Source organism: Streptomyces sp. NBC_00659, assembly GCF_036226925.1.
Taxonomy (GTDB): Bacteria; Actinomycetota; Actinomycetes; order Streptomycetales; family Streptomycetaceae; genus Streptomyces.
The window spans coordinates 4,940,641-5,854,474 of record NZ_CP109031.1; the positions used below are offsets into that span (position 1 = coordinate 4,940,641).

821 protein-coding genes, 12 tRNA genes, 3 rRNA genes, 10 pseudogenes and 2 riboswitches (2 of these 848 running past the window's edge) are annotated in these 913,834 nt (G+C 70.6%); of the genes and pseudogenes, 523 read left to right on the plus strand and 323 right to left on the minus strand.

What is annotated here, in order from left to right; translation table 11 throughout:
• The 3 genes from gyrA to OG410_RS21405 form a co-directional block, all read left to right on the plus strand.
• A protein-coding gene (gene gyrA, locus OG410_RS21395; RefSeq protein WP_329300656.1) for a DNA gyrase subunit A crosses the window boundary here: on the plus strand, window positions 1-262 show its final stretch. It extends 2,330 nt beyond the left edge of the window; only the last 262 of its 2,592 coding nucleotides appear in the window; the start codon falls outside the window, past its left edge; its stop codon occupies window positions 260-262.
• Between the two features lie 18 nt (window positions 263-280).
• Complete coding sequence (locus OG410_RS21400) at window positions 281-988, plus strand: DUF3566 domain-containing protein (RefSeq protein WP_329300657.1); 708 nt, start codon at window positions 281-283, stop codon at window positions 986-988.
• Window positions 989-1,089: 101 nt separating this feature from the next.
• Window positions 1,090-1,166: transfer RNA gene (locus OG410_RS21405), tRNA-Ile, on the plus strand.
• A 766-nt stretch (window positions 1,167-1,932) separates the two neighbouring features.
• Here OG410_RS21405 and OG410_RS21410 read toward each other — a convergent pair.
• Window positions 1,933-2,367, minus strand: coding sequence for a DUF6344 domain-containing protein (locus OG410_RS21410; protein ID WP_329300659.1), 435 nt, complete (start codon window positions 2,365-2,367; stop codon window positions 1,933-1,935).
• 327 nt (window positions 2,368-2,694) lie between these two features.
• On the opposite strand from OG410_RS21410, the gene OG410_RS21415 reads away from it, so the two are divergent.
• Together OG410_RS21415 and OG410_RS21420 are read left to right on the plus strand one after the other, a co-directional pair.
• Window positions 2,695-2,823, plus strand: coding sequence for a DLW-39 family protein (locus OG410_RS21415; RefSeq protein WP_003999697.1), 129 nt, complete (start codon window positions 2,695-2,697; stop codon window positions 2,821-2,823).
• Between the two features lie 288 nt (window positions 2,824-3,111).
• Entirely contained in the window at window positions 3,112-4,611 is a 1,500-nt protein-coding gene (locus OG410_RS21420) for a hypothetical protein (protein WP_329300660.1), read from the plus strand.
• Between the two features lie 53 nt (window positions 4,612-4,664).
• On the opposite strand, the gene OG410_RS21425 is transcribed toward OG410_RS21420, so the two are convergent.
• Together OG410_RS21425 and OG410_RS21430 are read right to left on the minus strand one after the other, a co-directional pair.
• Window positions 4,665-6,734 (minus strand): serine/threonine-protein kinase, encoded by a 2,070-nt coding sequence (locus tag OG410_RS21425; protein WP_329300661.1) that lies wholly within the window; start codon window positions 6,732-6,734, stop codon window positions 4,665-4,667.
• 125 nt (window positions 6,735-6,859) lie between these two features.
• Window positions 6,860-7,408, minus strand: a complete 549-nt coding sequence (locus OG410_RS21430; RefSeq protein WP_037689714.1) for a helix-turn-helix domain-containing protein — start codon at window positions 7,406-7,408, stop codon at window positions 6,860-6,862.
• Between the two features lie 182 nt (window positions 7,409-7,590).
• Between OG410_RS21430 and OG410_RS21435 the strand changes: the two genes are divergently transcribed.
• A tRNA-Ala gene (locus OG410_RS21435) sits at window positions 7,591-7,663 on the plus strand.
• Between the two features lie 479 nt (window positions 7,664-8,142).
• On the opposite strand, the gene OG410_RS21440 is transcribed toward OG410_RS21435, so the two are convergent.
• A complete protein-coding gene (locus tag OG410_RS21440) occupies window positions 8,143-8,844 on the minus strand; it encodes a DUF5324 family protein (protein WP_329300662.1) in 702 nt (233 codons plus the stop codon).
• 473 nt (window positions 8,845-9,317) lie between these two features.
• Between OG410_RS21440 and OG410_RS21445 the strand changes: the two genes are divergently transcribed.
• Complete coding sequence (locus tag OG410_RS21445; RefSeq protein ID WP_329300663.1) at window positions 9,318-9,851, plus strand: peptidylprolyl isomerase; 534 nt, start codon at window positions 9,318-9,320, stop codon at window positions 9,849-9,851.
• 148 nt (window positions 9,852-9,999) lie between these two features.
• On the plus strand, window positions 10,000-10,908 hold the full coding sequence (locus OG410_RS21450) for a rhomboid family intramembrane serine protease (protein WP_329300665.1): 909 nt from the start codon (window positions 10,000-10,002) through the stop codon (window positions 10,906-10,908).
• Window positions 10,909-11,220: 312 nt separating this feature from the next.
• On the opposite strand, the gene crgA is transcribed toward OG410_RS21450, so the two are convergent.
• Window positions 11,221-11,475 carry a cell division protein CrgA gene (crgA, locus tag OG410_RS21455; RefSeq protein WP_326786732.1) on the minus strand — a complete coding sequence of 85 codons (255 nt, stop codon included), beginning with the start codon at window positions 11,473-11,475 and terminating at the stop codon, window positions 11,221-11,223.
• Between the two features lie 142 nt (window positions 11,476-11,617).
• Between crgA and OG410_RS21460 the strand changes: the two genes are divergently transcribed.
• From OG410_RS21460 to OG410_RS21485, 6 genes are all read left to right on the plus strand, one after another.
• Entirely contained in the window at window positions 11,618-12,397 is a 780-nt protein-coding gene (locus tag OG410_RS21460; protein WP_329300666.1) for a DUF881 domain-containing protein, read from the plus strand.
• A gap of 66 nt (window positions 12,398-12,463) precedes the next feature.
• A complete protein-coding gene (locus OG410_RS21465; protein ID WP_329304189.1) occupies window positions 12,464-13,189 on the plus strand; it encodes a class E sortase in 726 nt (241 codons plus the stop codon).
• Between the two features lie 31 nt (window positions 13,190-13,220).
• Window positions 13,221-13,382 carry a hypothetical protein gene (locus OG410_RS21470; protein ID WP_329300667.1) on the plus strand — a complete coding sequence of 54 codons (162 nt, stop codon included), beginning with the start codon at window positions 13,221-13,223 and terminating at the stop codon, window positions 13,380-13,382.
• Window positions 13,379-14,017 carry an aminodeoxychorismate/anthranilate synthase component II gene (locus tag OG410_RS21475; RefSeq protein WP_266760638.1) on the plus strand — a complete coding sequence of 213 codons (639 nt, stop codon included), beginning with the start codon at window positions 13,379-13,381 and terminating at the stop codon, window positions 14,015-14,017. Before OG410_RS21470 ends, OG410_RS21475 begins: the two co-directional genes overlap by 4 nt.
• Window positions 14,014-15,459 (plus strand): class E sortase, encoded by a 1,446-nt coding sequence (locus OG410_RS21480; RefSeq protein WP_329300669.1) that lies wholly within the window; start codon window positions 14,014-14,016, stop codon window positions 15,457-15,459. Before OG410_RS21475 ends, OG410_RS21480 begins: the two co-directional genes overlap by 4 nt.
• A gap of 93 nt (window positions 15,460-15,552) precedes the next feature.
• Window positions 15,553-16,314: a class E sortase gene (locus OG410_RS21485; protein ID WP_329300670.1), complete on the plus strand. Its 762-nt coding sequence runs from the start codon at window positions 15,553-15,555 to the stop codon at window positions 16,312-16,314.
• A 257-nt stretch (window positions 16,315-16,571) separates the two neighbouring features.
• Here OG410_RS21485 and pknB read toward each other — a convergent pair whose 3' ends face one another.
• The 6 genes from pknB to OG410_RS21515 form a co-directional block, all read right to left on the minus strand.
• On the minus strand, window positions 16,572-18,554 hold the full coding sequence (gene pknB, locus OG410_RS21490) for a Stk1 family PASTA domain-containing Ser/Thr kinase (protein ID WP_329300671.1): 1,983 nt from the start codon (window positions 18,552-18,554) through the stop codon (window positions 16,572-16,574).
• A gap of 171 nt (window positions 18,555-18,725) precedes the next feature.
• Complete coding sequence (locus tag OG410_RS21495) at window positions 18,726-20,207, minus strand: peptidoglycan D,D-transpeptidase FtsI family protein (RefSeq protein WP_329300672.1); 1,482 nt, start codon at window positions 20,205-20,207, stop codon at window positions 18,726-18,728.
• A complete protein-coding gene (locus OG410_RS21500) occupies window positions 20,204-21,649 on the minus strand; it encodes an FtsW/RodA/SpoVE family cell cycle protein (protein WP_329300673.1) in 1,446 nt (481 codons plus the stop codon). Before OG410_RS21500 ends, OG410_RS21495 begins: the two co-directional genes overlap by 4 nt.
• A gap of 26 nt (window positions 21,650-21,675) precedes the next feature.
• The gene (locus tag OG410_RS21505; RefSeq protein WP_329304190.1) at window positions 21,676-23,244 is read right to left on the minus strand and encodes a Stp1/IreP family PP2C-type Ser/Thr phosphatase; all 1,569 of its coding nucleotides are present in this window, start codon (window positions 23,242-23,244) and stop codon (window positions 21,676-21,678) included.
• 90 nt (window positions 23,245-23,334) lie between these two features.
• Entirely contained in the window at window positions 23,335-23,859 is a 525-nt protein-coding gene (locus OG410_RS21510; RefSeq protein ID WP_326786725.1) for an FHA domain-containing protein FhaB/FipA, read from the minus strand.
• A gap of 10 nt (window positions 23,860-23,869) precedes the next feature.
• Entirely contained in the window at window positions 23,870-24,709 is an 840-nt protein-coding gene (locus OG410_RS21515) for a DUF3662 and FHA domain-containing protein (protein ID WP_329300674.1), read from the minus strand.
• 607 nt (window positions 24,710-25,316) lie between these two features.
• Here OG410_RS21515 and OG410_RS21520 point away from each other — a divergent pair.
• Window positions 25,317-25,403, plus strand: a tRNA-Leu gene (locus OG410_RS21520).
• Between the two features lie 314 nt (window positions 25,404-25,717).
• Here OG410_RS21520 and OG410_RS21525 read toward each other — a convergent pair.
• A complete protein-coding gene (locus tag OG410_RS21525; protein ID WP_329300675.1) occupies window positions 25,718-26,371 on the minus strand; it encodes an FMN-dependent NADH-azoreductase in 654 nt (217 codons plus the stop codon).
• 204 nt (window positions 26,372-26,575) lie between these two features.
• Here OG410_RS21525 and OG410_RS21530 point away from each other — a divergent pair, with 204 nt between their 5' ends.
• The 4 genes from OG410_RS21530 to OG410_RS21545 all read left to right on the plus strand — a co-directional run bounded on the left by OG410_RS21530 (window position 26,576) and on the right by OG410_RS21545 (window position 30,656).
• Complete coding sequence (locus OG410_RS21530) at window positions 26,576-26,965, plus strand: winged helix-turn-helix transcriptional regulator (RefSeq protein ID WP_329300676.1); 390 nt, start codon at window positions 26,576-26,578, stop codon at window positions 26,963-26,965.
• 432 nt (window positions 26,966-27,397) lie between these two features.
• Window positions 27,398-28,969, plus strand: a complete 1,572-nt coding sequence (locus OG410_RS21535) for a DUF2252 domain-containing protein (RefSeq protein ID WP_329300677.1) — start codon at window positions 27,398-27,400, stop codon at window positions 28,967-28,969.
• Between the two features lie 238 nt (window positions 28,970-29,207).
• Window positions 29,208-30,275 (plus strand): hypothetical protein, encoded by a 1,068-nt coding sequence (locus tag OG410_RS21540; protein ID WP_329300678.1) that lies wholly within the window; start codon window positions 29,208-29,210, stop codon window positions 30,273-30,275.
• Window positions 30,276-30,308: 33 nt separating this feature from the next.
• Entirely contained in the window at window positions 30,309-30,656 is a 348-nt protein-coding gene (locus OG410_RS21545; protein WP_329300679.1) for a rhodanese-like domain-containing protein, read from the plus strand.
• A gap of 173 nt (window positions 30,657-30,829) precedes the next feature.
• On the opposite strand, the gene OG410_RS21550 is transcribed toward OG410_RS21545, so the two are convergent.
• The 6 genes from OG410_RS21550 to paaA all read right to left on the minus strand — a co-directional run bounded on the left by OG410_RS21550 (window position 30,830) and on the right by paaA (window position 35,712).
• On the minus strand, window positions 30,830-31,963 hold the full coding sequence (locus OG410_RS21550) for an acyl-CoA dehydrogenase family protein (RefSeq protein WP_329300681.1): 1,134 nt from the start codon (window positions 31,961-31,963) through the stop codon (window positions 30,830-30,832).
• A 117-nt stretch (window positions 31,964-32,080) separates the two neighbouring features.
• Window positions 32,081-33,145: a 2Fe-2S iron-sulfur cluster-binding protein gene (locus tag OG410_RS21555; RefSeq protein WP_329300682.1), complete on the minus strand. Its 1,065-nt coding sequence runs from the start codon at window positions 33,143-33,145 to the stop codon at window positions 32,081-32,083.
• Entirely contained in the window at window positions 33,145-33,678 is a 534-nt protein-coding gene (gene paaD / locus OG410_RS21560; RefSeq protein WP_329300683.1) for a 1,2-phenylacetyl-CoA epoxidase subunit PaaD, read from the minus strand. The genes OG410_RS21555 and paaD overlap by 1 nt, the downstream gene beginning before the upstream one ends.
• Complete coding sequence (gene paaC, locus OG410_RS21565) at window positions 33,672-34,391, minus strand: 1,2-phenylacetyl-CoA epoxidase subunit PaaC (RefSeq protein WP_329300685.1); 720 nt, start codon at window positions 34,389-34,391, stop codon at window positions 33,672-33,674. Before paaC ends, paaD begins: the two co-directional genes overlap by 7 nt.
• A complete protein-coding gene (paaB, locus tag OG410_RS21570; protein WP_164372737.1) occupies window positions 34,388-34,675 on the minus strand; it encodes a 1,2-phenylacetyl-CoA epoxidase subunit PaaB in 288 nt (95 codons plus the stop codon). The genes paaC and paaB overlap by 4 nt, the downstream gene beginning before the upstream one ends.
• Window positions 34,672-35,712, minus strand: coding sequence for a 1,2-phenylacetyl-CoA epoxidase subunit PaaA (gene paaA / locus OG410_RS21575; protein WP_329300686.1), 1,041 nt, complete (start codon window positions 35,710-35,712; stop codon window positions 34,672-34,674). The genes paaB and paaA overlap by 4 nt, the downstream gene beginning before the upstream one ends.
• Window positions 35,713-35,974: 262 nt before the next feature.
• Between paaA and OG410_RS21580 the strand changes: the two genes are divergently transcribed.
• Genes OG410_RS21580 through OG410_RS21590 form a run of 3 tightly spaced genes read left to right on the plus strand, consistent with a single transcriptional unit; the run spans window position 35,975 to window position 39,173 of the window.
• Window positions 35,975-37,198 carry a DUF5819 family protein gene (locus tag OG410_RS21580; RefSeq protein ID WP_443063775.1) on the plus strand — a complete coding sequence of 408 codons (1,224 nt, stop codon included), beginning with the start codon at window positions 35,975-35,977 and terminating at the stop codon, window positions 37,196-37,198.
• Entirely contained in the window at window positions 37,195-38,427 is a 1,233-nt protein-coding gene (locus OG410_RS21585) for an HTTM domain-containing protein (protein WP_329300687.1), read from the plus strand. Before OG410_RS21580 ends, OG410_RS21585 begins: the two co-directional genes overlap by 4 nt.
• Complete coding sequence (locus tag OG410_RS21590) at window positions 38,424-39,173, plus strand: TrmH family RNA methyltransferase (RefSeq protein ID WP_329300688.1); 750 nt, start codon at window positions 38,424-38,426, stop codon at window positions 39,171-39,173. The genes OG410_RS21585 and OG410_RS21590 overlap by 4 nt, the downstream gene beginning before the upstream one ends.
• 20 nt (window positions 39,174-39,193) lie before the next feature.
• On the opposite strand, the gene paaN is transcribed toward OG410_RS21590, so the two are convergent.
• Window positions 39,194-40,906 carry a phenylacetic acid degradation protein PaaN gene (paaN, locus tag OG410_RS21595; RefSeq protein WP_329300689.1) on the minus strand — a complete coding sequence of 571 codons (1,713 nt, stop codon included), beginning with the start codon at window positions 40,904-40,906 and terminating at the stop codon, window positions 39,194-39,196.
• A 148-nt stretch (window positions 40,907-41,054) separates the two neighbouring features.
• Here paaN and OG410_RS21600 point away from each other — a divergent pair, with 148 nt between their 5' ends.
• Together OG410_RS21600 and OG410_RS21605 are read left to right on the plus strand one after the other, a co-directional pair.
• On the plus strand, window positions 41,055-42,569 hold the full coding sequence (locus OG410_RS21600) for a 3-hydroxyacyl-CoA dehydrogenase (RefSeq protein WP_329300690.1): 1,515 nt from the start codon (window positions 41,055-41,057) through the stop codon (window positions 42,567-42,569).
• Complete coding sequence (locus tag OG410_RS21605; RefSeq protein ID WP_329300691.1) at window positions 42,566-43,156, plus strand: TetR/AcrR family transcriptional regulator; 591 nt, start codon at window positions 42,566-42,568, stop codon at window positions 43,154-43,156. Before OG410_RS21600 ends, OG410_RS21605 begins: the two co-directional genes overlap by 4 nt.
• A gap of 22 nt (window positions 43,157-43,178) precedes the next feature.
• Here the strand turns inward: OG410_RS21605 and OG410_RS21610 are convergent, their stop codons facing one another.
• A complete protein-coding gene (locus OG410_RS21610; RefSeq protein ID WP_329300692.1) occupies window positions 43,179-43,688 on the minus strand; it encodes an Lrp/AsnC family transcriptional regulator in 510 nt (169 codons plus the stop codon).
• A 174-nt stretch (window positions 43,689-43,862) separates the two neighbouring features.
• Here OG410_RS21610 and pdhA (OG410_RS21615) point away from each other — a divergent pair, with 174 nt between their 5' ends.
• From pdhA (OG410_RS21615) to OG410_RS21645, 7 genes are all read left to right on the plus strand, one after another.
• A complete protein-coding gene (gene pdhA, locus OG410_RS21615) occupies window positions 43,863-45,032 on the plus strand; it encodes a pyruvate dehydrogenase (acetyl-transferring) E1 component subunit alpha (RefSeq protein WP_329300693.1) in 1,170 nt (389 codons plus the stop codon).
• A complete protein-coding gene (locus tag OG410_RS21620) occupies window positions 45,029-46,033 on the plus strand; it encodes an alpha-ketoacid dehydrogenase subunit beta (protein ID WP_328450396.1) in 1,005 nt (334 codons plus the stop codon). The genes pdhA (OG410_RS21615) and OG410_RS21620 overlap by 4 nt, the downstream gene beginning before the upstream one ends.
• Window positions 46,033-47,559 (plus strand): dihydrolipoamide acetyltransferase family protein, encoded by a 1,527-nt coding sequence (locus OG410_RS21625; protein WP_329304192.1) that lies wholly within the window; start codon window positions 46,033-46,035, stop codon window positions 47,557-47,559. Before OG410_RS21620 ends, OG410_RS21625 begins: the two co-directional genes overlap by 1 nt.
• A gap of 79 nt (window positions 47,560-47,638) precedes the next feature.
• Window positions 47,639-48,832 (plus strand): NTP transferase domain-containing protein, encoded by a 1,194-nt coding sequence (locus OG410_RS21630; protein ID WP_329300694.1) that lies wholly within the window; start codon window positions 47,639-47,641, stop codon window positions 48,830-48,832.
• Window positions 48,829-50,295, plus strand: coding sequence for a molybdopterin molybdotransferase MoeA (locus tag OG410_RS21635; protein WP_329300696.1), 1,467 nt, complete (start codon window positions 48,829-48,831; stop codon window positions 50,293-50,295). Before OG410_RS21630 ends, OG410_RS21635 begins: the two co-directional genes overlap by 4 nt.
• A 40-nt stretch (window positions 50,296-50,335) precedes the next feature.
• Window positions 50,336-51,436, plus strand: a complete 1,101-nt coding sequence (locus tag OG410_RS21640) for a potassium channel family protein (RefSeq protein WP_329300698.1) — start codon at window positions 50,336-50,338, stop codon at window positions 51,434-51,436.
• A 36-nt stretch (window positions 51,437-51,472) separates the two neighbouring features.
• Window positions 51,473-52,453 (plus strand): NAD(P)H-quinone oxidoreductase, encoded by a 981-nt coding sequence (locus OG410_RS21645; protein ID WP_329300699.1) that lies wholly within the window; start codon window positions 51,473-51,475, stop codon window positions 52,451-52,453.
• A 145-nt stretch (window positions 52,454-52,598) separates the two neighbouring features.
• Here OG410_RS21645 and OG410_RS21650 read toward each other — a convergent pair whose 3' ends face one another.
• Complete coding sequence (locus tag OG410_RS21650; protein ID WP_329300700.1) at window positions 52,599-53,333, minus strand: hypothetical protein; 735 nt, start codon at window positions 53,331-53,333, stop codon at window positions 52,599-52,601.
• 228 nt (window positions 53,334-53,561) lie between these two features.
• On the opposite strand from OG410_RS21650, the gene OG410_RS21655 reads away from it, so the two are divergent.
• On the plus strand, window positions 53,562-54,104 hold the full coding sequence (locus OG410_RS21655; RefSeq protein ID WP_329300701.1) for a bacterial proteasome activator family protein: 543 nt from the start codon (window positions 53,562-53,564) through the stop codon (window positions 54,102-54,104).
• 190 nt (window positions 54,105-54,294) lie between these two features.
• On the opposite strand, the gene OG410_RS21660 is transcribed toward OG410_RS21655, so the two are convergent.
• Window positions 54,295-55,902, minus strand: a complete 1,608-nt coding sequence (locus OG410_RS21660) for a protein kinase domain-containing protein (RefSeq protein ID WP_329300703.1) — start codon at window positions 55,900-55,902, stop codon at window positions 54,295-54,297.
• A gap of 301 nt (window positions 55,903-56,203) precedes the next feature.
• Between OG410_RS21660 and OG410_RS21665 the strand changes: the two genes are divergently transcribed.
• Entirely contained in the window at window positions 56,204-57,760 is a 1,557-nt protein-coding gene (locus OG410_RS21665; RefSeq protein ID WP_329300704.1) for a protein kinase domain-containing protein, read from the plus strand.
• A gap of 85 nt (window positions 57,761-57,845) precedes the next feature.
• On the opposite strand, the gene OG410_RS21670 is transcribed toward OG410_RS21665, so the two are convergent.
• Window positions 57,846-58,511, minus strand: a complete 666-nt coding sequence (locus OG410_RS21670) for a response regulator transcription factor (RefSeq protein WP_329304193.1) — start codon at window positions 58,509-58,511, stop codon at window positions 57,846-57,848.
• A gap of 412 nt (window positions 58,512-58,923) precedes the next feature.
• Here OG410_RS21670 and pdhA (OG410_RS21675) point away from each other — a divergent pair, with 412 nt between their 5' ends.
• The 3 genes from pdhA (OG410_RS21675) to OG410_RS21685 are packed head-to-tail and all read left to right on the plus strand — an operon-like array spanning window position 58,924 to window position 62,603.
• Window positions 58,924-60,153 carry a pyruvate dehydrogenase (acetyl-transferring) E1 component subunit alpha gene (gene pdhA, locus OG410_RS21675; protein WP_329300706.1) on the plus strand — a complete coding sequence of 410 codons (1,230 nt, stop codon included), beginning with the start codon at window positions 58,924-58,926 and terminating at the stop codon, window positions 60,151-60,153.
• A 2-nt stretch (window positions 60,154-60,155) separates the two neighbouring features.
• Entirely contained in the window at window positions 60,156-61,136 is a 981-nt protein-coding gene (locus OG410_RS21680) for an alpha-ketoacid dehydrogenase subunit beta (protein ID WP_326786685.1), read from the plus strand.
• A gap of 9 nt (window positions 61,137-61,145) precedes the next feature.
• Window positions 61,146-62,603, plus strand: a complete 1,458-nt coding sequence (locus OG410_RS21685; RefSeq protein ID WP_329300707.1) for a dihydrolipoamide acetyltransferase family protein — start codon at window positions 61,146-61,148, stop codon at window positions 62,601-62,603.
• A 106-nt stretch (window positions 62,604-62,709) separates the two neighbouring features.
• Here OG410_RS21685 and OG410_RS21690 read toward each other — a convergent pair whose 3' ends face one another.
• A complete protein-coding gene (locus OG410_RS21690; protein WP_329300708.1) occupies window positions 62,710-63,609 on the minus strand; it encodes a D-alanyl-D-alanine carboxypeptidase family protein in 900 nt (299 codons plus the stop codon).
• Window positions 63,610-63,811: 202 nt separating this feature from the next.
• Here OG410_RS21690 and OG410_RS21695 point away from each other — a divergent pair, with 202 nt between their 5' ends.
• Both OG410_RS21695 and OG410_RS21700 read left to right on the plus strand, forming a co-directional pair.
• Window positions 63,812-64,486, plus strand: coding sequence for a GntR family transcriptional regulator (locus tag OG410_RS21695; RefSeq protein WP_329300709.1), 675 nt, complete (start codon window positions 63,812-63,814; stop codon window positions 64,484-64,486).
• Window positions 64,483-65,781 (plus strand): MFS transporter, encoded by a 1,299-nt coding sequence (locus OG410_RS21700; protein ID WP_328450369.1) that lies wholly within the window; start codon window positions 64,483-64,485, stop codon window positions 65,779-65,781. The genes OG410_RS21695 and OG410_RS21700 overlap by 4 nt, the downstream gene beginning before the upstream one ends.
• A 198-nt stretch (window positions 65,782-65,979) precedes the next feature.
• Here the strand turns inward: OG410_RS21700 and OG410_RS21705 are convergent, their stop codons facing one another.
• Entirely contained in the window at window positions 65,980-66,804 is an 825-nt protein-coding gene (locus OG410_RS21705; RefSeq protein ID WP_329300710.1) for a maleylpyruvate isomerase family mycothiol-dependent enzyme, read from the minus strand.
• Window positions 66,805-66,958: 154 nt separating this feature from the next.
• Here OG410_RS21705 and OG410_RS21710 point away from each other — a divergent pair, with 154 nt between their 5' ends.
• Window positions 66,959-67,774, plus strand: coding sequence for a carbon-nitrogen family hydrolase (locus tag OG410_RS21710; RefSeq protein ID WP_329300711.1), 816 nt, complete (start codon window positions 66,959-66,961; stop codon window positions 67,772-67,774).
• Window positions 67,775-67,986: 212 nt separating this feature from the next.
• Here OG410_RS21710 and OG410_RS21715 read toward each other — a convergent pair whose 3' ends face one another.
• Both OG410_RS21715 and OG410_RS21720 read right to left on the minus strand, forming a co-directional pair.
• Window positions 67,987-68,481 carry an LURP-one-related/scramblase family protein gene (locus tag OG410_RS21715; protein ID WP_329300712.1) on the minus strand — a complete coding sequence of 165 codons (495 nt, stop codon included), beginning with the start codon at window positions 68,479-68,481 and terminating at the stop codon, window positions 67,987-67,989.
• Window positions 68,478-69,533, minus strand: coding sequence for a GlxA family transcriptional regulator (locus OG410_RS21720; protein ID WP_443063776.1), 1,056 nt, complete (start codon window positions 69,531-69,533; stop codon window positions 68,478-68,480). The genes OG410_RS21715 and OG410_RS21720 overlap by 4 nt, the downstream gene beginning before the upstream one ends.
• A gap of 51 nt (window positions 69,534-69,584) precedes the next feature.
• On the opposite strand from OG410_RS21720, the gene OG410_RS21725 reads away from it, so the two are divergent.
• Both OG410_RS21725 and OG410_RS21730 read left to right on the plus strand, forming a co-directional pair.
• The gene (locus OG410_RS21725; protein ID WP_329300714.1) at window positions 69,585-69,995 is read left to right on the plus strand and encodes a cupin domain-containing protein; all 411 of its coding nucleotides are present in this window, start codon (window positions 69,585-69,587) and stop codon (window positions 69,993-69,995) included.
• A 70-nt stretch (window positions 69,996-70,065) separates the two neighbouring features.
• The gene (locus OG410_RS21730; RefSeq protein WP_329300715.1) at window positions 70,066-71,889 is read left to right on the plus strand and encodes an NHL domain-containing thioredoxin family protein; all 1,824 of its coding nucleotides are present in this window, start codon (window positions 70,066-70,068) and stop codon (window positions 71,887-71,889) included.
• Window positions 71,890-71,895: 6 nt separating this feature from the next.
• On the opposite strand, the gene OG410_RS21735 is transcribed toward OG410_RS21730, so the two are convergent.
• From OG410_RS21735 to OG410_RS21745, 3 genes are all read right to left on the minus strand, one after another.
• Window positions 71,896-72,141 (minus strand): DUF6458 family protein, encoded by a 246-nt coding sequence (locus OG410_RS21735; RefSeq protein WP_329300716.1) that lies wholly within the window; start codon window positions 72,139-72,141, stop codon window positions 71,896-71,898.
• Window positions 72,142-72,291: 150 nt separating this feature from the next.
• Complete coding sequence (locus OG410_RS21740; protein ID WP_329300717.1) at window positions 72,292-73,587, minus strand: M18 family aminopeptidase; 1,296 nt, start codon at window positions 73,585-73,587, stop codon at window positions 72,292-72,294.
• A gap of 154 nt (window positions 73,588-73,741) precedes the next feature.
• A complete protein-coding gene (locus OG410_RS21745; RefSeq protein ID WP_329300718.1) occupies window positions 73,742-75,568 on the minus strand; it encodes an acyl-CoA dehydrogenase in 1,827 nt (608 codons plus the stop codon).
• A 142-nt stretch (window positions 75,569-75,710) separates the two neighbouring features.
• Between OG410_RS21745 and OG410_RS21750 the strand changes: the two genes are divergently transcribed.
• From OG410_RS21750 to OG410_RS21760, 3 genes are all read left to right on the plus strand, one after another.
• Entirely contained in the window at window positions 75,711-76,202 is a 492-nt protein-coding gene (locus tag OG410_RS21750; RefSeq protein ID WP_328450353.1) for an SseB family protein, read from the plus strand.
• Between the two features lie 179 nt (window positions 76,203-76,381).
• Complete coding sequence (locus tag OG410_RS21755) at window positions 76,382-77,353, plus strand: pirin family protein (RefSeq protein ID WP_329300719.1); 972 nt, start codon at window positions 76,382-76,384, stop codon at window positions 77,351-77,353.
• 188 nt (window positions 77,354-77,541) lie between these two features.
• Window positions 77,542-78,663 carry an AI-2E family transporter gene (locus OG410_RS21760; RefSeq protein ID WP_329300720.1) on the plus strand — a complete coding sequence of 374 codons (1,122 nt, stop codon included), beginning with the start codon at window positions 77,542-77,544 and terminating at the stop codon, window positions 78,661-78,663.
• Here the strand turns inward: OG410_RS21760 and OG410_RS21765 are convergent.
• Window positions 78,558-81,002, minus strand: coding sequence for a SpoIIE family protein phosphatase (locus OG410_RS21765; RefSeq protein ID WP_329300721.1), 2,445 nt, complete (start codon window positions 81,000-81,002; stop codon window positions 78,558-78,560). The genes OG410_RS21760 and OG410_RS21765 overlap by 106 nt on opposite strands.
• Before the next feature lie 175 nt (window positions 81,003-81,177).
• Between OG410_RS21765 and aspS the strand changes: the two genes are divergently transcribed.
• The 3 genes from aspS (at window position 81,178) to OG410_RS21780 (ending at window position 85,460) form a co-directional block, all read left to right on the plus strand.
• Complete coding sequence (gene aspS, locus OG410_RS21770) at window positions 81,178-82,941, plus strand: aspartate--tRNA ligase (RefSeq protein WP_329300722.1); 1,764 nt, start codon at window positions 81,178-81,180, stop codon at window positions 82,939-82,941.
• Window positions 82,942-83,150: 209 nt separating this feature from the next.
• Window positions 83,151-84,113: an intradiol ring-cleavage dioxygenase gene (locus OG410_RS21775; RefSeq protein ID WP_329300723.1), complete on the plus strand. Its 963-nt coding sequence runs from the start codon at window positions 83,151-83,153 to the stop codon at window positions 84,111-84,113.
• A 351-nt stretch (window positions 84,114-84,464) separates the two neighbouring features.
• Window positions 84,465-85,460, plus strand: a complete 996-nt coding sequence (locus tag OG410_RS21780) for an intradiol ring-cleavage dioxygenase (RefSeq protein WP_329300724.1) — start codon at window positions 84,465-84,467, stop codon at window positions 85,458-85,460.
• 112 nt (window positions 85,461-85,572) lie between these two features.
• Here the strand turns inward: OG410_RS21780 and OG410_RS21785 are convergent, their stop codons facing one another.
• Entirely contained in the window at window positions 85,573-85,893 is a 321-nt protein-coding gene (locus OG410_RS21785) for a hypothetical protein (RefSeq protein ID WP_329300725.1), read from the minus strand.
• Between the two features lie 77 nt (window positions 85,894-85,970).
• Between OG410_RS21785 and OG410_RS21790 the strand changes: the two genes are divergently transcribed.
• On the plus strand, window positions 85,971-86,225 hold the full coding sequence (locus OG410_RS21790; protein ID WP_329304194.1) for a Scr1 family TA system antitoxin-like transcriptional regulator: 255 nt from the start codon (window positions 85,971-85,973) through the stop codon (window positions 86,223-86,225).
• A 106-nt stretch (window positions 86,226-86,331) separates the two neighbouring features.
• Here OG410_RS21790 and OG410_RS21795 read toward each other — a convergent pair whose 3' ends face one another.
• From OG410_RS21795 to OG410_RS21825, 7 genes are all read right to left on the minus strand, one after another.
• A complete protein-coding gene (locus OG410_RS21795) occupies window positions 86,332-87,078 on the minus strand; it encodes a hypothetical protein (protein ID WP_329300726.1) in 747 nt (248 codons plus the stop codon).
• A gap of 108 nt (window positions 87,079-87,186) precedes the next feature.
• Complete coding sequence (locus OG410_RS21800; protein ID WP_329300727.1) at window positions 87,187-87,663, minus strand: hypothetical protein; 477 nt, start codon at window positions 87,661-87,663, stop codon at window positions 87,187-87,189.
• Window positions 87,664-87,907: 244 nt separating this feature from the next.
• On the minus strand, window positions 87,908-88,246 hold the full coding sequence (locus OG410_RS21805; protein ID WP_329300728.1) for an FG-GAP repeat domain-containing protein: 339 nt from the start codon (window positions 88,244-88,246) through the stop codon (window positions 87,908-87,910).
• Between the two features lie 174 nt (window positions 88,247-88,420).
• On the minus strand, window positions 88,421-90,145 hold the full coding sequence (gene metG / locus OG410_RS21810) for a methionine--tRNA ligase (RefSeq protein ID WP_329300729.1): 1,725 nt from the start codon (window positions 90,143-90,145) through the stop codon (window positions 88,421-88,423).
• A gap of 180 nt (window positions 90,146-90,325) precedes the next feature.
• Window positions 90,326-92,077, minus strand: a complete 1,752-nt coding sequence (locus OG410_RS21815) for a VWA domain-containing protein (RefSeq protein ID WP_329300730.1) — start codon at window positions 92,075-92,077, stop codon at window positions 90,326-90,328.
• A 243-nt stretch (window positions 92,078-92,320) separates the two neighbouring features.
• Window positions 92,321-94,255: an FUSC family protein gene (locus tag OG410_RS21820; RefSeq protein WP_329300731.1), complete on the minus strand. Its 1,935-nt coding sequence runs from the start codon at window positions 94,253-94,255 to the stop codon at window positions 92,321-92,323.
• A gap of 101 nt (window positions 94,256-94,356) precedes the next feature.
• On the minus strand, window positions 94,357-95,256 hold the full coding sequence (locus tag OG410_RS21825; RefSeq protein ID WP_329300732.1) for a hypothetical protein: 900 nt from the start codon (window positions 95,254-95,256) through the stop codon (window positions 94,357-94,359).
• A gap of 316 nt (window positions 95,257-95,572) precedes the next feature.
• On the opposite strand from OG410_RS21825, the gene OG410_RS21830 reads away from it, so the two are divergent.
• Entirely contained in the window at window positions 95,573-96,124 is a 552-nt protein-coding gene (locus OG410_RS21830) for an SH3 domain-containing protein (protein ID WP_329300733.1), read from the plus strand.
• Between the two features lie 130 nt (window positions 96,125-96,254).
• Here OG410_RS21830 and OG410_RS21835 read toward each other — a convergent pair whose 3' ends face one another.
• The gene (locus OG410_RS21835) at window positions 96,255-96,689 is read right to left on the minus strand and encodes a hypothetical protein (RefSeq protein ID WP_329300734.1); all 435 of its coding nucleotides are present in this window, start codon (window positions 96,687-96,689) and stop codon (window positions 96,255-96,257) included.
• A gap of 179 nt (window positions 96,690-96,868) precedes the next feature.
• Between OG410_RS21835 and OG410_RS21840 the strand changes: the two genes are divergently transcribed.
• The 3 genes from OG410_RS21840 (at window position 96,869) to OG410_RS21850 (ending at window position 100,134) form a co-directional block, all read left to right on the plus strand.
• Entirely contained in the window at window positions 96,869-97,507 is a 639-nt protein-coding gene (locus OG410_RS21840) for an NAD(P)-dependent oxidoreductase (protein ID WP_329300735.1), read from the plus strand.
• Window positions 97,508-97,554: 47 nt separating this feature from the next.
• Complete coding sequence (locus tag OG410_RS21845; protein WP_443063777.1) at window positions 97,555-98,748, plus strand: PP2C family protein-serine/threonine phosphatase; 1,194 nt, start codon at window positions 97,555-97,557, stop codon at window positions 98,746-98,748.
• A 123-nt stretch (window positions 98,749-98,871) separates the two neighbouring features.
• Window positions 98,872-100,134 (plus strand): hypothetical protein, encoded by a 1,263-nt coding sequence (locus OG410_RS21850; protein WP_329300736.1) that lies wholly within the window; start codon window positions 98,872-98,874, stop codon window positions 100,132-100,134.
• Window positions 100,135-100,156: 22 nt separating this feature from the next.
• On the opposite strand, the gene OG410_RS21855 is transcribed toward OG410_RS21850, so the two are convergent.
• Together OG410_RS21855 and OG410_RS21860 are read right to left on the minus strand one after the other, a co-directional pair.
• Window positions 100,157-101,404, minus strand: coding sequence for an amidohydrolase (locus tag OG410_RS21855; RefSeq protein ID WP_329300737.1), 1,248 nt, complete (start codon window positions 101,402-101,404; stop codon window positions 100,157-100,159).
• A gap of 90 nt (window positions 101,405-101,494) precedes the next feature.
• On the minus strand, window positions 101,495-101,650 hold the full coding sequence (locus tag OG410_RS21860; protein ID WP_329300738.1) for a hypothetical protein: 156 nt from the start codon (window positions 101,648-101,650) through the stop codon (window positions 101,495-101,497).
• A 148-nt stretch (window positions 101,651-101,798) separates the two neighbouring features.
• Between OG410_RS21860 and OG410_RS21865 the strand changes: the two genes are divergently transcribed.
• Window positions 101,799-103,142 (plus strand): helix-turn-helix domain-containing protein, encoded by a 1,344-nt coding sequence (locus OG410_RS21865; protein ID WP_329300739.1) that lies wholly within the window; start codon window positions 101,799-101,801, stop codon window positions 103,140-103,142.
• A 120-nt stretch (window positions 103,143-103,262) separates the two neighbouring features.
• Here OG410_RS21865 and OG410_RS21870 read toward each other — a convergent pair whose 3' ends face one another.
• Window positions 103,263-104,012, minus strand: a complete 750-nt coding sequence (locus tag OG410_RS21870) for a L,D-transpeptidase (RefSeq protein ID WP_329300740.1) — start codon at window positions 104,010-104,012, stop codon at window positions 103,263-103,265.
• Window positions 104,002-104,559 (minus strand): SigE family RNA polymerase sigma factor, encoded by a 558-nt coding sequence (locus tag OG410_RS21875; RefSeq protein WP_329300741.1) that lies wholly within the window; start codon window positions 104,557-104,559, stop codon window positions 104,002-104,004. Before OG410_RS21875 ends, OG410_RS21870 begins: the two co-directional genes overlap by 11 nt.
• Before the next feature lie 111 nt (window positions 104,560-104,670).
• On the opposite strand from OG410_RS21875, the gene OG410_RS21880 reads away from it, so the two are divergent.
• From OG410_RS21880 to OG410_RS21890, 3 genes are all read left to right on the plus strand, one after another.
• Entirely contained in the window at window positions 104,671-105,609 is a 939-nt protein-coding gene (locus OG410_RS21880) for a L,D-transpeptidase (protein ID WP_329300742.1), read from the plus strand.
• 121 nt (window positions 105,610-105,730) lie between these two features.
• Complete coding sequence (locus OG410_RS21885; RefSeq protein ID WP_329300743.1) at window positions 105,731-106,327, plus strand: hypothetical protein; 597 nt, start codon at window positions 105,731-105,733, stop codon at window positions 106,325-106,327.
• A gap of 477 nt (window positions 106,328-106,804) precedes the next feature.
• Window positions 106,805-107,026, plus strand: coding sequence for a hypothetical protein (locus OG410_RS21890; protein ID WP_329300745.1), 222 nt, complete (start codon window positions 106,805-106,807; stop codon window positions 107,024-107,026).
• 88 nt (window positions 107,027-107,114) lie between these two features.
• On the opposite strand, the gene OG410_RS21895 is transcribed toward OG410_RS21890, so the two are convergent.
• Complete coding sequence (locus tag OG410_RS21895) at window positions 107,115-107,963, minus strand: hypothetical protein (RefSeq protein ID WP_329300746.1); 849 nt, start codon at window positions 107,961-107,963, stop codon at window positions 107,115-107,117.
• Window positions 107,964-108,162: 199 nt separating this feature from the next.
• Here OG410_RS21895 and OG410_RS21900 point away from each other — a divergent pair, with 199 nt between their 5' ends.
• Window positions 108,163-108,477, plus strand: a complete 315-nt coding sequence (locus OG410_RS21900) for a MerR family transcriptional regulator (protein WP_329300748.1) — start codon at window positions 108,163-108,165, stop codon at window positions 108,475-108,477.
• 281 nt (window positions 108,478-108,758) lie between these two features.
• Window positions 108,759-108,962, plus strand: a complete 204-nt coding sequence (locus OG410_RS21905; protein WP_020871138.1) for a cold-shock protein — start codon at window positions 108,759-108,761, stop codon at window positions 108,960-108,962.
• Between the two features lie 170 nt (window positions 108,963-109,132).
• Here the strand turns inward: OG410_RS21905 and OG410_RS21910 are convergent, their stop codons facing one another.
• Window positions 109,133-109,555, minus strand: a complete 423-nt coding sequence (locus tag OG410_RS21910; RefSeq protein ID WP_329300749.1) for an ATP-binding protein — start codon at window positions 109,553-109,555, stop codon at window positions 109,133-109,135.
• Between the two features lie 192 nt (window positions 109,556-109,747).
• Window positions 109,748-110,206, minus strand: a complete 459-nt coding sequence (locus OG410_RS21915) for a cupin domain-containing protein (protein ID WP_329300750.1) — start codon at window positions 110,204-110,206, stop codon at window positions 109,748-109,750.
• A gap of 81 nt (window positions 110,207-110,287) precedes the next feature.
• Here OG410_RS21915 and OG410_RS21920 point away from each other — a divergent pair, with 81 nt between their 5' ends.
• Window positions 110,288-111,220: an FkbM family methyltransferase gene (locus OG410_RS21920; protein ID WP_329300751.1), complete on the plus strand. Its 933-nt coding sequence runs from the start codon at window positions 110,288-110,290 to the stop codon at window positions 111,218-111,220.
• A 79-nt stretch (window positions 111,221-111,299) separates the two neighbouring features.
• On the opposite strand, the gene OG410_RS21925 is transcribed toward OG410_RS21920, so the two are convergent.
• From OG410_RS21925 to modA, 3 genes are all read right to left on the minus strand, one after another.
• Window positions 111,300-112,382 (minus strand): ABC transporter ATP-binding protein, encoded by a 1,083-nt coding sequence (locus OG410_RS21925; RefSeq protein ID WP_329300752.1) that lies wholly within the window; start codon window positions 112,380-112,382, stop codon window positions 111,300-111,302.
• A 93-nt stretch (window positions 112,383-112,475) separates the two neighbouring features.
• Window positions 112,476-113,357 (minus strand): molybdate ABC transporter permease subunit, encoded by an 882-nt coding sequence (modB, locus tag OG410_RS21930; RefSeq protein WP_329300753.1) that lies wholly within the window; start codon window positions 113,355-113,357, stop codon window positions 112,476-112,478.
• A gap of 114 nt (window positions 113,358-113,471) precedes the next feature.
• Complete coding sequence (gene modA, locus OG410_RS21935; protein WP_329300755.1) at window positions 113,472-114,320, minus strand: molybdate ABC transporter substrate-binding protein; 849 nt, start codon at window positions 114,318-114,320, stop codon at window positions 113,472-113,474.
• A gap of 217 nt (window positions 114,321-114,537) precedes the next feature.
• Between modA and OG410_RS21940 the strand changes: the two genes are divergently transcribed.
• Entirely contained in the window at window positions 114,538-115,035 is a 498-nt protein-coding gene (locus OG410_RS21940; protein WP_329300757.1) for a molybdopterin-dependent oxidoreductase, read from the plus strand.
• An 88-nt stretch (window positions 115,036-115,123) separates the two neighbouring features.
• Here the strand turns inward: OG410_RS21940 and OG410_RS21945 are convergent, their stop codons facing one another.
• On the minus strand, window positions 115,124-115,519 hold the full coding sequence (locus tag OG410_RS21945) for a TOBE domain-containing protein (RefSeq protein WP_326786635.1): 396 nt from the start codon (window positions 115,517-115,519) through the stop codon (window positions 115,124-115,126).
• A gap of 106 nt (window positions 115,520-115,625) precedes the next feature.
• Entirely contained in the window at window positions 115,626-116,216 is a 591-nt protein-coding gene (locus OG410_RS21950) for a hypothetical protein (RefSeq protein ID WP_329300758.1), read from the minus strand.
• 162 nt (window positions 116,217-116,378) lie between these two features.
• Here OG410_RS21950 and OG410_RS21955 point away from each other — a divergent pair, with 162 nt between their 5' ends.
• Both OG410_RS21955 and OG410_RS21960 read left to right on the plus strand, forming a co-directional pair.
• The gene (locus tag OG410_RS21955; protein WP_329304196.1) at window positions 116,379-118,463 is read left to right on the plus strand and encodes a xanthine dehydrogenase family protein molybdopterin-binding subunit; all 2,085 of its coding nucleotides are present in this window, start codon (window positions 116,379-116,381) and stop codon (window positions 118,461-118,463) included.
• An 84-nt stretch (window positions 118,464-118,547) separates the two neighbouring features.
• Window positions 118,548-119,057, plus strand: a complete 510-nt coding sequence (locus tag OG410_RS21960) for a (2Fe-2S)-binding protein (RefSeq protein ID WP_329300759.1) — start codon at window positions 118,548-118,550, stop codon at window positions 119,055-119,057.
• A 92-nt stretch (window positions 119,058-119,149) separates the two neighbouring features.
• Here OG410_RS21960 and OG410_RS21965 read toward each other — a convergent pair whose 3' ends face one another.
• From OG410_RS21965 to OG410_RS21975, 3 genes are read right to left on the minus strand one after another with little or no spacing between them, the layout of a single operon-like run.
• Window positions 119,150-120,475: a dipeptidase gene (locus OG410_RS21965; protein ID WP_443063900.1), complete on the minus strand. Its 1,326-nt coding sequence runs from the start codon at window positions 120,473-120,475 to the stop codon at window positions 119,150-119,152.
• 35 nt (window positions 120,476-120,510) lie between these two features.
• Window positions 120,511-120,948: a hypothetical protein gene (locus OG410_RS21970; protein WP_329300762.1), complete on the minus strand. Its 438-nt coding sequence runs from the start codon at window positions 120,946-120,948 to the stop codon at window positions 120,511-120,513.
• Window positions 120,945-122,414, minus strand: a complete 1,470-nt coding sequence (locus OG410_RS21975; protein WP_329300763.1) for an APC family permease — start codon at window positions 122,412-122,414, stop codon at window positions 120,945-120,947. The genes OG410_RS21970 and OG410_RS21975 overlap by 4 nt, the downstream gene beginning before the upstream one ends.
• A 401-nt stretch (window positions 122,415-122,815) precedes the next feature.
• Here OG410_RS21975 and OG410_RS21980 point away from each other — a divergent pair, with 401 nt between their 5' ends.
• Window positions 122,816-124,081, plus strand: coding sequence for a threonine/serine exporter family protein (locus tag OG410_RS21980; protein WP_329300764.1), 1,266 nt, complete (start codon window positions 122,816-122,818; stop codon window positions 124,079-124,081).
• Here the strand turns inward: OG410_RS21980 and OG410_RS21985 are convergent.
• Window positions 124,053-125,558 carry a hypothetical protein gene (locus tag OG410_RS21985; RefSeq protein ID WP_329304197.1) on the minus strand — a complete coding sequence of 502 codons (1,506 nt, stop codon included), beginning with the start codon at window positions 125,556-125,558 and terminating at the stop codon, window positions 124,053-124,055. The two genes, OG410_RS21980 and OG410_RS21985, sit on opposite strands and share 29 nt — an antisense overlap.
• A gap of 293 nt (window positions 125,559-125,851) precedes the next feature.
• On the opposite strand from OG410_RS21985, the gene OG410_RS21990 reads away from it, so the two are divergent.
• Entirely contained in the window at window positions 125,852-127,135 is a 1,284-nt protein-coding gene (locus OG410_RS21990; RefSeq protein ID WP_329300765.1) for a molybdopterin-dependent oxidoreductase, read from the plus strand.
• A gap of 475 nt (window positions 127,136-127,610) precedes the next feature.
• Here the strand turns inward: OG410_RS21990 and OG410_RS22000 are convergent, their stop codons facing one another.
• From OG410_RS22000 to OG410_RS22010, 3 genes and pseudogenes are all read right to left on the minus strand, one after another.
• Window positions 127,611-128,483, minus strand: coding sequence for a class I SAM-dependent methyltransferase (locus OG410_RS22000; protein ID WP_329304198.1), 873 nt, complete (start codon window positions 128,481-128,483; stop codon window positions 127,611-127,613).
• A 404-nt stretch (window positions 128,484-128,887) separates the two neighbouring features.
• Window positions 128,888-129,496 (minus strand): annotated as a pseudogene (locus tag OG410_RS22005) (TIGR04282 family arsenosugar biosynthesis glycosyltransferase); the annotation flags it as partial.
• Between the two features lie 149 nt (window positions 129,497-129,645).
• A pseudogene (locus OG410_RS22010) lies at window positions 129,646-130,347 on the minus strand (glycosyltransferase family 2 protein); the annotation flags it as partial.
• Between the two features lie 313 nt (window positions 130,348-130,660).
• Between OG410_RS22010 and OG410_RS22015 the strand changes: the two are divergent.
• Complete coding sequence (locus OG410_RS22015; RefSeq protein ID WP_329300767.1) at window positions 130,661-131,410, plus strand: response regulator transcription factor; 750 nt, start codon at window positions 130,661-130,663, stop codon at window positions 131,408-131,410.
• 14 nt (window positions 131,411-131,424) lie between these two features.
• On the plus strand, window positions 131,425-132,519 hold the full coding sequence (locus OG410_RS22020) for a sensor histidine kinase (protein ID WP_443063901.1): 1,095 nt from the start codon (window positions 131,425-131,427) through the stop codon (window positions 132,517-132,519).
• 147 nt (window positions 132,520-132,666) lie between these two features.
• Here the strand turns inward: OG410_RS22020 and OG410_RS22025 are convergent, their stop codons facing one another.
• From OG410_RS22025 to OG410_RS22035, 3 genes are all read right to left on the minus strand, one after another.
• Window positions 132,667-133,662: an NAD-dependent epimerase/dehydratase family protein gene (locus OG410_RS22025; RefSeq protein WP_329300769.1), complete on the minus strand. Its 996-nt coding sequence runs from the start codon at window positions 133,660-133,662 to the stop codon at window positions 132,667-132,669.
• A gap of 92 nt (window positions 133,663-133,754) precedes the next feature.
• Window positions 133,755-134,102 carry a hypothetical protein gene (locus tag OG410_RS22030; RefSeq protein ID WP_329300771.1) on the minus strand — a complete coding sequence of 116 codons (348 nt, stop codon included), beginning with the start codon at window positions 134,100-134,102 and terminating at the stop codon, window positions 133,755-133,757.
• Window positions 134,103-134,204: 102 nt separating this feature from the next.
• Window positions 134,205-134,549 carry a MerR family transcriptional regulator gene (locus OG410_RS22035; RefSeq protein ID WP_329300772.1) on the minus strand — a complete coding sequence of 115 codons (345 nt, stop codon included), beginning with the start codon at window positions 134,547-134,549 and terminating at the stop codon, window positions 134,205-134,207.
• Between the two features lie 634 nt (window positions 134,550-135,183).
• Here OG410_RS22035 and OG410_RS22040 point away from each other — a divergent pair.
• On the plus strand, window positions 135,184-135,819 hold the full coding sequence (locus OG410_RS22040; RefSeq protein WP_329300773.1) for a hypothetical protein: 636 nt from the start codon (window positions 135,184-135,186) through the stop codon (window positions 135,817-135,819).
• Between the two features lie 87 nt (window positions 135,820-135,906).
• Here OG410_RS22040 and OG410_RS22045 read toward each other — a convergent pair whose 3' ends face one another.
• A complete protein-coding gene (locus OG410_RS22045; protein WP_329300774.1) occupies window positions 135,907-136,467 on the minus strand; it encodes a DUF4142 domain-containing protein in 561 nt (186 codons plus the stop codon).
• 95 nt (window positions 136,468-136,562) lie between these two features.
• Between OG410_RS22045 and OG410_RS22050 the strand changes: the two genes are divergently transcribed.
• From OG410_RS22050 to OG410_RS22065, 4 genes are all read left to right on the plus strand, one after another.
• Window positions 136,563-137,135, plus strand: a complete 573-nt coding sequence (locus tag OG410_RS22050; RefSeq protein ID WP_329300775.1) for an IS607 family transposase — start codon at window positions 136,563-136,565, stop codon at window positions 137,133-137,135.
• Window positions 137,132-138,460: an IS200/IS605 family accessory protein TnpB-related protein gene (locus OG410_RS22055; RefSeq protein WP_443063778.1), complete on the plus strand. Its 1,329-nt coding sequence runs from the start codon at window positions 137,132-137,134 to the stop codon at window positions 138,458-138,460. Before OG410_RS22050 ends, OG410_RS22055 begins: the two co-directional genes overlap by 4 nt.
• A gap of 1,233 nt (window positions 138,461-139,693) precedes the next feature.
• Window positions 139,694-141,337: an aa3-type cytochrome oxidase subunit I gene (gene ctaD / locus OG410_RS22060; RefSeq protein ID WP_329304199.1), complete on the plus strand. Its 1,644-nt coding sequence runs from the start codon at window positions 139,694-139,696 to the stop codon at window positions 141,335-141,337.
• Between the two features lie 3 nt (window positions 141,338-141,340).
• Entirely contained in the window at window positions 141,341-141,910 is a 570-nt protein-coding gene (locus tag OG410_RS22065) for a hypothetical protein (protein ID WP_329300776.1), read from the plus strand.
• 89 nt (window positions 141,911-141,999) lie between these two features.
• Here OG410_RS22065 and OG410_RS22070 read toward each other — a convergent pair whose 3' ends face one another.
• The gene (locus OG410_RS22070; protein ID WP_329300777.1) at window positions 142,000-145,050 is read right to left on the minus strand and encodes an FG-GAP-like repeat-containing protein; all 3,051 of its coding nucleotides are present in this window, start codon (window positions 145,048-145,050) and stop codon (window positions 142,000-142,002) included.
• Window positions 145,051-145,428: 378 nt separating this feature from the next.
• Here OG410_RS22070 and OG410_RS22075 point away from each other — a divergent pair, with 378 nt between their 5' ends.
• Complete coding sequence (locus OG410_RS22075) at window positions 145,429-145,683, plus strand: hypothetical protein (protein ID WP_329300778.1); 255 nt, start codon at window positions 145,429-145,431, stop codon at window positions 145,681-145,683.
• Window positions 145,684-145,750: 67 nt separating this feature from the next.
• Here OG410_RS22075 and OG410_RS22080 read toward each other — a convergent pair whose 3' ends face one another.
• Together OG410_RS22080 and OG410_RS22085 are read right to left on the minus strand one after the other, a co-directional pair.
• Entirely contained in the window at window positions 145,751-147,427 is a 1,677-nt protein-coding gene (locus OG410_RS22080; RefSeq protein WP_329300779.1) for an outer membrane protein assembly factor BamB family protein, read from the minus strand.
• A 110-nt stretch (window positions 147,428-147,537) separates the two neighbouring features.
• Window positions 147,538-148,548 carry a glycoside hydrolase family 26 protein gene (locus OG410_RS22085; RefSeq protein WP_329300780.1) on the minus strand — a complete coding sequence of 337 codons (1,011 nt, stop codon included), beginning with the start codon at window positions 148,546-148,548 and terminating at the stop codon, window positions 147,538-147,540.
• Between the two features lie 229 nt (window positions 148,549-148,777).
• Here OG410_RS22085 and OG410_RS22090 point away from each other — a divergent pair, with 229 nt between their 5' ends.
• The 4 genes from OG410_RS22090 to OG410_RS22105 all read left to right on the plus strand — a co-directional run bounded on the left by OG410_RS22090 (window position 148,778) and on the right by OG410_RS22105 (window position 153,251).
• Window positions 148,778-149,269, plus strand: a complete 492-nt coding sequence (locus tag OG410_RS22090) for a hypothetical protein (RefSeq protein WP_329300781.1) — start codon at window positions 148,778-148,780, stop codon at window positions 149,267-149,269.
• A gap of 24 nt (window positions 149,270-149,293) precedes the next feature.
• Entirely contained in the window at window positions 149,294-151,468 is a 2,175-nt protein-coding gene (locus OG410_RS22095) for a glycosyltransferase (RefSeq protein WP_329300782.1), read from the plus strand.
• Window positions 151,465-152,730 carry an acyltransferase family protein gene (locus OG410_RS22100; protein WP_329300783.1) on the plus strand — a complete coding sequence of 422 codons (1,266 nt, stop codon included), beginning with the start codon at window positions 151,465-151,467 and terminating at the stop codon, window positions 152,728-152,730. Before OG410_RS22095 ends, OG410_RS22100 begins: the two co-directional genes overlap by 4 nt.
• 107 nt (window positions 152,731-152,837) lie before the next feature.
• Complete coding sequence (locus OG410_RS22105) at window positions 152,838-153,251, plus strand: LppU/SCO3897 family protein (RefSeq protein WP_329300784.1); 414 nt, start codon at window positions 152,838-152,840, stop codon at window positions 153,249-153,251.
• A gap of 28 nt (window positions 153,252-153,279) precedes the next feature.
• Here OG410_RS22105 and OG410_RS22110 read toward each other — a convergent pair whose 3' ends face one another.
• The 3 genes from OG410_RS22110 to OG410_RS22120 all read right to left on the minus strand — a co-directional run bounded on the left by OG410_RS22110 (window position 153,280) and on the right by OG410_RS22120 (window position 159,979).
• Entirely contained in the window at window positions 153,280-154,329 is a 1,050-nt protein-coding gene (locus OG410_RS22110) for a helix-turn-helix domain-containing protein (RefSeq protein WP_329300786.1), read from the minus strand.
• 137 nt (window positions 154,330-154,466) lie between these two features.
• Window positions 154,467-158,150 carry a S8 family serine peptidase gene (locus OG410_RS22115; RefSeq protein ID WP_329300787.1) on the minus strand — a complete coding sequence of 1,228 codons (3,684 nt, stop codon included), beginning with the start codon at window positions 158,148-158,150 and terminating at the stop codon, window positions 154,467-154,469.
• A 491-nt stretch (window positions 158,151-158,641) separates the two neighbouring features.
• The gene (locus tag OG410_RS22120; protein WP_329300788.1) at window positions 158,642-159,979 is read right to left on the minus strand and encodes a COG1470 family protein; all 1,338 of its coding nucleotides are present in this window, start codon (window positions 159,977-159,979) and stop codon (window positions 158,642-158,644) included.
• Window positions 159,980-160,207: 228 nt separating this feature from the next.
• Here OG410_RS22120 and OG410_RS22125 point away from each other — a divergent pair, with 228 nt between their 5' ends.
• The 6 genes and pseudogenes from OG410_RS22125 (at window position 160,208) to OG410_RS22150 (ending at window position 168,473) form a co-directional block, all read left to right on the plus strand.
• Window positions 160,208-160,927 (plus strand): helix-turn-helix transcriptional regulator, encoded by a 720-nt coding sequence (locus OG410_RS22125; RefSeq protein ID WP_329300789.1) that lies wholly within the window; start codon window positions 160,208-160,210, stop codon window positions 160,925-160,927.
• A 191-nt stretch (window positions 160,928-161,118) separates the two neighbouring features.
• The gene (locus OG410_RS22130; protein ID WP_329304200.1) at window positions 161,119-164,322 is read left to right on the plus strand and encodes a hypothetical protein; all 3,204 of its coding nucleotides are present in this window, start codon (window positions 161,119-161,121) and stop codon (window positions 164,320-164,322) included.
• Window positions 164,319-165,026 (plus strand): DUF4255 domain-containing protein, encoded by a 708-nt coding sequence (locus OG410_RS22135; protein ID WP_329300791.1) that lies wholly within the window; start codon window positions 164,319-164,321, stop codon window positions 165,024-165,026. Before OG410_RS22130 ends, OG410_RS22135 begins: the two co-directional genes overlap by 4 nt.
• 110 nt (window positions 165,027-165,136) lie before the next feature.
• Window positions 165,137-167,170: an ATP-binding protein gene (locus tag OG410_RS22140; protein WP_329304201.1), complete on the plus strand. Its 2,034-nt coding sequence runs from the start codon at window positions 165,137-165,139 to the stop codon at window positions 167,168-167,170.
• 179 nt (window positions 167,171-167,349) lie between these two features.
• Window positions 167,350-167,730, plus strand: a pseudogene (locus tag OG410_RS22145) (eCIS core domain-containing protein); the annotation flags it as partial.
• 308 nt (window positions 167,731-168,038) lie between these two features.
• Window positions 168,039-168,473: a hypothetical protein gene (locus OG410_RS22150; protein ID WP_329304486.1), complete on the plus strand. Its 435-nt coding sequence runs from the start codon at window positions 168,039-168,041 to the stop codon at window positions 168,471-168,473.
• Between the two features lie 513 nt (window positions 168,474-168,986).
• Here OG410_RS22150 and OG410_RS22155 read toward each other — a convergent pair.
• The gene (locus OG410_RS22155; protein ID WP_443063779.1) at window positions 168,987-170,459 is read right to left on the minus strand and encodes an eCIS core domain-containing protein; all 1,473 of its coding nucleotides are present in this window, start codon (window positions 170,457-170,459) and stop codon (window positions 168,987-168,989) included.
• A 247-nt stretch (window positions 170,460-170,706) separates the two neighbouring features.
• Between OG410_RS22155 and OG410_RS22160 the strand changes: the two genes are divergently transcribed.
• The 17 genes from OG410_RS22160 (at window position 170,707) to OG410_RS22240 (ending at window position 185,682) form a co-directional block, all read left to right on the plus strand.
• Window positions 170,707-172,263 carry a phage tail sheath family protein gene (locus OG410_RS22160; protein ID WP_329300793.1) on the plus strand — a complete coding sequence of 519 codons (1,557 nt, stop codon included), beginning with the start codon at window positions 170,707-170,709 and terminating at the stop codon, window positions 172,261-172,263.
• Between the two features lie 60 nt (window positions 172,264-172,323).
• Window positions 172,324-172,764, plus strand: a complete 441-nt coding sequence (locus OG410_RS22165; RefSeq protein ID WP_189151609.1) for a phage tail protein — start codon at window positions 172,324-172,326, stop codon at window positions 172,762-172,764.
• Entirely contained in the window at window positions 172,761-173,255 is a 495-nt protein-coding gene (locus OG410_RS22170) for a hypothetical protein (RefSeq protein ID WP_329300795.1), read from the plus strand. The genes OG410_RS22165 and OG410_RS22170 overlap by 4 nt, the downstream gene beginning before the upstream one ends.
• The gene (locus OG410_RS22175) at window positions 173,252-173,410 is read left to right on the plus strand and encodes a DUF6760 family protein (protein ID WP_189151611.1); all 159 of its coding nucleotides are present in this window, start codon (window positions 173,252-173,254) and stop codon (window positions 173,408-173,410) included. The genes OG410_RS22170 and OG410_RS22175 overlap by 4 nt, the downstream gene beginning before the upstream one ends.
• 4 nt (window positions 173,411-173,414) lie before the next feature.
• Window positions 173,415-176,450 (plus strand): hypothetical protein, encoded by a 3,036-nt coding sequence (locus OG410_RS22180; protein WP_329300798.1) that lies wholly within the window; start codon window positions 173,415-173,417, stop codon window positions 176,448-176,450.
• A gap of 23 nt (window positions 176,451-176,473) precedes the next feature.
• Window positions 176,474-176,899, plus strand: a complete 426-nt coding sequence (locus OG410_RS22185; protein ID WP_261704786.1) for a phage tail protein — start codon at window positions 176,474-176,476, stop codon at window positions 176,897-176,899.
• A 58-nt stretch (window positions 176,900-176,957) separates the two neighbouring features.
• A complete protein-coding gene (locus OG410_RS22190) occupies window positions 176,958-177,677 on the plus strand; it encodes a CIS tube protein (RefSeq protein WP_329300799.1) in 720 nt (239 codons plus the stop codon).
• The gene (locus OG410_RS22195; RefSeq protein ID WP_329300800.1) at window positions 177,674-179,497 is read left to right on the plus strand and encodes a VgrG-related protein; all 1,824 of its coding nucleotides are present in this window, start codon (window positions 177,674-177,676) and stop codon (window positions 179,495-179,497) included. Before OG410_RS22190 ends, OG410_RS22195 begins: the two co-directional genes overlap by 4 nt.
• A 60-nt stretch (window positions 179,498-179,557) precedes the next feature.
• On the plus strand, window positions 179,558-179,875 hold the full coding sequence (locus tag OG410_RS22200) for a PAAR domain-containing protein (protein WP_329300801.1): 318 nt from the start codon (window positions 179,558-179,560) through the stop codon (window positions 179,873-179,875).
• A gap of 112 nt (window positions 179,876-179,987) precedes the next feature.
• Window positions 179,988-180,410 (plus strand): GPW/gp25 family protein, encoded by a 423-nt coding sequence (locus tag OG410_RS22205; protein ID WP_261704782.1) that lies wholly within the window; start codon window positions 179,988-179,990, stop codon window positions 180,408-180,410.
• Window positions 180,410-182,383, plus strand: a complete 1,974-nt coding sequence (locus tag OG410_RS22210; protein WP_329300803.1) for a putative baseplate assembly protein — start codon at window positions 180,410-180,412, stop codon at window positions 182,381-182,383. The genes OG410_RS22205 and OG410_RS22210 overlap by 1 nt, the downstream gene beginning before the upstream one ends.
• The gene (locus OG410_RS22215; RefSeq protein ID WP_329300805.1) at window positions 182,380-182,943 is read left to right on the plus strand and encodes a phage tail protein; all 564 of its coding nucleotides are present in this window, start codon (window positions 182,380-182,382) and stop codon (window positions 182,941-182,943) included. Before OG410_RS22210 ends, OG410_RS22215 begins: the two co-directional genes overlap by 4 nt.
• 12 nt (window positions 182,944-182,955) lie before the next feature.
• Window positions 182,956-183,117 (plus strand): hypothetical protein, encoded by a 162-nt coding sequence (locus OG410_RS22220; RefSeq protein ID WP_329300807.1) that lies wholly within the window; start codon window positions 182,956-182,958, stop codon window positions 183,115-183,117.
• A gap of 631 nt (window positions 183,118-183,748) precedes the next feature.
• Window positions 183,749-184,450, plus strand: a complete 702-nt coding sequence (locus tag OG410_RS22225; protein WP_329300809.1) for a zinc ribbon domain-containing protein — start codon at window positions 183,749-183,751, stop codon at window positions 184,448-184,450.
• 245 nt (window positions 184,451-184,695) lie between these two features.
• Window positions 184,696-184,962, plus strand: coding sequence for a CopG family transcriptional regulator (locus tag OG410_RS22230; RefSeq protein ID WP_329300810.1), 267 nt, complete (start codon window positions 184,696-184,698; stop codon window positions 184,960-184,962).
• A complete protein-coding gene (locus tag OG410_RS22235) occupies window positions 184,959-185,402 on the plus strand; it encodes a PIN domain-containing protein (RefSeq protein WP_329300812.1) in 444 nt (147 codons plus the stop codon). The genes OG410_RS22230 and OG410_RS22235 overlap by 4 nt, the downstream gene beginning before the upstream one ends.
• Window positions 185,403-185,553: 151 nt before the next feature.
• Window positions 185,554-185,682, plus strand: coding sequence for a hypothetical protein (locus tag OG410_RS22240; protein WP_329300814.1), 129 nt, complete (start codon window positions 185,554-185,556; stop codon window positions 185,680-185,682).
• Between the two features lie 373 nt (window positions 185,683-186,055).
• Here OG410_RS22240 and OG410_RS22245 read toward each other — a convergent pair whose 3' ends face one another.
• Window positions 186,056-186,760 carry an SDR family oxidoreductase gene (locus tag OG410_RS22245; protein WP_329300816.1) on the minus strand — a complete coding sequence of 235 codons (705 nt, stop codon included), beginning with the start codon at window positions 186,758-186,760 and terminating at the stop codon, window positions 186,056-186,058.
• 80 nt (window positions 186,761-186,840) lie between these two features.
• Between OG410_RS22245 and OG410_RS22250 the strand changes: the two genes are divergently transcribed.
• Complete coding sequence (locus OG410_RS22250; RefSeq protein WP_329300818.1) at window positions 186,841-187,200, plus strand: winged helix-turn-helix transcriptional regulator; 360 nt, start codon at window positions 186,841-186,843, stop codon at window positions 187,198-187,200.
• A 392-nt stretch (window positions 187,201-187,592) separates the two neighbouring features.
• Here the strand turns inward: OG410_RS22250 and OG410_RS22255 are convergent.
• A tRNA-Gly gene (locus OG410_RS22255) sits at window positions 187,593-187,666 on the minus strand.
• Between the two features lie 500 nt (window positions 187,667-188,166).
• Between OG410_RS22255 and dcd the strand changes: the two genes are divergently transcribed.
• From dcd to OG410_RS22270, 3 genes are all read left to right on the plus strand, one after another.
• On the plus strand, window positions 188,167-188,742 hold the full coding sequence (dcd, locus tag OG410_RS22260; protein ID WP_328450202.1) for a dCTP deaminase: 576 nt from the start codon (window positions 188,167-188,169) through the stop codon (window positions 188,740-188,742).
• A 10-nt stretch (window positions 188,743-188,752) separates the two neighbouring features.
• Window positions 188,753-189,262 carry a phosphoribosyltransferase gene (locus OG410_RS22265; RefSeq protein ID WP_329300819.1) on the plus strand — a complete coding sequence of 170 codons (510 nt, stop codon included), beginning with the start codon at window positions 188,753-188,755 and terminating at the stop codon, window positions 189,260-189,262.
• A 219-nt stretch (window positions 189,263-189,481) separates the two neighbouring features.
• Entirely contained in the window at window positions 189,482-189,613 is a 132-nt protein-coding gene (locus OG410_RS22270) for a hypothetical protein (RefSeq protein ID WP_328670511.1), read from the plus strand.
• 813 nt (window positions 189,614-190,426) lie between these two features.
• Here OG410_RS22270 and OG410_RS22275 read toward each other — a convergent pair.
• Entirely contained in the window at window positions 190,427-190,981 is a 555-nt protein-coding gene (locus OG410_RS22275) for a GNAT family N-acetyltransferase (RefSeq protein WP_329304203.1), read from the minus strand.
• Here OG410_RS22275 and OG410_RS22280 point away from each other — a divergent pair.
• Window positions 190,945-191,850 (plus strand): annotated as a pseudogene (locus tag OG410_RS22280) (replication initiator); the annotation flags it as partial. The gene OG410_RS22275 and the pseudogene OG410_RS22280 sit on opposite strands and share 37 nt — an antisense overlap.
• A 136-nt stretch (window positions 191,851-191,986) precedes the next feature.
• Here OG410_RS22280 and OG410_RS22285 read toward each other — a convergent pair.
• The 19 genes from OG410_RS22285 to OG410_RS22375 form a co-directional block, all read right to left on the minus strand.
• Window positions 191,987-193,420: a recombinase family protein gene (locus tag OG410_RS22285; protein WP_329300820.1), complete on the minus strand. Its 1,434-nt coding sequence runs from the start codon at window positions 193,418-193,420 to the stop codon at window positions 191,987-191,989.
• A 227-nt stretch (window positions 193,421-193,647) separates the two neighbouring features.
• Window positions 193,648-194,697 carry a Yip1 family protein gene (locus tag OG410_RS22290; protein WP_329300821.1) on the minus strand — a complete coding sequence of 350 codons (1,050 nt, stop codon included), beginning with the start codon at window positions 194,695-194,697 and terminating at the stop codon, window positions 193,648-193,650.
• A 161-nt stretch (window positions 194,698-194,858) separates the two neighbouring features.
• Entirely contained in the window at window positions 194,859-195,113 is a 255-nt protein-coding gene (locus tag OG410_RS22295) for a hypothetical protein (protein ID WP_261706673.1), read from the minus strand.
• On the minus strand, window positions 195,110-195,316 hold the full coding sequence (locus OG410_RS22300; RefSeq protein WP_329300822.1) for a hypothetical protein: 207 nt from the start codon (window positions 195,314-195,316) through the stop codon (window positions 195,110-195,112). The genes OG410_RS22295 and OG410_RS22300 overlap by 4 nt, the downstream gene beginning before the upstream one ends.
• A complete protein-coding gene (locus OG410_RS22305) occupies window positions 195,313-196,182 on the minus strand; it encodes a peptidoglycan-binding protein (protein WP_329300823.1) in 870 nt (289 codons plus the stop codon). Before OG410_RS22305 ends, OG410_RS22300 begins: the two co-directional genes overlap by 4 nt.
• Before the next feature lie 7 nt (window positions 196,183-196,189).
• On the minus strand, window positions 196,190-196,831 hold the full coding sequence (locus OG410_RS22310; RefSeq protein ID WP_329300824.1) for a hypothetical protein: 642 nt from the start codon (window positions 196,829-196,831) through the stop codon (window positions 196,190-196,192).
• 36 nt (window positions 196,832-196,867) lie between these two features.
• Complete coding sequence (locus OG410_RS22315; protein WP_329300825.1) at window positions 196,868-197,056, minus strand: hypothetical protein; 189 nt, start codon at window positions 197,054-197,056, stop codon at window positions 196,868-196,870.
• Entirely contained in the window at window positions 197,053-199,431 is a 2,379-nt protein-coding gene (locus OG410_RS22320; protein ID WP_329300826.1) for a hypothetical protein, read from the minus strand. The genes OG410_RS22315 and OG410_RS22320 overlap by 4 nt, the downstream gene beginning before the upstream one ends.
• Window positions 199,418-200,263, minus strand: coding sequence for a hypothetical protein (locus OG410_RS22325; RefSeq protein ID WP_329300827.1), 846 nt, complete (start codon window positions 200,261-200,263; stop codon window positions 199,418-199,420). The genes OG410_RS22320 and OG410_RS22325 overlap by 14 nt, the downstream gene beginning before the upstream one ends.
• 10 nt (window positions 200,264-200,273) lie before the next feature.
• Window positions 200,274-201,209, minus strand: coding sequence for a hypothetical protein (locus tag OG410_RS22330; RefSeq protein ID WP_329300828.1), 936 nt, complete (start codon window positions 201,207-201,209; stop codon window positions 200,274-200,276).
• Window positions 201,210-201,268: 59 nt separating this feature from the next.
• The gene (locus OG410_RS22335) at window positions 201,269-201,883 is read right to left on the minus strand and encodes a hypothetical protein (protein ID WP_329300829.1); all 615 of its coding nucleotides are present in this window, start codon (window positions 201,881-201,883) and stop codon (window positions 201,269-201,271) included.
• A gap of 78 nt (window positions 201,884-201,961) precedes the next feature.
• Window positions 201,962-202,396, minus strand: coding sequence for a DUF3592 domain-containing protein (locus OG410_RS22340; protein WP_329300830.1), 435 nt, complete (start codon window positions 202,394-202,396; stop codon window positions 201,962-201,964).
• Window positions 202,397-202,487: 91 nt separating this feature from the next.
• Window positions 202,488-202,772: a hypothetical protein gene (locus OG410_RS22345; protein ID WP_443063780.1), complete on the minus strand. Its 285-nt coding sequence runs from the start codon at window positions 202,770-202,772 to the stop codon at window positions 202,488-202,490.
• A 116-nt stretch (window positions 202,773-202,888) separates the two neighbouring features.
• Complete coding sequence (locus tag OG410_RS22350; protein WP_329300831.1) at window positions 202,889-203,179, minus strand: hypothetical protein; 291 nt, start codon at window positions 203,177-203,179, stop codon at window positions 202,889-202,891.
• A gap of 78 nt (window positions 203,180-203,257) precedes the next feature.
• Window positions 203,258-203,851 (minus strand): phage tail tube protein, encoded by a 594-nt coding sequence (locus OG410_RS22355; protein ID WP_329300832.1) that lies wholly within the window; start codon window positions 203,849-203,851, stop codon window positions 203,258-203,260.
• 44 nt (window positions 203,852-203,895) lie between these two features.
• The gene (locus tag OG410_RS22360) at window positions 203,896-204,297 is read right to left on the minus strand and encodes a hypothetical protein (protein ID WP_261706686.1); all 402 of its coding nucleotides are present in this window, start codon (window positions 204,295-204,297) and stop codon (window positions 203,896-203,898) included.
• Window positions 204,298-204,535: 238 nt separating this feature from the next.
• Window positions 204,536-204,712 carry a helix-turn-helix domain-containing protein gene (locus OG410_RS22365; RefSeq protein WP_329304205.1) on the minus strand — a complete coding sequence of 59 codons (177 nt, stop codon included), beginning with the start codon at window positions 204,710-204,712 and terminating at the stop codon, window positions 204,536-204,538.
• Between the two features lie 8 nt (window positions 204,713-204,720).
• Window positions 204,721-205,230 carry a hypothetical protein gene (locus tag OG410_RS22370; RefSeq protein ID WP_329300833.1) on the minus strand — a complete coding sequence of 170 codons (510 nt, stop codon included), beginning with the start codon at window positions 205,228-205,230 and terminating at the stop codon, window positions 204,721-204,723.
• Entirely contained in the window at window positions 205,227-205,448 is a 222-nt protein-coding gene (locus tag OG410_RS22375; protein ID WP_329300834.1) for a WhiB family transcriptional regulator, read from the minus strand. Before OG410_RS22375 ends, OG410_RS22370 begins: the two co-directional genes overlap by 4 nt.
• A 385-nt stretch (window positions 205,449-205,833) precedes the next feature.
• Here OG410_RS22375 and OG410_RS22380 point away from each other — a divergent pair, with 385 nt between their 5' ends.
• From OG410_RS22380 to OG410_RS22390, 3 genes and pseudogenes are all read left to right on the plus strand, one after another.
• Complete coding sequence (locus tag OG410_RS22380; protein ID WP_329304206.1) at window positions 205,834-206,190, plus strand: helix-turn-helix transcriptional regulator; 357 nt, start codon at window positions 205,834-205,836, stop codon at window positions 206,188-206,190.
• 47 nt (window positions 206,191-206,237) lie between these two features.
• On the plus strand, window positions 206,238-206,744 hold the full coding sequence (locus OG410_RS22385; protein ID WP_329300835.1) for a hypothetical protein: 507 nt from the start codon (window positions 206,238-206,240) through the stop codon (window positions 206,742-206,744).
• A 38-nt stretch (window positions 206,745-206,782) separates the two neighbouring features.
• A pseudogene (locus tag OG410_RS22390) lies at window positions 206,783-206,937 on the plus strand (antibiotic biosynthesis monooxygenase family protein); the annotation flags it as partial.
• Between the two features lie 140 nt (window positions 206,938-207,077).
• Here the strand turns inward: OG410_RS22390 and OG410_RS22395 are convergent.
• The gene (locus OG410_RS22395) at window positions 207,078-209,354 is read right to left on the minus strand and encodes a (Fe-S)-binding protein (protein ID WP_329300836.1); all 2,277 of its coding nucleotides are present in this window, start codon (window positions 209,352-209,354) and stop codon (window positions 207,078-207,080) included.
• 266 nt (window positions 209,355-209,620) lie between these two features.
• Here OG410_RS22395 and OG410_RS22400 point away from each other — a divergent pair, with 266 nt between their 5' ends.
• From OG410_RS22400 to OG410_RS22430, 7 genes are all read left to right on the plus strand, one after another.
• Entirely contained in the window at window positions 209,621-210,736 is a 1,116-nt protein-coding gene (locus OG410_RS22400; protein WP_329300837.1) for an MraY family glycosyltransferase, read from the plus strand.
• 147 nt (window positions 210,737-210,883) lie between these two features.
• On the plus strand, window positions 210,884-212,728 hold the full coding sequence (gene dnaK, locus OG410_RS22405; protein WP_329300838.1) for a molecular chaperone DnaK: 1,845 nt from the start codon (window positions 210,884-210,886) through the stop codon (window positions 212,726-212,728).
• The gene (gene grpE, locus OG410_RS22410; protein WP_328450188.1) at window positions 212,725-213,384 is read left to right on the plus strand and encodes a nucleotide exchange factor GrpE; all 660 of its coding nucleotides are present in this window, start codon (window positions 212,725-212,727) and stop codon (window positions 213,382-213,384) included. Before dnaK ends, grpE begins: the two co-directional genes overlap by 4 nt.
• A gap of 33 nt (window positions 213,385-213,417) precedes the next feature.
• Window positions 213,418-214,608 (plus strand): molecular chaperone DnaJ, encoded by a 1,191-nt coding sequence (dnaJ, locus tag OG410_RS22415; RefSeq protein ID WP_329300839.1) that lies wholly within the window; start codon window positions 213,418-213,420, stop codon window positions 214,606-214,608.
• A gap of 7 nt (window positions 214,609-214,615) precedes the next feature.
• Window positions 214,616-215,068, plus strand: a complete 453-nt coding sequence (locus tag OG410_RS22420) for a heat shock protein transcriptional repressor HspR (protein ID WP_328670535.1) — start codon at window positions 214,616-214,618, stop codon at window positions 215,066-215,068.
• A 703-nt stretch (window positions 215,069-215,771) separates the two neighbouring features.
• On the plus strand, window positions 215,772-216,854 hold the full coding sequence (locus OG410_RS22425; RefSeq protein WP_329300840.1) for a sugar ABC transporter substrate-binding protein: 1,083 nt from the start codon (window positions 215,772-215,774) through the stop codon (window positions 216,852-216,854).
• A gap of 688 nt (window positions 216,855-217,542) precedes the next feature.
• Window positions 217,543-218,607 carry a helix-turn-helix transcriptional regulator gene (locus tag OG410_RS22430; protein ID WP_329300841.1) on the plus strand — a complete coding sequence of 355 codons (1,065 nt, stop codon included), beginning with the start codon at window positions 217,543-217,545 and terminating at the stop codon, window positions 218,605-218,607.
• Window positions 218,608-218,674: 67 nt separating this feature from the next.
• On the opposite strand, the gene OG410_RS22435 is transcribed toward OG410_RS22430, so the two are convergent.
• Window positions 218,675-219,667: a helix-turn-helix transcriptional regulator gene (locus OG410_RS22435; protein ID WP_329300842.1), complete on the minus strand. Its 993-nt coding sequence runs from the start codon at window positions 219,665-219,667 to the stop codon at window positions 218,675-218,677.
• A 266-nt stretch (window positions 219,668-219,933) separates the two neighbouring features.
• On the opposite strand from OG410_RS22435, the gene OG410_RS22440 reads away from it, so the two are divergent.
• Together OG410_RS22440 and OG410_RS22445 are read left to right on the plus strand one after the other, a co-directional pair.
• Window positions 219,934-220,146: a hypothetical protein gene (locus OG410_RS22440; RefSeq protein ID WP_329300843.1), complete on the plus strand. Its 213-nt coding sequence runs from the start codon at window positions 219,934-219,936 to the stop codon at window positions 220,144-220,146.
• Window positions 220,143-220,478: a hypothetical protein gene (locus OG410_RS22445; protein ID WP_326786561.1), complete on the plus strand. Its 336-nt coding sequence runs from the start codon at window positions 220,143-220,145 to the stop codon at window positions 220,476-220,478. The genes OG410_RS22440 and OG410_RS22445 overlap by 4 nt, the downstream gene beginning before the upstream one ends.
• Window positions 220,479-220,639: 161 nt before the next feature.
• Here the strand turns inward: OG410_RS22445 and OG410_RS22450 are convergent, their stop codons facing one another.
• On the minus strand, window positions 220,640-221,053 hold the full coding sequence (locus tag OG410_RS22450; RefSeq protein WP_329300844.1) for a pyridoxamine 5'-phosphate oxidase family protein: 414 nt from the start codon (window positions 221,051-221,053) through the stop codon (window positions 220,640-220,642).
• Window positions 221,054-221,183: 130 nt separating this feature from the next.
• Here OG410_RS22450 and clpB point away from each other — a divergent pair, with 130 nt between their 5' ends.
• Together clpB and OG410_RS22460 are read left to right on the plus strand one after the other, a co-directional pair.
• A complete protein-coding gene (clpB, locus tag OG410_RS22455; RefSeq protein ID WP_329300845.1) occupies window positions 221,184-223,796 on the plus strand; it encodes an ATP-dependent chaperone ClpB in 2,613 nt (870 codons plus the stop codon).
• Between the two features lie 186 nt (window positions 223,797-223,982).
• On the plus strand, window positions 223,983-224,525 hold the full coding sequence (locus tag OG410_RS22460; protein ID WP_329300846.1) for a YbjN domain-containing protein: 543 nt from the start codon (window positions 223,983-223,985) through the stop codon (window positions 224,523-224,525).
• 69 nt (window positions 224,526-224,594) lie between these two features.
• Here OG410_RS22460 and OG410_RS22465 read toward each other — a convergent pair whose 3' ends face one another.
• From OG410_RS22465 to OG410_RS22475, 3 genes are all read right to left on the minus strand, one after another.
• The gene (locus tag OG410_RS22465; RefSeq protein WP_329300847.1) at window positions 224,595-225,794 is read right to left on the minus strand and encodes a hypothetical protein; all 1,200 of its coding nucleotides are present in this window, start codon (window positions 225,792-225,794) and stop codon (window positions 224,595-224,597) included.
• Window positions 225,795-226,201: 407 nt separating this feature from the next.
• Window positions 226,202-226,591 carry a hypothetical protein gene (locus OG410_RS22470; RefSeq protein ID WP_329300848.1) on the minus strand — a complete coding sequence of 130 codons (390 nt, stop codon included), beginning with the start codon at window positions 226,589-226,591 and terminating at the stop codon, window positions 226,202-226,204.
• Window positions 226,592-226,673: 82 nt separating this feature from the next.
• A complete protein-coding gene (locus OG410_RS22475; protein WP_329300849.1) occupies window positions 226,674-227,882 on the minus strand; it encodes a pyridoxal phosphate-dependent aminotransferase in 1,209 nt (402 codons plus the stop codon).
• A gap of 73 nt (window positions 227,883-227,955) precedes the next feature.
• On the opposite strand from OG410_RS22475, the gene OG410_RS22480 reads away from it, so the two are divergent.
• The 20 genes from OG410_RS22480 to OG410_RS22575 all read left to right on the plus strand — a co-directional run bounded on the left by OG410_RS22480 (window position 227,956) and on the right by OG410_RS22575 (window position 250,198).
• Window positions 227,956-228,117: a hypothetical protein gene (locus OG410_RS22480; RefSeq protein WP_329300850.1), complete on the plus strand. Its 162-nt coding sequence runs from the start codon at window positions 227,956-227,958 to the stop codon at window positions 228,115-228,117.
• Window positions 228,118-228,257: 140 nt separating this feature from the next.
• A complete protein-coding gene (locus tag OG410_RS22485; protein WP_329300851.1) occupies window positions 228,258-228,773 on the plus strand; it encodes a hypothetical protein in 516 nt (171 codons plus the stop codon).
• An 892-nt stretch (window positions 228,774-229,665) separates the two neighbouring features.
• Complete coding sequence (locus OG410_RS22490) at window positions 229,666-230,196, plus strand: DUF2617 family protein (RefSeq protein WP_329300852.1); 531 nt, start codon at window positions 229,666-229,668, stop codon at window positions 230,194-230,196.
• 331 nt (window positions 230,197-230,527) lie between these two features.
• The gene (locus tag OG410_RS22495; RefSeq protein ID WP_329300853.1) at window positions 230,528-232,195 is read left to right on the plus strand and encodes a polyamine aminopropyltransferase; all 1,668 of its coding nucleotides are present in this window, start codon (window positions 230,528-230,530) and stop codon (window positions 232,193-232,195) included.
• 66 nt (window positions 232,196-232,261) lie between these two features.
• Complete coding sequence (locus tag OG410_RS22500) at window positions 232,262-233,377, plus strand: carbon monoxide dehydrogenase (protein ID WP_329300854.1); 1,116 nt, start codon at window positions 232,262-232,264, stop codon at window positions 233,375-233,377.
• Between the two features lie 56 nt (window positions 233,378-233,433).
• Window positions 233,434-234,228 carry an aldose epimerase family protein gene (locus OG410_RS22505; protein ID WP_329300855.1) on the plus strand — a complete coding sequence of 265 codons (795 nt, stop codon included), beginning with the start codon at window positions 233,434-233,436 and terminating at the stop codon, window positions 234,226-234,228.
• 9 nt (window positions 234,229-234,237) lie between these two features.
• Entirely contained in the window at window positions 234,238-234,786 is a 549-nt protein-coding gene (gene pyrE / locus OG410_RS22510; protein ID WP_329300856.1) for an orotate phosphoribosyltransferase, read from the plus strand.
• Window positions 234,787-234,971: 185 nt separating this feature from the next.
• Window positions 234,972-235,994: a class II fructose-bisphosphate aldolase gene (gene fbaA / locus OG410_RS22515; protein ID WP_329300857.1), complete on the plus strand. Its 1,023-nt coding sequence runs from the start codon at window positions 234,972-234,974 to the stop codon at window positions 235,992-235,994.
• 116 nt (window positions 235,995-236,110) lie between these two features.
• Window positions 236,111-237,694, plus strand: a complete 1,584-nt coding sequence (locus tag OG410_RS22520) for an MFS transporter (protein WP_329300858.1) — start codon at window positions 236,111-236,113, stop codon at window positions 237,692-237,694.
• A gap of 177 nt (window positions 237,695-237,871) precedes the next feature.
• Window positions 237,872-238,285 (plus strand): DUF3151 domain-containing protein, encoded by a 414-nt coding sequence (locus OG410_RS22525; RefSeq protein WP_329300859.1) that lies wholly within the window; start codon window positions 237,872-237,874, stop codon window positions 238,283-238,285.
• A gap of 300 nt (window positions 238,286-238,585) precedes the next feature.
• Window positions 238,586-239,431, plus strand: a complete 846-nt coding sequence (locus OG410_RS22530) for a tryptophan 2,3-dioxygenase family protein (protein ID WP_329300860.1) — start codon at window positions 238,586-238,588, stop codon at window positions 239,429-239,431.
• Window positions 239,432-239,441: 10 nt separating this feature from the next.
• Window positions 239,442-240,626 carry a kynureninase gene (gene kynU / locus OG410_RS22535; protein ID WP_329304207.1) on the plus strand — a complete coding sequence of 395 codons (1,185 nt, stop codon included), beginning with the start codon at window positions 239,442-239,444 and terminating at the stop codon, window positions 240,624-240,626.
• Window positions 240,627-240,899: 273 nt separating this feature from the next.
• Window positions 240,900-241,892: an alpha/beta hydrolase family protein gene (locus tag OG410_RS22540; protein ID WP_329300861.1), complete on the plus strand. Its 993-nt coding sequence runs from the start codon at window positions 240,900-240,902 to the stop codon at window positions 241,890-241,892.
• 219 nt (window positions 241,893-242,111) lie between these two features.
• Window positions 242,112-243,116: an alpha/beta hydrolase gene (locus OG410_RS22545; RefSeq protein WP_329300862.1), complete on the plus strand. Its 1,005-nt coding sequence runs from the start codon at window positions 242,112-242,114 to the stop codon at window positions 243,114-243,116.
• Window positions 243,109-244,368, plus strand: a complete 1,260-nt coding sequence (locus tag OG410_RS22550) for an acyltransferase family protein (RefSeq protein WP_443063781.1) — start codon at window positions 243,109-243,111, stop codon at window positions 244,366-244,368. The genes OG410_RS22545 and OG410_RS22550 overlap by 8 nt, the downstream gene beginning before the upstream one ends.
• Window positions 244,369-244,432: 64 nt before the next feature.
• Entirely contained in the window at window positions 244,433-246,019 is a 1,587-nt protein-coding gene (locus tag OG410_RS22555) for a sensor histidine kinase (protein ID WP_329300863.1), read from the plus strand.
• A gap of 25 nt (window positions 246,020-246,044) precedes the next feature.
• The gene (locus OG410_RS22560; protein ID WP_328670563.1) at window positions 246,045-246,725 is read left to right on the plus strand and encodes a response regulator transcription factor; all 681 of its coding nucleotides are present in this window, start codon (window positions 246,045-246,047) and stop codon (window positions 246,723-246,725) included.
• A 137-nt stretch (window positions 246,726-246,862) separates the two neighbouring features.
• A complete protein-coding gene (locus OG410_RS22565) occupies window positions 246,863-248,230 on the plus strand; it encodes a sensor histidine kinase (protein WP_329300864.1) in 1,368 nt (455 codons plus the stop codon).
• Window positions 248,227-248,910 carry a response regulator transcription factor gene (locus OG410_RS22570; RefSeq protein WP_329300865.1) on the plus strand — a complete coding sequence of 228 codons (684 nt, stop codon included), beginning with the start codon at window positions 248,227-248,229 and terminating at the stop codon, window positions 248,908-248,910. The genes OG410_RS22565 and OG410_RS22570 overlap by 4 nt, the downstream gene beginning before the upstream one ends.
• A 67-nt stretch (window positions 248,911-248,977) precedes the next feature.
• Window positions 248,978-250,198, plus strand: a complete 1,221-nt coding sequence (locus tag OG410_RS22575; protein ID WP_329300866.1) for a cytochrome P450 — start codon at window positions 248,978-248,980, stop codon at window positions 250,196-250,198.
• A gap of 113 nt (window positions 250,199-250,311) precedes the next feature.
• Here the strand turns inward: OG410_RS22575 and OG410_RS22580 are convergent, their stop codons facing one another.
• A complete protein-coding gene (locus tag OG410_RS22580; protein ID WP_329300867.1) occupies window positions 250,312-251,925 on the minus strand; it encodes an ABC transporter permease in 1,614 nt (537 codons plus the stop codon).
• The gene (locus OG410_RS22585; RefSeq protein ID WP_328450126.1) at window positions 251,922-252,917 is read right to left on the minus strand and encodes an ABC transporter ATP-binding protein; all 996 of its coding nucleotides are present in this window, start codon (window positions 252,915-252,917) and stop codon (window positions 251,922-251,924) included. Before OG410_RS22585 ends, OG410_RS22580 begins: the two co-directional genes overlap by 4 nt.
• A gap of 102 nt (window positions 252,918-253,019) precedes the next feature.
• Here OG410_RS22585 and OG410_RS22590 point away from each other — a divergent pair, with 102 nt between their 5' ends.
• Window positions 253,020-253,520, plus strand: coding sequence for a GbsR/MarR family transcriptional regulator (locus OG410_RS22590; RefSeq protein WP_329300868.1), 501 nt, complete (start codon window positions 253,020-253,022; stop codon window positions 253,518-253,520).
• 19 nt (window positions 253,521-253,539) lie between these two features.
• Here OG410_RS22590 and OG410_RS22595 read toward each other — a convergent pair whose 3' ends face one another.
• The gene (locus OG410_RS22595) at window positions 253,540-254,397 is read right to left on the minus strand and encodes a diacylglycerol kinase family protein (protein ID WP_329300869.1); all 858 of its coding nucleotides are present in this window, start codon (window positions 254,395-254,397) and stop codon (window positions 253,540-253,542) included.
• Between the two features lie 194 nt (window positions 254,398-254,591).
• Between OG410_RS22595 and OG410_RS22600 the strand changes: the two genes are divergently transcribed.
• On the plus strand, window positions 254,592-255,875 hold the full coding sequence (locus tag OG410_RS22600; RefSeq protein WP_326786530.1) for an adenylosuccinate synthase: 1,284 nt from the start codon (window positions 254,592-254,594) through the stop codon (window positions 255,873-255,875).
• A 130-nt stretch (window positions 255,876-256,005) separates the two neighbouring features.
• Here the strand turns inward: OG410_RS22600 and OG410_RS22605 are convergent, their stop codons facing one another.
• From OG410_RS22605 to OG410_RS22625, 5 genes are all read right to left on the minus strand, one after another.
• The gene (locus OG410_RS22605) at window positions 256,006-257,850 is read right to left on the minus strand and encodes an RICIN domain-containing protein (RefSeq protein WP_329300870.1); all 1,845 of its coding nucleotides are present in this window, start codon (window positions 257,848-257,850) and stop codon (window positions 256,006-256,008) included.
• Window positions 257,851-257,888: 38 nt separating this feature from the next.
• Window positions 257,889-258,710: a carbohydrate ABC transporter permease gene (locus tag OG410_RS22610; protein ID WP_329300871.1), complete on the minus strand. Its 822-nt coding sequence runs from the start codon at window positions 258,708-258,710 to the stop codon at window positions 257,889-257,891.
• The gene (locus tag OG410_RS22615; RefSeq protein ID WP_329300872.1) at window positions 258,707-259,597 is read right to left on the minus strand and encodes a carbohydrate ABC transporter permease; all 891 of its coding nucleotides are present in this window, start codon (window positions 259,595-259,597) and stop codon (window positions 258,707-258,709) included. The genes OG410_RS22610 and OG410_RS22615 overlap by 4 nt, the downstream gene beginning before the upstream one ends.
• A gap of 332 nt (window positions 259,598-259,929) precedes the next feature.
• Entirely contained in the window at window positions 259,930-261,168 is a 1,239-nt protein-coding gene (locus tag OG410_RS22620; RefSeq protein WP_329300873.1) for a sugar ABC transporter substrate-binding protein, read from the minus strand.
• A 53-nt stretch (window positions 261,169-261,221) separates the two neighbouring features.
• Entirely contained in the window at window positions 261,222-263,156 is a 1,935-nt protein-coding gene (locus OG410_RS22625; RefSeq protein WP_329300874.1) for a glycoside hydrolase family 127 protein, read from the minus strand.
• 344 nt (window positions 263,157-263,500) lie between these two features.
• Here OG410_RS22625 and OG410_RS22630 point away from each other — a divergent pair, with 344 nt between their 5' ends.
• Window positions 263,501-264,631 carry a LacI family DNA-binding transcriptional regulator gene (locus tag OG410_RS22630; RefSeq protein ID WP_329300875.1) on the plus strand — a complete coding sequence of 377 codons (1,131 nt, stop codon included), beginning with the start codon at window positions 263,501-263,503 and terminating at the stop codon, window positions 264,629-264,631.
• Window positions 264,632-264,843: 212 nt separating this feature from the next.
• The gene (locus OG410_RS22635) at window positions 264,844-265,134 is read left to right on the plus strand and encodes a hypothetical protein (protein ID WP_329300876.1); all 291 of its coding nucleotides are present in this window, start codon (window positions 264,844-264,846) and stop codon (window positions 265,132-265,134) included.
• 82 nt (window positions 265,135-265,216) lie between these two features.
• Here the strand turns inward: OG410_RS22635 and OG410_RS22640 are convergent, their stop codons facing one another.
• The 3 genes from OG410_RS22640 to OG410_RS22650 form a co-directional block, all read right to left on the minus strand.
• Complete coding sequence (locus OG410_RS22640; protein ID WP_329300877.1) at window positions 265,217-265,867, minus strand: hypothetical protein; 651 nt, start codon at window positions 265,865-265,867, stop codon at window positions 265,217-265,219.
• Window positions 265,868-266,071: 204 nt separating this feature from the next.
• Window positions 266,072-266,767 carry a GntR family transcriptional regulator gene (locus OG410_RS22645; RefSeq protein ID WP_329304209.1) on the minus strand — a complete coding sequence of 232 codons (696 nt, stop codon included), beginning with the start codon at window positions 266,765-266,767 and terminating at the stop codon, window positions 266,072-266,074.
• 194 nt (window positions 266,768-266,961) lie between these two features.
• On the minus strand, window positions 266,962-268,317 hold the full coding sequence (locus OG410_RS22650; RefSeq protein WP_329300878.1) for an aspartate aminotransferase family protein: 1,356 nt from the start codon (window positions 268,315-268,317) through the stop codon (window positions 266,962-266,964).
• A gap of 261 nt (window positions 268,318-268,578) precedes the next feature.
• Here OG410_RS22650 and OG410_RS22655 point away from each other — a divergent pair, with 261 nt between their 5' ends.
• Together OG410_RS22655 and OG410_RS22660 are read left to right on the plus strand one after the other, a co-directional pair.
• Complete coding sequence (locus OG410_RS22655; RefSeq protein ID WP_329300879.1) at window positions 268,579-270,687, plus strand: serine/threonine-protein kinase; 2,109 nt, start codon at window positions 268,579-268,581, stop codon at window positions 270,685-270,687.
• 188 nt (window positions 270,688-270,875) lie between these two features.
• Window positions 270,876-272,411 (plus strand): substrate-binding domain-containing protein, encoded by a 1,536-nt coding sequence (locus tag OG410_RS22660; protein WP_329300880.1) that lies wholly within the window; start codon window positions 270,876-270,878, stop codon window positions 272,409-272,411.
• 17 nt (window positions 272,412-272,428) lie between these two features.
• Here OG410_RS22660 and OG410_RS22665 read toward each other — a convergent pair whose 3' ends face one another.
• Window positions 272,429-273,172 carry an SLATT domain-containing protein gene (locus tag OG410_RS22665; protein ID WP_329300881.1) on the minus strand — a complete coding sequence of 248 codons (744 nt, stop codon included), beginning with the start codon at window positions 273,170-273,172 and terminating at the stop codon, window positions 272,429-272,431.
• Window positions 273,173-273,478: 306 nt separating this feature from the next.
• Between OG410_RS22665 and OG410_RS22670 the strand changes: the two genes are divergently transcribed.
• The 7 genes from OG410_RS22670 (at window position 273,479) to OG410_RS22700 (ending at window position 280,182) form a co-directional block, all read left to right on the plus strand.
• On the plus strand, window positions 273,479-273,823 hold the full coding sequence (locus OG410_RS22670; RefSeq protein ID WP_326786519.1) for a YbaB/EbfC family nucleoid-associated protein: 345 nt from the start codon (window positions 273,479-273,481) through the stop codon (window positions 273,821-273,823).
• 110 nt (window positions 273,824-273,933) lie between these two features.
• Window positions 273,934-274,533: a recombination mediator RecR gene (gene recR / locus OG410_RS22675; protein ID WP_328670582.1), complete on the plus strand. Its 600-nt coding sequence runs from the start codon at window positions 273,934-273,936 to the stop codon at window positions 274,531-274,533.
• Window positions 274,526-275,185: a DUF5063 domain-containing protein gene (locus OG410_RS22680; RefSeq protein WP_329300882.1), complete on the plus strand. Its 660-nt coding sequence runs from the start codon at window positions 274,526-274,528 to the stop codon at window positions 275,183-275,185. The genes recR and OG410_RS22680 overlap by 8 nt, the downstream gene beginning before the upstream one ends.
• Before the next feature lie 303 nt (window positions 275,186-275,488).
• On the plus strand, window positions 275,489-276,781 hold the full coding sequence (locus tag OG410_RS22685; RefSeq protein ID WP_326786517.1) for an aspartate kinase: 1,293 nt from the start codon (window positions 275,489-275,491) through the stop codon (window positions 276,779-276,781).
• On the plus strand, window positions 276,778-277,839 hold the full coding sequence (locus OG410_RS22690; RefSeq protein ID WP_329300883.1) for an aspartate-semialdehyde dehydrogenase: 1,062 nt from the start codon (window positions 276,778-276,780) through the stop codon (window positions 277,837-277,839). The genes OG410_RS22685 and OG410_RS22690 overlap by 4 nt, the downstream gene beginning before the upstream one ends.
• A gap of 589 nt (window positions 277,840-278,428) precedes the next feature.
• Window positions 278,429-279,055, plus strand: coding sequence for a SigE family RNA polymerase sigma factor (locus OG410_RS22695; protein ID WP_329300884.1), 627 nt, complete (start codon window positions 278,429-278,431; stop codon window positions 279,053-279,055).
• Window positions 279,052-280,182, plus strand: a complete 1,131-nt coding sequence (locus OG410_RS22700; RefSeq protein ID WP_329300885.1) for a hypothetical protein — start codon at window positions 279,052-279,054, stop codon at window positions 280,180-280,182. The genes OG410_RS22695 and OG410_RS22700 overlap by 4 nt, the downstream gene beginning before the upstream one ends.
• Window positions 280,183-280,236: 54 nt before the next feature.
• On the opposite strand, the gene OG410_RS22705 is transcribed toward OG410_RS22700, so the two are convergent.
• Together OG410_RS22705 and OG410_RS22710 are read right to left on the minus strand one after the other, a co-directional pair.
• A complete protein-coding gene (locus OG410_RS22705) occupies window positions 280,237-281,094 on the minus strand; it encodes an SURF1 family protein (protein ID WP_329300886.1) in 858 nt (285 codons plus the stop codon).
• Window positions 281,095-281,143: 49 nt separating this feature from the next.
• Complete coding sequence (locus OG410_RS22710; RefSeq protein WP_329300887.1) at window positions 281,144-281,518, minus strand: nuclear transport factor 2 family protein; 375 nt, start codon at window positions 281,516-281,518, stop codon at window positions 281,144-281,146.
• 207 nt (window positions 281,519-281,725) lie between these two features.
• Here OG410_RS22710 and OG410_RS22715 point away from each other — a divergent pair, with 207 nt between their 5' ends.
• Window positions 281,726-283,555, plus strand: a complete 1,830-nt coding sequence (locus tag OG410_RS22715; RefSeq protein ID WP_329300888.1) for a S9 family peptidase — start codon at window positions 281,726-281,728, stop codon at window positions 283,553-283,555.
• Between the two features lie 75 nt (window positions 283,556-283,630).
• Here OG410_RS22715 and OG410_RS22720 read toward each other — a convergent pair whose 3' ends face one another.
• The 3 genes and pseudogenes from OG410_RS22720 to OG410_RS22735 form a co-directional block, all read right to left on the minus strand.
• Window positions 283,631-285,577, minus strand: coding sequence for an NAD-binding protein (locus OG410_RS22720; protein ID WP_329304210.1), 1,947 nt, complete (start codon window positions 285,575-285,577; stop codon window positions 283,631-283,633).
• Between the two features lie 172 nt (window positions 285,578-285,749).
• Window positions 285,750-286,205, minus strand: a complete 456-nt coding sequence (locus OG410_RS42630) for a transposase (protein WP_443063782.1) — start codon at window positions 286,203-286,205, stop codon at window positions 285,750-285,752.
• Between the two features lie 64 nt (window positions 286,206-286,269).
• Window positions 286,270-286,481 (minus strand): annotated as a pseudogene (locus OG410_RS22735) (GntR family transcriptional regulator); the annotation flags it as partial.
• 188 nt (window positions 286,482-286,669) lie between these two features.
• Between OG410_RS22735 and OG410_RS22740 the strand changes: the two are divergent.
• Window positions 286,670-287,158: a hypothetical protein gene (locus tag OG410_RS22740; protein WP_329300889.1), complete on the plus strand. Its 489-nt coding sequence runs from the start codon at window positions 286,670-286,672 to the stop codon at window positions 287,156-287,158.
• A gap of 13 nt (window positions 287,159-287,171) precedes the next feature.
• On the opposite strand, the gene OG410_RS22745 is transcribed toward OG410_RS22740, so the two are convergent.
• From OG410_RS22745 to OG410_RS22755, 3 genes are all read right to left on the minus strand, one after another.
• Window positions 287,172-287,246, minus strand: a tRNA-Trp gene (locus OG410_RS22745).
• 253 nt (window positions 287,247-287,499) lie between these two features.
• The gene (locus OG410_RS22750; protein WP_329300890.1) at window positions 287,500-288,225 is read right to left on the minus strand and encodes a calcium-binding protein; all 726 of its coding nucleotides are present in this window, start codon (window positions 288,223-288,225) and stop codon (window positions 287,500-287,502) included.
• A gap of 396 nt (window positions 288,226-288,621) precedes the next feature.
• Window positions 288,622-289,365, minus strand: a complete 744-nt coding sequence (locus OG410_RS22755; protein ID WP_329300891.1) for an SDR family oxidoreductase — start codon at window positions 289,363-289,365, stop codon at window positions 288,622-288,624.
• Between the two features lie 104 nt (window positions 289,366-289,469).
• Here OG410_RS22755 and OG410_RS22760 point away from each other — a divergent pair, with 104 nt between their 5' ends.
• Window positions 289,470-290,318, plus strand: a complete 849-nt coding sequence (locus OG410_RS22760; RefSeq protein ID WP_329300892.1) for a LysR family transcriptional regulator — start codon at window positions 289,470-289,472, stop codon at window positions 290,316-290,318.
• A 243-nt stretch (window positions 290,319-290,561) separates the two neighbouring features.
• Here the strand turns inward: OG410_RS22760 and OG410_RS22765 are convergent, their stop codons facing one another.
• Window positions 290,562-291,098: a hypothetical protein gene (locus OG410_RS22765; protein ID WP_329300893.1), complete on the minus strand. Its 537-nt coding sequence runs from the start codon at window positions 291,096-291,098 to the stop codon at window positions 290,562-290,564.
• Window positions 291,099-291,438: 340 nt separating this feature from the next.
• Here OG410_RS22765 and OG410_RS22770 point away from each other — a divergent pair, with 340 nt between their 5' ends.
• The 4 genes from OG410_RS22770 to OG410_RS22785 all read left to right on the plus strand — a co-directional run bounded on the left by OG410_RS22770 (window position 291,439) and on the right by OG410_RS22785 (window position 295,535).
• Entirely contained in the window at window positions 291,439-291,687 is a 249-nt protein-coding gene (locus OG410_RS22770) for a hypothetical protein (protein ID WP_329300894.1), read from the plus strand.
• A 125-nt stretch (window positions 291,688-291,812) separates the two neighbouring features.
• Window positions 291,813-292,646: a site-specific integrase gene (locus tag OG410_RS22775; protein WP_329300895.1), complete on the plus strand. Its 834-nt coding sequence runs from the start codon at window positions 291,813-291,815 to the stop codon at window positions 292,644-292,646.
• Between the two features lie 514 nt (window positions 292,647-293,160).
• Window positions 293,161-295,170 carry a hypothetical protein gene (locus OG410_RS22780; RefSeq protein ID WP_329300896.1) on the plus strand — a complete coding sequence of 670 codons (2,010 nt, stop codon included), beginning with the start codon at window positions 293,161-293,163 and terminating at the stop codon, window positions 295,168-295,170.
• Entirely contained in the window at window positions 295,170-295,535 is a 366-nt protein-coding gene (locus OG410_RS22785) for a hypothetical protein (RefSeq protein ID WP_329300897.1), read from the plus strand. Before OG410_RS22780 ends, OG410_RS22785 begins: the two co-directional genes overlap by 1 nt.
• 154 nt (window positions 295,536-295,689) lie before the next feature.
• On the opposite strand, the gene OG410_RS22790 is transcribed toward OG410_RS22785, so the two are convergent.
• Entirely contained in the window at window positions 295,690-296,904 is a 1,215-nt protein-coding gene (locus tag OG410_RS22790) for a restriction endonuclease (RefSeq protein ID WP_329300898.1), read from the minus strand.
• Window positions 296,905-297,257: 353 nt separating this feature from the next.
• On the opposite strand from OG410_RS22790, the gene OG410_RS22795 reads away from it, so the two are divergent.
• The gene (locus OG410_RS22795; protein ID WP_443063783.1) at window positions 297,258-297,791 is read left to right on the plus strand and encodes a DUF6932 family protein; all 534 of its coding nucleotides are present in this window, start codon (window positions 297,258-297,260) and stop codon (window positions 297,789-297,791) included.
• 20 nt (window positions 297,792-297,811) lie between these two features.
• The gene (locus OG410_RS22800) at window positions 297,812-298,777 is read left to right on the plus strand and encodes a hypothetical protein (RefSeq protein WP_329300900.1); all 966 of its coding nucleotides are present in this window, start codon (window positions 297,812-297,814) and stop codon (window positions 298,775-298,777) included.
• A gap of 234 nt (window positions 298,778-299,011) precedes the next feature.
• Here the strand turns inward: OG410_RS22800 and OG410_RS22805 are convergent, their stop codons facing one another.
• Complete coding sequence (locus OG410_RS22805) at window positions 299,012-299,581, minus strand: GNAT family N-acetyltransferase (protein WP_329300901.1); 570 nt, start codon at window positions 299,579-299,581, stop codon at window positions 299,012-299,014.
• Window positions 299,578-300,345 (minus strand): GntR family transcriptional regulator, encoded by a 768-nt coding sequence (locus OG410_RS22810; RefSeq protein WP_329300902.1) that lies wholly within the window; start codon window positions 300,343-300,345, stop codon window positions 299,578-299,580. Before OG410_RS22810 ends, OG410_RS22805 begins: the two co-directional genes overlap by 4 nt.
• Window positions 300,346-301,094: 749 nt before the next feature.
• Between OG410_RS22810 and OG410_RS22815 the strand changes: the two genes are divergently transcribed.
• The 14 genes from OG410_RS22815 (at window position 301,095) to OG410_RS22880 (ending at window position 311,693) form a co-directional block, all read left to right on the plus strand.
• Window positions 301,095-301,364 (plus strand): DUF6284 family protein, encoded by a 270-nt coding sequence (locus OG410_RS22815; protein ID WP_329300903.1) that lies wholly within the window; start codon window positions 301,095-301,097, stop codon window positions 301,362-301,364.
• Window positions 301,361-302,218, plus strand: a complete 858-nt coding sequence (locus OG410_RS22820; RefSeq protein ID WP_329300904.1) for a protein spdB — start codon at window positions 301,361-301,363, stop codon at window positions 302,216-302,218. Before OG410_RS22815 ends, OG410_RS22820 begins: the two co-directional genes overlap by 4 nt.
• Entirely contained in the window at window positions 302,218-302,601 is a 384-nt protein-coding gene (locus tag OG410_RS22825) for an RRQRL motif-containing zinc-binding protein (RefSeq protein ID WP_329300905.1), read from the plus strand. Before OG410_RS22820 ends, OG410_RS22825 begins: the two co-directional genes overlap by 1 nt.
• Before the next feature lie 29 nt (window positions 302,602-302,630).
• Complete coding sequence (locus OG410_RS22830; protein ID WP_329300906.1) at window positions 302,631-302,861, plus strand: hypothetical protein; 231 nt, start codon at window positions 302,631-302,633, stop codon at window positions 302,859-302,861.
• Between the two features lie 2 nt (window positions 302,862-302,863).
• On the plus strand, window positions 302,864-303,181 hold the full coding sequence (locus OG410_RS22835) for a hypothetical protein (RefSeq protein ID WP_329300907.1): 318 nt from the start codon (window positions 302,864-302,866) through the stop codon (window positions 303,179-303,181).
• Entirely contained in the window at window positions 303,175-303,495 is a 321-nt protein-coding gene (locus OG410_RS22840; protein WP_329300908.1) for a hypothetical protein, read from the plus strand. The genes OG410_RS22835 and OG410_RS22840 overlap by 7 nt, the downstream gene beginning before the upstream one ends.
• A 92-nt stretch (window positions 303,496-303,587) precedes the next feature.
• On the plus strand, window positions 303,588-305,714 hold the full coding sequence (locus OG410_RS22845) for an ATP-binding protein (protein ID WP_329300909.1): 2,127 nt from the start codon (window positions 303,588-303,590) through the stop codon (window positions 305,712-305,714).
• Window positions 305,715-305,921: 207 nt separating this feature from the next.
• Window positions 305,922-306,392, plus strand: coding sequence for a hypothetical protein (locus OG410_RS22850; protein ID WP_329300910.1), 471 nt, complete (start codon window positions 305,922-305,924; stop codon window positions 306,390-306,392).
• Window positions 306,393-306,407: 15 nt separating this feature from the next.
• On the plus strand, window positions 306,408-306,671 hold the full coding sequence (locus OG410_RS22855; protein ID WP_329300911.1) for a hypothetical protein: 264 nt from the start codon (window positions 306,408-306,410) through the stop codon (window positions 306,669-306,671).
• An 86-nt stretch (window positions 306,672-306,757) separates the two neighbouring features.
• A complete protein-coding gene (locus tag OG410_RS22860) occupies window positions 306,758-307,447 on the plus strand; it encodes a class I SAM-dependent methyltransferase (protein ID WP_329300912.1) in 690 nt (229 codons plus the stop codon).
• Window positions 307,444-308,283 (plus strand): bifunctional DNA primase/polymerase, encoded by an 840-nt coding sequence (locus OG410_RS22865; RefSeq protein WP_329300913.1) that lies wholly within the window; start codon window positions 307,444-307,446, stop codon window positions 308,281-308,283. The genes OG410_RS22860 and OG410_RS22865 overlap by 4 nt, the downstream gene beginning before the upstream one ends.
• Before the next feature lie 2 nt (window positions 308,284-308,285).
• Window positions 308,286-309,758 carry an ATP-binding protein gene (locus OG410_RS22870; RefSeq protein ID WP_329300914.1) on the plus strand — a complete coding sequence of 491 codons (1,473 nt, stop codon included), beginning with the start codon at window positions 308,286-308,288 and terminating at the stop codon, window positions 309,756-309,758.
• 457 nt (window positions 309,759-310,215) lie between these two features.
• A complete protein-coding gene (locus OG410_RS22875; RefSeq protein WP_329300915.1) occupies window positions 310,216-310,437 on the plus strand; it encodes a helix-turn-helix domain-containing protein in 222 nt (73 codons plus the stop codon).
• A 74-nt stretch (window positions 310,438-310,511) separates the two neighbouring features.
• The gene (locus OG410_RS22880) at window positions 310,512-311,693 is read left to right on the plus strand and encodes a site-specific integrase (RefSeq protein WP_329300916.1); all 1,182 of its coding nucleotides are present in this window, start codon (window positions 310,512-310,514) and stop codon (window positions 311,691-311,693) included.
• Between the two features lie 83 nt (window positions 311,694-311,776).
• Here the strand turns inward: OG410_RS22880 and OG410_RS22885 are convergent.
• The 3 genes from OG410_RS22885 to OG410_RS22895 all read right to left on the minus strand — a co-directional run bounded on the left by OG410_RS22885 (window position 311,777) and on the right by OG410_RS22895 (window position 314,098).
• Window positions 311,777-311,850 (minus strand) — tRNA-Pro (locus tag OG410_RS22885).
• 28 nt (window positions 311,851-311,878) lie between these two features.
• Window positions 311,879-312,667 (minus strand): Pr6Pr family membrane protein, encoded by a 789-nt coding sequence (locus OG410_RS22890; RefSeq protein ID WP_329300917.1) that lies wholly within the window; start codon window positions 312,665-312,667, stop codon window positions 311,879-311,881.
• 504 nt (window positions 312,668-313,171) lie between these two features.
• Complete coding sequence (locus OG410_RS22895) at window positions 313,172-314,098, minus strand: metallophosphoesterase (RefSeq protein WP_329300918.1); 927 nt, start codon at window positions 314,096-314,098, stop codon at window positions 313,172-313,174.
• Window positions 314,099-314,271: 173 nt separating this feature from the next.
• Here OG410_RS22895 and OG410_RS22900 point away from each other — a divergent pair, with 173 nt between their 5' ends.
• Window positions 314,272-314,736, plus strand: a complete 465-nt coding sequence (locus OG410_RS22900) for a GatB/YqeY domain-containing protein (protein ID WP_329300919.1) — start codon at window positions 314,272-314,274, stop codon at window positions 314,734-314,736.
• Between the two features lie 140 nt (window positions 314,737-314,876).
• Here the strand turns inward: OG410_RS22900 and OG410_RS22905 are convergent, their stop codons facing one another.
• Complete coding sequence (locus tag OG410_RS22905; protein ID WP_329300920.1) at window positions 314,877-317,162, minus strand: transglycosylase domain-containing protein; 2,286 nt, start codon at window positions 317,160-317,162, stop codon at window positions 314,877-314,879.
• A 405-nt stretch (window positions 317,163-317,567) separates the two neighbouring features.
• Between OG410_RS22905 and wblA the strand changes: the two genes are divergently transcribed.
• Window positions 317,568-317,906, plus strand: a complete 339-nt coding sequence (gene wblA, locus OG410_RS22910) for a transcriptional regulator WblA (protein WP_028799159.1) — start codon at window positions 317,568-317,570, stop codon at window positions 317,904-317,906.
• A gap of 164 nt (window positions 317,907-318,070) precedes the next feature.
• On the opposite strand, the gene OG410_RS22915 is transcribed toward wblA, so the two are convergent.
• Together OG410_RS22915 and OG410_RS22920 are read right to left on the minus strand one after the other, a co-directional pair.
• Window positions 318,071-319,510 carry an ArsA family ATPase gene (locus OG410_RS22915; RefSeq protein WP_329300921.1) on the minus strand — a complete coding sequence of 480 codons (1,440 nt, stop codon included), beginning with the start codon at window positions 319,508-319,510 and terminating at the stop codon, window positions 318,071-318,073.
• Window positions 319,507-320,484, minus strand: coding sequence for an ArsA family ATPase (locus OG410_RS22920; RefSeq protein ID WP_329300922.1), 978 nt, complete (start codon window positions 320,482-320,484; stop codon window positions 319,507-319,509). The genes OG410_RS22915 and OG410_RS22920 overlap by 4 nt, the downstream gene beginning before the upstream one ends.
• Before the next feature lie 126 nt (window positions 320,485-320,610).
• Between OG410_RS22920 and OG410_RS22925 the strand changes: the two genes are divergently transcribed.
• The 4 genes from OG410_RS22925 (at window position 320,611) to OG410_RS22940 (ending at window position 323,296) form a co-directional block, all read left to right on the plus strand.
• Window positions 320,611-320,772 carry a DUF4177 domain-containing protein gene (locus OG410_RS22925; protein ID WP_261704751.1) on the plus strand — a complete coding sequence of 54 codons (162 nt, stop codon included), beginning with the start codon at window positions 320,611-320,613 and terminating at the stop codon, window positions 320,770-320,772.
• Window positions 320,769-321,239 (plus strand): RidA family protein, encoded by a 471-nt coding sequence (locus tag OG410_RS22930; RefSeq protein ID WP_326786491.1) that lies wholly within the window; start codon window positions 320,769-320,771, stop codon window positions 321,237-321,239. Before OG410_RS22925 ends, OG410_RS22930 begins: the two co-directional genes overlap by 4 nt.
• A 360-nt stretch (window positions 321,240-321,599) precedes the next feature.
• Window positions 321,600-322,469 (plus strand): NUDIX hydrolase, encoded by an 870-nt coding sequence (locus OG410_RS22935; protein WP_329300923.1) that lies wholly within the window; start codon window positions 321,600-321,602, stop codon window positions 322,467-322,469.
• Entirely contained in the window at window positions 322,466-323,296 is an 831-nt protein-coding gene (locus OG410_RS22940; RefSeq protein ID WP_329300924.1) for an MBL fold metallo-hydrolase, read from the plus strand. Before OG410_RS22935 ends, OG410_RS22940 begins: the two co-directional genes overlap by 4 nt.
• A gap of 65 nt (window positions 323,297-323,361) precedes the next feature.
• Here OG410_RS22940 and OG410_RS22945 read toward each other — a convergent pair whose 3' ends face one another.
• Window positions 323,362-324,180, minus strand: coding sequence for a nucleotidyltransferase domain-containing protein (locus tag OG410_RS22945; RefSeq protein ID WP_329300925.1), 819 nt, complete (start codon window positions 324,178-324,180; stop codon window positions 323,362-323,364).
• A 110-nt stretch (window positions 324,181-324,290) separates the two neighbouring features.
• Window positions 324,291-324,965, minus strand: coding sequence for a Crp/Fnr family transcriptional regulator (locus OG410_RS22950; RefSeq protein ID WP_006382668.1), 675 nt, complete (start codon window positions 324,963-324,965; stop codon window positions 324,291-324,293).
• 336 nt (window positions 324,966-325,301) lie between these two features.
• Between OG410_RS22950 and nth the strand changes: the two genes are divergently transcribed.
• From nth to OG410_RS22965, 3 genes are read left to right on the plus strand one after another with little or no spacing between them, the layout of a single operon-like run.
• Complete coding sequence (gene nth, locus OG410_RS22955; RefSeq protein ID WP_329300926.1) at window positions 325,302-326,363, plus strand: endonuclease III; 1,062 nt, start codon at window positions 325,302-325,304, stop codon at window positions 326,361-326,363.
• A gap of 52 nt (window positions 326,364-326,415) precedes the next feature.
• Window positions 326,416-327,126 (plus strand): NUDIX hydrolase, encoded by a 711-nt coding sequence (locus tag OG410_RS22960; protein ID WP_329300927.1) that lies wholly within the window; start codon window positions 326,416-326,418, stop codon window positions 327,124-327,126.
• Window positions 327,127-327,139: 13 nt separating this feature from the next.
• On the plus strand, window positions 327,140-328,339 hold the full coding sequence (locus tag OG410_RS22965; protein ID WP_329300928.1) for a MarP family serine protease: 1,200 nt from the start codon (window positions 327,140-327,142) through the stop codon (window positions 328,337-328,339).
• A gap of 68 nt (window positions 328,340-328,407) precedes the next feature.
• Here OG410_RS22965 and OG410_RS22970 read toward each other — a convergent pair whose 3' ends face one another.
• The 6 genes from OG410_RS22970 to OG410_RS22995 all read right to left on the minus strand — a co-directional run bounded on the left by OG410_RS22970 (window position 328,408) and on the right by OG410_RS22995 (window position 336,737).
• Window positions 328,408-328,587, minus strand: coding sequence for a hypothetical protein (locus OG410_RS22970; RefSeq protein ID WP_328670610.1), 180 nt, complete (start codon window positions 328,585-328,587; stop codon window positions 328,408-328,410).
• A gap of 162 nt (window positions 328,588-328,749) precedes the next feature.
• Window positions 328,750-329,700 carry an alpha/beta fold hydrolase gene (locus OG410_RS22975; RefSeq protein ID WP_329300929.1) on the minus strand — a complete coding sequence of 317 codons (951 nt, stop codon included), beginning with the start codon at window positions 329,698-329,700 and terminating at the stop codon, window positions 328,750-328,752.
• Window positions 329,697-330,173, minus strand: a complete 477-nt coding sequence (locus tag OG410_RS22980; RefSeq protein WP_326786482.1) for a phage holin family protein — start codon at window positions 330,171-330,173, stop codon at window positions 329,697-329,699. Before OG410_RS22980 ends, OG410_RS22975 begins: the two co-directional genes overlap by 4 nt.
• Window positions 330,174-330,216: 43 nt before the next feature.
• A complete protein-coding gene (gene nhaA / locus OG410_RS22985; protein ID WP_329300930.1) occupies window positions 330,217-331,611 on the minus strand; it encodes a Na+/H+ antiporter NhaA in 1,395 nt (464 codons plus the stop codon).
• A gap of 343 nt (window positions 331,612-331,954) precedes the next feature.
• Complete coding sequence (gene acs, locus OG410_RS22990) at window positions 331,955-333,955, minus strand: acetate--CoA ligase (RefSeq protein WP_329300931.1); 2,001 nt, start codon at window positions 333,953-333,955, stop codon at window positions 331,955-331,957.
• Window positions 333,956-334,349: 394 nt separating this feature from the next.
• Window positions 334,350-336,737, minus strand: coding sequence for a SulP family inorganic anion transporter (locus tag OG410_RS22995; protein WP_329300932.1), 2,388 nt, complete (start codon window positions 336,735-336,737; stop codon window positions 334,350-334,352).
• 329 nt (window positions 336,738-337,066) lie between these two features.
• Between OG410_RS22995 and OG410_RS23000 the strand changes: the two genes are divergently transcribed.
• Complete coding sequence (locus OG410_RS23000) at window positions 337,067-338,359, plus strand: hypothetical protein (protein ID WP_329300933.1); 1,293 nt, start codon at window positions 337,067-337,069, stop codon at window positions 338,357-338,359.
• 93 nt (window positions 338,360-338,452) lie between these two features.
• On the opposite strand, the gene OG410_RS23005 is transcribed toward OG410_RS23000, so the two are convergent.
• A complete protein-coding gene (locus OG410_RS23005; RefSeq protein WP_329300934.1) occupies window positions 338,453-339,433 on the minus strand; it encodes an ATP-binding protein in 981 nt (326 codons plus the stop codon).
• A 101-nt stretch (window positions 339,434-339,534) separates the two neighbouring features.
• On the opposite strand from OG410_RS23005, the gene OG410_RS23010 reads away from it, so the two are divergent.
• Window positions 339,535-340,359: an oxidoreductase gene (locus tag OG410_RS23010; RefSeq protein ID WP_329300935.1), complete on the plus strand. Its 825-nt coding sequence runs from the start codon at window positions 339,535-339,537 to the stop codon at window positions 340,357-340,359.
• Between the two features lie 367 nt (window positions 340,360-340,726).
• Here the strand turns inward: OG410_RS23010 and OG410_RS23015 are convergent, their stop codons facing one another.
• Entirely contained in the window at window positions 340,727-341,560 is an 834-nt protein-coding gene (locus OG410_RS23015) for an HAD family hydrolase (RefSeq protein WP_329300936.1), read from the minus strand.
• A 572-nt stretch (window positions 341,561-342,132) separates the two neighbouring features.
• Between OG410_RS23015 and ssd the strand changes: the two genes are divergently transcribed.
• The 7 genes from ssd (at window position 342,133) to OG410_RS42635 (ending at window position 347,959) form a co-directional block, all read left to right on the plus strand.
• Window positions 342,133-343,227, plus strand: a complete 1,095-nt coding sequence (gene ssd / locus OG410_RS23020) for a septum site-determining protein Ssd (RefSeq protein WP_329300937.1) — start codon at window positions 342,133-342,135, stop codon at window positions 343,225-343,227.
• A 272-nt stretch (window positions 343,228-343,499) separates the two neighbouring features.
• Entirely contained in the window at window positions 343,500-344,846 is a 1,347-nt protein-coding gene (locus OG410_RS23025) for a TadA family conjugal transfer-associated ATPase (protein ID WP_329300938.1), read from the plus strand.
• An 11-nt stretch (window positions 344,847-344,857) separates the two neighbouring features.
• Complete coding sequence (locus OG410_RS23030; RefSeq protein ID WP_329300939.1) at window positions 344,858-345,715, plus strand: type II secretion system F family protein; 858 nt, start codon at window positions 344,858-344,860, stop codon at window positions 345,713-345,715.
• On the plus strand, window positions 345,712-346,494 hold the full coding sequence (locus tag OG410_RS23035) for a type II secretion system F family protein (protein WP_329300940.1): 783 nt from the start codon (window positions 345,712-345,714) through the stop codon (window positions 346,492-346,494). Before OG410_RS23030 ends, OG410_RS23035 begins: the two co-directional genes overlap by 4 nt.
• Window positions 346,495-346,672: 178 nt before the next feature.
• The gene (locus OG410_RS23040; protein WP_151472557.1) at window positions 346,673-346,846 is read left to right on the plus strand and encodes a DUF4244 domain-containing protein; all 174 of its coding nucleotides are present in this window, start codon (window positions 346,673-346,675) and stop codon (window positions 346,844-346,846) included.
• 73 nt (window positions 346,847-346,919) lie between these two features.
• Window positions 346,920-347,336 carry a TadE family type IV pilus minor pilin gene (locus OG410_RS23045; RefSeq protein ID WP_443063784.1) on the plus strand — a complete coding sequence of 139 codons (417 nt, stop codon included), beginning with the start codon at window positions 346,920-346,922 and terminating at the stop codon, window positions 347,334-347,336.
• Between the two features lie 32 nt (window positions 347,337-347,368).
• Window positions 347,369-347,959, plus strand: a complete 591-nt coding sequence (locus OG410_RS42635; RefSeq protein WP_443063785.1) for an Rv3654c family TadE-like protein — start codon at window positions 347,369-347,371, stop codon at window positions 347,957-347,959.
• 13 nt (window positions 347,960-347,972) lie between these two features.
• Here OG410_RS42635 and OG410_RS23055 read toward each other — a convergent pair whose 3' ends face one another.
• Window positions 347,973-350,495 (minus strand): DEAD/DEAH box helicase, encoded by a 2,523-nt coding sequence (locus OG410_RS23055; protein ID WP_329300941.1) that lies wholly within the window; start codon window positions 350,493-350,495, stop codon window positions 347,973-347,975.
• An 80-nt stretch (window positions 350,496-350,575) separates the two neighbouring features.
• On the opposite strand from OG410_RS23055, the gene bldG reads away from it, so the two are divergent.
• From bldG to OG410_RS23125, 14 genes are all read left to right on the plus strand, one after another.
• A complete protein-coding gene (gene bldG, locus OG410_RS23060) occupies window positions 350,576-350,929 on the plus strand; it encodes an anti-sigma factor antagonist BldG (protein ID WP_037625427.1) in 354 nt (117 codons plus the stop codon).
• 99 nt (window positions 350,930-351,028) lie between these two features.
• Window positions 351,029-351,454: an ATP-binding protein gene (locus OG410_RS23065; protein WP_329300942.1), complete on the plus strand. Its 426-nt coding sequence runs from the start codon at window positions 351,029-351,031 to the stop codon at window positions 351,452-351,454.
• A gap of 351 nt (window positions 351,455-351,805) precedes the next feature.
• The gene (locus tag OG410_RS23070; RefSeq protein ID WP_329300943.1) at window positions 351,806-354,214 is read left to right on the plus strand and encodes a sodium-translocating pyrophosphatase; all 2,409 of its coding nucleotides are present in this window, start codon (window positions 351,806-351,808) and stop codon (window positions 354,212-354,214) included.
• A gap of 230 nt (window positions 354,215-354,444) precedes the next feature.
• Window positions 354,445-355,044, plus strand: coding sequence for a small secreted protein (locus OG410_RS23075; RefSeq protein WP_329300944.1), 600 nt, complete (start codon window positions 354,445-354,447; stop codon window positions 355,042-355,044).
• A 154-nt stretch (window positions 355,045-355,198) separates the two neighbouring features.
• Window positions 355,199-356,728, plus strand: a complete 1,530-nt coding sequence (locus tag OG410_RS23080; protein ID WP_329300945.1) for a class I SAM-dependent methyltransferase — start codon at window positions 355,199-355,201, stop codon at window positions 356,726-356,728.
• 711 nt (window positions 356,729-357,439) lie between these two features.
• Entirely contained in the window at window positions 357,440-357,637 is a 198-nt protein-coding gene (locus tag OG410_RS23085) for a hypothetical protein (protein WP_329300946.1), read from the plus strand.
• Window positions 357,638-357,885: 248 nt separating this feature from the next.
• Window positions 357,886-360,699 (plus strand): type I DNA topoisomerase, encoded by a 2,814-nt coding sequence (topA, locus tag OG410_RS23090; RefSeq protein ID WP_329300947.1) that lies wholly within the window; start codon window positions 357,886-357,888, stop codon window positions 360,697-360,699.
• Window positions 360,700-360,908: 209 nt separating this feature from the next.
• Window positions 360,909-364,250 (plus strand): dTMP kinase, encoded by a 3,342-nt coding sequence (gene tmk, locus OG410_RS23095; protein WP_329300948.1) that lies wholly within the window; start codon window positions 360,909-360,911, stop codon window positions 364,248-364,250.
• Window positions 364,251-364,607: 357 nt separating this feature from the next.
• Window positions 364,608-365,813: a DNA polymerase III subunit delta' gene (locus OG410_RS23100; RefSeq protein WP_329300949.1), complete on the plus strand. Its 1,206-nt coding sequence runs from the start codon at window positions 364,608-364,610 to the stop codon at window positions 365,811-365,813.
• Window positions 365,814-365,991: 178 nt separating this feature from the next.
• Entirely contained in the window at window positions 365,992-367,578 is a 1,587-nt protein-coding gene (locus tag OG410_RS23105) for an alpha/beta hydrolase (RefSeq protein WP_329300950.1), read from the plus strand.
• 108 nt (window positions 367,579-367,686) lie between these two features.
• Window positions 367,687-367,760, plus strand: a tRNA-Thr gene (locus OG410_RS23110).
• Between the two features lie 578 nt (window positions 367,761-368,338).
• Entirely contained in the window at window positions 368,339-369,082 is a 744-nt protein-coding gene (locus tag OG410_RS23115) for an IPT/TIG domain-containing protein (RefSeq protein ID WP_329300951.1), read from the plus strand.
• 161 nt (window positions 369,083-369,243) lie between these two features.
• Complete coding sequence (locus tag OG410_RS23120) at window positions 369,244-370,248, plus strand: IPT/TIG domain-containing protein (RefSeq protein ID WP_329300952.1); 1,005 nt, start codon at window positions 369,244-369,246, stop codon at window positions 370,246-370,248.
• Between the two features lie 236 nt (window positions 370,249-370,484).
• Window positions 370,485-370,952: an Ig-like domain-containing protein gene (locus OG410_RS23125; protein ID WP_329300953.1), complete on the plus strand. Its 468-nt coding sequence runs from the start codon at window positions 370,485-370,487 to the stop codon at window positions 370,950-370,952.
• A gap of 108 nt (window positions 370,953-371,060) precedes the next feature.
• Here OG410_RS23125 and OG410_RS23130 read toward each other — a convergent pair whose 3' ends face one another.
• Window positions 371,061-371,618, minus strand: a complete 558-nt coding sequence (locus OG410_RS23130; RefSeq protein WP_329300954.1) for an NADPH-dependent F420 reductase — start codon at window positions 371,616-371,618, stop codon at window positions 371,061-371,063.
• A gap of 103 nt (window positions 371,619-371,721) precedes the next feature.
• On the opposite strand from OG410_RS23130, the gene OG410_RS23135 reads away from it, so the two are divergent.
• Both OG410_RS23135 and OG410_RS23140 read left to right on the plus strand, forming a co-directional pair.
• On the plus strand, window positions 371,722-372,213 hold the full coding sequence (locus OG410_RS23135) for a MarR family winged helix-turn-helix transcriptional regulator (RefSeq protein ID WP_329300955.1): 492 nt from the start codon (window positions 371,722-371,724) through the stop codon (window positions 372,211-372,213).
• A gap of 224 nt (window positions 372,214-372,437) precedes the next feature.
• Complete coding sequence (locus tag OG410_RS23140; protein ID WP_329300956.1) at window positions 372,438-374,051, plus strand: MFS transporter; 1,614 nt, start codon at window positions 372,438-372,440, stop codon at window positions 374,049-374,051.
• Window positions 374,052-374,147: 96 nt separating this feature from the next.
• On the opposite strand, the gene OG410_RS23145 is transcribed toward OG410_RS23140, so the two are convergent.
• On the minus strand, window positions 374,148-375,710 hold the full coding sequence (locus tag OG410_RS23145) for an APC family permease (protein WP_329300957.1): 1,563 nt from the start codon (window positions 375,708-375,710) through the stop codon (window positions 374,148-374,150).
• A gap of 647 nt (window positions 375,711-376,357) precedes the next feature.
• Here OG410_RS23145 and OG410_RS23150 point away from each other — a divergent pair.
• The 3 genes from OG410_RS23150 (at window position 376,358) to OG410_RS23160 (ending at window position 381,909) form a co-directional block, all read left to right on the plus strand.
• Entirely contained in the window at window positions 376,358-376,531 is a 174-nt protein-coding gene (locus OG410_RS23150; protein WP_329300958.1) for a hypothetical protein, read from the plus strand.
• 113 nt (window positions 376,532-376,644) lie between these two features.
• Entirely contained in the window at window positions 376,645-377,559 is a 915-nt protein-coding gene (locus OG410_RS23155; protein WP_392964607.1) for a glycosyltransferase family 2 protein, read from the plus strand.
• 438 nt (window positions 377,560-377,997) lie between these two features.
• A complete protein-coding gene (locus OG410_RS23160) occupies window positions 377,998-381,909 on the plus strand; it encodes an AfsR/SARP family transcriptional regulator (protein WP_329300959.1) in 3,912 nt (1,303 codons plus the stop codon).
• 150 nt (window positions 381,910-382,059) lie between these two features.
• Here OG410_RS23160 and OG410_RS23165 read toward each other — a convergent pair whose 3' ends face one another.
• On the minus strand, window positions 382,060-383,751 hold the full coding sequence (locus tag OG410_RS23165) for a bifunctional 3'-5' exonuclease/DNA polymerase (RefSeq protein WP_329300960.1): 1,692 nt from the start codon (window positions 383,749-383,751) through the stop codon (window positions 382,060-382,062).
• Between the two features lie 82 nt (window positions 383,752-383,833).
• Entirely contained in the window at window positions 383,834-384,610 is a 777-nt protein-coding gene (locus OG410_RS23170; RefSeq protein ID WP_329300961.1) for a Clp protease N-terminal domain-containing protein, read from the minus strand.
• A 245-nt stretch (window positions 384,611-384,855) separates the two neighbouring features.
• Between OG410_RS23170 and OG410_RS23175 the strand changes: the two genes are divergently transcribed.
• The gene (locus OG410_RS23175; protein ID WP_329300962.1) at window positions 384,856-385,983 is read left to right on the plus strand and encodes a DUF2786 domain-containing protein; all 1,128 of its coding nucleotides are present in this window, start codon (window positions 384,856-384,858) and stop codon (window positions 385,981-385,983) included.
• Window positions 385,984-386,174: 191 nt separating this feature from the next.
• Here OG410_RS23175 and OG410_RS23180 read toward each other — a convergent pair whose 3' ends face one another.
• Together OG410_RS23180 and OG410_RS23185 are read right to left on the minus strand one after the other, a co-directional pair.
• Complete coding sequence (locus tag OG410_RS23180; RefSeq protein WP_329300963.1) at window positions 386,175-386,732, minus strand: DUF4232 domain-containing protein; 558 nt, start codon at window positions 386,730-386,732, stop codon at window positions 386,175-386,177.
• 176 nt (window positions 386,733-386,908) lie between these two features.
• Window positions 386,909-387,415 carry a hypothetical protein gene (locus tag OG410_RS23185; protein WP_329300964.1) on the minus strand — a complete coding sequence of 169 codons (507 nt, stop codon included), beginning with the start codon at window positions 387,413-387,415 and terminating at the stop codon, window positions 386,909-386,911.
• Window positions 387,416-387,622: 207 nt separating this feature from the next.
• Between OG410_RS23185 and OG410_RS23190 the strand changes: the two genes are divergently transcribed.
• Window positions 387,623-388,009 carry a VOC family protein gene (locus tag OG410_RS23190; protein ID WP_329300965.1) on the plus strand — a complete coding sequence of 129 codons (387 nt, stop codon included), beginning with the start codon at window positions 387,623-387,625 and terminating at the stop codon, window positions 388,007-388,009.
• A gap of 251 nt (window positions 388,010-388,260) precedes the next feature.
• Here the strand turns inward: OG410_RS23190 and OG410_RS23195 are convergent, their stop codons facing one another.
• Window positions 388,261-388,458: a hypothetical protein gene (locus tag OG410_RS23195; protein ID WP_329304488.1), complete on the minus strand. Its 198-nt coding sequence runs from the start codon at window positions 388,456-388,458 to the stop codon at window positions 388,261-388,263.
• Here OG410_RS23195 and OG410_RS23200 point away from each other — a divergent pair.
• From OG410_RS23200 to OG410_RS23210, 3 genes are all read left to right on the plus strand, one after another.
• Window positions 388,402-388,680 (plus strand): ArsR/SmtB family transcription factor, encoded by a 279-nt coding sequence (locus tag OG410_RS23200; protein ID WP_329300966.1) that lies wholly within the window; start codon window positions 388,402-388,404, stop codon window positions 388,678-388,680. The genes OG410_RS23195 and OG410_RS23200 overlap by 57 nt on opposite strands.
• Window positions 388,677-389,219 carry an SRPBCC family protein gene (locus OG410_RS23205; RefSeq protein WP_329300967.1) on the plus strand — a complete coding sequence of 181 codons (543 nt, stop codon included), beginning with the start codon at window positions 388,677-388,679 and terminating at the stop codon, window positions 389,217-389,219. Before OG410_RS23200 ends, OG410_RS23205 begins: the two co-directional genes overlap by 4 nt.
• 206 nt (window positions 389,220-389,425) lie before the next feature.
• A complete protein-coding gene (locus OG410_RS23210) occupies window positions 389,426-389,710 on the plus strand; it encodes a DUF397 domain-containing protein (protein WP_328670649.1) in 285 nt (94 codons plus the stop codon).
• A gap of 138 nt (window positions 389,711-389,848) precedes the next feature.
• On the opposite strand, the gene OG410_RS23215 is transcribed toward OG410_RS23210, so the two are convergent.
• Entirely contained in the window at window positions 389,849-390,370 is a 522-nt protein-coding gene (locus tag OG410_RS23215) for an ATP-binding protein (protein ID WP_329300968.1), read from the minus strand.
• A gap of 338 nt (window positions 390,371-390,708) precedes the next feature.
• On the opposite strand from OG410_RS23215, the gene OG410_RS23220 reads away from it, so the two are divergent.
• The 6 genes from OG410_RS23220 (at window position 390,709) to OG410_RS23245 (ending at window position 396,400) form a co-directional block, all read left to right on the plus strand.
• Window positions 390,709-391,533: a helix-turn-helix domain-containing protein gene (locus OG410_RS23220; protein WP_328674609.1), complete on the plus strand. Its 825-nt coding sequence runs from the start codon at window positions 390,709-390,711 to the stop codon at window positions 391,531-391,533.
• Between the two features lie 135 nt (window positions 391,534-391,668).
• The gene (locus OG410_RS23225) at window positions 391,669-393,129 is read left to right on the plus strand and encodes an aldehyde dehydrogenase family protein (protein WP_329300969.1); all 1,461 of its coding nucleotides are present in this window, start codon (window positions 391,669-391,671) and stop codon (window positions 393,127-393,129) included.
• A 114-nt stretch (window positions 393,130-393,243) separates the two neighbouring features.
• Entirely contained in the window at window positions 393,244-393,792 is a 549-nt protein-coding gene (locus tag OG410_RS23230) for a DinB family protein (protein ID WP_329300970.1), read from the plus strand.
• 25 nt (window positions 393,793-393,817) lie between these two features.
• Window positions 393,818-394,459 (plus strand): PadR family transcriptional regulator, encoded by a 642-nt coding sequence (locus OG410_RS23235; RefSeq protein ID WP_329300971.1) that lies wholly within the window; start codon window positions 393,818-393,820, stop codon window positions 394,457-394,459.
• Window positions 394,460-394,604: 145 nt separating this feature from the next.
• A complete protein-coding gene (locus tag OG410_RS23240) occupies window positions 394,605-395,558 on the plus strand; it encodes an ATP-binding cassette domain-containing protein (protein WP_329300972.1) in 954 nt (317 codons plus the stop codon).
• A gap of 113 nt (window positions 395,559-395,671) precedes the next feature.
• Complete coding sequence (locus tag OG410_RS23245) at window positions 395,672-396,400, plus strand: ABC transporter permease (RefSeq protein WP_329304213.1); 729 nt, start codon at window positions 395,672-395,674, stop codon at window positions 396,398-396,400.
• A 243-nt stretch (window positions 396,401-396,643) separates the two neighbouring features.
• On the opposite strand, the gene OG410_RS23250 is transcribed toward OG410_RS23245, so the two are convergent.
• Entirely contained in the window at window positions 396,644-398,050 is a 1,407-nt protein-coding gene (locus tag OG410_RS23250) for a glutamate decarboxylase (protein WP_329300973.1), read from the minus strand.
• Window positions 398,051-398,118: 68 nt separating this feature from the next.
• On the minus strand, window positions 398,119-399,405 hold the full coding sequence (locus OG410_RS23255) for an ion channel protein (protein ID WP_329300974.1): 1,287 nt from the start codon (window positions 399,403-399,405) through the stop codon (window positions 398,119-398,121).
• Between the two features lie 152 nt (window positions 399,406-399,557).
• Between OG410_RS23255 and OG410_RS23260 the strand changes: the two genes are divergently transcribed.
• Window positions 399,558-400,325, plus strand: a complete 768-nt coding sequence (locus OG410_RS23260; RefSeq protein ID WP_329300975.1) for a MerR family transcriptional regulator — start codon at window positions 399,558-399,560, stop codon at window positions 400,323-400,325.
• Window positions 400,326-400,504: 179 nt separating this feature from the next.
• On the opposite strand, the gene OG410_RS23265 is transcribed toward OG410_RS23260, so the two are convergent.
• A complete protein-coding gene (locus tag OG410_RS23265; protein WP_329300976.1) occupies window positions 400,505-400,870 on the minus strand; it encodes a YbjQ family protein in 366 nt (121 codons plus the stop codon).
• Window positions 400,871-401,010: 140 nt separating this feature from the next.
• Between OG410_RS23265 and OG410_RS23270 the strand changes: the two genes are divergently transcribed.
• Window positions 401,011-402,231 (plus strand): VTT domain-containing protein, encoded by a 1,221-nt coding sequence (locus OG410_RS23270; RefSeq protein WP_329300977.1) that lies wholly within the window; start codon window positions 401,011-401,013, stop codon window positions 402,229-402,231.
• A 75-nt stretch (window positions 402,232-402,306) separates the two neighbouring features.
• Here OG410_RS23270 and OG410_RS23275 read toward each other — a convergent pair whose 3' ends face one another.
• Window positions 402,307-403,965, minus strand: a complete 1,659-nt coding sequence (locus OG410_RS23275) for a threonine/serine ThrE exporter family protein (RefSeq protein WP_329300978.1) — start codon at window positions 403,963-403,965, stop codon at window positions 402,307-402,309.
• A 155-nt stretch (window positions 403,966-404,120) separates the two neighbouring features.
• Window positions 404,121-404,612, minus strand: coding sequence for an inorganic diphosphatase (locus OG410_RS23280; RefSeq protein WP_326786340.1), 492 nt, complete (start codon window positions 404,610-404,612; stop codon window positions 404,121-404,123).
• Window positions 404,613-404,691: 79 nt separating this feature from the next.
• Between OG410_RS23280 and dacB the strand changes: the two genes are divergently transcribed.
• The 6 genes from dacB (at window position 404,692) to folE (ending at window position 412,598) form a co-directional block, all read left to right on the plus strand.
• On the plus strand, window positions 404,692-406,242 hold the full coding sequence (dacB, locus tag OG410_RS23285) for a D-alanyl-D-alanine carboxypeptidase/D-alanyl-D-alanine endopeptidase (protein ID WP_329300979.1): 1,551 nt from the start codon (window positions 404,692-404,694) through the stop codon (window positions 406,240-406,242).
• Between the two features lie 136 nt (window positions 406,243-406,378).
• Entirely contained in the window at window positions 406,379-407,527 is a 1,149-nt protein-coding gene (locus tag OG410_RS23290) for a zinc-dependent metalloprotease (RefSeq protein ID WP_329300980.1), read from the plus strand.
• Between the two features lie 193 nt (window positions 407,528-407,720).
• Window positions 407,721-408,884, plus strand: coding sequence for a tRNA lysidine(34) synthetase TilS (gene tilS, locus OG410_RS23295; RefSeq protein ID WP_326786337.1), 1,164 nt, complete (start codon window positions 407,721-407,723; stop codon window positions 408,882-408,884).
• Between the two features lie 165 nt (window positions 408,885-409,049).
• Window positions 409,050-409,610 carry a hypoxanthine phosphoribosyltransferase gene (gene hpt, locus OG410_RS23300; protein ID WP_261704688.1) on the plus strand — a complete coding sequence of 187 codons (561 nt, stop codon included), beginning with the start codon at window positions 409,050-409,052 and terminating at the stop codon, window positions 409,608-409,610.
• Between the two features lie 210 nt (window positions 409,611-409,820).
• Window positions 409,821-411,848 (plus strand): ATP-dependent zinc metalloprotease FtsH, encoded by a 2,028-nt coding sequence (gene ftsH / locus OG410_RS23305; protein ID WP_329300981.1) that lies wholly within the window; start codon window positions 409,821-409,823, stop codon window positions 411,846-411,848.
• Between the two features lie 144 nt (window positions 411,849-411,992).
• Entirely contained in the window at window positions 411,993-412,598 is a 606-nt protein-coding gene (gene folE, locus OG410_RS23310) for a GTP cyclohydrolase I FolE (RefSeq protein ID WP_329300982.1), read from the plus strand.
• 90 nt (window positions 412,599-412,688) lie between these two features.
• On the opposite strand, the gene OG410_RS23315 is transcribed toward folE, so the two are convergent.
• From OG410_RS23315 to OG410_RS23340, 6 genes are all read right to left on the minus strand, one after another.
• The gene (locus tag OG410_RS23315; RefSeq protein WP_329300983.1) at window positions 412,689-413,177 is read right to left on the minus strand and encodes a DUF3180 domain-containing protein; all 489 of its coding nucleotides are present in this window, start codon (window positions 413,175-413,177) and stop codon (window positions 412,689-412,691) included.
• A gap of 73 nt (window positions 413,178-413,250) precedes the next feature.
• Window positions 413,251-413,862 carry a 2-amino-4-hydroxy-6-hydroxymethyldihydropteridine diphosphokinase gene (gene folK / locus OG410_RS23320; RefSeq protein ID WP_329300984.1) on the minus strand — a complete coding sequence of 204 codons (612 nt, stop codon included), beginning with the start codon at window positions 413,860-413,862 and terminating at the stop codon, window positions 413,251-413,253.
• Window positions 413,859-414,218, minus strand: coding sequence for a dihydroneopterin aldolase (gene folB / locus OG410_RS23325; RefSeq protein WP_037625942.1), 360 nt, complete (start codon window positions 414,216-414,218; stop codon window positions 413,859-413,861). Before folB ends, folK begins: the two co-directional genes overlap by 4 nt.
• Before the next feature lie 246 nt (window positions 414,219-414,464).
• On the minus strand, window positions 414,465-414,959 hold the full coding sequence (locus OG410_RS23330; RefSeq protein WP_329300985.1) for a nuclear transport factor 2 family protein: 495 nt from the start codon (window positions 414,957-414,959) through the stop codon (window positions 414,465-414,467).
• Window positions 414,956-415,867, minus strand: coding sequence for a dihydropteroate synthase (folP, locus tag OG410_RS23335; protein ID WP_329300986.1), 912 nt, complete (start codon window positions 415,865-415,867; stop codon window positions 414,956-414,958). Before folP ends, OG410_RS23330 begins: the two co-directional genes overlap by 4 nt.
• A gap of 99 nt (window positions 415,868-415,966) precedes the next feature.
• Window positions 415,967-417,796, minus strand: a complete 1,830-nt coding sequence (locus OG410_RS23340) for a phosphatidylglycerol lysyltransferase domain-containing protein (RefSeq protein WP_443063786.1) — start codon at window positions 417,794-417,796, stop codon at window positions 415,967-415,969.
• A 198-nt stretch (window positions 417,797-417,994) separates the two neighbouring features.
• Between OG410_RS23340 and OG410_RS23345 the strand changes: the two genes are divergently transcribed.
• Together OG410_RS23345 and OG410_RS23350 are read left to right on the plus strand one after the other, a co-directional pair.
• The gene (locus tag OG410_RS23345) at window positions 417,995-419,125 is read left to right on the plus strand and encodes an alpha/beta hydrolase (protein WP_329300988.1); all 1,131 of its coding nucleotides are present in this window, start codon (window positions 417,995-417,997) and stop codon (window positions 419,123-419,125) included.
• Window positions 419,126-419,474: 349 nt separating this feature from the next.
• The gene (locus OG410_RS23350) at window positions 419,475-421,196 is read left to right on the plus strand and encodes a hypothetical protein (protein WP_329300989.1); all 1,722 of its coding nucleotides are present in this window, start codon (window positions 419,475-419,477) and stop codon (window positions 421,194-421,196) included.
• 228 nt (window positions 421,197-421,424) lie between these two features.
• Here the strand turns inward: OG410_RS23350 and OG410_RS23355 are convergent, their stop codons facing one another.
• Both OG410_RS23355 and OG410_RS23360 read right to left on the minus strand, forming a co-directional pair.
• Window positions 421,425-422,753, minus strand: coding sequence for a PH domain-containing protein (locus OG410_RS23355; protein ID WP_329304214.1), 1,329 nt, complete (start codon window positions 422,751-422,753; stop codon window positions 421,425-421,427).
• A gap of 74 nt (window positions 422,754-422,827) precedes the next feature.
• A complete protein-coding gene (locus OG410_RS23360) occupies window positions 422,828-423,331 on the minus strand; it encodes a PH domain-containing protein (RefSeq protein ID WP_329300990.1) in 504 nt (167 codons plus the stop codon).
• Window positions 423,332-423,362: 31 nt separating this feature from the next.
• On the opposite strand from OG410_RS23360, the gene OG410_RS23365 reads away from it, so the two are divergent.
• Entirely contained in the window at window positions 423,363-424,514 is a 1,152-nt protein-coding gene (locus OG410_RS23365) for an NADH-quinone oxidoreductase subunit D (protein WP_329300991.1), read from the plus strand.
• On the opposite strand, the gene OG410_RS23370 is transcribed toward OG410_RS23365, so the two are convergent.
• Window positions 424,479-425,633, minus strand: coding sequence for an SAM-dependent methyltransferase (locus OG410_RS23370; protein WP_329300992.1), 1,155 nt, complete (start codon window positions 425,631-425,633; stop codon window positions 424,479-424,481). The genes OG410_RS23365 and OG410_RS23370 overlap by 36 nt on opposite strands.
• A gap of 185 nt (window positions 425,634-425,818) precedes the next feature.
• Here OG410_RS23370 and OG410_RS23375 point away from each other — a divergent pair, with 185 nt between their 5' ends.
• The 3 genes from OG410_RS23375 to OG410_RS23385 all read left to right on the plus strand — a co-directional run bounded on the left by OG410_RS23375 (window position 425,819) and on the right by OG410_RS23385 (window position 428,500).
• A complete protein-coding gene (locus OG410_RS23375; protein WP_329300993.1) occupies window positions 425,819-427,021 on the plus strand; it encodes a sensor histidine kinase in 1,203 nt (400 codons plus the stop codon).
• 53 nt (window positions 427,022-427,074) lie between these two features.
• The gene (locus OG410_RS23380; RefSeq protein WP_329300994.1) at window positions 427,075-427,746 is read left to right on the plus strand and encodes a response regulator transcription factor; all 672 of its coding nucleotides are present in this window, start codon (window positions 427,075-427,077) and stop codon (window positions 427,744-427,746) included.
• A gap of 121 nt (window positions 427,747-427,867) precedes the next feature.
• Window positions 427,868-428,500 carry an AAA family ATPase gene (locus OG410_RS23385; protein WP_329300995.1) on the plus strand — a complete coding sequence of 211 codons (633 nt, stop codon included), beginning with the start codon at window positions 427,868-427,870 and terminating at the stop codon, window positions 428,498-428,500.
• Window positions 428,501-428,782: 282 nt separating this feature from the next.
• Here OG410_RS23385 and OG410_RS23390 read toward each other — a convergent pair whose 3' ends face one another.
• A complete protein-coding gene (locus tag OG410_RS23390; RefSeq protein ID WP_329300996.1) occupies window positions 428,783-429,892 on the minus strand; it encodes a DUF5937 family protein in 1,110 nt (369 codons plus the stop codon).
• A gap of 159 nt (window positions 429,893-430,051) precedes the next feature.
• On the opposite strand from OG410_RS23390, the gene OG410_RS23395 reads away from it, so the two are divergent.
• Window positions 430,052-430,273, plus strand: a complete 222-nt coding sequence (locus tag OG410_RS23395) for a hypothetical protein (protein ID WP_328449744.1) — start codon at window positions 430,052-430,054, stop codon at window positions 430,271-430,273.
• Window positions 430,274-430,320: 47 nt separating this feature from the next.
• Here the strand turns inward: OG410_RS23395 and OG410_RS23400 are convergent, their stop codons facing one another.
• The gene (locus OG410_RS23400) at window positions 430,321-431,556 is read right to left on the minus strand and encodes a threonine aldolase family protein (RefSeq protein WP_329300997.1); all 1,236 of its coding nucleotides are present in this window, start codon (window positions 431,554-431,556) and stop codon (window positions 430,321-430,323) included.
• A 218-nt stretch (window positions 431,557-431,774) separates the two neighbouring features.
• Between OG410_RS23400 and OG410_RS23405 the strand changes: the two genes are divergently transcribed.
• From OG410_RS23405 to OG410_RS23450, 10 genes are all read left to right on the plus strand, one after another.
• Window positions 431,775-432,713, plus strand: coding sequence for a Rossmann-like and DUF2520 domain-containing protein (locus tag OG410_RS23405; protein ID WP_329300998.1), 939 nt, complete (start codon window positions 431,775-431,777; stop codon window positions 432,711-432,713).
• The gene (gene panC, locus OG410_RS23410; protein ID WP_329300999.1) at window positions 432,710-433,702 is read left to right on the plus strand and encodes a pantoate--beta-alanine ligase; all 993 of its coding nucleotides are present in this window, start codon (window positions 432,710-432,712) and stop codon (window positions 433,700-433,702) included. Before OG410_RS23405 ends, panC begins: the two co-directional genes overlap by 4 nt.
• Window positions 433,699-435,468 carry an L-aspartate oxidase gene (locus OG410_RS23415; protein ID WP_329301000.1) on the plus strand — a complete coding sequence of 590 codons (1,770 nt, stop codon included), beginning with the start codon at window positions 433,699-433,701 and terminating at the stop codon, window positions 435,466-435,468. Before panC ends, OG410_RS23415 begins: the two co-directional genes overlap by 4 nt.
• A 5-nt stretch (window positions 435,469-435,473) precedes the next feature.
• Window positions 435,474-436,451: a carboxylating nicotinate-nucleotide diphosphorylase gene (nadC, locus tag OG410_RS23420; RefSeq protein WP_329301001.1), complete on the plus strand. Its 978-nt coding sequence runs from the start codon at window positions 435,474-435,476 to the stop codon at window positions 436,449-436,451.
• Window positions 436,452-436,459: 8 nt separating this feature from the next.
• The gene (locus tag OG410_RS23425) at window positions 436,460-437,257 is read left to right on the plus strand and encodes a type III pantothenate kinase (protein WP_329301002.1); all 798 of its coding nucleotides are present in this window, start codon (window positions 436,460-436,462) and stop codon (window positions 437,255-437,257) included.
• 225 nt (window positions 437,258-437,482) lie between these two features.
• Window positions 437,483-438,109, plus strand: a complete 627-nt coding sequence (locus OG410_RS23430) for a hypothetical protein (protein WP_329301003.1) — start codon at window positions 437,483-437,485, stop codon at window positions 438,107-438,109.
• Between the two features lie 13 nt (window positions 438,110-438,122).
• Window positions 438,123-438,308, plus strand: a complete 186-nt coding sequence (locus OG410_RS23435) for a hypothetical protein (protein WP_326786314.1) — start codon at window positions 438,123-438,125, stop codon at window positions 438,306-438,308.
• A gap of 157 nt (window positions 438,309-438,465) precedes the next feature.
• On the plus strand, window positions 438,466-438,918 hold the full coding sequence (locus tag OG410_RS23440; protein ID WP_329301004.1) for a BlaI/MecI/CopY family transcriptional regulator: 453 nt from the start codon (window positions 438,466-438,468) through the stop codon (window positions 438,916-438,918).
• 9 nt (window positions 438,919-438,927) lie between these two features.
• Window positions 438,928-439,497 (plus strand): amino-acid N-acetyltransferase, encoded by a 570-nt coding sequence (locus OG410_RS23445; protein ID WP_328449725.1) that lies wholly within the window; start codon window positions 438,928-438,930, stop codon window positions 439,495-439,497.
• 228 nt (window positions 439,498-439,725) lie between these two features.
• Window positions 439,726-440,061, plus strand: a complete 336-nt coding sequence (locus OG410_RS23450) for a histone-like nucleoid-structuring protein Lsr2 (RefSeq protein ID WP_326786311.1) — start codon at window positions 439,726-439,728, stop codon at window positions 440,059-440,061.
• Here OG410_RS23450 and OG410_RS23455 read toward each other — a convergent pair.
• Complete coding sequence (locus OG410_RS23455; protein ID WP_329301005.1) at window positions 440,040-440,771, minus strand: SCO3374 family protein; 732 nt, start codon at window positions 440,769-440,771, stop codon at window positions 440,040-440,042. The two genes, OG410_RS23450 and OG410_RS23455, sit on opposite strands and share 22 nt — an antisense overlap.
• 430 nt (window positions 440,772-441,201) lie before the next feature.
• Between OG410_RS23455 and OG410_RS23460 the strand changes: the two genes are divergently transcribed.
• Window positions 441,202-443,730, plus strand: coding sequence for an ATP-dependent Clp protease ATP-binding subunit (locus tag OG410_RS23460; RefSeq protein WP_329301006.1), 2,529 nt, complete (start codon window positions 441,202-441,204; stop codon window positions 443,728-443,730).
• A 96-nt stretch (window positions 443,731-443,826) separates the two neighbouring features.
• Here OG410_RS23460 and OG410_RS23465 read toward each other — a convergent pair whose 3' ends face one another.
• Window positions 443,827-446,958 carry an NACHT domain-containing protein gene (locus tag OG410_RS23465; RefSeq protein WP_329301007.1) on the minus strand — a complete coding sequence of 1,044 codons (3,132 nt, stop codon included), beginning with the start codon at window positions 446,956-446,958 and terminating at the stop codon, window positions 443,827-443,829.
• Between the two features lie 557 nt (window positions 446,959-447,515).
• On the opposite strand from OG410_RS23465, the gene OG410_RS23470 reads away from it, so the two are divergent.
• On the plus strand, window positions 447,516-448,202 hold the full coding sequence (locus OG410_RS23470; protein ID WP_329301008.1) for a M23 family metallopeptidase: 687 nt from the start codon (window positions 447,516-447,518) through the stop codon (window positions 448,200-448,202).
• A 213-nt stretch (window positions 448,203-448,415) separates the two neighbouring features.
• On the opposite strand, the gene OG410_RS23475 is transcribed toward OG410_RS23470, so the two are convergent.
• The gene (locus OG410_RS23475) at window positions 448,416-449,009 is read right to left on the minus strand and encodes a TetR/AcrR family transcriptional regulator (protein WP_326786306.1); all 594 of its coding nucleotides are present in this window, start codon (window positions 449,007-449,009) and stop codon (window positions 448,416-448,418) included.
• Between the two features lie 171 nt (window positions 449,010-449,180).
• Between OG410_RS23475 and OG410_RS23480 the strand changes: the two genes are divergently transcribed.
• A complete protein-coding gene (locus OG410_RS23480; RefSeq protein ID WP_328670690.1) occupies window positions 449,181-450,794 on the plus strand; it encodes an MDR family MFS transporter in 1,614 nt (537 codons plus the stop codon).
• A 138-nt stretch (window positions 450,795-450,932) separates the two neighbouring features.
• Here the strand turns inward: OG410_RS23480 and cseC are convergent, their stop codons facing one another.
• The 5 genes from cseC to OG410_RS23505 all read right to left on the minus strand — a co-directional run bounded on the left by cseC (window position 450,933) and on the right by OG410_RS23505 (window position 455,566).
• A complete protein-coding gene (cseC, locus tag OG410_RS23485) occupies window positions 450,933-452,486 on the minus strand; it encodes a two-component system sensor histidine kinase CseC (RefSeq protein WP_443063787.1) in 1,554 nt (517 codons plus the stop codon).
• Between the two features lie 7 nt (window positions 452,487-452,493).
• Window positions 452,494-453,198 carry a two-component system response regulator CseB gene (gene cseB / locus OG410_RS23490; protein ID WP_326786303.1) on the minus strand — a complete coding sequence of 235 codons (705 nt, stop codon included), beginning with the start codon at window positions 453,196-453,198 and terminating at the stop codon, window positions 452,494-452,496.
• 19 nt (window positions 453,199-453,217) lie between these two features.
• A complete protein-coding gene (locus OG410_RS23495) occupies window positions 453,218-453,868 on the minus strand; it encodes a hypothetical protein (protein WP_329301009.1) in 651 nt (216 codons plus the stop codon).
• The gene (locus tag OG410_RS23500; RefSeq protein WP_328449706.1) at window positions 453,856-454,395 is read right to left on the minus strand and encodes a SigE family RNA polymerase sigma factor; all 540 of its coding nucleotides are present in this window, start codon (window positions 454,393-454,395) and stop codon (window positions 453,856-453,858) included. The genes OG410_RS23495 and OG410_RS23500 overlap by 13 nt, the downstream gene beginning before the upstream one ends.
• A gap of 253 nt (window positions 454,396-454,648) precedes the next feature.
• Window positions 454,649-455,566, minus strand: a complete 918-nt coding sequence (locus tag OG410_RS23505) for an A/G-specific adenine glycosylase (RefSeq protein WP_329301010.1) — start codon at window positions 455,564-455,566, stop codon at window positions 454,649-454,651.
• 192 nt (window positions 455,567-455,758) lie between these two features.
• Between OG410_RS23505 and OG410_RS23510 the strand changes: the two genes are divergently transcribed.
• Window positions 455,759-456,598: a hypothetical protein gene (locus tag OG410_RS23510; RefSeq protein ID WP_329301011.1), complete on the plus strand. Its 840-nt coding sequence runs from the start codon at window positions 455,759-455,761 to the stop codon at window positions 456,596-456,598.
• 115 nt (window positions 456,599-456,713) lie between these two features.
• On the opposite strand, the gene disA is transcribed toward OG410_RS23510, so the two are convergent.
• Together disA and radA are read right to left on the minus strand one after the other, a co-directional pair.
• Complete coding sequence (disA, locus tag OG410_RS23515; protein WP_329301012.1) at window positions 456,714-457,838, minus strand: DNA integrity scanning diadenylate cyclase DisA; 1,125 nt, start codon at window positions 457,836-457,838, stop codon at window positions 456,714-456,716.
• 68 nt (window positions 457,839-457,906) lie between these two features.
• Window positions 457,907-459,316, minus strand: coding sequence for a DNA repair protein RadA (gene radA / locus OG410_RS23520; RefSeq protein ID WP_329301013.1), 1,410 nt, complete (start codon window positions 459,314-459,316; stop codon window positions 457,907-457,909).
• Between the two features lie 344 nt (window positions 459,317-459,660).
• On the opposite strand from radA, the gene OG410_RS23525 reads away from it, so the two are divergent.
• Window positions 459,661-461,460: a BACON domain-containing protein gene (locus tag OG410_RS23525; protein WP_329301014.1), complete on the plus strand. Its 1,800-nt coding sequence runs from the start codon at window positions 459,661-459,663 to the stop codon at window positions 461,458-461,460.
• A gap of 147 nt (window positions 461,461-461,607) precedes the next feature.
• Here OG410_RS23525 and OG410_RS23530 read toward each other — a convergent pair whose 3' ends face one another.
• Window positions 461,608-462,456, minus strand: a complete 849-nt coding sequence (locus OG410_RS23530; RefSeq protein ID WP_443063788.1) for a hypothetical protein — start codon at window positions 462,454-462,456, stop codon at window positions 461,608-461,610.
• Window positions 462,457-462,581: 125 nt separating this feature from the next.
• On the opposite strand from OG410_RS23530, the gene OG410_RS23535 reads away from it, so the two are divergent.
• The 4 genes from OG410_RS23535 to ilvD all read left to right on the plus strand — a co-directional run bounded on the left by OG410_RS23535 (window position 462,582) and on the right by ilvD (window position 467,535).
• Complete coding sequence (locus OG410_RS23535; protein ID WP_329301015.1) at window positions 462,582-463,514, plus strand: Ppx/GppA phosphatase family protein; 933 nt, start codon at window positions 462,582-462,584, stop codon at window positions 463,512-463,514.
• Window positions 463,515-464,049: 535 nt separating this feature from the next.
• Window positions 464,050-464,874 carry a sugar phosphate isomerase/epimerase family protein gene (locus tag OG410_RS23540; RefSeq protein WP_261704640.1) on the plus strand — a complete coding sequence of 275 codons (825 nt, stop codon included), beginning with the start codon at window positions 464,050-464,052 and terminating at the stop codon, window positions 464,872-464,874.
• A complete protein-coding gene (locus tag OG410_RS23545; protein WP_329301016.1) occupies window positions 464,871-465,488 on the plus strand; it encodes a TetR/AcrR family transcriptional regulator in 618 nt (205 codons plus the stop codon). Before OG410_RS23540 ends, OG410_RS23545 begins: the two co-directional genes overlap by 4 nt.
• 193 nt (window positions 465,489-465,681) lie before the next feature.
• Window positions 465,682-467,535: a dihydroxy-acid dehydratase gene (ilvD, locus tag OG410_RS23550; protein ID WP_329301017.1), complete on the plus strand. Its 1,854-nt coding sequence runs from the start codon at window positions 465,682-465,684 to the stop codon at window positions 467,533-467,535.
• A 70-nt stretch (window positions 467,536-467,605) separates the two neighbouring features.
• Here the strand turns inward: ilvD and OG410_RS23555 are convergent, their stop codons facing one another.
• On the minus strand, window positions 467,606-469,774 hold the full coding sequence (locus tag OG410_RS23555; RefSeq protein WP_329301018.1) for a serine/threonine-protein kinase: 2,169 nt from the start codon (window positions 469,772-469,774) through the stop codon (window positions 467,606-467,608).
• 134 nt (window positions 469,775-469,908) lie between these two features.
• On the opposite strand from OG410_RS23555, the gene OG410_RS23560 reads away from it, so the two are divergent.
• The 3 genes from OG410_RS23560 to OG410_RS23570 all read left to right on the plus strand — a co-directional run bounded on the left by OG410_RS23560 (window position 469,909) and on the right by OG410_RS23570 (window position 472,035).
• The gene (locus tag OG410_RS23560; protein ID WP_329301019.1) at window positions 469,909-470,220 is read left to right on the plus strand and encodes a hypothetical protein; all 312 of its coding nucleotides are present in this window, start codon (window positions 469,909-469,911) and stop codon (window positions 470,218-470,220) included.
• Between the two features lie 67 nt (window positions 470,221-470,287).
• On the plus strand, window positions 470,288-470,794 hold the full coding sequence (locus OG410_RS23565) for an EamA/RhaT family transporter (protein ID WP_329301020.1): 507 nt from the start codon (window positions 470,288-470,290) through the stop codon (window positions 470,792-470,794).
• Between the two features lie 416 nt (window positions 470,795-471,210).
• Complete coding sequence (locus OG410_RS23570; RefSeq protein ID WP_329301021.1) at window positions 471,211-472,035, plus strand: class I SAM-dependent methyltransferase; 825 nt, start codon at window positions 471,211-471,213, stop codon at window positions 472,033-472,035.
• Here the strand turns inward: OG410_RS23570 and OG410_RS23575 are convergent.
• Window positions 471,999-473,420: a SulP family inorganic anion transporter gene (locus tag OG410_RS23575; RefSeq protein ID WP_329301022.1), complete on the minus strand. Its 1,422-nt coding sequence runs from the start codon at window positions 473,418-473,420 to the stop codon at window positions 471,999-472,001. The genes OG410_RS23570 and OG410_RS23575 overlap by 37 nt on opposite strands.
• 327 nt (window positions 473,421-473,747) lie before the next feature.
• On the opposite strand from OG410_RS23575, the gene OG410_RS23580 reads away from it, so the two are divergent.
• The 3 genes from OG410_RS23580 (at window position 473,748) to proC (ending at window position 476,431) form a co-directional block, all read left to right on the plus strand.
• Complete coding sequence (locus OG410_RS23580) at window positions 473,748-474,614, plus strand: ABC transporter ATP-binding protein (RefSeq protein WP_329301023.1); 867 nt, start codon at window positions 473,748-473,750, stop codon at window positions 474,612-474,614.
• On the plus strand, window positions 474,611-475,444 hold the full coding sequence (locus OG410_RS23585) for an ABC transporter permease (RefSeq protein ID WP_329301024.1): 834 nt from the start codon (window positions 474,611-474,613) through the stop codon (window positions 475,442-475,444). The genes OG410_RS23580 and OG410_RS23585 overlap by 4 nt, the downstream gene beginning before the upstream one ends.
• A gap of 177 nt (window positions 475,445-475,621) precedes the next feature.
• A complete protein-coding gene (proC, locus tag OG410_RS23590; protein ID WP_329301025.1) occupies window positions 475,622-476,431 on the plus strand; it encodes a pyrroline-5-carboxylate reductase in 810 nt (269 codons plus the stop codon).
• 100 nt (window positions 476,432-476,531) lie between these two features.
• Here proC and trpS read toward each other — a convergent pair whose 3' ends face one another.
• A complete protein-coding gene (gene trpS / locus OG410_RS23595) occupies window positions 476,532-477,536 on the minus strand; it encodes a tryptophan--tRNA ligase (RefSeq protein WP_329301026.1) in 1,005 nt (334 codons plus the stop codon).
• An 842-nt stretch (window positions 477,537-478,378) separates the two neighbouring features.
• On the opposite strand from trpS, the gene OG410_RS23600 reads away from it, so the two are divergent.
• The 12 genes from OG410_RS23600 to OG410_RS23655 all read left to right on the plus strand — a co-directional run bounded on the left by OG410_RS23600 (window position 478,379) and on the right by OG410_RS23655 (window position 491,700).
• A 16S ribosomal RNA gene (locus OG410_RS23600) occupies window positions 478,379-479,904 on the plus strand.
• Between the two features lie 313 nt (window positions 479,905-480,217).
• Window positions 480,218-483,341: ribosomal RNA gene (locus OG410_RS23605) — 23S ribosomal RNA — on the plus strand.
• An 89-nt stretch (window positions 483,342-483,430) separates the two neighbouring features.
• Window positions 483,431-483,547: ribosomal RNA gene (rrf, locus tag OG410_RS23610) — 5S ribosomal RNA — on the plus strand.
• Together the 16S, 23S and 5S rRNA genes form the textbook arrangement of a ribosomal RNA operon.
• Window positions 483,548-483,648: 101 nt before the next feature.
• A complete protein-coding gene (locus OG410_RS23615) occupies window positions 483,649-484,293 on the plus strand; it encodes an HAD family hydrolase (protein WP_329301027.1) in 645 nt (214 codons plus the stop codon).
• A gap of 133 nt (window positions 484,294-484,426) precedes the next feature.
• Window positions 484,427-485,158 carry a VC0807 family protein gene (locus OG410_RS23620; RefSeq protein WP_329301028.1) on the plus strand — a complete coding sequence of 244 codons (732 nt, stop codon included), beginning with the start codon at window positions 484,427-484,429 and terminating at the stop codon, window positions 485,156-485,158.
• Between the two features lie 129 nt (window positions 485,159-485,287).
• Window positions 485,288-486,511 (plus strand): MFS transporter, encoded by a 1,224-nt coding sequence (locus tag OG410_RS23625; RefSeq protein WP_329301029.1) that lies wholly within the window; start codon window positions 485,288-485,290, stop codon window positions 486,509-486,511.
• A complete protein-coding gene (locus OG410_RS23630) occupies window positions 486,462-487,634 on the plus strand; it encodes an acetoin utilization protein AcuC (RefSeq protein WP_329301030.1) in 1,173 nt (390 codons plus the stop codon). Before OG410_RS23625 ends, OG410_RS23630 begins: the two co-directional genes overlap by 50 nt.
• Window positions 487,635-487,778: 144 nt before the next feature.
• Entirely contained in the window at window positions 487,779-488,594 is an 816-nt protein-coding gene (locus tag OG410_RS23635) for a phosphatase (protein ID WP_329301031.1), read from the plus strand.
• A gap of 129 nt (window positions 488,595-488,723) precedes the next feature.
• Window positions 488,724-488,933 (plus strand): helix-turn-helix domain-containing protein, encoded by a 210-nt coding sequence (locus OG410_RS23640; RefSeq protein WP_093781815.1) that lies wholly within the window; start codon window positions 488,724-488,726, stop codon window positions 488,931-488,933.
• 142 nt (window positions 488,934-489,075) lie between these two features.
• Window positions 489,076-489,174, plus strand: a complete 99-nt coding sequence (locus OG410_RS23645) for a 30S ribosomal protein bS22 (RefSeq protein WP_003948845.1) — start codon at window positions 489,076-489,078, stop codon at window positions 489,172-489,174.
• 400 nt (window positions 489,175-489,574) lie between these two features.
• Window positions 489,575-490,636 carry an NAD-dependent epimerase/dehydratase family protein gene (locus OG410_RS23650; RefSeq protein ID WP_329301032.1) on the plus strand — a complete coding sequence of 354 codons (1,062 nt, stop codon included), beginning with the start codon at window positions 489,575-489,577 and terminating at the stop codon, window positions 490,634-490,636.
• A gap of 14 nt (window positions 490,637-490,650) precedes the next feature.
• Window positions 490,651-491,700, plus strand: a complete 1,050-nt coding sequence (locus OG410_RS23655; RefSeq protein WP_329301033.1) for a lysophospholipid acyltransferase family protein — start codon at window positions 490,651-490,653, stop codon at window positions 491,698-491,700.
• Window positions 491,701-491,807: 107 nt separating this feature from the next.
• Here the strand turns inward: OG410_RS23655 and OG410_RS23660 are convergent, their stop codons facing one another.
• From OG410_RS23660 to OG410_RS23670, 3 genes are all read right to left on the minus strand, one after another.
• Window positions 491,808-493,037, minus strand: coding sequence for a DUF5667 domain-containing protein (locus OG410_RS23660; RefSeq protein ID WP_329301034.1), 1,230 nt, complete (start codon window positions 493,035-493,037; stop codon window positions 491,808-491,810).
• 255 nt (window positions 493,038-493,292) lie between these two features.
• A complete protein-coding gene (locus tag OG410_RS23665) occupies window positions 493,293-494,063 on the minus strand; it encodes an ECF subfamily RNA polymerase sigma factor, BldN family (protein ID WP_326786275.1) in 771 nt (256 codons plus the stop codon).
• Window positions 494,064-494,666: 603 nt separating this feature from the next.
• Window positions 494,667-495,608, minus strand: a complete 942-nt coding sequence (locus OG410_RS23670; protein ID WP_326786274.1) for an HAD family hydrolase — start codon at window positions 495,606-495,608, stop codon at window positions 494,667-494,669.
• 183 nt (window positions 495,609-495,791) lie between these two features.
• On the opposite strand from OG410_RS23670, the gene OG410_RS23675 reads away from it, so the two are divergent.
• From OG410_RS23675 to OG410_RS23695, 5 genes are all read left to right on the plus strand, one after another.
• Complete coding sequence (locus tag OG410_RS23675; RefSeq protein WP_329301035.1) at window positions 495,792-496,091, plus strand: glutaredoxin family protein; 300 nt, start codon at window positions 495,792-495,794, stop codon at window positions 496,089-496,091.
• Between the two features lie 342 nt (window positions 496,092-496,433).
• Entirely contained in the window at window positions 496,434-497,192 is a 759-nt protein-coding gene (locus OG410_RS23680; protein WP_328449654.1) for a redox-sensing transcriptional repressor Rex, read from the plus strand.
• Complete coding sequence (locus OG410_RS23685) at window positions 497,189-498,904, plus strand: glutamyl-tRNA reductase (RefSeq protein WP_329301036.1); 1,716 nt, start codon at window positions 497,189-497,191, stop codon at window positions 498,902-498,904. Before OG410_RS23680 ends, OG410_RS23685 begins: the two co-directional genes overlap by 4 nt.
• Window positions 498,901-499,860: a hydroxymethylbilane synthase gene (hemC, locus tag OG410_RS23690; protein WP_329301037.1), complete on the plus strand. Its 960-nt coding sequence runs from the start codon at window positions 498,901-498,903 to the stop codon at window positions 499,858-499,860. The genes OG410_RS23685 and hemC overlap by 4 nt, the downstream gene beginning before the upstream one ends.
• Window positions 499,857-501,560, plus strand: a complete 1,704-nt coding sequence (locus OG410_RS23695) for a bifunctional uroporphyrinogen-III C-methyltransferase/uroporphyrinogen-III synthase (protein ID WP_329301038.1) — start codon at window positions 499,857-499,859, stop codon at window positions 501,558-501,560. Before hemC ends, OG410_RS23695 begins: the two co-directional genes overlap by 4 nt.
• Window positions 501,561-501,624: 64 nt before the next feature.
• Here OG410_RS23695 and OG410_RS23700 read toward each other — a convergent pair whose 3' ends face one another.
• The gene (locus tag OG410_RS23700) at window positions 501,625-501,876 is read right to left on the minus strand and encodes a DUF397 domain-containing protein (protein ID WP_329301039.1); all 252 of its coding nucleotides are present in this window, start codon (window positions 501,874-501,876) and stop codon (window positions 501,625-501,627) included.
• A complete protein-coding gene (locus tag OG410_RS23705; RefSeq protein ID WP_329301040.1) occupies window positions 501,873-502,709 on the minus strand; it encodes a helix-turn-helix domain-containing protein in 837 nt (278 codons plus the stop codon). Before OG410_RS23705 ends, OG410_RS23700 begins: the two co-directional genes overlap by 4 nt.
• 150 nt (window positions 502,710-502,859) lie before the next feature.
• Between OG410_RS23705 and OG410_RS23710 the strand changes: the two genes are divergently transcribed.
• The 5 genes from OG410_RS23710 to hemB all read left to right on the plus strand — a co-directional run bounded on the left by OG410_RS23710 (window position 502,860) and on the right by hemB (window position 507,501).
• Window positions 502,860-503,294, plus strand: coding sequence for an ATP-binding protein (locus tag OG410_RS23710; protein WP_443063902.1), 435 nt, complete (start codon window positions 502,860-502,862; stop codon window positions 503,292-503,294).
• 286 nt (window positions 503,295-503,580) lie between these two features.
• Window positions 503,581-504,627 (plus strand): helix-turn-helix domain-containing protein, encoded by a 1,047-nt coding sequence (locus tag OG410_RS23715; RefSeq protein WP_329301042.1) that lies wholly within the window; start codon window positions 503,581-503,583, stop codon window positions 504,625-504,627.
• A 134-nt stretch (window positions 504,628-504,761) separates the two neighbouring features.
• Window positions 504,762-505,646, plus strand: a complete 885-nt coding sequence (gene dprA, locus OG410_RS23720) for a DNA-processing protein DprA (protein WP_328670726.1) — start codon at window positions 504,762-504,764, stop codon at window positions 505,644-505,646.
• A gap of 13 nt (window positions 505,647-505,659) precedes the next feature.
• Window positions 505,660-506,409 carry a hypothetical protein gene (locus OG410_RS23725; protein ID WP_329301043.1) on the plus strand — a complete coding sequence of 250 codons (750 nt, stop codon included), beginning with the start codon at window positions 505,660-505,662 and terminating at the stop codon, window positions 506,407-506,409.
• A 99-nt stretch (window positions 506,410-506,508) separates the two neighbouring features.
• Window positions 506,509-507,501 (plus strand): porphobilinogen synthase, encoded by a 993-nt coding sequence (gene hemB / locus OG410_RS23730; RefSeq protein ID WP_329301044.1) that lies wholly within the window; start codon window positions 506,509-506,511, stop codon window positions 507,499-507,501.
• A gap of 53 nt (window positions 507,502-507,554) precedes the next feature.
• On the opposite strand, the gene OG410_RS23735 is transcribed toward hemB, so the two are convergent.
• Entirely contained in the window at window positions 507,555-508,310 is a 756-nt protein-coding gene (locus OG410_RS23735; RefSeq protein ID WP_329301045.1) for a DUF4232 domain-containing protein, read from the minus strand.
• Window positions 508,311-508,552: 242 nt separating this feature from the next.
• Here OG410_RS23735 and OG410_RS23740 point away from each other — a divergent pair, with 242 nt between their 5' ends.
• The 3 genes from OG410_RS23740 to OG410_RS23750 all read left to right on the plus strand — a co-directional run bounded on the left by OG410_RS23740 (window position 508,553) and on the right by OG410_RS23750 (window position 512,397).
• Window positions 508,553-509,983: a helix-turn-helix domain-containing protein gene (locus OG410_RS23740; protein WP_443063789.1), complete on the plus strand. Its 1,431-nt coding sequence runs from the start codon at window positions 508,553-508,555 to the stop codon at window positions 509,981-509,983.
• Window positions 509,984-510,058: 75 nt separating this feature from the next.
• The gene (locus tag OG410_RS23745) at window positions 510,059-510,961 is read left to right on the plus strand and encodes an SAM-dependent methyltransferase (RefSeq protein WP_329301046.1); all 903 of its coding nucleotides are present in this window, start codon (window positions 510,059-510,061) and stop codon (window positions 510,959-510,961) included.
• 203 nt (window positions 510,962-511,164) lie between these two features.
• Entirely contained in the window at window positions 511,165-512,397 is a 1,233-nt protein-coding gene (locus tag OG410_RS23750; protein WP_329301047.1) for an aminotransferase-like domain-containing protein, read from the plus strand.
• Here the strand turns inward: OG410_RS23750 and OG410_RS23755 are convergent.
• The 4 genes from OG410_RS23755 to argS form a co-directional block, all read right to left on the minus strand.
• A complete protein-coding gene (locus OG410_RS23755) occupies window positions 512,348-513,511 on the minus strand; it encodes a CU044_5270 family protein (protein ID WP_329301048.1) in 1,164 nt (387 codons plus the stop codon). The two genes, OG410_RS23750 and OG410_RS23755, sit on opposite strands and share 50 nt — an antisense overlap.
• The gene (locus tag OG410_RS23760) at window positions 513,504-514,175 is read right to left on the minus strand and encodes an RNA polymerase sigma factor (RefSeq protein ID WP_443063790.1); all 672 of its coding nucleotides are present in this window, start codon (window positions 514,173-514,175) and stop codon (window positions 513,504-513,506) included. The genes OG410_RS23755 and OG410_RS23760 overlap by 8 nt, the downstream gene beginning before the upstream one ends.
• A 167-nt stretch (window positions 514,176-514,342) precedes the next feature.
• The gene (locus OG410_RS23765) at window positions 514,343-515,221 is read right to left on the minus strand and encodes a DUF4253 domain-containing protein (RefSeq protein WP_329301049.1); all 879 of its coding nucleotides are present in this window, start codon (window positions 515,219-515,221) and stop codon (window positions 514,343-514,345) included.
• Between the two features lie 138 nt (window positions 515,222-515,359).
• Entirely contained in the window at window positions 515,360-517,129 is a 1,770-nt protein-coding gene (gene argS / locus OG410_RS23770; protein ID WP_329304219.1) for an arginine--tRNA ligase, read from the minus strand.
• 166 nt (window positions 517,130-517,295) lie between these two features.
• Here argS and lysS point away from each other — a divergent pair, with 166 nt between their 5' ends.
• The gene (lysS, locus tag OG410_RS23775; protein ID WP_329301050.1) at window positions 517,296-519,038 is read left to right on the plus strand and encodes a lysine--tRNA ligase; all 1,743 of its coding nucleotides are present in this window, start codon (window positions 517,296-517,298) and stop codon (window positions 519,036-519,038) included.
• A gap of 95 nt (window positions 519,039-519,133) precedes the next feature.
• Here lysS and OG410_RS23780 read toward each other — a convergent pair whose 3' ends face one another.
• The 3 genes from OG410_RS23780 to OG410_RS23790 all read right to left on the minus strand — a co-directional run bounded on the left by OG410_RS23780 (window position 519,134) and on the right by OG410_RS23790 (window position 522,611).
• A complete protein-coding gene (locus OG410_RS23780) occupies window positions 519,134-520,555 on the minus strand; it encodes a DUF2637 domain-containing protein (RefSeq protein ID WP_329301051.1) in 1,422 nt (473 codons plus the stop codon).
• 163 nt (window positions 520,556-520,718) lie between these two features.
• A complete protein-coding gene (locus OG410_RS23785) occupies window positions 520,719-521,624 on the minus strand; it encodes a DUF3558 domain-containing protein (protein ID WP_329301052.1) in 906 nt (301 codons plus the stop codon).
• A 147-nt stretch (window positions 521,625-521,771) separates the two neighbouring features.
• Entirely contained in the window at window positions 521,772-522,611 is an 840-nt protein-coding gene (locus OG410_RS23790) for a DUF3558 domain-containing protein (protein ID WP_329301053.1), read from the minus strand.
• Window positions 522,612-522,813: 202 nt separating this feature from the next.
• Here OG410_RS23790 and OG410_RS23795 point away from each other — a divergent pair, with 202 nt between their 5' ends.
• The gene (locus tag OG410_RS23795; RefSeq protein ID WP_329301054.1) at window positions 522,814-524,007 is read left to right on the plus strand and encodes an RtcB family protein; all 1,194 of its coding nucleotides are present in this window, start codon (window positions 522,814-522,816) and stop codon (window positions 524,005-524,007) included.
• A 41-nt stretch (window positions 524,008-524,048) separates the two neighbouring features.
• Here the strand turns inward: OG410_RS23795 and OG410_RS23800 are convergent, their stop codons facing one another.
• From OG410_RS23800 to OG410_RS23815, 4 genes are all read right to left on the minus strand, one after another.
• On the minus strand, window positions 524,049-524,849 hold the full coding sequence (locus tag OG410_RS23800) for a hypothetical protein (protein ID WP_329301055.1): 801 nt from the start codon (window positions 524,847-524,849) through the stop codon (window positions 524,049-524,051).
• 253 nt (window positions 524,850-525,102) lie between these two features.
• Window positions 525,103-525,285: a hypothetical protein gene (locus OG410_RS23805; protein ID WP_326786253.1), complete on the minus strand. Its 183-nt coding sequence runs from the start codon at window positions 525,283-525,285 to the stop codon at window positions 525,103-525,105.
• On the minus strand, window positions 525,282-526,049 hold the full coding sequence (locus OG410_RS23810) for an SDR family oxidoreductase (RefSeq protein WP_329301056.1): 768 nt from the start codon (window positions 526,047-526,049) through the stop codon (window positions 525,282-525,284). Before OG410_RS23810 ends, OG410_RS23805 begins: the two co-directional genes overlap by 4 nt.
• A gap of 87 nt (window positions 526,050-526,136) precedes the next feature.
• Entirely contained in the window at window positions 526,137-526,475 is a 339-nt protein-coding gene (locus OG410_RS23815) for a YnfA family protein (protein ID WP_329301057.1), read from the minus strand.
• A gap of 395 nt (window positions 526,476-526,870) precedes the next feature.
• Here OG410_RS23815 and OG410_RS23820 point away from each other — a divergent pair, with 395 nt between their 5' ends.
• Entirely contained in the window at window positions 526,871-527,374 is a 504-nt protein-coding gene (locus OG410_RS23820) for a MarR family winged helix-turn-helix transcriptional regulator (protein WP_329301058.1), read from the plus strand.
• Here OG410_RS23820 and OG410_RS23825 read toward each other — a convergent pair.
• Window positions 527,347-527,760, minus strand: coding sequence for a winged helix-turn-helix transcriptional regulator (locus OG410_RS23825; RefSeq protein ID WP_329301059.1), 414 nt, complete (start codon window positions 527,758-527,760; stop codon window positions 527,347-527,349). The genes OG410_RS23820 and OG410_RS23825 overlap by 28 nt on opposite strands.
• 122 nt (window positions 527,761-527,882) lie before the next feature.
• Between OG410_RS23825 and OG410_RS23830 the strand changes: the two genes are divergently transcribed.
• A complete protein-coding gene (locus OG410_RS23830) occupies window positions 527,883-528,773 on the plus strand; it encodes a zinc-binding dehydrogenase (RefSeq protein WP_329301060.1) in 891 nt (296 codons plus the stop codon).
• 13 nt (window positions 528,774-528,786) lie between these two features.
• On the opposite strand, the gene OG410_RS23835 is transcribed toward OG410_RS23830, so the two are convergent.
• Window positions 528,787-530,178, minus strand: coding sequence for an MFS transporter (locus tag OG410_RS23835; protein WP_329301061.1), 1,392 nt, complete (start codon window positions 530,176-530,178; stop codon window positions 528,787-528,789).
• A 294-nt stretch (window positions 530,179-530,472) separates the two neighbouring features.
• Here OG410_RS23835 and OG410_RS23840 point away from each other — a divergent pair, with 294 nt between their 5' ends.
• Window positions 530,473-531,564, plus strand: coding sequence for an LLM class flavin-dependent oxidoreductase (locus tag OG410_RS23840; RefSeq protein ID WP_329301062.1), 1,092 nt, complete (start codon window positions 530,473-530,475; stop codon window positions 531,562-531,564).
• Window positions 531,561-532,250, plus strand: a complete 690-nt coding sequence (locus OG410_RS23845) for an FMN reductase (protein WP_329301063.1) — start codon at window positions 531,561-531,563, stop codon at window positions 532,248-532,250. Before OG410_RS23840 ends, OG410_RS23845 begins: the two co-directional genes overlap by 4 nt.
• 109 nt (window positions 532,251-532,359) lie before the next feature.
• Here the strand turns inward: OG410_RS23845 and OG410_RS23850 are convergent, their stop codons facing one another.
• The 3 genes from OG410_RS23850 to OG410_RS23860 all read right to left on the minus strand — a co-directional run bounded on the left by OG410_RS23850 (window position 532,360) and on the right by OG410_RS23860 (window position 536,698).
• Window positions 532,360-533,871, minus strand: a complete 1,512-nt coding sequence (locus OG410_RS23850; protein WP_329301064.1) for a sensor histidine kinase — start codon at window positions 533,869-533,871, stop codon at window positions 532,360-532,362.
• Window positions 533,872-534,588, minus strand: a complete 717-nt coding sequence (locus OG410_RS23855) for a response regulator transcription factor (RefSeq protein ID WP_329301065.1) — start codon at window positions 534,586-534,588, stop codon at window positions 533,872-533,874.
• 148 nt (window positions 534,589-534,736) lie between these two features.
• Window positions 534,737-536,698, minus strand: a complete 1,962-nt coding sequence (locus tag OG410_RS23860; RefSeq protein ID WP_329301066.1) for an amino acid transporter — start codon at window positions 536,696-536,698, stop codon at window positions 534,737-534,739.
• Window positions 536,699-536,859: 161 nt separating this feature from the next.
• On the opposite strand from OG410_RS23860, the gene OG410_RS23865 reads away from it, so the two are divergent.
• A complete protein-coding gene (locus tag OG410_RS23865; protein WP_329301067.1) occupies window positions 536,860-537,255 on the plus strand; it encodes a hypothetical protein in 396 nt (131 codons plus the stop codon).
• 17 nt (window positions 537,256-537,272) lie between these two features.
• Here OG410_RS23865 and OG410_RS23870 read toward each other — a convergent pair whose 3' ends face one another.
• Complete coding sequence (locus OG410_RS23870; RefSeq protein WP_329301068.1) at window positions 537,273-537,971, minus strand: class F sortase; 699 nt, start codon at window positions 537,969-537,971, stop codon at window positions 537,273-537,275.
• Between the two features lie 290 nt (window positions 537,972-538,261).
• The gene (locus OG410_RS23875) at window positions 538,262-538,957 is read right to left on the minus strand and encodes a hypothetical protein (RefSeq protein ID WP_329301069.1); all 696 of its coding nucleotides are present in this window, start codon (window positions 538,955-538,957) and stop codon (window positions 538,262-538,264) included.
• A gap of 463 nt (window positions 538,958-539,420) precedes the next feature.
• Between OG410_RS23875 and OG410_RS23880 the strand changes: the two genes are divergently transcribed.
• Window positions 539,421-540,158, plus strand: coding sequence for an SDR family NAD(P)-dependent oxidoreductase (locus OG410_RS23880; RefSeq protein WP_329301070.1), 738 nt, complete (start codon window positions 539,421-539,423; stop codon window positions 540,156-540,158).
• 107 nt (window positions 540,159-540,265) lie between these two features.
• On the opposite strand, the gene OG410_RS23885 is transcribed toward OG410_RS23880, so the two are convergent.
• Entirely contained in the window at window positions 540,266-540,703 is a 438-nt protein-coding gene (locus OG410_RS23885) for a hypothetical protein (protein WP_326790851.1), read from the minus strand.
• Window positions 540,704-541,280: 577 nt separating this feature from the next.
• Between OG410_RS23885 and hemL the strand changes: the two genes are divergently transcribed.
• The 7 genes from hemL to ccsB all read left to right on the plus strand — a co-directional run bounded on the left by hemL (window position 541,281) and on the right by ccsB (window position 549,138).
• Window positions 541,281-542,597: a glutamate-1-semialdehyde 2,1-aminomutase gene (gene hemL, locus OG410_RS23890; protein ID WP_329301071.1), complete on the plus strand. Its 1,317-nt coding sequence runs from the start codon at window positions 541,281-541,283 to the stop codon at window positions 542,595-542,597.
• Window positions 542,594-543,295 (plus strand): histidine phosphatase family protein, encoded by a 702-nt coding sequence (locus OG410_RS23895; protein ID WP_329301072.1) that lies wholly within the window; start codon window positions 542,594-542,596, stop codon window positions 543,293-543,295. The genes hemL and OG410_RS23895 overlap by 4 nt, the downstream gene beginning before the upstream one ends.
• Before the next feature lie 151 nt (window positions 543,296-543,446).
• Window positions 543,447-544,709: a hypothetical protein gene (locus OG410_RS23900; protein WP_329301073.1), complete on the plus strand. Its 1,263-nt coding sequence runs from the start codon at window positions 543,447-543,449 to the stop codon at window positions 544,707-544,709.
• A 66-nt stretch (window positions 544,710-544,775) separates the two neighbouring features.
• Window positions 544,776-545,393, plus strand: a complete 618-nt coding sequence (locus OG410_RS23905; protein ID WP_329301074.1) for a TlpA family protein disulfide reductase — start codon at window positions 544,776-544,778, stop codon at window positions 545,391-545,393.
• 50 nt (window positions 545,394-545,443) lie between these two features.
• Window positions 545,444-546,181, plus strand: coding sequence for a cytochrome c biogenesis CcdA family protein (locus OG410_RS23910; RefSeq protein WP_329304220.1), 738 nt, complete (start codon window positions 545,444-545,446; stop codon window positions 546,179-546,181).
• Between the two features lie 3 nt (window positions 546,182-546,184).
• Window positions 546,185-548,023, plus strand: coding sequence for a cytochrome c biogenesis protein ResB (gene resB / locus OG410_RS23915; protein WP_329301075.1), 1,839 nt, complete (start codon window positions 546,185-546,187; stop codon window positions 548,021-548,023).
• The gene (gene ccsB, locus OG410_RS23920) at window positions 548,020-549,138 is read left to right on the plus strand and encodes a c-type cytochrome biogenesis protein CcsB (RefSeq protein ID WP_329301076.1); all 1,119 of its coding nucleotides are present in this window, start codon (window positions 548,020-548,022) and stop codon (window positions 549,136-549,138) included. Before resB ends, ccsB begins: the two co-directional genes overlap by 4 nt.
• Before the next feature lie 79 nt (window positions 549,139-549,217).
• Here ccsB and OG410_RS23925 read toward each other — a convergent pair whose 3' ends face one another.
• From OG410_RS23925 to OG410_RS23950, 6 genes are all read right to left on the minus strand, one after another.
• Window positions 549,218-550,762: an ABC transporter substrate-binding protein gene (locus OG410_RS23925; RefSeq protein ID WP_329301077.1), complete on the minus strand. Its 1,545-nt coding sequence runs from the start codon at window positions 550,760-550,762 to the stop codon at window positions 549,218-549,220.
• The gene (locus OG410_RS23930; RefSeq protein ID WP_329301078.1) at window positions 550,762-552,882 is read right to left on the minus strand and encodes a hypothetical protein; all 2,121 of its coding nucleotides are present in this window, start codon (window positions 552,880-552,882) and stop codon (window positions 550,762-550,764) included. Before OG410_RS23930 ends, OG410_RS23925 begins: the two co-directional genes overlap by 1 nt.
• A gap of 136 nt (window positions 552,883-553,018) precedes the next feature.
• The gene (locus tag OG410_RS23935; RefSeq protein WP_329304221.1) at window positions 553,019-554,014 is read right to left on the minus strand and encodes an isopenicillin N synthase family dioxygenase; all 996 of its coding nucleotides are present in this window, start codon (window positions 554,012-554,014) and stop codon (window positions 553,019-553,021) included.
• A gap of 91 nt (window positions 554,015-554,105) precedes the next feature.
• The gene (locus tag OG410_RS23940) at window positions 554,106-554,564 is read right to left on the minus strand and encodes a nucleoside deaminase (RefSeq protein ID WP_329301079.1); all 459 of its coding nucleotides are present in this window, start codon (window positions 554,562-554,564) and stop codon (window positions 554,106-554,108) included.
• 65 nt (window positions 554,565-554,629) lie between these two features.
• Window positions 554,630-555,295 (minus strand): class I SAM-dependent DNA methyltransferase, encoded by a 666-nt coding sequence (locus OG410_RS23945; protein ID WP_329301080.1) that lies wholly within the window; start codon window positions 555,293-555,295, stop codon window positions 554,630-554,632.
• A gap of 31 nt (window positions 555,296-555,326) precedes the next feature.
• Entirely contained in the window at window positions 555,327-556,319 is a 993-nt protein-coding gene (locus OG410_RS23950; RefSeq protein ID WP_329301081.1) for a quinone oxidoreductase family protein, read from the minus strand.
• A 168-nt stretch (window positions 556,320-556,487) separates the two neighbouring features.
• Between OG410_RS23950 and OG410_RS23955 the strand changes: the two genes are divergently transcribed.
• On the plus strand, window positions 556,488-556,823 hold the full coding sequence (locus tag OG410_RS23955) for an ArsR/SmtB family transcription factor (protein WP_329301082.1): 336 nt from the start codon (window positions 556,488-556,490) through the stop codon (window positions 556,821-556,823).
• Window positions 556,824-556,883: 60 nt separating this feature from the next.
• Here the strand turns inward: OG410_RS23955 and OG410_RS23960 are convergent, their stop codons facing one another.
• Complete coding sequence (locus OG410_RS23960) at window positions 556,884-558,341, minus strand: MFS transporter (protein WP_329301083.1); 1,458 nt, start codon at window positions 558,339-558,341, stop codon at window positions 556,884-556,886.
• A gap of 179 nt (window positions 558,342-558,520) precedes the next feature.
• On the opposite strand from OG410_RS23960, the gene OG410_RS23965 reads away from it, so the two are divergent.
• Window positions 558,521-559,168 carry a TetR/AcrR family transcriptional regulator gene (locus tag OG410_RS23965; RefSeq protein ID WP_329304222.1) on the plus strand — a complete coding sequence of 216 codons (648 nt, stop codon included), beginning with the start codon at window positions 558,521-558,523 and terminating at the stop codon, window positions 559,166-559,168.
• 100 nt (window positions 559,169-559,268) lie between these two features.
• The gene (locus OG410_RS23970; protein ID WP_329301084.1) at window positions 559,269-560,309 is read left to right on the plus strand and encodes a DMT family transporter; all 1,041 of its coding nucleotides are present in this window, start codon (window positions 559,269-559,271) and stop codon (window positions 560,307-560,309) included.
• Here the strand turns inward: OG410_RS23970 and OG410_RS23975 are convergent.
• Together OG410_RS23975 and OG410_RS23980 are read right to left on the minus strand one after the other, a co-directional pair.
• Window positions 560,194-561,099: a LysR family transcriptional regulator gene (locus OG410_RS23975; protein ID WP_329301085.1), complete on the minus strand. Its 906-nt coding sequence runs from the start codon at window positions 561,097-561,099 to the stop codon at window positions 560,194-560,196. The two genes, OG410_RS23970 and OG410_RS23975, sit on opposite strands and share 116 nt — an antisense overlap.
• 1 nt (window position 561,100) lies before the next feature.
• Complete coding sequence (locus OG410_RS23980; protein WP_329301086.1) at window positions 561,101-561,499, minus strand: PLD nuclease N-terminal domain-containing protein; 399 nt, start codon at window positions 561,497-561,499, stop codon at window positions 561,101-561,103.
• A gap of 89 nt (window positions 561,500-561,588) precedes the next feature.
• Between OG410_RS23980 and OG410_RS23985 the strand changes: the two genes are divergently transcribed.
• The 8 genes from OG410_RS23985 to OG410_RS24020 all read left to right on the plus strand — a co-directional run bounded on the left by OG410_RS23985 (window position 561,589) and on the right by OG410_RS24020 (window position 568,154).
• Complete coding sequence (locus tag OG410_RS23985) at window positions 561,589-563,040, plus strand: menaquinone biosynthesis decarboxylase (protein WP_329301087.1); 1,452 nt, start codon at window positions 561,589-561,591, stop codon at window positions 563,038-563,040.
• The gene (mqnP, locus tag OG410_RS23990) at window positions 563,037-563,939 is read left to right on the plus strand and encodes a menaquinone biosynthesis prenyltransferase MqnP (protein WP_329301088.1); all 903 of its coding nucleotides are present in this window, start codon (window positions 563,037-563,039) and stop codon (window positions 563,937-563,939) included. Before OG410_RS23985 ends, mqnP begins: the two co-directional genes overlap by 4 nt.
• A 31-nt stretch (window positions 563,940-563,970) precedes the next feature.
• Entirely contained in the window at window positions 563,971-564,660 is a 690-nt protein-coding gene (locus tag OG410_RS23995) for a UbiX family flavin prenyltransferase (protein WP_328670771.1), read from the plus strand.
• Between the two features lie 109 nt (window positions 564,661-564,769).
• Window positions 564,770-565,225, plus strand: coding sequence for an Lrp/AsnC family transcriptional regulator (locus OG410_RS24000; RefSeq protein WP_266761447.1), 456 nt, complete (start codon window positions 564,770-564,772; stop codon window positions 565,223-565,225).
• Window positions 565,226-565,321: 96 nt separating this feature from the next.
• Entirely contained in the window at window positions 565,322-566,485 is a 1,164-nt protein-coding gene (gene mqnE, locus OG410_RS24005; protein WP_326786220.1) for an aminofutalosine synthase MqnE, read from the plus strand.
• Between the two features lies 1 nt (window position 566,486).
• Complete coding sequence (locus OG410_RS24010) at window positions 566,487-567,020, plus strand: GNAT family N-acetyltransferase (RefSeq protein WP_329301089.1); 534 nt, start codon at window positions 566,487-566,489, stop codon at window positions 567,018-567,020.
• Between the two features lie 106 nt (window positions 567,021-567,126).
• Entirely contained in the window at window positions 567,127-567,432 is a 306-nt protein-coding gene (locus tag OG410_RS24015) for a DUF4229 domain-containing protein (protein WP_329301090.1), read from the plus strand.
• Window positions 567,433-567,479: 47 nt separating this feature from the next.
• Entirely contained in the window at window positions 567,480-568,154 is a 675-nt protein-coding gene (locus OG410_RS24020; RefSeq protein ID WP_329301091.1) for a TetR/AcrR family transcriptional regulator, read from the plus strand.
• 39 nt (window positions 568,155-568,193) lie between these two features.
• Here OG410_RS24020 and OG410_RS24025 read toward each other — a convergent pair whose 3' ends face one another.
• Both OG410_RS24025 and OG410_RS24030 read right to left on the minus strand, forming a co-directional pair.
• Window positions 568,194-569,525: a DUF6716 putative glycosyltransferase gene (locus OG410_RS24025; protein WP_329301092.1), complete on the minus strand. Its 1,332-nt coding sequence runs from the start codon at window positions 569,523-569,525 to the stop codon at window positions 568,194-568,196.
• A gap of 216 nt (window positions 569,526-569,741) precedes the next feature.
• Window positions 569,742-570,683 carry a MaoC/PaaZ C-terminal domain-containing protein gene (locus OG410_RS24030; protein ID WP_329301093.1) on the minus strand — a complete coding sequence of 314 codons (942 nt, stop codon included), beginning with the start codon at window positions 570,681-570,683 and terminating at the stop codon, window positions 569,742-569,744.
• 523 nt (window positions 570,684-571,206) lie between these two features.
• Here OG410_RS24030 and OG410_RS24035 point away from each other — a divergent pair.
• Window positions 571,207-573,111 carry an AMP-dependent synthetase/ligase gene (locus tag OG410_RS24035; protein WP_329301094.1) on the plus strand — a complete coding sequence of 635 codons (1,905 nt, stop codon included), beginning with the start codon at window positions 571,207-571,209 and terminating at the stop codon, window positions 573,109-573,111.
• A gap of 148 nt (window positions 573,112-573,259) precedes the next feature.
• On the opposite strand, the gene OG410_RS24040 is transcribed toward OG410_RS24035, so the two are convergent.
• Window positions 573,260-573,463 (minus strand): cold-shock protein, encoded by a 204-nt coding sequence (locus tag OG410_RS24040; protein ID WP_010986243.1) that lies wholly within the window; start codon window positions 573,461-573,463, stop codon window positions 573,260-573,262.
• Window positions 573,464-573,806: 343 nt separating this feature from the next.
• On the opposite strand from OG410_RS24040, the gene OG410_RS24045 reads away from it, so the two are divergent.
• Both OG410_RS24045 and OG410_RS24050 read left to right on the plus strand, forming a co-directional pair.
• On the plus strand, window positions 573,807-574,655 hold the full coding sequence (locus OG410_RS24045) for a menaquinone biosynthetic enzyme MqnA/MqnD family protein (protein ID WP_329301095.1): 849 nt from the start codon (window positions 573,807-573,809) through the stop codon (window positions 574,653-574,655).
• An 87-nt stretch (window positions 574,656-574,742) separates the two neighbouring features.
• Window positions 574,743-576,608: a serine/threonine-protein kinase gene (locus OG410_RS24050; protein WP_329304223.1), complete on the plus strand. Its 1,866-nt coding sequence runs from the start codon at window positions 574,743-574,745 to the stop codon at window positions 576,606-576,608.
• A gap of 111 nt (window positions 576,609-576,719) precedes the next feature.
• Here OG410_RS24050 and OG410_RS24055 read toward each other — a convergent pair whose 3' ends face one another.
• The 4 genes from OG410_RS24055 to OG410_RS24070 form a co-directional block, all read right to left on the minus strand.
• A complete protein-coding gene (locus tag OG410_RS24055) occupies window positions 576,720-577,817 on the minus strand; it encodes a CU044_5270 family protein (protein ID WP_329301096.1) in 1,098 nt (365 codons plus the stop codon).
• Entirely contained in the window at window positions 577,814-578,524 is a 711-nt protein-coding gene (locus OG410_RS24060; RefSeq protein WP_329301097.1) for an RNA polymerase sigma factor, read from the minus strand. Before OG410_RS24060 ends, OG410_RS24055 begins: the two co-directional genes overlap by 4 nt.
• Before the next feature lie 129 nt (window positions 578,525-578,653).
• On the minus strand, window positions 578,654-579,274 hold the full coding sequence (locus OG410_RS24065; RefSeq protein WP_329301098.1) for a hypothetical protein: 621 nt from the start codon (window positions 579,272-579,274) through the stop codon (window positions 578,654-578,656).
• A gap of 69 nt (window positions 579,275-579,343) precedes the next feature.
• Window positions 579,344-583,909 (minus strand): FtsK/SpoIIIE domain-containing protein, encoded by a 4,566-nt coding sequence (locus OG410_RS24070; protein WP_329304224.1) that lies wholly within the window; start codon window positions 583,907-583,909, stop codon window positions 579,344-579,346.
• A 277-nt stretch (window positions 583,910-584,186) separates the two neighbouring features.
• Here OG410_RS24070 and OG410_RS24075 point away from each other — a divergent pair, with 277 nt between their 5' ends.
• From OG410_RS24075 to OG410_RS24100, 6 genes are all read left to right on the plus strand, one after another.
• The gene (locus OG410_RS24075) at window positions 584,187-584,492 is read left to right on the plus strand and encodes a WXG100 family type VII secretion target (protein ID WP_078943692.1); all 306 of its coding nucleotides are present in this window, start codon (window positions 584,187-584,189) and stop codon (window positions 584,490-584,492) included.
• A 92-nt stretch (window positions 584,493-584,584) separates the two neighbouring features.
• Window positions 584,585-584,908, plus strand: coding sequence for a hypothetical protein (locus OG410_RS24080; RefSeq protein WP_328670779.1), 324 nt, complete (start codon window positions 584,585-584,587; stop codon window positions 584,906-584,908).
• Complete coding sequence (locus OG410_RS24085) at window positions 584,905-586,425, plus strand: putative T7SS-secreted protein (protein ID WP_329301099.1); 1,521 nt, start codon at window positions 584,905-584,907, stop codon at window positions 586,423-586,425. Before OG410_RS24080 ends, OG410_RS24085 begins: the two co-directional genes overlap by 4 nt.
• 520 nt (window positions 586,426-586,945) lie before the next feature.
• On the plus strand, window positions 586,946-587,764 hold the full coding sequence (locus OG410_RS24090; protein ID WP_328670781.1) for a hypothetical protein: 819 nt from the start codon (window positions 586,946-586,948) through the stop codon (window positions 587,762-587,764).
• Window positions 587,761-588,411 carry a hypothetical protein gene (locus OG410_RS24095; RefSeq protein WP_329301100.1) on the plus strand — a complete coding sequence of 217 codons (651 nt, stop codon included), beginning with the start codon at window positions 587,761-587,763 and terminating at the stop codon, window positions 588,409-588,411. The genes OG410_RS24090 and OG410_RS24095 overlap by 4 nt, the downstream gene beginning before the upstream one ends.
• 1 nt (window position 588,412) lies before the next feature.
• Entirely contained in the window at window positions 588,413-589,015 is a 603-nt protein-coding gene (locus tag OG410_RS24100) for a hypothetical protein (protein ID WP_329301101.1), read from the plus strand.
• A 185-nt stretch (window positions 589,016-589,200) separates the two neighbouring features.
• Here the strand turns inward: OG410_RS24100 and OG410_RS24105 are convergent, their stop codons facing one another.
• The 6 genes from OG410_RS24105 to OG410_RS24130 form a co-directional block, all read right to left on the minus strand.
• Window positions 589,201-590,253 (minus strand): hypothetical protein, encoded by a 1,053-nt coding sequence (locus OG410_RS24105; protein ID WP_329301102.1) that lies wholly within the window; start codon window positions 590,251-590,253, stop codon window positions 589,201-589,203.
• Window positions 590,241-590,876 (minus strand): hypothetical protein, encoded by a 636-nt coding sequence (locus OG410_RS24110; RefSeq protein WP_329301103.1) that lies wholly within the window; start codon window positions 590,874-590,876, stop codon window positions 590,241-590,243. Before OG410_RS24110 ends, OG410_RS24105 begins: the two co-directional genes overlap by 13 nt.
• A 389-nt stretch (window positions 590,877-591,265) precedes the next feature.
• Window positions 591,266-591,769 carry a hypothetical protein gene (locus tag OG410_RS24115; protein WP_329301104.1) on the minus strand — a complete coding sequence of 168 codons (504 nt, stop codon included), beginning with the start codon at window positions 591,767-591,769 and terminating at the stop codon, window positions 591,266-591,268.
• 309 nt (window positions 591,770-592,078) lie between these two features.
• Window positions 592,079-592,357, minus strand: coding sequence for a hypothetical protein (locus OG410_RS24120; protein ID WP_329301105.1), 279 nt, complete (start codon window positions 592,355-592,357; stop codon window positions 592,079-592,081).
• A gap of 17 nt (window positions 592,358-592,374) precedes the next feature.
• The gene (locus tag OG410_RS24125) at window positions 592,375-592,881 is read right to left on the minus strand and encodes a hypothetical protein (protein ID WP_329301106.1); all 507 of its coding nucleotides are present in this window, start codon (window positions 592,879-592,881) and stop codon (window positions 592,375-592,377) included.
• A complete protein-coding gene (locus OG410_RS24130) occupies window positions 592,869-593,543 on the minus strand; it encodes a hypothetical protein (protein ID WP_329301107.1) in 675 nt (224 codons plus the stop codon). Before OG410_RS24130 ends, OG410_RS24125 begins: the two co-directional genes overlap by 13 nt.
• A gap of 361 nt (window positions 593,544-593,904) precedes the next feature.
• Between OG410_RS24130 and OG410_RS24135 the strand changes: the two genes are divergently transcribed.
• From OG410_RS24135 to OG410_RS24190, 12 genes are all read left to right on the plus strand, one after another.
• Window positions 593,905-594,555 carry a hypothetical protein gene (locus OG410_RS24135; RefSeq protein WP_329301108.1) on the plus strand — a complete coding sequence of 217 codons (651 nt, stop codon included), beginning with the start codon at window positions 593,905-593,907 and terminating at the stop codon, window positions 594,553-594,555.
• A gap of 116 nt (window positions 594,556-594,671) precedes the next feature.
• Window positions 594,672-595,241, plus strand: coding sequence for a hypothetical protein (locus tag OG410_RS24140; RefSeq protein WP_329301109.1), 570 nt, complete (start codon window positions 594,672-594,674; stop codon window positions 595,239-595,241).
• 46 nt (window positions 595,242-595,287) lie between these two features.
• Window positions 595,288-595,872 (plus strand): hypothetical protein, encoded by a 585-nt coding sequence (locus OG410_RS24145; RefSeq protein WP_329301110.1) that lies wholly within the window; start codon window positions 595,288-595,290, stop codon window positions 595,870-595,872.
• Window positions 595,873-596,255: 383 nt separating this feature from the next.
• A complete protein-coding gene (locus tag OG410_RS24150; RefSeq protein WP_329301111.1) occupies window positions 596,256-596,987 on the plus strand; it encodes an RcpC/CpaB family pilus assembly protein in 732 nt (243 codons plus the stop codon).
• Window positions 596,988-597,007: 20 nt separating this feature from the next.
• Window positions 597,008-597,868: a hypothetical protein gene (locus tag OG410_RS24155; RefSeq protein ID WP_329301112.1), complete on the plus strand. Its 861-nt coding sequence runs from the start codon at window positions 597,008-597,010 to the stop codon at window positions 597,866-597,868.
• Window positions 597,865-599,175, plus strand: coding sequence for a CpaF family protein (locus OG410_RS24160; RefSeq protein ID WP_329301113.1), 1,311 nt, complete (start codon window positions 597,865-597,867; stop codon window positions 599,173-599,175). The genes OG410_RS24155 and OG410_RS24160 overlap by 4 nt, the downstream gene beginning before the upstream one ends.
• Before the next feature lie 122 nt (window positions 599,176-599,297).
• A complete protein-coding gene (locus tag OG410_RS24165) occupies window positions 599,298-600,227 on the plus strand; it encodes a type II secretion system F family protein (protein WP_329304225.1) in 930 nt (309 codons plus the stop codon).
• Entirely contained in the window at window positions 600,224-601,147 is a 924-nt protein-coding gene (locus OG410_RS24170) for a type II secretion system F family protein (RefSeq protein ID WP_329301114.1), read from the plus strand. Before OG410_RS24165 ends, OG410_RS24170 begins: the two co-directional genes overlap by 4 nt.
• Before the next feature lie 63 nt (window positions 601,148-601,210).
• Window positions 601,211-601,462, plus strand: a complete 252-nt coding sequence (locus OG410_RS24175) for a hypothetical protein (RefSeq protein WP_329301115.1) — start codon at window positions 601,211-601,213, stop codon at window positions 601,460-601,462.
• 8 nt (window positions 601,463-601,470) lie between these two features.
• Window positions 601,471-601,932 (plus strand): TadE family protein, encoded by a 462-nt coding sequence (locus OG410_RS24180; protein ID WP_326786187.1) that lies wholly within the window; start codon window positions 601,471-601,473, stop codon window positions 601,930-601,932.
• Window positions 601,929-602,375 carry a TadE/TadG family type IV pilus assembly protein gene (locus OG410_RS24185; protein ID WP_392964220.1) on the plus strand — a complete coding sequence of 149 codons (447 nt, stop codon included), beginning with the start codon at window positions 601,929-601,931 and terminating at the stop codon, window positions 602,373-602,375. The genes OG410_RS24180 and OG410_RS24185 overlap by 4 nt, the downstream gene beginning before the upstream one ends.
• Window positions 602,372-602,839, plus strand: a complete 468-nt coding sequence (locus tag OG410_RS24190; RefSeq protein ID WP_329301116.1) for a pilus assembly protein TadG-related protein — start codon at window positions 602,372-602,374, stop codon at window positions 602,837-602,839. Before OG410_RS24185 ends, OG410_RS24190 begins: the two co-directional genes overlap by 4 nt.
• 54 nt (window positions 602,840-602,893) lie before the next feature.
• Here OG410_RS24190 and OG410_RS24195 read toward each other — a convergent pair whose 3' ends face one another.
• The 10 genes from OG410_RS24195 to OG410_RS24240 all read right to left on the minus strand — a co-directional run bounded on the left by OG410_RS24195 (window position 602,894) and on the right by OG410_RS24240 (window position 609,204).
• Window positions 602,894-603,277, minus strand: coding sequence for a hypothetical protein (locus OG410_RS24195; RefSeq protein ID WP_329301117.1), 384 nt, complete (start codon window positions 603,275-603,277; stop codon window positions 602,894-602,896).
• Between the two features lie 54 nt (window positions 603,278-603,331).
• Window positions 603,332-603,691 (minus strand): toxin-antitoxin system YwqK family antitoxin, encoded by a 360-nt coding sequence (locus OG410_RS24200; RefSeq protein WP_329301118.1) that lies wholly within the window; start codon window positions 603,689-603,691, stop codon window positions 603,332-603,334.
• Between the two features lie 93 nt (window positions 603,692-603,784).
• A complete protein-coding gene (locus OG410_RS24205) occupies window positions 603,785-604,114 on the minus strand; it encodes a hypothetical protein (protein ID WP_329301119.1) in 330 nt (109 codons plus the stop codon).
• Window positions 604,115-604,148: 34 nt separating this feature from the next.
• Window positions 604,149-604,793, minus strand: a complete 645-nt coding sequence (locus OG410_RS24210) for a hypothetical protein (protein WP_329301120.1) — start codon at window positions 604,791-604,793, stop codon at window positions 604,149-604,151.
• Between the two features lie 16 nt (window positions 604,794-604,809).
• Window positions 604,810-605,271 (minus strand): DUF4279 domain-containing protein, encoded by a 462-nt coding sequence (locus OG410_RS24215; protein WP_329301121.1) that lies wholly within the window; start codon window positions 605,269-605,271, stop codon window positions 604,810-604,812.
• A gap of 8 nt (window positions 605,272-605,279) precedes the next feature.
• Window positions 605,280-605,702, minus strand: coding sequence for a DUF4279 domain-containing protein (locus OG410_RS24220; RefSeq protein ID WP_329301122.1), 423 nt, complete (start codon window positions 605,700-605,702; stop codon window positions 605,280-605,282).
• A complete protein-coding gene (locus OG410_RS24225) occupies window positions 605,699-606,397 on the minus strand; it encodes a hypothetical protein (RefSeq protein ID WP_329301123.1) in 699 nt (232 codons plus the stop codon). Before OG410_RS24225 ends, OG410_RS24220 begins: the two co-directional genes overlap by 4 nt.
• Before the next feature lie 50 nt (window positions 606,398-606,447).
• Window positions 606,448-608,034, minus strand: coding sequence for a WXG100 family type VII secretion target (locus OG410_RS24230; RefSeq protein WP_329301124.1), 1,587 nt, complete (start codon window positions 608,032-608,034; stop codon window positions 606,448-606,450).
• Between the two features lie 105 nt (window positions 608,035-608,139).
• Window positions 608,140-608,343 carry a DUF397 domain-containing protein gene (locus OG410_RS24235; protein ID WP_329301125.1) on the minus strand — a complete coding sequence of 68 codons (204 nt, stop codon included), beginning with the start codon at window positions 608,341-608,343 and terminating at the stop codon, window positions 608,140-608,142.
• Window positions 608,344-608,352: 9 nt separating this feature from the next.
• Window positions 608,353-609,204 (minus strand): helix-turn-helix domain-containing protein, encoded by an 852-nt coding sequence (locus OG410_RS24240; RefSeq protein WP_329301126.1) that lies wholly within the window; start codon window positions 609,202-609,204, stop codon window positions 608,353-608,355.
• Window positions 609,205-609,476: 272 nt separating this feature from the next.
• On the opposite strand from OG410_RS24240, the gene OG410_RS24245 reads away from it, so the two are divergent.
• From OG410_RS24245 to OG410_RS24265, 5 genes are all read left to right on the plus strand, one after another.
• Entirely contained in the window at window positions 609,477-609,668 is a 192-nt protein-coding gene (locus OG410_RS24245) for an ATP-binding protein (RefSeq protein WP_443063791.1), read from the plus strand.
• Window positions 609,669-610,210: 542 nt separating this feature from the next.
• Window positions 610,211-613,252: a BTAD domain-containing putative transcriptional regulator gene (locus tag OG410_RS24250; protein ID WP_329301127.1), complete on the plus strand. Its 3,042-nt coding sequence runs from the start codon at window positions 610,211-610,213 to the stop codon at window positions 613,250-613,252.
• A 154-nt stretch (window positions 613,253-613,406) separates the two neighbouring features.
• A complete protein-coding gene (locus OG410_RS24255) occupies window positions 613,407-614,144 on the plus strand; it encodes a prepilin peptidase (protein ID WP_329301128.1) in 738 nt (245 codons plus the stop codon).
• Window positions 614,145-614,331: 187 nt separating this feature from the next.
• The gene (mqnC, locus tag OG410_RS24260) at window positions 614,332-615,531 is read left to right on the plus strand and encodes a cyclic dehypoxanthinyl futalosine synthase (protein WP_326786174.1); all 1,200 of its coding nucleotides are present in this window, start codon (window positions 614,332-614,334) and stop codon (window positions 615,529-615,531) included.
• Between the two features lie 7 nt (window positions 615,532-615,538).
• A complete protein-coding gene (locus tag OG410_RS24265) occupies window positions 615,539-616,138 on the plus strand; it encodes an imidazolonepropionase-like domain-containing protein (protein ID WP_329301129.1) in 600 nt (199 codons plus the stop codon).
• Between the two features lie 20 nt (window positions 616,139-616,158).
• On the opposite strand, the gene OG410_RS24270 is transcribed toward OG410_RS24265, so the two are convergent.
• On the minus strand, window positions 616,159-617,202 hold the full coding sequence (locus OG410_RS24270) for a chitinase (protein ID WP_329301130.1): 1,044 nt from the start codon (window positions 617,200-617,202) through the stop codon (window positions 616,159-616,161).
• 432 nt (window positions 617,203-617,634) lie between these two features.
• Between OG410_RS24270 and OG410_RS24275 the strand changes: the two genes are divergently transcribed.
• From OG410_RS24275 to OG410_RS24290, 4 genes are all read left to right on the plus strand, one after another.
• Entirely contained in the window at window positions 617,635-618,000 is a 366-nt protein-coding gene (locus OG410_RS24275; protein ID WP_329301131.1) for a hypothetical protein, read from the plus strand.
• 19 nt (window positions 618,001-618,019) lie between these two features.
• The gene (locus OG410_RS24280) at window positions 618,020-620,371 is read left to right on the plus strand and encodes a bifunctional polysaccharide deacetylase/glycosyltransferase family 2 protein (protein ID WP_329301132.1); all 2,352 of its coding nucleotides are present in this window, start codon (window positions 618,020-618,022) and stop codon (window positions 620,369-620,371) included.
• A complete protein-coding gene (locus tag OG410_RS24285) occupies window positions 620,372-621,778 on the plus strand; it encodes an acyltransferase family protein (protein ID WP_329301133.1) in 1,407 nt (468 codons plus the stop codon).
• A gap of 268 nt (window positions 621,779-622,046) precedes the next feature.
• Complete coding sequence (locus OG410_RS24290; RefSeq protein WP_329301134.1) at window positions 622,047-622,742, plus strand: demethylmenaquinone methyltransferase; 696 nt, start codon at window positions 622,047-622,049, stop codon at window positions 622,740-622,742.
• 42 nt (window positions 622,743-622,784) lie between these two features.
• Here OG410_RS24290 and OG410_RS24295 read toward each other — a convergent pair whose 3' ends face one another.
• Both OG410_RS24295 and OG410_RS24300 read right to left on the minus strand, forming a co-directional pair.
• Window positions 622,785-623,117, minus strand: coding sequence for a PASTA domain-containing protein (locus OG410_RS24295; protein ID WP_326786167.1), 333 nt, complete (start codon window positions 623,115-623,117; stop codon window positions 622,785-622,787).
• Window positions 623,118-623,198: 81 nt separating this feature from the next.
• Window positions 623,199-623,705, minus strand: a complete 507-nt coding sequence (locus OG410_RS24300; protein ID WP_326786166.1) for a GNAT family N-acetyltransferase — start codon at window positions 623,703-623,705, stop codon at window positions 623,199-623,201.
• A gap of 98 nt (window positions 623,706-623,803) precedes the next feature.
• Between OG410_RS24300 and OG410_RS24305 the strand changes: the two genes are divergently transcribed.
• Window positions 623,804-625,105 (plus strand): geranylgeranyl reductase family protein, encoded by a 1,302-nt coding sequence (locus OG410_RS24305; RefSeq protein WP_326786165.1) that lies wholly within the window; start codon window positions 623,804-623,806, stop codon window positions 625,103-625,105.
• An 85-nt stretch (window positions 625,106-625,190) separates the two neighbouring features.
• On the opposite strand, the gene def is transcribed toward OG410_RS24305, so the two are convergent.
• Both def and OG410_RS24315 read right to left on the minus strand, forming a co-directional pair.
• Entirely contained in the window at window positions 625,191-625,817 is a 627-nt protein-coding gene (def, locus tag OG410_RS24310; protein WP_328670818.1) for a peptide deformylase, read from the minus strand.
• A 192-nt stretch (window positions 625,818-626,009) separates the two neighbouring features.
• On the minus strand, window positions 626,010-626,846 hold the full coding sequence (locus OG410_RS24315; protein ID WP_329301135.1) for a C40 family peptidase: 837 nt from the start codon (window positions 626,844-626,846) through the stop codon (window positions 626,010-626,012).
• 724 nt (window positions 626,847-627,570) lie between these two features.
• Here OG410_RS24315 and OG410_RS24320 point away from each other — a divergent pair.
• Genes OG410_RS24320 through nuoN form a run of 14 tightly spaced genes read left to right on the plus strand, consistent with a single transcriptional unit; the run spans window position 627,571 to window position 643,527 of the window.
• Window positions 627,571-627,930, plus strand: coding sequence for an NADH-quinone oxidoreductase subunit A (locus OG410_RS24320; RefSeq protein WP_037627175.1), 360 nt, complete (start codon window positions 627,571-627,573; stop codon window positions 627,928-627,930).
• Window positions 627,931-627,943: 13 nt separating this feature from the next.
• Window positions 627,944-628,498 carry a NuoB/complex I 20 kDa subunit family protein gene (locus tag OG410_RS24325; protein WP_328554063.1) on the plus strand — a complete coding sequence of 185 codons (555 nt, stop codon included), beginning with the start codon at window positions 627,944-627,946 and terminating at the stop codon, window positions 628,496-628,498.
• Entirely contained in the window at window positions 628,495-629,235 is a 741-nt protein-coding gene (locus OG410_RS24330) for an NADH-quinone oxidoreductase subunit C (RefSeq protein WP_329301136.1), read from the plus strand. The genes OG410_RS24325 and OG410_RS24330 overlap by 4 nt, the downstream gene beginning before the upstream one ends.
• Window positions 629,232-630,572, plus strand: coding sequence for an NADH-quinone oxidoreductase subunit D (locus OG410_RS24335; RefSeq protein ID WP_329301137.1), 1,341 nt, complete (start codon window positions 629,232-629,234; stop codon window positions 630,570-630,572). The genes OG410_RS24330 and OG410_RS24335 overlap by 4 nt, the downstream gene beginning before the upstream one ends.
• Window positions 630,569-631,411 carry an NADH-quinone oxidoreductase subunit NuoE gene (gene nuoE / locus OG410_RS24340; RefSeq protein WP_329301138.1) on the plus strand — a complete coding sequence of 281 codons (843 nt, stop codon included), beginning with the start codon at window positions 630,569-630,571 and terminating at the stop codon, window positions 631,409-631,411. The genes OG410_RS24335 and nuoE overlap by 4 nt, the downstream gene beginning before the upstream one ends.
• Window positions 631,408-632,760 (plus strand): NADH-quinone oxidoreductase subunit NuoF, encoded by a 1,353-nt coding sequence (gene nuoF, locus OG410_RS24345; protein ID WP_329301139.1) that lies wholly within the window; start codon window positions 631,408-631,410, stop codon window positions 632,758-632,760. The genes nuoE and nuoF overlap by 4 nt, the downstream gene beginning before the upstream one ends.
• Window positions 632,757-635,261 carry an NADH-quinone oxidoreductase subunit G gene (locus tag OG410_RS24350; RefSeq protein ID WP_329301140.1) on the plus strand — a complete coding sequence of 835 codons (2,505 nt, stop codon included), beginning with the start codon at window positions 632,757-632,759 and terminating at the stop codon, window positions 635,259-635,261. The genes nuoF and OG410_RS24350 overlap by 4 nt, the downstream gene beginning before the upstream one ends.
• Window positions 635,258-636,637, plus strand: a complete 1,380-nt coding sequence (gene nuoH, locus OG410_RS24355) for an NADH-quinone oxidoreductase subunit NuoH (RefSeq protein ID WP_329301141.1) — start codon at window positions 635,258-635,260, stop codon at window positions 636,635-636,637. The genes OG410_RS24350 and nuoH overlap by 4 nt, the downstream gene beginning before the upstream one ends.
• Window positions 636,630-637,259, plus strand: a complete 630-nt coding sequence (gene nuoI, locus OG410_RS24360; RefSeq protein ID WP_329301142.1) for an NADH-quinone oxidoreductase subunit NuoI — start codon at window positions 636,630-636,632, stop codon at window positions 637,257-637,259. The genes nuoH and nuoI overlap by 8 nt, the downstream gene beginning before the upstream one ends.
• Window positions 637,256-638,071 carry an NADH-quinone oxidoreductase subunit J gene (locus tag OG410_RS24365; protein WP_329301143.1) on the plus strand — a complete coding sequence of 272 codons (816 nt, stop codon included), beginning with the start codon at window positions 637,256-637,258 and terminating at the stop codon, window positions 638,069-638,071. The genes nuoI and OG410_RS24365 overlap by 4 nt, the downstream gene beginning before the upstream one ends.
• Window positions 638,068-638,367 (plus strand): NADH-quinone oxidoreductase subunit NuoK, encoded by a 300-nt coding sequence (nuoK, locus tag OG410_RS24370; RefSeq protein WP_009190046.1) that lies wholly within the window; start codon window positions 638,068-638,070, stop codon window positions 638,365-638,367. Before OG410_RS24365 ends, nuoK (OG410_RS24370) begins: the two co-directional genes overlap by 4 nt.
• Before the next feature lie 14 nt (window positions 638,368-638,381).
• Complete coding sequence (gene nuoL / locus OG410_RS24375; protein ID WP_329301144.1) at window positions 638,382-640,295, plus strand: NADH-quinone oxidoreductase subunit L; 1,914 nt, start codon at window positions 638,382-638,384, stop codon at window positions 640,293-640,295.
• Between the two features lie 5 nt (window positions 640,296-640,300).
• Complete coding sequence (locus OG410_RS24380) at window positions 640,301-641,872, plus strand: NADH-quinone oxidoreductase subunit M (RefSeq protein WP_329301145.1); 1,572 nt, start codon at window positions 640,301-640,303, stop codon at window positions 641,870-641,872.
• Window positions 641,869-643,527 (plus strand): NADH-quinone oxidoreductase subunit NuoN, encoded by a 1,659-nt coding sequence (gene nuoN / locus OG410_RS24385; RefSeq protein WP_329301146.1) that lies wholly within the window; start codon window positions 641,869-641,871, stop codon window positions 643,525-643,527. The genes OG410_RS24380 and nuoN overlap by 4 nt, the downstream gene beginning before the upstream one ends.
• 59 nt (window positions 643,528-643,586) lie before the next feature.
• Here the strand turns inward: nuoN and OG410_RS24390 are convergent, their stop codons facing one another.
• Window positions 643,587-644,225, minus strand: a complete 639-nt coding sequence (locus tag OG410_RS24390; RefSeq protein WP_329301147.1) for a hypothetical protein — start codon at window positions 644,223-644,225, stop codon at window positions 643,587-643,589.
• Window positions 644,226-644,514: 289 nt separating this feature from the next.
• Between OG410_RS24390 and recQ the strand changes: the two genes are divergently transcribed.
• Window positions 644,515-646,524: a DNA helicase RecQ gene (recQ, locus tag OG410_RS24395; RefSeq protein ID WP_329304226.1), complete on the plus strand. Its 2,010-nt coding sequence runs from the start codon at window positions 644,515-644,517 to the stop codon at window positions 646,522-646,524.
• Window positions 646,525-646,789: 265 nt separating this feature from the next.
• Here the strand turns inward: recQ and fahA are convergent, their stop codons facing one another.
• Window positions 646,790-648,019, minus strand: a complete 1,230-nt coding sequence (gene fahA, locus OG410_RS24400) for a fumarylacetoacetase (RefSeq protein WP_329301148.1) — start codon at window positions 648,017-648,019, stop codon at window positions 646,790-646,792.
• Window positions 648,020-648,639: 620 nt separating this feature from the next.
• Here fahA and OG410_RS24405 point away from each other — a divergent pair.
• Window positions 648,640-649,449 (plus strand): HAD family hydrolase, encoded by an 810-nt coding sequence (locus tag OG410_RS24405; RefSeq protein WP_329301149.1) that lies wholly within the window; start codon window positions 648,640-648,642, stop codon window positions 649,447-649,449.
• Window positions 649,450-649,663: 214 nt separating this feature from the next.
• On the opposite strand, the gene OG410_RS24410 is transcribed toward OG410_RS24405, so the two are convergent.
• Window positions 649,664-650,425, minus strand: coding sequence for a transglycosylase SLT domain-containing protein (locus OG410_RS24410; protein ID WP_329301150.1), 762 nt, complete (start codon window positions 650,423-650,425; stop codon window positions 649,664-649,666).
• Window positions 650,426-650,429: 4 nt separating this feature from the next.
• Window positions 650,430-650,590, minus strand: a riboswitch (cyclic di-AMP (ydaO/yuaA leader).
• Window positions 650,591-651,229: 639 nt separating this feature from the next.
• Window positions 651,230-653,226, minus strand: a pseudogene (locus tag OG410_RS24415) (CocE/NonD family hydrolase).
• A 345-nt stretch (window positions 653,227-653,571) separates the two neighbouring features.
• On the opposite strand from OG410_RS24415, the gene OG410_RS24420 reads away from it, so the two are divergent.
• The gene (locus OG410_RS24420; protein ID WP_326786148.1) at window positions 653,572-654,582 is read left to right on the plus strand and encodes a polyprenyl synthetase family protein; all 1,011 of its coding nucleotides are present in this window, start codon (window positions 653,572-653,574) and stop codon (window positions 654,580-654,582) included.
• 232 nt (window positions 654,583-654,814) lie between these two features.
• Here OG410_RS24420 and OG410_RS24425 read toward each other — a convergent pair whose 3' ends face one another.
• Complete coding sequence (locus OG410_RS24425; protein ID WP_329301151.1) at window positions 654,815-655,399, minus strand: COG4315 family predicted lipoprotein; 585 nt, start codon at window positions 655,397-655,399, stop codon at window positions 654,815-654,817.
• 453 nt (window positions 655,400-655,852) lie between these two features.
• On the opposite strand from OG410_RS24425, the gene OG410_RS24430 reads away from it, so the two are divergent.
• From OG410_RS24430 to OG410_RS24440, 3 genes are all read left to right on the plus strand, one after another.
• Window positions 655,853-657,109: a LolA family protein gene (locus tag OG410_RS24430; protein ID WP_329301152.1), complete on the plus strand. Its 1,257-nt coding sequence runs from the start codon at window positions 655,853-655,855 to the stop codon at window positions 657,107-657,109.
• A gap of 32 nt (window positions 657,110-657,141) precedes the next feature.
• Window positions 657,142-658,170 carry an ABC transporter ATP-binding protein gene (locus OG410_RS24435; protein ID WP_329301153.1) on the plus strand — a complete coding sequence of 343 codons (1,029 nt, stop codon included), beginning with the start codon at window positions 657,142-657,144 and terminating at the stop codon, window positions 658,168-658,170.
• A gap of 97 nt (window positions 658,171-658,267) precedes the next feature.
• The gene (locus OG410_RS24440) at window positions 658,268-659,167 is read left to right on the plus strand and encodes an ABC transporter permease (protein WP_329304227.1); all 900 of its coding nucleotides are present in this window, start codon (window positions 658,268-658,270) and stop codon (window positions 659,165-659,167) included.
• 9 nt (window positions 659,168-659,176) lie between these two features.
• On the opposite strand, the gene OG410_RS24445 is transcribed toward OG410_RS24440, so the two are convergent.
• Together OG410_RS24445 and OG410_RS24450 are read right to left on the minus strand one after the other, a co-directional pair.
• A complete protein-coding gene (locus tag OG410_RS24445; protein ID WP_329301154.1) occupies window positions 659,177-659,761 on the minus strand; it encodes a flavodoxin family protein in 585 nt (194 codons plus the stop codon).
• 427 nt (window positions 659,762-660,188) lie between these two features.
• Window positions 660,189-662,636, minus strand: coding sequence for a hypothetical protein (locus OG410_RS24450; protein WP_329301155.1), 2,448 nt, complete (start codon window positions 662,634-662,636; stop codon window positions 660,189-660,191).
• Between the two features lie 406 nt (window positions 662,637-663,042).
• On the opposite strand from OG410_RS24450, the gene OG410_RS24455 reads away from it, so the two are divergent.
• A complete protein-coding gene (locus OG410_RS24455; protein WP_329301156.1) occupies window positions 663,043-663,600 on the plus strand; it encodes a hypothetical protein in 558 nt (185 codons plus the stop codon).
• A gap of 32 nt (window positions 663,601-663,632) precedes the next feature.
• On the opposite strand, the gene OG410_RS24460 is transcribed toward OG410_RS24455, so the two are convergent.
• The 11 genes from OG410_RS24460 to OG410_RS24510 form a co-directional block, all read right to left on the minus strand.
• Window positions 663,633-664,748 (minus strand): zeta toxin family protein, encoded by a 1,116-nt coding sequence (locus OG410_RS24460; protein WP_329301157.1) that lies wholly within the window; start codon window positions 664,746-664,748, stop codon window positions 663,633-663,635.
• Complete coding sequence (locus tag OG410_RS24465; protein WP_329301158.1) at window positions 664,745-665,056, minus strand: hypothetical protein; 312 nt, start codon at window positions 665,054-665,056, stop codon at window positions 664,745-664,747. Before OG410_RS24465 ends, OG410_RS24460 begins: the two co-directional genes overlap by 4 nt.
• A gap of 17 nt (window positions 665,057-665,073) precedes the next feature.
• Entirely contained in the window at window positions 665,074-665,511 is a 438-nt protein-coding gene (locus tag OG410_RS24470) for a DUF4913 domain-containing protein (RefSeq protein ID WP_329301159.1), read from the minus strand.
• A complete protein-coding gene (locus OG410_RS24475) occupies window positions 665,508-667,265 on the minus strand; it encodes a type IV secretory system conjugative DNA transfer family protein (protein ID WP_329301160.1) in 1,758 nt (585 codons plus the stop codon). Before OG410_RS24475 ends, OG410_RS24470 begins: the two co-directional genes overlap by 4 nt.
• A 137-nt stretch (window positions 667,266-667,402) precedes the next feature.
• On the minus strand, window positions 667,403-668,926 hold the full coding sequence (locus OG410_RS24480) for an ATP/GTP-binding protein (RefSeq protein WP_329304228.1): 1,524 nt from the start codon (window positions 668,924-668,926) through the stop codon (window positions 667,403-667,405).
• Between the two features lie 32 nt (window positions 668,927-668,958).
• Window positions 668,959-670,452, minus strand: a complete 1,494-nt coding sequence (locus OG410_RS24485; protein WP_329301161.1) for an SCO6880 family protein — start codon at window positions 670,450-670,452, stop codon at window positions 668,959-668,961.
• 67 nt (window positions 670,453-670,519) lie between these two features.
• Window positions 670,520-671,671, minus strand: a complete 1,152-nt coding sequence (locus OG410_RS24490; RefSeq protein ID WP_329301162.1) for a hypothetical protein — start codon at window positions 671,669-671,671, stop codon at window positions 670,520-670,522.
• Window position 671,672: 1 nt separating this feature from the next.
• Window positions 671,673-672,443, minus strand: coding sequence for a hypothetical protein (locus OG410_RS24495; protein WP_329301163.1), 771 nt, complete (start codon window positions 672,441-672,443; stop codon window positions 671,673-671,675).
• 39 nt (window positions 672,444-672,482) lie between these two features.
• Window positions 672,483-672,782, minus strand: a complete 300-nt coding sequence (locus OG410_RS24500; RefSeq protein WP_329301164.1) for a hypothetical protein — start codon at window positions 672,780-672,782, stop codon at window positions 672,483-672,485.
• A gap of 523 nt (window positions 672,783-673,305) precedes the next feature.
• Window positions 673,306-673,563: a hypothetical protein gene (locus OG410_RS24505; protein WP_329301165.1), complete on the minus strand. Its 258-nt coding sequence runs from the start codon at window positions 673,561-673,563 to the stop codon at window positions 673,306-673,308.
• Entirely contained in the window at window positions 673,560-674,210 is a 651-nt protein-coding gene (locus OG410_RS24510) for a hypothetical protein (RefSeq protein WP_329301166.1), read from the minus strand. The genes OG410_RS24505 and OG410_RS24510 overlap by 4 nt, the downstream gene beginning before the upstream one ends.
• 173 nt (window positions 674,211-674,383) lie before the next feature.
• Between OG410_RS24510 and OG410_RS24515 the strand changes: the two genes are divergently transcribed.
• Genes OG410_RS24515 through OG410_RS24525 form a run of 3 tightly spaced genes read left to right on the plus strand, consistent with a single transcriptional unit; the run spans window position 674,384 to window position 678,242 of the window.
• Window positions 674,384-675,418 (plus strand): peptidoglycan DD-metalloendopeptidase family protein, encoded by a 1,035-nt coding sequence (locus tag OG410_RS24515; protein WP_329301167.1) that lies wholly within the window; start codon window positions 674,384-674,386, stop codon window positions 675,416-675,418.
• 14 nt (window positions 675,419-675,432) lie between these two features.
• Window positions 675,433-676,188 (plus strand): hypothetical protein, encoded by a 756-nt coding sequence (locus OG410_RS24520; RefSeq protein WP_329301168.1) that lies wholly within the window; start codon window positions 675,433-675,435, stop codon window positions 676,186-676,188.
• 8 nt (window positions 676,189-676,196) lie between these two features.
• A complete protein-coding gene (locus tag OG410_RS24525; RefSeq protein ID WP_329301169.1) occupies window positions 676,197-678,242 on the plus strand; it encodes a hypothetical protein in 2,046 nt (681 codons plus the stop codon).
• Window positions 678,243-678,276: 34 nt separating this feature from the next.
• Here OG410_RS24525 and OG410_RS24530 read toward each other — a convergent pair whose 3' ends face one another.
• From OG410_RS24530 to OG410_RS24540, 3 genes are all read right to left on the minus strand, one after another.
• Window positions 678,277-678,753 (minus strand): VOC family protein, encoded by a 477-nt coding sequence (locus OG410_RS24530; RefSeq protein ID WP_329301170.1) that lies wholly within the window; start codon window positions 678,751-678,753, stop codon window positions 678,277-678,279.
• Between the two features lie 136 nt (window positions 678,754-678,889).
• Window positions 678,890-680,002: an EamA family transporter RarD gene (gene rarD / locus OG410_RS24535; RefSeq protein ID WP_329301171.1), complete on the minus strand. Its 1,113-nt coding sequence runs from the start codon at window positions 680,000-680,002 to the stop codon at window positions 678,890-678,892.
• A 238-nt stretch (window positions 680,003-680,240) separates the two neighbouring features.
• The gene (locus OG410_RS24540) at window positions 680,241-681,095 is read right to left on the minus strand and encodes an SDR family oxidoreductase (protein WP_329301172.1); all 855 of its coding nucleotides are present in this window, start codon (window positions 681,093-681,095) and stop codon (window positions 680,241-680,243) included.
• Between the two features lie 129 nt (window positions 681,096-681,224).
• Here OG410_RS24540 and OG410_RS24545 point away from each other — a divergent pair, with 129 nt between their 5' ends.
• Window positions 681,225-681,641: a winged helix-turn-helix transcriptional regulator gene (locus OG410_RS24545; RefSeq protein WP_329301173.1), complete on the plus strand. Its 417-nt coding sequence runs from the start codon at window positions 681,225-681,227 to the stop codon at window positions 681,639-681,641.
• A gap of 19 nt (window positions 681,642-681,660) precedes the next feature.
• On the opposite strand, the gene OG410_RS24550 is transcribed toward OG410_RS24545, so the two are convergent.
• From OG410_RS24550 to OG410_RS24570, 5 genes are all read right to left on the minus strand, one after another.
• On the minus strand, window positions 681,661-682,740 hold the full coding sequence (locus tag OG410_RS24550) for a 2-oxoacid:ferredoxin oxidoreductase subunit beta (RefSeq protein ID WP_329301174.1): 1,080 nt from the start codon (window positions 682,738-682,740) through the stop codon (window positions 681,661-681,663).
• Window positions 682,733-684,676: a 2-oxoacid:acceptor oxidoreductase subunit alpha gene (locus OG410_RS24555; protein ID WP_329301175.1), complete on the minus strand. Its 1,944-nt coding sequence runs from the start codon at window positions 684,674-684,676 to the stop codon at window positions 682,733-682,735. The genes OG410_RS24550 and OG410_RS24555 overlap by 8 nt, the downstream gene beginning before the upstream one ends.
• A gap of 236 nt (window positions 684,677-684,912) precedes the next feature.
• A complete protein-coding gene (locus tag OG410_RS24560; protein WP_329301176.1) occupies window positions 684,913-685,572 on the minus strand; it encodes a response regulator transcription factor in 660 nt (219 codons plus the stop codon).
• 440 nt (window positions 685,573-686,012) lie between these two features.
• On the minus strand, window positions 686,013-687,368 hold the full coding sequence (locus tag OG410_RS24565; RefSeq protein ID WP_329301177.1) for a sensor histidine kinase: 1,356 nt from the start codon (window positions 687,366-687,368) through the stop codon (window positions 686,013-686,015).
• A gap of 173 nt (window positions 687,369-687,541) precedes the next feature.
• Window positions 687,542-688,738 carry a sensor histidine kinase gene (locus OG410_RS24570; protein WP_329301178.1) on the minus strand — a complete coding sequence of 399 codons (1,197 nt, stop codon included), beginning with the start codon at window positions 688,736-688,738 and terminating at the stop codon, window positions 687,542-687,544.
• 332 nt (window positions 688,739-689,070) lie between these two features.
• Between OG410_RS24570 and OG410_RS24575 the strand changes: the two genes are divergently transcribed.
• The 13 genes from OG410_RS24575 to OG410_RS24635 all read left to right on the plus strand — a co-directional run bounded on the left by OG410_RS24575 (window position 689,071) and on the right by OG410_RS24635 (window position 701,393).
• Complete coding sequence (locus OG410_RS24575) at window positions 689,071-689,484, plus strand: NADH-quinone oxidoreductase subunit A (RefSeq protein WP_326786120.1); 414 nt, start codon at window positions 689,071-689,073, stop codon at window positions 689,482-689,484.
• Window positions 689,475-690,122, plus strand: a complete 648-nt coding sequence (locus OG410_RS24580) for an NADH-quinone oxidoreductase subunit B (protein ID WP_329301179.1) — start codon at window positions 689,475-689,477, stop codon at window positions 690,120-690,122. Before OG410_RS24575 ends, OG410_RS24580 begins: the two co-directional genes overlap by 10 nt.
• On the plus strand, window positions 690,119-691,459 hold the full coding sequence (locus OG410_RS24585) for an NADH-quinone oxidoreductase subunit C (protein ID WP_329301180.1): 1,341 nt from the start codon (window positions 690,119-690,121) through the stop codon (window positions 691,457-691,459). The genes OG410_RS24580 and OG410_RS24585 overlap by 4 nt, the downstream gene beginning before the upstream one ends.
• Window positions 691,456-692,424: a complex I subunit 1/NuoH family protein gene (locus tag OG410_RS24590; protein ID WP_329301181.1), complete on the plus strand. Its 969-nt coding sequence runs from the start codon at window positions 691,456-691,458 to the stop codon at window positions 692,422-692,424. The genes OG410_RS24585 and OG410_RS24590 overlap by 4 nt, the downstream gene beginning before the upstream one ends.
• 2 nt (window positions 692,425-692,426) lie before the next feature.
• Window positions 692,427-693,146, plus strand: coding sequence for a NuoI/complex I 23 kDa subunit family protein (locus tag OG410_RS24595; RefSeq protein WP_329301182.1), 720 nt, complete (start codon window positions 692,427-692,429; stop codon window positions 693,144-693,146).
• A complete protein-coding gene (locus OG410_RS24600) occupies window positions 693,143-693,808 on the plus strand; it encodes an NADH-quinone oxidoreductase subunit J family protein (protein ID WP_329301183.1) in 666 nt (221 codons plus the stop codon). Before OG410_RS24595 ends, OG410_RS24600 begins: the two co-directional genes overlap by 4 nt.
• Complete coding sequence (gene nuoK, locus OG410_RS24605) at window positions 693,808-694,188, plus strand: NADH-quinone oxidoreductase subunit NuoK (protein ID WP_328449337.1); 381 nt, start codon at window positions 693,808-693,810, stop codon at window positions 694,186-694,188. The genes OG410_RS24600 and nuoK (OG410_RS24605) overlap by 1 nt, the downstream gene beginning before the upstream one ends.
• Window positions 694,185-696,176: an NADH-quinone oxidoreductase subunit 5 family protein gene (locus OG410_RS24610; RefSeq protein ID WP_329301184.1), complete on the plus strand. Its 1,992-nt coding sequence runs from the start codon at window positions 694,185-694,187 to the stop codon at window positions 696,174-696,176. Before nuoK (OG410_RS24605) ends, OG410_RS24610 begins: the two co-directional genes overlap by 4 nt.
• Before the next feature lie 6 nt (window positions 696,177-696,182).
• Window positions 696,183-697,757 (plus strand): complex I subunit 4 family protein, encoded by a 1,575-nt coding sequence (locus OG410_RS24615; protein WP_329301185.1) that lies wholly within the window; start codon window positions 696,183-696,185, stop codon window positions 697,755-697,757.
• Window positions 697,754-699,253 carry an NADH-quinone oxidoreductase subunit N gene (locus OG410_RS24620; protein ID WP_329301186.1) on the plus strand — a complete coding sequence of 500 codons (1,500 nt, stop codon included), beginning with the start codon at window positions 697,754-697,756 and terminating at the stop codon, window positions 699,251-699,253. The genes OG410_RS24615 and OG410_RS24620 overlap by 4 nt, the downstream gene beginning before the upstream one ends.
• 208 nt (window positions 699,254-699,461) lie before the next feature.
• On the plus strand, window positions 699,462-700,325 hold the full coding sequence (gene htpX, locus OG410_RS24625) for a zinc metalloprotease HtpX (protein WP_329301187.1): 864 nt from the start codon (window positions 699,462-699,464) through the stop codon (window positions 700,323-700,325).
• Window positions 700,322-700,714 (plus strand): YccF domain-containing protein, encoded by a 393-nt coding sequence (locus OG410_RS24630; RefSeq protein ID WP_329301188.1) that lies wholly within the window; start codon window positions 700,322-700,324, stop codon window positions 700,712-700,714. Before htpX ends, OG410_RS24630 begins: the two co-directional genes overlap by 4 nt.
• A 112-nt stretch (window positions 700,715-700,826) precedes the next feature.
• A complete protein-coding gene (locus tag OG410_RS24635) occupies window positions 700,827-701,393 on the plus strand; it encodes an SMI1/KNR4 family protein (protein ID WP_329301189.1) in 567 nt (188 codons plus the stop codon).
• A 104-nt stretch (window positions 701,394-701,497) separates the two neighbouring features.
• On the opposite strand, the gene OG410_RS24640 is transcribed toward OG410_RS24635, so the two are convergent.
• Entirely contained in the window at window positions 701,498-702,742 is a 1,245-nt protein-coding gene (locus OG410_RS24640) for an APC family permease (protein ID WP_329301190.1), read from the minus strand.
• Between the two features lie 188 nt (window positions 702,743-702,930).
• Here OG410_RS24640 and OG410_RS24645 point away from each other — a divergent pair, with 188 nt between their 5' ends.
• Entirely contained in the window at window positions 702,931-703,197 is a 267-nt protein-coding gene (locus OG410_RS24645) for a GlsB/YeaQ/YmgE family stress response membrane protein (protein ID WP_326786102.1), read from the plus strand.
• A gap of 134 nt (window positions 703,198-703,331) precedes the next feature.
• Here the strand turns inward: OG410_RS24645 and OG410_RS24650 are convergent, their stop codons facing one another.
• The gene (locus OG410_RS24650; protein WP_326786101.1) at window positions 703,332-703,820 is read right to left on the minus strand and encodes a YajQ family cyclic di-GMP-binding protein; all 489 of its coding nucleotides are present in this window, start codon (window positions 703,818-703,820) and stop codon (window positions 703,332-703,334) included.
• 199 nt (window positions 703,821-704,019) lie between these two features.
• Between OG410_RS24650 and OG410_RS24655 the strand changes: the two genes are divergently transcribed.
• Window positions 704,020-704,101, plus strand: a tRNA-Tyr gene (locus tag OG410_RS24655).
• Window positions 704,102-704,809: 708 nt separating this feature from the next.
• Here OG410_RS24655 and OG410_RS24660 read toward each other — a convergent pair.
• Window positions 704,810-705,151: a CPCC family cysteine-rich protein gene (locus OG410_RS24660; RefSeq protein WP_329301191.1), complete on the minus strand. Its 342-nt coding sequence runs from the start codon at window positions 705,149-705,151 to the stop codon at window positions 704,810-704,812.
• Window positions 705,152-705,204: 53 nt separating this feature from the next.
• Here OG410_RS24660 and OG410_RS24665 point away from each other — a divergent pair.
• Both OG410_RS24665 and OG410_RS24670 read left to right on the plus strand, forming a co-directional pair.
• A tRNA-OTHER gene (locus OG410_RS24665) sits at window positions 705,205-705,301 on the plus strand.
• A gap of 156 nt (window positions 705,302-705,457) precedes the next feature.
• Window positions 705,458-705,889, plus strand: a complete 432-nt coding sequence (locus OG410_RS24670; protein WP_443063792.1) for an ankyrin repeat domain-containing protein — start codon at window positions 705,458-705,460, stop codon at window positions 705,887-705,889.
• Between the two features lie 276 nt (window positions 705,890-706,165).
• Here OG410_RS24670 and OG410_RS24675 read toward each other — a convergent pair.
• Window positions 706,166-706,315: pseudogene (locus OG410_RS24675) on the minus strand (IS110 family transposase); the annotation flags it as partial.
• Window positions 706,316-706,769: 454 nt separating this feature from the next.
• On the opposite strand from OG410_RS24675, the gene OG410_RS24680 reads away from it, so the two are divergent.
• On the plus strand, window positions 706,770-707,597 hold the full coding sequence (locus tag OG410_RS24680; RefSeq protein ID WP_329301192.1) for a hypothetical protein: 828 nt from the start codon (window positions 706,770-706,772) through the stop codon (window positions 707,595-707,597).
• 761 nt (window positions 707,598-708,358) lie between these two features.
• Window positions 708,359-708,571 carry a hypothetical protein gene (locus OG410_RS24685; RefSeq protein WP_328449318.1) on the plus strand — a complete coding sequence of 71 codons (213 nt, stop codon included), beginning with the start codon at window positions 708,359-708,361 and terminating at the stop codon, window positions 708,569-708,571.
• Between the two features lie 80 nt (window positions 708,572-708,651).
• Here OG410_RS24685 and OG410_RS24690 read toward each other — a convergent pair whose 3' ends face one another.
• Window positions 708,652-709,308 carry an SDR family oxidoreductase gene (locus OG410_RS24690; RefSeq protein ID WP_326786096.1) on the minus strand — a complete coding sequence of 219 codons (657 nt, stop codon included), beginning with the start codon at window positions 709,306-709,308 and terminating at the stop codon, window positions 708,652-708,654.
• A 119-nt stretch (window positions 709,309-709,427) separates the two neighbouring features.
• Between OG410_RS24690 and OG410_RS24695 the strand changes: the two genes are divergently transcribed.
• Window positions 709,428-710,528, plus strand: a complete 1,101-nt coding sequence (locus tag OG410_RS24695) for a hypothetical protein (protein WP_329301193.1) — start codon at window positions 709,428-709,430, stop codon at window positions 710,526-710,528.
• 269 nt (window positions 710,529-710,797) lie between these two features.
• Here OG410_RS24695 and OG410_RS24700 read toward each other — a convergent pair whose 3' ends face one another.
• The gene (locus tag OG410_RS24700) at window positions 710,798-712,048 is read right to left on the minus strand and encodes an amidohydrolase family protein (protein ID WP_329301194.1); all 1,251 of its coding nucleotides are present in this window, start codon (window positions 712,046-712,048) and stop codon (window positions 710,798-710,800) included.
• A 594-nt stretch (window positions 712,049-712,642) separates the two neighbouring features.
• Here OG410_RS24700 and OG410_RS24705 point away from each other — a divergent pair.
• The 8 genes from OG410_RS24705 to OG410_RS24740 all read left to right on the plus strand — a co-directional run bounded on the left by OG410_RS24705 (window position 712,643) and on the right by OG410_RS24740 (window position 717,972).
• Window positions 712,643-712,715 (plus strand) — tRNA-Thr (locus tag OG410_RS24705).
• Between the two features lie 46 nt (window positions 712,716-712,761).
• Window positions 712,762-712,834: transfer RNA gene (locus OG410_RS24710), tRNA-Met, on the plus strand.
• An 87-nt stretch (window positions 712,835-712,921) separates the two neighbouring features.
• Window positions 712,922-713,086, plus strand: coding sequence for a 50S ribosomal protein L33 (gene rpmG, locus OG410_RS24715; RefSeq protein ID WP_003948671.1), 165 nt, complete (start codon window positions 712,922-712,924; stop codon window positions 713,084-713,086).
• A gap of 189 nt (window positions 713,087-713,275) precedes the next feature.
• Window positions 713,276-713,728, plus strand: a complete 453-nt coding sequence (locus tag OG410_RS24720) for a MaoC family dehydratase N-terminal domain-containing protein (protein ID WP_326786093.1) — start codon at window positions 713,276-713,278, stop codon at window positions 713,726-713,728.
• A 1-nt stretch (window position 713,729) separates the two neighbouring features.
• Window positions 713,730-714,158 carry a MaoC family dehydratase gene (locus OG410_RS24725; protein WP_329301195.1) on the plus strand — a complete coding sequence of 143 codons (429 nt, stop codon included), beginning with the start codon at window positions 713,730-713,732 and terminating at the stop codon, window positions 714,156-714,158.
• Window positions 714,159-714,378: 220 nt separating this feature from the next.
• Window positions 714,379-714,948, plus strand: a complete 570-nt coding sequence (locus OG410_RS24730) for a TetR/AcrR family transcriptional regulator (RefSeq protein ID WP_329301196.1) — start codon at window positions 714,379-714,381, stop codon at window positions 714,946-714,948.
• 277 nt (window positions 714,949-715,225) lie between these two features.
• A complete protein-coding gene (locus tag OG410_RS24735) occupies window positions 715,226-716,725 on the plus strand; it encodes a DHA2 family efflux MFS transporter permease subunit (RefSeq protein WP_443063793.1) in 1,500 nt (499 codons plus the stop codon).
• A 191-nt stretch (window positions 716,726-716,916) separates the two neighbouring features.
• On the plus strand, window positions 716,917-717,972 hold the full coding sequence (locus OG410_RS24740; protein WP_329301198.1) for a UDP-N-acetylmuramate dehydrogenase: 1,056 nt from the start codon (window positions 716,917-716,919) through the stop codon (window positions 717,970-717,972).
• 58 nt (window positions 717,973-718,030) lie between these two features.
• On the opposite strand, the gene OG410_RS24745 is transcribed toward OG410_RS24740, so the two are convergent.
• Window positions 718,031-718,663, minus strand: a complete 633-nt coding sequence (locus tag OG410_RS24745; RefSeq protein ID WP_329301199.1) for an NAD(P)-dependent oxidoreductase — start codon at window positions 718,661-718,663, stop codon at window positions 718,031-718,033.
• 125 nt (window positions 718,664-718,788) lie between these two features.
• Between OG410_RS24745 and OG410_RS24750 the strand changes: the two genes are divergently transcribed.
• On the plus strand, window positions 718,789-719,457 hold the full coding sequence (locus tag OG410_RS24750; RefSeq protein WP_329301200.1) for a TetR/AcrR family transcriptional regulator: 669 nt from the start codon (window positions 718,789-718,791) through the stop codon (window positions 719,455-719,457).
• Here OG410_RS24750 and OG410_RS24755 read toward each other — a convergent pair.
• Window positions 719,454-720,473: an adenosine deaminase gene (locus OG410_RS24755; RefSeq protein WP_329301201.1), complete on the minus strand. Its 1,020-nt coding sequence runs from the start codon at window positions 720,471-720,473 to the stop codon at window positions 719,454-719,456. The two genes, OG410_RS24750 and OG410_RS24755, sit on opposite strands and share 4 nt — an antisense overlap.
• 172 nt (window positions 720,474-720,645) lie before the next feature.
• The gene (locus OG410_RS24760; RefSeq protein ID WP_261705298.1) at window positions 720,646-721,872 is read right to left on the minus strand and encodes a pyridoxal phosphate-dependent aminotransferase; all 1,227 of its coding nucleotides are present in this window, start codon (window positions 721,870-721,872) and stop codon (window positions 720,646-720,648) included.
• A gap of 248 nt (window positions 721,873-722,120) precedes the next feature.
• On the opposite strand from OG410_RS24760, the gene OG410_RS24765 reads away from it, so the two are divergent.
• From OG410_RS24765 to OG410_RS24815, 11 genes are all read left to right on the plus strand, one after another.
• Window positions 722,121-722,193: transfer RNA gene (locus OG410_RS24765), tRNA-Trp, on the plus strand.
• Between the two features lie 109 nt (window positions 722,194-722,302).
• Entirely contained in the window at window positions 722,303-722,584 is a 282-nt protein-coding gene (gene secE / locus OG410_RS24770) for a preprotein translocase subunit SecE (protein ID WP_103549158.1), read from the plus strand.
• Window positions 722,585-722,661: 77 nt separating this feature from the next.
• On the plus strand, window positions 722,662-723,513 hold the full coding sequence (gene nusG, locus OG410_RS24775) for a transcription termination/antitermination protein NusG (protein ID WP_329301202.1): 852 nt from the start codon (window positions 722,662-722,664) through the stop codon (window positions 723,511-723,513).
• Between the two features lie 192 nt (window positions 723,514-723,705).
• A complete protein-coding gene (gene rplK / locus OG410_RS24780) occupies window positions 723,706-724,140 on the plus strand; it encodes a 50S ribosomal protein L11 (RefSeq protein WP_261705301.1) in 435 nt (144 codons plus the stop codon).
• A 94-nt stretch (window positions 724,141-724,234) separates the two neighbouring features.
• A complete protein-coding gene (gene rplA, locus OG410_RS24785) occupies window positions 724,235-724,960 on the plus strand; it encodes a 50S ribosomal protein L1 (RefSeq protein WP_329301203.1) in 726 nt (241 codons plus the stop codon).
• A gap of 200 nt (window positions 724,961-725,160) precedes the next feature.
• Window positions 725,161-726,108, plus strand: a complete 948-nt coding sequence (locus OG410_RS24790) for a hypothetical protein (protein ID WP_329301204.1) — start codon at window positions 725,161-725,163, stop codon at window positions 726,106-726,108.
• Between the two features lie 221 nt (window positions 726,109-726,329).
• Window positions 726,330-727,178 carry a DUF1396 domain-containing protein gene (locus OG410_RS24795; protein WP_443063903.1) on the plus strand — a complete coding sequence of 283 codons (849 nt, stop codon included), beginning with the start codon at window positions 726,330-726,332 and terminating at the stop codon, window positions 727,176-727,178.
• 323 nt (window positions 727,179-727,501) lie between these two features.
• On the plus strand, window positions 727,502-728,032 hold the full coding sequence (rplJ, locus tag OG410_RS24800) for a 50S ribosomal protein L10 (RefSeq protein WP_326786081.1): 531 nt from the start codon (window positions 727,502-727,504) through the stop codon (window positions 728,030-728,032).
• A 110-nt stretch (window positions 728,033-728,142) separates the two neighbouring features.
• Entirely contained in the window at window positions 728,143-728,520 is a 378-nt protein-coding gene (rplL, locus tag OG410_RS24805; RefSeq protein WP_326786080.1) for a 50S ribosomal protein L7/L12, read from the plus strand.
• A 640-nt stretch (window positions 728,521-729,160) separates the two neighbouring features.
• Entirely contained in the window at window positions 729,161-732,646 is a 3,486-nt protein-coding gene (rpoB, locus tag OG410_RS24810) for a DNA-directed RNA polymerase subunit beta (RefSeq protein ID WP_326786079.1), read from the plus strand.
• 114 nt (window positions 732,647-732,760) lie between these two features.
• Window positions 732,761-736,660, plus strand: coding sequence for a DNA-directed RNA polymerase subunit beta' (locus OG410_RS24815; protein WP_328449281.1), 3,900 nt, complete (start codon window positions 732,761-732,763; stop codon window positions 736,658-736,660).
• Between the two features lie 119 nt (window positions 736,661-736,779).
• Here the strand turns inward: OG410_RS24815 and OG410_RS24820 are convergent, their stop codons facing one another.
• From OG410_RS24820 to OG410_RS24840, 5 genes are all read right to left on the minus strand, one after another.
• A complete protein-coding gene (locus tag OG410_RS24820) occupies window positions 736,780-737,694 on the minus strand; it encodes a M48 family metalloprotease (protein WP_329301206.1) in 915 nt (304 codons plus the stop codon).
• Between the two features lie 615 nt (window positions 737,695-738,309).
• Window positions 738,310-739,803 (minus strand): PE-PGRS family protein, encoded by a 1,494-nt coding sequence (locus OG410_RS24825; protein ID WP_329301207.1) that lies wholly within the window; start codon window positions 739,801-739,803, stop codon window positions 738,310-738,312.
• 3 nt (window positions 739,804-739,806) lie between these two features.
• The gene (locus tag OG410_RS24830) at window positions 739,807-741,981 is read right to left on the minus strand and encodes a hypothetical protein (protein WP_329301208.1); all 2,175 of its coding nucleotides are present in this window, start codon (window positions 741,979-741,981) and stop codon (window positions 739,807-739,809) included.
• Window positions 741,978-742,961: a hypothetical protein gene (locus OG410_RS24835; RefSeq protein ID WP_329301209.1), complete on the minus strand. Its 984-nt coding sequence runs from the start codon at window positions 742,959-742,961 to the stop codon at window positions 741,978-741,980. The genes OG410_RS24830 and OG410_RS24835 overlap by 4 nt, the downstream gene beginning before the upstream one ends.
• Before the next feature lie 235 nt (window positions 742,962-743,196).
• A complete protein-coding gene (locus OG410_RS24840) occupies window positions 743,197-743,910 on the minus strand; it encodes a Crp/Fnr family transcriptional regulator (RefSeq protein WP_328449271.1) in 714 nt (237 codons plus the stop codon).
• Between the two features lie 430 nt (window positions 743,911-744,340).
• Here OG410_RS24840 and rpsL point away from each other — a divergent pair, with 430 nt between their 5' ends.
• From rpsL to gdhA, 5 genes are all read left to right on the plus strand, one after another.
• Window positions 744,341-744,712 (plus strand): 30S ribosomal protein S12, encoded by a 372-nt coding sequence (rpsL, locus tag OG410_RS24845; protein WP_003948652.1) that lies wholly within the window; start codon window positions 744,341-744,343, stop codon window positions 744,710-744,712.
• 3 nt (window positions 744,713-744,715) lie between these two features.
• Complete coding sequence (gene rpsG / locus OG410_RS24850; RefSeq protein ID WP_181650348.1) at window positions 744,716-745,186, plus strand: 30S ribosomal protein S7; 471 nt, start codon at window positions 744,716-744,718, stop codon at window positions 745,184-745,186.
• 39 nt (window positions 745,187-745,225) lie between these two features.
• Window positions 745,226-747,355 (plus strand): elongation factor G, encoded by a 2,130-nt coding sequence (gene fusA / locus OG410_RS24855; RefSeq protein WP_329301210.1) that lies wholly within the window; start codon window positions 745,226-745,228, stop codon window positions 747,353-747,355.
• A 143-nt stretch (window positions 747,356-747,498) separates the two neighbouring features.
• Window positions 747,499-748,692: an elongation factor Tu gene (gene tuf, locus OG410_RS24860; protein WP_326786071.1), complete on the plus strand. Its 1,194-nt coding sequence runs from the start codon at window positions 747,499-747,501 to the stop codon at window positions 748,690-748,692.
• Between the two features lie 385 nt (window positions 748,693-749,077).
• Window positions 749,078-750,433, plus strand: a complete 1,356-nt coding sequence (gene gdhA, locus OG410_RS24865) for an NADP-specific glutamate dehydrogenase (RefSeq protein WP_329301211.1) — start codon at window positions 749,078-749,080, stop codon at window positions 750,431-750,433.
• Between the two features lie 71 nt (window positions 750,434-750,504).
• On the opposite strand, the gene OG410_RS24870 is transcribed toward gdhA, so the two are convergent.
• The 4 genes from OG410_RS24870 to OG410_RS24885 all read right to left on the minus strand — a co-directional run bounded on the left by OG410_RS24870 (window position 750,505) and on the right by OG410_RS24885 (window position 753,296).
• The gene (locus tag OG410_RS24870) at window positions 750,505-750,888 is read right to left on the minus strand and encodes a hypothetical protein (RefSeq protein WP_329301212.1); all 384 of its coding nucleotides are present in this window, start codon (window positions 750,886-750,888) and stop codon (window positions 750,505-750,507) included.
• 108 nt (window positions 750,889-750,996) lie between these two features.
• Window positions 750,997-751,593, minus strand: a complete 597-nt coding sequence (locus tag OG410_RS24875; protein ID WP_329301213.1) for a Uma2 family endonuclease — start codon at window positions 751,591-751,593, stop codon at window positions 750,997-750,999.
• Window positions 751,594-751,645: 52 nt separating this feature from the next.
• On the minus strand, window positions 751,646-752,569 hold the full coding sequence (locus OG410_RS24880) for a helix-turn-helix domain-containing protein (RefSeq protein ID WP_329301214.1): 924 nt from the start codon (window positions 752,567-752,569) through the stop codon (window positions 751,646-751,648).
• A gap of 250 nt (window positions 752,570-752,819) precedes the next feature.
• On the minus strand, window positions 752,820-753,296 hold the full coding sequence (locus tag OG410_RS24885; protein WP_329301215.1) for an ATP-binding protein: 477 nt from the start codon (window positions 753,294-753,296) through the stop codon (window positions 752,820-752,822).
• A gap of 148 nt (window positions 753,297-753,444) precedes the next feature.
• Between OG410_RS24885 and OG410_RS24890 the strand changes: the two genes are divergently transcribed.
• Genes OG410_RS24890 through OG410_RS24900 form a run of 3 tightly spaced genes read left to right on the plus strand, consistent with a single transcriptional unit; the run spans window position 753,445 to window position 755,206 of the window.
• Complete coding sequence (locus OG410_RS24890; protein WP_443063794.1) at window positions 753,445-754,293, plus strand: helix-turn-helix domain-containing protein; 849 nt, start codon at window positions 753,445-753,447, stop codon at window positions 754,291-754,293.
• Window positions 754,290-754,559, plus strand: coding sequence for a DUF397 domain-containing protein (locus OG410_RS24895; RefSeq protein ID WP_329301217.1), 270 nt, complete (start codon window positions 754,290-754,292; stop codon window positions 754,557-754,559). The genes OG410_RS24890 and OG410_RS24895 overlap by 4 nt, the downstream gene beginning before the upstream one ends.
• A gap of 41 nt (window positions 754,560-754,600) precedes the next feature.
• Complete coding sequence (locus OG410_RS24900) at window positions 754,601-755,206, plus strand: hypothetical protein (protein WP_329301218.1); 606 nt, start codon at window positions 754,601-754,603, stop codon at window positions 755,204-755,206.
• Window positions 755,207-755,224: 18 nt separating this feature from the next.
• Here the strand turns inward: OG410_RS24900 and OG410_RS24905 are convergent, their stop codons facing one another.
• Window positions 755,225-756,244: a hypothetical protein gene (locus OG410_RS24905; RefSeq protein ID WP_329301219.1), complete on the minus strand. Its 1,020-nt coding sequence runs from the start codon at window positions 756,242-756,244 to the stop codon at window positions 755,225-755,227.
• A gap of 206 nt (window positions 756,245-756,450) precedes the next feature.
• Here OG410_RS24905 and OG410_RS24910 point away from each other — a divergent pair, with 206 nt between their 5' ends.
• The 38 genes from OG410_RS24910 (at window position 756,451) to truA (ending at window position 782,785) form a co-directional block, all read left to right on the plus strand.
• Entirely contained in the window at window positions 756,451-761,112 is a 4,662-nt protein-coding gene (locus tag OG410_RS24910) for a DUF6531 domain-containing protein (protein WP_329301220.1), read from the plus strand.
• A 24-nt stretch (window positions 761,113-761,136) separates the two neighbouring features.
• Window positions 761,137-761,601: a hypothetical protein gene (locus tag OG410_RS24915; RefSeq protein WP_329301221.1), complete on the plus strand. Its 465-nt coding sequence runs from the start codon at window positions 761,137-761,139 to the stop codon at window positions 761,599-761,601.
• A 299-nt stretch (window positions 761,602-761,900) separates the two neighbouring features.
• A complete protein-coding gene (locus tag OG410_RS24920) occupies window positions 761,901-762,437 on the plus strand; it encodes a hypothetical protein (protein ID WP_329301222.1) in 537 nt (178 codons plus the stop codon).
• A gap of 82 nt (window positions 762,438-762,519) precedes the next feature.
• Window positions 762,520-762,987 (plus strand): RHS repeat domain-containing protein, encoded by a 468-nt coding sequence (locus OG410_RS24925; protein WP_329301223.1) that lies wholly within the window; start codon window positions 762,520-762,522, stop codon window positions 762,985-762,987.
• A gap of 7 nt (window positions 762,988-762,994) precedes the next feature.
• Window positions 762,995-763,438: an SUKH-3 domain-containing protein gene (locus OG410_RS24930; RefSeq protein ID WP_329301224.1), complete on the plus strand. Its 444-nt coding sequence runs from the start codon at window positions 762,995-762,997 to the stop codon at window positions 763,436-763,438.
• A gap of 106 nt (window positions 763,439-763,544) precedes the next feature.
• A complete protein-coding gene (locus OG410_RS24935) occupies window positions 763,545-763,970 on the plus strand; it encodes a hypothetical protein (RefSeq protein ID WP_329301225.1) in 426 nt (141 codons plus the stop codon).
• Window positions 763,971-764,032: 62 nt separating this feature from the next.
• The gene (locus tag OG410_RS24940; protein ID WP_329301226.1) at window positions 764,033-764,500 is read left to right on the plus strand and encodes a hypothetical protein; all 468 of its coding nucleotides are present in this window, start codon (window positions 764,033-764,035) and stop codon (window positions 764,498-764,500) included.
• A 672-nt stretch (window positions 764,501-765,172) separates the two neighbouring features.
• Complete coding sequence (rpsJ, locus tag OG410_RS24945) at window positions 765,173-765,481, plus strand: 30S ribosomal protein S10 (protein WP_003948644.1); 309 nt, start codon at window positions 765,173-765,175, stop codon at window positions 765,479-765,481.
• A gap of 17 nt (window positions 765,482-765,498) precedes the next feature.
• Window positions 765,499-766,143: a 50S ribosomal protein L3 gene (rplC, locus tag OG410_RS24950; protein ID WP_037627001.1), complete on the plus strand. Its 645-nt coding sequence runs from the start codon at window positions 765,499-765,501 to the stop codon at window positions 766,141-766,143.
• A gap of 4 nt (window positions 766,144-766,147) precedes the next feature.
• A complete protein-coding gene (gene rplD, locus OG410_RS24955; protein WP_037627000.1) occupies window positions 766,148-766,804 on the plus strand; it encodes a 50S ribosomal protein L4 in 657 nt (218 codons plus the stop codon).
• On the plus strand, window positions 766,804-767,220 hold the full coding sequence (gene rplW / locus OG410_RS24960) for a 50S ribosomal protein L23 (protein WP_103549184.1): 417 nt from the start codon (window positions 766,804-766,806) through the stop codon (window positions 767,218-767,220). The genes rplD and rplW overlap by 1 nt, the downstream gene beginning before the upstream one ends.
• Window positions 767,221-767,259: 39 nt before the next feature.
• Window positions 767,260-768,096, plus strand: a complete 837-nt coding sequence (gene rplB / locus OG410_RS24965) for a 50S ribosomal protein L2 (RefSeq protein ID WP_153289116.1) — start codon at window positions 767,260-767,262, stop codon at window positions 768,094-768,096.
• A 12-nt stretch (window positions 768,097-768,108) separates the two neighbouring features.
• Window positions 768,109-768,390, plus strand: a complete 282-nt coding sequence (rpsS, locus tag OG410_RS24970) for a 30S ribosomal protein S19 (RefSeq protein ID WP_024755409.1) — start codon at window positions 768,109-768,111, stop codon at window positions 768,388-768,390.
• Window positions 768,391-768,432: 42 nt separating this feature from the next.
• The gene (rplV, locus tag OG410_RS24975) at window positions 768,433-768,780 is read left to right on the plus strand and encodes a 50S ribosomal protein L22 (protein ID WP_006604878.1); all 348 of its coding nucleotides are present in this window, start codon (window positions 768,433-768,435) and stop codon (window positions 768,778-768,780) included.
• Window positions 768,780-769,628, plus strand: coding sequence for a 30S ribosomal protein S3 (gene rpsC, locus OG410_RS24980; protein WP_326786061.1), 849 nt, complete (start codon window positions 768,780-768,782; stop codon window positions 769,626-769,628). The genes rplV and rpsC overlap by 1 nt, the downstream gene beginning before the upstream one ends.
• 5 nt (window positions 769,629-769,633) lie before the next feature.
• A complete protein-coding gene (gene rplP, locus OG410_RS24985; protein ID WP_010986348.1) occupies window positions 769,634-770,053 on the plus strand; it encodes a 50S ribosomal protein L16 in 420 nt (139 codons plus the stop codon).
• Entirely contained in the window at window positions 770,053-770,277 is a 225-nt protein-coding gene (gene rpmC / locus OG410_RS24990) for a 50S ribosomal protein L29 (protein WP_003998824.1), read from the plus strand. Before rplP ends, rpmC begins: the two co-directional genes overlap by 1 nt.
• Window positions 770,277-770,561 (plus strand): 30S ribosomal protein S17, encoded by a 285-nt coding sequence (rpsQ, locus tag OG410_RS24995; protein WP_181863401.1) that lies wholly within the window; start codon window positions 770,277-770,279, stop codon window positions 770,559-770,561. The genes rpmC and rpsQ overlap by 1 nt, the downstream gene beginning before the upstream one ends.
• A 118-nt stretch (window positions 770,562-770,679) precedes the next feature.
• A complete protein-coding gene (gene rplN / locus OG410_RS25000; protein WP_003998823.1) occupies window positions 770,680-771,048 on the plus strand; it encodes a 50S ribosomal protein L14 in 369 nt (122 codons plus the stop codon).
• A gap of 2 nt (window positions 771,049-771,050) precedes the next feature.
• Window positions 771,051-771,374, plus strand: a complete 324-nt coding sequence (gene rplX, locus OG410_RS25005; RefSeq protein WP_007494760.1) for a 50S ribosomal protein L24 — start codon at window positions 771,051-771,053, stop codon at window positions 771,372-771,374.
• Window positions 771,374-771,931: a 50S ribosomal protein L5 gene (gene rplE, locus OG410_RS25010; protein ID WP_326786060.1), complete on the plus strand. Its 558-nt coding sequence runs from the start codon at window positions 771,374-771,376 to the stop codon at window positions 771,929-771,931. The genes rplX and rplE overlap by 1 nt, the downstream gene beginning before the upstream one ends.
• Before the next feature lie 5 nt (window positions 771,932-771,936).
• A complete protein-coding gene (locus OG410_RS25015; RefSeq protein ID WP_261705331.1) occupies window positions 771,937-772,122 on the plus strand; it encodes a type Z 30S ribosomal protein S14 in 186 nt (61 codons plus the stop codon).
• A 210-nt stretch (window positions 772,123-772,332) separates the two neighbouring features.
• Window positions 772,333-772,731 carry a 30S ribosomal protein S8 gene (rpsH, locus tag OG410_RS25020; RefSeq protein WP_261705332.1) on the plus strand — a complete coding sequence of 133 codons (399 nt, stop codon included), beginning with the start codon at window positions 772,333-772,335 and terminating at the stop codon, window positions 772,729-772,731.
• 21 nt (window positions 772,732-772,752) lie between these two features.
• On the plus strand, window positions 772,753-773,292 hold the full coding sequence (rplF, locus tag OG410_RS25025; protein WP_269247080.1) for a 50S ribosomal protein L6: 540 nt from the start codon (window positions 772,753-772,755) through the stop codon (window positions 773,290-773,292).
• A gap of 3 nt (window positions 773,293-773,295) precedes the next feature.
• The gene (gene rplR, locus OG410_RS25030) at window positions 773,296-773,679 is read left to right on the plus strand and encodes a 50S ribosomal protein L18 (protein WP_060901491.1); all 384 of its coding nucleotides are present in this window, start codon (window positions 773,296-773,298) and stop codon (window positions 773,677-773,679) included.
• Between the two features lie 66 nt (window positions 773,680-773,745).
• Entirely contained in the window at window positions 773,746-774,348 is a 603-nt protein-coding gene (rpsE, locus tag OG410_RS25035; RefSeq protein ID WP_055513610.1) for a 30S ribosomal protein S5, read from the plus strand.
• Window positions 774,348-774,530: a 50S ribosomal protein L30 gene (gene rpmD / locus OG410_RS25040; RefSeq protein ID WP_055553514.1), complete on the plus strand. Its 183-nt coding sequence runs from the start codon at window positions 774,348-774,350 to the stop codon at window positions 774,528-774,530. Before rpsE ends, rpmD begins: the two co-directional genes overlap by 1 nt.
• A 2-nt stretch (window positions 774,531-774,532) precedes the next feature.
• Window positions 774,533-774,988: a 50S ribosomal protein L15 gene (gene rplO / locus OG410_RS25045; RefSeq protein ID WP_189190330.1), complete on the plus strand. Its 456-nt coding sequence runs from the start codon at window positions 774,533-774,535 to the stop codon at window positions 774,986-774,988.
• Between the two features lie 244 nt (window positions 774,989-775,232).
• Window positions 775,233-776,546, plus strand: coding sequence for a preprotein translocase subunit SecY (gene secY / locus OG410_RS25050; protein WP_329301227.1), 1,314 nt, complete (start codon window positions 775,233-775,235; stop codon window positions 776,544-776,546).
• On the plus strand, window positions 776,546-777,202 hold the full coding sequence (locus OG410_RS25055; RefSeq protein ID WP_266761763.1) for an adenylate kinase: 657 nt from the start codon (window positions 776,546-776,548) through the stop codon (window positions 777,200-777,202). Before secY ends, OG410_RS25055 begins: the two co-directional genes overlap by 1 nt.
• A 221-nt stretch (window positions 777,203-777,423) precedes the next feature.
• The gene (gene map, locus OG410_RS25060) at window positions 777,424-778,263 is read left to right on the plus strand and encodes a type I methionyl aminopeptidase (protein ID WP_329301228.1); all 840 of its coding nucleotides are present in this window, start codon (window positions 777,424-777,426) and stop codon (window positions 778,261-778,263) included.
• Between the two features lie 262 nt (window positions 778,264-778,525).
• On the plus strand, window positions 778,526-778,747 hold the full coding sequence (gene infA, locus OG410_RS25065) for a translation initiation factor IF-1 (RefSeq protein ID WP_003948620.1): 222 nt from the start codon (window positions 778,526-778,528) through the stop codon (window positions 778,745-778,747).
• A 69-nt stretch (window positions 778,748-778,816) separates the two neighbouring features.
• Window positions 778,817-778,930: a 50S ribosomal protein L36 gene (rpmJ, locus tag OG410_RS25070; protein ID WP_003998809.1), complete on the plus strand. Its 114-nt coding sequence runs from the start codon at window positions 778,817-778,819 to the stop codon at window positions 778,928-778,930.
• Between the two features lie 218 nt (window positions 778,931-779,148).
• Window positions 779,149-779,529, plus strand: coding sequence for a 30S ribosomal protein S13 (rpsM, locus tag OG410_RS25075; protein WP_081218901.1), 381 nt, complete (start codon window positions 779,149-779,151; stop codon window positions 779,527-779,529).
• Window positions 779,530-779,598: 69 nt separating this feature from the next.
• Complete coding sequence (gene rpsK, locus OG410_RS25080) at window positions 779,599-780,003, plus strand: 30S ribosomal protein S11 (protein WP_003956432.1); 405 nt, start codon at window positions 779,599-779,601, stop codon at window positions 780,001-780,003.
• A gap of 177 nt (window positions 780,004-780,180) precedes the next feature.
• A complete protein-coding gene (locus OG410_RS25085) occupies window positions 780,181-781,203 on the plus strand; it encodes a DNA-directed RNA polymerase subunit alpha (protein WP_003966937.1) in 1,023 nt (340 codons plus the stop codon).
• A gap of 125 nt (window positions 781,204-781,328) precedes the next feature.
• Window positions 781,329-781,826, plus strand: coding sequence for a 50S ribosomal protein L17 (gene rplQ / locus OG410_RS25090; RefSeq protein ID WP_168529668.1), 498 nt, complete (start codon window positions 781,329-781,331; stop codon window positions 781,824-781,826).
• A gap of 92 nt (window positions 781,827-781,918) precedes the next feature.
• Complete coding sequence (gene truA, locus OG410_RS25095) at window positions 781,919-782,785, plus strand: tRNA pseudouridine(38-40) synthase TruA (protein ID WP_329301229.1); 867 nt, start codon at window positions 781,919-781,921, stop codon at window positions 782,783-782,785.
• A gap of 111 nt (window positions 782,786-782,896) precedes the next feature.
• On the opposite strand, the gene OG410_RS25100 is transcribed toward truA, so the two are convergent.
• A complete protein-coding gene (locus OG410_RS25100) occupies window positions 782,897-783,790 on the minus strand; it encodes a hypothetical protein (RefSeq protein WP_329301230.1) in 894 nt (297 codons plus the stop codon).
• A gap of 74 nt (window positions 783,791-783,864) precedes the next feature.
• On the opposite strand from OG410_RS25100, the gene OG410_RS25105 reads away from it, so the two are divergent.
• The 4 genes from OG410_RS25105 to glmM all read left to right on the plus strand — a co-directional run bounded on the left by OG410_RS25105 (window position 783,865) and on the right by glmM (window position 787,846).
• A complete protein-coding gene (locus OG410_RS25105) occupies window positions 783,865-785,061 on the plus strand; it encodes a glycosyltransferase family 87 protein (protein ID WP_329301231.1) in 1,197 nt (398 codons plus the stop codon).
• Window positions 785,062-785,284: 223 nt separating this feature from the next.
• Entirely contained in the window at window positions 785,285-785,728 is a 444-nt protein-coding gene (rplM, locus tag OG410_RS25110) for a 50S ribosomal protein L13 (protein WP_037626954.1), read from the plus strand.
• A gap of 42 nt (window positions 785,729-785,770) precedes the next feature.
• Window positions 785,771-786,292 (plus strand): 30S ribosomal protein S9, encoded by a 522-nt coding sequence (gene rpsI / locus OG410_RS25115; protein ID WP_261705341.1) that lies wholly within the window; start codon window positions 785,771-785,773, stop codon window positions 786,290-786,292.
• A 195-nt stretch (window positions 786,293-786,487) separates the two neighbouring features.
• The gene (glmM, locus tag OG410_RS25120; protein ID WP_329301232.1) at window positions 786,488-787,846 is read left to right on the plus strand and encodes a phosphoglucosamine mutase; all 1,359 of its coding nucleotides are present in this window, start codon (window positions 786,488-786,490) and stop codon (window positions 787,844-787,846) included.
• A 136-nt stretch (window positions 787,847-787,982) separates the two neighbouring features.
• Here glmM and OG410_RS25125 read toward each other — a convergent pair whose 3' ends face one another.
• From OG410_RS25125 to OG410_RS25135, 3 genes are all read right to left on the minus strand, one after another.
• On the minus strand, window positions 787,983-788,912 hold the full coding sequence (locus tag OG410_RS25125) for a DUF389 domain-containing protein (protein ID WP_329301233.1): 930 nt from the start codon (window positions 788,910-788,912) through the stop codon (window positions 787,983-787,985).
• 16 nt (window positions 788,913-788,928) lie between these two features.
• Window positions 788,929-789,918, minus strand: a complete 990-nt coding sequence (gene coaA / locus OG410_RS25130) for a type I pantothenate kinase (protein WP_329301234.1) — start codon at window positions 789,916-789,918, stop codon at window positions 788,929-788,931.
• Between the two features lie 71 nt (window positions 789,919-789,989).
• Complete coding sequence (locus OG410_RS25135) at window positions 789,990-790,121, minus strand: hypothetical protein (protein ID WP_329301235.1); 132 nt, start codon at window positions 790,119-790,121, stop codon at window positions 789,990-789,992.
• 281 nt (window positions 790,122-790,402) lie between these two features.
• Here OG410_RS25135 and OG410_RS25140 point away from each other — a divergent pair, with 281 nt between their 5' ends.
• From OG410_RS25140 to OG410_RS25180, 9 genes are all read left to right on the plus strand, one after another.
• Entirely contained in the window at window positions 790,403-791,185 is a 783-nt protein-coding gene (locus OG410_RS25140) for a hypothetical protein (RefSeq protein WP_329301236.1), read from the plus strand.
• Window positions 791,186-791,307: 122 nt separating this feature from the next.
• Window positions 791,308-793,155: a glutamine--fructose-6-phosphate transaminase (isomerizing) gene (gene glmS, locus OG410_RS25145; RefSeq protein WP_329301237.1), complete on the plus strand. Its 1,848-nt coding sequence runs from the start codon at window positions 791,308-791,310 to the stop codon at window positions 793,153-793,155.
• 68 nt (window positions 793,156-793,223) lie between these two features.
• Window positions 793,224-793,595, plus strand: a complete 372-nt coding sequence (locus OG410_RS25150; RefSeq protein WP_326786047.1) for a holo-ACP synthase — start codon at window positions 793,224-793,226, stop codon at window positions 793,593-793,595.
• Window positions 793,596-793,911: 316 nt separating this feature from the next.
• Window positions 793,912-795,342 (plus strand): NAD(P)H-hydrate dehydratase, encoded by a 1,431-nt coding sequence (locus tag OG410_RS25155; protein WP_329301238.1) that lies wholly within the window; start codon window positions 793,912-793,914, stop codon window positions 795,340-795,342.
• 196 nt (window positions 795,343-795,538) lie between these two features.
• Window positions 795,539-796,675, plus strand: a complete 1,137-nt coding sequence (locus OG410_RS25160) for a L,D-transpeptidase family protein (RefSeq protein WP_329301239.1) — start codon at window positions 795,539-795,541, stop codon at window positions 796,673-796,675.
• A gap of 81 nt (window positions 796,676-796,756) precedes the next feature.
• The gene (gene alr, locus OG410_RS25165) at window positions 796,757-797,929 is read left to right on the plus strand and encodes an alanine racemase (RefSeq protein WP_329301240.1); all 1,173 of its coding nucleotides are present in this window, start codon (window positions 796,757-796,759) and stop codon (window positions 797,927-797,929) included.
• A gap of 141 nt (window positions 797,930-798,070) precedes the next feature.
• Window positions 798,071-799,306 (plus strand): alpha/beta fold hydrolase, encoded by a 1,236-nt coding sequence (locus tag OG410_RS25170; RefSeq protein ID WP_329301241.1) that lies wholly within the window; start codon window positions 798,071-798,073, stop codon window positions 799,304-799,306.
• Complete coding sequence (gene tsaE, locus OG410_RS25175; RefSeq protein ID WP_326786042.1) at window positions 799,272-799,805, plus strand: tRNA (adenosine(37)-N6)-threonylcarbamoyltransferase complex ATPase subunit type 1 TsaE; 534 nt, start codon at window positions 799,272-799,274, stop codon at window positions 799,803-799,805. The genes OG410_RS25170 and tsaE overlap by 35 nt, the downstream gene beginning before the upstream one ends.
• 217 nt (window positions 799,806-800,022) lie before the next feature.
• Window positions 800,023-800,208, plus strand: coding sequence for a hypothetical protein (locus tag OG410_RS25180; protein ID WP_328670937.1), 186 nt, complete (start codon window positions 800,023-800,025; stop codon window positions 800,206-800,208).
• Window positions 800,209-800,237: 29 nt separating this feature from the next.
• On the opposite strand, the gene OG410_RS25185 is transcribed toward OG410_RS25180, so the two are convergent.
• Window positions 800,238-800,795 (minus strand): hypothetical protein, encoded by a 558-nt coding sequence (locus OG410_RS25185; protein WP_329301242.1) that lies wholly within the window; start codon window positions 800,793-800,795, stop codon window positions 800,238-800,240.
• Between the two features lie 111 nt (window positions 800,796-800,906).
• Here OG410_RS25185 and tsaB point away from each other — a divergent pair, with 111 nt between their 5' ends.
• Genes tsaB through OG410_RS25205 form a run of 4 tightly spaced genes read left to right on the plus strand, consistent with a single transcriptional unit; the run spans window position 800,907 to window position 803,401 of the window.
• Window positions 800,907-801,560 (plus strand): tRNA (adenosine(37)-N6)-threonylcarbamoyltransferase complex dimerization subunit type 1 TsaB, encoded by a 654-nt coding sequence (gene tsaB / locus OG410_RS25190; protein ID WP_328670941.1) that lies wholly within the window; start codon window positions 800,907-800,909, stop codon window positions 801,558-801,560.
• Window positions 801,561-801,577: 17 nt separating this feature from the next.
• Window positions 801,578-802,051: a ribosomal protein S18-alanine N-acetyltransferase gene (rimI, locus tag OG410_RS25195; protein ID WP_329304230.1), complete on the plus strand. Its 474-nt coding sequence runs from the start codon at window positions 801,578-801,580 to the stop codon at window positions 802,049-802,051.
• Window positions 802,044-803,147: a tRNA (adenosine(37)-N6)-threonylcarbamoyltransferase complex transferase subunit TsaD gene (tsaD, locus tag OG410_RS25200; RefSeq protein ID WP_326786038.1), complete on the plus strand. Its 1,104-nt coding sequence runs from the start codon at window positions 802,044-802,046 to the stop codon at window positions 803,145-803,147. Before rimI ends, tsaD begins: the two co-directional genes overlap by 8 nt.
• Window positions 803,144-803,401 carry a hypothetical protein gene (locus tag OG410_RS25205; RefSeq protein ID WP_329301243.1) on the plus strand — a complete coding sequence of 86 codons (258 nt, stop codon included), beginning with the start codon at window positions 803,144-803,146 and terminating at the stop codon, window positions 803,399-803,401. Before tsaD ends, OG410_RS25205 begins: the two co-directional genes overlap by 4 nt.
• Window positions 803,402-803,497: 96 nt before the next feature.
• Here OG410_RS25205 and OG410_RS25210 read toward each other — a convergent pair whose 3' ends face one another.
• Genes OG410_RS25210 through OG410_RS25225 form a run of 4 tightly spaced genes read right to left on the minus strand, consistent with a single transcriptional unit; the run spans window position 803,498 to window position 808,977 of the window.
• A complete protein-coding gene (locus OG410_RS25210; RefSeq protein WP_329301244.1) occupies window positions 803,498-805,804 on the minus strand; it encodes a glycoside hydrolase family 3 N-terminal domain-containing protein in 2,307 nt (768 codons plus the stop codon).
• Between the two features lie 50 nt (window positions 805,805-805,854).
• Window positions 805,855-806,754 carry a carbohydrate ABC transporter permease gene (locus OG410_RS25215; protein ID WP_329301245.1) on the minus strand — a complete coding sequence of 300 codons (900 nt, stop codon included), beginning with the start codon at window positions 806,752-806,754 and terminating at the stop codon, window positions 805,855-805,857.
• A 4-nt stretch (window positions 806,755-806,758) separates the two neighbouring features.
• Window positions 806,759-807,667: a carbohydrate ABC transporter permease gene (locus OG410_RS25220; RefSeq protein ID WP_443063904.1), complete on the minus strand. Its 909-nt coding sequence runs from the start codon at window positions 807,665-807,667 to the stop codon at window positions 806,759-806,761.
• Window positions 807,668-807,669: 2 nt separating this feature from the next.
• Entirely contained in the window at window positions 807,670-808,977 is a 1,308-nt protein-coding gene (locus OG410_RS25225) for an ABC transporter substrate-binding protein (protein ID WP_329301246.1), read from the minus strand.
• Window positions 808,978-809,115: 138 nt separating this feature from the next.
• On the opposite strand from OG410_RS25225, the gene OG410_RS25230 reads away from it, so the two are divergent.
• From OG410_RS25230 to OG410_RS25265, 8 genes are all read left to right on the plus strand, one after another.
• On the plus strand, window positions 809,116-810,144 hold the full coding sequence (locus tag OG410_RS25230; RefSeq protein WP_329301247.1) for a LacI family DNA-binding transcriptional regulator: 1,029 nt from the start codon (window positions 809,116-809,118) through the stop codon (window positions 810,142-810,144).
• Window positions 810,145-810,501: 357 nt separating this feature from the next.
• Window positions 810,502-811,884: an endo-1,4-beta-xylanase gene (locus OG410_RS25235; protein ID WP_329301248.1), complete on the plus strand. Its 1,383-nt coding sequence runs from the start codon at window positions 810,502-810,504 to the stop codon at window positions 811,882-811,884.
• A 191-nt stretch (window positions 811,885-812,075) separates the two neighbouring features.
• Window positions 812,076-813,092 (plus strand): LCP family protein, encoded by a 1,017-nt coding sequence (locus tag OG410_RS25240; RefSeq protein ID WP_443063905.1) that lies wholly within the window; start codon window positions 812,076-812,078, stop codon window positions 813,090-813,092.
• Between the two features lie 281 nt (window positions 813,093-813,373).
• Window positions 813,374-814,243 carry a hypothetical protein gene (locus tag OG410_RS25245; protein ID WP_329301249.1) on the plus strand — a complete coding sequence of 290 codons (870 nt, stop codon included), beginning with the start codon at window positions 813,374-813,376 and terminating at the stop codon, window positions 814,241-814,243.
• A gap of 59 nt (window positions 814,244-814,302) precedes the next feature.
• Window positions 814,303-814,881, plus strand: a complete 579-nt coding sequence (locus OG410_RS25250; RefSeq protein ID WP_329301250.1) for a Uma2 family endonuclease — start codon at window positions 814,303-814,305, stop codon at window positions 814,879-814,881.
• 170 nt (window positions 814,882-815,051) lie between these two features.
• Window positions 815,052-815,408, plus strand: a complete 357-nt coding sequence (locus tag OG410_RS25255) for a YciI family protein (RefSeq protein ID WP_328670958.1) — start codon at window positions 815,052-815,054, stop codon at window positions 815,406-815,408.
• 80 nt (window positions 815,409-815,488) lie between these two features.
• Entirely contained in the window at window positions 815,489-816,772 is a 1,284-nt protein-coding gene (locus tag OG410_RS25260) for an RNA polymerase sigma factor (protein WP_329301251.1), read from the plus strand.
• A gap of 151 nt (window positions 816,773-816,923) precedes the next feature.
• The gene (locus tag OG410_RS25265) at window positions 816,924-818,945 is read left to right on the plus strand and encodes a cell wall-binding repeat-containing protein (RefSeq protein WP_329301252.1); all 2,022 of its coding nucleotides are present in this window, start codon (window positions 816,924-816,926) and stop codon (window positions 818,943-818,945) included.
• On the opposite strand, the gene OG410_RS25270 is transcribed toward OG410_RS25265, so the two are convergent.
• On the minus strand, window positions 818,923-820,116 hold the full coding sequence (locus OG410_RS25270; protein ID WP_329301253.1) for a class I SAM-dependent methyltransferase: 1,194 nt from the start codon (window positions 820,114-820,116) through the stop codon (window positions 818,923-818,925). The genes OG410_RS25265 and OG410_RS25270 overlap by 23 nt on opposite strands.
• Before the next feature lie 157 nt (window positions 820,117-820,273).
• On the opposite strand from OG410_RS25270, the gene OG410_RS25275 reads away from it, so the two are divergent.
• The 6 genes from OG410_RS25275 to OG410_RS25300 all read left to right on the plus strand — a co-directional run bounded on the left by OG410_RS25275 (window position 820,274) and on the right by OG410_RS25300 (window position 824,553).
• Window positions 820,274-820,522, plus strand: coding sequence for a hypothetical protein (locus tag OG410_RS25275; RefSeq protein WP_329301254.1), 249 nt, complete (start codon window positions 820,274-820,276; stop codon window positions 820,520-820,522).
• Window positions 820,519-821,271, plus strand: a complete 753-nt coding sequence (locus OG410_RS25280; protein WP_329301255.1) for a polysaccharide deacetylase family protein — start codon at window positions 820,519-820,521, stop codon at window positions 821,269-821,271. Before OG410_RS25275 ends, OG410_RS25280 begins: the two co-directional genes overlap by 4 nt.
• A 312-nt stretch (window positions 821,272-821,583) precedes the next feature.
• Window positions 821,584-821,892, plus strand: coding sequence for a co-chaperone GroES (gene groES, locus OG410_RS25285; protein ID WP_266761820.1), 309 nt, complete (start codon window positions 821,584-821,586; stop codon window positions 821,890-821,892).
• Window positions 821,893-822,047: 155 nt separating this feature from the next.
• The gene (gene groL / locus OG410_RS25290) at window positions 822,048-823,673 is read left to right on the plus strand and encodes a chaperonin GroEL (protein WP_329301256.1); all 1,626 of its coding nucleotides are present in this window, start codon (window positions 822,048-822,050) and stop codon (window positions 823,671-823,673) included.
• A 347-nt stretch (window positions 823,674-824,020) separates the two neighbouring features.
• Window positions 824,021-824,299: a type II toxin-antitoxin system Phd/YefM family antitoxin gene (locus tag OG410_RS25295; protein WP_329301257.1), complete on the plus strand. Its 279-nt coding sequence runs from the start codon at window positions 824,021-824,023 to the stop codon at window positions 824,297-824,299.
• Entirely contained in the window at window positions 824,296-824,553 is a 258-nt protein-coding gene (locus OG410_RS25300; RefSeq protein WP_329301258.1) for a Txe/YoeB family addiction module toxin, read from the plus strand. The genes OG410_RS25295 and OG410_RS25300 overlap by 4 nt, the downstream gene beginning before the upstream one ends.
• 78 nt (window positions 824,554-824,631) lie before the next feature.
• Here the strand turns inward: OG410_RS25300 and OG410_RS25305 are convergent, their stop codons facing one another.
• The 4 genes and pseudogenes from OG410_RS25305 to OG410_RS25320 all read right to left on the minus strand — a co-directional run bounded on the left by OG410_RS25305 (window position 824,632) and on the right by OG410_RS25320 (window position 827,767).
• The gene (locus OG410_RS25305; RefSeq protein ID WP_329301259.1) at window positions 824,632-825,159 is read right to left on the minus strand and encodes a hypothetical protein; all 528 of its coding nucleotides are present in this window, start codon (window positions 825,157-825,159) and stop codon (window positions 824,632-824,634) included.
• A gap of 499 nt (window positions 825,160-825,658) precedes the next feature.
• Window positions 825,659-825,952 (minus strand): annotated as a pseudogene (locus OG410_RS25310) (ester cyclase); the annotation flags it as partial.
• 198 nt (window positions 825,953-826,150) lie between these two features.
• On the minus strand, window positions 826,151-826,924 hold the full coding sequence (locus tag OG410_RS25315; RefSeq protein WP_329301260.1) for an SDR family NAD(P)-dependent oxidoreductase: 774 nt from the start codon (window positions 826,922-826,924) through the stop codon (window positions 826,151-826,153).
• 174 nt (window positions 826,925-827,098) lie between these two features.
• On the minus strand, window positions 827,099-827,767 hold the full coding sequence (locus OG410_RS25320) for an MOSC domain-containing protein (RefSeq protein WP_329301261.1): 669 nt from the start codon (window positions 827,765-827,767) through the stop codon (window positions 827,099-827,101).
• Window positions 827,768-827,846: 79 nt separating this feature from the next.
• Between OG410_RS25320 and OG410_RS25325 the strand changes: the two genes are divergently transcribed.
• Window positions 827,847-828,743 (plus strand): LysR family transcriptional regulator, encoded by an 897-nt coding sequence (locus tag OG410_RS25325; RefSeq protein ID WP_329301262.1) that lies wholly within the window; start codon window positions 827,847-827,849, stop codon window positions 828,741-828,743.
• Between the two features lie 247 nt (window positions 828,744-828,990).
• On the opposite strand, the gene OG410_RS25330 is transcribed toward OG410_RS25325, so the two are convergent.
• Window positions 828,991-829,320, minus strand: a complete 330-nt coding sequence (locus OG410_RS25330; RefSeq protein WP_328670972.1) for a WhiB family transcriptional regulator — start codon at window positions 829,318-829,320, stop codon at window positions 828,991-828,993.
• A 389-nt stretch (window positions 829,321-829,709) separates the two neighbouring features.
• Here OG410_RS25330 and OG410_RS25335 point away from each other — a divergent pair, with 389 nt between their 5' ends.
• The 4 genes from OG410_RS25335 to OG410_RS25350 all read left to right on the plus strand — a co-directional run bounded on the left by OG410_RS25335 (window position 829,710) and on the right by OG410_RS25350 (window position 834,546).
• Complete coding sequence (locus OG410_RS25335; protein ID WP_003948568.1) at window positions 829,710-830,321, plus strand: response regulator transcription factor; 612 nt, start codon at window positions 829,710-829,712, stop codon at window positions 830,319-830,321.
• Window positions 830,322-830,753: 432 nt separating this feature from the next.
• Window positions 830,754-831,329, plus strand: a complete 576-nt coding sequence (locus OG410_RS25340) for a sigma-70 family RNA polymerase sigma factor (RefSeq protein WP_326785994.1) — start codon at window positions 830,754-830,756, stop codon at window positions 831,327-831,329.
• Between the two features lie 445 nt (window positions 831,330-831,774).
• A complete protein-coding gene (gene guaB, locus OG410_RS25345) occupies window positions 831,775-833,283 on the plus strand; it encodes an IMP dehydrogenase (RefSeq protein WP_329301263.1) in 1,509 nt (502 codons plus the stop codon).
• 138 nt (window positions 833,284-833,421) lie between these two features.
• The gene (locus OG410_RS25350) at window positions 833,422-834,546 is read left to right on the plus strand and encodes a GuaB3 family IMP dehydrogenase-related protein (protein WP_329301264.1); all 1,125 of its coding nucleotides are present in this window, start codon (window positions 833,422-833,424) and stop codon (window positions 834,544-834,546) included.
• A gap of 123 nt (window positions 834,547-834,669) precedes the next feature.
• Here the strand turns inward: OG410_RS25350 and OG410_RS25355 are convergent, their stop codons facing one another.
• The gene (locus tag OG410_RS25355) at window positions 834,670-835,269 is read right to left on the minus strand and encodes a hypothetical protein (protein ID WP_329301265.1); all 600 of its coding nucleotides are present in this window, start codon (window positions 835,267-835,269) and stop codon (window positions 834,670-834,672) included.
• A gap of 151 nt (window positions 835,270-835,420) precedes the next feature.
• Window positions 835,421-836,629, minus strand: coding sequence for a nucleotide sugar dehydrogenase (locus OG410_RS25360; RefSeq protein ID WP_329301266.1), 1,209 nt, complete (start codon window positions 836,627-836,629; stop codon window positions 835,421-835,423).
• 270 nt (window positions 836,630-836,899) lie between these two features.
• Here OG410_RS25360 and OG410_RS25365 point away from each other — a divergent pair, with 270 nt between their 5' ends.
• From OG410_RS25365 to OG410_RS25375, 3 genes are all read left to right on the plus strand, one after another.
• Window positions 836,900-838,606, plus strand: coding sequence for a glycerol-3-phosphate dehydrogenase/oxidase (locus OG410_RS25365; RefSeq protein WP_329301267.1), 1,707 nt, complete (start codon window positions 836,900-836,902; stop codon window positions 838,604-838,606).
• A gap of 178 nt (window positions 838,607-838,784) precedes the next feature.
• The gene (locus tag OG410_RS25370) at window positions 838,785-839,450 is read left to right on the plus strand and encodes an ArsR/SmtB family transcription factor (RefSeq protein WP_329304233.1); all 666 of its coding nucleotides are present in this window, start codon (window positions 838,785-838,787) and stop codon (window positions 839,448-839,450) included.
• On the plus strand, window positions 839,447-840,784 hold the full coding sequence (locus tag OG410_RS25375; RefSeq protein ID WP_329301268.1) for an MFS transporter: 1,338 nt from the start codon (window positions 839,447-839,449) through the stop codon (window positions 840,782-840,784). The genes OG410_RS25370 and OG410_RS25375 overlap by 4 nt, the downstream gene beginning before the upstream one ends.
• Before the next feature lie 150 nt (window positions 840,785-840,934).
• On the opposite strand, the pseudogene OG410_RS25380 reads toward OG410_RS25375, so the two are convergent.
• A pseudogene (locus OG410_RS25380) lies at window positions 840,935-841,240 on the minus strand (serine hydrolase); the annotation flags it as partial.
• 141 nt (window positions 841,241-841,381) lie between these two features.
• On the opposite strand from OG410_RS25380, the gene OG410_RS25385 reads away from it, so the two are divergent.
• From OG410_RS25385 to OG410_RS25415, 7 genes are all read left to right on the plus strand, one after another.
• Window positions 841,382-843,460 (plus strand): serine/threonine-protein kinase, encoded by a 2,079-nt coding sequence (locus OG410_RS25385; RefSeq protein WP_329301269.1) that lies wholly within the window; start codon window positions 841,382-841,384, stop codon window positions 843,458-843,460.
• Window positions 843,461-843,627: 167 nt separating this feature from the next.
• Window positions 843,628-846,693 (plus strand): protein kinase, encoded by a 3,066-nt coding sequence (locus OG410_RS25390; RefSeq protein WP_329301270.1) that lies wholly within the window; start codon window positions 843,628-843,630, stop codon window positions 846,691-846,693.
• A 188-nt stretch (window positions 846,694-846,881) separates the two neighbouring features.
• Window positions 846,882-848,528 carry a serine/threonine-protein kinase gene (locus tag OG410_RS25395; RefSeq protein WP_329304234.1) on the plus strand — a complete coding sequence of 549 codons (1,647 nt, stop codon included), beginning with the start codon at window positions 846,882-846,884 and terminating at the stop codon, window positions 848,526-848,528.
• Between the two features lie 108 nt (window positions 848,529-848,636).
• Window positions 848,637-850,292: a serine/threonine-protein kinase gene (locus OG410_RS25400; RefSeq protein WP_329301271.1), complete on the plus strand. Its 1,656-nt coding sequence runs from the start codon at window positions 848,637-848,639 to the stop codon at window positions 850,290-850,292.
• Between the two features lie 107 nt (window positions 850,293-850,399).
• The gene (locus OG410_RS25405) at window positions 850,400-852,202 is read left to right on the plus strand and encodes a serine/threonine-protein kinase (protein WP_329301272.1); all 1,803 of its coding nucleotides are present in this window, start codon (window positions 850,400-850,402) and stop codon (window positions 852,200-852,202) included.
• A gap of 145 nt (window positions 852,203-852,347) precedes the next feature.
• Entirely contained in the window at window positions 852,348-854,036 is a 1,689-nt protein-coding gene (locus tag OG410_RS25410; protein WP_329301273.1) for a succinic semialdehyde dehydrogenase, read from the plus strand.
• 83 nt (window positions 854,037-854,119) lie between these two features.
• The gene (locus OG410_RS25415) at window positions 854,120-855,928 is read left to right on the plus strand and encodes a GMC family oxidoreductase (RefSeq protein WP_329301274.1); all 1,809 of its coding nucleotides are present in this window, start codon (window positions 854,120-854,122) and stop codon (window positions 855,926-855,928) included.
• A 171-nt stretch (window positions 855,929-856,099) separates the two neighbouring features.
• Here the strand turns inward: OG410_RS25415 and OG410_RS25420 are convergent, their stop codons facing one another.
• Both OG410_RS25420 and OG410_RS25425 read right to left on the minus strand, forming a co-directional pair.
• Window positions 856,100-857,092, minus strand: a complete 993-nt coding sequence (locus OG410_RS25420; protein ID WP_329301275.1) for an LAETG motif-containing sortase-dependent surface protein — start codon at window positions 857,090-857,092, stop codon at window positions 856,100-856,102.
• Between the two features lie 747 nt (window positions 857,093-857,839).
• Entirely contained in the window at window positions 857,840-858,124 is a 285-nt protein-coding gene (locus tag OG410_RS25425) for a chorismate mutase (RefSeq protein ID WP_329301276.1), read from the minus strand.
• 363 nt (window positions 858,125-858,487) lie between these two features.
• Between OG410_RS25425 and guaA the strand changes: the two genes are divergently transcribed.
• Complete coding sequence (gene guaA, locus OG410_RS25430; protein WP_329301277.1) at window positions 858,488-860,068, plus strand: glutamine-hydrolyzing GMP synthase; 1,581 nt, start codon at window positions 858,488-858,490, stop codon at window positions 860,066-860,068.
• A gap of 41 nt (window positions 860,069-860,109) precedes the next feature.
• On the opposite strand, the gene OG410_RS25435 is transcribed toward guaA, so the two are convergent.
• The gene (locus tag OG410_RS25435) at window positions 860,110-860,580 is read right to left on the minus strand and encodes a pyridoxamine 5'-phosphate oxidase family protein (RefSeq protein WP_326785976.1); all 471 of its coding nucleotides are present in this window, start codon (window positions 860,578-860,580) and stop codon (window positions 860,110-860,112) included.
• A gap of 154 nt (window positions 860,581-860,734) precedes the next feature.
• Between OG410_RS25435 and OG410_RS25440 the strand changes: the two genes are divergently transcribed.
• Complete coding sequence (locus tag OG410_RS25440; RefSeq protein WP_326785975.1) at window positions 860,735-861,529, plus strand: class II aldolase/adducin family protein; 795 nt, start codon at window positions 860,735-860,737, stop codon at window positions 861,527-861,529.
• Between the two features lie 57 nt (window positions 861,530-861,586).
• Here the strand turns inward: OG410_RS25440 and OG410_RS25445 are convergent, their stop codons facing one another.
• On the minus strand, window positions 861,587-862,492 hold the full coding sequence (locus tag OG410_RS25445) for a DUF4429 domain-containing protein (RefSeq protein WP_329301278.1): 906 nt from the start codon (window positions 862,490-862,492) through the stop codon (window positions 861,587-861,589).
• A gap of 268 nt (window positions 862,493-862,760) precedes the next feature.
• On the opposite strand from OG410_RS25445, the gene OG410_RS25450 reads away from it, so the two are divergent.
• Window positions 862,761-864,056, plus strand: coding sequence for a hypothetical protein (locus OG410_RS25450; protein WP_329301279.1), 1,296 nt, complete (start codon window positions 862,761-862,763; stop codon window positions 864,054-864,056).
• A 458-nt stretch (window positions 864,057-864,514) separates the two neighbouring features.
• Complete coding sequence (locus OG410_RS25455; protein ID WP_328670994.1) at window positions 864,515-865,039, plus strand: DoxX family protein; 525 nt, start codon at window positions 864,515-864,517, stop codon at window positions 865,037-865,039.
• Window positions 865,040-865,103: 64 nt separating this feature from the next.
• Here OG410_RS25455 and OG410_RS25460 read toward each other — a convergent pair whose 3' ends face one another.
• Window positions 865,104-865,328: a hypothetical protein gene (locus tag OG410_RS25460; protein ID WP_329301280.1), complete on the minus strand. Its 225-nt coding sequence runs from the start codon at window positions 865,326-865,328 to the stop codon at window positions 865,104-865,106.
• A complete protein-coding gene (locus tag OG410_RS25465; protein WP_329301281.1) occupies window positions 865,315-866,697 on the minus strand; it encodes a PspC domain-containing protein in 1,383 nt (460 codons plus the stop codon). Before OG410_RS25465 ends, OG410_RS25460 begins: the two co-directional genes overlap by 14 nt.
• Window positions 866,698-866,837: 140 nt before the next feature.
• Between OG410_RS25465 and OG410_RS25470 the strand changes: the two genes are divergently transcribed.
• Window positions 866,838-868,163: an ATP-binding protein gene (locus tag OG410_RS25470; protein ID WP_329301282.1), complete on the plus strand. Its 1,326-nt coding sequence runs from the start codon at window positions 866,838-866,840 to the stop codon at window positions 868,161-868,163.
• Window positions 868,160-868,924, plus strand: coding sequence for a response regulator transcription factor (locus tag OG410_RS25475; protein ID WP_329301283.1), 765 nt, complete (start codon window positions 868,160-868,162; stop codon window positions 868,922-868,924). The genes OG410_RS25470 and OG410_RS25475 overlap by 4 nt, the downstream gene beginning before the upstream one ends.
• Before the next feature lie 85 nt (window positions 868,925-869,009).
• Here the strand turns inward: OG410_RS25475 and OG410_RS25480 are convergent, their stop codons facing one another.
• A complete protein-coding gene (locus OG410_RS25480; RefSeq protein WP_329301284.1) occupies window positions 869,010-870,113 on the minus strand; it encodes a C40 family peptidase in 1,104 nt (367 codons plus the stop codon).
• A 545-nt stretch (window positions 870,114-870,658) separates the two neighbouring features.
• Between OG410_RS25480 and OG410_RS25485 the strand changes: the two genes are divergently transcribed.
• Window positions 870,659-871,012 carry a hypothetical protein gene (locus OG410_RS25485; RefSeq protein WP_326785966.1) on the plus strand — a complete coding sequence of 118 codons (354 nt, stop codon included), beginning with the start codon at window positions 870,659-870,661 and terminating at the stop codon, window positions 871,010-871,012.
• A 148-nt stretch (window positions 871,013-871,160) separates the two neighbouring features.
• On the opposite strand, the gene OG410_RS25490 is transcribed toward OG410_RS25485, so the two are convergent.
• The gene (locus tag OG410_RS25490; protein WP_329304235.1) at window positions 871,161-872,123 is read right to left on the minus strand and encodes a tellurite resistance/C4-dicarboxylate transporter family protein; all 963 of its coding nucleotides are present in this window, start codon (window positions 872,121-872,123) and stop codon (window positions 871,161-871,163) included.
• 149 nt (window positions 872,124-872,272) lie between these two features.
• Entirely contained in the window at window positions 872,273-873,442 is a 1,170-nt protein-coding gene (locus OG410_RS25495; RefSeq protein ID WP_329301285.1) for a C40 family peptidase, read from the minus strand.
• 8 nt (window positions 873,443-873,450) lie between these two features.
• Window positions 873,451-873,619, minus strand: a riboswitch (cyclic di-AMP (ydaO/yuaA leader).
• 372 nt (window positions 873,620-873,991) lie between these two features.
• Here OG410_RS25495 and pcrA point away from each other — a divergent pair.
• Entirely contained in the window at window positions 873,992-876,478 is a 2,487-nt protein-coding gene (gene pcrA, locus OG410_RS25500) for a DNA helicase PcrA (protein WP_329301286.1), read from the plus strand.
• Window positions 876,479-876,645: 167 nt separating this feature from the next.
• On the opposite strand, the gene OG410_RS25505 is transcribed toward pcrA, so the two are convergent.
• Window positions 876,646-878,316: a M23 family metallopeptidase gene (locus tag OG410_RS25505; RefSeq protein WP_329301287.1), complete on the minus strand. Its 1,671-nt coding sequence runs from the start codon at window positions 878,314-878,316 to the stop codon at window positions 876,646-876,648.
• A 253-nt stretch (window positions 878,317-878,569) separates the two neighbouring features.
• The gene (locus OG410_RS25510) at window positions 878,570-879,433 is read right to left on the minus strand and encodes an esterase/lipase family protein (protein ID WP_329301288.1); all 864 of its coding nucleotides are present in this window, start codon (window positions 879,431-879,433) and stop codon (window positions 878,570-878,572) included.
• Between the two features lie 783 nt (window positions 879,434-880,216).
• On the opposite strand from OG410_RS25510, the gene OG410_RS25515 reads away from it, so the two are divergent.
• Window positions 880,217-880,633: a cobalamin B12-binding domain-containing protein gene (locus OG410_RS25515; protein ID WP_326785961.1), complete on the plus strand. Its 417-nt coding sequence runs from the start codon at window positions 880,217-880,219 to the stop codon at window positions 880,631-880,633.
• A 485-nt stretch (window positions 880,634-881,118) separates the two neighbouring features.
• On the opposite strand, the gene OG410_RS25520 is transcribed toward OG410_RS25515, so the two are convergent.
• Both OG410_RS25520 and OG410_RS25525 read right to left on the minus strand, forming a co-directional pair.
• Window positions 881,119-882,732, minus strand: a complete 1,614-nt coding sequence (locus OG410_RS25520) for a DUF5691 domain-containing protein (RefSeq protein WP_329301289.1) — start codon at window positions 882,730-882,732, stop codon at window positions 881,119-881,121.
• A 153-nt stretch (window positions 882,733-882,885) separates the two neighbouring features.
• Window positions 882,886-884,241, minus strand: coding sequence for an SWIM zinc finger family protein (locus OG410_RS25525; protein ID WP_329301290.1), 1,356 nt, complete (start codon window positions 884,239-884,241; stop codon window positions 882,886-882,888).
• Between the two features lie 132 nt (window positions 884,242-884,373).
• On the opposite strand from OG410_RS25525, the gene OG410_RS25530 reads away from it, so the two are divergent.
• The 5 genes from OG410_RS25530 (at window position 884,374) to sucD (ending at window position 891,965) form a co-directional block, all read left to right on the plus strand.
• Window positions 884,374-885,519, plus strand: a complete 1,146-nt coding sequence (locus OG410_RS25530) for an ATP-binding protein (protein WP_329301291.1) — start codon at window positions 884,374-884,376, stop codon at window positions 885,517-885,519.
• Window positions 885,516-888,281 (plus strand): DUF5682 family protein, encoded by a 2,766-nt coding sequence (locus OG410_RS25535; RefSeq protein WP_443063795.1) that lies wholly within the window; start codon window positions 885,516-885,518, stop codon window positions 888,279-888,281. Before OG410_RS25530 ends, OG410_RS25535 begins: the two co-directional genes overlap by 4 nt.
• Window positions 888,278-889,441 carry a VWA domain-containing protein gene (locus tag OG410_RS25540; protein WP_329301292.1) on the plus strand — a complete coding sequence of 388 codons (1,164 nt, stop codon included), beginning with the start codon at window positions 888,278-888,280 and terminating at the stop codon, window positions 889,439-889,441. The genes OG410_RS25535 and OG410_RS25540 overlap by 4 nt, the downstream gene beginning before the upstream one ends.
• Window positions 889,442-889,880: 439 nt before the next feature.
• On the plus strand, window positions 889,881-891,059 hold the full coding sequence (gene sucC, locus OG410_RS25545) for an ADP-forming succinate--CoA ligase subunit beta (RefSeq protein ID WP_329301293.1): 1,179 nt from the start codon (window positions 889,881-889,883) through the stop codon (window positions 891,057-891,059).
• A gap of 21 nt (window positions 891,060-891,080) precedes the next feature.
• A complete protein-coding gene (sucD, locus tag OG410_RS25550; RefSeq protein WP_329301294.1) occupies window positions 891,081-891,965 on the plus strand; it encodes a succinate--CoA ligase subunit alpha in 885 nt (294 codons plus the stop codon).
• A 175-nt stretch (window positions 891,966-892,140) separates the two neighbouring features.
• Here sucD and OG410_RS25555 read toward each other — a convergent pair whose 3' ends face one another.
• Window positions 892,141-893,340 carry a helix-turn-helix domain-containing protein gene (locus OG410_RS25555; protein WP_329301295.1) on the minus strand — a complete coding sequence of 400 codons (1,200 nt, stop codon included), beginning with the start codon at window positions 893,338-893,340 and terminating at the stop codon, window positions 892,141-892,143.
• A 108-nt stretch (window positions 893,341-893,448) separates the two neighbouring features.
• Here OG410_RS25555 and OG410_RS25560 point away from each other — a divergent pair, with 108 nt between their 5' ends.
• A complete protein-coding gene (locus OG410_RS25560) occupies window positions 893,449-895,383 on the plus strand; it encodes a cell division protein PerM (protein ID WP_329301296.1) in 1,935 nt (644 codons plus the stop codon).
• An 82-nt stretch (window positions 895,384-895,465) separates the two neighbouring features.
• On the opposite strand, the gene OG410_RS25565 is transcribed toward OG410_RS25560, so the two are convergent.
• Complete coding sequence (locus OG410_RS25565; protein WP_329301297.1) at window positions 895,466-896,338, minus strand: hypothetical protein; 873 nt, start codon at window positions 896,336-896,338, stop codon at window positions 895,466-895,468.
• Between the two features lie 471 nt (window positions 896,339-896,809).
• On the opposite strand from OG410_RS25565, the gene purN reads away from it, so the two are divergent.
• Together purN and purH are read left to right on the plus strand one after the other, a co-directional pair.
• Complete coding sequence (gene purN, locus OG410_RS25570) at window positions 896,810-897,430, plus strand: phosphoribosylglycinamide formyltransferase (RefSeq protein WP_328671011.1); 621 nt, start codon at window positions 896,810-896,812, stop codon at window positions 897,428-897,430.
• Window positions 897,427-899,016, plus strand: coding sequence for a bifunctional phosphoribosylaminoimidazolecarboxamide formyltransferase/IMP cyclohydrolase (purH, locus tag OG410_RS25575; protein ID WP_329301298.1), 1,590 nt, complete (start codon window positions 897,427-897,429; stop codon window positions 899,014-899,016). Before purN ends, purH begins: the two co-directional genes overlap by 4 nt.
• Window positions 899,017-899,119: 103 nt before the next feature.
• Here purH and OG410_RS25580 read toward each other — a convergent pair whose 3' ends face one another.
• Window positions 899,120-899,758: a hypothetical protein gene (locus OG410_RS25580; protein WP_329301299.1), complete on the minus strand. Its 639-nt coding sequence runs from the start codon at window positions 899,756-899,758 to the stop codon at window positions 899,120-899,122.
• A gap of 334 nt (window positions 899,759-900,092) precedes the next feature.
• Here OG410_RS25580 and OG410_RS25585 point away from each other — a divergent pair, with 334 nt between their 5' ends.
• The 4 genes from OG410_RS25585 to OG410_RS25600 all read left to right on the plus strand — a co-directional run bounded on the left by OG410_RS25585 (window position 900,093) and on the right by OG410_RS25600 (window position 904,895).
• Window positions 900,093-900,947, plus strand: coding sequence for a bifunctional methylenetetrahydrofolate dehydrogenase/methenyltetrahydrofolate cyclohydrolase (locus OG410_RS25585; RefSeq protein ID WP_081218974.1), 855 nt, complete (start codon window positions 900,093-900,095; stop codon window positions 900,945-900,947).
• A 529-nt stretch (window positions 900,948-901,476) separates the two neighbouring features.
• Entirely contained in the window at window positions 901,477-901,914 is a 438-nt protein-coding gene (locus tag OG410_RS25590; protein ID WP_443063796.1) for a DUF3017 domain-containing protein, read from the plus strand.
• A 372-nt stretch (window positions 901,915-902,286) separates the two neighbouring features.
• On the plus strand, window positions 902,287-903,204 hold the full coding sequence (locus OG410_RS25595; protein WP_329301300.1) for a helix-turn-helix domain-containing protein: 918 nt from the start codon (window positions 902,287-902,289) through the stop codon (window positions 903,202-903,204).
• A gap of 701 nt (window positions 903,205-903,905) precedes the next feature.
• Window positions 903,906-904,895, plus strand: coding sequence for a malate dehydrogenase (locus OG410_RS25600; protein ID WP_326785946.1), 990 nt, complete (start codon window positions 903,906-903,908; stop codon window positions 904,893-904,895).
• Window positions 904,896-904,980: 85 nt separating this feature from the next.
• Here the strand turns inward: OG410_RS25600 and OG410_RS25605 are convergent, their stop codons facing one another.
• Genes OG410_RS25605 through OG410_RS25620 form a run of 4 tightly spaced genes read right to left on the minus strand, consistent with a single transcriptional unit; the run spans window position 904,981 to window position 911,895 of the window.
• On the minus strand, window positions 904,981-908,319 hold the full coding sequence (locus tag OG410_RS25605; protein WP_329301301.1) for an SAV_2336 N-terminal domain-related protein: 3,339 nt from the start codon (window positions 908,317-908,319) through the stop codon (window positions 904,981-904,983).
• Between the two features lie 2 nt (window positions 908,320-908,321).
• Window positions 908,322-909,272, minus strand: coding sequence for an AAA family ATPase (locus tag OG410_RS25610; RefSeq protein ID WP_329301302.1), 951 nt, complete (start codon window positions 909,270-909,272; stop codon window positions 908,322-908,324).
• 52 nt (window positions 909,273-909,324) lie between these two features.
• Complete coding sequence (locus tag OG410_RS25615) at window positions 909,325-911,472, minus strand: VMAP-C domain-containing protein (RefSeq protein WP_329301303.1); 2,148 nt, start codon at window positions 911,470-911,472, stop codon at window positions 909,325-909,327.
• A gap of 3 nt (window positions 911,473-911,475) precedes the next feature.
• Window positions 911,476-911,895 (minus strand): CU044_2847 family protein, encoded by a 420-nt coding sequence (locus OG410_RS25620; RefSeq protein WP_329301304.1) that lies wholly within the window; start codon window positions 911,893-911,895, stop codon window positions 911,476-911,478.
• A gap of 392 nt (window positions 911,896-912,287) precedes the next feature.
• On the opposite strand from OG410_RS25620, the gene OG410_RS25625 reads away from it, so the two are divergent.
• A complete protein-coding gene (locus tag OG410_RS25625; protein ID WP_329301305.1) occupies window positions 912,288-913,298 on the plus strand; it encodes a hypothetical protein in 1,011 nt (336 codons plus the stop codon).
• A 20-nt stretch (window positions 913,299-913,318) separates the two neighbouring features.
• Here the strand turns inward: OG410_RS25625 and OG410_RS25630 are convergent, their stop codons facing one another.
• A protein-coding gene (locus OG410_RS25630) for a bifunctional helix-turn-helix transcriptional regulator/GNAT family N-acetyltransferase (protein WP_329301306.1) crosses the window boundary here: on the minus strand, window positions 913,319-913,834 show its 3' portion. It continues 399 nt past the right edge of the window; the window shows 516 of its 915 coding nt (coding positions 400-915); its start codon lies beyond the right edge, outside the window; its stop codon occupies window positions 913,319-913,321.

Sequence of the window (913,834 nt, forward strand, 5' to 3'; positions counted from 1 at the left end):
GGAGACCGACGAGATCCTCGCCATCACACTGTCCGGTGGTGTGATTCGTACGCGAGTCAACGAGGTCAGGGAGACGGGCCGTGACACCATGGGCGTCCAACTGATCAACCTGGGCAAGCGCGATGCCGTGGTCGGCATCGCTCGTAACGCCGAGGCCGGCCGTGAGGCGGAGGAGGTCGACGGCGACGATGCCGTGGACGAGACCGCCGAAGGTGTCGAGGCCGTCGGTACGGAAGAGGGCGAGCCGTCCTCGGCCGAGTAGCGCGAGGAGTGAATCGTCGTGAGTGGAGCCACGGGCGCCGGATCGACCGGTACGGAAACGGACGGCGGCCGTGGCACCGCCATGGACGGAACTGACTCCCATGACTCTCATGGATCCCAGGGGGGAACTGTGACCGACACCCGAGGCCAGCAGGCCCAGCAGCACGCGGGCGGGCAGGCGGCCCCGGTCGCTCCGGGCGCGCCGCCGGTGGCGCCGTCCGCGGCGGCATCGCCGCTGCCGGGTGAGCGGCACGGGCAGCAGCCCGCACAGCCGTATCACCCGCCGCAGGCGTACCCGGCGCAGACGCCGGCCGGCGCGGTCCGCCGGCCGCGCACGGGCGCGCGGACGACGCCGCGCGTGCGCAAGGCGCGGCTGCGGGTGGCCAAGGCCGACCCGTGGTCGGTGATGAAGGTCAGCTTCCTGCTCTCCATCGCGCTCGGCATCTGCACGATCGTGGCGGCGGCGGTGCTGTGGATGGTCATGGACGCGATGGGCGTCTTCTCGACCGTCGGCGGCACGATCTCCGAGGCGACCGGGTCGAACGAGTCCAACGGCTTCGACCTCCAGTCGTTCCTCTCGCTGCCGCACGTCCTGATGTTCACGTCGGTCATCGCGGTCATCGACGTGGTCCTCGCGACCGCTCTGGCGACCCTCGGAGCGTTCATCTACAACCTCTCCGCCGGCTTCGTCGGCGGCGTGGAGCTGACCCTCGCAGAGGACGAGTGAGGGCGCTTTCAAACGCCCTGCGACTATCGATTTTGGGACTGGCCGCGTCGTGCGCTAATCTTCAGAGGTCAGCGCGCGGGACACACACCGCAAAGCGCGGCGGGGCTATAGCTCAGTTGGTTAGAGCGCATCCCTGATAAGGATGAGGCCACAGGTTCAAATCCTGTTAGCCCCACCAGCGCAAAGGCCCCCGGTCCACACGGACCGGGGGCCTTTGCCATCTACGGCTGACATCAACCCAAGAGGCGCGATGACCGATCCCGCTGAAGTCGAACGCCGGCTACGACGATCCCTATGAACGCGGGAAGCCCGACCGGGCTTCCCGCGACTGGATCTTCATGGGTGGATGCCTCCTCGTTGTGCTCGCGTCGATCTTGATGATGGTGGGGTTTGCGGCGGCGATGGGTGCCCAGCGCCAACCGATGAGTGGACCTTCGGGAGCTCGGCGGGCTTGCCGACCGCCCGGAGGCGTTGCCGCAATGCCGAAGGCCCGGCGACTCGGAAGAGTCGCCGGGCCTTTGCCCTGGGTGCTTTGTACGCAAGTTCGCCGCTACTTCAGGGTGTCTGTGAGGGGGTACGGGCCGCGCTCCACGGAGTGGGGCCCGAGGGGATGCTGAGGAACGGTGGTTCAGGGAGGGGCCGGGAACCGTGAGGCTGAGGAAGTGGCCGGGAACCGTGAGGCTGAGGAAGTGGCCGGGGGCGGCGTCCGTGCTTTCCGCCCCGTACCGAGTTCGCGTACGGCGCTTCCCGCCTGCTGCGGTGTTCGTCCGGCGTCGTTCGTCCGGCTCGTTCGTCCGGCGTCTGTGCGACGTCCGTCCTGTGCCGACCGTGGTGCCTGTTCGTGCCTGCCGAGGCGCCCGACTGGGGGCCTGCCTCGAGGGCCGTCCTGTGCCTGCCGTGGTGCCTGGACCGGCGCCTGTCCCGGCGCCCGGATCGGGGTCGGCTCAGCGCTGGAGCTGTGTCACCGGCGTGAGGGCCCCCAGGGGCTCCGTGCCGGGCGTTGCGGGCGTCTCGGGCCAGGAACAGGCGTCGGGTTCCGCGAGGCCCTCCATGCTGCCGGGAGCGGCGGCCTCCGCCGTACCCTCCGCCGTGCCCTCGTCCGCCGGTGCGCGGTGTCGGCAACTCGGCGAGGAGCCGTGCGCCTCGGCGCGGATGCGTTGCTTCATAGTGGGGGGCAGGGCCCGGTTGTAGGACCAGGTCCAGGCTGCCGGGACCGGGGCGATCGCCGGGGCCGCCACCGAGGACTCCGTGTTGCGGGCCGGGCCGGCCTGCGGTACCGCGGCGGCCGCGGTGGTGGTGACGAGTCCGAGCGTCGTGCACAGCGCCAGGAAGGCGGTGATGATCGCGCTCCACAGCTTCATGACCTTGTTCTGGGTCACGGCCCCTCACTTTCGGGTCGGGCGATTTGCGTACTTTCCTCATGATGTGTATGCGGGCCGTGAAGTGGTGGACCTGCGCCCGTGGCGCGTTGATGTTCAGATGAACACCACCCGGATAGCCGTAAGTGATCGGAAAAGCGCTTGGATGCCCATAAAAGTCGCAGTCTGTGACGGGTGATCACCGTGAGATCGGAGCGGTGTCATCTCGCTCTCCCGCTGTGCGCGGGGCCGCAGTTGGGGGCCGATCCAGGTCACCGATCGATATCGGTCGGTGTGTATAGTCGGGCGCCAGAAGTCCCCTACGTCAACGAAGGACGAGGTCGCGCGGTGAAGAAGCTTCTCCTGGTCGCACTGGCCGCCATCGGCGGGCTCCTCGTGTACCGCCAGATCCAGGCGGATCGCGCCGAGCAGGATCTGTGGACGGAGGCGACCGACTCCGTGCCCACGGGTTCGTGAGGATCGACAACAGTCTCGGAGCAGACCCCGGCCGCCTCGCGGTCGGGGTTTTGTGTTTCCCGGGAGCCCGTCGATTCACGAACGCAAGTGAATCGGTTGCAGAGGCAAAACCCGAGGGCGTTCGGCCGCTTCCTTTCGGCCGCTCCCTCCGATAGCCCGGGTGTCGCGGTGGCCGACGGGGCAGGATGGTCCGCGCCAGGGGGCTTCGACGAGGGGTGGCGCGTGATGGGGCGGCGCACGAAGGGCCGGTGTGCCGGGGGCCGGCGTGCGAGGTCGTGGCACGGCCGGATGCTCGCGGCCACGGCGGCGGCCGCCGCGCTGTGCGTGAGCCTCGCACCCACGGGCCGGGCCGCCGCCGTCCCCTGGACCGCCGATGCGCGGACCACCGCGAAGGGCGCGAGCACGGCCGCCGACGGCACGTCCGGGCCGTACGCCTTCGCCGAGGACGCCATCGCCGTCAAGGGCGCGGCCGGCACGACCGACTCCGTACTCCTTCGGCCCGGCCGGACGTACAAGAGCTCCGTCGGACTCGCGGGGAGGGACGGCAGGCTGTATTACCGCCTCGAACTCGGTGCCGGCTCCGACGCGTACGTCTCCGCCACCGCCGTCCCCCGGCCCGGTGCGACGGTCTCCTACTCGGACGGCCTCAAGGTCTCCCTTCAGGACGCCAACGGCCGCAACTGCTCCTTCACCGGCAGCGCCCACTTCGGCGCCACCCAGAGCCCGCATCCCATCGCCGCCTGGGCCTCCCGCGAGACGAGCGGTGAGCAGTACGCCTGCCAGACGGCGGGAACGTACTACGTGGTCGTCGAACGCACCGGGGCGGCGGGCGCGACGAGCGGTACGGAGGCTCCGGCCGGCACGGAGTCCTCCGCGTCCCGCACCTGGGACCTGGAACTCGGCTATGTGTCGGAGCCCGCTCTGAAGACGGCGTCCGGACCGACGAGCGCTCCGGAGGTCTGGAACTCGGCGTCGCCCGAGCCGCTCGTGGGGGACGCGAAGCACCGCGGCGGCGGCGCGGGATTCAGTGGGGCCGTCCCGCTCGGACAGGGAGTCTGGAAGGACGGCATCAGCCCGGGCCAGACCCGCTTCTACAAGGTGCCGGTCGACTGGGGACAGCAGGTCTACGCGACCGCGGACCTGGGCAGCGCGAGCCGGGGAGAGGGCTCTGTCGGCACCGCCCTCGTCATGTCCCTCTACAACCCGGTGCGAGGCCTCGTCGACGGCGTCGGCTCCGGGTACGACGGCAGCCAGCGTTCCGCCGCGCTCGCCCCCCTGCCTCCCGTCGCTTACGAGAACCGCTTCGCCCTCAACGACCGTGTGAGCGGGATGCGGTTCGCCGGCTCCTACTACCTCGTGGTCCATCTCGCCGCGCAGGTCGCCGACCGCTTCGGCGAGGGACCGTTCGGGCTGACGCTGCGGGTGCGCGTGGCCGGAGCGGCGGGGACGGGCCCTGCCTACGCGGGGAAACCGGTACCCAAGGACGTGTTCACCGTTCCGGTGGGCGGCTCCGACGACGCGGCCGGCGACGGAACGGCGGACGGCGCGGCGGGCACCGGGGAGAGCGGCGGTGGCACCGGCCGCGGCGGCGTCATGAAACTGGTCGCCGCGGGTGGCATCGGCACCGGAACCCTGCTGATGCTGACACTCGGGATGTGGACCGTGATCGCGCGCCGCCGGGCGGTGCGGACCGTCCGGCCCGCGCCCGCGCCCGAAGACGCGGACACGGCCTCGGCCTCGCTGCCGGCACCGGCCCCTTGGGAGCACGGGGCGGCACGGGGCCGGTAGCGCCCGGCGCCGCCTCTCGTTCTTCCCGGACTCAGACCTGGGTCGGTCCGGACTCAGACCTGGGTCAGTGCCCAGAATCCGACCGCGAAACAGGCCAGGGCGAGCAGCAGCATCGGCACGGCGACCGCGGCGGGCGGCCCCGGACGTGGACGTGCGCGCCTTCTGCGGTGTCCCGGACGGGCCGCGGTTCCTGGCGGAACCTGAACGGACCGAGCGGTGTACGAAACGGTGGAGGCGTACGTGTGCTGCGGCATCGCGGCGGATGGGACCGGGGACCGGAGCGGGGCGGACGCGTACACGGGAAGCGGCGCGGTCGGGGGAGTCGGCGTCGGGGTCGGGGTCGGGTCGTAAGGCGGAGGAGAGAACGGCGGGGGGAGCGGGACCGAGGTGGGGGGAGTGGGCGCCCGCAGGTCCGGGCGGGACTCCTGAGGGCGCGGTGCCGGTGGGTAGGGGGACCGGTCGCCGGGAGGCTCGGTCGGCGGCTGTCGCCGGGGATCGGCTGCGGCCGCGGGCCGCGGCGGAGGCAGATGGAAACTACCGGTGTCCGACATCGAGGACGGCTGGGAAGAGATCCCGGGGGCGGGGGCGGGGGCGGGGTCCTGGGGTATGTCGTCCGGTGCGGCGGGGGACCGGTCGTCCTCTGACGCGGGCCGGGCCTGTACGCCGTCGGGGGCGGCCGGGGGCTGTACGTGCTCGGAGCCGGGCTCAACTCCGGCCCTCGCGCGGCTCGGTCGAGCCGGTATGCCGTCCCCGGCGGGCCACTGCCCCGAGCCCCGCTCGGCGTCGGCGGGACGGGATTCCGGTACGTTCCCGGTCCCGAGGCCGCGTGACCCGTTCCCGGAGCCGGGGACGGACCGGAGGCCTCCGTGAGCGCCCTCTTGCGGCTCCCGCAACTCCCCTGACTCATCCGGGGCGTTCCGACAGTTCTGCTTGTTCGGCCCCGGGCCGGGCGCGGAGCCGGAATCCTCATCCGGGCGGGGCGTGGACGTCGAGGCTGGAAGAACGCCTGAGCCGCCGCCTGAGCCGCTTGAGCCGTGTCTTGTGCCGGAGGCGGGGCCGATTTCCGAACCGGGGATCGTGCCGAACCCCGATCCGACGCCTGATCCGAAATCTGATCCGAAATCTGATCCGAAATCTGATCCGGAGCTCGGGTCGGAGCCGATTCCCGGGGCCGCGGCTGTGGTGTCCGAAAATCCGCGGGAGGACAGGGTCCGTGAACTCCCGGCCGAGGCTGCTCCCCGTTCCAGGGGTCCTCTGGGGCCGAACCCCTCCGGCAGCGGCCCGAGTTGGTCGAAGACCTCGATCAGTTCGTCGTCGGGTCCGGGCTCGGGCAGCAGCTCGACCGCCGCGGCGAGGGCCTTGCGCGCCCCTGTGGCGGTCCGGAAGCGGGCCTGCGGATCCGGCTGGAGGAGCATCGCCACGACCTGCCACAGGGGCTCGGGTATGCCCCGCGGCGCGGACGGCGTGCCGTGCTCGGCGAAGTACTCGATCAGCGCCTTGGCGTCGGGCTTGCCGCCTTCCAGGAGGTACAGGGCGACCAGGCCGACGGCGAACAGGTCGGCGGGAAAATCGGGCTCGCAGCCCAGCATCTGCTCGGGCGCGAAGTAACCCGGTGTTCCCACCACGTAGTTGGTCTCGGTCAGGCGGGGTTCGCCCAGCCGCATGGCGATGCCGAAGTCGGACAGACGCAACCTCGGCCGGCCCGTGCCGGTCGCTTCGAGAAGTATGTTGGCGGGCTTGATGTCACGGTGCACCACTCCCTCCGCGTGCACGGCGCCGAGACCCGCCAGGAGCTGGTCGGTCAGGGTGCAGACGAACGCGGGAGGCAGGGGGCCGTAGTCGTTGACCAGATGGACCAGGGAGCCCCCGGCCACCAGGTCCATGGTGAACAGGACCTTGTCGTCGTCGGCGGCCCAGCTGGCGGGAGCCAGTACATGTGGATGATCGATCCGCAGCGCCTGTTCCCGCACGAATCGCAGCAGGGCGTGCGCGTCGCTCTGCTGGAGCACCTTGGCGGCCACATACCGGCGCCGCCTGTGGTCCCAGGCGCGCCACACCGCACCGACTCCCCCGCGCCCGATCGGGTCGACCAGTTCGTACCGGCCTGCGAAGACCTCACCCATGGTCGTACGTCGCTCCCCTTCGGCGGTCGGTCCGGAGACCTCTTCCGAGGTGCCCGGCTGCATGACGTGCGGCGGCTGGAAGGTGTCACTGCTTCCAGCGCCCGCGGTCGGCGGCCGGGCTCGGCTCAGTTCTGGTGGGACTGGTAGTGCGCGACCGCGTCGGACGTACGGCCGGCACCGTAGACCCGGAGGAACTCTGCCAGTTCCGGGTGGGTCGGGGCGAGAGTGTCCGCCGCGTCGATGATGTCTCCGGCGGCGGCCACCGAACGCAGCAGGGACTGAATCTCGCGGACCACCCGCTTGACCGTCGGGGCTCCCGAACTGGTCGTGGACTGCGTGGTGTTGCTGAGCACCGATCCCCCCTGGGACTTCTTGATCTCGTCCATCCGCTCGGTCGCCTCGGCGGCGCTGACGCTCCCGTCGGCGACCTGCCCCGCCAGGTCCTGCAGAAGCTGGACGCGCTGGACCACCGCCGGATTGCCGATCTTGGCCCGCTGACCGCTCATCAGCTGCGACAACATGGGCGCGGACAGTCCCAGTACCCCGGCAAGACGCGCCTGATTCAGACCCAGGTCCTCTATGAGCCTACGGAAGAGCGCCCCCAACGGCTCCCCGTACCAGTTCCGCTGCAGCTCCCGGGCTCTCGCGGTTGCTTCCTGCTGTGCGGCGTCCATTGCGTCTCCCCATCGCTTCCCCAAGTACCGCGGTTCGCGACAGCGAACCACGTCGAGCATCTTACGGAGAGTGGTCGTCCACGGGGACCCCCAATATTTTGCGAGATCCCCTGGGTGACCCGGTACTCTGGTCTGCGGCGCCCGTCGACAGATGGTTCCTGTGGTCGGACGCTCCTCGTTACGGGGCCTTAGCTCAGTTGGTAGAGCGCTGTCTTTGCATGGCAGATGTCAGGGGTTCGACTCCCCTAGGCTCCACACACCGGACCGGCCAGACGCCCACAGGGCGGCTGGCCGGTTTTCGTATGCCCCTGCGTCCGTGCGCGCCCCTGGTGAGACGGTTCCCGGACCGGGCGGGACCAAGGGTGAGCCACTTCAGTGACGTGAGTCACAGGAGTGACTTTGCAGGCGTTGCAGTTCTTTGCGCAAACAGAATGGGTGGCACACACCCTGCGGGCCGGCTGTGCGTACGGCGGGCACGGTGTCGAGGGGGTGGCGGGGCTGCCAGGACCCTTGTGTGAGCTGCCGAACGGGCTGCCGAGTGACCGGTTCGACGCATTCTGTCAACAACATCTCCATGGATGCTGCACACGAAGACCGTTGCAAATGTCATCGTGAGCGGTGCAGGTAAATCCTCCGCGGGGCGCTCGCGGCCACTCGTGCGGTTGTTCCACGTGAAACATCGCTGCGGGGCAGGAGACCGTCAAGTCTCCTGCCCCGCAGCGATGTTGGGCGGTTCAGTGGCGGTCGTCGCGCTCCGCCGCCTTCTCCTCGGCTTCCTTGACCTGTACCTCGGGGTCCAGGTCGGACTGGCCGCTGCCGTCGACCGACGACAGATGCCCTGTCTCGGGCACCTCGGTCGCCGCCGGAGGCTCGACGAGCCAGTCGGGGTTGGCCTGCTTGTCCCACCACTTCCAGGCGGCGAAAGCTCCGCCCGTCAAAATCCCCAGCACGGCCAACGCCTTCACGAGACGGCCGGCCCGTGTTCGGCGCTCGTGCTTGCGGAGCAGCTTCTGGATCTCCTGCGGCGTGACCTGGCCGCGCAGGGCGGCAATGGCCGCCACACCGCGCGCTGCCGCCTCGTCCCGGAGGGGCTGGGCCGCAGCCACCGCCTGCTCGATCCTCGGCTTGGAATAGTCTGCGGCCTGGCGGGCCGCCTTGCGGGTGCGGATGGCCGCCTCCTGGGCGGCCTGGTCGACCTTCGGCGGCACATGGGTACGGGCCTGCTCAAGGCGCGGCGCGAGATAGGCGTCGTACTGGACGCGGGCCTGCTCGGCGGCCTGCGACACCTTCGGCGCGAGCCGTACACGTGCTTCGCTCGCGTAGTACGAGGCCCTGTCCTTGGCTGTGTCGGCGTAAGGCGCCACCACTTCCGCGGCGTGCAGCACGCTGTCCTTCGCCGAGCCGGTCGCGGCGCGCACGCTGTCGATGCGGGTCACGGGTTTCCTCCTCCTCGGTGGCGTACGTCGGGGGTACCAGGTACCCCCAAAGACACACAGTTCACCTTTCCACCCCTGGGGGGATCATGCCCGTCCACGGGGTCCGGGGCATGTGAGGGCGGGCATCCGTGTCACGGGTGCCGACTCCCGGAGACTCCAAGGACGGAGCCGGTCAGGTGTCGATCAAGTGAGATAGCGGATCAATACGGGCAACAGGAGCTTGTCGTCGACAATGCCACGGATCGCCGCTGCCCGCTCCCGTCCGGCGCGACTCGACGGGATTTCTGTACGCGCGACTTTCTGTACGTACGACCTTCTGTACGTACGACCTTCTGTGCGCACGACTTTCCGTGCGTACGACGTTCTTCCGTGCTTCCGCGTCCGCACGTGCGTCCGGGGGTGGCGGTCAGGGGCCGAGCGGTCCGGTCCGTGCGAGGATCGGGCCGTCAAGAGAAGGCAACGGAAGGCAGATCGTGGCCGAGCAGCTTTACGCCACCCTGAAGACCAGCCAGGGCGACATCGACATCCGGCTCCTGCCGAACCACGCGCCGAGGACGGTCCGGAACTTCGTCGAACTCGCCAAGGGTGAGCGCGAGTGGGTCAACCCGCAGACGGGTGTGACGTCCATGGACAAGCTGTACGACGGCACGGTCTTCCACCGGGTGATCAGCGGCTTCATGATCCAGGGCGGCGACCCGCTGGGTAACGGCACCGGGGGCCCCGGCTACCAGTTCGAGGACGAGTTCCACCCGGACCTCCGGTTCGACAGGCCCTACCTGCTGGCCATGGCCAACGCGGGCCCGGCCACCAACGGATCCCAGTTCTTCATCACCGTCGCCCCGACAGCCTGGCTGACCCGCAAGCACACCATCTTCGGTGAGATCACGGACGCGGCCAGCCAGAAGGTCGTGGACGCCATCGCCGGCGCCCCGACCAGCCCGCGCACGGAACGCCCGGTCGACGACATCGTGATCGAGTCGGTCGTCGTCGAGACCCGCGAACGCTGAGCCCGCGCCGGGCTCTCCGCCCTTGAGCCCGAAGCGTCCCGCAGGGAACCAAACGCCCCGTTCATCCGTAAGGATGGACGGGGCGGTGCGTTGCCCCGGATCCGTTGTGACCCTGTGCGAGCCGCCGTACGGAGATTGAGGGGACCCCATGGACCAGCAGCCGCCCGGCAGCCCGCAGGGACCGCGGGACCAGGGACCGCAGGACGCCGGGAGCCTGCCCGGCTGCTACCGGCACCCGGACCGCGAGGCCGGAGTGCGGTGTACCCGCTGCGAGCGCCCGATCTGTCCCGAGTGCATGGTCAGCGCCTCCGTCGGCTTCCAGTGCCCCGACTGCGTCCGCGGTGGCTCCGGCACCGGCCACGCCCCGGCGGCCAACCAGCCCCGCACCCTCGCGGGCGGCACCGTCGCGGCGGACCCCCGGCTCGTCACCAAAGTGCTGATCGGCCTCAACCTGGCTCTCTACCTCGTCCAGGCCGCGGTGGGTGACGCCTTCACCAACAGCTTCGACCTCTTCGGCCGTGCCTGGCTCTCCGGCGAGGTCCAGGGTGTGGCCGAAGGCCAGTGGTACCGCATGGTGACGTCGATGTTCCTGCACGGCGGCGTCATGCACATCCTGTTCAACATGGTCAGCCTGTGGTGGATCGGCGGTCCCCTGGAAGCCGCGCTCGGCCGCGCCCGGTACATCACCCTCTACTTCGTTTCCGGTCTCGCAGGCAGCGCGCTCAGCTATCTGCTCGCCAGCCCCCAGCAGCCGTCACTCGGCGCCTCCGGGGCGATCTTCGGCCTGTTCGGCGCCACTGCGGTCCTGATGCGCCGGCTCAACTACGACATGCGCCCGGTCATCGCCCTTCTGGTGATCAACCTGATCTTCACCTTCGGGTGGAGCAACATCGCCTGGCAGGCGCACATCGGCGGTCTGATCGGCGGTGTGGTGGTCGGCTACGCCATGGTCCACGCCCCGAGCAAGCGGAGGAACCTCGTCCAGTACGGCGTGTCCGCGCTGATGCTGGTCGCCGTGGTCGTCACCACGCTGCTCAGAACGGCTCAGCTCACCTGAGAGGGCGGGCCGGCTCACCTGAGACAGTGCACGGCTCACCTGAGAAGTGATGTTGTCCACAGATCCGGGCCGATCTTGTGCACGCCGTGCGGGAACAACTGTGCCCCCTGTCACTGACCCGAGTTTTCCCAGGTCGGACAGGGGGCGAACAGGTTTACGGGGGCTGGTGGACCAGTCACACCGGCGTCAACCGCCCGTGAGTTATCCACAGATCGTCTTTCTTTTCCACCTGTGGACAACTCTTGTGGATAACTCAGTGGAGAGCTGTGGGCAGAGCTCGTTCCCGTGTCGCAGCCGGGTGAGCGAGGACGGTCACTTCCACTGCGTGGAGACGCCGAATCCGGCCGCGATGAAGCCGAAGCCGACCACGATGTTCCAGTTGTCGAGCGCGTCGATCGGCAGGGTGCCGTCCGTCACGTAGAAGACAACGATCCAGGCGAGACCGATGAGGAACATGGCCAGCATGGCTGGTGCGACCCAGGTGTTGCTGGTCAGCTTGATGTTGGTCGCCTGCTTCGCCGGGGGCGGCGTGTAGTCGGCCTTCTTGCGGATACGTGACTTCGGCACGAGGGTCTCTCCTGTCGATGCGCTGCGTGGCCGCGCAGGGAACTGGGGCGGGCTCCGGGGCAGCGTACAAGGGGACACTGAGCGCTCCCCCGGGCGTCCGTTAGCGTAGTGCTTCCGCGGCGCCGAAGGAGATAAGGGTACGTTGAGCAATTCTGCCGACTCCCCCGGGACGAATTCCAGTCCTGGCGGTACGCGACGTTTCCGGCCGGTACGTGTCCTCACGGTGGCCGTCTTCGCCCTCGCGGGCCTCATCTTCTTCACGAGTTTCGATACGGCCAAGGGTACGAACATCCGTACGGATTCGTCTCTGCTGAAGCTCTCCGACCTGATTCAGGAGCGCAGCCACAAGAACGCGACGCTGGACGAGTCCAACGGCGCCCTGCGCCGCGATGTGGACGGCCTCGCCGGCAGCGTCCCCGGCAGCAACGCGGCCGGGGACGCGCGGCTCACGGCGCTGGAGAAGAACGCGGGCACCCAGAAGGTCAAGGGCGAGGCCGTCACGGTCACGCTCAATGACGCCCCGCCCAACGCGACGGCGAAGCTTCCCGGCTACCCCGAGCCGCAGCCCGACTACCTCGTCATCCACCAGCAGGACCTCCAGGCGGTGGTGAACGCCCTGTGGCAGGGCGGCGCCAAGGGCATCAAGGTGATGGACCAGCGGCTGATCTCCACCAGCGCCGTGCGCTGTGTCGGCAACACCCTGATCCTGCAGGGCCGCGTCTACTCGCCCCCGTACAAGATCACCGCCATCGGGGACCCGGCGAAGCTCCAGAAGTCGCTCGCGTCCTCCCCCGCGATCCAGAACTACATGGTGTACGTCAACGTCTACGGGCTCGGCTGGAAAGTCGAGGAGAACGGGACAGTGACTCTTCCCGGCTACTCGGGCACAGTGGATCTCCACTACGCGAAGCCCGTGGAGTAGGCGCCGGACCTCGCGGAGCAGTGGGCGAAGCCTGAGAGCGAGCTGCCGCCGGGGGGCCTTGTGTCGGTGCGAGTGGTCGTCAGGACGATCAGTGAGCTGTGTCTGACCATCGGCACCCTGATCGTGCTCTTCGTGGTCTACGTGTTGTTCTGGACGGGGGTCAAGGCCGACAGCGCGATGGACCACCAGATCGAGGTGCTCCAGAAGCAGTGGGCGAAGGGCGCGGTGACCCGGTCGCCGGAGCCCGCGCCGGACTTTTCGGGGGGCACGGGCAGCGCCGGCGGGACGGCCACCGTGAGTCCGAAGGCGCCAGGCCCCTACAAGTACGGCGGCCCGTTCGCGGTCATGTACATTCCGCGTCTTGGTTTCACGTGGAACAAGCCCGTGCTCGAAGGCACGGCCACGCAGGTGCTGAAGAAGGGGCTCGGCCACTACCGGGGGACCGCCCAGCTCGGCCAGGAGGGCAATTTCTCGGTCGCGGGTCACCGGCGTACGTACGGCGACCCGTTCAAGGACTTTCCCGAGCTCCGGCGGGGTGACGCGGTGGTGCTGACGGACGGGACGACCTGGTTCACGTATCGGATCGACAAAGGCCCCTACAAAACGGTGCCCTCCGCCATTGAGGTGATCGACCCTGTGCCACGTAAGTCCGGGTATACGCGTCCGGGGCGCTATCTCACGCTGACCACGTGCGATCCGGAGTGGGGGCACAGCCATCGGTTGATCGTCTGGGCACATCTTGACTCCACACAGCCTGTGGAGGCAGGGAAACCGGCGGCTCTGCGCCGTTAGTCTGTTGGCGTACGGCGACGGAAGGGACGGCATGTACGGCTGGATCTGGCGGCATCTGCCGGGGAGCGCGTGGGTGAGGGCGCTGATCGCACTCGTGCTCGTCCTGGCGGCGGTCTACGTGCTCTTCCAGTACATCTTCCCGTGGGCCGAACCGCTGCTGCCCTTCAACGATGTGACGGTGGACAACCAGTGAGCACGCGCATCCTCGTTGTGGACAACTACGACAGCTTCGTCTTCAACCTGGTCCAGTACCTGTACCAGTTGGGCGCGGAGTGCGAGGTGCTGCGCAACGACGAGGTGTCGACCGCGCACGCCCAGGACGGCTTCGACGGTGTACTCCTGTCCCCGGGGCCCGGCGCTCCCGAACAGGCCGGTGTCTGCATCGACATGGTCCGGCACTGTGCCGCGACCGGCGTCCCCGTCTTCGGTGTCTGCCTCGGGATGCAGTCGATGCAGGTGGCGTACGGGGGTGTGGTCGACCGGGCGCCCGAGCTGCTGCACGGGAAGACCTCCCTTGTGGAGCACCAGGGCAAGGGCGTCTTCGCCGGGCTGCCGTCGCCCTTCACAGCGACCCGCTACCACTCGCTGGCGGCCGAGCCGGAGACGGTCCCGGCCGAGCTGGAGGTCACGGCCCGTACCCACGACGGGATCGTCATGGGTCTCAGACACCGTGAACTGCCGGTCGAGGGTGTGCAGTTCCACCCGGAGTCGGTGCTGACCGAGCACGGCCACCGGATGCTCGCCAACTGGCTGCTCGAGTGCGGTGACAAGGTGGCCGTGGCGAGATCGGCGGGGCTCGCCCCGGTGGTGGGCAGGGCAACGGCGTGACCGCGCTGCGCCCCGAGCGCGACAGCTCCCCCTACGGCGGCGAGGCCGCGTACGGGGGCGCCGGCGCGTTCGAGGCGGCGGTCGGAGGGCTCGCGGACCCGCTGACGGATCCGCTGCCCGGCCAGGGACAGGGACAGGGACAGGGCCAGGTCGCGCCGCAGCAGGGCTACGGCCACGGCGGGTACGGACCCGACTGGTACGCCGCACAGCAGCAGGAGCAGGCCGCCCGGATGCAGGCCGCGCAGGTGCAGGCCGCCCAGGTGGCGCAGGCACAGGCGTATGCCGCCCAGGCGCAGGCGCAGGCGCAGGCCCAGGCACAAGCTCAGGCACAAGCCCAAGCCCAGGCGGTCCGGGCGCAAGCCCAGGCAATGCCTTCTGGCCCGGCGTCGGCACCGTCGTACGCGGACGAGTACGAGCGGGCGTACGCCCCGCACTACCAGGAGCCCGCGGCCGCCCATTACCGCGGACCGGTGGCCGCTCCCGTGGCGGAGCCGATGCCCGAACGGGTGGCGCCGAGGCCGCCGTTGGACGACGAGACGGTCGCGTTGCGTCTCCCCGGCTCGCCCGCGAGGACGCAGCGCCGCGCGCGGCCGGCCGACAGCGAGGACGGTACCGCCTCGGAGGGGCGTGCGGCCCGCCGTAAGGCCGCCAGACGCCACGGACGAAACGGAGAGCCCCAGGACCCCCACGAGCCCCAGGAAGCGGCTCAGGGGGCCGTAGGGGCCCCTCGGAGCCGGATGGACGCCCGGCGTGCGGCGCGGGCGTCGAAACCGGGCGGGGCGGTCCTCGTGAGCCGGATGGTCGGCGAGGTGTTCATCACCACCGGCGTGCTGATGCTGCTGTTCGTGACCTACCAGCTCTGGTGGTCGAACGTGCGGGCGCACCAGCAGGCGGGCAACGAGGCGAGCAGCCTTCAGCAGGACTGGGCGAACGGCAAGCGCAATCCGGGGGCGTTCTCGCCCGGGCAGGGCTTCGCCATCCTGCACATCCCGAAGCTGGACGTGGTCGCGCCGATCGCGGAGGGCATCAGCAAGCCGAAAGTGCTCGACCGCGGCATGGTCGGCCACTATGGCGAGGCGCCCCTCAAGACGGCGATGCCCGACGCCAAGACCGGCAACTTCGCGCTCGCCGGGCACCGCAACACGCACGGCGAACCGTTCCGCTACATCAACCGCCTCAAGCCGGGCGACGAGATCGTCGTCGAGACGCAGGACGACTACTACGTCTACAAGATGGCGTCGATCCTGCCGGTGACGAGTCCGAGCAACACGAGCGTGCTCGATCCGATCCCCAAGGGTTCGGGTTTCACCGGGCCGGGCCGCTACATCACATTGACCACCTGCACACCGGAGTTCACCAGTAAGTACCGGATGATCGTCTGGGGCAAGATGGTCGAGGACCGGCCGCGCAGCAAGGGCAAGCCCGACGCGCTGCTCGGCTGAGGACGGACGCCGGCGCGCGTGGGGACAAGCGCGTGCGCGGGCGGGACGTGCACGAGAGACAACCTGAGACAGACCAGACGGGGCAGATGAACAGTGGCAGCGAGGACCGACCACGACGAACGAGCCGGATCGGCGGCCGGGTACGCGGCCTCCGGCGAGGTGCCCGGCGGGCGCCGGCCCATGGGATGGTTCGCGATGACGGTCAGCGTCTTCGGTGAACTCCTCATCACGGTAGGGCTGGTGCTCGGCCTGTTCGTCGTCTACTCGCTGTGGTGGACGAACGTCGTCGCCGACCGCGAGGCGAACAAGCAGGGCGACAAGGTCCGCGACCACTGGGCGCAGGCCCCGAGCGGTCCGGGCGCGCTGGACACCCAGGACGGCATCGGCTTCCTGCACGTCCCGGCGATGAAGAACGGCGAGGTCCTGGTCGAGAAGGGCACGGCGACGAAGATCCTCAACGACGGCGTCGCCGGCTACTACACGGAACCCGTCAAGTCGTCCCTGCCGATGACCGGCAAGAACGGCAACTTCACCCTCGCCGCCCACCGGGACGGCCACGGCGCCAAGTTCCACAACATCGACAAGATCGGCATGGGCGACGCGATCGTCTTCGAGACCCGGGACAAGTGGTACGTCTACAAGGTCTTCGACATCCTCCCGGAGACCTCGAAGTACAACGTCAAGGTTCTCCAGACGGTCCCGAAGGAGTCCGGCAAGAAGAAGCCCGGCCACTACATCACCCTGACGACCTGCACCCCGGTGTACACCTCCCGCTACCGCTACGTGGTGTGGGGCGAACTGGAGCGCGTGGACAAGGCCGACAACGCCCGGACGCTTCCGAAGGAACTGCGCTAGCCCGTCGGCTGTCGGCTGTCTGCTGTCGAGCAGTGCGGCAGTGACGCGTCGTCGCTCCCCGCATGAGCCGCCCCGAGTCGCGACGGGATCGCGCGCGACCGGATCACCGTGACGTCCTCGCAGGACCTCGGTTCTCCGACGGGCGGGCGGGCGGGCGGACGGCGGCCCTCGGTCTCGCAACCGATGCAAAGGGCCCCGGCACTCAAGAGTGCCGGGGCCCTTTACATCGGTTTCCCGAGTGCGGTCCTTGGTGGGGCTTATCCGCCGAAGAGGCCGCCGCCACCGTTGTCGTTGCCGCCGTTGTTGTTGCCGAACTTCACCGTGGTCAGCGTGACCGTCGTGTTGTCCGGGCTGTCGACCGGGTTGTTGGCACCCGGGTCCTGGCTGATCACCTTGGCGTCGTCGCTTCCGTCGCTGCCCTGGGCGAACTGGATGTTGTTGAAGCCGGCTGCCTGCAGGATCTGCCTCGCCTCGGCCACGGTCTTGCCGAAGACGTTCGGCACCGTCGACTGCTGCTTGGCCTTGCCGATCTGGATCTGCACCTTGGAGCCGGGGTCCGCCTGGGTGTTGGCCGTCGGGGTCGTCTGGATGACCTTGCCGACCAGGTTCGGGTCGTCGGTCTCCGTGTCGACGCACTCGCCCACGAGGTTGTTGGCCTTCATCTGCGTCTTTGCCGCGTCGCAGCTCTGCCCGGAGACGTCCGGGACAGTGGACTGCTTCTTCTCCTTGGAGACGGTCAGGGTGATGGTCGACCCCTTCTCCACCTCGTCACCGAGACTCGGGTTCTGCTCCAGAACCTTGTTCGGCTCCTCCTCGGACTCCTCGTACTTCGTCTTGACCGTGAACCCGTACTTGTCGTCCTCGAGGATCGCCTTGGCCTCGTCCAGGGTCTTGCCCGTGACGTTGGGCACCGCCACCTTCGGCGCTCCGGTGGACACGACGACGTTGATCGTGTCGCCCTTGTTCACCGTCGAGCCCACGGGCGGGTCCTGCGAGCAGATGTTGCCCTTGGGCTCGTTCGCGCACGGCTTGCGTGTGGGGGCGAGCGTCAGATCGCGGTTCTCCGCCATCTTCTGGGCGCCCGGCAGCGTCTGGCTCACGAAGTTGGGCACCTTGAACGCCTCGCCGCCCGTTCCCTTGCCCGAGAACGCGTACTTCCCGATCAGGATCGCGCCGATGAGCACCAGGACGCCCGCGACGACCAGGAGGATCGTCGAGGTGTTGTTCTTCTTCTGCCGACGTCGGTCGGGGCGGTCGTCGTAGCCGTAGCCGCCGTCGTCCGGGTTCATCGGCGGCAGCATCGACGTGGCCTGCGCGTCCGAGGAGCGCAGGGCCGTCGTCGGCTGGTCGTCGCCGTAGCCGTAGCCGACCGAGCCCATGGCGGCGCTGGCGGCGACGGGCTGGCCGTCGAGGCAGGCCTCGATGTCGGCGCGCATCTCGTCGGCGGACTGGTACCGGTAGTCCGGGTCCTTGACGAGGGCCCGCAGCACGATCGCGTCCATCTCGGGCGTGATCTCGGGGTCGAAGACCGACGGGGGCTGGGGCTCCTCGCGGACGTGCTGGTACGCGACGGCCACCGGGGAGTCGCCCACGAAGGGCGGGCGCACGGTCAGCAGCTCGTACAGGAGGCAGCCGGTGGAGTAGAGGTCCGAGCGGGCGTCTACCTGCTCGCCCTTCGCCTGCTCGGGAGAGAGGTACTGGGCCGTGCCGATGACCGCGGCCGTCTGCGTCATCGTCATGCCGGAGTCGCCCATGGCGCGGGCGATGCCGAAGTCCATGACCTTGACCTGGCCGTTGCGCGTCAGCATGACGTTGGCGGGCTTGATGTCGCGGTGGACGATGCCGGCGCGGTGCGAGTACTCCAGGGCCTGGAGGATGCCGATGGTCATCTCCATCGACCGCTCGGGCAGCAGCCTGCGTCCCGAGTGCAGCAGCTCGCGCAGCGTGGACCCGTCGACGTACTCCATCACGATGTACGGGATGGAGGTGTTGTCGATGTAGTCCTCACCCGTGTCGTAGACGGCGACGATCGCGGGATGGTTGAGCGAGGCGGCCGACTGGGCCTCCCGGCGGAACCGGGCCTGGAACGACGGGTCACGTGCGAGGTCGGCCCGCAGCGTCTTCACCGCCACCGTACGGCCGAGCCGGGTGTCATGCGCGAGGTAGACCTCCGCCATGCCACCACGGCCGAGCACGTGGCCCAGCTCGTACCGGCCGCCGAGGCGACGCGGCTCTTCCATAGCTACCTACCAGCCCTCTCCGTCGGTCCCGACCGCACCTTTGTGTGGTCCGGCGGTGTGCTGTCCGGGCATACCGTACCCGGATCGGCTTGTGTGACCTGGCCTAGAGCGTCACCCGTGACAGGACCGGTATCGCAACGTGCACCGATGTGAATGGGGACGTGATCGGGGTCACTTCTTGCTGTCGATGACTGCCTTCATCACATCTCTCGCGATGGGGGCGGCGAGACCACCACCCGAGATGTCGCCACGGTTGGCGCTGCCGTCCTCCACCACCACGGCCACGGCGACCGGGGAACTGCCGTCGGGGAGCTTGGCGTAGGAGATGAACCACGCGTAAGGCTTCTCACTGTTGGCGACACCGTGCTGGGCGGTACCGGTCTTGCCGCCGACGGTGACGCCGGAGATCTGCGCCTTCGTACCCGTGCCCTCCTTGACGACCGTCTCCATCATGGACTGAAGGATCTGGGCGTTGGACTCCGAGAGCGGCTGGCTCAGTTTCTCCGGCTCGGCCTGCGAGATGACGTCCAGGCTGGGCGCCTGCAGCTTGTCCACCATGTAGGGCTTCATGAGCGTGCCGTTGTTGGCCACGGCGGAGGCCACCATGGCCATCTGCAGCGGGGTCGCGGCGGTCTCGAACTGGCCGATGGAGCTGAGCGCGGTCTGTGCCGGGTCCATCGACTTGGGGAAGACGGAGGCGTTGGAGCGCACCGGGGTGAGCTGCTCGGAGCCGAAGCCGAACTTCTCGGCCTCCGCCAGCATCTTGTCCTTGCCGAGGTCGGTGCCGATCTTGCCGAAGACGGTGTTGCAGGAGTAGCGGAGCGCGATCCGCATGGTCGCGTCCTTGCAGGGGATGTTCCCCTCGTTCTTCAGCTCGGTCCGGGTGCCCTTGAGGATGTACGGCAGCGGGGTGTCGGTGCGCTGGTCCGCTGTCGTGTACAGGCCGTTCTCCAGGGCCGCCGCCGCGGTGACCACCTTGAAGGTGGAACCGGGCGGGTAGGTCTCGCGCAGCGCCCGGTTGAGCATCGGGTCGTCGGGGTTGTTCTTCTTCTGGAGCTTGTTCCAGGCCTTCGCGTCGGTGTTGGTGTTCCCGGCGAAGGCGGAGGGGTCGTACGAGGGGGTGGAGGCCAGCGCCAGGATCGCGCCGGTCTGCGGGTTGATCGCGGCGACGGCGCCCTTGCCCCGGCTCAGCAGGCCCTTGTAGGCGGCCTTCTGCGCGGCGCCGTTGAGGGTGGTGACGACGTTGCCGCCCTGCTTGCCCTTGCCCGTGATCATGTCGAGGGTGTTGCGGAAGAAGAGCCGGTCGTCGTTGCCGGTGAGTATGCCGTCGTCCAGCTTCTCCAGCTGGGAGGCGTCGAAGGCCTGCGAGGCGTACCCGGTGACCGGCGCCCACATGGCGCCGTCCTTGTAGGTGCGCTTGTAGACGAAGTCGTTGATGCCGTTCTTCTTCGTCTCGGTGGCCCCGGTGATCGGGTCGCCGTCGACGATGATGTTGCCGCGCGGGGTGGCGTACCGCTCGATGGCGACGCGGCGGTTGTGCGAGTCGGTCCGCAGGCTGTCCGCCTGGACGTACTGGATGTAGTTGTCGCGGAGGAGCAGGGCGAGGACGAGGAGCCCGCAGAAGATCGCGATCCGGCGCAGGGGCTTGTTCACGGGCGGACCACCTGGGTCATCTCGGCGTCGGGGCTGGGGGCGGGTGCGGGCGCCGGGCGGCGGGCGGTGTCGCTGATGCGGATCAGTACGCCGACGAGCGCCCAGTTGGCGATGACGGAGGAACCGCCGGAGGCCAGGAACGGCATGGTCATACCGGTCAGCGGGATCAGGCCCATGACACCGCCGGCGACCACGAAGACCTGGAGGGCGAAGGCGCCGGAGAGGCCGACGGCGAGGAGCTTGCCGAACGGGTCGCGGGCCGCGAGCGCCGTGCGGATGCCGCGCTCGACGATCAGGCCGTAGAGCACCAGGATCGCCATGACTCCGGCGAGGCCCAATTCCTCGCCGAACGTGGCGAGGATGAAGTCGGAGTTGGCGGCGAAGCGGATGAGCTCGGAGTGGCCCTGGCCGAGGCCGGTGCCGAGGGTGCCGCCGGAGCCGAACGCCCACAGCGCCTGCATGGCCTGCTCGGAGTGGATGATGCCGTCCTTGACCCCGGACTGGCTGAGCATGTACTCGTGCATCGGGTCGAGCCAGGCCTGGACACGCGTCTGGATGTGCGGTTCGAAGGTCGCCACACCGACCGCGCCGCCCGCGGACATCAGCAGACCGAAGACGATCCAGCTGGTCCGCTCGGTGGCGACGTACAGCATGATGACGAACATTCCGAAGAACAGCAGCGACGTACCGAGGTCGGTCTCGAAGACCAGGATCAGGATCGAGATGAACCAGACCACGAGGATCGGGCCGAGGTCGCGGCCGCGCGGCAGGTACAGGCCCATGAAGCGGCGGCTGGCCAGGGCGAGCGCGTCGCGCTTCACCATCAGGTAGCCGGCGAAGAAGATCGCGAGGACGATCTTCGCGAACTCACCGGGCTGGATGGAGAATCCGGCGACCGAGATCCAGATCTTGGCGCCGTAGATGTTGGCACCGAGTCCCGGGACCAGCGGGAGCAGCAGCAGGACCAGGGCACCGACCATGGAGATGTAGGTGTAGCGCTGCAGGACGCGGTGGTCCTTCAGGAAGAACAGCACGGCGACGAACAGGGCGATGGCCAGCGCCGTGTACAGCAGCTGGCGTGGTGCCGCGTTGCCCGCCTGGTTGATCGACTGGAGCAGTTTGGACTGGTCGAGCCGCCAGATGATCACCAGGCCGAGCCCGTTGAGGAGCGTGGCCAGCGGAAGCAGCAGCGGGTCCGCGTACGGAGCGAACTTGCGCACCGCGAGGTGGGCGACGCCGGCCAGCAGGGCGAGGCCCAGGCCGTAGCTCAGCAGGCCGGTGGGCACTTTGTCGTCGATGGCCAGGCCCACGTTGGCGTAGGCGAAGACCGGGATGACGACCGCGAACACCAGCAAGGCCAGTTCGGTGTTGCGTCGGCTGGGTGCGCCGATCGATCCGATCGTGGACGTGTGGTGTGTCGGCGTGTTCGTACTACTGCTCATCGTGTGACAGGGCCCCTCACGGCTTCTTACTGCTTACCGCACAGCGAGACCAGCTTCTGCTCCTCGGTGGAGAGGCTGGGGCCGGGTGTGGGAGTGGGTGCGGTCGTGGACTTGGAGGACGAAGGTGCCGAGCTCGACGCGGTCGGGCTCGGGCTGGACGTGGCCTTGGACGTCAGAGAGGTCTTTGTGGTTCCCGTGGTTCCGTCGGCCTTGCCCGAACTGGGCTTCGCGCTGTTCTGGCTCTCGGCGGCGCGGCGCTGCGCGTCCTTGCGGCAGGCGGAGGCCTGTACGGCGAGTTCGTCGATCTTCGCCTGCGCGTCCGCGAGGCCGCCTTCGGTGATGGTCGCCTTGACCTGCTGCTGCTGGTACGGCGGCAGGTACTTGAGTTCGATCTCGGGGTGGTCCTTCGCCACCTTCGAGAGCGAGACCCAGGCCAGGTCCTGGCTGATGCCGCGGTAGAGGGCGACGTGTTCGTCCTGGGTGCCGACGTAGTACTGCGTCTGCGTCCAGCGGTAGCCGCCGTACAGGCCGCCTCCGATGACGGCGAGCGTCAGGATGACGTAGAAGGATCGCTTCAGCCACCTGCGTCCGCTGCGCGGCTTGACGAAGTCGTCGTCCGAGTAGTCGCCGAAACTGCTCGTGGAGACGTAGCCGGTGGTGTCGCCGCTGCCGGGCGGGCCGAACTCGCCGCCGCCCTGTCCGGGCACGGGCCGGCCGAGGCCGGAGGCACGGCCGGCGGGCGTCTGCATGGCGCCGTTGTCGTGCAGCTGGAGCTGGTTCTCGGCGACGGCGCCGACCACCACAGGGGTGTCGGAGAGCTGTGCCGCGAGGGTGTCGCCGGAGTCGATGTCGAGGACATCGGCCACGATGACGGTGATGTTGTCGGGGCCGCCGCCGCGCAGCGCGAGCTGGATGAGCTCCTGCACGGTCTCCTGCGGGCCCTGGTAGCTGGCGAGGGTGTCTTCCATCGTCTGGTGGGAGACGACACCGCTGAGGCCGTCGGAGCAGATCAGGTACCGGTCGCCGGCGCGGACCTCGCGGATCGAGAGGTCGGGCTCGACGTGGTCGCCACTGCCCAGCGCGCGCATCAGCAGGGAGCGCTGCGGGTGGGTGGTGGCCTCTTCCTCGGTGATACGGCCCTCGTCGACGAGGCGCTGCACCCAGGTGTGGTCCTGGGTGATCTGCGTGAGCACGCCGTCCCGCAGCAGGTACGCGCGGGAGTCGCCGACGTGGACGAGACCGAGCCGCTGGCCGGTCCACAGCAGGGCGGTGAGCGTGGTGCCCATGCCCTCGAGCTGCGGGTCCTCCTCGACCATCAGCCGGAGCTGGTCGTTGGCACGCTGCACGGCGGTGCCGAGCGAGGTGAGGATGTCGGATCCGGGTACGTCGTCGTCGAGCGCGACGATGGTGGAGATCACCTCGGAGCTGGCGACCTCACCGGCGGCCTGGCCGCCCATCCCGTCGGCGATCGCGAGCAGACGGGGACCGGCGTAGCCCGAGTCCTCGTTGCCCTCGCGGATCATGCCTTTGTGCGATCCGGCGGCGAAGCGCAGTGACAGACTCATGCGCACCTCGCCCGTCGGCTCCGGGTACATCCGCACGGTGCCCACCCTCCGGTCGGGAGCGCGCCGGGGTTCCTTGTGTGGACCGCCGCTGCGTGCTCGCTCCGCTCGCTCATTGTCGTACTACTTCCGCAGCTCGATGACGGTCTTGCCGATGCGGATCGGCGCGCCCAGCGGAACGGGCGTCGGGGTCGTCAGCCGGCTCCGGTCGAGATACGTGCCATTGGTGGAGCCGAGGTCCTCGACGATCCACTGGCCGTCCCGGTCGGGGTAGATCCTGGCATGCCGGCTGGACGCGTAGTCGTCGTCCAGCACGATGGTGCTGTCGTGCGCTCGGCCCAGGGTGATGGTCTGCCCCTGAAGCGCGACGGTGGTGCCCGTGAGGGTGCCCTCCGAGACGACCAGCTTGGATGGTGCGCCGCGACGCTGCCGCCCGCCGCCGGCGGCGGGCGCCTGCTGCTGGCGCTGCTGCGGAGGCGCGGCTTGCCGCGCGGCCTGCTGAGGCCTCGCAGCCTCCCTGCGGGAGCCGCGCTGTGTGACGCGCGTTCCGAACAGGTCGCTGCGGATGACCTGCACGGCCACGATCACGAACAGCCACAGTACGGCCAGGAAACCCAGCCGCATGACCGTGAGGGTCAGCTCTGACATTGCCCCCGCTTCACCCTTCGGCTTGCCGGTAAATGATGGTGGTGCTGCCCACGACGATCCGCGAGCCGTCGCGGAGCGTAGCGCGGGTTGTGTGCTGCCCGTCCACCACGATGCCGTTGGTGGACCCGAGATCCTGGATCGTCGAGGGCGTTCCGGTCCGGATCTCACAGTGCCGGCGCGATACGCCGGGGTCGTCGATCCGCACGTCGGCTTCAGTGCTGCGGCCCAGCACCAGCGTCGGGCGGGAGATCTGATGGCGTGCGCCATTGATCTCGACCCAATGCCGCATACGGCCACCCGCCGCCGGGCCGGCCGGGGGCCGGGCACCCACGGGTGCCATGCCCGGACGGCCGCCGGGCGGCGGCGCGGACGGCATGGGGGGAGGGGCCGCGGGCGGGTAGCCGTAGCCACCCTGGGCTCCGCGGCCCGCCGGAGCGGGGCCCGCGGGGGCACGCTCGGGGGACTGCTGATTGGCGGAGGAGGCGAGCGTACGGCTGCGGACCCGGTACAGGCCGGTGTCGAGGTCGTCGGCCTTCTCCAGATGGACCTTGATGGGGCCCATGAAGGTGTAGCGCTGCTGCTTGGCGTAGTCGCGGACCATTCCGGCGAGCTCGTCGCCGAGCTGGCCGGAGTAGGGGCTGAGCCGCTCGAAGTCGGGCGTGCTCAGTTCGACGATGAAGTCGTTCGGGACGACGGTCCGGTCGCGGTTCCAGATCGTGGCGTTGTTGTCGCACTCGCGCTGGAGCGCTCCGGCGATCTCCACGGGCTGGACCTCGGACTTGAACACCTTGGCGAAGGTGCCGTTGACCAGACCTTCGAGACGCTGCTCGAACTTCTTCAGGACTCCCATGGGGCACCTCCTCCGTCGTTGCCGTCCTGGTACAGCTTGCTGTCGTCTTTCCGGCCCTGCTGGACCAGCCGGCCTACCCGGCCTTGCTGGTACTGCTTACTGATCGTATCCACGCGTCGGGAAATCGGCTGGTTCCCCCTGTCGGCACGGTCGACGGGTTGTCGACACCTTCCGAAGTCCCCTCCCGAAGTTCCCTGAGAGGCCCCTCTTCGAACTCTTCCCGGCACTGCTTCTGCCATGGATCGTAGAGGCGCCCCCCGACCAGTGTCCCGCACCTGACTGTGCGGTCCGTCCGACTCCTGGAGAGATGCACCGGACCGGTACGAGGTTGATACGTGAACCGGTTCTGTCTGAAACGTGTGACGCGTGCCGGGGCGCCGGTGAGGAGGCGGCTGGCGCGGGACGCGGAGCCGCTCGGGCCGGGAGGCCGGGCAGGGCAAGGGCACCGGGCCTGTGGGGTCATGCGAGGTCCGGGCGCGCGGGGGCGGCGGTGCGCGGGCGCGTGGGCCGGGGAAAGGGATGTGATTCCACCCCTGGCAGCGTGCTAATCTTCTGCATGTCGGAAGGCGCTCGCGGAGCAAAGCGAGAGACGGAAGACACACCCAATGCGCGGGTGGCGGAATAGGCAGACGCGCTGGATTCAGGTTCCAGTGCCCGAAAGGGCGTGGGGGTTCAACTCCCCCCTCGCGCACCAGCTGAAAGCCCCTCAGGTCCTCGACCTGAGGGGCTTTCACGTTGTCCGGGGTGCCTCCGCCGCGCTTCCCCGCATCGCGCGCGATGCCGCGCGACGGGTGGTGCCGCTCGTCACGGGTCGCGCGGACGCCCGGGGGCGCTGTGAAGTGTGACGATGCTCTCACGCGGGCGGCGGGGAGTCGGCGGGGCGGTGACCGGTGAACGGGCGTTCGCGGACCCGGAGGCCCGGAGGCCCGGAGGCCCGGAGGCCCGGAGGCCCGGAGGACCCGGAGGACCGGAGGCCCCGGAGACCCGGAGGGGGTGTCGGGTGCCTGATCAGGCGGCGATGCGCGCCGAGACCTTCTTGGCCCGGGCCGCGGCCTCGTCGAGTGCCTTGCTCCGGGAGGCCTCGAAGAGCGGGACCAGGTCGGACATCGCCGGGTTGTGCGGGGCCATGGTGAGCTCCGGGACGATGAATTCGACGTCGAGGGCGAGCATGTCGCCCAGTACCGCCTTCAGGTAGTTCTGCACGTACTCGAAGCCCTCGCGCGGAGTGCCCGGCGCGTACGAGCCGCCGCGGCTGGCGACGACGGTGACCGGGGTGCCCTTGGCCTTCGCGTCCTCCGTCATGGCGGTGCGCCCCACGAGGATGACGTTGTCCAGCCAGGCCTTGAGGGTCGAGGGGATGGAGAAGTTGTACATGGGGGCGCCGATCAGGATCGCGTCCGCGTTCTCCACCTCCTCGATCAGCTTCAGGCGTGCGGCGAAGGCCTCGGCCTGTCCGGGGGTGTGCGTCTCCGGGGCGGCGAAGCCGGCGGTGTGGGCATCGGCCGTGATGTGCGGCACAGGGTGCGCGGCGAGGTCGCGGTGGACGACCGTTCCGGCGGGGTGCTGTTCCTCCCAGGCCGCGCGGAAGGCGTCCGTGACGGCACGCGATACGGAGGTGCCGTTCGGGGAGGCGGACGAGTCGATGTGGAGGAGGGTAGCCATGGTGATCTCCAGATAAAAGGGATATGTGGGGCGGGTGGGCGGTCGAGGCAGGCCGGGTCCCGGGTGGGGGTCGCCAACCGGATCGGGGCAGGGCTGTCGCAGGGAAGTCGAGTCGCCGGTGGGCTTCTCTTTCGTTCCTAACTAGAGATAACACAGTTACTTACTTTTTTTCATCACCTTGTGGGGACGCAGTACCCTGGGCTCATGGCAGTACCGGGAAGCCACGACGCTGGGCCGTGTCAGAAGGTCGACGACGGCATGACCCGTGTCTTCACGCTGCTCGGAAAACGATGGACGGGTCTCGTCGTCGCGGTCCTGATGCCGCACCCCGTCCACTTCGCCGATCTGCGCAGAGCGATCCCCGGCATCAGCGAGCGGATGCTCTCGGACCGGCTCACCGAACTCGGCGCGGCCGGCCTGGTCGTGCGCAACGTCGACGAGGGCCCACCGCTGCGTGTTTGCTACGCCCTGACGGAGGCGGGGGCGGCGCTGGAACCGGCCCTGAAGGAGCTGGGGTCCTGGGCGGAGAGGTATCTGCCGGAGAGCGGGCCCTGCCAGGAGCGTCCGCGGCCGCGCCAGCGGACCGGGCTCTGACGCGACGTGCCTGAGCCGGGCTTCGCGCCGCTGAAGTACTGAGTCGTTGCGCTCGAGACGGTCTTTGCGCCGCTGATGTGACCGAGTCGTCCACGGTGCCGAACCTGTCGTGGGGTGCCGCCAACCGCTGATGCGACCGAGCCGCTTGCTGTGCCGGGCCGCTTGCTGTGCCGGGCCGCTTGCTGTGCCGGGCCGCTTGCTGTGCCGGGCCGCTTGCTGTGGCGGGCCGCACCGTTGTGCCGGGCCCGCCGTGCCCTGCCGCTGACGCGCTTGGGACGTTCGTGGTGCCGCCGGTGCGACGCCGCCGGTCGAACGGTGCGCGCGGCCGCTTTCCCGGGTGCCGGTGGAGTTGTCCACAGGGTCTGACGCGTTTTCCCGGCCGGCTGTACGGTCAGCACGAGTTGATGTTCGTGCGCGGGGGAGGCGGTCGTGATGGCCGAGGTCGGTACAGCGGGGGCGGAGCGGCAGACGGCGCCGACGCCGGCGGGAAGGGCCGGGCTGGTCGAGCAGGCCGGTCCGGTGCGTCAGGACAGCGGTGGCGGGCAGGGCGGGAGCGCGTCCGTGCCGGAGCCCGGGCGGCGGCCGTCGCCCGAGGGCGGGCAGACGGCCGAGGCGTTCGGGGTGCGGGGCTTCGCGGTTCCGGGGTTCGCCGCCTGGCCGGTGAGGGACTTGCCCAAGGAAGAGGGGAAGGCCCTGCGCGGGCGGGTCCCGCGCGCGGCCCACGCCGAGCTGCTGGTGGACGTCGACCGGCCGGACGCCGTGACAGCGGTCGAGGAGTCCAACCGGGGCCGGATCCCCGAGCTCACCCCGATCCGGGTCGGCAGGATGGCCGCCACCCCCTTCGCGTTCCTGCGCGGCAGCGCCGGCCTCATGGCGTACGACCTCGCCCGCACGCCGATGACCGGCATCAGCGCCCAGATCTGCGGCGACGCCCACGCGGCGAACTTCGGCCTGTACGGGGACGCGCGCGGTGGCCTGGTCATCGATCTGAACGACTTCGACGAGACGGTGCACGGTCCCTGGGAGTGGGACCTCAAGCGGCTCACCACCTCGCTCGTGCTCGCGGGCCGGGAGGCCGGTGCCGACGAGGACACCTGCCGCGATGCCGCGCGCGACTGTGTGGGCGCGTACCGCCGCACCATGCGCCTGCTGGCCAGACTGCCGGTGCTGGACGCCTGGAACGCCATCGCGGACGAGGAACTCGTCTCGCACACCGACGCCCATGACCTGCTCGGCACCCTGGAGCGGGTCTCCGAGAAGGCGCGGGCCAACACCAGTGGACGGTTCGCCGCCAGATCGACCGAGGCCGTGGACGGCGGTGGCCGTCGCTTCGTCGACGCGGCACCCGTGCTGCGCCGCGTTCCCGACGCGGAGGCGGCCGCGGTCGCGGCGTCCCTGGAGCACTATCTGACGACGGTCTCCGAGGACCGCCTCCCCCTGCTCGCCCGCTACGCGGTGCACGACGTCGCCTTCCGCGTCGTCGGCACCGGCAGCGTCGGCACCCGCTCGTATGTCGTGCTGCTCCTGGACCACCGCGGCGAAGCCCTGGTCCTCCAGGTCAAGGAGGCCCGTGCCTCGGCGCTGCTCCCGCATCTGGCGACCATCGGCCATCCGATGCCGGAGGTCGCCCACGAGGGTCGCCGTGTCGTCCTCGGCCAGAAGCGCATGCAGGTGGTCAGCGACATCCTTCTCGGCTGGACCTCGGTCGACGGTCTCCCCTACCAGGTCCGCCAGTTCCGCAACCGCAAGGGCAGTGTCGACCCCGCCGCGCTGGCCGCCGACCATGTCGACGACTACGGCCGGATGACCGGTGCCCTGCTGGCGCGCGCCCACAGCCACAGCGCGGACCCGCGCCTGATAGCCGGGTACTGCGGCAAGAACGAGGAGCTGGACGAGGCCGTCGCCTCCTTCGCCGTCGCCTACGCGGACCGCACGGAGGCGGACCACGCGGCCCTGACGGCGGCGGTCCGAAGCGGACGGATCGCCTCTGAACCGGGTGTGTGACGGCGAGAGCCGCTGCTGGTGCCGGCCGCTGCCGCCCCCGCTGTCGGCTGCTGCTGCCCACCGCCGCTGTCCGCCGATGCCGCCATTGCCGAAGTCGGCTGGTGCCGCTGTCGCTGCCGGTTCCGGAGGCCGGGATGATCGGGGTGGTTGGGGTCATTGGGGTCGTTGTGGCCGTTCAGGTGGCTGTAGGGGAGGGGAAGGCAGTGAGCCCCGGGGAAGTGTGGCCTACGCTGGTCGGGTGACGACCCCGGAAGCCGATCAGAGCCAGTCCGAGCCCGCCTTCGAGGGGGGCCGGGAACACTCCGGTGCCCCGGAAGGCCAGACTCCCCACGCCTCCCCCGGCGACGACGGCCGCATCACGGACGCGGAGGGCGCGGACATCCCTTCGGGCACGGGGTCCGGCTCCCCGTCCGCCTCCCGGACGGAGGGGCAGAACGAGGGGCAGGCACAGGAGCAGGAGCAGGGCGATGGGCGGCCCGAGGCTCGGGCCGATGCGGGCCAGAGCCCGGCTCAGAGTGCGGACGACCGGCCCGAGGCGCGCCTGGAGCGGGCCGTGCGAGCGGCCGAGCAGGCGTTGATCGAGTTCGAGATCGCCGTGGAGACCTTCCGTGTCGAGGTCGACAACTTCTCCCGGCTGCATCACCAGAAGCTCGGTCCCATGTACTCCCGGCTCGACGAACTGGACGCCCAGATCGCCGAGGCGCGTGCCGCCCTCACGGGTGACCCGGAGGACGTATTCAAGGCGCACGAGGCACGGGCGCGGGTCATGCCCATGCCCGGTGTCGAGGAGCTGTTCCATGGCTGGATGGACTCGGACGGGCTGTTTCCCGAGGCTGTGGCCATGCTCACGGACCAGCCCGTGCGGCCTCCGCAGCGCGTGCGTCCGAGCGAGGAGGCCCGCAAGCTCTTCCGCGAGCTGGTCCGCAAGGCCCACCCGGATCTCGCGCAGGACGACAACGAGCGCAAGCGGCGTGACGAGTTCATCGCCCGCGTGAACACCGCGTACGCCAGGGGCGACGAGGCGTTGCTGCGGGAGCTGGCCGCGGAGTGGGCCGCCGGTCCCGCGCCCGAGGAGTGGAAGCCCAGCCGCAGCGAGGAGCTCTACGCCCGGCTCGAATGGCTCTCCCAGCGCAAGGAGATGCTCACCTTCGTCGCGCGCGAGCTGGAGGAGAGCGCCATCGGCGCCATGCTCAAGATGGCCCCGGAAGACCCGGACCGTCTCCTGGAGGAGATCGCCGAACAACTGCTGACGCAGGTCGGCGAGCGCGAGCACGAGCTGGCGACGCTGATCGCCCAGGCTCCCTGAGCTTCATCGGCGCGGTCGGGTAGCGTCAGAGGCATGAGTTTCGGAGCTGGTGTGCCCACGGTCGGGGTCGACAATCTTGCGGTCGACGACTTCCTGCTGGACGTCCGGGAGGACGACGAGTGGGAGGCGGGCCACGCCCAGGGGGCACTGCACATCCCCATGAGCGACTTCGTCGCCCGGTTCGGCGAGCTGACCGAAGCGGCCCCGCAGGACGGCCGGGTCAACGTGATCTGCCGCTCCGGCGGCCGTTCGGCCCAGGTCACCATGTATCTGGTCCAGCAGGGTATCGACGCCGCGAACGTCGAGGGCGGCATGCAGATCTGGGAGACCGCCGGCCGCCCGGTCGTGAACGGCAAGGGCGAGCCCGGCTTCGTTCTGTAGACCGGGCCCGCCCGCCCCGGGGAATGCCGGGGAATCCTGCGTCCGGGTCCGCGCACCCGGGGAATGCCGGGGAATGTCTGTGGTCCCGGTCCGCCCATCCCGGGGGAATGCAGGGGGAGTCACTGCGGTCCGGGCCTGCCGTCCCCGGGGGAATGCCCGGAGGCCGGGTCCTGTCAGCTGAGGGAATGCGCTGCCAGCAGGTCTCCCAGGGCTTCCTCGTGTGCCGCCGCCGGGCCGAGCGACAGTTCCAGATGCTTGGCCCAGGCGTGGTACCGGTGCAGCGCGTACTCGGTGTCTGCGCCGAATCCTCCGTGCAGATGCTGTGCGGTCTGCACGACCCGGCGTACCCCTTCGGAAGCCCAGATCTTGGCGACGGCCACATCACCGCCGACCGGGAGCGCGCCGTCGGCGCCCGTGCTGATCCGCCACGCGGCCTGCCAGAGCGTCGCCTCCATCGCGCGCAGGTCGATGTAGCGGTCGGCGGCCTGGACGGCGACCGCCTGGAACGTGGCGACCGGGAACCCGAACTGCTCCCGCTTGCTCGTGTACGCGCTCGTCATCCGGAGCACTTCCTCTCCGAGCCCGAGGGCCAGCGCACAGGTGCCGGTGGCCAGCAGGTCGCGCAGCCACTCCCAGGCCCCCGGCGCGTCGATGACATCCCGGGCGGCGATCCGAGTGGACCGCAACCGCAGCTCGCCGAGCCGTTCACCGGTCGTGGAGATCTGCTCGGCGAGAACGGCCCCTTCGTGGTCGCGTGGAACCAGTGCGAGGACGGTCCGGTCGGCGTCCGTATGCGCGGGCACGACGACGAAGTCGGCGTCGCAGGCCCAGGGGACCGCCGTCTGCACACCGTCCAGGACCCACCCCGCGCCGTCCCGCCGTGCGGTCACGGCGCGTTCGGCCGGGTCGTGACCGGTCCTGCCGTTGGCGGCGACGGTCAGCACGAGTTCGCCCCGGCCGGCCCGCGCCGGCAGTTCCGCCCTCAACTCCTCGCCGCCGTAGCGTCGTACGGCCGCCGCCGCCGCGCTGTTCTCCAGCAGCGGTACCCGTGCCAGCACCTTCGCCGACTCCCGCAGCACCAGGCAGAGCGCGATCGCGTCGAGGCCCGCCCCGCCGGCCTCCTCGTCGAGCAGCAGGCTCAGCAGGTCCGCGTCGGCGAGCCTCGCCCACAAGGGCCGGTCGAAGTCCTCGGCGACGGCGCCCGCGGTGAGCGCGGGACTGGGCACCCCGTCGGGGGAGACCCCGGCGAACACCCCCTGCGCCGCCTCGGCCGCCGCCTGCTGCTCCTCGGTGAAGGTGAAGTCCACGATCCCGTCCTCCCGCGCACGCACCGGACCAATGACCAGACGGAAAGCCTGATCTGACGGTGCGTCAAGATAGAACAGGTTCTACGAGAAGGGAACGGCCGACGATCGGCCTCCTTCTCAGCGGTCGAAGTCCAACTCGACCTTCTCCGTGGCGGGATGGGACTGGCAGGCCAGTACGTACCCGGCCTCGGTCTCCTCCGGTTCCAGCGCGAAGTTGCGGTCCATCCGCACCTCGCCCGAGACGAGGAACGCCCGGCAGGTTCCGCACACGCCGCCCTTGCAGGCATAGGGCGCGTCCGGTCGGTTGCGCAGGACCGCGTCCAGCAGCGACTCGCCGTCCTGGACGGGCCAGGTGCCGCCGCGTCCGTCGAGCCGTGCGGTGACCGTGCTGTGCGCGGGTGCCGGTACGGCGGAAGGAGCCGTGGTGTCGGCGTCCACGTGGAAGATCTCTTCGTGGATGCGCGTCCGGGACACCCCGAGCCCGCGCAGCGCCCGCTCGGCGCCCTGGACGAGCCCCATCGGCCCGCACAGGAACCATCCCGCCACCCCGTCCACGGGCAGCAGCGCCGGAAGCAGCCCGGTCAGCCGCTCCTGGTCGAGCCGGCCGGACGGCAGCCCGGCCTGCTGCTCCTCCCGGGAGAGGACGGTCACCAGCTGGAACCGCTGCGGATAGCGGTCCTTGAGGTCGGCGACCTCCTCCAGGAACATCGTCGAGGCCGACGTACGGTCGCTGCGGATCAGGCAGAAGCTCGCGTCCGGCTCCCGCGCCAGCAGGGTCGAGGCGATCGACAGCACCGGGGTGATGCCGCTGCCGCCCACCACCGCCGCGTACAGGCCGGGCGTGGGTTCCAGGGTGAAGCGTCCCGCCGGGATCATCACCTCCACCTCGTCGCCGACGGCGATCTCCTTGAGCGCGTACGTCGAGAACGCGCCTCCGTCGACCAGACGCACGCCGACCTTCAGGGTGCGCGGCGCCTCGCCGTCGGGGGAGGGGGCCGTCGAGCAGATGGAGTACGTGCGGCGGATCTCCGTGCCGTCGAGCGTGCGGCGCAGTGCCAGATGCTGGCCGGCGGCATGCCGGTAGTCCTCGCGCAGTTCCGCGGGCACCGCGAAGGTCAGGGCCACGGAGTCGTCGGTGATCCGGTCGACCGCGGCCACCGTGAGCGGGTGGAAGCGGGCCATCACAGCTCCTTGAAGTGGTCGAACGGTTCGCGGCAGGACAGACAGCGGCGCAGCGCCTTGCACGCGGTGGAGGAGAAACGGCTGAGCAGTTCGGTGTCGGCCGATCCGCAGGCCGGGCAGCGGACGGGGTCCAGCTCCGGTTCCGCGCCGGCCGTACGGGTCGGTCCCAGGTCGAGGGCCACCGGCCCGGCGGGACGGTCGCCGCGCGGCGGTGCTATCCCGAACTCCCGCAGTTTGCGGCGGCCTTCGTCCGAGATGTCGTCGGTCGACCAGGCGGGGCTGAGCACCGTACGCACCAAGACCTCGCGTATGCCATGCTCGTGGAGCACCCGCTCGATGTCCATGGACATGGCTTCGACGGCCGGGCAGCCGGTGTAGGTCGGGGTCAGCTCGACCTCGACGCTGTCCGTGCCGCGGACGTGGACGGCGCGCAGGACACCGAGGTCGTCCAGGGTGAGGACGGGCAGTTCGGGGTCGAGCACGGAGCCTGCCAGCCTGCGCAGTTCCTCCTCCAGGGCGGTGGTCGTCACCATGACGCCCCCGGGTGGCTGCGGTGCAGGTGCTGCATCTCGGCGAGCATCCGCCCGAAGGACTCGGTGTGCAGGCCCTGGCGTCCGGCGCCGGCCGTCCAGGCCCCGGTCTGCGGGCCTTCGGGGACGGTCAGCGTGGCCCGGCGCAGTGTGGCTTCCACGGACTCCGTCCAGGCGGCCCGGAGGCCGTCCCAGTCGATGCCGACGCCGTCGAGCGGCTGGAACATCTCGCCGGTGAAGCGCCACAGCGCCTGGCACGCCCGGCTCATCCGCTCGTGACTCTCGGCCGTGCCGTCGCCGAGGCGCAGGGTCCACTGCTCGGCGTGGTCCTGGTGGTAGGCGACCTCTTTGACGGCCTTGGCGGCCAGGGGAGCGAACTCGCTGTCCCCGGATGCCAGTTGTGCGTAGAGAAGCCGCTGGTAGGTCGAGAAGTAGAGCTGCCGGGCGATGGTGTGCGCGAAGTCGCCGTTCGACTGCTCGACGAGCTGGAGGTTGCGGAAGGCGCGCTCCTCGCGGAGATACGCCACCTCGTCCTCGTCACCGGCCATGGACAGCAGGACCCGGGCCTGGCCGAGCAGGTCCAGGGCGATGTTGGCCAGGGCGACCTCCTCTTCGAGGACGGGCGCGTGGCCGGCCCACTCCCCCAGCCGGTGCGAGAGCACCAGGGCGTCGTCGCCGAGGGCCAGGGCGGCCGCGGTGTTCACGGTGAGCGTCACAGGTGCTTCACCCCTTCCGGGATCTCGTAGAAGGTCGGGTGCCGGTAGGGCTTGTCGGCGGACGGCTCGAAGAAGGGGTCCTTCTCGTCGGGCGAGGAGGCCGTGACGGCGGCGGACGGGACGACCCAGATCGACACGCCCTCGCCGCGGCGCGTGTACAGATCGCGGGCGTTGCGCAGCGCCAGTTCGGCGTCCGGGGCGTGCAGGCTGCCGGCGTGGGTGTGCGAGAGCCCGCGGCGCGAGCGCACGAAGACCTCCCACAGCGGCCAGTCGGTGTTCGTCATGCTCGGGTCGCTCCTGTCTCGCCGGTCGTGCTCGCGGAGCCGCCGGTCCCGCTCGTGTGCTTGCCGGCGTACGCCGCGGCCGCCTCCCGTACCCAGGCGCCCTCCTCGTGGGCTCGCCGGCGCTGGGTGATCCGCTGGTCGTTGCACGGGCCGTTGCCCTTGAGGACCTCCCAGAACTCCGTCCAGTCGATGGCGCCGAAGTCGTGGTGCCCCCGCTCCTCGTTCCACACGAGGTCAGGGTCGGGGAGGGTCAGGCCGAGGGACTCGGCCTGGGGGACGGCGATGTCGACGAAGCGCTGGCGCAGCTCGTCGTTCGAATGGCGCTTGATCTTCCACGCCATCGACTGGGCGGAGTGCGAGGACTCGTCGTCCGGCGGGCCGAACATCATCAGGGAGGGCCACCACCAGCGGTCGACCGCGTCCTGCGCCATCGCGTGCTGCTCGGGGGTGCCCTGGCTCAGGGCCAGCAGCAGTTCGTACCCCTGGCGCTGGTGGAAGGACTCCTCCTTGCACACGCGGACCATGGCGCGCGCGTACGGGCCGTACGAGCAGCGGCACAGGGGGACCTGGTTGGTGATCGCCGCGCCGTCCACGAGCCAGCCGATGGCGCCGACGTCCGCCCAGGTCAGCGTCGGGTAGTTGAAGATCGACGAGTACTTCTGGCGGCCGGAGTGCAGCTTGTCCAGCAGTTCGTCGCGGCCGACGCCGAGTGTCTCGGCCGCGCTGTACAGGTACAGCCCGTGTCCTGCCTCGTCCTGGACCTTCGCCATCAGGATCGCCTTGCGGCGCAGCGAGGGCGCGCGCGTGATCCAGTTGGCCTCGGGCTGCATGCCGATGATCTCGGAGTGGGCGTGCTGCGCGATCTGGCGGACCAGGGTGGAGCGGTAGGCATCGGGCATCCAGTCGCGGGGCTCGATGCGTTCGTCGGCCGCCACCGCGGCGTCGAAGACGACCTCGTACGCCGCTGTGCGCGCCGCCTCGTCGGCGGCTTCGTCCGCTTGTGTGCGGGCCGTGTGGTGCGCTGATGCTGTCGCCATGCGGTCCCCCTCGACCTCTCGCTCCCGACCGACCGATCGTTCGGTCCATTCGCAACAATGGTCGGTCGAGCGCCGTACGGTGTCAACCGCTGTGGATAACCTCATGCGCGCCGGCGTGGCGGTTGTGACCCGCGGGGCTGTGCCGAAGGTCCGGCTCTGAGTACGGTTCGCCTGCGAACGTCGTGCCGCGGTACGACGTGACGGTACGGTGCCCGCAGTCCGGCGGCCGGAAGTCGGATCCGGGATCGTGAATCGGGGCGGGATGGACGCGAGGGACGAGGGCTCTGAGCGGGAGCCGGGGTCGGTCGCGCCCGAGGGGGGCGCGCCCGGCGGTGTCACCGGCGGTACACCGCTGCCCGGCCCGCGGCCGGCCGGCGAGTCTGTGACCGGCGAGCGCCCCGCAGGCGATCCGCCGACCCGGGCGGAGGCTTCCCCGGAGTCCGGGGACGGGGCGCCCGAGACCACCGGGCCCGACGCGGGCGCACCCGAAGACGACGCATGCACGTCCGCGGAGTCCGGGAGCCCGGGATCCGGGGCTGCCGCTCCCGGGGAGTCCGAGCGGGGCGCGGGCGAGGTGGTGTTTCCCCAGGAGTCCGAGCTGGCCGAATCCGGGGCTGCCGCTCCCGGGAAGCCCGAGCTGGGCGAATCCGAGGCGGTGCTGTCCCGGGAGTCCGAACTGGGCGAATCCGAGGCCGTGCTGTCCCGGGAGTCCGAGCCGGGTGCTCCCTCCGTGGGCGCTCCTTCGGGCTTCGCCGGGGCCGGGGCCGGCGCGTCGGCCTTCCCCGAGAGTCCCGAAGCGGCCGGCTGTCCGGAAGACGGGGCTCCCATGGGCCTCGCGGCCCTGTCTCTGCGCCATCAGATCGCCGCCGCCCTCGCCCTGGCCGTCGTCGCCGTCGTCGCCTGTGCGCATCTCGGCATGGTCTTCCTGCACGTCGCGCCCTTGAACACGGTGACGAAGCAGCACGGCCGCGCGATCGACGACTGGATCTACCCCGAGTTCGAGCAGAACTGGAAGCTCTTCGCCCCCAACCCGTTGCAGCAGAACATCACGGTCCAGGTCCGCGCTCTGGCCCGCACGAAGGACGGCACCAGCCGCGAGACCGGCTGGTACGACCTGTCCGCGCTCGACGGCCTGGCCATCGACGGGAATCCGCTGCCGAGCCACACCCAGCAGAACGAACTGCGCCGTGCCTGGGACTTCTACGTCGGTACGCACGACGGCGAGAACCGCTCCGTGGGCCTGCGCGGCGACCTCTCGGAGCGCTATCTGCGCCGTATCGGCGTGCTGCGTCTCGACCGTGAGCATGCGGGCGGCGAGGGCGCTGTCGTCGAACGCGTCCAGTTCCGCTCCCTCACCACCGACGTGCCGCCTCCCCGGTGGAGCGGCGAGAAGGTGTCCGACCGGCCCGTCGTCCGTGAGCTGCCCTGGTGGGCCGTTCCCGGGAGCGACCGCGCGGACGGGCTGACGGAGGCGAGTGCCCGATGAACCGATTCGCTCCGACGATCGCGCGCGGCATCGCCCGGGTGACCGAGTCCGCCCTCGGCCCGTACCAGAGCGCCGTGATCCGCATCGGCTTCGCCGCCACCTGGCTGCTGTTCCTGCTGCGCGAGTACCCCCACCGTCAGGAGATGTACGGGCCCGACGCGCCCTGGAGCTGGGACCTCGCCCGGCAGCTCGTGGCGAGCAATCACGCCTTCACGGTCCTGCTGTGGTCCGACAGCCAGGTGTGGTTCGAGACGGTCTACGCCGTCGCCGTGCTCTCCGGCGCGCTGCTGCTGGTGGGATGGCGGACCCGCGCGGTGTCCGTGGTCTTCATGATCGGCGTGCTGTCCCTGCAGAACCGCAGCGTCTTCATCGGGGACGGCGGGGACAACGTCCTCCACCTGATGGCGATCTACCTGGTGTTCACCCGCTGCGCCCAGGTGTGGTCCCTCGACGCGCGGCGGCACCGTCTCGCCCGCGAGGCGTACGCGCGGGGCGAGTGGCCCGAGCCCGGCCGAGCGGGCCCCGTTCTGTGGGCGGGGCTCGGGATCGCGCTGGCGCTGGCGACGGGCGCGGGACGGATCGACGGGGGTGCCCTGGGCGGCTGGCTCACGGTCTTCTGGGGGCTGTGGGCGGTGCAGGGCCTGTGGTGGGCCGTCGGCCGCTTCGCCCGCACCGCGGAGCCGCGCATCCTGTTGGACGTCGTCGCCAACCTCGTCCACAACGCCGCTCTGATGATCATCATGGCCGAGGCGTGTCTGATCTACGCGACCGCGGGCTGGTACAAGATCCAGGGCTCGCGCTGGCAGGACGGCACCGCCGTCTACTACCCGCTCCACCTGGAGTCCTTCTCCCCGTGGCCGGCGCTGTCCGACCTGATGTCCACGCACGGGGTGATCGTCATGCTCGTGACGTACGGGACGGTCGCCGTGCAGGTCGCCTTCCCCTTCGCCCTGTTCAACCGGCGGGTCAAGAACGTGCTGCTGGCGGTCATGATGACCGAGCACGCCGTGATCGCCGTGGTCCTCGGGCTGCCGTTCTTCTCGCTCGCGATGATCGCCGCGGACGCCGTGTTCCTGCCCACGTCGTTCCTGCGGCGCCTGGGCGGACGGGCGGCACGCGCGCGTGACCGGCTGTTTCCCGGCAGGGGCCCTGCGGTGCCGGGGCCCCGGGAGCCCGAACCGGGCGTTCCGGAGGAGCCCGGGCACACGCACGTAGGCTTCACCGCATGAACGACCCGGTACGTGTCTGGCGCCAGCTCCGCGACGATTCCGTCCTGCTCGACGGCTTCCACGCCCTCAAGCACGCGGTGCGCTTCGGAGCGCGTGTCCCGGTCGCCGTCACGACCGACCGGCCGGCGGTCCTCGAACTGGCCGGCGAACTCGCCCCCGACGTACGTGCCGCTCTCGACGGGCTGCTGACCGAGATCCCGGAGACGGCGTTCACAGCCCTCGTGGCGCGACCGCATCCCACCTCGGTGGCGGCGCTCGCCGTACGGCCCTCCCGTGCCGCCAACCTGGAGAGGCTGGCCGGCACGCCGCGCACCGCGCCCGTGGTCGTCCTCGACAATCCGCGCAACCTCGGCAACGCGGGAGCGGTGATCCGGCTCGCGGCTGGCTTCGGCGCGACCGGGGTGGTCACGACGGGCACGCTCGACCCCTGGCATCCCACGGTCGTACGCGGCGGGGCCGGCCTGCACTTCGCGACCGCCGTGGAGCGGCTGGCGGTGGACGAACTGCCGGCAGGCCCGTTGTTCGCGCTCGACCCCGAGGGCGAGGACATCCGGGGGACGAAGCTTCCCGACGACGCCCTGCTCGCCTTCGGCTCGGAGCGCAGCGGGCTGTCCGCCGAACTGCGCTCCCGGGCCGACCACCTGGTCTCGCTGCCGATGCGCCCCCAGGTCTCCAGCTACAACCTCGCGACCAGTGTGGCCATGACGTTGTTCCACTGGAGCGCCACCGGGGACGCACCGGCGTAGACGCCCGAAGGCGTCGTGGCTCACGCCTCCCGGCGTACCTCGACCACCCGGAAGCGGTTCGCCACGAACGCCCCGTCGCACAGCGCCGCGTTGGCCGCGGCGTTGCCGCCCGAGCCGTGGAAGTCCGAGAACGCGGCCGTCTGGTTGACGTAGACCCCGCCTGTGAGGTTCAGGGAGAGCTGGGCGCACTCCTCCAGGCAGGCCTCCTGCACCTCGCGCTCGAACGCCTCGTCGGTGGTGTACGCGCCGACGGTCATCGCGCCCTTGTCCCGGGTGGTGCGCCGCAGAAGCTCCACGGCCTCGGCGGCCGAGTCGACCGCGACGGCGAAGGAGACCGGCCCGAAGCACTCGCTCAGGTAGGCGGCCTCGTCGTCGCTCCCGGCGTTCTCCCAGTACTTGCGCGCGCCGTCCAGCTTCACGATCAGCGGTGAGCGCACGACGGCACCGGGGAACTCGGGGTTGTCGATCTGCCGTGAGGGCAGGGCCACTTCCCCGAGTCCGGCGGCGGCCTCCAGCCGGGCCTTCACGTCCGGGTTCACGATGGCGCCGAGCAGCGCGTTCGCGCGGGCGTCGTCGCCGAGGAGTCCGCCGACCGACTTCGCGAGATCGGCCACCACCTCGTCGTAGGACTTGTGGCCCTCGTCCGTGGAGATGCCCTCGCGCGGGATCAGCAGGTTCTGCGGGGTGGTGCACATCTGACCGCTGTAGAGCGACAGGGAGAACGCCAGGTTGGACAGCATCCCCTTGTAGTCGGCGGCCGACTCCACGATCACCGTGTTGACGCCGGCCTTCTCCGTGTAGACCTGCGCCTGGCGGGCGTTGGCCTCCAGCCAGTCGCCGAAGGCGGTGGAGCCCGTGTAGTCGATGATGCGGATCTCGGGGCGGGTGGCCAGGGTCTTCGCGATGCCCTCGCCGGGACGCTCGGCGGCCAGCGCCACCAGGTTCGCGTCGAAGCCGGCCTCGGCCAGCACCTCGCGGGCGACCTGCACGGTCAGCGCGAGGGGCAGCACCGCGCGCGGGTGGGGCTTCACCAGGACCGCGTTGCCCGTGGCCAGCGAGGCGAACAGGCCCGGATAGCCGTTCCACGTCGGGAAGGTGTTGCAGCCGATCATCAGCGCGATGCCGCGCGGGACGGGCGTGAACTGCTTGGTGAGCGCGAGGGGATCACGCTTGCCCTGGGGCTTGCTCCACTCCGCGGTGCCGGGGGTGCGGACCTGCTCCGCATAGGCGTAGGCCACCGCCTCCAGACCGCGGTCCTGCGCGTGCGGGCCGCCCGCCTGGAACGCCATCATGAAGGCCTGGCCGCTGGTGTGCATGACCGCGTGCGCGAACTCGTGGGTGCGGTCGCTGATCCGCTTGAGGATCTCCAGACAGACCACCGCGCGCATCTCGGCGCCCGCGTCGCGCCAGGCGCGCTGCCCCGCGCGCATGGCGGGAAGCAGCGTGTCGATGTCTGTGTGCGGGTACGTGACGCCCAGCTCGATGCCGTACGGCGACACCTCGCCCCCGACCCAGTCGTCCGTGCCGGGCTGGCCCAGGTCGAGGCGGTTGCCCAGGAGGGCGTCGAAGGCGGCTTTGCCCTCGGCCATGCCCAGGCTGCCGTGCTCGCCGTACGCCTTGGGGTGCTCGGGATGCGGGGACCAGTACGCGCGCGTGCGGATTGTTTCCAGCGCCTGATCCAGGGTGGGCCGGTGCTGGGAGATCAACTGGTGCGCGGTGAGTTCGGCGGCCATCAAGGACCAACTCCTCGTCTCAAGAGCTCCTCGTCGAGCTCGCGAGCTGGGCAGGAAGGGACAGTCAGAGTTAGAGTAACCGAACGATCGGTCGGGACAAGGGGGTCCGCCGCATCTGTGGACAACGCCGTGCGGGAGGATCGCGCACATGACAGCACTCGACCTCAGCAGCCCCGTGGCAGTCGTCGGCACCGGCACCATGGGCCAGGGCATCGCCCAGGTCGCGCTGGTGGCGGGCCACCCCGTGCGGCTCTACGACGCCGCTCCCGGACGTGCCGCGGCCGCCGCCGAAGCGATCGGCGCCCGGCTCGACCGGCTCGTCGCGAAGGACCGGCTCGCCGGCGCCGACAGGGACGCCGCGCGCGCCCGGCTCCAGCCGGCCTCGGATCTCACCGACCTCGCGGACTGCGTGCTCGTCGTCGAGGCGGTGCTCGAAGAACTCGACGTCAAGCAGCGGCTGTTCGGCGAGCTCGAGGACATCGTCGGGGACGACTGCCTGCTGGCCACCAACACCTCCTCGCTGTCCGTCACGGCCATCGGCGGCGCGCTGCGAAATCCGGGCCGGCTCGTCGGGCTGCACTTCTTCAACCCGGCGCCGCTGCTGCCGCTCGTGGAGGTCGTCTCCGGGTTCGCGACCGACGTCACGTCGGCCACGCGCGCGTACGAGACGGCCCGCGCCTGGGGCAAGACGCCCGTCGCCTGCGCGGACACGCCCGGTTTCATCGTCAACCGCATCGCGCGGCCCTTCTACGCCGAGGCCTTCGCGGTCCACGAGTCCCAGGCGGCCGACCCCGCCACCATCGACGCGGTCCTGCGCGAGTCCGGCGGTTTCCGGATGGGCGCCTTCGAACTCACCGACCTGATCGGCCAGGACGTCAACGAGTCCGTCACGCACTCCGTGTGGCGGTCCTTCTTCCAGGACGTGCGCTTCACGCCCTCGCTCGCCCAGCGACGACTCGTCGAGGCGGGCCGCTTCGGCCGCAAGACGGGCCACGGCTGGTACGACTACGGGGACGGCGCCGAACCCTCCGAGCCGCACACGGCGGAGAAGGCGCAGCCGCCCGCGTACGTCGTCGCCGAGGGCGACCTGGGCCCGGCCGCCGACGTTCTCGCCCTGATCCGTGAGGCGGGCATCCAGGTCCGGGAGGACGAGGAGGACCACGGCACGCGCCTGGTGCTGCCGAGCGGCGGCCAGCTCGTCCTCGTCGACGGCCAGACCTCGGTCGAGTTCCGCGACGTCGTCTACTTCGACCTCGCGCTCGACTACCGCAAGGCCACCCGGATCGCCCTGTCGGCGTCCCAGGACACCGCTCCCCAGACGCTCTCCGAGGCCATCGGTCTCTTCCAGGCGCTGGGTAAGGACGTCAGTGTGATCGGGGACTGCCCCGGCATGATCGTCGCCCGCACGGTGGCCCGGATCGTCGACCTCGCGTACGACGCGGTGGCCAAGGGCGTGGCCACCGAGGAGGACATCGACACCGCGATGCGCCTCGGCGTCAACTACCCCCTCGGCCCCTTCGAGTGGAGCCGCAGGCTCGGTGTGAACTGGTCGTACGACGTCCTGGACGAACTACACGTGCGCGATCCCTCCGGCCGCTACGCCCCGTCGCTCGCGCTCTACCGCCACGCGTACGCCAACGAGAAGCGGGAGGGCACCCAGTGACCACCGCCAAACGGGACACGTACACGCCCGAGACGCTGCTCTCCGTCGCCGTCCAGGTCTTCAACGAACGCGGCTACGACGGCACCTCCATGGAGCACCTCTCCAAGGCGGCCGGCATCTCCAAGTCGTCGATATACCACCATGTCTCGGGCAAGGAGGAGCTGCTGCGGCGCGCGGTGAGCCGGGCGCTGGACGGCCTCTTCGAGATCCTCGACGAGGAGCACGCGCGCGTGGGACGTGCCGTGCAGCGACTGGAGTACGTGGTGCGGCGCATGGTCGAGGTGCTCACCTCGGAGCTGCCCTACGTGACGCTGCTCCTGCGGGTGCGCGGCAACACGGACACCGAGCGGTGGGCCCTGGAACGGCGCCGCGACTTCGACCACAGGGTCGCCGAGCTCCTGAAGGCAGCGGCCGCCGACGGGGACGTACGCGGCGACGTGGAGGTCCGGCTCGCGACCCGGCTGGTCTTCGGAATGATCAACTCGCTCGTGGAGTGGTACCGCCCCGACGCACGGGGCATGGCCGCGCAGGAAGTGGCCGACGCCGTGGTGGTGCTGGTCTTCGGAGGGCTCCGGCAGGAGCCCTGAGGGCCCAGGAGGGCCGGTGGCGTCAGGCCTCCGGCTCCAGGTCCTCCTCCTCGAAGACCAGCAGTGTCCTGCTGCTGAGCACCTCCGGGATGGCCTGGAGCCGGGTGAGCACCAGTTCGCGCAGCGCCCGGTTGTCCGGCGTGTGCACCAGCAGAAGCACGTCGAAGTCGCCGCCCACCAGGGCGATGTGCGAGGCCCCGGGCAGCACCCTCAGCCGCTCCCGCACCGTGCGCCAGGAGTTCTGCACGATCTTGAGGGTGATGTACGCCGAGGTGCCCTGTCCCGCGCGTTCGTGGTCGACGCGCGCCCCGAAGCCGCGGATCACACCGTCCTCGATGAGCCGGTTGATCCGCGCGTAGGCGTTTGCCCGCGAGACATGGACCCGCTCGGCCACGGAACGTATGGAGGCACGGCCGTCCGCCTGCAGCATGTGCAGGATGTCCTGGTCGATCGCGTCGAGCGGACGGGCGGGCGGCACGGGCGGCACGGAGGGTCCGGCCTCCGGCGGCTCGGCCATTTGTTCAGGTGCCATGTCCCCCCGCCTCCCTACCATGGACGTACTGCATCCATCTCAGGCTGCGCAGAACCGTTTGTCCACAGCCTGGCGGCGCCTGTAGCCAAAATGTGCCGACGACCGAACAATCGGTAGGTGAGGCGCATCACACCCGTGACGCGCCTGAAGCCGCTCCCACGAGGAGGTGCCGTCATGACGGTCATGGAGCAGCGAGGGGCCTACCGGCCCACGCCGCCGCCCGCCTGGCAGCCCCGCACCGACCCCGCGCCGTTGCTGCCCGACGCGCTGCCCCACCGCGTCCTCGGCACCGACGCGGCCGCCAAGGTCGATCCGGCCCTGCTGCGCCGCCTGCACACGGAACTGGTGCGTGGCCGCCGGTACAACGTCCAGGCCACCGCGCTCACCAAGCAGGGCCGTCTCGCCGTGTACCCGTCCAGCACCGGACAGGAGGCCTGCGAGGTCGCCGCCGCGCTCGTGCTGGAGGAGCGCGACTGGCTCTTCCCCAGCTACCGCGACACCCTCGCCGCCGTCGCCCGCGGCCTCGACCCCGTCCAGGCACTCACCCTCCTGCGCGGCGACTGGCACACTGGCTACGACCCGCACGAGCACCGGGTCGCGCCCCTGTCCACCCCCCTGGCGACCCAGCTCCCGCACGCCGTGGGCCTCGCGCACGCCGCCCGCCTCAAGGGCGACGACGTGGTCGCGCTCGCCCTGGTCGGTGACGGCGGCACCAGCGAGGGCGACTTCCACGAAGCGCTGAACTTCGCCGCGGTGTGGCAGGCGCCCGTCGTCTTCCTCGTGCAGAACAACGGCTTCGCCATCTCCGTCCCGCTCGCCAAGCAGACCGCCGCCCCGTCGCTGGCCCACAAGGCCGTCGGCTACGGGATGCCGGGCCGTCTGGTCGACGGCAACGACGCGGTGGCCGTGCACCAGGTCCTGAGCGAGGCCATCGCCCACGCGCGCGCGGGCGGCGGTCCCACCCTCGTCGAGGCCGTGACGTACCGCATCGACGCGCACACCAACGCCGACGACGCCACCCGCTACCGGGGGGACTCCGAGGTCGAGACCTGGCGCGGCCACGACCCCATCGTGCTTCTGGAGCGCGAGCTGACCGAGCGCGGTCTGCTCGACGAGGCAGCTCTCCAGGAGGTGCGCGACGGCGCCGAGGCGATGGCCGCGGACCTGCGTGAGCGCATGAACCAGGACCCGGTGCTCGACCCCATGGATCTGTTCGCCCATGTGTACGCACAACCCACTCCTCAACTGCTTGAGCAGGAGAGCCAGCTGAGAGCGGAGCTGGACGCCGAGGCGGACGGCACGCTCGGAGCGGGCCCGCACGGCCCGGAAGGAGCCGGGCGATGACCACGGTTGCCCTCAAACCGGCCACCATGGCGCAGGCGCTCGGGCGCGCCCTGCGCGACGCCATGGCCGCCGACCCGGCCGTCCATGTCCTGGGCGAGGACGTCGGCACCCTCGGCGGCGTCTTCCGGGTCACCGACGGGCTCGCCAAGGAGTTCGGCGACGACCGCTGCACGGACACCCCGCTCGCCGAGGCGGGCATCCTCGGCGCGGCGGTCGGCATGGCCATGTACGGCCTGCGGCCGGTCGTGGAGATGCAGTTCGACGCGTTCGCCTACCCGGCGTTCGAGCAGCTGATCTCGCACGTGGCGAAGATGCGCAACCGCACACGGGGCGCCATGCCCCTGCCCATCACGATCCGCGTCCCCTACGGCGGCGGCATCGGCGGCGTCGAGCACCACAGCGACTCGTCCGAGGCGTACTACATGGCGACCCCGGGCCTGCACGTCGTCATGCCCGCGACCGTGTCCGACGCCTACGGACTGCTGCGGGAGGCCATCGCCTCGGACGACCCGGTGGTCTTCCTGGAGCCCAAGAGGCTGTACTGGTCGAAGGATTCGTGGAACCCGGACGAGCCGCCGGCCGTTGAGCCGATAGGCCGCGCGGTGGTGCGGCGCTCGGGCCGGAGCGCCACGCTGATCACCTACGGGCCGTCCGTGCCCGTCTGCCTCGAAGCCGCCGAGGCGGCCCGGGCCGAGGGCTGGGACCTCGAAGTCGTCGACCTGCGCTCGCTGGTGCCGTTCGACGACGAGACGGTCGCGGCATCGGTGCGGCGGACCGGACGAGCGGTCGTCGTGCACGAGTCGGGCGGGTTCGGAGGACCGGGCGGGGAGATCGCGGCCCGCGTCACGGAGCGCTGCTTCCACCACCTGGAGGCGCCGGTGCTGCGCGTCGCCGGGTTCGACATCCCGTATCCGCCGCCGATGCTGGAGCGGCACCACCTGCCCGGCGTCGACCGGATCCTGGACGCCGTGGGACGTCTGCAATGGGAGGCGCAGAGCTGATGGCACAGGTGCTGGAGTTCAAGCTCCCCGACCTCGGGGAGGGCCTCACCGAGGCGGAGATCGTCCGCTGGCTGGTGGAGGTCGGTGACGTCGTCGCCGTCGACCAACTCGTCGTCGAGGTCGAGACGGCCAAGGCGATGGTCGAGGTCCCCTGCCCCTACGGCGGTGTGGTCACCGCCCGCTTCGGCGAGGAGGGCACGGAACTGCCCGTGGGGGCACCGCTGCTGACCGTCGCCGTGGGTGCCCCTGCCGAGGACGGCGGGACCGGCGAGAACGAGCGGAGCGACGAGGGCTCCGGGAACGTGCTGGTGGGATACGGCACGGGAGCGCCCCCGGCGCGGCGCCGGAGGGTGCGCCCCTCCGGCGCCGCCACCGGAGGACCGGCCGGGGTACCGTCCCCGGCGGGCACGGGTGCCTCGCCCGCCCGGCCCGCGCAGGGCCGCCCCGAACCCGTCGCCGCCGTACCGCCGGACCCGGCGGGCATGGCGCGGACCGCTCACAACGGCGTCACCCCCTCGCGGGGCGACGGCCCGGTGCCGGTCATCTCGCCCCTCGTGCGACGGCTCGCCCGGGAGAACGGCGTGGACCTGAGGGAGCTGGAGGGCTCCGGTCCCGAGGGACTCATCCTGCGGGCGGACGTCGAGTACGCGCTGCGCGCGGCGGCCACCGGACGGCTGCGGTCGTCCGCCACGCCGGAGTCGCGCCCTGCGGCGGCCGGACCCGGTGCTCCCGTCACGGAGCCCGCGTACGAGGGCCTGCCCGGCCAGATGACCTCCTACGCGGACATCGTGTCGGTGGTGCCCGGTGGGTCCGGCGTTTCCCGGGGCACGTCCCCGGAGGGTGTCCGGGTGCCCCTCCGGGGTGTCCGCGGTGCCGTCGCCGACAAGCTCTCGCGCAGCCGGCGCGAGATCCCGGACGCGACCTGCTGGGTGGACGCCGATGCGACGGAGCTCATGCAGGCGCGCAGGGCGATGAACGCGGCCGGCGGCCCGAAGATCTCCCTGCTGGCACTGCTGGCCCGGATCTGCACCGCGGCGCTGGCCCGTTTCCCCGAGCTCAACTCGACGGTCGACATGGACGCCCGCGAGATCGTCCGGCTCGGCCAGGTGCACCTGGGCTTCGCGGCCCAGACCGAGCGCGGGCTCGTCGTCCCCGTGGTGCGGGACGCGCACGCACGGGACGCGGAAGGGCTGAGCGCGGAGTTCGGCCGGCTGACCGAGGCGGCCCGGACCGGGACGCTGACGCCCGCGGACCTCACGGGCGGCACCTTCACGCTGAACAACTACGGCGTGTTCGGTGTCGACGGCTCCACGCCGATCATCAACCACCCCGAGGCGGCCATGCTCGGCGTCGGCCGCATCATCCCCAAGCCCTGGGTCCACCAGGGCGAGCTGGCGGTGCGTCAGGTCGTCCAGCTCTCGCTCTCCTTCGACCACCGGGTCTGCGACGGCGGTACGGCGGGCGGCTTCCTGCGGTATGTGGCGGACTGCGTGGAGCAACCGGCGGTGCTGCTGCGGACTCTGTAGGACACGCGGCCCGGCCGGCCCGGTACCTGCGCCGTGCCCCGGGGGTGGCGCCGATTCCTCGGACGCCCATACTCGGGGCATGACCGCGTACGAGCCCGAGGGCGCGACCGGGCGACCCGGCGGCGCCGACCAGGGAGGCACCCCCGGTGCCGATGCCGGGTACGACGCCGTCGTGCTCGCGGGCGGTGCCGCCCGGCGGCTCGGCGGCGAGGACAAGCCCGGCGTGCGCGTGGGGGGCCGGACCCTGCTGGACAGGGTCCTGGCCGCGTGTGCCGATGCCACGCGCACGGTGGTCGTGGCCCGGCCCAGGCCCACGGCGCGTCCCGTGGAGTGGGCCCGCGAGGACCCGCCGGGCGGGGGACCGCTCGCCGCGCTGGACGCCGGGCTGCGTCACACCAGGGCGCCGTACGTTCTCGTGCTCTCCGCCGACCTGCCGTTCCTGGAGGAGAAGACGGTCCGGCGCCTGCTGGACACCCTTCGCGCCGGCACCCCACACGAGATCCCGGGGACTTCCGGCCCGGCCCGGGACGGGCATGCCGACCGCATCGAGGGGCCCGGCGCCCGTCACGACGGGCAGGGCACCCGCGCCGACGGGCTTGACACCTGTCACGACGGACCCGGCACCCGGGCCGATGGGTCCGGCACCCGTGCCGAGGTCCCCGCCGCCCGTCACGACGACCCCAGCCGTCGAGCCGACGGCCCCGGCACCCGTTTGGACGGTGTTCTTCTCACCGACCCCGACGGGCGGGATCAGCCCCTCGTGGCTGTCTACCGCGCCGACGCGCTGCGCCGCGAGCTGGGTGTGCTCGCCGCCGAGCACGGGAGCCTCTCCGGGCTGCCGCTCCGACGGCTCGTCGCCGCCCTCGACCTCACCCGCATCACCGACCCCGTCGCGTCCTTCGACTGCGACACCTGGGACGACATCGCCGCCGCTCGAGCGCGCATCAGGGAGCATGGGCACGTGCTGGATGAATGGATTTCCGCAGTCAAGGACGAACTGGGCATCGACCTGGACGTCGACATCGGCGTGCTGCTCGACCTGGCCCGCGACGCCGCGCACGGCGTCGCCAGGCCGGCCGCGCCGCTGACCACGTTCCTCGTCGGATACGCGGCCGCGCGGGCGGGCGGAGGACCGGAAGCGGTCGCCGAAGCCTCCCGCAAGGCCGCCGCGCTCGCGCTGCGCTGGGCCGACGAGGACACTCCCGACGCCCGGCCGGACAACGGGTCGTCCGCCGCCCCGCCCACGCCCGCCACCGAGCCGGACGCCGGATGACCGCCGCCCGCTCCACCCGGGACAGCCAGGACGGCCAGGACACCGACGACACCGACGACTTCGATGTCGAGGAGGCGCTCGCCCTGGTCAAAGGCGCGGGTGCCCGCCCGTCCGGCGAGCCCGGACGAGCGGAGCGTGCCGTCCCCGGCCCCCAGGGAACCGACCCGGCAGCGGTCGCCTCGCCCGGCGCCCAGAACAGCGGCGAGGGCAAGCACACCCGTCACCGGTCCACCCCGTGGACGGAGGCACGGGCCCTCGCCGAGCGGGCCGCGCGTTCCCTGTCCCGCCGTACCCCCGTCTCGGTCCCCCTCGACGACTCCCTCGGCCTCGTCCTCGCCGCCCCCTTGACCGCGCTCACCGACCTTCCCTCCTTCGACACCTCCGCCATGGACGGCTGGGCGGTCGCCGGACCCGGGCCCTGGGAGGTGCGGGAGGACGGCGTACTCGCCGGGCACGCGGAACCGGAGCGGCTCAGCGACGGCGAGGCGGTCCGGATCGCCACCGGGGCGCGGGTCCCGCGGGACGCGACCGCCGTCCTGCGCAGCGAGCACGGGCGCCTCGACGGCAAGGGCCGGCTGCACGCGGGCGTCGGGCAGGAGCAGGGTTCCGCCCGGTCCCGGGGAATCCTGGCGCTCGCTCACGGGCAGGACATCCGCCCGCGCGGCCAGGAGTGCCGCAGCGGTGACCAATTGCTGCCGCTCGGAGCCCTGGTAACCCCCGCCGTACTGGGCCTCGCGGCGGCCGCCGGGTACGACACACTCGCCGTCGTCCCCCGCCCGCGCGCCGAAGTTCTCATCCTCGGCGATGAGCTGCTCACCGAGGGACTTCCCAGGGAAGGGCTCATCCGGGACGCGCTCGGCCCCATGCTGCCGCCGTGGCTGCGGGCCCTGGGCGCCGAGGTCGTCGCGGTGCGCCGGATCGGCGACGACGCCAAGGCGCTGCACAAAGCGATCACCGGCTCCCGGGCCGATCTGATCGTCACCACCGGCGGCACCGCCGCCGGCCCCGTCGACCATGTCCACCCCACCTTGCGCCGGATCGGCGCCGAGCTGCTGGTGGACGGCGTCAAGGTGCGGCCGGGGCATCCGATGCTGCTGGCCCGTCTCCAGGAGAACCAGCACCTCGTCGGGCTGCCCGGCAACCCCCTCGCGGCCGTCTCCGGACTGCTCACGCTCGCCGAGCCGATGCTGCGCACGCTGGCCGGACGCATGGCCCCGGAGCCGTACACCTTGCCCCTCGGGGACGCCGTGCAGGGGCATCCGTACGACACCCGGCTCATCCCCGTCTCGCTGCGCGGCGAGCGGGCCGCGCCGCTGCACTACAACGGCCCGGCGATGCTGCGGGGCATCGCCGCCGCCGACGCGCTCGCGGTCGTACCGCCGGGTGGTGCGCGCGCCGGGCAGGAGCTGGAACTCATCGATCTGCCATGGGCCGTCGCGGGGATCGACGCGTGCTTCGTCTGAGCAGGTCCGAGGGCATGACCGGCATGGACCCGAGCGGGGAGTGTTTCACGTGAAACTTCCGGGCGACGACACGATCGCCCGCCAGGCGGACGAACATCTGATGACTCACCAGGTGAAACTGCCGCAGAAGGTAGTGCAGCGTCCGATTCGGCAGGTGGCGAAGCGGCTGTCGATGGCGCTGCTGCTGCTTGTGTTCACCGCGCTCATCGTCTGGTTCGACCGCGGTGGCTACACCGACAACTCCGACGGCAGCGTCGACCTGCTCGACGCCTTCTACTACGCGACGGTCACCCTCTCCACCACCGGATACGGCGACATCACCCCGACCAGTGACGTCGCCCGGCTCATCAACATCCTGGTCATCACGCCCCTGCGGGTGCTGTTCCTGATCATCCTGGTCGGCACCACGCTGGAGGTCCTCACGGAACGCACCCGGGAGGAGTGGCGATTGAACCGCTGGAGGGCGACCTTGAGGGATCACACCGTCGTTGTCGGCTTCGGGACCAAGGGACGGTCGGCCGTCGAGACTGTCTGCGCGACCGGGCTCAAGAAGGAGCAGGTCGTGGTCGTCGACCCGAGTTCCCGGGTGGTCGACGCGGCGACGGCCGAGGGGTACGCGGGAGTGATCGGGGACGCCACGCGCAGCGATGTGCTGATGCGCGCCGAGCTCCACAAGGCGCGGCAGATCATCGTCGCCACCCAGCGGGACGACACCGCGGTCCTGGTCACCCTGACCGCGCGGCAGCTCAATCGCGGGGCGAAGATCGTCGCCGCCGTCCGCGAGGAGGAGAACGCCCCGCTGCTCAGGCAGTCGGGCGCCGACGCGGTCATCACCAGCGCCAGCGCGGCCGGCCGACTGCTCGGCCTCTCCGTGCTCAGCCCCGCCGCGGGCATGGTGATGGAGGACCTGATCCATCAGGGCAGCGGGCTCGACATCGTGGATCGGCCCGTCACAAAGGCCGAGGTCGGCATGAGTGCCCGGGACACCAGCGACCTCGTGGTCAGCGTCGTGCGGGGGCATCGCGTGCTCGGATACGACGAACCGGACGTCGGCACCCTGCAGTTGACGGACCGGCTGATCACGATCGTCCGGGTCACCCCGAGCACCCGGACGACGCCGGACATCCGGCACCTGCCGTAGGAACAGGCGACACCGTGCAGGAGTAGCGTCCACCTCATGTACGCGATCACGATTCCCGAACCTGGTGGGCCCGAGGCGCTGGTGTGGGACGAGGTTCCCGATCCGGTGCCGGCCGAGGGCGAAGTGCTGGTCGAGGTGGTGGCCAGCGCCGTCAACCGCGCCGATCTGCTGCAGCGGCAGGGTCTGTACAACCCGCCGCCCGGAGCCTCCCCCTACCCCGGACTCGAATGCTCCGGGCGTATCGCCGCGGTCGGTCCGGGCGTCCTCGGCTGGTCGGTCGGCGACGAGGTGTGCGCGCTGCTCGCGGGCGGCGGATACGCCCAGAAGGTCGCCGTCCCCGCCGGACAGCTGCTCCCCGTTCCCGCGGGCCTGGACGTCCTGCAGGCGGCGGCGCTGCCCGAGGTGACGTGCACGGTCTGGTCGAACGTCTTCATGGTCGCCCATCTGCGCCCTGGCGAGACCCTGCTCGTGCACGGCGGCTCCAGCGGCATCGGCACCATGGCGATCCAGCTCGCGAAGGCCGTCGGTGCGAAGGTCGCGGTCACGGCGGGCACCAAGGAGAAGCTCGATTTCTGCGCGGAGCTGGGTGCGGACATCCTGATCAACTACCGCGAGCAGGACTTCGTCGAGGAGATCGAGCGGGCCACCTCGGGGGCGGGTGCCGACGTCATTCTCGACAACATGGGGGCCAAGTACCTCGACCGGAACGTGCGCGCGCTCGCCGTCAACGGACGGCTCGCCATCATCGGCATGCAGGGCGGCATCAAGGCGGAGCTGAACATCGCCGCGCTCCTGAACAAGCGCGCTGCCGTCAGCGCCACCTCGCTGCGGGCCCGGCCGCTCAGCGAGAAGGCGGCGATCGTGGCGGCCGTGCGGGAACACGTGTGGCCGCTGATCGACTCCGGTCATGTCCGTCCTGTCGTCGACCGTGAGCTGTCCATGAGCGACGCGGCGGGTGCGCACCGGGTGCTGGAGGAGAGCAGCCACATCGGAAAGGTGCTGCTCGTCGCCTCCTAGCGGCCGACCCGGCTGCGGTGGCCGATCCGTCCCCCGGGGGTGGCTCAGCCACCGCACGTCGGCGCTTCCTGTGGGGGCCACCGCACATCGCAGCTTCCTGTGGGGTGGCTCGGCCGCGGCACGTCGGCGCTTCCTGGGGGTGGGTTCAGCCGCGGCGTACCCGCAGGCCCAGGAAGGCCAGGGCCAGGCCCAGACCGACGAGGATCAGGCCGCTGCCCAGCGGCAGGAGCGCCAGGTCGCCGCCGGGCGTGGAGCCGGGGCCCACGACGCTCTGCTGGACGGGGGCCGCGGTGTCGCGTGAGGGGTCGGGAGCTTCGGTCGGTTCCGTGATCCCGGTGTCCGCGGCGGGGGCCGTGTCCTGGAGGGCCGGGGTGTCCTGGCTGCCGGGGTCCTCGCTGTCCTGGCCGTCCGGCTCCGTGCGGCCGGGACGTTCACGTCCCTCCCCCGCGTAGCTGCCCGCACGGGACGGGTCCGCCGTAGGGGTGGGGCGGGCCGGGTCGGAGGCCGTGGGGCCGGCCGCGTCCGAGGCGCTGGGCCCGTGCGCGGACGTGCCGGGCGGGTTGGACCGTCCGGGGGACGGAAGCGGTGAGCCGGCTCCCGAGGTGGACGGGGCGGGCGTGGTGGTCCCTCCCGAGGAGGGAGTGGAGGCGGTGGGCGAACCGGGCGGGCTGGGGCTCTGGGCGGGCGGAGCCGGTGAGGCGGTGGCTCGGGCGGACGGAACCCATGAGGCGGTGTACGAGAAGCCTCCGGAGCGGGCCGGGGCGGGGGGAGCGAGGGCGCCCGGGCCCGTCGGCGCGGCGTTCGCGAGCGGGACGGGGCCGTTCAGCAGGGCGGCCGCGAGGAGCCCGGCCGTGGGCAGGGTGCGCAGCCATGGAGTCACGTCGGTGACCCCCTCCCGGAACGGTTCGCCAAGACGGGTGCCGTGATCGACGCAACCAGCCTCACATGACGTCGTGATCCCGGCATCTCGACCGAAAGTGGCGTCATTCGCGCACTTCAGAGGCTGTGGAACCCCTTCCTGTCGCGAACTGGGCCGACGGAGGTGGTGGATCACCGTGTACGGGGGGCACCACCGTGATGGAGTACGTGGGTGCGAGAGAATGGCGGCATGGAGATGCCGAGGAACGAACGGTCGCCGGAGAACCCTCAGATCCTGGTCGTGGGCCAGGACGGAATGGCTCTCGGCGGCGCCGGGGACGAGGACTCCCGCGAGATCCCGGTGACGGAGATGGTGGAACAGCCGGCCAAGGTGATGCGCATCGGCAGCATGATCAAGCAGCTGCTGGAGGAAGTGCGCGCCGCACCCCTGGACGAGGCCAGCAGGGTCCGCCTCAAGGAGATCCACGCGAGTTCCGTCAAGGAACTGGAGGACGGTCTCGCTCCGGAGCTGGTGGAGGAGCTGGAGCGGCTCTCGTTGCCCTTCACGGACGAGGGGACTCCCAGCGACGCCGAACTGCGGATCGCGCAGGCCCAGTTGGTGGGCTGGCTGGAAGGGCTCTTCCACGGGATCCAGACGACCCTGTTCGCCCAGCAGATGGCGGCCAGGGCGCAGCTGGAGCAGATGCGCCGGGCCCTTCCGCCGGGTGTCGGCGGTCTGGAGGGCGACGAGGACCTCCGTACGGGAGGCCGTTCGGGCGGACCGTACCTGTAACCACGCGAGGTCGGGCCACCGCTGACCACGCGGGGTCGGGCCGCCTCCGTCACCCCGGTGACGCGCGGTCACCCCGACGGGAAGGGGCCCGGCACTCAGGTGCCGGGCCCCTTCCCGTCGTCCGCGGCCGGAGCGTCCGCGGTCACTCCTGTCGTGGAGCGTCCCCGGTGTCGTGGAGCGTCCGAGGATGCTAGGAGGGGTCGCCCGAGGACACCTTGATCTCGATCTTGGGCATGTTCTTGGGGTCGACGTCGTCACCGGCGGAGGGGAACTGGTCCATGACCGTGTCCTCGCCGTACGTGTTCTCGTCCACGCGCGTGACCTTCATCTGCCAGCCGGCGGCCTGGAAGCAGGACTTCACCGAGCTCAGGTTCTTGAAGCGGAAGTTGGGGACCTCGATCTTCTTCGGGTCGTTGTACGACTCCGTCGGGTCCGTGCACTTCTCGGTGTCGATCTTCTTCGACGTGTCCGGACCCTTGTGCCCCGCGACCGCGGTGGGCGACGAGCCGGCGGTGCTGTCGCCGCCGCCCTTGTTGTCGTCGCCGGTCCCGCCGTTCAGGACCAGCGCCGTGATCAGGCCGCCGACCGCCATGAGCGAGACCAGGACCGAGCCGATCACGACCGACTTGCTGCCCCGGCCGCCGCCGGCGGGCTGGGGCGAGAGGTTGTACGGGGGAGGCGTGGAGGTGCCGTGCTGCCCGGCGTACGCGGCGGTCTGCGGCGGAGTCGGGTAGCCGCCCTGCTGCGGGTAGCCGTACGCCGGGGCGGGGGTCGGCGTGCCGTACGGGCCGGGCTGGTACGGCGTCTGTACCGGGCCGGGCGCCGGGGTGCCCTGGTCGACCGGCGGGAACACGGCGGAGCCGACGCCCGAACCGCTGGGTGTCTGGGCGCCCGGCACGATGTTCGGCGCGGCAGGCTGGAACGACTGCGCGACCCGGAGGCACTCGTCGCGCATGATCTCGGCGCTCGGGAAGCGTTCGTTCGGGTTCTTCTTCAGCGCGCGGGCGATCAACGCGTCCACCGCCGGGGGCAGCGAGCGGTTGACCGAGGAGGGCGCGACCGGCTGCTCCTGGACGTGCGCGTAGGCGATGGCCAGCGGGGAGTCCGCTTCGAAGGGCAGCCGCCCGGTGACCAGTTGGAACAGCATGATGCCGACCGAGTACAGGTCGGACCGGGCGTCGACGCCCCGGCCGAGGGCCTGCTCCGGGGAGAGGTACTGCGGGGTGCCGACGACCATGCCGGTCTGCGTCATGGAGGTGACGCCGGACTGCATGGCACGGGCGATGCCGAAGTCCATGACCTTGACGACGTTGCGCTTGGTCATCATCACGTTGCCCGGCTTGATGTCCCGGTGGACCAGGCCCATCTCGTGGCTGATCTCCAGGGCCGCCAGCACGTCCGCGGTGATCTTCAGGGCCTTGTCGGCGGGCATCGCGCCGTACTGCTGGATGTCCGCGTCGAGGACCGAGCCGAGCGGCTTGCCCTCGATGTACTCCATGACGATGTACGGCGTCGTCATGCCGTCGAGGTCGTCCTCGCCGGTGTCGAACACCGAGACGATGTTCGTGTGGGTGAGCTTGGCCACCGACTGGGCCTCGCGGCGGAAGCGCTCGCGGAAGGCCTGTTCCCGGCCGAGTTCGGTGTGCAGTGTCTTGATCGCTACCTGGCGGTCGAGCACCGAGTCGTACGCGAGGTGGACCGAGGCCATGCCACCCTCGCCGAGCAGATCGCGCAGCTGGTAGCGGCCGCCGGCGACCGCACGCCCCGCGTACCGGCCCTGTGCGCCGTCCTGGCTCATCTTCTGCGTCCCCCGCGGCCGTGATCGATTGGCTTATTCCGGGCCAAGTCTGCCCGAGGGCACGGACACGTCAAGCTCGGTGCCCGTTCCGTGACCGTCTGAGAAAGAAGCGTCGCGGAAGCGTTACAGGTGACGTACGGCCGGTACACGGAAATTGCACCGACGGCACTCCGACGGGTTGGATGGCCGGTCCACTCACGCTCATCCCGGACCGGCGTCCCGCGCGAAGCCTGTAGCGTGGCCCGACGGAGACCGTAACAACCACCGCGCAGACCGCGGGCAGAAACGACGGCGAGGACTGATGGCACAGCAGCAGCGCGCTCAGGGCCCGTCCGACCCCGAGGCGACTGGCGGCGGTATGTCAGATGCGCCGGAGATGTGGGGTAACGGCGGGCTGGTCGGCGACGGCCGGTATCGGCTGACACACAGGCTCGGCCGGGGCGGCATGGCCGAGGTGTTCGCCGCCGAGGACGTGCGCCTCGGGCGGACCGTGGCGGTCAAGCTGCTCCGTGCCGACCTGGCCGAGGACCCCGTGTCCAAGGCCCGTTTCACACGCGAGGCACAGTCGGTCGCGGGGCTCAACCACCACGCGGTCGTGGCCGTGTACGACTCCGGCGAGGACGTCGTCGGGCACGGGGTCGTCCCGTACATCGTCATGGAGATCGTCGAGGGTCACACGATCCGCGATCTGCTGATCAACGCCGAGGCCCCCGGGCCCGAGCAGGCGCTGATCATCGTCTCCGGTGTCCTGGAGGCGCTGGCCTACTCGCACCAGCACGGGATCGTGCACCGCGACATCAAGCCGGCGAACGTGATCATCACGGAGACCGGCGCGGTCAAGGTGATGGACTTCGGCATCGCGCGTGCCCTGCACGGCGCGCAGTCGACGATGACCCAGACCGGCATGGTCATGGGCACCCCGCAGTACCTCTCCCCGGAGCAGGCGCTCGGCAAGGCCGTCGACCACCGCTCCGACCTGTACGCGACCGGCTGTCTGCTCTACGAACTTCTCGCGCTGCGGCCCCCGTTCACCGGCGAGACGCCGCTGTCGGTGGTCTACCAGCACGTCCAGGACATCCCGATGCCTCCCTCGGAGGTCTCGGGCGAGGTGCCGCCGGAGCTCGACGGACTCGTCATGCGCGCCCTCGCGAAGGATCCGGACGACCGGTTCCAGACCGCCGAGGAGATGCGCGGACTCATCCAGTACGCGCTCCAGATGCTGTACGACCAGGGCAGCCACACCGGCACCTGGAACACCGGCCCGGTCACCATGCACGAGGGGTCGCACGGGCCCGGTTTCGCGGGTACGGCCGCGCTGCCGCACCCCGGTGACTACGGCACCACGCAGATCCCGGCACCGCTCATCCCGCCCTACGGGGGCGGCGACGACGGCGGCTTCGAGGGGCACGGAAACCGGGGCGGCGGCCGCGGCAAGCTGTGGATCCTCGCGGTCTTCGCGCTGATCGCCATCGCCGCCGGTGTCGCGCTGGCGCTCAAGACCACCGGCAACGGCACAGGTTCGGGGACCGGGACCACGCCGTCGCCGACCGTCTCGCACTCCAGCAAGAACGACGGCTCCAGCGAGCAGCCCAGCGACGACTCGACGGAGCAATCCACGGGCGACGACACGTCGGACGACTCGACCAACACCGGCGACAATACGGACTACCCCCCGTCGTACGAGCCGACGCGGAGCGTCACCAGCGAGCCGACGACGGACCAGCCGACCGACGAGCCGACGAAGACCGCGCCGACCACGGCGGCCCCGACCACACCGGCCACGCCGACGTCGGAGCCGACGACCGACGATCCGGTCGATGGCGGCACGGAATCCCCCGCCGTGGGGGGCGGGCTCTGATCCTGCTCTCCAGGGTCCGCCCGGATCCTGGAGAGCAGGGCGCTTTCGCCCGCTCTCGGCAGAGGGGCCGCAAGCCCCGCATCAATCAGTGGCGCTGCTGTTCGGCCTGTTTGCGTGCCACATAGGCGGCCGCCTGCGACCGGCGCTGCATTCCCAGTTTGGACAGCAGGCTCGACACATAATTCTTGATCGTTTTCTCGGCGAGGTGCAATCGCTCGCCGATCTGGCGATTGGTGAGCCCTTCGCCGATCAGGTCGAGGATTCTGCGTTCCTGGTCGGTGAGGCGGGCGAGCCGGCTGTCGTCCTTGGTGCCGCCGCCGTCCCGCAGCCTTTCCAGGACACGCGCGGTGGCCACCGGGTCGAGCAAAGATTTTCCGGCCGCGACATCCCGGATCGCCGTGAGCAGTTCCTGGCCGCGGATGGCCTTGAGGACATAGCCCGAGGCGCCCGCCATGATCGCGTCGAAAAGGGCCTCGTCGTCGGCGTACGAGGTGAGCATCAGGCATTTGATGTCCTCGTTCGCGGAGCGGATCTCGCGGCACACCTCCACGCCGCTGCCGTCCGGGAGGCGCACGTCCAGGACGGCCACGTCCGGGCGGGTGGCCGGGATCCGTACCAGTGCGTCGGCTGCCGTACCCGCTTCCCCGACCACTTCGATGTCGTCCTCGATCGAGAGCAGCTCGTGGACACCGCGGCGGACCACTTCGTGGTCATCGAGGAGGAATACAGTGATTTTCCCGATTTCACGCACGCTGTCAGTCTCACACACGGTCATCGGCATTGCTCCAGGTGAACTCTTCCCGAGCTCGGGGTGGCCGGGATAACGTGCCGGTGTTCCGGCCCCCTGCAAGGCTGTGACCAGTGCTGTGACCAGCGACTGTTCCGATCTGCTCGATCTAGTAGGAAATCCACGTATCCAAGTACTTGGATTTCCTATAAAAATCGCAGGTCAGGAGGGGTTTCACAGAATTGTGAAGCACTGGGTAACGTGGCAGTTGCAGGGCGCTCGCCGGGGCACCTGTCACGCCTGTTCCCGGCCGAGTGGCACCCACCCCGTGCACGGGTGCCGGAACAGGCGAGCCGCTCTCCCGAGCTCGAACCGCGAGCGAGGGGGACCCCAGCCTTCCGGCAACCCCGGGGGCCGGACCGACGGAGGAGCACACGTGACCGTGGAGAGCACTGCCGCGCGCAAGCCGCGACGCAGCGCCGGTACGAAGAGCGCCGCGAGCGCCAGTACGACCGGTACCAAGAGCGCCGCGAGCAGGAGCGTCGGCGCGGCCGCCAAGAAGTCGCCCGGGGCGACGGGCGGCGAGCCGGAGCTCGTTCAGCTGCTGACCCCGGAAGGCAAGCGGGTCAAGGACGCCACGTACGACCCGTACGTCGCCGACATCACCCCCGAGGAGCTGCGCGGCCTGTACCGGGACATGGTCCTGAGCCGCCGCTTCGACGCGGAGGCCACCTCCCTGCAGCGCCAGGGCGAGCTGGGCCTGTGGGCCTCGATGCTCGGCCAGGAAGCCGCCCAGATCGGTTCGGGCCGGGCCACCCGCGACGACGACTACGTCTTCCCGACCTACCGCGAACACGGCGTCGCCTGGTGCCGCGGGGTCGACCCGACCAACCTGCTCGGCATGTTTCGGGGTGTGAACAACGGCGGCTGGGACCCGAACAGCAACAACTTCCACCTGTACACGATCGTCATCGGCTCGCAGACGCTGCACGCCACCGGCTACGCCATGGGCATCGCCAAGGACGGCGCCGACTCGGCCGTGATCGCGTACTTCGGTGACGGTGCCTCCAGCCAGGGCGACGTCCTGGAAGCCTTCAACTTCGGGGCGGTCTACAACGCTCCGGTGGTGTTCTTCTGCCAGAACAACCAGTGGGCGATCTCCGAGCCGACCGAGCGCCAGATGCGCGTGCCGCTGTACCAGCGCGCCCAGGGCTTCGGCTTCCCGGGTGTCCGCGTGGACGGCAACGACGTGCTCGCCAGCCTCGCGGTGACCCGCTGGGCCCTGGAGCGGGCCCGCAACGGCGAGGGCCCCACCCTGGTCGAGGCGTACACCTACCGCATGGGCGCGCACACCACCTCCGACGACCCGACCAAGTACCGGGCCGACGAGGAGCGCGAGGCGTGGGAGGCGAAGGACCCGATCCTGCGCCTGCGCGCCTACCTGGAGGCCGCAAACCACGCGGACGAGGGATTCTTCGCGGAACTCGAGGCCGAGAGCGAGGCGTTGGGCAAGCGAGTGCGCGAAGCGGTACGAGCCATGCCGGACCCGGACAGCTTCGCCATCTTCGAGAACGTGTACGCGGACGGGCACGCGCTCGTCGACGAGGAGCGCGCCCAGTTCGCCGCCTACCAGGCGTCGTTCACGGACGCCGGGGAGGGCAAGTAGCCATGACGACGGAAAAGATGGCGCTGGCCAAGGCGATCAACGAATCGCTGCGCACGGCTCTCGAGGCCGACCCCAAGGTCCTGATCATGGGCGAGGACGTCGGCAAGCTCGGTGGTGTCTTCCGGGTCACCGACGGGCTGCAGAAGGACTTCGGCGAGGAGCGGGTCATCGACACCCCGCTCGCCGAGTCGGGCATCGTCGGCACCGCGATCGGTCTGGCCCTGCGCGGCTACCGCCCGGTCGTGGAGATCCAGTTCGACGGTTTCGTCTTCCCCGCCTACGACCAGATCGTCACCCAGCTCGCGAAGATGCACGCGCGGGCGCTGGGCAAGATCAAGCTGCCCGTCGTCATCCGTATCCCCTACGGCGGCGGCATCGGCGCGGTCGAGCACCACTCGGAGTCCCCCGAGGCGCTGTTCGCGCACGTGGCGGGCCTGAAGGTGGTCTCTCCCTCGAACGCGGGCGACGCCTACTGGATGATGCAGCAGGCCATCCAGAGCGACGACCCGGTGATCTTCTTCGAGCCCAAGCGGCGCTACTGGGACAAGGCCGAGGTCAACAAGGACGCCATCCCCGGTCCGCTGCACAAGGCCCGGGTGGCACGCGAGGGCAGCGACCTGACCCTGGTCGCCTACGGTCCGATGGTGAAGGTCTGCCTGGAGGCCGCCGCGGCCGCCCAGGAGGAGGGCAAGTCGATCGAGGTCCTGGACCTGCGCTCGATGTCGCCGATCGACTTCGACTCCATCCAGGCCTCGGTCGAGAGGACCCGCCGCCTGGTCGTGGTGCACGAGGCCCCGGTGTTCCTCGGGACGGGCGCGGAGATCGCGGCCCGCATCACCGAGCGGTGCTTCTACCACCTGGAGGCGCCCGTTCTGCGGGTCGGCGGCTATCACGCCCCGTACCCGCCGGCCCGCCTGGAGGAGGAGTACCTTCCGGGCCTGGACCGGGTGCTCGACGCCGTCGACCGCTCGCTGGCGTACTAGGAGAGAGTCGTGACGACGATGACTGAGAACGCGTCGGGACTCCGCGAGTTCAAGATGCCCGATGTGGGCGAGGGACTCACCGAGGCGGAGATCCTCAAGTGGTACGTCCAGGTAGGTGACACGGTCACCGACGGCCAGGTCGTCTGCGAGGTCGAGACCGCCAAGGCTGCCGTCGAACTGCCGATCCCCTACGACGGTGTGGTGAGCGAGCTCCGCTTCCCCGAGGGCACGACGGTGGACGTCGGCCAGGTGATCATCACGGTCGACGTGTCGGGTGGCACGGCGCCCGCGCCGGCCGCCCCGGCCGCCGAACAGGCCCCGGCCGCTCCCGCCGCTCCGGCGGCGGCCCCCGACGAGGAGGCCAAGCCCACGGGCCGCAAGCCGGTCCTCGTCGGGTACGGCGTGGCGGAGTCCTCCACCAAGCGGCGCCCCCGCAAGGGCGCCGAGGCCCCCGTCCAGCAGGGCGGGACGCTCTTCGCGGCCACCGCGATCCAGGGCGAGCTCAACGGCCACGGTCCCGCGTCCGCCCAGCAGCGGCCTCTCGCCAAGCCCCCGGTCCGCAAGCTGGCCAAGGACCTCGGGGTCGACCTGGCGACGGTCACCCCGTCGGGCCCGGACGGCATCATCACGCGGGAGGACGTGCACGCGGCGGCAGCTCCGGCGCAGGCGCCCGCTCCCCTCGCGGCCCCGGCTCCCGCCGCGGTCCCGCAGGCCCCGGTCCAGGTCCAGCCGCAGATTCCGGCCCCGGCCGCGTCGTACGACGGCGCGCGCGAGACCCGGATCCCCGTCAAGGGCGTCCGCAAGGCGATCGCCACCGCCATGGTCGGGTCCGCGTTCACCGCGCCGCACGTCACCGAGTTCGTGACCCTCGACGTGACCCGCACCATGCGGCTGGTCGAGGAGCTCAAGCAGGACAAGGACATGCAGGGGCTGCGGGTCAATCCGCTGCTGCTCGTCGCCAAGGCCCTGCTGGTCGCGATCAAGCGCAACCCGGGCATCAACGCGTCCTGGGACGAGGCCAACCAGGAGATCGTCCAGAAGCACTACGTGAATCTGGGCATCGCCGCGGCCACGCCCCGCGGTCTGATCGTGCCGAACATCAAGGACGCCCACACCAAGACCCTGCCGCAGCTGGCCGAGTCGCTGGGCGAACTGGTGGCCACGGCCCGCGAGGGCAAGACCTCACCGGCCGCGATGCAGGGCGGCACGGTGACGATCACCAACGTCGGCGTCTTCGGCGTCGACACGGGCACGCCGATCCTCAACCCCGGCGAGTCCGCGATCCTCGCGGTGGGAGCGATCAAACTCCAGCCCTGGGTCCACAAGGGCAAGGTCAAGCCCCGCCAGGTCACCACGCTGGCGCTCTCCTTCGACCACCGCCTGGTCGACGGCGAGCTCGGTTCCCGGGTCCTCGCCGACACCGCGGCCGTCCTGGAGCAGCCCAAGCGGCTGATCACCTGGGCGTGAGCCGACGGGGCAGGGGAGCTAGCTGAGTCCCCCTGCCGACCCGTGACATGGGAAAGGGGCCTGCCGCGCATACCGCGCGGCAGGCCCCTTTCTCTGTCCGGGTGCCTTACCTGGCGAAGCTGTAGTTCAGCAGCTTCGTCGCGTCCGCTGTGCGGACGGTGGCCGACGTGGAAGCGAGCACCGTGCCGATGATCGTCTTGCCGTTGCGGGTGGCGGCGAACACGAGGCAGTACTTCGCCTCGGGGCCCGAACCGGTCTTGATGCCGATCGTGCCGGAGTAGCCGGTCAGCAGCGGCTTGTTGGTGTTCTCCCACGAGTAGTAGCGGTAGCCGCCGCTCGAGGTGGTCACCTTCTGCTTGGTGTTGACGGTCTTGACGATCGTCTTGAACGTGGTGCTCTTCATGGCGCTGCTGGCGAGCTTCGTCAGGTCGCGCGGCGTCGAGTAGTTCGAGCCGTGGCCGACGCCGTCGAACGAGTCGAAGTGGCTGTTCGTCATGCCGAGGCTCCGCGCGGTGGTGTTCATCTTGCCGATGAAGGACTTCACGCGGGCGGCGCGGGTCGTGCCCGAGCCGAACTTGTCGGCGAGCGCGTAGGCGGCGTCACAGCCGGACGGCAGCATCAGACCGTAGAGGAGCTGGCGGACGGTGACCTTGTCGCCGACGATCAGGTGGGCCGAGGAGATGTAGCCGCTGTCGACGATGTAGTTGCTGTACGCGCTCGAGATCTTGACCTCGGCGTTCAGGTTCAGGTTCGACTGCGAGAGCACGACCTTGGCGGTCATGATCTTCGTGGTGGAACCGGTGGACAGCTTGGTGTCCGCGGCCTTCTTGTAGAGGGTCGTACCGGTGCCGTTGTTCATGGTGTAGCCGCCCTTGGCGGCGATCGTGGGCGTGGCGACGGCGCCCGCGGGCGCGGCGCCGAAGGCTCCGGCTGCCAGCACGGCGCCGGTCGTGAGGGTCACAGCGGCGGCCCTGCGGAAACGCGTGCCCTTAATGCCGGTAATCAAAATGAACGCTCCGTATGCGCGAAATGCCCCTGGGAGAACGGCACGTAGGGATGCCGTCCCACGTTCAGACTCGCGGAGCGCGCAAAGGGATGTGCGGTGAACGGAGGAAATGTATGTGACCTGGGTTACAGGCGGGGGCTGTTGGGGTCCGCATGCTGAAATGCCACCGGGCATGCGTACGTGTTGTATCTATGATGTGCGCATGCCTTCAGCCCCACCCGCGCCGATGCGGCCTCCCGTGAAACAGCCGCCCGCCGCGGACCGCGTCTACGCACACGTCAAACAGGGTGTCCTGGAACGCCGTTACGAGGGCGGGTCCCTGCTGACCGAGGGCGAACTCGCCGACGCGGTGGGCGTTTCGCGCACCCCGGTCCGCGAGGCGCTGCTCCGCCTGGAGGCCGAAGGGCTGATCAAGCTCTACCCGAAGAAGGGCGCGCTCGTCCTGCCGGTCTCCGCCCAGGAGATCGCCGACGTGGTCGAGACCCGCCAGCTCGTGGAGGAGCACGCCGCGCGCAAGGCCGTACCGGCGTCGCCCCGGCTCCTGGCCCGTCTGGAGGAACTGCTCGACCGGCAGAAGGAGCAGGCCGCCGCCGGGGACCTGGCCGGCGCAGCCGTCACCGACCGCTGCTTCCACGCAGAGATCGTCCGCAGCGGCGGCAACGAGATCCTTTCCCGGCTCTACGACCAGCTCCGCGACCGCCAGTTGAGGATGGGGGTCGCCGTGATGCACGCGCACCCCGACCGGATCACCAAGACGCTCGTCGAGCACGAGCAGATCCTCCAGGCGCTGCGGGCCGGTGACGCCGACGCGGTCGTCGCCCTCATCCACGGCCACGTGAGCTGGTTCTCCAACCTGGCGCGGGGCGAGGTCCGATGAGCTCCTCGGCCACCCTGCCCGGCGACCCGCCCGGCGGCCGGCGCGCGATCGCCGTCTGGGGCATCGGCGTCTCGGTGTACTTCGTCGCGGTCATCTTCCGTACGTCACTCGGGGTGGCCGGGCTCGACGCGGCGGACCGCTTCCACGTGGGCGCCTCCGCCCTGTCCACGTTCTCCATCCTCCAGCTCCTCGTGTACGCGGGCATGCAGATACCGGTCGGGCTTCTGGTCGACCGGCTCGGCACCAAGAAGGTGCTGACCATCGGCGTCCTGCTGTTCACGGCCGGGCAACTGGGCTTCGCGTTCTCCTCGTCGTACGGCATGGCGCTCGCCTCGCGCGCCCTGCTGGGCTGCGGTGACGCGATGACGTTCATCAGCGTGCTGCGGCTCGGCACCCGGTGGTTCCCCGCCCGGCGCGGTCCGCTCGTCGCGCAGTTCGCGGGTCTGGCGGGTATGGCCGGCAACCTCGTGTCGACGCTCGTGATCGCCCGGCTGCTGCACGGCGTGGGCTGGACGGCCGCGTTCGCCGGCAGCGCCGCCGCCGGTGTCCTCGTCCTCGTCCTGCTGCTGCTGTTCCTGGAGGACCACCCCGAGGGCCACCGGCCGGAGCCGTTCCCGCACCGGGGTGCCGCGTACGTCCGCCGGCAGATCGCCGCGTCCTGGCGGGAACCGGGTACCCGGCTGGGTCTGTGGGTGCACTTCACCACGCAGTTCCCGGCGATGGTGTTCCTGCTGCTGTGGGGGATGCCGTTCCTCGTCCAGGCGCAGGGTCTGTCGCGGGCCACGGCCGGTGAGCTGCTGACACTCGTCGTCCTGGCCAACATGGGTGCCGGGCTGGTGTACGGACAGATCGTCGCCCGGCATCACACCGCGCGGCTGCCGCTGGCGCTGGGCACGGTCGCGGCGACGGCGGTCGTGTGGGCGGGTGTGCTGGTGTACCCCGGCGAACACGCGCCGATGTGGCTGCTGGTCGTGCTGTGCACGGTGCTCGGGTTCTGCGGGCCGGCCTCGATGCTCGGCTTCGACTTCGCGCGCCCGGCGAATCCGCCGGAGCGTCAGGGCACCGCGTCCGGGATCACCAACATGGGCGGTTTCACCGCCTCGATGACGACGCTGCTGGCCATCGGTCTCCTGCTCGACGCCACCGACGACAACTACCGGGTCGCCTTCGCCTCCGTGTTCGTCCTCCAGGCGGCCGGACTGAGCCAGATCTTCCGGCTGCGGAAGCAGGCGGCCCGCCGGGAGCGGGAGCGGCTCGTGGCCAGCCGGGTGGAGACGGTGCACGTACCGGCGTGACCGCCGCCGACGCCCCACCGTCCCGCTGCCGCTACTGCCGGCGTTCACCGTCCGGGACGGGCAGGACGGGCAGGACGTGCAGAACGCGCGGGACGTCCAGGACGTGATGTGACGTGAGGGACTGGGGGACGTGCGGAGCGGGGCGGAGGGCGGGGGAACGCCCCCGCCCCGTCGCCGCGTGCGCGGCCGCCCCGCCCGTTACGGCGTGACGGCGAGGCCGCGCAGGATCGCCGCGGTCAGTTCCGGGTCGCCCTCGGCCTTGATGCGGTCGGACACGGCGTCGGGGCTGACGCGGCCGCAGGCGAGCCGGACGAAGGTCTCCCAGTCGAGGGCGAGGCTGGCGGCGGGACCGAGGGAGGGCGAACCGTTTATCGAGCCGCGCCCGTCGGCGTCGACACGGACGGTGCGCAGGAACTCGACGGGACCGTGCACGTCGAAGACGACCGCGGAGTTCGCCGGTGCCCCCGCGTTCTTGGCGACGATCTTCGGCAGCGCGGCCAGCAGCTGGTCCCGCACGATCTGTGAACCGGGGGAGTCGAGGTTCCCCGGCCGGCCCAGCGTGTACCGCAGGTCCTGCTCGTGCACCCACACGTCGAACGCGCGGTTGCGCATCGCGTGTTCCAGGGTGACCTCGGTGCCGAGCGGGCCCCGCACCTTCGCGTCGGGCTGCCGCGACTCGTTCCGCAACTGCCGGTTGCGGCGGATGACCGTGTACTCCAGCTCGGAGGTCATCTCCGGCGCCGTGTGGTGGCGGCGCACGTCGACCTGCATCTCCATGTACCGCTGGTGTTCGTTCGTCACGTGGTAGAGATCGCGGGGAAGGGTGTGGATCGGCCGCGGGTCGCCGAGCATCTCGCAGTCCAGCCCGATGACATGCGAGACGATGTCACGGACCGACCAGCCGGGGCACGGGGTCCGCCGGTTCCACTCGCCCTCCACAAGCGGCTGGACCAGCTCGGATATCGCTTCGATCGAGTGGGCCCAGGCGTCGGCGTAGGACTGAAGGCTCGGATGCAGACTCACGGAACGGGACCCCTCGGGCGGTTGGACGCGGGCATTTCACAGGCAGCGGGTGTCTTGGGACGCTAAGTTACGCTGCTGTGAGGCACCCCGGCAGTGCTTTCGTGTGACGATCGTAGGCCGGTATCGACGGCTCGAATGCCAGGACGGTGGTAGTGTGCGCGCCTCGCTCCTTCAGATCGACGTAAACGATGACGAATCGGTCGCATCCCGCAGGCGCCGTGTGGCGGACCTGGTACGTGATCAGGCCGGAGTCGATCTCGTCGTGCTCCCCGAGCTGTGGACCACCGGCGCCTTCGCCTACGAGGGGTTCGGGGCGTGGGCCGAGCCGCTGGACGGGCCGACCCACGAGGCGATGAGCAAGGCGGCGAGCGACGCGGGCGTGTGGCTGCACGCCGGGTCGATCCCCGAGCGCGCCGCGTCCGGGACCGGTTCGGCGGCCGGGGCTCCCCTCTACAACACCTCCCTGGTCTATTCCCCCGACGGCGAACGCGTCGCCGCCTACCGCAAGATCCACCGCTTCGGATTCGACAAGGGCGAGGCCGTGCTCATGGGCGCGGGCACGGAACTGGTGACGGTGCGGCTGCCGGAGACCGTCCTCGGCGTCGCCACCTGCTACGACCTCCGGTTCCCCGAACTCTTCCGCGGACTCGTGGACGCGGGGGCGCAGACCTTCGTCCTCCCGGCGGGCTGGCCCGAGCGGCGCCGCGCCCACTGGACCCTGCTCGCGCAGGCACGCGCCGTCGAGAACCAGGCGTACGTCCTCGCCTGCGGAACGGCCGGTACGCACGCGGGAGTTCCCCAGGCGGGGCACTCGATCGTGGTCGACCCGTGGGGCGAGGTTCTCGCCGAGGCGGGCCCGGACGAGGAGATCCTCACGGTGGAGTTCGACCCGGCGAAGGTCGCGGCGACCCGGGAACAGTTCCCGGCCCTGAAGGACCGCCTGCTGGGCCTGGCCACGCCTGCCCGCTGACCGGCTCCCGCCTGCCCGGCCCGGCTCCCCACTCGCTGACGACGCTCCCGCCCCGCTGACCTGCGGCGCCCCGCCGCGGACGGCATCCCGCCGCGGGGCCTGTCGGCCGCCTCGCCTCCGGCACGCGGCCCCGCCGACCGATCCGTCCCCGGCACCGCTCCCGAGCTCCGCTCCCCGGCACCGCTTCCGGGTGCCGTCGGCGGACGGTGCCGTCAGTCGTCCCCCCGTTCCTTCTCCGCCAGATGGATCACGCACACCGCGACCGCGATCAGCAGCGCCGGATCGGCGTCCTCCCGTACGACGTCGACTCCGTAGGTGTCGCGGACGTGGAGCCAACGGCGGGAGATCTGGGCGAGGAGCTCGTTGTCGTAGTCCACGGCGAACTCGCGGTCGAGGATCTTGCCGCTGACGTCGAGCTCGGTGCCGTCGACCAGCGACACGCGGTAGTGATTGCGGAGCAGGGACAGACGCTTGCGCTTGATGGTCGCGAGCGGATCGCCGTCCCGCTCGATGATCATCGTGTCGCGCAGCGCGAGCATCTTCTGGTGGATGTCGATCAGGACGCGTCCGCGGGTGTCCTTCAGCTGGAAGGTGTCCCGCAGCCGCATGGCCTTGCCGTCGACGAGGAAGACCTTGTTTCCGTGGTCGTCCTCGATCCAGTAGTCCTCACCGAAGCCGAGCAGTCGGTCGCGTACGAGGTATCTCATGCCGTCACCGGTTCCCCGGTGGGCGTTCCGAAACGCCGCCGGTAGGCCGACGGGCTGAGTCCGGTCGCCCGGCGCACCCGTTCGCGCAGGTTGGCGGCGGTCCCGAGACCGCTGCGGTCCGCCACCACGTCGAGCCGGGCCTCCCCGCGTTCGATGAGCCGGCAGGCGAGGGCGACGCGCTGCGCCGTCAGCCAGGCCAGCGGTGTCGTGCCGAGCTGGGCGCGGAAGCGGCGGTGCAGTGTCGCCGGGCTCACCGCGGCGTGCGTGGCGAGGTCCCCGACCGTCAACGGCTCACCGAGCCGCTCCTGCGCCCAGACCAGCAGGGGTGCCAGCGACGCGTCGGGCACGTCGGGCAACGGCTGTCGTACGAACTGGCGCTGACCCCCGTCGCGGTGCGCGGCGAACACGAGCCGGCGCGACACCGCGTTGGCGATCTCCGCGCCGTGATCCCGGCGAACGAGGTGCAGCCCGAGATCGAGCGCGGCCGCGCTGCCCGCCGCCGTCAGCACGTCCCCCTCGTCCACGAACAGCACGTCCGGGTCCAGCAGGACGTCCGGGTGCAGTTCCCGGAAGACGTCAGTCCAGCGCCAGTGCGTGGTGGCGCGCCGCCCGTCGAGAAGCCCCGCCTCGGCGAGCGCGAAGGACCCGGTGCAGAAGCTCACCACCCGGGCCCCGCGCGCGTGACCGCGCCGGATGGCGTCCAGGACGGCGGCCCGGCGCGGGACGACGTTGTCGGGACGCCCGGGAACGACGAGCGTGTCGGCGTCGTCCGTCGCGTCGAGGCCGGGCACCCCGCTCAGGGTGAAGAACCCGTGGTTCATCCGGACACCGGGCGTGGGGGTGCACAGGGTCAGCTCGTAGAGCGGCTCGGGCCGCCCCAGTTCGGGTCGGGCAAGCCCGAACAACTCGGTCGCGACGCCGACTTCGAAGGGGTTCGTACCCTCGTCGACGATCACGGCGACGCGATGCGGCCGGCGGGGCGAAGGCTCCGCCGGCCCGCGTGCGCCGGGGTGCTCCGGGGATGCGGGACGTTGCGAGGATCCTTGCGGCATACGCGATTTCTAGCACTCGCCGGGGTGCCGGAAGGCGCGGACGATGAACGCATGACCAGCGCACCCGCCCGACGCGGCGAACCCGTCTCCCTCTCCGCCGCCCTCGCCTCCTTCACCGACCTGTGGAGCCCGCGCATCGTGACCACCGTCAACGACTACGACGTGCGCGTCGCGAAGGTCGAGGGCGAGCACGTCTGGCACGTGCACGACCAGACGGACGAGTTCTTCCTGGTCCTGGAGGGCGAGCTGACCATCGCGCTCCGGGAGCCGGCCGGCGAGCGGACCGTCGTCCTCCCCAAGGGCTCCGTCTGCACGGTCCCGCGTGGCACCGAACACAAGCCGTACGCCCCCGGCGGCGCGTCGATCCTCCTCTTCGAGCCGACCGGCACCCTCACGGTCGGCGACCGCCACGGCGAGATCCCCGCCCACGTGGACGCGACGACGGGACACGCGCTGGACTGACACCCGGCCGTACGGCGTACGGCGGTCCGGGATCTTCGGAGCGTCGCGTCCTGGTGGCACCCTTGATCACATGAACGCCGCCTCTCCCGCCCCGCGCCGTGTCCGCGTCCGTTCTCCCGAGCTCGTCGGCAAGGGCGGCTGGCTCAACACCGGCGGGAAGGACCTGAAGCTCGCCGACTTCCGGGGTCGCGTACTGATCCTGGATTTCTGGACCTTTTGCTGCATCAACTGCCTCCACGTCCTGGACGAGTTGAGGGAACTGGAGGAGAAGCACCGGGACACCGTCGTCATCGTCGGGGTGCACTCGCCGAAGTTCGTGCACGAGGCGGAGCATCAGGCGGTCGTCGACGCGGTGGAACGCTACGGGGTGGAGCACCCGGTGCTCGACGACCCGGAGCTCGCGACCTGGAAGCAGTACGCCGTACGGGCCTGGCCGACGCTAGTGGTGATCGATCCCGAGGGATATGTCGTCGCCCAGCACGCCGGTGAGGGGCACGCCCATGCCATCGAGCGGCTGGTGGAGGAGCTGGAGGCCGAGCACGCCGCGAAGGGCACCTTGCGGCGCGGCGACGGGCCGTACGTGGCGCCCGAACCCGAGCCGACCGTGCTGCGCTTCCCGGGCAAGGCGCTCGCTCTGCCGAGCGGCAATCTGCTGGTCAGCGACACGACCCGGCATCAGCTGGTGGAGCTGGAGGAGGACGGCGAGACCGTCGTCCGGCGCATCGGATCAGGCGTCCGGGGCTTCGTGGACGGCGGGGCCGACGAGGCCGGGTTCAGCGAGCCGCAGGGGCTCGCCCTGCTCGGCGAGGGCGCGGTCGTCGTCGCGGACACGGTGAACCACGCGCTGCGCCGGGTCGACCTGGCGACCGGCGAGGTCACCACGCTCGCGGGCACCGGGCGCCAGTGGTGGCAGGGCTCGCCGACGTCGGGACCGGCGCGCGAGATCGATCTGTCCTCGCCCTGGGACGTGGCCCTGTTCGGCGGGAAGGTCTGGATCGCCATGGCCGGTGTGCACCAGCTGTGGGCGTACGACCCGGAGGCGGGGACCGTGGAGGTCACCGCGGGCACGAGGAACGAGGGGCTGGTCGACGGACCGGGACCCGAGGCCTGGTTCGCTCAGCCGTCGGGGCTCGCCGCCACCGCCGACCGGCTCTGGCTGGCCGACTCCGAGACCTCGGCGCTGCGCTGGGTCGACCCGGACGGGAGCGTGCACACCGCCGTCGGCACCGGGCTCTTCGACTTCGGGCACCGCGACGGGGCCGCCGGACATGCCTTGCTCCAGCACCCGCTGGGGGTGACAGCGCTGCCCGACGGTTCGGTCGCGGTCAGCGACACGTACAACCACGCGCTGCGCCGGTACGACCCCTCGACGGGTGAGGTGACCACGCTGGCCACGGATCTGCGGGAGCCGAGCGACGCCGTGCTCGTCGGGGACGACATCGTGGTGGTGGAGTCCGCCCGGCACCGGCTCACCCGGCTGCGGCTGCCCGAGGAGGCGGTACGGGTGGAGTCGGTCGCCCACCGCACCCGGCGCGCGGCCACCGAGGTCACCCCCGGAGCCGTCCGGCTGGACGTGATCTTCCAGGCACCCGCCGGACAGAAACTGGACTCGAGCCACGGCCCGTCCACCCGGCTCCTCGTGTCCGCCACACCGCCGGAGCTCCTGCTCGCGGGCGAGGGCGCCGGCACCGATCTCTCGCGGACCGTCGAGCTGAACCCCGCCGTCCCGGAGGGCGTGCTGCACGTCTCGGCGATGGCCGCGTCCTGCGACGACGACCCGGCCGACGAGTACCCGGCCTGCCATGTCCACCAGCAGGACTGGGGCCTGCCGGTCCGCCTCACCGAAGGCGGTGCGGACCGGCTGCCCCTGGTTCTCGCGGGCATGGACGCCTGAACCGGCTCACACGCCGTAGCCGTCCGAGTAGCCGTCACGGCGGCGCCGGTCGTCGTCCACGACGGTCGCGGTCGGCGGTACGACGACGCGCCTGCGCCGCGCGATGCTGCTGAAGGTCGTCACGCCGATCAGTCCGACGATCATGAGGATCACGCCGACGAGGTGAAGGTTGACCCCCTGCATGTGCCAGTCGGTCGCGAACGTGAGGATCGCCCCCGAGGCGATCAGGATGATGCATCCGCCCAGGCCCATGGGTGTCGTCTCCTTGGAATAGCAACTCCGAGTCGTTCCGGACGCGTTCCGGGTACCCGGGACCTCGCGGGACATGCGGAGGCGGACGCTCACACGAAACGGCACGCCGTCGTCGCCGACGGCGTGCCGTTGTCCCTCCCGCCCGAGGGGCTACCCCTCCAGGAACGCCACCAACGCGTTGGCCAGCAGGAACGGGTCGTCGGCGGCGCAGAGTTCGCGGGCGCTGTGCATGGACAGGATGGCCACGCCGATGTCGACCGTTTTGATGCCGTGCCGTGCCGCCGTGATGGGGCCGATGGTGGTGCCGCAGGGCATGGAGTTGTTGGAGACGAAGGACTGGAACGGCACGCCGGCCTTCTCGCAGGCGGCGGCGAACACGGAGCGGCCCGAACCGTCGGTGGCGTAGCGGTTGTTGACGTTCACCTTGAGGATGGGGCCGCCGCCCGCGCGCGGGTGGTGCGTCGGGTCGTGCCGCTCGGCATAGTTGGGGTGCACGGCGTGGCCGGTGTCGCAGGAGAGACAGACGGTGCCGGCGAAGGCGCGTGCCCGGTCCTCGTAGGAACCGCCGCGGGCGAAGACAGAACGTTCCAGCACACTTCCGAGCAGCGGTCCGTCGGCGCCGGTGTCGCTCTGCGAGCCGTTCTCCTCGTGGTCGAAGGCGGCGAGGACCGGGATGTACGACAGTCCGGGGTCGGCCGCCGCGACCGCCGCCAGCGCGGCCGTGGCCGCGTGCACGGACAGCAGGTTGTCCATGCGCGGCCCGGCGAGCAGTTCGTTGTCGCGGCCCAGGTAGGCGGGGCGCTCGATGGAGTGGGTCATCAGGTCCCAGCCGGTGACCTCGCCCGCGGGCAGCCCCGACTCCTCCTCCAGGAAGGCGATCAGATCGCCCTCGCGGGCGTCGCCGAGTCCCCAGACGGGCTGGAGGTGGCGCTGCTTGTCGAGCTTGAGCCCTTCGCTGCTGACGGAACGGTCCAGGTGGATGGCGAGCTGCGGCACACGCAGCAGGGCGCGGTCGACGTTGACCAGACGGGTCGAGCCGTCGCGCAGTGACAGGCGTCCGGCCAGGCCGAGGTCGCGGTCGAGCCAGGAGTTCAGCAGCGGGCCGCCGTAGATCTCCACGGCGACCTGGCGCCAGCCGTGCGCGCCGGTGTCGGGCAGGGGCTTGACCCGCAGGTTCGGGGAGTCGGTGTGCGCGCCGATGATCCGGAACGGAGTGTGCGGCTCGGCGCCCTCGGGCACGTACCAGGCGATGATCGCCCCTCCGCGCAGCACGTACTTCCCGCCGCTGCTCCCGTCCCACGCGTCGGTCTCGGCGACCTGACGGAACCCGGCCTTCTCCAGCCGCTCGGCGGCGGTCGCCACGGCGTGGTACGGCGTCGGGCTCGCCGCGAGGAAGGACATGAGGTCGTCGGTGTGGCCGCGGTCGAAGCGGGTGGGTGCACTCATGGGTTCACCTTAACGACGCACGAGGGCCCGCTCCCGGGGTTGGGAACGGGCCCTCGTAAGGGGGATGTGAAGGGCGGACACCTCGGGACACCTGAACGCGGGGAACAGGTGCCCGGGCAGGTGCCCGCCCGTCGGAGGAGGGGCCGGCGGGCTCTTAGAAGGCGGCCTCGTCCAGCTCCATCAGGTCCAGGTCGACGCCCTCGGCGAGCTTGCGGGCACCGGTGACGCCCGGCAGCACGTTGGCGGCGAAGAACTTCGCGGCCGCGATCTTGCCGGTGTAGAAGGCCTTGTCCTTGGCGGAGGCGGTCTCCAGCTTCTCCGCGGCCACGGCGGCACCGCGCAGCAGCAGATAGCCGACGACCACGTCACCGGAGGCCATCAGGAGGCGGGTGGTGTTGAGGCCCACCTTGTAGATGTTCTTGACGTCCTGCTCGGTGGCGGCGAGGTCGGTCAGCATCAGGCCGACGATGGCCTCCAGCTCGACGGCGGCCTTGGCGAGCTGCTCGCGGGCGGCGGACAGCTCCTCGCCGCCCGTGCCGATGGCCAGGAACTTCTTGATGTCCTCGGCGAGGGTGTTCAGGGCCGCGCCCTGGTTGCGGACGATCTTCCGGAAGAAGAAGTCCTGGCCCTGGATCGCGGTGGTGCCCTCGTACAGGGTGTCGATCTTGGCGTCGCGGATGTACTGCTCGATCGGGTACTCCTGCAGGAAGCCGGAGCCGCCGAAGATCTGGAGCGACTGGGCGAGCAGCTCGTAGCCCTTCTCGGAGCCGTAGCCCTTCACGATCGGCAGGAGGAGGTCGTTCATGGCCTCGGCGGCGGCGGTGTCCTCGCCGGCGGCCTCCAGGACCTGGATCTCGTCCTGGACCGCGGCGGTGTGCAGGACCAGGGCGCGCATGCCCTCGGCGTACGCCTTCTGGGTCATGAGCGAGCGGCGCACGTCCGGGTGGTGCGTGATGGTGACCTTGGGCGCGGCCTTGTCCATGAAGTCGGCCAGGTCGGTGCCCTGGACGCGCTCCTTGGCGTACTCCAGCGCGTTCAGGTAGCCGGTCGACAGCGTGGAGATGGCCTTCGTGCCGACCATCATGCGGGCGAACTCGATGATGCGGAACATCTGGCGGATGCCGTCGTGCTTGTCGCCGATCAGCCAGCCCTTGGCGGGGTGGCGGTCGCCGAAGGTCATCTCGCAGGTGTTGGAGGCCTTGAGGCCCATCTTGTGCTCGACGTTCGTCGCATACGCGCCGTTGCGCTCGCCCAGCTCGCCGGTCTCGAAGTCGAACTCGTACTTCGGGACGAGGAAGAGGGACAGGCCCTTGGTGCCGGGGCCGTGGCCCTCGGGGCGGGCGAGGACGTAGTGGAGGATGTTCTCCTCCATGTCGTGCTCACCGGAGGTGATGAAGCGCTTCACGCCCTCGATGTGCCAGGAGCCGTCGTCCTGCTGGATCGCCTTGGTGCGGCCGGCGCCCACGTCGGAGCCGGCGTCCGGCTCGGTGAGCACCATGGTGGAGCCCCAGCGCTTCTCGACGGCCATCGTCGCGATGTGCTTCTGGACGTCGTTGCCCTCCTCGAAGAGGATGCCCGCGAACGCGGGGCCGCTGGAGTACATCCAGACCGCCGGGTTCGCGCCGAGGATCAGCTCCGCGTAGGCCCAGATCAGGGAGCGGGGCGAGGTGGAGCCGCCGATCTCCTCGGGCACGCCGAGACGCCAGTACTCGGAGTCCATGAACGCCTTGTACGACTTCTTGAAGGAAGCCGGGACCGGCGCGGTGTTGGTCTCGGGGTCGAAAACAGGGGGGTTGCGGTCGGCGTCCGCGAAGGACTCGGCAAGCTCGTTCTCCGAGAGGCGGGTCAGCTCCTCCAGGATGCTCTTGGCGGTGTCCGTGTCCATTTCCGCGAACGGGCCGGTGCCGTACAGCTTGTCGCGCCCGAGCACCTCGAAGAGGTTGAACTCGATGTCGCGGAGATTCGACTTGTAGTGCCCCATGGCGACGGCTCCGTAAGGGATCGGCGAGGCACTGACTCCTCGCATATTTGTCACGTACCAGCAAGTAGCTACGATGATGCTACCCGCCAGTAATAAGAAGCAACCCCGGGTAGGCCATATGTGGCCCACTACTCTTTGACGCATGTACGGCTACGAGCAGAACGCAGGCGCCCAGCAGGGGTACGTCCCGCCGCAGCAGCAGATGCCCGGCCAGATGCCGGACGGGCAGATGTCCGGCGGGTACGGCCAGCAGCCGCCCCTGTATCCCGAGCCGTCCCCGCCGTCCCTGCCGGACGCGGTCCGGGCGTTCACCACGGGCGCCATGGCGGCCGAGGACTTCCAGCAGGTCTTCGCCACCTCGAAGGTCTACTGCCCGCGCGGCGACAACCCCGGATTCCTCGCGCTGCACAACACCCAGCAGCCTGTCATCCCGATGTTCAGCTCGCTCAAGGAGCTGCGCCGGTACGCGGGCAAGGAGTCCAAGTACTTCGTGATCACCGGAGCCGAGGTGATCGACCTGCTGCCCACGGGCTACGGCTTCGTGATCGACATGGAGGGCAAGCACCGCATGGTCTTCGACGCGAAGGCCGTGGAGCAGATGGTGGACTTCGCGATGCGCCGTATGTACGGCTGACGGTCCGCCGCGGGTGCCCCGGCGCCCTGGTGTCCCGGCGCCCCGGCGCCCCGGTGTCCGCTCGACCGGATGCCTCTCGAACCTGTGCCGCCCGGAGGGAATGCCCTCCGGGCGCGCGTCGTTACGGGTAGCAGAAAGTTCAACCCTCAACTAAACTCGAAGCACAAGGAGGTACCGACATGCCCGCAGTGACTGTCGAGAACCCGCTGGCCCTGCCCCGTGTGGCCGCGCCGTCCGACGCGGTGGACCGTCCCGTGCTCACCGTGACGACCGCGCCCCAGGGCTTCGAGGGCGAGGGTTTCCCGGTCCGCCGCGCGTTCGCCGGGATCAACTACCGGCACCTGGACCCGTTCATCATGATGGACCAGATGGGTGAGGTGGAGTACGCGCCGGGCGAGCCGAAGGGCACCCCCTGGCACCCCCACCGCGGCTTCGAGACCGTGACCTACATCATCGACGGCATCTTCGACCACCAGGACTCCAACGGTGGCGGCGGCACGATCACCAACGGCGACACCCAGTGGATGACGGCCGGGTCCGGCCTGCTCCACATCGAGGCGCCGCCGGAGCACCTGGTGATGTCGGGCGGCCTCTTCCACGGGCTCCAGCTGTGGGTGAACCTGCCGGCCAAGGACAAGATGATGGCCCCGAGGTACCAGGACATCCGGGGCGGCACCGTGCAGCTGCTCAGCACCCCGGACGGCGGCGCGCTCCTGCGGGTCATCGCCGGTGAGCTCGACGGACACCAGGGACCGGGCATCACGCACACCCCGATCACCATGGTCCACGCCACACTGCGGCCCGGCGCCGAGATCACCCTGCCGTGGCGCGAGGACTTCAACGGCCTCGCCTACGTGCTGGCCGGACGCGGCAGCGTGGGCGCGGACCGCCGCCCGGTCCACACCGGCCAGACCGCCGTCTTCGGCACGGGCTCCTCGCTGACCGTCCGGGCCGACGAGAAGCAGGACTCCAACACGCCCGAACTGGAGGTCGTGCTGCTCGGAGGGCAGCCGATCCGTGAGCCGATGGCCCACTACGGCCCGTTCGTGATGAACACCCGCGACGAGCTCCAGCAGGCTTTCGAGGACTTCCAGAAGGGCCGCCTGGGGACGATCCCGGCGGTGCACGGGATGTCGGAGGGCGGGCTGTAGGCCTTCCCGCCCCCGGGCCTGGCCTGGGTCCTCCGGGGCCCTCGTGAAGGACAGCGCTCGCGGAAGCCCCGTCCGGTCCGCCGGACGGGGCTTCGCCGTGCGCCGTGCGCCGGGGGTTCCTCGCGGGATTCTCCCCCGTTCGGACTCCCCGGAGCGCCGGTCCGGCTGACGCATGGTCAGCTGGCGGGGTGCAGCTACTCCCCGAGGGTGTCCGGCGGTTGGCGGCCTGGTGTGTCGTGATCCTGCTGGCCGCCGGGGTCGGATGGGTGGGGGTCCTGCTGTGCGGGGAGTTCCGTACGGCGGTGGTGCCGGTGCTGCTCGCGCTGCTCGGGACCGCGCTGCTCGGACCGCTGTACCGGCGGATGGTCAAGGCGCGGATCAACCGCTCGCTCGCCGCCGCCCTGACCTGTGTCGCGGTGGCCGTCGTGGTCGGCGGCGCCGTCTACGTCGTCGTCGCCGCGCTCTTCCACACCGGCTCCCAGATCGTGTCCTCGCTCCGGCAGGCCTCGCGTTCCGTCGCCGAGCACTTCGGCGCGGCGGGCACCTCGCTCGACGACATCGCCGCCAACTCCAAGGACCTGCTGGCCAAGTTCGGCGGCACGGCCGCGTCCAACGTCGTCAGCGGCGTCAGTGTCGTGGCCGAGACCCTCGCCATGTGTTTCCTCGCCCTGCTGCTCGTTTTCTTCTTCCTGCGCGACTCGCACAAGGTGGCCGGATCACTGCGGTCGCTCGCGCCCCGGGGGACCGCCGACGTCGTCGAGGCCATGGCCCGGCGCGCCTACGCGGCCGTCGAGGGCTTCATGCGCGGGACGACGATCATCGCGCTCATCGACGCCCTCTGCATCACCGTCGGACTCCTGGTCCTGCGCGTCCCGGGCGCCGTCGGACTCGGCGCGCTGGTCTTCGTGGGGGCGTACATCCCGTATCTCGGCGCGTTCCTCTCCGGCGCGGTGGCCGTCCTGGTGGCGCTCGCCGACCGGGGGTTCGTCATCGCCCTGTGGACGCTCGGGCTCGTGCTCGCGATCCAGATGCTGGAGGGATACGGCCTCCAGCCGATGATCCAGAGCCGGCAGGTGCAGATGCACCCGGCGGTGGTGCTGCTCGCGATCACGGCGGGCGCCTCCGTGGCGGGCGTCCTCGGCATGCTGCTCGCCGTCCCCCTGACGGCGGCGGCCTTCGGCGTCCTGCACGAACTCCGTGTGCGCTACGAGCCGGAAGGACCGGACGGGCCGCCGCCGGGGCCGGAAGGACCGGGCACACCCGGATTCCCCGGAGTGCCGGGAGCGCCGGGACCGTCCGCGGATTCGTAGCCGCCGGCGGATTCGTGGGCCCCGGAGGATTCGTGGGCCCCGGCGGACCGGTAGCCGCCCGAGGAGCCCCGGGCCTCTGTGGGGCGCGCGCCCGTCGGTCCGGTGGCGTCCGTCGCCTCGGCGAACGCGTCCCACGCGTCGAGCAGCGCGGAGTCGTCCGAGGCCCCGGACTCGCCGGAATCCGTGTCGGCCGCCTCGGAGAACTCGAACCAGATGCTCTTGCCCTGGCCCCGCGGGTCCACCCCCCACGCGTCCGCGAGCATCTCGACCAGCACCAGTCCCCGTCCGGACGACGCCAGCTCCCCGGGATGACGCCGGTGCGGCAGGGCATCGCTGCCGTCGGTGACCTCGGCCCGTATCCGCCGCTTGCCCGGCTCGCCCGTCACCTCGGCGACGAGCAGCGCGTCCACGTCGGTGTGCACGAGGACGTTGGTGACCATCTCGGAGACGAGCAGGACCGCGGAGTCGAGCTGGTCGGCGGAGGCCCAGTCGTGCAGGAGCTCCCGCAGCTGCTGACGGGCGTCCGCGATCCGCTCGGGCTCGGCCTGCGCCACGGTCAGCATCGTGCGGCGCAGCAGCGGCCGTACGGGTGGCGCGGTGTCGTCGCCGTCACCCTCCAGGGGCAGCCGGGACAGCAGCAGCACCGCTATGTCGTCCTCGCGCCGGTCGGCCAGCGGACCGGTGGTGTGGTGGGAGGAGGGCCCGTGCACGGCCTGCACGAGCGCGTCGGCGAGGGTCTCCATGTCGCCGTCGTGGGATTCGAGCGTCCGGCGGATCCGGCGCCAGCCGGTGTCGAGGTCGTGGCCGCCGGTCTCGATGAGCCCGTCGGTGCAGATCAGCATGGTCTCGCCCGGTTCCAGGAGGAGCCGGGTGGTCGGGTAGTCGGCGTCCGGGTCGATGCCGAGCGGCAGCCCGCCCGCCGTGGGCCGCATCAGCACGGTCCCGTCCGCCATCCGTATCGCGGGATCGGGATGCCCGGCGCGCGCGATGTCCAGCGTCCCGGTCGCCGGGTCGACCTCGACGTACAGACAGGTTGCGAAGCGCACATCGGCGGGGTCCGCCGGTTCCTCGTCCGCGTCGGCGCCGCCGCTCGACCCGTAGGTCACCGAGTCGGTGACCCCGTAGAGGAAACGCGCCGCCCGTGACAGCACCGCGTCGGGGCGGTGGCCCTCGGCGGCGTAGGCGCGCAGGGCTATCCGGAGCTGGCCCATCAGACCCGCGGCGCGGACGTCGTGGCCCTGTACATCGCCGATGACCAGGGCGTAGCGGCCGGCCGGCAGCGGGATCACGTCGTACCAGTCGCCGCCGACCTGGAGGCCGCCGCCGGTCGGGACATAGCGTGCGGCGACGCTCATGCCCGGCATCCGCGGGCCGAGCGTCGGCATCATCGAGCGCTGGAGGCCGTCGGTCAGCTCCCGCGCGGTCTCGGCGGCTCCGGCGCGCGAGAGGGCCTGCGCGAGCATGCGGGCGACGGTCGTCAGGACCGAGCGCTCGTCGGGCGTGAAGGTGACGGGGTAGGTGAAGGCCGCCATCCACGCACCCATGGTGCTGCCGGCGACCGTGAGCGGCAGGAACGCCCAGGACTGCCGGCCGAAGTGCTGGGCGAGGGGCCAGGACGCCGGGTAGCGGTCCTTGTACTCGTCGGGGGAGGAGAGGTAGACCGCACGGCCCGTACGGACGACCTCGGCGGCCGGATAGTCCGTGGCCAGCGACATGTGGGAGAAGGGGCCCTCGTCGCCCGGCTGGTGCCCGTGGTGGCCGATGATCGTCAGCCGCTCGCCCTCCGCGCCGAAGACGGCGAGTCCGTCCGGGGAGAATCCGGGCATCGACAGCCCCGCCGCCACCCGCAGCACCTCCGCCGTGGACCGGGCCTCGGCCAGCGCCCGTCCGGCGTCCAGCAGGAACGCCTCCCGCGAGCGGCGCCAGTCCCCGGTGACAGGGGTGCGCGCGGCGGCGTCCGGAGGCTGCTCGCTGACCTCCTGGAGGGTGCCGATCAGCTCGTACTGCCCGGTCTCGGGGTCGACGAGCGGCTTGGAGCGGCTGCGGACCGTGCGGAGCACCCGGCCGTGCTCGTCCATGATCCGCATCTGGGCCTCGGCGAGCGTGCCCTCGGCCACCGCGAGGTGCACCACCCCGTCCATCTCGTTCCAGTCGACGGGGTGGACATGCGAGCGCGCACCCGCCTCGGTGAGGGTCGTCAGCTCCGCGGGCATGCCGATCAGCCGTGCGGCTTCCGCGTCGAAGGTGACGAGTCCCGAGGCGTTGTCCCAGCGCCACACGCCGGTGGCGAGTGTGGCCAGGACGTCCCCCACGGCGGGCAGGGGCTCACCAGTGCGCATGCGCCCACTGTAGGAACAGGTGATCGGTGCCTGCCACCGATGGCCGTCACCGACGCCCGTCACGGCGTGGAGCGGCTAATGAGGGGGAGGCGACCTGGCCCGGCCGGTACGCTGGGGGTGTTTCACGTGAAACAGGCCCCCCAATCCCCAATCCGCGAAGACTGGATGAACGACGATGCATCGGTACAGGTCCCACACCTGCGGCGAGCTCCGCGCCTCTGACGTCGGCACCGACGTCCGGCTGAGCGGCTGGCTGCACAATCGCCGAGACCTGGGTGGCATCCTCTTCATCGATCTGCGCGACCACTACGGCATCACGCAGCTCGTCGCCCGCCCCGGCACCCCCGCCTACGAGGCCCTCGACAAGGTCTCGAAGGAGTCGACCGTCCGCGTCGACGGCAAGGTCGTCTCGCGCGGCACGGAGAACGTGAACCCGGAGCTGCCGACCGGCGAGGTCGAGGTCGAGGTGAGCGAGGTCGAGCTGCTCGGCGCCGCCGCCCCCCTGCCGTTCACGATCAACGCCGAGGACGGTGTGAACGAGGAGCGCCGTCTGGAGTACCGCTTCCTCGACCTGCGCCGCGAGCGCATGCACCGCAACATCCTGCTGCGCACGGCCGTGATCTCCGCGATCCGTCACAAGATGACGGCGCTGGGCTTCAACGAGATGGCCACCCCGATCCTCAGCGCCACCTCCCCCGAGGGCGCGCGCGACTTCGTGGTCCCCTCCCGGCTGAACCCCGGCAAGTTCTACGCGCTTCCGCAGGCGCCGCAGCAGTTCAAGCAGCTGCTGATGATCTCCGGCTTCGACCGCTACTTCCAGATCGCGCCCTGCTTCCGCGACGAGGACGCCCGCGCGGACCGTTCGCCGGGCGAGTTCTACCAGCTCGACGTCGAGATGTCCTTCGTCGAGCAGGAGGACATTTTCCAGCCCATCGAGAAGCTCATGACGGAGCTGTTCGAGGAGTTCGGCGGTGACCGTCACGTCACCTCGCCCTTCCCGCGCATCCCGTTCCGCGAGTCGATGCTGAAGTACGGCTCGGACAAGCCGGACCTGCGGGCCCAGCTGGAGCTCACCGACATCACCGACATCTTCGAGGGCTCGGAGTTCAAGGCCTTCGCGGGCAAGCACGTGCGCGCCCTGGCGGTGCCGGACGTGGCCGGCCAGAGCCGGAAGTTCTTCGACGGCCTCGGTGACTACGCGGTCGAGCAGGGCGCGAAGGGCCTGGCCTGGGTGCGCGTGGGCGAGGACGGCTCGCTGACCGGCCCGATCGCCAAGTTCCTCACCGAGGACAACGTCGCCGAGCTGACCAAGCGCCTCTCCCTGGCCGCCGGTCACGCGGTGTTCTTCGGCGCGGGCGAGTTCGACGAGGTCTCGAAGATCATGGGCGCGGTGCGGGTCGAGGCCGCGAAGCGCTCGGGCAACTTCGAGGAGAACGTCTTCCGCTTCTGCTGGATCGTCGACTTCCCGATGTACGAGAAGGACGAGGACACCGGGAAGATCGACTTCTCGCACAACCCGTTCTCCATGCCGCAGGGCGGTCTGGAGGCCCTGGAGACCCAGGACCCGCTGGACATCCTCGGCTGGCAGTACGACATCGTCTGCAACGGTGTGGAGCTGTCCTCCGGCGCGATCCGTAACCACGAGCCCGAGATCATGCTCAAGGCCTTCGAGATCGCCGGCTACGACCGGGAGACCGTCGAGGAGCAGTTCGCCGGCATGCTGCGCGCCTTCCGCTTCGGCGCCCCGCCGCACGGAGGGATCGCCCCGGGCGTCGACCGCATCGTCATGCTGCTCGCGGACGAGCCGAACATCCGCGAGACGATCGCGTTCCCGCTCAACGGCAACGCGCAGGACCTGATGATGGGCGCGCCCACGGAGCTGGACGAGACGCGGCTGCGCGAGCTGCACATCTCGGTGCGCAAGCCGCAGCCGAAGTAGCCGCTACCGAGGTGGTCGCTACCGAGGTGGTCGCTACCGAGGTGGTCGCGGCCGAAGTGGCCGCGGCCGAGGTAAGGCAAGCCTTTCAACTGGCCTGATCGCAAAGGGGCTTGAAGTCGACGTCGATTTCAGGTCCCTTTTGCGTGCCCGCAGCAAAGACCGCTGTTTTCTCAGCCTGCTGACAGCCTTCTTGCCTAACTTCCGGGCGCATGACAGCGAATGGACAGCACCAGGAACCCCAGGTCCCCCAAGTACCCCAGGAAAGCGGTGAACTGACGCGCCGCAAGGTCGTGGTCGTCGGCGCGGGTGCGCTCGCGGTGGCCGGCCTCGGCGGCAGCGCCTTCGCGGCGAGCGCGGTCGCGCAGGACAGAGAACCGGCGGCCGGGGAGAGCGCCGAGGCCTGCTACCGACTGACGTCGGAGGCGGTCGAGGGCCCGTACTACATCGACGCCGACAAGATCCGCCGGGACGTCAGAGAGGACCGCGAAGGCATCCCCCTGCTCCTCAGCCTCAAGGTGATCGACTCCGAGACCTGCAGGCCGATCCGGAACGCGGCCGTCGACATCTGGCACTGCGACGCCGCAGGCGTCTACTCCGGCTACGAGAACCAGGGCAACGGCGGCGGTGGCGGCCCCGCTCCCACCGGTGAGCCGCCGACCGGTGCGCCCACGGGTGCGCCCCCGACCGGTATGCCGGGCGGCGGCCACCAGGAGCCGACGGACGACACACGCTACCTGCGCGGCACCTGGCGTACGGACCGGCACGGCCATGTCTCCTTCAAGACGGTCTTCCCGGGCTGGTACCGGGGCCGCTGCGTTCATATCCACACCAAGGTGCACGTGGACGGCGAGTGGACCGACGCCGGTTACGAGGGCGGGCACACGTGCCACACCGGCCAGTTCTTCTTCGACGAGGAGTCCGTCCTGGCCTCGGCGGTGGTGGAGCCGTACTCCGCCAACGCCGCCGAGCGCACCACGCTCACCGAGGACACGATCTACGACCAGAGCGGTACCCAGGGCGGCCTGCTCAGGCTGCACTACGACAAGCGGGACATCACCAAGGGCGTCCATGCGTCGCTCACGGTCGGCGTCGACCCGGGCGCGACGGAGGACGGCCAGGGCGCGCCGCCCCGGGCGAGTGCGTCGGCGTCACCATCGGCTTCGGCGAGCTGACGGACCGACGGACCGGCGGTCTCCGGTCCCCGCCCTTCACGGCCGGGGACCGGACCCTCCTGGAAACCTCACCGGAGCCCCATAGGAATCCAGAGGGGCCGCCCCACAGGTCCGCCCGCAGGCTCTGGGTCGTCTCCGGCGGCGCTGACGGCAACTCGTGCATCGGGCTCGCTCGCGGACAGGTTTTGCTCCTCCTCCGCGCTGATCCATATAAAGTAAGGCAAGCCTTGCTTTATGTTTACTGGAAAGGCCTGGAAACAGGGTTTTCCCGCGACGCTCTTTTGCGTGCGCATGGGATTCCATAGGCCTTTCTCACGTCCCTGACAGGCCCGCCTCCTAGCGTCCCTGCCCATGACGGGAAACGCCGAGAACAGCCATGAGAACGAGCAAGGACCCAAGCACAAACGCGATTTGACGCGTCGTAAGGTCGTCGTCGCCGGTGCCGGTGCGGTCGTCGCTGTCGGTGTGGGCGGGACGGTCGCCGTCGGCGCCTTCGCCGGGGAGACGAAGGGGAAGGGTGCGACCGCCTCGGCGAGCGCCACCGCCTCCGAGCTCTGCTACAAGCTCACCTCCGAGACCACCGAGGGCCCTTACTACATCGACGCGGACAAGATCCGCCAGGACATCACCGAGGACGAAGAGGGCATCCCCCTGACCCTCAAGCTCAAGGTGATCGACGCGGACACCTGCAAGCCGGTGAAGAACGCGGCGGTCGACATCTGGCACTGCACCGCGCTGGGCATCTACTCCGGTTACGAGGCGATGGGCAGCGGCGGTGGCGGTGGCGGTGGCACCCCGCCCTCCGGATCCCCCTCCGACGCGCCCTCCGACGCCCCCTCGGGCACGCCCACAGGTGAGCCTCCGTCGGGCGCTCCCTCCGGCGGCACCGGCGGCGGCCACTCGGAGCCGACCGACGACGAGCGCTACCTCCGGGGCACCTGGAAGACCGACAAGCACGGCTACGTCACCTTCAAGACGGTCTTTCCGGGCTGGTACCAGGGCCGCGCCGTCCACATCCACACGAAGGTCCACGTCGACGGCACCTGGACCGACGCGGGCTACGAGGGCGGCCATACCTGCCACACCGGCCAGTTCTTCTTCGACGAGAAGTCGGTCCTGGCGTCGGCCGAGGTGTCCCCGTACTCCACGAACACCGCCACCCGCACCACCCTCACCGAGGACACGATCTACCCCCAGAACGGCCATGAGGGTGGCTTGCTGTACCTCAAGTACGACAAGAAGAACATTGCCAAGGGCGTCCACGCCGACCTGACGATGGGCGTCGCCCCGGACGAGACCCACGACAGCACGGACACCCAGCCGAGCGCGTCGGCCTCGGCGTCCTGACCCCTCCCGACACACAGGGGCCCGGAACACCACGGGTTCCGGGCCCCTTGACTCCCTGACAGGCAGGGGCCCGGAGCACCCTGGTTCCGGGCCCTCCCCGTGCGGGGCTTGATCAGCTCTGCTCCGAAGTGCTCTCCGGGCCGCGCGGGGCTTCGCCGAACAGTTCTTCGGCATGCGCGACCGTGCCGGCCCGGTCGAGCCAGTCGCCGAGACGGTCGAGGTCGGTGCAGGTGGTGATCCGCGTACGGACGTCGTCGGAGACGGTCAGCCCGCGTTTATTGCCGGCGGGGGTATTCCCCAGATTGACGTCGAGGAACTCGTGGAAGTAGTCGGAGGCTTGCCAGTCCATCCCTTGCAGGGCACGGCCCAGCGCTTCCGGTATGGCGTCGATGTCGTGGCTGTGGGTGTGAGCGAGGGCGGAGAACGCGGCCATCGCAGGCGGGTGGCCCTCGAACGGGACAGGCCGTTTCGTACGAGGCGATCCTGCACGAGTCCGTGCTTCGGACGCGCGTGGCCGACCGGATTGCGGCGCGGGCCCAGTTGGAGGAGATCCTGCTGCAGTCGGAGCGGTCGAACGTGACGGTCCGCGTCGTCCCGTTCGACGTCGACGGGTTCGCCGGCGCCCATTCGTCCATGCTGTACACGGGTGGCCCCGTGCCCCAGTTGGACACCGCGAAGCGGGACGCGCCGCATGGAGGTCCGTGGCGACGAGTGTGTGGAAGTCGCCCTGCAAGAGGGCACATTGCTGCTCCGCGAGAGCGATGACTCCGGCCGAATACTTCCTGTCACCCCGCAGGGGCCGGCTGCTCTCCTGGGGCGGCTCCGGGTGGGCCGCGACGGGTGACCATCGTGCCTTGCGGGGTGTCTCGCGTCAGGCGTGCTGGGCCTTTGTCATGCGGGCGACTTCTTTTCGGACGAGGGCCAGGGGGAAGTGGTTGCTGTTGCCCAGGTCCAGCATCGAGAAGGACGCGGTGACGCCGCCGACTCTCACGAGGATGTGCTGCTGGTTCTGCACGAGGACAGGTAGACCGCTGGGCAGGTCCGGCGCCTCCTGCTTCACCGGGGTGGTGACCCGGAAGGCGATCGACTCGTCGCCGAGCCGGGGAGCCTTCTCCGGCGCGACGTGCGAGGTGTACTTCCCCCCGCGGCTGTCGCCGGTGAAGTCGTGGCAGGTCGTCAGTGACGTACGGACACGGTCGATCGCCTTCTCGGCTCCCGTGCCTTCGTAGGAGGCGAGGGTGTTGCCGCCGGGCAGGATGCTGCCCTTCCAGGTGATGTTCTGGTCCACGACGGCCGATGCGCCGACGGCGTGGGTGGCGTCGAGGAGCGTCTCGCAGGAGGGGTCCGAGACCGGCGGGAAGGTGCTGTCGGAGTCGGCGGGTGATCGCTCGTCCGCCGAGACGGCCAAGCTGTCCGGCACGTCTTCACCGGTGAGGGCGATGGACTTCAGGGCCTCGGCGGAGAGCGGCGGTCCCGGCGCGGTGGACGCGGTCGAGGCGCCGCCGGGTGAACTGCTTGCCGCCGGGGAGCCGGGCGTTCCCCCGCCCGTACCGGCGCAGGCGGTGATCCCCCACGCGGTCAGTGCCGCGCCCACCAGCAGCCACCTGTTTCCCCGCACCCGCACCTGTATCCGCACTCGTGCCCCCCCCAGCCCCTCGTGACTCAAGGGACCCGATGCTAACTGCCGGGGGTGTTTGTCAGGGTCACGTCGGGAAGGAGGATCCGCTCAGGTGTCGTACGTGCCGTCCCACGGTTCGGAGAAGCCGAGGCCGTCCGGGTACAGCTCGGCCCAGGCCTCGCCCTCGTCCACGCCCGTCACGAGGCCGAACCGGACGCCGTCGACGGTGAGCTGGAACGGCCGTATCGCGATGTCCGTGTACGAGCGCCGGGGCAGACTGCGGAGCAGTTTCGCCAGGTGGACGCGGGCGCGTGACAGCACCGAGTATTCGCCCGGGACGGCTCGCTGCTGTTCGGCCCAGGTGCCGGCGCACCAGACCTCCGAGTCGCGGTAGCGGCCCTCGGCATCGAAGGTGTGGAGCACCACGTACAGACGTTTGTGCTCTTCCCAGCCGTCATCGGGACGGAACCCTTCGGGGAAGGCGTACGTGATCGACGCCAGGAACTGACCGTCCGCGTACCGGCCGATGGTCTCGGTGCGGTGCTTCGGTTCGTAGGCGATCGGAATGACCTCGGGGACTGCCATGGCGGAAACCATACGGGTGACCGAGGGCCTTGTGGCGCCGGGGTCCATTACGGATCGGCGGCATCGGACAGAGGGTGGCTTTCCCGGCTGTTCGCCGGGTCTTCACCGTGCTCTCACCTGGTCTTCCGTGCTGTCCGGCCGGTCCCGGGCGCCGGGGCGGCGGCCCTGGCGTGCAGGGCCCCGCAGCCGCGAAAAGGGGGCACGGGACGTGTCGTCCGTGCCCCCTTTCCGGAGGTGAGGAGCCTCAGGAGATCGACCGGTATCCGCCCCAGCCGGTGGCGATCCTCGTACGCGAGCCGAACGATCCCCTGCCGTCCCCGCTGTTGCGGTACAGATTGCCGCCGGTGTCCCGGGAGACCAGGTCGGCCCTGCCGTCGTCGGTGATGTCGCCGACCCCGACGACGGCGTTGCAGGAGCCGCCCCAGTCGGCGAACACCTTCACGCGGGCCGACAGCGTGCCCGTGCTCGTCCTCTTGCAGAGGCCGTTCTGCGGCAGAACGGCGATGGTGGCGGCCGCCACGGCGACCGCTGTGGAGGAGACGGCCGCGGGAAGGCCGCGCCGTCTCGGGGCGTGTCTGCCCACGTGAACCGTCCCTCCCCGCGAGGACCCCCGCCCTCGCACAAGTGTGCGGATGGTGGCAGGAGATGACGGTTGCAGAGATCGCGAGGTCGGGATGTCGTCGCAGGTGGGAGCGGTTTCCGGCAGGCGAAGAGCCCGGGAACCGTTCGTTCCCGGGCTCCTGTCGAGCGGTCGCCGTTACTCGGGTGCGCCGCCGAAGCGCTCCTTGTACGACTCCAGGTCCTCGTCCGTGATCTTGGCGAAGAGGACCGGGGGAACGGCGAAGGGGGTTCCGGCGGGCAGGAAGGACAGGGCGCGGGCCTCGTCGGCGCTCACCCAGGTGGCCGTGTCGTCCGCGAGGGCGAAGGCGGAGCGCATCGCGCGGGCGGACGCCGGGATGAAGGGTTCCGAGACCACCGAGTACAGGTGGATCAGGTTCATCGCCGTGCGGAGCGTCAGCGCGGCGCCCTCGGGGCTGGTCTTGATCTCCAGCCAGGGGGCCTTCTCCTCCAGGTAGGAGTTGCCCGCGGACCACAGGGCGCGCAGCGCGGCGGCCGCCTTGCGGTACTGGAGGGCCTCCATCTGGGTCTCGTACTCCGCGAGCAGCCCCGCGATCTCGGTGCCCAGCTTCGCCTCGGCCTCGCCGGCCTCCGCACCCGCCGGGACCTCCTCGCCGAAGCGCTTCTTGGAGAAGGACAGGACGCGGTTGACGAAGTTCCCGAGGGTGTCGGCCAGGTCCTTGTTGACCGTGGCCGTGAAGTGCTCCCAGGTGAACGACGAGTCGTCCGACTCGGGGGCGTTGGCGATGAGGAAGTAGCGCCAGTAGTCGGCGGGCAGGATGTCCAGCGCGTGGTCCGTGAAGACACCGCGCTTCTGGGACGTGGAGAACTTCCCGCCGTAGTACGTCAGCCAGTTGAAGGCCTTGACGTAGTCGACCTTCTTCCACGGCTCGCGCACGCCCAGCTCGGTGGCCGGGAACATCACGGTGTGGAAGGGCACGTTGTCCTTCGCCATGAACTGTGTGTAGCGGACCGGGTTCTCGCCGGAGTCCGCGTCGTACCACCAGGACTTCCAGTCACGGTTCTCCGTGTCCTGGTCGGACCACTCCTTCGTCGCGCCGATGTACTCGATCGGGGCGTCGAACCAGACGTAGAAGACCTTGCCCTCGGCGGCCAGCTCCGGCCAGGTGTCGGCCGGGACCGGGACGCCCCAGTCCAGGTCACGGGTGATCGCGCGGTCGTGCAGGCCCTCGGTCAGCCACTTGCGGGCGATGGAGGAGGCGAGCTGAGGCCACTCGGACTCGTGCCGGGCCACCCACTCCTCGACCTCGTGCTGGAGCTTCGACTGGAGGAGGAACAGGTGCTTCGTCTCGCGGACCTCCAGGTCCGTCGAGCCGGAGATCGCCGAACGCGGGTCGATCAGGTCCGTGGGGTCGAGCACGCGCGTGCAGTTCTCGCACTGGTCGCCGCGGGCCTTGTCGTAACCGCAGTGCGGGCAGGTGCCCTCCACGTAGCGGTCCGGCAGGAAACGGCCGTCGGTGGGCGAGTACACCTGGCGGATCGCGCGCTCCTCGATGAAGCCGTTCTCGTTCAGGCGGCGCGCGAAGTGCTGCGTGATGTCGCGGTTCTCCGGGCTGGAACTGCGGCCGAAGTAGTCGAAGGCCAGCTCGAAGCCGTCGTACACGGCCTTCTGCGCGTCGTGCGCCTGCGCGCAGAACTCGTCGACCGGCAGGCCGCGCTCCTTGGCCGCCAGCTCGGCGGGCGTGCCGTGCTCGTCCGTCGCGCAGATGTACAGGACGTCGTGGCCGCGCTGGCGGAGGTACCGGGAGTACACGTCCGCCGGGAGCATGGACCCCACCATGTTGCCCAGGTGCTTGATCCCGTTGATGTACGGAAGGGCGCTGGTGATGAGGTGTCGAGCCATTGCGGGCTGCTCCCAGGTCGCTGCGTGGGGCGACGATCGCCTCGGATTTCCGGTGGGCGGGTCGTCGCCGGTGAACCTTGAAATCGTAGCCGACATGGGTGGGCCGCCCGCTTCCCGTTTTACAGCGTGGGAAGGGGCGGCCCGGTGGTGCGGTGTACGCGGGCGTACGGGCTTACAGGCTTACGGGCGCCAGTTCTCCAGGACGCCGTCGTAGACCTCGACGTCGGTCAGCTCGCGCGGGGCCGGGCCGGCGTGGAAGAAGGCCGTGTTCCCGGTCTTCAGCTTGCGCAGGTAGTCGAAGGCCTTGTTGTCGTGCTCGCCGAAGGCGACGAACGAGAAGAAGACGCCCGGGTGGTCCTTCGCCGCGTCCGTGAGGGACTGGGTGGCGGGGGTCTTGGCGTCCGGGGCGCCGTCGGTCTGGAAGATCACCAGAGCCGGGTCGGTCGAGCCGGACCGCTGGTGGTGCGTGACCACTTCCTCCACGGCGACGTGGTAGCTCGTACGGCCCATGCGGCCGAGGCCTGCGTGCAGGTCGTCGACCTTGTTCTCGTGCTCGGTGAGCGTGAGGGCGCCGGTGCCGTCCAGCTCGGTGGAGAAGAAGACGACGTGGACGGTCGCCTCCGGGTCCAGGTGGGCGGCGAGGGCGAGGGCCTGCTCGCCGAGGGCCTGGGCCGAGCCGTCCTTGTAGTACGCCCGCATGGACGAGGAGCGGTCGAGTACGAGGTAGACCTTGGCGCGCTTGCCGGTGAGGTCCCGCTTCTGGAGCGCGGTACCCGCTTCCTGGTACGCCGTGACCAGGTCCGGAGCCTGTGCCTTGACCTCGCTCAGCGCGACGGCGGAGTCTCCTGCGGGCTGGGTTTCCGCTTCCGCCTCGGCTTCGCCTTCGGCGTTGTCGTTCCCGCCCGCACCACCCGTGCTGGTTTCGTCTTCGGCTGCGGGTGCCGCCTGTGGGGCTTCCTCGCCGTCGGCGGCTGCGGGCTCGTCGACCTGCGCGGTCACGGGCACCTCGGCCTCAGCCTCGGGCTCGGCCTCGACCTCGGCCTCGGCCTCAGCTTCGGCGACCGGCTCGGCCGGGGTTTCTGTTTCCGCCTCGGCTTCGCCTTCGGCGTTGTCGTTCCCGCCCGCACCACCCGTGCTGGTTTCGTCTTCGGCTGCGGGTGCCGCCTGTGGGGCTTCCTCGCCGTCGGCGGCTGCGGGCTCGTCGACCTGCGCGGTCACGGGCACCTCGGCCTCAGCCTCGGGCTCGGGCTCGGCCGCGACCTCGGCTTCCGCCTCGGGCTCGGCGACCGGCTCGGGGATGACCTCGGCCTCGGGCTCGACGGTGGCCTCGGCCTCGACGGCGGGCTCGGGGATGACCTCGGCCTCGGGCTCGACGGTGGCCTCGGCCTCGACGGCGGGCTCGGGGATGACCTCGGCCTCGGGCTCGACGGTGGCCTCGGGCTCGACGGTGGGCTCGGGGATGACCTCGGCCTCGGGCTCGACGGCGGCGACGGGCTCCGTCTCTTCCGCGGCCTCGGGCTCCGCGACCGACTCGACCTCCGCCTCGGCGGCGGGTTCGGCTTCCGAGACGGCTTCCGCCTCGGTGGCGGGCTCGGCGACCGGCTCTTCCGCCTGCTCGGTGGCGGGCTCGGATGTGGGCTCGGGCTCCGGGGAGGAGGTCGTGTTCTGCTTCGGTACCGTCACGTTGTCGAAGGCGGCCGACACCAGATCCTCGACGACGGAGGGCTCGGGCTCGGACGCGGGAGCCGGAATCTTCGGCTCGGCCTCCGGGGCGGCGGTCGAGGCCGGCTCGGCCTCGGGAGAAAGTGTCGGCTCCGCGGCGGGAGCCGGGACCGTCGCGGTCGACGTGGCCTCTCGCGAGGTCTCCGCGTCCGCGTCACGACCCTTGCGTGAGCGGCCGAACGCATTCCGCAGGAGAGTGAGAATGCCCATGTGCGCAACCCTTCGCGTGAGTTGATCCCGTCAATCCCTGGCCAGGACGGACACGTAAGGTTAGCGGCCATAGATGGTGATCTTCGGCAGGGGCCACGCACCGGACAACCGCCGCGTCAACCCCCTTGCAGCGCCCTCGGGTTCACTTTCCTACCATGGTGATTTGTCGGAATTCTGAGTTCCGTCCGTCCCGCGCGTGAAGTCGGGACGATGGCCGAATAGTCGGTGCCGACGCCTCCTGTGTCAATGCGGTGAGGTGATCGCCCTGGCCGCCGCGACCTCCTGCCGCACCGGTTCGAGGACGCTGCCCTCGGGTCCGGTGAGGTCGGTGCGGACGGCGAAGAGCACGTCCGTCTCGCGCAGTCCCTCGGACAGCTCCCGCAGCTGGCGCGCGATGGTGGAGATCTCGGCGGCGGACGGCTCGGCCGCGCCCTGGCGGACACGGACCCGGGCTGCGGTCGTCGCGTCCACGATCCGCTCGACGGCGACGACGAGCGGCATCCAGGCCGCGGCCCGGCGCCCGTTCGGCGGCGGTTCGGTCAGCGCGCGCTGGAATTCCGTACGGATGGAGGAGAGGTCGCGGTACAGCCGGCGCCTGCTCCGGGCGCGGGCCGACGGCTCGGCGGCGTCCCCGAAGGCCAGCTCGACATAGCCGGCGGTGTCGGCGACCGCGTCCGCGAGCCGGTCGCCGACCCGGGCGTGCCAGCTCTCCGGCCACAGGAGGTACCCGGCCACCAGGGCGATGGCGCAGCCGATGAGGGAGTCGACGAGCCGGGGGACGATGAGCCCGGTGCCCTGGTGGTTGAGGATGTCGGACAGCAGCAGGATCACCGGGGTGATGGCGGCGGTCTGATAGCCGTAGCCGCGCGGGGTCAGGGCCGGGATGAGCGCGCCGAGCACCATCAGCACGGGCACGTCCCACCAGCCGCGCGGCACCAGGGTCAGCACGGTCGCCGCGACCACGAGGCCCGCGACCGTGCCGAGGGCGCGCAGCAGGGCCCGGGAGAAGACGGAACCGTAGTCGGGCTTCATGACGAAGGTGATGGTGAGCGCGACCCAGTAGGAGCGCGGCACCTCGACGGTGGAGACGAGCACCTGGCCGAGGCCGATGCACAGGGCGAGGCGGGTGCCGTAGCGCCAGGAGGCCGCCGACAGCAGGACGCCGCGGGTGGCGCGGGCGGCGCGGACGCGCAGGCGGGCGGGCCGGCCGAGGCGGTCGTCGAGGGTGCGCGGGTCGGGGGACAGGTCGGCCACGACACCGGCGGCGTGACGCAGGGCGTGGTCGACGGCGCGCCCTGTCTCGTCGGCCGGGGCGGGCAGCCGCAGTTCGATGGGGTCGGTGCCGCCGGTCTCGATGGTGTCGGCGAGCAGGCTCACGGCGGCGGGGATCGCGGCGGGCAGCGGCTCGCCCCGCTGGTGGGCGGCGGGGGCGGCCTCGACGACCGGCGTGACGGCGTTGAGCTGGGCGAGCAGCCGGACGAGGTCGGGGCTGCGGCCGTGGTGGAACGCCCGCCGGGCGAGGACGAGGTCGTACGACTCGTTCAGGGACTGGGTGACGGCGATACGGAGGCGCTCGTAGTCGTCGGTGCCTCCGGCGGCGAGCAGGTCCGCGACCGTGCGGTAGGTGCTCGCGACGGAGGACCGCTCCGGCACCCCCGAGCGCAGCGGCCAGGCGAGCAGGGTCAGCGCGAGGACGAGGAGCCCGCCGCCGGACATCAGCAGCGGCGCGAGCCACCAGGCGCCGGGCAGCGGAAGTCCGGCGCCGATGACGCAGTTGAGGAGCAGCAGCAGTCCGGTGACGGAGGCGACGGCGCCGATCGACGAGATCATCCCGGAGACCAGGGCGATCAGGGTCACCGTCACGACGGCGGTCCAGCCGTGCCCGAAGACCGCGGCGCCGATCGTGACGCCGATCGCGCCGAAGAACTGCGGGACGGCGATGTTGAGGATCCGCATGCGGTACGCGTCCGCGGTGTCGCCGATGACTCCGGACAGCGCTCCCATGGAGGCCAGGGCGCCGTACGCGGGCTGTCCGCAGGCGAGGCCGATCGCGAGCGGGAGCGACAGGGCCACGGCGGCGCGGGCGGCGGCGGCCCGATTGACGGGGACCCGCTGCGGTTGGAGGTTCCTGACCAGCCAGTCGGGAGGGGTGAGGCCGATGGGGAACTCGCGGGACATGCCCCAAGTATGTCGGTTTTCCCTGGGCGGGCCCCGGACGGTCCCGCCCGGCCCCGGGCCCGGTCCCGCCTGGCCCCCGGACGGTCCCGCCCGGCCCCGGGTCAGGCGCCCACGTGGGTCGACTGCTCGGCGGGAATCTGACGGGGTGTCTCGGCCGGGCGCCGCCGACGGGCGTACACACCGGCGAGCGCGGCGGTCAGAGCCACCGTCAGACCCATGGCCAGCAGCAGCCAGCTGACGAACCGGAGGGTCTCGGTGAGCGCGTCGTACACGGCGCCCGCGGCCGTGCGGGACACATCGGGCGGCAGGTCGTCGAGGGTGAGCCTGCGGCCGACGGTGATCGCGACACCGAGCAGCGCGGCGCCCAGAGCCGTGCCGAGGCCCGTCGCGAGGACCGCCCGGCGGCGGCGCACGGCGATGACGATGCCCGTGGCCGCGAAGACGACCGACGCCGACGGGAGCCAGAATCCGGCGACTTCGAGCACGTGGAACCCCTTCCGCAGCCGGGCCAGGTCCTCGGCCTCGAGAACGGTGATCTCGGTGTGCGCGACCGGGATCCGGCCGGCGAACGGCATGTGGTCGTCGGCGAGCCGGCGCTTGACCCGCTCGGTGACGGGCGCGAGATCGACGGTCACCGCACCCTCGCGGTCCTCGCGCAGCGCCCGCATCACGGCGTCGTGCGCGGCCAGGTTGGCGGCCTCCCACGCCGTTTGGTACGCCTCGGTCTCGGTGAACGAGCGCACGGCGTCCCGCACGAAGTGGTTCACCGGCCCCTGGAGTCGGGGCCGCACGTGGACCTCGCGCAGGATGTCGTCCGTGACACCGGCCGCGATGGCGTCCCGGATGTCGTCGTCGCCTCCGAGCGGCGCCATGGTGGCCTCGTACCGCTCGGAGTCGCCGAGGCCGTACGTCGCCCACGCCGACAGCGCGCCGAGCGGCGCGAGGAGGCAGGCGAGCGCGATCAGCACGGCCGACAGGGCGCTCCGGACACGAGGGGACACGTCTTCAGGCAAGACCTCCCGGACCCCGTACGCGACCGGCCCGACTGCAAATGGGCGCATATGACAAGCCGTACGGGGAGCTGCCGTGCCCGCCCCCCAGGGCCGGACCCCGGCCCCCGCCGGCAGCCCGCCCGATTCCGGCGGAACCCGGTTCGTGCCCCGTCGGCACGCCGTCGGACGGCCGTGCGGGTTCCGCCGGCACCTCCGGGGCTGCCGCTCACCCCCGTGCATCCCTGTGGCCCCAAGGGCTTTGGCCGCTCAGGTGGAGCCCTCACCCGAACGGGTGTTTCCTGGATCTGGGGAAAAGGAGGCCGATATGCGCACCACCCCAGCCCCGCGGATTCTTGCCGCGGCCCTGCTCAGCGGCGGTGTACTGACCGTCCTGGCCGCCGGTCCCTCCATGGCGGCGACCGAGTCGGCGCCGACGGGCGACGGCTCCGGAAGCCCCGTCTGGGGCACCGTCATCTCCCGTGGAGAACTGAACCTGCGGCTTCAGCCCAGCACGAACTCGCCCGTCGTCGGCGCGCTCTCACCGGGCAGCCAGGACCGCGTCCAGTGCGCGGTGAACGGGCAGAGCGTGCTCGGTACCACCGTCTGGTACTGGCTCGTCGGCGCCCATGCCTGGGCCAGCGCGGCCTTCGTCGACACCGACGGCCGGTGGGTGCCGAGTTGCTCGGACCCGTGCCCCGACCAGAAGGACGGGACGTGGCACAACGCGCACTGGGACGACGGGCGCAACCCGCGCAACGACCCCGGATGGAGTGTGACCGCCTCCGGCTCCTGGAGCTTCACCGTCTCCAGCGCGTGGAGCTGGACCGTGTCCGGCTCCTCCTCGAACTCCTGGGACTGGGTCCCAGGTGGTGGGTGAGTAGGTGAGTGAGGGAGACGCATGAGGCCCCGGCGGTGCCGGGGCCTCATGTGCGTGTGCGCCGTTGCGGCGGACGACTGTGCCGTGTGCGCCGTTGCGACGTCGTCCGTCGCAACGGCGCGCTACGACGTCAGCTCGCCTTTCCCGCCGCGTCCTCGTGGGTGTAATAGCGGTAGAAGGCCACCGCGTACACGCCCACCGCCACCGGCAGTGACATGAACACGGACCGCAGAACGGTCGCGTCGGTCTGGCTGTACAGGAAACCGAACGCGCAGCCCGCGAACACGGCCCACACCAGCGCGTGCGTCTCGCGCCGCATCAGTGGTGCCACCGTCCGGGCGCCCATGTAGGCCGCCGCGAACGCGATGGCGCACACGAAGCCGAACAGCACGTTCCAGCCCGTGATGGCACCTGCGTCCCGGTTGATGGCGGCGGCCCAGTAGCCGTAGACGAGTCCGCCGACGACGGGCACGGCCCACTTCGCCATCGTGTGGGTCTGTTCCCCGAAGACGTCGGTCGATCCGGATGTACCTGGTGTCCCTGACACGGGTGCGGCTTGAGCCATGGAAGGACTCCTCTCTGCTCGCCCCCGCCTTCCAGGTCACACCTCGCCGTAGCCCCTGGCAAGTCGGGGCCCGCCCCCCCACGGCACCCCTCCACGGCACCCGTCCACGCACCCCACGACACCCTCCGCGCCGCTTCTCCGGGATGCGGTGATCATGGTCGCGTGCTTCGCTGAGGTGCATGAAGCTCGTACTCTTCGGTGCCACCGGCATGGTCGGCAGCCGCATCGCCACGGAGGCGTCGGCGCGCGGACACCAGGTCGTCGCGGTCAGCCGGTCCGGCCAGTCCCCGGTTCCCGGGGTCGCCGCGGCGGCGGCCGACGCCGCGGACCCGGCGAAGGTCGCCGAGCTGGTGGCCGGCGCGGACGCGGTGGGGTCGGCCTGCGTCCCGCCCCGGGACGTCTCGGATCCGCGCGAACCCTTCCTCGCCCTCAACCACTCCCTGGTGGAGGGCGTCCGTGAGGCAGGGGTGCACCGGCTCGTGATCGTCGGCGGGGCGGGGACCCTGGAGGTCGCCCCCGGCGAGGCCGCGTGCGACCAGCCGGACTTCCCCGAGGCCTACCTTCCCGAGGCCCTCGCCCACCGTGACGCCCTCACCTATCTGCGGACCGACGTCGACGATCTCGACTGGACCTACATCTCGCCCGCCGCCGAGATCGGCCCCGGCGAACGCACGGGCGAGTTCAGGATCGGCGGCGACCGCATGCTCACCGACGCGGGTGGCCAGAGCAGGATCAGTGCCGAGGACTACGCGATGGCCTTCGTCGACCAGCTGGAGATGCCCGTCCACCCGCACGGCCGTATGTCCGTCGCCTACTGAGACGTCGGCCGCCTACTGAGACGACGAGACGGAGGCGGTACGGCGAGGTGGCCGACCGGAGACCCGCATACGACCGGTTGCGGCACGCCCTGCGGCCGCGCACCGGGGTGCAGGACGCCTTCCAGCGGTCGACGCCGCTGCGGGTGCACGGGCGCAGCGTCGCCTGGGTGCCCCCGCTGCTGCTGCTCATGGGCATCGCGCTGCTCGACGTCAACACCTCCGGCCGGTTCCGGATCATCTCCTGGCTCGTGCTCGTGCCGGTCATCGCCGCGGCGATCTGCGGAGTGCTGGGCACCGTGGCGTTCGCCGCGCTGTCGCTGCTCGTCTACGGCGCCGTGGACACGTCGTGGCCGCACCCGTACCAGAACGGCCTGCCCGATTTCGTCCTGGTCATGGTCGGCAGCGGCCTGGCCGCCCTCGCCTGTTCCGTGCGGCTGCGCGCCGAGCGGCGCATGCTGCACATGCGGGACATCGCCGAGACGACCCGGCGTACCGTGCTGCGCCCGATGCCCCCGGGCTGGGGCGGCCTCGACCACGCGGCCGTCTACCTCGCCGCCGACAGCGAGGCCCGGGTCGGCGGCGACTTCTACGACATCCAGCCCGGCCGGCACGGCACCCGCGTGCTGCTCGGAGACGTCCAGGGCAAGGGACTCGCGGCGGTCGAGGCGGCGGCCGCGCTGCTCGGCACCTTCCGCGAGGCGGCGTACCACGAGCCGGACCTCGCCCCGGTCGCCGCCCGGCTGGAGGTCAGGATGCTGCGGCACAACCACTACCGCGTGGCACTCGGCCGCAGCGACGGCGACCGTTTCGCGACCGGTGTCCTGGTCGCCTTCCCCGAGGACGCTCCGGTCACCGTGGAGGTCGTCAACTTCGGCCACGAACCGCCGCTCGTGGTCACCCCCGACGGCGTGCGGAGTCTGCCGGCCGGGGACGGACTCCCGCTCGGCATGGGCGAGCTGGTGCCCACGCCGCCACCGGTGCTCCGGGTCCCGCTCGCTCCCGGCGAGACACTGCTCCTGGTCACCGACGGGGTGACCGAGGCCCGCGACACGGCGGGCGACTTCTTCCCGCTCCGTGACACCCTCACGAAGGCGCTGCCACAGGACCCGCGCATCGCCGACCCGCAGCGGCTCGTCCGGTTCGTGCGCGACGGCACCCTGGTCCACTGCGGCGGCAGGCTCGCCGACGACACGACGATCTTCGCCGTACGGCGTCGGGCGGGCGGCGGACGAGGGACGTAGCGCGGTGGCGGACGCGGACTTCGGGGTTTTCGGCCGGGTGGGGGGTTCGTCCCTTTCACGTCCCCTCTTTGCATGCGCAGCCGTTACGGTGCTGATGTGTCCGATCGATGGGGGAGGCAACCTGTGCCCGGAACCGTGCTGCTCCTCGCAGCTTCGCCGGTGGGCAGGGGGTGTCTGGTGGACGCGGCCTCCGTGCTCCCCATACTCGCGGCCGTCGCCCCTCCGGTGCTGTCGGGCACCGAGACGGCCAACGTCGTCGAACTGGCCGACCCGCTGGAGCCGCAGGCCGTCCTGACCCGGCTGCGTGCGGCGGCGACGGCGCCCGGACCGCTGACCATGTTCGTGACGGGACAGCTCCAACTGGACCGCCGCCAGCGGCTTCCGCACCTCGCGCTGGCCCGCACCACCCCGGCGACGGTCCGCTACACGGCCTTCCCCTGGCGCTGGGTCGTCGACGAACTCCGGCTGCGTCCACCGGGTTCGACGACCGTCTTCGTCGACCTGCACGCGGACACGGACACCTGGGAGTTCCTCGCCGGGCGCCCCCTCACGGCGGGCCCGTCGACCGAGCTGTACGGCCGGGTCGCCCCGCCGCCGTCGCGCCGGACGGTGGCACAGCCGGCGTACATGAGAGCCGTCGCCACCCTGCTCCGCAGCGGCCACCGCCCTTCCCCCGACCAGCTTCACCAGCAGGCTCTGACGAGGATCGCGGGCGAGGAGAACGCCCGGCCTGGAGCGGCGGACCTGGTGCTCGCGCCCGGGCGGGCATGGGCCGGGCAACCCTGGCCCCCGGCTCCGGAGTTCACGACGGTCACGGCTCCGCCGCACGCGCCCGCGCGTCCACCGCACCCGCCGGTTCCGCCGTCCGTGTCCGTGCCGACCGCGCCGTCCGGGTCGTCCGCGCCGTCCGGGTCGTCCGTGCAGCTTCCCGGTCAGGCCGGCCGGCGAGGGGGTTCGGTCTCCCCCGATCCCCATGAGGAGATCACCGCGGCGGTCCGCGACGGACGCCACGAGGACGCGTTCGCGCTGGCGGCGCGGTGGGAGCGGGAGGCGCTGCGGACGCACGGGTCCGGGTCCGAGCCGGTGCTGCACTGGATGGAGGTACGGGCCGACCTGGCGATGTTCGCGGGGGACGCCGAGCGCAGCTGCCGTGGCTGGCTGGCCCTCGCGGCGAACCGGCTGGACGCGGGACAGGCCCCGGGCGCCCCGGAGGTGGAGTCGGCCGTGGACCGCGCGCACCACCAGTGGGGCCGTATCGACGATCCGGCGCGGGCCCGTGAACTCGGGGCGGAACTGGCCCGGTTGAGACAACGGGTGCCCGGACGCCGGGAGGGCGCGCTGGACCATGTCAGGCGCCAGCTCAGCCAGTTGCAGACGCAGACCTGAGCGAAACCCGGACCGGGAGAGTTCACTTCCCGGCCGACAGCGAGGCCAGCGCCCCCGATACCAGGGTCCGTACGCCCGGCGCGACCGTGGACAGGTCGGGGGCGAAGTGCGGACTGTGGTTGCTGGGCACGGACGCGAGCCTGGTCATGAGGTCGTCGCCGCCAGGGGCGGCGTTCCAGACGTCGGCCGGGGTGCCGGTCACGAACCAGTAGGAGTAGGGGATCCGGCCGACCGCGAGCCGCGGGAAGTCCTCGCTGGCCATGGCGGGACCGGGGTCGAGGACCGTCCCGGTGCCGAAGACCTCGCCGTGCACGGCGGCGATCCGGCGGTCGGTGCCGGCGTCGTTGACGGTCACCGGGAAGTCGTCGCCGACGGTGACCGTGGGCTCGGCCGGGCAGCCAGCCGCCGCGCACTCGCCCGCCGCGACGCGCCGCACGGCGGCGATCATCCGCTCCCGCACGTCCTGCGACTGCGTCCGCAGGTTCAGGGCGATCCGGGCCTCGGACGGGATGATGTTGTGCCGGGTGCCGGCCTCGATCCGCCCCACGGTGAGCACAGCGGACTCCCGGGCCGCGATCTCCCGGCTGACGACCGTCTGGAGCCGCGTCACGATGTACGCGGCCGTCACCACCGGGTCGACGGTCGTCTCGGGCCGCGAACCGTGCCCGCCCCGCCCGTGCACGACGATGTCCAGGTCGGTCGAGGCGGACATGATCAGACCCGGGGAGTGCGGGTACAGCCCGGCGGGGCCGGGCACCACGTGCTGGGCGAGCAGGACGTCGGCCACCGGGAAGCGTTCGTGGAGGCCGTCCGCGACCATGCGGGCCGCGCCCCCGCCGGTCTCCTCGGCGGGCTGTCCGACCAGCACCAGCGTGCCGGACCAGGTGTCCCTCCCGGCGGCGAGCGCCTTCGCCGCGCCGACGAGCCAGGTGACGTGGAGATCGTGACCGCAGGCGTGCATGACCCCGTCGGTCGCCGAGGCGTACGGCAGCCCGGTCTCCTCTGCCACGGGCAGCGCGTCCATGTCGGCGCGCAGCAGGACGGTGGGCCCGTCCCCGTTCCGCAGAACGCCGACGACGCCCGTACCGCCCACGCCCTCGGTCGTGTCGTACCCGGCTTTCCGCAGCCGTTCCGCGAGGGCGGCGGCCGTACGGTGTTCGCGCAGCGACAGTTCGGGATGCCGGTGCAGATCCCGGTAGAAGTCCTCCAGGGCGGGGACCGGGAGGTCGGCGGTGAGGTCCAGCGCGGTACGAGCGGCGGTAGAGGTCACCGCTTCACTGTAGGCGCCGTGTTTGCCCCGTACGGGAAATTCGCCGCTGTCGTACGACTCGGGGAGCGCGCGTCGACGGCCCGCGGGGAGTTACCGGGGGCCGGTCGTGACCGCGGTGGTGTGTGCCGTGGGGGCCGCTTCGGCCGCTCTCGCCGGGCCGACGTTCGCCGCCGTGACCAGCGCGGCGACCGCGATGACGGCGGCGAGAAACCCTCTGGAGTAGCGCGCGGAAATACGTCGGAGCACGGTGACCTCGCAACAACAGCGGCGTATTAAGCAGGCTTAATCCGGCGCTTAACGTAGAGGCTCCCGGCTTCCGTCGCAAGAGGGTCCGAGACTGGACAGTAGTCAAAAGCCGGACCGGTTCAACTCGGCTTGATGGCATGCTTGGTTCATGGCGGAGCGGGACGACCCCGAGATCATCGGGCGCAGGGTGCAACAGCTGCGCACAGAACGAGGCCTGACGCAGAAGCAGCTGGCGGAGCCCGTGTACACGCCCGCGTACATCTCCACTCTGGAGGCCGGCCGGGTGCGGGCCTCCGAGCCCGCGCTGCGGCACATAGCCGGGCGTCTCGGGATCGCGTACGAGGAGCTGGCGACCGGGCGGCCCGCCCATCTCGCCACCGGCCTGCGGCTGCGGCTGACGGACGCGCAGCGCACGCTCTCCACCGGAGAGGCCGAGGTGGCCGCCGAGGTCTACGTGGTTCTGCTCGCGGAGGCGGAGGCCCACGGACTGGTCGCCGAGCAGGCGGCGGCGCTTCTCGGACTCGGCGAATGCGCTCTGGACACCGGGGATCTGGAGACGGCGCAGCGGCGCTTCGAGGAGTCGGAGCAGCGGATGGGGGACGCGCCGCTGCCGCAGCGGGTGCCCGCCGTACGCGGCCGGGCGGTCTCCCACTACCTGGCCGGTGAACTCCGTTACGCCTGCTACCTGTTCGAGTCGACCATCGACGAGCTCAACCGGACGGGCCTGCACGATCCCGAGGCGCTGCTCCTCCTCTACACGGGAGTCATCGGGCCCTACATGGACATGGGCGCGCACGCCCGTGCCGCCCAGGCCGCCGAGTTCGCGCTCGCCCTCGCGCCGCAGGTCCAGGACCCGGCGCTGGTGGCGCGGATGCACCGGTCGGTGGCGCGGACGATGATCGCCGAAGGGCGGATCACCGAGGCCGACGCCTCCCTCGCCAAGGCCGCCGAGCTCTACCGGCAGCTCCAGATCCGCACCGAGCTCGCCAACTGCCACTGGATGCGCGGTTATCTGTACGCCCAGAACGGTGAACTGGAGCGTGCAGAGGGTGAGTTGCGTGAGGCGCAGGCCATGCTCTCCGCGAAGCGGGCCGCGCTGTACACCAGCCAGGTCGCGGTGGAACTGGCCGACGTGCTGCACCGGCGCGGCAAGTCCGACGAGGCGGACGGACTGCTGCGGCAGGTGCTCGGTGACCTGAGTTCCGAGCGGGGCGCCATCCACGCCGCCGCCGCGCACCGCCTGCTCGGGATCATCGCGGAGGACACCCGCGACACCGAGGCGGCGGAGGAGCACTATGTGCGGGCGATGAGCCTGCTGGAGCGGGCGGGCGCGGCGGGCGACCTTGCGGACCTGTGCCGGCTGCTGGGCGACCTGCTGCGGCGCACCGGCCGGGTGGAAGCGGCTCTGGACGCCTACCGCACCGGCCTCGGCCACCGCACCGCCCCGGGCACGACGACCCTCGGCCCCGCTCCGGCCCAGCCGCCCCTCTGAGGACACGCGGGCGCCGGTCGTTCCGGTGAGGGCTGAGGGCTGAGGGCTGAGGGGTGCGGGACGCGAGTGCCGCTGGTGCTGCCGGACTCCGGGCGCGCCCGCCCGGCCGCGAAGGCCGCGCTAGCCGCCCGAGGTTCCCCCGGTTCCCGTTCCTGAGCCGGCCGCTGCGCCGGTGGCCGCGTCCGAGCCGGTGGCCACGCCCGAGCCCGCCGTCGCACTGCCCCGGTGCGCCGCCGAGGAGGCCGAGGCGTTGGCCGACGGGCGGATCTCGACCACGGCGCCCGGTTCGAGCCGGTCGTACAGCAGTTTGGCATCGGTCATGTCCAGGCCGATCCAGCCGTGGTCAGGGTCGGAGATGGCCTGGTCACCGGTCCCCAGGGAGCCCACGTAGTCCGTTCTGCCGTCGGGCCCGGTGAGCGTGACCACCCAGGAGGCCTCGAAGGAGTAGCCGCCGCCGAGGCCGACCGTCTTGCTGGAGACCTTCAAGTGGGCTTCCTTCTCTGTGACCGTCATCCGGACCGTCGGGGTGTCGCCGGTCAGACTGTCGCCGTGGAGCGTCAGCCGGTGGCCGGCGACGGAGATCACGCGCCTGCCCAGATCGATCGTGGCGTCCGGCGACGCCGTCGGCAGGCTCGGGACGGCGGTCGGGCTCGCGGCCGGCGGCGGCTTTTGCTGCGCCCCTCCGTCCAGGCCCACCACGGCGACCAGGGCGAGCGCGCCCGCGACGCAGACGCCGCCCGCGGCCAGAGCCGTACGGCGGCGGCGCCGTCGGCCCGACGCCCGGCCGCGGATCTCCGCACCGCTCAGCACCGGAGGCCTCTCCGCCTCGTTCGCCAACTCGCGCAGGGCGGAGGCGAGTTCATCGGACACGGTCGTCCTCCCTCTCGCCCTTGCCGGACGTGCCGGCGAACCCCGACGGACGCGCGGAGCCGGCCAGGTCCGCCGGATCCTCCGAGAGCACCCGCGCCAGCGCCGTCCGGCCACGCGAGAGCCGGGCCTTGACCGTGCCGACGGGGGCACCGGTTTCGGAGGCTACCTGCTCGATGCTCAAGTCGCACAGATGGTGCAGAACGATCGCCATCCGCTGGGCCTCGGGCAGCGTTCGCAGCGCGGCCACGAGCGCGGTGCGTTCGGGGCCCGGGCCCGGTGCGTGGTCGGCCGGAGGTGTGCGCCGCACCAGCTCCAGCCAGCGGCGGGCCCGACGCCAGCGGCTCACCGCGAGCCGCGTCGCCACGGTCCGTATCCACGCCTCGGGAGCACCGTCGGCGAGGAACTCGCGCCGCCTGTCCCAGGCGCGGACGAACGCCTCCTGGACGACGTCCTGCGCCTCGCCGTGATCCCCCGTGAACGCGTAGAGCTGACCGGTCAGCCGGGGGAAGGCGGTCGCGTAGAACGCGTCGAACTCTTCCTCGGTCATGCCCCCCGCCCGAATGTCCGAAGTCCCGCCGGCCGTATGCAACCCGGCCGCCCCCGCCGTGCGTACAAGTCCCGTACGTCGCACATCGAAACACACCACAGGGGGATCACCATGACCACGGGACGGAGAGGCGGCCGGGGCCGTCTGGCCCGCGCCTGGAGCGCGGCGGCCGTATGCGTGCTCGCGCTCGCCGGATGTTCGGCGCAGGCGCTTGCCGACGGCGGGGGCAAAGGAGCCGAGGGCGGACGGCCGGCCGCCGGTGCCACGGGCAAGGAACGGCCCAAGCCCTCGGCCCCAACGCTCAAGTCCCTGACGGGCGCGCACATCAACATCGCCGACGGGCAGACCGTGGGGGTCGGCATGCCTGTCTCCGTGACCTTCGACCATCCGATACCCGTGGCCGAACGAGCGGATGTGGAAAGGCAGTTGAAGGTCACCGCCGAGGCCGAGGGCTCCTGGGGGTGGGTCAAGGGCCACAACCTCGCCGACGGACAGCGGGTCGACTTCCGGCCCCGCACGTACTGGAAGCCCGGCACGGCGGTCACCGTCCGGGCCGGGGCTGGAATCACCAGGCATTTCACGGTGGGCCGCTCCTTCGTCGCCACAGTGGATGTCCGTACACACGTCATGACGCTCGAAACGGCCGGATCGTCGCGCCGCGTCCCGATCACCGCGGGCGCGCCGGGCATGGACACCTGGAACGGCACGATGGTCGTCTCCGACAAGGCGTCCAGGGTCTTCATGGACTCGCGATCGGTCGGCTACGGCGACGCGTACGCGGATTACTACTACTACGCCGTCCACCTCACCGCCTCGGGCACCTACCTCCACCAGAACCCGAAGGCGAACATCTACGGCGGCCGTCAGAACGTCACGCACGGCTGTGTCGGACTCGCCACCGGCGGTCCCGCGAAGAGGTTCTTCGACGAGGTCGTCCCCGGCGACGTCGTCAAGGTCGTCGGCTCCCGGGACACGGTCGCCGTCGGCAACGGCTACGGCGACTGGAACCTGACCTGGGACCAGTGGCGGGCGACGAGCGCACTCGGCTGACGCGTCCGCGCACAAGATCTCCGGCCGGCGTCGTCCGGCCGGCGGGCGCCGCAGGTCCGCACGGGGGAGCGGCGCCCCGCACCAACCGAACATCGCCCCCATCACGAGGAGTTGTCCGTTCATGGCAGGTATGAAGAGGTACGCGGCCGCGGCCGTGGTCGCCGTCGCGCTCATCACGGCGCCCACGGCCGCCTACGGCGTCCCGACCGCGAAGCAGGCGCCCGCCGCCGCCCGGCCGGCGCACGGCACCGTGCTGTCGGCGCACGCTTCCGCCCTCTCGGCGAGGACCGCGCCCACGGCCCGGATCGTCGCGCCCGACGAGCACGTCACGGAGCCCGGCGGCGCCGAGTTCTGGCTGACGCCGGAGGGCAAGCACTGGACCACGCTCGACAACCCCGATCCCCAGTTCACGAACATGGTCAACGGCAACATCGACCTCCACACGCCCGGTGTCTCGGCATTCGTCGAGGTCACCGCCGAGGGCCACGCCACGCTCTCCGGCGAGTACCACGGCGGCACGGGCACCGCCTCGCGGGTCACGGTGCGGACCACGGCCGGAACCCTGCACGCCGAGCTCCTGGAGCTCGCGGGCCACCCCGGCTGGGGCGTCTGGTACGTCAGCACCGACCTGCCCGCCTCCGACAAGGACTTCGGCGTCAAGCACATCGTCGTCCGCGACACCGAGGGCGGGGTCTACTCCCGGCTGGACCTGAACTGAGCAATCGGGCGCGGGAGCCGGTCCTTCCCGGCCGGCTCCCGCGCCCCGCCGCTCCCCCGGTACCGGCCGGCTCCGGCCACCGGTCCGACATCCGGGAGGACGGCCGGCCTCCCGGATGCAGGCCGGAATCGCGTCGCCCGTGGGGCCGGTCGGCCGGGCGCGCGCCGGGCGCGCGCCCCCTTCGTCGCCGCTGTGCCGACGGCCCGCGGCGCCGGGGCCGGCCCGGCCCCGGACGCGCCGTCACGGGTTGTCCGGTCCGCGACAGGCTCGCCCGGCGGACGGCTCCGCGCACCGGAAAGATCGTGGAGCCGACGTCCCGGCGGATGACCTCACGGAACGCGCGGCCGGCCGGGCAGGGAACGTGCGAGGGGACGCCCGCCCGCCGTGGCCCGTAGTCCGCGGGGACGCCGAGTCGGAGCGGGATCGAGACCATCAAGCCCTACCGCCCGCCGGAATAGGGCCCATACTGGAATCACGATGAGTAAATCCTCCGCGCCCCGGCGCCACCTGCCCACCAGCCCCTTCGCTGCACCCGTCGTCCCCGTGGCCAAGGAGTTCAGCCTCGGAGACCGCGTCTCCCATGACCAGTACGGCCTGGGCACGATCGTCGGCGTCGAAGAGGGCATTGCGATGCTCGTCGACTTCGGCGCCCGCCAGGTCCGCGTCCTGAGCCCCTACTCCCGGATGGACCGGCTCTGACGCGCACTCTCTGAACACCTCCGGCCCGCGGCAACCCCGTAACAGGTTGCCCGGGCCGTGGTGTGCCCGGGACTGACCCTGTCGTGTCTCAGCCCTGGGTCGGGGCGGGCGACTTTCCGGCCAGTACGTCCTTCAGACGGTTCGTACCCGCTTTGACCGCTTGCTCGGTGGACTGGTGTTCGGTTCCCGAGAGGCCGCCGTTGGTGAGGGACAGGGCGCTGTCGCCCACCCGCACCGCCGCGAAGTCGAGCGTCAGTGTCTCGGGGTCGCCCTCCAGCTCGCCGCTCATCGTCAGCCGGAAGCCCTGGCGGGCGTCCCCCACATCGGGCAGAGCCGTCGAGACGACCTGGACCGTCTGCCGGTCGCCCTTGCCGTTGACCGCCGTGAACTCGTCACAGATGTCCGGCAGCGTCTTCAGCCACTTCAGCTGCGTGTCCAGGGCGCTCTTCCCGTACGAGGCGACCTCGTAGCGCATCTGGGCGTCGTTGTCGCTGTCGTCGAAGCCGGTGACGGCCCCGGCCCCCTGCGGCTTGCCCAGCAGGTCCTCCGTGTACAGGCCGTCCAGCAGCTTCTGGCACTCCTTGGCGTCGCCCTTGTCGGTGACGAAGGCCGACGCGTCGACCTTGCTCTTGAGCAGCGCGTCGTGCCAGGCCGCCACGCCCTTCGACTCGTCCCACTGCGACCCCAGGTCGGAGTTGGTGATCAGCGCCGTCTGCGCCTCGGCCTTCGTGAGCGTACGCACGGAAGGGGAGGGCGAGGCCGACGCGGCGCCGGGCTCCTCGGCGACGGGAGAGGCCGGGACCGTGGAGGCGGGGGACGCGGGGGAGTCCGTACGGCCGGAGCCTCCGCCGTCACCTCCGCCGTTCGAGCAGGCGGCCGTCGAGAGCAGCATCCCCGCGGTCAGGGCGGAGGCGAGGAGACAGGACGGACGGATCATGCGAGGGCCTCCCGAGGACGGTCCCGAGGACGGGCTGTGTCCTTCCACGCCACCACCGGCCACGGTCCCCCACCAGCGCACCGGGCCGTCCGGGTGAGTGCGGCGCGCGGATGCCACCGGGCAGGTGCCGGGTGCCCGGGCCGGCACCGGCGGGGATCTGCCAGAGTGGATGGTGATGCACGCGCACCAGGGAAGCACCATGAGCCCCACCGATCGGTTCGAAGACGACGACTACCCCGCCTACACGATGGGACGTGCGGCCGAGCTGATCGGCGCCACCCCCGCGTTCCTGCGGGCCGTCGGGGAGGCCGGGCTGATCGCACCGCTCCGTTCCGAGGGCGGCCACCGGCGGTACTCCCGCAACCAGCTCAGGATCGCCGCCCGCGCCCGGGACCTCGTCGGCCAGGGCACGCCCGTCGAGGCCGCCTGCAGAATCGTCACGCTGGAGGACAGCCTCGACGAGGCTCTGCGGATCAACGAGGAGCTGCGCGGCTCCACACCGCAGGACGCGTGAACGGGACGGCAGAGGCCTCCCTGGCGGCGTTTTCCCGACGGGGCCCGGATATCTGCTCCGGCCGGTGCAGAATTTGGTGCACGAGCCCGCGAGGTTTTGATATTCCCCACGCCGGGGTGAGATAGTGCGCCCGCTTCGAGGCGGTCGACGTGCTACTGTCGATTTCAGTTGCAGTTGTGGTTCCCAAAGTTTTTACCGGTGCATTCCGGTTGGGGCAATCATTGCGGCGACGCAGGTCCACACAGTGTGGACCTTCGAGCTTTGCCCCAAGGAGATTTGACATGGCTACTGGCACCGTGAAGTGGTTCAACGCGGAAAAGGGCTTCGGCTTCATCGAGCAGGATGGCGGCGGCGCCGACGTCTTCGCTCACTACTCGAACATCGCCACCTCTGGCTTCCGTGAGCTCCAGGAAGGCCAGAAGGTTACCTTCGACGTCACGCAGGGCCAGAAGGGCCCGCAGGCGGAGAACATCGTCCCCGCCTAGTCAGGGACACCGGACGGCCGGCGTCCGCACCTCAGGGTGCGGGCACCGGCCGTTCGTTTTTTGCGGTCATGGAAATTGCCATGAATTTTTGGTGCCCGTTCCCATTTTCGGTGGCGTCAAACCCGGATCGCCGGCTTGATCGCCGTGGAGGAATCACCGGGCACGCGCCGCTACTGCACCGCCAGGACCGCGCGTACGGTCTTGCCGCCCAAGCCCGTACTGACGACCTCCAGGCTGTGGGCGAGCTGCTGGACCATGGCCAGGCCCCGGCCGTTCTCCGATTCCGTGTCCAGCGCGCCGATCTGCGGCTGTCCGGGACTGTCGTCGCGGACCTCGACGGTCACCCGCCCGTGCCCCAGCTGCAGCCGCAGCCGGCAGCCGCTGCGGCCGTGCCGCACGGCGTTGGCGACGAGCTCCGAGGCGATCAGTGTGGCGTCGTCCACCTGGTCCGCGGTCGGCGACGCCAGCCGCGGCCGCGGCCGGGTCAGAAACGCCGTCGTCAGCTTGCGGGCCCTGCCCGCCGAGACGGCCGTACGCGGCAGTGTGTACTCCACGCGGGCGGTCGGCCGGACGGTGCGCTGGTGCGCACGCATGACTGACACCTCTCTTCCCCCCTCCAGGACAACCAGCACCCGGCCGACGGCTCCGTCCCCGTCGACCGGGACCCGCGCGAAACGGTGCGCGGCCGGTCCTGCCCTCGGGTGATGCCCCACCCGAACGGCCCGCAACCAACGACCTGCGTCACAAAGCCGCCACGGGAGGTCCGAGGGCGCTCAACGGCCGCTTCAGCGACCGGAGTCCAGCAGGCGGAAGTCGTCGTAGTCGAAGCCGGGCGCCACCACGCAGCTGACCAGAACCTCCTCGTCGCCGGCCGGCCGGGCGGACTGCCAGACGCCGCCGGGGACGAGGACCTGAGGGCGCTCCCCCGCTTCGACACGCGGGCCGAGCCGGACGACCTGCGGGGTGGACTGGGGGCTGGTCCCGTCGCCGCCGAGCAGGATGTCGAGGGGCCCGCCGCGGTGCCACAGCCAGAGTTCGTCCGAACGGACGGTGTGCCAGGCGGAGGTGTCACCGGGCGTGAGAAGGAAGTAGATGGCGGAGGCGGCGGCGCGCGGTCCGGGGTAGCCGTCGGGCAGGAAGGCCTGCGGAGCCGTCCAGGTCTCGACGAACCAGCCGCCCTCCGGGTGGGGGCTCATGCCCAGGGCGGCGGCCAGGTCCGGGATTCCGGTCTCAGGAGAAGTCACCCCCTGCCTGTATCACGCGGCCGAAAGGAGGTTCAACCAACTCCCGGTGGACACGAGTGGATGTCTGACAGGGTGTGGTCCATGGCGACCCTTCACAGAAAGCTGCTCGGTCTGCTTCCCCGCATAGGGGTGCAGGTGCTGGATCTCGGATCGGGAGCCGCGGTGGTCTACCGGCGCGGAGTACGCAGACGCGTCGCCCTGGGCAAGGGCGCCGATCTGGTGCTGCGGGGGCGGACGGCGGCATGGAAGCAGGTGCCGCTCGGTGGCACCGGTGCCCGGCTCCTGCTCGACGAGAAGGAGACGGCGGCCGACGAACGCAAGTTCCAGCTCTCGGCCGCGTCCTATCTCTGCGGGCAGCACGTCACGGCGCTGCTGGACAGGTACGAGGTGAACTGCGTCTTCGACGTGGGCGCCAACTCCGGCCAGTACGGACGCCAGTTGCGCCGCCTCGGCTACACCGGCCGCATCGTCTCGTTCGAGCCGACGGCGGAGGCCTTCGGAAAGCTCCGGCAGGCGGCCGAGGGAGACCCCGACTGGCAGGTGCACCGGATCGGTCTCGGCCGCGAGGACACCACCCAGTCCATCCATGTGGGCTGGAACACCATGAACTCCCTTCTCCCGCCCAGCGATTACGGCAAGGACCGTTACAAGCGCTTCGCCAAGACCCGTACGGAGGAGATCGAGGTCCGCCGTCTCGACGGGATGATGGACACGGCCCTCGCCGGGATCGACGACCCCCGCCCCTATCTGAAGATGGACACCCAGGGCTACGACCTGGAGGTGTTCGCGGGCGCCGGGGAACGCGCGGAGGACTTCGTCGGCATGCAGTCGGAGGTCGCGACACTGCGGCTGTACGAGGGCAGTCCCCGCATGGGCGAGGCCATCGGCGTGTACGAGGAGCGCGGCTTCGAGATCACCGGCATGTACCCGGTGTCACGGGAGGAGGCGACCGGCCGGGTGGTGGAGTTCGACTGCGTGATGGTCCGCGCGACGGCGGTCCCGGCGGGCAAGTAGGCGACCCGGGGCCTGTCCCGCGTCTCCGGCCCGGTCCGCCGGACACGCTCGGTCCGCCGGAGGCGCTACGCCGGAGGCGCTACGCCGGATAGGCGTGCGTCTGGGCCGCCTTCACCGTGGCCCAGACGGCGGAGCCGGGATGCAGGCCGAGTTCCGCCGCGGCGACCGTCGTCAGGTCGGCGGCGAGCGGGAGTTCGCCGGACAGGGCCACACGGATCTGGTCGCCGTGCGTCTCCAGACCCGCGACGCGGCACTGCCACAGGTTGCGGGCGCTGGAGCCGGTGGGGCGGTCGCGGTGGAGGGTCACGGCGCCCGGCGGGAACGCCACGAACACGGGCCCGTCGAGCCGCTCGGTCGTGGTGATCGCCGGGCCCGACTCCAGCCGTACGGTGTGTCCCTCGGCCTCGCCCCGGTAGAGGTTGAGCCCGACCAGCCGGGCGATGTAGTCGGTGCGCGGCCTGCGGGCGATGTCCGACGGCCCGCCCTCCTGGACCACCCGGCCGTCCTCCACGACCACGAGCCGGTCGGCCAGCACCATCGCGTCCAGCGGATCGTGCGTCACGAGGACGGCGACGGCCTCGAAGTCGGCCAGATGGTGCCGGAGTTGAGCCCGCACATCGAGTCGCGTACGGGCGTCGAGCGCGGCGAGCGGTTCGTCGAGCAGCAGCAGCCGGGGGCGGGTGGCGAGGGCGCGGGCGACGGCGACGCGCTGCGCCTGTCCGCCGGAGAGCCGGCTCGGCTTGGTTCCGGCGAAGTCGGCGAGGCCCATGCGCTCCAGCCACGCGGCGGCCTGGATCCGCGCCTCCGCCTTGGGCACGCCCTGGCAGCGCGGTCCGAAGGCGATGTTGTCGAGCGCGGACAGATGCGGGAAGAGCAGGTAGTCCTGGAAGACCACGCCGACCGGGCGGGACTCCGGCGGCGTACGGTCCAGACGGGCGCCGTCCAGCCACAGGCGGCCGCCCTCGGACAGCGGGGTGAGCCCGGCCAGCGCGCGCAGCGCGGTCGTCTTGCCCGCGCCGTTCGGACCGAGCAGCGCGACGACGTCACCGGGGGCGGCGGACAGTTCGATGTCGAGGTGGAACGAGCCGCGCCGGACGACGAGACGGGCGTCGAGGCCCTTGCCGGACGGCGCGGCCGCCGCTTTCGGGTTCGCCTCGGTCATGACGCGATCACCTCACTCTCGTACGCACGGCGTCCGTCGTACTTGTACCTGTATCCGTATCCGAACCTGTGTCCGTACCTGTGTCCGTGTCCGTCATGAGGCGGCCGTCATCCAGCGGTCGCGCAGTCCGGCGAGAACCGCGATCGACACCAGGAGCAGGACCAGACTCAGGGCGATCGCGGCGTCGGGGTCGCTCTGCAGGGCCAGATAGACAGCCAGCGGCATGGTCTGGGTACGGCCCGGGAAATTGCCCGCGAAGGTGATCGTCGCGCCGAACTCGCCGAGGGCGCGGGCCCAGGCCAGCACCGAGCCGGCGGCGATGCCCGGCGCGATGAGGGGCAGGGTGACCCGGCAGAACGCGGTGAAGCGGGAGGCGCCGAGGGTCATGGCGGCCTCCTCGTACCGCGGGTCGGCCGCCCGCAGGGTGCCTTCCACGCTGATCACCAGGAAGGGCATCGCCACGAAGGCCTCGGCCACGACCACCCCGGCCGTCGTGAACGGCAGCGTGATCCCGAACCAGGAGTCGAGCAGTTTCCCGACGACGCCGTTGCGGCCGAGGGCCAGCAACAGCGCGACACCGCCGACCACCGGGGGCAGGACGAGGGGCAGGGTGACCAGGGCCCGGACGAGTCCGCGGCCGGGGAACTCCGTGCGCGCCAGCAGCCAGGCGAGCGGCACCCCGAGCACCAGGCATACCGCGGTGGCCGCCGTGGCCGAGAACAGGGACAGCTGGAGGGCCTGCCACACCTCGGGCTTGGACAGCTGTTCCGGCATGCTGCGCCACGGCGCCCGTACGAGCAGCGCGACCAGCGGGAGAAGCAGGAACGCGAGCCCGACGAGGGCGGGCAGCAGCAGGGGAAGCGGCGCCCCGCCCCGCATCCGGCCCGGTGTCCGGCCGCGCCCGCGCCGCGGCCCACCGGCGAGGGTGTCGGCCGGGGCGCCGGACGGGTCGGGTGGGGTCACGGGATCACTCATGGCTTCAGGAGACGGGGTGCGGCGCGTCCGTTTCAAGGGGCGCGCCGCACGGGAGAGGTGCCGTGCGGCGGGCGCCGGGACACGGTCGGCCGGGGACGGCTGGGACGGCCGGGGTCAGGACGTGGGCTGGAGGAAGCCGGCCGCCGTCAGTACCTTCTGGCCCTCCGCGGACCGCACCAGGTCGATGAACGCCTTGCCGGCCGCCGCGTTGTGCGCGTCCTTGAGCAGGGCGATCGGGTAGTCGTTGACGGCCTCGGTGGACTCGGGGAACTCCACGCCCTCCACCTTGTCACCCGCGGCCTTCACGTCGGTCTTGTACACGACCGCCGCGTCGGCCTCCTTCAGCTCCACCTTGGTCAGCGCGCTCTTGACGTCCTGCTCGTAGGAGACGGGGGTGAGCTTCAGGTTGCTCGCCTCCAGCGCCTTCTGCGCGGCGGCGCCGCACGGCACGGTCTTGTCGCACAGGACGACCTTGAGGCCGGACTTGGTGAGGTCCTTCAGGGAGGAGATCTTGTCCGGGTTGCCGGGGAGGGTGGCGATCTCCAGCTGGTTGCGCACGAAGGTGGCGGGGGTGGTCGCCGTGTCGCCCTTGTCGGTCACGATGGCCATCGTCTTCGGGCTGGCCGCGGCGAAGACGTCCGCCGGGGCGCCGCCCGTGATGCTCGCGGCGAGGCTGTCGCTGCCGCCGAAGCTGAAGGTGACCTCGGTGCCCGGGTGGGCCTTCTCGAACTGCTCGCCGAGGGCCGTGAAGCTCTCCTTCAGGGAGGCCGCGGCGAACACGGTCACCGTGCCGGAGAGCTTCGGCGAGGAGGACGCCGCGGACGACCCGTTCGCCTTGTCCGGCGAGTCGGACGTGTCGGAGGAGGAGCAGGCGCTCAGGGCCAGCAGTGCGGCGGCGCCGACGCCGGCCACCCGCAGGGTCCGGGCGGCGCGGCTGGTCCGGCGCGCGGATCGGATCGTCACGGATCTACTCCCTCGAAGACTCTGAGGCTCGCTGGAGCCTCCGTCGTGATCCCAAGTCCTGAGCTCACGTTCTGCCATGGCCTGATCATACTTCCGCATATGCGAGCTGTAAGTCTCCTGTCGCATCGCATGAGCAGTGCCCAATGGCTTCGGATGTATGCATGTGCGTTTGCCCCGGGCCGCCCGCGGGGTAGCGTCCACCGGGAGGTGCTGTCCAGTGAGTCAGTCCCTGACACAGCCGACGCCGCCGGCTCCCCCGCTCGCGGAACTCGCTCTGACCGGTGACCTCGCCCGGCCCGCTCTGCTGACCGTCCCCGACTTGTCGGCCTGGCCCCGGCACCGGGTGCGGGTCGCCTTCGAGTGCGCCATCAGCGGGGTGCGGCACCACGGATTCGAGGGCCCGCTGTTGCACGACGTGCTGCGGGACGCCGGCCCCCGCTTCGATCCGTCCCGTCGCAAGGACCGGCTGCGCTTCCTCATCGCGGTGGCGGGCGCGGACGGCCACCACGCACTGCTCAGCTGGGCCGAGATCGACCCCGACTTCGCGGACGCTCCGGTGCTGCTCGCGGTCGGCATCGACGGCACCCCGCTGGACCGGGCGGGACCGCAGCTGGTCCTGCCGCAGGACCGGTGCGGGGCCCGGCACATCAGCGGCATCAACGGCATCCGGGTGGACGGCCGTTATTCGTCCTGGCCGGACGGTGTCCCCGGCTGACCCTGGTACCCCGGCTGACCGTCGGAGGCCGACGGCCAGCGGCCAGCGGCTGACCGTCGGAGGCAGGCGACCGGCGGCTGACGGTCGGTCAGGCGCGGTCGATGTGCACGTTGGTCGACTTGACCCTGGCCGTGGCCTCCACGCCGACCTCCAGGCCCAGTTCCTCCACGGCCTCCCGGGTCAGCAGGGAGACCAGCCGGTGGGGTCCCGCCTGGATCTCCACCTGGGCCGCGACATCGCCGAGCTTGACGGCGGTGACGATGCCGGGGAAGGCGTTGCGGACGGACGTGTAGGACGTGACGCCCTCCTCGCCACCGGCTCCGGCCAGTTCCACCGAGAACGCGGCGAGGTCACGGCCCTCGATGAGGCGCCGTCCGCCCTCGTCCCGGTGGGTGGCCACCCGCCCGGCGTCCGCCCAGCGACGGGCGGTGTCGGGGCTCACGCCGAGGAGCCGGGCGGCCTGGCCGATGGTGTAGGACTGCATACGCGCGACGATAGGCAGCCGGTCCTCGCACCTGCAAGCCGGACCCCCGGGGGCGCCGGCCGCCCGGGGCAGGGCGGGAGGGCCCCGCCCCGGACCGTCGCCCTCGTCAGTCGAGCGTCGGCTGTCCCGTGTGCTCGACCAGGATGTGCCTCGCCCAGAACTTCCCGAAGGCCTTCTTGAGTATCGGCTCGGCCGTCGCCCGGTCGTCGACGCCGAAGACCACATGGCCGCTGCCGTCGAGGCCCACCGTGTACAGCGCGAACCGGCCGTCCCAGCGGTCCATGTCGTCGCCGACCCGGTCGACCATGGCGTTGAGCTGCCGCCAGGTGACGTCCGAGTCGTGGATCCGTACCTTCACCCCCTTCTCCGCGTGACCGCAGATGTCCGCGTCGAACGCCTTGGACGGGATGCGGTACACGGTCACGGTGTTCCCGCGCTCGTTGACCGACACGCTGGTGAAGACGCTCCTGTAGCGGGACGCGCCCTGCTTGTCGATGTAGATCGTCACCCTGAGCAGGGAGGATTCCCTGCCGGGCAGACTGTGTGTCGGCCGGGTGCCGACGCACACGGTCGTGCGCTCCGCAACGGGCGCCTCCTTGCCTCCCGGGCCGCCGCTCGACCCCTGAACCGCCAGGAGTGCCACGGCACTTGCCGCCACGACGCCGCCGGTCGCCCTGATCCTGCTCCGCCTGTTCATGTGATCCTCCCCGTCCGCCGTCCGGTGGTACGGGGACGCAAGAGACGCCGCATACGTTCAGCGGGAACCGCACGGCCGATCCGCCCCTCCTACCAGTCGTACGCCCCCGGACGGCTCGGAGAGGAGCCTTCGTTGGCCCGTCAGCTGTCCCGCCGCAGGTTCATCGTCCACACCCTGGCCGCGTCCACCCTGACCGTCGCCGCGCCGCTCGGCTGCGACACCTCCCCGGCGGAGGGCGCCGAGCCCACCGCGGGACCTTCCGGCGTCCTGGTGACCGGCACCGACGACGAGATGCTGGTCCTGGAGGTCACCGCGGCCAACAAGGTCGTCGTCCGGCTGCCGCGGGTCGAGGTCGGCCAGGGCATCACCACCGCGGTCGCCATGATGATCGCCGAGGAACTGGACGCCCGGCTCGCCGACGTCGAGATCCCGCTCGCCGAGGCCCGGAGCAGCGGCAACCAGTTCACCGGCGGCTCGAACTCCGTCGGTTCGCTGTACGGGCCCGCCCGCGCGCTGGCCGCCACCGCGCGCGCCAGACTGGTGACCGCCGCGTCCCGTCGCTGGCATGTGCCCCCGAAGGCGCTGCGCACCCGGGACACCATGGTCGTGGCGCCCGACGGCCGCACGGCCACCTTCGGATCGCTGACCGCGGCTGCCGCCCGGATCCACCGGCCCGCCGTGTCCACCGACCCCAAGCCGGCCTCCCGGCACCGGGTGATCGGGCGGCCGACCTCCCGGATCGACGCGCGGGACATCGTCACCGGCCGGGCGAAGTACACCGGCGACCTGACGGTGGCCGGGGCGAAACCGACCGTGGTGGCCCGGCCGCCGACGCTCGGCGGGAAGGTCCGTTCGCTCGACGACCGGGCGGCCCGCGCGCTGCCCGGAGTCCACGCGGTCGTCAGGATCGAGGGCGGGGTCGCCGTAGTGGCGGACACCTTCCACCACGCCTTCCAGGCCCGGGACGCCCTGCGGATCACCTGGTCACCGGGCCCGCTCGCCGCACTGTCCGACGCGGACGTACGGGCCCGGCTGCGGGCCGCCGTCCCGCCGCTCGGCACCCCGCTGCTCGGCACCCGGCAGGTGGGCGGCGAGTTCGAGTTCGCCTTCGTCGGACACGCCCCGATGGAGGTGCTGACCGCGGTCGCGGACGTACGGGAGCACAGCGCCGAGATCTGGTTCTCCTCCCAGACACCGATGGACGCGCGCGACACGATCGCCTCGGTGACCGGGCTGCCCGCCTCGAAGGTCCGGGTCCATGTCCTGCGCGGCGGAGGGTCGTTCGGGCGGCGGCTCACCTACGACGTGGCCGTCGAGGCGGCCCTCGTCTCCAAGGCGGCCCGCCGTCCGGTGAAGCTGATGTGGAGCCGGGCCGACGACATGCGGCACGGCCGGATGCGCCCGGCCAGTCACCACCGTATCCGGGCCAGCCACGCGGGCGGCCGGGTCGTGGCGTTCACGCACATGACGGCGTCGGTGAGCGAGTCGTACGAGAAGCCGGGCGCCACCGCGCAGGGCGGTGTCACCACCACGGCCGCCCGGGCCGCCGGCCCGCTGCCCAGCGACAGCGGGCTCTACAACTTCGGCCGTGTCTCCGGGGATTCGGGCTCGGTGGGCCTCGCGATGCCGCTGGGTGCCTGGCGTTCCGTGGACTCCGGGACCATGCGGACCGCGGAGGAGATCGTCGTCGACGACATCGCGCGGAGCCTCGGACAGGACCCGGTCGCCTTCCGGCGTACGACGCTGCGCGGCAAGGCGGTCAGGGCGGTGCTCGACCGGGCGGCGGAGGCCGGACACTGGGGCCGGAGCATGCCGGCCGGACAGGCCCAGGGCATGGCCGTGCACGAGGAGTACGGCTCCTGCGTGGCCTGTCTCGTCGAGATCGACGCCCGCGACCCGAAGAACCCGCGGGTCACCAAGGTCGTGATGGCCGCCGACGTCGGAACGGCCGTCAACCCGCGCGGACTCGAGGCCCAGCTCATGGGCACCGCGGTCGACGGCATCTCCACCGTGCTCACGGCCGGCCTGCACCTTGACGCGGGCGCCGTCCGCGAGGGCAGCTTCGCCGACTTCCGCTGGGCCCGTCAGCGGAACGCCCCGCTGCGTTTCGAGGCGCACATCATGCCCTCCGGAGGGGAGCCCGGAGGGGCCGGCGAACTCGGTGTCCCCGCGGCGGCCGGAGCGGTGGCCAACGCCTACGCCCGTGCGACGGGGACCCGTCCCCGCCGTTTCCCGATCGATTTCTGAGACCTGGTTCCGAGGCCTCTTCCCGGCCTGCTTCCGAGACCCGTTAGAGGTGCGAGTACCGATGCCGTTCCGGAGAGAGTGCTGATGCCGTCCTACTCCTTCGTCCTCAACGGGAGACGGGTCACCGTCGAGGCACCGGCGGACATGCCGCTGCTGTGGGTGCTGCGCGACCTGCTGGATGTGACCGGGCCCAAGTACGGCTGCGGTGTCGGGGTCTGCCGGGCCTGCACCAGCCATCTCGACGGTGCGGAGATCCAGCCCTGTGTCGTCCCGGTGGCGGACTGCGCGGACCGCGAGGTCACCACCATCGAGGGCCTCGCCGACGGCGACCGCCTGCACCCCGTCCAGCAGGCCTGGCTCGACTGCGACGTCTCCCAGTGCGGCTTCTGCCAGCCCGGCCAGATCATGGCCGCCGCGGCCCTGCTCGAGAAGACGGCGCACCCGACGGATGCTGAGATCGACCGTATCGAGAACGTGTGCCGCTGCGGCACCTACTCCCGCATCCGTGAGGCGATCAAGAAGGCTTCCGTGCACGGCGGCCGAGGTCCTTCCGCGCAGGCCGGGGAACGCCAGGACCTGTCCGGTCCGGAGTGAGGGCGGGATCGCGACCGTGCGGGGACGGCCGTGATCCCACCGGGGTGACCGCCGGGGCAGCCTGATCCCGCGGGCGGCCACCGTGCCGGGAGTCAGCGGCCGCGGCCCCCCGTGGCCGCGTAGGCGCGGAGGAAGAGCGCCTCGACATGGGCCATGTGCTCGATCTCGGCCGGGTCGACGCTCTCGTTGGGGGCGTGGATGAGGCACTTGGGTTCCTCCACGCCCATGAGGATGATCTCGGCGCGGGGGTAGGTCTCGGCGAGGACGTTGCACAGCGGGATGGAGCCGCCCTGGCCGAGGAAGGCCATGGGCCTGCCGTAGACCTCGTTCATGGCGCGGCCGAGCGCCGCGTAGGCGGGGCCGTCGGTGGCCGCCTCGAAGGGGGCGCCGGCGCTCTCGTCCTCGATCCCGACCCGGACTCCCCAGGGCGCGGCCTCGGTGAGGTGCCGGGTGAGGGCCGCGCGGGCCGCCGCCGGGTCCGTGCCGGGCGGGATCCGCAGGCTCACCCGGGCTCGTGCGGTGGGCGGTACGGCGGCGGCGGAGCCGACCACCGGAGGGCAGTCGATGCCGAGGACGGTGACGGCGGGGCGGGCCCACAGCCGGTCGGCGACCGTGCCGGTCCCGGTGAGACGGACGCCGTCCAGTACGCCGGCGTCGGCGCGGAACCGCTCCTCGTCGTAGCCGGCACCCTCCCACTCGCCCTCGCAGTCGAGTCCGTCGACGCGCGTGGCGCCGGTGGCCGGGTCGCGCAGGGTGGAGAGCGTCTGGATCAGCGCGGCGAGCGCGTCCGGGGCGGGGCCGCCGAACATGCCCGAGTGCACCTCCCCGGCCAGGGTGTCGACGGTGACGACGAGGTTGGCGAGGCCGCGCAGGGTGACGGTGGCGGTGCCCGTGCCGACCTCCGCGTTGCCGGTGTCGCACACCAGCAGCGCGTCGGCGAGGAACTGCTCCGGATGCTGGGCCACGTAACTCTCCAGACCGCCGGTGCCCTGCTCCTCCGACCCCTCGGCGACGAACTTCAGGCCGACCGGGACGTCGTCGCCGAGCGCCCGCAGGGCGGTCAGGTGCATCACGATGTTGCCCTTGCAGTCCGCGGTGCCGCGTCCGTACCAGCGGCCGTCGCGTTCGGTGAGGGCGAAGGGCGGTGTGGTCCAGGCGTCGTCGTCCAGTGGTGGCTGCACGTCGTAGTGGCAGTACAGCAGGACGGTGGGGGCGCCGGGGGGCGGCGGGCGGTGGCCGATGACCGCGTGGCTCCCGTCGGGCGTCTCGGCGAGATGGACGTCGCGGAGCCCCGCCTCGGTGAAGGCGTCCGCCACCCACTGCGCGGCCCGGTGGCATTCCTCGGGAGGGTACTGGCGCGGGTCGGCGACGGACGGGATCGCGACCAGCTCGGCCAGGTCGGCCCTGGCCCGCCCCATCAACCCGGTGATCTTCTCGGCGAGTTCGGACACGGTCACCGCCTCACCGTGTCGTCGGTCTTCAGGTCGTCGAGCTTGTCCTGGATCTTGTCCAGTTTCTCGGGGCAGTAGATCTCGATGATCGTGGCCTCCGCCCCGAGGGCCCTGCCGTCTCCGATGACAGGACGCTGCCCGACGAACGCGGCTCCGTTGGACACGTTGATCTTCCACAGCGCCGACTTGAGGGCGCTGGCCGGATCGTCGCAGACCAGGCCGCCGTCGGTGCCCAGGACGCTGGCGATCAGCTCGGTGTCGGGCCGGGGAAGACCGGCTGCCACGGCCGCGTCGGCGAGCTCGTTGGCCTTGGTGGTTGCCTTGTTGTTCGTCGTGATGGCCGAGTAGCGCACGAGGCCGGCCACGACGAGAGCGAGCAGCAGGATGATCGCGCCGTAGTAGATCCATTTGTGCTCGGATGCGAACCGGGTGGGACTCATGCCCCCGCCTCCTCCTCGCGAGCGGTGTCCAGCTGCCAGCCGGGCTTGCGGAACTTCAGGAACGCCCAGGGGATCAGCACGCCGAGGACGCCGAGACCGGAGCCGATGATGACGACGTACAGCAGGACGCTGTTGCTGCCGAACTGCGAGGGCGGCACGAAACCGATGACCATGGCCGCGGCCGAGGCCAGGAAACCGACGACGCACACCAGTTTGAGCGCCGGGACGCGGTAGCCGCGCGGGTGGTCGGGCTGGTTCTTCCGCAGCTTGATCGCCGCGACGAACATCAGCAGATAGACGATGAGGTACACCTGCGTGGTGATCGTCGAGAAGATCCAGTACACGTTGGAGACGTTCGGGATGAACGCGTAGCCCAGCGCGATCACCGTGGTCACGATGCCCTGGGTCACCAGGATGTTCTGCTGGATGCCGAACCGGTTCAACTGCTGCAGGTACGGCGGCAGATAGCCCTCGCTGCGGGAGATCTCCAGAAGGCCCTTGGACGGTCCGGCGAGCCAGGTCAGCATGCCGGCCAGCGACGCGGAGATCAGCATGACCGCCGCGATCGGGGTCATCCAGCCGATGTCGAAGTACGAGAAGAACGCGTCGAACGCCTGCATGACACCGGCGGTGAGGCTGGTCTGGTCGGCGGGCACCACCCAGCTGATCGCCAGCGCGGGCAGGATGAAGATCAGCAGCACCAGGCCCATCGCCAGGAACATCGACTTCGGGTATTCCTTCGCCGGGTTCTTCAGCGACGACACATGGACGGCGTTCATCTCCATGCCGGAGTACGAGAGGAAGTTGTTGACGATCAGCACGAGGCTGGCGAGGCCCGTCCAGGCCGGCAGCAGATGGCTGGCCGTCATGGGAGCCGCCGAGGGGTTGCCCTGCGCCAGGAAGACCATGCCGAGCACGACGAGGATCGTGCCGGGTACCAGGGTGCCGATGACCAGGCCCCAACTGGACAGTCCGGCCAGGGCCTTGGTGCCGCGCGAGGAGACCCAGACGCCGGTCCAGTACAGGACCACGATGACGATCGCCGTGTAGAGGCCGCTGGAGGCCAGGGCCGGGTCGATGATGTACGCGATGGTGCTCGCCACGAAGGCCAGCAGGCTCGGGTAGTAGAAGATCGTCATCGCGAACTGGCACCACACGGCGAGGAATCCGAGCGGCTTGGACAGTCCCTCGCTCACCCAGCGGTAGACACCGCCGTTCCAGCCCGAGGCCAGTTCCGCCGAGACCAGGGCGGTCGGCAGCAGGAACACGATCGCCGGGACCAGGTAGAGGAACACGCAGGCCAGGCCGTACACCGCCATCGTGGGGGCGGCCCGCAGACTCGCGACCGAGGCGGTCGTCATGAGCGCCAGCGTCAGCCAGGTGAGTCTCGGCGCCGCCGGGATCGTAGTCCGGGCGGCCCGCGCCGTCTCCCGTGGCGCGTCCGCGGGCATGTCCATCGAGCTCATCGGACGCCTCCCTGTTCCCGTGTCGATGGGGCCAGCCTCCGTGCGGGTGACCGGCACCGCGCGGCGGGTGGCCCGTGCGGGTGACCGGCGCCGCGCGGCGGGTGGCCCGTCCGGGTGAGCGGCGGTGCCGACCGGGGCCGGCGTCGTACGACCCGCCCGGGCGGGTGCTGGTCCCGTAGCGGTTCCGGCGCCGTCTCGCCCGTCCGGGGCAACGGGTGTTCCTTCGACGACGGCGCCCTCCTGTCCCGGTCGGGGTGGGGCCCGGTTCCCGCCGGGCAAGGCATCCTCACTCGTTCGGGCCGCTCGGCTCGACGGGCGGGGCGGGTGCTCCGCACGCTGGTGGCGGGTCCGCGCGCGCATCCCGGCGGCCGACGGGTCCGCGTGCCGAGGGGAGGTGGCCGATGGGACCGGACACGCGGGCCGGCACCCGGGCCGCTCCTGACGAGGTCGCCTCGTTCCTGGCCCGGCTGACCGGGCTGCTGCTGCGGTCCAGCGGCGAGGGCGCCGTCCTCATCGAGCGCACCGTCCGGCACACCGCCCACGCGCTGGGGTCCGACGCCTCCGTCCTTCTCGTGCCGGACGGCGCCGCGCTCACCCTCGGCACCCGCGGCGCCTCCCGCACGGTGACCCTGCACGGAGTCCCCGAGGTCTTCCGGCTCGACCAGGTCGTCGCGCTGAAACCGCTCGTCCAGGACGTGCAGGCGGGGCGGATCGGGGTGGCCGAGGCGGACCGCCGGCCGGCCGCGATCGAGACGTCCCGGCCGCCCTACCCGTGGTGGCTCAAGCTGCTCGGCATCGTCCTGTTCACGCTGGGCTTCGCGCCGCTGATGCAGGCCACGTGGTACGAGATCGGCGCCACCGCCGTCCTCGGCACCGTCGCCGCCGTGCTGGCCGTCACGGCGGACCGGATCCCCCGGTACGCCACCGTGCTCCCGCTGGTCGTCTCGACCGCCGTCTCCGTGATCACGGTCGAGGTGTTCGCCCGGGACACCTCGCACGGCGGCCCCGTGCTGCTGATGCTGCCCGCGCTCTTCTTCTTCGTCCCCGGCGACTATCTGAGCGCCGCCGCGGCCGAGCTCGCCGCCGGCTACATCACCACCGGCGCGATCCGGCTCGTCTACTCCGCCTTCCTCCTCGTACAGCTCTACGTCGGTGTCCTGCTGGGCCTGTTCCTCACCGGCACCTCCACCCGCGCCTTCTTCGACATCGCCGCCGCGTCCGATCTGCCGCGCTGGGCCCTCTTTTTGAGCTGGATCGTCTTCACGACCGGCACGCTGCTGGCCTTCGCCATCCCCTTCCGGCTGCTGCCGCTCCTGCTCCTGCTGGTGTACGTCACCGTGGCCGTGCAGTCCCTGGCTACCAAGGCGATCGGCGAGACGGGCGGAACGTTCGTCGCGGCGGCCGTCCTGGCCGCCGCCGCGACCCGGCTCGCCCTGCGCCCGGACCGGCCGCCCCGGCTCGTGCTGCTCCTGCCCGGCTTCTTCACCCTCACCGTCGGCTCCCTCGGCATGCGGGGGCTGACCACCCTGGCCGGCGGCTATGTCATCGAGGGCTTCCGTGACCTGCTGAAACTCGTCACGATCGTCACCGCCATCGCCGTCGGCCTGGTCCTCGGAGCGGTCCTCGCCCAGCCGGCGGTCACCAGCCCGTCAGCAGAAGGTGGTTGAGGAGCAGGGCCGACGTGGCCTGGGCGACGAGCCAGGCACGGGGGCGGGGGAGGAACGCGCCCGCCGCCAGCATCCACAGCGCGAACGGCAGCCAGATGCGTTCGGTCTCCGCCTTGCTCATGCCGGAGAGGTCGGCGACGAGCAGGGCCAGCAGCGCCCCGATGACGAGGACGGCGAGCCGCGGGACGGTGCCCGGGGCGGGGCGAAGGGCGGGGCGAACGCCCGTGTCGGCCAGACCGGACACCGGCTCCGCGCCCGGCGCCGTGCAGGGAAGGTGTTCCCGCGCCGTGCCGGGGAGGCGTTCCCGCTCGGCCCCGGGGAGGCGTTCCCGCTCGGTGCGGCCCCGGGGGACGAGGCCCGCCCCGATGCGCAGGGCCGCCGCACCGGCCCTGCGCAGCCCCGCCGCGGTCGCCGGTCCCGTGATGAGCACCGTGCAGGCGAGATTCGCCCAGACCCAGTAGCCGTACGGCCGGATGCCGCCCGCCCCTTCGTAGTAGCGGGTGACCAACAGGCGATAGGCCTCCCACCAGTTGAAGCCGAGCAGCGTGAACACCATTGGTACGACGGTGAGTCCGGCCAGGACGTACGGCAGCGGGCGGAGCCGGGATCGGCGTCCGAGCAGCAGAACGGCGCCGGCGATCACGGCGATCAGGGTCAGACCGTACGAGAGATACGCGGTGAGGCCGAGGAGGAGACCGGAGGCGAGGCCGGTCGTCCGCGGCCGGCGCCCCGTGACCGCGAGGGCCAGCAGGGCGAGGGCCCAGGCCGCGACGGCCGCGAAGTACCCGTCCGCCGATGTGCCCATCCACACGGCTGCCGGGGCGAGGGCGAGGAAGGGCGCGGCGCGGCGCGCGAGCGCCTCCCCGGCCAGGGCGCGCACGGTGACGAGCACCGCGACCCCGGCCGTCGCGCCGACGGTGATGCACCAGACGCCCGCCCAGGCCCCGCCGCCCAGCCCGACGCGGTCGAGGAGGACGAAGGTGAGGGTGGCGGCCGGCGGATGCCCGGCGATGTGCGCGGGCCAGTGGTCGGGGGAGTGCAACAGGATGTGGTGGGTGAAGTCCCGCAGGGCGGCCGGGATGTCGTGGAAGCGGTTCACCGGGGAGATGACCTGGAGATATTCGTACCGCGTGGTGAGGCGCCGGGCCACGCCCCGCTCCCAGCCGTCGATCAGCGCGAGGGAGAACGTCCACACCGTCGTCGTGGCCCACACGGCGGCGAGCAGCTTCCGCCAGGGCAGCCGGGCGGCGAGGAGAGGACCGTACGCCACGACCGCGACGGCCACGGCGACCGAGGCCGCGGTGCCGGGTCCGGCATGCGGTCCCCAGTGCCCGTACAACGGCGCGGCGCTGACGAACAGCGTGCCGTCGCGGTGCTCGATGACGTAGCCGACGACGGCCGCGGTCAGCACGAGCAGGGCCGCGGCCAGAGCGGCGGTCAGGTCGCTCAGGACGGCCCGGGGCCGGTCGCTCAGCAGCGTCCGGGAGAGCCTGGGTTCCCGGGCTCTGGCCCGGGCCCGGGCCAGAGCCGGTGACAGGCGCCGGGGAACGGTTCGGGGAACGGCCGGGGGAGGGGGCGTGGGAAGAACCCCGGAAGGGTCTTCGGGGCGGGCGCGGGACAGATCGCGCGGGAGGTCGCGGGGGAGGTCGCGGTTCACCCTCGCACGCTAGGCCGGGAGGCCCCGCAGACAGGGGCCACTGAGGTGGACGTCAGAGTTTCGTCATGGTTTGAGAACCCGTTCGGGGGGTGCCCCAGGCCTACGGTCGGGGCATGCCACGGTCTCCCTCGTCCCCCGCGTTCTGGCGCAGCCCGCTGCGCGGCCCCTGGTTCACCTCCGTGCTGGGTGTGGTGCTGCTCGTCGGGATCACGGTGCTGTTCGTGACCGGACTTCTGTCGTACGCGGCCTACAACCCGAACCTCTCGCCGGTGAACGACAAGACCCCCGACAAGGGGATCCTCGGGTTCTACCTCTTCTCCTGGCCGACCGGCCCCGTCTGGCTGTACCGCCTCACCCAGGGCGTCCACGTCACGCTCGGCATCGCGCTGATCCCCGTCCTGCTGGCGAAGCTGTGGTCGGTCGTGCCGAAACTGTTCGCGCTGCCCCCGGCCCGCTCGCTCGCGCACGCCCTGGAAAGGCTCTCGCTGCTCCTTCTGGTCGGCGGCGCGCTCTTCGAGTTCACCACCGGCGTGCTCAACATCCAGCTCGACTACGTCTTCCCCGGCTCCTTCTACACCCTGCACTTCTACGGGGCTTGGGTGTTCATGGCGGCGTTCGTCGCGCACGCGGTCCTGCGGGTGCCGGCGGCCCTGCGCAATCTGCGCCGCATGCGCACTCCCGGCCCGCTGCCCGAGCCGCCGGGCTCGTCGCCCGGCACGGATGAACCGGCGCGTCCCGAGGACGAGTTGGTGTCACCGGACCCGCTGCCGCCCACGGTCTCGCGGCGCGGGGCCCTCGGATTCGTCGGAGGCGGAGCTCTGCTGCTGACCGCCACCACGGCGGGCCAAGGCTTCGACGGGCCGCTGCGCGACACGGCGCTGCTGGCCCCGCACGGCGGCGCCGAACCGGGCTCGGGACCGGGCGGCTTCCAGATCAACAAGACCGCCGCGTCCCGCGGTGTCACCGCCGCCGAGACCGGTGAGGAGGCCTGGCGTCTGGTCGTCACGGGGAAGGGCCGGACGGTCCGGCTGAGCCGCGCCGACCTCCGGCGGCTCCCCCTGCACAGTGCCGCGCTGCCCATCGCCTGCGTGGAGGGCTGGTCGACGTCCGACCAGTGGTGGCGGGGTGTGCGGCTGCGGGACCTGGCGGCGCTCGTCGGCTACGAGGCGGACGCGGCCCCCGATGTGCTCGTGGAGTCGCTCCAGCGGCGCGGAGCGTTCCGGGTGGCTGCCCTGCGGGACAACCAGGTGCGTGATCAGCGTTCCCTGCTCGCGCTGTTCGTCAACGGCGAGGACCTGACCCCCGATCACGGCTACCCGGCGCGGGTCATCGTTCCGGCCGCGCCCGGCGTGCTGAACACCAAGTGGGTGGCCCGGATGACGTTCGGAGACCTGTGATGCGAAGCCCTGAACCGGGAAGCCCTGAATCCGGAAACTCTGAACCCGGAGGCTCTGAACCGGGAAGCTCTGAACCCGGAGGACCAGAACCGCGACGGCCCGCGCCGCGACGACTGGCGCCGCGCCGGCGGTTCGAGGCGCTGCTCTCGGCGGCGCGTCGGCGGCCCGGCCGCGACCTGATCGGCAGCCCCTTCCAACTGCTGCTGTTCGCTTGCTCGTTCGCGTTGGCGGGCTACGCCGGGGTGCGGCTCCTCGCGGGCGACTGGTCCCGGGTGGCCCTCTGGTTCGTGGGCGCGGCGGTGCTGCACGACCTGGTGCTCGTGCCGTTGTACGCCGTCGCGGACCGGGCCGTCTCGAAGACGCTGGACGCGAGGGGCCACCGGGACCTGACGATGTACGTCCGTGTTCCGGCGGCTCTCTCCGGTCTCCTGCTGCTGGTGTGGTTCCCGCTGATCAGCGGGCAGATCGCCGACCGCTACCGGTCGGCGACCGCCCTGCCGGCCGACGGGTTCGCGGCACGCTGGCTGCTGATCACGGCGGCGCTGTTCGCCGGGTCCGCGGCTCTGCTCGCCCTGCGGTCCCTGCGGGCCTCCCGCCGTGGCCCGTTGCGCAGGGCCACGAAGGACCGTCCACCCGCCGCCCACTGAGCGTCGGCCCGCCATCCGGCACGCGCCGCGTGCCGGAGCAGGGCCGGGGTGCCGACCCGGGCCCACGGGAAGGCGGCCCGGTCGCCGGCCGTGCCCCGGCCGCCGGCCTCGCCCGCGTTCCCGCTCCCGGCCGCACCGCTGTCGGTGCTGTCCGGGTAGTCGGCGTCGTGGGCGTCGTCGGGGTGCGCGGCGCGGACGATGCGGACGTCGACGCGTTCGTCGATGTCCGCGCCCGCCACGGTCTCGGCGATCAGCAGGCCGCCCGGGGCGAGGAGTTCGGCCGTACGGCGCAGGAGGGCGGCCGGGTCGCCGCCGATGCCGATGTTGCCGTCGACGAGGAGGACGGTGCCCCAGCGGCCCTCCGAGGGCAACTGCTCGAAGACCGACCGGTGCAGCGCCCGGCCGCCGAGCCGTACCGTGCGGGCCACGGCGGCCTCGCTGACGTCGATGCCGAGCGAGGGCCTTCCGCGTGCCGCGAGCTCCGCGACCAGACGTCCCGGACCGCATCCCACGTCGAGCACGGCGCCCTCGCAGTACGCGAGCAGCTGGAGGTCCACCGCGTCGGCGCGAGCGCACCAGCGCTCCACCTCCAGGGGAAGGAGCCAGCCGTCCGTCCGCCGCAGGAACAGCGGCCCCCGGCCGGCGCCCAGCGCCTCCGCGTAGGGATCGGCGGCCCATGAGCGCGCGGCCCGCCCGGACAGGGCCTCTGTTCCGGGTCCCCCTCCGCTTCCGTTCCCGCTTCCGTTCCCGCTTCCGTTCCCGCTTCCGTTCCCGGGCAGGGTTCCCGTCCCCGCCGCGGCCCCTGTCTCGACCCGCACGCCCGTCCGGGCTCCCGTCCCGGTGCCGTTCCCGGTACCCGGGACGGGTACGGAGCTCCGTGCGGTGCCGGAACCCCGAGCGACTGTTCTCCCCACGCCGCTCATCGCCCGGCCCCCCGCCGCCCGGAGACGGGGCCGGTGTCCCGGCCCCCGGTGCCTGTTCCGGCCGCCCGTACGGCCTTGAGCCCGGCGACGAAACCCTCGTTCCATCCGGTCGCCCGCCCCGTGGTCCGGTCCGGGGTGAGGCCCACGGTCCGTCCGGGAACCTGCCCCGGGACCGGAGTGGTCGCCGTCCTGAGCCTGCCCAGCTCCGCCGCGAAGACCCCCGCGGGCGCGGCCGCCGCGACCGCCGTCGCGTCCGCGGCCGTGTCGACGTCCCGCAGACGGGGCAGATCCCGCACCCGCAGCCCGGCTCCGACGAGACGTGACCGTTGTGCGGCCCCCGTCGTGCTCGTCGACATCGGTACGCCCCGCAGGAGCTCCGGGCGGGGTTCGGCGAGACCCAGCGCCCAGAAGCCGCCGTCGTCGGCCGGCCCGAAGTACGCGTCGCAGTCCGCGAAGTCCACCGTGAGGAGGGCGGGTGTCACCTGAGGCGTGTCCATGCCGATGAGCAGCGCGGGCCCGTCGCAGTCCGCGAACGCCGCGGCCAGCCGCTCGTCCAGACCGCCCGCGCACTGTCGTACGACGTCGAAGCCGGCCGGAAGCCAGGGGCCGGGCTCCCCGTCGAGCACGAGGACCCGCCGCCGCGCGGGTGTCGCCGCCACCGCTCGCAGGGTGTCCACGAGGGCCGCCTCGGCCAGCTCGGCCGCTTCCCCGGGGGTGAAGGGCGGGGTGAGCCGGGTCTTCACCCGTCCGGGACGCGGTTCCTTGGCGATGACGAGCAGGGTGACGCTCACTGGACGGTTCCTCCTGGGGACGGTGCGGGAGCGGACGCCGAGGGCGGCGCCGTGACCTGGGCTCCGGCCGGTACTCCGGTCGGCGCCTCGGGCCGCGCTTCGGGCCGCGCCTCGGTCCGGGCCCCGCCGGAGGACGGGACCAGGTCGTGCGCCCGGGCGGGCGGGGGCGGTTCGGCCAGGACGCGGCGCATGTCCCGTACCGCCTGCCAGGTGCCGCGCCAGGTGCCGGTGACCTTGGAGACGCCGGTACGCGCCAGATACGGCACGTCGTGCTCGGCGACGCGCCAGCCGGCGTCGGCGGCGCGGACGACCATCTGGAGCGGGTAGCCGCTGCGCCGGTCGGTGAGCCCGAGGCCGAGCAGCGCCTCGCGGCGGGCCGCGCGCAGCGGACCGAGGTCGTGCAGGCGCAGGCCGGTGCGGCGCCGCAGCATCCGGGCCAGCGCGATGTTGCCCGCACGGGCGTGCGCGGGCCAGGCGCCGCGCTCCTGGGGCCGGCGCCGGCCGAGCACGAGGTCGGACTCCGCGGCCCGTACCTCGGCGACGAACGGCAGGAGCAGGGCGGGGTCGAGGGAACCGTCGCAGTCGCAGAAGCAGACGATGTCGGCGGTCGCGGCGGTCAGCCCGGCGTGGCAGGCGGCGCCGAACCCCCGGCGCTCCTCGCGCACGACGGTGGCGCCCAGCGCGCGGGCCAGCTCCGCGGAGCCGTCCGTGGAGCCGTTGTCCACGACCAGCGCGCGCCAGCCGGGCGGGATCCGGGAGAGCACCCAGGGCAGGGCGCCGGCCTCGTTCAGACAGGGAAGGACCACGTCGACGTCCGGGTCCGGTACGGGAAAGGTCGTCACGGCCTTCACCTTACGAACGCGAAAGGGATGAACCGGACTTCATGTCCTTACGAAACTCGGACGTCGGCGCCGACGAGCCACGCCGGACCCGGCCGGGTGCGACGCTGGAGCCATGCATCGAGCGCACGAATCCCCAGGTGCCGGACCTGCCCCGAGCGTGAACGGGGGCCCGGGGACGGCTTCGGACCCTGATCCGGGGACGGCTTCGGCCCCGCACCCGGGCCCCGGTGCGCTTCCTTCTCCGGAACCCGCCCCGCGGCCCCTTCCGGCGTCCGCGCCGGCCTCCTCTCCGGCGTCTGTTCCGGCGTCCGTTCCGGTCTCCGTGGCGGCCACCCGTGTGCTCGTCGTGGACGACGACCCGACCGTGGCCGAAGTCGTCTCCGGGTACCTCGAACGCGCCGGGTATCTCGTGGACCGGGCGGCGGACGGTGCCGTCGCGCTCGCCCGTGCCGCCGCACACCGGCCCGACCTGGTGGTGCTCGACCTGATGCTGCCGGGCATCGACGGCCTGGAGGTGTGCCGCCGGCTGCGCGCCCAAGGGCCCGTGCCGGTCATCATGCTCACCGCGCGCGGCGACGAGGACGACCGCATCCTCGGCCTGGAGGTCGGTGCGGACGACTACGTGACCAAGCCGTTCAGCCCGCGGGAACTGGTCCTGCGGGTCGAGTCCGTGCTCCGCAGGACCCGGCCGGTGCCCGCCGCGCGCCCGCTGCACGCCGCCGGTCTCGCCGTCGATCCGTCGGCCCGCCGCGCCACCAAGAACGGCACCGAACTCGCCCTCACCCTGCGCGAGTTCGATCTGCTGGCGTTCTTCCTGAAGCACCCCGGCCGCGCGTACGCCCGCGAGGACCTGATGCGCGAGGTGTGGGGCTGGGACTTCGGTGACCTGTCGACGGTCACCGTCCACGTCCGCAGGCTGCGCGGCAAGGTCGAGGACGATCCCGCGCGGCCCCGCCTGATCCAGACGGTCTGGGGCGTGGGCTACCGCTTCGACGACACGGAGGCGATGGCCGGGCCGACCGGGCCGACCGGACGAGAACATCCCACGACCGAGAAGGAGACCGGCGCGTGAACGACATACTGGTCATGGCCCTGTTCGCCTTCCTGGGCGCCGCCGCGGCGGGCCTGCTCGGCGTGGGCGCGCTCCGGCTCCTGCGGCGCCGTTCGCTCACCGCGTCCCTCACGGTCGTCGCCGCCGTCGCCGTCTGCGCCATGCTCGCGGGAACGCTGGCGGTGGCGTGGGCGATGTTCCTGTCCCCGCACGACCTGAGCGTGGTCACGACGGTCATCACCATGGCGGCCGTCGTCTCGCTGGCCACCGCGTTGCTCCTGGGCCGCTGGGTCGTGGCCGGCAGCAGGGCGCTGACCCTCGCCGCCCGCTCCTTCGGCGACGGCGGCGACTTCGCGGCTCCCGAGGGCCCGACGACCGCCGAACTCTCCGCGCTCAGCCGTGAACTGGCGGACACCAGCCGCAAACTGGCCGAGTCCCGCGACCGCGAAAGGGCCCTCGAGACCTCGCGCCGTGAACTCGTCGCCTGGATCTCGCACGACCTGCGCACCCCGCTCGCCGGGCTGCGCGCGATGTCCGAGGCCCTGGAGGACGGTGTGGCGGCGGACCCGAACCGCTATCTGCGCCAGATGCGTACGGAGGTGGAACGCCTCAACGGCATGGTCGGAGACCTCTTCGAACTCTCCCGGATCCACGCGGGCGCCCTCGCCCTCTCCCCCTCCCGTGTCTCCGTGTACGACCTCGTCGGTGACGCCCTCGCCGGAGCGGACCCGCTGGCACGCGAGTACGGGGTGCGCCTGGTCGGGAACCGCATCGAGCAGGTGCCGGTCGAGGTGGACGGCAAGGAGATGAGCCGGGTGCTCGGCAACCTCCTCGTCAACGCGATCCGCCGTACGCCCGCCGACGGCACGGTCGCGGTCGCCGCCGAACGCTCGGCCGCGGGCGTCGTCCTGTCCGTCACCGATGGCTGCGGAGGCATCCCGGAGGAGGACATCCCACGGGTCTTCGACACCGGCTGGCGCGGGACCCACGCCCGTACACCACCCGCCGGAGCCGGCCTCGGCCTCGCCATCGTCCGCGGGATCGTTGAGGCGCACCGGGGCATGGCAGCCGTCCACAACGTCCCCGGCGGCTGCCGTTTCGAGGTCACCCTCCCGATGGCGGGGGTGTGAGAGACGCCCCGGCCTTCCGGCCGGGGCGTTCGCCTTCCGAGGCCCCGGGCTTCCGGCCGGGGTGTTCGCCCTGCGAGGTCCCGGGCCTTCCGGCCGGGGTGTTCGTTCGCCTTCCGAGGTCGCGGCCCGCGTCCCGGCCGCCGAAAACTAGTCGCCGCGCAACGGCTCCGTCGCGAACTCCCGCATCCCCTCGGTGAATCCGGTCTCCGCCTTCCAGCCCAGATCTGCCCGCAGCCGGGCCGAGTCCGCGGTGATGTGCCGTACGTCCCCCAGCCGGTACTCCCCGGTCACGACCGGCTCGGGGCCCCCGTACGCGTCCGACAGCGCCCGCGCCATCTCGCCGACCGTACGGGGCTCGCCGCTGCCGGTGTTGTAGACGGCGAGCGAGCCGTGCGGCGAACCCGCCTCCAGGGCAGCCATGTTGGCGGCGGCCACGTCCCGCACATGGACGAAGTCCCGCCGCTGTCCGCCGTCCTCGAAGACGCGCGGGGCCTCACCGCGGGCGAGAGCGGAACGGAAGAAGGAGGCGACGCCCGCGTACGGGGTGTCGCGGGGCATCCCGGGCCCGTAGACGTTGTGATAGCGCAGCGACACCGCGGTGCCGCCCGTGGAACGGGCCCACGCCGCCGCGAGGTGTTCCTGGGCCAGCTTGGTCGTCGCGTACACATTGCGCGGGTCGACCGGCGCGTCCTCACCCACCAGGCCAGGCGTCAACTCCTCACCGCAGCGCGGGCAGAGCGGCTCGAAGCGCCCCGCGTCCAGATCGGCGACGGCACGCGGCCCCGGCCGGACCACCCCGTGCCACTCACACGCGTACCGCCCCTCCCCGTACACGACCATCGACCCGGCGAGCACGAGCCGCCGTACCCCCGCGTCCGCCATCCCGGTGAGCAGCACAGCTGTGCCGAGGTCGTTGCGCGACACGTACTCGACGGCGTCGCCGAACCCGGTGCCGAGCCCCACCATCGCGGCTTGGTGGCACACCGCGTCCACGCCGTCCAGCGCCCCCGCGACGGCCTCGGCGTCCCGCACGTCGAGGCCGTCCCGCAGGTCGAACACGACCGCCTCGTGGCCTCGCGCACGCAGGGCCGCGACGATCCGACCTCCGATGAACCCGGCCCCGCCGGTAACCAGTACACGCATGGAACGCACGCTAGGACCGCCGCCGTGTCCGGCGACAGCACCACGCCCACCACGTCACCGCACCGTAAGACCCGGGGCACCGTCGCGCGTGCTCACATGCGCAGCAGCCGCTGGGTGATCTCGCGGTACTGGCGCAGCGCGTGGCGCAGTTCCTCGCCCTGGGTCTCGGGGTCCTGGCCGTGCCAGGCCGCGTGGAGGTCGCCGCGTCGTTCCGTGAGGGCGCTCATGAGCTGGGCGGCGGCCTCGTCGAACGCGGTCTCGGCCTCCTCCAGGGCTTCCAGCGGGCTGTGCGCGAACGTGTTGAGCGCGTGGTTCAGCCGCTGGGTGACGTCGGCCCGCTCGTCCGCCCCGAGCAGCGGTTCCGGGCCGGACGCACGACGTCCGGCGGAACCGGGCCGCCCCTCCGGAGGCTGTTGGGCGCGTGTCTGGTCGTACATCATGGTCGGCCGCTTCCTGTACGTCGTACCGGCGCGGGGCGCGTCGGGGAGTTCGGGGGGCGACGACCGGGCCGGACGTTCCGGTAGGTCACCGCCGGGTCGTGTTCAGCCGGCGCTGGATCCCTCCCGTTCCGCCTGGGCGGCGCGCCGGTACTCGGCGTTGATGCGCTGGGCGTCCTCGAGCTGGTCCTCGAGGATGACGATGCGACAAGCGGCCTCGATCGGGGTCCCCCGGTCGACGAGTTCCCGCGCGCGGGCGGCGATCCTCAGCTGGTAGCGGGAGTAGCGGCGGTGGCCGCCCTCCGAGCGGAGCGGAGTGATCAGCCGGGCCTCACCGATGGCCCGGAGGAATCCGGGCGTCGTGCCGAGCATCTCGGCGGCCCTGCCCATCGTGTACGCGGGATAGTCGTCGTCGTCGAGACGACCACTGAGTGGAGTGTCCGCTGTCATTTCACCTCGTCATGGCACGCGTCGAGGGGCCCCGCTGCCGTACGGCACCAGGGCCCCGAAGGAAATTGAACACCATCTGCCGGCTCCGCTGCGGAGCCGACCTTCTGTTTCCGCTACCGGGCCCGTCTGAGGGGCGGATGAGCGGGGATCGTGTATGCCGTGACCGGAAACCACCGTCCATTCCGGGTTTTTGCGGTACCGGCTGTGCTGCTCCGGGGCCGCGCGATCCTGATGGCGTCTGCTTCCTCCGTCCTTGGCTCGGTGTCGATCACTCGCCGGACCGGGACGTTCTCCTCCGGACCGACGCTGTCTGTACAAGAAACCCTAATCACGCCACGGCTCGATGTCTACCGTGACAAAGACAGGTTTCGCGACGCACGGGGATCAGATTTTCCGGGGTGCGCGGCGATCGCCGCGGTGAACGGTCCGTATACGGAATCGAGACCATCCCGCATCCTTCTCCCCGCAACTGCCGGACGGTCCCGTGCTGTCCTGGGGGACAGAATCCGCGGCCGGGCGAGCGACGGCCGTATGCCGTGGTCACGCATGTCGTGACCATGACTTCGCCGGTCGGGAGGACCGGGACGGCCGGTGGGAGCCGGCCGGGCGAAGTCGTCGAGAACGAGGACGGGACATGTCGGGTCTCAGACGTACGTCGGCGCTGGCGCTGGCGGGCGGGATCATGCTGCTGACGGGGTGCCAGGACCCGGCGGGCACCAGCTCCGCCGCCGGCACCCCCACGTCCTCCGCGGCCGCCTCGGCCGCGGCGGCCGTCCGGAAGGACACCCCGGCCCCGGCCGCCTCACCCGCGTCGAGTCCCGCCGGCACGAGCGCCCCGTCGCGCGGCTCGGCCACCGGCTCCCCGGAGCGGGCCACCGCCACCCCGGCCGGCCGCGCGGCCACCGCCGTCGCGGGCTGCCGCAACCTGGCCGCCGGTGACGCGGTGAAGACCGAGGTCACCCGGATGTACCGGCACGACGTCACCCACTTCCAGCACATCGAGCCGGAGCCGCACACGTTCTTCTACGGTCAGTGCGGAACCGTCCGCTACGCCGCCACCCGTTTCCAGCCGTTCGCGGGCGCCACGCAGGCGGAACTCGTGGGCATGCAGGACGAGGGAGGCGCCATCAAGTACTTCCGCGACTCGGGCGGCGGCTGGGTCTACATCGCGAGCGACGGCCTCCCCGCGGGTCCGCACGGCTGCGGCGACATCCCGGCGATTCCCGACGCCCTGGCCACCGCGTGGGGAAACTGCTTGTTCGGGCGCTGAACCGCCCGCCCTCTTCGCCCCCGGATCCCGGCGGCCCCGCCCGTGTGGGGCCGCCGGTGCGCCCCGCCGGTGCGGGGGCGCCGGTGCTCACGGCGACGACGGCACCGGAAGCACGGTCGGGACCGCGGCCGGAGAGGCCGTCGCCCCGCGCGCGACGGCGTCGAAGTCGACGTATCCCGTCCTCTCCAGCGCCGAGATGTGGCCGAGCTCGGTCCGGTTGGCGACCGTGGCCAGCTCCCGTACCAGCGTGTTGCGGGTGCTGCTGCGCACCTGGGCGAGCTGCTGGAAGATCCTGCCGTGCTCCTCGCGCAGCAGATTCGCGAACAGCGTCCGGTACTCGCCGTCCTGAGCCGCCGTCAGCTGCGCGAGCCGGCCCTGCTGCTCGGCGGTCGGCTGGGTCGGCAGGACGATGGCGAGGTCGGTGGCCACTTCGCGGACACGCTTGTCGAGGTCGGTGTGGCCGGCCACCAGCTGGTCGCCCGCCTCCTTGACGGCCTTCGTGGGGGCCCTGTCGATCGCCTGCCGGCCCGCGGACATCTCCCACAGGCCGTCCAGCTCCACCTGCACCACGAGGTCGCGGTCGGCGGTGCTCAGCGGTCCCCAGGGCGTGCTCACCACGGGGCCGGGGTCGGCGATGGCGGCCTTCACCGCGTCGAAACGGTGGGGGTTTGAACTGCACTCGTTCTAGTGAAGAACGAGCGATCATGAGCATTCATGAGTGAGTGGCTTCTACGGTCTGGCTTGTGAATCTGACCGAGTGGGCGAAGGCTCAGGGCGTCCATCCGCAGACGGCGCGCCGCTGGTTCCGTGATGGAACGCTGCCGGTGCCTGCGGAGCGGGTGGGCCCGCGCACGATCCTGGTGAACATCGAGGCCAACCAGGTCGCCGATGTCGTCAGGGGCGTGGGCCTGTACGCCCGGGTCTCCTCCCACGACCAGAAGGCCGACCTGGCGCGGCAGACCGCGCGGCTGGTGGAGTGGGCGGCGAAGGCGGGGCACCGGGTGGTGCGGGCCGAGTCGGAGATCGCCTCGGGCATGAACGGCGGGCGGGCGAAGGTCCGCCGACTGCTGGCCGACCCGGCCGTGACCACGGTGGTCGTCGAGCACAAGGACCGCCTGGGGTGGATGAACACCGAGCTCGTCGAGGCCGCACTGGCCGCGCATGGCCGTCGCCTCGTCATCCTCGATGACGGCGAGGTCGAAGATGACCTGGTCCGCGACATGACCGAGGTCCTGACCTCGTTCTGCGCCCGCTTGTACGGACGCCGCTCCGCGGGGAACCGCGCGCGGAAGGCGCTTGAGGCGGCCGCGAAGTGAGCGAGCGCAAGAAGCCGTTGCGTGCGGTCCAGGGCCCGTTCGTGGTCCAGGACCGTACGGGCGTCGCGATCCGCGACCGCCTCAAAGACCTCACACCGCAGGACAACGAGGTCCTGCGTCTCATCGGCGCCCACATGGGCGGCCTCGCCACCGCCGACCTCGCCCTGTACTCGCGGGCCGGCTTCGAGCGCACCGGCCAGACCTGGGCCACCCGCAAGCAGGAGCTGACTGTCAGGTCGTCGTCCCGCTGGGCCGGTGCCGTCACCAAGGGCACCCACGACCAGTACTCCCTGGCCCGGCGTGGCCAGTTCGCGTACCGGGACAAGCTCGCCGACGGCATCCGCATGCTCATGCACCGTCTGTCCCTCCCGGTCGGGGAGAAGGGTGCCAAAGGCAGGCCGGGCGGCTACCGGTCCAGGGCGGAGTGGTTCCACAAGTCCCGCCGTCTCCACATCCTCAAGGCCCGCCTCACAAAGGTGGAGGAGGACATCGCGACCGGGCAGGTGCACGTCGTGCGCGGCGGGAAGAGCCTCGCGAACAACCGGCACAACCTGGCCGCCGCCGGTCTTACCGAGACCGGGTGGCGGGAACGCTGGGAGGCCGCCCGCTGGTTCTTGAGCGCGGACGGCGAGTCGGGCAAGCGGTTCGGGAACGAAACGATCCGCGTCACCCCGGACGGCGAGGTCTCCGTCAAGCTGCCCAGGCCGCTGGAGTACCTGGCCAACAGCCCGCATGGCCGGTACGTCCTGACCAGCCGCGTCGCCTTCCGGTATCGGGGCGCGGAGTGGGCCGGCCGTGTCGCCGGGAACCGGGCGATCGCGTACGAGATCCACTACGACGTGGCCAAGAGCCGCTGGTATCTGACCGCCTCGTGGAAGCGCGCCGCCGTGCAGGCCATCGCCTTGGAAGCGGCGCGGGCGGGCGGGCTGATCGGCGTGGACACGAACGCCGACCACTTCGCCGCGTACCGCCTCGACCGGCACGGCAACCCGGTCGGCGACCCGCAGCGGTTCCGCTACGACCTGACCGGCAGTGCGGACCACCGCGACGCGCAGTTGCGGCACGCGCTCAGCCAGTTGCTGCGCTGGGCCACCCGGACCGGCGTCACCGCGATCGCTGTCGAAGACCTCGACTTCTCCGACGGCAAGACCCGCGAGAGGTTCGGTCGCCGCAAGCGGTTCCGGCAACTCATCCACGGCATCCCCAGCGGCAAGGTCAAGGCCCGGCTGGTGAACATGGCCGCCGAGCACGGCCTCTCCCTGGTCGCCGTCGACCCGGCGTACACCTCCAAGTGGGGCGCCGAGCACTGGAAGACCCCCCCCTGACCAGCAAGAAACGTGCGATGACCCGCCACGACACGGCGGGCATCGCGATCGGAAGGCGCGCCCTCGGGCACCCGATCCGGCGACGGACGAAACCGCCCCGCACCCACCAGAGCGATGGTGGCGGGCATCGGAACGTCCAGGCCGAACCGGGCACCTTGGAGCGCGAGGGACCCCGTCGGACACGGTACGGAACCAGCCCCCAGAGGGCGGCGACCGGCCGTGCAGTCAAAGCGGGGAACCAGCGTGTCCAACACCGTTCGGGACACGCGGCTGAGCACGGGTTCTGGCAACAGGACCCACTCCCGCTCAGTTCTTAGGAACGGTACGAGTAGAACACCGGGTACGCGAGTGAGCCGATCGTGCCGCCGATCGCCAGCACCATGAAGATCGTGACGAAGCTGCGCCGCAACTGAGCCTCCCTGCGGACCGGCTGTTCTTCGGCAACCTTCACTCGTCCGGTGCGGTCCGTACCGGCCGAAGCCGTTCTTGGCGCGTACCGGGTGCTCCAGCCCCTTCCCGTACGGGGGAACGGGAGTCGCGTGGGCGGGGGCACCCGGCCGCCGTGCCAGAAGATCAGTTCGCCGCCCGGGGCCGATAGGGCCGAACGGCCCAGGGCGTCAGGGCCGTACGGACACCGGGCCACGCCCCCGGACCGGGCGCACCCGTCTCCCGCCCGCGCGCCTCACTTTCGCTCCACCGCCCGGCAGTTGGCGGGCCGACGGCGGCGGAAGCGGGCGTCCGGGCTCGTCGGCGAGGCCCGCGCGAGGGAACCCGCTCCGGGCCCGTCGGCCGTCGCCCACCGGGACCGGAGGGGCCGTTGGGCCCTCCGGTCAGGGCCTTCGCAGGGGCTGTTCGGCCCTATCCGGCCCCCGTGTCCCGGAGCCGATCATGAGGCGGCGGCCGGGAAGCGGCACCGCGTCCACCCCCGTGCGCGGCACTTCCCGGCCCGCCGACGCCCTGAGCGGGACGTGTGCCGGACAGGACACGCCTCAGGGGCGGGACATGTGGAGAAGGGGAGGGAGTCGTCCGGTGGACGAGGCACAGACGCGCCCGGAGGAGGCGGCGAGACCGCGCACCGCGGTCTCCGCGGCCGGCAGGGCAGAGGCGGCGAACGCGGCCGGCGCGGCACGCACGGCCGATGAGACGGACGGGGTCGCCGCGGCGGCCACGCCCGACGGGACGGACGCGGTCGCCGGGACGGACACGGCCCCCGCGGCACGCGCGGCCGGCGAGGTGTCCGGGCGGCCCGGCGGAACGTCCGCCGAGGGGCCCGTCCGCGCCTCGTGGGTGGACTGGCTGACGACCACCGACCACAAGAGGATCGGGACGCTGTACCTGGTCACGGCGTTCGTGTTTTTCGGCGTCGGCGGTGTCATGGCGCTGCTGATGCGCGCCGAACTGGCCCGGCCCGGACTGCAGATCATGTCGAACGAGCAGTTCAACCAGGCGTTCACGATGCACGGCTCGATCATGCTGCTCATGTTCGCGATGCCGCTGTTCACCGGCTTCGCCAACTGGATCATGCCGCTGCAGATCGGCGCGCCCGACGTGGCCTTCCCCCGGCTGAACATGCTGGCCTACTGGCTGTTCCTGTTCGGGTCGTCCATCGCCGCCTTCGGCTTCCTCACCCCGGACGGCGCCGCCGACTTCGGGTGGTTCCTGTACGCGCCGCTGTCCGACGCCGTCCACTCGCCGGGGCTCGGCGCCGACATGTGGATCATGGGTGTCGCACTGTCGGGCTTCGGCAGCATCCTCGGCGCGGTCAACTTCATCACCACCATCGTCTGCATGCGGGCCCCCGGTCTGACCATGTTCCGCATGCCGATCTTCACCTGGAACGTGCTGCTGACCGCCTTGCTGGTCCTGATCGTCTTCCCGGTGCTGGCGGCGGCCCTGTTCGCGCTGGAGTGCGACCGCAAGTTCGGCAGCCACGTCTTCGACCCCGCGAACGGCGGCGCGCTGCTCTGGCAGCACCTGTTCTGGTTCTTCGGCCATCCCGAGGTCTACATCCTGGCGCTGCCGTTCTTCGGCATCGTCTCCGAGGTGATCCCGGTCTTCTCCCGCAAGCCGATGTTCGGCTACATGGGCCTGGTGGGCGCCACCATCGCCATTGCGGGCCTGTCGGTGACGGTGTGGGCGCACCACATGTATGTCACCGGTGGTGTGCTGCTGCCCTTCTTCTCCTTCATGACCATGCTGATCGCGGTACCGACGGGGGTGAAGTTCTTCAACTGGATCGGCACCATGTGGAAGGGCAGTCTGTCCTTCGAGACACCGATGCTGTGGACCACGGGCTTCCTGGTCACGTTCGTCTTCGGCGGTCTGACCGGCGTCATCCTGGCGTCACCGCCGCTGGACTTCCATGTCTCCGACTCGTACTTCGTCGTGGCGCACTTCCACTACACGGTCTTCGGCACGGTCGTCTACGCGATGTTCGCCGGATTCCACTTCTGGTGGCCGAAGATGACGGGCCGGATGCTCGACGAGCGCCTCGGCAAGATCACCTTCTGGACCCTGACCGCCGGCTTCCACCTCACCTTCCTCGTCCAGCACTGGCTGGGCGTCGAGGGCATGCCGCGCCGCTACGCCGACTACCTCGCCTCCGACGGCTTCACGGCCCTCAACACCCTTTCCACGATCGGGTCGTTCCTGCTGGGCCTGTCGGTCCTGCCGTTCCTCTACAACGTGTGGAAGACGGCCAAGTACGGCGAGAAGGTCGAGGTCGACGACCCGTGGGGCTACGGCCGTTCGCTGGAGTGGGCGACCTCCTGCCCGCCGCCGCGGCACAACTTCGCCTCGCTGCCGCGGATCCGGTCCGAGTCCCCGGCCTTCGACCTGCACCACCCGGAGATCGCCGCGGCCGAGGCGGTGAACTGAGCCATGGCGCAGCCCGTTCTGGCGCTGGGCGCCGCCTTGCTGACGGTGTCCGGCAGCGTCTGGTACGTCCCGGCCCTCGCCGATCTGCGCGCGGGCGCCGACCGTCCCCACTCCCGCCGGAGCGCGGCCGCGGCCTGCGTGAGCGCCTGGAGCACGGCCGGCACGATCGCCGCCCTGTTCCTGGTGACCGAGGCATGGTGGATCCCCGCCCTCACCGCGGCGGCGGGCGCGGCGGTCACCCTCGGCCTCCGGGTCCGCGCGGTGGTACGACGCCGGCGCGAGGCCGCGGAGGCGGCCCGCCACTGGGCACAGCTCGGGAGCGGGGCCACGGCCGCCGAGGACCGTTCCGGGAGCGGCCGTACCGTCTTCGCCGCCTTGACCGCCACCGGCCTCGCCGCCGCCGCGGCCACGGCGTGCCTTCTCCTGACCACGGGCCCCACCGGCGGTCACTGGCTGACGGCCGCCGTTCCTGCGGCCCTGGTCGGCGTGTTCCTCCTGATCGCGGCCACGGTGGCCCACCCGTCCCCGCGCACCGGCCCGCATCCGCGCGATGTCCGGGGCCGTACCGGCTGACCTGTCGTGGGCCCGCGGCAGCGAACGGACAGCGATCGGGCCCGGACGACACATGTCGTCCGGGCCCGATCGCTGGTGGCGGAGGCCGGTCAGAACAGGCCCTTGTACCCCTGCCAGCCGGTGGCGGTCTTCGTACGGCCGCCGAAGGAGCCCTTGCCGTTGCCGTCGTTGCGCCAGACGGTGCCGGCGGTGTCGCGGGAGACGAGGTCGGCCCGGCCGTCGCCGGTGACGTCGCCGACGCCCACGACCACGTTGTACGACGAACCCCAGTCGTTGAAGACCTTCACGCGGGCCTTGAACGTGCCGGTCGCCGTGCCGTCGTAGCGCCACAGCTCGTTCGACTTGTCCTGGGCCAGCAGGTCACCGTGACCGTCGCCGTCGAGGTCACCCGCGCCCACGACCTTCTTGTACCCCGTCCACTTGGACGCGACCTTCACCCGGGCGGAGAACGTGCCCGTGCTCGTCGCCTTGTAGAGGTAGACGTCGCCGGTCGAGGACTGGCGGGCGATCAGGTCGGCCCGGCCGTCGCCGCTGACGTCCCCGGGCGAGGTCAGCACGTCGTACTGGTTCCAGCCCGTGCCCAGCGAGGTGTACGCGGTGGACGGCGTCACCGCCGCCCCGCACGCGGGCCGGTAGGCGCGCAGCGAGCCGCTGCTGAACCGTACGAGCATGTCGTTGCAGCGGTCACCGCTCAGGTCGCCGAAGGGCACCGCCTTCACCGTGGTCGGCCACCCGGAGCCCGACACCTTGCCGGTGAACGTTCCCTTGCCCGTCCCGTACTGGTACGTCAGCCCGCCCGAGCTGTTGAGCGTCACCAGCTCGCCGGAGCCGTCCGACCCGACGAAGTCGCGGCGGACCGCGGCGGCTCCGGTGACCTTGACCGAACCCGTCCTCGTCAGTGCCGAGCCCTGCCCGTCCGCGGGGGTGACGGTCAGCTTCCAGGTGTAGGCGCCGTTGGGCACCAGCCGGCCGGAGCCGTCCTTGCCGTTCCAGGCCGGGTCCACCACACCGCGGGCCGGACCGCCGGAGAGCGCCCGCACGGCCGTACCGGCCTTGTCGCCGATCTCGAGCTTCCAGGAGGCCGCGGGCTTGTTCAGCCACCACTTCGGGCCCCACTGCGTGGCGCCGCCCTTGACGTCGACCGAGGCGGCGACGGTGGCGTCGCGCTGGACGAGCGCCGAGACGGGGACGTCACTGGCGGTCAGACGGATGCTGTTGTCGGAGCGGAGCTGGGCGATCACACCGGTGTACGGGTCGACGTCCCAGGCGTTGCCCTCGAACGCCCCGGCGGTGTGCGCCACGGGCGTTCCGCCGCGCACGTCGATCACCTTGAGCTGTCCGGACGCGACCGTCGCGACGAAGCCGTCGCCGAGCTGCGCCTGCTCCCAGCTGCCGCCCGACACCAGCGTCAGATTCCGCTTGGTGACGGTGTCGTAGACGCCCTGGCCCTCCGAGTCGAGCACGCAGTTCCACAGCAGCCACCGGCTGACCGCCTGGAAGTCGTTCAGCAGGCAGCCGCGCCCGAACCACACCGGCTCGCCCTGCTTGCCGGTCGGCAGGTCGTAGGGGACCACGCTGTCGTTGCCGGACATCACCCACACGGTGGTGCCCCAGATCGCCCGCACGCTCTCCGTCGTGGTGAACACCGTGTGTCCGGAGTCGACGTCGACGATCCGGGTCTCGGTCACCCCGTTGCTGTCGTACGGCCTGGCCAGGGCGGCGAAGCGGCCGTTCGCGGCGGTCGCGGTCTGATAGCTGCGGGAGCTGTCGATCCGGGTGCCGGGCAGCGACTGGCCGGCCCCGAGGAGCTGGGGCTGCTGGGCGGTGCTCGTGCCGTAACCGGAGATGACGGTGCGGCCGTCGCCGGTGTCGAGGAGACGAGGGCGGCCCTGCGCGTAGTTCTCCATGGTGATCCGGCCACGGGTGGTGCGCGTTCCCGCCGTGGGGGAGCCGGCCACCCCCGTCTCACGGGTGTGGAGATACGTCCAGTCGCCCACGGGGTCCAGCTCCAGGGTGGTCAGCCGCCCCTGGGAGAAGGTCAGCTGGGAGACCGTGTGGGCGGCCTTGCGGGGGTACGCGTCCGCGATCCGGCGCACGGTGACCCCGCCGCCCGGGGCGGCCTCGACGAGGGAGACGCCCCAGTGGTCCGTGTCGGCGCCGCCCGGTACGAGGAGCCCGCCGTCCGGAGTCGCCATGGCCCGCACCGACGTCCTGGCCATCAGCGTCCGCGGAGCGGAGCCGTCGAGGGGGACGGCCTCGACCCGTGAGACCGCGCGGTCGGTGCCGGACCTGCCCAGGGAGGAGTCGTACCGGGCCACGATCACGGTGTCGCCGACCAGGCCCAGCACCTGCGAGATGTCGCCGACGCGCACGGTCCGCACGGTGGCGTCCGGGTTCTGGCGGGAGGCGACGTGCAGGACACCGTCGTAGCACCACACCAGGTGGGTGGGGCTGAGCGCGACCATGTCGTACCACGGCAGCACCTCGTACGGCAGGGCGGTGAAGCGCGCCTGCGCGACGTCGAGCCACCCGGTGACCTCGTCGTCGCCCTTGCGGTACCGCACGACCTGCCCGTGCGCGTCGCCCAGACCGGCGGCGGACTGCGTGTAGACACCGGAGGGGACGCCCTCCACCGCGCGGTCGGAGACGGAGCCGTCGTCGCGGGCGTCCAGCAGATGCCACCGGGAGTCGCCCGGGGTACCCGTCGTCGTGACGACCGTCGACCCGAGCGTGCTGAAGTAGAAGTGTCCGTCGGGCAGCGCCACCGTGCCGACCTGACCCGACGTCATGTTCCGCAGCGTCACGGTCCGGGCGGAGCTGTCGAAGCGGGCGACGACGTCCGAACCCGCGCCGGCACTCGTGACGCCGTACGCGTCCGTGCCCGAGGCGTCGACGACGGTGTCGACACCGTCGTACGTCGTCCACAGCTGGCCGCGTCCCTCCTCGTACCGGAGGAATCCCGAGGGTCCCGCGCTCAGCAGGCCCGTCCGGGGAACCAGGGACGTCGTGGCCGGCACGACCACCTCTCCGGTGACCGGTTCACCCTGCGCGACGCCGGCCGTGAGCGGGCTCAGTCCGAGAGCGAGCGTGAAGGAAACAGCGGCGGCGGTTGCGCATCGTACGAGCGCGCGTCTGCCCATGCGGGACCTCTCCGGGAAACGGTGGCTGAAAGCGTGGAGAGACATGTGCGTGGGCCGTCGCACCGCAGGTCACAGACGTGCGGGCATATGACGTTCGGACACCCCCCCAGGCGAGTGGCCGGATCTTAGCATTTTGCTTGCGCATGACCATTGCCCCGGCCGGGGAACGGGCGGTGATCTGCCGTGGCACCGGGGCACGTTGAGCGCGTTCCGTGAATCGACCAGTGCCTGCCCGGACCGGTCCGAGATTCCTCGAACCCGGTCGGGGATTTCGTGAACCGATCGGAGGGGCTCGTCCGATGAGGGGGTGAGCGCCGCTCCCGCGGAGCCCGAGCCCGAGCCCGAACCTGAACCCGAGTCCGAGCAAGGAGAAGACGGATGCTGCACATGGTGGACCTGACGTCCCTCGCGCTGATCGCCCTCACGGGCTTCATCTGGCTGTGGGGTCTGATCGACTGCGCCCGCACGCCCCGTGACCGCGTCCGCTTCCTGCCGAAGCTGCTGTGGCTGCTCATCCTGCTCAACGGCTCGGTCCTCGCCACCCTGGCCTGGGTCTACTTCGGCAGAAAGCCGGCAGCGGACGCGGCGAAGGTCCCGGCCGGGCGGACCGGGTCCCTCGCCCAGGCGCGGTAGCGCAGGGGCGTGCGTACGGGACCGGCCGGCCGCGCCCGACAGTGATCCCGCCGCCCGGCGGGAGGCCCTACTGGTAGAACCGCACTCCGCCGTGCGACCCGAGGGCGTTGAGTTCCAGCACGCTCCCGTCCGAGGTGACGTACACCGTGCCCGAGGTGAAGCCCCACTTGCCGGTCCCCACCGGCAGGCCCGCGACCGGGGTGGTGCGACCGGTGCGCGCGTCGATGGTGACGAGCTGCGGGGAGCCGGACGTGGTGATGGCGTACACCTTGCCGTCCGCGCCGGACGCGGGGACGGCGAGCACGGCGGAGCGCTGGGTCCAGAGTTTGGCGCCGGTGGTGGTGTCGAAGCCGTCGATCACCGGGCTGCCGGCGGCTGTGGCCGGGGTGACCAGGACCTTGCCGTAGAGCCGGGCGGAGTGGTCGGCGCCGGTCTCGTTGCCGGTCGTGAGTTCGTCGTTGCCCACGGCCAGTTTGCGGCCGGTCCCCTTGGTGTCGAAGACCTGCACGGAGTCCTGGCGCGCCGTGTGGACGGCGGCGACCAGCGGGGAGCCGGACAGGATGTGCGTCACATCCGAGTGGGCCCTCTCGGACTTCCGCCAGATCACCTTCCCGGTCTTGCCGTCGAACGCGGTGAGGATGAACCTGGTCTTCTTGTCGAGGCAGAAGTCGTCCACCATCACGACGCCGTCGGCGCCCCAGCCGTAGGCGTTGCAGTAGTGACCGCGGGCCTGGTAGCCCCATACGCGGCTGCCGGTGCGGAGGTCCACACCGCCGAGGAAGTTCACGCCGACGACGGTGGCGACATCGCCCTGCAGATAGGTCGTGGCGGTCGCCGCCACGGGGTGCTTCTTGCTGGTCAGCGGCAGGGACCAGAGAATCTTGCCGGTGGACGCCTTGACGCCGGCCAGCCAGGTGCAGGTGCTGCCGTCCTTGCCGAAGGCGACCGTGCCGATGCCCTGGGCGCTGACCGTCGGCGACATCCCGCAGGGGACGGTGCCGCGCCCGGCGGCGGTGGCGGGGGACGCGGCGCGCCACACCTGCTTGCCGTCGCTGAGGTCGTAGGCCCGCAGGCCGCCTCGGCTGCTGGCCCGGACGAGCAGCTTGTCGGTGAGCCAGCTGCCGATGAGCGCGTCGTCGGCGGCCGGCGCCGGTATCTGCCACACCCGCGTCAGCTTCTCCGAGGCGACGGCAGCGGCCTCCTCCTGCTTGAACATGACGGTGGCGACCCCGCCGGCGGCGGCGAGGACGGCGAGGGTGAGCACGATCCTGCCCACCCGCCTGGTCTTCCCGGCTCGTTCGCCGCCCGCAGGGGGCCCCGGCTGCGCGGCGCCGGGCCCGGGGTGGCGAAGGGCCTCCCGGTCGAGGACGGCGGTGGCCGCCGACGGGTATCCGGACTCCTGGTCCGCCCACCCGCTGTCGCGCAGGATGTGCGGAGATGTCCGGTGCCCCGGCTCGCGCACGGCCTCGTGGGCGTCGGCGCGCAACTCGGAAACCCCCAGCGGCATGGTCCCGTCCCACCGCGTGTCGGACGACCTGCCGTCCCGCTCGGCCGGAGACCTGCCGTCCCACGACGGGACGGCCGGCTCCGGCTGCCGCTGCTCCCGGTACGGCTGCGGCCGGTCGGCCGAGTCTGCCGGCGTTCCCGGGTACGGCTGCGGGCCGGCAGCCGACTTACGGGGCTGGAAGGCCCAGCCGAGGTCCTCCTGCGGCGCACCCTGGCCCGGCGACGATTCCGTCGTCATCTCCGTGATCTCCCCTGGTCGGGCATCCGCATGCGCCAGCCGCAGTGATGCGCCATGAAAAACGTCGTCCCTCACGGGCTTGCGCCCGGCTTCCCCTGCCCCGCCCTGGATCAGCCGTTCTTGAACGAATGACCGAACTTGTTCCGGGCCGTCTCCACCTGGAACGCGGCCAGCGCACCCACCGAGGTGCTGATCCGCCAGTCCATCAGCTGCTTGCCGCCCGGCCAGTCCTTGCGCTGGTCGTACCAGACGAGCCCGATGACGCCGGCCTTCGCGGCGCCCCGGAGCAGGTCACGGATGTGCGCCTCCTTGCGGTCGCTCTGCGCCACCCCGGTCTCCGCGATCAGCACCGGCTTGCCGGAGAAGCCCGCGATCTGACGCAGTGTGGGGGTGAACAGGCTGGAGAAGGCGGCGCCGTCGATCGGCCCGTAGTAGCCGATGAGGCCGACCCAGTCGACGTAGGCGCCGCCCGGATAGTACGGGCGCAGTTTCGCGGTCGTGCCCGAGTCGACCACGTGCGGAGTCCACACCCAGATCACGTTGGTGACGCCCTGTGCGGCAAAAGTGTCGTGTACATGCTTCCACGCCGCGACGAAGTCGGCGGGCTTGGCGTGCCCGGGGCCCCAGGAGTTCCACGGGCCGTTCATCTCGCCGGCGAAGGAGAGGGCCAGTGGGCCGTCGTAGGCGGCGATCTGGTCCGCCAGCCGGCGGATGTAGGCGTCGTCCTCGCCCTGGGCGATGTGTGCGAGCGAGGTGTCGGAGGGCACCAGCGCCATCATGGGCAACTGGCCGCGCTGCCACAGGAAGGCGTTGCCCTCCGTGTCGAAGTCGTCGCCCCAGGAGCTGTAGTACTCGCGGATGTCGGGCGTCCGCCCGGCCTCTTCGGCGAAGGCGTCGACGATGTCGTACTGCCAGGGCGTCTTGTCGTCGACGACGCCCAGCGCGCGGCCGGACGGCTCGAGCATGGACGAGACCTGGAAGTGCGCGGCCGGGGCGCCGGCTCCACCCGCCTTGGCGTCGCCCTCGCTTCCCGCGCCACCGCAGGCGTCCACCAGGAACGAGACGGCGACCATCAGGATCGCGGCGACCGACAGGCGGCTGCGGCGGCGGGTCATGGCCATGCGGGAAGGTCCGATCGGGCAGGAGGCAAGCGACGTCACCGGAACTCTACGAGACCCTCGTGACATTCACCGATTCTTCATATGTAATCTTGTGCACGATCGGGAGTGGTCGGATAATCTCCCCTTCCTTGCATATGCATCACTTTTTCGCGCTACTCACAGCTTTCGGCGTCGTCGAACCGGCAGTGGTAACACGTGTAACACGACGCAGGAAGGCTCGAGGCCGTCGATGACCAGTACCTCCACGGAGGTCGAGCCCGCTCCCGTCTTTGTGGACCAGACCGGTGCCCGTGGCCGCCGTCTGCGCGGTCTCGGCTGGCTGGTGGGCGTCCTCTGCGCCGGGTGCGTGGTGGCGATGGTCACCGGCCTGGTCGGAACCCAGTCGCAGGCGCCCGCGCTCACCGTCCCCGCCACCGCTGACACCACGCCGCCGAGCCAGTACCTGAACGCGCCGCTGCCCGCGGCTCCCGGCGCCGCCGAATCCGGACAGAGCGCCACCGCCACAGCGACCACCACCGATGGCACCGCGTCGGCCACCGCGACGACGGCGGCCGGTACCACGGAGTCGACCACCGTCATCGACACCGAACCGTCGGCCACCGCGACGACGGCGGCCGGTACCACGGAGTCGACCACCGTCATCGACACCGAGCCGTCGGCCACCGCGACGACGACGGCCGGCACGGCGGCGTCAACCCCCGCCACCGCCACCGTGCCATAGCCAGACGCGACCACCAGGAAATCCATGTCCCGCACCCGCCGTCAACGCTCACGGCAGTCCATAGCGCGGCCGCGCCGACTCGCCGCACCTCCCCTGCGCTTCTTTCTGCCGGTGACCGTACTGGCGACCCTGCTGGCGCTGATGGTGCTCCGCGGCATGGCGAACAACGAGGTCTTCCACGACGAGGCCATCGCCACCTCGGTGGACAAGATCACCGTCCCGACCAGCGTTCTGGAGGGCGGCCCGATCGTCGACGCGCGCGGCGACAAGAAGAACAAGCCGGTCAACTACTCGATTCCGGACAGGACCGTCGTCCTCTCCTTCGATGACGGACCGTCCGCCGAGTGGACGCCGAAGATCCTCAAGGTGCTGAAAGAGGAGAACGTCCGCGCCGACTTCTTCGTCACCGGTTCGATGGTCACCCGTAACCCGGCGCTGATCCGCCAGATCGTGGCCGAAGGCCATGAGATCGGTCTGCACACCTTCACCCACCCCGACCTCGCGATGCACTCCGGCTCCCGGCTCACCTGGGAGCTGGGCGAGACCCAGCTCGCGCTGGCCGGTGTCGCCGGCATCCACTCCAGCCTGTTCCGCCCGCCCTACTCCTCCACCGTGGACGCGCTGGACGACTGGTCGTGGCCGGTGACCAAACAGGCCGGGTCGGAGGGGTACCTGACCGCCTTCATCGACAAGGACACCGACGACTGGAAGCGCCCCGGCGTCGACTCCATCGTCAAGGCAGCCATGCCCGACCTCCCCGGCCAGGGCGAGATGATCCTGCTGCACGACGCGGGCGGCAACCGGGCGCAGACGCTGGCCGCGCTGCCGATCATCATCGACAAGCTCAAGGACCAGGGCTACGCCTTCAAGACCACCGGCGAGGCGCTCGGCACCGGCTCCGCCAACGCCAAGGTCACCAGCTACAACCTGTGGGTCGGCAAGGCGTTCCTGTGGTGCACCACCTTCTCGGTGCGGCTGCTGCCGTGGCTGGTCGGCCTCCTCGCGGTCGTCGGCGTGCTGGTCATGCTGCGGTTCGCGCTGATGCTGGTGCTCTCGGCCATCCACGTGCGGCGCATCCGCAAACCGGGCTTCACCTGGGGCGACCCGGTCACCGAACCGGTCACCGTGGTGGTGCCCGCGTACAACGAGCAGGAGTGCATCACCAACACCCTGCTCTCCCTGGCCAGAAGCGAGCACCCCGTCGAAGTGATCGTGGTCGACGACGGGTCGACCGACGACACGTCCGCCATCGTGGAGGAGCTCGACCTGCCGATGGTCCGGCTGATCCGGCAGCCGAACAGCGGCAAGCCGACCGCCCTCAACACCGGTGTGGCCGCCGCCTCGTACGACCTGATCGTCATGATGGACGGCGACACGGTCTTCGAACCCGCCACCGTCGGTGAGCTGGTGCAGCCCTTCGCCGACCCGCGCGTCGGCGCGGTGGCCGGCAACGCCAAGGTCGGCAACCGCGACACGCTGATCGGCGCCTGGCAGCACATCGAGTACGTGATGGGCTTCAACCTCGACCGCCGGATGTACGACGTGCTCAACTGCATGCCGACCATCCCCGGCGCCGTGGGCGGCTTCCGCCGCTCGGCGCTGGAGCAGGCGGGCGGCATGAGCGACGACACGCTCGCCGAGGACACCGACGTGACCATGGCCCTGCACCGGGCCGGCTGGAAGGTCGTCTACGCCGAGAACGCCCGGGCCTGGACCGAGGCGCCCGTCAGCATGAAGCAGCTGTGGTCACAGCGCTACCGCTGGAGCTACGGCACCATGCAGGCGATGTGGAAGCACCGGCACGCGGTGCTGGAGCGCGGCCCGGCCGGCCGCTTCGGCCGGGTGGGCCTGCCGTTCGTCGCCCTGTTCATGGTGGTCACCCCGCTGCTCGCACCCGCCATCGACATCGGCATGGTCTACGGCGTGGTCTTCGTCGACGCGTACAGGACCCTGGCCGCCTGGTTCGCGGTGATGACCCTTCAGGCCGTCTGCGCCTGGTGGTCCTTCCACCTCGACAAGGAGAAGGCGTGGCACCTGATCACGCTGCCGGCCCAGCAGGTGGTCTACCGGGTGCTCATGTACATGGTGCTGCTGCAGTCCACCATCACCGCGATGACCGGGGGCCGGTTGCGCTGGCAGAAGCTGAAGCGCACCGGTGAGGTCGGGCTTGAGCACACAACGGGGGCGACGTCTTCATGAGTACTGCGGATCGAGGTGCCTTCGGCACCCGGAACTCCTCCGACACCGTCGCCCTGCGGGTGGACCCTGCCGTGCTTGCCGCGCACTTCGACCCGCAGCCCGAGGAGGCCGCCCCCGCCCCCGCGCACAAGCCCGGCCGTGACCGCTACCTCGACCTGCTGCGAGCGCTCGCCCTGGTCCGCGTGGTGATCTACCACAACTTCGGCTGGACCTGGCTGCCGATCGTCTTCCCCTCCATGGGCGTCATGTTCGCGCTGGCAGGGTCGTTGATGGTGCGGTCCCTCAACCGGCCGGCACTGGGCGTGATCCGCGGCCGGCTGCGCCGTCTGCTGCCGCCGATGTGGCTGTTCGGCGCGGTCGTGGTGCCGCTGATGCTCCTGGAAGGCTGGAGGCCCGACGCCCTTCACACCAACTGGTGGTGGGGCGACCTGGCCTACTGGATCCTGCCGTTCAGCGAGCCGCCGTTCGGGGCCTCGCTGCACACCTTCGGCGGGCACCTGCCGAGTTCCTGGGCCGAACAGATCTGTGTGCCGCTGTGGTACCTGCGCGCCTACCTCTGGTACGTCCTGCTGTCGCCGCTCATGCTCAAGGCGATGCGGAAGCTGCCCTGGGTCACCCTGATGGTGCCGCTGGCGCTCGCGGTCTTCATCAACTCCGGACTGGTCGACCAGTCCGGCCGCCTGATGGAAGCCGTCACCGACTTCACCACCTTCGGCTCCTGCTGGCTGCTCGGCATGGCCCACCAGGAGGGGCTGCTCCGCAGGATCCCGCAGTACATCGTGCCGTCCCTCGCACCGCTGGTGCTCATGTTCGGCTACTGGTGGCTGATGCAGTCGCCCGTGGACAACCCGCGGTTCGGGCACGATCTGGAAGCGGTACCGGTCGCCCAGGCGATCTGGTCGTTCGGCGCGGTGCTGCTGCTGCTCCACCTGAGCCCGTCCTGGGAGAGGTGGCCCAAGCCGCTGGAGCGGTTCAACGGCGTGATCACCCTGCTCAACTCCCGCGCGGTCACCGTCTACCTGTGGCACGCCGTCGCGCTGGTGGTGACCGAGCCGCTGATCGACCCGCTGTGGAGCAACAGTTTCCTTTACCACCACGCCCAGTGGCTGCTGTCGAGCCAGTGGACCCCGCTGGTGCTCGCCGTTCCGCTGATCTGCCTGGCGATCCTGCTCTTCGGCTGGATCGAGGACGTGGCCGCCAAGCGCCGCCCGCGGCTCTTCCCCTATCCCCGCCGCTCCAAGGGCCGCCGCCGCAGTCGCTAGTACCGCGTCAGCTGCGACGACCTTCCCGTACCCCGCGCTTATCTGGTTCTTACATCTCGTGTAGCGTGCGCGCGTTCGATTCCCTGCAAGATCCAGGAAGACCGCAGATGAGCGCTCCCACGCCCCCCGCCCCGCAGGACCCGCAGTTCTCCCAGAGCCCGGGGCAGCCCGTACCCGGGGCCGCGCCCGCGGCTGCCGCCCCCGTCAGGGAGAGCAAGCTGAAGAAGGTTCTCGGTGTCGTCGTCCTGATCGTCGTCGCGGTGGTGGTGAAGCTCGGTATCGGCTACGTCTTCGACTCCCCGGTACGCGCCGAGGTCGGGGACTGCGTCAAGGTCACCGGCTCCGAGAACAACCCCGACGTGGAGACCAGGAGCTGCGACGACAAGGGCGCCAACTACAAGGTCCTCAAGGTCGTCGAGAACACCTTCGACATCAACGCGTGCAAGGTCGGCGAGGCCGCGCTCGCGCAGCAGTGGGACGCCGACAAGTTCGTCCTCTGCCTGGACCCGGTCAAGAAGTAGGACCCCTCTGCGGCCCGGCCCGAGACGGCTAGGTCGTTTCGTCCGGAACACCGTGCGCGGCAGGAGGAGATGTCTGCCGGCCCGGCACGGGTGGCGCTGCCCAGCCGTGCCGGACGGCATGACCGCCGAGCTGCATCCGGGTACGGACTCCGGCCATGTCCATGAGGTGGCGCAGGCGTCGGTGCAGCGTGCGCGGTGACAGGCCCAGCTGTGCGGCGACCGTCTGGTCGGTCGGGCCGGCCAGCAGGAGCGCGAGGATCCTGCGGTCGAGGTCGCTCGGGCCTTCCGCACCGAGCTCCACGGTGGTTTCGGCCTCTGCGCCGGTGCCCGACAGTTCGAGCGGGTGGGCGGTGCGCCATACCGTCTCGAACAGCGCGTCCAACGCGTCCAACAGGCCGCTGCGGTGCAGTAGTACGGCGCCGGGCTCTCCCGCCGGTGTGACCGCGAGCGGGACCAGGCCGAGCTCGGCGTCGGCCAGCACGAGCTTCATCGGCAGCCGGTCGGCCACACGCAGCTGGACGCCGTTGCGCAGTGAGGCGATGGCATCGGTGACGATGCCCGGCTCTGCCAGCACGGCCCGGTCCAGCACCGCCCGGAAGTGCACGCCGCGGTCGATGGCCATGGGTTCGGCCGTGTTCTCTTCGGGCGGGACGGCGAGGAACGGCGCGGTGATGAAGCTGCGGACCTGCGTACGGGCCGCCTGCTGCACCTGGAGGAAGCGATGGCGGATGGCGTCGCGGCCCGTGACGACTTCGATCAGATCGTTGATGCTGTTCCCGGTCATCGCGGCCCGGTGCTCCTCGGCGAGGGTCACCAGTGCCTGCTCGGCCATCCGCAGCCCGTCCCGGCGCTGACTGATGAGAGCGCCGAACGCCATGGCCGGCGGCGCGGCGGTGAACCGCTCGTCCGCCGACCTGATCACCAGTTCCCACCCGACCAGCCGGGACAAGGCCTTGTCGACGTGGGCCCGCGGTACGGCGAGCAGATCCGACAGCAGCGTCGCGGTGGAGTCCGGCCGTCCGACCAATGCCCGGTAGACCAGCTCGTCATCGGGTTCGAGGCCCAGAACGTCCAGCATCGGCGACCGACCTTCTTCCACTTGCCGCAGCGGGGAGAGTATGTGCCAAGGCGGCAGACCCTGAACAGTCCCTGCTGGGAGCAGGTGTGACGGGAAGGGCCCCGGGGAGGTGACTCCCCGGGGCCCGGCAGTGCGGTTCATCGCAGGCCGTACGCCCGGACGATCTCGTTCTTGACGCTGTAGCCGCGGTCCGTCCCGGCGCTCGCGCGCACCGAGACGAAGCCGCCGGGCTTCTTCGCCGTCCTGAACGAGCCCTTCCAGTAACCGCCGTCGCCCTTGGTCAAGGTCACCTTCTGCCAGGTGGCACCGTCGTCGTACGAGACGTCCAGCTTCACCGTGGTGACCTTGCCCGGCACGGTGCCGAGGTCCATCGACACCGGCTTGAGCGCGATCTTCTGGGTCGCATCGGCCTTCACGTCGCCGTGCAGGTCCGACTCCAGCTTGTAGTCCAGGTTCAGCACCGAGAACGGCTCGAAGTCGTCCGCGTCTACGGTGCCGGACCTGAACGTCCACTCGGAGTGGGTGCGCGTCGACAGCCGGAAGACGTCACCGGGCCGCTCCACGTCGAGGACGGCGCGGTAGGGCAGGTCGCCCGCCGGTACCTCCTGCCACTGCATGTCCCCGCCGGCCGGGTTGTCGTGGATGAGCGTGTCGCCCTGGAAGATCTGCAGGTGGGACGGCGTCTCACCCCACGGCAGGTAGCCGCCCAGCCGCATGGTGTCGCTCGCGGAGGCCCACGCCTGCACGTTCCAGGTCATGTAGTTCTGCCAACGGGAGTTGTACACGCCGAAGGACTCGCTCTGGGCGGGCCGGGTCGCCGGAGCGAACCAGTCAAGACGGGTGATGCTGCCCTTGGCGTACGTGTTGTCGCCCGACACCATCACCCACGGCAGGGCTCCGTCGACGCCCTGCGCGTGGAACTCTCTCCAGTTCTGGCCCGGGGTCACCCATTCGGTGCGGGTGCCCGGGTGCCACTCGGCCTCGGGGAGGTTGAACGACGGGCTGAGGGTGAAGTCGGACCGGTAGCCCTCCGCCGACGTGCCGCCCGCGGCCGAGTAGTAGCGGGCGTCGATCCGGGCGAGGTCACGCTTGGCCGGCGTGTAGACCAGGGCCCGGTCCGGCACCTGGCCGGGATAGTCCCGGGTCAGGTCGTACACGAACGGCGTGTACTCGGTCTGCTTCGCGGTCAGCTTGAAGTGGCCGGTCCTGGCCATCGCGACCAGTGCCCTGCCCTCGTCGCGGTGCACGGTGGCGACCGGGACGGCCGTTTCACCGACGTACTCCATCAGGGCGCCCACACCGTCGTTGACCACGATCAGCGCCTTGGCGCCTGCCGCCACCGCGGCCTCGGCGCGCTCCTGCGGCGAGACCTCGTCGCTGCGCTCGACGACGACGAGCTTGCCCTTGGCCCTGATCCTCTCGTACGCGGCCGCCGAGCCGTCGCCCGCGTAGACGGTGTCCAGCCTGTCCGTGACGGTGCCCAGCGTGCTGCCCGCCTGCACCAGGGCGTCGAAGCTGCGGTGACCGCCCGCCGTGCTCAGACCGAGCTGCGGTTCGCCCTTGCGCCAGCGGGTGGTCAGCATGAACTCGCCCTGCTTCATCGGCTGCGTCGGCGCGACGTAGACGTCGTCGTACGTCGGCGGCAGCACGTACGCGCTGCGGTAGTCCAGGTACGGGTCGAGGCCCTTGTAGTGGACGTTGAAGTCGACCTTGCGCTGGCGGTCCTCGGTGCGCTGCGGCGCCTCGGTCCGCAGCAGGTGTGCCCTGCTCGCGTCCAGCACCACGTCCGCGGAGCCGTCCTTGAGCACGGTCTCCGGATCGACCAGCACGGCCAGACCCGAGCGGTCCGCCTTCTCGCCCGCCACGTCGAGGTACCCCGCGACGGTGTAGGTGCCGGGTGCCATGCGCATGGTGGTCGAGCCGTCGACGTAGACGTTCCACGGCCAGACGTCGCCGGCCAGGTTGATGCCCACCCAGCCGGCGGCGGGCTTGCCGTCCCGGCCGACCAGCTTGATGTTCAGGTCGTAGCGCTCCTCCTCCTTGAGCAGCGCCACGGACGTGCGGGTCACCGGCTTCCCGGTGGCCGCGTCGGTGCCGATCACGTAGCCGACGTGCCGGCCTGCCGAGGCGGCCTGCGGGTCGCCGGTCACCGGGACGGCGGCGGTGCCGCCCGCCGGGACGGTCACCTCGGTGTCTCCCAGCGCGAACGGACCGCCGTCCTCGGTCAGCGTCAGGTTCAGCGTGACGTCGGCGGAACCGGTGTTGGTGAAGGTCAGGTCCTTCGTGACGGCGGCGTCGCTCGGCTCGTGCGGCCAGGTGTAGTTGCCGAAGAAGAGCGATCCGGTGCCGCGGACCGTGGTGCGCACGGCGGCGGCCACGTCGACACGGCCGGTGCCGACCTCGTACGGCGAGTACCCGCCGTCCAGGCCCTTCGCGGTGCTCATCAGGTGTTCCTTGAGCTGTGCGCCGGTCCAGTCCGGGTGCCGCTGGGCCAGGATCGCCGCCGCGCCGACCACGTGCGGGGTGGCCATGGAGGTGCCGCTGAGGGTGCGGTACAGGCCCTCGCCCCCGTCGGTCATGTCCTGCGAGCGGGCCGCGGTGATGTCCACGCCGGGCGCCGCGATGTCCGGCTTCATACCGCCGGACCAGGCCAGCGGGCCGGTGCTGGAGAAGGACGCGAGCTGGTCCTGCTTGTCCGTGGCGGCCACGGTCAGCGCCGAGGCGGCCGCGCCCGGGGCGGAGACGCTCTCCGGGCCCGCGTTGCCGGCGGCTATGACGAACAGCGTGCCGTACTGCTCGGACAGCGCGTCGACGGTCTGCGACATCGGGTCGCTGCCGTCCGTCGGGTAGGTGTCGCCGAGGCTCATGTTGACGACGTCCGCACCGGACTCGGCTGCCCACTGCATGCCGGCCATGACCCAGGAGTCCTGGCCGTAGCCCTCCGCGCCGCCGAGCACCTTGCCGACGAACAGGTCGGCGCCGGGGGCGACACCCTTGTAGTCGCCTCCGGACGCGGCGCCGGAGCCGACGATCGTGCTCGCCACATGCGTGCCGTGCCCGTTGACGTCGGTGACGCCCTCGCCCGGCACGAAGCTGGTCGTTCCGTCGATCACGCCCGCGAAGTCGGGGTGGTTGACGTCGATGCCGGTGTCGAGCACCGCGACCTTGACGCCCTTGCCGGTGTAGCCGTCCTTCCAGGCCTCGGGCGCGCCGATCAGCGGCACGCTCTCCTTCAGGCTGGCCTTCACGCGTCCGTCGAGCCACAGCTTCGACACACCCGCGCCCAACTTCGCGCCCCCCTGCGGCGCGATGGTGGTCCAGAAGGTGCGGGCCTGCCGCTTCTCGGTGCTGAGCGCGGCACCGTGGATGCCCTTGAGCTTTCGGGTCAGCCTGCTGCCGCGGGGGGCCTTCGGCTCGACGGCGGAGCGGGACTTCGGCTGGGTGTACGCCGCGATCAGCGGCACGGCGGCCGACTTCGCGTCGTCGTAGCCCATCTCGATCAGGTCGGTGACGTCGAACAGCCGCCGGTCCAGCTTCCCGGCGCCCAGCAGCGGAGCCGCCTCGTCCGGGACGACGAACAGGTCGCCCTTGATCTCCTGGATCTTCACGCCCCCGACGGCGCTGTCCGGACGGTGGACGTCGGCGGTCTGCCGGCCGTCGGCCATCGTGGTGACGGTGACGACGTCGCCGGTGACCAGGGTGACCTTGTGGGTCGCCGAGGGCCTGGCGGGAACCGTGGGTTTGGCCGGAGCGGCTTGTGCGGGCGCTTGCAGAAGTGCGAGCCCCGACGCCAGCAGCGGCAACGCGGTGGCGGCGGACACGAGCCGCCGGCGTCTGCGCCGAAAGGCGGAAGACTGAGAGGGGGAGGACATGCCATGGGTCTATCGGCCGGTTCACACCGACGTGAAGGCCGGACGGCGGCAAGTCCTCGCCATGGCAAGGACTTGCCGCCCGCAAACCGCGCACGCCCAGGCGACCCGCACTTTTCGGGCACGGGCGGGCTCACGTCACCGGGCGGCCCGGTGTCGAAGGGTGAGTTCCGCGACGTGGGTCGGCGTGGGACGGGGGATGGCCGTCGAGCTCGGACGCGCCGAGGGCGGACGTGTTCCGGCGGTCGCCGACGTGGATGTACCTGGTACCGGAGGTGCCGTTGACCGTGATGATGCCGTTGGTTTGACTGCCGTTTGTGTGCCGTCTGTGACTGGATGCCGTTTTTGAGACCAGTGGCCATCGATTCTGGACAGAATCGATGGCCACTCTTTACAGGTGTAGTCGGCACCAATCAAAAATGATCGGGAGCTTGAGGTTCCGTTCACTCGGTGCGGCTGACCACACCGCTCACGTTCAGGACTTCGTGGCATCCCTGCGCCTGGCGGCCGGTGGCCGGAGTGCCCGGCTTCGTGCAGGTCACTTCGATGGTCACGGTGTTGTTCGCGGGGATCTTGATGGGGGTGACCCAGTGGTAGTCCTGGTTGCGGAAGGTCTCCAGGGCGATCGTGGTGATCTTGCGGTTGCCGAAGCTGATCGTCATCACCCCTTCATCGCCCTGGAAGTTGGCGACGACGATGTCCGTCACACCGAAGACGCTCTTCTCGGGCACCTTGTAGGTGCCGGCCTCGGTCGTCCCGCCGGAGGTCTTCAGGTCGATGGTCGCCGAGCTCTGCTGACCGCCGCCGACAGCGGTGCCGTCTCCGGCCGAGGTGCCGTCGCCGCCCGCTCCGGAACCGGTGCCCGTGCCCTGGCCGTCGGGCGAGGCGCTGGCGCCGCCGGAACCGTTGCCAGGGGTCTGCCCGTTGCCGCCCTGCTCTCCTGCGGGCGTGGGGCGCGGCTGAACCACCTCGTTGGCGGCCTCCTTCGCGGCGCTGCGCACCGCCGGGCGGACCAGCGTGAACCAGGCGAGCAGCAGCGCGAGCAGCGCCGCGAGCACGGCGAGCAGCCACTTCGGGAAGATGGGGATCTGGACGAACTCCGCGTCCAGCGGCGGCGGGTCGGCGGTCTCGTCCCGCTGGTTCCCGTCCCGGTCACCGGTCTCGGCGGTGGCCAGGGTGAACGGCCACACCGCCGGGGAGCCGAACCACACGGGCTTGCCCGTACGGACCCGCAGCCCGACCTCGACCACCTCGCCGGGCTCCAGCTTCGGCTCGGCCGGGTTGAAGGTGAACGCCAGCTCCTCGCCCGCCTGGCCGGGAGTGAAGCCCACCTGCACCGGGGTGTTGCCCTGGTTGCGTACCGCAAGCCGGTAGCGGCCGCGCAGCCAGCCGCGCCGGCGGCGCGGGGCCAGCTCGGTCCGCAGCTCGTGGAACTCCTCGATGTGCACAGTGGTTTCGGGGACCGTCACCGCGTCGGGATGCTCGGCCGGCAGGACCCGTACGCCCAGAGGCAGGTCACCGGCGCGTATCTCCGGGGAGCGTGGCGGCTCCAGACGGATCGTCACCGTCTCGGAGGTGCCGGGGTAGAGGGAGACCCTTGGGGGTTCCACGGTGGCCCAGGAGGCGCAGTCCCCGACGACCTCCAGGCTGTACGCCTCGACGATGTCGCTGTCGTTGCGGACGGTCAGACTGGTCGTGGCGGTGCTGCCGGGCGCCACCGTCACGGCCGGGAAGTCGAGGCTGGGCGCATCGGGGCCGGAAGAGGCTGCAGAAGGCGTCACGCGACCACGGTAGGAGCGAGCCCGGTCCGCGACGAGGGATGCAAGGGCAACACGCGGGCAGTCGTGATGCCTTTGAAGCCCAAGTCAACTCCTTTACGTTTGTAAGCCGTTGATGTGGCCCGCCGTCGTGCCCACTCCGTTTTCCGGCCTTTCCGGCCTTTCCGGCGATCGCCCCGCCCGCCGTGTCCCGCTCCCCCACGCACTCATGTATCAGGTGGTAATCCGGCCATGTCCCGTTCGGACGAGTACAACCCGGCCGTATCGGCCCTCACGACACCTGTGGCCGTCCCGGCCCGGGTCACGCACCAGTTCTCCCGCTCCGATCGTCCGGTCCGGGTGACCCTGGCCGTCTACGCCGCCGATCCGGTCCTGCGCGTCGGCGTCGTCCAGCAGTTGCGTCAGCGCCCCGAGATAGACCTGCTCGACGACGCCGATGTGGAGCAGGCCCAGGCGTCGCTGGTGGTCGTGGACCACGTCGACGACGATGTGGCCGCCCTGCTGCAGCGGCTGCGGCACACCGGCAGCCCTGCGGGCCTCGTGATCGGCACCCTCGGGTCCGGCGCACTGCAACGCGTCATCGAGTGCGGCGTGTCGGCGGTGCTGCGGCGCGCCGAGGCCGACCAGGAGCGGCTTCTCCACCTGGTCCTGGCGATCGCCAACGGCGAGGGTGTGCTGCCCGGCGACCTGCTCGGCAAACTGCTCAGCCACGTGGGCAGCCTCCAGCGCTCGGCGCTCGACCCACGGGGCCTGTCCCTGTCCACACTGACCACCCGCGAGGCGGACATGCTGCGCCTGGTGTCGGAGGGCCTGGACACCGCGGAGATCGCCCGCAAGACCGCGTACTCCGAACGGACCGTCAAGAACGTCCTGCACGAGGTCATCACCCGGCTGCAACTGCGCAACCGGGCCCATGCGGTCGGCTACGCGCTGCGCAACGGGCTGATCTGACAACGGCCCGCGACGAGCCGGTCCGACGGCGCCCGGGCACCCCGGCACTGCCCGAAGGCCAACCGCACTGCCCGAAAGCGCACCCCGCGCTTCCCCCGGATACGGCCCCGCCGCCCTGCCGCGTCGCGTGCGGCTGTCGCAGGGTGGCAGGGGACGTCCAGATGCTGCACCAGACTGCGAGGTGGACCGTGATGCGCACCGCCGGCCCCGGTGGGCGGTACCGCCCGGGGAAACTCGGGGCGTCGCTGCTGCTGCTGATCCCGTTGCTCGCGGTGACGGCGGCCTCAGGACAGGGCAGCGCCGAACCCCGGCCGCAGCCGGCGGCCGACACCACCGGCACCCGGATCGCCTACGCCGGTACCGGGCACCGCAGCCTCGGCACGGTCGCCGGTACCACCTCCAGCAACCCGCTGTTCGGTGCCGGCCCGGCACACTTCGACGTCCAGCCGTCCGCCCTCGGCAGCCAGATGGTCTTCGCGAGCCGGCGTGACGAGAACACTCCGCAGATCTACCTCCGCGCCGCCGACGGTTCCGTACGACGTCTCACCACCGGCATGGACGCGGCGCACCCCCGGCTGACACCGGACGGGCAGTCCGTGGTGTTCGACGCGGCCGGGTCCGGAGGCCCGGACGACGGGACGCAGCGCGACCTGTGGCTCGTACGCACCGACGGCACAGATCGTCTGACGCGGCTCACCGACACCCCCGCCGACGAGGAGGGCCCGACGGTCTCCCCCGACGGGCGGCAGCTGGCGTACGCCAGTGACAGCGACGTGTCGGTGGGACAGCAGATCTACGTACGGCTGCTGGCGGGCGGCACCCCCACCCGGATCACCGATCCCGCGAACGGCACGGCGTCCGAGCCGGCCTGGAACCCGGTGAACGACGACGAGAACCGGGACTGGATCGCGTACACCGCCACGACCACCGTCGACGGGAAGAGCGTGCCCCGGCTGCGGGTGGCGAACGCGGCCGGGACCGGCGACGAGCCGCTGTTCGGGGGGACGTACGCGACCTGGCGTGCCCACGGGGCGGCGTGGAAGCCCGACGGGGACGGGGTGGTGTTCCTGAGCCCCGAGACCACCTGCACGTGCGAGGGCGACTACGACCACGTGTTCGGTTCGCCCGCGCACTCCGACCAGGAACCCGCGCTGGTGCTCAACGAGGACCGGGAGGTCCTCTCGCCCACCTGGCTCGGCCCGCTCGACGGCGGCGGCGTGGTGGTGGAGCGCACCTCGGCGGCGGCTCCTGACAAGAACCACCCCGGCGCGCACGTGGTGACGCTGCAGGACGCCCGGTCGGACGGGTCCGACCCCCGCGACCTGGGGCTGACGATCCTGAACGAGGACCCGGCGGCCGACACCGACACCGATCCCGCCAAGGACCCGCTGTTCCAACCGGCGTCCGGGTTCGACCCGTGGACCGAGCGGCAGAACTACACGCCCGACGGACGCCGGATCGTCGTCACCCGCTTCGAGACCGACGCCGACGGCCGGCGGATCGAGCGGATCTGGATGGTGGACGCCGACGGTTCCAACGCGGCGCCCATGCCGCTCAAGGACCGCGCCGCGACGGACTGGGACACCGACCCGACGTTTTCCCCGGACGGCAAGCACCTTGCCTTCACCCGGACTTCGCCGGGCGGCGTCGGTGAGGCCGCGGGTCCCAGCAGCATCCTCATCGCGGACGCGATCACCGGGGCGATCACCGGCGAGGTCACCCCGCCGGCCGGACAGCTCCAGGGCCGGGACGCCCAGCCCACCTGGTCCTCCGACGGCACCACCCTGGCCTTCACCCGCAGCATGGAGATCAACGGGAGCGGCGGCAACAAGCACATCTGGACCGTGCCCGTGAACGGCCTGACCCGGCAGGACGACCTGAGCGCCAGGATCTGCCCGGGTGACTGCGAGGTCATCGACGACAGCCCGGCGTTCTCCCCGGACGGTCTGCGTATCGCCTTCAACCGCAAGAACGGCGCCGGCCGGATCGACGAGCAGAACGGCATCCTCCTGACGTCGCCGTCGGGCGCCGGCTGCCAGGTGCTGCTGCCCACCGCCGCCCGTGACCAGCCCGGCGCCTGCGGCCGGGAACTGCCGGAGAACACCGGCCCGTTCCAGCCGCGGGACGCCGCCTGGACGGCCGACGGCAAGGGGCTGGTGATCAGCGCCCGCCCCAGTCGTGCGGTCAACACCCCCGAGAAACTGAAGCTTCTGGACATCGCGTCCGGCAAGCTCACGAAGCTCACGACCGAGCTCCCGGGCCGGCAGAAGGAACCCAGCGTCCAGCAGTCCGTGGACCTCGCGGTCCAGGCGCCCGGCACCGCCCCGGAGGTCACGGTCGGCGACTCCACCACGGTGCAGGTCGGCGTGGTGAACAACGGCCCCGCCGCCTCCCCCGGCACCACGCTCACCATCGACCCGCCCGCCGGTGTGCAGATCACGAAGGTGACCTGGCCCGGGGACACCTGCGACGCCGCCTCGCTCCAGTGCGACGTCGGCGTGGTGGAGCCGGGCGCCACCGTTCCCGTGACCGTCACCCTCACCGGGGTCACCGCCGGCGACCAGCCGGTCGACTGGTCGGTCACCGGTACGGTTCTGGACCCGGCGCCCAGCGACAACGCCGGCCGGACCGTGGTGCCGGTGCGCGAGGCCACGCCGCCCCCGACGCCCACGCCCACGCCGACTCCGACGCCCACACCCACTCCGACCCCGACGCCGACACCCACTCCGACCCCGCAGGCGCCCGAGCCCGACGCCGGGCCCGGGGTGAGCGTTTCGGCCCGGCCGAACCCCGGCTACGTCGGCGGCCGTGTCGTGGTGACGTACACCGTGCGCAACGGCCGCAACGCGCTGGCGACCGGGCTGCGGCTGCGCATCGGCCTTCCCGACATCCCGAACAGCGGGCCGCCGACGGGCTGCGACACCTCCTGGGTGTGCGCGCTGCCGGATCTGACGCCTGGTGCGAGCACCGTCGTACGCGTCGTGCTCAGTCCCGACAAGGCGCTGACCGGCCAGGTCAGCGGAGTTCTCACCACCACCGGGACGGACGCCGACAAGAGCGACAACACCGCCCGGCAGCGGCTGCGCATCCTCCAGCCCCGCATCGTCGCGGTGCCGGCGGTCGGCAAGCCCGGCTTCGTCACCTCGGTGCGCGGCAAGGACTTCCCGCCGGGAGTGCCGGTGCGGTTCACCTGGAATCCGGGGATCACCGCGACGGCGGCGCCGACCGTGCCGAAGCCGGACGGCACCTTCATCGGCCAGCTGCTCATCCTCGCCAAGGACCAGACCGGACCGCGCACCATCACCGCCAAGGGCCCCGGGTTCTCACCGGTGAAGACCGACTTCCTGGTGGTCAGCGGCAGCGTGCAGCCGCCCGACGAGGTGACCCGCCGGTGATCCACGAGGTCGACGAGGGGCTGCGCCGGCTGCTCGGCGAGTCCGGCCTGCAGACGTCGGGCATCGACGTGGTGTTCGACGCCCCCACCCGGGACTGGGCGGCGCGCCGCAGCGCCCCGACGGTCTGCGTGTTCCTGTACGACATCCGCGAGGACGCCGTCCGGCGCGGCAGCGGCGCCGGGGAGGTGTACGACGCGGACGGGCATCTGGTGGCGCGGCGCACCCCGCCCCGCTGGTTCGAGCTGACGTACCTGGTCACGGCGTGGGCGAGCCGCCCGCAGGACGAGCACCGGCTGCTCTCGCAGGTGCTCGCCACTCTGGTGGCCACCGACACGCTGCCCGCGCGGCTGCTCACCGGCACGCTCGCCGAACTCGGCCTGACCGTGAGCCTGGACGCCGGAGGGGCCGGGCTCGACGCGCCGGCCGCCTCCGACGTGTGGTCGGCGCTCGGCGGAGAGCTGAAGGTGTCGCTCGGGGTGCGGGTACGGGCGCCGCTCGCCGGGGTGACCACGGCCGTCGCGCCACCGGTCACCGAAGGGCTCGTCGTGCGCTCCGCCGCCCGCGGCGAGGACGGCGAACCGGCGCCGGGACGTCGGCTGCGCTACAGGGAGACGACGGACCCGGGCGCGGACGGCTTCGCCGGCCCGCGTGAGCGGGGCCTCGCCCCGGCCAAGCGGCGCCACCGGGGAGACCGCCAGCCGTGACACACACCGCCGAACCCGTTGCCGTCACCGAACCCGTTGCCGTCACCGAACCCGCTGTCGTCACCGAACCCGTTGCCGTCACCGAACCCGTATCCGCCGACGCGGACCACCTGTGGGCGCGACTTCGCGTGGTCGAGGGGCGGGTGCGGCACGCCGTGGCCGTCCGTCGTGCCGTCGATCCCGATCCCGACGACCCGTACCGGGGGCAGTACCTCAGCCCCGAGGCGGTGGCCCGCATCCTGGACGAGCCGGGTGGTCTCGACGTACCCGGCCAGGAGCCGTGGCGCCCGCCGGCCGGGTCCGTTCTCGACGGCCTCGCCCGGCGGTTCGGGCTGTCCCCGCTGGAGCTGGACCTGCTGCTGGTCGTGGTGGCGCCCGACCTGGACGCCCGGTTCGAGCGGCTCTACGGCTATCTCAACGACGACCTGACGCGCCGTCGGCCCACGGTCGGGCTCGCCCTGGAGCTGTGCGGGCTCGCCGGCGCGGCAGCCGCCCGGTTCCGGCTCGCCCCCGGGGCACCGCTCGTCGCGGGCGGTCTGGTGGAGGTCACCGAGCCGGAACGGCCGCCGCTGTCCCGGGTGCTGGCGGTCCCCGACCGGGTCACCGCGTACCTGCTGGGCAACGCGCGGCCCGACGCCCGGCTCGCCGGGGTGCTCGGCGAGGCCCGCGAGGACCTGACCGCCGAGGCGGCGGAGGTCCACCGGACGGCGGCCGCGGCCGGGACCGGCATGGGCCTCGTCCATCTGTGCAGCCGGGGCGGCGACGCCGAGGGGCTGGCCGTCACCGCCCTGCACACGGCCGGGCTGCGCCCGCTCGTCCTCGACGCGGTGGCCCTCGCCCGGCGCCCCGGAGACGTACCCGAGCTCGCCCGGATCGCCGCCCTCGAAGCCCGTCTGACCGGTGCCGGGGTCGTTCTCGGCCCGCTGGAGTCGCTGCCCGCGGAACCGGGCGAACGAGCCCGGACGCTGGGGGCGTTGTGCGCGGCGCTGCGCGGGATTCCCCTGTTCACGCACGGCACCGGCACCTGGGACCCGCTGTGGGCGGCCGACACCCCCGTCGTCCTGAACGTGCCGGCGCCTTCGCCCGAACGGCAGGCCGAGCGGTGGCGGCACGCCCTCGACCATGCCGCGGGTGACGGCTTTGCGACCGGCGACGTAGAAGCGCTCGCCGAGGCTGTGGCCGCGCACCGCCTGGACTCCGGGCAGCTGCGCCGCGCCGCCGACGTGGCGACGCGTACGGCCGCCCTCGCGGGCCGCCCGGTCCGCGCCGACGACCTGCGCGCCGCCGTACGTGCCCAGAACGGCGCGGGGCTCGACCGGCTCGCCCGCCGGGTGGAGCCGGGCGTCGGCTGGGACGACCTGGTGCTGCCGCCGACCACCCACCGGCGGCTGCGCGAACTCGCGCTGCGGGCCCGCCACCGCGAGCAGGTGCTCGGGCAGTGGGGGATGCGGCCCGGCGGCGGCCGGGGGCGCGGCGTCATCGCGCTGTTCGCCGGCGAGTCGGGCACCGGCAAGACCATGTCCGCCGAGGTCGTCGCGGCGGACCTGGGCATGGACCTGTACGTGGTGGACCTGTCCACCGTTGTGGACAAGTACGTCGGGGAGACCGAGAAGAACCTGGAGCGGATCTTCACCGAGGCATCGGCGGTCAACGCGGTGCTGCTCTTCGACGAGGCCGACGCGATCTTCGGCAAGCGCTCGGAGGTGAAGGACGCGCACGACCGGCACGCCAACATCGAGTCGGCGTACCTGCTCCAGCGCATGGAGTCCTTCGACGGCATCGCGGTGCTGACCACCAACCTGCGGGCCAACCTGGACGAGGCGTTCACCCGACGCATCGACGTGGTGGCCGACTTCCCGGTGCCCGACCCCGGCCAGCGCCTCGCCCTGTGGGAGCGCTGCCTGGGCGAGCGGCTGCCCCGGGCCGACGACCTGGACCTCGCCTTCTGCGCGGACCGCTTCGAACTCGCCGGCGGCTCCATCCGCGCCTGCGCGGTGACCGCGGCCTACCTCGCGGCGGAGTCCGGCGAGCCGCTCACCATGCGGCAGGTGGTGACGGCGGTCGCCCAGGAGTACCGCAAGCTCGGACGCCTGGTCCTGGAGGGCGAGTTCGGGCCGTACCTGGCGGAGGCCGTCGGGGCGTGAGGAGGCAGGCCCACCCCGAACGGGCAGAGAACTCCGCCTCGGCGGACAGCGCCTGTGCCCTCGCGCGGCACTGTTCCCTCAGGAGGCCGCCGTCAGGGTCGAACCGTGATCTGACCGAACGGCGGGCGGCCCCCTCCGCCTTTGAGCACGCTGACCACGAGCGGAAGGAGCCGGCAACGGTGCACACCCACAAGAAGCCCACGGTGCAGCGCTCGTCGGTGCATGGCGTTCTGCGCTCCGTCGGGCGGCCGCTGGACGAGCCCGTGCGGACCGAGATGGAGACCCGCCTCGGCGCGGACTTCTCGGACGTACGGCTGCACACCGGCGCGGCGGCCCGCGCGTCCGCCGCCGAGATCGGAGCCCGCGCCTACACCTCCGGCAGCCATGTCGTCATCGGCGAGGGCGGGGCGGACCGTCACACCCTGGCCCACTAGCTCACCCATGTCGTTCAGCAGCGCAAGGGTCCGGTTGCCGGGACCGATCAGGGCGACGGGCTGCGGATCTCCGACCCGTCGGACCGGTTCGAACGGGAGGCGGAGGCGAATGCGACCCGCGCCCTCGCGACACCGCTCGCCCCGCTGCGGGACCACGCGGGAGAGGAGAACGTCGCGGCTCCCGCGTCCGCTGACGCCGTACAGCGGATGCCTGCCAAACGGAACAGGGAAGCCGCCGGGCTGAAGGGCGGCAGCCCGCCGCCGACGCGCCGGAACACACGATCCAGCCAGCAGACACCACCCGACCTCGACCATCCGACCCTGACGTTCGCCTCCTCCTGCACAGGCCCGGCGAACCAACAGCTCGACGCGGGCCAGAACATCGGATTCCATCAGGCCGCGGTGCTGAAAATCCGGCGAACGCGCCTCAGCGGGTGTCCAGCAACTACCACTTCTGGCAGCAGGTCACCGACCAGAACGTGCAGATCTACAGAACCGCCACCGGCTTTCGCGAGGGGTCCTCCGAACGGGACTGGGTGCAGGACGGCCCCTACAGGCCGCGCTACAACAACGCGGTCATCGCCGACCAGCAGAACTCCATCACGTTCAACGACGACCCCGGTTTCAGCACGACGGCACAGATGAGCCCCGGATACTGGCTGAAGTCCTACAGCGTGAGCTTCCGCTGGAAGGTGGCGAGGAACACGGGCGCCTGGAACGCCAACCTTCCCGCCTGGACCAGCCCGGTGGTCACGCACACGCTGACCTCGGCTTTCGACCCCGAGAACCCGGACGTTGCGGTGGAGATCGACCACCAGGCCGCAGGCGACAGGGAGTGGACGGTGGACCTGACGAACCTGGGCGGCTAGGGCGTGTCTGACAATTCTCGCCGGATCAGTGCGCGGCGTCCGATGCCGGGCCCCTCCATCGCCTCTTGGGCAGTGGGGCCGCTCCTGGCCGACCGCACGGAGAAGCGCGGTTACCCCTACGACTCGCGGCTGTGCTGATGGTGCGCCTGCTGATCCACGGCTGTACCACCGCGTGCGCTCCTCCCGGGCGATCCAGCGCCGTTGGCGGCAGCTGGTGACGGCGGTCGCGCAGGAGTACCGCAAACTGGGACGGCTGGTCCTGGAGAGCGAGTCCGGGCCTTATCCGGTGTCCGTCACCGGCCACCGGGCCAGAGGTGCGGTCGGCGGGTCAGGGCTTTCGGTGACGGCCGGGACCGGGGCCGGGACGGATCGGCCGGGCTTCCCGCGTCGTACTCGGACACGAGCTGCGGGACGTGCCCGATGAACTGCGGGTCTCGTCGCGGTGCGGGAGGCGCCGGGGGCCGGGAGCCGGGGGCGAGCAGGACCGCGCGGCGTGCGCCGGTCGTCCTGTCATCACACAGACACAAGTTCTTCCTGCTGGGACGAGGCAGGAACACCGGTCGGCAGGTCTTTCCCCGACCTGTTCTTCTCGAGTTCGACATTTTCGATGAACAGCTGGAAAAGCAGCTGACTCGCACCGAGCTCCCTGCCGTTTTTGCCGTTGTTCCCCTGTGCGATGCCCAAACTGTAGGGTTCCTTGTCCTCGGCCTTCACGCCGATGTACCCACCCAGCGTGCCCTCGTTCGGGCTCGCGTTCTTGTATGCGCCGCCGCTTTTGTTTGCCTCGCGGATCAGGTCGTTCTTATAGCCCGGTCCGAGAGCCATGTGGTCCTGGTTGAAGAGGAATTCGTGGGCGCCAGGCTTCAGCGTGAACTTCAGCTGGACCGCGTAAGAATCACCTTGGGTGTTGTGGTACCCATCGGCCTGGCCCTGGTCGCCGAGATGGGCCCCTATCGTCAAGCCCGTGAACCCTTGTTCCCGGAACTCTTTTCCCGAGCCCTCGCCGGAGGCGATGTACGCTTGCAGGTCGCGCCGTGCGGCTTCGTTGCCCCAGTAGGTAAGGGCGCTGTAGGCCTCATCGAAACTCATGGACCGGTACAGCACCATCCTTTCGGCGTCCTCACCCTGCCGCTCCAGATCGGCCAAAAGCCGGGGGCCGACGGTCTTGACGATCTCATCTATCGAGCGCGGAGGCTTGCTGGCTTTGAACTTCTTCGCGCTCTTCTTGGATGCGGCAATTTGTGCGGCCTTGGCTTTTGCGGCTTGGCTGTTGGCTGCGCCCAGTCCCGCCTTGTTCTCCCAGTACTCGACTGTCAGCCGGTCCTGAGGGCTTTCGACACGCTGCACGGAGGGGTGAGAGCCGGAAGCGGGTGACGGTACCGCATGGTGCGGCACGTTCGTGGGGGCCTGGGGGCCGGCCGCCAGGACCCGGCCGGCATTCGCTTCCGCTTCGCGTTCGAACCGGTCCGACGGGTCGGAGACTCTCAGCCCCGCTCCGTTGTCGGTGCCTGCGACGGGCCCTTGGCGCTGTTGGACGACATGGGTGAGCTCGTGGGCGAGGGTGTGCTTGTCGCCGCCGCCGGCGCCGAGTACGACATGGCTGCCGGAGGTGTAGGCGCGGGCCCCGATGGCGCGGGCCGAACGGGCGGCGGCCGCCCCGGTGTGCAGTCGCACGTCGGAGAAGTCGGTGTCGAACCGGGACTCCATGTCCTGGCGCACCGGCGCGGCGAGGGGTTTGCCCGCGGAGCCCAGGACCTCGTTCACTCCGTGGTCGGGCCGCTCCGGGGCGGCCGTGGGGCGGACCCGGCGGGCGATCATGGCGGCCACCGCGGCGTTGCCCGCGCCGCGCTGGGACGCGCGGAGCGCGTCGGCGGTGAGCGGGGGCGGTACGGCGCTGCCCGCGGACGTCTCCCGGCGGGCGGCGGCGGTGCCGCGCGTCTGCTGCGGTGCCTCGTTCTGCTCGGCGTGCGCCCCGGACTTCCGCATCTGCTGCCTCCTCGTTGGCGCACCCTTGCCGCGGCCCCCAGTGGACCGCCCGCGCGAACGGGACGTCCAGGTCCGTACGGGCAGAACGAGGGCAGGTCCGGGCGGCGGCCGGTCGGTTCGCACAGGCAGGGAAAGGCAGTGATCCTGCCCCTCACCAGGTCCCCGCGGCCCTGTCGTCCCGGCGGATCCCCGCGCAGACTCGCCCTGGACACAGGTGAACCGACCCGCAGGACGCGAAGGAGCAAGCATGCCGACGTACCTCACCCCGGGCGTGTACGTGGAGGAGGTGCAGTCCGGTGCCCGACCGATCGAAGGGGTCGGCACCGCCGTCGCCGCGTTCGTAGGGTTCGCCGAGAGCGGCCCGTTCCACACGCCGACGCTGGTCACCAGCTGGGACCAGTACACCCAGCTGTTCGGCGGCTTCACCGAGGGCGCCTATCTGCCCCTCTCGGTCCACGGCTACTTCGCCAACGGCGGCGGCGCCGCGTACATCGTGCGGATCGGCGGCCAGGCCGAGGACGCCTCCGCTCCGTCGGTCAACGGCGGCCGGCGCGGCGACAAGGCCGCGGAGCCGGTGGCCCTCGGCGGCTTCCTCGTCGCGGCCAGGCCGGGCGTCACCGGGGTGTCGGTCGAGGTCGCCGACGCGGACGGCGAGAACACGCCGGAGGACCGCTTCAAGGTCCTGGTCCGCCAGGGCGACCAGGTCGCGGAGACGTACGAGGCCTCCACCCGCAAGAACGTCAAGGGCTACCTGGTCAACCAGGCCCGCGCCTCCAAGCTGATCCAGGTCACCGAGCAGCAGGCCGCCGCCCAGGCCAGGCCCGCCGCCCAGACCCTGGCCGTGCCCGACGCCCCGGCCGCGCCCGCCGCGAACGGCTCCGGCGAGGTGGCCCGCCTCAACCCGGCGGAGTACGTCGGCGACGCCGCCGCCCGCACCGGGTTCGGCGGTCTGGAGACCATCGACGAGATCACCATGGTCGCCGTGCCGGACCTGATGAGCGCCTATCAGCGCGGCGACATCGACGCCGAGGGCGTGCGCACCGTGCAGCTCGCGGTGATCTCGCACTGCGAGCAGATGGGCGACCGCGTCGCCGTTCTGGACGCCCCGCCCGGCCTGGGCGCCCAGCAGGTGCGCACCTGGCGCAACGACGAGGCGGGCTACGACTCCCGGTACGCCACCCTCTACTACCCCTGGATCCGTGTCTTCGACCCGGCCACCGGACGCAACACCACCGTCCCGCCGAGCGGCCACATCGCCGGCGTCTGGGCGCGCAGCGACGGCGAGCGCGGTGTGCACAAGGCGCCCGCCAACGAGGTCATCCGCGGCGCGGTGGACCTGGAGCTCCGGCTCAGCAAGGGCGAGCAGGACCTGCTCAACCCGATCGGCGTGAACTGTGTACGGGCCTTCCCCGGCCGCGGCATCCGCATCTGGGGCGCCCGCACCCTCTCCTCCGACCCGGCCTGGCGCTACCTGAACGTGCGCCGCCTCTTCAACTACCTCGAGGAGTCCATCCTGCTGGGCACCCAGTGGGTGGTCTTCGAGCCGAACGACGACCGGCTGTGGTCCAGCATCCGGCGCAACGTCACCTCCTTCCTCACCGAGGAATGGCGCCGGGGCGCGCTGTTCGGCCGCACCGCCGAAGAGGCGTTCTACGTGAAGTGCGACCGGGACAACAACCCGCAGGAGTCCATCGACCAGGGCCGGGTCATCTGTGAGATCGGCGTCTCGCCGGTCAAGCCCGCGGAGTTCGTGGTGTTCCGGCTGGCCCAGTTCTCCGACAGCACCAGCCTCATCGACGAGTGACCGCGGGTCAGTAGAGAAGCAGAGAAAAAAAAGACCCGTACGGAAAGGTGACAGACAGTCATGGCAACGGGCGATGCTCTTTCCACCCACGTCTTCGGCGTGCAGCTCGGCGGCTATCTGGTCGAGTCGATCCAGGAGATCAGCGGACTGACCGTCGAGGAGGAGGTCGTCGAGGTCAAGCAGGTCAGCGCGGAGGGCAAGCAGATCATCCGCAAGCAGCCCGGCGCCCGGCAGGCAGGTGAGATCACGATCACCCGGGGACTCGACCAGAGCAGCGAGTTCACCAAGTGGATCAAGGAGACCCTGAACAACGGCGCCGTGAACTCCGCGCGGCAGAACCTCACCATCGAGATCAAGGACACCGAGGGCAACACGGTCCGCCGTATCCAGCTGATGCAGGGCTGGGCCTCCAAGTGGGAGGGCCCGTCCCTGAAGGCGGGCGAGTCGTCTCCGGCCACCGAGTCGGTCACGATCGTGTTCGAGGAGATCATCGTCGAATGAGGCGTCGTACGGTGACGGCGGGCAACCTGGAGGAGATCCTCCAGGCGACGGAGCCCGCCCAGACGTCGGAGCGGGCGGCGGCACCTCCCGCCGCCGCTCCGCCGCGCCGCGAGGACCACGGGCTGCGCACCGAGTTCGAGTTCGAGCTGCCGCGCGGGTACGTCGACGAGGCGGGCACGGTGCACCGCCACGGCTCGATGCGCCTGGCCACGGCCCGTGACGAACTGCGGCCGCAGATCGACCTGCGGGTCAAGGAGAACCCGGCGTACCTGAGCGTGGTGCTGCTGAGCCAGGTGATCACCCGGATCGGCTCGATCAGCGATGTGCACGCCGGGATCGTGGAGCGGATGTACGCCACCGACGTCGCCTTCCTCCAGGACTTCTACCGCCGGGTCAACAGCGAGGGCCACACCCGTGCGGCGGTGACCTGTCCGCACTGCGAGGGTGGCTTCGAGGTCGACCTCTCGGGTGGGCGCCTGGGGGAATCGTGACGTACGCCCTTCCCCGGCTCCGGGAGGAGATCGCGTACATCGCCTACCACTTCCACTGGCGGCGCGAGGAGATCCTCGACCTGACCCACGACGAGCGCCGGCAGTGGGTGGCGGAGATCGCCCGTATCAACACCCGTGTGAACGAAGGCGGTTGAGCACATGGCATGGCGGGACAGGCTGCGCCGCCGGGCCGCCGCGCCGGACGTCGCGGGCCCCGGGTCGCCGGTCGCGCCCGGCACCCCGGGTCCGTCCGTGACCGGCACCCCGGGGCCGTCCGCGGGCGGCGACCCGGGCTCCGCCGTGCCCGGCGACTGGGACGGCGGCTGGCGCCGCACCGCCGCGCCGGAACTCACCGTGTCCCGCGCCCCGTTGGGCGTCAGTGACGGTCTCGCCTTCCGTGCGGGCCTCGCCGCCTGGCAGAACCCGTCCTTCGACGCCGGCCTCGGCCACGCCCTGCTGCCCACCGCCCCGGCCGGCCTGGTGAGCGGCGTCACGCGCCCGGCCGCCGCCCCGCGGCACACCCACAGCGCCGGGGGCCCGCTGCTGCTCCGGGCACTGCGTCCGGAGGGGGCGGACTGGCCGGGGGAGAGCGAGGGCACGGCGGCCGCGCCGGCAACCCAGGTCTCACGCCGGACACGTCCGGGCGCGCGGTCATCCGGCCCGGCACCCCTCGCGCGGTCATCCGGCCCGGCACCCCTGGGGGACCGTTCCGGCGACAACAGCACTGCGGGGAAAGGCCGTCCGGGCGACGCCGGGCGGGCCCGCGGCCTCACGTCCGCGCATTCGCCCGCCGTGCTCTCCTCGGCGCCTCCGGCTGCCCGACCCTCCGCGCGGCCGGACGCCGGCCCGGTGGTGACGCCGGCAGCTCCCGCGACTCCGCTGGTACGACGTGTGGCGGTGGTCCCGCCCGCGGCTGCCGACGGGGCCATGGCCCGGCCCGCCGCCAGGACCCGGCCCGCCCCGGCCGAGCCGTCCCCTCAACCGTCCGGTTCCGGGGGCCGTACGCCTTCCGGACCGGCCGTCCAACGCGCCGCAGCGCGGCCACAGCCCGCCGGGGGAGCCGGGCAGTCGGAGGCATCCCGTGCCGCCGGCTCCGACGTGTCCCACCCGGCTGTCCGGCTCCGCCCGGTGGGGCCCGCGCTGACCGTCGCCCGGCGCCCCGCCGGACCCGCGCGCCGGGTTCCCGCCCTGCGGCCCGCCGCCGCACCGGCGCCCGCGTCCGGCAGCGCCACCGCACCGGCGCCCGGCAGCGCCACCACCCCCGACCCACCCGGCCCGGCGTCCGCCCCCGTGCAGCGCGCCGCCACGCGCGAGGCCGGCCGGGGGCCGCTCGGCGCCCCGCTGAGTGAACTGCCCTCCACGGCGACACCGTTGCCGCAGGGCACCCCCGCGTCCGGAGCCGGATCCGCGACCGGTCCGGCGCTGCCCGTCGTCCAGCGCCAGGCGGAAGGCGGGAGCGGCACTCCGGGACCGTACGACGCCGGTACGAGGGCGGCGCCCGCCGTCCCGCGCCGGACCCCCGACCCCGGCAACCGCGGGGCACGCGCGCGTGGCGGCCTCGGTGCGCCACTGTCCGCGCTGCCGCCGAGCGCCGAGGTGCCCGGTACCGCCGCGTCCGGTGCCCGAGCCTCCCGTCGTCCGGACATCCAGCGCGCTACGACACCTCAGGCCCCGGGGTCCGGTGCCGCTCCGGCGCCGCCCACGCCGGATCGCGACCGGACGCCCGCCGAGGCCGCACCCCGCACGCCGGGCGCGCCGTTGCTGGGGACGGGCGACGTCCAACGCCGCCTCGCGAACCCGTCCGCCACCGGGGGCACCATGCCGCCCGGCCCCGCGGACCACGGAAACGGGCCCGCCACACCGCTGGTGACGGCGTCCGCAGCCGCCCCGGCCCGCGGTCCGGCAGGCGCCGCAGGCATGGAAGGCCCGGCCGGGAACGTGCCACGACCCGGCACGACGTCCGGCGGGCAGCAGCTCCAGGGCCCCTCCGCTCCGGGCCCGGTCGTCGTCGCCCGGGCCGTGGCCGACGGCACCGGGGGCGGCCGGGCTCCCGGCGGGTCGGGCGCCGACGGGCGACGGCCCCGAGACGCCGCCGTCCAGGGCCGTGCCGCCCAGGGCCCGGCCGTCGTCGCGCGGGCGACGGCCGAAGGCACGGGAGCCGGCTCCGGCTCCGGCAGGCACCGGTCGCAGGGCCCCGCTGCCCCGACTCCGGTCGTCGTCGCCCGGGCCGTGGCCCGAGGCACCGGAGGCGCCGGGCCCTCCGGCCCGGCAGGCCCGCACGGGCTCCCCGTGACCCGCTCCACGGCGCACTCCGCCCCGTCGGCACCCCGCACCCTCTCGCTGCTGGCCGAGCGTCGGCTCACCCTGAACACCCGTGCCCCGGAAGGGGTGGCACAGCCCGCCGTCTCCCGCTCCGGCGGCCGCCCCGTGGTGGCGGCGCGCTGGCCCGGCGCACCGGCCGCGCCCCGGAGCGACTCCGAGCCGCCCGCGCGCCGGTCCGGCACCTCGGTGCCCTCGCCGGGCGGCCCCGGGACCCCCGCACGCCCGGCGCCCGGCCCGTCCTCCCTCGCCCCGGCCACACCGCAGGTCCAGCGGGCAGCAGCTCCGTACCACCCCGGACCGGAGGGTTCGGGCGTGCCGACGGCCGGCTCCCCGGCCCCCGTTCAGCGCGTCCCGGTCGTCCGGCCCGCGCCGCCCCGCCAGGGGCCGGCCGCCCCGGTCGCCGCCGTACCGGCGAGGCCCCTGCCGGTGACCGGCCCGCAGGCGCCGCCGCTCGCGGACCGTCCGCCGGCCGGCTCGGCACCGGGAGGTGCTGTCCCCGTGGTCCGGCCGAGGACCTTTACGACGGCCGGCGGGACCGGCGAGGCGGCACTCGCGGTGCAGCGCGACGCACGCGGCCGCCCGCGGTCGTCCTCCGCGCCCCCCGCACCACCGACAGGCGCACCGGCCAAGGAGGTTCCGGCGCCCGGCCGGAAGCGGTCGTCGTCCGTGTCCTCCGCGGCCCCCGCGTCGGCCACGTCGTCCGCCGCCTCCGGCAAGAACGCGGCCCGCCGCACCGAGACACCCCAGGACGACCCCGGCCTGGACCTGGACGACCTGGCGCGCCGCCTGCTCGACCCGATGGCCCGGCTGCTGCGCACCGAGCTGCGCCGCGGCCGGGACCGCACGGGCCGCCCCTACGACGGACGCCGCTGAGAGCCGGAACGGATGACGGACGAATGACGGACAACATTTTCGCGACGAGCGTGTTCTTCCGGCTCGCGATCGGCGGCAACGACCTGGGCGCCTTCCACACCTGCTCCGGCATGGGCGCCGAGGTGGAGATGGAGAGCTACGCCGAGGGCGGCAACAACGGCTTCACCTGGCAACTGCCCGGACGCGTGACCTGGTCGAACATCACGCTCACCCGGCCGGTCACCGCCGACACGGCGAAGATCGCCCGCTGGCTCGACGAGACGCTGAAGCGGGTGGAGCCCAAGGACGGCGAGATCGTGGCCCTGAAACCGGACCTGACGAAGATCATCAGCTGGCAGGTGTTCGGGATCGTCCCGGTGCGCTGGCAGGGGCCGTCCTTCGACCCCGCCAGTTCGCAGGCCGCGGTGGAGACCCTGGAGATCGCCCACGAGGGGCTGCGCCCGTCCTGACACGCCCTCATCAACCAGTTCCCCAGCACGTATCGGCCCCCGGAAAGGAGGTCCCGCCATGTCATCAGCGCGCGCCAGTCGGGCCAGGGCCAAGCTGACCCTGAAGGAGCCCCCGGCGTCGGTCGGCGCGAAGCCCGGCGGGACCGTCGCACAGCTCGACCTCCAGTTCAACCCCTCCACCCTGCAGCTGAGCAAGACCACCGAGTGGCGGCGCTCCCCGTCCCGGATGGCGGGGCAGTCGGCACTGCCCGAGTTCGTCGGCAGCGGCCCGCGCACGCTGAGCCTCGAGGTGTTCCTGGACGCCACCGCCCGACACGACAACTCGGTGGAGCAGGCGGTGGAGAAGCTGATGAAGGCGTGCGTGCCGACCCCGGCCAGCCTGGGCCGCAAGAAGCCGGCGAGCCCGTGGGTCCGGTTCACCTGGGGCACCGCCCGGACGACGTCGTTCGACGGGGTGCTCTCCAGCCTGTCGGTGTCGTACACGCTGTTCGACGTCGACGGCAGGCCGCTGCGGGCCACCTGCGCGCTGTCGATCGAGGAGGCGAGCGTCGACCCGCCGGGCCAGAACCCGACGTCCGGTTCGCGCACCGCCCGCAGTACGCACACCGTGGTGGCGGGCGACAGCCTGGCCATGCTGGCCTGGCGGGAGTACGGCGACGCGACGGCCTGGCGGGTCATCGCGGAGGCGAACGGAATCGACGACCCGATGGCGCTCGCGCCCGGCACCGAACTGGTGGTGCCGGGGCTGCAGGACGCGGACGGTGAGGAGGAGCGATGACCGCCGAGGCAAGGGGCCGGTTGTTCGCGGCGGACCCCGTGGTGGAGACACCCGGCGAACTTCCGCAGATCTGGGCGGCCCAGCTGGTGAGCTGTGTGGTGGACGAGAACGTGGGCCTGCCCGACGCGGCACAGCTCACCTTCCGCGACCCCGACCACGAGTTCCTGCAGGCGACGGGCATCACCATCGGCACCCCGCTGAAGGTGTCGGTGGTGACCGTGTCCGGGCAGGCGCGCGAGCTGCTGTTCAACGGCGAGGTGACGGGCCTCGAACTGGACCGGGACAGCACGGGCTCGTTCACCGTGGTGCGCGCCTACTCCAAGGCGCACCGCCTCCAGCGGGGCCGCAAGGTGGTGGCGTACCGGAACATGACGGCGTCGGCGATCGTCCGCAAGGTGGCCGCCGGGGCCGGGCTGGCCTGCGGCACCGTGCAGGCCGCGCCGGTCACCTACAAGCAGCTCTCGCAGGCGAACGTGTCCGACTGGGATTTCCTGCAGTTCCTGGCGGGGGAGAGCGGCGCGCTGGTGCGCGTCGACGACAAGGGGCTGCTCCAGTTCACCAAGCCGGTCAAGGCGTCCGGCGCGCCCGCGCCGTCGACCTCGTCGTCCCGCAACCCGATGGTGCTGGAGTACGGGGCGAACCTGCTCGCGCTGCGGGCCTCGCTGTCGGCGGCGGACGGGGCGTCGCAGGTGGAGGTGCGCGGCTGGGACGTCACCACCAAGAAGCCGCTGGTGTCCCGGCAGCCGTCGGTGACCAGTGACACGGTGGTTCCGGGCCTGAGCCCGGCGCTCGCCGCCGGCCGGTTCGGCAAGTCGGCGAAGCTGACCGTCGCGGACACCCCGTACCGCACCCTGTCCGAGACGACCGCGGTCGCGGACGCGGTGTCCGGTCAGGTCAGCGCCGGTTTCGGTGAGCTGGAGGCGGTGGCAGAGGGCAACCCGCAGCTGCGGGCGGGCAAGCCCGTGGCGCTCGGCAACGTCGGGCAGGCGTTCTCCGGCAAGTACACGGCGACGGCGGTGCAGCACGTCCTCGAACCGCACGGCGGGTACCGGACGACGGTGTGGGTGAGCGCCGGCCCGGACCGCTCCCTGACCGGCCTGGTGACCGGCGGCGGCGCGCCCGGCCGCGGCTCGCGCCTGCCGGGTCTGGCGATCGGCGTGGTGACGGACGTACGCGAGATCGGCGGCGCCGAGAACGGCTCGGTGAAGCTGAAGTTCCCCTGGCTGGACGACACTTACACCACCGACTGGGTGCGCACCGTGCAGTGGGGCGGCAAGGGCGGCGGAGGCGTGTTCAGCCCCGAGGTCAACGACGAGGTCCTGGTCGGGTTCGAACAGGGCCTGCTGGACAGCCCGTACGTCATCGGCGGGCTCTACAACGGCGTCGACAAGCCGTCGCCCCACAAGGTCCCGCTGATCGACAAGGGCACCGGAAAGGTCAACCGCCGCTCCATCGTGTCGCGTTCGGGGCACCGGATGGAGCTCCTGGACGCGAGGGCTCCGGGCCAGTCCGGCCTCAGGCTCGTGAGCGGTGACGAGCGCCTCGAAGTGAGCCTCGACCAACGGAGGGGCCGGATCGAGCTGACGGTGTACGCCGGGAAGGGCCGGCAGCCCCTCACCTCCGTCCTGCTCGACAAGAAGGGCATCACCCTGGACGCGGGACGGGGCGACGTGAGCATCTCGGGCGCGAACGTGGACATCCAGGGCCGGGTCGGCGTGAAGATCGGCGGCCGCAGGGTGAGCGTCACCGGCAGCTCGGACGTCACCGTCGACGGCGGTCTGCTCGGCGTCCTCAAGGCCAAGCTCATCCGGATCAACTGAGGCTCGACACCGTGACCAGCGAATGAGGATCGACACCGTGACCAGCGAAAGGAGCACCGCATGCCGGCCGCAGCCCGTACCGGTGACCCCACCAACCACGGCGGCGTGATCGCCACCCCGCCGCCCGGCGCCGCCGCGGCGGTGGCCCGGGTGCTGATCGGCGGCCGTCCCGCCGCCGTCGTGGGCAGCCTGCACGCCTGCGTCATTCCCCCGCACGCGGCCCTGGGACCGGGCAACGTGATCATGCCCGACCCGGCCGGACTCGCCTCGGGCCAGGTCCTCATCGGCGGGCTGCCGGCCGCGCGGGCGCGCGACAAGACGACATGCGGCGCGATGATCGTGACCGGCGCCCTCAACGTCCTGATCGGGGGCCTGTGATGAGCGAGCGGTTCGATCGGCGTGGCTGTCCGCTCCCGTCGCGGGCCGGACGCCCCGCCCGCGGTGGCGTGGTCCTGCCCGGCGCTCCGGGCCTCCGGACGGGGAGCGTGTCATGAGCGACCGGTTCATCGGCCGGGGCTGGGCGTTCCCGCTGCGGGTCGGGCCGACCGGCGGGATCGGCATGGTCGAACGGGAGCGGGAGATCGAGGAGGCGATCCGCCTGGTACTCGGCACCGCACCCGGCGAGCGCCCCATGCGCCCCGAGTTCGGCTGCGGCATCCACGACTACGTCTTCGCCCCCGGCGACGGCGCCACCGCCGGACTCGTCGCACAGCAGGTGCGCGAGGCCCTGGAACGGTGGGAGCCGCGCATCGCGGTGGACGACGTGGTGGTCGCCTACGACGCCGTCGAGGCCGGAACCCTCTACATCGACGTGCGCTACACCATGCGTTCCACCAACGACCGGCGCAACCTGGTCTTTCCCTTCTACACGATCCCCTCCGAGGAGGGGGCCGAGGAATTGGTCGCCGACTGATGGCCCTGCCCTCCCCCAACCTGGACGACCGGCGGTTCCAGCAACTCGTCGACGAGGCGAAGCGGTACGTGCAGCAGCGCGCCCCGGAGTGGACCGACCACAACGTCTCCGACCCGGGCGTCACCCTGATCGAGACGTTCGCCTACCTCGTGGACCAGTTGCTGTACCGGCTGAACCGGGTCCCGGACAAGAACTACACCGCGTTCCTCGACCTGTTGGGCATCCGCCTGTTCCCGCCCGCGGCGGCCGTGGCCGAGGTCGACTTCTGGCTGTCGGCGCCGCAGCCCGACACGGTGACGCTGACCCCGGGCACCGAGGTGACCACCGCGGGCGGCGAGAGCGACGAGGCCGTGGTGTTCACGACCGTGGACGAACTGCGCATCGTGCCAAGCGAGTTGATACGGCTGGTGACCGCGCCCCGGACCGGCGAGCAGACCGACCGGACCAGGACGCTCGCCGAGGCCGGCGACGTACGGTGCTTCCAGCCGGCACCGGAGCCGGGCGACGCGCTGCTGTTCGGCCTGCCGACGGCCGTACCGCGCTGCGTGGTCGCCGTACAGCTGGACAGCCGCACGGAGGGCGTCGGCGTGGACCCGCGCCAGCCCCCGCTGGTGTGGGAGGCGTGGGCCGGCGGCGGCTGGCAGGTGTGCGAGACCGGTGAGGACACCACCGGCGGCCTGAACCGGCCCGGCGAGGTCATCGTGTACATACCGGCCGCGCACACGGCGTCGGTGATCGGCGGGACCCGGGCCGGCTGGCTGCGCTGCCGCGTCACCGAGCCGGAACCGGGCCAGCCGTTCTACTCGGAGTCCCCGACGGTGCGCGAGGCGGCGGTGTTCACCGTGGGCGGCACCATGTCCGTCGAGCATGCCGAGACCGAGACCGACGTACCGCTCGGCACCTCGGAGGGGGTTTCCGGGCAGACCTTCCGGCTCGCCCGCCCGCCGGTCCTCCTCGACGGCGAGCCCCCCGTGGTGGAGGTGTCCTCGGAGGAGGGCTGGCAGCGCTGGGAGGTGGTGGAGCACTTCGGCCGCTCCGGCCCCGCCGACCGGCACGTCCGCGCCGACGCCACCACCGGCGAGTTCAGCTTCCCGCCGGTGCTGCGCGAGCCGGACGGCACGCTACGGCAGTGCGGTGCCGTGCCGCCCAAGGGCGCCCAGATACGGGTGGCCCGCTACCGCACCGGCGGCGGACCGGCCGGCAACGTCGCCCGCGGAGCGATCTCCGTGCTGCGCAGCTCCGTTCCCTACGTCGCCCGGGTCGTCAACCGGGAGGCGGCGCTCGGCGGTGTCGCCGGCGAGACCATCGACAACGCCAAGCTGCGGGCACCGGACGCGCTGCGGATGCAGGAACGCGCGGTGACCGCCGAGGACTACGAGATCATCAGCCGCCAGGCGGCACCCTCGGTGCGCCGGGTCCGCTGTCTGCCCGCGGCGGAGGGCGCGGGCGCGGTACGGGTCCTGGTGGTGCCGGACGCGGTGGCCGACGAGGGCGACGACCGGCTCCGCTTCGAGCAGTTGATCCCCTCCGACCAGGTGCTCGAAGCGATCACCGCGAGCCTCGACGAACGGCGCCTGATCGGCACCCGCCTCGTCGTGGAACCGCCGGCCTACCAGGGCGTCACCGTGGTGGCCCGGCTCGCGGCGGCGCCGGGCGACACCGACCGGGTGCGCGACGCGGCGCTCGCCGCGCTGTTCCGGCACCTCAACCCGCTGCACGGTGGTCCGGACAGCACCGGGTGGCCCTTCGGGCGGCCGGTGCAGTACGGCGACGTGTTCGGCGTGCTGCAACGCGCCACCGGCAACGCGCTGGTGGAGGAGATCCTGCTGTTCGCCGCCGACCCGATCACCGGGCGGCGCGGAGCACCGACGGACCGCATCGACGTGGCCGCGGGCGCGCTGGTCTTCTCCTACCAGCACCAGGTGGTCGTCACGGCGGTCGAGCCGGGTGCAGGGACAGGGATCCGGGGATGAGCCGCGCCGCCGTACCCGGCCTGCCCAGCCAGTACCCGATCGGCGGGCAACTGCCCGCCCTGTACGCCGACGACGACTTCGCGCAGCGGTTCACGGCCGGCCTCGACACCGTCCTCGCCCCGGTGTTCGCGACCCTCGACAACCTGCCCGCCTACCTCGACCCCCGGGTGGCTCCGACCGACTTCCTGACCTGGCTGGCGTCATGGGTGGGCGCCGCCGACCACCCGCAGTGGCCGGTGGAGCTGCGCCGCGAGGCAGTCCTCCGCGCGGTGGAGCTGCACCGGTGGCGCGGCACCAGGCGCGGCCTGGTCGAGGGACTGCGGCTCGCCCTCGGCGTGCACGCCGAGGTGAGCGGGGACGGCGGCGCGGCGTGGTCGAGCACCGCCGGTACCGACCTGCCGCCCGAGCCCGCCGCCGAGACCCTGGTCCGGGTGTGGCCGGGCCGCGAGGCACGGGTGGACGAGCGCCGGGTCCACGAGGTCGTCCGGGCCATGTGCCCGGTGCACACCGTCTGCCGGGTGGAGATCCTGCCCGGCCCGCCCACCGACGAAGGGAGGTGACGTCATGCGCGCATGTCCCGTGTGCGGGGCGTCCAACGGCTCCACGGACGACTTCTGCGGCAACTGCGGGTCGTACCTGGGCTGGTCGGACAGTACGTCGCCTTCGAGTACGCCCGCGGAGCCGCCGGCATCGAGTACGCCCGCGGAGCCGTCGCCTTCGGGTACGCCCGCTGAGCCGCCGGTCACGCCTGTGCCCCGGCCCACGGCTTCAGAGCCGCCGGTATCGAGCACACCTGCCGAACCCTCGGCGGCACCGGATACCACCCGGCCCGAGCCGCCGGCCGCCACTCCGGCGCCCTCGTCGCCCCCGGCCGAGGAGCCGGCGTCCGCCGCGCCCGCCCGCGGTTCGTCGCTGCGCACCCGGCTGACGGGTCGCGGCCGCGGTGAGGAGCGGCGGGCGAGCACGGCGCCGGCCGCGGGCACACGCGACGGCGACGGCGAGCGCGAGGGAGAGGGCTCCGGGACCACCTCCGGCCGGCACGGGGAGACGGCACGCCCCGCATCCCGGCCCGGCCCCGGCGACGCCGGTGCCGCGCCCTCCGCTGCCGCCCCCCGCCCGACCACCCGCGAGGCCTCCCACACCGACGAGGCCGCCCCCACGAGCGCGGCGCCCGCGGCCCCTGTAACCCACCCCGCTCCGGCCACTCCACCCACTCCGGCCCCTCGGAACTCGCCGGCCCCCCGGCCCCCAGCCGCTCCCGCCCCCACCCCCGACACGCCGACTCCCGCGCCCATCCAGCCCGTACGCCCCGCGAAGCCGGTGACTCCCCGCCCGGTCGTACGCCCCGCAGAGGTCCCCGACGAGGTGGCAGGCGCCCCCTGCCCCTCCTGCGGCACCCCCAACCCGCCCGGCCGCCGGTTCTGCCGGCGTTGCGCGACCGCGCTGAACCCCGCCGCGAAGCCCGAACCGCTGCCGTGGTGGCGGACCGTGTGGCCGTTCCGCCGTCGGGTGCGGGCGGGTTCGGGCAGGGCGGTGCGGCTCCTGGTGATCCTGGCCGTGGTGGTGGCGCTGTGCGCCGGAGCTCTCCTGCTGCTCCCGGCCGGACGTGCCCTGTTCGAGGACACCCGGGACAAACTGGGCAAGCCCAAGCCCGTGACCCCGGTGGGGATCAGGGCGAGTGCCGAGGTCCCCGGGCACCCGGCGAAGAACACCACGGACGGACTGAGCAACAGCTACTGGGGCGCGCCCGCGCCCGGCGCCTCGGTGACCTACACCTTCGGCAAGCCGTTCCGGATGGTCGACCTCCTCATCACCAACGGCCCGTCCAAGAACCCGGAGGACTACCACGGCCAGGCACGCGCACTCCGAATGGACCTGGAGGTGACGACGGCGGACGGCGAGCGGCAGAACAAGCAGCTCACCCTCAGCGACAGACCGGGCGACCAGACGATCCCCACCGGGATCAGCGACGTGAAGACGGTACGCCTGACCCTGCGCTCGCCCGTCGGCCTGACTTCGGGCCGCCGACTGGCCCTTGCGGAGGTGGAGTTCTTCCAGCGAAGCTGACGCGACGCCGGAGTGCACCAGCTCCGTCACCGGGCTGCTGCCGAACACTCGACGGGCCGAGCCATGGGTCTGCTCATGGGATATGTGCCCCCGGTCGGCGGATCCCGGAAGACCGCCTCGGGGTCCAGCTGCCCCTGCGCGACAGCGAAAAGGCCCGGGTCGATGACCTGGGCCTCTGTCGTGGAGCGGGTGAACCGACGTCGGCGACGGATACATCAATCCAGTACATGGACTAACCTTGGTACATGTCTATGAAGCGCACCAACGTCTACGCCGACCCGGAAGATCTGGCGATCATCAAAGAGGCCGCCAAGCGTCGCGGGATAAGCGAGGCCGAGATCATCCGCCAGGGGATCCATCTCGCGGCGATGGCGAACCGTGTCTGGGACGAGCCGCTGTTCTCACGGACCTTCGAGGGGCCGGGCCGTACGCCGTCCAAGGCCGAGGTCCGTGACACGGTCGCAGACGCCGTGCGACGTGAGGTGGGGTCCGGCTCCGGAACCGCCGCGTGATCATCGTCATTGCGGATACGTCCGGCCTCCTGGCCGCCCTCGACTCGGCTCACCCGGAGCACCGGGGGGCGAACGAGGCGATCATGGCTGCCGGACTCCTGATCATGTCGCCGCTTCTGCTGGCCGAACTCGATCACGTCGCCACACGCGAACTCGGCCGCGAGGCCGCCCTGAGCGCGGTCGACGACCTCCGGCGCTGGATGAGCCGGGGGCGCGTCGTCATGCCGGAGATCACGGAGGAGCACCTGGGCGCCGCCCAGTCGGTCCGCGCCCGCTATGGCGCGTTGGACCTCGATCTCGCCGACGCGGTGAATGTGGCGCTCGCCGCCGACTACGACACCGACGCGATCCTCACCCTCGACCGACGGGACTTCCGGGCTGTCCGACCGTTGGGCCGCCACAAGGAATTCAGGGTCCTGCCCGACGACCTCCCGCTCTGACGGGGGCTCGTGATGTCGAAGTCCCGGTCGCTGCGAGGGACTTCGGGGACTGTCGCCTCCGCGGTGCGCGAAAACTTCTTCAACCTTGTCGGGAGAACAGCAGACTGAGGGCCTCCCGTGCGGAAGGGGTGCGATGTGTACTACGAAGCCGTTGAACGGCCGAAACATCAAGATCGACTACTTGTTCGGTCCGTCCTCCGCGACCATCTCGGCATGCGACGTGCTGGCTGACGCGGGGAAGTCGGACCACTATCCGATCAAGGAGCACTTCGAGTTCTGAGAGCAGTGACGCGACCTTGGTCCAGAACGCCCCGCAGGTGTTCCGGACCAAGGTCCGACCGGCCTGTACGGTGCCGAAAGGCGGCAGCCCGGAAGGGTGCAGACCTCGGCATTCCTGGCAGCGGCTCGGGCTTCGGCGGACGCCACGACGATGGCACGGCCGTGGGGTTGAGCCTCACTGAAGACGGGCGAGGGAACCCCGGCAGGAATACGGGGCAGCGGCTGCTCGGCCGTTCACCGGCACCCGCCGTGCACACATCGAGCCACCACCTGAACTTCACCGCCGGATACCGGCAGTTCTCGGCCTCGCTCAAGAGCGCGGATTTCGGGAGAAGGCAGCGCTCGCAAGCGCGAAAGCACTCGGCAGCCAGGCGTCAGACGGATTTGTGGCGGGCGCCGCCCTCGATGTGGATCGTCTCGCCGGAGACGAAACCCGCGCGGAGGAGCCACATCACCGTGTCGACGACGTCGTCGGTCTCGCCGTGGCGTCCGACGAAGGTTCCGGCCGCGCTCCTGCTCAACAAGCCGGTCTTGTTGTCACCAAGGCGGTCCCATGCGCCCGAGTCCACGACCCCGGGCGAGACGGCATTGACCCGTACCGGCGCCAGATCCGCCGCCAGGTGGCGCGCGGCGTACTCGACCGCACCGTTCGTGACCCCCTTGACGAGTGATCCCGGCCCAGGGCGCCAGCCGACAACACCGGAGAACAGCACCATCGACCCGGTCGGCCGCAGGACCGACGCGAAGTTCTTGGCCACCAGCATCGGGCCGACCACCTTCGCCGTGAACGCGGCCAGCAGCTTGTCGCGATCCAGCTCGGTCGCGCGAACGTCGTGCGGCGCCGAACCGGTCGTCACGATGTGGTCGATTCCGTCCTTCAGCCGTTCCGCCGCGGCCGCGAGCGTCGACTCGTCCTGCAGATCGACCCGCACCGCCGTGGCGCCGATCTCGCGCGCCAGCACGTCGGCCGCAGCCAGGTCGCGGGCACCGACAACCACCTCGTACCCGTCCTTCGCCGCACGCCTCGCGACGGCCGCACCGAGCGCCCGTGCGCCACCGATGACCAGGATCCGTTCCATGTGTCTCGACTCCCTCTCGTAGGATCGAGCACCACGGTATGGATTTGATACCGGTATCTTCAACGAAACTGGGAGCAGCGATGGGCAAGGCGTACAACGTGATGGCGGCGACCTGCCCGAGCCGCACGGTGCTGCACCGTATCGGCGCCCGCTGGACGGTGTTCGTCGTCAACGCCCTCGACGATGGACCTCACCGCTTCACCGAACTGAAGGGGCACATCCAGGGCATCACCCCGAAGGTCCTGACCGAGACCCTGCGCTCCCTGGAAGCCGACGGTCTGATCAGCCGCCACGAGTACGACGAGAACCCGCCCCGCGTCGAGTACGCCCTGACACCCCTGGGCCGCTCTCTGCTCATCCCGCTCCGCGCCGTACGACTCTGGGCCGAAGAGCATGTCCCGGACATCGAGGCGGCCCGAGCCCGCCGGCCGATTCTCTGACCCATGAGTCGACTGCCGGCATGAACCGGAGCGGCAAGACCGCCGCCACCGCCCTCGACGAGGCGGATCACACCGCCCGCCGGATCGCCGACCGACTCGGCCGGGCCAAGGTCTCCGTCATCCAAGCTCTGTCCGGGCCGCAAGGGCGGGCGGCGCCGGTTCGGTGCGATTCGGCGTCTCAAGTCCGGTCGCCATCAGGCCCGTTGTCCGGGGCCCGACGAGGTGACGCGTCCGGCGCCGTTCACCTTCGAAACGACGGCGGACGCGGACGATCGGCTCGCTGAGAAGCGGACCGAGATCCGTCGGGGGAGTTTCTGGCACGGATCCGGCACGCGGCGAATGATCGCAGCGGACAGCGAAAAGGCCCGGGTCGATGACCTGGGCCTCAATCATGGAGCGGGTGACGAGAATCGAACTCGCACTCTCAGCTTGGGAAGCTGATGTTCTACCACTAAACTACACCCGCGTAGACGCCGGTTTCGGCCGGTGTCGAATGCCCGCTCACTGTACCTCATGCCCGGCCCCCGGCGTCGAAGCCGCGGGGCCCGGTCGCGTTTCGGAGGGTGGACGCGGCTGCGAGGGGCCGGAGTTGGGGCGTACGGTGGGGACGTTGAAGTGGGTCCCGGCGGAGTCGGAGTGCCGTCTGGAGGGCCATCCCTTTCATCCCGTAATGTGGATTTCGTTGTCAGGGCATCAGCCTGACGCGGCTCTTGGGGAAGGGACTCTGGGACTTGATGGAGCGCACCGTCGTTCGTTGTGCCGAGGGGCACGTGTTCAGCACCGCTTCGTTCCCGATGCAGCAGGCCGAGCGTCTCGGCCCCGGCCGGCTGCTCCGGTGTCCACGGTGTGCCCGGCTCCGCAGTGTGGTGCCGGTGGCCATGGAGAAGACAGTGTCGGAGCGCTAGTACGGGCGCGCGGGGCCGTCACGATTGTGGTGGCTCCGCCCGCCTTGCGTATCCTCAGGACGTGCTTCTCTCAGACAAGGACATCCGGGCCGAGATCGACGCCGGGCGGGTCCGGATCGATCCCTACGACGAATCCATGGTGCAGCCGTCGAGCATCGACGTGCGGCTCGACCGCTACTTCCGGGTGTTCGAGAATCACCGCTACCCCCACATCGACCCCGCGGTCGAGCAGGCGGATCTCACGCGGCTCGTCGAGCCCGAGGGCGACGAGCCGTTCATCCTCCACCCCGGAGAGTTCGTGCTCGCCAGCACGTACGAGGTCATCTCGCTGCCCGACGACCTCGCGTCACGGCTTGAGGGCAAGAGCTCGCTGGGACGGCTGGGTCTGGTCACCCACTCCACCGCCGGGTTCATCGACCCCGGGTTCTCCGGGCACGTCACCCTCGAGCTGTCCAACCTCGCGACCCTGCCGATCAAACTGTGGCCGGGGATGAAGATCGGGCAGCTGTGCATGTTCCGGCTCAGCTCGCCGGCCGAGTTCGCGTACGGCAGCGACCGGTACGGCTCCCGTTACCAGGGCCAGCGCGGACCGACGGCCTCGCGGTCCTTCCTGAACTTCCACCGCACCCAGGTCTGAGGCGGTACCCATGTCTCCCGTGCGTGAGAACCTCACCTACGAAGGGTTCGGCGTCGCCGTACGCGAACTCGCCCAGACCATCGCCGACGACGGGTACGAGCCGGACATCGTGCTCTCCATCGCCCGGGGCGGCGTCTTCGTCGCGGGCGGGCTCGCCTACGCCCTCGACTGCAAGAACATCCACCTGGTGAACGTCGAGTTCTACACCGGGGTGGGGACGACGCTGGAGATGCCGGTCATGCTGGCCCCCGTCCCCAACGCGATCGACTTCTCCGACAAGAAGGTCCTGATCACCGACGACGTCGCCGACACGGGCAAGACACTCAAGCTCGTGCACGACTTCTGCGTCGGCGAGGTCGCCGAGGTCCGCAGCGCCGTGATCTACGAGAAGACCCAGTCGCTCGTGAAGTGCGAGTACGTCTGGAAGCGGACCGACGAGTGGATCAACTTCCCTTGGAGTGTTTTGCCTCCAGTACATAGGTCGGGAAGAGTGGCCAAGCCGAACAGAGAGGCCTTGTAGGCCCCCTCTGTCAAGGTCTGCGCGGAAGTGTCATCTGAAGTGCGCGAAATACCCACTGAAACGTCCCAAGTGTCGGTCGGGCACCGGGGATCAAGCCTCGGAGTATCAGCACCGACCGATATGCTTCTGCCGTCCACTTCCGGTCCATCCTGAGCTTCGGACCTAAGAGCCGAAGACCCCTCTAGTCGGGGGTTAGCACGACCGGACTGGAAGTGTGACATGGCAGATCTGCGAAAGCCGGAAGAGCCGGACCGTGATCCTGGACGGGGCCCCAACAAGGCCGAGATCTTGATCGCGATCCTCACGGCAATCTCGGCGCTCGCAGGCTGTGTGGAGCAGCTCGCGCGGTAGTGCTGCGCAGCGAAGCGGTGCCGGAAGACAGGGCCCAAGAGAAACGGGCCCGACCGTCTGTTACTCGGCCGGACCCGCTTCGATAACTCCACGCACGAGCCCGGTCCTGGTCTAGCCACCAGGGCCGGGCCTCCGTGCCGGAGGGCTTTGAGTCTGGGGTTGTCTGGCCAACCTCATTTTGTAAAACGCGCTTGGCCAACCCAGTTTGCTTGGCCACTATATCTACCCTAGCCCCGGCTAGCTCTAGCGGTTCCTAGCGGTTCCTAGCGGTTCCTAGCGGTTCCTGGTGGTTCCTAGCGGAAACTAGATGTTGTTAGCGGCGGCCCTCGGTGCGTTTTGCCTGGTCAGCGGCCTGCTGTGGCAGCACTGGACGTTCAATGCGGCGCTTGCTTTAAGTGGTGAGAGGTATACGTTCAGTGACATGGTGGGTGAATGTCACTCCCTGCCTCACCCGCCACCCTCCCCAGCTTCCATCCCGTCTGCCGTCGGTCCACACTCCGTGGAGCGGGCGTGGTTCAGGGCGTCAAGGTGGAGCGCGCCACTGTACGAACGACTGTGAGGATTGGTTGCGGCATCGCTCGGGGGTCTGACCCACCGAACGATTGACGCTTTGGGCTGTCCTTTCAAGGAATCGTCGACCGGCCGAGCGGTGCCCCCGCCATCTCGGAGCCGGGGCGCCCCCGCCGGAGGCACGTTCTGGCCGAGGGTCCTCCCTGCCAAGGTTTCTGCTCAGGGCCGTAACTCGCTTGCGGCCCCAGGGGCCAGCCCGCGCTCGCGCGGGCACTTGATGAGGTAGAGAAACCCGTAACAGGATCACCCTGCGAGGGGCTGCGGAGTCTCGTCCACGAAGCCGTGATCGGCTGGCCGTGCAGGGCGCTGCGCAAGCCATCCCGAGACTCGTGGCCCGCCATTCACGGCGTGACCTTCGGCAACGGTCCGAACATGCTCGAACCTATGCCTGAGGTAGTAGCGCTGAAGAGCGTCATTGGCCGTCCACGCGTCCAACCGCAGCCACTTCGCCGCTGATCGGTAGGCACGGTCACCTGCCCAGTCGAGGAGCCTGCCGCCTATGTCCTGGCCGGCGTGCTCACGAGAGACCGTGAGCTTGTTGACGAACATCGAGGGCTCGTTCAGCTCATCGTCAGACCAGAGCCCATCTTCCGCCTCAGACGTCAGAGTGATCGTCGCCGCAGGTGCCTCGCCATCCCGAACCATGAACACAGTCCCGGCTTCGATGGTGGCCAGCAAGCGGTCTGCCGGGTACGGGCGGCTCCACTGATCGGAACCAAGTCGACTGAGCCAGGATGCGGCTTCCTCACGGAAGGAAAGGAGGCACGGCCCTCGACCTTGCCCGGTACGACTACGCAGGGGCGGTGCTGTGGAATAACCACGCCGGGACCTGTGGCGCCGCTTCACCATCTACCTGCGCCGTGAGGTCGCCGCTCGTGCGGGGCTGTCCCAGACGGCCATGCGGGAGGTGTGCCGGGTCTCCTTCGGCAAGGTCGCGGAGTTCCAGAAACGCGGCGCCGTGCACTTCCACGCGGTGGTGCGCGTGGACGGGCCCGACTCCCCGCCCCGGCCTGGGCGACGGTCGCGCTCCTGGATGACGCCATCCGTGCTGCCGCCGGTCGGGTCTCGGTTCCGTGCAGTCCGCCGGTGCCTTCGCCGCCCGTGTCCTGTGCTGGGGCAGTCAGGTCGACGTTCAGGCCATCGGCGGCATCGAGGGCATCGAGCTGACCGACGGGGCGGTCGCCTCCTACGTCGCCAAGTACGTTACCAAGGCAGCCGAGACGACCGAGACCGTGGACCGCCGGATCGGGGAGCTCTCGGAACTCGACGGTCTGCCGCTGCCCGCGCACACGCGACGGCTGGTCGAGGCATGCCGGGACCTGGACGACGCCTATCCGGACCGGATGCTGTGGCGCTGGGCCCACATGCTCGGCTTCCGGGGCCACTTCATGACCAAGTCCCGCGCCTACTCCTCGACCCTGGGCGAGCGGCGCCAGGTCCGCGCCGACTTCCGCGCACGCCAGGAACGCCGCGAACGGGGCCTGCCCGAGGATCTCGATGACTCGGAGGGCTCCACGCTGGTGCTCGCCCACTGGACCTACGTCGGACAGGGCCACACCCCCGGCGAATCCTGGCTCGCCGCCTCGATCGCAAAGGACATCCAGCTCAATCGCGAAACCGCACGCGAGGAGAGGGCAGGAGGTGCGTTCGACGAGCCGGTCGACTAGGTCGACATCCCCGAAGGATGGGGACAAAAAGCTGATGACCGCGGAGGAGTGGATCAAGATGCATCTTCGGCGTGCACCTGAGCGCGACGAAGAGTGGGTGCGCCGTGCGCTCGTCTTGCAGGGGCGTGCGTGATCTTCAGCGCCACACGGGTTCGATGAGGCTCGGGTCGAACTTCCTCTTGCCTCTGCCTGCTGGATGGATGATCACGGCTGACAGGCTGTGCAACACGATCTCTTGTTGCCGTTCAATCGGCAGATCGAAGAACTCGTCCAGCGTCAGGTTCGCGGCGTCGCCCTTGGCCTCGGATTGCTTCAGTTCCTTGTAGAACCGGGCGCGCTCCAACTTCAGCTCGTCGCGCTCTCGCTCTTTGCCGGGAAGGAGCTGCAAGAGCGTGGTCACGGTGATCTGCTTCGAACGCTCGGCGTTCACTAGCTGGATGATGTCCTCGTTGACCTGTTCCAACTCGGCATCCCGCGCCCAGCGTTGTCCAATTGGAACGGTCGTGACGGCTGCTCGGGATCGCTGCTCCTCCAGTGCGAGTTGAGCTATCAGCCTGTCCACGGGTTCCCCAACGCGTCCCACCTTGCCGCAGCCGCCATTGACGACCGAGCACCGGTAGGTGAACTTCGTTGCTTTGGATCCCGGCTCCCACCGTTGGTTGGTCTGGCCCCGGATCTTCGACTTACACAGGCCGCAGCGAGCGATGCCCGACAGCATGTACTTGCGCGCGAGGAGATGCCCAGGGTGTTTCTGCTTTCGCTCGGCGACTGCGGCGCACACCGCTTCCCACTCTTCGAGGGTGTTGATCGGCTCCCACTCACCCATGACGGGTCGGCCGTCCTCGCCGTTCAGGATGTCGCCGTGGTAGGTCCGGTATCCGACCAACCTCGGGTTCGTGAGGATGTGCTCGACGTGGTGGTGAGCCATTCGCTTGGTGCCTGCGCGGGGATTCCCCAAGCCCTGTTCCTGCCAGCGCGTACGGATCGTGCCGATGCGGACGCCGGCGAGGATTTCGCGCTGGGCCTCCCGGATGGCTACGGCTGCCTTCGGGTCGACCTTGCTTCGGTCTTCCTTGAGCCATCCGTAGGGTGCCGGTCCGCCGCTGTCCTTGCCCTGCTGGGCCAGCTCCAGATGCTTGCGCTTGATGCGGCGCGAGGCATCAAGCGACGACTTGTTGGCGAAAGCGACCATGATGCGCGACATGGTGCGGCCGTCCGGCGTTCCGAGATTGACGTCGTTCGTGACCGTTGCGAACTCCAGCCGTGGGCGCTCATCGAAGACCTCGATCAGCCGCTCAAGGTCTCGCGGCTGCCGCGCGAGTCGGTCTAGGTCGTACGCCACGATGCCGTCGATGAGGCCGGCGCTCAGGTCGCTCAGCATCAGTTCGAACTGCTCGCGTACGACGTGGCGCTTGTAGGCCGATACGTCGTTGTCCTCGTAGACCTTCACGGCCTGCCAGGAACGGAGATCCGCGAGACGCTCGCAGTCTCGTTGCTGGCGGGCTACGCCCAACGCGTCGCCCTCGTCGTCCCGCGAGATGCGGGTGTAGATCCCTACTCGGCGTGCCACGTCCGGGCCTCCCCAGCCTCAAGAGCGGGGATCAGACTACTACTGTCATCGAGTCAAGTCAGCCTGGACGCCGAACCTCCCGTCGTCTGGCGGTCCGGGCAGGTGCTCGACGCGTAGGCGCGGCTCGCGCCCATGACGGTTCGCGGTCATGACGTGAGAGGGACCCCCGGCGGTGTGCCGGGGGTCCCTCTTTGTCGGTTCCGGGTGGGGGTGTGTGCCCTACGGCGTCAGAACGTGCCCAGCTTGATGATCGACAGGATGGCGATCAGCTGGATGGAGGACGCGGCGAGGGCCTTCGGCCAGGGGAGGTCGTGGGACTTGCCGACCATCAGGGTCAGCAGGGCGCCCGCGGCGACCCAGGTGATCCAGCCGAGGAGCTTGACGAAGGACGCGTCGCCGCCGAGGAACATGGCGAGGAGCAGCCGTGGGGTGTCCGTGATGGACATGATCAGCATGGAGAGGCCGACCGTGGGCTGCCAGGCACCGTTGCCGCCGAGCTGGCGGGCCAGGGTGTGGGTGACCACGCCGAGGACGAACGTGCTGAGCACGAGGGCGACAGCGGTCGTCAGGACGATCGGGACGGCGTTGGAGAGGGTCGCGTTGATGGCGTCCTCGCGGGCGCCGTCGAAGCCGAAGACCGCCAGCAGGCCGTAGAGGAACGTCACGATCAGGGCCGGGGCCCACATCGTGTAGTCGCGCATCTGGAGGAAGGTCCGGTTCGGGGCCGTCACTATGCCCTTGAGCAGGTCCTTCCAGTGCAGCCTGGGGCCGACCGGCGGAGCGGCCGCCTGGCCCGCCCGGTAGACGTCGCCCTGGTTGTAGGGGTCCTCGCCGATCGAGAAGGCCTGCGTATGGCCGGGGCTGTTCGCGGCGTACGGGTCCGGTCCCTGCTGCGGGTGACCGTCGCCGAAGTACTCCGGCTCGCCGTGCCCGCCGGCATGTCCACCGCCCTGGGGCCAGCCGCCCTGCTGCCCACCACGGTAGGGCGGCCCGCCCTGCTGTCCGCCGTACGGCTGCTGTCCCCCGTACTGCGGCTGCGATGGCGCGGGCGGATAGCCGTACGGCTGCTGCCCGCCTCCCTGGGGGGACTGTTGTCCACGTCCCTGGGAGGACTGTCCGTACGACGGTTGTTGTTGCGGTCGCCCTTGCGAGGCACGGTTGTCCCGGCCCCCGCGTCCGATCCTGAATCCAGCCACGTCATCGAACGTACCTGGTTCCGAAGAATGACGTGCCCGGCCCGGGGCGACGGGCCCGCCATCGGTGCCGAGCTGTGACATCCCCTAAGGGGTTGTCAGGGGGCGTCAGGGTGGTCGTGCCTGTGTTGTACCCCAGGGGCGGTCGGGTGGCGGTGAGTGGAAGACACGGGCCGTGGGACGGGGGATCCGCAGGTGGGTGCGGGGTCCATGGCCCATGTCTTCCACCGGTGGGTCATCCGGAGTCATCTGTGGGTGGTTTCCCACAGGGTCACAGCCAGTGCGGTGCAGGAGGTCACCGCTGCCAGGGACGGGAGTGGCCAGCGGGCGCGTTCGAGGGCGTCCAGGCGGTCCTCGTGTTCGCTGAGCATCTTGTCGGTCTGGTCGACGCGCTGGAGGAGCAGGGCGAGGTCGCCCTGGGTGGTGGCGAAGCCGACATCGACCGAGCGGCGCAGGCGTTCCAGCTCCAGGGCGACTCCTTCCGCTTCGCGTGTCGTCACGTACGGCCCTCCTTGCGCAGCCAGGAGGGCAGGAGACGTTCCACCTCCGGCAGGGCCATGACACGGGTGAGCGCGGCGGCGATCGCCACCACACCCGCGACGGCGGGCGCGTTCCTGGCCGACGGCTCCCCGGCGAGCAGAGGGAGGAGCGCGAGCACGGTCTGCAAGGACGTCCGGAGCGTGCGGCGGGTCGAGTCGCTCATCGGACGGCCTCCTCGGCCGTACGCGGCACCCGCAGCAGGTCCCAGCTCGTGCGCCCGGGGACGCCGTCGGCGGCCGGCCCGCGGTAGCCGAGTGCCAGCTGCCAGGCGGCGTACGAACGGACGTCCGCCGCACCCCAGACCGGACCGGGGCCGACGGTGTAGCGGCCGCAGCCCTCGGTGACGAGGCGCCGGCCGATCGCCGTGATCAGTGGGCCGCGGCGGCCGGGGACGAAGTAGGCGGCGCCGGGGAAGGGTTCGTACGGCGCCGGGCCGGGGGCCGGCCGGAGGCCGAGGCGGGCGTCGATCCTGGTGCGCATGCCCGGCATCGAGAAGGACGGGTCGATCTTGCGCCGCGTCCACTCCTTGTGGCCGATCACGCTCGCCGCGCTCCAGCCGTGGGCGCGGCACAGGGCGGTCGACAGGCGTTCGACGGCGTCGAGCTGGGCCGTCGGGTACGGGTCGCGGCCGGTGCCGAGATTCTCGATCTCGAAGCCGTAGAAGCGGGCGTTGCCGTCGACGGCGTCCGGGCCCGGGGCGGGCGGCGGGGTCTTCTCGGCGATCACGGCGGACAGTACGGCGGTGGAGCCGGAACCGGCGTGGTTGGTACGGCCGTGGCCCACCAGGTGCACGTCTCCGTCCTTGGTGATCAGGCCGGTGCAGAGCGGGCCGGGCAGGGCCGCGGTGCCGTCGAGGCAGAGGCGGAGGCTGTCCGAGCCGGCGGTGTGGTGGAGCATCACGCCGTTGACGGGGCCCCAGGGGCCCTTGTGGTTGCGGTTGTGCGTCCGCCAGGCGCCGTGCTCGCGGACGACGACGCCCTCGGCGCGCAGAGCGCGCACGAGGGCGTCCGGGGTGAGGGGAGTGGCCATGGCGTCCTCAGGTGACGGGGGTGACGGTCACGAACCGGTTGGTGAAGGTCGCGGTGCTGGTGGTGGCGGCCGACTTGTAGGCGAGGGTGGCGGTGTACGAGCTGTTCACCGTCAGGCCGGTCACCTGGAACTGGGTGGTGGCGGAGCACAGGTTGGTGCCGTAGGAGATCGCCGCCCGGGCGTCCGCGGCGGCGAGCGTGACGGTCGTGCTCAGGCGGATGTTCGCGGAGATGTAGGCGGCCGTCGCCGCGCTGCTGTTGATCCGGGCGCCCACCGTGACCAGGACGGAGCCGGAGGCCGGTGCGGTGAAGGTGACCGCGGTCGGGTCGCCGGTGGAGCCGGTGAGGGTCTCCACGTACGTCGCCGAGGTGGTCGTGCCGGTGGTGGTGTTGGCCAGGTGGACCGGGCCGGGTGCGAGCTGCGCCCAGGCGCTGCCCGTGTGGTACCAGAACTGCTTGGGCGTGCTGAGCCAGACGAGCATGCCGGCCACCGGGGACGTCACCTTCGCGTCGCGGGTGGCGGCGTCGGCGAAGCGCAGCACGGTCCGGCCGTCGACGGCCTCGGCGAGGGACTGGATGTGCTGCGGGACGTTCGCCGCGTCGGCGGGCTGCGGGTAGGGGAGACTGCCGAGCGGGGTGAGCAGGGCCATGACGGCTCCTCCTTGCGGTGTGCGGGCGGGGGGCGGTCAGGTGCCGAAGGGCGGCGGGAGCGTGTCGGACGGGCTGCCGCCGTCACCCGAGCGGGCGGCGGCGCTGTCCACCGGCACGGGCACGGCGACGTCGCCGTCCTGGGCGGAGTCGTCCGGCGCGGACTCGGACGGCAGGACCACGGACGTGCCGTCGTCCTCCGCGGTCACTGCGGGCTGGTCGCTCATGCGGCGCCTCCTGGTGGCTGGAGCAGCTCGCGGTAGCTGAGCCTGCTCTTCGTGAGGTCGTCCAGGGTCGGGAACTGCGCGGCGACCAGGGCGTAGCTGCGCCGGGTGCCGTACTGCGGGTCCACCGGCGGGTCGGACGTGAGGCCGGAGTCGAGCGGGACGCCGTTGTAGGAGGTGCCGCGCAGGGTCAGGGTCTGCTGCGGTACCGAGCCCGCCTGGCAGGTGGTGCGGATGCCGACGACCCAGGCCAGGGTGTCCAGGGCGGCGCCGGTGGTGTCCACCACGCGTACGACGTCGCCGAGCTGGATGCGCGGGTCGTGCAGGATGTCCACCTCGCCGAGCACCGGGACCGGGTAGCGGCCGGCGTCGAGCATGGCGTGGGAGAGGTCGGAGGCCACCTTCTGCTGCTGCACCCAGTCGGTCGCGGGCGCCTCGTAGACCTGCTTGCCGTAGTAGGACTGGCTGCCGCTGTTGTACCAGGCGTACTGACGCTGCGCCGGGTCCGCGGTCCGCTTCCGGGGCACGATCTGCACGGACGGCTTGCCGTCCTTGGTGACCGTCCACACGCTCGCCGTGCCGCGGTTGGCGAACCGGACTATGTAGTTCGGCCCGTCGCGCCGCGAACTGACCGTCACACAGCCCTTGACCGAGGTACCGCCGGTGACCGCGCTGCCGAAGCGGACCTTGTTCCCGAGCGTCGTGGCCGCGTCGTCCTCGATCTGCACGGGGCCGATGTCCAGCTCGTCCTCGGCCATGGCGTACGCCACCTCCACCACCGCGCCGGGCCTGATCTCCCGTACGGCCGTGTCGGTCGTGGTCTCGCCGTCGGTGGCACGCACGCCGGTGTAGTCCTGGTACGTCTGCTTGCAGTAGTTGCGGCAGGCGTCGATCTCCTCGGAGACGGTGAGCGCGGCGATGTCCCGCAGGGTCGTGACGGTGAGGTCCGGCTGGGCCGGGACCTTCTGGAACCGGGCCGGTCCGCGCCAGCGGAAGACGCCCTGCTCGTCGAATTCGGCCGTGGACATCGTGGCCCGGGCGATCTCGGTGATCGCCTCCCACTGGGATCCGGAGACCTTCGGCACGTCGTACAGCGGGACCGTGACCTCGTCGAGTTCGGCGGCCTTGGACCAGCGGCCCCGCTGCTCGTACTCGTCGGCGGTGTAGGAGGCGAGGTCGGGCCACGAGTTGTCGGTGACCTGGAGGCACTCGACGGCCATGTCCGTCGTCAGTTCGATCCGGCAGAGCTCCGACGGCGGCTGGTAGGCGGCCGTGTTGTTGAAGGTGGCGGTGCCGAGCGGGAGGAACTGCCCGTCGGGAGCGGTCAGCCGCGGGAGCACGGTCGCCGGGATGGTGGCGGACGTCGTCCCGGCGCTGGTGTCCACGGTGACGCCCACGTGCCAGGCGCCCTTGAGGGACGCCACCTTCGGCAGCGTCCACATCCAGGTCTGTCCGCTGCCGTTCAACGTGCCGGAGCTTATTCGTACGGCGCCGGCGGCGAAGTCGACGTTCAGGCCGTAGTAGCCGTAGGCGCCCGCGCTGCGGTCGAAGACGAGCTTCAGATCCACGGTGTTGCCCACGGCACGGGCCGAGTTGGCGTACAGCTCGATCTGGAATACCTTGCCGGCCACCACGAACCGGGACCGCGGTGTCCAGGCCGCCGTCAGTCCCGGGGCGTTCGGCATCAGGGCCATCTCGTGCGGCGCGCCGTCCCGGATCCAGGAGTACGAGGTCTGGGCGGGCAGTGTCTCCGGCTGGCCGTGGGTGGGGTTGAAGCCGCCGTGCAGGGAGGCGTGCAGCACGGTGAACGGTGCCGTGACATCCGTGGTGACCGCAGGTGCGCGGGGCGGCGGGCAGGTGTGGATGCCGCCCTGGCGCAGCAGTTCGTCCACGCACCAGGTGGCGCTCGCCACCGGCTGGGCGTACATCAGGCCGTGGTACGGCCGGGGCAGCAGGGCCGGTCCGCGCAGCCGCTCGGCGCCGTCCAGCGCCTGGACGGTCACGGTGTCCGTGCCGGAGGCCGCGGTGCGGGAGCGGACGGTGCCGCGGAAGGCGGGCAGGGTCGCGCCGGTGAGTCCGCTCTCGTGCGCGACGGACTGCCCCGGGCGTACCGCGTCGCCGGTGGCGCGCCCGGCCCACGCGGAGTAGAGCTGGGGGGCGGCCACCCCGTTCGCGCCGCCGAGCTGCATCTCCAGCTGGGCGGAGGCGCTGCCGGAGACGGCGCGCATGGCCTCGGGCAGATCGGTGCTGTAGGCCCGCTCGACCTTCCAGGACTGCACCTGGGCGCCGAGTTCCCGGCCGCCGCAGCGGGTGGTGTGCGCGGGGGTGCGGTCGGGGGCGGCGAGCGCTTCGGCCAGTGCCGGGTCAGAGCTGAGCACCGCGCACCTCCACCAGGTCGAGGCCGACGTTGCGGTAGGGCAGTGGGACGGTGGGCACGTCGGTGTAGCCGGTGACGCTCATGGCCGGGCAGCCGTCGCCGAGCGAGAACGCGATGGCCGGCTCGCCGATGGTCAGGCACGCTCCGGCGAGCCCGTAGACGCCGGTGGCGCCCGGTCCGCCGATCGGGGTGACGAAGGCGGCGCCGGCCGGGGCGGTCCCGGTGACGCCGGTGCCGTTCGCGGACGTGGAGGCGAGGTATGAACCGTCCACGGCCTTCCAGTCGAGCTGGACGACGGCGGTCGCCGGGTTCCAGTCGGGCGGCAGCAGCCATGACACCTGCATACCGGGCATCACCGGCCACCCGGTCCAGACACCGTGCCGCCAGCCGAGGCGGCTGGCCGCGTCCTGGAAGTCGGCGACCACGGTGTCCGAGAGGGAGGGGCGGACGACGATCGTGCCCTGCACGGTGAACCAGTGGTCGGTCCCGCTGGACTGGGTGCTCTGCGCGGTCGCCTGGTACGGGTCGAGCAGGTTCACGGACGCCGGGTCGAGCAGGGCGAGCGGCCCGTACGGCGGCTGCGGCCCGCCCTGGGATCCGGGCTCGTTGATCCTGCGGGCCAGCCGGGTGAGGTGCTGGGCGTCGCCCGGGGACAGGGCGTCCCAGGACAGCTTGATACGGCGCACGGTGCGCGCCGGGGCGACGGTGGTGATGTTCCCTTCGAGGGACTTGAACTCGGTGACGTTCAGATCGGCGGTGCGGTCCCAGCTCTTCGCGGCCTGGGCGATCTCCCGCATGAATCCGGGCCGTCCGATCCACAGGTTCCTGGCCATGGTCTCTCCCTCACCTCCGGGCGAGCTGGCGCTGTCCGACGAGGACGGCGCGGGCGATGACTTGCGAGTCGACCTCGACGTGCACGGGCCGTTCGGAGAGCCTCTCGACGGCGGCGGCGAGCCGGTGCATCCCGCCGCCCGAGCCGAGCACCCGCTCCAGCTTCGACAGCGGGATGACGGCCTCGGGCTCGCCGGCCTCGGCGAGCAGCGCGAGGGTGCCGCCGCGGCGGGCGGGCACGACACCGCCCTGGGCGAGGGTGGGGATGTTGGGGAGCATCGGCAGGTGGATGCCGAACTCCCGGCCGCCGAAGTGGGGCACCCAGTCGGGGATCTTGACGTGGATCCGGTTCAGGGCGCCGATCATGGCGTTGAGGCCGCCGATGTAGGCGCGGGGCAGCGCGGTGAAGGCGTTGATGATGCCCTTCAGCACCGACTTGATGGGCCCCGCGTGGTTCTTGATCGCGTTGTAGATGGCGTTCCAGGCCCACTTCACGCCCTTGGCGAGGGCGGCGGAGACCTTGTCCATGTTGATGAACTTCGAGATGAGCGGGGCGAGCAGGGCCATGATCAGCCCGAAGGCGTTCGCCTTCATGGCGGTGTTGAGGCCCTTCTGCGCGAGCGTCGCCCCCTTCAGCCCCGACCCGAACCCCTTCATGGAGGTACCGCCCGCCGTCGCTTTCTTGCCGGCGTTCCCGACGGACTTCTCCACGGCGTCGGACTGGGCCTTGACATCGCGCAGGGCGTTCTTGGCGCCTGCGGAGGAGGTCTTGAGGTGGTCGAGGGAGGTCTTGAACTTGTCGCTGGAACCCTTGGACTTGGTCAGCGAGCTGTCGGCCTGCGCGACAGCGGTCTTGAACCCGCTGGTGGAAGTGGCGGCGCGGCCGGCGGCCGAGGCGAACCGGCCGAAGGCACCGTCCGCGGTGCGCAGCTTCTGTATCAGGGACATACGGATGTCTCCTCGGTTCAGGGATCGGCGAGGTGCCGGGGTGGGCCTGCGCGGGCGGCTCAGATATGTGCCGCCAGTTCGTCGACACGTTTCTCCAGCGCGGTCAGGGCCTTGTTCGCCCTGGTGGCGGACTCCCCGGCCAGACGGGCGTGCTGCTTGGCGCTGGTCAGCAGGTTCTTGGCGAGTTCGCTGTTCTTATGGGCCTCGATCGCGTCGTTCTTTGCGTGGCCGGCGTCGCTCCTGGCGGCGGTGACCTGCCGTTTGAGGTCCTCCTCGAACTTCTTGGCCCGCTCGCGCTCCTGCTGTCTCGCGGTCGCGGCGGCTTTTTCCTCCGCCGCCTCTTTCTTCTTCTTCTCGTCCTTCTCCCGCTGGTCGCCCCTGCCGTAGACGGCGTTCTCGAGCGACCATTTCTTGCCGGGCCCGATGGGCCGTCCGGCGAAGGTGAGCCCTTTCTCGTCCCACTTGAACAGCGACTGGTCGAACTTGAAGAGCTGGCTGCTGAGGGTGGCGGCCTGGACGTCGGTCTTGAGGAGCGTGGTCTGGATGTCCTTGGTCCACTCGGCTTTGATCTTCGGCATTTCGGCGGCGATGACCGACAGCGCCGTCTTCGTTGCCTGCTTTGCGGCGGCGAGCAGCGCAGCGGTCTGGTCGTTGGGCTGGCTTTGGGATGACACGTGATACCTCCGTGCGTGAGCAGGGCGCGACGAAGAACCCCTGACCGCACGGTCAGGGGTGTGAGGGGGAGGCAGTGATCAGATGACGAGCAGGCTGAGCAGGCCGAGGACGATACAGATGTCGAGGACGGCGATGAGGAGCGCGATCGGTGCGACACCCACCAGTTGGCGCCGCCGGACACCGAGCGCGGGTTCCAGGCACTCGCGCAGTTCGGCTGTCGTCGGGGCGGCGGGGTCGTACACCACCGTCACGTCCGAGCCGGGCACCACGGTCGTGTGCTCCATCGGGAACGACTCCGCCTCGTGCTCGGTGCCGTCCGGAAGACGGTAGGAGAAGCGCACCAGGACCTGGTCCTGGTCCCAGGACAGTGCCGTGCAGGTTCCCGTGGTCTGCACACCGGACGCGTGCAGATGACGGGCCTGGCGATGCCGGCGGGCCGTGTGCACCACGGTGTGTCCCACGCCGGTGGACACCACAGCCATGATGAGAGCCAGAACCAGGGCGCCACCCATCACGTTGCTCCCGTTCGGTGTCCAACAGGTGTCCGAGTGCTTCATGGTGACGTACGTGATCGGTGCTGTCCACGGCCGCCGGTCGCGGAGGCTACGAGAAGAACGACCGCAGCTCCGCCAGGCCGGGCAGCCCCGGCGGATCGGGCGCCGGATCCTCCTCGGCCTCCGCTTCGGCAGGGCCGGGGCGCGGGACCGGACGGGGATACTCCAGCGGTTCGCTCTCCTCGTCGCGGTTGACCGTGGCGAACATCCAGTTGGCCTCGGCGAGTTGGTCGGCGATGAAGGCGAGCAGATGGTCGGTCACGGTCCACTCGGCGCCTTCGCCGTGCGCCTCACGGAAGAGCGCGCTGTCCCGTGGCAGATGCCGGACCAGCACCGCGAGCCGGCGTGAGGTGAGCCGGCCGCGGTGCCAGTCCAGCAGGTCGACGCCGTAGTGGCGGAGCAGGTCCGCTTCCAGGGCCTCGGCGTGCTCTTCGACGAGCTCGCCGAGGCTCAGCCTTCCCCCAGGCCCAGCCCCGTCTCCTTGCCGTAGGCCTCCAGGATCGCGGCGATGTCCTGCACGGTGACGTCGTGCCGCTCGAAGCGGGTGAACTGCTCCTCGCCGAGCAGCAGTCGGAGCAGTCCGTCGACGTCGTTGTCGTCGAGGTCGCGCAACTTGTGGGCGGTGGTGCGGGTGAGTTCGGTCGGCAGGGCGAAGGTGTCGCCGTCCAGTTCGAAGGTCCAGTCGCGGCCGAGCGCCTCCAGGCGCTGGGCGCGGGCCGCGTTGACGTTGAAGGTGGTCATCTCGGGCTCCTTGTCGGTGGGTTCGGACGGTGCCCGGCGTGCGCGCGCACGCCGGGCACCACGGGGAGGTGCGGGGGATCAGGCCAGCGCCGCCGGGTCGTTGACCAGCCAGGTGGCCATCGGCTTGGTCGGGTCGTCGCCCGACAGTGCGGTGAAGGTGACGCCGAGCTTGACCGCGCCGGTGCGGCTGAGCGACAGCTCCTCCACCTCGGAGACGGCGCCGTACGGGATCAGCAGCCGGTAGCGCAGGTCCTTGGTGCCGTTGTTGTCCGCGAAGTCGATGGCGAGGGCCCGCTGGTCCTGGCCGCCCGGCATGCCGCCGATGTCGATCTTCTGCGCGGTGGTCTCCGTCTGGGAGCCCGCGGTGACGACCGAGGTCGACGGGAGCCCCAGGTAGAACGGGAACGTGTCCTTGTTGATCTGCATCAGCTGGAACTTCAGGGTCAGGTCCCGGTCGGAGAGGACGAAGCGCGCCGGGGCCATCGACTGCCAGGTGTCGACCGGGTCGTTCTTGTCCTTCTTGTTGAACTTGACCCCGTCGGAGGAGGTGAAGCCCAGGTTGACCCACGGGGAGGCCAGCGCGGTGGTCTCCTTGACGGTGGTGCCGGCCGGGGCCCACCAGACGTTGCCGGCGCCGGCGATGCGGATCTCGGTGTTCTTGAAGCCTGCCATGTGCGTGCTCCTCGGTGAGAGGGAGAGGGGAGTGGTGAAGTCGCCTACGCCGGGCGGATCGACAGCCGCAGGGTGGCCAGGTAGCGGTTGCCGGCCGGGCGGTTGTAGTCCGGCAGCCAGCGGGGTCCGTCCGCCTCGTCGACGTCGGTGACCAGCGCGGTGCCGTACCGGGTGCCCTGGAGTTCCAGGGCGCAGGCACGGGCCGCGTTGGCCGTCACGAGGGCGGTGGTCTTGTCCGGGCCGTACACCTCGAGGTCGACCAGCGGCCGGTCGAGGTTGAGGTCGTCGATCCAGGCGCCGCCGGCGCGGGAGACGAGGACGACCTGCTGGGTGCCGTCGAAGCCGGCGGGCGGCCTGTTGTCGACCGTGGTCCCGGCCATTTCGGTCCGGTTCTTCAGGAAGTCGACGACGAGCCGCTCCACGTCGGGGAAGTTCAGGATCGCCACACGGGCGCTCCCTTCGGGAAGAGGGGTCCCGGATTCCGGGCAGCAGAAAGCGGCAGGTCCGCCGCCCGGGATCCGGGCGCAGCTCTGCCGCTGCTTCGAGTGTGACGGCGACTCCCGGATCTCGCAACTCACCTTTTTTCAGGGGGAGTTGATGGCCAGACAAACGAAAGGGCCCCGTCGCGGCGGGCGACGGGACCCTGGTTCGTCGTGGGCGTGGGCCAGTGGATGCGGGCGGTGGTCAGCGGTTGCCGCGCAGGCGGTTCGTCGCGCGCTCGGCGGTGAACACGTCCTCCAGCCGGTACAGCTGCCGGCGGCCCTGTGCGCCGGCGGGCCGCAGGTGCCCGCGCTGCACCCACTTGCGGATGGTGGCGGAGGTGACGCCCGCCTCGGCGGCGGCCAGCTCGGAGGTGACCATGGGGGCGTTCACGCCGCCTCCTCGTCCGCCGGGGCGGCCACGTGCCCGCAGGGCGGGTTCACGCACCGCACCTCGGCCCGTTCCGGGAACGCCCGCAGCGACACCGAGTCGCAGGCCGGGCAGCGGCCGGGCAGGCGGACCATCTGCTCCGGGTCGCCGAGCGCACGGGCACAGCGCGCGGCCATCCGCCGGGTCTCGTCCTCGACGTGGGTGGCCAGCACCGGGTCGGGGGCGATCCGCTCCAGCAGTCCGGCGATCCGGCGCAGCCGAACCGGTACGGAGGCCGGGGGCACCGGACGCAGGCCGAGGCGTTCCCGTACGGCCTCCTCCAGTTCGACGACGCCGTCGGTGATGTCGCGCAGGGCGTCGGAGACATGCAGGCGTACGGGGGCACCGGTGCCGCCGACCGGCCCGCCGCCGCGCCGTTCCCGCAGCCCCCCGTGGGCGGCGGGTGCCAGCTCGGCGACCAGTTCGGGGAACCGGCGCAGCAGGGAGGTGATCCAGACGGCGGGGCTCATACGGCGACCTCGCGTCCGTTGCGCCACAGCCGCCCGCCGCTGACGCCGTCGAACCATGTGTGCGAGGGGTCTACGACAGCCTCGCACTCACGTCGGATCGGGCACTGGTTGCATGCGCGCAACGTATGTTTTGCGTCGGAGGGATTACGAGTGAACACGTAGTGTTGTGGGAGATTGGCGCAGGCCGCAGCCCTGCGCCAGTCGAGTTTGCTGGTCACGAGCGATACCTCCCCAGAGGATGGGAATATTCGTTCGATATATGCGGGCAGCAGTCAGCGTGGCACCGTGCGAGCGCGAGCGCAAGCGACTTGCGGGGGTGGCGAGGGCGCCAGGGGTGGTGGCTTGAACGCGACCAGCGGTGCAGCGTGCGAACGTATGTTCTATATATGGTGGCCGGACTGTCCGTGGCGAGGTGAAGAAAAATGTGTTCCCTTACGCGCGTGCGCGCGCACTCCAGGTGCGTGCGCGATCGGTACGCTGCTCCCGACACGAGGGGAGATCGGGAACATGGGGCCCAGTCCACGCGCCGCGAGCACGGAACGAACAGAACGAACGGAACGAACCGACGCGTTGGAGGAGTTCGCCGTCTGGGTCGAGGACCTGATGCGGGACCGCGGCTATGTGATCGACGGCCCACGCGGCGGTGGCAAGTCGCGGCTGGCCGACGACTCCGGTGTCCACCGGGCCGCGGTGACTCGGCTGCTGCAGCGGCAGAGCATGCCGGACCTCGAGACCATGCGCCGCCTGGCCGTGGTGCTCGGCGTGCCGCTGCGGGACATGCTGATCCGCTCCGGGCGGCTGTCCGAGGACGATCTGCCGCTCGAACCCGGCCCGGGAGCGGACCCGGGAGCGAGCAGGCGGCTGAGCCCGGAGGAGGCGGCGCGGCGCATGGGCGTACCGGAGGACCTGCGTGGTCTGTTCGTGAAGGTCGCCCGGCAGTTTCTGGGGGAGGGGTCTTAGGGAAAGAGACGCGGGACGGGGGAGCCGGGAGTGCAAGGAGTGCACACATGGGTGACGGGGGACGCCGGGACGATGACAAGGACGGTACCGGTGGTGAAGGGTCGTACACCGAGGCGGAGCGGGTTACCCGGCTGCTGGGCGGTCTGCTGATCGCACTGGGTGAGAAGGTCCAGGAGGCGGGACCGGAAGGGGTCCGCATCCTCAGCGACGAGGAGGTGCAGCGGGCCAACCTCCAGTGGTACCGCACGGGTTGGGAGGAGCACGCACGGGCGGTCCGCCCGTCCGGCGAGCTCGAGTCGCCGGGGCATGTGGCGGCCGCTCCGGCTGATCCGGCCACCCCGGCGGAGCATCCGGCGGATCCCGACCCCCTGTCCGCCATGGGCCGGCTGCTCGACTTCCCCGGCCACGGCGCCCCGGCCGTCGGCCAGGGCGCCGAGCGCGCCCGGGCGGAGCTGCGGCACCGGCACGACGAGCCCGGCGCCGGACGGCACGAGCGCGTCCGGGAACGCGGTGAGGGCGCCGATGCGGTACGGCGGCCCGACGGTGACGGATGAGGGAGCAGGAAGAAGCCGTCGACGCAGTCGAGATCGGCCTCGTCCACACGCGCTGGCGTGACAAGGAGTCCTTCCGGGCGTGGACGGAAGGGCCGATGAAGTCCGTGCACCAGGGCGGCGGCGAGGGGAGAGAGCGGCCTGAGCCCGGGTCTCCGGCCCGATCCTGTGGTGCTTCGAGGTGGTGCAGCAGGCGGGCCGCCCGAAGGGCGAGGCGCAGGGAATGTCCTCCTGCGCGAGCTGTGCGAGCGCGCCACCGGCGTCCGGGGCAGGCCCCGCACGACCGACGCCCCGCACCGGACAGGTGCGGGGCGTCGGTCGTACCGAACGGGGCGGTTACTTCACGGGTTCGGGTTCCGGCTCGTTCTCCGATTCCGCCTCGCCGGCCGGGGGTTCGTCCGCGACCGGCGTCTTGACGGACTCCAGCAGCAGCTGCGCCACGTCCACGACCTGGACGGACTCCTTGGCCTTGCCCTCGTTCTTCTTGCCGTTGACCGAGTCGGTCAGCATGACGAGGCAGAACGGGCAGGCGGTGGAGACGATGTCGGGGTTCAGCGACAGAGCCTCGTCGACACGCTCGTTGTTGATGCGCTTGCCGATCCGCTCCTCCATCCACATCCGCGCGCCGCCGGCACCGCAGCAGAAGCCGCGTTCCTTGTGGCGGTGCATCTCCTGCTGGCGCAGGCCCGGGACGGCGGACATGATCTCGCGCGGGGGCGTGTAGATCTTGTTGTGGCGGCCCAGGTAGCAGGGGTCGTGGTAGGTGATGAGCCCGTCCACCGGCGTCACCGGGAGCAGCTTGCCCTCGTCGATGAGGTGCTGGAGCAGCTGGGTGTGGTGGATGACCTCGTAGTCGCCGCCGAGCTGCGGGTACTCGTTGCCGATCGTGTTGAGGCAGTGCGGGCAGGTGGCGACGATCTTCTTCGCCGTCTTCGGCTTCTTGGTGGACTCGTCCTCGTCGTCCTCGCCGAAGGCCATGTTCAGCGCCGCGACGTTCTCCATGCCGAGCTCCTGGAACAGGGGCTCGTTGCCGAGGCGGCGGGCGGAGTCACCGGTGCACTTCTCGTCGCCGCCCATGATCGCGAACTTGACGCCCGCCATGTGCAGCAGCTCCGCGAAGGCCTTCGTGGTCTTCTTGGCCCGGTCCTCCAGGGCGCCGGCGCAGCCGACCCAGTACAGGTACTCGACCTCGCTGAGGTCCTCGATGTCGCGGCCGACGACGGGGATCTCGAAGTCGACCTCCTTGGTCCACTCGAGGCGCTGCTTCTTGGCCAGACCCCAGGGGTTGCCCTTCTTCTCCAGGTTCTTGAGCATCGTGCCCGCCTCGGACGGGAACGCGCTCTCGATCATCACCTGGTAGCGGCGCATGTCGACGATGTGGTCGATGTGCTCGATGTCGACCGGGCACTGCTCGACGCAGGCGCCGCAGGTGGTGCAGGACCACAGGACGTCCGGGTCGATGACGCCGTTCTCTTCGAGGGTGCCGATGAGGGGGCGCTCGGCCTCGGCCAGGGCGGCCGCGGGGACGTCCTTGAGCTGCTCCTCGGACGCCTTCTCCTCGCCCTCCGCGTTCTTGCCGCCGCCGGCCAGCAGGTACGGGGCCTTGGCGTGCGCGTGGTCGCGCAGCGACATGATGAGGAGCTTGGGGGAGAGCGGCTTGCCGGTGTTCCAGGCGGGGCACTGCGACTGGCAGCGGCCGCACTCGGTGCAGGTGGAGAAGTCGAGCAGGCCCTTCCAGGAGAACTGCTCGACCTGGGAGACGCCGAACACGTCGTCGTCACCGGGGTCGGTGAAGTCGATGGCCTTGCCGCCCGACGTCATCGGCTGGAGCGCGCCGAGGGCCGTTCCGCCGTTCGCCTCGCGCTTGAACCAGATGTTCGGGAAGCCCAGGAAACGGTGCCAGGCCACGCCCATGTTCGTGTTCAGCGAGACCACGATCATCCAGATGAACGAGACGCTGATCTTGATCATCGCGACCAGGTAGATCAGGTTCTGCAGCGTGCCGACGCTCAGGCCCTTGAAGGCCAGGACCAGCGGGTACGAGGCGAAGTACGCGGCCTCGTAGTGCTCCACGTGGTGGATGGCGCCCTCAAGGCCGCGCAGGGTGTAGATCGCGAGGCCGATGGTGAGGATGACGTACTCGACGAAGTACGCCTGGCCGGACTTGGAGCCCGCGAAGCGGGACTTGCGGCCGGGGCGCGAGGGCAGGCTCAGCAGCCGGATCGCCATCAGGACGAGGATGCCGAGGATGGTCATCACACCGATGAACTCGGTGTACATCTCGAGCGGCAGGAAGTCGCCGACGACCGGCAGCGTCCAGTCGGCCTCGAAGAGCTGTCCGAAGGCCTGGGCCAGGGTCGGAGGGAGCGTCAGGAAGCCGACAGCCACGAACCAGTGGGCGAAGCCCACGATGCCCCACCGGTTCATCCGGGTGTGGCCGAGGAACTCCCGGACCAGCGTCACGCTGCGCTGGTAGGGGTTGTCGGTCCGGCTCCCGGCGGGGACGGGCTGTCCCAACTTGAAGTAGCGGACGAACTGGCCGATGGCGCGTGCTAGCAGCGCCACGCCGACCACGGTCAGGACCAGCGACACAATGATCGCGGCGAGTTGCATTCGGGGGCTCCTCGGGCCTGCGAGGTGTTGCTTCGAGGGTGACCTCGAAGGTGATTACTAAGCGGTAACTTATGCAGTCCGTCTGAGACTACCCACTTCCTCCGCCGCACTGTAGTCAGAGGTGCGGTGATCTGCGTCGCTGAGGGAAGCCTGAGTGGGTGCCCGGGAGGCGGGCACAGGGTCCGTTTCGCCCGGGGCCGACAGGACACGTAAACCCGATCGTGTTATTCACCCAATACTGTGACAATTACCCCTAAATTGGCGACGTGCTGTACGGAATCACGGCCGCCACCGCCGCTCTGCTCCTGACCGCCACGCTCACCGCGCTGCTGCGGTCGTTCTCCCTGCGCCTCGGCCCGGCCGAGGGGAGGGGGCTTCCCGCGCGCCGGGCGAAACCGCGGGCCCCCGGAAGAGGGAGACCGGTTCCGCTCCTCGGCGGGGTCGCCGTGGCCGGCACGACGGCGCTCGTCGGCTGGGCCGGGGGCTGGACCGGCGCCGCCCCGCTCGGGCCGGAGACCGGCCGGCTGCTGGTCGCCGGGATCGCGGTCGCCCTGCTCGGCCTTGCCTCCGATCTGCTGCCCGTACCCCCGGTGGTGTGCGGGGCGGGCGTCGCCGTCGCCGCCGCGCTGACCGTCCCCTACGACGAACTCGGCATGCCGGCCGGAGTGCTGGCGGTGGGCTGGATCGTCCTCGTCACGCAGGGCTTCCGTTCGCTGGACCACGCCGACGGGGTGATGGGGACGGTCGGCGTCATCACGGCGTTCGCCCTCAGCGCGTGCGCGGCCGCCGAACTCATGGACGGGCTCGCGGCGCTGCTCAGCGTGCTGGCCGCGGCCCTCACCGGGTTCCTGATGCACGGATGGCCGCCCGCCAGGATCGCGCCGGGGCGGTGCGGGTCGCTGTTCACGGGCTTCGTCCTGGCCTCGGCGGTCGTGCTGGTGCACGCGGGGCGGCCCGCCGGGACCGGCCTCGGCGCCGCCTTCGCGCTGACGGCCCTGGCCACCGCGGACGCCGTCCTGGTCCTGGTGTCGCGGCGGCGGGCGGGGCGGCCGCTGCTGCGACCGGCGCCGGACCATCTGGTGCACCGGCTGCGGCAGGCGGGACTCACCCGTCAGGGGGTCATGATCGTGACGGGTCTTGCAGCGTTCGCGGCTGCGCTCGTGGGGCTGTGCATCGACCTCGGGTGGCTGGGGGCGGGGGCCGCCTGGTGGGTGGCGGGCGCGGTGGCCGCCGTCGCGGTCGTGGGCGCCGTACGTCCCGGGGTCCGCCCGCGCCGTGCCCATCCGCATGCGATTCCTGCCCCCGGGGGACCCGTCCCGAGGCCGCTGGGGCGTCCGGGGCGCCCCCGTCCGGAGGCTCCGGGTGCAGTAAAGGTGCACTGACTCTGCGAGAAAACCGCAGTTCAGAGGCTCCATGCGCGTAAGGAGCGGATAAGAGTTGAGCCCCTACGACTCAGGTCTGTTGACCGAGAGGCGGACGTCGTGCACACTTGAGTCCGTTCCACTCAAGTCATTGCTGGAGGAATTGAAATGGCACGTGCGGTCGGCATCGACCTGGGCACGACTAACTCCGTCGTCAGCGTTCTCGAAGGCGGCGAGCCCACCGTCATCACCAACGCCGAAGGCGCCAGGACCACGCCGTCCGTCGTCGCCTTCGCGAAGAACGGCGAGGTGCTCGTCGGCGAGGTCGCCAAGCGCCAGGCGGTCACGAACGTGGACCGGACCATCCGTTCGGTGAAGCGTCACATGGGCACGGACTGGAAGATCGAGCTCGACGGCAAGAGCTTCAACCCGCAGCAGATGAGCGCCTTCATCCTGCAGAAGCTGAAGCGCGACGCCGAGGCGTACCTGGGCGAGAAGGTGGCCGACGCGGTCATCACCGTCCCCGCGTACTTCAACGACTCCGAGCGTCAGGCGACGAAGGAAGCCGGTGAGATCGCCGGTCTCAACGTCCTTCGTATCGTCAACGAGCCGACCGCCGCCGCCCTGGCGTACGGCCTCGACAAGGACGACCAGACGATCCTCGTCTTCGACCTCGGTGGCGGCACCTTCGACGTGTCCCTCCTGGAGATCGGCGACGGCGTCGTCGAGGTGAAGGCCACCAACGGTGACAACCACCTCGGTGGTGACGACTGGGACCAGCGCGTCGTCGACTACCTGGTGCAGCAGTTCCGCTCCGGTCACGGCGTGGACCTCGCCAAGGACAAGATGGCGCTCCAGCGTCTGCGCGAGGCCGCCGAGAAGGCCAAGATCGAGCTGTCCTCGTCCACCGAGACCTCGATCAACCTGCCCTACATCACGGCCTCCGCCGAGGGCCCGCTGCACCTGGACGAGAAGCTCACGCGCGCCCAGTTCCAGCAGCTGACCGCGGACCTCCTGGAGCGCTGCAAGACGCCGTTCCACAACGTCATCAAGGACGCCGGCATCCAGCTGTCCGAGATCGACCACGTCGTTCTCGTCGGTGGCTCCACCCGTATGCCCGCCGTCGCCGAGCTCGTCAAGGAGCTGACCGGCGGCAACGAGGCCAACAAGGGCGTGAACCCGGACGAGGTCGTCGCCATCGGCGCCGCCCTGCAGGCCGGTGTCCTCAAGGGTGAGGTCAAGGACGTCCTGCTCCTGGACGTGACCCCGCTGTCCCTCGGTATCGAGACCAAGGGAGGGATCATGACCAAGCTCATCGAGCGCAACACCACGATCCCGACCAAGCGCTCCGAGATCTTCACGACGGCCGAGGACAACCAGCCGTCCGTCCAGATCCAGGTCTACCAGGGCGAGCGCGAGATCGCGGCGTACAACAAGAAGCTCGGCATGTTCGAGCTGACCGGTCTGCCGCCGGCCCCGCGCGGTGTCCCGCAGATCGAGGTCGCCTTCGACATCGACGCCAACGGCATCATGCACGTGACCGCGAAGGACCTCGGCACGGGCAAGGAGCAGAAGATGACCGTCACCGGCGGCTCCTCGCTGCCGAGGGACGAGGTCGACCGCATGCGCCAGGAGGCCGAGAAGTACGCGGACGAGGACCACGCCCGCCGCGAGGCCGCCGAGACCCGCAACCAGGGCGAGCAGCTCGTCTACCAGACGGAGAAGTTCCTCAAGGACAACGAGGACAAGGTCCCCGGCGACATCAAGACCGAGGTCGAGGCGTCCGTCGAGGAGCTGAAGGCCGCGCTCAAGGGCGAGGAATCCGCCGAGATCCGCACCGCCACCGAGAAGGTCGCCGCGGTCTCGCAGAAGCTGGGCCAGGCCATGTACGCCGACGCCCAGGCCTCCCAGGCCGCGGGCGGCGACGCCCACGGCGCCGAGGCCCCGAAGGCCGACGACGATGTCGTCGACGCCGAGATTGTCGACGAGGACCGCCGGGACGGTGCCGCGTGACGGAGGAGACCCCGGGCTTCGAAGAGCAGCCCGACGTCCCTTCCGGCGCCACCTCTGACGACGCCGAGCCGCAGTCCGCCACCCCCTCTGCGGAGGGGGCGGCGGCCCCGGACGGGGACGCAGCAGCACAGGTGACCGGCCTGACGGCCCAGCTGGACCAGGCCCGCATGGCGCTCACCGAGCGCACCGCGGACCTCCAGCGGCTCCAGGCCGAGTTCCAGAACTACCGCCGCCGGGTCGAGCGCGACCGGATCGCGGTCAGGGAGGTCGCCGTGGCGAGCCTCCTGACCGAACTCCTGCCCGTGCTCGACGACATCGGCCGCGCGCGGGACCACGGGGAGCTCGTCGGCGGATTCAAGTCCGTCGCCGAGTCCCTCGAGACCGTCGCGGCGAAGATGGGGCTCCAGCAGTTCGGCAAGGAGGGCGAGCCCTTCGACCCGACGATCCACGAGGCCCTGATGCACTCGTACGCGCCGGACGTCACGGAGACGACGTGCGTGGCGATTCTGCAGCCGGGGTATCGCTTCGGCGAACGCACCATCCGCCCCGCGCGGGTGGCCGTCGCCGAGCCGCAGCCCGGGGCGCAGCCGGTCAAGGCCGAGGATCAGGCCGAGTCGGCCGAGGACAAGGAGAGCGGTGGCCCGGACGAGGGCTGAGCTTGAACGGACGAGGAAGGAGGGACGTCGGGGATGAGCACCAAGGACTTCATCGAGAAGGACTTCTACAAGGTCCTCGGCGTCCCCAAGGACGCCACCGAGGCCGAGATCAAGAAGGCGTACCGGAAGCTCGCCCGCGAGTTCCACCCGGACGCCAACAAGGGCAACGCCAAGGCCGAGGAGCGCTTCAAGGAGATCTCCGAGGCGAACGACGTGCTCGGCGATCCCAAGAAGCGCAAGGAGTACGACGAGGCACGCGCCCTCTTCGGCAGCGGTGGCTTCCGGCCGGGTCCCGGCGCGGGCGGCGGCAACTTCAACTTCGACCTGGGCGACCTCTTCGGAGGCGGTGCCCAGGGTCAGGGAGCGGGAGGAGCCGGCGGCTTCGGCGGCGGCATAGGTGACGTCTTCGGGGGCCTGTTCAACCGCGGCGGCGGCCCCGCCACGGGCACGCGTACCCAGCCCAGGCGCGGCCAGGACATCGACACCGAGGTCACACTCTCCTTCACGGAGGCGGTGGACGGCGCGACCGTTCCGCTGCGCATGACCTCGCAGGCGCCCTGCAAGGCCTGCTCGGGAACCGGCGACAAGAACGGCACACCGCGCGTGTGCCCGACCTGTGTCGGCACCGGCCAGGTGGCGCGGGGCTCGGGCGGCGGGTTCTCGCTCACGGACCCCTGCCCGGACTGCAAGGGCCGCGGCCTGATCGCGGAGCACCCCTGCATGGAGTGCGCCGGCAGCGGGCGGGCCAAGTCGTCCCGCACGATGCAGGTCCGCATCCCCGCGGGGGTCAGCGACAACCAGCGGATCCGGCTGCGGGGCAAGGGCGCGCCGGGCGAGCGGGGCGGCCCGGCCGGTGACCTGTACGTCACCGTCCACGTGGACGCCCATCCGGTCTTCGGCCGCAAGGACGACAACCTCACCGTCACCGTGCCCGTCACCTTCACGGAGGCGGCACTGGGCGGCGAGGTGAAGGTCCCGACGCTGGGCGGCCCCCCGGTGACCCTGAAGCTTCCGCCGGGCACGCCCAACGGACGGACCATGCGCGCCCGGGGCAGGGGCGCGGTCCGCAAGGACGGCACCCGGGGCGACCTCCTGGTCACCGTCGAGGTGGTCGTCCCCCAGGACCTGTCCGGCAAGGCTCGTGACGCGCTCGAGGCGTATCGCGAGGCGACCGCGGGTGAGGATCCGCGGGCGGAGCTGTTCCAGGCCGCGAAGGGAGCATGACGGAGCCATGGACACGACCGGTCGTCGACGCAACCCCTATGAACTGACCGAGGAGACCCCGGTCTACGTCATCTCGGTGGCGGCCCAGCTCTCCGGACTGCACCCGCAGACCCTGCGTCAGTACGACCGGCTCGGTCTGGTCTCTCCCGACCGTACGGCCGGCCGGGGCCGCCGTTACTCGGCCCGCGACATCGAGCTGCTGCGCACCGTCCAGCAGTTGTCGCAGGACGAGGGCATCAACCTCGCCGGCATCAAGCGCATCATCGAGCTGGAGAACCAGGTGGCCGCGCTCCAGTCCCGTGTCGCGGAGCTGGAGTCGGCCCTCGACGGTGCCGCGGCCGCCATGCAGCAGCGCGAGGCCGCCGTGCACGCCTCCTACCGGCGTGACCTGGTCCCGTACCAGGAGGTCCAGCAGACGAGCGCGCTGGTGGTGTGGCGTCCCAAGCGGGCGGCCGACTGAACCCGGTCGCCCGGGCGGTACCGGACGAACCCGAAGGGCCCGGAGGTCATCGACCTCCGGGCCCTTTCGCGTGCCCCGCGCTTTCCGGCCGGAGCGGCGAGGTTGACCGTTTTTGACCGAGTGGCTGAAACCTTCTCCCTGAGGTCTGTTTTGCGTATGTCGTCCGTATAGGCCCGGTGGCGGAGGTTCGGGACGTCCCTTTCGTCGTGCGGGAGCGGGCGGCGATAAGAGGTGTTCGCGGTGAATTGCCGTCAATGAAGCGGCGGTGTGCGCTTGGTCACTGCGAGGGCGGCCGCGCCGGCCGCGCCGAGTGGCCGGCGCGCAGGGGTGAGCGTGGGGGCCGAGGTGGGGGCGCCTCGCGCGGGAGTGTCCTTGTCCATGTGTTTCTTCGGGTCTGACCGATCGTCAACGGCGGTTAAAAACCGTCGGCGATCGCGACTCCTGTGAACGGACGTGGGATGTCCATGTGAATGACGGAAGGTGAAGCTGAGGGGATCGATCGGTGGATGGGCGTAGTATTTTCCCGTCGCGTTCACTTGTGGAACACGAAACGCCGTTGCCATCTCGTTAAGTGATTACTCCTTGACGCTGAGGTGATCGCCGCGTTGGCTTTCAGCCACCTGGGTCGCAATGCTGCAACCTCGCCCGGAAGGCACCTGCTGTGAAGACTCGTAACACCGGCCTCCGCCGTACCGTCATAGCCGTGGCGTCGTCCGCCACGGCCCTCACCCTCGCCGGATGCGGCGTGGTCGACTTCGGTGGGAGTGGGAGCTCGGCCAGCGCCACGAAGGGCGACGACATCACGGTCGGCCTGCTCCTTCCGGAGAAGGAGAACACCCGTTACGAGAAGTTCGACTACCCGATCATCCGGGAGCAGGTTCAGAAGCTCACCGAGAAGCAGGGTGACGTCCTCTACCTGAACGCGGAGCAGGACGCTGCCAAGCAGCTCCGCCAGATGCAGCAGATGATCGACGACAAGGTCGACGTCATCCTCGTGGACGCCGTGGACTCGGTGTCGATCGCGAAGGGCGTGCGCAAGGCCAAGGAGGCCGGGATCCCGGTCATCGCCTACGACCGTCTGGCGCAGGGTCCGATCGACGCGTACATCTCCTTCGACAACGAGCTGGTCGGCGAGACCCAGGGCAAGGCCCTGGCGGCCGCGCTGGGCTCCGACACGGCCTCGAAGAAGATCATCATGATGAACGGCTCGTTGACCGACCCGAACGCCGCGCAGTTCAAGAAGGGCGCCGAGTCCGAGCTCAAGGACAAGGTGATCGTCGCCGCCGAGTACGACACCAAGGACTGGAACCCGGTCAACGCCAAGGCCAACATGGAGAAGTCCATCCAGGCCGTGGGTCTGAGCAACATCGCCGGTGTCTACGCCGCCAACGACGGCATCGCGGGCGCGGTCATCGACGTCTTCAAGGCCGCGGGTGTCAGCAAGGTGCCGCCGGTCACCGGTCAGGACTCCGAGCTCATCGCCGTGCAGCGGATCATCAAGGGCGACCAGTACATGAGCGTGTACAAGTCGTACCCGCAGGAGGCCAACGCCGCCGCCGAGATGGCCGTCGCCCGGGTCCAGGGACGGACGATCGAGTTCGACGCGCTCACCCGCGACAAGGTCAGCAGCCCCACGAACAAGGACGTCCCGTCCCAGCTCGTGCCCGTGGTGGCCCTCACCAAGGAAAACATCGAGAACACGGTCGTCCAGGACGGCATCTACACCGTCGACAAGATCTGCACGACGGCCTACAAGGCGCTCTGCAGCTCGCTCGGCATCAAGTAGGACGCTCCGCCCGGACGTCTCGGCACCGAGACGGCCGGCGAGCACGGTTCCGGCCCCGCTCGCGGGTGCGCGCCGACGGCGCCCACCCGCGGCCGGGGCCGTTCCCGTACCGGCCCGGCCCGGAAGGCCTCCCAGGAGGGCGCTGCACGGCCTCCCGCCGCGCCGGAGCCCCCCGCCGCCGCCCCGGCGCGCCCCGGCCCCCACGGCGCCCTCTGGGGCCGCACGCCCCCCTTTCGGCATGATCGCCCCGTGCCATCGCCCCGTGCCCACCGCCCCGCCCATCGCCCCGCGGGTGGCGGTCAGGCGGTTTGCGGGTCCGGTGGACTTTCGTCGCGGTGCCCGTTCCCGCGCAACCTCCGGTTCCTTGAGGCCGAGCGTCGTCGGCGGCTGCGGCCGGGGCGGGTGCGCTCGCCGCAAGTCCCCCGGAAGGAAACGGAGTCGGGGATTCGGGCGGAGGGTCTCGGAGCGTGTGCCGGGGCGTGTCCGGGGGGTCGGGCGGCGGCCCTTCAGCTTGTTGCAAGGGGCGCGGCGGAGGTCAGGATTTATGGGGACGAGCAGGGGCGTACGGACGCTCCCCGGCCGCACAGCCTTGTTGCGATGCCGGTCGCGTCCGCGCATAGTTGCGCTGCGGAGGACGCCCTGACGCGGGGCTCACGCCAGGGGTTGGAGCTGGAGCCAGGGGTGGGAGATGGCCGGGCACGGGACGGACAGGCATCCGCACGGCGCTGACCGGCTGTGTGATGCGGGCGACCGGGTGTACTCCCGGGCCGTGCGCCGGGGCCGGGTGCCCCGCGAGGACGCCGAGGCGGTGCCCTGCCTGCTGGAGCTGGCGCTGCTGCACCCCGATCCGGACGACATGGACTGGCTGGTGCCGACCTCGCCCCAGGAGGTCATGACCCGGCTCCTGCGAGGCGTGTACGAGGAAGTCAGCGCGAGCCAGGCGCGAGTGGGCGACGCGGTGTCGGCCTTCGAGTGGTACGCGGGTCTCGGCGGCCGGGTGCGGGCGCCGGCCGAAGGGGTGGCGATCCGGGTCCTGGACGGGCTGCCGCGGATCCACGCCGCCATGGACAAGGCGACCGAGGAATGCACCCGTGAGGTCCTGACGGTGCAGCCGGGCGGCATCCGGCGCGAGGACGAACTCGTCGAGGGGCTGCACCGGGCGCTGGAGATGCGCCGGCGCGGGGTGCGCATGCGCGATCTCTACACCCATGTGGCCCGGCACGGCCAAGGCCTCCTGAACTACATGGAGTTGATGGGCGACGCCGCCGAGGCCCGCACCCTCGACGAGGTGGTGGAGCGGCTCATCCTGTTCGACCGCACGGTCGCCTTCATCCCCGCCAACTCGGACCGCACGATCGCGCTGGAGCTGCGCCACCCCGCGCTGGTGGACTACCTGGGGACGGTCTTCGAACGGCTGTGGCGCCTCGGGATCCCGCTGACCTCGCCCATGCCCTCGACGGGCATCGAGGGCATCACCCACCGGGAGCGGTCCATCGCGGCGCTGCTCGCCGAGGGGCATCAGGACGCGGTCGTCGCGGAGCGGCTGGGCATCAGCGTGCGGACCTGCCGGGCGCACATCGCCCGGCTCTCGGAGACGCTGGGCGCGGCGAGCCGGACGCAGCTGGGCGTGCGGATCGCCCAGGCGGGTCTCGACGGGCCGCAGCGTTCCCCCGAATTCGAGCCGGTCCCCGTCGCGGAGGCCGCGTCGGGAGCGCCCGCCGTCCCCGACCGCGGATCCCCGGCCGGCCGCTGAGAACGGCGGTCCGGGCGAGGCTTCCGGAGCCCGGCCGGGCGTGCCGGACGTTCTGGCGTCAGCGGGGTCACTCGCCTCCCTCGGGCTGGTCCAGGAGTCCCGACTGCGCTATCAGGAAGCCGAGTTGGGCCCGGCTCCCGCTGCCGAGGGCGGAGGCCAGCTTGGCGATGTGGGCGCGGCAGGTACGGACGTTCATGCCCAGGCGGCGGGCGATGGCCTCGTCCACGTGCCCCTCGATGAGCAGTTTGGCGATGGAGCGCTGGACGCCGGTGATGCCGTTGGGCCCGACATCGTTCGGGACGTTCTCGGTGAGGGGGACCGCCCGCTGCCAGAGCTGCTCGAAGACCTTGCTCAGGTACATCACGAGTCCGGGGTGGCGGAGTTCGAGGGCGACCCGCCGGTCGTCGCTGGCCGGGATGAAGGCGACGGTCCGGTCGAAGATGATCAGCCGCTCGATGAGTTCCTCGAGCGTACGCACCTGGATCCGGCCGCCGGATATGCGCTCCACGTAGGCGAGCGTCCCCTGGCTGTGCCGTGCGGTGTGCTGGTACAGCGTGCGGATGCGCACGCCCCGGTCGGTGAGCGGCCTGTCGCGCTCCAGGGCCTGCATCAGGGCGTCGGCGGGCCGGCCGCCGCCCGGCTGGATCGTCAGCATCTCCGTCTGGCACTCGGCGGTGGCCGAATTGAGCGCCGCGTTGATCCGGTCGAATCCCTCCAGGACGGTGATCGCGTGGATACTCGCGGTGCTCTGTGTGCTGATCGCGATGAACGGATCGAAGGAGTCTGTCAGTTCGATCGCGAGCCGCCGGCGTTCCTGGATCTCCCGTTCCAGGGGCTGCAGGCGCTGGGCGAGCGCGACCGACGGCGGGACGGGACGCAGCCACTTCTCGTCGTCGGGGTCGGGATGAAGCAGTGCGAACTCCAAGAGGCAGGGGGCCGTTTCCACTTCGACCCGGGTGATGCGGCCGGAGTGCAACGCACTGGCGTAAAGGCGTGTTCCTTCGTCACACAACGTGGTGACAGCGTGGGGATGTGTCGGTTGTGAGTTGTTTGTGGGCAAATCTCCACCCCCCAGGGTCCTGAACGTGCAGGAACATGATGCATCGCTGCTGTGGCATTGACGTGCCTGAATGAGCCATCGTCTTGTGACGACGGGGGAGAAGATTCCATCAAGTGAGGACGAAGCCGACTATGCGAGCGAGATTGCTTGGTTCAGTGCTTGCCGCAGTCTTCTCTGTCGCTGTGGCGTCCGGCTCCCTGGGAGCCTCGGGTCTTGATGCCGGGGGTGCCCGGACCGGGGCCGGCCCGGACAGCGGTTGGACCAGCGTGAAGGCGACCCCGCCGGACAGCGGCTGGACCTCCGCCGAGGCGGTCCCCGGGGACAGCGGCTGGACCGACATCGAGGCCGCGGCGCTCCCGGGCGACAGCGGCTGGACCAGCGTGAAGGCGACCCCGGCGGACAGTGGCTGGAACGTCGCCGAGGCCTCGGCGCTGGGGGACAGCGGCTGGACGGTCATCTCCGCGAGCGCAGAAGCATGAGCATTCCGCCCGACGACCGCTCCTTCCGCCGAGAGATGGCCACCGCCTACCGGTCCGGCTGGCACTTCATCGACCTGGTCACCGCCATCCCCTACAGCGGCGACTCGCTGATGGTGACCGTCTTCGGAGAGCCCGTCGTCGTCACCCGCGACGACGACGAGGACGTACGGGCCTACCGGTGTCTGCGGCGGCCTCGGGGGGCGCCGCAGCCCGTCCGGTGCGCCATCCGGTACGGAATGATCTTCGTCAACCTCGACCAGCGCGACCACCAGCTCACCGGGCCTGACGTCCCGGACATCGAGACCATCGCAGCCACCCCCCGCAGTGCCTGACGCGATTCCCCCGTCGTAGTAGATCGCGCAGGTACTTCCCCCCGCAGCGGCGTCACCGTGACCTGAACACGGTGACGCCGCTGCAGTTTCCGGGGAAATCTCCGGGTTTCGGCCCGTCCTGGCCTGAGCCGGCAGCGGCCGTGGGATGCCCGCCGGTGGTCTCATCCGCGGCCCATCGCCGCCGTGAGCTCGATCTCGATCGCCACCCGGGACGGGTTCGGCGACGGCACGCGCTCGTAGCGCTCCGTGTGGCGCCGCACCGCCTCCGCGACACGCGCCGGGTCCGTGGAGACCCGTGCCCGCCCCTCCAGCGTCGCCCAGCGCCGGCCGTCCACCTGGCAGACCGCCACGCGGGCCCCGTCCGGCCCGGCCGCCAGTACGTGGGCCGCCTTCCGGCTGGACTTGTCGGTGATGACCCGAGCGAGACCGGCCTCGGGGTCGTATGTAACGCCGACGGGCACCACGTGCGGGCTGCCGTCGGGCCGGAGGGTGGTGAGTGTGCACAGATGGCGCTCGCGCCAGAAGCTCAGGTAGGCGGCGTCGGGCTGCCGCGGGTCCACCGGATAGGAAGCCATGAGGCCTGAATCTACGCCTGGTGGGCGTCTCTTTTCCGGTCCTTGCAGCCTTGAGTGGAATAGACTCAACTTTGTGTACGCTGGATGAGTCAGGGAACCGTCAGGACGCCAGGAGGAGGAGAACGCGAACGTGGACGCCGAGCTGACCAACAGGAGCCGGGACGCGATCAACGCGGCCAGTAACCGGGCCGTGCGGGAGGGGCACCCGGACCTCACCCCCGCCCACCTGCTGCTCGCTCTGCTCGAGGGGCAGGACAACGAGAACATCATCGATCTGCTGGCGGCCGTGGACGCCGATCAGGCCGCGGTCCGCTCCGGTGCCGAGCGCGTGCTCGCCGGTCTGCCCAGCGTGACCGGCTCCACCGTCGCGCCCCCGCAGCCGAACCGTGAGGTGCTCGCGGTCATCGCGGACGCCGCCGAGCGCGCCAAGGAGCTGGGCGACGAGTTCATCTCCACCGAGCACCTGCTCATCGGTATCGCCGCGAAGGGCGGAGCGGTCGCCGACGTACTCTCCCAGCAGGGCGCCGGTGCGAAGAAGCTGCTGGACGCGTTCCAGAAGACACGGGGAGGGCGCCGGGTGACGACCGCGGATCCCGAGGGCCAGTACAAGGCGCTCGAAAAGTTCGGCACGGACTTCACCGCCGCGGCGCGTGAGGGCAGGCTCGACCCCGTCATCGGCCGGGACCACGAGATCCGCCGGGTGGTGCAGGTCCTGTCCCGCCGTACGAAGAACAACCCCGTCCTCATCGGCGAGCCCGGCGTCGGCAAGACCGCCGTCGTCGAGGGGCTCGCGCAGCGGATCGTGAAGGGCGACGTCCCCGAGTCCCTGAAGAACAAGCGGCTCGTCTCGCTCGACCTGGGCGCGATGGTGGCCGGCGCGAAGTACCGGGGCGAGTTCGAGGAGCGCCTGAAGACCGTGCTCGCGGAGATCAAGAACTCCGACGGGCAGATCATCACCTTCATCGACGAGCTGCACACCGTCGTGGGCGCCGGCGCGGGCGGCGACTCCGCGATGGACGCCGGCAACATGCTCAAGCCCATGCTCGCCCGCGGTGAGCTGCGCATGGTCGGCGCCACCACCCTCGACGAGTACCGCGAGCGGATCGAGAAGGACCCGGCGCTGGAGCGGCGCTTCCAGCAGGTGCTGGTCGCCGAGCCGACGGTCGAGGACACCATCGCCATCCTGCGCGGACTCAAGGGACGCTACGAGGCCCACCACAAGGTCCAGATCGCCGACAGCGCGCTGGTCGCCGCGGCCACCCTGTCCGACCGCTACATCACCTCCCGCTTCCTTCCCGACAAGGCCATCGACCTCGTCGACGAGGCGGCCTCACGGCTGCGCATGGAGATCGACTCCTCCCCGGTCGAGATCGACGAGCTCCAGCGGGTCGTCGACCGGCTGAAGATGGAGGAGCTCGCGATCGGCAAGGAGACGGACGCCGCCAGCAGGGAGCGCCTGGACCGGCTGCGCCGCGACCTCGCCGACAAGGAGGAGGAGCTGCGCGGTCTCAACGCCCGCTGGGAGAAGGAGAAGCAGTCCCTCAACCGTGTCGGTGAGCTGAAGGAGAAGCTCGACGAACTGCGCGGCCAGGCCGAACGCGCGCAGCGGGACGGCGACTTCGACACCGCCTCCAAGCTGCTCTACGGCGAGATCCCCACCCTGGAAAGGGACTTGGAGGAAGCCTCGCAGGCCGAGGAGGAGGTCGCCAAGGACACCATGGTGAAGGACGAGGTCGGACCGGACGACATCGCCGACGTCGTCGGCGCCTGGACCGGCATCCCCGCCGGCCGCCTCCTGGAGGGCGAGACGCAGAAGCTGCTGCGCATGGAGGAGGAGCTGGGCCGCCGGCTGATCGGCCAGACCGAGGCCGTGGGGGCGGTGTCCGACGCCGTGCGCCGCACCCGCGCCGGGATCGCCGACCCGGACCGGCCCACCGGCTCCTTCCTCTTCCTCGGCCCGACCGGCGTCGGCAAGACCGAACTCGCCAAGGCCCTCGCCGACTTCCTCTTCGACGACGAGCGGGCGATGATCCGCATCGACATGTCGGAGTACGGCGAGAAGCACAGCGTGGCCCGGCTGGTCGGCGCGCCGCCCGGGTACATCGGCTACGAGGAGGGCGGCCAGCTCACCGAGGCCGTGCGCCGTCGCCCGTACAGCGTGATCCTGCTCGACGAGGTGGAGAAGGCGCACCCCGAGGTCTTCGACATCCTGCTCCAGGTGCTGGACGACGGGCGGCTGACGGACGGTCAGGGGCGGACGGTCGACTTCCGCAACACCATCCTGATCCTCACCTCGAACCTGGGCAGTCAGTTCCTGGGCGGGCAGAGCCTCGCCGATCCGCTGTCCTCCGAGGAGGACAGGAAGGGGCAGGTTCTGGACGTCGTCCGCGCCTCCTTCAAGCCGGAGTTCCTGAACCGGCTGGACGACCTCGTCGTCTTCTCCGCGCTCGACCAGCGGGAGCTGGAGCGCATCGCCCGGCTCCAGATCGACCGCCTGGCCAAGCGGCTCGCCGAGCGCCGGCTCACCCTGGAGGTCACCGACGCGGCGCTGGCCTGGCTCGCCGAGGAGGGCAACGACCCGGCGTACGGAGCGCGCCCGCTGCGGCGCCTCGTCCAGACCGCCATCGGCGACCGGCTGGCCAAGGAGATCCTGGCGGGCGAGGTCACGGACGGCGACACGGTCCGCGTGGACGCCTTCGGCGACGGCCTGATCGTGGGGCCGGCCACGGGTAAGACGCTGTAGCCGGCTCCGGAACCCGGCGGGGGAGGGGGCCCCGGCACACGTGCCGTGGGCCCTCTTCCTTTGCCGGTCCGAGGCCCGTACGTGACCGGATCTTGTCAGCCCCCGGCGGACAGGGCCCGCCAGAGGTTGCCACCCCCCGCCCCGCATGAGAGAGGATGGCAGCATCCGTACGAAGGGAAATACACGGTGAGCATCGACCCGTCCTCGATTCCGAATTTCGGGGGCCAGCCCGAGCCGCAGCCCGGCGGCCCCGCGGGCCCCGTGGTCCCGGATCAGGACCTCGTGAAGCAGCTTCTGGAGCAGATGGAGCTGAAGTACGTCGTCGACGACGAGGGTGACCTCGCGGCGCCGTGGGAGGAATTCCGTACGTACTTCATGTTCCGCGGCGAGGGTGACCAGCAGGTCTTCTCGGTTCGGACGTTCTACGACCGGCCGCACCAGCTCGACGAGAAGCACGCACTCCTCGAGTCGATCGACGACTGGAACCGCCGCACGCTGTGGCCCAAGGTCTACAGCCACACCCACGACGACGGCACCGTCCGCCTGATCGGCGAGGCGCAGATGCTGATCGGCACCGGCGTCAGCCTGGAGCACTTCGTGTCCTCCACGGTCAGCTGGGTGCGCGCCGCCATCGAGTTCGACAAGTGGCTCGTCGAGCAGCTCGGCCTCGAGCAGGAGATCAACGAGGCGGAGAAGCCCGAGGACGACGGCGAAGCCGAAGACGAGTAGGCCCGACCTCGCAGCGGCGCTCCTCCCGCGCGCACCGGCCCCTGGGACAGGTCCCCTCCGGGACAGGTCCTAGAGCGGGGTGTGCGCGATCACGACCAGATACGCGCCGTAGGCGAACGAGAGCCCGGCCAGGGCGCCGACCACCAGGGTCGCGTGCCAGGGGCGGGCTCTCGCCGTTCGCACCAGGGCGCGGGCCAGCGGCAGCAGCAGCGGGAACGCCGGGATCAGGAACCGCGGCTTCGACTCGAAGAATCCCGAGCCGCCCACGGCGATGAGTAGCAGGATGCCGCTGTGGACGAGCAGCGGCAGCGGCGCCCGGTCCGCGATCAGCAGCGTGTACAGGAGCACGGCCGCGGCGACGATCACCATCGTCATGGGGAACACGAACCGGTCCCCGTGGAGCAGCAGGTGCTTGGCGAAACGGAGCGACCCCTCGCCGAGGTCGAAGCGCGAGCCCCACAGCCGCTGCACCTGGAAGTAGCCGCCGAGCCAGTCGCCCTCGCGGTGTCCCACCCACAGCACGTAGCCGGTCCAGCCGGCCGGCGCGAGCGCGGCACCCGTCCACACCCTGTGGGAAACTTTTCCGCGGCTCCGCCAGATCTCCTGCGCCGCCGCCACGAGGACCGCCGCGGCCACCGCGAAGCCGTTCGGCCTGGTCAGCCCCGCGAGCGCGGCCAGCGAGCCGGCCCACAGCCAGCGCCCGTCGAGCACCGCGTACAGCGACCAGGCGGCGAACGCGGTCAGCACGGGCTCGGTGTACGCCATCGACAGCACCACCGAGTGCGGCAGCAGCCCCCACAGCACCACCAGCGCCGTACCGACCGCCCGGCCGTGCAGCCGGGCTCCGATCGCGTACACCCCGCACGCGGCGGCGGCCGCCGCGGCCCAGGAGACCAGCAGCCCCGCCGAGCCCCCGGTCAGCGGTGTCAGCGCGGTGACGGCCCGTACGAGGGCGGGGTAGAGCGGAAAGAACGCGAGGTCGCTGTGGACGACCGTGGGACGGAAGTGGAGCGTCCTGCCGTATCCGTGCGCGGCGATTCCCAGATACCAGGCCGAGTCCCAGGACCGCGCGAGCAGGGCGACCGGGTGCCTGCCGGTGGCCCAGGCCGTCCCGGCGAGCACGAGCAGGCCGGCCAGGCGTGCGGCGGCGAACAGCCCGAGCGCCGTGATCGCGGCGGACGGCAGACTGCGTGCGGCGCGGGACGGGCGGACGGCACGGTCGCCGGGCTCCGGAGGAGCGGGGCGAGCGAGGGTACTCGGGTGGGTCACACCCCGAACTGTGCGTTCCCCACGGGGCATTCGCGAGCGTTGCTCGTCCGTGCGGGTTCCGTTGCGAGGCCTCCGGCGCGCCGCCCGCGCGCGGGATGCGGACGATGCTAGTGCCGCGGGGCGCCGACGGTGCTGAACGGCCCGGCCGGAGGCATCTGCCGGGAGGCTGCTCCGGGACCTTTGCGGGGTTGCTCAGGGGCCGGGCTGTGGGGCCGGGCTGTGGGCCCGCTCCGTGGTGGCGGGGGACGCTGCGACCGGACCTTCCCGGCCAGGGGCATCCGCCGAGAGGTCGCTCCGGGACCTTTGCCGGGTTGCAAGTGGATCACTGTTGCCGCAGAACCGTCCTCAGGTCGGCGATATCGGACGTCGCCCCGCACCCGGGCGACCGCGAGGCCCGCGTCGGCGCGTCAGCGGAGCCAGGGGGCGAGTTCTTGAGCGAACACCGCGTACGCGGGGTCTGTCGGAAGCCAGAGGAGTTTGTGCTGCGATCCGTCCTGCATGCGCAGGGTGAGGCGGTCGGCGGTTATCCCGCGACGGAGATGGGCGGAGGCGATGCCGGCCAACGGGATCACCTTGTTGGTCCGGTGCTCCGCCAGGATCTGCTCGGTGGCACCCGGGGCCACGTCGGCCTCCGGCAACGGTACGACCACCGTGGGCCCCTTACCGTTCGCCACGGTGGCGGTGAACCCGAGCCGTCGGCGGACCAAGGACGACGGGAGCAGCCAGAGCTCCCCATGGATCCAGTCGCCCCACCCGGTCGTGCAGCCCAGCGTCAGCAGTCGCGCCCGTCCGTCCATCGCGCCACCGTAGTTCGTGCGTCCTCCACGCGCCACGACGCGATTCGGGCCTCGCGCGGGATGTTGTCCCGCTTGGCGGCTGTCAATCGGCCAATGCCCTGAGCCGGGAAGCGGCCTTCTCCAGCACACTGGTCCGCTTGCAGAACGCGAACCGTACGAAGGGCGCGCCCGCCTCGCGGTGGTCGTAGAAGACGGCGTTGGGGATGGCCACGACGCCGGCTCGCTCGGGCAGGGCACGGCAGAACGCGAAACCGTCGCTCTCGCCGAGCGGCCGGATGTCGGTGGTGATGAAGTACGTCCCCCGCGGCCGGTAGACCGCGAAGCCCGCGTCGGCGAGGCCCGCCGCCAGCACGTCGCGCTTGCGCAGCATGTCCGCGCGGAAGTCCTCGAAGTACGTGTCCGGCAGCGCGAGCGCCTCGGCGACGGCGTACTGGAACGGCCCCGACGCCACGTACGTCAGGAACTGCTTCGCCGACCGTACGGCGCTGACCAGGGCCGGCGGCGCGGTCACCCAGCCCACCTTCCAGCCGGTGAACGAGAAGGTCTTGCCCGCGCTGCCGATGGTGACCGTCCGCTCGCGCATGCCCGGCAGGGTCGCCAGGGGGATGTGCTCGGCGTCGTCGAAGACGAGGTGTTCGTAGACCTCGTCCGTCACCACGAGCAGATCCCGCTCGACGGCGATCCGCGCGATCTCCGTCAGCTCCGCGCGCGTGAGGACGGTGCCGGTCGGGTTGTGCGGGGTGTTGATCAGCAGCAGCCGGGTCCGCTCGGTGACCGCGTCGCGCAGCTCGTCGAGGTCGAGCCGGAAACGCCGGTGGCCGTCCCCGTCGGCCTCGTCGGGCCGCAGCGTCACGGGCACGCGCGTCCCGCCCGCCATGGCGATCGAGGCCGCGTACGAGTCGTAGTACGGCTCCAGGGCGATCACCTCGTCGCCGGGCTCCAGGAGCGCGAGCAGGGCGGCGGCGATGGCCTCGGTCGCGCCCGCCGTCACCAGGACCTCGGTGTCGGGGTCGTACGACAGGCCGTAGAGGCGCTTCTGGTGCGAGGCGATCGCGGTGCGCAGCTCGGGGACGCCCGGACCCGGCGGGTACTGGTTGCCGCGTCCGTCCCGCAGTGCGCGGACGGCCGCCTCCCGGATCTCCTCGGGACCGTCCGTGTCCGGGAAGCCCTGTCCGAGGTTGATCGAGCCGGTGCTCATCGCCAGGGCGGACATCTCGGCGAAGATCGTCGTCCCGAACTCGGCGAGCCGGCGGTTCAGAAAGGGGCGCGCGCTGGAGGTCATGCCGGCCATCCTGCGCCCAGGCTCCGGTGTTCCTCAACTTCGCGTCCTGAGTGACGAGGCCGGATGTCAGCGGCGGGGACCGGTGTCCGTGCTCGTCGTCGGCCCGCACCGCGGGGAACTCCGCGACCGGGACTGCGCGGACAACCCGCCCTTCGAGCCGTACGTCGACGCGGACGGAAACCGTCACACCTTCCGCAGCTGGTACCTCGAATGGCTTGAGCAACGCGAGAGAGCAGCTCGATGATCAAAGGCTGGTAACCCCGGCCCGTTCCCTACACACAGCGGGATGCCGGGGTGCCTCCGGCCATGCCGTGACCGTCTGCCATGCTGCGCGGGCCAGCATGCGCAGACCGGCCGCGTACGGCCGGGGGAGACGGGACGGACATGACGGAATCCCAGGTGAGCGGGGCCCCGGCCCCGGAGGAGATCCGCTTCCGGCCCAGCGTCTGGCAACGGGTGCTGCCCTTGCTCCCCATGACCATGGCCCTGGGGTTCGACGCCTTCATGCGGGTGGTCAGCCCTGTCCCCAAGCCGGCGTTCGACGTGTGGTTCCATTCCCTGCTGATCGTGTTGGTGTTGACGCTGGCGGTGGCGAGTTCGTTCTTCGGGATCACGTTGAAGCCGTCGGCCGCCCGGGTGCACGGCCTCCGCCGCCGCACCATCCTGTGGGCATCCGTACAGGATGTCCGCGTCGAGCAGGTCATGGGTGGCCGGGTCGTCGCGCTGTACGAGGCCGACGGCCGCCGCACCCGACTCCGGGCACCGTTCACCGGATTCCTCCAACAGGACCGCCGCTTCGAGGAGAAGTTCCACGTCATCGGCCAGTGGTGGCTGGCGCACCGCGGCACCGACTGGGTTCCCGTTCCGCCTCCCGGAAGCGGCACGCCGACCCGGCGTTGACGCTGCGGGTCTCCGCCCGTCCGATGCCCGACAGCCGGGAGCGCTTCCGACGCGCAGGTCAGGGGGCATCCCCACATTTACATGCTCTGGAGTTCCTCAACTCTGCTTTGCGTCGCGCGGCGTGGGGGCATCCCCCTGTCACGCAAGACCGGAACCGAGAAGCACGGCCCACGGGGGGCTGTTTCGGGGGAACGAAAGGAGGGTGACGCCATGCTCATCGGCATCATCCTGGCGGTCGTCCTGCTCGTTGTGATCATGGGGGTCGCCGGCGGGAGCAGGAGGCGAGGGCGCCCTTCCAGGGGTGCGGCCGGGGTCAGGAGGGGACGGCGCTCCGGTGGCAGCGGTAGCAGCTGGTGGGCCGGCGGCGCGGGCGGTGCCGCGTCCTCCTGTTCGTCCGGCGATTCCTCGGGCGGTCACTCCTGCGGAGGCAACTCGTCGTGCGGAGGCTCGTCCTGCGGAGGCGGGTCCTCGTGCGGCGGCGGAGGCGGATGCGGCGGAAGCGGCTGACGGGGCGGCCGCGCTCCTGGCGGGAACCGCAACCGAGTACGAAGGTGCCCGTCGGCCGGTGACTGCCGACGGGCGCGTTCGTGCGCCGGGCGCACGTCGTCGTTGAACAGTTGAGCTGTGGAGCCCTCGGGGGGATGGAAACCCCACGAAGTTGGGTAAAAACGCTGTGGCGGCACCACAGTTCATGATTCCCTCTAAACCACCAAAGCGGCCCTGGTGCATCACCAAGCAGCCCTGGGCCGACAGGCCTCGGAAGTCCATCGGATGGTCGTATCGGACGCGTCCGCCGGATGTCCTTCCGGCCGGGCCGCCCGGGCCGTTCCCCCGGTGCTGACCGGGTGCGCAGGAATCCCACCTCACCTTTGCGTGCTAGCGGAGCCGACCCATGCTCACGACCCTGAAAACCTCGTACACCGACACGCGCGCGGCCGATCTCGCCTGGGCTCTGGGCCGCGAACCGCTGCCGGCACTCGCCACCCTCGATCTCGAACTCGCCGGGGCGAAACTCCAGTTGAGACTTCTCGGCGCGTCCCACCAGGTCCTTCTGGAGGAGAAGCGGGGCAGTTGTTCGGAGACCGTCGCCTGTATCGCGGGCAGCAGCACGCCCCTGCCGCTCGGCGTCGCGAAGAGGTTCGGCGACTGGGAGTACGAGTTCGCGGCCCGTGTCGAGATCATGTCGCCCGGCTCCTTCGCGGGCCGCGCCCAGGAGTTGCTGGCCCTCGTCTCCGACCACCCCCAGGGTCTGGCCGGCGTCTTTCCCGGCAGCCCGCACGCGTTCACGGCGATGCTCGCCCAGCGTCATGAGGGCCAGGTCCACTGGCGTACGTGGCACGCGTACCCGCAGGACGGCCAGTTGGTGGCGACGCGTACGCGAGTCGGCGTACGGAAGGGAGCCCTCAGCGCGTCCGGCGTCTGACGGCGCGGCGCGCGAACGGACACGTGAAGGTGTCCGGCGCGGGGGCGGGGCAGGCCGGTGCGGTGCGGTGCGGTGCGGTGCAGTGCGGTGCGGTGCGGTGCGGTGCGGGCGGGCATAGGGGGTGTGTCCGGCGCCGACCCGGGCTCCGGGAGCGGGGGCGGCCCCGGCGCCGACCCGCGGTTCGGGGACAGGGGCGGCTCGGCGGCGATCCGCGGTTCGGGGGCCGTGTGCCGGGAAGATGCCCAGGTCAACTCCGTACACCAGGAAGAGCAAGGGTTTCCACACGTGTGGGTGACGTGACGTAGTGGCGGCGTGACGTAGCGTTCACGGCGTGATCGAACCGCACGCGCCAGCCCCACCCGGCGCGCCGCCGCCCTGGGGCGTCCAGGGCCAGGCGCGGCTGCCCGTCCGGCCGGGCATCGGCAGGTTCCTGGTCCTGGCGGGAGTGTTCGTCTGCGCGGCCTGCGGACTCGTGTACGAGCTCGAACTGGTCGCCCTCGCCTCGTACTTGATCGGCGACTCGGTCACCCAGGCGTCCGTCGTCCTGTCCGTCATGGTGTTCGCCATGGGTGTCGGTTCCCTCGCGGCGAAGCGGCTGCGCCCGTGCGCCGCGGCCGGGTTCGGCGCCATCGAGGCGGCGCTCGCCCTCGTCGGCGGATTCAGTGCGATGGCGCTGTACGCGGTGTTCGCCTGGACGGGCGGATGGGGCGGCCTGTGGGCGGACGGGCCCCGCTGTCTGCTGGTGGTCTTCTCACTCACCATCGGCCTGCTCATCGGCGCCGAGGTCCCGCTGCTCATGGAGCTGATACAACGCATCCGCCGCCAGGACCCCGGCGGCGCGGTCGCGGACCTGTTCGCGGCGGACTACGTGGGCGCCCTCTTCGGCGGCCTCGCCTTCCCGTTCCTGCTGCTGCCCCAGCTCGGCCAGCTGACGGGCGCGCTGCTGACCGGAGCGGTGAACGTGATCGCCGGCGGCGCCCTCGTCCTCGGGCTGTTCCGGAACGACCTGACCCGCCGGGCACGCTGGACCCTGATCGTGGCCAACGTCGTCGTGCTCGGCCTCCTCGCCTCCGCAGCGATGCTGGTCGGCGACTTCGAACGGGCCGCGCGGCACGCCCTGTACGGGGCGGACGCCCGCGTCGCGCTCCGCACCGGCGTCCAGGAGGCCGTCCTCACCGGAGGCACCCACGGCCGTCCGCTCCGCTTCTTCCTCGACGGCCGACTGCGCTTCAGCGGTCGCGACGAACGCCGCTACCACGAGGCGCTCGTCCACCCCGCGATGAACGGACCGCACGCGCGCGTGCTCATCCTCGGCGGCGGTGACGGCCTCGCCGCCCGCGAGGTGCTGCGCCACCCCGGTGTGCGCCGCGTCGACATCGTCGAACCCGACGCGGACGTGGTCCGGCTCGCACGCCACGACGCCGCGCTGTCCGCCCTCAACCGCCATGCGTACGACGACCCCCGGGTCCACGAGGTGACGGCGGACGCCTTCAGCCGGCTGCGCCACGCGCGGTCGACGTACGACGTCGTCATCTCGGACCTGCCCGACCCGTGCGTCACCGCCGCCACCAAGCTGTACTCGCAGGAGTTCTACGGCCTCGTGCGCCGCGTGCTCGCCCCCGGCGGACGTCTCGTGGTCCACGCGGGGCCGCTGTCCGGCCGGCACCGGGCCTTCTGGACGGTCGACGCGACGATCCGTGCGGCGGGCCTGTTCACCAGGCCCTACCGTGTCGGCGGCCGGGACTCCGGCTTCGCGGCCCGGCCCGGCCGCCACGCCGGTCGGGTCACGGGGCCGGGAGGCGCGGCGGGATCCGTGGGCGACTGGGGTTTCCTCCTCGCCTTCCGCGCGCCCGCGCCCCTGCGGCTGGACTCGTCCTGTCCGCGGCTGCGCACCCTCACCCAGGCGGCCCTGACGGCGGACGCGCGCGCCGCCTCCCGCGGTCGCGACCACCCTTCGCCCCCGCCCTCCACGCTGGTGCATCCGCGGTACACCGACTGAGGGGAGGGCCGGGAATCCCGTGATACGCGGGTGCGGTCCGGTTCGTGCTGGGTAGGCTCGGCTGACATGGAGCATGAGGTGTTCGTTCCGTTTCCGGCCCGGCGGCTGAGAGAGGCGCTGGCCGATCCCGTCCGGGTCGCCCGCGCGGTCCCCGGTCTCCAGCAGGACGCGTCGGCCGTCACCGACAGCGTGGCGGAGACGGACGGGGGCTCGTCACCCGGCTCCGGGGCCGGGCAGGACGCCGCCGGCGGGTCCGCGGCTGCCGGGCACGGGCGGGACGCGGGGGTCGCGCGGGTCGCCGGGCGGCTGAAGGTGCGCGTCGCCGGCCACACGATCACCTATCGCGGCGCCTTCTGTGTCACCTCCCAGGCCGACGGCTCGTACGCCGTCGAGGGCGACGCCACGGAGGTGCGCGGCGCCGGTGCCGTGAAACTGGCGCTGACCCTGCGGCTTCTCCCCGCCGAGGGCGGTACCACCCTCGCGTTCGGCGGCACGGCCTCCGGCGACGGCCGCCTGGCGGAACTCCCGCGCGACGCGGTGACGTCGACGGGCGCGCGCCTGCTGACCCGCTTCGGCGAAGCCCTGACCACGGACCTCGCGTCACGGCCCGGCTCCGAGCCCGCACACGGAGCCGAGCCCACACACGGAGCCGCCGAGTCCGGTCATCGAGCCGAATCCGAAACCGGTCCGTCAGCCGGAAACGCCCCCGCGGCCGGATCGGAACGCGAACCTGCACCCGAACCTGCACCCGAAGCCGAAGCCGAAGCCGAAGCCGAAACCGAAGCCGGTCCCGAAACCGAAGCTGAACCGGAAGCCGGTCTCGAAGCCGACGCCGAGGGCGAGGCGGTTCCCGGGTTCGAGGCGGACGTGACGTCCTCCTCGTTCGATTCGTCGGGCGAGGACGACGAGTTCGGCGGGGAGGACTTCGTGGCGGAGGCGGAGGCGGAGGCCAGGGGACCGGGGCGGGCGGACGCCATGGCCGAGGCGGCGCACGCGCGGCGGACGATGATCGGGCGGAGCGCGGAGGAGGTCGACCACGCCCCTCCGCGTGGCCGCTACGCCCCCGTCCCGCCCCCGGAGGCCACCGCCGCACGCGACACCCTGCGCTGGGCGGCTCCCGCGGCGGCCCTGGCGCTGGCCTCGGCGATCGCCCTGACCCGGGTGCTGCGTAAGCGTCGTTGAGCCGGTTCCGAGGGCGGGAAGGCGCACAGCGCTCCCGCCCCAGTAGGGTCGGCTCCGTGAGTAACGAAGACATCACGCTGACCGCGGGTGACGCGGAGGTGACCGTGTCGCCGGGTAACGGCGGCCGGATCGGCAGTCTGCGGGTCGGCGGCGTCGAACTGCTGCGGCAGGGAGCGAAGTTCGGGTGCTTCCCGATGGTCCCGTGGTGCGGACGGATCCGTGACGGCAGGTTCCTGGACGGCGCCGCCGTCCGGCAGATGCCGCTCAACTCCCCGCCGCACGCCATCCACGGCACCGCCCGCGACGGTGCCTGGAGGACGGCCCGCGTCACCGCGGACGACGCCGTGATCACGTACGACCTGGTCGAGCCCTGGCCGCACCCCGCCCGTGTCACCCAGGCGTTCACCCTCACGGAGGACAGCCTGGCGATCACCATGGGGGTGGAGACGTACGGGGAGTCGTTTCCGGCCCAGATCGGCTGGCACCCCTGGTTCAACAGGAACCTGGGAGACGGCGGCGAGGACGTCCGCATCGATTTCCGGCCCGCCTGGCAGGAGGAGCGGGGCGACGACCACCTGCCCACCGGCCGCCGCCTCGACCCGAAGCCCGGCCCCTGGGACGACTGCTTCGGCATGCCGGAGGGCGTCGACGTCACGCTCACCTGGCCGGGGCGGCTGGAGCTGAAGGTCGCGAGCCGTGAGCAGTGGGCCGTCGTCTACGACGAGCAGGACGCCGCCGTGTGCGTGGAGCCGCAGACGGGTCCGCCGAACGGGCTCAACACCCACCCCCGGCTGGTCACACCCATCGAACCCCTCGAAGCCGTCACGACCTGGAGCTGGCGGCGGCTCTAAGCTGGCGTCATGAGTGACGTACGCGGCGCGCTGCTGCAGCAGATCAAGGACAAGGCCGTGGTGCACGGCAAGGTGACCCTCTCCTCGGGTCTTGAGGCCGACTACTACGTGGACCTGCGCCGGATCACGCTGGACGGCGAGGCCGCCCCGCTCGTCGGGCAGGTCCTCCTCGACCTCACCGCCGACCTGGACTTCGACGCGGTCGGCGGGCTGACCATGGGCGCCGACCCGGTCGCCGGGGCCATGCTGCACGCCGCCGCCGCGAGCGGGCGCAGGCTCGACGCCTTCGTCGTCCGCAAGGCGGCCAAGGCGCACGGCCTGCAGCGCCGTGTCGAGGGTCCCGAGATCAAGGGCCGGCGTGTCCTCGTGGTCGAGGACACCTCGACGACGGGCGGCTCCCCGCTGGAGGCCGTCCAGGCCGTCCGGGAGGCCGGGGCCGAGGTCGTCGGCGTCGCCACGATCGTCGACCGCGCGACCGGTGCCGCCGAGAAGATCGAGGCCGGCGCCGGTGTTCCGTACCTCTTCGCCTTCTCCAAGGGCGAGTTGGGGCTCGACTGACGAAGCTCCCGCGGGGCCCCGCCGACGGCAGGGTCCCGCATGTCGGATGGGGGTCTGGAGCATCCGGCGATGTCTGGAAAGATGGGGCCGACGATGACGTCGCCCCCCTAGGTCAGGGCCATAAGCACCAGTCCCGTCGTACCGCAGCAGCAGTACGCAGACCCGCACATACAAGGAGCGGACAGATGCCCATCGCAACCCCCGAGGTCTACAACGAGATGCTCGACCGGGCGAAGGCAGGCAAGTTCGCCTACCCGGCCATCAACGTGACCTCGTCCCAGACCCTGCACGCTGCGCTGCGCGGCTTCGCGGAGGCGGAGAGCGACGGCATCATCCAGATCTCCACCGGTGGTGCGGAGTTCCTGGGCGGTCAGCACAAGAAGGACATGGTGACGGGCGCCGTCGCGCTCGCCGAGTTCGCGCACATCGTCGCCGCGAAGTACGACATCACGGTCGCGCTGCACACGGACCACTGTCCCAAGGACAAGCTGGACGGCTACGTCCGTCCGCTGATCGACGTCTCCGCCGCGCGTGTCGCCAAGGGCGAGAACCCGCTGTTCCAGTCCCACATGTGGGACGGCTCCGCCGAGACCCTCGCCGACAACCTGGCCATCGGCCAGGAGCTGCTCGCCAAGGCCGTTGCCGCGAAGATCATCCTCGAGGTCGAGATCACCCCGACCGGTGGCGAGGAGGACGGCGTCAGCCACGAGATCAACGACGAGCTGTACACGACCGTCGACGACGCGCTGCGCACCGCCGAGGCCCTCGGCCTGGGCGACAAGGGCCGCTACCTGCTCGCCGCGTCGTTCGGCAACGTGCACGGTGTGTACAAGCCGGGCAACGTCGTCCTGCGCCCCGAGCTCCTCAAGGACCTCCAGGAGGGTGTCGCCGCCAAGTACGGCAAGGCGAGCCCGTTCGACTTCGTCTTCCACGGCGGCTCCGGCTCCACCGCCGAGGAGATCGCCACCGCGCTGGAGAACGGCGTCGTGAAGATGAACCTCGACACCGACACGCAGTACGCCTTCACCCGTCCGGTCGTGGACCACATGTTCCGCAACTACGACGGTGTCCTGAAGGTCGACGGCGAGGTCGGCACCAAGTCGAAGTACGACCCGCGCACCTGGGGCAAGCTCGCCGAGGCCGGCATGGCCGCGCGTGTGACCGAGGCCTGCGCCGCCCTGCGTTCCACGGGCACCCGCCTCAAGTAGTCACCCGATGGTCCGCCGGTAGGCCCGAGCAGTCCTCCGGTGGTCCGCCGGCAGTCATTCCTGCGCAAGGGCCCGGCACCTCCCACGGTGCCGGGCCCTTCCGTATGCTCCGAGGTATGACTGTGCCGGCGCGGGACGCATCGGACCTGTCGGACGGCAGACCCGCGGTACGGATCGCCTCCCCTGCGGGGAAGTGGATCCTGCTGACGACCGTCCTCGGCTCCAGCATGGCCTTGCTGGACTCGACGGTCGTCAATGTCGCTCTGCCGACCATCGGCCGTGACCTGGACGCGAGCCTCTCCGCCCTCCAGTGGACCGTGAACGGCTACATGCTGTCGCTGGCCGGGCTGATCCTGCTGGGCGGCTCGCTCGGGGACCGTTACGGGCGCCGGAAGATCTTCGTCATCGGCGTGGTGTGGTTCGCCGCCGCCTCGCTGCTGTGCGGGCTCGCGCCGAACGTGGGCGTGCTCATCGCCGCCCGTGTCCTGCAGGGCGTCGGAGGGGCGCTGCTCACCCCCGGCTCGCTGGCGATCATCCAGGCCTCCTTCCACCCGGACGACCGGGCCCGTGCCATCGGCCTGTGGTCGGGCTTCGGGGGTGTCGGGGCGGCCGTCGGGCCGTTCCTCGGCGGCTGGCTGGTGGACGGGCCCGGCTGGCGCTGGGTCTTCCTGCTGAACATCCCCGTCGCGCTGGTCTGCGCCCCGATCGCCCTGCTGCACGTTCCGGAGTCGGCCGGCGGAACCTCCCGCCCGGCGGAGGCCCAGGGCGGGAGAGGCGGGTCGCACCGCGGCTTCGACGTCCTCGGCGCCGTCCTCGGCGCGCTCTCGCTCGCCCTGGTCACCTACGCCCTGATCGAGGCCAGGAGCGGTTCTCCGCTCGTGTGGGTGGCCGCGGTCACGGGCGTGGCGGCGGGGGTGGCCTTCGTGTACGTCGAGAAGCGGCGGCCCGATCCGATGATGCCCCTGGACATCTTCGCCTCGCGTCAGTTCACGGCCGTCAACCTGGTGACCCTCTGCGTGTACGCGGCTTTCGGCGGCTTCTTCTTCCTGACCGCGCTCCAGCTCCAGGTCGTGGCGGGCTACTCGGCGCTCCAGGCCGGCACGGCACTGCTGCCGACCACCGCCTTGATGCTGCTCTTCTCCGCCCGCTCCGGCGAACTGTCCCAGCGCATCGGCCCGCGCATCCCGCTGACGGTCGGGCCGCTGCTGTGCGCGGCGGGCATGCTGCTGATGCTGCGGGTCGGCGAGGACGCGTCGTACGTGACCGACGTGCTGCCCGCGCTGCTGGTGATGGGGCTCGGCATGGTCACGCTGGTCGCGCCGCTGACCGCGACCGTCCTGGCCTCCGTGGACACCGGGCGGGCGGGTCTGGCCAGCGGGATCAACAACGCGGCGGCCCGCGTGGCCGGGCTCCTCGCCGTGGCCGCGCTGCCGCTGCTCACCGGGATGGGAGAGGAGGCGTACCGCTCGGCGGCGGCCTTCGACGCCGCCTTCCGCCGGGCGATGCCGCTGTGCGCGGGTGTGCTGGTGGTCGGCGCGGTACTGGCCTTCACGACCGTACGCCGTCCGCCGCCCGGCTGCCTGCGCCCCGAGTGCCGCAGGCACGGTTCCCTGACGGCGCCCCCGCTGGAGCCGGAGCGCTCCCGGGGCGTCCTCGGCGCCAAGGAGTCCCCGGGCTCGCCGGGATCCCCGGGGCGTTAGGTCTTCCGGCGCCGGTCCGGCTTCGTGATCGCGGCGGTGCCGTCGCGATCGACGTTCACCCCGTTCGGCGTGAACGCGATCGGCGGATACCGATCGCGGTCCGGCCGCGGACGGATCCTTCCCCGGGTGCCATGGGCCACCGTTACCGATCACGGAGAATGCAGCAGACTGGAACCCATGACGATTCACGAGAACCTTCTCGGGGGACCGCCCCCGACCCGTCTCCCCGACGACCCGGAGCCGCGCGAGCTCCTCGCCAACGGCACGGCCCCCGCCGATGTCGCCGCGAAGTACCCCACCTCCTCGCTCGCCTGGGCGCAGCTCGCCGACGACGCGTTCGAGCGGGGCGGCGTCGTCGAGTCGTACGCCTACGCCCGTACCGGCTACCACCGCGGCCTGGACGCGCTGCGCCGCAACGGCTGGAAGGGCCACGGCCCGGTGCCCTGGGAGCACGAGCCGAACCGCGGCTTCCTGCGTGCCCTGCACGCCCTCGCCCGCGCCGCGCAGACGATCGGCGAGCAGGAGGAGTACGAGCGCTGCAGCCAGTTCCTGAAGGACTCCTCGCCGACGGCGGCCCAGACCCTGGGCTAGGACAGACCCCGGGCTAGGACAGACCCCGGGCTAGGGCAGACCCCGGGCTGGGGCAGACCCCGGGCCGGGGCAGACGGTGGGCTAGGACCGGCCCTGGGCAGGGCAGACAGACCCTGGGCCGGGGCAGAGCCTTCACACGAAGCCCCGTCGGCGGGGCTTCGACGCGGGTCCGCCTGGTGTGATCAGGCGGACCTTGCGGTTTCGGGGGACGATTGTGGAGGATGCCCGGTGGGGACCGGGGCCCCCGTGTCGGTAACGGCAGGGGCGGACCGCTACCCGGAGCACAATCAGGAGACAGCGATGTCCCACCAGGCTCAGCCCACGCAGGCTCAGGAGCCCGAGACCCCGCATCTCGACTTCCAGGGCACGACGCCGTACGAGGACTACGTACAGGCGGACGTGCTCACCCACCTCCAGCACACCCTCTCCGACGACCCCGGAGAGATGGTCTTCCTGGTGACGACCCAGGTCATGGAGCTGTGGTTCACGGTCATCGTCCACGAGTGGGAGACCGCGGCCAAGGCACTGCGCGCCGACGACGTCCCCGTCGCGGTGGCCGCGCTGAAGCGGTCCGTACGGGAGCTGGAGGCGCTCAACGCCTCCTGGCGTCCCCTCGGGCAGCTCACCCCCGGGCAGTTCAACGCCTACCGCTCGGCCCTCGGCGAGGGTTCCGGCTTCCAGTCGGCGATGTACCGGCGCATGGAGTTCCTGCTCGGCGAGAAGTCCGCGTCGATGCTCGTCCCGCACCGGGGCGCGACGCGGGTGTACGCCGAGCTGGAGAAGGCGCTGCACGAGCCGAGCCTGTACGACGAGACGCTGCGGCTGCTCGCGCGGCGCGGGCACGCGATCCCGGCCGCCGTGCTGGAGCGTGACGTGTCGCAGCGCTACGAGCCCGTGCCCGAGGTGCAGGCCGCGTGGACGGCCCTGTACTCCGGTGACGACACCGACGAGCTCGCCCGGCTCGGCGAGGCGCTGACCGATGTCGCCGAGCTGGTGTGGCGCTGGCGCAACGACCACCTCGTCGCCACCCGGCGGGCGATGGGCTCGAAGACCGGCACCGGCGGCTCCGCCGGGGTGGCCTGGCTGGAGAAGCGCGCGCAGAAGAACGTGTTCCCCGAGCTGTGGACGGCGAGGTCCTATGTCTGAGCGAGCCCACGTGTCCGAGCTCGCCGCGCGGGCGGCCGAGCTGGACACCGCCGACGGACTCGCCGGGCTGCGCAAGCGGTTCGTGCTCGACGACGTCGTGTACCTGGACGGGAACTCGCTCGGCGCGCTGCCGGCCGAGGTCCCCGGCCGGGTCGAGGACGTCGTCCGCAGGCAGTGGGGCGAACTGCGCATCCGCTCCTGGGAGGAGAGCGGCTGGTGGACCGCGCCCGAGCGGATCGGCGACCGCATCGCCCCGCTGGTCGGCGCGGCGCCCGGACAGATCGTGGTCGGCGACTCGACGAGCGTGAACGTCTTCAAGGCTCTGGTGGGCGCGGTACGGCTGGCGGGCGAGGGGCGCGACGAGATCCTCGTCGACGCGACGACGTTCCCGACGGACGGGTACATCGCGGCTTCGGCGGCCCGTATGACGGGCTGTGAGCTGCGTCCGGTCGACCCCGACGAGGTGCCCTCGGCGCTCGGCCCCCGCACGGCCGCGGTGCTGCTCAACCACGTCGACTACCGCACCGGCCGGTGCTACGACCTCCCGTCCCTCACCTCCGCGATCCACGCGGCGGGCGCGCTCGCCGTCTGGGACCTGTGCCACAGCGCGGGCGCTCTGCCGGTCGGGCTGGACGAGCACGGCGTGGACCTGGCGGTCGGCTGCACCTACAAGTACCTGAACGGCGGCCCGGGTTCGCCCGCGTACCTCTACATCCGCGCCGGTCTCCAGGACCGCTTCGACTCCCCGCTGCCCGGCTGGAACTCGCACACGGAACCCTTCGCCATGAGCTCGTCGTACGAGCCCGCGCCGGGCGCGCTGCGCGGACGGGTCGGCACGCCGGACGTCCTCTCGATGCTGGCTCTGGAAGCGGCGCTCGACGTGTGGGACGGCGTCTCGATCGACAGCGTCCGCGCCAAGTCGCTCGCCCTGACCGACTTCTTCCTGGAGTGCGTCTCGGCGTACGTCCCCGAGGGCCGGGTCGAGTCCGTGACGCCGTCCGCCCACGCGGAACGGGGCAGCCAGGTTGCCCTGCGCTGCGCGGACGCGGGTGCCGTGATGAAGCGCCTGATCGACAAGGGTGTCGTCGGCGACTTCCGCCACCCGGACATTCTCCGCTTCGGCTTCACCCCCCTGTACGTCGGCTTCGCGGACGCGGAGCGGGCGGCGAGGGTCCTGGCGGAGACGCTGAGCTGAGAGTTTCAGCCCCTCCGGCGTTTGAGGAGCGAGGTCCGGGGCGGAGCACCGGGGACACGGGACGGGTAGGGGCGGAGGGGGCGAAATTCCCTCCGCCCCTACCCGTACGCCGGGTACCTGGCCCGCCCGGGGGCCACGGAAAAGGAGAACGTTCCCCTTGACCGAGAGTGACAGCCCGCTGCCGACCCATGTCACCGGCCTGATACCGTCCCCGCAAACGGCCGAATTGTTCCCTCGCCCGCCAAATCCGTTTCACCGCTGAGAGGTTGGAGCATGCAGGACGACGCCGCACCCCGGGATGAGGACGGCGACGACGCCGCCGCGCGCGACGCAGCCGAAGAGGCCTCCGCCTTCTCGCACCCGGAGGTGGCCCCGGACGTCACGACGGCGTACGGCGACCACCCCGACCAGGTGATCGACTTCTACGCCCCGCGCGATCCCGACCCGGAGGTCCCCGCCCCGGTCGTGGTCGTCCTGCACGGCGGCGCCTGGCGCGCTCCGTACGACCGCCGCCACATCACGCCGTTCGCCGACTTCCTGACCCGCCGCGGATTCGCCGTGGCGAACGTCGAGTACCGCCGGGGAGAGGCGCCATCACCCGCTCCGGGCGGGCCCGTGATCCCCGCGCAGGGTGGCCCCACGGATCCCGGGCGGGACGACGCGGCCTCTTCCACGGTCGGCGGCACCGCCACCGGAGGTCCGGTCGCCGGCCGCTGGCCCGACACCTTCGACGACGTGGCGGCCGCCCTCGACGCGCTGCCCGCACTCGTACGCCGGGCACTTCCGCAGGCCGACCCCCTGCGCATGGTGATCACCGGGCACTCCGCGGGCGGTCACCTGGCGCTGTGGGCCGCGGCGCGCCACCTCCTGCCGGCCGACGCGCCCTGGCACACCGACCGCCCCGCACCGCTGCGCGGCGTCGTCGCCCTTGCTCCGATCGCCGACTTCGAGGTCGCGGAGAAACTCGATGTGTGCGGCGGGGCCTCCCGCCAACTCCTCGGCGGGGAAGCCATGTTCGCGGAGCGTCTGCCCTACGCCGACCCGGTGCGACTGCTCCCCACCGGCATCGCCACCACGCTTGTCCAGGGCCGTTCCGACATCGTCGTCCCGCAGGCGGTCGCCGAGTCCTACGCGGACGCCGCGGCCAAGGCCGGCGAGGTGGTGGGTCTCACCCTGCTGGAGGACGTCGGCCACTTCCCGCTGATCGACCCGGCCGCCGACGCCTGTGCCGTGGTGGCGGAGGAGATCGCCCAACTGGCCTGGTAGCCGGGGTCCGGACCCGATGCCGCCGGCCGAAACTTCCACCCCAAGGGCGCCGCCGATCAAGGGAGTTGACCCGCTCTCCCCGAACCCCGGTCATACCCGTAATACCTGAGAGCTACTTCTCGGATGGGGCCTGCAGCGGGACGCGGGCGACGGGTGACGATCCGTAATTTCCCTTCCAGTGAAGCCCGATGAACGGGCGCACGGGGAGGGACGGACACCATGGATTTCCGGGCGAAGCCGATCGTCGGGGGGAACGCGGACACCTCACGACAACGGCCGCGGCGACTGCGCCGGCGGCTGGGCCGCACGCTGCTCGCCGCGCTCGTCACGGCCGCGGTCGTCGTCCCCTTGTCCGGCGCCGCCCGCCCGGAGATCCCCGCGCCGCCACCCGCGGTCCTCGCACCGCTGACGGCGTCGACCCTGGATGCGGCGTACGCGGCGAACCGGGCCGACGCCGCGGAGGCCGCCCGGATGGCCGCGGACCACGGCGACCACACCCGGGCGGCCGCCGACCGCGCGATGGCCGCACCCTCCCGCCGTTTCCTCTCCTTCGACGGCCGGGGTTCCGGCCGGGCCGTCGAGGTCCTCGGCGACCTCGCCCACGCCGACCGCGTGGCCGTCCTGGTCCCGGGCTCGGACACCACGCTGGAGACGTACGGGCGTTTCCGCGCCGGCGCCCTCGCCCTGTACGACCGACTCGGCCCGCGCGGCGCCGTCATCTCCTGGCTCGGGTACGAGACGCCGGGCACGGTGAGCACCACGGTCATCACGCCGGACCGCGCCGAGCAGGCGGCCCCGCTGCTGAGGGCGTTCCTGCACCAACTGCACGGCGTCGTAGGCCGGTCGGCGCACCTCTCCCTGCTCTGCCACTCGTACGGCACGGTGGTCTGCGGCCGCGCCGCCCCGGGCCTGGACGTGAGCGACATCGTCGTCTTCGGCAGTCCGGGCACCGGCGCGTCCTCGGCCGCCGCGCTGCGCACCCCCGCCCGTGTCTGGGCGGCCCGTGGCTCCGCCGACTGGATCGCGTACGTCCCGCACACGAGCGTCGGTCTTTTCGGTGCGACCGTCGGCCTGGGCCCCGACCCGGTGTCCCCGTCCTTCGGCGCACGGGTATTCCGGGCGGGCACCGCCGGCCACAGCGACTACTTCGCCCCGGGCTCGGTGTCCCTGGCCAACCTCACCCGCATCGTCCTCGGCGACACCTCGGAGGTCACCCGTGCATGAACCGACCGGCACGACCGCCCTGACGGGCAGCACCACCCCGACCGGCAGGACCGCCCTGAGCGGTGTGCGGACCGCGATCCACCGCGTCGACCGGGCCACCCCCGCCGAACGGGACCGTTCCGTGGACGCCCTGCGCGCCCTCGCGATCCTGGGTGTGGTCCTGGGCCACTGGCTGGTGACGGCGCTCGTCGCGGACGGCGGCGCGCTGCGGACCGCGAGCCCCTTACAGCACATGCCGTGGCTGACCCCGGTCTCCTGGGTCTTCCAGACGCTCGCAGTGTTCTTCCTGGTGGGCGGTCATGTGGCGACGAAGAGCTACGCGTCGGCGCGGGCGCGCGGCACGACGTACGGGCAGTGGCTGCGCGCCCGGATGGTCCGTCTGCTGAGGCCGTTGGCGGCGGTGCTGACGCTCTGGACGGTGGCGACCGTTTGTCTGCTCGCCTCCGGCGCGGACTTCGGCACGGTGCGCACGCTGGTGAAGCTGGCCCTGTCCCCGCTCTGGTTCCTGGTGGTGTTCGCCGGACTGACCGCGGCGACACCGCTGTTGACCTGTCTCAGCCCGCTGTGGCCGCTGGCCGTCGTTCTCCACGTCGACGTCATCCGTTTCGGCCTCGGCGGCCCGGCATGGCTCGGCTGGGTGAACCTCGCGGCGGGCTGGCTGGTGCCGTACACCCTGGGCGCGGCCTGGACCCGCGGCGAGTTGGAGGGACGGCGCGCGGGATGGGTGCTGTTCGGCGGGGGCGTGTCGGCGACGGTGGTGCTGGTGACGTGGGCCGGCTATCCGGCGTCCATGGTCGGCATACCTGGGGCCGCGGTCTCCAATCTGGACCCGCCGACACTGGCCGCGGTCACGTTCGGCCTGGCCCAGTGCGGACTCGCCCTGCTGCTGCGCGAGCCGCTGCGCCGGGTGATGCGGCGCCCGGCGCTCTGGGCGGGCACGGCCTTCGCCAACCTCTCCGCGATGACGATATTCCTCTGGCACCAGAGTTCCCTGATGGTGGTGACCGCCCTCGGCCTGCTCGCGGGCCGGCTTCCCGGCCTGCACACCACCCCCGACTCCCTGGTCTGGGTGGCCGCGAGGGTCGCCTGGCTGCCCGTCTTCGTGTGCGCCCTCACCTTGTGCTGGTTCGCCTTCAGCGCCCACGAGCGTGGACCCCGCCGCCCCACGGGCCGTCCTTCCCGGGTCGTCCGGGTCCACCGCGTGCGTCGCGGCCCCGGTCCGGCCACGCCCAAGGCGGCACCTCGTGCCTAGGGTTGACGGCGTGACCAGCGAGGAGCACCGCCCCCGGGACGACGAGCCCGCAAGGCTCCCTGACATGCCCTCAACCTCACCCGCACCCACGCCCGAGCCACCCGAGCTCGCCACCGCGCCGACCACGCCCATCGACCACGCCTCCCGCACTCCCCGGACCTCCCGCGGGACGCGCGCCATCCACGCGATCCGCGCCATCCGCGTCCAGAGCCTCGCGCGGACCCTCGCGCAGACCGCTCTCCCCTTCCTGCGCGGGATCCTGGCCGAACTGGCGGTGCCGACGGCCGCGCCCCTGCCGCCGTTGTCCCGGCCCCGTTGGCTGCGCAGACTGCCGCATGCCGTGGTGTGTCTGATCGCCCTCGGAGTCGGGCTGGCGGCCATGGACGAGCTGACCAGCAGCTATCGACTGGGTTTCTCGCTGGGCACGGGGAGCGGCTTCGTGCTGGGTGCGTCGATCGTGTTCGCTCTGTGGCGTCCCGTTCCGGCCTGGTGGCTGTCGCTGGGCACCACCGTGGTGGCCGCCGTCGGTGCCCGCTCGCACACGGAGTGGGACATCCCGATCCCGGGACCGGACTGGCCGTGGAGCACGCCCGCGATGCTGGCACAGGCCTTCGTGCTCTTCCTGCTCGCCCTGCGGGTGCCCACGCGCGTCGCCGTCGGCGCGCTGTCCCTGACCACTCTGACCACGTATGTGCTGGCGGCTCTGGTGGGCGGACCGTCGTACCGTTCCACGGGCATGCTGGGCGAACCGTCCTACCGTTCCACGGGCATGCTGGGCGAACCGTCCTACCGTTCCACGGGCATGCTGGGCGGACCGTCCTACCATTCCACGGGTGTGCTGGCGGTGGTCGTCTTCGTCGCCGTCGTCCTTCTCGGAACGGCGCTGCGCGGCCGCCGCGAGGCCCGCAGCCAACTCGTCGAGCAGGCCTCGCTGACCGAGGAGGAGCGCGCCCGCCGCACGGTTCTGGAGGAGCGCAGCCGTATCGCGCGCGAGCTGCACGACGTGGTGGCCCACCACATGTCGGTGATCTCCATTCAGGCGCAGGTCGCCCCGCACCTGGTGGAGAATCCGACGGACGAGCTGAGGGAGAACCTCCACGGCATCCGGCAGAACGCCCTGGAGGCGCTGACCGAGCTGCGCCGGGTGCTCGGAGTGCTGCGTTCGGAGAATCCGGAGGACCCGTACGGCCTCGGTGCGAGTGCGGGCGTGGCGCCGGACGCCCCGCAGCCCACGCTGGACCGGCTCGACGCCCTGGTCGAGAACACGCGCGCCGCGGGACTGGACGTGACCACGGAGATCGCCGGGGAACAGCTTCCCCTGGCTCCGGGCGTGGAGCTGTCGGCGTACCGGATCATCCAGGAGGCGCTGAGCAACGCCCTGCGCCACGCGCCGGGGTCGGCGGTCAAGGTGGAGCTCTGGCACTTCCCGCGTGGCCTTCAGGTGAGAGTCGTCAACTCACGGCCCGCGTTTCCCGCCCCGCCGTCCCCGGGCGCGGGGCACGGACTGCTCGGTATGCGTGAGCGCGTCGTGATGCTGGGTGGCACTCTCGTGACCTCGGAGACGTCCTGCGGTGGTTTCGCGGTGGCGGCCTTCCTCCCGGGCAACGGCGTCGAGCCCACCGACGACGTCACCCGGACGACGACACCTTGACCGGCCTCCCAGGAGAAGAGACGTCATGACGACCGTGAGCGGCACCATCCGCGTTCTGATCGCCGACGACCAGCAGATGGTCCGCCAGGGATTCACCGTGCTGCTCAACGCGAACCCGGGCATCGAGGTGATCGGCCAGGCGGTCGACGGACTCGACGCGGTCCGCCAGGTCGCCGAACTCGCGCCGGACGTCGTCCTGATGGACATCCGTATGCCCGAACTCGGCGGCATCGAGGCGACCCGCCGCATCACGACGGACACCCCGCACATCAAGGTTCTGGTGCTCACCACGTTCGACCTCGACGAGTACGTCTACGAAGCCCTGCGCGCCGGTGCCTCCGGCTTCCTCCTCAAGGACGCCTCGGCCGATCAACTCGCCGAGGCGGTCCGTGTGGTGGCCGCCGGCGACGCCCTTCTCGCCCCGGGCATCACGCGTCGCCTCATCGCCGAGTTCTCCCGCCTCGACTCCACCCCGCGCGCTCCCCTCAAGCAGCGCGTGGGTGATCTCACCGAACGCGAGACGGAGGTCCTGGCCCATATCGCCCAGGGTCTCTCCAACGCCGAGATCGCCCAACGTCTGGTGGTGGCCGAGCAGACGGTGAAAACCCACGTCGGCCGCATCCTCGTCAAACTGGGCCTGCGCGACCGCACCCAGGCGGCGGTCTTCGCCTACGAATCGGGGCTGGTCCGCCCCACCGGCTACTGATGTCCGTACAGGCCGGCCGAAGACCGGCCGCCACCTCCTCGCGGACCCGGCCCTACCCGTAGTACCTGAGACGGATCCCCAAGGACCCTCCTCGCAGGTGACGACCCCACCCCCCGCCCGGGCCTACCGTTCTGAGCGTGACCGAGACGACCCACACGCAGACGACGTCCCCGCCCCCCGGCGGTGCCGGGGCCAAGCCCCGCAGCCCGGAGTTCCGCCTCGCGGCGGACGCCGTGCGCGGCCTGCGGCAGGACATGTTCCACGACGCCTTCGCCTACCGCCCCCTTCGCCGCATGCGCACGGACGGCCCCATCACCCGCCGCCTCCCCGGGACCCTGCGTGCATACGCGGCCTGGACCCCGCACGCGGCGGTGGTGGCGGCCGGCCTGCTCGCGATGGCCGCGGCCTACAGCGCCGAGACCGGTTTCGGCCCCGGCGGCGGCACGGTCGCACCCCTGCTGTGTGGGTTCCTCGCCCTGCTTCCGGTCCTGGCGACCCTGGTCCGACCGGTCGGCGCCTTCTGGTTCTCGATCGCGGCGGCCCCGGCCGTCGCCATGTTCGGCAGCGCCTGGAGCGACTGGCCGTGGGCGCCCGGCAGCTTCATAGCGCATGTCACGGTGCTGACGGTCGTGGCTCTGCGCTCACGCCCTCGCGTCGCGGCGTGGATGTGGCTGCTGACCGCGGCGTACGGCCTGATCACCGAGACCCTGTTCGGAGAGGGCTACTACAGCGTCAACACGTTCCCGCTGCTCTTCGTCTCCGCACTGGCCCTCCTGGTCGTCACGGTGCTGAACATCCGCAGGGAGGCCGAGCAGGAGGTGACCGCCCACCAGTCGGAGACGGCCCAAGAACGTTCCCGGCGCACGCTGCTCGAAGAGCGCACGACGATCGCCCGCGAGCTGCACGACGTGGTCGCCCACCACATGTCCGTGGTCGCCATCCAGGCGGAGGCGGCGCCCTACCGGGTGGAGAATCCGCCCCCGGAGCTGGAGCAGGCGTTCGTCACGATCCGGGAGAACGCGGTGGCGGCGCTCACCGAACTGCGCCGGGTGCTGGGCGTGGTCAGGGCCGAGGACTACGAGGCTCCGGACGCGCCGCAGCCCACCCTCGCCGACCTGGACGGGCTCCTCGCCAATGTGCGGGACGCGGGTCTGACCGTGGAGAAGGCGGTCACCGGTGCGGTGCGCGAGCTTCCGCAGGGCGTCGAACTGTCGGCGTACCGGATAGTCCAGGAGGCCCTCAGCAACACCCTGCGGCACGCGCCGGGCGCGTCGGCCCGCGTCGAGATCGGCTATGTCCTCGGCGGGCTCGGCCTGCGCATAGTCAACGGCCCCGCGCCGGTGACGACCCTGGAGAAGTCCACGCACGGCGCGGGGCACGGCATCACGGGCATGCGCGAGCGGGTCACGATGCTGGACGGTGAGATGACGACGGGCGCCATGGACGACGGAGGGTATGAGGTGGTGGTGTTCCTGCCGGTGCCGTCTGGGGAGGAGACCGGATGACGGACGGTACGCGTCGCGCGATCCGTGTGCTGATCGCCGACGACCAGATGATGGTCCGCGAGGGCTTCTCCGTACTGCTCGGCGCGATGCCGGACATCGAGGTGGTCGGCGAGGCGGTCAACGGCCGGGAGGCGGTCGACCGGGTCCGTGAGCTGCGCCCGGACGTCGTGCTGATGGACATCCGTATGCCGGAGATGAACGGCATCGACGCGACCCGGGAGATCGTCGCCGCGGACGGTGCCGCGAAGGTGCTGGTGCTGACGACGTTCGATCTCGACGAGTACGTGTACCAGGCACTGCGCGCGGGGGCGTCCGGTTTCCTGCTCAAGGACGCCTCGGCCCGCCAGCTCGCCGACGGGGTGAGGGTCGTGTCGGCCGGGGAGGCGCTGCTCGCCCCCTCGGTCACCAAGCGGCTGATCACGGAGTTCTCCAAGCTCGCGGAGGAGCCCCGGCTGTCGGCGACGGCGCACGGGGCGTACGGGGATCTCACCGACCGGGAGACGGAGGTGCTGGTGCTGATCGCGCAGGGGCTGTCGAACGCGGAGATCGCCGGGCGGCTCGTCGTCGCGGAGTCGACGATCAAGACCCATGTGAGCCGCATCCTGGTGAAACTGGGCCTGCGGGACCGGACGCAGGCCGCGGTATTCGCCTACGAGGCCCGCCTGGTCACCCCCAGATGACGGCGCCGGCGCCCCCGTAACGGGTCGGCCCTGGTCAGCGGGGGGTGGGTCGGGCTAGCGTCCGTTCATGGCAGCTTTGGAGACTTCGCAGGCCTTCGACCCGTGGGACCCGGCGTTCTTGGCGGACCCGTACCCGGCGTACGAGGAGCTGCGTGCGCGGGGCCGGGTGCACTACTACGAGCCGACGAACCAGTGGCTGGTGCCGCACCACGCGGACGTGTCGGCACTGCTGCGGGACCGCCGGCTGGGCCGGACGTATCAGCACCGGTTCACGCACGAGGACTTCGGGCGGACGGCGCCGCCGCCGGAGCAGGAGCCGTTCCACGTGCTCAACGATCACGGGATGCTCGACCTGGAGCCTCCGGATCACACGCGGATCCGGCGGCTGGTGTCGAAGGCGTTCACGCCCCGCACGGTCGAGCGGCTGAAGCCGTATGTGGAGGGGCTGGCGGGTGAGCTGGTCGACCGGCTGGTGGAGGCGGGCGGCGGGGATCTGCTGACCGATGTGGCGGAGCCGCTGCCGGTGTCGGTGATCGCGGAGATGCTGGGCGTCCCGGAGTCCGAACGGGCGCCGTTGCGGCCCTGGTCGGCGGACATCTGCGGGATGTACGAACTGAATCCGTCCGAGGAGGTGGCGCGGAAGGCGGTGCGGGCGTCGGTCGAGTTCACCGAGTACCTGCGGGGCCTGATCGAGGCCCGCCGCAAGGAGCCCGGGGACGATCTGATCTCGGGGCTCATCGCGGCCCACGACGAGGGCGACCGGCTCACCGAGCAGGAGATGATCTCCACCTGCGTGCTGCTGCTGAACGCCGGGCACGAGGCGACGGTCAACTCTACGGTGACGGGCTGGTGGACCCTGTTCCGGCATCCCGGGCAGCTGGAGGCGTTGCGGGCGGACCATTCGCTGATCCCGACGGCGGTGGAGGAGCTGATGCGCTACGACACCCCGCTGCAGCTGTTCGAGCGGTGGGTGCTGGACGACATCGAGATCGACGGTACGACGGTGCCGCGGGGTGCGGAGATCGCGATGCTCTTCGGTTCCGCGAACCGTGACGCCGAGGTGTTCGCGGACCCGGAGACGCTGGACCTGTCCCGGTCGGAGAACCCGCACATCTCCTTCAGCGCGGGTATCCACTACTGCATCGGCGCTCCGCTCGCCCGGCTCGAACTGGCCGCGTCCATGAGCGCGCTCCTGACCAAGGCCCCCGGTCTCCGGCTCACCCAGGAGCCGGTCCGCAAGCCGAACTTCGTGATCCGCGGACTGGAGAGTCTGCCGGTGGAGGTCTGACAACCGTCACCGCTGCCCGTCCGGCGGGCGCGACCGCTCGTCCCGGCAGGTCTCGCGGCCAAGGGCTCGTCAGCGGCCGGGCCGCCTTCCGGCTCGGACGGGCGGCCCGCCTCTCATGTCGCCAGGTCGCGGCGGCGCAGGGACACCAGTCCCGCTGCCGTCAGGGCCGCCGCGATCGTGGTGAGGACGAGGACCGGTGTCCAGGCCATGGTTCCGCCCGGCAGCTTCGGCAGGTGACCGAAGGGGGAGAGGTCCATGACGGCCTGCGGGATCTTCAGTGCGGGCCCGATCCAGCCGAGGAGGAGGGCGAGGCCCGCCGCGGCCCAGGCACCGGGGGCGATCCGGGGGGAGAGGCCGTGGAGCAGGACGGCGAGGCCGCCCAGGGTCCAGACCGCCGGGACCTGGACCAGGCAGGCGCCGAGGATGGCGCCGAGCTCGGCGCCGTAGCCGAGAGCGAGGCCGAGTCCGCCGAGCAGCATGATCAGGACCGTGCCGCCGAAGGCGATGACGAGGTGTCCGCCGGCCCAGCGCAGCCGGCCGACGGCGGCGGCGAGCAGGGGTTCGGCGCGCTGCGAGGTCTCCTCGCCGTGCAGCCGCAGCACGGAGGCGACGATGTAGAGCGCGGCGACCATGCCCAGCATGTTCACCATGGCGGCGAGGAACGCGTCGGTGATCCCGGCCTGCCCGCCCATCCGCTCGATGATCTCGCGGGTCTTGGCGTTGTCGCCGACCAGGTCCGCGGCCCCCTTCGTGATGCCGCCGAACGCGGCGCCCGCCGCGAGGAATCCGAGGCTCCAGCCGAGCACCGCGCCGCGCTGGAGACGCCAGGCCAGTGCCCCGGCCGTGCCGAGGCGTCCGGTCGCGGGTCCCGGCCGGGTGGGCAGGAAGCTCATGCCCACATCGCGCCGCCCGGCGAGCGCGTAGGCCGCGGCGCCCTGGGCGGCGACGGCCGCGGCGAACAGCGGCAGGACCCACCAGCGTTCGTCCGCGAAGGCGCGGACGTTCTCCAGCCAGCCCACTGGTGAGATCCAGGTCAGCGCCGACGAGCCGTCGTCGGTCGCGGAGTCGCCCGCCGCCCTGAGGACGAAGGCGGCGCCGATCAGCCCGCCCGTCAGTCCCTTGGCGAGCCGCGCGCTCTCCGTCAGCTGGGCGACGATCGCGGCCATGGTCGCGAAGACCATCCCGGTCGCGCCGATCGCGAGCCCCAGTGCCAGGGCCCCGGCACCGCCCTGTCCGGCGAGGCCGATGGTGACGAGGAGGGCGAGAACGCCATTGGCGACGAGCGCCGCGAGCAGGGCGGCGGTCAGCGGCGCCCGCCGCCCGACCATCGCGGCGGAGACGATTTCCTGGCGTCCACTCTCTTCCTCGTCCCGGGTGTGCCGTACGACGACGACCAGGCTCATGACGGCGGCGAGGACTCCGGCGTAGGCGCCGATGCGCCAGGCGGTGAGTCCGCCGAGCGAGTCGCTGAACACCGGTCCGTAGGTGGCGCGCAGGGAGCTGTTGGCGAGCATCTGCCGCGCCAGGGAGGCACGTTCGGCCGGGGTGCTGTAGACGGACTTCAGCGAGGCCGGCAGGGAGAGCACCATCAGGGCGATGACGCCGATCCACAGCGGCATCATCACGCGGTCGCGGCGCAGCGCGAAGCGCAGCAGGGTTCCGGTGCCGGCCAGGGGGCGGGAGCCGCCGACGCGTGCGGTGAAGGGGCCGGCGGTCGTGGCGGTCATCGGGCCATCGCCCCTTCCTCGGATCCGTCGGCCCGTACGTCGTCCTGGTAGTGCCGCAGGAACAGCTCCTCCAGGGTCGGCGGGGTCGAGGTCAGGGACCGTACGCCGGAGTCGGTCAGTGACCGCAGGACCGCGTTCAGCTTGTCGCTCTCGACGTGGAACCGGACCCGGCAACGGACGCCGTCCTGCCGGACCCCGGTGTCCTGGACGTCCAGTTCGTGGACTCCGGGCAGGGACGCCAGTCCGTTCGGCGGGCCGGTGAGTTCGGCGGTGACGCTGGTGCGGGTGAGGTGGCGCAGGTCGGCGAGGGAGCCGCTCTCGACGGTCCGGCCCTTGCGGATGATGCTGACGCGGTCGCAGAGCTCCTCGACCTCGCTCAGGATGTGCGAGGACAGCAGGATCGTGCGGCCCCGGTCGCGTTCCTCCCGGACGCACTTCTGGAAGACCTCTTCCATCAGCGGGTCGAGGCCGGAGGTCGGCTCGTCCAGGATGAGCACATCGACGTCGGAGGCGAAGGCGGCGACGAGGGCGACCTTCTGGCGGTTGCCCTTCGAGTAGGTGCGCCCCTTCTTGGTGGGGTCGAGTTCGAAGCGCTCGATCAGTTCGGCACGCCGTGCCGGGTCGAGGCCGCCGGTCCGCCCGCCGCCCGGTCCGCCGCGCCGGGCGCGGCCCCCGTCGTGCAGCCGTCCGTAGAGGTCGATGACCTCGCCGCCGGAGAGGTTGCGCCACAGGGTGACGTCGCCGGGGACGTAGGCGACCCTGCGGTGCAGTTCGACGGCGTCCGCCCACGGGTCCATGTCCAGCATCCGGGCCGTGCCCGAGTCGGCGCGCAGCAGGCCGAGCAGGACCCGGATGGTGGTGGACTTCCCGGAGCCGTTGGGGCCGAGGAAGCCGTGCACCTCACCGGCCTCGACCTCCAGGTCCAGTCCGTCCAGTGCGTGCGTCCTGCCGAACGACTTGTGCAGACCGGCGACGCTGATTGCCTTCGTCATGGCCCGAACGTACGCTTCTTTCAGAAATTTGTGAAGTTAAGGAAACGTATAAATCCTGGATACACTCGACGGTGATGCGTGAGCAGGGGAGATGATCGACAGATGGCGGAACCGATCACGGCGGAGCGGGATCCGGAGGCGGTCTCGAAGTTCGTCGAGAGCTTCGCGGCGCAGCTCGTCGAGGCCGGGATGCAGCGGATGCCCGCCCGTGTCTTCGCGGCGCTGCTGGCCTCCGACGCCGGTGCGATGAGCTCCGCCGAACTCGGGGAGCAGCTCCAGGTCAGCCCCGCCGCCGTCTCCGGCGCGGTGCGCTATCTCGCGCAGCAGCACATGGTCTCGCGCGAGCGGGAGCCGGGCTCACGGCGCGAGCGGTACCGCGTGCACAGCAACCAGTGGTACGAGGCGCTGACCAACCGTGACGCGGTGCTCAAGCGCTGGGAACTCGCCCTGCGCGCCGGTGTCGACTCCCTCGGTTCCACGACCCCCGCCGGGCGGCGGCTCTCCGAGACCCTCGCGTTCTTCGAGTTCATCGACGGTGAGATCGCCGCGATGATGGAACGCTGGCGCGCCCACCGCGAGACGCTGTTCGGCGACGCCGGCTGACGAGGGGAACTGCCTCGCTTCAGGGTGCCGCCGGCAGGGTCAGGCCCCAGGCCGACTCCCGTACCGTCCACGTCCGGGTCCGCACCGGGCCGCTCACCACGGAGTCCGCGCCGTAGCGGAAGTCGGCGCCGGAGACGGTGACCTTGTGGCCCAGCAGCCGCAGGGGCGAGGACCCGGCCCCCACGGACACCGCGCGGACCTCGATCTCGGCGCCGGTGCCCGAGCCCCCCGGTGTCACCGACACGGTTTCCACGGGCTGGTCCAGGTCCACCACGCACACCCCGTCGACCTCGATCCGCAGCCGGGAGGACCCCGTCGCCGGCGCGGAGGCGAGCCGGGACGGCCGGGAGGCGATGGTCCGTACCAAGGACTGGCAGGTACGCAGCCACGGACGCGCACCGGCTTCCTCCCCGGGCACTCCCACGGGCACCGGAGCGGACGGCCGGGAGGGCAGCGAGGGGATGCGCAGCGCGCCGAGCACCACACCGTCACTGTCGTCCACGAGCAGGTCGAGCCGCCGTTCGGCCCCGTCGAGGACCGCCCTGGCCGCCGCGACGGTCCCCATCGGCACCCCGAGCGAACGGGACAGCGACAGCGCACCGCCCACGGGCACGAAGGACAGCGCGCACGCGGCCAGTTCCCGCCGCCGGTGCAGCAGGGACACCGCCCGCAGCAGGGCGCCGTCGTCACCGATGACGACGGGTCGGCGCCCACCCCGGCGGAGCAGTGCCCGAGCGAATTCCTCGGGCCCTTCCGGGAGGCACACCTTCGTCGCCGCACCCGCGCTGAGCACGTCTTTCGCGATCCGGACGGACTCGCCGTCCGTCCGTCGGGCGACCGGGTCGATGACCACCAGGAGCTGGTCGGAAGCCGCCACCTCGGTCCTGCCTCGCTTCCTCGGGTAGCATCTTTCTGCAAGAGCCCCTTGCGCCTTTGCGCCAGGGGCTTCGTCTATTCCGGGGCATCCGGTCCGACGGTCGCGGCCAATGGTGGTCGCCGGTGTACGCAGCCACGAACGGCCACGTACGTCCCCGACCTTGGACATGCCCCGCCCGGAAGGGGTGTACGCCTGTGCCCGCACTTGTGCTGCTCGGTGCTCAGTGGGGTGACGAAGGCAAGGGAAAGGCCACCGATCTGCTCGGTGGATCCGTGGACTATGTGGTGCGCTATCAGGGCGGCAACAACGCCGGCCATACGGTAGTCGTTGGCGACCAGAAATACGCTCTCCACCTCCTCCCTTCCGGAATCCTCACGCCGGAGTGCACTCCGGTGATCGGCAACGGAGTCGTCGTCGACCCGTCCGTCCTGTTCTCCGAGCTGAACGGACTGAACGAGCGCGGCGTCGACACCTCCAAGCTGCTGATCAGCGGAAACGCTCACATCATCACGCCTTACAACGTCACTGTCGACAAGGTGACGGAACGCTTCCTCGGCAAGCGGAAGATCGGCACCACCGGGCGCGGAATCGGCCCGACCTACGCGGACAAGATCAACCGTGTGGGCATCCGCGTCCAGGACCTCTACGACGAGTCGATCCTCGTCCAGAAGGTCGAGGCGGCGCTGGAGGTCAAGAACCAGCTGCTCACCAAGCTCTACAACCGCCGCGCCATCGAGGCGAGCCAGGTCGTCGAGGAGCTGCTGGGCTACGCGGACCGGCTCAAGCCGTACGTCGCGGACACCGTCCTGATCCTCAACCAGGCGCTGGAGCAGGACAAGGTCGTGCTCTTCGAGGGCGGCCAGGGCACGCTCCTGGACATCGACCACGGCACGTATCCGTTCGTGACGTCGTCGAACCCGACCGCGGGCGGCGCCTGCACGGGTGCCGGCGTCGGCCCGACCAAGATCAGCCGGGTCATCGGCATCCTCAAGGCGTACACGACCCGGGTCGGCTCGGGTCCGTTCCCGACCGAGCTCTTCGACGCGGACGGCGAGGCGCTGCGGCGCATCGGCCACGAGCGCGGTGTGACGACCGGCCGTGACCGGCGCTGCGGCTGGTTCGACGCGGTCATCGCCCGCTACGCGACCCGCGTGAACGGTCTGACCGACTTCTTCCTCACCAAGCTGGACGTCCTGACTGGCTGGGAGGAGATCCCGGTCTGTGTGGCGTACGAGATCGACGGCAAGCGCGTCGAGGAACTCCCGTACTCCCAGACCGACTTCCATCACGCGAAGCCGATCTACGAGACCCTCCCCGGCTGGTCGGAGGACATCACCAAGGCGAAGACCTTCGCGGATCTCCCGAAGAACGCGCAGGACTACGTGAAGGCGCTGGAGGAGATGTCGGGCGCCCCGATCTCCGCGATCGGCGTCGGACCGGGCCGCACCGAGACGATCGAGATCAACTCGTTCATCTAGCGCGGAGCGCCATACCCGGCGTATCCGCGGCGGTGTCCGAACCGGGCCCGCCGCGGTGTCCGAAGCGGTTGTTCCACGAGTGCGCCCCCGGCCGACATCCGGGGGCGTACCCGTACCCGGGGAGCCGGCCTCAGCGTGAGGTCAGTCTCCACAGGTGGTCGGCGGTGCCGTTGTCGTCCCACTGGAGGACCTGGGCGCCGGTGGAGGTGCTCATGCCGTTCACGCCGAGCAGCAGACCGCTGTTGTAGTTGGCGATCTTGTAGTAGCCGTCACCGGCCGGGATCAGCTGCCACAGGTGGTCGGCGGTGCCGTTGTCCGCCCAGATCAGCGCGGTTCCGCCGGCCGCCGTGCTCGCGTTCGTGATGCCGAGCAGCAGACCGCTCGCCTTGTTGGTGATCTTGTAGAGGCCGGATCCGGCGGAGGAGAGAGTCCACGACTGGCCGGCGCCGGTGGAGGACGTGGCCTGGACGACCGCGGTGCCCTGGGCCGTGCCCGCGCTCTGGGTGTCCAGGGCGAGGGCGCTGTTCCTGTTGGTGATCTGGTAGGTCCCGGCCTGCGAGGTGGAGCTGCCGCTGGGCGTGATCACCAGGTGGTAGCCGTCCGAGGCGTTCATGGCCACGGGCACGGTGACGGATCCGTTCGAGACCGTGTAGTCGGCCTCCGAGATCGTGTACGGGGCTGATACGGCCGTGGTGCGGCCCCTGGACGGGGTGTACTCCAGCTTGGCGTGCACCGTGCCGCCGAAGGCGGACAGCGAGCTGAGGCCCTTGACCGTGACGGCCGTCGAGCCCGTGCCGCCGCCGAAGACGACGCTGATCTGCCGGCCGTCCCCGGTGCGGGACGCGGCCCCGTCGATGCCCGTCTGGGCCGGGGGCGTGGTGGGGACCATGCTGCCCGACATGTCGCCGTACCACTTGTACAGCCAGTAGGAGCCGTTGGGCGATCCGCCGGTGTCGGTGAGGGTGTCGCCGAGGGTGCCGTAGTGGTTCCAGAAGGCGAGCTCGGCGTCCCGGACACCCGTCCGCTCGAACTTGGCGACGTAGCCGACGAGTGAACCCGGTATGCCCATCTCGGCCGGCGTGCCGTACTCCTCGATGGAGATCGGCCGCGCGCTGATGCCGAGGCCGCTCTCCAGGGAGCGGTACGCCGCGACGTGCGCCGCGATGTCCTGGGAGCCCTGGAGTTCGTGCCAGGCGATGACGTCGGGAACGGTGCCGGCGGCCTTGGCGGCGGTGAGGAACGTGCTCATCCAGCTCTGGTTCCACGCCGAGTGGCTGGGCCCCTGGATCGGCGTGGTGGTGTCCTTGGCGCGGACCTCCTTGTAGGTGCGCGTCCAGCCGGCCTCGAACGTACCGGCGTTCGTGGTGTCCCAGGTCCAGTCGGGTTCGTTCCACAGCTCGTAGGCGCGGATGTTGGTGGCCGAGGAAGACTTGACCGACGCGATCTGGGTGTCCACGGCGGACAGCCAGTTGCTCCAGCTCACCCACTTGTAGGGGAAGTTCGGGTACCAGTCGGGCATGCGGACGACGACCCCGGCGCCGGCCCGCGCCGCCTTTGAGGCCACCTTCAGCGCGTCTCCCCCGGGCGCGGGTTCGCCGTTGGGGAGCTGGGAACCACCCGGTGCCATCTGCACGAAGGTGTTCGGCTTGAGCGGGGTGACCAGGCTGTCGGCCGGGGTGCTCGCGTCGGCGAGGCCGTACAGACTGCCGCTGGCCGCATGGGTCACGGAGCGGAGGGTCTGGTCGGCGTTGACGACCAGGGTCGTGGCCGTGGTGGGGGCGGCCTGGGCGGGGGGTGCGGCGAGCAGGGCGGTGGTGGCCAGGGCGACGGCGCCCAGGGTGGCCAGGGCACGGGCGCGGTGGTGTCCGGCGGTCGAGGGCGGTACGGCGGTCGGAAGCGGTGCGGCGGTGGGGGTGGCTGTCGGGGTGATGCGTAACGTCCGGGTCGTGCGGCCTGAGCGGCTCGTGCGGCTCATGGTGGAGCCTCCTGGAGGTGGGAGCGGGGAACGCCTGCTCAGTCCTTCACGGCGCCCGCGGTCACACCCGCGGCCACATAGCGTTGCGCGAGGACGAGCAGGACAGTGGCGGGGACGGACGCGACGACGGCGGTGGCCATGATCGCGTTCCATTCCTGGTTGTTGTTGCCGATGTAGTGGTAGATGCCGAGGGTGATGGGGCGCATGTCGCCGCCGCCGTCGAGGGTGTTGGCGAAGACGAAGTCGGACCAGGCCCACAGGAAGGCGAAGAGCGAGACCGTGACGATCGCGTTGCGGCTCACCGGCAGGACGACGGAGCGGAAGATCCGCCAGGTGCCCGCGCCGTCGATCCGGGCCGCGGAGACGAGTTCGCCGGGGATGCCCGACATGAAGGCGGCGAAGATCATGACGCCGAAGGGCACGGAGATGGTGGAGTCCGCGACGATCAGGCCCCACCAGGAGTCGATCAGTCCGAGGTCGAGGAAGAACCCGTAGAAGCCCATGGCCATGACGATCCCCGGGATCATCTGGGCGACCAGGAGGGCGAGTCCGAGCGGGCCCGCGCCGGGCGGGCGCAGCCGGGCGAGGGAGTAGCCCGCCGGTGCGGCGAGTGCCAGCGTGAGGACGACCGTGCCGAGGCCGATGAGCAGGCTGGTGCCCAGGTAGGGCAACTGGTCGTTCAGGACGGCCCGGTAGCCCTCGAAGGTGGGGTGCAGCGGGAACAGGTCGGGCGGGCTCTTGCGCATGTCGCGCTGCGGGGTGAGGGACACGTTCAGCATCCAGTACACCGGGAAGAGCATGAGAGCGGTGAGGGCGACGCCGATCACGGTGTGACGGCGGCCGGTCGTACGGGACTTCATGCTTCCTGCCTCCTCTGGACGCGGATGTGCAGCAGCCCGAAGGCGAGGGCGATGACGATCAGGATGTTGCCGACGGCGGCGCCGGGGCCGAACTTGGGCAGCAGGGTGCCGAATCCGAGCTGGTAGGACCAGGTGGCCAGGGTGGACGAGGAGTCGCCGGGGCCGCCTTTCGTCATGATCCAGATCAGGTCGAAGACCTTGAGGGTGTAGACGAGACCGAGCAGCAGGGTGATCGCCGAGACCGGGCGCAGCAGCGGGAACGTGATGCGGCGGAACTGCTGCCACGTGCCCGCTCCGTCCAGGGCGGCGGCCTCGTACAGCTCGGCGGGGATGTTCTGGAGGCCGCTGTACAGGATGACCAGGTTGAAGGGGACGCCGATCCAGATGTTGGCGACGATGACCGAGGTCAGCGCCCAGTGCGGTGAGGTGAGCCAGCCGACGGGGTCGACGCCGATCAGGTGCAGGGCGTAATTCACCACGCCGGACTCGCTGTTGAACATCCAGGACCAGGTCGACGCCGACACGATCAGCGGCAGCAGCCAGGGGATCAGGAACAGGGCCCGCAGGGTGGGGGCCAGCGGGAAACGGCGGTCGAAGAAGACGGCGAGGGCGAGTCCGGCGGCGTACTGGACGGCGATGGAGGCGAAGGTGAAGATCATCGTGTGCCGCATCGCCGGGGCGAAGGACGGGTCGTCCAGGACCGTGCGGAAGTTGTCCCAGCCGGTGAAGGGGGCGTCGCCCGCGACGAAGGACCTGACCGTGTAGTCGCGCAGGCTCAGGTCGAGGTTGCGGTAGAGGGGATAGGCGTAGAAGGCGGCGAGGTACGCGGCCAGCGGCGCGAGGAAGGCCAGCGCCGTCAGCCGGCTCCGGCGATCGTGGGTGAGCATGCGGTGGCCTCTGCGGTTTCCGGGTGCGGTGTCGGTCCGGTGGGTGGGTCGGGGCCGTGCCGGTACATCAGCCCGTCGCCGTTGGATGAGGCGTGGCCGTCGGTGGCGACGGGCATCGATGTACCGGCACGGCCCCTCCCGTGCACGGCCGACTGCGGGTGCATCGTGGTGGCCGGTCCGGATTTCAGCCCCGGCCGGGGAAGTTTCAGCCCCTCCGGCGCTTGAGGAGCGGGGTCCGGGGCGGAGCCCCGGGGATGATGGGGGTCCCCCCTGGTCGAGCGAAGCCGAGACCTTGGGGGAGGGTAGGGGCGGAGGGGGCGAGAAAACGTCTGCTAGCCCTTGGACGCGGAGGTCTGGGCGTCGGACAGGGCGGAGGCGGGGGCCTTGGCGCCGGAGAGGGCCGCTTGGACGGCAGTCCACATCTGCTCGGAGATGGTGGGGTACTTGGTGCCCAGGCCGCCGCTCGTGCGGCCCCGCGCCGACGCCACCGCCTCCACCCACGGCCCGAGCTTCGCGTTCGCCTTGACCTGCTGGGCCTGCACCGCGGAGGTGGGCGCCACATAGGTCAGCGTCGTGTCGCTCGCCAGGAGGTTCTCGGCGCTGGTCAGACAGGTGACGATCTTCTTGGTGGTGTCGTAGCGGCCGGTGTCCTTCTGCACGGGAACGGTGACGAACTCCCCGCCGGTGGGGACCGGCGCCGAACCGCCGTTCTGCGCAGGGATGTTGACCACTCCGTACGGGAATCCGGCCTCCTCCGCGTTGGCGAGCTGCCAGGTGCCGTTCTCGCCGAAGGCGTACTCCCCGGTGGCGAACTCCTGCCAGCTGGTGGTCTGGGTGTTGTTCAGTACGTCCTTGGGGGCGTAGCCCGCGTCGACCCACTGTTTCCACAGGGTGAGGGCGGCCACGCCCTTGGCGGAGTCGAGCCGGGTGAGGTCCGCGCCGGCTCCCCAGAACCAGGGCAGGAACTGGAAGCTGCCCTCCTCGGTGTTGATCGCCGAGAAGGTGATGCCCTTCTTGCCCGCCGCCTTGATCTTCTTGAGGGCCGCCGTCAGGGACGCCCAGTCCTTGATGCCGGCCGGGTCCACGTGCGCGGCGGAGAGAACGTCTTTGTTGTAGTAGAGGGCGAGGGTGTTGGCGCCGATGGGGACGCCGTAGGCCGCGTCGTCGAGGGTGCCCGCGCCGATGATGTTCTTCTGGATCGAGGCCGTGTCGAGGCCGAGGTCGCTGGTCCTGGTGAGGATGCCCGCCTCCACGAGGGTGGAGACGACCGGGTTGTCGACCAGCATCACGTCGGGCGCGTTGCCCTGCTGGGCGGCGAGCAGCGCCTTGTTGCCCAGGTCCGTGGTGTCGTACGCGGTGCGCTTGATCTTGACCCCGGCGTCGGTGCCGCAGGCGGTGACGCGCTTGCCCCAGTCGGACGAGGCGTCGAACTGCGGGTACGGGTCCCAGAAGGTGTACGTCGAGGACGTACCGGACGAGGAGGAGCCGGAGCCGCCGCCGCACGCGGTGACGGTGGCGAGGGCACAGGCGGTGGCTATGGCTGCGGTCAGGGTGCGGCGGGTGCTTCTCACGGGGTGACCTCGTTGTCGGGAGACGGGGAGAGAGACGTGCGAGGGTGCGCGGATCAGGACGTGGGCAGCCAGACGCGCATCGCGCCGTCCTCGCGGTTGGCCCAGGCGTAGTAGGGGATCGCGGTGAGCTCGACCGGGTCGCCGGCCGGGGCCGCCGTGTGACCGGCGGGGCGGTAGGGCCACCAGGAGCCGTCGTCGGGGAGCTCGCGGCGGTGTCCGGCGGCCAGCACGGTGGTGACGCCGCCGAGCAGTTCGGGGCGCTGCTTGACGGCGAGCGGGCGGGCGGTGTCGAGGACGATGTCGTCGAGGCCGCCGCCCGGGTGGTCGGCCTGCTCCAGGCAGTACACGAGCGGGCCGCGTTCGATCGCCGCGCAGCCGCGTACGGCGTCCACGCGCGGGTCGGCGGCGGTGAGCCGGGCGTCCAGGGCGAGTTCGAGGATCACCCGGTCGCCGGGGGTCCAGATCCGCTCCAGGCGCAGCCAGCCGTCCCGGACGGGCGCGTTCGTGCCGTCGTAGGTCCGCTCGCCGTCGTGGACGCGGAAGGAGCCGCACCACTGGGGGATGCGGAGCGAGAGGGTCCAGGGGGTCTCGGGCGTCTCCTCGACGGTGAGGGCGATCGTGCCGTGCCAGGGGTAGTCGGTCTCGGCGTGTACGGCGACGGGGGTGCCGGCCAGGTCCGCGCGGTACTCGCCGGTGACGTACTGGTGGATCTGGAGACCGTCCGGGCCGGTGGAGGCGAGGTAGTGCTCCAGGGAGGCCAGCAGCCGCATGACGTTGGGCGGGCAGCAGGCGCAGCGGAACCAGCGGGTGCGGCGGGCCGACTGGTCGCCGCCGGGGTCGGTGTGGCCGTCGCGGACCTGGAGCGGGTTGACGTACAGCCAGCGCTCGCCGTCCAGGGAGACCCCGGCCAGGAAGCCGTTGTAGAGGGTCCGTTCGATCAGGTCGGCGTAGCGGGCCTCGCCGGTGAGCAGGGCCATGCGCCAGCTCCACTGGATGGAGGCGATGGCGGCGCAGGTCTCGCAGTAGGCGCGCTCGTTGGGGAGTTCATAGGGGTCGCCGAAGTCTTCCTCGTCGTGGTGGGCGCCGAGCCCGCCGGTGAGGTGGGTCTTCGTCGCAGCCATGGCCTGCCACAACCGCTCGGTGGCCGCGCGGAGTTCGGCATCGGCGGTCTCGGACGCCAGGTCCGCCGCCGCGGCCAGCAGATACAACTGCCGTACGGCGTGGCCCTCCACGGTGGTCGCCTCGCGCACCGGGACCCGGTCCTGGCAGTAGGCCTCGCCGCCGAGCAGGCCGTGGCCGTGCCGGTCGACGAAGTAGCCGGCCAGGTCGAGGTAGCGGCGTTCGCCGGTCTCCCGGTAGAGCTCGACCAGGGCGGTCTCGATCTCGGGGTGGCCGTCGATGCCGTCCAAGGGTTTCCCGCTGTCGGGGAGGCCGAACACCGTGTCGATGTGGTCGGCGAAACGGCGGGCCACGTCGAGGAGTTCGGGGCGCCCGGTGGTGCGGTGGTGGGCCACGGCCGCCTGGATGAGGTGGCCGGCGCAGTACAGCTCGTGGCCCCAGCGCAGATCCTGGTAGCGCTCGCCGTTCCCGCGCAGCTGGAACCACGTGTTGAGATAGCCGTCGGGCTGCTGGGCCGCGGCGACCAGGGCGATGATCCGGTCCACCTCGGCGGCGAGGGCGCCCGTGGGTTCCCCGGCCAGCCGCCAGGCGGCGGCCTCCAGCCACTTGTAGACGTCGGTGTCGAGGAACGGGTACGCGCCCTGGAACACTCCCTCGGCCGTGCCCGCCGCCAGCCGCAGGTTGTGCAGGTTGCCCGCCGACTCCAGCAGGTCCGGGCCCTGGGGGACGGAGGTGCGCGCGTTGACCTCACGGCGGGTGTGCCAGAAGCCGCCGCCGATGGTGGCGGGCGCAGGGCGCAGCGCGCCACGGGCACCGGGAGTGGGGTGGACGGGTCCCGTGCCGGGGCGGGCGGAGCGTGTGCGGGGCATGGTTCTCCGGTTCTCGTCGGAACGCGTTCGACGGGTCGTGACGTGTTCGAGGACGGGCACGGCAGGGCGCCCGGGTACGGGCAGGGGCGCGGCCGACTGCTCGGCCACGGGCGGCAGGGTGCTCGGGCAGGAGCCCGGTCGGCTGCTCGGGAACTCGTTTGAGCAACCGTTTTCCTGCCCGAAAGTAGAGGGGAGGCGGCGGGAGGGGTCAAGGGTCGCGGCGCAATATTTTCTCTGCCGCTCCGACTCTGGCCCGGATCCCTGGCCGCTGGCACGATGGGGTAGCCAATGTCGTCGACGAGGGCCGGTGCCGTCCTGGTCGACGCGAAGGAAAAGGATTTCCCGTGACTTCTGCTCCGCGTTCGTCCTTCGCCGGCCGGGCCAAGCTCGCCGACGTCGCCGCCCTCGCGGGGGTCAGTGTGGGCACGGCGTCGAAGGCGCTGAACGGCGGCGGGCGGATGCGGCCCGAGACCCGCCGGCGGGTTCTCGACGCCGTCGACTCGCTCGGCTTCCGGCCCAACCAGCACGCGCGGAACCTGCACACCGGCCGGAGCTGGACGGTCGGACTGATGACGACGGACGGCATCGGCCGCTTCTCCACCCCCGTGCTGCTCGGCGCCGAGGACGCGCTCGGCGCCGGGAAGATCTCCGTGCTGCTGTGCGACACCCGGGGCGACTCGATCCGTGAGCAGCACCATCTGCGCAACCTGATGGACCGCAGGGTGGACGGCATCATCGTCACCGGCCGCCGCACGGACCCGCGCCCGCCGCTCACCGGCGTCGACCCGATCCCCATCGTCTACGCGCTCTCCCCGTCCACCGACCCGGCCGACACCTCCGTCGTCTCCGACGACCGGGGCGGTGCCCGGCTCGCGGTGGAACACCTGCTGGCGGCGGGCCGCACCCGGATCGCGCACGTCACCGGCCCGGAGCACCACGCCGCCGCCCGCGACCGCGCCCGGCACGCGGCCGAGCACCTCGGACGTTCCTCGCTGAGGCTTGCCACCGGACGCGTCCACTTCGGCGAGTGGAGCGAGGCATGGGGGCGCCGGGCCGCCGACGCGGTGCTGCGCACGGCCCCGGACACCGACGCCTTCTTCTGCGGCAACGACCAGATCGCCCGGGGTGTCGCCGACGCGCTCCGCGAGCGGGGTGTGGACGTTCCCGGTGACATCGCCGTCGTCGGCTACGACAACTGGGACACCATGGCGCTGGCCTGCCGTCCGCCGCTGACCACCATCGACATGGACCTCGCCGAGATCGGCCGGATCGCCGCGCTGCGCCTCCTGGAAGCCATCGACGCCGACGCCGAGGCCCGCACCGATGCCGAGACCCGCACCGACGCCGAGACCCGCACTGGCACCGAGGTCGGCACCGAGCCCGGTACCGAGGACGATGCCGGGGACGGCGAGGGGCCGGGGCGCGGGGGCGTCCACACGGTTCCCTGCCGACTTGTGGTGCGCGAGTCGAGCTGACGGGTCGGGCCTCCGCTTCCGGTCCGGTCCGGCCCGCTCGGCGCGCCCGTCCCACGAGCGAGTGCCCGTCCCACGAGCGACGCGGCTTGGGTCTCACTGGAGAGGGTGACGTCCGGGCCGCCGCCGTGAGCACGCCGTCGGCGGGGGGAATGGCCTGAAAGCGCACGTTCAGGTGCTTCTGCGTGCGTCGGCCGACGGACAAGGAGAGTGCGATGCGCGTGATGCTCAGGGCGACCATGGACACGGAGAAGGCCAACGAACTCATCCGGAGCGGAAAACTTCCGCAGCTGATGCGGGAAACGATGGAGCGCCTCAAGCCGGAGGCGACCTACTTCACCACCCACGAGGGCAGCCGGGCCTGTTACATGGTCTTCGACCTTCAGGACAGCAGTCGGATTCCGGTGATCGCGGAGCCGTTCTTCATGGAACTCGGCGCCCGGATCGACCTCTCCCCCGTCATGAACGCCGAGGACCTCCACAAGGGCCTGTCCCAGCTGGGCTGACGACCGGCCGGGCGGACTCCGTCCCCGCCGGTGCGGGGCCACGCGGGCACGCGGCCGGGCCCCGCACCGTGGGACGGCCGGATCAGCTGAAGACGATCATGGAGCCCTGGGCGAGACTCCGGGTCGCGGCGGCGTGCAGGCCCAGCCAGACGTGACGCTCACGGGCGAAGGGGCTGGAGTCGTAGGGGGCCGGAGCGGCGGGTTCCTCCAGCTCCGTCGGGGCGCTCGGGGGCTGTGGTGGCGCCGGCGGATTCGCCGGGTCGATGCCGATCGAGGGGGCCACGAACTCGAGTTCGCGCAGGAGGACCTGGGACGAGCCCAAGGGCCCGCCGCCCGCGAGGAGTTCGTCGTTGGCCAGCGGGTGCGGGAACTCCACCGGAACGTAGGCGCCCGCGTGGTCGTAGTGCCAGACCAGATGGGACTGCTGGGCGTTCGTCTCGAACATCTCCAGCAACTGCTCGTAGTCGCCGCCGAGTTCATCGACCGGCGCCACCGCGAGCCCGCACATCTGGAGCAGGTACGCGCGGCGCAGGAAGTGCAGCGCGTCGTAGTCGAAGCCGGCGACCGGGGCCACGTCACCCGACAGTCCCGGCATGTACGCGTACACCGGTACCGGGGGAAGCCCGGCCTCGGCGAGCACCTTGTCGTAGAGCGCCAGTTCCTCGGCGAAGGGGTTGTCGGGGGTGTGGCACAGCACGTCGACGAGCGGGACCAACCACAGGTCACAGGCCAACAGACGACTCCTCTTGCTCCTTGGGGTGCAGGGTGGTCAGGGCAGCGTAATGCGCGTGGCGGTCCTGTGAAGAGGGCGGTACGCAAGTAGGCCTCCCGACGGCCGGGGTCGCCCGCTCCCCGGGGACACCTCCCCGTCCCCCCGATCGCCCGCCGGGGGTGTCCTCAAACACGGGAACGGGACGATCCGCGCCCGGACCGCGGCTCAGGGGGCGTCGAGGCGCTCGATGAGGGTGAGCGCGTGCTCGTTGTACGCCGTCACGATCGCCCGCGCCCCGTCGGCGTCGCGGTGCGCGAGGGCGTCCACCAGCTCGGTGTGGCCGGACCACAGATGGCCCTTGAGATCGGAGACGTGGCGCAGATGCTGGACCGTGCAGACCCAGGACTGGACCCGCATCCGGTGCAGGAAGTCGGCGAGGTAGGCGTTGCCGAACAGGTTGCTGAGCTCGCGCCAGTAGCGGAGGTCGTAGCCGATGAGGATGTTCAGGTCGCCGGCGGTGGCCGCGCGCTGGGCCTCCTCGCCGCGGCGCCGGACGGCCGCGAGCTGGGCGAGCGCGCGGGGGTCGTCGGCCTGTGGCATGCCGCTGGCCACGAGGCTCTGGAACATGCCCTCCGTGATCAGGCTGCGCGCCTCGATCATGCCGCGGTAGTCGGCGCCGGAGTACTCGTGGACGCGGAAGCCGCGGTGCTGGTCGGCGTCCAGAAGGCCCTGGGCCGACAGGTCGACCAGGGCCTCGCGGACCGGGGTGGCGGACACGCCGTACTGCTCGGCGATCTCCTTCACCGTGAACTCCTGGCCCGGCCGGAGGCGACCCCCGAGCACCTCGTCACGGAGCGCGTCCGCGATCTGCTGCCGCAGGGTGCTGCGTGTTACGGCGCCACTGCCGCCGGTGCCGGCCATGGTGGTGGTCTCACTCCCCGTCGCGTGGGTGGGTGCGCGCATCTACTCGCGTATCTCTACGAGCAGGCCACCATACGCCGTGGGGGCCGGCGGACGGACTCCCCGGCACCCCCGAAGGGGCGCGGGGAACCGGTACGGCCGACCCCCACCAGGGGCGGGAACCCCTGGGGCTTGTCAGACAGGCCCCCCAGACCTCACACCGTGTGCTCGTCCGCCACCGACAGCGCCGCGTCCAGGGCCGCCAGGCCCTCCTTGGCCTCGGCCTCGGTGATGTTGCACGGCGGTACCACGTGGGTGCGGTTCATGTTGATGAAGGGCCACAGACCGCGGGCCTTGGCCGCGGCACCGAACGCCGCCATCGGCGCGTTCGCCTCGCCCGACGCGTTGTACGGGACCAGCGGCTCCCGGGTCTCCCGGTTCTTCACCAGCTCCAGTGCCCAGAAGACGCCCGTGCCGCGCACCTCGCCGACACTCGGGTGCCGCTCGGCCAGCTCGCGCAGCCCCGGGCCGAGGACGGTCTCGCCGATGGCGGCCGCCTGGCCGACGATCCCCTCCTCCTCCATGACGTTGATCGTCGCGACGGCGGCGGCGCAGGCCAGCGGGTGGCCGGAGTAGGTGAGCCCGCCCGGGTAGGGCCGTCTGGCGAAGGTCTCGGCGATGGCGGCGGAGATCGCCACGCCGCCCAGCGGCACATAGCCGGAGTTCACGCCCTTGGCGAAGGTCATCAGGTCCGGCGTCACCTCGTAGTGGTCCGCGGCGAACCACCTGCCGGTGCGGCCGAACCCGGCCATGACCTCGTCCAGGATGAAGACGATCCCGTAGCGGTCGCAGATCTCCCGCACCCCGGCCAGGTAGCCGGCCGGCGGCGTCATGATCCCCGCGGTGCCCGGGATCGTCTCCAGGATCAGGGCCGCTATGGTCCCCGGTCCCTCGAAGGCGATGGTGTCCTCCAGGTGCTGGAGCGCGCGCTCGCACTCCTGCCGCTCGCTGTCGGAGTGGAAGGGGCTGCGGTACAGGAACGGCGCCCAGAAGTGGACGACACCGGCCGCGCCGCTGTCGTTCGGCCAGCGCCGGGGGTCGCCCGTGAGGTTGATCGCCGTGGAGGTGGACCCGTGGTAAGAGCGGTAGGCGGAGAGCACCTTCGGACGGCCGGTGTGCAGCCGGGCCATCCGCGTGGCGTTCTCGACGGCCTCCGCGCCGCCGTTGGTGAAGAAGATCTTGTCCAGATCGCCCGGGGTCCGCTCGGCGATCAGCCGGGCCGCCTCCGAACGCGCCTCGACGGCGAACGCCGGCGCGAACGTGGACAGGGTCGCGGCCTGTTCCTGGATCGCGGCGACGACCTTCGGGTGCTGGTAGCCGATGTTGGTGAAGACGAGCCCGCTGGTGAAGTCCAGATACCGCTTGCCTTCGTAGTCCCAGAAGTACGACCCCTCGGCGCCGGCGACGGCGAGCGGGTCGATGAGCTCCTGCGCGGACCAGGAGTGGAACACGTGCGCGCGGTCCGCGGCCTTCACGGCGGCGCCGGCCTGGGGGTTGGGCTGAGGGGTCATGCGGCGAAGCGTAAATGTCCGCCGGCCGGGCGCGATATCGGCGTCCTGTCTGCGGTCGGGGGCTTTCCGCGACAGTCTGTCGGGCTTGGCCGGGAGGCCGCTCGGGGCGGTCCCCGGCGGGGGACGCCAAGGACAACGGTGGGACCCGTTACCAAAACGGCACCAGTCGTGACGGAACCGTGGACACTGCCCCGCCCGATGCCCGGTACGGCGCACTATCCTCGGTCTGTTGCACACGTACGGGGGAGGGTGGGCACTGCCATGGAGAACCTGGGGGCGGGGGATCCTCAGCAGATCGGGGCGTACCGGCTGCTGGCGAGACTCGGTGCCGGAGGGATGGGCCACGTCTATCTCGCACGGTCCGACCGGGGACGTACCGTCGCGGTCAAACTCGTCCGGCCGGAACTCGCCGAGCAGGAGGAGTTCCGGGCCCGCTTCCGCCAGGAGGTGCGGGCCGCCCGCCGGGTCGGCGGGCTGTGGACCGCACCCGTCCTGGACGCGGACACCGAGGCCCCGATCCCGTGGGTGGCCACCGGCTATGTCGCGGGGCCCTCGCTCCAGGCCGTCGTCGGACGCGACCACGGCGCCCTGCCCGAGCGTTCCGTGCGCATCCTCGCCGCGGGCCTCGCGCACGCGCTGAAGGACATTCACTCCGCGGGCCTCATCCACCGCGACCTCAAGCCCTCGAACGTCCTCGTCACCATCGACGGCCCCCGCGTCATCGACTTCGGCATCGCGCGCGCCCTGGAGACGGTGACGGACGGCGGCCTCACCCACACCGGGGCGCTCGTCGGCTCGCCGGGATTCATGGCTCCCGAGCAGGTGCGCGGCGACCGTGTCACGCCCGCGTGCGACATCTTCTGCCTCGGCTCGGTCCTGTCGTACGCGGCCACCGGCGCCCTTCCGTTCGGCGCGGCCAACAGCGGTGTGCACGCCATGATGTTCCGCATCGCGCAGGAGGAGGCCGACCTCACGGGGGTGCCCGAGGGGCTCGCCGACCTCGTGCGGGACTGTCTGCGCAAGGATCCCGGAGCCCGGCCCGGGCTCGACGAGATCCTGGAGCGCACGGGCGCGGAGGAGACCGTCGCGGAGGGACGCACCCTCGACCCCTGGCTGCCCGGCTCGCTGGTGGCCCAGCTCGGGCGGCACGCCGTGCGGCTGCTGGACACGGAGAATCCGGACAGGGGACCGGAGCGGCCCCGGGCGGGTGCTCCGGCCGCCCTCCCGCCCGTGCCCGGTGCCGCTCCCGCCCTCCCGCCCTCGCATGGTGCCGCTCCCGCTCTGCCGCCGGCACCCGTCGCCGCCCCCGATTTCTCCAAGCCGCCCACCGGCTCGCCCGCCGCCTCGTCCTCCTCCTCGGCTTCCGCCGCCTCCTCGACGCCCTCGTCCTCCTCCTCGGCGCCCGCCGCGTCCAGCGAGGCCTCCCCGGAGCACGCGCCCGCGCCCGCCGAGGGGGGCGCCACCCCGCCCCTTCCGGGGCAGCCCGGCCCCGTGAACCACCTCCCGACCGTGATCGCCGGCCCGGGCACGACGCCTCCCCCGGCGGCGCCGGCCGGCCCGCACCCCGCGTACGGCTATCCGCAGCAGCACCCGCGGCCCCCCGGCCAGGGCCCGGCCCACCCCGCCTACGGCTACCCCCAGGCAGGCTGGGGCTCGGCCCAGCCGCCCTACGGCGCGACGCCTCCCTACGGACCGGGAGTGGCCGCCCATCCGTACGGGCCCGGCGGCGCGACCCCGCCCTACGGCGCGACCCCTCCGTACGGTCCCGGCGTCGCCCCGCCCGGCCCGCAGCCCCCGCACAGGAGCGGCCGGTCCACGGCGCTGCTCGTGGTCGTGGCCCTGGTCGTCGCGCTCGGCGCGGGCGGCAGCGTGTTCGCGCTGCTGAACGGCCGGGGCGGCGGAGGCGGCCAGGACGACCCCAAGGCGTCCACCACGGCCTCCGGCGCGACGACACCGGGGCAGAGCGCGTCGCAGCCGCCGGCCACCACCTCCGATTCGCCCAGCGACCCGGCGACACAGGGTGGCACCGTCCCGGAGGCGTTCGTCGGGACCTGGGACGCGGTCATCGACAACGACAGCGGACACCACACCCGGCGGATGACCATCCAGCAGGGCGAGGTCGGAGACACGGTGCTGACGGTCACGGCGGACGGAAGCGACTACCACTGTGTCTTCCAGGCCGCCCTCGCCACGGCGCCGGGAGCCGGCGGTCCGCTGGAGATCGGCCCCTCCCAGGTCACCGTCGGGGAACCGCCGTCCTGCAAGCCGGGCGACGCCTCCGAGGTCACCCTCCTGCCGGACGGCCGGCTGCGGCGGGCGAAGACCGGCTCGGCGGCCGAGGCCGCTCTGACGTACACGAAGAGCGGCTGAGCCCAGAAGGCGCCGGAGGTCCCGAACGCGCCGGGGGTCCCGCGGGCGGTGGCCCACGGGACCCCCGGGGAACGCTCCAGCGCCGCCGTACCGTTCACGGCCGCCGCCGAAGTTCACTTCCCGTATGTGGGTTGTTTCCGGCCAGAGTCGTACGGTGACCGCACCGCAGGCTCGGGGGAGTGGCTCACGTGGAGTGGCTGAGCGCAGAGAACGTCGTGGCCGTCGGGACGGCCGCCATCGGTGTCGTCGCCTCCGCCGTGATGGTCTGGTACGAGCGCAGGGTGCCGCGCCGCAAGACGGTCGGCTACCGCGTCCAGATGGACAATCCCATCGGCGACGACGTGCGCTCGGGACGCGCGAACGTACGGCTCGGGCTGTTCGACGAGGCCCCCGGCATGTCCGACGCCACCCTCGTGCTGCTGCGGATCGAGAACGACGGCTCGCAGAGCATCGCCGGGGACGACTACACCAGCCGTGAACGGCACGGACTGACCGCGGTGTTCACCGACCGCACCATCCGCGGTGTGTCCGTGACCCAGCCGCCCGGCACCGACCACCTGATGGACCACTTCACCCCGGCCGCCGGGCTCGGCTACGAGGACGGCACGCTGCGCATCCCGCGGGTCCCGCTCAACCGGGGCGAGCACTTCAAGCTGCTCGTCCTGCTGTCGGGCGGCGACGTGGGATGTCCGATACGGATCGTCGGCGGCATCCGGGACGGCGAGGTCCGGCCCAACCGCAGTACGGCACCGGACGACCAGCCACCGCTGTTCAGCCGCGCGGCCCGGCTGATCACCGTGCTCCTGACGGTCTGCGTCGTCACCCTCGCCCTGATCGTCGTCCTGCGCGACGACTCCCCGCCGCCGCCGATCGGCTGCGCGCAGGGCACGCTGACCGTCACCGGCTCGACCGCCTTCGAGCCCGTGATGCGCGAGCTGGCCAAAAAGTACGAGCACGCCTGCCAGGGCTCCGCGATCACGGTGGACGCCCACGGCAGCACGGCCGGCGTGCGCGAACTCGACGCGGCGGGGCAGGCGTCGAAGAAGGGGTCCCCGGCCCTCGTCGCCCTCTCCGACGGTCCCAAGCCGGGCGCCTTCCCGCAGTTGCGGGAGAACCGGATCGCGGTGTCGGTCTTCGCGCTGGTCGTCAACGACTCCGTCCCGGTCAGGAACCTGTCGCTGACCGACGTACGGCGTCTGTACCGCGGCGAGATCAGGAACTGGAAGCAGCTGGGCGGACCCGACCGGCCCGTCCTGCTGGTCAGCCGGGACGCCGACTCCGGTACGCGGCAGGTGTTCCAGCGCCGGGTGCTCGGGCGCGGCGAGATCGCCAACTCCTCGCTGGACTGCGTCCACAAGGACGACGCGACGGCACCGGTCGTGCGGTGCGAACTCGACTCCACCGAGCAGGTGCTGGACGTGGTGGCCAAGCTGCCCGGCGCGATCGGCTACAGCGAGCTCAACAGCGCCGCCGGCCACAAGGGGCTGCACAGGATCGGCCTCGACGGCCACACCGCCTCCGTCGAGGACCTGGAGCGCGGCACCTCGGACTATCCGTACCGCGAGATCGAGTACGCCTACACCTACGGACAGCCGCCCGCCGACTCCCTCGCCTCCGGCTTCCTCTCCTACATCACCCGGGGCAGCGGCCAGGACGTCGTCCGCACCCATGGCCACCTCCCCTGCGGGACGCCGGTCGGGCTGAAGATCTGCGGAGCCGGCTGACGCCGTGGCGCCGGCCGCTACCGGGGCTCGGGCGGGCGCTGGCGGGGCATGTTCGGGCGGGTGCCCGGCGGCAGCGGGGTGCGCCCGTTCAGCGGCGGTCCCTCGGGCCGGGGCGCTCCCGCCGACGACGACTGGATCCCCAGTGGCGCCGGTCCCGTGCGGAACTCCACCATCCAGTCCGCCGTCTCGGTGCGCACCAGCTCCGTGATGTCCTCCGAGAACCTCCGCAGCACCCCGATGCACCGGTCGGCCGCCTCGCTGGCCGTTCCGTCGGCGGGTCCGAGGACCTCCCGGACGCTCTCGGAGGCCCAGTCGAACTGAATTGCCTGGAGCCGCCGTTGTACGGCCTGCGCCGTGGCCACGTCCCTTATCCATCCGGAGGTCACACCGAAGAACCGGTCGACGGCGATACAGGAGACCGCGAGCAGCAGTGCCAGATAGCCCCACGGAGCCGCCCCCCGCACCGCTCCGGCGAGGTCGAGCAGCGGCAGCGCGGCCCCGGCGACGGCCCCCAGCGTCGCGCCGGACCGCAGCACCCGCGCCGTCCGTCGCTTCCACACGCGGTCGGAGAGATACCAGGCGGCCGTGTCGAGCGCCCCCTGCTCCACCCAGCGGTAGAGCTCGTGGAGCCGCTCGGCGGGCTCCCCCCAGTCGCCGAGCGGAAACGGCCGACCGGTCAGGTCACCCGGCCGGGGCCCCGCCGCGCCCTCGTTCCGCCCGTCCTGGAGCGGCCCCTCCGGCTGCATCTCCGGCTGACTCACCCGGCACTCCCTAGTTGACGACGGTGATGGGGACGACGCTGACGACCGTGACGACGGCGACGGCACCGACAGCGCGTGACGTCGTGTGACGCGTGGTGCGAATGCGCGGCCCCCTTCCTACCGCTCAATGGGTGGCGATGGACCGGCTTTACCGGCTTTTCCGCCCGGAAGTGGGCCTTGATCAGGTATAGGCGCCGCTGTGATGTCACTCGAAAGAGTGCTTGGGCGACGGGCCCGTCGACCACGTAGGCTCATGCTGGACAGGAGAAAACGCTCGGACAGCCGTACTCGAACCAGGAGCTGATCGTGATTCCCGGTGGTGGCCAGCCCAATATGCAGCAGTTGTTGCAGCAGGCCCAGAAGATGCAGCAGGACCTGGCGAACGCGCAGGAGGAGCTGGCGCGGACCGAGGTCGGGGGCCAGGCGGGCGGCGGCCTGGTGAAGGCGACCGTGACGGGCTCCGGAGAGCTCCGCGCCCTGGTGATCGACCCGAAGGCGGTCGACCCCGAGGACACCGAGACACTCGCCGACCTGATCGTCGCGGCCGTCCAGGCGGCGAACGAGAACGCGCAGGCGCTCCAGCAGCAGACGCTCGGCCCGCTCACCCAGGGGCTCGGCGGCGGCAGCGGTATCCCCGGTCTGCCCTTCTAAGACCGGCGGCATCCAACTACCGTACGCACCAGGAAGAAACAGTAGGAAGAACAGCAGGAAGAACAGCAGGACGGGACCAGGCGGTACCGGAGCACTCGAAAGGCAGTCCGTTGTACGAAGGCGTTGTTCAGGACCTCATCGACGAACTGGGGCGGCTCCCCGGCGTCGGTCCCAAGAGCGCGCAGCGGATCGCCTTCCACATCCTGCAGGCGGAGCCGACGGACGTCCGCCGGCTCGCGCAGTGCCTGATGGAGGTCAAGGCGAAGGTCCGCTTCTGCGCGACCTGCGGCAATGTGGCGCAGGAGGAACTGTGCAACATCTGCCGCGACCCGCGCCGCGACCTCTCGGTGATCTGTGTGGTGGAGGAGCCCAAGGACGTCGTCGCGGTCGAGCGCACCCGTGAGTTCCGGGGCAAGTACCACGTGCTCGGCGGCGCGATCAGCCCGATCGAGGGCGTCGGCCCGGACGACCTGCGGATCAGGGAACTCCTGACCCGTCTCGCCGACGGGGCGGTCACCGAGCTCATCCTGGCCACGGACCCGAACCTGGAGGGCGAGGCCACGGCCACGTATCTCGCCCGCATGATCAAGCCCATGGGCCTCAAGGTCACCCGCCTGGCCAGCGGCCTCCCGGTGGGTGGCGACCTGGAATACGCGGACGAGGTCACGCTCGGCCGCGCCTTCGAGGGGAGACGACTTCTAGATGTCTGACGCCACGCTGCACGCGACCAGCCCGGACCCCGACGACTTCGTGGTCCAGATCGCGGACCAGGTAGAGAGCTTCCTGGTCGCCGTCACCGAGGTGGCCAAGGGCGACGAGCCGGACTCTGCCGTGCCCTTCCTCCTCCTGGAGGTCTCCCAGCTCCTCCTGGCCGGCGGCCGTCTCGGCGCGCACGAGGACATCGTCCCCGACGAGCGCTACGAGCCGGACCTCGGCCCGGAAGCGGATGTGGACGAAATCCGTGAGCGTCTCGCGGTGATGCTCGAACCGATCGACGTCTACTCCGAGGTCTTCGACCCCTACGAGCCCCGCAAGGCACCCGTCCCGGCCCGTATCTCCGACGATCTGGCCGATGTCATGGCCGACCTGCGCCACGGCATGGCGCACTACCGCGCGGGCCGCACCACGGAGGCCCTGTGGTGGTGGCAGTTCTCCTACTTCTCCAACTGGGGTTCCACCGCCTCCGCGGCCCTGCGCGCGCTCCAGTCCGTGGTGGCCCACGTCCGGCTGAACCAGCCCCTGGAGGAGCTCGACGGCCTGGACACCGACCAGGACCTCGGCGAGGAGGTCCTCGCGGAAGAGGCGGGCAAGGTGATGGCGGAGGAGATCGCCGGGCCGCTGGGCCTGCGCGCGGTCAAGTGACCGACCGCGCTCCGGCGGGGGCCCGCCGTGCCGACGGGCGCGGGAGAGGGCCCGCCGTGCCGACGGCCGCGTCCCGACCGTCCGTGGTGTGACCTGGGGCACGTTCGGAGTGGCGGGGCTCCGGCACGGGCAGGTGCCGTCTCGGAGCGGCCGGATCTCCCTTACCGACCTGACAGCCCGGAGTGATCACGTCGTGAGCGGGACATCTCACGATGCGATACCCCGGAAGGGAAATCCGGCCGCTCGTTAGACTGAGCCGACCGCAGTAGTGCGGTGCAGAGACGGACTGAGCGAGGAGCGCACGTGGGCCTTGTCGTGCAGAAGTACGGAGGTTCCTCCGTAGCCGATGCCGAGGGCATCAAGCGCGTCGCCAAGCGGATCGTGGAAGCGAAGAAGAACGGCCACCAGGTGGTCGTGGTCGTTTCCGCGATGGGCGACACGACGGACGAGCTGATCGATCTCGCCGAGCAGGTGTCTCCGATGCCCAGCGGCCGGGAGTTCGACATGCTGCTGACCGCCGGAGAGCGGATCTCCATGGCCCTGCTGGCGATGGCGATCAAAAACCTGGGCCACAGCGCCCAGAGCTTCACCGGCAGCCAGGCCGGCGTCATCACCGACTCGGTCCACAACAAAGCCCGGATCATCGACGTCACCCCGGGCCGTATCCGTACGGCGCTCGACGAGGGCAACATCGCCATCGTCGCCGGCTTCCAGGGCGTCTCGCAGGACAAGAAGGACATCACCACGCTGGGCCGCGGCGGGTCCGACACCACGGCCGTCGCGCTGGCCGCGGCGCTCGACGCCGAGGTGTGCGAGATCTACACCGACGTGGACGGCGTGTTCACCGCCGACCCGCGCGTGGTGAAGAAGGCGAAGAAGATCGACTGGATCGCCTTCGAGGACATGCTGGAGCTCGCCGCCTCCGGCTCGAAGGTGCTGCTCCACCGCTGTGTGGAATACGCCCGCCGCTACAACATCCCGATCCACGTGCGGTCGTCCTTCAGCGGACTTCAGGGCACCTGGGTCAGCAGCGCACCACTCGTTCGAAAGACACAGCAGCAAGGGGACCAGAAGGTGGAGCAGGCCATCATTTCCGGTGTCGCTCACGACACCTCCGAGGCCAAGGTCACGGTCGTCGGCGTCCCGGACAAGCCGGGCGAGGCCGCCGCGATCTTCCGGGCCATCGCCAACGCCGAGATCAACATCGACATGATCGTGCAGAACGTGTCGGCGGCGACCACGGGCCTGACGGACATCTCCTTCACCCTCCCCAAGACCGAGGGCCGCAAGGCCATCGACGCCCTGGAGAAGGCGAAGAGCGTGATCGGCTTCGAGTCCCTGCGCTACGACGACCAGATCGGCAAGATCTCGCTCGTCGGCGCCGGCATGAAGACGAACCCGGGTGTCACGGCCGGCTTCTTCGAGGCGCTCACCGACGCCGGGGTCAACATCGAGCTGATCTCGACCTCCGAGATCCGTATCTCCGTGGTCACCCGCGCCGACGACGTCAACGAGGCCGTACGCGCTGTGCACACCGCCTTCGGGCTCGACTCCGACAGCGACGAGGCCGTCGTCTACGGAGGCACCGGGCGATGACCCGACGACCGACGCTCGCGGTCGTGGGAGCGACCGGAGCCGTCGGCACGGTCATGCTCCAGATCCTGTCCCAGCACGCGGACATCTGGGGTGAGATCCGACTGATCGCCTCGCCGCGCTCGGCCGGCCGCAAGCTGGCCGTGCGCGGTGTGGAGGTCGAGGTGACGGCCCTGTCGGAGGACGCCTTCGACGGGGTCGACATCGCCATGTTCGACGTCCCGGACGAGGTGGCCGCCCAGTGGGCGCCGATCGCCGCCGCCAAGGGCGCCGTCGTGGTCGACAACTCCGGCGCCTTCCGCATGGACCCGGAAGTGCCCCTGGTCGTCCCCGAGGTGAACCCGCACGCCGCGCGTGTGCGCCCGCGCGGGATCGTCTCCAACCCGAACTGCACGACCCTGTCCATGATCGTGGCGCTGGGTGCCCTGCACGCCGAGTTCGGGCTGCTTGAACTCGTCGTCTCCTCGTACCAGGCGGTCAGCGGTGCGGGCCGCGCGGGTGTCGACACCCTGCGCCGGCAGATGTCCCTCGTCGCGGGCACGGAACTGGGGAACAGCCCCGGTGACGTACGCCGGGCCGTGGGCGACGACACGGGCCCGTTCCCGGAGCCGGTCGCCCTGAACGTGGTGCCGTGGGCCGGGTCGCTCGCCGAGGACGGCTGGTCCTCGGAGGAGATGAAGGTACGCGACGAGACCCGCAAGATCCTCGGGCTGCCCCGGCTGAAGGTCGCCGTGACCTGCGTCCGCGTTCCGGTCGTCACCACGCACTCCCTGACGGTGCACGCCCGCTTCCAGGACGAGGTGACCGTCGACAAGGCCCGGGAGATCCTGGACACCGCGCCCGGCGTCGTGCTCTTCGACAACCCGGCCGCCGGCGAGTTCCCCACGCCCGCCGACGTGGTGGGCACCGACCCGACCTGGGTGGGCCGGGTCCGCCGGGCACTGGACGACCCGACGGCCCTCGAACTGTTCGTGTGCGGGGACAACCTGCGCAAGGGCGCCGCCCTGAACACCGCTCAGATCGCCGAGCTGGTGGCGGCGGAGATCGGCAGGGCCTCGTAGACCGTTACGGCCCGATGTCTCGGCAGGACCCGATGTCCCATCAGGACCCGGGGGATCGTCAAGAGCTGGGGGACCGTCGGGACCCGGGGGGATCATCCGGACCCTGTGGATCCGGTTCTCCGCCGGGGCGTAGACTCCGCAGGTTCTGCGCCGCCGGCGCCTTCCGGCCGTAAACCTGGTGCCCCGCGGAGAGCGGGTTTGTAAGATTCCTGTCGGTTCAGTGATCAACTTAATGGTCCTGACCACTTGAACGGACCCGTATCGGCGTTCGAAGATTTTGCTACTGCCCCGCCGCAACCGCGCGCGGGGCCGTGAGCGTCTTCGCCGTCGCCATTGAGGGGCGTCCGGGGGGCGGCAGAGCATTGGGCACAGGGGAAGAACTGTTACGCATGAGGACATCTGGTGCACTGCCGCGCGCGCGGGTCCGTGTGACGGCGGGGGGTCCAGGCGGCGTTCCTAAGGGCGTGACTCCGGCGGATGTGGCACACGGCACGAATGTGATGACGTTCGCGTACAACCCTCCCGGGGGGACGTGTGTCCAACTGGCGTGGCAGAGGTACTCGAATTCACCGCGGTCCAGACAAGGGGCATGGCCCTGCGTCCACCCCGCCGACTCCGCAGCCCCGGCGCGCCCGGCGGCATGCCGGTGATCGCGCCCATGCCCTCAGCGCGGCCCGCCCGCATCCCGAGTCAGCGTGACGGCGCCGAGGGCAGCCTGGCGGCGGGCACGACCGTCGACCATTTGACCGAGACCTACCGGGCGCACTACCGGTCGCTCCTCGGTCTCGCGGCGCTCCTCCTCGACGACACGGCCTCCTGCGAGGACGTCGTCCAGGAGGCCTTCATCCGGGTGCACTCGGCGCGCAAACGCGTCCGGGACCCCGAGAAGACGCTCGCCTATCTGCGCCAGACCGTCGTCAACCTGTCGCGTTCGGCCCTGCGCCGGCGCATCCTCGGCCTCAAGCTCCTCTCGAAGCCGATGCCCGACATGGCGAGCGCCGAAGAAGGCGCGTACGACCAGTTGGAGCGCGACGCCCTGATCAAGGCGATGAAGGGACTCCAGCGGCGCCAGCGCGAGGTCCTGGTGCTGCGCTACTTCGCGGACATGACCGAGGCCCAGGTCGCCGAGACGCTCGGTGTCTCCCTGGGTTCGGTGAAGGCGTACGGCTCGCGGGGCATCGCCGCGCTCCGCGTCGCCATGGGGGCTTCGGCATGAGCGAGCACGACGACCGGCGGAACCCCGAGGACGAGGGGCGCCCGGACCACGAGCACAAGCAATCGCACGCTGGGAACGGAAATGTGAACCACGGCCCCGACGAACAGCCCGGAACACCGGACATGGACGGACTGGGACCCGAAGGGCTCGGCAGTGACGAGCTGGCACTGCGCCGGCTGTTGCACCAGGCCGTTCAGGAGATCGAACCCTCCGACGGCACCCTGGACCATCTGCGCCGGGCGGTACCGGCACGGCGCGCCCGCAAGCGGCAGGCCGTGGTCGGCATGGCGGCGGCGGCGCTCTTCATGGGCACGGCGATTCCGGCGTTCGTCCACGTCTCCAACTCCTCGGGGTCGAACCCCGACCCGTCCATCGCGGCCAACAGCTCACAGGCCCAGGGCGGCGTGAGCCAGGGCAAGAGCTCGGGCGGCAACTCCGGAAAGGACACGGGCGGCTCGGCCGGCACGTCCGCGGGCGACGGCGACAGCGGCAAGACCGAGTCGCCTGGCGACAAGGGCAAGAACGCGGGCGGCTCCGGCGCGGGCGGCACCGATCCCTCGGCCTCCGCCCCGGCCGCCCTCACCTGCACCGCGGACCAGCTCGGCGGGGCTTCCGGCACGTCCGCGGCACCGGACGCCACCGGCGCGGTCTACGGCTCCTTCACCGTCTCGAACATCTCCGCCTCCGCCTGCACGGTCACGGGCGCCGGCACGGTCAACGCGTTCGCCCAGGGCGCGGCGGACGGCGCCAACGTCGGAGTGGCGACGCACGTGGGGGGCGACGCGGCAGCCGGGCTGCCCGACCCCTCCACGGAGGTCACCTCCCTGGTGCTCCAGCCGGGCACCTCGTACGTGGTGAAGTTCGCCTGGGTGCCCTCGTCGACGTGCCCGACCGCGGCGGAGCCCACACCGGACCCGACCCCGACGCAGGGCACCGGCGAAACCGGCGGCACGACCGACTCCGCGGTGGCCGGCACCTCGCCCCAGCTTGTCGTCGAGGACGGCACGCTGGACGGCAGCGTCGTCGTCTCCAGCACGGCGGCTACGGGTGGCGCGACGGCATCGGTCACCGTGGCCAACGCCTGCGCGGGCACGGTGTATCACACGGGGATCCTGGCCTCGTCCTGACGGACCGGTGACCAGCACGGCATCGGGCGGCGGCGCTTGTGCGACGCCGCCCTGTCAGGCCCTGGTCGAGGGCTCGACCGTGGTGACGCCGGCCTCCTCGGCCCCGTTCTCCGGGGTGTCCGGGGTTTCGGGGGCGCCCGAGGTCTCCTGGGTGTCCGGGAGCAGTCCCAGTTCGGCGTCGCGGACGAACTCCACCTCGCGGCGCAGCAGGCGGAACCACATGAAGACGACGAAGCCCGCGAAGACGAACCACTCGCCGGTGTAGCCGAGGTTCTGGAACGCCTTGAGATCGAGGCCGGTGTTCGCCGGCGCGGACGGAGGCACCGCCTTCATTCCGGCGTCGGCCTTGTCGAGCGTGATCCACGCGTCGTACGGGGTGTACGGCACGAGGTTGACCAGCGACGAGGCGCTGATCGCGGCCGTCTGCCCCGGGGGAAGCCCGCCGACCGCGCTGACACCGTTCGAACCGGGGCTCTCGGACGCCTGGAGGGCGCCCGTGACCGTGACCTCGCCGGTCGGCGCGGCCGGGGCCTTCGCCGCGTCCGCCGTACCGGGCAGCCAGCCCCGGACGACGGGCAGCGCCTTGCCGCCGTCGACCCGCAGCATCGTCAGTACGTAGTAGCCGTTCCTGCCGTCCAGTTCCCGGCCCGGCACCAGCAGCTGCTTGTCGTACCGGCCCTTCGCGGTGGTCTGCCTGCCGGACGTCTGCGTGGTCACGGGCAGCATCGAGGCCAGCGGCCGGGCCGGGTCCGTCTTGGCCGACGAGGCCGCCGCGTCCGCCGTCCGGTGGTCCTGCACCCGGTCCTCGAACCGCCCCAACTGCCACGACCCCATGAAGACACAGAAGGGGATGGCCAACAGCACGAAGACGTTGATCCCCCACCAGCGGGGCGTCAGCAGGAACCGGTACACGCCGTCCACGGTACGGGGCCCCCGAGCCGGACTCGCCCGTGGGGCCCGCTCAGTACCGCTCGGCAAGATGCTCCCGGCCCGCCGGGGGCTCGTACGGCTCGGGCCAGAAATCGGTCACCGTGGCGATACGGCCCGTCGCGTCCGCCGTGAAGAACGTGATCGCGTGCATCTCCTCCAGGCCCACCGTGACGTGGGTCCAGGTGACGGCCTGACCGGTTTCGGCTATGACCCGCTCGATCTGGACACGCCAGTCGCCCGGATACTCGCGGTTGAACTCGACGTACCGCTCCCGGCCGCTGATCCGCTCCCGTGTCTGCGGCAGGGTGTAGACGACGTCCTCGGCGAGCAGTTCCGCGAACGCTTCCCAGTCCCGGGCGTCCGCGGCGGCCCAGTAGCTCTCGACGGCCTTGCGTAGATCGGTCATGCGGAAAAGTCTGCACCCCGCCACTGACAACGGCCCTGACCTGCGCACACGGCCCTGCGGAACGACCGGAACCGACCTCGTTCCCGGAGCGCCGGGGCGGCTTCGCGTGCCGTTCGGAGGCTTGTCGAGTACGCGGGGGCCGCGAGGTTGTCCACAGGCCGGGGACCTCTCCGGCGCGAGGCGGGCCGGGCCAGGCACTATGGGGCCATGACTGAGAGCACCAGGTCCATCGAGCCGCAGCAGGCAGACATGCCCGACTGGGAGAAGCGCTTCCGGGCACCGCGGGTGTCGCTGCCGGACTGGGCGGAGGACGCCCCGCACCGTTCCCTGTTCGTCTCGAACGCGACGGGGACGTACGAGCTGTACGCATGGGACCGCGCGACGGGGGAGCAGCGCCAGGTCACCCACCGGGCGAACGGCACGACGGACGGGGTGCTCGCGCCCGACGGCGAGTGGATCTGGTGGTTCGACGACAAGGACGGCGACGAGTTCGGCGTCTGGCGTCGCCGCCCGTTCGGCGCCGCCCTGGTCGTGGGCGGTGCCGACGAGCCGGCGGTTCCCGGCCTCGACCCCTCCTACCCGGCGGGCCTGGCCATCGGCCGCGACGGGCGTACGGCCGTCGTGGGCCGCTCGACGGACGACGACGGATCGACGATCCATGTGGCCCGCGCCGGTGAGGCCACGGTGGAGATCTACCGGCACCGCGAGTCGGCCGGGGTCGGCGACCTCTCGCACGACGGCTCGCTGATCGCCGTCGAACACACCGAGCACGGCGACGCGATGCACTCCGCGCTCAGGGTGCTGCGTCCGGACGGTTCGGCGGTCGCCGAGCTCGACGACACCGAGGGCGGCACGGTCGAGCTGGGCCTCGAGGTGCTGGGCTTCGCCCCCGTCGACGGGGACAGCCGACTGCTCATCGGGCACCAGAGGCGTGGCCGCTGGGAACCCCTGGTGTGGGACGTGGTCACCGGCGAGCAGACCGACCTGGGCCTCGACCTGCCCGGTGACGTGGCGGCGGAGTGGTATCCGGACGGCTCCGCCCTTCTCGTCGCCCACAGCTTCGAGGCGCGCAGCGACCTGTGGCGCTACGACCTCGCCTCCGGTGACCTGACCCGGGTCCCGACCCCGCCCGGCACGGTGTCAGGGGCGACGGCCCGCCCGGACGGCACGGTGGAGTACCTGTGGTCGTCGGCGGCCGAGCCCTCGGCCGTCCGTTCGACGACCGGTGAGATCGTCCTGGACCCGCCCGGCCAGAAGTCCCCGGGATCCGTCCCGGTGGAGGACGTCTGGGTCGAGGGCCCCGGCGGCCGCGTCCACGCCCTGATCCAGAAGCCGGCCGGCACCACCGGCCCGCTGCCCACCGTCTTCGAGATCCACGGCGGTCCGACCTGGCACGACAGCGACGCGTTCGCGGCAGGCCCGGCGGCCTGGGTCGACCACGGCTACGCGGTGGTCCGGGTCAACTACCGCGGCTCCACCGGCTACGGCCGCGCGTGGACCGACGCGCTCAAGCACCGCGTCGGCCTCATCGAGCTGGAGGACATCGCGGCGGTCCGCGAATGGGCGGTCACGTCCGGCCTGGCCGATCCCGACCGGCTGATCCTCACCGGCGGTTCCTGGGGCGGCTACCTCACCCTTCTCGGCGTCGGCACCCAGCCCGAGGCCTGGGCACTCGGCATCGCCGCCGTCCCGGTCGCCGACTACGTCACGGCGTACCACGACGAGATGGAGGCGCTGAAGGCCATGGACCGCACGCTCCTCGGCGGCACCCCGGAGGAGGTCCCCGAACGCTTCGAGGCGTCCTCCCCGCTGACCTACGTCGACGCGGTCAAGGTCCCCGTGTACATCTCGGCCGGTGTCAACGACCCCCGCTGCCCCATCCGCCAGATCGACAACTACGTCACCCGCCTCGCCGCCCGCGAAGCCGTCCACGAGGTCTACCGCTACGACGCGGGCCACGGCTCCCTGGTCGTCGACGAACGCATCAAGCAGGTCCGCCTGGAACTCGACTTCGCGGAACGCCACTTGGGCAAGTGAGACGGAGGCCCGGGGCTCGACCGAGCCCCGGGCCACGTACCCGAGCGCTGCTGCCGCTGTCGGCCGAGTCCCGGGCTACGCCCCCGCCCGCTGCCGGGGCCGACGGCCGAGCAGTTCCGCCAGCCCTCGTCGCGTCGCGGCGAGGACCACGCGGTCCTCGGGCCGCAGGACATAGGTGGAGGGCAGGTCCCACACCAGCCGGGGACCGCGCGCGCCGGACGCCTGGTCCGCCCGGCGCTCCTCGGGAGTCGCCGTGTCCAGCGCGAGCACGCGCCAGGCCCCCGCCCGGAACGCCTCACCCACCGTGCGCTCCTCCAGCTGCGGATGCCCGCCCACGTCCACCGCGGCGAACAGCAGCACCCGCCGCTCGACGGGAATCGCCCCGAGGATCTGTCTCCCCAGCATCGCTCCGGCGAACGCGGGCGCGGCGAGATGGGACACGCTGCGGCTCCGGGTGAGCGCGCCGGGATGCGCGGCCCGGAGGGTGCGGTAGACCGCGGTCGCGAAGTCGTCGTCGTACAGCCGAAGTACGACGCGCAGGTCGGGGTTCAGGGTGCGGGCGGAGAGTACGGCTTCCAGGTTCATGGTGTCCGCGCTGGTCAACGCGAGCAGCGCGTGCGCACGGTGGATCTTGGCGGCCTCCAGCACCCCTTCCTGCGTGACGTCCCCCAGCACCACGGGCACCCGCAGACTCCGTGCCAGCGCGAGCCCCCGGGCCTCCGGATCGGCCTCCACGCACACCACGGGGATACGCAGCTCACGCAGCCGCGCCAGCACCCGCGTACCGATCTTGCCGACCCCGAGCAGCACCACATGTCCGGACAGCCCGCGGGGCGGCTTCCGCAGGGCGGTCCCGCTGCGGAAGGTGCCGAGCGCCTCCAGCACGGCGGCGAGCAGCACCGGCAGGAGCAGCAACCCGACCAGCCCCGAGCAGAGTTGGAGGATCTGCCGCCCGAGCGACTGCCCGATGGCCGGATCGTTGATGGCGAAGAGATCGAGCAGCGTCAGATAGGTCGCCTGGAGCGGGGGCTCCCCGGTGACCAGCATCGAGGCCACGGCGAGTCCGACCACACACGAGACGAGCCCCACGAACGACCAGCGCAGCCGCCGGGACAGCAGTGAGCCGAACCACGGGACGACCCCTCGTCCGGGGTTCAGTTCGGGACCGGAGTACGACACGTTCTCCAGGACGACGGTGCCGCGCCCGGTGGCGGCGGCCACCGCCCTTTCGTCGGGCAGGAGTTGGGGTCCCTGCGCGCCACTGCTCTCGGAACCGTCGGCGCCGGCGGGGTCGTTGGTCGTGGCGGAGAGCAACGCCAGTGTGCACAGACCCGGATCGGCGACTTCGCCCGGACGGGGCGGTGGCCGCTCCACCGCGCGCAGCATCAGCCCGTCGGTCTGGACGACCTTGCTGGTACCGGTCATGGCGGTCGCGGCGAGAGCGGGCGCGGCCGTGTCGGCGTCGGACAGCACGGTGGTGGAGGTGTCGTAGACCTCGGTGTTCCCGCCCGCGGGGGAGGCGTCCGCCCCTGGGGCGCCCCCGGCGGCCAGGGCCGAGGCCTGGTCGAGGAGGGCTTCGATGTGCTGTCCGAGACGCCGGTTGTAGAGCCGCAGAACCAGCCGGATCCGCGGGTTGAGCCGCCGGGCGATGAGGGCGGAACGGATGTTGGTCTCGTCGTCGTCGTACACGAGGGCGAGCGCGGTGGCCCGATCGACACCCGCGTGGGCGAGCGTGAGTTCGGTGAGCTCGGCGACCTCCACGACCCGCTCGGATCCGGGCGGCTCGTCGCCCGCGCCGGTTCCTCCCCCGGCCCCTGCCCCTCCCCCGTTCCCGTTGCCGGAGGCCCGGTTGACCGCCGCGGACACCCGGTCGAGCAGGGCGGTGGCCCGCGCCCGCCCGACGACCGGCAGCCGCACGCCGCCCTGCGCGGGCGGCACCACAAGGGTCACCCGCTCGCCGTACACCCCACGCAACTCGGCGGCCAGCCGCTGGGCCAGGGCGTCGTCCCCGGCCACCACCATGTGCTCGGCGGCGTCGCTCGACGCGCTCTGAGACGGAAGATTCCCCACGAAGGAGAAGACTGCCGTACGGATACGGGTGGTTCCAGAGAGAAGCCCCGGCAGCAACGGCCGCCGCCCCTCCCGGAAGAGAGGTGAGCTTGTTCCGCTTTGACGGACACCGTCGGTGTGGTGGTCACGCTGCGAGTACGGTCTCGTATTCGGCGGGACTGCGGTGGCCGAGGCTGCTGTGCAGTCGGTGCAAGTTGTACCAGCCCTCGATGAAGTCGAAGATCTCGGTGCGGGCGGCGGCCCGGCTGGGCCAGGGTCTCGCGTCGAGCAACTCCCTTTTGATGGTGACGAAGAAAGCCGTGGCCCGCTTGAGAATGTCCACGTCCTCCCGCAGCCGGTGGTTCTCCCGCCGCAGGGCGGCCGACTCTTCGCGTTCAGTGCTGGTCAGGCCGTCGCGCTCGCCCGCGTCGGCCTCGGCCTGGCCGATCCACAGCCGCACCGCGGTCTCGGTCAGGCCGAAGTCTTTGGCCACCTGGCCGACCGAGCGGTCACCGCGTCGGCACAGCTCGACGATCCCGGCCTTGAACTCCGGCGTGAACGAACGCCGAGGCCGAGGCTTCTTCTTCCCCATGCTCTCCATGATGGACATCCTTCCGGGGCAGAACCCCTGCTCTCAGATGTCCGTCAAAGCGAATCAAGCCCAACGCCTCCTCGGCGTTTGCCCGCCTCGGCTCCGGCTGCGCCACGGCGTGGCTGACGGTGACGCCGATCGCGGCCATGCGGTTCACGACGCCCGCCCCGGCGTGTGGTCCTCCCCCGGGAGGACGGCGAGAGTGCCGACGGTGAGGTCGTACGGCTTCCAACTCATCGACAGTTGTAGGGGACTGCCGACCACCAGGAACTCGTACACCGTCCGGCCCATGACTCTCATCCCGACAACCTGCGACGACGACCGCTGTCGTCCCTTGGTGCGGTGTCGCCGTTCGTCTACTTACTCCGACTCCTGAAAAGCAGACAGATTCCATTACCAGTAGACGGTGTAGTGGACTGTCTGTCAGGCTTATGGTGTCAACAGGTCGTCCACTGCCGGAGTTTGGGGGAGTCGTGTCTCAGCAGCAGTTCATCTCCGTACCCGTCCCTGCTCAGTACGTCACTCGTGTCTATGCCCTGCTCGCCGAACTCGATCTGAAGGAGGGGGGGATGAGTAGTCCTCTGCCTGGTGGTACCCAGGGTGCCGAATCGAACGGAGACTGGCCGGTGGTGGAGTGGACCGTCGAGAATTTCAAGTCTCTGATCAGCACGGATCTTCCATCGGTCCAGCGAGTCACGGCCCTGCTGGACGTCCTCGCCGTCGAGCCGGAGCGCTTGTACAGCACAACCGCCGTCGTGGAGCGCCTTAATCTCGACCGCAGCCAGATCAAGGGTGCCCTGGCCGCCTTCACTCGGCACCTGCACGCTCACTACGAGCGCGGCAACTGGCCGATGAAGTGGGAGTGGGGTACCGACCCAGACTCCACCTACCAGGCTGAGGCGTTCTACGGCCTTGACAAGGTCAACGCCGCTCGCTGGCAAGAGGCTCGCACCGCGGCGTAGTGCGTTCAGCGGACGAAGCCGACCGGATTCGAACCGGCGTCCTCGCGATTTTGGAGACCGCGCGCGACTACCTCTGCGCTACGACTTCGCCCGACCGGGATCCTAGTCCCGCCGGCAGTACACGAGGCGTACGGGCGCTCTTCGTCAGGCCTCCCACGGGCCTCCCCAGCCTGTTGGTCGCGTGTGAGGCCTGATGCAGGTCTGTTCACTCGCGTTCGTATGAGGACCGCTGGCCCATGCCGGGATGGGTAAGAACGGCGTTGGACCTTGGCGAATGAGACGGAAACTGAGACGGCTCGGGGTCAGCCTCGTTGCGGAGGTTGACCCGGCTTCGTTGCCGATTACCTCACGTCGAGGAGGTCACCGCTGGAGTTGGCTGCTGGTGTTGTCGAGGTGCCCGCGAAGGAGTAGCGGTAGTACCCGTCGACTGAAGCCTTCACTGTGGTCTTCAGTGTGCCGGTGCTGCTTGTCGTGACGGTCTTGATCGTGCTGTATGTGGTGCTGCCCTTCTTGCGGAACTGCAGCTTGACGGGCTGGCCTGAGTAGCCCGCGTACTTGTGGGTGTCCCAGTTCGCGCGCGAGAGCTTTCCCGTGACCGTGACGGTCTTGCCCTTCGTCACTGGCTCGGGCGTGGCATTGACGGTGAGCTGAGAGGCGCGCTGCACCTTGACAGTGCTGTAGGAATCCTCCCAGGACTGGACCCGGTTGCCGGAGATGGCGCCGGGGCGGACGTGCCAGATGCCTGCGAACGCGTTGGTCACTTCGTTGGTGTAGGCCCTGGCATCGGCTTTGACCTGGAAGGAGCTTGTGCAGGTGGTTGTAGTGGAGCTCGATGCGGCGCACTTGAGCTCGCCAGACCGGGCGATCCCGCCGTCGTGGTCGTCGTAGGAGCCGCTGCCATGCCAAATGTCGAGCCATGTCTCCTTCACGCCGGCGGGGTCGGAGGCGGTCACCGATACGGTGAAGTACGTGACGGCGGTGGGGCCCACCACGATGTTCTTGCCTCCGTTGACGACCACCTTGGTGATCTTCGGTCCGTCGCCGGCCGCACTTGCGTCGGGGGCCATGAGTCCGCCCAAAGCCAGAGAACCGCATATCGCCACAACTGCGGGCGTGACCCGTCTATGCATGTGCTTCCTCAAGTAGGGATGAGGGCCCGCCGTGCTTTTCTCCACGCTGGACCGAGCGATTCGATCAATCTCTTGACCTGCGTGATCAGACGACCGGTGCAGCAGGATGGTTACCGGCGGAGCCGAAAAGGCCGGCAGAAGGGCCGGGCCGAAGCAGCCGGGTTGTCACCTGGAAGGCGGGCTACTTGTCACAGACGCTCGGTGCCTTTCGATCCCTCACCTCGTGGTCCGCCGGCGGCTCGGGCTCGACGGCCGTACCGACATGGCGTGACGGCGCCGGTCACGAGGATGTGCATGCGCCATCTCCGCGGGGTGACGCGAACCGGAAGCGCGTCACCAGGGCACCTCTCCCTCGTCGTCGAAGAAGCGGCCCGTCGGCCCGTCGGCCGATACGGTGGCCAGCCGGATCGCGGCGGCTGCGCCCTGCTGGGGGGTGCGCACTCCCCGGAAGCCGTTGAGGTCGGTCGCCGTGAAGCCGGGGCAGACGGCGTTGATCAGGATGTGGGTGTCGGCCAGTTCCTTGGCGTACTGCACGGTGACGGCGTTGAGGAACGTCTTCGACGGAGAGTAGGCGACGGCGATGGGCCCCGTCTCGGCGCCGGGCGTGGTCTGGAGCGTGAGGGAGCCGACGCTGCTGGAGACGTTCACAATCCGCGGCGACGACGAGCGGCGCAGCAGAGGGAGCAGGGCGTTGGTGACGCGGATGACACCGATCACGTTGGTCTCCACGGCCGCCCGTACCCGGTTCACGTCGACCGTGGTGGGCTCCTGCGGTCCGCCGCCGGTGATCCCCGCATTGTTGACGAGCGCGTCGAGCCGCCCGGCCCGCTCCTTCACCAGCCGAGCCGCCGCTGTCACGCTGGCGTCGTCGGTCACATCCAGCGGCACGCCGAACGCGTCGGCTCCGGCCGCGCGCAGCTTGTCCACAGCGGCCTCGCGCCGCTCCTCGTTCCGCGCGCCGATTCCGACGGACCAGCCGAGGGCGCCGAGCCCGGCGGCGATCTCGTACCCGATGCCCTTGTTGGCCCCGGTCACCAGCGCGACCTTGTGGTGGTTCACGGTGTTCGTCTCACTCATGACATCGATACTTCTCCCCCGCCGGGCAGGGCGTCCAAGACCGACTGGGTGGACGGCGATACCGCCCGGGTATCGTTCCTGGCCGTCCCGGTTAGGCTGGCGGGGTGGAGACACGTGAGCTGCGGTACTTCGTCGCGGTCGCCGAAGAGCTGCACTTCGGCCGGGCCGCGCAGCGGCTCGGGATCACCCAACCCCCGCTGTCGCGGGCGATCGGCGGGCTCGAACGGCGCCTGGGCACCCTCCTGCTGGAGCGCGGCAGCCGGGGTGTCGCCCTGACCGGGGCAGGGGCGGTGCTGCTGCGGGAGGCGCGGGCGGCGCTGGACGCCGTCGAGGCCGCCGAACGGCGCACCCGCCGGGCCGCCCTCGCGGCGACCGGCCGCCCCGCCGTGGTCCTGGCCGCGAAGGCGGGAGCCTCCGGTGAACTGCTGGCGAAACTCCTCGACGCCTACGCCGCCGAGCCCGGCGCCGTCGCCGTGGACGTCGTGCTGTGCGGGCCGGGCGAGCAGACACGGTTGCTGCACGACGGCCGGGCCGACGTAGCCCTGCTGCATCGGCCGTTCGACGACACGGCCGGCTTCGACACCGAGGACCTGCACTCCGAGGGTCAGGTCGCGATCATCCCGGCGGGCCACCCTCTCAGCGCCCGCCCCCACGTGCGGCTCGCCGAGGTCACCGACCTTCCCGACCTGCCCCTGCCCCGCTGGCCTCACCCTGACGGCACCTTCCCGGACGGCCCCGGACCGCAGGTGCGCGACCACACGCAACTCACCCAGCTCATCGCCCTCGGCCGCGCCTGCGCGGTCGTGCCGGAGTCGGGCCGCGCCGGCCTGCGCGAGGACCTCACCGCCGTACCGGTCCCCGACGCCCCCCACGTCACCACGGTCATCGCCTGGCCCCCACACAGCCGCTCAACGGCGGTCGCGGGGCTGGTCCGCGCCGCCACTGCCCTGTGACCGACGGCGGTGAACGCCGGGACACCGTGCTGGATTTCGGGGACAGCGTCCGGTCTGCCATCAGCTCCCGACACATCGTGCGGTACGAGGTGACTGGCCTGCACCGGCGCTGCCGGAACCGCGCCCCCGGCACAGCCAGGCTCCGACGCGAAGTGACAAAAAGCCTGCCTTGGTGACACCTATCGCGCCTCGGCTCACCAACACGCGGGCACCATCGGCAGGTTGGAAAGGCTCAGTGACCCTTTAGGGCTGATCAACGGCGTGTTCCCTCAGGAAGGCCCCTGCGTAGGCTGCCGCCTCTTCCTTCGTCGCGTACGAGGTGTCGCCGTCGGGCGTGCCGTGTGTTCCGTCGGCGCCCTCGCCTGTCCACCTCCAGCCGCCGGACGAAGGCTCTTGCGTCAGTTCGGCCGTTCCATCGAACAGTTCGAGTACGGCGCTCGTGTGCGCTGCGGTGGCCGGCGGGCGGCTGATGGCATCAGGCCATTTCTTGCGGGCGCCTTGCCGGGTGATGCCCCAAACGGCGCCCAGCTGCTCGTAGCTCGCGCCGTAAGCCCCGGCAGTTCCCGCTGCGATCGCCGTCAACCGTTTGGCCTCCGTGTCCATCACCTTCCATGCGGCAAGGACGGACAGCGCCACTTCGACCGGGTCCGCCTCCCACATTCGGTCCCCTGGCAGCCCTGACGCGCGGGAGCGCATGGCCGATGCGAGCGGATTCAGGGCGTCGTATAGAGCCTTGTCGAGCTCTACCTGTTCTTCGGGGGTGATCTCAAGCAAAGCCATGCGACAACTTTAGTTACCCGTGATGGGGATTGTAAACAATAGTTTCCAGCCGAGGCTGTGGTCATGCACCATCAGCTTTGAACTGAGGGCCAGACCGGACCGTCGCAGCAGCTTGCCAGCCCTGCGGCTTCAAGTAGACAGGCTCTGGTGACGAGCAGCAGACACCACAGCCCACGGCCACCGCTCGCGCCCCCTCGATGCGAACTATGGGCGGGGCGGTCGCTGAGGTCTGCTTTGCTGAGCGGACGGTCATGCGGGGCTGCTGGCGGTTGGGACCGGTCGCGATGGTTGCTGTACCTCGCTGCGGGTACGGCAGGAAGGCGTGAGGTACAACTACGCCATGACGACTCGACCGACGCAGGCAATGTGGTGGGCTGAAATGGCCATCTTCCTTGCCGTAGCCGCCGTGACTTTCGCCGGGATCAGCGCCTTTCTGGTGGCATCGGCACCCCAGGGTCGCCACGTCACAGTGGAGGGCGGGGCCTCCATCGTGCTGATTGCGCTGTCCGTCGGCGTCGGCATCTTCGTGAGCGGCCGGTTCAGGGCATGGGGGCTGCGTCGGCAAGCCGTGTCCTGCACGCGGTCTTGAAAACCGTCGTGGCGCGAGTCACCGTGGGTTCACATCCCACACCCACCGCACACGTGAACTGCCTCTGACCAGGTATCTCGGTCAAGGTCCAGCGGGCCCGGCGGAAGCGGCCGGAACCCTGGTCGGTGGAGGAAGCCTGCGCCTTCCTGGAGAACGCCCAGATCTGGCGGGACTACCTCTACCCGGCGTACGTCCTGATCCTCGTTCTCGGCCTGCGCAAGGGCGAGGTTCTTGGCCTCACCTGGTCGGACGTGAACCTTGATACGGGGGAGCTGCACATTCGCCACCAGCTACAGCGGGTCCGCCGGCGGCTGCTGCACACCGACACGGCCAAGACGGAGGCCTCGGAGGCGGTGCTCCCGCTGCCTGACATCTGCCTGACTGCCCTCCGGCTCCGCCAGAAGGAGCAGCAGGCCGCGAAGGAGCGGGCCAAGGATCTGTGGACGGAGTCAGATCTCGTCTTCACCACCCGCTACGGCACCCCGGTCGAGCCGAGGAACTTCACCCGCGAGTTCGACCGCCGCTGCGAGCGCGCCGACGTCCGCCGTATCCGTGTCCACGACACCCGCCACACCTGCGCATCGCTCCTGGCGGCCCTCGACGTCCACCCCCGGATCGCGATGCAGATTCTCCGCCACTCGGAGATCGCGGTCACGATGGAGGTCTACACGCACGTGCCCTCTGCCGAGACCCGTCGGGCGCTCCGCAAGCTAGGCAAGGCGCTGGGTGGCGGCGGCAAGCAGAAGAAGGAAAAGAAGGGGAAGCGCAAGCAGCAAGAGGGGGCGGAAGAGCCGTCGCCGAGGGCGGCCAGCGAGAGCCATAGCGGTTGCTGTACTCCGCTGCTGTACGCACGACAGAGGCCCATTCGCGATCAAGCGAATGGGCCTCTGACCTGTGTCGGGGTGGCGGGATTTGAACCCACGACCTCTTCGTCCCGAACGCGGTCAGCCCCCTCGTGACCTTGTTCCGGGGCCACGGGCCTGATTGTTCGGCTCCGACACTGTCCACTACCGTCCGGGACGGTCTTCGTGCGGTTGCCTCGTTTGGCCCCCCGTTTGGCCCCCGTACCCCGACCTGATCGCACGAGTGCGCCACTCGCCAACCCCTTAGTAACCTCGCTATCTCATAACTGTTGTTTCGTCAAATCCATTTTTGCTTAAGCCAATTGGGTTGCACGGGTCATCTGAGTGGGTGAAGCTTCTCAGCAGTGACGCGAGACACGCGTGACTGCGCCCTCCCCAGAAGCGCCGACTTCTCCGGGGGGGAACAGCGAGGCCCACCCCAACGCCATTGTTTTGAGCGTCGAGGCCGGACTAACGCAGTGCTAGATGTGTCTCTTGCCGCTCTCACCGAAGCGGGCCAGATCCGCGGAGTGTGGGTGCGAGGGCTGGTTCGGCGTCTCCGGCTCCCGTGTGTTGTGCTCCGCGGGAGAGTGTCTCCCGCGGTACAGGGAGCCCAATAGGAGGCTTTCTCGTGGTTTCCCCCGCCAAGAACAGCGGCGAGCCAACCGTCAACGGCGAGCGGACTGAGCTGTCCAAGCCCATCCGCCGCGTGCCCTCCATTCCGGACCCGGCTCATCACAAGGCGCTGCGTGCCGCGCTGAAGAAGCGCGGCATGGCAGACCGGGTGGCCGGAGCGATCTCCACCATCTGGACTGACCCGGATGCCGTGCTGCCGCAGATTGCCAATCCTCAGCGCCGACGCATCCCCGGCGCGTACCTGTTGGTGATCTCCGGCTCGGTGTACACATCGCGCCTCGTTCCCGACCCGCTCAATCCCCGCAACGCCGATCACGTCCCGTTTGCCCTTGCGCAGGCCATCGGCGCCCCGCCGGCCACCTTTGTCCCCGCCGTACAGGAAGGGGAGGGCGAACTGGCAATCCACGTCGAAAGCCGAGAAGCGCTGATCGAGCAGGTTGACTGGGCGATCGAGACGACTCGGAACCGCAACAGCCCGGTCCCGGACATCGCCGAGCAGGGGATCATGGACCCGCCGATCGGTGTCGCCACCACCGTCTACTATGACGCCGCTGATGAGAGCCCGACCACACACATCGTGGTCCGCGAGGGTTCGAGCCGCACCAGCCACGGACTGTTCAACCTTGGGATGGAGGCCGAGAAGGTCCTGTTCGCCCTCCCCCGCACCGCCAGCGTGATGCAGGCTCATATCGATGACATCAACAGCTACGTAGGCAAACCCGCCGAGGACATTCTCACCCATGAGAAGGCTGCGGTCCGCTGCGCAGTCACAGACTTTGAGCTCATCATCGGCGTTGTCCCGGACGTCCCGGGGGCGGTCGACCTGTCCCAGGCCATCAAGGCCCGTGTGGCGCAAGATCACCTCAACACCAAGGAGCCCTGGACCGACGCGGCGAAGCACACCGCGCTCGCCGAGGAGTGCCTCATCTCCGCGCGTGCGGCAGGCGTCATCCGGAGCAACGCCGAGTCGGACTGGCTGGCCGGCCGCCTCACCCCCAAGGAGGCCGCAGCCCATAAGCTCACGCACTTCGGCGACGACCGCGCGGCCCAGGCTGTGTACCTGTTCACCACCAACGAGCCTCAGGTCCACCAGGCAGTGCGCCAGCCAATCGCTCTCGTGCTCACCAACGAGCCGACTGGGCGCCGCAAGCGCACTCGCATCACCACCAAAACCAAGCTCCCGCTGGCTGTTGAACTGATCATTAGGGAGAAGCGCGGCTCCGTCGCGGACGCCGAGCTCACCCGTTTCCGAAAGGCCCTCACGGACGCTCTGCCCGACGACCTGCAGAAGGCTGCATGGCAGCCCACCAAGCGGTCTCCTGAGGATCTCTACCAAGCCGCTTTGAAGGAGATGCAAGCAGGAAAGGAGGAGCGGCCGTCAAGCACCGAACTCCTGGTCCGTGCCGCGTACGTCCTGGCCAAGCGCAACGCGATCGGCGGCCCTCGCAACGACTTGGGGCCCGGCAGCGACCGCCGGAGCGCACGTGTGGTTTTGGAGGCCCTGGCCGACACGGAGTCGGGACTCCGCCATCTGCGCCAGGCGATTGAGGACGACCGGGCTGGCGATGAGCCCCGCCAGGTTGATGATCAGGGTCAGCCGCGCAAGGACGGAGAGGGCAGCGACCTGCCCATCACCAACGATTTCCTCCGCACTAGCCTCGCTCCGAAGGGCGGAGTGGCCCCGCAGCCCCTGTCCCCCACCGCGGCAGTACACGACCACTACAAACGCGGAGTCCAGGTCACCAAGGAAGCTCTCCGGAACCTGGAGATGGAGATGCGCAACCTTGCGGGTCTCAAGGATGGCAGCGGCATGCCGCTGATCGAGCGCGAGGGCCGTGCCCACGCCCGCCTGCTGATGGACAAGCTGCAGGATCTGGCCGCGGAAGCCCAGGAGTGGTGGGAGAAGGCCGTCGAGGCCCAGAGTACGACTGCCAACACGAACGCATCCGACGACGAGGAGAGTGACGCGGAGAGCGACGAGGAAGACGAAGGCGAGGCGGCCTGATGAAGAAGGCAACCTATATGGCGCTCGCAGAGCTATGCGGCCCTCACCTGCTCCGCGCCGTGCCCTACGAGCTGTCTCCGACCCCCGAACTGATGCCCGACGCCTCATGTGCCGTCTACATCGCCATCGATGCCCGCGGCGGCGTCTGCTATGTCGGCTCCGTGTGCAGGCCTGGCAACAACCAGGGCCTGGCCAGTCACGTCAAGGAGTACCTCCACAACCTCCCCAAGACGGATAAGTGGAGCGGCGTGTACATCGTTCTCCTTCGGCCGGACACGCCGGAACCCGAGGTGAGGCGTATCGGTGGTGATGTCGCCGGCTGGCTGCTCCCGTACGACCGGGAGCGATGGCCGCGCGCGAGCTGACACGACACAACGGTGCCCGGCAATCACGTATGCCGGGCACCGCAGCCACGTTCGGGTTGCCATCCAAGGTCGGTCGTGTGGCGCCCCTACTCCTCCACCGCGTCATCCGTCACGGCTTCGACGTACCTAGCCAGATCATCTACAGCCTTGCGCCTTACTGGGTGTGCGCAAAGCTCTGGTGTAGCCAGTCCCGCACTGACGCGGGCGTGGTCCGGCCGTGCTGCCGGAGCGCGTCGATGATGTCCCGCCCGCAGACGAGGGCGATCGGGTGTCCGTCCTCGTGCACCTCGCTCTGGACCTGTCGGTTGAAGTGTGAGGTGGTGACGAGCACCCCGAAGTTGCGGTGCCGGATGCGGGAGATGAGGCGTGAGACTTCCCGGACACCGACGCTGTTGTCGGGCTTGTAGCACTTGGCTTCTAGGGCGAAGTCGATGCGGATCGGGGCTGCTGACGGTCCTAGCACGTATGAGCCCACGGCGTCTCGTCCGCCGTCGCGGCTCGGCCGCGTCACGTCCACGGTCCCGGTGGACGGGGCGATCAACCGCCAGATGGCTACGGCGCACTCTTCGAAGTCTGTCTCCCGCCCACGGAAGTAATCCCGGATCTCTGCCAGCATGGCTTCACCGGCCGGGTCATCAGGAAACTGCTGGGCAGTTGAGCGTATGACCGTCGTGGCCGGTGCGAGCAGCGGCCGGTAGACGCGGCTTTCGACCCACGTCCTCCAGACGTCGGGGCATTCGCCCTCCAGTGGATTGCCGCCGGCCAGCACATGCCGGATCCAAGCACGTGGGATGCAGGCCTGGTCCAGCACGGTGAATCGCGCCCGATAGTTCTGGAACCGCGTCGGCCCGGTCGCACGCCAGATGGCCGAGAGTTCGTCATCGGGTGCCAGCGTCGGCCCGCCGGGGGCGAGCAACCCGCGGAAGCGCACTGCCCGGCCAGGCGCCGCCCTCTCAAACAATAGGAAAGGCGGAACGCCGCTCCCCCGTTCATGGGCTGTGCCATGAGAGAAGGCGAAGGCATCCCGCAGCAGTACGTTTCCCTTGCGCGGCGTTTCATGCAGCCCCGTGCCCGGGGTCCGGTTGTCGCCGTAGTAGGTGAAGGTGCCTGTCTCAACATCCAGGTAGTCCGGCCAGTCCACCGCTCCACCGCTGGTGTACAGCACGGCCAGACGAACCGTGCCCTTCGCCGGGGAACCGGCGTAGCGGAACCCTCCCTGGTTTCCGGTCCCGGGCAGCAACTTGCCGATGGGGTCATCGCCGGAGTGCCCAAGCGATCCACCGGCGTAGACAGCATCGACGAGCAAGTCGGCCTCACCGAGGTCTCCAAAGGAAACTTCAAGTGCAGCTGAGCGCGGAGCAGGGATCATGACCTACGTTTACCAGATGCCTGTGACAGCAGCGTCACCCAAAGGACTTCCAGCAAGGGAGGCAGTTCCCCCGCGACAGTTCCCCGAGCCGTGCTGATCGGCAGCTTTACAGTCTTCTCAGGTCGACGCGAACAATCTTCGTCTGACCAGCGGAAACGAGTATCCCCCGCTAAAGGGCACCTGTTGCCGTCCACGTGTCGTCCACGACGCGAGGTGCAACCTCTGACGCACCTCATCACAGCGCAGGAACGTGAAGGTAACGGGATTGGGCAACTCCAGTCACAAGACTGGACAACTTGGCTACGCTCAGCACACCGATCAAGGATGAGGGGGGATCGGCTATCTTGACGTGCTTGCCCGGGCTTGACCCGACCACGGGCCTGCTGCCGCCCGGCCGTTACGCAGTGTCCCTGGACGAGTTGTACACAGCGCTTGTGGAATCCACAGGCTCCGATGTTCGGCGGGCAATCTGGGAAGAATGGACTCGGCACCGGACGGCAGTCGAGGCGTTCACAGGGGGGATTAGCCGCATGTGGGTCGGAGGAAGCTTCGTCAGCAGCAAGCCTGACCCCAGCGACGTAGATGTGACGTACCTGCTGAGCGCCCAAGCCTACGATCGCCTGGATCGAGAGACCCTGGCCGACCTAGACGATCTGACGCTCCGGGCGTGGTGCGTAGAGCAGAAGATGCGCGTCGATGCCCATCTGGTTCGGCTCCCCGAGAGGGTTCCTGTCTCACAGATGGTGCCTAGCCTCCTCAGCCAGGAGTCAAAACAGTCCTTCCGAGACTTGGGCCTCTACGATGAGGTGTGGCAGTGCATCAAGCCATCGTCTGCCCAGTCGGTTCCTGATGTATTGCGTCGAGGGTACGTGGAGGTGCTGCTGTGACACCGACACCGAACGTGCCCATGCCCGATCCATCAGACAAGATCGCGCTTCGCGCATGGATGAGACTTATCCGAAACAGCCAAGCGCATGAATCTCGCGAGAAACCGAGCAATCCAGCAGAATTCGCCGCGATTCAACGTAATCGGCTGCTCAAATCTGTAGAGACAACGGTAGAGCAGAGGCGGAGACGCCTTGAGGTGGCGTTGACTGGAGAGGTGACCGCCGAACATACGGTACCGGTCTCCACGCTCGGGTCATTTCTAACCAACCTCCAAGAATCCGTTTCTGCTGTCGCTCAAGCCCTAACGGGACGACCGACAAGGTTTGCGTCGATTCCACGAGACATTCGCGAAGCAACTGCCCTGAGCGCAGCCGCTACCTTCCCATCATCTTTCGGTGTAGCGATGTTCGGACCGCCAGTTGAATCAGGAGAAGAAAACCTCTTCGGAGACATGTTCGGCGATCTGCGAACCGTCCTCGACGAGGCCGTGGACAAGGTACTTGACATCGCCGACCTTTCGGAGGGTGCAAGCCTGTCGGACGAACTCTTGGCGGAGCAACTTGCCCCGCTCGGACAAAGAGCAACGAAACACATCGGCCTGCTCACTGCCGGACTTACCGATGCGGGTGTCGGAGTGCGCGTTCACTGGCATACACAGCAAGGCCGTATCCGCGAAAGCAACTGGACCCCTTCCGGCGTTCAAAGAGTGCGCTACCTGTGCGAGCACAGCGAGTTTACCGAGGCTGAGACCATCACTGTCGCAGGCTGGCTAGGCTCAGCGAGTTCGTTTCAAGGGAAGGTTGAGATCCGCACTGACAGCGGCGAACTAATCCGGGCAAGCACTGATGATGAGCTAACCGGCCAGCTCGAAAGGTATCTCAACAGGCGAGTTGAGGCCGAAGTAGAGGCAACGAGAGTAATATTCGCTGGCGGGCGTGAGCGCAATATTTATTCCGTCCTCAATCTGCGAACGGTATCCGAGTAAGGGGTCTCTTGTTTATGCCGCAGGCGGGCATACAGCATGCGGCCGCGGCTCGCACTCCCGAACGTCGCCGCCATCAAAAACCACCGTCAGGCAAAAGCTAGAGGCCCTGCGGAGCGATCTGCGGGGCCTGGTCTGATGTTGCATTCGGTAGAATTTGAACCCGCAATCCGATAGAGGGAGAAGAAGGCGAGGGGTACGGCTGACAACGGCCGCAGCAAGCCGTGCCGACCCTGGTCAAGCCGCAAACGGAAGCCTCTCGGGCGCAGGCGTACGGTCCGTGAAACCGTGGTCAGCCAACCGTGCCGCCCGCTGTGCGAGCCACCCGGAAACTCGAGGGCCGCCGTTCACTGCCCCACCCTCCCGGACAGTGCGAACGTGTGTAAAACCGTGGGCAAGGTAGTACTGCTGAAGCCCCTCGTTCGTCGTCCATGCGTCCAGGCGGAGCCACCGTGCGCCCGCACGTTGCGCACGGTCGCCAGCCCAGTCGAGCAGCCGACCCCCGAGGTCCTGCCCCGCGTACTCGCGAGCGACAGTGAGCTTGTTGACGAACATTGACGGTTCGGCCAGTTCGCCGTCCGTCCACAGGCCCTCTTCGGCGTCCGGCGTGAGCGTGATCGTGCCGGCGGTCGTGTGCCCGTCCCGGAGCATGAACACGGTGCCTGCCTCGATCGTGGCCAACAGCTTGGCAGCAGGATAAGGGCGGCTCCACTGGTCGGACCCCAGATCACGCAACCAGGCTGCCGCTTCCTCGCGAAAGGTGAGCAACTTTGTCACGTCGTGCGGTTCTGCCGGAGCGATGATCACGCGTTCTCGTTTCGGGCGGACAGCTCGCCGATCTCGTAGTTCATGCGGTTCAGGTCCCCCCGGAACGTCGTAATCGTGCACCGGATAGGGCGATCCGCGGAGTAGCCGGTACGCATCCAGAGCATCACTGGCACGCCCGCGCCAATCTCCAGGAGTCGTGCCTCATCTGGCGTGGGCATCCGGGCGGCGATCTCGTCGAAGTACCCGACCTGCTCGATCCCTCGCGATGCGAGATAGCGGGTCGTGCCCTCCTCTATGTCCCCTGGCTCAGCCAGTCGTGGTGAGGCGTCAATCAGCCAGGACGGATAGTAAGTCGCCTGAGTGGACCACGGAACGTCGTCCACGTACCGATGACAGAACCGCAGTACAGCCTTCGCGCCTGCGGATACATCGAGTCGTTTAGCAATATCAGTTGGAGCGGGAAGCATCTCAACGCGGAATGTCTGATGGGGCCGGCGTCCAGCGTTCGTGACGTCAGTTCTGTAGGCATCCCCGTTCTGCGGGAAGGTCAGATCCTCAAACCGTGTCGCGTTCAGCTCGAACACCTCGTGCGACTTGACCTCATACCCAAGCCCCTGGCTGGACGAGATCAGACCCTCGCTGACCAGCAGGCTTAGCCCATTGCGGACCGTGTTCCTGGACGCGTCGAATCGCTGCTGCAAGTCGTTCTCCGAAGGCAGCCGCGAGCCCGGCGCATAGGTGCCGTTGTCGATCTCGCGGCGCAGGACGTCAGCGACTTGGCGGTACTTCGGCTGCTTGGTCATAGACCCCATCATGACGCACTCGCGCAGCTTGTTGGTACATGTTCGACCTAACCCCTTGACGGCTCACCGTCCGCGGGTGCAGCATCACTGCATCGACTTGTACCAACAAGTTGAGCAGGTGGTGCAATGCCATCGTGTTAGCTCGATCTGCACTTACGACGCCCAGAGGAAAGCCCGCAGGGGTGAGTACGAAGGAAGCGTTCGTTGGTTGATAACTCAACAGGGTGACTAGATCGGCGGGGTGAGCCCCGCCCCCGTGGCGACCGGGTCAGGTTCGCCGGCGGCCACTTCCCCGCACACCGGCTCTGGAGAACAGTCCTCGGGATCATCTCTCCCTCACGGGAGGTCAGCCCGTCGGATGCCACCTGGTGTGCGCCGCTCTGCTGGCGTCAGAGCAGTGACGATGACGCGCCCGATTCCCCGGCTCGGGACCTGCCCGCCACGCAATGGCGGACCGGTGAAGCCGTGTCCCTGCGATCTGCGGGAGGTCGGTTGTGAACCGACGCCAACGACAGGCGCCGCCGACCGGACCCGCGGCCGGCGCCTGAACCATCTGGGTCCACTTCTTGGCTCGCAGCCTCTTTGCTGCGGCCGGCTGCCTCTCCCGCCCGTCCGGTCGTCGCTTCGCGCGGTGGTCGTACGGACGGGAGCGCGGGGAGCCGGATCGTCCGACTTCAACGGCGCGCGGCCCCGGTGCTCGAACACCGGGGCCGCTTCGGGCCGTTCCTTCGCGAGAGGAACACGACCCAATGAATCCCATCGTCACTGTTCAGGAAGCTGTTACCGCGTTCGCCGACTGGATCGAGCCGACGGATGCGGAGCTGGACGCGATCGAGCGGGAGATGCCCGTCATCACGGCGGACGTCGACCTGTTGGACGCGCAGATCATCACGCTGGACCGCACGCCGACCGAACTGGACATCCGGCGTATCCGCCGGGTCCGCAACCGCGTGCTGACGGCCCGCCGGGACCTGGCCAACCGCATCGCCGACGCGAGCAAGTCGGGTGGTGCGGCATGAAGGCGAAGACCGCTCTGCCCGCCGTCGCGATGACGGCGGTGTCCATGGTCCTCACCCTGGCCGTGGTCGTCATATGGCTCGGTACCGCGATGCCGTGGCCGGTCGCCCTGGTCGTCGGTCTCGGGATCGACGGCGGATGGCTGGCCACCCTCGCCTACGAACGCCGCCTCGCTGCGCAGGGCGACCACAGCCGCACGGTGACCGGCGTCGGCTGGTCCTTCGGCCTCATCGCGGCCGGCGTCCTGGTGGCGCACGCGCTCACCGCCGAGGAGTCCACCGGCGCGTGGCTGGCCGTGGCATGGCTGCCCATCGCGGCCAAAGCCCTCTGGCTGGTCCACGGGATGTGGGAGCGCACCGCACTCACCCCCAGGGCCCTGGACGCGATCCAGGGGATCCAGCAGGAAGCCCGTGACGAGGCGGCCGTGGCTCGTGCCCGGCTGCGGGCGGAAGCGGGCACCGAGGAGACCCGGTTGACGGCCGTGACGGAGGCCGGCGCCCGCGTCGCCCGCGTCCAGGCCAGGACCGCACAGGCCCTCTCCCGGGCCTGGTCGACGCTGGAATCGGCACGGAACGGTGAGGACACCGGTAGGGCGCTCACCAGTGTGACGAACCGCGTCACACCCGACGTCACACCCCGCTGGGAACTCCCCGTCTGGGGACCCGCCGAACCCGTGGCACCCGCCCTGAACGCAGCACCCGCGCTCACCGACACTGCCCTCGACGACCTGGTCGACGAGATCCGGCACAGCGAGGTTCCGGCCCTGTCCTACCGGGAGATGGCCCTGCGGTTCCGCGCGGCCGGCCACTCCGCCTCCGAGGTCCGCCTGAGGGCCGCGTGGAAGCGTGTCGCCTGATGTCCGCAGCCTGGGGTAAGTGCTTCGACCCGACCGGCACCCGCTACGGCATCCCCACCTACCCGTGGTGCCTGGCCCCGGACGGGCTCGCCACCCGCCGCCAGTTACGTGCCAAGGGGCTGCGTCCGGGCGGGCAGGACATCGCGGCGCAGGTCATGCGCGTCAACCGGCGCGCGGGCGGGGTCCGGGTCTCCTACCTCTACCGCCTCGACCTCGCCAAGCCGGTACGGCCGATGACCTCGCGGAAGTGGGGCGCGCTCGCCCTGGCGATGCTCGCCCGCCGCACCTGCCCGAAGTGCCAGGTCATTTACGGCTACTGCATGCCTCGCTCGCTCGGCATGTGCGTGCTCTGCGCCTACCCCGACGACCAGCGCGCCGCCTAAACACCCCGATCGCACCTTGGAGTTCCGCTGTGACCAGCATCAACGCTGCTCCGAGCACCATCGACTACGCGTGGCACGCCTGGGTGACTGTCCCCGGCGAGGGCCGCGCGTTCGCCCACGGCACCGTCACCGTTCCCGTCTCCTTCTGCTGGGACCGCGTCACCTGCGAAGTCGCGGCCTGGCTCGGCTCGCAGGGCACGACCGGGCGGCTCGCTGACATCCACCTCATCCTCGCCCCGCACGCCGGAAGGACGGACTGACCATGTCCAAGCCCGACACCCGACGCCTGGACCGTGCGATCCGCCAGACGAACCGCAAGCTCGAAGCGGTCCGCCGCGGCGAGCAGTGGCCGCTGACCGGCTCGGAGCGGCGCCAGATGCTCGCCGCGCTCGCCGGCGGCTCGTACCGGGTCATGCGCGGCAAGAGCACCACCCGCGCCGACAACCGGGTCGACGCCATCTCCACCTCCGCCGAGACCCGGCTGATCGCCGAGATGACCGCGTTGCAGATCGAGCGTCAGCGCATCGTCACCGAGACGGCCCGCGCCAAGGCCGCCAAGAAGTCCTCGGGCTGGTGGTGAGCGTGGCCCCGCCGGGCCCGCGTTGTCCCGCGGCTCACCCCGACGACCCCACACCCTGCACCGGGCCGGTCGCGGTGACCGTGCTGGACGCCGAGGGCGCCGGGGCCGACGGGTGCGAGCACCACGGCGCCCGGCTCCTCGCCTCCCTCGACCGGGGCCGCGTCTACGCCCTGCCTGACGCCCCGGACGGCGCCGCCATCCGCACCTTCACCGCCGCCGACGGCACCCGCCCGTTCTGCTGGCTCGACGGCCCCCGCATCGACCCGTCCCAGCTCAGCAACGCCGAAACCCGCCGCGCCCGGCACCGCCGCTGATCAGCGCAACCCCTGCCCGCGCCACCGCCGGGCGGGGCCGCTGTCCCCTCATCTTCCGCCCCGTTCTCGGGGTAGTCAGGAGCCTTACCGCCATGGGCGACACCGTCGTTCACCTGCACAAGAACACCGAAACCCCGGCCGAACCGGCCCCGGAGCCGGCCGCCGTGACCACGTTGACCGTGGTCCCTGACCCGGCACCTGCCGCACCCGTTCCGCTGTGGGTCCGCTCCGGGCACGCCATACAGACCGCGGTCACGCACGAGACGACCAGGACGACCGCCCGCGCGGTCGCCCGGCACACCCTGTACGTCGTCGGCGGGGCGAGGATCGCGGCGAAGCGGACGTGGGACGGCCGCACGGCATCCCGGTACGAGCGGATGTTCCGCGCGGCCGAAGCCGCCGGGAACCACGAGATGGCCGCCGAGTGGGAGGAGCGGGGGCAGCACTTCCGCGAGGCCCGCCACCGCCGCCGCATGGACCTGCTCCACTCGCCCCTCGACGCCGCCAAGGGCGTAGCGGTCGGCACCGGAATGGGTATCGGGTCACTGGTCGCCCTCGGCATCGTCATGGCGGTCGCGACGAAGGACGTCACGCACGTCGTCACGCCGTTGATGGCCACGGTCGACTTCATCAACCTGCTGATCACCATCGTTCAGGTGGTGTGGGGCCCGGCCCTCGCGATCGGCCCGTTCCTCGCTCTGCTCGCCTTATGGGCCATCGGCAGCAAGCAGCAGGCCGCACCGGCATGGGCCCTGCCCGACAACGCCTGCAGCAGTGAAGGCGAGCCCATCACCCCGTCGATCGTGGTCAAGGCCCTGCGCGACCTCGGAGTCCCCGCGCTCCGCAACGCCATCAAGGAGATGGGCGACGCCGGCGCGAGCATGCTGGGTCCGATCCGGATCGCCGGATGCGGCGTGGAAGTCGACGCGACCCTGCCCTCCGGGGTGTCGACGATCGAGGTGCAGAACCGGCGGCGCAAGCTCGCCGAGAACCTGACCCGGCACGAGCACGAGGTGTTCATCACCATCCCGACCGCCGCCCGCACCGTGCGGCTGTGGGTAGCGGACTCGGGGGCGCTGGACGAGCCGATCGGGCCGTCCCCGCTCATGACGGACGAGACGATGACCGCCGACTACACCAAGGGCCGCGCTCCCTGGGGCCAGGATCTGCGCGGCGACGCAGCGACGATCAGCCTGTACCAGCGCCACCTGTTGATCACGGGGTTGTCGAACCAGGGCAAGACCGCCGCGCTGCGTGCGCTCGCGCTGTGGCTCGCGCTGGACCGGTCGGTCGAGTTCTGGGTGGGTGACCTGAAGGGTGTGGGGGACTGGGCCATGTTCGACGGTCTCGCTTCCCGGTTCGTCCAGGGGCCGACCGACGACCACGTCATCGAGGTCACCGAGCTGGTCGAGGACGCGGTCGAGGAGATGAACCGCCGCATCCAGGCCCCGCCGGGCACCGTCTTCCCTCTGCTGGTCGTCATCGTGGACGAGGCGCAGGTCGCGTTTATGTGCCCGGCCAAGGACGAGGCCAAGCGCCCGTACGGCGGGGCGAAGGCCAACTCCCTTTACTTCATGGGCGTCCGCAAGATCCACAACCAGGGGCGGGCGGTCAACGTCCTGATGTGGCAGGGCACCCAGGACCCCACGGATCAGAACCTTCCCAAGCTGGTCCGCGAGGGCGCCCACACCCGCGCCTCCCTCGCGCTGGGCACCGAGTCACAGGCCCGGATGGCGCTGGGGGACAAGGCGGTCGACGGCGGCGCCGCCCCAAACCTGCTGCGCCCGGGGCTGGACCGGGGAACCCTGGTCGTCGCGTCCGACGGGATCGCCATTCCGGTCGGCCAAGCATCCATCACCGTGCGCACGCACTACATCAGCACCGACGATGCCAAGGAGATCGCCGACCGCGCGAAGGCAATGCGGGACGGGGTCACCACCCTGCGCACCGTCGACCGCAGGGAGGTCCGCGACGCGCTCGCCGACGTCGCATCCGTCCTCGGGGACGCGAAGCGCTTGCACACCCAGGACATCGTCAAGCGGCTCAGCATCCTCGACGCGGACGCCTACGGCGACTGGTCGTTCATCGACCTCAAGCGCGTCCTGGAGGCCGCCGGGGTGGAGCCGTACAAGTCGCACGGCCGCATGGTCGTCCGTGCCGACGACGTCACTCGCGCCCTTACCAACCGCGACAGCGACGGTTCCGCTTCCGTCTCCTGACCCTGGGGAGGCGGACCCTCCCGGCGCGGGGAGGCGGGGAGAACTCCCCAACCGCCTCCCCGTGCAACCTCCCCCGCGTTGATCAGCGAAAACATTGTTTCGGGGAGGCGGGGAGGCCCAGCAGCTCACACCCCCGAAACCCCCTCCACAGTCCACCCCCAAGGGGGTGGCTCCGCCTCCCCAACCGTGCACCGGAAGGGATTCCGCATGTACCCCGAGCAGTCCGGATACCTGCCCGCAGAGCGGGCCGTGACCGTCCACCAGCCGCAGCCCCTCGCCCCCTATGACCCCGGTCCGTCGATCGCGTTGGACCCGTACGGCGAGCGTCAGCCGGTGGTGTGGGTGCCCGACGCCTACGGGCGCATGGTCCCCATGCCCAAGCACCTCGCCCCCGCCCCCGTCCTCGCCCCCGAGCCGCGCGACCTCACCCCGCTCCCGCTCCTGGACCCCGTCGCCCAGCGCTTCATGGGCGCCGGACTCGGAGGCGGCGCCCTCGCCGCCGGCGTCGGCTACGGCGTGGGCGAGATCGTCAGCGCCGCCGCCGGAATCAGCGGCGGAGCCCTCGTGTGGGTCGCCGTCATCGTCCTCGCCCTGCGCGCCCCCGCCATCACTGGCGGCAAGGGCAGCACGGTCAACATCCGCAAAGCCGTGATCAAACGGAACAAGTTCTACGGCTGACAAGGAGCCGCACCCATGCGACTGCGCATCGAACGAACCGACTGGCTGCGCCCCGGCCTGTACCTGACCGACACCCCACGGCCGCACTGCCGTGACTGCGGCGGCCACGGGGTCCAGGAGCGGGACTACGGCGACGAGACGGGCGAGTACGTCGGCACCAACTGGGCCTACTACGCGTGCTGGAACGCCAACGGCCGCTGGCTGCTCCTGCCCATCCCGCGCAAGCCGCTGCCCCGCCCGGGTCCCGACCCGTGGGCCAGCAACGAACCGCCCCTCTAGCCACGCCAAGGGCGGCCCCCACTCCGCCAAGAACCGGGGCCGCCCTTGCTCGCCAGCATCCGTCCAAGGAACTGGAGACATCCAGCATGACGCAACCTACCGACATCCGGCGAGTGCGCGGCTTACGGCCGCGACTGCTGGATCTGTTCTGCTGCCAGGGCGGCGCAGCCAAGGGCTACGACGACGCCGGGTTCGACGTGACCGGCGTCGACAAGGACCCCCAGCCCCGCTACCCGTACGCGTTCGTCCAGGCCGACGCCATCGCGTTCGTCCTCGCCCACGGCGGAGAGTTCGACTTCATCCACGCCTCGCCCCCGTGCCAGTTCGACAGTGACTGTCAGCGCATCCAGGGCAACCCCCATCCCGACCTGATCGCCCCGACCCGTGCCGCCCTCGAACTGACGGGACGGCCTTGGGTGATTGAGAACGTGGGCGGGGCGGTGCCCAAACTTCGTGCCCCGGTGATGCTGTGCGGGCCGATGTTCCACGTGGCTACCTACCGGCACCGGTTCTTGGAGCCCGGGGGAGGCTTCAGCCTCCCTCAGCCCTACCACCCGGCACACACCGTTCCGCAGGCCAAGATGGGCCGCCCCATCCCGCCGGGCCACTACGGCCAGTTCGTCGGGAACTTCTCCGGTGTCGACCACGCCCGCCGCGTCATGGGCGTGCCGTGGATGAACCGCGACGGCATCCGCGAGTGCATCCCGCCCGCCTACGCCCGTTGGACTGGCACTCACGCCCGCTACAGCCTTCGTGCCAAGGCGGTGGCCGCATGAGCGAGCATCTGCGCACTGCCCTCCGGCTCGCGGCCGACGGCGTGCCCGCCCTGCCGCTGCGCCGGGGGAAGCTGCCGTTCGGGAACTGCCCAGCCTGCGCGCACAACGCGTGCGGTGGTCGGCCGAACATGAAGACTCCCGGACCCTGCGTCTGTCCGCAGCCGTGCCACGGCTGGGCCGCCGCGGCCACCGACCCGCGCGTCCTCAACTCCCTTGCGTGGGCTTCGGCGTGGCAGCATGCGGCGACGGTCGCCTACCACCCCGGCGGCGCCGGGGTGACCGTGGTCGACCTGGATGACCTCGCGGCCATCGCGTGGGCCCGTGAGACTCTGCCCGCCACCCGGACCGTGACCACCACCCGGGGTGAGCACTGGATCTACCGGGGCACCATGCAGTCCGCCAACGCCGTGCGGCCCGGAGTCGACATCAAGTCCCTTATGCAGTATGCCCGTTGGCTCGGACTCGGCACCGGCGTCACGGCTGCTCTCCCGGATGCTGCGCGCGCGTTGACAGTAAAGGAACCGTCCACGGCTGGCAGGGCACCACAGACGTTCTCAGTACCCCTGAGCGGCCAGCGGGGGGAGTGCCCGCACCGCACGCCGGCCTATCTGGCCCGTGGCATCGCCATGGCAGAACAGCGCATCACCGAAGCCCGCGGGGCGGTGCACGCCACCGTGTACCGGACGTTCCTCGCCGTGCTGTCCACGCACGGCCGGTGCGGCTGCCTCACCGAGGAGCACACCGCGCGGCTGTTCACCGCGGCGCAGGCCAAGGGCGAATCACCGAGGCACTGCACCGACGCGTGGACCAACGCCCTGACCACGTTGGGACTGTGACCATGTCCGACGACGAAAAGAACCCTGCCCGCGAGGTCATCACCGACTACGCACAGGCGCACTTCCGGTACTTCCGCACCGCCGACGGGACCGTGTACGCGCAGAAGAACGGCCACCCCGTCGCCCGTCCGATCCGCTCCCAGGGCACCACGGGAAGCCACCGCCAGGAACTCATGGTCGGCCTGTTCAAGGACGGAATCGGCGTGTTCAACGGGACCGCCCTCAAGGAGGCGTTGGACTTGATCGAAGCGCTCGCGCTGTACGAGGACACGCACGCCGTGCACATCCGCGTGGCTCCCGGGTTCGACGGGGCGACGTGGCTGGACCTGGGCCGCAACGACGGGCAGTCCGTCCGCATCCACCCCACCGGATGGGACATCACCGTTCCCGACCCTCGGGAAGTGTGCTGGCGGCGGACTCAGCTCACCGGGGAACTGCCGCTGCCGGCCAAGGACACCGACGGCAAGGGCATCGACCTGCTGATGCGGCTCTGCAACTTTGCCAATGCGGAGACGGAATGCCTGGCCATCGCGTGGCTGATCGGTTGCCTCGGTCCGTCCGTGCCGGTACCTGCGCCGTTCCTCACCGGACCGCAGGGAGCGGGCAAGTCGACTGGTGGGCGGATGCTCGTGCGGATCGTCGAGGGTATGAGCGGTGACTTGCGCCGGGCCCCGAAGGACGAGGAGAACCTGATCGCGGCGGTGGCGGCGGGATGGGTCACCGCGCTGGACAACCTCTCCCACATGACGCCGGATCTGTCCGATGCGATGTGCTGCATCGTCACGGGAGCCGAGAGCGTCAAGCGGGCCCTGTTCACCGACGGGGACGTCTTCCGTGCCCGCTACCGACGGCCGCTCCTGCTGACCGGTATCGACGTCGGCGTCATCCGGCCCGACCTCGCGGAACGGCTCTTGCCGCTGCGGTTGGAGCGGCCCCGTGTCCGGCGCACTGAGGCGGAGCTGTGGGCGGAGTACGCGGACGTGCTGCCCGTCGTCCTCGGCTCGCTCCTGGATCTCACGGTCAAGGTCCGCGCAGCCGAGGCGGAGACGCCCAGCGATCTGCGGATGGCGGACTTCGCGCACCTGTGTGCGCAGCTCGACGCGGCCACCGGCCTCGGAGCGCTCCCCGCCTACCGGGCCAGTCTGGACGACCTGAACGACGACGTTATTGAGGGCGACTTGCTGGCGCAGACCGTCCTTCGGCACGCCGCGGACATCGAGCCGGGCGCGGCGCAGCAGATGACGTCCACGGAGTGGCTGCACTGCCTTAGTCGCCTCTACGGCGGCGAGGAACTGCGGCCCCTGCCCAAGGGGTGGCCGACCACCGGCAAAGTCCTCTCCGACCGGCTCAAGCGTCTCCAGCCGACGCTTGCCGCGCGGGGCGTCCTCATCGACTCGGGCCGCACCAGGGAGGGCCGCTACATCGAGGTGACTCGCTCGTCGGCTCCGCCCTCGCACGAGCAGCAGGCTTTCTGACCGGCACCGACCTCGAACGTACGAGCAAGAGGAGCACCATCGGCCCGGCGTGCTCCTCTTGCTGTTCGGCGGCGGCGCCGCCCTGCGATGAACGCGCCGCGAAGCGGCTCCTTCTTCATGCTCTGAGCCGCACCGCACCACCACAGACATCTCCCTCTTTTTCCTAAGTAGGAAGCGCTGCGTCACCTGCGTCACGGCGGCCCGCAAAACGGCGGGTGACCTGGGCATACAGCAGTGACGCAGACGGCCCCCGGCTGCGTCACGCCGCGTCACCCGCGTCACGGATGACGGACAGCCTGCGTCACCCGTGACGCACCCTTGCCCCTCTGCGTCACCAAAAACCGCAGGTCAGAAGCCTGAATGACGCAGGTGACGCTGTGACGCAGAAATCCACACCTCGGACAGGCGCGCCCCCCTGACAAGCACTCATGACCCTCCCGCTAGGAGGCACTCCGGAATGAGCGTCACGCTCGCCCCTCACCTTGAGCGGCTCTTGTACCGGCCGGAAGAAGCAGCGGCCACGCTCGGCATCGGCCGGTCGCTGATCTACGAGGAAATCCGCCTCGGACGACTCCGGACGGTCCGCATCGGTCGTCGCCGACTTGTCCCGCCTGAGTACGTCGCGCAGTACGTCGAACTCCTTAAGCGCGAAGCGGAAGCCGTCGCCCGAACCGCCTGAACACCGTTCCACCCCTACGCACTTCGGCAGGGCCGCGCTTCCATAGCGCGGCCCTGCCGTTTGGAGAGCACCACATGACCGAGACGCCGAAGCGTGCCCGCAGAGCTGGCCACGGTGAAGACACGATCTATTGGGACGCCGCGAAGAATCGCTACGTCGGCGCGGTATCTCTGGGGTACGCCCCGAACGGCAAGCGTCGTCGCCCGAAGGTCTACGGCAAGACCAAGACCGAGGTGCGCCAGAAGATCCGTGACCTGAAGAAGGAAGTGCAATCCGGCGTCAAAGCGCCGGCCAACTACACCGTGACCGATGCAGTGAACGACTGGCTTGAGCGCGGGCTCAAGGGACGCGATGAGAAGGGCACCATCGGCAAGAACCGCTCGATGGCGAACAAGCACCTCATCCCATTCATCGGCAAGGCAAAACTGAAAGACCTCAGCGCGGACGATGTCGACGACTGGCTGGACGACAGGGCTGAGTTCCTCGCGACGCGCAGCCTTCGCGACCTCCTCGCCGTTCTCCGTCGCTCCATCGAGCAGGCACAGCGAAGGGACAAGGCCGCGCGGAACGTCGCCCTACTCGTCACCGCGCCGGAAGGGCGGCCCGGACGTCCGAGCAAGGCACTGAACTTGAAGCAGGCGGAAGCTGTGCTTGCTGCCGCTCGCCCGTCACGGCTGTACGCCTACCTTGTGCTCTCGCTACTCGGCGGTGTGCGGACGGAAGAGGCGCGGCCCCTCACCTGGGACCACGTCTTCTTGGAGACAGGGGATGGTGTGCCGTCGCACGTCGCTGTATGGCGGTCGGTGCGCAAGCACGGCGAGACAAAGACCAGGAAGAGCCGCCGGACCATCGCCCTGCCGCAACAGGTGGTCGACGTGCTCGAAGAGCACAAGCGGTGGCAGAAGCAGGAGCGGGCGTCGAAGGGGATGGAGTGGAGTCCGGCCGGCCGCGTATTCACCACCCGGAGCGGTGAGCCGCTGGACGCGGCAAACGTGCGGCGTGACTTCAAAGCCATAGTGAGGAAGGCAGGACTCGCGCCTGAGTGGACTCCGCGGGAGCTGAGGCACAGCTTCGTCTCGCTGCTCTCGGACCACGGCATCCCGTTGGAGCGCATCGCGCAGCTTGTCGGACACACCAGCCAGGCGACGACGGAAGCCGTCTACCGCAAACAGCTCCGGCCGGTCATCACTGAGGGTGCGGAAGCGATGGACGAGATCTTTGCCCAGCGGCGCGAGGCGCCCGTTCGCGAGGCTTGATCAGAATCCGTTGGCCCCCTGTTTGGCTCCCCAAGCACGACAGAGGCCCATTCGCGATCACGCGAATGGGCCTCTGACCTGTGTCGGGGTGGCGGGATTTGAACCCACGACCTCTTCGTCCCGAACGAAGCGCGCTGCCAAGCTGCGCTACACCCCGATTGTCGCTGCTCTCGCGGCGACGTCGTTTACTTTAGCCCACCGGTGGCCTGAGACGAAATCCGGTTTTCTGGGCGTCGGAGGCGGCGTCGGACGGGGTCGGGGCGCACGTGGTCGAGGACGACGATGAGGAGGGCCAGGACGTAGAAGGCGACGCCGAGGATGGCGGTGTTGCCGAGGACGCCTCCGTAGCCGTGCCGTTCCGCGTCGACGAAGGAGTAGAGGTAGCGCGCCGGGGTTCCGGGCGTCAGCATCGCGCCCCGGGCGAGGCAGAACGCCAGGTAGGCGAGGGGGTAGATCAGCCACGTCGCCGCGTTGCGCAGTGCCAGCGGGGTCGGGCGGGTCAGCAGCAGCCAGTCGAGGACCACGGCGATCGGCGTGACCGTGTGGAGGAGCTGATTGGCGACCGCGTGCCAGCCGGAGAGCGCATCGTTGCCTCCGGTCATGGAGAACGGGGTCGACTGGTCCGCCAGGATGAGGTGGTAGACCAGGCCCGTGATCGAGATGTAGATCAATGTGCCGCCGGTCAGCACCCCGGGCAGGGGCCTGCGCGCCGACCAGGCCCGGCGGGCGGATGCCGCGAAGACCACGGCGACGAGCAGGTTGGTCTGGATCGTGAAGTAGCTCAGCACGCGGGCCGGGGAGCCCAGCTTCATCTCGATGGCCACGCCTGTCATCGCCGCGAGGGCCGCCAGGGCGCGGTAGGCCGCCACGGCCGGGCGGGGGGAGGGGGCCACCACCGCCGTCGCGGGGACGAAGGAGCGGGTCGACGGGAGGATGCCCGGTATCGCGGGGAGATCGGGTATGTCCCTGGGCATAGGGGTGATCATGCCCTCACGCTAAGCGGATCGGGGCATTCGGGCGATATGGGTCGACTAGGTGGGTTACGCGGCCGTTCGGTGACGTTTTGCGGTGACGACGTCCAGCGGTGACGTCCTACGTCCAGCGGTGACGTCCTACGTCCGGCGGTGACGTCCTACGTCCGACGGTGATGTCGCCCGGTGGCGTCGCCACACCGGCGTCGGCGCCGTCCGCCGCGCCCCGCGGTGACGGTTCGTGTCGGCGGGACTCTGTGGCGTCTTCGGTCTGTGCAGTCGAGCCCGCGTCTTCACGGGTCGGCCCGGTCCGGCGGAATTCATCCCCGTTCCGGGCCGCCCGGCCATGACGTGACCGGGCGCCGGGCCGGCCATGGCGCGCCCTCGACCCCGATCCCGACCAGGGCACCGCCCCCGAACCAGACCGGGACATCGGCTGCCGCCCACCGGCCGCCGACCCTCGGCCGTAGCCCGCGACCGGCTTCGCCCCTATGCCCCCTGGAACCCCTACGCCCGCTCCACCAGCGTCAGCAGTGACGCCTCCGGCGGGCAGGCGAAGCGGACCGGTGTGTAGCGGCTCGCGCCGCAGCCCGCCGAGACGTGCATGTACGAGGTCCGGCCCTCCGCCGTATGCCTGGAGAGGCCCTTGACGCGGTCCGTGTCCAGGTCGCAGTTGGTGACGAAGGCGCCGTAGAAGGGGAGGCAGATCTGGCCGCCGTGGGTGTGGCCGGCCAGGATCAGGGGGTAGCCGTCGGCCGTGAAGGCGTCCAGGCAGCGCAGGTACGGGGCGTGTACGACGCCCATCGAGAAGTCGGCGGACGCGGACGGGCCGCCGGCCACGCGGGCGTAGCGGTCGCGCTTGATGTGCGGGTCGTCGAGGCCGGTCAGCTCGATCTCCGTGCCCTCTATCTTCAGCGTCCCCCGCGTGTTCGTCAGGTTCAGCCAGCCCGCGGTGTCGAAACCGTCGCGCAGGTCCTCCCACGGGTTGTGGACGGCGCCCACGACCGGCTTGTTGCCGTTCAGCCCGTGACGGCCCGCCGCCTTCTCGAACAAGTAGCGGGCGGGGTTGCGGAGTGTGGGGCCGTAGTAGTCGTTCGAACCGAAGACATAGGCGCCGGGGAGCTCCATCAGGGGGCCGAGTGCGTCCAGCACCTCGGGCACGCCCTCCGGGTCCGAGAGGTTGTCCCCGGTGTTGAGCACGAAGTCGGGGCGCAGTCCGGCCAGGGAGCGCAGCCAGCGCTGCTTCTTGCGCTGTCCGCTCACCATGTGGATGTCCGAGACCTGAAGAATGCGCAACGGCCGCATACCCGGCGGCAGGACCGGAACGGTCACCCGCCGCAGGCGGAAGGAACGGGCCTCGAACCCCGCCGAGTACAGCAGACCGGCGGCGCCCACCGCCGTGATTCCCAGGGGTACTCCGTATCGCGCGCGCATACTCCCATCGTGTCAGACTCCGGTGAGCGCTCTTGACCGCCTGTGGACAGCCCCGGCAACCCCGTCCGGGGCAGCGGGAGAAGATGGTTCCGGACAGGCCGCCGGCCCTCGGTCGGGGCGGCGCCGCGAAATCAACAGGCGTCCGCATCACCGCACCTGCGACACTTGACGGCATGACCACGCTCAAGTCGAAGTTGCAGGAAGACCTCAACGCCGCGATCAAGGGGCGCGACGAGCTCCGCTCCTCGACGATCCGGCTGACCCTCTCCGCGATCACCAATGAGGAGGTCGCGGGCAAGACCAAGCGCGAACTCTCCGACGAGGAAGTGCAGAAGGTGATCGCCCGCGAGGCGAAGAAGCGTCGTGAGGCCGCCGAGGCCTTCACGCAGGGCGGGCGTCCCGAGTCGGCCGAGCGTGAGCGGGCGGAGGGCGAGATCCTCGCCGTGTATCTGCCCAAGCAGCTTTCCGACGAGGAGCTTCAGCAGATCGTCGCCCAGGCCGTCGAGGAGGCCAAGGCGGCCGGCGCCGAGGGGCCGCGCGCGATGGGCGCCGTCATGAAGATCGTGAACCCGAAGGTGGCCGGGCAGGCCGAGGGCGGCCGCGTCGCCGCCGTCGTGAAGCAGTTGCTCGCGGGCTGACGCCATCGCCGATGGGGCCTGTACGGGTCCGGTCGCGCCCGCCGCGCGACACCCGAGAAGCCCTTGACGCCGAACGCCCCGTGGGCCAGGAATCGATCCTGGCCCACGGGGCGTTCGCGCGTCTGCTCCCGGCGTACGGGTCAGCGTTGGCCGCCGTCGCCTCCGTTGCCGCTGTTCGTGTTGCCCTGGATGAACCCGTCGGGGAGGGAGAAGGAAGGAGTCGGGAACACCACTCCGCCGTCGCTCTGGCCGCTGATGGTGCTGCCGTCGGTGGTGCTGCCGTTTCCGTTGCCGCCGTGCCGGCCGCGGCCGCGGTTGTCGTCGTCCTGGCCCTTGTCCTTGTCCTTGTCCCTGTCCGGGTCGGGAATGTTGACCAGGTTGAAGGACGGGGCGTCCTTGCCCGTGAGAGCGCCCGTCATCAGGTCCCGCCAGATCGGGCCGGGGACCTGACCGCCGTACACCTTGTCGTGCCAGACGCCGCCGATCTTGATGTTCCTCATCTGGACCTGCTGGGTGGCGCTGCCGACCCAGACGGCGCCGGACAGGTTCGGCGTGTAGCCGACGAACCAGGCGTTCTTGCGCTCGTCGGTGGTACCGGTCTTGCCGGCGTTGGCGCGGTCGGTGAGACCGGCCTGCTGGCCCGTACCGGAGTCGATCACGCCGCTCAGCAGGCTGTTGACGGTGTCCGCGGTCGTCTCGGACATGGCCCGCGAGCAGGTCGACTTGGGCACGTCCAGGGACTTCTCACGGCCGCCGATCTGCTGGCTGATCGACTCGATGGCGACCGGGGTGCAGTACATGCCGCGGGAGGCGAAGGCGGCGTAGGCCGTGGCCATGGTGAGCGGTGAGATGCCCCTGGCGCCCAGGGCGATGGAGGGCACCTGGGGGAGCTTGTCGCCGTTGCCCTGGACCACGCCGAGCTTGCCGATCTGGTTCATGACCGGGCACAGGCCGATGTCGGAGATCATCTGCACGAAGTAGGTGTTGACCGATTTGGCCATCGCCTCCTTCAGCTGATAGGGGCCCTGCTCGGACTCGCTCTCGTTCGGGACCTTCTCGTTCCTCTGGTTCGTCCACGGCTTGCTGCCGCAGGTCTGCACCGGGCTGGGGTAGGGCATCGAGTTCGGCGAGGAGTACTCCTGCGTCGCCGGCCGGCCCTGCTCCAGCGCGGCCGCTGCCACGAACGGCTTGAACGTCGAGCCGGTCGGGAAGCCGAAGTTCGAGCCGCCCATGTCGTAGTTGACCGAGTAGTTGTACTCGGTCTCGTTCGTTCCGGTACCGAACGCCTTCGACTGGCCCATCCCGAGGATCTTCCCGGTGCCGGGCTCGACCAGGGTGGCCGCCGCCGCGACCTTGTCGGACTTGTAGACGTGGTCCTTCAGCGACGCCTGGATCGACGCCTGGGACTGCGGGTCGAGCGTCGTACGGATCGTCAGGCCGCCCTGGTTCCAGACCTTCGCCCGATCCTCCCTGGTCTTGCCGAAGACCGGGTCGCTCAGGAAGACCTTCTCCACGTACTTGCAGAAGAAGCCGGCGCCCTTGACGGCCGTGATGCAGCCGTTCTTCGGCCGGCTGACGTGCAGCCCGAGCTTCGTCGCCTTGGCGGCGTCGGCCTGCTCCTGGGAGATGTCGTGCACCTCGGCCATGCGCTGCAGCACGGTGTTGCGGCGCTTGAGGGCCTCCTCCTCGTCGTTCACCGGGTCGTACCGGCTCGGCGACTGGACGATGCCCGCGAGCAGCGCGGACTCCTGGAGGTTCAGCTTCTTGGCGGGCTTGGAGAAGTAACGCTGGGAGGCGGCCTCGACGCCGTACGCCTGCTCCCCGAAGAACGTGATGTTCAGGTAGTTCTCGAGGATCTTCTTCTTGCCCAGCTTCTCTTCCAGCTGGATCGCGTACTTGAGCTCGCGGATCTTGCGGCCGATGGTCTGCTGGGTGGCCTGGGCGACCTTCGTCGGGTCGTCGCCGGCCTCCTCGACGAAGTAGTTCTTCACCAGCTGCTGGGTCAGGGTGGAGGCACCCTGGGACACCCCGCCGTTCTGCGCGTTCTGGTTGACCGCGCGGAGGATGCCCTTCAGGTCGATCGCGCCGTGCTGGTAGAAGCGCGAGTCCTCGATCGCGACGATCGCCTTCTGCATGTAGGGCGAGATGTTCTTGAGGTCGAGCACCGTGCGGTCGCGCGAGTAGACCGTCGCGATCTGCCCGCCCTTGCTGTCCAGGATCGTGGTCCGCTGACTCAGCGACGGACTCTTCAGATTGTCTGGAATGTCGTCGAACCCCTGGACCGAGCCCTTGGCCGCCAGGCCGAGCGCGCCCGCGGCGGGCAGCGCGATTCCGGCCATGACGGCGCCCGCGAGCACGCTGACACCGAGGAACTTGGCGGCCTGCTGCGTAGAGGACAGACCACCGCCCGAGCGCTTCTTTGGCATGAGGGCAGCCTACGTTCTCATTCGCCGGACACGCGTATATGCCTTGGCCTAAGCTGCTCTCAACTGTCACAGCAGTGCGGCCACGTATCAATACGTCCGGCGACCCCGAATCGTTCCGGAGGTTCCGCGTTCTTGTGGAGCGCGTGTCCGAATCAACCTTGTGTGTCACATGGTGCCCGTTGTGACTCGACCCAACTGTCCTGGTTTGCCGGGATGGTCGCGCATGTCCTCGGCTCACTCCCCCGGGTGATCTGCCGCTTACGCATAGTCCGTTCGGGCCATTCAAGATTGGGCCCGAAGGGGGTGTTGCGCTGTGCCCACCTTCCGTAACGTCCTCAACTGGCGGCGGTGAATATGCCGCTGCCGCCGTGGGGGAGCCTCGATTCGGGAGAGGACGGCGCCGGTATGGGCTGGGTAACCGACTGGAGTGCGCAGGCGGCCTGCCGCACTACCGATCCAGATGAACTGTTCGTTCAAGGAGCAGCGCAGAACAGGGCCAAGGCAGTGTGCACCGGATGTCCGGTTCGCACGGAGTGCCTCGCCGACGCGCTCGACAACCGCGTCGAATTCGGCGTGTGGGGTGGCATGACCGAGCGTGAGCGCCGCGCATTGCTGCGCCGGCGGCCGACCGTCACCTCGTGGCGTCGCCTGCTCGAGACCGCGCGTACGGAGTACGAGCGCGGGGCGGGCCTGCTGCCCCTCGACGAGGAAGAGGTGTACGAGCGCTACGCGGCCGTGGGGTGAGGGGAGCCGCCCGGCGCGGCCAGGACGCCGCTCTCGGGCCCCTCAAGCCCGCCAGGGCCCTTCCCGGGCCCGCTCGGTGGTCGCGGGGACCGGGCAGGGACTGAAGCGTCCCCGCGGGGTCTCCGTACTCGGCTTTCGGGGAGCTCCGGCCGGTGGGCCGCGGCTCAGCTTTCGGGGAGCTCCGGCCGGTGGGCCGCGAGCCGGTTCCCGATGTCCCGCAGCCCCGCGAGATCGTGCACGTCGCCGGGCAGCGCGGCCACTTCGGCCACCGGCACCTCCGGGTGGCGCGCGGCGAAGCGGTCACGCGTGCGCTGCTCGCGGGAGAGCAGCTGCATGCGCTCGGCGTGCAGTCTCAGCAGGCCTGCGGTGAGCTGGTCGATGGATCGCTCGGGGTCCGTAGCGGTGGTGTGGTCCGTGCCGGCCGTTCTGTCCGTGATGGCGGGGGAGCCTTCGTCGGGAGCTGATGCACCGGAAGCCGGTGATTCTGAACTGCCGTACGTGCCGGGAGCGTTACGAAGTCCAGCTTTCCCGTCCGCCTGATCCACAATGCGGGCCTCGGCAAGATTTTCCGCGGTGGAGGTTTCCGGGTTTTCCGCTGCGGCGGACTCAGCGGTCTCCCCGGTGGATTCCGGGTTCTCCGGGTCGGCGGAGCCGTTGGCGGAGTCGTTGGCGGAATCGAGATCTTCCGCGGCGGCGAGCGCCCGCTCGGCGGACAGCTGGGTGGCTCCGCTGCCGTGCACCCGGTTGAGCACCAGCCCGGCGAACGGCATCTCCTCCGCGGCCAGCCGCTGCACGAAGTACGCGGCCTCGCGCAGCGCGTCCCGCTCGGGCGCCGCCACCACCAGGAACGCGGTGCCGGGTGCCTGGAGCAGCTTGTACGTGGCGTCGGCCCGCGTACGGAAACCGCCGAAGGTGGTGTCCATGGCCGCGACGAACGTCTGCACGTCCTTGAGGAGTTGGCCCCCGAGCAGCTTGCCCAGGGTGCCCGTCATCATCGACATCCCGACGTTCAGGAACTTCATGCCCGCCCGGCCGCCCAGCTTCGCCGGAGCCGTCAGCAGCCGGATCAGCCGCCCGTCGAGGAACGAACCGAGCCGCTTCGGGGCGTCCAGGAAGTCCAGTGCCGAGCGCGACGGGGGCGTGTCGACCACGATCAGGTCCCACTCGTCGCGTGCCCGCAACTGGCCCAGCTTCTCCATCGCCATGTATTCCTGCGTGCCCGCGAAGCCCGCCGAAAGCGACTGGTAGAAGGGGTTGCCGAGGATGGCAGCCGCCCGGTCGCCGTCCGCGTGCGCCTCGACGATCTCGTCGAACGTGCGCTTCATGTCGAGCATCATGGCGTGCAGCTCGCCGCTCCCCTCGACGCCCTTCACCCGGCGCGGAGTGTTGTCCAGAGAGTCGATTCCCATGGACTGCGCCAGCCTGCGCGCGGGGTCGATGGTGAGCACGACCACCTTGCGGCCGCGCTCCGCGGCCCGCAGCCCGAGAGCCGCCGCCGTGGTCGTCTTGCCGACGCCGCCCGAGCCGCAGCACACCATGATGCGGGTCTCAGGGTCGTCGAGCAGCGGGTCGAGATCGAGGACGCGGGCGGGGTCCAGACTCATGACATCCCTTGCTTACGCAGCTGTGCGGCCAGTTCGTACAGTCCCGCCAGATCCAGGCCCTCGGCGAGCAGCGGGAGTTCGTGCGACGGCAGGCCCTGTTCGGCCAGCACGCTCCGCTGCTCGGTCTCCAGCGTGTACCGCTCCGCGTACTCGTCGGCCTGCTGGAGCAGCGGGTCCACCAGCCGTTCGGCGAGCCCGCCGCGACGCGCGCCGCCGAGGCCGGCCGAGGAGAGCGACTTGGCGATCGCCGAACGGGGAGCCGCCTTCGCCAGCTCCAGGTCGACGCCGTCGAGGAGTGCCGGGCGCACCATGTTCACGATGATCCGGCCCACGGGAAGCTTCGCCGCGCGCAGCTCCGCGATCCCGTCCGCGGTCTCCTGTACGGGCATCTCCTCCAGCAGCGTCACCAAGTGGACCGCCGTCTCCGGCGACTTGAGGACGCGCATGACGGCCTGGGCCTGATTGTGTATCGGGCCGATCTTCGCGAGGCCGGCGACCTCGTCGTTGACGTTCAGGAAGCGGGTGATGCGGCCGGTGGGCGGCGCGTCCATCACCACGTAGTCGTACGTGAAGCGGCCGCTCTTCTCCTTGCGCCGCACCGCCTCGCAGGCTTTGCCGGTCAGGAGGACGTCCCGCAATCCGGGCGCGATGGTGGTCGCGAAGTCGATAGCGCCGAGCTTCTTGAGCGCCCGGCCGGCTCCGCCCAGTTTGTAGAACATCTGGAGGTAGTCCAGCAGCGCCAGTTCGGGGTCGATGGCGAGGGCGTACACCTCCCCGCCCCCCGGAGCGACGGCGATCTTCCGCTCCTCGTAGGGCAGCGCTTCTGTTTCGAAGAGCTGCGCGATGCCCTGTCTGCCCTCGACCTCGACGAGGAGGGCGCGCTTGCCCTCTGTCGCGAGGGCGAGCGCGAGGGCCGCGGCCACCGTGGTCTTGCCGGTACCGCCCTTGCCGCTGACGACCTGGAGCCTGCTCACGTATTCGAGCCTAACCAGTCCGGCGCCGGAGTAAGCAGGAGGCTGTGGACAAGTGGTGCCGACGGCGGCGGGGCGGCGGGTGGCTAGGGCGGGAGCCGGTGGTCGCCAGCGGCTACAGTCGGCCACATGACCAAATGGGAATACTCCACCGTGCCGCTGCTCGTCCACGCCACGAAGCAGATTCTGGACACCTGGGGCGAGGACGGCTGGGAGCTGGTGCAGGTGGTGCCCGGCCCCAACAACCCCGAGCAGCTCGTGGCCTACCTGAAGCGCGAGAAGTCCGCGTGAGCGGGGCTGTCGAGGCGAAGCTCGCCGAACTCGGACTGAGCCTTCCGGGCGTCGTTCCGCCGCTGGCCGCGTATCAGCCCGCGGTGCAGTCGGGCGTGTACGTGTACACCGCGGGGCAGCTTCCGATGGTGGACGGAAAGCTTCCGGTCACCGGGAAGGTGGGGGCCGAGGTCACGGCCGAAGAGGCCAAGGAACTCGCCCGTACGTGCGCGCTGAACGCCCTGGCGGCGGTGAAGTCGGTCGTGGGCGACCTCGATCGCATCGCGCGTGTCGTCAAGGTCGTGGGCTTCGTGGCCTCGGCGTCGGACTTCACCGGGCAGCCGGGTGTGCTGAACGGCGCGAGTGAGCTGCTGGGCGCGGTTCTGGGCGACAAGGGTGTGCACGCGCGGAGCGCGGTCGGTGTGGCCGTGCTGCCGCTGGACGCGCCGGTCGAGGTCGAGATCCAGGTGGAGCTGACGCACGCGTAGCCCTCCGGGGTGTCACCGGGTGCGGTGTCGCTCCGGTGGGTGGGTCGGGGCCGTGCCGGTACATCCGCCCGTCGCCGCTGGATCAGACGTGGGTTTCGTAGGGAACCGCTGCTCGATCCGGACGTGAGCGACGGGCATCTGATGTACCGGCACGGCCCCTTCCCGTGCGCTCCCGGCTGCGGGTGCGTGGTGGCTCGGGTGCCGTCCCTCACGTGCGTGAAATTCAGCCCCTCCGACGTTTGAGGAGTGGGGTCCGGGGCGGAGCCCCGGGTATGGGTCGGTCAGGGGCGGAGGGGGCGAAAAGGGCTTGTCGGGCGCTGAGGCCTCGAACATCCGCCCGGCTCGGGATAGCCTCCGGCCATGGGGAATGGGCAATGGTTTCCGGCGGAGTGGCCGGAGCGGATTCGGGCGCTCGCCGAGGGCACGCTGACGCCGGTCACGCCCCGGCGCGCCGCCACGGTGATGCTGGTCAAGGACGACGAGGCCGGCCCCGTGGTCCACATGCTGCGCCGACGCGCCTCCATGGCCTTCGCCGGAGGCGCGTACGCGTATCCGGGCGGCGGCGTGGACCCGCGCGACGACGAGCAGCAGATCCGCTGGGCGGGTCCCACGCGCGCGTGGTGGGCGCGGCGGCTCGGCGTGGACGAGACCTCCGCGCAGGCCATCGTCTGCGCGGCCGTACGGGAGACGTACGAGGAGGCGGGCGTCCTGCTCGCCGGCCCCAGCCCGGACAGCGTGGTCGGTGACACCACGGGGGACGACTGGGAGGCGGACCGGGCGGCTCTGGTCGCCAGGGATCTGTCCTTCGCGGAGTTCCTCGACCGCAGAGGGCTCGTGCTCCGCTCGGACCTGCTCGGGGCCTGGGCCCGCTGGATCACTCCGGAGTTCGAGTCCCGCCGCTACGACACGTGGTTCTTCGTGGCCGTCCTCCCGGAGGGCCAGCGCACGCGGAACGCCTCCACGGAGGCCGACCGCACCGTGTGGATCCGTCCCGCCGACGCGGCGGCGGGCTACGACAAGGGCGAGCTGCTGATGATGCCGCCCACCATCGCGACCCTGCGCGGGCTCGTGGAGTACGAGAGCTCAGCCGACGCCCTCGCCGGCGCGGCCGCCCGGGATCTGACCCCCGTCCTGGCCGAGGCGCGCCTGGAGGGCGGCGAGATCGTCCTCTCCTGGCCCGGACACGACGAGTTCACCAAGCACATCCCGACCGGCGGAGCATCCGCATGACCGACGCAGCGGCGCTCCCCGGCCAGCCGCGAGGAACGGTCCTCTCCGGCCCCGCCACCGCGCGCGCGGTGAACGTCCTCGCCCCCAACGCCTCCGCGATGACCCTGGACGGCACGAACACGTGGATCGTGTCCGAGCCCGACTCCGAGCTCGCGGTCGTCATCGACCCGGGCCCTCTGGACGACGTCCATCTGCGCACGGTGCTGGACACGGCCGAGAAGGCGGGAAAGCGGGTCGCGCTGACCCTGCTCACGCACGGGCATCCCGACCACGCTGAGGGCGCGTCGCGCTTCGCCGAGCTGTCGGGGACCGCCGTCCGCGCCCTGGATCCCGCGCTGCGGCTCGGGGACGAGGGGCTGGCCGCGGGAGACGTGATCAGCCTCGGCGGGCTCGAACTGCGTGTCGTGCCGACTCCCGGGCACACCGCCGACTCGCTGTGCTTCCATCTCCCGGCCGATCGGGCCGTGCTGACCGGGGACACCGTCCTGGGGCGCGGGACGACCGTGGTGGCCCACCCGGACGGGCGTCTGGGCGACTATCTCGACTCCCTGCGCCGCCTCCGCTCGCTGACGGTCGACGACGGCGTCCACACCGTCCTGCCCGGTCACGGACCGGTCCTCGACGACGCGCAGGGCGCGGTCGAGTTCTATCTGGCCCACCGTGCCCACCGGCTAGCCCAGGTCGAGACCGCCGTCGAGAGCGGCCTCCGGTCGCCCGAAGAGGTCGTCGCCCGCGTCTACGTGGACGTGGACCGGTCGTTGTGGCCCGCGGCCGAGCTGTCGGTGCGGGCCCAGATGGACTATCTGCGGGAGCACGGCCTCATCTAGGGGCATGGGTCCGTGGCCAGGGGGCTGTGTCCGTGGCGCCGTTTTCCGGGGTTCCGGAGGAGGCCTTAGGGGCGGGGCGCCTTGACGCCGTGCACGCGCGCGTACTCCCCGGCAAGCCATGGCCCCAGGTCGTCCGAGTACGAGCGGAGCACGGCGGAGTCGCCGGTCGGCTCGTACCCGCGTACGGCCGCGCCGCGCAGGTCGGCTGCCCGCTCCGGGTAGTACGCGCCGAACGCCTCGGCCATCTCCCCGAGGTCGCTGGTCCAGCCGTTCCAGCGCGGCATGACGAGCGTGAAGCCGGTGCGCACGAGATGCCGGGACATCGAGCGGACCAGCGGGCGCCTGGCGTCGTCGGTGTCCGCGGCCGTGGCGATCCGCTCGCGCCAGCGCGGCAGGAGCAGGGCGAGGCCGCCGTTCGTCTCGCGGGCCAGCAGCGTGTCGGGGCGGTAGCGCGGCAGGTGTCCGGCCAGGTCCTCGCCCAGGAGAGGGGTGCAGAGGCAGGCGACGAACCAGCCGAGGTCGTGGGTCTCCAGGTCGCTCAGCAGCCGTGCCCGGCTGAACAGCAGGGTTCCCACGCCATCGATCTCGGCGAACTCCTTGTCGAGCGCCGCTTCGAGCGCGCGGGCGGCGGCGCGGTCGGTGTCGGTCGGCTCCTCACGCAGCGACAGCAGCAGGTCGAGATCGGAGCGTCCCACGCGCGCGGTGCCGCGCGGGATCGAGCCGTAGAGGTACGCGCTGTCCAGCCGTGCCCCGAACATGTCCTGGACCCGGTCGCGGGCCGCCGCGACGACGGTCCTGAAGGCGTACGGGACGAGCGCGAGCGACCCCTCGCGCTCGATGTACCCCTGGGCGTCGAGCCCTCTGCGGTGCCCCTGTGCGGCCATGCGCCCACTGTGCGGGGAAGGGCTGCCGCGGCGCAGGTCATTTACGGGTGACGACGACGGGGTCCCGCCTCGGTGGAAGGCGGGACCCCGTCGTCGTACGGCCAAAGGAGTCAGCGCGAGCGCTTGGCGAGCCTCTCGACGTCCAGGAGGATCACCGCGCGGGCCTCCAGGCGGAGCCAGCCGCGGCCCGCGAAGTCGGCGAGCGCCTTGTTGACGGTCTCGCGGGAGGCGCCGACCAGCTGGGCCAGCTCCTCCTGCGTGAGGTCGTGCACCACGTGGATGCCCTCTTCGGACTGCACACCGAAGCGGCGCGACAGGTCGAGCAGGGCGCGCGCGACACGGCCGGGCACGTCGGAGAAGACCAGGTCGGACATCTGGTCGTTGGTCTTGCGCAGGCGCCGGGCGACGGCGCGCAGCAGGGCGGCGGCCACCTCGGGGCGGGCGTTCAGCCAGGGCTGGAGGTCGCCGTGGCCGAGGCCGAGCAGCTTGACCTCGGTGAGCGCGGTGGCGGTCGCCGTGCGCGGGCCCGGGTCGAACAGCGACAGTTCGCCGATCAGCTCCCCGGGGCCGAGGACGGCGAGCATGTTCTCGCGCCCGTCGGGGGAGGTGCGGTGGAGCTTCACCTTGCCCTCGGTGACCACATAGAGGCGGTCGCCGGGGTCGCCTTCATGGAAGAGGGCGTCGCCTCGCGCGAGGGTCACCTCACTCATGGAGGCGCGGAGCTCCGCGGCCTGCTCGTCATCGAGCGCCGCGAAGAGCGGGGCGCGCCGCAGAACGTCGTCCACGAGTTCTCTCCTTGTCGACCTGCTCAGGGGACCGTGCTCCCCCTTGGTACCAGGGGACCGTGTTCCCCATCTTGCCGGACGGTCCAAACAGTGTGATCAGTCACAAGTCTGCCGCACTGGCGTCCCGACGAGTGCGGCAGGGGGCCAATTGGGGGCCGATCTTCAGGGTCCGGGGCGGATGTCGGTGCCGGGCTTTAGGCTGGCCGGGTGTCCAAATCGCCGGTGAGAGCACAGGCCAAGGGGGCTGGACGGGTGGGTGTACGTCGCGATTCCGCTGTGGGCGAACAGGCCTCCGACGGAACCGAAGAACAGGCGAAAGCGGCAAAGTCGGCGCCGGTGAAGGCGGTGCCGAGGGCGGCGTCGAAGGCGGCATCGACGACCGTCGGCGGGAAGAGCGCGAAGAAGGCGGCCCCTCGGACCGCCAAGAAGGTGACACCCGCGAGAACGGCTGCCAAGAAGGCGACGCCAGCCGAAGCGACCCCGGCCGAGGCGTCCTCCGGAAGGACGGCCTCCGGGAAATCTGCCTCGAAGAAGGCCGTTCCGGTGAAAGCCGCGTCCAAGAAGGTGTCGCCCGGCGCGGCCGTCTCCAAGAAGACGACGACCGCCGCCTCCGTGCCGCCGCGGAACGAGTCGCACACCGCCCTCGTCCGCCGTGCCCGCCGGATCAACCGCGAACTCGCCGAGGTGTACCCGTACGCCCACCCGGAGCTGGACTTCGAGAACCCCTTCCAGCTCGTCGTCGCCACGGTCCTGTCCGCCCAGACCACCGACCTGCGGGTGAACCAGACGACGCCGGCGCTCTTCGCCAAGTACCCGACCCCCGAGGACCTCGCCGAGGCCAACCCGGAGGAGGTCGAGGAGATCCTGCGTCCGACCGGGTTCTTCCGGGCCAAGACCAAATCCGTCATAGGGCTCTCCAGGGCCCTGAGGGACGACTTCGGGGGCGAGGTGCCCGGCCGCCTCGAAGACCTCGTGAAACTGCCCGGAGTGGGCCGCAAGACCGCCTTCGTCGTGCTCGGCAACGCCTTCGGGCGGCCCGGGATCACCGTGGACACCCATTTCCAGCGGCTGGTGCGGCGCTGGCAGTGGACCGCGGAGACCGACCCGGACAAGATCGAGACGGCCGTCGGCGGGCTCTTCCCGAAGAACGAGTGGACCATGTTGTCCCACCACGTGATCTTCCACGGCCGCCGTATCTGCCACGCCCGCAAGCCCGCCTGCGGCGCCTGCCCCATCGCCCCCCTCTGTCCGGCGTACGGGGAGGGCGAGACGGACCCCGAGAAGGCGGAGAAGCTCCTGAAGTACGAGAAGGGCGGCTTCCCCGGGCAGCGGCTCAACCCCCCGCAGGCCTATCTGGACGCGGGCGGCAGGCCCGCACCCCCGCTGGGCGCCGGATGACGGAACGAACACGGTCCCGGCGGGCGTTGGGAACAGCAGAACGGGGGTGGCGATGAAGCACGCAGGCAACACGCAGAACACGAGCGACGCGGCGGGTGGGCCGGTGCTCAGCAAGGACGGTCTGCCCGGCTGGCTGGACCCGGTCGCGCAGGTCGCGGAGACCGTGGAACCGCTCCAGCTGAGCCGCTTCCTGCCGCCGGCGAACGGCGCGGGCCGCCAGTCCGCGGTGCTCATCCTCTTCGGCGAGGGCCCGCGCGGCCCCGAACTGCTGCTCATGGAACGGGCGGGCACTCTCAGATCGCACGCCGGGCAGCCGTCCTTCCCCGGTGGCGCCCTCGACCCCGAGGACGGCGACCCGAGGACCGACGGGCCGCTGAACGCCGCCCTGCGCGAGGCCGAGGAGGAGACCGGCCTCGACCCGAGCGGCGTCCAGCTCTTCGGCGTACTGCCCAAGCTGTACATCCCGGTCAGCCGGTTCGTGGTCGCCCCCGTCCTCGGCTGGTGGCGCCGCCCGACGCCGGTCGGCGTCGTCGACCCGGGCGAGACGGCTCGGGTCTTCACCGTCCCCGTGGTGGATCTCACGGATCCCGCCAACCGCGCGACCACCGTCCACCCCAGCGGCCACCGAGGCCCGGCATTTCTGGTCGAATCGGCCCTGGTCTGGGGTTTTACGGCCGGAGTGATCGACAAGATCCTGCACTTCGCGGGCTGGGAGCGTCCGTGGGACCGCGAGAAGCAGGTCCCGCTCGACTGGCGCGCGTGACAAGGTGACCTTCGTGAATGTGCTGGACATCCTGTTGCTGGTCGCCGCCGTGTGGTTCGCGATCGTGGGCTATCGCCAGGGCTTCGTCGTCGGCATCCTGTCGGTGATCGGCTTCCTGGGCGGTGGTCTCGTCGCCGTCTACCTGCTCCCGGTCATCTGGAGCTGGACGACCGACGACAGCAAGGTGAGTACGACCGCCGCCGTCGTCGCCGTGGTCGTCGTGATCGTCTGCGCCTCCGTCGGCCAGGCCCTCACCACCCACCTCGGCAACAAGCTCCGGCGGCACATCACCTGGTCCCCGGCCAGAGCCCTGGACGCGACCGGCGGCGCCCTGGTGAACGTCGTGGCGATGCTGCTCGTCGCCTGGCTCATCGGCTCCGCCCTCGCCGGCACGACGCTGCCGACGCTCGGCAAGGAGGTCCGCAGCTCCAAGGTGCTGCTCGGGGTCTCCCGCGCGCTGCCCGCCCAGGCCAACACCTGGTTCGCCGACTTCTCCTCGGTCCTCGCGCAGAACGGCTTCCCGCAGGTCTTCAGCCCGTTCGCCAACGAACCCATCACCGAGGTCCGGCCGCCCGACCCCCAGCTCGCTGCCGGCCCCGTCGCCACCCGCTCGCAGAACTCCATCGTCAAGGTCATGGGCACCGCCCAGAGTTGCGGCAAAGTCCTCGAAGGCACCGGTTTCGTCTTCGGCGACCGCCGTGTGATGACCAACGCGCACGTGGTCGGCGGAGTCGACGAACCCACCGTCCAGATAGGCGGCGAGGGCAAGAAGTACGACGCCACGGTCGTCCTGTACGACTGGGAGCGCGACATCGCCGTACTCGACGTACCGAATCTGAAGGCGCCCGCGCTGCGGTTCAGCACCCAGGACGCGGCCAGCGGCGACAGCGCGATCGTCGCCGGGTTCCCGCAGAACGGCTCGTACAACGTCCAGCCCGCGCGCGTGCGAGGCCGCATCACGGCCACCGGCCCGGACATCTACCACCGCAAGACGGTGCGCCGCGACGTCTACTCGCTCTACGCGACGGTCCGTCAGGGCAACTCCGGCGGACCGCTGCTGACACCCGACGGCAAGGTGTACGGCGTGGTCTTCGCGAAGTCGCTCGACGACGCCGAGACCGGTTACGCGCTCACCGCGGACGAGATCCGGCAGGACATCGTCAAGGGGCGGACGGCCAACCAGCAGGTGGACAGCGACAGCTGCGCGCTCTGACCGGCGGGCGGGACCTCAGCCGGCCGCGTGTGCGGCGATGGCTGCCCGTTCTGACCGGTGGGCGGGATTCAGCCGCGTGGATGGCGCAGCCGCACGGATACCCAGCGAGCCCGGCGCCGCAGAATATGCGGAATCCCCACACGCGGATCCGTGCCCGTCATTTGCGGGTCGCCCCCCTGACGAGAGCTCAGACCCGAGGCCGAGCGGCGATTGCGTGCTGCGTCACTGTAGTCGTGCGTCCAGCCCATACCCCGACGTCTGCCCCTGCCCCAAGGTCGATAACCTCGCCCCGGCCCCTCAATTGGCCTATGCGCCAGGCAATTGGCCGTTCGGGGGACAGGTGTTCACCGTCCGCGTTCCGGACGCGACACCGGGCGCGTTCGCGCGGTCACGCCGGGGTGACCGAGGTGTCACCGATCGGGTTCCGGATCCTTCAGCCAGTTGATCAGTTCGGTGGAGAAAGCGACCGGATCCTCTTCGTGCGGGAAGTGGCCGAGCCCGTCGAACAGCCGCCAGCGGTAAGGCGCTTCGACGTACTCTCCCGAGCCCGCCGCGCTGCGCGTCCGCATCACAGGATCGAGTGAGCCGTGCAGATGCAGGGTCGGCACCCGCACCGGCGGCTTCATGCGCCGGTTGAACTGGATGCCGTCCGGGCGGGCCATGGACCGCACCATCCACCGGTACGGCTCGATGGAGCAGTGCGCGGTCGACGGGATGCGCATGGCCCGCCGGTACGTCTCCAGGGTGTCCTCGTCCGGCTGCCGGGGGCCCGACCAGTCGCTCACCAGACGGCCCACCAGGGCGGCGTCCTCGGCGAGGAGTTGGCGTTCGGGGATCCAGGGGCGCTGGAACCCCCAGATGTACGAGCCGGCCGTCGTCTGCCTGATGTCGGAGAGCATCGCGGAGCGCCAGCGCCGCGGATGCGGCATGGACGACACCGCGAGCCGGCGGACGAGCTTGGGCCGCATGGCGGCCGCCGTCCACGCGAGGTAACCGCCGAGGTCGTGCCCGACCAGAGCGGCGTCGGGCTCGCCGAGGGAACGTACGACCCCGGTGATGTCGAGAGCGAGGTTGGCGGGGTCGTAGCCGCGCGGGGTGCGGTCGCTGCCCCCGACGCCCCGCAGGTCCATGGCGACGGCCCGGAACCCGGCGTCGGCGAGCGCGACGAGCTGGTGCCGCCAGGTCCACCAGAACTGCGGGAAGCCGTGCAGCAACAGGACGAGCGGCCCGTCGCCGAGCTCGGCGATGTGGAAGCGCGCGCCGTTGGCGGCCACGTCCCGGTGCGTGACTTTGCGGCCGCCGGGAAGGTCGATCCGTACGACCGAGGTGGGTTGCGCCGAAGATGTGGCGGGGTCCGTCATGAGGATGAGCGTGCCACAGCCTTGACGGCGTCCTCGACCGGTTCGGGCCGGGGGTGAGGCTTGGCGTTCGGCAGGACACCCGCCGTCTCCTTCACGGAGGCGGCCACCTTCTGCGGGCCCTGGCTCTTCTTGACCTTCTTCGCGAAGATCACGCCGATCAGCGCGAGCACGGCCGCGACCAGCACGTTCGCCGCGAACGACAGCAGGAAGCAGATCGCGAGATTCCAGTCGCTCCAGGTCCGGATGCCGTACGCGAGGGCGAAGCTGAGCATCGGCAGGGAGAAGATCAGGGTCATGCCGGCCGCCGAGAACGCCCCGCCGCTGACCGCACCGCGCTTGACGTCCTGCTTGAGCTGAGCCTTCGCCAGCGCGATCTCGTCGTGCACCAGCGCGGACATCTCGGTCGTCGCCGCGGCGACCAACTGGCCGATGCTGCGTTCGGCACCGACCGGGCTCCCGTCGGGTGCGCTCATCGCGATCTCCCTCTTCTGCATGTGTTTGTACGGTCCTGTCAGATCATGCCGGACCGTCGTCCCCCTCGCTTGCCCCACCCGCCACTTCGGCAAGCCTGCGGTGTTCCGCGGCCTTCCGCTCGTAGATCGCGGCCATGCGCAGGTGGTACGCCGGCTTGTCCTCTTCGTAGATGTCGGGGATGCCGTCGTGGTCCTCGTCGCGCTCCTCGGCCTCGCACAGCGAGCGGTACTTGGAGTTGCGCATCTTCAGCAGCGCCGTGGCGAGTACGGCGGCGATGAACGAGCCGATCAGGACGGCCGCCTTGGTCTCGTCGGTGAGGCTCGTATCGCCTTCGAAGGCGAGCTCGCCGATGAGCAGGGAGACGGTGAAGCCGATGCCGGCGAGGGTGGCGACGGCGGCGACGTCGGCCCATTCCAGGTCGTCGCTGAGCGAGGCCCGGGTGAACCGGGCCGTCAGCCATGTACCGCCGAAGATGCCGACCGCCTTGCCGACGACGAGTCCGAGCACCACGCCGAGCGTCTCGGGCCGGGTGAACACGTCGTGGATCGCGCCGCCGGAGACCACGACGCCGGCGCTGAACAGGGCGAACAGCGGCACGGCGAGTCCCGCCGACAGCGGGCGCACCAGGTGCTCGATGTGCTCGCCGGGGGAGTGCTCCTCGCCCTCGTGCGGATGGCAGCGCACCATCAGGCCCATGGCGACACCGGCGATGGTGGCGTGGATGCCGCTGTTGTACATCAGGCCCCAGACGACCAGTGCGAGCGGCACGTACACGTACCAGCCGTGCACGCCCTTGCGCAGCAGCAGCCAGAAGAGGCCGAGGCCGACGAAGGCTCCGGCGAGCGCCGCGAAGTTGATGGTGTCGGTGAAGAAGAACGCGATGATCAGGATCGCGAACAGGTCGTCGACGACGGCGAGGGTGAGCAGGAAGGCGCGCAGGGCGGACGGCAGTGACGTCCCGATGACGGCGAGCACGGCGAGCGCGAAGGCGATGTCGGTGGCGGTGGGGACGGCCCATCCTTTGAGCGAGCCGCCGCCGGAGATGTTGGTCAGGACGTAGACGATCGCGGGCACGGCCATGCCGCAGACAGCGGCGACCACGGGCAGGACCGCGGCCTTCGGATCCCGAAGGTCCCCGGCCACGAGCTCGCGCTTCAGCTCGATGCCGGCGACGAAGAAGAAGATGGCGAGCAGTCCGTCGGCCGCCCAGTGCTCCACGGAGAGATCGAGCCCGAGGGCGGCCGGTCCGAAGTGGTAGTGCGAGACGGTCTCATAGCTGTGCGGCAGGGTGTTCGCCCAGAGCAGTGCCGTGACCGCCGCGATCAGCAGGAGCACGCCACCCACTGTCTCGGTGCGGAGCGCGTCCGCCACGAAGTTCCGCTCGGGCAGGGACAGTCGGCCGAAGAACTTGTGGTTGGTGTTGGGGGGCGCGGCCACGGGGAGGACCTCCGGTCGAGCAGGCAGGACGGAGTACTCGCCGACCAGACTTCCCGGCACACCATGAACGATCTTGTCGCGTCTTTGACGCTTTGCTTACCTTACCCATGGTGCGGCCGGCTCGGTGGGGGATCTTCACCGTACGGCCGAACCGGGGGCGGGGCCCGCTGGATGGGCCGATGGGGCACTGGGCTGATGGGGCGCTGGGCTGATCAGCATCGGCGGTTGGCGGCCGGGGGCCACGAGGTTCGGCGGGAGGTGCGGGGGAAAGCCTGAGGGGTGCGGGAGCACGGTGAGCGTGCTCCCGCACCCCTCAGGGCCGGGCCGGCGGGGTGTTCCCGCCTCAGTCCTCGCTGGGTGCGGCCGGGAGCTTCGCCTGGATCAGGTCCATCACCGTGGAGTCGGTGAGTGTGGTGACGTCACCGAGTTCGCGGTTCTCGGCGACGTCGCGCAGCAGGCGGCGCATGATCTTCCCGGACCGGGTCTTGGGCAGTTCGGCCACCGGCAGGACCCGTTTGGGCTTGGCGATCGGGCCGAGGGTGGTGCCGACGTGGTTGCGCAGGTCGGCGACCAGTCCGGGGTCCTCGGCGGAGGCGGTGCCGCGCAGGATGACGAAGGCGACGATCGCCTGTCCGGTGGTCTCGTCCGTGGCGCCCACGACGGCCGCCTCGGCGACCGACGGGTGGGAGACGAGGGCGGATTCGACCTCGGTGGTGGAGATGTTGTGTCCGGACACGAGCATCACGTCGTCGACGCGGCCGAGCAGCCAGATGTCGCCGTCGTCGTCCTTCTTGGCGCCGTCCCCGGCGAAGTACTTGCCCTCGAAGCGTGACCAGTACGTGTCGAGGAACCGCTGGTCGTCACCCCAGATCGTGCGCAGCATGGAGGGCCACGGCTCGGTGAGGACGAGGTAGCCGCCACCGCCGTCGGGGACCTCGTTCGCGTCGTCGTCGACGACCGTGGCCGAGATGCCGGGCAGTGCCCGCTGTGCCGAGCCCGGTTTGGTCTCGGTGACCCCGGGCAGCGGGCTGATCATCATCGCGCCGGTCTCGGTCTGCCACCAGGTGTCGACGATCGGCGTGCGGTCCTGGCCGATGTGCTTGCGGTACCAGATCCAGGCCTCGGGGTTGATCGGCTCGCCGACCGACCCGAGCACCCGCAGCGAGGACAGGTCGAACTTCGCGGGGATGTCGTCGCCCCACTTCATGAAGGTGCGGATGGCCGTGGGCGCGGTGTAGAGGATCGTCACCCCGTACTTCTGCACGATCTCCCAGAACCGGCCCTGGTGCGGCGTGTCCGGGGTTCCCTCGTACATGACCTGGGTCGCGCCGTTGGAGAGCGGTCCGTAGGTGATGTACGAGTGCCCGGTGACCCAGCCGACGTCGGCCGTGCACCAGTAGACGTCGGTCTCCGGCTTGAGGTCGAAGACGGCGTGGTGGGTGTACGAGGCCTGGGTGAGGTAGCCGCCCGAGGTGTGCAGGATGCCCTTGGGCTTACCCGTGGTCCCGGAGGTGTAGAGGATGAACAGCGGCTGCTCGGCGTCGAAGGCCTGCGGCGTGTGCTCGGCCGACTGCCGCCCGACGATGTCGTGCCACCACACGTCGCGGCCCTCGGTCCAGGCGACGTCCTCGCCGGTACGGCGCACCACCAGCACCTTGTCGACCCCGTCGACCCGGCTCACCGCGTCGTCGACGGCCGGCTTGAGCGCGGAGGGCTTGCCGCGCCGGTAGCCGCCGTCGGAGGTGATGACCAGCTTGGCGTCGGCGTCCTGGATGCGGGTGGCGATCGCGTCCGCGGAGAATCCGCCGAACACCACCGAGTGCGCGGCGCCGATACGGGCGCAGGCCAGCATCGCGACGACGGCCTCGGGGATCATCGGCAGGTAGACGGCGACCCGGTCGCCCTGTTCGATGCCCAGCTCGGTCAGGGCGTTCGCGGCCCTCGACACCTCGTCCTTGAGCTCGGCGTAGGTGATGGCCCGGCTGTCGCCCGGCTCGCCCTCGAAGTGGATGGCGACGCGGTCGCCGTTCCCGGCCTCGACATGCCGGTCCACGCAGTTGTACGCGACGTTCAGCTTTCCGTCGGCGAACCACTTCGCGAACGGCGGATTGGACCAGTCCAGTGTCTCGGTCGGCTCGGTGGCCCAGGTCAGCCGGCGGGCCTGCTCGGCCCAGAAGCCGAGCCTGTCAGCCTTGGCCTGCTCATACGCCTCCGCGGTGACATTGGCGTTCGCCGCCAGGTCGGCGGGCGGCGCGAACCTGCGCTCTTCCTTCAGCAGGTTGGCCAGGCTTTCGTTGCTCACGACATCTCCCTTTCCCAGGGTGTCCGTTGTGTCCCAGGCCACAGCTCATCAGACCGGGGGGCCTGGTGACAAGGGCCGACCCGAAATTGGTTTAGACCTATCCTGGCTGCCGACCCGGGGCCTCGCTCCACACGGCACACCCGTGCCCCGAGGTACGGCCCGCCGTCCTTCACGCGACCACCCGGGTCCGCACGAGTCTGCCCCCTTGTGACACGCACGTACCGGCCACCGGGTTCATTCGGGGGTGCCTGGCCCACCCGGCCCACCTGGCGCCCGGTCACTTCCACGCCCGTTCGTCGGCCGGGTCGGATTCTTCGGCCAGGGGTGTCCGCGCCCCGACCCGCGACCGCGACCGGCGCCGGAGCGTCGGAAGCTGACGTGGTGCGTGGTGTGCGGCCCCGCCGACCAGGACCGCGCACCACGCACCACCGCGCGATCACCCCGGATGCCGCAGGTCCCCCGCCGCGCTCGCAGGACCGAACGCGCCTACGTGATCGAACAGTCCGTCGCCATCGGCCTCGGCCAGCAGATACGCCTGGGCCTCCCCGACGTGGAAGTACATCCCCTGCAGTTCGAGCACGCCCTCCCGGAGGGCGCGCGCCACGGACTCATGTGCCCGCAGGTGCTCCAGTTGCTGCACCACGTTGGTCAGACAGAGCTGCTCCACCGAGTCGGCGGGTGCCCGTCCGGCGATCCGCGTCCACGGTCTGTCGTCGGCGGCCATCCGGTCCAGGCTCGGCCGCCCGTGCCGCAGCCACCGCTTGAGCGGCGTGAGCGCCCCACCCGGCTCCGACGCCAGCAAGGCCTGCATGGCGCCGCACCCGGAGTGCCCGCACACCGTGATGGACCGCACCTTCAGCACGTCCACCGCGTACTCGATGGCCGCGGCTACCGAGTCGTCCCCGCTCTCCCTTCCCGGCAACGGCACGAGGTTGCCGACGTTGCGTACGACGAAGAGGTCTCCCGGACCACTGGACGTGATCATCGAGGTGACGAGCCGGGAGTCGGCACAGGTCAGGAACAGCTGGGACGGCTGTTGCCCCTCCCTGGCCAGGCGGGCCAGCTCATCGCGCACCAGGGGCGCGGTGTTGCGCTGGAACGCGCTGATTCCGCGCGCCAGTTGATGTCCGCTCGGCCTGACCTCGCCCAACTCCTCCTCCTGTCGGTCCGAATGCGCCTCCGAGTGCAGGGGGCCCGGCTCTGCGGCGGCATGGCACTGGTGGTTCCGCCAGGGTGTCCAGGGCCGGCAGCGGCAGTGTCCGGAGTTCGCGGGTTCGGCGATCCGCGTTCCGGTCCGACCGCCGAGATCGACCGTGCCGCCCTGGGCGACGTGGGTGCTCTGCCAGTCCTGCAGCGACTCGTATGCCGCGTGGTCCATGAACGAGCCGTCCAACCGCACGACGGCGTGCACCCCTTGGGGTACGAGGTGCAGGGTGCGGCTGAGCCGGGGCACCGCCAGGAACGTCAACTGGCCTCGTACGTGTACGTGATGGACTCCTTCCCTCTCTTCGTGGGTGATGCGGGTGCGGCCGAGACGCTGCAGCGCGACACCGACGGCGACGGAGACCCCCAGCGCCACGCCCTCGAGAACGCCGAGGAACACGACGCCGAGCGTGGTGACGGCGTAGACCAGCACTTCGCGGTGGCGGGTGACCGTGCGGATGTGGTGCAAGGACACCATCTGGATGCCGACAGCCATCACCAGGGCGGCGAGCGACGCGAGGGGGATCAGCTCGAGGATCGGGACCATCAGCAGCGCGGCAATCACTACGAAAACGCCGTGCAGGATCGTGGAGTTCCGGCTGACGGCGCCCGCTTGCACATTCGCGGAACTTCGCACCGCGACCCCGGCGACGGGCAGTCCGCCGAGCGCGCCGGAGACGACATTGGCGGCGCCCTGCCCGAGCAGCTCCCGGTCGAGGCGGGAACGCCCCACACGACCCTGGAGTTCCGGGCGGCCGCTCACCAGCTTGTCGACGGCGACGGCCCCGAGCAGCGACTGCACGCTGCACACCAGCGTCACGGTGAGGACGGCGGCGACGATGCCGAGCACCGGGCCCTCGGGCAGACCGGCCAGCGCGTGGCTGCTCCAGGACGGCAGCTCGACCCTCGGCAGCGTCAGTCCCGCGAGGGAGGCGGTCAGGGTGGCTCCGGAGACGGCGATCAGCGCGGCGGGGACCTTGCGCAGCGCCCGCCCGGTCCGTCCGGGAAGGCGCGGCCAGGCGAACAGCAGCACCAGCGTCAGCACGCTCATCGACACCGCCGCGGAGTGCAGGCGGGCCACCTGGTCCGGCAGTCCGACGAGGTTGTCGAGGACGGAGCTCTGCGGGATGCCTCCCAGCACGATGTGGAGCTGGGCCACGGCGATGGTCACCCCGATGCCGGCGAGCATGCCGTGCACGATGGCGGGGCTGACGGCCAGGGCCGTACGGGCCACGCGCAGGCAGCCGAGACCCAGCTGGGTGATTCCCGCCAGCACGGTGATGGCGCAGGTCGCGCGCCAGCCGTAGCGCTGGATGAGCTCGGCCGTGACGAGGGTGAGCCCGGCGGCGGGCCCGCTCACCTGGAGCGGTGAGCCGCCGAGCCGTCCCGCGACCAGTCCGCCGGCGGCGGCGGCGACAAGGCCGGCCTGGAGCGGCGCGCCGGTGGCGAGGGCGATGCCGAGGGACAGGGGAAGGGCGATCAGGAAGACCGCGATCGAGGCGGACAGATCGGCGCCCGCGACACGGAAGCGTCGGGGCGGGGTCGGCGGGGGGCTGTGGGACTGGTGAACCTGCGCGGGCCGAGTCGGGTCGGCGGCGCGGGTGGGGACGCAGGCAGACATGGTTCCCGTCTCCTCCGGGGCAGCGCGGTCGCGGAACAGGTGATCCCCCGTCCTGAGGCGGCGGGGGGCGGGTCGCGGCCGTGGGTCACGGCGTGCAGCGGCGGGATTCTTCAACGCTCGGTAAACGGATCGTAATGCAGAGTAAAGGGTTGATGCCAAAAATAGGGGCAAATGGGGTATTAATTCACTCCCTGGAGTGAAGCGAGCTTTTGATCGGCTTGTCGTACTTATTTCTTTTCGGTCCCGTGAAACCTTGGCGGCGCTGCCGGTGCACAGCCGAGCGGGCGTCCCGACCGGCGCCGCCCGACCGAGGAGAAGGAGGGCGGGACATGGCCGCCACCCAGAGGATCGCCGCGGGTGTTGCAGTCGCCGCGGCCTGCGCCACGGCGCTCGCCGGTTGCGCGGGCGCCGGCACGCCTTCCCGCGAACGCGCGCACGGCGCGAAGAGGACGGCGGGGGCCCCGGCGCCCAAGTCGGCGGTCCGCCTGATCGGCGACGGTTCCACCTCGTACACCGGGGCGCAGCCGCATCTGCCGCGGCCCGAGCGGTTGAAGCCGGGCCACAAGCCACCGCAGTTCGTCGTCTTCTCCTGGGACGGTGCCGGCGAGGACGGCCAGAGGCTCTTCTCTCACTTCCGGAAGCTCTCCAGGGCGAACCGGGCGACGATGACGTACTTCCTGAGCGGCGTGTACCTGCTGCCGGAGGACAAGCGCGACCTGTACCGGCCGCCACAGCACTCGCCCGGCAGCTCGGAGATCGGCTTCAACGACGTGCAGGGCATCTCGGACACCGTGGAGCAGCTGCGCGGCGCGTGGCTGGAGGGCAACGAGATCGGTACGCACTTCAACGGCCACTTCTGCGGCACGGAGGCCGGGGTCGGCCAGTGGTCGGTCGCGGACTGGAAGAGCGAGATCGCCCAGGCGAAGTCGTTCGTCAAGTCCTGGAGGACCAACGCGGGCTTGAAGGGCGCGGCTTCGCTGCCCTTCGACTACGACAAGGAACTCGTCGGCGCCCGTACCCCCTGTCTGGAGGGCCGGGAGAACTTCATGAAGGCGGCTCGCGATCTGGGCTTCCGCTACGACACCAGCGGCGTCGGCGACCAGGTCTGGCCGAAGAGGAAGGAAGGGCTGTGGGACCTGTCGATGCAGCTCGTGCCCTTCCCCGGGCACTCCTACGAGCAGCTCACCATGGACTACAACTTCATGGTCAACCAGTCGGGCACGCGGACTCAGGGGGACCCGGGCAAGCAGGAGTTCTGGGGCCGTCAGATGCGTGACGGACTGCTGAAGGGCTTCGACCGCGCCTACGACGGCAACCGTGCGCCACTGATCATCGGCAACCACTTCGAGTCCTGGAACGGCGGCACCTACATGCGTGCCGTCGACGAGGTCGTCGAGCGGGTCTGCACCAGGGCCGAGGTGCGCTGTGTCTCCTTCCGGCAGTTGGCCGACTGGCTCGACGCCCAGGATCCGGCCACCCTCGACAGGCTCCGCGGCCTCCAGGTCGGAGAGGCCCCGAAGCAGGGCTGGGCGTCGTTCCTCTCCGGACGCCCGGCCCCGGCCCCGAAGGGTGTCCCCGGGGCGCCCGCGCCCGGGCCCGGGATGCCCGCGCCCAAGCCGTAGGGGTGCCCCGGGCCGTTCCGGCGCTCAGGTGGAAGCGGCGCTTCGGGCGGTCTGTCTCTCAGCCCGAAGCGGCACTGTCGGCCGACCGGCCGCTCACGCGGTGGCCATGGGGCTCTCGCCGAGCACGAAACCGGGGTCGACCTGTCCGGTGAGATCCGCCCCGGTCTTGGCGTTGCCCCAGCCGGCGGCGTTCTTCAGGTGGAACTGCACCATCTGGCGCGTGTACCGATCCCAGTCGCGCAGCTCGTAGGTGGCGTCGGCGGCGGTCCGCAAGGCGTGCAGCGAGCGCCGGTTGTCCGCTTCCAGGGCCTCGAACCGGGGCGGGCGGCCCTTCTCCATGGCGCGCACCCAGTCCGAGTGTCCGACCGTGACCAGGAGGTCGTCACCGACCTCCGCTCGCAGGAAGTCGATGTCGTCCTGGTTCTGCACCTTGTTGCCGACGACCCTCAGGGCGATGCCGAAGTCGCGGGCGTACTCCTTGTACTGGCGGTAGACGGAGACTCCCTTCCGGGTCGGCTCGGCGACGAGAAACGTGATGTCGAAGCGGGTGAACAAGCCGGACGCGAAGGAATCGGAGCCCGCCGTCATGTCGACGACGACGTACTCGCTCGGGCCGTCGACGAGATGGTTCAGGCAGAGCTCCACAGCACCGGTCTTGGAGTGGTAGCAAGCCACCCCCACATCGGCCTCGGTGAACGGGCCGGTGACCATCAAACGGATGACGCCGCCGTCGAGTTCCACCGGCCGGGCGCAGGCGTCGTACACCGGATTGGTCTCACCGACCCGCAGCAGCCGGGAGCCTTCCCCTGGCGGGGTCGTCTTGATCATCGTCTCGGCGGACGCGATACGCGGGTTGGAGCCGCGCAGATAGTCCTTGATGAGCGGAAGCCGCTCACCCATGGCGGGGAGCGCCGCGGCCTCCATCTCTTCGAGCCCGAGCGCGGCCCCCAGATGCTGGTTGATGTCGGCGTCCACGGCGACGACAGGTGCCCCCGAGGCGGCGAGGTGGCGGATGAAGAGCGACGACAGGGTGGTCTTGCCGCTGCCGCCCTTCCCGACGAAAGCAATTTTCATGTTCACCAAGAGTAGTGCGATCGTCGCTCCAGGTGCTCACGCCGCGTGAAGAAGACCACTCCTTCGTGGGGTGTGGGCCCGGGGTGCGTAATGTCGTACTCATGAGTACGACAGGTGCGGCCGCCGATCCGCTCGCGGCCCTCGGTTCACTTCCCGGGGTGGCCGATTCCGTGGAGTCCGTGCGCAAGGCTGTGGACCGGGTCTACGGACACCGGATCATGCGGCGCCGCAGCAACGAGATCACGTCCGAGGCGGCGTTGCGCGGGGCCCGTGGTTCCGCGGCGCTGTCCGGTGCCGACTGGGCCCTCGAAGAGGTGCGCCGGCGTACCGACTTCAGCGTGGGGGAGGAGGACCGTACGGTCGGCGCCGCCCTGCGGCTGACCGCCGAGGCGGGCCAGCTCCTGTCCATCTGGCGGCAGTCGCCCCTGCGCGTGCTGGCACGGCTCCACCTGGTGGCGGCGGCCGACCGGGGCGAGGCGGTGGGCCGGCCGAGGCGGAGCGGGGAGAAGGCCGAAGAGCCCCTGGTGGAGCTGCCGCTGCCGGACGCGGACGAGGTCGCGGGCCGTCTCGAAGGGCTGTCCCAGTTGATCATCGCCGGCGGTTCCGCCCCGGCCCTGGTCACGGCGGCCGTCGTCCACGGCGAACTGATCGCCCTGCGCCCCTTCGGCTCCCACAACGGACTGGTCGCGCGCGCTGCCGAGCGCATCGTCCTGATCGGCAGCGGTCTCGACCCGAAGTCCATCTGTCCGGCGGAGGTGGGTCACGCGGAACTCGGTCGGGCGGCTTATCTCGCGGCCCTGGACGGTTACGTCTCAGGCACCCCGGACGGCATGGCCGCCTGGATCGCACACTGCGGCCGGGCCGTCGAGCTGGGCGCCAGGGAGTCCGCCGCGGTCTGCGAGGCGTTGCAGCGCGGCGCCGCGTAGCGGGTGTCCGATCGCCTGGAAAAGGGTTGCGGCGGTACGAGTTCTCGTACCGCCGCTGGCATGTTCACCGGGTTACCAAGCGTCCTCGAGATATTGCCCATCAGGTCGGGAACTTTGCCCGTCACCTGGTGCGGCTGGCCCGTAATCGACGGGTCGACGTCGCGTGGGTGCTCGATGTTCATGCTCGGTCCGTGGGGCCTGGTTGCGTTTGAAGGTGATCCTCGCGGATGTCCTTGGTCTCGCGGGCCGTTAAACCCTTTGTACTCCAGGTCCGGAGGAAGCGGAACCCCTGACCACACTTCTTTACTTTTAGGTTCAAAAGGGCGAGAAATGGACTTCAATGGAATCGTCGCGCGCGCGTGACGATTCACACCGCCGTCGCGCGGCGCCGGCTGGCGTACCAGACGAGCCCCGCGGTGGCCGCCGCGGCTCCTATCGCGGCCGCCGCCACGAGAGCGGGGCGAGGAGGCACGGACAGGGCGGGCAGCCGTTGCTTCAGCCGGACCGGGCGGTGGAAATCCAGAATCGGCCATGAGCGGGCGAGCGCCTCACGGCGCAGTGCGCGGTCCGGGTTCACCGCGTGCGGGTGTCCGACGGACTCCAGCATCGGCAGATCGGTCGCCGAGTCGCTGTAGGCGTAACAGCGAGGCAGGTCGTAGCCCTCGGAGGCGGCGAGCTCCTTGATCGCCTCGGCCTTCGTCGGCCCGTAGGCGTAGTACTCCACCTCGCCGGTGAAGCAGCCGTCCTCTCCGACGACCATGCGGGTCGCCACGACTCGGTCGGCGCCGAGCAGTTCACCGATCGGCTCCACGACCTCGGCGCCGGACGTGGACACGATCACGACGTCGCGACCGGCCTTGTGGTGCTGCTCGATGAGTGAGGCGGCCTCGTCGTAGATGATCGGGTCGATGAGGTCGTGCAGGGTCTCGGCGACGATTTCCTTGACCTGCTGGACGTTCCAGCCGCGGCACATCGAGGACATGTGCTTGCGCATCCGCTCCATCTGGTCGTGGTCGGCGCCGCCCGCCAAGAACACGAACTGGATGTATGCGGTGCGCAAGGCCGCCCTGCGGCTGATCAGTCCGCCTTGGTAGAACGACTTGCTGAAGGTGAGCGTGCTCGACTTCGCAATGACCGTCTTGTCCAGGTCGAAGAAGGCCGCTGTGCGAGGCAAGGAGTGGTTTTCCACGAGGTTGAGCATAGGGCCCACCATTCGGCGTAAGGTGAGGCGCGTGGGTTTGCCTGAGAAGGCTCTCGGGTACACCATGGAAGTCACGGATCGTTCGCGACCGTGCTAACCCGGTCCGACTCCTCCCCCCCCGAGTCGGCCGTGGGGACGACCCCCGCTCTCCCCCCCGGCGGGGGTCGTCGCATGTCCGGATGGGTTTTCTCCTCTTCTGCGCGGCTCCGGAGCCTTCTCGGCCCCCTTGGTTCCGCGCTCTTCGCATGCCCATGATCCGTCACTGTGTGTAGTTGTCGGGATGCTCTGCGGAAGTCGTTGAGCGTTCACCGGTAGGCGTGAAGGCGATATTCACAGCCGCTGAGTTGTCCACAGTTTTCGACCAAGATCCACATGATTTCCGGGATCGCTGCACCGTGATTCTCACGCGCTCCGTTCGCGGCCCGTTCATGGCCGGGTTCCGTTTGCCGGACGCGTTCGGCCGGTTCGTATCGGCCGTGCATATGGAGGCCGCTTGCCGGCTCTTCACACGAGCGGGAATCACGGGGTCCTGGAGGGCCCCGCGCAAGAAGCAGCGAAGGGGGCTGGAGATCGTGGCGGGAGCCATCATCCATGACCGGCCGCCCACCGCCGAAGGGCGGCAGGGCGGACCATTGATCGTCACCGAGGATGTCGACCTCCTCGACGACCTGTTGCGCCTGTGCGCCGCCGCGGGCGCGCGGCCCGAGGTCCATCACGGGATTCCGGAACGCAGGGGCAGCTGGGAGGCGGCACCTCTCGTCCTGGTCGGCGACGACGCGGCACCACGCGTGCGGGGAGCCGCGCGGAGAAGGGGAGTCGTCCTGGTCGGCCGGGACCAGGACGACTCCGGAGTCTGGCGGCGGGCCGTCGAGATCGGCGCCGATCACGTCCTGGTGCTGCCGGACGGCGAGCAATGGCTTGTCGACCGCATCGCGGATGTGGCCGAAGGAGTCGGCCGGCCCGCTCTCACCGTCGGCGTGCTCGGCGGCCGCGGCGGGGCCGGTGCCTCCACGCTGGCCTGCGCGCTCGCCGTCACCTCGGCGCGTGAGGGGAAGCGCACCCTGCTCGTGGACGCGGACCCTCTCGGAGGCGGACTCGACGTACTCCTCGGCGGAGAGACGGCCGAGGGGCTGCGCTGGCCGGCTTTCGCGGCCTCCCGCGGCAGGGTCGGCGGAGGCGCCCTGGAGGAGTCCCTGCCCCGACTGCACGCCCTGCGGGTTCTGAGCTGGGACCGGAGCGACGCGGTCATCGTTCCCCCGCAGGCGGTCCGCGCGGTGCTGGCCGCCGCCAGGCGGCGCGGTGGTGCGGTGGTCGTCGACCTGCCCCGCCGTATCGACGAAGGGGTCGCCGAGATCCTCGCCCAGCTCGACATGGGGCTGCTGGTGGTCCCCGCCGACCTGCGCTCCATCGCGGCGGCCGGACGGGTGGCGTCCGCGGTCGGCATGGTTCTGCGCGATCTGCGGATCGTGGTCCGCGGACCCTGCGCGCCGGGCCTCGACGACCGCGAGGTAGCCCGTCTGCTCGACCTGCCGCTGGTGGGTGAACTGCCGTCGGAGTCTTTCCCGATGGACGGCGGGCCGCCACCGGGGAGCGCGGCGAAGGGCCCTCTGGCGCGGTTCTGCACGGCCTTCTGGGAGCGGGTTCCGGTCGAAGGAGGGGGCGTATGAGCTGGGACGCGACCCGAGTCACGAATCACGGTGCGGGAATCGACGGCCGACCGGGAGCCCGGCCCCGGGGCACAAACGCGGGCCACGCGCCCGTACGGACGGACACACCCGTGCGGACGGACACATGGGAGGGACACGCGCCTTCTCCGGCCGGCCCGACGGACACGCGGGACGGGCCCGGGCCGCATCCGCCCGGACGAGCCGACGCGCGGGACGGACCCCGGCCCTATCTCTCACGGCGGAAGGAACCGCGGGGCGGCCCCGCAGGCTTCGTGCCCGCGAGAACGGAGACGTGGGACGGGCCCGGGGCCGGCCCGGACGGAGGCGCGGGACTGCTGGACGGCGTGCGCCAATGGCTGGCCGAGAACGGATCCGAACCCACCCCCGCGCGCGTGGCACAGGCCCTGCGCGAGCAGGGGCGGGTGCTCGGTGACGCCGAAGTCCTGGGCGCGGCCGAGCGGTTGCGCTCCGAGCTGGTCGGCAGCGGTCCGCTGGAACCGCTGCTCGCCGATCCGTCGGTGACCGACGTGCTCGTGTCGGCGCCCGACCGGGTCTGGGTGGACCGCGGCGGTGGCCTGGAGCTGACCCCCGTGTCCTTTCCGGACACGGCAGCCGTACGACGTCTCGCGCAGCGCCTCGCGGCGGTGGCCGGCCGACGGCTCGACGACGCCCGCCCCTGGGTGGACGCCCGGCTGCCGGACGGAACACGTCTGCACGCGGTGCTGCCACCGGTCGCGGTCGGCTCCACCTGCCTCTCCCTGCGTGTCGTACGGCCACGCGCCTTCACCCTCGACGAGCTGGTGGCGGCGGGAACGGTGCCGCCCGGCGGGGACCGGGTGCTCAGAGCGCTGCTGGACGCCCGGCTGTCCTTCCTCATCAGCGGAGGCACGGGCTCGGGCAAGACGACCTTGCTGAGCGCGCTGCTGGGACTCGTGGGTCCAGGAGAGCGGATCGTGCTCGCCGAGGACTCGGCCGAGCTACGGCCCGACCATCCGCATGTGGTGTGCCTGGAAGGGCGGCCCGCGAACCAGGAGGGCGTCGGCCTCGTCTCGCTCCAGGATCTCGTCCGGCAGGCCCTGCGGATGAGACCGGACCGGCTGGTGGTCGGCGAGGTGCGCGGTCCCGAGGTCGTCTCGCTGCTGGCCGCGCTGAACACAGGACATGAGGGCGGTTCGGGAACTCTTCATGCCAACGCGGCAGCCCAGGTCCCGGCCCGGCTGGAGGCCCTGGGCACGGCGGCCGGGCTCGACAGGGCCGCGTTGCACAGCCAACTGGCGGCGGCACTGTCCGTGGTCCTGCACCTCGTCCGGGACCGGACCGGACGGCGCCGGATCGCCGAGGTGCATGTGCTGGAACGCGACGCGTCGGGGCTGGTGGTGACGGTGCCGGCGCTGCGGTGGGGCGAGGACGCCTTCGCGTACGAGCGGGGGTGGGAGCGGCTGAGGGAGCTCCTTCGGGAGGGAAGCCAGGGATATCGAAGCCAGGAACGTCGCGAGCCGATCGGGCTCGGGAGGGGAAGTGCCGCCGGACCGGAGGAGTACGGGAGCCCGTCCGAGGCTGTGGACGCCGAGGTACTGACAGGGGGCCGGACGTCGGGATGCGAACGGGGAGCGGGATGAGGGTCGGTGAGATGGCGGACGCGCCCGTGGGAGCGGCGATGGCGTGTGCCGGGATCGCGGCCTGGCTGATCGGCGGGCACGGCTCGGGCGCGCGCAGAGCCAGGGTGCTGTTCGCCGGCGGTGGGGCGGTGACCGGCCCGCCTCTGTGGCAGCGGGCCCGTGTGGACTGGCACCGGCTGCGCGGGCGGCTGCGGCCCGAAGCCTGGTCGCTGGTGGCGGGAACGGTGATCGCGGTACTGGGCACGTCGGTCCTGCCACTCCTCCTCGGAGCCGCCGGCATGCCCTTGCTGCGCCGGGTGCGGCGAGCGGGGGAGGCCCGGCGCGAGCGGGAGCGACATGGCGACGCGGTGATCGCCCTGTGCGGCGCCCTCGCCGGTGAGGTGCGGGCGGGACGTCAGCCGGGTGAGGCACTGCTCGCGGCCGCACGCGACTCGGACGGACTCGCCGACGCACAGCCGTTGGTGCTGGCCGCGGCGAGATTCGGCGGGGATGTACCGGGTGCGCTGACCGAAGCGGCACGGCAGCCCGGCGCCGACGGACTCGTGGGGCTCGCCGCGTGCTGGCGTGTGGCCGTGGACCGGGGTGCGGGGCTCGCCGCGGGACTGGACCGGCTGGAGGCCGCGCTGCGAGCCGAGCGTGATCAACGAGACGACATGCGGGCCCAGTTAGCCGGATCGCGCTCGACGGCCTCCATGCTCGCGGGCCTGCCGGTCCTCGGCCTTCTGCTCGGCACCGCGCTCGGTGCGGACCCCCTGCACGTGCTGCTGCACACCGGTCCCGGGCTGGGCTGCCTGCTCGTAGGCGGGGCGCTGGAGGGCGTGGGGCTGTGGTGGGCGCTGCGGATCGTACGAGGAGCGGAGACGGCATGAGCGCGGAAGTTGTCCACAGGCTGGGGGTACTTGTGTGCGGAGTGCTCCTGGTCGGCTCACCGGCCCGCTGGCTCGGGACGGTGCGGCGGGCGAGGCGAGTGCGCGGACGGCTGGCCGCGTTGCTGCTCCCGGAACCCGCGCCGTCACCGCCTCGCCACGAGGTGCGGGACTACGGCCGACGGTGGCTGCCTGTGGTGGGCGTCGGATGTGCCGGCTGGGTCCTGATCGGCGGCGTCGTCGGAGTTCTGGTCGGACTGGCGGCCGGCTTCGGAATCCGGTGGTGGCTCCGGCGGCGGAATCCGGCACCTCAGGAGGAGCACGACGTGGGGCCGGCCGCCCGTCAACTGCCCCTTGCCGCCGACTTGGTGGGCGCCTGCATCGCGGCCGGGGCGAGCCCGGTGGCGGCCGCCCAGGCCGTCGGTGAGGCGCTGGGCGGGCCGGTGGGTGAGCGGCTGGCCCGGGGCGCGGCGGAGGTGCGGCTCGGCGGTGAACCGGTCGACGCGTGGCGGAGGTTGGCGTCGCTTCCGGGCGCTCAGGGGCTGGCGCGGCTGCTGGAACGGGCGGGCGAGTCGGGTGTGCCGGCGGCCGTGCCGGTCGGCCGGCTCGCGGCGGAGGCCCGCGCCGAGTGGGCGCGCACCGCGACGGCGCGGGCACGCCGGGCGGCCGTCATGGTCACCGCCCCGGTGGGGTTGTGCTTTCTGCCCGCCTTTCTCGCGATCGGGGTGCTGCCCGTGGTGATCGGGCTGGCCGGCGGATTGCTGCGAGGGAGCGGGGGGTGAGGGACGGCGGCAGTGCTGATGGGCGAACGGCAAACCGGCGAAGTGCCCGACAGGGCTGAATCTCACGGAGGTTGGAATGAGCAGGACGTGGCGAGTTCTCGGGCTGGAGCGAGGGCGAGGGCGAGGACACGGGCAAGGACAACGGCAACGGCAACGGCGTGCGCGGATGCGGGCCTGGATGCTCGCGTCCATCGCGGCGCGGAGGGACGCGGGGATGGTCACGTCCGAGTACGCGGTGGGTGTCATCGCGGCGGTGGCCTTCGCGGCCGCCCTCTACAAGGTGGTGACGAGCGGGCAGGTCGGTGAGGAGCTGCAGGGCATCGTGGGGCGGGCCCTCAATGTCCAGATGTGAACGCCGTTTGAGTCAGGACCGGTTGAGGGCGGGTTGGGCTGTGCGACGGGACTGGTCGAGGGCGGGTTGGGCTGTGCGACGGGACTGGTCGAGGGCGGGTTCGGCTCTGCGCCGGGACGGTGGATTCGTCACCGCGGAGGCCGCCGTGGTCCTGCCCTCTCTGGTGCTCGTCGGCATGGCGCTCGTCTGGGCCCTGCTCGCCGCGTCCGCGGAGATCCAGTGCGTGGACGCGGCGAGGGCGGGCGCTCGGTCGGCGGCGCGCCAGGACCCGGCGGAAACGGTCCTGGCGACGGCCCGTCGCGCGGCCCCGCCCGGGGCGAAGGTCACGGTGGGCCGGGAGGGCGATCTGGTCCGGGTCACCGTCGGCGCGAGGACACCCGGTCCCGCCGCGCTGTCCCTTGAACTGAAGGACGAGGCGGTGGCGCTGGCGGAGGAGACGGTGGGGGACACGGACGCGGGGGATACGGCTGTGGGGGTGGACGGGAGATGAGGAGCCGGAGGCGCCGGCGGAACCGGCGATGGATGTGGTCAACCGTTGGGAGGGGCTGTCGTGGGCGGTGGCGTGCGTCCCCCGACAGAGGATCGGCGACGGTGTGGACGGTGGGGGCGATCGCTGTGCTGTGTGCCGTCTTCGGGGCGGTGCTGTCGATGGGGCAGGCCGTCGTGGTGCGGCACCGAGCGGCGGGAGCCGCGGACCTGGCGGCCCTCGCCGCGGCGGATCACTGGAGCGACGGCGGCACGGCGGCCTGCGCCCGCGCGGACCGGGTGGCCCGAGCACAGAGCGCGCGGCTCGTGCGGTGCGCGGTCGAGGGCCAGATCTCGGACGTGACGGCCTCGTCCGGAACCGGACCGATCACCGCCGAGGTCAGATCGAGGGCGGGGCCACCGGAATCTCCGGGTTCTGACGGTTCTCCGAGGCCTGCGGAGACTGTGGGGCCCAAAGGTCCCTCGGAACCCTCAGGGCCACCCCCGCCCTCACTGCCCTCAGGGCGCCCCGCCCTCACTCCGCCGAACCCGGCCCCTGGCCGTCACGCGTCGGACGTTCACCCGTTCGGCCCTGACGCCTCCGACTTTCACTCTTCCGGTCCTCCGCCCCCGCGCATGCCGCCGTGACTCCCCGAACGGACTACCGCGGACGCGACTCCTCGGGACCCGACTCCTGACCCGAGTCCGTCCGACCGGGCTCCTTCGGAGCGGGTTCCTCGGGTGCCGCTCGCAGGAGTTCCGTGAGCAGGCGTACAGCGCCTCGCTTGTGGAGTGGATCGTTGCCGTTCCCGCATTTGGGGGACTGGATGCAGGAGGGGCATCCGGCGTCGCACTCGCACGAGGCGATGGCCTGGCGGGTGGCCGTGAGCCAGGAGCGGGCGGTGTGGAAGGCCCGCTCGGCGAATCCGGCGCCGCCCGGGTGGCCGTCGTACACGAAGACGGTGGGCAGCAGCGTGTCCGGGTGGAGCGGGACGGAGACGCCGCCGATGTCCCAGCGGTCGCAGGTGGCGAACAGCGGCAGCATGCCGATCGAGGCGTGCTCGGCGGCGTGCAGGGTGCCGCCGAGGATCTCCGGGTTGATCCGGGCCGCGTCCAACTGGTCCTCGGTGACCGTCCACCAGACGGCACGGGTACGGAGCGTACGGGGAGGGAGGTCGAGTTTGGTCTCGCCGAGCACCTCGCCGGTGATGACACGCCGGCGCAGGAAGGAGACGACCTGGTTGGTGACTTCCACGGAGCCGTAGCACAACCGGCCGTCACCCCAGGGGACTTCGACATCGGTCTCGAGGACGGCGATGGTGGTCGTGTCGCGGGCGACCGTCGAATACGGCGGGCTGGCCTCCTCGACCAGTGCGACCGAGTCCTCCAGGTCCAGCTTGCGCACCAGGTACGTACGGCCCTGGTGCAGATGGACCGCGCCCTCGTGGACCGCCGTGTGCGAGGCGCCCTCGTCGACCGTGCCGAGCAGGCGGCCGGTCCCGGCTTCGACGACCTGCACCGGGCTGCCGCCACCCCCGCGGATGTCGGTCAGGTCGACGGCCCGCTCCCGGCGCGTCCAGTGCCAGGCCGTGGCCCGGCGGCGCAGCAGCTTGGCGGCCTCGAGCTGCGGCAGCAGTCCGGCGGCGGCGGGGCCGAAGAGTTCCAAGTCCTCGTCCGTGAGAGGGATCTCGGAGGCGGCGGCACACAGGTGCGGGGCCAGGACGTAGGGGTTGTCCGGGTCGAGGACCGTGGATTCCACCGGTTGGTCGAAGAGGGCCTCGGGGTGATGGACGAGGAAGGTGTCCAGTGGGTCGTCGCGGGCGACCAGGATCGCCAGCGCGCCTTCGCCGGACCGGCCCGCGCGGCCGGCCTGTTGCCAGAGGGAGGCGCGGGTGCCGGGGTAGCCGGAGATGACGACGGCGTCGAGGCCGGAGATGTCGACGCCGAGTTCGAGGGCGGAGGTGGCGGCGAGGCCGAGGAGCTCTCCGGAGTGCAGCGCGGCCTCCAGGGCACGGCGTTCCTCGGGGAGGTAGCCGCCGCGATAGGCGGCGACGCGCCGGGCCAGCGAGCGGTCGATCTCGGCGAGGCGTTCCTGGGCGATGAGCGCGATCAGCTCGGCGCCACGCCGGGACCGTACGAAGGAGATCGAGCGCATGCCCTGGACGGTGAGGTCGGTCAGCAGGTCGGCCGTTTCGGCGGTGGCGGTCCGCCGGACGGGTGCACCTTTCTCGCCGTGCAGTTCGGTGAGCGGGGGCTCCCACAGGGCGAACACGAGTTCCCCTCGAGGGGAGGCGTCGTCGGCGACCTCGACAACGGGGAGGCCGGTCAGGCGGCGCGCCGCGACCGAGGGTTCGGCGGCGGTCGCGGAGGCCAGCAGGAAGACGGGGGAGGCGCCGTAGCGGGCACAGATACGGCGCAGACGGCGCAGTACCTGGGCGACGTGGGAGCCGAAGACGCCGCGGTAGGTGTGGCACTCGTCGATGACGACGTACCGCAGGGCGCGCAGGAAGGAGGACCAGCGGGGGTGGGAGGGCAATATCCCGCGGTGCAGCATGTCGGGGTTGGTCAGGACGTAGTTGGCGTACTGGCGTACCCATTCGCGTTCCTCGAAGGGCGTGTCGCCGTCGTACACGGCTGGGCGTACGGCATTGCCCAGCGGTTGTGAAAGTTCCTTCACCGAGCGGCGCTGGTCTGCCGCGAGCGCCTTGGTGGGAGCCAGGTAGAGGGCGGTGGCGCCCCGGCCGTTCGGGGCCTCGGAGCCCTCCAGGAGGGCCGTCAGGACCGGGGCGAGGTAGGCCAGGGACTTGCCGGAGGCGGTGCCGGTGGCGACGATCACCGACTCGCCGTCCAGGGCGTGCTCGGCGACGCGTGCCTGGTGGGCCCAGGGGTGTTCGATGCCCGCGGCCTGCACCGCGGCGATGACCTCCGGACGGATCCGGTCGGGCCAGACGGCATGGCGACCCTCTCGCGGGGGCAAGTGCTCCGTATGAGTGATGCGCGAAGCCCGGCTCGGCCCCGAGGCGAGCCGGTCCAGGACGGTGCTCGGCGAGGGGCGGGAAGCGGTGTCCGCCGTGGATCGATCGGATCGGTGATTCTTGGCCATCGGCATCGAGTGTGTCACTGGCGTGACGGACAATGGGCCCAAGGCGTCGTGCACGCCTGCCGGTAAGTGATTGAATGCCATCGCGGCTGGCGAACCGTCCCGGGGGCTCTGCCGAGGTGTCCCATGGGGCGACCGCTCGATAGCAAGGTGCTGGAGGATCCGTGGACCTGTCCCTGTCGACTCGCAATGTGTCCGGCCCTAATGGCGACCGTACGGTCGTCGAGGTCGGCGGCGAAATCGATGTATATACCGCGCCCAAGCTGCGAGAGCAGCTGGTCGAGCTGGTGAACGACGGCAGTTTCCACCTCGTCGTCGACATGGAGGGCGTGGACTTCCTCGACTCCACCGGTCTCGGCGTGCTGGTGGGCGGCCTGAAGCGCGTCCGGGCCCATGAGGGCTCGCTGCGTCTGGTCTGCAACCAGGAGCGCATTCTGAAGATCTTCCGTATTACCGGTCTCACCAAGGTGTTCCCGATCCACACCTCGGTGGACGAGGCGGTCAACGCGACCGACTGACGACCGGTCTCCCGGGTCGTGGGCCCGGCATCGCACACATGGGGACCGGGCCCACGGCCCGGCCCCCAGACAGCACGCCCGTAGTTCAGAGGGGGATGCATGGCCACCGTTGAACTCCGCTTCAGCGCGCTGCCCGAGCACGTCAGGACCGCCCGACTGGTGGCGGCAGCGGTGGCGCGCAGGGCCGGAGTGGACGAGGCCGTCCTCGACGAGGTCAGGCTCGCCGTCGGCGAGGCCTGTACTCGTGCCGTCGGACTGCATCAGAGCGGCGGAATCGCGGCGCCGGTGCAGGTGACGCTGATCGAGGAGGAGAAGCAGTTCTCCATCGAGGTCGGTGACGAGGCGCCGGGTTCGGTGCCCGGAGGGGCATCCGGCGCCGCCTCGGACGCGGAGATCGAGGAGGACGAGATGGGCCTCGCGGTCATCAGCGGCCTCGTCGACGACGTGGAAGTCATCGCCGGAGAGCACGGCGGACTGATCAGGATGAGCTGGCCCACCACGCCGCCGGCCGTGGCTCTTTCCTGACAGCCGTCCCTCTTTAATTTCTCGCGAAGGGCCCTACTCGGTGGGGCCCTTCGGCATGTCCGGAGCAGGTCCGGGGTATGTCCGGCAGCGCTCGCTCGCCCATATGGTGATCATTTACTTCGGTGATCGCGTACGGCGTTTCGTGAATTGATTCACGATCATTCGCGCGATAATTGGATCAAGCGTCAACGCTTCTGGGGCATTACTGCATTTGGGTCCGTAGGCGCCTGTCGATCATTTGCTGAAGAGCAAGTGAAGATTAATTCCGCTTACCGCGGACTGTTTTGATCAGGTTCCGGTACCTAGAATCCGTCCACATCTTGAGCTCAGCCCAAGCGTCAAGGAGGACGAATGGCGGGGCTTTCTACCCCTCAGCAGTTTGACCACCCCACAACCTTCGCAGCCGCGGTTCTGACGGACGGCAACCGTCTCATCGTGACGGTCATCGCGGTCGTCGCCGTGGCAGCGCTCGTGGTCGCCGGGATCCTGGTGCGCCAGGTTCTCGCGGCCGGCGAGGGCACCGACAGCATGAAGAAGATCGCGACGGCGATCCAGGAAGGCGCGAATGCCTACCTGGGGCGTCAGATGCGCACGCTCGGCGTATTCGCCGTCGTGGTGTTCTTCCTGCTCATGCTGCTTCCCGCGGACGATTGGAATCAGCGCGCCGGACGGTCGATCTTCTTCCTGATCGGCGCGGCGTTCTCGGCGACCACCGGCTATATCGGTATGTGGCTCGCCGTACGGAGCAATGTCCGCGTGGCCGCGGCCGCACGGGAAGCGACCCCGGCGGAGGGTGAGCCCGAAAAGGATCTCACCGCCGTCTCGCACAAAGCCATGAAGATCGCTTTCCGCACCGGTGGCGTAGTCGGCATGTTCACGGTGGGGCTCGGTCTGCTGGGCGCCTCCTGTGTGGTGCTCGTGTACGCGGCCGACGCGCCGAAGGTCCTGGAGGGCTTCGGTCTCGGCGCGGCACTGATCGCCATGTTCATGCGTGTCGGCGGCGGCATCTTCACCAAGGCCGCCGACGTCGGGGCGGACCTGGTCGGCAAGGTCGAGCAGGGCATCCCGGAGGACGACCCGCGCAACGCCGCGACCATCGCCGACAACGTGGGCGACAACGTGGGCGACTGCGCCGGTATGGCCGCGGACCTCTTCGAGTCGTACGCCGTCACGCTCGTCGCCGCGCTGATCCTCGGCAAGGTGGCGTTCGGCGATGCTGGGCTCGCGTTCCCGCTGATCGTCCCCGCCATCGGCGTACTCACCGCGATGATCGGCATCTTCGCGGTGGCGCCCCGGCGGTCCGACCGCAGCGGTATGTCGGCGATCAACCGTGGGTTCTTCATTTCCGCGGTGATCTCGCTCGTACTGGTAGCCCTCGCCGTCTACATCTACCTTCCGGGGACCTACGCCGAACTGGACGGGGTCACGGACGCGGCGATCAAGGCCAAGGGCGGTGATCCGCGGGTCCTCGCGGTGATCGCCGTCGCGATCGGCATCGTGCTGGCCGCGCTCATCCAGCAGTTGACCGGCTACTTCACCGAGACCACTCGCCGTCCCGTCCGGGACATCGGCAAGAGTTCACTCACCGGCGCGGCCACCGTCGTCCTCGCCGGCATCTCCATCGGTCTCGAATCGGCCGTCTACACCGCCCTGTTGATCGGCCTCGGCGTGTACGGGGCGTTCCTGCTGGGCGGTACGTCGATCTTGCTGGCGTTGTTCGCGGTGGCGCTCGCCGGAACGGGCCTGCTCACCACGGTCGGTGTCATCGTCGCGATGGACACCTTCGGCCCCGTCTCCGACAACGCGCAGGGCATCGCCGAGATGTCCGGTGACGTCGAGGGCGCGGGCGCGCAGGTACTCACCGACCTGGACGCTGTCGGCAACACCACCAAGGCCATCACCAAGGGCATCGCCATCGCCACCGCCGTTCTCGCGGCCTCGGCCCTCTTCGGCTCGTACCGTGACGCGATCACCACGGCCGCGAGCGATGTGGGTGAGAAGGTCTCGGGCCCCGGCGCGCCGCTGAACCTGATGATGGACATCTCACAGCCCAACAACCTGGTGGGTCTCATCGCGGGCGCCGCGGTCGTCTTCCTCTTCTCGGGGCTGGCGATCAACGCGGTGTCGCGTTCCGCCGGGGCGGTGGTCTACGAGGTACGGCGGCAGTTCCGCGAGCATCCCGGGATCATGGACTACTCCGAGAAACCCGAGTACGGACGCGTCGTCGACATCTGCACCAAGGACGCGCTGCGCGAACTCGCCACACCGGGTCTGCTCGCGGTGCTCACGCCGATCGCGATCGGGTTCACGCTCGGCGTCGGCGCGCTCGGTTCGTTCCTCGCGGGTGCGATCGGCACCGGCACGCTGATGGCGGTCTTCCTCGCCAACTCCGGTGGCGCGTGGGACAACGCGAAGAAGCTCGTCGAGGACGGCCATCACGGCGGCAAGGGCAGCGAGGCCCACGCCGCTACGGTGATCGGCGACACGATCGGTGACCCCTTCAAGGACACGGCGGGCCCCGCGATCAACCCCCTGTTGAAGGTCATGAACCTGGTGTCGCTGCTGATCGCTCCGGCGATCGTCAAGTTCTCGTACGGCGACGACAAGAGCGTCGGCGTACGGGTGTTCATCGCCGTCCTCGCGCTCATCGTGATCGTGAGTGCCGTGTACATCTCCAAGCGGCGCGGGATCGTCATGGGCGACGAGGAGGACAACGACGAAGGGGTCGCCAAGTCGGCCGATCCGGCGGTGGTTTCGTAGCTCACAGGTTCCACGCCTGATGCGGCACGGAAATGAGTGCCGGGTCGGGGAGTGAACCAACGGGCGGGTGTACGGCGCGTGTTGACGTGCCGTACACCCGCCCTGTGTGTGTTCACGCCGCTGTCGTGAGCCTTCTCTCGCTTGGTGCAAACGGCTTCAAAAGCTTTCATAGTGGACATTCGCCATATGGATGTCGCCCACATGGCGTGTATGTTCCGGGGCCGAGGGCCATGGAAGGGACCAAACCGGTGAACAAGAAGCTCGCGGCCGCACTGTCCGGCGGTGCGGTACTGGTGCTCGCGCTGTCGGGATGCGGCGGCAGCAGCGAGGACAGCGGCAACGACAAGCTGAACTCCTGGGCGAAGCAGGTCTGTGACGCGGTGAAACCGCAGGCGCAGAAGATCGAGGAGGCGAACGCCGCGATCCAGCAGCAGACCTCGGACAACAGCACGCCGGAGGCCGTCCAGAAGACCGACGCACAGGCTTTCCAGGACATGTCCGATGCCTACAAGGCGATCGGCACCGCCATCTCCAACGCGGGACCGCCGGACGTCGAGGGCGGCAAGACGAAGCAGGCCAACGCGGTCAAGGAGCTCAACGACATCTCCAAGTCGTACGCCAGCCTGAAGACGCAGGTCGCCAAGCTCGACACCAAGGACCAGGCCAAGTTCGCCGAGGGTCTCAAGGGCATCGCGACCCAGCTCGGCCAACTGAGCCAGAGCGGGAGCGACGCCCTGAAGAAGCTGGAGGAGGGTGACGTGGGCAAGGCGATGGCGCAGCAGGAGAGCTGCAAGTCGGCGTCCGGGTCGCCGGGGGCCGCCAACGGCTGAGGCCGTCCGCAGGATCGAAGGAGAGCCCGGTACGCAGGCGCGCCGGGCTCTCGGCCTGTGCTGCCTGTGCCGCGCTCGCTGTCCACAGGGGAAGCTCGGCCCACAGGGAGGCTCTGTCCACAGGTGTGGGTGCCCGTAGGCGATAGCGGACACAATGGGAGGCGTGAGTCACACCAGCCTGTCACCGTTGCCCTCGTCCGATCGTGCCGACATCACCGCCCGGCTGCGGAGCGCGCTTCTCGGCGCCTCCTTCACCGCGGACGGTCTCCTCGACCTGCTCGGCGCCCCCGCGTACGCGGCCCTGGCACGCAGTGAGACCGTGCCCGCCCTCCGGGCGACCCGCGGAGACACACCGCTGGAGACGCTCGTTCGGCTGTTCCTGCTGCAGCAGCCCGTGCCGTACGCGCGTGTGGCGGACGTGCTGCCCGTCGAGGACGCCCTGGAATGCGGCTGGCTGATCCGGACAGGCGGGGACGAGGTCGCGGCGAGCGTCGACATCCGGCCTTACGGCGGACCCGGTGGCGAGGACTGGTTCATCGTGTCCGACCTCGGATGTGCCGTCGGCGGCGCGGGCGGCATCGGCAGCCGGGAGGAAGGTGTCGTCCTCGGAGTGGGAGGCGCCTCCACGACCCTCGCCGGCATCACCGTGCGCACACCCGTCGACTCCGCGCTCGATCTCGGCACCGGCTCCGGAATCCAGGCCCTGCACGTCGCGCAGCACGCCACACGCGTGACGGCGACCGATCTGAACCCCCGTGCCCTCCACATCACCGCGCTCACTCTCGCGCTCTCCGGATCCCCGGCCGCCGACCTGCGCCAGGGCTCCCTCTTCGAGCCGGTCCGAGCCGACGAGACGTACGACCTGATCGTCTCGAACCCGCCCTTCGTGATCTCGCCGGGCGTCCGGCTGACGTACCGCGACGGCGGGATGGGCGGGGACGATCTGTGCCGCACGCTCGTTCAGGAGGCGGGGGACCGGCTGAACGAAGGGGGGTACGCCCAGTTCCTGGCCAACTGGCAGCACGTGGAGGGCGAGGACTGGCAGGACCGGCTGCGTTCCTGGGTGCCGCGTGGCTGCGACGCGTGGATCGTGCAGCGCGAGGTGCAGGACGTCACGCAGTACGCGGAGCTGTGGCTGCGCGACTCGGGCGACCACCGGGCCGACCCGGCCGACTATCAGGCGCGGTACGACGCGTGGCTCGACGAGTTCGAGGCCCGCAAGGTGAAGGCTGTCGGCTTCGGATGGATCACCCTGCGCAGGACGGCGGCGGCCGAGCCCTCGATCACGGTCGAGGAGTGGCCGCACTCCGTCGAGCAGCCGCTCGGCGATGCCGTACGTGAGCACTTCGAGCGGGTCGACTATCTGAGACGGCACGACGACGCGGGTCTGCTCGCCGGTCACTTCAGACTGGTGGCGGAGGTCGTGCAGGAGCAGGTCGGACTGCCCGGCGCCGAGGACCCGGAGCACGTGGTGCTGCGTCAACACCGGGGAATGCGCAGGGCCACCAAGGTGGACACGGTCGGCGCGGGCTTCGCCGGTGTGTGCGACGGCACGCTGAGCGCGGGGCGGATCCTCGACGCCATCGCCCAACTGGTCGGCGAGGATCCGGTGTTGCTGCGAGACCGGACACCCGCACAGATCCGCCTGCTGGTCGAGCAGGGATTCCTGGAGCCGGTCGGGTAGCTGGTGATGCCGGGGCGGGCGGAGCGGGCGCGCCGGGGTGCTGACACGCCTTCTCCGGCCCTCCGGTCGCTCCGGTCCGGTCTTCCGGCCCGTCCGGTCCTCCGGTCCGGTCCCCCGGTCCTCCAGTCCGGTCCTCAGGTCTCTCCCGTCCGGTCCTCCGGCTTCCGGTTACCTCCTGCGGGGGTGGCAGGAGGTGCGGGGCCCGCCCGGGAGGTCCGGCGTCCGCTCGTGCCGCCGCTGGTCGCGCTCGGCCGGACACCCGATCGGGATCTTCCGGGAGGCGAAACCGGCCAACATCCGATGGACGGCGGATGCTTCCGCTCAGCCCTCAGCCCTCAGCCCTCAGTCCCAGCCCCCAGCACCAGTGCCTGCGGCAGCACCAGTGCCTGCAGTGCCTGCGCCTGCGGCAGCATCCGTGGCTGTCCTTCCCGCCCCGCTCATGCAGCCTTTTCCTGTTCCCCGCTCTGCCCTGTCCATTTCGAGGCGCTGTGGCGTGGGCGTAGCGGGGGACGGGAAGGACGGATTCGCCACAGTCGGGAGCGCAGGGGGCGTGTCGGCACCGCGGGGACGGCAGGGGGCGCGCGACGTCGGGTGAGGGTGTGGGCGCCCCATGGGGTGCTGGTTGCCCGGTGTTCACCGTGGGTTCGTACGTGGGCTGCCGGGGCGTGTCAGCCTCCCGAGCCTGAGGACGCGGGGCGAAAGGGCAGAGCCATGGAAAGCGGGCCGGCGGTCTTCGCGGGAATGGTGTTCGCCCTGTTCGGAAGTGGGATCCTGGCCTGGACGGTGGTCCGGGTGCGGCAGGGCGAGCCGGTCGCCCACGGTGTGAACCGCGTCGCATCGGCGACCCTCGCGAGCGTCGCCGGAAGCGGGGCGCTGGCGCTCGGAATGTGGTGCTTCACGCGCGTGTGAGACCGCGCGTGAGGACCCCGGCTCGGGTAACTGGAAAGTTACCCTCCGGATAGGCCCGGAAGGGCAGGTCGACACTCCGGGCGGCAGGAATGGCGGTAGTCGGGTTACCGTTCGAGTGGCCGTTGCGGGCTTTTCCCGTTTGACACGGGGGCGGGATGTACCGTCACACTCCGCAGCGTCAGCATGACCCGATCCCTCGGGAGCCAAGCCCCGGGGAGATTCCGCGTCGACCGGAGAGAAGAGCGAAGTTGTCCCCGACCAGCGACACCGCACACGGCGGCCGCCGACTCGTCATCGTCGAGTCGCCTGCCAAGGCGAAGACGATCAAGGGCTACCTCGGCCCCGGCTATGTCGTCGAAGCGAGCGTCGGGCACATCCGTGACCTTCCCAACGGCGCCGCGGAGGTGCCCGAGAAGTACACCGGCGAGGTCCGCCGCCTCGGCGTCGACGTCGAGAACGACTTCCAGCCCATCTATGTGGTCAACGCCGACAAGAAGGCCCAGGTCAAGAAGCTCAAGGACCTACTGAAGGACTCCGACGAACTCTTCCTCGCCACCGATGAGGACCGCGAGGGCGAGGCCATCGCGTGGCACCTCCTGGAGGTCCTGAAGCCCAAGGTTCCCGTCCACCGGATGGTCTTCCACGAGATCACCAAGGACGCGATCCGCAGCGCCGTCGCCAACCCGCGCGAGCTGAACAAGCGCATGGTCGACGCGCAGGAGACCCGCCGCATCCTCGACCGTCTCTACGGCTACGAGGTCTCGCCGGTCCTGTGGAAGAAGGTCATGCCGCGCCTGTCGGCGGGCCGCGTCCAGTCCGTGGCGACCCGGCTCGTCGTCGAGCGGGAGCGCGAGCGCATCGCCTTCCGTTCCGCCGAGTACTGGGACCTGACCGGCACCTTCGGCACCGGCCGCACCGGTGACGCGAGCGACCCGGCCAACCTCGTCGCCCGTCTGACCTCGGTCGACGGCAAGCGTGTCGCCCAGGGCCGCGACTTCGACTCGCTCGGCCAGATCAAGGGCGCGAACACGCTCCACCTGGACGAGACGAACGCCCGCGCGCTCGCCGCCGCCCTTCAGGACACGAACTTCGCCGTCCGCTCGGTCGAGTCCAAGCCCTACCGCCGCTCGCCGTACGCGCCGTTCCGTACGACGACGCTCCAGCAGGAGGCCTCGCGCAAGCTCGGCTTCGGCGCGAAGGCGACCATGCAGGTGGCGCAGAAGCTGTACGAGAACGGCTTCATCACCTATATGCGTACGGACTCCACGACCCTCTCGGAGACGGCCGTCACGGCCGCCCGTGCCCAGGTCACCCAGCTGTACGGCGCCGACTATCTGCCGGCGCAGCCGCGTACGTACGCCGGAAAGGTCAAGAACGCGCAGGAGGCGCACGAGGCGATCCGCCCCTCGGGTGATCGTTTCCGCACTCCCGCCGAGACGGGTCTGACCGGCGACCAGTTCCGGCTGTACGAACTGATCTGGAAGCGCACCGTCGCCTCTCAGATGAAGGACGCGGTCGGCAACTCGGTCACCGTGAAGATCGCGGGTACGTCCGCCGACGGCCGGGACGCCGAGTTCAGCGCGTCCGGCAAGACGATCACCTTCCACGGCTTCCTGAAGGCGTACGTCGAGGGCGCGGACGACCCGAACGCGGAGCTCGACGACCGTGAGCGCCGCCTTCCGCAGGTCGGCGAGGGCGACCCGCTGTCCGTCGAGGAGATCACGGTCGACGGCCACGCCACCAAGCCGCCGGCCCGCTACACCGAGGCCTCCCTGGTCAAGGAGCTCGAAGAGCGCGAGATCGGCCGCCCGTCGACGTACGCGTCGATCATCGGCACGATCCTCGACCGCGGCTACGTCTTCAAGAAGGGGACGGCCCTGGTGCCCTCCTTCCTGTCGTTCGCCGTGGTCAACCTTCTGGAGAAGCACTTCGGGCGGCTCGTCGACTACGACTTCACCGCCAGGATGGAAGACGACCTCGACCGCATCGCCCGTGGTGAGGCGCAGGCCGTGCCGTGGCTGAGGCGCTTCTACTTCGGCGAGGGCGACGCGGCCGGTGCCGCCGTCGCGGGCAACGGCGACGGCGACCACCTGGGCGGTCTCAAGGAACTCGTCACCGACCTGGGCGCCATCGACGCCCGCGAGGTGTCCTCGTTCCCGGTCGGCAACGACATCGTGCTGCGCGTCGGCCGCTACGGTCCGTACGTCGAGCGCGGAGAGAAGGACGCCGAGAACCACCAGCGCGCCGACGTGCCGGAGGATCTGGCCCCGGACGAGCTGACGGTCGACCTGGCCGAGGAACTGCTCGCCAAGCCGAGCGGGGACTTCGAGCTCGGCGCCGACCCGCAGTCCGGTCACCAGATCATCGCCAGGGACGGCCGCTACGGCCCGTACGTCACCGAGGTGCTCCCCGAGGGCACCCCGAAGACGGGCAAGAACGCCGTCAAGCCGCGTACCGCGTCGCTGTTCAAGTCGATGGCGCTCGACACGGTGACCCTGGACGACGCCCTCAAGCTGATGTCCCTGCCGCGTGTCGTCGGCAAGGACGCCGAAGGCGTCGAGATCACCGCGCAGAACGGGCGCTACGGGCCGTACCTGAAGAAGGGCACGGACTCGCGGTCGCTCACCGCCGAGGACCAGCTCTTCACCATCACGCTGGAAGAGGCGCTGGAGATCTACTCCCAGCCCAAGCAGCGGGGCCGCGCGGCCGCCAAGCCGCCGCTGAAGGAGCTGGGCACCGACCCGGTCAGCGAGAAGCCGGTGGTGGTCAAGGACGGCCGCTTCGGGCCGTACGTCACCGACGGCGAGACCAACGCGACCCTGCGCTCCGACGACAGCGTCGAGGAGATCACGCCGGAGCGCGGCTACGAGCTGCTCGCCGAGAAGCGTGCCAAGGGCCCGGCCAAGAAGACCGCGAAGAAGGCGCCCGCCAAGAAGGCACCGGCCAAGAAGGCGCCGGCCAAGAAGACCGCCGCCAAGAAGACGACGGCTTCCACGGCGGCTGCCAAGAAGGCGCCCGCGAAGAAGACCGCCGCGAAGAAGACGGCGGCCTCCGAAGGCTGAGCCACCGGCCGGATCCGCCCGGTTCCTGCCCTCCGGTGGGATCCGGCGGCTTCCGAGCCGCAGTCCTCCGAAATTTCCGCGATTCCGGTGGCCTCCAACGGGACCGGGCCCACGTCAGAGAGCGGAAGCCCCTACACCATTTGGTGTGGGGGCGTCCGTTTGTTCGGGCACCCCTTCGGGGAGTCAGTGGGTCCGGATAGGCTGGCAGGATGACGCGATCCGAGCAGCCAACGGCCCACAATTGGGCCCCCGACGAAGCCCTGGTCGCGGATTCGCGCGAGCGTGCCGTCCGCGCCCTGCTGCGTCAACCGCAGCTGAAGCGGTTGTGGAGCGCACACCTCGTGGGGGGTGTCGCGGACGTGCTGGCCCTGCTCGTCCTGGTCGTCCTCGCCCTCCAGGCGGCGATCTCCGAGGGGTCCTTCGGCGGTGGCGCCCGCGGGGCCGCCCTCGCCGTGGCGGCCGTCTTCGGGGCGCGCGTCCTGGCGACCCTGCTCTTCGGAGCCGTGCTCCTGGGGCCCCTGACGTCGCTCACCTCCCCCGACGGACCCCTCGACCGGCGCTGGACCATGCTCGGAGCCGACGGCCTGCGAGCCGCGCTCCTCATCGTCGCACCCCTGTTCATCGACTGGACCCCGGACAAGGCGCTCGCCGTGGTCCTGGTCATCGTCTTCGTGTCCGGAGTCGCCGAGCGGTTCTGGACGGTCTGCCGGGAGAGCGCGGCGCCCGCGCTGCTGCCCGCGCCGCCGCTGGAGGGCGCCACCGTGCGCCCGCTGCCGGACCACATGGACGCGCTGCGGCGGCTGTCCCTGCGTACCGCCTTCGCCGCGGTGCCGATCGCGGCTCTCGCCCTGGTCGCCGTCTCCCTCGTCAGCAACATGCTGGGCGCCGGGATCGACTGGTTCCACCTCCACCAGGTCGCCCTCGCCTCGTACGTGGCGGCCGGACTGTTCGCGGCCTCCCTGTCGGTGGTCACCGTCCTCGAACTGCCCGACGCCCGCACCCCGCGCGCGCGGTCGCCGCTCGAAGGACTGCGCCGCCCGAAGACGGGCACGGCCGACGACAAGGGCCGCACCGGCGCGATCCCGCTCCTGGTGCCGGCCTGCGCGGCCGTCGCCGGGGCGATCTCGGCCGCCGTCGCCGTCGCCGTGCTGGACGCCATCGACCTGGGCGGCGGACCGGTGCTCTACGGGCTGCTGGTGCTGGCCCTGACCGGCGGCGTCGTCGCCGGCATCCGCACCGCCCCCTCCCTGCTCCCGTCGCTGTCGCGGCGCAGGCTGCTCGCGCTCGCCATCGCCTTCACCGGGATCGCGCTGCTGGCCGCCGGTCTCGTCCCGGACGTCACCACCGTGCTGCTGATCCTGGCCTTCGCCGGCGTGGGCGCGGGTGTCGCGGCGAACACCGGCCACGCGCTGCTCGACCAGGAGACCGAGGACTACCGACGGGCCCGCACGACCGAGCACCTCCACGCGGTGGTACGGGTCTTCGTGGCGGTCGGCGCGATCGTGGCGCCGCTGGTGGCCGCGGCCATCGGTCCGCACCGCCTGGAGAACGGCAAGTTCGTGTTCGCGCACGGCGGCGCCGCCTTCACCCTGATGCTGGTCGGCGCCCTTCTGCTGCCCGTCGCCGCCCTGGTGCTCGCCAAGGTCGACGACCGTTCCGGCGTGCCGCTGCGCAAGGACCTGCTGGACGCGCTGCGCGGTGGCGACGACCCGGCGCAGGTGTCCGCCACGAGTGGCTTCTTCATCGTCCTGGAGGGCGGCGACGGGGCCGGCAAGTCCACACAGGCGCAGGTTCTCGCCGACTGGATCCGGGCCAAGGGCCACGAGGTCGTGGTGACCCGCGAGCCGGGCGCCACGCCGGTCGGAAAGCGGCTGCGCTCGATCCTCCTCGACGTGTCGTCCGCGGGCCTCTCGCACCGCGCCGAGGCCCTGCTGTACGCCGCCGACCGCGCGGAGCACGTCGACACGGTCGTCCGTCCCGCGCTGGAGCGGGGCGCGATCGTCATCTCCGACCGCTACATCGACTCGTCCGTGGCCTACCAGGGCGCGGGCCGCGATCTGTCCCCCACGGAGATCGCCCGCATCAACCGCTGGGCGACGGACGGGCTCGTACCGCATCTGACCGTTCTGCTGGACGTGTCGCCGGAAGCCGCCCGCGAGCGGTTCACCGAGGCGCCCGACCGGCTGGAGTCGGAGCCGGTCGAGTTCCACGCGCGCGTGCGGTCCGGTTTCCTGACGCTCGCCGCCGCCGACCCGGGCCGCTACCTGGTCGTCGACGCGGCACAGGAGCCCGAGGCCGTCACCACGGTCGTACGGCACCGGCTCGACGTGATGCTGCCCCTCTCCGAGGCCGAGGTGAAGGCCCAGGAGGAGGCGCGCAGGGCGGCCGAGGAGGAAGCCCGGCGCAAGGCCGAGGAAGAGGCCGCCCGCAAGGCGGAGGAGGAGCGCCTGGAGCGCGAGCGTCAGGCCCAGCTCGCGAAACTGCGCGCCGAGGAAGAAGAGCGCAAGCAGCGCGAGCTGGAAGAGGCCCAGCGGCGCGAGGCCGAGCGCCAGGCCGAGGAGGCCCGGCAGCGCGCCGAGGAGGCGCGCCGCCGCGCCGAGGAGGAGCGGGTCCGGCTTCTCGCCGAGGAAGAGGCCCGCGCCGCGGAGCAGGAGCGGGCGCGCAGGCAGGCCGAGGAGGAGGCGCGGTTGCGTGCCGAGGCCGAGGTGCGCCGCCTGGAGAAGCAGCGGAAGGCCGAGGAGGCGCTGCTGCGGGCCGAGGAGGCCCGGCGGATCGCCGCGGAGGCCGCCGCCGCTTCGGCGGCCGCGGCGGCTTCGGCCGAGGCCGTGGTGTCGAGCGCCGGTACGGCTCCGAAGCCCGACGTCCCGACGGGTTCGCAGACCGGCGCAGGGACGGGACGCGACGCCGATGAGGCCTCGAAGCCCTCGGCATCCCCGTCCGCTCCCGCTTCCGCTTCCGCGTCGGCCTCCAGGCCTTCATGGGCGGTTTCCGTGCCGGACAACGAGCCGACGGTGCCCACGCCGGTCGTGACCGACCCGGCGACGGTCGACGAGACTGCCGTGCTTCCGCCGGTACGACCGGGTGAGGGCCGCTCGGGCAGCCGCCTGGGATCCCGCTCCGACGTCGAGGACACGGCCACGCTTCCGAAGCCGCCGGTTCCGGGCGAGGCGGCGGACGAGACGGCGGTGCTGCCGCCCGTCTCCCCGGAACCGGGTGCGGCCGACGAGACGGCCGTCCTTCCTCCGGTACGGGGCAGGGGCGCGGGGACCAGGGCCGACGGGTCGTCCGGTGCCCCCGCGGACCGGATGCCCCGGGGCTTCTTCCGCGACGAGCGGCCGGCGGCGGGACCCGAGGGTCCCTCCGACCGCACGCGGGAGCTGCCGCAGGTGGACGAGACGGGCGCCCCGCGCCGCAGGCCGCGTCCCGACTGGGCCGAGGAGACCCCGCTCGACGACCTCCCGAGCCTGGCGGACGAACTGCTCGGCCCGCGCGAGGACGAGGACGACTGGGACGAGGGGCACGGCCGCGGCCGGGGCGGACGACGACGCTAGTCCGCCCCGCCGCCTGGGGCTATGGCCTGGCAGGCGGTAGGGCGGCAGGCGGCGGTGACGCGGGGAACGCGGAGCCGACGGCGCATGCTGACGGCTGGCGCCTGGCGCCTGGCGACTGGCAGCTGGTGGGTGACGGCCGATGGCTGGGCTCGGGGCCGTCTGCCGGTCGGTGTCCGGTGGGCCGAGGTTCGCGGTCGGCGGGGGCGGTGCGACCCTGGCGCGGTCGGCGGTCGGCGGTCGGCGGTCGGCGGTCGGCGGTCGGTCCGGATCCGGTGCACGGGCGGGTGTGCCCCGGTTGTCAGTGGCGACCCGCACAATGGACGACACGAGACAAAGTGCGACGGAAAGGCGGAGCCCATGCCTGTGTGGGACGACCTGGTGGGCCAGGAGAAGGTGAGCGAACAGCTCGCCGCCGCTGCCCGGGACGCCGACACCCTCGTCACGGCGGTCGCCGCGAAGACCCCGCCTCCCGAGGCGTCCAAGATGACGCACGCCTGGCTGTTCACGGGTCCGCCCGGATCGGGCCGCTCCACGGCCGCCCGGGCGTTCGCGGCCGCGTTGCAGTGCGTGAGCCCTGACCGCGCGCTCGGCGGAATTCCCGGCTGCGGGTTCTGCGACGGCTGTCATACGAGCCTGGTCGGCACCCACGCCGACGTGCAGATCGTCCGCACCGATCTGCTCTCCATCGGTGTCAAGGAGACCCGCGACCTGGTCCGCCGCGCCCAGCTGTCCCCCGCGGGCGGCCGCTGGCAGGTCATCGTCCTGGAGGACGCGGACCGTCTCACGGAGGGCGCGGGCAACGTCCTGCTCAAGGCCGTCGAGGAACCCGCCCCCCGTACGGTCTGGCTCCTTTGTGCGCCGTCCATCGAGGACGTACTGCCCACCATCCGCTCCCGCTGCCGGCTGCTCACGCTGCGCACCCCTCCGGTCGACGCCGTGGCCGACATCCTCATCCGCCGTGACGGCATCGAGCCCGACGTCGCGGCGGCCGCCGCGCGCGCGACGCAGGGCCACATCGGGCGGGCCCGCCGCCTCGCGACGGACCCGAGCGCCCGTCAGCGCCGGGCCGCCGTCCTCAAGCTCCCGCTGCGGATCGACGACATCGGTGGCTGCCTCAAAGCGGCCCAGGAGCTGATCGACACGGCTTCCGAAGACGCGAAGCAGCTCGCCGAGGAGGTCGACGTCAAGGAGACGGACGAGCTGAAGGCGGCGCTCGGTGCGGTGCAGGGCGGCCGGATGCCACGGGGCACGGCGGGCGTCATGAAGGATCTGGAGGACCGGCAGAAGCGCCGAAGAACGCGGACGCAGCGGGACAGCCTGGATCTGGCGCTGATCGACCTCACCGGCTTCTACCGCGATGTGCTCGCCCTTCAGCTGGGATCCCGTCTGGCCATCGCCAACGCGGAGGCGGAGGACACGCTGGAACGGCTGGCCCGCGGCAGTGCGCCGGAGTCGACCCTGCGCCGCATCGACGCGATCGCCGCGTGCCGTGAGGCACTCGACCGCAACGTGGCTCCGCTGCTGGCGGTGGAGGCGATGACGATGGCGCTCCGCGCGGGCTGATCCCCTCCTGCCCGTCCTGTCGGGGGCGACCCGACCGGGGGAGGGACTCGTTCGGGGCGACCTGTCCGCGGTACCCGTCCGGGGTGATCTGGCGGGTGGGCGGTTGACCCGGTCACTCGTACGAGCCGCTTCCGGGACTGAAGGTGATCAATTGATCGCGCAAGGTTACGCTCGCGAGATGCACATGAGGCGCACCACACGGCCGACCCGACCCCTCCGTGCGAGCGGCGTGCTGCTGGCCGCCGCGGCGCTGCTCGTCTCCGCCTGCTCCTCCTCGGGAAGTTCCACGACGGCGGCCGCGACGACCGAGGCGGTGCTCACCGCGCTGCCGCGCGCCACACCCTCGGCACTGGCGCCGTACTACGGGCAGAAGCTGAACTGGCGCAGCTGTGGTGTCCCCGGCTTCGAGTGCGCCACGATGAAGGCGCCGCTGGACTACGCGAAGCCCGGCTCGGGAGACGTCAGGCTGGCGGTTTCCCGCAAGAAGGCCACAGGCCCGGGCAAGCGGCTCGGTTCGCTGCTGGTCAACCCGGGAGGGCCGGGCGGTTCGGCGGTCGGCTATCTCCAGTCGTACGCCGGGATCGGCTATCCGGCGGACGTCCGTGCCCGCTACGACATGGTCGCGGTCGACCCGCGGGGAGTGGCCCGCAGCGAACCGGTCGAATGCCTCAACGGCCGCGCGATGGACGCGTTCACACAGACGGACACCACGCCGGACGACGGCCGGGAGACGGGCCGGCTCGTCGAGGCGTTCAAGAAGTTCGCCGAGGGCTGCGGCGCGCACTCGCCCGATCTGCTCCGGCACGTCTCCACGGTCGAGGCGGCCCGCGACATGGACATCCTGCGGGCCGTACTGGGCGACGAGAAGCTGACGTATGTGGGGGCGTCGTACGGGACGTTCCTGGGCGCGACGTACGCGGGCCTCTACCCGGACCGGGTGGGCCGGTTGGTGCTGGACGGAGCGCTGGACCCGTCACTGAACGCGCGCAAGCTCAACGAGGAGCAGACGGCGGGGTTCGAGACGGCGTTCCAGTCCTTCGCGAAGGACTGCGTACAGCAAAGCGACTGTCCCCTCGGCGACGCGGGCACGAGCCCCGACGAGGTGGGCAGGAACCTGAAGGCGTTCTTCCAGCAGTTGGACAAGACGCCCATCCCGACGGGTGACCCGGACGGCCGCAAGCTCGGAGAGGCGCTCGCGACGACCGGGGTGATCGCCGCGATGTACGACGAGACGGCGTGGCCGCAGCTGCGTGACGCGCTCACCTCCGCGATGAAGCAGAACGACGGCGCGGGTCTGCTCGCCCTCTCCGACAGCTACTACGAGCGGGACGCCGACGGTCGGTACGCGAACCTGATGTCCGCGAACGCCGCCGTGAACTGCCTCGACCTGCCGCCCGCTTTCTCGGGCCCGGACCAGGTGGAGCAGTCGCTCCCCTCCTTCGAGAAGGCGTCCCCCGTCTTCGGTGAGGGCCTGGCCTGGGCCTCGCTGAACTGCGGGTACTGGCCGGTCAGGAACACCGGCGAGCCCCATCGCATCGAGGCCGAGGGCGCGGCGCCGATCCTCGTCGTCGGCACCACCCGGGACCCTGCGACCCCGTATCCCTGGGCGCAGTCCCTGGCCTCCCAGCTCTCCTCCGGCACGCTCCTGACCTACGTCGGCGACGGTCACACCGCCTACGGCCGCGGCAGCACCTGCATCGACTCCACGATCAACCGCTACCTCCTCCAGGGCACCCCTCCGGAGAAGGGAAAACGCTGCTCATAGCCATGCCGAGCAGGTGCGGAGCGCCTTCCCCGGGGCGTGTACGGAGCACTCCGGGAAACTGTGTAGACTTACCGACGTTGCTGATCGCACCATAGGTGTGGACAGCGCGCCGCCTTAGCTCAGATGGCCAGAGCAACGCACTCGTAATGCGTAGGTCTCGGGTTCGAATCCCGAAGGCGGCTCTGTGGAAGCCTCAGGACTCACTCGCCGTGACCTGGGGCTTTTGCTTTTGCCGGATAGGGCGGCGGCGCCGTGCACGGGCACGAAGGTGTCTCCCGTGCGGCGCATCGCGTCCTGGCGTCCTTCGATGGACACGAGCGGCCCTTCACGTAGCAGCGCGGTCTGACTGAACCGTGTGTGCCGCAGGATTTCCATGACTGTCGGCAGGTCCACCCCCGGCCCGTTCAGGATCGTGCCCTTCGGGCTGTTCCGTATGGCCCGGCAGGTGACCGCGTACCACCCGAAGGCGCCGCCGCACGCCCGGCGCGCTCCGCCAAACGGTTGATACCGTGTCAATTCCCTTGATGAAGAGATCACTCTGATGGGTCAATTCAGGTGTCTGCATCAATGGGCGATGATCCCTCGACTCCCCGCGGACAAGCCTCCCTCCCGGGACTGAACTCATCCCGTCCGGACGGGCTTCCGCACGTTCCCATCTGCCGGCGGCCGGACGTGTCGGCCTGAGCCGGTTCGGGACGTCCGCGGATCGGAACGCCCGGTCGCTGCTCGGAGAAGACCTCCGAGTGAGGAGGAACCCCCCATGCCTATCAGTCCCAACCAAGGCTCCACCAGCGGCGGAACAACCGTCACGATCACCGGCGTGAACCTGTCCGGTGCCACCGCCGTCCACTTCGGGTCCCGGACGGCCACGATCACCGCGAACACCCCGACCTCGATCACCGTCATCGCCCCCGCGGGCTGCGGCGTCGTCGACGTCAATGTGACGACCGCGGGAGGGACGAGCAACTCGCTCTCCTTCTTCTACATCAGCCCGCCGATCGCGGTGTCCCTCGGCCCGGGCTCCGGTCCGACCGCGGGCGGCAACACGGTCACCGTCAACGGCTACGGCCTCTCCACGGCCACCGCCGTGTCCTTCGGCTCCAACAGCGCGACCCCGACGGTCGTCTCGGACAGCCGGCTGTCGGTGGCCGCTCCGGCCGGCAGCTCCAGCGGCTCCGTCGAGGTCACCGTCACCACCACCGGGGGCACGACCGCTCCGCTCGCCTACGCCTACGTCGACGCGCCGACACTGGTCTCGCTCACACCCACCTCGGGATCGACATCCGGCGGCACCTCGGTGACCGTCAACGGCACCGGTCTGGCGTCCACCACGGCCGTCACCTTCGGCGGCGTCACCGCGTCCTTCGCCGTGCTGAACAGCACCACGCTGGTGGCCGTCACCCCGTCCGGCTCCGCAGGTTCCGTCGATGTGGCCGTGACCACCGGGGGCGGTGGCGCGACCCTCGGCGACGGCTTCACCTACGTGTCCGGGCCCGGCATCTGACGGCGTCCCGGACACACGGCCGCGCACGGCTCCGGTCCGCTCCGGCGGTCCACCGGTCCGTGCCCAGCGGAAGCGGTGCGGGCTCGTGCACGGCTGCCGGCACCGCTTCCGTGCCCCCAGTTCGCGGCCCAGCCAGGCCGACCACACCCCTTGGAGTCACCGTGGCCCCTCCCGTCCTCACGTCGGTCGTGCCCAACACGGGTCCGGCGGCGGGCACCAATCCCGTGACCCTGAACGGAAGCCAGTTCACCGGCGCCACCGCCGTCACGTTCGGATCCGCGGCCGCCCTGTCGTACACGGTCAACACCCCGTCGACGATCACGGCGACCGTCCCGCCCGGAACCGGCACGGTCAGCGTCACCGTGCGCACACCCGCCGGGCTCAGCAACACGGTCGCCTACACCTACGCGCCCACGCCCGCCCTCAGCGCGATCGCGCCGAACCAGGGCCCGACGTCCGGCGGGATCAGCGTGGTCCTCACCGGTACCGGCCTCACGGGGGCCACCGCCGTCACCTTCGGCGGCACCCCCGCGACCTCCTACACCGTCAACTCGGCCACCCAGATCACCGCCGTCACACCGGCCGGCACCGGCGCGGTGGCGGTCACCGCGACCACCGTCGGCGGCACCTCGGGGCCGGTGTTCTTCTACTACCTCAACGCGCCCTCGCTGCTGTCCGTCTCGCCCGCCGAGGGCCCGGCGACCGGCGGGATCAGCGTGGTCCTCACCGGTACCGGCCTCACGGGGGCCACCGCCGTCACCTTCGGCGGCACCCCCGCGACCTCCTACACCGTCAACTCGGCCACCCGGATCACCGCGGTCACCCCGCCCGGCACCGGCTCCGTCGCGTGCACCGTCACCGGTCCCGGCGGCACCAGCAACTCCGTCGTCTACACCTACCTCGCGGCGCCGACGCTGACCGCGCTCTCGCCCGCGCAGGGGCCGACGGACGCGGGCACCGCCGTGACCCTGACCGGCACCGGGCTGACCACGACGTTCGCGGTCCACTTCGGCAGCGCACCGGCGGCCTTCACCGTGGTGTCGGACACGACCGCGGTCGCGATCGCCCCGGCGGGTCCGGCGGGTTCGGTGCCGGTGAGCGTCACGACGTCGGGCGGCACCAGTAACTCGCTCGCCTACCAGCGACTCGCGCCTCCCGCGATCTAGGGGCTGTCCCCACGGCATCGGCACCACCGGCCCGCGCCCGCCCCGAGCCACCGGCCCGCTCCGGTCCATTCGAGCGAGCCGATGACTCGGGTGGGTCCGCCGGGCCCGCGCCTCCCGCGTATGCCATCAAAAGCGGCCTAGGGTCACGCTCCGAACGGTTACGGCGAACCCCTGCCTGACGATCAGACCGAGGAGGCCCCTCAGTGAAAGCGTGTCGTGCGCGCAAAGCCGGAGTCATGGTCGCCGCAGCGGCGGCGGCCACAGTGCTGTTCCTCGCTCCGTCGGCTGCCGCCGCCGATCCGTCGTCGACCACGGTTCAGGCCACACCCTCCTCGGCGACGACCGGGCAACTGGTGACCCTCGACGCGACGGTGACCTGCAGCTCGGACCCGAGCGGCGGCCTCGGCGTGTCGTTCTTCGACGGCGTGAACCTCCTCGCGACCGCACCCGTCTCCGCCGACGGACACTCCTCGCTGGCCACCGGTTTCACGACCACCGGAACACACACCATCACCGCCGCCTACAACGGCGACGACAGCTGTGGCGCTTCGAGCGCCACCACCACCGTCACCGTGTCCGAGGCCCCGGCTCCCCCGGCAGGCAGCCCGGGCTGCCTGCTGTGCGGGCTGATCGACTTCCACGTCGGGGACATCCACAATGAGGTCAACATCGACAGCCACAATGTGACGCGCATCCACAAGTGAGCCCGGCCCGCCGGCCGCTGGACGCGCGCGAGGGGTGCCACGGGCCCGTGGCACCCCTCGCGCGTTCGTTGAGAGAGGCTCGGGGCGTCGGCCCGCTGCCGCTTCGTGTCATGCTGCGGACACCCCCGCCGAGCTCACCCCCGACAGCGCCATCCGTTCCACCCGGCGTGCCTGGTCCAGGCTCCCGGCGTCGACGTAGGTGAAGGGGGTGGCGGCGCACAGCCGCAGGAACGTCCGCTTCGCCTCGGCGTCGTCGGAGATCACCCGGATGTCGGGGACGGCCGGGTCGGGGCACCCGTCGAACGCCTCCCACCACACGTTCTTGAAGGCGCCCACCAGCCGCGCCCCGGGGAACGCGGCGGCGAGGTCCTCGGTGCCGCCGACCGCCCAGGGGCCCACGAAGTCGATGTGACCGCCGGTGAACGGGTTGGTGATGTCCACCAGAATCTTCCCGCGCAGCCCGGACCGCCAGGGCCTGAGCTGCTGCACCGCTCCCTGGACGCCGAGGAAAGCGGGGACGATCACCGACGAGCGCGCGACGACCTCCTCGCAGCACCCGCCGGTCACGATCGCCCCGTCCGCACCCTTCGGACCGGTCACCCCCGTCACCCCATGTCCCCCGGCGTCCGAGCCGAGCAGCACCTCGTGTCCGGCCCGGGCGAACATCGCCGCCAGGGTGATGGCGATCCCGCCAGGGGGAGGGGTTCCCCGCCGGGGGAACCGTTGTATCTTCGATAGTGGAGACTGCCACGATCTAAGGAGTCGGCTCATGGTGCGCAGCGGTAACGCCGAGCAGCACGGGGCGTCCCCCCGGAAGGACTTTCTCATCGCCGAGCGGCCCGGCTACCTGCTGCACAAGGCGGGGCTGGTGCTGGTGGAGGATGTGGAGAAGTCGCTGGCCGGGGTCGGTATGCGCATCCGCGACTTCTTCGTGCTGGCCGCCCTGGCGGGCGGGCCCGAGCTCTCGCAGCAGGACCTGAGCCGGCTGCTCAATCTCGATCCGACCACGGTCGTGACGGTGATCGACGAGATGGAACGCAACGGGCATGTCGAGCGCCGGCGCAATCCGGCCGACCGGCGGCGCTACAACCTGATCCTCACGGACTCCGGCCGTGCGGCGCTCGCGACGGCGGACCGGGTGGCCACGGAGGTCGAGTCGGCGTTCTTCGGCGCACTCGCGGAGGATGATCGCGACGCGCTGCGCAGGATGCTCGGCGTCCTGATGGCGGGCCGCTGGCCCGCCTCCGTCTGCTCCGACTGACGCCCGCTTCCCGATCCGGAAGCCCGCGGTGCCGTGTCAACGGCGCCGCGGGCTTCTGTCGTTCCCGGTGGCTGTCACGCCGGGTGACCGCGCTCCGGCGAAGGGCAGGTGGCCGGTCCGGCCGACTCGCCGGCCGCTACCGAACGTCACGAGCGTTGACGCACGGCTTTCCAATCATCTAGATTTCCATCATCTAAAGATCCGGCTGATTGGAAGGTTCTCGCATGTCCGCAGAACGCGCTCCGTCGCCCACTAGGTGGTGGACACTCGGGATCGTCGCGTTGGGCTCGTTCATGCTGATGCTCGATCTGAGCGTGGTCTCCATCGCGCTCCCGCAGATCCACCGGTCCCTGGGCGGCAGCTTCGCCGACCTGCAGTGGGTGTTCGACGCCTACGCCCTGACGCTGGCGATCTTCCTGGTGGCGGCGGGCTCGCTCGCCGACCGGATCGGCCGCAAGAAGGTCTTCCAGGTCGGCTTCGCCATCTTCACCGTCGCCTCGCTGGCCTGCGGTCTGGCCGACGGATCCGGGCAGTTGAGCTGGTTCCGCGCCATCCAGGGTGTCGGCGCCGCCATCATGTTCGCGGTCGGTCCGGCGATGCTCAGTCACGAGTTCCACGGCAAGGAGAGGGCGACCGCCTTCACCGCGTTCGGCGCCGCCGTCGGTCTCGCCGTCGCCACCGGCCCGCTCATCGGCGGCTCGCTGATCAACGCGCTGTCCTGGCGCTGGATCTTCTACATCAACGTGCCGGTCGGTGCGCTCGCCCTCCTCGTCGGTGCGCTGCGCGTGCGTGAGTCGCTCAACAAGCGGGCCCACCCGACCGACTGGACCGGACTCGCCACCTTCAGCCTCGCGCTCGGGGCACTGGTCTTCGCCACCATCCGCGGCCCCGTGGAGGGCTGGACCAGCGGCACCACGCTCGGTCTGTACGCGGCCGGCGCGCTCTTCCTGGTGCTCTTCGTGGTCATCGAGCGCCGCCTGGGCGAGCGGGCCCTGATCGACCTCGCGTTCTTCCGCAGCCCCACCTTCGTGGGCATCTCCCTCGTCGCCATGATCGGCAACGCCGGAGCCCTGCCGTCGGTGTTCTTCGAGACCAGCTACCTGGAGAACATGCTGCACGTGGACGCCTGGGGCACGGGCCTGCGGTTCCTGCCGCTGACCGGCGCGATGTTCGTCGCCGGCGCGCTCGGCGGCGGGCTCATCGGCAAGGTCCCCTTCCGGGTGCTGCTGGGCGGCTCGACCGCGGTGATGGCCGTCGGCATCCTGTTCCTGAACCTCACCGAGGCCGATTCGTCCTGGACCGTGCTCGTCCCGGCGCTGGTCATCTCCGGCTTCGGCATGGGCGCCTTCAACCCGGCCAGGGCGGCGCTGGCCATCGGCGTCACGGAACCGGCCAAGGCCGGTGTCGCCTCCGGCATCAACGAGACCTTCCAGCAGGTCGGTATCGCGGTCGGTATCGCCGGCGTCGGCGCGTACTTCCAGCACAGCGTGGCCGACGACTTCACCTCCTCCGCGGTCGGCAGGCAGATGGGGAACGGTGCCGCCGAGGAGGCCGCGCACGGCATCAGCGCCGGCTCTCTCGACGCCGTCGCCAAGGCTTCGGGCCCCTTGCACGACAAGGTGCTGGCCACCGGGCAGGACGCGTTCATGAGCGCCTTCCACGGCGCCATGACCCTGAGCGCGATCCTCGGGTTCATCGCCGCGGTCATCGGCTTCACGATGCTGCGTACGAAGGATCTGCACGCCAGCGCGCTGTCGACCATTCCGCCGGACGTCGACGAGGACGGCGAAGAGCGGTCCGACGGTTCGCCGGACGTCGCGGTGGGCGCGTCGGCCTGACGCCACCGTCCCTCCGGAACCCCGCCCCGATGGCCTCTTCCCCCGCGCCACCGGGGCGGCTCACCGCTGTCCTGACCCGCACCCCTGACGTGCGGGTCAGTGGCCGTCCCGGTCGTGGGACGAGACCGGGATCGTCTCCTTGTGGAAGTAGGACGGGCGGAACGCGCTGTACAGGAGCATCAGGACGGCTCCGAGCAGAAGGGCGCCGACGCCGGTGACGAAGACGCCGCCGAGTTGCCGGTGCGGTGGGAACGGCAGGGTCCACGAGGTGCTGCCGTAGTCGGCGGCGGCGTACACGAAGCAGGCGTTGACGAAGAAGTAGAGGAGCATCAGGCCGCCCAGGCCCGGCATGATCCCGCGCGTCCAGAGGTCGTGCGGGCTGCGCGTGAGGACCTTGCGGTAGTACCAGACGCAGGCGAAGCCCGTGAGCCCGTAGTAGAAGGCGATCATCAGGCCGACCGAGCCGATGGAGTCGGCCAGCACGTTCTCGCTCGCCCTGGTCAGCAGGACGTAGAAGACGATCGAGGCGATGCCCATGCCCACGGTGGACCAGGTCGGGGTCAGGAACCGGGGGTGGATGCGGGCGAAGCGCTGCGGGAGGGCCTTGAACGCGGCCATGGACAGCGTGGTGCGGGCGGTCGGCAGGATGGTCGTCTGCGTGGAGGCCGCCGCCGAGGTCAGGACCATCACGATCAGGAGCTTGGTGGCGACCGTGCCCCAGCCCCCGGTGCCGAAGACCTCGGCGCCGAGACTGGAGAGGACGTCTCCGGAGTTGTCCGGGTTGCCCAGACCGATGCCCTGTTCGCCGACCCCCGCGAAGGCCTGCGCGGACGTGGTGACCATGAGGTAGACGAGCAGCAGGATGACGGTCGACATGACGGCCGCGCGGCCGGGAGTGCGGTCGCGGTCGACGGTCTCCTCGTTCACGGACACCGCGGTGTCCCAGCCCCAGTAGATGAACACTCCGGCGAGGATGCTCTTGGTCAGGTCGTCGAACGAGTTGATCTCGAAGGGGTTGAACCACGACCACGAGATCTCCGAGGAGACGTCCGGCGCCGTGCCGCCGTACACCTTGACCAGCGCGGTCACCGCCAGCAGACACAGCACCACGATCTCGATGCTGAGCAGCGCCTTCTGGAGGTTGGCCGAGAGCTCGATGCCGATGTAGCAGACCAGGGTCATGACGGCGATCCACAGCACGCCGACGAAGGTCACCCAGAACGTGTCCTGCGCCAGCCCGTCCGCGCCCACGAGCTGGAAGCCGTACGAGCCGGCGATCTGGGCCAGGTTGGCCATCACGATGATGTCGGCCGCGACGATGCCCCAGCCGCCCAGCCAGCCGGTACGGGGGCCGAAGGCCCTGGCCGCCCAGGTGAACGTCGTGCCGCAGTCGGGATCGGCCCGGTTCAGCTCCTTGTAGCCGTAGGCGATGAGGAACATCGGGACGAAGGCGAGGACGATCACGATCGGCGACTGGAAGCCCACGATGCCGACGATGATGCCGAGGGTCGCCGCGAGGCTGTAGGCGGGGGCCGTGGAGGCCAGCCCGATCACCGTGCTGGAGAACAGGCCCAGGGCGCCACCCTTGAGACCCTTGTCCGTGGCCCCGGGGCCCAGCGGTGGCAGTGGCGCGGGCGGCGGGACGGATGGTGAGCTCATGACGCCCTCCGGAACCTGGTGGCGCCCGCCCGCCGAGGTGGACCGGGCGCACGCTGTCCCCGGCCCGGGGAGCCTCGCGCATCCCGGGGACCATCGGGGACGTCCGGGGGGCCGGGCCGCTCCCACCAGCATGAACCCGCTCGCCGACAACTGGTAGTCGAGCCGCGTCCGGGGCGGCTGTCACACCTTCGCGCTCCCGCGCGTCGGACGGGACGCTCCCGCCCGTCGGACGGAGAACCCGCTGCCGGCGATCGAGGAGTTCCAGGAGTTCCAGGAGTTCCAGGAGTTCCGGGCGGGCCTGGGGAACCGGCCGGCCGGCCGCCCGTCGTCGAGCACCTCGACGTCAGGGGTGCGTACACGGGTCGGCCGGGCCGGGCGGTGTCATCCTGCGGGGATGACGGGATCCAGCGCGGCGGGCGGCGGGTACTCCGGTACCCCGTTGGCCCGGAAGATCGGCATCAAGGCGGGGTACCGGGTACGGCTCGTCCACGGCCCGCGGGACTGGGGGATTCCCGGGCTGCCCGAGGACTGCGAGGTCGGGGAGAGCGGCCCGGAGGGGGCGGACGTCACCGTCGCCTTTCTTCCGGGAGCGCGCCCGGCTCGCGGCACAGGCGGCCGGACTGGCCGCCGGCCTGTCCGACGAGGCCATGCTGTGGATCGCCTGGCCCCGCCGCGCGGCCGGGCACCGCAGCGACATCACGGAGAACGATCTGCGGGACCTCTTCCTGCCCCTCGGTGTCGTCGACGTGAAGGTGGCGGCCCTGGGGGAGGACTGGTCGGGGCTGAAATTCGTCCGCCGCAAGGAGAACAGGCGCTCCTGAACGCGGAGGTATGTGTCTAGATCAGGATGTACGCGCGGCGGACCTGACGGCGTACGTGAGGGGTCATCCCGGTGAACGACTAGCATCGCGGCACAGTTGTCGGCCGGGATGGGGTGGGTGTCGTGTCGCAGGCGGAGGAGGGGCCGCGGATCGCCGTTGCCGTGGTGACCATGGGCAACCGGCCCGTCGAGGTCGACGCGCTGCTCACTTCCGTGGCCAAGCAGGACGTGGCCCCCACCCGGATCGTGATCGTCGGCAACGGCTGCCCGCTGCCGGAGTTCGCCGAACGCCTCGGCCTGCCGGGCGAGGTGACCACGGTCGAACTGGACGACAACCTCGGCTGCCCCGGTGGCCGGAATGTGGGCCTGAGCCGGCTCCGTGAGTTCGGGGACGTGGACGTGGTCGTCGAACTCGACGACGACGGGCTCCTGGTGGACGGCGACGTGCTGCGCAAGGTGCGCGATCTGTACGCCGCCCGGCCGCGGCTCGGCATAGTCGGCTTCCGCATCGCCGACGAGCACGGGGAGACGCAGCGCCGCCATGTGCCGAGGGTCGGGGCCAAGGACCCGATGCGCGGGGGGCCGGTCACCGGCTTTCTCGGGGGCGGCCACGCGCTGTCCATGCCGATGCTCGCCGAGACGGGGGACTGGCCCGCCGAGTTCTTCTTCGCGCACGAGGAGACCGACCTCGCCTGGCGGGCGATCGACGCCGGCTGGACCGTGCTGTACGAGCCCGGACTGCTCCTCCAGCATCCCAAGACCTCGCCCGCCCGGCACGCCATCTACTACCGGGTGACCGCCCGCAACCGGGTCTGGCTCACCCGCCGCCGCCTGCCCCTGGCGCTGATCCCCGTGCACCTGGGGATCTGGATCGTGCTCACGCTCCTGCGGACGCGGTCGGTCGGTGGGTTGAGGGCCTGGTTCGGCGGATTCGCGGAAGGGCTGCGGCGTTCCGGCGGAGAGCGGCGCCCGATGCGGTGGCGGACGGTCTGGCGGCTCACCCGTCTCGGTCGTCCGCCGGTCATCTGAAGCCGGCTCGCCGGTCCCGTAAGCCGGTCCTGAGTGGGATTCCTCCAGGGGAATCCCGCCGGGAGTGCGGTACGAGGGTTCTTGAACGGGTTCCGTGCGGGGGTTCGGTACGGGTTCCGTGCGGGTTGCGTACGGAACCCGCACGGGAATTTCATACGGACGGAGGCCCCGGTCGATCACCTCAACGACCGGGGCCTCTCACGTCCCCGGATCCGGCCGCGGCGGCGACACTCCCCCGAGTTACGCGTAGTACGCGCGCACCGTCGGGCCAGATCCGATGGAATGATCACATCAGTCCCCGCCAACGGATCGCTAACATGAGGCCAACGGTTCCCTCGGGAACGATCACTTGATCGGCGTGAACTCGTCCTGGGAGGGCGTGAAACCGCCGTGGTGCGCGGCCTGCGCGGCCGGGCGGAGAGGCGATGGGGCGGTGTGATGCGGAACGGGCTGCGGTTCGGGCTGCTGGGGCCGCCGGTCCTGTACGGCGCCGAAGGCGAGATCGGCTCGATCGGCAGCCGGAAGATGCGTGCCCTGCTGGCCGCGCTGCTCCTCGAACCGGGCAGGGTCGTCTCCGTCGACGTGCTCAGGGACGCGCTGTGGGGCGGGGCCCCACCCGCCTCCGCCCAGGCGTCCCTCCAGAACCACGTGACCCGGCTGCGCCGTCTCCTCGATGATCCGGAACGCCTGCGCGCGGTACCGCCGGGGTACCTCCTGCGGGTCGGCGAGGGCGAGTTGGACGTCCGCGTCTTCGAGCGGCACGCCACCGTCGCGCGCGACGCGTACGCCGAGCGCGACTGGGATCGGGCGCTGCGCGAGTCCACCGCCGCGCTCGCGCTGTGGCGCGGCACCCCGCTCAGCGGCCTGCCGCCCGAGACCGGCGGGCACGCTTTCGTCCAGCGGCTGGAGGAAGCCCGGCTGCTCGTCCTGGAGTGGGGGTACGAGGCGGAGCTGCGCCTCGACCCGACGGCCTCCCGGCTCGACCGGCTGGCACCGGAACTGGCCGCCCGCACGGCCGAGCATCCGCTCCGCGAGTCGTTCCACCGGCTTCTCATGCTCGTGCTGCACCGCACCGGACGGCAGGCCGAGGCCCTCGCCGTCCACCGCGACCTGCGGGCCCGCCTGCTCGACGAACTCGGCATCGAGCCGGGACCGGCCGTGCGCAGGGCCCATCTGGAGATCCTGCGGGACAACGACCGGGTCCCCGGTGACGTCCACGCCGACGACGTGACCTCGGGCGGATCCGGCGCCGGAGACCGCGCCATGGGCGGGAGCGGATCCCGGGGCGGTGCGGGGCGCGGGGGTGGTGACCTGGGCCGGGACGAGAGCCGGGAGAGGGACGGCGACCGGGGGCGGTACGACGGCCGTGACCAGGACCGGAACCCGAGCGCGGACGGCAGCGGCGACCGGGCTCGGAGCAGGGTCGGCGACGGGGACGGCCATTGGGCCTGGAGCGGCGACGGGGACGGTGACGGCGACGCTGATTGGGCTCGGAACAGCGACGGCGACGACGACGGTGACGGGACCGTGGTCGCCGACGGGGGCAGCGGCAGCGACTGGGACACCGGCCGGAGCGCCGGCCGCGAGGACGACGGTGGCCGGTTCGGGAACGTCGGTCACGACGGCGGCGGTGACGGTGGCCGGGATGTGGACGATGAGGCGGTGGAGTCCGTGGCCGAGTCCGCCCGGGTCGAACAGGGCATCACCTCGCCTCCCCGCCCCGCTCAACTCCCGCCGCCCCCGGCACACTTCACCGGACGTGAGGACGTCCGTGACCGGCTGCTCCAGATCCTGGACCCGGAACACTCCGTGCGTCTCACGCACCCGCAGGACCCGGCCCACCCGGACTGCGGGCCCACCGCGAGAGCATCCGCAGACGCGTCCGCCCGTGCATCCGCCCGTGCGTTCATGGCACCCGGATTCGGTGCCACGACGATCGCCGGGGCGCCCGGCCTGCCAACCGGCGGGACAGCCGGACGGGCACCCGCCGGGGTGAACTCCGTTCGGACAAACGGCGATACGCAGGGCGCGGGGTACGGCGACCGCCCCTTCGGCGGTGACCCCGTCACCGGGCTGCCCCGTGTCGCGGTGATCAGCGGAATGGCGGGCGTCGGCAAGAGCGCGCTCGCGCTGCATGTCGCGCACGGACTGCGGGAACGTTTCACCGACGGCCAGCTGTACGTCAACCTGCACGGCGCCACCCCCGGCATGACCCCGCTCACCGCCGGTCAGGCGCTCGCCGCGCTCCTGCGCGACCTGGGGGCGGAACCCCGGCGCATCCCCGAACACCCCGACGCGGCGGCGGCGTTGCTCCGGTCGATGCTCGCGCCCACCCGCACCCTGATGGTGCTGGACGACGCGGCGCACGCCGCCCAGGTGCGGCCGCTGCTGCCGGCCGGCGCGGGCTGCGCGGTGATCGTGACGAGCCGCTCGCCGCTCACCGCGCTGGACGGCGCCGACCGTTTCCCGCTCGCGCCGCTGACGGACGAGGACAGCGCGGCCCTGCTCCGCGCGGTCTCCGGCCGCCGGGACGGACTCGACGGAGGTCACCCCCTAGTCGAACTCACCGGTCGGCTGCCACTCGCCCTGCGCGTCGTCGCGGCCCGTCTCGCCGCCCGCCGCGCCCTGACCCCCGACGTTCTCGCCGGTCAACTGGCGGCCACGGAAGGCCGGTTGCACCATCTGGAGTACGACGACCTGAGCGTGCGCCGTTCGCTCGCCGTCGCGTACGACGCGCTGCGCGCCTCCGAGCGCGAGGCCGACCGCGACGCGGCGCTCGCCCTGTGCCGTATCGGCGCGCTCGACCTGCCCGCCTACGGAGCCGCCCTCGTCGCCCGCCTCTCCGGCACCGACGAGCGTCGCGCCGAGGCCGCGCTCGACCGCCTCGTCGATGTCGCCCTCCTGGAGGAGACCGCGTACGGGCGGTACGCGCCGCACGATCTCGTACGGGATTTCGCCCGGGAGATCGCGGGCGCGGCGGAGTGCGTCGTCGCGACAGCGACAGCAGCGACAGCGACAGCAGCGGCAGCGGCAGTGTCGGCAGCGGCCGTGGGTGCAGGTGCAGGTGCAGGTGCGGGCGCCGGCGCGGGACTCGCGGCTACCGTGGCCGCTCCCGGAGGTGAGGCCGTCTCCGTCCGGGGCGGAGAGTTCGCCGCCGGTTCCGGTGGTGACGGTCCGGCCTTCCCGGGCGGTCACGGCGGTGTCGTACCTCTCGGTCATGACGCGGTCGTCGCCGAGCGTGCCCTGCGCTGGTACGCCGGTGTCGCCGCCCGCTCGCTGGAGGCGATCCTCGAACCCGGTCTCGACAGGGAGGACCGCGGCAGGCCGACCTCCTCGCAGCCGGCCGGGCACGCGGCGGACGTGGCGGCCACGCCCCCGTTCCGCTCCGGGCGGGAGGCCTTCGCCTGGGGCGACACGGAGCTGGCGAACGTGGTCGCGCTCGCGGAGCGGCACGCGCACGGCTCGCCGTACTTCCCCCTGCTGGCCCGCTTGCTCAACCCGTACGTCCAACGCAGTGGTCGCGTCGCCGAGTTGGAGGTCCTTCAGCGGGCCGCGCTCGCGGCGGCGCGTCTGCTCGGAGACGAGGCCGCCGAGGCGTACGCGCTCGGCGACCTCGGGGGCCTGCACTTCATGACGGGCCGGGTGGGTGAGGCTCTCACCCTGAACGACGAGGCGCTCGCGATCTGGAGCCGCCTCGGGGTGCGCTCCTGTCAGCGGCGGGCGCTGAACAACCGGGGCATGCTCCTGGAATCCCTCGGCCGTCATGCCGAGTCCGGCGAGGCCCTGCTGCAAAGCCTCGAGTTCTCGCGGGAGTTGGGCGACCCGCACATGGAGGCCATCACCTACAGCCACCTCGGCAACCTGTACGAGCACACCGACCCACGGGCCGCCATCGACCACCACAAGCGCAGTCTCGCGATCGGTGACGCCGTGCAGGACGTGATCATCCGGCACTCCGCGCACTGCAACATCGGCTACGCCCACCTCACGCTCGGCGAACCGGCCGCCGCCGTACCGCACTTCGAGGAGAGCCTGCGCATCCTGGGCGGCCACGGCGACTGGCACGGCGAGTCACAGACCAGGCTCGGCCTGGTGCGGGCCCTGCGCGGTGTCGGTCAGTGGGAACGGGCCACGCGTGAGTGCGATCTGCTGCGCTGCCGTGCCGACCGCCGTGCCGACCGGTACACCGGAGGCCTCGCCCGTCACCAGGCGGGCCTGCTGCTGCGGGAACGCGGCGACGCCGAAGCGGCCCACCGGGAGTGGACGTCGGCCTTGGAGGCCCTGGAGGAGACGGACAGCCCGGTGACGGGCGAACTGCGGGAGCTGCTGGCGCGGCAGACGGCCCGGTGACGGGCGGAACCGCGGAAGCTTCTGGGCCGGCAGACCACCCGGCGTCAGGCGGACCGACGGTGAAGGCGGCCTGTGTCTCAGAGGGCCTGGCGGCGGACCGACGGTGAAGGCGGTCTGCGTCTCAGCGGGCCCGGCGGCGGGCCGGCCGCGTCATTTCGCGTCCGCGTAACACCGTACGACCGCCGTCGTGAACGGAAAGCGCACCGGCGTCTGCCCGAACGTGAGGCGTCCCGCGACTTCGGCCGCGTCGCGGATGGCGGCCACCACGGTGTCGGCCTCCTCGGCGGGGCAGTGCACGATCACCTCGTCGTGCTGGAAGAAGACCAGCTCGGCGGCGAGCCCGGAGCAGGTGCGGCGCAGTGCCGCCAGCACCAGCAGGGCCCATTCGGCGGCACTGCCCTGCACGACGAAGTTGCGCGCGAACCGTCCGCGGGCGCGGGAGTCGGAGGACGCGTAACCCGGCACCCAGCCCTGGTCGACGGTGGTGTCGACGGGATCGTCCTGCGGGATGCCCGCCTCCTCCCCGCTGCCGTCGCCCGCCCCGGCCGCCGGAGGACAGGTCCGCCCGAGCCAGGTCCGCACCAGGCGCCCCTCCTCGCCCGCGCGGGCCGCGTCGTCGACGTACGCGACCGCCTTGGGGAAACGGCGGCGGAGGAGGGCGAGGTTCTTCAGGCCGTCGCCGGACGTCTGGCCGTAGACGGCGCCGAGCACGGCGAGTTTGGCCTGCGCCCGGTCGCCGGAGAACGCCCGGTCCGACACCGCCTGGTAGAGGTCGCTCTCCCGGCCCGCGACCTCCATCAGGCCGGGGTCGCGGGAGATGGCCGCGAGGATGCGCGGCTCCATCTGGTCGGCGTCGGCGACGACCAGCCGCCAGCCGGGGTCGGCGACGACGGCACGCCGGATCACCTTGGGGATCTGGAGCGCGCCGCCGCCGTTGGTCACCCAGCGTCCGGTGACGGTCCCGCCCGGCAGGTACTCGGGCCGGAACCGTCCGTCGCGCACCCAGTCCTGGAGCCAGGACCAGCCGTGGGCGACCCAGATCCGGTACAGCTTCTTGTACTCGATCAGCGGTTTCACGGCCGGATGGTCGATCGACTCGATCTCCCACCGCCGGGTGGACCTGACCTTGATGCCTGCCTGCGCGAACGCCTTGACGACGTCGGCCGGCAGGTCGGGTCTGACCCGTCGTCCGAACGCGGCGGACACTTCGTCGGTCAGCTCGGCGAGGCGCCGGGGCTCACCGCCTCCGGTGTACCGCTCGCCGAGCAGTTCGTGCAGCACGTCCCGGTGGACGTCCGCGCTCCACGGCAGCCCCGACTGGTTCATCTCGGCGGCGACCAGCATTCCCGCGGACTCGGCGGCCGTCAGCAGTCGCATGCGGTCCGGGTGCGCGGTCTCGCCATGGCGACGCTGCTGGTCGGCGTAGACCGTGAGGAGATCCGCCAGCGGCACGTGCACCGGGCGGGGTTCGAAGAGGGAGGACTGCGAACCGGGCTCGGCGGAACGCTGCGGCGGATCGGGCGGCACGGGGCCGCCGCGCAGTCTCGCCAGCGCGGCGGCCGCCGACCGGGGCTCGCCGAGCCGCCCCTCGTGTCCGAGCAGCAGGGTCTCGGCGGCTTCCATGTCGTAACACCGTTCCACTCGCACCCCCGTGGCGAGCAGTCGCGGATAGACATCGGCCGTCGACCGCCAGACCCACCGGCTCACGTCCGGCCGGGCCCGTACGGCCTCCGCGAGGTCCGCCTCCCGGCGGACCTCCCCCGTGGGCAGCCCGTCCGGGCCGAGGGCGGCGATCTCGACGCCACCGTCCTCGGCCGGCGCGAGAGCCCAGCGCTCGGTCATGCCTCCGAGTCTCGCAGGGGGGTCTGACAATGCCGTCCGGCCACGCGGACCTCCCGGTCCTTCGGGCGTCCCTCGGGCGCCGCTACGGCCGCTCCTCGGACCCGGCGTCCGCCTTCGCCTGCGCTTCCGTCTTCTTCTCCGCGAGCTCCACGAGCTCCGTGAGCATGCGCCCGACGTGCGCCTCGGTCGCCGCCTTGTCGACGCCCGCGCCGCTGAGAACGCCCTCGCCGTTCTCGAACTCCAGCAGGGCGAGCAGGATGTGTTCGGTGCCGACGTAGTTGTGGCCGAGGCGGAGGGCCTCGCGGAACGTGAGTTCCAGGACCTTCTTGGCGGCCGGTCCGTAGGGGACCAGTTCGGGGACCTCGTCGGCGGCCGGCGGGAGCGCGGCGACGGCCGCCTCGCGGACGGCGTCCAGGGAGACTCCCTGCGCGGTGATCGCCCTGGCGCCGAGCGCGTCGGGCTCGCTGAGCAGGCCGAGGACGAGGTGCTCGGGCAGTCCCTCGGTGCCGCCCAGGGCCTTGCACTCGTTGTGCGCGACCATGACCACCTTGCGGGCCCGCGGGGTGTAGCGGCCGAACCCCTGACTGGGGTCGAGGTCCGCCTCCGCCTTCGGCACGAACCGCTTCTGCGCGGCCTGCCGGGTGACGCCCATGCTCCTGCCGATGTCCGTCCAGGAAGCCCCCGAACGCCGGGCCTGGTCCACGAAGTGCCCGATCAGATGGTCGGCCACGTCGCCCAGGTGGTCGGCCGCGATCACCGCGTCCTGGAGCTGGTCGAGCGCGTCGCTGTGCACCTTCTTGATGGCCTCGATGAGGTCGTCGAGACGCACGGATGCCTTGCCTGGTGAGTTCGTCGTCATGTGTCAACGGTAGGTTGACAGCATGGGAGTGTCAACCCGGAGTTGACGCCTGGTACGTGTTGATATTCCTGTGTGTTGCGAAATGCCCGCGCGGCAACGGCGGGGAGCCCTCGGAGGGGAGCGCGGCCGGGTGTCCGCCGCTCCGATTCCGGCGGGCGGCACGTTGTCCACAGGGTGTGGACGAGTCGCGGCCACGGCGCCGGGGCGTACGTCTGCCCCCGCTCCGCCCGTGACACGATCGGGGGATGAGTACGTCCAGCACTGTGGAGCGCGCCTTCGCGGCCGCCCTCTACGCCGACACCGACACCTCGCTCGACGCCGGAGCCTCCGCGCTCGCCGCCGATCCGGCCTCCGACGCCGAACTCGCCCGGCGCGGCGCGGAGTTCGTCGCGGCGGCCTGGCGGCGCGGCTGGCAGCCCGCCGATGTCGTACGGATCGTGCGGCGCGACCTGGACGACGTACACGTACGCCTGCTGATCTCCCTGGTGCTCGAGGAGAGGGAGGGCGACCGCGCGCCCCGGGGTGCGCGCTGGGCGGCCCAGCTCGACGAGCTGGAGGCCGAACCCCACGACCTCCGGGCCGACCGTTTCTCGCGCGCCACCGCGACTCTGGAGCTCTACCGTCTGCTCCTGCGCCTGCCCTCCATCGAGCCACTGGACCCGCCCCGGGCGCCGGTCACGGCCTCCGCCCCGCAGGAGACCCGCATGCTCACCCGCATCCGCGCCCTGCTGGCGAAGGCGGAGGCGACCGGGTTCCCGGAGGAGGCGGAGGCGCTCAGTGCCAAGGCGCAGGAGCTGATGGCGCGGCACAGCATCGACGAGGCCCTGCTCGCGGCGCGGACCCACGCGAAGGACGCGCCCGGCGCCTGCCGCATCGGTGTCGAGCCGCCGTACGAGACGGCCAAGGCCGTGCTCCTGGACGCGGTCGCGGGGGCGAACCGCTGCCGGGCCGTGTGGAACGACGCCCTCTGCTTCTCGACCGTCGTCGGCTTCGAACCCGACCTGGAAGCCGTCGAGCTCCTCTACACCTCGCTCCTCGTGCAGGCCACGGCGGCGATGACGAAGGCGGAGGCGGCGCAGCGGGCGGGCGGCCGCAAACGCACGAAGACCTTCCGGCAGTCGTTCCTGGCGGCGTACGCGCACCGGATCGGCGACCGGCTCGCGTCGGTCGCCGAGGAACAGGTGACCGCCACGGAGGGGGAGCTGCTGCCGGTCCTGGCGGCCCGCGACGTGGCGGTCACGGACCATCTGGACAGGATGTTCCCGGAGACGGTGACGACCCGGATGCGCGGGGTCACCGACGAGGCCGGATGGCACGAGGGCGCCGCGGCGGCGGACCGGGCCCAGGTCAGGGGCAGGCGGCCGCTCCCGTAGGGCGAGCCACGGCCATTGGCGGTGCGCCCGCTCCCGTAGGACGATTCACGGCCACTGGCGGTGCGCCCGCTGCCGTAGGGCGAGTCACGGCTGCCGACGGCGCGTCGGCTGCGGTACGGCGAGCCGCGGCCGTCGCCGGGGTGGCTACTGCCTGGGGCCCACGGCAGTAGCCCCGGGCAGGGGTTCCCTCGTCAGTCGCCCGCGTGCTGGAACGGTGTCACGGAGGCGTTCGGCTCGGTCGCCGATCCCTTCCCGGCCACCGGACCGAACGACCACGGGAAGCTCTGCGTGGTGTCGGCGCCGGGCAGGCTGATCTTCAGCGTCTTCGCGGGGAGGGTCTTCGCGTCGCCCTCCGCGCCCCGCACGTAGGTGATGGTGAAGGACGCGGTGTCGTCCTTGGCGAGGGTGAGCTCCTGCGGCGCCGCGGACTCGTCCGCCGCGATCTCCGCCGAGGTGCCGTCCGCCTCCACGGTGAGCCCGGGGAAGCCCTTCAGCGTGCACCGGGCGCCCTTGTTGGTGAGGGTGACCGGGATGTTTCCCGTGTCCCCGGCGGCCGTGGCGGGGTTCGCGGGACCGACCTGGATTCCGGCGTCACCGATCGCACAGGCCGCGACGGCTGCCTTCTTCGCCGAGCCGGACGTGTCACCGGACTTCCCGGAGCCGCTGGAGCTGCCGGAGCCGCCGCCGTCGCAGGAGGTCAGAGCGAGGGCCGCCGCGAGGACGGTGACGGCGATGGGCAGAGCGCGCATGGGTTCCCCTGGGAGTCGTGACGATGTGCATGGATCATCACGCACGGAGGTCCGCCGAGGTTGCGCACCCCTCCTCGTTCACCCGCACGGGACCGGTATCGCCCGATATTGATCGCGGACTTTCCCGCTGTGCCGGAACGGGCCGGCGCGATCCCGTGGGATACGTGGTCGGGCGATCAGGAGCCCAGGCTCGCCGTGGGCAGACCCGTGGGCAGCTTTCCGCCCTCGCTCTTGGTGTACGTCTCCTTGCCGAGGTCGCCCTCCCAGGTGACCGTCAGAGTCGTACCGCTGACGGAGTCGACCATGCCGACGGCGCGCTTCTTGCTGCCGTCCGTGCAGGTCAGGCGGATCATCTGCATGCTCGCCTCGTCGGACGACGTTCCGCTGCACACGGTGCCGCCGGTCGCGAAGAGGCCCGCCTGCTTGCCGTTGACCATGAGCACCACGGCCTTGCCGTCCGCGGTGGTGAGCCAGCTCCCCTGGAGTTTGCCGCCCGCCGCGGACGTGGCACCGGAGCCGCCGCCCGTACCGGCGCCGTCCGTCGCGGACGTGCTCGGGCTCGCCGACGGCTCCCCGGAGTCGTCGCCCCCGCCGCTGCAACCGGTCAGCGCGAGCGCCGCCGCCAGTCCCGCGGTCGCGGCCGCGATACGCGCGTGGCGGGACGGGAAGGTCGCCGTAGTCACTGAAGCCCCCAAGGGTGGGATGGATGCGGGTCGCCCGGACGATCGCAGCAAGCTATCAGGAGGACCTGGGGACCCCCTCCGGGAATCCGGCGTGCGGTTGCTCACGGGCGTGTGCCAGGGACGGGGACGAGAGAGCACCAAGAACGCCATAGGTAGGAGATTCCCTACGGTTGACACGTAGGGAATCTCCTACCTATGCTGCGGACCATGAACATCACTCACGCCTCCTTCGTCACGCTTCCCGTCGCCGACCAGGACCGGGCCCTTCGCTTCTATCGGGACGTCCTCGGCTTCGAGGCCACCGCCGACCTGGACATGCCGCCCGGCCGGTGGCTCCAGGTGGCGCCGAAGGGGGCGCAGACCGTCTTCACGCTCTCGGGTCCGGGGATGGGGGATTTCACGCCCGGAGAGACCCGGGGGATCATGTTGGTGACGACCGATGTCGACGCCGACTGCACGCGGCTCGCCGCCGCCGGTGTCACGGTGGAGGGTCCCGACGACCTTCCCTGGGGCCGCATGGCCTCGTTCCGGGACCCTGACGGCAACGGTCTGATGCTGGTCACGGAAAAGGCCCTGGAGTCGGCCTCGGAGTAGGAACGGAAGGTGCTGATCGCGCCATGACGGGGATCGGGGCCGGACCGGAGGCCGCAGCCGGAGTGCGTGCCGGAACGGGAGCTGCCGCTGGCGCTCCCACCAGATCCGAAGCTCCTGCTGGAGCTCCTGCCGGAGCCGGATGCGAAGCTCCCGCCGGAGCCGCTGTTGCCGCCGCGACTCCCGCCGGAGTCGGATCTTCGGCCGAGGCCGGACCTTCAGCCCCGGCGGGATCTTCGGCCGAGGCCGGACCTTCAGCCGGGGCCGAGGCCAGGGCCGGATCTTCGACCGGAGCCGGAGTCGGAGCCGGAGCCGGTGTCGGTGTAGCCGTCGACGCTCCCGCGGCCCGCGAGGACCAGCTCTTCGCGGCGCTCGCCAACTCCACCCGTCGTGAGGTGCTCCGGCTGCTGCGTGAGCAGGGGCCCCAGCCCGTTCAGGCGCTTGCCGACCACTTCGCCATGCGGCGCCCCAGCCTCTCGGAACACCTCAAGGTGCTCCGGGAGGCCGGGCTCGTGTCCGAGGAGCGCGCGGGCCGGCAGCGCATCTACCGCCTGGAGGCCGCCCCGCTCGCCGACGTCCAGGACTGGCTCCATCCGTACGAGCGGTTCTGGCGCGACAGGCTGAAGGGCCTCGGCGACCTCCTGGACCGCATGCCCGACGATGTCGAGACATGACCCCCGATCCGCAGGGCGCGAACCCCGACCCGGAGAGCGTGAACCCCGACGTGGAGGGCGTGAACCCCGATGCGCGGGGTCCGGTCCCTGACGACGACGACCTGACGACCATCCGCGTCGCCCAGTTCCTGCCGCATCCGCCCGCCAAGGTCTGGCGGGCGCTCACCGAGCCCGAACTGCTCGCGCAGTGGCAGATGCCGGGGTCCGAGAACTTCCGGCTCGAAGTCGGTCACCGGTACACGCTGACCGCCGTCCCGCGCCCCAACACGAACTTCTCCGGCACCGTTGACGTGCGTGTTCTCGCCTACGAGCCGCAGCGGATGCTGAGCGTCCGCTGGGCCGACGCGAACGCGCGGCGACCGGCGGACTGGACCATTACCTGGACGCTGGAACAGGAAGGGCGCGGTACGCGTCTCTTCCTAGTACACGAGGGATTCGATCCGGACGATCCCACACAGATGATGGCGCGGAAGATCATGGACGGGGGCTGGAGGTCGCATGTGATGCGATCTCTGGGGAATGCGCTGGACCGGATGTAGGCCTGTACCGCACTCCGGCGAGGTGCGGGCCGTAGTCGGGCGAGCGACAGCCGGTAGTCAAGGGCCGGTAAAAGCTGTAACCGCAGGACCACCCCGCGTGCACGTGCATCTGCCCATGCATCTGCACATGAACAGAGCTATGATCCGAGTCAGTTGACTACTGCATCTATGGCCACCTCAGCCACTGCACGACCGGGGAGCGACCTGTGGACCACGACGTGTTCGACGTGGATGACGTGTACGACGGTATGGCTGAATTCGTGTACAACGGCATGGCTGCGACCGAGCTTGACGGCGTCGCCTGGCAGAAGAGCAGGCACAGCAACTCACAGGGTTCCTGCGTGGAGTTCGCGCGGCTGCCCGGCGGTGACGTGGCCGTGCGGAACTCGCGGTTCCCCGAGGGGCCCGCGCTCGTCTACACACGCGCCGAGATCGAAGCCATGCTCCTGGGCATCAAGGACGGCGAGTTCGACCACCTGGTCGCGGGCTGACCGCAGTGATCGCGAGCTGTCCCGAACCGGTCGGCCACGGGAGGGTGGCCACGGTACGGATGACGTAAACCGAGGGTGAAGTTCACTCAGCGTTCCGTAACGCGCGTAGAACCGCGGCGCCAAAAGGCGCCGCGGTCGTTATTCGGAGTTGAGCGCGGCCGTCCCCGGCTGTGCTCCCAGCCGGAACAGCGCCCAGACGACCTTGCCGCTGAGCGTTCCGGCGAGCGGGTGCCAGCCCCAGCTGTCCGAGAACGAGTCGACCAGGAAGAGGCCGCGCCCCGACTCCGCCGAGAAGTCGTCCGAGTCGCCGGCGACCGGACTCTCGTGACTGGGATCGCGCACCGCGCACACCAGCCGTGAGGTCCACCTCATCAAGTGCAGCCGTACGGGCGGCCCTTGGTCGTCCTTGCGGGGGGTGTCCGCGGGCAGCGCGTGCCGCAGGGCGTTGGTGACGAGTTCGGAGACCACCAGGCAGACGTCGTCGAAACGGTCGCCGATCTCCCACTGTTCCAGCGTTCCGCGGGTGAACTGCCGGGCCTCGCGCACCGCTTCGTAGCGGGCGGGCAAGGCGCACGAAGCGGCGCTGGACACGGCCGCGGGATCGAGAGGCGGAAGTCCCTGCCGTAAGGGTTCGAGCATGGTCGATCCATTCGTCCCCATGCGAGGCACTCCCGGGTGTTCGCGGTCGTTGCGATGCAGCGGTGGCGCGGGGACCATGGTTCCGAATGCGTACAGCAGATGCAAGGGCAGATGCACGTGCACGTGCCCGAATTGGACCTTCCTCTGCTACTTCTTGCTCATTTCTTCCTTCACCTTATTCTCGGTTGTCGACGCTTCACTGATCGTTTCCTGTGCGCAGGCTTTGGCTGCTTTCCGTTTCCGTAACTGAGCGAGTACTGCTTGAAGTGTTTTAGTGGCAGACTTCGGCGTCTGGAAGACGGTTGGGGAGGCTGACGAACGTGAGCGCTGGTGAGTCGAGCGGCTCGGTGGTGCGGCGCATGCTGCTGGGGTCACATCTGCGGCGCCTGCGTGAGGCGCGTGGCATCACCCGTGAAGCGGCCGGCTACTCGATCCGTGCCTCCGAATCGAAGATCAGCCGTATGGAGTTGGGAAGGGTGAGCTTCAAGACCCGCGATGTCGAGGATCTGCTGACGCTCTACGGCATCACCGACGAGGCCGAGCGCAAGTCCCTGGTCTCGCTCGCCAAGGAGGCCAACGTCGCGGGCTGGTGGCACAGTTACTCCGACGTCCTGCCCAGCTGGTTCCCCACCTACGTCGGCCTGGAAGGCGCGGCCCACCTGATCCGGGTGTACGAGGTGCAGTTCGTGCACGGACTGCTCCAGACCGAGGCGTACGCCCACGCCGTCGTCCGGCGCGGGATGAAGGGCGCCTCCGCCGGCGACGTCGACCGGCGGGTGGCCCTGCGCCTGGAGCGGCAGAAGTACCTCGTCTCCGAGAACGCCCCCGAGTTCCACATCGTCCTCGACGAGGCCGCGCTGCGCCGCCCGTACGGCGACCGCGAGGTGATGCGCGGACAGCTCCAGCACCTGATCGAGGTCTCCGAGCGGCCCAACGTGCGGCTTCAGGTCATGCCGTTCAGCTTCGGCGGGCACTCCGGGGAGAGCGGCGCCTTCACCATCCTGAGCTTCCCCGAGTCCGATCTGTCGGACGTCGTCTATCTGGAGCAGCTCACCAGCGCGCTCTACCTGGACAAACGCGAGGACGTCAACCAGTACGAGGGCGCGCTCAAGCAGCTCCAGCAGGACAGCCCCGGACCGGACGAGAGCCGCGATCTGCTGCGAGGACTGCTCCAGCTCTCCTGAGAGCGGCCCCGGACTTCCCTGGTATCCCTCAACTCCCTTGAAACACAAGTACGATGACATGTGATCAGACCGTGATCGGATGTCTGCTGACCCGGGCCAAGGACTGCCTCGGCAGCACAGGGATTGAGGGAGCACATGTCGTCCTACTTCACCGACCTGGCCCAGCAGTACATCGACGGCGAGTGGCGCCCGGGAACGGGCTCCTGGGACATCATCGATTTCAACCCGTACGACGGCGAGAAGCTGGCGTCGATCACGATAGCCACGGTCGACGAGGTCGATGACGCCTACCGCGCCGCCGAGCGCGCCCAGAAGAAGTGGGGCGCGACGAACGCGTACGCGCGCCGCGCGGTCTTCGAGAAGGCGCTCGCCGTCATCGACGAGCGCGAGGAAGAGATCACCGAGGTGATCATCGCCGAGCTCGGCGGCACCCGCCTCAAGGCGGCCTTCGAGCTGCACCTCGTCCGGGAGTTCCTGCGCGAGTCGGTCCAGCTCGCGCTGCGCCCCGAGGGGAAGATCATCCCCTCGCCGGTCGACGGCAAGGAGAACCGCCTCTATCGCGTGCCGGTCGGTGTCGTCGGCGTCATCAGCCCCTTCAACTTCCCCTTCCTGCTGTCGGTCAAGTCCGTCGCCCCCGCCCTCGCGCTCGGCAACGGCGTGGTCCTGAAGCCGCACCAGAACACCCCGATCGCCGGCGGTTCCCTGGTCGCGAAGATCTTCGAGGAGGCGGGCCTGCCCGGCGGTCTCCTCAACGTCGTCATCACCGACATCGCCGAGATCGGCGACGCCTTCATCGAGCACCCGGTGCCGAAGGTCATCTCCTTCACCGGCTCCGACAAGGTCGGCCGGCACGTCGCCACGGTCTGCGCCGCGAACTTCAAGCGCTCGGTGCTCGAACTGGGCGGCAACAGCGCCCTGGTGGTCCTGGAGGACGCGGACATCGACTACGCGGTCGACGCGGCGGTCTTCAGCCGTTTCGTCCACCAGGGGCAGGTCTGCATGGCCGCCAACCGCGTCCTCGTGGACCGGTCGATCGAGGCCGAGTTCACCGAGAAGTTCGTCGCCAAGGTCAAGACGCTGAAGACCGGCGACCCCAGGGACCCGCAGACTGTCATCGGCCCGGTCATCAACTCCTCCCAGGCGGACGCGCTGTCGGGCGTCGTCGAGCAGGCGATCACCGAGGGCGCCACCGCCCTGCTGCACGGCAGCACCACGGACAACATGGTCGAGCCCTCCGTCCTGACCGGCGTCCCCGCCGACTCGGACCTGCTCCGCCAGGAGGTCTTCGGCCCGGTCGTCTTCCTCGTCCCGTTCGACGGGGAGGAGGAGGCGGTCCGGATCGTCAACGACACCCCGTACGGGCTCTCGGGCGCCGTCCATACGGCCGACATCGAGCGCGGCGTGAACTTCGCCAAGCAGATCGACACCGGCATGTTCCACGTCAACGACGGCACCGTCCACGACGAGCCCCTCGTCCCCTTCGGCGGTGAGAAGCAGTCCGGCATCGGCCGTCTGAACGGCGAGACGACGGTCGACTCCTTCACCACGACGAAGTGGATCTCGGTGCAGCACGGGCGGAGCCGCTTCCCCTTCTGAGACGCCTTCGCGTGATCGTTCAGCGCGCCCGGACCCTTGCGGACAGAAACTGACCGCAAGGGTCCGTAGCGTCATCGGTGTCATCCGGAAGGACCCGATGAAAGGCGGCCGGTCATGGTCACGCATGTGCGAGCGGAAGAACGGGGCGACGAGTGCGGGGCACTGCTCGCCTTCATCGAGGAGCAGCGCGGCGGTATCCGCCGGTCGCTGCTCGGGCTGACCGAGGAACAGGCGGCGAGCAGGCCGAGCGCGAGTGAACTCTCCCTCTCCGGGCTGCTCAAGCATGTCGCCGAGGTCGAGCAGGGCTGGATCGCGCGGGCCAAGGGCGAGCCGCCCGCCGTGCGGCGGGACGAGTCGAACTGGCACGAGTGCTTCGTCCTCACCGACGGCGAGACGGTCGCCTCGCAGCTCGCCCACTGGGAGAAGGTCGCCGCCGAGACGGAGGCCTTCCTGCGCTCGGTGCCGAGCCTCGACGACACCTTCGCGCTTCCGCCCGACCCCTGGTTCCCGCCGGAGGGCCGTGTCTCGATGCGCTGGGTGGCCCTCCACCTGATCCGCGAGACGGCCCGGCACGCCGGGCACGCCGACATCATCCGCGAGTCCCTGGACGGCAAGACGGCCTTCGAACTGGTGGCGATGGAACAGGGCTCCTCCGGGGGCTGACCGCGGCACCCCTAGGCTGGGCGCCATGTCAGCTATCCGTCTCCTCGTGCTCGGCGCGGTCCGCCAGCACGGGCGGGCCCACGGCTATCAGGTGCGCAACGACCTGGAGTACTGGGGCGCGCACGAGTGGTCCAACGCCAAGCCCGGCTCGATCTACCACGCGCTCAAGCAGATGGCCAAGCAGGGACTGCTGCGCGCCCACGAGATCGCGCCGTCCACGGTCGGCGGGCCGCCGCGCACCGAGTACGAGATCACGGCCGAGGGGACCGAGGAGTTCCTGGCGCTGCTGCGCGAGTCCCTGACGTCGTACGACCAGAAGATGGACGTCCGCTCGGCGGGCATCGGCTTCATCGTCGACCTGCCGAGGGACGAGGCGGTGGCCCTCCTGAAGGAGCGGATCCGCGGGATCGAGCAGTGGCGGTCGGCTGTCACCGAGCACTACGTGCCCGAGGACGGCCCCGCCCAGCTCGGGCACATCGGCGAGATCATGGACCTCTGGGTCCACTCGGCCGACGCCGACGCCGCGTGGACCCGCGGCCTGATCGCCCGCGTCGAGGGTGGTGCCTACACCTTCGCCGGGGAGGGCGAGCCGTCTGTCGGGGTCCTCCGGGACGACCAGGAGAACCCCTACGCCACGGGGGAGCGGCACCCGGAGGACGCCCGCTGACCGCGCTGACCCGTGCCGGTCCCCTCGCTCATCAAGTTTGACTAATGCCGTGACCCGGCCTACCCTCCGTTGGTACGCCAGTAGTCAAGTTTGAATACTGGCTCTGAGGGCCGGCTCGGAAACGGGCCGGAACGGAGGGAGCGGGATGACCGGAGCGATCGTCGTCGAAGGCCTACGCAAGCGGTACGGGGACCAACACGCGCTGGACGGACTGGACCTGCTGGCCGGGCGCGGCACGGTGCACGCGGTGCTCGGCCCCAATGGCGCGGGCAAGACCACCCTGGTCCGGATCCTGTCGACGCTGCTGCGGCCGGACGGCGGCCGGGTGGAGGTCGCCGGGCACGACGTGGTGCGCGAGGCCCGCCGGGTGCGGTCGCGCATCGGCCTGCTCGGCCAGAACGCGGCGCTCGACGAGGAGCTCGGCGGCCGGCAGAACCTGGAGATGTTCGGGCGCCTCCACCACCTGGGCTCCCGCGCCGCCCGGGCGCGGGCCGACGAACTCCTGGAGCGCTTCGGTCTCGCCGGAACCGGCCGCAAGGCGGTCCGCGCCTACAGCGGCGGTATGCGCCGCCGCCTGGACCTGGCCGCGTCGCTCATCACGGACCCCGAGGTCCTGTTCCTGGACGAGCCGACGACCGGGCTCGACCCGCGAGGCCGGGCCGAGGTGTGGGCAGCGGTGCGCTCCCTGGTCGGCGGTGGCACGACGGTGCTGCTCACCACCCAGTACCTGGAGGAGGCGGACCAGCTCGCCGACCGCATCTCGGTCGTCGACCGCGGCCGGGTCATCGCGGACGGCACGGCCGACGAACTGAAGTCCCGGACGGGCGGCGACCGCATCGACGTGGTGCTGCGTGACGCGGGCCTGCTGGGCGCCGCCGCGGCCCTGTTGCCGTTCGCGGGGGAGGGGGTCTCGGTCGACGCGGACCGCCGTCTGCTCAGCGTTCCGGTCACGGACCGCATGGCCGCCCTCGCCGCGGCCGTGCGCGCTCTGGAGGAGGCCGGGATCGAGGCGGAGGACATCGCGCTGCGGCGCCCGACGCTGGACGAGGTGTTCCTGCACCTCACCGGGGACGCGTCGCGAGCCAAGGAGGCCGTGTGAGCACGACGTACGACACCGTCCGCGAAGGGAACCGGGGACCTGGGCGGCCGGGAGAGCCCGGTGGGCCGCGCGAACCCCGCGCGGGAGTCCGTTTGCTCTCCGACTGCTGGACCATGACGCGCCGCGAGTTGACCCGCTGGGCACGGCAGCCCGTCCAGGCGGCGGTGGGTCTCGTCTTCCCGGTGATGCTGCTCCTGATGTTCGGCTATCTGGTCGGCGGGGGCCGGGGCGTCGAGGGCGACTACGTCGACTACCTGGTGCCGGGCATGCTCGCCCTGACCATGGCGTTCGGCCTGGAAGGCACGATGCTGGCCGTCACCCAGGACCTCGGCAAGGGCGTCATCGACCGCTTCCGCTCCCTGCCGATGGCCGACGGAGCCGTCCTGGTGGGCCGTTCGGCCGCCGACATGCTCCACTCGGCAGTGAGCCTGGCCGTGCTGGCCGGGGTCGGGTACGCGATCGGCTGGCGCCCCGACAGCACCCCGGGCGCGTTCCTCGGGGCGATGGGACTGCTCCTGCTCTTCCGCTTCGCCATGCTGTGGATCGGCATCCACCTGGCGATGGTGGCAGGGAAGCCGGAGCTGGTGCAGGCCGTGCAGATCCTGGTCTGGCCCGTCGGCTTCCTGTCCAACGTCTTCGCCTCTCCCGACTCCATGCCCGGCTGGCTGGGCACGGTGGTCGGCTGGAACCCCATGTCCCAGACGGCGACGGCCGTCCGTGAGCTGTTCGGCGGACCGGGCGGGGAGCAGGGACACATCGGCCCGGCGGTCCTGTGGCCGCTGGTCCTGCTCGCGGTCTTCTTCCCGCTGGCGGTCCGGCGGTTCGCCCGTCTGAGCCGCTGACGAACCACCACAGGGGCGGGGCCGCCCAGGATGCCGGTGGGTGTGCTCCGGGTGTCTGGGGCTGCTCCGGGTGTCCGGGGCTGCTCCGGCTGTCCGGGGCTGCCTCGGATGTCCGGGGTCCGGGTGCTCCGGCCCGGACCGAGGCTCCGTCCCCGGGGCGGCCCGGCCCGGGGAAGCCCAGGCGTCGAGGCGGCCCGGCCCCTCGTCGGGGCCGGCTGCCCGGAGGGGGAGCCGGGCGGGCCTTCAGTGGTGGAAACTCGTCTCCGCCCCCTTGTCCTGGGTCAGCGGATGGGGCTGCCGGCGCAGTTCGGGCAGCAGCCGCGTCAGGTCCTCGATGAAGAGGTCGGCGAGGTCGGAGGTGAATCCGTTGCGGCACACCACGCGCAGTACGGACAGGTCCTCGCGGTTCTCGGGGAAGGTGTACGCGGGCAGCAGCCAGCCGCTCTCGCGCATTCTCCGGGACACGTCGAACACGTCGTACGCGGTCACCTCGGGCGTCGTCGTGAAGGCGAACACCGGCAGTTCGTCCCCGCGGGTGATGAGCCGGAAGTCGCCCAGGCAGTCCACGCGTTCGGCGAGGGCGCGGGCCACGTCCCTGGTCGTCTGCTGCACGGCCCGGTAGCCGGCCCGGCCCAGCCGCAGGAACGTGTAGTACTGCGCGACGACCTGCGCTCCGGGGCGGGAGAAGTTGAGCGCGAAGGTCGGCATGTCGCCGCCCAGGTAGTTCACCCGGAAGACCAGTTCCTCCGGCAGCTCGGCCGCCGTCCGCCACAGCGCCCAGCCGACACCCGGGTAGACCAGACCGTACTTGTGCCCCGAGGTGTTGATCGACGACACCCTGGGCAGCCGGAAGTCCCAGATCAGGTCCTCGTCGATGAACGGCGCGACCATCGCCCCGGACGCGCCGTCGACGTGGACCGGGATGTCGAGGCCCGTGCGCTCCTGGAGCCGGTCCAGCGCCGCGCACAGCTCCTCGATCGGTTCGTACGACCCGTCGAAGGTGGAGCCCAGGATGCCGACGACCCCGATCGTGTTCTCGTCGCACAGCTCCGCCGCCGCCTCGGGGTCGAGATGGAACCGGTCGCCCTCCATGGGGATCTGACGGGCCTCGACCTCCCAGAAGTTGCAGAACTTCTCCCAGCACACCTGGACGTTCACGCCCATCACGAGGTTGGGCCGCGCGCCCGGGTAGCGGTCCGCGTTGCGCTGCGCCCAGCGCCGCTTCAGCGCCATGCCGGCGAGCATGCACGCCTCGCTCGACCCGGTCGTGGAACAGCCCACCGCGGCCGACGGATCCGGCGCGTTCCACAGGTCGGCGAGCATCGCCACGCAGCGCCGTTCCAGTTCGGCCGTACGGGGGTACTCGTCCTTGTCGATCATGTTCTTGTCCCGGCACTCCGCCATCAGGACCCCGGCCTGCGGTTCCATCCAGGTGGTGACGAAGGTGGCCAGGTTCAGCCGGGAGTTCCCGTCCAGCATGAGCTCGTCGTGGACGAGCTGGAGCGCGGTCGTGGGCGGCAGCGGGCCGTCCGGGAGGCGGTGCTTCGGCGGTGCCTCGGTCATGCCGCTGACCGGATTGGCCTCTCCGTAGAACGGGTTGACGGAGGCGGGGCGTTCATCGGGCTTCTGGCGGCCCTGGTGGAGCGGCATGGGCTTCTCCCAACGGTCGGCGGGATGGGGGTCCCATTCTGCTCATCGGATGAGGGCGTCCCGGCGGTTCACCGGACCGAACTTCCGTCGTCGCGCAGTTGCAGCTGTGGCCGTCCGGTCACCAGCAGCCAGGCCGGCAGCGAGGCGATGCAGAGCAGGGCGATGATCGTGGGCGAGGACACCAGGACGGCGGCCGTGAACAGGCTCACCCAGCCCTGCCGGGTGGTCGCGAGGAGCACACCCAGCACTCCGGCGGCCAGGCCCAGCGAGGCCGGGACCGAGGGCACGAGCGCGTGGGCGCACAGACCGAACGAGGCACCGGCGAAGACGGCCGGGAAGATCCGGCCGCCCCGGAACCCGCAGGACGTCGCGACGACCAGCGCGGCCAGCTTCACCACGGCCATCAGCGCGTACCGACCCGCCGAGTAGTCGTCCGGGTGCCGGGCGATCTCGGCGACCTCGTCCAGGCCCTTGAACAGCGTGAGCGGCCCGCCCAGACAGCCCAGCAGGCCGAGGACGAGCCCGCCGACGGGCAGGGCGATCATGGGGTGGCGCAGGAGCGAGAACACCTTGTGGATGTAGGGGAACACGTAGACGGCGGCCATGCCGAGCACCGCCGCCGCGGAGGCGATCACGAGGGCGGACAGCACATCGGCCCAGCCGGGATCACCGAGCGGGGGCAGATCCAGGTCGAAGCTCGGATGGCCGATCAGCGACGTGGTGATCGATCCCACCGCGGCCGCCGTCAGCGGCGCGAAGAGGTTGTCCCACAGCAGGCCCTTCATCTGCCGTCCGGCGAGCGCCTCGGAGATGACCAGCGCCGCCGCGATCGGTGTACCGAACAGGGCGCCGATCGTCCCCGCCTCGGCCAGCATCACCCACAGCGCGCCGGGCGCCGCGGGCGCGAACCTGCGGCCCGCCCAGAACGCCAGCGCGACGTTGGTGGCGATGATCGGGTTCTCGGGACCGAGGCTCGGGCCGCCCGCCAGCATCAGCGCGGTCGCCACCAGCAGTCCGGGCAGGATGAAGAGGGCCATCGGCTCCCCCTGGATCCCCACGGTGGCCGGGTCAGGTCCCGCGTGCCCCGGCGCCTTCCACACCACCAGACCGACCAGGATGCCGGTGCTGGTGAGCATGACGATCATCCAGAGCGAGGAGTACCCGCCGATGCCGAGCGCGTCCGGCAGGTCCGTCCAGAGCACGTCCTTGAGCTGGTCGGCGAGCTTGCTCACCCCCACGTAGAGAAGGCTTGAGACGGCGCCGATGGCCGCGGCGGGGAGGAACAGCGGCAGCAGAGTCCGCGCGGGCGTCGCCCGGGTCGAGGCCGGTCCCGGGGGAGCCGCTTCGTGGGTCACGGGCTCACCCTAAGCGCGCGAATCGGACATAACATCCCGAGCGTCGCCGCCGGACGCCGCCCGAGCCGCATCGCCGGGCCTCTGGACTCCGGGCTTGCACCTCACGTCACGTCAGGCCCCATCGTGAAGGGCGTACCGAGGAAGGAGCGGAAGTGGGCTATTCAGTGGGACAGGTCGCCGGGTTCGCCGGAGTCACGGTGCGCACGCTGCACCACTACGACGAGATCGGTCTGCTCGCGCCCGGCGACCGCAGCCACGCGGGTCACCGGCGCTACGACGACGCCGACCTCGACCGGCTGCAGCAGATCCTGTTCTACCGGGAGCTCGGCTTCCCGCTCGACGAGGTCGCCGCCCTGCTCGACGACCCGGAAGCGGACCCGCGCGCGCATCTGCGCCGCCAGCACGAGCTGCTGACCGCCCGGATCGAGAAGCTGCAGAAGATGGCCGCGGCCGTGGAGCACGCCATGGAGGCACGCACGATGGGCATCAACCTCACGCCCGAGGAGAAGTTCGAGGTCTTCGGGGACAAGGACCCCGAGGAACACGCGGAGGAGGCCGAACGCCGCTGGGGCGGCACGGAGACGTACGCCGAGTCGCAGCGACGCACCGCCCGCTACACCAAGGACGACTGGAAGCGCATGCAGGCCGAGGTGGCCTCCTGGGGCGAGCGGTACGACGCCCTGATGGCGGCCGGGGAGCGGCCGGACGGCGCGCGGGCCATGGACATGGCCGAGGAACACAGGCAGCACATCACCCAGTGGTTCTACACCTGTACGTACGAGATCCACCGGGGCCTCGGTGAGATGTACGTCGCGGACGAACGGTTCAAGGCGTTCTACGACTCCATGCGGCCGGGGCTGGCCGAACACCTCAGGGACGCGATCACGGCGAACGCCGCCCGGCAGACCGGGGAAGCCTGACAGGGAAACGAGGAAGCCTGACAGGGAGACCGAGGAAGCCTGACAGGTAAGGGGCGCCGGCAGGAGCGGGCGCCCCTTACCTGTGCGGACCGGTCGCCCCTTATCTGTAAGGAGCCGTCGCCGACGGAGTCCATGGCCCGCCGCCTCCACCGGTGCGGGCCACTGTCCTGCGGCGTCGGCTATTCCTTCACCAGGACCACGGCCGTGCCGTAGGCGCAGACCTCCGTGCCCACGTCCGCCGCCTCCGAGACGTTGAAGCGGAACATCAGCACGCCGTTGGCGCCACGCGCGCGTGCCTGCTCCACAAGCCGCTCCATGGCCTGGTTGCGGGTCTCCACCAGCGTCTTGGTGAGCCCCTTGAGCTCTCCGCCGATCATCGACTTCAGGCCCGCGCCGATCTGGCTGCCCAGATGACGTGAGCGGACCGTGAGGCCGAAGACCTCGCCGACGACCTGCTCGACGCGATGACCGGGAACGTCGTTCGTCGTGACGACCAGGACGTCCGCGTGGGGACTCTGGCCGCCGCCGTATTCATCGATGCCCATGGTCCACAGCTTTGTCCCAGTCGTCGCACAGTGCATCCTGGAGTCACGGGTGGAACCTGGCGTCGGCACATTGCGTTGATAGCTTTGGCCGGCCGTACAGGACTGCCGTACCTCCCTTCACCCCTCAGGAGTCCGGACCCGTGATGACGCTTGCCCTCGGTCCCAGCTGGCTGGATCCGAACACGCTCCTGGACAATTTCGGCATCTGGGGCCTGCTGCTGGTGGTGTTCGCCGAGTCCGGCCTGCTCATCGGCTTCTTCCTGCCGGGTGACTCGCTGCTGTTCACCTGCGGTCTGCTGATCGCCACGGACGCCATGGACTTCCCGCTGTGGGCGGCGATCCCGCTGATCTGCCTCGCCGCGGTCCTCGGCGACCAGGCGGGTTACCTCTTCGGCAAGAAGGTCGGACCCTCGCTCTTCACGCGCCCGGACTCCCGCCTGTTCAAGCAGGAGAACGTGGTCAAGGCCAACGAGTTCTTCGAGAAGTACGGCCCCAAGTCCCTGGTGCTGGCCCGCTTCGTGCCCATCGTCCGTACGTTCACGCCGATCATCGCGGGCGTCAGCGGCATGAAGTACCGCCCCTTCGTCACCTTCAACATCATCGGCGGCGTCCTGTGGGGCGCTGGTGTCACGCTGCTCGGCGCCTGGCTCGGCAAGATCGAGTTCGTCAACAAGCACATCGAGCTGATCCTGATCCTGATCGTGCTCGTCTCGGTCGTCCCGATCATCATCGAGTTCCTGCGCGCCCGCTCCCAGGCCAAGAAGAACCCGCCCCGGCAGGCGGAGGAGTCCCAGGACTTCCAGGAGCCCTTCCCGGCCCGGCCCGAGGCCGCCCGCACCCGCCCCGCCGCGCCCGTCATGGACGACGCGACCAGGCCGCTGCGCGTGCCGCCGGTCCACGGGGGCCAGGACTCGTCGTACGGGGACCGGAACCACGGCGGTCCGTACGGCAGCCAGGGCCACGGGCAGGGCTACGGGGACCAGGGCCAGGATCAGTCGTACGGGGACCAGGGCCAGGGTCGGTCGCAGTCGTACGGGAACCAGGGACAGGGGCAGCCGTACGGGAACCAGGGCCACGGCCAGGCCTACGGGAACCAGGGCCAGGGCTACGGCCGTCAGGGTGACCCGTACCCGGCCCAGCAGCAGCCCCAGCAGCAGTACCAGCCCCAGCCCCAGCAGCCGTACCAGCAGCCGTACGGCCAGGACCAGGGCTACGGCTACGACCAGCAGCAGTACGACCAGGGTTACCAGCAGGGCTACGACCAGGGCCAGGCCCACCCGCAGCAGCACCCCCAGGGTCACCCCGGGCGTCAGTACGGTGCCGAACAGCACCCCTACGGCCAGGGCCCCGCGCAGAACTGACGCACCCGCCCGGTGCTCCCGAGCCCGGTCCTCCTCGGACCGGGCCTGCTGAACCGGGCCTGCCGGGACCGGGCCTCAGAAGCCGCGTGTCCGCTTGGCGGCCCGCCGCCCGCCGGCGGAGCCGCCCGGCAGGCGCAGGAACAGCCGCGAGATCTCCGAACCCAGGTTCACGCCGATCGCGATGGCCATGGCGAGGGCCGCGGCCTTGGTGAGCGATACCAGTCCCTTGTCGACGTTGTTCTGGGCGATCGACAGCAGCCCGAAGTACGTCGCCGAACCGGGCAGCAGCGGGCCGATCGCGGCCGTCGTGTAGGGCAGCGCGGAAGCGAACCGGTAGCGCGAGAGCAGTTGCCCGAAGAGACCCACCAGGCCGGCGGCGACGGCCGTGGAGGCCACCGGGGAGAGCCCTCCCGCATAGTGCATCGCCCCGTACACCGACCAGGCCACGCCTCCGTTGAGGGTCACGGCGAGGACGGTGGAACGTTCCTGCTGGAGCAGGACCGCGAAGGTGAGCGACAGCAGCATGGACGCGGCGATCTGGATCAGGGGCCGCTCGGAGAGGCTCAGCGCCGCGTCCGGGTTGAGCTGCGTGCCCAGCTTCACGCCGAAATAGAGCACCAGCAGGACGCCGGAGACGATCCCCACGAAGAAGTACATGACTTCGAGCAGCCGCGCGGACGCGGTGATGTAGAAGCCGGTCAGCCCGTCCTGCACCCCCGCGACGAGCGCCCGCCCCGGCAGCAGCGCGAAGAGCCCACCGGTGATCACCGCGGAGGCGTTCACATCGACGTGCGCCAGCGTGAGCGCGACTCCTATCGCGGCCGGCGGCATCGCGGCCACCGTGAACTGGTAGAACTCCGGCAGCCCGCGCCCCGCGCACAGCCAGGCGAGCCGGTCGCCCAGCATCGCGCCGAGCGCGGCGGCGACGAACACGATCGCGTCACCACCGACGAGCACGGAGGCCGCGCCGGCCAGCAGCCCTCCGGAGGCCGTCAGCACCCAGCCGGGGTACGGGTGCCGGTTGCGCCGCATCTCCGCGAGCCGCCTGTAGGCCTCTTCCAGGGGGATCGCGGTCTCGGTGTCGCTCAGGTCGTCGACGAGCCGGTAGACGGCCGCCAGGCGCGTGTAGTCGGTGCCCCGGCGGCGCACCGTCCGTGACGCCGTCACCGGGTCGTCCACCAGGGACGGCTGGTGCGAGATCGACAGCAGGGTGAAGGTGACGTTCGGCTCGCAGCGGTCGAGCCCGTAGGAGCGGCAGACGGCGAACATCGCCGTCTCCACGTCCTCGGCACCCTCGCCGCCCGCGAGGAGCAGCTCGCCGATGCGCAGGGTCAGGTCCAGGACGCGCGGGACGGCGGGCCCCGACTCGTCCTCCTTGTGCACGGGCTCGGGCGCGGGCCGCTCGGTCACCGGCATGCGGAGCATCGTGCGCATGCGGTCCTGCCACGGCGCGTCCTTGGTCAGGCTGACCAGGGGGACGCCGGTCGCCGGTGTGAAGGCGGGAGGCGCGTCCCGGGCACTGTAGGTGCGCGGAGTGCTGAACGCCGAGCCCCCGTGCTCCGGCCCGGCGGGATGCGGTGCGTCGAGGCCCTGGGGGAGCGCGAACTCCGAGGTCGTCGACGATTCCTCGTCGGCCGCCGTCGGGCCCGGCGGCGCCACACCCGTGGGCGGGCTGAAAGCACTCCTCGCCTCGTCCGAGTGCGGCTTGCGGTCTTCCGCTTCCGGGTCCGCCACCAACTCCAGCCTCGCCTTTCCCGTCTGTGTCGTTCTCCTTCTTGCCTTCCGTACGCCTCAGTATGCGTACGGACACACGAACGGGCCGCGTGGCCCCAGGGGGATCACGCGGCCCGTTCGGAAGAGGGGGAGGTCAGCGACCGCCCGCAAGGAGGTCAGTGACCGCCCTGGTCCTTCAAGCGCTTGTAGGAACGCTCGATCTCGGCTTCGGCTTCCGCGCGGCCGACCCAGTCGGCGCCCTCGACGGACTTGCCCGGCTCCAGGTCCTTGTAGACCTCGAAGAAGTGCTGGATCTCCAGGCGGTCGAACTCCGACACGTGGTGGATGTCGCGCAGGTGCTCCACACGCGGGTCGTGCGCCGGGACGCACAGCAGCTTGTCGTCGCCGCCGGCCTCGTCCGTCATACGGAACATGCCGATCGCGCGGCACTGGATGAGGCAGCCCGGGAAGGTCGGCTCGTCCAGGATGACGAGGGCGTCCAGCGGGTCGCCGTCCTCGCCGAGGGTGTTCTCGACGAAGCCGTAGTCGGCCGGGTAGCTGGTCGAGGTGAAGAGTCGACGGTCCAGACGGATCCGACCGGTCTCGTGGTCCACCTCGTACTTGTTCCGTGAACCCTTCGGAATCTCGATCGTGACGTCGAACTCCACCGGTGGCTCCTCCATGATCAGCACATAGTTCTGGTGATTAAGTGTCCCTCACGCAGGTGGGTGATCGCGAAAGGGGCTGGTGGTCGTGCCAGAGCTGAGAGCTTGGCGGGCCGCGAGACCGCATGTGGTGCGGGTCGCGCGGATGGTGAAACCGCATGTGGCGCGAGTCACACGAGCCGTGCGGCCGCGTGCCGTGCGTTTGACGACGCCGCAGCTCACAGCCGTCGCGACCGCCGTCGGCCTGGCACTCGCGGCCGGGGTGGTGACCTCGGCCGGCCCCTGGGACTCCACCGGTCAGCGTACGGCCGAGCGGGACTGGGCCGCATCGCGGACGCCCGAGGGTGGCACAGATCACGCACGTACGTCCGGTACGCACCGAACGTCACCCCGGCCCGCACCCAGCGCCGCCTCCGTGCTCGCCGGACTCGGGGGCGAGGCGGGCACCACGCCCGCGGGGAAGGATCTCGCGGAGGTCCTCGACCCGCTGCTGGCCGATCCCGTCCTCGGCTCGGTGCGCACCGCCGTCGTGGTCGACGTGGCGACCGGCAAGCGGCTCTACGGCAAGGGCGCCGACCAGGTGCAGACGCCGGCCTCCACCACGAAGATCGCGACCGCCGTCGCCGCTCTCACCGCGCTGGGCCCCGACCACCGCATCCAGACGCGCACGGTCCTGGAGCCCGACACCAAGGAGGTCGTGCTCGTCGGCGGCGGAGACCCCACGCTGACCGCCCGCAAGCCCGCGGACGGCTGGGCGGACCTGGGCACCCTCGCCGAACGGACGGCCACCGTCCTGAAGGCCCGTCACATGGACCACGTGACGCTCTCCTACGACACCTCGCTGTACTCCGGCCCCGGCCTTCACCCCATCGGAGTGAACGACAACATCGCGAAGGTCACCCCTCTGATGGCCGACGAGGGCCGCCTGGACCACTCGGCCAGCGGGCCGGCCGGGCGCACCATGGACCCGGCGGCGGACGCCGCGCGGACGTTCGCGGACCTGCTGCACGACCACGGCATCACCGCCACGGCGCCCGGCCCCTCGAAGGCGACGAGCCGCTCCCAGGCCCTCGCCTCCGTGTCCTCGCCGCCGCTGTCCGCCCTGGTCGAGCGGATGCTGACCAACAGTGACAACGACATCGCCGAGGCACTGGCCCGTCAGGTCGCCCTCGCGGCCGGCGAGGAACCCAGCTTCGACGGCGACGCGAAGGCGATCCGAGCCCAGCTGAAGAAACTCGGACTCCCGCTGACCGGGGCGCAGTTCGCCGACGGCAGCGGCCTGAACCGCGCCGACAGGCTCTCCGCCGACCTGCTCGCCGCCCTGCTGGCCAAGGCCGGCGACCCGGCCCACCCCGAGCTCCGGCCGGTCCTCACCGGCCTGCCCGTCGCCGGCTTCACCGGCACCCTCAGCGCCCGGTACACCGACGCTCCGACCGCCACCGGAGTCGTCCGCGCCAAGACGGGCACCCTGACCGGGGTCAACACCCTCGCCGGCACCGTCGTCGACAAGGACGGCCGCCTGCTGGCGTTCGCCTTCCTGACCTCCGACGCCGCCAACCCCCCGAACCCCCTGGAGGCCCGGGCGGCGTTGGACCACGCGGCGACGGCACTCGTGGCGTGCGGCTGCCGGTAGCGCGCGCCGGACCGGACCCGGCCCCTTCCGGCCCCTTCCGGCCCGTGGGAACCAGGAGCACCACCAGCCCCTCGGCCGGGACGCATACGGTGTCGGACCCTCACCGCAGCCGGACCCGCTCACGTACGGTTGACGCATGACGAGCATCGGTGGTGCTGCATCTACTGGGATGGTCGACTGGAATCTCGCGGTGGCGACCGCGACCCGGCTCGTACGGCCGGGCCCGGAGGTGAGCCGCGACGAGGCCCGGGCGATCGTCGCCGAGCTGCGCCGGCACGCGAAGGCCTCGGAGGAACACGTCCGGGGCTTCACCCGCTTGGGTGCGGACGTCGTCCACGACACCCCCGTACTCGTCGTCGACCGCCCCGGCTGGGTCCGGGCGAACGTCGCCGGGTTCCGGGAGATCCTCAAGCCCCTTCTGGACAAGATGCAGGAACGACGCGGGAGCGGCACCGGCGGAGCCGTCCTCGGAGCCGTCGGAGGCAAGGTCACCGGCGTCGAACTGGGCATGCTGCTGTCGTTCCTGTCCTCGCGGGTCCTCGGGCAGTACGAGACGTTCGCGCCCGCGACCCGGGACCTGCCCGCGGGGGCGCCCACCGCCTCCGGCAGCGGCGGCGGCAGGCTCCTGCTGGTCGCCCCGAACATCGTGCACGTGGAGCGTGAACTCGACGTCCAGCCCCACGACTTCCGCCTGTGGGTGTGCCTCCACGAGGAGACGCACCGCACCCAGTTCACGGCCGTGCCCTGGCTGCGCGACCACCTGGAGGGCGAAATCCAGTCGTTCTTGGGGGAGACCGAGGTCGACCCCATGACCGTCCTGGAGCGCATCAGGGAGGCCGCGCAGTCGCTCTCCGGCTCCCGCCCCGACACCGAGGAGGACGACGGCGGACGTTCCCTCGTGGAAATCGTGCAGACGCCCGCCCAGCGCGAGATCCTCGGCCGGCTCACCGCCGTGATGTCCCTCCTGGAGGGACACGCCGACTTCGTGATGGACGGCGTCGGGCCCGCCGTGGTCCCCTCCGTCGCCGAGATCCGCGAGAAGTTCCAGCAGCGCCGCGCCAAGGGCGCCTCCCGCCTCGACGTGGCCCTGCGCAAACTGCTCGGTCTGGACGCCAAGCTCAGGCAGTACAAGGACGGCGAGCGGTTCGTACGGGCGGTCGTCGACGAGGTCGGCATGGACGGCTTCAACCGTGTGTGGACCTCTCCGAACACGCTCCCGACCAAGGCGGAGATCGCCAAACCGGCGGATTGGGTTGCGCGGGTGCACCGCAGGACGGAGTCGTGAAGCCTCCCGGAGGGTGGTGAAACGAATCCGGCCGATGGCAGGCAAACGCGCCTGCTATCACCCATCCGAGGGACCGTGGAGCACGGGTAGGCGTGCAATGCTCGGGGAACGCCCCGGCTCTGTCACCATCTACACACTCTGAGTGACAGATCCCCGGGCTAACCCCCCGAAAACTTCATGAAGGGAACCGGACATGGGTCCCCATCCTGCGGTCGCGGCGATACGCCTGGCGGTCCGCCGCGTACTCCACGACATCCTGACCGAGCAACCGCCCGCCCACGACACCCGGCGCACGCCCGCACGCGGTGCCGCGCGCCCCTGCGCGCCCGACGCGGAACGCGTCCCCGCCCCCGGAACGCGGCGCAGCGTCGCCGCTCCCGCACGCGCCCCGCACGACCAGACCCGCACGAGCGCCCGGCCCCGTCCCGGCGAGGACGTCGCCCCGGCGCCGCTCGTGCTCGTCGCCTGCTCCGGCGGCGCCGACTCCATGGCGCTCGCCTCCGCCCTCGCCTTCGAAGCCCCCAAACTCGGCATCCGCGCCGGTGGCGTCACTGTCGACCACGGTCTGCAGCCCGGCTCCGAGCTGCGCGCCGACGAAGTCGTGCTGCGCCTCACCGAGCTGGGGCTCGCCCCGGCCGAGTCGATCGCCGTCACCGTCGGCCGCGACGGAGGCCCCGAGGCCGCCGCGCGTGACGCCCGGTACGCCGCCCTGGACTCCGCCGCCGAACGCCACGGCGCCACCGCGATCCTCCTCGGCCACACCCGCGACGACCAGGCCGAGACGGTCCTGCTCGGCCTCGCCCGCGGCTCCGGCATCCGCTCCCTGTCCGGAATGGCCGCGGTCTCGGGGGCCGACGGCCGCTACCGCCGTCCCTTCCTGCACCTGGACCGGCAGACCGCCCGCAAGGCGTGCATGGTCCAGTCGCTGCCCGTCTGGGACGACCCTCACAACGCCGATCCGGCCTACACCCGCTCCCGGCTCCGCCACGAGGGTCTGCCCGCCCTCGAGAAGGCCCTGGGCAAAGGAGTCGTCGAGGCTCTCGCCCGTACGGCCCAGCTCTCCCGGGACGATGCCGACGCCCTCGACGCGTGGGCCAGCCAGGCGGAGGCGTCCGTACGCGACGCGGCCGGCCTTCTGGAGTGCGCCAAGCTCTACGCCCTGCCGCCCGCCGTACGCCGCCGGATCCTGCGCCGCGCGGCGATCGAGGCGGGTGCTCCGGCCGGTTCGCTGTTCGCCCGGCACATCGAGGAGATCGACCGGCTGATCACCGGATGGCGCGGTCAGGGGGCCATCAATCTCCCGGGCAAAGTCGTCGCCCAGCGCCAGGGTGGCAGACTGGTGATTCGGCAAGGCTGAAACCGGACCCTGCACCGGGGCCGCTCACGCGGCTCCCCGGGACCCCTTCACTCGGGTCGCGGGCGGTCCGAACGGCCGCGCGGGAGAGCCGAAGGGGACCGTCGCCGGTTACATGGCGCCCTGTAGGTGACGAGCCCAAAAAAGTGGGACGGACGACCGAAAGTGATGCGGGTGGACGCGAAAGACATGGGCACCGACCTCAAGTCGGTGCTCATCACCAAGGAAGAGATCGACGCGAAGCTGGTCGAGCTGGCCGCGAAGATCGACGCGGAGTACGCGGGCAAGGACCTGCTGATCGTCGGGGTGCTCAAGGGTGCCGTGATGGTCATGGCGGACCTCGCGCGTGCGCTGTCCACCCCCGTCACGATGGACTGGATGGCCGTGTCGTCGTACGGCGCGGGCACCCAGTCCTCCGGCGTGGTGCGGATCCTCAAGGACCTGGACACCGACATCAAGGGCAAGCACGTCCTGATCGTCGAGGACATCATCGACTCCGGGCTGACCCTGTCCTGGCTGATCTCCAACCTCGGCTCCCGCGAGCCCGCCTCGCTCAAGGTGTGCACGCTGCTGCGCAAGCCGGACGCGGCCAAGGTCGCGATCGACGTGGAGTGGGTCGGCTTCGACATCCCGAACGAGTTCGTCATCGGCTACGGCCTGGACTATGCCGAGAAGTACCGCAACCTCCCGTTCGTCGGTACGCTCGCGCCTCACGTCTACGGCGGCTGAGCCGCACTGTTCCTGAGGGCGACTCAGTCGGATCGGTCCTCGTGGGACGGATCGGGAACCCCAGCGGGTTTCGCGCCGTTGGAGCATGCGTGGACGGGATTGCCAGCAGTCCCCTGCGGCTTCGGGTGACAATGCTGGGGTACCGTCCGAAGAACAGTCTTTATCAAACTCACTATGGCAGGAGGGACGGGGCGGCTCCGCTCCGTATGGATGGACGTGAAGCGATACTTCCGTGGGCCGGTCATGTGGATCGTGCTGGCCGTCCTTGCCGTGGTCGTGTTGATGCAGGTCGTCGGTTCGTCCGGCGGCTACAAGACGGTGGACACCGGCCAGGTCGTCAAGGCGATCAATGACAACCAGGTCGAGTCGGCCAAGATCACCACCGGTGACGAGCAGGTCATCAAGGTCTCGCTGAAGGACGGCGAGAAGGTTGACGGCAGCTCGAAGATCCAGGCGAGCTACATCGGCGACCAGGGCGTGACCCTGGCCAACACACTTCAGAACAAGTACGAGAACAAGCAGATTCCGGACGGCTACACCGTTTCGCCGTCCAAGCAGAACCCCTTCGTGGGCATCCTGCTGTCCCTGCTTCCCTTCGTCCTCATCGTCGTCGTCTTCCTGTTCCTGATGAACCAGATGCAGGGCGGCGGCTCCCGGGTCATGAACTTCGGGAAGTCCAAGGCGAAGCTCATCACCAAGGACACCCCGAAGACGACGTTCTCGGACGTCGCGGGCTCGGACGAGGCCGTCGAGGAGCTCCAGGAGATCAAGGAGTTCCTCCAGGAGCCGGCGAAGTTCCAGGCCGTCGGCGCGAAGATCCCCAAGGGCGTCCTGCTCTACGGGCCTCCTGGTACGGGCAAGACGCTGCTCGCACGCGCCGTCGCGGGCGAAGCCGGCGTTCCCTTCTACTCGATCTCCGGTTCCGACTTCGTCGAGATGTTCGTCGGTGTCGGTGCCTCGCGAGTCCGTGACCTGTTCGAGCAGGCCAAGGCGAACGCCCCGGCGATCGTCTTCGTCGACGAGATCGACGCGGTCGGCCGTCACCGCGGCGCCGGCCTCGGCGGCGGTCACGACGAGCGCGAGCAGACCCTCAACCAGCTGCTCGTCGAGATGGACGGCTTCGACGTGAAGGGCGGCGTCATCCTGATCGCCGCCACGAACCGGCCCGACATCCTCGACCCGGCCCTCCTGCGCCCCGGCCGCTTCGACCGCCAGATCGCGGTCGACCGCCCGGACATGCAGGGCCGTCTGGAGATCCTCAAGGTTCACCAGAAGGGCAAGCCGGTCGCTCCGGACGTCGACCTGTCCGCGGTGTCGCGTCGGACCCCCGGCTTCACGGGCGCCGACCTGGCGAACGTGCTGAACGAGGCGGCGCTGCTCACCGCGCGCAGCAACCAGAAGCTGATCGACAACTCCATGCTGGACGAGGCGATCGACCGTGTGGTCGCGGGCCCGCAGAAGCGGACCCGGATCATGTCGGACAAGGAGAAGAAGATCACCGCGTACCACGAGGGCGGCCACGCCCTGGTCGCGGCGGCTTCCCCGAACTCCGACCCGGTCCACAAGATCACGATCCTCTCGCGAGGCCGTGCTCTCGGCTACACGATGGTCCTGCCGGACGAGGACAGGTACTCCACGACGCGCAACGAGATGCTGGACCAGCTCGCGTACATGCTGGGCGGCCGCGCGGCCGAGGAGCTCGTCTTCCACGACCCGACCACCGGTGCCGCGAACGACATCGAGAAGGCCACGGCCACCGCTCGTTCGATGGTCACGCAGTACGGCATGACCGAGCGTCTCGGCGCGATCAAGTTCGGCGGCGACAACACCGAGCCCTTCCTGGGCCGGGAGATGTCGCACCCGCGCGACTACTCGGAAGAGGTCGCCGCGCTCGTCGACGAAGAGGTCAAGAAGCTCATCGAGAACGCGCACAACGAGGCCTGGGAAATCCTGGTCGAGAACCGCGACGTCCTCGACGCGCTGGTGCTCCAGCTGCTGGAGAAGGAGACGCTGAGCAAGGAGCAGATCGCCGAGGTCTTCGCTCCCATCGTGAAGCGCCCGGCCCGCCCCGCGTGGACCGGCTCCTCCCGTCGTACCCCGTCCACCCGCCCGCCGGTGCTCTCCCCCAAGGAGCTGTCGCTGACGAACGGGGCGAACGGATCGACGGCGGCCATCGCCACCGCCACGGAGTCCGTCCCGGTCACGGAGACGGCCCCGGAGGACCGCACCGACAGCTGAGTCCGCTCGGCTCCGGGCGCCTCAGCAGGCCCGGAATGGATGCCGCGCCCCCCAGGTTCTAGCCTGGGGGGCGCGGCATTTTCGTGTGCCCGCACCTTTTGGACGCGTCGAGGCACGCGCAGGATGCACAGGAACGAGGACCAGATGACCGACCCCGTGACGCTGGACGGCGAGGGCGTGATCGGCGAGTTCGACGAGAAGCGCGCCGAGAACGCCGTACGGGAGCTTCTGATCGCGGTCGGCGAGGACCCGGACCGCGAGGGCCTGCGAGAGACACCCGGACGGGTCGCGCGGGCGTACAAGGAGATATTCGCGGGCCTGTGGCAGGAGCCGGAGGACGTGCTGACGACGACGTTCGACCTGGGCCACGACGAGATGGTCCTGGTGAAGGACATCGAGGTCTTCAGCACGTGTGAACATCACCTGGTCCCGTTCCGGGGTGTCGCGCACGTCGGCTACATCCCGGCGACCAGCGGCAAGATCACCGGCCTGTCCAAGCTGGCCCGCCTCGTCGACGTCTACGCCCGGCGCCCCCAGGTGCAGGAGCGGCTGACGACACAGATCGCCGACTCCCTGATGGAGATCCTGGAGCCGCGCGGTGTGATCGTGGTCATCGAGTGCGAGCACATGTGCATGTCCATGCGCGGCATCCGCAAGCCCGGTGCGAAGACCATCACGTCGGCGGTGCGCGGACAGCTGCGGGACGCCGCGACCCGCAACGAGGCGATGAGCCTGATCATGGCCCGCTAAGGGCCGCCCCAGGCAGACTCCGGCCCGCGCCGGGCGATCCACCGAACCGATCCGGACGACACCCGCGGGGACTTCGCGCCCGGTGCCGGACTACGTCACCGGGGCCGTCCCGTCGCGGTGCTGGTCGTCGTCCTCCGGGAGCCTGCAGACGCGTTCCAGGAAGAAGGCGGCCGCTATCACGCCGATTCCGGCGAGGACGGAGAGGCCGGCGTAGATGGCCTGGTCGCGGCGGGCGGGGTCCTCCAGCCATCCCAGGAGGAAGACGCCGGTGCCGCCGTACATGCCCGCCACCAGGGCGGCCACCAGGGCGCTCGCCTGACCGAAGACGACCGCGCGGGCGGCCATCAGCGGATCGACGCCCTTGGCGCCGGGGCGGCGCTCGCGCTGGGCCTTGAGGCGGGCGCGCAGCGACAGGGCCGTGGCGAGGAGGACGATCGCGATCAGGGCGAGGACGATGGGGGCGGCCAGCGGGACCCGGGGAAGTGTGCCCACCGCGTTCCACAGGCGGGCGCCCGCCCAGGACAGCACTCCGGCCACCACGAACACGGCAGCCAGTGTCCTGATCCGCAGCTGTTTCACGTTGCCCCTTCGGTAGCCCGCGTGCGGCCGGGCCCGTGTCGGGGCCGGCCAGTGGTCGTCTTGACCTTAACGACTACTCGGGCAGCCGGAGTTCCAGGTCGGCGCGGGCCGTGACACCGTCCCGGGTGATGGTGTCGAGGAGCCGGGCGACGGCGCCGTGGCCGGCGAGCTGTGCCTCGGGATCCACGTCGTGCCAGGGGGCGAGGACGAAGGCTCTCTCGTGGGCGCGGGGGTGAGGGAGGGTCAGCACCGGGTCGTCGGAGACGACATCGGCGTACGCCACGATGTCCACGTCGATCGTGCGCGGGCCCCAGCGCTCGTCCCGTACGCGGTGGAAGGCCTCCTCGACCGCGTGGGCCCGCTCCAGGAGCGAGGACGGCGGGAGGGTGGTCCTGAGCACCACGACCGCGTTCAAGTACGAGGGCTGGCTGCCCGGTTCGACGCCCCACGGCTCGGTCTCGTAGACGGGGGAGACCGCTTTGACCCGGACGCCCGGGGTGTCCTCCAGGGCGTCGACGGCTCCCTGGAGGTTCTCCAGGCGGTTGCCCAGGTTCGAGCCGAGGGAGATCACCGCGCGCTTGGGGTTGCTCAGGGTCGTGTCGGCGGCGTCGACCTGCTCGACCACGGAGGCGGGCACCGGCTGGACGGTCGGGTCGCTCTGACCCTCGGTGAAGGACGTGGTCATACTCGGCTCCGGATGATCGTGACGGTCACGTCGTCGAAGGGGACCGTGATGGGCGCGTCCGGTTTGTGGACGCAGACCTCGACCTCCTGGACCCCGTCGTGCTTGAGACACGTCTGGGCGATGCGCTCGGCGAGCGTCTCGATGAGATCGACCGGCTCCCCCTCGACCACGGCGACGACCTCTTCCGCCACGATGCCGTAGTGCACGGTCTTCGCCAGGTCGTCGTCGGCCGCGGCCGGGCGGGTGTCCAGGCCCAGCGTCAGGTCCACGATGAAGGTCTGGCCCTCCTCGCGCTCCTTCTGGAAGACGCCGTGGTGCCCGCGGGCCTTGAGGCCGCGCAGCGCGACACGATCCACGCGAATCACTCCTGCAATTGTCGGGGAAGGCCGTCGTACGCCGAATGCGGTCGGCACACCGGCCTCGAACGAATCTACCTGCGGGCACTGACAACGCTCGCCCGCGAGGACGGCGCCCCGGTGAAGGCCATAAGCCTTCACCGGGCGTTTCCCCCGGGGAACGCTGCGGCTCACGGGCTGGTAGCCGCCCCTACCCCGGACCGGAGATTCCAATCACCTATTGGTCTCCCCGGGCCGCATACCCACTCAACCGGCGGTGTCCTCGTCTTCTTCCTCGTCGGACTCGGCCAGCACGGGGGAGGCGTGGTGGGACCAGAGTTTCCAGCCCTCGGGGGTACGGCGGAACACGTTCGTGGCGACGACCAGCTGACCGACGAGCGGGCCGAGCTCTTCCCCCTCGTCGGGCGCGGGACCGCCGCTGAGGATGTTCTCGGTGCAGGTCACCAGGGCCGTGTCGCCGGACACGGAGACGCGCACGTCGGTGAGGAAGAACTGGATGTACTCCGTGTTCGCCATGATCAGCGCGTACGAGCGGAGCACCTCGCCGCGGCCGTTGAGGACGGGCCAGCCGGGGTGGACGCAGGACACGACCGCGCCCTCGCCCTCGAAGTCGTCGTCGGAGGTGTCCAGCGGGGCCAGCCACAGCGAGGTCAGTTCCTCGAAGTCACCCCGTTCCATCGCCTCGTAGTACGCCGTGTTGGCGAGTTCGACCTGCTCGATGTCGGTACGGGGTGTGCTCACCGGGCGCCCTCGACGGCCGGACCGCCGGCGGCGTCGGATGCCCCGCCGGTGCGGGCTCCCTCGACGGCGCGGGCGACCCGTACGGCGTCGGCGGTGGCCCGTACCTCGTGCACGCGGACCGCCCAGGCGCCCTGCCGGGCGGCGATCGCCGAGACGGCGGCGGTGGCGGCGTCGCGCTCGCGCGCGGGAGGCGGGGCGCCCTCGGGGCCGGCCAGGACGCGGCCGAGGAAACGCTTGCGGGAGGCGGCGACCAGCAGGGGGTGCCCGAGGCCGCGCAGGCGGTCGAGGTGGGCCAGGAGGGCCAGGTCGTGCTCGGGGTCCTTGGAGAAGCCGAGCCCGGGGTCGACGACGACGCGGTCGGGGGCGATGCCGCCCTCCAGGACGGCCTCCACGCGCGCGCGGAGTTCGTCGAGGACCTCGGAGACGACGTCCTCGTACGTCCCCTGGACGTTGCCACCCGCCAGGAGTCCGCGCCAGTGCATGACCACGAAGGGGGCGCCCGCGGCCGCCACGGCCGGGATCATCGCGGGGTCGGCGAGGCCGCCGCTGACGTCGTTGACGAGGGCGGCGCCCGCGGCGAGCGACCGCTCGGCGACGGAGGCGCGCATCGTGTCCACGGAGACGGTGACGCCCTCGGAGGCGAGGCCGCGGACGACGGGGATGACGCGCTTGAGCTCCTCGGCCTCGTCGACACGGGTGGCTCCGGGGCGGGTGGACTCGCCGCCCACGTCCACGAGGTCGGCACCCTCGGCGACCAGGCCGAGGCCGTGCTTGACCGCGGCCGTCGTGTCGAACCAGCGGCCGCCGTCGGAGAAGGAATCGGGGGTGACGTTCACGACCCCCATGACCGCGCAGCGGTCCCACGTCGGCAGTCCCGCGACTCGCCCGCGCCCGCGCTCAATACTCATACGTCCAGCCTAGGCCTCTTACGGGAGGCCTCATCGCCCCTTGACGGGCCCCGTGGCCTCCTCCGGTCCCGGGGGGCGGGACCGGCGGAGCCCGCCTGGCTACGCCGCCCTGATCCCTCGTTCCGTCGCCGCGTGGGCGCAGGGACGCGGGGCCGGTGCCCGGCGGCGCAGGATCCGGGGCAGGGCGAGGTTCACGAAGCCCTCGGCCTGCATGGCGGCGAGGCCGATGCGGGGGAGGTCGCGGGAGGCGGCGTAGACCACGAAGCGCGGCTCCCAGCGCGGGCGGAACTTGGCGTTGAACTTGTACAGCGACTCGATCTGGAACCAGCGGGACAGGAACACGAGCAGTCCGCGCCAGGCGCGCAGCACCGGCCCCGCGCCGATCTTCTCGCCGCGCGCGAGCGCCGAGCGGAACATCGCGAAGTTGAGCGAGATCTTGTCGATGCCGAGGCGGGGTGACGCCTGGAGCGCCGCCACGATGAGGAGTTCGTTCATACCGGGGTCGGCGGCGCGGTCGCGGCGCATGAGGTCGAGCGACACGCCGTCCGTGCCCCACGGGACGAAGTGCAGGACGGCCTTCAGATCGCCGTACGGGCCGGGCGGATCGTCGGCCTTGTGCGCCGTGGCGATCAGACAGTCGCCGTCCGACGGGTCACCGATCCGGCCGAGCGCCATGGAGAAACCTCGCTCGGTGTCGGTGCCGCGCCAGTCCTCCGCCGCGCGCCGTATCCGCTCCAGTTCGCCTTCGCCGAGGTCACGGATGCGCCGTACCCGGGTCTCGTAACCGGCGCGCTCGATGCGCTTGACCATCTGGCGCACGTTTCGCATCGCGCGCCCGGACAGGGAGAAATCCGCGACGTCCACCACCGCCTCGTCGCCGAGTTCGAGGGCGTCGAGGCCGGTTTCGCGGGTCCACACCTCGCCGCCGGTCTCGGAGCAGCCCATGACGGCGGGTGTCCAGGAGTGCGCCCTGGCCTCGTCCATGAAGCGCTCGATCGCGCCGGGCCAGGCCTCCACGTCGCCGATGGGGTCGCCGCTGGCGAGCATCACCCCGGAGACGACCCGGTAGGTGACCGCCGCCTTGCCGCTGGGCGAGAAGACGACCGCCTTGTCGCGGCGGAGCGCGAAGTGGCCGAGGGAGTCGCGGCCGCCGTGCCGGTCCAGGAGTCCGCGCAGCCGGGCCTCGTCGTCCTCCGTGAGGCGGGCGGCGGGGTGTTCGGGCCGGAAGGCGAAGTAGACGGTGGTGACGGCGGTGAGCCAGCCGAGCGCGCCGAGGGAGAAGGCGACGGTCCAGGACGTGGGTCCCGCGTAGTCGACGGGGCCCTCGAAGCCGACCAGGCCGTACAGGACGTGACTGATGCGGTCGGCCAGGCTCGGGTCGCCGATCATGCGGTCCTCGTGGACGCTGACGATGACGAGTCCGAGGACGAGGGAACCGGCGCCCATGAGAACGAAGTTGGCGAGCGCGCGCCAGCGGCTGCGTGGATCGGGCAGCGCCGCGAACTCGTCGCGGTGGCGCAGCAGCGGGGCGAGCAGCGCGGCCGAGATGACGACGCCGATCACCGAGTGGCGGTACGCGAACTGCGCGGCGGCACCCGCGGGCAGCAGCAGGACCGCGGCGCGCCATGCCCGGCGCTTGCGGCGCCGCAGCCCGTGGGCGAGCAGCAGCAGGAGCACGCCGGCGCTGAGCGACAGCGCCGCGGCGAAGGGCCCGAACGAGCCGGGCAGCACCTCGGCCAGGGCGTGCATACGGCTGTGACGGAAGCGCGGGAAGACGCCCGCAGCGATGTCCAGGAGCCCTACGAGGGTGCAGGCCCTGGCGATCAGGGCGGGGACGGCCTCCGGGCTCGGACCGCGCAGTACGCGCCGCGTCCGGCCTGTGCGGCCTGGAACCCCACCCGACAATTCCCCATCTATCCTGACAGACATCGCATCCCGTGGTTCCGCGAGAGACCGTGAATCCGGCGCCATTCCGGCATCCGGCGACATTGCGCCCTCTAGGACGGTGTCTTGGGGAGACAGGTTCACTCCCTTCAGGAAAGCCGGTTCAAAAGGCAAGGAAAGTCCAGGGCAAGCGCTCGCCAATGGGTGGGACGGCCGGGACGGAAAGCGCAGGCGGAACAGCTCATGGGTCTCACGAGCAACAAGGTGCTGGTACTGGTGATCCTGCTCGCGGTGCTGCTCTTCGTCGGCACGGTGTGGTGGTGGCCGCGGCTCGCCAGGCGTACCTGGCGGTCCGTCAGCGGGCGTGTCGGGCTGCTGCTGGCGACCCAGGTGATGCTGTTCGCGTCGATCGGGCTGTCGGCCAACCAGGCGTTCGGGTTCTACGCCAGCTGGGCGGATCTTCTCGGCCGGGAGAGAGGCGAGGGCGTGGTCGTCGACCACAACGGCGCGAGCGGTCCGGGCGGCGGCCCCCTCCAGGTCGTGGACACCGAGCAGATGACCGTCTCGGGCGGTGCCCGGCCGCGGAGCGGCGGCCAGATCCAGAAGATCGACATCGTCGGCCGTACGACCCGGATCGCCACACCGGCGTACGTGTATCTGCCGCCGGAGTACTTCCAGCCGCGGTACCGGACCCGTACGTTCCCGGCGGTGACCGTGCTGACGGGCTATCCCGGCACGGCCCGGGCACTCATCAAGGCCCTGCATTTCCCGCAGACGGAGAATCGTTTGGTCAGGAGCGGCAGGAGTCAGCCGATGATCCTGGTGATGCTGCGGCCGACCGTCGCTCCGCCGCGGGACACCGAGTGCGTGGACATCCCCGGCGGCCCGCAGACGGAGTCCTTCTTCGCCAAGGACCTCCCCGACGCCGTGTCGGCCCATTACCGGGTGGGCGCAAAGCCCCGGAGCTGGGGCATCATCGGCGATTCGACGGGCGGGTACTGCGCGCTCAAACTCGCCGTCCACCACCCCGGGACGTATGCCGCCGGCGTCGGCCTGTCGCCGTACTACAAGGCGCCGATCGACCGCACGACGGGCGACCTCTTCCGGGGCGACAAGGCCTTGCGCGACAGCGCCGATCTGCGCTGGTACCTGAGGAACAAGCCCGCCCCGGACACCTCGCTCCTCGTCACCAGCAGCAAGGTGGGCGAATCCAACTACAGAGCCACGCTCGACTTCATAGACCTCGTGAAATCGAAGAAGCCCACCAGGATCTCGTCGATCATCCTCGACAGCGGTGGCCACAACTTCAACACCTGGCGGCGGGAGATTCCGGGTGCCCTCCAGTGGCTCAGCGGACGCCTGAGCGACCGCTGACGCGTGCCGCGCGGGGGTCGAGCGGGGGTCGAGCGGCCCGGACGCCGCGCGGTCCCGGGCGGTCCGTGGGGTGCCCCGCCGGGCCGCGTCGGGCCCCGCGGACGAATTGGGATGTCCGGTACGGAGAAAGGCGCTCCCCGGGGGAATGCCGCGCCCGAAGATGACGATTCGGGAACCGTTCGGAGGCGGCGGAATTGATCGGGGAGCCGGTGCGATCGGGGGCGTGACGGGCTTTGTGGGACAAGCGGTGTGCCCTGTAGGCGCTTGGTACAGGACAAAGCCTCCGGGGAGACTGTGTTTTTACCGTGCGGGGCACCAAGATTCGCCTACGCGCGGTAAGTTTCTGGCCATGCCACGTGGACGCCACCGCCATTCCCCGCCCTTGCACAGGGTGCTGCCTTCTTCGGCGATCGCCGGCGTGTCGCTCGTCTGCGCCATAGGACCCTGGCTGTTCACGGATGCGTTCGCGCTCCGTGTCCTGGCCGCGGGTGCGGCGGCGACGGCGGTCGTCAGCGCGGTCGTCCTGCGCCAATGGGACAGCGCCGCGGGCAAACGCGTCGCGGACCTCACGCGCGCGCGTGCGAGCGACGAGTGGCGTTATGAGGAACGCGTCGCCGAGCTGGAGACGGATCTCGAGGAGTCGCGCGAACTGCGCGCCAAGCTGGAGCAGAAGCTGCGCGCCAAGCGCACCGAGCTGGCCGGCCTGCGCAACGAGCACGCGGCCCTGCTGCGGCGGTACGCCACGGCCGAGACGGAGCGGGCCACCGCCCTGGAGGGGCGCCGGCAGCTCGCCATAGAGGCTTCGGTACCGGCCCGTGCCCTGCCGGCAGCGCGGACGGCCCCGGACGAGGTCGAGACCGAGGATCTCTCCGGCACGCCGGAAGCCCACGACACGGACTCCACGGACTCCTCCGGAGCTCCGGACGCGCCCGAGACGGGCGAGACGGGCGAGACGTCCGGAGGACCGGACGCGTCCGAGGGACCGGCGAAGTCCGAGGCGTCCGGAGAGACCGCACAGCCCGAGGGTCCCCGGGACGGGGTGTCCGCGTCCGTAAGCGGGTCGGATGCCATCGAGGCCTTCATGGCGCCGGACGAGGACACGGTCGCGCCGGACGCGGAGGACGACGAGGACGCGAGGGCGGAAGCCGGGACCGGGACCGACGAGTCCTCCGAGGTCTTCTCCCCGGCCGGGTCGTCGCTCTTCCTGCGGGCCGGAGCGGCGTTGAGCCGTAGTGCAGGCGACGGCCGGGAGGCGGAGGGCGCCGAGGCCCGGACGGCTTCGACGTCCGTGGCCCTCGCGCTGCCGGACGCGGACCCCGGCACCGACTCGGTCCAGGTCCCCGACGCCCGCTCGTCGACGGCCAGGTCCCTCAACGACGTGCCCGCGCCGGGCGGGTCCGCGCTGGACGCGGCCGTCAGGAGGGACACGGCGGCCAAGCAGCGCGCGGCGATGCGGAAGGGCGCGGCCGCCACGAAGGAACTGGTCGCGACCAGGGACCCGGCGGCCGAGCGGGACGCGGTCACGCACGGCGAGGCCGCCCCGCACAGAGCTCCGGCCACCGAGACGGGTCCGTCCGCGGATTCCGTCGCGGAGGCGGGTGGGGCGCAGGGGAAGCCCGAGGCGGCCCGCGAGCACCAGCGCGCGGCCGCCGAGGCAGAGTCTCCGACCGCCGTCGCACCCGAGACGTCCCGCCGGGCCGTGACGGCACCGCCGGCGCGGGCGGCGCTTCCGCCCGCCAAGTCGGCCCAGCGCTCGGGGCACTTCACCGTGCCGACCGCGGTGGCCGTCGTCCCGCACACCGCGCCCGTGCGGCGCCCCTCGGTCGAGGGAGGGTTCGACTTCTTCGGTACGCAGGCGGAGCAGTCCGACGCCGCCGCGATGGAGGCCGTGCAGAACGAGGACCTCGCCGACGTGGTCGGCCAGGAGGCGCTCGCCGTGCACCAGGCCGAGTCCGGGTCCAAGCCCGCGGGCGAGGCCACGGACGGTGCCGACCGCCAGGTCATCGACCTGACCGAGCACGACGAGACCGAGCACATCGACATGACCGGGCTGCGGAGCGCGGCTTCCTGAGCCGCACGCTCCCGCCGGGCAGGCGTGACGAAATGAGGGCAGTGGCGCGACGCCACTGCCCTCACCCGTTCCCGCTCCCTCACCCGTTCCCGCTCCCTCACCCGTTCCCGCTCCCTCACCCGTTCCCGCTCCCTCACCCGTTCCCGCTCCCCCGGTGAAGGCCCGCGTCACCCGGCCCGTCCCCACCGGACGTCAACGGCACCTGTACCGACCCCGCCCCGGCGGCCCTCAGGCCATCCACCGGTCCGGCCGGGCTTCCCGCCGTCCCGTGCGGGACCGGTCCGCCTGTGCCTGGAGGAGCTCCGCCGCCTCGGCGGCATCCCGCAGCCGCGCGGTCACCGTCCTGCCGGCACCGGCGTCGATGTGGACGTCGGCGAGCCCCTTGAAGCGCTCCCAGGGCCCCTGGGTCAGCCGGACGCTCTGCGCCTTGGCGTGCGGGACGAGGAAGAGGCGGCGCCGCAACAGCCCGCGGCGCGCGGCGAACACGGTGCCGGTGACGGCGAGTCCGTACCCGCGCCACCAGAACGGCACGCACCAGCCGGCCCGCCGCGGCGGCCGGTCCAGTGACGCGGGAACGGTCACACCGGGCAGCACGGCGGCGATCACGGCCTCGGCGACCTCGCGCGGAGCGACGGGCACGAGGACCGAGTTCGAGGACCCGGCCACGTCCAGCTCGACCCGCACCCATCTGCCGCGCCACAGCAGGGGTTCGACGATCCGTACGGTCTGCACGCGTCCGGGCGGCACCGTTTCGTGCGTCCGGTCCAGGAGCCCGTGATCGATGCGCAGGCCGTCGGGCGACTCGCCCACCGTCCAGTCGTACTCACCGACGAACCGCCCGACGCTGCTCGCGCCCGCCGCGCCGAGCAGGGGCAGTCCGGTCGCGAGGACCGTCCAGGCGCTGTGCGTGGCGAACCACAGCAGCGTGGGCACGACGAGCGCGGCGACCAGGGAGGCCCAGGTGGCACCGGTGAGCAGCAGGGAGGCGGCCAGGACGCCGGGCGGGACGTGCAGGAGCTGCCGGACCGGTGCCTCGCCGACCTCGTGGGCGGACTCGGGCGCGAACCCGGCCGCCCGGGCGAGGAGTTCGGCACGCAGCTTGCGGGCGTCGCCCTCGCCCAGATAGGCCAGCTCGTCCTTCTTGTCGGTCCCGACGACATCGAGCTTCAGTTTGGCGACGCCCGCGACGCGGGCCAGCAGCGGCTGGGTGATGTCGACGGCCTGGAGCCGTTCGAGCCGGATGTGGGCGGTGCGGCGGAACAACAGGCCGGTGCGGATGCGCAGTTCGGTGTCGGTCACCGCGAAATGCGTGAACCACCAGCTCATGAAGCCGTAGAGGGCGGCGCCCGGAACGATCACGGCGAACCCCAGGAGCAGCACGGTCGTCGTGAGCCGGGCGAGCTGTTCCTGTGCCTGGCCCGGGTCGTGGACGGCCCAGCCCGCGAGGACGGCCACCGGCGCCCAGGCTCGCCGGAACGGGGTCACGGGGTGCAACCGCCGCTCGGACAGCGGTTTCAGGGGCTTCTCCTCCGGTACGGGACCCTGGTCGTCCGGCACGGCCGTCGCGCCGGGGAGGGCGCCGGGCGCGGGCGCGGCGGACGGGTGCCCCGAGGAGTCCGGGGAGGCCGTGCTCACAGGCCCGCCGATCGTGCCTCGCCCAGTTCGGTCAGCCGGTCGCGCAGCCGCTCGGCCTCGGCCGGGTCGAGACCCGGGATGCGCGCGTCGGTGGCCGCGGCGGCCGTGTGCAGCTGCACGCCGGCCAGCCCGAAGTGGCGTTCCAGGGGCCCGGAGGTCACCTCGACGAGCTGCATGCGCCCGTACGGCACCACGGTCTCCTCACGCCACAGCACCCCCCGGCTGATCAGCAGGTCGTCCGCGCGTTCCGCGTACCGCCAGGAGCTCCAGTTGCGCCCCAGCATGCGCCAGCCCCAGGCGGCGAGGGCGGGCGGCAGCAGGGCGAAGGCCGCCCAGCCCGGACCGGCGAACAGAGCGAGGAGCAGGCCGACGGCGACCGTCAGGAGTCCCAGCCACACCACCAGCAGCAGTCGTCGCATGCGCAGCAGCCCCGGAGGCAGTCCGGTCCAGACCGGCTCCCCCGGCGCGCTCTTCTCGGTCCGCGCGCTCCCCGTTTCCATGGAGCAAGCGTACGTACGAGAGACTGTGGCCATGACTCCCACGACGGAGACCATGGTCGGCATCGGCGGCGCTGCCGAGAGCACCGACATGGTGCTCAACATCGGCCCCCAGCACCCCTCGACCCATGGCGTGCTGCGCCTGCGGCTCGTACTCGACGGTGAGCGGATCCAGCACGCGGAGCCGGTCATCGGCTATATGCACCGCGGCGCCGAGAAGCTCTTCGAGGCGCGCGACTACCGCCAGATCATCATGCTCGCCAACCGCCACGACTGGCTGTCGGCCTTCTCGAACGAGCTGGGCGTCGTCCTCGCCGTGGAGCGGATGCTCGGCATGGAGGTCCCCCCGCGCGCGGTGTGGATGCGCACGCTGCTCGCGGAACTCAACCGGGTCCTCAACCACCTGATGTTCCTCGGCTCCTATCCCCTGGAGCTGGGCGGGATCACCCCGATCTTCTACGCCTTCACGGAGCGCGAGGAGCTCCAGCACGTCATGGAGGAGATCTCCGGCGGGCGCATGCACTACATGTTCAACCGCGTCGGCGGTCTCAAGGAGGACCTTCCGGCCGGATGGGCCACCCGCGCGCGTGCCTGCGTCGCCGCGCTGCGCACGCGGATGGACGTGTACGACGACCTGGTGCTCGGCAACGAGATCTTCCGGGGGCGTACGCGCGATGTGGGCGTCCTCTCGCCGGAGGCCGTGCACGCGTACGGCGTGAGCGGTCCCATCGCGCGGGCCTCCGGCGTCGACTTCGACCTGCGCCGCGACGAGCCCTACCTCGCGTACGGGGAGCTCCAGGACACCCTGAAGGTCGTCACGCGCGAGGAGGGCGACTGCCTGGCCCGCTTCGAGTGCCTCCTGGAGCAGACGCACAACTCCCTGGACCTCGCGGACGCCTGTCTCGACCGGCTGGCCGAGCTCGCGCCCGGCCCGGTCAACCAGCGTCTGCCGAAGGTCCTGAAGGCACCCGAGGGACACACGTACGCCTGGACCGAGAACCCCCTCGGCATCAACGGCTACTACCTCGTCAGCAAGGGCGAGAAGACCCCGTACCGGCTGAAGCTGCGCTCCGCCTCCTTCAACAACATCCAGGCGCTCACCGAACTGCTCCCCGGGACGCTGGTCGCCGACATGGTGGCGATCCTGGGGTCACTGTTCTTCGTGGTCGGGGACATCGACAAGTAGGGCGTCGCGCAGGACGGCGTCGGGGGAGTCGGGGAACCGGTCGGGGAAGCCGACGGGCTGGAGCAGCCAGCCGAAGTCGCCCAGCCCGCCCGGCGCGGTGAGTTCCGCCGCCTGCCCGGCACCCGCGAGGGCGCGCACATAGGCGGCCGGGTCCGTCGTCGCCAGGGCGAGCGGGGGGCGGGCGCCGCTCACGCCCAGCGCGCGCAGCGCCGCGCGCTGGGTCACCACGCGGCCCCCGGGCAGCGCGCACGCGTCGAGTGCCACATGCGCGGTGATGTCGCACGAGCCGTCCGGCACCGGCGCCGTCTCGCGTCCCTCCCGGAAGCCGGTGAGTGTCCCGAAGGGCGGCCGCCCGCCCGCGACGTGCGCGTAGTCGACGGCGACGGCGAGGCCCCGGTCGAGCGTGGCCACGGCGGAGGCCCAGGCGAGGTCCCGGGGGAGCCCGATCTCGGCACGGGCCCCCTCGACGGGCGCCAGGGGCGCTTCGGGAGAGCCGTCCGCCCCCGGTGTTCGGTGTGCTTCCTGTGCGGGTTCGGGGTCCGCCCGCGCTCCCGGCGCGGGCCGGTCGCCGGCCGGCGGCCACCACCAGTTCCGCAGCCACCGGGCGTCCTCCCCGGTGACGGGCTCCCCGAGACGTTCGGTTCCGTCGCCGCGGACGAGGACCCGCCGCGGCACCCGGTCCGGGCCGGCCTCGGCGACGTCCACGGGCACGTTGTCCAGCCACTCGTTGGCGAACAGCAGCCCGGTGATCCCGGTCGGCGGCTCGGTGAGCCACGAGATCCGCCGGTCGAGGCCGGCAGGCCTCTCCGCCCGCTCGACGGCGTACCCGCGTACACGGCCGGCCACGTCGGCGGGGAGAGCGGCGAGGACCCCGGTCACCAGCTCGCCGCGGCCGGCGGCCATGTCGACGAACGCCAGCGGATCCGGGTGGCCGAGGGCCGCGTCGAGGCGGCACAGCAGGCGCGCCACGGCCCCCGCGAACAGCGGGGAGGCGTGCACCGAGGTCCGGAAATGCCCGGCCGGTCCCTCGGTCCGGCGATAGAAGCCCCCCGGGCCGTACAGCGCCGTTTCCGTCGCCTCGCGCCACCCACGCCACTCACCCGCCGCCGCACGTTCCACGGGGTCAGGCTAAGGGCTGTCCCGCTGGCCGGGCCGGGCCGGGCCGTCCGGTCCGGATCGGTGCGGAAGGCACCTTTTGGGCGTTCCGGAGCGAGGGGCATCCACCTTGGGGAGTACGAGGGGCGGCCCCGGATCGGTCCTCCGGTTGACCCGGGCACACCGCGCGCCTCCCTACTCTGGGTTACGTGCAGCGCCTCTATGACCTTCTCCGCAGGTACCCGACATGGGTCGACAGCTTCTGGGCCGTCGCCCTCCTCGGGATCTCCTGGGTGAGCATCAGCAATGTCAACGGCGCCGCGACGGGTCCGTCGTCGGCCGCCACGGCGCTCCCGATCGCCGTCGTGCTGAGCGCGGTCGTCGCGCTGCGCCGCCGCATGCCGGAGAAGATGCTGGTCCTGGCCGTGGCGGCGGGCCTGGCACAACTGGTCCTGGACGTCCCGTCGGCGCCCGAGGACTTCGCGATGCTGGTGATCATCTACACGGTCGCTGCGGACGGTGCCCGCTGGGCCTCCCGGCTCGCGCTGATCGGCGGCCTGTGCGCGGGCACGCTCGCGCAGCTCCGCTGGCCCACCGAGGCCAGCGGGCCGGGCGGTGTCTTCATAGCGATCTTCCAGACCGTTCCGTTCGCGCTCGCCTGGGTGCTTGGCGACTCGATCCGCACCCGCCGCGCCTACCTCGCGCAGCTGGAGGAGCGGGCCGCCCGTCTGGAGAAGGAGCGCGAGGCGCAGTCCAAGGTCGCGGTCGCCGCCGAGCGCGCCCGGATCGCGCGCGAGCTGCACGACGTCGTCGCGCACAACGTCTCGGTGATGGTGGTCCAGGCCGACGGCGCCGCGTACGTCATGGACACGGCCCCCGACCAGGCCAGGAAGGCGCTGGAGACCATCTCGGGGACCGGCAGGCAGGCTCTCGCCGAGATGCGCCGGCTGCTCGGAGTGCTGCGCACCGGCGAGCACCAGGAGGGCGGCGAGTACGTGCCGCAGCCCGACGTCGAGCAGCTCGACGACCTCATCGAGCAGTGCCGCACCTCGGGCCTGCCGGTCGACTTCAAGGTGGAGGGCACCCCGCGCCCGCTGCCCAGCGGTGTGGAGCTCACGGCGTACCGCATCGTCCAGGAGGCGCTGACCAACACCCGCAAGCACGGAGGCCCGAACGCGGGCGCCAGCGTCCGTCTGGTGTACTTCGACGACGGCCTCGGCCTGCTCGTCGAGGACGACGGCAAGGGCGCCCCCCACGAGCTGTACGAGGAGGGCGGCGCCGACGGGCAGGGTCACGGCCTGATCGGCATGCGGGAGCGTGTCGGCATGGTCGGCGGCACCCTGGACGCGGGGCCGCGGCCCGGCGGGGGGTTCCGCATCAGCGCCCTGCTGCCCCTCAAAGCGGCCCACTGACACCTGTACACACCGGTCCCGACGACCGGCCCCGACGAAGTGAAAGGCCCCCGATGGCGATCCGCGTGATGCTCGTCGACGACCAGGTGCTGCTGCGCACCGGCTTCCGGATGGTGCTCGATGCCCAGCCGGACATGGAGGTCGTGGCCGAGGCGGGCGACGGCGTCGAGGCCCTGCAGGTACTGGGCGCCACCGAGGTCGACGTGGTCCTGATGGACGTACGCATGCCGAAGCTGGACGGCGTGGAGACCACCCGCCGCATCTGCTCGGACCCGAACCCGCCGAAGGTCCTGATCCTCACCACCTTCGACCTCGACGAGTACGCGTTCTCCGGACTGAAGGCGGGTGCCTCCGGCTTCATGCTCAAGGACGTGCCCCCGGGAGAGCTGCTCGCCGCCATCCGTTCCGTGCACAGCGGCGACGCCGTGGTCGCGCCGTCCACCACCCGGCGCCTGCTCGACCGGTTCGCGCCGCTGCTGCCCAACGCCGGCAAGGAGCCCCGGCACAAGGGTCTGGAGCGGCTCACCGAGCGCGAGCGCGAGGTCATGATCCTGGTCGCGCAGGGCCTGTCCAACGGGGAGATCGCGGCCCGCCTCGTCCTCTCGGAGGCCACCGTGAAGACCCACGTCGGGCGCATCCTCACCAAGCTCGGCCTGCGTGACCGGGTCCAGGTGGTCGTCCTCGCCTACGAGACGGGGCTCGTCCGGGCGGGCGGGCTCGGCTGACGCCCGAAGGCACACCCCGCGGCCGGTGCCGTACGAGCGGCGGCCGGGGCGGGGCACGGTTTCCCGGTGGAGCCGGTCTTCGCGTGACCGGGACGTGACCGGCGCGCACTAGGGTCGGCGCATGCTCCTGTGGATCAACGGGCCCTTCGGGGGCGGCAAGACACAGACCGCACACGAGATCCAGCGCAGGCTGCCGGGCAGCGTCATCTGCGATCCGGAACACGCCGGTTTCGGCCTGCGCCGCATGCTTCCGCCCGAACTCCGCGGCGATTTCCAGGACTTGGTGTCCTGGCGGCAGGGTGTGGTCGAGGTGCTCGACCTCGCGCTCCGCGAACGGGACGGCGCGGTCATCGCCCCCATGACGGTCACGAACCCCGTGCACTTCGCGGAGACGGTCGGGCGGCTGCGTGAACTGGGCCACGACGTACGGCACTTCACGCTGCTGGCCGAGCGCGAGACCGTCCTTCGGCGGCTGCGCGAACGCGGCTTCGGGCGCTTGGTCGCCCGCGTCGCCGGGAAGGACGCCCCCCTGCGGCGCGAGAGCTGGGCCGTGGGGCAGCTGGACCACTGTCTGGAGCGGCTGCGCGAGCCGGAGTTCGCCGAGCATCTGTGGACCGACGAGACGACCGTCGCCAGGACCGCCGACCGGATAGCGGTCCTCGCGGGGCTGACGCTCACGCCGAACCGGGACGGGGTGCTGCGCGGGCGCCTGCGGCGGGCACGCACGAGCCTGCGCCACATCCGCCTCGACTGATCCCGCCCAGGGCTTCTGCCCGAGCCGCCCCCGGGCTTTCGCCCGAGCCGCCCCAGGGCTTCTGCCCGAGCCGCCCCCGGGCTTTCGCCACCACGACGCGCCCGCAGTCGGGATCCGGCGCGAGGGGCCGTGCCGGTACGTCACATGCCCGTCGCCACCGACGGTCACATCTTGTCCAACGGCGACGGGCGGATGTACCGGCGCGGCCCCGACCCACCCCCCCGTCCGACCCACCCCCGTCCGAGCCGCTCCCGGGCTCTCGCCCGGGCCGGCCGCACACCCTCAGCGCAGGATCCCCTCCAGGAAATCGCTGCCCAGGCGGGCCACCACGCCGACGTCGAGCTGGTGCAGCACATAGCGGCCGCGGCGCCGCGTGGTGATCAGGCCCGCCTTCTTGAGCACGCCCAGATGCCGGGATATCTCCGGCGCGGTCATCCCGTGCACCTGGGCGAGCTCGCCGGTGGTGTACGCGCTGCGTGCCAGATGACGGCAGATGCGCATCCGGACCGGGTGGGACAGGGCGGTCATCCGCAGCGTGAGCTGCTCGACGGAGGGCGGGGCGGAGAGCTCGGGGGAACTGACGGGGTAGTGCAGCACCGGCTGCCACCGATAGCGGTGCAGCACCATGAGGTGCGGACGGCCGAGGCTGGTGGGGACCAGCAGCAGACCGCCGTCCGCCGTGACCACCGTGCTCCCCTCGGTCAGCTTGTCGACGGTGATGATCCGCGCCGTCTCGTCCAGGGACAGGGCGGAGGAGACGGAGGCCAGCGCCTCGGGCAGGCCCTTGTGCCGGAGCAGATCCGTCTTGTGACGGGCCTCCGCTGCCAGCGGGTGGCGCAGCCGGGACCAGGTCTCGGCGAAGAAGGCCTCGTCGCAGTCCTCCAGGAACTGCCGCAGCCAGGCCCGCACCCCCGGAGGGTCCACCAGCAGCCGCTCGGTGAACCGCGTCTGCTGCGGCCCGCGCGAGGCGGCCAGATCGACGGCACGCCGCTGCACCTCGGGATCGGAGAGGGCGTGCGGCCCCTCGGAGCTGTACGCGAGCGCGCAGGTGAACTCCAGGGCCGCGTCCACGAACTGCTCGTCGGTGAGCTTGTCCAGCAGGTCCAGGTCCTCGGCGAGCGTCGCGCCCGGCACCGAGGCCCCGCCCGGGATGCCCGCGCACGGCAGGAACAGGTCCGAGAACGTCGTGCGCCACAGGAAGTCCGCCTCGCACATCCGGTCCGCGAGATGGGGATCGAGCCCGGCGGTCACCCCCGTCGCCCAGCCCTGGAGCCCGGGGTGGTGCCCCGGCTCCGCCAGCGCGTGCAGCGCCATCCCCAGCTCGGCCAGCGGCGACGGCACGACGGCGACCCGCTCCGGCCGCAGGCCGCGGATGTCGATGTGCACGCTCATGTCCCCATGGTGCACCTCGCCACCGACAGCGGCCGCCGCCGATTGACGACGGCCGTCAATCGAGGCGACAGCCGCTGTGATCAGGCGCAGCCTGGGACGACCGGGGCAGTTCGCGCGGGGCTTCGGATCCCATCCCTCGTTCCCGAGAGGCGATCGGTCATGAGCATCACCCAGCAGTACCTCCTGGACAGCTACCGGGCCTCGCAGCACGGGGAGGCCGCTCCACCGGCACCCGGCAGCCACGACCGGGAGGTCGCGCGGGAGCTGCGCGACTACCGGCGGTTCCGGGCCGTCGTGGCCGGACATCCGGCCCACGGCAGGCTGCGCGGGGCCCTGAGCCGGTGGCTGCACGGCCGGCACCGGTGGCCGGCCCGCCGATAGCCGCGCCGCCGGGCCTTCCCGGACCCCGCGCCGTGCGGGCCCGCGTCCTACGAGGTGATCCGGTCCGGCAGCCGTTCCACGAACGCGCGGACCGCCGCCTTCACGTCGTCCGCCGTCCACTCCAGACCCGGTCCGGCCACCGTGACCTCGGTGTACGCGAGTCCCGGGCCGCCCCGGTTCCAGCCCTGGGCGAACAGGCCCGTCCCTGTCTCCTCGACCTGCCGCAGCGCCGCGTCCCCGAGGACATCCGGTTCGTACGGCAGCCAGACCTGGAACTGGTGGGTGTGCGGCTCCTCCGGGTGGACCCGGGCCCAGGGGACCCCGGCCTCGGTGAAGCCCTCGCGCAGCGCGCCGGCCACCACGCGCGCGTGGGCGACGTACTCCGGCAGCCGGGGCAGCTCCCGCTCCAGGCCGATCAGCGCCGACAGGACGGTCGGGAACTGCTGGATGATCATGCCTCCGTACCGGTGCCGCCAGGTCTTCGCCTCGTCCACGAGCGTCTTCGGCCCCGCGACGGCGGCACCGCCGAAACCGCCGAGCGACTTGTAGAACGAGACGTACACGCTGTCCGCGAGGCCGGCGATCTCCTCCAGGGGGCGGCCGAAGTGCGGGGTGCACTCCCACAGCCGGGCCCCGTCGATGTGGACGACCGCGTCACGCTCCCGGGCCGCCTCCACGACCTCGGTGAGCTCCTCCCAGGCCGGCAGGACGAACCCGGCGTCGCGGAGCGGCAGCTCCAGCAGCAGCGCGCCGAACGGCTCGGGGAAGTCCCGCACCTCCTGGGCGGTCGGCATCCGGGGCTCGTTCGTCAGACGGACCGGGCGCAGGCCGCTGACCCGGCTGAACGCCTGCCGTTCATGGACTTCGGGGTGATTGAGCCCGTGCAGGGCCACGGTCGCGTCGCCGGTCCTGCCCGCCCAGCAGCGCAGGACGACCTGCTGCGCCATGGTCCCGGTCGGGAAGAACACCGCCGCCTCCGTGCCCAGCAGCGCGGCGACCCGCTCCTCCAGGGTCTCGACGAGGCCGTCGCCGTACATGTCGACCCGCTCGTCCAGGTCGCACACGTCGCCGGCGCCCTCGTTCAGCCAGGCCAGGCGCTCGCGGAGCGACAACTGGTAGCCGGGCCGCCACAGCACCCGCCCGGCCGCCTTCCAGGCGACCACGCGCCGCTCGAACCGCTCCTCGGGAGACAGCCCCGCCGTCCCCTCCCCGCCCCGCTCCGCGGGCTCCGTACCGACCCGCTCCGCGGGTTCCCCACCGCTTCGTGCCGCCGTATCGCTCATCCCAGGATCATGTCCCGGGCGGGCCCGGCCGGTCACCCCGAATTCCACACGCCGGTGACCTGTGGATATCCCGTTCACCCGGCCAGGGCCCTCCCTGCGTTCCGGCGCGCGGAAACCCACAGCCTGTGGACGGCCGGACTCCCGTCGGACCAATCGCGTTAACATGACGAGAAATCGTCCGGTACCCCGAGCGGACTGGAACGGAAGGCCGCCGTCGCGTGAGTACGTATCCCCAGCCAGAGCCCAAGGACCGCCCCGCGCGGCTGACCGTCGGCGTCGTCGGCGCCGGCCGTGTCGGACCCGCGCTCGCCGCCGCGCTCCAGCTCGCCGGACACCGCCCGGTGGCCGTCTCCGGCGTCTCCGACGCCTCCAGGCGGCGTGCCGCGCAGCTCCTGCCCGACGTTCCGCTGGTGTCCCCGGCCGAGGTCCTGGAGCGCGCCGACCTCGTGCTGCTGACGGTCCCCGACGACGCGCTCCCCGGGCTCGTCGAAGGACTCGCCGAGACGGGCGCCTTCCGGCCCGGACAGCTCCTGGTGCACACCTCCGGACGGTACGGCGCACGCGTGCTCGACCCGGCCCTCAGGGCGGGCGCGCTGCCGCTCGCCCTGCACCCCGCGATGACGTTCACGGGCACCGCCGTGGACGTCCAGCGGCTCGCCGGATGCTCCTTCGGGGTCACCGCCCCCGAGCAGCTCCGGCTGGCCGCCGAGGCCCTCGTGATCGAGATGGGCGGCGAGCCCGAGTGGATCGCCGAGGAGTCCCGGCCGCTCTACCACGCGGCCCTCGCGCTCGGCGCCAACCACCTGGTGACCCTGGTCGCCGAGTCGATGGAGCTGCTGCGCACCGCCGGTGTCGAGGCCCCCGACCGGATGCTCGGCCCGCTCCTCGGCGCCGCTCTGGACAACGCGCTCAGGTCGGGCGACGCGGCCCTGACCGGACCCGTCGCGCGCGGGGACGCGGGCACGGTCGCCGCGCACGTCGCCGAACTGCGCCGGCACGCCCCGGGGACCGTCGCCGGCTATCTGGCGATGGCCCGCGCGACCGCCGACCGCGCGCTCGCCCACGGACTGCTCAAGCCGGAACTCGCCGAGGACCTCCTGGGGGTACTCGCCGCCGGGACGGACGCGACCCAGGGGACCGAGGGAGACACCCGATGACCACCGCCCTGCTGCGCACCGCCGACGAACTGTCCGCGCGGGCCCGTACCGGCCGCAGAGCCGTCGTGATGACCATGGGCGCCCTCCACGAGGGCCACGCCACCTTGATCCGCACCGCCCGCGAGATCGCGGGAGACGCGGGCGAGGTGGTCGTCACCGTCTTCGTCAACCCTCTCCAGTTCGGGCAGGGCGAGGACCTCGACCGCTACCCGCGCACCCTCGACGCCGACCTGAAGATCGCCGAAGAGGCGGGCGCCGACGTCGTGTTCGCCCCCTCCGTCGACGAGGTCTACCCCGGTGGCGAGCCCCGGGTCCGGATCTCCGCGGGACCGATGGGCGAGCGCCTGGAAGGCTCCGTGCGGCCCGGCCACTTCGACGGCATGCTCACCGTCGTCGCCAAGCTGCTGCACCTGACCCGGCCCGACGTGGCCCTGTTCGGCCAGAAGGACGCCCAGCAGCTCGCCCTGATCCGGCGCATGGCACGCGACCTGAACTTCGGCGTGGAGATCACCGGCGTCCCCACCGTGCGCGAGGAGGACGGACTCGCCCTCTCCAGCCGCAACCGCTACCTCTCGGCCGAGGAGCGGCGTACCGCGCTCGCCCTCTCCCAGGCCCTGTTCGCGGGCCGTGACCGGCACGCCGCTCAGGAGGCGCTGCGCGCGCGGGCCCTGGAGGTACCCGCCACGCGCGAGCGTGCCGAGGCTCTCAGCGCCCTGGGCGAGTCCCGGGCCGCGGCCGACGCGCACGCCGTCGCCAAGGCCGTCCCCGGCTGGCCCGGCGGGGTCCGCTCGGCCGCCCGGCTGGTCCTCGACGAGGCGGCCCGCCTGCGGCCGCCGCTGGCCCTGGACTATCTCGCACTCGTCGACCCCGACGACTTCACCGAGATCCCGGACGACTTCACCGGCGAGGCGGTCCTCGCCGTCGCCGCCCGGGTCGGCACGACCCGCTTGATCGACAACATTCCCCTCACCTTCGGAGCCGCCTCGTGACCGGCAAAGGCACAGGTTCAGACACCGCCAACGGCACCGGCATACGCCTGCACGCGCCCGCCCCGGGCTGGGCCCTGACCGCGGACGTCGTCGTCGTCGGCTCCGGCGTCGCCGGGCTCACCGCCGCGCTGCGCTGCGAGGCCGCGGGGCTGCGGACCGTCGTCGTCACCAAGGCCCGCCTGGACGACGGCTCCACGCGCTGGGCGCAGGGCGGCATAGCCGCCGCCCTCGGCGAGGGCGACACCCCCGAACAGCACCTCGACGACACCTTGGTCGCGGGCGCGGGCCTGTGCGACGAGGAGGCCGTGCGCATCCTCGTCACCGAGGGCCCGGACGCCGTCCGCCGGCTCATCGCGACCGGCGCCCACTTCGACGAGTCCTCCGAGGGCAGCCTCGAACTCACCCGTGAGGGCGGCCACCACCGCCGCCGCATCGCGCACGCCGGCGGCGACGCGACGGGCGCCGAGATCTCCCGGGCCCTCGTCGAGGCGGTCCGCGCGCGCGGCCTGCGCACGGTCGAGAACGCGCTCGTCCTGGACCTCCTCACGGACGCCGAGGGCCGCACCGCGGGCGTGACCCTGCACGTCATGGGAGAGGGCCAGCACGACGGTGTGGGCGCCGTCCACGCCCCCGCCGTCGTCCTCGCGACCGGCGGCATGGGCCAGGTCTACTCCGCGACCACCAACCCGTCCGTCTCCACGGGCGACGGCGTGGCCCTCGCCCTGCGCGCGGGCGCCGAGGTCTCCGACCTCGAATTCGTCCAGTTCCACCCGACCGTGCTCTTCCTCGGAGCCGACGCGGAGGGCCAGCAGCCGCTGGTCTCCGAGGCGGTACGGGGCGAGGGCGCCCACCTGGTCGACGCGGACGGCGTGCGCTTCATGGTCGGCCAGCACGAGCTGGCCGAACTGGCCCCCCGGGACATCGTCGCCAAGGGCATCACGCGCCGCATGCTGGAGCAGGACGCCGAGCACATGTTCCTCGACGCCCGGCACTTCGGCGCCACCATGTGGGAGCACCGCTTCCCCACGATCCTCGCCGCCTGCCGCGCCAACGGCATCGACCCGGTGACCGAGCCCGTCCCGGTCGCCCCGGCCGCCCACTACGCCTCCGGCGGCGTCCGCACCGACGCCCGGGGCCGCACCACGGTCCCCGGTCTGTACGCGTGCGGAGAGGTCGCCTGCACGGGCGTCCACGGCGCCAACCGGCTCGCCTCCAACTCCCTGCTGGAAGGCCTCGTCTACGCCGAGCGGATCGCCGCCGACATCGCGGCGAGCCACGCCGAGGACGGTCTGCACGCGCGCGTGCCCCAGCCGGTCCCGCACCCCGAGACGCCCGCGCACCCGCTGCTCGCCCCCGAGACCCGCTTCGCGATCCAGCGGATCATGACGGGCGGCGCCGGTGTGCTGCGCTCCGCCGAGTCCCTCGCGACCGCGGCCGAGCAGCTCCAGCGGCTGCACACCGACGCTCGGGACGCCCTCGACGAGGACGGCAAGACCTCCGAGCCCGGCGTCGACACCTGGGAGGCCACCAACCTGCTGTGCGTGGCCCGTGTCCTGGTCGCCGCCGCCCTGCTGCGCGAGGAGACCCGGGGCTGCCACTGGCGGGAGGACCACGCCGACCGCGACGACGAACAGTGGCGCCGCCACATCGTCGTACGGCTGAATCCCGACCGGACGCTCGCCGTCGGCACCACCGATACCGCAGACTTCCCCCCTACATCCCGGCAGCCCCACCCGGCGCCCCCGTCCCGTCCCCAGGAGCAGTGACCGAAGTGAGCACCCACGACCTTCCCCTCGCCGAGAGCGGCGGCTGCGGCGACGGCTGCGGCTGCGGCGCAGACATGGACGAGGCGTACATGGAGTGCGGTCTCGATCCCGCTCTGGCCCAGCTCCTCGCCGACGCAGGCCTCGACCCCCTGGAGGTCGAGGACATCGCGAACGTGGCGATCCAGGAGGACCTCGACCACGGCGTGGACGTGACCACGGTCGCGACCATCCCCGAGGACGCCGTCTCCACCGCGGACTTCACCGCCCGCGACGCGGGCGTCGTCGCGGGCCTGCGCGTCGCCGAGGCCGTCCTGTCCGTGGTCTGCACGGACGAGTTCGAGGTCGAGCGGCACGTCGAGGACGGCGACAGCGTCGAGGCCGGCCAGAAGCTGCTGAGCGTCACCACGCGCACCCGCGACCTGCTGACGGCCGAACGCAGCGCCCTCAACCTCCTGTGCCGCCTGTCCGGCATCGCGACCGCCACGCGCGCGTGGGCGGAGGCCCTGGAGGGCACCGAGGCGAGGGTGCGGGACACCCGCAAGACCACGCCGGGCCTGCGCTCCCTGGAGAAGTTCGCGGTGCGCTGCGGCGGAGGCGTCAACCACCGCATGTCGCTGTCCGACGCGGCACTGGTCAAGGACAACCACGTGGTCGCCGCCGGCGGCGTGGCCGAGGCCTTCAAGGCCGTACGGGAGATGTTCCCTGAGGTCCCCGTCGAGGTCGAGGTCGACACCCTGCACCAGCTCCGCGACGTCGTGGACGCGGGCGCCGACCTGATCCTGCTGGACAACTTCACCCCGGTCGAGTGCGAGGAGGCGGTCGCCCTCGTCGCGGGCCGTGCCCTGCTGGAGGCGTCCGGCCGGCTCACCCTCGCCAACGCCGGGGCCTACGCGAAGACGGGCGTCGACTTCCTCGCGGTGGGCGCGCTCACGCACTCCTCCCCGATCCTCGACATCGGCCTCGACCTGCGAGCGGCGGAGTAACCCCGGCCATGCTGCTGACCATCGACGTAGGCAACACCCACACGGTCCTCGGCCTCTTCGACGGGGAGGAGATCGTCGAGCACTGGCGCATCTCCACCGACTCGCGCCGTACCGCCGACGAACTCGCCGTGCTGCTCCAGGGCCTCATGGGCATGCACCCGCTGCTCGGCGAGGAGCTCGGCGACGGCATCGACGGCATCGCGATCTGCGCGACCGTGCCGTCCGTGCTGCACGAGCTGCGCGAGGTGACGCGGCGCTACTACGGCGATGTCCCCGCCGTCCTCGTCGAACCCGGAGTCAAGACGGGCGTGCCGATCCTCACGGACAACCCCAAGGAGGTCGGCGCCGACCGGATCATCAACGCCGTGGCGGCCGTCGAGCTGTACGGGGGACCGGCGATCGTCGTCGACTTCGGCACCGCGACCACCTTCGACGCGGTCAGCGCGCGGGGCGAGTACGTCGGCGGTGTCATCGCCCCCGGCATCGAGATCTCCGTCGAGGCGCTCGGCGTCAAGGGCGCGCAGCTGCGGAAGATCGAGGTGGCCCGGCCGCGTGCGGTGATCGGCAAGAACACCGTCGAGGCGATGCAGTCCGGCATCATCTACGGGTTCGCCGGTCAGGTCGACGGCGTCGTGAACCGGATGGCGCGCGAGCTCGCCGACGACCCCGAGGAGGTCACCGTCATCGCCACCGGCGGACTGGCTCCGATGGTCCTCGGCGAGTCCTCGGTGATCGACGAGCACGAGCCGTGGCTCACGCTGATCGGGCTGCGTCTGGTGTACGAGCGGAACGTCTCGCGCATGTGAACTCCGCCCGCGTGACGCGGGCAGCCGGTACCGAAGGGGCCCCGCGTTCGCGGGGCCCCTTCGGCCTTCCTTCCGGGGCGGGGTGGCGGCCGGCTTCCCTTCCGGAGGGGTGGCGGCCGGGCGCCCTTCCGGAATCCGGGGCGCACTTCCGCTCTCGTCGAGACAGGACGCGCCACATTTCTTCCGCTATGCGGATTTTGTCTGATTAGCACGTATCGTCGCCCCATGCCCACGCCCTACGGATCCCACGGCGGCATGGCGTTCGGCACGGAGGAACTGCGTGTCCTCCGTCGTGCCCTCGCCCTCGCCCTGCACCCCAGCCCCGTCTCGGCCGAGGACGTCCAGGACTGCCTCCGCCTCGCCGAGTCCCTCGACGAGGTGGCCCACGAGGGGGCCAGGCTCCGGGCCTTCCTGCTGGCCGACCTCGCCCGCTACCGGGCCGCCCTGCCGGGCACCATCACCGGCTACCTCCCCCTCCTGGAGGAGGCCCTCGCCTCCGGATACCGGCCGGACCCCGACGACCTCGCCGCGCTCCGCGCACTGCGCGGCAACCCCGCCGCCGCGGCTCTCCTGGAGCGCTGCCGGGTCCTCGCCGAGCAGGACGTGCGGACCCGGCTCTCGGGCCGCGCGCTCGCCTCGGTCCCCCCGTCCCGCACCCGTCTGCTGGCCCTGCCCGGCGGCCGCGCCGCCGAGGAGCCCGACAGGAGGCCCGAGCCGGAACCGGGGCCCCGGCCGCCTGCCGGGTCGCCACGCCCGGACCGGCCCATCCCCACCCCGGGCGAGGTCTTCCCGCCGCGGCGCAAGCCCGGCCCGCCCCCGGCCGACCCGCCGCAGCAGCTCGCGGCGGGCTAGCTACTCTGGGGGCATGGACTATGTCTCCGCGCTCGTGCCCCCGGTAGTGATGGCCGTGTTCTTCATCGGGCTCATCGTGACGATCGTGAAGAGTCAGGGCGGGGCCAACAAGGCCAAGGAGGACGGGGTCGTCGACGCCGCCCTCGCGCGCGTGGAGGCCGCCCAGCAGGCCTCGGCCCGCAAGGACGCCGGGGCCTGAGCCCCGCGCGGTTCCGAGCGGTTCCGGGCGAGCCCTCTTCGGCGTACGCCCGCCCCGTGTCCGGCCGCGCTGTCACCGGCGTACGACTCGGACGTTTCCTACGTCCTTCGAGTCGTACGCCCTTTTTGTTGGCCATCTCCCACTATTGTTCTGAACTGTGCCTCGCCCATTGGGAGAACTCGAAGACGCGGTCATGACGCGGGTGTGGAAGTGGAACCGCCCGGTGACCGTTCGGGAAGTCCTGGAAGACCTTCAACAGGAACGGTCCATCGCCTACACCACGGTGATGACCGTTTTGGACAATCTCCATCAGAAGGGCTGGGTCCGCCGGGAGGCGGAAGGCCGGGCCTATCGATATGAGGCGGTCTCCACACGGGCCGCGTACTCGGCGGCGCTGATGAACGACGCCTGGTCGCAGAGCGACAACCCCGCGGCCGCTCTCGTCGCCTTCTTCGGGATGATGAGCGAGGAACAGCGGGTGGCCCTCAGGGATGCCGTGCACATGGTGCAAGGGCCGGAACCGCAAGCTCCCGAAGCGACCGAAAGGCCACCGGCGCCCGGGCCCTCCGGGGAGAACCCCGCCGCTGACGGGGACGCCTCCGGGCGATAGCGTCCGCTCATGTCAGCAGAGCATCCCGCGGAGGTTCCGGCAGGGCTTCCGGCGGAGCATCCCGAAGTCACCGCAAAAGCCGTCACCGTCCGGCGGGCCAGGACCAGCGATGTCGCGGCCGTACGAGGACTCCTCGACGCGAACGTGCGCCGCCGTATCCTGCTCGACAAAGCCACCGTCACCCTTTACGAGGACATCCAGGAGTTCTGGGTCGCGGAACGCGACGACAACGCCGAGGTGGTCGGCTGTGGCGCCCTGCACGTGATGTGGGAAGACCTCGCGGAAGTCCGCACTCTCGCGGTGAACCCCACGGTCAAGGGCCTGGGCGTCGGTCATCAGTTGCTGGAGAAGTTGCTCCAGACCGCCCGCTGGCTCGGTGTTCGACGGGTTTTCTGTCTGACCTTCGAAGTCGGCTTCTTCGCGAAGCACGGCTTCGTGGAGATCGGTGAGACGCCCGTCGACACCGATGTGTACGCCGAGCTCCTGCGTTCCTATGACGAGGGCGTCGCGGAGTTCCTCGGTCTCGAACGAGTGAAACCGAACACCTTGGGCAACAGCCGGATGCTTCTGCATCTGTGATCGCGACCGGCTATTCCGGCGGAGAGCGCTGCCCGCGTTCCCTATGTCCGAAACGCGCACGTTTCCGGGCGGGCGGAGTCCAGTGAGTCTCTGCCAGGGGTTTGTGTTTTTCCGGCAAAAGCGGTTTGCTTTCCGACGTACTGCAGTACTGCATATAACAAGGGACGGCGAAACGGCGGATGCCGCGGGGCCCTCCTTGCCCTGAAGTTATCGATGAAAGGAAATCCGGTGGCACAGAAGGTTCAGGTCCTTCTTGTCGACGACCTCGACGGTGGCGAGGCGGACGAGACCGTGACGTTCGCGTTGGACGGCAAGACGTACGAAATCGATCTCACGACCGCCAATGCGGACAAGCTCCGTGGCCTTCTCGACGCGTACGTGAAGGGTGGCCGTCGTACCGGAGGCCGTGCTTCGGGCGGACGAGGAAAGGCCCGCGTCGCTTCCGGTGGCAGCCAGGACACCGCGCAGGTCCGTGCCTGGGCGAAGGAGAACGGCCTGGAGGTCAACGACCGCGGCCGTGTTCCCGCGTCCATTCGCGAGGCCTACGAGAAGGCCAACGGCTGAGCGGGCGCCCGCCGCAGCCTCACGCGGTGGCACTGTGTCGCCATCGTCTGCACCAGTCGTACGAGATCGGGGGCGCCCCCAACGCCCCCGCCGACGGTCCCGCCGCCCAGCGCCGACAGCGTCGGCAACGCCGACTCCACCGCGAGGCCGGGCATCGGGGGCCGCAGCCAGCGGGCGGCCCCTCGTGGGCCTCTCCGCGTTTCCGGACCGGCCGGCCGCCGGTCGCCGGGACGGGCTCGCGGACCGTCTTCGGGCCGGCCTTCGGGCCGGGCCCCGAACCCGGCCGACGGGGCGAGGGGACCCGGCGACGCCGGAGCCCCGGGATCCGGCGCCACCGCGACGCCGGGATCCGGCGGCGGGGGAGCCTCGATGCTTCCGCCCGCGCCGATCGCCGTGAGATCCAGCGCGAGAGTTCCCCACTCCAGCCAGTCGAGCAGCCCCGGCAGCTCCTCCGCGCTCCCCGCGGCCACCAGCAGCCGCATCCGCTCCCCGTGCAGGGCCACCGGGGAAGCCGGTCCCAGATGCCGCAGGGCGGGGAATCCCGCCTCCGCCGGCACCTCCAGGACGTCGAAGCGCAGCCCCGTGACCAGCCGTACCGGCAATCCGGGCACTGTCGCCCAGTCCAGTTCGTTCTCGTACCACTGACGTACCGGATCGACCGGATCACCCGGATCGGACGGCCGACGGGGGACAAGGACGGTGGGAACCATGCAAGGAGCAACCGCCAAAAGACCCCCGGAGTTACGCTGGGTGTTTCCGTGAGCGCGCAGAGTGCCGGGAAAAGGGGCGTGCGGGAGCGTTCCGCCGGGCATGGATGTTCGCCCGTAGCGGAGGGAACCGGTGCGCGCGGCATGGACTGTCAGTGAGCACGGGTAAGACATGCCTAGTGGGAGAGGCGACACGCAGGGCTCGGGCATCTCACGTTCGCCATCGGCGTACAGCGGGAGAGGGTATCTGCCTGGCCTGCGGGAACATCGTCTCGCACCATCAGGTTGGAGCAGATGTCGGCGTTCGGGGTCAGGAGGCCAAGGACGGTGTCGGCAGTTGGAATGAGCGGTCCCCGCTTGCGGGACTAAGCTGCGGAAGGACAGGGAGGGGAGCGTCCCCTTACTGCCTGACCGCTCTGAGGAGCGATTAACGATGTTCGAGAGGTTCACCGACCGCGCGCGGCGGGTTGTCGTCCTGGCTCAGGAAGAAGCCCGGATGCTCAACCACAACTACATCGGCACCGAGCACATCCTCCTGGGCCTGATCCACGAGGGTGAGGGTGTCGCCGCTAAGGCCCTGGAGAGCCTCGGGATTTCGCTCGAGGCGGTCCGCCAGCAGGTGGAGGAGATCATCGGGCAGGGTCAGCAGGCCCCCTCCGGTCACATCCCCTTCACCCCCCGTGCCAAGAAGGTCCTGGAGCTGTCGCTCCGCGAGGCCCTTCAGCTGGGCCACAACTACATCGGCACGGAGCACATCCTGCTCGGCCTGATCCGCGAGGGCGAGGGCGTCGCCGCCCAGGTCCTGGTCAAGCTGGGCGCAGACCTCAACCGGGTGCGGCAGCAGGTGATCCAGCTGCTCTCCGGCTACCAGGGCAAGGAGACCGCCGGCGCCAGTGGCGGTCCTGCCGAGGGCACTCCCTCCACGTCCCTGGTCCTCGACCAGTTCGGCCGGAACCTCACCCAGGCCGCTCGTGAGTCCAAGCTCGACCCGGTCATCGGGCGCGAGAAGGAGATCGAGCGGGTCATGCAGGTGCTGTCCCGCCGTACGAAGAACAACCCGGTGCTGATCGGTGAGCCCGGCGTCGGCAAGACCGCCGTCGTCGAGGGCCTCGCCCAGGCCATCGTCAAGGGCGAGGTGCCCGAGACCCTCAAGGACAAGCACCTCTACACCCTCGACCTCGGCGCGCTGGTCGCCGGCTCCCGCTACCGCGGTGACTTCGAGGAGCGCCTGAAGAAGGTCCTCAAGGAGATCCGCACCCGCGGCGACATCATCCTGTTCATCGACGAGCTGCACACGCTGGTCGGTGCGGGTGCCGCCGAGGGCGCCATCGACGCCGCTTCGATCCTGAAGCCGATGCTGGCCCGCGGTGAGCTCCAGACCATCGGTGCCACCACGCTGGACGAGTACCGCAAGCACCTCGAGAAGGACGCGGCCCTCGAGCGCCGCTTCCAGCCGATCCAGGTGGCGGAGCCTTCCCTCCCCCACACGATCGAGATCCTCAAGGGTCTGCGCGACCGGTACGAGGCCCACCACCGTGTGTCCATCACGGACGAGGCCCTGGTGCAGGCGGCGACGCTCGCCGACCGGTACATCTCGGACCGCTTCCTGCCCGACAAGGCGATCGACCTGATCGACGAGGCCGGCTCCCGGATGCGCATCCGCCGGATGACCGCGCCGCCGGACCTCCGCGAGTTCGACGAGAAGATCGCGGGCGTGCGCCGCGACAAGGAGTCGGCCATCGACTCCCAGGACTTCGAGAAGGCGGCCTCTCTCCGCGACAAGGAGAAGCAGCTGCTGGCGGCGAAGGCCAAGCGCGAGAAGGAGTGGAAGGCCGGCGACATGGACGTCGTGGCCGAGGTCGACGGCGAGCTCATCGCCGAGGTCCTGGCCACCGCCACCGGCATCCCGGTCTTCAAGCTGACCGAGGAGGAGTCCTCGCGTCTGCTGCGCATGGAGGACGAGCTCCACAAGCGGGTCATCGGCCAGAAGGACGCCATCAAGGCGCTCTCGCAGGCGATCCGCCGTACGCGAGCGGGTCTGAAGGACCCGAAGCGTCCCGGTGGTTCCTTCATCTTCGCCGGCCCCTCGGGTGTCGGTAAGACGGAGCTGTCGAAGACCCTCGCGGAGTTCCTCTTCGGTGACGAGGACGCGCTGATCTCCCTCGACATGTCGGAGTTCAGCGAGAAGCACACGGTCTCGCGTCTCTTCGGTTCGCCCCCCGGATACGTGGGCTACGAAGAGGGCGGCCAGCTGACCGAGAAGGTCCGCCGCAAGCCGTTCTCCGTCGTCCTCTTCGACGAGGTCGAGAAGGCCCACCCGGACATCTTCAACTCGCTGCTGCAGATCCTGGAGGACGGTCGTCTGACCGACTCCCAGGGCCGGGTCGTGGACTTCAAGAACACGGTCATCATCATGACGACCAACCTCGGCACCCGGGACATCTCCAAGGGCTTCAACCTCGGCTTCGCGGCCGTGGGCGACGTCAAGTCCAACTACGACCGGATGAAGGCCAAGGTCAACGAGGAGCTGAAGCAGCACTTCCGCCCCGAGTTCCTGAACCGTGTCGACGACACGGTGGTCTTCCACCAGCTCACCGAGGAAGACATCATCCAGATCGTCGACCTCATGATCGCGAAGGTCGACGAGCGGCTGAAGGACCGGGACATGGGCATCGAGCTCAGCCCGAGCGCCAAGTCCCTCCTCGCGAAGAAGGGCTACGACCCCGTCCTGGGCGCCCGGCCGCTGCGCCGGACCATCCAGCGCGAGATCGAGGACATCCTCTCCGAGAAGATCCTCTTCGGCGAGCTCCGTCCCGGCCACATCGTGGTCGTCGACACGGACGGCGAGGGCGAGGCCAAGGCCTTCACCTTCCGCGGTGAGGAGAAGTCGGCGCTCCCCGACGTCCCGCCGATCGAGCAGGCCGCCGGCGGTGCCGGTCCCAACCTGAGCAAGGAGGCGTGACCTCCGGGTCCGCCTGAAAAGGGGCTGCCCCGGGACTTCGGTCCCGGGGCAGCCCCTTTTTTCAGGTCCCGGAGCAGCCCTTTCGGCCGACGGGAGTCACAGAACGTTGTGGGTCGTGGTCGTCGTGTGTTCGCCCGGCAATTGACCCGAGAGTTGTTCCGGCACGGTTCCGGTGCCCGAAGTGAGGGCGAAATTGACCGTGCGCAGATTCGGCAGCAGGGCCCGGAGTCCGGAAAGGTCCTCGTTTCCCGCCAGTTTTCTCAGTTCCAGGTGTTCGACGGACGGCAGCGGCGGCGCCGACACCAGGGATCCGAGGGCGGCCCGGTGGATCCGCAGTTCCCTGAGCGCCGGCAGCGCGGCGACCTCGGACCAGTCGTCGGGGGTGAGCTCGCCGGGCTCCCGGCTCAGCCACAGGGTGTGCAGGGACCGCCAGTGGCGCAGCCCCCGCATCCCGGTGTCGCGGAGCACGTCCAGCCCGAAGCAGACGACTTCCAGCGGCGCGTCCACGGGGAGGTTCTCGCTCAGCGACCGGCCCGTGAGCCGGTGTCCGACGTTCAGTTCCCGCAGCGAGGCCAGCCGCGCCAGACCGTCGGGGACCGGGGGCCGTCCCGAGTCGGACATGAGGTACAGCCCCCGCAGCGGCAGCTCCGCGAGCGGCGCGAGATCACCGATCCCCGTGCACCCATCGAGGTTGAGCTGCTCCAGCCGCCGCTGTGCCGTCAGGAAGCCCAGATCCCCAAGACGGTTGTTGTGCCGCAGCATCAGCCGGGTCACCTGGTCCGGGACCAGGCAGGCGCGCAGTTCCGCCGGGTCGATGTCTCCGACGATCTGCATCCGGGGCCGGCCGCCCAGGTCGCGCAGCACGTGGAGCTCGGCGGTCGAGTGCGCGGAGAAGTACAGGCCGGCCGGGTCCAGCCGGGCGATGATCTCGGACGCGTACCGCTCGGTGTCGAACCTGTGCCATCCCCAGGCGAGTTGGGCCCGCACGGACCGGGCCGGGTGCGAGCGGAAGCGCGCCAGTACGGGGATCGCCGCGTCGGTGCCGATCAGGGAGGCGGTGACCACGACGCCGTGGGCCTCGTCCTCGGTGAGACCCTCCGGTCCGGGCAGCAGTTCCAGGACGAGGGGGCCCGCCTCGGCCAGGGCGCGGGCCTCCGCCGACGTTCTCGGCGGGATGAGCGCGGCCGCGCCGCTCTCCACGGCGGCCCGCACCTCGGGCGCGAGCTGCGTGGCGTGTTCCAGCGAGGCGAGGGCGAGCAGCCGTACACGCGTCGCGGACGCCTCGTCGAGCCGTGCCGCCGCGCCGGTCATGGAGTCCAGCAGCTCGGCCCGTTCCCGTGGCCGGGCGTGGGCGACGGCCATCCGGATCACATCCGCCCACTGGGACTCCCCGGCGTTGCGCACCAGCAGCCCGAAGTCCCCGTCCTCCACGGCGGCCTTGGCGCCCAGGTAGTCCTGGAAGGTGCGGTGGACGAACTCGACGGTTCCCGGGGCGGGTTCACGGAGAAGGCCGCTGCGGACGAGGAGGTGGCGCAGGATCTGCGCCGCGTCGCCCTGCCGGGCGGCGGCCGGGAGGGAGGGCAGGACGTCGGCGACGATGCGTTCGGCCCGGTCGCGGTCCATCTCCGCCCGGTTGTTGCGGATCAGCCAGTAGGCGAGCCGTTGCAGGAGCTGGATCTGCGGAAGTTCCGTGAGGTGGATGCCGTCGTGACCGCTGCCGGTGACGAACATGTCGCGTTCCTCGTCGCGGCGCGACAGCAGCATGGAGAGCGCGGCGTCGTACAACTCCTGTCTGCCGTGCGGCAGATAGCCCCGCCGGTCCCGGTGCAGCGCGCAGATCAGACCGCACATCAGAGGGTTGGTGGCGAGGCGGCCGAGGTCCGGCTTGGTCCGGACGGCGTCGAGGAGGGAACGCTCGTAGCCGTCGAGGCGGTCCGTGTCGGAGGCGTCGAGGCGTGCCGCGGCGTGCCAGCGGCGGATGAAGGCGGCCACGTCGTCGCCGGTCATCGGTGAGAGGACGAGTTCGGTGAACCCGTCGGGGGCGAGCCAGTCCTCCCGTACGGCCGAGGGGCGGGACGTGACCAGCCACTGGTTGCCGGGGTAGGCGTCGAGGAGTTCGCGCAGCCAGCGGCGGGTGTGTTCGCGGTCACGCTCGGGGATCTCGTCGAGCCCGTCGACGAGCAGCAGTCCGCGGCCGTGGCCGAGCACCCTGTCGGTCCAGCCGTCCGGCTGGGTCGCGTGGAAGGGAAGCCGCACGGCGGACAGGAACGCGTCGGGGGCCGGAAGGCCATCGGGGCGGCGGACGAGGGTGCGCAGCGGGAGGACGAAGGGGATGCGGTCTCCCCGCTCGCCGCGCGCCGCGGTCACCGCCAGCCACTGCACCAGCGTGGTCTTGCCGGAACCGGCCACACCGCGCAGCAGGACGAGGTCCTGTTCCGACAGGGCCTGTTCGGCGGGCAGGGAAGCGGCCGCGGGGGCGATGCGCACACCGTCCGACGCGGCGGTCTCCTCGTCCTCCACGGGGCGTAAGGCCTGGAGGCTGAGGTAGGCGGCGTCCAGCGGCCAGCGTTCCGGGGAGTTGACGAGGTCGATGCCGTAGATGGTGAGGTGGCTGTGCCTGGTGACGAGATGGGCGAGATAGCGCTGCTCGAAAGCGTGGTCCGTGCCGCCCGTCATGGGGGTGCGGGCGATCAGTTCGTCCACCTTGGCGATCAGTTCGCGCTGTCTGCGGCTCTGCTCCACGAGGGTGCGGGGGACAAAAGCCGAGCGCTGGGTGAAGAAGTGCAGGATGTGGAGGCAGGCGGTGTCGAGCAGCCCCTCGTAGAACACGGTCGCGTCGAGGGACAGGTCCCGGTCGGGGTTCTCGGCGGCCGCGCGTAGCCGCAGGGCGAGCGCCCGGTGGCCGAGCTCGACCGCCTGGACGTCCGTCATGGTGAGGTCGCCCAGGGCGTGCAGCGTGGTGCCGAGGGCGTGGACGACGGCCTGTTCCTCGTCGGCGGGGAAGGGACGCTCCCCACCACGCAGCGCCCGCCCGACCAGAGCGGCCGAAAGACGGTCCAGTTCCTTCTCTCCGACGGCCCGTTTCTCGCCCTTGAAGGAGACGAGCGCCGAGATCCGTACGGGCTTGTCCACGAGGCCCGCTCCCGGCCCCTCGGCCACGAAGAGCTTCCTGACCAGCGGCGCGGCCACGCTGGAGGCCAGGCGCGTGCCGACGGTTACTGGGTCCATGACGATCCCCCGGGAGAGCGTTGAGCCAGGAGGACAACCGTATGTTCTGACAGCCGTTCGGCACAGAGGCGCCGGAGGCACGTGCGAAGGGTCGGTGAACGCCCCAAGACCCTTGAAAACAGGGGCCGGCAGCGTAGCCCGCGTCACATTCCGGGGGTCCCGGATCCGACCCCCCGGTGACATGAGGCACAGGCGTTTTGGCCGGTACTAGGGCGAGTAGTAGCTAAGCGAAAACGGACAAAAAGGACCTTTGGCCCGGAGTGGAGAGGACTGTCGGCAGGTCGTCCGGACGGGTGGGCCGAGAGCAGGTTTAGCAGGGATATGCAGGCCTGAAGTGGGGTTAAACCCTGCTTTCCGGGCCAAAGGGACAAGATCCCTCGCTGGATGTCCGAGGTGTCAATATTCGGGAAGTTTGGGGATGAAGTACTACTTCGCACCGTAGATGGGGGGTTTGAGTGCGGCTGGGGGCGCGGGTTACCAATGAATGGCCAACACGGCAGCAGGCAGTTCGCCGGAGTGGTTGCTCAGTCCCTTGTCCCCGTCTCCACGAGGTATTCATGTCGAAGCGCGTCACGTCCCGCAAGTCCCTTACGTCCATGGTCCGCACTCGGGCGGCCGTTCTGACCGTCGGTCTGGGAGCCTCGGTCGTGCTGGGCGCAGGGGTCGCGACCGCCGCCGAAACGGGCGTCAGCACCAGCGCCACCGTCACCGCGGCCAACGCCGTTCACACCCAGGCCGCCGCTCAGTCCAAGGCCGCCGTCGCGAAGAAGGCGGCCGCCACCAAGGCGGCTGTCGCCAAGAAGGCCGCGGCGAAGAAGAAGGCCGCCTCCTGGGTCGACCCGGTCGCGAAGTACTCCCTGTCCGCCAGCTTCAACCAGGCCGGCGGCATGTGGGCCCACAAGCACTCCGGCCAGGACTTCGCCGTGCCGACGGGCACCAACGTCATGGCCGCCCACGGCGGCACCGTCGTCAAGGCGGGCGGCAACGGCGCCGGTGACGGTCCGGCGTACGGCAACGCCGTCGTCATCAAGCACGCCAACGGCACGTACTCGCAGTACGCCCACCTGTCGCGCATCGATGTGCACGTCGGGCAGGTCGTCTCCACCGGTCAGCACATAGCCCTTTCCGGCAACACCGGTAACTCCAGCGGCCCGCACCTGCACTTCGAGATCCGTACGACCCCCAACTACGGTTCGGCCGTCAACCCCGTGGCGTTCCTGCACACCATGGGCGTCAAGGTCTGACCCGCCCGCGCCGGTGATCCGGCGCGCGGCCCCGGCGCGCAGCGCCGGAGAGCGGAACCAGAAGCGGAGCCCCGCTGCCGGAGACGGCAGCGGGGCTCCGCTTGCGTGCGAGGGGGGCGGCGCCGGGAACTCTGCGGGCCAAGGCTGACCCTGGGCGGCCTGTCGTCCGGATCGTGCGGCGGGACGCGGGTCACCTGATCCAAGGGGCAGACCCTAGGAGGCTCCGCCCCCGTGGGCCTGGGTCACCAGGTCGATCGCGACCTCCAGGACGGCCTTGCGCTTGTCCTCGGGGTCGCCTTCGACGTCTTTGAGCACGAACATGCCGGCGTGCATCGTGAAGAGCGCGCTGACGCAGCGGACCTGGTCGGTCAGCGGCGACTCGGGCTCCTTGATGATCTCCAGCATGCTGATCATGCGGTCCTTGAAGGTCTCGCCGATGCTCAGCTCGCGAACCGTCGCCTGGTTCTCCTGCATGAAGCGGAAGAGCGGGGACGCGCCGCCGAGTGCCTCGCTGTAGCGGCGCAGCACCTCCTGCTTGGTCTCCAGGCTGTGCGGCTGCTGCTTGCCCCACTCGATCAGCTCGTCGAGCGGCCGCGTCAGATCCTGGAAGAGACTGATCAGGATCTCTTCCTTGGTCTTGAAGTGGTAGTAGAGCGCGGCTTTCGTGACATCGAGGTGCTCGGCGATCTCGCGCAGCGAGGTCTTCTCGTAGCCGTGCTCGGAGAAGAGTTCGAGAGCAACGTCCTGGATGCGCTGCCGGGTGTCGCCCCGGCGCTGCCGCTTGATGCCGTCCATGGTGCCGCCCATCCTCGTACTCCTCGCGCTCCCTGGAAACTTACCTGTCGACCGGCTGGTAAAACTAGTGTTGCTTACTTGACGCCCGGCTAGTTACGAAGCTATTTTCCTGAGTGTAGTCAACTTGCCGGTCGGCAAGTAAGTAGCCGGACGGCGGCAGAAGTACTCAGGGGAGTGGAAGCGATGGCGGACAAGACGAAAGCGGCCGAACCGGCCGTGGAGCAGACCGGGAAACCGGCCGAGGGCGAGAAGCGGCAGCGCAGCGTGCGCGTGGTCCTGCTCGCGCTGATGCTCACGATGATGCTGGCGATGCTCGACAACATGATCGTCGGCACGGCCATGCCGACCATCGTGGGCGAGCTCGGCGGACTCGAACACCTTTCCTGGGTCGTGACGGCGTACACCCTCGCCACCGCGGCCTCCACCCCGATCTGGGGCAAGGTCGGCGACATGTACGGGCGCAAGGGCGCCTTCATGTCGTCGATCGTGATCTTCCTGATCGGCTCCGCGCTGAGCGGCATGGCCCAGAACATGGGTGAGCTGATCGGATTCCGGGCCATCCAGGGTCTCGGCGCCGGCGGTCTCATGGTCGGCGTCATGGCGATCATCGGTGACCTGATCCCGCCCCGTGAGCGCGGCAAGTACCAGGGCATGATGGCCGGCATCATGGCGCTGGCGATGATCGGCGGTCCGCTGATCGGCGGCACCATCACCGACAACTGGGGCTGGCGCTGGTCCTTCTACATCAACCTGCCGCTCGGCGCGGTCGCGCTCGCCGCGATCAGCATCGTCCTGCACCTGCCGAAGAAGCGGTCCGAGACGCGCATCGACTACCTCGGTGCCGTGCTGCTGACCATCGGCATCACCTCCATCGTCCTCGTCACCACCTGGGGCGGCACGGAGTACGCCTGGTCGTCCGCGCGGATCATGGAGCTCATCGGCCTCGGTGTCGCCGCGCTGGTCGGGTTCGTCTTCTGGCAGACCAAGGCCGCCGAGCCGATCCTGCCGCTGCACATCTTCCGCAGCCGCAACTTCACCCTGATGTCGATCATCGGCTTCGTCACCGGCTTCGCCATGTTCGGCGCCACGCTGTTCCTGCCGCTGTACCAGCAGGCGGTACAGGGCGCGTCCGCGACCAACTCCGGTCTGCTGCTGCTGCCCATGCTGGGCGCGATGCTCGTGACGTCGATGGTCGCCGGCCGGGTCACCACCGCCACCGGCCGCTACAAGATCTTCCCCGTCCTCGGCGGGGTGCTGATGGTGATCGGCCTCTACCTGCTGTCGACGATGGACACGGACACCACCCGTTTCATGTCCGGCGTCTACATGGCCGTCCTCGGCCTGGGCATGGGCTGCCTGATGCAGGTCACCATGCTGGTGGCGCAGAACAGCGTGGAGATGAAGGACATGGGCGTCGCGTCCTCCTCCTCCACCCTGTTCCGCACGCTCGGCTCGTCGTTCGGTGTCGCCGTCATGGGCGCGCTGTTCAACAACCGCGTCAAGGACGTCATGGCCGAGAAGGCCGGCGCGCTGGGCTCGAAGATCACCGAGCAGTCCCCGCAGCTGGACGCGGCGAGCCTGGCGAAGCTGCCGGCGGCGGCGCGCGAGGCCTACCAGCACGCGGTGTCGGCCGGTACGCACTCGGCCTTCCTGCTGGGCGCGTCGGTGGCCGTGATCGTGATGATCTCGTCGGTGTTCGTCAAGGAGGTCGCTCTCAAGGGAGCGGGTGCGCCCAAGCCCGGCGAGGGCGGCGCGTCGGACGAGGCACCCCAGGTCCAGCTCGCCGAGCCGGTCTGACCTGATCGCGGGGCCGGCCCTCCCGGCCCCTGAACTCCTCACACCGAAGGCCCCCGGCGTTGTCCGCCCCGGGGGCCTTCCGCTGTGCGCGGTGACGGTCGCACCGAGGCGGCGAGGACAGGGCCCGGCCGGGGCCGCCTACTTCCCGGACGCCGGCAGTATCGGATAGCTCCCCGTGTTCGTCGGCGCGTGTTCCGGCAGCCACAGCACCGCGACCGCGCCCTCGGCGGGCACGCTCTCCGGGGCCCCGGCGGGCCGTACGTTGCGGAAGGTCAGCCGTGCGCCGAGCACCCGGGCCTGGCCGGCGGCGATGGTGAGGCCCAGTCCGTGACCGTCGCCCGCCCGGTCGGTGCTGCCGGTGCGGAAGCGGCTCGGTCCCTCGGCGAGGAGCTTCTCGGGGAAACCGGGGCCGTGGTCGCGGACGCGGATGACCCGGCCCTCGACGGTGACCTCGATCGGCGGCCTGCCGTGCCGGGCCGCGTTCGCCAGAAGGTTGAGCAGGACGCGCTCCAGACGGCGCGGGTCCGTCGTGACCTCCGACTCGTGCACCACCCGCACCTCGACGTCCGCGCCCTTGGCGGCGATCCGCCGGGCCACGAACTCGCCGAGCATGAGGTCCTGCAACTCGGCCCGCTCGGAGGCCCCGTCGAGCCGGGCGACCTCCAGGACGTCCTCGACCAGCGTGCGCATGGCCTGCGCGCGGTCCCGTACGAGCTCGGTGGGGCGGCCGGGCGGCAGGAGTTCGGCCGCCGTGAGCAGCCCGGTCACCGGGGTGCGCAGTTCATGGGCGATGTCGGCGGTCACCCGGCGCTCGGCCTCGATGCGCTGCTGGAGCGCGTCGGCCATGGCGTCCACGGCCCGCGCGAGGTCGTCGGTCTCGTCGAGCACGACACCGCCGATCGCGTCCCGCACCCGGACGTCCGGTTCCCCCTTGGCGACCCGGTTCGCCGCGGCCGCCGCCTTGCGCAGCCGGCGCGACAGCTGGCCGCCGATCAGCACACCGAGCGCGCTGCCGCCGAAGACGACCGCGATGGAGCCGATGATCAGCGCCTGGTCGAGGTCCTTCATCACGTCCGCGTTGCGGTCCGTGAACCGCTCGTGCCAGGACAGCACCTGGCCGTTCCCGAGGGGTACGGCGGCCCAGATGTCCGGCACGCCGTTCGAGCTGTCCGAGACATAGGTCGCCCGCCGTCCCTCCGAGACCTTCACCATCAGGTCCGACGGAATGGAGGGATCGTCTATCTTCGCCCCGAACGACGGCGGCCGGCCCGGCCCGTACATGCGCTCAGCGAGCTGGATGCGCTCGTCGGCGAGGTCGCGCGAGTTGTCCAGCATCGAGACGCGGGCCGCGTTGTGGACGACCAGGCTCAGCGCGACGGCGACCAGCGCGCCGACCAGGGCGATCGCGGTGCTGAGCTTCCAGCGGATGCCGGTACGGATGCTCGTACCCGAATCGGTGCCCCGGTCTATCCCGATGCCGATGCGCCGGCCCCGGCCGGTGACCGCGCCGGGCCTCCTGCTCCCGCCCCCGCCGAGAACCTCGCCCCGGCCGGCACCCGACCCGGCACCGACCCCCTCGCGCGAACCCGTGCCCACTCCGACCCCCGCTTCCGCACGTCCGCCCGGAACCGGTCCCCGCCCCGCGGCCGAAGGGTTCCCCGCAGCAGCGGAACGCTGAAATATCCCCCGCATGGTGTGCTCAGGCCTTCAACTTGTAGCCGAAGCCGCGGACCGTCTCGATACGGTCCTGGCCGATCTTCGTACGCAGTCGCTGCACATGGACGTCGACCACCCGGGTGTCCCCGCCCCAGCCGTAGTCCCACACCCGCTCCAGCAGCTTGTCGCGGCTCAGCACCGTCCCCGGCGCGGACGAGAACTCCAGGAGCAGCCGCATCTCGGTGGGCGTCAGTGCCACCGGCGTGCCGCCCCGGGTCACCTCCATGCCCTCGGTGTCGACCTCCAGCTCACCGAAGACGAGCACCCCGCCCTCCACCGGAGCAGTCCCCTCGGCCGCGCCCGCGCCGCCGCTCGCGTGCCCGAAGCGGCGCAGCACCGCGCGGATACGGGCGACCAGCACGGCGCCGTCGAAGGGCTTGGTCACGTAGTCGTCGGCGCCGGCCTCCAGGCCGAGCACGATGTCGATCGAGTCGGCGCGCGCCGACAGCATGATGACCGGCACGGTCGACTCGTCGCGGATACGGCGGCACAGCGACACACCGTCGAGCCCGGGGACCATCACGTCCAGCAGGGCGATGTCGGGACGGTCGGCGCGGAACGCCTCCAGGCCCGAGAGCCCGTCGGGCATGGCCGTGACCGCGAAGCCGTCGCGCTCCAGGGCGAGTTGTGTGGCCTCGCGGATGACGTCGTCGTCCTCGACGAACAGGACGTGGGTCTGCTCTGCCATCCGGCTGCTCCGCCCGCTCTCAGTTCGCGTCCGGGGCGGGCGAAACGGAGCCGCCCACCGCGTTGCTGTAGTCGTTGTGGATCCTGGACTGTTCGACGAAGCGTGTCGAGGACCAGCCGTAGGTGATCACTTCCTCGCTGGACGGGTACGACACCGGGTCGCCCTTCTCGTACAGCTGCTGGGTGACCACCAGATCGCCCCGGTCGATCTCGGCGTAGACCGGAGGCTCCTCGGCCTTGAAGACATTCTGGTACCGGCCGTTCTCCTCGCGATAGACGTAGCTGCCGACACCCACGGCGTCGGCACAGGTCATCACGTTGATCACGATGTCGTTCGCGGAGCCGCCGGTCAGGTCCCCGTACGACACGTCGACCGGGTACTCGTCGGCGACGCACGGCTTCAGGTCGCGCTTGACCGCCGCGCTGACCGCGGGATCGTCCTTGACGAGCTTGACCGCGTCCACGCGCCGGGGGGCCTTGGACGGCGAACCGGAGACGACCGGCTTGACGCTGCCCTTGGCGACCGCGTCGCTGCCCGCCGGACCCTCGTCGCGGGCACCGGTGCCGCCGGTGGCGCACGCGGTCACGAAAAGGCCGAGGGCGGCGAGCCCGGCCGCCGCCGAACTCCCCGCCTTCAGGGCCGTTCTGCCCCGGACTCCTAGGCCGCGCAACGCTCCCGCTCCTCACGTTCGAGCGCGCGGGCGTCCAGGTCGCGGCTCTCCAGCTCCTCGCGGAGCCGGGCCAGCGCCCGGTGCAGCGTGCTCTTGACCGTTCCGGCCGACATGCCGAGCGCGGCGGCCGTCTCCTCCGTGGACATCTGCTCCCAGTGTCGCAGCACCACGACACTGCGCTGCTTGGGTGCCAGCACCTTCATGATGTCCATCAGCAGCGCACGGTCCGCGTGCTGTTCGGTGGCGTCCTCCACACACGCGTCCGGCAGCTGCTCGGTGGGCACCTCCTCGAGCTTGCGGGCCCGCCACCACTCGGTACGCGTATTGATCATCACGCGGCGCAGATAGGCGTCGGCGAGACGCTTGTCCGCGATGCCGTCCCAGCGGCCGTACGTCCGCACGAGCGCGGTCTGGAGCAGGTCCTGGGCGTCGACCGGGTCGGGGACCAGACGGCGCGCACTGCGCAGCAGCGCGTCCTGCCGGGTTCGGACGTACTCCTCGAATTCGAGCACCTCGCCCTGCGCCATGATCAACCGCCTCCGTCCCCGTTTCCGGCCTGACTGCTGCCGGTTCTCCGTCGCCTGCGAACCGCCGCTCCCCTGCCGCCGGTCGGGCGGCACTCGCTGCGGTACGGCACTGAAGCTACGGAGCCGTTGTCACGGGGTTGTCCGAGACAGCCTGCGGCCAGCACTCGGCTGTCCGTCGGTTGTGTAACGGCTATGGAAACGGGGTAGGAGAACGTGCCTCTATGGCCTGGTTGATCCGGTTATGGCGTCTGTTCTAGGTGAGGGGCAACCGATACAGACCGCCGGGGAGCGGCTCGACCAGTCCGTCGGCGACGAGTCCGTCGAGCGCGCGGCCCCGCTGCACCGGCTCGTCCCACACCCGGTCCAGCGCGGTCTGTGGAACCGGCACATGCGCCTCCCGCAGGACGGCCAGCAGCTTGCCGCGCACCTGGCGGTCCGTGCCCGCGTACGTCTGCCCCTTGCGCGGCGGTCCGTCGTGCTCCGGCTTGCCGGCCAGCCGCCAGGCGCACTGCGCGGCGATCGGGCAGCGGTGGCACGTCTCGTTCCTCGCCGTGCAGATCAGCGCGCCGAGTTCCATGGAGGCGGCGGCCCAGCGCGCCGCCGTGCTCTCGCTCTCGGGCAGCAGGGCGCGGGCGAGCTTGCGCTCGGCGGCGGTGGTGGCGTTCGGCGGGTACTGCACGCCGGTGACGGCTCGGGCGAAGACCCTGCGGACGTTCGTGTCCAGGACGGGATGACGCTGGCCGTACGCGAACGACGCGACCGCCGCCGCCGTGTACTCGCCGATGCCGGGCAGCGCCAGCAGCTGCGCGTGATCGGTCGGTACGTCGCCGCCGTGCCGCTCCGCTATGGCCACTGCGGCGCCGTGCAGACGCAGGGCGCGGCGCGGATAGCCGAGCCGTCCCCAGGCCCGGACCGCCTCTCCGGGCGCGTCCTTCGCCAGATCGGCGGGGCGCGGCCAGCGGGCCAGCCACTGCTCGTAGACGGGCAGGACGCGGTTGACGGGGGTCTGCTGGAGCATGAACTCGCTGACCATCACCGCCCAGGGGCCGGCATCGGGATGCCGCCAGGGCAGATCGCGGGCGTGCTCGTCGAACCAGGCGATGACGGGGGTGTGGAGGTCCTCGCCGGTGGCGTTCCGGGTGGGCCCGGTGGGCTTGGTGGGTGCAGTCATGGCGATGTCGATCCTGCCATGCGGCGGTGAGGATGCGGGGACGACGCCGGGGGCGGGCGGTGGTGAAAGACCGCACCCGGCGGCCTGCGCGGCGCCGGGATGGATGTCCGCCGGGATGATGATCCGGAAAAGTTGGTACCGGGGCGGCGGGTGGGGCCTGTGGCGCGGCCGATCTCTCGTAGAGTTTGCGCCGTGGGATCTCTGCGCAATCCGGTCGGGCCGCTACCCTCCACCATCTACTGGCGTCGGAGGGGCGTTCTGCTGTCCGTACTAGGGCTGTTGGCGCTTCTGACGGTCTGGGTGGTCGGCACCGGAGGCGGGGGCGGCCACAACGGCGCCGGCGGGTCGAACGGCAAGAATCCCGCTTCCTCGATCACGCCGGGACCCTCCGGTTCGGGCCCCGCGATCAGCCAACACCCGGGCGGCCGCGACGAGTCGAGCGGCGGCGGTGACGGCGGCGGGAGCGGAAGCGGCGACGGCGGCGCGTCGGACGGCGGTTCCGGGAATGGCTCGGGCGACGGTTCGGGCGACGGCTCCACGGGATCCGGCACCGGCACAGGCGGCGGCTCCGACGACGGGGCCAAGAACGGCGGCGGGGCGGCCGACCGGCTCCCGGCCGGTTCCACCGTCCCCAACTGCACCCCGGCCAACGTCAAGTTGACGCTCAAGAGCGTGCGCAACACCTACGCGCCCGGAGAGCAGCCCGAGATCGAGCTCATCGCCAAGAACACCTCGGGCAGCGACTGCAAGGTGGATCTCGGCCCGAAGAGCGCGGTTCTGACGATCACTCAGGCGGGCGGTGACGAGGACATCTGGGCCTCGGACGACTGCCCGAAGGACGCCGCGGGCATCCTCTTCCGCGTGCCGGCGGGCGGCCAGACCGTCCACACGGTGAAGTGGGACCGCAGGCCCGGCGCCCCCGAGTGCGCCACGCCCCCTTCGGGTTCGGCTCCCGCGGGCACCTACCTGGTCGAGGCGAAGGCACCGGGACTGGCGAAGGCGCAGACGTCGTTCGTCCTGTCCAAGGACTGAGCACCCTCGGTCCCGAGGGGAGTGCACCCCGGCGGCCCGGGGTCACGGATTTCCGACAAGCACACCCAGCGCCCCGACAGGCAAAGTGCGCCCCGCTGAACGGGGCGCCGGGGCCCTAGACGTAGCGCTCCAGGATCGACGACTCCGCGAGACGGGACAGGCCCTCGCGGACACTGCGGGCCCGGGCCTCGCCCACGCCGTCGACCGTCTGGAGGTCGTCCACGCTCGCGGCGAGCAGCTTCTGGAGACCGCCGAAGTGCTCCACGAGCCGGTCGATGATCGCGCCGGGCAGCCGCGGCACCTTGGCGAGGAGACGGAACCCGCGCGGAGAGACCGCGGAGTCGAGCGCCTCGGGGGAGCCGGTGTAGCCCAACGCCTTGGCCACCGTGGACAGTTCGAGGAGCTCGGCGTGACTGAGCGCGTCCAGCTCGGACAGCGCCTCGTCGACCGTGCGGGAACGCTTGGCGGTCGGCTCGGGCACGTAGTCCCGGACGACCAGCTCACGGTCGGGCTCGACGCCGGCGATCAGCTCGTCGAGCTGGAGGGTCAGCAGCCGCCCGTCCGTGCCCAGTTCCACCACGTACTCGGCGATCTCGGTGGCGATACGGCGCACCATCTCCAGACGCTGGGCGACCGCGGAGACGTCCCGGACCGTGACGAGGTCCTCGATCTCCAGCGCCGACAGCGTGCCCGCGACCTCGTCCAGGCGGAGCTTGTAGCGCTCCAGAGTGGCGAGGGCCTGGTTCGCACGGGAGAGGATCGCGGCGGAGTCCTCCAGGACGCGGCGCTGACCGCCGACGTACAGGGCGATCAGACGCATCGACTGGGAGACCGACACGATGGGGTAGCCGACCTGCTTGCTCACCCGGTCCGCGGTGCGGTGCCGCGTGCCCGTCTCCTCCGTGTGGATCGTCGGGTCGGGCACCAGCTGCACGCCCGCCCGAAGGATTTTGGTGATGTCCTTGTCGAGCACGATGCCGCCGTCGAGCTTGCACAGTTCACGCAGACGGGTCGCGGTGAACTCGACATCCAGGACGAATCCACCCGTGCACATCGCTTCGACGGTCTTGTCGGAGCCGAGCACGATGAGTCCGCCCGTGTTGCCGCGGAGGATCCGTTCCAGCCCGTCGCGCAGGGCCGTACCGGGTGCCACGGCGCTGAGTGCGGCGCGCATCAGGCCATCGGCGCCGGAGCTCCCGCCGGACTTTCCGGGAGCTGCTGCCCGGTCGTTGGCTGCCACTGCACTCCTCCGGTCGCGGGTTTCCGGTCGCGCTCGGTTCGTACGGACGGGCGAGACCAGGGCAAAGTCTACCGGCGCTGCTCCTCGTCCCGTGGGGCCTCTCTGCGACGCGAGCGCGGAAGGACACTCAGAGCCGCACCGATGTCGGCCACTTCCAGGACCTTCATGCCGGCGGGAACCTTGCCCGGATCGGTCGGTACGAGGGCGTGGGTGAAGCCCAGGCGGTGGGCCTCGGCCAGCCGGCGCTGGACGCCCGTGACCCGTCTGACCTCGCCCGCGAGCCCCACCTCGCCGATCGCCACGAGGTTCTTGGGCAGCGGGACGTCACTGGCGGCGGACGCCAGGGCGAGCGCGACGGCGAGGTCCGCGGCGGGCTCGGTGAGCTTCACACCGCCGACCGTCGCCGAGTAGATGTCCCGCTTTCCGAGAGCGCTGATCCGGCCGCGCTGCTCCAGAACGGCGAGCATCATCGAGACGCGGGAGGTCTCCAGGCCGGATGTCGTACGGCGCGGGGAGGGGATCTGGGAGTCCACGGTGAGCGCCTGGACCTCGGCGACCAGGGGACGGCGGCCTTCGAGAGTGACGGTCAGACAGGTGCCCGGGACGGGCTCGGCACGGCGCGTCAGGAAGAGCCCCGAGGGGTCGGCGAGCCCGGTGATGCCCTCGTCGTGCAGCTCGAAACAGCCGACCTCGTCCGTCGTGCCGTAGCGGTTCTTGACCCCTCGGACGAGCCTCAGGCGCGCGTGCCGGTCGCCCTCGAAGGACAGGACGACGTCCACGAGGTGTTCGAGCAGCCGGGGTCCGGCGATCGCGCCGTCCTTGGTGACATGGCCCACGAGCAGGGTGGACATGCCGCGGTCCTTGGAGGCCCGGATGAGCGCGCCCGCCACCTCCCGGACCTGGGCCATGCCGCCGGGCGCGCCGTCGATCTCCGGGGAGGCGACGGTCTGGACGGAGTCCAGGATCAGCAGTGACGGCTTCACCGCGTCCAGATGACCGAGGACGGCGGACAGATCCGTCTCCGCGGCGAGATAGAGGTGGTCGTCGATGGCCTTGATGCGGTCCGCGCGCAGCCGCACCTGGCTGGCCGACTCCTCGCCCGTCACATACAAGGTGCGGTGTTCGTCACTCGCCGACTTGGCCGCCACGTCCAGCAGGAGGGTGGACTTGCCGACGCCGGGCTCGCCCGCGACGAGGACGACGGCTCCGGGCACGAGACCGCCGCCGAGGACACGGTCCAGCTCGGGCACGCCGGTGCTGCGGGCGGTGGCCTGACGGACGTCGACCTGTCCGATGGGCACCGCGGACGTGGTGACCCGGCCCGGTGCCGTCGTACGGACAGCGGGCGCGCCGTACTCCTCGACCGTCCCCCAGGCCTGGCATTCGGCGCAACGGCCGAGCCATTTGGCCGTCTGCCAGCCGCACTCGGTGCAGCGGTAGGACGGACGGTCCTTCGCGGATTTCGTACGGACAGCCATGACCGAACCGTAGCCGTAGCCACTGACAACGCGGCACGCGACGGTACGACCCCACCCGGGCCCGCGGATCCGGACCTCGCCCCCGGGCCTCCGCGACCGGGCCCCCGGCCCTTCGCCGAAAGCGCGGCGCGGAGCCCCGTGCCCCGTTCCCACCCCCGAGCGACCGGGCCCCGCGAGGGCCCTGGCCGTCCCATCTGCCATGGACTGCCATCGCCGCCGGTGACGGTCCAGGCCAGGGGTCGAGGATTCCTGTCCCCTTATGAGGGATCGTTTCACCCGTACGGATTAAATGTGCTCAAGGGGGAGGAAGGGGCCGGGCCCGGGCACCTACGGTCGCACGGGTGATGAGCAGCAGTCCGGAGACCTCCACGCACACCACCGGCGCACACCGGGCGTACGGAGCCGCGCGCAAGCGGGCGGCCGTGCCCCGTGGTGCGACCCCCCACACCCTGGTCCAGCGTCCCCCCGCGCGTTACGAGCCCTACCTGGACGGCCTGTTCACCTATTGCCTGTCCGTACTGTGCGACCACGACGCGGCCACCGCCGCCCTGGGGGACGCCCTGGCGCTCGCCGAGCGGCGCGGCCCGCGTGGACCGGAGGCGGCCGGTGACCGCAGGGCCTGGCTCTACGCGCTCGCCCGCTGGTCCTGTCTGCGCAAGCTCACCGAAGCCCGGCGCAAGCGCCAGGCCGCGCACGCCTCCGGGCGGCAGGCGTCTCGCAGGGGCGGCCTTCAAGGGCCTGCGGGCGGACCCCGTGAAGGGGCCGCCCTCGACGCGGCGCACAAGGCCGCCGCCGACCGGCGCGCGGCCGAGGCGGTGAGTGCCGTTCCCGTGTCCGAGGAGGTCCAGGACCACCGCCGTCGCGAACTCTCCCTGCTGGCCTGGCCGGAGGCCGCCGGAACCACCCCCGAACAGCGCGAGGCGCTCGAACTCGCGGTGCGCCACCAGCTCGCCGCCCGCGAGGTCGCCGCCGTCCTCGGCATGGACCTCGTCGTGGCGCGCGAACTGCTCGCCTCCGCCGCCTGCGAGGTCGAACGCACCCGGGCGGCCCTCGCCGTCGTGGAGACCGGCGCCTGCCCGAGCGTCGCCCGGCTCACCGGAGACAGCCGGCTGGTGCTGAGCACCACCCTGCGCGGCGAGCTGGTCCGGCACGTCGACGACTGCCCGCGCTGCCGCCGCACCGCCGAACGCGCCGCCCCCGGCGCCTGGCCCGGCACGAGCGTCACGCCCGCGGCGCTTCCCGTGCTCCAGGCCCCGCACGCGGCCCTGCGCACCGCGATGGCGCACGCCCCCCGCGCGCGGAGCAGCGCCCCGCGCTTCGACCGGCGCGGCTTTCCGATGGACCCCAAGGACCACGCCGCCCGAAGAGACCGCCTTCGCGCGCGGGCCGTCACGACCACGATCGTCGCCACCGTCGTCGCCGCGCCCGTTCTCGCCCTCTGGGCCGCCTACCGGGGCGCGCCCCTGACCGGTGAGGGAGTGGACGGCCGTCCGGCCAGTACGAGCGAGGCCCAGGATCCCGAGGGTCTGGACGGCGGGCAGGCGGGCGGCTACGAGAACGCCGGGAACGCCAGCGCGGGACCCGGCTCCCGCGTCACCAAGGGCGGCTCCTCGGACGTCTCCGTCGAGGTCGTCAGCGCCCGCGGAACGACCCCGGGACACCTGGCGGTGACGGCCGGAACCAGCGGGGACACGACGATGGTCACGCTGACCGCGTCCGGCAGCTCCCCGGTCCGCTGGTCCGCGCGCACCGGCGCGGCCTGGCTCTACCTCAGCCGGTCCTCGGGAACGCTCGAACCGGGCGAGTCGATGACGGTCAAGGTGTACGTCGACCACCTCCGCGAGCCGGCGGGCCACTGGACCGCGCGGGTGGCGATCGCCCCGGCGGGCGCGGTGGTCACGATCACCGGGTACGGGAAGGCGGGCTCGTCCTCCCACCCCGGCGGGAAACCGGACCCCACCGCGAGCACCCCGACCCCCTCGGGGGCGGGCTCCACCCCGGCCGCGACCCCCAGCCAGGACCCGTCCCCGACTCCGGCGGACCCGACGCCGACGGCCACCGCCACCGAGACGTCCTCCCCGGACCCGGGAACCTCTTCGGCGCCGCCGGGGGAGGGCGGCGACCCGGGAACGGGCACGCCGTAGCGCCGAACCCGCCGGTCGTACGCCGCCGGTCGTACGGCCGGCACCCACCGGTCGTACGGCCCGAAGCGGACGCCGTCCACCGGATCCGTGGGTTGCCCGGTCCACCGGATCCGTGGGTTGCCCGGTCCACCGGATCCGCGGGATTGCTCAGTGCACCGGATCCGCGGGATGCGGTGCCAGCAGCGGAAGCTGCGAGGCCAGCCGCTCCTCGCAGAGCTGGACCAGGCGGTCGTACCCCGCCTCGCCCATCAGCTCGATCAGCTCCGGACGGTACGAGACGTACACCGGGTCGCCGGCGCCGTGTGCCGAGGTCGCCGACGTGCACCACCAGTGCAGGTCGTGGCCGCCCGGTCCCCAGCCGCGGCGGTCGTACTCGCCGATGGACACCTGGAGCACCCGGGTGTCGTCGGGCCGGTCGATCCACTCGTACGTGCGACGCACCGGGAGCTGCCAGCAGACGTCCGGCTTGGTCTCCAGCGGCTCGCGCCCCTCCTTGACGGCCAGGATGTGCAGCGAGCATCCCGCGCCGCCGGCGAAGCCGGGACGGTTCTGGAAGATGCAGGAGCCCTCGTACGGGCGGGTCTGGCGGTCGCCGTCCTCGTCCTTGGACACCCAGCCCGTCTCCGTGCCCACGTCATGGTGCTGCCAGATCTCCGGCGTGAGCCGGGCCACGTGCCCGGCCACCCGTTTCTCGTCGTCCTCGTCGGAGAAGTGGGCGCCCAGCGTGCAGCAGCCGTCGTCGGCGCGGCCCGCCTGGATGCCCTGGCAGCCGCTCCCGAAGATGCAGTTCCACCGCGAGGTCAGCCAGGTCAGATCGCACCGGAAGACCTGCTCGTCATCGGCGGGGTCGGGGAACTCCACCCACGCGCGAGCGAAGTCGAGCCCCTTCTCGTCGCCCTTCTTCACGGGCTTCACGGGCTTCCTGGACTTGGTGGCCTTCGCTTGCGCGGAGTCCGTGGCCGATTTGTCGGACTTCGCCTTTTTCGTCTTTGGCACGGGTCCAGGGTAAGTCGCTTCCGCCCGCTCCGGGGACGCCCGGGCGGCCGCCCGGAGATCACCGTTCGACGTGGGCTTACGCCCCACCCCTCGTGTTTCGCCGTGTGGGCAGTAGCGTTCCGCACATGAGACTCGGTGTCCTCGACGTGGGATCGAACACGGTGCATCTGCTGGTGGTGGACGCGCACCCCGGCGCCCGGCCGCTGCCCGCCCACTCGCACAAGGCGGAACTGCGGCTTGCCCAACTGCTCGACGAGAGCGGGGCGATCGGCCCCGAAGGTGTCGACAAGCTGATCGAGACGGTCCAGGACGCCCTGGAGGCCGCCGAGGACAAGGGTGTCGAGGCTCTGCTGCCCTTCGCGACGTCGGCCGTGCGCGAGGCCAGCAACGCCGACGAGGTTCTCGCCCGGGTGCAGGCCGAGACCGATGTCGAGCTCCAGGTCCTCACCGGTGCCGAGGAGGCGCGGCTCACCTTCCTGGCGGCCCGCCGCTGGTTCGGCTGGTCCGCGGGCAAGCTGCTCGGCCTCGACATCGGCGGCGGCTCCCTGGAGATCGCGTATGGCATGGACGAGGAGCCGGACGCGGCGGTGTCGCTGCCGCTCGGTGCCGGCCGGCTGACCGCGGGCTGGCTGCCCACCGACCCGGCGGACCCGGCGGACGTGCGGGCGCTGCGCCGGCATGTGCGGGCCCAGATCGCCCGGACGGTCGGGGAGTTCAGCCGCTTCGGCGCCCCGGACCACGTGGTCGCCACCTCCAAGACGTTCAAGCAGCTCGCCCGTATCGCCGGTGCCGCCCGCTCCACCGACGGCCTGTACGTCCAGCGCGAGCTCAAGCGCCGCTCGCTGGAGGACTGGGTCCCGCGCCTCGCGTCCATGACGGCCGACGAACGGGCCGAGCTGCCGGGCGTCTCCCCGGGCCGCTCCGGCCAGCTCCTCGCCGGTGCCCTGGTCGCCGAGGCCGCCATGGACCTCTTCGGCGTCGAAACCCTGGAGGTCTGCCCCTGGGCCCTGCGCGAGGGCGTCATCCTGCGCCGCCTGGACCAGATGGCCTCGGAGTAATCGGAGTAACAGGGGGCCACACCGGCCAGGCCGACGGGGCGCCCACACGAGGGACCCTGCAACGCCCTGAGCGCCAGCCGCCCTGAAGGGGCGCGGGGAACGGCGCGCCCAGCCCCCCCGCAAGGGGGAGCCCCCGCCGACGCTCCGGGGCTCCCACGGCGATGGGGCGCCGACCCGCAGGGCTCATGGGAACGCCCGTGGGCAGACCGCCCTGAAGGGGCGCGGGGAACGGCGCGCCCAGCCCCCCCCCGCAAGGGGAGCCCGCCCACCAAGACAGACCCCAACGGCGACGGGGCGCCCTCCAGAACGCCCGGCAGGGCCGTGGCATCGATCACAAGCGCGCCCCGCCCCGAGCCCCCCACCCGCCGGGAGCCGAACCCCACCCCCGGCCGGAGGCCGGAGCGTCCCAGGCCGACAGGCCTGTACGCCCTCGGGCGGCAGGCCCGGGAAAGCCCCACCGGGGTCGAACAGGAGCCCCTCGGCCGAGCTCGCCACCCCCGCCCAGCCGCCGGAGGCACCCCGTACGCTGTCCCTCGTGGCAGAACCAGTCGTGCGGATCCCGGATGCGAAGGTCGCGCTGTCCACGGCGTCCGTGTACCCGGAGTCGACGGCGACGGCCTTCGAGATCGCCGCGCGCCTCGGCTACGACGGCGTCGAGGTCATGGTGTGGACCGACCCCGTCAGTCAGGACATCGACGCGCTGCGCCGCCTCAGCGACTACCACCGGATGCCGATCCTCGCCGTCCACGCACCCTGTCTGCTGATCACCCAGCGCGTCTGGTCCACCGACCCGTGGACCAAGCTCCAGCGCGCGAAGGCGGCCGCCGAGAAGCTCGGCGCGAGCACCGTCGTGGTCCACCCCCCGTTCCGCTGGCAGCGTCAGTACTCCCGTGACTTCGTCACCGGAATCTGGCGCATGGCCGACGAGACGGACGTGCGATTCGCCGTCGAGAACATGTACCCGTGGCGCTACCGCGACCGCGAGATGCTCGCGTACGCCCCCGACTGGGACGTGACGAAGGACGACTACCGGCACTTCACGATCGACCTCAGCCACACGGCGACCGCCCGCACCGACGCCCTCCAGATGATCGACCGGATGGGCGACCGCCTCGGGCACGTCCACCTCGCCGACGGCAACGGGTCCAACAAGGACGAGCACCTGGTCCCCGGCCGCGGCACGCAGCCCTGCGCCGAACTCCTGGACCGCCTCGCGCTCTCCGGCTTCGACGGCCATGTCGTCATCGAGGTCAACACCCGCCGCGCGATGTCCAGCGCCGAACGCGAGGCCGACCTCGCCGAGGCCCTCGCCTTCACCCGGCTCCACCTCGCCTCGGCCGTGAAGGTGCCCCGCGGATGACGGACGCCGCCCCGCGCCGCGGCCGGGGACGCCCCACCCGCACACAGACCGAGGCGGGCCCCGCCACCCGCGACCGCATCCTGGAGGCGGCCCGCGAGGAGTTCTCCGAGCGCGGGTACGAGAAGACGTCGATCCGCGGCATCGCCAGGTCCGCCGGCGTGGACTCCGCCCTCGTGCACCACTACTTCGGCACCAAGGAACAGGTCTTCGAGGCGGCCGTCGAGGGAGCCATGGCCCCCGCGCTCGGCGCCCCCGAGGCGATCGTCGAGGGCCCTCTCGACGGCGTCGGGGAACGCCTGACCCGCTTCTTCCTCGGCATCTGGGAGAACCCCACGAGCCGCACCCCGCTGCTGGCGATCGTCCGCTCGGCGGTGAACAACGACACCGCGGCCGCCGTCTTCCGCCGCCTCGTCGCAGCCCAGCTGCTGCGCCGCGTCGTGGCCCGGCTCGACGTCCCGGACGCGGAGCTGCGCGTGGAGCTGGCGGCGGCCCAGCTGGTCGGGGTCGCCATGCTCCGCCATGTGATCAAGGTGGAACCGCTGGCCTCGGTGGACCTGGAGCGCATCGTGGCCAGGGTGGCGCCGGTGGTGCAGGGACACCTGACGAACCCATGAGCGAGCGGAACCGCCGACGGGGCGGCTCCACCCCGTCAGTACGCCGCTGACGTGCGGGTATGCCATGCGAAGGTGGCCGCTGGTCGAGACGTATGTTCCGAGATGCGGACGGCCTGTCCGGATCCTGGAGCACCGGCGTACGCTCGACTTCAGTCATAACCCTCCTCATACCTCCCCGAAGGAGCGAGCGACGATGCCCGAGCTGAGGTCCCGCACAGTCACCCACGGCCGCAACATGGCGGGCGCACGCGCCCTGATGCGCGCCTCCGGTGTACCCGGCGCGGACATCGGACGGAAGCCGATCATCGCGGTCGCCAACTCCTTCACCGAGTTCGTGCCCGGTCACACCCACCTCCAGCCGGTCGGCCGGATCGTCAGCGAGGCCATCACGGCCGCCGGCGGCATCGCCCGCGAGTTCAACACGATCGCCGTCGACGACGGCATCGCGATGGGCCACGGCGGCATGCTGTACTCCCTGCCCTCCCGCGACCTGATCGCCGACTCGGTGGAGTACATGGTCGAGGCGCACTGCGCCGACGCCCTGATCTGCATCTCGAACTGCGACAAGATCACGCCCGGCATGCTCATGGCCGCCCTGCGCCTGAACATCCCGACCGTGTTCGTCTCCGGCGGTCCGATGGAGTCCGGCCGCGCGACGCTGGTCGACGGCACGGTCCGCACGCTCGACCTGGTCGACGCGATCTCCGACGCCGTGAACGACAAGATCTCCGACGAGGACATCCTCCGTATCGAGGAGAACGCCTGTCCGACCTGCGGCTCCTGTTCCGGCATGTTCACCGCCAACTCGATGAACTGCCTGACCGAGGCCATCGGCCTGAGCCTGCCCGGCAACGGCTCGGTCCTCGCCACGCACACCGCCCGCAAGGGCCTGTACGAGGACGCGGCCCGCACGGTCGTCGACATCACGCGCCGCTACTACGACCAGGACGACGAGTCGGTCCTGCCGCGCAACATCGCCACCCACGCGGCCTTCGAGAACGCCATGGCCCTCGACATCGCCATGGGCGGCTCCACCAACACGATCCTGCACCTGCTGGCCGCCGCCCAGGAGGCGGGCGTCCCCTTCGGTCTGGACGAGATCAACGAGGTCTCGCGCCGGGTGCCGTGCCTCGCCAAGGTCGCCCCGAACGTCGCCAAGGACCGCACGTACTACATGGAGGACGTGCACCGCGCCGGCGGCATCCCCGCCCTCCTCGGCGAACTGCACCGCGCGGGCCTGCTCAACGAGGACGTCCACTCCGTCCACAGCCCGTCCCTGTCCGACTGGATGAAGACGTGGGACGTGCGCGCCGGCTCCCCGTCCCCCGAGGCCATCGAGCTGTGGCACGCGGCCCCCGGCTGCGTCCGCTCCTCCGAGGCCTTCTCCCAGTCCGAGCGCTGGGAGGCGCTCGACGAGGACGCCGAGGGCGGCTGCATCCGCTCCGCCGAGCACGCCTACTCCCAGGACGGCGGCCTCGCGGTCCTCAAGGGCAACCTCGCCGTCGACGGCTGCGTCGTGAAGACGGCCGGCGTCGACGAGTCCATCTGGACCTTCGAGGGCCCCGCGGTCGTCTGCGAGTCCCAGGACGAGGCCGTCGACAAGATCCTCAAGAAGGAGATCACGCACGGCGACGTCGTGGTCATCCGCTACGAGGGTCCCAAGGGCGGCCCCGGTATGCAGGAGATGCTCTACCCGACCTCGTTCCTCAAGGGCCGTGGCCTCGGCAAGACCTGCGCGCTGATCACCGACGGCCGCTTCTCCGGCGGGACTTCGGGTCTGTCGATCGGTCACGCGTCCCCGGAGGCGGCGTCCGGCGGCACCATCGCGCTCGTCCGCGACGGCGACCGCATCCGCATCGACATCCCGAACCGCTCGGTCGAACTGCTCGTGTCCGACGAGGAGTTGGCCACCCGTCGCGACGCCCTGAACGGCGTCTACGCCCCCGCGAACCGCGAGCGCAAGGTCTCGGCCGCCCTGCGCGCGTACGCCGCGATGGCGACGAGCGCGGACAAGGGCGCGGTGCGCGACGTCTCGAAGCTGGGCTAGCCCGCCCGGCCCCGGGCCGGTGAAGCCGCGTGAAGGGGGCTGTCCCTGCCGGGGCGGCCCCCTTCACGTCTCACCAGCCCGAGGGATCCCGCCCGTCGACGGCGAAGAGGGTGCCGTCGGGGGAGGTGGCGTAGATGTGGGTGCCGGCGGCGAGGGGCGCCGGGAGCACGCTGACGAGTGAGCCCCGCCGGTCACCGAGGCGGGCCCGGGTCTGTCCGAGCAGGACGCCCTTGTCGGTGTCGACCGCGATGAGGCGCCCGTCCACCGCGCTGAGGTAGAGACGGTGGCCGGACACGACCGGCGCCGACGCCTTGGTGACGGACGTCTCCACCCGCCACAGCTCCTTCGACGTACGGGTGTCCACGGCGACCAGCGAACCCTCGCTCCCCAGCAGGTAGGCCGTGTCCCCCCGGAGCACCGTCTGCGCCTGCGCCTGCGGGATGCGCAGCGCGGTGCGGTGGAGCGTGCGCGCCGCCACGTCGTAGCGCAGGACGTCGTCGGTGTACTGGTCGACCGTGGCCGAGGTGAACCACGCGGCCCCGTCACGGGCGGCCACCAGGTTCAGCCGCCCCTCGACGCGGCGTTGCCACTTCACGGCGCCGGTCGCCGGATCCAGCGCGGTCACCCGCGTCCCCACCCCCGTTCCGGCGGGCGGTGCCACCGCGTAGGCCAACCCGTCGCCGTACGTGTGGAACTGAGGCATGGTCAGCCCCGGAATCGCGTGCCGCCACTTCTGCTCGCCGGTGGCGGCGTCCAAGGCGGTGACCCGCGAGTCGGAGCCGCTGAGCAGGACGACGCCCGCGACGTGGGCGACGCCGCCCGAGGAGCGCGAGACGTCACGGCTCCAGCGCGTCGCGCCCGTGGCGGGATCCAGCGCGGTCAGGTGCCGCCCGTTGCCGCTGCCGACCAGCAGGAGTCCCCCGGACAGGACCGGAGCCGGGGTGGCGTAGGCACTCGCGTCCCCCGGATTGCTCCGGGACCACAACACCCTGCCGTCGTCCGGATCGATCGCGGCGGCCAGGACACCGGGCCGGACACAGAGCAGCGTCTTCCGTGCGTACGTGCACTGCGGCTGCCCGTCCGCTCTGGCGCCGGAGGCGCTCAGGTCGAGTTCCCACGGCCGGAAGGTGCTCTTTGCGGCGGACGCGGCCGACCGCGCCGGTGCGGGGTCGGCCGGTTCCCCGCGCAGACCGGGGACGGCGAAGACGCCGGCGGCAGCCGCGGCGGCGACGGCCACGGCAGCCGCAGGCAGCCGCAAACGCCGTCGGGACCGCTGCCGCCCGGCCATGTGGGTCGGATCCTCGGAACTCTCCGGACGCCCGGGCACAGCCGGCCGGACCGGGAAGGCCGGCTGCGCCGACTCCCCGTTGCCGAGGCGCTGTTCGGGGATGAACGCCCGAGTGTCGTACGACGCCGAGACCGAACGCAGTGCCGTCATGAGCTCGTCCGGGGTGGGCCGGTCCTCCGGCTCCTTGGCGAGACAGCGCCCGACCAGCTCGGCCAGTTCATCGGGCACGCCCGTCAGGTCGGGTTCGTCGTGGACCACTTGATACGCGACCAGATACGGACTGTCCGAATCGAAGGGGCCGCTCCCGGTGGCGGCGTGCACGATCAGCGAACCGAGCGCGAACACATCGGCGGCCGGGCCCACATGCCGTGGCTTGCGGAACTGTTCCGGCGCCATGAACGGCGGAGTACCGATCAACTTGCCGGTCTCCGTCCGCAGTTCACTGTCCGAGGGACGGGAGATGCCGAAGTCGATGACTTTCGGACCGTCGTCCGCCAGCAGGACGTTGCTGGGCTTGAGGTCGCGGTGGACGACCCCGGCCCGGTGGATGTCCCTCAGCGCCTCGGCGAGTCCGGCCATCAGATGACGCAGTCGCGCGGTGGACATCGCGCCGTTCCGCTTCACGTGCTCGGCGAGCGTCGGCCCGGGGATGAACAGCGTTGCCATCCAAGGGCGTTCAGCCTCGGGATCGGCGTCCACGACAGGCGCGGTGAAGGCACCGCTGACCCGCCGGGCGGCCGCGATCTCCTGACGGAACCGCCCCCGGAACTCGGGGTCTTGGGAGAACTCGGCGTGTACGACCTTGACGGCCAGCCGCAACCCGGAGGCGGAGCGCGCCAGATGCACGATTCCCATGCCACCGGAGCCGAGTCTGGACTCCAGCAGGTACTGGCCGGCATAGCGCGGTTGTTCCGCTTCCGATTCCGTACCAGTGCTGCGCTGTGGCGGCATCACTCACCCCCGTGGGTTCGACCGCGTGCGCGACGCGCAGAGCCTAGTCGATTCTTCGTGCGAAACCCCGGCGGCTTGCTAGCCTCGGCGCGCGTCCTGCATTTGGCGTGAATCAATCAACGGGGGAGATCGAAATGGCCACGGAAGACATCGCTTTCACGGACTCGGCGGAAGCCGAGGCGCTGACCGCCCAGGCGCTCCGCACGTACCCGCTCGCACCGGGTCACAACGTCAACGTCAGAAGCGGCCCCGGCACCCACTTCAGCATCGTGCGCACCCTCGCGGCGGGGTCGCGCGTCCCGATCTACTGCCAGTGCCCCGGAGAGTCGGTCAGCGGCCCCTACGGCACGAGCCAGATCTGGGACAACATCTCGAACGGCCAGTTCGTGTCGGACGCGTACGTCCAGACGGGCACCGACGGCTACGTCGCCCCGAAGTGCTCCTGACCGACACCTCAGCCCAGGGGCACCCCGCGGCGGCCGCCGGAGCCGTGACCGGAGCGATAATCGTCGCGTGAGCGACGAGACCAGCACCAGCACCGGAACCGGCGGCACCCCCGCGGGGCCCCAGCCCGAGCCCCTGCGCTTCTTCGGGACGACCTGGGTGGAGCACGACGGCGGCTACACCGGCCGTCGGATCGGCGCGGCCGCCGGCTCGCTCGCCGCCGCCGTGGCCGCCTGCTTCGTGCTCCGTTTCGCCTATCAGGGCCTGGCCATCGCGGACGTGGGAACGCCCGTGACCGTGATGGTCGTGGTGATGTTCGCGGTGTGCAGCGCGCTCGCGTTCCGCCACACCTCGGACGCCTTCTCCAAGCGCCCCGACCCCGACCGCCAGGCGTCCCTGCGCGGTCTGCTCGCCATCGGTTTCGTCGGCTCCCTCCTCGCCTACTGCTTCCGCTCGCTCACCGAGGCCCCGGGCGAGAAGCTCCACCGCGAGGAGTACGAGGCGGCGAGGGAGCAGTACACCCGCCGCACCACGCGCCGCGCAGGCAACCCCGCGAAGAAGCGCCGCCGCGCCTGACCGGCCCCGACCGGCCGGCCGGACCCGAGCCACCACGCACCCGCAGCCGGGATCCGGCGTGAGGGGACGTGCCGGTACATCACATGCCCGCAGGCCGGACGGGTCGGAACCCACGCCCACGTCGCAACGCCGCCGAGATCCGTCCGGATGCGGGCGGATGTACCGGCGCGTCCCGCCCCGCCGACCGGCGCGTCCCGCCCCGCCGACCGGCGCGTCCCGCCCCGCCGACCGGCGCGTCCCGCCCCGCCGACCGGCGCGTCCCGCCCCGCCGACCGGCGCGTCCCGCCCCGCCGACCGGCGCGTCCCGCCCCGCCGACCGGCGCGTCCCGCCCCGCCGACCGGCGCGTCCCCGCGAACCCAAGGCACGGCAGGAAACCCTCTGTCCCCGCCCCGCACGCACCCGCGATCATGAACCCATGACGCCTTCCTCGTCGCCCTCCCCTTCCGCTCCTCCCGGAGCCCCCCGACACTCCGCGCGCGCCCACTCCTTCAACGCCGCCGCGGCGCAGTACGCCGCCAACCGTCCCTCGTACCCGCCCGCCCTCTTCGACGCCGTCGAAGACCTCGCGGGCCGGTCCCTGAGCGGTGCCAAGGTGGCGGACGTGGGGGCGGGCACCGGCATTTCGACCAGCCTCCTGCACAGCCGCGGCGCGGACGTCCTGGCCGTGGAACCCGGCCCCGGCATGGCCGACGAGTTCCGCCGCGTCCACCCCCGCATCCCGATCGTGCGGGGCAGTGGCGACGCCCTGCCCCTCGCCGCCGCCTCCATGGACTTCCTCACCTACGCCCAGTCCTGGCACTGGACCGAGCCGAGCCGCTCGGTGCCGGAGGCGTTGCGCGTGCTGCGTCCCGGCGGGGCGCTGGCCCTGTGGTGGAACACCGAGGCGCTCGACGTCCCGTGGATCGAGGCGGCGGCCCGGCGCGCCGAACGCTTCCTCGGCCTGGACGAGAAGGACCGGAAGGCCGAGAAGAGCCCCAGCTCCGCCACCCCCGCGCACTCCCTGGCCGCCGACCCCAGCGGCAGCCTCTCCTTCGACCACCGCCAGGTCCGCTGGAGCCGGCGCGTCCCGGTGGACACCCACCTCGCCAACATCGGCAGCCACTCGCCGTTCCTGGTCCTCGGCGAGGAGGTCACCGAGGCGTTCTTCGCCGAGGAACGGAACCACCTCCTCCAGGCCTTCCCGGAAGGGTTCGTGGAGGAGACCTACGTCGTGGAGCTGCTGGTGGCGATCCGTTCGTGATCCCGCCCGGCGGCCCACGTGTCGAGGGCTGCCGCGCACGCGTGGTCCACGTGCCGCAGTCCGCCCAGTTCCAGCCGTACGACACGGTCGTGCGGCAAGGCCTCCAAGGCGTCCAGCAGCTTCGGCAGCCTCAGGAAGGTGGCGTTGCCGACCACCCGGACGACCATGCCCGCGGCGCCCCAATCCTCGGTCTCCACGTGCACATGACTGATGTCCCAGGCGGTCTTGGCCACGGCGAGCGCGAGCCCGACCAGCACTCCCTCGAACAGGTTCCCGACCACGATCGCCACCGCGGTCACCACGAGGACGGCCACCTCACCGCGATGCCCGCGCCACAGCGTCCGTACCTCCCGCACCGGCACGAGCTTGCACCCCGCGTGCACCAGCAGCCCCGCCAGCGCCGCCACCGGAATCAGCCCGAGCACCGCGGGCACCACGGCCGTGAAGAGCAGTAGCCACACCCCGTGCAGCACCCGCGACACCTTGGTCTGCGCCCCCGCCTGCACGTTGGCCGCGCTCCGCACGATCACGGCGGTCATGGGCAGCGCCCCGAGCATGCCGCACACGGTGTTCCCGGCGCCCTGCGCGATGAGCTCACGGTCGTAGTCGGTACGCGGGCCCCGGTGCAGCCGGTCCACCGCCGCCGCACTGAACAACGACTCCGCCGAAGCGATCAGCGCGAACGCCAGTACGGTCCCGATCACGCCCACTTCCGTGAGCCGCCCCAGGTCCGTGACGGCCGGCGGCCGTACGGCATCGAACAGCCCCTGGACCTCGACCCGTCGCACGGCGAGATCGAAGACTCCGGTCACGGCCGAGGCGAGCCCCACCGCCAGCAGCGGCGCCGGCACCACCCGCGCCCCTCGTCGCCACCGCGGCCACAGCAGGAGTACGGCCACGGTGGCGGCGCCGATCGCCAGCGCCACGGGATCGGCGGCACCGGCCAGCGAAACGATCCCGGCGATCTTCCCGAGCCCGCCGGAGGGCGCGGCCGTGTCGCCCATCGCGTACACCTGGCCGGCGATCAGCACGAGCCCGATCCCGGCGAGCATCCCCTGCACGACGGCCACGGACACGGCCCGGAACCACCGCCCGAGCCGGAGAACCCCGAGCCCGAGCTGTACGAGGCCGGCGCCGAGCACCAGCACGCCGAGCGCCTGGACCCCGTACGACTGCACGGCCTCGTACACCAGCACGGTCAGCCCGGCCGCCGGCCCGCTCACCTGCAGACTGCTTCCGGGCAGTATCCCGGCGACCAGCCCACCGACGATTCCGGTCACCAGCCCCAGCTCGGCCGGCACACCGGACGCTATGGCGACCCCGACACACAGGGGCAGCGCCACCAGAAAGACGACGAGGGACGCGAACAGATCGGCTTTGCGCATCACGACAGCACCTCCGGTCGACAGTGGGAGATGCGTGGGTGCCGTGCCGGGGGGAGGGCACGGCGGACCTGGCGACTCGGCACGGAGCCGTTTCGCGCAGTGAAATCCATTGTCAGGTAAGCCCGTTGATCGCACAGCCCCTCCGGGCCGCTGTCACGCGAACGCGGGAGCGCATGGCTCGGTGATGCCGCGGACGATCCCGTTCCGTTCGCGCCGACGTGCGCCGCCGCGCGCCTGCGCCGCCCGGCGCTCCGGCCGTTCGGCCGTTCGGCCGGTACCGCCCGGCCCTTGACCGGCGCCCCCGGCGAGAGCAATATTCATCACGCGATGATTATTCGTCCGCGTCCGCCCGACCCCACAGGAACGCCCGTGTCCCTCTCCCCGCCCGCCGTCCGCGCCGAAGGCCTCACGGTCGTCCGCGGCACCCGCACCGTTCTGCACGGACTCGACTTCACCGTCCCGCGCGGCCAGATCACCGGCCTGCTCGGTCCCTCCGGCTGCGGGAAATCCACCCTGATGCGCGCGACCGTCGGCACCCAGGCCAAGGTCGGCGGCACCCTCGAAGTCCTCGGCCGTCCCGCCGGCGACGCCGCACTGCGCTCCCGCATCGGTTACGTCACCCAGGCGCCCTCCGTCTACGACGACCTGACCGTCCGCCAGAACCTCGACTACTTCGCCGCGATCCTCGACCCCGGCCGGGCCGCCGCCGAACGCCGGCACACGGACGTCACCCGGGTCATCGCCGACGTCGACCTCGCCTCGCACACCGACTCCCTCGCCGGGAACCTCTCGGGCGGCCAGCGCAGCCGCGTCTCGCTCGCCGTCGCCCTCCTCGGAGCCCCGGAACTCCTGGTCCTCGACGAACCGACGGTCGGCCTCGACCCCGTCCTGCGCCGCGACCTGTGGAACCTCTTCCACTCCATCGCCGAACAGCGCGGCACGACCCTCCTGATCTCCTCCCACGTCATGGACGAGGCCGAGCGCTGCCACCGGCTCCTCCTGATGCGCGAGGGCGGGATCCTCGCCGACGACACCCCCGACGCCCTTCGCGAACGGACCGGCTCGGACACCGTCGAAACCGCGTTCCTGCACCTCGTGGACGAGGCGGTCGCCGCCGCGCACCTGCCCGCGCCGACCCCGGCCGCGAAGTCCACGGCCACCGGCCCCGACTCCCGCGAGGAGACCGCCCGATGAGTTCCACCGCGGCCACGAGCCCCACTCCACCCACCGCGCCCGAGAGCCCGGACGCCCCGGGGCAGCCCGCACCCGCGTCCCGCCCGAGCCCGCTCAACCTCTCCCGTACGACGGCCACCGCGGCCCGCGCCCTGCGCCAGCTCCGGCACGACCCGCGCACCATCGCGCTGATGATCCTCGTCCCCTGCGTGATGCTGGTCCTGCTCCGCTACGTCTTCGACGGCAGCCCGCAGACCTTCGACTCCATCGGCGCGTCCCTCCTCGGGATCTTCCCGCTGATCACGATGTTCCTGGTGACCTCGATCGCGACCCTGCGCGAGCGCACCTCCGGCACCCTCGAACGCCTCCTCGCCATGCCCCTGGGCAAAGGCGACCTGATCGCCGGCTACGCCCTCGCCTTCGGCGCGATCGCCATCGTCCAGTCGGCCCTGGCCACCGGACTCGCGGTCTGGCTCCTCGGCCTGGACGTCACGGGCTCCCCCTGGCTCCTCCTGCTGGTCGCCCTCCTCGACGCCCTCCTCGGAACGGCCCTCGGCCTCTTCGTCTCGGCGTTCGCCGCCTCCGAGTTCCAGGCCGTCCAGTTCATGCCGGCGGTGATCTTCCCGCAGCTCCTCCTCTGCGGCCTGTTCACCCCGCGCTCGAACATGCACCCCGTCCTGGAGGCCATCTCCGACGTCCTCCCCATGTCGTACGCGGTCGACGCCATGAACGAGGTCCTCAAGCACACGGACATGACCGCGACCTTCGTACGCGACGCGCTGATCGTCGCCGGGACCGCGCTGCTGGTGCTGGGCCTCGGAGCGGCGACCCTGCGACGCAGGACGCCGTAGGACGCCGTACGAACCCGCGACCGTACGAGCCGCGACCGGACGGACGACCGGTCGGGCGGACGGCACGGGTCCGTCCGCCCGCCCGTGCCGTCCGCCCACCGGACATCCCACCCGCCCCCATGACCCCGGTGGGAGGATGAACGCGGACAACTCAACCCCCGGAGGGCACCCGCAACCATGCCTCAGAAAGTCGCAGTCCTCGGCACCGGCAAGATCGGCGAAGCCCTGCTCAGCGGAATGATCCGAGCCGGCTGGGCCCCCACCGATCTCCTGGTCACCGCCCGCCGCCCGGAGCGGGCCAGGGAACTCCAGGAACGCCACGGCGTCACCTCGGTCAGCAACGCGGAAGCGGCGAAGACCGCCGACACCCTGATCCTCACGGTCAAGCCCCAGGACATGGGCGCCCTCCTCGACGAACTCGCTCCGCACATCCCCGCCGACCGCCTGATCATCAGCGGCGCGGCGGGTATCCCGACCTCCTTCTTCGAGGAGCGCCTGGCCGCCGGCACCCCCGTCGTCCGGGTCATGACGAACACCCCCGCCCTCGTCGACGAGGCCATGTCCGTCATCTCCGCCGGGAGCCACGCCACCGCCGAGCACGTGGCGTACGCCGAGGAGGTCTTCGGTGCCGTCGGCAAGACCCTCCTCGTCCCCGAGTCGCAGCAGGACGCCTGCACCGCACTCTCCGGTTCGGGACCGGCGTACTTCTTCTACCTGGTCGAGGCCATGACGGACGCGGGCATCCTGCTCGGACTGCCTCGCGACAAGGCGCACGACCTGATCGTCCAGTCCGCGATCGGCGCCGCCGTGATGCTCCGCGACAGCGGCGAGCACCCCGTGAAGCTCCGCGAGAACGTCACGTCTCCCGCGGGCACCACGATCAACGCGATCCGTGAACTCGAGAACCACGGCGTACGTGCCGCACTCATCGCGGCGCTGGAAGCGGCCCGCGACCGCAGCCGCGAACTCGCTTCCGGCAACAGCTGACGCCCACCCCTGCTCCGGCCGGCCCTCGGCCTCGGATCTCGGACTCGGCGGTTGCCGAGCCCTTGAGCCCGAGGCCCGGGCGCCTGCCGACCCGGCCGAGTCACCCGGCCGAGGGCGGGAGCAACCCGATGGCCTCGTACGCCGAGTCCACCGTCGGCCGCGCCGTCTCCCTGGCCCGCCGCGCACCGTCCCGCAAGACCCCCTCCACGTAGGCGGGATCCGTGCACAGCTCCTTGTGTCTCTCCTGCAAGGGCCTGAGGAGCTCGACCACGGCGTCGGCGGTGTCCTTCTTCAGAGCCCCGTACGAGGCGTATCCCCCGCTCAGGGTTTCGGGGTCGCCGCCCTCGCACGCCGCGAGGATCTCCAGCAGATTCGAGACTCCGGGCCGCGTCTCCGGGTCGTACGCGACGTCCTGCCCGCTGTCCGTCACCGCGCGCATGATCTTCTTCCGTACGGCTTCCGGTTCATCGAGCAGATAGACGACGCCCGGTCCGACATCGTCACTCTTGCCCATCTTCGACGTCGGCTCCTGAAGATTCATGACCCGTGCCGCGACCTCCGGCCGGGTCGCCCGGGGCACCACGAACGTGTGCCCGTACCGCTGGTTGAACCGCACGGCCAGATCCCGGGTCAGTTCGACATGCTGCGCCTGGTCGTCCCCGACCGGCACCTCATCGCTCCCGTACGCCAGGATGTCGGCCGCCATCAGCACGGGATACGTCAGCAGGGACAGCCGCACGCTCCCCCCGCGCTTCCGCTCCAGCGCGGCCTTCTCCTTGTACTGGATCATCCGCCGCATCTCGCCGTCGGTCGCGACGCACTCCAGCACGTACGACAGCCGCGCGTGTTCGTCCACATGACTCTGTACGAACACGGTGCACAGCTCTGGATCGAGTCCCGAGGCCAGCAACAACGTCGCCGCCTGCCTGCTGAGCCTGCGGACCCGCCCCGGATCGTGGTCCACGGTCAGCGCGTGCAGATCGACGATGCAGAACAGGGCCTCGGCCCGGTGCTGGTCGACCTCGGCCCAGCGGCGTACGGCGCCCAGATAGTTCCCCAGCGTCAGATGCCCGGTCGGCTTGACCCCACTGAAGATCCGCGTCATCACTCAACCTCCTGGTCGAGGCCGCCGCGTTCGCCGGCCGGCTCCCCAGGAGGGAAACAAAAACGGCCGCCGAGGCGGCGGCCGTTGGGTACATACGTGTGTACGGCCGCCGTCAGGCGGCCCACCACTGCTGGGTGCACGTATGCGTAGTCATGGACGTCAGCGTACGCCTCGGCCGGCCCCTCCGGACCGCAGTTGACACGACCCGGGCCCGTCCGTAGTGTTCTCCGAGTTGTCCGACGTGAGCGTCGACTCCGGTCGGTCCCCGGACAGCCATTCCGCACCACCATTCAACGATCGACGACTCGTCGTCGGCTCGTTTTCATGCGTGTTTGCGAAATGAGGTTTCCGCGTTCGAAAGGGCGCCACCCCGATTAGCTCGGGAGCCAGGAATCCGCTAATGTCTCACTCGTCGGAACGGCCCAACGGCCGGGAAGGCAAACCCCGCTGACTGGGGGTCAGGCCCGAAAGGTTCTGATAGAGTCGGACTCGCCGGAAAGGGAAACGCGAAAGCGGAAACCTGGAAAGCGCCGAGGAAATCGGATACGGAAACGGTCTGGTAGAGTCGGAAACGCAAGACCGAAGGGAAGCGCCCGGAGGAAAGCCCGAGAGGGTGAGTACAAAGGAAGCGTCCGTTCCTTGAGAACTCAACAGCGTGCCAAAAATCAACGCCAGATTTGTTGATACCCCGTCTTCGGCCGTTCGGTCGGGACGAGGTTCCTTTGAAAAAGTCCTGTCGGGCATTGTTCCGGCAGGCGCATCAGCGAGGACGCTGTGAACGCCGGTCCTATTCCGACCGGTTGTTCCGCTCTCGTGATGTTCCACCGGATTACCGGTAAACATTCACGGAGAGTTTGATCCTGGCTCAGGACGAACGCTGGCGGCGTGCTTAACACATGCAAGTCGAACGATGAAGCCCTTCGGGGTGGATTAGTGGCGAACGGGTGAGTAACACGTGGGCAATCTGCCCTTCACTCTGGGACAAGCCCTGGAAACGGGGTCTAATACCGGATAACACTCCTGCCTGCATGGGTGGGGGTTAAAAGCTCCGGCGGTGAAGGATGAGCCCGCGGCCTATCAGCTTGTTGGTGAGGTAGTGGCTCACCAAGGCGACGACGGGTAGCCGGCCTGAGAGGGCGACCGGCCACACTGGGACTGAGACACGGCCCAGACTCCTACGGGAGGCAGCAGTGGGGAATATTGCACAATGGGCGAAAGCCTGATGCAGCGACGCCGCGTGAGGGATGACGGCCTTCGGGTTGTAAACCTCTTTCAGCAGGGAAGAAGCGAAAGTGACGGTACCTGCAGAAGAAGCGCCGGCTAACTACGTGCCAGCAGCCGCGGTAATACGTAGGGCGCAAGCGTTGTCCGGAATTATTGGGCGTAAAGAGCTCGTAGGCGGCTTGTCACGTCGGGTGTGAAAGCCCGGGGCTTAACCCCGGGTCTGCATTCGATACGGGCTAGCTAGAGTGTGGTAGGGGAGATCGGAATTCCTGGTGTAGCGGTGAAATGCGCAGATATCAGGAGGAACACCGGTGGCGAAGGCGGATCTCTGGGCCATTACTGACGCTGAGGAGCGAAAGCGTGGGGAGCGAACAGGATTAGATACCCTGGTAGTCCACGCCGTAAACGGTGGGAACTAGGTGTTGGCGACATTCCACGTCGTCGGTGCCGCAGCTAACGCATTAAGTTCCCCGCCTGGGGAGTACGGCCGCAAGGCTAAAACTCAAAGGAATTGACGGGGGCCCGCACAAGCAGCGGAGCATGTGGCTTAATTCGACGCAACGCGAAGAACCTTACCAAGGCTTGACATACACCGGAAAGCATTAGAGATAGTGCCCCCCTTGTGGTCGGTGTACAGGTGGTGCATGGCTGTCGTCAGCTCGTGTCGTGAGATGTTGGGTTAAGTCCCGCAACGAGCGCAACCCTTGTTCTGTGTTGCCAGCATGCCCTTCGGGGTGATGGGGACTCACAGGAGACTGCCGGGGTCAACTCGGAGGAAGGTGGGGACGACGTCAAGTCATCATGCCCCTTATGTCTTGGGCTGCACACGTGCTACAATGGCAGGTACAAAGAGCTGCGAAGCCGTGAGGCGGAGCGAATCTCAAAAAGCCTGTCTCAGTTCGGATTGGGGTCTGCAACTCGACCCCATGAAGTCGGAGTTGCTAGTAATCGCAGATCAGCATTGCTGCGGTGAATACGTTCCCGGGCCTTGTACACACCGCCCGTCACGTCACGAAAGTCGGTAACACCCGAAGCCGGTGGCCCAACCCCTTGTGGGAGGGAGCTGTCGAAGGTGGGACTGGCGATTGGGACGAAGTCGTAACAAGGTAGCCGTACCGGAAGGTGCGGCTGGATCACCTCCTTTCTAAGGAGCATCTAGGCCGCCGGGCTTGCCCGGTGGTCCAGGGCCATTACGTCGGCAAATGTCCGACGGTGGTTGCTCATGGGTGGAACGTTGATTATTCGGCACTCTTGACCGTCTTCTCCTTCCGGTACTGCTCTTCGGAGCGTGGAAAGAATGAGGGAAGCGGTAAGAGTGTCGGGCACGCTGTTGGGTGTCTGAAGGTACGGCCGAAAAGGCTGCCTTCAGTGCCGGCCCCGGTGAAGCACCGCGTAAGTGGTGTGTGACGGGTGGTTGGTCGTTGTTTGAGAACTGCACAGTGGACGCGAGCATCTGTGGCCAAGTTTTTAAGGGCGCACGGTGGATGCCTTGGCACCAGGAACCGATGAAGGACGTGGGAGGCCACGATAGTCCCCGGGGAGCCGTCAACCAGGCTTTGATCCGGGGGTTTCCGAATGGGGAAACCCGGCAGTCGTCATGGGCTGTCACCCATACCTGAACACATAGGGTATGTGGAGGGAACGCGGGGAAGTGAAACATCTCAGTACCCGCAGGAAGAGAAAACAACCGTGATTCCGGGAGTAGTGGCGAGCGAAACCGGATGAGGCCAAACCTCAAGCGTGTGAGACCCGGCAGGGGTTGCGCTTGGGGGGTTGTGGGATCTCTCTTTCACAGTCTGCCGGCTGTGAGACGAGTCAGAAACCGTTGATGTAGGCGAAGGACATGCGAAAGGTCCGGCGTAGAGGGTAAGACCCCCGTAGTCGAAACATCAACGGCTCGTTTGAGAGACACCCAAGTAGCACGGGGCCCGAGAAATCCCGTGTGAATCTGGCGGGACCACCCGCTAAGCCTAAATATTCCCTGGTGACCGATAGCGGATAGTACCGTGAGGGAATGGTGAAAAGTACCGCGGGAGCGGAGTGAAATAGTACCTGAAACCGTGTGCCTACAAGCCGTGGGAGCGTCGCGCATTGAGTTTACTCGATGCGTCGTGACTGCGTGCCTTTTGAAGAATGAGCCTGCGAGTTTGCGGTGCGTTGCGAGGTTAACCCGTGTGGGGAAGCCGTAGCGAAAGCGAGTCCGAACAGGGCGATTCAGTAGCGCGCTCAAGACCCGAAGCGGAGTGATCTAGCCATGGGCAGGTTGAAGCGGCTGTAAGAGGTCGTGGAGGACCGAACCCACCAGGGTTGAAAACCTGGGGGATGACCTGTGGTTAGGGGTGAAAGGCCAATCAAACTCCGTGATAGCTGGTTCTCCCCGAAATGCATTTAGGTGCAGCGTCGTGTGTTTCTTGCCGGAGGTAGAGCACTGGATAGGCGATGGGCCCTACCGGGTTACTGACCTTAGCCAAACTCCGAATGCCGGTAAGTGAGAGCGCGGCAGTGAGACTGTGGGGGATAAGCTCCATGGTCGAGAGGGAAACAGCCCAGAGCATCGACTAAGGCCCCTAAGCGTACGCTAAGTGGGAAAGGATGTGGAGTCGCACAGACAACCAGGAGGTTGGCTTAGAAGCAGCCACCCTTGAAAGAGTGCGTAATAGCTCACTGGTCTAGTGATTCCGCGCCGACAATGTAGCGGGGCTCAAGCGTACCGCCGAAGTCGTGTCATTGCAGCGTATAGCCCCAACGGGTGTTGTGATGGGTAGGGGAGCGTCGTGTGCCGGGTGAAGCCGCGCCGGAAGGCAGTGGTGGACGGTTCACGAGTGAGAATGCAGGCATGAGTAGCGATACACACGTGAGAAACGTGTGCGCCGATTGACTAAGGGTTCCTGGGTCAAGCTGATCTGCCCAGGGTAAGTCGGGACCTAAGGCGAGGCCGACAGGCGTAGTCGATGGATAACCGGTTGATATTCCGGTACCCGCTGTGAAGCGTCAAACATCGAACCAGGCGATGCTAAGTCCGTGAAGCCGCCCCGGAGCCTTCGGGCAAAGGGGAGTGGTGGAGCCGACGGACCAGACCTGTAGTAGGTGAGTGATGGGGTGACGCAGGAAGGTAGTCCATCCCGGGCGGTGGTTGTCCCGGGGTAAGGGTGTAGGCCGTGTGATAGGCAAATCCGTCACACATCAAGGCTGAGACCTGATGCCGAGCCGATTGTGGTGAAGTGGATGATCCTATGCTGTCGAGAAAAGCCTCTAGCGAGTTTCATGGCGGCCCGTACCCTAAACCGACTCAGGTGGTCAGGTAGAGAATACCGAGGCGTTCGGGTGAACTATGGTTAAGGAACTCGGCAAAATGCCCCCGTAACTTCGGGAGAAGGGGGGCCATCACTGGTGATCCGATTTACTCGGTGAGCTGGGGGTGGCCGCAGAGACCAGCGAGAAGCGACTGTTTACTAAAAACACAGGTCCGTGCGAAGCCGTAAGGCGATGTATACGGACTGACGCCTGCCCGGTGCTGGAACGTTAAGGGGACCGGTTAGTCACTCTTCGGGGTGGCGAAGCTGAGAACTTAAGCGCCAGTAAACGGCGGTGGTAACTATAACCATCCTAAGGTAGCGAAATTCCTTGTCGGGTAAGTTCCGACCTGCACGAATGGCGTAACGACTTCTCGACTGTCTCAACCATAGGCCCGGTGAAATTGCACTACGAGTAAAGATGCTCGTTTCGCGCAGCAGGACGGAAAGACCCCGGGACCTTTACTACAGTTTGATATTGGTGTTCGGTTCGGCTTGTGTAGGATAGCTGGGAGACTGTGAAGCTTGGACGCCAGTTCAGGTGGAGTCGTCGTTGAAATACCAGTCTGGTCGTGCTGGATGTCTAACCTGGGTCCGTGATCCGGATCAGGGACAGTGTCTGATGGGTAGTTTAACTGGGGCGGTTGCCTCCTAAAGAGTAACGGAGGCGCCCAAAGGTTCCCTCAGCCTGGTTGGCAATCAGGTGTTGAGTGTAAGTGCACAAGGGAGCTTGACTGTGAGACCGACGGGTCGAGCAGGGACGAAAGTCGGGACTAGTGATCCGGCGGTGGCTTGTGGAAGCGCCGTCGCTCAACGGATAAAAGGTACCCCGGGGATAACAGGCTGATCTTCCCCAAGAGTCCATATCGACGGGATGGTTTGGCACCTCGATGTCGGCTCGTCGCATCCTGGGGCTGGAGTCGGTCCCAAGGGTTGGGCTGTTCGCCCATTAAAGCGGTACGCGAGCTGGGTTTAGAACGTCGTGAGACAGTTCGGTCCCTATCCGCTGTGCGCGTAGGAATATTGAGAAGGGCTGTCCCTAGTACGAGAGGACCGGGACGGACGAACCTCTGGTGTGCCAGTTGTCCTGCCAAGGGCATGGCTGGTTGGCTACGTTCGGGAGGGATAACCGCTGAAAGCATCTAAGCGGGAAGCCTGCTTCGAGATGAGTATTCCCACCCCCTCGAGGGGTTAAGGCTCCCAGTAGACGACTGGGTTGATAGGCCAGATCTGGAAGCCCGGCAACGGGTGGAGGTGACTGGTACTAATAGGCCGAGGGCTTGTCCTCAGTTGCTCGCGTCCACTGTGTTGGTTCTGAAACCACGAACAACCCCACGTTTGTCACAGAGCGTGGTCCGGTTGACAGTTTCATAGTGTTTCGGTGGTCATAGCGTGAGGGAAACGCCCGGTTACATTCCGAACCCGGAAGCTAAGCCTCACAGCGCCGATGGTACTGCAGGGGGGACCCTGTGGGAGAGTAGGACGCCGCCGAACAAATTTTGAAGAAAACCCCCGGACCGGGGATACCGGTCCGGGGGTTTTCTGCGTTCAGGGGCTTCTGCGTTCAGGGGGCTTCTGCGTTTAGTGTCTTTGTCATGCGCTATGACCTGATCATTTTCGACAATGACGGTGTCCTCGTGGACAGCGAGCCGATCTCCAACACCTTGCTGGCCGCCTATCTCACCGAGCTGGGGCACCCCACCACGTACGAGGACTCCCTGCGTGACTACATGGGATCCGCGATGCACCGCATCCACGACATGGTCCTGGAGCGCACCGGGCGGCGGCTTCCGGACGACTTCGACGACGTGTTCCACGCCCGCGTCTTCGCCGCCTTCGAGCGGGAGCTGAAGCCCGTTCCCGGAGCCGGCCAGGTACTGGAGAAACTGGCCGCGGACGGCGTGCCGTACTGCGTGGCCTCCTCCGGGAGCCATGAGCGGATCCGGGTCGGGCACCGGACGACAGGGCTCGACCGATGGTTCGACGAGGGACGGGTCTTCAGCTCGCAGGACGTCGGGCGGGGCAAGCCGGCACCCGATCTGTTTCTCCACGCCGCCGAGCGCATGGGCGTACGGCCGGAGAAGTGCGCTGTCGTGGAGGACAGCCCCCTGGGCGTACAGGCGGCCGACGCGGCGGGGATGGACGTGTACGGGTTCACCGCCATGACACCGGCCGACAGACTGACCGGCGCCACCCAACTCTTCTCCGACATGGGGGAGTTGGCTGACCTGCTGGTATGACGGCACGCATCGTCGGGCGCTGACATTTGTCATGCCGAGCTCCGGACGATCGTTTCTGTCGGCGGGTGGGGTCCGACCGTGAAGCTGAGTACATCGAAACGGGACGTACACAGTGACGACGGAGGACCCGACCATGAGCATCACCGCCACCGAGATCAGCACCGGAGAGACCACCCGCGCCGCCCTGGCGGAAACGGCCACCACCCCGGAGACCGACGGTGCCCGGCCGAGCTTCCTGCCGTTGATCGTGGACGTGGCGGTACCCGTCGGGTCGTACTACCTGCTCAGGAACGGGTTCGGGATGAGCACGATGGCGGCCCTCGGCTGGAGCAGCGTCGTGCCGGCCGTGCGGACCGTGTGGAGCGTGGTGAAGGAGCGCAAGGTCAACGCCCTGGCCGGGCTGATCCTCTTCGTCAACGTGGTCGGGCTCGCGCTCAGCATGGTCGCCGGTGACCCGCGGCTGATGCTGGCGAAGGACAGCGGGGTCAGCAGCGCGATCGGGATCGGTGTCCTGGTGTCCGTGAGGCTCGGGCGGCCGATGATGACGCAGGGCATGAAGCCGTTCCTCGTGAAGGGCGACGCGGCGCGGGCCGCGGCCTGGGACCGGCTGGCGGCCGGCTCCGAGCCGTTCCGGAAGGCAGAGCGGACGTTCTCGCTGGTGTGGGGCACGGTCCTGCTCGGTGAGTGCGTCGCGCGGGTCGTGGGTGCCTACACGCTGCCGATCGACACGATGGTCTGGCTCGGCACGGTCGTCATGATCGCCTCCATGGTCCTGGCCTTCCTGCTCAGCGGGCGCTTCGCCGTCGTCCCGATGGAGAAGATGCTGGAGCGGGAGCTCGCCGCCGGGGCCGGGACGCACCGCTGAACAGCCCCGCGCCGAGGGCCCGGACGGGTCCGTCACGAAGACCTCGACAGTCCCTCCCCGAAGAGCTGAGCAAAATTCACCTTCGGCTTGATCTACCCACCGGTAAGCCGGGGCCCTACGCTCGCCGCCATGACAGATGTGCTGCGGCGCGGTAGGGCCTCTCTGGCGTTCAGCTTCTTCGCTCAGGGTGCCGCCTTCGCGCTGCTCGTGACGCGTATCCCGGCCATCCAGGACCGCTACGGGATCTCCGACGCGCTGCTGCCGGCGTTCCTGGCGGCCGTCCCGGTCCTCGCCGGGCTGGGCAGCGTCGCCACCGAGCATCTGGTCAAGCGCATACCCCCCAGCCGCGTCCTGCGGTGGTCGCAGCCGGTCGTGCTGCTGGCCCTGCTGGGTGTCGGCGCCGGTGACCAGCTCGTCGAGGTGGCGGTCGCCCTCGGCGCCTTCGGCCTGGCGGTCGGTGGTCTCGATGCCTCGATGAACATGCTCGGGGTGAGTCTCCAGCGGTCGTACGGGCGCAGCATCATGCTCGGTTTCCATGCCACGTACAGCCTGGGCGGGATCGTGGGCGCCTCGCTCGCGTGGGCCGGGGCGCATTGGCATCAGCCGCTCTTCGTGTCGTATCTGCCGGTCGTGCTGGTGCTGCTGCCGCTCGCCCTGGTGGGGAGCCGGTGGTACGTCGACGCGGGCGCGGACACGGAGGGGAAGGAGGAGGCGGTGGCCGACGCGGGTGCCGGTCCGCTCGTCTTCCGGCTGCTGCTGCCGCTGTGTCTGGTGATGACGTTCGCCTACATCGGGGACTCGACCGTCTCCAACTGGAGCGCGAAGTACCTCAAGGACGTGCTGGGCAGTTCGGAGCAGACGGCGACCGTTCCGTACAACGTCTACATGGTGATGACGCTGGTGGGGCGTGCTGTCGGGGACTTCGGGGTGCGGCGTTTCGGGGCGGTGGCGGTGGTGCGGCTGGGTGCCGTGGTCGCCGCGCTCGGGTTCGGGGTGGTGGCGGTCGCGCCGGGTGCCGGGGTGGGCATGCTGGGGTTCACGCTGCTGGGGCTCGGGCTGTGTGTGATCGTGCCGCAGACCTTCGCGGCCGCGGGGCGGCTCTTCCCCGGGGCGTCGGACACGGCGATCGCGCGGCTGAACATCTTCAACTACGTGGGGTTCCTGATCGGTTCTCCGTTGGTGGGCGCGCTGGGCGACGCCTGGAACTACCGCGGAGCCATGCTCGTACCGATGGTGCTGGTCCTCGCGACCTTGGGCTATGCCCGCTCGTTCGAACCTCAGCCGGACCGATACGGTGAGATGCATGAGCGGCCGCGCACAGCTGATGTGGGACGAGGCAGTAACGGGGTATGACTTCGGTCCGGAGCATCCGATGGATCCGGTCCGGCTCCGGCTGACCAAGGGGCTCGTCGACGCCTTCGGGCTCGACCGGGCCGTCGATGTCGTCGCGGCGAAGCCCGCCGGGGATTCGACCCTGCGGCTGGTGCACCGCGAGGACTATGTGTCGGCGGTCAGGTCCGCGTCCGCCGACCCCGTGTCCGCCGACGCGTCGTACGGCCTCGGGACCATGGACGATCCCGCGTTCACCGGGATGCACGAGGTGTCCGCGATGATCGCCGGGCAGTCCGTGGGCGCCGCGGAGGCCGTGTGGCGCGGGGAGGCGCTGCACGCGGTGAACTTCGCGGGCGGGCTGCACCACGCGATGCCCGGCGCCGCCTCCGGGTTCTGCATCTACAACGACGCCGCTCTCGCCATCGCCCGCCTTCTGGAGCTGGGTGCCGAGCGGGTCGCGTACATCGATGTCGATGTGCACCACGGTGACGGTGTCCAGGCGGCCTTCTGGGAGGATCCGCGGGTTCTGACGATCTCGCTGCACGAGCACCCGCGGACGCTGTTCCCGCAGACCGGGTGGCCCGAGGAGACCGGGGCGGGCAGTGCGGAGGGTACGGCCGTCAATGTCGCCTTGCCGGCGGGTACCGGGGACGCGGGCTGGCTGCGGGCGTTCCACGCCGTGGTGCCGGAGCTGATCGCCGACTTCCGGCCGCAGGTGCTGGTCACCCAGCACGGCGCGGACACCCACTTCGAGGACCCGCTCGCGCACCTGGCCGTCTCGCTCGACGCGCAGCGGGCCGTGCAGGTCGCCTGTCACGACCTGGCGCACACGTACGCCGACGGACGCTGGGTCGCGCTGGGGGGTGGCGGATACGCGGTGGTGGAGGTGGTGCCGCGCTCGTGGACGCATCTGGTGGCCGTGGCGGCGGGCCGTCCCGTCGAGCCCGAGACGGTGATCCCGGAGAGCTGGCGGCAGGAGGTCTTCGCCCGTACCCGGCAGCTGGCGCCGATGCGGATGACGGACGGACGGTGGCCGGTGTCGTGGAAGGACTGGGAGTCGGGGTACGACCCGGCGGACCGTCTCGACCAGGCGATCGTGGCGACACGCAAGGCCGTGTTCCCGCTGCGGGGGATGCTTCCTTAGCCGGGGTCTCCGCCGGCCGGGGTCTTTGCGTCGCGGGCCGGTACCGTCCCGTCGCCGCCATCATGGGTGGACCTTTAGGCCAACTGTGGGGCATATGGCCCATGTTGCGTATCCGGCACCGGCGGATGCGCCAGCATCGCTGACGTGTTGAGCACCGGCGCTTTGCGTGCCCATCTTCTGGCCGCCCGGCTCGCCGGGCCCGTGGCCACCTCGCGCGAGGAGAGCCTGCGCAGCTACCGGCTCTTCGCCGCCCGCGACCCCCGCCTGATGCTCGGACTTGATCCCGAATGGACGTGGTGTCAGCGGGATTTGATCGAGTTAATGGCCGACAAATGCGGAGTTTCGGCTGATCCATTACATACTTCGGGGCATGATGTGATCGACCCGGAGCTGACGCTGGCGGCCCTCGACGCCTTCGCGGAACGGCTCGGCGAAGCGGCCCGGCGTCGTCACCCTGTGCTTCTCGGTACGGGTCACCCGCACCGGCTGATCGATTTCTACGCCGCACTCGCGGACGCCCTGTCAGCGGCGGGGTGTGCCGTCCTCACCCCCGCGCAGGGTAGCTCTATCGACATAACGACCCGGTTCGGTCTACGCACGTACAGCCTCGACTACGTACAAGGTGTCGCGCTGGTGCGCGAACCAGAGGCGGGAGCCGCCGGTCGTGCGACCGGCGCACACACCCATTCACCCCTCCCGGTCCGGACCGTTCTGGCGGCCGCCGCCGCGGGCGGAGGGCCCCTCCCGGAGCTGGTCATCGGGGACCACGGATGGGTCTGCGGGGCAGGTCAGCTGGGGTTCGAGGCCATCGGCCTCGCCGATACGGACGATCCCGCGCTGTTCGTCGGAGAGGCAGAGGGGCAGGTGTCCGTCGCCGTTCCCCTAGATGACGCTGTGCGGTCTGATTACTACCGACCGCTTACTCGCTATGTACTCAATCGAGCGTGTCTGTCACAGTAGGCGGCCGATGGCATCCCCTCTTCCCCACTCGCATCACCCGCCCCTACATTGGGGAGTGAGTGCGCAACGACGAAGAGTCACCGGAAGGGGAAGCCGGTGACCGTCGAGTGCGGAAGGTTCAGGTGTGACATGGCTGCAGGCGAGAGGCCTCTGAACGAGGTCCAGTTCCTTACCGTGGCGGAAGTCGCCTCGGTGATGCGAGTGTCGAAGATGACCGTGTACCGCTTGGTGCACAGCGGTCATCTGCCGGCGATCCGGGTGGGGAGGTCCTTCCGGGTGCCGGAGCAAGCGGTTCACGAGTACCTCCGCGAGAGCTACGTGGGGGTGGAGACCGCCTGACGGCGTTCCGGGAGACCGTTCGCGATCTCCCGGAAACACCTCGATTACTACCTCGGCTCTCGGGCGGGTAGGCTGGCCCCTCATAGGTCGTGTGGGCCCATGCAGCCCAGCACCGAGTAAAGAGAAGTGAGCGAGGGTAGTCGTGGGCTCTGTTATCAAGAAGCGGCGCAAGCGGATGGCGAAGAAGAAGCACCGCAAGCTGCTCAAGCGCACTCGCGTTCAGCGTCGCAACAAGAAGTAAGCGACGCCGCGGAAACGCGTACTGTGGCCTCTCACCAGCAGGTGGGGGGCCACAGGCGTATCCGGCCGGGGGAAGGCGGCTCAAGGGCCGGAGAAGGGTCGGTGAAGGCCGCGCGGCGGCCGGCCGAGGCTTCTGTGCGGCGGCCGGGTACTTCCGGCGCGGCGGTGGCCCGGGAAGGGGAACCCCGAAAAACCGCTCGACCGTCGAACGTCTTCGGCCATGTGCGCCATGTCCGTCTGTGGGCCGAATGGCTGGGTCTGGTCACAGGTCCATGGCTGTCGTCACTTCGTGCATCGGGCGGTCATCACAGCGCAACATCAACCCGCTAAGTTGGCCGCACACGGGGAACCCGGCAGGTACGAGCGGAGCTACGTCCAGTTCTGGAAGGAAGGCGCTGATCTTGGGGAAGGTCGTGCTCGTGACCGGGGTGGCCCGGCGGCTCGGGGGCCGGTTCGTACGACAGATCCAGCGTGACCCGCAGGTGGACCGGGTGATCGCCGTGGACGCGGTGCCTCCCGAGCACCACATCGGTGGCGCCGACTTCGTACAGGCCGACATCCGCCAGCCGACCATCGCCCGGCTGCTCGCCGAGTACTCCGTCGATACGGTCGTCCACATGGATGTGACGGGCACGGCGCTGGGCTCCGGCAGCCGGACCACGGTCAAGGAGACCAACGTCATCGGCACCATGCAGCTCCTCGGTGCCTGCCAGAAGTCCCCGACGGTCAAGCGGCTCGTCGTGAAGTCCAGCACGAACGTCTACGGCTCGGCGCCGCGCGACCCCGCCGTCTTCACCGAGACCACCTCGCCCAAGGCGCTGCCCAGTGGCGGCTTCGCGAAGGACACGACCGAGGTCGAGGGCTATGTGCGCGGCTTCGCGCGCCGCAGGCCCGATGTCGCCGTGTGCGTGCTGCGGTTCGCCAACATCCTCGGTCCGAGCGCGGACTCGCCGCTCGCCTCGTACTTCTCGCTGCCGGTGCTGCCGACGGTGTTCGGCTACGACCCGCGGCTCCAGTTCGTCCACGAGAGCGACGTCATCGAGGTGCTGCGGCTCGCCGCGCACGACCCGCGGCGGGGCACGCTCAACAGCGGCACGTTCAACATCGCCGGGGACGGCGTCCTGCTGCTCTCGCAGTGCGCGCGGCGGCTCGGACGGCCCACGGTCCCGCTCCTGCTGCCGGCCCTCAGCTGGGTCGGTACGGCCGTGCGTACCCTGGGGGTGACGGACTTCTCGCCCGAGCAGTTGCGGCTGCTCACGCACGGCAGGGTGGTCGCGACGGTCCAGATGCGCGAAACCCTGGGCTACCAGCCGAAGTACACGACGGCGGAGGCCTTCGCGGACTTCGCCCAGAGCAGGGGTCCTGGCCTCCTGCCCCCGGAGGCCCTTGCGGGGGCCGTGGACAAGATCGCCGCGCTGCCTGCTCTGGGCGGCGGCCACCGCCCGACGCAGAGCGCCAACTGAGGAGCGCATCAACGATGGCGGACGCCAAGGTCATTCCGTTCGACGACGACCGCTCGCGCGGGGCTGCGGCGCAGCGCCCGGCGAGGCGCCGGGCCGGGGGAAGCCGGCGCAAGGGTGAGCCCGTGGTCGTGCGCGAGGTCCAGCCCATGCCCGGGCGGACCCTTCCGCAGGATGATGTTCCCGTGACGCAGGAGGAACAGCCCCAGAAGCCTCAGCAGGGCGGTACGAGCCTGGAGCAGCGCATCGCGGGGGGCCTGTCCTTCCTGCGCCGCAGGCTCACCGGCGACTACGAGATCGACGAGTTCGGGTACGACCAGGAGCTGACCGACCAGGTCCTGATGTCACTGATCCGGCCGGTGTACGAGAAGTACTTCCGCGTCGACGTGAAGGGCATCGAGAACATCCCGTCCGACGGTGGCGCCCTGATCGTCGCCAACCACTCGGGCACGCTTCCGCTGGACGGCCTGATGATGCAGGTCGCCGTCCACGACAACCACCCCGCGAACCGTCATCTGCGTCTGCTCGCCGCCGACCTGGTGTTCATGCTGCCGGTCGTCAACGAGCTGGCCCGCAAGGCCGGTCACACCCTGGCCTGCGCGGAGGACGCCGAGCGGCTGCTGGAGCGCGGTGAACTGGTCGGTGTGATGCCGGAGGGCTTCAAGGGCATCGGCAAGCCGTTCAGCGAGCGCTACAAGCTCCAGCGGTTCGGCCGGGGCGGCTTCGTCTCGACGGCGCTGCGCGCCGGCACCCCGATCATTCCGTGCTCGATCGTCGGGGCGGAGGAGATCTACCCGATGATCGGCAACGCGAAGACCCTCGCGCGGCTGCTGGGATTCCCGTACTTCCCGATCACGCCGACCTTCCCGTGGCTGGGCCCGCTCGGCGCGGTCCCGCTGCCCACCAAGTGGACGATCCAGTTCGGCGAGCCGATCCGCACGGACGGTTACCCGCCGGAGGCGGCGGACGATCCGATGCTGATGTTCAACCTGACCGACCAGGTCAGGGAGCAGATCCAGCACACCCTGTACAAGCTGCTGGTCCAGCGCAGGTCCGTGTTCTTCTGATCATGCAGTTACGATTCTGTTGATCATGTACTGATATGCCGGTACGTCGATGGGGGCGCCCTCCCCGAGGAGGGCGCCCCCATCGACATACCGCGGTGGTGGCCCGGTCAGTCGCTGTCCTGCGTGTCGATGCCGAGGCCCGGCAGGAGGCCGGGGAGCAGCGGCGGCAGGGTGACATCGGGTTCGCTCGTCGCGCTGCTCTTGCTGCTGCCGGACGACGGAGAGGTGCTGGTGTCGTCCTGCGGCGGGTCGAGCAGACCGCCGGTGCCGCCGCCGAGCAGGCCCTCGCCGCTGCTGCCCGAACTGGACGGCTTGGGCTTGCCGCTGCTGTGGCTCTCGCCCGTCGATCCGCTGCCGGCGCTGGGTGCCGGAGTCTCCGTACCCGGCGAGGCGGTGGACTCCTCGCTCTTGCCCCGGTGACGGCCGGTGCCCTCGGGGGCGGGTGTCTTGGGCAGCAGCGAGCGCAGCGGGTCGACCTCGTCGTCTATGGCCTCGAAGACCGACGAGACCTGGTCACTGACGTCACCGAGCTGCACGGGCAGTCGGTCGCGCAGTGAGCCCCAGGCCTCGCGGTGCGACTGGGAGAACGCGGACAGGGTCTGGATGGGGCCCAGTGTGCCGTCCCGTTCGTACGCCTCGTGCAGCAGCCGGTGACCCTCGGAGGCGTCGTGCTGCATGCCGGACAGAGCGCGGCGGATCTCGCCCATGGACTCGTGGTCGAGATGTCCCGAGCGGCCCCGTTCCATCAGCCGACGGGCCTCGCTCAGGCGGTTCGAGGCCTGGTCGAGGTAGAGCTCGCCCCGGTCGCTGTCGCCGTCGGCCAGACCCAGCTTGATGTCTTCCATGCCGCGTTTGAGCCCGTAGAGCGAGTCACCGGGCAGGGCGTCGGAGCTCGCGGCGGCCACACCGCCGAAGGCTCCGGCGGCCACACCGACGGTGAGCCCGCCCGCGGCCAGTCCTTTGGACAGCCGGGACCGGGGCCGCAGCTTCCCCAGTCCTGTCGCCCGGTGCGAGCCCTTGGCCCTATGGGACCGCTGTTCGGGCAGGCCACGGCCCGGACCCTCGCCTCCGGCGGCGGTGCCTTCCTGCAGCATGGCCTCCATCGCGGCGACGAGCTGGGCTCGCTGCACGATCTTGACCTCCGGGTCCAGCTCCGGTTGGGGCAGCTCGCCGAGACCGGTGGCGAGGGCCAACAGCAGCCCTTGCCCGGTCTGTTCCGCAGCAGCCCGGGACGGTGCCGACCCATCGGGCTGCTCGGCCGCCGTGCCCTGGTCGATCTCCTCCAGGGCCTGGGCGAAGGCGTTCGCCCGCCGGTGTGTTGATACGTTCGCGATCACTGGCGGCACCTCCTCTCGTCATGACGGTCGACTCCCCAGGGGGTCCTGAGGGTTGCACCCCCTGGCCGTGTCCACACGATCGGGTGATCGGCGACGGCCAAGGCGTGACCACAGGGAGCCTGTATCCCGCACAACGAGCGTCACGGCACTTGGGTTACGGACGACAGATGTACGGACCGCGAAGTCAACAGACTTTTACAGAAGGTGAGTTGGACGTCGCTGAGTGTGCTGGGCCACTGTGGTCGAAAAGCGGGCTCAGCGGACGTCTTCGGGCAGGAGCCGGGCCAGTGTGCGGACGGCCCGGTACTGGAGGGTCTTGATGGCGCCCTCGTTCTTGCCCATCACCCGGGCGGTCTCGGCGACCGAGAGCCCCTGGAGGAAGCGGAGTGTCACGCACTCCTGCTGCTGAGGGTTGAGCCGTTTCACGGCGTCGAGCAGCGCGGCGTTCGACAGGGACTCCAGGACGGAGTCCTCGGGGGAACGCTCGACCTCGTTGGCGTCGAGCATCTCGCCGGTGGTCACTTCCAGCCGGAAGCGGCTGGACTTGAAATGATCGGCCACCAGGTTCCGGGCGATGGTCACGAGCCAGGCGCCGAAGTCACGCCCCTGCCAGGTGAAGGTGCCGATCCGTCGCAGCGCCCGCAGAAAGGTCTCACTGGTGAGGTCCTCGGCGGTCGCCTTACCTCCAACCCGGTAGTAGATGTAGCGGTACACGGTGTCGCTGTACTGGTCGTAGAGCCGTCCGAAGGCGTCGGCCTCGCCGGCCTGGGCGCGCTCCACGAGATCCATCATCCGGGCGCTGTCACTGTCCGCGGCCGGACGGCGTGCGGTGGTGGCCGAGCCTGAGCGGCCCCGCCTGCCGACCGCCGCGTTGCCGTCGGCCAGGGCGTAGCAAGGTCCGACGGGCGCGGGGAGGGCGAAGGCGGGGACGGCGTACGCGGTGGGGACGAAGCCGCGCAGACGGTCCAGGACCGTTGCGCGCAGCGTAGCCAGGCCCGAGGCGTCAACCCCGACGTGTGAGTACACGGGACTCCCAGAGGCAGAGCTTCCATCACGTGCAGTGCGGGACCTTTCACCCGTCGTGGCGACGGAAGGGCACCGGTTTGCGTCTGAGGAGAATAACGCTTCGTACAGGCAGCACTACACCCAGTTGCTAAAATCATCGATTACGACGGTTTTGGCACGGATCGATGCCTGTTCAAGTACCGATCGGTGACCGCTTGTTGATCGCATCGGTTCGTGTTCCGCCTGAGTGCAGGGCGTGTTGTGCCCGCCTGTGGAACACGCGACTGAGTAGCCCACCACGTGGGTATGACGATGTGATTGCCTCGCGGAGCAGGGCTCCCGTCCCAGGTCCGGACAGGTTTTCGCCCCCTCCGCCCCTTACCTGGGGCTCCGCCCCGGACCCCGCTCCTCGAACGCCGGAGGGGCTGAAAAACACGCGAGTGAGGGACGGCACCCAAGCCACCGCGCACCCGCAGCCGGGATCCGGCGGAAGGGGCCGTGCCGGTACATCGATGCCCGTCGCCACCGACGGCCACGCCTCATCCAACGGCGACGGGCTGATGCACCGGCACGGCCCCGACCCACCCACCGGACCGGACCCGGCACCGAGGCGCCGGAGACGAGCTAGCGGCGTCGCCGGTGCAGGGCGATCGCGGCGGCCGTGCCGCCGGCCACCGCGCCGACCCCGGCCGCGGCGGGAATCCCGACCTTCGCGGCCTTGCGCGCCGTGCGGTAGTCCCGCAGCCGCCAGTCGAAGTCCCGCGCGTGCTTGCGCAGTTTCGAGTCCGGGTTGATCGCGTACGGGTGTCCGACCAGCGAGAGCATCGGAATGTCGTTGTGCGAGTCGCTGTAGGCCGCGCAGCGGGACAGGTCCAGGTCCTCCGCGGACGCCAGCGCCCGTACGGCCTCCGCCTTCGCCGGACCGTGCAGGGGCTCGCCGACCAGCTTGCCCGTGTAGATCCCGTCCACCGATTCCGCGACCGTGCCCAGCGCGCCCGTGAGGCCGAGCCGCCGTGCGATCACCGTGGCGATCTCCACCGGCGCCGCCGTGACGAGCCACACCTTCTGGCCGGCGTCCAGGTGCGCCTGGGCGAGCGCGCGGGTACCGGGCCAGATCCGCTCGGCCATGTACTCGTCGTAGATCTCCTCGCCGATCGACATCAGCTCGGAGACCCGGTGGCCCTTCACGATCGACAGCGCGGAGTCACGCGCTTCCTGCATGTGCTCGGGGTCCTCGACACCGGCCAGCCTGAACCACGCCTGCTGCCAGGCGAACTTCGCGAGGTCGCGGGTCTCGAAGAACTTCCGCTTGTACAGCCCGCGCCCGAAGTGGAAGAGGGCAGCACCTTGCATCACGGTGTTGTCGAGATCGAAGAACGCGGCGGCCTTGTCGTCGCCGAGCACCGGGAAGTCGGGTTCCTCCACGGCGTCCGGTGGTGCCAGTTCTTCCAGTTCCTGCAGTTCCTGCGAGGACTTGCGCGCTGCCTCCGCAGAGGCCTCGCCTGCCAACACGCTCCGCGCGGTTGCGGAGCGCCTACGGGGAGTGAGCCATCCGAGAGCGGCCATGTCGTGAGCATAGCCAGTCTGTTCGGCGCTTCCGGAGTCGACAGGATTCGGTGCTGTGAACTCTCCGAGGCCATGCCGTTAAACGAGCGGTCCGGAGAACCGCCGGTCGGCGCGTCGGACTCGTGCGCGGGTCCGGACCGCGCGAGGCGCCGGGCGTGCCCGCCGGGCGTCCGGGGCGGGAGAATGGCACGCATGAGCCCCATGTTCCGGCGCAGCGACCGCCGTACGGAGACGAAGGCGCCCGTGGAGCACCTGGTCACGCTGATCAGGAAGCCCGGGTGTCATCTGTGTGATGACGCACAGGAAGTGATCGAGAAGGTGTGTTCCGATCTCGGGGTTCCCTGGGAGGGGAAGGACATCACCGAGGACGAGGAGCTGCACCGCCGGTACTGGGAGCAGATCCCGGTCGTGCTGGTGGACGGCGCGCAGCACACCTTCTGGCGCGTGAACGAGGAACGCCTTCGCAAAGCCCTGACGCGGTGACCCGTGAGCGGGGAGGCCGGGGGCGCCCGTGATGTATCCCGACTTGTGACCTGCCCGAGCAGTCCAAGGCGTCCGGAAAGTCGCCTAGGATCGACGGCGATTGGTCTCGGGGGCGGGATTCGTTGAGGAGAGTGTGCGGTTTTGCCCCCTTCAGGTGCGGAGCGGAGTCGTCCGCGCGCCGGTTGCATACGGGCGTGCCGGGCATGCGTGACCCCGGTCACGTTGGCCGGGCAAATCGGACACCGTCTTTGTGCACGCGTTCACAAAGACATAGCCTGCATTCGACGGGGCGGTCCGGGAACGTGTGACCGCCTGCAGCCCCGCTCTACCCGCAGGAGCACCGTGGCAACTGGCCGAACTCACCGACCGGCGACCCGCAGCCGAGGAATTCCCGAGGCCACCGTCGCCCGGCTTCCGCTGTACCTCCGAGCCCTCACCGCACTGTCGGAGCGCTCGGTACCCACGGTCTCATCCGAGGAACTCGCGGCCGCGGCGGGGGTCAACTCCGCGAAGCTGCGCAAGGACTTCTCCTACCTCGGCTCCTACGGGACCCGTGGTGTGGGGTACGACGTCGAGTATCTCGTGTACCAGATCTCCCGGGAACTGGGCCTGACCCAGGACTGGCCGGTCGTGATCGTCGGCATCGGCAACCTCGGTGCGGCACTGGCCAACTACGGAGGGTTCGCGTCCCGCGGATTCCGCGTGGCCGCGCTCATCGACGCCGATCCCGCGATGGCCGGCAAGCCCGTCGCAGGGATCCCGGTGCAGCACACGGACGACCTGGAAAAGATCATCGACGAGAACGGTGTCTCGATCGGTGTCATCGCCACCCCGGCCGGGGCCGCCCAGCCCGTGTGCGACCGTCTGGTCGCCGCCGGAGTCACCTCCATCCTGAACTTCGCGCCGACCGTCCTGTCCGTCCCGGACGGCGTCGACGTGCGCAAGGTCGATCTCTCCATCGAGCTGCAGATCCTCGCGTTCCACGAGCAGCGCAAGGCCGGCGAGGAGGCCGAGGCGCAGGCCGGTGCCGCCGCCCAGGCCGAGCGGGAGAACAACGGCAAAGGGCCCGACGGGGACGTTCCCGCCGTGATGCCGGCATGAGTCTCCTCGTCGTCGGGCTGAGCCACCGCAGTGCTCCGGTCAGCGTCCTCGAACGCGCCGCGCTGTCCGCGGACGCGCAGGTCAAGCTGCTCCAGGACACCCTCGCCACCGAGCCGGCCACCGAGGGCGCGGTCCTCGCGACCTGCAACCGCATCGAGCTGTACGCCGACGTGGACAAGTTCCACGCGGGCGTCGCCGAGCTGTCCACGCTCCTCGCCCGGCACAGCGGCGTCGGCCTGGAGGAGCTCACTCCCCACCTGTACGTGCACTACGAGGACCGGGCCGTCCACCACCTCTTCTCGGTGGCCTGCGGCCTGGACTCGATGGTCGTCGGCGAGGGTCAGATCCTCGGCCAGATCAAGGACGCGCTCGCCACCGCGCAGGAGCTGCACACCGCGGGCCGCCTCCTGAACGACCTGTTCCAGCAGGCCCTGCGGGTCGGCAAGCGCGCCCACTCCGAGACCGGCATCGACCGCGCCGGACAGTCCCTGGTCACCTTCGGCCTGGAGCAGCTGTCCGACGGACGGCCTGTCGAGCTCTGGGCCAAGGACAAGAAGGCCCTGGTCATCGGCGCGGGATCGATGTCCTCGCTGGCCGCCGCGACGCTCGCGCGCATCGGCGTCGGCGAGATCGTGATCGCCAACCGCACCCCCGACCGCGCCGAGCGGCTCGCCGAGATCCTCACCGGCGGCGACGACACGGACGTGCTGGCCCGCGCGGTACCGATGGACTCGGTGCCGGTCGAGCTGACACGTGCCGACATCGCCGTCTCGTGCACCGGGGCGACCGGGCTCGTCCTGACGGCCGAGACCGTCGCGGCCGCCGTCGAAGGGCGTACGGGAACGCCCGCGGCACGGCGCGAGACGGCGGCCGGCCCGGCCGGTCACCTCGCTCCCGCCGACGCCGGAGCCGAGGACGCCTGCCCGCTGGACCTGTCCGCCGTGCAGGGCGCCACCGGCTTCTCCGTCATGGGCGAGGCCGCCGTCGCCGGCATGGACGCGGCCACCCTGGAGCAGCACGCCGCCTGGGTGGACAAGGGCACCGGAACCGTCGAGCGCCGCGACAGCCGTCGTACGCCCGCCGAGGACGCCGAAGCCGACGCCGAGATCATCGCCGCGCTGGCCGCCTCCGCGGCGACGACCGGCCGCGTCCCCGAGCGCCGCAGGCCCGAACCCGTCGCCGAGGCACCCCGCCCCGCGCCGGTGCTCGCGCTGCTCGACCTCGCGATGCCCCGTGACATCGACGCTGTCGTACATCGGCTGCTCGGTGTACGGTTCGTCGACCTGGAGACGCTCGCCGAAGCTTCCGCGGACGCGCCGATGGCCGCCGATGTGGACCAGGTCCGCCGGATCGTCTCCGACGAGGTGGCCGCGTTCGGCGCCGCCCAGCGGGCCGCGCACATCACGCCCACCGTCGTCGCGCTGCGCGCCATGGCCGCCGACGTCGTCGCGAACGAGATCTCGCGGCTGGACGGACGGCTGCCGGACCTCGACGACAAGCTGCGAGGCGAGATCACCCAGACCGTGCGGCGCGTCGTCGACAAACTGCTGCACGCGCCGACCGTACGGGTCAAGCAGCTCGCCGCCGAACCCGGCGGCGCCGGGTACGCGGACGCGCTGCGGACCCTGTTCGACCTGGACCCGGAGACGGTCGCCGCCGTCTCGCGGGCCGAGAACAACACCGAGAACGCCAAGAACCGAGGGCGAGCATGAGTGAGCAGGCTTTGAGACTGGGGACGAGGCGGAGCAAACTCGCCATGGCCCAGTCCGGGCAGGTGGCGGATGCCGTGAGCCGGGTGACCGGACGGCCCGTCGAGCTCGTTGAGATCACGACGTACGGCGATGTCTCCCGCGAGAACCTCGCGCAGATCGGCGGCACGGGCGTCTTCGTGACCGCGCTGCGCGAGGCACTGGTGCGCGGGGAGGTCGACTTCGCCGTGCACTCCCTCAAGGATCTGCCGACCGCGCAGCCCGAGAACCTCGCGCTGGCCGCCGTGCCGGTGCGCGAGGACGTCCGCGACGTGCTCGTCGCCCGCGACGGACTGACCTTCGAGCAGCTTCCGGACGGCGCGCGCGTCGGCACCGGTTCGCCGCGTCGTATGGCCCAGCTCAACGCGTACGCGCGCAGTCACGGCATGTCGATCGAGACGGTCGCCATCCGAGGCAACGTCGACACCCGCATCGGGTACGTCCACTCCGGGGAGCTCGACGCCGTCGTCCTCGCCGCAGCCGGACTCAACCGGATCGGCCGCATCGACGAGGTCACCGACTTCCTGTCGGTCGACACCGTTCTGCCCGCCCCCGGCCAGGGGGCCCTGGCGATCGAGTGCACCGCGGACAACGCGGACCTCGTCGCCGCGCTCGCCGAGCTCGACGACCCGTTCACCCGGGCCGCCGTGACCGCCGAGCGATCTCTGCTTGCCGCCCTGGAGGCCGGTTGCAGCGCTCCCGTGGGCGCGTACGCCGACCTGCTGGCCGACGGGCAGATTGTCAAGGAGATGCGCCTGCGCGGCGTCGTCGGCATGACCGACGGCTCGACGCTGGTGCAGCTGTCCACCACCGGTCCCGTGCCCGAGACACATGACCAAGCGATGTCGCTCGGCCGTGAACTCGCTGCCGAGATGCTTGCCAAGGGCGCGGCCGGTCTGATGGGGGAGCGAGCACTGTGAGCCCCACCAACTTTCCCGCCGGTCCGGTCCACGGGCACGTCACCTTCCTGGGTGCCGGACCCGGAGATCCAGGGCTGTTGACACTGCGCGCCGTGGAGGCGCTGGCGAACGCGGACGTCATCGTCGCCGAGCACGACGTGCTCGACGTTGTGCGCGGTCACACCAGACAAGGCGTCGCTGTTCTGCACACGGATCCGGACACTTCGCCGGTTCCGTACCCGGGCACAGGCACGCCTCAGCTGACGGTTGTTGACGGCGTGTCAACGACCGTTGGTGACCCCGCGTCGAGGGACGCAGCCAATCTTGTCATGACGGCCGCGCGGGGCGGCAAGCGGGTCGTACGTGCGGTGTCCGGTGACCCCGGGCTCGACACCTACGCCGCCGAGGAGATGCTGGCCTGCGTCGCCGCGGGTGTTCCGTTCGAGGTGGTGCCCGGCATCGCGGCCGCCGTCGGTGTGCCCGCGTACGCAGGTGTGCCACTGCGGGACGCGCAGGGCGCGGACGTACGGTTCGTCGACGCGCGGACCGCCTCGAACCGCTGCTGGACCGAGGTCGGCGCCTCCGACGGCACCGTCGTGGTGTCGTCGACGCTTGACTCGGTGGCCGCGGCCGCGGGTGAGCTGGTGGCCTCCGGCCGCAAGCCCGACACCCCGATGTCCGTGACGATCGCCGGTACGACGACCCGCCAGCGCACCTGGTCGGCCACCCTCGGCACGATCGCGCAGACGCTGAAGCAGGCGAAGGTGCTGCCGTCCCCGGACGGTGGCCGCCCGGTCATAGCCGTGGTCGGTGAGCGTTCCGCCGCCGCCCAGCGCGACCGGCTGTCGTGGTTCGAGTCCAAGCCGATGTTCGGCTGGAAGGTGCTCGTGCCGCGTACGAAGGAGCAGGCGGCGTCGCTCTCCGACCAGCTGCGGTCGTACGGGGCCGTGCCCTACGAGGTGCCGACGATCGCCGTCGAGCCTCCGCGCACGCCCCAGCAGATGGAGCGCGCGGTCAAGGGCCTGGTGACGGGCCGCTACGAGTGGATCGCCTTCACCTCGGTCAACGCCGTCAAGGCGGTCCGGGAGAAGTTCGAGGAGTACGGCCTCGACGCGCGTGCCTTCGCGGGCATCAAGGTCGCGGCGGTCGGCGAGCAGACCGCGAACGCGCTCGTCGCCTTCGGCGTGAAGCCGGACCTGGTGCCGAGCGGTGAGCAGTCGGCCGCGGGCCTCCTGGAGGACTGGCCGCCCTACGACCCGGTCTTCGACCCGATCGACCGTGTCTTCCTGCCCCGGGCCGACATCGCCACCGAGACCCTGGTGGCCGGGCTCATCGAGCTGGGCTGGGAGGTCGACGACGTCACGGCGTACCGCACCGTGCGCGCGTCGCCGCCGCCGGCCGACACCCGTGAGGCGATCAAGAGCGGCGGCTTCGACGCGGTGCTCTTCACCTCGTCGTCGACGGTGCGGAACCTGGTCGGTATCGCCGGCAAGCCGCACAACGTGACCGTGATCGCCTGCATCGGTCCGGCCACGGCCAAGACGGCCGAGGAGCACGGGCTGCGGGTGGACGTGATGGCTCCCGAGCCCTCCGTGCACAAGCTGGCGGAGGCACTGGCCGAGTTCGGCCTGCGCCGCCGTGCGGCCGCGCTGGACGCCGGTGACCCGGTGACCCGGCCGAGCGAGCGCCGCCCGGGCTCGCGCAGGCGCCGGACCACCTGACACAGGTGAGGACGCCCCGCTGTCTCTTACGGAGACGGCGGGGCGTTCTTCGTTGTGCGGCCGGTCAGGCGGACGGCAGGAAAGCCGCCCAGGCGCCCGGGGCGAGGGTGAGGCGGGGGCCGCCGGGGTTCTTGGAGTCCCGGACGAGGACGCGGTCCGGGACGGCGGCCATCTCTACGCAGTCGGGGCCGTCAGCCGTGCTGTAGCTGCTCTTCCTCCAGGCCACTTCGACGCAGTCGGGGCCGTCAGGAGTGCTGTAGCTGCTCTTTATCCACTCCAGAGCCGGTCCGTCTTCCCTTGCAGGTTTGCGGATCATGTCTCTCCCAGCACCGTTTCGATGAAGGCCACTGATTCCCGAGGCGCGAGAGCCTGCGCCCGGATGATCCCATAGCGAATGTCCAGGATCTGAACCTCCTTGGGGTCGGTGATCACCCGGCTGATGAGCTGGACCTCGTTGTGGCCGACGGTGCTTCCGTCCCGCAGCCTGAGGAGTCTGAACGAGCCTGCCAAGCCGGCGTTGTCCTCGCGATTCAGTGGCAGTACTTGCAGGTCGACGTTGCTCAACCCGGCCACTGCCAGCAGGCGTTCGAGCTGCCGTCGCATCACCATTCTGCCGCCGATAGGGCGCCGTAGTGTCGATTCGCACTGTACGAAACTGAAGACGCGCGGTGGCGCCTGCTCGTCGAAGATGCCCTGGCGGGCCACACGGGCGGCTACGTGTCCCTCAAGGGCGTCCTCCGAGAACGGAGGGCGCCGGGTTGCGACCGACGCTCGGATGTACTCCTCGGTCTGCAACAACCCATGAATCACGGAGTTGTTGTAGGCGCAGAGCTCGATCGCATCCGCCTCCAGCCTCTTCAGATCCCGAACCTTCTTCGGGTACCGGACCTCCGTCAAGTCCTCCTTCAGCGCCGCGAGTCTGCCGCCCGCCGAGAGGATCTCGTCCGCGCGGTCCAGATACTCGGGCCGAGGGATGCGCCGACCCCGTTCCACGGAGGACACCTGCTCCTCCCCGTACCCGATGGCCGCCCCGAACTCGGCCTGGGTGAGCCCGGCCGACTCCCGCCACAGCTTCAGCTGACGCTGGACGGTCCGCATCACGGCCCCGGCCTCTTCGTCGTCCTCCAGCCCCGCGTCCCACTCGCTCACGCCCGCCGCCTTCCAGCCGCGCCCTTCCCTGCCCAACCTGACACCGGCTCCCCGGTCACCCCGTACAGCCCGGACAGAACCGGACGCCACCCGGACAGACACCGTCCGCACGGGCTGCCATCCTTCACAGATTACGTACGCGAGAACACGCTGAGTCACGTGAATCGGCGAACCGTGCACTCTCCGCTCCACCATTTCTCGGTGCCGCTCTCCGCCACCCGGCGCGGTGCGCGCCTCGCCCGGCTGCTCGCCGCCGGGCAACTGCACGACTGGGGGCTGCCGTTGGACCCGGCCCGGCACGTCGTCGCCGAACTCGCCTCGAACGCCGTCCTGCACGGCCGCGTCCCCGGCCGGAGTTTCCGTCTCACCCTGTCCGTCCTCGCTCCCCGGACACTGCGCGTGGAGATCGCCGACGCCCGGGGCGAACGGTGGCCCACCCGGGTGAGGGGCGGGGCTGAAAGGCGGTCCGAATCGGGCTACGGGCTGCTGCTCGTGGAGGAGTTCGCGGATCGCTGGGGCGTGCGGCCGGGGCCCGTGCCGTGCAAGACGGTGTGGGCGGAACTCGATCTCGGACCTCGCCGGTGACGCCCGAACCGGAGCCCGGCGAGGAGTACTTCGGTGGCGGGTGCTTCGGGGCGGCGGGCGGTAAAAGACCAAAGAACCCGGGGAAAAACCGACCAACCAACCAAACCCGGCTCATGTCACACGAGCGGGTGAATCGGGCCGGTACGGGTGGCGCGCGGGCGGTCCGGACCTGCACGCTCACCGCAGGCACCACCCACAACTCCACATGCCCACACATGCTTCGGCCCCCGCCGGGACGGCAATCCCAGTGCGAGGGCCTGACCAAAGAGGAAGTAACCCCTTCCTCATGGCTGTGACCAAGCTTATCGATGCCCTGCGCCCGAGTCAGGGAGTACGGCGCAACGCCACCTACTCCGGTGTCTCGCACGTACGTGAGCACCAGCCCGACCGGTACACGATCGTCGGCAACCATCTCGCCCAGCACCGAGGACTCTCCGCGACCGCGATCGGGATCGCCGTGCACATCCTGTCGCTGCCCGAGGGCGCGCGGGTCGACATCCGCAGCCTCGCCGAGTGGTTCCCCGAGGGGCGGGCCCGAATCGCCTGCGCGCTGCGGGAGTTGGAGGCACGGGGCTATGTCGAGCGGGTCCGGGAACGGCTCCCCTCCGGGCAGATGGTCACGCGTACGTACGCCTTCCACGCCCCCGCGCTCACCCGGGCCCGGCGGGAGGGAGAACCGGAAACGGCCGCCGCCCCGGCAGCCCCGCCGATGAAGGCTGCCCCGCCCCCGAAGCGAGCGGCCCCGTACCTCACGGCCCTGGACCTCCCCGCCTCCGGCGGCTTGACCTGCGACGCCGTGCCCGAGCCGGCCACGGCACCCGACGCCGTACCTGACACCGCACACATCGGCACATCGGCCACCGAGGCCGAGACCGCCGAGCCCCCGAAGCCGTCCCGCGACGAGCACCACGACAAGGCGGAGGCGCTGCTCGCCGGGCTGCGTCGGACCGACATCCGGTTGACGCTGTCCGGGCGGGAGGTACGGCGGCTGGCTCCCCTGGTCGTCGCCTGGTTCGAGAACGGTCTCGGCAGAGCGTCGGTGATCCACGCCCTGACCGAGGATCTTCCCCTTCATGTGCGGCACCCGGCCGGCTTCCTCCGCAACCGCCTGCTGGATCTGCTCCCACCGGCGCTGCCGTCGCCTCCGGGGGCCGGTGGGGGCGGGCCGTTCCCGAGTCGGCCGCTGCCCCCTCCACCCGCCATGGCGACCTGTGAAGGGGGCTGCGACAGAGGCTTCAGAGCACCGTTCCGGGGAGCGTGGTGCCGTGACTGCCGCACCGCCCGACCCGGCGAAGCTCCTGTGGCTCCGGTGGATGTACCGGCCCTCGTTTGAGTTTCCCGAGAGGAAATGGCTCTGTGATGAAGCCCGGACATCGTGTTGCGACCGGCCGCCAGGGGATTGTCCTGTCCCGAAGAGACCGCTCATGTTCAGCCGCCCGGCTGGTTCCCCCTTCCTATACTTGGCGCATGGACCAGGAGCTGGAGCGCGCCGCCCTTGTCGCCCTGCTGCGGCGCGGCGATCGCCCTTGGCCTGACCTCACGGATCAGATCGAGACCGTCGGCAGCGCCCTCGAAGTCCTGGAGAACGCGCTGGACGCCTCGGGGCAGGGCGCGCTCTTCGACACAGGTCCCCCGGCGGATCTCGACGAAGTCGCAGCCGAGATCGCCGCCTGGGAGCGCGAGGGCATGCGGTTGGTCACGATCCTCGACGAGGACTACCCGCTCTATCTCAGACTGGTCCACCAGCGTCCGCCGTTCCTGTTCATGCGCGGTAACTCTGCTGAGGAGGACCTGCGGGTCGCCGTGGTCGGAACCCGCACCCCCAGCCCCGAGGGTGTCGCCCACGCTCGTGCGATCGCGGGTGGCCTTGCCGAGCGTGGCGTCACCGTGGTGAGTGGGCTTGCCGCCGGAATCGACACAGCCGCCCACGGGTCCGCTCTCGCCGTGGACGGGCGTACCGTCGCCGTCATCGGCACCGGCCTGCGTCACGCCTACCCCGCGCAGAACGCACGCCTTCAGCAGGAGATCGCCGAGCGTGGACTGCTGATCTCCCAGTTCTGGCCGGACACGCTCCCGTCCAAGACGTCCTTCCCCATGCGAAACGCGGTGATGAGCGGCTACAGCCTGGCCACCGTCGTCATCGAGGCGGCCTACCGCAGTGGCGCCCGAATGCAGGCCCGCCTCGCGCTGGAACACGGCCGACGGGTCTTCCTCATGCGCTCCCTCATGACACACGAATGGGCGAGGGAGTACGCGGCACGGCCAAATACCACCGTTATCGACGGGCCCGAGGACGTATTCCGTCGACTGGACTCTCTCGTCCCGGTCACGGGCGAGCTGACCTGGACATAGGGGCGCTGCCGGGATGGCGACCGTCGTCGGACTGTCGGACCGTTATGCCAACTTCCTCATTCACCCGCTGCCGCCGGGCCCAGGCGTGTGCCAGATCTGCCGGGGCCCGGCCAGATTCGGATTTCCGACCTGCTGGTGGTGTCACCAGGCGGGCACGGTGCTCGGGGCGGGCGTCGCCGACACCGTGGTCCCGATCAGTTTGGCCTTGAAAGGGGAGCAGTACGCCAACGAACTCTGGCGCTACAAAAATGCTCCAGGCGCCCAGCAGCGATACTTCAGTACGGGACTCGCGGCTGTTCTGTGGCGCTTCCTCGCCCGGCACGAACGCTGTATCGCCCATCAATGCAGGGTCCTTGGCTTCGACACCGTTACGACAGTGCCCAGCACGAGCGACCGAGCGGATCATCCCCTGCGTGCCATGGCCGCAGACATGGTCGGTGTCACGCGCGAGCGCTACCGCGACCTTCTCGTACCGGCACCGAAGGCAGCTGATCTGGGCCGCGAGGTATCGCTTGCGCGTTATACCTCGTCAGCGCTGTGGGGTGAGAACGTGCTGCTGATCGACGACACCTGGGTCACCGGAAACCATGCACAGTCTGCGGCCGCCGCGCTCAGAGCAGCCGGCGCCGGGAGCGTCGCCGTCGTGGTTCTGGGGCGTCATCTCAACAAGAGCTACGGGGACACGGCCGTCCACATCGAGCAGGCGCGGCTTCGGCGATTCGCCTGGGATATCTGCCTGCCGCGGCCCTGGAGCCACGACTGACGGGCTCCGAACGTCCGTCCGCCTCCCCGTCCCAGAGCCCCTCGGGCTCCGACGCGGAGTCGGTAAAGGTGCCTCTGTGACGGGCGTAGCGTAGACGGTATGACGAAGTACGGATCCTTCCCCGGTACGCGTCCGCGGCGGCTGCGTACCACGCCCGTCATGCGCCGGATGGTCGCCGAGACCCGGCTGCACCCGGCCGACTTCATCCTCCCCGCGTTCGTCCGCGAGGGCGTGAGCGAGCCGGTGCCGATCAGCTCGATGCCCGGGGTCGTGCAGCACACGCGGGACAGTCTGAAGAAGGCGGCCGTGGAGGCGCTGGAGGCCGGGGTCTCCGGGATCATGCTCTTCGGGGTTCCCGAGGACGAGAAGAAGGACGCCCTCGGGACGCCCGGCACCGACCCGGACGGGATTCTGCAGGTCGCCCTGCGCGACGTCCGCGCCGAGGTCGGCGACGAACTGCTCGTGATGTCCGACCTGTGCCTCGACGAGACCACCGACCACGGGCACTGCGGTGTCCTCGACGACCAGGGCCGGGTCGACAACGACGCGACCCTGGAGCGCTACGCCGAGATGGCCCAGGTGCAGGCCGACGCGGGCGCCCATGTCGTGGGCCCCAGCGGGATGATGGACGGTCAGATCGGTGTCATCCGTGACGCGCTCGACCAGATCGGCCGCGAGGACGTGGCGATCCTCGCCTACACCGTCAAGTACGCCTCCGCCTTCTACGGCCCGTTCCGGGAGGCCGTCGGCTCGTCCCTGAGGGGCGACCGCAAGACGTACCAGCAGGACCCGGCGAACGCACGGGAGTCGCTGCGGGAGTTGGCGCTGGACCTGGAGGAGGGCGCCGACATGGTGATGGTGAAGCCCGCCGGTCCCTACCTCGACATCCTCGCCCGCGTCGCCGACGCGTCCGACGTGCCGGTCGTCGCCTACCAGATCTCCGGCGAGTACTCGATGGTCGAGGCCGCCGCCGAGAAGGGCTGGATCGACCGGGACAAGGCCATCCTGGAGTCCCTGACCGGCATCAAGCGCGCCGGCGCGCAGAACATCCTCACGTACTGGGCGACCGAGGTCGCGCGGAACCTCCGCTAGCCTCCCCGCGGGGCGGGGCGGTTCCACGCGACCTCGGCCGGGGCCGCGCCCGCTCAGTACGCGAGCGCGCCGTCCAGGTCCTGCTGCCAGTACGTCACCGTGAGCTTGTCGTCGATGTAGACGCCCTTCGCGGGGAGGGCCGGAGTGGCGCTGCGGCCCTTGTCGAAGCCGATCTCCAGAGTCTTGGCGGTGTAGCCGTTGCTCCCGCTGCCGTCGGCGGCCGACAGCAGCACACCCGCGTAGCCGGACTCGCCGGGGGCGAGAGTCACGACCGCCTGCGGGTGCGTCTCCTCCGCGACCGGCGGGACGGACTGGGCCTCGGCGAACCGGGCGATCGGATAGCCGGTCAGGTCGCAGTTCCTCGTGCCGGTGTTGGTGACGGTGAGCAGCAGGTGGTTGAGCGGACGGGACACCGCGGTCGCGGTGGTCTTCGTCGTGGAGCCGTCGCAGGCGACGTTCCTGGTGCCGGTCTGCCCGGTGGAGCCGGTCTTGGAGCCGGTGCCGTTCTTCTTGCCGGAGCCCTGTGTGGAGCCGGCGGCCGTGGACGTGCTCTTCGAGCCGCCCGAGTTGCCCGAGCCGCCCGTCGAGCCGCCCGTGGAGCTCGCGGTGCCGTTGCCCGCGGGCTTCGCCGTCGAACCCGCGTCTGTCGCCGGTCCGCTCGGCTGCGCCGAGGAAGCGGACGTGTCGGACGGGCCTTCGCCGCGTACGCCGTTGCCGTCGTTGCACGCCGTCAGAGTCAGCGCGGCGAGTGTGATCGCCGTGGCGGCGAGGAAGCGGGTACGGGCAGTACGTGCGGTGCGTGCGGACATGGGTGATCCCCCTGTGGATGTCGCTGTGGGTGTGGCTATGTGTGCGGGTGTCCTGATGCAACGGCCGCCCGGCCGGTCGGGAAGGGCGGCGTGCTTGGATGGCCACAGCTTGGGCGGTGATCCGTCCCGGCCGCCACAACCGGCGGCGGATACGGGACGCCGGAACGCCGGCATCGGGTCTGACCTGGGGGAATGACATGCCCCTGGAACACCGGCCCGGAACACGGGGGATGGAGGAACGGGTGGCAGGGAACGAGTTCGCGGGCCTTCTGGGGGAGCTGAAGGAGCGGTCCGGGCTCAGTTACGGGACGCTCGCCAAACGGCTGCACGTGAGTACGTCCACGTTGCACCGGTACGTCAACGGGGATGCCGTACCGACGGATTACGCACCCGTGGAGCGGCTCGCGCGCATGTGCCGGGCGACTCCGGAGGAGCTGATCGAGCTGCACCGGAGCTGGGTCCTCGCGGACGCGCTGCGGAGGCAGAAAACCCCGGGCGCGGGGCCCCCGCCGGGATCGGCAGCGGCGACGGCGCCGGTCGCGGTCCCGGGAGGCGACGGGGACAGGGACGGCGCCGAGGCGGGCACGGACGAGGAGGCCGGCTCTGCTCCGGGTGACGGGGCGGCGGCCGGGAGCGCGACGGGTTCGGTGTCACGGGTGAGACGGGAGGCCGTGGCCCCGGCCCCGGATCCGGCTTCGGTGTCCGTGCCCGGGTCGGAGCCGGTGCCAGTGCCGGTGTCGGCGCAGGAGCCGGCGAAACGGAGCCGGCGGGCTCTGCTGCTCGCCGGTGCCGTCGCCGTTGCGCTGGCCGCGATCGTGTCCACCACACTGGCCGTTCACTTCGGGTCGGGCGGAGGTGGCGACGACTCCAAGGGAGAGGCCATCGCCCTCGGCGTGCCGCAGACCGCGGGGACCCGGGGCACGCAGGGCGCCCGTTCGACGCCCGAGGCCCACCAGGGATCGGCCTCGGCGTCCGCCTCGCACGGCGGCAGTCCCAAGGCGTCCGTCTCGTCGATCGGCGGACCCGTCCCGCAGGACAGCGCGGCCGGGGGCGGCGCGGCCGAGGACGGCGCAGGCGCACCGGCCGTCGTCGCCGACGCGTACAAGTGGGACAGCCCGTGCAGCCAGCACTACTTGGTGAACCGGGACGCCCCGCAGGTGCCACCGCCGCCGCCGAACGAGTCGGACGCGCGCGGCTGGGTCACCGCGCTCGGCGGGGTCGCGAGCGGGGAGCAGATGCTCGCCCTGACGGTGCAGGGCACGGGCAGGGCGACCGTCGTCGTGGAAACACTGCACGTGCGGGTGGTGCGGAAGGACGTTCCGCTCGCTTGGAACGACTACGCGATGGGCGTGGGCTGTGGCGGAGGTGTCGAGACGAAGTCGTTCACCGTGGACCTCGACGCGGGGCAGCCCGTGACCGCGCTCAAGGGCGGACAGCGGGACTTCCCGTACAAGGTCAGCGAGTCCGACCCCGAGGTCTTCTACGTGTTCGCGGACGCACGGGCGCACGACGTGAGCTGGTACCTGGAACTCGACTGGTCCAGCGGGACGAAGAGCGGCACGGTGCGCGTCGACGACCACGGGAAGCCGTTCCGGACGAGCGGGAACACAGGCCGGCCCGCGTACGACCATCCGCTGGGCGGCAGCGAGTGGGTATCGGCTTCGACCGAGTGATCGGGGCGCGATCAAGTCCCTTCAGGAGTTAGGTTGTTGGCCGTCAAGTGCCGCGACCCTCCAGGGAGATGCCCCATGCCCGGTGACGCCCTCAGCCAGGACCCCGCCGAGCTGAGAAGGAGGATCGACACCAGCAAGGCGCACCCCGCCCGGGTCTACGACGTCTTCCTCGGCGGCAAGGACAACTATCCCGTCGACCGGAACGCGGCCGCCGCCGCGCTCGCCGCCAACCCGCGCGGCTACCTCGACGTCCGGCACAACCGCGACTTCCTGCGCCGTGCCGTGACCGCGCTCGCGGAGGAGGGCGGCGTCCGGCAGTTCCTGGACATAGGCACCGGACTGCCCACGCAGGAGAACGTCCACCAGATCGCCCAGCGGATCACCCCGGATTCGCGGGTCGTGTACGTCGACAACGACCCGGTGGTCCTGGCCCACGCGCGCGCCCTGCTCACCAGCGGACCCGAGGGCCGTACGGACTACATCGACGCGGACCTCAAGGAACCCAAGCAGATCCTCGAACAGGCTGCCGAGACCATCGACTTCGCGCAGCCCGTCGCCCTGGTCCTGGTCGCCATCCTGCACTTCATCGAGGACGCGGAGGCCTACCCCATCGTGCGCGGGCTCGTCGACGCGCTGCCGTCCGGCAGCCGCCTCGTCCTGAGTCACCTCACCGAGGACCTGAACGCGGAGGACATTCGCGCGGTCCAACGGACGTTCACCGAGCGGGGATTCACCTTCGTCCTGCGCTCGAAGGCCGAGGTCGAGCGCTTCTTCACCGAGAACGGCCTGGTCCTGGACGAGCCCGGCATCGTCCCCGCCCACCACTGGCGCCCCGACGGCAACACCCCGGCCCCCGAGACCGCCGAAGCCGCCTTCCTCGCCACGCTCGACGCCGTCGACAAGGTCCGCTACCTCGACATCAACGACGTCACGGACGCGGACATCAACGTGTACGTCGCCACGGGAGTCAAACCCTAGGTGTCATGGGCGAGTTGTGATCCGTCCGCATCGCGGAAATGGCGGGTGTAGAGGCCACGTACCTGTCTAGGGTCGGTCGAGGGGCGGCTCCGGCACGACGGGGCCGCCCGCAAGCGCGCCCGCAAGGACGCCGTCCCTGAGGTCGCCGTCCCCGAGGGCGCTGCCCGCAAGGACGCCGTCGCCAAGGACAAGGAGCCGTCACCGTGACCGTCACCGAACCCGCCGCCACGACCGCACCCGCCGCCACGACCGCACCCGTGCCCCCGCTCGCCGCGAGAGCCACCGCGATCGGCGGTTCGCCGGTACGGGACATCCTTGCGGTCACCGCACGCCCCGAGGTGATCAACTTCGCGGGCGGGCTGCCCGCCCCGGAACTGTTCGACGCGGACGGCATCGCGGCCGCGTTCCGGGACGTCCTCGCCGAGGAACCCGAACGGGCCCTTCAGTACTCGACGACCGAGGGCGAACCCTCGCTGCGGACGGCCCTCGCCGACCGCACGAGCGCCCGCGGACTGCCCACCGGGCCGGACGACATCCTCGTCACCACCGGCTCGCAGCAGGCCCTGTCGCTGCTCGCCACCGCCCTGCTCGAACCCGGGGACACCGTTCTGGTCGAAAGCCCCTGCTATCTGGCGGCACTTCAGGCGTTCGCCTTCGCGGGGGCGCGCGTGCTGGCCGTGCCGGGCGACGACGAGGGCATCGATCCCGACGCCCTCGGTGAACTCGTGGCCCGCGAGCGCCCGAAGCTGCTCTACACCGTCCCCACCTTCCAGAACCCGACCGGACGCACCCTGCCGGCCGACAGGCGGGCCGCCGTGGCCCGCGCCGCCGCCGCGCACGGCCTGTGGATCGTCGAGGACGACCCGTACGGAGAACTGCGCTTCGAGGGCGAGCGGGTCCCGTGGATCGCCTCCCACGACGGCGCCGGGGACCGGACCGTCCTCCTCGGCTCGTTCTCCAAGGTGATGGCACCCGGCCTGCGGCTGGGCTGGCTGCGGGCACCCGCGGCACTGCGGCGCGCGTGCGCCGTCGCCAAGCAGGCCGCCGACCTGCACACCCCGACCGTCAACCAGCTCGCCGCCGCCCGCTATCTGGCCGACCGCGACCTGGACTCCCACGTGGTCCAGGTCGCGGCCGTCTACCGCGAACGGCGTGACGCCATGCTCGCGGGCATCGGCGCCGCCCTCCCGGCCGGATCCACCTGGACCCGCCCGGAAGGCGGCATGTTCCTCTGGGCCCGCCTGCCCGAGCGCTACGACACCACGGCCCTGCTCCGCCCGGTGGTCGACCAGGGCGTGGCCTACGTCCCCGGCGCCCCCTTCTACGCGGGCACACCGGAGACGTCGACCCTGCGCCTGTGCTTCGTCACCCAGACGCCGGAGGAGATCACCGAGGGGCTGCGGAGGCTGGGGACGGGGTTGCGGAAGGAGAGGTAGGGGACGGGGTGGCGGACGGGGCCGCGGAGGTAGGAGACGGGGTCGGGGTTGCCGAGGTAGGGGACGGGGACGGGGAGACAGGAGACGGGGTCGCTGAGCCGGGGGACGTGGACGGGGTCGCGTCGCTCGGGGACGGGGACGGGGACGGGGTCGCGGAGGTGGAGGTGGAGGGAGTCGTCCGGGCCGCGTCCCCGCTGGCCGGCCGCTGGCCGATCCTGTCCACCACCCCTTGCGCCACGACGGCTCTGACCTGCGAGAACCTCCCGTTCTTCTCCGAGATTCCCCGCTCGAACATCCCGAGGTAGGCGTAGGTCGTCGGGTCGAAGATGAGGCCGAACGACTCTCCGGGGTAGGAGACCGCTACGCCGTGCCGGCCGAGCGCGTCCACATGGTCGTGGTCGATCCTGACGGCGGGCATCTTCGCGATGGCCTCGAACGCGGCGGCCCGCAATCCCGGAGGCAGGACCCGGGGACCCCGCAGGAACAGGCACGCGTCCATGTACGCCCCCGAGTCCGGGTCCGTCCCACGGATCTTGCTGCCCCGGAACCACTTGAGGAGCTCGTCGGGGTCGGTCGGCCACTTCTTCAGCTTCGAGTACTGGAGGGGGATCGACTGCATCTGGTGCTTGGTCAGCGGTGGTTCGTCCTGAATCCTGCCGTTGTAGATGGACCGGCTGGTCTTGGAGCCGTCCACCGACAACCAGTACTCGTCGACGAGCCGCAGCTTCCGCCCGCGCCGGTCGTAGGTCCGATGGGTGATCTCCTTGGCGTACATGTACTGGTCGTCGCGAGGGATCGGCAGAGTGTCGTCCGCACGTGACCGGTCCGCGGCCCTGCGCAGCACCTGGGCGGCGTTGAGCTCGGTCAACTGTGGTCCCCCGGCGCGGACGGCGAGGAGCGTCGTGCCGGCCACCGCCGCGGTGCCGGTGGCCGCGATCGCCGCGCGGAACATCAGCCGCCGGGACAGCGGACGCTGCCGCGCGAGGGCTCCGCTCCCGTCGCCGGTCTCCTCGCCGATGGCGGTCTGCAACCGGGCGAAGGCCACGGCGCGCGCCCGGTCGGTCGGTGCGGCCTGCTCGGCCGCGAGGTCGCGTACAAGGCTGAGGTCATCCACGGCGGGGTTCCTCCTGTTCCTCTCGAAAGGCTGTGGGATCCGACCCGCCCAGTGCTTCGCGCAGCTTCTTCCGGGCCCGGTGCAGCCGTGAGCGCACGGTGCCCATCGGTATGCCCAGGGCCTCGGCGGCCTCCGCGTAGTCGAGGTCTCCCCAGGCGATCACCAGCAGGACGTCCCGGTGGCGCGCGGGCAGCTTCGCCAGGGCCGCCGACAGGGTGCCGCGCGTGCCCTCGGCACTGATCCGGGCGGCCACCCGCTCCGCCAGCGGCTCGCCGTCGCCCTCGTCGGCGGGAGCCGTGGAGACAACCCGCGACAGCGCCCGCAGACGCCGTGCCTCGGCCCGCCGGTGCCCGCCGATCAGACGCGTGACGATGCCGTACAGCCAAGGGCGCGCGTGCGGCTTCGACAGGTCGTAACGGCGCCGTCGTTGGAAGGCGACCACGAAGGTCTCGGCCATCAGATCGTCGGCCGCCTCGGTGCCGAGCCGCCTGGCCGCGTACCGGTGGATGTCGTCGGCGTAGCGGTGGAACAGCTCGGCGAACACATCGGGTTCGGCCCAGGACCGTTCGATCACCGAGGCGTCGGAATCGCCGTCCGCGCCCGCGCCCGCGCCGGCACCCGCACCGGCGCCGGAGTCCGGGCCGGTGTCGGTGTCGGTGGCCAAGGCCCTGGGCGGACGGTGGACTCCGACGCTCGGTGAGACGGTCATCGGTCGCCTCTCAGGCTCATGGATCTCCTCGAAGAGGGGGCAGGGTCACCCGTTGTCCGCCGAAGCCCGCTTTCGAGTTCCCGTTTCGGACCGAGGAATTTCCCGACGGCCGGACGAACCGCTCAGTCCCACCAGAAGGACCACACCCGCTCGTTCAGCACCTCCTGCTCGGCGTACTCCCGCAGGGTCGTGTGGTGGCCCTGGGTGATGTTGTCCGGGCAGAAGGCGAAGTGCTCGGCGGCGACCGCCTCGGCCTCCGCCACGGTCGCCGGCGGCGCCGCGACGGACACCACCAACTGGTCGAAGGTCAGGGCCACCACGCGTATCCCGAAGCGGTCCTCCCACGAGCGGAGCACGGCACACAGGCGCGCCACGTCGTTCTCGTAGTTCAGCGCGCCCGCCCAGCCGAGCACCGCCGGGATGTCCGCGCTACGGCGCGCCGGAACCAGGGCGAGCCGGGGCTGCTTCAGCCAGGAGCCGGACTGCGCCAGGGCGTCGGCGATCTCGGCGGCGTGGGCGTCCGGATCCGCGTCGAGCGGGGTCGCGGCGGCCCGGCCCGGCCAGACGGGCCCGTACGGCGCGATCGTCTCGTCGAAGGCCGGCTGCTCCCCGAAGACCTCGACGACCCTCTCCTTGCCGGGGTAGTCCTGGCCCGGTTCGGGTTCGTGCGCCGCGTGCTCCTCCCAGAACTCCGCCAGCACCTCCTCGGCGTCGTGATCCCCGGGATACGACATCTCGTCGGGCATCAACTCCCAGTCCTCCGGGCCGTTCTGCGGGCCGCCCACGTCCAGTAGCACCGGCAGCAGCCCCGCGGTCCGGGCGGCGGACAGGCCCGCCCAGCCGCCGGGAACCGCCCGCTCCTCGGCATGCCACAGCAGCGGCTCGTGCCACGTCCCGTCGTGGGTCGTGTCGATGAGTCTCCCGGCAGGGAGCTGAAGCCCGAGCACACGCCCACTCGGGTCTGCCGCCAGCCGCGGCAGCGGATTGGGAAGAGTCGCCATGCCGGTGACTGTAGGGGGCGGCACTGACAGCCCGGCGCGGGCCCGCTTCTCACCTCGCGGCGGTGAACACGGCCCGGACGGGAAAGAGCCCCGCACCCCGGTGATCCGGGGCCGCGGGGCTCTTCTGCGAGGCCGTGATCAGAGGCGCTCGGGCGTCCTGATGCCCAGCAGGGCCATGCCCTGGTGGAGCGTGCGGGCCGTCAGATCACAGAGGAACAGGCGGTTCTCCGCGACCTCTTGCTCCGGAGCCGGCTTGATGACCGGGCACTGGTCGTAGAACGTCGTGAGGATCGAGGCCAGTTGGTACAGGTACGCCGCCAGCTTGTGCGGGGCGTACTCGGCGGCGACCTCGTCCAGCGTCTCGCCGAACCGGTCCAGGTGCAGACCCAACGCCCGCTCCGCGGGGGCCAGTTCGAGCTCCGGGTGGGCCAGCGGCGCACGGTCACCGGCCTTGCCGAAGATCGACCGGATACGGGCGTACGCGTACTGGAGGTACACGGACGTGTCACCGTTCAGCGAGACCATCTGGTCCAGGTCGAACTTGTAGTCCCGCACGGCGGACGTGGAGAGGTCCGCGTACTTCACGGCGCCGATGCCGACGTACCGGCCGTTCTCCACGATCTCCTGCTCGGTCAGGCCGACCTTGTCCTTCTTCTCCCGCACGACGGCCGTGGCCCGCTCGACCGCCTCGTCGAGGAGGTCCACCAGCCGGACCGTCTCGCCCTCACGGGTCTTGAACGGCTTGCCGTCCTTGCCCAGCACCGTGCCGAAGGCGAGCTGATGGGCCTTCACGTCATCGCTGAGCCAGCCGGCCCTGCGCGCGGTCTCGAAGACCATCTTGAAGTGCAGGGACTGCCGGGCGTCCACGACGTAGATCAGGCTGTCGGCCTTCAGGTTGACGACACGATCACGGATCGCCGACAGGTCGGTCGCCGCGTAGCCGTAGCCGCCGTCCGACTTCTTGACGATCAACGGGACCGGGTTGCCGTCCGGGCCCTTCACATCGTCGAAGAACACGCACAGCGCGCCGTCCGAGCGGACCGCCACACCCGACTCCTCCAGGAGCCGGCACGTCTCGTCCAGCATGTCGTTGTAACCGGACTCGCCGACGACGTCCGGGTCCCGGATCTCCATGTCCAGCTTGTCGAAGACCGAGTAGAAGTAGATCTTCGACTCGTCCACGAACTTCTGCCACATGGCCAGCGTCTCGGGCTCACCCGCCTGGAGGTCCACCACCCGGCGCCGCGCCCGCGTCTTGAACTCCTCGTCGGAGTCGAAGACGGTCCGCGCCGCCTTGTAGAGCCGGTTCAGGTTCGACATGGCCTCCTCGCCGGAGACCTCGCCGCCCTTGTGGTCCAGCTCGTGCGGGTGCTCGATCAGGTACTGGATGAGCATGCCGAACTGGGTGCCCCAGTCGCCGATGTGGTGCCGGCGCACGACGGACTCGCCGGTGAACTCCAGGATCTGCACCACCGCGTCACCGATCACCGCGGACCGCAGATGACCGACGTGCATCTCCTTGGCCACGTTCGGCTGCGCGTAGTCGATCACCGTCGTGCCCGGGTGCTCCGCGAGGGGCACCCCGAGGCGCTCACCGTCCGCGTACCGCTCCGCCAGGTTCGACACGATCGCCCGGTCGGTGATCGTGATGTTCAGGAAGCCGGGCCCGGAGACCTCGATGTCCTTGATCACCTCACCCGACTCGACCCGGGCCACGACCTGCGTCGCCAGCTCGCGCGGGTTCGCCTTCGCCTTCTTGGCGAGGGCCAGGATCCCGTTGGCCTGGAAATCGGCCCGGTCGCTTCGGCGCAGCAGCGGGTCCGCGGAGCCGGCCTCCGGCAGAGCTGCCGAGAGGGCGTCCGCGAGGCGCTGATGGACGGAAGCGGTGAGGGACGTGACCGAGGCCATGGAGTGGCTGCCGTTCTGCTCGGGTTCCGGAGTGTGCGCGTACAAGCAAGTACGAGCTGAGTACAGGAAAGCCAGTATCCCACGCGGTGAAAAGCCGTTTTCGCGGTTGAGGGCCGAGCTGGGAGAATGGTCGCGTCAGCTGTACCGGCGTATGAGAAAGAAGGACGTGCGCATCGTGGCTCAGAGCACCGAGACCACCGACTGGGTCTCCCGTTTCGCGGACGAGGTCATCGAGGAGTCGGAGCGTCGGGCCCCGGGCAAACCTGTTGTCGTCGCGTCCGGGCTCTCCCCGTCCGGCCCGATCCACCTCGGCAACCTCCGCGAGGTCATGACCCCGCACCTCGTCGCCGACGAGATCCGCCGCCGCGGGCACACCGTGCGCCACCTCATCTCCTGGGACGACTACGACCGCTACCGCAAGGTTCCGGCGGGCATCGCGGGCATCGACGAGTCGTGGGCCGAGCACATCGGCAAGCCGCTGACCGCCGTCCCGGCCCCCGCGGGCTCGGCGTACCCGAACTGGGCCGAGCACTTCAAGGCCGCGATGACCGAGGCGCTGGCCGAACTCGGCGTCGAGTACGACCCGATCAGCCAGACGGAGCAGTACACCTCCGGCGCCTACCGCGAGCAGATCCTGTTCGCGATGAAGCACCGCGGCGACATCGACGCCATCCTCGACCAGTACCGCACCAAGAAGGCCCCCGCCAAGAAGCAGCAGGGCCAGAAGCCGGTCGACGAGGCCGAGCTCGAAGCCGCCGAGGGTTCGGGCGCCGCAGCCGAGGACGACGGCAGCTCCACCGCCGGGTACTTCCCGTACAAGCCCTACTGCGGGCAGTGCGACAAGGACCTCACCACCGTCACGGCCTACGACGCGGAGACGACGGAGCTGACGTACACCTGCTCCGCCTGCGGCTTCTCCGAGACCGTCCTGCTGAGCGAGTTCAACCGCGGCAAGCTCGTCTGGAAGGTCGACTGGCCCATGCGCTGGGCCTACGAGGGCGTGATCTTCGAGCCGAGCGGCGTCGACCACTCCTCCCCGGGATCCTCCTTCCAGGTCGGCGGGCAGATCGTCGGGATCTTCGGCGGCAAGCAGCCCATCGGACCCATGTACGCCTTCGTCGGCATCTCCGGCATGGCGAAGATGTCCAGCAGCAAGGGAGGGGTCCCCACCGCGGCCGACGCGCTCCAGATCATGGAGCCGCAGCTGCTGCGCTGGCTGTACGCCCGCCGCCGCCCCAACCAGTCGTTCAAGATCGCCTTCGACCAGGAGATCCAGCGGCTCTACGACGAGTGGGACAAGCTCGTCGGCAAGGTCGCCGACGGCTCGGTCCTCCCGGCCGACGCCGCCGCGTACAGCCGTGCCGTCGGCACCGCCGCGGGAGAGCTGCCCCCGACCGCCCGCCCGATGGCGTACCGCACCCTCGCCTCCGTCGCCGACATCACCGCCGGCGCCGAGGACCAGACCCTGCGCATCCTGAGCGAACTCGACCCCGAGAACCCGCTCGCGTCCCTGGACGAGGTCCGGCCCCGCCTCGACAAGGCCGAGACCTGGATCAACACCCAGGTCCCCGCCGAGGAGCGCACCGTCGTCCGCGACGAGCCCGACGCCGAGCTCCTGAAGTCCCTCGACGACCAGGGCCGCGAGTCGCTGCGCCTGCTCCTCGAAGGACTGGAGGCGAACTGGTCCCTGGACGGCCTGACCCACCTCGTCTACGGCGTTCCCAAGGTCCAGGCGGGCTTCCCCGCCGACGCCACCGCCAAGGAACTCCCCGCCGAGATCAAGGTCGCCCAGCGCACCTTCTTCGCCCTGCTCTACCACCTGCTCGTCGGCCGCGACACCGGGCCGCGCCTGCCCACGCTGCTGCTGGCCGTGGGACAGGACCGGGTGCGCAAGCTGCTCAGCGCGTAACGGCACACGGCTTTACGGAGTACGAGGAAGGGGCGCCCGGTGATCACCGGGCGCCCCTTCCTCGTACACGCTCACACGCGCGTGTGCCGACGTGCTCAGGCGATGTGGTCCTCCTCCAGCTCCGTGTTGAAACGGTTCTGGAAGCGGCTCATGTAGCGCCGCAGCTCGCTGTCCGTCAGCGTCACGCCGTACGTGGCCTCGACGTTGCCGCCGAACTCGCCCTTCGTCGGCAGCCCCTGGCCGGGCATTATCGACTGGCGGAACACCTGGTAGAAGCTCTCCTCGCGGGACTTCTCGTCGGCCAGCGGCGACTGCTCCTCCCGCGGGGACGGGATGGGAAGCTGCTCGGGACCGCCGCCCTCACCCAACTGGCGCGTGCGGCCGGGACCCGCCGGGATGGGGAAGGTGCCGGTCTCCTCCGGGCCGGGCTCGTAGGCCTGCGCCTCCTGCTCGGCGAACCACTGCTGGTACTGAGCCTCCGCCGCGTACGACGGGTCGTAGCCGCCGTCGTACGGGATCTCCTGGGGATCGACCGGGGGGGCGAACCAGGGGTTCAACTCCGGCTCCTGCGCCTGCCCCTGGTACTGGCCCTGCCCCGGGTACTGACCCTGTCCTTGGTACTGGCCTTGGCCCGGTCCCTGGCCCTGGCCCTGACCCGGTCCCGGTCCCTGGCCCTGCTGGACGTACTCGGCCTGCGGCTGCCGCTCGCCGACTCCGTTCGACTCCAGCTCCAGAGGCTCGGGAGCGGCCGGGGCGGCGGCCGGGACGGACGCCTGGACGGACGCCTGGACCGGTGCCGGCGCGGGCGCCGGAGGCAGCAGCGCGGGCTCGATGCCGGCCGCTGCGAGACCCGCCGGGGCCGTCTCCGCGAGGGGCACGCCGTAGCGGGCCAGGCGCAGCGGCATCAGCGACTCGACGGGGGCCTTGCGGCGCCAGCCGCGGCCGAAGCGGGAGTGCAGGCGGGCCTGGTAGACCAGACGGTCCTGCTCCAGCCTGATGACCTGCTCGTAGGAGCGCAGCTCCCACAGTTTCATCCGGCGCCACAGCAGGAACGTCGGGATGGGGGAGAGCAGCCAGCGGGTGAGGCGGACACCCTCCATGTGCTTGTCGGCCGTGATGTCGGCTATGCGGCCGACCGCGTGCCGGGCCGCCTCGACCGAGACCACGAACAGGACCGGGATGACGGCGTGCATGCCCACGCCCAGCGGGTCCGGCCAGGCCGCCGCGCCGTTGAACGCGATCGTCGCCACCGTCAGCAGCCACGCCGTCTGGCGCAGCATCGGGAACGGGATGCGGATCCAGGTCAGCAGCAGGTCGAGGGCGAGCAGGACGCCGATACCCGCGTCGATGCCGATCGGGAAGACGTACGAGAAGTTCCCGAACCCCTTCTGGAGCGCCAGCTCACGGACCGCCGCGTACGAACCGGCGAAGCCGATTCCGGCGATGACGAGCGCACCGGCGACGACCACACCGATGAGAATCTTGTGCATCCGTGTGAGCTGTATGGGCGCGGCCACCTGTACTCCCCTCCCCTTGCATGTTGTTGCGCGCAACAGAGTGGCACATGTGTGTGGCGTACGGATGCGCGGTATGGAAGGAGCCCGGTTCCGGAGGGAACCGGGCCCCGTGAACGTGTCTGCCGGAGCCCCTAATCGGTCCCCGTCTCCGGTCGCGGCCGGGTCAGCTCTTCTTCGCCGCCGACTGCGACGGCGAGGCACTCTTGGAGCCGGTCTTGGACGTGCTCCCGGCTGCGCTCTTGGACGGCGAGGCCGACGGCGTCTTCGAGGAGGACGGAGCCTTCGACGAGGAGGCCGGATCCGGCGAGCCCGTGCTCGCCGCGGCGCCGTCCCCGTTCGCGGCGGCCACCGAGGCCACCGCCTCCTTCGTGGCCTTCTCGGCCGCCTTCAGCAGCGTGGCCGGGTCCGGGGTCTTCTCACCCGCGAGTCCGGCGCCGTTGTAGTCGAGCGTCACGACCACGTTCTCGACGCGGGCCACGATCGTCTGTTGCTTGAAGGAGCCTTCCTTCTTCTTCAGGCCGTACCGCACGGCCGTCGCCTCGTCGCCCGTACCGGCGACCGGCGCGGACTTGCTGTCCAGCGCCCCCGTCACCGTCTGGGCGGCCGCGACCTGCTTCTGGAAGTACGCGTGAGCCTGGTCGTCGGCCGAGCCGCGCGCGTCCGAGTCGAAGCGCAGCAGCGCCACGTTCAACCAGCGGAACTGAGAGCCCTTCACCCCGTTGTTGTCGAGGCTGGTCCAGTTGCAGTTGCCGCGCTGCTTCGGTTCGTCCAGCTTGCCGGACTTGCCCGACTTGGAGCCCTTGGGTATGAGTTCGTCCAGCGTGTTCTTCGACAGTACCGAGCACACCTTGGGCAGCGTCGTGTACGCGGCGGGCTGGACGGCGGGGGTCGAGGGGCTCTCGGACACCGTCGCTCCCGGAGCCGCGCTCTCGTCCTTCTGCGCGTCGTCACCGGAGCCGGAATCAGAGGAACAGCCCGCGACGACGAGTATCACCGGGACGGCGGCCGCGCTGACAAGGATGCGGGTGAGTCGCTGTGCTCGGCCTGCTCGCTGTACTGGTCGGTGCATGGTTCCTTCACTCGTGGCGCTCGTGGTACGGCCGCACATGGGGCGTGCGACCGCTCGGGTCCGAGGGGCCACGGTACGCGGTGGGGCGCCAGGGCGGTTCCCGTTCGGGGGGTTTGCGCCGGGGTGCCCCCAGCCCCCGCGGGGCCGCTAGCCGTTGAGCCGGGAGGCCAGCTCCTGGGCCAGTTTTTGCGCCCTGTCCTGCATTTCCTTGCTGTCGGGGGTGTTCGCGGAAGCCGTCGGCTGCTCGGAGTATTCGATCGTCACGATCACGTTGGACGTGCGGAACACCACAGTCACCGTGCGCTGCTGAGCCGTCGACGAGCCGGTGCTCAGCTTGTCGTCGAGGAACGCCTCGTCGCCGAGGTCGTCCAGTACGCGCGGCTGGAGATCGGCCGGGGGCTGCGAGGCGGAGGGGGAGGCGGGGGAGGAAGGGGCGCCGGAGGTGGCGTCGCCGGCGGCACCGTTGCCGGTGTCGGCCGGACCGACGGTGCTGCCGCTCGGGCTCGGCGTGGCGTCGCCGGACACGGACGCGGTGGGCTCCGGGAGGTCGGCCGCCGTCTGCCTGGCGGCGTAGAGCTCCTCGGCCTTGCCCTCGTCGCTCACCGTGTTGTCGTACGAGACCACGCGCTCGAAGTCGACGAAGAGGTGATCGGTGGCGGCGGCGGAGGCCACCTTCCAGTCGCAGCCGTCGCGGCGGTCCGTGTCGTACGTGAGCGTGGCCTCGCCCGCGTACGCCCTCTCCTGCTGCGTCTCGTCGGTCGTCTCCTGGATGCCGGGCAGCAGCGCGTCGAGCGTGTCGTGATCGGCCGCGCCGCACGCCTCCGGGAGGGTGCGGTACTTGCCGGGCTGGGCCACCGCGGCCGTCGTGCCCGTGTCGCCGCCCTTGGAGTCCGGAGCCGAACTCCCCACGCCGGAACCGCCCGTGCAGCCCGCCAGCACTGCCGCGAGGAGCACGGCGGCGCCAGATACATACGCCTTCCGCTGCACGGTCAGGCTCCTCTCGACGGTTCCCGACGGCGCTTCGGCCCGGGTGTCCTGTGGTTATTCGGTTGCCGCACGGGGGCGACCCCTGGAGACAATGTGTATCGCACGCACGGCCGTGGACGCCGGTCCGTTGTCCCATACGTCGACCTAGGCGCCGGTTTTGCGATTTAAGACTTCTGCTGTTTTTCTGGGGATAGAGGACGATATGTCGTACGTAGAGATGCCGGGGGCGCAGGTACCCATCCGCATGTGGGCCGATCCTGCCTCGGTCGAGGACGTCGCGCTCCGCCAGCTCCAGAACGTGGCGACTCTTCCCTGGATCAAGGGCCTCGCCGTCATGCCGGACGTCCACTACGGCAAGGGCGCGACGGTCGGCTCCGTGATCGCGATGCAGGACGCGGTGTGCCCGGCGGCGGTGGGTGTCGACATCGGCTGCGGAATGTCCGCGGTCAAGACCTCCCTCACCGCCAACGATCTGCCCGGCGACCTCTCGCGGCTCCGCTCGAAGATCGAGCAGGCGATCCCGGTGGGCCGGGGGATGCACGACTCCCCGGTCACCCCGGACGGCTTCCACGGCCTGGCCACCGCCGGGTGGGACGACTTCTGGGGGCGGTTCGACGGGGTGGCGGACGCGGTGAAGTTCCGCCAGGAGCGGGCTGTGAAGCAGATGGGAACGCTTGGATCCGGAAATCATATGATCGAAACCTGTCTTGATGAGTCAGGTTCGGTCTGGCTGATGCTGCACTCCGGTTCGCGGAACATCGGCAAGGAGCTGGCCGAGCACCACATCGGTGTCGCGCAGAAGCTCCCGCACAACCAGGGACTGGTCGACCGCGACCTCGCCGTCTTCGTCTCCGACACGCCCCAGATGGCGGCCTACCGGAGCGACCTCTACTGGGCCCAGGAGTACGCCAAGTACAACCGCACGCTCATGATGGCGCTTCTCAAGGACGTGATCCGCAGGGAGTTCAAGAAGGCGAAGCCGACCTTCGACACGGAGATCTCCTGTCACCACAACTACGTTGCGGAGGAGCGGTACGAGGGAATGGACCTGCTCGTCACGCGCAAGGGCGCCATTCGTGCAGGCTCCGGCGAGTACGGGATCATCCCGGGCTCCATGGGCACCAGCTCGTACATCGTGAAGGGGCTCGGGAACGAGAAGGCCTTCAACTCGGCTTCGCACGGGGCGGGTCGGCGCATGAGCCGGAACGCCGCGAAGCGCCGGTTCACGACGAAGGACCTCGAGGAGCAGACGCGGGGCGTGGAGTGCCGCAAGGACTCCGGCGTCGTGGACGAGATCCCGGGTGCGTACAAGCCGATCGAGCAGGTGATGGAGCAGCAGCGCGACCTCGTGGAGGTCGTGGCGAAGCTGAAGCAGTTCATCTGTGTGAAGGGCTGATACCGGCGAGGCCCCGGACCGGGGCCTCGCCGTTCGTTCGGTCAGGCGCCGGCGGGCAGGGGGGTCTTGACGGTCCGCAGACGCCAGAGGCGGACGTAGCAGCTCTTCTCGGTCCTGCCGAGTTCCTCGGCGGCCGCCGCGTCGTTGTTCAGTGCCAGCAGCAACCGGTCCTCCGACGGCGTCCAGCGACGGCGGTCGGGCGCTACGCGCATGCCGGCAGGGCGCGTCCAGGTGTGGAGAGACTCGGCGGCGGTCCGCTTGCGGTCCAGTGACAGGCAGTCCGGGTAGTAGAGATGGGCGCCCAGCTTCTGGGCTGCTTCCTTCGTGTACAGGATGTTGAAGACGCCGTCGCGGGCATTGCGCTTGAGGGACCGTTCGACGCCGGTGATCCTGCCCGCGTAGAAGCACAGATACGCGCCGATGGCGGCGCTGGCGGTGGTGAGGGAGACGAAGGGAAAGCCCTTGGCCGTGAAGCCCACCGAGCCGTCCGCGTCGATCACTCCTCGGAGATAGTCGCGTTGCGAGAACGGGACGCGAGGGGGCGTGATGGTCCTGGACTTGGGGCCGTACGGCAGACCGAGTTCGTTCAGTTTCGTCCTCGCTTCGAGGGCACACAAGGTCCAGATCGCGGACGTGTGGCTGGCGGCGAAGTTGGTCGACCGGGTGCGTCCGCTGATGTTGCTGTTGTACGGGGTCAGGCGTTGGAACTCGTGCAGAATGCCGACGTCGCGGGCACTGAGCTCGACGGTCACGCGCCCTTTCTGGCCTGTCCCCTTGGAGAGGTGCCCGTCGGCTTGCAGGAAGCCGAACATGTAGGCGTAGTCGGGGACTTCGAGATCCATGAACTCTGTTGTCGCGCTGCGGGATTCGTCCGGAGCGCAGGGGAGCGCGTTAGGCTCGCGTTCAGCCATCAGGAAGGCTCACTTCCGTGCTGGTCAGGCCCCCGGCCGGGATGGCAGTCCCGGCCGGGGGCCGTCTTGTTTGATGTTGTGGCGCGAGCCTAGGTCGGGCGTTCGGTCGACGTGCGGGTGATCGAGTCAGTTCACCCGTGTGAGTTACGTGGGGGCCAGGTCGGCTTTGTCCGGCGGGCGTGGGTCACTTCGTGGACAGGACCGCGTAGATCATGACGAAGGCCACGATGTGGATGCCGAAGAGGAAGTACGCCAGGTAGTACCAGACGTAGCGTTCGCGCTTCTTCTCCAGGGCCAGGCGCGCCTGTTCGCCGGCCGGGGGTGGTGGCTGCGGCGGCTCGGGTGAAGGTGACTCGTCCGTGGTCACAGTTCCCGGTGCACCTTCGTGTTCGACGCCTGGGCGCGGGGGCGGACGACGAGCAGGTCGATGTTCACGTGGCTGGGGCGGGTGACGGCCCACGTGATGGTCTCGGCGACGTCGGCGGCGGTGAGGGGCTGGGCGACGCCGGCGTAGACCTTGGCCGCCTTCTCGGTGTCGCCGCCGAAGCGGGTGAGGGCGAACTCCTCGGTCTTGACCATGCCGGGGGCCACCTCGATGACCCGGACCGGCGTGCCGACGATCTCCAGGCGCAGCGTCTCCGCGAGCACGTGTTCGGCGTGCTTGGCGGCCACGTAGCCGCCGCCGCCTTCGTACGTGCCGTGGCCCGCCGTGGAGGACAGGACGACGACCGTGCCGTCGCCGCTGGCGGTGAGCGCCGGGAGGAGGGCTTGGGTGATGTTCAGGGTGCCGATGACGTTCGTCTCGTACATCTGGCGCCACTGGGCGGGGTCGCTCGTCGCGATCGGGTCGGCGCCGAGTGCGCCGCCCGCGTTGTTGACCAGTACGCCGATCGTCTTGAACGCCGACGCGAACTCGTCGACCGCGGTGCGGTCCGTGACGTCCAGGGCGTACGCGGTCGCCTGGCCGCCCGCCGCGGTGATCTCCTCCGCCAGCGCCTCGATGCGGTCCTTGCGGCGGGCCGTGAGGACGACGCGGTAGCCCTCGGCCGCGAGCTGTCGGGCCGTCGCGGCGCCGATTCCGCTGCTTGCACCGGTGATGACGGCGATACGGGATGCGGCGGCGGGGGTCATACGGCTGCTCCTTGGCGGTGTCTGCGGTGTCTGCGGTGTCTGCGTGTCTTCGGTCTCTGCGGTGTCTCCGGTCAGGATAGGTGGGGCTCAGTTGCCGCCCCGTGGGGCGTACATGATCACCGCTGCTCCGGCCAGGCAGATCAGGGCGCCGGTGATGTCCCAGCGGTCGGGGCGGTAGCCGTCGGCGATCACGCCCCAGGCGAGGGAGCCGGCCACGAAGACTCCGCCGTACGCGGCCAGGACGCGGCCGAACTCGACGTCCGGCTGGAGGGTGGCCACGAAGCCGTACAGACCCAGCGCCATGATTCCGGCGCCGATCCAGAGCCCGCCGCGGTGTTCGCGTACGCCCTGCCAGACGAGCCAGGCGCCGCCGATCTCCAGGAGTGCGGCCAGGACGAAGAGGAGGGCGGAGCGGGCGATGAGCATGGGGTCACTGTGTCAGGGCGATGCGGGTTCGCTGCGCTGGCGTTCGCGGTGCCGTGCGGCCCGTTCGCGGTGCGGTGCGGGTTCGGTGGGTGGGTCGGGGCCGTGCCGGTGCATCAGTCCGTCGCCGTTGGATGAGGCGTGGCCGTCGGTGGCGACGGACATCGATGTACCGGCACGGCCCCTTCCGCCGGATCCCGGCTGCGGGCGCGCGCCTGCTTGGGTACGGGCGTGGTTTTCAGCCCCTCCGGCGTTTGAGGAGCGGGGTTTGGGGCGGAGCCCCGGGGTGGGTCGGGTAGGGGCGGAGGGGGCGAAAGAAGGCCGGCGGGAACGCGGGTCGCCAGGGGGCGGGGGCGGTGCGGCGTACGATTTTGGCTGGGCTGGTGGAAGGGGGCCGTATGGCCACGGCTGGGGAACCGCGAGGGCGGCTGCTGGGGGAGCTGGCGGTCGTGTCGCGCCGGTACATGGCCTCGTACGCCCTGTTCAACCAGGCTCTCGCCGACCACGTCGGGCTGCATCCGACGGACGTGCAGTGCGTGAACCTGCTCAGCCTGGAGGACGGGCCCGTGACCACCGGGCGGATCGCCGAGATGACGGGGCTCACGACCGGGTCGGCCACGCGGCTGGTGGACCGGCTGGAGAAGGCCGGCTATGTCGTGCGGGAGCGCGATGTGGTCGACCGGCGGCGGGTGCTGGTCGCGACCGTGCCGGAGAAGATCGCCGAGTTCGGGCGGATGTGGGACCGGCTGGGCGCCGGGTGGTACGGCCTGTTCGACGGGCTCGACGACGACGAGGTGGCCCTGATCATCGGGCACATGCGGCGCACGGTCGACCTCAGTGCCGAACAGGTCGCGCGGCTGCGGTCCGGGGACCTTCAGGACACCTCGGACGGGGCGTCGTAACGCTCGCGGGCCTCGACGACCTCCTCGATGTGGTGCTCCGCCCAGTCCTTGACGGCGGTGAGCAGGCAGCTCAGATTCGTGCCCAGCGGCGTGAGTTCGTAGTCGACGCGGACCGGCACCGCCGGGGTGACCGTGCGGGAGACGATGCCGTCGCGCTCCAGGGAACGCAGGGTCTGCGTCAGCATCTTGGGGCTCACTCCGGCGATCTTGCGGCCGAGGTCGCTGTAGCGCATCGGTCCGCCCGCCTGGGCGAGCGCGCTCACGATCAGGCTGACCCATTTGTCGCTGATGCGGTCCAGGAGCTGGTTGGTGGGGCAGCTCTTGAGGAACGCGTCGTACTCGACGCGGGCCTGGTGGCGCCGCTGGGCCGCCGTCGTGGTCGCCATGACGCACCTCCGGGTGACGTACGCACCTTCAGGTGCCTACTTACCAATAGATAGTAGCTCTTCCTAGGGTTGTTGCAGCGGGAAAGAGACCCGTGGATGACCTACAGATGGGGTGAGCTGTGATGCGTGCAGCGGTTGTGTCGTCGTTCGGCGGTCCGGAGGCTGTCGAGATCGTCGAGGTCGCCGTGCCGGAGCCGGGGACCCGGCAGGTGCGGATCAAGGTGGCGGCGGCGGGAGTCAACCCCGTGGACGCCGGAGTGCGCGCGGGCGTCTTCGGGGGCGCGGGGCAGCGGCTGGGGCTCGGCTGGGACGTGGCGGGTGTGGTGGAGGCGGTCGGGGTCGCCTCGGGGTGGACCGTGGGTGACGAGGTGGTGGCGCTGGCGTACGGGACCGCCAAGACCCTCGGCACGCACGCCGATCTCGTGGTCGTCGACGCCGACGCGGTGGCCGCGGCGCCCCGCTCGGTCGACGTGGCGCACGCGGCGAGCCTGCCGCTCAACGCGCTGGCCGCGGCCCAGGCCCTGGACCGGCTGGGCCTGGAACCGGGGCAGAACCTGCTGATCACCGGTGCCGCCGGGGCGGTCGGCGGGTATGCCGTGCAGCTCGCCGCCCGGCTCGGGGTGAGCGTGACCGCGCTGGCCCGCGAGGGCGACGAGGAGCTCGTACGGTCCCTGGGGGCGGACCGGTTCGTGTCGGACGGGGTGGCTCCGCGGAGCGTGGACGCCGTGCTGGACGCGGCGATCCTGGGCGCGGACGCCCTGGACTGGGTGCGGGACGGGGGCGCCTTCGTGGGCGTCATCCCGGGGGCCCACCCGGCGTCCGTGCGCGGGGTGGGGACGAGTGCCGTGGAGGTCGCCGCCGACGGGGCCCGGCTCGCTGAGCTGGTGGCGCTCGTCGACGAGGGGGTGCTGACGACCCGGGTCGCCGGGACGTACGCGCTCGACGAGGTCGTCAAGGCGCACGCGCGGCTCGCGGAGGGCGGACTGCGGGGCCGGCTGGTGCTGGTGCCCTAGGACCGGTGGAGTGTCAGTGGTGCTGCTCCGGTGCCTTGAGGGGGAGCAGGGCTACGAGGGGGCAGCACAGGAGGGTGATGGCGGCCACGACGGTGAGGCTCACGGTGGTGGCGTGGGTCCCGCCGCCGTCGGTCCCGAAGTAGACGGTGGTGACGGCGGCGGCTCCGATCGCGTTGGCGAGCTGCTGGACCGCGCCGAGTGAGCCGCCCGCGCTGCCGGCCTCCGCGGGTGCGATGTCGCCGATGGTGACGTCGTACAGCGAGCCGAAACAGGCGCCCATGCCGAGGCCGATGACGAGCAGCGGGGGGACCAGGGCCCAGCCGCCGGTGTCCGTGCCGGAGACGGTGATCAGGGCGAGCAGATGGGCGGTCCCGGCGAGGGTGACGAGGAAGCCGATGAGGACGAGTCGGCGGCCCAGGCGGGCGATCAGGCGGTAGCAGGCGATCGAGGCGATGACGATGCCCGCGGACAGGGGCGTCAGGGCGAGCGCGGCAGCCGCGGGGGAGCGGCCGAGGTCCTGCTGGAGGAAGAGGGAGACGACGTAGAGGAGGCCGGCGACCGCGGCGAAGAAGACGACGCCGAGGAGCAGTCCCGAGGTGAAGCCGCGGTTGTGCAGGAGGGAGGGCTGGATCAGCGGGCTGGGCGCGGTGCGCTGGCGGTGCCAGAACCCCGCGAAGAGCGCGAGGCCGGCGGCGAGGAGGAGGACGGGGAGCGCCGTCCAGCCGTGGGCCGAGCCTTCGATGAGGCCGGTGAGCAGGGCGAGCATGGTGGCGGCGAGGAGGGCGGAGCCGGGGACGTCGACGGTGGTCGAGCGGTCGCCGGTGTCGCGGGGGAGCAGGCGGGCGGCGGCGAGGAGTGCGGCGCCGCCGAGGACGAGGTTGATGAGGAACATCGAGCGCCAGCCGAGACCGGCGAGGTCGGCGTCGATGAGGAATCCGGCGAGGACCGGGCCGCCGACGGCCGAGAGGCCCATCACCGGTCCGAACAGGCTGTAGGCCTTGCCGATCTGGTCCCGGGGCCAGGTCGCGCCGAGGATGCCGAAGCCCTGGGGGATGACGAGCGCGCCGAACGCGCCCTGGAGGAGACGGGCGGCGACGAGGGTTCCCGGCGTGGGCGCGAGGCCGCAGGCGACCGAGGCCGCGGTGAAGCCCGCGAGGCCGGTCAGGAAGAGCTGGCGGCGGCCGTACTTGTCGCCGAGCCGTCCGCCGAGCACGAGCAGGACGCCGAGCGCGAGGGCGTAGGACGCGCCGAGCCACTGGATGAGGGTGGTGCCGCCGCCGAGGTCTCGGGCGATGGTCGGGGCGGCGATGTTGGTGATGGTGCCGTCGAGGAGGTCCAGGACGTCGGCGGCGAGGACGACGCCGAGGATGGCCCAGCGGATGCGGGCGGGCGGGTGCTCCGTCATTTGATGAGCGTCATGCAGTATCTGTGTCACGCAGATAAATGTCGGGCATGGGGTGCGGTGCGGTCAAGTGGGATAGCGGACGGGTGTGCCGGCCGTCGTGGTGCGGCGGGTGTCGTAGGCCTTGGGGGCCGGCCGTGCGGTGCGGCCGGCGCCGTGGCCCTTCGGGGTGGGCTGCGCGGTGCGGGCCGCGTCATGGTTCCCCGGGACGGGCTTGCGGCGGGGCCGGAATACCTGAGGTGAGGTGGTGGTTCGAGGGTATAGTTGAACAATCAACAAGGTGGAGGGTGAGAGACCATGCAGTTCGGGATCTTCAGCGTCGGCGATGTGACACCGGACCCGACCACGGGCCGGGAGCCGAGCGAGCACGAGCGCATCAAGGCCATGGTCGCCATCGCGCTGAAGGCCGAGGAGGTCGGCCTCGACGTCTTCGCGACCGGCGAGCACCACAACCCGCCGTTCGTGCCGTCGTCCCCGACCACGATGCTCGGCTACATCGCGGCACGCACCGAGAAGCTCGTGCTGTCCACGTCCACGACGCTGATCACCACCAACGACCCGGTGAAGATCGCCGAGGACTTCGCGATGCTCCAGCACCTCGCGGACGGACGGGTCGACCTGATGATGGGCCGCGGCAACACCGGGCCGGTCTATCCCTGGTTCGGGCAGGACATCCGGCAGGGCATCAACCTCGCCGTCGAGAACTACGCGCTGCTGCACCGCCTGTGGCGCGAGGACGTGGTGACGTGGGAGGGCAAGTTCCGTACGCCGCTCCAGTCGTTCACGTCGACGCCGCGCCCGCTGGACGGTGTCGCGCCGTTCGTCTGGCACGGCTCCATCCGCTCGCCCGAGATCGCCGAACAGGCCGCGTACTACGGCGACGGCTTCTTCCACAACAACATCTTCTGGCCCGCCGACCACACCAAGAAGATGGTCGAGCTCTACCGCGAGCGGTACGCGCACTACGGGCACGGAACGGCCGAGCAGGCGATCGTCGGCCTCGGCGGCCAGGTCTTCATGCGGTCCAACTCGCAGGACGCCGTACGGGAGTTCCGGCCGTACTTCGACAACGCGCCGGTCTACGGGCACGGGCCGTCGCTGGAGGACTTCACCGAGCAGACGCCGCTGACCGTCGGCTCGCCGCAGCAGGTCATCGAGAAGACGCTGGCCTTCCGCGAGTACGCCGGTGACTACCAGCGCCAGCTCTTCCTGATGGACCACGCCGGGCTGCCGCTCAAGACCGTCCTGGAGCAGCTCGACCTCCTCGGCGAGCAGGTCGTGCCGGTGCTGCGCGAGGAGTTCGCCAAGGGGCGCCCGGCCGGTGTGCCGGACGCGCCGACCCACGCGGCCCGGGTGGCCGCCGCCAAGGAAGAGGTGACCGTCGCATGAAGCTCGTCGTCGTCTCGGCGGGGCTGAGCGTTCCGTCGTCCACGCGGCTGCTGGCCGACCGGCTGGCGGCCGCGACCGCCGACCGGGCGCCCGGTCCGGTGGACCTGCGGGTCGTCGAACTGCGCGACCTGGCCGTCGAGATCGCCCACAACTTCACCAACGGCTTCCCCGGCCGGGCGCTGTCCGCCGCGATCGACGACGTGACCTCGGCGGACGGGCTGATCGTCGTCACGCCGGTGTTCTCCGCCTCGTACAGCGGGCTGTTCAAGTCCTTCTTCGACGTGCTCGACAAGGACGCGCTGGCGGGCAAGCCCGTGCTGATCGGGGCCACCGGGGGGACCGGGCGGCACTCGCTCGTTCTCGAACACGCGCTGCGGCCGCTGTTCGCGTATCTGCGGGCGGTGGTCGTGCCTACCGGGGTGTACGCGGCTTCGGAGGACTGGGGGGCGGAGGGGCTTGCCGAGCGGATCGAGCGGGCGGCGGGTGAGCTTCTTGCCCTGATGACAGCGCTGACCGTCGACTCGGCGCCCGGAGCGTCGGCCTCGGCTCCGGTCTCGGCAGCCTTTTCAGGTGCGGCTCTGCCGGCCGGGCCCGAAGTGGCTGTTCCTGCTCAGCCCGCGCCTGGCCGGGCGGACGGTTTCCACGTGGTGCCGTTCGAGGAGCAGCTCGCGGCGCTGCGGGTGTAGCGGGTTTCTTCGCCCCCTCCGCCCCTACCCGTCCCGTACCCGGGGCTCCGCCCCAGACCCCGCTCCTCAAATGCCGGAGGGGCTGGGAGCGCCCCCGTGGTCGGGTGTCTCAGTCCAGTGCCTGGGCGCCTTTCACCGTGAAGCCGATTACCGTGCCGCCGTCCTTTCGGGGGTGGGCGAACGGGGTGCCTCCGTGGGCTGCGGAGATCTCGCGGACGATCGACAGGCCCAGGCCCGAGCCGGGGAGGCTGCGGGCGTCGGCGGCCCGGTAGAAGCGGTCGAAGACGCGCACGAGGTCGTCGTCGCCGATGCCGGGACCGCGGTCGAGCACCTCGACGCGGACCGGTGCGGGACCGCCCGTGGAGGCGGCAGAGGCGGCTGAGGTGGCTGAACTCGTGGGGCTCGTAAGGGGGGCGGGGATGTCGGTGGGGGGCATGCCTGGCTGTCGGGCCGGGCCTGTCACCACGACCTCGATCGGCGCCTTTCCGCCCCGGTCGAACTTGGTGGCGTTCTCCACGAGATTGGAGACCGCGCGCTGGAGGGCGGTCGGGCGGCCGTCGACCGCGGTGTCGCCGGTGGCCCGGACGGTGATGTCCCGGCCGGTGCGGCGGCGCGCGACGACCGCGACGTCCTCGGCGAGTTCGGCGAGGTCGAGCCGCCGCACGGGCTCGGTGTCCGACCGGCCGGCCGCGAGGGCGACCAACTCGTTGACCAGGTCGGTCAGTTCCCGGGACTCCAACGCCAGATCGGCGACGAGTTCCTCACGGGCGTCGGGCGGCAGTTCGTCGATCCGGCGGAGCATCGAGATGTTCGTACGCAGGGAGGTCAGCGGCGTACGGAGTTCGTGTCCCGCGTCCTGGACCAGGCGGCGCTGGTCCTCCTCGGACTGGGCGAGACGGCCGAGCATCCGGTCGAAGGAGCGGCCGAGCCGGGCCACCTCGTCGTACCCGGTGACCGGCACCTGGATGCCGAGACGTCCGGTGCGCGCCACGTCCTCCGCGGCCCCGGCGAGCCGCACCAGGCGCCGGGTGATGCGCCGGGCCAGCCACCAGCCGAACAGCCCCGCGGCGATCACGACGGCCCCGACGAGCAGCACCGTGCGCTGCTGGAGCTCCCGGAGCAGATCCTCGGTGTCGCTGAACTGCTGGGCGACCTGCACCGCACCCCGTCCGCCGCCGAGCGAGACGGTCGCCAGGCGGTAGCGGTCGCCGGTGACGTCGACGTCCTTGTGCTCCATCAGCCCGCCCGCCTCGGCGGCGCCGGCGACCGCCCGGTCCCGGCCGTCCACGGGCAGGGGCGGAACGCCGTGGTCGACGATCGCGCCGCCGGGCCCGAGCACCTGCACGTCGGTGCGGCTGGGCCGGATGATGTCGTCGAGGGGCCCGTTGTGGTCCGGGTCCGAGGAGGCGAAGTCGCCCGGGTGCAACGGATGTTCACGGACCTGGTCGCGCAGGTCCTGCACCACCTCGGCGAAGACGGTCTGCTGGTCGACCCGCACCAGCCGCGCGGCGGCGTCGTAGCTCAGGAAGCCGACCAGGACCGTGACGGCGGCGGCGACGGCCGCGAAGGACACGGTGAAGGTGGCCCGCAGCGAGGACACCTGCCGCAGCCGTCGGCGCACTCAGTCCTCCCTCAGGACGTATCCCACGCCCCGCACGGTGTGGATCAGCGCCGGGGCGCCCGGCTCGTCGAGCTTGCGCCGCAGATAGCCCACGTACACGGCGAGGTTCTTGGAGCCGGGGCCGAAGTCGTAGCCCCAGATCCGGTCGTAGATGGTGGAGTGGTCGAGGACGATGCCCGCGTTGCGGACGAGCAGTTCGAGGAGCTCGAACTCGGTGCGGGTCAGTTCCAGCTCGCGCCGGCCGCGCCAGACACGGCGGGCCTGGATGTCCATGCGCAGCCCGGCCGCGGAGATCTGCGCCCCGGACGTCCGGGGCGCGGGGGTCGGCGCGTCGTCGTCGAGGGCGCCGTTCCCGGTGCGGCGCAGCAGGGCGCGCAGCCGGGCGAAGACCTCCTCGACGTCGAACGGCTTGACGACGTAGTCGTCGGCGCCGGCGTCGAGGCCGGCGATGCGGTCGGCGGTCTCGACGAGCGCGGTGAGCATCAGGATCGGGGTGCGGTCGCCCTCGGCGCGCAGCACGCGGCACACCTGGAGGCCGTCGATGCCGGGCATCATGACGTCGAGGACGAGGACGTCCGGCGGGGTGCGGTGGGCCTGGGCCAGCGCTTCCACGCCGTCGGCCACGGCCGTCACCGTGTAGCCCTCCAGTGTCAGTGCCCTTTCCAGGGCATGGCGGATGGCGCGGTCGTCCTCGGCGAGCAGTACGTTCTGGGGCACCTGACCAGTCTGCCAAGCCGTCGGCGGCATGCGACCTGGTGAGCGGGTCCGCGACGGGCCTTCATACCGGCCTCTCACCTCTTCGCGGTGTGTCGGACGTGGCTGCTCCGGACTTCACCGGGCCTGACCGGGACCGACCCCGGGCGGGTCAGCCGACGTGTACCCGTGGCCGGCGCGCGCGGTCGGGTTCGGCCTCGCGCAGCACTTCCCTGGTGACGGGGGCGACCTCGCCCTGGCCGAAGAGGAAGAAGCGCAGGAAGTTGGTGAAGGGGCTGCCCTCGGTCCACTCGAAGTAGATGTGCGGGATGCCGCCCGTGGTGTCGCGGACGTAGAGCAGCAGGGCGGCGAGGGCGTTGGGGATGGAGGCGGATTCCAGGGTGATGACGCGGTAGCGGCCGTGCAGCACCTCACCGCGTACGTTCATGACGGACTCGAACTCGGAGGGGTCGCCGACGGTGACCTCCAGGAAGACGAAGTCCTCCTGGGGCGGGAGGTCGTGGTCGGCGCGGATCTGCTCGATCTTCTCGCGGTACTCGGTGATGTCGCGCTTGTCGGGCTCGTTGGCGATGAAACGGATCCGCCGGCTCGCGATGTCCCGTACGAACCGCTCGGCCATGTCGTCCATGGTCATGCTGGTCACGCGCAGTTCGAACGCGCGGGCGAGCCGGGAGAGGAAGGAGACGAGCATGATGCCGGCGATGAAGCAGGCGCCGATCTTCACACCGTCGGGGCGTTCGATGACGTTCACGACGGTCGTGTAGAGGAAGACCGCCGAGATGACGGCGAAGGCGATGGTCCAGTGTTTCTGGCGGGCCTTGCGGGCGGCGATGGTGACGGCGATGGCGGCGGAGCTGATCAGGACGAGGACACCGGTGGCGTACGCGCCGCCCTGCGCGTCGACGTCGGCGTCGAAGATCCAGGTGACGAGGAACGCGATCAGGATGAAGACGATCACCATGGGGCGGACGGCGCGGGCCCAGTGCGGGGCCATGCCGTAGCGCGGGAGATAGCGCGGCATGAGGTTGAGCAGCCCGGCCATGGCGGAGGCGCCGGCGAACCACAGGATGGCGATCGTGGAGACGTCGTAGACGGTGCCGAAGGCGTTGCCGAGGTACTCGTGCGCCAGGTAGGCGAGGGCGCGGCCGTTGGCCTGGCCGCCCGGCTCGAACTCCTTCTCCGGGATCAGCACGGTGGTGATGAAGCTGGTCACGATCAGGAAGACGCTCATGATCACGGCGGACGTCGTGAGCAGTTTCTTCGCGCCGCGGATACGTCCGGCCGGCTTCTGTTCGGTGTCGCCGGGGTCGCCCTCCACGTGCGGCATGACCGCCACGCCGGTCTCGAAGCCGGACAGGCCGAGCGCGAGTTTGGGGAAGACCAGCAGGGACACCCCGATCATCGCGAAGACGTTCCCGTGTTCGGCGGTCAGGGCGGTGGTCCAGTCGGTGACGACGTACTCGTGGGTGATCACCTGCCAGATTCCCGACGCCGCGACCACGACGTTGAGCCCGAGGTAGATGGCCACCAAAACCACCGCGACGCCGATCGCCTCCAGGAAGCCCTTGAGGAAGACCGCGCCCAGCAGGGCCACCAGGAACAGGGTGATCACCATCTGCTTGTCGTGCAGGGCGCTGTTCAGATGGGGGTTCTCCACCAGGTGGGTGGAGGCGTCGGCCGCCGAGAGGGTGATGGTGATCAGGAAGTCGGTGGCGGCGAAGCCGAGCAGGGTGAGGACGAACAGCTTGCCCTTCCAGAAGGAGAGCAGGCGTTCCAGCATCGCGATGGAGCCCTCGCCGTGCGGGCTCTCCTCCGCGACCCGGCGGTAGACGGGCAGCGCCCCCGCCAGGGTGACGATGACGAGCACGATGGTCGCGATGGGGGACAGCAGTCCGGCCGCGAGGGCGGCGATGCCGGGCTGGTAGCCGAGGGTGGAGAAGTAGTCGACGCCGGTCAGGCACATGACGCGCCACCAGCGCTGTCCCTTGTGCACGGGCTCGGGCTCGGCGGCCGGCCGCGGCAGCTGGCGGCCCTTGCTCTTGCCCATGTCGGACAGGCCCTCCAGCATCCACGCCCGCAAGCGACTCGGCGGGGCGGGCTCGGTGCTGGCCATCGGTGGCTCTCCTGACGTACGTCTCTTCGAACGGTTCCGGCCATCGAGGAGACGGCGCCCATCAGCGTATGCAGAGAGTGATCCACGGGCCCAAGCGTCCATGGGCCTCAGGCGTCAAGCTTGCGTTAAGACCTGCTGGTCGCGCATCACGAGAGCGCCGAGTGGCAGGTGTCCGTCGCCCGTTCAGGGTGCCGGCCCGCTCACGGATGGGCCGCCTGGCCTGCTGCCCGCGACTTGCTCGGGCAAGGAGTCGGCGATTTCGGAGAGTTCCCGCGTCCGGCGACAGCGCGGACACGAAGTCCGCCGCGAAGGAGCTGCGCGACTACGGCAAGGCCCGCAGCCTCGTACGGGTCACCGAGGACGTCGAGCGCGTCCAGGAGCGCACCGACGGCCATGCCCTGATCTCCACCGGCATCGGGGCCGAGGACGACGCCGTCGGCAGGGCGGAGAAGGTCACCGCGGCCTACCGCGCCTACGCGAAAGGCGCCGGCAAGCCGTCCTCGGTGACCGTCTACAACGTCTGCAACGTCTACGGCGACTCGCTCGTGACGCGGTAGCCGGACCGCCCGCCCGCTCAGACGAGATGGGCGAAGACCACCAGGTTGTCGGTGTAGTCCTTGACGGTGCGGTTGTAGGTGCCGGCGCAGGTGATGAGGCGGACCTCGGCGTCGGAAGTGTCGGCGTACACCCTGTCGTCGGGGAAGGCGTCCTTCGCGAAGGTCTCGGCGCTGTCGACGACGAAGGACGCCGTCCGGCCGTCGGACCGTTCGACGCTGAACTTGTCGCCCTTCTTCAGGTCTCCGAGACCGGCGAACACGGCGGCGGAGGTCTTCGTGTCGACGTGCCCGGCGATGATCGCCGTCCCCGCCTCCCCGGGGGAGACGCCCTTGGCGTACCAGCCGACCAGGTTCGTGTCGTTCGCGGGCGGGGCCTCGAGCTTGCCCGTGGCGTCGATGGCGAGGTCGGTGAAGGGCGCGTCCACCGAGATCTTCGGGATGCGCAGCCGGGTCGGCTCGGCCCGCGGGAGATGCCTCGCCGCCGGGCGGTCGTTCGAGGGCGAGGCCGAGGCCGAGGACACGGGCGCGTGCGCGTGCGCGGGGGCCGCCGCGGCAGGGGAGGCGGGGCCGGACGACTGGTCCTGGCGGTGGAGCACGTTCGTGGCCACCAGGACCGCGAGACCGGCGCACCACACGACCCATGTGGCACGGCGTCTGAAGGTCCGCTCGGGTGACGGGTGCGGGGTCTCGGCGGGAGAGGACAACCGGGCTGCCATCGGGCACCACCTCATCGGGTCGGGGCAGCGGAACGGACTGGGCGGGAGCGGCGGGAACAGCAGGACGGGCAACAGAAGCAGCAGCAGAAGCAAGGCCGGGAAGGTCCGGCAGCAGCAGAAGGGCCGGCAAGAACGGCAAGGTCGGCAAGGTCGGCGGAAGCAGCAGGAGACCCAGAAGCCGGTGCAAGACCGGCAAGGTCGGCAAGGTCGTCAGAAGCCGGAGGAGAGACCGGCCGGGCCGCCACGGGGTGGGTGGGTGGCGGCCCGGACCGCTATGTCGTCAGGCATGGTCAGGCCACACCACCCGCGGCGTTCCTACGGCGCAGCATGTACACGCCCGCGGCCGCGAGGCCCAGGACGCCGACTCCGCCGGCCGTGACACCGGAGGACGTGGCGAGACCGCCGCCGCCGGTGTGCACGCCGCCGTGCGGCTTGCCGCCGGACTCCTTGCTGCCCGAGTCCCATGAACCCTTGCTGCCCGAGTCCCACGAGCCCTTGTCCGTCCCGGAGTCCCAGGAACCGCTGCTGTGGTCGGAGCTCGAGGAGTCCTTGTCCTTGTAGGTCTCCGGGTCGTACTTCTTGTCGCCCTTGGCGGAGTCGTCCGTCTTGACGGACGTCAGCGCACCGCCGCCGGTGTGTACGCCGCCTTCCGGCTTCTGGTGGTGCCAGGTGGGCTTGCCGTGGTCGCTCTCGCTGTCCTTGCCGTGCTCGGCTCCGTATCCGGAGTCTTCCGTCTCCTTGCCGTATCCCGAGTCCTCCTTCTCCTTGCCGTAGCCGGAGTCCTCCTTCTCCTTGCCGTACCCAGAGTCCTCCTTCTCCTTGCCGGCGGAGGACGAGGAGGAAGGGGACGAGGAAGAGGAGGAAGAGGAGGAAGAGGAGTCGCTGTGGTCCCAGTCGCCGGCCGCGACGGCGTACGCGCCGGGGGCGCCGATCGCGAGAGCGGCGGTGGCCGTCGCAGCGGCCAGGAGCATGCGGGCAGATCGCATTGTGGGAGTCCTTCCGTCAGAACCAGGCAGCTGACCTCTTGTCAGCAGGCGAAAACCCGGTGCGACGTGATCCACCGTCAATCCGATCGGGCGAGCCCACCACCCGGGAAGCTCGCCCGGCCCATGGCCGGGGCCCCGCCCTGCGGCCGCCCTGACGATCGCCCGAGGTCGGTCCGGCTTCTCTGACCTGCCGATTCGTCGCGCTCGCCCCGAGGGGAGCCGTCCTGAGCGGTGTTCTTCGGATGACCCGATCGGCGGCGACACGTCTGCTTCGCCGGATGGGCCGTGCGAGGTGCTCACCGTCAGATCCCGTTGTCCTGAAGGCTCTTGTCCTGAGCGAACCGTGGGAGATTCTTGGGCGAGTCATGTCCTGGCGGCGACCGAAGGTGCCGTGGGCGCGGGAGAGCGGGAGTGGCCCCCTCTGCCGTCACACTGATGGTTCGTGTCGTGAGGAGAGGCGATCGTGCGGAACGGGCGGAGGATCACGGTGGTGACGGGCGGCAGCCGCGGGATCGGCGCCGCCGTCTGCCGGCGGCTGGCCCTGGAGGGCCATGACGTCGTCATCGGCTACCGGTCCGACCGCGCGGCGGCCGAGAAGGTGGCGGACGCCGTCGTGGACGCGGGCCGGCGCTGTCTGACGGTGGCCGTGGACACCTCCGACGCCGCCGCGGTCGACGGGCTCTTCGACGCGGCGGCCGCCGAACTCGGCCCGGTCACCGGGCTGGTGAACAACGCGGGCGTCAGCGGACCCAACGGACCACTGGCCGACGCTGACCCCGACGGCATGCGGGACGCCCTCGCGGTCAACGTCCTCGGCTATCTGCTGTGCGCGCGCCGTGCCGTACGGGAGATGGCGGCGTCCGGCGGGGGTGCGATCGTCAACATCTCGTCGTCGGCGGCGACCCTCGGCAGTCCGGGGCAGTACGTCCACTACGCGGCGACGAAGGCGGCGGTCGACGCCCTGACCGTCGGCCTGTCCAAGGAGGTGGCGGCGGACGGCATCCGCGTGAACGGTGTCGCTCCGGGTGTGGTCTGGACCGACTTCCACGAGGACCCGCAGCGCCCGGCCTGGATGGCCGACGTCATTCCCATGGGCCGCGCGGGCCGGCCGGAGGAGATCTCCGGTGCGGTGGCCTGGCTCCTGTCGGACGACGCCTCGTACACGACGGGTGCGGTCCTGCGGGTCGCGGGCGGGCTGTAGCGGGGGTTTCCCGGTGGTCCGTGCCCCGGGCCGGTGATCGTCCGCGACCCCGGGGCATGAAAAAAGGCGGGGTCCGGAAACCCCGCCCGCTGCTCAGGAACCCCGGATCAGGGCCACACCAGGCAGTACGGCTGATGCCCCGCCTCGTGCAGGCGGTGCGAGAAGTCCTGCCACTCGTGCAGGAGCTGGTAGACGTTGAAGGCGTCCCGTGGGCCGCCCCGGTCCGGGACGGTGGACCAGATGAAGGCGGCCGCGCCCACGGCCTCCTCGCCCAGGCCGCGCAGCGGGTCGACGACGGTCATCGGGAGCTTGACCACGGCGTAGTCGGGGTGCAGGACGACAAGCTCCAGAGGCGGAACCTTGTTCAGGGGGACGCCTTCTATGCCGGTGAGGACCATCGCGGCCATCGTCTCCGGCTTGATCTTGGTGAACATGCCGTTCATGCCGAGTTCGTCGCCGCCGAGTTCTTCGGGGCGCATCGAGATCGGGACCCTGGCGGCCGTCGCGCCGTCGGGCGCGCCGAAGTATTTGTACGTCACCCCCACTCGGCCACCATTCCCGCTCTCCGCCCGCAGTCGTTCGACCGCGCGATCGATCCGCTCGTCGGGGTCACCCTGCGATCCCTGTGCCTGTCCCGCTCTGCCGGCCGCTTCCTCCGCCTCACGCCGGTGCTTCCCCCGCCGGGCACGCCGAGGGTTGAGGTCGTCGGTCCCCTCGCCCAGTCCACCGCGATGCATATCTCCACCCGACTGCTTTTCTAAGTCGCGAGACCCCCGCCACGCAACCCGATCATCGTGACAGTGACCTCCCCCACGGTCGCACGCCGAAACGTACGCCGAAATACCTGTCCGCGGGATCTTCGCGGCCCCTGAACACCGTCGTTCATGTGAGCTGTCCGTTCTGGTCCCAGTTTCGCAGATGGCCGGGCGAAGCGACCCGGTTGTCATACCGGGCTGCGTCACACCGGCCCGGCGATGGCCGGGATCATTCCTCTGTGGAGAGCCGTACGTCGGGCCGGGGCCGTCCGTTCACGGCGCCCCGGTCTTCCCCTCGCGGCCCACCGGACCCCCTGGCCTACCCTGAGGAGGTCACTAGCCCCCGGAGTCGGAGACGTCGCAGGTCATGACTGAACTGCCTTATCCCTACGTAGCCCCAGCCTCGCAGTCGCTGTTCGACCGTGCGACGGCCGTCACACCAGGTGGCGTGAATTCTCCGGTGCGCGCCTTCCGCGCCGTGGGCGGTACGCCCCGGTTCATGGTGTCCGGTACCGGTCCGTATCTGACCGACGCCGACGGCCGTGAGTACGTCGACCTGGTCTGTTCCTGGGGTCCGATGATTCTCGGGCACTCCCGCCCCGAGGTCGTCGCCGCCGCTCAGGAGGCCGTCGCGCGCGGTACGTCCTTCGGTACGCCCGGTGAGGGGGAGGTCGTCCTCGCCGAGGAGATCGTCGCCCGCGTCGAGCCCGTCGAGCAGGTCCGGCTCGTCTCCAGCGGCACCGAGGCGACCATGTCGGCCATCCGGCTGGCCCGCGGGTTCACCCGGCGCACGAAGGTGATCAAGTTCGCCGGCTGCTACCACGGCCACGTCGACTCGCTGCTCGCCGCGGCGGGCAGCGGGGTCGCGACCTTCGCGCTGCCCGACACGCCCGGCGTCACCGGCGCCCAGGCCGCCGACACCATCGTCCTGCCCTACAACGATCTCGAAGCCGTGCAGGCCGCGTTCCACGCGCACCCGGGCGAGATCGCCTGTGTGATCACGGAGGCCTCGCCCGGCAACATGGGTGTGGTGCCGCCGGCGCCCGGTTTCAACCAGGGCCTCAAGGACGCCTGCGCGAAGAACGGCGCCCTGTACATCTCGGACGAGGTCATGACGGGCTTCCGTACGAGCCGGGCCGGCTGGTACGGGATCGACGGTGTGCGTCCGGACCTGATGACCTTCGGCAAGGTGATGGGCGGCGGCTTCCCGGCCGCCGCGTTCGGTGGCCGCGCGGACGTGATGGCGCACCTCGCGCCGGCCGGGCCGGTGTACCAGGCGGGCACGCTCTCGGGCAATCCCGTCGCCACCGCCGCCGGGCTCGCGCAGCTGCGGCTGCTCGACCAGGCCGCGTACGACAGGATCGACGCGGTGTCGGCGCGGATCCAGGCGCTGGTGACCGAGGCGCTCACCAAGGAGGGTGTGACCCACCGTCTGCAGAGCGCCTCCAACATGTTCTCCGTCTTCTTCACGGGACGTGAGGTGCGCGACTACGAGGACGCGAAGGCGCAGGAGTCCTTCCGCTACACCGCGTTCTTCCACTCGATGCTGGCGCAGGGTGTCTACCTGCCGCCGTCCTCGTTCGAGTCGTGGTTCGTGTCGACGGCCCATGACGACCAGGCGGTTCAGAGGATCGCCGACGCCCTTCCGGCGGCGGCGCGGGCAGCGGCGGAGGCCACGGCATGAGCGGGACCAGCGACAAGAACGGCGCGGGGGACATCACCGTCGTCCACCTGATGCGGCACGGCGAGGTCGCCAACCCGGACGGGGTGCTCTACGGGCGGCTGCCCGGGTACCACCTGTCCGAGCTCGGGCGGCAGATGGCCGACCGGGTGGCCGAGCACCTCGGCTCGCGCGATGTCACGCATGTCGTGGCCTCGCCGCTGGAACGGGCGCAGGAGACGGCCACGCCGATCGCGAAGGCCCACGGGATCGACCTGGCGACGGACGGGCGGCTCATCGAGGCCGACAACGTCTTCCAGGGCAAGACCTTCGGGGTCGGGGACGGCGCGCTGCGGCGGCCGGAGAACTGGAAGCACCTGGTCAACCCCTTCAAGCCGTCCTGGGGCGAGCCGTACGTGGACCAGGTCGTCCGCATGATGGGTGCGCTGGACGCCGCCAAGGACGCCGCACGCGGCCACGAGGCGGTGCTGGTGAGTCATCAGCTGCCGATCTGGATCGTCCGCAGCTACGCGGAGAAGCGGCGGCTGTGGCACGACCCGCGCAAGCGGCAGTGCACCCTGGCGTCCCTGACCACCTTCACCTACCGCGGCGACAAGATCGTGTCCGTGGGCTACACGGAGCCCGCGCGCGATCTGGTGCCGGCTCATCTCCTCGCGGGCGCCAAGCCGGTGAAGGGCAAGGACAAGGCATTCGGGGCCTGACGGTCGAAAGCGAAGAGTCGGGCCAAATGGGCGTATCTTCGTAAAATCACATAAATCTGCGCGCGTTAAAGGGAACCCGCGACTTCATCGCGCCCTCTCATGGGATACAAGCTGAGAGTCAGCTGAGAGGGTGCGATGAAAAGAGGACCGTATGCGCGACGTCAGCCGAAGGGGAATGATCGGCCTCGGTGCGGGTGCGGCGACCGCGCTCGGACTCGCCGCGTGCGGTACGACCTCGGGCAAGGAGGCCAAGCGGCGTCCTGACCCTTCACCCACCGGCGGCCCCGGCCGTCCGGGCGCCCCGAAGAAGCCGGCCGTACGTCTCATCGGCGACGGGTCCACCGCCTACACCGGCAAGCAGCCGCGCCAGCCGCTGGCTCCCGTGCCGCTCGAACCCGGCGAGACCCCGCCGCAGTTCGTGGTCTTCTCCTGGGACGGAGCCGGAGAGGTCGGCACGGGCCTCTTCGACCGCTTCCTCCGGCTCGCCAGGGAGAACGACGCGCACATGACGTTCTTCCTCTCCGGGCTGTATCTCCTGCCCGAGTCGAAGAAGCGTCTCTACGACCCGCCGAACAACCCCCGCGGCGCCTCGGACATCGGCTATCTGAGCGACGATCACGTCCGCTCCACCCTGAAGCTGGTCCGTCAGGCCTGGCTCGACGGCCACGAGATCGGCACCCACTTCAACGGCCACTTCTGCGGCGGCTCCGGCTCGGTCGGCAACTGGACGTCCCGGCAGTGGGCCAGCGAGATCGAGCAGGCCAAGTCCTTCGTCACCGAGTGGCGCACCAACACGGGCTGGACCGACCTGCCCCCGCTGCCCTTCGACTACGAGAAGGAGCTCATCGGCGCCCGCACCCCGTGCCTGCTCGGCCAGAACAGCCTGCTGCCCGCCGTCAAGGAGCTCGGCTGGCGCTACGACGCCTCCTCGCCCGGCGGTGTCCAGCGCTGGCCGCAGAAGAAGGAAGGGCTGTGGGACCTGCCCCTGCAGGCGATGCCCTTCCCCGGGCACCGCTTCGAGGTCCTCTCGATGGACTACAACATCCTCGCCAACCAGTCGGTCGCCACCACCCGCGCGCCCTCGTACAACTACCCGGGCTGGCGCACACAGGCCTCCGCGTCGTACGTGGCGGGATTCAAGCGGGCATTCGAGACGAACCGGGCGCCCTTCTTCATCGGCAACCACTTCGAGGAGTGGAACGGCGGCATCTACATGGACGCCGTCGAGCACGTCTTCACCCACATCGCACGGGAGAAGCAGAAGGGCTCCGACGTGCGCATGGTCTCCTTCCGGCAGTTCGTGGACTGGCTGGACGTCCAGCGGCCCGAGGTGCTGGCGAAGCTCCAGGCCATGGACGTGTCCGAGGAGCCCACCGGCGGCTGGCACCGCTACCTTCGGGGACATGCCGCCTGAAATGCGGGTTTCCACCCGCAAGGGGGGTGCGGAAGATCCCCGAATCGGGCATGCGAAACTTTTCACATGAGTGCCGCCTGCCGCGCAGACCAGCGCCCGAACCGCCCCCGCGCCGCCCTGTATGCCGCGGGGGCCGCCGTCGCCGCGCTCGTGCTGTCCGCGTGCACCTCCGGCGGTACCTCCGGCGGTGCGGGCAACAGCAACTTCGTCCCCGGCAAGAACGGCATCTCCACCGTCGCCAAGGGGTCCAGGGACGCCGCCCCGGACCTCTCCGGCAAGACCGTCGACGGCAAGCGGCTCGACATCGCGGACTACAAGGGCAAGGTCGTCGTCCTCAACGTGTGGGGATCCTGGTGCCCGCCGTGCCGCGCCGAGACGCCGAACCTCGTCAAGGTCGCCAAGGAGACCGCCGCCCAGGGCGTGCAGTTCGTCGGCATCAACACCCGTGACCCCAGCACCTCCCCGGCCAGGGCCTTCGAGGAGCAGCAGGGCGTCCCGTACCCCAGCCTGTACGACCCGACGGGCAAGCTGATGCTCCGCTTCAAGAAGGGCACGCTCAACCCGCAGACGATCCCCTCCACGATCATCATCGACCGGGACGGGAAGATCGCGGCCCGCACGCTCCAGGCGCTCAGCAAGGACAAGCTGCACGAGATGCTCGACCCCGTTCTCGCGGAGAAGTGACCGACGTGTCCCTTCTCCAGACGTCCACGCACCTCGCCGCCTCGACCGGCATGAACACCACGGTCTACAGCGGCGCCCTGCTGCTCGCGCTGCCCATCGCCGTGCTCGGCGGGCTCGTCTCCTTCTTCTCGCCCTGCGTCCTGCCGCTCGTACCCGGCTATCTGTCGTACGTCACCGGGGTCAGCGGCACGGACCTGGCCGAGGCCAGACGGGGGCGGATGGTTGCGGGGGCCAGTCTGTTCGTGCTCGGCTTCACCGTCGTGTTCGTCTCCGGCGGGGCGCTGTTCGGATACTTCGGCTCGACGCTGCACGAGTACAACGGCATCCTCAGCAAGATCCTCGGCGCGCTGATGATCGCGATGGGCGTGTTCTTCATGGGGCTGATGCCCTGGCTCACCCAGCGCGAGTTCCGCTTCCACCGGAGGCCGGTGACCGGGCTCGCCGGGGCGCCGATACTGGGCGCGCTCTTCGGCATCGGCTGGACGCCGTGTCTGGGCCCGACACTCACCTCCGTCAACATGCTCTCCATGGACCAGGCGAGCGCCGGGCGCGGGGCCATACTGACCGTCGCGTACTGCCTCGGTCTGGGAGTGCCCTTCGTGCTCGCGGCGGTCGCCTTCCGCAAGGCGCTCGGCGCGTTCGGCTGGGTGAAGCGTCACTACACCTGGGTGATGCGGATCGGTGGCGGAATGATGATCGTGACCGGCCTGCTCCTGCTCACCGGTGCCTGGGACGGCATCGTGCAGCAGGCGCAGACCTGGTCCGACGGCTTCACGGTAGGGATCTGACCCATGAGCACGACCGACACCGGCAACACGTCCGAGTCCGCCGCGACGCCGGAGGACGACGGCACGCCGGACCCGGCGAGCACCAAGCGGCACATCGGGGTGAGCGCCGACGGCGAACTCGGCGAGGCCGGGTCGCAGTTGTCCACCGCGCCCGTGGAGACGGCGGTGCCCGGCTCCTTCGGCGGCGCGCGCACCCCCGGCGCCCTGGGACGGATCGCCTGGACCGGCCGCGAGGTCACCGGCTGGGTCCGCTGGATCTGGCGCCAGCTCACGTCGATGCGGGTCGCGCTGATCCTGCTCTTCCTGCTGTCGCTCGGCGCCATCCCCGGATCGCTGATCCCGCAGTCCGGCACCGACGCGGCGAAGGTGCAGGAGTTCAAGGACGCGCACAGTGCGCTCGGTCCGCTCTACGACCGGCTGGGCCTGTTCCACGTGTACAGCTCGGTGTGGTTCTCCGCGATCTACATCCTGCTGTTCGTCTCGCTCATCGGCTGCATCGTGCCCCGCACCTGGCAGTTCGTCGGACAGCTGCGCGGCCGTCCGCCGGGCGCCCCGAGGCGGCTGACCCGGCTGCCCGCGTACACGACCTGGCGCACCGCGGCGGAGCCCGAGCAGGTCCGCGAGATCGCGCTGAAGGTGCTCAGGCAGAAGCGGTTCCGGGCGCACGTCGACAAGGACGCCGTCGCCGCCGAGAAGGGCTACCTCCGCGAGACCGGCAACCTGCTCTTCCACATCGCGCTGATCGTGATGCTCGTCGCCTTCGCCTGGGGCCAGCTCTTCAAGTCCGAGGGCGACAAGCTGATCGTCGAGGGCGACGGCTTCTCCAACACGCTCCTGTCCTACGACGACTTCAAGTCCGGCAACCTCTTCAGCACCGACGACCTGACACCGTTCAGCTTCGACCTGAAGAACTTCACCGGCACCTACGAGCGGACCGGCCCCAACAAGGGCACCCCTCGCACCTACCAGGCGGCGATCACCTACAGCGAGGGCGCCTACGGCAAGGAGCGCAGCACCGTCGTCAAGGTCAACGAGCCGCTCGTGATCGGCGACACGAAGGTCTATCTGACCGCCCACGGCTACGCGCCCACCGTGACCGTCCGCGACGGCAAGGGCGACGTCGTCTTCCACAATGCCGTGCCCCTGCTGCCGCTGGACTCCAACGTCACCTCGCAGGGCGCCGTCAAGGTCATGGACGGATACAGGAACGCGCAGGGCAAGAGCGAACAGCTCGGCTTCTCCGCCTTCTTCGTGCCGACCTTCGCCGGGGCGGGCAAGGGCGACATGTTCTCCCAGTTCCCCGCGCTCGACTACCCGGTGCTCGCGCTGAGCGGCTTCCACGGCAGCCTCGGGGTCGACGCGGGCCTCCCGCAGAACGTGTACCAGCTCGAGACCGCCCACATGAAGCAGTTCAAGGATGCCAAGGGCGAGATCCTCAAGTCGCGACTGCGGCCCGGCGAGACGATGAAGCTGCCGGACGGCGCCGGTTCGATCACCTTCGACAAGGACATCAAGGAGTGGGCGAACTTCCAGGTCACCCAGCAGCCCGGCAGTGACTGGGCGCTGGCCGGGGCGTTCGCCGCGATCCTCGGACTCGCCGGTTCGCTGTTCATCCAGCGCCGCCGCGTCTGGGTGCGGGCGACCACCGGCGACGACGGTGTCACCGTCGTCGAGATGGCCGGGCTCGGCCGCAGCGAGTCCGCGAAGCTTCCCGAGGAGCTCGGCGACCTGGCCGCGCTCGTGCACGAACAGGCACCCACCAAGCCCGACGAAGACGCGGCACCCACCGACGCCGACGCCGAACCCCCCGTACCCGCCGCTGAAGGGTCCAAGAAGCAGTGACGCTCGCCACCGCACACGACCTGGGCGCCGTGACCGAACTGGCCACCGCGACCAACGAACACCTCGCCAACATCAGCAACACGCTGATCTACTCCGCGATGGCCGTCTACACCCTGGCCTTCTTCGCCTTCATCGCCGAGTGGCTCTTCGGCAGCCGCAGCAAGGTCTCCCGCACCGCGAGCGCGCTCACCGCGGACGGCGCGAAGGCGGCCGCGGCCCCCGAGGTCACCGTGCGCAAGGCCGGCGGGACCACCGTGCTGGAGCGGCCGAAGGTCGTCACCCGGTCCGCGGCGGGCGCGCGGGACGTGCCCGACGGGCCCGGCGCGCACGGCGGGGACGAGCAGGGCGACCTCTACGGGCGGATCGCCGTCTCCCTCAGCGTGCTGGCCTGGGGCGTGGAGGCGGCCGGAGTGCTCGCCCGCGCCATGTCGGTGCGGCGTGCCCCCTGGGGCAACATGTACGAGTTCAACATCACCTTCTCCACCGTCGCCGTCGGGGTCTTCCTCGTCCTGCTCGCGCTGAAGAAGAACGTCCGCTGGCTCGGCCTCCCGCTGATCACCACGGTCCTGCTCGACCTCGGTCTCGCGGTCACCGTCCTGTACACCGCGAGCGACCAGCTGGTCCCCGCGCTGCACTCGTACTGGCTGTACATCCACGTCTCGACCGCGATCCTGTGCGGCGCCGTCTTCTACGTGGGCGCCGTCGGCACCGTGCTGTACCTCTTCAAGGACTCCTACGAGAACAAGCTGGAGAACGGCGGAAAGCCCGGCCGGTTCGCCACCTCCGTCATGGAGCGGCTGCCCGCCTCGGCCTCGCTCGACAAGTTCTCCTACCGCGTGAACGCCGCCGTCTTCCCGCTGTGGACCTTCACGATCATCGCGGGCGCGATCTGGGCGGGCGACGCCTGGGGCCGCTACTGGGGCTGGGACCCCAAGGAGACCTGGGCGTTCATCACCTGGGTCGCCTACGCCTGCCACCTGCACGCGCGGGCCACGGCCGGATGGAAGGGCCGCAAGGCCGCCTACATCGCCCTGGTCGCCTTCGGCTGCTGGCTGTTCAACTACTACGGCGTCAACATCTTCGTCAGCGGCAAGCACTCCTACGCGGGAGTCTGACCCGCCCGGACGCGATACGGCCGGCCCCGGTGACCTGTGTGTCACTGAGGCCGGCCTTCGTCGTATGCGCGGCCGACGGCTAGGACGGCGGCAGGCACTGGGCAGCCGGTGGCCTGCCGTCCGGCCAGGCGATCTTCACGAAGCGGGCGCGGCTGTCGTGGGTCAGCTCCACGATCGGCACGGCCTTGTCGTACGGATTCCCGTGGACGTCCAGGCAGATCCACCCGCTCGCCCCGTTCACCCGGAGCTGGGCGCCCTTGACCTGGGGCCACTGGAGGCCGACGTCCGCGAGTGCGGGGATCCGCCCGGTCGGCGAGGCCCCGCGGATACCGCGCACCGCGAGCCGCATGGCGTCGTACGCGATGATCAGCTGGCCGTCGTCGAGGGCCACCGGGCCGATGGGGCCGACCGGCTCCCGCACGGCGTCGGCCAGGAGCCGCCCGAGCACCTTCGCGTCGGCCGCGCTGCCGCCGGTCCGCGCGCCGTCCTTCGGCCAGGCGTCCGGATGGGCGAGGGCCGTGTAGCGCACGGTCAGCAGCGGGTCCTTCAGAGCGGCCGGGTCGAGGTCCTTGTCACCCGCGAGGTACGAGCCCTCGTCGCCGGTGAGTACGGTGAAGCGGCGGTCGGAGCAGCCCCGGGCGCCCAGCGCGTTGATGAACTGCCGCAACTGGGTGTGCCGGCCGGCGAACAGGACGGTGTTCGTGGTCTTCGGCGTGTTGCACAGGATGTTGGCGATCTGCGCGAAGACGTTGGCGGTGCTGCCCTCCTTGCTGCGGTCGGCGGGCGGCGTGAACGGCTGGGCCTCGGAGCGCGCGCCCTTGAGCATCTTCTCGAACGAGGCCTGGAGCGTGCGCGTGTAGGGGTCGCCGGTCCGGTCGTAGACCAGGAAGGCGTTGACCGCCGACACCTTGGCGAAGGAGGCGAGGGCGCGCGCCTCGTCGGTGTTGGTGGGGGAGACACGGGCGAGCCCCGGGAAGGGGTCCTTGCCGCCCTGCCCGTTGGCGAGGCTGTCGGCGGTGATCGAACTCCCTATCACCGGGATGCCCCGCCGGGTGAGCTCCGCGACCGCCTTCTTGTTGTTGTCGGTGCTCACCCCGACCCCGGTGACCGCGCGCAGCCGGTCCGGGCCCTTGGCCATCCGGTCGAGCTGGTCGACGGTGTGCCGCCAGGAGGCGCCGGTGGCACCGGGGTTGGCGAGCACGAGCCGTATCTTCGGCTTCAGCCCGGTCGTGTCGTGGTTGGCCTGGTACTGCGCCAGGTAGGCGCCCTGGAGTTCGTGAAGGACGTCGGCGAGGTTGTCGGCGTCGGTCGCGGTGAAGGGTTCGAGCAGGGCGACGGTGACGTAACTGCCGTGAGCCAGACGGTGGTTCTCGCGGTCGATCGCCCGCACGGTCTCGGTGAACCGCGACCGCCCGAAGGTGTACGCCGTCCAGGAGACGCCCACGCACTCGTCACCGTCCTTCGGCTGGACGACCCCCGGCGCGCACGACCGGTCCACCTTCGCCGCCGTCATGCCGCCCCAGACACCGAGGCCCACGAGGGCGGCGGCGAGGGTCAGCGCGACATACCTGCGGAAACGAATCTCCCAGATGTCCTCGCGCAGCCACACCCATAAGCGAGCCATCACCGTCCTCCGTCCTCGTCGTCCGGGACGCGCAGCGGCCGGCCGGCCAGGGCGTCGGCGGGCCAGTCCCGCGAGGCCCGCCACAGCAGGGCGTTGCCCGCGGGCCGCAGGTTCGAGAGCTGCTCCAGCTCGAAGCGCAGCCGCTCGGCCACCCTCGGCTCCGGCAGTACCAAGGGGTCGGTGAGCTGCCACACCGCGTGCAGCAACCGCCGTACCCGCAAGTGCAGTACGGGGTCCACGCCCTCCGGCGGCCGGTGCGCGGCGTCCGTGCGGCCGAGGGCTACGGAGGCGCGGTGGTCGTGGCCCTCGAAGTCGCGGCCGTCCGGATCATGGGCGTGGTAGTAGGGCGCGGAGGCGATGAAGAGCAGTGCGGACAGCCAGCCGCGGGTGTCGGATCGGGGGAAGGTGTCGCGCAGATGCGCCACCGCGAAGTCCGCCTTCCCGAGGGCGAGTTCGTGGTGCAGCCGATAACGGTCGCTGTCGGCCGGGGCCGACTCGCCCAGGTCCTGGTAGTGGTCGACGAGGGCGCGGTGCACCGCCCGCCATCCCTCGTGGTCCGCGTCGTCGTGGTGCAGCCGCAGCAGCAGGAGCGCGCGCAGGAACGGGTCGCCGACGAACTGTCCGGCCGCCGTCGCCCAGCCCTCCGATGCGAGCCGTTCCTCCAGGTCCAGGACGCCGGACGCGCCGAAGTCCTCCGGAAGCCGCGACTGGGCGAGGGAGCACGCCGAGTCGCGGTCGTGGGCCGCGGCCAGCACGGTCAGCTCGTCGAGGCGGCCGCCGGGGACGAGCCGGCCGAGGAGCTCCTGGTAGGCGGGGCGGCCGGCATGGTCCTCGTGCGGGGCGATGTGGGCGGTCAGCAATGTGCCGAGCGAGTCGGCGCCTTCGGGCAGGTTCTGCCGGACCGAGGCGGCCAGCAGGGTGATGCCGAGCGGGCTGCCACCGGTCAACCGATGGGTGGCGTGCGGGAGTTGGGGCGGTACGGCGGTCGGGGCCGCGGGTCCGGCACCGAGGCCGCCGGACGTGGTGTCCATGATGTGCAGGGTGTCGTCCGGGGTCAGCGGCGGCAGCGGGACGAGCAGGGCGCGCGAGGACGGTGAGGTGCCGGGTCGCCAGCCGGTGGCCCGGGCCGTCTCGGGCAGGGTGCGGCGGCCCGCGTTGCGCAGCGCCGGATGCGAGTCGCCCCGGAGCGTGGCGAAGAAGACGGCCTGGTCCTTGATGCCGTCGGCGCGGTCGCGCAGGACCGGCTCCAGGAGTCCGAGGCCCGCGGGCTCCTGGACGTTGTCGATCAGCAGGACCGGGCGTCCCCGCCGGTGCGAGCGCTGGACGACGCCCGCGTAGGCGTCGTCGAGGTCGGCCAGCAGGGCGCGTACGAGATGGCGTTCGGCGTGTCTGCGGGAGTCGCCGCCCGCCCGGAAGTGCCGGGAGAGCAGGATCAGCGCGAGCTTGGGGCTGCCGCCCGCGTTCGGGTAGTCCCGGTACCAGGTGGTGGCCCTGCGCAGCCGGCGGTGGGCCGGGGAGACGCCTTCCGTGAAGGCCTCCAGGGTCGCCTCGATGATGGGCTCCACCACGGGGCCGGTCCCGCTCATGGACGCGACGAGCTTGGAGATCACCTTGCTCACCCAGCGTCCCGCGAATCCCGACAGCCAGGACTCGGTCTCGCTCAGCAGCAGGATGCGCTCCGCCTCCTGCCGGATGCGGGGCACGTCGCGGTCGCTCCAGCCGCCCGCCGCCACGGCCAGCAGGCCGGACGACAGCCGCGGGAAGCCGATGCGTCCGGCGCCCTTCACCGGTTCGGCGAGCTGTTCCGCGGCCGTCGTGAGCGCCTGCGCCACCGGTGACCAGGACTCGGCCGGACGGTCCGGGGGCGGCGCGGCGAACTGCCGTTCCTCGCCGTCGATCAGGGCGACCGGGGTGTGACCGCGGTAGGCCTCGCGCAGGGCGAGGAGCACGGCGGTCTTGCCCAGTCCCCGGCCGCCCGTGAAGATCACGAAGGGCGGTTCCCCGGGGTGTTCGTACGGTGTGGCGCGCAGCTGGTACGGACGCAGGCCGACCAGTCGTGACGCGAGTCCGGGCGGATCGGTGTCGAACAGCGCCCCCCGGCCGTGCAGCCCTGTGTGCACCGCATCTCCCCCTGGTCCGCGGTCCGGCTCATTCCATATGTGCTGCTGTGAGGTGTATCAACAACAGTTTAAGAAGGGGGGGTTGGTTCGGGATAGGCCATCCGGTGTCCGTTCAGTTACGAAAACGTTCAGCCGTTCAACCGACAGTGATCGAATCGAGTTTCCTGCGCAGGTATACGTGGGAATCCACCGGTTCGTGCACGACCCGGCCGACCGGGGCGGGCACCGACTCGACCAGCGTTCCCGGCGTGCACTCACCGAAGTACACGAGCGAGATCAGCTCCTCGGCGGGCGCGTCGGCCGGCGGCGGCAGCACCCGGTGCCGTCCCGAGCGCCAGCGGTCGCCGGTCCAACGGGCCATGAGATCACCGATGTTGATCGTCAGCGCCGCCGGGTCGAACGGAGCGTCCTGCCAGCCGTCCGCGTCCGTGAACACCTGGAGCCCGCCCTTGCCGGCCTGCCGGTCGAGGATGGTGACGGTGCCGAAGTCGGTGTGGGGCCCGATGCGGAACTGGCCCGGCTCGGGCTCGCCGACGACCTCCGTCCCCGGGTACCAGTTGATGTTGAAGCCGTACGTCGGATGGTCCATGTGGCGGGTGAAGAAGTCCGGTCCGAGGCCGAGCGCCTCGCCGAGCAGCTCCAGAAGCTCGTTCTCCAGCCGGGCCATCCCGGCCAGGTACTCCTCGCAGAGTGCCCGCAGCGAAGGGGCCTCGGCGGGCCAGACGTTCGGCGCGTACCACTCCGCGTTGGTCTCCGGGTCCTCGAACGGCTCGTGCGTCGCGAACGTCAGCGACTCCTTGAGGTCCGGCGGGGTCTTCGTGCCCTCCGCGTAGCCGTTGGCCTCGGCGCCGGGCCCGAGCCAGCCGCGCCCGCCGACCCGGGCGGCGTACGGCTGCTTGGTCCCGGCGGGCAGCGTGAAGAAGGCGCGGGCGGCTTCCCGCAGGCCGCGGCGCAGCTCCGGGTCCACGCCGTGGCCGGTGACGAGCAGGAACCCGGCGGTTCGCAGGGCGTCGTCGACGGTGCGGGCGACGGCGGCGCGGGCGGTGGGGTCCCCGGAGAACCAGGGCCGTAGATCGATGGTGGGGATGCCGGGAGCCGACGGGTGTGCGGAGCCCGGGGCGGCGCCGGGGATGCCGGGAACCGGCGGGTGTGCGGGTCCGGCGGTTGTGGCCGTCGCCGTCCCCGGGGGATCCGCCGGGGTGTCCGCCTGGGTGTTCGCCGGGTCATTCACCGATGTCCTCGTTCCAAAGGGCCGGGTTCTTCTCGATGAAGTCGCGCATCAGCGCGGTGCACTCGGGATCGTCGAGCAGCACGATCCCCACGCCGTGCTCGGCGAGCCAGTCGTGGCCGCCGTGGAAGGTGGCCGCCTCGCCGACGACCACCCGGGAGATCCCGAACTGCCGGACCAGCCCGCTGCAGTACCAGCACGGCGACAGGGTGGTCACCATGGTCGTGCCGCGATACGTCCGCTGCCGTCCCGCGTCGCGGAAGGCGGCCGTCTCCCCGTGCGCCGAGGGGTCGCCGTCCTGGACGCGGCGGTTGTGGCCGCGGCCGAGCAGGGTGCCGTCCGCGCCGTACAGCGCGGCCCCGATGGGGATACCGCCCTCGGCGAGCCCGGCGCGCGCCTCCGCCAGGGCGGTCGCGAGCCACGCGCGGGCCTGTGCCTGATCGATGCGCTCCATGCCTCCACTGTCCCCCGGGCCACCCTTCCGCGTCGCCGGAACGCGAGGGCGCGTCGGGGAAGCACTCAGAGAACCGTCGCGGCCGACAGCGGATCTCCGGTCCTGCGGGCCAGGATGAAGGCCTGCGGGGTCTTCTCCGGGGCCTCGGCCTCGCGGACGAGGCGGGCGACCTCGGACAGGCCCGCGTTCCGCAGGAGTCCGGCGACCCGCTCGGGTGGGAATCGGTGGACGTCGAGGTCGACGTCATGGCCGTAGGCATGCTCCAGCCGGACCTGTTCGTCGCCGACCTTGAAGGCGATGAGCAGATGGCCGCCGGGGGCGAGGACGCGGTGGAACTCGGCGAACATCAGCGGCAGTTCGTCGATCGGGGTGTGCACGGTGGAGTACCGGACGAGGGCTCCGGCGAGGGAGCCGTCGGCGAGGTCGAGGTCCGTCATCGTGCCCACCGAGAAGCGGAGATGCGGATACTCCCCGCGGGCCACCGCGACCATCCCGGGCGACAGGTCGATCCCGAACGCGTCGAGCCCGAGCTTCTCCAGATGGACGGTCACGCGGCCGGGCCCGCACCCGAGGTCCGCCACGGCCCCGCCCCCGCCGGCCCGCACCCGCTCCGCGAACGCCGCCAGCATCGCCAGGTCCAGCGGTCCGCCCAATTCGTCCTTGAGCAGCTCGGCGTAACTGGCGGCGACGGTGTCGTAGGAGGTGCGGGTGGCGTGCAGGCGAGTCGTCATGGCGGCGAAGGGTAGACCGGGGGTCTGACACTCACGGCCGTGACCGATCCGAATCCGCCACCCGCAGCAGCAGCTTGCCCGTGCTGGTTCGCGAGCCCATCAGCGCGTGCGCCTCCGCGGCCGCCTCCAGGGCGAACTCCGCCGTCACCGGCAGGGTCACCGTGCCGTCGGCCACCGTCTCGAACGCGCGCGAGGCGATGTCGCGGAGGGCGGCCGGGGCCGTCCGGGCCAGGCCGAGGATCGAGAACCCGGCGACCGACAGGCCGGTCGGGTAGAGCTCCGGCTGGCCCACCGTCCAGGGCTCCGCCGAGCTCGCGTTGCCGAAGGAGACCAGGCGTCCGAAGGGGGCGAGGGAGGCGAGGCTGCCTCGGAGGGTCTCGCCTCCCACCGGGTCCAGGGCCAGGTCCACCCCGCGGCCGGCACTCGTCGCGCGGACCTCGTCCTCGAAGGAGCCCACGAACACCTCGTCGTAGCCGTGGGCGAGGGCGTACTCGGCCTTCGGCGCGCTGGACACGACGCCGTACACCGCGCCCGCCCCGGCCGCCTTCGCCAGTTGGCCCAGCACCGTGCCCACGCCGCCCGCCGCACCCTGGACGAGCACCGTCTCGCCGGGCTGGAGCCGGCCCACCGTGTGCAGGAGTGCGTACGCCGTGGGCAGGACGGTGGGAAGGGTGGCGCCGGTGCGCAGTCCGACGCCGTCGGGCAGGGGGAAGACCGTCACGGCGTCGGCCACGGTCACCTCCGCGTACGCCCCGCCCTCCGTCAGCGCCGCGACCTCCTGGCCCACCCGCAGTCCGGTGACATCCGGGCCGACCGCCCGGATCCGGCCCGAGACCTCAAGGCCGGGCACGAACGGGAGACCGGGTACGCGGTAGCCCTCCGACCTCGCCTTGAGGTCGGCGAAGTTGACGCCCGCGTAGACCACGTCGACGCTCACCTGCCCCGGGCCCGGATCGGGGACCTTCGTCTCGGTGACCCGCAGGACCTCGGGACCGCCGTACTCCTGGAATTCGACCGTACGCATGGCACACCTCCGGCTGACGCCCGGCGGAACAGTCACGCTCGCCGTGGACTGTTCAACGAAAAGCGAACACTCGGGAGTGTATGGTTTTCATCGAACACTCGGCAAGCCGATCGCCGATCGCGAATCGCCCGTCGCGGAGTGCGGACCAGAGGTACCAGGGAGGCCGACGTGGCGGAGCGCACCAGTCACCGGGCGGCGCCCGAGCACACCCACCCCGACGAGGTCCCCGTGCCGGCCGCCCTCGCCGCCCTCGCCGATCCTGTGCGAATCCAGCTCGTCAGGGAACTGGCGGGGTCCGCCGAGTGGAGCCGCAGCTGCGGAAGTTTCGACGTGCCGGTCGGCAAGGCGGCTCTCAGTCATCACTTCTCCGTGCTGCGCGGCGCCGGTCTCGTCGAGCAGCGCGACGAGGGGCCCAAGCGGGTCAACCGGCTGCGCCGGGCGGAGTTCGACGCCCGCTTCCCGGGTCTCCTCGCGCTCGTCCTGCGCGAGGAGCCGCCCCGCTGAGCGGTCCCGGCGGCGGTCCCGGCCGAGCGGTGGCTATTCGGCAACCCCGGCTCGGACGTCTCAGGCGGGCTCTTCGGTGGCGTGGGAGTCGGTGAGGGTGAGTGCGCCGCCGGCCGCGATCAGGCCGACGACGACCGCCAGCACGGCGTAGGTGATCCGCTCGCCGTGGAAGAACGACGCCACCAGGGAGTCGCTCCAGGTGCCCGCGGGCAGCCGGGTGGTGACCAGCGCGGCGATGAGGGTGCCGACCACGGCGGTGCCGACGCTGCTTCCGACCTCCTGGGCGGTGTCGTTGAGCGCCGTGCCGATCGACGTGCGGTTGTCCGGCATCGCGTCGACGAGCGCGATGGCGCAGATCGTCATGACGGTGCGCAGTCCGACGGTCATCACGACCATGCAGACCGCGATGGCGCCGTAGCCGCGGTCGACGCCCCAGGACAGGCCCGCCAGTGAGCCGGCCAGGCAGGCCGAGCCGACCAGGCAGGCGATGCGGTGGCCGAACCTTCCCGCGAGCCACTCGGACAGGGGGGTCGCGACGATCATGGTCACGATGATCGGGAGGTTCGCCAGGCCGGCCCGTACGGGGCTCCACCCGTAGGCGTACTGGAAGTGGAGGATCAGCCCGAACATCACGGCGGCCATCGCGATGGCCGTGCCGATCTGCGCGATGGCGGCGCCGCGGACGGTGCCGTTCGAGAAGAGGCGGAGGTCCAGCATCGGCGACGCGCTGCGGCGCTCGTGCCACACGAACGCGATCCCCGCGGCGATGGCGCCGAGCACCGACGCGAGTGTGGTCGTGGAGAGCCAGCCGTGCTCGACGCCGCTGGTCAGCGAGTAGCAGGCGAGTCCGATGGCGGTGACGCTGAGGAAGGCGCCCGGCAGGTCGAGCTTGTCGTGGGTCAGGTCCTGCGGCCGGTCGGCCGGGACACCGAGACGGACGCCGATGGCCGCGATCAACGCGATCGGGGCGTTGACGACCAGGAGCCACTGCCACTGGAAGTGGGCCAGGGCGGTGCCGCCCAGCAGTGGGCCGAGGACGAAGCCGGACATGCCGACGACGATCATCAGGGTCATCGCGCGCATCCGCAGCGCCTTGTCGTCGAACAGCCGGAAGACCAGCGAGTTGGTGATGGGGGCCATCGCCGCCGCGGCGATGCCGAGGCCGGCCCGCAAGGTGATGAGCTGCCCCGCGGTGGTGACCGCGACGACGGCCAGGCTCAGCAGGCCGAACACCGCGAGGCCGGCCAGCAGCACACGTCGGCGCCCGAGCCGGTCGGCCATCGATCCCGCCGTCAGCAGCAGGCCGCCGAACGTCAGCGAGTACCCGCCGGTGACCCACTGCAGCGCGGTCGTGCTGCTGTCGAGATCCCGGCCGATCGTGGGCAGCGCGATCGAGAGCAGCGTGTTGTCGACCATCTCGACGAAGAAGGCCAGGCAGAGCGCGGCCAGGGGAATCCATGCCGCGCGCAGGGACGGATAGGTGCGCGACGCGGCGGGCGCTAGGGCGGTCGTGGTCATGGCGGGCCTCCTCTCGGAACGCCGTCGGCTATAGAACGACGTTCGACAATGGAACGTTGTTCGACCATAGAACGAGGTTCGATATTTGCGCAAGCTGTGATTGGATGGGTGTCATGACAGGCCCGCGACCACGACCCGCCGATCGCCCTTCCCGAGGACGTCAACGGGCCTCGCACTCCATCGACACCGTTCTCGGCGCGGCCGTGGCCCTGCTCGACGAGGCGGGCGAGCCGGCGCTGACCCTCCGCGCCCTCGCGACCCGGCTCGGCACCGGCGTCGGCAGCATCTACTGGTACGTCTCGGGCAAGGACGACCTGCTCGGCCGCGCCATCGACCACGTGCTCGGCGGGGTGCTGACCGCCGTCGAAAGGCAGACCGGCAGCGACGACCCGATCGACGACCTGCGCGTGATGGCCGTCACCCTGTTCGACGCGATCGTGGACCGGCCGTGGCTGGGCGCGCACTTCATGCGCGGCACCGACGTCCAGGGCAACTCGTTGCGGCTTTTCGAGAAACTGGGGCAGCAGACGCTTCGACTCGACCTCACGCCCCTGCAGCGGTTCCACGCCGTGTCGGCGATCGTGGGCGTCGTGGTCGGCAACGCCGCCGACATGGGGCAGGAGCCGCCCGAGGAGGTGCTCGACGGCTTCGTGGACCGCGACGAGTTCCTCGGTCGCTACACCGAGACGTGGCGTGCGCTCGACGCCCAGGAGTTTCCGTTCGTGCGCGACATCGTCGACGAGTTCGACGGGCACGACGACAAGGAGCAGTTCCTCGCCGCGCTGGACCTGACTCTGGCGGGCCTCCGCCTCCAGGCCGGAACCTGACGCCGCCTGCCCGTACGCATCGGCGGTGCCGATGGGGGCATCGGCAGGACGCCCCGGTGGGCCGTGGCCCGGCAGCGGGTCCCGCTCCTACCTTCGGGGCATGACCTCAGCCACCGCGGTCGAGAACAAGGGCATCGCCCAGCTCACCGCCGCCATGATGCTCTCCGGCACCCTCGGCGTCTTCGTCGTCGAGTCCGGGGCATCGCCCTTCAACGTCGTGTTCTTCCGCGTCCTGTTCGGCGCGCTCGCCCTCGGCGGCTACGCGCTGGCCCGGGGCTACTTCCGGGGCCACGGCTTCACCCCGCGCACGCTCGGACTCGCCGCGCTCGGCGGGGTGTTCATCGTCTTCAACTGGGTCCTGCTCTTCCAGTCGTACGAGAACACCTCGATCTCCGTCGCGACCGTCGTCTACCACACGCAGCCGTTCTACGTGGTGCTGCTGGGCGCCCTGCTCTTCCGCGAGCGGCTCACGGCCGCCAAGGTCGGCTGGATCGCCCTCGCCTTCGCCGGTCTCGTCCTCGTCTCGGGTGTCTCCCCGGCCGACTTCGCGAACGGCGGCTCGTATCTCACCGGCCTGGGGCAGGCACTCCTCGCAGCGCTCCTCTACGGGCTGTCCACCTTGGTCACCAAGCGCATCACGGGCGTACGGCCCCACCTCGTCGCGCTCGTCCAGGTCCTCGTCGGCATCCCACTGCTGCTCCCCTTCGCCGACTTCGGCGCGATGCGCGGGACCGGCGCGGACTGGGGCTGGCTGGCCGGGCTCGGAGTCGTCCACACCGGGCTGATGTACGTCCTGATGTACGCCGCGTACGCCAAGCTCCCGACCGCGAAGATCGCCGTGCTCGCCTTCACCTACCCGGCCGTCGCGATGGTCATGGACTGGGCGGTGTACGGCCACCACATCGGCCTCGTCCAGGCCCTCGGCGTCCCGCTGATCGTGACGGCCAGCCTGAAGGTGACGCTTCCCAGGAGCACCGGGAGCGCCAGGAGCATCATGGCCCGCCGGATCGCCGAGGCCGCTTCGGTCACCCCTGCGGGCCGGACTCCTCGGACACCAGTTGCCGGGCCCGCTCCACGAACAGCCGCGCATGGGACGGGAGCCGCTTCCCGGCTCGCCAGGCCAGTTGCGTCCAAAGCGTGAACGGCGGCTCCCAGTCCAGCCGTACGAGCTCGCCCCGCTCCAGTTCAGCGGCGACCGTCACCTCGGGCAGCAACGCGATCCCGAGGCCGGCCGCCGCTGCCCGTTTGGTCGCCTCGATCGTGCCGAACTCCGTGAAGTCGACGGGAGAGGCTTCCGGGGTGCGGGAGTTGAGCTCCCGCTCGAACAAGTCCCGGTAGGCGCAGCCGGGTTCGGTGGCGAGCAGGGAGTGGCCGGTGAGGTCGGCGGTGGCCGGTGCCGTGCCGGCGAGCGGATGACCGGGTGCGGCGACCAGCACGAGGGGTTCCTCCGCGAGCACCGCGACCTCCAGACCCGCGTGCTCGGTGTCCTCCTCCATCAGGAAGCCGACGTCGTACGTGCCCTGGTGCAGCGCCCGGCGGGTCTCGTCGCCGATGGTCGTGCGCAGCGACAGCCGCACCCCGGGATGGCGGTGGTGGAAGAACTCCAGGAGCGGCAGCAGCCGGTAGGAGGTGAGGGACTCCATCGTGCCGACGGTGAGCGCGCCGGAGGGCTCCTCGGCGCCGACGACCGCGGCCCGCGCCTCCTCCGTCAGCTCGATGATCTGCCGGGCGTAGGGCAGCAGCCGTTCGCCCGCCTCGGTCAGCCGGATCCTGCTGCCCAGCCGGTCGAAGAGTTCCGTGCCGAGCGAGGATTCCAGGGCGCGGATCTGGCCGGTCACACTGGACTGCGCGTACGCCAGCTCGGCCGCGGCCCGGGTGAAGCTCAGCACGGTCGCGACCTTCTCGAAGGTCACCAGCAGGCGCAGTTCCATCTCAGGACTCTTCGTCGGACCTGTTCTGCTCCTCGCGCCGCTTCAGCTCCTCCTCGCGGCGCCGCAGGTCGGTCTCCCAGTCCTTCAGGAGGGACTCGTCCTTGCGGTTCTCGGCCTTGAGCGAGTTGAGGAACTCGGGGTTGTCGTCGGGCGCGACGAACTCCGTGCGGTGGTTGCGGTGCCACTCTGAGGGCGTGGAGCCGCCTGTCGGACCCCGGCGGTTGCGGCCCGCGACCAGCCAGGCGACCGGACCGACCAGCACCTCGCCGAAGAGCAGGATGATGATGACCCAGACCACCTTGGGCAGGCCTCTGACCTCCTCCTCCGGCGTGTTCAGGCAGTCGATGAAGGCGTAGATCCACAGCGCCAGGACCAGCAGGAAGGGCAGATACCTGAGCATGGCCGAACGATCCCCCAGTGAGCGACGGCGGGGCGGCACGGGCCCCCCGGTGACGGGCACAGGGTAGCGGGTGGCCGATACTTGGACACATGGCTTACGACGATCTTCGCTCCCTGCTCAGGGCGCTGGAGCGCGAGGGAGACCTCAAGCGCATCAAGGCCGAGGTGGATCCGTACCTGGAGGTCGGGGAGATCGTCGACCGGGTGCAGAAGGCGGGCGGCCCCGCGCTGCTGTTCGAGAACGTGCGCGGGTCGGCGATGCCGCTCGCGATGAACGTCTTCGGCACCGACCGGCGACTGCTCAAGGCCCTCGGCCTGAAGTCGTACGCCGAGATCTCCGAGAAGATCGGCGGACTGCTCCGGCCGGAGCTGCCGCACGGCTTCGTGGGAGTGCGCGAGGCCTTCGGGAAGCTCGGCGCGATGGCGCACGTCCCGCCGAAGAAGGTCAAGGACGCGCCGGTGCAGGAAGTGGTGCTGCGCGGCGAGGACGTCGACCTCGACGCCCTGCCCGCCCTGTTCACCTGGCCCGACGACGGCGGCTCCTTCTTCAACCTGGGCCTCACCCACACCAAGGACCCCGAGTCCGGCATCCGCAACCTCGGTCTGTACCGCCTCCAGCGCCACGACAAGCGCACCATCGGCATGCACTGGCAGATCCACAAGGACAGCCGGAACCACTACCAGGTCGCGGCCCGCCGGGGTGAGCGGCTGCCCGTGGCGATCGCCTTCGGCTGCCCGCCCGCCGTGACGTACGCCTCCACCGCCCCGCTGCCCGGTGACATCGACGAGTACCTCTTCGCCGGGTTCATCCAGGGCAAGCGGATCGAGATGGTCGACTGCAAGACCGTTCCGCTCCAGGTGCCCGCGAACGCCGAGGTCGTCCTGGAGGGCTGGCTGGAGCCGGGCGAGACGCTGCCCGAGGGGCCGTTCGGCGACCACACCGGGTTCTACACCCCGCAGGAACCGTTCCCGGCGCTGACCATCGACTGCGTGACGATGAGGAAGCGGCCGCTGCTCCAGTCCATCGTGGTGGGGCGGCCCCCGACGGAGGACGGGCCCCTCGGCCGGGCGACGGAGCGGTTCTTCCTCCCCCTGCTGAAGATCATCGTGCCGGACATCGTGGACTACCACCTGCCGGAGGCGGGCGGTTTCCACAACTGCGCGATCGTCTCGATCGACAAGAAGTACCCCAAGCACGCCCAGAAGGTGATGCACGCCGTCTGGGGCGCCCACATGATGTCCCTGACGAAGCTCATCGTGGTCGTCGACGCGGACTGCGACGTCCACGATCTGCACGAGGTCGCCTGGCGCGCGCTCGGCAACACGGACTACGGACGTGACCTCACCGTCGTCGAAGGCCCGGTCGACCACCTCGACCACGCCTCCTACCAGCAGTTCTGGGGCGGCAAGGCGGGCATCGACGCGACGAAGAAGTGGCCCGAGGAGGGCTACACCCGGGACGGCGGCTGGCCCGAGATGGTGCTGTCCGACCCGCAGACGGCGGCGAAGGTCGACCGCCGTTGGAAGGAGTACGGGCTGTGAGTTCAGCTTCCGCGGCGCTTCCGCAGCCGGGCCGCACCAAGGCGTTCCTGCGCCTCGTCATGATCGAGCACTCGGTGTTCGCGCTGCCCTTCGCGTACATCGCCGCGCTGACGGCGATGTTCGAGGTCGACAAGAACATCCACTGGGCGAAGCTGCTCCTGGTCACCGTCGCGATGGTGGGCCTGCGCACCTTCGCCATGGCGGCGAACCGGATCATCGACCGCGAGATCGACGCCCGCAACCCCCGTACGGCCCATCGTGAACTGGTCACCGGCGCGATGAGCGTGAAGCACGCCTGGACGGGCGCGCTGGTCGCCCTGGTCGTCTTCCTCGGCGCCGCGGCCCTGCTCAACCCGCTGTGTCTCGCGCTGGCGCCCATCGCGGTCATCCCCATGGTCGTCTACCCGTACGGCAAGCGGTTCACGAACTTCCCGCAGGCCATCCTGGGTCTCGCCCAGGCGATGGGCCCGGTCGGCGCCTGGATCGCCGTCACCGGCACCTGGTCCTGGGACGCGGTCGTCCTCGGCCTCGCGGTCGGCGTCTGGATCGGCGGCTTCGACCTGATCTACGCCTGCCAGGACGTCGAGACCGACCGGGAGATCGGCGTGATGTCGGTCCCGGCGCGCTTCGGCATCCCGGCCGCGATCCGGGGCGCGCGGGTCTGTCACGCGGTGACGACGGCGCTCTTCGTCTGGTACGGAGTGGCCACCGGAGCCGGCGCCTTCTTCTGGCTGGGCCTCGTGATCGTCGCCGGCGCGTTCCTCTACGAGCACTCCATCGTGAAGCCGCACGACCTCAGCCGTCTGAACCGGGCGTTCTTCCAGGTCAACGGCTTCATCGGGATCGCCCTGTTCGTGTGCGCCCTGCTCGACCTGCTGGTGCGCGGGCTGACGGTCTGACCATGGGCGGTGGCCGGATAGGCTCGGCATCATGAAGCCAGGACAGACGCAGCGCCGGCCTTGGATCGTGGGGGTCTCCGGCGCGTCCGGTACGCCGTACGCGGCCGCGGTGCTGCGTTCGCTGCTGGAAGCGGGGGAGAGCGTCGACCTGGTCGTCAGCAGGGCCTCACGGCTCACGCTGCTCGACGAGACCGGCCTCCCGTTCCGCGACGCCCACTGGCGGGGCGATCTGCGCGCGTGGCTGGAACGGGGTGCCGACGGCAAGCCCGGCACCTTCGACGTCCCCGAGGAGCATCTCGACGGCGTACGGCACTGGAGCGCCGGTGACCTGGCGGCGGGCCCCTCGTCCGGCTCGTACCCGGCCAAGGGCATGCTGATCGTGCCCGCGTCCACCGCCTGCGTGGCCGGAGTCGCCCTCGGTCTCTCCAAGGATCTGCTGCAACGGGCCGCGAGTGTCACCCTCAAGGAGGGGCGCAAGCTGGTCGTCGCCGTGCGGGAGACCCCGCTGAACGGGCAGACACTGCGTCACCTGGTCTCCCTGGACGACGCGGGCGCCACCGTGCTGCCCGCCTCGCCGGCGTTCTACGCGGGAGCCACGCACATCCAGGACCTGGTGGACTTCGTCGCCGGACGGGCCCTCGACGCGGCGGGCGTCGAGCACGGCCTCTACCGCCGGTGGAAGGGCGAACTCGGGAGCGGTTCCCGGGACGCCACCACCTGACTTCTCAAGAACTTCAAGAACTTCAAGACCTCTCGAACTCTCACGACCGAACTCTCACGACCGAACTCTCACGACTTCTCAGACCTTTTCAGCGGAAGGCTTCGATCGCATGGACGCGGTGGACAGGCAGCTCATCCAGGCCCTGAGGGAGAACGGCCGGGCCTCCTACGCGGAGCTGGGGCGCCTCGTCGGACTGTCGGGACCCAGTGTCACCGACCGCATCAACCGGCTGGAGGCGGCCGGTGTCATCACCGGGTACCGCGCGACGGTCGACTCGGCCTCGCTCGGTCTCGGCGTCACCGCCCTGATCGGCATCTCGCTCTCCGACGCCGCCGACCACGAGGACGTGGCCCGGCGGCTGCGCGACCTCAGCGAGATCGAGGACTGCTGGTTCATCGCGGGCGACGACTCGTTCATGCTCAAGGTGCGCTCCAGCGACGTCGACGGACTGGAGAAGACCATCCGGCGGCTGTCGGGGACCAAGGGCGTCTCCCGTACCCGTACGACGATCGTGCTCTCCACGAAGTGGGAGAACCGGGTCGGAGAGCTGCCCGAGGAGGAGTAGGCACACCCCGGCGTGCGAAGGCCCTGATGGGGGGCCTTCCGCCGGAAGGCGGGGGAGTACGGTTGGCAGCGTTTCGTCACAGGGAGAGGTAATCGCATGGATGTCGGGCTCAAGCGCGAGCTGGAGGACAAGGTCCGGGCCGGTGAGCGGCTCAGCCGCGAGGACGGCATCGCGCTGTACGAGTCGGACGACCTGGCCTGGCTCGGCGGGCTCGCGCACGAGGTGCGCACGCGGAAGAACGGCGACGTCGTCCACTTCAACGTCAACCGCCACCTCAACATGACGAACGTGTGCACCGCGTCCTGCGCGTACTGCTCGTTCCAGCGCAAGCCGGGCGAGAAGGACGCGTACACGATGCGCATCGAGGAGGCCGTCCGCCTCGCCAAGTCGATGGAGGGCGAGAACCTCACCGAGCTGCACATCGTCAACGGCCTGCACCCCAGCCTGCCCTGGCGCTACTACCCGCGCTCGCTCAGCGAACTGAAGAAGGCCCTGCCGGACGTCTCGCTGAAGGCGTTCACGGCCACCGAGATCCACCACTTCGAGACCATCTCGGGGCTGTCGGCCTCGGAGATCCTCGACGAGCTGATCGAGGCCGGTCTGGAGTCGCTGACCGGCGGCGGCGCGGAGATCTTCGACTGGGAGGTCCGGCAGCACATCGTCGACCACCGCACCCACTGGGAGGACTGGTCGCGCATCCACCGCCTCGCGCACGAGAAGGGTCTCAAGACCCCGTGCACGATGCTGTACGGGCACATCGAGGAGCCCCGTCACCGGGTCGACCACGTGCTGCGGCTGCGTGAGCTCCAGGACGAGACCGGCGGCTTCCAGGTCTTCATCCCGCTGCGCTACCAGCACGACTTCGTGGACATGAAGGACGGCAAGGTCAGGAACCGCCTCCAGGCGCGGACCCAGATGGCGACCGGCGCCGAGGCGCTGAAGACCTTCGCCGTCTCCCGGCTGCTCTTCGACAACGTCCCGCACGTCAAGGTCTTCTGGGTCATGCACGGAGTCCAGACCGCCCAGCTCGCGCTCCAGCACGGCGCCGACGACATGGACGGCTCGGTCGTCGAGTACAAGATCACGCACGACGCGGACAACTACGGCACGCCGAACAAGCTCACCCGCGAGGACCTGCTGGACCTCATCCGGGACGCGGGCTTCCGCCCGGTGGAGCGCAACACGCGCTACGAGATCATCCGCGAGTACGAGGGACCGGACGCGGAGCGCCGCGAGTCGCCGCAGGCCATGCGGGTCTGACGTGGCGCTGGTCTTCGAACCGGACCCGGCGGTCACCCCTGCCCTGCGGGACGGGGTGGTCGCCCTCTGGGTGGACGTCTCGAACGCGGGCGGGTCCGTCGGCTTCGTGCCGCCGGTGGCCGCCGGCGACGTACGCCCCGAACTCGTGAAGCACTTCGTCGCCATGACGGAGGGCCGCACGCGGCTGCTGGTCGGCCGGGACGAGGAGGGCGGCGTCGCCGCGACCGCCTTCCTCACGCACAACACCCACCGGCTGATGCGGCACTGGGTCTGGCTGTACACCGTGATGGTGCACCCGCGGCACCAGGGCAAGGGCTACGGCCGGGATCTGCTCGCCGCCGTCGAGGAGGCCGCGGGCCGCCTCGACGGCATCGAGGCGATACGGCTGACCTGCCGGGGCGGGGAGGGCCTCGAACGCTTCTACGCCTCCTGCGGCTACAAGGAGGTCGGGCGGGTGCCGGGCGCGATCCGCGTCGCGCCGGGCGACGAGCGGGACGACATCACGATGCTGCTGCCCCTCCCGCGCCGCGCCTGACCACCCTCCCGCTCCGTGACCGAGGACCCCCTGCAAGATCGCTGTTCCGGCGTGCTTCACTGGACAGGGTCCTTTGGGAACATTCGGAACGGAAGAGTGGATTGAGATGCTCCGCTACACACTGATGCGCCTCGGTATCTTCGTGGGCTGCCTCGTGGTCGTCTGGGGCCTCGTCTACTCGGGCATCGCCCCGCGCGGCCTCGGCGACTCCAACTACATGTGGGTCGTCCTGCTGGCCCTGGTGATCTCCGCGCCGATCAGCTTCGTCGTCCTGCGGGGCGCGCGCGACCGTGCCTCGGCCGAGGTCGTCGCCCGCGTGGACCGCGCCCGGGCGAACCTGGAAAGCAACCGCAGCCAGGAGGACGCCGTCCTGGACGAGACCGCCCAGGCCACCCCGAACCAGACGTCCTGAAACCTCTGTGCGTCCGGCCACCCGGCCGTCCCTCGTAGGCTGGGCGCATGGGTGCTGTGAAGAGCAAGCGGATGCCGCGTGCGGTACGCGAACAGCAGATGCTGGACGCGGCTGTACGGACCTTCGGGCAGCGTGGGTACCGGGCCGCGTCGATGGACGAGATCGCCGAACTGGCGGGCGTGTCCAAGCCGTTGGTGTACCTGTACCTGAACTCGAAGGAAGACCTGTTCACCGCGTGCATCCGGCGTGAGGCCAAGGCGCTGACCGTGGCGGTCCGCGCCGGAGTCCGCCCCGAACTGCCCGCCGACCGGCAACTCTGGGAAGGGCTGCGGGCGTTCTTCACCCACACCGCCGAGAACCCGGACGGCTGGGCGGTCCTGCACCTCCAGGCACGTACGCACGGCGAGCCGTTCGCCGCCGAGGTCTTCGCGATGCGCGAGGAACTGGTCCACTTCGTCACGCAGTTGATCGTCGTCGCCGCACGCGAGGCACACCGTGACCCGTCGCTGCCCGCACGCGAGGTCGCCGGGCTCGCGGAGGCGCTGGTCGGAGCAGCGGAGTCGATGGCCGCGTGGGCCAACGCCACCCCCGGCGTCTCGGCCCGGCAGGCCGCCGCCACCCTGATGAACTTCGCCTGGGCGGGACTCGGCACCCTCATGCAGGGCCGGCCCTGGTCCCCGCCGGCCACGGGGATCCCGGCCCAGACCGCCGCGGAGGCCTGACACCCCGGGCCGGGCGGGACCCGTCCTTGCCGGGCGGGGTCAGTTCTGGCCCCAGCGGCGCAGCGCGGGGGCGACCCGCTCCCGGCCCACGCGGTAGAGCGACTTGGCGCCGCCGCGCGCGGCCCGGCGGATCACCGTCCGCAGCGGGCCCGCTTCGCTCCCGACCGGTGCGAGCGCCGACGGCCTGCCCTTGTCGTCGAGGCCGTTGCGCTCCAGGATGCCGCCGAGATACGCCCCCGCCCGCTGCGGCGAGTAGTACGGCCGCAGCGCCGGCAGCCGCCCCGCCGCTTCCAGCGCGGCGACCCGGGCGCGGGCGGCGGCGTACGGATCGCTCTTGCCGACGCCCTGCCGTGCCGCCCAGGCCGGGTCGACACGGGGCGCCGCGCCGGCGTCCAGGTCGTCCCAGGAGGCGAGGCAGCCCGAGTGCACGAAGTAGTGGTTGCCGTGCTTCCCCGAGCTCTCAACTCCGTTCGAGCAGGGGAGACCCCAACCGCGGACCCCGAAGTCGGTGAGGATCGCGGTCGGGATGCCGCGGTGCATCGACTCCAGGGCGGCCGTGGAGCTGACCGTCACCAACAGGTCGGTACGGTCCAGGACTTCGCCCATGTTGCCGTAGACGAGACGCAGGTTGGCCGGGGCCGGCTCGGCCATCTTCTCGACGAGGAGCTGGTACGGATCGGCCTCGACGTGCGTGGTGTGCTCGCCCGGCAGACTGCGCAGCTTCATCAGCACCAGCCGGTCGGGATGCCGTCGCGCGTGGGCCGCCGCCCGCTCCAGCAACTGGAGCCGGGACGCCCGGCCCTTGGGCACCGACGGCTGGACGGCGAAGGTGAGCGTGAAGGGCCGTTCCGCGGACGGCGCGTACGGCTCCCCGCCGAGGAAGGGCAGGGCGCACTCCACGACCGAGCCGGGGTCGACGCCGACGCTCGTGAACGCGGCACGGAAACGGTCCGCGTCGTACCCGCTGTTGGCGAGGACGAGGTCGGTGCCGGCCCGGGTCATCAGCCCGTCGACCATCTTCTCGTACACGACCCCGACATATCCCGTGACCGTGACCGGCCGCCGCTCCCGCCCCTGCCACGCGATGCCCAGGCCGTGGGTGAGCGCGAGTGTCGTTCCTCCCGCGGTGGCCAGGACGAGCACGTCGGCGGCGGCGAGCTCCTGGTCGTCGACCAGTTCGGCGACCGTGACGTCGCGCCGGGTGTCCGGCACGATCCCGATCTCCGTGAGCTGGCGCTCCGTCGGGGTGGCCCGGGTGCGCAGGAAGAGCGCGTCGAGGGCGTGCCCGGGGGCGATCTGCCGGGCGACGGACGCGCCCCACTTCCAGCGGGTGTCGGAGTCGGCGATGACGGCGATACGTCTGGGGGGCATGGTTCGGGAGCCTTTCCTGGCGGCGGCCGGGGGTGGACCGAGGCTAGGAACGCTGTCTGAGGACGGGATGAGGGGCTGCTTGACGGCGCCTTGGCACGCTGGGTGAACACTGTGAGAGCTTTCTCGACAAAGCTTTCTCACCTGGGAGTTGGTGGCAGCGGGAGTGCGTGGCGGGTGCCTTCCGTCATGCGGTGTTCGCCCGAAGTTCATCCCGTCTCACGCCCGCGGTGGCCGTACGTCGCCGGTCAGATGGAGCCGCTCGCCCGAGCGGAGCTCGAACGACGGCCCTCGCGCGGCGTACGTCACCGCCCCGGGCAGCAGTACCGGCGCCCTGAACTCGGCCCGCACCTGCGCCGGTTGCCCCGGCCCGTACTCGGCGAGGCAGCGGGAGACCGTCCACATGCCGTGCGCGATGGCACGGGGGAAGCCGAAGAGGCGGGCGGTGAGAGGGTGCAGGTGGATGGGGTTGCGGTCGCCGGAGACGGCGCCGTAGCGGCGGCCGACGTCCGGGGCGAGGCGCCACTCGGCGAGGGCGGGCAGCGGCTCGGACCCCTGGCGGCGCCCCAGGCACGCGCCCCGCTCCCGCTCCCCGCCCTGCTTCCGGTCCCGGTCGTGTGCGTGGTCCTGGGCGGGGCTCTTGTCCGGGTTCCGGGGCCTGTGCCGGGCGAGGTAGGTGCTCCTCGACTCCCATACGAGCCCGCCGTGGACCCTCGCCTCGGTCAGCACGGTCGCCTCCGTGCCCCTGCGGTGCGGCGCCAGCTTCTCCACCAGCACCGCGAGTTCGTACTCCGCGCTCGCGGCGCACTCCTCGTGTCCGGTGATCTCGATCGAGGTGTGCACGAGCCCGAGCAGCGGAAGCGGGAACGCGCGCCCCGCGAGGATCCGCATGGCCAGCGGAAAGGCGAGCACGTGCGGATACGTGACCGGAAGGGCGTCCGCGCCGGTCGGGAACCCGCACACCCGCTCGTACGCGGCGAGGTGGGCGAGGTCGATCCGCACGCCGGGCAGGACGAACCGGGTGGCGGGGACGGGGGCGTCCGGGCGGGGCCGCTTGAAGGGGGAGAGCAGGGCGCCGCGGGCCAGCAGCGGGACGAGCGAAGGGGGAGCGGCGAGGGTGCGGGTCCCCGGCTCGGGGCGGACGGGAGGATGAACGCGCATCGGAGTCTCCAGGCGGGCGGAAGGGTGCGGCTCTCGGCGGGCGGTGCGGCGCGGGTTTCGGCGAGCGGGATTGTCCGGCGTGGGGGCGGGCATGAGGTGACTCCGGAGTAAGTTACCGAGGGTAAGGCTATGTCGGGGAGGGGGCGGGGGTCGAGATGGGCCACGGCGGCCTCCTGGGGACGGGGCGTTCGGGGGTGGGCCGCGAAGGCTTCGGCGCCCCGGCGCCGGGTGCCCCGGTGTCGGGGCGGCCAGGGCGTTCGGCGACAGGGTGGCCGGGGCGTTCGGTGTCGCCGGCCGCGGGGCCGAAAAGGGCACAGCTACCCCGGGTAACCCGCACTTTGCCTGCGGCAAAGCGTCACAAACCCCACACTTCGGCGCCGTAGGATCCCCGTCGCACCGGGTTGCCGAGACCCCTGAACCCCCCACTCCCCAGGGCCGTATGAGGATTCGCGCCCCGCGCGCTCCTCCGAGCCCGAACACGCTTCGCACCCGCCCCGGCCTTCGGCCGACAAGGAGCCGCCCCGTGTCCAGCCCGTACTCGTCCGACTCCGTCCCTCCTCTTCCGGAGCCCGAGATCAGGCGGCTGGACGGTGTCGTGCGCGAGGTCGCGGTGCCGCCGATCGTGGGACGGGTGACACACGGATCCCTCGCGGACATCCCGTTCGACAACGCGGCCGCCGCCCCGCTGGAGCCGGTCCTCAGCCGGAAGACCCCGGACGGCGAGGGCTGGATGGACGTGACCGCCGCCGAGTTCGCCGAGCAGGTCCTCGCGGTGGCCAAGGGGCTGATCGCGGAGGGGCTGGTGCCGGGCGACCGGATCGCCATCATGGCCCGGACGACGTACGAGTGGACGCTCCTCGACTTCGCCGCCTGGGCCGCGGGCCTGGTCACCGTGCCGGTGTACCCGACCTCCTCCGTCTTCCAGACCCGCTGGATCCTCCAGGACTCGGGAGCCGTCGCGCTCGCCGTGGAGTCCGTGGCGCAGGCCGCCGCGCTCGGCCCCGAGCGCGAACACATCCCCGACCTGCGGCACATGTGGGTCTTCGAGAAGGGCCATGTGGAGCGTCTCGCGGAGCTCGGCCGCGATGTCCCGGACCAGGAAGTGGCCGTACGGCGCGGGGTGCTGGGCCCGGACACGCTCGCCACCCTCATCTACACCTCGGGCACCACCGGCCGCCCCAAGGGCTGCGTCCTGACCCACGGCAACTTCTTCGCCGAGGTCGACAACGCCGTCGAACTGCTCTACCCGATCTTCAAGGCCCGCACCCGGGATCCCGCCTCCACCCTTCTTTTCCTCCCCCTCTCGCACGTCTTCGGCCGCATGGTGGCCGTGGCCTGTCTGCGCGCGCGGGTCAAACTCGGCCACGCCCCGAGCCTCCAGACCGAGGAACTCCTCGCGGACCTGGCCTCGTTCAAGCCGACCTTCCTGCTCGCCATCCCGTACGTCCTGGAGAAGGTCTTCAACACCGGCCGCGCCACGGCCGAACGGATGGGCCGCGGTTCGTCCTTCGACCGGGCGGCCCGGATCGCCCAGAAGTACGGCGAGGCGGTCGAGGCCAAGCAGCACGGCACCGGTCCCGGTCCGAGCAGGAGCCTGCGCGCGGCCCGGGCCCTCTACGACCCCCTGGTCTACCGGCGCATCCGCAACGCCCTCGGCGGCAGGGTCCGGCACGCCATCTGCGGCGGGTCCCCGCTCGGCCGCCGGCTCGCCGCCTTCTACGCGGGAGCCGGCATCGAGATCTTCGAGGGGTACGGCCTGACGGAGACCACAGCCGCCGCGACCGTCACGCCTCCGCAGAAACCGCGCCTCGGCACGGTGGGCCGGCCCCTGCCGGGCACCCGGGTACGGATCGCCGCCGACGGGGAGGTGCTGCTGTGCGGCGCGCAGGTCTTCCGCGGCTACTGGGACCCGCACGCGGGCGGTGTCGTCGACGCCGCCCCGGACGGCTGGTTCGCGACCGGCGACATCGGCGAACTGGACGCCGACGGCTACCTCGCCATCACCGGCCGCAAGAAGGAGATCCTGATCACCGCGGGCGGCAAGAACGTCGCCCCGGCGCCCCTCCAGGACTGGCTGCGCGCCCATCCGCTGATCGCCCAGTGCATCGTCCTGGGGGACCGCCGCCCGTTCGTCTCCGCCCTCGTCACCCTCGACCCCGAGGGCATCGCCCACTGGCGCCGGATGAACGGCAAGCACCCGGTTCCCCCGGAACTCGTCATGGACGACCCGGAGCTGCTGGCCATCCTGCAGCGCGCCGTCGACGAGGCCAACCGGCTCGTCTCGCGCCCCGAATCCATCCGCCGCTTCATCGTCCTGCCCGTCGACTTCACCGAGGAGGCCGGCCACCTCACCCCTTCGATGAAGCTGCGGCGCGCGGCGATCGAGAAGGACTTCGGCAGGGAGATAGAGGCCCTGTACGCGACGTAGTCCCCGGGCGGGGTCGGCGGAATCCCTGGGTGGGGACGGCGCGGTCCCCGGGCGGAAAAGGCAGGAGCCCCGCGACCGGCTGGCGCGGGGCTCCTTGGGTACTGCTATCCGTTCCGGATCAAAGCATTGGGCTCATGGAGCCGAAGGCTTAGAGCGGGGTGACGTTCTCCGCCTGCGGGCCCTTCGGACCCTGCGTGACGTCGAAGGAAACCGACTGGTTCTCTTCGAGAGAGCGGAAACCGCTCGCGTTGATCGCGGAGTAGTGGACGAAGACGTCCGGGCCGCCGCCTTCCTGGGCAATGAAACCAAAGCCCTTTTCGGCGTTGAACCACTTCACGGTTCCGGTAGCCATAAGCCCTCCTTGGGCCCAAAGGGTTGCCCTGCTCCAGAACCTGCGATTGTGTAAACAACTGCATACGTCTGAAAACGACGAGAGCCCGCGGTCACATGCTCCGCAGGCTCTGTACTGCAAGGGAAACCAAACTGCAACTTGCGGCGAGCCTAGCACGCAGGCAGCCGAAAGCAATAGAGGCAAAGATCACGTCATCCGGACGGGTGTCCCCATGGGGTCAGGGGCCTGACGTGCGTTGACTTCGAGGTGTCACAACCGTTGACACGGGGAGTCGGGATGGTTTCCACCAGCACACGCCGACCCTGAGACCTGCGCGCTATCGCATGGGGTCTAGCCTCACGATGTGGACAATTCTCGCACCCGGCCGCGCGTCGGCCACATCCAGTTCCTGAACTGCCTGCCCCTGTACTGGGGGCTCGCGAGAACGGGCACGCTCCTCGACTTCGAGCTCACCAAGGACACCCCCGAGAAGCTCAGCGAGAAGCTGGTGCGAGGGGATCTCGACATCGGGCCCATCACGCTCGTCGAGTTCCTCAAGCACGCCGACGACCTTGTCGCCTTTCCGGACATCGCGGTCGGCTGCGACGGCCCCGTGATGTCCTGCGTGATCGTCTCGCAGGTTCCCCTCGACCAGCTCGACGGTGCCCGCGTCGCCCTCGGCTCGACCTCGCGCACCTCCGTGCGGCTCGCCCAGCTCCTGCTGGCCGAGAAGGTCGGGGTCCAGCCCTCGTACTACACGTGCCCGCCCGATCTGAGCCTGATGATGCAGGAGGCCGACGCCGCCGTCCTCATCGGCGACGCGGCGCTGCGCGCCAACCTGCTCGACGGACCGAAGTTCGGGCTCCAGGTGCACGACCTCGGCGCGATGTGGAAGGAATGGACGGGCCTGCCGTTCGTCTTCGCCGTGTGGGCGGCCCGGCGCGACTACCTGGAGCGCGAACCGCTCGTCACCCGCAAGGTGCACCAGGCCTTCCTCTCCTCCCGTGACCTCTCCCTCGACGAGGTCTCCAAGGTCGCCGAGCAGGCGGCCCGGTGGGAGGCGTTCGACCAGTCCGTCCTGGAGCAGTACTTCACGACGCTCGACTTCCGCTTCGGCGGCCCGCAGCTGGAGGCCGTACGGGAGTTCGCGCGCCGGGTCGGCTCGACCACCGGGTTCCCGGAGGACGTGAGCGTACGGCTCCTCCAGCCGTGAGGCGCCGATAGGCGGGCGGCTCCGGGCGCGCACGGCACTACGCTGCTGGGCAGTGTGTACGGGGGAGGGGGAACCGTGAGTGCCATCATGCAGCCGCTCGGAGCCGACGAACCCACGGTCGTGGGGCCCTACCGGCTGCTCGGCCGTCTGGGGTCCGGCGGCATGGGGCGCGTGTACCTGGGACGCAGCGCCGGCGGACGTACGGTCGCGGTCAAGATCGTGCATCCGCACTTCGCGCTCGACGAGGAGTTCCGCGCCCGCTTCCGCCGCGAGGTCGAGGCCGCACGGCGGGTGGGCGGCGCGTGGACGGCCCCCGTCCTGGACGCGGACCCGGAAGCGCCGGTCCCCTGGGTCGCCACCGGCTACGCGGCCGGTCCCTCACTGACGGCCGCAGTCGCGGACGACGGACCGCTCCCGGTCCACTCCGCGCGCGTCCTCGGCGCCGGTCTCGCCGAGGCGCTCACGGCGGTCCACGCGCTGGGCCTCGTCCACCGCGACGTCAAACCCTCCAACGTGCTGCTCACCCTCGACGGTCCGCTCCTCATCGACTTCGGCATCGCACGGGCCACGGACGGCACCGCCTCCCTGACCTCGACGGGGGTCTCGGTCGGCTCGCCCGGCTACATGTCCCCCGAGCAGATCCTCGGCAAGGGCGTCACCGGAGCCGCGGACGTCTTCTCGCTCGGCGCGGTCCTCGCGTACGCGGCCACCGGCGAGCCTCCCTTCCCCGGCGACTCCTCCGCCTCCCTCCTCTACAAGGTGGTCCACGAGGAACCACGACTCGGCTCCCTGGAGGGCGAGTTGCGCGAGCTGGTGGCGGCCTGCCTGGCCAAGTCGCCCGCGGCGCGGCCCACTCCGGGAGAGGTGGCCGTCCGGCTCGCACCACAGGGTGCCGCCCGGCTGGTGTCGGCGGGCTGGCTGCCGGGCGCCCTGGTCGAGCGGGTGAGCCGAAGTGCCGTACAGCTGCTGAACCTCGAGGCGGCGGGGGCCGTGGAGGCCACGCCGTCCGGGCCGGTGGGCTTCAGCAGTCCGTCGGTGGAGGACGGCCGGGGCGCCGGGAGCGGGGCCGGGGCCGGAGCCGGTTCGGGGGGCGGGAGCGGTGGTGTGCCCGGCGCGCCGGGGCCCGGTTCCGGGTTCGGGCCGCCCCCGCCGGGTTTCGGGCCGCCGCCTCCGATGCCCACGTACGTACCCGGCCGGCGTGAGGGCCGGGCGGCCGGACCGCAGGACGCCGTGCACCGCGAGGGGGTGCCGGAACAGCAGCCGTACGACCGTCCGGGCAAGGTCTCCGTCAGCGTGGCGGCGACCTCCGCGCCGGGGGCCGGCGGACAGGGCCGCAGGATGAGCTGCACGGTCGCCCTCGCCGTCGCGGGAGCGCTGGCGGCGGTGACCGTGGGCTCTGCGTTCCTCTTCGACCTGCTGCCGGGCGACGGCAAGGACGACCAGGGCAACGTGGCGGGCGGGCGTCCGTCGGCGAGCGGGAGCCAGAGCACCCCCGCCACGGGGCCGTCAGTGGGCGCGAGCACCCCGGAACCGGGTTCCACGGCGAGCGCCCCCGAACCGGGTGCGACCGAGAGCGCCTCCGATTCGGGCGAGCAGCTGTCCACGATCCCGGCCTCCTACCTCGGCACCTGGGAGGGCGACGGCCTCGCCCTCGGCGGCGCCCTCCCCATGGGCACGTTCCGTGTCACCGTCCACCAGGCGGCCGTGGGCGAGGAGTTGGGCACCTTCCGGCAGACCGACCAGATCGGCGGCATCTGCGACGACGTCCTCGTGCTCAAGAAGGTCACCAAGAAACAGCTCGTCGCCACGAGTGTGGCGTCGGAGTCCAACCGGGACGTCTGCACCAAGGGCCGGCACGAGGTCCGGCTGACTCCCGCCGGCAGCGTCCTCACCTACGACACGGACAACGCCGAGGCGGGGGACCCGGTGGCCCGGATGACGAAGGTCGGCTGAAGTCCCGCGCCGGAAGCCGAGGTCCGCACCGCCCCGTGGCCGCCGTCCTGGGACGGCGGCCACGGGGCGGGTGGACAGCGGTACGGGATCTCAGCCTGCGGCGGCGGGGTCTCAGTCCTTCTGCCCGGGCGTCTGCTTCATGCCGTCGACGACCGCGCGCTTGGTGATGGCGCTGATGCCGCGGACGGTGCCGGGCTTGATGACGACGCCGTCCTGCGTGACCGGCTTGACCTGCACGGTCCGCTCGCCGAGGAAGACATGGGTCTTCTTGTCGAAGATCCACTCCTCGCGTTCGCCGCTGGTCTCGTCCAGCCGCGCCACCGCGACGCCCGAGCGGCCGAGCGCGTCCTTGGCGTCGTTCACCACGACCACGCCCGGGATCTTCGCGGCGGCCTTGAACAGGGCCGAGTAGAGCTTCGCGGGCGGGTAGCTCTCGCCGAGCAGGTCACCGATCGTGGTGAACGCCTCCTGGTCGGGGGTGTTGCCGCGCCCCGAGGTCTCCTTGTAGATCACCTTCAGCAGCTCGTCGGGGTCGGTGGTCAGCCGGGCCAGGAAGTCGTACCCCGGGTGGTTCAGGCCGGCCTCGGGGATGTTGCCCTGCTCGTCGGTCAGGCTCAGCGTCTCGCCCTCGGGGCTGTCGTTGACGCCTGCGTCGATCAGCCAGCCCTTGGTGCCGTCGGCTGACTGCCAGATCTGGCGCCGGTGCAGCTCGTAGCTGACGAGGCTGCCCTTTCCGCCGTCCGTCTTCACGAAGGTGCCGGAACCCTGGGACTCGATGTAGACGTACTGACCGGGCTTGACCGTGGGGTGGGTCTCCTCGGCCGCCGCCACTGAGGCCTGGTCGAGCAGTTGCGGCAGGCCCTTGGTGGTCGTGGCGCCGACGGGGACGACCGTCGCGGGTCCGGTGGCGAGACCGTCGTTGTGCACGCCGCTGTCGATCAGCAGCGTTCCGGCGACGACCGCGGCGGTCAGCGCCATCGCGGGCAGCACGAAAGCCGGGCGCAGCAGGCGCAGCCCTCGGGGCTTCGGCAGGGCGGGGGCGGCCTTCGTGGTGTTCGCGTCCCGCTGGGTGTCCTGCTGGATGTGGGCCATCAAACGCTCCTTGTGGAACTGGTGACGGCCCGCCGGGAGATCGCGCGCAGTCTGCGGGAGGAGAGGCGTGCTCTCCTCCCACTCGGCCGGACTCTGCCGGGACTGGGTCGCTTTCATCGATTTCCTTCCGATACGGGCCGGATCGAGTGGATGTGTTCTCCTCTTGTCTGTCGATCCGGCCGGCCGAGTTCCCGATTTCCTCGTACGGGTTTTCCCGCGCGTTCTTCGGCGTGGTCGTCCGTGTACGGGACCGGCGCCGCCCGGGCGGCGGGTCGGGCGCCGAGTTCGGCCTCGGTGAGTTTGCGCAGCTTGGCGCGTGCCCGGGAGAGACGTGAGCGCACCGTTCCGACGGCGATGCCGAGCGCCTCGGCCGCGGCCGTGTACTCCAGCCCCTCCCAGAGGCACAGCGTCAGGACCTCGCGCTCGGGTCTGCGCAGGGCGGCGAGCGCGCGCAGGGCGGCGGCGATACGCCGGCGGTCGTCGAGCCGGCCCGCCACCTCGTCGGCATGGTCGGGCAGCGTCGTCTCGGCCTCCGCGGCGGCGTTCGCCGCCGCCCGGTAACGCCGGTTGCTGCGGTGGTGGCCACGGGCGATGTTGATCGCCACGCCCAGCAGCCACGGCCGCAGGCTGCCGCCCTCGGCGCTGACCCGGTCGCGCAGCCGCCACGCTTCCATGAAGGTCTCGGCCATCACGTCCTCCGCCGCGGACCAGTCGGCGGTGAGGCGGAAGGCGTGGTTGTAGACGGCGCGGGCGTAGCTGTCGTACAGCTCGGCGAACGCGCTCGGATCCCCGGCACGTATCCGGGTACGCATGTCAGTGCTCACCCTCATTAACTGTTGATCCGCGCACGCCGGGTTCCCGTGATCCGCGTCACACGGGATGGCGGAGGTGCCGGCCGGCCACCGGACGCCGGTCCGAGGGGTGGGCTCGGAGCAGGGACGGGAGGCGGGGGCTCAGCCGGACCTGGTCTTCCCACGCGTATCCGGCTTCCCGCGCGCATCCGCGATCTTGAGGGCCGCGGCGATCAGCGCCGCGGCGACGAGCACCGTCGAGAGCAGGCCGACGGCCCAGACCCAGGGGTACTCCACGTGGACCCAGCAGGGGTCGCCCCGGCCGTAGCACCCGGAGTCCCAGTCGCGCCGGTGCTTGGGGCGCTTGGCCGCGAACACGACCAGCGCACAAAAGGCACAGGCGGCAAGGCCGGGCAGGGAGGCGGCCACCCAGCCGAGCGAACGGAGGGGGCTCACCTTCCACTTCATCCGGGAGAGCGTCGCGATCACGGCGGCGAGCCCGAGCGGCAGCACGGCACCGATGACGGCCGCGAAGCCGTACCCGCCGCCGGGAGAGGCGGGGGCGGTGCGGCCCCAGAGCTCGGGTCCCCACTCATCCGCGGTCATGCCGAACGCGGCGGCCACCACCAGGAAGGCCAGCAGGATCAGGCAGCCCCAGCCGGCGTCACGCCAGGACGTCTTCTCCTTCGTCCGCTGCCACGCGGACGGCCGCTGCCGCACATGCTCGTAGCGCAGCGCCGCCCCCGTGGCCCTCCGCCGCTTCGGCTTCGCCGATCCGCTCACCGGACCCGCCCCCTCTTCCGTCCGTTCCCTCTGTTCCTTTCGGTCCTCTTCCTTGCCCGGCCCGTCCGGTCACATCGGTGTCGTCACCGTCATCGGCTCCCCGTCCCCGAGGTGCAGCAGGCCCTTGCCGGGGGCGACCGGTCCGCCGACCATGCTGCGGTTCGTACGGATGCCGATCAGCTCGCCCGCGGAGGAGTCCTGCGGAGAGAGCAGGATGCCGCGGCGGCCCTTCTTCATCTCGACCTGCCAGCCGGAGAACCCGCTGCACACGTCCTCCTCGTCACCGGCGATGACCAGTCCGAGACCGCGTTCGGCGCCGCGCTGCACGATCCGCTTGAAGACGGTCTCGGCGTCGCAGTCCTCCAGGACCTCGCCGTCGTCGACCAGGACCACGACCGGTTCCTCGGGCGTGGCCGAGTCGATGGCCTCGCGCAGCTCGTCGCTCTCGATGTCGTCCTCGTCGAAGACCTTCAACACGCCTTCCTGGCCGTCCAGTTCACGCAGCGGCGACGGGCGGGGCGCCGCGATGACCAGGCGTACGCCCTGGGCCAGATACGACCGCGCCATGTTCATCAGGGTCGTACTGCGGCCGGACTTGGCCGGGCCCGCGACGACGAAGGTCGGAACACCCCGGGAGAGGTCCGGGCCGAAGCCCATGACGTCGTCGCCGCCGATGCCCACCAGACTCCACAGCTTGGAGCGGGCGGCGTCCGCGTCGCGCATCTCCCACGCGTCGGCGAAGCCGATCCGGGTGGGCAGCACGTCGACCCTGAACGGGCGCCGCTCGCGCGGCAGTCCGTCGTCGCGGACCGCGGCCGCCTCGCCGATCGCCGTGAGGGCCGCGGCCTGGCCCTGACCGGTGGAGTCCTCCGTGAGCAGGGCGAACTGGGTCTCGGTGCCGTGCTCGTTGCGGTAGCCGCGGCCGGGCGGGATCTCCTCGGGGATCTTGCGCGCGTTGACGCCGATCAGCGAGAAGTCGGAGCGGTCGGCGAGCCGCAGGGCGTACTTGTCCTCGGTGAGCGAGCCGATCCGGGTGGAGAGGATCTGGCGGTCGCCCGTCATCACCAGGTGCACTCCGACGCTCGCGCCCTCCCGCATCATCGCGGTGAGCTGGTCGGTCAGATCGCCGTGGTCGTACTCGCCGAGCGTCGGCAGCCAGCCCTCCCACCGGTCGAGCAGCACCACGATGTGCGGGAGCCGCTCGCCTTCCGGTTCCGCGGCCCGCTGCTCGCCGATGTCCGCGAAGCCCTTGTCCGCCAACAGGTCCTGCCTGCGGGTCAGTTCACCCTTGAGGCGGGCGATGAGGCGGACCACGCGCTCGGTCTGGTTGCGGCCGACGACGGCGCCGCAGTGCGGCAGCCGGGTCAGCGCGTTGAGCGCGCCGTTGCCGCAGTCGATGCCGTACAGATGGACGTCGGCCGCCGAGTGGGTGCGGGCCAGCGAACCCGCGATCGTCCGCAGGATCTGCGAACGTCCGCTGCGGGGCGCGCCGCCGATGAGCAGATGCCCGAAGGAGGCGAAGTCCACCACGACCGGGCGGCGGGCCTGGTCGGCCGGCAGGTCCTCGACGCCGTACGGGGCGGGCGGCAGCTTGCCGGGACCGCCCGCGAACGCGGGCACGGTGATCTCGTCGAGGAGCAGCGTCTCGGAGAGGGCGGGCAGCCAGGGGCTGTGCTGGGGCGGGATGCCGAGGGAACGGTTGGCCTCGCGCACGGCGTCGACCAGCACCTTGAGGTCGGTGATCTCCTCCTCCTCGCGCTGTTCGGCCTTCGGCTTGACCAGCGCGGCCCGCCCGAGGTCCGTCCAGCCGAGCGGTCCGGCCCAGGGCGCGAGCGCCGCCGGGTCGGCGGCACCGGGCCGGCGGCCACCGACGCGTCCCGACTGGAACGGTACGAGCGAGGCGTGCCCGAGCCGGACGTAGGCGCGGCCCGGAGTGCTCTTGGAGATGTGTCCGGCCTCCGGGGAGTCGATGACGTCGCTCGACTCGCCGCCGTCGGTCACGCGCAGCGCTATCCGGAGGTTGGTGTTGGCCCGGATCTCGGGGGAGACGACACCGCTCGGCCGCTGGGTGGCCAGCAGCAGGTGGATGCCGAGCGAACGGCCCCGCTGGGCGATGTTGACCAGTCCCGTCACGAAGTCGGGCAGGTCGCGGACCATGGAGGCGAACTCGTCGATGACGATGAGGAGCCGTGGCACGGGCGCGTGCGAGGGATCACGGCGTACGAGATCCTGGTAGTCCTCGATGTCCTTGGCGTCGGCGGCGGCGAGGATGTGCTCGCGCCGCTTGAGCTCCGCGCCGAGCGATTCCAGCGCGCGCTCGACGAGATGGGCGTCGAGGTCGGTCACCATGCCGACCGTGTGCGGGAGTTTGACGCAGTCCTTGAACGCCGAGCCGCCCTTGTAGTCGACGAGGACGAAGGTCATGTTCTCGGGGGTGTTGGCCACGGCCAGCGACGCCACGATGGTCTGGAGCAGCTCCGACTTTCCGGAACCCGTCGTACCGGCGATCAGACCGTGCGGGCCGTCGCGCCGCATGTCGATGCCGAACGGACCGTCGTACGACTCCCCGATGACCGCCGTCGTCGACTGCCCGCCCATCCGCCAGCGCGCGCTGATCGCGTCCCCGGTCGGCGGCTCCAGCTGAAGCACGTCGAGCAGCCGGCTGGCACCGGGGAGGGCCGAGTCCTCGGTCTCGCCGCTGATGTCGCGCAGCGCGGACAGGGCGCGCGCGAGCCGGGAGCACCAGGCCGCCGACACGAAGTCGGGCCGTACGTCCCGCACCCGCGCGACGCCCGTCTGCTGCACCCGCAGACGCAGTTCGAGCGCTTTGGACGTCCCGGAGGCGGAGCCGTCGGTCTCGGTGGCGTGCCAGGCGTGGAAGGAGGGGAAGCCGCCGGGGGCGGCCGGCGCGGTCCGGACGGGCGCCTGCGCGCCCGCGTGCTCCTCGGGCTTCGGCTCCGCGATGACGATGGCCTGGCACTCGCCGGGCAGGAACCGCTCCTCGGCGTCCAGACAGATCGCGTACATGGCCATGGCCGGGCCCTCGCGCAGCAGCCGCACCACACCGGGCATGGACCGCAGCCGCCTGGATCCGTCCCAGACGACGACGATGTCCGGATCGCTGAACGAGGCCTTGTTGCCGTTCTGCCTGGCGGCCTTCTGGCGGGCGTCGAGGAGCTGGGTGAGCTCACCGATGCGGGCGCCGACGGTCTCGGCGTCCGTGCCGATGAGGACGTTGGCGTCCTGGGCACCGGCGGGCCTGCTGTGCGGGAGCCAGCGCACCCAGTCCCAGCTGTCCTGGCCGCTGTTCTCCGTCAGGACGTAGAACTGGACGTCCAGCGGGCTGTGCAGGACCGCGGTCTGCGCGACGGCCCAACGGCCCAGCGCCTGGGCCGAGTCACCGGGTCCGGCGATGCCGACGACACCGCGCTCGGCGAGCGGCAGGGCGACCGGCGCGTCCTCGATGTTCCAGGTGACCTGGCGCTTGTGGTCGTCCTGCTCGGGGTCGTCGAGCACGACGTCGGACGGCATCCGTCCGGTGCCGACGCGCAGCAGCAGATGGTCCGCGTCGGTGCGCCGCCGTTCCCACAGCCGGGTGCGCGGTCCGGTGCCCAGCGACAGCACGGTCGCCGGATCGGGGATCGCCTGGCGCCGGTCGAGGCGCTCGGCGAGCAGGGCCTCCTGGGCGTCCTTCTCGATCCGCGCCTTGTGCTCGTTGTACTCCTTCACCTGCTTGGCATGGGACTTGCGCCCCTGCTTCTTGTCCATCAAGTAGTTGCCCAGCATGATCAGCGGGCTCATCAGAGCCATGATCATGTAGTACCAGCGACCGAAGACCAGCACCATGACAACCGCAGTGACCAGCGGCGTCAGCGCCATCAGCCAGGGCAGCGGCCGGGCCTCGTAGTCCCGTACCGGGCTCGGCAGCCGGAACTTCGTCTCGCGCTCCGGAGGATGCAGCCGCGGCGGCCGGTTGTAGTCGAGTGCGGCGCCGTCCTCCGACCACTTGAGGGCCGCGTCGGGCTGCGTGTAACGGTCGAGCTGGAGAAGGGTGTTGCCGACCGCGACCTGGCTGCCGAGGGGCCAGCCGTCGTCCTCGCGCTCCTCGAAGGGTTCGCCGTCGAGGGTGACACCCTCCCTCTCCCCGTGCACGGTGACGCCGCAGGTTCCGTCCGTTGCAACTGACAACGTCAGCGCCCTTTGCGGAAGTTCGGGATCGTCGATCCGGACGGACGAGGCCGCCCCGGCACCGATGTCGTACCGGCCGATCCCGAGCCGGTGCACGGCACCGGCCGACGGGCCGCCGGCCACCCGCAGTTCGACCAGTCCGGTCGGCTCGCCGGGCAGACATCCCGCGGGGTCGTGCAGGCTCACGACGGCGCCCTCGCGCAGCGGCGAGGTGGCGATGGTCGCGGCGGGATCGACGGGATACCCGTCGACGTACGCGACCGGCGCGCCGCCGCCCGCGGCCCCCTGATGATGTCCGAGGGGGATGATCTGCGCACCGCCGCCGTAACCGACGTGCTCCGCAAGCTCTTTGGCGATGTCCCCCACCGAGGACTCGGGATCCGCGTCGAGAACCACGTCGGCGGTGGCCCCGCCGAGCGGGTCGACGACGGTCAGAGTCAGCCGCACGCTCGTCCTCCCCCAGACACCGAGGGCCGCTTCCGGAACGCGGGCCACAGTGCTCTCGACCATAGCCGCTCCCCCCTTCCCGCAGGCAACGGCCCGTGTGAGGGAACCACGAAGGCCCGGGACGGGAACGGTCCTTGGTGCGGGCTCGTGACAGAACCGGGGTGTGCTCCTGCAAGCGCCGTAAGTAAGCTGCTTGCTCGATGCGGACGATCGCACCATCCGTATCAGGAGCCACGGGGGTTGGCCCTGCGGCGAGTTGAAGCATGGAGGACGCCACATGGCCGGCGGCAAAGACGCGGACATCACTTACGAGAAGATGCGGCACGCTGCTAAGCGACTCGGCCACGAGAAGGAGAAGATGGAGGACAAGCTCCACGGCCTCGACAGCTACATCGACGGCCTCGTCGCGGACGGTTACACCACGTCCAAGGGCTCCCAGGCCTTCGACGACTCCTTCAAGGAGTTCACCAAGGGCATGAAGGACACCCTTGAGGGCCTCAAGGGCATGGCCAAGTTCCTGGAGGACGCGGCGAAGGCGTACGAGGATCTGGACGATCAGCTGGCCAAGGGTGTCAAGGGCTAGTACCTGCGGCGCCGACAGGTTGTGCCAGGCGTGACGGCCCGAGTGGCCGTCACGCCCTTCTCGCTTCCGTGGAAAAGCATCCGGAGGGATCAATGTCGGACCAGACCGCCGACATCACTCGAATCAAGGAGAGCGCACGTTCACTCTCGAAGATTCATGGTGAGTTCAGCCAGAACGCGAACCCCGCCGATGGGCTCGGGGTCGGCACGCTGGGCGAGCAGAGCCTCGTTGACGTGTTCGACGATTTCGGTGACAACTGGAAGATCCATCGTGAGCGCTTGACAGACGAGCTGAAGAAACTTTCCGGGATTCTCTCCGCGGCGGCCAAGGCCTACGAGGACATCGATCACCAACTCGCCGAAGCACTTCGTTCTACTGACAAGAAGGACACCGGCAGCAAGGGGGCCAAGAAGTGACGCGCCCCCGGGCCGACGAGTGGCAAGTGATCGGAGAGGCGTCGGACCCGATTCCCGGGGATCCGGATGAGATCGCCGGACTCGGCCGTGACCTTCGCCGGACTGCGGAAGCCATCCAGAAGCAGGCGAAAGAGATCAAAGCGCTCTCCTCCGTCGAATCCTGGAAGAGCAAGGCCGCTGAGGAGTTCCGCAAAGAGGCCGAGGAAGCCGAGGGAAAGCTCCGAAAGGCTTTCAAGCGCTATGACGCGGCTGCCGACGCTTTGGGCGAGAAGGTCGTCGAGGGCGGCCCCTCCAAGGAGTACGCCTCTGAGCTGCATCGTGCGCAGACCATGGCCGACAAGGCACTTCGTGACGCTCGGGACGCGCATGACGAGCGCGAGTCGAGCAACGGCGCGATCGGCAAGCTGCCCAAGGACACGGCCGACGACGACCCGGACCGGAAGAAGCTGGAGAAGCGCCAACAGGCGGCAACTTCGGCAATGGAGCAAGCGAAGAAGGACCTCGACGCGGCCAAGGACATCCGCGATGCGGCGGCCAAGCGTGCGAGGGATGCCATTCGCAGCGCCATCGACCACGATGGCCTGAAGGACGGCACCTGGGACAAGTTCAAGGACTGGGTGCACGACAACGCCGGGTGGATCACAGAGTTCCTCAATTGGGCCGGCTGGATCGCGACGATCTGCGGAACACTCTCCTTGATGGTGGGATGGATCCCCGTCATCGGGCAGGCGTTGGCCGGAATCCTGGGGTCCATCGCGCTGTTGGCCACGATCGTCTCCCTGCTTGGGCATGTCCTGCTTGCGCTTGCCGGCGAGGGCAGTTGGTTCGATGTCGCACTGGACGTCGTGGGAATCGCCACGATGGGTATCGGTCGCGGTGCCATGGCCGGCGCCAAGGGTGCAATGCAGGGCGCCAAGGGAATGGCTCGCTCGGCCGCCTTCCGGCGCGCCATGGAGAACGTCGTGGCGAAGCGGGGAAGTGCTGCCTTCAAACGGGCAGAGCAGGCGGCGTGGAAGCAGGCCAACCGTTTGAGCGGCGGCGCTCTGCGCGGGAAGAAGGGCGCTGAAGCGGTGGCCGGTGCCCCCAAGGGATGGTTTCCCGGTGCGGGCCGCGCGGGTGAGGCATTCAACCCCCGTGCCATCGGCAGGGAGATGTGGGAGGGCTTCAAGGGCGTCAAGGACCTTGGCCCTCGTAACCTGAGATCGCTGGGCCAGGGGAGTACCTGGGAGGGTGCCGCCTTCAAAGTCGGTGACAGCGGCCTCGGGGACCTGGCCCGGGAGATCGACAACATCGCTCCGGAGATCCGCAATGTGAACGAGGTCAAGGCGGCGATGGACGTGTTCAAGACCCAGACGCACATCTGGCAGGGTACGACTGCTGTGGCGACGTTCATCGACGCCGCTGACAAGGGAAAGCTGACCGCCCCGATCGGACACGCCCTCGGTACCGACGCGCTGGACGACGGGCTGTGGTCGGCCACGGGAATCAAGGACGCTTGGACGACGAGCAATGGCTGATCGACCGGATTCGGGAACAGTCCTTCCGGACACTCATTTGCGACCCCGGGGGGCGAACCCGCATGCCCTTGACGTGGTACGCCACGCGCGTCTCTACCGGCGCGGAGACGAACTGATCCTCCGCGATCGTCGACTACGCGAGCGCCGGTACGCCATCGGTGAGGGCGGAATCACCCGTGCAGTCTTCCTTCCGCCGGCCGACTCCGAAACGGCGGTGAGGACTCCCTCGGCCGACCGATGGGGTGTGGTCGACTTCCAAGGCGCTGACGAGAGGACGATCCTCCGGATTCCACTCGCAGAGTGGCTTCCGGAAGCGGGCCTGATCGGAGTGCTCGACATAGGGCCGTCACAATGCCTCGACCGGTCCGGATTGCGTCGGCTCGTGGGTGATCTGGGTATCTCCTTGGAGGAGGGCCCGAAGACGGGTGCGCACCGGAACGACCAGACGTCCGGTGTACGGCCCGACCGCGCCGTTCATCACGAGCTTCCCGCCTGGCATAACTGGGCGAGAGGAATCGGCATGCTCGTCTGGTTCGTGTTCTTCCTGGTCTTCGCCGTGACGGACAACGCGAGCGAGTGGACGTTCGCAGTCGCAGCGGGCGGATTGTTCGTCGTGCCGGGCTCCGACGTTGTCGTACGCCTTCTGCAGCGATCACGTGACCGTCAGGACACATCGCTCACAGGTGCGACCGTTGTGGTGCCATCTCCGGTGGAGGGCTCAGGAGCCACTCGCCGCTTCCATGACACGGCCGCCGTGCGGATCCTGCCGAAGGACATCGTCCTGACCGACACGCTGGGAGGGGAGCGATGGATCGCGAGGGGAGGAGCATCGGGAGTGACCAGCCTTGTGCGCCTGACGGATCCGAAGTCCGGTGCTGTCCTCGGTGTCGAGTTCAGGGACGGTACGGACGCGGTGCGGGTGCTCCTTGTCTGGCGATGGTGGTTCGCCGGTCCGCGGGGGCGGGAGAACTGGGCGGAACTCGTCAACACGCTCGGAGTGCCGGTCTCCGACGAGAACGTCAGGGCAGTCAAGGACCCCGATTCATGGTGGCAGAACCATGAACTGGCCGCTGACGCTCGAATGATGTCGCCGATCGATGCGAAGGAGGCCCGCTCGCGGACGAGGTGGAACGCCTCTGCCGGTCGAGGCGCCGAGCCGCTCATCGTCTCTCTCTTCGCTCTGCTTCTGTTGCCTCAACTCATTTCGGATCACTGGCCCGCACGAGTGGCCGGGGCTCTGGCGGGGCTGACCATCGTGATCGCACTCTCGCAGGTAATCGCCCAGCAGTTGGCCAGCCGGCTCCAATTCGATCGCCCTGTCACTCCGGAGTCGCCGTGACTGTCCCCGCCGGAATGGACCGAACGCAACCGCCGCCGTCCGACTATCAGCTGTTGCTGCCCGACGGGTGGTTCCGGATCGATCTCGAACCTGAGAGACGACGACAGGCTGTCGACGCCCTGGTGAACCGGCAGTTCAACGGCGTCGACAACGAACCACGCCTGCGTCGCCTTTTGCGACAGGAGCTGGTTGAGCGTGCCACCAATGCGTTCGATCAAGGAGGCCTCGAGCTCTACATCAGTCTCCAGCGGGCGGGCGCCCTCACCATTCCCGCCTCTTTGCTGGTCACCCTGATTCCTCCCATGAGGCCGGGAGGACAGTCGCCGTCACTACGGGAGCTGGCCGACGAGCTCGGGGCCGAAGGAGGCAGAGGACGCACAGTCTCGATGGTCGAACTTGCCGCGGGCACGGCGATGAAGGTCCGCATCGATCCAGATGCCACAGACGTGAAGGAACCGGTCCTCACCACATCGGGTGAGAAGGAGATCGACGCCCTTCCCTCGGTGACAGTGGACTACCAACTGGGCGTACCGCGAAGTGACATGAATCTGCTGCTGACGTTCTCCACGCCCCTGGTTCAGATTGCCGACGCGATGGTCGAGCTCTTTGATGCGGTCGCCGGATCGCTCAGGTGGAAGGACGAGTGAGATGATCTCCATTCCGACGCTCACCTACGGAATCACCTGTCCTCGGGACTGGATTCCCCTTCCCGTCACGCCGCGGGAAGAACTCAAGGGCAGTTGGGCAGAGCAGGCGGCCGAGGACATTGTCGAGCGAAGTGTGGCGGCGGGATACGACATCGACCCGGAGGCTGTGCAGGCTGACCTGTGCGCCCGAGCCGAGGACAGCCGCAGCCGCGCCCCGTTCTACGCATTCGCCTTCTATCCCGACGGTTTCGACGCGGCGCTGGGGATCTTGGAAGTCGATCTCATTCACCCCGACGATTCCGTACCCCTCATAACCTTGGACTGGCTGACCGAGACCTTCAGCACCGACGACTTCGGGCCGCCCCAGGTCACGCGAACCGATGTCCCCGCAGGACCAGCCGTACGAATCCGACAAGACTTCGCCGCAGGCGGAGCTCCGTCAGATGGACCGGGACTCCTGTTGGAGACCCTCACGTATGGAATTGTGCCGACCGGCACCGAGAGCGCGGTGGTCCTTCTCATGTCCTGGACCATGCCGGGTATCGCCGACGCGATGGAGGAGGCAGCGGGCAGCATCGTGCAGACGCTGACGGTGGAACGCTGAGCCAGGGCCGGCGCCGGGTGACGTCCCCGGTCGAGTGGGCCCACCAAGACCAACTCGAGTCGTCCGGAGACCCCTGGTGACGTTGGCGCGGGTGTGCCGATGACGACCATGGAGAGCGTTTCCTCAGCCCGCCCATCGGCTTCGGGTGCGTCCGCATCAGACCGTCTGGCTCGCGTCCGGGCATTTCACCGGTTGACGGACTGGATCTCCTGGACGGCGACGTCCTGGGTCGTTCCGAAGGTGCCGTCGGGGAGCCTCGTCGGCCCCGGGTTGCCCGTGCCGGTCCAGGTGATCTCCCATGTGACCGTTGCCTTGAGGGCGAATGTGCCGTTGCCCGAGGAGCGCAAGTACTTGAGTCCGCAGGGCGGGGTTCGGCCGGACTTGCCCGTGGCGTACGGCTCGCCGATCGAGCCGTCGCCGTTGATCGCGCACTCGCCGGAGGCCGGGTAGGTCTCCGCGTCCATCGTGCCCGGTTCGAGCTTGAGGGCTACTGGCTTGGCTGTTGTGGTGGCCCGGATGTCGAGACCGCCCACGTCGATCTGCGCGGTCACGTCGACGGGCTTGAACCTGGCCTTGTCCAGCCAGGCCCACGTCCGCAGGTTCACCTTGGTGACGTTCTCGGGAGCCAGGGTGACCTCTGTCTCCGGGAGCTGCAGCCTGTTGTACGCCAGTTCGGCAAGGATCCTCGGGGTGATGGCGTTGGGGACATGGAGGGTGTCCCCGTTCACGACCCAGAAGGGCGCCTCGTTGCAGAGTTGCGCCGCGGGCTCCATCCAGCGGTCGGGATCCTGGACCGCGACCCACCATGTGCCCTCGTCGGCCTTGTCGAGGTTGTAGTCCTTGTACTTGCCGTCCTTGTACATCTCCCGGAACTGCCCCACGGCCGCCTTCGCGTAGTTGTGCTGCCCCGGGTAGTTGACGGTCTCCGTGTACATGTCCTCAACGTACTTCTGGAAGTCCTTGGCCGTACGTGGCTCGTACCAGCAGGCGGGAGGGGTCCAGTTCCCGATGGCAGTGACGTTGCCCTTGCTGCCGCCACCGCCCTTGGAACTGCCGCTGTAGCGGACCATGGAGACGATGTCGGTCCCTGACTGGCTGCCGCGCTCCTCAGTCTTCCCGCCGTTCGACTGGCCTCCGGGGCCCCACCCGGCCATCGCCGTGCCGGGCATCAGGGCGCAGACGCCGGCTACGGCACCTACGACCAGCCACCTGTTGTGCTGCCTCTTCACGGCGTGCATGTCTTGTTCCCCCGGTCCGAAACGAGTTTGGTGGTCTGCCAGATCCCCTTGCCGTTCTTCTCCAGGCGCGTGCTGTAGAGCACGTACGAGTCGTCGTTCGCCGGTGTCTTGTCGACCTTCTTCGTCTTGCGGTTCTTGTTGAACGCCTTGCTCTCGTCGGAGCAGTAGGAAAGACCCGCCGACTGCTTGTCGAACACGTCGAGCTTGGGCGAGTAGTAGCGGACCGCGCCGGTGAACGTGGAGCCGGAGTCGACGATGGTCTTCACCCAGTCCTGGCTGCCGGGCAGGGCGGAGCCGGCCTGGTAGAAGGAGAGGGCCTCGGAATCGGGGTCCCCCTCGACGACGGCGTAGGTGACGGCAGTCTGGGCGTGCCCAGCGTCCGCCATGATGGCGTCCTTGGTCGCGTCGCCGGTCTTCCAGCCCTGGAACGTCTCCTTGATGTCGCCCGGCAGCGTCAAGTCGGGACGTGTGATGCTGTCCGACGCGCTCGCACTGGGCGAAGCCGAACCCGTCCCTCCCTGGTCCGCGCCCGCGATCTTGTCGTTCCCCTTCGAGCTGTCACCGCCGCCACAGGCCGTCAGCAGCAGGGCTGTTGTCGCGGCGAGCGCGGTAGCAACGGGCAAAGAGCGGCGGTTCACAGTGGACTCCCCGTGGGACATCGGTTGAGCGAAGTCGGTCAAGGACAACGACGGTATCCGTGGGGCTCTTGGTTTCGCCAGGAGTGACTTCCCTGAGAGCATGGATGTTCAGGGAGAAAAGTGGATCAAAGAAGTCCCATCTTCGCTTCGAGCGTGCCGCCGATCACGGCAACGGGCCGCTCTCCTGCGTCCGTTCGCCGCGAGGGGCCACAGGCCGCGGACAGCCTCCGTACGGACCACGACTGTGCGTCTTCGCGCGAGCTACGTCATAGCCGTCCTGGAATTCCCCAGGGGCCTTGGCGAAGGCGATGGTGATACGGACAAGACGCCGGTGATCGCGAGCGCTCCGACCGTGACGGCTGTGCGGCGTCTGGTCACCGCACGCACGTCTTGCTCCCCCGTACGGACGTGCCGTCGGAGGTCTGCCACACGCCTTGAGCGGTCTTCTCCAGACGCGTGTTGTACAGAACGTAGGCGTCGTTTCCAGCGGGTGTCCTGTCGACCTTCTTGGTCTTCCGGTCCTTGTTGTACGCCTTGGTCTCATCGGCGCAGTACGAGACACCGGCGGACTTGCTGTCGAAGATCTCGACCTTGGGGCGGTAGTAGCGCGTGGTTCCCGTGTACGTGATTCCCGTGTCAAGCCACTTCTGGACCCACTTGGCGGAGGACGTCAACGCCTTGCCCTTGTAGTAGAAGGCCAATCCAGGGGTGTCCGGGGTGCCCTTGAGGACGGCGTCGTTCGTGGCCGTCTGCGCACGTCCCGCGTCCGCCAGTACGGCGTCCTTCGTCGCGTCCCCCGTCTTCCATCCCTCGAACTCGTCCTTCACGTCGCCCGGGAGGGTGATGTCCGGCCGGTCGGCGTTGTCCGAAGCGCTCACGCTGGGGGATGCCGAACCCGTGCTTCCCCGGTCCGCGCCCGCGATCTTGTCGTTTGTCTTCGGGCTGTCGCCCCCGCTGCCACAGGCCGTCAGCAGCAGGGCTGTTGTCGCGGCGAAAGAGATGGCAACGGGCAAAATGCGGCGCTTCACGGTGGACTCCCCACGGGGCATCGGTTGGGTGAACTCGATCAAGGGCAATGGCGGTATCGGCGTGGTGCATGTCGAGAGTGGGCTCGGGTCGGTCGACTGGGCGTTCGACCGAGGCGGTGCGTCTTTGCGAGTTACCTCGCAGGGGTGGTTCCGGGCGTTTCACCGGTTGGCGGACTGGATCTCCTGGACGGTGATGTCCTGGGTCGTTCCGAAGGTCCCGTCGGGGAGGTCGCCGCCGACTCCGCCGGTGCCTGTCCAGGCGACGTTCCAGGTGATGGTGGCTCGGAGTTTGAACGTGCCGTCGCCGGATGGGCGCAGGTATTTGATGCCGCACGGCGGTGTCTCGCCGGCCTTGCCCTTGGCGTACGGGGTGCCGATCGAGTGGTCGTCGTTCAGTCGGCATTCTCCGGAGGCCGGGTAGGTCTCGGCGTTCCTCACCGGAGGAACGTCCCCGTTCAGGACCCAGAACGGCAGCTCACCACAGTGAAGGCAGCGGGATCGTCCAAACGGTTCGGGTTCTGGACGGATACCCACCAGTTGCCCTCGTCGGCCTCGTCGAGGTTGTAGTCCTTGTACTTGCCGTCCTTGTAGATGTCCCGGAACCGGCCCGTCGCCGACTTGGCGTAGTCGGGCTGCTGGGGGTCGTTGACGACTTCGTCGTATTCGCCTTCGACCTTCTTCTTGAACTCGGCTGCCGAGACGGACTCGTACCAGCGGGCCGGCGGCGTCCAGTTCCCCACGGGCGTGACGTTGCCGGAAGACTTGCCACCACTCCCACGGGCGCTGCCGGAGTACGTGATCCGCGACTCCAGCGTGTGGCCGGAGCGCTTTGCGGACGTGTTGACGCTGGTGTCGGAACTGCCGGTGCCGTGATCGGCGAAAGCCGGGCTGGGCAACAGCACACAGGTCGTCGCAAGGGCGCCGACGGTGAGCACCCGGCCCTTGGGCCTCAGCTCGTGCACTTGCCGCTGCCCCTTTCGGAGACGAGTTGCGTCGTCTGCCAGACGCCGTTGCCGGCCTTCTTCAAGTGAGTGTTGTAGTAGACGTACGAGTTCTTGGTCACCGGGGTTCTGTCGACCTTCTTCGTCTTCACGTCCTTGTTGAACGCCTTGCTCTCGTCCGTGCAGAACGTGACCCCCGCGGATGTCGTTCCGTAGAGCGTCACACTGGGACGGAAGTACCGAACGGTGCCGGTGTACGTGATTCCGGCGTCCACGAAGGACTTGACCCACTGAGCGCCGCCGACGAGGGCGTCACCCTGCCGGTAGAAGGCGAGGGCCGATTCGTCGGGATTCCCCTTGATGATGGCGTAGTTGGTGGCCGTCTGCGCACGTCCCGCGTCCGCCAGTACGGCGTCCTTCGTCGCGTCCCCCGTCTCCCATCCCTCGAACTCGTCCTTCACGTCGCCCGGGAGGGTGATGTCCGGCCGGTCGGCGTTGTCCGAAGCGCTCACGCTGGGGGATGCCGAACCCGTGCTTCCCCGGTCCGCGCCCGCGATCTTGTCGTTCGCCTTCGGGCCGTCATCACCGCCGCCACACGCCGTCAGCAGCAAGGCTGTTGTCGCGGCGAACGCGGCAGCAACGGGCAAAGAGCGGCGCTTCACAGTGGACTCCCCGTGGGACATGGGTCGATCGAAGTCGGTCAAGGGCAATGACGGTATCCGTGGGGTACTTGGTTTCGCCAGGTCGAAACTGTGCTGTGGATGGGGTCATAAAGGGATACTCCGGTCCGAACCGGAGCCCTGTCGCCGGCCGATCGTGTTCCGGGACACATCCGCCCCTGCGGTGACGGCCTCGATTCCATACCGTGCCCCCACATTTGCGTTCGGCACCTTCACGCCGTCCCGCGAGAGGGGTCACGGCCCGGGGTCGTGGGTTGCGTCGAGTCCGCGCCGCCCCTACCTCGTAGGCTGAGCCGAGTCGAACAGGTCGAACGGACAGGGCCGGTTCGCGCAGAAGGACGACCACGAACCCAAGGGACGCGCCATGGACCGCTACATCGAAACGCTCACCGTCGAGCGCGGCGGATTCCGTATCAAGGTGCCGGAGTCCTGGTGGGAGTTCGACGTACGGCCGGAGTCGCGGGACGACTCGATCCGGCGGATGGTGAGCGAACGGGTCGAGGGGCGCCCGGAGTTGGCGCCGTATCGCGACACCTACGTCGGCTTTCTGCGCAAAGCCGCCGCCGACGCCTGGAAGTCCGGTGCCCTGTACTGCGGCTGCATGGCCGAGTCCTTCGGCGGTGACACCCCGATCACCGGCTCGGTCACCGTCTCGATCGTCGGCGGTCGCTCGCGGACAGGCGAGCCCCTCTCCACCGACCCGGGGGCCATCGCGGGCCAACTCGCCGTGCGGGAGGCGAAGAAGGAGGGTGACGCCTGGCGCAAGGTGACCACCGTCGAGATACCCGGCGTCGGGCCCGCCGCGAGGACGTACGGCATCGAGGACATCGCCGTCCCCGACGACAGCCTCCAGCGCACGATCCGCGCCGTGCTCATGCAGACGTTCATTCCCGTGCCCGGCCAGGAGGGCAAGGTCGCCCTGGTCGCCGGCAGCAGCCAGGTTCTCGACCTCGCCGGCTCCTTCTTCGACATCTTCGACGCCGTCACCTCGACCTTCCGCTTCGCGGACCGGTAGACCCACGGCGGCTTCCATTTCTCACCTTGAGTGGTCCCACCGACCGCAGTCCGGACGGGACCGTAAATGACCGACAGCACCTCACGCCCCTCGCCGTCTACCGCCTGCTTCCGAGCATGGGTGAGTTCCGGACACTGCTCCTCGGCGGTTCCCTCAGAAGACTCATCCGCTGGCAGATCACCGGGTCCGTGACGGATCTGCCGTCCTTGTTCAGCGGTTCCTGGGACGGCAACCCCGGCCGGCGCAAGGGCGAGTTCCCGAGTGGCTGTCCGGGTGCTCCGATCCTGAGCCGACGCGTCGCGGACCTGCTCGCCGCGGACCTGTCGGAATCGGGACCCTTCGTGCCGGTCGTCATCGAAGCGGCGGATCCAGCCTTCCCCGCTGACGCCGACGGTTCGGACGACTACGTCCTCCACCTCGTGGAGCAGGTCGTCGACTGCCTGGACACACGCCGGTCGTCCAAGCCGAAGAAGACCACCGGCGAGGTCACCAAGGCCGTCTTCCGCGCGGAGGCCCTGCCCGTGGGGCTCGCCGCGTTCCGGGTCCCCGAGTTTCGCGGCGGCGTCTACTGGAACGGCTGGGCCGTCGACCGCCTGACCGAACTGCTCGGGGACGACATCGAGGCCCGCCTGGTCTGGTCCGAGGACCCGTCCGCCACTCCCCATCCGGCCCCATGGGGGTTCTGAGCCCGGCCGCGGCCGGCGATCAGGGGGTGGTGTGTTGACGTCCTTCATGAACTCGAAGCCCCTGGCCGTGTACCGCCTGATGCCGAGTGCGCGGAATCTGCGCACGCTTCGTCCGGACGACTCGCTCATCGACCTCAAACGCTGGCAGTTCCAGGGCGATCGGGTCCCGCGGCCCACCGCGTTCGCCGCGGCGTGGACGGGTGACCCGAAGGCCCGCGAGGCCGAGTTCGCGTCCGACTACCCGGGCGCCCCGATCCTCGGCGGCCGGCTCGCGGACCGCCTGCGGGACGACCTGGAGAAGTCGGGTCCGCTGCTTCCGGTCCGCGTCGAAGAGCCGTCCGCGGACACGTACTTCCTCCACCTCGTGGACCGGATCGTCGACTGTGTGGACACCCGCGCGTCCTCGCAGCCGAAGAAGGCCACCGGCGAGATGCAGAAGACCGTCTTCCGCCCGGACGCGCTCCCGCTCGCCCTGCTTTCCTTCCGCGTGCCGCAGTTCCCCGTCGGGGTCCAGTGGAACGGCTGGGCCGTCGACCGCCTGACCGAACTGCTCGGGGACGACATCGAGGCCCGCCTGGTCTGGTCCGAGGACCCGGCCGTCAGGCCTCATCCCAGTCCCTGGGGGTTTTGAGTCCGCTCCTGGGGCCGGACCTTCTCCCGCCCTGTCCGTGAGCACCTCGTGCAGGCATCGTGCACGGTCCGTGACGGAAGTCCCGGACCGCGGCGGTGATTCGCTGGCGCACAGGTGGCGGACAGGCGGACTGCCGGGCTCAACACGGAACCGGACGGCTGCCGTTGCGCGTCGATAACGTCGAGTCGGGTGCGCTTCAGGGGCCTTGGGGCTCCTTGAGGGGCTTATGCGCGGCTGATACGGTGCCATGGCTTGACACTCGCTCCAGCGCTGGCTATCCGGCCAGGTCGCACGGTACGTCCCGTAAAGGGGCTCGGGGGTGAAGTGTCCTACTTGGCGATTGAATTGACAGACATTTTCTTGGGTGTACGGGGAGCGGTCGCGTGAGGATCCAAGAGCGTACGGGGGCGGGCAACAACCGTTCCGCCACGTCGGCTCACCCGGTGATGGGCGAGCGTCTCCCCACCCCGCCTCGCGAGCGCAAACCCGCGTTGGCCGCCCTCGCGGTGCTCCTCGTCCTCGTCGGCGCGCTCGGCGCCACCATGCTGGTGCTGCGTGCCGGTGACCGGGTCGAGGTCGTGAAGGTGACGAGCGACGTCCAGGCCGGCGAGTCCGTGAGTGGTCACGTGACCTCCGTACTGGTCGCGGACGATCCCTCCATCAACTACGTCCCGTGGGAGCAGGTCGGACAGCTCAAGAAGCTCAAGGCCAAGTCCCCGATCTACAAGGGGACCGTGGTCATCGGCGACATGTTCGCCGCAGGCTCCGCGCTTCCCGACGGCAAGGCCTCCGTGGGCGTCTCCCTCAAGGAGGGCCAGTACCCCGCGGGCATCAAGTCCGGTGACACGGTGGCCGTCTACCGCGTCGGCGACACCGGAACCAGCGGCAGCCGCTCGTCGGGTTCGTCCAACTCCTCCGGTTCCGGCTCGTCGAGCGCGGACGCCGCGCCCATCGTCGAGCAGGCGAAGGTCATTTCGGTCAAGAACGACACGGACAGCACGATCAGCAGCACCAACCTGCCTGTCACCCTGATGGTGGACAACGGCCAGGCGGCCTCCGTCACCGCCGCGGCCTCGGCGGGTCAGGTCGCCCTCGTCATCGTTCCCGGCAACTAGAGGCGAGTGAGTAGACAGACATGGCGCTCATCGTCCTCGCCGCAGACAAGGGTTCCCCCGGAGTCACCACCGCGGCGGTGGCACTCTCCGCGGTCTGGCCCCGCAGGGTCCTGCTCGCCGAGACAGACCCCGCCGGCGGCGACCTCGTGTACCGGAGCGCGGCGGCCCACGGCGGCCCGCTGAACCCGAACACCGGCCTGCTGTCGATCGCGGCGACCGCCCGGCGCGGCCTCGTCCCCGACCAGCTGTGGGACCACGTCCAGCCGCTGAGCGGCGGACTCGACGTCCTCGTCGGACTCGGGATCGCCGAACAGGCCGCCGGTCTCGCCGGCCTCTGGCCCACCCTGGGCCGGGCGTTCGCGCAGCTCGCCGACTCCCCGAACGCGCCCGCCGACGTCATCGCCGACTGCGGCCGGATCAGCGGGGACACCCCGGCGGCCGAACTGTTCCCGCACGCCGCCCTGGTGCTCCTGGTCTCCCGCACCGAGCCCGAGGCCATCGCCCGTGTCCGCGACCGTGCCGCCGCCCTCTCCGCCAAGCTGCACGGCGGACCGCGAGGCGCCGCCGGACTCGCCACACCGTTCATCGGCGTCGTCCTCGTCGCCGACCCGGGCGACTCCGCCAAGCTCGTCCACCAGGTCAACGACATGCTCGTGGCGGCCCAGACCGGAGCCCGCGTCGTGGGCACCATCGCCGACGACCCGGCGGGCGCCGCCCAGCTGGCCGGCCGCCGGCGCGGCCGCCTCGACAAGTCGCTGCTCATCCGCTCGGCCCGCAAGGTCACCGCGGACCTGTACCAGCAGTACGGCGCCGCGTGGTCCGTACCCGCCGACGGACCCGGTGCCCCGCACGGACAGCCCGCCGCCGGAGCCGGCCGATGACCACCGTCGACCATCAGCTCGTCAAGCGGTTCCGGCAGGACGCCGGTGACCGCATCTCCGAACAGCGCCGCGAGGACCAGGTCCGCGGTGTCACCCCGATGTCCGGCGAGGACGAACGGCACTACGCGCGCGCCGTCATCGCCCAGATACTCGAGGACCACGCCCGCACCGAGATCAACCTCGGCCGGACCCCGCTCGACGCGGAGACCGAGGAGCAGTACGCGGCCGCCGTCCACGCCGCGCTCTTCGGCGTGGGCCGTCTCCAGCCGCTGCTCGACGACCCGGAAGTCGAGAACATCGACATCAACGGGTACGACGAGGTCTTCATCGGCTATGCCGACGGCCGGGAGACGAAGGGGGATCCCGTCGCCGAGACCGACGAGGAACTCATCGAGCTGATCCAGGTCCTCGGCGCGTACTCGGGTCTGTCCTCCCGGCCCTTCGACTCCGCGAACCCGCAGCTCGACCTGCGGCTGCCGGACGGTTCCCGGCTCTCCGCCGTCATGGACGTGACCCGCCGGCCGGCCCTGTCGATCCGCCGCGCGCGCCTCGGCAAGGTCTTCATGTCCGACCTCGTGGGCAACGGCACCCTGACCCCCGAGGTCGCCCACTTCCTCGCCTGCGCCGTCCGGGCCCGCAAGAACATCATGATCGCGGGCGCCACCAACGCCGGCAAGACGACCCTGCTGCGCGCGCTCGCCAACGAGATCCCGCCGTACGAGCGGCTCATCACCGTCGAGCGCGCACTGGAACTCGGCCTCGACACGTTCGCCGAACTGCACCCGAACGTGGTGGCGTTCGAGGAGAGGCTGCCCAACTCCGAGGACCAGGGCGCCATCACCATGGCCGAACTGGTGCGCCGTTCGCTGCGTATGAACCCCTCGCGGGTCATCGTCGGCGAGGTCCTCGGCGACGAGATCGTCACGATGCTCAACGCGATGTCGCAGGGCAACGACGGCTCGCTCTCCACGATCCACGCGAACAGCTCCAGCGAGGTCTTCAACCGCATCTCCACGTACGCGCTCCAGGCGACCGAGCGGCTGCCCATCGAGGCCAGCCAGATGCTCATCGCGGGTGCCGTGAACTTCGTGGTCTTCGTCCAGCGGCGCAACGACTTCGAGTCCGGGGGCCGCCTCCAGCGCATGGTGACCTCCGTGCGCGAGGTCAACGGCGTCGACGGACGGGTGCTGTCCAGCGAGGTGTTCGCCGAGGCCCCGGACGGGCGGATCGTCCCGCACGCGCCCATCGCCTGCCTCGACGACCTCATCGCGCAGGGCTACCGGCTGCCCGGCAGCGGGAATTGGTGACGACGATGACCCAGGACATGACGACGACGACGGCCGCGGCCGTGCCGCACCTGACCACGGCCGTGCCGCCGGTCAGGCCCTCGGGCACGACGTCGCTCGCCGCCCTCGACTCGCTCGGCTCCATGGGCGGACTGTTCTCCCTGCCCGTCCTGTACGCCCTCGGGTGCGGGATCGCCGTCGGCGGCGGCCTCGCGCTGTTCGCCGTCGCCGTGCGCGGACTTCCGGCCAAGCCCGAACACGAGAAGCACAAGGCGAGCGAGCGCGCGAGCGAGCTGATCCGGTTCGCCGGACAGCGCGGCTCGATCGCCGCGATCGCCGGCCTTGTCGTCCTTCTCCTCACCCGCTGGGCCGTCGCCGGTATCGCGGCCGGCATCCTCGTCTTCTTCTGGGACAAGCTCTTCGGCGGCGCCTCCGAGGAACGGGCCGCGATGCGCCGGGTGGAGGCGCTGGCGTCCTGGACCGAGTCGCTGCGCGACACCATCGCGGGCGCGGTCGGCCTGGAACAGGCCATCCCCGCCTCGGCACGCGCCTCCGCCCCCGTACTGCGCCCGCATCTCGACGCGCTGGTGGACCGGCTGCGTTCCCGGACACCGCTGCCCGAGGCCCTCCAGCAACTGGCCGACGAGATCGACGACGCGTCCGCCGACATCATCGTGGCCGCGCTGATCCTCAACGCGCGGCTGCGCGGCCCCGGTCTGCGCCAAGTGCTGGGCGCGCTGGCCAAGTCGGCGCGCGAGGAGGTCGACATGCGGCAGCGCGTGATGGCCCAGCGCGCCTCGACCCGCCGTTCCGTGCAGATCGTCGTCGCGGTGTCCATCGCCTTCGTCCTCGGACTGTCGATCTTCAACCGTGAGTTCGTCGAGCCGTACGGCACCGCGGTCGGCCAGCTCGTCCTCACGTGTGTCTGCGGCCTGTTCGGCCTCGGCTTCTGGTGGCTGCGCAAGCTGTCCACGATCGAGACGCCGGAGCGGTTCCTGGTACGGGACGAGTCGTCCGTGCGGTTCGTGCGGCCCCGTACACCGGTTTCCGGGGATGAGGCGGTACGCCGATGAACCTGACCATGCCGATCCTGATCGGCGCCGTCCTGGGCCTGGGCGTCTACACCCTCGTCCGCGCGCTGATGCCGTCGAAGCGCAGCGCGGTCGCGCAGGTCGCCCGTATCGACGCGATGCGGGCCCGCGGGGCGGCGTACGAGTCCGCGCACCACGGACAGCAGGACAGCGGACGCCTCGGCAGCGTGCGCGCCCAGGTCGGCGCCCGCGTCGCCGAGCTGTATCTCCAGCAGGGCTGGGAGCAGCGCTCGCTGCGCGCCGACCTCGCGGTCCTGGACCGGAGCTGGGAGCGGTTCCTGGCGACGAAGGTGCTGCTGGCCGCGGCCGGTGTCTTCTTCGGCCCCTTCCTCTTCGCCGTCGCCTGGACGCTCGGCGTCGGCCGCAGTCCGATCATCCCGGTCTGGCTCGCGCTGCTCTTCGCGATCGTCTTCTTCTTCCTCCCCGATGTGGAGGTACGGCGGGACGCGGTGGCCAAGCGGCGCGATCTGCGGCGCGTGATCGGCGCGTATCTGGACCTGGTGTCGATGAGCCTGGCCGGCGGGCGCGGTCTGCCCGAGGCGCTGATGGCCGCCGCCGAGATCTCCGACGGCTGGGCCACCCAGCGCATCCGCAACGCGCTCGCCGACGCCCGGATCACCGGCATCAGCCAGTGGCAGGCGCTCGGCTCGCTCGGCGAGGAACTCGGCGTCGAGGAGCTGAAGGACCTGTCGGCCTCCCTGGCGCTGGTCGCGGACGACGGTGCCAAGGTGCGGGAGTCGCTCGCCTCGCGTGCCGAGACGATGCGCCACCGCGAGCTTTCCGAGATCGAGGGCAGCGCGGGCGAGAAGTCGCAGTCGATGCTCGTCGCCCAACTGCTGCTGTGCGCGGGCTTCCTGGTCTTCCTGATCTTCCCGGCGGCGATGCGTGTGTTCCAGGTCTGATCGTCCGCCGCGCCCGAAGGGCCACCAGTCGGTCACCACTATTCTTCGAGAGGACAACTCACCATGAACGGACGGAACTTCAGTACCGGGATCCCGGGGGTGGACTTCCTGATCACCTTCCTCCAGGGCCGGGTGCAGCGTGCCCGCTCCGGCGAACTCGACCGGGGCGCGTCCGCGGTCGAGTGGGTCATCATCTCCGCCGTCGTCGTCGCCATCGTCGGCGTGGTCGCCGCGATCATCAACGCCGCGCTGAGCGAGGGCGCCAACAAGGTCGGCAACTGCATCAAGGGCGCCGACGCCGGCAAGACCTGCTGATTCCGGGGATGCGAGTGCGCGAACGTCGAGGGGTACGCCGCTGGGTGCGCCGCAGGGTGGAGGCCGCCTCCGCCCGCGGTGACTCCGGCATGACCGCGATCGAGTTCGTGCTGCTCACTCCGGTGCTCTTCTTCATGATCTTCGCGACGGTGCAGTTCGCGCTGTACTTCTTCGCGGACCATGTCGCCCAGGCGGCGGCCCAGGCGGGCGCCCGCAAGGCCCGCGCCACCGCGGACGCGCAGCCCGGCGGGTGGCGCGGCGAGGCGGGTGACGTCGTCGACAGCTACATCCGCCAGCTCGGCCCGAATCTGGTGCTGTCCCCGGACGTGACGATGCTCCAGCCGGAGCCGGACACCGTGGGGGTCGAGATCACGGGGAGGGTCCCCTCGGTCTTCCCGGGCCTGAACCTGACGGTGCACGCGCAGTCGTCGGGGCCGGTGGAGAGATTCGTGAAGGAGGAAGCGCCGTGACGGGACCGAAGGCCCTGCTCGCCGCGCTCCCGGACCGCGTGTCCGGGTACCGGCGCGACCGGGGGCTGTCCACCATCGAGGTGGTCATCCTCGCGCCGGTGATGATCCTCTTCATTCTTGTCCTGGTGGCCTTCGGGCAGCTGGTCGACGGGCGCGGCGCGCTGGACGGCGCTGCCCGGGACGCCGCGCGGGCCGGTTCGATCCAGAAGGACCACGCGACGGCCATGGCCGAGGCGAGGAAGGCGGCCGAGGCCGACCTCGGAGACGTCTGCTCGGGTCCGGTGAACGTGACGCAGACCAGCACGGGCTTCGAGCCGGACACGCTCTTCACCGTCGAGGTGAGCTGCGAGGTACGGGGTCTCGCGATGATCGGCCTCGACGTGCCCACCACCCTGGAGGCCTCCTTCAGTTCCCCGCTGGACCCGTTCCGGAGGACGGCATGAAGCCGAACTCCGCCGTACGCGGCTGGGCCGCCGGGCGCCGGGAACGGCTCGACGACCGCGGCTCGGGCGCCGGCGCGGTCATCATCTTCGCGCTCGTCTTCCTGTCGCTCTCGGCCTTCGTCATCGACGGGGGCATGTCCATCTCCAAGCGGGAGAGGGCCGCGGACATCGCGGAGCAGGCGGCCCGTTTCGCCGCCCAGGACATCGACCTCGAGTCCCTCTACGAGAACGAGAACGGCCCGGCGCCCATCAACTTCGAGAACTGCGGCGCCCGGGTGAAGGCGTTCGCCCGGGAGATGGGCATGTCCGGCGCCGACATCGCGGCCACCCACTGCGTGACCGCCGACGCCGATCAGGTGGAGGTCGAGGTCCAGCTCACCTACTCGCCGGTCTTCACCGGCATGTTCTACGGCGGTGACGTGACCGTCCACGGGCGGGCGGTGGCGGAGAACGAGGTGGGCTGAGACGGACGGGAGCCGTCCTGGTAGCGCGGCCGACCGGTACACCGCTCAGCCCGCTCAGTCCACGGCGATCCCGAGATCCCGCGTGAGGATCTCCAGCAGCCGTGTCTCGGGCACGGCCGGAACCCGGTACCGGGCCTTCCTGACGTGCGTGAGGAAATCCCGGGGCAGGGTGACGTGGTACGTGCCGAGGTAGTACGGCAGATCCTGACGCCACAGCCAGGTCCCGTCCGTGAAGAGCGAACCGACGCCGGACAGGACGGGGGCCTCCGGGTCCAGGACGTCGGGTCCGGCGCTCATCTCGGCCCAGATCCCGGCACCCCGGCCGAGATAGCCGATGATCTCCGCCTCGTCCGGCTCGCCGGCGGGATTGACGGACTCCCGCAGAAGCCCGCCCGGGGGGAACCCCCACCCGGGCCCGAGCTCGGAAAAGAACCCCACGGGCCGAATCACCCCGGCACCTCCGTCACGGTTCGGTCCTCCGCGTGGTCGGCATCACGCGTTGAAGGTCCGGTCGTCGACGAGCTCGCCGCTCTCCGACCACTTCTTGATCGATCTCACCATGCCGCGCGCGCCATACTCCTTCTCGAGGGCAAGCCGCCCGTTCGCGTGCCACTCCCGCCACCGACCGCACGGAATGCCTCGCCGGCACCGGCCCTCCGCCCTGTCGGCCCCGTCCGGAAACCACTCGCGTACGGGGCCGTCTTCCAGACCATCGGCATAGGCCGTCACGGCGACCACCTGTCCCGTCCGGGAATCCTTCTCGACGGTCTCACCGGTGAACAACTCGCCCTGATAGATGAGCGACTGGTCGATTCCCCGGTCCAGCTCGGGGTCGGCGACGTCGATGCGCATGAGTGCGTGACTCCAGGGATGAGAAGTTCGCCGTTCCGGGCGGCTGCCTCGGCGAGGGGGCGAGGTGCGACATGCCCGTCCGCTGCCGCCGGACTACTTCGCCCCGTCCTTCTTCTCCGTCTTCACGCCCTCGGAGACGTCCTTGGCCAGTTGGTCGTCGAGCTTCTTGAACTCGCGGACCACGGCGTCGGACATCTCCGCGAGGGCGTCGAGGGCCTGGCCGATGTCCTCGCGGCCGTCCTCCCAGCCGGACTCGAAGTCGTCCAGGGCGTCGTAGACGGTGTGATCGCCCAGGTCGTCCCGGTACGACTCGAAGAGCTTCTTGGTGTGGTTCAGCCGGGTCTTGATGTCCCGCAGCCGCCCGCCGTAGTCCTCCAGCTCGCTCAGCGGGAGCGCGAGGTCGCTCTTGCCGCCACCACTCATGCCGGTTCCCCCTCCTGGAGTCCTGAAGTCCCGGTCAGACGAACCGGAACGTGCCGGTCACCGCGTCGAAGATGTCGTGGAACGCCTCGGCCAGGTCGAGCACCGGGCTGGCTCCGGAGACGAGAACGACCTGGTCGGTGGTTCCCGGGACCGGAATGTACGTCTGGGTCAGCACCATACGAAGGGTACGGGTGTCGCCCTGGGCGACGGGTATGTCCTCGACGCCGAACGTCCGGGCGGCGACACCGACTTGGGCGATGTCGACGGTCGTCACGCTGCGCCAGGCGTCGCCCTCGCGGCGGGCGGTGACCGTCCCCAGGCTCTCGGCGATGGCACGCGGGTCGGTCGACAGCGCCACGCCCTGCTTGTTCCTGGCGCCCAGCACCGACACGGTGAGGGTCGCGGTCAGCGGGACGCCGTCGAAGTTCTCGGCCATGCAGCCCATGTACACGGCCCCCGAGTCGTACGCGTCCTTGGCCATCTTGCGCAGCACGGCCGCCAGGTCGCCCCGGTACTCGGCGAGTTCGGGAACCTCGCGGATCCGCTCGTCGACCAGCGCGCGGACGGTCGCGTCCCGGCCCTCCGGACGGATGTCGAACTCCCACCAGGAGTCCGGGACGGACAGCGAGAAGCCCGAGGACAGGCCGGGGCTCTCCGGGGAGGTGGAGCTTGCGGTCAAGGTCGGACGCCTTCCTTCAGGTGGCCCGGTGCGATCCGTCCGGGGCGGGCAGCCAGTCCAGCAGATCCTCGGACCGGGCGGGGGGATCGGCGTCCGTGGTGAGGGACACAGGCAGGTCGAGCCGGGCAGCGCGCGCCAGCGTGTAAGGGGAGAGGAAGGTCCGGGAACCGCTCCGCACGTGGCCGCTCAGGTCCAACCGCACGGAGTGTCCACGGCGGCGGATGTCCTGGATCTCTTCCAGAGCGGGAGAGATGAGCGCGACCAGTTCGTCGACGAGCCCGTCGAATCCCTGCTCCGGCGCACCGGTCACCTGGAGTGCCCAGCATCCCTCGCCGGGCCGGAACGGCGCATCGCGCGTCGCCTTCCTGAAGAACGTGGGCGTGATGCCCAACGCGGCCGTGATGTCCTGCGGTTCCAGGTTCCGCCCGGTGATGAGCAGGGCGGCTCGGGGAGTGCCCCATGAAGAGAAGAGTTTCATGTGGATCCTCACCGATCGCTGACGCTGGTGGTGATCGTGACGGGAACGCGGAGGGCGGCCGCCCTCCGGACGACATCGGGAGCCAGTACCAGCGTGGCTCCGTGCCCGACGAATCCGAAGAGGTCGAGGTGGATGTCGTAGCCCTGGGAGGTTAGCTGGGCCAGTGAGGAGGAGCGGGGCTCGACCAGGGCCATGAGGGTGCGGAGCTGATCGCTCAGCCCTCCCGGCAGTCTGTCGTGCACCTGGAGTGCCCACAGTCCGCCCTGGGGCGGTGACACCCGATCGCGGTGGTCGCTTCCCGGCCTCCGGACCGACGTCGGAGGGAGCGAGATGGTCCGGGTCACGAGATCGGCGTCCAGGTCCTGCTTGCGGACGACCAGCGTCACCGCGGTCTCGGCCCAAAGGCCTTCCTTGTACGTGTACTCGATCACGCGTCCTCTTCGTCGAAGGTGACGGGGGTGTACGTCTTCGCGTGGGCGGCGAGGAAGGTTCGGGCTTCCTCGGGTAGCGGCAGGGGCGCCACGGCTACGTAGTCGATGAGCCTCTTCGGCGCGTAGTAATCGCGGAAACGGTATTGCACGCGGGCCAGTTCATCCGCGTCGGCGTACCGGTGCGCCACCCCGAGGGACTCCAGGAGTTCGGAAAGTCCATACCTGCCGACCTTGTCTCCAAGGTCGACGGGAAGCCGGTATCGGGTCACCTCGGAAGCCGAGACCGGAATCTCGCCCGAGCCGATGGCCCGGAGCTGGGGAAGGCCGAAGCCGAACCACGGACCGGTCTTCTTCACGAGCATCCAGCGATCGGACAGTCGGCTCTGGAAAATGTCGCACGCGTCTCCCGAGAAGACAGGGCGCATGCTCAGGCCCATCCTTGTCAACGGCGGGTGCGACGATTCCAGGCCGGGGATCTCTTCGTGCCCGGACTGAACGAGGTGGACGAACTCCGCGTGGAACTCGCCACGTCTGTCTGATTCCTCAAGGCATGAGAAGTGGAGATTGCCGTCGAGGAAGGACGGGGAATCGGACCAGGGATCCCGGACCAGGCGGTATCCGGTGATCTCTCCACACTGGCCGTCGATCGGGGGAGCCGCTTCGCCGCAGATCTGGCAACGGTTGATGTCGGGCATGGTTCTCCTGCTGGTCAGGTCTCGGGAGCCTGCTTCACCGAGTGCTTGGACTATATGCCGGGCACAGGAACAAGCCCGCCCCGGTCACTGATGGGTCCGCCAGGGGGATAGGTTCCTTGAGGCAGCTCCAACACCCCGTTGTTGTCGAAGAATCTCAGATTTCCGTCCCGGCTGATCACGACTTCCATGTGGGGACTCATCTTGTTGTCCAGGTCGCGAGTCATGCTGTTCCTGGTGTTGCGTGCGGCTTCCAACTCGTCCGGAGGCCCGGGTATTCGGTCCTCGGGGTGCGTGTGGGCGATGAACTTGTAGCCGTCGTCGGCTAGTTCATCGGGAACCCTGGTCGTATATTCCGTCCCTTGGAACAGTCGCAGTTCACCGGCCGGATTCTGGACCACGGCATGCTCGACACCGTGGAACTTCTGAAGTTCGGCCATGTGCGAGACATTCACTTCGTTCGGACGGATGCGCACAGGGCCGCGTGTCAGTGCTTTGGCGAGCTGGCGTGCCTTCGGGGACAGTTCGCGGTAGGGGATCGTGCCCCCGAAGAGGCGCGTGGACCCCTTGAACGGCCGGTAGATACCCCGGAGGGCCTCTCCCGATCTGAGGTTCCGGGCTGTCTTCAGCAGCCCCCCGCCGATCCCCTTCATGAAGGCGCCGCCCAGCGCGCGCAAGCCGCCCAGTTTCCAGAGCTTGCCCATCTTGGCGAGGCTCGTGAAGCCCTTGGTGGCGGGGATGCAGTCGAGGACCGCGAAGATCAGATCGCCCCAGCCCGCTTGGCCGTTGAGCATTTTTCTCACGGTGTCCGCGAGCACGATCAGGGCCGCCGCGAAGACCAGCCAGCCCAGCGGGCCGCCCACGATCATCACGATGACGCCGACGATCGTCACGACCCACTTGCACACCGTGACGATCTCGTCCCAGTGGTCGGAGACCCAGTCGACGGGCTCCTCCCACCAGTGCCGGTTGTGGATACCCGCGTCGGACGCCTCGTGGAGCTTCTTCACCGTGCGGCGGGCGGCGTCCTCGCGCAGCCCCTTCGCATGGGCGGCGAGCTTCTTCGCCGCGTCCAGCAGCCCCTGGGCGTCGTCGACGTCCTTCTGCGCGGCGGTCTGCCGCTCCTTGGCGTGCTGGGCGTCACGCGTCGCGCGCCGGACGTCCGCCTCGTCCGGCGGGGGCACGTTCTTGCCGCGGTGCTTGTCCGGGTCGTAGGAGTCGGCCTTCGCGGTGGCCGTGTGCACCCAGTCGTCGGCACCCGAGAGCGCGGTCCTGGCCGTGGACAGGTCCTGGCGGGCCTTGCGGCCGTCGCTCAGCGCCTTGTCCGCCTTCTGCTGGGCGTCGTCCAGGTCCGGCCAGTACGAGGCGAGCGCGTCGCCCGCGATGTCGTAGGACTTCTTGAGCTTCTTGAGCTGGCCGGGGACGTCCTCGAACTCCGACGCGAAGGCGTCCGCCGTCTTGCCCGCCCACTTCAGGACCGCGTCGTCGTTCGCCAGCCCCTTGACGTCCCGCAGGATGTCCGCGACGTCGTCGGCGAAGTCGTGCAGCGAGCCCGCGAGTCTGCGCACCCGCTGCGGGTCGCCCGGCGTCGGGTCGTGGTCCAGGTCGAGTATGTGCCAGTCCGCCGGCCTGTTCGACACGCGTTCCCCCGTAACACCCGCAACCTCTGCATTAGAACGTACGTGTGAACGTATCGCGCTGATCATTGCGAGTGGAACGCCGAACTGAGCTTCGTCGAAGGGCTGTTACGCGCGGGGCACGGCGACCGTTCCGGTGCGTACGGCCTGGAGGAGGTGGCCGACGGGGGCGGGCGTGGTGGTGAGGACGGTGCCGGGGGTGTCGGATTCACGGAGGTGGAGCGCTACGGGGCTGGAGGCGAGCTCGACGCAGGAGTCGCCGTCACCCGGCCCCGAGTAGGACGACTTCTGCCAGTTGTCAGGGGTGCTCATGGGTACCTCTCACAGCTCCTTCGCCAACCTGTGGATGAAGTCGCGGGACCGGTCGGCGTCCAGCGACACTTCCTCGACCTTATGGAAGAGCGTGCGGTAGGCGTTGAGCTGGGCTTCGGAGTCGATGAATGTGGCGCCCTGGGGAGCGTCGCGCACGACGGTGTCCAGTTTGGGCACCGGTCCTCCCGCGTAGGTCATGGCGCTCGTGGCGCCACCGAACCCCTCCAGGTCGAAGGGGATCACGCGCACGGTGATGTGCTCGGCTTCGGAGAGGCCCAGCACATGAGTGAGTTGGGCCCTTGAGGTGGCACGGTCGCCGACCATGATGCGCAGTGCCGCCTCGTGGACGACGCCGTCGTACCGCTTGGGCGTGGGGGTTTCGAGCAGCGCCTTGCGCTGCATGCGGTGCCGCACGCGCAACTCGACTTCCTCTGAAGGGAGTTCAGGTACGCGGTACGAGAAGACCGCACGGGCGTACTGCTCCGTCTGGAGAAGGCCGGGGACGTAGAGGAACTGAACGTCCCGCAGGAATGTCGCGTGGTGCTCCAGCTCGGCGAGGTCGAGGAACGGTGTGGGCAGCAAGCCGCGGTACAGCTCCCACCACCCGCGTGTCCGGTCGGTGGCCATGGCGACCAAGGCTTCCGCGAACGCTTCGTCCGTGCAGACGTACTGTGCCGCGAGCCGGCGTAGCCGCTTTTCGCTCACGCCCGCGAGGCCGGCTTCGATCTGACTGATCTGCGCGGGGCTCACTCCGAGCAGTGTGGCCGCTTCTCGCGATGCGAGCCCGGCCGCTTCGCGGAGTCTGCGCAGCTCGGCCGCCAGGCGCATCTGACGTGCCGTTGGGTCACGCCTCAATGCCATCGGCTTCCCCTCTCGGCGCGCCTAGGAACGTGACTCGTCCGGGGGTAGATTACGCGACCGCCTTGTGAAATCTAAATAATTAGGTCTACCTTCAGTGATGCGAGGGTCACTCTGCGACATGCCGGGACCCCGGAAGCGCACCACTCCGTCCTGCCGTGACGGCTGTGGCACCGCCACCGCCCGGAATCGCCGGCCCCGATCAACTCCTCATGCCGCGAACGGAGTTCACGCATGCCTGAATCCGAGCCCTGGACCTACACCCTGCACATCCCGTGCTGCGGATCGGCGCGTGGGACGCGAGTCCGGTGCCGCCGCCGTACGACGTGGAGGTGGCCTCCGGCGAGGAGGAGGCGGGCCGGGGGCTCTTCCTGGTCCGGGCGTGCGCCGACGACTGGGGCTGGCATCCGCTGCGGCAGGGCGGCGACGGCGGCAAGTACGTGTGGTGCGATCTGGCGGCGGCGTAGGCGCGAGGCCGGCTTCCTGAACCCTCGCGAAACAGGTGGGCGTGGACCCCGGCCGAACCGGGGTAGGCGTCTCGGCGGTGTGACGGGACCGGCGCGATGCTCTGATAATATTGATCTCGAGCTGGTCGGCGGAAGTCGCACAGACCGGTCACGCGTTGGTGGTCCAAGGAAAGACGCCCCGCTTCCTGCGGGGAAATGCAGGTGCAAGGCCTGCCCGGCGCTCCACGAAGACCCTGTCCCGAATCCTCGGGGCAGGGTCTTTTTTCGTCTGGCACGGCACCGGCACCGGCTCGGCATCGGCACCGGTGTCCGGACCCGCCCCGGGAGCGTCCCGCAGATGCTGTGAAGGGTGTGAGGGTCCGACGGGGGTGGCGGCCCCCGGGCTGCGGCGGCAACTCGGTTGTCCCGGGTGGTTGGTGATGAAACGGGCGGGCGGTCGTCAATGCCGTCTGCCCGACCTTCGACACCCTCCCTAGACTCTCAGTAGGCTCGGGCCACCCCCCGAACTCACGCCCTCATCAGACGACCCCAGGACACCCGCCATGGCGCGACGCACCAACTCCAGTTCGACGGGCGGCTCGCCGGGTCCGAGGAATCGGACGCCGCAGCCCCTGCCCCGGCGTCGTCGGACGTTCGGGGACTTCGTAAAGGCGTTCGGGGCGTTCGTCGCCCTGCTGGTGCTGCTCGTCGGCGTGCCCGGCGCGCTGGTGGTCGCCGTGGGCTGGCCGCTGCCGCACGGCGCACCCTCGGTGGACTGGCTCCAGCAGGAGATCACCGTCGGCACGTTCATCCACGTGCTGACGGTCCTCGTGTGGCTCGCGTGGGCGCAGTTCACCGCGTGCGTCCTCGTCGAGATGAAGGCCGCGCTGTCGGGCGTCGGGCTGCCGAACCGCGTACCGGGCGCCGGGGCGAGCCAGTTGCTGGCCCGTCAGCTCGTCGCGGCACTCCTGCTCGTCGGCGCCGCCGCCGCGAGCTTCACCCCGGGACTCTCCCAGCTCGGCCAGAGCCTGGAAGGCAACCAGCACGGCTCCGTCGCCGCCGCCCAGCAGACCCCGGGCGGGCTGTTCGGGCAGCAGCAGGAGCGGGCCGCCGCCGAAGCGGCCGCGGCCGTCGCCGAACAGGCCGCCGACGCCGCGTCCCAGGCCGCGTCGCGGCCGGACGGCGGCACCTCCGCCCGGCACGGCGACACGAAGTACTACCGGATCCAGCCGCCCGAGGGCCGTCACCACGACTCGCTCTGGGAGGTCGCGCAGCGCCACCTCGGCGACGGGCGCCGGTACAAGGAGATCTACGAGCTCAACAAGGACCGTACGCAGCCCGACGGGTCCAAACTGTCCGAGGCCAGCCTCATCCGGCCCGGCTGGATCATGGAGATGCCCGGCGACGCCCACGGCGGCGAGCTCGTCGAGATGCCCGACGCCGAGCCCGGGATCCCGGAGCAGGCCGAGCGGCAGATCCAGCAGCAGATCCACGACTACGCGAAGACCGGCGATCACCGGCAGGCCGACGGCCGGCAGGACAGCGGCGCCGACCGGAGCGGCCGGACCGACCGGGACACCGCGCAGTTCCGCGTGCCCCAGCAGCGGGCCGGCGGCGACCCTGACCAGGAGCGTGAGCGCGCCGCCTCCGACGAGACCGCCGCGGACTCGCGCGACGGACAGAGCTCGCAGCCGGCCGCCGCGGAGAGCGGGCCCGCCTTCGGGCTGCCCGAGGCCCTCGTCGGCGCACCCCTCCTCGCCGCGGGCCTCCTCGGGGCCCTCGGCCGGCGCCGCCGACAGGCCCTGTGGCAGTCGGCGCTCGGTGCCGTCCGCGGGCACCGGGGAATGGAGCCGCCGGTTCCCACCGGATCCGCTCAGGACGCCCAGGACGCGCTGCTCGTCGGCGCCGACCCCGAAGGCGTACGTCTCCTCGATCTGTCGCTGCGCGGACTCGCGGCCGCTCTCGCCGCCGAGTCCCGCCCGTTGCCGACCGTCTACGCGGCCTGGCTCGGCGGCGACGGCGATCTGCACCTCCAGCTCGCCCAGCCGGCCGGAAAGCCGCCCGCGCCGTGGCAGCTCGGCCAGGACCAGACGTTCTGGATGCTGGCACGCGCCGACGCCGAGCGGTACGAGGAGACCGACACCGCCGCCCCGTACCCCGGCCTCGTCAGCCTCGGCACCATGGACGACTCGCGGCTCCTGCTCAACCTGGAGGCCGTGCCCGGCATCGTCTCCCTGAGCGGAAGCGCGACCGACCGCGCGGCCGTCTTCGCCTCCGTCGCCGCCGAACTGGCCACCAACGGCTGGTCGGACCGCATGACGATCACGCTCGTCGGCTTCGGCGAGGACCTGACGCCGCTCGCGCCCAACCGGCTGCGCCACCTCGACGACATCGAGGCGCTCGTCGAGACCATGGAGGCCGAGACCAGGCAGCGGCGCGGCGCGCTGGGTGCCGCCGGACACGACTCCGTGCTCACCGGCCGTACCGGGCCCGCCCAGCACACCCGTTGGGCCCCGCATCTCGTCCTCCTCGCCGCCGAGCCGTCCCCCGTCGACGCCCTCAGGCTCGCCGAACTGGCCGCCGACGCAGGGCGGTTGGGGATCGGCTATCTCGTCGGCACCGAGAGCGGCGAACTGCCGGGCGCGGCCTGGGAGATGGAGATCACCCGCGAGGGCAAGCTGCTCGCTCCGCTCCTCGGACTCGAACTCGACGCGCAGATGCTGCCGGTGGCCCAGCAGCGCGCGGTCGTGGAACTCTTCGTCGAGGCGGACCCGGAGGGCGGACCCGACGGGCCGAGCAGTTCCCCGCCGTTCCTCGTCGACATCAGCGAACAAGGGCGGCCCGCCGTGTACGCGCGGCTCGTGGGCCCGTACGAGATCATCGGCCTGGAGACGCCCGAGGGCGAACGCAGCCCGCTGCTGCACGAGGCGCTGGCGCTGCTCCTGCTGCACCGCGAAGGCGTGCACCCGCGGGTGCTGTCCTCCGCGCTGTGGCCGCGCGGTGTCACCGAGGACGTGCGGGACGCGCTCGTCGAGCGGTTGCGCGGCTGGCTCGGCACCGACCCCGACGGCACCCCCCGCCTCGGCGCCGACGCGACCGGGCGGCTCACGCTCGCCAAGTCCGTCGTCTCCGACCTGGACGTGCTGCGCTCCCTGTACCACGAGGCGACACAGGGCAAGGGCGTCGACAGCCGTGTGGTGCGCGGGCGGTTGCTCACCGACGCGCTCGTCCTCGTCCGCGGTCCGCTGCTCGCCGACCGCCCCGAGGGACGTTACGGCTGGCTCACCCACGAGATCATCGACGCCCAACTGCCGCTGCTCGTGGCGGACATCGGCCTCGCCCTGTCCGCGTTCCATCTGGAGAAGGACCGGGCGGAGAAGGCGATCGAGGCGCTGAACGCGTCGATGAACTCGGCACCGGCGGACGAACGGCTGTGGAACGAACTGCTGCGCGCGACGCACGCGACGGGGGACGAGGACAAGGTGAAGCGGCTCGCCGCGGACCTGGTGGCCCGCAGCGGGGCGCGCGGGCTGCCGCCCCGCACGGAGGCGCTGCTCGACGAACTGCTGCCGGCCTGGCGGAGCGGCGCGGCCGCGGTGAGCTGACCGCACCGACTCGGCCGCAGGATCCGTATCGAGGCAGCCCGCCGACGGTACGGGTTCCGTGGCTGCCGTGGCTGCCGTGGCTGTCTTGGCCATCGTGGCTGTCTTGGCCGTCGCACCGGAGTCACTCCGGAGTCACTCTTCCTGGGGGGAACGCGTGGATCTCGACCTCTGGCTCGTCGCCGTCGCCGCACTCTGGGGCGCGGCGGCGGGGCTCCTGGTGCCCCGGCCCGCGTACCGCTTCGCCGTCGACCCCGACGAACCGTGGCGGGACCGCTGTCCCGAAGGGCAGCCGATCACCGGGGCCGCGCGCGGATGGCTGGGGCTCGCCCGTTCGCCGGGCGGAACCCGTTACGGCCCCGCCGTCCTCCTCGTCGCGCCGGTCACCGCCCTGCTCTGCGCCGGGCTCGCCGCCGCGACCGGTACGCGCCCGGAGCTGGGCGTCTGGCTGCTGCTCACGCCGCTCGGCGTCCTGCTCGCCGTGGTGGACTTCCGGGTGCAGCGGCTGCCGGACGCGCTGACCCTGCCGCTCGCGGGGGCGGCGCTCGTGCTGCTCGGGGCGGCCGCCGCGCTGCCCGAGCACACGGGGGACTGGCCGACCGCGCTGTTGGGGGCGCTCGCGCTCGGGGGCGGGTACTTCGTGCTCTTCCTCGTCAACCCGAACGGCATGGGCTTCGGCGACGTGAAACTCGCCCTCGGTCTCGGCGCGGTGCTCGGCTGGTACGGGTGGAGCGTGGTCGTCCTCGGGACCTTCGCCGGGTTCCTGTTCGGCGCGCTGTACGGGACGGTGCTGGTGATCGCGCGGCGCGCGGGGCGCAAGACGTCGATCCCGTTCGGCCCCTTCCTGATCGCGGGGGCGTACGTGGGGCTGCTGATCGGGGCCTACGCGGCCTGACGCCGGCCGGGGCGGCCGGTTCGCGTGGCCGAAGCCGCACGGCCGAACGGCCCCGGTGTGCCGGGCCGGTCGAGTGGGCCTGGCCTCGGTCGGCGCGTCGGGCCGGCGGGCCTGACGTCGGCCGCTGCGGTGGGCTGGCGTAGGGTGGTCGGGTCTGTCCACAACCCTTACGAAAGGGACGCTCCCGGTGACCGAGAAGGCCGACCTTCAGTCCGTGCTGGACCGTGCCGCCGAGGGTGGGCGGATCACTCCGGAAGAGGCGCTCGTCCTCTACCGCGACGCCCCGCTGCACGCGCTCGGCGCGGCCGCCGACGCCGTGCGCCGCCGCAGGTACGCGGGTACCGAGCACATCGCGACGTACATCATCGAGCGCAACATCAACTACACGAACGTGTGCGTCACGGCGTGCAAGTTCTGCGCGTTCTACGCGGCCCCCAAGGACACCGCCAAGGGCTGGACGCGCGACCTCGACGACATCCTGCGCCGCTGCGCCGAGACCGTCGAACTGGGCGGCACCCAGATCATGTTCCAGGGCGGGCACCACCCGGACTACGGCGTCGAGTACTACGAGAAGCACTTCGCCGCGATCAAGGGCGCGTACCCCGAGCTGGTCATCCACTCCCTCGGCGCGTCCGAGGTCGAGCACATGGCCCGTATCTCCAAGGTGAGCGTCGAGGAGGCCATCCAGCGGATCCACGCGGCCGGACTCGACTCCTTCGCCGGTGCCGGTGCCGAGCTGCTCCCCGCCCGCCCCCGCAAGGCGATCGCCCCGCTCAAGGAGTCCGGCGAGCGGTGGCTGGAGATCATGGAGATCGCGCACGGTCTGGGCGTCGAGTCGACGTCCACCATGCTGATGGGCACCGGCGAGACCAACGCCGAGCGCATCGAGCACCTGCGGATGATCCGCGACGTACAGGACCGGACGGGCGGCTTCCGCGCGTTCATCCCGTACACCTACCAGCCCGAGAACAACCACCTGAAGGGCCGCACGCAGGCGACGCTCTTCGAGTACCTGCGGATGATCGCGATCGCCCGCCTGTTCCTCGACAACGTGGCCCACATCCAGGGCTCCTGGCTGACCACCGGCAAGGAGGTCGGCCAGCTCTCCCTGCACTACGGCGCGGACGACCTCGGCTCGATCATGCTGGAGGAGAACGTCGTCTCCTCCGCCGGTGCCAAGCACCGCTCCAACCGCATGGAGATCATCGACCTGATCCGCAAGGCGGACCGTGTCCCGGCCCAGCGGACCACGACGTACGAGCACATCGTCGTCCACGACGACCCGGCGAACGACCCGGTCGACGAGCGCGTCATGTCCCACATCTCCTCGACAGCGATCGAGGGCGGCACAGCGCACCCCGAGCTGAAGCTGCTGGCCTCCAACTAGCCGCGCCGTGCTGACACTTCACGTAGCCGAGCAGTCGGCCGGGACCTCGGTCCTGGTCGACGGGGCAGCCGTCGCCGCCGTCGGCCCGTACGAGGAACTGGCCGCTGCCCATCCGGACGCGAAGGTGCGGCGCTGGCCCGGCATCCTGACGCCGGGGCTGCTCAACCCGTACGGCCCGGAGCTCCTGGAGGGCATGTACCACCCGGACCCGCGTGAGGCCGAGGGCTTCGGCACCGAGCCCATCGGCGGGGAGCGGGCCAAGCGGATCTTCCGCGCCGATCCCGCACGCGTCGGCGCGAGCGCGCGGCGCGGGATCCAGCGGTTGCTGGCGCACGGCACGGTGGCGGTGGCCGGGGAGCTGCGGTCGCGAGCCGTGGTCGACGCGGTGCGCAGGGTGGGTCTCGCGGTGGGGCGGCGGCCGGACCGGCTCGCGGGGCCGGCGTCGCTGTCCCCGACCCCGCTGATCATGCTGCCGGGGCTCGCGCCGGGCGGCCCCGCCCGGTTCGCCGTGTTCGACGTGGCGGACCGCGCCGAACTGGTCCGGCTCGGTCCGGGAACCTGTGTGGCGACCGTGATCGGCGGGCGGCTGGTGTACCGGAGCCGCTGATCACGGCACGTGCCGCCGGCTCAGCCCGCGAACGCCTTCGCGAACGCCCCCGCACTCTGCTGCACGCCGCTGCAGTCGGTCGCCGCGTCGCCCGCCGTGGCGCTGCCCTTCTCGCACTGCCGGTCCCGGAACGTCGACCACATCGACACCCAGGCCACCCCCTTCTTCTCGGCGAACTCCCGTACCTGCGCCGCGTCCGAGAGCCCGAACGTCTCGTTGTCCACGTCGTTGACGCCGATCATCGAGGTGAGCGCGAGCCCCTGCCAGGCATCGGCGGCCGACAGCCCGAACACCTTCTTCAGCTGCTCGTGGGCCGCCTCGGCGGACGTGATCGCGTAGTCGCCCATGTCGTCGGCGTACGAACTGCCGTAGTTCATGGTCATGATGTTGACCGTGGAGACGTCCACCGAGTGGTCGTTGGCGGACTCCAGGAGGGCCAGGCCGTCCGCGTCGAGGCCGGACGGCATCACGGGCAGGGTGAAGGACACCGTCAGTCCGGGGCGCTTCTTCTGGAGCAGCGCGATGGCCTCGGAACGCAGCGCGACCGAGGCGGAGTCACTCAACTGGGCGCCCTCGACGTCGAAGTCCGCCTGGGTGGAGCCGGCCGCGTCCAGCGCCGCCCCGTAAGCGGCGGCGAGGTCGGTCGCGTTGTCGCACGTCGACGCCAACTCCTTGCCCGAGGCGCCTCCGAACGACACCCGCACCCGCGCGCCGGACTTCTTCAGCGCCGAGACCCGGGACTTCACGGCCGTGTCGCCGATCGCGTAGTTGCCGTCCCACTCCGGTGTGCAGCCGCCGCCGTCCGAGATCACGAAGGCCAGGTTGTACGTGGTCGGCGACCCCGCCGCGTCGGTGTCGGCGGCGGTCGTGGCGCTCACGTACGGGGCGTACGAGGTGGCCGACGACTTCGTCGTGCCCGGGTTCGGTGACGCCGCCGCGGCCGTCGTCCGGCCGGCTCCCGCGGACGCCGGGTCCGAGGCGCCGCCGCCCCCCGAGGAGCACCCGGCACAGGCCAGGGCCACCACGCAGACGACCCCCGCGGCCGGCCTCAGGAAACTCCGCATTCCGCACGCACCCACTCTCGTGATCTGTTGTGATCTCTCGCGACATCTTGCGACGCCTTGTGATCTCTGTCTCAGGACAGAAACAAACGGTTGTTCCCCGACTGGAAATGTGTCACATCCGGAACGGAATACGGAATGGAGATCGCGAAGAAGAATCGTGGGCGAACATGCCGACAAAGGGGGTTATTTGGACTCCAGAAGGGTGCATATCTCCCATATTCATCAGGCCTGAGCTGCGTGGGCATTTCTCGATTCTCATAGAGAAAATACAGGTTGGGGCCTCTCTCATGGTTCGTTCATACGGAACTCGGAGTTTCTGACACATAAACGCGTCCTACCGTCTGGGGAATGCAATCCGAGTCCGCCGTCGAAAATCATGCCCCAGTGCGTGGCCGTCGCCGCAAACGCGGCAGCGGGGCCGAGGCCGGCCCCGTGTTCGTTGACAACTCCGGGCGCCGTGCCCGCCTGCTGAGCAGAGTCGGGATGCTCGTCTGCGTCGGCTGTCTCGGCTATGCCGTCGTGCTCGGCATGGCCTTCATGGGCTGGGGCACCTCGCTGACGCCTTCCTCGCTCCTCCCCTTCGACGGCGGCCGGGCCGGCTCCGCCCCCGGCGGGGGCTACGGCGGACCGCGCGCCGGCACCGCCCCGAGCGGCGCGCCGGACGGAGCGCCCACCGGCACCCCGCCGTCGGGTCCGCCCACCGGGTCCACGCCCTCCTCCGCCTCCACGGCGACGGCCGGTGCGTCCTCCACCACCACGACAACCGCCGGGGCCTCCGCCTCCACCGGCGCCGAGTGACGGGGGCGCACCCACTCTCATGACCACGACGACACCGGCGCGCGGCCGCCGGCGGGCCCCCTCCAAGCTGGAGCGGGCCGCAGGGAAGGCCGCCGCGCTGCAGAAACCCCGTGTCATCCTCGCCCTGATGCTCCTGCTGGCGCTCATCAGCGTCATGCTGCTCGACGGCTATCTGCGCTCGGAGATCGGCAACGACGCCCGCGTGCGCGACGGCGCGGCCTACGACAAGGTCCCCCAGAAGATCCTCGACGGCGGGCCCATCCTGACGTTCACCGGCGGCACCGCGAAGACGCAGTCCGTGCCGAAGAAGACCATCGTGCTCACCTTCGACGACGGGCCGACCCCCAACTGGACGCCCGAAGTCCTGAAAGTCCTGAAGAAGAACGACGTCGACGCCACCTTCTTCCTGGTCGGCTCGATGGTCTCCCGCTACCCCGGCGTGGTGAAGAACCTGGTGGACCAGGGCAACGAGGTCGGCATCCACACCTTCACCCACGTCGACCTCTCCTACCAGAGCACCACGCGCCTCCAACGTGAGCTGAAGCAGACGCAGTTGGCCCTCGCAGGCGCGGCCGGCATCACCACCACGCTGTTCCGTGCCCCGTACTCGTCGGAGATCAGCGCCGTCGACAACTACAGCTGGCCCGTCTACAAGGAGCTCGGCGGCCTCGGCTACACCAGCGTCTTCGTCGACACCGACAGCGACGACTGGAAGAAGCCGGGCGTCTCGAAGATCGTCCAGTGGGCGACACCGAAGAAGAACCAGGGCGCCATCGTCCTGATGCACGACGCGGGCGGCGACCGCTCGCAGACGGTCGAGGCGCTCGACACGTACATCAAGAAGATGAAGGCGAAGGGCTACACCTTCACCACCGTCAGCGGCGCCCAGGCCGAACTGAACCGGTCGGCGTCCGGGGCCGCACCGGACCGGGGCGCCTCTGCGGCCGCGTCGGACCAGAGCGCGTCCGCGGCCGCTCCGAACCGGGGCGCGTCCGGGTCCGGCGGCACCTCCGCGGCCACCGGTCCGGCGGCGGGTGGCATCGCGAGCGCCGCCGCGCAGGCGGGCCAGCGGAAGGCCGACGGCGCGACCCTCTACGAGGGCAAGGCACTCGTCTACGCCGTGGCGGTCGCCGAATGGGTCGTCCCGGCGCTGTCCTGGTTCCTCGTGGTCGTCGGCGTCGCCGTCATGGGCCGCTTCGGGATGATGCTGATCCTCGCCCGCCGTCACCACCGGCAGCGCAACCGCAAGCGCAGAGGCGGCCGGGGCGGGAAGTTCAGCTGGGGACCGACGGTCACCCGGCCGGTGACCGTGATCGTGCCCGCGTACAACGAGAAGGAATGCATCGCCAACACCCTGAAGTCGCTGGCGAGGAGCACGCATCCGATCGAGATCATCGTGGTCGACGACGGCTCCGACGACAACACGTCCGAGATCGCCGAGTCGCTCGGCATGCCGAACGTCCGGGTCATCCGGCAGGAGAACGCCGGCAAGCCCGCTGCCCTCAACAACGGTGTACGCAACGCCCGTCACGACATCGTCGTGATGATGGACGGCGACACCGTCTTCGAGCCGGACGCCGTGCACCAGCTCGTGCAGCCCTTCGCGGACCCGGAGATCGGGGCGGTCGCGGGCAACGCCAAGGTCGGCAACCGCGACACCGTGATCGGCGCCTGGCAGCACATCGAGTACGTGATGGGCTTCAACCTCGACCGCCGCATGTACGACCTGCTGCGCTGCATGCCCACCATCCCCGGCGCGATCGGCGCGTTCCGCCGGGACGCGGTGCTGGGGGTCGGCGGCATGAGCGAGGACACGCTCGCCGAGGACACCGACATCACCATCGCCATGCACCGCGCGGGATGGCGGGTCGTCTACCAGGAGCACGCCAAGGCCTGGACGGAGGCGCCCGGTTCGCTGAAACAGCTCTGGTCGCAGCGCTACCGCTGGTCGTACGGCACCATGCAGGCGTTGTGGAAGCACCGCAAGTCCCTGACGGACAAGGGGCCTTCGGGCCGCTTCGGACGCGTGGGCATGCCGTTGGTGGTGCTCTTCCAGATCGTCACGCCGGTCTTCGCGCCGCTCATCGACGTGTTCACCCTCTACTCGATGATCTTCGTGGACTTCCGGGCCGCGCTGATCGCCTGGCTTGCCGTCCTCGCGGTCCAACTGGTCTGCGCGGCCTACGCGTTCCGGCTCGACCGGGAGAGGTACCGCTACCTCGCGATGCTGCCGCTCCAGCAACTCGCCTACCGCCAGATGATGTACCTGGTCCTGATCCACTCCTGCGTCACAGCCCTGACCGGCGGCCGGCTCCGCTGGCAGAAGCTCAAGCGCACGGGCGAGGTCGGAACCCCGGCGGGGGTGAGCTAGATGACCTGGGGCGCGGAACAGCAGGGCCAGGGGTACGAGGGCGAGTACGGATACGGGTACGGGCACAGCTCCGGGTACGACGGCGGGTACGGTCACGGCCCCGCGTACGGGTACGGCGGCGAGTACGCCCACGACCCCGGGCAAGGGCTCCCGTACGACCGGACCCCGTCGTACGAGCAGCCGATGGCGTACGAGCAGTCGGCTCCGTACGAGGAGCGGTGGCAGTACGTTCCCGGGCCGGAGGACCCTGTCTTGACGGAGACGGAGACGGAGACGGAGACGGCGGCGACGGTGGAGGCGGAGGAGGAGGCGACGGCGACGACCGGGCCGGTCTCGTCCCCGGTCCCATCCCCTTCCCGTGAGAAGGGGGCGGGGGGCGGCCGGGACCGGTACTTCGACGCCCTCCGCGCCGTCGCCCTGGTCCGTGTCGTCACCTATCACACCTTCGGCTGGGCCTGGGCCGGACTGGTCTTCCCGTCGATGGGCGTGATGTTCGCGCTCGCCGGCACGCTGATGGCCAAGTCCCTGGAGCGCCCCGCCCTCACCGTGGTCCGGAGCCGAATACGGCGCCTGCTGCCGCCGTTCTGGTTCTGGGGCCTCTTCGTCGTGGTGGCGATGCTGATCCACGGCTGGATGCCGGGCTGGCAGATAGTGTTCTGGGTCGTCCCGGTCGGCGACCCTCCGGGGAATCAGTGGGGCGTGCAGGCCTGGGAGATTCTCTGGTACCTGCGCACGTACCTCTGGTTCGTCCTGCTCTCCCCGCTGCTGCTGAAGATCTTCCGCAGGGCCCCGATCCCGGTGCTGCTGCTCTCGCTCGTCCCGGTCGTGGTCCTCCAGTACGAGTGGCAGCCGCCGGACGGCCGCCTCGGCAGCGCCCTCACGGACCTCGCCACCTATCTCTTCTGCTGGCTCCTCGGCTTCGCCCACCGCGAGGGGGTGCTCCAGCGTCTGAAGCCGGCCGCGGTGGTCCTCGCCTCGGCGGCCGCGCTCGCGTACGGCGGCTGGTACGCCCTCGCGCACCGCGCGGAGTACGGCACGTACGACCTCGACGACATACCCCTCGCCCAGGCCTTCTGGTCGGCGGGCTTCGTGACGCCGCTGATGTACTTCAAGGCGTACTACGACGTCGACTTCGCCTGGCTGGCCCGCTTCAGGCGGCTCGACCGCGCGGTGACGGTCTTCAACGGGCGGGCGGTGACGATCTACCTCTGGCACGAGATCGCGCTGATCCTGGCCGTCCCGCTGATCGACCAGTTCTGGAAGGTGCCCGCCTTCGAGAAATGGCTGCCCCTGGAGAGCCAGTGGTTCATGTTCGCCGTCGGCTGGGTGCTGATCTGGGTCGCGATCCCTCTGTTCGGCTGGGTCGAGGACGTGGCCGCCCGGAAACGACCCCGGCTGCTGCCGTAGCGGCTCGAACCTCACCATCACCGCGCCGTCCACCGAGATCCCGGAGCCCGTGCGGTAGTGCCCGGCCCGCGACAGCAGCCCCTCGGACCGACGGCCGGAGCCCGCAGCCCGCCGGGCCGACGGCGGACACCGGAGCCGTCGGACAGCGCCGTACCTCCCCGTGGTTCACGGGGGCGGATGCGGCGCTTTTCCCGTATGCGGGGAACGGAGCCCGATTCCCGGCCGGGCGCCGGAGAGCCGTCGGGTCCGTACTGCCACAATGGGGACCGTGACCCGCGCATCCCTGGACAAGCAGCCGCACGAAGTCGCCTCGATGTTCGACGACGTGGCGGAACGGTACGACCTGACGAACGACCTGCTGTCGCTCGGACAGGACCGGGCGTGGCGCAAGGAGGTCGCGAAGGCGGTCGACGCGCGGCCCGCGCAGAAGATCCTGGACCTCGCGGCCGGCACCGCGACCTCGTCGCTCCCCTTCGCCCGCACCGGCGCGTACGTCGTCCCCTGCGACTTCTCCCTCGGGATGCTCCGCGTCGGCAAGCGCAACCACCCCTGGCTGCCGCTGACCGCCGGTGACGCGACCAGGCTGCCCTTCAAGGACGACACGTTCGACGCCGTCACGATCTCCTTCGGACTGCGCAACGTGCAGGAAACCGACACCGCGCTCCGCGAGCTGTACCGCGTGACCAAGCCGGGCGGACGCGTCGTGATCTGCGAGTTCTCGCACCCCACCTGGGCGCCGTTCCGTACGGTCTACACCGAGTACCTGATGCGCGCGCTGCCCCCGGTCGCCCGCGCCGCCTCCTCCAACCCCGACGCGTACGTCTATCTCGCCGAGTCCATCCGCGCCTGGCCGACCCAGCCGGAACTGGCCCAGCGGCTGATCGGTGCCGGCTGGTCGAAGGTGGCCTGGCGCAACCTGACGGGCGGCATCGTCGCCCTCCACCGGGGCTACAAGCCGGCCTGACCCCGCTCGGCGTCCACCCGCCGGCGAACCCGTCCGGTGCTGTTACCTGAGGACCGCGAACGGGTCGCCGGGCAGGTCGAGTTCGCGGCGCAGCCCGCCCGACGGCGGACGGGGCGGACGTGGTTCGCGTACTCCGGCGCCGCCCTCGGCGTCCCCCAGGTCGAACCACACCGTGACGACGGCTCCGCGCGGCACCTCGGCACCGGGCTGCGGAAATTGCCGTACGACGTAGTCGACGACCGTCCGAGGGAAATCGGGCCGGTCGGGCGCGGCGAGCAGAACACCACGCGCCTCTGCCGTCTCACGCGCGTCCACGGCCATCAGGCCGACGAGCCGCGGCACGCGCACTTCGGGTGTCTTGGGTGTTATGCGCACAGACGTCACCCCCAGCGGTACCGGAAGGGTAAACCTCGTCCGTGCCCTTCCGGAAGCCATGAGGAGACGCGCCGGAATCCGTCACAGGGCCAGCCGGTAGCGGTGGCCCTCCTGCTGCGACGCGGGCAGCGTGAACCGCTCCGCGAGCTCCATGCCGAGCCGTCTCGTCACCGCGATGGAACGGGCGTTGCCCGCGTTGACCATGGCGACGACATCCGTGACGCCCGCCGCGCGGACCCGCTCCAGCGTGGTCCGCGCCGCCGCCGTGACGTACCCCTTGCCCCAGTGCGCCCGCCCCAGCCGCCAGCCGATCTCGATCTTCCCGGCCGGACCCCAGGCGTGCGGCCACGGCTGCGCGCCCGTGAAGCCCAGTACCTCGTCCCCGGGACCGACCATCGTCCACAGGCAGAACCCGTACTCCGCGTCGTGCCGCCGCTGGCGGGCCGTGAGCTCCTCGTAGACGGACCGCTCGGCCGCGCGGCCCCCGTGGAACTCCATGACCTCGGGGTCGTCGAAGACCCGGTGCCAGGCGAGGGCGTCCTCGTCGGTGGGAACGCGCAGGCGTACATCGGGGAGAGCTCGGTTCACGGGGCAGCCCTTCAGCCGGGTGATCGGTACCGCTGCATAGACTGCCCATGTCCAGTGCCCGTCGGCACGTTGATTTCGAGTCTTGGGGAGAACCCGCCGTGACCGAGCCCCAGCCGCTCTCCGAAAACACCGCCGACGTCATCGTCGTCGGGGCCGGGCCAGCCGGTTCGACCACCGCGTACTACCTGGCGAAGGCGGGACTCGACGTCCTGCTCCTGGAGAAGACGGCCTTCCCGCGCGAGAAGGTCTGCGGCGACGGTCTGACCCCGCGCGCCACCAAGCAGCTCGTGTCGATGGGCATCGACATCTCCGAGGAAGCCGGCTGGCTCCGGAACAAGGGTCTGCGCATCATCGGCGGCGGCGTGCGCCTCCAGCTCGACTGGCCGGATCTCGCCTCCTTCCCCGACTACGGACTCGTGCGCAAGCGGGACGACTTCGACGAACAGCTCGCACGCCAGGCGCAGAAGGCGGGCGCGCGGCTGCACGAGCGCTGCAACGTCGGCGCCCCGATCATCGACGAGCGCACCGGCCGTATCACCGGCGTGCACGCGAAGCTGGGCGACGCCGACTCCAAGGAGAAGCGGGAGGTGACCTTCCATGCCCCTCTGGTGGTCGCGGCCGACGGCAACTCCACCCGTCTCTCCCTCGCGATGGGCCTGCACCGCCGCGAGGACCGCCCGATGGGCGTCGCCGTCCGCACGTACTTCACCTCGCCGCGCCACGAGGACGACTACCTGGAGTCGTGGCTGGAGCTGTGGGACCGCCGGGGCGCCGAGGACCGTCTGCTGCCCGGCTACGGGTGGATCTTCGGCATGGGCGACGGCACCTCGAACGTCGGCCTCGGTGTCCTCAACACCTCCGACTCCTTCAAGGAGCTCGACTGGCGCGAGGTCCTGAAGGCCTGGTGCGCCTCGATGCCGGAGGACTGGGGCTACACCCCCGAGAACATGACCGGCCCGATCCGCGGCGCGGCCCTCCCGATGGCCTTCAACCGTCAACCGCACTACACCAAGGGCCTGCTGCTGGTGGGTGACGCCGGCGGTCTGGTGAACCCCTTCAACGGCGAGGGCATCGCCTACGCCATGGAGTCCGGCCAGATCGCCGCCGACGTCATCGTCCAGGCCCACGCGCGCGCCACCCCGGGCCAGCGCGAACTGGCCCTCCAGCGCTACCCGCGTGTCCTCAAGGACACCTACGGCGGCTACTACACGCTCGGCCGCGCCTTCGTGAAGCTCATCGGCAACCCGAAGGTCATGAAGATCGCCACCCAGCGCGGCCTGACCCACCCGATGCTGATGAAGTTCACCCTGAAGATGCTCGCGAACCTCACCGACCCGACGGGCGGCGACGCGATGGACCGCATCATCAACGGCCTCTCGAAGGTAGCCCCGAAGGCCTGACCGAACGGGACCCGCGCGGCCCCCGACGGCCACCTGCCGGACGGGGCCGCCGAGCGGTCACCCGCCGCACGAGCCGCCCGAGCGGTCACCGCGACAGCTCCGACTCCTTGGCGGCGCGACGGGCCACCACCTGCTCGCGCCGCTCGGCCACCTGCCGCAGGGCGTCCTTGCGGTCCCGCCGGGAGAGCCGGTCCAGGTAGACATGTCCGTCGAGATGGTCGCTCTCGTGCTCCAGACACCGCGCGAAGTACCCCGTGCCCTCGATGACGAGCGGGTCCCCGTCCTTGTCGACGCCCCGCACGACGGCCCGGTCCGGGCGGGGCACGTCCACGACGGCACCCGGGACGGACAGACACCCCTCGCCCTCGTCCAGGAGGCGGCGGCCGGAGGGTGCGAGCCGCTCCAGGACGGGGTTGGCGATGTGGCCGACGTGCCGGACGCCGTCGTCGTCGGGGCAGTCGTAGACGAAGAGCCGCAGATCCACACCGACCTGGTTCGCGGCGAGGCCGGCGCCGTCGGCGACGTACATGGTCAGGAACATGTCGTCGATGAGCGCGGCGAGATCGGGACCGAACTCGGTCACGTCCCGGCAGGGGCGGTGCAGGACCTCTTCCCCGACCTCGGTGATCCGCCGCACGGTTCCGCGCCGGGCCTCCGGCGTGAGCGACGGGTACGAGCCGACCGGGCTTCCCTGGACGAACACACGGGGCATCGCTGTCTCCTTCGGTACACGGGCACCGCGGCCGACGGCGGTCCGCCGCCCTCCGGTACCGGTCACCACCCTGGCGGAAGCCGTCGCGCGGCGTGCGCGAAACAGCCCGAAGATCGGTCTTCCGACGCCTTCCGGACAGCCCGAAGGACCGCTCCCCGCACAGGAAGCGGTCCTCCGGAAGTCACCCGTGGGTCAGAGCACGCGCACCGCGCCCGTGGCCGGGTAGCCCGAGAGGTCCTGGATCACGACACCCTTGGAGGGGTTGGCCGCGTCGAGGTACTGCCCGTTACCGATGTACACCCCGACGTGGTACGCGGAACCCGCCGCACCCCAGTACAGAATGTCGCCGACCTGGACATTGGACAGGGAAACCGGCGTACCGGACACCGACTGGTCCTGCGAGACGCGCGGCAGGTCGACGCCGACCTGCTTGAACGCCGCCTGCACCAGCCCGGAACAGTCCCACGCGTTGGGTCCGGTGCCGCCCATGACGTACGCGTCGCCGACCTGAGCCTTCAGGAAGGCGACGACGGTCGCGACACTGCCGCTGGCCGGGGCGGCGACGTTCGTGGACGTGGACGCGCTCGCCGACAGGACGGTCCGCGCCGAGGAACGCGAGACGGCGTCGGCCGCCGCGGCCTTGCGCGCGGCCTCGGCCGCCTTCTTCTTGGCCTCGGCCTTCGTCTTGGCGTCGGCCAGGTCGGCCTTGGCCTGCTTGGCGGCCTTGGCGGCCGCCGCGTCGCGCTCCGCCTGCAGCTGGTAGTTGGCCGCGGCCTGCTGGGTGGCGTCCGCGGACTCGGCGACCTGCGTGGCCAGATCGGCCGTCAGGGTCGGCAGTTCCATGGTCTGCGTCACGGGCTCGGCGGCGCTCGCCGAACCCGCCGCGCCGGCCACTGCCAGGGTGCTGAGGACGCCACCGGCAACTCCGGCGCGCATCGCGAGCGACGGAGCGTTGCGACGGGGCTTCCGGTGGCTTCGTATGTGTGCGGTGTGGGACATGGGTACTAGCGGTACCAGGGGCTCCTCCATACCTTCAAGAAACGTGTGGTGCGCCACAGTTGTTCAATCGGCCGCCGAATTCGTCGCCCGTCACTCTTTATTGACGCCGTAACGGGCATTGCGGACACTGTCCATCGGGCCCGTGATCATGGCCTTTCAGTAATACGTCCGAATTGCCCGCCACCTACCACCGGTTGAAGTCGATGGCCAAGCCCGGCTTATCTGACCCATAGGTAGATGTGGCGCAGGTCACGGAACGGTCACCCGGACCCCCGCGTCCCGCGCGTGACCCTTCCCCGCCGCCGCGTCGCCCCCGCTCGTGAACGCGTGCACGTGTCCACATCGGTCCCGTTGATCCCCCCGAAGTGTGAACGCGGTCCTCTATCAAGGGGGTGCGTCCAGCGCGAATTTGCATGCAGGGGAAGTCTCTTGATATTGAGACGACCCCCTGGGCCTGCGGAGATGAGCGAAAATGTCACATCTGGTGATCGACCTGACGCTTCGCGTGTGAAGATCACTGCTCATCCGACTTCATGATCGTTCGTCAGGTGGTGGAGATCACAAAGCTAAGGCAATACCCCGTGTCGCAGATCACAGACCGCCGGGCATAAGATGCGAGGCAGTTGGGCTTGTGACCTGCTTCACATGTCCGCGATCTTCGCCGGGACGGGTGGGGTTCGCGGTGCTGACGAGGTAGGGGTGCAGGCTCGCCGAAACCGCCACCAGTCAGTGCCGACTGAGAGGAGCGAGGAGCGTGAACGCGTATGCGCCGATCCTCGTACTGGGAGCCCTCGGGGCAGGCTTTGCGATCTTCTCCGTGGTCATGGCCACGCTGATCGGTCCGAAGCGGTACAACCGCGCCAAACTCGACGCGTACGAGTGCGGCATCGAGCCGACCCCCACGCCGGTCGGCGGTGGGCGCTTTCCCATCAAGTACTACCTGACGGCGATGCTCTTCATCGTCTTCGACATCGAGATCGTCTTCCTCTACCCCTGGGCCGTCACCTTCGACGCCCTGGGTGTTTTCGGGCTCGTGGAGATGCTGCTCTTCGTGCTCACCGTCTTCGTCGCCTACGCGTACGTATGGCGGCGCGGCGGCCTGGAATGGGACTGAGGGGCCTTTAAGCATGGGACTCGAAGAAAAGCTGCCGAGTGGATTCCTGCTGACGACCGTCGAGCAGGCCGCGGGCTGGGTGCGCAAGGCGTCCGTCTTCCCCGCGACATTCGGACTCGCCTGCTGTGCCATCGAGATGATGACGACCGGCGCCGGGCGTTACGACCTGGCGCGCTTCGGTATGGAGGTCTTCCGCGGGTCGCCCCGCCAGGCCGACCTGATGATCGTGGCCGGCCGGGTGAGCCAGAAGATGGCGCCGGTGCTGCGGCAGGTCTACGACCAGATGCCCAACCCCAAGTGGGTCATCTCCATGGGGGTTTGTGCGTCATCGGGCGGAATGTTCAACAACTACGCCATTGTGCAGGGAGTTGACCACATCGTCCCGGTCGACATCTATTTGCCCGGATGTCCGCCGCGGCCCGAGATGCTGATGGACGCGATTCTCAAGCTCCACCAGAAGATCCAGACCTCCAAGCTCGGCGTGAACGCCGAGGAAGCGGCCCGCGAGGCGGAGGAAGCGGCGCTCAAGGCGCTTCCCATCATCGAGATGAAGGGCCTGCTGCGGTGAGCGACGCGAACGGCAACGGGGTCAACCCTGAGAAGGACCTGAGCGCCTCCAACCTTCCCGGCCAGCGAGGCGACCAGGGCGAGGAGATCCGCGTCCAGCGCGGCATGTTCGGCGCCAGCAACGGCGGCGACACCTCCGGTTACGGCGGCCTGGTCCGCTCGATCCGGCTGCCCGGAGCGGCCACCCGCCCCTACGGCGGCTGGTTCGACGAGGTGGCCGACGAGCTGGAGGGTGCTCTGGAGGAACAGGGACTCGTCCCCGAGAACGTCATCGACAAGACGGTCGTCGACCGCGACGAGATCACCTTCCACGTCGAACGCGAGTACCTGCTCCCCGTCGCTCAGACCCTGCGCGACGACCCGGCCCTCCGGTTCGAACTGTGCACCGGCGTCTCCGGCGTCCACCACCTGCACGACAAGGGCCGCGAGCTGCACGCCGTCTACCACCTGCGCTCGATCACCCACAACCGGTTGATCCGGCTGGAGGTCAGTGCCCCGGACGCGGACCCGCACGTCCCCTCGCTCGTCAGTGTCTATCCGACGAACGACTGGCACGAGCGCGAGACGTACGACTTCTTCGGCCTGATCTTCGACGGCCACCCCGCGCTGACGCGGATCATGATGCCGGACGACTGGCAGGGCTTCCCGCAGCGCAAGGACTATCCCCTCGGCGGCATTCCCGTCGAGTACAAGGGCGCCCAGATCCCGGCTCCGGACCAGCGGAGGTCGTACTCATGAGCACGCAGACCCCTTCCGGGGCATCGGCCGCATCGCCCCGCGAGACGACCGAGGGCACCGTATATACGGTCACCGGCGGCGACTGGGACGAGATCGCCCAGTCGGCGGCCAAGTCCGACGACGAGCGCATCATCGTCAACATGGGCCCGCAGCACCCGTCCACCCACGGCGTGCTCCGGCTCATCCTGGAGATCGACGGCGAGACGGTGACCGAGGCCCGCTGCGGCATCGGCTACCTCCACACCGGTATCGAGAAGAACCTCGAGTTCCGTACGTGGACCCAGGGCACCACCTTCGTGACGCGCATGGACTATCTGACACCGTTCTTCAACGAGACGGCCTACTGTCTCGGCGTCGAGAAGCTCCTCGGGATCACCGACCAGATCCCCGACCGCGCCACGATCATCCGCGTGCTCCTCATGGAGCTGAACCGACTCTCCTCCCATTTGGTGTGCATCGCCACCGGAGGCATGGAGCTGGGCGCCACCACGATCATGATCTACGGATTCCGTGACCGTGAGCTCATCCTCGACATCTACGAGCTGATCACGGGCCTGCGGATGAACCACGCGTTCATCCGCCCCGGCGGACTCGCCCAGGACCTGCCCCCGGGCGCGGTGGACCAGATCCGCGAGTTCGTGAAGAAGATGACGAAGAACCTTCCCGAGTACGACAAGCTCGCCACCGGGAACCCCATCTTCAAGGCCCGCATGCAGGACGTCGGCTATCTCGACCTGGCCGGCTGCATGGCCCTCGGCGCCACCGGCCCGGTCCTGCGGTCGGCGGGCCTGCCGCACGACCTGCGCAAGTCCCAGCCGTACTGCGGCTACGAGAACTACGACTTCGAGGTCCCGACCGCCGACACCTGCGACTCCTACGGGCGGTTCCTGATCCGCCTGGAGGAGATGCGCCAGTCGCTGCGGATCGTCGAGCAGTGCCTGGACCGGCTCCAGCCCGGCCCGGTCATGGTCGCCGACAAGAAGATCGCCTGGCCCGCCCAGCTCGCGCTCGGCCCCGACGGTCTCGGCAACTCGCTCGACCACATCAAGAAGATCATGGGCACCTCCATGGAGGCCCTGATCCACCACTTCAAGCTGGTGACCGAGGGCTTCCGCGTGCCGCCGGGACAGGCGTACACGGCGGTCGAGTCGCCCAAGGGCGAGCTCGGGGTGCACGTCGTCTCCGACGGAGGCACCCGCCCCTACCGGGTCCACTTCCGTGACCCGTCCTTCACCAACCTGCAGGCCATGGCGGCGATGTGCGAAGGCGGCCAGATCGCCGACGTCATCGTCGCCGTCGCGTCCATCGACCCCGTGATGGGAGGCGTCGACCGGTGACCACCACCCCCGAGGGCGTCAGCCTGGGCATGCCCCAACTGCCCGCGCCCGACTACCCGGCCGACGTCCGGGCCCGGCTGGAGGCGGACGCGCGCGAGATCATCGCCCGCTACCCCGACTCCCGCTCGGCGCTCCTTCCGTTGCTGCATCTCGTGCAGTCGCAGGAGGGCCACGTCACGCGCACGGGACAGCGGTTCTGCGCGGAGGTACTGGGCCTGACGACGGCCGAGGTCGCCGCCGTCGCGACCTTCTACTCGATGTACCGGCGCAAGCCGAGCGGTGACTACCAGGTGGGTGTCTGCACCAACACCCTGTGCGCCGTCATGGGCGGCGACGCCATCTTCGAGGCCCTCCAGGACCACCTGGGTGTCGGCAACGGGGAGACCACCGGTGACGGCAAGGTCACCCTGGAGCACATCGAGTGCAACGCGGCCTGCGACTTCGCGCCGGTCGTGATGGTCAACTGGGAGTTCTTCGACAACCAGACCGTGGACTCGGCCAAGCGGCTCGTCGACGACCTGCGCGCGGGCGCCGACGTCGACCCGACCCGCGGCGCCCGTCTGTGCACGTTCAAGGACACCGCCCGGATCCTGGCGGGCTTCCCCGACGAGCGCGAGGGCGCGGTGGAGGCCGGCGGCAGCGCGGGCCACGCGTCCCTGGTGGGGCTGCGCCTGGCCAGGGGGGAGAGCGCCCCCGCGCGCGTGGTGCATCCGCGAGGCGGAGGAGCACCTCAGAACCAGCGGCCCGCCGAGCACCCCAGCTCGCACGACGCGCCGCAGGACACGTCGGCCTCCGACCCGTCCCACCCGGCGGGTCCTGTGGCAGAGGAGGGGGAGTGATGACCTTGGCAGCAGAGATCAACGAGACGAGTCCCGAAAAGCTGCTCGCACCCGTGCTGTCGGCCTTCTGGGACGAGGACAGGTCCTGGTCGCTGGACGTCTACCGGAGGCACGAAGGGTACGAGGGCCTGCGCAAGGCACTCGCCATGTCACCGGACGACCTGATCGCCTACGTCAAGGACTCCGGGCTGCGGGGCCGGGGCGGTGCAGGATTCCCGACCGGAATGAAATGGCAGTTCATTCCCCAGGGAGACGGCAAACCTCACTATCTAGTTGTCAACGCCGACGAATCGGAGCCGGGGACCTGCAAGGACATCCCGCTCCTCTTCGCGAACCCGCACAGCCTCATCGAGGGCATTGTGATCGCGTGCTATGCCATCCGGTCTTCGCATGCCTTCATCTATCTCCGTGGTGAAGTCGTCCCCGTATTGCGGCGGTTGCACGAGGCCGTACGTGAGGCCTACGCGGCGGGCTACCTCGGCGAGAACATCCTGGGCAGCGGACTCGACCTCCAGCTCACCGTGCACGCGGGCGCCGGCGCGTACATCTGCGGTGAGGAGACCGCGCTGCTCGACTCGCTCGAAGGCCGCCGTGGTCAACCGCGGCTCCGTCCCCCTTTCCCTGCTGTCGCGGGCCTCTATGCGTGTCCAACTGTTGTAAATAACGTCGAGTCGATCGCGTCAGTTCCCGCAATTCTCCAAAACGGCAAGGAATGGTTCAGGTCGATGGGAAGCGAGAAGTCCCCGGGCTTCACGCTCTACTCGCTCAGCGGCCATGTCGTCAGCCCCGGCCAGTACGAGGCACCGCTCGGCATCACGCTGCGCCAACTCCTCGACATGAGCGGCGGGATGCGCCCCGGTCACCGGCTGAAGTTCTGGACGCCGGGCGGCTCCTCGACCCCGATGTTCACCGACGAGCATCTCGACGTCCCTCTTGACTACGAAGGAGTGGGCGCCGCGGGTTCCATGCTCGGCACGAAAGCACTCCAGTGCTTCGACGAGACGACCTGCGTCGTCCGCGCCGTCACCCGCTGGACCGAGTTCTACGCCCACGAGTCCTGCGGCAAGTGCACGCCGTGCCGTGAAGGCACGTACTGGCTCGTCCAATTGCTGCGCGACATCGAGGCCGGCAAGGGCGTCATGTCCGACCTCGACAAACTCAACGACATCGCCGACAACATCAACGGCAAGTCCTTCTGCGCCCTCGGCGACGGTGCCGCCTCGCCGATCTTCTCCTCGCTCAAGTACTTCCGCGAGGAGTACGAGCAGCACATCACGGGCCGCGGCTGCCCCTTCGACCCCGCCCGCTCCACGGCCTGGGCGGACAAGCACACGGAGGTGAACGCATGACAGTGACCACCAGTGCTCCCTCCGGAGGCGGGGAAGCGGCGGTCCCGCCGGAGGATCTCGTCTCGCTGACGATCGACGGCGTCGAGATGAGCGTGCCCAAGGGCACCCTGGTCATCCGGGCCGCCGAACAACTCGGCATCGAGATCCCCCGGTTCTGCGACCACCCGCTCCTCGACCCGGCCGGCGCCTGCCGCCAGTGCATCGTCGAGGTCGAGGGCCAGCGCAAGCCCATGGCGTCCTGCACGATCACCTGTACGGACGGGATGGTCGTCAAGACTCACCTCACCTCCCAGGTCGCCGAGAAGGCACAGCACGGTGTGATGGAGCTGCTGCTCATCAACCACCCGCTGGACTGCCCGGTCTGCGACAAGGGAGGCGAGTGCCCCCTGCAGAACCAGGCGATGTCGCACGGCAACGCCGAGTCCCGGTTCGAGGGCAAGAAGCGGACGTACGAGAAGCCGGTCCCGATCTCCACCCAGGTGCTCCTGGACCGCGAGCGGTGCGTGCTGTGCGCGCGCTGCACCCGCTTCTCGAACCAGATCGCGGGCGACCCCATGATCGAGCTGGTCGAGCGGGGCGCGCTCCAGCAGGTCGGCACCGGTGAGGGCGACCCCTTCGAGTCGTACTTCTCCGGCAACACGATCCAGATCTGCCCGGTGGGCGCGCTCACGTCGGCGGCGTACCGCTTCCGCTCGCGCCCCTTCGACCTCATCTCCTCGCACTCCGTGTGCGAGCACTGCTCCGGCGGCTGCGCGACGCGCACCGACCACCGGCGCGGCAAGGTCATGCGGCGTCTCGCTGCGCCCGACCCCGAGGTCAACGAGGAATGGGTCTGCGACAAGGGCCGGTTCGGGTTCCGGTACGCGCAGCAGCGCGACCGCCTCGACACCCCCCTGGTGCGCAACGCCGACGGCGTCCTCGAACCCGCGTCCTGGCCGGAGGCCCTGGAGGCCGCCGCGCAGGGGCTGACCGCGGCCCGCGGGCGGGCCGGTGTCCTCACCGGCGGCCGGCTCACCGTCGAGGACGCCTACGCGTACAGCAAGTTCGCGCGCGTGGCCCTCGACACGAACGACATCGACTTCCGCGCGCGCGTGCACAGCTCCGAGGAGGCCGACTTCCTGGCCGCCCGGGTCGCCGGACGCGGCCGGGATCTCGACGGCACGGGCGTCACCTACACCGCCCTGGAGAAGGCGCCCGCCGTCCTGCTCGCGGGCTTCGAGTCGGAGGAGGAGGCGCCCGGCGTCTTCCTGCGGCTGCGCAAGGCATGGCGCGGGCACGGACAGAAGACGTTCTCCCTCGCCACGCACGCCACCCGCGGACTGGAGAAGGCGGGCGGCACGCTGCTGCCGGCCGCGCCCGGCACCGAGACCGAGTGGCTGGACGCGCTCGCGAGCGGCGTCGGCCTGGAGGGCGACGGCGCCAGGGCAGCCGAGGCGCTGCGCGCCGAGGGTGCCGTGATCGTCGTCGGTGAGCGGCTGGCCACCGTGGCGGGAGGGCTGACCGCCGCCGTGCGGACCGCCACCGCCACCGGCGCCCGACTGGTGTGGATCCCGCGCCGGGCCGGGGAACGCGGTGCGATCGAGGCCGGCGCGCTTCCGTCGCTGTTGCCGGGCGGACGCCCGGCCACCGACCCGCGCGCGCGGGACGAGGTCGCGGCCGCATGGGGCGTCTCCGAACTCCCGCACCGCTACGGTCGTGACACCGGCCAGATCGTGGAGGCCGCCGTCGGCGGCGAACTGCGGGCCCTGGTGGTGGCGGGTGTGGAGGTCGCCGACCTTCCCGACCCCACGCGCGCGCGTGCGGCCCTGTCCGAAGTGGGCTTCCTGGTGTCGCTCGAACTGCGGCCCAGCGAGGTCACCGAGCACGCGGACGTCGTCCTTCCGGTCGCCGCGGTCACCGAGAAGGCCGGAAGCTTCCTCAACTGGGAAGGCCGGGTCCGCTCCTTCGAGGCCGCCCTCAAGCCCGACCAGATGACCCGGCGCCTCGCGCCCGCCGACGCGCGTGTCCTGCAGATGCTGGCCGACGCCATGGACGTCCACCTCGGGCTGCCGGACCTGCGCACCACGCGCGGGGAACTCGACCGGCTCGGCGCCTGGGACGGGTCGCAGGCAGCCGAACCCCGGGAAACCGGGGTGCAGATGCCCCGTCCGGCCGCCGGGGAGGCCGTACTGGCCGGGCACCGGCTGCTGCTCGACCAGGGGCGTCTCCAGGAGGGCGACGAAGCGCTCGCCGGAACCCGGCACGCCGCACGCGCGCGCGTGTCGGCCGCCACCGCCGCCGAGGCGGGCGTCAAGAACGGCGATGTCATCGCCGTGACCGGTCCGGGCGGAGCGGTCGAACTCCCGTTGCAGGTCACCGAGATGCCCGACCGCGTGGTCTGGCTCCCGCTGAACTCGACCGGAGGGGGCGTCGCCTCCGACACCGGGGCGCTGCCCGGCGCACTCGTCCGCATCGGCCCGGCGACGATCGCCGCCGAGGCCCCCAAGGAGGTGGAGGCATGACGCCGTACCTCGCCGCTGAAGACCTCTCGATGTTCGGCCACGACCCCTGGTGGCTGGTCGTCATCAAGGCGGTGTTCTGCTTCGCCTTCCTGATGGTGACCGTGCTCTTCTCCATCGTGTGGGAGCGCAAGGTCGTCGCCTGGATGCAGTTGCGCATCGGCCCCAACCGGCACGGTCCCTGGGGCATGCTCCAGTCGCTTGCCGACGGCGTGAAGCTGATGCTCAAGGAGGATCTGATCGTCAAGCGCGCGGACAAGGTGGTCTACGTCCTCGCGCCGATCGTCGCGGCCATCCCTGCCTTCATGGCGATCGCGGTGATCCCCTTCGGACCCGCGGACAACGAGATCTCGATCTTCGGTCAGCGCACCACGATGCAGCTCACCGACCTGCCGATCGCGATGCTCTACATCCTCGCGGTGGCCTCGGTGGGCATCTACGGGATCGTGCTCGCCGGCTGGAGCTCCGGATCCACCTATCCGCTGCTGGGCGGTCTGCGCTCCTGCGCCCAGATGATCTCCTACGAGATCGCCATGGGGGCCGCGTTCGCCTCGGTGTTCCTCTACTCCGGGTCGATGTCGACGTCGACGATCGTCGAACAGCAGCAGGACCGCTGGTACATCGTCCTGCTGCCGGTCTCGTTCCTCATCTACATCGTCACGATGATCGGCGAGACCAACCGGGCCCCCTTCGACATGCCGGAGTCCGAGGGCGACCTCGTCGGCGGCTTCAACACCGAGTACTCGTCGATCAAGTTCGCGCTGTTCATGCTCGCCGAGTACGTGAACATGGTGACGGTCTCGGCCGTGTCGACGACGCTCTTCCTGGGCGGCTGGCGTGCGCCCTGGCCGATCAGCGGCTTCTGGGAGGGCGCCAACCACGGCTGGTGGCCGATGCTCTGGTTCGTGGTGAAGGTGCAGCTCCTGCTGTTCTTCTTCATCTGGCTGCGCGGCACGCTGCCGCGCGTCCGCTACGACCAGTTGATGAAGCTCGGCTGGAAGGTGCTCATCCCGGTCTCCGTGGTCTGGCTGATGCTCGTCGCGACGGTACGGACGCTGCGCAACGAGAACTACGACTTCGCGGACATCGCCCTGTACGTCGGCGGAGGCGTCCTAGCCCTCCTGCTGCTGTCGTTCGTGGCGGACATCTTCCGCGACAAGCAGGGCCGGCAGGGCCAGGAGACGCCCGCCGAGCCCGCCGCTTTCGACCCGATGGCCGGCGGATTCCCCGTGCCCCCACTGCCCGGCCAGGAGCTGCCGCCGGTACCGCGGCGCCGTCCGCGCCGCGAGCGTGAGCTGATTGTCAGTGGCGGGTCCGATACTGCGAGTGATGGACCGGTCACCGGATCTCGTGACGGAAAGGAGGGGTCCGATGGCTGAGGAGCCGAAGGAGACCAAACCCGGTTTCCAGAACCCCGTCGCCGGTTTCGGCGTGACCTTCAAGGCCATGTTCAAGAAGCGGCTGACCGAGCAGTACCCGGAAGAACAGAAGACCACCGCACCGCGGTTCCACGGCCGGCACCAGCTCAACCGCCACCCGGACGGCCTGGAGAAGTGCGTGGGCTGTGAGCTGTGCGCCTGGGCCTGTCCCGCGGACGCCATCTATGTGGAGGGCGCGGACAACACCGAGGAGGAGCGCTACTCCCCGGGCGAGCGCTACGGCCGCGTCTACCAGATCAACTACGCCCGCTGCATCCTGTGCGGCCTGTGCATCGAGGCGTGCCCCACGCGCGCGCTGACGATGACGAACGAGTTCGAGCTCGCGGACAGCAGCCGCGCCAACCTCATCTACACCAAGGAGCAGCTGCTCGCCGGACTCCAGGAAGGCATGGTCGACACACCGCACTCGATCTTCCCGGGCACGGACGAGCAGGACTACTACCGAGGCCTGGTCACCGAGGCGGCACCCGGCACCGAGCGTCAGGTGGCCGTCTCCCAGGGCGAGCTGCATCCCTCGTCGAGTCCGTCGGGCGGGCCTGCCGGAGAGGGGGCGGAGGCATGACCGGCCTGGCCGCGTACTCCACCTCCACCGGAGAGGCCTTCCAGTTCTGGGTTCTCGGCACCATCGCGGTGATCGGCGCCCTGTGCACCGTCTTCATGCGCAAGGCCGTGCACAGCGCGCTGTGTCTCGCCGGAACCATGATCATCCTGGCGGTGTTCTACCTCGCCAACGGCGCCTACTTCCTGGGCATCGTCCAGGTCGTCGTCTACACCGGCGCGATCATGATGCTGTTCCTCTTCGTCGTCATGCTCGTCGGTGTCACCGCGGCGGACTCGCTGAAGGAGACCATCAAGGGGCAGCGCTGGCTGGCCCTGCTCTGCGGACTCGGCTTCGGCATCCTGCTGTTCGCCGGTATCGGCAACGCGTCCGTCCAGGACTTCGACGGCCTGTCGAAGGCCAACGCGAACGGCAACGTGGAGGGCCTCGCCGCCCTCATCTTCACGAAGTACGTGTTCGCCTTCGAGATCACCGGCGCGCTGCTCATCACGGCCACCATCGGCGCCATGGTGCTCACCCACCGCGAGCGCACGGAGCGAGCCAGGACCCAGCGCGAGCTGTCCGAGCAGCGGGTGCGCGAGGGCAAGCACATCCCGCCGCTGCCGGCTCCGGGTGTCTACGCCCGGCACAACGCGGTGGACATCGCGGGCCTGCTCCCCGACGGCACTCCGTCCGAGCTGACCGTCAGCAAGACGCTGCGCGACCGCGGGCAGATCCGCGACGTGTCGGCCGACGCGCTGAAGGATCTGAAGGCGCTGGAGCAGCGTGCCGAGGAGCGCCTGGAGCGCACGAAGCCGGAGGAGGCGTCCAAGTGAATCCGGTCAACTATCTCTACCTCGCCGCTCTGTTGTTCACGATCGGCGCCACCGGTGTCCTGATCAGACGGAACGCGATCGTGGTGTTCATGTGCATCGAGCTCATGCTCAACGCCTGCAACCTCGCCTTCGTCGTCTTCTCCCGGATGCACGGCAATCTCGACGGCCAGATCATCGCGTTCTTCACGATGGTCGTCGCCGCCGCGGAGGTCGTGGTCGGGCTCGCGATCATCGTGTCGCTGTTCCGTTCCCGCCACTCGGCCTCGGTCGACGACGCCAGCCTGATGAAGCTGTAAGGGGTCGCTGAATCGTGGAGAACCTGATTGCGCTGCTGATCGCGGCGCCTCTGCTCGGAGCGGCCGTACTGCTGTGCGGCGGACGGCGGCTGGATGCCGTCGGTCAGTGGATCGGTACCGTGCTCGCGGCCGCCTCCTTCGGGATCGCCGTCGTGCTCTTCGCCGACATGCTGGGCAAGGGTCCTGAGGACCGGACCTTCACCCAGCATCTGTTCAGCTGGATCGCCGTCGGGAACTTCCGGGCGGACGTCGGCTTCCAGCTCGACCAGTTGTCGATGACGTTCGTCCTGCTGATCACCGGCGTCGGCTCGCTGATCCACCTGTACTCGATCGGGTACATGGAGCACGACGAGCGCCGCCGCCGCTTCTTCGGCTATCTGAACCTGTTCCTGGCGGCGATGCTGCTGCTCGTCCTCGCCGACAACTACCTGTTGCTGTACGTCGGCTGGGAAGGCGTCGGTCTCGCCTCGTACCTGCTGATCGGTTTCTGGCAGCACAAGCCCAGCGCGGCCACCGCCGCCAAGAAGGCCTTCCTGGTCAACCGTGTCGGCGACATGGGCCTGTCCATCGCCATCATGCTGATGTTCACGACCTTCGGGACCTTCGCCTTCGGGCCGCTGCTCGGCACCGAGGGACACCCCGGGATCGCCGGGGACGCCACCGAGGGCAAGCTCACGGCCGTCGGACTGATGCTGCTGCTCGCGGCCTGCGGCAAGTCGGCCCAGGTGCCGCTGCAGTCCTGGCTCGGGGACGCGATGGAGGGCCCGACCCCGGTCTCGGCCCTCATCCACGCCGCCACCATGGTGACCGCGGGCGTGTATCTGATCGTGCGCTCGGCCGCCGTCTTCAACGCGGCACCGGACGCCCAGCTCGTCGTCACCGTCGTGGGCGGGGTCACGCTCCTGTTCGGTGCGATCGTCGGTTGCGCGAAGGACGACATCAAGAAGGCGCTCGCCGGCTCGACCATGTCGCAGATCGGCTACATGGTGCTGGCGGCGGGTCTCGGCCCCATCGGCTACGTCTTCGCGATCATGCACCTGGTGACGCACGGCTTCTTCAAGGCCGGGCTCTTCCTCGGCGCCGGTTCGGTCATGCACGGCATGAACGACGAGGTCGACATGAGGAAGTTCGGCGGCCTCAGGAAGTACATGCCGATCACGTTCGTGACCTTCGGCCTCGGCTATCTCGCGATCATCGGCTTCCCGGGCCTGTCCGGCTTCTTCTCCAAGGACAAGATCATCGAGGCGGCCTTCGCCAAGGGCGGCACCGAGGGCTGGATCCTCGGCAGTGTGACCCTGCTGGGCGCGGCGATCACCGCGTACTACATGACACGCGTGATGATCATGACCTTCTTCGGGGAGAAGCGCTGGCAGCCCGACGCCGAGGGCCACGAACCGCACCCGCACGAGTCGCCCAGGTCCATGACGATCCCGATGATCGTGCTGGCCTTCGGGTCGGTGTTCGCGGGCGGCTACTTCAGCATCGGCAACCACTTCCTGCACTGGCTGGAGCCGGTTACCGGGCACTCGGAGGGCAACTCGCCCGTGAGTGCCCTCACGGTCACCGTGGCGACCATGGTGCTGCTGGTCGTCGGCGCCGGAATCGCCTACCTCCAGTACGGACGCAGCTCGGTCCCGGTCGTCGCCCCGCGCGGCTCCCTGCTCACCCGCGCCGCCCGGCGCGACCTGTACCAGGACGACTTCAACCACGTCGTACTGGTACGCGGCGGTGAGCACCTCACCCGCTCCCTGGTCTACGTCGATCACACCCTGGTCGACGGAGTCGTCAACGGGACGGCGGCCTCCGTGGGCGGCCTCTCCGGGCGGCTGCGCAAGCTGCAGAACGGTTATGCGCGCAGTTACGCGGTCTCGATGTTCGGCGGCGCGGCGATCCTCGTCGCCGCGACCCTGCTGATGAGGGCGGTCTGATACCGATGTCCTTTCCTCTGCTGACAGCGACGGCGGTGCTCCCGGCCCTCGGGGCGATCGCCACGGCCGCCGTGCCGGCCGCGCAGCGCGTCGCGGCCAAGTGGCTGGCGCTGCTGGTCTCCCTCGGCACGCTGGCGCTCGCCGCGGTCACCCTGGTGCGTTTCGACCCCGGCGGCGCCCGCTACCAGCTCACCGAATCCCACGCCTGGATCCCGGACTTCGGGGTGCGCTACCAACTGGGCGTGGACGGCATCGGGGTGGCGCTCGTCGCGCTCACCGCGCTGTTGATGCCGTTCGTGATCCTGGCGGGCTGGCACGACGCCGACCCGATGGAGACCGGAAGCAAGCGCTGGCGTCCGACCCAGGGCTTCTTCGCGCTGATCCTGGCCGTCGAGGCGATGGTGATCATCTCCTTCGAGGCCACCGACGTCTTCCTCTTCTACGTCTTCTTCGAAGCCATGCTGATCCCGATGTACTTCCTCATCGGCGGCTTCGGGGACCGTGCCCACGAGCACGGCGACGAGGCGGCGGCGACACAACGCTCGTACGCCGCGGTGAAGTTCCTCCTCTACAACCTGGTCGGCGGCCTGATCATGCTGGCCGCCGTGATCGGCCTCTACGTGGTCGCCGGAAGCTTCTCGCTCCAGGAGATCGTCCAGGCGCGGGCCGACGGCTCGCTGCACATGGCGACCAGCACCGAGCGGTGGCTCTTCCTCGGCTTCTTCTTCGCGTTCGCGGTGAAGGCGCCCCTGTGGCCGCTGCACACCTGGCTGCCCAACGCCATGGGCGAGGCCACCGCGCCGGTCGCCGTGCTGATCACGGCGGTCGTGGACAAGGTCGGCACCTTCGCGATGCTCCGCTTCTGTCTCCAGCTCTTCCCGGAGGCGAGCAAGTGGGCGACGCCCGCGATCCTCGTACTGGCGTTGATCAGCATCATCTACGGGGCACTGCTCGCGGTCGGACAGCGGGACATCAAGCGGCTGGTCGCCTACGCGTCGATCTCGCACTTCGGGTTCATCATCCTGGGCATCTTCGCGATGACCACGCAGGGCCAGTCCGGCGCGACGCTCTACATGGTCAACCATGGGATCTCGACCGCCGCCCTGATGCTGGTGGCCGGCTTCCTGATCTCGCGGCGCGGCTCGCGTCTCATCGCCGACTACGGAGGGGTGCAGAAGGTCGCCCCGGTGCTCGCGGGCACCTTCCTGATCGGCGGCCTCGCGACGCTGTCGCTCCCGGGTCTCGCGCCCTTCGTGAGTGAATTCCTGGTCCTGGTGGGCACGTTCACCCGTTACCCGGTGGTCGGCATCATCGCCACCTTCGGCATCGTCCTCGCCGCGCTCTACACCCTGGTCCTCTACCAGCGGACGATGACGGGCCCGGTCAAGGCGTCGGTGGCCGAGATGCCGGACCTCAGGGTGCGTGAGCTCCTGGTGGTCGCCCCGCTGATCGCTCTGCTGATCTTCCTGGGCGTCTACCCGAAGCCGCTCACCGACATCGTCAACCCGGCGGTACAGCAGACCATGTCGGATGTACACAAGACGGACCCCCAGCCCGAGGTGGAGGCGGCCAAGTGAGCGCATCAGCCGTCCACAGCCTGTGGACAACAGCCGCGACAGCGGCCGAGCCGATCTCCAAGATCGATGCACCTAAGATCGAATATGGGCAATTGTCGCCCACCTTGATCGTCCTCGGTGCGGCGGTCGTCGGGGTTCTGGTCGAGGCCTTCGTGCCGCGCAAGTCGCGTTACTACGCGCAGGTGTTCGTCGCCGTCGTCGCGCTGGCCGCGGCCTTCTCCGCGGTCGTCGCGCTCGCGGCGAGCGGATACGGAACCACGAAGGCGCACATCGCGGCGATGGGCGCGGTCGCGGTCGACGGACCGGCCCTGTTCCTCCAGGGCACGATCCTGCTCGCCGGAATCCTCGGCGTCTTCACCTTCGCCGAGCGGCGCCTCGACCCCGAGGCGCACGGGAACCGGGTCGACGCGTTCGCCGCGCAGGCCGCGTCGGTGCCCGGCAGCGACAGCGAGAAGGCCGCCGTGAAGGCCGGGTTCACCACCACCGAGGTGTTCCCGCTGCTGCTCTTCGCGATCGGCGGCATGCTCGTCTTCCCCGCGGCCAACGACCTGCTGACGCTGTTCGTCGCGCTGGAGGTCTTCTCCCTGCCGCTGTACCTCCTGTGCGCCGTGGCCCGCCGCAAGCGGCTCATGTCGCAGGAGGCGGCCGTCAAGTACTTCCTGCTCGGCGCCTTCGCCTCCGCGTTCACGCTCTTCGGCATCGCCCTGCTGTACGGCTACGCGGGCTCGGTGTCGTACGCGACCATCGCGCACGTCGTCGACGGCACGGTCACGAACGTCGACCCGGCCCTCGCCGGCACCATGGGCAACGACGTGCTGCTGCTCATGGGGATGGCCCTGGTCGTCATGGGCCTGCTCTTCAAGGTCGGCGCGGTGCCCTTCCACATGTGGACGCCCGACGTCTACCAGGGCGCGCCGACCCCGGTCACCGGCTTCATGGCGGCGGCGACGAAGGTGGCGGCGTTCGGCGCGCTGCTGCGCCTGCTGTACGTCGTCCTGCCGGGTATGCGCTGGGACTGGCGGCCGGTCATGTGGGCCGTGGCTATCGTCACCATGCTGGGCGGCGCGATCGCCGCGATCACCCAGACCGACATCAAGCGGCTCCTGGCGTACTCGTCGATCGCGCACGCTGGATTCATCCTCGCGGGTGTCATCGCGACCTCGCCGGACGGTGTCTCGTCGGTCCTCTTCTACCTGGGCGCGTACTCCTTCGTCACGATCGGCGCCTTCGCCGTCGTCACGCTCGTACGGGACGCGGGCGGCGAGGCGACGCACCTGTCCAAGTGGGCCGGTCTCGGACGCAGGTCCCCACTGGTGGCCGCGGTGTTCGCGGTCTTCCTGCTGGCCTTCGCGGGTATCCCGCTCACTTCGGGATTCGCCGGAAAGTTCGCCGTGTTCAAGGCGGCTGCCGAAGGCGGCGCGGGCGCGCTGGTCGTGGTCGGTGTGATCTCGTCGGCGATCGCGGCGTTCTTCTACATCCGCGTGATCGTGCTGATGTTCTTCAGCGAGCCGAAGCCGGAGGGGCCGACGGTCGCCGTGCCGTCGCCGCTGACGACGACGGCGATCGCGGTGGGTGTGGCCGTCACGCTGGTGCTCGGTGTGGCGCCGCAGTACTTCCTGAACCTGGCGAGCCAGGCGGGGGTCTTCGTGCGCTGAGCGGTACCGCGCGCGACTCGGGCCCCGTTCCCTTCGAGGGAGCGGGGCCCGAGCCGTTCTCAGTGGGCGGTGTGGGCCGTGCCCGCGGAGCCGGTGTGGGCCGTGCCCGACTTGCCGGTGTGGGGCGTGTCGGACTTACCGGTGTGCGCCGGGGCGGCCGGGCACTTCACCCTGGGGTTCCAACGGTCGAACAGCCCGTTGGGGTTCTGCTTCCACAGCCAGACGTGCAGGTCGTAGTGGATCTTCATACCCGGGTAGTGACCCGGCATCGGACCCTCGAACTTCTGGCCGCCGAACATCGACGGCCGGTCCTTGCTGGTCTTCAGGTTCTGGTCCGAGTCCAGGACGATCCACTCGACCCCGGCGAGCCTGCGCTTTCCGTCCTTGCCGTCCTCGAACAGGAGAGCCGACGGCTTCGCCGGATCGAGTGAGCCGTAGCGGGACTCGTTGAAGTAGTGGTAGCCCATGCTGCCGTGCCCCGCGGGGTCCGAGGAGCACTGGCGGGGCACGTATCCGTCGGCGAGGGCGACCTTCTCGTCGAGGTACTTCACGCTGGCCAGGTACGCCCTGGCCAGATCCCGCAACGCTTTCGGGTCGGCCGGGCGGTCCGCGGCCGGGGCGGGGCCGGCGGACAGGGCGAGCGACGCGGCGGCGGCTGTCACGAGGGTGATGGCGGTCCGGAGGGGACGCTGGGACATGCGAGGACTCCTAGGGAGACGAGAGAGGCGTACGGACTGCACGGGTCCGTCGGCTGCGGGCCCCCTCCTCCCGCCCCAGCAGCATGGCCCTCGGTCCCGAAGCGCCGCCATGCAAGCGGGGCCAACGGGTTGAACCCGTCGGTGCGCGCCGTGCGGCGGAGTGAGACGGGACAAGCGCCGATACGTAGGGAAGCCGGTCCCTCGCAGCCTGTGGACAACTCTCGGACTGTCGGCGCGGACCCCTATCGTGGACGCAGTGGTCGAGGCGCGACGTACGGGGGACGAAACGATGGGCGGGACGGGTGTGATGACCGAAGCGGACGCGACGGAGACGCTGGGCGGGAGCGAGGCACTGGCCGCTCTCCACAGGGTTTTCGGGTACGACGCCTTCCGCGGCGAGCAGGAAGCGATCATCGAGCACGTGGTGGCGGGCGGTGACGCCGTCGTCCTGATGCCGACCGGTGGCGGAAAGTCCCTCTGCTACCAGATCCCTTCCCTGGTCAGACCGGGTACGGGCGTTGTGGTCTCCCCGCTCATCGCGCTCATGCAGGACCAGGTGGACGCGCTGCGGGCGCTGGGCGTGCGCGCCGGGTTCATGAACTCCACGCAGGACTTCGACGAGCGGCGCGTGGTCGAGGCGGAGTTCCTGGCCGGAGAGCTCGACCTCATCTACCTGGCCCCCGAGCGGCTGCGTCTCGACAGCACGCTGGACCTGCTGTCCCGGGGGAAGATCTCCGTCTTCGCGATCGACGAGGCGCACTGTGTGGCCCAGTGGGGCCACGACTTCCGTCCCGACTATCTGGCGCTCTCGCTGCTCGGCGAACGCTGGCCGGACGTCCCGCGCATCGCGCTGACCGCCACCGCCACACGGGCGACGCACAAGGAGATCACCCAGCGCCTGGGCATGCCCGCGGCCCGTCATTTCGAGGCGAGCTTCGACCGCCCCAACATCCAGTACCGGATCGTTCCCAAGGCCGACCCGAAGAAGCAGCTGCTGTCCTTCCTGCGTGAGGAACACGCGGGCGACGCGGGCATCGTGTACTGCCTCTCGCGCAACTCCGTGGAGAAGACCGCCGAGTTCCTCGCCCGCAACGGCATCGAGGCGGTGCCGTATCACGCGGGCCTGGACTCGGGCACCCGTGCCGCGCACCAGTCCCGCTTCCTCCGGGAGGAGGGCCTCGTGGTGGTCGCCACGATCGCCTTCGGCATGGGCATCGACAAGCCGGACGTCCGCTTCGTCGCCCACCTGGACCTGCCGAAGTCGGTCGAGGGCTACTACCAGGAGACGGGCCGCGCCGGCCGTGACGGACTGCCCTCCACAGCGTGGATGGCGTACGGCCTTCAGGACGTGGTCCAGCTCAACAAGATGATCCAGGGCTCGGAGGGTGACGCGGCGTTCAGACGCCGGGCCACCGCCCATCTGGACTCGATGCTCGCCCTGTGCGAGACGGTCCGGTGCCGGCGCTCTCAGCTCCTGGCCTACTTCGGCCAGGACCCCGACACCCCGGACTGCGGCAACTGCGACACCTGTCTGACGCCTCCGGAGACCTGGGACGGCACGGTCGTGGCACAGAAGCTGCTGTCCACGGTGGTGCGCCTCCAGCGCGAGCGGGGCCAGAAGTTCGGCGCGGGCCAGATCGTCGACATCCTGCTGGGGCGCAAGACCGCCAAGGTGATCCAGTTCGACCATGACCAGCTGTCCGTCTTCGGTATCGGCGCGGAGCTGGCGGAGTCCGAATGGCGCAGTGTCGTACGGCAGTTGCTGGCCCAGGGGCTGATCGCGGTCGAGGGCGAGTACGGCACGCTGGTGCTGACCGACGCGAGCGGGACCGTGCTGCGGCGCGAGCGCGACGTGCTGCTGCGCAAGGAGGCGCCGAAGCCGGCCACGTCCCGGTCGTCGGCACCCAAGGGTGAGCGCAAAGCCAAGGCGGCGGTGGCCGAACTGCCCGCGGAGCTCGTTCCCGCGTTCGAGGCGCTGCGTGCCTGGCGGGCGGAGCAGGCGCGCGAACAGGGAGTCCCGGCGTACGTCATCTTCCATGACGCCACGCTGCGGGAGATCGCCACGGTGTGGCCCACCTCGGTGAAGGAGCTGGGCGGTATCAGCGGGGTGGGCGAGAAGAAGCTGGCGACCTACGGGGAGGGTGTCGTCGGGGTGCTCGCCTCGCTCGCCGACGGCACGCCGGCTGCCCCGGGGGGCGGCGGCAGACCCGAGGCGGCGCCGGTTGCGGCGGCCGCTGCGGCACCGGACCCGGACTGGCCCGAGCTGGACCAGGAGCCGGAGCCCGAGGACTGGATGTAGCCGGCCCGAGGCGGACGACCGGGAACGGGGGCGACATCCTGCCGACTTCGCCTACCCCATCGGCCCCGCCGGGCCGGCCGGGCTCCGCGGGGCACGGTGGCCAGGATCCTGGCCACCGTGACACGGACTCGTTCCCGCCGGGGACCTCCGCGGGAGCCTCGGCCAAGGCGTCTCCGGCCTCTGCCATACCCCTGCCGAGGTATCCCGAAGGTATCCCCGAAGGCTTCTGCCGGAGCCTCCTGAGGGGGCTCGCCCCCGGAGAGTCCTACTGGGAGACGGCCGGTGTGATGCGGCCCCGGACCTCGCCGAGGCCCACCCGGGTCCCGCCCGGACCGGGGGCCCAGGCCGTCATGGTGACCTCGTCGCCGTCCTCGAGGAACGTGCGCTTGCCGTCGGGGAGTTCGAGGGCGTCGCGCCCGTTCCAGGTGAGTTCGAGCAGCGAGCCGCGCTCGCCCTCGGAGGGGCCGCTGACGGTCCCGGAACCGTAGAGATCACCGGTGCGCAGGGAGGCGCCGTTGACCGTCATGTGGGCCAGTTGCTGGGCGGCCGTCCAGTACATGGTGGAGAAGGGGGGTTCCGAGACGATGTGGCCGTTGATGGCCACGGAGATCCGGAGATCGTAGCCGCCCGGTTCCTCGGAGGCGTCGTCGAGATAGGGGAGGAGGGGGTGCGTGCGGACGGGCGGGGCCACCAGGGCGTCGTCGAGGGCGTCCAGCGGGGTGATCCACGCCGACACGGACGTGGCGAAGGACTTGCCGAGGAAGGGGCCGAGCGGGACGTACTCCCAGGCCTGGACATCGCGCGCCGACCAGTCGTTGAGCAGGCAGAGGCCGAAGACGTGGTCTCGGTAGTCGCCCAGGGACACCGGACGGCCCTGTTCCGAGGGGGTGCCGACCACGAAGCCGACCTCCGCCTCGATGTCCAGGCGGACCGAGGGGCCGAAGACCGGGGCGGCGTCCGCGGGGGCCTTGCGCTGGCCCGACGGGCGGACCACATCCGTGCCGGACACCACGACCGTGCCGGAGCGGCCGTGATAGCCGATCGGCAGGTGCTTCCAGTTCGGGGTGAGGGAGTCGGCGGCATCGGGACGGAAGATCTGGCCGACGTTCCGGGCGTGGTTCTCGGAGGCGTAGAAGTCGACGTAGTCCGCGACGGTGAAGGGGAGGTGCAGCGTCACGTCGGTGAGCGGGTGGAAATGGGGAGCGAGGGTCTCCCGGTGGGCCGGGACGGTCACCCAGGCCGTCAGCGCGCGCCGGACGTCGGACCAGGCGGTGTGGCCTGCGGCGAGCAGCGGGTCGAGGGTCGGCCGCGCGAGCAGCCCGGCGTAAGGGGAGCCGAGGGCGTGGGCCGCCGCGCCCGCGTCGAGCACGTGGTCGCCGAGCCGTACGCCGACGCGCCGCTCGGGGTCGCCGGCCGGGACGCTCAGGGAGAACACGCCGTACGGCAGGTTGTGCGGGCCGAAGGGGTCGCCCTCGGGGACATCGAAGGGGGGCATCGGTTGGTGCCTCGCTTTCGGATTCGTACTCGCCATGTGATCCATGCGTTCCACGCGTTTCATGTGGTCGGGCACACGTTACGGGGGAGTGTCCCCGCTGCGGCAGGGCCTAAAGGGTTTGCAATGTCCGTATTGGTCCCGCGTGGAGCCGTAGGTCGCTGGGCGGCGGGTGCGCCGAAGCCGGGTGACGGGTGCCGCTTCTCGGTTCCGTGGCCGCGTTTCATGGACCTGCTCACGGCTGCCCGAGGCTGCCTGCGGCTGTCCGCGGCTGTCTCGTACGGTTTCGTGGCGCACTTCCCGAGGCGGGAGGAGTTCGTCTCTGCCCGGCCCAACGGGCGTGCCCGTCAACAGACTTGTCGATGCCCGGTCCCGATGGCCGGCGTGGTGCGGCACGGCGGCCGAGGCGGCCTGTCGGTGAGTTGGCCTTTGCCCAGGGGGTGTTGGGGAGTTGTGGTCGGTCGTGTGCGGGAAAGTCGGTGTGGACGGAAGTGGAGCGTGGGTGATCCGAAGCGGTCGCAACGCGCTTACCACCGTGCGGTGAACGGCGATGCTGACGGGATACCGGACGTCGTCCGGTTCAGGCCGGGCCGATGAGTCGTTCGATCCGTATTCTTCGGATCATGGCCGCTCCGACTGCATATTCACTCATCGCCACTGACCTGGACGGAACGCTGCTGCGCGGCGACGACACACTCTCCGACCGGTCACGTGCCGCGTTGGCGAAGGTGATCCGGGCAGGTGCCCGGCATCTCGTGGTCACGGGCCGACCCGCACCGCGCGTGCGACCGCTTCTCGACGAACTCGGCGGCGAGGGACTGGCGGTGTGCGGGCAGGGGGCGCAGCTGTACGACGCCGGCGCGGACCGCATGCTGTGGTCGGTGACCCTGGACAGGGAACTGGCGGAGACGGCGCTCGGCAAGATCGAGGCGGAGGTCGGGCTGCTGTACGCGGCGGTCGACCAGGACGGCGTGGACGGGCTGACGCTCATCGAGCCGGGCTATGTCATGCCGCATCCGACTCTGCCGGCGGTGCGGGTGCCGCGCCGGGACGACCTCTGGGCGGAGCCGATCAGCAAGGTGTTGCTCCGTCACCCCTCCTTGTCCGATGACGAGTTGGCGTCGGCGGCACGGGGAGTGGTCGGTTCGCTGGCGACGGTCACCATGTCCGGACCCGGCACCGTCGAACTCCAGCCATGCGGGGTGACCAAGGCGACGGGCCTGGCTCTCGCCGCGGCGCACCTCGGGCTCACCCCGGACGCGACGCTCGCCTTCGGTGACATGCCCAATGACATCCCGATGTTCGACTGGGCGGCCCGAGGTGTGGCGATGGCCAACGCCCATCCGGAACTGAAGGCGGTGGCCGACGAAATCACCCTGTCGAACGAGGACGACGGGATCGCTGTCGTGCTGGAGCGCCTCTTCGGCTTCTAGCGGCGTCGGCGCCCCCGCCCGGCGCACCCGCAAACGCACACCCGCGGACACGCCTGCCCGGCGCACCCGCGAACGCACACCCGCCGAGCCGTTCGGAGCGCACCCGCCGCCGCGCCCACGGACGCACACCGGCCGACGGGACCGCAACGCACCCGCCGACGGGCCGGGAAGGCGCCGTCGGCGGGTGCGGAGGAAGACGGGGTGCGGGGTGCGATCAGTAGGCGCCGTTGACGTTGTCCATCGAGCCGTACTTGTCGGCCGCGTAGTTGCAGGCCGCGGTGATGTTGGCGACCGGGTCGTAGATGTTCCACGACGTGCCGGCCACGTGGTACGCCTGGAACGTGGGGTCGATCACCTGGAGCAGGCCCTTGGAGGGGATGCCCGCGGCGGCGTTGGAGTCCCAGTTGTTGATGGCGTTGGGGTTGCCGGAGGACTCGCGCATCACGTTGCGGTGGATGCCGTCGTAGCTGCCCGGGATGCCGGCCTTGGCCATGACGTCCAGGGATTCCTTGATCCAGCCGTCGAGGTTGTTGGAGTACGTCTTGGCGGCGGCCTGGGTGACGGTGGTCGCCTTGGACTTGGCGACGGCGGCGGTCGCCTTCGCCGTGGTGCGGACGGTCGTCGACTTCAGCGTCTTCGTGCCCACGGTCAGCTTCAGGCCCGGACGGAGGTGGGCGGGGTTGTCACCGATGACCGCGCGGTTCGCCGCGTACAGCTTCTTCCAGCCGCCGCTCTTGGGGTACTTCTGCGCCACCTTGGAGAGCGTGTCGCCGGCGACCACCTTGTAGGTGACGAGCTGCACGTTGGGGACCACCGCGGTGTGGGCGGCCTGCGGGGCCTGCGCCGGGGTGGCGGCGCTGGCGCCGGTGGCGCTCACGAGCGGGAGTGCGAGGGCGATGCCGCCCGTTCCGGCGGCGATCATGCCCCGGGTGATGACGTTGGTCTTCTTGCGGCGGTGCTTGGCACGTACGGGCATGACGAAATGTCCTCTCCGACGCCTGCGAGGTGAGCTGTCGGGTTCGGGCGGGAGATGCCCGGCCGCGCTGTGGGCGCGGCTTCACCCCAAGCCGGTCCGGTGTGCCCGGATCGGCGGCTTACCTGTGGTTCCCCCGCTCCTGCCGTGCGTGGGTCGATGGGTTGCCGGGCGGCGGCAGGATTCGGCGATCCGCCCGGGGTCGACCAGAACGTATGCGAGAGCACATGTCCGAAACAAGATGAGATTTGACCGTGAAGATCGCTTTCTCCTGGTTAATGCGCGGGTAAAAAGTCCGATTGCGCCGGAATTGGATCCTCAACTTGCCTTTGGTGAACGGGTTGGTCCGGGAAGGGTGTGTCGCGGAAGTCCGGTTCGCCGGTGACTCAACTCACGAGACCAAAGAGCATCAAGGCGGCATGAGGGGTAATTCGGGCATTGCGCTTGCGGTGGGAGCCGCCGCCGAGCCCTTCGCTGGGTGCCGAGTGGCCCCTGGTGCGGCGGGAATTGTGGCGCGGGACACATCGCGGGGAACGCGGCCGCCCGGCGGCGGGAGCGCGGCCCGCACGCGAGCCGAAGCCGCCCAGAGGTAAGCCGAAGTCGCCCAGACGCGGTCTGGACCCGGGCCGGCGGGCGGTGAAGTGCGCCTCGCGTCACCGGTGTTCGGCGCGAGAGTGTCCTGCCGCCGTCCGGCGCGCGGCGATGTGCCGGGGCCCGCGCCGTGGGCGCGTCACGTCGGCCCGGGCCCGGGGCACGTGTGGATGCGTAGCGGTCCGAGGGGGTGAACTCCCGTGCCGGCGGGCCCAGTCAGCCGGCTGTGCGCGGGATGCGCTTCTCCCAGGTCCGGTGGAAGACGACCTCGTCGCCATCCTTGCGGACGAGTTCGTCGGTCGTGACGAAGTCCTGTGCGTCGCAGGTGATGGCGGAGACCGTCTCGACGCGGGCGTCCCACGGCAGGTCCGGGCGGTGCAGCCGGATCGACCAGGCCGAGTGGGCGCGGGCGGACAGCGGGTCCGAGGTGTCGATCGTGTACGTCTCCCGGGCCTCCTCCGTGCATTCGAGGCCGTCGGGGTACACGCGGGTGCCGCCGCGCCCCGGGTCCACCTAGAGGCGCCAGGTCTCCGCGGCCACGTCGCGCAGGACCAGACGCCGGGGGCGGGGCTCGTCCAGGGTCGCCGAGACGGTCACGCCGAGGGGCGCGAACTGCTCCGGTTCCTCGAAGGCGACCGAGGGGTCCGACTCCGTTGCCCGTACCGGGAGTTCCAGGACGCTGCCGATCGGCTCCAGGGTGAAACCCGCTTCCGAGCCCGGCTGGGGCCAGATCCAGGGCCAGTACGCGGAGGAGACGCCCAGCCGGATCCGGTGGCCCGCCGGGAACGCGTAGCCGATGGCGTTCAGGTCGAACACCACGTTCTCCGTGGTGCCCGGTTCCCAGGGGACCGCCCGGTCGGGGCCCCGGCGTGCCGAGAGGTTCAGGGTGCCCCGGGTGACGAGCGTGGACGCTCCGTCCGGGGCCACGTCGCGCAGCCGGGCGATCACCTGGCCCCTGGGTGACGCGGACGTCAGCCGCAGATTGACCCGGGGGCGGCCCGGTACCCAGGTCTCCTCCGGCACCTCGAACTCGAAGCACGCCGAGCGGGCGTCCTCCTCCCGCTGGTCCGGCGGCAGGTCGGCGTCGTCGCCGGAAGGGAACAGCCGGCCCGCTTCGACCCCCGTGTGCTGCGGGGAGCGGACCGGAAGCGGGGCGCCCTGGAGCGCGTACGCGACCGGGGTCACCGAGGGTGAGGGCCAGGCCGGGTCACCCACTCAGCGGCCGGGGATCCGCGCGTACACCGTCGCCGGAGGGTGCGCGTCCATCACGTACGAGCGCAGAAGGGGGACGGAGAGCGCGTCCGTCTCCTTGTCCCTGAGCCAGTGGTCCCACCAGCGCAGCGTCTCCTGGAGGAAGCCGATCGCCGGTCCCGGCGGCAGGCCCCGGTCCGGGTACTGGCGGGACCAGGGGCCGATGAGGCCGTGTACGCGATCCGGCGGCAGGTTCCGCACCAGGCGCAGCACCGTGTCGCGATGCGGGTCGTGCCGGCCGCCGACCGCGAGGACCGCGGCGCGGACGGCCCGTACTCCTTGCGGAGGCTGTCGTGGCGCCAGTACGTGTCCCTGGTCCGGTGCGCCGGCCAGGTGGGCGCGGCGGGGCCGATCGCCTCCAGTCGTTTCTCCCACATGCTCCGCCACATGCCCTCGCCCACGTGCGCGGGGTCCGGCGGGCGGGCGGCGAAGGCGAGCAGTCGGGCCGACCGGGCGTGCGTGTCGACGGCGAGGACGGAACCTCCCGCACGGTGCACGTCGTTGTCATAGAGGTCGTCGGTCGAGCAGACCGTGATGATCGCCTTGAGCGGCTCGGGCGCACGGGCCGCGATCCGGAGGGAGGCGAAGCCGCCCCACGCGATCCCGAACATGCCGACCCGGCCGGTGCACCAGGGCTGGGCCGCCGGCCAGGAGACCACCTTCACCCCGTCGTCCGGCTCGCTCCCCGTGTGCTCGTCCCCCGGCACGCCCTCCGAATTGCCGTGGCCGCGTACGTCCACGCGGACGGAGGCGTAGCCGTGCCCGGCGTACCAGGGGTGGCGCTGCTGGTCCTGCGGGGCCGTCCGGTCGGTCAGGCGGTACGGGAGGTACTCCAGGAGCGCCGGTACGGGCTCCTCGGTCAGCGGCCGCCGGATCCGGGCGTACAGACGGGTGCCGTCCGAGAGAGGGATGAGGACGTCCTCGTGAGTGATCTCGTAAGGGAAGGACGTACGGATGTGCATGAGCGTCACCTCAGAGGATGGAATGCCGGGCATTTCGCTGCATGTCATCGAAAGTCGGTTCACATCATCTGATCATGAACATACAGTCGGTGACGGGATGGCGCCCGTGAGTCGGGGTACACGCCGTTGGGGCACGCAGGTGCTTCCCGTGTGCCTTCCGGGTGTACTCGCGCCCACCACCTGGCGGAGCGAAGTGGACCGGGGGACGGTGGGCGCTCGCGGTGATCGAAACGTGACCGGATACGCTGACTTGAGTGATGGCAGCGACACATCGACAAACCGTGTCATCGACCGAATGATCGACCGAGTTCGCCATGTGATCGTCAGCAGACAGGAGAACCTCTCGTGACCGTCGTCGGGCCGTTCGGGCTGAGCGTGCGGGACCAGGCTCTCGAAGCCGATGTCCAGGCCGGATTGGCGGCTGTCGAGGAGGGTTTGCTCGAAGCCACCAAGAGCGAGGTCCCGTTCATCACGGAAGCCGCCCAGCACCTCGTGCGGGCCGGCGGCAAGCGGTTCAGGCCGCTGCTCGTGATGCTCGCCGCGCAGTTCGGTGACCCCTACGCGCCGGGTGTCGTGCCCTCGGCCGTGGTCGTCGAGCTGACCCACCTCGCCACGCTGTACCACGACGACGTGATGGACGAGGCCGAGGTCCGGCGCGGGGTGGACAGCGCCAACGTGCGCTGGGGCAACTCGCTGGCCGTCCTCACGGGTGACTTCCTCTTCGCCCGTGCCTCGTACATCCTGGCCGACCTCGGGCCCGAGGCCGTCCGGATCCAGGCCGAGGCGTTCGAGCGGCTGGTGACCGGGCAGATCCTGGAGACCGCGGGGCCGCGCGACGGCCGCGATCCGGTCGACCACTACCTCGACGTGCTCGGCGGCAAGACCGGGTCGCTGGTCGCGGTCGCGTGCCGGTTCGGCGCGATGATGTCGGGCGCCGACGAGACGGTCGTGGACGTGCTCACGCAGTACGGCGAGCGGCTGGGCGTCGCTTTCCAGCTCGCGGACGACGTCCTCGACATCGCGTCGGACTCGCACGAGTCCGGCAAGACGCCGGGGACGGATCTGCGCGAGGGCATCGCCACGCTGCCGGTGCTGCGGCTGCGCGAGCGCGCGGAGCGGCTGGGGCTCGCCGAGGACATCGCGCTGTGCGAGCTGCTCGACTCCGACCTGACGGACGACGCGCGGCACGCGGAGGCGCTGGCCCGGCTGCGGGAGCACCCCGCGCTGGAGCAGGCGCGCCGGGACACCGTGCGCTACGCGGAGGAGGCGCGCGCCGCGCTGGCCCCGCTGCGTGAGTGCGACTCGAAGGCCGCGCTGGTCGAGCTGGTGGACGCCGTGGTGCACCGGGCCGGCTGAGAGGCCGGCTCGTGTGTCACCGGTCGCGGGCGGGCTGGGCCGCCGGTTCGCGTGTCATCGAACATGGTCGGGCTGGGGGATGCCGGCTCGCGTGGCACCGGACATGGGCCGGCTGAGAGGCCGGCTCGGGTGTCACCGGTCGCGGGCCGGTGGGAACCGGCAGTCCGTACCCGCAGGGCTGGGACCGGCCCCGTACCGGACAGGCTGGGACCGGCCCGTGCCGGGGCGGCTGTCAGTAGCCTCCACCGCCTCCCGTGCTCGTCGTGGCCGGTGTCGGCGACGTCGAGGCGGGTGTGGTGATCTTCGCTCCGCCCGGCGTCACCGCGAACCACGTTCCGTCCACTCCCTGGCCGTAGGCCTCCTTCGGTTCGTCGTCCTTGGCGTACCGGTAGAGGGGCCAGCCGGCGAGGGTGACCTGGGTGCTGCCGTCGGCGCGTTTCACCGTGGAGACCAGGCTCTTGTCGATGCCCTTCGTGGTCACCCCGCCGTGGGCCGTGGCCGCCGGCCAGACCGTGGCGCAGGTGTCGTAGCAGGTGACCTTGGTCGGGTTCGCCGAGTCCGCGTCGAAGCGGTACAGGACGTACCCCTTGTCGTCGGTGACGACCGTGCCCAGTTTCGCGACCTTGGCCGTGGTCAGCATGGACGTCGCCGATCCCGTGGTGCCGCTCTGTGTCGTGCCGCCGCTGCTCTGCGAGGAACTGGTCCCGCTCTTGCCGCCGCCGCTGCTTCCGCCGCCCCCTCCGCATCCTGCGAGCGTGAGCGCCAGGACGGCGGTGCCCGTGGCTGCGTATCCCGCGACGTACCTGATGGCGATCATGGCGATCCCTCGATCCTGTGGTCCCTGGAGTGCCGGGTGCTCCGATCGCTGCCACCTGTACGTACGGATTCGAGCCGCCCTTTGCTCGAAATATCGCCACATTTAATGTCTTTTGGGTAATGCGACGAAGTGCCCGTCGAGGCCGGCCTCCCCGCCGGGAATCCGGCCGGGTGCGACAGACCGGGTTCCCCCACGAGCCACCCCACGCGCGACCCGACGTGTGACCCCACGTACGACCCCCACGAGCGACCCCTACGGGTCGGGGGTAGGCACCGCCCTGTCACGTCATACCGCAGGACTACGTGGAGTTGAGCCCGGGGGTTGACGCTTTCATCCCGCGAATTTGGTCAGATGGAGAACACCACTCCTCACCGGTCCGGGTGAGAATGGCGGCTTAGGGGTGGAGCACGAAACGAGGGCAGGGCCGCCGCCGACGACGGAGGTAACGCACACATGGCACCGTACGAATCCGACGACAGCGCGAGGGCCGCGGAGGCCGACGACAGGCTCGCCGGGCGACGCAAGGCCGCGCGGTACGCCGTTCCGGTCGCGGTGGTGGGGGTGGCGGCGGCGACGATCGGACTCGTTCCGGCGCTCGCCGACTCCGGAGACCCCGACCTGCCGAAGGTCACCGCACAGCAACTCATCGAGAAGATCGCCGAGTCGGACGTCCAGCAGCTCTCCGGCACGGTCAAGATCAGCACCGATCTGGGGCTGCCCGACCTGGGCGGTCTGGAGAGCGGCCTGCTGTCCGGCGCGGCTCAGGGGCACGGTGGCTCCTCCGCCGACCCGCAGTCCAAGCTCCTCGAACTGGCCTCGGGCACGCACACGCTGCGTGTCGCGGCCGACGGCCCGGACAGGGGCAAGGTCTCCCTGCTGGACAACGCCGCCGAGTACAGCGTCATCCACAACGGCAAGGACGTGTGGGGGTACGACAGCAAGTCGAACGAGGTCTTCCACTCGACGTCCGCCGAGTCCGAGCACGCCGGCGAGGATGCCAAGGGCAAGGCGCCGCGGGATGTCCCGGCCACTCCGAAGGACTTCGCCGAAGAGGCTCTCAAGGCCGTGGACGACACGACCTCCGTGACCGTCGACGGCACCGCGCACGTCGCGGGCCGCGACGCCTACAAGCTGGTCATCAAGCCCCGGCAGTCCGGCACCACGGTCGGTGCGATCAGCATCGCGGTGGACGCGAAGACGGGGCTGCCGCTGAAGTTCACGCTGACCCCGGCGAGCGGCGGCGCGGCCGTCGTGGACGCGGGCTTCGCCCAGGTCGACTTCTCCCGGCCGGCCGCGTCGACGTTCGCCTTCACCCCGCCGAAGGGCGCGAAGGTCACCGAGGGCGACGAGCTGAAGGGCGCGAAGGCCGGCACGTCGAAGGACGACGAGCCGAAGGACCTGAAGAAGGCGTGGCCGAAGGGGCACGAGGGAACGGCCGACGGCGTCGGCGGTCCGAAGACCATCGGCGAGGGCTGGAACTCGATCGTCGTCCTCGACACCGGTGGCGAGGGCATGCCGTCCGGCGCGTCCGGCAACAGTGACGTCGACGGGTTCCTGAACTCCCTCGGCGACCACGTCAAGGGCAAGTTCGGCTCGGGCACGGTCTTCTCGACCCGCCTCGTCAACGCGCTGATCACGGACGACGGCAAGGTGTACGCCGGTGCCGTCACCAAGGCCGCGCTGGTGAAGGCGGCCGACGCCGCCCAGTAGGCGTGGCCGGGCGAACCGAACCGAGGGAGTCCATGGAGGAGCTGTCCGCCGACGAGTCCGATCCGGCGAGGGCCGAGGGCGCCGCCGTCCCCGCGGGGCGGACGGGGAGCGCCGGTGCCGTGTCCGCCGAGGACGCGGTGATCGCCACCCGCGCGCTGAGCAAGCGGTTCCGCGGCGGACAGCTCGCCGTCGACGGCCTGGACCTCACCGTCCCGGCGGGCAGCGTCTTCGGCTTCCTCGGACCGAACGGCTCGGGCAAGACCACCACGATCCGGATGCTGATGGGCCTGATCGAGCCGACGTCGGGCACGGCGAGCGTGCTGGGGCGGCCCATGCCCCGGTCGGCGCGCGCCGTGCTCCCGCACGTCGGGGCGCTGATCGAGGGCCCCGCCCTGTACGGCTTCCTCTCCGGTCGGGACAACCTCGTCCGGTACGACGCCGCCGACCCGACCGCCGATCCCCGGACCCGCAGGGCACGCGTCGAGACCGCGCTGGACCGGGTCGGGCTGACCGCCGCGGCGGGAAAGAAGGCGAGGGCGTACTCGCTGGGCATGAAGCAGCGGCTCGGACTCGCGGCCGCGCTGCTCCAGCCCCGTCGGTTGCTCGTCCTGGACGAGCCCACCAACGGTCTCGATCCCCAGGGCATGCGCGAAATCCGTTCGCTGGTCAGAGAGCTGGCCTCCGACGGCACGACCGTCTTCCTGTCCTCGCACCTCCTCGACGAGATCGAGCAGGTCTGCACCCACGCGGCCGTCATGGCCCAGGGGCGGCTCATCGTCCAGGGTCCGGTGGCCGACCTCGCGGCCGGAGCCCGGGGCCGGCTGGTGGTGACCACGCCGGACACCGGGGAGGCGGCACGGATCCTCAAGGAGCAGGGCGTCATGGATCTCGTCGTGACCGAGACGGGAGTGACCGCGGAGCCACCCGGCCGTGAACTCGCCGAACTGAACGCCGCGTTGGTCATGGCAGGCGTCCGGGTCCGCGGCTTCGGAGTCGAACGGGCCTCGCTGGAGGACGCGTTCGTGGCGCTGACCGGGGAGGGTTTCGATGTCACGGGCTGAACATCTGCCGAAGCGGGACGCCGAGGCTGAGACCGAGACCGAAACCGAGCCCGAGACCGCGACGGGGACGGCGACGGGGAGGGCGACGGCGACAGGAATGGTCACGGCGCCGTCACTGTCCCCGTCACCGTCCCCGTCGCCGGGGGCCGTCCGTGGGCCGAACCCGCTGTGGACACTCGGACTCTTCCGCGACGAACTCGTCACCACGTTCCGCAGGTGGCGCACGATCGCGCTGCTCGGCGTGCTCGCGGCCGTACCGGTCCTCATCGGCATCGCCGTCAGGGTCGAGACGAGCGGTGGCTCGACCGCGGGCGGTGGTGGCGAGGGCCCCGCATTCATCGCGCAGATCACCAACAACGGGCTGTTCCTGGTGTTCACCGGGCTGGCCGCGACCCTTCCGTTCTTCCTGCCGATGGCGATCGGCGTCATCGCGGGCGACGCGATCGCCGGTGAGGCCAACGCCGGAACCCTGCGCTATCTCCTCGTCGCGCCCGCCGGCCGCACGCGGCTGCTGCTCACGAAGTACGCGACGACGATGACGTTCTGCCTGGTGGCGACCTTGGTGGTGGCGGTCTCGGCGTTCGTGGTGGGCGCCCTGCTGTTCCCGCTGGGCGAGTTGACCACGATCTCCGGAACCCGCATCGATTTCGCCGAGGGGCTCGGCAGAGCGCTGCTCATCGCCCTGGTCGTCGCCGCGTCACTGACCGGTGTCGCCGCGCTCGGCCTGTTCGTCTCCACCCTCACCAACAGTGGCATCGCGGCCATGGCGACGACGGTCGGCCTCTTGATCACCGTCCAGATCCTGGACCAGATTCCCCAGTTGCACGCACTCCAGCCGTACTTCTTCTCCCACTACTGGCTGTCCTTCGCCGACCTCATGCGCGACCCCGTCTACTGGGACGACCTGGTCCGCGACCTCGGCATCCAGGGCCTGTACGTCGCCGTGTTCGGGTCGGCCGCGTGGGCCCGGTTCGCGACGAAGGACATCACCGCCTGAGCGGCCGCGTCAGCGCTCGTAGGGGAAACGCGCGAGCGGTGCCTCCTGGGCGAAGAAGGTCTTCGCGCGCGTCAGCGCCTCGGTGTCGTTCAGCACGTCGCCGGGCCGGCTGCCGTTGCCGAGCAGGACCCCGCCGAAGCGCATCTTCATGTAGGCCGCCGAGTGGTTCAACGTACCGACCAGCGGGTCGGCGACCTCCGGCTCCTCGTGCGCGAGCGCGGTGACGCCCCAGAGCGTGCGCCCGGCCAGGGTGGCCTTGAAGTCGACACCGGGCGTGCGCAGCCAGCCCGACCAGTAGTCCAGGTAGCGCTTGGTCAGCCCGGACACCGAGTACCAGTACAGCGGTGAGGCGATCACGATGTCGGTGGCGGCGAGGGTGGCGTCGAGCAGGAGGCCTTGGGTGCCGGAGGCGGGAGGGCGTACGTGGTCGCCGTCCCGGCGCAGGTCCACGAAGTCGGGGAGCGGGTGCTCGGCCAGGGACAGCCAGCGCTGCTCCACGTCGGCGGGCAGTTGTTCGGCCGCCTTGCGGGCCAGCGACTCGGTGTTGCCGCCTGGGCGGCTGCTGCCGAGCACGAACAGGAATGTGCGGGTCACGGCTCCCCCTGAGATACGTCGACGTCGATTACACGCGTGAACAATATATGCACGCGCATGCACCTGTCCAGGGCGGGGTCCCTCGCCGGCCCCAGGCAGGTGCTTCCGCCGCAACGACTCTCTCTCGCCCCCGCCGCCCCTACCCGTCCCACCCTGGGGCTCCGCCCCAGACCCCGCTCCTCAAACGCCGGAGGGGCTGAAACTTCCCCGGCCGGGCTGAAATCCGGACCGGCCACCACGATGCACCCGCAGTCGGCGACGCACGGGAGGGGCCGTGCCGGTACATCAGATGCCCGTCGCTTACGTTCGGATCGAGCAGCGGTTCCCTCCCAAACCCACGTCTGATCCAACGGCGACGGGCGGATGTACCGGCACGGCCTCGACCCACCCACCGGACCCACACCGCAAACGCCAGCGCAAGCGTGTCTCACCGACCCGGGCGTGGAGGCCTCTGTACCCGAGGTGCCGGACCCGGTGTCGGGCCGGGTGTGGCTCCGGTCGGGGAAGCGGAACCCCGGCCGGACTGGAGGCGGGCCGCGCTCGCCACGGGGTTCGTGGCCCCACCGGACGGAGCAGTCGTCGTCGCGCCCGCCACAGCCGGCCTGCGCCAGCTCTCCGGAACCGACGCGTGCCGCTCCACCGTCCCCTGCGCACGCGCCTCCGCGAGCCGGGCCGTCTGCTGGGCCACAGGAGCGAAACCCGGAGCCGCGTTGCCGCTCTGGGAGGGCACCTGGCGGGCGGCCATGGCACCCAGAGCGGCCTGAGTGTCCCGAGGGAAGACATCGCGGGGCAGCAACTGCGAGGCCGCACCGGTCACCTCGACACGGTGCTGCCTGCCCCCCGCCTCGAAGGTGACGCCGTAACCGAGGTACTGCCGGTCCCGGTCGAACATCAGATCCCCCCGCACCTGCCCGCCCCCGGCCCGGGTCCGCCCGCTCAGCTCCTGGAGCGCCTCCGGCATCGGCGCGGTCCGCCCGAGGCTCGCCACATACGCCTCCGCCTCCACCCGCCCCTCCCGGAACCGCGGCTTTCCGTCGGGCCCGGTGGACATCTGCACGGCACCCACCCGGTTGTCGGGGTGGATGTCGATGGTGAGGCGGCCGTCACCGCCGTACTCGCGGACGAACCGCTCCCGCAGCGCGGTGAACTGCACCTGGTTCTCCAGCGCGGGAGGGAGGTTCGGCCCGTAGATGGTGACCCGTGCCTCGGGGTCGGCCTCCAGGATGATCTCGGCGTTGGCCACGCCCGTGCCGCCGGCGCCCGCGACCAGCCACGTCTTCGGGGCGCCCTCCGCACCCGCGGCATGCGGGTCGAAGCGGTTCTCGGCGATCTCGTCCCCGATGAACACCCGTCCGGGCGCGGCGGCCCTCGCCCGCTCCCACTGGGCGGTCGCGTCCAGGGTCTGGAGCGCGGCCCGCGCGCCGACGCCCGAGCGCAGCCCGTCCAGCACGCCTTCCTCCCGCAACACCTGGAGTGCCCGCTCCGCGCTGACCTCCCCGGTCAGCCGGGCGTGCGCCGGTGAATCGGCGGGGAGCTGTCCGCGTACGGCGTCGAGGGCCTCCGGCAGATTCACCGCGTCCCGGCGGTCGACGCCCGGCACCATCTCCGGCGGCAGCCCGGTGGCCACGGTCGGCGTGCCCTCGACCTTCACATAGACGTCCGGGGAACCGTCGCCGGGCCGGATGCGCGCGTAGAGGTGACCGTCCTGCCCCGGGATCAGCGCCGCGGTCCCGTCGACGAGGGGACCGCGCACGGCGAGCTGGTCCTCCCACAGGCGTACGGCGTCGCGCGGCACCCGCGCGGTCGGGTCGGCGAACTGGTGGGCGTCGCCGAGCCCGCTGGCCCGCATGTCCCTCGTCTGGTCGGGGGACTGGACGATGCCCTGGCCGGGGTCCAGGTGCCAGCGGCCGCGGGCGTCGACGAGCAGGGCCTGGGGGTCGCGTCCGACGAGGCTGGCGCCACCGCCGATGACGACCTGGCGGGTGGGCCACTCGCCGGTCGTGGCGATCTCCGCGCGCAGCTCGGCCAGGGTGGCGGCACCGGCCCGGGTGCGCTGGTCGGCCGCCTGGGCCGCCGCCGCTGCGAGCTCATCGCGGGGGACGGGGGAGCCGTCGGGCCGGAACCCCGGCAGGGGAGGGGCGTGGGCGGACGCCCCGAGGGGGCGGGCGTGCGCGACCCGCGACCGGAACTCCCGCAGTTCGGCGACATCGGCCGCGCTCAACCGCTCGACGGGAACGGCCAGTTCACGCAGGGCGTCGGCCGCCATCGGGGTCAGGTGCGGGTCGATGATGTCGCGGCGGACATCGGCGGCCTGGAGCTCGGGCGCGAAGCGGTCGGAGTCGGCCGGGGCCTGCGGCCGCAGCCCGGTGTGGTCGATGAGCGCCGACAGCTCACTCCGGGATTCGGCGCGTTGGGTGGCGTCGAGGGTGGCGTCGTTCATGCGGGCAGCCAGGTAGTTGAGTTCGCCGACCCGGCCGAGGTCCTCCTCGGTGAGGCTCAGACGCCGGTCCGCGCTCCCGAGCCCGCCGCGGGCCAGCAGTTCGTCACGGTTCGGCGCGACGCCCGCGACCTCGGGGTCACCGGCGGCGGCACGGGTCGCCCGGTCGCGCACCGCGAGCAGTTCGCCGACCTCGTGGCTCAGTGCCCGGCCCACCTGGCGCGGGTCCATCCGGTCGGAGAGCTGGACGACGTGCTGGTCCGAGGTGGTGTTGACGTGGGTCCGCGCGATCGTGCCGGAGGGGAGCGGAATGGCGTCCAGACGCAGGGTGAGGTTCCTGCCCCGGTCGTCGGTGAGCGCGAAGAAGCGGTCGCCCGCGGCGCCGGACCGCAGCTCGACCGAGGTGAGCCGCTGCGCGTACAGGCTCTGTACCACCATCGGCAGGGTGCTCTCCGCCTGTGCGATGACGGCCGCCTGCCGCCCGGGATCGGGCGCGGCGCCGGTGCCCGAGACGAAGAGACTGCCGACGACGTCGGTCGCGGTGATGACGACGGGGTCCGCGCGCGGCGCCGTACCCGTGCCGGAGAGGCCCGGGCGGACATCCCCCCAGGCCTCAGGCGGGGCACCCCCATGAGAATTCCCCTGGGCGTGTCCTGGAGTGTTCCCCGGGACATCCGCCCGAGGATCCCCCTGGGCATCGCCGCGGACATCCGCCCGACGATCCCCCCGGGTATCGCGCCGGGCGTCCGCCCGGTCGGAACGGCTGGCGTTCCCGCGGTCGAGCGGTTCCTGGTCCACTGGCACTTTCCCCCTTGAACGGCCTCGTGGCACGTAAGATCTCGGCATGCTGATCGCCCGTTCGACGCAGGAAGCACACCTCTACATGGACCTGCACGCGTGCGCGTGCGGGGCGGAGAGCTTCGAGCGCGAGCATCGTCTCGACGAGCGTGACGGTGGCCTGGTCGCGGTGTACGAGGGCGTCTGCCCCCAGTGCGGCCGTGCCCGTTCCTTCGCCTTCCGGCTCACCGACGAACTCCCGCCCGCGCCACCGGCGTTCGGGGGGTCCGAGCCCTCGCGGATCATCGACCCCGGGGAGTTCCTGTGGGTCAGCGACCAGGTCGCCACGGACACGGGACTGAGGCTGCTGCACACCCCGCCCGCCGAGCGCCATCAGCAGCGCGAGGGCTCCGCGTTCGCGCTCGCGGCGGTCGAGGAGGTCCTCAAGTTCCTTCCGCGGGGCGCCGACAGCGTTCCCGAGGAACTGTTCACCTCGGAGCGCGGCCGCGAGGTCTACGACAGGACCCCGCACCGCTTCGAGCGGGCCGCACTCCTGGAGAACATCGCCCGCAAGCGTCGCATCCTGGAGAGCGTCGACCACGTCGGCCCGCAGCCGGGCGCCTAGCAGCTCGACAGCGTTCCCGGCGCACATCGGGCTCACGGCGTTCGCGGGGGCCGGGGCGCTGCGCGCGGTACGGCGGAAGCGGCCGGAGTCGCGGCGCCCGGCGCACCCGGTGTCCGTCCGGCCGCCGGGGCGGTGCTCCCGCCGCCGGACCGCAGACGTGCCGCGGTGGCGACCCGGATCGTGGCATCGCCCTGTTGGTGGGCGGGCGAGGTGCCGAGCCCGGACACCGGGGCCGTGCCCGGGGGCCGCCCGGCGGCGAACACACCCCGCTCCGAGGTGATCAGCGCGGTGGCCAGCCCTCCCTCCACCAGCTTCTCCGCGTTCTCGCGGCCGACGGAGAACCCGCGCCCCGAGGTGCTCCGCGCGTACAGGTCCTCGATCATGACCTCGGGGGCCATGCGCCCGCCGTACCGGTCGCGGCCCGCGTCGAATTCCGTGCGGCCGTGCTGCCAGCGGCCGGCGTTCTGGGCGAGGCACTGCTCGACGGGGACCTCGACCGACAGCAGGACGCGCCGGTCGTAGCCGTCGGCCCGCAGATCACCGAGGAGCTTCTCGTTCCAGCGCTGGTCGCGAAGGGTCGCGTCGTAGAGGAGGTTGTAGCCCTCGCCGCGGGCCCACTGCTCGAAGACGTCCTGGAGGAACGCCGACTCGCGGTGGGTGAGCGAGGCCGTCTCGGAAGGCGCTACCGGCCGCCCGTCGGACAACTCGCGTGCGGGTGGCGGCAGATGGGGCGATCCTCCGTGCTCGAAGATCGCCACCTTGAAGGCGTCCGGGTCCAGGACCACGTAGTCGCGTACGTCGATGCCGTGCGCCCGCTGCAGAGCCAGCCCCAGTTCGTCGTCGCGCCCCTGCCATGCGCCGAGCCCGCGCAGCGCGCCGCCCTTCCCGGCGCCGGGCGCGCCGGCGGTGAGCAGGGCGGCATGGCCGTCGCGCGGCAGGCCCGCGCAGCGCGCCGTGAACTCCTCCAGGATCGCGGAGTGCATCCGCTCGCGTTCCGGCGTCCACAGCGCACCGCGCCGGTACTGTCCGAACGTGTCCGTGCCGCCCGGCGCGAGATCGCCGCCCGGCGACATCCGGGTCTGCAACTCCCTGTACAGCGCCCGGTATTCGGGTCTGAGACCGGCTTCCGGCCTTTCGCCAGTCGTCATGGCCGCCGCTCGACCCCGTCCGCCGGGCCGTCCGGCCGGCTGTCGATCCTGCGCTGGATCTCCTCCACGTCCTCGCGGGTCACCTGCCCGAGCAGGCGCGCCGCGGCGAGCACGGAGAGCGTGTTGTCCTGGTGGGTCGGCTCGGGGTGACCCTCGTCCAGGCCCTCCTCGGTCTCGAAGGGCCAGGCGGCGACGGTTGTGATCATCTGCTCGCGCTCCACGAATCCGGCGGCGTAGAGGCCGAGGTAGGCGCGCAGGGAGGGAGCCGAGTCGGCGGTGGACGCGCCGGGCACGGGGGTTTCGTTCATGGCGGGGTGTTCCTCGTCTACCAGAGACTGGTCTCGTACGGATCCGGGTCGATCTGCCGGGATGCCGCGACGGCATCCTCGTACGACTCGGCCGCGGGCGGCGTCTTCGGGCGGTGGCTTCCACTTTTGCAGCCCGCGAACGGGCCGCTGGGAGAACGCAGTTCGGACAGTACGGCGCCGAGGTGGTCCCGGTGCCATACGGCGGGCCCGGACGCGCCCGCCGCCGGGTCGGTGTGCTCCTGCCAGGCCAGCCACAGTCCGTGCAGCCGGGCGACCGCCTCCGGGTGCTCCCACCAGCGGGGGCACCAGGGCTGCTGCGAGGTGACCTCGCGGCCGTAGACGGGAAGGAGCAGGTCGCTCACCCAGACGGCCAGCCGACTCATCTCCTCGGCGTACTCGGGTCCGTCGAGGAAGAGGATGAACGGTGGTGCTTCGGCGGACTGTTGCTCGTTCATCGGGTCGTGATCCTCTCGGCGGCGCGGGCGGTGATGGCCCTCACCTCCGCCTGGGCCGCCGTCGCGACGCGGTCGGCGCCCGGTTCGGCGTACCAGGGGCGGAGCCGGACCAGGGCGGGTCTGATGCCGGTGGCCAGGAGCAGGGCGGTGCCCTTGGGCAGCGCGCGGATGCGGTCGGCGGGCAGGATGCGCTCCAGGCGGTACGACGTCGACCGGGACCGCCCGTCCCTGCTCCTGGACCAGCTGACCGTCGACACGTCGTGCTCGCCGACCAGCCGGGAGATCTTCTCCACGAAGTCGGCGTCGTCCAGACCCGCGCCGAGCAGTTTGATGGTCGCGGCCGACCAGAGCGCGTCCATGCCCGCCTCGCCCCAGACCCGTGAGCCCTGCCGGTAACTCTGGAGCAGGGTCACGATGTTGATGCCGCGTGAGCCGAAGTGTGAGTACAGGTCGGGGAGATCGGAGATCCGGCAGACGTTCGCCGCCTCGTCGAGTACCGCCGTCATCGGCGGTTCGAGGCGTCCGCCCATCCGTTCGGCGGCGACGACTCCGGCGCGCAGTACGGCGTCCGCGGCCGCGGCGATGACCCCGGCGGCCGAACCGCCGCCGTCCTTGGAGAGCAGGTAGAGCGTGTCGGCGGAGAGCACATGGCGGTCGGGGAAGAACTGCGGCAGGGCGGGATCCGGGGTCACCCACGCGGCGATCGCGGGGTCGAGCAGACAGGCCACGCACTGGCGGCTGGTCTCGTAGATGCCGTCCCGGGTCTCCACCGCGCCCAGCACGGTGCCCTGCAACTGATCGGCGAGCGCCGTCATCCCGGCGTCGCGCAGCAGGTCGACCGGGGTGCGGTCGGCCGGGTCGGCCAGCCAGGCGAGTACCTCGCCGATCGGCCGCCCGCCGCGGTGGGCCGCGTGGAAGAGGGCGGTGAGGGTGTTCTGGGCGGCCGAGATCCAGAAGTCGCGACGGGAGGCGTCGTCGTTGACCGCGCCGACGAAGTGCCCGGCCAGCCTGCGGGCGCCCTCGATCGTGGCCGCCTCCGCGAGCATGTCCCACCACAGGCCGCGCGAGGTGTGGGCGATGCCCTGGGGGTCGAACGTCCAGACCCGGCCCGCCCGTTCGCGTTCCGCCCGCGTCACGCTGTACACGTCGGCCTTGTTCGACGTCAGCAGCACACTGCCGCGGGCCCGCAGGACGCGCGGGACCGCGATGCCGGTGGACTTGCCCGCGCGGGGCGCCATCAGATCGAGCTCGACGTCCTCGTAACTGGAGCGCAGCTCCGGGCCGCGGGGTTCCAGGTCGCCGATCAGGTTCCCGGTGTCGTCCGCGGTGACCTTGTCCAGCTTGGCCAGTCCCGGCCGGAGCTCGCGGGCCCGCCGCGCGGCGCCCTTGGGCAGGAGCCCGGCCAGCTCCTTGCGGCCCGCCAGACCGGTGGGCGCGGTCAGCCGGCGTCGTACGAGCGCGATCAGGACGGTGATCGCCGCCACGACGGCCCCGAAGACCGTGGCCATGCCCGCGGCGAGCGCGGTCGGCGAGGCCGCCGGCCACAGCGGGCCGGGGCCGTCCTTCACCAGGGTCGAGAGGGTGGACAGGGCGAACGGCGGTGGATGCCAGCCGGCGCCGCTCACCGCCGCGCCCAGCGTTCCGCCCAGCCATGCGCCCAGGAACACGGTGCCGATGAGGAACGCGGCCCCCGGCACGATCCAGGGGAGGAGGTCCTCCCCGGCTCCGGGTCCTGTCCTGCGTGTCCTGCTCATGTCCGCTCCCCCCGTTGGATGTCTCTCGCCCCCGCCGCCCCTGCCCGGTCCCGTACCGGGGGGCGGCGTTCCCGGCCCCCCGCCGCGCTCCGCGCGGGTCCTCAAACGCCGGACGGGCTGGAATGGCCCCTCCGCCCTCAAGTCCCGGACGGGCTGAGGTTTGCGCCGGACAAGCCGGAACCCTTGTGCAGGGACGGCTTGCCCGCCTCCGACCAGCGGGTGTTCGTGTTGTGCAGTGCGCGCTCGGTGTCGGTGATCGACACCTTGATCGGGATGCCGGGACGGCCGCCGACCTTGATGAGGAAGCGTCCGCGTCCCGGCGGCTCCTCGTTGCCGCCGGTGCTGGCCCAGCCGGGCGGGGACGACCACGAGGACACGAGCTCGATCTCGCGTTCGGACATGCCGACGATCTGGCCGAGTTCCCGCATCTCCGACCGCGGAAGACCGGCGCAGACGACCATGCCCGCCCGCTCCACGAAGCCCCGCGCCTTCGCCCGGTCGGACTCGCTGCCGAGGGCCTCGGCGTCCTTCAGCGTGTGGGTGATCTTCGCGTCGCCCAGGCCGAGCGAGCGGTTCAGCCGGGTCAGCGCGTCGATCCGTTCCACGATGCCGGAGGCCGCCCGCAGCGGGCGCCACAGTTCGTCGAGGACGGTGAAGAACCAGCGCTGCGGGGCGAGTCCGGCGTCCGCGAGCGCGTGCGCGGCGGCCACCGTGCCGAGCCCGTCCGACCAGGCCGCGAGCATCGCCGCGGCCGTCAGCTGGGTGTCCGCCTCGCCGATCCGGGAGATGTCCACGCAGACCGCAGGCGACGACGGGTTGATCCGGGTGGACGTCTCGGTGGCGAAGGTGTCGCCGAGCGGGCCGTCGAGCACGCCGAGGAGCGAGCGGTGCAGCGGGTCCACGGCCTCCTGGTAGCGGGCCACGTTCCCGCGGTCCAGCGTCACCGCGCGGACCCGGTCCGGACCCTCGTCCAGCACTTTCAGCAGATCCGGCAGGAGCGGCGGCCGCCCCGGCTTCGTACGCTCCGCGAGATGGTGCAGACAGGCCGACAGCACCGACTGCTCGTGGTCGTCCATCGGACGCCCGCGCACGATGGTGATCAGCGCCGCGACCATGTTCAGGACCCGGCCGTGCGCCTCCGCGGCCAGGATCCGGCCGCGCTCGCCGCCGATCCGGGCCGCAGCCTCGCCCATCGCGCCCGGGTCGAGGACGTTGATGCCGCCGACCCCGCGTCCGATGGAGATCACCTGGCCGCCCAGCGCCCGTACGGTGTCGGCGTAGTCGGGCTTCAGGTCGCCGAGGACCAGAGGCGTGATGCCTGTGGCGGACATGCCGATCAGCATGCGGTTGACCAGGGTCGACTTGCCGAGGCCCGGCATCCCCAGCATGAACAGCGACGGGTTGGAGATGTAACGGGCCCGGGTGAACCAGGAGATGGGGTCGCCGCACACCGTCGCCCCGGTGTGCAGATGCTGCCCGAGCGGAACCCCGGTCATCGGCGCGCCGGAGCCGGCCGCGAACGGCCACAGCCCGCAGGCCTGCACGGTGGTCGCGCGCCACAGCGCGGGCGGGTCGACGTGCCCGACCTGGCCGCCCGCGGGGCCGTACCAGCCGCGCGGCGGCGCGGTGGCCGGGGCTCCCAGGGCGCCCGGTGTCCCCAGGCCCCCCGGTGTCCCCTGTGCCTGCTGCCTGCTCACAGTGCCTCCCTGATCTGGTACGGAACGAGGGTGTGCTCCCACGGGAGCAGGCCGACCGGCAGCGTGCAGGTGAACGCCGCGGCCTGCATACGGTCGGCGGGGCGCATCAGGATCCGGGACGAGGCCTGGAGGTTGCGCACGGTGATGCCCGCGTCCTGCAACTGCTCCTCGTCGTCCACGGTGACCGTCACCATCAGCGAGAACTCCACGAGCCCCGCGCCCGCCGCCTCCTCGGCCGCGGTCTGCTCGGCGGCCTGCATCTCCGAACTGGCCCGCGCCTGCACGAGACCGCGCCGCGATCCCGCCATGAAGTGCGCGGTGCGCCGGTCGGACTCGACGATGCGGGCGGAGGTGGCCGGGTCGATGGGCCGGTAGATCAGGGAGACCCGCTTGCGCCGGGTGCCCGGGGCCGGTTCGAGGAGCCCGCGCAGCACGCTGGAGCGGACCGTGCCGCGCGGCGCGAGCGTCAGCATCCAGGTGCGCGAGATACCCGAGTCGTGCTTGTACGAGGTGACGGTCTCCACGGCCGCGGCCGGGCCCGCGTCGCCCCACTCCACTCCGGTCGTGGCGTGCTCGGCGCGGGCGCTGAGCACATCGGGCGCGATGGCGGGGTCGTACGCCACCCGGACGATCTCGGCGAGCCGGTCGGCGGGCAGCGGGTAGGCGCTGCCGCCGCCCGCCGCGACCAGACCGGACAGCAGTCCGGGCAGCCGCATCGACAGATCGGTGACGATGTCGTCCGTGCCCCGTTTGGGGCCGCCCGTCGGGCCGTAGGTCAGGGCGATGTACGTGTGCATCTCGGAGGACGCCGACGGATAGCGCTCGACGACCTCCTCCATCACGGCGCGCGCGGCGGCCGGCGCGTCGGGGGAGATCCGGGGGAGCACCTCGGCCGCGAGCCGGGTCCCGGTGTCCGGGGCGGTCTCCACGACCACCTGGGCGCCGCGCAGACCCGGCTCGTGCGAGAGCCGCGCGAGCCAGTCGCCCCAGGAGGCCACCCAGATGTCGACCTGGGAGGGGTCGACCAGCGAGCCGCCGTCCGGTTCACAGGCCAGCACCACCGTGTAGAGGCCGCGGCCCGGGTGGTGCAGCACGCCGAAGGAACGGTTGTAGGCGTCGCGGCCCTCGTGCATCCGGGTGCGCGCCAGCAGTCCGGGCGGCTGGTAGCGGCCGCCGGGGCGCTTGGACAGCGGCCCCGAGAGGTAGGTGTGCGAGCCGGCCGACTTGCGCCGCGCCCAGCCGATCCGGATCGCGAGGACCTGGTAGACGTTGCGGCCGTCGACCGTGCGCAGCGCCAGCGGGGCGAGGAAGAGCGCGACCGGTACGAGGACGACGATCGCGGCACTCAGCGAGACCAGCGAAGCCAGCAGCGCCACCAGCAGTCCGCCGAAGGCGACGACGGTGCCGAGCAGACCCAGCGGACCGAGTCCGGGACGGCGGGGCCTGCGCCAGTTCCCGTACGTGGGACGCGTCATGGCGTCGGTGGACATGGGGTTCCTTCTTCCGGCTCGAAGCGCTGGATACGTGACGGGGGGAGCTCTGCGGCCTCGTGGCCGCCTACTGGTTGTGGCCCTTCATCCCGTCGTTGTCGTTCAGGGAGTTGGCAACCTCGCTGGCCGCCGCGACACCGGTCTGGACGGCGACCGCCGTGGCCTGTACGGCGAGGGTGGCGCCGCCCGTGGCCGCGCCCGCGGCGGCTGCACCGCCCGCTGCCGCGCCACCGGCCGCACCCGCGCCGCCTGCGCCACCGCCCGCCGGAGCTCCGGCGCCCGCGGACGGCGAGCCCTGGGGACCGGCCGCGCCTCCGCCGGCACCGCCCGCGGCGATGCTGACGGCGCCGGTGGCGACGTTGTTGACCGCGTTCACGGTGACCGTGCCGCCCGAGGTGCCGCCCAGGGCCGCGGTCGCCGGAACGATCAGCTTGAGCAGGGCCGGCAGGGCGAACACCGCCAGGATCAGCATGCCGAGGCCGGCGATGGTCTGGTTGAGCTTCTCGGTACCGCTGAGGTTCTCGGTACCGTTGGTCATCGACGTGGCCGAGTAGATGATCAGCGCGGCCGCCGGTTTGTACAGCAGCCAGGCCGCGAGCCAGCCGATGTGCTTCTTCCACCAGCCCTCGCCCCACCCGGTCATCGAGGAGGCCGCGGCCAGCGGCAGTGTGCCGACGAGCGTGATCATGACGCCGATGCGGATGTACATCAGGCAGATCTGCACGAAGCACGACAGCATCACCAGCAGGCCGAAGACGAGGATGAGGCCCGGCTGGTCGAGGGACAGCACACCGAGCATCGTCTTCGCCTTGTCGCCGAGAGCGGCCTTGTTGTACACGTCCTGCGCGTACAGGTCGGAGGCATGGGTGAGTCCCTGGACCGTCGGCACGGCGACCGCTCCGACGAGGATGACCTTCCACATCCCCATGAACGCCTGCTTCATCGGCTGGCCCTTGCGCTCCAGCGCCATGCGGATCGCCGCGATCAGCAGCGAGGCCACGGCCACGTAGCCGACGAGCCAGTCCGCCTCCGCTTGGATGTTGGCGATGGGCCCGGAGGCGTCTCCCGCCTTGACGTTCAACCACACACCGTTGAGCGCCTTGAGTACTTCCGTGGTCGCGTCGCCGATCGCCTTGGCGAAGGCGACGACGGCACCGTCGGTGAACTGCGAACCGACCTCGTCGATCACACAGTCGTAGATCCGCCAGGAACAAGCCATCTCACGCCTCCCAGGTGACGAAGCCCTTGGTGCCGCTGATCTGCGACATGCCCGAATAGACGGTCCCGTCGGCGTCGGGCGAGAGCTTCCAGTCGCCGTCCAGCCAGCGCAGCGTCACCGACGCGGTGCCGTAGGAGCCCTTGCCGGGGACCCGCACCACGAACATCACGGTCGACTTCTCCTTGTCGTACGACAGGACGGTGAAGCCGGCGTAGCCGCCTCCGTCGGCCTCGCCCGAGGCCGGCCTGTCGCCCGCCGCGACACGGCTCGCGACGAGCGCGTCGCGGCCCGCGCCGGGGACGACCTGCCGGTCGACGACCTCGCGCCAGCCCGAAAAGCTCAGATGGTCGGTGATGGTGTGGGCGGCCATGACGGAGCCCATCGGCGTGTGGGCGAAGCAGGACCAGACAGGTCCGTCGAACGTGAGTGGGCCCACCGTTCCCGAGACCGGCACCAGACCCGTCCCGTCGGCCTTCCACGTGAAGTCCTTCGGGGCCCGGGTGGGTTTGGCCTGGTCGCTGTCGTCGGTGCGGCAGCCGGCGGGGCGGGCGTCCGCCCGCCCGCCGCGGTCCCGGTCCGCGTCCGCGGAGGGGGTCGGCCCGCCGCCGCCCGACGCGTCGGGCGGCGTCCCGTTGCCTCCGCTGAGCATCGTGGCCCCGGCGAGCACGAGCAGCACCAGCAGGAACCCGGCCGACAGGACCCAGCTCCGCTGCTGCCAGAACGGCTGCTCCCACTCCCCGCTGCCCCCTTGGGGCCGACCGGAGTTCAGCATGGTTGCGCTCCCTTCGCTCAGGCTCTGACGAGGCGTCGGTCAGGCGAAGACGAAGGTGACGACGGGGCCCGCGGTGGCCACCAGGACACAGCCGCCGAGCACCATGCCGAGGCGGCCCATGTGCTCGGATCCCTCGCCGCGGCGCATCGAGATCGCCATCATGGCGCCGGTGATGAGCACTCCCGCGACGCCCGCCGCGGTGCCGGCCCAGGCGAGGATGCCGAGGACGGTGTCGACCTTGCCGGTCAGCGCGTTCGGCGCGTCGCGGTTGGGGTTGGGGATCTTCCCGTCCGCCAGATAGACGTACTGGTGGGCCTGGGCTGCTATCGCCTTGAACATGGTCTCTCCCCGATGTGGCCGGCTGCCCGCGCACACGTCCTGGACGGGTGCGGAACTGGCCGGGTCTGAGCGGCACTTGCTCGGTACGAGCGGTACGTGCTTGCCGTGAGCGGTACTTGAGGGCGGTGAAGATCCGTGGGACGCCCTGGGTTCCCGGTGCACAGTGAGCTTGGCGACTTCTGCGGTCCGGGGCCAAGCGATGTGGGAATCCAGCACCTGTCGGTGACGTGTCCGTGACAGACGGGAAGAGACCGTCATGAAAGACGAGGTGGGAGGCGCGAGAAAAACTGAGGCACCATCAGGTGTGATGGTGCCTCGGAGGATCTCCGCGACGCGCGCGAGCGTCGGACGGTATCCGGCGGACGGCGGACGGTATCCGACAGACGGCGGACGCCAGACGGCGTCCGCCGGGGGATGGATGGCGTCCGCGGGAAGGTGGATGACGTCCGCCGGGGGTGGATGGTCTCCGCCGGGCGGCGTCCGCCGTGCGGCGGCGGGTCGCCTCCGCCCGGCGACGGACGGCTCAGAGCACGAAACCGACGATCGGTCCCGCCGTGGCGCCGATGACACAGGCGCCCAGCACCATCAGGAACTGGTTCAAGTGCTCCTCGAACTCACCGGTTTTGACAGCCAGCGCCATTCGGGAGCCCACGATCATCAGTCCCGCCACACCGGCGGCGGTCACGAGCCAGGCGATGATGTTGAGGACCTTGTCGAGCTCCTTGGTGACGTCCGTGTTCACGGCCAGCTGGGTGGCGGCGAGCGCGTGCAGGGTGGTCATGGCGCGGTCCTTCCCGTCAGCCGGGCCAGGGAGGCCGCCTCGCGGGGCAGCGGTCCGGTGAGGTCACCGGTGCGCCACGCGGGCATCCACGGCACCCGGTAGACGTCGATGACCGAGTTGATCACCTTGACGCGCTGGGTGAGTTGACGCGGCAGCCGGCCGGGCGCGTCGGCGACCAGGACGATGGCGTCGAGATCGAGTCCCGGCGGCGCGTCACCCCGGCGGAAGATGTCGAGGGTGTGCGACACGGCGTCCAGACCCGCCGCGTGCGTACGGCCGACGAGCAGGACCGAGGCCGGGTCTCCCCGGTCCGGCCGGGGCCAGTCGCGGCCCGCGTCATGGCCGCCGAAGACGGTGGCGAGCGTGGAGGAACCGGCTCCGCCGTGCGTGGCGACCCAGGAGAACTGCCGTGCGCGTGCGACGAGCCGGCGGTCCTCCTCGTACTGCTGCGGCGGCTGTTCCGGTTCTCCGACCGCCCCGCGTATCCATATCTCGGGCCCGCCCGGCCCGTTCCCATACGGCTCGGGCCCGCCTGGCTTGTTCCCGTACGGCACCGCGCCGTCGCTCCCGCGCGGCGGCACTCCCTCGCTCCCGCGCACGGCCACCCCCTCGTTCGCCCGCATCGCCACCCCCTCGATCCCCTGCATGGGTGCTCTCTCTCCTCGTCGGTGCACCGATCCTCCCGGCGCCCGGGCGAGTTGGGTAACGGGGCGTGAGTTCCTGGGACGAGTCTGTGACGCCGTGGTGACGCGGGAATCGGGTGGGAACCGAGAGACTCGACAGCATGTACACGACCGGAACATGAGGCTGAGGGGGGCCGATGTCCAACGGGGGCGGATCCACCATGACCTGGGTGGTGGGCGGCTGCCTGGCCGCCGTGCTCATGCCGGTGGTCATGATGGTCGCGGTGAGCGGGGCGTCGAGCGAGGAGGATCCGGGGTATGGCGCGGGCGGGGGGCTGAAGGACGGTACCGTGCCCGCGAGTTACGTTCCCTGGGTGCTCAAGGCGGGTGCCATGTGCGACGTCATCAAGCCGGCGGTCATCGCCGCGCAGATCGAGGCCGAGTCGGGCTGGAACCCCAACGCCCGTTCCCCCGTGGGCGCCGAGGGCCTGTCGCAGTTCATGCCGGGGACCTGGCCGAGCTGGGGCGAGGACGACGACGGCAACGGCCGGGCCTCTCCGTACGATCCCGGTGACGCGATCATGGCCCAGGGCCGCTACGACTGTGCCCTGGCCAAGACGGTCGAGGGATACAAGAACCGCGGCGAGGCGAGCGGCGAGACCCTCGACCTCGCGCTCGCGGCGTACAACGCGGGCCCCGGCGCGGTGCACCAGTACCACGGCATGCCGCCGTACACCGAGACCCGGGTCTACGTCGCCCGCATCAAGTCCCTGATATCCAAGTACGAGTCGGTGGACGATCCGCCGGGCACGATTCCCGCCGGACAGGAGCTGGCGATGCCGCTCTCCGGGCGCCCGCGTGTGACCTCCCCGTTCGGCATGCGCATGCACCCGATCAAGCACGTCTACAAGTTGCACACCGGCATCGACTTCGCGGCGCCGCTGGGTACGACGTTCAAGGCGGCCCGGGGCGGCACGGTCACCTTCGCCGGCTGGTCCAACGGTTACGGCAACCGGGTGGTCATCTCGCACGGGACCATCAACGGCGACCGCATCTCGACGACCTACAACCACATGAGGACCCTGAGCGTGCACGCCGGCCAGCACGTGCAGGTCGGCCAGAAGGTGGGCGAGGTGGGCTCCACCGGTCTCTCGACAGGGCCGCACGCGCACTTCGAGGTCCAGCAGAACGGCACGTACGTGGATCCGGCACCCTGGCTGGGACTGAAGTGAGGAGGGAGGCGAGTATGAGGACGACACGGACGGGTACAGCGGTCCGTACGGGGGCACGCGGGACGTTCGCCGCGCTGGCGGTCGTGTCCGTGGCCGGGGTCCTGGCGTTGACGGGCTGTGGCCTGCGGGACCATCGTGATGACGTGGGCGTGCCCGGTTCGTCGCCCTCCGTGGTGCCGTCCGTGGCACCGAAGGCGTCCCTCCCGCAGGGCAGGCCGCTGGGCACGGACGCACACGTGCCGAGCCCGTCGGGTGTCGACGGGACGGACGCGACGGCAGTATCGGAGGCGTGGGCGGAGGTGGCGTACGGCTATGACACGAAGTACGACTACGGTCCCCACGACGCCGTGCTGCGTTCCGCGCGCTGGTTCACCGCGTCCAAGGCCGCGGCCGAGCGGTCGTACCACCCCGCGAGCGGGGCGGGCGCCGAGTGGAACACCTGGGCCGGCCACCGGGCCTGGATCACGGTGGACGTGACCGCGGACGACGACGCCGACGGTCCCGCCGACACGTCCGTCCTGGCCTACCGCGCTCTCTTCGTGGAGGGCACGGCCCACGGCCGCGACGGCTGGACGAGCACGGGGCCGCGCGCGAACGTCTACCTCAAGCTCACCCGGGCGGGTGGCGGCCGTCCGTGGCACGTCGCCGAGGTGACGACCGTGGAAGCGGCGGAGCCGCCTCCCTCGCCGTCAGCCTCCCCGTCCTCGACGCCGGCCTCGCCCTCGGCCTCGATGATGTCCTCGAACCCGTCCTCGACCACCCCTTCGTGAGGGAACCGATGTCTCGACTCAGCCGCGAACAGAAGCGGGAACTCAAGCGGCAGCGCTCGACGGCCGGTGCCGGGGGGCAGCCGACCGCCGGGATGACGCCGATCGAGGTGCACGTACCGGCGTCCGCGGACGCCGCGGTGGTCCCTGGGTCCGCCGGGGTACGGGGCTGCGCCACGGTCGGCGGGATGCCGGTCGTGGCCGCGCCCGGCGAGACGGTCCAGGGCGCGATCCTGAACTACCTGCACCGCCTCGCCCTCGCCACCGGCCACCCGGTGCTGGCCAGCATCCACGACGAACGCATCGGCTTCGTCGTACCGCTCCAGGTGCACGTCGACGGTTCCAGCCGCTACACGGCGGAGCCGGTACGGGTGGCACCTCCCGCGCCGCCCGCGCAGCAGCGCGAGCCTCGGCCCGAGGGGCGCCCGCACCTTCCGTCCCAGGAACACCGCCGCACCCCACCCGAGGACCACCCGCACCCCCCGACCCGCGCCTTCACCGAGCCCCCGCCCCCTGAGCGGCGCCCGCAGCCGCCGGTTCGGGACCAGCGCTCGGAGCCACCGGCTCAGCGACGTCCGGAGGTGCCGGCTCCGCCGCTTCCGCCCGTCCCGGTGTCCGCCGAGACGGTGTCCGCCGAGCCACCCGTACACGCTCCGGAGACTCCGGACGCACCGGCCGTTCCACGTCGGGACAAGGCGACGTTCCTGCTGCGCGCGGTGCCGGAACCACCTGCGCGTCCGCTCCCGGGACCGGAGACCGGGACACCGTCTGCCCCGGCCACGACGCCCGAGGCGGTGCCCGCACCCGCACCCGCACCCGAGTACCCGCCCATGGCACCGCCCGCGCCCGAGCCGTCGGTGCGCCCGGAGTCCGTCGCGGAGCCGCGGCCCGCGCCGGTGCGCAGGCCGGAGCCGGCGGTGACCGCCGAGTTCGTGCTGCAGCCGCAGCCGCAGCCGCAGGCGCCGTCCGTGCAGCCGGTATCCCCGGCATCCCCGGAATCCGTGCCCGCCACTGCGCCCGCGCCGATGCCCGCGCCCGCCTCCGCGGCGACGGCCGAGCCGGTCGTCACCGTGGATCCCGCCAGGGGTGCCGCTGCCGGTGCGGGGGCCGGTCCGGCGAACGGTGGTGCCGTCGTTCCTGCCCCGGGCCCCGACCAGGTGCCCGCGGCCGACCCCGCCGTGCCCGGTACTCCCACGCCGTCCACCTTCGTCCTGCGGGCGGTACCGGAACCGAAGCCGCTGCCCGGGGCCGCGTCGACGCGTGTCCTGCGGGCGGTGCCGGAGTCGGCGGCCGCCGCGGTGCCCGCTCCGACGGGGGAGTTCGGCCCGGCCCCGGTGACCGGCCCGGACCCGGAGGCCCCGGCCCCGGAGCCGGTGCGCGCCCCCGAGCCGAAGGCGGCCGCTCCGGAGCGGAAGGCCGCTTCCGCGATGGAGGCACTGTCGCTGCTCGGCCCGGAGCCGGAACCGGACCCGAAGCCGACCCCCGCCCGAGGCTTCGACGCCGTGGCGGAGGCGGTGCTCGCGCCGAGTCCGCAGGAGCCGGCCGCGGAACGGGACGCCGCGTCGGCGTTCCTCGCCGCGCCCGTCGCCCGGATCAACGAGGCCGTGAAGATGGGCCGTATCGAGGCCGCCGCGGGTATGGCGGAGCGCGCCGTCGCGGAGGCGGCGCAGTCGCTGGGCCAGGAGCACCCCGAGGTGCTGAAGCTGCGCGAACTGACCGCGTACATCGCCTACTTGGCCGGTGACGCGCTCAGGTCGTTCCATCTGTCGCTGGATCTCGCGAGGGTTCGCCGACGGCACCGGGACTCCGGGGCCGCCTACGGCAACGTCCAGAGCGCGGCCGCCGCGTGGCGCGCCGTCCGCGATCCCCTCCAGGGCCTGCACCTCGGGCGGGACCTGATCGGACTGTGGACCGAGCTCGCGGCCGACGACGGCCCCGCCGCCGACGACCTCGAACAGCTCGAATCGGCCCGCACCCGCATGATCCGCCTCGCGGAACGAGCCCGTCTCGCCGTGGACAACCCGTACGCCAGGGCGCCCCGCGCCCACGGTCAGTGAGGAGCTGAGCGGCCGGGGCGGAGCCGCCCCGGCCTCAGTGGACGCAGAACTCGTTGCCCTCGGGGTCCGTCATCACGACCCACTCGCCCGCGGGTTCCTTCACCTCTCGCAGGACGCCGGCGCCCAGCGACGTCAGACGCTCGACCTCGGCGGCGCGGCGCCCGTCGCCGGGATGCAGGTCGAGGTGGAGCCGGTTCTTCTGCGTCTTGGGTTCGGGGACCCGCTGGAACAGCAGGCGCCGCCCGAGGCCGGTACCGCGTTCCTCGTCGTACGGGTCATCGGGATGCCGTACGGCGATCAGGTCCCGGAAGGCCGGGCGGCCGTGGAAGTCGACGGTCGCCTCGGCCGGCAGGGCGCCGAGGCTCAGCAGTCGCTCGATGAAGGCGCTGTTGTCCTCGACCGTGTACCCGAGCGCGGCGGACCAGAAGTCGGCCTGCGCGTGTGGATCCGCGGAGTCGATGACGAGTTTCCAGTGGACGGGTGCGGGTGCGGGCACGGGGGTCGGCGTCATGGAGCCACTCATAGTGGGTGTCCGGCGGGCGGGCAAGGTCACGCGCCGGGCCCGCCCTCATGTCGTACGGGGGCAGGCCCCGCCGGTTCGCCCCCGGGCGCGGCCGTGACTGCCAGCGGCCACGGCCGCCGGTTCGTCACGAGGTGCCGCGTGTACCGGCCTGACCGGCGGATCCGACGATGTCGGCGGCGATTCCCGCAGCCTCGGGCGCCGTACCCGCGGCGACAGCGGCGACCTCCGCGATCTCGGCGGTGGTACCCACGGCAACCGCCCCGGTGCCGGCGGCGGTACCCGCAGCGGTACCCGCGGCGGCCGTCGCCGCCGAGTCCGCGCGGGCCGCTTCCCGCAGGGCACGCGCACCCCGCCGCGCGGCGCGCAGCGCGTCGAACGTCAGGAGCGACAGCGCGAGCCACACCAGCGCGAACCCGGCCCACCGCTCGGCCGGCATGGCCTCGTGGAAGTAGAAGATGCCGAGGAGGAACTGGAACACGGGCGCCATGTACTGGAGCAGGCCCAGGGTGGACAGCGGCACGCGGATCGCGGCGGCACCGAAGCAGATCAGGGGGATCGCGGTGACCACGCCGGTCGCCGCGAGCAGCGCGGCGTGCCCCGGCCCCTGCGCGGTGAACGTCGCGTCGCCGCGCGAGCCCACCCACAGCAGATACGCCAGCGCGGGCAGGAACTGGATCGTGCTCTCGGCGGCGAGCGATTCGAGGCCGCCGAGGTTGACCTTCTTCTTCGCCAGGCCGTACGTGGCGAAGGAGAAGGCGAGACAGAGGGAGATCCACGGCGGGCGGCCGTAGCCGATCGTCAGGACGAGGACGGCCGCGGCGCCGACGCCCACGGCGGCCCATTGCACCGGCCGCAGCCGCTCCTTGAGAAGCAGCACACCCATCGCGATGGTGACCAGGGGGTTGATGAAGTAGCCCAGCGAGGCCTCGACCACGTGCCCGGAGTTGACCGCCCAGATGTAGACGCCCCAGTTGACGGTGATGACCGCCGCCGCGACCGTGATCAGCGCCAGCTTGCGCGGCTGCCGCAGCAGTTCGCCCGCCCAGGCCCAGCGCCGTGTCACCAGCAGTAGGACCCCGACCACCGCCAGCGACCACACCATCCGGTGGGCGAGGATCTCGATCGCTCCGGCGGGCTTCAGCAGCGGCCAGAAGAGGGGGACGAGCCCCCACATCCCGTACGCCGCGAAGCCGTTCAGCAGACCTATGCGCTGCTCGCCCCTCGACATCCCGGCCACCGGCGTCTCCTTCTCCCACGGTCTCGGACGCCTGTGGCGTCCCGCGCTCCGGAGCTCCCGTGCGGTCGGGGAACTTCCGTGCAGCATGAAAGAAGGTAGCGTCGCACGCCCCGCCTGTCATGCCCGTATCGCCATACGGTCATGACAGGCGAGGTGCGCGGGACGGGCGCCCGGCGCGCGCCGGGAGGTCGGCCCTTCGGTGCCACCGCGACGTCAGTCCTTCGGCGCCGCCGGGACGTCAGCCCTTCAGCGCCGCCGCGACGGACTCGCTGATCGGCGTGGTCGGGCGGCCCGTGAGCCGGGACAGGTCGCCGGTGGTGGCGGCCAGCTCGCCCTTCTCGATGGAGACGTCGACACCCGCGAGGATCCCGGCGAGGACCTCGGGCAGCCCGGCGCCGGTCAGGATGGAGGCGAAGGTCTCGGGGGAGACCTGGTTGTAGGTGATCTCCTTGCCGGTCTGCCGGCTCAGCTCGGCGGCGTACTCGGCGAAGCCCCACGCCTCGTCGCCGCTCAGCTCGTACGTCTTGTTCTCGTGTCCCTCGCCGGTCAGCACCGCGACCGCGGCGGCCGCGTAGTCGGCGCGCGCGGCGGAGGCGATCCGGCCCTCGCCGGCGGCCTGGACGACGGCGTCGTGCGCGAGCACCGGGGCGAGGTTCTCGGTGTAGTTCTCGTGGTACCAGCCGTTGCGCAGCAGTGTGTAGGGCAGTCCGGAGGCGAGCAGGACGTCCTCGGTGGCGCGGTGGTCGTCGGCCAGCGCGGCCGTCAGGCTGCCGGGGGCGCTGGTGTAGGCGAGGAGGGAGACACCCGCCGCCTCGGCCGCGTCGATGACGACCTGATGCTGCCCGACGCGGCCCTTGTCGAACTCGTTGCCCGAGATCAGCAGCACCTTGTCGCCGCTCGCGAACAGGCCGTCGAAGGTCGTGGGCGTGTTGTAGTCGGCGACCGCGAGCCGTACGCCGCGGGCCGCGAGGTCGGCGGCCTTGGACTCGTCCCGCACGACGGCGGTGATCTCCTCGGCGGGGACCTTTTCCAGCAGCTGCTCGACCACGTGACGGCCGAGGTGTCCGGTGGCTCCGGTGACGACGATGCTCATGACGTACATCTCCTTGTGGGGTGCGGATGTCACTCACCCTAAGAGCTGCACTAACTGCTGGAAAGTACCCACCTTGAAGTAAGGTACATACTTCGACGTAATGTACCCACCTTGAAGTAAGGTTTTGGCATGGCCGTAAGCAGCGTCAAGGCAGCGGACGGGTACGACGCCGGCGAGGCGATGTGCCCCTACCGCCTGGTCCTGGAACACGTCACCAGCCGCTGGGGCGTCCTCGTCCTGATCGAGCTCCTGGAGCGTTCGTACCGCTTCAGCGAGCTGCGCCGGGCGATCGGCAGGGTCGGGAAAGGGGTCAGCGAGAAGATGCTCACCCAGACCCTGCAGACCCTGGAGCGCGACGGGCTCGTCCACCGCGACGCCAAGCCGGTCATTCCGCCGCGCGTCGACTACTCCCTGACCGACCTGGGCCGCGAGGCCGCCGAGCAGGTGCGGTCGCTGGCGCTGTGGACCAATGAGCGCATGGCCGACGTCGAGCGGGCCCGCAGCGCGTACGACGAGGCCCGGGGACTCGGGCCCCGGGCCTCCTGAGAACCGCCTGCGGACGGGTTCAGCCGACGACCGTCCAGGTGTCGCCGCCGGCGAGGAGCGCCGCGAGGTCGCCCTTGCCGTTCTGTTCGATGGCGGCGTCGAGCTGGTCGGACATCTGCGTGTCGTAGACCGGCCGGTCGACCGAGCGGAACACCCCGATGGGCGTGTGGTGCAGGGTGTCGGGGTCGGCGAGACGCGACAGCGCGAACGCGGTGGTCGGGGACGTGGTGTGCGCGTCGTGGACGAGGACCTGCGAGGCGTTGTCGGGGGTCACGGTGACGACCTGGAGGTCGCCGGTACGCGGGTCGCGGACCACACCGCGGGAGCCGTCGGCGCCGAAGCGGATGGGCTGTCCGTGCTCCAGGCGGATGACGGCTTCCTCGGCCTGCTGTCTGTCCTTGAGGACCTCGAACGCGCCGTCGTTGAAGATGTTGCAGTTCTGGTAGATCTCCACCAGGGCCGTGCCGGGGTGGGCAGCGGCCTGCCGCAGCACGTCGGTGAGGTGCTTGCGGTCCGAGTCCACGGTCCGGGCCACGAAGGACGCCTCCGCGCCGATCGCCAGGGACACCGGGTTGAAGGGGGCGTCCAGGGAACCCATCGGCGTCGACTTGGTGATCTTGCCGACCTCGGAGGTCGGGGAGTACTGGCCCTTGGTGAGACCGTAGATCCGGTTGTTGAAGAGCAGGATCTTCAGGTTCACATTGCGGCGCAGGGCGTGGATCAGGTGGTTGCCGCCGATGGACAGGGCGTCGCCGTCGCCGGTGACGACCCAGACGGACAGGTCGCGGCGGGAGGAGGCGAGCCCGGTCGCGATGGCCGGGGCGCGGCCGTGGATGGAGTGCATCCCGTAGGTGTTCATGTAGTACGGGAAGCGGGACGAGCAGCCGATGCCCGAGACGAAGACGATGTTCTCCTTCGCCAGGCCGAGTTCGGGCATGAAGCCCTGCACGGCGGCGAGGATCGCGTAGTCACCGCAGCCGGGGCACCAGCGCACTTCCTGATCGGACTTGAAGTCCTTCATGGACTGCCTGGCCTCGGCCTTGGGGACGAGAGAAAGCGCCTCGATCGTGCCCGGGCCTTCCGTTGACGTGTCAGCCATCGATGGCCTCCTTGAGAGCTGTGGCGAGCTGCTCAGCCTTGAAGGGCATGCCGTTGACCTGGTTGTACGAGTGCGCGTCCACCAGATACCTGGCCCGGACGAGGGTGGCGAGCTGACCGAGGTTCATCTCGGGGATCACCACCTTGTCGTAACGCTTCAGCACCGCGCCCAGATTCCGCGGGAAGGGGTTGAGGTGACGCAGATGGGCCTGCGCGATGTGCTCCCCGGCGGTGCGCAGCCGGCGGACCGCGGCGGTGATCGGCCCGTACGTCGAACCCCAGCCCAGGACAAGGGTGTTGGCCGCCTTGCCGGTGCCCGAGGCGGGGTCGTCGACCTCGAGGTCCGGAACGTCGATGCCGTCGATCTTGGCCTGCCGGGTGCGGACCATGAAGTCGTGGTTGGCGGGGTCGTACGAGATGTTGCCGCTGCCGTCCTGCTTCTCGATACCGCCGATGCGGTGCTCCAGGCCGGGTGTTCCGGGGACGGCCCAGGGGCGGGCGAGGGTCCCGGGGTCGCGCTTGTACGGCCAGAAGACCTCGGTGCCGTCGTCCAGCGTGTGATTGGGCCCCTGGGCGAACTGCACACGCAGATCGGGGAGTTCGTCGGTGTCCGGGACGCGCCACGGCTCGGAGCCGTTGGCCAGATAGCCGTCCGACAGCAGCAGGACGGGCGTCCGGTACGTCAGCGCGATCCGGGCCGCCTCCATCGCCGCGTCGAAGCAGTCGGCCGGGGTCCGCGGCGCGACGATCGGCACCGGGGCCTCGCCGTTGCGCCCGTACATGGCCTGGAGCAGGTCGGCCTGCTCGGTCTTGGTCGGCAGACCGGTCGAGGGCCCGCCGCGCTGGATGTCGATGACGAGCAGGGGCAGTTCGAGGGAGACGGCGAGCCCGATCGTCTCCGACTTCAGCGCCACACCGGGACCGGACGTCGTCGTCACCGCGAGCGAACCGCCGAACGCCGCGCCGAGCGCCGCGCCGATGCCCGCGATCTCGTCCTCGGCCTGGAAGGTGCGCACTCCGAAGTTCTTGTGCTTACTCAGCTCATGCAGGATGTCCGAGGCCGGGGTGATGGGGTAGGAGCCCAGGTAGAGCGGCAGATCGGCCTGCCGGGAGGCGGCGATCAGGCCGTACGACAGGGCGAGGTTCCCGGAGATGTTCCGGTAGGTGCCGGTCGGGAAGGTCTTCGACGCAGGCGCGACCTCGTAGGAGACGGCGAAGTCCTCGGTCGTCTCGCCGAAGTTCCAGCCGGCCCGGAACGCGGCGAGGTTGGCGGCCGCGATGGCGGGCTTCTTGGCGAACTTGGTCCGCAGGAACTTCTCGGTTCCTTCGGTGGGCCGGTGGTACATCCACGACAACAGGCCCAGCGCGAACATGTTCTTGGAGCGCTCGGCCTCCTTGCGGGTGAGCTCGAACTCCTTCAGCGCCTCGACGGTCATCGTCGTGAGCGGGACGGGATGGACGTTGTAGCCGTCCAGCGAGCCGTCCTCCAGCGGGCTGGCCGCGTAGCCGACCTTCTGCATCGCCCGTTTGGTGAACTCGTCCGTGTTGACGATGATCTCGGCGCCGCGCGGCACGTCGGCGATGTTCGCCTTCAGGGCGGCCGGGTTCATGGCCACGAGGACGTTGGGCGCGTCGCCCGGCGTGAGGATGTCGTGGTCGGCGAAATGCAGTTGGAAAGACGAAACGCCCGGCAGTGTGCCTGCGGGCGCGCGGATCTCGGCAGGGAAGTTCGGCAGGGTCGAGAGGTCGTTGCCGAAGGAGGCAGTCTCGGATGTGAAGCGGTCGCCGGTGAGCTGCATACCGTCACCGGAGTCCCCCGCGAACCGGATGATGACCCGGTCGAGCCGACGGACGTCCTTCGCCCCCGGCGGTTTGCGCTGTTCTCCTACGACGGCTTCGTCGGCCTGTTCCGTTGGGCTGCTGACCTTGCTCGTCACTGAACTGGACCTCCTTTGAGGCGGCTGTCCGGGAGTGGCCTTCCCGCAGACCCTTCCTTTTCCAACCCTACGTCGGTAAGGGTCGCCTTCCTTGGGCCATTCGCATGGTGGACGTTGCTTTGAGACGTCCTGACATCATGACGTGTCACGATTTTTCCCGCCCCCGGCCCCTTCCTCGTGCGACGTTCCCCGCTCATCCTTTGGTTCTGCTCGACAACTGACAGATTGTCAGTCCGTCACGAGTTCAGGTACGTGAGGACGGCCAGAACACGCCGATGATCCCCGTCACTTTGTGACAAGCCGAGTTTCTGGAAGATGTTGCTGACGTGCTTCTCGACGGCGCCGTCGCTGACCACGAGCTGACGGGCGACGGCGGAGTTCGTCCGGCCCTCGGCCATGAGTCCCAGAACCTCGCGCTCCCTCGGCGTCAGCCCGGCCAGCACGTCCTGCTTGCGGCTGCGGCCCAGTAGCTGCGCCACCACCTCCGGGTCGAGCGCGGTACCCCCCTGGGCCACCCGCACCACCGCGTCCACGAACTCGCGCACCTCGGCCACCCGGTCCTTGAGCAGGTAGCCCACGCCCCGGCTCGAACCGGCCAGCAGTTCGGTGGCGTACCGCTCCTCCACGTACTGTGACAGTACGAGCACACCGAGTCCCGGGTGTGCCTTGCGCAGCTGCACGGCCGCCCGCACGCCTTCGTCGGTGTGCGTCGGCGGCATCCGTACGTCCGCGACGACGACGTCCGGCAGCGCGTCCTGCTCCGCGAACTCGGTGATGGTCTTGATCAGCGCTTCGCCGTCCCCGACCCCTGCCACGACATCATGCCCACGGTCGGTCAGCAACCGGGTCAGGCCCTCCCTGAGCAGCACTGAATCCTCGGCGATGACGACTCGCACCCTGTCCTCCACGATCCCTCGGCCCCCCAGAGCCCGCACCCGGCCGCCCCCGGCTCCACCGGGTTCGTGCCCGCTCGTACGACAGACCCCAGCATTCCAGCATTCGGACCCGGATGCGCCCGGGCGACGTGAAGAGGGGGCCGGGGGCGGCGACGACGGCTACCCCGGTGGGGTATGCGGGCCCGGTCTCACGCCCCGCACCTCTGGTGGGGTACGCGGGCCCGGCGTTCACGGCCCTGCCCCCGGTGGGTACGCGGGCTCGGTGCTTCACGCCCCCTGCGCCGATGGGTACGCAGGCCCGGCGCTCACGGCCCTACCCCCGGTGGGTACGCGGGCCTGCTGCCCGGTGAGTACACCGGCCGCCCCCGGCTCCTGCCCCGACGCAGCCGGGGACCCCGGTGGTGTGCACCGGGGTCCCCGCGTGCGTGCGGCCGGGAGCCTCAGCCCCGCCAGGGCAGCTCCGCCGTGATCAGGGTGGGCCCGGCCGGGGGCGAGTCCACCACCAGGATCCCGTCCACCGCGTCGAGCCGTTCCGTGAGTCCGGCCAGGCCCGACCCCTCGGTGACGGCGGCCCCGCCGACCCCGTTGTCGCCGACCTGGATCATCAGCCGGTTCTCCACCCGCCACACGTCCACGGTCGCCCGCGTCGCACGGGAGTGCTTGCTGATGTTCTGGAGCAGTTCGGAGACGGTGAAGTAGGCGATCCCCTCGATCGCGGGCGCCGGCCGCGTCCCCAGATCCACTTCCACCCGCACCGGCACCGTGCATCGCGAGGCGACCGAGGACAGCGCGGCGTCGAGCCCGCGGTCGGTCAGCACCGCCGGATGGATACCGCGCGCGAGATCCCGCAGCTCCTGCAACGCCGTCTTGACCTCGCCGTGCGCCTCGTCCACCATCCGCGCCGCGGCCTCGGGGTCCTCGGCCAGCTTCTCCTTGGCGAGCCCCAGGTCCATCGCCAGGGCGACGAGCCGGGCCTGCGCCCCGTCGTGCAGATCGCGCTCGATGCGGCGCAGGTCGGCGGCGGCCGTGTCGACCACGACCCCGCGGTCGGACTCCAGCTCCACCACGCGCGTGGCCAGCCGCGAGGGGCCGAGCAGCCCGCGCACCATCAGCCCGTCCACGCTCGTCAGCGCCCGCACGATCCACGGGGTCGCCATCGTGAAGAGCAGTCCCACCAGGGCGGTCACCGCGATCTCGAACGGGTTGTCCAGATAGACCGAGTGCGTGTTGTCGCCGTACAGCTGGAGTCCGTCCTGGCCGCCGTACATCGGGAAGACCCAGAACCACAGCGGATACGTCAGCAGCGCCCACCCGTACACCCAGAAGTTCACCGCGACGACGAAGGAGAACACCGACCACGGGAACTGGACCACCGCGTACAGCAGGTGCCGCCACGACGTGCCGCTCTTGAGCACGGCGCCCATCCACGCCATCGCCCCCTGCTTCTTCGTCCTCAGCGGTTCGGGCTCGGCCACCTCGACACCGAGCAGCCCGCGCGCCCGCGCCCGCTCCAGCGAGCCGAGGCCGCGGCAGCCGGCCAGCGCGGCCGCGAGCACCGGAACGCCCAGGAAGGTGACCAGCAGGCCCGCGCCGAGCGAGACCATCGTGACGGCGAACGTGAACATGAGGATCCCGAGCGGCAGGCCCAGCAGCACGTAGCCGAACTCGCGCAGGCTGCGGGCCTCGAACGGCGCCCGCAGCGGGGCCGGGAGACGGTGCCGCCGCCCGGCGCCGCCCGTCTCGTCGAATCCGGACCCGCCGCGGTGCCCGTATCCGTGTCCGTACTCCGTGGCCATCGGTCCGTCCGTTCTCTCGTGTCGTCCTGTGCCTCGTCGCGTTCCGCGCGCCTCGGTCCGCGCGTCGGCTGCTCCCTCTCCTTCAAGCGTGCCGCCTGGCGGGTCCGCGGGACATGCGGCGGATCGGCGTCTTGAACGGGGGGTTTTCCCTACCTCGGCGGACCGGCCGTGGGCTACGCGGGCTCGCTCTGGCGGTTCCGCCACGGCAGCTCGGCCGTGATGACCGTCGGGCCGCCCACCGGTGAGTCGACGATGAACAGTCCGTCCACCGCGCCGAGCCGGTCCGCGAGCCCCGCCATGCCCGTACCGCCGTCGACGCCGGCCCCGCCGCGGCCGTCGTCCCGGACCTGGATGAGCAGACGGTCGTCCGACCGCCAGAGGTCGACCGACGCGGACCTCGCCCCGCTGTGCTTGCTGACGTTCTGGAGCAGTTCCGAGACGGTGAAGTACGCGATGCCCTCGATGGCGGCGGCCGGACGCGTCTCCAGCTCGGTGCTCACCTTCACGGGCACGGTGCACCGCGAGGCGATCGAGGACAGGGCGGCGTCCAGACCCCGGTCGGTCAGAACCGCCGGGTGGATGCCACGGGCCAGATCACGCAGTTCCTGAAGGGCGAGCTTCACCTCGCCGTGCGCCTCGTCCACCATCGACGCCGCCGCGTCGGGGTCCTCCAGGAGCTTCTCCTTCGCCAGGCCGAGCCCCATCGCGAGGTTGACGAGCCGGGCCTGCGCCCCGTCGTGCAGATCGCGCTCGATACGGCGCAGGTCGGCGGCGGCCGTGTCGACCACCACCCCGCGGTCCGACTCCAGTTCGGCGATACGCCGCTCCAACTCGTCGGAGGGCGACAGCAGTCCGCGCACCATCGCCCGGTCGGCGTTCGTCAGCCCGCGCGCGATGAACGGCAGCACCGGCCACAGCACGAACAGCGACACGAGCGTCACCGTGAAGGTGACGATGCCCCAGGGCAGCCGTATGAGGCCGTACAGCACCGCCCGCCAGCCCACCGGGTCCTTCAGGCTCGACCACAGCCAGCCGAAGAAGCCGGTCCGGCGCACCGGCAACGGGCTCGGTTCGTCGATCCGCAGCCCCAGCAGCCCCCGCGCCCGCGCCCGCTCCAGCTTGCCCAGCTGCCGCGAACCGCGCAGCCCGGCCGCGAGCAGGGGCAGTCCGACGACGGTCACGGCGAGCCCCGCACCCGTGGCGATCATCGTCACCACGTACACGAACCCGATGATCGAGGCCGGCAGATTCGCCAGAAGGTGGGAGATCTCCTTCCAGGTCCGCGGGTCGAGGGCGATACGTACGGCGGGCGGCCTGTCACCGTCGGACGGGGCGTCCGACGGATCGGCGGGCGAGATGCGTTCGGTCATATCCGCTAGCCTGCCCGGCGGCGCGCCGCCGCGCCATGAGGTGGGCCGCCGCGATGCACTGGGGATAACCCCACCCCCGGGGTGATGGCGATGACCCCACCCCCGGAGGGTGATGGCCGGACGTGACGCCGAGGTGCTCCCGGGACACGTTCACACCGTGAGACGTGAACGCGTCCCCGGTGGTCGAGGGATGGTCGAGGTGTGACGGGCTGCTTACGCTTTCTTTAGCAGGCCCTAGACTCCCGTCCGTACAGATCGTCGAACATGGCGCATCACAGAGTGCGCGACGGTGCACGACGGGGCGCAACGAGGTCAGGGAGTGAGGGGCTGACGTGCCGGAACCGACCGTTGTCACGGCGACCGGAACCGTCGTCGCGGCGGACTACTTCCAGTCCTACTCGGTCGTCGGGCTGCTCGCCGTCGTGGGCGTGCTGTTCGTCGCCGTCGCCTTCGGAGCGGGCCGCCTGCTGCGGCCCGTGGTCCCCACCCCCGAGAAACTCCTGACGTACGAGTGCGGCGTCGACCCCGTCGGCGAGGGCTGGGCCCACACCCAGGTCCGCTATTACGTGTACGCCTTCCTCTACGTCATCTTCGCCGTCGACTCGATCTTCCTCTTCCCCTGGGCCACGGTCTTCGCCGCTCCCGGCTACGGCGCCGCGACGCTCGTCGAGATGTTCATCTTCCTCGGCTTCCTGGCCGTGGGCCTGCTGTACGCATACAAGAAGGGCGTCCTGACATGGACGTGACCCCCTCCACCCCGGACCAGCCGGTGCTGTTGCCCGAGCCGAAGCGGCTCGGCGCGCTCGCCCGCCTCGCCCCCGAGCCCATGAAGGTGGTCCTGAACTGGGGCCGCCGCTACTCGCTCTGGGTCTTCAACTTCGGCCTCGCCTGCTGCGCGATCGAGTTCATCGCCGCGTCGATGGCCCGCCACGACTTCATCCGCCTCGGCGTGATCCCGTTCGCCCCGGGCCCCCGCCAGGCCGACCTGATGGTGGTGTCGGGCACGGTCACGGACAAGATGGCGCCCGCCGTCAAGCGCCTGTACGAGCAGATGCCCGAGCCGAAGTACGTCATCTCCTTCGGCGCCTGCTCCAACTGCGGCGGCCCGTACTGGGACTCCTACTCCGTCACCAAGGGCGTCGACCAGATCATCCCCGTCGACGTCTACGTCCCCGGGTGCCCGCCGCGCCCCGAGGCGCTGCTCCAGGGCATCCTCAAGCTCCAGGAGAAGATCGCCCGGGAGTCGCTGGGGGAGCGCTACGGGTCCGACGCGCCGCGCCCGTCGACCGCCGCGCTCCAGAGCGGCCTGGTGAAGCCACCGGCCCCTGCGACGACGAGCCTTCCGGGGACGGATCCGGCCGCCCCCGGTGAGGAGGACCGATGACCGTCGGCTGGCTTCCCGGTCCCGCCGGGGAACTCTTCGGCCCCGACGCCACGGCCGAGGAGTCGTACGAGGTCCTGACGGTCGACGTACCGCCGACGTCCTGGATCGAGGCACTGGAGACGGCCCGCGACACCCTGGGCTGCACCTACTTCGACTGGCTGAGCGCCGTCGACGAACCCGGCACGGGCTTTCGCGTCTCGGCCCACGTCGTGGCCCTGTCCCCGGTACGCCGCCTCCTCGTCCGTACGACGGTCCCGCACACCGCCCCGGCGCTCCCGTCGGCGGTCTCCGTCTACGCGGGTGCCGCCTGGCACGAGCGCGAGACGCACGAAATGTTCGGCGTGACGTTCGAGGGCCACCCCGGCCTCGACCCCCTGCTGCTCCCGGAGGGCTTCGAAGGCCACCCCCTCCGCAAGGACTTCGTCCTGGCCGCCCGCGTCGCCAAAGCCTGGCCGGGCGCGAAGGAGCCCGGCGAGTCCGAGCACGGTGGCCCCAAGCGCCGCCAGATGCTGCCGCCCGGCGTTCCCGACCCCAACGAGTGGGGCCCCCTCAAGGGACAGCTCCCCCCGGCTCCGTCCCGCCCGGCCCGCGGCGCGGCCCGCCCCGCCGGCGACCGCCCGGTCCGCAGGGCCCGTACGGCGGGGGAGGGCTCGGCCGGCCAGACGCCCACGGCCCCTGCCGGACCTGCTGCCTCTGCCGCCGCGGGCACCGCGGCGTCCGCGACGGGGTCCGCAGGTGCTGCGGGAGCGGACGCGGCGTCCGCCACCTCCGGTGCCGAAGTTGCGCGCCCCGCACGCCGATCGCGCAGCGTGAGCCAGGGCTCCGCCAGCCAACGTGCCCAGGAGACGCCCCCTCCACCCCCGACGCCCACGAACGAGCCGACGATCGCGACGGAACCGGGGCCTGCGAACGAGCCGACGCCGGCGAACGAGCCGACGGCCGCGACGGAACCGGCGGCTGCGAACGAGGCAGCGGCTCCCACGGAAGCGGCCGTTTTCTCCGAACCGGCCGCTCCGGCGAGCGCCTCGCGGGCAGCCGAGCCCGACTCGGCGACGAAGCCGGTCAGAAGACCTGCCGCACCGCGCAGCTCCGATGCGCCGTGGCACCAGCCGAAGCCCGCGTTCGACGACGCGGAGTCGAATCCGGACCAAGCCGTGAAGCCCGAGTCGAAGGCAGAGCCGACGCCGGAACGGGCCGCGAAGGCAGAGCCGACGCCGGAGCCCGAGGCCACTCCGGCCCCGGCCCATGAGTCGAAGCCCGAGGCCACTCCGGCCTCAGCCCCGGCCCCCGAGCCGAAGCCGCTCAGCCCCGACGAACCCTCCGGAGGTACGCAGTGAACGACGCTCTCGACGTCGCCCTACGCCTCCTCGTCGTCTTCGTCGTGTTCCTGACGTTCCCCCTGATCGTCGGTCAGACCGAGCACAAGGTGATGGCTCACATGCAGGGCCGGCTCGGCCCGATGTACGCGGGCGGCTTCCACGGCTGGGCCCAGCTCGTCGCGGACGGCGTGAAGTTCGCGCAGAAGGAGGACATCGTCCCCGCGGGCGCGGACCGGCGTATCTTCCAGCTCGCCCCCGCGGTGGCCCTCCTCCCGTACCTCCTGGTCCTCCTCGTCATCCCGATCGGCCCGGGTGAGGGCGCGGTCGGCGAGGTCGTCGACGCGGGCATCTTCTTCGTCCTCGCCGTCATGGGCGTGGGCGTCCTCGGCTCGCTCATGGCGGGCTGGGCGTCGGCCAACAAGTTCTCCCTTCTCGGAGGCCTGCGCACCGCCGCCCAGCTCCTCGCGTACGAACTCCCGATGCTTCTGACCGCGGCCTCGGTCGCGATGGCGGCCGGCACGGTCTCGCTCCCGGGCATCGTGGATGCCTTCCAGTGGTGGTGGCTGCCCTGGCAGATCGTCGGCGCGATCGTGTTCTTCGTCGCCGGTCTCGCCGAACTCCAACGGCCTCCCTTCGACATGCCCGTCGCCGACTCCGAGATCATCTTCGGCGCGTACACCGAGTACACGGGCCTGCGTTTCGCCCTGTTCCTGCTCGCCGAGTACGCCGGAATCGTCGTCCTGTGCGGCCTGACCACCGTCCTCTTCCTGGGCGGCTGGCACGGCCCCTGGGGCGCCGACGGCCTCGGCTGGGTCTGGACCCTCCTGAAGGCCGCGATCCTGGCCTTCGTCGTCATCTGGCTCCGCGTCACCTACCCGCGCCTGCGCGAGGACCAGCTCCAACGACTCTCCTGGACCTTCCTCGTCCCCCTGTCCCTCGCCCAGATCGCCCTCACCGGCATCGTCAAGGTGGTGATCACGTAACCATGGCCCCCATTCCTGGCTCCGGCCTCGCCAAGGGCCTGGCCGTCACCCTCCGCACGATGACGAAAAAGACCGTCACCGCGCAGTACCCGGACGTCCAGCCCGAACTCCCGCCCCGCACCCGTGGAGTCATCGCCCTCTTCGAGGAGAACTGCACGGTCTGCATGCTGTGCGCCCGCGAGTGCCCGGACTGGTGCATCTACATCGACTCCCACAAGGAGACGGTCCCGGCCGCCGTCCCGGGCAGCCGCGACCGCAGTCGCAACGTCCTCGACCGCTTCGCCATCGACTTCTCCCTGTGCATGTACTGCGGTATCTGCATCGAGGTCTGTCCTTTCGACGCGCTGTTCTGGACCCCGGAGTTCGAGTACGCGGAGACCGACATCCACGAACTCACCCACGAACGCGACAAACTCCGCGAGTGGATGTGGACCGTCCCGGCCCCGCCCGCCCTCGACCCCGGCGCCGAGGAGCCCAAGGAGATCGCGGCCGCCCGCAAGACCGCCGACAAACTCGCGGCCGAACAGGCAGCCGAGGCCGAGCGAGCGGCCCAGCCACCACAGCCATCGCAGGCAGCCAACGCGGACGAAGCAACCGAGACAGCCGAGACAGCCGAGACAGCCGAGACAGCCAAGACAACCGAGGCGGCGCAGGCCGAAGACGCCGGGCGGCCGGAGCCTCCGGTCACACCTTCCTCCGGCCCGCAGGAGGGACAGTCGTGACCTTCGCAGCAGCCACGGCCACGGCGGCCCGCACGGCCACCACCGTCGCCGCCGATCATCACGGCTTCCTGTCCCCGACCGGTGTCGAGATCGCCTTCCTCCTCGTCGGCCTGCTCACCTTCGGCGCCGCGATCGTCACCGTCACCACCAAGCAACTGGTGCACGCCGCACTGTGGCTGGTGGTCGCCCTCGGCGGCCTCGCCGTCGAGTACCTGCTGCTGACGGCCGAGTTCATCGCCTGGGTGCAGGTCCTCATCTACGTCGGTTCCGTCGTCGTCCTCCTTCTGTTCGGTCTGATGCTCACCAGAGCCCCGATCGGCCGCTCCCCGGACGCCGACTCCGGCAACCGCTGGGCAGCCCTGACCGTGGCCCTCGCCTCGGCCGGCACCCTGGTCTGGGTCGTCGTCGACGCGTTCCGTACGACCTGGGTCGATCTGAACGGTGCCGCCGCCGGTTCCACCGAGGTGACCGGAGCCAGCCTCTTCCAGAGCTGGGTCCTTCCCTTCGAAGCGCTCTCCGTCCTCCTCCTCGCCGCCCTGGTCGGCGCGATCGTCCTCTCCCGCAAGGCGAACGCGGACACCGCCGCGGCGACCAAGACCGCCACCACCCCGCGTGTCCCCGGAAGCCGCGACGGCGAGCAGGACAAGGAAGGTGTCCGCTGATGCACCTCGCCTATCCCGCCGTGCTCGCCGCCCTCCTGTTCTGCACGGGCCTGTACGGAGTCCTGGCCCGCCGCAACGCGATCCTGGTCCTGATGTCCGTCGAGCTGATGCTCAACGCCGTCAACCTCAACCTCGTCGCCTTCGACGTCTGGCTCTCCAGGGCCGCCCGCGACACGCTGCACTCCGGCCAGGCCCTGACCCTGTTCACCATCGCCATCGCCGCCGCCGAGATCGGCATCGGCCTGGCGATCGTCCTCGCCGTGTACCGCAACCGCGGCACCTCGGACATCGACAAGCTCCGCGACACCGCCGAGGGCCACGGCCCCGACGACCCCGACAGCGACGCCCCCGCGGCCGAGAAGGCTGAGGCCACCGCGTGACCACGACCACCCTCGCCGTCCTCGTCCCCCTCCTTCCCTTCCTCGGCGCGGCCGCCGGGCTCCTCCTCGGCCGCACGGCCCCGGGCTTCGTCCGCCCGCTCGCGGTCCTGCCCGTCCTCGCCTCGCTCGTCCTCGCCGTGACGGTCGCGGTCGACCAGGGCGGCGGCCAGGCCATCAACTCGCGCACCGAACTCACCCCGACCGGCTCGGTACCCATCGAACTGGGCCTGCACATCGACGGCTTCGCCGCCCTCGTCGCCGTACTCGTCGGCGTCGTCGCCACCTGCGTGCAGATCTACTCGACGGGCTACCTGCACGACGACCCGCGCTACCCCTCGTACGCCGCTCTCGTCTCCCTCTTCACCTCCGCGATGCTGCTCGTCGTCTACTCCAGCGACCTGATGGTGCTCCTGGTCGGCTGGGAGATCATGGGCATCTGCTCGTACTTCCTGGTCGGCCACTACTGGGAGACACCCGAGGCCCGTGCCGCCTCCATCAAGGCATTCCTGGTCACCAAACTCGGCGACGTCCCCTTCCTCATCGGTCTGTTCGCGCTGGCCACCGACGCCGGCTCCTTCCGGATCACCACGGTCCTCGGCACCGTGGCGAGCGGCGGACTGCACCACCCGACCCTCGTCGCCCTGCTGCTTCTCGCGGGCGTGGCGGGCAAGTCGGCACTGTTCCCGCTGCACACCTGGCTGCCCGACGCGATGGCGGGCCCCACACCCGTCTCCGCGCTGATCCACGCCGCGACGATGGTCGCCGCCGGCATCTACTTCGTCGCCCGGCTCCTCCCCGTCTTCCAGGCATCCGCGGCCGCGATGGTCGTCCTCGCCGTCATGGCCGGTGTCACGATGGTCGGTTCGGGACTCGCGGCACTCGCCCAGGACGACATCAAGCGGGTCCTCGCCTACTCGACGATCGGTCAGCTCGGCTACATGGCCGGTGCCCTCGCCGTCGGCGACCGCGGTGCCGCCGTGTTCCACCTCCTCGCTCACGGCGCCTTCAAGGCGCTGCTGTTCCTCGCCGCCGGCGTGATCATCCACGCCTCCGGCACCAACTCGCTGGCCGCCATGTCCCGGATGAAGGACCTGCGTATCCGAGTCCCCGACGCCTTCTGGACGATGACCGTGGCGCTGCTCGCACTCGCCGCGATCCCTCCCTTCAGCGGCTTCTTCTCCAAGGAGGCCGTCCTCGGCGCCGCCGAGCACGTCGCCACCGGTCACACCGAGCAGGCCCCCGGTGCCGCGGGCTGGATCGTCCTGGTCACCGGGCTGGTCACCGCCGTCCTCACCGCCGCGTACGCGACCCGGCTGTGGCTGCTGGCCTTCCGCGGTCACGGAGCCGAGGCCCCCGACCACGGCAGGCAGCCGGTCACCATGACGGCCGTGCTGTGGGTGCTCGCCATCCCCTCGCTCGCGTTCGGCCTGGCGATCGGCCCGCTGCCCGACTGGTTCGACGGCCGTGACCTGACGCCGGTCCTCACCACCTCCGTGCTCGGCACAGGACTCGCCCTGGTCGGCGGGATCGTCACCTACGGAGCCTGGAGGCACACCACGGCCCTGGCGGCCCGCGTCCCCCTGGGCGCGGTCGCGGCACACCCTGACGCCGACGCCGGACACGTCGAGGCCGAAGCCATCGCCGCCCACGAACCCGTCTTCGGCGACGTCGCCCACGCCTCCGACCCCGCGGACCCGGGCCGGCTGCTGCTCGGCCCGCTGCACCGCCACGCGGCCGTCGGCTTCCACCTCGACACCGTGTACTCCGTGCTGTTCGTCCGCCCGGTCCAGGCCGGAGCCTCGCTCGTCCGGTTCCTCGACCGAGAGGTCGTCGACACCTACGTACGCGGCGCGGGTGCCCTACCCCGCTGGCTCGGCACCGCCGTAAGGCGTGCGCAGACCGGCAACGTGCAGACCTATGTGAGCGCGCTGCTCGCCGGCACCGTCGTCCTGGTGGTCGCCGCCCTCCTCGTCGCCACGGGAGCGTGAGCAGGCGTGATCGATATCAGTGAATCCGTGATGCAGATTCTTCTCGCGTTGATCGTCGTCGGCCCGCTCATCGGGGCCGCCGCCGCCCTTCTTCCGGCCCCGCCGGGACTGAAGGGGAAGTCGCCCGAACAGGCGGCGCTGCGGCACGGCGTGACGGTCACGGGCGTGGTCCTCATCGCCGCGATCGTCCTCGCGCTCGGCTTCGACCACGACCACCCGTCGAAGATGCAGGCCACGACGGACATCAGCTGGATCCCCGCACTCGACGTGCGGATCCACCTCGGCATCGACGGCATTTCCCTCCCCCTTCTGGTCCTGACCGCGCTGCTGACCTTCCTCTGCGCGCTGTACTCCTACTTCAAGATGCCCGCGGGCCCGACCCCGAAGGCGTTCGTCGCACTGCTGCTCGTCCTCGAGTCCGGCACACTCGCGACCTTCGCCGTCCTCGATCTGCTGCTGTTCTTCCTCGCGTTCGAGACGGTGCTCATCCCGATGTACTTCCTCATCGCACGGTGGGGAGGCGCCCAGCGCCAGGCCGCGGCCTGGAAGTTCATCCTCTTCACCCTGCTCGGTTCGGTCGTCATGCTGCTGGGCCTGCTCCTGATCGGAATCAAGGCGGGCACATTCGACATGGTGGCACTCGCCACTGACAACGGCCGGTCGCTGAGCACATCCGTGCAGGTCACCGCCGTTCTGGCGATCGGGATCGGACTCGCGGTCAAGACGCCGATGTGGCCGCTGCACAGCTGGCTGCCCGACGCCCACACCGCCGCCCCGACCGTCGGCTCGGTCCTGCTGGCCGGCGTGATGCTGAAGATGGGCACGTACGGGTTCGTCAGGATCCTGCTGCCCATCACACCGGACGGATTCCGGACCTTCGCCCCCTACCTCGCCGCCTTCGCCGTGGTCGGGATCATCTACGGATCCCTGGCCTGTCTGGCTCTCGCCAAGCAGGGCGCGAAGGGCGACCTCAAACGGCTCATCGCCTACTCCTCCGTCGGCCACATGGGCTTCGTCCTGCTCGGCATCTCGACGATGACCGCGACCGGCGTGAACGGCGCCCTGTTCGCCAACATCGCCCACGGCCTCATCACCGGCCTCCTCTTCTTCCTCGTCGGAGCGCTGAAGGACCGCACGGGAACCACCGACCTCGACACCCTCGCCGAGGAGTCCGGCGCCGCGCTGTACGGCAAGGCACCGCGCCTCGGCGGCCTGCTGGCCTTCGCCGCCGTCGCCTCGCTCGGGCTGCCGGGCCTCGCCGGTTTCTGGGGCGAGATGCTGGCGCTGTTCGGCGCGTTCGAGCCCGCCTCCGGCCTCAGCCGTCCCGCCTATCTGACGTTCATGACGATCGCCGCGTTCGGCACGCTGCTCACCGCCGCGTACATGCTCGTCGTCGTACGCCGCGTCTGCATGGGCGCGACGCCCCGGGAGTCGCCGCAACTCGCCGACGTCCAGACCTACGAGTTCGCCGCCTGGACCCCGCTCGTCGCCCTCACCGTCGTCGCCGGTCTGTGGCCCCGGGCCCTGCTCGGCCTGACCGACCCGGCCGTACAGCAGCTCCTCGCAGGAGGCAACCGATGAGTTCCCTGGTCCAGTCCGTCGACTGGCTCGCCATCGCGCCGCCCACCCTCGCGGCGGTCGTCGGACTCGTCGTGCTCGTCACCGATCTGTTCATCGGGGACGCGAGGAAGGCCGTACTCGGCTGGATGTCCGTCGCGGGCCTCGCCGCGTCCGCGCTGTTGCTGCTGCCCCTCCGGGACGGCGACCGGGCCACGTTCTGCCTGACGGGCGCCACCGACACCTGCAGTTACGTGGCGGACCGCTTCACCCTGGTCATCCAGCTCCTGGTTCTCGGCGGCGCGCTCCTCGTCGCCCTGCTGTCGGTCACCGCCCTGAAGGACGCCGACAGGGAACTCCCCGAGGGGGAGTACTGGTTCCTGCTTCTCTCCTCGGCGGCCGGCGCCGCTCTCCTGCCCGCCTCCCGCGACCTCGCGACCCTCATCGTCGCCCTGGAAGTCGCCTCGCTGCCCGCCTTCGCGCTCGTCGGCATCAGACGCGGCGACAAGAAGTCCTCGGAAGCGGCCCTGAAGTTCTTCCTGTCCTCCGTCACGGCGACCGCGGTCAGCCTGATGGGCGTCAGCTTCGTGTACGCGACGACCGGAACCCTGTATCTCACCCGGATCGCGGACCGGATCCAGCACGTCGACGGACAGTTCCACACCCTGGCCCAGACAGGCGTCGTCCTCACCCTCGTCGGCTTCGCCTTCAAGACGGCCGCCGTGCCCTTCCACTTCTGGGTGCCCGACACCTACGTAGGGGCACCCCTGCCGATCGCCGCCTACCTGTCGGTCGTCGGCAAGGCCGTCGGCTTCTCCGGGCTCATCCTCGTCACCGTCGTCGCCTTCCCCTCGTACGCGGACGTCTGGGGCCCGGCGATGGCGGCGCTGGCGGCCCTCACCATGACGGTCGGGAACGTCGGCGCCCTGCGACAGCAGTCCACGCGCGCGTACAGCGCGGTACGGCTGCTCGCCTGGTCCTCCGTCGGACAGGCCGGTTACCTCCTGGTCCCGATCGCGGCCGCCGCCTACTCCAAGGACGTCCAGCAGGCCATCGGCTCCACGCTCGCGTACGCCCTCATGTACGCCGCCGTGAACCTCGGCGCCTTCGCCGTGACCGCTCTGGTGGCCCGCCGAAGCCCCCTGAACCGCATCAGCGACTACCGCGGCCTGTACGCCGAGAGCCCCCTGTCCGCGCTGGTCCTGGGCTTCTTCCTGCTCTGCCTCGCGGGCCTGCCGCCGGGCATCATCGGCCTCTTCGCCAAGGTGACCGTCTTCTCGGCGGCCGTCGACGCGGGGCTCGGCTGGCTGGCCGTCGTCATGGCCGTCAACGTGGTGATCGCGCTCTTCTACTACCTCCAGTGGACGGCGCTGCTCTTCCGCGCTCCCGAAGGCGAGCCGGGCACGCACCGCACACCGGTTCCGCTCACCGCGGCCATCGCCCTGACGGCCGTCCTGGGCGTCGTCCTGTCCGGGGCGCCCCAGCTGATCCTCCGCTTCTCGGAGACCGTTCTCTTCTGAAGCGCCATCCCTGGAGCGGCTCTTCAGAGAGGAACGCGCGCGTGGGCGGCCATCCGAATCACCCGGACGGCCCACGCGCCGGGCAGTGCGCACAAGGGAACTAGTGCTTCCCGTCTGGCGTTGACCAGTACGGGAGGGTCCACTGAAGAGTGGAAGCAGAGCATCAGCAAGCAAAGGGTTCCCCCGCCGCACGACTTGGAGGGCTACCGTGCACCGCCGGCACAACGGGCTCAGGACAGCCGTACTCCTCGGGGGACTGTCCGCACTCATCATCGCCATCGGCAGCTTCTTCGGACGCACGGGCCTGATCGTCGCGCTGTTCATCGCGATCGGGACGAACGCGTACGCGTACTGGAACAGCGACAAGCTGGCTCTACGCGCGATGCGCGCACGCCCGGTGAGCGAGTTCGAGGCCCCGGCCCTGTACCGCATGGTCCGCGATCTCTCGACGCAGGCCCGCCAGCCCATGCCGCGCCTGTACATCTCGCCGACGGAGGCTCCGAACGCCTTCGCGACGGGCCGCAACCCGCGCAATGCCGCCGTGTGCTGCACCGAGGGGATCCTGCGCATCCTGGACGAGCGCGAGCTGCGCGGCGTCATCGGTCACGAGCTCAGTCACGTCTACAACCGCGACATCCTGATCTCCTCCGTGGCCGGCGCCCTCGCTTCCGTGATCATGTTCCTGGTCAATTTCGCCTGGCTGATCCCCGTCGGCCGGTCCAACGACGACGACGGTCCCGGCATTCTCGGACTGCTCCTGGTCATGATCCTGGGCCCGATCGCCGCTTCCCTCATCCAGCTCGCCATCAGCCGCTCCAGGGAGTACGAGGCGGACGCGTCCGGTGCCCAGCTCACCGGCGATCCCCTCGCCCTCGCGAGCGCGCTGCGCAAGCTCGACGCGGGCACGAAGCAGCTTCCGCTGCCTCCCGAGCCGCGCATCGAGACGGCGAGCCACATGATGATCGCGAACCCCTTCCGCCCGGGACAGGGAATGTCGAAGATGTTCTCTACGCATCCGCCGATGGCGGAACGCATCGCCCGGCTCGAGCAGATGGCAGGTCGTCAGCAGTGAAGACAATTCTGAACGTCATTTGGCTCATCCTGAGCGGCTTCTGGCTGTTTCTCGGGTACCTCACCGCAGGCATCATCCTGTGCATCACGATTATCGGAATTCCGTTCGGCATCGCCGCGTTCCGTATCGGCATCTACGCGCTGTGGCCGTTCGGCTATACGACGGTGGAGCGCCACGACGCCGGCGCTCCGTCCTGCATCGGCAACGTCCTGTGGCTCGTCCTCGCGGGCTGGTGGCTGGCCCTGGCCCACGTCGTCACGGGCATCGCCATGTGCCTGACGATCATCGGCATTCCGTTCGGCATCGCCAACTTCAAGCTCATCCCGATCTCGCTGTTCCCGCTGGGACGCGACATCGTGCGCACCGACGAGCCGTTCGCGGGGCGTTAGCGGTACGGGACCACGCGCCGTACTCCTCGCCGGAAACGGGGCCGACGTCCGTCTCGCGTGAGGGTTTTCCACAGGCTGCCCGATTGTCGGTGGCGCGCTGCATCATGAAGCCATGACCGAAATCGAGCAGTTGCTGGCACGGGTCGCTACGGAGGCCCGCAACACCCGCCCGTGGGGCTGGCCTTCGCTCCCAGCGCCCGTGGGCCCGGCTGAGGTCGCCCGCGCCGAGGCCGTCCTCGGCTTTCCCCTGCCCGCACTGCTCGCCTCGCTCTACCTTCGGATAGGGGACGGCGGATTCGGCCCGGAATACGGCCTGTTGCCCCTGCTCGACGGCCAGCCGTCGGGCGAACCGGCAGCCGTTCCGCAGTATCTCGCCAGCCGCGAGAGCGGCCGCAAGGACCCCGACTGGCCCTGGCCCGAGGGTGTCCTGCCCATATCCCACTGGGGCTGCGGAATGTACGCGTGCGTGGACTGCCAGAGCCCCGACGGCACGGTCCTGCTCTTCGAGCCGAACGCCGACCGGGCCGACCACGCCTGGTATGTGGACGCACCCGACCTCGCGACCTGGCTGCTCGCGTGGCTGGAGGGAACGGGCTGGTACGAGGAGTCCAACGACGACACGGACCTCCCCCTCTGGCCCGACTTCCCCATACGCGCGACGGCGACCCGGGCTTCCTGACCCCTCCCCGCCCCGAACGCGCCGAGCAGGGCGACCACTGTCCGCCCGGCGATGCACGACAGTTCACGCCGCGCGCTGATCCACGGGGGAAAACGGGACAGCGCTCAGCGCGAAGCCGCCCACAGCCGTACGCCGTACGCAGCCGCCCCCACCGCAAGCACGGCCGCGCCGACGACCACCGAAACCCCCGGCAGCGCGCAGGCCAGCGTCACGCAGCCGAGGAGGCCCAGCACCGGCACGACCCGCGACGCCGGGGCCGGACTCAGTGTCCACGCGGAGGCGTTGGCGATCGCGTAGTACGCCAGCACACCGAAGGAGGAGAAACCGATCGCGCCGCGCACGTCCACGGTCGCGGCCAGCACGGCGACCACCGTGCCCACGGCCAGTTCCGCCCGGTGCGGGACCTGGAAGCGCGCATGCACGGCGGCGAGGGCGCCCGGCAGACGGCGGTCGCGGGCCATGGCCAGCGTGGTCCGTGAGACACCCAGGATCAGGGCGAGAAGCGAGCCGAGCGCGGCCACGGCGGCGCCCGCCCGCACGACCGGCACGAGTGCCGGCAGTCCGGCAGCTCGTACAGCGTCCGCCAGCGGCGCCGGGGCAAGCCCCAGCCCGTCCGTTCCGAGCACCGAAAGGACAGAGACGGCGACCGCCGCGTACACCGCGAGCGCGATGCCCAGGGACAAGGGGATCGCGCGCGGAATGGTGCGCGCCGGATCGCGTACCTCCTCGCCGAGCGTGGCGATCCGCGCATACCCGGCGAACGCGAAGAAGAGCAGCCCGGCTGCCTGAAGTACCCCGCCCGCGCCGGACGACAGCCCGATGCCCAGCCGCCCCGCATCGGAGACGTCGGACCCGAGACACCCCACCACCACGGAAGCGAGGACCCCCAGGACCACCGCCACGATCACCCGCGTCAGCCAGGCCGACTTCTGCATGCCGCCGTAGTTCACGGCGGTCAGCGCGACCACCGCGGCGACCGCCACCGCGTGCGCGTGCGCGGGCCAGACGTACGCGCCCACGGTGAGTGCCATCGCCGCACAGGAGGCCGTCTTGCCGACGATGAACGACCAGCCGGCCAGATATCCCCAGAAGGCCCCCAGCCGCTCGCGCCCGTAGACGTACGTGCCACCGGAAGCGGGGTACAGGGCGGCCAGCCGGGCCGAGGACATCGCGTTGCAGTAGGCGACGACCGCGGCGACCGCGAGCCCGAGCAGGAGCCCGGATCCGGCCGCCCGTGCGGCGGGACCGAGCGCGGCGAAGATCCCGGCACCGATCATCGAGCCGAGCCCGATGACCACGGCGTCGCCGACTCCCAGCGTGCGGCGCAACTCGGGACTGGACGGTGTCATGCGCCGCACCCTACTGATCGTCGCAACCGGCGGGAGCCACGGCGACGTCCTGTTCATCAGCGCGGCATCGACACGACATCGGCACCCGCGACCCGTACCGGATACGGACAGCGCGGACACGGCCGGCCCGGACCGAAGTCACAGGGCCGGGACAGCGTGAGTACAGGACGGAAGGGCAGGTTCAGAACATGGGCATCATCAGCTGGATCATTCTGGGGCTGCTGGCAGGCGCCATCGCCAAGTTCCTGCTCCCGGGGCGCGATCCGGGAGGCTTCGTCGGAACGACCGTCATCGGTGTCGTGGGCGCGTTCGTCGGCGGCTGGATATCGGCCCGCTGGCTGGACCACCCCATCAGCAAGCACTTCTACGACGGTGCCACTTGGGCCGCCGCCATCGGCGGCTCGCTCGTGCTGCTGATCCTGTACCGCGTCCTGTTCGGCGACTCGCGCCGCTGACCCGGCGTCGCCGGGATCGCGGCCGCGGTACGAGGAAGGGTGGACGCCGAGGCTGGACACCGGGGGTGTCCAGCCTTCCTCGTACCGTCGGCACGCCATCGCGCGGGGTGTCGGCAGGCGTCCCGCCGGTCGTTCTACCGGTAGTTCACGTACTGCAGGGCGAAGTCGAAGTCCTTGCCCTTGAGGAGGGCCTGAACGGCCTGCAGGTCGTCGCGGCTCTTCGAGCTGACCCGCAGCTCGTCACCCTGCACCTGGGCCTTCACGCCCTTGGGGCCCTCGTCACGGATGATCTTCGCAACCTTCTTGGCGTTCTCCTGGGAGATGCCCTCCTCGATCGTCGCGAAGATCTTGTACTCCTTGCCGGAGAGCTGGGGCTCACCGGCGTCCAGCGACTTCAGCGAGATGCCGCGCTTGATCAGCTTGGTCTCGAACACATCGAGGATGGCCTTCACCCGCTCCTCGGCGTTCGCCTCCATGAGGATCTTCTCGCCGGACCAGGAGATGGAGGCGCCGACGTTCTTGAAGTCGTAGCGCTGCGAGATCTCCTTGGCGGTCTGGTTGAGGGCGTTGTCGACCTCCTGCCGCTCGACCTTCGAGACGATGTCGAAACTGGAGTCGGCCATGTCCTGTGGCTCCTTGTATCGGGGTGCGTAGGGGCGGCCGTCGAGCCCGGCGTAGGCTCCGGCCGCATCCGCATAAGCCTAGCCACCCCCCTCCCCCCAAGCGTCGATCAATTGGGTGGCGAAGCATCCCCGAGCATCAGGTATCGTTTACGTCGTTGCCAGGGAGCACCGCGAAGGCGAGGCTCAGGGCAGCAACCCCGGCGGTGTGCCCGAGTGGCCAAAGGGAGCAGACTGTAAATCTGCCGGCTTAGCCTACCCAGGTTCGAACCCTGGCGCCGCCACCCTAATGGGAATCGGCCCCTGACCAGAAAGTTTGGTCAGGGGCCGATCTCGTTTTCAGCGCACATCAGTGCCCGCTCTTCCCTGGTGTTCCCCGCCCCTTCTGGCACGGTCGTGGCACGCGCCGCGAGCTTGATCATGCGGCAGCGCTCCGAGCCTGCTTCCTTGATCGGCGGTATCGACGCCACTTGGGCGCGAGCTCACCGCAGGCGGTCACCCAGGCGGCGAGGGCAGCGCAAAAAACGATGCCCTCGTGCTCACCTGTCAGCCTGCCTACCGTCCAGAGGACTGGCGTCGTGATGAGCCAGGCTACGAGCAGGTGTCTCACCTTCGGCCACCAGTGCACATCCTTCACAGGCGGGACGGTATCAAGGGCTCATCCGTCCGTCTGAGGACGGCAGGAGATTGGCTCCGAGACTTTGGCCGGGAGCTGCGGCTGGCGCCCGTATAGGCCAAGGCTCTGAGGTTTGGCCTCATCCTTATCAGGTCGATAACGGGGTCTTGGGGAACTCGATCAACGCGTGCTGAACCTCGACTGGCCGTCCCCTGAGGTTCGGTGCAGACCGCCGCTGGTCGTCCTTGTCGGTGTCAGCGCTGGTGTCAGTCGCCCCACGCGATCTTGACAAGGGCTGCCTTCTACGGTCCGCAGCCAGGCAGCGGCTGCCTTCTGAATTCCGAACTCCATCGGGAAAGGTCGGACAAGTCGGGGCCTAGTTTTGATCGCTCGACGGGGTCCCTGGGTAGAGGACACCCGTGCCGTAGTGCGGAGCGATGTCCGGGTGCTCTTCCGGTCGCGGCGCGCGTACCTGTGGCGAGAGACGCCCGCTGCATGCGCCAGCAGCTTCAAAGTTCCGCCGTGCCTCGGTCAGGCTGAGCCGGCCGTTCGGGCCGCCTCGGCACTCGTCTGCATCGTGGTCATCCCGACCGTCGTCCTCCCAGAAGCAGACTGGACAGATCTCGTACATTGCACGCTCGGCGAGGGTGACGAAGCCGCAGCAAGGGCAGCGATACGGACCGTTCTCGGCGCGGCCTATGACATCCGCGAACACCATGAGCGCATTGTGCTGTGCGATCGCGCTGACCCACCTGCCATTTTCGTGAGGCCGGTGGAGTCTCAATGGGCGAGGCGAGTCAACACTTCAGCAATCTTGAAAGCCGTCGTGGCAGCGATGTCACCGTGGGTTCAAATCCCACACCCACCGCAGGTGAACGGCTCCTGACCAGGTGAATCGGTCGGGGGCCGATCTCGTGTCCGCTGGCCGCCAGGGACCGTGACTCCCCGCTGTTTCCCGACCGAACGGGCACGTAGGGGGCACGCGTGGGCTCTCCATGCAAGCCGTCCCAATAGGTGCGCCGACGTGGGGAAAGGGCTTGGTCAGGCTGGTATCGCACGGTTGAATGCCGACGTGGAGAACACCTGCACGCCGGCACATCGAGCGGCGGAGAACGAAGACGCAGAGACCCTGGCTCAACTGCTGGCCAAGGGAGTCGACCCCGATGAGATATGCCACGACATGACGCTCCTTACGCACGCCATCGACGCGGAAGGTGACGGCGCCTTGCAGAGCGGCAAGCCGTTGACTGTGCACACCACCGCGGTGCTCCTGGCCTTCGGGGCTGATCCGCAGCTCCCGGGACCCGACGGGCTGACACCGATGGGCCTGGCCGTCTCCTACGACCACCACCTGGCAGTCGAGCTGTTGCAGCGGCACATCCAGCGGGGTGAGGCGACGCAAGCAGATGAGGATGCAGGCAACGCCGGCGAAGGCCAGGAAGCGTCTGACTTTTGATGGGGAAGGATTCGGAGCAGACAGTTTCCAGCAGACCAAGCCCTCGGCTGGCAAGGCCCGCACGCGCGAGTAGAGCCGGCGGCCTGCGGTCGGCGACGCTGAGAGGTTGGCTCCGAGACTTTGGGCGGGAGCTGCCATGGGGCGAGTGATCATGGCCCCGTAAAGCTTCCGGCGAGCCGGGCAGTCTGTGGACCTGCCCGTTAAAGCACGACGTTGGGGCCATGATCTTCGAGGCTCGCCCCATGCTGGCTGCTTCCTGATGTCGTGTGTCAAGCGTCAGGCCGGGTGTGCAGCTGGTGGAGTGGGGGCGTATTTCCGCTGGTCGCGCAGGAGAACCCAGAGGACGTTGACGCGTCGGCGGGCGAGGGCCAGGACCGCCTGGGTGTGGCGTTTTCCCTCGGTGCGCTTGCGGTCGTAGAAGCGGCGGGGCTCGTCGCGGGCCGGGCACGGGCCACGCCGAGAGCGATCCTCGCCTCTGCCATCCGCATCGGTGATCGCTCGGAACCATCGAAGTCGGTTCCTGCCAAGACCACTTCGGGGGCAAGGTTCTCGGCGAACCGGTCCTCCCCGAGTAGCCGGTAGCAGTCCATGGCATAGAAGTCGGACTTCGCCGGCTCCACCACGAAGTGCTGATCAAGGTTCTCGGGATACGGCATCCCTTCGAGTAGCTTTCGCCCTCTGTCCAAGGCCGCTTCAGTCTGTCGGCGATCGCCTGGCCTCGCCCGTCCCTTTGCCCCCTGGCCCGCAAGCCATGGGGTTTCGCCGCTCGCGGTCCGCACCCGGTCGCGTCGGGGACGAGTGCCCGGCGCGCTCGCAGAGGCCGTGAACCTGCCAGATAGGCTGCCGCTTCTTGTAACGACGTACTCCTGAAGAGGTGTGAATGAAGACAGGCAGACGAACCGTCGCGGTGGCCACGTTCGTGGGGGCGTTGGGGCTTTCGGTGTTGAACTCGCCGACGGCTCAGGCCGCGGACACCGGTATCACCGTGTCGAGCATCGTCATCAACAAGGGCAAGCCGATCGTCGTCGGCACGTCGAAGGAGGTGGAGCCGCCCATCAGTTTCAACATCGCGCTGCCTTCCGGGTACAGCACCGCCGACCCCTCCCGCTACGACGCGTTCCCCTTCCTCTACCGCGGCAGCATGACGACGGCGGCCGACACCGGAGAGAACTTCATCGGGCCAGGCAGCTACACCTGCTACGAGATCGACTCCAAGCACGCTCGCTGCGAGGGCAACCTCTACATCGACCCGCACCCGAGCCAGGAGCACGTCGACTCCAACAGCGACGCCACGACCTGGAAGGTCGGCGTCTCGCTGAGGCTGTGGAAGGCCGACGGCGGTCTCAAGACCGGGGAACGGGAGACGCGGTCCACGACCGCTCAGCTCAAGCGCGCGGCCAAGGCGACCACCGACGCCTCGCCGGAGCCGGTCACCAAGGGCAAGCCGATCACTGTCACGGGCAAGGTGACCCGGGCGAACTGGAGCACGAAGAAGTACGACGCTTACAGCGGCCGTACGGTCAGCCTCCAGTTCCGCGCCAAGGGTGCCGAGACTTTCCAGACGGTCAAGAAGGCCACCACCAGCAGCACCGGGGGCCTGAAGGCCACGGTCACCGCCTCGGTCGACGGTTACTACCGCTGGGTGTACTACGGCAACTCGACGACCGGCGTCGCCACCAGCGCGGCTGACTACGTCGACGTGCGCTGACTCCCTCGGTGCAGGGGCGGGATCTCGTCGCCCTTTGCCTTGGCGGCTGACACGGCATGACACGGCACGACCCCCGCCAAACCGCTTAGCCGCCCATACCTTCGGCCGGGCCGAAGGTATGGGCGGCGGTCGATAATGGCGGGCTGGAAATTGTTGCCGCAGTCGATATCCCGATTGTGGTCTGTATTGCCGGCGGCCGGGCCGCGAAGAAGTGTAAGAAGGCCTTTTGGGGCACGTACGGATCCTTTGCAGGGTTCCGTGACCAGGCCGGCGCGGAATGCATCCAGGGGTCCGCAGGGGCAGTGATGACGTCGCGGCCGTCAAGGGGCGGTCCGTGGGGACCACCCCTACGTATCGCTCGTGACGGCGAAGCACTGCATGGGTGAACTGCCTTGCTGAGAAAGATAGTTGGTTCCTGGTGGGTCGGCATCGGCGTCGGTCGTGGCCTCGGGGATCGGTGCGGCCGATCGGTGCGGTTCCGGTCCTGTGAGTGGGCCGTTCGCCGCGGCTTGACGTCTTGATCCCGCGTTGATCCCGCAGGACGCGGCCGGCCGGTCGCGGCCTGTTTTCGTGCATCGCAATTCTTGGGATGTGGAGGGCGTATTTGGAAATCCCTCTTGAATTGCATTTCAGGTGTGGAAACCCTCATCGAGTGCCATCGAGTTTCGTCGAGTTTCGTCGAATGCAGTTCATCGACAGGGCGGGCGGCTACGGGACGCGTGGGGTGACGGCAGCCGCGGCCGACGGGGCACACTGATCCCATGTCATCGCGTCGTAGGAACTGCCCGGAGTGCCGTCGGGAGATCGCCGTCGTCGCGGGGCGGTTCGCTCGGCATGATCCGCCCGGCGCGCGGGGGACCGGGGAACTGGTCTCGTGCCCCGGCTCGCGCCGGGAAGCGTTCATCGGGGCGGCCCAGCCCACACTGGACGGGTACACCGTCCCCGATTTCCCCGGCCAGCTCTCGCTGTTCTGATCTGAACGGAACGGGCCTTTGGACGGGCGCGGTCAGGGCCGAGCGCGGGCCGGTGCGGCCCGCCGCCGACCGGGCAGGTCCTAGTTGCCCGCCACCGACTTCACCGCGACCGAGATCGGTGTCGAACCGCTGACGGCTTCCAGGGTCAGACCGGCGGTGGCCGGAGTGTCGACCAGTTCGGCGAGCACCGCGGCGACGTCGTCACGGGGAATCATGCCGCGGCCGGTCGAGGCCTCCAGGCGTACGAGCCCGGTTCCGGCGTCGTCGATCAGGCCGCCGGGGCGCAGGATCGTCCAGTCCAGACCCGCACGGCCGCGTACGTACTCGTCGGCCTCGCCCTTGGCGCGCAGGTAGGCGTCGAAGATGTCGTCACCCGGGTGGGCCGGGTCCGCGCCCATCGAGGAGACGACCACGTGCCGGCGTACGCCCGCGCGCTCGGCGGCGTCCGCGAACAGGATCGCGGCGCCCTTGTCCACCGTCTGCTTGCGGTCCGCGCCGCTGCCAGGTCCCGCGCCCGCCGCGAAGACGGCCGCGTCGGCGCCCTGCAGATGCGCGGCGACCTCTTCCACCGATGCCGACTCCAGATCGCACAGGACGGGCTCGGCGCCGGCCGCCCGCAGATCGTCCCCTTGCTCGGCACGGCGGATGATTCCCGCGACCTCGTCCCCGCGCGCGGAGAGCAGCCGCTCCAGCCGCAGCGCGATCTGACCATGACCACCAGCGATGACAATGCGCATGTTTCCGACCGTACGCCCGGAAGACCGCGTTCGCCGCACAACCCTGTGGGCAACTCACGAGTCACATGGGTGATCACTGTGAACGCGTGGGTGATCGCCGCGAGAACGCGTCAGAACGAGTGAACACGCGAACGAAGGAACGCCGTGCGTGGCTCGTGCGGCGTTGCAACGAGGAGACCATCATCACCGTCATACGCAACACCGTCACCGCGGTCGGCTGCACCGCTGTCCTTCTCACCGCGGCGGCCGCCTGTGGCACGGTCGAGAACCTCACGGCCGGGCAGAAGGTGGACCACGCCGCCTCCCGTCTCGGCGAACAGAAGTCGCTCGCCTTCCAGTTGGACCTGGACGCCGACGCGGACGCGATCGACGCCATTGCGGGCGAGGACGGTTCCGACGAATCCCTTCCGCCGACGTTCGCGAAGTTCGTCAGCGAGCTCCGTGTCGACGTCTCCGTCAAGTCCAGGAAGACGCTGGCGGATTCGGGCCAGAAGGACCTCATCGGGACGAGCGTGAAGATCACGGGGACCGGCGGCGTCCTGCTCGAGTACCGGATCATCGGCGACTTCATGTACTACCGCAGCGACATGAAGGCCATCGGTGAGGCGATGGGCATTCCCATGCCGTCCGCCGACGATCTGCCGCCGAGCCAGAAGGAGTTGAAGAAGGTCCTCGAAGGCGACTGGGTGAAGGTCGACACCAAGGAGCTGGAGCGGGTGGGGAAGGCCGCCGGGGGTGACTCGAAGGGGGCCGCCGGTGACGGGGAGATCGACGCGAAGACCCAGAAGAAGGTCCTCGACGCCGTACGCGGTGTCATCGGCCACAAGGTCACCTTCCGGACCAAGGGCGGCGCCGACGGTGTCGAGCACGTCGTCGCCTCAGGCAATGTCCGCGACCTGCTCACCGGTGTCTTCGACAAGCTCCGCCCGCTCCAGGGCGACCTTCCGGCGGGTGCGGAACTGCCCTCCGCCAAGGACCTCAAGGACGCGCCGAACAAGAAGGCTTCCGTCGACTTCACCCTGAAGAACGGCGACCTCCGGCAGATCAAGGTCGACCTGGCCGTCCTCGCCGACAGTCCGACGAAGGCCAAGCTGCCCCTCGTCCTGAAGTTCTCCGAAGCGGGTGACGTCAGCGCGCCGGCCGGAGCCACCGAGATCCCTGTGGACAAGATTTCCGAGGGCAGCCCGCTGGGCGGCGCCTTCATGGGCGGCGGGTTCTAGACCTTCATGGGCGACGGATTCCAGGAGCGGGTTCTGGAGGGGCGGGTGCGGAGGTTCCGAGGGTGGTTCCAGTGCGCCGGCCCCAGTGGGCCCCAGGGGCCTCCGTGGGCCCCGGTCGGCCCCGATCGGTGTGTCGGACCGTGCGGATCCGTCGGACCCGGTCGGCCCTCTGAGGCCTCGGAAGCCGTCCCGGCCGGCCGATGAAGCCTGGCGTCGATGAAGCCCGGCGCCCATGAGGCCAGGCGGCACCAGAAGCCTCGGAGCCCCGGCTAGGACGGCTCTTCCCGTCCCTGCCGGGGCAGTTCCGGCCCGGAGTCGGCCGCCGAGTCGCAGTACTCCCGTACCGCGCTGGTCCGCGCCACCACGCGCCCGCGGTGGATCACGATCCGGCTGTACGCGAGGGACAGCACGCCCACGAGGCGGTCCCCGCGTACGGCGAGCAACTCGGCCGGGAACCCCGCCTCCACGCGCACCTCAGGCAGCCCGAGCGCGGCTCTGGCGGCACAACTCACCGTGCCGTACGCCTCCTCGGGGCGCAGCCCGTGCCGGGAGGCCAGCAAGTACGCGGCTTCCAGCGGGTCCCCGCGTCCCACCGGGTTGGACACGTCGCGCAGGGCGCCACTGCCCGCCGCGATCCGTACGCCGGCCGCCCGCAGCAGCCGTACAGGAGCCGTGCCGCGCCGGTCGGTGGAGCCGCAGCCGCCCTGCGGCAGACACACCACCGTCACTCCGGCCGCGGCGAGTTGGTCCGCGGCGCGGGAGGCCACCTCGGAGGGCAGCCGGCCGAGCCCGCCGCACGGGCCGAGGGTCACCCCGGGCCGCAGGCCGCCCGCCATCGCGGCGAGCCGGGCGAGCCGGGCGGGATCGGTGGCGTCCGTGTGCAGATCGACGGGACAGCCGTGCTCGGAGGCGAGTTCCAGGACGGCCTCGACGTACCCCGTCGGATCGGGGTCGGCGTCTGGACAGCCGCCCACCACGGAAGCGCCCATCTTCAGGGCGTCCCGCATCATCGCGAGCCCGTCGGCACCGGCCGCCCCGGTCAGTACGCGCGGCATCGCGACCGTCGTCAGTTCGGCGAGCCCCCGCAACGACCGCCGTACCTCGAGCACCGCCGCCAGCGCGTCCAGCCCCTGCACGTCACCGACGCGCACGTGGGACCGCAAAGCCGTGGCGCCGTGCCCGAGTTGCAGCAGGGCCGCCTCGGTCGCCCGGCGCTGGATCGCCCGCTCGTCGTACGTGTGAGGTCCGTGGCCGTCGGCAGTCAGGGCGGTGTCGCTGTGTGCGTGGGGCTCGGCGGGGGCCGGCAGGAGGAGGTAGCCGTCGAGGTCCACCCTCGTGGCGAGAGCCCCCGAGGCGCCCGCCGCGAGGCTTCCCGCGGTGCCGACCGCCTCGATACGACCGCCGCCCAGCCGTACGTCCACGGTCCGGCCGTCGGTGAGCCGCGCCCCGCACAGCAGGAGAGCGGCCGTGTCGGTCTGTCCCGAGGGGGAGCGGGGCGGCTGCTGCTGACTGTCGGGCATCGCGCTCCTGTGGCTCGGGGGCGGCTGCGGGAGGGACGACTGCGGAGCGTGGGGACACAAGATCACGCAGCGTGGGTCGAGCCTAGGGCGGTGACCCGTCAACGTCGGGGAGGAGCGCAATAGTCGTACCGGCGTGGCCCGTCGACCGGCCGGGACCGGCCCCCCTTCGAGACCGGTCCGGATCCGGCCGCCCGGCCGCCCCCGCGCACAGTGACCCCGAGCTGGGCACGGCTGCCCCCGGCCACCCCCACACCCACGTCGGCCATTTCCGCGCCGGCCACCCCCACACCCACGTCGGCCATTTCCGCGCCGGCCACCACCGGGCCCGGCGCGGGTCCGCACCGGGCCTGGCGTACGCCCCCACGGGATCCGGCACACGCCCCCACTGGACCCGGTACACGCCCCCACGGGACCCGGCGCAGGTCCCCACCGTCCGACGGCCGGAGAGCCGTCACCCCCTGTGATCCATGAGTCCCGAGGGGCGTGTGAGCGCTTCCGGGAACGCCTGGGGGAACGCCTGTGATCAGGCCCGGGAGGGTGCCGCGAAACGGATTTGGGCGATCGGCGGAGGACCGTGTAATGTCTTCATCGCTCGCCCCAATAGCTCAGTCGGTAGAGCGTCTCCATGGTAAGGAGAAGGTCTACGGTTCGATTCCGTATTGGGGCTCTGGTGCGAAAGGTTCCCGTCGCAAGGCGGGACCCGATCGCATCAAAGCGGTGTAGCTCAGTCGGTAGAGCAAGCGGCTCATAATCGCTGTGTCACCGGTTCAAGTCCGGTCACCGCTACTGACGGTAGCCGATTGTGGGGTCGGTCCTTCGATCGGCTACTCTTCTATGCGTTAATGTCCCATCCGTTCGTCAAGGAGCACTCCTGTGGCTGCCACCGACGTCCGCCCGAAGATCACGCTGGCCTGCGTGGAGTGCAAGGAGCGGAACTACATCACCAAGAAGAACCGGCGTAACAACCCGGACCGACTGGAGATGAAGAAGCACTGCCCGCGTTGCAACGCGCACACCGCGCACCGCGAAACGCGATAATTTCAGGCTCGTACACGAGGCCGTCCCCTTCGGGGGGCGGCCTCGCGTCGTTGTGGAACCGATGTCCGGCGCGGGCCAGGCGTCATGCGTGGACCCCGTGACCAAGAGCGAAGATAGGCCGTCCGGCTAAGACGTTCGCTCCAGCTGTGACAACCAGTGCGGCGACGACAACCAGGAGGTGCCGAGCCCATGGCGCTCGACCAGTCCTTCGTAGGGCGGTCCTACCCGCCCACCGACCCCTATGAGGTCGGCCGGGAGAAGATCCGCGAGTTCGCGGAGGCCGTGGGGGACAGTAACCCTGCGTACACGGACCCCGAGGCCGCACGCGCGCTCGGGCACCCCGATGTGATCGCCCCGCCGACTTTTGTGTTCGCCATCACGTTCAAGGCCGCAGGTCAGGTCGTCCAGGACCCGCAACTGGGTCTCGACTACAGCCGGGTGGTGCACGGCGACCAGAAGTTCGCGTACACCCGCCCGGTGCGAGCGGGTGACCGGCTCACGGTGACCTCGACCATCGAGTCGATCAAGTCCCTCGCGGGCAACGACATCCTGGACATCCGTGGCGAGGTCCACGACGAGGCGGGCGAGCACGTCGTGACGGCCGTCACGAAGCTCGTGTCCCGTGCGGCGGAGGTGGGCTGACATGACGGCGAAGATCTCTTACACGAACGTCGAGGTCGGCACCGAGCTGCCGGCCCAGACGTTCTCTGTGACGCGTGCCACGCTCGTGCAGTACGCGGGGGCCTCCGGGGACTTCAACCCGATCCACTGGAACGAGAAGTTCGCGGTCGAGGTAGGCCTTCCCGACGTCATCGCGCACGGCATGTTCACCATGGCCGAAGCGATCCGCGTGGTCACCGACTGGGTCGGCGACCCGGGCTCGGTCCTCGAGTACGGCGTTCGCTTCACCAAGCCCGTCGTCGTCCCGAACGACGAGAAGGGCGCCACGATCGAGGTCAGCGGCAAGGTCGCGGCCAAGCTCGACGACAACACCGTCCGCGTCGACCTCACGGCGACCAGCGGCGGACAGAAGGTGCTGGGCATGTCGCGAGCGGTCGTACGACTCGCCTGACGCGCCGGATCGCGTAAGGGGCGCCCGCCATTGCGGGCGCCCCTTACGCGTGCCCGCAGCGGCGACCCATGGGCCTCGCCTCAGGAACTCCGCGTCCGCGTCCGAGGCCCGAGGCCCGAGGCCCGAGGCCCAAGGGCCTGAGAGCCGGGCTCCCGAGCGTCCCGTGCCCATGCCCAAGGATCCCTTGACTTAGTTAGTGATTGAGTACTAACTTAGCCCCATGGTCAGGATGAGCGCAGAGGAGAGGCGCGAGAGCGTCGTTCGCGCGGCGATGATCGAGTTCGCCCACGGCGGCTACCACGGGACGTCCACCGAGGCGATCGCCAAGCGCGTGGGTGTCTCGCAGCCGTATCTCTTCCGGCTCTTCCCGGGCAAGCGGGCGATCTTCCTGGCGGCCGCCGAGCACTGCATGGAGCTCGCCCGGCGCAGCTTCGAGGAGGCCGCCGAGGGGCTGGAGGGCGAAGAGGCCCTGCATGCCATGGCGAGGTCCTACGTGAAGGTGATCGCGGAGCATCCTGAGCGGCTGCTGATGCAGATGCAGACGTACGTCGCGGTGGGGGCCGCCGAGGAGGCCGGCGATCACGAGCTCGGCGAGGCGGTCCGGGCCGGCTGGATGCGGCTCTGGGACACGGTCCACGTGCCGCTCGGAGCCGACGTGGACGGGACCACGACCTTCATGGCGTACGGAATGCTCGTCAACTGCCTGGTGTCGATGGGGTTCCCGCCCGAGCATCGGGTCTGGGAAGGGCTCTACCCGTCGGCGCGTGTCACGGGCCGGCTGGAGAAGTAGCGCGACGGCGAAGGCGGTGTCCGGCGCGTCTTCATGACCTCAAAAGTTAGTCATCAATAACTAACCATCGACGGCGATCACATCACCTTCTGGGGGAGCGATGTCTCAGCGGACGGCACGGACAGCGAAGAACGGATCGGCGGCACCGGCCCCGACAGGGGCCACGGGATCGCCCGAGAGGTCGGCCCCGCCGTCGGCCCCGGAGTCGGCCGCGGAACCGACCGGGCGGCGCGGCGGGGCCGGGTGGGCCCTTCTCATCACGAGCGTCGCCGGGTTCATGGCGGCCCTCGACAATCTCGTCGTCACCACCGCCCTGCCCTCCATCCGCAAGGATCTCGGGGGAGCGCTGGACGACCTGGAATGGACCGTGAGCGCCTACACGCTCACCTTCGCCGTCCTGCTGATGTTCGGCGCCGCGCTCGGGGACCGGTTCGGCCGCCGCAGGCTCTTCCTGGTCGGCCTGAGCGTGTTCACCGGCGCTTCGGCCGCCGCGGCCATGGCCCCCGGCATCGACTCGCTGATCGCCGCCCGCGCGGTCCAGGGCGTCGGCGCGGCGATCATGATGCCGCTGACCCTGACCCTGCTGACGGCCGCGGTTCCCGCCGCCAAGCGCGGGATGGCGTACGGGATCTGGGGAGCCGTCAACGGACTCGCGGTCGCCTCCGGGCCCCTCATCGGCGGCAGCCTCACCGAACACATCTCCTGGCACTGGATCTTCTGGCTGAACGTTCCGCTGGGTCTCGCGGTGCTCCCGCTCGCCCGGCTTCGGCTGTCCGAGTCGTTCGGCGCCGGCGCCCGGCTCGACTTCCCCGGCACCCTGCTCGCCAGCGGTGGCCTCTTCGGGATCGTCTACGGCCTGGTCCGCGGGCCCGCCGACGGCTGGACCAGCGCGTTCGTCCTGACCGGTCTGATCGCGGGCGCCGCTCTGCTCGCCGGTTTCGTCGTCCACGGCACCCGGGCCAAGAACCCGATGCTCCCGATGCGGCTCTTCCGCTCCCGCGCCTTCGCCGGGATCAACGCGGCCAGTCTGCTGATGTTCCTCGGGATGTTCGGCTCGATCTTCCTGCTCAGCCAGTACATGCAGGGCGTGCTCGGCTACTCGCCGACCGAGGCGGGGCTGCGGATGCTCCCCTGGACCGGTATGCCGATGCTGGTCGCGCCCATCGCCGGCTACCTGTCCGACCGGATCGGCGGGCGTCCCGTCGTCGCCACCGGGCTCTTCCTCCAGGCCGCCGGGCTCGCGTACTACGCCGCCGTGGTCGCCGCCGACGCCTCGTACGCCTCCCAGCTGCCCGCGCTCATCATCAGCGGCGTCGGGATGTCGCTCTACTTCGCGCCGGCCTCCAACCTGGTCATGTCCAGCGTGCGGCCGCAGGAGCAGGGCATCGCCTCCGGCGCCAACAACGCGCTGCGCGAGGTGGGCGGGGCGCTCGGCATCGCGGTGATGTCCTCGATCTTCTCGGCGCAGGGCGGCTACGCGACCGCCCAGACCTTCATCGACGGACTGCGGCCCGCGCTCGTGGTCGGCGCCTCGGTCGTGGCCCTCGCGGGGATCGCCGCCCTGCTCATCCCGGCCGCCCGGCGCACGGCACGCACCGAGACGGCGGCCGAGGCGGCTCCGGCGCACTCCCTGGACCGGGAGACCGCCTCTCCCGAAACCGCCTCTCTGAAGACCGCAACTCTCGAAACCGCCCCTCCGGAAACCACCTCTACGGAATCGGCTTCTACGGAAGCGGCCTCTACGGAGACGGCCTCTCTCGAAACCGCCTCCCGCTGACGCGCGGAACCGGGATCCCGGCGCTCCGGCCCGGCCGCCAGGAGTACCTGACCGCACGGTCGAACCTTCAGGAGAGCCGCCTCGGCCGAGCGGTCAGGCGCGAGAGGCCCCGCCCCACGGGCGGGGCCTCTCGCATGTCCGGAGCACACCGGTGGCCGGGCGTCCCCGACCCTTCTCGTAGTCTTGAGCCCGTGCAGGAACTCCACGATGCCCCGCTCGCCCCGCTGACCACCTTCCGGCTCGGCGGCCCGGCCGCCCGGCTGATCACCGCCACGACCGACGACGAGGTCGTCGCCGCCGTGCGCGAGGCCGACGACGCCGGTACGCCACTGCTGGTCATCGGCGGTGGATCGAACCTGGTCATCGGCGACAAGGGCTTCGCCGGGACCGCCCTGCGCATCGCCACGAAGGGCTTCTCCCTCGACGGTACGAGGCTGGAGCTGGCCGCGGGCGAGGTGTGGACCGACGCGGTCGCCCGCTCCGTAGAGGCTGGGCTGGCCGGGGTCGAATGCCTTGCGGGCATCCCCGGGTCCGCCGGTGCGACACCGATCCAGAACGTGGGCGCGTACGGCCAGGAAGTGTCGTCGACGATCACTGAAGTGATCGCCTACGACAGGAAGACGCGCGAGACGGTCACGCTGACCAACGCCGAGTGCGAGTTCTCCTACCGCCACAGTCGCTTCAAGGCGGACCCCGAGCGCCATGTCGTGCTGCGGGTGCGCTTCGGGCTGGAGGACGCGCAGGGGCTGTCGGCGCCGGTCAAGTACGCCGAGACGGCCCGCGCGCTCGGTGTGGAGCCCGGCGACCGTGTGCCCCTCGACGCCGCCCGCGAGACCGTTCTGAAGCTGCGTGCCGGGAAAGGCATGGTGCTCGACCCCGAGGACCACGACACCTGGTCCGCCGGATCGTTCTTCACCAACCCGATCCTCACCGACGAGGCGTTCGCCGCGTTCCACGCGCGCGTGGAGGAACGGCTCGGCGCCGATGCCGTACCGCCCGCGTACGCGGCCGGCGAGGGTCACACCAAGACCTCAGCGGCCTGGCTGATCGACAAGTCGGGCTTCACCAAGGGCTACGGAACCGGGCCCGCCCGTATCTCCACCAAGCACACCCTCGCCCTGACCAACCGCGGCGGGGCCACCACCGAGGACCTCCTCGCGCTGGCCCGGGAGGTCGTCGCCGGGGTCCACGAGGCCTTCGGGATCACGCTCGTCAACGAGCCGGTGACGGTGAACGCGAGCCTCTGAAGGCGCTCGCCGGCGCGAACGGCGACTCGTAGACCCCTGATAGGCCATTAGCAGGGCATCAGTAGGCGACGCCCACTCCCTGCTTCACGGTCCCCGGGTCGTCGATCATCGCCAGCATCGCGTGGGCCACGTCGGCGCGCGCGATGAAGCGACCCTTGGGCGGGAAGCCCCCGACGACCGTGCGGTAGGAGCCGGTCAGCGGCTTGTTCTGGAGCCGGGGCGGACGGACGGCGGTCCAGTCCGTGGAACTGGCCGCCAGTTCGCCCTCCATCTCCCGCAGGTCGGCGTAGACGTCCTTCAGGAGGCTGGAGATCAGGCTCCTCATCGCACGGTCGAGGGGCGTGTCGTTCTCGGCGCCGGGTCCGACCGGACTCGCGCTGACCACCAGCAGCCGGCGCACCTGCTCCGCCTCCATGGCGCCCAGCACCGTACGGGTGAGCCGGGCCGCGACCCCGGCGTCCTTGCGGCTGCGCGCGCCGAGGCCGGACAGGACGGCGTGCCGGCCCGCGACGGCCGGGCGCAGCGACTCCGGGTCGGTGAGGTCCGCGCGGAAGACCTCCAGATTCGCGCCCGTGACGGTGAGCCGCGCGGGATCCCGTACGACCGCCGTGACCCGGTGGCCCGCGCCCAGGGCCTGGCGGACGATCTCCTGGCCGATGCCTCCGGTGGCACCGAAAACGGTGAGTTCCATGACCTGCTCCCGCATCCGAGGGACTGAGGTGGGTGAGTATTCACTCACCTTGCTTCCTCTAGAGTGAGTAAGTACTCACCCACCCGTCAACCCCGTAAGGGCGGGTCATGGAATCCTTGGGCCCCATGCAGCAGAAATCCGCCACGGAGACCACGCCGTCGAAGCCGGCCAGGATCCGCATTCTCGACGCGGCGCACGAGCTCATGCTCACGCTCGGTCTCTCCCGTGCCACCACCAAGGAGATCGCCAGGGCGGCCGGCTGCTCCGAGGCGGCGCTCTACAAGTACTTCGCGAGCAAGGAAGAGCTCTTCATCCGGGTCCTCCACGAGCGGCTGCCCCAGCTCGGCCCCCTCCTGGAGCGGCTGACGGCCGAGCCGCGGGAGCACTCCCTGGAGGAGAACCTCACGGAGATCGTCCGTCAGGCGGCCCTCTTCTACGAGCAGAGTTTCCCGATCGCCGCCTCCTTGTACGCGGAGACGCAGCTCAAGCGACGTCACGACGAGGCCATGCGGGCCATGGGCGCGGGCCCGCACATGCCCATCCGGGGCGTCGCCGCCTATCTGCTGGCGGAACAGCGGGCCGGGCGGGTCCAGCCGGACACCGACACCTACGCGGCCGCGTCCCTCCTCCTCGGAGCCTGCGCGCAGCGGGCGTTCGCCTACGACGCCACCGAGGAGGGCACGCCGCCGCCCCTGGACACCTTCGCCCCGGCGCTGGTCCGCACCCTGCTCGCCGGGATCGCACCCGGGGACACCGGCACCCGCGGGCGCCTCGGACGAGCTCTAGCGGGCTAGGCGGTCAACCAGCCGTCGACGCCGGCCAGCAGCTTCGCCCGGACGTCCTCGGGCGCGGCCGAGGCGCGGACGGACTGCCGGGCCAGCTCGGCCAGTTCCTGGTCGGTGAAGGCGTGATGGCGGCGGGCGATCTCGTACTGGGCGGCGAGACGGGATCCGAAGAGCAGGGGATCGTCGGCGCCGAGGGCCATCGGGACGCCGGCTTCGAACAAAGTGCGCAGGGGGACATCGGCGTGCTTCTCGTAGACGCCCAGGGCGACGTTCGAGGCGGGGCAGACCTCACAGGTCACCCCGCGGTCCGCGAGGCGCTTCAGCAGCCGGGGGTCCTCGGCGGCCCGCACCCCGTGGCCGATCCGGGAGGCGTGCAGGTCGTCCAGGCAGTCGCGGACCGAGGCGGGCCCGGTCAGCTCACCGCCGTGCGGCGCGGACAGCAGTCCGCCTTCCCGCGCGATGGCGAAGGCCCGGTCGAAGTCCCGCGCCATGCCCCGTCGCTCGTCGTTGGAGAGGCCGAAACCGACGATCCCCCGGTCCGCGTACCGCACGGCGAGCCGGGCCAGCGTGCGGGCGTCCAGGGGGTGTTTCATCCGGTTGGCGGCCACCAGGACGCGCATCCCGAGCCCGGTCTCGCGCACGGCCGAGTCGACCGCGTCGAGGATGACCTCCAGGGCCGGGATCAGACCGCCCAGGCGCGGTGCGTACGACGTCGGGTCGACCTGGATCTCCAGCCAGCCCGAGCCGTCCTTCAGGTCCTCCTCGGCGGCCTCGCGCACCAGGCGCTGGATGTCCTCGGGCTCTCTCAGGCAGGACCGCGCGGCGTCGTACAGGCGCTGGAAGCGGAACCAGCCGCGTTCGTCGGTCGCCCGCAGTTTCGGCGGTTCCCCGCTGGTCAGCGCGTCCGGCAGCCGTACGCCGTACTTGTCGGCCAGTTCCAGCAGGGTGGTGTGCCGCATCGAACCGGTGAAGTGCAGGTGCAGATGGGCCTTCGGCAGTTCACTCACATCACGTACGCGCTCCATCCGAAGATCCTGCCGTACGTGTGTGTCGTGCCGGTAGCGCTTTCGCTGATCGGAGGCTCGCTCGAACGAACGGACGGGGGCCGGTCACTCCTGAGAGTGACCGGCCCCGCACGCGCGCGTGGAGCGCGATGGCGTCACCGGCGCCCCGGGGGGCGCGAGCGGACGCCGGCGGTCAGTCCTTCGCCTCGGACAGCAGCTGCTGGATCCGGCTGACGCCCTCGACCAGGTCCTCGTCACCGAGGGCGTACGACAGGCGCAGGTAGCCCGGCGTGCCGAAGGCCTCGCCCGGGACGACCGCGACCTCGGACTCCTCCAGGATCAGCGCGGCCAGCTCGACGGTGTCCGCGGGGCGCTTGCCGCGGATCTCCTTGCCGAGGAGTCCCTTCACCGAGGGGTACGCGTAGAAGGCGCCCTCGGGCTCGGGGCACAGCACGCCGTCGATCTCGTTCAGCATGCGCACGATGGTCTTGCGGCGGCGGTCGAAGGCCTCGCGCATCTTCGCGACGGCCGTGAGGTCGCCGGAGACGGCGGCGAGCGCGGCGACCTGGGCCACGTTCGAGACGTTCGAGGTGGCGTGGGACTGGAGGTTGGTCGCGGCCTTGACGACGTCCTTGGGGCCGATGACCCAGCCCACGCGCCAGCCGGTCATCGCGTACGTCTTGGCGACGCCGTTGACGACGATGCACTTGTCGCGCAGCTCGGGCACCACCACGGGCAGGGAGTGGAACTCGGCGTCGCCGTAGACCAGGTGCTCGTAGATCTCGTCGGTCAGGACCCACAGGCCCTTCTCGGCGGCCCAGCGGCCGATCTCCTCGATCTGCTCGCGGGTGTAGACCGCGCCCGTCGGGTTGGACGGGGAGACGAAGAGCAGCACCTTGGTGTTCTCGGTGCGGGCGGCCTCGAGCTGCTCGACCGAGACGCGGTAGCCGGTGGTCTCGTCGGCGACGACGTCCACGGGGACACCGCCGGCGAGACGGATGGACTCCGGGTAGGTCGTCCAGTACGGCGCCGGGACGATGACCTCGTCACCCGGGTCGAGGATCGCGGCGAAGGCCTCGTAGATGGCCTGCTTGCCGCCGTTGGTGACCAGGACCTGGGCGGCCTCCACCTCGTAGCCGGAGTCGCGCAGCGTCTTCGCGGCGATCGCGGCCTTCAGCTCGGGCAGCCCGCCGGCCGGCGTGTAGCGGTGGTACTTGGGGTTCGAGCAGGCCTCGATGGCGGCCTGGACGATGTAGTCCGGGGTCGGGAAGTCGGGCTCACCGGCGCCGAAGCCGATCACCGGACGTCCGGCGGCCTTGAGTGCCTTGGCCTTGGCGTCCACGGCGAGGGTGGCGGACTCGGAGATCGCGCCGACTCGGGCGGAGACCCGGCGCTCGGTGGGAGGGGTTGCAGGGCTCATGGGACCCATCGTTTCAGACTGGAAATGTCCCCGGCACACGGGTTTCACGGACTGAACAACGGCAGAACATCCGTCCGGATCCGCGCACCTCACCAGTGGATCTTCAGCGGAGCCGACTCGAGCGGACACTTTCTGTTCGACGCCCGGCTCCGGACCACGTACACTCTCACCTCGTTGGCCTTCACCGGCCGCGCTCAACCGGTGCACACCGAGCACCCGGTCGGATGCGGTACGTTGGGGGAAATCAAAGGGTCGTAGCTCAATTGGTAGAGCACTGGTCTCCAAAACCAGCGGTTGGGGGTTCAAGTCCCTCCGGCCCTGCTACACACTCCTTTCGCCAGGATGTGTGCGCATGTACGTACTGCAATGCACCGCCGTGCGGCTCAACCGGGCGCGGCACGGTCACGACCCGGGAATCAGGTGAGGACGAGTGACGGACGCCGTGGGCTCCATCGACATGCCTGATGCCGAGGCGCCGGAGTCCAAAAAGAAGGCCCGCAAGGGCGGTAAGCGTGCCAAGAAGGGCCCGCTGAAGCGCCTTGCCACCTTCTACCGCCAGATCATCGCGGAACTCCGTAAGGTTGTCTGGCCGACTCGCAATCAGCTGACGACTTACACCACAGTGGTGATTGTGTTCGTCGTCATCATGATCGGCCTGGTGACCGTGATTGACTATGGGCTCAACCACGCCGCCAAGTACGTCTTCGGCTGAGCCGAGAGCGAAGGGCGCCGTCACCGGCGCCCCTTTCGCGCGTTCCACCCCCATGTAACCAGGAAGAAGCAGCCACCGTGTCTGACCCGAACCTGAACGACACCTCCGAGTCGGTCGAGTCCGTAGACGACGAGCTCGAGGTCGTCGAGGGAGCGGACGTCGTGGACGAGTTCGAGGCTGCCGATGCCGCCGCCGGCGAGAACGCCGAGGACGCGGCCCTGCACGTCGAGGACGAGTCCGGTGAGGACGTCGAGGACGTCCAGGACGAGGACACGCCCGACGAGGACGAGCCCGAAGTCGAGGCCGAGCCCGTCGACCCCGTGACCGCCCTGCGCGAGGAACTGCGTCTGCTCCCCGGCGAGTGGTACGTCATCCACACCTACGCCGGTTACGAGAACCGCGTGAAGACCAACCTCGAGCAGCGTGCCGTTTCGCTGAACGTCGAGGACTTCATCTTCCAGGCCGAGGTGCCGCAGGAAGAAGTCGCGCAGATCAAGAACGGCGAGCGCAAGACGATCAAGCAGAACAAGCTCCCGGGCTACGTCCTGGTCCGTATGGACCTGACGAACGAGTCCTGGGGTGTCGTCCGCAACACTCCCGGCGTCACCGGCTTCGTGGGCAACGCCTACGACCCGTACCCGCTGACCCTGGACGAGATCGTCAAGATGCTCGCCCCGGAGGCCGAGGAGAAGGCCGCCCGCGAGGCCGCAGAGGCCGAGGGCAGGCCCGCTCCGCAGCGCAAGGTCGAGGTCCAGGTGCTGGACTTCGAGGTCGGCGACTCGGTCACCGTCACCGACGGCCCGTTCGCCACGCTGCAGGCCACGATCAACGAGATCAACGCCGACTCGAAGAAGGTCAAGGGCCTCGTCGAGATCTTCGGCCGCGAGACCCCGGTCGAGCTTTCCTTCGACCAGATCCAGAAGAACTGACACCTTCTGGACGTACGTCTTCCGATCAGGTCAGACGGGCTCTCGCAGCCGGTCTGACCTGCTCGGTTTTTAGCCGCGCACAGATACCCGTTATCGTTGTGCGGTATGCCTGCATCCGGATCATCACTCGGTTGAAGGCAGCCGTCCGGGGCGACTCGGACGTAGGAAGGCGAAAACGAAAGAGGACCCGGAATGCCTCCCAAGAAGAAGAAGGTCACGGGGCTTATCAAGCTCCAGATCAACGCCGGTGCGGCGAACCCGGCCCCGCCGGTCGGCCCCGCGCTCGGTCAGCACGGCGTCAACATCATGGAGTTCTGCAAGGCCTACAACGCCGCGACCGAGTCGCAGCGTGGCTGGGTCATCCCGGTGGAGATCACGGTCTACGAAGACCGCTCCTTCACCTTCGTGACCAAGACTCCGCCGGCCGCCAAGATGATCCTCAAGGCCGCGGGTGTCGAGAAGGGCTCCGGCGAGCCGCACAAGACCAAGGTCGCCAAGATCACCCAGGCGCAGGTCCGCGAGATCGCCACGACCAAGATGCCCGACCTCAACGCCAACGACCTGGACGCCGCTGCGAAGATCATCGCCGGCACCGCCCGTTCCATGGGCATCACGGTCGAGGGCTGACACCCACCTTCGTAGGAACCATGCGGCCGCGGCCGCACGTGGCAGGGCCTGCTCGGCCCGCACCACGACTCCTCAGAACACAACAGGAGCAGTAGTGAGCAAGCGCAGCAAGTCTCTCCGCGCTGCGGACGCCAAGGTCGACCGGGACAAGCTCTACGCCCCGCTCGAGGCCGTCCGTCTCGCCAAGGAGACCTCCACGAGCAAGTTCGACGGCACCGTCGAGGTCGCCTTCCGCCTGGGTGTCGACCCGCGCAAGGCCGACCAGATGGTCCGTGGCACCGTGAACCTGCCGCACGGCACCGGCAAGACCGCCCGGGTCCTGGTCTTCGCGACCGGTGACCGTGCTGCGGCCGCGGAGGCCGCGGGCGCCGACATCGTCGGCTCCGACGAACTGATCGACGAGGTCGCGAAGGGCCGTCTGGACTTCGACGCCGTCGTCGCCACCCCGGACCTCATGGGCAAGGTCGGCCGCCTCGGCCGCGTGCTCGGTCCCCGTGGTCTCATGCCGAACCCCAAGACCGGCACCGTGACCCCCGACGTCGTCAAGGCTGTCACCGAGATCAAGGGTGGCAAGATCGAGTTCCGCGTCGACAAGCACTCGAACCTGCACTTCATCATCGGCAAGGTGTCCTTCGACGACACCAAGCTGGTGGAGAACTACGGCGCCGCGCTCGACGAGATCCTTCGTCTGAAGCCGTCGGCCGCCAAGGGTCGCTACATCAAGAAGGCCGCGATCAGCTCCACGATCGGCCCCGGCGTTCCGATCGACCCCAACCGCACCCGCAACCTCCTCGTCGAGGAGGACCCGGCCGCCGTCTGAGCCCTTCGCTCACCCCGGTGACCGCGTCGCGCACGCGTATCTGAGCGGGCCCCGCAACCTTTCGAGGTGCGGGGCCCGTCCTCATGTGCGGAGGTCTTTCCGGCAGCCGCGGGGCGAACGCCCCGGGCGGAATTCCGGACTCGACTGTCAGTGGGCCGCGCTAGCGTGCGGTTCACAGAGCTCGCATAGGGGTGGGACGAATGAAGAGCACCGTGGTGCGCCGTGTGACTGTCTCGATCGCGCTGACGACCGCGCTGGCGGGGGTCGCGGCCTGCAACTCGTCGGATTCCTCAGGGAGTTCGGGCAACGGCGACAAGGCCGGCCGCAAGAGCGTCACGCGCGTCAGCCCCATCGCGGCCCTGCGCTCGGCGGAGAAGTCCACCGACGGCGCCGACTCCGCGAGGGTCGAGTCCACCACGACCATGGGCACGCTGATGTCCATGAAGTCGGGCGGCGTCATGGCCTGGAGCGACGGCATCACCGGTGACCTGACGATCACGTACACCGGCGGCACGATGGCCGAGACGATGCGCCGGATGGGCACCGACTCCATGGAGGCCCGCTATCTGTCCGACGCCTACTACGCGAACATGGGCGACGCCTTCGCCGCGCAGGCGGGCGGCAAGCACTGGATCAGGTACGGGTACGACGACCTGGCGAAGTTCGGGGGCGGCTCCGGCGCGCTCCTGAAGGACCAGATGCAGAACAGCTCGCCGAACCAGTCGGTGAAGCTCCTGCTGGCGTCCGGCGACGTCAAGAAGGTCGGCGAGGAGACGGTCCGCGGCAAGAGGGCCATGCACTACGCGGGCACGGTGGACGTGAGCGACCTCGCGGCCCGGACCTCCCACCTCACCGCCGGCCAGCTCTCCGACATGAAGAAGCAGTTCACCCAGGCCGGCATCACGACCGAGGACGTCGACATCTGGGTCGACACCGAGGACCTGCTCGTCAAGGCCGTCACCAAGGCCGCGACGGCGAGCGGCACGATGTCCTCCACGGCGTACTACAGCGACTACGGAGTGAAGGTCTCCGCCGTCGCTCCTCCGGCCGGTGACACCGAGGACTTCAAGGACATCCTGGCGAAGCAGGGCATGACGCCGGGCAGCGGCGACACGTCCACCGGCTCCGGTACCGGCTCGCCCTCCTGAGCACCGCTCGGCGTCTCCCCGGTCCGCCCCGCCTGCCCGGTCCGCCCCGCCTGCCCGGTCCGCCCCGCGCCCTCTCCGGACCTCGTCGCACCTGCCCAAAGTCCCACGCACGCATCAGAGTTGCGTCAAAACCCAGGTGATCGTCCAAACCTCCTGGGCTACGCTCACGCAGAATCTGTGCATCGCCCAACTATTCCCTGGGGGGAACCTTGAAGCTTTCTGTGAACGACTCGGTACGGCGCCGGGCGACCGGAGCGGCACTCGCGGCTCTGGTCCTCGGCGGGGGCGCCGTGGGCTGTTCGAAGGGTGCGGCGGAGGAGTCGCCCGCCCTCACGCCCGCCGCGGCCGTGGCGAAGGCGGCGAAGAAGACCGACGACATCACCTCGCTCCGCTACCGGATGACCGGCAAGGTCCCGGAGGAGGGCCGCGTCAGCGGCGAGGCGGCGATGAGCATGAAGCCGCTGGCCATGAGCATGAAGATGACCGCAGAGGACCAGGCCGCCGACGGCCCGGTCGAGATCCGGCTCGTGGGCAAGGCGATGTACATAGGCGGGGGCGCCAAGGCCGCCAAGGAGATGGACGGCAAGAGCTGGATCAAGTTCGACATGTCCGCCCTGGGCGCGGACAAGGAGCTGAACGCGAGCCAGCTGGGAGGCGGACAGGCCGACAAGAACCCGGCCACCGAGTCCACCTTCCTCACCGGTTCCAAGGACGTGAAGAAGGTCGGCACCGAGACCGTCGACGGTGTGAAGACCACGCACTACAAGGGGTCGATCACCCTCGACGAGTACCGCAAGTCGCTCAAGAGCGAGGACAAGGCCACGCGCGAGAAGCGGGAGAAGGCCCTCGACCAGTACGCGAAGATGGGCGTCGACGCGATCACGATGGACATGTGGATCGACGGCGACGACCACACCAAGCAGTTCCGTATGCGCGGGACCGCCGACAAGGGTCCGCTCGACATGACCATCACCTTCCTGGACTACAACAAGCCCGTGACCGTGACCGCTCCGCCGGCCAAGGACACCGTCGACCTCGCCGAGATGATGAAGGACGCCCAGCAGGGCTGATCCGCGCCGTCGGACGCGCCGACGCGTCCGACGGCCGGGCCGTTCGGCCGGATTTGCTTGACGGAGTCCAGTTCACGTACTCTCCTCGAGAAGCCAAAGACCGCTGGTCGTTGCCTCGCACTCGCAAGAGGGTGTGGTGACCGAAGGATCCGCTGAAACTGCGGACGACCCGCGTAGGTGTTCGTGGATGTGTTCCCGGAGTCCGCACGCTCAGCGTGTGGAGGAATCCGGTCGAGCTACGCCCCGTGCGCTTGCGCCGGGGCGTTTCGTTTTGTCAGTCCCTTCTGAGCGGTCCTCATCACCCGGAAGGAGGCCGACGCTCTATGGCAAGGCCCGACAAGGCTGCCGCGGTAGCCGAGCTCGCGGACCAGTTCCGCAGCTCGAACGCCGCCGTGCTGACCGAGTACCGGGGTCTCACCGTGGCGCAGCTCAAGACGCTGCGCCGTTCGCTCGGTGAAGACGCCCAGTACGCCGTGGTGAAGAACACGCTGACCAAGATTGCGGCCAACGAGGCCGGGATCTCTACGCTCGACGACCTGTTCAACGGTCCGACGGCGGTCGCCTTCATCACCGGTGACCCGGTGACGTCGGCGAAGGGTCTTCGTGACTTCGCCAAGGACAACCCGAACCTCGTCATCAAGGGCGGTGTCCTTGACGGCAAGGCGCTGTCCGCCGACGAGATCAAGAAGCTTGCGGACCTCGAGTCCCGCGAGGTTCTGCTCGCCAAGCTGGCGGGTGCCTTCAAGGGCAAGCAGACGCAGACTGCTCGTCTCTTCCAGGCGCTCCCCTCGAAGTTCGTCCGCACCGCGGAGGCGCTTCGTGTCAAGCAGGCCGAGCAGGGCGGTGCCGAGTAATTCGGCTCGCGCATTGACCGCCGTCTGAGGCGACGGTCGTAGCGGGCCGAACGTACGCCCGCCTCACCAGTACATCCCGGCACCTGCCGAATTAGTGGAAGGACGCCATCATGGCGAAGCTGTCCCAGGAAGAGCTGCTCGCGCAGTTCGAGAACCTCACCCTCATCGAGCTCTCCGAGTTCGTGAAGGCCTTCGAGGAGAAGTTCGACGTCACCGCCGCCGCCGCGGTCGCCGCTGCCCCGGTCGGCCCCGTCGCCGTCGAGGCCGCTGAGGAGCAGGACGAGTTCGACGTCATCCTCACGGGTGCCGGCGAGAAGAAGATCCAGGTCATCAAGGTCGTGCGTGAGCTCACCTCGCTGGGTCTGAAGGAGGCCAAGGACCTCGTCGACGGCGCTCCGAAGCCCGTCCTCGAGAAGGTCGCCAAGGAGGCCGCCGAGAAGGCTGCCGAGTCCCTCAAGGGCGCCGGCGCCTCCGTCGAGGTCAAGTAACTCGACGAGTCCTCCGAGGACTCCTGTGAAGCTGTCTACAGCCGCTCGAGTAGCGCTGTAACGCTGACGCACTGAAGAGCGATCACCCAACTGGGTGGTCGCTCTTCGGCGTTCCAGGGGGTCCCTGAAGCGGCAGCCTTGCGCTGCAGGCCGCGACGAGTATGGTGATCTTCGTTGTGCCTCCGGCCGCCCTGTGACAGGCAGAAGGACGGGTTGCAAGACGGGCCGCACGTGACGATCGCGGCACTTGCTTTGGGCATGGGGGGCCTTGACGAACCGCACGCAGCGCGCAATTCTCAGGACGCGTCGTCACAACGATCCGTATCCGAGGCATGGATCGCTGACGAAGAGGGCAGTATCGATGTGCATTGAGGGCGTGGCTTGCCGCAGGTGTTGAGAACAGTGAGAGTCTCAAGAAACCGGGACTGGACATCAGTGGGCCTAGTGGCTACACTGACCCTTTGCGCTGCCTGTTAGCTGCCTCCTGCCCGTCACCAGGGGCATACCCGTGTTTGAGCATCGACGGTTGGACTATCCCTGACCTGGCCTTTATCCGGCCGGATCGGGAACGGTCCGACGCTATGTCCGACATGGGACCGGTACGCGCGTAGTGAGTCCGAGCCCTCGGAAGGACCCCCTCTTGGCCGCCTCGCGCACTGCCTCGACCGCGAATACGAACAACGGCGCCAGCACCGCCCCGCTGCGCATCTCCTTTGCAAAGATCAAGGAGCCCCTCGAGGTTCCGAACCTTCTTGCGCTGCAAACCGAGAGCTTCGACTGGCTGCTCGGCAACGACGCGTGGAAGGCTCGTGTCGAGGCGGCTCTGGACAGCGGACAGGACGTCCCCACCAAGTCCGGTCTGGAGGAGATCTTCGAGGAGATCTCCCCGATCGAGGACTTCAGTGGGTCGATGTCCCTGACGTTCCGGGACCACCGCTTCGAGCCCCCGAAGAACTCCATCGACGAGTGCAAGGACCGCGACTTCACGTACGCGGCCCCGCTCTTCGTCACCGCCGAGTTCACCAACAACGAGACCGGCGAGATCAAGTCCCAGACGGTCTTCATGGGCGACTTCCCGCTCATGACCAACAAGGGCACCTTCGTCATCAACGGCACCGAGCGTGTCGTCGTGTCGCAGCTGGTCCGCTCGCCGGGTGTCTACTTCGATTCCTCGATCGACAAGACATCCGACAAGGACATCTTCTCGGCCAAGGTCATCCCCTCCCGGGGTGCCTGGCTGGAGATGGAGATCGACAAGCGCGACATGGTCGGTGTCCGTATCGACCGCAAGCGCAAGCAGTCCGTCACCGTCCTCCTGAAGGCTCTCGGCTGGACCACCGAGCAGATCCTCGAGGAGTTCGGCGAGTACGAGTCCATGCGCGCCACCCTGGAGAAGGACCACACCCAGGGCCAGGACGACGCGCTTCTGGACATCTACCGCAAGCTGCGTCCGGGCGAACCGCCGACCCGTGAGGCCGCGCAGACGCTTCTTGAGAACCTCTACTTCAACTCGAAGCGGTACGACCTCGCGAAGGTCGGCCGCTACAAGGTGAACAAGAAGCTGGGCGGCGAAGCGCCGCTGGACGCCGGCGTCCTGACCGTCGAGGACATCCTCTCGTCGATCAAGTACCTGGTGAAGCTGCACGCCGGTGAGACCGAGACCGTTGGCAACAGCGGCACCTCGATCGTCGTCGAGACCGACGACATCGACCACTTCGGCAACCGTCGTCTGCGCAACGTCGGCGAGCTCATCCAGAACCAGGTCCGTACGGGTCTGGCTCGTATGGAGCGCGTCGTCCGCGAGCGCATGACGACTCAGGACGTCGAGGCGATCACGCCGCAGACCCTGATCAACATCCGGCCGGTCGTCGCCTCCATCAAGGAGTTCTTCGGCACCAGCCAGCTGTCGCAGTTCATGGACCAGAACAACCCGCTGTCGGGTCTCACCCACAAGCGCCGTCTGTCGGCGCTTGGCCCGGGTGGTCTCTCCCGTGAGCGGGCCGGCTTCGAGGTCCGTGACGTGCACCCGTCGCACTACGGCCGCATGTGCCCGATCGAGACCCCTGAAGGCCCGAACATCGGTCTGATCGGCTCGCTCGCCTCCTACGGCCGGGTCAACGCGTTCGGTTTCGTCGAGACCCCGTACCGCAGGGTCACGGGCGGCTTCGTCACCGACGAGGTCGACTACCTGACGGCCGACGAAGAGGACCGGTTCGTCATCGCGCAGGCCAACGCGCCGCTGACGGACGAGTTCCGCTTCGAGGAGTCCCGCGTCCTGGTCCGCCGTCGTGGCGGAGAGGTCGACTACGTCCCCGGTGACGACGTCGACTACATGGACGTCTCCCCGCGCCAGATGGTGTCGGTCGCGACCGCCATGATCCCGTTCCTGGAGCACGACGACGCCAACCGTGCCCTCATGGGCGCGAACATGATGCGCCAGGCCGTTCCGCTCATCAAGTCCGAGGCGCCGCTGGTCGGCACCGGCATGGAGTACCGCTGCGCGGTCGACGCCGGTGACGTCCTGAAGTCGGAGAAGGACGGTGTGGTCCAGGAGGTCTCCGCGGACTACATCACCACCGCCAACGACGACGGCACGTACACCACGTACCGCCTGCACAAGTTCTCCCGGTCGAACCAGGGCACCTCCGTCAACCAGAAGGTTGTCGTGGACGAGGGCGCCCGCGTGATCGAGGGCCAGGTCCTGGCCGACGGTCCCGCGACCGAGGACGGCGAGATGGCCCTCGGCAAGAACCTGCTCGTGGCGTTCATGCCGTGGGAGGGTCACAACTACGAGGACGCGATCATCCTGTCGCAGCGCCTCGTGCAGGACGACGTCCTCTCCTCGATCCACATCGAGGAGCACGAGGTCGACGCCCGTGACACCAAGCTCGGCCCGGAGGAGATCACCCGGGACATCCCGAACGTCTCCGAGGAGGTCCTCGCCGACCTCGACGAGCGCGGCATCATCCGTATCGGTGCCGAGGTCGTCGCCGGCGACATCCTCGTCGGCAAGGTCACGCCCAAGGGCGAGACCGAGCTGACGCCGGAAGAGCGCCTGCTGCGCGCGATCTTCGGTGAGAAGGCCCGTGAGGTCCGTGACACCTCGCTGAAGGTCCCGCACGGCGAGATCGGCAAGGTCATCGGCGTCCGCGTCTTCGACCGTGAAGAGGGCGACGAGCTGCCGCCGGGCGTGAACCAGCTGGTTCGTGTCTACGTGGCGCAGAAGCGCAAGATCACGGACGGTGACAAGCTCGCCGGCCGCCACGGCAACAAGGGTGTCATCTCGAAGATCCTGCCGATCGAGGACATGCCGTTCCTGGAGGACGGCACCCCGGTCGACATCATCCTCAACCCGCTCGGTGTGCCGTCCCGAATGAACCCGGGACAGGTGCTGGAGATCCACCTCGGCTGGCTCGCCAGCCGCGGCTGGGACGTCTCCGGTCTCGCCGACGACTGGGCGCAGCGCCTGCAGGCCATCGGTGCCGACAAGGTCGCGCCGCGTACGAACGTCGCCACCCCGGTGTTCGACGGTGCGCGTGAGGACGAGCTCGCGGGTCTGTTCGAGCACACCCTGCCCAACCGCGACGGTGACCGTCTGGTCCTCCCGTCCGGCAAGGCGAGGCTGTTCGACGGCCGCTCCGGCGAGCCGTTCCCGGACCCGATCTCGATCGGGTACATGTACATCCTCAAGCTGCACCACCTGGTCGACGACAAGCTGCACGCCCGCTCGACCGGCCCGTACTCGATGATCACCCAGCAGCCGCTGGGTGGTAAGGCTCAGTTCGGTGGCCAGCGCTTCGGTGAGATGGAGGTGTGGGCGCTGGAGGCGTACGGCGCCGCTTACGCCCTCCAGGAGCTGCTGACGATCAAGTCCGACGACGTGACCGGCCGCGTGAAGGTCTACGAGGCCATCGTCAAGGGCGAGAACATCCCCGAGCCCGGCATCCCCGAGTCCTTCAAGGTGCTCATCAAGGAGATGCAGTCTCTCTGCCTCAACGTGGAGGTGCTGTCCAGCGACGGTATGTCCATCGAAATGCGTGACACCGACGAGGACGTCTTCCGCGCGGCGGAGGAGCTCGGCATCGACCTGTCCCGGCGCGAGCCGAGCAGCGTCGAAGAGGTCTGACGGGAGTCCGGCCGGGCCTTGGCCACCTGTGGAAAAGGTGATCAAGGCCCGCCGGCCCCAGGACCCCCGTATCAGACCCCTAAGACTTACAACCCTGAGAGGGATTGACGCATAGTGCTCGACGTCAACTTCTTCGATGAGCTCCGGATCGGTCTGGCCACCGCTGACGACATCCGTCAGTGGAGCCACGGCGAGGTCAAGAAGCCCGAGACCATCAACTACCGCACCCTCAAGCCCGAGAAGGACGGACTCTTCTGCGAGAAGATCTTCGGTCCGACCCGGGACTGGGAGTGCTACTGCGGTAAGTACAAGCGTGTCCGCTTCAAGGGCATCATCTGTGAGCGCTGTGGCGTCGAGGTCACTCGCGCCAAGGTGCGCCGTGAGCGGATGGGCCACATCGAGCTCGCCGCTCCCGTCACCCACATCTGGTACTTCAAGGGCGTTCCGTCGCGGCTGGGCTACCTGCTCGACCTCGCCCCGAAGGACCTCGAGAAGGTCATCTACTTCGCCGCGTACATGATCACGTTCGTCGACGAGGAGCGCCGCACCCGCGACCTGCCCTCGCTGGAGGCCCACGTCTCCGTCGAGCGTCAGCAGGTCGAGAACCGTCGCGACGCCGACCTCGAGGCCCGCGCCAAGAAGCTCGAGACCGACCTGGCCGAGCTCGAGGCCGAGGGTGCCAAGGCCGACGTGCGCCGCAAGGTGCGCGAGGGTGCCGAGCGTGAGATGAAGCAGCTGCGCGACCGTGCGCAGCGCGAGATCGACCGTCTCGACGAGGTGTGGACCCGCTTCAAGAACCTCAAGGTCCAGGACCTGGAGGGCGACGAGCTCCTCTACCGCGAGCTGCGTGACCGCTTCGGCACGTACTTCGACGGTTCGATGGGTGCCGCGGCGCTGCAGAAGCGTCTGGAGTCCTTCGACCTCGACGAGGAGGCCGAGCGCCTCCGCGAGATCATCCGCACCGGCAAGGGCCAGAAGAAGACCCGCGCGCTCAAGCGCCTCAAGGTCGTCTCCGCGTTCCTGCAGACCAGCAACAGCCCCAAGGGCATGGTGCTCGACTGCGTCCCGGTCATCCCGCCGGACCTTCGCCCGATGGTGCAGCTGGACGGTGGCCGCTTCGCGACCTCCGACCTGAACGACCTGTACCGCCGTGTGATCAACCGCAACAACCGCCTGAAGCGCCTTCTCGACCTCGGTGCCCCCGAGATCATCGTGAACAACGAGAAGCGCATGCTCCAGGAGGCCGTCGACGCGCTCTTCGACAACGGCCGTCGTGGTCGCCCGGTCACGGGCCCCGGCAACCGTCCGCTGAAGTCGCTGTCCGACATGCTCAAGGGCAAGCAGGGTCGATTCCGTCAGAACCTGCTCGGCAAGCGTGTGGACTACTCCGCGCGTTCCGTGATCGTCGTCGGTCCGCAGCTGAAGCTGCACCAGTGTGGTCTGCCCAAGGCCATGGCGCTGGAGCTCTTCAAGCCGTTCGTGATGAAGCGCCTGGTCGACCTGAACCACGCGCAGAACATCAAGAGCGCCAAGCGGATGGTCGAGCGCGGCCGCACGGTCGTGTACGACGTCCTCGAAGAGGTCATCGCCGAGCACCCGGTTCTGCTGAACCGTGCGCCCACGCTGCACCGCCTCGGCATCCAGGCCTTCGAGCCCCAGCTGGTCGAGGGCAAGGCCATCCAGATCCACCCGCTCGTCTGCACCGCGTTCAACGCGGACTTCGACGGTGACCAGATGGCCGTGCACCTGCCGCTCTCCGCGGAGGCGCAGGCCGAGGCCCGCATCCTGATGCTGTCCTCGAACAACATCCTCAAGCCGGCCGACGGCCGCCCGGTCACGATGCCGACCCAGGACATGGTCCTCGGTCTGTTCTTCCTGACCACCGACGGCGACCTGCGGAACGTGAAGGGCGAGGACCGCTCCTTCGCGTCCGTGGCCGAGGCGATCATGGCGTTCGACGCCGGCGAGCTCTCGCTCCAGTCGCAGGTGGACATCCGCTTCCCGGTGGGCACCATCCCGCCGCGCGGCTGGACCCCGCCGGCGCAGGAGGAGGGCGACCCGGAGTGGCAGCAGGGTGACACCTTCCGCCTGCGGACGACCCTGGGCCGCGCGCTCTTCAACGAGCTGCTGCCCGAGGACTACCCGTTCGTCGACTACGAGGTCGGCAAGAAGCAGCTCTCCGAGATCGTCAACGACCTCGCCGAGCGCTACCCCAAGGTCATCGTGGCGGCGACGCTCGACAACCTGAAGGCGTCGGGCTTCTTCTGGGCGACCCGTTCCGGCGTCACCGTGGCCATCTCCGACATCGTCGTTCCGGATGCGAAGCGCGCGATCGTCAAGGGCTACGAGGACCTGGACGAGAAGGTCCAGAAGCAGTACGAGCGTGGTCTGATCACCAAGGAAGAGCGCACGCAGGAGCTCATCGCGATCTGGACCAAGGCGACCAACGAGGTCGCCGAGGCGATGAACGCGAACTTCCCGAAGACCAACCCGGTCTCGATGATGGTGAACTCGGGCGCCCGAGGCAACATGATGCAGATGCGTCAGATCGCCGGTATGCGTGGTCTGGTGTCGAACGCCAAGAACGAGACGATCCCGCGTCCCATCAAGGCGTCCTTCCGTGAAGGTCTGTCCGTGCTGGAGTACTTCATCTCCACCCACGGTGCCCGTAAGGGTCTGGCCGACACCGCTCTGCGTACCGCCGACTCGGGTTACCTCACCCGTCGTCTGGTCGACGTCTCCCAGGACGTCATCATCCGCGAGGAGGACTGCGGCACCGACCGTGGTCTGCGTCTGGCCATCGCCGAGCGCGGCGAGGACGGCGTGCTGCGCAAGACGGAGAACGTCGAGACCAGCGTGTACGCACGTGCGCTGGCCGAGGACATCACCGTCGACGGCAAGGTGCTGGCCCCGGCCAACACCGACCTCGGCGACGTCCTCATCGACGAGCTCGTCAAGCACGGCATCGAGGAGGTCAAGACCCGTTCGGTCCTGACCTGTGAGTCCGCCGTCGGCACCTGCGCCATGTGCTACGGCCGTTCGCTGGCCACCGGCAAGCTGGTCGACATCGGTGAGGCGGTCGGCATCATCGCCGCCCAGTCCATCGGTGAGCCCGGTACCCAGCTGACGATGCGTACCTTCCACACCGGTGGTGTGGCCGGTGACGACATCACCCAGGGTCTGCCCCGTGTCGTCGAGCTCTTCGAGGCTCGTACGCCGAAGGGTGTCGCCCCGATCTCCGAGGCCTCCGGCCGCGTGCGGATCGAGGAGACCGAGAAGACCAAGAAGCTCGTCGTCACCCCGGACGACGGCAGCGACGAGACGGCGTTCCCGATCTCGAAGCGTGCCCGTCTCCTGGTGTCCGAGGGCGAGCACGTCGAGGTGGGCCAGAAGCTCACCGTGGGTGCCACCAACCCGCACGACGTGCTGCGCATCCTGGGTCAGCGTGCCGTCCAGGTCCACCTGGTCGGCGAGGTCCAGAAGGTCTACAACTCGCAGGGTGTGTCGATCCACGACAAGCACATCGAGATCATCATCCGGCAGATGCTGCGCCGTGTGACGATCATCGAGTCGGGCGACGCGGAGCTGCTGCCCGGCGAGCTGGTCGAGCGTTCGAAGTTCGAGACCGAGAACCGTCGTGTGGTCCAGGAAGGCGGCCACCCGGCCTCCGGCCGTCCGCAGCTGATGGGTATCACCAAGGCCTCGCTGGCGACCGAATCCTGGCTGTCGGCCGCCTCCTTCCAGGAGACGACCCGAGTTCTGACGGACGCGGCGATCAACGCCAAGTCCGACAGCCTCATCGGCCTCAAGGAGAACGTCATCATCGGTAAGCTCATCCCGGCCGGTACGGGTCTGTCCCGCTACCGCAACATCCGGGTCGAGCCGACCGAGGAGGCCAAGGCCGCGATGTACTCGGCCGTCGGCTACGACGACATCGACTACTCGCCGTTCGGCACGGGCTCCGGCCAGGCCGTCCCGCTGGAGGACTACGACTACGGTCCGTACAACCAGTGAGCCGACAGCCAGTAGGCAGTAGGCAGTAGTACGAAGGGCGGTCATCCCCGGTGGGGGTGACCGCCCTTCGGCGTTCCCGGTCCGAGATCCGGGTCCGAGCCTCGGATCCGCACCCGGGTCTAGCGCGGGAGCTGGAGATACGGCTCCAGGGCGCGCAGCCGGGTGTAGTTGTCGGGGTGGGTGGACAGCAGCCTGGCAAGACCGGTGGGCTCCTGGAGCTTCTTGCCCTGGCCGGCGGCGGCCGCCTTGGCGGCGTCCTCCTCGGCCTGGAAGTGGTGCAGGACCTCGGCCATCTCGGGCGCGAACCCGAGGGCAGCGGCCTGCTGGTCGGCACGCAGTTCGCCGAGGCGGCCCGCCCAGGCGAGGAGGTAGGGCGCGACGACGAGGGGGACGGTGATGTACCAGGCGACGAGGAACCCGGCGACCACGAACATCCCCATGAAGAGGATCAGCAGCCCCGTCGCGGCCGCGGAGAAGACTCCGGCGACGGCGAGCGCGATTCTGGCCATCCCGCGGGTGAAGGCCCAGGCGAGCCGGCCGGGCAGCGAGTACCAGTAGCCGAGGAGCCCGGCCCAGGCGTGACCGCCGGTGTGGTGGCCGAGTTCATGGGCGAGTACGGCGGCGAGGTTGCTGCTGGGAATCCGGTTGAGGGAGTAGGTGGTGACGCCGACGACATGGCCGGCGACGGCGACCGCGTTCAGGTCGTCGCTGTTCTCCACCATCAGCTCGTAGGTGTTCGCCTCGATGCCGGCCCGGGCGGTGACCTCGCGCCAGATCGGCTCCAGCCGGGCGCGTTCCTCGGCCAGCGGCGCCCGCAGCCTGAGCGCGTGCCGGGCGAAGCGGAGTTCGGTGGGCCGGTGGAAGACGAGCGCTCCCGACGCCACCCAGGCCGCGACGACCAGCCAGCCCACGACGGTGCCGAACAGCCCCAGCGCGAGGGCCGACACCACGGCGAGGCTCACCAGGGCCCCCGGGATCTGCGTGGCGAGCTGTCCGATGGCGGTGGCGTCCGCGCCCCGCTGATGGCCGGCCACATGGACGCGTGAGCCCTGGTGACGGTAGTGGAGATCGTCGGGCGCGACGGCGGGCCGCGGGACGAACGGCGTCGGCGCCGGCTGCGTCGGCTGCCCCCCGAACCGCGGGTCGGCCCCCGGGGCCCCCGGGTACTGGGGCGGTGCCGGGCTTCCGGCTGCCGCTCCCGGGTACTGCGGTCCCGGGTATTGCGGTCCCGTTCCGCCGGGGCCAGGGGCTCCCGGGTGGGTACTGCCGGGGTACTGGGGCGCGGGGCCTCCGCCGCCGGGGTACGGGTGCGGTGCCGCCGCTCCCGGGTACTGCGGGCCCGGTCCGCCGGGGCCGGGGGCTCCCGGGTACTGAGGGGGGTGCCCTGCCGTCGTACCCGTCGTACCCGTACCCGGGTACTGGGGTGCCGGTCCGCCGGGGTACTGCGGCGGGGGAGCGGAGGCCACCGGGTACTCCGGGGGCGGGACCGCGGCTCCTGGGTAGGGGGGTCCCGGATGCGGGGTCCCCGGGTATGCCGGTTCGTGGGCCGGGCCTGGAGGCTGGGACATGACGGCTCCTTCGGTGTGGCTGGTGGCTGTGCGGGGACGTCAGCCGGTGGGCGGCGGCCGACGGCGCCTCGGCGGGTGTGGTCAGGCGGGCCCGTCCTCCGGAGCGGGGTCCGGCGGCACGGCGGCTCGCGGGTCGCCGGGGCGGCCGGGCACCGGAGGTACGGCCGGAGCCGGTCCCGCGGTGGGGTAGGGCGTCGTGGCGGGCGGTCCGTACGGGGGCGCCGGGCTGTCGGGCTGCCCCGGCACCACGGGGGACCCCGCGCCCGGACCGCCCGTGTACGGGGCTTGCCCGGCATACGGAGGCTGCCCGGTGTACGGGGGCCGATCGCCCGAGACAGGGGGCTGCCCTGCGTACGAGGGCTGCCCGCCCGTGTCGCCCGTGTACGAGGGCTGTCCCGTGTAGGGCTGCTGTCCGCCCGCGTACGGGGTCCGGGGCTGCCCGTCGTACGGGGGCCAGCCGCCGTCGTACGGAGGCCGGTCGCCGTAGGGGGTCGGTTCCGTGTACGGCGGCTGGGGCGACGGGCCCGGGTACGGAGACTGGCCCGTGTACGGCGGCTGGGGCGGCGTCTGCGGCTGTCCGGGCGTCGCCCCGGGGGGAAGCGCCCCCTGACCGTCCCGCGGCGCCGGAGGCGTCTGCTGCTGGATCAGCTCGTCGACGGCCCGCAGGGTCGAGCGCGCCGACTCCGCCTTCTGGAAGTCCTCCAGGGTGTCCCCGGCGAGGACCTGCAGCTGGCCCCGGATGATGGACAGCTGGTCCTTCTGGATGGACCCGATGACCATCTTGGTGTCCTCGGGATGCTGGGACAGGTGCAGGGCCCAGGCGCCGACGCCTCCGTGCTGGAGGTGGTACTGGTAGAAGTTGATCTTCTCGGCGATCAGATGGTGGTCCTGCCGCTGGCGCAGCATCTCCAGTTCGTGCTGCTGATGGGCCAGCCGGAGCCGGAACTCGTGCTCGGGGTCGAGCATGTCCGACTCGTAGCGCAGGCTCCGCTGCCGCCGCCGGTGCGCGATGGCCTCGTCGTCCAGCCGCAGCCGTACGACACAGGTCACGGCGAGTCCGATGCCCGCGGCGAAACCGCCCTCGTCCACGGCCCGCTGGACCGCGCGTTCGGCGGCCGGGCTGTCCTCGATGGAGAAGGCGCGGCTCACCGGCCGCGCGAGCTGGTGCAGTTCACGGGTGAGCCGCGTCGGCACGTCACGCTCACCGCTCGCCACGTACGCGATCGGGTCCGCGACCCGCCAGGTCAGATCGGCCGTGGCGCCGAAGGCGAACGCGTCGTCGTCGCTCGGCATCTCCAGCGCGAGCTGCACGGGATGGCTGCCCATGTCCACCTCGTAGACGGAGGTGTAGCGCCGGGTGGCCGCGTCCGGGCGGCTCGGCCGGTGCGGCGGCATGTAGACGTCGTACGAGCCCTTGGCGGTGACGAAGACCAGCGCGTGGTCGATCGCGGTGACCGCGCGGCGGACGGTGTAGTCGAAGCGGGCGATGGGCCGCACCGTGAGCACCGGGTCGATGAGCGTGGTGTGCCGGTTGGCGTCCTGCTGCCACTCCGGCTGACGGCGGAACTCCGCCATGGTTCAACTCCTCGATGGATCTGGGGTGGAGGGGGTCAGAAGGCGGAGCAGACGGTCGGCCACGGCCGGCCGCGCGCCGCCGTCCGGGGCGCGCAGATTGACCAGATGGTGGCTCAGGCGCCTGTGGTCGTTCGCCGTGACGACGAGTGCGGGCAGCAGCAGCTCCAGGGCCTGCGCGACGTCCGCCCGGCTCCCGGCCAGCACGACCCAGGTGTGCAGGGCGGCCAGGGCGCCACGGGTCTGCCCGGGGTCGCCGAGCGCGGTCCGCCAGAGGGTGGCCAGGTCACGGGCCGAGTCCGTCTCGTACATGCCGGTGTCGGCGTACCACTCGACGAGCGCGCCCTCCTCGGCGTTGTCGCAGGCGCGTACGAAGGCCCCCAGCGCGAGCGAGCGGACCGAGGCCGTGTCGTGGTGGAGCAGGCGCACCAGCTCGGAGAGCATCTCGCCGCGCCGTGCGCCCACCGAGAGCAGCAGGGCCGTCGAGTCGACCAGGTTGTCCGCCTCGGTCCTGCTGCCGCCCCCGGTTCGGGCGCGGGCGGCGAGCGCGCTCAGCGCCGGGCCCGCGAGGTCGGGGCGCAGCGGGGTGAGCAGGCCGAAGGCGCGGATCGCGGTCCAGCGGCGGGCCCAGTGGGTGTCCGTGCACCACTGGGTGAGCAGGCGCAGGACGACGGGCGTGTCGAGGAACTGGGCGAGCGTGAGGGTGTTCGCGGCGGTGAGCCGGGGACCGAAGGCCTTGGACACCGCCCAGCCGTCGATCAGCAGCTCCATCGCCGAGGGCAGGTCGGCGTGGGCCAGCAGCGCGGCGGCAGCGGCGGCCCGGGTCCGGACGACCGGACGTCTGTCGCGGGCCAGCTCCTTCAGCCAGGAGACCAGCGCGGGCCGCGCCGACGGATGGCCCGTCCAGACCTCGCCGAGCAGTACCCGGGGGGTGTTCTCTTTCTTGAAGCGGGCCGTGAACTGGGGCACCGAGCCCCATTTGGTGGTCTCGACCCGTACCTCGCCCTCGGCCCACGCCCGCTCCAGCCGGGTCTCGGCGGGGAGTCCGAACACCGGGATCTCCGGCGGCTGCCTGGGATGCTGGAGCCGCTGGAAGTGCACGTACAGCGTGTCGGCGAGTTCGGCGGCGAGCACGTACGGCGCCTGGTCGAAGACGGCGAGGGAGATGAGGAACGCCTTGTCGCGCAGGGTGGCCTCGGGGTCGCCGAGCCACTCCCGGCACTGCCGCTCGACGGCCGCGTGCCCGAAGTCGGCGAGGCGGGCCGCCGCCTGTTCGCCGCCGTCGTAGCGGGCCACCTCGACGGCGAACCGGGCCACCTCGGCGGGCCGGTGGGCGCCGCGCGCGAGGAAGTCGCGGACGGGGCCGAGGGCGAGCAGACCGGCGAGGTCTCCGGGCTCTTTCCGCAGGTCGGACAGGTGGGCGCGCAGCACCGCGGTTGCCTGTGGGGGTTCCCAGGGGGAGGGGGCGACTCCCAGCAGGAACGGGGAGTTCTCCAGGGTCACGACCAGATACCCGCCGGTCTTCGCGAGCCGGTCGCGGGCCGCGTACAGGTGGGTGTCGCGCAGCGGGCGGTTGCGGCTCAGCGGCAGATCGCGCAGGACGTGGCCGCCGGGCGCGGAGAGCTGGGTGCCGAGGTTCGCCGGGCCGGTCTCGGCGGACAGCGCGTGGACGGCGGGCACGCCCAGGTGGTGCAGGAGCATGAGCGCCGCGGCGTGGCGGCCGGTGGAGTGGGCGCCGGAGAGGACCAGGACGCGCTCGTCGCGCAGCCGGTCCAGGGTGGCGGCGAAGGAGGGGCCCTCGACGAAGACCGAGGCGAGCGCGTCGAGCCGCTGCCGGGGGATCTCGCCGGAGACGTAGGCGGTCGACGCGGAGGCCGTCCCGTGGTGGTGGATCTCCGTCTTGCCACCCATGAACACATCACGGGCCGAGCCGCCCGCCGACACCCCGTGCTGGGCCCCGGCGACCAGGCTGCCGCCGAAGGACGCGGCCTCGTCGAAGATGAATCCCGGGGTGTGCGCGACGAGTTCGCGCTGTGCGGCCCTGGCCTCCTGGGTCTCCTCCTCGGGCTCGCCCGCGTCGCCGCCCGCCTCGGAGTCCGGGGGCGGCCCCGGGGGCCATGGCGCGTCCGGCGGTGGTGCGTCGTCGGGGCCGCCCGGCGTCGGGGGCGCGGGGGCCGTCACGCGGGCTCACCCCCGCTCCTGCCCAGGTGGACGTCCCCGGTGACCTGCCCGCCGGACACCCCGTGCTGATCCCCCGCGACGAGGCTTCCGCCGAAGCTGGGGGAGCCGCCGCTGAAGGTGAGGACGACGTTCGCGGGCGGTGCGGCGGGCTGGGCGGGCTGCTGCGCGGGCGGTACGGGCTCCCCGGGCCCCCCGGGCTGTTCGGTCCGGGAGGGCTCGTGCGGATCGGGGATCGCCGCCACATTCGGTGCCGCATTCGCCGCCGCATCCGAAGCGGCGGTCGTCGTCGGATCCGTCGCCGCCGTCGGCTCCGCCCGGGGTGTGGAGGTGGCCGCCCCCGGCGCCGGGCTCTCCCCCGAGCAGTCCGGCGCCGGGGCTCCCCCGCTTTCACCGGGGCCATGTGCCCCGTGCGGAACCGGGCCGTGCAGCCAGGCCCGCAGGGGTCCGTTCTTGCTGTCCACCGTCACCGCGTGGAAGCCCTGCGCCGGGATGCCCGGGTGGTCGTGCCGCACGATCCCGGCGTGCACGCTCTCGGAGACGCACAGGGCGAAGTCGTCCGCCCGCTCCCTCAGGGCGGCGCGCAGCAGCCCGGCGTCGAGGAGCCGGCAGGCGTGGTTGAGGTCGGAGCCGACCCAGCCGTCGTGCTCGTCCACGGCGATGTACCCGGTGGCGACGACACCGCGCAGCCGGATCTGGGCGGAGCTGGACGCCATCCGGTTGACCGCGCGGAGCTGGTCGGGCACCTCGGTGAGCAGGGCGCGCAGCAGCGCGGTGACCGAGGCGTTGGCGTCGATCAGCTCCATCACCGAGTCGCCGCGGTCCGCCCGCAGGCGCAGCCGTTCGTCGATGCCGGCACTCTCCAGCGCGCGGTCCGTGATGTCGTACAGCATCCGGCGCAAGTAGGCCTGCTCCACGTCGTCCCGGTCGCTGTACCTCTCGATGTCCAGCAGAAGGATCGTCCGGCTCACGGGGTCGGTCATGGTCGCCTTTCGGTGGGGGCCTCGCCTGGCAAGCAGGGTGGCGTCACCGGTGGGCCGGGTGTGAGGGCGGATGTCCCACTCGAAGTGTGACCGTGTGCACAGAAGTCGTCCGCAGTCACGGGAGTCCCGGCCGTCAGAGGAGCCACCTCCGGGCGGTCGGCACGGGCGGAGCCGTGGCCGTGAACCGGTACGCGGGCGGGGCGGTCGGCGCGTCCCGGTGCGGGGGGCTGACGGTTCATCGCCGGGCGATCCGCCGCAGGACGTCCATGCGCAGGATCACCATCGTCCGCCGGCCCGTCAGCACCGCTTCCCGCTCCCGGAGTTCCTTCAGCAGGCGCTGGACCATCTCCCGGGACGCCCCCACCGAGCCCGCCAGCTCCTGCTTGCTCAGCGGGACGGAGAGCTCGATGCCCTCCTCCGTGCGGTGGCCGTTCGTGCGGGCCAGGTCGAGCAGGAGCGCCGCGAAGCGTTCGCGGACGCTCATGGAGGCGAACTCCAGGCGGCGCCGGTCGGCGGCGCGGGTGCGGTCCGAGGTGAGGCCGAGCAGGGCGAAGGAGACCGCGGGGGAGCGGGCGAGGAAGTCCCGGAAGTGTTCACGTACGAGCGCGACCGTGCGGACCGGCTCCAGGGCCGTCACCGTCGCCGAGCGCGGCCGGCCGGTGAGCGCGGCGGACTCCCCGACGATGTCGCCGGGGCCGCGCAGCGCGAGCAGCGCCTCGTAGCCGTTGGCGGCGGCCGCCGTCACCTTCGTCCAGCCGTGCGTCACGATCAGCACGTGCGAGGAGGGCTCGCTCTGGTGCAGGAGCACCGTCCGGGGCGCGTAGGACAGCTCGTGGCCGAGGGACAGCAGCGCGGAGCGGTCCTCGCTCTCCAGGCGTGCCAGGAAAGGCACCCGGTCGTCCAGGCTCTCGTCCCCGCCCGAGGGCGCGCCTAAGGGTGCAGCCGCCATGAGTCCATCCCCCGTCCCCGATCCGCCCCCGTGGCCGACGCACAGTGACCGGTGCGCGGCAACGGGTCAACGTACTCACCCAGTGTGTGCGGTGCGGACCGAATCGTGGACTTTCATCGCGGAACCGATGACAAGCTGCGCCAAGTGTGAAGTGCCCCGAGAATGGATCGGGAGAAGTCCGGCGTGTCGGGCACCACGGCATTTGTTTTGACCGAAGTCCATGAGGTAGGTACGCTCTTACCTTGTGCCTGGGGTGTGCCCTGGCTCTCGTGCGTGCCTTCAGACCGCAAGGGGAGCCGTAAGCGGCCACCGCAATCTGCGCCCTTTTCGCCTCGCGGCAAGGGTCCGCAGTATTCGACACACCCGACCGCGTGGGTCGGTGGCGTTCCAGGTTAGCTTCACCATTCGGCACACAGAAACCGGAGAAGTAGTGCCTACGATCCAGCAGCTGGTCCGGAAGGGCCGGCAGGACAAGGTCGAGAAGAACAAGACGCCCGCACTCGAGGGTTCGCCCCAGCGTCGCGGCGTCTGCACGCGTGTGTTCACGACCACCCCGAAGAAGCCGAACTCGGCCCTGCGTAAGGTCGCGCGTGTGCGTCTGACCAGCGGGATCGAAGTCACCGCTTACATTCCGGGTGAGGGACACAACCTGCAGGAGCACTCCATCGTGCTCGTGCGCGGCGGCCGTGTGAAGGACCTGCCGGGTGTTCGCTACAAGATCATCCGAGGTTCCCTGGACACCCAGGGTGTCAAGAACCGCAAGCAGGCCCGCAGCCGCTACGGCGCCAAGAAGGAGAAGTAGAAAATGCCTCGTAAGGGCCCCGCCCCGAAGCGCCCGGTCATCATCGACCCGGTCTACGGTTCCCCTCTGGTGACCTCCCTCATCAACAAGGTGCTGATGAACGGCAAGCGCTCCACCGCCGAGCGCATCGTCTACGGCGCCATGGAGGGTCTGCGTGAGAAGACGGGCAACGACCCGATCATCACGCTGAAGCGCGCGCTGGAGAACATCAAGCCCACGCTCGAAGTCAAGTCCCGCCGTGTCGGTGGTGCGACGTACCAGGTTCCGATCGAGGTCAAGCCCGGTCGCGCCAACACGCTCGCGCTGCGCTGGCTCGTCGGTTACTCCCGCGCCCGTCGCGAGAAGACCATGACCGAGCGTCTGCTCAACGAGCTTCTCGACGCCTCCAACGGCCTTGGTGCCGCTGTGAAGAAGCGTGAGGACACCCACAAGATGGCCGAGTCCAACAAGGCCTTCGCGCACTACCGCTGGTAGTCGTTACCCACATCGAGACCGAGAGAAGACTGAAGCCTTATGGCTACCACTTCACTTGACCTGGCCAGGGTCCGCAACATCGGGATCATGGCTCACATCGACGCGGGCAAGACGACCACCACCGAGCGGATCCTCTTCTACACCGGCGTCAGCTACAAGATCGGTGAAGTCCACGACGGCGCCGCCACCATGGACTGGATGGAGCAGGAGCAGGAGCGTGGCATCACGATCACCTCTGCTGCCACCACCTGTCACTGGCCGCTTGAGGACAACGACTACACGATCAACATCATCGACACCCCGGGGCACGTCGACTTCACGGTCGAGGTGGAGCGTTCGCTCCGCGTCCTCGACGGTGCCGTCACGGTGTTCGACGGTGTCGCCGGTGTCGAGCCGCAGTCCGAGACGGTGTGGCGTCAGGCCGACCGTTACGGCGTGCCGCGCATCTGCTTCGTGAACAAGCTGGACCGCACCGGCGCCGAGTTCCACCGCTGCGTGGACATGATCAAGGACCGCCTCGGCGCCGTCCCGATCATCATGCAGCTCCCGATCGGTGCCGAGATGGACTTCAAGGGCGTTGTGGACCTGGTCCGCATGAAGGCGCTCGTGTGGTCCGCCGAGGCGGCCAAGGGCGAGATGTACGACGTCGTCGACATCCCGGCCACGCACACCGAGGCCGCTGAGCTGTACCGCGGTCAGCTGGTCGAGACCGTCGCGGAGCACGACGACGAGATCATGGAGCTGTTCCTGGAGGGCCAGGAGCCCACCGAGGAGCAGCTGTACGCCGCGATCCGTCGCGTCACCATCGCGTCCGGCAAGTCCACCGATGTCACGGTCACCCCGGTGTTCTGTGGCACCGCGTTCAAGAACAAGGGCGTCCAGCCCCTGCTCGACGCGGTCGTGCGCTACCTGCCGACCCCGCTCGACGTCGAGGCCATCGAAGGCCACGACGTGAAGGACCCCGAGCTGGTCGTCAAGCGCAAGCCGTCCGTGGACGAGCCGCTGTCCGCGCTCGCGTTCAAGATCATGAGCGACCCGCACCTGGGCAAGCTCACCTTCGTCCGGGTCTACTCGGGCCGCCTGGAGACTGGCACCGCGGTGCTGAACTCCGTCAAGGGCAAGAAGGAGCGCATCGGCAAGATCTACCGCATGCACGCGAACAAGCGTGAGGAGATCGAAGCGGTGGGCGCCGGCGACATCGTCGCCGTCATGGGCCTGAAGCAGACCACCACCGGTGAGACGCTGTGCGACGACAAGAACCCGGTCATCCTGGAGTCCATGGACTTCCCGGCGCCGGTCATTCAGGTCGCCATCGAGCCCAAGTCCAAGGGTGACCAGGAGAAGCTGGGTGTAGCCATCCAGCGTCTCGCGGAGGAGGACCCCTCCTTCCACGTTCACTCGGACGAGGAGACGGGCCAGACCATCCTCGGCGGTATGGGCGAGCTGCACCTCGAGGTGCTGGTCGACCGTATGAAGCGCGAGTTCAGGGTCGAAGCCAACGTCGGTAAGCCGCAGGTCGCCTACCGCGAGACGATCCGCAAGACCGTCGAGCGTCACGACTACACCCACAAGAAGCAGACCGGTGGTACCGGTCAGTTCGCCAAGGTGCAGATCGCGATCGAGCCCATCACCGAGACCGACGGTCCGGCGTACGAGTTCGTGAACAAGGTCACCGGTGGCCGTATCCCGCGGGAGTACATCCCGTCGGTGGACGCCGGTGCGCAGGAGGCCATGCAGTTCGGCATCCTGGCCGGCTACGAGATGACGGGCGTCCGCGTCATTCTTCTCGACGGTGGCTACCACGAGGTCGACTCCTCCGAGCTCGCCTTCAAGATCGCCGGTTCGCAGGCCTTCAAGGAGGCCGCGCGCAAGGCTTCTCCCGTGCTCCTCGAGCCGATGATGGCCGTCGAGGTCACCACGCCCGAGGAGTCGATGGGTGATGTCATCGGCGACCTCAACTCCCGCCGTGGCCAGATCCAGGCCATGGAGGAGCGCAGCGGCGCTCGCGTCGTGAAGGGCCTCGTGCCCCTCTCGGAGATGTTCGGCTACGTCGGAGACCTCCGCAGCAAGACGTCGGGTCGCGCAAGCTACTCGATGCAGTTCGACTCCTACGCCGAGGTTCCCAGGAACGTCGCCGAGGAGATCATCGCGAAGGCCAAGGGCGAGTAACACACCCCGTTTACACGCTTTAGGCTTGACACCGACCGCCGGGGATGACCCGGGAGGGAAAACCTCGGCGGGCGGCATCCCAGCAAAGATCACCTGGCGCCGATGAGTAAGGCGTACCAGAACCACTCCGCAGGAGGACCCCAGTGGCGAAGGCAAAGTTCGAGCGGACTAAGCCGCACGTCAACATCGGCACCATCGGTCACATCGACCACGGTAAGACGACCCTCACGGCCGCCATTACCAAGGTGCTGCACGACGCGTACCCGGACCTGAACGAGGCCTCGGCCTTCGACCAGATCGACAAGGCTCCCGAAGAGCGCCAGCGCGGTATCACCATCTCGATCGCGCACGTCGAGTACCAGACGGAGGGCCGTCACTACGCCCACGTCGACTGCCCCGGTCACGCTGACTACATCAAGAACATGATCACGGGTGCGGCGCAGATGGACGGCGCCATCCTCGTCGTCGCCGCGACCGACGGCCCGATGCCGCAGACCAAGGAGCACGTGCTCCTGGCCCGCCAGGTCGGCGTTCCGTACATCGTCGTCGCCCTGAACAAGGCCGACATGGTGGACGACGAGGAGATCCTGGAGCTCGTCGAGCTCGAGGTCCGTGAGCTCCTCTCCGAGTACGAGTTCCCGGGCGACGACCTTCCGGTCGTCAAGGTCTCGGCGCTCAAGGCGCTCGAGGGCGACAAGGAGTGGGGCCAGACCGTTCTGGACCTCATGGCCGCCGTCGACGAGGCGATCCCGACCCCGCCGCGTGACACCGAGAAGCCGTTCCTCATGCCCGTCGAGGACGTCTTCACGATCACCGGTCGCGGTACGGTCGTCACCGGCCGTATCGAGCGTGGTGTCCTGAAGGTCAACGAGACCGTTGACATCATCGGCATCAAGCAGGACAAGACCACGACCACGGTCACCGGCATCGAGATGTTCCGCAAGCTGCTCGACGAGGGCCAGGCCGGTGAGAACGTCGGTCTGCTCCTCCGTGGCATCAAGCGCGAGGACGTCGAGCGCGGCCAGGTCATCATCAAGCCGGGTTCGGTCACGCCGCACACCGAGTTCGAGGCCCAGGCCTACATCCTGTCCAAGGACGAGGGTGGCCGCCACACGCCGTTCTTCAACAACTACCGTCCGCAGTTCTACTTCCGTACGACTGACGTGACCGGTGTTGTGACCCTCCCCGAGGGCACGGAGATGGTCATGCCGGGCGACAACACTGAGATGACCGTTTCGCTCATCCAGCCCGTCGCCATGGAAGAGGGCCTGAAGTTCGCCATCCGTGAGGGTGGCCGGACCGTGGGCGCCGGCCAGGTCACCAAGATCACCAAGTGATCTTGAGCCTGACTCGGTAGCTACAGCCTGAGCTGAGCTCCAGAAGGGGCCCGTACGACTTCGGTCGTACGGGCCCCTTCGCCGTGTCCGGCAACGCGTGTCCGGCCCACCTCGCGAAGGGTCCGGTCCACCTCGCGAAGCGGTCGCATCCGTATACGAAATCCGAACGAAGTTGCGACGCGGGGGAGGTTTCTGCAGGTGAAACGATTCCTGACGCGTGTCGGCATAATCACGTAACACATCCGTGATTTAGGAGGAAGACTGTAGGGACGGTCTCCCGCCCGCGGGCGGGGGCTCGACTGGTCTGGGCACCTATGCCGCCGGAACCGACCGGTCGAACCGACTCCGGTCAGTCGTTCCGGCAACCCCGTCTGAAGGGACCCCAGTGACCCGCCCTGACACGAAGAGCCGTATCGCCTCCTTGCTCGCCGACATCGAGCGGCGCAATCCGGCGCAGCCCGAGTTCCTCCAGGCCGCGAACGAGGTGCTCGAAACCCTGGCTCCGGCCCTCTCGCAGCGTCCGGAGTTCGCGGACGCGGCCCTCGTCGAGCGGCTGGTGGAGCCCGAGCGGCAGATCATCTTCCGTGTCCCGTGGCAGGACGACCACGGCAAGGTCCACGTCAACCGGGGCTACCGCGTGGAGTTCAACAGCGCGCTCGGCCCGTACAAGGGTGGTCTGCGGTTCCACCCGTCGGTGAACCTGGGCATCGTGAAGTTCCTCGGCTTCGAGCAGATCTTCAAGAACGCGCTGACCGGTCTCGGCATCGGCGGCGGCAAGGGCGGCAGCGACTTCGACCCGCGCGGCAGGTCGGACGCCGAGGTCATGCGGTTCTGCCAGTCGTTCATGACGGAGCTCTACCGGCACATCGGTGAGCACACGGACGTGCCGGCGGGCGACATCGGCGTGGGCGGCCGGGAGATCGGCTACATGTTCGGCCAGTACCGGCGTATCACCAACCGCTGGGAGGCCGGCGTCCTCACCGGCAAGGGCACGCACTGGGGCGGTTCGCTGATCCGGCCCGAGGCGACCGGGTACGGCAACGTCCTGTTCGCCGCCGCCATGCTGCGGGAGCGCGGCGAGGACCTGGAGGGCCAGACCGTGGTCGTCTCCGGTTCCGGCAATGTCGCGACCTACACGATCGAGAAACTGATTGCTCTCGGCGCCAACCCGGTGACCTGCTCCGACTCGACCGGCTACGTCGTCGACGACAAGGGCATCGACGTCGAACTGCTCAAGCAGGTCAAGGAGGTCGAGCGCGGCCGGGTCTCCGACTACGCGGCACGGCGCGGCGCCTCGGCGCGGTTCGTCACGAACGGCAGCGTCTGGGACGTACCGGGCGATGTCGCGCTGCCCTCGGCCACCCAGAACGAGCTGGACGCGGCCGCGGCGGCCACCCTGATCGGCAACGGCGTCAAGGCGGTCTCCGAGGGCGCCAACATGCCCACCACCCCCGAGGCGGTCCACCTCTTCCAGAAGGCGGGCGTCGCCTTCGGCCCCGGCAAGGCGGCCAACGCGGGCGGTGTCGCGGTCAGCGCGCTGGAGATGAGCCAGAACCACGCCCGCACCTCGTGGCCGCGCGAGCGGGTCGAGGACGAACTGACCCAGATCATGAACAACATCCACGCCATCTGCCACGAGACCGCCGAGCGCTACGGCGTCCCGGGCGACTACGTCAGCGGCGCGAACATCGCGGGCTTCGAGCGGGTCGCGGGCGCGATGCTGGAGCAGGGTCTGATCTGACCGGGCCGGACCCCGGAGAAAGGGCTCGTACGACCGGCCTCGGCTGTACGAGCCCTTCGTCATGTCCGGGCTCAGGCAGCCTCGGGAACCGGCTGCGGGCCGATCGCCATGACGGCGAGGACCGTCAGACGCATGACGGCGCCGCCGGCCAGCGCCGCGAGGAGGCCGTCGACATGGACGCCGTAGTCCATCTGCGAGCCGATCCAGGAGACGAGCAGCCAGAGCAGCGCGTCCTGGACGATCCCGATCGCGGCGAGTGCGAGCACCGCGCCCGGGGGAGCGGTGCGGACGGCGCTGGGGTAGGTGTGGATGAGCTGGTTCACGAGGAGGAAGACGACACCGCTCAGGACCACTTCCCAGGGCGGGTCCTCGACGATCAGAGAGATGCCGGGCAGCGCGGCGACGGCGAGGGCCGCGCCGAGGTACGTGCCTACTATGCGTCTTCGTTTGTACATGGACCGGATCATCGAACCGGCACGGCGGTCTCACAAGCCCTTGTCACGGAGAGGAAGTGGAGGCCTTCCTGCGAGTTCCGCGGCCGCGGACGGCGGGTCGAGGCCGGGTCAGGTGTTCGAGTACAGCGGCAGGTTCGCCGTGGAGATCGTCCAGTCGGCGATGGTCACGTCCTCGCCGTAGACGAAGTCCTTACGGGCCGCGTAGCGGGGGCCGTCCGGGGTGGGGTGGATGTCGGTGAGGACGGCGCCGGTACCGGTGCGGGGGTCGAAGATCGCGTAGACGGGGATGCCGATCAGGGCGTAGTCGCGCATCTTGCCGACCCAGTCGTTGTCGGGGTTGGAGCGGGAGACCACTTCGACGGCGGCGACGACGTCGTGCGGATCGATGGCTGCCTCGGTGTCCAGATCGGTCCAGGCGATGACCATGACGTCGGGGTGGCGCATGATGCCTTCCGGCTCATTCTCCACATCGGGCGTGCCGTTGTGGGCCAGGAGCTCGTCCGGCATCACCTTCTCCAGCCGGCGGCTGATGTGTGCTGCCGTGACCTCGTGCGGCCCTCCCGGCGACATCATGTCGTGGACGATTCCTTCCTTGGTGATTTCGAATTTGCCCGGAAGCGTGTCGTCCATGGGCTCGAGGAACTCGCGCATCGCCCGGTACCGGTGGTGGGGGTCCCGCCGTGCGTTGTCAGGGGCGATGCTCATAGCGTGCGCTCCTCGTCGTCTCTGCCCGGGGGCAAGGGTCGTCCCGTTCATGCTAGGCGGCCTCCGGGAGATCGGACCGGCGTCGACAGCGGGCGCAGCGGCCCGGTTCGGGTGCGCGGAAGGCGCGGTCGCAGCCGTCGCAGTTCTGGAGCGGGTGCGGGTGAGCTGTCACCGGGACGGTGGGTGTCCGGGGCGGCAGCGACTCCGTGAGCCGGTGCGACATGACGCCCGCCGGATGGCGCAGCGGCTCCCGGGGCAGGCCCGAGGTCAGCGTGGCCCGTACGGCCTCGGGCGCGACACCGCGTTCCAGCCAGGCGCTGACGGCCGGAGCGAGGCGGTTCACGTCGCGCTCCGAGAGCAGGAGACGCGGGTCCTCCCGGTGGAGGCTCGCGAGGAGCACGGTGGCCGTGAGGTGGCGGTCGGGGTCGTGCGTGTCGGGGGTGGGGAGGGGGCGTTTTGGCATGGGTGCCGGTGCCGGTGCGGCTGCTGCTGCGGTCGGGGGTGCCGGTGCGGGAGGGAGTCCTGCCGCCGGTGGCACGGCCGCGCGCTCACGCTCGGGTTTTCGGGGCGCTCCCGGTGGCGGGCCCGGCTCGGGTGCCGTCGGCCGGGCGGTGGGAGCGGCGAGCCCCTGCGGCTGGTTGTACGACACCGTGTGCGTGACCACCCGGCCGCTCGGCAGCCGTTCCCGCCTGCGGGTCAGATAGCCGTGGGCCTCCAGCTCCCGCAGACTCGCCGCGATGCGCGTCTCGCCCTCCCGGAAGCGCGCGGCGAGCGACTTGATGTCGACGCGGGCCCCTTCGGGCAGCGACTGGATGTGGGCGGCGAGCCCGATCGCGGTCAGGGAGAGCGCGCGGTGCTGGGTGAGGTGGTTGCCGACCGTCGTGAACCGCGCGGTGTGGCGGACGTTGATGTGGGTGACGCCCCGCGGAATCCGGGGCTGGGCGCACGGGGGCGCGCTAAAGTTCTGGGTACCCATCGGGAAGGTGCTCTTCCTTGTTGGTGAGGCCCTCGATCGGGATGCCAGTCCCGGCCGGGGGCCGTTGTCTGTCTGCGGTTGTGTTGCCGCCGCGAGCATATGCCCGGCAATAGCCGCTAAATCCAGCTCAGTTGCTGATTGTCACCCTTGCGGGTGATGGGTCGGCCGCGGGGAGGCTGGTGGGGTTGGTGGGTGGTTCTCACCTCGGGCTTTTAAGAGCTTTTGATGTCGTGCGTGACCGCGTCGTCGATCACCGGGTCGTCGCATTCCGCGATCCGGTGGGTGCCGGGACGGATCCCCCGGACGCGAGCGACAGTTCGGCCCAGACGGTCTTGCGCGGGGAGGGGCCTGGTGTCACGCCCCAGCGGTCCGCGAACGCGTCCACGAGGAGCAGGCCGCGCCCCGAGTCGATGTCGGCCTCCGCCGCACCGAGTTGGGGAAGTCGGTCACCCACGGTGTCCGTCACCTCGATGCGGAGGGTGTCGCCGACGACGTACAGCGTGAGCCGGAAGTCCCGTCCCGGCACGCGTCCGTGCGTCGCCGCGTTGGTCGCGAGCTCAGCGACGATCTGGTCGGCCGGACTCAACGGCAGCCCCCAGGAGCGGAGTTGTTCGGTCGCGAGCAGTCTCCCCAGGCGGGCACCGCGTGGCGTGGGGGACAGCAGCACGCTGAAGTTGCGGACGGGTTCGACGGGTTGGGCTTCGGGCCCGGCAGTTTCCTGATTCACGTCACTCAGCGTGTCCGACTCCGCCTACGGTGAGCTGCGATGACGTCGGTGCGTACAGGGTTTGTCCGGTTGTTGTCCCGATCTGTCCCGGCTGTCCCGGCTGTCCCGGGTGTCGTACGGGAACGGTGGGCGTTGGAGGTGGGTGGGTGTGAGCAGCGAGAGTGCGGACGAGCCCGGGTGGGACGTGAGCCCCGAGGACGAGATCGCCCCGGTGGTCGAGGCGACCGGCCGCCAGGTCAGGCTCTGGCGGGAGGCGGCCGGGATGCGGGTGGTCGAGTTCGGGCGGGCGATCGGGTACGGGGAGGACCTGGTCCGGAAAGTGGAGCGCGGTGCGCGGATTCCCCGAGCGGACTTCCTGGACCGCGCGGACGACGTCCTGAACGCCGGCGGGCATCTCCGGGCCTTCAAGGAAGACATGGAGAAGGCCCGGTACCCGAAGAAGGTCCGCGAGCTGAAGATGCTGGAGGAGCGGGCGGTCGAGCTGCTGCTGTACAGCAACCACAACATCCATGGGTTGTTGCAGACGCCCGAGTACGCGCAGGCGCTGTTCGAGACGCGCCAGCCTGCCTATCCCCAGGAGGTGGTGGAGCGTGAGACAGCTGCGCGCATGAGTCGGAAGGTGATCTATGAAAGGTCGCCTGCCCCAGCACTCAGCTTCATTCAGGAAGAGGTGACGCTGCGGCGCCCGATCGGGGGGAAGATGAAGCTGCGCCGCCAGCTCGAACACCTTCTGCACATTGGCCAGTTGCGGAACGTGGCGCTTCAGGTGATGCCGACCGACCGCGAGGATCATGCCGGGATGCAAGGGCTCATCGAGGTGCTGAAGTTCGATGACGGTACGGCGGTCGGGCGATCCGACGGCGCGTTCAATGGTCGCCCTGTCTCGGACCTCAGGGACTTGCGGATCTTGGAGCTGCGCTATGGCATCATCCGGGCCCAAGCCCTCACCCCGAGGGAGTCGTTGACCTTCATCGAGCAACTGCTGGGAGAGACATGATCCATGTGACCTCCCCCGAGAACCCCTCGGGGCTGATCTGGTTCAAGAGCAGCTACAGCAGCAGCAGCGAAGCCGGCGACTGCGTCGAAGTCGCCCTGGAGTGGCGCAAGAGCAGCTACAGCAGCAGCAACGGAAACGACTGCGTCGAGATAGCCCCCACCCCCACCACGATCCACATCCGTGACTCCAAGAACCCGGGTGGCGCCCGCCTGGCGATGGCCCCCGCCGCCTGGACGGCGTTCATCGGCTTCGTCGCCCAGGGCTGACCGAGGGAGCGGCGATCCACCCGCAGAGTTACGCCCGTACCGTGTTCGCCGCCTTGGGCGGAGTCGTCGAGATCGGCGCGGTGAACCACGCCGGCACCTGGGACCTGGCCGATGTCTCGGTGGGGGACTTCCTGGCGCCCAGGGGCGAGGACATCGCACGGATCATGGCGGCCGTCCGGACGATCGGCCGGTTCGACGCGCCCGTGATGGCCATCTCGGACGAGCTGGGATACCTGCGCGAGCACCCGGTCGAGGCGCCGTTCCTGCTGCTCTGGTCGGCGGGCGTCACCTGGGTTCCGGAGTCGGCGGAGAACGTCACGTACCTGGAGGAGCCGCACGTGGTGCGCCGGATGTGCCGTATGGGCGCGGACCTCCAACTGACCCGTCTGCTGGACGCTTTGGTGACCGCCGGCATCGCGGCCGGAGTGGACGCCGAGGAGGGCGGGAGCCTGGTCGCCGGGATCATCCGCATCGCCTGTGACCTGGTGGGCGATGCCGGGCGCAACACTCCGGAAGGCGTCTTCCGGATGTGGCGGGTGGCCGAGCTGCCGGACATCCTGCGCCCGGACTCCGGTGCGCCGGAGTACGGCAAGGCCGGGTACAGGGCGTACGACGCGGAGCTGGAGCGGTTGCTCGCGCCGCTCTGAGGCCCGCTCGGAGAACAGTCACTGCATGTTCTGGACGTGCGGATGGTCGTACGAGGACACGCACACGTAGATCTGCATGGTGTACCCGCGGCCGATGTTGAGCTGGGTGGCGCAGGCCGGGCCGAGGAAGTGCAGGCCGCTGTAGTCGGCGTCCTCCAGGGGGCGCCAGCTCCCGCTGCCGCCGTCCCACTCGGTGCCGTCGATCGTGAGCAGGGGACGGACGTCCGAGCCGCACTCGGGGCAGGACATCGGGAACGGATCGCTGAAGCTCCAGGGCGCGTGGCCGCCGAGCTTGCAGCCGGGGGCGACGCTGAGGTCGTACTGGTAATCGACGACCTCGATGTCGTCCTCGTCGTCCGGGTTCTGTTCGTCCTCCCAGGCGTGGATCCGGTCCGCCAGTTCCTCGGGGAGTTCGTGCGGGGCCGGGTACTCGGTGACCGTCTCGGGGTGGAGGAGGCACGGCTCGGGCAGGTAGTCGTCGTTGCCGATCACCGACGGCTCCGGGCGTGCGGGGAGCGGGTCGGTGACGTCGGCGGAGGCCCGCCAGTACAGCTGGGCGGCAGGGAGGTAGTCCTCGTCGTGGTCGAAGGGGCACCAGAGGACTTGCAGCAGGTCGGTGCCGGCCGGGCGGGGCAACGTGGGGATGTCGGCGGCGTAGAGCTGGACCACGGGGATGAGCGGGACCGGGCCGTCCTGCGGTGTCCGCGTCGCCGCGACGGCACGGTCGACGATCACGCGCTCCTCGGGGGTGAGGAAGTCGGCGCCCTCGACGCGAGGCCGGGTCCAGCCGTCGGCGAGGATGCGCCGCCGCTGCCTTACGTCGCCGGGGGCCAGACCGCTGTGCGTGGGCGCGTCGTGGTCGGGGCAGGTGGGCCACGGCTCGTCGGCGGGCCACAGCAGGGGACCGCCGATCGAACTGTCCTTGACCGTAGGGGTACTTGGACGCGGATGCAGCCGCACGGCGGTGCGGGCCAGGGGCGCGAGCTCGGGGAACAGAGCGGTGATGTCCAGGGGCCGCGGGGGAGTGGTACGAGACATGGGGTGAGGCTACGGGCCCAACGGGACCTGCGATCAAGGGGCATGGGGTGCATCCCGGTCGAGCGGGGCCGGTGGCGCACTCCCTGAGGAAGAGGGGTCGCGCACGGTGCCCTGCCGCGAGGCGGCCACTGTGTCGAATCGGTGTTCCCTGTAAGTTCGCTTGTGCGTATGGGTGTTGCCGAACTGGGCGTGACGGGGGTTGCGGCATGGCGGGGAATCGGCCGGGTGACTGGCATGTGCTGGATCTGGAGGCGGATCCGACGCCGGGGGATCCGGACCGGGTGCGGAAGCTGTCGAAGGACCTGCATGATTTCGCGGATGACGTGTCGGACGCGTTGCGTCTGATCAAGGGGATGGCGGGCGAGGACGCCGTCCTGCGGTGGGCGGGGAAGTCGGCGAAGGCGTTCCAGGGCGAGTTCTCGGGTGTGCCGAAGCAGCTGACGAAGCTGAAGAAGTCGTACGAGATGGCGGGTGACGCGCTCGCGGAGTACTGGCCGAAGCTGGAGCGCGCGCAGGCGCTGGCGGACAAGGCCCTCGCCAAGGGGCGGGAGGCGCAGGCCGATCTCACCTCCGCCAAGTCCCGTCTGTCGTCGGCGGATTCGTGGGTGACGCGGGCCGGCAAGGAAGCGGACAAGTACAAGGACGATCCGACCGGCAGCAAGGACGCGGAGAAGCCGGACGAGGCGAAGGTGCGGGCGGCGACGCGGGACGCTCAGCACGCCAGGTCGGCGCAGACCTCGGCCCGGTCGGATGTGTCGGATGCGAACAGTGCGCTGGACGCGGCGAAGAAGATGGCCGCGGACGCCCGCAAGATGCGGGAGGAGGCGGCGCGGGACGCGAAGTCGAAGATCGACGAGGCGTCCGACGCCGGTGTTCGCAACCGGAAGTGGTGGGAGGAGGTCGGGGACTGGTTCACCGACAACTGGGACACCATCGTCGCGGTCTGCAAGGTCGTCGTGGCCGTCGTCGGCATCATCGCGATGATCATCGGGGGGCCGATCCTTGGCGTGATCGTGCTGATCGCCGCGCTGGTCGTCCTCGCCGACACGCTCAACAAGTACGCGAAGGGCCAGGCGTCCCTGTGGGATGTGGGCTTCGCGGCGCTGGACTGCATACCCGGCATGAAGGGGATCACCACCCTCGGCGGGCTCGCCAAGGGCCTCAAGGGCGGCCTGGAGGCGATGAAGGGCCTCAGGGTCGGGCTCAAGGGGATGGGCCTGGCGGCTCGGGGGCTGGGCAAGAACGGCGCCCAGTACATGAAGGATCTCTTCAAGGGGCTGCGCTCGGGGGCGGGCGACGAAGCCAAGGCAGGCAAGAACATGGAGGGGCGCTGCAAGGGCGGCGACCCCATCGACATGATCACCGGTGAGATGCTGATGTCCCACACGGACGTCCGTCTCCCGGGCCTGCTGCCCTTGGTGATCGAACGCCACCACACTTCGAGCTTCCGCTCCGGACACTGGTTCGGACCGGCGTGGATGTCGACCTTCGACGAGCGCCTGGAACTCGACGCCGAGGGAGCCGTCTGCGCGAGCGCGGACGGCATGCTCCAGGTCTACCCTGTGCCCGAGCCCGGCAGTCCGGTATTGCCGAGTCGTGGCCCTAGGCGCCCGCTGACCTGGGACGGAACTCCTGACGGCACCGTAACGATCAGCGACCCGTTCACGGGACTGGTCCGACACTACGGACCCGCGTCAGGGCCGGACTCCCCCGACGCAGGCAGCGGAACTGCTGTCGTGCTCCCGCTTTGTGCCGTCACCGACCCCAACGGTCAGCGCATCGACTTCAGGCGGACCGCCGAGGGTGTGCCCGTCGCGGTCCAGCATTCCGGCGGCTACCGGCTCGCCGTCGACACCGCGGACGGCCGGATCACAGCTCTGCGGCTCCTGGGGGACACCGGCGACGTGACCGGCTCGCACTCCGGCACGGTCCTGCGCACCTACCTCTACGAGGACGCCGAGCGGCATCTCACCGCGGTAGCCGATTCCATCGGTCGCCCCTACCGGCTGACGTACGACGAACTCGGCCGCATCACATCCTGGACCGACCGGAACGATCGCTGGTACCGCTACGCGTACGAAGGCGCCACCGACCGCGTGGTGCGCGGCACCGGGCAGGACGGCGCAATGTCCGCGCAGTTCGCCTACGACGAGGCATGGCGTGTCACCACGATGACCGACAGCCTCGGCCACCGCACCGAGTACCACTACGACGAACACCTCCACCTCACTCGTGTCGTCGACCCGCTGGGCTTTGCCGTGCACACCGAGTACGACGCGTACGGGCAATTGCTCTCCCGCACCGACGAGCTGGGCAACACCACACGCCTTACCCTCGACGATCACGGTCAGCCGGTGCGCCTGGACCGGCCGGACGGCACCAGCGTCCAGGTGGCGTACGACGGCCTCCTGCCGGTCGCCGTCACGGAAGCCGACGGGGCTCGCCGGCAGTACACGTACGACGACCGGGGCAACCTGCTCACCACTATCGACCCGCTGGGTGCGGTGAGTTCGTACACCTACGACGAACAAGGGCGCCGGACCACGGAGACCGATGCGCTGGGCAACGTGTTCCGGTTCGACAGCGACGGGGCCGGGCTTCCGGTGGGGGTCGTCGATCCGCGTGGCAGTGTCGTCACCGTGCGCAGGGACGCGTACGGCCGTGTGGTGCGCATCGACGACCCGGTCGGAGGGACCGTCCGCCAGGGCTGGGACTCCGAGGGCCTGCTGCTGTGGCGCGAGCGCGCCGACGGCGGCAGGGAGACCTGGTCCTACGACGGGGAGAGCAACCTCACCGAGCACTGTGACGCGGGCGGTTCCACCACCGCATTCGAGTACGGGGCGTTCAACAAGCCCACGGTCAGGACGGATCCGGACGGCACGCGCTACCTCTTCACCCACGACACCGAGATGCGGCTCACCGCCGTGACCAATCCGCTCGGCGACGAGTGGAGTTACCGCTACGACGCGGCGGGCTGCCTCGTCGCCGAGACCGACTTCGACCGCCGCACGCTCACCTACGTCTGCGACTCGACCGGCCGCCAGGTCGAGCGGGCGAACGGCAGCGGCCAGACCGTGAGGATGACCCGTAACGCCGAGGGGCGCGTGGTGGAGTCGCGCACGGGCGACGGCGCGGTCACGTTCCTGCGCTACGACGTGGCGGGACGCCTGGTGGGGGCCTCGAACCCCGACAGCACCGTCGCCTACGGCTACGACGCGGTGGGCAGGATCGTCACCGAGACCGTCGACGGTCGGACCGTCACGAGCGTGTACGACCCGCTGGGGCGACGGGTGCGGCGTACCACGCCCTCCGGCGCGACTTCGCAGTGGGCCTACGATTCCACGGGCCTGCCCACCTCTCTCGTTACCGCGGGCGGCGAGCTGACCTTCACACACGACGCCGCCGGCCGGGAAACCGCACGCGGTCTGGGCGCCGCCGCCACCCTGACGCAGTCCTGGGACGCGGGCCACCGGCTCGTCGAGCAGATCATCCGGTCGGGGACTGCCGACGACGGCGGAACCGGTGCCGCGCACGTGCGCCAGTCCCGCTCGTACGCCTACCACGCGGACGGTCACCTGACGGGGTTCGCCGATCGGCTCGGCGGCAGCCGCAGGTTCGACCTCGACCGTGCAGGTCGCGTCACACGGGTGTCGGCCGAGACGTGGACCGAGTCCTACGCCTATGACGACCTCGGCAATCTCACCGCCGCCAGTCATCCGGCCCCCGGCGGGAAGGATGCTCAGGGCCCGGTGCGGCACTCCGGGACGACGGTCGACTCGGCGGGCCGTACGGCGTACGAGCACGATGCTCAAGGGCGCGTGACCCGCGTCATTCGACGGACGTTGTCCGGCCTGCGCAGGATCTGGACGTACACCTGGGACGCCGAGGACCGGCTCACCGAGGCGGCGACGCCCACCAGTGGTGTCTGGCGGTACCACTACGACGCGCTTGGCCGGCGTACCTCCAAGCTCCGTGTGGCAGAGGACGGTTCGATCGTCGAAGAGATCCTCTTCACCTGGGACGGCACCAACCTCGCGGAGCAGCGGACGCTCCGTGACGGCGTGGTGGAGACCGACACGTGGGACTGGGAGCCGGGCACCCACCGGGCGGCCGCCCAGTTGCGGAACCGGTGGCGGCCCGAGGACCAGGACGACGTCGACAGGCAGTTCTACGCGATCGTCACCGACCTGGTCGGCACGCCCAAGGAACTCGTCGGCGAGGACGGCATGATCGCCTGGCGGGCCGCCACCAGCCTGTGGGGAAGGCCGCTGGCCGGCGACGGCGGAGGGCTGTGCCCACTTGCCTTTCCCGGCCAGTACCGCGACTCGGAAACCGGCCTGCACTACAACCTGTCCCGCTACTACGACCCGGACACCGCGAGCTACCTCTCACCCGACCCGCTCGGTTTGGACCCGGCCCCCAACCATCACGCGTACGTCGGCAACCCCTTCCGATGGAGCGACCCGCTCGGCCTCGAGGACGACGAGCCGGTCCGCATCTACGACGACTCGACGTACGACAAGCATGGTTCGGGCAGCAGTTCGTCGGCCAAGGGCGAGATCGGTCGTGCGCCCTCGGACGGCCAGGCCGCGCTGGACCGGTCCATCCAGTTGGGCGACCCGAACAACCCGGCCGAATTCCGGCGCCTCGGTGTGGACCACGTGAACAACGAGATCGTGGTCCTCGATCGGCACGAGTACCGTACGGACAAGGACGGCAAGATCATCAAGGAGATCTACCACGGCCACGTGCAGGCCCGGTACCCGTCGAAGAGCGTCGGGGAGAACGACCTCACCAGGCTCGTGAAGTCCAAGATGATCAATAACAAGAAGAAGCAGAAGGTGCTCCCGCCCCCGTGCAACGGCTGACGGGCGAAAGAAGGAAGACTGTTCATGGCGGCCGAATGGGACTGGGAAACCGGCGAAGGTGTGTCGCATGTCGACGACCCCGCAGAGGTGGACGCCGCCTTCGCACGGGGTGAGTGGCCGCTCGGTTCGGCGGTGATCGGGTTGGCCTTCAACTGCGCACTGGACGAAGCGTCGCCCCGGATCGTCAGAGCGATGCAATTGACGGACCCGAATCAACGGGCGTTGGCCTTCACCGCGGCGGGCGCGGCGGCCAGGCTCAACGGCGAACTGACCGCAGAGCTGTACGCAGCGCTCCAGGCCGAGGGCCGGGGCGCCTTCGCCGAGCACGCCATCAGGGACACCTTGACCTTCGTGCCGTTCCGGAAGCTGCCGTTGTGGTTCAAGTGGCAGATGGTGCGGACAACCGTGGTGGACAAGCTGGCGTACTGGCGGATGCTGTTTGTCGACGCGATCGAAGCCGCCTGGCTCGCCCTGCGTCGACGGCGCTGAAGGAAAGGGGGAGTCGCTCGTGTGCCGACGCGCCCGAACCGGCGGGAGCGAGGGGAGCGGCCGAAATCCATGAGACGGCGTACGACGGAGGAAACGGGCGCCACGGGCCATGACGCGCCGATTTCCGAGACGGTACTCGGCTACGACGTGGTCGCACCGTTGTGGACGATTCTGGAGCTGGGTGCGGTGGCGGAAGCGGGAGTCCGGGCCTTGCGGGACGCCCGACTCGGAGGCTTCGTGACGGCTCGCCGGAATGACATAGATCGGTCGAAGGAACCCCCTCGTCCGAGGGGGACTTGATGGACCGAGTGGATGCCCTCGTCCTCGGGCGGGGGTACATCGGTGTGGGTCGGGCCGCGGAACTGGCGGCGACGATCACCGAGTTGCGCACCCACGTGCTCGACTGGCTGCGTGTGGCGCGTGACGCCCAGGACTGGCGCAGGTTCGAACGGCTCGCGGCGATCGCGGTCCACTTGCATCCCGAGGGCCTCGGGCCGGTCCTGTCGTCGGTCGTGGCGCTGAACCCTTCAGGTGCGAGCACGGAAGATCTGATCGACATGCTGGGCGAGCTCCGCGCTCCCGAGGCCGTGGAGCCGATCAGCGGGCTCGTGCGGGAACGAAAGGATTCAGACGGTCCTTTTTTCCCGCTCTGCGTGAAGGGAATTCAGTCACTTGCCGAGATCGGGACTGCCGAGGCACTCGCATTTCTGCGGGATATCGCCATCAGCGGGCCGGGCGAATGGCCGAACCCCTTGCGGTGGCATGCGGCGGAGGAACTGGGCATCGAGGACGAACTCGGCTTCGACGAGGACGAGATGCTGGGTGGCGCGTCGTAGCCGTTGACGAATCCAGAGGCGCCTGCCGAGCGGCGCGGGCCGGCGGCCCCGCTCGGAGTGGGTTCGCGTTCGCCGCGGCATCGTGACCGATCTCGTCGGAACTCCCACTGAACTCGTCGATGAGCACGGGGAACTGGCGTGGAAGGCGCGAGCGACGGCATGGGGGGCGTTGCTTGAGGGTCGTAGTTCCGCTGGTGTGTACTGCCCTCTGGCCTTTCCGGGCCAGTACCGAGACCTTGAAACGGCCCTTCATTACAACTACCAGCGGCACTATGATCCGGAGATTGAGACCCGTTCGGGCTTTCGCCGGCTTGTGAGAACGCCGCGCGCGATGCCGCCCGACGGCGGGCCGACCAAGAGCAGGCGCGGCCGGGGGCCAATAAGGACACCAGGCCCACAAGTGCCGCCGGGCTTTCCGTTCCGGGGCATGACGCACCGTTCAGCGGTGCCAGTATCAAGGGCGGCGGCGACCACAATCTGCATCCGGACGTGCGGGCTGCCTACGACCGGGTTCCGTTGGAACAGCGCCCGGCGGGGATTACGGCGGTGACTTAGAAATGGGCCAGGAGAAAAATTCGCGGTGGTCCGCGGAGACGGAGCGCGTTTTGAGGGGGGCCGGATGGCATCCAGGCCGATCGGTACCCACCGGCGAGTGGGAAAGCACGCTCCGTGAGCGCGGCGGCTTCGAGATGCACGAGAGAGCTCGGAGGTTCCTTGCCGAGTTCGGTGGGCTGGAGAGCAACGAGCGAGGACCTGGGAAAACCATGGCCCGCATGGGGTTCAGGCTCGACCCGACTGTGGCCGAGTGGGACGACGAAGTCTTTGACGTACTCAGCGAAGAGGCCGGCGCCGATCTCTACCCGATCGGGGAATCCGACCGTCGCAACAGCTACCTGGGCATCGCTCCGAACGGTGCGGTCTACATCGGCATGGACAATGTCACGCTCCTGGCGGAAACCGCGGATCGAGCGCTGGAGAAACTGGTCGAAGGTATCCGCTAGGCAGGGGCCCACTCCGGCGCGGCGGGGCAGGAAGAGGGAACCGTGCGACGTGTTCCGGTCCGCGCCGAATATGAGGTCCGTGTGGGCGGAGTTGTCGGCAGAGGTCATGGAGGTCGTCGCTCGGTGCGACGCGGAGCGTCTCGAGGTGGAGCGGTCCCGGGTCGCGCCGGAGCTGCGGGAGAGGATCACGACCCCCGTCTATTCGGTCGCGGATCGGTTCGCGTCCTGGGAGCGTGTGGTGCGCCGGATGGAGCCCGGCTGGTCGTTCGACGACTTCTATTCCATCAGCGCCTACGAGAACGACCTCGACTCCCGTGACTCGCTTGAGCAGTTGATGCTGGGGCTGCCCGCGGAGGCCCGGGAGGGTGCGCCGGCACAGCTGCTGGCGCAGTTGGACGAGCGGTTCGCGGCCGCGAGCGTCCCGGATCCGGAGCGATCTTTGCGCGCCTGGGTGCGTCCGACGAAGGCGAGTCCCGAGGTGGACCTCGCACAGTGGTGGAAGCGCAGGCCACTGAGTGAGCCGTGGGATTGATTCATTGGCGGGTCGGAGGATTGCTGTGAGCGCCGGCCCAGAGGGAGGAGCGAAGGATCGGTATGACGTCCGGCCATGACTGGGACTCCGGTGAGGGTCTGATACGTATCGACGACCCTGCCGAGGTGGACGACGCGTTCGAGCGTGGGGCGGATCATCTCGGCACGGCGGTGATCGGGTTGGCCTTCAACTGTTCGCTGGCGGAGGCGGCGCCGAGGATCGTCCTGGCGACCCGGCTGCCGGACCTTCGTCAGCGGGCGTACGCCTTTACGGCGGCGGCCCATGTGGCCCGATTCCATGGGGAGTTGACGCCGGAGTTGTACGCGGTGCTGCGTGCCGAGGGCTCCGAGGGCACCTCCGGTGACGCCATCGACGACACGCTGTCCTTCGTGCCGTTCCGGGATCTGCCGCCGTGGCTGAAGCGGCGGAAGGTGCTCAGAATCGTGTGGAGCAGGGTGGAGGTCTGTCGGCTGCGGTCCGGGGATGCCGTCGGGTGCGCATGGCGGGCCCTGCGTGGGCGCCGGCCCTGAGCGGAAGCCCATGCGCGGGCGGGTGCCCGCACTCGGGTCGTGGCTCTCGGCGGGGGATGGGCAACGAGCGCGGCCGGGGGAGTCCGGGAGGGACAGCGGGCCCGCTCGGGGAGTGGCGGCAGGCCCCCTCCGGAAGTGAGGCGGCGGGTCCGGCCCGGGAAGGCACTGCGGCCCCCGGTGGGGCGGTGGTGCGAGGACGCCGGATCGGGGGGCGGGGCTTCGGTGGGACTCGACCCGGGATCTTGGTCGTGCCGGGGTTTGACCTTCGTCACCTTGGGGGTACGATCTCCGGCTCGATTGGCCAGCCCCCCGTCCTGTATGGCAGACTAACGGGGTTGCTCGGTCGAGTGCCGATGCTGCGCGCCTCCCGTCGGGAGGACTGGAAGCGAGTCCCACAGTACTCGTCGCCCAATCTGTCGTGAGGCAGCGCTGGGGCGGACGTACGGGAATCTTCCGGGAAGTGTCAGCGGGGTGCAGACCAGGCACCCGGTGGGTGTTCTCGCCCCCGGTCCTGCGGTTGCTTTCGGGCGGAGCCGCGTCCCTGGTAGGGAAATCCGTGACGGATATCCCTGTCGCCAGGAGCGCGACACACCCGACCGCGTGGGTCGGAGGTAAGGACGCGAACCCCCGGGTTCCGGAGCGTTTCACTAGACAAAGGACTACTGAGTAGCCATGGCGGGACAGAAGATCCGCATCCGGCTCAAGGCCTACGACCACGAGGTCATCGATTCCTCGGCGAAGAAGATCGTCGAGACGGTGACGCGCACTGGTGCGTCGGTCGCGGGCCCGGTGCCGCTGCCCACTGAGAAGAACGTGTACTGCGTCATCAAGTCGCCGCACAAGTACAAGGACTCTCGCGAGCACTTCGAGATGCGCACGCACAAGCGCCTCATCGACATCCTCGACCCCACGCCCAAGACCGTTGACTCCCTGATGCGACTCGACCTCCCGGCCGGTGTCGACATCGAGATCAAGCTCTAGGGATCGGTGATCTGAGAATGGCTAAGCAGATCAAGGGCATCCTCGGCGAGAAGCTCGGCATGACGCAGGTGTGGGACGAGAACAACCGTGTTGTTCCCGTCACCGTCGTCAAGGCCGGCCCGAACGTCGTGACCCAGGTCCGTACGAACGACGTCGACGGCTACGAGTCCGTCCAGATCGCGTTCGGCGAGATCGACCCGCGCAAGGTGAACAAGCCCCTCAAGGGCCACTTCGCGAAGGCCGATGTCACTCCCCGCCGCCACCTTGTCGAGATCCGTACCGCTGACGCCAGCGAGTACACCCTCGGCCAGGAGATCACCGCTGAGGTGTTCGAGGCCGGCATCAAGGTGGACGTGACCGGCAAGAGCAAGGGCAAGGGCTTCGCCGGTGTCATGAAGCGTCACAACTTCAAGGGCCTCGGCGCCGGACACGGTGTCCAGCGCAAGCACCGCTCCCCCGGCTCCATCGGTGGCTGTGCCACCCCGGGCCGTGTGTTCAAGGGCGTCCGCATGGCGGGCCGCATGGGCAACGAGCGGGTCACCACCCAGAACCTGACCGTTCACGCCGTTGACGCGGAGAAGGGCCTGCTCCTCATCAAGGGAGCGATCCCCGGTCCGAACGGCGGCCTCGTCCTGGTCCGTACCGCGGCCAAGGGGGCCTGAGGACATGAGCACCATTGACATTCTGTCGCCCTCCGGCGACACCGCCGGGACCGTTGAGCTCCCGGCGGAGATCTTCGATGTAGAGAAGATCAGCATCCCGCTGCTTCACCAGGTTGTCGTCGCGCAGCTGGCCGCGGCCCGTCAGGGCACGCACAAGGTCAAGCGTCGTGGCGAGGTCCGTGGTGGTGGCCGCAAGCCTTACCGCCAGAAGGGCACCGGCCGCGCCCGTCAGGGTTCGACCCGCGCGCCGCAGTTCGCCGGCGGTGGCGTCGTCCACGGCCCCACGCCGCGTGACTACTCGCAGCGGACCCCGAAGAAGATGAAGGCCGCGGCCCTGCGCCACGCCCTCACCGACCGGGCCCGCAACGCTCGCATCCACGTCATCACCGGCGTGATCGAGGGCGAGACCCCCTCCACCAAGGCCGCGAAGAGCTTCCTCGGCAAGGTCAGCGAGCGCAAGAACGTGCTCCTGGTCATCGAGCGCTCCGACGAGGCCGCGCTGCTCTCCGCGCGCAACCTGCCCCAGGTCCACATCCTGGAGCCGGGCCAGCTGAACACGTACGACGTTCTCGTCTCGGACGACGTGGTCTTCACCCAGGCCGCTTTCGAGTCCTTCGTGTCTGGCCCCCAGGCCGCTGACACCGAAGGGAGCGAAGCCTGATGGCTACGCGTCACCCGAGCATCGCCTCGAAGGCCGCCAAGGCCAAGAAGGTCGCGCGCATCGCCAAGGCGAAGCGCCACGAGGCCGAAGGCAAGAACACCGTCGAGACCCCGCTGAGCAAGAGCTTCACGGATCCCCGTGACGTCCTCCTCAAGCCGGTCGTCTCGGAGAAGAGCTACGCGCTCCTCGACGAGGGCAAGTACACCTTCGTCGTGGACCCGCGGGCCAACAAGACCCAGATCAAGCAGGCCGTCCAGGCGGTCTTCTCGGTCAAGGTCACCGGGGTCAACACGATCAACCGTCAGGGCAAGCGCAAGCGCACCAAGACGGGCTTCGGCAAGCGTGCCGACAGCAAGCGCGCGATCGTGACCCTCGCTGAGGGCGACCGTATCGACATCTTCGGCCAGGCCTCCTAACGGAGTGCCCTGGTCCGAATATCGGACGAGGACTGAGAAATGGGAATCCGCAAGTACAAGCCGACTACGCCGGGCCGTCGTGGCTCCAGCGTCGCCGACTTCGTCGAGGTCACGCGGTCCACGCCGGAGAAGTCGCTGGTTCGCCCCCTGCACAGCAAGGGCGGCCGTAACAATTCCGGTCGTGTGACCGTTCGCCACCAGGGTGGCGGACACAAGCGCGCCTACCGAGTGATCGACTTCCGTCGTCACGACAAGGACGGCGTGCCGGCGAAGGTCGCGCACATCGAGTACGACCCCAACCGCACCGCGCGCATCGCGCTGCTGCACTACGCGGACGGCGAGAAGCGCTACATCCTCGCCCCCCGCAACCTGTCGCAGGGTGACCGCGTCGAGAACGGTCCCGGGGCCGACATCAAGCCGGGTAACAACCTGGCGCTCCGCAACATCCCGGTCGGTACCACGATCCACGCGATCGAGATCCGTCCCGGTGGCGGCGCCAAGTTCGCCCGCTCCGCCGGTGCCTCGGTGCAGCTGCTCGCGAAGGAGGGCACCATGGCCCACCTCCGCATGCCCTCCGGTGAGATCCGTCTGGTCGACCAGCGCTGCCGCGCCACGGTCGGCGAGGTCGGCAACGCCGAGCAGAGCAACATCAACTGGGGTAAGGCCGGCCGTAAGCGCTGGCTGGGCGTTCGCCCGTCCGTCCGCGGTGTGGCGATGAACCCGGTCGACCACCCGCACGGTGGTGGTGAGGGCAAGACCTCCGGTGGTCGCCACCCGGTCTCCCCGTGGGGTCAGAAGGAGGGTCGTACTCGTTCGCCGAAGAAGGCATCGAACAAGTACATCGTCCGCCGCCGCAAGACGAACAAGAAGCGCTAGGAGCGGGTTTAGATGCCGCGTAGTCTCAAGAAGGGACCCTTCGTCGACGGACACCTCGTAAAGAAGGTGGACGTACAGAACGAAGCCGGTACCAAGAACGTCATCAAGACCTGGTCCCGTCGCTCGATGATCATCCCGGCCATGCTCGGCCACACGATCGCGGTGCACAACGGCAAGACCCACATCCCGGTGTTTGTCACCGAGTCGATGGTCGGCCACAAGCTCGGCGAGTTCTCGCCGACGCGCACCTTCCGGGGTCACGTCAAGGACGACCGGAAGTCGAAGCGCCGCTAACGCGGGGTGGAATCGACCATGACAGACACTGGAAGGACAACCATGGAAGCCAGGGCCCAGGCGCGGTACATCCGCGTTACGCCCATGAAGGCCCGCCGAGTGGTGGACCTTATCCGTGGCATGGATGCCACGGAGGCTCAGGCGGTCCTGCGTTTCGCCCCGCAGGCCGCGAGCGTGCCCGTCGGCAAGGTGCTTGACAGCGCCATCGCCAACGCCGCACACAACTACGACCACACCGACGCCGGCAGCCTCGTCATCTCCGAGGCCTACGTCGACGAGGGTCCGACCCTGAAGCGGTTCCGTCCGCGTGCCCAGGGCCGTGCCTACCGGATCCGCAAGCGGACCAGCCACATCACCGTGGTCGTCAGCAGCAAGGAAGGAACCCGGTAATGGGCCAGAAGGTTAACCCGCATGGGTTCCGGCTCGGCATCACCACGGACTTCAAGTCCCGCTGGTACGCCGACAAGCTGTACAAGGACTACGTCAAGGAAGACGTCGCCATCCGTCGGATGATGACGTCCGGCATGGAGCGCGCCGGCATCTCGAAGGTTGAGATCGAGCGCACCCGTGACCGCGTGCGGGTGGACATCCACACCGCGCGTCCCGGCATCGTCATCGGCCGCCGTGGCGCCGAGGCCGACCGCATCCGCGGCGACCTCGAGAAGCTCACGGGCAAGCAGGTCCAGCTGAACATTCTCGAGGTCAAGAGCCCCGAGACCGATGCTCAGCTCGTCGCCCAGGCCGTTGCCGAGCAGCTCTCCTCCCGCGTCTCCTTCCGTCGCGCCATGCGTAAGAGCATGCAGGGCACGATGAAGGCCGGCGCCAAGGGCATCAAGATCCAGTGCGGTGGCCGTCTCGGCGGCGCCGAGATGTCCCGCTCGGAGTTCTACCGCGAGGGCCGTGTGCCCCTGCACACGCTCCGCGCGAACGTCGACTACGGCTTCTTCGAGGCCAAGACGACCTTCGGCCGTATCGGTGTGAAGGTCTGGATCTACAAGGGCGACGTCAAGAACATCGCCGAGGTCCGCGCCGAGAACGCCGCTGCCCGTGCGGGTAACCGCCCGGCCCGTGGTGGCGGCGCGAGCGACCGCCCGGCCCGTGGTGGTGGCCGTGGTGGCGAGCGTGGCGGCCGCGGCCGCAAGCCGCAGCAGCAGTCCGCGCCGGCTGCCGAGGCCCCCAAGGCCGAGGCTCCCGCCGCCGCTGCCGCTCCGGCTGAGAGCACCGGAACGGAGGCCTGACCGACATGCTGATCCCCCGTAGGGTCAAGCACCGCAAGCAGCACCACCCGAAGCGCCGTGGTCAGGCCAAGGGCGGTACGCAGGTTTCGTTCGGCGAGTACGGCATTCAGGCCCTCACGCCGGCGTACGTGACGAACCGCCAGATCGAGGCCGCTCGTATCGCGATGACCCGCCACATCAAGCGTGGCGGCAAGGTCTGGATCAACATCTACCCGGACCGCCCGCTCACGAAGAAGCCTGCCGAGACCCGCATGGGTTCCGGTAAGGGTTCCCCCGAGTGGTGGATCGCGAACGTGCACCCGGGCCGGGTCATGTTCGAACTGTCCTACCCCAACGAGAAGATCGCCCGTGAGGCCCTCACTCGCGCAGCCCACAAGCTGCCGATGAAGTGCCGGATCGTCAAGCGCGAGGCAGGTGAAGCGTGATGTCGGCCGGTACCAAGGCGTCCGAGCTGCGCGAACTGGGTGACGAGGAGCTTCTCGCGAAGCTCCGCGAAGCCAAGGAAGAGCTGTTCAACCTCCGTTTCCAGGCGGCGACCGGTCAGCTCGAGAACCACGGTCGGCTCAAGGCCGTCCGTAAGGACATCGCGCGGATCTACACCCTGATGCGTGAGCGCGAGCTGGGCATCGAGACGGTGGAGAGCGCCTGATGAGCGAGAGCAACGTGACTGAGCAGAAGACCGAGCGTGGCTTCCGCAAGACCCGTGAGGGTCTGGTCGTCAGCGACAAGATGGACAAGACCGTCGTCGTCGCTGTCGAGGACCGCGTGAAGCACGCGCTGTACGGCAAGGTCATCCGCCGTACCAGCAAGCTCAAGGCCCACGACGAGCAGAACGCCGCCGGCGTCGGCGACCGCGTCCTCCTGATGGAGACCCGGCCGCTGTCCTCGACGAAGCGCTGGCGCATCGTCGAGATCCTCGAGAAGGCCAAGTAAGTACCTCAGGCCCTGGAAAAAATTTCTAGGGGCCCCTGAGGTTGGTTCCGCCAGGCTCGGGGCGGGGTCGTGCTGAACGACCCCGCCCCGGGAACCGGCAGACAAACAGGAGATAGACGTGATCCAGCAGGAGTCGCGACTGCGTGTCGCCGACAACACTGGTGCGAAGGAAATCCTTTGCATCCGTGTGCTCGGTGGCTCCGGTCGCCGCTACGCGGGCATCGGTGACGTGATCGTCGCCACCGTCAAGGACGCGATCCCCGGCGGCAACGTGAAGAAGGGTGACGTCGTCAAGGCTGTCATCGTTCGCACCGTCAAGGAGCGCCGCCGTCCGGACGGCTCGTACATCCGCTTCGACGAGAACGCCGCCGTCATTCTGAAGAACGACGGCGACCCTCGTGGCACCCGTATCTTCGGCCCCGTCGGCCGTGAGCTGCGCGAGAAGAAGTTCATGAAGATCATCTCGCTCGCGCCGGAGGTGCTGTAAGCATGAAGATCAAGAAGGGCGACCTGGTTCAGGTCATCACCGGTAAGGACAAGGGCAAGCAGGGCAAGGTCATTGCCGCTTACCCGCGCGACGAGCGCGTCCTGGTCGAGGGTGTCAACCGGGTCAAGAAGCACACGAAGGCCGGCCCGACCGCCAAGGGCTCGCAGGCCGGTGGCATCGTCACGACCGAGGCGCCCGTCCACGTCTCCAACGTCCAGCTGGTCGTTGAGAAGGACGGCAACAAGGTTGTCACGCGCGTCGGTTACCGCTTCGACGACGAGGGCAACAAGATCCGCGTTGCCAAGCGGACGGGTGAGGACATCTGATGGCGACCACCACCATTCCGCGTCTCAAGACGAAGTACCGCGAGGAGATCGCGGCGAAGCTGCAGGAAGAGTTCTCCTACGAGAACGTCATGCAGACGCCGGGCCTCGTCAAGATCGTGGTCAACATGGGTGTCGGCGACGCCGCCCGTGACTCGAAGCTCATGGACGGTGCCGTCCGTGACCTGACCACGATCACCGGTCAGAAGCCGGCCGTCACCAAGGCCCGCAAGTCCATCGCGCAGTTCAAGCTGCGTGAGGGTCAGCCGATCGGTGCCCACGTCACGCTCCGTGGCGACCGCATGTGGGAGTTCCTGGACCGCACCCTGTCGCTCGCGCTCCCGCGCATCCGCGACTTCCGTGGTCTGTCCCCCAAGCAGTTCGACGGCCGTGGCAACTACACCTTCGGTCTCACGGAGCAGGTCATGTTCCACGAGATCGACCAGGACAAGATCGACCGTACCCGGGGCATGGACATCACCGTGGTGACCACGGCGACCAACGACGCTGAGGGCCGTGCCCTTCTCCGTCACCTCGGCTTCCCCTTCAAGGAGGCGTAAGCGAGATGGCGAAGAAGGCTCTGATTGCCAAGGCTGCTCGTAAGCCCAAGTTCGGTGTGCGTGGCTACACGCGCTGCCAGCGCTGCGGTCGTCCGCACTCCGTGTACCGCAAGTTCGGCCTGTGCCGCATCTGCCTTCGTGAGATGGCTCACCGTGGCGAGCTGCCGGGCGTGACCAAGAGTTCCTGGTAGTCCCTGTAATTCAGGGATCCAGGACTCTCGGTAAGTAAAGGGTTCTGTCAGGTGCCCACCTCTCCATGGCTTAGGCTAGGAGGGTTGGGCGCCTGACGCCCAGACGACTTACTACGCCGTAGGTCCCCGCACCGCACCCGTCCCGCCACTGAGTGGGGAGAGGGATGGCGCATACAGGAAACCCCGGCGAGAGAGGCCGAAGGCCAATTCATGACCATGACTGATCCCATCGCAGACATGCTTACCCGTCTGCGTAACGCGAACTCGGCGTACCACGACGATGTCGCGATGCCGCACAGCAAGATCAAGTCTCACATCGCGGAGATCCTCCAGCAGGAGGGCTTCATCACGGGCTGGAAGGTCGAGGACGCCGAGGTCGGCAAGAAGCTCGTCCTCGAGCTGAAGTTCGGCCCGAACCGTGAGCGCTCCATCGCGGGCATCAAGCGGATCTCGAAGCCGGGTCTGCGTGTGTACGCGAAGTCCACCTCCCTGCCCAGGGTGCTCGGTGGCCTCGGCGTGGCGATCATCTCCACGTCACACGGTCTCCTCACCGACAAGCAGGCCGGCAAGAAGGGCGTAGGCGGAGAAGTCCTCGCCTACGTCTGGTAGAAGGGAACGGAGGAAACAGCTATGTCGCGTATTGGCAAGCTCCCCATCACGGTTCCCGCCGGCGTGGACGTCACCATCGACGGCCGTACGGTCCAGGTGAAGGGTCCCAAGGGCTCCCTCTCCCACACCGTCGCGGCGCCGATCGAGGTCGCCAAGGGCGAGGACGGCATTCTCAATGTCACCCGCCCGAACGACGAGCGTCAGAACAAGGCCCTCCACGGCCTGTCCCGCACGCTGGTGGCGAACATGATCACCGGCGTGACCACGGGTTACGTGAAGAAGCTCGAAATCAGCGGTGTCGGTTACCGCGTCCTGGCGAAGGGCTCCAACCTGGAGTTCTCGCTCGGCTACAGCCACTCGATCACGGTCGAGGCGCCCGAGGGCATCTCGTTCAAGGTCGAGAACCCGACGCACTTCTCGGTCGAGGGAATCGACAAGCAGAAGGTCGGCGAGGTTGCGGCCAACATCCGCAAGCTGCGCAAGCCCGACCCGTACAAGGCCAAGGGCGTCAAGTACGAGGGCGAAGTCGTCCGGCGCAAGGTCGGAAAGGCGGGTAAGTAAGCCATGGCATACGGTGTCAAGATTGCTAAGGGCGACGCTTACAAGCGTGCTGCCATCAAGCGTCGTCACATCCGGATCCGTAAGCACATCTCGGGTACGGCTGAGCGTCCGCGCCTGGTCGTGACGCGCTCCAACCGTCACATCGTGGCCCAGGTCATCGACGACGTTAAGGGTCACACCCTCGCGTCGGCGTCGACCCTGGACACCACGATCCGCGGTGGCGAGGCCGACAAGTCGGCTCAGGCGAAGTCGGTCGGCGCCCTGGTCGCCGAGCGCGCCAAGGCCGCCGGTGTCGAGGCTGTCGTATTCGACCGTGGTGGTAACCAGTACGCCGGGCGCATCGCCGCCCTGGCGGACGCCGCCCGCGAAGCCGGACTCAAGTTCTGAGTCGCCCGTCGCGCTAGCGACTTCATTGTCGCTGCGTAGCTAGCGGAAAAAGAGAGAGGTAATCCAATGGCTGGACCCCAGCGCCGTGGAAGCGGTGCCGGTGGCGGCGAGCGGCGGGACCGGAAGGGCCGTGACGGCGGCGCTGCTGCCGAGAAGACCGCGTACGTTGAGCGCGTTGTCGCGATCAACCGCGTCGCCAAGGTAGTGAAGGGTGGTCGTCGCTTCAGCTTTACCGCGCTTGTCGTGGTAGGCGATGGTGACGGCACCGTCGGTGTCGGTTACGGCAAGGCCAAGGAGGTGCCGGCCGCGATCGCCAAGGGTGTTGAAGAGGCCAAGAAGCACTTCTTCAAGGTCCCCCGTATCCAGGGCACCATCCCGCACCCGATCACGGGCGAGAAGGCCGCGGGCGTCGTCCTGCTCAAGCCTGCTTCCCCCGGTACCGGCGTTATCGCCGGTGGCCCGGTGCGAGCCGTCCTGGAGTGCGCCGGCGTTCACGACATCCTGTCGAAGTCGCTCGGTTCTTCCAACGCGATCAACATCGTGCACGCGACCGTGGCGGCCCTCAAGGGCCTGCAGCGTCCCGAGGAGATCGCGGCTCGCCGTGGTCTGCCCCTCGAGGACGTCGCCCCCGCGGCTCTCCTTCGTGCACGTGCCGGGGCGGGTGCGTAATGGCTCGCCTCAAGGTCACGCAGACGAAGTCGTACATCGGCAGCAAGCAGAACCACCGTGACACCCTGCGTTCCCTTGGTCTCAAGGGCATCAACACGCAGGTCGTCAAGGAGGACCGCCCCGAGTTCCGCGGAATGGTTCACACCGTCCGCCACCTCGTGACGGTCGAGGAGGTCGACTGATCATGGCGGAAAACAACCCGCTCAAGATCCACAACCTCCGTCCCGCCCCGGGCGCCAAGACCGCCAAGACCCGTGTTGGTCGTGGTGAGGCGTCGAAGGGTAAGACGGCTGGTCGTGGTACCAAGGGCACGAAGGCCCGCTACCAGGTTCCGGAGCGCTTCGAGGGTGGCCAGATGCCCCTCCACATGCGTCTTCCGAAGCTGAAGGGCTTCCGTAACCCGTTCAAGACCGAGTTCCAGGTCGTGAACCTCGACAAGCTGGGCGCGCTGTACCCGGAGGGTGGCGAGGTCACCGTCGAGGGTCTCGTCGCCAAGGGTGCCGTTCGCAAGAACAGCCTCGTCAAGGTCCTCGGCCAGGGCGAGATCTCCGTGGCGCTGCAGGTGACGGTCGACGCCGTCTCCGGCTCCGCCAAGGAGAAGATCACCGCCGCCGGCGGTACCGTCACCGAACTCGTCTGATTTCAGCAGGCGTTTCGATGACCTGAACGATCCCAACCGGGGATGCCCACAAAAGGGGCATCCCCGGTTGGTCGTTCCTAGGGGGGCAGTGTCGCCGGTAAGGTGGCCTGCACTGTTAATTTTCGTCCGCTGTGCCTCAAGGGAACTCCGGACGAGTTTTGACTGTTGGTTAGCTGTCAGTCATCCGTCGAACCTCAAGACCGTCACCCTCTGACGCTGTAGCGCGGGGGTCGCAGGAGGCACCGTGCTCACCGCGTTCGCCCGGGCGTTCAGGACGCCCGACCTGCGCAAGAAGCTGCTCTTCACGCTCGGCATCATCGTGGTCTACCGCGTCGGTACCCACGTTCCGATCCCCGGCGTGGACTACAAGAACGTCCAGACGTGTATGGACGTGGCCGACTCGAACCGTGGGCTGTTCAGCCTGATCAACATGTTCAGTGGCGGCGCGCTGCTGCAGATCACGATCTTCGCGCTCGGCATCATGCCGTACATCACGGCGAGCATCATTCTCCAGCTGCTCACCGTGGTGATCCCGCGACTGGAGGCCCTCAAGAAGGAGGGTTCGGCCGGTACGGCGAAGATCACGCAGTACACCCGCTATCTGACGGTCGCGCTCGCCATCCTGCAGGGCACGGGCCTGGTGGCCACCGCGCGCAGCGGTGCGCTGTTCTCCGGCTGCCCCGTGGCCAACCAGATCGTCCCGGACCAGTCGATCTTCACCACGATCACGATGGTCGTCACGATGACCGCCGGTACCTGTGTCGTCATGTGGCTCGGTGAGCTGATCACCGACCGCGGCATCGGCAACGGCATGTCGATCCTGATGTTCATCTCGATCGCGGCGACCTTCCCGAGCGCTCTGTGGACCGTCAAGGTCCAGGGCAAGCTGGCCGATGGCTGGATCGAGTTCGGCACGGTCATCGCGGTGGGTCTGTGCATGGTCGGCCTGGTGGTCTTCGTCGAGCAGGCGCAGCGCCGCATCCCGGTCCAGTACGCGAAGCGCATGATCGGCCGCCGTTCCTACGGCGGTACCTCGACCTACATTCCGCTGAAGGTCAACCAGGCAGGTGTGATTCCTGTCATCTTCGCGTCGTCGCTGCTCTACATTCCGAGCCTGGTCGCCCAGTTCTCGAAGAGCAACTCCGGGTGGAAAACATGGGTCACACAGAACCTGACCAAGGGTGATCACCCGATTTACATCACCATGTACTTCCTTCTGATCGTGTTCTTCGCGTTCTTCTACGTGGCGATCTCGTTCAACCCCGAGGAAGTCGCCGACAACATGAAGAAGTATGGTGGCTTCATCCCGGGCATCCGGGCTGGCCGGCCGACCGCTGAGTACCTCAGCTACGTACTCAACCGGATCACCTGGCCGGGTTCGCTGTATCTGGGGCTGATCGCTCTCGTGCCGACGGTGGCGTTGGTTGGTTTCGGGGCAAACCAGAACTTCCCGTTCGGTGGCACCAGCATCCTCATCATCGTGGGTGTGGGTCTTGAGACGGTGAAGCAGATCGAGAGTCAGCTTCAGCAGCGCAATTACGAAGGGTTCCTCCGCTGATGCGAATCGTCCTCGTCGGGCCGCCCGGTGCCGGGAAGGGAACGCAGGCCGCGTTCCTCGCCAACAATCTGGCGATCCCGCACATCTCAACGGGCGACCTGTTCCGCGCCAACATCTCTCAGCAGACGGAGCTCGGCAAGCTGGCGAAGTCCTACATGGACAAGGGCGAACTGGTACCGGACGAGGTCACCATCGCCATGGCCAAGGACCGCATGGAGCAGCCCGACGCGGAGAACGGCTTCCTGCTCGACGGCTTCCCGCGCAACGTCTCGCAGGCCGAGGCGCTGGACGAGATGCTGAGCACCGAGGGCATGAAGCTGGACGCGGTGCTGGACCTGGAGGTCCCCGAGGACGAGGTGGTCCGCCGTATCGCGGGCCGACGCATCTGCCGCAACGACTCGGCGCACGTGTTCCACGTGTCGTACAAGGCGCCGAAGCAGGAAGGCGTCTGTGACGTCTGCGGCGGCGAGCTGTACCAGCGCGACGACGACTCCGAGGACACCGTCCGTACGCGGCTGGAGGTCTACCACACGCAGACCGAGCCGATCATCGACTACTACCGGTCGCAGAGCCTGGTCGTCACGATCCCGGCGCTCGGCAAGGTCGAAGAGGTCACGGCGCGTGCGATGGGGGCCCTGGCCCGCGAGGACGCCTAGTCCCTGCGGTCCGTTCCGTGACGCACGCGTGTCGCGGGGGAGCGTGAAGCAGTACGTCGCATCGGCCGCGGCACCCTCACCGGGTGCCGCGGCCGACGTGCGAGGCGGACAGGGTGAAGGTCCTGTGCGCGGCGGGGTCCCAGGACCCCCGGGCGGGGTGGGGCGAGTCCCCCGTATCGTTGGAGTAGTCCGTCTTCCGGTCCAGAAAGGCCGCAGCCACCATGGTGCAGATCAAGACCCCCGAGCAGATCGCCAAGATGCGTGAGGCGGGGCTGGTCGTCGCGGCGATCCATGCGGCCACGCGGGAAGCGGCGGTGCCCGGCGCGACCACCCGGGACCTGGACGAGGTCGCGCGCAAGGTGCTGGAGGAGCACGGCGCCAAGTCGAACTTCCTCGGGTACGGCGGCTTCCCCGCGACGATCTGCACCTCGGCCAACGAGGTCGTCGTCCACGGCATCCCGGACGACAAGACCGTCCTGAAGGACGGCGACATCATCTCCATCGACGCCGGCGCGATCGTGGACGGCTGGCACGGCGACGCCGCGTTCACCGCGTTCGTGGGCTCCGGACACGCCCCGGAGCTGATCGAGCTCTCCCGGGTGACCGAGGAGTCGATGTGGGCGGGCATCGCGGCCATGAAGGTGGGCAACCGCCTGGTCGACATCTCCCGCGCCATCGAGACCTACATCCGCCGTCAGCCGAAGCCGGGCGGCGGCAAGTACGGGATCATCGAGGACTTCGGCGGCCACGGCATCGGCACCGAGATGCACATGGACCCGCACCTGCTGAACTACGTCGAGCGGAAGCGGGGGAAGGGGCCGAAGCTGGTTCCCGGGTTCTGCCTCGCCATCGAGCCGATGGTGTCGCTCGGCACACCGCGGACCGAGACGCTCGAGGACGACTGGACCGTGATCACCACGGACGGGACCTGGTCCTCGCACTGGGAGCACTCCGTGGCGCTGACCGAGGACGGGCCGCTGGTTCTCACGGCGCCCGACTGCGGCAGGGCGAAGCTCGCCGAGTACGGGGTCACGGCGGCGCCCGACCCCCTCGCGGGCTGAAGCGCCCGGCCCCCTCGCGGGCTGAGGCCTCCCGTCCGCGGGGAGCCCGCTGGCTCCCTTCGCCGGCCGTGCCATCGGCCAGCCCCGCCCTTCGCGCATACCGCGTCGATGGGTGGGGCATCGTCATGAGTGGCGGGGAGGACCGAGCTGATTCGTCTTTCCGGGAGCCCTGACGTAGACTGACTCGTCGGCTCTCGTGCACCCGCATGTCTGCATGCGCTCGCGCGAAGTCGATCAAGGTAGTCGATTCGAAGGGCAAAGCGTGGCCAAGAAGCAAGGTGCCATCGAGATCGAGGGCACTGTCGTCGAGTCTCTCCCGAACGCCATGTTCAAGGTAGAGCTCCAGAACGGCCACCAGGTCCTGGCGCACATCAGCGGCAAGATGCGCATGCACTACATCCGCATCCTCCCTGACGACCGGGTCGTGGTGGAGTTGTCTCCGTACGACCTGACGCGCGGCCGGATCGTCTACCGCTACAAGTAGATCTTGCCTTGCTCCGTGTTCCCGTTCCGGGAGCGCGGGGGGTGGCACTGACCCGGAGAACCTCACCTAATGAAGGTCAAGCCGAGCGTCAAGAAGATCTGCGACAAGTGCAGGGTGATCCGCCGTCACGGTCGGGTCATGGTCATCTGCGAAAACCCGCGCCACAAGCAGCGCCAGGGCTGACGCACGACCGCACCTTCTGCACCCCGCAGATACTTCGCGCGACGCAGCAGTACATGTTCATACGCAGGATCCAGGGCTGAGTCTCATCAGGCCTGACACCCCCGGTCGGAGGCCGGGGACCCGGTTCGTACCGAATGCTCGGTCCATTGGATCAGAGGACGACGGCGGGCGGGATCCGGTTCTGCGGAAGACCTCCGAACGACAACTGGAGCCATTGAATGGCACGCGTTTCCGGTGTTGACATCCCGCGCGAAAAGCGTGTGGAGGTCGCCCTCACCTACGTGTTCGGCATCGGCCGGACCCTTTCCCAGCTGACGCTGGCCGAGACTGGCGTGAACCCCAACACGCGCGTTCGTGACCTCTCCGAGGAGGAGCTGGTCAAGATCCGCGAGTACGTGGACGCCAACATCAAGACCGAGGGTGACCTCCGTCGCGAGATCCAGGGCGACATTCGCCGCAAGATCGAGATCGGCTGCTACCAGGGCATCCGCCACCGTCGTGGCCTGCCCGTGCACGGTCAGCGCACCAGCACGAACGCTCGTACCCGCAAGGGCCCGCGTCGCGCGATCGCCGGCAAGAAGAAGCCGGGCAAGAAGTAGTCCTCAGCGGACAACGCTTCATCAGCGGTCTTCGCTGTAGGACCGACCACCTCCCCGTAGGAGAAATAGATGCCCCCCAAGGGTCGTCAGGGCGCTGCCAAGAAGGTGCGCCGCAAGGAAAAGAAGAACGTCGCTCACGGGCACGCTCACATCAAGAGCACGTTCAACAACACGATCGTCTCGATCACGGACCCCTCGGGCAACGTGATCTCCTGGGCCTCCGCCGGCCACGTCGGCTTCAAGGGCTCGCGCAAGTCCACCCCCTTCGCCGCGCAGATGGCCGCCGAGTCGGCCGCCCGTCGCGCGCAGGAGCACGGCATGCGCAAGGTTGACGTCTTCGTGAAGGGCCCGGGCTCCGGTCGCGAGACCGCGATCCGCTCCCTCCAGGCCACTGGCCTCGAGGTCGGCTCCATCCAGGACGTCACCCCCACCCCGCACAACGGTTGCCGTCCGCCGAAGCGCCGCCGCGTCTGACGCACGGCCGCTCGGCCGTCGATCCTGACGGCCCTGTGCTTGGTTCGAGGTTTCCGGGCGGTACGGCTCCATAAAAGGGCCGTATCGCCCGTACCCTTGCTGTACCCGTCTCTTCGGAGACGCGGTTTTGTCGGGCGTCAAATAGCGGGCGTCCACGAATGAAGGACTGATCACCACATGCTGATCGCTCAGCGCCCCTCGTTGACCGAAGAGGTCGTCGACGAATTCCGCTCCCGGTTCGTGATCGAGCCGCTGGAGCCGGGCTTCGGCTACACCCTCGGCAACTCCCTGCGCCGCACCCTCCTCTCGTCGATCCCCGGCGCTGCTGTCACCAGCATCCGCATCGACGGTGTCCTGCACGAGTTCACCACCGTGCCGGGCGTCAAGGAGGACGTCACCGACCTGATCCTCAACATCAAGCAGCTGGTCGTCTCCTCGGAGCACGACGAGCCGGTCGTGATGTACCTGCGCAAGCAGGGCCCGGGTCTGGTCACCGCCGCCGACATCGCGCCCCCGGCCGGTGTCGAGGTCCACAACCCCGACCTCGTCCTCGCCACGCTCAACGGCAAGGGCAAGCTGGAGATGGAGCTGACCGTCGAGCGCGGTCGCGGCTACGTCTCCGCCGTTCAGAACAAGCAGGTCGGTCAGGAGATCGGGCGCATCCCGGTCGACTCGATCTACTCGCCGGTGCTGAAGGTCACGTACAAGGTCGAGGCGACCCGTGTCGAGCAGCGCACCGACTTCGACAAGCTGATCGTCGACGTCGAGACCAAGCAGGCCATGCGTCCCCGTGACGCCATGGCGTCGGCCGGTAAGACCCTGGTCGAGCTGTTCGGTCTGGCCCGCGAGCTCAACATCGACGCCGAGGGCATCGACATGGGCCCGTCCCCCACGGACGCCGCCCTCGCCGCTGATCTCGCCCTGCCGATCGAGGAGCTCGAGCTCACCGTTCGGTCGTACAACTGCCTCAAGCGTGAGGGCATCCACTCCGTGGGTGAGCTCGTCGCCCGCTCCGAGGCCGACCTCCTGGACATCCGCAACTTCGGTGCGAAGTCCATCGACGAGGTCAAGGCGAAGCTGGCCGGCATGGGCCTGGCCCTCAAGGACAGCCCGCCCGGATTCGACCCGACCGCCGCCGCCGACGCCTTCGGCGCCGACGACGACGCGGACGCGGGTTTCGTGGAGACCGAGCAGTACTGAGCCAGTACTGGGACGGCTTCCGTCCTCCGGGGTCCTTCGGGACCTCGGATCTTCGACGGGCAATCGCCCGCTCGGACACTGTCCCCGGTACCTGATACGGCCGGGGCAGACACCTAGGAGAAACCATGCCGAAGCCCGCCAAGGGTGCCCGTCTGGGCGGCAGTGCCGCGCACGAGAAGCTGCTCCTCGCGAACCTCGCGAAGTCGCTCTTCGAGCACGGCCGCATCACCACCACCGAGGCCAAGGCCCGTCGCCTGCGTCCCTACGCGGAGCGTCTGGTCACCAAGGCGAAGAAGGGTGACCTTCACAACCGCCGGCAGGTGCTCTCGGTGATCACGGACAAGAGCATCGTGCACACGCTCTTCACCGAGATCGGCCCGCGCTACGAGAACCGCCCGGGTGGCTACACCCGTATCACCAAGATCGGTAACCGTCGTGGCGACAACGCGCCCATGGCTGTCATCGAGCTGGTGGAGGCCCTGACCGTGGCCCAGCAGGCCACCGGTGAGGCCGAGGCCGCGACCAAGCGTTCCGCCAAGGACGCCGAGGCTCCGGCCAAGGTCGAGGACACCAAGGTCGAGGACGCCGCCGAGGCTCCCGCCGAGGAGTCGAAGGACGCCTGAGGCACTGCCTTGCTGTGAGCGGGTCCGTCCCTTTCGGGGCGGGCCCGCTTTCGCGTTCCCGGGGAAGAGCCCGGGCTTGAGAGGATCTAGGTGTGAGTGACGAAGCGGAGCCCGGGTTCGTCCGGGTGCGGTTGGACCTGTCGTACGACGGGACCGGGTTCTCCGGGTGGGCCAAGCAGGCCGGCGGACGCAGGACCGTGCAGGGCGAGATCGAGGACGCCCTGCGGACGGTGACCCGGACGAAGGACACCACGTACGAGCTGACCGTGGCCGGGCGGACCGACGCCGGGGTGCACGCGCGTGGCCAGGTGGCCCACGTCGACCTGCCCGCGGAACTGTGGGCCGAGCACCGGGAGAAGCTGCTCAAGCGGCTCGCCGGGCGGCTGGCGAAGGATGTACGGGTGTGGTCGCTGACCGAGGCGCCCGCCGGCTTCAACGCGCGGTTCTCGGCGGTCTGGCGGCGCTACGCCTATCGCGTGACCGACGAACCCGGCGGTGTCGACCCGCTGCTGCGCAGTCATGTCCTGTGGCACGACTGGCCGTTGGACGTCGACGCCATGAACCAGGCGGCCGAACGGCTGCTGGGGGAGCACGACTTCGCCGCCTACTGCAAGAAGCGCGAGGGTGCGACGACCATCCGCACCCTCCAGCAACTGAGCCTGGTGCGAGGCGAGGACGGCGTCGTCACCGCCACCGTGCGGGCCGACGCCTTCTGCCACAACATGGTGCGGTCCCTGATCGGGGCCCTGCTGTTCGTGGGGGACGGGCACCGCGGGCCCGACTGGCCGGGCAAGGTGCTCGCCGCCGGCGTACGGGACTCGGCCGTTCATGTCGTGCGGCCGCACGGGCTGACGCTCGAGGAAGTCGGTTATCCCGCCGACGAGTTGCTGGCCGCGCGGAACAAGGAGGCCCGGAACAAGCGGATGTTGCCGGGAGCGGGCGGATGCGAGACCTGCTGACACCCGGGCGCCTGTGCGGATCCGCTGACGGCCCGTCCTGCTGAGTGGGCGTCAACTGCCTCGTACGGGGCGGTGCGGCGGCCGGTGTTCGTCGGCCGCCGCCCGCAACCGCTACTGGTTGGCCGCGGCCGAAGCCTGGGCCTGTCCCCGCCGGCCGATCTGGCGGAACGCGAACTCCGCGAGATCGTCGCCGGTCGTGAACACCGCGGTGTCCTTCGTCGTCACGTCCTTGCCGTCGGTGAAGCCGGAGAGCGTGAAGTAGGCGTAACGCCCGTAGGCGTTGGTGGTCGACCGGCAGACGGCCGCGTCGCAGAACGCCTTGATGCCGTTGCCCGGGAGCGAGGCGATGATGCTCTTCTTGTCCGCGTCGGCCTTGGCCTTGCCGGCCTGGGCCTCGGTGTCGAAGACCGCGATGCCGACCGTCACCGCCACCCCGTCCTTGACGTAGGTGACCCGCATGAAGCGGGTGCAGCCGTCCTTCTTCAGAACCTGCGGCAGTGTGCCCTTCACGGCCGAGGCACAGTCCTTCGTGTCGGCCGTCGGCCCCTTGCGGTACACACGGTTGCCCATGGTGAGCTGCGTACCGGGGAAGAGGATGTCCGGGCTCAGCGGCGCGGTGTCCTTCTGCGCGCTGGCTATGAACTGCTTCGGATCCAGCGGCGGCGGAGCCGAGGTCGGCTCGAAGGACGGCGCCGGTGTCGTGGCGCCGGGGATGTCCGAGCTGGCGGGAAGTTGGGACGGCTGGTTCGTGGCCTGATTGTTCCCGTTCCCGTTCGCGTTGGCGACGGCCATGGCCACGGCAGCGCCGACCGCGACGGTGGCCAGCGCCCCGCCCACGATGAACAGCACTTTGCGGCGCTTGTTGCGCGTTTCGGAAGCCTCCGCCATGGCGGCCCAGTCGGGATTCCCACCGGAACGCTGGTTGTTCCACTGAGGCGTCTGCTGAGAACCCGGCTTCCAGGGGTCCCACGGGGGCTGCCCCTGCCCACCCTGCCCATAACTCATGCGCCGCATCTTAGACGGGGGTTGGGGGGTGCCGGTCAGCTCCACCGGGCACTTGAGCCCCTAGCGTGATCTGAATGCGCAAGGGCAAAAGTGACATCTCCGGGTGGTTGGTGCGTAGGGCCTCCTGGCACGCGTGGGCGGTCACGGGCGCGGTGCTGTGCGCGCATGCCGCGGGCGTCGCGCTCCGCACCTCGGACGGGGGGATGGACAACGCGATCGTCGTCCGGGCGGCGCGGACCTGGCTGGAGGGCGGTTCGCCCTACGCCGACCGGCACTTTCTCTATCTCCCGAGCGCGGTGCTCGCGGCCGTGCCGCAGACGCTGCTCCCGGCGTACGCGCTCCGCGTGCTGGTCCCCCTGACGGTGACCGCGCTGCTGGTGACGGGCTGGGCCTGCGCGCTGAGCGTCCACGGGGTCCCCTGGCGCAGCCGCCTCGCGGTGCTCGGCCCGGCCTGGCTCGCGCTGGGCTTCGCGCCCTTCGGCCACCTGGTCTCGCTCGGCAACTGGACCGTGACCGCCGCGGCGGCGCTGCCGCTCGCCCTGCTGCTGGCCGGGCGGGACCGGTGGGGGTGGGCCGGAGTGGTCATCGGCGCGGCGCTCGCCCTGAAGCCGCTGCTCGTGCCCGTGGCGCTCCTCTTCCTTTTCGCGCGCCGGTGGCGGGCACTGGCCGCGATGTTCCTCGTGCCCGCCCTGGCGTCCGGCGGGGCGGCGCTGCTGATGCCCGATCCTGCGGCGTTCGTCACACGGACGCTGCCGTTCCTGCTGCACGGCCACGACGGCTTCGTACGCCTCTACGAGGCCTCTCCGGCGGCCGTGCTCCCGCGTCTCGGGGTGCCGTCCCCGGTGGCGGTCCCGCTGGCCTGCGCGGCGGCCTGTGCCGGGGTGCTGGCCGCGTACCGCCGCTGGTCGCGCGGTGTTCCCGGGCCGCTGCGGCTCGCCGAGCCCGCGGTGCTGCTGATGCTCTCGGCGTTCCTGGTGTCCCGGCCGTCCTACGACCACTATCTGCTCGTCGTGGTGCCGCTGCTGCTCGCGGGGCTGCCGTATCCCGGTGCGGCGGCCCGTGAGCCCTGGTTCTGGCTGGCGCTGGTGCCGCAGGTGCCCGGCGGTGACTGGCCCTGGCTGGAAGCGGTGACCCGGCGTTCCTTCCGTGACTGCTTTACCCTGTGTGTGATGACTGCATCGGTGGCGCTCCCGCGTCGCCGTCACCTGCCGCTCGCCGGCCCGGACCACTTCGTCGCCCAGCGGCGCGGACGACGGGCCACGAGGGTGTGAGGACCCGCGTTTTGACCCTTCAGGGCCGCCACGGGTAAGCTTGCAGTTCGTTATGTGTATTGGCTTGCTCATTCTCACGTGAGGGGCCCTTACACCGGTCCACCGGGGCTGATGACCAGCGACCAGCACGCGGTATGCGTCACCGCAGTGCGGTCAGGGCTGTCGTGATCGTCCGTGGTGGCCATGTCAGGACCCACTCACTGAAGAAGCGAAGGCTACGACCGTGCGTACGTACAGCCCCAAGCCCGGCGACATCACTCGCCAGTGGTACGTCATCGACGCCCAGGATGTCGTCCTGGGTCGTCTGGCGACCACTGCCGCGAACATTCTGCGCGGCAAGCACAAGCCGATCTACGCGCCCCACGTCGACGCTGGTGACTTCGTCATCATCATCAACGCCGACAAGGTGCACCTCTCCGGCAACAAGAAGACCCAGAAGCTGGCGTACCGCCACTCCGGTTACCCGGGTGGTCTGCGCTCCGTCCGCTACGACGAGCTGCTGGCGAAGAACCCCGAGAAGGCCGTCGAGAAGGCCATCAGGGGCATGGTTCCCAAGAACACCCTGGGCCGTCAGGTGCTCTCGAAGCTGAAGGTCTACGCGGGCGAGAACCACCCGCACGCTGCGCAGCAGCCGGTCCCGTTCGAGATCACCCAGGTCGCGCAGTAGTTCCGGCCACCCCCTAAGACATAAAGAAATCTGAGGAGAATCGTGGCCGAGACCACCGTTGAGCAGCCGGTCGAAGAGACTGAGCTCGTCGACATCGAGAGCTACACCACCGAGTCCGAGGTGCCCGTCGAGGGCGAGTACACCTCGGAGTCGCTCGAAGGCCGCTTCGGCGACCCGCAGCCGGCCGCCGGCCTGGGCCGTCGCAAGAACGCCATCGCCCGCGTCCGGATCGTTCCGGGCACCGGCAAGTGGAAGATCAACGGTCGCACCCTTGAGGACTACTTCCCCAACAAGGTGCACCAGCAGGAAGTCAACGAGCCCTTCAAGGTGCTCGAGCTCGACAACCGCTACGACGTTGTCGCCCGCATCTCGGGTGGCGGCGTCTCGGGTCAGGCCGGTGCCCTGCGCCTCGGCGTGGCCCGTGCGCTGAACGAGGCCGACGTGGACAACAACCGCGGCGCCCTCAAGAAGGCCGGCTTCCTCAAGCGCGACGACCGTGCGGTCGAGCGCAAGAAGGCCGGTCTCAAGAAGGCCCGCAAGGCTCCGCAGTACAGCAAGCGTTAATCTTCGCTGCTTGCTACTGCGCGTAGTACGCGTAGCTCCGAACGCCCCGGCTGCACGCCACAGTGCCGCCGGGGCGTTCGTTTATCACAGTGGTTGGGCGTATAACGGCACAAGGTGCTCAAAGGCTCATGTGATCGGATGACTCCGTATCCTTCGGGGGACTTCCGTACTCTGCAGCTTTTCTCAGGAGGACAAGTGGGACGACTCTTCGGCACGGACGGCGTGCGCGGTGTCGCCAACGCGGATCTGACGGCCGAGCTCGCGCTCGGGCTTTCCGTGGCAGCGGCGCACGTACTCGCCGAGGCGGGCACGTTCGAAGGCCACCGGCCCGTGGCCGTGGTCGGGCGGGATCCGCGCGCGTCCGGGGAGTTCCTGGAGGCCGCGGTGGTCGCCGGCCTCGCCAGCGCCGGTGTGGACGTCCTGCGCGTCGGCGTGCTGCCCACCCCCGCGGTGGCGTACCTCACCGGGGTGCTCGGTGCCGACCTCGGCGTGATGCTCTCCGCGAGCCACAACGCCATGCCCGACAACGGCATCAAGTTCTTCGCCCGCGGCGGGCACAAGCTCGCCGACGAGCTGGAGGACCGGATCGAGGGCGTCTACGAGGAGCACCGCACCGGCGCTCCCTGGGACCGTCCCACCGGCTCGGGCGTCGGCCGGGTCAACTCCTACGACCTGGGCTTCGACCAGTACGTCGCCCACCTCATCGCTGTCCTCCCGAACCGCCTCGACGGCATGAAGGTCGTCCTTGACGAGGCGCACGGCGCGGCCGCCCGGGTCTCGCCCGAGGCCTTCACCCGGGCCGGTGCCGAGATCATCACCATCGGCGCGGAGCCCGACGGGCTCAACATCAACGACGGCTGCGGCTCCACCCACCTGGAGCTCCTCAAGGCCGCCGTCGTCGAACACGGCGCCGACCTCGGCATCGCGCACGACGGTGACGCCGACCGCTGCCTCGCCGTGGACCACACGGGCGAGGAGATCGACGGCGACCAGATCCTGGCCGTACTCGCGCTGGCGATGCGGGAGCGTTCCGCACTGCGCTCCGACACCGTTGTCGCGACGGTCATGTCCAACCTCGGCTTCAAGCTCGCCATGGAGCGCGAAGGCCTCACCTTCATCCAGACCGCGGTCGGCGACCGCTACGTCCTGGAGGAGATGAAGCGGCACGGCTACGCGCTCGGCGGCGAGCAGTCCGGGCACGTCATCATCCTCGACCACGCCACCACCGGCGACGGCACGCTGACCGGCCTGCTGCTCGCCGCCCGGGTCGCCCAGACCGGCCGTACGCTCCGCGACCTGGCCTCGGTCATGGAGCGGCTGCCGCAGGTCCTCATCAACGTGCCCGACGTCGACCGGTCGCGGGTGAAGACCTCCGCCGAGCTGGCCGCCGCGGTGGCCGACGCCGAGAGCGAACTCGGCAGCACCGGCCGGGTACTGCTGCGTCCCTCCGGCACCGAGCCGCTCGTCCGCGTGATGGTCGAGGCCGCCGACATCGACCACGCCCGGTCGGTGGCCGCCCGCCTCGCCGACGTCGTGAAGTCGGCACTCGGCTAGACGGGACCTGAGCCTTTGAGCTCTTCGCCCGAGCCGTGAGGCCCGGCACCCAGGAGACTTTCCCGGGGTGCCGGGCCTCACGGCTGTGCGCGGGCTCCCGCGGGGTGTCCTTCGCCGACCGGGCGGTGGCCTCGCGCTACGCGGTGGCCCGCCGCGTCGCCCAGAACCACTTCTGGGCGAGCAGGGTGAGCGTGCCGGCGACCACGATGCCGAGCAGGTTGAACAGCAGCTGCTTGGTGGATCCCCAGGTCTGGCCCATGTCCCCGTAGCTCAGGGCCACCGCGGCGTTCGCGGCGGCCGGCACCGTCGTCACGGAGATCGCGACGCCGACCAGGGCCCCGGACTTCGCGGACGTCAGGGACAGCATGCCGGCGGTGCCCGCGAGCACGGCGACGACGAACGAGAACCAGTCCGGCGCGTACACGAACCCGGTGTTGGGGCGCGCCGCCTCCAGCTGCGCCTCGCTGAACAGGTTCACCCCGTCCATGAACAGGCTGAAGAGCACCGTCACCGCCATGGCGATCGCGAAACCGGCCAGCAGCGCGGTCGTGGACCGCAGGGCGAGACGTGTGCTCCGCTGCACGATCGCGGTGCAGACACCGGCCAGCGGGCCGAACTCCGGGCCCACGGCCATGGCGCCCACGATCAGGACCGCGTTGTCGAGCACCACACCACAGGCCGCGATCATCGTGGCGATGGTGATGAACGCGACGTAGGTGACCGACAGCGTCGACTCCTCGTGCGTGGCCTCCTCCAGGTGTTCCCACAGGACCGCGTCGACGCCCTCGCCCGGTGCCTCGGCCTCCGCCTGGTCGGCGCGCTTCGACAGGGACAGGTCGATGTCCTCGACCGCGATCGAACCCGCGTCGTCGATACCCAGTTCCCGCAGGCCGCCGATGAGCTCGTCGCCCGCCTCCCGGGCGACGTCGCACATGACCACGTCCCCGGACGGATTACGCGCGACGCCCGGCAGGACCACGACATGGGTGGTGCCGACCGTCCCCTCGATCAGACGCACCACGTCGTCGGTCTGTCCGGCAGGGGTGATCAGGCGCAGATGCAGCATGGCCGCAGCGTAGTGGTCAGAGTTTGCGCAGACTCAGGCGCTGCACCTTGTGGTCGGGTCCCTTGCGTACGACCAGGGTCGCCCGGCCCCGGGTGGGGGCAACGTTCTCCAGCAGATTGGGTTTGTTGATGGTGCGCCAGGTCGTGCGGGCGTAGTCGAGGGCCTCCTCCTCGGAGACCTGGGTGTACTTGCGGAAGTACGAGTCGGTCTTCTGGAAGGCGGTGGCGCGGAGCTTGCGGAAGCGGTTCAGGTACCAGCGCTCGATGTCCTCGGGGCGGGCGTCGACGTACACACTGAAGTCGAAGTAGTCCGCGAGGCCGACGCGGGTGCGGCCGTCCTTGCCGGGCAGGGCCGGCTGGAGCACGTTCAGGCCCTCGACGATGAGGATGTCGGGGCGGCGGACCGTGAGTCTGTCGCCGGGCACGATGTCGTAGATCAGATGCGAGTAGACGGGGGCCGTCACCTCGTCCTTGCCCGCCTTGATGTCGGCGACGAACCGGGTCAGGGCCCGGCGGTCGTACGACTCGGGGAAGCCCTTGCGGGACATCAGACCGCGCGCTTCGAGCTGCTCGGTGGGGAGCAGGAAGCCGTCCGTGGTGACCAGCTCGACACGGGGGTGCTCGGGCCAGCGGGAGAGCAGCGCCTGGAGCAGTCGGGCGACGGTGGACTTCCCCACGGCCACGGAACCGGCGACGCCGATGACGAACGGGGTGCCGGACTGGGACCCCTTCTCGCCGAGGAAGGTGTTCAGAGCGCCGCGGAGCCCGTCCGTGGCACCGACGTACAGGTTCAGCAGTCTGGACAGCGGCAGATAGATGTCCCGCACCTCGTCGAGGTCGATGACATCGCCCAGGCCGCGCAGCTTCTCGAGCTCCTCGGCGTTCAGCGTGAGCGGCGTCTTCTCGCGGAGAGCGCTCCACTCGGCACGGGTGAGGTCGACGTAGGGAGTCGCCTCCGGCCTGGACCGGTGGGCGCTCCGCGGCAACGGGGAGACCGGAGAGATCACAGTCCATTGTTAACGGAGTTTGAACGGGGTGGGGGGTGGGGTGCGTCACGTGGGCGCGGACCGCCCGCCGGTCAGGCGTGCCCCACCAGCCGCTCCAGCTCTCCGGTACCGCCCGCGGTGACGGCGTTCCCCTCCGATGCGGCCCTGGAGAGGAACGCCGTCTGTGCCGCTAGTGCGTAGAAGCCGCTCTTGTGATCGCGCACGAGCCTGATGTGGCAAGCGGTTTCTGCGACCTTCGCACTCCCGTCCGGGTAGGGATCTCGCCGAGGGGGTTTCTCGCCCCGAAGAAGCCGTCCCGGTCCAGGTGCGGATAAATTGACATTCCGTCAATGACGGGCGGGTGTCGACCAGTTGCGGAGTCACGTCGGCGTCACGATCGGATGTCGAGTGATCTTGGGGGCGGCCGTCGAATGATCTTCCGGTTAGCGTGCTCAACGGATGTGCACGGTGTGCACACAGGAGACCGACAGAAAGGGCTTCCGCCTTGAGATCCGCCGCAGTCCGTCGTACCGCCCTCGCCGCCTCCGCGGCCGCCCTCGCCCTGTTCGCCACCGCGTGCGGCGGCGGCGACAAGGCCGACAAGGGTGGAAGCGGTGAGGACAAGGGTGGCGCGGCCGCGTCCTCCGCCCCGGCGGCCAAGGCGCTCACCGCCGCCGAGCTGGAGAAGGCCGCGCTCACGCAGGCGGACGTCAAGAGCGGCAAGGTCACCGAGAAGGTGTCGGCGGTGGAGGCCATCCCGCAGGACAAGGTGAAGACCGCCGACGCGGCCTGCGCCCCGCTCGCCTACCTCCAGACCGGCTCCTACGTGGGCAAGCCCTCCGCCACCGTGGCGCGCAAGTGGACGGGCGACCCGAAGAAGCCCGCCGCGGGCGCCACCGACGAGGAGAAGCTCTTCGCCGGTGTGGGCACCATGGCGGTGGTGACGCTCGCCTCCTACGAGGACGGCGGCGCCGAGCAGGCGATGAAGGACCTGAACACGGCCGCCGCGAAGTGCGCCGGCGGCTTCAGCTTCACGGCGGCGGGCGACACGACCAAGAACGTGAAGGTCGTCAAGACCGACGCGCCCAAGGGTGGCGACGAGGCGTTCGCCCTGACCGTCAGCCTCCAGCTGGAAGAGGGTGCCGAAGCGCCGGTCAAGGGGGTCGTCGTCCGCAAGGGGGCCACCCTCGCCTACTTCCCCGCCGTCGACATGGCTTCGGCTGTCACCGGCAAGGACTGGGACTTCCCCACGGAGATCGTCGACGCCCAGCTCACCAAGCTCGGCTGACCGTCCGGCGCGCGGCAGCCGGCGGTCCGGGTCCGCCGAGCCGTTCGTACCGCGGTGGGAATTTCCGATTCCGGGCACGCTGCGGCTCTTTTCGGCGGACGCCGGACCTTAGGCTGCCGGGCATGTGCGGAATCGTGGGATACGTGGGGGCGCAGTCGGCGCTCGATGTCGTGATGGCCGGACTGAAGCGGCTGGAGTACCGGGGATACGACTCGGCGGGTGCCGCCGTCCTGGCGGACGGGGGACTCGCCGTCGCGAAGAAGGCCGGGAAACTGGTCAACCTGGAGAAGGAGCTGGCCGGCAGGCCGCTGCCGGCCGGAACGACGGGAATCGGGCACACCCGCTGGGCCACCCACGGAGGCCCCACGGACGCCAACGCCCATCCGCACCTCGACAACGCGGGCCGGGTCGCCGTCGTCCACAACGGCATCATCGAGAACTTCGCCCTGCTCCGCGCCGAGCTGGCCGAGCGGGGGCACGACCTGGCCTCCGAGACGGACACCGAGGTGGTCGCGCATCTGCTCGCCGAGGAGTACTCCTCGTGCGCGGACCTGGCGGAGGCGATGCGGCTGGTGTGCCGGCGCCTGGAGGGCGCGTTCACGCTGGTGGCCGTGCACGCCGACGAGCCGGACGTGGTCGTCGGGGCACGGCGGAACTCGCCGCTGGTGGTCGGTGTCGGCGACGGCGAGGCCTTTCTCGCCTCGGACGTCGCCGCGTTCATCGCCCACACGCGCTCGGCGATCGAACTGGGACAGGACCAGGTGGTCGAACTGCGCCGCGACGGCGTGACCGTCACCGGGTTCGACGGCAGCCCCGCCCAGGTCCGCTCGTACCACGTCGACTGGGACGCGTCGGCGGCGGAGAAGGGCGGCTACGACTACTTCATGCTCAAGGAGATCGCCGAGCAGCCCAAGGCGGTCGCCGACACCCTGCTGGGACGGATCGACGCGGCCGGCTCGCTCTCGCTCGACGAGGTGCGCATCCCGGTCCAGGTGCTGCGGGAGGTCGACAAGGTCGTCATCGTCGCCTGCGGGACCGCCTTCCACGCCGGGCTGATCGCCAAGTACGCCATCGAGCACTGGACGCGCATCCCGTGCGAGGTGGAGCTGGCCAGCGAGTTCCGTTACCGGGACCCGATCCTGGACCGTCGTACGCTCGTCATCGCGATCTCGCAGTCCGGCGAGACCATGGACACGCTGATGGCGCTGCGGCACGCCCGTGACCAGGACGCCAGGGTGCTGGCGATCTGCAACACCAACGGCTCGACGATCCCGCGCGAGTCCGACGCGGTGCTGTACACGCACGCCGGCCCCGAGGTGGCCGTCGCCTCTACCAAGGCGTTCCTCACCCAGCTCGTGGCCTGCTACCTGGTGGCGCTGTACCTGGGCCAGGTGCGCGGCACCAAGTGGGGTGACGAGATCCAGGCCGTCGTCCGGGAGCTGTCGCGCATCTCCCGCGAGGTCGAGCGGGTCCTGGAGACCATGGAGCCGGTACGGGAGCTCGCGCGCTCCCTCGCCGACAAGAACACCGTGCTGTTCCTCGGCCGGCACGTGGGCTATCCGGTCGCGCTGGAAGGCGCCCTCAAGCTGAAGGAGCTGGCGTACATGCACGCCGAGGGCTTCGCGGCGGGGGAGCTCAAGCACGGCCCGATCGCGCTGATCGAGGAGGACATGCCGGTCGTGGTCGTGGCCCCGTCGCCGCGCGGCCGCTCGGTCCTGCACGACAAGATCGTCTCCAACATCCAGGAGATCCGGGCCCGGGGCGCCCGCACGATCGTCATCGCGGAGGAGGGCGACGAGGCGGTCGTCCCGTACGCCGACCACCTCATCCGCATCCCGGCCACCCCCACCCTGCTCCAGCCGCTGGTGTCGACGGTCCCGCTCCAGGTGTTCGCCTGCGAACTGGCGACGGCCCGGGGCAACGAGGTGGACCAGCCGCGCAACCTGGCGAAGTCCGTGACGGTGGAGTGAGCGCCGTCGCCGTGCGAGGCCCCGGAGCGGCCCCGCCCTCTAGGGTGCGGACCCTCTAGGGTGCGGACATGAGCATCATCGGGGTCGGTATCGACGTTGCCGAGATCGACCGGTTCCGGGCGTCGCTGGAGCGTACGCCCGGACTGGCCGAACGTCTCTTCGTGGAGAGCGAGTTGCTGCTGCCCAGCGGCGAACGGCGGGGCATCGCCTCGCTCGCGGCCCGCTTCGCGGCGAAGGAGGCGCTCGCCAAGGCGCTGGGCGCCCCGGCGGGGCTGCACTGGACGGACGCCGAGGTCTACGTGGAGGACAGCGGCCGGCCGAGGCTGCGCGTGAAGGGCACGGTGGCGGCCTGCGCGGCCGAACTGGGCGTGGCCTCCTGGCACGTGTCGCTCAGTCACGACGCCGGGGTGGCCTCGGCGGTGGTGGTGGCGGAGGGATAACCGGGCCGCCGCTTTCGGGCGGAGGGTACGGAGACCGCGGGCCCGCCGGAGGGCAGGGAGCCGCGGGACCGTCGCCTTCGGGCGCAGCGGTAAGGGACTTGCCGGGTCCGCTCCGGACGGGGATCAACGGGCCCCTACAGCGCCTGTTTGGCGCGGGCGGCCGTGCGGCGGACGGTGGCGGTTGCGGCAACGACGCCGGGACCCCGGACGAAGATCACGGGCCGCAGGGCGCCGCCGGGGTTCCGGACAGGGCTCGCAGGCCCGCACGGTGCCGGGGAGCGCGCACGGGACGTGCCGGTGCGGGAGACTCGGCGTCATGCGTACTGCGTACTGCGTGGAGACCGTGAGGGCCGCCGAGCGGGAGCTGATGGAACGGCTCCCCGAAGGGGCGTTGATGCAGCGGGCGGCCGCCGGGCTCGCCGCCGCCTGCGCGGACCTGATGGGCCGGGTGTACGCCCGCAGGGTGGTGCTGCTGGTGGGCAGCGGGGACAACGGCGGCGACGCCCTGTACGCGGGGGCGCGCCTCGCCCGGCGCGGGGCCGGTGTCACCGCGGTGCTGCTCGCCCCCGAGAGGACCCACCCGGGAGGACTGGCCGCGCTGCTGCGCGCCGGAGGGACCTCGGCCGCGCCCGGCGCCGCCGAACCGCTCCTGCGGCGGGCCGACCTCGTGGTCGACGGCATCGTCGGGATCGGCGGCAAGGGCGGGCTGCGGCCGGAGGCCGCGCGACTCGCCGAACTCGCGCGCGCCTCGCGGGCCGCCGTCGTCGCCGTCGACCTCCCGTCCGGTGTCGAGGCGGACACCGGGGAGGTGCTCGGCGCGGCCGTCCGCGCCGACCTCACCGTCACCTTCGGCACCCACAAGCCGGGGCTGCTCATCGACCCGGCGCGCGGGTACGCCGGTTCCGTACGCCTTGTCGACATCGGGCTCGACCTGCCGGACCCGGCCGACGTGGAGGCGCTCCAGCACGCCGATGTCGCGGCCCGGCTGCCCTTTCCGGGCGCGGAGAGCGACAAGTACCGGCGCGGTGTCGTCGGGATCGCCGCCGGGTCCGCCCGCTATCCCGGGGCGGCGGTCCTCGCCGTGGCCGGGGCGCTGCGCGGCGGCGCCGGGGCGGTGCGGTACGTCGGGCCGGCCGCGGACGCCGTCGTCACCCGCTTCCCCGAGGTACTGGTCTCCGCGGCGGGACCTTCGAAGGCGGGGCGGGTGCAGGCCTGGGTGGTGGGCCCCGGGGCCGGGGACGACGCCTCGGCGGTCGAGGAGGTGCTCGCCGCGGACGTGCCGGTGCTGGTGGACGCGGACGGGCTGCGGCTCGCCGACCGGGGGGCCGTGCGGGCCCGTACCGCGCCGACGCTGATGACCCCGCACGCCGGGGAGGCCGCCGCGCTGCTCGGGGTCGCCCGCGAGGCGGTGGAGGAGGCCCGGCTGGCCTCCGTACGGGAACTGGCGGGGCTGTACGGGGCGACGGTCCTCCTCAAGGGGGCGACGACCCTGGTCGCCGGCCCCACGGGCGGCGCGGTGCGGGTGAACGCCACCGGGACCGCTTGGCTGGCCACCGCGGGGAGCGGGGACGTGCTGTCGGGACTCGCGGGGTCGCTGCTGGCGTCGGGGCTCTCCGCGCTCGACGCGGGCAGCGTCGCCGCGTATCTGCACGGACTCGCCGGCCGCTTCGCGGCGGACGGCGCCCCCGCGGGTGCCCACGACGTGGCCGAGGCCCTGCCGGAGGCCTGGCGCGACATCCTCGACTGACCCCGTCCGGACCGGCGCCGCCCCCTCTGACCCCGCATCGCCCGGCGCCAGCTGGACCGACCCCGCCTCGACCGGCCCCGCCTCGACCGGCCCGGGGCGCCGGGGAGCGGGTGTCGCGGGCGTTGCACAGATCGGGGGACCTTGTGCGTGTGGCGCCCCCGGGGCGCGCGTGATGTTGCGTATGTCTGTTCGCGTGATGAGCAGACGAAGGGTGTGCCGGGGGATCGCGGTGCTGCTGACGGTGGTTGCGGCCGTGCCCGTGGGGGCGGTGGCGGCCACGTCCGCTCCGCTGCCGCCCGCCTCCGGGCGGGTGGGCGAGCCGGGGCCCGGTGCGGCGGGAGGACCGCGTCCGTCCTGGCCGGGCGACGCCCCGGACGGCCGGATGGCGTCGGCGGCCGCGGCGGCCATGGGCATGCCCGCCGCGGGGAGGGGCGTGCGGGACCTGCCCGGGGGCATGCGCGGGCCGGTCACGACTACGCCGGTCACGACTACGCCGGGCACGTCCGGGCCGCTCGGGTCCGGGTCGTCCGGGTCCGGGTCGTCCGGGTCCGGGCCGGTCACCTTCGCGCCGCTCGGGTCCGACCCGGCCGGGATCCGACCGCCCGGGTCGGCGCCGAGGGATCCCGCGTCGGCGGGGCCCGCGTCGGTCGGGTTCGCGCCCGTCGGGCCGGGCCCGGTCACGTCCGGGCCGGGCGCCTCCCCCTCGTCCGGCGCGGCGGGCGCCCGGCCCGCGGTGGCGTGCGGCGGGCGCGGGGGTCCGTACCAGCGGCAGGCCGAGCGGTGGCTGGGGCTGAGGGTGGACGGGAAGCAGTCGGCGGCCGACTGCCGAGTCATCCGCGACTTCCAGAAGAAGCACGGGATCGAGCCCGCCACCGGGATCGCCGGACCGGCGACCTGGGCCCGCATGCGGGCGCTGTCGGCCCCGGCCCACAGCGCCCCGCACGCCCGCCCCCTTCGCGGCTGCCCGGTCCGCTCCTACCGCGTCGCCTGTGTCGACCTCACCCACAAGCGCACCTGGGTGCAGCAGCGGGGCCGGATCCTGTACGGCCCGGTGCCGATGCGCAGCGGCGGGGTCCGGCACCCCACCCGCACCGGCTGGTTCAGGATCTACTGGAGGCACCGTCACCACTGGTCCACCCTGTACGACAGCCCCATGCCGTACGCCCAGTTCTTCAGCGGCGGGCAGGCCTTCCACGCCGTCCGCGGCAGCATCCGTACCGTCGGCGGCTCCATGGGCTGCGTGAATCTGCGGCCCGCCGACGCCCGAGGGCTCTGGAAGGTGCTCAGGAAGGGCGACCACGTCTATGTCTGGGGCCGGAGGCCGCGCGGCTGAGGGCGCGGCCAGGAGCGGGCGCCGCCCGTCCGGGGACCGGCGCCGGGAGGCCGCCGGGCGCCTCTGAGACACTGGGGCGCGATGACAGAGACAGCACACCCGCGGACAGCGCCCCTGCGCGCCCGCGCCGAGATCGATCTGGCCGCCCTGCGCGCCAACGTGCGGGCCCTGCGTGCCCACGCGCCGACCGCGGCCCTGATGGCCGTGGTCAAGTCCGACGCGTACGGCCACGGCGCGGTCCAGTGCGCCCGCGCCGCGCGCGAGGCGGGCGCCACCTGGCTGGGTACGGCCACTCCGGAGGAGGCGCTCGCCCTGCGGGCGGCCGGCCTGCCGGGACGTGTCATGTGCTGGCTCTGGACCCCGGGCGGCCCCTGGGCCGAGGCCATCGAGGCCGACGTCGACGTGTCGGTCAGCGGGATGTGGGCGCTGCGGGAGGCCGTGGCGGCCGCCGAGGCCGTCGGGACGCGGGCCCGGGTGCAGCTCAAGGCCGACACCGGCCTCGGGCGCGCCGGCTGCCAGCCCGCCGACTGGGCCGAGCTCGTCGCCGAGGCCCTGGCCGCCGAGGCGCGCGGGCTGATCACCGTGACCGGACTCTGGTCCCACTTCGCCTGCGCCGACGAGCCGGGCCACCCCTCGACAAAGGCCCAGCTCGCGCTGTTCCGCGAGATGGTGTCGTACGCCGAGGAGCAGGGGGTCCGCCCCGAGGTGCGGCACATCGCCAACTCGCCCGCGGCCCTGACCCTCCCCGAGAGCCACTTCGATCTCGTACGGACCGGGATCGCGGTCTACGGGATCTCGCCGAGCCCCGAGATCGGCACCCCCGCCGACTTCGGCCTGCGCCCGGTGATGACGCTGAGCGCGTCGCTCGCGCTGGTCAAGCACGTACCGTCCGGCCACGGCGTGAGCTACGGCCATCACTACGTCACCCCGGGCGAGACCACCCTCGGCCTCGTCCCCGTCGGCTATGCGGACGGCATCCCCCGGCACGCGTCGGGCACCGGTCCCGTCCTGGTCGGCGGCAAGTGGCGTACCGTCGCGGGCCGGGTCGCCATGGACCAGTTCGTCGTCGACCTCGGCGGTGACGAGCCGGAGCCCGGCGCCCGTGCCGTCCTGTTCGGACCCGGCGACGGCGGTGAGCCCACCGCCGAGGACTGGGCGCGTGCGGCGGGCACCATCGCGTACGAGATCGTCACGCGCATCGGAACCCGCGTTCCGCGCGTCTACGTGAAGGTGAAAGAGGAACAAGACGGGTAGCACCCTTGAGCCGAACAGGCGCGCGGGGCCCGGCGGGTGGAGAGTGGCGGGCGGAACACGGCAGGCGGGAGCCGGGCCGACGCGCGCACAGCCCAGAGCCGACAGCGGACAGCCAAGAGCCGGAGCGAAGAGGAGCGGGACGTGAGCGAGACCAGTGCGGAGGCCGTCGTGAGCGCGGCCTCGGCAGCCGTCGCCTCCGCCGGGAACTGGCGCAGGGCCGGTGTCGCCGGCGCCGCGATAGGCGTGGTCGCGGCGGGCGCCGCGGCCGGAGTCGCGATCGAGCGGCTGACCGTCGGGCGCGGCATGCGCAAGAAGGCGCGTCTCGCCCTCGACTCGACGGGCCCGTACGGCACGCTGCGCGGCACGCCCGGCAAGGCGTACGCGGACGACGGCACCGAGCTGTACTACGAGGTCGACGAGGCCGAGCCGGAGGCCTCGCTCGCCCCGCGCCGACGCAGACTCTTCGGCCGCAAGGCCCCCGCCCCCGTCACCGTCGTCTTCAGCCACGGCTACTGCCTCAACCAGGACTCCTGGCACTTCCAGCGCGCCGCGCTGCGCGGTGTCGTGCGCACGGTGCACTGGGACCAGCGCAGCCACGGGCGGTCCGGGCGAGGTGTCGCCCAGTTGGAGGACCGCAAGCCGGTCACCATCGACCAGCTCGGCCGCGATCTGCTGGCCGTCATCGAGGCGGCGGTGCCCGAGGGCCCGATCGTGCTCGTCGGGCACTCCATGGGCGGCATGACCGTCATGGCGCTCGCCGACCAGTTCCCCGAGCTGATCCGCGACCGGGTCGTCGCCGTCGCCCTGGTCGGTACGTCGTCGGGGCGGCTCGGCGAGGTCAACTTCGGGCTGCCCGTCGCGGGCGTCGCCGCCGTGCGGCGGGTGCTTCCCGGTGTGCTGAAGGCGCTCGGGCAGCAGGCGGCCCTGGTGGAGCGGGGACGGCGGGCCACGGCCGACCTGTTCACCGGGGTCATCAAGCGGTACTCGTTCGGGGGCCGGGACGTCGATCCGGCCGTCGAGCGGTTCGCCGAGCGGATGATCGAGAGCACGCCGATCGACGTGGTCGCCGAGTTCTACCCGGCGTTCACCGACCACGACAAGACCGCGGCGCTCGCCCGTTTCGCCGGGATGCCCGTCCTCGTCCTCGCCGGGGTCAAGGACCTGGTGACGCCGAGCGAGCACAGCGAGGCCATCGCCGACCTGCTGCCGGACGCGGAGCTGGTGCTCGTGCCCGACGCGGGACACCTGGTCATGCTGGAGCACCCCGAGGTCGTCATAGACCGCCTCGCCGACCTCCTCGTGCGCGCCGGAGCCGTGCCGGCAGGGGCTACCGTTGGCGGCTATGGAAGCACCAGCAGCAGCGCACAACCCGGCTGAGCCCGCCCAGGACGGCGTCGGCGTGCAGATCACCGTCAACTCCCCCGAGCAGATGCAGGAGTTGGGCCGTAGGCTCGCCAAGCTGCTGCGCGCGGGCGACCTCGTGATGCTGAACGGCGAGCTCGGCGCGGGCAAGACCACGCTGACCCGCGGGCTCGGCGAGGGGCTCGGCGTCCGCGGCGCGGTCACCTCGCCCACCTTCGTCATCGCCCGTGTGCACCCCTCCCTCGGTGACGGACCGCCGCTCGTGCACGTGGACGCGTACCGCCTCGGCGGCGGGCTCGACGAGATGGAGGACCTCGACCTCGACGTCTCGCTCTCCGACTCCGTGATCGTCGTGGAGTGGGGCGAGGGCAAGGTCGAGGAGCTGACCGACGACCGGCTGCACGTCGTCATCCACCGGGCCGTCGGGGACACCACCGACGAGGTGCGGCACGTGACGGTCACGGGACTCGGGCGGCGCTGGGCCGCCGCCGATCTGACGGTGCTCGCGGCCTGAGCGGGGCGGGCCGGCGTCCCGGTGCCGTACATCCGCACATGCCCGGTTTCGCCGGGTCTTCGTGGCGCGGGCGGCCTTCGCTCGTACATTCGGCCAACGTTTCCGACAGGACGTCGGCAAAATATTGCGTTCGGCGTCCCGGCCGTGGTCACATGGACATCAGTACGTAGTTAGGTCTACCTAACCACGCTTGCCCCCGAAGCCCGAGGAGGCGTCCATGTCGGCATCAGAGTCGGCTGCAGTGCCGGCTTCAGAACGTGACGTGCCGGCCGCGCCGCGTGCGGTGGCCGGGGTGTCGATGCGGGATCTGCTGGCGGCGTGCGCCGCGGCGGAGGCGGTGTCCAGGCCGCCCCTCGCACCCCTGGCCGACCCCGGCGCGGAGCGCCCCCGCAGGGCCGCCTGACACACACGCGGGCCGGGGCGCCGCCGCGGTCACTTGACGACGACGACCTTCGCGCCGACGGTCGCGAACCCCCACACCGCGTCGCCGTCAGCGCGCGAGGAGCGGATGCCGCCGAGCTTCTTCTCCGGGTCGGGCGCCTCCGTGGAGCCGTTCACCGCGGCGCTGAAGCCGAAGGCGATGCCGTTGACCAGCGAGAACCGTACGACGTGCTCGATCTGTGTCCCGTCGGACCCGGGGGTCGAGCCGGTCCGCGACGTGACGGCGTAGGTGCCGGGGTCCGGGTCGACCGTGCCCGGGGTGACCTTGAAGGTGCGCTTCACCTTGTTGCCCGCGCCGACGAGCCAGACGCGGTCGGAGCCGGTCGCGTAGACGACCCGCACACCGGTGCCGGACGAGGCCGGCAGCGCGGCCGGGTCCTTCTTGGCCCGGGGTGCCTTGGAGACGGAGGGCTTGGCCGACACGCTCGCGCTCGGTTCGCTGCCCAAGGTGTCCGGAACGTTCGCGGATGCCTGGAAAGCGAGGAAGCCGACTGCCGCGAGCGCCGCCACGGTGAGCCCGGCCACGATTCCCGAGCTGCTCCTAGCCACCTTGTGTGCCCACCTCTCGACCTTCGTACGTCCTTGCTGTTGACGGTAGCAGCCGAGGGACGGGAGTCCCGGGCGGCCTTGCGTCGGGCTCCGGCGCCGTACGCTGTTTGCGTGCTCTTGCTCGCTCTGGATACCGCCACCCCCGCCGTGACCGTCGCCCTGCACGACGGCACGTCCGTCATCGCCTCGTCGAGCCAGGTGGACGCGCGCCGGCACGGGGAGCTGCTGCTGCCGGCCGTCGACCGGGTGCTCACCGAGGCAGGCCTCAAGCTGGACGCCGTCACCGGCATCGTCGTGGGCGTCGGCCCCGGCCCGTACACGGGGCTGCGCGTCGGCCTCATGACCGCCGACACCTTCGGAGTCGCGCTCGGCGTGCCCGTGCACGGTGTGTGCACCCTCGACGGGCTCGCGTACGCGGCCGATGTGGAGGGACCGTTCGTCGTCGCCACGGACGCCCGGCGCAAGGAGGTCTACTGGGCGCGGTACGCCGACCGCCTCACCCGGCTGTCGGAGCCCGCCGTGGACCGCCCCGCCGAGATCGACGAGGCCGTCACCGCGCTGCCCGCCGTCGGCGCGGGCGCCCTCCTGTACCCCGGCACCTTCGCCGACGCCCGCGCCCCCGAGAACGTCTCGGCCGCGGCCCTCGCCTCCCTGGCCGCCGGGAAACTGGCCGCCGGTGAGGAACTGGAGCCGCCCAGGCCGCTGTATCTGCGCCGCCCGGACGCCCAGGTGCCCAAGAACTACAAGGTGGTCACCCCCAAGTGACCTTCGTACTGCGCGAGATGCGCTGGTGGGACATCGATCCCGTACTGGAGCTGGAGAAGGAACTCTTCCCCGTCGACGCCTGGTCCCGGGGCATGTTCTGGTCCGAACTGGCCCACGCCCGGGGACCGGAGGCCACCCGGCGCTACCTGGTCGCCTGCGACGGCGACGCGCTCGTCGGATACGCCGGGCTCGCCGCCTCGGGTGACCTGGGCGACGTGCAGACGATCGCGGTGCGGCGGGACCAGTGGGGCACCGGCCTGGGCGGCGTGCTGCTCACCGAACTGCTCCGGGCCGCCAGCGACTTCGACTGCGCCGAGGTGATGCTCGAGTGCCGCGTGGACAACGTCCGCGCGCAGAAGCTCTACGAGCGCTTCGGCTTCGAGCCCATCGGCTTCCGGCGCGGCTACTACCAGCCGGGGAACGTGGACGCCCTGGTGATGCGGCTGCACGACCCATCGACCTCCGTACAAGGAACAGAGACCCATGGCTGACGAACCGCTCGTCCTCGGCATCGAGACCTCCTGCGACGAGACCGGTGTCGGCATCGTCCGCGGGCACACCCTGCTCGCGGACGCGATCGCGTCGAGCGTCGACGAGCACGCGCGCTTCGGCGGGGTCGTTCCCGAGGTCGCGTCCCGGGCCCACCTGGAGGCGATGGTCCCGACCATCCAGCGGGCGCTGAAGGACGCGGGTGTGTCGGCCGGGGACCTGGACGGCATCGCGGTCACCGCCGGACCCGGGCTCGCCGGGGCGCTGCTCGTCGGGGTCTCGGCCGCGAAGGCGTACGCGTACGCGCTGGGCAAGCCGCTGTACGGCGTCAACCACCTCGCCTCCCACATCTGTGTGGACCAGCTGGAGCACGGCGCCCTGCCGGAGCCCACGATGGCCCTGCTGGTGTCCGGCGGACACTCCTCGCTGCTGCTGTCCACCGACATCACCTCCGACGTACGGCCGATGGGCGCGACCATCGACGACGCGGCGGGCGAGGCCTTCGACAAGATCGCGCGCGTGCTGAACCTAGGCTTCCCGGGCGGCCCGGTCATCGACCGGTACGCCAAGGAGGGCGACCCGAACGCCATCACGTTCCCGCGCGGTCTGACCGGGCCGCGCGACCCGGCCTACGACTTCTCCTTCTCCGGTCTCAAGACCTCCGTGGCCCGCTGGATCGAGGCCAAGCGGGCGGCCGGGGAGGACGTGCCGGTGCGCGACGTGGCCGCGTCCTTCCAGGAGGCCGTGGTGGACGTGCTCACCCGCAAGGCCGTCCGCGCCTGCAAGGACGAGGGCGTCGACCACCTCATGATCGGCGGTGGCGTGGCCGCGAACTCCCGGCTGCGCGTGCTCGCCCAGGAGCGCTGCGAGGCCGCCGGTATCCGGCTGCGGGTGCCGCGCCCCAAGCTGTGCACGGACAACGGCGCGATGGTCGCCGCGCTGGGCGCCGAGATGGTCGCCCGGAACCGGGCCGCCTCCGACTGGGACCTTTCGGCGGACTCGTCGCTGCCGGTGACCGATCCGCACGTGCCGGGGCGCGGGCACACGCACACGCACGATCACGTGCACGAGGTCGCGAAGGAGAACCTCTACCCGTGACCGTCGCGCTGATGTGGGAGGCACGGGCCGTCGCAGGCCGGGGCGAGGACCTGCTCGACTGGGTGCGCGGGCAGGAGATCCCCGGGAACCCGGTGCGGCGGGAGATTTTGCGGGCGCCCCAGGACCGGGTTCTCGTCATCACCTGGTGGGACGCGGAGTACGACGCGGAGCTGCCCGAACTGCCGGAGCCCGACGGTGAGTTGGTGTCCCGGGCGGTGCACCGATGGCGCTTCGAGTCGGTCCCCGCACACTGACCGCCGCTCCTCGGCCGACGGGCACGGACGGGTCCCCGGGAGCCGGTCGCCGAGCCCCCACCCGGCTGCCGGCTCCCCGGAGTGCCCTCCGTCGGATCAGGACACCTGCGCGACCTCGGACTCGCAGCGCATGCGCCGGTCCGTGCCGAGCTTCCGCACCGGACCCGTCAGGTTCAGCCGGGCCGTGTGGCGCACGTCCGCGCTGGAGGCGGCGAGCCGCAGCTCCAGGGCGCCCGGTTCGACGACCCGGGTGCCGGTGCGGTCGGTGAACGCCGAGAGGTCCGCGTGGAAGCGGAACGTCACCCGGCGGGCCTCACCCGGTGCCAGGTCCAGGCGCCGGTAGCCGATCAGCCGCACGTCCGGGCGGGTCACCGAGGCCACCGGGTCGTGCAGGTAGAGCTGGACGACCTCGGCGCCCGCGCGCTCACCGGTGTTGCGGACGGTCACCGACACGTCGTACGAACCGTCGGTGCCGATCCCGGTCTCGGGAACCTCGGCCGGCTCCCAGTCGAACGAGGTGTACGAGCGGCCGTGGCCGAACGGGTACAGCGGCGTCGGGTCCAGGTTGCTGACCTCGCCCGCCAGGCCCAGCGGCGGCTGGAGATACGTCCACGGCTGGCCGCCCGGGTCGCGCGGCACGCTCACCGGCAGCCTGCCCGAAGGGCCGACCCGGCCGGACAGCACGCCCGCCACCGCGGGGCCGCCCTCCTCGCCCGGGAAGAACGCCTGGACCACGCCGCCGAGACGGTCCTGCCAGCGGCCCAGCGCGTAGGGGCGACCGGTGAGCAGCACCAGGACCACCGGGACCCCCGTGGCGACCAGGGCGTCCAGCAACTCGCCCTGCACACCCGGCAGGCCGAGGTCGGCCACGTCGCAGCCCTCGCCGGAGGTGCCCTGGCCGAACAGCCCGGCCCGGTCGCCGAGCACCGCCACGCACACGTCGGCCTCGGCGGCCCGCGCCACCGCCTCCTCGAAACCGGACCGGTCCGCGTCCGAGACCCCGCAGCCCTGCGCGAACGTCACCTTGGCGTCCGGCAGTTCGGCGCGCAGCGCGTCGAGCACGGTCGGGATGTCCACACCTGTGGGCACCTCGGGGTGGTGCGTGAGCACGTGCGAGGGGAACGAGTAGCAGCCGAGCATCGCCAGGGGGTCCGCCGCGCGGGGACCGACCACCGCGATCCGGGTGTCCGGGGCCAGCGGCAGCACGCCGTCCGCGTTGTCCAGCAGGACCACCGACTCCTCGGCGAGCTTGCGGGCGAGCGCCCGGTTGCCCGGGGAGTCCAGGTCGACGGTCCGGCCGGTCTCCGGCCGCCAGTCCTCGTCCAGCAGGCCGAGTTCGCACTTCTGGAGCAGCACCCGGCGGGCCGCCCGGTCGATGAGCGACTCGGGGACGGTGCCCGCGCGGACGGCGGCCACCAGCGGCTCGCCGTAGCACTTCAGCGTGGGCAGCTCGACATCGATGCCGGCCTCCAGCGCCTTGTGCGCCGCCTCGGCCTCGGTGCCGGCCACCCGGTGCAGCGTCTGGAGGAAGCCGACACCGAAGTAGTCCGAGACCACCGTGCCGGTGAAGCCCCACTCGTCGCGCAGCAGCTCGGTCAGCAGCTGCGGGTCGGCCGACGCCGGGACGCCGTCCGTGTCGTTGTAGGCGGCCATCACCGAACGGGCGCCGCCCTCGCGGAGCGCCATCTCGAACGGCGGCAGCGTGATGTCGGCGAGCTCGCGCACACCCGCTCGCACCGGCGCCAGGTTCCGGGCGCCGGCCGAGGCCGCGTACCCGGCGAAGTGCTTGAGCGTGGCCACGATCCCGGCCGACTCCAGGCCGCGTACGTAGGCGGTGGCGACGGTGCCGACCAGGTACGGGTCCTCGCCGATGGTCTCCTCCACCCTGCCCCAGCGCAGGTCGCGGACCACGTCCAGGACCGGTGCGAGGCCCTGGTGGACGCCGACCGAGCGCAGGTCCTCGCCGATGCGCCGGCCCAGCTCCTCCACCAGCTCCGGGTGGAAGGTGGCGCCCCAGGACAGCGGGACCGGGTACGCCGTCGCCTGCCAGGCCGTGAAGCCCGCCAGGCACTCCTCATGGGCGACCGCGGGTATGCCGAAGCGGCTCGCTTCGATGATCCGGCGCTGGGCGCGGGCAAGGGCCTGCGCGCCCAGCGCCGGGTCCACGGGGGCGGTGCCGAAGGAGCGGGTGAGCTGGCCGAGACCGAGGGTGATCAGCTCGTCCCAGTCGTGGTCGGAGGACATCTCGCTCTGGAGCGGGGCGACTCCGCCGCCGTCCGTGTCGGCGCCCACCCACACGCCGTAGAGCTGGGCGGTCTTCTCCTCCAGGGTCATCCGGGAGAGCAGGTCGTCGACGCGGGTCGCGGCGGGCAGGGCGGGATCGCGCCAGGGAGCGGTGGTCATGGAACTCCTGTCGGGGAAAGGGGGGTTCGAGCGCCCCTGGTCGTACACGTTCACTTGCCGCCCACACCCATGAGGCCGCCGACCAGCGCGCGGCGGGCCACCAGGTACACGATGAAGATCGGGGCACCGGAGAGGACGACCGAGGCGAGGATCGCGGGAATGTTCACGCCGAATTCGCTCACGTAGTTGAACAGGCCGAGGGTCAGCACCCGTGGTCCGTCGGACTGGGTGAAGATCAGCGGGAAGAGGAAGCCGTTCCAGGCCTGGAGCGCCGCGTAGATGACGACGGTGCTGATGCCGCCCTTGGACATCGGGATGACGAGCTGGAACAGCATCCGGGTGGTGGAGGCGCCGTCCAGCGCCATCGCCTCGTACATCTCCTCCGAGATGTCCCGCAGGGTGCCGGTGAGGATCAGCACCGACACCGGCATGGCGAACGCGGCCGTGGGCAGCACGATCGCGAGCAGGCTGTCGTAGAGGTTCAGCTTGGCGATCATCAGGTAGAGCGGCACCACGACGGCCTGCGCCGGGATCGCCACGCCCAGCAGGAACAGCCGGAACGCTGCCCCCGACCAGACGCTGCGGGTCCGCACGGCCACGTACGACAGCGGGACGCACAGCACCAGGACGATCAGGACGACGCCGGCCGCGGCCAGCACCGTGTTCCACAGCAGGTGGCCGAAGCCGTTGTGCAGGACGGTGTTGTAGTTGTCCAGGGTCGGATGGGACGGCGGCTTCAGGGCGTTGTGGCCCAGCGCCTCGTCCTGGTGGGTGAGCGAGGCCGAGAACATCGCGTAGATCGGGATGATCACGACGGCCAGCCAGATCAGCGAGCCGGCGCCGGCGAGCGGGTTGGCGCGCCTGGCCCAGTGCCCGCGGCGGCGCGCGGGCCGCTCGGCCGTCGTGGCGGAGTCCGTCTTCACGGGACGGGGCAGAGTGTCGTGTGACATGGCGTCACATCCCTTCCCTGGTACTGCGCATCGCGCCGAAGCCGGACAGCTTCACCATCAGCAGGGACAGCGCGGTCGCCGCGAGCACCAGGAACGAGGCGACGGCGCTCGCGTAGCCGAAGTCGTAGCTCTTGAAGCCCGCCTCGTACATCAGGTACGGCAGGATCGCCGTGTCGGTGCCCGGACCGCCCTGGGTGAGGATCAGGACCGTCTCGAAGTACGTCAGCGAACCGACGACCATCAGCACACCGGACGTCGTCGCGGTGTTGCGGAGCTGCGGCAGGGTGATCGAGAAGAACTGCCGCAGGCGCCCGGCCCCGTCGATCGCCGCCGCCTGGTAGAGCACCTCGGGGATCTGCCGTGCCCCGCCCTGGTAGATCAGGGTGTGGAAGGGGATGAACTGCCAGCCGCCGACGAACACGATCGCGAGGAACGCGCCGCTGGTCGTGCCCAGGGTGTCCTTGTGGATGATGCCGAAGTTCGGGTCGAGGAGCGCGTAGAACAGCAGCGAGATCGCCGTCGACGACAGCAAGAACGGCACGAAGAAGATCGCCGAGAGGACCGCGCGGTTGCGCTGCCTGCCAGCCGCCCACACCCCGAGCAGCAGGGAGATCACCGTCTGGAACGCCCAGCTCACCACGGTCAGTCCGACGGTGACCGTCAGGGACTGGGTGAGCCGGTCGTCGCTCAGCAGCTTGCGCCAGTTGGCCAGACCGGCCGGCTGCGGATCGCCCAGGCCGTTCCATCTGGTGAACGACAGGTAGAAGGCCAGGACCATCGGGGCGAGGGCGAAGAACGCGAAGAACAGGACGCCGGGGAGGGCCAGCGCCGCGCTCGGGCGGCCGGCCCTGTTGCGCCGGGCGGAGCGGGGGCGGCCCGCGTCGTTCCGCGGGCCGCCCTTGACCTGCGACACGCTCACTTCAGCTCCTTGAGCGCCGACACGAACTGCGTCGGCGAGGACTTGCCCACGAACAGCTTGTTGACCTCGGTGAGCATCGGCGTCGACACGTCCGGGTCGACCGCCTGGTCCCAGCTCAGCGTGAACGCCGGGGCCTGCTGCACCATCTGGTACTGGAACTTGGCGAACTCCGGGTTCGGCGAGGCGTCCAGGAGGGTCGCCGCGTTCGAGGTGGCCGGGACGTCACCGTTGGCGATGAGTTCCTTCGTGTACGCCAGGGAGGCGGAGTCCCGCAGGAAGGCGATCGCCGCGTCCTTGTTGGAGGTACGGGCGTTCACCGACCAGTAGTTGGTCGGGTTGCCGACCACGTTGCGGATGTCGCCGGCGCCGCCCTCGATCTGCGGGAAGGCGCACCAGCCCAGGTTCTTCTTGGCGAAGTCCGGGAACTTGCCGAGCTGCGTGGAGTACTCCCACGAACCCATCAGGTGCATCGCCGCCTTGCCCTTGGCGAAGACCGCGGGTGCGCCACCGTTGCCGTAGCCCACCGAGCTGTAGCCCTTGCCGAAGGCTCCGTCGTCGATCAGTTCCTTGACCGTCTGGGCGGCCTTGAGGACGGCCGGGTCGCCCCAGGCGGTGGCGTCACCGTTCTTGATCTTCTCGAAGACCTGGGGGCCGCCGATCCGGTCGACCAGATACTCCAGCCACATCAGCTCGGGCCAGATGTCCGCTCCACCCAGGGCGAACGGCGTGATGCCCGCCTTCTTCAGCTTGGTGTTGATGTCCAGCAACTGGTCCCAGGTGGTGGGCGGCTGGAGCTTGTTCTCCTCGAAGACGGTCTTGTTGTAGAAGAGGATCACGGGCTGCATGCCACGCATCGGCACGCCGTAGTTCTTGCCGTCCAGCCCGCCCGACGCCAGCACCGACGGCAGGAAGCCGCTCTTGAGCACGGAGTCGGACGTGATGACGTCGGTCAGGTCGACGAGCTGGCCGGCCTCGCGGTAGGCCTTGATGGAGCCGCCGCCCCAGTTGAAGAACACGTCGGGGGCGTTGGGCGAGCCCATCGCCGTACGCAGCTTGGCCGGGTAGTCGGTGGCGGGCACCTTCTGGAGCTTGATCGTGCCCTTGGCCTTCTTCGCGGCGGCCGACGCGTTGAACCGGTTCACGGACTTGACCTGGATCTTCGCCGCGTCGTCGCCGTATACGAACGCGGTGAGCGTCCCGTCGGCGCCCGAGCCGCCGCCGGAGCCGCAGGCGGTGAGCCCGCCGGCAGAAGCCAGGGCTGCCGTGCCCGCGCCGAGGAACCAACGTCTGCTGTAGGACTCCATAGGACGGCACCTCTCGGTAGGCGCGAAGGATCGCCGGTGATCCATCGCGAATGTTTCGAGTTATTTTTCGAATGTTCCGGGAAGGTAAGGCGATCCGGTAGGCCCGTCAAGGGGTCGCGCAGAGATACGATCGCCGCCATGAAGCCTGGGAAGTCCGCAGAACCACAGACGGCGACGCTGGCCGAGATCGCCCGGGAGGCCGGTGTCTCGGCTCCGACTGTTTCGAAAGTCCTCAACGGCCGCGCCGACGTCGCCCCCGCGACCCGCTCCCGCGTAGAGGAGCTGCTGCACGCCTACGGCTACCGCCGCCGCCGTGCCGAGGCCTCCCGCTCCCCGCTGATCGACCTGGTCTTCCACGAACTGGAGAGCGCCTGGGCGATGGAGGTCATCCGGGGCGTGGAGAACGTCGCCAGGGACGCCGGCCTCAGCGTGGTGCTCTCCGAGTCCGCCGGGCGGCTCACCCCCGGCCGGACCTGGGCCGACCAGGTCGCCGCCCGCCGCCCGCACGGCGTGGTGCTCGTCCTCTCGGGCCTCGACGACTCCCAGCGCGCCCTGCTGAACAGCCGCTCCATCCCGTTCGTGGTGATGGACCCGGCGGGCGACCCCGGGGTCGACGTGCCCTCCATCGGCGCCACCAACTGGCAGGGCGGCCTCGCCGCCACCCGCCACCTCGTCGAACTCGGCCACACCCGGATCGGCGCCATCAGCGGGCCGTCACGGATGATGTGCAGCCGGGCACGCGTCGACGGCTACCGCGCGGCGCTGGAGACGGCCGGGCTGCCGGTCGACCCCTCGCTGATCGTCGCCGGGGACTTCCACCACGAGGCCGGCCACCGGATCGGCCTCGACCTGCTGCGCCGCCCCGACCGGCCCACGGCCGTCTTCGCCGGCAACGACCTCCAGGCGCTCGGCCTCTACGAGGCGGCCCGTGAACTGGGGCTGCGCATTCCCGAGGACCTCAGCGTCGTCGGCTTCGACGATCTGCCGGTGGCGCGCTGGGTGGGGCCGCCGCTGACGACCGTACGGCAGCCGCTCACGGAGATGGCCGAGGCGGCGGCGAAGCTGGTGCTCGACCTGAGCCGCCAGGAAAGGCCGTCGGCCGGGACGAGGATGGAACTGGCGACGAGCATGGTCGTGCGCAGCAGCACGGGGGCGCCTCCGGCGTGAGGCCGGACGCCTCCGGTAGCTCGCCCCTGTCGTTCGCGGTTCGGTCCGGTGGGTGGGTCGGGGCCGTGCCGGTGCATCAGCCCGTCGCCGTTGGATGAGGCGTGGCCGTCGGTGGCGACGGGCATCGATGTACCGGCACGGCCCCTTCCGTGCGCTGCTGACCGCGGGTGCTTCGTGGTGGCCGTTCGGCCTTTCGGCCCCGGGGCGGGGGGCGTGAGGCCTGTGTGTGGCGTGGGGCCGGGGTGGCCGGATCGGCTCGAAGTCGGCCTGGGGACCGTATTGACGGGTGGGGCATCCCCCTCCACACTCCTGCGAAGTCAATCGGTTGTACAGCCGAAACTTTCGGAGGCACCCGCCATGAGAACCTCCCGAACCCGTTTCTCCAGAACCCGCCCCTTACGCCGCAGCGTCGCCGCCCTGTTCGCCGGGGTGGTCACGGTGGCCGCCCTGCTCGCGGCCGGTACGACGGCGCACGCCGCCGGCACCCCGCTGCGCGACCTCGCCGCCGCCAAGGGCAAGGTCATCGGCACCGCCGTCACCGGCTCCAAACTGACCGGGACCTACGGCGACATCGCCGGGGGCCAGTTCAACTCGCTGACCCCGGGCAACGCGATGAAATGGGGCACCGTCGAGCCCACCCGGGGCAGCTTCAACTGGGCCGAGGCCGACCAGATCGTCGCGTTCGCGCAGGCCCACAGCCAGCAGGTGCGCGGTCACACCCTGGTCTGGCACAGCCAGAACCCGAGCTGGCTGACCAACGGCACCTGGACGACCACCGAGCTGAGCGGTCTGCTCCAGGACCACATCACCACCGAAGTCACCCGCTACAAGGGGAAGCTGGCCGCCTGGGACGTGGTCAACGAGCCCTTCAACGAGGACGGCACCTACCGCTCGACCCTCTGGTACAACGGCCTCGGCGCCGACTACATCGCCCAGGCGCTGACCTGGGCGCACGCCGCCGACCCGAGCGCCAAGCTCTACATCAACGACTACAACGTCGAGGGTGTCAACGCCAAGAGCACCGCCCTGTACGACCTGGTCAAGTCCCTGAAGGCGCGCGGTGTCCCGATCGACGGCGTCGGCCTCCAGGCCCATCTCATCCTCGGCCAGGTCCCCGGCACCCTCCAGCAGAACATCCAGCGCTTCGCCGACCTCGGTGTCGACGTCGCGATCACGGAGCTGGACGTCCGGATGCAACTCCCCTCCGACAGCACCAAATTGGCCCAGCAGGCCGCCGACTACAAGGCCGTGTTCGACGCCTGTGTCGCGGTGACCCGCTGCTACGGCGTGACCGTCTGGGGCTTCACCGACTCCGACTCCTGGATCCCGGACGTCTTCTCGGGCTACGGAGCGGCGACCCCGTACGACGAGAACTACGCGCCCAAACCGGCGTACGACGCGATCGCGGCCTCGCTCGGCGGAGGAACCACGACACCGCCGCCCACAGGAGCGTGCACGGCGACGTACAGCGTCCAGAGCCAGTGGAACACCGGGTTCACGGGGCAGGTGCGCATCGCGTGCTCCGGGGCCGCGCTCTCCTCGTGGAAGGTCACCTGGACGTACGGCGCGGGCCAGCGGATCACCCAGGCCTGGAACGCGACCTGCACCCAGACCGGCGCGGCGGTGAGCTGTGCCAACGCCTCCTACAACGGGACCGTCTCGGACGGGGGTTCGGTGACGCTCGGGTTCAACGCGTCCTGGAGCGGGAGCAATCCGGTGCCCACGGTGACGCTGGGCTGAAGGTTGTACCGAGGCCGGTATGAGGTGGGGCTGAGTCCGGGCTGAGAAGCGTGAGATTCTCCCAAGAAAATCGTTTCGAGCCTCTTTCCCTAACAGTCCCCTAATAATTCGGACTTACGTTCCTCCTCGTGACGGGACACAAGGACATCGGGGACGGGGACGGGGCCGGGGTCGGGGACGGGGTCGGTCCGGTGGGCCGGCGGTCGTGGGTACTGAAGGCCGCCGGCCTCACCCTGGCGGGACTGCTGGTGCTGGGCGTCGGCACGGCGGGCTGGGCCTACTGGCATCTGAACCAGAACATCAAGAGCGTCGACATCAACAGCGCGCTCGGCGACGACCGCCCGGCGAAGGCGGTGGTGACGCCCTCGGCCCCGGCGTCCGCCTCGGCCTCCCCGCTTCCCAGTGGCGCCCTGAACATCCTGGTCCTCGGCTCCGACTCGCGCAGCGGCAAGGCGAACGCGAAGCTCGGCGGCGGGGACAGCTCCGGCGCCCGTTCCGACACGGCGATGGTCGTGCACATCGACGAGGGGCGCACCCGGGCGACCGTGGTGAGCATCCCCCGGGACACCCTGGTGACCCGGCCTGCCTGCCCCACCTCCTCCGGGGGGACGACGGCGGTGGCCTACAACGCGATGTTCAACAGCGCCTATGCGATCGGCGGCCCGGTCTGCGCGGTGAAGACGGTGGAGTCCCTCACCGACGTCCGCATGGACCACTACATCGAGATCGACTTCTCCGGCTTCGCCGCCCTCGTGGACGCGCTCGGCGGGGTCACGGTCACCACGGACGAGGACATCGACGACGACAAGAGCCATCTGCATCTCACCGCGGGCGAGCACCACCTCGACGGCACGAAGGCACTGGCCCTCGCCCGCACCCGTCACGGCATAGGCGACGGCAGCGACCTGGGCCGCATAGGCCTCCAACAGAAGCTCGTGAAGGCCCTGTTGGGGCAGATCTCGTCGGCCGGTCTGCTCACCGACCCGGCCAAGCTCTACAGCGTCGCGAACGCGGTGACCGGCAGTCTGACGACGGACACCGGGCTGAACTCCCTCGGCGAGCTGATGAAGCTCGGCCAGAGCCTGAAGTCCCTCTCCTCCGACGAGGTCACGACGGTGATGATGCCGGTGGTGACGGCTCCCTCGGACCGCAACCGCGTGGTCGCGAACGAGCCGGAGGCGAGCGACCTGTGGGCCTCGCTGAAGTGACGCCCGGACTCGGTTGAAACTACTGATCGACGGTCCGCGGGACTTGAGTTTCGGGGCTCGGGATTCGAGCCTCTTTTGTATGGAATGGGTGGGAGGTCCAACCCACCCACCCTCCCTTGCCGACGGCCGAAGTGCCGTCCGGGCCAGGGGATATGACTTTTCGTGATCGGGTCGCGGCGGAGCGTGGCGGACGTGTAGCGTGCGCCGGGAAAACTTCGACCCCCGTGGGTGTTGGCGCACCGCGCGGGGGTCTGACCAAAGAGATCGAAAGAGGTCGATCCATGGCTGTCGCCCAGCCTAGTGCTGCCCTGCGCCCGTCCGCTCATCCCCTGGCCAATCCGGGCTACGGAAAAAGGTCGGCGCCCGACCAAACCCCACGGACGGGTCGCGACTTCGCACATCTGCCCACCCGCGAGGCATCGATCGCGACGTACATCGACCGGCTCGCCGACGAGTCGGACCTCTCCATCAAGACACTCGCCAAGCACCTCCCGTACGGCCAGTGCGCCCTCTCCACCGCCCTCAACAACCTCTCCGCGGCAGGGCATTTGCGCAGGGTGCGCCGCCCAGTCACCGTCGACGGCTGCCCCCGCTGGGTCTGGCACACCTTCTTCTCGCGCACCGCGCACGACGACACCTGGTGGAACTCCTTCCTCGCCGGGGAGACGCCGGTGACCGAGCGGCCCGTGGCAGCGGCGGCGCGCTCGACCGCCTACGGCCTGCTGTCCCGGCTCGGCCGGATCGACGCCCGCCTGACGTTGTCGGCGGGGGAGTGCGCGGCACTGGAGGGGGAGGCCGCCGAGTGGTTCGCGCGGGGCGCGGGTGAGCCGCAGCTCGTCCAGGCGCTGACGGCGGGGCTCCCGGAGCGTGTGGCGCACGCGTACGCCTTCGTACGCGCCCGGCTGCTCGCCAAGCTGCCCCCGCGACCCGAGCCGCAGCCACCGACGCCCCGTTACGAGGTCGTGTGCACGGCCTGCGGTGAGCCGGGCAGGGACGGTGTCGAGCTGCGGGGCGGGTTGTGCGGGGGGTGCCGGGGCGGACGGCCTGCCCTCGCGGCGCATGAGGTGCGTGCCCATGTCGGACGGCTGCGTGCTGTGTTGCGCGCAGGGGCACCTGCGAACACGGGGACGGAGAAAGGAACAGGCACATGACGACCTTGCAGCACGGTCCGCCCGTGACCGGGGCAGGATGGAGGGGAGGAGGCGACGCCATGACCCGCAGCACAGCCGACCGGCCCCAGATGCTCGTCGAGGAGTTCGAAGAACTCGCCCGCAACGCGCCCGAGCTTGTGCGGCTGGAGTTCATCAACGGAAAGGTCGTGGTCAAGCCCGTGCCGGACGGTAACCACAACGAGGTCATCGCCTGGCTTCAGCAGGTCTGTATGCAGCACCGGCCCGATCTCTGGCTGTACGGAGAGCAGGGCCTGAAGGTCGAGGAGTACCGCAACGGACGGGCGAAGGCGGACGGCGTCCTGGCACCCCGGCGGCACTTCGTCGGGACGCGTGAGTGGGCGGATCCGGACGGTGTCCTGATGGCGGTCGAGGTCACTTCGCACGATGGGGACGCTGTTCGGCGGGACCACATCGACAAGCCGGACGGTTACGCCGCCGCGGGCATCCCCGTCTACGTCCTGATCGACAGGCAGGCGGGCAGCGTCATCGTCCACGCGGAGCCCGAGGGCGGTCAGTACCGCTGCATCACGACCCGTCCTTACGGAACAGCCGTCGAACTGCCGGAGCCCGTCGGTTTCACCCTGGAGACCGCTGAGCTCAAGGACTTCGCCGACTGACCCGAACCCCTGATGTCCCGATTCCCCCGATCGATCCGTCCGGGCCCGCCCCGGGAAAGAAACCAAAGAAATCCGGGGACGGTGTCGAAGCAGGTGTCTCCCGTTCGACGCACGGGTGAGAGGCAGGGAGAAGCCCCGCCTCCGAGGCACCACGGACACGAGGAGTCACCATGCCCCGCTATCTTTCGCTGGTCCAGATCGACGAGAGCACCGCGCCCGCCGAGGGTCCCAGCCCCGAACTGATGCAGCGGATGGGCGAGCTCATCGAGGAGGTCACCAAGGCGGGCGTCATGCTGGAGACCGACGGCCTGGCCCCCACCGCGCAGGGCAAGCGCGTCCACTGGTCGGGTGGGCAACTGTCCGTCACCGACGGTCCCTTCACCGAGTCCAAGGAGGTCGTCGGCGGCTACGCGATCATGCAGTGCAAGGACATGGACGAGGCCGTGGAGTGGACCAAGCGCTTCCTGAAGGTGCACGAGGAGTTCTGGACGGTCACCTGCGAGGTGCGGGAGATCGCCGGGGGCTGAGCGGCTCCTCGGCCTGAGCGGCTTCTCGGCCCGAGCGGTCTCCTTGGCCTGACGCCGCCGCGGGTGTCTGATGGTGAACTGTGGAACAGCAGCCCGGAGGAACCCCCGCCGGCGGCGTCGACACGGCCGTCGAGACCATCTTCCGTATCGAGTCGCCCCGCGTCATCGCGCGCGTCGCCCGGATCGTCCTCGACGTCGGCATCGCCGAGGAACTCGCCCAGGACGCCCTGGTCGCGGCGCTGGAGCAGTGGCCGCGGGACGGCGTGCCCGACAACCCGGGTGCCTGGCTGACGGCCACGGCCAAGCACCGGGCGATCGACCTCGTACGCCGCCGGGAGCGCTACGCGCGCAAGCTGGAGGAGGTCGGGCGGGACCTCTCCTTGTCGGCTCCGCACCACATCGACGAACCCTCCGATCCGGACGACATCGACGACGACCTGCTGCGCCTGGTCTTCACCGCCTGTCACCCCGTCCTGTCCGCCGAGGCCCGCATCGCGCTCACCCTGCGGCTCCTCGGCGGACTGACGACGTCCGAGATCGCCCGCGCCTTCCTCGTCCCGGAGCCGACGATCGCCCAGCGCATCGTCCGGGCCAAGCGGACGCTCGCGACGAAGGGGGTCGCCTTCGAGGTGCCGTACGGTCCTGACCGCGAAGCCCGGCTCGGGTCCGTACTGGAGGTCATCTATCTCGTCTTCAACGAGGGGTACGCGGCGACGGCGGGCGACGACCTGCTCCGTCCGGCGCTGTGCGAGGACGCGCTCCGGCTGGCCCGGGTACTCGCCGAGCTGATGCCCAAGGAGCCCGAGGTGCACGGGCTCGCCGCCCTGCTGGAACTCCAGGAGTCCCGGGCGGCCGCGCGCACCGGGCCCGGCGGTGAACCGGTCCTGCTCAAGGACCAGAACCGCCGCCGCTGGAACCGGATGCTGATCCGCCGGGGCTTCACCGCGCTGGGCCGCGCCAACGCCGTCGCCGCCGGCAGCCCGGGGCCGTACGTCCTCCAGGCCACCATCGCCGCCTGCCACGCCCAGGCCTACGCCTACGAGGACACGGACTGGCCCCGGATCGCCACCCTGTACGGCTTGCTGGCGGCCCGCTTCCCGTCCCCCGTGATCGAACTGAACCGCGCCGTGGCCGTCTCGATGGCCCAGGGCCCGGGGCCCGCGCTCGTCATCGTCGACAGCCTCGCCGGTGAACCCGCCCTGCGCGACTACCACTTGCTGCCGAGCGTGCGCGGCGACCTGCTCGCCCGGCTGGGACGTACGGCGCAGGCACGGGCGGAGTTCGAGCGGGCTGCCTCGCTGGCGCGCAACGAGCGGGAGCGGGAGCTGCTGGTGGCGCGGGCCCGTGAGCTGCGGAGTTCGTGAGATTCCCGTTCGGTAACTGCGTTCCCAACGTGATCGGCAAGGGCTTACAGTGGCGCCGCTGCCGTACACGGGAAGGACGCTCTCCGTTCACCCGTAGGCCCCCGCGAGGCGTGGTCCGGCAGCCATCGCACCTACCCTGGGGGGTACACCCTTGAAGATTTCCGCGCGCCACAGACTCGTGGCGCTCACCGCGGCGACGGCCCTGGCCGCCGGTACCGCAATAGCCCTGGCGCCGGGCGCGTCGGCCGATGTCGCCGGGTGGCCGGCGGCCGACGGCAGGATCGCCGTCTCGAACGACGGCATCATGTCGGTGGACGTCGACGGCAACGGCGAGAAGCGCGTCTCGAACGGCTCCGACGACCAGACGCCCGCGTGGTCGCCCGACGGCAGCCGCGTCGTCTTCGAGTCGGCCGGAGGGCTGGGAACTGTCGGCCTCACCAGCCTCAGCGTGACGACGGTCTATTCGTCGGCATCGGGCAGCTCGGCCTCCCACCCCACGTACTGGACCTACGGCCGCAAGATCGTCTTCTCCGCGGCCAAGAAGCTCTACTCGATCCCGGCCGGCGGCGGTACCCCGGTCCGGCTGCTGGCCACCGGCGGCTGCGACCTCGTGCCGAGCGGCAACGCGACCGGCACGCTGCTGGCCTTCCAGCGCAACGGCACCGGCTGCACCACGACCACGCCGTCGGTCGTGCTCTACAACGCCGCCACCAAGACGGAGACCAAGCTCGCCGCGGGCGGCTCGCCCGCCATCTCACCCGACGGCACGAAGGTCGCCTTCATCCGCACCGTCGACGGTCACCGCCAGCTCTTCTCGATCAACACCGACGGCACCGGCGAGCGCCGTCTGACCGTTGACGCCGGTGACTACGACAGCCCCTCCTGGGCGCCCGCGAGCGACCGGCTCGTCGTGCACTTCGACCGGCCCACCAGTGGTGGCCGCCAGGAGAGCAATGTCGTCATGACGATCACAGCGGACACGGTGACGGAGGGACAGCCCTTCCCCTGGGGAGGCCGTTCGCCCGCCTGGCAGCCGCTGCGCAAGAACACCGTCGCCCGGGTCTGGGGCGCCGACGTCTACGGCAGCAACATCGCCGCGTCCCGCTGGACCTGGAACACGGTCGGCAGGAGCGAGCCGGGGCTGATGAACGCCTCGTCCGCCGTGCTCGTCTCCCAGGACAGCCAGTCGTACGCGCTGACGGCCCCCGCCCTCGCGGGCAAGAAGCACGGGCCGGTCCTGCTGACCCCGGGCACCTCGCTGTCGACGTCCGTGCAGAACGAGCTCAAGCGGACTCTCAAGCCGGGCGCGAGCGTCTACCTCGTCGGCGGCACGTCGATCCTCGGCAGCGCCGTCTCCACGAAGGTCACCGCGCTCGGTTTCGTCCCGAAGCGGCTGGCGGGCACCTCTCGCTACTCGACCTCGGTCGCCGTGGCGAAGTCGATCACCAGCGCGCCGGACTACGTCTTCATCGCGACCGGCAACGACTACCACTCGGCGCTCGCCGCCGCGTCGGCCGCGGGCGCGGACGGGACGAGCGGCAAGGCGGTCGTCGTGCTCAACGACGGCAACACGCTGACCTCGTCGGTGAAGTCGTACCTCAACGGCCTCGACCCGCGCGACACCTACATGATCCCGGTCGGCGCCTCGGCGAAGTACGCGCTCACGCACACGTCGTTCTCCCACTGGCCGTCGACGTACACCTACTACCCGGTCACGGCGAGCACCAACGCGGGCACCGCGGCCGCCCTCGCGCGGTTCTGGTGGGGCGGTCCGGGCAGCGTGTCCCTGGCCTCCACCGACAGCTGGCGCGGCGGCACCTCGGCCGCGGCGGCGATGAACGTCTTCGGCCCGCTGCTGTGGACGGACGTCACCACCCTGACCGCGGACACCAAGTCCTACCTGCTCAAGGGTGCCGCGAACATCAACGGCATCGGCGTCTTCGGCGGCACCGGCTCGGTGTCGGCGGCGGCGCTGAACTCCGCGGGCACGGTGATCAGCGCGAGCAGCAGCCAGTGGACGTACGCGCCCTACTACAACGGCGTTGAGCCGATGGCGAGTTCGTCCTCCGTCGCCGGGCCGGCCGTGGGCGCCTCGGCGGTGCGGACGGGCATGGCGCCGCGGTCCGTCACCGGGCCGGACCTCGGTCCGCTCAGCACCCGCCACCAGCAGTAGGCGGCTTGGCGGGTGCCCCCACCAGCATGGTCGGGGCGCCCGCCACCCGGGTCAGGAACACCGTCGCGGAGTGCGGGCCCTGCGGCTTCACCTTGCGCCGCAGTTCCTCCGGTTCGACGGCCGACCCGCGCTTCTTCACGGTCAGGACGCCGACCTCCCGCTCCCGCAACAGAGCCTTCAACTTCTTCACATTGAAGGGGAGTCGATCGGTGATCTCGTACGCGGAGGCGTACGGCGTCGGGCGCAGTTCGTCGGCCGTGACGTAGGCGATCGTCTCGTCGACCAGTCCGCCGTCCAGGTCCTCGGCCACCTCGGCGACCAGGTGTGCGCGGATGACGGCGCCGTCCGGCTCGTACAGATAGCGTCCGACGGTCCTGACCGCCGGGTCCGGCAGGCCGCGGCCGCGCAGTTCGCGCGGGCCCGGCAGCAGGGTGGCGCGCACCAGGCCCGGCTCCGTGCCGAACCAGAGCACCGCCTCCTTCACGTCCCCGCCGTCCGAGATCCACTCGGCCTCCGCCTCGGCGGGGACCGCCTCGTGCGGGATCCCGGGGGCGATCTTCAGTGCGGCGACCGGAGCGCGCAGGGCCGCCCCGACCGCCCAGGACAGCGGCGGCGAGTACGCCTCGGGGTCGAAGATCCGGCCCCGGCCGCCCCGGCGCGCCGGGTCCACGAAGACGGCGTCGTACGACGCGGTGTCCACCTGCGTCACATCCGTCTCGCGCACCTCGATCAGGTCCGTGAGCCCCAGCGCGTCGGCGTTCGCGCGGGCGGCGGCGGCCGTCAGCGGGTCGCGGTCGACGGCCAGGACGCGGATTCCGGCGCGGGCCAGCGCGATCGCGTCGCCGCCGATGCCGCAGCACAGGTCGGCGACGGAGCGGACCCCCAGGGCGCGCAGCCGCTCGGCGCGGTGCACGGCCACGGTCGTCCGGGTGGACTGCTCGACCCCGTTCGGGGTGAAGAACATCCGTCCGGCGTCCTCGGCCCCGAATTTCGCCGCCGCCCGCTGCCGCAGCCGTGCCTGGCCGAGGGCTGCCGAGACCAGTTCGGCGGGGTGGTCGCGGCGCAGCCGGGTGGCGACGGCCAGTTCCTGTGCCGGTTCGGTGGCGCGGACCTCGTCGAGCAGGGCGCGGCCCTCGGCGGTGAGGAGCGGGGCGAAGGAGACGTCGTTCACCCGGCCATTGTGGGCCAGTCGGTGGACGGTGTGCTTCCGGCGGCGGTGTCGGGGCCCCCGTGGGGGCGGTGGGCTGGGAGGATCCGGCTTCATGCGACCCGTACGACAAAATGATAAAACCGGTGCAAACGGGGCTGGTGCGCGCCGGGGAGTCGGCGTGGCCGCCCTCACTCTTCGCGCCTCCGGCTGCGCCTCCGGCTGCGCCGGGACCGGCTCGGCCTCCGTCCCCCGAGCCGGCGGTGCCGCGTCGGCCCACGCCCCGCGGGCCGCGCTCCTGGCGGGCCCCGCCCGCCCCCTCGCCGCCTGCGCGGACCGGCTGAGCCCGGCGCGGGCCCGGCGCGTCGACCGGCGGGCCCGGCGCGCCGGCCAGGGGTACGCGGTCGCGCGCCTGGAGGACTACCTGTGAGGGTGCGGGTGCCGGCCGCCGGGCTGCTCGTGGCGGTACTGCTCAGCGGCTGCGCGCAGTCCGTCGACCCCATCGAACGGCTCGGCAAGAAAGCGGCCCAGCGGGTGCACCCGACGGAGTCGGCGTACCGCCGCTGGGGTCTGGCCACCCCGCTCGCCCCCGCGCCGGACGTGCCCGCGCGGACCACCGCGCGTACCGCGGACACCGGACTGCCGCCCGTCGTGAACCAGGTGCGCACCCGCGACAAGGTGGTCTTCCTGACGTACGACGACGGGGCGGAGCGCGATCCGCGGTTCGCCGACATGGTCCGCGAACTGCGCCTGCCGGTCAGTGTGTTCCTCACGGACCGGGTCGCCGGCCCCGGGTACGGGCGCTTCGCGCGGCTGCGCGCGGTCGGCGTGAGCGTCCAGAACCACACCCTCGACCACGCCACCCTGCGCGGTCTGCCCTACACCGGCCAGCGCGCCGAGATCTGCGGACAGCAGGACAAGCTCACGCGGCGCTTCGGCGTCCGGCCCCGGCTGCTGCGGCCCCCGTACGGCCGGTACGACGACACCACCCTGCGCGCCGCCGCCGACTGCGGGGTCGCCGCGATCGTTCTCGGCAGGACGGCCGACGCACACCCGTTCCGGCCGGGCGACATCCTCTCCGGCCCCGCCGAACCCGAACTCACGGGCGCCACGCTCCGCCTGCTCCGCCGGATCCAGCGCGAGGGCTTCACCCTGGCGCGGCTGGAGAACTACCTCTAGTAAGGCGCCGACCGGAGAGCTGCCCCCGGGTCGACAGGGCGACCGGAAGGTTGCCCCCCCGGGTCGACCGGAGAGCTGCCCCGGGGAAGCGTCCATTCGGTGCGGTCCGGCACGTTCCGGTCCACGCCACGCCGACTGCCTTTGGCACTCCGCTTGACCGAGTGCTAATCACAGTCATAGTCTCAGGTCTGGCACTCCCCCCTGGAGAGTGCCAATAGCGACAGGCAGATCCGGCACCCGCGACGACGGATCCACCTGGTCGCCACCTCAGACAGTTAACCCCGTGAGATCTCCGAAGGGGGAGGTCGGATCGTGACGACCACCAGCTCCAAGGTTGCCATCAAGCCGCTTGAGGACCGCATTGTGGTCCAGCCGCTCGACGCCGAGCAGACCACGGCCTCCGGCCTGGTCATCCCGGACACGGCCAAGGAGAAGCCCCAGGAGGGCGTCGTCCTGGCCGTGGGCCCGGGTCGCATCGAGGACGGCAAGCGTGTCGAGCTCGACGTCGCCGTCGGCGACATCGTTCTCTACAGCAAGTACGGCGGCACCGAGGTGAAGTACAACGGCGAGGAGTACCTCGTCCTCTCGGCTCGCGACGTGCTCGCGATCATCGAGAAGTAATTCACCCGGTAAGGGCGTTCGGGGACTTCCCCCGGACAACCCCGCACCAAGCATTGCAGTGAACTGCGCCCCTGGCCCCCGCTACTTTCGATGAACCGGGCGCTGGGGGCGCCGTTCGTTTCTCCCAAGTTTTCCGAGAGGGCTGAACCGCTCCCATGGCGAAGATCCTGAAGTTCGACGAGGACGCCCGTCGCGCCCTCGAGCGCGGCGTCAACAAGCTTGCCGACACGGTGAAGGTGACGATCGGCCCCAAGGGCCGCAACGTCGTCATCGACAAGAAGTTCGGCGCCCCCACCATCACCAACGACGGCGTGACCATCGCCCGTGAGGTCGAGGTCGAGGACCCGTTCGAGAACCTCGGCGCCCAGCTGGTGAAGGAGGTGGCGACCAAGACCAACGACATCGCGGGTGACGGTACGACCACCGCCACCGTGCTGGCCCAGGCGCTCGTGCGCGAGGGCCTGAAGAACGTCGCCGCGGGTGCCTCCCCGGCGCTGCTCAAGAAGGGCATCGACGCCGCGGTCAAGGCCGTCTCCGAGGAGCTCCTCGCGACGGCCCGCCCGATCGACGACAAGTCCGACATCGCCGCCGTGGCCGGTCTCTCCGCGCAGGACAGCCAGGTCGGCGAGCTCATCGCCGAGGCGATGGACAAGGTCGGCAAGGACGGTGTCATCACCGTCGAGGAGTCCAACACCTTCGGTCTGGAGCTGGACTTCACCGAGGGCATGGCCTTCGACAAGGGCTACCTGTCCCCGTACATGGTGTCCGACCAGGAGCGTATGGAGGCCGTCCTCGACGACCCGTACATCCTCATCCACCAGGGCAAGATCAGCTCCATCCAGGACCTGCTGCCGCTGCTGGAGAAGGTCATCCAGGCGAACGCCTCCAAGCCGCTGCTGATCATCGCCGAGGACGTCGAGGGCGAGGCCCTGTCGACCCTGGTCGTGAACAAGATCCGCGGCACGTTCAACGCCGTCGCCGTGAAGGCCCCCGGCTTCGGTGACCGCCGCAAGGCCATGCTCGGCGACATCGCCACCCTCACCGGTGGTCAGGTCATCGCCGAGGAGGTCGGCCTCAAGCTCGACCAGGTCGGCCTGGACGTGCTCGGCAGCGCCCGCCGCGTGACCGTCACCAAGGACGACACCACCATCGTCGACGGTGCCGGCAGCTCCGACGAGGTCGTCGGCCGCGTCAACCAGATCAAGGCCGAGATCGAGAACACCGACTCCGACTGGGACCGCGAGAAGCTCCAGGAGCGCCTCGCGAAGCTGGCCGGCGGCGTGTGCGTGATCAAGGTCGGCGCCGCCACCGAGGTGGAGCTCAAGGAGAAGAAGCACCGTCTGGAGGACGCCATCTCCGCGACCCGCGCCGCGGTCGAGGAGGGCATCGTCTCCGGTGGTGGCTCCGCGCTCGTCCACGCCGTCAAGGTCCTCGAGGGCAACCTCGGCAAGACCGGCGACGAGGCCACGGGTGTCGCGGTCGTGCGCCGCGCCGCCGTCGAGCCGCTGCGCTGGATCGCCGAGAACTCCGGCCTGGAGGGCTACGTCATCACCTCCAAGGTCGCCGAGCTCGACAAGGGCCAGGGCTTCAACGCCGCCACCGGCGAGTACGGCGACCTGGTCAAGGCCGGCGTCATCGACCCGGTCAAGGTCACCCGCTCCGCCCTGGAGAACGCCGCCTCCATCGCCTCCCTGCTCCTGACGACCGAGACCCTGGTCGTCGAGAAGCCGGCCGAGGACGAGGGTGACGCCGGCCACGGCGGTCACGGGCACTCCCACTGACGCACGCCGGGAGACCGGTAGGCCGGAGCCGGCACTGAATCCCCGGACAGGGACACCGTGCTGAATCGGGCCGCGTCGCTTCGCCCCGCCGTTCCCACGGCGGGGCGAAGTGCTGTCCGGCGGGCGCGCCGACGCGTCTTCGACGTCAGGAACGTCTTGCCGGGTCACGCGGGGGTGCCTTCCGGGAACTGCTGCCGCAGGAGTTCCCCGTCGAGACGGACCGGCATACGGGTGGGACACGGGCGGCGGCATCAGCGGGCACACACCGGCACTTTGGACTGGTACAGGATCCTTGTACCAGTAGAGTGGTACCGTAATTCTGTACCATTTCTTGGGAGGATGAGTCCATGGCCATCACCGCCAGCGAGGCCCGAGCCAGACTGTTCCCGCTCATCCAGCAGGTCAACGACGATCACGAACCGGTCGAGATCACTTCCAAGGGCGGCAACGCCATACTGATGTCGGCTGACGACTTCCGCTCCTGGCAGGAGACCATCTACCTGCTCCGCAGCCCTGCCAACGCCGCCCGCCTCATGGCGGCCGTCGCCGAGGACAAGGCCGCCGAGACACCGTTGATCACCAGGCCCATCGACGAGCTGACGGCCATGGCGGAGGACGGGGAGTGAGGGACGTACGGTTCCGTCCCACCGGATGGGAGGACCTCCTCTACTGGCAGTCCGCCGACAAGAAGCTGTTCGGCAAGCTGGTCCGCCTGATCCGGGAGATCCAGCGCGACCCCTTCACGGGGATCGGCAAGCCCGAGCCGCTGAAGGGTGACCTGTCGGGTTACTGGTCACGCCGGATCGACGACGAACACCGGCTGGTCTACCGGGCCACCGAGAAGGAAATCGTGATCATCAAGGCTCGCTACCACTACTGAGTGACCATCACGCAGAGGCCTGTGCGGGCTGCGGGCCGCACTGTTCGGCCATTCCGGTCGCCTCGTCGGCGGTGTTAATCAAATTTGGTGTCCCTTCCGGTGGTGGGTCACCGCGAGCGTGACCAGGCACACGGCGATCAGCCCGAAACCGATGAGGAACGCGGGTGTGATCCAGGGGGAGACGAGGTCCTCGGTCCGTCCGTCGTTCCAGTGACAGGTCGCGCGCGGAGGCAGGAACCGGTCTTCGTACCAGTCCCATTCCTCCGTGACCGGCGCGGACGGCGCGCACATACGTGCCGGATCGGCCAGCAGCACCTCCGCCTCGCCCAGAAGGAACGAGGGAACACCGACGATCGCGCATCCGAGGATGATGTTCAGGGGGCGTGACGTCCCGGAGGATCTGAGGCACACCAGACCCAGGCCCACGAGGACCACGACGACGGTCCAGCTCGGCACGGAGGACTCCTGACGGAACGAACGTTGCTGGTTGGCGAGGTACTTCGCCCGGTTGCGGCCCTCCAGGTCCGCACGCGAGGCGAGGACATTCGCGAATCCCCGGCAGTATTCCCTGAGTTCCTCCGGCGGGAAAAGATCGGGAAGGATCACGCCTTCCTCCGCCGTGCTGAGCACGAGCTGGGCCCGGCCCGCCGCGATGAGGTCCCGCCAGACCGGCTTGTGCGTGATCCTCCCGGTACGCGGCCTTCGCTTCCGTACTCGCCTCCTTGCCGAGGTGCCCGATGCGCATCAGATGGCCCGCCACGCGGTGAGCGCTCACCGTCCGATCCCGATCCGCCCTGCCGGACCAAGTGAAGTGGAGAGGCGGTCTGCCATGCCGACCCGCAAGTCGGCCAACACGACCTGACAGCATGGTGACTGGGCAGTCCCGTACCAGCCGGCCGATTGCAGGTGGGCTTCGAGCACGAAGGGCCTACCGCCGCAGAAGCCCCCGCTCCCGGCATCCGGGATCGGAGGCTTCGCTCCTGGCGGATCTGTGGAATCCGGGGGATCAGCCCTTCAGAGCGGCCGAGAGGGTCATCGGAGCCACCCGGCCGTACGGTCATCAGCCCCCGACGCTCCTGCAGAACCGGCGGATGCCCCAGGCTCAGAGCCGGTCGTCGCGCACCACGTCCAGGTCCGTGAAGGTCGGCATCCCGTCGCAGAGCGCCACCATCTCCTGGAAGATCTGCTCGGTCTCCGGCATCTTCGAGTTCTTCATCGCTTCCTCGTACGACGGGAACTCCACGATCTCCACGAAGTGGTTCGCGTCGGAGCGGTCCTTGCCGATGACTCCACGCGTCGCGGTCCGTTTGCCGTTGGTCTTCTCGACCCAGGTGTCCATCAGCTGGTTCATCTCGTCGAACCGACTGGTTCTGCCCTCAATCAGCTGTACGAAAGTCATGGCGCCGCCTCCGGCTCTCGCTCCGGTCGAATCATCTCAATCCTCCCACCGGAGGGGCGGCACCACCCACTGCACGATCATCGCGAGCGCCCGTCCCGAGCCTCCCGAGCCTCCTGCGGCCCACTCGATCCGCTCTGCCAGGGCCTCGCGTCACCGGGGCCTCGCGTCACCGGGCCCCCACGTCACCGGGGCCTCGCTTCACTGAGGTCCGTACTTCCGCCCGGTCTTCGACGAGATCCCGCCCAGCAGCGCACGCGGCGTCACCTTCACCACGCCCATCAGCACCTTGTAGCGCGGGTCCGGGATCGACAGGGTCCTTCCGCGGGCCAGATCGGCGAGGGCCGCCGCGACCAGCTTGTCGGCGTCCAGCCACATCCAGTTCGGGATGTTGTCCGTGCCCATGCCGGCCCGCTCGTGGAACTCGGTGCGCACGAAGCCCGGAGCCAGCGCCATCAGCCGCACCCCGCTGCCCGCGAGGTCCTTCGCCGCGCCCTGCGTGAACTGCACGACCCACGCCTTCGACGCCCCGTACGTACCCCGCGGCACGAACGCCGCGACCGACGCCACGTTGACGACGCCGCCCCGGCCGCGCTCCCGCATTGCCTCGGTCGCCGCCGACGTCAGCCGGAGCACCGCCTCGCAGTGCACCTTGAGCATCTTCAGCTCGTCCGCCATCGACACGTCCAGATAGCGGCCCTTGTTGCCGAAGCCGGCGTTGTTGACCAGCAGGTCGACCGGGCTCTTGCGGTCGGACAGACGGGCGGCGACCTCCTCGATGCCCTCGTCCGTCGCCAGGTCCGCGGTGAGCACCTCCGCCTCGATGCCGTGCCGGTCGTGCAGCTCGGTCGCCTGCTCGCGCAGCCGCTTCGTGTCCCGCGCCACCAGCACGAGGTTGTGCCCGTCCGCCGCGAGCCGCCGCGCGAAGGCGGCACCGATCCCCGCGGTCGATCCCGTAATCAGAGCCGTTGTCATGGCGCAAGGGTAGTGACCGGCCGCGCCCCCCGCCCCCGGTGCAGCAGACCGCGGGCGCCCCCGGTGCAGCCGGCCGCCCGCCCGCGCTCCGTACGTGCCTCGCACCAGGCCCCACTTACGCGAGCACACCGTGAACACGGCACGGACATCGCCGCCGACGGTGCCCGAGCCGCCCTATCCGCCGTACTTCGCCACGTACTCCCGCGCGTCCGCCAGCGACTCCGGGTGCAGGGCCTCGCCCGCCGCCAACAGCCTCGGCAGCAGCGTCCGTTCGGTCGTCGAGGCGCGGAACTGGACGGCGACGGTGACATCGTGGCCGGGCCGGTGCACGATCTCGACCGGGTCCCCGGAGCGGATCTCGCCGGGCTCGATCACCCGCAGATACGCGCCCGGCGCACCCCGGTGCGTGAACCGTCTGACCCAGCCCTTCTCACCGAGGTGCTCCTGGAAGGTGCGGCACGGGATGCGCCCGCAGGTGACCTCCAGGACGAGGCCGGAACCCATCCGCCAGCGCTCACCGATCAGCGCGCCGGACACGTCGAGCCCCAGCGTCGTGAGGTTCTCGCCGAACCCGCCGTTCGGCAGCGTCCGGCCCAGCTCACGCTCCCAGTCGTCGAGGTCCTCGCGCGCCACCGCGTACACCGCCTGGTCGTCACCGCCGTGATGGCGCAGGTGGCACACGGTGTCCCCGGCCAGCCCGCTTCCGCCGGTCCCCTTGAGCCCCGGCGCCGTCACGCGGACGGGACCGTCGACCGGCCGCTTGTCGATGCCGGTCACCCCCTCCGGCTGGTCCGTGTACGCGACGGCCCGTGCCCGGCCCAGGTTCACTGACAGAAGCTTCATGCCATCAAGCTAGGCGATACAGGTCAAAGCGTCGACGTGATATTCGGCGCCGCACCCAAGACACGCTTATGCTCCAAGGATGATCGAGGCTCGTCATCTCCGCGTTCTGCGCGCCGTCGCCACCACCGGATCCTTCTCGGCGGCAGGCCGTGAGCTGGGCTGCACCCAGCCCGCCGTCAGCCAGCAGATGAAGGCCCTGGAGTCCTCCGTGGGCACCCCGCTGCTCGTCAGGACGGGCCGCGAGATGCGCCTCACCCAGGCGGGTGAGGCTCTGGTCAAGCACGCGGCGAGCATCCTGGCCGGCCTCACGGCGGCGGAGGAGGAGGTCGCCGCGATCGCCGGGCTGCGGGCGGGCCGCGTCCGGCTGGTCTCCTTCCCCAGCGGCAGTTCCACCCTCGTTCCCACGGCCCTCGCCGCGCTGCGCGCGGCACACCCGGGCACCCGTGTCTCCCTGGAGGAGGCCGAACCGCCCGAGTCCGTCGAGAAGCTCAGGGCCGGTGACTGCGACATCGCGCTCGCCTTCCGCTACGAGAGCGCTCCGGGCGCCGAGGAATGGGACGACCTCGTCGTACGGCCCCTGCTGATGGACCGGCTTGTCGGCCTGGTGCCCGAGCGCCACCCGCTCGCGCGCGCGGAGTCCGTCGCGATCGGCGAGTTCGCCAATGAGTCGTGGATCGCGGGCTGCCCGCGCTGCCGCGGCCAGCTCGTCGAGGTCTGCCGCGGTGCCGGTTTCGAGCCCCGCATCGACTTCGCCACCGACGACTATCCGGCGGTGGTGGGGCTCGTGGGCGCGGGACTCGGCGTCGCCGTCCTGCCGGAACTCGCGATCGAGTCCGTACGTCCGAAGGGGGCCCGGACCGTGACGGTGGAGCCCGCGGTGCGCCGCGAGATCGTCGCCCTCACCCTCCCCGACCTCGCCGAGGTGCCGGCGGTGGCCGCGACGCTGGACCGGCTGGCGCAGGCGGCGGCCCGCTAGCGGTCTGCCCGCCGGGGAGCCGGGCCGTCACGGACGGGCTCAACTCCTCCGGTGTTTCCCCGCGCGTCCGGTGTTTCCCCGCGCGTCCGGTGTTTCCCCGCACGTCCTGTGTTCCCCGCACGCGTCGTGCGCGTCTCCTCGTACGCGTCGTACGCGCCTCCGGTTCGTGCGCACAGGCCTGCGTACCCCCGTACCTCCGACCTGTACGTACGCAACTTGTACGCACCTTCAGAGCAGAAACGTTCCTTCAGGTGTTCGAGGCGGAAGCGTTTCCTGTGGCCGCCGCCGAGACCAGTCGGTTGCGTGCCCGTCCCATGAGCTCTTCACGCTCGTCCTCGGTCAGTCCGCCCCATACGCCGTACGGTTCGCGCACCGCGAGCGCGTGTGCCGCGCACTCCGCGCGTACCGGGCATCTCATGCAGACCTCTTTGGCCGAGTTCTCACGAGCGCTCCGTGCCGCACCACGCTCGCCCTCCGGGTGGAAGAAGAGCGAGCTGTCGACCCCTCGGCAGGCCGCGAGGAGCTGCCAGTCCCAGAGGTCCGCGTTCGGACCGGGAAGGCGGGAGAAATCTGCCATTGCGTGTCCCCTTGCTGCCGTTCTGGGCTGCTCTGTGCCCACCGACCGTACATCTACGATCTAAGGAGATGAAAATATGACTCATTGCGAATCTAGTCTCAGACACCAGCAAATGGGAAGAAAACAGGCTGAATGGGGCATGGGTTGTGATGAAACGTTGAGGGTCGGCGCGCATGTCTCCAACGTGTCTGCGCCCTCACGTACAGTGCCGATGACGGCCGGCTGCCCCGTAACTCTTTCGAGTGACCATCGTTGAGATGGCTGAGGCGGTTGAAGGAACAAGCGCTCGGGTAGGCGGTCATATCCGCCTGCGAGTGTCGACCGCACAGGTGACGATTCGTAACAGCCTGGAGGCTCAAGGTGACGCGCATCAGCTGCGGAGGACGGTCATGACATCCGTCCTCGTCTGCGACGACTCCCCGCTTGCCCGAGAGGCGCTCCGCCGTGCGGTCGCGACCGTGCCCGGTGTCGAGCGCGTGACGACGGCGGCCAACGGCGAGGAAGTCCTCCGCCGCTGGGGAGCCGACCGTTCGGATTTGATTCTGATGGACGTACGTATGCCCGGATTGGGCGGCGTGGAGACGGTCAGGCGGCTGCTGTCCGCCGACCCCGGTGCGCGCATCATCATGCTCACCGTGGCCGAGGACCTGGACGGTGTGGCGCTCGCCGTCGCCGCCGGCGCCCGCGGCTATCTCCACAAGGATGCCTCGCGTGCGGAACTGCGCGCCACGGTGACCCAGGCGCTCGCCGACCCGACGTGGCGGCTCGCGCCGCGCAGACTGCGTTCGGCGGAGATGGGCGCCGCGCCCACGCTCACCGCGCGGGAGATCCAGGTGCTCGAAGGAATGAGCCACGGACGCTCCAACGCGGAGATCGGCCGTGAGCTGTTCCTCTCCGAGGACACGGTCAAGACCCACGCACGGCGGCTCTTCAAGAAGCTCGGCGCCTCGGACCGGGCGCACGCGGTCGCGCTCGGATTCCGGTGGGGCCTGGTTCGCTGAGGGGTGGCCCGTGGTCCGGGGTGGATCGGCGCGTGCCGTCCGACGCGCCGCGTCGCACGGCAAAGGGCCGTCCTCGTACGAGGCGTGTCCGCGCGGTCCGGCGACGCGGCGAGGTGTGTTCGCTGCCGTCGCGCGCCCGCCGGGGACCACGGGAGAGCCCTTGGGCGAACCGCCTCGCGGGTACGACGGCAGTAGTCCCTGCCCGCCGGACGGCGGGCAGGGCCGGTGCCTCGGAGAGAGCCTCCTCGGTGTCCGGACTCCGTTTCCCGGCGGATGCCGCATCCTTGAGGTGTGGAGTTCCTTGGGGACAAGTCGGTCGAGCGGGAGGGGAGGGCGCAGGAGATGAGTTCCGGCGCACCTGCTCATAACGCTTCGGTGCACAACTATGGACGCGGTGCCACGGACAGGACGACGTCGAGGCACCATGGACCGATGCGTGAAGACGAGACGACGGGGATCGGTGCGCTCGTCCTTCGCGCGGTCGACGGCGACGAACAGGCCACGCACGACCTGCTCGCCCACGTACACCCGCTCGCGCTGCGTTACTGCCGCGCCCGTCTGTCCCGGCTCCCGGGGGACGCGCGGCACTTCGTGGAGGACCTGGCGCAGGAGGTCTGTGTCGCGGTGCTCCTCGCGCTGCCGCGCTACAAGGACACCGGGCGCCCGTTCGAGGCGTTTGTGTTCGCGATCGCCGCGCACAAGGTCGCCGACCTCCAGCGTGCCGCGATGCGCCATCCGGGGTCCACGGTCGTCCCGTCCGACGAGATGCCGGAGCGGCCCGACGACTCCCTCGGTCCCGAGGAGCGCGCGCTGCTCAGCAGTGACGCCGAATGGGCGAAGAAACTCATGGCCAACCTCCCCGAGAACCAGCGCGAGCTGCTCCTTCTGCGCATCGCGGTGGGCCTCACGGCGGAGGAGACCGGCCAGATGCTGGGCATGTCACCGGGTGCCGTCCGGGTGGCCCAGCACCGTGCGCTCAGCCGGCTGCGGGCGCTGGCGGAGCAGTAGGGATCCGGGTCCGGCCACGGTGACGCCGTGGCCGGGGTGGCGCGGTCCCGCCGTGTCCGTCGCGCCCGCCGCGTATCTGCCGGCGGGACACGTTCCGGTGATACCGGTCACCGCGGACAGCCGGCGCCCCGTGCGGCGGAGCCCTTTTCCTCCGCAAATTGCAGGCAAAAGGTGGCGGGTCCCGGCGGGCGTCGATCCGGCCGGCCGGGACGGCTCCGTGCCGCCCTTCGCGGGCGGGGCGGGGTGCCGGCCGGCGTCAGCCCACCCCGGCTGGGCTGCCCGAGCGGGCTCCGGGCCCTTCTCCGGGCACGGGTCTGAACGGGAGTGACCGTCATCCCGTACGAACATACGAAGCCGAAGCCCACCCTCAACCGTGGAATGAGAGAGCCATGCTTCCCGTTAGCATGGACATCCGCACCGATCAAGGCCATTTGGGGAAGGTGTCATGACTGCCAACGTCGACGGAGTGCCCGCCAAATTCGCGACACTCGGGCTGACCTACGACGACGTGCTGCTGCTGCCGGGCTCGTCGGACATGGCGCCCGACCAGATCGACACCGCCTCGCACATCTCGAAGAACGTTCGGGTCAACATCCCGCTGCTCTCCGCAGCCATGGACAAGGTCACCGAATCGCGTATGGCGATCGCGATGGCCCGTCAGGGCGGCGTCGGTGTTCTGCACCGCAACCTGTCCATCGAGGACCAGGCCAACCAGGTCGACCTGGTGAAGCGCTCCGAGTCCGGCATGGTGACCGACCCGATCACCGTGCACCCGGACGCCACGCTCGGCGAGGCCGACGCGATCTGTGCCAAGTTCCGGATCTCCGGTGTGCCGGTCACGGACGGCGGAGGCAAGCTGCTCGGCATCGTCACCAACCGCGACATGGCCTTCGAGACCGACCGCTCGCGCCAGGTGCGCGAGGTCATGACGCCGATGCCGCTGGTCACCGGCAAGGTCGGCATCTCGGGTGCCGACGCGATGCAGCTGCTGCGCCGCCACAAGATCGAGAAGCTTCCGCTGGTCGACGACGCGGGCGTCCTCAAGGGCCTCATCACCGTCAAGGACTTCGTCAAGGCGGAGAAGTACCCGAACGCGGCCAAGGACGGCGAGGGCCGTCTGCTGGTCGGCGCGGCTGTCGGTGTCGCCGGTGACGCCTTCGAGCGGGCCCAGGCCCTGATCGAGGCCGGCGTCGACTTCATCGTCGTCGACACCGCGCACGGCCACTCCCGTCTGGTCGGCGACATGGTCGCCAAGATCAAGTCGAACTCCTCGGGCGTCGACGTCATCGGCGGCAACATCGCCACCCGTGACGGCGCGCAGGCCCTCATCGACGCGGGCGTCGACGGCATCAAGGTCGGTGTCGGCCCCGGTTCCATCTGCACCACCCGCGTCGTCGCCGGTATCGGCGTACCGCAGGTGACGGCCATCTACGAGGCGTCGCTCGCCGCCAAGGCGGCCGGCGTCCCGGTCATCGGCGACGGTGGCCTCCAGTACTCCGGCGACATCGCCAAGGCCCTGGTCGCGGGCGCCGACACGGTGATGCTCGGCTCGCTGCTCGCGGGCTGCGAGGAGTCCCCGGGCGAGCTGATGTTCATCAACGGCAAGCAGTTCAAGTCGTACCGCGGCATGGGCTCCCTGGGCGCCATGCAGTCCCGTGGCGAGCAGCGCTCCTTCTCCAAGGACCGCTACTTCCAGGAGGGTGTCGCCTCCGACGAGAAGCTCGTCCCCGAGGGCATCGAGGGCCAGGTGCCCTACCGCGGCCCGCTCTCCGCGGTCGTCCACCAACTGGTCGGCGGTCTGCGCCAGTCGATGTTCTACGTCGGCGGCCGTACGGTGCCCGAGCTCCAGGACCGCGGCCGGTTCGTGCGTATCACCTCGGCGGGCCTCAAGGAGAGCCACCCGCACGACATCCAGATGACGGTCGAGGCGCCGAACTACAGCCGCCTCAAGTAGTCGTCCGTACAGCTGAACGGTCTTCCACACGCGCGTCGAGACCCGCCACGAGGGCGGCCCCGGAGTTTCCGGGGCCGCCCTTGTCGTGGGCGTCGGGGATACTGGGAGGCGCAGAAGCGAAGAGGGAAAGGCCACAACGTGACTGAGATCGAGATCGGGCGCGGCAAGCGCGGCCGCCGGGCGTACGCCTTCGACGACATCGCCGTCGTCCCGAGCCGCCGTACGCGGGACCCGAAGGAGGTCTCGATCGCCTGGCAGATCGACGCGTACCGCTTCGAGCTGCCCTTCCTGGCCGCCCCCATGGACTCGGTCGTCTCCCCGGCCACCGCGATCCGTATCGGCGAGCTGGGCGGCCTGGGCGTCCTGAACCTGGAAGGCCTCTGGACGCGGTACGACGACCCGCAGCCGCTGCTGGACGAGATCGCCGGTATGGACTCGGAGACCGCGACCCGCCGTCTCCAGGAGATCTACGCGGCTCCCATCAAGGAGGAGCTGATCGGGCAGCGCATAAAGGAGGTGCGCGACTCGGGAGTCGTCACCGCCGCCGCCCTCTCCCCGCAGCGCACGGCGCAGTTCTCCAAGGCCGTCGTCGACGCGGGTGTGGACATCTTCGTCATCCGCGGTACGACGGTGTCGGCCGAGCACGTCTCCGGTGCCGCCGAGCCGCTGAACCTGAAGCAGTTCATCTACGAGCTCGACGTCCCGGTGATCGTCGGCGGCTGTGCCACGTACACCGCGGCGCTGCACCTGATGCGCACCGGCGCGGCAGGTGTCCTGGTCGGTTTCGGCGGCGGTGCCGCGCACACCACGCGCAACGTGCTGGGCATCCAGGTCCCGATGGCCACCGCCGTCGCGGACGTCGCCGCGGCCCGCCGCGACTACATGGACGAGTCCGGCGGCCGGTACGTGCACGTCATCGCCGACGGCGGTGTGGGCTGGTCCGGCGACCTCCCCAAGGCCATCGCCTGCGGCGCCGACTCCGTGATGATGGGCTCCCCGCTCGCGCGCGCCACCGACGCGCCCGGCCGCGGCAACCACTGGGGCATGGAGGCGGTGAACGAGGAGCTGCCGCGCGGCAAGAAGGTCGACCTCGGCACCGTCGGCACGATCGAGGAGATCCTCACCGGTCCGTCGCACATCCCGGACGGCTCGATGAACATCTTCGGCGCCCTCCGCCGCGCCATGGCCACGACCGGCTACAGCGAGCTCAAGGAGTTCCAGCGCGTCGAGGTGACGGTCGCGGACTCGCAGCACAAGCGGTAGCCACCACGGCTTCACCAGCGCTCACGTCTGTACGTGAGAAGGGCCCCACCGAGTCGGTGGGGCCCTTCTCACGTGTTCGGGTCCTGCCGGCCGTTCATGAGCGGGAACAGCCGGACCGGTATCTCAGTGGCTGTGCCCGGTCTTGCGGGCGCTCTGGAACGCCACGTAGGCCGCGATCGCGAAGAAGACGAAGGTCAGCGGGTCGGACCCGTCCTTCCATGCCTGCTGGACCACGTCGAAGTGGTCGAAGAAGATCGTGCTGAAGCCGAGGCCGGTTTCGTCGGCGCCGATCATGGCCGTGCCGATGAGCTGACCGAGGTAGATCCCGGCGACGGAGACGATCACGCTGACGACCGGGAGCGTCTGGTTGCGGCCGCCGATGCGGCCCGCGGCGATGCCGACGAGGAAGCCGACACCGACGGCGGCGTAGCCGATCTCGTGCTTGGTGAGGCCGATGATCAGGCCGTACAGGATCGCGGAGACCACACCGGCGCCGATGGCGGCGACGACGCCGAGCGCGAAGTTGCCCTGCGCCGGGGCGGCCGGGGCGACGGGCGCGACCGGGAAGCCCGGCTGGGGCGCGCCCTGCGGGAAGGCCTGCTGCGGGACGGGCGGCTGGTCGGTCGGCGCGGCGGGCGCGGCGGCAGCGGCGGGCGCGGGCGCGTCCGTGGCGTACGGGTTGTTGTCGACCGGTGGTCCGGACGGCGGCGTGGACTGGCTCATGTGGTTCCCCCCAGGGATGCGGGCGCACTGTCGGTGTGCGCGTGGAGTGTCGCCGCACACCTGTCGGCGCCCGGGGCATGGGCGCACGCGTGTGCGAGAGCTGCCGCAGATTAGCAGGGGGGAGTGACAATCGGTGAGGTAATTCCCCGGCTCAGAGCCGGTGTGCCGCTCCCGTCGGGGTCGCCCCCCTTGTGTCCAGGAGAAGTTGGGCTTTCACCGACAGGCCTTGCAGGTCGTAGGTGCGGTGCTGCTGGAGCAGGATCGTCAGGTCGGCGTCGGCCGCGGCCTCGTAGAGGGAGTCCGCGCGCGGTACGGGCCGCCCGAGGACGCTCCAGGCCGGCACGTGCGGGTCGTGATAGCTGACGGCCGCGCCGAGTTCCATCAGCCGTACGGCGATCTCGTGGGCGGGGGAGCCCTGTTGGTCGGCGATGTCGGCCTTGTAGGTGACGCCGAGGAGGAGCACCCGCGCGGCCCGGGCGGACTTCCCGTGCTCGTTGAGCAGCGCGGCGGCGCGCTGGATGACGTACTGGGGCATGTGGTTGTTGACCTGCCGGGCCAGTTCGACCATCCGCAGCGGGCGTCCGGAGGGGCCGCCGAGGTCCTGGGCGATCCCGTGGCCGCCGACTCCCGGGCCGGGCCGGAACGCCTGGAACCCGAACGGCTTGGTCTCCGCGCAGCGGATGACGTCCCACAGGTCGACGCCCAGGTCGTGGCAGAGCACGGCCATCTCGTTGACGAGCGCGATGTTGACGTGCCGGAAGTTGGTCTCCAGGACCTGCACGGTCTCCGCCTCGCGGGGGCCCCGCGCGCGGACGACCTTGTCGGTGAGCCGGCCGTAGAACGCGGCTGCCGACTCGGTGCACGCGGGGGTGAGACCGCCGATGACCTTCGGTGTCCCGGCGGGGGTGACGTCGCGGTTGCCGGGGTCGACCCGGCTGGGTGAGTACGCGAGGTGGAAATCGCGCCCGGCGCGCAGCCCGGAACCGGTTTCGAGGAGCGGGCGGAGGAACGCCTCGGTGGTGCCGGGGTGCACGGGTGATTCCAGGATGACCGTGGTGTGCGGGCGCAGCCGTGCGGCCAGGGCGCGGGCCGCCGACTCCACCTGGCCGAGGTCCAGGGCGCCGTCCGCGCCCCGTGGGGTCGGTGCGCAGATGACGGCGGTGCGGACACGGCCCAGCTCGGCCGGGTTCGTGGCCGGCCGGAAGCCGCCCGCGAGCATCCGGCGCAGCTCCGCGGGGGTGAGGGAGCCGCCTTCCGGCCCGGTTCTGTAGCCGAGGGTGGAGATGCCGGCGGCGACGGCGGCCTGGGCCAGGGGCAGGCCTAGGTGACCGAGTCCGATGACGGCGAGGTCTGCGGGCATGGAGTGGGCCGTCCTTCCCAGTAACCGATGTGGGACAGGTGCGCAAGCCCTGTGGACAGGACGGGCGAGAGCAATGTCAGACTAGGAGTAAATATGACCGATTTGCGGGATTGATCGATCAAGATTCCTTGCGCGTCGCCCAGAGTTGTCCACAGGCCGAGGACGGACGGTGGCCGATGAGGGGAGAGACGGTCAGACTTTGGGCAGGGGGGATGTGAGCCGGGCGTCGCCGGACGGTGCGGCCAGCGCGACCTACAGCGGGAGGCAGCGGTGAGGACAGCGACACTGGGGCCGGCGGAGCGCGCCGAGTCACTGGCGGGAATGGCCGAGCGTGAGCTGGACGTGCTGGTCGTGGGCGCGGGCGTGGTCGGCGCGGGCACCGCGCTGGACGCCGCGACGCGCGGTCTGTCCACCGGCCTGGTCGAGGCGCGTGACTGGGCGTCGGGCACGTCGAGCAGATCCAGCAAGCTGATCCACGGCGGCCTGCGGTATCTGGAGATGCTCGACTTCGCGCTCGTCCGCGAGGCGCTGAAGGAGCGCGGCCTGCTCCTCGAGCGGCTCGCGCCGCACCTGGTCAAGCCGGTCCCGTTCCTCTACCCCCTCCAGCACAAGGGCTGGGAGCGGCTGTACGCGGGCTCCGGCGTCGCGTTGTACGACGCCATGTCGATGGCCCGCGGTCACGGCCGCGGCCTGCCCCCGCATCGCCATCTGAGCCGCCGCCACGCCCTGCGCGTCGCACCGGCGCTGAAGAGGGACGCGCTGATCGGCGCCCTGCAGTACTACGACGCCCAGATGGACGACGCCCGCTATGTGGCGACCCTGGTGCGCACGGCCGCTTCGTACGGTGCGAAGGTCGCCAACCGTGCGCGGGTCGCCGGATTCCTGCGCGAGGGCGAGCGGGTGGTCGGGGCCAGGGTGCGCGACGTCGAGGGCGGCGGCGAGTACGAGGTCCGCGCCCGCCAGATCGTCAACGCCACCGGCGTGTGGACCGACGACACCCAGGCCATGGTCGGGGAGCGGGGCCAGTTCCACGTCCGGGCGTCCAAGGGCATCCATCTGGTCGTGCCGAAGGACCGGATCCACTCCTCGACGGGCCTGATCCTGCGCACCGAGAAGTCCGTGCTGTTCGTGATCCCCTGGGGCCGCCACTGGATCATCGGCACCACCGACACCGACTGGGACCTGGACAAGGCGCATCCGGCCGCGTCCAGCGCGGACATCGACTATCTGCTGGAGCATGTGAACTCGGTGCTCTCCGTGCCGCTCACCCGTGACGACGTCGAGGGGGTGTACGCGGGGCTGCGGCCGCTGCTGGCCGGGGAGTCGGACGCCACCAGCAAGCTGTCGCGCGAGCACACCGTGGCCCACCCGGTGCCCGGACTCGTGGTCGTGGCCGGCGGCAAGTACACGACCTACCGGGTGATGGCCAAGGACGCGGTCGACGCGGCGGTGCACGGCCTCGACCAGCGGGTCGCCGAATGCGTCACCGAGGACACCCCGCTGCTCGGCGCCGAGGGGTACCGGGCGCTGTGGAACGCGCGAGCGCGGATCGCGGCGCGCACCGGCATCCATGTGGCGCGTGTGGAGCATCTGTTGAACCGGTACGGGGCGCTCGCCGAGGAGCTCCTCGACCTCATCGCGGCGGACCCGTCCCTCGGCGCTCCCCTGCTGGCCGCCGAGGACTACCTCCGGGCCGAGATCGTCTACGCCGCCTCGCACGAGGGCGCCCGTCACCTGGACGACGTCCTGACCCGGCGTACCCGCATCTCCATCGAGACCTTCGACCGGGGCACCCGCAGCGCCCGTGAGGCCGCCGAGTTGATGGCCCCGGTCCTCGGCTGGGACAAGGACCAGATCGAGCGCGAGGTGGAGCACTACGAGAAGCGGGTCGAGGCCGAACGGGAGTCCCAGCGCCAGCCGGACGACCTGACGGCGGACGCGGCCCGGCTGGGAGCGCCGGACATCGTGCCGTTCTGACCGCCGCTTCCCGCCCATCTCCTTCGAACGGGTGCCGTGAGCCGGGCTCTTGAGGTGCCGCCAAGAACCGTGGCACCGCGTGGACCTGCCGGTCGAGCGACTGTCCCCGGTGGAACCGCAAACAGTTCTTCGCGAAGAGGTCTTTGCGAAGAACTGTTTGCGGTCTAGAGTGCGCGATATGACTGACACGAGTGCGGGGCCGGATGGTCCGAAGGCTGAAGCGGACGCGGTCGTTCTGGATGCCAAGGGGCTGCGTGCCCTGGCGCACCCGGTGCGCGTGGAGTTGGTCGGGCTGCTGCGGAAGTACGGCCCGTCGACGGCTACCCGCCTTGCGGAGCGGCTCGGCGTGAACTCCGGCACGGCCAGCTACCACCTGCGCCAGCTCGGCGCGGCCGGCTTCGTCGAGGAGGACACGGAACGCGGCAACGCGCGAGAGCGCTGGTGGCGTTCGTTGCATCAGATGACGGAACTCAATGATCCGGAGCTTGCCGAGCGCGAGCCCGAGGCCGTCCAGGCCTTCCTGCAGTCCGTCGCCGCCACCAACACCCTTCGCACACAGCGGGCGATCAACGAGCTCCAGACGATGCCCGATGCGTGGCGGGGCACCTTCGACATGAGCGACTGGGCCTTGCGGCTCACGCCCGAGGAAACCGCCACCCTGCGCCAGGAGTTGCGGGCAGTCGTCGCCCGCTACCGGAGAGATACGCCGGACGCGGCGGCGAAAGCCCCGGAGGGAGCCGAGCGGGTCGCCGTCATCACGCACCTCCTGCCGGAGCTGGATACGCCCGCCGCGTCGGAGGCGCACGCCGGCCCGCAGACGGTGACAGGAACGGAGACGTCATGAGGGAAGACGTCTCCGGCGCCGCCGGCATACCCGGCAAGCGGTCCTTACGACCGCTCGGCGGGGTCCTGGCGGCCATGGCCGTGTCGCTGACCGGTACCAGGGTCGCTGCCGTCGCGCTGCCCTGGTTCGTGCTCGTCACGACCGGCAGCGCCACCCAGACCGGACTGGTCGCCTTCTGTCAGATGACTCCCTACGTGGCGGTCAAGGCGTTCACCGGGCCGCTGGTGGACCGGATCGGCCCGCGGGCCGTTTCCTGGACCACTGATCTGGCCAGCGCAAGCGCCGCCGCTGCGGTTCCCCTGTTCCACGCCCTGGACCTGCTCTCCTTTCCGCTCCTGCTGGCCCTGGTCGCGCTGATCGGCGCGGTCCGCGGCCCCGGCGACCTGGCCAAGGAGGTCATGGTCCCGGAAGCCGCCGAGCTCGGCCGGGTGCCGTTGGAGCGGGCCGCCGGTCTGTCGGGCGTGACCGAGCGGCTCGCCTCCACCATCGGCCCGGCGGCCGGCGGCTCGTTGGTGGCGCTGCTCGGCCCCATGACAGGACTGGTCGTCAACGCGGGCTGCTTCACTCTCGGATCGTTGATCATCGGAGTGGCACTGCCTCGTGGGGTGGGCCATGCGGTCAAGGAAGCCCCGCCGCGGGCCGGCGAGACGGAACCGGGTTACTGGCGACGTTTCGCCGAGGGCTTCGCCTTCCTGCGTGGCGAGCCGTTGATGCTGACTGTCATCGTCATGGTCGGGGTCACCAACCTGCTGGACGCGGGGTTCGGCACGGTGCTCATGCCCGTCTGGGCCAGGGAATCCGGCAACGGGCCGGCCGCGATCGGCCTGATGGGCAGCGTGACGGGAGCCGCGGCGGTCGCGGGGAGTCTGATCGCCGCGATGGCAGCACACCGGCTGCGGCGCCGGGTGGTGTTCTTCACCGGGTTCCTGGTGGCCGGGGCGCCGAGGTTCCTGATTCTCGCCTCCGATGCTCCCTCGGGAGCGGTACTGGCCGTGTTCGCCGTCAGTGGATTCGGGTCGGGCTTCCTCAACCCGGTGCTGGGGGCCATCCTTTTCGAGCGAGTGCCGCGCCGGATGCTGGGCCGGGTCAACGCGCTCGGTGATTCGCTGGCCTGGGCCGGTATCCCTCTCGGTGGACTGATCGTCGGAGCGGCGGTGGCCTCCGTCGGACTTGCGCCGGTGCTGCTTGCAAGCGGGGCTGCGTACTTCCTCACCACGAACCTGACCGGGCTGCGGCCGGAATGGCGCGAGATGGACCGTGGGGGTGGGCGAGGTGCCCCGGAACCACAACCCGAGGATGCCGCTCAGCCGGCCGGTGCGAATCTCCCGACATGACGTCGGTCGTAGGACTCCGGCTCCGTGGCGGGAACCCGCACCTGCCGGCGGCGAATTCCACGGCCTCTCCGGGCAGCTCTGTTCGGCTGCGGCTGGTGACACGGTTCCTGCCGGCATCCCGTCTTCGCCCGCGGCCCGGCCGTTCCACGGGGTGCGGGGAAAGAACTCGGCGGCGAGCAGGTCCGGTTCGAGCGTCGGGTCCGTGACCCCGTCCGTGTTCACCCGGAAGGTGAGGACACGGCGACCGCCGACGGTGGCCGCGCTGCGCACGTAGCTGCCGGAGATCCGGCCGTTGTGCCCCCACACCGTGGTGCCGCACGGCAGCTTCACCGGGAACGGCCCCATGCCGTACGAGCCTTGTGCGGCCCGGGTGTCGAGCATGTCGCGCAGCCAGTGCGAGGGGTGCAGTCCGCCGTCGAGCAGGGCCGCGCAGAAGCGGTTCAGGTCGGCCGGTGTACGGCCGCGGGAGGGCCTTCGGCGGGGTCCGGACGTCTCACTGGCTGAGCTGTTGCGGTTCCAGGGGCCCCCAGGGCGCCGGGCACTTGTCGGGTAGGGGACAATGGAGGCTCTGTCAGGGCGGGTTGCATGAGGGGACGCATGTCGGAGGCAGAGCGGGTGGGAGCACCCCGTCAGGACAAGAGCGATCGTCTCCTCGCCGGGCGGTACCGGCTGGGGGATGTTCTCGGCCGCGGCGGCATGGGCACGGTGTGGCGCGCCGAGGACGAGACCCTGGGCCGTACGGTCGCCGTGAAGGAGCTGCGGTTCCCGTCGGCCATCGACGAGGACGAGAAGCGCCGGCTGATCACGCGCACGCTGCGGGAGGCCAAGGCCATCGCGCGGATCCGCAACAACGGCGCGGTGACGGTCTTCGACGTGGTCGACGAGGACAACCGGCCGTGGATCGTCATGGAACTCATCGAGGGCAAGTCCCTCGCCGAGGCCATCCGTGAGGACGGGCTGCTCACGCCGAAGCGCGCCGCCGAGGTGGGTCTCGCCATCCTCGACGTGCTGCGGTCGGCGCACCGTGAGGGCATCCTGCACCGGGACGTGAAGCCGTCGAACGTGCTGATCGACCATGACGGCCGGGTCGTGCTCACCGACTTCGGCATCGCCCAGGTGGAGGGCGACCCGTCCATCACCTCGACCGGCATGCTCGTCGGCGCGCCCTCCTACATCTCGCCGGAGCGGGCGCGCGGTCACAAGCCCGGCCCCGCGGCCGACCTGTGGTCGCTGGGCGGTCTGCTGTACGCGTCGGTCGAAGGCGTGCCGCCCTACGACAAGGGCTCCGCGATCGCGACGCTCACCGCGGTGATGACCGAGCCGGTCGAACAGCCCAAGAACGCGGGCCCGCTGGAGAACGTGATCTACGGCCTGCTCGCGAAGGATCCCGAGCAGCGGCTCGACGAAGCGGGCGCCCGGGCCATGCTCAACGAGGTACTGCGCGAGACCGAGTCCGAGAAGAGCCTGCCGGAGCCGCCGGACGCGACGAAGGTCGTGGCGATGCCGCCGCTGCCGGAGGAACCGGCGCGGCTGCGCGGGGCCCTGCGGTCGGTGCGCAAGGCCGCGACCGCGGCCGGGGCCGCCACGGCGGCGGCCACCTCGGCGGCGGCCTCCCGCGCCAAGACGGCGGGCGGCTCGGGCTCCGACCCGGCGGAGGGAGCGGCCAGGACGGCCTCCCCGCGCACGAGTCCGGGGTCCGGCGCGGCGGCCGGTGGCGCCTCCGGGGCGACCGCCGCGGCGAGTCCGTCCGTGCCGGTACAGCCGAGCGGTCCCGGCGGCAAGCCGGTGAACTCCGGTTCGGCCGCAGGCGGCGGAGCCGCGGGTACGCGCGGCGGTTCGGGGTCCGGATGGCCGGTGGCACCCGAGCGCCCGGTCCGCCCGGCGCCGAAGGCCTCGCTCACGGATGTCGTGCCGCTGCGCACCCTGGTGATCATCGCGGTCGTCGTGGCGCTGGTCGTGGTCGGCACCGTGCTGGCCCTCACCTTCGGCGGCGGGGACGACGACGGCGCCAAGGGCGGCACCGGCGCCAAGGCGACCGCCTCCAGCGGAGCGGCCGCGGGCAGCGGGAAGAGCGGCGACGACAGCAAGAGCGACGCCAAGGACAAGAGCGACACCTCGCACACCGACAGCGGCGACACGTCGGGCTCCGGCTCGGACGACTCCTCGGACACCTCGGGCACGGACACCAGCAAGAGCGACTCGGCCGGTTCGAGCGGCGACGGCAAGGAGTCGGGCTCGGGTTCCGCCTCCGTGACGACGTACAAGAGCGGCCAGGGCTTCTCGATCGGGCTGCCGAAGGGGTGGGCGTACAAGTCCCAGGACGAAGCGGGAGCCAGGTTCACCGGTCCCGACGGACAGAAGCTCCTCGTCGGCTGGACGTCGACGCCCAAGGACGACCCGGTCGCGGACTGGAACAACCAGGAGCGCGGCATGGTGCGCCCCCAGTACAAGAAGATCGTCATAGAGAGCGTGAGCTACCGAGGCTGGAACACGGCCGACTGGGAGTTCACCTATGTGGACGGCGGCACGAAGTTCCACTCGATCGACCGGGGTTTCGTGGTGAACGCGCATCAGGGCTACGCGCTGATGTACACGGCCAAGGACTCCGCGTGGAACAGCGCGCTGCGCAAGAGCACCTGGGCCACGCTGACCGAGACGTTCCAGCCGAAGTCATGACGTACCGCCGGCCGAGGTGACGTTCCGCGACGAACGGAGCCCGAGATCTCGCATCACCGCTCTGCGGGTTGCCTCGGGCACGTATCGTGAGTGGTTGCGGACCGAACGAAGCCACAACGGAACGCACGGCGAACGGAATTGACCAACCGGTCGGCTGGGGGAGCATCGTGGACGACTACGCGGGACGGGTACTGGCCGACCGCTACCGCCTGCCCCTGCCGCCGTCCGACGAGTACGAACTCGCCGAGAGCCGGGCCTTCGACACCTACAGCGGGCAGGAAGTCCTGGTACGGCAGGTGCCGTTGCCCGAGGTCGTCGAGGCCGAGGTGCTCGACGCGGACGGGTTGCCCGAGGGGTTCGTGGCCCGGGACGGCGGGGTGCGGCGGGCGTCCTCCCGCACCACCCGGCGGCCCACCGAACCGGCGGTGCTGCGCGCGATCGACGCGGCGCAGGCCGCCGCGCGGATCCCGGACCATCCCCGGCTCGACCAGGTCTTCGACGTGTTCGCCGAGGGCGGGTCGCTGTGGATCGTCAGCGAGTCGGTGCCCGCGAGGCCGCTGGCCGCACTGCTCGCCGAGAAGCCGCTCAGCCCCTACCGCGCCGCGGAGGTGGCGGCCGACGTCCTCACCGCGCTGCGGGTCCTGCACGCGCACGGCTGGGTGCACCGGAACATCACCGCGCGCACGGTGCTCGTCTGCGACGACGGCCGCGTCCTGCTCACCGGACTGGCGGCCGGGGCCGCGGAAGAGGCGCTGTGCGGGTACGACCCGGTCCCCGCGCCGGAGGACGACTTCACGACCGGTCACGGATCCGGCCTCCGCGCCGGGCAGCCCGGTGACGCCGGTCCGGCCGGGACGGGCGCTCCTTCGGGTGCCGCCGGAGGCGGGCAGGGCGCCGCGGGCGGACGGGGACCCGTCGCCGGTGCCGGATTCGGCGGCGGCGCGCGCGGTGTCGCCGTGGCGGCCACGAGCGGCGCGGACGCCGAGGCGGCCCGGCGGGCGGCGATCGAGGCCCGCGCGGAGCAGGGAACGCCGGTTCCGGGGGCGCCGGTCCCCGGGGCACCCGTGGCGGGCCGGGGACCGCGTGCCCTCGAAGCGGGCGGTCCGGCGGGTCCGGGCCGTCCACCAGGTACGGCCGGGGCGGACGGCGGACCGGAGACGGGCGGGCAGGCGGAGGACGCCGGGGACGACATCCGCGCCGCCCGCGCCGGAGCCATCGCCGCGTACCGCGCCGGAGCGCGTGCCGCCGCCCGCGTACAGGGGGAGCACCGGGGCGACCCGCTCGCCCTGCCGGCACCCCGGCCCTCGGCACCCGGCGAGCAGACCGGCCAGGACAGCCGGTACGGCACCCCGCACTCCCCGCAGGCCCAGGCCCACAACTCGCCGCAACTGCCCGGCCAGGGCGGCCGGCAGCACCCGACCGGCGCGCCCCCCGGCCAGATAGCCGACCCGTACGGAGTCGGCGGCACCGGCAGGTACGGAGTCCAGCCGCCGGCTGCCGGAGCCTTCGGCGGGAACGACGGCCCGGCCCGCCCCACACTGCCCTCGGGATCGGGATCGGGATCGGGATCGGGACAGGGACCGGCGCTGGGCCCGGGCGGCAGGCCGGCGCCGGGTGACACGGTGTACGGCCGTTCCACGTTCGCGCCCGGACAGGACCCCTACGGCACCGGGCACGGCGGCCGCCCGGGCGTTCCCGCCCCCGGACGGCCCTTCGGCGGCGAGCGGGTCGCGGACGACGGCCGGCGCACCGGCGGATTCCAGGCGCCCGGCGACACCCGGGTACCCGTGCCTCCCGGCGGATTCACCGACCCCGGACACACCCGCACGCCCGGCGTCCCCCCGGCCTCCGGTCACGTCCCGGTGCCCGGCACTCCGCAGAACCTCGCCCCCGCCCCGCACCCCTCCGGCCGCCCCGGCGGTGGCTGGGGCGATCTGGTCGCCGGGGCTCCGCCGCGCCGGGGTCCCGCCACCGCGCTCGCGGCCGATCGGGCCCGGCAGGCGCGGATGGCCGTGGTCGGGCCGGTCACCGAGCGCTGGGCGCCCGAGCAGGCCGGACCGGTGCACGAGAACTGGCAGTTGGCGGCCCCGATCGGACCGGCGACCGACCTGTGGGCGCTGGGCGCGCTGCTCTTCCGTGCCGTGCAGGGACACGCTCCCTACCCGGAGGAGAGCACCGCCGAGCTGGTCCAGCTGGTGTGCGCGGAGCCGCCCGCGTTCGCCGAGGAGTGCGGGCCGCTGCGGCCCGTCGTCGAATCGCTGCTGCGCCAGGACCCCACGGAGCGGCTCGACTTCGAGGAACTGCGCGGCTGGCTGCGGTCGTTGGTGCGGTCCGCGCCGGAGCCCGAGGCGGGGGCGCACGTCGTGCCCGCACCGCCCGTCGACCCGAGCCGGCTGCCGATCGTACGGCGCCGGGGCGAGCTCGTCCGCAGGCGTCGCGCCGGACTGCCCGCGACCAGCCCGCACGCCCGCCACAAGCGGGCCAGGCGGGAGAACACGGCGGGTCCCCGACGGCTGGGCCGGAACCTGCTCCTGCTCGTCCTGCTCCTGCTGGCCGCCGCGGTCACGTACGCGGTCGTCTTCATGCCCAAGGCGGACCGGAGCGGCACCGACGACGGGCGCACCGGCGCCGCCGGACAGGCCGGCCCCGCCACACAGTCCGGTGGCGACCCGACCGCGAGCAACGCGCCCGGCTCCGACCAGGCCTCGCCGGACCCCGGCAGGAGCCCCTCGGGGAAGTCCAGTTCGACCTCCTCGCACACCACCGCCGATCCCGGCGTCGCCGACGGGTTCACCCTCCGCAAGGACCCCGAGGGATTCCAGGTCGCCGTGGCGAGCGGCTGGACGCGTTCGCCGAAGAACGGCAGCGGCCAGGTCGTCTACTCCCAGGGGGACTTCGAGCTCATCCTCGTACCCGGGCGGGACGGCACGGCCACGTACGGCAGCGACCCGATGACCTACCAGCGGGAGAGCGAGAAGGAGTTGCAGCCCTTCCGGGACTCGACCTGGGCGACCTCCAGCGGGATGCGGCGGATCGACGTGGGCGGCAAGGTGATGGCCGAGGGCCAGTTCACCTGGCAGGACTCCGCGGGGCATTCGCTCTATGTGCGCAACCTCGCGATCCTCCTCGCCGGGCACTACCACGTGGTCCAGGTGCGCGGCCCGGACGCCGAGCGCGACGAGGTCTCGCGGCTGTACGAGCAGGCGTCGTCGACGTACCAAGTCAGCCGCTGAGCAACCCTTTTGCGTGCCGCACCCCGCGTTCGGGCAGGCGGGAGCCGCTGAACACCAAACGGTTCCCTTCCGTACAAGGAAGGGACAACCGTCACAGTGCGGTCTCCGTACACCCCCGCTTGTTCCCAGGGTGGTCACCGCTCCTTAGTCTGACCCTGTCAAGACCATTGCGGGGAAACGTGAATCAGATGCAGGGCCTGCTCCTCGCGGGCCGCTACCGGCTTGTCGAATCCATCGGCAGCGGTGGCATGGGCCGGGTTTGGCGTGCCCACGATGAGGTGCTGCACCGCGCCGTCGCGGTCAAGGAGCTGACAGCCGCGCTGTACGTCGCCGAGAGCGAGCGGGCCCGGCTGCTCGCCCGGACCCACGCCGAGGCGCGGGCCGCCGCCCGGATCAACCACTCGGCCGTCGTCACCATCCATGACGTGCTGGAACACGACAACCGGCCGTGGATCGTCATGGAGCTGGTGGAGGGCAACTCGCTGGCCGACGAGGTCAAGGAGCAGGGGCGCCTCGAACCGGCCGAGGCCGCACGGATCGGGCTGTGGGTGCTGCGCGCGCTGCGCGCTGCGCACGCCGCCGGTGTGCTGCACCGGGACGTGAAGCCGGGCAACGTCCTGCTCTCGCCCGACCGCCGTGTCCTGCTCACCGACTTCGGGATCGCGCAGGTCGAGGGCGATACGACGATCACGCGCACCGGCGAGATCGTCGGCTCCGTCGACTACCTCGCGCCCGAGCGGGTGCGCGGCCACGACCCCGGTCCGGCCTCCGACCTCTGGGCCCTCGGGGCCATGCTGTACACCGCGGTGGAGGGCCGGTCGCCGTTCCGCCGCACGTCGCCGCTGTCGACGATGCAGGCCGTGGTGGACGAGGAGCTCACGCCTCCGCAGTACGCCGGCGTGGTGGAGCCCGTCATCACCGCGCTGCTCCGCAAGGACCCCGCGGGCCGTCCCGGCCCGCAGGAGGCCGAGGAGATGCTCGCCGAGGCCGCGGAGGGCCGCCGGCCGAGGACGGCACAGGCGTACGTGCCGACAAGACAGACGTCGTACGACTTCACGGAGACGGGTACCGGCACCGGCACCGGCACCGGTACCGGTACCCGCGCGCAGACGGCCCCCACCACGCCGTATCCGCCGGTGACGATCGAGCCCGTGCCCGCGCCCGCGCCGTCGAAGCGGCATCGCCTGCGTACGTTCGCCCTGGTCGTCGCCTTCGCGGCGCTCGTCGGCGGGGGTGTCGCGGTCACGCTGCAGCACTTCGGCCCGGGCGGCAGCCCCGGCGGCTCAGCCTCCGCGTCGTCGACCCGGAGCGCCGACGCCAAGCCGAGCGACAAGCCGACCGGCACGAGCGGTCAGGGGGCGGTTGCCGCCGGTTGGGAGCGGCACAACGAGGCGGGCTTCAGCATCTCCCTGCCCAAGGGGTGGAAGTCGTCCGTCTCCATCGACCAGGACGGCCTCCGGCAGGTCGACTACTCACCCGACAAGGGCAAGCACCTCGTACGGGTCGCCGTCGACACCGCGCCGGACTTCAGCACCTCGTACGACCACATGAGCGCCCTGGACGAGAACCTCTCGGAGCGGTTGCGGGACTACAGGCAACTGCTCCTCAAGGAGGAGCTGTTCCGGGACCATCCGGGTGCCCGCTGGGAGTACACGTGGGACGCCCTGGCCAAGGACGCGCCGCACTACTTCCCGGGGCCCTACCGCGCGATCGACGTCGGGTACATGAAGAGCGACGGCACCGAGTACGCCGTCTACGAGTCCTCGCCGGCCGCCGAATGGACCGCCACCAAAAAGCAGTTCGACACGATCCTGCGGAGCTTCCAGGAAGGCTGATCCGGGCTTGAGCTCCCTGGAGTGTGCCGCCGGACGTCCTGGGGCGGCGGCACACTTGGCCGGTCGCCGCCACGGAGGGGGTCCGTCCGGTGGGGCATGATGAGACCCATGGGGACCGAGGGGGAGAACGTCCGCGTGATCGCGGGCCGTTACCGGCTGGATGCCAGGATCGGCCGGGGCGGCATGGGCGTCGTCTGGCGTGCCACCGACCAACTGCTCGGCCGCCGGGTCGCGGTGAAGGAGCTGGCCCTCGACGACTCGCTCTCGGCGGAGGAGTCCCGGCTCCAGCGCGACCGCACCCTGCGCGAGGCACGGGCCGTCGCCCAGCTCCACCACCCGCACATCATCGTCGTCCACGATGTCGTCGAGGACGACGAACGCCCGTACATCGTCATGGAGTTGATCGACGGCGGCTCGCTCGCCGAACGGATCTCCGCGAACGGGCCGGTCGATGCGCGCGAGGCCGCCCGCATCGGCATCGACCTGCTCGGAGCGCTGCGCCGCGCGCACGAGGCGGGCGTCCTGCACCGCGACCTCAAGCCCGCCAACGTCCTCGTCGAGGCGGGCACCGACCGCATCGTGCTCACCGACTTCGGGATCGCCCAGGTCGCGGGCGCGACGACGCTCACGGAGACCGGCGCGTTCGTCGGCTCGCCCGAGTACACCGCGCCCGAACGGATGGCCGGGGCACGGACCGGCCCCGAGTCCGACCTGTGGTCGCTCGGCGCGCTGCTGTGCACGGTGCTGAGCGGGGCGTCACCCTTCCGGCGCGACTCGCTCGGCGGCATTCTGCACGCGGTCGTCGTCGACGAGATCCGTCCGCCGGCCCAGGCCGCGCCGCTGCTGCCCGTCGTACGCGGGCTGCTGGAGCGCGACCCGGAGCGGCGGCTCGACGCGGCGGAGGCGGAGCGGATGCTGCGCGCCTTCCGGGACACCGGCCGTACGCCGCGGCTGCTGGTCCCGTACACGCCGACGCGGCGGGACGTACCCCATGTGTCCCTGCGCAGATCCGCGCCCGAGGCGTCGGGGACCTCCGCCACCACCGTGACCGACACCCCGCCCCGGCAGTCCACGCGCAGCCTCCTCGTCGCCGCGGCGCTGGTCGCCGCGATGGCCGGCGCGGGGGTGTCCGCGGCCGCGCTGCTGATGGGCGGCGGCGGAGACGGCAGGCCGGCCTCGTCGAGTGCGCCGGGCACGCCCCGGGCACCGAGCACCTCCTCCACCTCGTCCCCGGCGTCCGGCACACCGTCGGCCCCGACCCGTGGCGCCGGCCCCACCGTCACGGTGACCAGCCACCGCACTCCGTCCGCCACCGCCCGCACGGCGCCCTCGGGCTACCGCGTCGCGGCGGATCCGAACGGCTTCTCGCTCGCCGTGCCCGACGGCTTCACGCGCGATCCGCAGGGCGAGCGGATCTTCTACATGTCATCGGGGGACGTCTTCCGCATCGGCATCAAGGTGACCGATCCGGTGACCGGGGGTCCGCTGGGCGTGATGCGGCGGGCGGACGCCGACGGGCCCTCCAGCAATCCCGGCTACCGCGACGGCAGGGTCGCGCGGACGGTGCACGAAGGACACACCGCCGCCCTGTGGGAGTTCACCTGGGACGGCTTCACCGCTGCGGAGGGGCCACGGCACACCTACGACCTGTGCTGGGAGGAGGGTGGCCGGATGTACGACGTCTGGGTCTCCGCGCCGGTGAGCCGGGTGACGCAGGCCAAGGAGTACTTCGACGTGGCGGTGGACACCTTCGCGGTCTCGTGACGGAGCGATTCCGTAAACGGGAGATAAGGGATGCCCGCGTCACGGGTCTGTGACCGGTGGGCGCAGAGGCTGGATGACGTGGCGCCCGCCGCGATACAGATGGACACATGAGCGACAACGGGGGAGTCCCTCGCGGGGGCGACGAGCCGACGAGTTTCAGTCTGCGACCACCGAGACCTGTGACGCGGGAGCGGCAGCCGGGGGCCGCGGTGCCGGGGCAGCCGACGGAGGGCCAGGGGCACGTCCGGCACCCGGGGGGCGTGGGGCCCGGCCGGCAGCCGGAGGTTCCGGTCGCCGTGCCCTTCCCGGGCAATCCTTATGCCACGCCCGACATCACCGTCCCGGACCGGGCGGGGTCCTCGGCGCCGGCGCCCTCGGGCGAACCGGGGGCGGGCCGGCTCGTCGCCGGGCGCTACCGCCTGCTCGCCAAGCTGGGGCACGGCGGCATGGGCACGGTGTGGCGGGCCATGGACGAGACCGTGGACCGCGAGGTCGCCGTCAAGGAACCGCGTGTCCCGGACCATCTTCCCGAGCGTGAACGGGCCAACGCCTACGAGCGGATGCGGCGCGAGGCACGCGCGGCGGCGCGGCTCGACCATCCCGCCGTGGTGAACGTCCACGACGTCGCCGTCGTGGACGGGCAGCCCTGGATCGTCATGGAACTGGTGCGGGGCCGCTCGCTCGGCGACGCACTCAGGGAGGGCACCCTCGGCAGCCGCGAGGCCGCGCGCATCGGCCTGGAGGTCCTCGGTGCCCTGGAGGCGGCGCACGCGGCGGGCGTCCTGCACCGAGACGTCAAGCCCGACAACGTGCTCCTCGGGCCGCACGACCGCGTCGTGCTCACCGACTTCGGCATCGCCCGGATCGAGGGCGACACGAACCTGACGGACACCGGCGGCTTCGTCGGCTCGCCCGAGTACATCGCCCCGGAGCGGGTGCTGGGAGTACGCCCCGGTCCCGCCTCCGACCTCTGGTCGCTCGGCGTGGTGCTCTACGCCGCCACCGAGGGCGTCTCACCGTTCCGGCGCAGCAACACGCCCGCCACGCTCCAGTCGGTCCTCAACGCGACACCGGCCGCGCCCGCCTCCGCGGGTGCCCCGCTCGCGGAGGCGATCAACGGGCTGCTCGCCAAGGAACCGTCCCACCGTCCACCGGCGGCCGAGGTCCGGCGCCTCCTGGAGGAGGCCGTACGGCCACCCGCCCCCGCGCCGACACAGGTCACGCGGATGGAGGGCGTCGCGGGCCCGGACGGAACCCCGGTGCCCGGTGGCGGGGGCATCCGTATCGGCCGCAAGGCCCTGATCGGCCTCGTGGCAGCGGTCGCCGCCGTGGTCGTCGCGGCCGCGTCGACGGCGTACGTGGTGATCGCGGACCCGTTCGCCGGTCCGCTGCCGGACGGCTGGCGCAAGCGGCACGTGGCCGACGTCGCCGCGACGCTGGCGGTGCCCGCCGAGTACCAGGAGGGGACACCGGACCGGACGTCGGACAAGGAGCACTGGGTCGGGTACACCGACTGGAGCGGGAGCATCTGGATCGAGCTGCACCTCTACAGGAAGTCCGAAGACGCCAACAAGAAGATCAAGGACTCGGCGCGGGCCGAAATGTACGCGGAAGACGATGGGTTCAAGGCGAGCGGCTCGTACTACCTGAGTATGCCCGCGGGCCCGAGGACGACCCCGGACGCCAAGGCGACGTACCACGACAGGGAGTCCGCCGAGAACACGGTGGTCTACACGAGCACCGACACCCAGAACCCCCGCCCTCGCGAACTCAGGCTCTTCTACTACAAGTCGAAGGCGGGCGACATGTACAAGCTCACGATCAGCTATCCGGGCAAGGGAGACTTCACCGCGCGGGGCCGTGAGGTCGCCGACGCGGCGATCGCGAACCTGGACATCGACAAACCGTGAGAACCGATCCGCTGGTGATCGTCGGACGGACAACCCCCTGATCAGCGCATTTACTGCCAGTGATCACTGGCAGTGTGTGAGCACTCCGTGAAAGGCCATTACCGACGGGTACCCAAAGGGGGCGCGTAGGCATACTCTGCGGCTCATGACGGACTCGCAGGCCGCGGAGCAGGCCACGGACAGCACCGGCGCCGATGAGACGGCCGGTACCGACGCGACGGCCGGCGCGGCCGACGCGACCGCCGCCCTCGGCACCAACCCCCTCGCCCCCGCCCCGGCCGGCGCGCGTACCGCCGCCGATGTCGTCACCCCCGAGCTCGTCGCGCAGCTCACCAAGGGCGTGACCGGTTCGGGGCGGACCGCCAACCACACGCCGTTCACCGGCGAGAAGCTCGCCGACGTGCCCGAGTCCACCCCCGAGGACGTCGAGAAGGCCTTCGAGCGGGCCCGTGCCGCACAGGGCGCGTGGGCGGCCACTCCGGTACGGCGGCGCGCCGCCGTTCTGCTCCGCTTCCACGACCTCGTGCTCGCCCGGCAGGCCGAGGTCCTGGACCTCATCCAGCTGGAGACCGGCAAGGCCCGGCTGCACGCCCACGAAGAGGTCCAGGCCGTCCTGGTCGCGGCGCGGCACTACGGACTCAAGGCGCCTTCCTATCTGCGCCCCAAGCGCCACGCGGGCGCGATGCCCACCCTCACCAAGGTCACCGAGCTGCGTCACCCGCGTGGTGTCGTCGGGCAGATCGCGCCCTGGAACTACCCGCTGGAGCTGTCGGTCGGCGACGCGCTGCCGGCCTTCGTCGCGGGCAACGCGGTCGTCATGAAGCCCGACACCGAGACCTGCCTCACCGCCCTGTGGGCGCGTGACCTGCTCGTCGAGGCCGGGCTGCCCGCCGAGATCTTCCAGGTCGTCATCGGTGACGGGCCGGTCGTCGGACCCGAGGTGGTCAGGCACGCCGACTACGTCTCCTTCACGGGGTCGACCCGGACCGGCCGCGAGGTCGCGCAGGGCGCGGCCGCCCGTCTCGTCGGCGTCTCCCTCGAACTCGGCGGCAAGAACGCCATGGTGGTCCTGGAGGACGCCGACCTCGACAAGGCCGCCGCCGGCGCCGTCCGCGCCTGCTTCTCCTCCGCCGGCCAACTCTGCATCTCCATCGAGCGGTTGTACGTCCACGAGTCCATAGCCGACGCGTTCACCGAGCGGTTCGCCGCCCGGACCAGGGCGATACGGCTCGGCACGTCCCTCGCGTACGGGGCGGACATGGGATCCCTGGTCGGGGAGCGGCAGCTGGAGACCGTGACGCGGCACGTCGAGGAAGCCGTCGCCAAGGGGGCCAGGGTCGTCGCGGGCGGTGTCGCCCGGCCCGACATCGGCCCGTACTTCTACGAGCCCACCATCCTCGACGGGGTCGAGGCCCCGATGGCCGTCTGCGCCGAGGAGACGTTCGGTCCCGTCGTCTCCATCTACCGGTTCACGACCGAGGACGAGGTCGTCGAGCGCGCCAACTCCACCTCGTACGGCCTCAACTCCTCCGTCTGGACGAAGGACGGCCGGCGCGGTCGCGCGATCGCGGCCCGGCTGCGGACCGGCACGGTGAACGTCAACGAGGGGTACGCGCCCGCGTACGGCAGCGTCCAGTCGCCCATGGGTGGCATGAAGGACTCCGGCCTCGGCCGCCGGCACGGCTCCGAGGGCATCCTCAAGTACACCGAGGCGCAGACCGTCGCCCACCAGAGACTGCTGCCGATGGCGCCGTCCCTGGGCATGGACGACGAGAAGTACGCGGCGTTCATGAGCCGGAGCCTGAAGGTCATGAAGGCGATCCGCCTGCGGTAGGGGCCGGCGCCCTTCGCGGGTCCTCGCCAACGGTCCACGGTTCTCAAACAGTTCTCAAACGGTCTCGACGAGGAGAGCGGCACGTGTCACAGGAGAGCTCTGTCCAGGAACAGCCGGACGAGGGAACGTACGACTACGACGTCGTCGTCGTCGGCTCCGGCTTCGGCGGCTCCGTCACCGCCCTGCGGCTGACGGAGAAGGGGTACCGCGTGGGTGTCCTCGAAGCCGGCCGACGCTTCACCCGCGACACGCTCCCCAAGAACTCCTGGGACATCAGGAACTACCTCTGGGCGCCGCGGCTCGGCATGTACGGAATCCAGCGCATCCATCTGCTGGGCAATGTGATGGTGCTGGCGGGCGCGGGAGTGGGCGGCGGTTCGCTCAACTACGCCAACACCCTCTACGTACCGCCGAAGCCGTTCTTCGAGGACCCGCAGTGGAAGGACATCACCGACTGGGAGGAGGAGCTGAAGCCGTACTACGACCAGGCCCGGCGCATGCTGGGTGTGCGGCTCAACCCGACCATGACCCCGTCGGACGTCCACCTCAAGGCCGCCGCGGAGCGCATGGGGGTCGGCGACACCTTCCACATGGCGCCGGTCGGCGTCTTCTTCGGCGACGGACAGGACGCGGACGGCTCCGCCGGTGCGAAGCCCGGCGAGGAGGTCGCCGACCCGTATTTCGGGGGCGTCGGGCCCTCGCGCAAGGCCTGCACCGAATGCGGCGAGTGCATGACCGGCTGCCGCCACGGCGCCAAGAACACCCTCAACGAGAACTATCTCCACCTCGCCGAGAAGGCGGGTGCCGTCGTCCATCCCATGACGACCGTCGTGTCCGTCACCGACGACTCGCGGGGCGGTTACGCCGTCCGGACCCTCCCGACGGACAACCGGCGCAAGGGCCCGGGGCGGACGTTCACCGCGCGCCGGGTCGTTCTCGCGGCCGGCACCTACGGCACCCAGACGCTGCTGCACCGCATGAAGGCCGGCGGTCAGCTGCCGTACCTGTCGAAGAGGCTGGGCGAGCTGACCCGCACCAACTCCGAGGCCCTGGTGGGCGCCCAGACCGACGACCGCCGCTACCGCAAGGCGCACGGGACACCCAAGGCCGACTTCACCCAGGGTGTGGCCATCACGTCCTCGATCCACCCGGACGAGAACACCCACATCGAACCCGTGCGCTACGGCAAGGGCTCCAATGCCATGGGCGGCATGTCGATCCTCCAAGTCCCCTATGCCGAGGGCTCGTCGAGGGTGGCCGGGTGGCTCGTCAACGCGGCCCGGCATCCGCTGCTGACGCTCCGGTCGCTCTCCAACCGCCGCTGGTCCGAGCACACCATCATCGGGCTGGTGATGCAGTCGCTCGACAACTCCCTGACGACGTATCTCAAGCCCAAGGGCGCGGGCAAGGGGCTGTTGACGGCACGTCAGGGACACGGCGCGCCCAACCCCAAGCAGATCGAGGCCGCTTCGCGCGCCGCCTCCGTCCTCGCCGAGGAGATCAACGGTTTCCCGGGCAGCAACGTCGGCGAGCTGATGGGCACCCCGCTGACCGCCCACTTCCTCGGCGGCTGTCCGATCGGCGCCGGTGCCGAGGAGGGCGTCATCGACCCCTACCACCGGCTCTACGGCCACCCCGGCATCTCCGTGGTCGACGGCGCCGCGGTCTCCGCGAACCTCGGCGTCAATCCGTCGCTCACCATCACCGCGCAGGCCGAGCGGGCCATGTCGTTCTGGCCCAACAAGGGCGAGGCCGATCCGCGTCCGGCGCCGGGAGCCTCGTACGAGCGTCTCAAGGCGGTGGCGCCGGGGCGTCCCGCCGTTCCCGCGGACGCGTTCGGCGCGCTGCGGCTGCCGTTCCTGGGCATGCCGGCGATGCCGCCGAAACCGTAGCCGTAGCCGTAGCCCGGGACCCGGCCCCGCAGGGCTGGGACCAGGCCCCATAGAGCCGGGAGCCGGCAGCCGACCCGTACAACGAAGAGAAGGACCTGCGCCCCCCTCCGAGCGCAGGTCCTTCTCTTCGTATGTGACCGACGACCGCGTCAGTCGTGCCGTGCCGTGGTGTTACGCGCTCGCGCCGGCCTTGCGGCGACGGACGACGACCAGCGCACCGGCACCGGCGACGACGGCGATACCGCCGGCGAGGCCGATCATCGGCAGCGCGGAGCTGGAGCCCGTCTCGGCGAGGCTGCCGTCGACCTGCGGCGTGTTGCTCTTGTCGGCCGGCTTGTCCGAGACCGGAACCTTGCCACCACCCTGCGGCTTGGTGCCGTCGGTGTCCGTGCCGGCCGCGACGATCTGGAACTTGTACGCGACCTCGCCGTAGCCGACGCACTCCGAGTCGGCGTCGCCGTAGATGCTGGCGCCGAGGGAGAAGCCGACGCCGACCGGGGCGCTGGACTTCACGTTGATGCGGAGCGGGAAGTCGACCTCGTAGTCGGGCTTGAGCTCGTCGGTGTAGCCGACGTAGCCGACCGCGTCACCGTCGTCGTCGAGGTCCTCCCAGACCTTGTCGTCCGGGTTGTACGCCTGGAGCTGGACCTGCTTGCTCTTGAACATGTCCTCGCCGTTCTTGTCGGGCGACGCGCCCGCGAAGAAGCCGAGGTCAGTCAGGGTGGAGTCGGATTTGTTCAGGACGTCCAGGGAGAACTTGTGCCATCCGCTGCCCGCCGCGATCTTGCCGGGCAGACCGTTGATGGAGACCTGGACCTTGGACTCCGAGCAGTCGGAGGGCTCGGGCTCGGGGGACTCCTCCGGCTCGGACTCCGATGCGGAGACGCTCGGCGCGGGCGCCGACTCCGACGTGGAGGTGCTCGGCGCGGGCGCCGACGCGGAAGAGGACGCGGAGGCGGAGGCGGAGGCGGAGGCCGACGCCGGGTCGGTCGGCCCGGCCGACTCGCTCTGACTCGGCTTGGCCGACTCGGGTGCCGACTCGGACACGCTCGCACTCGGGGACGGGCTTTCTTCCGCGAACGCGGCCGGCGCGACCGACAGCAACGCGAGCGGTGCTATGACAGCCGTCGCGGCCGCAGTGGCCATGGCACGGCGAAGCTTCATGAAGACCTCGGTGATCCTGTGCGCCGTGAACTCGCGGCGCGAATATGGAGTTTGGGGATGGTCCTCCGCGTGTGGACACGGATGTGACCGTTGGTTCTGCAGGTGAGACAGGCCGGGTCCGGGAATGGTTGTGCTGTATCTCACGGAATTCTTATGTGGGCCGGGTCACATCGGCGTACGGCTCGCGTCCGTCCGTTCGAGACGCCCGGAAAGGGAACTGTCCGTCCGGGCGCGCAGGGTGACGGAGCGGCAGGTTTCCCGCACTGACGTCTCCGTGCCCCGGCGTCCGCGCTCCGGGCACGGCGAAGGGCCCCGCGGACACGTGTCCGCGGGGCCCTTCTTCACGGCAGCACCGGCGTCAGGGCGGCACCGGTGCCTCGAAGCGGCGTCGGGGGTTGCGCCGCCGTCGACGGGAGTGGCCGCCGGTCCGCGCTGCGGCGCACGAGGGCGCGCACGTGACGACGGCCTGAACAGGTTCCGTCGGACGGCCCCGGGCGTCCCCGGGGCCGACCGTTCTCTTGAGTGACCGGGCTGCTGTCCCCTGCCGTCCGGTCACACGACCTGGAGCGAGGTCCCACGACGCACGGCACGATCCGTACGTCTCATCGCTCCAGTGAAGCCACGCGTGGTTCTTCCGGGCCCGCCCCTGGCTGACACGGACACCAGAAGAAACGAAGTCCGCGGTACCCCGGATACGCGCCGTACGGGTGAGGGGGAATGCGTACGTGTGTACGCCGGGTGCGGGTCTCAGATCCGGCCGCGGCACAGTTCGAGCAGGGTCATGGCCAGCGAGGTGCCGGGCTTGCCGAGCGCGTCCCGGTAGTGGCCGAGGATCTCCATCTCGCGGGAGAGGTTCACCCGGCGGCCGCCGGACGTGATCCGGGCCTCCTGGATCACGGCCGATACGGCCATCCGTTCCTGCACGAGACCGATGATCCGGTCGTCCAGGGCGTCGATGCGCTCACGGGCACCGGTGATCACATCGGCGGCCTCGTCGGTGCGGGCGCCGGTCTTGTCGAGTACGTCGGCCATGGTGGGGCTCCTCGGTGGAAGGGGTGCCCCGGAGCGACCCGGCCCGGAAACGGCAGACGCCCCGGGCCTTGTCGGCCCGGGGCGCCTGGGAAGTCGCTTGTCAGTTGCTCAAGCAGCACGACCATGGCAGCCGGTGGGCCGGTTGCCATAGGTAAACAGGAAGGTCGTGTGCGTGAGCATGACGGCAGTATGCACGCCCGCCGCGGCGCCGGCCAAGACGGTTCGGATGGTGAGACCGGCGTCCGAAACCGCGCGGGTGCCGGGCCCGCCGCGGCCCCCGAAACCCCGCGGGCGCCAGGCCCGCCGCGGCCCCCGGTAGAATCGGCCGTACACACCCTTTTGCTCACCGCCGGAAGGCAGACCGTGCCAGAAGCGTCCCCCGCCGCCCCCGACACCGTCCTGGTCGTCGACTTCGGTGCGCAGTACGCCCAGCTCATCGCCCGTCGCGTCCGTGAGGCCCGGGTCTACAGCGAGATCGTGCCGAGCACCATGCCGGTCCAGGAGATGCTCGCCAAGAACCCGGCCGCGATCATCCTCTCCGGCGGTCCCTCGTCGGTGTACGCGGAGGGCGCCCCGCGCCTGGACCGCGCGCTCTTCGAGGCGGGCGTCCCCGTCTTCGGCATGTGCTACGGCTTCCAGCTGATGGCGACGACCCTCGGTGGCACGGTCGACAACTCCGGAGCCCGCGAGTACGGCCGTACGCCGCTGCACGTCTCGAAGTCCGGCTCCACCCTGTTCGAGGGCACCCCGGACGAGCAGCCGGTGTGGATGTCGCACGGCGACGCCTGCTCCGCCGCCCCCGAGGGCTTCACCGTCACGGCCTCCACGGACGTCGTCCCGGTCGCCGCCTTCGAGAACGACGAGAAGAAGCTCTACGGCGTCCAGTACCACCCCGAGGTCATGCACTCCACGCACGGCCAGCAGGTGCTGGAGCACTTCCTGTACCGCGGCGCGGGCATCACCCCGACCTGGACCACCGGCAACGTCATCGACGAGCAGGTCGCCCTCATCCGCGAGCAGGTCGGCACCAAGCGCGCCATCTGCGGTCTGTCCGGCGGAGTGGACTCCGCGGTCGCCGCGGCCCTCGTCCAGAAGGCCATCGGCTCCCAGCTCACCTGTGTGTACGTCGACCACGGTCTGATGCGCCAGGGCGAGACCGAGCAGGTCGAGAAGGACTTCGTCGCCGCGACCGGCGTCCAGCTCAAGGTCGTGGACGCGGAGGAGCGCTTCCTCACCGCGCTCAAGGGTGTCTCGGACCCCGAGGAGAAGCGGAAGATCATCGGGCGCGAGTTCATCCGCGTCTTCGAGCAGGCCCAGGCGGAGATCATCGCCGAGGCCGCCGAGGGCGAGGACGTCGCGTTCCTGGTCCAGGGCACGCTCTACCCGGACGTCGTCGAGTCCGGCGGCGGCACCGGCACCGCCAACATCAAGTCCCACCACAACGTGGGCGGTCTCCCCGAGGACCTGGAGTTCCAGCTCGTCGAGCCGCTGCGCCAGCTGTTCAAGGACGAGGTCCGGATGGTCGGACAGGAACTCGGCCTGCCCGACGAGATCGTCCAGCGCCAGCCGTTCCCCGGCCCCGGCCTCGGCATCCGGATCGTCGGCGAGGTGACCAAGGAGCGTCTCGACCTGCTCCGCGCCGCCGACGCCATCGCCCGCGAGGAGCTGACCGCCGCCGGTCTCGACCGGGAGATCTGGCAGTGCCCGGTCGTCCTGCTCGCCGACGTGCGCAGCGTGGGCGTCCAGGGCGACGGCCGCACGTACGGCCACCCGATCGTCCTCCGTCCGGTGTCCAGCGAGGACGCCATGACGGCCGACTGGTCGCGGCTGCCGTACGACGTCCTGGCGAAGATCTCGACCCGGATCACGAACGAGGTCGCGGACGTCAACCGCGTCGTGCTCGACGTGACGAGCAAGCCCCCGGGCACCATCGAGTGGGAGTAGTCCCCCCGGGGTCACTCCCCCTGGGGGAGTGACCCTCCCCCTCAGGTCCGCTTGAGCGTGCGCACCGGCGCGCCGGGCTTCCAGACCTGGACGACCAGATACGTGTCGTCCTCGACATAGGTCCGTGTGACCTCCGTCAGCTCGGTGCGGAAGAGGTGGAACGGCTCCGGCGGTTCCACCTCTTTCACGTACGCGGCCTTGGCGGGGACGCCGTCGCCCACCTCGACCGCCCGCCCGCTGATCCGTACGTCGCCGCCGCCCATGTCGGTACCCGCTCCGGGGTTGGTCTGGAGCGCGAAGCGCGGGTCGCGGCGCAGGTCGAGCGCCTTGAGGGAGTCCGGCATCATGCCGAGCCACAGCTCGCCGTCCAGGAAGCGCACCTCGATGCCGGAGGTGCGGGGCGAGCCGTCCTTGCGGAGGGTCGCGAGGACGTGGTGGGTGAAGGCGCCGAAGCGCTGTTCGACGGTGCCGGCGAGGTCCGGTTCGGCGGTGGAGAGCGCTGCCCAGTTCATGCGGCGAGTCTGCCGCGTATACCCGACGTCTCCTGTCGGGTATTGCCTGTGTCCCCCGGCGTTCCACATTTTTCTCTCACGGAACACCCCTGTTCTCCTGCGCTGACCCCGGGTAACTTCCGCTCGTACCGAACACGCCAGTGCTGGAGGACATATGCACGGGCCCACTCCGCCGCTGCCCCGCCCCACCGACCAGCTCCGCTTCGCCATGCCGCCGATGCACGAGTCGACGGACGACGAACGGCGGCACCGCAAGGAGCGGCTGGCCGGCGCGCTGCGGCTGTTCGGACGGCTCGGCTTCGAGGACGGCGTCTCGGGACACATCACGGCACGCGACCCGGAGTACAGCGACTGCTTCTGGGTCAATCCGTTCGGCATGCCGTTCAAGCACGTCACCGTCGGCGACCTGGTCATGGTCAACGGGGAGGGCCAGGTGATCGAGGGCCGCTACCACGTGAACCAGGCCGCGTTCACCGTGCACTCCCAGGTCCACGCGGCCCGCCCCGACGTCGTCGCCGTCGCCCACTGCCACTCCGTGCACGGCCGCGCCCTCGCCGCCCTCGGCGACCTGCTCGACCCGATCACCCAGGAGAGCTGTGCCTTCTACGAGGACCACGCTCTGTACGACGCCTACACCGGGGTCAATGTCGACGCCGAGGAAGGCCGCAGGATCGCGTCCGCGCTGGGCAGCCGCAAGGCGCTGGTGCTGCGCAACCACGGGCTGCTGACCGTCGGGGACTCGGTGGACGCGGCGGCTTGGTGGTTCCTGTCCATGGAGCGGTCGAGCCAGGTCCAGCTCACCGCGAAGGCCGCGGGCCGGCCCCTCCTCATCGACCACAAGCAGGCGGTCGCCACCCGCGAACAGCTCGGCGGCGACCTGGTGGCGTGGATCAACTACCAGCCGTTGTGGCAGGACATCAGCCGCAGCGAACCCGATCTTCTCAGCTAGCGAGGCCCTGGGGCGGAGGCCCCGGGGTGGGAGCCCTGGAGTGGGCGGCCCTGGAGGTCAGGGCCGGAAACCCCGCAGGACGGCCGCCTTCGTCAGGGCGAACTCCTCGTCCGTCAGGACGCCGTCGCGGTGCAGCTCGCCCAACTCCCGCAGCCGGCGCAGCAGTACGTCGTGATGGTCGGACGGCGCCGGCACCGCCGGCACCACTGGCACCACTGGCTTCGGCCGGGGCCGCTCCGTATACGCCCCGGTGCGGGTGGAGGGATGCGGCAGCCGGGCCGTGACCGCGGTGGCGACCAGCGCGGTGAGCAGGTCGCGGCGGGTGCTGCCCCACAGGTCGAGGGCGTACGGGTCCTTCTCGGGCGGCAGTTCGGAGAGGACCGCCTCGCCCGTCACGAAACGCAGGAAACCGTCCCCGTAACCGGAGTTGGGCAGCCATTCGACCCGCACGAGGTCGCCCAGGTCGATGATCCGGGGCCCCGTCGCCCGCTTGCCCCGGTCCGAGGTGTCCGCCCAGTCGATGCGTACCCGCGTCCCGTCGAAGGAGACCGTGCCGTCGCTGGACCGGACGGACACCGGGACGGGCGGCCCCGTGAGCAGATACGTCGTCGCCGCTTCCTTGGGGACCTGGTCCAGGAGCAGCGCGCGGCGGATCTCCTCGGCCACGTACGCGGCCACTCCGGAACGGTCCCTGCCGACCGACAGGTTGTAGGGGTCCGCCGCCTCGGGCAGCCGGCCCCCGGTCGCCTGGAGCAGCGGGTCGGCGCCCTCGCGCAGCCGCAACCGAAGGCGGCCGCGCTTGCGTTCGGGTTCGTGGACGACACCCGACACCGCCTCCAGAGGAACGGCGATCTCCCCGTACGTCTGCCGGAACAGCGGTACGGTTCGGTGCAGTCCCGGCGTGATCCTGACCGTGCTGCCGTCGAAGGCCCAGGTTCCGTCGCGCTGGATGATCTCGGCCATGGACGAATTCTCGCAGTCGGGTCAACAAGGGGTCGCTGGTTTCGCCCGCGCTGAGCCGACCTGACGCATGCGCGCGGTGTTCCGTACGGCACAATTCGCTGTCGTCACAAGAGAGTTGCCGGGGTGGGCGTGGGGCAGCCGGGCGTTCGTGGCATACCGGCTGTACGGAGTTTTTTTCTGGCGCGGGAAGGCGGCAGTGAGCGTGGCGGTGCAGGAGACGAGACACGGTGCGGGGCACGGTGCCGGGCCGGGGTCGGGATCGGGCACCGTGCGCAGCGGTGGCCCCGGTGGCGGTCCGGGCGCGGAGCAGGGCGGGGGACCGGGCGGGCACGAGGGCGGCTGCACGTGCGGGGACTGCCCGCACGGGGCGCGTACGGGGCACCGGCGGGCCGTCGCCGCGTTCCTCGCCAAGCGCGACGCGCTGGCGGCCGGGCAGGGGCTGCCCGCCGGTGTCGCGCACTCCGCCTCGGCGTCCCGGCAGTGGGTGTCCGACGAACTCACCCAGTCCGCGGACCTCGTCGCCGAACGCGGCCGCCTCGAGGGCGAGGCATGGCTGGGCCGGCTGTGGCGGTACACCGCGTCCACCGTCTGGGCCGCCGTCGTCGTCCTCCTGCTCGTGCAGGCGCTCACCGCGATCGGGGCCGGCTGGACGGCGGCGCGGACGGCGGGGCTGCTCGCCGCGGTCGTCCTGGCCGGACTCCTGACCGGGGCGGCCTGGCTGCACCGGACGCGGGGCGGGGCTCTCGCGCCGGTCATCGGCGAGGACAACCGGCTCTCCACCTCCCGCGCGGTGGCCACCGGCTGGGTGCTGCTCGTGGTGTACGCGGTGCTCGTGCTGGTGGGGCAGCTCGCGGCGGCCTCCGCACACGGCCGCCGGGACGAACTCATCGCCGGGCTCGAACTCGCCCGGGCCGCCGGTGTCGTGACCGTCGTCGCGGTGGTCTGCGGGGTCGCCGTGCTGGTGCGGCGGGTGGTCGGGCTGAGGGTGCTCGGGCAGCGGCTGCAGAAGGTCCGCGCGGACCGGCCTCGGGCCGCGGACCTGCTGACCGACGACTCCGGGCGGGGCGGCTTCGCCGACATCCAGTACGTCGTGATCAGCGGGGTCGCTCTCGTCTTCGCGGCGGTGCGGCTGGCTCGTCGGCCGTCGCAGTTGCCCGATCTTCCGTGGGGGCTGGCCCTGTTGGTGCTGGTGTCGGCCGCGACCTATCTCGCCGGGAAGTACGCCGAGGGCGGGCGGCCGGTGATCCTCTCCGTGGTCCGGTCCCGTGAGGCGGGCGATCTGGACGCTCCCATTCGCACCGGGGACGACATCGAGATCCGGGGTGCCGGGTTCGTGCCGCCCGGGGCGCAGACCGCTGACCGGCTGTCACGGATGGTCGTGCGGATCGGGGCGGTGCATGTGCATGTGCCGTTGGTCCCGGTGTCCGGGGGGTTCAGCAATCCCACGGACGCCGTACTGACGGTGCCTGTGCCGGTGGATGTGGAACCGGGGCGGGTGGAGGTGCAGGTGGTCACCGTGGCGGGGGTGGAGACGAACCGGTACGAGATCGACGTGACCGACTGAGGGTTCGCTGCGTGGTCGCTTGCGCTGGCGTCTGCGGGTCTCGGTCCGGTGGGTGGGTCGGGGCCGTGCCGGTACATCCGCCCGTCGCCGTTGGATCAGACGTGGGTTTTCCGGGGAGCCGCTGCTCGATCCGGACGTAAGCGACGGGCATCTGATGTACCGGCACGGCCCCTCCCGCCGAATCCCGACTGCAGGCGTGCGGTGGCTTGTGCCGTCCCTCACGGGCTTGATTTTCAGCCCCTCCGGCGTTTGAGGAGCGGGGTCTGGGGCGGAGCCCCGGGGTGGGACGGGTAGGGGCGGCGGGGGCGAAAGTCGCCTGTGGCTGTGCCAGGGGAGGCAGCGGGGCATTCCGAGAGGTAGGGCCCGGAAAAGGTTCCGTCGGGTGAGTCGGGGAACCGATTCGTACGTATGGTCTGTTGAGTGGCCAACGGCACGCGGGTGAGAGGTGGCGGAGAGCGATGACTCACGGTATGCGGACGGATACTCACACCCGGTATCCGGGGGAGCGGCGGGACTGGCGGGAGACCGCGACCCACTACGCCCTGTTGCCGCTGCGGATCTTCCTGGGCGTCACCTTCATCTACGCGGGCCTCGACAAACTGACGGACAGCGCCTTCATGAAGGCCTCCGGATCGGGCTCGATCGGCGACATGATGCGCACGGTGCGTGACTCCTCCGCCATACCGGCCCTCGTCGACCTGTCCCTGAAGAACCCCGTCGGCTTCGGCTATGCCATCGCGTTCGGTGAGCTGGCCGTCGGCATAGGCACCCTGATCGGACTGCTGGCCCGCCTCGCCGCGTTCGGCGGCGCGCTCATCTCGCTCAGCCTGTGGCTGACCGTGAGCTGGGCCTCCGACCCGTACTACTTCGGCAACGACCTCCCGTACCTGTTCTGCTGGACACCCCTCGTACTGGCCGGGGCGTCCTACTGGTCACTGGACGCCGTGATCAGGCGCCGACGCCGGCCACAGTCCGGCTACTGAGGCCCGGCGACGGTCCGGCCACCGGGTGCGGGCAGGAACACGTCGCTCCCGGTGGTTCAGGGCCCTAGGAGTTCACGTTCCGCGGCCTACGGTTCGTACGGCGTCTGCGGACGGCGTGGTTCACGGACGCCACGGCGCCCGCCAGGCAGAGGCCGACGACAACGACGGGGATGATGGCGAACCACTCGGTGTCCCACCAGCCCCCCGCGTCTCCGGCGTAGGCGATGCCCCCGGCGGTGAGGAAGAGGCCCACCACCAGCTTTCCCGGCTGGAACTCATGACGTGGCACGGGCCACCTCCGCCTGGCCGACTCCGACCTGGAGGTCGAGGTCGAAGGTGCCGCCGTCCTTGCCGCCTGTCGCCGGCGACAGGGTCACCTGCTTGTGCTTGCCCGGTTCCACGTCCACGTCCTTCTTGTCGTCACCCGGCAGCTGGATGTCTCCGACGCCCACCTCGACGGTCAGCCGCACGGTCGCGTCCTTGGGGACGATCACCTTCAGCCGGCCCGCGCGCACCTCGGCGTTCGTCCGCACCGTCTGTCCCCCGGCGAGGTCGACCCGGCTGAGGTCGAGGGTGCCCACGCCCGTGCCCAGGTCGTAGCTCGTCCGGACGTCGGCCGCGGTCGCCGGTGCCCATTCCGTCCGCACCCAGTGCGTGTCGATGTCCTTCGGCAGGGCCGAGGAGGCCGCGAGGAGCCCGGCCGTGATCACCGCCAGGAAGACCGTTCCCGCGCCCGTGCGACCGCGGAACGAGCTCACGGCGATCCCCAGGCCGAACACGATGAGCGCGGCGGCAAGTCCGGCCTGGAGGCTGGTGCCGAGCACCCGGTCGTGCCACTTCAAGCCCGTGGTCAGGCCGCCCGCCAGGAGGGCGAGCAGGAAGACACGGCCGCCTATGGGACGAGGGCCGCGCTGTCCGCGCTCCCGTTCCGTGCGCGGGACGGCGCGGGAGGTGCCGCGGGCGATGTTGAGCGCGGCCGCGACATCGCGGTCCAGGGTCTCCGAGGGACCCCACATATAGCCGGTGCCGCCGACGTGCGAACCGTCCTTGACGATCGGTTCGCGCCACCAGGAGGGATAGGAGTCGGGGACGGGCGGGGCCTTCGCCTCCGGCGGGGCGTCGGCGGCGGCCTGCGCGGCCAGGGGGTCCGGGTCGGCGGCGCCGCGGTTCCGCGACCAGTAGCCCGCGCCCGCCAGCAGCAGGGACAGGACGACCGCGAACGTCAGCACGCTGCCGTTCTTGAGCATGGACAGGAACACTCCGCAGCCGACCAGCGCGAAGAGCACGGCGGTCAGAGCGGGGCCGTCGACCCGGCCGGTGAGCAGCTTGCGGACCTCGTTCTCCTCCTCGTCGTCGTACGGGACGAAGAGCCAGGCGAAGCCGTAGAAGATGAGGCCGATGCCGCCGGTCGCGGCGAGCACCGCGAGCACGATGCGGAAGATCACCGGGTCCATGTCGCACTGCCGGCCGAGCCCGGCGCACACCCCGCCGAGCATCTTCTGCCGACGGTCGCGCCGGAACCCGCGCGGCAGCCCGGAGGACGGGTCGGCGCCGGCGTCCGCCGGCCGTGCCGCGGCCGCTTCCCCGTGGGCGCGCGGCTCGTCACCCGGAGCGGTGCCGGGATCCGGCCCCGCCGCCGCGTGCTGCTGATCTGTCATGCGTCCATGGTGACGGGCGGGACGGCGCGGCGGCAGTCGGGATGACCCTGGCCGAACCCTGATATCCGCCCGGAGGGGAGGGCGGGGACTGTTCGAACGGCGATTCCTGAAGATCAGGGGAGTTTCGGGGGCCGACCCTGATGCTCCGGTACGCCGGGCGTGTGACGATCGATGGCATGCCGGAAGCCGCAGCCATGCCCGCCGACGACCCGCGGCCCCCGCGCAAGCTCTACCGAAGCAGCGACGGACGCTGGCTCGGGGGCGTCGCGCGAGGGCTCGCCGGGCATCTCGGGCTGCCCGTGGTCTGGGTGCGGCTGGTGTTCGTCGGACTGTTCATGGCGGACGGGCTGGGCGCGCTCCTGTATGCCGCGTTCTGGTTCTTCGTGCCCCTCGGCGTCGGCGGCGTCGGCTCCGGCCGCACGCCGGCGTTCACCACCGAGACCTCGCCCGACGGCCGCCGCAGACTGGTGGCCCGCAAGCCGGACAAGGGCCAGATCGTCGCGCTTCTCCTCATGGTCGTCGTGGCCATGGTCTTCGTCGGCAACGTGAATCTCGGCGGCGGTACGAAGGCGTATCTGTGGCCGACGGTCCTCGTCGGCGCGGGAGTCGCCCTGGTCTGGCGCCAGGCGGACAACGCGCGCCGCGCCCGGTGGGCGGAGGTCGGCCGCCGTCGCCGTACGCTCTCGCTGCTGCGGTCCGCGGCGGGCGTGCTGCTCGTCACCGCCGGCGTCTCCGGGATCTTCGTCCTCCAGGGCTCCGCGGCCCACCTCGGCTCGGTGCTCCAGGCGGCGCTCGCGGTCCTCGTCGGCATCGCGCTGCTCGCCGGCCCCTATCTGATCCGGATGACCCAGGACCTCTCCGAGGAGCGCCTGATGCGCATCCGCGCGCAGGAGCGGGCCGAAGTCGCCGCCCACGTCCACGACTCGGTGCTGCACACCCTGACCCTGATCCAGCGCAACGCGGAGAACGCGAACGAGGTGCGGCGCCTCGCCCGCGCCCAGGAACGTGATCTGCGGGCCTGGCTCCACAAGCCGGACGGCAGCGGCAAGGACGAGGACGAGGAGCCCGCCACCCTCGCCGAGGCGGTCCGCGGCCACGCCGCCGAGATCGAGGACAAGCACGGCGTCCCCATCGAGGTCGTCGTCGTGGGCGACTGCCCGCTCGACGACCGGCTGACCGCGCAGATGCAGGCGGCGAGGGAAGCGATGGTGAACGCGGCCAAGTACGGTGGCGAGGGCGGCGCCGTGCAGGTCTACGCCGAAGTCGAGGGCAGGACGGTCTTCGTGTCCGTCCGCGACCGCGGCCCAGGCTTCGACCTCGACGCGATACCCGCCGACCGGATGGGCGTCAGAGAATCGATCATCGGCCGTATGGAACGCAACGGCGGCACGGCGCGACTGCGCGCGGTGCCGGACGGCGGCACGGAGGTCGAGCTGGAGATGGAGAGGGTGGAGAAAACGTCATGAGCGACACGAACGAGCCTGTGGAGTCCGGCGGTTCGGCCGCGGAGGCCTCCGGTGCCGCCGCATCCGCGGGCGCCGCCCCCGGGGCCGGTGCCGAGGGCGGGCGCCGGGTGCGCGTGGTGCTCGTGGACGACCACCGCATGTTCCGTACGGGGGTCCAGGCCGAGATCGGGGAGACCGAGCGGACCGGCGTCGAAGTGGTCGGCGAGGCCGCGGACGTCGACCAGGCGGTCACGGTCATCACGGCCACCCGCCCCGAGGTCGTCCTCCTCGACGTCCACCTTCCCGGCGGCGGCGGTGTCGAAGTGCTGCGCCGCTGCGCCCCGTTGATGTCCGACGCCGAGCAGCCGGTCCGTTTCCTCGCGCTGTCCGTGTCGGACGCCGCGGAGGACGTGATCGGCGTGATCCGCGGCGGTGCCCGGGGGTACGTCACCAAGACGATCACCGGCACGGATCTCGTGGACTCCGTCTTCCGCGTCCAGGACGGTGACGCGGTCTTCTCCCCGCGCCTCGCCGGATTCGTCCTCGACGCCTTCGCCTCCACCGACGCCCCGCCCGTCGACGAGGACATGGACCGCCTCACCCAGCGCGAACGCGAGGTCCTGCGGCTCATCGCCCGGGGGTACGCGTACAAGGAGATCGCCAAGCAGCTCTTCATCTCCGTCAAGACGGTCGAGTCGCATGTCTCCGCGGTCCTGCGCAAACTCCAGCTCTCGAACCGGCATGAGCTGACCCGCTGGGCTACGGCGCGACGACTGGTCTGACGCGGTCCGGCCCGGCTGGAACCGGGACGTGCGGGAGCCCCGGGCGACGGACGGCCCGGGGCCCGCGGCGTCGCCGCTCAGGTGCTCACGCGACCCGGGTGGCCCCCGCGAAGGGCATCTCCGTGATCGGGGCCACCCGCACCGGCGCCGAAGGATTCGGCGCGTGGATCATCTGGCCGTTGCCGATGTAGAGGCCCACGTGGGTGATGCCCGAGTAGAAGAACACCAGGTCGCCGGGCTGGAGTTCGGACTGGGCCACCCGCTGGCCGGCGTTGATCTGGGAGTAGGTCGTGCGGGGCAGGGAGACGCCCGCCGAACGGTACGCGGCCTGGGTGAGCCCGGAACAGTCGAAGGCGTCGGGGCCGGTGGCGCCCCACACGTAGGGGCTGCCGAGTTTCGTGTACGCGTAGGCGACGGCGGCCGCCGCCCGGGAGTTGGGCGCCGCCACGCTGCCCGCTCCGGCGGCACCGGACGTGCCGGAGGCCCCCGACGCCGCGACGGGGGCCGGATCGCGGGACGCGTCGCGCGAGGCATGCTGCTGGTCACCCGTGCCGCCTCGCTCCGCGTACTGCGTGCGCTGCTGGGGAGTGAGGCGGTCGAGCAGTCGACGGGCCGCGACGAGCTTCTCGTTGACGGTCTTCTTGTGCTGCTTCAGCTCGGTCTGCCGCGACTTGAGGGCCGCCAGTTCGATGTGCGCCGCCCCACGCAACTGCTCGAGCTCACGGAGCTGTTTGCGCACCCCGGCGATCTCTGCCGACTGCCGGGTGCCGACCCGCTCGGCGAGCGCGGCCCCCTCCAGATACTGGTCGGGGCGGTCGGAGAGCGCGAGTTGCACCACGGGGTCGAGCCCACCGCTGCGGTACTGCGCCGCGGCCATCGAACCCAGCGCTTCCCGGGCCGAGTTGAGCCGGTCCTCCCGGCGGGCCGCCTCGTCGCGGAGCTTGCTCAGGTTCGCCTCCGCCTGGCCTGCCTTCTCCTTTGCGCCGTTGTACTTCTCTGTGGCGGCCTCCGCCTCCTCGTACAGCTTGTCGACCTGGGTCTTCACCTGCGCCGGGGACAGCTGGGGGTCGGCGTGGCCGACCCCGTCGAAGCCGGTGGCCGTCGCCGCGCCCGCGAGGGCGATGGTGACTGCTGTGCGGGCCGTGTTGCCGCCGACCGAGCGCTGTCTGGCCTTGCGGTGCGCTGCCACGAGGGCCCACATCCTTCCGTGCGACCGCCCTTGAGGTGCGGTCAAGCGGTGACACGTCCGGCGGCGGCTCGAACAGGGGGAGCGGGCCGCCGCCGGACCTTCTCGGCGGTGGTGTCCGACTGCCGTCCCTGGCCCGGACGGTGGTGGGGAGCCGGTCACCTGGTGGAGGACGCTAAACCTGGGAGCGAGCTGTTGGTAACGCTATGTGTGGAACTATTGCTATTGGATCGCTGGAAGAATAAATGTGACCAAAATTCCGGCCGTACGTCACCGGCTTCACGCAGGGTGATGACCGAAGCGGCGATTCCCGGACCGCCCGCGCGGTGCCGGTGCTATGGCTGACGCGCGATGGTCCGGTGGCGAGGGAGTGCCGACCGGGGCCGGAGCGTGACGGGGGGCCGGTGGGGCGGGACGGCCCGGGGAACGGGTGGGGCCCTCGCAGGGGGAGGGCGGTCGGCGGGCAGGGGGTGGGTCCAGGGTGCCTGGTGGGAAGGGGTGGGGCCCGGTCGGGAGTGCCTCAGGGGGTGCGATTAGGCTCCGGCCCCATGGACGTACTCATCCATCTCTTCGTCGGCCTGCACATCATCGGCATCGCCGCGCTCCTCGGCGGCTTCCTCACCCAGATGAAGGCGATGGGCAAGGGCACCGCCCGCTTCGTCCCGGCGATGCTGCACGGCGCGCTGACCATGCTGGTGACCGGTGTCGCCCTGGTCGGGCTCAACCAGGCCGAAGGCGGCACGGTCAACACCGTCAAGATCGGTGTGAAGCTGGCCCTGCTGATCGTGATCCTCGGGCTCGTCTATGTGAAGCGGGACGACGAGACGGTGGACAAGCGGCTCTTCGGCCTGGTCGGGCTGCTGACCGTCGCGAACATCTTCATCGCCGTCCTGTGGACCTGACCGGCTGAGGCGGTCCCGCTCGCCGGGGGCCGGCGGCGGCCCTGACCGGCGTCCGCTCCGCACGGGCGGACCCGACGGCCGCGTCCCCCCGGCACGGTGGACCTGAGGGGCACCGTCACCCCCCGCACAGTGGACCTGAGGGACACTGTCACCCCCGCACAGTGGACCTGAAGGCGAGAGCGGCGCCCGCGGCCGTCGCGAGCCAGGCCGCCACCGCGATCCACAGCAGCACCTGTCCCGGCCCCTTGAGCCAGAAGATGTCGAGGGCGGCCGCGACCGCGAGGGTCGCCACCGCCGACATCCCCATCGGGAAGACGGTGGCCCAGCGCCGGACGTCGTACCGCGGGCGCGGCCACACCACCTCCGCGACGGCCAGGAGGAAGTAGCAGGCGAGGTCGAGCACGAGCAGAGCACCCGTCGTATCGCGCAGGACGCCCTGGTCGTCGTTGTTCCACAGGTACGGATCCACGTGGTGGGCCGCGACGAGTCCCGCCCCGGCCAGCGCCGAGATGCCCAGCGCGCCGCCCGCGACCCAGTGGTCCCCGGCGCCCTTCCTCACCTCACCCAGGTCGAAGTACGCGAACGAGAGCACGTAGAGCCCGATCCCCAGCCAGAACAGCACCAGCGCGGTGTGCGCGAGCCAGTCCGGACCCACGGCGGTGGCGATCGTGGACGCGAGGACCGAGAGCCCCTGGGTGGCCACGCAAACGAGGAACACCTCCCCCGGCATACGGCGCCGCAGCCGCCGCAGGACGGCCCACAGCAGAACCGGCCAGAGCACGGCCGACAGCGCGAGCAGGGCCTCGGCGAGCTCCTGCCACCCCAGTGTGGAGAACCGGGTGCCGAGCACGGCGGTCGCCGCGACCGCGTCGAGCCCGGCGGGTGTACCGGCCCGTCGCGCCCACCGCTCCCGGTCGCCCACCAGCCGGACCGCGAAGTCCGCGGCGAGCCCGGCCCAGGCGAGCGACGCGAGGACCAGCGCGATCCGGGAGAGTGCCTCGTGGCCGGTCAGGTGCAGCCCGATCGAGATGATGCCGGTGGCCATGACGGCGGTTCCGGCGGTGGCCGCCCACCCCGCCCGCCGGGCGCGGAGCGAGGTGCTGTCCGGCATGTCCGGTGCGTCTGACATGTTCTCGATGCTAGGGACCCCGCACCGGGTTGCGGGCGGGCCACGCGCGGGCGGGGACGAAAACGCGGGGCACGCGTGGGGACCGGGAGGCCCCCGTGCGTGCCCCGCGAGAGCGGCGCCCGTGTCCCGGTCTACGCCGGGCGCACCACGCTGTGGATCGCGGAGGTGCCGTCGTAGTAGATCGACTCCTCGCGGACGTACGCGCCCGGCTTCGGCGCGTGGATCATCATGCCGTCGCCGATGTAGAGGCCGACGTGGCTGATGTCGTCGTAGAAGAAGACCAGGTCGCCGGGCCGGGCGTCGGCGAGGGAGACCGTCGTGCCCGCGTTCACCTGGTCGTAGGTGACGCGCGGGAGGCTGACGCCGGCGGCGTTCCAGGCGGCCTGGGTCAGGCCCGAGCAGTCGTAGGAGTCCGGGCCGGTGGCGCCCCAGACGTACGGCTTGCCGACCTGCGCGCGGGCGAACGCGAGCGCCTCGGCCGCCTTCGACGAGGAGTCCGTGGCCGTCGATCCCGTCGACGACCCGGAGGCCGAGCCGGAAGCCGTGCCGGTCGTCGTGCCGGACGACGACTGCTGCTGGGCGGCCTTCTCGGCGGCGGCCTGCTGCCGTGCCAGTTCCGCAGCCTTGGCCGCGGCCTGCTCGCGCTTCTTCTTCTCGATCGCCGCCAGCCGCGCCTTTTCCTCGGCGTTCAGTTTCGAGAGCAGGGAGCGGGCCTCGGTGAGCTTGGCCTGCACCGTGGCCTTGGACGTCTTGAGCGCCTTCTGCGAGGCGGTCAGGGACTCCAGGTTCCGGGTGGCCTCCGCCCGCTTCCTGGTGGTGGCGGCCTGCTCGGTGACGTAGTCGTCGACGGCCGCCTTCTGGCGGTTCGTCAGACGGCTCATCAGCTGGGTCTGGTCGAAGTAGTCCTGGGGGTCGTCCGCGAGCAGCAGGGTCGCGGTGTCGGGCGCGGAGGCCCCGGTGCGGTACTGCGCCGCGGCGAACGACCCCAGCTCCTCGCGCGCGGTGTTGAGCTTCTCGGTGCGCCGGGCGACGTCGTCGAGCAGGGTGTCGACGCGCTCGCGCTGCTCGGCGGTCTTCTCCCGGGTCGCGTTGTACTTGTCCGTGGCCGTCTCGGCCTGGTGGTAGAGGTCGTCGACCTTCTTCGAGACCGCTTCGATGCTGGGCCGGGGCTCGGCCGAGGGGGCGGCGTTGGCGGTCTGGGAGAGCAGGGCCACGGAGGTGAGGGCCGCTGTGGCGAGGGCCGGGGTCCGTATGCCTGCGATGCGCGCACCCGTGGGACGCGCTTTGCGGTGTGACGCCAAGAGAGGCGACTCCTTCCGTCATCCGCCTACCGAGTTAGCTGTCGGGTTCGGGCGGGTGGTTCCGGAAGGCTGCCCTACGGTCCTTGCCCCACAAGGCGGTTGGACCGATTCACCCCAAGGTCGGTGGGTCCCCGGCTCCGGGGCCTCGCGGCGTACCGGACTCGGCGGAGGCCGCTCGGCCCGGCGAGGTTCGCCGGTCGCGGTCGAGCGGCCTTCCGGCACGCTAGCCAACCGGTGTGGCCCGTGTGAAGGTTGATGCGCGATATGTCCGATACATTTTCGTGACCATTGCCGTATGTCCCGCGGGCGCGACCCGCTCGTCCGACCCGCCGAACGGGCCCCGCTCGCTCCGAACGGCTCGCCGGAGCCGCTCACCGACGGGGTGTCGCGCCGGGTGACCGCTCGGCCGCTTCCGGTCACGGGGTGTGAGGGTGTCATGGCCGGAAGGCCGCCTTCCCCGGGGCGTCCGCCGGGACTCTGGTCACACTTGCGGCCGAGTTCTCGAGGTGGCGGCGGGCTGTCGGTGGGGCGGCCTAGACTCGGAGAGCGATGAGCAGCCTCTTTGACGACAGCTTCCTGGCGGACCTCAAGCCCTCCGCGGCTCACGAGGACGAACACCCGCCGCCGCCCGAGGACGATCACGTTCCGGAGCCCGTTCCGGACGATCTGTTCGGCGGGAAGTTCGACATGCCGCCGAGCCGGGACGCGTACTACCGCGACGGCGCGCCCAGGCCCGCCGTGGACCCGGCGGCCCTGCTGGACGGACTGAACGAGAACCAGCGCGCGGCCGTGGTCCACTCCGGCTCGCCGCTGCTCATCGTGGCCGGTGCCGGTTCCGGCAAGACCCGCGTGCTCACCCACCGGATCGCCCATCTGCTCGGCGAGCGGAACGTCCACCCGGGCCAGATCCTCGCGATCACCTTCACGAACAAGGCCGCGGGCGAGATGAAGGAGCGCGTCGAGGCGCTCGTGGGCCCGCGCGCCAACGCGATGTGGGTGATGACCTTCCACAGCGCCTGCGTCCGCATCCTGCGCCGCGAGAGCAAGACGCTCGGTTTCACCTCGTCGTTCTCGATCTACGACGCCGCCGACTCCAAGCGTCTGATGGCGCTCGTCTGCCGTGATCTCGACCTCGACCCCAAGCGGTTCCCGCCGAAGTCGTTCAGCGCCAAGATCTCGAACCTGAAGAACGAGCTGATCGACGAGGAGGACTTCGCCGCCCAGGCCTCCGACGGCTTCGAGAAGACCCTCGCCCAGGCGTACGCGATGTACCAGTCGCGGCTGCGCGAGGCCAACGCGCTCGACTTCGACGACCTGATCATGACCACGGTCAATCTGCTGCGCGCCTTCCCGGACGTCGCCGAGCACTACCGCCGCCGCTTCCGGCACGTCCTGGTCGACGAGTACCAGGACACGAACCACGCGCAGTACGCCCTCGTGCGGGAGCTCGTGGGGACCTCCGAGCACCCCGTGGACGTACCGCCCAGGGAGCACGACCTGGCACCCGCCGAGCTGTGCGTCGTGGGTGACGCGGACCAGTCGATCTACGCCTTCCGCGGCGCGACCATCCGCAACATCCTCCAGTTCGAGGAGGACTACCCGAACGCGACGACGATCCTCCTGGAGCAGAACTACCGCTCCACCCAGACGATCCTGTCCGCTGCCAACGCGGTCATCGAGCGCAACGAGTCCCGCCGCCCCAAGAACCTGTGGACCAACGCGGGCGCGGGTTCGAACATCACGGGCTACGTCGCGGACACCGAGCACGACGAGGCCCAGTTCGTCGCCGACGAGATAGACCGTCTCTCCGACGCGGGCGAGGCCAAGGCCGGCGACGTCGCGGTCTTCTACCGCACGAACGCGCAGTCCCGTGTCTTCGAAGAGATCTTCATCCGCGTCGGCCTGCCCTACAAGGTCGTCGGCGGCGTCCGCTTCTACGAGCGCAAGGAGGTCCGGGACGTCCTCGCGTACCTCAGGGTGCTGTCCAACCCCGAGGACTCCGTCCCGATGCGCCGCATCCTGAACGTGCCCAAGCGCGGCATCGGTGACCGCGCCGAGGCGATGATCGACGCCCTCTCGCAGCGCGAGAAGATCAGCTTCCCGGCGGCGCTGCGCCGCGTCGACGAGGCTTACGGCATGGCCGCGCGCTCCACCAACGCGGTCAAGCGGTTCAACACGCTCATGGAGGACCTCCGCACGATCGTCGAGTCCGGCGCGGGCCCGGCCACCATCCTGCAGGCGGTCCTCGAACGCACCGGCTATCTCGCCGAGTTGCAGAACTCGACCGACCCGCAGGACGAGACCCGGGTCGAGAACCTCCAGGAACTCGCCTCCGTGGCCCTGGAGTTCGAGCAGGAGACCGGTGAGGGCGAGAACACGGGCGGACTCGCCGCGTTCCTGGAGCGGGTCGCGCTCGTCGCCGACTCCGACCAGATCCCGGACGAGGAGGACGGCAACGGCGTCATCACCCTGATGACCCTGCACACCGCCAAGGGCCTCGAATTCCCCGTGGTGTTCCTGACCGGCATGGAGGACGGCGTCTTCCCGCACATGCGCGCGCTCGGACAGGTCAAGGAACTGGAGGAGGAGCGGCGCCTGGCGTACGTCGGCATCACGCGCGCGCGGGAGCGGCTCTACCTCACCCGGTCCTCGGTGCGCAGCGCGTGGGGCCAGCCCTCGTACAACCCGCCCTCCCGCTTCCTCGAGGAGATCCCGGCGACCCATCTGGACTGGAAGCGCACGGGGGCGACGGCGTCCAGGCCCGCCGGTCCCGTCTCCGGTGTCGCCGCGTCCCTCTCGGCCTCGCGTTCGCGGTCCGCGGCCTCGGGTGCCTCCGGGTTCGCCACCCGCCGCGGTGCCACCGAGAAGCCGGTGGTCTCGCTGGCCGTCGGGGACCGGGTCACGCACGACCAGTTCGGCCTCGGCACCGTCGTCGGCGTGAAGGGGACGGGCGCGAACGCGGAGGCGACGGTCGACTTCGGAGAGCCCAAGCCGAAGCGGCTGCTGCTGCGGTACGCGCCGGTGGAGAAGCTGTAGTCCGCGAGACCGTTCGCGTGGACCGGTCGAGGGGATCGCGGTGACGGATCGAGGTGACGCCATCCGGGTGACTGATCGCGGTGACAGATCCGGGTGCCCGATCGCAGGGTCCTTGGCCGTCCGGAGACGGCCGAGGGCCCGCGGTCATGCGGCGTCCGGCCGGGTTCTTACGTGGGGTCCAGGGCGTGGCTGCGCAGCCACGGCAGCGGGTCGATCGCCGAGCCGCCGGCCGGTCGGACCTCGAAGTGCAGGTGCGGGCCGGTCGAGTTGCCGGAGTTCCCGGAGAAGGCGATCTGATCACCGGCCTTGACGGCGGTGCCGGAGGGGAGCTTGTACGTGGAGAGGTGGCAGTACCACGTCTCGGTGCCGTCCATCCCGGTCACGATCATCATGTTGCCGTACGCGCTGTTCCACTGCGTCCGGACGGTGCCGTCGGTCGCGGCCATCACCGGCGTCCCGTAGGAGACGGGGAAGTCGATGCCCGTGTGCACGGACATCCAGTTGACGCCGGCCTGGCCGAAGTAGGCGCTGAGGCCCTGCTGGGCCACGGGAAGGGCGAACTTCGGACGCAGCCGCTCCTTGCGGGCCGCCTCCTCCGCCGCCTTCTTCTTCTCCGTCGCCTGCTGGGCCTTGAGGTCGATACGTTCCTGCGTGCGGCTCGCCCGGTCGGCGAAGTCGTCCGCGCCCGCGGACAGACTCTGGAGCTGGGTGTCCAGCTTGATGTTGGCGGCCGACGGCTTCACCGAGGTGACGTCGGAGGCGCTGGCGGTCGTGTCCTTCGAGTCGTCCCCGCCGAGGCCGCCGACACCGCCCACGGAGGCGGCGGCGATCCCCGCGACCCCCATCACACAGGCCGAGGGCACTGCGACGGTCAGCAGAGCGGAACGCTTCGCGGGGCTGCGGCGCCGGGCACGGGACGCACTGCGCGTCGCGGGACGCCGGACCGGGGTGATCTCTTCCATGTCGTCGAGCAGCGGCCTCTCGCGCCCCTCGTCGTACGGGTCGTAGCCGCCGTCGGGGCCGACCGTGTCCGCGAGGTCCTCGGCCGCGTCGGACTCGTCGTCCTCCGCGGCGAGTTGACCGTGGGTCGCCTGGTCGAAGGTCGCGGTCGCCTGCTGGTCGAAGGGAACCGGGTCCGACGCGTCGGACACTCCCTCGTACGTCATGTCGAGCTGTGTCAGCTCGTGGTGGTCGTACGACTCGGACGCCGCCTGCGGCTGTTCGTACGACTCGGTCTGCTGGTGCTCGTAGGACTCGGTCTGAGGGTGCTCGTACGACTCGGGCTGCGGGTGTTCGTACGCCTGGTACGTGTCCTGGCCGCCGGCGATGTTCCACTGCGTGGCGTCGTACGCGCCCGTTTCCTGCGTCGGCACGGTCCACTGCTGGGTCCCGTCGAGCGGCTGCTCGGGCTGGAGCCAGCCGTTCGCGTCCCACTGGCCCGAGGCGTCGGGGCCCGGATGCTGCGCGGGGATCCCGGCGTGCTGCTGATAGCCGTTCGTCCAGGCCGTCGGGTCGTGGGTTCCGGTGCCGTAGGCGGTGTGCTGTGCCGCGTACGGGTCGTAGCTCAGCGGCTGTTGGGCTCCGGAGTTCCACTGCGTGGCGTCGTACGAGCCGGTGCCGTCCGGCATGGTGCCGAAGAGCGGGTCGCCGGCGAAGTCCGCACCGGAGTAGGCGGCCGCGTTCGCCCCCGGGTCGGGGGCCGAGCCGGCGTAGTCGCCGTACGCGGTGAAGTCGCCGTACTGGGCTTCTTGCGCGCCGTAGGGCGCGTAGAGCGCCGAGGCGGCGTCGGAAGCCGGAGCCGGGGGAGTCGCGATCCCCGACGGGTGACGGTCGTTCACCAACTTCTCTTTCGCCTCGACAACAGGGGCTGGCAGAGCAGTGCGGCGACTGTACCCGGCGGTATGCGGGCGCGACAATCTTCGGCAGGTTTCCCCTCCGCGGGAAACGGGCAATCGGCCGTGTTTCGGGGGAGGGCGGGCAAGGGTTTGGCCTGGCGTTCGATATCTGTTCGAAAACTTGGGTTGCCGGGAGGGCCGTCGGGCGGCCGTCAGCCCTCCCGACGGCCGCCCTCGGACCGTTCCGTGCCGCCTCTCACGCCACCGTGAGGCCGCCGCTGCGGACCGCGGCGAGGGGCCCCGACATCTCGATGTCGAGTGCCTGCCGGATTCCGGTCGCGACGGCCGGATGCACGGGCAGCGCGAGATGGCCGACACCGCTCACGCGGACGTTCTGGGCGAGCAGGTCGGGATGCTCGACGCAGGCCGTCTCCAGCGGGTCCATCAAATGGTCGAGATCGCTCCAGAAGCTGACGAACTGCGTACGGCAGCCCGGAGCGGGGCCGGTCAGTTCCTCGATCACCGCGGAACCGGGGCGCATCTGGCGGACGATCGGGTGCGCGTTCATCAGGGGCGCGACGCGGGTGCCCGAGTGCGGGGTGCCGAGCGTGACGAGTGTGCGGACGTGGCTGTCGCCGCCGAGGCACTGCACGTAATAGCGCGCGATCAGCCCGCCGAGGCTGTGCCCGACGATGTCCACCCGCTCATGGCCCGTGCGCTCGCAGATCTCCTCGATGTGCCGGCCCAGCAGCTCCGCCGCCGTACGGATGTCGCACGTCAGCGGCGAGTAGTTGAGGGACTCGATGTGCTGCCGGCCGTGCTGGGCGAGATTGCGGCGCAGCAGGACGAAGACGGAGCGGTTGTCGATGAAGCCGTGCAGCAGGACGACCGGGGGTTTGGCCTCGGTGGGCAGCGGGGCGGCGACGTCGGGCGAGGGGAGCGGGTGTCCGGTCCGGCGTTCCTGAGTGATGCCGGAGGGATAGAGGAGGAGGTGCCCGGCGAGGATCGCGAGCTCCAGGGCCGTTGCCTTCAACAGCGTCACCGACAGCCCTGCCAGTTTCGTGGGAAACAGGCGCTGGCACAGGGGGAGAAGGGGCGACGCAGCCTCGGTGACCTTCATGGCCGACCTCCAGTCGGCACGCGGGAGGACCACTCCGTCCCCCGTGTGCCCTAGTGGAAAGCCGTGAGGTCGGCGACGGTGGCGGCCGACGGAACGTCCCCGGTGTGGGAGACCGGTGACGCTACGGAGCGCTCGGCCGAAGGGCGCGGAACACGACGCCGACCCCGGCTCCCCGACGTGCGCCGTGCTGGTGCATCGGCGTCGTGTCGTGGCGTGGAGTCGCCCTCGTGATTCCCGTGGTCCTGCTGCCCGGCCTCGCTCCCCGCTGTCGTGCCGTCGCCGATGTGCCCCAGCACCACGCCGTCCGCTGACGACGCGAGCGTGCGGCCACCTGGTCGCGGCTCTTCTTGCGCCTGCTCCGGCCGTGGCCCGAACGCCGCAGGTCCCTGCGGCGCCAGTGCCGCCGTACGGAACCGTGCGCGGCGAACTTGTCCCAGTGTGTGATTTCCCCCTCGCTCTCCACCGCGAAACTGCCGCTTGCGGGATGCTGGCGATAACGTTCGTTCACTTCCCGGGCCGAAAGGGCCCGGGACGCCTGTGCCGCTTGGCGCGATCGGCGATCCGGAGCGATCCGGTGTGGCGAGCGGAAAACCGAGCGATATGTGTCGATGGTCAGTAGTCGGCGCGGTCGACGGACGCCTGTTGGTGACAACGGGTAGTCAATACTGGTCAGTCGGTGAACCTTCGGCCAGTTGTCGGCCGTCGTCCGGTGGTGGTCGTGGCAGGCATGTGCCGGCGGTCCTCGTCGGTGCAGGTGGAAGTAGTCCGTTGATGGAGGCAGTGATGGGTGTGGCAGCCGGTCCGATCCGCGTGGTGGTGGCCAAGCCGGGGCTCGACGGCCACGATCGTGGGGCCAAGGTGATCGCGCGGGCGCTGCGCGACGCCGGTATGGAGGTCATCTACACCGGGCTCCACCAGACCCCGGAGCAGATCGTCGACACCGCGATCCAGGAGGACGCCGACGCGATCGGCCTGTCCATCCTGTCCGGTGCCCACAACACGCTCTTCGCGGCCGTCATCGCCCTCCTCAAGGAGCGCGACGCCGAGGACATCAAGGTCTTCGGCGGCGGCATCATCCCCGAGGCGGACATCGCCCCCCTCAAGGAGAAGGGCGTCGCGGAGATCTTCACCCCGGGCGCCACGACGGTGTCCATCGTGGACTGGGTACGGGCGAACGTCAGGCAGCCGGCCGGCGCGTGACCGGGCGCCTGCGCCATCCCGGGTGACCGCCGGGTGCCGGGGCCTGCGCCGGCCCGCATGACCGCCGGGCACCTGCGCCGGCCCGCGTGACCGGCAGGTGCCCGCGCTGCTCCCGCGTGAGCGCCGGGCGCCTGGGCCTGTTTCGGCCCACGTGACTGACTGGCGCCCGCGCTGCTCCGCTCGGGCACCGGTGACCTTCGGCATCTCCAGCGCCGGAGCGGTTCGGCGCTGGAGAGTTTCGGCCTTGCCGGGTTCTCCGAGCAGACGGGTTCTCCGAGTACTGGGCCCTCCGAGTGCTGGGTTCTCCGGCTCCTCGGGTTCGCCCGGTTTCTTCGTGTTGCGCGGCGCCCCGGGAGCAGGGCGCGGGCAGCAGGGCTCGGGCAGACCGGGCCGGAACCCGGCCGGGTCCCGGACGCCGTCCGCTCGGCCCACGGCCAGGGGACGTGCCGAGCCGGGTGGCCTTTCACCGCACGGCCGGAGGGCGGTCATGGCGCCGTGAGCTCGGCGGACATGGTCGCTCTCAGCCGCAGGGTCGTCACGAGCCGCTGGAAGGCCTCGGCCCAGTAGTCGCCGGACCCCGGTGCCGCGTGTTCCGACTCGTCGGGGACCGAGGTGAGCCCTTCGAGCCGTCCCGCCTCGGCCGGGTCGAGGCAGCGCTCGGCCAGCCCCATCACCCCGCTGAAGCTCCACGGAAAGCTCCCCGCGTCCCGCGCGATGTCGAGCGCGTCGACCACTGCCCGCCCCAGGCCCCCCGCCCAGGGCACCGCGCAGACCCCGAGCAGCTGGAACGCCTCGGACAGTCCGTGCGTACCGATGAACCCGGCCACCCACTCGGCCCGCTCCCCGGCGCCCAGCGTGGCCAGCAGCTTGGCCCGCTCGGCCAGTGACACCGCCCCGGGCCCCCCGGCCTCCGGAGCGGAGGGCGGCCCGAGGAGTGCCCTCGACCACGCGGGATCGCGCTGCCGCACCGCCGCCCGGCACCACGCCGCATGCAGTTCCCCCTGCCAGCCGTCCGTCACGGGCAGGGCCACCATCTCCTCCGGCGAACGGCCGCCGAGCCGCTCCCGCCAGGTCGCGAGCGGCGCCGCCTCGACCAGCTGGCCCAGCCACCACGACCGTTCACCTCGGCCGCCCGGGGGTTTCGGCACCACCCCGTCCCGTTCCATCGCCGCGTCGCACTCGTGCGGCGCCTCGACCGTGATCACCGGTGTCCCCTGTGTACGGTCGACGGCCACGCACGAGGCGGCCCTGTCCGCCATCCTCGCGGCGAGCGCGGACCCCGGCAGGGCGGACAGCAGCTCGGCCGCCGTCGCCCGGACGTTGCGGCTGCGGTCGGCCAGCGCCCGCTCCAGGAACGCCTCGTCCTCGGCGCACAGTCCGGACCGCAGCGAGTCGAGGAACATCAGCCGGTCCTCGGCCCGCTCCGTCGCCCAGGTCGCCACCAGCAAGGCGCGTCCGGCGGCGGGATCCTTGGCCCGTACCGCCGCCAGAAGGGCGACCCGCTCCGCGAACAGGCCCTCCTGCCACAGCCGGTGTATGTCGTCGGCCTCCTCCGGCAGCGCGGCGGCGCCCGACGAGGAGCGCAGCGCGAACCGCCACTCGGGGTTCAGCCGGGCCAGCCACAGCGCCCGCGGCCCGGCGAAGTCGAGTACGGCGGGCCGCAGGTCCGTGCGCCCCCGGGCCGCGTCGAGGAGTGCCGGAAGGGTCCCCGGGGGCGCGGCGAATCCGCGCGTGTTCGCCAGGGCCAGCCACTGGGGCAGCAGCTCCATGAGGTCGGGTGCCGTGCCTCTGCGGCCGCCGCCGCCCGCGCCGGGGCGGTCCGCCAGCAGGGTCGTCAGCCTTCGGGCCGCGGCGGGCGGCAGCGCGGCCCGCGGGTCCGGTGCCGCGGGCTCCGGCCGGGCCGCCGCGCGCGCCGGCCGGATTCCGGCCCGCCGCCGCACGGTCTCCACGGCCGCCGCGTCCAGCAGCGCGACAGGAGCCTGCTGCCCGGGCCGTTGTCCCGGAAGCGTGCGCCGCTCGGTGCCGAGCAGCGCCACGGTGACGAGCTCCTCCCAGGAACCGCCGGCGGGCGCGCCCGCCGAAGCCGGTGTTGTGGTCATGGGCGTCCTTTCCGTACGAAGGGCGTCAGCGGCGGCCGGGCGCCGGGCCGCTGGTCGGGGTGGCGAGGGTGACGAGGTCACCGAAGGCGGCACCTGTGGTGGGGGTGGCATATGTGGTGAGGGGGGTGCATGTGGCGGGCGTGCCGACCGGGGTCAGCACAGCGGCACCGCCTCGCCCTCGCCCTGCGGCCACGCCGTGAGCGGAGTGAAGCCGCGGTGGCCGCACTCGCCGAAGACCGTGACCGGTGCGCCGCCGGACAGGGCGACCAGGCGCCACAGTTCGGGTCGCGACCGCGAGGAAGGGCTGAGGGGGAGAGCCGACTCCCCGTCGAAGTCGGCCAGTTGCCAGGAGTCGCCGTCCGGGGCCGGGACGACCCGCTCCAGGGTGACCGGGTACGAGTCCAGCCAGGGGTCGGCGCGCAGCGCTTCTCCGTAACGGGCGGCCGCCTGGGGCGTGGTCAGCCCCGTCGGCCGTATCGCCGCGGGTGCCGGAGCAGTGAACCGCTCGCCCAGCGCCGCCCGCAGCTGGCCGGCGCCCGGGTACGCGGACACCTCCGCCTCGAAGGCCAGCCCCACCGGAAGCGCCAGTTCGGGTGCCCGGCCCGCCGCGCCGTAGGAGAGGAGCAGGGCCGTACGGCCGGACTCGGCGCCGTACAGCCAGATCCTGCGGGTCGTGAGCCGGGCGTCCGCCGTGTCGTACTGCGCGAGGACCAGCCAGCGGTCACGCACCGGCGGGCCGTCCGCGGAGCCGGACAGTCCGACGCGGGAACGGACCGTCATGGCCAGGCCGTCCGGCAGCCGCTCGCGCCGCAGCCAGCCCTGGTCGAGAAGGTGCAGCAACGCGCACTCCTCCAGCAGCCGTACGGGCCAGCCCGGCCCCGACGACGGGATCGCCCCCAACTCCCTTACGCGCGCGGCCAGACCGGGTGCCTGCGCGTCGACCATCCGGGCCGCCGTCTCCTCCCACATCCCGTACCCCGCCCGCTCGGCGGAGGCGAGGCCGCCGCGCAGCAGGTCCGCCAGCCGCTGCTCCAGCTCGGCCGCCCCCGCGGTGATCCGCTCGGCCCGCCGCTCGGCCCTGCGCCGCGCCGCCTCGGGATCACCCGGCGAGGCGGCTCCAGATCCCCCGCCCGCCAGGCTCTTGCCCTCCGCGCGCCTGCGTCTTCCCTCCAGCCACTGGGCGGCCCAGTCCGGTGCCTGCGCGGACGGCACCGCTCCGTCCGCGCCCGCCCAGAGAAGCAGCAGTCCCAGCGCGTGCTTGCACGGGAACTTCCGGCTCGGACAACTGCACTTGTAAGCGGGACCCGCCGAGTCCGCGATGTCGACGACCGTCTGATACGGCTTGCTGCCGCTTCCCCTGCACAGTCCCCATACCGTCCCCTCCTCCGTACTGCCCGCCTCGGACCACGGACCGGCCGCGCCGAGCTTGCTCCCCGCCTTGCGTGACGCGGCGTCAGGCGCCAGTGCCAGCACCTGATCCGCCGTCCAGCGCACCGCCTGCTGTGTCATGCCATCGAAGGTAGGACCCACCACTGACAATCGATCCCCGCGAGCGCATTTGTGCAGGTCAGAGCGATTGTCAGTGGCGTGGTGCACGGTGGAACCAGATCCGAACCGGCCGAGCTGGAGGGGGACCGAGGCATGTCCGTGTCCGTAGAACCGACGTCAGTTGACGCACCCACGGGAGAGAAGGGGCCGAGCCGGCCGAGCGAGGCGCTGCGACCGCACGCCGAGCACGCCTTCGCGGCCGAACTCGCCGCGCTCGCCGCGCAGGACGACCGGCCCCGCCCGGAGCGCTGGCTGCTGTCGCCCTGGGCCGTGGCCACCTATCTGCTGGGCGGCACACTGCCCGACGGCACCGTGATCACCCCCAAATACGTGGGGCCGCGGCGCATCGTCGAGGTCGCCGTCACCACCCTCGCCACCGACCGGGCCCTGCTCCTGCTCGGGGTGCCCGGCACCGCGAAGACCTGGGTGTCCGAGCACCTGGCGGCCGCGGTCAGCGGCGACTCGACCCTGCTCGTGCAGGGCACGGCCGGCACACCGGAGGAGGCCATCCGGTACGGCTGGAACTACGCGCGGCTGCTAGCGCACGGGCCCAGCCGGGACGCGCTCGTGCCGAGCCCCGTCATGCGGGCCATGGCCGAGGGCATGACGGCCCGCGTCGAGGAACTCACGCGCGTACCCGCGGACGTGCAGGACAGCCTGATCACGATTCTCTCCGAAAAGACCTTGCCGATACCGGAGTTGGGCCAGGAGGTGCAGGCCGTCCGCGGGTTCAACCTGATCGCCACGGCCAACGACCGTGACCGCGGGGTCAACGAACTCTCCAGCGCCCTGCGCCGCCGTTTCAACACGGTGGTGCTGCCGTTGCCGGAGAGCGCCGAGGCCGAGGTCGACATCGTCTCGCGCCGGGTCGACCAGATCGGCCGGTCCCTCGATCTGCCCGCCGTGCCGGACGGCGTCGACGAGATCCGCCGTGTCGTCACCGTCTTCCGGGAGCTGCGTGACGGGATCACGGCCGACGGTCGGACGAAGCTGAAGTCGCCGAGCGGCACGCTGTCCACGGCCGAGGCGATCTCCGTCGTCACCAGCGGCCTCGCGCTGGCCGCCCACTTCGGCGACGGCGTCCTGCGGGCGAGCGACGTCGCGGCCGGCATCCTCGGCGCCGTGGTGCGCGACCCGGCCGCCGACCGCGTCATCTGGCAGGAGTACCTGGAAGCGGTCGTCCGCGAGCGGGACGGCTGGAAGGACTTCTACCGCGCCTGCCGCGAGGTGAGCGTATGAGCGCCGGGCGGGACGCCGGGCCACCCGGGCAGGGGGGCGGGGCGATCGTCCGGGATCCGGGGCCGCTGCTGCTCGGTGTGCGGCACCACGGGCCCGGGTCCGCGCGGGCCGTACGGGCGGCGCTGGAGGCGGCGGCACCCCGGGTCGTGCTCATCGAGGGACCGCCCGAGGCGGACGCCCTCGTCCCGCTGGCCGCCGACAAGGACATGCGGCCGCCCGTGGCGCTCCTCGCCCACGTGGTGGACGAGCCCGGCCACTCGGCCTTCTGGCCGCTGGCCGAGTTCTCACCGGAGTGGGTGGCGATCCGGTGGGCCCTGGAGCACGGGGTACCGGCCCGCTTCATCGACCTTCCGGCCGCCCACACCCTGGCCGGGCGGAGAGAAGGGACGGACCCCGACCGGGACGGGCCGGTGAGCGCCCCCTCCGACACCCCGCCCCCGGCCGGAGAGCCCGGCGCCCGCGGCCCCGGAGGCGAGCCTGCGCCGGAAGCCGATCGCGGTCTCTCGGACGAGTCCGGCCCTGCGGGAGCTCCCAGCCTCTCGGATGATCCCGGACCTGCGGGTGATTCTGGACCTGCGGATGGTCCCGGCCCTGCGGGTGATCCCGGACAGCCGGAAGCCGCCGGTGGTTCCGGCTGTTCCGCCGACGGGACCGCCCTACGGATCGACCCCCTCGCGGTGCTCGCCGAGACGGCCGGTTACGACGATCCGGAGCGCTGGTGGGAGGACGTGGTCGAGCACAGGGCGGGTGCGGCGGACGACCCGTTCGCTCCGTTCGCCGTGCTGGAGGAGGCCATGGGATCGCTGCGCGAGGCGTACGGGGTCGGCGGACACGACCGGGACCTGGTGCGCGAGGCGTACATGCGGCTCCAGATCCGGGCTGCGCAGCGGGAGTTCGGGGACGGCGTGGCCGTGGTGTGCGGGGCCTGGCACGTTCCCGCGCTGCGGCGGAAGGCCACGGTCGGCGCCGACCGGGCACTCCTCAAGGGGCTGCCCAAGGCCAAGGTCCAGCTGACGTGGGTTCCCTGGACGCACCGCCGGCTGTCCCGGGCCAGCGGTTACGGAGCGGGCATCGACTCGCCGGGCTGGTACGGGCATCTGTTCAGCGCCCCCGACCGCCCGGTCGAGCGGTGGATGACGAAGGTGGCCAGGCTGCTGCGCGACGAGGACATGGGCGTGTCGTCGGCCCACGTCATCGAGGCCGTGCGACTGGCCGGGACACTCGCCGCGATGCGCGGTCGCCCGCTGCCGGGACTGACCGAGACCACCGACGCCGTCCGGGCCGTGATGTGCGAGGGCTCGGACGTCCCCCTGGAACTGGTGCGCGACCGGCTCGTGGTCGGCGAGGTGCTCGGCGAGGTGCCGGAATCCGCTCCGGCGGTGCCGTTGCAGCGGGACCTCACGCAGGCGCAGCGGCGGCTGCGGCTCAAGCCCGAGGCGCTGGAACGGGAGATGGAACTCGACCTGCGCAAGGAGACCGACGCGGGGCGCAGCACGCTGTTGCACCGGTTGCGGCTCCTGGGCATCGCGTGGGGCGAGCCCGCGGTGTCCCGCGGCAGCACGGGAACCTTCCGCGAGACCTGGCGGCTGCGCTGGGAGCCGGAGCTGTCGGTGCGGGTCGCCGAGGCCGGTGTGTGGGGCACGACCGTGCTGTCCGCCGCGACGGCCAAGGCCGAGGCGGACGCCGTCGGCGCGCCGTCCCTCGCGGATGTCACGGCCCTCGCCGAGCGCTGCCTGCTCGCCGAGCTCCCGGAAGCGCTGCCCGTGGTGATGCGGGTGCTCGCCGACCGCGCCGCCCTCGACACGGACGTGGGCCATCTCGCGCAGGCCCTGCCCGCGCTCGTCCGCTCCCTGCGCTACGGCGACGTACGCGGCACGGACACCCACGCCCTCGCCGATGTCGCGGCAGGCCTCGCCGAACGCGTCTTCGTCGGTCTTCCCCCGGCCTGCGCCGCCCTCGACAGCGACGCCGCCGAGGAGATGCGCCGCCACCTCGACGCCGTGCACGGGGCCGTGGGGCTGCTGGAGGAGACGACCCAGGGGGCCGCCGAGTCCGGGGGGATCCGCGGGCGCTGGTACGCGGTGCTGCGGGTGCTCGCGGCTCGGGACACGGTGCCGGGTGTGGTCAGAGGCCGGTCCGTCCGCCTGCTCCTGGACGAGGGGGAACTGGCGCAGGAGGAGGCCGCCCGGCTCATGGGTCTCGTGCTGTCGCCGGGCACGGAACCCGCGGACGGAGCCGCTTGGATCGAGGGATTCGTCGGGGGCGGCTCCGGCGGCATGCTGCTCGTGCACGACGAGCGGCTGCTCGCGCTGGTGGACTCGTGGCTGACCGGGGTTCCGGCGGACGCGTTCACCGATGTGCTGCCGCTGCTGCGCCGGACGTTCTCGGCGTACGAGACGGGGGTGCGCAGGACTCTGGGCGAACTCGTCCGGCGCGGCCCGGCGCCGCGGGCGAACACCGAGGCAGCCGGCTCGGGCTCCGGCTCCGGCTCCGGCATACCCGGGTTCGCCCCCGACCTCGACACCGGGCGCGCCGACGCCGTCCTGCCGCTGCTGAGCCTGCTGCTGGGGCTGGCCGATCCCGACGCGGACACCGGCACCGACACCGACGCGGACACCGGCACCGGCGCTTACACCGGCACCGGAACCGGCGCGGAGATCGACACCGGCACCGGAACAGGCACCGGCTCCGGCAACGGAACAGGCACCGGAATCAGCACCGGCACCGACATCGACAACGATCTTGTGAGGGTGGCTCCATGACCGAGGTGGCGGCGGGTGCCGGAGACGAGCGGCTGCGGCGATGGCGGCTGGTGCTCGGCGGCGACGAGGCGGACGGCACCGGACGCGTGCTCTCAGGCCGGGACGCCGCCATGGACGGGGCGCTGAGCGCGCTCTACGGGAAGGGGAGCGGGGGACGGCCGGGGCGGGACCGCTCGGCGGGGCTCGGGGCGTCGGCGCCGTCAGTCGCGCGCTGGCTCGGTGACATCCGGACCTACTTCCCCTCCTCCGTCGTCCAGGTGATGCAACGGGACGCCATCGACCGGCTCGGGCTCTCCGCCCTGCTCCTGGAGCCCGAGATGCTGGAGGCGGTGGAGGCCGACGTGCATCTGGTGGGCACCCTTCTCTCTCTCAACAAGGCCATGCCGGAGACGACGAAGGAGACCGCGCGGGCCGTGGTGCGCAAGGTCGTGGAGGACCTGGAGAGGCGGCTCGCCACCCGCACCCGGGCCACGCTCACCGGCGCCCTCGACCGCAGCGCCCGGATCAGCAGACCCCGCCACCACGACATCGACTGGAACCGCACGATCGCGGCCAACCTCAAGCACTACCTGCCCGAGTACCGCACGGTCGTGCCCGAGCGGCTGATCGGCTACGGGCGTGCCTCGCAGTCCGTGAAGAAGGAGGTCATCCTCTGCATCGACCAGTCGGGGTCGATGGCGGCGTCGGTCGTCTACGCCTCCGTGTTCGGTGCCGTGCTGGCGTCGATGCGGTCCATCGCCACCCGGCTCGTCGTCTTCGACACGGCCGTCGTCGACCTCACCGACCAGCTCGACGACCCGGTCGACGTCCTCTTCGGCACCCAGCTCGGCGGCGGCACGGACATCAACCGGGCACTCGCCTACTGCCAGTCGCAGATCACCAGACCGGCCGACACGGTCGTCGTCCTCATCAGTGACCTCTACGAGGGCGGGATCCGCAACGAGATGCTGAAGCGGGTCGCGGCGATGAAGTCGTCGGGGGTCCAGTTCGTGACGCTGCTCGCGCTGTCCGACGAGGGGGCGCCCGCGTACGACCGTGAGCACGCGGCGGCGCTCGCGGCGCTCGACGCTCCGGCATTCGCCTGCACACCCGATCTCTTCCCCGACGTCATGGCGGCGGCGATCGAGAAGCGGCCGATTCCGATTCCGGACACGAGGTGAGCGTTCCCGCGCTGAACTTCCCGCCTTGAGCGTGAGCGCTCCCGTCCTGAGCGCGGATGACCGGTTTCGACTGGTTCGGAGACCCGGACGGCCGAAAGCCGACGGATCCACCCGACCGGACCCCTGCGCGCCCGCCCGACAGGCTCCGTGCAGGGATGGGCCGGCCGCGCGGGGCCCTCAGCGGCTGCTCACAGGGGCCTCACCGGGTGATCCCCGGCCAGGTGAGGGCCCCTCCGCGCCGGATCTGTGACAGGTATCACCGCCGTCGTGTGAGCTGCGATTTAGGGACCCGTGCCCCACGGCGATAACCTGCGAGACGGACATGCCGCGCGCTCGGACATCGTGTGCGCCACCCTTGTGACAGCGGACGTCACGTTGCCCTTCGCGGCACGCCCACGCATCCAACGAACCGCGAGATCACTGATAGGGACGGACGCGCGTGGACCTGTTCGAGTACCAGGCGAGGGACCTCTTCGCCAAGCACGGTGTACCGGTGCTGGCCGGTGAAGTCATTGACACGCCTGAGGCAGCCCGCGAGGCGACCGAGCGTCTTGGCGGCAAGTCCGTCGTCAAGGCCCAGGTGAAGGTCGGTGGCCGTGGAAAGGCCGGCGGCGTCAAGCTCGCCGCCACCCCGGACGAGGCCGTCGCCCGCGCGACGGACATCCTCGGCATGGACATCAAGGGCCACACGGTCAACAAGGTGATGATCGCCGAGACCGCGCCCGAGATCGTCGAGGAGTACTACGTCTCGTACCTCCTCGACCGCACCAACCGCACCTTCCTCGCCATGGCGTCCGTACAGGGCGGCGTGGAGATCGAGGTCGTCGCGGAAGAAAACCCCGAGGCCCTCGCGAAGGTCCCGGTCGACGCCAACGAAGGCGTGTCGATCGAGAAGGCCCGCGAGATCGTCGCCCAGGCGAAGTTCCCGGCCGAGGTGGCCGAGCAGGTCGCCGAGATCCTGGTGACGCTGTGGGACACCTTCATCAAGGAGGACGCCCTCCTCGTCGAGGTCAACCCCCTCGCCAAGGTCGCCTCCGGCAAGGTCATCGCCCTCGACGGCAAGGTGTCGCTGGACGAGAACGCCGAGTTCCGCCAGCCGGACCACGAGGCGCTCGTCGACCACGCGGCCGCGAACCCGCTCGAGGCCGCCGCCAAGGCCAAGAACCTCAACTACGTCAAGCTCGACGGTGAGGTCGGCATCATCGGCAACGGCGCGGGTCTCGTCATGAGCACCCTCGACGTCGTCGCGTACGCCGGTGAGAACCACGGTGGCGTCAAGCCCGCCAACTTCCTCGACATCGGCGGTGGCGCCTCCGCCGCCGTCATGGCGAACGGCCTGGAGATCATCCTCGGCGACCCGGACGTCAAGTCCGTCTTCGTCAACGTCTTCGGTGGCATCACCGCCTGTGACGAGGTCGCCAACGGCATCGTCCAGGCGCTTCAGCTCCTCGCCGACAAGGGCGAGGAAGTCACCAAGCCGCTGGTCGTGCGTCTCGACGGCAACAACGCCGAGCTGGGTCGCCAGATCCTGTCGGACGCCAACCACCCGCTGGTCCAGCGCGTGGACACCATGGACGGCGCGGCCGACAAGGCCGCCGAGCTCGCGGCTGCGAAGTAAGGGACGAGGGACTAAACAGCCATGGCTATCTTCCTGAACAAGGACAGCAAGGTCATCGTCCAGGGCATGACCGGTGCCACGGGTATGAAGCACACCAAGCTCATGCTCGCGGACGGGACGAACATCGTCGGTGGCGTGAACCCGCGCAAGGCGGGCACGTCCGTCGACATCGACGGCAACGAGATCCCCGTCTTCGGGACGGTCGCCGAGGCGATCGAGAAGACCGGCGCCAACGTGTCCGTCCTCTTCGTGCCGCCGGCCTTCGCCAAGGCCGCCGTGGTCGAGGCGATCGACGCGGAGATCCCCCTCGCGGTCGTCATCACCGAGGGCATCGCCGTCCACGACTCCGCCGCCTTCTGGGCGTACGCGAAGTCGAAGGGCAACAAGACCCGCATCATCGGCCCGAACTGCCCCGGTCTCATCACCCCGGGTCAGTCCAACGCCGGCATCATCCCGGGCGACATCACGAAGCCGGGCCGCATCGGCCTGGTCTCGAAGTCCGGCACGCTGACGTACCAGATGATGTACGAGCTCCGTGACATCGGCTTCTCGTCCGCCGTCGGCATCGGTGGCGACCCGGTCATCGGTACGACGCACATCGACGCGCTCGCCGCGTTCGAGGCCGACCCCGACACCGACCTGATCGTCATGATCGGCGAGATCGGCGGCGACGCCGAGGAGCGTGCGGCGGACTTCATCGCGAAGAACGTGACGAAGCCGGTCGTCGGTTACGTCGCCGGCTTCACCGCGCCCGAGGGCAAGACCATGGGCCACGCCGGCGCCATCGTCTCCGGCTCCTCCGGCACGGCCGCCGCGAAGAAGGAGGCCCTCGAGGCCGCGGGCGTCAAGGTCGGCAAGACGCCGACCGAGACGGCCAAGCTCGCGCGCGAGATCCTCGCGGGCTGAGCTGTCGCTCGACCGAACGCCGGTGGGCCCGCACCCTTTCGGGGTGCGGGCCCACCGGCGTTCCGCGTGATGGGTCACGGGCGTTCCGCGTCACTCGCGTCACCCGTATCACCGTCACGAGCGTTCCGCCTTGCCGGTCTTGCCGGCCTTGCCGGTGTCACTGGCGTCACCGGCGTCAGCGGTTCTCCGGGATCAGCCGTTCCGGGCCGTTCATCTCCTGGGACCTCAGTCTGGCGCGCAGCTTCAGCTCCGCCGAGGACAGCGGCCCGGGGGCGGCCTTGGGCGGCAGGCCGTGAATGGTCTCCGGCGGCGCGAGGGGGGCCTCGTAGTGGTCCGGGGCCGTGCCCAGCGTCAGGGCGGTCACCCCGATCAGCAGGACCGTGAAGGCGATGGCCGCCCGGGTCCACTGCTGGGCCCGGCGCTCCCCGTACCAGCGGACCGTGCGGGGCTTCGCCGCGCGCAGCCGCTCCGCGCTCGCGAGTTCGGTGAGCCGCCGGTGCAGGTCCTCCGGCGACGACAGCTCCGGCAGCCGTGCGGCGACGGCCTCGCGCGCGTGCAGCACCCGGTTGGCCGCCGCGGGCGTGCTCGCCTCCGTCTCGGCCGCGGTCTCCGGCAGCCCGAGCCCCACGCCGTCGTACAGCACCAGGGTGCGCCGGTACACGGGCGGCAGTTCGAGGAGTACGTCGAGCAGGGCGCGGTCGGCGGCGTCGGAGGGTGGTGCTTCCGGGTGACGGTAGCGGGGGCGCAGCCGGTGCCAGGGGGAGAGCGCGTACTCGTAGGCCGTCGCGCGCACCCATCCGGCGGGATCCGGGTCCACGGCCACCTCGGGCCAGCGGTACCAGGCCTCCTGGAACGCCCGTTCCACGGACTCGCGGGCCAGTTCGCGCCGCCCGGTCAGCAGATAGGCCTGTCGTACGAGGGCGGGGGTGCAGAACGCGTAGAGGGCGTCGAAGGCCTGAGCGGGCGTCAGTGACGGCTCCGGGAGCCCGGGGTGTCCGTCCTCGGTGAGCCATCCCTCGGCGAGTCGCTCCTCGGCGAGTCGCTCCTCGGCCCGGTTACGCCGAGGCCGCTCCCCGACCCGGGCGGCGGAACGTCTCTTTCCCAATCCCCTCCCCGCCCCCACCAGCTCGGGGGTGACGTCCTCCTGAGGGGTGTTCATCTCCGGCCGGGCGTCGGCCGGATCGGCCGCGAGCAGCCTCGTGTACGCCTCCCGCATGCGGCCGCGCGGGGCCGAACGGCCGGCCTCCCACGAGCGCACCGTCGCCCGGCTGACGCCGAGCCGGATGGCCATGTCCGCCTGGGTCAGCGACCGGCTCTCGCGCAGACGGCGGCGCTCCTTGGGCGCCGGCAGCGGGGTGGTGGGGCTCTGTGTCATGTCGGGTTCCACAGATTGCCCCTTCGTACGAAAAAGTACATAACTGCATATTGAGCGACACATCCAGGGTTCGCCTGTTGCGACGAGAAAGCGCGTGTCGTTGGGAGCATGAGAGCTGTGACCCAAATCACCGACCGCAGGCTCTCGTTGTCGCTCCTGCTCACCCGGATGCGCGACCGATCACCCGGACTGGCCGCGAGCCTCCTGGGCGGCGCCGTCGCCGCGGGGCTCGGGCTCGCCTCGTTCGCCATCCTCGTCATGGTGCTGTGGATCAGCTCGCCGTACCCGGACAGCGGGCCGGGCAGAGCGCTGCATGTCGCCGCCGCCCTCTGGCTGCTCGCCCACGGCGTGGAGCTGATCCGCACCGACACCCTGTCCGGCCTGCCGATGCCGGTGGGGGTGACGCCGCTTCTCCTGCTCGCTCTCCCCGTGTGGCTGCTGCACCGGGCCGCACGGGAGGCGGCCGACGTCTCGTCGGAGTCGTCGCCGCGCACGGCGTGGGCCGGGGTCGTCGCCGGCTATCTGTCCGTCGGCTGGGCCGCCGTGCTGTACGCCTCCGGCGGGACGCTGCGTCCCTCCTGGGCCTGGGCGGTGATCTGCCTGCCCCTTCTCGCGGTGATCGCCGCGGGAGCCGGGGTCTGGACGGCGTACGGGAGGCCATGGGGGCCGAGCCCGTTCCGGGGGAGGCGGGCCGAGAGGATGCTTCCGCGAACCGGAGGGCGCCCGGTCTCGGCCGTGCGCCGTCTGGTCGAGGCGGACGACCGGGTGCTCGGCGGTGCGGCGCGGGCCGCCGTGGCCGGGGTCGGGGTCCTCGTCGGAGGCGGGGCCCTGCTCGTGGCGGCGTCGCTCGTGTGGCACGGGGACACGGCCCGCGCCTCGTTCGTGCAGCTCACCGGGGGGTGGTCGGGCCGGTTCGCCGTGCTGCTGCTGTGTCTGGTCCTGGTGCCCAACGCGGCCGTGTGGGGGGCGGCTTACGGGCTCGGGCCCGGTGTCGTCCTGAGTGCGGGTCATGTCGCCGGTCCGCTGACCGCCGGCGTCTCGGGGACGCACACACCGGCCGATCCGCTCCCCGCGTTTCCCCTGCTCGCGGCCTTGCCGCAGGAGGGATCCGCGGCGCCGTCGCCCTGGCTGAGCGTGCTGGTGCCGCTGGCCGCCGGGGTGACGGTGGCGTGGTTCGCGGTGAGGGCGGGGGCCGCGCGAGGAACCCCGGGCCGGGAGGAGGCCTGGCCGCTGGGGCGGACGGTGGCCGTCGTCTCGATCGCCGCCGGATGGTGCGGCCTCGCGCTCGGGGTGCTCGCCGGGCTGGCCGGGGGGCCGCTGGGGGTCCGTGCCCTGACCCATTTCGGGCCGCTGTGGTGGCAGGTGGGGCCCGCGACGGCCGTGTGGACGGCGGTCGTCGGGATTCCGGTCGCGGCGGGCGCGGCCGTGCGGCGGGACCGGGCGCGAGCGGCCGCCGGGGGCGCGGGTGCCCGCCGGGGCCCCCGAGTGACCGGGTGGACTCCGTGGCCACGGATGCGCGCCTGGCTGCCGGGGTGGAGGGGCACCTCCGCGCTGCCGACGCCGGTTCCGCTTCAGGGGTCGCCTTCCACCGCCGGCCGGGTCGACCCCGCGCTACTGGCGTCCGTCGTCGAGAGCTTCGATCCGTACGACCCCTACGACCCGTACGACAGCTACGACCCCTTCGAGCCGTACGACCCTCTGCCGGGGGAACCCACGGCGGGCGCCTGGAACGGGGAAGCGTCGCGGGAGACCCGCTGGGAGGCCCTGCGGAAGGCGGGCGGCCCTTCTGGGCCGGAGTCGCAGGACTCGGGGGACCCCGGGGACGGGGAGAGCCCCGAGGACCGGGGGGACCCGGCGGACGAGGGGAATCCCGAAGGCCGCCCGGCCCGCCGGAACGGGCTGGAGCACCCCGAGGGCCCCGCACACCGGAACGGCCTGGAGCGCCGGGAGTCGTCCGGGAGTCCGGAGGGGTGGGGGCCTCGAACCGAGGGCGGGCCGGAGAACGCCGGCCCGGACGACCTGGACAGCGCCTCGCCGCGCTGACCCGGGACCGGCCCTCGCCCTCGCGGGTTCCGGCTGCGGACCGGCCTCCGGCCCGGGAACGGCCCGGGCGGGAGGCCGGTCGTCAGTTGTGGGTGCCCAGCAGTCCGCGCAGGTCCTTCGGGAGAAGGTCGTTGCAGGACTTCTTCGCGGCGGTCGTCAGGGCGTCGTTCGTGCAGGAGTAGTAGTCGCTGTAGACGAGGTGGGCGGTGAAGACCCCGGCGACCAGCACGATGGCCAGCGACGCGGTGACGATGCCGCTCACCGCGGCGGTCGTCTGCGGGCGGGTGTTCGGATCGGGAGCCGGCGTGTCGGGGTCCGGTGTACGCGCCTTGGAACGCAGGGCGCTGCTGCCCCAGTACAGGGCGAGCGCCCCGAGCAGCAGGGCCACGTACGGCCAGCCGAAGAGGACGAAGAAGAACGCCCACATGCCGGAGAGCAGTGCGTAACGGGCGCGGCGCTGGCCCGGGTCCGTGGGGTCCCAGCGCATTCCTCCGCCCGGCGTGCCGCCAGGGCCTTCGGGGCCGCCCTGCCCCTGCCCCTGCGGCGCGCCCGGCCGGTCGCCGAAACCGCCGCCGCTGGAGGGACCGGGCTGCCGGTCGCTCCACTGGCTGCCCCAGGGCGAGTGCCCGGAGCCCTGCTGTCCGTCCCCGTCGTTCTCGCCGGAGCCCTGTCCGTGCCGGCGTGGCTGCCAGGGCCGGTCGGGTGTCCCCTCCGGCGGCGGCGCGAACGGATTGTCCTCCTGGCCGGAGGAGGCCGGGCCGGACGGGGGAGCGTCGGGCGCGTCGGGTCCGCGCTCGTCCGAGGGGCCGCCGCTGCCGCCCGCCGAGCCGCCGCCGTTCCCGTCCGCGGAGCCGGGCCCGCTTGTGGAGCCGTCCTCGCCCGGCCTAGGCGGGGTGGACGAAGAGCGCCGCTCGCGCAGCAGGAGCGGAGGGAGTCGGAGACTGCGGTCCGGCATCAGGTGAGCGTCTTCCCCTTGGTGGTTCTGGCAGGCGGCGTGTTCACACAGTTTCGCGCTCGCGACGCGCGCCCCGAGCCGGTCCTCCCGGGCTGACGCCTCGGGCCGGTCCGCCCCGGACTGACGCCCCGAGCTTCGCACTCCGGACTCGCGCCCCGAGCTTCGTACCCCCGGACGCGCGCTCCGGAGGTCTCCGGAACCCGAGCCGCGGGTGGTGCCGGGGCCATGCCCCGGACGTTCGTCCTGGTCCCAGATCAACGTCTCGCGCGCACAGGGCGTTCCCCGTGCCGGAGGCGTTCCCGGGTGGATCCTCCCCAGACGCTACCTTCCGGCCTCGCCCCCGTCCCGTGGGGGCCGCCCGGTGTGCCGGTATCGTTGCTGACGGTCGGCCGCTTCGTAGACTTCCCCGTATCCCGGGGCGCGAAGCATTCGTACGACCGTACAAACGCTCCCCCGAGAAAGGGCCCTCTCGTGGCCAAGACCAAGCGCCTCGTCGTGCTGGTCTCCGGATCAGGTACGAATCTGCAGGCACTGCTCGACGCCGTCGCGGAGGCCGGCTCAGCGGCCTACGGTGCCGAGATCGTGGCCGTCGGAGCCGACCGGGACGGCATCGAGGGGCTCGCGCGGGCCGAGCGTGCCGGGCTCCCGACCTTCGTGTGCAAGGTCAAGGACCACGGCAGCCGGGACGAGTGGGATCTCGCGCTCGCCGAGGCGACCGCCGCGTACGAGCCCGATCTCGTCGTGTCCGCCGGGTTCATGAAGATCGTGGGGAAGGAATTCCTCGCCCGGTTCGGCGGACGGTTCGTCAACACCCATCCCGCGCTGCTCCCCAGTTTTCCCGGCGCCCACGGCGTCCGTGACGCGCTCGCGTACGGAGCCCGGGTCACCGGCTGCACCGTCCACTTCGTCGACGACGGCGTCGACACCGGACCGATCATCGCCCAGGGCGTGGTCGAGGTCCGCAACGAGGACGACGAGAGCGCTCTGCACGAGCGCATCAAGGAAGTCGAGCGCATGCTGCTCGTCGATGTCGTGGGGCGGCTCGCCCGCAACGGCTATCGCATTGAGGGACGAAAGGTAGTTATCCAGTGACCGCCGACAGCACAGTCACGGCCGAGAGCACCGAGGGCACCAAGCGGGTCATCCGGCGCGCGCTCGTCAGCGTGTACGACAAGACCGGTCTCGAGGAGCTGGCCCGCGGGCTGCACGCGGCCGGCGTCGAGCTCGTCTCCACCGGGTCCACCGCCGCGAAGATCGCCGCGGCCGGAGTGCCCGTCACCAAGGTGGAGGAGCTGACCGGCTTCCCCGAGTGCCTGGACGGCCGGGTCAAGACCCTGCACCCCAAGGTCCACGCCGGGATCCTCGCCGACCTGCGCCTGGAGAGCCACCGGCAGCAGCTCGCCGAGCTCGGTGTCGAGCCCTTCGACCTCGTCGTCGTCAACCTCTACCCGTTCAAGGAGACGGTGGCGTCCGGGGCGACCCCCGACGAGTGCGTCGAGCAGATCGACATCGGCGGTCCCTCGATGGTCCGCGCCGCGGCCAAGAACCACCCCTCCGTCGCCGTCGTCACCAGCCCCGCCCGCTACGGCGACGTCCTCACCGCCGTCCAGGGCGGCGGCTTCGACCTGCACACCCGCAAGCGGCTCGCCGCCGAGGCCTTCCAGCACACGGCCGCGTACGACGTAGCCGTCGCCTCCTGGTTCGCCTCCGAGTACGCGCCGGTCGACGACTCGCAGTTCCCCGACTTCCTCGGTGCCACCTGGGAGCGCGCGCACACGCTCCGCTACGGCGAGAACCCGCACCAGCCGGCCGCGCTCTACACCTCCGGCACCGGCGGTCTGGCCGAGGCGGAGCAGCTGCACGGCAAGGAGATGTCGTACAACAACTACACGGACACGGACGCCGCCCGCCGTGCCGCGTACGACCACGAGGACCCCTGCGTCGCGATCATCAAGCACGCCAACCCCTGCGGGATCGCGGTCGCGTCGAACGTCGCCGAGGCGCACCGCAAGGCGCACGCCTGCGACCCGCTGTCCGCGTTCGGCGGTGTGATCGCGGTGAACCGTCCGGTCACCAGGGAGATGGCCGAGCAGGTCGCGGAGATCTTCACCGAGGTCATCGTCGCGCCCGAGTACGAGGACGGCGCCCTCGAGGCCCTCACCAAGAAGAAGAACATCCGCGTGCTGCGGGCCCACCAGGCCCCGGCCGCCCCCGTCGAGATCAAGCCCGTCGACGGCGGCGCGCTGCTCCAGGTCACCGACCGGCTCCAGGCCGCCGGCGACAACCCGGCGAGCTGGACCCTGGCGACCGGTGACGCCCTGAGCGAGGGCGAGCTCGACGAGCTGGCCTTCGCGTGGCGCGCCTGCCGCGCGGTGAAGTCCAACGCGATCCTGCTCGCCAAGGACGGCGCCTCGGTCGGCGTCGGCATGGGCCAGGTCAACCGTGTCGACTCCGCGAAGCTCGCGGTCGAGCGGGCCGGCGCCGAGCGCGCCCGCGGTTCCTACGCCGCCTCGGACGCGTTCTTCCCGTTCCCCGACGGCCTGGAGATCCTCGCCGACGCGGGCGTCAAGGCCGTGGTCCAGCCCGGCGGCTCGGTCCGCGACGAGCTGGTCGTGGAGGCCGCGAAGAAGGCGGGCATCACGATGTACTTCACCGGGACGCGGCACTTCTTCCACTGATCCGGCGCCGAAACGCGAGGGCCGTGTCCCCCTTCACAGGGTGGGACACGGCCCTCGGTGCGTACCGGTGCGTACCGGTGCGTACCGGCGCGTACCGGCGCGTTCAGTAGCGGGGACGGTTGAACCACGCGGCGCCGGACGGCGCGATCATCGCCGCCGCCATCACACCGCCGAAGCCGACCCACAGCAGCGCGAACACCAGCGACGCGGAGGAGCCGACGTCCGCCGCGTTGATCAGGGCGAGGAAGCCGAGCAGGGCGCCCAGGATGCCGTAGACCATGGTGGTGATCCGGATGCCCTGGCCGCCTCTGGTGAACTTGACCCCCAGCGTGATCGACAGACCCGCGAGGCCGAGCACGATCAGGGCGATCACGAAGAATATGCCCGCGGAGGCGTGGCCGATGTCGGACAGGCTGTTGTTGCCGAAGGTGTCCTCGCCCGAGTTGGAGACGTCGTTGATGGTCGCGGCGCCGAAGATGAAGCCGATGCCCATCAGGACCTGCACGCCCGCCACGATGAAGAGCAGCACGCGGGCGGTCATCATCAGGCCCGGCATGGTCTGCGGCATCATGTTGCCCGCCGGGTAGCCGGGGTACCCGGGCTGCTGCGGGTAGCCGTAGCCCTGCGGCGGCACGGTCGGCGGAGCCTGCGGGTACCCGTAACCGGGAGCGCCCGGCGGTGCGGCGGGAGGCTGCTGCGGCGGCGGCGGGCCGTAGGGGTTGTTCGGGTCGCCGAAACTCATGGCGGGTTTCCTCCGTTGCCTGATGCGGGGACTACGCGCGGCACGGTTCGGAGGAATTTCTACAGAGCGGTCCGTCCCCCCGGTACTGCCCGCGACACTGTGGTGCTCATCGTTCTTTAGCACTCTCTTACTTGTCCAGCGCCATTCCGTATGTGTTGTCCAAGTGCAACATGAGTGATCATGGCCGGATACGGGTGAATCGGGCACACGGCGACTTCCGGGAGGCGGCCGAAAGGCAACGGAAAAGCCACAGAACGGCCGCTGAACGGCCGTTGCGGGGCCCCCGCGGCCCCGGATTGGAACCTGGACCGCGTCATCCGGGAGGATGGGGGGCATGACCGCCCAGATTCTCGATGGCAAGGCCACCGCAGCCGCGATCAAGTCCGACCTGACCGTCCGCGTGGCGGCCCTGAAGGAGAAGGGCGTCACGCCCGGCCTCGGGACGGTCCTGGTCGGGGACGATCCCGGAAGCCAGAAGTACGTCGCCGGCAAGCACCGCGACTGCGCCCAGGTCGGCATCGCCTCCATCCAGCGCGAACTGCCCGCGACCGCGACGCAGGAAGAGATCGAGGCGGTGGTCCGCGAGCTGAACGAGGACCCCGCCTGCACCGGCTACATCGTCCAGCTGCCGCTCCCCAAGGGCATCGACGAGAACCGCATCCTGGAACTGATGGACCCGGACAAGGACGCGGACGGCCTGCACCCGATGAACCTCGGGCGCCTCGTCCTCAACGAGCCCGCCCCGCTGCCCTGCACCCCCAACGGCGTCCTCACGCTCCTGCGCCGCTACGGCGTGGAGATCAAGGGCGCCGAGGTCGTGGTCGTCGGCCGCGGTGTGACCATCGGGCGTCCGATGCCGCTGCTGCTGACGCGGCGCAGCGAGAACGCCACGGTCACCCAGTGCCACACCGGTACCCGTGACCTCTCCGCGCACCTCAAGCGCGCCGACATCATCGTCGCCGCCGCGGGCTCCGCGCATCTCATCCGGGCCGAGGACGTGAAGCCGGGCGCCGCCGTCCTCGACGTCGGTGTCTCGCGCAGCGCCGAGGGCAAGATCGTCGGAGACGTCCACCCCGACGTCGCCGAGGTCGCCGCCTGGATCTCCCCGAACCCGGGCGGTGTCGGCCCGATGACCCGGGCCCAGCTGCTCGTCAACGTGGTGGAAGCGGCGGAACGCAGTGTCGGCTGACGGCAACACCCACGAGTCCGGGGCCGGCGCGGCGCGCGGCGGCACCGAGTCGGCCGTACGGGAGGCGGAGAGCGCGCTGCGCGCCGCTGTCACCGGCGGGCGTGACTCGGGTTCCGCTTCCGCGGGGGCTTCCGAACCTGGCGGGGGCTCCGCTTCCGCATCTGCTTCTGCTTCTGGTGGGGCCTCTGCCTCCTCGGGTGCGGGTGCGGGTGCCGGGTCGGAGGGTGGTCCTGTGGCCGGGGGTTCTGACGGTCGGGGGGCCGGGGCCGGGGCCGGTGTGCGGTCCGCGTCCGAGAAGGAGAGCGAGATCGAGACCGAGTCGAGGACCGAGACCGAGTCGAAGACCGGGGCCGGGGCGGAGACCGAGGCTCATGCCGAGGCTGAGACTGAGGGCGACGCCGGGGCCGGGGCCGGGGCTGGGGCCGGCTCTGGGGCCGTGTCCGAGGCTGAGGGTGACGCCGGGGCCGGAGCCGAGTCCGAGGCTGACGTTGCCGGTGGGGGTGCGGCCGAGGGTGACGGGTCGGACGGGATGACCGTCCGGGACGCGATCAGCGCGCCCGATGCCCAGGGCGAGCCGCGGCGCACCACACGGCGCTTCCCGCTGTTCACCCGGGACACGGCACGGCCCGAGGGCGGCGGCCGGGCCGCGTCCGGGGACGCCCCGGCGCCCGCGCGCCAGTGGCCCATCCTCACCGTGCTGTCCGTCGTCGCGCTCGGCCTGCTGCTCACCGCGCTCGACGTGTTCCGCGTCGGCACGATCCTGATCGGCGCCGCGCTGCTCGCGGGTGCCGTGATGCGATGGATGCTGCCCAGCGTCGGCATGCTCGCGGTCCGCTCCCGCTTCACGGACATGCTCACCTACGGCGTCCTGGGCATCGCCATCGTGCTGCTCGCGCTGATGGTCCAGCCCAACCCGTTGCTGGAGATCCCGTTCCTCGACGACACCTTGCACTTCACGGTCCGCTGAACCGCGGACGGCACGCGCGTGTGTGCCGGCCCGGCTGTGCGTGCCGGTGGCCCGCTCTCTCCTTCGGGGAGGGCGGGTCTCGTCGTTCTCGGGAATGAGGGCGGCCCGTCCCCTCCCCCGAGTCAAGGACGGGCCGCGATCGGGCGAGTGTTCCGCCCGGGGTCAACCCTTGTGCACGAGAACGGGCTGTTCAACAGCTTGCCGTCCGCTGTGGCACGGAAGTGACCATTCCGGCACGGTGTGCGCGCCGTATGACGGGAACCGTACAACTCCGGCTCTCGCAGCCGTCGTTGCCGCCCTCGCCTCCTTGTTCTCTGCCCTGTGGTCTGTACTGGTGGAACACTGGCGTGTACTGGGGGAGTGGGGGAATCGATGCCTCGTTGGAAGGCCTTGCCGGGCGAACTCGACCCGCGGGTCGAGGAGTTGGTCGGGCAGCTTCGACTGCTCGTCGACCGGAGCGGGTTGGGTGTCGTGGCCGTGGCCGACCGTACGGGCTACAGCAGGACATCCTGGGAGCGCTACCTGAACGCCGGGCTGCTCGCGCCCAAGGGGGCGGTCGTCGCGCTGGCCGAGGTGACCGGGGCCAACCCCGTGCATCTGGCGACCATGTGGGAGCTGGCCGAGCATGCGTGGAGCCGTTCGGAGACGCGCCACGACACGACGATGGAGGCGATACGCATCTCCCGGGCGCGGGCCGTGCCCGGGGAGTTCGGTCCGGTGGTGCCGGGTCCCGCGGCCGGGGCGCCGGAGCCGCAGGACGCGCGGCCCGGCGGGGCCGGACGGGGTGAGGGCTCCGCGCGGCGGAAGCGGCGGCTGACGGTGTTCGTCGCCGGTGTCGTGGGGACGCTGGCCGTCGTCGCGGCCACTGTCTGGCTCACCCACGGCGGGGGGAAGAAGGACCCGGGCGCCACGCCGAAGACGCCGACGGCCTCCGTGAGTCCGCGGACCGTTCTGCCGCCCGGGGTGAAGTGCAGTGGGGCCGCCTGCGCAGGGAAGGACCCCGAGAAGATGGGCTGCGGCGGCCGGCTGGCCACGACGGCGACCAGCGTGACGGTGGGGACCACTCTGGTGGAGGTGCGGTACAGCAAGACGTGCGGGGCGGCTTGGGCCCGTGTCGCGCGGGCGGCGGCGGGGGACCGGGTCGAGGTGTCGGCGGGGGCCGGGGCGAAGCGGACGGCTGTGGTGGGCGCGGACGTGGACACGTACACGCCGATGGTCGTGGTGGAGGGCGCCGGTGACGCGAAGGCTTGCGTGACGCTGGGGTCGGGGCTGACGGGGTGTACCGCGTAGCGGGTTCGCTGCGCTGGCGTCTGCGGGTCTCGGTCCGGTTCGGTGGGGGGTCGGGGCCGTGCCGGTACATCCGCCCGTCGCCATTGGATCAGACGTGGGTTTTCCGGGGAGCCGCTGCTCGATCCGGGCGTAAGCGACGGGCATGTGATGTACCGGCACGGCCCCTCCCGTGCGTCGCCGACTGCGGGTGCATCGTGGTGGCCGGTCCGGATTTCAGCCCCGGCAGGGGAAGTTTCAGCCCCTCCGGCGTTTGAGGAGCGGGGTCTTGGGCGGAGCCCGGGTCGGGTAGGGGCGGAGGGGGCGAAAGAACGTCTGTGGGCAGGGCGGAGGAAACTTCGGGTTTGGGGGATTGAGTTGGTTCTGCGGGGGCAGGCGCGCCGTACCCCCACGGGATCCGGTGCTGTCGGGAAGGGGGGAGATCCCTTCCCGGAGTGTCCGGTAACCCCTTTGGCGGTCGCCGAGTTCACCCTCTCCCGAGCCCGGCGACCGCCTGCCCGGGGGATTCGCGGGCCATCTGTGGGGTGGGCCACACGGACCCTGACGTCCGGCGTCCCGGATGCGCGATAGCCTGGCGGCGGATCTCTCTTGACGCCGAGAGATCGATCATCGGGACCTTTGATCGATCATTGCGGTGGTTGCAGGGGACGATCCTGCACCCGGGGCAGGGACGCCCCACCGCCAGCTGTCATACGGAGAACGCCATGACTCGCACTCCCGTGAACGTCACCGTCACCGGCGCGGCCGGCCAGATCGGTTACGCCCTGCTTTTCCGCATCGCCTCCGGCCAGTTGCTCGGCGCGGACGTGCCGGTCAAGCTGCGCCTCCTGGAGATCACGCCCGCCCTGAAGGCCGCCGAGGGCACCGCGATGGAGCTCGACGACTGCGCCTTCCCGCTGCTTCAGGGCATCGACATCACGGACGACCCGAACGTCGCCTTCGACGGCACCAACGTCGGTCTGCTCGTCGGCGCCCGCCCCCGTACCAAGGGCATGGAGCGCGGTGACCTGCTCTCGGCCAACGGTGGCATCTTCAAGCCGCAGGGCAAGGCCATCAACGACAACGCCGCGGACGACGTCAAGATCCTGGTCGTCGGCAACCCGGCGAACACCAACGCGCTGATCGCCCAGGCCGCCGCCCCGGACGTACCCGCCGAGCGCTTCACCGCCATGACCCGTCTGGACCACAACCGCGCGCTGACCCAGCTCGCGAAGAAGACGGGCACCACGGTCGCCGACATCAAGCGTCTGACCATCTGGGGCAACCACTCCGCCACCCAGTACCCCGACATCTTCCACGCCTCGGTCGACGGCAAGAACGCCGCCGAGGTCGTCAACGACGAGAAGTGGCTCGCCGAGGAGTTCATCCCGACCGTCGCCAAGCGCGGTGCGGCGATCATCGAGGCGCGTGGCGCGTCCTCGGCCGCCTCGGCCGCCAACGCCGCCATCGACCACGTCTACACCTGGGTCAACGGCACCGCCGAGGGCGACTGGACCTCCATGGGTATCCCGTCGGACGGTTCGTACGGCGTGCCGGAGGGTCTCATCTCCTCCTTCCCCGTCACCACGAAGGACGGCCGGTACGAGATCGTCCAGGGCCTGGACATCAACGAGTTCTCCCGCACCCGCATCGACGCCTCCGTCAAGGAGCTCGAGGAGGAGCGCGAGGCGGTCCGCAGCCTCGGCCTGATCTGATCCGATCGGACCAGAACTGATCTGAACGCGCGATGCCCGGGTGGTGATGACCACCCGGGCATCGGTGTGTTCCAGGTCCGGTGGGTCACCCGCTTCCGACCACCAGCTCCGCGAGATCCAGAAAAGCCTCCGTCGTTCCCGTGCGCAGGCGGCCCAACTCCCGGAATCCTGGAGACCGCAGCGACATGTCGAACGGGACGACGACGATCTGCGCGATGGGGGTGCCGAGACGCAGTGCCAGGTCGCCTGGGCGCACCCGTTGGCCTGCGCCCTCGATCTCCGAAGCCACCACGATCGCCTGGTCCGCAAGCGTGCGGCGTCCCGAGTTGCGCAGCCCGTCGAGCAGGGAAGCGGAGGAGTCGAGGAACCGCTCGGTGGTGCCGCAGCAGAGGATCAGCTGGTCCGTGAGGGTCAGAGCGACCTCGGCGGACCGGTCGAGCCGCGTGGGTGACCAGTCGGTCAGGACGAAGGAGTAGTAGGGCGCCGTCTGGGCCAGCACGCGCGCGTACTCCTGAGCGTGTACCGGGTTGGAATTGAAGTGGCCCGAACGGTGCGCGATCACTTCCAGGCCCGATGCGAAATGGCTGGTGAGGACCTTGATCTCGTCGTACGTGACATCCGGCGCCAGCGCGGCGAGGTCGCGCAGAGTGGCTCGGTTGCGAGCGGTCAGGAAGGAGTCGAGCGCTCCTTCCGACGGCGCCCCGTCAAGGGCCAGGACAGGTTCGTCACGAACGGCGGCGAGCAGCGAGCCGAGGACCATGGTCGTGGTGGCCCGGCCGCTGTAGTGGTAGGCGCCCACGAGAGTGATGCGCCTGCTCCGGAGCAGCGGCTTGCGCAGCCGCTGCAGACGAGCGTCGCGGCCGGTGCCGCCGAACCCGAACCGGGGCAGGCGGAGCGAGGGGGTACGCCGCTTCGGCCGGGCACCGGTGGGCGGCAGAGCGAGCGGTATGTCCGTCAGGGCGTGGGCCGGCGTCGCGACAGGCGCTTCCACGTTGTCCCGCGTCGCCCGGGCCATGGCGATGTACCGGGCCATGATGTCCGCGACCTCTCCGGCGATGGGGCGCTGCGCCGGATCGGGGTCCAGACAGCGGAGCACGAGCAGCCTGAGCTGCTCCCATGTGTCGCCCTGCCACATGTGCATGCCCTCGGGCAGACCCGGCATGTCCCAGCCCGCCTTACTGCTGACGAGCTGGAGCATCTCGCCGAGGGACCGGACGTTGTCCGCGGAGGTCGGCACGGGGCCCGCTCCGAGGTAGCGTCCGTCGACGACGCAGTCGGACAGGTTGCCAAGGATCACGGAGCGCCGTAGGACGAACACAATGTCGGGACTGAAGTCCGCGAGGACCAGGCCATTGACGTGACAGACGGCGAGGGCGCTCGCCAGATGCCAGGCGACGACGAGGCCGGCGATCTTGTCGAACGGGGCCCTGCTGTCGAGCGAGGCCCGGCTGAAGATCTCCGACAGACGGGGCGGCTGCGCGTCGGGTGCGTCGGCATCGGCGATGGGTGCCATCGCCAGCCAGGGCGGGGACGCGTCGAGCGCGGTGCCGTACAGCGCGGGCGCGTACTGTCCGCTGAGCCGGGTGAGAACCTCGGCCTCCACCTCGATCAACCGTGCGTTCGCCGCGGGGAGATCGGGGCGGGGGACACGGAGCACGGCCATCTCGTTCTGCGCGGTCGTACCCTGGTACACCACTGTCCGACGGCCCCGCCGCCGTCCTCGAAGCGTGTACGGCCCCAACTCGCGTGGGTCCTCGTCCGTCAGCGGCTTCCAGTCGTCCGGCCCGGCCGCGGGCGTCCCCTGCTCGGTGGGTTTGAGAGCGGCGGGTGGGCCGTCGACCGACACGCCGAAGCGGGTCAGCAGTCGCCGCTCGACACTGGTGAACGGGCTTTGGGAAACAGGCAGTTGGGCGTTGCCGTCCGGGTGGGCCAGCCAGGCGGGAAAGTCGGGTGAATTGCCGGCGAGTTGCTCCAGGCGGAGGCCGATGCTGCGGCTCGTCTTCAGGAGTTCGGCCTGCGGGACCGCGTCGAGGAGTACGGATTTCGACTCGTCGGAGAAGTCGAAGACGAGGTGCTTGGCGGGCAGCGGGCCGGGTACGGGCGCCGGATGCGGCCGGATGAGGCCCCCCAGGAACACTTCGGCGAGGTGCGCGGTGCGAGCGGGCCACGGGACGGCCGTCTGCACCAGCCGCATCACCGGTACCGACAGTGGTGAGACGGCAGCCAGATGGGCGGCGAGGCGATATGCCTCGGGAGTCGCGGCGTCGCGGAACTGCTGGGTGTTGTTCAGGTCGCGGGAGGCGGCGGCCACCGTGTATCGGCTGGGGCGAGCAAGTAGGGGAAGCTCCACGGTGGCCCCCGGAGAGGCGAGCAGATGCGCCCAGGCCCGCAGAGCGGCGGCCGTCGGTTCCAGGACCGGGACGCGTACGCCGGTGAACTCGGCGAGGTCGGGCGGCAGGACCCGGTCGGTGATCTCCCAGGAGGTGTTGGCGCCACCGACCCGCCGGGTGGTCGCCTGCCAGCGTTCGGCGTGAATGCCGGATGCCTCCCACAGCTCGGGTGGCAGAGTGTGCAACAGAGCGACTGGACCGCGTGCGGCCCACATCGCCAGAAGGTCGTGCATGGTCCCGTTGCGCCAGCCGGCGCCCATCCCGTCGCTGACGACCAGAACCAGGGTGCGGCCCGAGGGATCCCGTACCGTACTCAGCGGCATCTGCGCGCTGTCGTGCTGGAAGGGCCGGGCGCGGAGTCGCGGCTCGTGGGCATCGCGGGTGTCCAGACCGAGGACGCGCGTCGTCGCAAAGGCGCCCAGTCGTTCGAGCAGGGTGCGCAGTTCGGTGCCGAGCCGGTTCCACAGCAGCATCGACAGGCCGTCGTCCACGAGCAGCACCAGATTCAGCCAGCGTTCCTGCACAGGCCGCTGCACCACGTCGGGGAGCCGCGTCTCGGCAAGTTCGGTGGCAGTGCGCTCCTCGTCGATCTCCAGTCGGTGCCGGCTGGCCAGTCGGCGACGCAACGGCCTCAACGCGCGTCCGAGTTCGAGTTCGTCGTCGAGGACCTTGCCCTCGGGAACCCGTATGGGCAGTGCTCTGCGCGCTTCCCGTTCGGGCCGACGCAGCCGGATCTCGGGGACAGGATTCTGGCGTGCCGCCGCATACAAGGACGGCTCGGTCAGATCAGGCAGGTCCGGGGTGTCGGACTCGGGTCCCGGCCGTGACAGGGGCTGTTCCGCGGGCTCGGGGGTGTCGGCCCGCGGCGCGGGCTGCGGGGATGGGCGAAGGCCCCGGCTCAGGGGAGCCGCATCGGTGGCAGGCAGGCGGCGGGCGAGCCAGAGCACGTCGAGGACCAGGTCCGCGTCCAGCTCCTGGCCGCCGGCGGCGAGGACCCTAAGGGCCTCGCCGAGTCGCTCGCCCTCGCCCGCCATGGTCACATCGCCCCTGTGAGCTGGTGGAGGACAGCGTCGAGAAGGCCCTCGGCGTTCAGATCGACGCCGCCGACACGCAGGAAGACGGCATTGAGGAGCTGGTCGGTGGCGAGTTCGCCCGGGGCCCGGCGGCGCAGGAACGCGTCCAGCAGGTCGTCCGCCTCCCGCAGCGCGTCCTCGCCCAGATGGGCCGCGACGATGGCACGCAGCCGAGCCTCGTCCGGCACCGGCAGTTCGAGGCGGACACAGCGGCGCAGGAACGCGGGCGGGAATTCGCGCTCTCCGTTGCTGGTGATGACGACGACCGGGAACTCCGCACACTGGATGCGCCCTTGGTGGATGCCCACAGTGCCGCGGTGGTCGGCGGTCTGCACCTCCACGTCGGCGACGTCCTCGGGGAGCCTGGTGAGCTCGGGGATGTCGAAGACCCCCTCTTCGAAGACGGTGAGCAGGTCGTTGGGAAGATCGACATCGCCTTTGTCCATCTCGTCGATGAGCAGGGCGCGGGGGGCTGCGGAGGGGACCAGCGCGGTGCCGAGCGGACCGAGCCGGATGAACGTGCCGATGGACGGCTCGCGTTCACCCCGGTCGCGGCTCAGCGTCGTCTCGCGCAGTCGGCCGATGGCGTCGTACTGGTAGAGGGCCTCGGGCACGGTGGAACGGCTGTTGATGGGCCAGCGCAGCAGCTCACCCAGGTTCAACTCGTGAGCCACCGCCCGAGCCAGTGACGACTTCCCGGTACCGGCCGGGCCGGTCACCAGAAGCGGACGGCGCAGATGCAGTGCGGCATTGACGACGTCGGCGTGCTGCGGCTCGATCAGATACGGCAGCTCGGGCCGGACCACGTGAGCCGGGGCGAAGCGCCGCCAGGGCGGCGCCGGCGGAAGGGCGACGGCTCGGGGCGCGCCGTTTCCGCGGAACAGGCGCCAGTCGGCGTCGGGAGCGGTCGTCATGCCCTCTCCTGTAGTTCGGAAGTCAGAGGTGGAATGGGTCTGGGAGTGGGCTTCATGCGCTCTCCTGCGGTTCCGTCAGATGCAGTCGGGGCACGGTGCGGTCGGCGTCGGCCCAGGCGAGGACGGGGCGGCCGGGGAAGTCATGCGGGTTGACCATGGTCTTGGCGCGGTAGGAGCGGACGCCGTCAGGCAGTTCACGCGTGGCGACCTCCGCCATGTGCTTGACGACGTGCGAGTCCTTGTCCCGCCCCCGGTCCCACACCACTACTGGTACCCCGACAGCCAGGCAGACCTGCACGATGCCGTCGCGCAGACCCGGAGGTACGTCGACGGAGACGCGCACAGCGTCGAGCTTCTCCATCAGTTCGTAGTAAATCTGGTTCGGATCCTTGGACGCGTCCGAGAAGACCAGGGTTGCTCCGGAGTCGAGACGACTCCACCGACGGCGCCATTCGGGGAGAAAACGCTCGTGGCGGCGCAGGAGTTCCGGACAGTGCACGACGAGAGGAAACTCCACCCCGAGCACACCGGGCACGATCTCGTCGGGGGCCCGGCCCTCCCATTCGTCGACAGGCAGGTTGAGGCTGGCGCGGTCCACCAGGACCTCTACGAGAGGGCGTTGGTCATGAGGGGCGGACGGGGCGAGGGACTCCAGGACCCGCAGCAGCTCGCGGGCCGCCTCGGACGCCGTGCAGGAGTCGGCTGTGGCCGAGACCTGCCGGGGCCCCGCGCCCTCGTCGCACCAGATCCGCAGCCGGTGGCGCCCTGCCTCGGCCCGCCGCACCTCGACCAGGACCCGCACCCGAGTCGAACGCGTACGTATGTCTCGGGCCCAGTCCTGGGCATCCGAGCGCCGCTCCGCGAGGGCCGAGCGCGGAATGCCGAGCCGGGCGGTCACTCCGTCCGACCAGAGACGAAGCTCGGCGCGTTTCGGTCCCGGGCACAGCATGGCCACGTACTCCATGACGCGCAGCAGGGCCGGGACCCGCGGCTCACCGCCGTCCGAGTGGCCGTCGCCGGGCAGCGTCTCCAGGTGGTCGAGCAGCGTGTCGAGGCTGCCCCCTCCGGAAAACGCGGCCACCAGCGGCAGCGCCGCGCGCACCGCTTCTCCGAACCGCCCGAGCACGGTGCGGTCGACGCCACGCAGCAGCTTGTGCAGGCGGGTGTGTTCGCGGGGGGAGAGGAGCCGGGGCCCACGTGAGAGATGGCCCGCGATCAGGAAGCGGTCGGCGGCTGCCGGGTCCCGGCGCCGCAGGGTCTCGGTGAACGCCGCGAGAGCCCGAGGATGGGTGAGGAGGAAGTCCGCGAACTCCTCGACCGTGGGCGGTGTCACCTCGCCGCCGTGGCCGACACCGCAGACGCGCGTCAGCTGCCGGGCGGCGTCGCCGCGCCCGGACGGCGACGGGAACGCGGCCTCCAACGCCTCGACGAGCAGCAGGTGGGCCGGATCGTCGGGGTCGGAGGGGGCGACATCCTGGAGATGGAACGCGCCCACGGCACGCAGCTCGGTCTCGATGTGCTGCCAGGGGATGCCCCAACTGCGCCGGATCAGGTGCTGGGGGCTGTGCGCGGCGTGGCCACCGGTGCGCGGATCGTGGGGAGGCATGAAGTGCGCCACGACGAGACCGACCACGGCCCTGTTCCGGGGGCACCACAGCGGGCCGCCACTGTAGCCCGGGCCGACGGCCATTCCGGTCGCCTCGCCGTCGAGGTATCCCACAGGTCCGTCTGCGGACTTGACGGTCAGATCGGCGAACGTCGCTCCGCCCGCGCTGCCGTGCCAGGCCCGTACCTCCTGGCCCGCCTCCATGGCGGTCCTCGGGGCCGCCGGGCGCACGGTGTCTCCCGGTGTGTCGACCCGTAGTACGGCGAGGTCGCCGAGCCAGTGGTCGTCGCCTGCGTGCACCATCCCGCCATCCCGGGTTCGCGGCGCGATCCAGTGCGCCACGCGTGCGGCATGCCGCTGCTGTCCGTGCGGCCCTCTGAACTCGACGGTGATTTCATCCGGTCCCGGAGCCCGCGACTCGAACAGCTCTTTGCCCAGGGCGTCGTTGACCACATGCGCGCACGTCACCACAGTGTCGGGGCCGAGAATCAGCCCGCCCCCGGCCACCTTGCCGTCCCGCGAGCGACGGATCGACGCCAGGCACGCGACCGGGTTGCCGTCATCCGGGAACCCGAGGGGTCGAAACCACCCCACGGGTCACTCCCCGCCCGGCGCTGCAACACCATCGTTGCCCGTCGTCGGTTTCCAGCTGGCGCTCACAGTGAGGTGGGCTTGGCCGTTGCCGCCGACGATCCCGAGCTTGAGGTCCTGTCCGACCTGGACGCCGAAGGTCACGCTCAGTTCGGCAGGCGGGTCAGGCGCGGCCGTCACCGCGTCGTGCACCTCTTGGAGCAGTGGACCGAGCGGCCGGAGCGCATGGCGCAGGGTGCCGACCGCGAACGCCGCGACTGCTCCGCCGCCGGAGGCCACGGGGACAGCGGTCCCCATGCCCTCGGGACGGTCTTCGTCCCCGCTCGGGCCGGAGACCGTCACGCCGTGGACGGGGGCGAGGAGGAACCGGACGGGCGTGCCGTCTTCGAACTGTTCCTCGAACTGCGATTCTGTTGAGGTGGACACGGTCAATATTGTGGCCGAGAGAGGCTCCGACAGCGGTACATCTGCCCAACTCGGTGGCTAATTCAATGCATTGAGCATCGGTAGGGGGCATTGCCCGTTCTCGGGGGCACCCGGCCGCCGCCTCCCCGGTGCGCGGAACGGCTTCGTCCTGCCGGAACCCGCATGCTGCTGTCCGGGTCGGGGATTCCGGCTGACCGAGGGCGGAAAGGCGTACGGAAAGTACGTATCGAACGCATGTGCTTTGTCAGCATAAAAAGGGGTGCTGATGGCGGAAACCTCACTATCGTCGTTACGTACGGTCCGCCGGGGGGCAAGGGCGCGGCAGGGGTTCGGCGGGAAGCGCGCCGAGATCGGGCCGTCGGGTGGGGCCGACGGGGAGCGGGGGTGACGGGATGGCGCAGCGATGGGACGCGGACCGTGGGCAGTGGGTCGACGACGGTACGGGCCGGACGGACGGGGTTCAGGACGGTGTGGACGCCGGCGGGGCACCGCCGGCCGGGGACCAGTGGTGGGCGGCGGCCACGCAGGCGGGTCCGCTGCGGCCTGACGCCTATCCCCCCGCGGGCTCCGCTCCGCCACAGCCGCCACAGCCGCCGCACGGGCAACAGCAGCCATGGGCCCAGTCCCAGCAGCAGGCCCAGGCCGCCTGGTCGCACCAGCAGTCCCAGCCGCATACATGGCCCGGTGGCGTCGTGCCGCCCGGTGGCCGGCCGCCGGGGTCCGGTGACTCGCGGCGGCTGCTCCTGGTGATCGTGGCCGTGGCCGTGCTGGCGGGCGGTGTGGGCGGCGGACTGTGGGCGTTGACCCGGGGCGACTCGGCGAGGCATCCGGGCGCGCACCCTTCCACGCCCTCGGTCACCGTCACGGCGTCGCAGCCCGGCTCGGTCCCGGAGACCTCGAACAGCTCCGGCGGCGAGGGCGTGTACACCGCCCCGGCCGTGACCACCGCCCCGGCACCGGCTCCCGGGTACAGCCGCTCGGTCGATCCGGTCGGCTACACCGTGGACGTGCCGGACGGCTGGGCGCGCGAGGAGAAGCAGGGCAAGCTGGCGCCCGTCGTCACCTACACGGCGCCCGACGGAAACCGCAGACTCCTGGTGTTCGAGATCATGGAGCCCTCGGCGGCGGAATCCTCGGCGCAGGCCGAGAGCATCGCGCAGGGGGCCAAGGACTACCAGTACCTGGACCGGCGGAGCGGCACCGGCTGGACGGAGTTCAGCTACAGCTACTACGACAAGCGGTACGGAGCCACCCAGACCGTCGACCACCGTTTCCAGGCCGCCGACGGCACTCCGTACGCCATCGTCGCGAGCGGTCCGCCGGGCACGGACATGTCCGGGCAGCTCGCGACGGCCGTCAACTCCTTCTGCCCGACCGGGGCCGCCTGCGTGAACGCCGCCTGACGCGGGCCAACCGGCTGCCGCTAGCGCGCGAGAGGTTCCCGGCCGGCTGCGGGCAGCCGCTTCTCGAACCAGTGCGCCGCGTAGACGTTGTCGTCGTAGCGCGGGATCTCCGTGTATCCGCACGCCCGGTACATCTCCTGGGCCTCGGTGAGCGCGGCGTGCGTGTCGAGTCGTACGACGGTGAACCCGCGTTCCGCGGCCCGCTGTTCGAGGCCGTCGAGGATGCGGCGCCCGAGGCCCAGCCGACGGGCCCCGGGGTCCACCCACACATGGCGGATCTCGCCCGCCCCCGGGTCGAGACGGCGCAGTGCGCCGCAGCCCACGGGGCGGCCCTCCTCATAGGCGACGAGGAAGGCGCCCGCGTCGCCCGACACCTCGTGGGGCCGGACGAGGGTGGCGGGGTCGAAGCCCTCGGGGAACCGTTCGTCGATGTCGGCCGCGTACGCGTCGAGGCAGGCGCGGGCGTCGGGGGAGGCGCCGTCGACCGTCTCGACGGTGATCGCGGCGAGCCGGAGCAGCCGGTGGGCGGTGTCCAG

Excerpts from the sequence above, each read along its gene's own strand:
- OG410_RS22310 (WP_329300824.1), bottom strand. The coding sequence starts at position 196,831 with ATGGCCCTGCTCACCCCGCTCGGCAGTCTCCCCTACCCGCAGCCCGCC.
- fahA (WP_329301148.1), bottom strand. The coding sequence starts at position 648,019 with ATGCCCCCCTTCGATGTCCCCGAGGGCGACCCCTTCGGCCCGCACAAC.
- OG410_RS22870 (WP_329300914.1), top strand. The coding sequence starts at position 308,286 with ATGTCCGACGACGAAAAGAACCCTGCCCGCGAGGTCATCACCGACTAC.
- OG410_RS22210 (WP_329300803.1), top strand. The coding sequence starts at position 180,410 with ATGGCCCTGCCCTCCCCCAACCTGGACGACCGGCGGTTCCAGCAACTC.
- OG410_RS22190 (WP_329300799.1), top strand. The coding sequence starts at position 176,958 with ATGTCATCAGCGCGCGCCAGTCGGGCCAGGGCCAAGCTGACCCTGAAG.
- OG410_RS22070 (WP_329300777.1), bottom strand. The coding sequence starts at position 145,050 with ATGGGCAGACGCGCGCTCGTACGATGCGCAACCGCCGCCGCTGTTTCC.
- OG410_RS21625 (WP_329304192.1), top strand. The coding sequence starts at position 46,033 with ATGGCACAGGTGCTGGAGTTCAAGCTCCCCGACCTCGGGGAGGGCCTC.
- OG410_RS23800 (WP_329301055.1), bottom strand. The coding sequence starts at position 524,849 with ATGGATCTCGAAGTCCCCGACTACGCCTACATGTTCGGCTTCCTGCAA.
- OG410_RS25150 (WP_326786047.1), top strand. The coding sequence starts at position 793,224 with ATGAGCATCATCGGGGTCGGTATCGACGTTGCCGAGATCGACCGGTTC.
- OG410_RS24470 (WP_329301159.1), bottom strand. The coding sequence starts at position 665,511 with ATGAACGAGCAACAGTCCGCCGAAGCACCACCGTTCATCCTCTTCCTC.
- modB (WP_329300753.1), bottom strand. The coding sequence starts at position 113,357 with ATGAGTGATCCCGTGACCCCACCCGACCCGTCCGGCGCCCCGGCCGAC.
- OG410_RS24580 (WP_329301179.1), top strand. The coding sequence starts at position 689,475 with ATGGACGTGACCCCCTCCACCCCGGACCAGCCGGTGCTGTTGCCCGAG.
- OG410_RS22250 (WP_329300818.1), top strand. The coding sequence starts at position 186,841 with ATGGGCAAGGCGTACAACGTGATGGCGGCGACCTGCCCGAGCCGCACG.
- OG410_RS25560 (WP_329301296.1), top strand. The coding sequence starts at position 893,449 with ATGAGAGCTGTGACCCAAATCACCGACCGCAGGCTCTCGTTGTCGCTC.
- OG410_RS24760 (WP_261705298.1), bottom strand. The coding sequence starts at position 721,872 with ATGAGCCCTGCAACCCCTCCCACCGAGCGCCGGGTCTCCGCCCGAGTC.
- OG410_RS21740 (WP_329300717.1), bottom strand. The coding sequence starts at position 73,587 with ATGAGTGCACCCACCCGCTTCGACCGCGGCCACACCGACGACCTCATG.
- OG410_RS21890 (WP_329300745.1), top strand. The coding sequence starts at position 106,805 with ATGAGTAAATCCTCCGCGCCCCGGCGCCACCTGCCCACCAGCCCCTTC.
- OG410_RS22065 (WP_329300776.1), top strand. The coding sequence starts at position 141,341 with ATGGCGCAGCCCGTTCTGGCGCTGGGCGCCGCCTTGCTGACGGTGTCC.
- OG410_RS21830 (WP_329300733.1), top strand. The coding sequence starts at position 95,573 with ATGCGCACCACCCCAGCCCCGCGGATTCTTGCCGCGGCCCTGCTCAGC.
- paaN (WP_329300689.1), bottom strand. The coding sequence starts at position 40,906 with ATGGCCGCCGAACTCACCGCGCACCAGTTGATCTCCCAGCACCGGCCC.
- OG410_RS21820 (WP_329300731.1), bottom strand. The coding sequence starts at position 94,255 with ATGTCCCGCGAGTTCCCCATCGGCCTCACCCCTCCCGACTGGCTGGTC.
- OG410_RS21720 (WP_443063776.1), bottom strand. The coding sequence starts at position 69,533 with ATGCCGCAAGGATCCTCGCAACGTCCCGCATCCCCGGAGCACCCCGGC.
- OG410_RS24645 (WP_326786102.1), top strand. The coding sequence starts at position 702,931 with ATGGGCATCATCAGCTGGATCATTCTGGGGCTGCTGGCAGGCGCCATC.
- OG410_RS21865 (WP_329300739.1), top strand. The coding sequence starts at position 101,799 with ATGGCGGAGCGGGACGACCCCGAGATCATCGGGCGCAGGGTGCAACAG.
- OG410_RS24430 (WP_329301152.1), top strand. The coding sequence starts at position 655,853 with ATGGCACCGTACGAATCCGACGACAGCGCGAGGGCCGCGGAGGCCGAC.
- OG410_RS23000 (WP_329300933.1), top strand. The coding sequence starts at position 337,067 with ATGGCCGCCACCCAGAGGATCGCCGCGGGTGTTGCAGTCGCCGCGGCC.
- OG410_RS22160 (WP_329300793.1), top strand. The coding sequence starts at position 170,707 with ATGCCGACGTACCTCACCCCGGGCGTGTACGTGGAGGAGGTGCAGTCC.
- OG410_RS25455 (WP_328670994.1), top strand. The coding sequence starts at position 864,515 with ATGACTCACGGTATGCGGACGGATACTCACACCCGGTATCCGGGGGAG.
- OG410_RS23630 (WP_329301030.1), top strand. The coding sequence starts at position 486,462 with ATGAGCGGCCGCGCACAGCTGATGTGGGACGAGGCAGTAACGGGGTAT.
- OG410_RS22960 (WP_329300927.1), top strand. The coding sequence starts at position 326,416 with ATGAAGCACGCAGGCAACACGCAGAACACGAGCGACGCGGCGGGTGGG.
- OG410_RS21950 (WP_329300758.1), bottom strand. The coding sequence starts at position 116,216 with ATGAACAGGCGGAGCAGGATCAGGGCGACCGGCGGCGTCGTGGCGGCA.
- OG410_RS25510 (WP_329301288.1), bottom strand. The coding sequence starts at position 879,433 with ATGAAGGTCACCGAGGCTGCGTCGCCCCTTCTCCCCCTGTGCCAGCGC.
- OG410_RS24510 (WP_329301166.1), bottom strand. The coding sequence starts at position 674,210 with ATGCAGGGGATCGAGGGGGTGGCGATGCGGGCGAACGAGGGGGTGGCC.
- dnaK (WP_329300838.1), top strand. The coding sequence starts at position 210,884 with ATGGCACGTGCGGTCGGCATCGACCTGGGCACGACTAACTCCGTCGTC.
- OG410_RS22635 (WP_329300876.1), top strand. The coding sequence starts at position 264,844 with ATGCGCGTGATGCTCAGGGCGACCATGGACACGGAGAAGGCCAACGAA.
- OG410_RS23385 (WP_329300995.1), top strand. The coding sequence starts at position 427,868 with ATGCTCCTGTGGATCAACGGGCCCTTCGGGGGCGGCAAGACACAGACC.
- OG410_RS23340 (WP_443063786.1), bottom strand. The coding sequence starts at position 417,796 with ATGTCTGTCAGGATAGATGGGGAATTGTCGGGTGGGGTTCCAGGCCGC.
- OG410_RS25055 (WP_266761763.1), top strand. The coding sequence starts at position 776,546 with ATGCGAATCGTCCTCGTCGGGCCGCCCGGTGCCGGGAAGGGAACGCAG.
- OG410_RS22245 (WP_329300816.1), bottom strand. The coding sequence starts at position 186,760 with ATGGAACGGATCCTGGTCATCGGTGGCGCACGGGCGCTCGGTGCGGCC.
- OG410_RS24700 (WP_329301194.1), bottom strand. The coding sequence starts at position 712,048 with ATGCCCGACAGTCAGCAGCAGCCGCCCCGCTCCCCCTCGGGACAGACC.
- OG410_RS23430 (WP_329301003.1), top strand. The coding sequence starts at position 437,483 with ATGCCCACGCCCTACGGATCCCACGGCGGCATGGCGTTCGGCACGGAG.
- OG410_RS25155 (WP_329301238.1), top strand. The coding sequence starts at position 793,912 with ATGCGTACTGCGTACTGCGTGGAGACCGTGAGGGCCGCCGAGCGGGAG.
- OG410_RS23455 (WP_329301005.1), bottom strand. The coding sequence starts at position 440,771 with ATGGTTCCCACCGTCCTTGTCCCCCGTCGGCCGTCCGATCCGGGTGAT.
- OG410_RS21730 (WP_329300715.1), top strand. The coding sequence starts at position 70,066 with ATGAACGCCGCCTCTCCCGCCCCGCGCCGTGTCCGCGTCCGTTCTCCC.
- rplR (WP_060901491.1), top strand. The coding sequence starts at position 773,296 with ATGGCATACGGTGTCAAGATTGCTAAGGGCGACGCTTACAAGCGTGCT.
- OG410_RS22525 (WP_329300859.1), top strand. The coding sequence starts at position 237,872 with ATGACGATTCACGAGAACCTTCTCGGGGGACCGCCCCCGACCCGTCTC.
- OG410_RS24250 (WP_329301127.1), top strand. The coding sequence starts at position 610,211 with ATGGCGCGACGCACCAACTCCAGTTCGACGGGCGGCTCGCCGGGTCCG.
- OG410_RS25595 (WP_329301300.1), top strand. The coding sequence starts at position 902,287 with ATGCCTCGTTGGAAGGCCTTGCCGGGCGAACTCGACCCGCGGGTCGAG.
- pyrE (WP_329300856.1), top strand. The coding sequence starts at position 234,238 with ATGAGTGACGTACGCGGCGCGCTGCTGCAGCAGATCAAGGACAAGGCC.
- OG410_RS22625 (WP_329300874.1), bottom strand. The coding sequence starts at position 263,156 with ATGCCCCGCACACGCTCCGCCCGCCCCGGCACGGGACCCGTCCACCCC.
- rplL (WP_326786080.1), top strand. The coding sequence starts at position 728,143 with ATGGCGAAGCTGTCCCAGGAAGAGCTGCTCGCGCAGTTCGAGAACCTC.
- OG410_RS22845 (WP_329300909.1), top strand. The coding sequence starts at position 303,588 with ATGGGCGACACCGTCGTTCACCTGCACAAGAACACCGAAACCCCGGCC.
- nuoI (WP_329301142.1), top strand. The coding sequence starts at position 636,630 with ATGGCTGAGGAGCCGAAGGAGACCAAACCCGGTTTCCAGAACCCCGTC.
- OG410_RS24755 (WP_329301201.1), bottom strand. The coding sequence starts at position 720,473 with ATGGAGCGCGTACGTGATGTGAGTGAACTGCCGAAGGCCCATCTGCAC.
- OG410_RS25295 (WP_329301257.1), top strand. The coding sequence starts at position 824,021 with ATGGCCATCACCGCCAGCGAGGCCCGAGCCAGACTGTTCCCGCTCATC.
- OG410_RS22645 (WP_329304209.1), bottom strand. The coding sequence starts at position 266,767 with ATGGCCGGCACCGGCGGCAGTGGCGCCGTAACACGCAGCACCCTGCGG.
- OG410_RS25405 (WP_329301272.1), top strand. The coding sequence starts at position 850,400 with ATGAGCGACAACGGGGGAGTCCCTCGCGGGGGCGACGAGCCGACGAGT.
- OG410_RS21970 (WP_329300762.1), bottom strand. The coding sequence starts at position 120,948 with ATGAGTCCCACCCGGTTCGCATCCGAGCACAAATGGATCTACTACGGC.
- proC (WP_329301025.1), top strand. The coding sequence starts at position 475,622 with ATGCCTCAGAAAGTCGCAGTCCTCGGCACCGGCAAGATCGGCGAAGCC.
- OG410_RS22680 (WP_329300882.1), top strand. The coding sequence starts at position 274,526 with ATGTCTGACGCCACGCTGCACGCGACCAGCCCGGACCCCGACGACTTC.
- OG410_RS21910 (WP_329300749.1), bottom strand. The coding sequence starts at position 109,555 with ATGCGTGCGCACCAGCGCACCGTCCGGCCGACCGCCCGCGTGGAGTAC.
- trpS (WP_329301026.1), bottom strand. The coding sequence starts at position 477,536 with ATGACGCGGATCTTCAGTGGGGTCAAGCCGACCGGGCATCTGACGCTG.
- OG410_RS22765 (WP_329300893.1), bottom strand. The coding sequence starts at position 291,098 with ATGGCTTTGCTTGAGATCACCCCCGAAGAACAGGTAGAGCTCGACAAG.
- OG410_RS22970 (WP_328670610.1), bottom strand. The coding sequence starts at position 328,587 with ATGGGCTGGACGCACGACTACAGTGACGCAGCACGCAATCGCCGCTCG.
- OG410_RS23160 (WP_329300959.1), top strand. The coding sequence starts at position 377,998 with ATGCGGAACGGGCTGCGGTTCGGGCTGCTGGGGCCGCCGGTCCTGTAC.
- OG410_RS24840 (WP_328449271.1), bottom strand. The coding sequence starts at position 743,910 with ATGGCGGCTGCACCCTTAGGCGCGCCCTCGGGCGGGGACGAGAGCCTG.
- OG410_RS22100 (WP_329300783.1), top strand. The coding sequence starts at position 151,465 with ATGAGTACTGCGGATCGAGGTGCCTTCGGCACCCGGAACTCCTCCGAC.
- OG410_RS23975 (WP_329301085.1), bottom strand. The coding sequence starts at position 561,099 with ATGGAACTGCGCCTGCTGGTGACCTTCGAGAAGGTCGCGACCGTGCTG.
- OG410_RS23390 (WP_329300996.1), bottom strand. The coding sequence starts at position 429,892 with ATGAGCGTGCACATCGACATCCGCGGCCTGCGGCCGGAGCGGGTCGCC.
- OG410_RS23115 (WP_329300951.1), top strand. The coding sequence starts at position 368,339 with ATGCCTATCAGTCCCAACCAAGGCTCCACCAGCGGCGGAACAACCGTC.
- OG410_RS24140 (WP_329301109.1), top strand. The coding sequence starts at position 594,672 with ATGGGTGAGTTCCGGACACTGCTCCTCGGCGGTTCCCTCAGAAGACTC.
- OG410_RS22080 (WP_329300779.1), bottom strand. The coding sequence starts at position 147,427 with ATGACGACGGAATCGTCGCCGGGCCAGGGTGCGCCGCAGGAGGACCTC.
- OG410_RS23940 (WP_329301079.1), bottom strand. The coding sequence starts at position 554,564 with ATGGAGCGCATCGATCAGGCACAGGCCCGCGCGTGGCTCGCGACCGCC.
- OG410_RS24180 (WP_326786187.1), top strand. The coding sequence starts at position 601,471 with ATGCGAGTGCGCGAACGTCGAGGGGTACGCCGCTGGGTGCGCCGCAGG.
- OG410_RS23860 (WP_329301066.1), bottom strand. The coding sequence starts at position 536,698 with ATGGCCAGCACCGAGCCCGCCCCGCCGAGTCGCTTGCGGGCGTGGATG.
- OG410_RS24500 (WP_329301164.1), bottom strand. The coding sequence starts at position 672,782 with ATGTTCAAGGCGATAGCAGCCCAGGCCCACCAGTACGTCTATCTGGCG.
- OG410_RS21635 (WP_329300696.1), top strand. The coding sequence starts at position 48,829 with ATGACCGCCGCCCGCTCCACCCGGGACAGCCAGGACGGCCAGGACACC.
- OG410_RS25330 (WP_328670972.1), bottom strand. The coding sequence starts at position 829,320 with ATGGCAGATTTCTCCCGCCTTCCCGGTCCGAACGCGGACCTCTGGGAC.
- OG410_RS24015 (WP_329301090.1), top strand. The coding sequence starts at position 567,127 with ATGCTCCGCTACACACTGATGCGCCTCGGTATCTTCGTGGGCTGCCTC.
- rplE (WP_326786060.1), top strand. The coding sequence starts at position 771,374 with ATGGCGACCACCACCATTCCGCGTCTCAAGACGAAGTACCGCGAGGAG.
- guaB (WP_329301263.1), top strand. The coding sequence starts at position 831,775 with ATGACTGCCAACGTCGACGGAGTGCCCGCCAAATTCGCGACACTCGGG.
- OG410_RS21780 (WP_329300724.1), top strand. The coding sequence starts at position 84,465 with ATGACGGGAAACGCCGAGAACAGCCATGAGAACGAGCAAGGACCCAAG.
- OG410_RS23100 (WP_329300949.1), top strand. The coding sequence starts at position 364,608 with ATGCCTGTGTGGGACGACCTGGTGGGCCAGGAGAAGGTGAGCGAACAG.
- OG410_RS22185 (WP_261704786.1), top strand. The coding sequence starts at position 176,474 with ATGACGGACAACATTTTCGCGACGAGCGTGTTCTTCCGGCTCGCGATC.
- OG410_RS24870 (WP_329301212.1), bottom strand. The coding sequence starts at position 750,888 with ATGTACAAACGAAGACGCATAGTAGGCACGTACCTCGGCGCGGCCCTC.
- OG410_RS23900 (WP_329301073.1), top strand. The coding sequence starts at position 543,447 with ATGCGCGACGTCAGCCGAAGGGGAATGATCGGCCTCGGTGCGGGTGCG.
- OG410_RS24175 (WP_329301115.1), top strand. The coding sequence starts at position 601,211 with ATGAACGGACGGAACTTCAGTACCGGGATCCCGGGGGTGGACTTCCTG.
- pknB (WP_329300671.1), bottom strand. The coding sequence starts at position 18,554 with ATGGAAGAGCCGCGTCGCCTCGGCGGCCGGTACGAGCTGGGCCACGTG.
- folK (WP_329300984.1), bottom strand. The coding sequence starts at position 413,862 with ATGACCACGTCCTTCACCGAGGGTCAGAGCGACCCGACCGTCCAGCCG.
- OG410_RS24280 (WP_329301132.1), top strand. The coding sequence starts at position 618,020 with ATGACCACGACGACACCGGCGCGCGGCCGCCGGCGGGCCCCCTCCAAG.
- rpmJ (WP_003998809.1), top strand. The coding sequence starts at position 778,817 with ATGAAGGTCAAGCCGAGCGTCAAGAAGATCTGCGACAAGTGCAGGGTG.
- OG410_RS23560 (WP_329301019.1), top strand. The coding sequence starts at position 469,909 with ATGGCCACGGAAGACATCGCTTTCACGGACTCGGCGGAAGCCGAGGCG.
- OG410_RS22205 (WP_261704782.1), top strand. The coding sequence starts at position 179,988 with ATGAGCGACCGGTTCATCGGCCGGGGCTGGGCGTTCCCGCTGCGGGTC.
- OG410_RS22530 (WP_329300860.1), top strand. The coding sequence starts at position 238,586 with ATGTCCCACCAGGCTCAGCCCACGCAGGCTCAGGAGCCCGAGACCCCG.
- OG410_RS23655 (WP_329301033.1), top strand. The coding sequence starts at position 490,651 with ATGGCGGACGCCAAGGTCATTCCGTTCGACGACGACCGCTCGCGCGGG.
- OG410_RS23675 (WP_329301035.1), top strand. The coding sequence starts at position 495,792 with ATGGCACGCATGAGCCCCATGTTCCGGCGCAGCGACCGCCGTACGGAG.
- OG410_RS23785 (WP_329301052.1), bottom strand. The coding sequence starts at position 521,624 with ATGCACCGACCAGTACAGCGAGCAGGCCGAGCACAGCGACTCACCCGC.
- OG410_RS23010 (WP_329300935.1), top strand. The coding sequence starts at position 339,535 with ATGAGTACGACAGGTGCGGCCGCCGATCCGCTCGCGGCCCTCGGTTCA.
- OG410_RS22475 (WP_329300849.1), bottom strand. The coding sequence starts at position 227,882 with ATGGCCGGCATGACCTCCAGCGCGCGCCCCTTTCTGAACCGCCGGCTC.
- OG410_RS21655 (WP_329300701.1), top strand. The coding sequence starts at position 53,562 with ATGGAGATGCCGAGGAACGAACGGTCGCCGGAGAACCCTCAGATCCTG.
- OG410_RS24460 (WP_329301157.1), bottom strand. The coding sequence starts at position 664,748 with ATGACGACTGGCGAAAGGCCGGAAGCCGGTCTCAGACCCGAATACCGG.
- OG410_RS25320 (WP_329301261.1), bottom strand. The coding sequence starts at position 827,767 with ATGAAGCTTCTGTCAGTGAACCTGGGCCGGGCACGGGCCGTCGCGTAC.
- OG410_RS21665 (WP_329300704.1), top strand. The coding sequence starts at position 56,204 with ATGGCACAGCAGCAGCGCGCTCAGGGCCCGTCCGACCCCGAGGCGACT.
- OG410_RS23820 (WP_329301058.1), top strand. The coding sequence starts at position 526,871 with ATGGCCACGGCTGGGGAACCGCGAGGGCGGCTGCTGGGGGAGCTGGCG.
- OG410_RS23700 (WP_329301039.1), bottom strand. The coding sequence starts at position 501,876 with ATGATCCGCAAACCTGCAAGGGAAGACGGACCGGCTCTGGAGTGGATA.
- rpsQ (WP_181863401.1), top strand. The coding sequence starts at position 770,277 with ATGAGCGAGAGCAACGTGACTGAGCAGAAGACCGAGCGTGGCTTCCGC.
- OG410_RS25410 (WP_329301273.1), top strand. The coding sequence starts at position 852,348 with ATGACGGACTCGCAGGCCGCGGAGCAGGCCACGGACAGCACCGGCGCC.
- OG410_RS22355 (WP_329300832.1), bottom strand. The coding sequence starts at position 203,851 with ATGGCAGGCTTCAAGAACACCGAGATCCGCATCGCCGGCGCCGGCAAC.
- OG410_RS22720 (WP_329304210.1), bottom strand. The coding sequence starts at position 285,577 with ATGGTGGTGGCCGGGGACGACGCCCTGGCCCAGCGGCTGGCCGCCGAG.
- OG410_RS24495 (WP_329301163.1), bottom strand. The coding sequence starts at position 672,443 with ATGCTGAACTCCGGTCGGCCCCAAGGGGGCAGCGGGGAGTGGGAGCAG.
- alr (WP_329301240.1), top strand. The coding sequence starts at position 796,757 with ATGACAGAGACAGCACACCCGCGGACAGCGCCCCTGCGCGCCCGCGCC.
- OG410_RS24000 (WP_266761447.1), top strand. The coding sequence starts at position 564,770 with ATGGACGCGGTGGACAGGCAGCTCATCCAGGCCCTGAGGGAGAACGGC.
- OG410_RS21600 (WP_329300690.1), top strand. The coding sequence starts at position 41,055 with ATGACAGCACTCGACCTCAGCAGCCCCGTGGCAGTCGTCGGCACCGGC.
- OG410_RS21960 (WP_329300759.1), top strand. The coding sequence starts at position 118,548 with ATGCCGTCCTACTCCTTCGTCCTCAACGGGAGACGGGTCACCGTCGAG.
- OG410_RS25235 (WP_329301248.1), top strand. The coding sequence starts at position 810,502 with ATGAGAACCTCCCGAACCCGTTTCTCCAGAACCCGCCCCTTACGCCGC.
- fbaA (WP_329300857.1), top strand. The coding sequence starts at position 234,972 with ATGCCCATCGCAACCCCCGAGGTCTACAACGAGATGCTCGACCGGGCG.
- OG410_RS22105 (WP_329300784.1), top strand. The coding sequence starts at position 152,838 with ATGAGCGCTCCCACGCCCCCCGCCCCGCAGGACCCGCAGTTCTCCCAG.
- OG410_RS23910 (WP_329304220.1), top strand. The coding sequence starts at position 545,444 with ATGAACACCACGGTCTACAGCGGCGCCCTGCTGCTCGCGCTGCCCATC.
- OG410_RS21745 (WP_329300718.1), bottom strand. The coding sequence starts at position 75,568 with ATGGGGCACTACAAGTCGAATCTCCGCGACATCGAGTTCAACCTCTTC.
- ilvD (WP_329301017.1), top strand. The coding sequence starts at position 465,682 with ATGCCCGAGCTGAGGTCCCGCACAGTCACCCACGGCCGCAACATGGCG.
- OG410_RS25085 (WP_003966937.1), top strand. The coding sequence starts at position 780,181 with ATGCTGATCGCTCAGCGCCCCTCGTTGACCGAAGAGGTCGTCGACGAA.
- OG410_RS24910 (WP_329301220.1), top strand. The coding sequence starts at position 756,451 with ATGGCGGGGAATCGGCCGGGTGACTGGCATGTGCTGGATCTGGAGGCG.
- OG410_RS22575 (WP_329300866.1), top strand. The coding sequence starts at position 248,978 with ATGGCAGCTTTGGAGACTTCGCAGGCCTTCGACCCGTGGGACCCGGCG.
- OG410_RS24270 (WP_329301130.1), bottom strand. The coding sequence starts at position 617,202 with ATGCGGAGTTTCCTGAGGCCGGCCGCGGGGGTCGTCTGCGTGGTGGCC.
- OG410_RS24915 (WP_329301221.1), top strand. The coding sequence starts at position 761,137 with ATGGCGGCCGAATGGGACTGGGAAACCGGCGAAGGTGTGTCGCATGTC.
- OG410_RS24565 (WP_329301177.1), bottom strand. The coding sequence starts at position 687,368 with ATGGCCACGGAGTACGGACACGGATACGGGCACCGCGGCGGGTCCGGA.
- OG410_RS21725 (WP_329300714.1), top strand. The coding sequence starts at position 69,585 with ATGACCAGCGCACCCGCCCGACGCGGCGAACCCGTCTCCCTCTCCGCC.
- OG410_RS22040 (WP_329300773.1), top strand. The coding sequence starts at position 135,184 with ATGTCGGGTCTCAGACGTACGTCGGCGCTGGCGCTGGCGGGCGGGATC.
- rplB (WP_153289116.1), top strand. The coding sequence starts at position 767,260 with ATGGGAATCCGCAAGTACAAGCCGACTACGCCGGGCCGTCGTGGCTCC.
- OG410_RS24215 (WP_329301121.1), bottom strand. The coding sequence starts at position 605,271 with ATGAAACTCTTCTCTTCATGGGGCACTCCCCGAGCCGCCCTGCTCATC.
- OG410_RS22900 (WP_329300919.1), top strand. The coding sequence starts at position 314,272 with ATGACCACGCTCAAGTCGAAGTTGCAGGAAGACCTCAACGCCGCGATC.
- OG410_RS22850 (WP_329300910.1), top strand. The coding sequence starts at position 305,922 with ATGTACCCCGAGCAGTCCGGATACCTGCCCGCAGAGCGGGCCGTGACC.
- rplF (WP_269247080.1), top strand. The coding sequence starts at position 772,753 with ATGTCGCGTATTGGCAAGCTCCCCATCACGGTTCCCGCCGGCGTGGAC.
- OG410_RS24735 (WP_443063793.1), top strand. The coding sequence starts at position 715,226 with ATGGCGGCCCTCGACAATCTCGTCGTCACCACCGCCCTGCCCTCCATC.
- OG410_RS21660 (WP_329300703.1), bottom strand. The coding sequence starts at position 55,902 with ATGAGCCAGGACGGCGCACAGGGCCGGTACGCGGGGCGTGCGGTCGCC.
- OG410_RS25485 (WP_326785966.1), top strand. The coding sequence starts at position 870,659 with ATGGACGTACTCATCCATCTCTTCGTCGGCCTGCACATCATCGGCATC.
- OG410_RS42635 (WP_443063785.1), top strand. The coding sequence starts at position 347,369 with ATGTGGTCAACCGTTGGGAGGGGCTGTCGTGGGCGGTGGCGTGCGTCC.
- recQ (WP_329304226.1), top strand. The coding sequence starts at position 644,515 with ATGGGCGGGACGGGTGTGATGACCGAAGCGGACGCGACGGAGACGCTG.
- OG410_RS24570 (WP_329301178.1), bottom strand. The coding sequence starts at position 688,738 with ATGACCGAACGCATCTCGCCCGCCGATCCGTCGGACGCCCCGTCCGAC.
- OG410_RS23830 (WP_329301060.1), top strand. The coding sequence starts at position 527,883 with ATGCGTGCAGCGGTTGTGTCGTCGTTCGGCGGTCCGGAGGCTGTCGAG.
- OG410_RS24940 (WP_329301226.1), top strand. The coding sequence starts at position 764,033 with ATGACGTCCGGCCATGACTGGGACTCCGGTGAGGGTCTGATACGTATC.
- OG410_RS24205 (WP_329301119.1), bottom strand. The coding sequence starts at position 604,114 with ATGAGTGGTGGCGGCAAGAGCGACCTCGCGCTCCCGCTGAGCGAGCTG.
- OG410_RS25525 (WP_329301290.1), bottom strand. The coding sequence starts at position 884,241 with ATGACACAGCAGGCGGTGCGCTGGACGGCGGATCAGGTGCTGGCACTG.
- OG410_RS22605 (WP_329300870.1), bottom strand. The coding sequence starts at position 257,850 with ATGAGCCGCACGAGCCGCTCAGGCCGCACGACCCGGACGTTACGCATC.
- OG410_RS25100 (WP_329301230.1), bottom strand. The coding sequence starts at position 783,790 with ATGAGTTATGGGCAGGGTGGGCAGGGGCAGCCCCCGTGGGACCCCTGG.
- OG410_RS23150 (WP_329300958.1), top strand. The coding sequence starts at position 376,358 with ATGCTGTGGATCGCCTGGCCCCGCCGCGCGGCCGGGCACCGCAGCGAC.
- OG410_RS23480 (WP_328670690.1), top strand. The coding sequence starts at position 449,181 with ATGGCGGACAAGACGAAAGCGGCCGAACCGGCCGTGGAGCAGACCGGG.
- OG410_RS22305 (WP_329300823.1), bottom strand. The coding sequence starts at position 196,182 with ATGGCCACTCCCCTCACCCCGGACGCCCTCGTGCGCGCTCTGCGCGCC.
- OG410_RS22875 (WP_329300915.1), top strand. The coding sequence starts at position 310,216 with ATGAGCGTCACGCTCGCCCCTCACCTTGAGCGGCTCTTGTACCGGCCG.
- OG410_RS23135 (WP_329300955.1), top strand. The coding sequence starts at position 371,722 with ATGGTGCGCAGCGGTAACGCCGAGCAGCACGGGGCGTCCCCCCGGAAG.
- rplD (WP_037627000.1), top strand. The coding sequence starts at position 766,148 with ATGAGCACCATTGACATTCTGTCGCCCTCCGGCGACACCGCCGGGACC.
- OG410_RS21785 (WP_329300725.1), bottom strand. The coding sequence starts at position 85,893 with ATGGCCGCGTTCTCCGCCCTCGCTCACACCCACAGCCACGACATCGAC.
- rpsK (WP_003956432.1), top strand. The coding sequence starts at position 779,599 with ATGCCCCCCAAGGGTCGTCAGGGCGCTGCCAAGAAGGTGCGCCGCAAG.
- OG410_RS24080 (WP_328670779.1), top strand. The coding sequence starts at position 584,585 with ATGTCGGACCAGACCGCCGACATCACTCGAATCAAGGAGAGCGCACGT.
- OG410_RS25565 (WP_329301297.1), bottom strand. The coding sequence starts at position 896,338 with ATGCCGGACCGCAGTCTCCGACTCCCTCCGCTCCTGCTGCGCGAGCGG.
- rplV (WP_006604878.1), top strand. The coding sequence starts at position 768,433 with ATGGAAGCCAGGGCCCAGGCGCGGTACATCCGCGTTACGCCCATGAAG.
- pdhA (WP_329300693.1), top strand. The coding sequence starts at position 43,863 with ATGACGGTCATGGAGCAGCGAGGGGCCTACCGGCCCACGCCGCCGCCC.
- OG410_RS25600 (WP_326785946.1), top strand. The coding sequence starts at position 903,906 with ATGACTCGCACTCCCGTGAACGTCACCGTCACCGGCGCGGCCGGCCAG.
- rpsH (WP_261705332.1), top strand. The coding sequence starts at position 772,333 with ATGACCATGACTGATCCCATCGCAGACATGCTTACCCGTCTGCGTAAC.
- OG410_RS25610 (WP_329301302.1), bottom strand. The coding sequence starts at position 909,272 with ATGACGACCGCTCCCGACGCCGACTGGCGCCTGTTCCGCGGAAACGGC.
- OG410_RS23735 (WP_329301045.1), bottom strand. The coding sequence starts at position 508,310 with ATGTCCGCACGCACCGCACGTACTGCCCGTACCCGCTTCCTCGCCGCC.
- OG410_RS24100 (WP_329301101.1), top strand. The coding sequence starts at position 588,413 with ATGATCTCCATTCCGACGCTCACCTACGGAATCACCTGTCCTCGGGAC.
- OG410_RS24660 (WP_329301191.1), bottom strand. The coding sequence starts at position 705,151 with ATGGTGTTCGCGGATGTCATAGGCCGCGCCGAGAACGGTCCGTATCGC.
- OG410_RS22580 (WP_329300867.1), bottom strand. The coding sequence starts at position 251,925 with ATGACCGCCACGACCGCCGGCCCCTTCACCGCACGCGTCGGCGGCTCC.
- rplC (WP_037627001.1), top strand. The coding sequence starts at position 765,499 with ATGGCTAAGCAGATCAAGGGCATCCTCGGCGAGAAGCTCGGCATGACG.
- OG410_RS23715 (WP_329301042.1), top strand. The coding sequence starts at position 503,581 with ATGGCTGTGACCAAGCTTATCGATGCCCTGCGCCCGAGTCAGGGAGTA.
- OG410_RS22715 (WP_329300888.1), top strand. The coding sequence starts at position 281,726 with ATGACTGAGAGCACCAGGTCCATCGAGCCGCAGCAGGCAGACATGCCC.
- OG410_RS24935 (WP_329301225.1), top strand. The coding sequence starts at position 763,545 with ATGGAGGTCGTCGCTCGGTGCGACGCGGAGCGTCTCGAGGTGGAGCGG.
- paaD (WP_329300683.1), bottom strand. The coding sequence starts at position 33,678 with ATGGTGACGACCACCGCCCTGGAGGAGGAACTGCGCAGGCTGGCAGGC.
- OG410_RS22430 (WP_329300841.1), top strand. The coding sequence starts at position 217,543 with ATGGCCGGGCACGGGACGGACAGGCATCCGCACGGCGCTGACCGGCTG.
- rpsC (WP_326786061.1), top strand. The coding sequence starts at position 768,780 with ATGGGCCAGAAGGTTAACCCGCATGGGTTCCGGCTCGGCATCACCACG.
- OG410_RS22975 (WP_329300929.1), bottom strand. The coding sequence starts at position 329,700 with ATGACGGACCCCGCCACATCTTCGGCGCAACCCACCTCGGTCGTACGG.
- OG410_RS22270 (WP_328670511.1), top strand. The coding sequence starts at position 189,482 with ATGGCAGATCTGCGAAAGCCGGAAGAGCCGGACCGTGATCCTGGACGG.
- OG410_RS23085 (WP_329300946.1), top strand. The coding sequence starts at position 357,440 with ATGGAAAGCGGGCCGGCGGTCTTCGCGGGAATGGTGTTCGCCCTGTTC.
- OG410_RS22610 (WP_329300871.1), bottom strand. The coding sequence starts at position 258,710 with ATGAAGTCCCGTACGACCGGCCGCCGTCACACCGTGATCGGCGTCGCC.
- OG410_RS22820 (WP_329300904.1), top strand. The coding sequence starts at position 301,361 with ATGAAGGCGAAGACCGCTCTGCCCGCCGTCGCGATGACGGCGGTGTCC.
- OG410_RS22800 (WP_329300900.1), top strand. The coding sequence starts at position 297,812 with ATGCCCGATCCATCAGACAAGATCGCGCTTCGCGCATGGATGAGACTT.
- OG410_RS22995 (WP_329300932.1), bottom strand. The coding sequence starts at position 336,737 with ATGTCTGCCTGCGTCCCCACCCGCGCCGCCGACCCGACTCGGCCCGCG.
- hemB (WP_329301044.1), top strand. The coding sequence starts at position 506,509 with ATGACGAAGTACGGATCCTTCCCCGGTACGCGTCCGCGGCGGCTGCGT.
- OG410_RS22925 (WP_261704751.1), top strand. The coding sequence starts at position 320,611 with ATGACCAAATGGGAATACTCCACCGTGCCGCTGCTCGTCCACGCCACG.
- OG410_RS24160 (WP_329301113.1), top strand. The coding sequence starts at position 597,865 with ATGACCACCGTCGACCATCAGCTCGTCAAGCGGTTCCGGCAGGACGCC.
- OG410_RS25245 (WP_329301249.1), top strand. The coding sequence starts at position 813,374 with ATGGCTGTCGCCCAGCCTAGTGCTGCCCTGCGCCCGTCCGCTCATCCC.
- OG410_RS25355 (WP_329301265.1), bottom strand. The coding sequence starts at position 835,269 with ATGAGCCAGTCCACGCCGCCGTCCGGACCACCGGTCGACAACAACCCG.
- OG410_RS22555 (WP_329300863.1), top strand. The coding sequence starts at position 244,433 with ATGCCCTCAACCTCACCCGCACCCACGCCCGAGCCACCCGAGCTCGCC.
- OG410_RS25590 (WP_443063796.1), top strand. The coding sequence starts at position 901,477 with ATGACCGTCCGGGACGCGATCAGCGCGCCCGATGCCCAGGGCGAGCCG.
- OG410_RS23875 (WP_329301069.1), bottom strand. The coding sequence starts at position 538,957 with ATGCGATCTGCCCGCATGCTCCTGGCCGCTGCGACGGCCACCGCCGCT.
- OG410_RS25315 (WP_329301260.1), bottom strand. The coding sequence starts at position 826,924 with ATGACAACGGCTCTGATTACGGGATCGACCGCGGGGATCGGTGCCGCC.
- OG410_RS24040 (WP_010986243.1), bottom strand. The coding sequence starts at position 573,463 with ATGGCTACCGGAACCGTGAAGTGGTTCAACGCCGAAAAGGGCTTTGGT.
- OG410_RS24635 (WP_329301189.1), top strand. The coding sequence starts at position 700,827 with ATGACCGAAATCGAGCAGTTGCTGGCACGGGTCGCTACGGAGGCCCGC.
- OG410_RS22035 (WP_329300772.1), bottom strand. The coding sequence starts at position 134,549 with ATGACAGCGGACACTCCACTCAGTGGTCGTCTCGACGACGACGACTAT.
- ftsH (WP_329300981.1), top strand. The coding sequence starts at position 409,821 with ATGGACGTGAAGCGATACTTCCGTGGGCCGGTCATGTGGATCGTGCTG.
- OG410_RS21590 (WP_329300688.1), top strand. The coding sequence starts at position 38,424 with ATGAACGACCCGGTACGTGTCTGGCGCCAGCTCCGCGACGATTCCGTC.
- OG410_RS25395 (WP_329304234.1), top strand. The coding sequence starts at position 846,882 with ATGCAGGGCCTGCTCCTCGCGGGCCGCTACCGGCTTGTCGAATCCATC.
- OG410_RS23230 (WP_329300970.1), top strand. The coding sequence starts at position 393,244 with ATGGTCACGCATGTGCGAGCGGAAGAACGGGGCGACGAGTGCGGGGCA.
- OG410_RS23905 (WP_329301074.1), top strand. The coding sequence starts at position 544,776 with ATGAGTGCCGCCTGCCGCGCAGACCAGCGCCCGAACCGCCCCCGCGCC.
- OG410_RS22540 (WP_329300861.1), top strand. The coding sequence starts at position 240,900 with ATGCAGGACGACGCCGCACCCCGGGATGAGGACGGCGACGACGCCGCC.
- OG410_RS21880 (WP_329300742.1), top strand. The coding sequence starts at position 104,671 with ATGACCACGGGACGGAGAGGCGGCCGGGGCCGTCTGGCCCGCGCCTGG.
- fusA (WP_329301210.1), top strand. The coding sequence starts at position 745,226 with ATGGCTACCACTTCACTTGACCTGGCCAGGGTCCGCAACATCGGGATC.
- tsaE (WP_326786042.1), top strand. The coding sequence starts at position 799,272 with ATGGAAGCACCAGCAGCAGCGCACAACCCGGCTGAGCCCGCCCAGGAC.
- OG410_RS21920 (WP_329300751.1), top strand. The coding sequence starts at position 110,288 with ATGGCGACCCTTCACAGAAAGCTGCTCGGTCTGCTTCCCCGCATAGGG.
- OG410_RS21500 (WP_329300673.1), bottom strand. The coding sequence starts at position 21,649 with ATGAGCAGTAGTACGAACACGCCGACACACCACACGTCCACGATCGGA.
- OG410_RS22755 (WP_329300891.1), bottom strand. The coding sequence starts at position 289,365 with ATGAGTGAGACGAACACCGTGAACCACCACAAGGTCGCGCTGGTGACC.
- OG410_RS25370 (WP_329304233.1), top strand. The coding sequence starts at position 838,785 with ATGACTGACACGAGTGCGGGGCCGGATGGTCCGAAGGCTGAAGCGGAC.
- OG410_RS22350 (WP_329300831.1), bottom strand. The coding sequence starts at position 203,179 with ATGACCACCTTCAACGTCAACGCGGCCCGCGCCCAGCGCCTGGAGGCG.
- OG410_RS23685 (WP_329301036.1), top strand. The coding sequence starts at position 497,189 with ATGAGTCTCCTCGTCGTCGGGCTGAGCCACCGCAGTGCTCCGGTCAGC.
- OG410_RS25375 (WP_329301268.1), top strand. The coding sequence starts at position 839,447 with ATGAGGGAAGACGTCTCCGGCGCCGCCGGCATACCCGGCAAGCGGTCC.
- OG410_RS25400 (WP_329301271.1), top strand. The coding sequence starts at position 848,637 with ATGGGGACCGAGGGGGAGAACGTCCGCGTGATCGCGGGCCGTTACCGG.
- OG410_RS21905 (WP_020871138.1), top strand. The coding sequence starts at position 108,759 with ATGGCTACTGGCACCGTGAAGTGGTTCAACGCGGAAAAGGGCTTCGGC.
- OG410_RS23795 (WP_329301054.1), top strand. The coding sequence starts at position 522,814 with ATGTCGTACGTAGAGATGCCGGGGGCGCAGGTACCCATCCGCATGTGG.
- OG410_RS23545 (WP_329301016.1), top strand. The coding sequence starts at position 464,871 with ATGACGGACGCCGCCCCGCGCCGCGGCCGGGGACGCCCCACCCGCACA.
- OG410_RS23825 (WP_329301059.1), bottom strand. The coding sequence starts at position 527,760 with ATGGCGACCACGACGGCGGCCCAGCGGCGCCACCAGGCCCGCGTCGAG.
- OG410_RS24875 (WP_329301213.1), bottom strand. The coding sequence starts at position 751,593 with ATGAGCATCGCCCCTGACAACGCACGGCGGGACCCCCACCACCGGTAC.
- OG410_RS24335 (WP_329301137.1), top strand. The coding sequence starts at position 629,232 with ATGAGCACGCAGACCCCTTCCGGGGCATCGGCCGCATCGCCCCGCGAG.
- OG410_RS22445 (WP_326786561.1), top strand. The coding sequence starts at position 220,143 with ATGAGCATTCCGCCCGACGACCGCTCCTTCCGCCGAGAGATGGCCACC.
- OG410_RS25105 (WP_329301231.1), top strand. The coding sequence starts at position 783,865 with ATGCGCAAGGGCAAAAGTGACATCTCCGGGTGGTTGGTGCGTAGGGCC.
- OG410_RS25210 (WP_329301244.1), bottom strand. The coding sequence starts at position 805,804 with ATGACCACCGCTCCCTGGCGCGATCCCGCCCTGCCCGCCGCGACCCGC.
- hemC (WP_329301037.1), top strand. The coding sequence starts at position 498,901 with ATGAGTGAGCAGGCTTTGAGACTGGGGACGAGGCGGAGCAAACTCGCC.
- OG410_RS23585 (WP_329301024.1), top strand. The coding sequence starts at position 474,611 with ATGAGTTCCACCGCGGCCACGAGCCCCACTCCACCCACCGCGCCCGAG.
- rplQ (WP_168529668.1), top strand. The coding sequence starts at position 781,329 with ATGCCGAAGCCCGCCAAGGGTGCCCGTCTGGGCGGCAGTGCCGCGCAC.
- OG410_RS24235 (WP_329301125.1), bottom strand. The coding sequence starts at position 608,343 with ATGAGCACCCCTGACAACTGGCAGAAGTCGTCCTACTCGGGGCCGGGT.
- OG410_RS22215 (WP_329300805.1), top strand. The coding sequence starts at position 182,380 with ATGAGCCGCGCCGCCGTACCCGGCCTGCCCAGCCAGTACCCGATCGGC.
- OG410_RS25520 (WP_329301289.1), bottom strand. The coding sequence starts at position 882,732 with ATGACCACAACACCGGCTTCGGCGGGCGCGCCCGCCGGCGGTTCCTGG.
- OG410_RS23005 (WP_329300934.1), bottom strand. The coding sequence starts at position 339,433 with ATGAAAATTGCTTTCGTCGGGAAGGGCGGCAGCGGCAAGACCACCCTG.
- tsaD (WP_326786038.1), top strand. The coding sequence starts at position 802,044 with ATGGCTGACGAACCGCTCGTCCTCGGCATCGAGACCTCCTGCGACGAG.
- OG410_RS24365 (WP_329301143.1), top strand. The coding sequence starts at position 637,256 with ATGACCGGCCTGGCCGCGTACTCCACCTCCACCGGAGAGGCCTTCCAG.
- OG410_RS22810 (WP_329300902.1), bottom strand. The coding sequence starts at position 300,345 with ATGACCAAGCAGCCGAAGTACCGCCAAGTCGCTGACGTCCTGCGCCGC.
- OG410_RS21800 (WP_329300727.1), bottom strand. The coding sequence starts at position 87,663 with ATGGCAGTCCCCGAGGTCATTCCGATCGCCTACGAACCGAAGCACCGC.
- rplW (WP_103549184.1), top strand. The coding sequence starts at position 766,804 with ATGGCTACGCGTCACCCGAGCATCGCCTCGAAGGCCGCCAAGGCCAAG.
- OG410_RS23395 (WP_328449744.1), top strand. The coding sequence starts at position 430,052 with ATGAGCATCACCCAGCAGTACCTCCTGGACAGCTACCGGGCCTCGCAG.
- OG410_RS24050 (WP_329304223.1), top strand. The coding sequence starts at position 574,743 with ATGCAGCCGCTCGGAGCCGACGAACCCACGGTCGTGGGGCCCTACCGG.
- OG410_RS21835 (WP_329300734.1), bottom strand. The coding sequence starts at position 96,689 with ATGGCTCAAGCCGCACCCGTGTCAGGGACACCAGGTACATCCGGATCG.
- OG410_RS25475 (WP_329301283.1), top strand. The coding sequence starts at position 868,160 with ATGAGCGACACGAACGAGCCTGTGGAGTCCGGCGGTTCGGCCGCGGAG.
- OG410_RS21875 (WP_329300741.1), bottom strand. The coding sequence starts at position 104,559 with ATGACCGAGGAAGAGTTCGACGCGTTCTACGCGACCGCCTTCCCCCGG.
- cseC (WP_443063787.1), bottom strand. The coding sequence starts at position 452,486 with ATGCGGGGGATATTTCAGCGTTCCGCTGCTGCGGGGAACCCTTCGGCC.
- cseB (WP_326786303.1), bottom strand. The coding sequence starts at position 453,198 with ATGGCAGAGCAGACCCACGTCCTGTTCGTCGAGGACGACGACGTCATC.
- OG410_RS23745 (WP_329301046.1), top strand. The coding sequence starts at position 510,059 with ATGCCCGGTGACGCCCTCAGCCAGGACCCCGCCGAGCTGAGAAGGAGG.
- dprA (WP_328670726.1), top strand. The coding sequence starts at position 504,762 with ATGGACCAGGAGCTGGAGCGCGCCGCCCTTGTCGCCCTGCTGCGGCGC.
- OG410_RS23080 (WP_329300945.1), top strand. The coding sequence starts at position 355,199 with ATGGGAGGCGTGAGTCACACCAGCCTGTCACCGTTGCCCTCGTCCGAT.
- mqnE (WP_326786220.1), top strand. The coding sequence starts at position 565,322 with ATGGATGTCGGGCTCAAGCGCGAGCTGGAGGACAAGGTCCGGGCCGGT.
- OG410_RS22085 (WP_329300780.1), bottom strand. The coding sequence starts at position 148,548 with ATGGCCATGACCCGCCGCCGCAGCCGCCTGTCGGTCGCCGCGATCCTG.
- OG410_RS22615 (WP_329300872.1), bottom strand. The coding sequence starts at position 259,597 with ATGCTCACCCACGATCGCCGGAGCCGGCTGACGGCGCTGGCCTTCCTC.
- OG410_RS21535 (WP_329300677.1), top strand. The coding sequence starts at position 27,398 with ATGGCCGAGGTCGGTACAGCGGGGGCGGAGCGGCAGACGGCGCCGACG.
- OG410_RS22940 (WP_329300924.1), top strand. The coding sequence starts at position 322,466 with ATGACCGACGCAGCGGCGCTCCCCGGCCAGCCGCGAGGAACGGTCCTC.
- hpt (WP_261704688.1), top strand. The coding sequence starts at position 409,050 with ATGCGGGTGGACGCGAAAGACATGGGCACCGACCTCAAGTCGGTGCTC.
- paaA (WP_329300686.1), bottom strand. The coding sequence starts at position 35,712 with ATGGCGACAGCATCAGCGCACCACACGGCCCGCACACAAGCGGACGAA.
- OG410_RS22155 (WP_443063779.1), bottom strand. The coding sequence starts at position 170,459 with ATGCGGAAGTCCGGGGCGCACGCCGAGCAGAACGAGGCACCGCAGCAG.
- OG410_RS22030 (WP_329300771.1), bottom strand. The coding sequence starts at position 134,102 with ATGATGTACGACCAGACACGCGCCCAACAGCCTCCGGAGGGGCGGCCC.
- OG410_RS23580 (WP_329301023.1), top strand. The coding sequence starts at position 473,748 with ATGATTATTCGTCCGCGTCCGCCCGACCCCACAGGAACGCCCGTGTCC.
- OG410_RS22545 (WP_329300862.1), top strand. The coding sequence starts at position 242,112 with ATGGATTTCCGGGCGAAGCCGATCGTCGGGGGGAACGCGGACACCTCA.
- OG410_RS24825 (WP_329301207.1), bottom strand. The coding sequence starts at position 739,803 with ATGGCGGAGTTCCGCCGTCAGCCGGAGTGGCAGCAGGACGCCAACCGG.
- OG410_RS24595 (WP_329301182.1), top strand. The coding sequence starts at position 692,427 with ATGGCCCCCATTCCTGGCTCCGGCCTCGCCAAGGGCCTGGCCGTCACC.
- OG410_RS21750 (WP_328450353.1), top strand. The coding sequence starts at position 75,711 with ATGTACGGCTACGAGCAGAACGCAGGCGCCCAGCAGGGGTACGTCCCG.
- OG410_RS21840 (WP_329300735.1), top strand. The coding sequence starts at position 96,869 with ATGAAGCTCGTACTCTTCGGTGCCACCGGCATGGTCGGCAGCCGCATC.
- OG410_RS22590 (WP_329300868.1), top strand. The coding sequence starts at position 253,020 with ATGGCGGAACCGATCACGGCGGAGCGGGATCCGGAGGCGGTCTCGAAG.
- OG410_RS24135 (WP_329301108.1), top strand. The coding sequence starts at position 593,905 with ATGGACCGCTACATCGAAACGCTCACCGTCGAGCGCGGCGGATTCCGT.
- OG410_RS23435 (WP_326786314.1), top strand. The coding sequence starts at position 438,123 with ATGGACTATGTCTCCGCGCTCGTGCCCCCGGTAGTGATGGCCGTGTTC.
- OG410_RS21925 (WP_329300752.1), bottom strand. The coding sequence starts at position 112,382 with ATGACCGAGGCGAACCCGAAAGCGGCGGCCGCGCCGTCCGGCAAGGGC.
- OG410_RS21510 (WP_326786725.1), bottom strand. The coding sequence starts at position 23,859 with ATGTCAGAGCTGACCCTCACGGTCATGCGGCTGGGTTTCCTGGCCGTA.
- OG410_RS21620 (WP_328450396.1), top strand. The coding sequence starts at position 45,029 with ATGACCACGGTTGCCCTCAAACCGGCCACCATGGCGCAGGCGCTCGGG.
- paaB (WP_164372737.1), bottom strand. The coding sequence starts at position 34,675 with ATGACGAACACCGACTGGCCGCTGTGGGAGGTCTTCGTGCGCTCGCGC.
- OG410_RS25515 (WP_326785961.1), top strand. The coding sequence starts at position 880,217 with ATGGGTGTGGCAGCCGGTCCGATCCGCGTGGTGGTGGCCAAGCCGGGG.
- OG410_RS24650 (WP_326786101.1), bottom strand. The coding sequence starts at position 703,820 with ATGGCCGACTCCAGTTTCGACATCGTCTCGAAGGTCGAGCGGCAGGAG.
- OG410_RS25445 (WP_329301278.1), bottom strand. The coding sequence starts at position 862,492 with ATGGCCGAGATCATCCAGCGCGACGGAACCTGGGCCTTCGACGGCAGC.
- OG410_RS22785 (WP_329300897.1), top strand. The coding sequence starts at position 295,170 with ATGAAGAAGGCAACCTATATGGCGCTCGCAGAGCTATGCGGCCCTCAC.
- OG410_RS24075 (WP_078943692.1), top strand. The coding sequence starts at position 584,187 with ATGGCCGGCGGCAAAGACGCGGACATCACTTACGAGAAGATGCGGCAC.
- OG410_RS21715 (WP_329300712.1), bottom strand. The coding sequence starts at position 68,481 with ATGAGATACCTCGTACGCGACCGACTGCTCGGCTTCGGTGAGGACTAC.
- OG410_RS24720 (WP_326786093.1), top strand. The coding sequence starts at position 713,276 with ATGGCGCTCGACCAGTCCTTCGTAGGGCGGTCCTACCCGCCCACCGAC.
- OG410_RS22075 (WP_329300778.1), top strand. The coding sequence starts at position 145,429 with ATGCTGCACATGGTGGACCTGACGTCCCTCGCGCTGATCGCCCTCACG.
- def (WP_328670818.1), bottom strand. The coding sequence starts at position 625,817 with ATGCCCCGTGTGTTCGTCCAGGGAAGCCCGGTCGGCTCGTACCCGTCG.
- OG410_RS24620 (WP_329301186.1), top strand. The coding sequence starts at position 697,754 with ATGAGTTCCCTGGTCCAGTCCGTCGACTGGCTCGCCATCGCGCCGCCC.
- OG410_RS23615 (WP_329301027.1), top strand. The coding sequence starts at position 483,649 with ATGCGCTATGACCTGATCATTTTCGACAATGACGGTGTCCTCGTGGAC.
- OG410_RS21645 (WP_329300699.1), top strand. The coding sequence starts at position 51,473 with ATGTACGCGATCACGATTCCCGAACCTGGTGGGCCCGAGGCGCTGGTG.
- OG410_RS25385 (WP_329301269.1), top strand. The coding sequence starts at position 841,382 with ATGTCGGAGGCAGAGCGGGTGGGAGCACCCCGTCAGGACAAGAGCGAT.
- OG410_RS24550 (WP_329301174.1), bottom strand. The coding sequence starts at position 682,740 with ATGGCTGACACGTCAACGGAAGGCCCGGGCACGATCGAGGCGCTTTCT.
- OG410_RS25230 (WP_329301247.1), top strand. The coding sequence starts at position 809,116 with ATGAAGCCTGGGAAGTCCGCAGAACCACAGACGGCGACGCTGGCCGAG.
- OG410_RS23205 (WP_329300967.1), top strand. The coding sequence starts at position 388,677 with ATGACCCCCGATCCGCAGGGCGCGAACCCCGACCCGGAGAGCGTGAAC.
- OG410_RS21450 (WP_329300665.1), top strand. The coding sequence starts at position 10,000 with ATGGACCAGCAGCCGCCCGGCAGCCCGCAGGGACCGCGGGACCAGGGA.
- OG410_RS23535 (WP_329301015.1), top strand. The coding sequence starts at position 462,582 with ATGAGACTCGGTGTCCTCGACGTGGGATCGAACACGGTGCATCTGCTG.
- rpsS (WP_024755409.1), top strand. The coding sequence starts at position 768,109 with ATGCCGCGTAGTCTCAAGAAGGGACCCTTCGTCGACGGACACCTCGTA.
- OG410_RS21630 (WP_329300694.1), top strand. The coding sequence starts at position 47,639 with ATGACCGCGTACGAGCCCGAGGGCGCGACCGGGCGACCCGGCGGCGCC.
- OG410_RS25420 (WP_329301275.1), bottom strand. The coding sequence starts at position 857,092 with ATGAAGCTTCGCCGTGCCATGGCCACTGCGGCCGCGACGGCTGTCATA.
- OG410_RS21735 (WP_329300716.1), bottom strand. The coding sequence starts at position 72,141 with ATGGGCCTGGGCGGATGCATCATCCTGATCGCCTCGGGGGCGATCCTC.
- OG410_RS22585 (WP_328450126.1), bottom strand. The coding sequence starts at position 252,917 with ATGACGAAGGCAATCAGCGTCGCCGGTCTGCACAAGTCGTTCGGCAGG.
- OG410_RS22690 (WP_329300883.1), top strand. The coding sequence starts at position 276,778 with ATGACCCGACGACCGACGCTCGCGGTCGTGGGAGCGACCGGAGCCGTC.
- OG410_RS24465 (WP_329301158.1), bottom strand. The coding sequence starts at position 665,056 with ATGAACGAAACCCCCGTGCCCGGCGCGTCCACCGCCGACTCGGCTCCC.
- OG410_RS21610 (WP_329300692.1), bottom strand. The coding sequence starts at position 43,688 with ATGGCACCTGAACAAATGGCCGAGCCGCCGGAGGCCGGACCCTCCGTG.
- OG410_RS23400 (WP_329300997.1), bottom strand. The coding sequence starts at position 431,556 with ATGAGCGATACGGCGGCACGAAGCGGTGGGGAACCCGCGGAGCGGGTC.
- OG410_RS24920 (WP_329301222.1), top strand. The coding sequence starts at position 761,901 with ATGGACCGAGTGGATGCCCTCGTCCTCGGGCGGGGGTACATCGGTGTG.
- OG410_RS23575 (WP_329301022.1), bottom strand. The coding sequence starts at position 473,420 with ATGCGCAAAGCCGATCTGTTCGCGTCCCTCGTCGTCTTTCTGGTGGCG.
- OG410_RS23525 (WP_329301014.1), top strand. The coding sequence starts at position 459,661 with ATGAGCAGCAGTCCGGAGACCTCCACGCACACCACCGGCGCACACCGG.
- OG410_RS23640 (WP_093781815.1), top strand. The coding sequence starts at position 488,724 with ATGGCTGCAGGCGAGAGGCCTCTGAACGAGGTCCAGTTCCTTACCGTG.
- OG410_RS24025 (WP_329301092.1), bottom strand. The coding sequence starts at position 569,525 with ATGCCCCCCAGACGTATCGCCGTCATCGCCGACTCCGACACCCGCTGG.
- OG410_RS24930 (WP_329301224.1), top strand. The coding sequence starts at position 762,995 with ATGGGCCAGGAGAAAAATTCGCGGTGGTCCGCGGAGACGGAGCGCGTT.
- OG410_RS25360 (WP_329301266.1), bottom strand. The coding sequence starts at position 836,629 with ATGCCCGCAGACCTCGCCGTCATCGGACTCGGTCACCTAGGCCTGCCC.
- OG410_RS22860 (WP_329300912.1), top strand. The coding sequence starts at position 306,758 with ATGACGCAACCTACCGACATCCGGCGAGTGCGCGGCTTACGGCCGCGA.
- OG410_RS24540 (WP_329301172.1), bottom strand. The coding sequence starts at position 681,095 with ATGAGCATCGTCGTCACCGGAGCCACCGGACACCTCGGCCGTCACGTG.
- OG410_RS22395 (WP_329300836.1), bottom strand. The coding sequence starts at position 209,354 with ATGCAACTCGCCGCGATCATTGTGTCGCTGGTCCTGACCGTGGTCGGC.
- OG410_RS22915 (WP_329300921.1), bottom strand. The coding sequence starts at position 319,510 with ATGAGTCTGGACCCCGCCCGCGTCCTCGATCTCGACCCGCTGCTCGAC.
- OG410_RS23845 (WP_329301063.1), top strand. The coding sequence starts at position 531,561 with ATGAAGCTCGTCGTCGTCTCGGCGGGGCTGAGCGTTCCGTCGTCCACG.
- OG410_RS24505 (WP_329301165.1), bottom strand. The coding sequence starts at position 673,563 with ATGACCACCCTGCACGCGCTCGCCGCCACCCAGCTGGCCGTGAACACG.
- OG410_RS21755 (WP_329300719.1), top strand. The coding sequence starts at position 76,382 with ATGCCCGCAGTGACTGTCGAGAACCCGCTGGCCCTGCCCCGTGTGGCC.
- OG410_RS23250 (WP_329300973.1), bottom strand. The coding sequence starts at position 398,050 with ATGCCGCTCCACCAGGGCCGCCAGAAGCCCGATGAACGCCCCGCCTCC.
- OG410_RS22650 (WP_329300878.1), bottom strand. The coding sequence starts at position 268,317 with ATGACCCCTCAGCCCAACCCCCAGGCCGGCGCCGCCGTGAAGGCCGCG.
- OG410_RS24315 (WP_329301135.1), bottom strand. The coding sequence starts at position 626,846 with ATGGAGGAGCCCCTGGTACCGCTAGTACCCATGTCCCACACCGCACAC.
- OG410_RS25325 (WP_329301262.1), top strand. The coding sequence starts at position 827,847 with ATGATCGAGGCTCGTCATCTCCGCGTTCTGCGCGCCGTCGCCACCACC.
- OG410_RS21695 (WP_329300709.1), top strand. The coding sequence starts at position 63,812 with ATGCCTTCAGCCCCACCCGCGCCGATGCGGCCTCCCGTGAAACAGCCG.
- rplX (WP_007494760.1), top strand. The coding sequence starts at position 771,051 with ATGAAGATCAAGAAGGGCGACCTGGTTCAGGTCATCACCGGTAAGGAC.
- OG410_RS22125 (WP_329300789.1), top strand. The coding sequence starts at position 160,208 with ATGTCCCGTTCGGACGAGTACAACCCGGCCGTATCGGCCCTCACGACA.
- OG410_RS25160 (WP_329301239.1), top strand. The coding sequence starts at position 795,539 with ATGAGCAGACGAAGGGTGTGCCGGGGGATCGCGGTGCTGCTGACGGTG.
- OG410_RS25555 (WP_329301295.1), bottom strand. The coding sequence starts at position 893,340 with ATGACACAGAGCCCCACCACCCCGCTGCCGGCGCCCAAGGAGCGCCGC.
- rplP (WP_010986348.1), top strand. The coding sequence starts at position 769,634 with ATGCTGATCCCCCGTAGGGTCAAGCACCGCAAGCAGCACCACCCGAAG.
- OG410_RS24640 (WP_329301190.1), bottom strand. The coding sequence starts at position 702,742 with ATGACACCGTCCAGTCCCGAGTTGCGCCGCACGCTGGGAGTCGGCGAC.
- OG410_RS23035 (WP_329300940.1), top strand. The coding sequence starts at position 345,712 with ATGAGCGCGGAAGTTGTCCACAGGCTGGGGGTACTTGTGTGCGGAGTG.
- OG410_RS23995 (WP_328670771.1), top strand. The coding sequence starts at position 563,971 with ATGAAGCCAGGACAGACGCAGCGCCGGCCTTGGATCGTGGGGGTCTCC.
- OG410_RS22825 (WP_329300905.1), top strand. The coding sequence starts at position 302,218 with ATGTCCGCAGCCTGGGGTAAGTGCTTCGACCCGACCGGCACCCGCTAC.
- OG410_RS24240 (WP_329301126.1), bottom strand. The coding sequence starts at position 609,204 with ATGGCATTGAGGCGTGACCCAACGGCACGTCAGATGCGCCTGGCGGCC.
- OG410_RS21425 (WP_329300661.1), bottom strand. The coding sequence starts at position 6,734 with ATGGGTGAGGTCTTCGCAGGCCGGTACGAACTGGTCGACCCGATCGGG.
- OG410_RS22450 (WP_329300844.1), bottom strand. The coding sequence starts at position 221,053 with ATGGCTTCCTATCCGGTGGACCCGCGGCAGCCCGACGCCGCCTACCTG.
- OG410_RS21585 (WP_329300687.1), top strand. The coding sequence starts at position 37,195 with ATGAACCGATTCGCTCCGACGATCGCGCGCGGCATCGCCCGGGTGACC.
- OG410_RS24410 (WP_329301150.1), bottom strand. The coding sequence starts at position 650,425 with ATGCCCGTACGTGCCAAGCACCGCCGCAAGAAGACCAACGTCATCACC.
- OG410_RS23835 (WP_329301061.1), bottom strand. The coding sequence starts at position 530,178 with ATGACGGAGCACCCGCCCGCCCGCATCCGCTGGGCCATCCTCGGCGTC.
- OG410_RS24055 (WP_329301096.1), bottom strand. The coding sequence starts at position 577,817 with ATGAAAGCGACCCAGTCCCGGCAGAGTCCGGCCGAGTGGGAGGAGAGC.
- OG410_RS23985 (WP_329301087.1), top strand. The coding sequence starts at position 561,589 with ATGGCTTACGACGATCTTCGCTCCCTGCTCAGGGCGCTGGAGCGCGAG.
- rpsJ (WP_003948644.1), top strand. The coding sequence starts at position 765,173 with ATGGCGGGACAGAAGATCCGCATCCGGCTCAAGGCCTACGACCACGAG.
- OG410_RS23445 (WP_328449725.1), top strand. The coding sequence starts at position 438,928 with ATGTCAGCAGAGCATCCCGCGGAGGTTCCGGCAGGGCTTCCGGCGGAG.
- metG (WP_329300729.1), bottom strand. The coding sequence starts at position 90,145 with ATGGCTCGACACCTCATCACCAGCGCCCTTCCGTACATCAACGGGATC.
- OG410_RS25215 (WP_329301245.1), bottom strand. The coding sequence starts at position 806,754 with ATGTCACACGACACTCTGCCCCGTCCCGTGAAGACGGACTCCGCCACG.
- OG410_RS21555 (WP_329300682.1), bottom strand. The coding sequence starts at position 33,145 with ATGGCCCGCTTCCACCCGCTCACGGTGGCCGCGGTCGACCGGATCACC.
- dnaJ (WP_329300839.1), top strand. The coding sequence starts at position 213,418 with ATGAGCACCAAGGACTTCATCGAGAAGGACTTCTACAAGGTCCTCGGC.
- OG410_RS21980 (WP_329300764.1), top strand. The coding sequence starts at position 122,816 with ATGGGACCGGACACGCGGGCCGGCACCCGGGCCGCTCCTGACGAGGTC.
- OG410_RS25435 (WP_326785976.1), bottom strand. The coding sequence starts at position 860,580 with ATGAACTGGGCAGCGCTCTCCACCGCCGAACCGGACCTCGCCGGCACC.
- OG410_RS24725 (WP_329301195.1), top strand. The coding sequence starts at position 713,730 with ATGACGGCGAAGATCTCTTACACGAACGTCGAGGTCGGCACCGAGCTG.
- OG410_RS22300 (WP_329300822.1), bottom strand. The coding sequence starts at position 195,316 with ATGAGCGACTCGACCCGCCGCACGCTCCGGACGTCCTTGCAGACCGTG.
- OG410_RS23625 (WP_329301029.1), top strand. The coding sequence starts at position 485,288 with ATGACAGATGTGCTGCGGCGCGGTAGGGCCTCTCTGGCGTTCAGCTTC.
- OG410_RS23980 (WP_329301086.1), bottom strand. The coding sequence starts at position 561,499 with ATGCTCAGGTATCTGCCCTTCCTGCTGGTCCTGGCGCTGTGGATCTAC.
- OG410_RS24145 (WP_329301110.1), top strand. The coding sequence starts at position 595,288 with ATGAACTCGAAGCCCCTGGCCGTGTACCGCCTGATGCCGAGTGCGCGG.
- OG410_RS21530 (WP_329300676.1), top strand. The coding sequence starts at position 26,576 with ATGGCAGTACCGGGAAGCCACGACGCTGGGCCGTGTCAGAAGGTCGAC.
- OG410_RS24750 (WP_329301200.1), top strand. The coding sequence starts at position 718,789 with ATGCAGCAGAAATCCGCCACGGAGACCACGCCGTCGAAGCCGGCCAGG.
- OG410_RS23815 (WP_329301057.1), bottom strand. The coding sequence starts at position 526,475 with ATGCTCATCGCCCGCTCCGCCCTCCTCTTCGTCCTGGCCGCACTCCTG.
- rpmD (WP_055553514.1), top strand. The coding sequence starts at position 774,348 with ATGGCTCGCCTCAAGGTCACGCAGACGAAGTCGTACATCGGCAGCAAG.
- OG410_RS25015 (WP_261705331.1), top strand. The coding sequence starts at position 771,937 with ATGGCGAAGAAGGCTCTGATTGCCAAGGCTGCTCGTAAGCCCAAGTTC.
- argS (WP_329304219.1), bottom strand. The coding sequence starts at position 517,129 with ATGGCCTCGGTCACGTCCCTCACCGCTTCCGTCCATCAGCGCCTCGCG.
- OG410_RS22195 (WP_329300800.1), top strand. The coding sequence starts at position 177,674 with ATGACCGCCGAGGCAAGGGGCCGGTTGTTCGCGGCGGACCCCGTGGTG.
- OG410_RS21990 (WP_329300765.1), top strand. The coding sequence starts at position 125,852 with ATGCCACGGTCTCCCTCGTCCCCCGCGTTCTGGCGCAGCCCGCTGCGC.
- wblA (WP_028799159.1), top strand. The coding sequence starts at position 317,568 with ATGGGCTGGGTAACCGACTGGAGTGCGCAGGCGGCCTGCCGCACTACC.
- OG410_RS23220 (WP_328674609.1), top strand. The coding sequence starts at position 390,709 with ATGCTGCTGGGGTCACATCTGCGGCGCCTGCGTGAGGCGCGTGGCATC.
- OG410_RS22485 (WP_329300851.1), top strand. The coding sequence starts at position 228,258 with ATGACGGAATCCCAGGTGAGCGGGGCCCCGGCCCCGGAGGAGATCCGC.
- OG410_RS23345 (WP_329300988.1), top strand. The coding sequence starts at position 417,995 with ATGGGTCTCACGAGCAACAAGGTGCTGGTACTGGTGATCCTGCTCGCG.
- OG410_RS21525 (WP_329300675.1), bottom strand. The coding sequence starts at position 26,371 with ATGGCTACCCTCCTCCACATCGACTCGTCCGCCTCCCCGAACGGCACC.
- OG410_RS24380 (WP_329301145.1), top strand. The coding sequence starts at position 640,301 with ATGTCCTTTCCTCTGCTGACAGCGACGGCGGTGCTCCCGGCCCTCGGG.
- map (WP_329301228.1), top strand. The coding sequence starts at position 777,424 with ATGGTGCAGATCAAGACCCCCGAGCAGATCGCCAAGATGCGTGAGGCG.
- OG410_RS23040 (WP_151472557.1), top strand. The coding sequence starts at position 346,673 with ATGCTCGCGTCCATCGCGGCGCGGAGGGACGCGGGGATGGTCACGTCC.
- OG410_RS25535 (WP_443063795.1), top strand. The coding sequence starts at position 885,516 with ATGAGCGCCGGGCGGGACGCCGGGCCACCCGGGCAGGGGGGCGGGGCG.
- OG410_RS23570 (WP_329301021.1), top strand. The coding sequence starts at position 471,211 with ATGACGCCTTCCTCGTCGCCCTCCCCTTCCGCTCCTCCCGGAGCCCCC.
- OG410_RS23870 (WP_329301068.1), bottom strand. The coding sequence starts at position 537,971 with ATGGCAGCCCGGTTGTCCTCTCCCGCCGAGACCCCGCACCCGTCACCC.
- OG410_RS24130 (WP_329301107.1), bottom strand. The coding sequence starts at position 593,543 with ATGTCCCACGGGGAGTCCACTGTGAAGCGCCGCTCTTTGCCCGTTGCT.
- OG410_RS23360 (WP_329300990.1), bottom strand. The coding sequence starts at position 423,331 with ATGGAAACGGGGAGCGCGCGGACCGAGAAGAGCGCGCCGGGGGAGCCG.
- folE (WP_329300982.1), top strand. The coding sequence starts at position 411,993 with ATGACCGACCCCGTGACGCTGGACGGCGAGGGCGTGATCGGCGAGTTC.
- OG410_RS22700 (WP_329300885.1), top strand. The coding sequence starts at position 279,052 with ATGAGCGAGCACGACGACCGGCGGAACCCCGAGGACGAGGGGCGCCCG.
- pcrA (WP_329301286.1), top strand. The coding sequence starts at position 873,992 with ATGAGCAGCCTCTTTGACGACAGCTTCCTGGCGGACCTCAAGCCCTCC.
- OG410_RS23190 (WP_329300965.1), top strand. The coding sequence starts at position 387,623 with ATGAACATCACTCACGCCTCCTTCGTCACGCTTCCCGTCGCCGACCAG.
- OG410_RS24090 (WP_328670781.1), top strand. The coding sequence starts at position 586,946 with ATGCTCGTCTGGTTCGTGTTCTTCCTGGTCTTCGCCGTGACGGACAAC.
- OG410_RS25625 (WP_329301305.1), top strand. The coding sequence starts at position 912,288 with ATGGCGCAGCGATGGGACGCGGACCGTGGGCAGTGGGTCGACGACGGT.
- OG410_RS22370 (WP_329300833.1), bottom strand. The coding sequence starts at position 205,230 with ATGAGCCCCGCCGTCTGGATCACCTCCCTGCTGCGCCGGTTCCCCGAA.
- OG410_RS23130 (WP_329300954.1), bottom strand. The coding sequence starts at position 371,618 with ATGTTCGCCCGGGCCGGACACGAGGTGCTGCTCGGCTCGGACGCCGGG.
- OG410_RS24190 (WP_329301116.1), top strand. The coding sequence starts at position 602,372 with ATGAAGCCGAACTCCGCCGTACGCGGCTGGGCCGCCGGGCGCCGGGAA.
- OG410_RS23180 (WP_329300963.1), bottom strand. The coding sequence starts at position 386,732 with ATGCGCGCTCTGCCCATCGCCGTCACCGTCCTCGCGGCGGCCCTCGCT.
- OG410_RS22325 (WP_329300827.1), bottom strand. The coding sequence starts at position 200,263 with ATGGCCAGGAACCTGTGGATCGGACGGCCCGGATTCATGCGGGAGATC.
- OG410_RS24690 (WP_326786096.1), bottom strand. The coding sequence starts at position 709,308 with ATGCGCATTGTCATCGCTGGTGGTCATGGTCAGATCGCGCTGCGGCTG.
- OG410_RS25335 (WP_003948568.1), top strand. The coding sequence starts at position 829,710 with ATGACATCCGTCCTCGTCTGCGACGACTCCCCGCTTGCCCGAGAGGCG.
- OG410_RS23960 (WP_329301083.1), bottom strand. The coding sequence starts at position 558,341 with ATGACCACGACCGCCCTAGCGCCCGCCGCGTCGCGCACCTATCCGTCC.
- OG410_RS23105 (WP_329300950.1), top strand. The coding sequence starts at position 365,992 with ATGCACATGAGGCGCACCACACGGCCGACCCGACCCCTCCGTGCGAGC.
- OG410_RS23895 (WP_329301072.1), top strand. The coding sequence starts at position 542,594 with ATGAGCGGGACCAGCGACAAGAACGGCGCGGGGGACATCACCGTCGTC.
- OG410_RS25125 (WP_329301233.1), bottom strand. The coding sequence starts at position 788,912 with ATGCTGCATCTGCGCCTGATCACCCCTGCCGGACAGACCGACGACGTG.
- OG410_RS22220 (WP_329300807.1), top strand. The coding sequence starts at position 182,956 with ATGTCCCGTGTGCGGGGCGTCCAACGGCTCCACGGACGACTTCTGCGG.
- OG410_RS24490 (WP_329301162.1), bottom strand. The coding sequence starts at position 671,671 with ATGGCTTGTTCCTGGCGGATCTACGACTGTGTGATCGACGAGGTCGGT.
- OG410_RS23925 (WP_329301077.1), bottom strand. The coding sequence starts at position 550,762 with ATGGCTCGCTTATGGGTGTGGCTGCGCGAGGACATCTGGGAGATTCGT.
- OG410_RS22470 (WP_329300848.1), bottom strand. The coding sequence starts at position 226,591 with ATGGACGGACGGGCGCGACTGCTGACGCTGGGCTGCACGACCGGGTGG.
- OG410_RS22560 (WP_328670563.1), top strand. The coding sequence starts at position 246,045 with ATGACGACCGTGAGCGGCACCATCCGCGTTCTGATCGCCGACGACCAG.
- OG410_RS23265 (WP_329300976.1), bottom strand. The coding sequence starts at position 400,870 with ATGGGCATCGATGAATACGGCGGCGGCCAGAGTCCCCACGCGGACGTC.
- OG410_RS23765 (WP_329301049.1), bottom strand. The coding sequence starts at position 515,221 with ATGGCGACTCTTCCCAATCCGCTGCCGCGGCTGGCGGCAGACCCGAGT.
- rimI (WP_329304230.1), top strand. The coding sequence starts at position 801,578 with ATGCGCTGGTGGGACATCGATCCCGTACTGGAGCTGGAGAAGGAACTC.
- OG410_RS24835 (WP_329301209.1), bottom strand. The coding sequence starts at position 742,961 with ATGACCGACCCCGTGAGCCGGACGATCCTTCTGCTGGACATCGAGAGG.
- OG410_RS24525 (WP_329301169.1), top strand. The coding sequence starts at position 676,197 with ATGTCTCGACTCAGCCGCGAACAGAAGCGGGAACTCAAGCGGCAGCGC.
- rpsG (WP_181650348.1), top strand. The coding sequence starts at position 744,716 with ATGCCTCGTAAGGGCCCCGCCCCGAAGCGCCCGGTCATCATCGACCCG.
- OG410_RS23240 (WP_329300972.1), top strand. The coding sequence starts at position 394,605 with ATGACCGGAGCGATCGTCGTCGAAGGCCTACGCAAGCGGTACGGGGAC.
- OG410_RS24455 (WP_329301156.1), top strand. The coding sequence starts at position 663,043 with ATGCTGATCGCCCGTTCGACGCAGGAAGCACACCTCTACATGGACCTG.
- OG410_RS24440 (WP_329304227.1), top strand. The coding sequence starts at position 658,268 with ATGGTCACGGCGCCGTCACTGTCCCCGTCACCGTCCCCGTCGCCGGGG.
- rplO (WP_189190330.1), top strand. The coding sequence starts at position 774,533 with ATGGCGGAAAACAACCCGCTCAAGATCCACAACCTCCGTCCCGCCCCG.
- OG410_RS21885 (WP_329300743.1), top strand. The coding sequence starts at position 105,731 with ATGGCAGGTATGAAGAGGTACGCGGCCGCGGCCGTGGTCGCCGTCGCG.
- rplJ (WP_326786081.1), top strand. The coding sequence starts at position 727,502 with ATGGCAAGGCCCGACAAGGCTGCCGCGGTAGCCGAGCTCGCGGACCAG.
- OG410_RS23425 (WP_329301002.1), top strand. The coding sequence starts at position 436,460 with ATGCTGCTGACCATCGACGTAGGCAACACCCACACGGTCCTCGGCCTC.
- OG410_RS22520 (WP_329300858.1), top strand. The coding sequence starts at position 236,111 with ATGACTGTGCCGGCGCGGGACGCATCGGACCTGTCGGACGGCAGACCC.
- OG410_RS23465 (WP_329301007.1), bottom strand. The coding sequence starts at position 446,958 with ATGGACCCAGTAACCGTCGGCACGCGCCTGGCCTCCAGCGTGGCCGCG.
- OG410_RS23235 (WP_329300971.1), top strand. The coding sequence starts at position 393,818 with ATGTCAGCTATCCGTCTCCTCGTGCTCGGCGCGGTCCGCCAGCACGGG.
- OG410_RS23290 (WP_329300980.1), top strand. The coding sequence starts at position 406,379 with ATGACGAGCATCGGTGGTGCTGCATCTACTGGGATGGTCGACTGGAAT.
- OG410_RS25180 (WP_328670937.1), top strand. The coding sequence starts at position 800,023 with ATGTCGGCATCAGAGTCGGCTGCAGTGCCGGCTTCAGAACGTGACGTG.
- OG410_RS22230 (WP_329300810.1), top strand. The coding sequence starts at position 184,696 with ATGTCTATGAAGCGCACCAACGTCTACGCCGACCCGGAAGATCTGGCG.
- OG410_RS22095 (WP_329300782.1), top strand. The coding sequence starts at position 149,294 with ATGTCCCGCACCCGCCGTCAACGCTCACGGCAGTCCATAGCGCGGCCG.
- glmS (WP_329301237.1), top strand. The coding sequence starts at position 791,308 with ATGTGCGGAATCGTGGGATACGTGGGGGCGCAGTCGGCGCTCGATGTC.
- aspS (WP_329300722.1), top strand. The coding sequence starts at position 81,178 with ATGCATCGGTACAGGTCCCACACCTGCGGCGAGCTCCGCGCCTCTGAC.
- OG410_RS23950 (WP_329301081.1), bottom strand. The coding sequence starts at position 556,319 with ATGCGTACGGTCGAATTCCAGGAGTACGGCGGTCCCGAGGTCCTGCGG.
- OG410_RS23125 (WP_329300953.1), top strand. The coding sequence starts at position 370,485 with ATGGTCGCCGCAGCGGCGGCGGCCACAGTGCTGTTCCTCGCTCCGTCG.
- hemL (WP_329301071.1), top strand. The coding sequence starts at position 541,281 with ATGACTGAACTGCCTTATCCCTACGTAGCCCCAGCCTCGCAGTCGCTG.
- OG410_RS23620 (WP_329301028.1), top strand. The coding sequence starts at position 484,427 with ATGAGCATCACCGCCACCGAGATCAGCACCGGAGAGACCACCCGCGCC.
- OG410_RS24435 (WP_329301153.1), top strand. The coding sequence starts at position 657,142 with ATGGAGGAGCTGTCCGCCGACGAGTCCGATCCGGCGAGGGCCGAGGGC.
- OG410_RS25440 (WP_326785975.1), top strand. The coding sequence starts at position 860,735 with ATGCACGGGCCCACTCCGCCGCTGCCCCGCCCCACCGACCAGCTCCGC.
- OG410_RS23670 (WP_326786274.1), bottom strand. The coding sequence starts at position 495,608 with ATGGCCGCTCTCGGATGGCTCACTCCCCGTAGGCGCTCCGCAACCGCG.
- OG410_RS24685 (WP_328449318.1), top strand. The coding sequence starts at position 708,359 with ATGTCATCGCGTCGTAGGAACTGCCCGGAGTGCCGTCGGGAGATCGCC.
- OG410_RS22020 (WP_443063901.1), top strand. The coding sequence starts at position 131,425 with ATGGCCCTGTTCGCCTTCCTGGGCGCCGCCGCGGCGGGCCTGCTCGGC.
- OG410_RS22855 (WP_329300911.1), top strand. The coding sequence starts at position 306,408 with ATGCGACTGCGCATCGAACGAACCGACTGGCTGCGCCCCGGCCTGTAC.
- OG410_RS22880 (WP_329300916.1), top strand. The coding sequence starts at position 310,512 with ATGACCGAGACGCCGAAGCGTGCCCGCAGAGCTGGCCACGGTGAAGAC.
- OG410_RS22865 (WP_329300913.1), top strand. The coding sequence starts at position 307,444 with ATGAGCGAGCATCTGCGCACTGCCCTCCGGCTCGCGGCCGACGGCGTG.
- tilS (WP_326786337.1), top strand. The coding sequence starts at position 407,721 with ATGGGTCCCCATCCTGCGGTCGCGGCGATACGCCTGGCGGTCCGCCGC.
- folP (WP_329300986.1), bottom strand. The coding sequence starts at position 415,867 with ATGAGTATTGAGCGCGGGCGCGGGCGAGTCGCGGGACTGCCGACGTGG.
- OG410_RS23165 (WP_329300960.1), bottom strand. The coding sequence starts at position 383,751 with ATGACCGAGCGCTGGGCTCTCGCGCCGGCCGAGGACGGTGGCGTCGAG.
- OG410_RS25540 (WP_329301292.1), top strand. The coding sequence starts at position 888,278 with ATGACCGAGGTGGCGGCGGGTGCCGGAGACGAGCGGCTGCGGCGATGG.
- OG410_RS24285 (WP_329301133.1), top strand. The coding sequence starts at position 620,372 with ATGACCTGGGGCGCGGAACAGCAGGGCCAGGGGTACGAGGGCGAGTAC.
- OG410_RS23170 (WP_329300961.1), bottom strand. The coding sequence starts at position 384,610 with ATGACGACGAACTCACCAGGCAAGGCATCCGTGCGTCTCGACGACCTC.
- OG410_RS22980 (WP_326786482.1), bottom strand. The coding sequence starts at position 330,173 with ATGAGCGCACCCGACGGGAGCCCGGTCGGTGCCGAACGCAGCATCGGC.
- OG410_RS22170 (WP_329300795.1), top strand. The coding sequence starts at position 172,761 with ATGAGGCGTCGTACGGTGACGGCGGGCAACCTGGAGGAGATCCTCCAG.
- OG410_RS23065 (WP_329300942.1), top strand. The coding sequence starts at position 351,029 with ATGGCCACCGTTGAACTCCGCTTCAGCGCGCTGCCCGAGCACGTCAGG.
- OG410_RS21420 (WP_329300660.1), top strand. The coding sequence starts at position 3,112 with ATGCTCGCGGCCACGGCGGCGGCCGCCGCGCTGTGCGTGAGCCTCGCA.
- OG410_RS21965 (WP_443063900.1), bottom strand. The coding sequence starts at position 120,475 with ATGGGGCGGGCCAGGGCCGACCTGGCCGAGCTGGTCGCGATCCCGTCC.
- OG410_RS22710 (WP_329300887.1), bottom strand. The coding sequence starts at position 281,518 with ATGACCGATCTACGCAAGGCCGTCGAGAGCTACTGGGCCGCCGCGGAC.
- OG410_RS24105 (WP_329301102.1), bottom strand. The coding sequence starts at position 590,253 with ATGCACGCCGTGAAGAGGCAGCACAACAGGTGGCTGGTCGTAGGTGCC.
- OG410_RS23810 (WP_329301056.1), bottom strand. The coding sequence starts at position 526,049 with ATGACCCCCGCCGCCGCATCCCGTATCGCCGTCATCACCGGTGCAAGC.
- rpmC (WP_003998824.1), top strand. The coding sequence starts at position 770,053 with ATGTCGGCCGGTACCAAGGCGTCCGAGCTGCGCGAACTGGGTGACGAG.
- OG410_RS23245 (WP_329304213.1), top strand. The coding sequence starts at position 395,672 with ATGACGCGCCGCGAGTTGACCCGCTGGGCACGGCAGCCCGTCCAGGCG.
- OG410_RS21700 (WP_328450369.1), top strand. The coding sequence starts at position 64,483 with ATGAGCTCCTCGGCCACCCTGCCCGGCGACCCGCCCGGCGGCCGGCGC.
- OG410_RS25465 (WP_329301281.1), bottom strand. The coding sequence starts at position 866,697 with ATGACAGATCAGCAGCACGCGGCGGCGGGGCCGGATCCCGGCACCGCT.
- OG410_RS24030 (WP_329301093.1), bottom strand. The coding sequence starts at position 570,683 with ATGCGCGTTCATCCTCCCGTCCGCCCCGAGCCGGGGACCCGCACCCTC.
- tmk (WP_329300948.1), top strand. The coding sequence starts at position 360,909 with ATGACGCGATCCGAGCAGCCAACGGCCCACAATTGGGCCCCCGACGAA.
- OG410_RS22695 (WP_329300884.1), top strand. The coding sequence starts at position 278,429 with ATGGCCCTGCGTCCACCCCGCCGACTCCGCAGCCCCGGCGCGCCCGGC.
- panC (WP_329300999.1), top strand. The coding sequence starts at position 432,710 with ATGACCACCGCCCTGCTGCGCACCGCCGACGAACTGTCCGCGCGGGCC.
- OG410_RS21470 (WP_329300667.1), top strand. The coding sequence starts at position 13,221 with ATGTACGGCTGGATCTGGCGGCATCTGCCGGGGAGCGCGTGGGTGAGG.
- rplK (WP_261705301.1), top strand. The coding sequence starts at position 723,706 with ATGCCTCCCAAGAAGAAGAAGGTCACGGGGCTTATCAAGCTCCAGATC.
- resB (WP_329301075.1), top strand. The coding sequence starts at position 546,185 with ATGAGCACGACCGACACCGGCAACACGTCCGAGTCCGCCGCGACGCCG.
- OG410_RS23030 (WP_329300939.1), top strand. The coding sequence starts at position 344,858 with ATGGCGGACGCGCCCGTGGGAGCGGCGATGGCGTGTGCCGGGATCGCG.
- OG410_RS25585 (WP_081218974.1), top strand. The coding sequence starts at position 900,093 with ATGACCGCCCAGATTCTCGATGGCAAGGCCACCGCAGCCGCGATCAAG.
- OG410_RS25250 (WP_329301250.1), top strand. The coding sequence starts at position 814,303 with ATGACCCGCAGCACAGCCGACCGGCCCCAGATGCTCGTCGAGGAGTTC.
- OG410_RS24585 (WP_329301180.1), top strand. The coding sequence starts at position 690,119 with ATGACCGTCGGCTGGCTTCCCGGTCCCGCCGGGGAACTCTTCGGCCCC.
- OG410_RS22385 (WP_329300835.1), top strand. The coding sequence starts at position 206,238 with ATGGGTGACGGGGGACGCCGGGACGATGACAAGGACGGTACCGGTGGT.
- OG410_RS23380 (WP_329300994.1), top strand. The coding sequence starts at position 427,075 with ATGGCGATCCGCGTGATGCTCGTCGACGACCAGGTGCTGCTGCGCACC.
- OG410_RS23505 (WP_329301010.1), bottom strand. The coding sequence starts at position 455,566 with ATGACTGCACCCACCAAGCCCACCGGGCCCACCCGGAACGCCACCGGC.
- OG410_RS23475 (WP_326786306.1), bottom strand. The coding sequence starts at position 449,009 with ATGGGCGGCACCATGGACGGCATCAAGCGGCAGCGCCGGGGCGACACC.
- OG410_RS23970 (WP_329301084.1), top strand. The coding sequence starts at position 559,269 with ATGACCTCAGCCACCGCGGTCGAGAACAAGGGCATCGCCCAGCTCACC.
- OG410_RS21680 (WP_326786685.1), top strand. The coding sequence starts at position 60,156 with ATGACGACGGAAAAGATGGCGCTGGCCAAGGCGATCAACGAATCGCTG.
- OG410_RS23350 (WP_329300989.1), top strand. The coding sequence starts at position 419,475 with ATGCCACGTGGACGCCACCGCCATTCCCCGCCCTTGCACAGGGTGCTG.
- OG410_RS24325 (WP_328554063.1), top strand. The coding sequence starts at position 627,944 with ATGGGACTCGAAGAAAAGCTGCCGAGTGGATTCCTGCTGACGACCGTC.
- OG410_RS22835 (WP_329300907.1), top strand. The coding sequence starts at position 302,864 with ATGTCCAAGCCCGACACCCGACGCCTGGACCGTGCGATCCGCCAGACG.
- radA (WP_329301013.1), bottom strand. The coding sequence starts at position 459,316 with ATGGCTGTCCGTACGAAATCCGCGAAGGACCGTCCGTCCTACCGCTGC.
- OG410_RS25425 (WP_329301276.1), bottom strand. The coding sequence starts at position 858,124 with ATGGCCGACGTACTCGACAAGACCGGCGCCCGCACCGACGAGGCCGCC.
- OG410_RS22490 (WP_329300852.1), top strand. The coding sequence starts at position 229,666 with ATGCTCACGACCCTGAAAACCTCGTACACCGACACGCGCGCGGCCGAT.
- OG410_RS22945 (WP_329300925.1), bottom strand. The coding sequence starts at position 324,180 with ATGGCCGCACAGGGGCACCGCAGAGGGCTCGACGCCCAGGGGTACATC.
- OG410_RS24155 (WP_329301112.1), top strand. The coding sequence starts at position 597,008 with ATGGCGCTCATCGTCCTCGCCGCAGACAAGGGTTCCCCCGGAGTCACC.
- OG410_RS25255 (WP_328670958.1), top strand. The coding sequence starts at position 815,052 with ATGCCCCGCTATCTTTCGCTGGTCCAGATCGACGAGAGCACCGCGCCC.
- OG410_RS23215 (WP_329300968.1), bottom strand. The coding sequence starts at position 390,370 with ATGGGGACGAATGGATCGACCATGCTCGAACCCTTACGGCAGGGACTT.
- OG410_RS21515 (WP_329300674.1), bottom strand. The coding sequence starts at position 24,709 with ATGGGAGTCCTGAAGAAGTTCGAGCAGCGTCTCGAAGGTCTGGTCAAC.
- OG410_RS22935 (WP_329300923.1), top strand. The coding sequence starts at position 321,600 with ATGGGGAATGGGCAATGGTTTCCGGCGGAGTGGCCGGAGCGGATTCGG.
- OG410_RS22130 (WP_329304200.1), top strand. The coding sequence starts at position 161,119 with ATGCGCACCGCCGGCCCCGGTGGGCGGTACCGCCCGGGGAAACTCGGG.
- OG410_RS23145 (WP_329300957.1), bottom strand. The coding sequence starts at position 375,710 with ATGAGCTCACCATCCGTCCCGCCGCCCGCGCCACTGCCACCGCTGGGC.
- OG410_RS23500 (WP_328449706.1), bottom strand. The coding sequence starts at position 454,395 with ATGGCGCAGGGCGAGGTGCTCGAATTCGAGGAGTACGTCCGAACCCGG.
- OG410_RS21815 (WP_329300730.1), bottom strand. The coding sequence starts at position 92,077 with ATGGGCATTCTCACTCTCCTGCGGAATGCGTTCGGCCGCTCACGCAAG.
- OG410_RS22655 (WP_329300879.1), top strand. The coding sequence starts at position 268,579 with ATGGAGAACCTGGGGGCGGGGGATCCTCAGCAGATCGGGGCGTACCGG.
- OG410_RS24350 (WP_329301140.1), top strand. The coding sequence starts at position 632,757 with ATGACAGTGACCACCAGTGCTCCCTCCGGAGGCGGGGAAGCGGCGGTC.
- OG410_RS24200 (WP_329301118.1), bottom strand. The coding sequence starts at position 603,691 with ATGCGCATCGACGTCGCCGACCCCGAGCTGGACCGGGGAATCGACCAG.
- OG410_RS24745 (WP_329301199.1), bottom strand. The coding sequence starts at position 718,663 with ATGGAACTCACCGTTTTCGGTGCCACCGGAGGCATCGGCCAGGAGATC.
- OG410_RS23725 (WP_329301043.1), top strand. The coding sequence starts at position 505,660 with ATGGCGACCGTCGTCGGACTGTCGGACCGTTATGCCAACTTCCTCATT.
- OG410_RS24530 (WP_329301170.1), bottom strand. The coding sequence starts at position 678,753 with ATGACGCCGACCCCCGTGCCCGCACCCGCACCCGTCCACTGGAAACTC.
- OG410_RS22265 (WP_329300819.1), top strand. The coding sequence starts at position 188,753 with ATGTCTCCCGTGCGTGAGAACCTCACCTACGAAGGGTTCGGCGTCGCC.
- OG410_RS22895 (WP_329300918.1), bottom strand. The coding sequence starts at position 314,098 with ATGCGCGCGCGATACGGAGTACCCCTGGGAATCACGGCGGTGGGCGCC.
- OG410_RS24515 (WP_329301167.1), top strand. The coding sequence starts at position 674,384 with ATGTCCAACGGGGGCGGATCCACCATGACCTGGGTGGTGGGCGGCTGC.
- OG410_RS25225 (WP_329301246.1), bottom strand. The coding sequence starts at position 808,977 with ATGGAGTCCTACAGCAGACGTTGGTTCCTCGGCGCGGGCACGGCAGCC.
- OG410_RS24405 (WP_329301149.1), top strand. The coding sequence starts at position 648,640 with ATGGCCGCTCCGACTGCATATTCACTCATCGCCACTGACCTGGACGGA.
- OG410_RS21975 (WP_329300763.1), bottom strand. The coding sequence starts at position 122,414 with ATGAGCTCGATGGACATGCCCGCGGACGCGCCACGGGAGACGGCGCGG.
- OG410_RS23015 (WP_329300936.1), bottom strand. The coding sequence starts at position 341,560 with ATGCTCAACCTCGTGGAAAACCACTCCTTGCCTCGCACAGCGGCCTTC.
- OG410_RS22815 (WP_329300903.1), top strand. The coding sequence starts at position 301,095 with ATGAATCCCATCGTCACTGTTCAGGAAGCTGTTACCGCGTTCGCCGAC.
- OG410_RS22500 (WP_329300854.1), top strand. The coding sequence starts at position 232,262 with ATGGAGCATGAGGTGTTCGTTCCGTTTCCGGCCCGGCGGCTGAGAGAG.
- OG410_RS21580 (WP_443063775.1), top strand. The coding sequence starts at position 35,975 with ATGGACGCGAGGGACGAGGGCTCTGAGCGGGAGCCGGGGTCGGTCGCG.
- OG410_RS24165 (WP_329304225.1), top strand. The coding sequence starts at position 599,298 with ATGGGCGGACTGTTCTCCCTGCCCGTCCTGTACGCCCTCGGGTGCGGG.
- OG410_RS24730 (WP_329301196.1), top strand. The coding sequence starts at position 714,379 with ATGGTCAGGATGAGCGCAGAGGAGAGGCGCGAGAGCGTCGTTCGCGCG.
- OG410_RS23460 (WP_329301006.1), top strand. The coding sequence starts at position 441,202 with ATGTTCGAGAGGTTCACCGACCGCGCGCGGCGGGTTGTCGTCCTGGCT.
- OG410_RS22330 (WP_329300828.1), bottom strand. The coding sequence starts at position 201,209 with ATGTCCCTGATACAGAAGCTGCGCACCGCGGACGGTGCCTTCGGCCGG.
- OG410_RS25490 (WP_329304235.1), bottom strand. The coding sequence starts at position 872,123 with ATGCCGGACAGCACCTCGCTCCGCGCCCGGCGGGCGGGGTGGGCGGCC.
- nuoK (WP_328449337.1), top strand. The coding sequence starts at position 693,808 with ATGCACCTCGCCTATCCCGCCGTGCTCGCCGCCCTCCTGTTCTGCACG.
- OG410_RS25530 (WP_329301291.1), top strand. The coding sequence starts at position 884,374 with ATGTCCGTGTCCGTAGAACCGACGTCAGTTGACGCACCCACGGGAGAG.
- OG410_RS22200 (WP_329300801.1), top strand. The coding sequence starts at position 179,558 with ATGCCGGCCGCAGCCCGTACCGGTGACCCCACCAACCACGGCGGCGTG.
- nuoH (WP_329301141.1), top strand. The coding sequence starts at position 635,258 with ATGACGCCGTACCTCGCCGCTGAAGACCTCTCGATGTTCGGCCACGAC.
- OG410_RS24790 (WP_329301204.1), top strand. The coding sequence starts at position 725,161 with ATGAAGAGCACCGTGGTGCGCCGTGTGACTGTCTCGATCGCGCTGACG.
- rpsE (WP_055513610.1), top strand. The coding sequence starts at position 773,746 with ATGGCTGGACCCCAGCGCCGTGGAAGCGGTGCCGGTGGCGGCGAGCGG.
- OG410_RS22905 (WP_329300920.1), bottom strand. The coding sequence starts at position 317,162 with ATGCCAAAGAAGCGCTCGGGCGGTGGTCTGTCCTCTACGCAGCAGGCC.
- OG410_RS21945 (WP_326786635.1), bottom strand. The coding sequence starts at position 115,519 with ATGCAGTCCTACACCATCGGCCAGGCCGCCCGGCTCCTCGGCGTGAGC.
- OG410_RS24225 (WP_329301123.1), bottom strand. The coding sequence starts at position 606,397 with ATGCCCGACATCAACCGTTGCCAGATCTGCGGCGAAGCGGCTCCCCCG.
- OG410_RS24020 (WP_329301091.1), top strand. The coding sequence starts at position 567,480 with ATGGGTGCTGTGAAGAGCAAGCGGATGCCGCGTGCGGTACGCGAACAG.
- OG410_RS25605 (WP_329301301.1), bottom strand. The coding sequence starts at position 908,319 with ATGGCGGGCGAGGGCGAGCGACTCGGCGAGGCCCTTAGGGTCCTCGCC.
- OG410_RS22025 (WP_329300769.1), bottom strand. The coding sequence starts at position 133,662 with ATGCGTGTACTGGTTACCGGCGGGGCCGGGTTCATCGGAGGTCGGATC.
- OG410_RS21765 (WP_329300721.1), bottom strand. The coding sequence starts at position 81,002 with ATGCGCACTGGTGAGCCCCTGCCCGCCGTGGGGGACGTCCTGGCCACA.
- OG410_RS24485 (WP_329301161.1), bottom strand. The coding sequence starts at position 670,452 with ATGTCCACCGACGCCATGACGCGTCCCACGTACGGGAACTGGCGCAGG.
- OG410_RS21430 (WP_037689714.1), bottom strand. The coding sequence starts at position 7,408 with ATGGACGCCGCACAGCAGGAAGCAACCGCGAGAGCCCGGGAGCTGCAG.
- OG410_RS22290 (WP_329300821.1), bottom strand. The coding sequence starts at position 194,697 with ATGTCACAGCTCGGCACCGATGGCGGGCCCGTCGCCCCGGGCCGGGCA.
- sucD (WP_329301294.1), top strand. The coding sequence starts at position 891,081 with ATGGCTATCTTCCTGAACAAGGACAGCAAGGTCATCGTCCAGGGCATG.
- OG410_RS21505 (WP_329304190.1), bottom strand. The coding sequence starts at position 23,244 with ATGTACCCGGAGCCGACGGGCGAGGTGCGCATGAGTCTGTCACTGCGC.
- OG410_RS23070 (WP_329300943.1), top strand. The coding sequence starts at position 351,806 with ATGGCGGGGCTTTCTACCCCTCAGCAGTTTGACCACCCCACAACCTTC.
- OG410_RS24545 (WP_329301173.1), top strand. The coding sequence starts at position 681,225 with ATGGCCGTAAGCAGCGTCAAGGCAGCGGACGGGTACGACGCCGGCGAG.
- OG410_RS24880 (WP_329301214.1), bottom strand. The coding sequence starts at position 752,569 with ATGGGTACCCAGAACTTTAGCGCGCCCCCGTGCGCCCAGCCCCGGATT.
- OG410_RS22180 (WP_329300798.1), top strand. The coding sequence starts at position 173,415 with ATGGCATGGCGGGACAGGCTGCGCCGCCGGGCCGCCGCGCCGGACGTC.
- OG410_RS23225 (WP_329300969.1), top strand. The coding sequence starts at position 391,669 with ATGTCGTCCTACTTCACCGACCTGGCCCAGCAGTACATCGACGGCGAG.
- groL (WP_329301256.1), top strand. The coding sequence starts at position 822,048 with ATGGCGAAGATCCTGAAGTTCGACGAGGACGCCCGTCGCGCCCTCGAG.
- OG410_RS23945 (WP_329301080.1), bottom strand. The coding sequence starts at position 555,295 with ATGACGACTCGCCTGCACGCCACCCGCACCTCCTACGACACCGTCGCC.
- OG410_RS23075 (WP_329300944.1), top strand. The coding sequence starts at position 354,445 with ATGGAAGGGACCAAACCGGTGAACAAGAAGCTCGCGGCCGCACTGTCC.
- OG410_RS25340 (WP_326785994.1), top strand. The coding sequence starts at position 830,754 with ATGCGTGAAGACGAGACGACGGGGATCGGTGCGCTCGTCCTTCGCGCG.
- OG410_RS22570 (WP_329300865.1), top strand. The coding sequence starts at position 248,227 with ATGACGGACGGTACGCGTCGCGCGATCCGTGTGCTGATCGCCGACGAC.
- OG410_RS23470 (WP_329301008.1), top strand. The coding sequence starts at position 447,516 with ATGTCGAAGCGCGTCACGTCCCGCAAGTCCCTTACGTCCATGGTCCGC.
- OG410_RS23175 (WP_329300962.1), top strand. The coding sequence starts at position 384,856 with ATGAGTACGTCCAGCACTGTGGAGCGCGCCTTCGCGGCCGCCCTCTAC.
- OG410_RS23365 (WP_329300991.1), top strand. The coding sequence starts at position 423,363 with ATGACTCCCACGACGGAGACCATGGTCGGCATCGGCGGCGCTGCCGAG.
- OG410_RS24680 (WP_329301192.1), top strand. The coding sequence starts at position 706,770 with ATGAAGACAGGCAGACGAACCGTCGCGGTGGCCACGTTCGTGGGGGCG.
- OG410_RS42630 (WP_443063782.1), bottom strand. The coding sequence starts at position 286,205 with ATGGAGAGCATGGGGAAGAAGAAGCCTCGGCCTCGGCGTTCGTTCACG.
- OG410_RS22315 (WP_329300825.1), bottom strand. The coding sequence starts at position 197,056 with ATGAGCGACCAGCCCGCAGTGACCGCGGAGGACGACGGCACGTCCGTG.
- OG410_RS23055 (WP_329300941.1), bottom strand. The coding sequence starts at position 350,495 with ATGGCATTCAATCACTTACCGGCAGGCGTGCACGACGCCTTGGGCCCA.
- OG410_RS21895 (WP_329300746.1), bottom strand. The coding sequence starts at position 107,963 with ATGATCCGTCCGTCCTGTCTCCTCGCCTCCGCCCTGACCGCGGGGATG.
- OG410_RS22420 (WP_328670535.1), top strand. The coding sequence starts at position 214,616 with ATGGACACGACCGGTCGTCGACGCAACCCCTATGAACTGACCGAGGAG.
- OG410_RS23140 (WP_329300956.1), top strand. The coding sequence starts at position 372,438 with ATGTCCGCAGAACGCGCTCCGTCGCCCACTAGGTGGTGGACACTCGGG.
- OG410_RS23840 (WP_329301062.1), top strand. The coding sequence starts at position 530,473 with ATGCAGTTCGGGATCTTCAGCGTCGGCGATGTGACACCGGACCCGACC.
- OG410_RS24390 (WP_329301147.1), bottom strand. The coding sequence starts at position 644,225 with ATGTCCCAGCGTCCCCTCCGGACCGCCATCACCCTCGTGACAGCCGCC.
- OG410_RS23555 (WP_329301018.1), bottom strand. The coding sequence starts at position 469,774 with ATGCCGCCACAGCGCAGCACTGGTACGGAATCGGAAGCGGAACAACCG.
- rpsM (WP_081218901.1), top strand. The coding sequence starts at position 779,149 with ATGGCACGCGTTTCCGGTGTTGACATCCCGCGCGAAAAGCGTGTGGAG.
- OG410_RS22165 (WP_189151609.1), top strand. The coding sequence starts at position 172,324 with ATGGCAACGGGCGATGCTCTTTCCACCCACGTCTTCGGCGTGCAGCTC.
- OG410_RS24520 (WP_329301168.1), top strand. The coding sequence starts at position 675,433 with ATGAGGACGACACGGACGGGTACAGCGGTCCGTACGGGGGCACGCGGG.
- OG410_RS25470 (WP_329301282.1), top strand. The coding sequence starts at position 866,838 with ATGCTCCGGTACGCCGGGCGTGTGACGATCGATGGCATGCCGGAAGCC.
- OG410_RS22890 (WP_329300917.1), bottom strand. The coding sequence starts at position 312,667 with ATGCCCAGGGACATACCCGATCTCCCCGCGATACCGGGCATCCTCCCG.
- OG410_RS22340 (WP_329300830.1), bottom strand. The coding sequence starts at position 202,396 with ATGGGTGGCGCCCTGGTTCTGGCTCTCATCATGGCTGTGGTGTCCACC.
- OG410_RS22770 (WP_329300894.1), top strand. The coding sequence starts at position 291,439 with ATGACGACTCGACCGACGCAGGCAATGTGGTGGGCTGAAATGGCCATC.
- OG410_RS22090 (WP_329300781.1), top strand. The coding sequence starts at position 148,778 with ATGACCAGTACCTCCACGGAGGTCGAGCCCGCTCCCGTCTTTGTGGAC.
- OG410_RS24170 (WP_329301114.1), top strand. The coding sequence starts at position 600,224 with ATGAACCTGACCATGCCGATCCTGATCGGCGCCGTCCTGGGCCTGGGC.
- OG410_RS21545 (WP_329300679.1), top strand. The coding sequence starts at position 30,309 with ATGAGTTTCGGAGCTGGTGTGCCCACGGTCGGGGTCGACAATCTTGCG.
- OG410_RS24450 (WP_329301155.1), bottom strand. The coding sequence starts at position 662,636 with ATGGTGGTACAGAGCCTGTACGCGCAGCGGCTCACCTCGGTCGAGCTG.
- OG410_RS24905 (WP_329301219.1), bottom strand. The coding sequence starts at position 756,244 with ATGTCTCGTACCACTCCCCCGCGGCCCCTGGACATCACCGCTCTGTTC.
- OG410_RS21900 (WP_329300748.1), top strand. The coding sequence starts at position 108,163 with ATGAGCCCCACCGATCGGTTCGAAGACGACGACTACCCCGCCTACACG.
- OG410_RS22750 (WP_329300890.1), bottom strand. The coding sequence starts at position 288,225 with ATGGCCCCCGACGCAAGTGCGGCCGGCGACGGACCGAAGATCACCAAG.
- OG410_RS22790 (WP_329300898.1), bottom strand. The coding sequence starts at position 296,904 with ATGATCCCTGCTCCGCGCTCAGCTGCACTTGAAGTTTCCTTTGGAGAC.
- OG410_RS21775 (WP_329300723.1), top strand. The coding sequence starts at position 83,151 with ATGACAGCGAATGGACAGCACCAGGAACCCCAGGTCCCCCAAGTACCC.
- OG410_RS24475 (WP_329301160.1), bottom strand. The coding sequence starts at position 667,265 with ATGAGCAGGACACGCAGGACAGGACCCGGAGCCGGGGAGGACCTCCTC.
- OG410_RS24425 (WP_329301151.1), bottom strand. The coding sequence starts at position 655,399 with ATGATCGCCATCAGGTACGTCGCGGGATACGCAGCCACGGGCACCGCC.
- OG410_RS24895 (WP_329301217.1), top strand. The coding sequence starts at position 754,290 with ATGATCCATGTGACCTCCCCCGAGAACCCCTCGGGGCTGATCTGGTTC.
- OG410_RS25580 (WP_329301299.1), bottom strand. The coding sequence starts at position 899,758 with ATGAGTTTCGGCGACCCGAACAACCCCTACGGCCCGCCGCCGCCGCAG.
- OG410_RS22110 (WP_329300786.1), bottom strand. The coding sequence starts at position 154,329 with ATGCTGGACGTTCTGGGCCTCGAACCCGATGACGAGCTGGTCTACCGG.
- OG410_RS22365 (WP_329304205.1), bottom strand. The coding sequence starts at position 204,712 with ATGGTCACCTCCGAGCTGGCCGCCGCCGAGGCGGGCGTCACCTCCGCC.
- OG410_RS22380 (WP_329304206.1), top strand. The coding sequence starts at position 205,834 with ATGCGGGACCGCGGCTATGTGATCGACGGCCCACGCGGCGGTGGCAAG.